At 64.9% G+C, this 890,698-nt stretch carries 859 protein-coding genes, 12 tRNA genes, 4 pseudogenes and 4 riboswitches (2 of these 879 running past the window's edge); of the genes and pseudogenes, 544 read left to right on the forward strand and 331 right to left on the reverse strand.

Annotated elements, in window-relative coordinates:
- The 5 genes from fliL to ACTUWL_RS28525 form a co-directional block, all read left to right on the forward strand.
- On the forward strand, positions 1-371 hold the 3' portion of the coding sequence (gene fliL, locus ACTUWL_RS28505) for a flagellar basal body-associated protein FliL (protein WP_021077955.1). 118 nt of this gene lie to the left of the window's left edge; 371 of the gene's 489 nt are visible here — the last part of the coding sequence; the start codon falls outside the window, past its left edge; it ends in the stop codon at positions 369-371.
- An 18-nt stretch (positions 372-389) separates the two neighbouring features.
- On the forward strand, positions 390-1,592 hold the full coding sequence (gene fliM, locus ACTUWL_RS28510; RefSeq protein WP_021077954.1) for a flagellar motor switch protein FliM: 1,203 nt from the start codon (positions 390-392) through the stop codon (positions 1,590-1,592).
- A complete protein-coding gene (locus tag ACTUWL_RS28515) occupies positions 1,589-2,062 on the forward strand; it encodes a DUF6468 domain-containing protein (RefSeq protein WP_021077953.1) in 474 nt (157 codons plus the stop codon). The genes fliM and ACTUWL_RS28515 overlap by 4 nt, the downstream gene beginning before the upstream one ends.
- Positions 2,059-2,868, forward strand: a complete 810-nt coding sequence (locus ACTUWL_RS28520; RefSeq protein ID WP_021077952.1) for a MotE family protein — start codon at positions 2,059-2,061, stop codon at positions 2,866-2,868. The genes ACTUWL_RS28515 and ACTUWL_RS28520 overlap by 4 nt, the downstream gene beginning before the upstream one ends.
- Positions 2,869-3,138: 270 nt before the next feature.
- Entirely contained in the window at positions 3,139-6,957 is a 3,819-nt protein-coding gene (locus tag ACTUWL_RS28525; RefSeq protein ID WP_021077951.1) for a redox protein, read from the forward strand.
- Between the two features lie 11 nt (positions 6,958-6,968).
- Here ACTUWL_RS28525 and ACTUWL_RS28530 read toward each other — a convergent pair whose 3' ends face one another.
- On the reverse strand, positions 6,969-7,814 hold the full coding sequence (locus ACTUWL_RS28530) for a glyoxalase superfamily protein (protein ID WP_021077950.1): 846 nt from the start codon (positions 7,812-7,814) through the stop codon (positions 6,969-6,971).
- A gap of 270 nt (positions 7,815-8,084) precedes the next feature.
- On the opposite strand from ACTUWL_RS28530, the gene ACTUWL_RS28535 reads away from it, so the two are divergent.
- From ACTUWL_RS28535 to ACTUWL_RS28555, 5 genes are all read left to right on the forward strand, one after another.
- A complete protein-coding gene (locus ACTUWL_RS28535) occupies positions 8,085-8,327 on the forward strand; it encodes a hypothetical protein (protein WP_021077949.1) in 243 nt (80 codons plus the stop codon).
- Between the two features lie 141 nt (positions 8,328-8,468).
- Positions 8,469-9,434 (forward strand): LysR family transcriptional regulator, encoded by a 966-nt coding sequence (locus ACTUWL_RS28540; RefSeq protein WP_021077948.1) that lies wholly within the window; start codon positions 8,469-8,471, stop codon positions 9,432-9,434.
- Positions 9,435-9,521: 87 nt separating this feature from the next.
- Complete coding sequence (locus ACTUWL_RS28545) at positions 9,522-10,232, forward strand: SDR family NAD(P)-dependent oxidoreductase (RefSeq protein WP_021077947.1); 711 nt, start codon at positions 9,522-9,524, stop codon at positions 10,230-10,232.
- Between the two features lie 20 nt (positions 10,233-10,252).
- Complete coding sequence (locus tag ACTUWL_RS28550) at positions 10,253-10,495, forward strand: tautomerase family protein (RefSeq protein WP_021077946.1); 243 nt, start codon at positions 10,253-10,255, stop codon at positions 10,493-10,495.
- Between the two features lie 121 nt (positions 10,496-10,616).
- Positions 10,617-11,858 (forward strand): YbfB/YjiJ family MFS transporter, encoded by a 1,242-nt coding sequence (locus tag ACTUWL_RS28555; RefSeq protein ID WP_021077945.1) that lies wholly within the window; start codon positions 10,617-10,619, stop codon positions 11,856-11,858.
- Here the strand turns inward: ACTUWL_RS28555 and ACTUWL_RS28560 are convergent.
- The 4 genes from ACTUWL_RS28560 to ACTUWL_RS28575 form a co-directional block, all read right to left on the reverse strand.
- Positions 11,855-13,006: an aminotransferase class V-fold PLP-dependent enzyme gene (locus ACTUWL_RS28560; RefSeq protein WP_021077944.1), complete on the reverse strand. Its 1,152-nt coding sequence runs from the start codon at positions 13,004-13,006 to the stop codon at positions 11,855-11,857. The genes ACTUWL_RS28555 and ACTUWL_RS28560 overlap by 4 nt on opposite strands.
- A gap of 53 nt (positions 13,007-13,059) precedes the next feature.
- Positions 13,060-13,947, reverse strand: a complete 888-nt coding sequence (locus tag ACTUWL_RS28565; protein WP_021077943.1) for an ABC transporter subfamily B — start codon at positions 13,945-13,947, stop codon at positions 13,060-13,062.
- Positions 13,948-14,034: 87 nt separating this feature from the next.
- A complete protein-coding gene (gene fliP, locus ACTUWL_RS28570) occupies positions 14,035-14,787 on the reverse strand; it encodes a flagellar type III secretion system pore protein FliP (RefSeq protein WP_021077942.1) in 753 nt (250 codons plus the stop codon).
- Entirely contained in the window at positions 14,784-15,725 is a 942-nt protein-coding gene (locus tag ACTUWL_RS28575) for a flagellar biosynthetic protein FliO (protein WP_035650726.1), read from the reverse strand. Before ACTUWL_RS28575 ends, fliP begins: the two co-directional genes overlap by 4 nt.
- A gap of 360 nt (positions 15,726-16,085) precedes the next feature.
- Between ACTUWL_RS28575 and flgB the strand changes: the two genes are divergently transcribed.
- From flgB to ACTUWL_RS28620, 9 genes are all read left to right on the forward strand, one after another.
- The gene (gene flgB / locus ACTUWL_RS28580) at positions 16,086-16,496 is read left to right on the forward strand and encodes a flagellar basal body rod protein FlgB (RefSeq protein WP_021077940.1); all 411 of its coding nucleotides are present in this window, start codon (positions 16,086-16,088) and stop codon (positions 16,494-16,496) included.
- 27 nt (positions 16,497-16,523) lie between these two features.
- Positions 16,524-16,949 (forward strand): flagellar basal body rod protein FlgC, encoded by a 426-nt coding sequence (gene flgC / locus ACTUWL_RS28585; RefSeq protein WP_021077939.1) that lies wholly within the window; start codon positions 16,524-16,526, stop codon positions 16,947-16,949.
- 26 nt (positions 16,950-16,975) lie between these two features.
- Positions 16,976-17,290, forward strand: a complete 315-nt coding sequence (gene fliE / locus ACTUWL_RS28590; RefSeq protein ID WP_021077938.1) for a flagellar hook-basal body complex protein FliE — start codon at positions 16,976-16,978, stop codon at positions 17,288-17,290.
- Between the two features lie 123 nt (positions 17,291-17,413).
- On the forward strand, positions 17,414-17,677 hold the full coding sequence (gene fliQ, locus ACTUWL_RS28595; protein WP_021077937.1) for a flagellar biosynthesis protein FliQ: 264 nt from the start codon (positions 17,414-17,416) through the stop codon (positions 17,675-17,677).
- Positions 17,678-17,695: 18 nt separating this feature from the next.
- Positions 17,696-18,466: a flagellar biosynthetic protein FliR gene (gene fliR, locus ACTUWL_RS28600; protein WP_021077936.1), complete on the forward strand. Its 771-nt coding sequence runs from the start codon at positions 17,696-17,698 to the stop codon at positions 18,464-18,466.
- A gap of 10 nt (positions 18,467-18,476) precedes the next feature.
- A complete protein-coding gene (gene flhB / locus ACTUWL_RS28605; protein ID WP_021077935.1) occupies positions 18,477-19,550 on the forward strand; it encodes a flagellar biosynthesis protein FlhB in 1,074 nt (357 codons plus the stop codon).
- Positions 19,551-19,691: 141 nt separating this feature from the next.
- A complete protein-coding gene (gene cckA / locus ACTUWL_RS28610) occupies positions 19,692-22,271 on the forward strand; it encodes a cell cycle histidine kinase CckA (protein WP_021077934.1) in 2,580 nt (859 codons plus the stop codon).
- Between the two features lie 244 nt (positions 22,272-22,515).
- On the forward strand, positions 22,516-23,475 hold the full coding sequence (locus ACTUWL_RS28615; protein ID WP_021077933.1) for a TIM44-like domain-containing protein: 960 nt from the start codon (positions 22,516-22,518) through the stop codon (positions 23,473-23,475).
- Positions 23,476-23,625: 150 nt separating this feature from the next.
- A complete protein-coding gene (locus ACTUWL_RS28620) occupies positions 23,626-24,300 on the forward strand; it encodes a 50S ribosomal protein L24 (protein WP_021077932.1) in 675 nt (224 codons plus the stop codon).
- 159 nt (positions 24,301-24,459) lie between these two features.
- Here the strand turns inward: ACTUWL_RS28620 and ACTUWL_RS28625 are convergent, their stop codons facing one another.
- A complete protein-coding gene (locus tag ACTUWL_RS28625; RefSeq protein WP_021077931.1) occupies positions 24,460-24,867 on the reverse strand; it encodes a DUF3606 domain-containing protein in 408 nt (135 codons plus the stop codon).
- A 181-nt stretch (positions 24,868-25,048) separates the two neighbouring features.
- On the reverse strand, positions 25,049-27,130 hold the full coding sequence (locus ACTUWL_RS28630) for a putative bifunctional diguanylate cyclase/phosphodiesterase (RefSeq protein ID WP_021077930.1): 2,082 nt from the start codon (positions 27,128-27,130) through the stop codon (positions 25,049-25,051).
- Between the two features lie 191 nt (positions 27,131-27,321).
- Between ACTUWL_RS28630 and ACTUWL_RS28635 the strand changes: the two genes are divergently transcribed.
- Entirely contained in the window at positions 27,322-28,029 is a 708-nt protein-coding gene (locus ACTUWL_RS28635; protein WP_021077929.1) for a glutathione S-transferase, read from the forward strand.
- 6 nt (positions 28,030-28,035) lie between these two features.
- On the opposite strand, the gene ACTUWL_RS28640 is transcribed toward ACTUWL_RS28635, so the two are convergent.
- The 4 genes from ACTUWL_RS28640 to ACTUWL_RS28655 form a co-directional block, all read right to left on the reverse strand.
- Positions 28,036-28,395 carry a GFA family protein gene (locus ACTUWL_RS28640; protein ID WP_021077928.1) on the reverse strand — a complete coding sequence of 120 codons (360 nt, stop codon included), beginning with the start codon at positions 28,393-28,395 and terminating at the stop codon, positions 28,036-28,038.
- A gap of 13 nt (positions 28,396-28,408) precedes the next feature.
- Positions 28,409-29,083, reverse strand: a complete 675-nt coding sequence (locus tag ACTUWL_RS28645; protein WP_021077927.1) for a methyltransferase family protein — start codon at positions 29,081-29,083, stop codon at positions 28,409-28,411.
- A 193-nt stretch (positions 29,084-29,276) separates the two neighbouring features.
- On the reverse strand, positions 29,277-29,738 hold the full coding sequence (locus ACTUWL_RS28650; protein WP_035650632.1) for a hypothetical protein: 462 nt from the start codon (positions 29,736-29,738) through the stop codon (positions 29,277-29,279).
- A 105-nt stretch (positions 29,739-29,843) separates the two neighbouring features.
- Positions 29,844-30,161, reverse strand: coding sequence for a Kazal-type serine protease inhibitor family protein (locus ACTUWL_RS28655; RefSeq protein ID WP_021077925.1), 318 nt, complete (start codon positions 30,159-30,161; stop codon positions 29,844-29,846).
- 234 nt (positions 30,162-30,395) lie between these two features.
- On the opposite strand from ACTUWL_RS28655, the gene ACTUWL_RS28660 reads away from it, so the two are divergent.
- Both ACTUWL_RS28660 and ACTUWL_RS28665 read left to right on the forward strand, forming a co-directional pair.
- Complete coding sequence (locus ACTUWL_RS28660) at positions 30,396-32,051, forward strand: fumarate hydratase (RefSeq protein WP_021077924.1); 1,656 nt, start codon at positions 30,396-30,398, stop codon at positions 32,049-32,051.
- Entirely contained in the window at positions 32,048-32,722 is a 675-nt protein-coding gene (locus ACTUWL_RS28665; protein ID WP_021077923.1) for a DUF429 domain-containing protein, read from the forward strand. The genes ACTUWL_RS28660 and ACTUWL_RS28665 overlap by 4 nt, the downstream gene beginning before the upstream one ends.
- Positions 32,723-32,732: 10 nt before the next feature.
- Here the strand turns inward: ACTUWL_RS28665 and ACTUWL_RS28670 are convergent, their stop codons facing one another.
- From ACTUWL_RS28670 to ACTUWL_RS28680, 3 genes are all read right to left on the reverse strand, one after another.
- The gene (locus tag ACTUWL_RS28670) at positions 32,733-33,029 is read right to left on the reverse strand and encodes a hypothetical protein (protein ID WP_021077922.1); all 297 of its coding nucleotides are present in this window, start codon (positions 33,027-33,029) and stop codon (positions 32,733-32,735) included.
- Between the two features lie 80 nt (positions 33,030-33,109).
- Positions 33,110-33,664, reverse strand: a complete 555-nt coding sequence (locus ACTUWL_RS28675) for an inner membrane-spanning protein YciB (protein ID WP_021077921.1) — start codon at positions 33,662-33,664, stop codon at positions 33,110-33,112.
- Between the two features lie 57 nt (positions 33,665-33,721).
- A complete protein-coding gene (locus ACTUWL_RS28680; protein ID WP_021077920.1) occupies positions 33,722-34,297 on the reverse strand; it encodes a hypothetical protein in 576 nt (191 codons plus the stop codon).
- 651 nt (positions 34,298-34,948) lie between these two features.
- Here ACTUWL_RS28680 and ACTUWL_RS28685 point away from each other — a divergent pair.
- Positions 34,949-35,356 (forward strand): hypothetical protein, encoded by a 408-nt coding sequence (locus ACTUWL_RS28685; RefSeq protein ID WP_106940365.1) that lies wholly within the window; start codon positions 34,949-34,951, stop codon positions 35,354-35,356.
- Between the two features lie 174 nt (positions 35,357-35,530).
- On the opposite strand, the gene ACTUWL_RS28690 is transcribed toward ACTUWL_RS28685, so the two are convergent.
- Positions 35,531-36,934 (reverse strand): carotenoid oxygenase family protein, encoded by a 1,404-nt coding sequence (locus ACTUWL_RS28690; protein ID WP_021077918.1) that lies wholly within the window; start codon positions 36,932-36,934, stop codon positions 35,531-35,533.
- A 112-nt stretch (positions 36,935-37,046) separates the two neighbouring features.
- Between ACTUWL_RS28690 and ACTUWL_RS28695 the strand changes: the two genes are divergently transcribed.
- Positions 37,047-37,772, forward strand: coding sequence for a TetR/AcrR family transcriptional regulator (locus ACTUWL_RS28695; RefSeq protein WP_035650629.1), 726 nt, complete (start codon positions 37,047-37,049; stop codon positions 37,770-37,772).
- Between the two features lie 18 nt (positions 37,773-37,790).
- Here the strand turns inward: ACTUWL_RS28695 and ACTUWL_RS28700 are convergent.
- Positions 37,791-38,323, reverse strand: a pseudogene (locus tag ACTUWL_RS28700) (hypothetical protein).
- Between the two features lie 164 nt (positions 38,324-38,487).
- On the opposite strand from ACTUWL_RS28700, the gene ACTUWL_RS28705 reads away from it, so the two are divergent.
- Positions 38,488-39,180: an SET domain-containing protein gene (locus ACTUWL_RS28705; RefSeq protein ID WP_021077915.1), complete on the forward strand. Its 693-nt coding sequence runs from the start codon at positions 38,488-38,490 to the stop codon at positions 39,178-39,180.
- Positions 39,181-39,209: 29 nt separating this feature from the next.
- On the opposite strand, the gene ACTUWL_RS28710 is transcribed toward ACTUWL_RS28705, so the two are convergent.
- On the reverse strand, positions 39,210-39,632 hold the full coding sequence (locus ACTUWL_RS28710; RefSeq protein ID WP_021077914.1) for an RrF2 family transcriptional regulator: 423 nt from the start codon (positions 39,630-39,632) through the stop codon (positions 39,210-39,212).
- Positions 39,633-39,715: 83 nt separating this feature from the next.
- On the opposite strand from ACTUWL_RS28710, the gene ACTUWL_RS28715 reads away from it, so the two are divergent.
- Positions 39,716-40,249, forward strand: a complete 534-nt coding sequence (locus ACTUWL_RS28715) for a group III truncated hemoglobin (RefSeq protein ID WP_021077913.1) — start codon at positions 39,716-39,718, stop codon at positions 40,247-40,249.
- A 132-nt stretch (positions 40,250-40,381) separates the two neighbouring features.
- Here ACTUWL_RS28715 and ACTUWL_RS28720 read toward each other — a convergent pair whose 3' ends face one another.
- Together ACTUWL_RS28720 and ACTUWL_RS28725 are read right to left on the reverse strand one after the other, a co-directional pair.
- Positions 40,382-40,780 carry a hypothetical protein gene (locus ACTUWL_RS28720; RefSeq protein ID WP_021077912.1) on the reverse strand — a complete coding sequence of 133 codons (399 nt, stop codon included), beginning with the start codon at positions 40,778-40,780 and terminating at the stop codon, positions 40,382-40,384.
- A gap of 30 nt (positions 40,781-40,810) precedes the next feature.
- Positions 40,811-41,035 carry a hypothetical protein gene (locus tag ACTUWL_RS28725; protein WP_106940366.1) on the reverse strand — a complete coding sequence of 75 codons (225 nt, stop codon included), beginning with the start codon at positions 41,033-41,035 and terminating at the stop codon, positions 40,811-40,813.
- Positions 41,036-41,129: 94 nt separating this feature from the next.
- Between ACTUWL_RS28725 and ACTUWL_RS28730 the strand changes: the two genes are divergently transcribed.
- The 3 genes from ACTUWL_RS28730 (at position 41,130) to ACTUWL_RS28740 (ending at position 43,404) form a co-directional block, all read left to right on the forward strand.
- Positions 41,130-41,954: a helix-turn-helix domain-containing protein gene (locus ACTUWL_RS28730; RefSeq protein ID WP_021077910.1), complete on the forward strand. Its 825-nt coding sequence runs from the start codon at positions 41,130-41,132 to the stop codon at positions 41,952-41,954.
- 62 nt (positions 41,955-42,016) lie between these two features.
- Positions 42,017-42,682: a DsbA family oxidoreductase gene (locus ACTUWL_RS28735; protein ID WP_021077909.1), complete on the forward strand. Its 666-nt coding sequence runs from the start codon at positions 42,017-42,019 to the stop codon at positions 42,680-42,682.
- Between the two features lie 83 nt (positions 42,683-42,765).
- Positions 42,766-43,404, forward strand: coding sequence for an NIPSNAP family protein (locus ACTUWL_RS28740; RefSeq protein WP_021077908.1), 639 nt, complete (start codon positions 42,766-42,768; stop codon positions 43,402-43,404).
- A 206-nt stretch (positions 43,405-43,610) separates the two neighbouring features.
- Here the strand turns inward: ACTUWL_RS28740 and ACTUWL_RS28745 are convergent, their stop codons facing one another.
- Positions 43,611-44,792, reverse strand: coding sequence for a GNAT family N-acetyltransferase (locus ACTUWL_RS28745; RefSeq protein ID WP_035650626.1), 1,182 nt, complete (start codon positions 44,790-44,792; stop codon positions 43,611-43,613).
- A 163-nt stretch (positions 44,793-44,955) separates the two neighbouring features.
- Complete coding sequence (locus tag ACTUWL_RS28750; protein WP_021077905.1) at positions 44,956-45,408, reverse strand: hypothetical protein; 453 nt, start codon at positions 45,406-45,408, stop codon at positions 44,956-44,958.
- A 160-nt stretch (positions 45,409-45,568) separates the two neighbouring features.
- Between ACTUWL_RS28750 and ACTUWL_RS28755 the strand changes: the two genes are divergently transcribed.
- The 4 genes from ACTUWL_RS28755 (at position 45,569) to ACTUWL_RS28770 (ending at position 49,996) form a co-directional block, all read left to right on the forward strand.
- Positions 45,569-45,796 carry a hypothetical protein gene (locus ACTUWL_RS28755; protein WP_035650624.1) on the forward strand — a complete coding sequence of 76 codons (228 nt, stop codon included), beginning with the start codon at positions 45,569-45,571 and terminating at the stop codon, positions 45,794-45,796.
- Positions 45,797-45,939: 143 nt separating this feature from the next.
- Positions 45,940-47,394, forward strand: coding sequence for a caspase family protein (locus ACTUWL_RS28760; protein WP_021077903.1), 1,455 nt, complete (start codon positions 45,940-45,942; stop codon positions 47,392-47,394).
- Between the two features lie 71 nt (positions 47,395-47,465).
- Positions 47,466-49,490 carry a pyrroloquinoline quinone-dependent dehydrogenase gene (locus tag ACTUWL_RS28765; RefSeq protein ID WP_021077902.1) on the forward strand — a complete coding sequence of 675 codons (2,025 nt, stop codon included), beginning with the start codon at positions 47,466-47,468 and terminating at the stop codon, positions 49,488-49,490.
- Positions 49,491-49,702: 212 nt separating this feature from the next.
- Complete coding sequence (locus tag ACTUWL_RS28770) at positions 49,703-49,996, forward strand: HdeA/HdeB family chaperone (protein ID WP_021077901.1); 294 nt, start codon at positions 49,703-49,705, stop codon at positions 49,994-49,996.
- Between the two features lie 303 nt (positions 49,997-50,299).
- Here ACTUWL_RS28770 and ACTUWL_RS28775 read toward each other — a convergent pair whose 3' ends face one another.
- Together ACTUWL_RS28775 and ACTUWL_RS28780 are read right to left on the reverse strand one after the other, a co-directional pair.
- A complete protein-coding gene (locus ACTUWL_RS28775) occupies positions 50,300-50,761 on the reverse strand; it encodes a PaaI family thioesterase (protein ID WP_021077900.1) in 462 nt (153 codons plus the stop codon).
- A gap of 45 nt (positions 50,762-50,806) precedes the next feature.
- Complete coding sequence (locus ACTUWL_RS28780; protein WP_021077899.1) at positions 50,807-52,282, reverse strand: amidase; 1,476 nt, start codon at positions 52,280-52,282, stop codon at positions 50,807-50,809.
- 414 nt (positions 52,283-52,696) lie between these two features.
- Between ACTUWL_RS28780 and ACTUWL_RS28785 the strand changes: the two genes are divergently transcribed.
- The gene (locus tag ACTUWL_RS28785) at positions 52,697-52,972 is read left to right on the forward strand and encodes a hypothetical protein (RefSeq protein ID WP_021077898.1); all 276 of its coding nucleotides are present in this window, start codon (positions 52,697-52,699) and stop codon (positions 52,970-52,972) included.
- 95 nt (positions 52,973-53,067) lie between these two features.
- Positions 53,068-53,298 (forward strand): hypothetical protein, encoded by a 231-nt coding sequence (locus ACTUWL_RS28790; protein WP_021077897.1) that lies wholly within the window; start codon positions 53,068-53,070, stop codon positions 53,296-53,298.
- Between the two features lie 47 nt (positions 53,299-53,345).
- Here the strand turns inward: ACTUWL_RS28790 and ACTUWL_RS28795 are convergent, their stop codons facing one another.
- The 5 genes from ACTUWL_RS28795 to ACTUWL_RS28815 all read right to left on the reverse strand — a co-directional run bounded on the left by ACTUWL_RS28795 (position 53,346) and on the right by ACTUWL_RS28815 (position 56,753).
- Positions 53,346-53,552 carry a hypothetical protein gene (locus ACTUWL_RS28795; protein ID WP_021077896.1) on the reverse strand — a complete coding sequence of 69 codons (207 nt, stop codon included), beginning with the start codon at positions 53,550-53,552 and terminating at the stop codon, positions 53,346-53,348.
- Between the two features lie 1,671 nt (positions 53,553-55,223).
- Positions 55,224-55,427: a hypothetical protein gene (locus tag ACTUWL_RS28800; protein WP_106940370.1), complete on the reverse strand. Its 204-nt coding sequence runs from the start codon at positions 55,425-55,427 to the stop codon at positions 55,224-55,226.
- A gap of 77 nt (positions 55,428-55,504) precedes the next feature.
- Positions 55,505-55,681 (reverse strand): hypothetical protein, encoded by a 177-nt coding sequence (locus ACTUWL_RS28805; protein ID WP_021077895.1) that lies wholly within the window; start codon positions 55,679-55,681, stop codon positions 55,505-55,507.
- A gap of 346 nt (positions 55,682-56,027) precedes the next feature.
- On the reverse strand, positions 56,028-56,276 hold the full coding sequence (locus tag ACTUWL_RS28810; protein WP_021077894.1) for a DUF6894 family protein: 249 nt from the start codon (positions 56,274-56,276) through the stop codon (positions 56,028-56,030).
- A 312-nt stretch (positions 56,277-56,588) separates the two neighbouring features.
- Positions 56,589-56,753 carry a hypothetical protein gene (locus ACTUWL_RS28815; protein WP_021077893.1) on the reverse strand — a complete coding sequence of 55 codons (165 nt, stop codon included), beginning with the start codon at positions 56,751-56,753 and terminating at the stop codon, positions 56,589-56,591.
- Between the two features lie 366 nt (positions 56,754-57,119).
- Here ACTUWL_RS28815 and recA point away from each other — a divergent pair, with 366 nt between their 5' ends.
- Both recA and ACTUWL_RS28825 read left to right on the forward strand, forming a co-directional pair.
- Positions 57,120-58,208 (forward strand): recombinase RecA, encoded by a 1,089-nt coding sequence (gene recA, locus ACTUWL_RS28820; RefSeq protein WP_021077892.1) that lies wholly within the window; start codon positions 57,120-57,122, stop codon positions 58,206-58,208.
- A 90-nt stretch (positions 58,209-58,298) separates the two neighbouring features.
- Positions 58,299-59,264, forward strand: coding sequence for a hypothetical protein (locus tag ACTUWL_RS28825; protein WP_315587272.1), 966 nt, complete (start codon positions 58,299-58,301; stop codon positions 59,262-59,264).
- A 5-nt stretch (positions 59,265-59,269) separates the two neighbouring features.
- On the opposite strand, the gene ACTUWL_RS28830 is transcribed toward ACTUWL_RS28825, so the two are convergent.
- The 4 genes from ACTUWL_RS28830 to gcvT form a co-directional block, all read right to left on the reverse strand.
- Positions 59,270-59,707 (reverse strand): acyl-CoA thioesterase, encoded by a 438-nt coding sequence (locus ACTUWL_RS28830; RefSeq protein WP_021077890.1) that lies wholly within the window; start codon positions 59,705-59,707, stop codon positions 59,270-59,272.
- 224 nt (positions 59,708-59,931) lie between these two features.
- On the reverse strand, positions 59,932-62,805 hold the full coding sequence (gene gcvP / locus ACTUWL_RS28835; RefSeq protein ID WP_021077889.1) for an aminomethyl-transferring glycine dehydrogenase: 2,874 nt from the start codon (positions 62,803-62,805) through the stop codon (positions 59,932-59,934).
- A gap of 11 nt (positions 62,806-62,816) precedes the next feature.
- Entirely contained in the window at positions 62,817-63,182 is a 366-nt protein-coding gene (gcvH, locus tag ACTUWL_RS28840; protein WP_021077888.1) for a glycine cleavage system protein GcvH, read from the reverse strand.
- An 18-nt stretch (positions 63,183-63,200) separates the two neighbouring features.
- Positions 63,201-64,346, reverse strand: coding sequence for a glycine cleavage system aminomethyltransferase GcvT (gcvT, locus tag ACTUWL_RS28845; RefSeq protein WP_021077887.1), 1,146 nt, complete (start codon positions 64,344-64,346; stop codon positions 63,201-63,203).
- Positions 64,347-64,486: 140 nt separating this feature from the next.
- Positions 64,487-64,581: riboswitch (glycine riboswitch) on the reverse strand.
- Between the two features lie 202 nt (positions 64,582-64,783).
- On the opposite strand from gcvT, the gene alaS reads away from it, so the two are divergent.
- Together alaS and ACTUWL_RS28855 are read left to right on the forward strand one after the other, a co-directional pair.
- Positions 64,784-67,456: an alanine--tRNA ligase gene (gene alaS, locus ACTUWL_RS28850; RefSeq protein ID WP_021077886.1), complete on the forward strand. Its 2,673-nt coding sequence runs from the start codon at positions 64,784-64,786 to the stop codon at positions 67,454-67,456.
- Positions 67,457-67,467: 11 nt separating this feature from the next.
- Positions 67,468-68,718, forward strand: coding sequence for a cyclic nucleotide-gated ion channel (locus tag ACTUWL_RS28855; protein WP_035650620.1), 1,251 nt, complete (start codon positions 67,468-67,470; stop codon positions 68,716-68,718).
- Here ACTUWL_RS28855 and ACTUWL_RS28860 read toward each other — a convergent pair whose 3' ends face one another.
- The 3 genes from ACTUWL_RS28860 to ACTUWL_RS28870 form a co-directional block, all read right to left on the reverse strand.
- Positions 68,719-69,225: a DUF3455 domain-containing protein gene (locus tag ACTUWL_RS28860; RefSeq protein WP_035650618.1), complete on the reverse strand. Its 507-nt coding sequence runs from the start codon at positions 69,223-69,225 to the stop codon at positions 68,719-68,721.
- A 31-nt stretch (positions 69,226-69,256) separates the two neighbouring features.
- The gene (locus ACTUWL_RS28865) at positions 69,257-70,471 is read right to left on the reverse strand and encodes an NADP-dependent isocitrate dehydrogenase (protein WP_021077883.1); all 1,215 of its coding nucleotides are present in this window, start codon (positions 70,469-70,471) and stop codon (positions 69,257-69,259) included.
- 125 nt (positions 70,472-70,596) lie between these two features.
- Positions 70,597-72,324 (reverse strand): alpha/beta hydrolase family protein, encoded by a 1,728-nt coding sequence (locus ACTUWL_RS28870; RefSeq protein WP_021077882.1) that lies wholly within the window; start codon positions 72,322-72,324, stop codon positions 70,597-70,599.
- A 306-nt stretch (positions 72,325-72,630) separates the two neighbouring features.
- On the opposite strand from ACTUWL_RS28870, the gene ACTUWL_RS28875 reads away from it, so the two are divergent.
- A complete protein-coding gene (locus ACTUWL_RS28875; protein ID WP_021077881.1) occupies positions 72,631-73,830 on the forward strand; it encodes a TrmJ/YjtD family RNA methyltransferase in 1,200 nt (399 codons plus the stop codon).
- 338 nt (positions 73,831-74,168) lie between these two features.
- Here ACTUWL_RS28875 and ACTUWL_RS28880 read toward each other — a convergent pair whose 3' ends face one another.
- The 3 genes from ACTUWL_RS28880 to ACTUWL_RS28890 form a co-directional block, all read right to left on the reverse strand.
- Positions 74,169-74,861, reverse strand: a complete 693-nt coding sequence (locus ACTUWL_RS28880; protein ID WP_021077880.1) for a glutathione S-transferase C-terminal domain-containing protein — start codon at positions 74,859-74,861, stop codon at positions 74,169-74,171.
- A gap of 83 nt (positions 74,862-74,944) precedes the next feature.
- Entirely contained in the window at positions 74,945-76,171 is a 1,227-nt protein-coding gene (locus tag ACTUWL_RS28885; RefSeq protein WP_021077879.1) for an ABC transporter substrate-binding protein, read from the reverse strand.
- A gap of 236 nt (positions 76,172-76,407) precedes the next feature.
- Positions 76,408-76,869, reverse strand: a complete 462-nt coding sequence (locus ACTUWL_RS28890) for a PACE efflux transporter (RefSeq protein ID WP_021077878.1) — start codon at positions 76,867-76,869, stop codon at positions 76,408-76,410.
- Between the two features lie 87 nt (positions 76,870-76,956).
- Here ACTUWL_RS28890 and ACTUWL_RS28895 point away from each other — a divergent pair, with 87 nt between their 5' ends.
- Both ACTUWL_RS28895 and ACTUWL_RS28900 read left to right on the forward strand, forming a co-directional pair.
- Positions 76,957-77,847, forward strand: coding sequence for a LysR family transcriptional regulator (locus ACTUWL_RS28895; protein ID WP_021077877.1), 891 nt, complete (start codon positions 76,957-76,959; stop codon positions 77,845-77,847).
- Positions 77,848-77,945: 98 nt separating this feature from the next.
- Positions 77,946-78,674, forward strand: coding sequence for an SDR family oxidoreductase (locus tag ACTUWL_RS28900; RefSeq protein ID WP_021077876.1), 729 nt, complete (start codon positions 77,946-77,948; stop codon positions 78,672-78,674).
- Between the two features lie 21 nt (positions 78,675-78,695).
- On the opposite strand, the gene ACTUWL_RS28905 is transcribed toward ACTUWL_RS28900, so the two are convergent.
- Positions 78,696-79,913 (reverse strand): GGDEF domain-containing protein, encoded by a 1,218-nt coding sequence (locus ACTUWL_RS28905; protein WP_021077875.1) that lies wholly within the window; start codon positions 79,911-79,913, stop codon positions 78,696-78,698.
- A 239-nt stretch (positions 79,914-80,152) separates the two neighbouring features.
- Between ACTUWL_RS28905 and ACTUWL_RS28910 the strand changes: the two genes are divergently transcribed.
- Together ACTUWL_RS28910 and ACTUWL_RS28915 are read left to right on the forward strand one after the other, a co-directional pair.
- Positions 80,153-80,971 (forward strand): aminoglycoside N(3)-acetyltransferase, encoded by an 819-nt coding sequence (locus tag ACTUWL_RS28910; RefSeq protein ID WP_021077874.1) that lies wholly within the window; start codon positions 80,153-80,155, stop codon positions 80,969-80,971.
- A gap of 90 nt (positions 80,972-81,061) precedes the next feature.
- A complete protein-coding gene (locus ACTUWL_RS28915; RefSeq protein ID WP_021077873.1) occupies positions 81,062-82,096 on the forward strand; it encodes a DUF21 domain-containing protein in 1,035 nt (344 codons plus the stop codon).
- On the opposite strand, the gene ACTUWL_RS28920 is transcribed toward ACTUWL_RS28915, so the two are convergent.
- Positions 82,093-82,752, reverse strand: a complete 660-nt coding sequence (locus tag ACTUWL_RS28920; protein WP_035650616.1) for a TetR/AcrR family transcriptional regulator — start codon at positions 82,750-82,752, stop codon at positions 82,093-82,095. The two genes, ACTUWL_RS28915 and ACTUWL_RS28920, sit on opposite strands and share 4 nt — an antisense overlap.
- 254 nt (positions 82,753-83,006) lie before the next feature.
- On the opposite strand from ACTUWL_RS28920, the gene ACTUWL_RS28925 reads away from it, so the two are divergent.
- The 7 genes from ACTUWL_RS28925 to cynS all read left to right on the forward strand — a co-directional run bounded on the left by ACTUWL_RS28925 (position 83,007) and on the right by cynS (position 89,609).
- Entirely contained in the window at positions 83,007-83,549 is a 543-nt protein-coding gene (locus tag ACTUWL_RS28925; RefSeq protein ID WP_021077871.1) for an OsmC family protein, read from the forward strand.
- Between the two features lie 36 nt (positions 83,550-83,585).
- Positions 83,586-84,716: an acyl-CoA dehydrogenase family protein gene (locus tag ACTUWL_RS28930; RefSeq protein ID WP_021077870.1), complete on the forward strand. Its 1,131-nt coding sequence runs from the start codon at positions 83,586-83,588 to the stop codon at positions 84,714-84,716.
- Positions 84,717-84,816: 100 nt separating this feature from the next.
- A complete protein-coding gene (locus ACTUWL_RS28935) occupies positions 84,817-85,695 on the forward strand; it encodes a sulfurtransferase (protein WP_021077869.1) in 879 nt (292 codons plus the stop codon).
- 106 nt (positions 85,696-85,801) lie between these two features.
- A complete protein-coding gene (locus ACTUWL_RS28940; RefSeq protein ID WP_035650708.1) occupies positions 85,802-87,187 on the forward strand; it encodes a CmpA/NrtA family ABC transporter substrate-binding protein in 1,386 nt (461 codons plus the stop codon).
- Positions 87,188-87,347: 160 nt separating this feature from the next.
- Positions 87,348-88,187, forward strand: coding sequence for a nitrate ABC transporter permease (ntrB, locus tag ACTUWL_RS28945; RefSeq protein ID WP_021077867.1), 840 nt, complete (start codon positions 87,348-87,350; stop codon positions 88,185-88,187).
- Positions 88,188-88,189: 2 nt separating this feature from the next.
- Complete coding sequence (locus ACTUWL_RS28950) at positions 88,190-89,101, forward strand: ABC transporter ATP-binding protein (RefSeq protein WP_021077866.1); 912 nt, start codon at positions 88,190-88,192, stop codon at positions 89,099-89,101.
- Between the two features lie 19 nt (positions 89,102-89,120).
- On the forward strand, positions 89,121-89,609 hold the full coding sequence (gene cynS / locus ACTUWL_RS28955; RefSeq protein ID WP_021077865.1) for a cyanase: 489 nt from the start codon (positions 89,121-89,123) through the stop codon (positions 89,607-89,609).
- A gap of 53 nt (positions 89,610-89,662) precedes the next feature.
- On the opposite strand, the gene purB (ACTUWL_RS28960) is transcribed toward cynS, so the two are convergent.
- Complete coding sequence (gene purB / locus ACTUWL_RS28960) at positions 89,663-91,093, reverse strand: adenylosuccinate lyase (protein WP_021077864.1); 1,431 nt, start codon at positions 91,091-91,093, stop codon at positions 89,663-89,665.
- A 203-nt stretch (positions 91,094-91,296) separates the two neighbouring features.
- On the reverse strand, positions 91,297-92,127 hold the full coding sequence (locus ACTUWL_RS28965; protein WP_021077863.1) for an isocitrate lyase/PEP mutase family protein: 831 nt from the start codon (positions 92,125-92,127) through the stop codon (positions 91,297-91,299).
- Positions 92,128-92,239: 112 nt separating this feature from the next.
- Here ACTUWL_RS28965 and ACTUWL_RS28970 point away from each other — a divergent pair, with 112 nt between their 5' ends.
- Positions 92,240-93,184, forward strand: a complete 945-nt coding sequence (locus tag ACTUWL_RS28970; RefSeq protein ID WP_021077862.1) for a LysR family transcriptional regulator — start codon at positions 92,240-92,242, stop codon at positions 93,182-93,184.
- Positions 93,185-93,217: 33 nt separating this feature from the next.
- Here ACTUWL_RS28970 and ACTUWL_RS28975 read toward each other — a convergent pair whose 3' ends face one another.
- A complete protein-coding gene (locus ACTUWL_RS28975; protein ID WP_021077861.1) occupies positions 93,218-93,541 on the reverse strand; it encodes a DUF1476 domain-containing protein in 324 nt (107 codons plus the stop codon).
- 347 nt (positions 93,542-93,888) lie between these two features.
- Here ACTUWL_RS28975 and purC point away from each other — a divergent pair, with 347 nt between their 5' ends.
- The 6 genes from purC to ACTUWL_RS29005 all read left to right on the forward strand — a co-directional run bounded on the left by purC (position 93,889) and on the right by ACTUWL_RS29005 (position 98,166).
- The gene (gene purC, locus ACTUWL_RS28980) at positions 93,889-94,656 is read left to right on the forward strand and encodes a phosphoribosylaminoimidazolesuccinocarboxamide synthase (protein ID WP_016843454.1); all 768 of its coding nucleotides are present in this window, start codon (positions 93,889-93,891) and stop codon (positions 94,654-94,656) included.
- A gap of 9 nt (positions 94,657-94,665) precedes the next feature.
- Positions 94,666-94,908, forward strand: coding sequence for a phosphoribosylformylglycinamidine synthase subunit PurS (gene purS / locus ACTUWL_RS28985; protein WP_021077860.1), 243 nt, complete (start codon positions 94,666-94,668; stop codon positions 94,906-94,908).
- A 13-nt stretch (positions 94,909-94,921) separates the two neighbouring features.
- On the forward strand, positions 94,922-95,500 hold the full coding sequence (locus ACTUWL_RS28990; protein WP_021077859.1) for a hypothetical protein: 579 nt from the start codon (positions 94,922-94,924) through the stop codon (positions 95,498-95,500).
- 4 nt (positions 95,501-95,504) lie between these two features.
- Positions 95,505-96,206 carry a phosphoribosylformylglycinamidine synthase subunit PurQ gene (gene purQ / locus ACTUWL_RS28995; RefSeq protein WP_021077858.1) on the forward strand — a complete coding sequence of 234 codons (702 nt, stop codon included), beginning with the start codon at positions 95,505-95,507 and terminating at the stop codon, positions 96,204-96,206.
- 5 nt (positions 96,207-96,211) lie between these two features.
- A complete protein-coding gene (locus ACTUWL_RS29000) occupies positions 96,212-97,177 on the forward strand; it encodes a tripartite tricarboxylate transporter substrate-binding protein (RefSeq protein WP_021077857.1) in 966 nt (321 codons plus the stop codon).
- Positions 97,178-97,428: 251 nt separating this feature from the next.
- Entirely contained in the window at positions 97,429-98,166 is a 738-nt protein-coding gene (locus ACTUWL_RS29005) for a tetratricopeptide repeat protein (protein WP_021077856.1), read from the forward strand.
- On the opposite strand, the gene ACTUWL_RS29010 is transcribed toward ACTUWL_RS29005, so the two are convergent.
- From ACTUWL_RS29010 to ACTUWL_RS29020, 3 genes are all read right to left on the reverse strand, one after another.
- The gene (locus tag ACTUWL_RS29010; RefSeq protein ID WP_021077855.1) at positions 98,155-99,150 is read right to left on the reverse strand and encodes a DMT family transporter; all 996 of its coding nucleotides are present in this window, start codon (positions 99,148-99,150) and stop codon (positions 98,155-98,157) included. The genes ACTUWL_RS29005 and ACTUWL_RS29010 overlap by 12 nt on opposite strands.
- Positions 99,151-99,290: 140 nt before the next feature.
- Positions 99,291-101,522: an alkaline phosphatase family protein gene (locus tag ACTUWL_RS29015; RefSeq protein WP_021077854.1), complete on the reverse strand. Its 2,232-nt coding sequence runs from the start codon at positions 101,520-101,522 to the stop codon at positions 99,291-99,293.
- Positions 101,523-101,797: 275 nt separating this feature from the next.
- The gene (locus ACTUWL_RS29020) at positions 101,798-102,289 is read right to left on the reverse strand and encodes a PaaI family thioesterase (protein WP_021077853.1); all 492 of its coding nucleotides are present in this window, start codon (positions 102,287-102,289) and stop codon (positions 101,798-101,800) included.
- A 174-nt stretch (positions 102,290-102,463) separates the two neighbouring features.
- Between ACTUWL_RS29020 and purL the strand changes: the two genes are divergently transcribed.
- Entirely contained in the window at positions 102,464-104,707 is a 2,244-nt protein-coding gene (gene purL, locus ACTUWL_RS29025; protein ID WP_021077852.1) for a phosphoribosylformylglycinamidine synthase subunit PurL, read from the forward strand.
- Positions 104,708-104,814: 107 nt separating this feature from the next.
- Here purL and ACTUWL_RS29030 read toward each other — a convergent pair whose 3' ends face one another.
- Together ACTUWL_RS29030 and soxR are read right to left on the reverse strand one after the other, a co-directional pair.
- On the reverse strand, positions 104,815-105,075 hold the full coding sequence (locus tag ACTUWL_RS29030) for a GlsB/YeaQ/YmgE family stress response membrane protein (RefSeq protein ID WP_021077851.1): 261 nt from the start codon (positions 105,073-105,075) through the stop codon (positions 104,815-104,817).
- A 108-nt stretch (positions 105,076-105,183) separates the two neighbouring features.
- Positions 105,184-105,660: a redox-sensitive transcriptional activator SoxR gene (gene soxR, locus ACTUWL_RS29035; RefSeq protein ID WP_021077850.1), complete on the reverse strand. Its 477-nt coding sequence runs from the start codon at positions 105,658-105,660 to the stop codon at positions 105,184-105,186.
- Positions 105,661-105,956: 296 nt separating this feature from the next.
- Between soxR and ACTUWL_RS29040 the strand changes: the two genes are divergently transcribed.
- The 3 genes from ACTUWL_RS29040 to ACTUWL_RS29050 all read left to right on the forward strand — a co-directional run bounded on the left by ACTUWL_RS29040 (position 105,957) and on the right by ACTUWL_RS29050 (position 111,551).
- Positions 105,957-107,171, forward strand: a complete 1,215-nt coding sequence (locus ACTUWL_RS29040) for an MFS transporter (RefSeq protein ID WP_021077849.1) — start codon at positions 105,957-105,959, stop codon at positions 107,169-107,171.
- A gap of 208 nt (positions 107,172-107,379) precedes the next feature.
- The gene (locus ACTUWL_RS29045; protein WP_021077848.1) at positions 107,380-108,441 is read left to right on the forward strand and encodes an efflux RND transporter periplasmic adaptor subunit; all 1,062 of its coding nucleotides are present in this window, start codon (positions 107,380-107,382) and stop codon (positions 108,439-108,441) included.
- Positions 108,442-108,470: 29 nt separating this feature from the next.
- Positions 108,471-111,551, forward strand: coding sequence for an efflux RND transporter permease subunit (locus tag ACTUWL_RS29050; RefSeq protein ID WP_021077847.1), 3,081 nt, complete (start codon positions 108,471-108,473; stop codon positions 111,549-111,551).
- A gap of 3 nt (positions 111,552-111,554) precedes the next feature.
- On the opposite strand, the gene ACTUWL_RS29055 is transcribed toward ACTUWL_RS29050, so the two are convergent.
- On the reverse strand, positions 111,555-112,739 hold the full coding sequence (locus ACTUWL_RS29055) for an acyltransferase family protein (RefSeq protein WP_021077846.1): 1,185 nt from the start codon (positions 112,737-112,739) through the stop codon (positions 111,555-111,557).
- 193 nt (positions 112,740-112,932) lie between these two features.
- Here ACTUWL_RS29055 and ACTUWL_RS29060 point away from each other — a divergent pair, with 193 nt between their 5' ends.
- Positions 112,933-113,106 (forward strand): DUF1328 domain-containing protein, encoded by a 174-nt coding sequence (locus ACTUWL_RS29060; RefSeq protein WP_021077845.1) that lies wholly within the window; start codon positions 112,933-112,935, stop codon positions 113,104-113,106.
- A gap of 130 nt (positions 113,107-113,236) precedes the next feature.
- Here ACTUWL_RS29060 and ACTUWL_RS29065 read toward each other — a convergent pair whose 3' ends face one another.
- Positions 113,237-113,596, reverse strand: a complete 360-nt coding sequence (locus tag ACTUWL_RS29065) for a DUF427 domain-containing protein (RefSeq protein ID WP_021077844.1) — start codon at positions 113,594-113,596, stop codon at positions 113,237-113,239.
- A gap of 227 nt (positions 113,597-113,823) precedes the next feature.
- Here ACTUWL_RS29065 and ACTUWL_RS29070 point away from each other — a divergent pair, with 227 nt between their 5' ends.
- Both ACTUWL_RS29070 and ACTUWL_RS29075 read left to right on the forward strand, forming a co-directional pair.
- Positions 113,824-114,060: a BolA family protein gene (locus ACTUWL_RS29070; RefSeq protein WP_021077843.1), complete on the forward strand. Its 237-nt coding sequence runs from the start codon at positions 113,824-113,826 to the stop codon at positions 114,058-114,060.
- A 30-nt stretch (positions 114,061-114,090) separates the two neighbouring features.
- The gene (locus ACTUWL_RS29075; protein ID WP_021077842.1) at positions 114,091-115,275 is read left to right on the forward strand and encodes a low temperature requirement protein A; all 1,185 of its coding nucleotides are present in this window, start codon (positions 114,091-114,093) and stop codon (positions 115,273-115,275) included.
- Between the two features lie 22 nt (positions 115,276-115,297).
- On the opposite strand, the gene egtD is transcribed toward ACTUWL_RS29075, so the two are convergent.
- Together egtD and egtB are read right to left on the reverse strand one after the other, a co-directional pair.
- Entirely contained in the window at positions 115,298-116,266 is a 969-nt protein-coding gene (gene egtD / locus ACTUWL_RS29080; protein ID WP_021077841.1) for an L-histidine N(alpha)-methyltransferase, read from the reverse strand.
- Positions 116,267-116,319: 53 nt separating this feature from the next.
- Positions 116,320-117,573, reverse strand: coding sequence for an ergothioneine biosynthesis protein EgtB (gene egtB, locus ACTUWL_RS29085; RefSeq protein ID WP_021077840.1), 1,254 nt, complete (start codon positions 117,571-117,573; stop codon positions 116,320-116,322).
- A 294-nt stretch (positions 117,574-117,867) separates the two neighbouring features.
- On the opposite strand from egtB, the gene grxD reads away from it, so the two are divergent.
- The 5 genes from grxD to ACTUWL_RS29110 all read left to right on the forward strand — a co-directional run bounded on the left by grxD (position 117,868) and on the right by ACTUWL_RS29110 (position 122,940).
- Positions 117,868-118,200, forward strand: coding sequence for a Grx4 family monothiol glutaredoxin (gene grxD / locus ACTUWL_RS29090; protein WP_016843475.1), 333 nt, complete (start codon positions 117,868-117,870; stop codon positions 118,198-118,200).
- Entirely contained in the window at positions 118,197-118,748 is a 552-nt protein-coding gene (locus tag ACTUWL_RS29095) for an O-acetyl-ADP-ribose deacetylase (RefSeq protein WP_106940030.1), read from the forward strand. The genes grxD and ACTUWL_RS29095 overlap by 4 nt, the downstream gene beginning before the upstream one ends.
- A 49-nt stretch (positions 118,749-118,797) precedes the next feature.
- Positions 118,798-120,081: a serine hydrolase domain-containing protein gene (locus ACTUWL_RS29100; RefSeq protein ID WP_021077838.1), complete on the forward strand. Its 1,284-nt coding sequence runs from the start codon at positions 118,798-118,800 to the stop codon at positions 120,079-120,081.
- Between the two features lie 103 nt (positions 120,082-120,184).
- The gene (locus tag ACTUWL_RS29105; protein WP_035650609.1) at positions 120,185-121,447 is read left to right on the forward strand and encodes a serine hydrolase domain-containing protein; all 1,263 of its coding nucleotides are present in this window, start codon (positions 120,185-120,187) and stop codon (positions 121,445-121,447) included.
- Positions 121,448-121,554: 107 nt separating this feature from the next.
- Entirely contained in the window at positions 121,555-122,940 is a 1,386-nt protein-coding gene (locus ACTUWL_RS29110; protein WP_158267741.1) for a serine hydrolase, read from the forward strand.
- Here ACTUWL_RS29110 and ACTUWL_RS29115 read toward each other — a convergent pair whose 3' ends face one another.
- The 6 genes from ACTUWL_RS29115 to murI all read right to left on the reverse strand — a co-directional run bounded on the left by ACTUWL_RS29115 (position 122,941) and on the right by murI (position 128,201).
- Positions 122,941-124,008 carry a threonine aldolase family protein gene (locus tag ACTUWL_RS29115; protein WP_021077835.1) on the reverse strand — a complete coding sequence of 356 codons (1,068 nt, stop codon included), beginning with the start codon at positions 124,006-124,008 and terminating at the stop codon, positions 122,941-122,943.
- A 92-nt stretch (positions 124,009-124,100) separates the two neighbouring features.
- A complete protein-coding gene (gene rpsD / locus ACTUWL_RS29120) occupies positions 124,101-124,718 on the reverse strand; it encodes a 30S ribosomal protein S4 (RefSeq protein ID WP_021077834.1) in 618 nt (205 codons plus the stop codon).
- A gap of 188 nt (positions 124,719-124,906) precedes the next feature.
- The gene (locus ACTUWL_RS29125) at positions 124,907-125,773 is read right to left on the reverse strand and encodes an acyltransferase (protein ID WP_291735424.1); all 867 of its coding nucleotides are present in this window, start codon (positions 125,771-125,773) and stop codon (positions 124,907-124,909) included.
- 118 nt (positions 125,774-125,891) lie between these two features.
- Entirely contained in the window at positions 125,892-126,302 is a 411-nt protein-coding gene (locus ACTUWL_RS29130) for a cupin domain-containing protein (RefSeq protein ID WP_021077832.1), read from the reverse strand.
- Positions 126,303-126,566: 264 nt separating this feature from the next.
- Positions 126,567-127,343 (reverse strand): HpcH/HpaI aldolase family protein, encoded by a 777-nt coding sequence (locus ACTUWL_RS29135; RefSeq protein ID WP_021077831.1) that lies wholly within the window; start codon positions 127,341-127,343, stop codon positions 126,567-126,569.
- Between the two features lie 60 nt (positions 127,344-127,403).
- Positions 127,404-128,201: a glutamate racemase gene (murI, locus tag ACTUWL_RS29140; RefSeq protein WP_021077830.1), complete on the reverse strand. Its 798-nt coding sequence runs from the start codon at positions 128,199-128,201 to the stop codon at positions 127,404-127,406.
- Positions 128,202-128,372: 171 nt separating this feature from the next.
- Here murI and ACTUWL_RS29145 point away from each other — a divergent pair, with 171 nt between their 5' ends.
- A complete protein-coding gene (locus ACTUWL_RS29145) occupies positions 128,373-128,936 on the forward strand; it encodes a cytochrome b (protein WP_021077829.1) in 564 nt (187 codons plus the stop codon).
- 264 nt (positions 128,937-129,200) lie between these two features.
- Positions 129,201-130,193 carry an agmatine deiminase family protein gene (locus tag ACTUWL_RS29150; RefSeq protein ID WP_021077828.1) on the forward strand — a complete coding sequence of 331 codons (993 nt, stop codon included), beginning with the start codon at positions 129,201-129,203 and terminating at the stop codon, positions 130,191-130,193.
- Positions 130,194-130,260: 67 nt separating this feature from the next.
- On the opposite strand, the gene ACTUWL_RS29155 is transcribed toward ACTUWL_RS29150, so the two are convergent.
- The 4 genes from ACTUWL_RS29155 to ACTUWL_RS29170 all read right to left on the reverse strand — a co-directional run bounded on the left by ACTUWL_RS29155 (position 130,261) and on the right by ACTUWL_RS29170 (position 135,173).
- Positions 130,261-131,433 (reverse strand): M20 aminoacylase family protein, encoded by a 1,173-nt coding sequence (locus tag ACTUWL_RS29155; RefSeq protein WP_021077827.1) that lies wholly within the window; start codon positions 131,431-131,433, stop codon positions 130,261-130,263.
- Between the two features lie 86 nt (positions 131,434-131,519).
- On the reverse strand, positions 131,520-132,827 hold the full coding sequence (purB, locus tag ACTUWL_RS29160) for an adenylosuccinate lyase (protein WP_021077826.1): 1,308 nt from the start codon (positions 132,825-132,827) through the stop codon (positions 131,520-131,522).
- A 308-nt stretch (positions 132,828-133,135) separates the two neighbouring features.
- A complete protein-coding gene (locus ACTUWL_RS29165) occupies positions 133,136-133,801 on the reverse strand; it encodes a response regulator (RefSeq protein WP_021077825.1) in 666 nt (221 codons plus the stop codon).
- Between the two features lies 1 nt (position 133,802).
- Positions 133,803-135,173, reverse strand: a complete 1,371-nt coding sequence (locus tag ACTUWL_RS29170; protein WP_021077824.1) for a histidine kinase — start codon at positions 135,171-135,173, stop codon at positions 133,803-133,805.
- A gap of 264 nt (positions 135,174-135,437) precedes the next feature.
- Here ACTUWL_RS29170 and ACTUWL_RS29175 point away from each other — a divergent pair, with 264 nt between their 5' ends.
- From ACTUWL_RS29175 to ACTUWL_RS29205, 7 genes are all read left to right on the forward strand, one after another.
- Positions 135,438-136,205: a MotA/TolQ/ExbB proton channel family protein gene (locus ACTUWL_RS29175; protein WP_021077823.1), complete on the forward strand. Its 768-nt coding sequence runs from the start codon at positions 135,438-135,440 to the stop codon at positions 136,203-136,205.
- Complete coding sequence (locus tag ACTUWL_RS29180; protein ID WP_021077822.1) at positions 136,202-136,891, forward strand: hypothetical protein; 690 nt, start codon at positions 136,202-136,204, stop codon at positions 136,889-136,891. The genes ACTUWL_RS29175 and ACTUWL_RS29180 overlap by 4 nt, the downstream gene beginning before the upstream one ends.
- A complete protein-coding gene (locus tag ACTUWL_RS29185; protein ID WP_021077821.1) occupies positions 136,884-137,492 on the forward strand; it encodes a hypothetical protein in 609 nt (202 codons plus the stop codon). The genes ACTUWL_RS29180 and ACTUWL_RS29185 overlap by 8 nt, the downstream gene beginning before the upstream one ends.
- A 400-nt stretch (positions 137,493-137,892) precedes the next feature.
- Positions 137,893-138,027: a hypothetical protein gene (locus ACTUWL_RS29190; protein WP_016843141.1), complete on the forward strand. Its 135-nt coding sequence runs from the start codon at positions 137,893-137,895 to the stop codon at positions 138,025-138,027.
- A complete protein-coding gene (locus ACTUWL_RS29195; RefSeq protein ID WP_021077820.1) occupies positions 138,024-138,617 on the forward strand; it encodes a TetR family transcriptional regulator in 594 nt (197 codons plus the stop codon). Before ACTUWL_RS29190 ends, ACTUWL_RS29195 begins: the two co-directional genes overlap by 4 nt.
- A gap of 122 nt (positions 138,618-138,739) precedes the next feature.
- Entirely contained in the window at positions 138,740-139,480 is a 741-nt protein-coding gene (locus ACTUWL_RS29200; protein ID WP_021077819.1) for a metallophosphoesterase family protein, read from the forward strand.
- A 5-nt stretch (positions 139,481-139,485) separates the two neighbouring features.
- Entirely contained in the window at positions 139,486-140,943 is a 1,458-nt protein-coding gene (locus ACTUWL_RS29205; RefSeq protein ID WP_021077818.1) for a serine/threonine protein kinase, read from the forward strand.
- Here ACTUWL_RS29205 and rpe read toward each other — a convergent pair.
- The gene (gene rpe / locus ACTUWL_RS29210; RefSeq protein ID WP_021077817.1) at positions 140,940-141,641 is read right to left on the reverse strand and encodes a ribulose-phosphate 3-epimerase; all 702 of its coding nucleotides are present in this window, start codon (positions 141,639-141,641) and stop codon (positions 140,940-140,942) included. The genes ACTUWL_RS29205 and rpe overlap by 4 nt on opposite strands.
- Before the next feature lie 251 nt (positions 141,642-141,892).
- Here rpe and ACTUWL_RS29215 point away from each other — a divergent pair, with 251 nt between their 5' ends.
- Positions 141,893-142,720, forward strand: a complete 828-nt coding sequence (locus ACTUWL_RS29215) for an EF-hand domain-containing protein (protein ID WP_021077816.1) — start codon at positions 141,893-141,895, stop codon at positions 142,718-142,720.
- 133 nt (positions 142,721-142,853) lie between these two features.
- On the opposite strand, the gene ACTUWL_RS29220 is transcribed toward ACTUWL_RS29215, so the two are convergent.
- The 7 genes from ACTUWL_RS29220 to ACTUWL_RS29250 form a co-directional block, all read right to left on the reverse strand.
- Positions 142,854-143,849, reverse strand: coding sequence for a P1 family peptidase (locus tag ACTUWL_RS29220; protein ID WP_021077815.1), 996 nt, complete (start codon positions 143,847-143,849; stop codon positions 142,854-142,856).
- 117 nt (positions 143,850-143,966) lie between these two features.
- Positions 143,967-145,085 carry a branched-chain amino acid ABC transporter substrate-binding protein gene (locus tag ACTUWL_RS29225; protein WP_021077814.1) on the reverse strand — a complete coding sequence of 373 codons (1,119 nt, stop codon included), beginning with the start codon at positions 145,083-145,085 and terminating at the stop codon, positions 143,967-143,969.
- A gap of 165 nt (positions 145,086-145,250) precedes the next feature.
- Positions 145,251-146,000 (reverse strand): ABC transporter ATP-binding protein, encoded by a 750-nt coding sequence (locus ACTUWL_RS29230; RefSeq protein WP_021077813.1) that lies wholly within the window; start codon positions 145,998-146,000, stop codon positions 145,251-145,253.
- Positions 145,997-146,830, reverse strand: coding sequence for an ABC transporter ATP-binding protein (locus ACTUWL_RS29235; protein WP_021077812.1), 834 nt, complete (start codon positions 146,828-146,830; stop codon positions 145,997-145,999). The genes ACTUWL_RS29230 and ACTUWL_RS29235 overlap by 4 nt, the downstream gene beginning before the upstream one ends.
- The gene (livM, locus tag ACTUWL_RS29240) at positions 146,827-148,152 is read right to left on the reverse strand and encodes a high-affinity branched-chain amino acid ABC transporter permease LivM (protein WP_021077811.1); all 1,326 of its coding nucleotides are present in this window, start codon (positions 148,150-148,152) and stop codon (positions 146,827-146,829) included. The genes ACTUWL_RS29235 and livM overlap by 4 nt, the downstream gene beginning before the upstream one ends.
- A gap of 10 nt (positions 148,153-148,162) precedes the next feature.
- Complete coding sequence (locus ACTUWL_RS29245; RefSeq protein ID WP_018272404.1) at positions 148,163-149,080, reverse strand: ABC transporter permease subunit; 918 nt, start codon at positions 149,078-149,080, stop codon at positions 148,163-148,165.
- A 520-nt stretch (positions 149,081-149,600) separates the two neighbouring features.
- Positions 149,601-150,356 carry a hypothetical protein gene (locus ACTUWL_RS29250; protein WP_021077810.1) on the reverse strand — a complete coding sequence of 252 codons (756 nt, stop codon included), beginning with the start codon at positions 150,354-150,356 and terminating at the stop codon, positions 149,601-149,603.
- A 183-nt stretch (positions 150,357-150,539) separates the two neighbouring features.
- Here ACTUWL_RS29250 and ACTUWL_RS29255 point away from each other — a divergent pair, with 183 nt between their 5' ends.
- Positions 150,540-151,067, forward strand: a complete 528-nt coding sequence (locus ACTUWL_RS29255; protein WP_021077809.1) for a hypothetical protein — start codon at positions 150,540-150,542, stop codon at positions 151,065-151,067.
- Here ACTUWL_RS29255 and ACTUWL_RS29260 read toward each other — a convergent pair.
- From ACTUWL_RS29260 to ACTUWL_RS29270, 3 genes are all read right to left on the reverse strand, one after another.
- Entirely contained in the window at positions 151,047-151,439 is a 393-nt protein-coding gene (locus ACTUWL_RS29260; protein ID WP_021077808.1) for a carboxymuconolactone decarboxylase family protein, read from the reverse strand. The genes ACTUWL_RS29255 and ACTUWL_RS29260 overlap by 21 nt on opposite strands.
- A gap of 116 nt (positions 151,440-151,555) precedes the next feature.
- Positions 151,556-152,338 (reverse strand): 3-oxoadipate enol-lactonase, encoded by a 783-nt coding sequence (gene pcaD / locus ACTUWL_RS29265; RefSeq protein WP_021077807.1) that lies wholly within the window; start codon positions 152,336-152,338, stop codon positions 151,556-151,558.
- Between the two features lie 56 nt (positions 152,339-152,394).
- The gene (locus tag ACTUWL_RS29270) at positions 152,395-153,750 is read right to left on the reverse strand and encodes a 3-carboxy-cis,cis-muconate cycloisomerase (RefSeq protein ID WP_021077806.1); all 1,356 of its coding nucleotides are present in this window, start codon (positions 153,748-153,750) and stop codon (positions 152,395-152,397) included.
- Between the two features lie 211 nt (positions 153,751-153,961).
- Here ACTUWL_RS29270 and ACTUWL_RS29275 point away from each other — a divergent pair, with 211 nt between their 5' ends.
- The 19 genes from ACTUWL_RS29275 (at position 153,962) to ACTUWL_RS29365 (ending at position 171,419) form a co-directional block, all read left to right on the forward strand.
- The gene (locus ACTUWL_RS29275) at positions 153,962-154,408 is read left to right on the forward strand and encodes an SRPBCC family protein (RefSeq protein WP_021077805.1); all 447 of its coding nucleotides are present in this window, start codon (positions 153,962-153,964) and stop codon (positions 154,406-154,408) included.
- A 168-nt stretch (positions 154,409-154,576) separates the two neighbouring features.
- A complete protein-coding gene (locus ACTUWL_RS29280) occupies positions 154,577-155,062 on the forward strand; it encodes a (2Fe-2S)-binding protein (protein ID WP_021077804.1) in 486 nt (161 codons plus the stop codon).
- 68 nt (positions 155,063-155,130) lie between these two features.
- Positions 155,131-155,937 (forward strand): FAD binding domain-containing protein, encoded by an 807-nt coding sequence (locus ACTUWL_RS29285; protein WP_021077803.1) that lies wholly within the window; start codon positions 155,131-155,133, stop codon positions 155,935-155,937.
- Positions 155,938-156,036: 99 nt separating this feature from the next.
- The gene (locus ACTUWL_RS29290; RefSeq protein WP_021077802.1) at positions 156,037-156,942 is read left to right on the forward strand and encodes an AAA family ATPase; all 906 of its coding nucleotides are present in this window, start codon (positions 156,037-156,039) and stop codon (positions 156,940-156,942) included.
- Between the two features lie 117 nt (positions 156,943-157,059).
- Entirely contained in the window at positions 157,060-158,262 is a 1,203-nt protein-coding gene (locus ACTUWL_RS29295; protein WP_021077801.1) for a vWA domain-containing protein, read from the forward strand.
- 28 nt (positions 158,263-158,290) lie between these two features.
- Complete coding sequence (locus tag ACTUWL_RS29300; RefSeq protein WP_021077800.1) at positions 158,291-158,614, forward strand: XdhC family protein; 324 nt, start codon at positions 158,291-158,293, stop codon at positions 158,612-158,614.
- A 2-nt stretch (positions 158,615-158,616) separates the two neighbouring features.
- Entirely contained in the window at positions 158,617-159,318 is a 702-nt protein-coding gene (locus tag ACTUWL_RS29305) for an XdhC family protein (RefSeq protein WP_021077799.1), read from the forward strand.
- Entirely contained in the window at positions 159,315-160,919 is a 1,605-nt protein-coding gene (locus ACTUWL_RS29310) for an NTP transferase domain-containing protein (protein WP_021077798.1), read from the forward strand. The genes ACTUWL_RS29305 and ACTUWL_RS29310 overlap by 4 nt, the downstream gene beginning before the upstream one ends.
- Positions 160,920-161,165: 246 nt before the next feature.
- Positions 161,166-161,573 (forward strand): DUF4189 domain-containing protein, encoded by a 408-nt coding sequence (locus ACTUWL_RS29315; RefSeq protein WP_021077797.1) that lies wholly within the window; start codon positions 161,166-161,168, stop codon positions 161,571-161,573.
- A 135-nt stretch (positions 161,574-161,708) separates the two neighbouring features.
- A complete protein-coding gene (locus ACTUWL_RS29320) occupies positions 161,709-162,119 on the forward strand; it encodes a DUF2000 family protein (protein ID WP_021077796.1) in 411 nt (136 codons plus the stop codon).
- Between the two features lie 238 nt (positions 162,120-162,357).
- The gene (locus ACTUWL_RS29325) at positions 162,358-163,083 is read left to right on the forward strand and encodes a TetR/AcrR family transcriptional regulator (protein WP_021077795.1); all 726 of its coding nucleotides are present in this window, start codon (positions 162,358-162,360) and stop codon (positions 163,081-163,083) included.
- Positions 163,080-163,865, forward strand: coding sequence for an HlyD family secretion protein (locus ACTUWL_RS29330; RefSeq protein ID WP_021077794.1), 786 nt, complete (start codon positions 163,080-163,082; stop codon positions 163,863-163,865). The genes ACTUWL_RS29325 and ACTUWL_RS29330 overlap by 4 nt, the downstream gene beginning before the upstream one ends.
- The gene (locus ACTUWL_RS29335) at positions 163,862-164,809 is read left to right on the forward strand and encodes an ABC transporter ATP-binding protein (protein WP_021077793.1); all 948 of its coding nucleotides are present in this window, start codon (positions 163,862-163,864) and stop codon (positions 164,807-164,809) included. The genes ACTUWL_RS29330 and ACTUWL_RS29335 overlap by 4 nt, the downstream gene beginning before the upstream one ends.
- Before the next feature lie 4 nt (positions 164,810-164,813).
- Complete coding sequence (locus tag ACTUWL_RS29340; protein WP_021077792.1) at positions 164,814-165,977, forward strand: ABC transporter permease; 1,164 nt, start codon at positions 164,814-164,816, stop codon at positions 165,975-165,977.
- A 44-nt stretch (positions 165,978-166,021) separates the two neighbouring features.
- A complete protein-coding gene (locus tag ACTUWL_RS29345) occupies positions 166,022-167,341 on the forward strand; it encodes an adenylate/guanylate cyclase domain-containing protein (protein WP_035650687.1) in 1,320 nt (439 codons plus the stop codon).
- A 74-nt stretch (positions 167,342-167,415) separates the two neighbouring features.
- Positions 167,416-168,144: a GntR family transcriptional regulator gene (locus ACTUWL_RS29350; protein ID WP_035650602.1), complete on the forward strand. Its 729-nt coding sequence runs from the start codon at positions 167,416-167,418 to the stop codon at positions 168,142-168,144.
- A gap of 47 nt (positions 168,145-168,191) precedes the next feature.
- Positions 168,192-169,436, forward strand: a complete 1,245-nt coding sequence (locus ACTUWL_RS29355) for an MFS transporter (protein ID WP_021077789.1) — start codon at positions 168,192-168,194, stop codon at positions 169,434-169,436.
- A gap of 15 nt (positions 169,437-169,451) precedes the next feature.
- Positions 169,452-170,351 (forward strand): amidohydrolase family protein, encoded by a 900-nt coding sequence (locus ACTUWL_RS29360; RefSeq protein ID WP_021077788.1) that lies wholly within the window; start codon positions 169,452-169,454, stop codon positions 170,349-170,351.
- A 153-nt stretch (positions 170,352-170,504) separates the two neighbouring features.
- On the forward strand, positions 170,505-171,419 hold the full coding sequence (locus ACTUWL_RS29365) for a PhzF family phenazine biosynthesis protein (RefSeq protein WP_021077787.1): 915 nt from the start codon (positions 170,505-170,507) through the stop codon (positions 171,417-171,419).
- 199 nt (positions 171,420-171,618) lie between these two features.
- On the opposite strand, the gene ACTUWL_RS29370 is transcribed toward ACTUWL_RS29365, so the two are convergent.
- Complete coding sequence (locus ACTUWL_RS29370; protein ID WP_021077786.1) at positions 171,619-172,092, reverse strand: DUF488 domain-containing protein; 474 nt, start codon at positions 172,090-172,092, stop codon at positions 171,619-171,621.
- Between the two features lie 10 nt (positions 172,093-172,102).
- The gene (locus tag ACTUWL_RS29375) at positions 172,103-172,951 is read right to left on the reverse strand and encodes a DUF72 domain-containing protein (protein ID WP_035650685.1); all 849 of its coding nucleotides are present in this window, start codon (positions 172,949-172,951) and stop codon (positions 172,103-172,105) included.
- Positions 172,952-173,089: 138 nt separating this feature from the next.
- Between ACTUWL_RS29375 and ACTUWL_RS29380 the strand changes: the two genes are divergently transcribed.
- From ACTUWL_RS29380 to ACTUWL_RS29410, 7 genes are all read left to right on the forward strand, one after another.
- The gene (locus ACTUWL_RS29380; protein WP_021077784.1) at positions 173,090-173,461 is read left to right on the forward strand and encodes a hypothetical protein; all 372 of its coding nucleotides are present in this window, start codon (positions 173,090-173,092) and stop codon (positions 173,459-173,461) included.
- Between the two features lie 67 nt (positions 173,462-173,528).
- Complete coding sequence (locus tag ACTUWL_RS29385) at positions 173,529-173,738, forward strand: hypothetical protein (protein WP_021077783.1); 210 nt, start codon at positions 173,529-173,531, stop codon at positions 173,736-173,738.
- A 253-nt stretch (positions 173,739-173,991) separates the two neighbouring features.
- The gene (locus ACTUWL_RS29390) at positions 173,992-175,125 is read left to right on the forward strand and encodes a glycosyltransferase (protein WP_035650598.1); all 1,134 of its coding nucleotides are present in this window, start codon (positions 173,992-173,994) and stop codon (positions 175,123-175,125) included.
- Positions 175,126-175,132: 7 nt separating this feature from the next.
- Positions 175,133-176,635 carry a glycosyltransferase family 39 protein gene (locus ACTUWL_RS29395; protein ID WP_021077781.1) on the forward strand — a complete coding sequence of 501 codons (1,503 nt, stop codon included), beginning with the start codon at positions 175,133-175,135 and terminating at the stop codon, positions 176,633-176,635.
- A gap of 425 nt (positions 176,636-177,060) precedes the next feature.
- Positions 177,061-178,221, forward strand: a complete 1,161-nt coding sequence (locus tag ACTUWL_RS29400; RefSeq protein ID WP_106940032.1) for a tlde1 domain-containing protein — start codon at positions 177,061-177,063, stop codon at positions 178,219-178,221.
- A gap of 232 nt (positions 178,222-178,453) precedes the next feature.
- On the forward strand, positions 178,454-179,950 hold the full coding sequence (locus ACTUWL_RS29405; RefSeq protein WP_021077778.1) for an AMP nucleosidase: 1,497 nt from the start codon (positions 178,454-178,456) through the stop codon (positions 179,948-179,950).
- A gap of 364 nt (positions 179,951-180,314) precedes the next feature.
- Entirely contained in the window at positions 180,315-181,874 is a 1,560-nt protein-coding gene (locus ACTUWL_RS29410; RefSeq protein ID WP_021077777.1) for a reverse transcriptase domain-containing protein, read from the forward strand.
- Positions 181,875-182,447: 573 nt separating this feature from the next.
- On the opposite strand, the gene ACTUWL_RS29415 is transcribed toward ACTUWL_RS29410, so the two are convergent.
- Complete coding sequence (locus tag ACTUWL_RS29415; RefSeq protein ID WP_021077775.1) at positions 182,448-183,077, reverse strand: glutathione binding-like protein; 630 nt, start codon at positions 183,075-183,077, stop codon at positions 182,448-182,450.
- Between the two features lie 10 nt (positions 183,078-183,087).
- Positions 183,088-183,681: a cysteine hydrolase family protein gene (locus ACTUWL_RS29420; RefSeq protein ID WP_021077774.1), complete on the reverse strand. Its 594-nt coding sequence runs from the start codon at positions 183,679-183,681 to the stop codon at positions 183,088-183,090.
- A gap of 125 nt (positions 183,682-183,806) precedes the next feature.
- Here ACTUWL_RS29420 and ACTUWL_RS29425 point away from each other — a divergent pair, with 125 nt between their 5' ends.
- Positions 183,807-184,646, forward strand: coding sequence for a LysR family transcriptional regulator (locus ACTUWL_RS29425; RefSeq protein ID WP_021077773.1), 840 nt, complete (start codon positions 183,807-183,809; stop codon positions 184,644-184,646).
- Positions 184,647-184,697: 51 nt separating this feature from the next.
- Here ACTUWL_RS29425 and ACTUWL_RS29430 read toward each other — a convergent pair whose 3' ends face one another.
- From ACTUWL_RS29430 to groES, 3 genes are all read right to left on the reverse strand, one after another.
- Positions 184,698-184,997, reverse strand: a complete 300-nt coding sequence (locus ACTUWL_RS29430; RefSeq protein WP_021077772.1) for a GIY-YIG nuclease family protein — start codon at positions 184,995-184,997, stop codon at positions 184,698-184,700.
- 127 nt (positions 184,998-185,124) lie between these two features.
- Positions 185,125-186,765 carry a chaperonin GroEL gene (gene groL, locus ACTUWL_RS29435; protein WP_021077771.1) on the reverse strand — a complete coding sequence of 547 codons (1,641 nt, stop codon included), beginning with the start codon at positions 186,763-186,765 and terminating at the stop codon, positions 185,125-185,127.
- Positions 186,766-186,808: 43 nt separating this feature from the next.
- Positions 186,809-187,123, reverse strand: a complete 315-nt coding sequence (gene groES / locus ACTUWL_RS29440) for a co-chaperone GroES (RefSeq protein ID WP_021077770.1) — start codon at positions 187,121-187,123, stop codon at positions 186,809-186,811.
- Positions 187,124-187,505: 382 nt separating this feature from the next.
- On the opposite strand from groES, the gene ACTUWL_RS29445 reads away from it, so the two are divergent.
- Both ACTUWL_RS29445 and ACTUWL_RS29450 read left to right on the forward strand, forming a co-directional pair.
- Complete coding sequence (locus tag ACTUWL_RS29445; protein WP_021077769.1) at positions 187,506-187,796, forward strand: usg protein; 291 nt, start codon at positions 187,506-187,508, stop codon at positions 187,794-187,796.
- Between the two features lie 111 nt (positions 187,797-187,907).
- Positions 187,908-188,462, forward strand: coding sequence for a cupin domain-containing protein (locus ACTUWL_RS29450; RefSeq protein ID WP_021077768.1), 555 nt, complete (start codon positions 187,908-187,910; stop codon positions 188,460-188,462).
- Positions 188,463-188,519: 57 nt separating this feature from the next.
- Here the strand turns inward: ACTUWL_RS29450 and ACTUWL_RS29455 are convergent, their stop codons facing one another.
- Complete coding sequence (locus tag ACTUWL_RS29455; RefSeq protein ID WP_035650595.1) at positions 188,520-189,770, reverse strand: NupC/NupG family nucleoside CNT transporter; 1,251 nt, start codon at positions 189,768-189,770, stop codon at positions 188,520-188,522.
- Between the two features lie 215 nt (positions 189,771-189,985).
- Between ACTUWL_RS29455 and ACTUWL_RS29460 the strand changes: the two genes are divergently transcribed.
- On the forward strand, positions 189,986-191,209 hold the full coding sequence (locus ACTUWL_RS29460; protein WP_021077766.1) for an MFS transporter: 1,224 nt from the start codon (positions 189,986-189,988) through the stop codon (positions 191,207-191,209).
- 306 nt (positions 191,210-191,515) lie between these two features.
- Here the strand turns inward: ACTUWL_RS29460 and ACTUWL_RS29465 are convergent, their stop codons facing one another.
- Both ACTUWL_RS29465 and ACTUWL_RS29470 read right to left on the reverse strand, forming a co-directional pair.
- Complete coding sequence (locus tag ACTUWL_RS29465; RefSeq protein WP_021077765.1) at positions 191,516-192,277, reverse strand: SDR family oxidoreductase; 762 nt, start codon at positions 192,275-192,277, stop codon at positions 191,516-191,518.
- Between the two features lie 14 nt (positions 192,278-192,291).
- Positions 192,292-193,053, reverse strand: a complete 762-nt coding sequence (locus ACTUWL_RS29470) for a proteasome-type protease (protein ID WP_021077764.1) — start codon at positions 193,051-193,053, stop codon at positions 192,292-192,294.
- A 295-nt stretch (positions 193,054-193,348) separates the two neighbouring features.
- Between ACTUWL_RS29470 and ACTUWL_RS29475 the strand changes: the two genes are divergently transcribed.
- Positions 193,349-194,944, forward strand: a complete 1,596-nt coding sequence (locus ACTUWL_RS29475) for an ABC transporter substrate-binding protein (RefSeq protein ID WP_021077763.1) — start codon at positions 193,349-193,351, stop codon at positions 194,942-194,944.
- 15 nt (positions 194,945-194,959) lie between these two features.
- Here ACTUWL_RS29475 and ACTUWL_RS29480 read toward each other — a convergent pair whose 3' ends face one another.
- The 4 genes from ACTUWL_RS29480 to ACTUWL_RS29495 form a co-directional block, all read right to left on the reverse strand.
- Positions 194,960-195,385: a carboxymuconolactone decarboxylase family protein gene (locus tag ACTUWL_RS29480; RefSeq protein WP_021077762.1), complete on the reverse strand. Its 426-nt coding sequence runs from the start codon at positions 195,383-195,385 to the stop codon at positions 194,960-194,962.
- A 182-nt stretch (positions 195,386-195,567) separates the two neighbouring features.
- Positions 195,568-196,410 carry a transglutaminase family protein gene (locus ACTUWL_RS29485; protein WP_021077761.1) on the reverse strand — a complete coding sequence of 281 codons (843 nt, stop codon included), beginning with the start codon at positions 196,408-196,410 and terminating at the stop codon, positions 195,568-195,570.
- Between the two features lie 162 nt (positions 196,411-196,572).
- Positions 196,573-197,520 carry an alpha-E domain-containing protein gene (locus ACTUWL_RS29490; RefSeq protein ID WP_021077760.1) on the reverse strand — a complete coding sequence of 316 codons (948 nt, stop codon included), beginning with the start codon at positions 197,518-197,520 and terminating at the stop codon, positions 196,573-196,575.
- A gap of 8 nt (positions 197,521-197,528) precedes the next feature.
- Positions 197,529-198,947 carry a circularly permuted type 2 ATP-grasp protein gene (locus ACTUWL_RS29495; RefSeq protein ID WP_021077759.1) on the reverse strand — a complete coding sequence of 473 codons (1,419 nt, stop codon included), beginning with the start codon at positions 198,945-198,947 and terminating at the stop codon, positions 197,529-197,531.
- 236 nt (positions 198,948-199,183) lie between these two features.
- Here ACTUWL_RS29495 and ACTUWL_RS29500 point away from each other — a divergent pair, with 236 nt between their 5' ends.
- From ACTUWL_RS29500 to ACTUWL_RS29510, 3 genes are all read left to right on the forward strand, one after another.
- The gene (locus ACTUWL_RS29500) at positions 199,184-199,936 is read left to right on the forward strand and encodes a competence/damage-inducible protein A (RefSeq protein WP_021077758.1); all 753 of its coding nucleotides are present in this window, start codon (positions 199,184-199,186) and stop codon (positions 199,934-199,936) included.
- Positions 199,937-199,942: 6 nt separating this feature from the next.
- A complete protein-coding gene (gpt, locus tag ACTUWL_RS29505) occupies positions 199,943-200,470 on the forward strand; it encodes a xanthine phosphoribosyltransferase (protein ID WP_021077757.1) in 528 nt (175 codons plus the stop codon).
- Between the two features lie 163 nt (positions 200,471-200,633).
- Positions 200,634-201,257: a hypothetical protein gene (locus tag ACTUWL_RS29510; protein ID WP_021077756.1), complete on the forward strand. Its 624-nt coding sequence runs from the start codon at positions 200,634-200,636 to the stop codon at positions 201,255-201,257.
- A 13-nt stretch (positions 201,258-201,270) separates the two neighbouring features.
- On the opposite strand, the gene ACTUWL_RS29515 is transcribed toward ACTUWL_RS29510, so the two are convergent.
- The gene (locus ACTUWL_RS29515; RefSeq protein ID WP_021077755.1) at positions 201,271-202,293 is read right to left on the reverse strand and encodes a methionine synthase; all 1,023 of its coding nucleotides are present in this window, start codon (positions 202,291-202,293) and stop codon (positions 201,271-201,273) included.
- 99 nt (positions 202,294-202,392) lie between these two features.
- Between ACTUWL_RS29515 and ACTUWL_RS29520 the strand changes: the two genes are divergently transcribed.
- From ACTUWL_RS29520 to ACTUWL_RS29530, 3 genes are all read left to right on the forward strand, one after another.
- Entirely contained in the window at positions 202,393-203,097 is a 705-nt protein-coding gene (locus ACTUWL_RS29520) for a glutathione binding-like protein (RefSeq protein ID WP_021077754.1), read from the forward strand.
- A 99-nt stretch (positions 203,098-203,196) separates the two neighbouring features.
- A complete protein-coding gene (locus ACTUWL_RS29525) occupies positions 203,197-203,808 on the forward strand; it encodes a 2-hydroxychromene-2-carboxylate isomerase (RefSeq protein WP_035650677.1) in 612 nt (203 codons plus the stop codon).
- Complete coding sequence (locus tag ACTUWL_RS29530; protein ID WP_021077752.1) at positions 203,808-204,782, forward strand: NADPH:quinone oxidoreductase family protein; 975 nt, start codon at positions 203,808-203,810, stop codon at positions 204,780-204,782. The genes ACTUWL_RS29525 and ACTUWL_RS29530 overlap by 1 nt, the downstream gene beginning before the upstream one ends.
- Positions 204,783-204,871: 89 nt before the next feature.
- On the opposite strand, the gene ACTUWL_RS29535 is transcribed toward ACTUWL_RS29530, so the two are convergent.
- From ACTUWL_RS29535 to ACTUWL_RS29590, 12 genes are all read right to left on the reverse strand, one after another.
- Entirely contained in the window at positions 204,872-205,546 is a 675-nt protein-coding gene (locus ACTUWL_RS29535; protein WP_021077751.1) for an alpha/beta fold hydrolase, read from the reverse strand.
- Positions 205,543-206,433, reverse strand: a complete 891-nt coding sequence (locus tag ACTUWL_RS29540) for a crotonase/enoyl-CoA hydratase family protein (protein ID WP_021077750.1) — start codon at positions 206,431-206,433, stop codon at positions 205,543-205,545. The genes ACTUWL_RS29535 and ACTUWL_RS29540 overlap by 4 nt, the downstream gene beginning before the upstream one ends.
- A 171-nt stretch (positions 206,434-206,604) precedes the next feature.
- A complete protein-coding gene (locus ACTUWL_RS29545; protein ID WP_021077749.1) occupies positions 206,605-208,023 on the reverse strand; it encodes an amidase in 1,419 nt (472 codons plus the stop codon).
- On the reverse strand, positions 208,016-209,188 hold the full coding sequence (locus ACTUWL_RS29550; RefSeq protein WP_021077748.1) for a M20 aminoacylase family protein: 1,173 nt from the start codon (positions 209,186-209,188) through the stop codon (positions 208,016-208,018). The genes ACTUWL_RS29545 and ACTUWL_RS29550 overlap by 8 nt, the downstream gene beginning before the upstream one ends.
- A 5-nt stretch (positions 209,189-209,193) precedes the next feature.
- On the reverse strand, positions 209,194-210,714 hold the full coding sequence (locus ACTUWL_RS29555) for a M81 family metallopeptidase (protein ID WP_021077747.1): 1,521 nt from the start codon (positions 210,712-210,714) through the stop codon (positions 209,194-209,196).
- 216 nt (positions 210,715-210,930) lie between these two features.
- A complete protein-coding gene (locus ACTUWL_RS29560) occupies positions 210,931-212,580 on the reverse strand; it encodes an ABC transporter ATP-binding protein (protein ID WP_021077746.1) in 1,650 nt (549 codons plus the stop codon).
- A 138-nt stretch (positions 212,581-212,718) separates the two neighbouring features.
- Positions 212,719-213,606, reverse strand: a complete 888-nt coding sequence (locus ACTUWL_RS29565; RefSeq protein WP_021077745.1) for an ABC transporter permease — start codon at positions 213,604-213,606, stop codon at positions 212,719-212,721.
- A 3-nt stretch (positions 213,607-213,609) separates the two neighbouring features.
- Complete coding sequence (locus ACTUWL_RS29570) at positions 213,610-214,551, reverse strand: ABC transporter permease (protein ID WP_021077744.1); 942 nt, start codon at positions 214,549-214,551, stop codon at positions 213,610-213,612.
- 263 nt (positions 214,552-214,814) lie between these two features.
- Positions 214,815-216,113, reverse strand: coding sequence for an ArgE/DapE family deacylase (locus ACTUWL_RS29575; RefSeq protein ID WP_021077743.1), 1,299 nt, complete (start codon positions 216,111-216,113; stop codon positions 214,815-214,817).
- Complete coding sequence (locus ACTUWL_RS29580; RefSeq protein ID WP_021077742.1) at positions 216,110-216,295, reverse strand: hypothetical protein; 186 nt, start codon at positions 216,293-216,295, stop codon at positions 216,110-216,112. Before ACTUWL_RS29580 ends, ACTUWL_RS29575 begins: the two co-directional genes overlap by 4 nt.
- A 126-nt stretch (positions 216,296-216,421) precedes the next feature.
- Positions 216,422-217,729: a D-amino acid dehydrogenase gene (locus tag ACTUWL_RS29585; protein WP_021077741.1), complete on the reverse strand. Its 1,308-nt coding sequence runs from the start codon at positions 217,727-217,729 to the stop codon at positions 216,422-216,424.
- Positions 217,730-217,797: 68 nt separating this feature from the next.
- Positions 217,798-217,913, reverse strand: a riboswitch (glycine riboswitch).
- Between the two features lie 3 nt (positions 217,914-217,916).
- Positions 217,917-218,023, reverse strand: a riboswitch (glycine riboswitch).
- A 91-nt stretch (positions 218,024-218,114) separates the two neighbouring features.
- A complete protein-coding gene (locus tag ACTUWL_RS29590) occupies positions 218,115-219,245 on the reverse strand; it encodes a M20/M25/M40 family metallo-hydrolase (protein ID WP_021077740.1) in 1,131 nt (376 codons plus the stop codon).
- A 285-nt stretch (positions 219,246-219,530) separates the two neighbouring features.
- Between ACTUWL_RS29590 and ACTUWL_RS29595 the strand changes: the two genes are divergently transcribed.
- Complete coding sequence (locus tag ACTUWL_RS29595; RefSeq protein ID WP_021077739.1) at positions 219,531-221,150, forward strand: ABC transporter substrate-binding protein; 1,620 nt, start codon at positions 219,531-219,533, stop codon at positions 221,148-221,150.
- A 135-nt stretch (positions 221,151-221,285) separates the two neighbouring features.
- Here ACTUWL_RS29595 and ACTUWL_RS29600 read toward each other — a convergent pair whose 3' ends face one another.
- Positions 221,286-221,603 carry a hypothetical protein gene (locus ACTUWL_RS29600; protein WP_021077738.1) on the reverse strand — a complete coding sequence of 106 codons (318 nt, stop codon included), beginning with the start codon at positions 221,601-221,603 and terminating at the stop codon, positions 221,286-221,288.
- Positions 221,604-221,977: 374 nt separating this feature from the next.
- On the opposite strand from ACTUWL_RS29600, the gene ACTUWL_RS29605 reads away from it, so the two are divergent.
- Entirely contained in the window at positions 221,978-223,909 is a 1,932-nt protein-coding gene (locus ACTUWL_RS29605) for a phospholipase D-like domain-containing protein (RefSeq protein ID WP_021077737.1), read from the forward strand.
- Positions 223,910-223,989: 80 nt separating this feature from the next.
- On the opposite strand, the gene ACTUWL_RS29610 is transcribed toward ACTUWL_RS29605, so the two are convergent.
- Positions 223,990-224,076: transfer RNA gene (locus tag ACTUWL_RS29610), tRNA-Leu, on the reverse strand.
- A 324-nt stretch (positions 224,077-224,400) separates the two neighbouring features.
- Between ACTUWL_RS29610 and ACTUWL_RS29615 the strand changes: the two genes are divergently transcribed.
- A complete protein-coding gene (locus tag ACTUWL_RS29615) occupies positions 224,401-224,835 on the forward strand; it encodes a hypothetical protein (protein WP_021077736.1) in 435 nt (144 codons plus the stop codon).
- A 45-nt stretch (positions 224,836-224,880) separates the two neighbouring features.
- On the opposite strand, the gene ACTUWL_RS29620 is transcribed toward ACTUWL_RS29615, so the two are convergent.
- On the reverse strand, positions 224,881-226,083 hold the full coding sequence (locus ACTUWL_RS29620; protein WP_021077735.1) for an FAD-dependent monooxygenase: 1,203 nt from the start codon (positions 226,081-226,083) through the stop codon (positions 224,881-224,883).
- Positions 226,084-226,090: 7 nt separating this feature from the next.
- Entirely contained in the window at positions 226,091-226,336 is a 246-nt protein-coding gene (locus tag ACTUWL_RS29625; protein WP_021077734.1) for a zinc-finger domain-containing protein, read from the reverse strand.
- A gap of 234 nt (positions 226,337-226,570) precedes the next feature.
- Here ACTUWL_RS29625 and ACTUWL_RS29630 point away from each other — a divergent pair, with 234 nt between their 5' ends.
- From ACTUWL_RS29630 to ACTUWL_RS29645, 4 genes are all read left to right on the forward strand, one after another.
- Positions 226,571-227,704 carry a hypothetical protein gene (locus tag ACTUWL_RS29630; RefSeq protein ID WP_021077733.1) on the forward strand — a complete coding sequence of 378 codons (1,134 nt, stop codon included), beginning with the start codon at positions 226,571-226,573 and terminating at the stop codon, positions 227,702-227,704.
- 64 nt (positions 227,705-227,768) lie between these two features.
- Positions 227,769-228,521 carry an alpha/beta fold hydrolase gene (locus tag ACTUWL_RS29635; protein WP_021077732.1) on the forward strand — a complete coding sequence of 251 codons (753 nt, stop codon included), beginning with the start codon at positions 227,769-227,771 and terminating at the stop codon, positions 228,519-228,521.
- Positions 228,522-228,998: 477 nt separating this feature from the next.
- Positions 228,999-229,826: a serine O-acetyltransferase gene (gene cysE, locus ACTUWL_RS29640; protein WP_021077730.1), complete on the forward strand. Its 828-nt coding sequence runs from the start codon at positions 228,999-229,001 to the stop codon at positions 229,824-229,826.
- Positions 229,827-229,964: 138 nt separating this feature from the next.
- Positions 229,965-230,177, forward strand: a complete 213-nt coding sequence (locus ACTUWL_RS29645) for a DUF3126 family protein (RefSeq protein WP_021077729.1) — start codon at positions 229,965-229,967, stop codon at positions 230,175-230,177.
- Between the two features lie 57 nt (positions 230,178-230,234).
- On the opposite strand, the gene ACTUWL_RS29650 is transcribed toward ACTUWL_RS29645, so the two are convergent.
- On the reverse strand, positions 230,235-230,945 hold the full coding sequence (locus tag ACTUWL_RS29650; protein WP_035650669.1) for a hypothetical protein: 711 nt from the start codon (positions 230,943-230,945) through the stop codon (positions 230,235-230,237).
- Between the two features lie 221 nt (positions 230,946-231,166).
- On the opposite strand from ACTUWL_RS29650, the gene ACTUWL_RS29655 reads away from it, so the two are divergent.
- Positions 231,167-231,496 carry a DUF6949 family protein gene (locus tag ACTUWL_RS29655; RefSeq protein ID WP_021077727.1) on the forward strand — a complete coding sequence of 110 codons (330 nt, stop codon included), beginning with the start codon at positions 231,167-231,169 and terminating at the stop codon, positions 231,494-231,496.
- A gap of 92 nt (positions 231,497-231,588) precedes the next feature.
- Positions 231,589-232,119: a gamma carbonic anhydrase family protein gene (locus tag ACTUWL_RS29660; RefSeq protein ID WP_021077726.1), complete on the forward strand. Its 531-nt coding sequence runs from the start codon at positions 231,589-231,591 to the stop codon at positions 232,117-232,119.
- Between the two features lie 4 nt (positions 232,120-232,123).
- Here ACTUWL_RS29660 and ACTUWL_RS29665 read toward each other — a convergent pair whose 3' ends face one another.
- Positions 232,124-232,360: a hypothetical protein gene (locus tag ACTUWL_RS29665; RefSeq protein WP_021077725.1), complete on the reverse strand. Its 237-nt coding sequence runs from the start codon at positions 232,358-232,360 to the stop codon at positions 232,124-232,126.
- A 346-nt stretch (positions 232,361-232,706) separates the two neighbouring features.
- Between ACTUWL_RS29665 and ACTUWL_RS29670 the strand changes: the two genes are divergently transcribed.
- On the forward strand, positions 232,707-233,195 hold the full coding sequence (locus ACTUWL_RS29670; protein WP_021077724.1) for a hypothetical protein: 489 nt from the start codon (positions 232,707-232,709) through the stop codon (positions 233,193-233,195).
- A 215-nt stretch (positions 233,196-233,410) separates the two neighbouring features.
- On the forward strand, positions 233,411-233,566 hold the full coding sequence (locus ACTUWL_RS29675) for a hypothetical protein (RefSeq protein WP_021077723.1): 156 nt from the start codon (positions 233,411-233,413) through the stop codon (positions 233,564-233,566).
- A 388-nt stretch (positions 233,567-233,954) separates the two neighbouring features.
- Here ACTUWL_RS29675 and ACTUWL_RS29680 read toward each other — a convergent pair whose 3' ends face one another.
- The 4 genes from ACTUWL_RS29680 to ACTUWL_RS29695 form a co-directional block, all read right to left on the reverse strand.
- The gene (locus ACTUWL_RS29680) at positions 233,955-234,446 is read right to left on the reverse strand and encodes a methionyl-tRNA formyltransferase (RefSeq protein ID WP_021077722.1); all 492 of its coding nucleotides are present in this window, start codon (positions 234,444-234,446) and stop codon (positions 233,955-233,957) included.
- A 264-nt stretch (positions 234,447-234,710) separates the two neighbouring features.
- Complete coding sequence (locus ACTUWL_RS29685) at positions 234,711-234,917, reverse strand: hypothetical protein (protein ID WP_158267742.1); 207 nt, start codon at positions 234,915-234,917, stop codon at positions 234,711-234,713.
- A 319-nt stretch (positions 234,918-235,236) separates the two neighbouring features.
- On the reverse strand, positions 235,237-236,085 hold the full coding sequence (locus tag ACTUWL_RS29690; RefSeq protein ID WP_021077720.1) for a hypothetical protein: 849 nt from the start codon (positions 236,083-236,085) through the stop codon (positions 235,237-235,239).
- Positions 236,086-236,095: 10 nt separating this feature from the next.
- Positions 236,096-237,451 carry an MBOAT family O-acyltransferase gene (locus tag ACTUWL_RS29695; protein ID WP_021077719.1) on the reverse strand — a complete coding sequence of 452 codons (1,356 nt, stop codon included), beginning with the start codon at positions 237,449-237,451 and terminating at the stop codon, positions 236,096-236,098.
- Between the two features lie 200 nt (positions 237,452-237,651).
- Here ACTUWL_RS29695 and ACTUWL_RS29700 point away from each other — a divergent pair.
- Positions 237,652-238,013: pseudogene (locus ACTUWL_RS29700) on the forward strand (hypothetical protein); the annotation flags it as partial.
- Between the two features lie 141 nt (positions 238,014-238,154).
- On the opposite strand, the gene ACTUWL_RS29705 reads toward ACTUWL_RS29700, so the two are convergent.
- The 3 genes from ACTUWL_RS29705 to ACTUWL_RS29715 form a co-directional block, all read right to left on the reverse strand.
- A complete protein-coding gene (locus ACTUWL_RS29705; RefSeq protein ID WP_021077718.1) occupies positions 238,155-238,769 on the reverse strand; it encodes a transglutaminase-like cysteine peptidase in 615 nt (204 codons plus the stop codon).
- Between the two features lie 333 nt (positions 238,770-239,102).
- Positions 239,103-239,720, reverse strand: coding sequence for a PilZ domain-containing protein (locus ACTUWL_RS29710; protein ID WP_021077717.1), 618 nt, complete (start codon positions 239,718-239,720; stop codon positions 239,103-239,105).
- A 176-nt stretch (positions 239,721-239,896) separates the two neighbouring features.
- On the reverse strand, positions 239,897-240,403 hold the full coding sequence (locus ACTUWL_RS29715; protein WP_021077716.1) for a hypothetical protein: 507 nt from the start codon (positions 240,401-240,403) through the stop codon (positions 239,897-239,899).
- A gap of 145 nt (positions 240,404-240,548) precedes the next feature.
- On the opposite strand from ACTUWL_RS29715, the pseudogene ACTUWL_RS29720 reads away from it, so the two are divergent.
- The 7 genes and pseudogenes from ACTUWL_RS29720 to rpoH all read left to right on the forward strand — a co-directional run.
- Positions 240,549-240,992 (forward strand): annotated as a pseudogene (locus tag ACTUWL_RS29720) (alcohol dehydrogenase catalytic domain-containing protein); the annotation flags it as partial.
- Between the two features lie 182 nt (positions 240,993-241,174).
- Positions 241,175-243,106, forward strand: coding sequence for a cyclic nucleotide-binding and patatin-like phospholipase domain-containing protein (locus ACTUWL_RS29725; protein ID WP_021077714.1), 1,932 nt, complete (start codon positions 241,175-241,177; stop codon positions 243,104-243,106).
- A 59-nt stretch (positions 243,107-243,165) separates the two neighbouring features.
- Positions 243,166-244,305, forward strand: coding sequence for an amidohydrolase/deacetylase family metallohydrolase (locus ACTUWL_RS29730; RefSeq protein ID WP_021077713.1), 1,140 nt, complete (start codon positions 243,166-243,168; stop codon positions 244,303-244,305).
- A gap of 307 nt (positions 244,306-244,612) precedes the next feature.
- Positions 244,613-245,065 carry a small heat shock protein HspD gene (gene hspD, locus ACTUWL_RS29735; protein ID WP_021077712.1) on the forward strand — a complete coding sequence of 151 codons (453 nt, stop codon included), beginning with the start codon at positions 244,613-244,615 and terminating at the stop codon, positions 245,063-245,065.
- 70 nt (positions 245,066-245,135) lie between these two features.
- A complete protein-coding gene (locus tag ACTUWL_RS29740) occupies positions 245,136-245,456 on the forward strand; it encodes a hypothetical protein (RefSeq protein ID WP_021077711.1) in 321 nt (106 codons plus the stop codon).
- An 18-nt stretch (positions 245,457-245,474) separates the two neighbouring features.
- Positions 245,475-245,981, forward strand: coding sequence for a hypothetical protein (locus ACTUWL_RS29745; protein ID WP_021077710.1), 507 nt, complete (start codon positions 245,475-245,477; stop codon positions 245,979-245,981).
- 75 nt (positions 245,982-246,056) lie between these two features.
- The gene (gene rpoH / locus ACTUWL_RS29750; RefSeq protein WP_021077709.1) at positions 246,057-246,962 is read left to right on the forward strand and encodes an RNA polymerase sigma factor RpoH; all 906 of its coding nucleotides are present in this window, start codon (positions 246,057-246,059) and stop codon (positions 246,960-246,962) included.
- Between the two features lie 880 nt (positions 246,963-247,842).
- Here rpoH and ACTUWL_RS29755 read toward each other — a convergent pair.
- Positions 247,843-249,591 (reverse strand): adenylate/guanylate cyclase domain-containing protein, encoded by a 1,749-nt coding sequence (locus tag ACTUWL_RS29755; protein ID WP_021077707.1) that lies wholly within the window; start codon positions 249,589-249,591, stop codon positions 247,843-247,845.
- A 270-nt stretch (positions 249,592-249,861) separates the two neighbouring features.
- Between ACTUWL_RS29755 and ACTUWL_RS29760 the strand changes: the two genes are divergently transcribed.
- The 3 genes from ACTUWL_RS29760 (at position 249,862) to ACTUWL_RS29770 (ending at position 253,607) form a co-directional block, all read left to right on the forward strand.
- Positions 249,862-250,716, forward strand: a complete 855-nt coding sequence (locus ACTUWL_RS29760) for an SDR family NAD(P)-dependent oxidoreductase (RefSeq protein WP_021077706.1) — start codon at positions 249,862-249,864, stop codon at positions 250,714-250,716.
- A gap of 215 nt (positions 250,717-250,931) precedes the next feature.
- Complete coding sequence (locus ACTUWL_RS29765) at positions 250,932-252,941, forward strand: SPFH domain-containing protein (RefSeq protein ID WP_021077705.1); 2,010 nt, start codon at positions 250,932-250,934, stop codon at positions 252,939-252,941.
- A gap of 405 nt (positions 252,942-253,346) precedes the next feature.
- Positions 253,347-253,607: a hypothetical protein gene (locus ACTUWL_RS29770; protein ID WP_021077704.1), complete on the forward strand. Its 261-nt coding sequence runs from the start codon at positions 253,347-253,349 to the stop codon at positions 253,605-253,607.
- On the opposite strand, the gene ACTUWL_RS29775 is transcribed toward ACTUWL_RS29770, so the two are convergent.
- A complete protein-coding gene (locus tag ACTUWL_RS29775) occupies positions 253,604-255,277 on the reverse strand; it encodes a methyl-accepting chemotaxis protein (protein WP_021077703.1) in 1,674 nt (557 codons plus the stop codon). The two genes, ACTUWL_RS29770 and ACTUWL_RS29775, sit on opposite strands and share 4 nt — an antisense overlap.
- A 46-nt stretch (positions 255,278-255,323) precedes the next feature.
- On the reverse strand, positions 255,324-255,536 hold the full coding sequence (locus tag ACTUWL_RS29780) for a hypothetical protein (RefSeq protein WP_146160325.1): 213 nt from the start codon (positions 255,534-255,536) through the stop codon (positions 255,324-255,326).
- 513 nt (positions 255,537-256,049) lie between these two features.
- On the opposite strand from ACTUWL_RS29780, the gene ACTUWL_RS29785 reads away from it, so the two are divergent.
- Complete coding sequence (locus ACTUWL_RS29785; protein ID WP_106940035.1) at positions 256,050-257,021, forward strand: AraC family transcriptional regulator; 972 nt, start codon at positions 256,050-256,052, stop codon at positions 257,019-257,021.
- Positions 257,022-257,510: 489 nt separating this feature from the next.
- On the opposite strand, the gene ACTUWL_RS29790 is transcribed toward ACTUWL_RS29785, so the two are convergent.
- Complete coding sequence (locus tag ACTUWL_RS29790; protein WP_021077700.1) at positions 257,511-259,121, reverse strand: ABC transporter substrate-binding protein; 1,611 nt, start codon at positions 259,119-259,121, stop codon at positions 257,511-257,513.
- Positions 259,122-259,485: 364 nt separating this feature from the next.
- On the opposite strand from ACTUWL_RS29790, the gene ACTUWL_RS29795 reads away from it, so the two are divergent.
- The 4 genes from ACTUWL_RS29795 to coaA all read left to right on the forward strand — a co-directional run bounded on the left by ACTUWL_RS29795 (position 259,486) and on the right by coaA (position 264,108).
- Complete coding sequence (locus ACTUWL_RS29795) at positions 259,486-260,346, forward strand: FAD binding domain-containing protein (protein ID WP_035650659.1); 861 nt, start codon at positions 259,486-259,488, stop codon at positions 260,344-260,346.
- Between the two features lie 4 nt (positions 260,347-260,350).
- Positions 260,351-260,833 carry a (2Fe-2S)-binding protein gene (locus ACTUWL_RS29800; protein ID WP_021077698.1) on the forward strand — a complete coding sequence of 161 codons (483 nt, stop codon included), beginning with the start codon at positions 260,351-260,353 and terminating at the stop codon, positions 260,831-260,833.
- Positions 260,830-263,088 (forward strand): xanthine dehydrogenase family protein molybdopterin-binding subunit, encoded by a 2,259-nt coding sequence (locus ACTUWL_RS29805; protein ID WP_021077697.1) that lies wholly within the window; start codon positions 260,830-260,832, stop codon positions 263,086-263,088. Before ACTUWL_RS29800 ends, ACTUWL_RS29805 begins: the two co-directional genes overlap by 4 nt.
- Positions 263,089-263,175: 87 nt before the next feature.
- Positions 263,176-264,108, forward strand: a complete 933-nt coding sequence (gene coaA / locus ACTUWL_RS29810) for a type I pantothenate kinase (protein ID WP_021077696.1) — start codon at positions 263,176-263,178, stop codon at positions 264,106-264,108.
- A 56-nt stretch (positions 264,109-264,164) separates the two neighbouring features.
- On the opposite strand, the gene ACTUWL_RS29815 is transcribed toward coaA, so the two are convergent.
- Positions 264,165-265,109 (reverse strand): ornithine cyclodeaminase family protein, encoded by a 945-nt coding sequence (locus ACTUWL_RS29815; RefSeq protein WP_021077695.1) that lies wholly within the window; start codon positions 265,107-265,109, stop codon positions 264,165-264,167.
- A gap of 159 nt (positions 265,110-265,268) precedes the next feature.
- Here ACTUWL_RS29815 and ACTUWL_RS29820 point away from each other — a divergent pair, with 159 nt between their 5' ends.
- Positions 265,269-266,009: a bestrophin-like domain gene (locus ACTUWL_RS29820; protein ID WP_021077694.1), complete on the forward strand. Its 741-nt coding sequence runs from the start codon at positions 265,269-265,271 to the stop codon at positions 266,007-266,009.
- 138 nt (positions 266,010-266,147) lie between these two features.
- Here ACTUWL_RS29820 and ACTUWL_RS29825 read toward each other — a convergent pair whose 3' ends face one another.
- Positions 266,148-266,441, reverse strand: a complete 294-nt coding sequence (locus ACTUWL_RS29825; RefSeq protein ID WP_021077692.1) for a hypothetical protein — start codon at positions 266,439-266,441, stop codon at positions 266,148-266,150.
- A 190-nt stretch (positions 266,442-266,631) separates the two neighbouring features.
- Positions 266,632-267,213, reverse strand: coding sequence for an HdeD family acid-resistance protein (locus ACTUWL_RS29830; protein ID WP_021077691.1), 582 nt, complete (start codon positions 267,211-267,213; stop codon positions 266,632-266,634).
- Between the two features lie 239 nt (positions 267,214-267,452).
- Between ACTUWL_RS29830 and ACTUWL_RS29835 the strand changes: the two genes are divergently transcribed.
- Positions 267,453-267,674, forward strand: coding sequence for a dodecin (locus ACTUWL_RS29835; RefSeq protein WP_021077690.1), 222 nt, complete (start codon positions 267,453-267,455; stop codon positions 267,672-267,674).
- 168 nt (positions 267,675-267,842) lie between these two features.
- Here ACTUWL_RS29835 and ACTUWL_RS29840 read toward each other — a convergent pair whose 3' ends face one another.
- From ACTUWL_RS29840 to ACTUWL_RS29870, 7 genes are all read right to left on the reverse strand, one after another.
- A complete protein-coding gene (locus ACTUWL_RS29840; protein WP_021077689.1) occupies positions 267,843-268,403 on the reverse strand; it encodes a GNAT family N-acetyltransferase in 561 nt (186 codons plus the stop codon).
- An 18-nt stretch (positions 268,404-268,421) separates the two neighbouring features.
- A complete protein-coding gene (locus ACTUWL_RS29845; protein WP_021077688.1) occupies positions 268,422-270,779 on the reverse strand; it encodes an Orn/Lys/Arg family decarboxylase in 2,358 nt (785 codons plus the stop codon).
- A gap of 101 nt (positions 270,780-270,880) precedes the next feature.
- Positions 270,881-271,243 (reverse strand): hypothetical protein, encoded by a 363-nt coding sequence (locus ACTUWL_RS29850; protein ID WP_021077687.1) that lies wholly within the window; start codon positions 271,241-271,243, stop codon positions 270,881-270,883.
- Positions 271,244-271,292: 49 nt separating this feature from the next.
- Positions 271,293-271,904 carry a tetratricopeptide repeat protein gene (locus ACTUWL_RS29855; RefSeq protein ID WP_021077686.1) on the reverse strand — a complete coding sequence of 204 codons (612 nt, stop codon included), beginning with the start codon at positions 271,902-271,904 and terminating at the stop codon, positions 271,293-271,295.
- Positions 271,905-272,147: 243 nt separating this feature from the next.
- On the reverse strand, positions 272,148-272,570 hold the full coding sequence (locus tag ACTUWL_RS29860; RefSeq protein WP_021077685.1) for a cupin domain-containing protein: 423 nt from the start codon (positions 272,568-272,570) through the stop codon (positions 272,148-272,150).
- Positions 272,571-272,634: 64 nt separating this feature from the next.
- Positions 272,635-274,368 carry an adenylate/guanylate cyclase domain-containing protein gene (locus ACTUWL_RS29865; protein WP_021077684.1) on the reverse strand — a complete coding sequence of 578 codons (1,734 nt, stop codon included), beginning with the start codon at positions 274,366-274,368 and terminating at the stop codon, positions 272,635-272,637.
- A gap of 129 nt (positions 274,369-274,497) precedes the next feature.
- Positions 274,498-275,052, reverse strand: a complete 555-nt coding sequence (locus tag ACTUWL_RS29870; RefSeq protein ID WP_021077683.1) for a PAS domain-containing protein — start codon at positions 275,050-275,052, stop codon at positions 274,498-274,500.
- Positions 275,053-275,541: 489 nt separating this feature from the next.
- On the opposite strand from ACTUWL_RS29870, the gene ACTUWL_RS29875 reads away from it, so the two are divergent.
- Both ACTUWL_RS29875 and ACTUWL_RS29880 read left to right on the forward strand, forming a co-directional pair.
- The gene (locus ACTUWL_RS29875; RefSeq protein ID WP_021077682.1) at positions 275,542-276,339 is read left to right on the forward strand and encodes a rhomboid family intramembrane serine protease; all 798 of its coding nucleotides are present in this window, start codon (positions 275,542-275,544) and stop codon (positions 276,337-276,339) included.
- A gap of 191 nt (positions 276,340-276,530) precedes the next feature.
- Positions 276,531-276,959, forward strand: a complete 429-nt coding sequence (locus tag ACTUWL_RS29880; RefSeq protein WP_021077681.1) for a CBS domain-containing protein — start codon at positions 276,531-276,533, stop codon at positions 276,957-276,959.
- Positions 276,960-276,962: 3 nt separating this feature from the next.
- Here the strand turns inward: ACTUWL_RS29880 and ACTUWL_RS29885 are convergent, their stop codons facing one another.
- Positions 276,963-277,994, reverse strand: a complete 1,032-nt coding sequence (locus ACTUWL_RS29885) for a patatin-like phospholipase family protein (RefSeq protein WP_021077680.1) — start codon at positions 277,992-277,994, stop codon at positions 276,963-276,965.
- 270 nt (positions 277,995-278,264) lie between these two features.
- On the opposite strand from ACTUWL_RS29885, the gene ACTUWL_RS29890 reads away from it, so the two are divergent.
- From ACTUWL_RS29890 to ACTUWL_RS29900, 3 genes are all read left to right on the forward strand, one after another.
- Entirely contained in the window at positions 278,265-279,335 is a 1,071-nt protein-coding gene (locus ACTUWL_RS29890) for a hypothetical protein (RefSeq protein WP_035650581.1), read from the forward strand.
- A 243-nt stretch (positions 279,336-279,578) separates the two neighbouring features.
- A complete protein-coding gene (locus ACTUWL_RS29895) occupies positions 279,579-282,056 on the forward strand; it encodes a putative bifunctional diguanylate cyclase/phosphodiesterase (RefSeq protein WP_021077678.1) in 2,478 nt (825 codons plus the stop codon).
- A 444-nt stretch (positions 282,057-282,500) separates the two neighbouring features.
- Positions 282,501-288,494: an autotransporter-associated beta strand repeat-containing protein gene (locus ACTUWL_RS29900; RefSeq protein WP_158267743.1), complete on the forward strand. Its 5,994-nt coding sequence runs from the start codon at positions 282,501-282,503 to the stop codon at positions 288,492-288,494.
- Positions 288,495-288,608: 114 nt separating this feature from the next.
- On the opposite strand, the gene ACTUWL_RS29905 is transcribed toward ACTUWL_RS29900, so the two are convergent.
- Positions 288,609-289,172 carry a nitroreductase family protein gene (locus ACTUWL_RS29905; RefSeq protein ID WP_021081807.1) on the reverse strand — a complete coding sequence of 188 codons (564 nt, stop codon included), beginning with the start codon at positions 289,170-289,172 and terminating at the stop codon, positions 288,609-288,611.
- Between the two features lie 84 nt (positions 289,173-289,256).
- Positions 289,257-291,302 carry a threonine--tRNA ligase gene (gene thrS / locus ACTUWL_RS29910; RefSeq protein ID WP_021081806.1) on the reverse strand — a complete coding sequence of 682 codons (2,046 nt, stop codon included), beginning with the start codon at positions 291,300-291,302 and terminating at the stop codon, positions 289,257-289,259.
- 227 nt (positions 291,303-291,529) lie between these two features.
- On the opposite strand from thrS, the gene ACTUWL_RS29915 reads away from it, so the two are divergent.
- A complete protein-coding gene (locus ACTUWL_RS29915) occupies positions 291,530-292,810 on the forward strand; it encodes a COG3904 family protein (protein WP_021081805.1) in 1,281 nt (426 codons plus the stop codon).
- A 106-nt stretch (positions 292,811-292,916) separates the two neighbouring features.
- Entirely contained in the window at positions 292,917-294,053 is a 1,137-nt protein-coding gene (locus tag ACTUWL_RS29920; protein WP_021081804.1) for an MFS transporter, read from the forward strand.
- 70 nt (positions 294,054-294,123) lie between these two features.
- Here the strand turns inward: ACTUWL_RS29920 and ACTUWL_RS29925 are convergent, their stop codons facing one another.
- The 3 genes from ACTUWL_RS29925 to yidD all read right to left on the reverse strand — a co-directional run bounded on the left by ACTUWL_RS29925 (position 294,124) and on the right by yidD (position 295,238).
- Positions 294,124-294,450 carry a GrlR family regulatory protein gene (locus ACTUWL_RS29925; RefSeq protein WP_021081803.1) on the reverse strand — a complete coding sequence of 109 codons (327 nt, stop codon included), beginning with the start codon at positions 294,448-294,450 and terminating at the stop codon, positions 294,124-294,126.
- A 223-nt stretch (positions 294,451-294,673) separates the two neighbouring features.
- A complete protein-coding gene (locus tag ACTUWL_RS29930) occupies positions 294,674-294,841 on the reverse strand; it encodes a hypothetical protein (RefSeq protein WP_021081802.1) in 168 nt (55 codons plus the stop codon).
- A gap of 112 nt (positions 294,842-294,953) precedes the next feature.
- On the reverse strand, positions 294,954-295,238 hold the full coding sequence (yidD, locus tag ACTUWL_RS29935; RefSeq protein ID WP_021081801.1) for a membrane protein insertion efficiency factor YidD: 285 nt from the start codon (positions 295,236-295,238) through the stop codon (positions 294,954-294,956).
- A 310-nt stretch (positions 295,239-295,548) separates the two neighbouring features.
- Between yidD and ACTUWL_RS29940 the strand changes: the two genes are divergently transcribed.
- Positions 295,549-296,466, forward strand: a complete 918-nt coding sequence (locus tag ACTUWL_RS29940) for a COG3904 family protein (RefSeq protein WP_021081800.1) — start codon at positions 295,549-295,551, stop codon at positions 296,464-296,466.
- Between the two features lie 24 nt (positions 296,467-296,490).
- Here the strand turns inward: ACTUWL_RS29940 and ACTUWL_RS29945 are convergent, their stop codons facing one another.
- On the reverse strand, positions 296,491-296,937 hold the full coding sequence (locus tag ACTUWL_RS29945; RefSeq protein WP_021081799.1) for an iron-sulfur cluster assembly scaffold protein: 447 nt from the start codon (positions 296,935-296,937) through the stop codon (positions 296,491-296,493).
- 239 nt (positions 296,938-297,176) lie between these two features.
- On the opposite strand from ACTUWL_RS29945, the gene folE reads away from it, so the two are divergent.
- The 4 genes from folE (at position 297,177) to ACTUWL_RS29965 (ending at position 300,776) form a co-directional block, all read left to right on the forward strand.
- The gene (gene folE / locus ACTUWL_RS29950; protein ID WP_021081798.1) at positions 297,177-297,857 is read left to right on the forward strand and encodes a GTP cyclohydrolase I FolE; all 681 of its coding nucleotides are present in this window, start codon (positions 297,177-297,179) and stop codon (positions 297,855-297,857) included.
- A gap of 28 nt (positions 297,858-297,885) precedes the next feature.
- Positions 297,886-298,314, forward strand: coding sequence for a phosphoribosyl-AMP cyclohydrolase (gene hisI / locus ACTUWL_RS29955; protein ID WP_021081797.1), 429 nt, complete (start codon positions 297,886-297,888; stop codon positions 298,312-298,314).
- Positions 298,315-298,425: 111 nt separating this feature from the next.
- Entirely contained in the window at positions 298,426-299,430 is a 1,005-nt protein-coding gene (locus ACTUWL_RS29960; protein WP_021081796.1) for a transglycosylase SLT domain-containing protein, read from the forward strand.
- A 164-nt stretch (positions 299,431-299,594) separates the two neighbouring features.
- A complete protein-coding gene (locus ACTUWL_RS29965; RefSeq protein ID WP_021081795.1) occupies positions 299,595-300,776 on the forward strand; it encodes a DUF2336 domain-containing protein in 1,182 nt (393 codons plus the stop codon).
- A 60-nt stretch (positions 300,777-300,836) separates the two neighbouring features.
- On the opposite strand, the gene ACTUWL_RS29970 is transcribed toward ACTUWL_RS29965, so the two are convergent.
- The 3 genes from ACTUWL_RS29970 to ACTUWL_RS29980 all read right to left on the reverse strand — a co-directional run bounded on the left by ACTUWL_RS29970 (position 300,837) and on the right by ACTUWL_RS29980 (position 302,857).
- Complete coding sequence (locus tag ACTUWL_RS29970; RefSeq protein ID WP_021081794.1) at positions 300,837-301,415, reverse strand: Hpt domain-containing protein; 579 nt, start codon at positions 301,413-301,415, stop codon at positions 300,837-300,839.
- 9 nt (positions 301,416-301,424) lie between these two features.
- The gene (locus ACTUWL_RS29975) at positions 301,425-301,970 is read right to left on the reverse strand and encodes a response regulator (RefSeq protein WP_021081793.1); all 546 of its coding nucleotides are present in this window, start codon (positions 301,968-301,970) and stop codon (positions 301,425-301,427) included.
- A 107-nt stretch (positions 301,971-302,077) separates the two neighbouring features.
- On the reverse strand, positions 302,078-302,857 hold the full coding sequence (locus ACTUWL_RS29980; RefSeq protein WP_021081792.1) for an NAD kinase: 780 nt from the start codon (positions 302,855-302,857) through the stop codon (positions 302,078-302,080).
- A 163-nt stretch (positions 302,858-303,020) separates the two neighbouring features.
- Between ACTUWL_RS29980 and ACTUWL_RS29985 the strand changes: the two genes are divergently transcribed.
- Positions 303,021-304,598, forward strand: a complete 1,578-nt coding sequence (locus ACTUWL_RS29985) for a S10 family peptidase (RefSeq protein WP_021081791.1) — start codon at positions 303,021-303,023, stop codon at positions 304,596-304,598.
- 219 nt (positions 304,599-304,817) lie between these two features.
- On the opposite strand, the gene ACTUWL_RS29990 is transcribed toward ACTUWL_RS29985, so the two are convergent.
- Positions 304,818-305,699, reverse strand: a complete 882-nt coding sequence (locus ACTUWL_RS29990) for a LysR substrate-binding domain-containing protein (RefSeq protein ID WP_035653172.1) — start codon at positions 305,697-305,699, stop codon at positions 304,818-304,820.
- Positions 305,700-305,880: 181 nt separating this feature from the next.
- On the opposite strand from ACTUWL_RS29990, the gene ACTUWL_RS29995 reads away from it, so the two are divergent.
- The 10 genes from ACTUWL_RS29995 to ACTUWL_RS30040 all read left to right on the forward strand — a co-directional run bounded on the left by ACTUWL_RS29995 (position 305,881) and on the right by ACTUWL_RS30040 (position 316,768).
- Complete coding sequence (locus ACTUWL_RS29995) at positions 305,881-306,342, forward strand: (2Fe-2S)-binding protein (protein WP_021081789.1); 462 nt, start codon at positions 305,881-305,883, stop codon at positions 306,340-306,342.
- Between the two features lie 3 nt (positions 306,343-306,345).
- Positions 306,346-308,526 (forward strand): xanthine dehydrogenase family protein molybdopterin-binding subunit, encoded by a 2,181-nt coding sequence (locus tag ACTUWL_RS30000; RefSeq protein ID WP_021081788.1) that lies wholly within the window; start codon positions 306,346-306,348, stop codon positions 308,524-308,526.
- Between the two features lie 74 nt (positions 308,527-308,600).
- Positions 308,601-309,023 (forward strand): hypothetical protein, encoded by a 423-nt coding sequence (locus tag ACTUWL_RS30005; RefSeq protein WP_291732362.1) that lies wholly within the window; start codon positions 308,601-308,603, stop codon positions 309,021-309,023.
- A 102-nt stretch (positions 309,024-309,125) separates the two neighbouring features.
- Positions 309,126-309,527 carry a FixH family protein gene (locus ACTUWL_RS30010; RefSeq protein ID WP_021081786.1) on the forward strand — a complete coding sequence of 134 codons (402 nt, stop codon included), beginning with the start codon at positions 309,126-309,128 and terminating at the stop codon, positions 309,525-309,527.
- Positions 309,528-309,538: 11 nt separating this feature from the next.
- Positions 309,539-310,987, forward strand: coding sequence for an efflux RND transporter periplasmic adaptor subunit (locus tag ACTUWL_RS30015; protein WP_021081785.1), 1,449 nt, complete (start codon positions 309,539-309,541; stop codon positions 310,985-310,987).
- Entirely contained in the window at positions 310,984-314,151 is a 3,168-nt protein-coding gene (locus ACTUWL_RS30020; protein WP_021081784.1) for an efflux RND transporter permease subunit, read from the forward strand. Before ACTUWL_RS30015 ends, ACTUWL_RS30020 begins: the two co-directional genes overlap by 4 nt.
- Positions 314,152-314,186: 35 nt before the next feature.
- Positions 314,187-314,648, forward strand: coding sequence for a cupredoxin domain-containing protein (locus ACTUWL_RS30025; RefSeq protein WP_021081783.1), 462 nt, complete (start codon positions 314,187-314,189; stop codon positions 314,646-314,648).
- A 29-nt stretch (positions 314,649-314,677) separates the two neighbouring features.
- Positions 314,678-314,980, forward strand: a complete 303-nt coding sequence (locus tag ACTUWL_RS30030) for a copper-binding protein (protein WP_021081782.1) — start codon at positions 314,678-314,680, stop codon at positions 314,978-314,980.
- A 144-nt stretch (positions 314,981-315,124) separates the two neighbouring features.
- Entirely contained in the window at positions 315,125-315,403 is a 279-nt protein-coding gene (locus ACTUWL_RS30035; RefSeq protein WP_021081781.1) for a hypothetical protein, read from the forward strand.
- A 135-nt stretch (positions 315,404-315,538) separates the two neighbouring features.
- Positions 315,539-316,768 (forward strand): MFS transporter, encoded by a 1,230-nt coding sequence (locus ACTUWL_RS30040; RefSeq protein ID WP_021081780.1) that lies wholly within the window; start codon positions 315,539-315,541, stop codon positions 316,766-316,768.
- Between the two features lie 57 nt (positions 316,769-316,825).
- On the opposite strand, the gene ACTUWL_RS30045 is transcribed toward ACTUWL_RS30040, so the two are convergent.
- A complete protein-coding gene (locus ACTUWL_RS30045) occupies positions 316,826-317,377 on the reverse strand; it encodes a tetratricopeptide repeat protein (protein WP_021081779.1) in 552 nt (183 codons plus the stop codon).
- Between the two features lie 283 nt (positions 317,378-317,660).
- On the opposite strand from ACTUWL_RS30045, the gene ACTUWL_RS30050 reads away from it, so the two are divergent.
- The 4 genes from ACTUWL_RS30050 to ACTUWL_RS30065 all read left to right on the forward strand — a co-directional run bounded on the left by ACTUWL_RS30050 (position 317,661) and on the right by ACTUWL_RS30065 (position 320,185).
- A complete protein-coding gene (locus ACTUWL_RS30050; RefSeq protein ID WP_021081778.1) occupies positions 317,661-317,996 on the forward strand; it encodes a His-rich protein BRANT in 336 nt (111 codons plus the stop codon).
- A gap of 249 nt (positions 317,997-318,245) precedes the next feature.
- Positions 318,246-318,686, forward strand: coding sequence for a hypothetical protein (locus tag ACTUWL_RS30055; protein ID WP_021081777.1), 441 nt, complete (start codon positions 318,246-318,248; stop codon positions 318,684-318,686).
- Positions 318,687-319,044: 358 nt separating this feature from the next.
- Positions 319,045-319,764 (forward strand): outer membrane protein, encoded by a 720-nt coding sequence (locus tag ACTUWL_RS30060; RefSeq protein WP_021081776.1) that lies wholly within the window; start codon positions 319,045-319,047, stop codon positions 319,762-319,764.
- 97 nt (positions 319,765-319,861) lie between these two features.
- Positions 319,862-320,185, forward strand: coding sequence for a DUF6719 family protein (locus ACTUWL_RS30065; RefSeq protein ID WP_291731772.1), 324 nt, complete (start codon positions 319,862-319,864; stop codon positions 320,183-320,185).
- A 63-nt stretch (positions 320,186-320,248) separates the two neighbouring features.
- Here ACTUWL_RS30065 and ACTUWL_RS30070 read toward each other — a convergent pair whose 3' ends face one another.
- Positions 320,249-320,500, reverse strand: a complete 252-nt coding sequence (locus ACTUWL_RS30070) for a hypothetical protein (RefSeq protein WP_021081774.1) — start codon at positions 320,498-320,500, stop codon at positions 320,249-320,251.
- Between the two features lie 492 nt (positions 320,501-320,992).
- On the opposite strand from ACTUWL_RS30070, the gene ACTUWL_RS30075 reads away from it, so the two are divergent.
- Both ACTUWL_RS30075 and ACTUWL_RS30080 read left to right on the forward strand, forming a co-directional pair.
- Entirely contained in the window at positions 320,993-321,361 is a 369-nt protein-coding gene (locus ACTUWL_RS30075) for a hypothetical protein (protein ID WP_021081772.1), read from the forward strand.
- On the forward strand, positions 321,358-322,206 hold the full coding sequence (locus tag ACTUWL_RS30080) for an alpha/beta fold hydrolase (RefSeq protein ID WP_021081771.1): 849 nt from the start codon (positions 321,358-321,360) through the stop codon (positions 322,204-322,206). The genes ACTUWL_RS30075 and ACTUWL_RS30080 overlap by 4 nt, the downstream gene beginning before the upstream one ends.
- 36 nt (positions 322,207-322,242) lie before the next feature.
- Here ACTUWL_RS30080 and ACTUWL_RS30085 read toward each other — a convergent pair whose 3' ends face one another.
- Entirely contained in the window at positions 322,243-322,644 is a 402-nt protein-coding gene (locus ACTUWL_RS30085) for a 30S ribosomal protein S13 (RefSeq protein ID WP_021081770.1), read from the reverse strand.
- 76 nt (positions 322,645-322,720) lie between these two features.
- On the opposite strand from ACTUWL_RS30085, the gene ACTUWL_RS30090 reads away from it, so the two are divergent.
- Positions 322,721-323,878 carry a DUF2652 domain-containing protein gene (locus ACTUWL_RS30090; protein ID WP_021081769.1) on the forward strand — a complete coding sequence of 386 codons (1,158 nt, stop codon included), beginning with the start codon at positions 322,721-322,723 and terminating at the stop codon, positions 323,876-323,878.
- A gap of 36 nt (positions 323,879-323,914) precedes the next feature.
- Here the strand turns inward: ACTUWL_RS30090 and ACTUWL_RS30095 are convergent, their stop codons facing one another.
- The 6 genes from ACTUWL_RS30095 to ACTUWL_RS30120 form a co-directional block, all read right to left on the reverse strand.
- The gene (locus ACTUWL_RS30095; protein ID WP_021081768.1) at positions 323,915-324,430 is read right to left on the reverse strand and encodes a hypothetical protein; all 516 of its coding nucleotides are present in this window, start codon (positions 324,428-324,430) and stop codon (positions 323,915-323,917) included.
- Between the two features lie 313 nt (positions 324,431-324,743).
- Positions 324,744-324,926, reverse strand: coding sequence for a hypothetical protein (locus tag ACTUWL_RS30100; RefSeq protein ID WP_021081767.1), 183 nt, complete (start codon positions 324,924-324,926; stop codon positions 324,744-324,746).
- A gap of 53 nt (positions 324,927-324,979) precedes the next feature.
- Complete coding sequence (locus ACTUWL_RS30105) at positions 324,980-325,162, reverse strand: hypothetical protein (protein WP_021081766.1); 183 nt, start codon at positions 325,160-325,162, stop codon at positions 324,980-324,982.
- A 624-nt stretch (positions 325,163-325,786) separates the two neighbouring features.
- Positions 325,787-325,969 carry a hypothetical protein gene (locus tag ACTUWL_RS30110; protein ID WP_021081765.1) on the reverse strand — a complete coding sequence of 61 codons (183 nt, stop codon included), beginning with the start codon at positions 325,967-325,969 and terminating at the stop codon, positions 325,787-325,789.
- 203 nt (positions 325,970-326,172) lie between these two features.
- Positions 326,173-326,565, reverse strand: coding sequence for a DUF5658 family protein (locus ACTUWL_RS30115; RefSeq protein WP_197362868.1), 393 nt, complete (start codon positions 326,563-326,565; stop codon positions 326,173-326,175).
- Between the two features lie 82 nt (positions 326,566-326,647).
- A tRNA-Thr gene (locus ACTUWL_RS30120) sits at positions 326,648-326,722 on the reverse strand.
- 378 nt (positions 326,723-327,100) lie between these two features.
- Between ACTUWL_RS30120 and ACTUWL_RS30125 the strand changes: the two genes are divergently transcribed.
- The 3 genes from ACTUWL_RS30125 (at position 327,101) to ACTUWL_RS30135 (ending at position 328,953) form a co-directional block, all read left to right on the forward strand.
- A complete protein-coding gene (locus ACTUWL_RS30125) occupies positions 327,101-327,793 on the forward strand; it encodes a HoxN/HupN/NixA family nickel/cobalt transporter (RefSeq protein WP_021081763.1) in 693 nt (230 codons plus the stop codon).
- A 171-nt stretch (positions 327,794-327,964) separates the two neighbouring features.
- On the forward strand, positions 327,965-328,438 hold the full coding sequence (locus ACTUWL_RS30130; protein WP_021081762.1) for a hypothetical protein: 474 nt from the start codon (positions 327,965-327,967) through the stop codon (positions 328,436-328,438).
- A gap of 80 nt (positions 328,439-328,518) precedes the next feature.
- A complete protein-coding gene (locus tag ACTUWL_RS30135) occupies positions 328,519-328,953 on the forward strand; it encodes a hypothetical protein (protein ID WP_021081761.1) in 435 nt (144 codons plus the stop codon).
- 326 nt (positions 328,954-329,279) lie between these two features.
- Here ACTUWL_RS30135 and rlmB read toward each other — a convergent pair whose 3' ends face one another.
- A complete protein-coding gene (gene rlmB, locus ACTUWL_RS30140) occupies positions 329,280-330,107 on the reverse strand; it encodes a 23S rRNA (guanosine(2251)-2'-O)-methyltransferase RlmB (RefSeq protein ID WP_021081760.1) in 828 nt (275 codons plus the stop codon).
- Positions 330,108-330,301: 194 nt separating this feature from the next.
- Between rlmB and ACTUWL_RS30145 the strand changes: the two genes are divergently transcribed.
- From ACTUWL_RS30145 to ACTUWL_RS30175, 7 genes are all read left to right on the forward strand, one after another.
- A tRNA-Tyr gene (locus ACTUWL_RS30145) sits at positions 330,302-330,387 on the forward strand.
- A 317-nt stretch (positions 330,388-330,704) separates the two neighbouring features.
- Entirely contained in the window at positions 330,705-331,730 is a 1,026-nt protein-coding gene (locus tag ACTUWL_RS30150; protein ID WP_021081759.1) for an acyltransferase family protein, read from the forward strand.
- Positions 331,731-331,881: 151 nt separating this feature from the next.
- Positions 331,882-332,580 carry an STN domain-containing protein gene (locus tag ACTUWL_RS30155; RefSeq protein WP_211990437.1) on the forward strand — a complete coding sequence of 233 codons (699 nt, stop codon included), beginning with the start codon at positions 331,882-331,884 and terminating at the stop codon, positions 332,578-332,580.
- Positions 332,581-332,589: 9 nt separating this feature from the next.
- Entirely contained in the window at positions 332,590-333,141 is a 552-nt protein-coding gene (locus ACTUWL_RS30160) for an RNA polymerase sigma factor (RefSeq protein ID WP_021081757.1), read from the forward strand.
- Positions 333,142-333,215: 74 nt separating this feature from the next.
- Entirely contained in the window at positions 333,216-334,163 is a 948-nt protein-coding gene (locus tag ACTUWL_RS30165) for a FecR family protein (protein WP_291731751.1), read from the forward strand.
- A 159-nt stretch (positions 334,164-334,322) separates the two neighbouring features.
- Positions 334,323-347,015, forward strand: a complete 12,693-nt coding sequence (locus ACTUWL_RS30170; protein ID WP_158267744.1) for a filamentous hemagglutinin family protein — start codon at positions 334,323-334,325, stop codon at positions 347,013-347,015.
- A 246-nt stretch (positions 347,016-347,261) separates the two neighbouring features.
- Positions 347,262-347,651, forward strand: coding sequence for a hypothetical protein (locus ACTUWL_RS30175; RefSeq protein WP_021081754.1), 390 nt, complete (start codon positions 347,262-347,264; stop codon positions 347,649-347,651).
- A 75-nt stretch (positions 347,652-347,726) separates the two neighbouring features.
- On the opposite strand, the gene ACTUWL_RS30180 is transcribed toward ACTUWL_RS30175, so the two are convergent.
- Entirely contained in the window at positions 347,727-348,602 is an 876-nt protein-coding gene (locus ACTUWL_RS30180) for a LysR family transcriptional regulator (RefSeq protein ID WP_021081753.1), read from the reverse strand.
- A 103-nt stretch (positions 348,603-348,705) separates the two neighbouring features.
- Between ACTUWL_RS30180 and ACTUWL_RS30185 the strand changes: the two genes are divergently transcribed.
- Positions 348,706-349,317 (forward strand): DUF1989 domain-containing protein, encoded by a 612-nt coding sequence (locus ACTUWL_RS30185; protein WP_021081752.1) that lies wholly within the window; start codon positions 348,706-348,708, stop codon positions 349,315-349,317.
- A gap of 24 nt (positions 349,318-349,341) precedes the next feature.
- Entirely contained in the window at positions 349,342-350,271 is a 930-nt protein-coding gene (locus ACTUWL_RS30190) for a LysR substrate-binding domain-containing protein (protein ID WP_021081751.1), read from the forward strand.
- Here the strand turns inward: ACTUWL_RS30190 and ACTUWL_RS30195 are convergent.
- Positions 350,252-351,136: a polysaccharide deacetylase family protein gene (locus ACTUWL_RS30195; RefSeq protein ID WP_021081750.1), complete on the reverse strand. Its 885-nt coding sequence runs from the start codon at positions 351,134-351,136 to the stop codon at positions 350,252-350,254. The genes ACTUWL_RS30190 and ACTUWL_RS30195 overlap by 20 nt on opposite strands.
- A gap of 36 nt (positions 351,137-351,172) precedes the next feature.
- Positions 351,173-351,844 (reverse strand): FMN-dependent NADH-azoreductase, encoded by a 672-nt coding sequence (locus tag ACTUWL_RS30200; protein ID WP_021081749.1) that lies wholly within the window; start codon positions 351,842-351,844, stop codon positions 351,173-351,175.
- Positions 351,845-352,142: 298 nt separating this feature from the next.
- On the opposite strand from ACTUWL_RS30200, the gene ACTUWL_RS30205 reads away from it, so the two are divergent.
- Positions 352,143-353,603 (forward strand): purine-cytosine permease family protein, encoded by a 1,461-nt coding sequence (locus ACTUWL_RS30205; protein ID WP_021081748.1) that lies wholly within the window; start codon positions 352,143-352,145, stop codon positions 353,601-353,603.
- A 21-nt stretch (positions 353,604-353,624) separates the two neighbouring features.
- Here the strand turns inward: ACTUWL_RS30205 and ACTUWL_RS30210 are convergent, their stop codons facing one another.
- Entirely contained in the window at positions 353,625-354,548 is a 924-nt protein-coding gene (locus ACTUWL_RS30210; protein ID WP_035653163.1) for a LysR family transcriptional regulator, read from the reverse strand.
- A gap of 121 nt (positions 354,549-354,669) precedes the next feature.
- On the opposite strand from ACTUWL_RS30210, the gene ACTUWL_RS30215 reads away from it, so the two are divergent.
- The 3 genes from ACTUWL_RS30215 (at position 354,670) to ACTUWL_RS30225 (ending at position 358,665) form a co-directional block, all read left to right on the forward strand.
- Positions 354,670-356,025, forward strand: a complete 1,356-nt coding sequence (locus ACTUWL_RS30215; RefSeq protein ID WP_021081746.1) for an MFS transporter — start codon at positions 354,670-354,672, stop codon at positions 356,023-356,025.
- A gap of 31 nt (positions 356,026-356,056) precedes the next feature.
- Positions 356,057-357,301 (forward strand): metal-dependent hydrolase family protein, encoded by a 1,245-nt coding sequence (locus tag ACTUWL_RS30220; RefSeq protein ID WP_021081745.1) that lies wholly within the window; start codon positions 356,057-356,059, stop codon positions 357,299-357,301.
- Between the two features lie 170 nt (positions 357,302-357,471).
- Entirely contained in the window at positions 357,472-358,665 is a 1,194-nt protein-coding gene (locus ACTUWL_RS30225; RefSeq protein ID WP_021081744.1) for an adenylate/guanylate cyclase domain-containing protein, read from the forward strand.
- Between the two features lie 8 nt (positions 358,666-358,673).
- Here the strand turns inward: ACTUWL_RS30225 and ACTUWL_RS30230 are convergent, their stop codons facing one another.
- Both ACTUWL_RS30230 and ACTUWL_RS30235 read right to left on the reverse strand, forming a co-directional pair.
- Positions 358,674-359,987: a chloride channel protein gene (locus tag ACTUWL_RS30230; RefSeq protein WP_021081743.1), complete on the reverse strand. Its 1,314-nt coding sequence runs from the start codon at positions 359,985-359,987 to the stop codon at positions 358,674-358,676.
- Between the two features lie 141 nt (positions 359,988-360,128).
- The gene (locus ACTUWL_RS30235) at positions 360,129-360,524 is read right to left on the reverse strand and encodes an NUDIX hydrolase (RefSeq protein ID WP_021081742.1); all 396 of its coding nucleotides are present in this window, start codon (positions 360,522-360,524) and stop codon (positions 360,129-360,131) included.
- 437 nt (positions 360,525-360,961) lie between these two features.
- On the opposite strand from ACTUWL_RS30235, the gene ACTUWL_RS30240 reads away from it, so the two are divergent.
- Together ACTUWL_RS30240 and ACTUWL_RS30245 are read left to right on the forward strand one after the other, a co-directional pair.
- Positions 360,962-361,258, forward strand: coding sequence for a hypothetical protein (locus ACTUWL_RS30240; protein WP_021081741.1), 297 nt, complete (start codon positions 360,962-360,964; stop codon positions 361,256-361,258).
- Positions 361,259-361,413: 155 nt separating this feature from the next.
- A complete protein-coding gene (locus ACTUWL_RS30245; RefSeq protein ID WP_021081740.1) occupies positions 361,414-361,641 on the forward strand; it encodes a hypothetical protein in 228 nt (75 codons plus the stop codon).
- A 42-nt stretch (positions 361,642-361,683) separates the two neighbouring features.
- On the opposite strand, the gene ACTUWL_RS30250 is transcribed toward ACTUWL_RS30245, so the two are convergent.
- Positions 361,684-362,070, reverse strand: a complete 387-nt coding sequence (locus ACTUWL_RS30250; protein ID WP_021081739.1) for a VOC family protein — start codon at positions 362,068-362,070, stop codon at positions 361,684-361,686.
- Between the two features lie 33 nt (positions 362,071-362,103).
- Positions 362,104-362,463 (reverse strand): MerR family transcriptional regulator, encoded by a 360-nt coding sequence (locus ACTUWL_RS30255; RefSeq protein WP_021081738.1) that lies wholly within the window; start codon positions 362,461-362,463, stop codon positions 362,104-362,106.
- Between the two features lie 346 nt (positions 362,464-362,809).
- On the opposite strand from ACTUWL_RS30255, the gene ACTUWL_RS30260 reads away from it, so the two are divergent.
- Together ACTUWL_RS30260 and ACTUWL_RS30265 are read left to right on the forward strand one after the other, a co-directional pair.
- A complete protein-coding gene (locus ACTUWL_RS30260; protein WP_373012202.1) occupies positions 362,810-363,559 on the forward strand; it encodes a lytic murein transglycosylase in 750 nt (249 codons plus the stop codon).
- 87 nt (positions 363,560-363,646) lie between these two features.
- The gene (locus ACTUWL_RS30265; protein WP_021081736.1) at positions 363,647-364,054 is read left to right on the forward strand and encodes a hypothetical protein; all 408 of its coding nucleotides are present in this window, start codon (positions 363,647-363,649) and stop codon (positions 364,052-364,054) included.
- Positions 364,055-364,061: 7 nt separating this feature from the next.
- Here the strand turns inward: ACTUWL_RS30265 and ACTUWL_RS30270 are convergent, their stop codons facing one another.
- Positions 364,062-364,448: a YciI family protein gene (locus ACTUWL_RS30270; protein ID WP_021081735.1), complete on the reverse strand. Its 387-nt coding sequence runs from the start codon at positions 364,446-364,448 to the stop codon at positions 364,062-364,064.
- Positions 364,449-365,007: 559 nt separating this feature from the next.
- Between ACTUWL_RS30270 and ACTUWL_RS30275 the strand changes: the two genes are divergently transcribed.
- Positions 365,008-365,081: transfer RNA gene (locus ACTUWL_RS30275), tRNA-Gly, on the forward strand.
- A gap of 340 nt (positions 365,082-365,421) precedes the next feature.
- A complete protein-coding gene (locus ACTUWL_RS30280; protein WP_021081734.1) occupies positions 365,422-366,639 on the forward strand; it encodes a serine hydrolase domain-containing protein in 1,218 nt (405 codons plus the stop codon).
- Between the two features lie 57 nt (positions 366,640-366,696).
- On the opposite strand, the gene ACTUWL_RS30285 is transcribed toward ACTUWL_RS30280, so the two are convergent.
- Positions 366,697-367,782 (reverse strand): alpha/beta hydrolase family protein, encoded by a 1,086-nt coding sequence (locus ACTUWL_RS30285; protein ID WP_021081733.1) that lies wholly within the window; start codon positions 367,780-367,782, stop codon positions 366,697-366,699.
- 421 nt (positions 367,783-368,203) lie between these two features.
- Here ACTUWL_RS30285 and ACTUWL_RS30290 point away from each other — a divergent pair, with 421 nt between their 5' ends.
- Entirely contained in the window at positions 368,204-368,353 is a 150-nt protein-coding gene (locus ACTUWL_RS30290) for a hypothetical protein (protein ID WP_021081732.1), read from the forward strand.
- A gap of 375 nt (positions 368,354-368,728) precedes the next feature.
- Here the strand turns inward: ACTUWL_RS30290 and pyk are convergent, their stop codons facing one another.
- The 4 genes from pyk to ACTUWL_RS30310 all read right to left on the reverse strand — a co-directional run bounded on the left by pyk (position 368,729) and on the right by ACTUWL_RS30310 (position 372,758).
- Positions 368,729-370,144, reverse strand: coding sequence for a pyruvate kinase (gene pyk / locus ACTUWL_RS30295; protein WP_021081730.1), 1,416 nt, complete (start codon positions 370,142-370,144; stop codon positions 368,729-368,731).
- Between the two features lie 318 nt (positions 370,145-370,462).
- Complete coding sequence (locus ACTUWL_RS30300) at positions 370,463-371,245, reverse strand: fumarylacetoacetate hydrolase family protein (RefSeq protein WP_021081729.1); 783 nt, start codon at positions 371,243-371,245, stop codon at positions 370,463-370,465.
- Between the two features lie 5 nt (positions 371,246-371,250).
- Complete coding sequence (locus ACTUWL_RS30305; protein ID WP_021081728.1) at positions 371,251-372,267, reverse strand: 2-dehydropantoate 2-reductase; 1,017 nt, start codon at positions 372,265-372,267, stop codon at positions 371,251-371,253.
- 77 nt (positions 372,268-372,344) lie between these two features.
- Positions 372,345-372,758 (reverse strand): CBS domain-containing protein, encoded by a 414-nt coding sequence (locus ACTUWL_RS30310; protein ID WP_021081727.1) that lies wholly within the window; start codon positions 372,756-372,758, stop codon positions 372,345-372,347.
- A 230-nt stretch (positions 372,759-372,988) separates the two neighbouring features.
- Between ACTUWL_RS30310 and ACTUWL_RS30315 the strand changes: the two genes are divergently transcribed.
- The 5 genes from ACTUWL_RS30315 to ACTUWL_RS30335 all read left to right on the forward strand — a co-directional run bounded on the left by ACTUWL_RS30315 (position 372,989) and on the right by ACTUWL_RS30335 (position 379,314).
- A complete protein-coding gene (locus ACTUWL_RS30315; RefSeq protein WP_021081726.1) occupies positions 372,989-373,837 on the forward strand; it encodes an IclR family transcriptional regulator in 849 nt (282 codons plus the stop codon).
- 181 nt (positions 373,838-374,018) lie between these two features.
- Positions 374,019-375,806 carry a glyoxylate carboligase gene (gene gcl, locus ACTUWL_RS30320; RefSeq protein WP_035653233.1) on the forward strand — a complete coding sequence of 596 codons (1,788 nt, stop codon included), beginning with the start codon at positions 374,019-374,021 and terminating at the stop codon, positions 375,804-375,806.
- A 39-nt stretch (positions 375,807-375,845) separates the two neighbouring features.
- Positions 375,846-376,631 (forward strand): hydroxypyruvate isomerase, encoded by a 786-nt coding sequence (hyi, locus tag ACTUWL_RS30325; protein ID WP_021081724.1) that lies wholly within the window; start codon positions 375,846-375,848, stop codon positions 376,629-376,631.
- 23 nt (positions 376,632-376,654) lie between these two features.
- The gene (locus tag ACTUWL_RS30330) at positions 376,655-377,542 is read left to right on the forward strand and encodes a 2-hydroxy-3-oxopropionate reductase (protein WP_021081723.1); all 888 of its coding nucleotides are present in this window, start codon (positions 376,655-376,657) and stop codon (positions 377,540-377,542) included.
- Positions 377,543-377,721: 179 nt separating this feature from the next.
- Positions 377,722-379,314 carry a gamma-glutamyltransferase family protein gene (locus tag ACTUWL_RS30335; RefSeq protein WP_021081722.1) on the forward strand — a complete coding sequence of 531 codons (1,593 nt, stop codon included), beginning with the start codon at positions 377,722-377,724 and terminating at the stop codon, positions 379,312-379,314.
- 43 nt (positions 379,315-379,357) lie between these two features.
- Here the strand turns inward: ACTUWL_RS30335 and ACTUWL_RS30340 are convergent, their stop codons facing one another.
- The 3 genes from ACTUWL_RS30340 to ACTUWL_RS30350 all read right to left on the reverse strand — a co-directional run bounded on the left by ACTUWL_RS30340 (position 379,358) and on the right by ACTUWL_RS30350 (position 382,447).
- Complete coding sequence (locus ACTUWL_RS30340; protein WP_021081721.1) at positions 379,358-380,095, reverse strand: TetR/AcrR family transcriptional regulator; 738 nt, start codon at positions 380,093-380,095, stop codon at positions 379,358-379,360.
- A gap of 160 nt (positions 380,096-380,255) precedes the next feature.
- A complete protein-coding gene (locus ACTUWL_RS30345; protein WP_021081720.1) occupies positions 380,256-381,458 on the reverse strand; it encodes an amidohydrolase family protein in 1,203 nt (400 codons plus the stop codon).
- Positions 381,459-381,475: 17 nt separating this feature from the next.
- Positions 381,476-382,447 carry a polysaccharide deacetylase family protein gene (locus tag ACTUWL_RS30350; RefSeq protein WP_021081719.1) on the reverse strand — a complete coding sequence of 324 codons (972 nt, stop codon included), beginning with the start codon at positions 382,445-382,447 and terminating at the stop codon, positions 381,476-381,478.
- 142 nt (positions 382,448-382,589) lie between these two features.
- On the opposite strand from ACTUWL_RS30350, the gene ACTUWL_RS30355 reads away from it, so the two are divergent.
- The 15 genes from ACTUWL_RS30355 (at position 382,590) to ACTUWL_RS30425 (ending at position 401,043) form a co-directional block, all read left to right on the forward strand.
- Positions 382,590-383,792, forward strand: coding sequence for an ABC transporter substrate-binding protein (locus ACTUWL_RS30355; protein WP_021081718.1), 1,203 nt, complete (start codon positions 382,590-382,592; stop codon positions 383,790-383,792).
- Positions 383,793-383,832: 40 nt separating this feature from the next.
- Complete coding sequence (locus ACTUWL_RS30360; RefSeq protein WP_021081717.1) at positions 383,833-384,708, forward strand: branched-chain amino acid ABC transporter permease; 876 nt, start codon at positions 383,833-383,835, stop codon at positions 384,706-384,708.
- Positions 384,705-387,239 (forward strand): branched-chain amino acid ABC transporter ATP-binding protein/permease, encoded by a 2,535-nt coding sequence (locus ACTUWL_RS30365; RefSeq protein ID WP_021081716.1) that lies wholly within the window; start codon positions 384,705-384,707, stop codon positions 387,237-387,239. Before ACTUWL_RS30360 ends, ACTUWL_RS30365 begins: the two co-directional genes overlap by 4 nt.
- 119 nt (positions 387,240-387,358) lie before the next feature.
- A complete protein-coding gene (locus ACTUWL_RS30370; RefSeq protein ID WP_299106933.1) occupies positions 387,359-388,192 on the forward strand; it encodes an oxamate carbamoyltransferase subunit AllH family protein in 834 nt (277 codons plus the stop codon).
- Positions 388,193-388,374: 182 nt separating this feature from the next.
- The gene (locus tag ACTUWL_RS30375; RefSeq protein ID WP_021081714.1) at positions 388,375-388,563 is read left to right on the forward strand and encodes a hypothetical protein; all 189 of its coding nucleotides are present in this window, start codon (positions 388,375-388,377) and stop codon (positions 388,561-388,563) included.
- A 10-nt stretch (positions 388,564-388,573) separates the two neighbouring features.
- Positions 388,574-389,824, forward strand: a complete 1,251-nt coding sequence (locus tag ACTUWL_RS30380) for a YlbE family protein (protein ID WP_021081713.1) — start codon at positions 388,574-388,576, stop codon at positions 389,822-389,824.
- Positions 389,821-391,329 (forward strand): acyl-CoA synthetase FdrA, encoded by a 1,509-nt coding sequence (fdrA, locus tag ACTUWL_RS30385; protein ID WP_021081712.1) that lies wholly within the window; start codon positions 389,821-389,823, stop codon positions 391,327-391,329. Before ACTUWL_RS30380 ends, fdrA (ACTUWL_RS30385) begins: the two co-directional genes overlap by 4 nt.
- A gap of 4 nt (positions 391,330-391,333) precedes the next feature.
- Entirely contained in the window at positions 391,334-392,293 is a 960-nt protein-coding gene (gene arcC / locus ACTUWL_RS30390) for a carbamate kinase (RefSeq protein WP_021081711.1), read from the forward strand.
- Positions 392,294-392,452: 159 nt separating this feature from the next.
- Positions 392,453-394,048 (forward strand): acyl-CoA synthetase FdrA, encoded by a 1,596-nt coding sequence (gene fdrA, locus ACTUWL_RS30395; protein WP_021081710.1) that lies wholly within the window; start codon positions 392,453-392,455, stop codon positions 394,046-394,048.
- A gap of 2 nt (positions 394,049-394,050) precedes the next feature.
- Positions 394,051-395,496, forward strand: coding sequence for a YlbE family protein (locus ACTUWL_RS30400; RefSeq protein ID WP_021081709.1), 1,446 nt, complete (start codon positions 394,051-394,053; stop codon positions 395,494-395,496).
- Between the two features lie 101 nt (positions 395,497-395,597).
- Positions 395,598-396,587, forward strand: a complete 990-nt coding sequence (locus ACTUWL_RS30405; RefSeq protein ID WP_021081708.1) for a BMP family protein — start codon at positions 395,598-395,600, stop codon at positions 396,585-396,587.
- A gap of 2 nt (positions 396,588-396,589) precedes the next feature.
- Positions 396,590-398,146, forward strand: a complete 1,557-nt coding sequence (locus ACTUWL_RS30410; RefSeq protein ID WP_021081707.1) for an ABC transporter ATP-binding protein — start codon at positions 396,590-396,592, stop codon at positions 398,144-398,146.
- A gap of 13 nt (positions 398,147-398,159) precedes the next feature.
- Positions 398,160-399,248, forward strand: coding sequence for an ABC transporter permease (locus tag ACTUWL_RS30415; RefSeq protein ID WP_035653224.1), 1,089 nt, complete (start codon positions 398,160-398,162; stop codon positions 399,246-399,248).
- Positions 399,245-400,168: an ABC transporter permease gene (locus ACTUWL_RS30420; protein WP_021081705.1), complete on the forward strand. Its 924-nt coding sequence runs from the start codon at positions 399,245-399,247 to the stop codon at positions 400,166-400,168. Before ACTUWL_RS30415 ends, ACTUWL_RS30420 begins: the two co-directional genes overlap by 4 nt.
- Positions 400,169-400,212: 44 nt before the next feature.
- On the forward strand, positions 400,213-401,043 hold the full coding sequence (locus ACTUWL_RS30425) for a cysteine hydrolase family protein (RefSeq protein WP_021081704.1): 831 nt from the start codon (positions 400,213-400,215) through the stop codon (positions 401,041-401,043).
- Here the strand turns inward: ACTUWL_RS30425 and plsY (ACTUWL_RS30430) are convergent.
- A complete protein-coding gene (gene plsY, locus ACTUWL_RS30430; RefSeq protein WP_021081703.1) occupies positions 401,003-401,725 on the reverse strand; it encodes a glycerol-3-phosphate 1-O-acyltransferase PlsY in 723 nt (240 codons plus the stop codon). The genes ACTUWL_RS30425 and plsY (ACTUWL_RS30430) overlap by 41 nt on opposite strands.
- Positions 401,726-401,916: 191 nt before the next feature.
- Here plsY (ACTUWL_RS30430) and ACTUWL_RS30435 point away from each other — a divergent pair, with 191 nt between their 5' ends.
- From ACTUWL_RS30435 to ACTUWL_RS30445, 3 genes are all read left to right on the forward strand, one after another.
- Complete coding sequence (locus ACTUWL_RS30435; protein WP_021081702.1) at positions 401,917-402,432, forward strand: GNAT family N-acetyltransferase; 516 nt, start codon at positions 401,917-401,919, stop codon at positions 402,430-402,432.
- An 83-nt stretch (positions 402,433-402,515) separates the two neighbouring features.
- Positions 402,516-402,971 (forward strand): cupin domain-containing protein, encoded by a 456-nt coding sequence (locus ACTUWL_RS30440; RefSeq protein ID WP_021081701.1) that lies wholly within the window; start codon positions 402,516-402,518, stop codon positions 402,969-402,971.
- Between the two features lie 78 nt (positions 402,972-403,049).
- Positions 403,050-403,241, forward strand: coding sequence for a hypothetical protein (locus tag ACTUWL_RS30445; RefSeq protein WP_035653149.1), 192 nt, complete (start codon positions 403,050-403,052; stop codon positions 403,239-403,241).
- A 30-nt stretch (positions 403,242-403,271) separates the two neighbouring features.
- On the opposite strand, the gene ACTUWL_RS30450 is transcribed toward ACTUWL_RS30445, so the two are convergent.
- Complete coding sequence (locus ACTUWL_RS30450; RefSeq protein WP_106940045.1) at positions 403,272-403,559, reverse strand: hypothetical protein; 288 nt, start codon at positions 403,557-403,559, stop codon at positions 403,272-403,274.
- 67 nt (positions 403,560-403,626) lie between these two features.
- Between ACTUWL_RS30450 and ACTUWL_RS30455 the strand changes: the two genes are divergently transcribed.
- The 4 genes from ACTUWL_RS30455 to ACTUWL_RS30470 all read left to right on the forward strand — a co-directional run bounded on the left by ACTUWL_RS30455 (position 403,627) and on the right by ACTUWL_RS30470 (position 407,254).
- Complete coding sequence (locus ACTUWL_RS30455; RefSeq protein WP_021081700.1) at positions 403,627-404,112, forward strand: copper chaperone PCu(A)C; 486 nt, start codon at positions 403,627-403,629, stop codon at positions 404,110-404,112.
- Positions 404,113-404,245: 133 nt separating this feature from the next.
- On the forward strand, positions 404,246-406,018 hold the full coding sequence (locus tag ACTUWL_RS30460; protein WP_021081699.1) for a PQQ-dependent dehydrogenase, methanol/ethanol family: 1,773 nt from the start codon (positions 404,246-404,248) through the stop codon (positions 406,016-406,018).
- Between the two features lie 67 nt (positions 406,019-406,085).
- Positions 406,086-406,628: a c-type cytochrome gene (locus ACTUWL_RS30465; protein ID WP_021081698.1), complete on the forward strand. Its 543-nt coding sequence runs from the start codon at positions 406,086-406,088 to the stop codon at positions 406,626-406,628.
- On the forward strand, positions 406,625-407,254 hold the full coding sequence (locus ACTUWL_RS30470) for a hypothetical protein (protein ID WP_021081697.1): 630 nt from the start codon (positions 406,625-406,627) through the stop codon (positions 407,252-407,254). Before ACTUWL_RS30465 ends, ACTUWL_RS30470 begins: the two co-directional genes overlap by 4 nt.
- 105 nt (positions 407,255-407,359) lie before the next feature.
- On the opposite strand, the gene ACTUWL_RS30475 is transcribed toward ACTUWL_RS30470, so the two are convergent.
- The 3 genes from ACTUWL_RS30475 to ACTUWL_RS30485 form a co-directional block, all read right to left on the reverse strand.
- Positions 407,360-409,063 (reverse strand): bifunctional protein-serine/threonine kinase/phosphatase, encoded by a 1,704-nt coding sequence (locus ACTUWL_RS30475; RefSeq protein WP_021081696.1) that lies wholly within the window; start codon positions 409,061-409,063, stop codon positions 407,360-407,362.
- 239 nt (positions 409,064-409,302) lie between these two features.
- Positions 409,303-410,562: an MFS transporter gene (locus tag ACTUWL_RS30480; protein ID WP_021081695.1), complete on the reverse strand. Its 1,260-nt coding sequence runs from the start codon at positions 410,560-410,562 to the stop codon at positions 409,303-409,305.
- A gap of 50 nt (positions 410,563-410,612) precedes the next feature.
- Positions 410,613-410,858, reverse strand: coding sequence for a hypothetical protein (locus tag ACTUWL_RS30485; protein WP_035653137.1), 246 nt, complete (start codon positions 410,856-410,858; stop codon positions 410,613-410,615).
- Positions 410,859-411,198: 340 nt separating this feature from the next.
- Here ACTUWL_RS30485 and nirB point away from each other — a divergent pair, with 340 nt between their 5' ends.
- The 3 genes from nirB to ACTUWL_RS30500 are packed head-to-tail and all read left to right on the forward strand — an operon-like array spanning position 411,199 to position 416,663.
- Positions 411,199-413,658 (forward strand): nitrite reductase large subunit NirB, encoded by a 2,460-nt coding sequence (gene nirB / locus ACTUWL_RS30490; RefSeq protein WP_021081694.1) that lies wholly within the window; start codon positions 411,199-411,201, stop codon positions 413,656-413,658.
- On the forward strand, positions 413,655-413,984 hold the full coding sequence (nirD, locus tag ACTUWL_RS30495) for a nitrite reductase small subunit NirD (protein WP_021081693.1): 330 nt from the start codon (positions 413,655-413,657) through the stop codon (positions 413,982-413,984). Before nirB ends, nirD begins: the two co-directional genes overlap by 4 nt.
- 6 nt (positions 413,985-413,990) lie before the next feature.
- Positions 413,991-416,663: a nitrate reductase gene (locus tag ACTUWL_RS30500; protein ID WP_021081692.1), complete on the forward strand. Its 2,673-nt coding sequence runs from the start codon at positions 413,991-413,993 to the stop codon at positions 416,661-416,663.
- Between the two features lie 24 nt (positions 416,664-416,687).
- On the opposite strand, the gene ACTUWL_RS30505 is transcribed toward ACTUWL_RS30500, so the two are convergent.
- Positions 416,688-419,822 carry an SIR2 family NAD-dependent protein deacylase gene (locus ACTUWL_RS30505; protein WP_158267746.1) on the reverse strand — a complete coding sequence of 1,045 codons (3,135 nt, stop codon included), beginning with the start codon at positions 419,820-419,822 and terminating at the stop codon, positions 416,688-416,690.
- 147 nt (positions 419,823-419,969) lie between these two features.
- Here ACTUWL_RS30505 and ACTUWL_RS30510 point away from each other — a divergent pair, with 147 nt between their 5' ends.
- The 3 genes from ACTUWL_RS30510 (at position 419,970) to ACTUWL_RS30520 (ending at position 422,214) form a co-directional block, all read left to right on the forward strand.
- Positions 419,970-421,058, forward strand: coding sequence for a SpoIIE family protein phosphatase (locus ACTUWL_RS30510; protein WP_021081690.1), 1,089 nt, complete (start codon positions 419,970-419,972; stop codon positions 421,056-421,058).
- Positions 421,059-421,210: 152 nt separating this feature from the next.
- On the forward strand, positions 421,211-421,804 hold the full coding sequence (locus ACTUWL_RS30515; RefSeq protein WP_021081689.1) for a DUF6272 family protein: 594 nt from the start codon (positions 421,211-421,213) through the stop codon (positions 421,802-421,804).
- Positions 421,801-422,214: a SiaC family regulatory phosphoprotein gene (locus tag ACTUWL_RS30520; RefSeq protein ID WP_021081688.1), complete on the forward strand. Its 414-nt coding sequence runs from the start codon at positions 421,801-421,803 to the stop codon at positions 422,212-422,214. The genes ACTUWL_RS30515 and ACTUWL_RS30520 overlap by 4 nt, the downstream gene beginning before the upstream one ends.
- A gap of 164 nt (positions 422,215-422,378) precedes the next feature.
- Here ACTUWL_RS30520 and ACTUWL_RS30525 read toward each other — a convergent pair whose 3' ends face one another.
- The gene (locus tag ACTUWL_RS30525) at positions 422,379-422,627 is read right to left on the reverse strand and encodes a hypothetical protein (RefSeq protein ID WP_021081687.1); all 249 of its coding nucleotides are present in this window, start codon (positions 422,625-422,627) and stop codon (positions 422,379-422,381) included.
- A 287-nt stretch (positions 422,628-422,914) separates the two neighbouring features.
- Here ACTUWL_RS30525 and ACTUWL_RS30530 point away from each other — a divergent pair, with 287 nt between their 5' ends.
- The 3 genes from ACTUWL_RS30530 to ACTUWL_RS30540 all read left to right on the forward strand — a co-directional run bounded on the left by ACTUWL_RS30530 (position 422,915) and on the right by ACTUWL_RS30540 (position 425,695).
- Positions 422,915-424,141 (forward strand): CaiB/BaiF CoA transferase family protein, encoded by a 1,227-nt coding sequence (locus ACTUWL_RS30530; protein ID WP_021081686.1) that lies wholly within the window; start codon positions 422,915-422,917, stop codon positions 424,139-424,141.
- A gap of 253 nt (positions 424,142-424,394) precedes the next feature.
- Complete coding sequence (locus tag ACTUWL_RS30535; protein ID WP_021081685.1) at positions 424,395-424,790, forward strand: Rid family hydrolase; 396 nt, start codon at positions 424,395-424,397, stop codon at positions 424,788-424,790.
- A gap of 89 nt (positions 424,791-424,879) precedes the next feature.
- Positions 424,880-425,695 (forward strand): HAD family acid phosphatase, encoded by an 816-nt coding sequence (locus tag ACTUWL_RS30540; protein WP_021081684.1) that lies wholly within the window; start codon positions 424,880-424,882, stop codon positions 425,693-425,695.
- Between the two features lie 22 nt (positions 425,696-425,717).
- Here ACTUWL_RS30540 and ACTUWL_RS30545 read toward each other — a convergent pair whose 3' ends face one another.
- Positions 425,718-426,407 (reverse strand): TetR/AcrR family transcriptional regulator, encoded by a 690-nt coding sequence (locus ACTUWL_RS30545; protein WP_021081683.1) that lies wholly within the window; start codon positions 426,405-426,407, stop codon positions 425,718-425,720.
- A 231-nt stretch (positions 426,408-426,638) separates the two neighbouring features.
- On the opposite strand from ACTUWL_RS30545, the gene ACTUWL_RS30550 reads away from it, so the two are divergent.
- The 3 genes from ACTUWL_RS30550 (at position 426,639) to ACTUWL_RS30560 (ending at position 430,109) form a co-directional block, all read left to right on the forward strand.
- On the forward strand, positions 426,639-427,871 hold the full coding sequence (locus ACTUWL_RS30550; protein ID WP_021081682.1) for an acyl-CoA dehydrogenase family protein: 1,233 nt from the start codon (positions 426,639-426,641) through the stop codon (positions 427,869-427,871).
- Positions 427,872-427,981: 110 nt separating this feature from the next.
- Positions 427,982-429,040 carry a phosphotransferase family protein gene (locus tag ACTUWL_RS30555; RefSeq protein ID WP_021081681.1) on the forward strand — a complete coding sequence of 353 codons (1,059 nt, stop codon included), beginning with the start codon at positions 427,982-427,984 and terminating at the stop codon, positions 429,038-429,040.
- Between the two features lie 154 nt (positions 429,041-429,194).
- On the forward strand, positions 429,195-430,109 hold the full coding sequence (locus ACTUWL_RS30560; protein WP_035653132.1) for a DMT family transporter: 915 nt from the start codon (positions 429,195-429,197) through the stop codon (positions 430,107-430,109).
- A 53-nt stretch (positions 430,110-430,162) separates the two neighbouring features.
- Here ACTUWL_RS30560 and argE read toward each other — a convergent pair whose 3' ends face one another.
- Both argE and ACTUWL_RS30570 read right to left on the reverse strand, forming a co-directional pair.
- Positions 430,163-431,332 (reverse strand): acetylornithine deacetylase, encoded by a 1,170-nt coding sequence (gene argE, locus ACTUWL_RS30565; protein ID WP_021081679.1) that lies wholly within the window; start codon positions 431,330-431,332, stop codon positions 430,163-430,165.
- Between the two features lie 414 nt (positions 431,333-431,746).
- On the reverse strand, positions 431,747-432,532 hold the full coding sequence (locus ACTUWL_RS30570; protein WP_035653206.1) for an SDR family NAD(P)-dependent oxidoreductase: 786 nt from the start codon (positions 432,530-432,532) through the stop codon (positions 431,747-431,749).
- A gap of 151 nt (positions 432,533-432,683) precedes the next feature.
- Here ACTUWL_RS30570 and ACTUWL_RS30575 point away from each other — a divergent pair, with 151 nt between their 5' ends.
- Both ACTUWL_RS30575 and ACTUWL_RS30580 read left to right on the forward strand, forming a co-directional pair.
- The gene (locus ACTUWL_RS30575; RefSeq protein WP_021081677.1) at positions 432,684-433,391 is read left to right on the forward strand and encodes a histidine phosphatase family protein; all 708 of its coding nucleotides are present in this window, start codon (positions 432,684-432,686) and stop codon (positions 433,389-433,391) included.
- Between the two features lie 74 nt (positions 433,392-433,465).
- Positions 433,466-434,233, forward strand: coding sequence for an SDR family NAD(P)-dependent oxidoreductase (locus ACTUWL_RS30580; protein ID WP_021081676.1), 768 nt, complete (start codon positions 433,466-433,468; stop codon positions 434,231-434,233).
- 62 nt (positions 434,234-434,295) lie between these two features.
- On the opposite strand, the gene ACTUWL_RS30585 is transcribed toward ACTUWL_RS30580, so the two are convergent.
- A complete protein-coding gene (locus ACTUWL_RS30585) occupies positions 434,296-435,519 on the reverse strand; it encodes a serine hydrolase domain-containing protein (RefSeq protein ID WP_021081675.1) in 1,224 nt (407 codons plus the stop codon).
- A 181-nt stretch (positions 435,520-435,700) separates the two neighbouring features.
- On the opposite strand from ACTUWL_RS30585, the gene ACTUWL_RS30590 reads away from it, so the two are divergent.
- Positions 435,701-435,776, forward strand: a tRNA-Trp gene (locus tag ACTUWL_RS30590).
- A gap of 64 nt (positions 435,777-435,840) precedes the next feature.
- Here the strand turns inward: ACTUWL_RS30590 and ACTUWL_RS30595 are convergent.
- Complete coding sequence (locus ACTUWL_RS30595) at positions 435,841-437,046, reverse strand: ABC transporter substrate-binding protein (RefSeq protein ID WP_021081674.1); 1,206 nt, start codon at positions 437,044-437,046, stop codon at positions 435,841-435,843.
- Between the two features lie 175 nt (positions 437,047-437,221).
- On the opposite strand from ACTUWL_RS30595, the gene ACTUWL_RS30600 reads away from it, so the two are divergent.
- The 13 genes from ACTUWL_RS30600 to ACTUWL_RS30660 all read left to right on the forward strand — a co-directional run bounded on the left by ACTUWL_RS30600 (position 437,222) and on the right by ACTUWL_RS30660 (position 458,067).
- Positions 437,222-437,986, forward strand: coding sequence for a FadR/GntR family transcriptional regulator (locus ACTUWL_RS30600; RefSeq protein WP_021081673.1), 765 nt, complete (start codon positions 437,222-437,224; stop codon positions 437,984-437,986).
- A 54-nt stretch (positions 437,987-438,040) separates the two neighbouring features.
- The gene (locus ACTUWL_RS30605; RefSeq protein ID WP_021081672.1) at positions 438,041-439,654 is read left to right on the forward strand and encodes an acyl-CoA synthetase; all 1,614 of its coding nucleotides are present in this window, start codon (positions 438,041-438,043) and stop codon (positions 439,652-439,654) included.
- Positions 439,655-439,985: 331 nt separating this feature from the next.
- A complete protein-coding gene (secE, locus tag ACTUWL_RS30610) occupies positions 439,986-440,177 on the forward strand; it encodes a preprotein translocase subunit SecE (protein ID WP_016840554.1) in 192 nt (63 codons plus the stop codon).
- A 14-nt stretch (positions 440,178-440,191) separates the two neighbouring features.
- Complete coding sequence (nusG, locus tag ACTUWL_RS30615; protein WP_021081670.1) at positions 440,192-440,725, forward strand: transcription termination/antitermination protein NusG; 534 nt, start codon at positions 440,192-440,194, stop codon at positions 440,723-440,725.
- Positions 440,726-440,853: 128 nt separating this feature from the next.
- Positions 440,854-441,282, forward strand: a complete 429-nt coding sequence (rplK, locus tag ACTUWL_RS30620) for a 50S ribosomal protein L11 (RefSeq protein WP_011088164.1) — start codon at positions 440,854-440,856, stop codon at positions 441,280-441,282.
- Between the two features lie 6 nt (positions 441,283-441,288).
- Complete coding sequence (gene rplA / locus ACTUWL_RS30625; RefSeq protein ID WP_021081669.1) at positions 441,289-441,981, forward strand: 50S ribosomal protein L1; 693 nt, start codon at positions 441,289-441,291, stop codon at positions 441,979-441,981.
- Between the two features lie 178 nt (positions 441,982-442,159).
- Positions 442,160-443,113 carry a 2-hydroxyacid dehydrogenase gene (locus ACTUWL_RS30630; RefSeq protein WP_021081668.1) on the forward strand — a complete coding sequence of 318 codons (954 nt, stop codon included), beginning with the start codon at positions 442,160-442,162 and terminating at the stop codon, positions 443,111-443,113.
- A gap of 580 nt (positions 443,114-443,693) precedes the next feature.
- Complete coding sequence (gene rplJ / locus ACTUWL_RS30635) at positions 443,694-444,212, forward strand: 50S ribosomal protein L10 (RefSeq protein WP_028335452.1); 519 nt, start codon at positions 443,694-443,696, stop codon at positions 444,210-444,212.
- 53 nt (positions 444,213-444,265) lie between these two features.
- Positions 444,266-444,643 (forward strand): 50S ribosomal protein L7/L12, encoded by a 378-nt coding sequence (rplL, locus tag ACTUWL_RS30640; RefSeq protein WP_021081666.1) that lies wholly within the window; start codon positions 444,266-444,268, stop codon positions 444,641-444,643.
- 441 nt (positions 444,644-445,084) lie between these two features.
- The gene (gene rpoB, locus ACTUWL_RS30645; RefSeq protein WP_021081665.1) at positions 445,085-449,203 is read left to right on the forward strand and encodes a DNA-directed RNA polymerase subunit beta; all 4,119 of its coding nucleotides are present in this window, start codon (positions 445,085-445,087) and stop codon (positions 449,201-449,203) included.
- Between the two features lie 128 nt (positions 449,204-449,331).
- Positions 449,332-453,534, forward strand: a complete 4,203-nt coding sequence (rpoC, locus tag ACTUWL_RS30650; protein ID WP_021081664.1) for a DNA-directed RNA polymerase subunit beta' — start codon at positions 449,332-449,334, stop codon at positions 453,532-453,534.
- 179 nt (positions 453,535-453,713) lie between these two features.
- On the forward strand, positions 453,714-455,774 hold the full coding sequence (locus ACTUWL_RS30655) for an FAD-dependent oxidoreductase (RefSeq protein WP_021081663.1): 2,061 nt from the start codon (positions 453,714-453,716) through the stop codon (positions 455,772-455,774).
- Positions 455,775-456,000: 226 nt separating this feature from the next.
- On the forward strand, positions 456,001-458,067 hold the full coding sequence (locus ACTUWL_RS30660) for an ABC transporter ATP-binding protein (protein WP_021081662.1): 2,067 nt from the start codon (positions 456,001-456,003) through the stop codon (positions 458,065-458,067).
- Between the two features lie 134 nt (positions 458,068-458,201).
- Here the strand turns inward: ACTUWL_RS30660 and ACTUWL_RS30665 are convergent, their stop codons facing one another.
- A complete protein-coding gene (locus tag ACTUWL_RS30665) occupies positions 458,202-459,410 on the reverse strand; it encodes an FAD-dependent oxidoreductase (RefSeq protein WP_021081661.1) in 1,209 nt (402 codons plus the stop codon).
- Between the two features lie 701 nt (positions 459,411-460,111).
- Between ACTUWL_RS30665 and rpsL the strand changes: the two genes are divergently transcribed.
- The 31 genes from rpsL to rplQ all read left to right on the forward strand — a co-directional run bounded on the left by rpsL (position 460,112) and on the right by rplQ (position 479,107).
- Complete coding sequence (gene rpsL / locus ACTUWL_RS30670) at positions 460,112-460,483, forward strand: 30S ribosomal protein S12 (protein WP_006611834.1); 372 nt, start codon at positions 460,112-460,114, stop codon at positions 460,481-460,483.
- A gap of 15 nt (positions 460,484-460,498) precedes the next feature.
- Positions 460,499-460,969: a 30S ribosomal protein S7 gene (gene rpsG, locus ACTUWL_RS30675; RefSeq protein WP_021081660.1), complete on the forward strand. Its 471-nt coding sequence runs from the start codon at positions 460,499-460,501 to the stop codon at positions 460,967-460,969.
- Positions 460,970-460,999: 30 nt separating this feature from the next.
- Positions 461,000-463,072 (forward strand): elongation factor G, encoded by a 2,073-nt coding sequence (fusA, locus tag ACTUWL_RS30680; RefSeq protein ID WP_021081659.1) that lies wholly within the window; start codon positions 461,000-461,002, stop codon positions 463,070-463,072.
- Positions 463,073-463,111: 39 nt separating this feature from the next.
- Positions 463,112-464,302, forward strand: coding sequence for an elongation factor Tu (tuf, locus tag ACTUWL_RS30685; protein WP_021081658.1), 1,191 nt, complete (start codon positions 463,112-463,114; stop codon positions 464,300-464,302).
- Positions 464,303-464,385: 83 nt separating this feature from the next.
- On the forward strand, positions 464,386-464,694 hold the full coding sequence (gene rpsJ, locus ACTUWL_RS30690; protein WP_002712302.1) for a 30S ribosomal protein S10: 309 nt from the start codon (positions 464,386-464,388) through the stop codon (positions 464,692-464,694).
- Between the two features lie 54 nt (positions 464,695-464,748).
- Complete coding sequence (gene rplC / locus ACTUWL_RS30695) at positions 464,749-465,468, forward strand: 50S ribosomal protein L3 (protein WP_021081657.1); 720 nt, start codon at positions 464,749-464,751, stop codon at positions 465,466-465,468.
- A 1-nt stretch (position 465,469) separates the two neighbouring features.
- The gene (gene rplD / locus ACTUWL_RS30700) at positions 465,470-466,090 is read left to right on the forward strand and encodes a 50S ribosomal protein L4 (protein WP_021081656.1); all 621 of its coding nucleotides are present in this window, start codon (positions 465,470-465,472) and stop codon (positions 466,088-466,090) included.
- Positions 466,087-466,386, forward strand: coding sequence for a 50S ribosomal protein L23 (locus ACTUWL_RS30705; protein WP_016843746.1), 300 nt, complete (start codon positions 466,087-466,089; stop codon positions 466,384-466,386). Before rplD ends, ACTUWL_RS30705 begins: the two co-directional genes overlap by 4 nt.
- A gap of 12 nt (positions 466,387-466,398) precedes the next feature.
- Positions 466,399-467,232 (forward strand): 50S ribosomal protein L2, encoded by an 834-nt coding sequence (gene rplB / locus ACTUWL_RS30710; protein WP_021081655.1) that lies wholly within the window; start codon positions 466,399-466,401, stop codon positions 467,230-467,232.
- A gap of 12 nt (positions 467,233-467,244) precedes the next feature.
- Positions 467,245-467,523: a 30S ribosomal protein S19 gene (gene rpsS / locus ACTUWL_RS30715; RefSeq protein ID WP_018272137.1), complete on the forward strand. Its 279-nt coding sequence runs from the start codon at positions 467,245-467,247 to the stop codon at positions 467,521-467,523.
- Positions 467,524-467,533: 10 nt separating this feature from the next.
- Positions 467,534-467,920, forward strand: a complete 387-nt coding sequence (gene rplV / locus ACTUWL_RS30720) for a 50S ribosomal protein L22 (protein WP_016843750.1) — start codon at positions 467,534-467,536, stop codon at positions 467,918-467,920.
- Positions 467,921-467,940: 20 nt separating this feature from the next.
- Positions 467,941-468,642, forward strand: a complete 702-nt coding sequence (gene rpsC, locus ACTUWL_RS30725; RefSeq protein WP_018272135.1) for a 30S ribosomal protein S3 — start codon at positions 467,941-467,943, stop codon at positions 468,640-468,642.
- Positions 468,643-468,672: 30 nt separating this feature from the next.
- A complete protein-coding gene (gene rplP, locus ACTUWL_RS30730) occupies positions 468,673-469,086 on the forward strand; it encodes a 50S ribosomal protein L16 (RefSeq protein WP_016843752.1) in 414 nt (137 codons plus the stop codon).
- A gap of 5 nt (positions 469,087-469,091) precedes the next feature.
- Complete coding sequence (rpmC, locus tag ACTUWL_RS30735; RefSeq protein ID WP_021081654.1) at positions 469,092-469,298, forward strand: 50S ribosomal protein L29; 207 nt, start codon at positions 469,092-469,094, stop codon at positions 469,296-469,298.
- A gap of 11 nt (positions 469,299-469,309) precedes the next feature.
- Positions 469,310-469,558, forward strand: coding sequence for a 30S ribosomal protein S17 (gene rpsQ / locus ACTUWL_RS30740; protein WP_016843754.1), 249 nt, complete (start codon positions 469,310-469,312; stop codon positions 469,556-469,558).
- Positions 469,559-469,633: 75 nt separating this feature from the next.
- Positions 469,634-470,002, forward strand: a complete 369-nt coding sequence (rplN, locus tag ACTUWL_RS30745; protein WP_011473865.1) for a 50S ribosomal protein L14 — start codon at positions 469,634-469,636, stop codon at positions 470,000-470,002.
- On the forward strand, positions 470,002-470,316 hold the full coding sequence (rplX, locus tag ACTUWL_RS30750) for a 50S ribosomal protein L24 (protein ID WP_021081653.1): 315 nt from the start codon (positions 470,002-470,004) through the stop codon (positions 470,314-470,316). Before rplN ends, rplX begins: the two co-directional genes overlap by 1 nt.
- Positions 470,309-470,866, forward strand: coding sequence for a 50S ribosomal protein L5 (rplE, locus tag ACTUWL_RS30755; protein WP_021081652.1), 558 nt, complete (start codon positions 470,309-470,311; stop codon positions 470,864-470,866). The genes rplX and rplE overlap by 8 nt, the downstream gene beginning before the upstream one ends.
- 46 nt (positions 470,867-470,912) lie before the next feature.
- A complete protein-coding gene (gene rpsN / locus ACTUWL_RS30760; protein ID WP_016843757.1) occupies positions 470,913-471,218 on the forward strand; it encodes a 30S ribosomal protein S14 in 306 nt (101 codons plus the stop codon).
- Positions 471,219-471,234: 16 nt separating this feature from the next.
- Positions 471,235-471,633, forward strand: coding sequence for a 30S ribosomal protein S8 (gene rpsH / locus ACTUWL_RS30765; protein WP_021081651.1), 399 nt, complete (start codon positions 471,235-471,237; stop codon positions 471,631-471,633).
- 13 nt (positions 471,634-471,646) lie between these two features.
- Positions 471,647-472,180: a 50S ribosomal protein L6 gene (rplF, locus tag ACTUWL_RS30770; protein ID WP_021081650.1), complete on the forward strand. Its 534-nt coding sequence runs from the start codon at positions 471,647-471,649 to the stop codon at positions 472,178-472,180.
- A gap of 11 nt (positions 472,181-472,191) precedes the next feature.
- Complete coding sequence (gene rplR, locus ACTUWL_RS30775; protein ID WP_016843760.1) at positions 472,192-472,551, forward strand: 50S ribosomal protein L18; 360 nt, start codon at positions 472,192-472,194, stop codon at positions 472,549-472,551.
- Between the two features lie 58 nt (positions 472,552-472,609).
- A complete protein-coding gene (gene rpsE / locus ACTUWL_RS30780) occupies positions 472,610-473,185 on the forward strand; it encodes a 30S ribosomal protein S5 (protein WP_021081649.1) in 576 nt (191 codons plus the stop codon).
- Positions 473,186-473,219: 34 nt separating this feature from the next.
- Positions 473,220-473,411, forward strand: a complete 192-nt coding sequence (rpmD, locus tag ACTUWL_RS30785; protein WP_024578582.1) for a 50S ribosomal protein L30 — start codon at positions 473,220-473,222, stop codon at positions 473,409-473,411.
- A 21-nt stretch (positions 473,412-473,432) separates the two neighbouring features.
- The gene (gene rplO / locus ACTUWL_RS30790) at positions 473,433-473,918 is read left to right on the forward strand and encodes a 50S ribosomal protein L15 (protein WP_021081648.1); all 486 of its coding nucleotides are present in this window, start codon (positions 473,433-473,435) and stop codon (positions 473,916-473,918) included.
- A 157-nt stretch (positions 473,919-474,075) separates the two neighbouring features.
- Positions 474,076-475,410, forward strand: coding sequence for a preprotein translocase subunit SecY (gene secY, locus ACTUWL_RS30795; protein WP_021081647.1), 1,335 nt, complete (start codon positions 474,076-474,078; stop codon positions 475,408-475,410).
- 71 nt (positions 475,411-475,481) lie between these two features.
- Positions 475,482-476,360, forward strand: coding sequence for an adenylate kinase (locus ACTUWL_RS30800; protein WP_021081646.1), 879 nt, complete (start codon positions 475,482-475,484; stop codon positions 476,358-476,360).
- Positions 476,361-476,551: 191 nt separating this feature from the next.
- The gene (gene rpsM, locus ACTUWL_RS30805) at positions 476,552-476,920 is read left to right on the forward strand and encodes a 30S ribosomal protein S13 (RefSeq protein WP_016843766.1); all 369 of its coding nucleotides are present in this window, start codon (positions 476,552-476,554) and stop codon (positions 476,918-476,920) included.
- Positions 476,921-477,034: 114 nt separating this feature from the next.
- Entirely contained in the window at positions 477,035-477,424 is a 390-nt protein-coding gene (gene rpsK, locus ACTUWL_RS30810) for a 30S ribosomal protein S11 (RefSeq protein ID WP_006021048.1), read from the forward strand.
- A gap of 129 nt (positions 477,425-477,553) precedes the next feature.
- Complete coding sequence (locus ACTUWL_RS30815; RefSeq protein ID WP_018272129.1) at positions 477,554-478,573, forward strand: DNA-directed RNA polymerase subunit alpha; 1,020 nt, start codon at positions 477,554-477,556, stop codon at positions 478,571-478,573.
- 117 nt (positions 478,574-478,690) lie between these two features.
- Positions 478,691-479,107 (forward strand): 50S ribosomal protein L17, encoded by a 417-nt coding sequence (gene rplQ, locus ACTUWL_RS30820; RefSeq protein WP_021081645.1) that lies wholly within the window; start codon positions 478,691-478,693, stop codon positions 479,105-479,107.
- A 60-nt stretch (positions 479,108-479,167) separates the two neighbouring features.
- Here the strand turns inward: rplQ and ACTUWL_RS30825 are convergent, their stop codons facing one another.
- Positions 479,168-481,162: a methyl-accepting chemotaxis protein gene (locus ACTUWL_RS30825; protein WP_021081644.1), complete on the reverse strand. Its 1,995-nt coding sequence runs from the start codon at positions 481,160-481,162 to the stop codon at positions 479,168-479,170.
- Positions 481,163-481,565: 403 nt separating this feature from the next.
- Here ACTUWL_RS30825 and ACTUWL_RS30830 point away from each other — a divergent pair, with 403 nt between their 5' ends.
- On the forward strand, positions 481,566-482,360 hold the full coding sequence (locus ACTUWL_RS30830) for an SDR family NAD(P)-dependent oxidoreductase (RefSeq protein ID WP_021081643.1): 795 nt from the start codon (positions 481,566-481,568) through the stop codon (positions 482,358-482,360).
- Positions 482,361-482,369: 9 nt separating this feature from the next.
- A complete protein-coding gene (locus ACTUWL_RS30835) occupies positions 482,370-482,666 on the forward strand; it encodes a DUF1330 domain-containing protein (RefSeq protein ID WP_021081642.1) in 297 nt (98 codons plus the stop codon).
- A 4-nt stretch (positions 482,667-482,670) separates the two neighbouring features.
- On the opposite strand, the gene ACTUWL_RS30840 is transcribed toward ACTUWL_RS30835, so the two are convergent.
- The 3 genes from ACTUWL_RS30840 to ACTUWL_RS30850 all read right to left on the reverse strand — a co-directional run bounded on the left by ACTUWL_RS30840 (position 482,671) and on the right by ACTUWL_RS30850 (position 486,193).
- Positions 482,671-483,798, reverse strand: a complete 1,128-nt coding sequence (locus tag ACTUWL_RS30840; protein WP_021081641.1) for a hypothetical protein — start codon at positions 483,796-483,798, stop codon at positions 482,671-482,673.
- A gap of 83 nt (positions 483,799-483,881) precedes the next feature.
- Positions 483,882-484,961: a phosphotransferase gene (locus tag ACTUWL_RS30845; RefSeq protein ID WP_021081640.1), complete on the reverse strand. Its 1,080-nt coding sequence runs from the start codon at positions 484,959-484,961 to the stop codon at positions 483,882-483,884.
- Between the two features lie 218 nt (positions 484,962-485,179).
- Positions 485,180-486,193, reverse strand: coding sequence for a zinc-binding alcohol dehydrogenase family protein (locus tag ACTUWL_RS30850; RefSeq protein ID WP_021081639.1), 1,014 nt, complete (start codon positions 486,191-486,193; stop codon positions 485,180-485,182).
- A gap of 118 nt (positions 486,194-486,311) precedes the next feature.
- Between ACTUWL_RS30850 and ACTUWL_RS30855 the strand changes: the two genes are divergently transcribed.
- Positions 486,312-486,689, forward strand: a complete 378-nt coding sequence (locus ACTUWL_RS30855; RefSeq protein ID WP_021081638.1) for a winged helix-turn-helix transcriptional regulator — start codon at positions 486,312-486,314, stop codon at positions 486,687-486,689.
- A gap of 154 nt (positions 486,690-486,843) precedes the next feature.
- Here the strand turns inward: ACTUWL_RS30855 and ACTUWL_RS30860 are convergent, their stop codons facing one another.
- Positions 486,844-488,442: an OprO/OprP family phosphate-selective porin gene (locus ACTUWL_RS30860; RefSeq protein ID WP_021081637.1), complete on the reverse strand. Its 1,599-nt coding sequence runs from the start codon at positions 488,440-488,442 to the stop codon at positions 486,844-486,846.
- Positions 488,443-488,786: 344 nt separating this feature from the next.
- On the opposite strand from ACTUWL_RS30860, the gene ACTUWL_RS30865 reads away from it, so the two are divergent.
- The 5 genes from ACTUWL_RS30865 to ACTUWL_RS30885 all read left to right on the forward strand — a co-directional run bounded on the left by ACTUWL_RS30865 (position 488,787) and on the right by ACTUWL_RS30885 (position 494,929).
- The gene (locus ACTUWL_RS30865; RefSeq protein WP_106940542.1) at positions 488,787-490,145 is read left to right on the forward strand and encodes a DegQ family serine endoprotease; all 1,359 of its coding nucleotides are present in this window, start codon (positions 488,787-488,789) and stop codon (positions 490,143-490,145) included.
- Positions 490,146-490,155: 10 nt separating this feature from the next.
- Positions 490,156-491,490 carry a replication-associated recombination protein A gene (locus tag ACTUWL_RS30870; protein WP_021081635.1) on the forward strand — a complete coding sequence of 445 codons (1,335 nt, stop codon included), beginning with the start codon at positions 490,156-490,158 and terminating at the stop codon, positions 491,488-491,490.
- 421 nt (positions 491,491-491,911) lie between these two features.
- Positions 491,912-493,177 carry an RluA family pseudouridine synthase gene (locus ACTUWL_RS30875; RefSeq protein WP_035653200.1) on the forward strand — a complete coding sequence of 422 codons (1,266 nt, stop codon included), beginning with the start codon at positions 491,912-491,914 and terminating at the stop codon, positions 493,175-493,177.
- A gap of 120 nt (positions 493,178-493,297) precedes the next feature.
- Entirely contained in the window at positions 493,298-494,512 is a 1,215-nt protein-coding gene (locus tag ACTUWL_RS30880; protein WP_021081633.1) for an amidohydrolase family protein, read from the forward strand.
- A 90-nt stretch (positions 494,513-494,602) separates the two neighbouring features.
- A complete protein-coding gene (locus tag ACTUWL_RS30885) occupies positions 494,603-494,929 on the forward strand; it encodes a hypothetical protein (protein WP_021081632.1) in 327 nt (108 codons plus the stop codon).
- Positions 494,930-494,941: 12 nt separating this feature from the next.
- On the opposite strand, the gene ACTUWL_RS30890 is transcribed toward ACTUWL_RS30885, so the two are convergent.
- The 4 genes from ACTUWL_RS30890 to ACTUWL_RS30905 all read right to left on the reverse strand — a co-directional run bounded on the left by ACTUWL_RS30890 (position 494,942) and on the right by ACTUWL_RS30905 (position 500,323).
- Complete coding sequence (locus tag ACTUWL_RS30890) at positions 494,942-495,400, reverse strand: GNAT family N-acetyltransferase (RefSeq protein ID WP_021081631.1); 459 nt, start codon at positions 495,398-495,400, stop codon at positions 494,942-494,944.
- Positions 495,401-495,541: 141 nt separating this feature from the next.
- Positions 495,542-497,722: an alkaline phosphatase family protein gene (locus ACTUWL_RS30895; protein WP_021081630.1), complete on the reverse strand. Its 2,181-nt coding sequence runs from the start codon at positions 497,720-497,722 to the stop codon at positions 495,542-495,544.
- Positions 497,722-499,461, reverse strand: a complete 1,740-nt coding sequence (locus ACTUWL_RS30900) for a multicopper oxidase family protein (protein ID WP_021081629.1) — start codon at positions 499,459-499,461, stop codon at positions 497,722-497,724. Before ACTUWL_RS30900 ends, ACTUWL_RS30895 begins: the two co-directional genes overlap by 1 nt.
- A gap of 412 nt (positions 499,462-499,873) precedes the next feature.
- Positions 499,874-500,323: a hypothetical protein gene (locus ACTUWL_RS30905; RefSeq protein ID WP_021081628.1), complete on the reverse strand. Its 450-nt coding sequence runs from the start codon at positions 500,321-500,323 to the stop codon at positions 499,874-499,876.
- A 70-nt stretch (positions 500,324-500,393) separates the two neighbouring features.
- Here ACTUWL_RS30905 and ACTUWL_RS30910 point away from each other — a divergent pair, with 70 nt between their 5' ends.
- Entirely contained in the window at positions 500,394-501,179 is a 786-nt protein-coding gene (locus ACTUWL_RS30910; RefSeq protein WP_021081627.1) for an ATP12 family chaperone protein, read from the forward strand.
- Positions 501,180-501,287: 108 nt separating this feature from the next.
- Here ACTUWL_RS30910 and ACTUWL_RS30915 read toward each other — a convergent pair whose 3' ends face one another.
- Positions 501,288-503,513: a spermidine synthase gene (locus tag ACTUWL_RS30915; protein ID WP_021081626.1), complete on the reverse strand. Its 2,226-nt coding sequence runs from the start codon at positions 503,511-503,513 to the stop codon at positions 501,288-501,290.
- A gap of 80 nt (positions 503,514-503,593) precedes the next feature.
- Here ACTUWL_RS30915 and ACTUWL_RS30920 point away from each other — a divergent pair, with 80 nt between their 5' ends.
- The 5 genes from ACTUWL_RS30920 (at position 503,594) to ACTUWL_RS30940 (ending at position 507,313) form a co-directional block, all read left to right on the forward strand.
- Positions 503,594-503,800 (forward strand): hypothetical protein, encoded by a 207-nt coding sequence (locus ACTUWL_RS30920; RefSeq protein ID WP_373012194.1) that lies wholly within the window; start codon positions 503,594-503,596, stop codon positions 503,798-503,800.
- A 39-nt stretch (positions 503,801-503,839) separates the two neighbouring features.
- A complete protein-coding gene (fliK, locus tag ACTUWL_RS30925; RefSeq protein ID WP_021081625.1) occupies positions 503,840-505,417 on the forward strand; it encodes a flagellar hook-length control protein FliK in 1,578 nt (525 codons plus the stop codon).
- Complete coding sequence (locus ACTUWL_RS30930; protein WP_021081624.1) at positions 505,414-505,677, forward strand: EscU/YscU/HrcU family type III secretion system export apparatus switch protein; 264 nt, start codon at positions 505,414-505,416, stop codon at positions 505,675-505,677. The genes fliK and ACTUWL_RS30930 overlap by 4 nt, the downstream gene beginning before the upstream one ends.
- Positions 505,678-505,761: 84 nt before the next feature.
- On the forward strand, positions 505,762-506,574 hold the full coding sequence (gene blaOXA / locus ACTUWL_RS30935; RefSeq protein ID WP_021081623.1) for a class D beta-lactamase: 813 nt from the start codon (positions 505,762-505,764) through the stop codon (positions 506,572-506,574).
- 82 nt (positions 506,575-506,656) lie between these two features.
- Positions 506,657-507,313: a carboxymuconolactone decarboxylase family protein gene (locus tag ACTUWL_RS30940; protein ID WP_021081622.1), complete on the forward strand. Its 657-nt coding sequence runs from the start codon at positions 506,657-506,659 to the stop codon at positions 507,311-507,313.
- Between the two features lie 85 nt (positions 507,314-507,398).
- Here the strand turns inward: ACTUWL_RS30940 and ACTUWL_RS30945 are convergent, their stop codons facing one another.
- Positions 507,399-508,754: an aminotransferase-like domain-containing protein gene (locus ACTUWL_RS30945; protein WP_106940545.1), complete on the reverse strand. Its 1,356-nt coding sequence runs from the start codon at positions 508,752-508,754 to the stop codon at positions 507,399-507,401.
- 154 nt (positions 508,755-508,908) lie between these two features.
- On the opposite strand from ACTUWL_RS30945, the gene ACTUWL_RS30950 reads away from it, so the two are divergent.
- Complete coding sequence (locus ACTUWL_RS30950; protein WP_021081620.1) at positions 508,909-509,820, forward strand: DMT family transporter; 912 nt, start codon at positions 508,909-508,911, stop codon at positions 509,818-509,820.
- Between the two features lie 97 nt (positions 509,821-509,917).
- Here the strand turns inward: ACTUWL_RS30950 and ACTUWL_RS30955 are convergent, their stop codons facing one another.
- Positions 509,918-510,919 (reverse strand): dienelactone hydrolase family protein, encoded by a 1,002-nt coding sequence (locus ACTUWL_RS30955; protein WP_021081619.1) that lies wholly within the window; start codon positions 510,917-510,919, stop codon positions 509,918-509,920.
- Positions 510,920-511,082: 163 nt separating this feature from the next.
- Here ACTUWL_RS30955 and ACTUWL_RS30960 point away from each other — a divergent pair, with 163 nt between their 5' ends.
- Positions 511,083-511,880, forward strand: a complete 798-nt coding sequence (locus tag ACTUWL_RS30960) for a PilZ domain-containing protein (RefSeq protein ID WP_021081618.1) — start codon at positions 511,083-511,085, stop codon at positions 511,878-511,880.
- Here the strand turns inward: ACTUWL_RS30960 and ACTUWL_RS30965 are convergent.
- Positions 511,873-512,274, reverse strand: a complete 402-nt coding sequence (locus ACTUWL_RS30965) for a DUF4260 domain-containing protein (RefSeq protein ID WP_021081617.1) — start codon at positions 512,272-512,274, stop codon at positions 511,873-511,875. The two genes, ACTUWL_RS30960 and ACTUWL_RS30965, sit on opposite strands and share 8 nt — an antisense overlap.
- A gap of 158 nt (positions 512,275-512,432) precedes the next feature.
- Here ACTUWL_RS30965 and ACTUWL_RS30970 point away from each other — a divergent pair, with 158 nt between their 5' ends.
- From ACTUWL_RS30970 to ACTUWL_RS30985, 4 genes and pseudogenes are all read left to right on the forward strand, one after another.
- Entirely contained in the window at positions 512,433-513,965 is a 1,533-nt protein-coding gene (locus ACTUWL_RS30970) for an acyl-CoA carboxylase subunit beta (RefSeq protein ID WP_021081616.1), read from the forward strand.
- Positions 513,966-514,071: 106 nt separating this feature from the next.
- Positions 514,072-514,419 carry a hypothetical protein gene (locus ACTUWL_RS30975; protein ID WP_021081615.1) on the forward strand — a complete coding sequence of 116 codons (348 nt, stop codon included), beginning with the start codon at positions 514,072-514,074 and terminating at the stop codon, positions 514,417-514,419.
- Between the two features lie 17 nt (positions 514,420-514,436).
- Positions 514,437-514,979: a GNAT family N-acetyltransferase gene (locus ACTUWL_RS30980; protein WP_146160405.1), complete on the forward strand. Its 543-nt coding sequence runs from the start codon at positions 514,437-514,439 to the stop codon at positions 514,977-514,979.
- Between the two features lie 237 nt (positions 514,980-515,216).
- Positions 515,217-516,206, forward strand: a pseudogene (locus ACTUWL_RS30985) (IS30 family transposase); the annotation flags it as partial.
- A 40-nt stretch (positions 516,207-516,246) separates the two neighbouring features.
- Here ACTUWL_RS30985 and ACTUWL_RS30990 read toward each other — a convergent pair.
- Positions 516,247-516,597: a cupin domain-containing protein gene (locus ACTUWL_RS30990; RefSeq protein WP_021080635.1), complete on the reverse strand. Its 351-nt coding sequence runs from the start codon at positions 516,595-516,597 to the stop codon at positions 516,247-516,249.
- Between the two features lie 295 nt (positions 516,598-516,892).
- Here ACTUWL_RS30990 and ACTUWL_RS30995 point away from each other — a divergent pair, with 295 nt between their 5' ends.
- Complete coding sequence (locus tag ACTUWL_RS30995) at positions 516,893-517,195, forward strand: twin-arginine translocation signal domain-containing protein (protein ID WP_021080634.1); 303 nt, start codon at positions 516,893-516,895, stop codon at positions 517,193-517,195.
- Positions 517,196-517,286: 91 nt separating this feature from the next.
- Here the strand turns inward: ACTUWL_RS30995 and ACTUWL_RS31000 are convergent, their stop codons facing one another.
- Both ACTUWL_RS31000 and ACTUWL_RS31005 read right to left on the reverse strand, forming a co-directional pair.
- Positions 517,287-517,535 carry a GCG_CRPN prefix-to-repeats domain-containing protein gene (locus ACTUWL_RS31000; RefSeq protein WP_021080633.1) on the reverse strand — a complete coding sequence of 83 codons (249 nt, stop codon included), beginning with the start codon at positions 517,533-517,535 and terminating at the stop codon, positions 517,287-517,289.
- A gap of 310 nt (positions 517,536-517,845) precedes the next feature.
- Entirely contained in the window at positions 517,846-518,541 is a 696-nt protein-coding gene (locus ACTUWL_RS31005; RefSeq protein WP_021080632.1) for an ArsR/SmtB family transcription factor, read from the reverse strand.
- A 101-nt stretch (positions 518,542-518,642) separates the two neighbouring features.
- Between ACTUWL_RS31005 and ACTUWL_RS31010 the strand changes: the two genes are divergently transcribed.
- Genes ACTUWL_RS31010 through ACTUWL_RS31020 form a run of 3 tightly spaced genes read left to right on the forward strand, consistent with a single transcriptional unit; the run spans position 518,643 to position 520,209 of the window.
- Positions 518,643-518,951: an NIPSNAP family protein gene (locus tag ACTUWL_RS31010; RefSeq protein ID WP_021080631.1), complete on the forward strand. Its 309-nt coding sequence runs from the start codon at positions 518,643-518,645 to the stop codon at positions 518,949-518,951.
- Positions 518,952-518,983: 32 nt separating this feature from the next.
- Complete coding sequence (locus tag ACTUWL_RS31015) at positions 518,984-519,334, forward strand: antibiotic biosynthesis monooxygenase family protein (RefSeq protein ID WP_021080630.1); 351 nt, start codon at positions 518,984-518,986, stop codon at positions 519,332-519,334.
- 56 nt (positions 519,335-519,390) lie between these two features.
- On the forward strand, positions 519,391-520,209 hold the full coding sequence (locus tag ACTUWL_RS31020; protein WP_021080629.1) for an isocitrate lyase/PEP mutase family protein: 819 nt from the start codon (positions 519,391-519,393) through the stop codon (positions 520,207-520,209).
- Positions 520,210-520,274: 65 nt separating this feature from the next.
- Here ACTUWL_RS31020 and ACTUWL_RS31025 read toward each other — a convergent pair whose 3' ends face one another.
- A complete protein-coding gene (locus tag ACTUWL_RS31025; RefSeq protein ID WP_021080628.1) occupies positions 520,275-520,706 on the reverse strand; it encodes a hypothetical protein in 432 nt (143 codons plus the stop codon).
- Positions 520,707-520,849: 143 nt separating this feature from the next.
- Here ACTUWL_RS31025 and ACTUWL_RS31030 point away from each other — a divergent pair, with 143 nt between their 5' ends.
- On the forward strand, positions 520,850-521,491 hold the full coding sequence (locus ACTUWL_RS31030) for a trimeric intracellular cation channel family protein (protein WP_021080627.1): 642 nt from the start codon (positions 520,850-520,852) through the stop codon (positions 521,489-521,491).
- Between the two features lie 24 nt (positions 521,492-521,515).
- On the opposite strand, the gene ACTUWL_RS31035 is transcribed toward ACTUWL_RS31030, so the two are convergent.
- The gene (locus ACTUWL_RS31035) at positions 521,516-522,742 is read right to left on the reverse strand and encodes a cytochrome c (RefSeq protein ID WP_021080626.1); all 1,227 of its coding nucleotides are present in this window, start codon (positions 522,740-522,742) and stop codon (positions 521,516-521,518) included.
- Positions 522,743-522,985: 243 nt separating this feature from the next.
- Between ACTUWL_RS31035 and ACTUWL_RS31040 the strand changes: the two genes are divergently transcribed.
- From ACTUWL_RS31040 to ACTUWL_RS31085, 10 genes are all read left to right on the forward strand, one after another.
- A complete protein-coding gene (locus tag ACTUWL_RS31040) occupies positions 522,986-526,480 on the forward strand; it encodes an indolepyruvate ferredoxin oxidoreductase family protein (RefSeq protein WP_021080625.1) in 3,495 nt (1,164 codons plus the stop codon).
- Between the two features lie 263 nt (positions 526,481-526,743).
- The gene (locus ACTUWL_RS31045; protein ID WP_021080624.1) at positions 526,744-527,901 is read left to right on the forward strand and encodes a thiolase domain-containing protein; all 1,158 of its coding nucleotides are present in this window, start codon (positions 526,744-526,746) and stop codon (positions 527,899-527,901) included.
- Complete coding sequence (locus ACTUWL_RS31050; RefSeq protein WP_021080623.1) at positions 527,901-528,290, forward strand: Zn-ribbon domain-containing OB-fold protein; 390 nt, start codon at positions 527,901-527,903, stop codon at positions 528,288-528,290. The genes ACTUWL_RS31045 and ACTUWL_RS31050 overlap by 1 nt, the downstream gene beginning before the upstream one ends.
- A 203-nt stretch (positions 528,291-528,493) precedes the next feature.
- Complete coding sequence (locus tag ACTUWL_RS31055) at positions 528,494-529,354, forward strand: MaoC family dehydratase (RefSeq protein ID WP_021080622.1); 861 nt, start codon at positions 528,494-528,496, stop codon at positions 529,352-529,354.
- 78 nt (positions 529,355-529,432) lie between these two features.
- Positions 529,433-530,311: an SDR family oxidoreductase gene (locus ACTUWL_RS31060; RefSeq protein WP_021080621.1), complete on the forward strand. Its 879-nt coding sequence runs from the start codon at positions 529,433-529,435 to the stop codon at positions 530,309-530,311.
- A gap of 135 nt (positions 530,312-530,446) precedes the next feature.
- The gene (locus tag ACTUWL_RS31065) at positions 530,447-531,403 is read left to right on the forward strand and encodes a dihydrodipicolinate synthase family protein (RefSeq protein ID WP_021080620.1); all 957 of its coding nucleotides are present in this window, start codon (positions 530,447-530,449) and stop codon (positions 531,401-531,403) included.
- A 3-nt stretch (positions 531,404-531,406) separates the two neighbouring features.
- Positions 531,407-532,204: an NUDIX hydrolase gene (locus tag ACTUWL_RS31070; protein ID WP_021080619.1), complete on the forward strand. Its 798-nt coding sequence runs from the start codon at positions 531,407-531,409 to the stop codon at positions 532,202-532,204.
- A 165-nt stretch (positions 532,205-532,369) separates the two neighbouring features.
- Positions 532,370-533,278 (forward strand): DMT family transporter, encoded by a 909-nt coding sequence (locus ACTUWL_RS31075; RefSeq protein ID WP_021080618.1) that lies wholly within the window; start codon positions 532,370-532,372, stop codon positions 533,276-533,278.
- A 165-nt stretch (positions 533,279-533,443) separates the two neighbouring features.
- Entirely contained in the window at positions 533,444-536,125 is a 2,682-nt protein-coding gene (locus tag ACTUWL_RS31080; protein ID WP_021080617.1) for a PAS domain S-box protein, read from the forward strand.
- Between the two features lie 15 nt (positions 536,126-536,140).
- Positions 536,141-536,362 carry a hypothetical protein gene (locus ACTUWL_RS31085; RefSeq protein WP_021080616.1) on the forward strand — a complete coding sequence of 74 codons (222 nt, stop codon included), beginning with the start codon at positions 536,141-536,143 and terminating at the stop codon, positions 536,360-536,362.
- 255 nt (positions 536,363-536,617) lie between these two features.
- Here the strand turns inward: ACTUWL_RS31085 and ACTUWL_RS31090 are convergent, their stop codons facing one another.
- Positions 536,618-537,883, reverse strand: a complete 1,266-nt coding sequence (locus tag ACTUWL_RS31090) for an MFS transporter (protein WP_021080615.1) — start codon at positions 537,881-537,883, stop codon at positions 536,618-536,620.
- Positions 537,884-537,970: 87 nt separating this feature from the next.
- Complete coding sequence (locus ACTUWL_RS31095) at positions 537,971-538,321, reverse strand: GrlR family regulatory protein (protein ID WP_021080614.1); 351 nt, start codon at positions 538,319-538,321, stop codon at positions 537,971-537,973.
- A 341-nt stretch (positions 538,322-538,662) separates the two neighbouring features.
- On the opposite strand from ACTUWL_RS31095, the gene ACTUWL_RS31100 reads away from it, so the two are divergent.
- A complete protein-coding gene (locus ACTUWL_RS31100) occupies positions 538,663-539,019 on the forward strand; it encodes a hypothetical protein (protein ID WP_035652402.1) in 357 nt (118 codons plus the stop codon).
- Positions 539,020-539,034: 15 nt separating this feature from the next.
- Here the strand turns inward: ACTUWL_RS31100 and ACTUWL_RS31105 are convergent, their stop codons facing one another.
- Positions 539,035-539,421 (reverse strand): VOC family protein, encoded by a 387-nt coding sequence (locus ACTUWL_RS31105; RefSeq protein WP_035652437.1) that lies wholly within the window; start codon positions 539,419-539,421, stop codon positions 539,035-539,037.
- 244 nt (positions 539,422-539,665) lie between these two features.
- On the opposite strand from ACTUWL_RS31105, the gene ACTUWL_RS31110 reads away from it, so the two are divergent.
- The gene (locus ACTUWL_RS31110) at positions 539,666-540,292 is read left to right on the forward strand and encodes a hypothetical protein (RefSeq protein ID WP_021080611.1); all 627 of its coding nucleotides are present in this window, start codon (positions 539,666-539,668) and stop codon (positions 540,290-540,292) included.
- 218 nt (positions 540,293-540,510) lie between these two features.
- Positions 540,511-541,044 (forward strand): hypothetical protein, encoded by a 534-nt coding sequence (locus ACTUWL_RS31115; RefSeq protein WP_021080610.1) that lies wholly within the window; start codon positions 540,511-540,513, stop codon positions 541,042-541,044.
- 73 nt (positions 541,045-541,117) lie between these two features.
- Here ACTUWL_RS31115 and ACTUWL_RS31120 read toward each other — a convergent pair whose 3' ends face one another.
- Complete coding sequence (locus ACTUWL_RS31120; RefSeq protein WP_021080609.1) at positions 541,118-541,531, reverse strand: hypothetical protein; 414 nt, start codon at positions 541,529-541,531, stop codon at positions 541,118-541,120.
- A 218-nt stretch (positions 541,532-541,749) separates the two neighbouring features.
- Positions 541,750-541,829, forward strand: a riboswitch (ZMP/ZTP riboswitch).
- A gap of 15 nt (positions 541,830-541,844) precedes the next feature.
- Here ACTUWL_RS31120 and ACTUWL_RS31125 point away from each other — a divergent pair.
- From ACTUWL_RS31125 to ACTUWL_RS31145, 5 genes are all read left to right on the forward strand, one after another.
- Positions 541,845-542,708, forward strand: coding sequence for a bifunctional 5,10-methylenetetrahydrofolate dehydrogenase/5,10-methenyltetrahydrofolate cyclohydrolase (locus ACTUWL_RS31125; RefSeq protein ID WP_021080608.1), 864 nt, complete (start codon positions 541,845-541,847; stop codon positions 542,706-542,708).
- Positions 542,709-542,854: 146 nt separating this feature from the next.
- Entirely contained in the window at positions 542,855-543,307 is a 453-nt protein-coding gene (locus tag ACTUWL_RS31130) for a MaoC/PaaZ C-terminal domain-containing protein (protein WP_021080607.1), read from the forward strand.
- A 178-nt stretch (positions 543,308-543,485) separates the two neighbouring features.
- Positions 543,486-543,779 carry a hypothetical protein gene (locus tag ACTUWL_RS31135; protein ID WP_021080606.1) on the forward strand — a complete coding sequence of 98 codons (294 nt, stop codon included), beginning with the start codon at positions 543,486-543,488 and terminating at the stop codon, positions 543,777-543,779.
- Between the two features lie 140 nt (positions 543,780-543,919).
- The gene (locus tag ACTUWL_RS31140; RefSeq protein WP_021080605.1) at positions 543,920-544,291 is read left to right on the forward strand and encodes a hypothetical protein; all 372 of its coding nucleotides are present in this window, start codon (positions 543,920-543,922) and stop codon (positions 544,289-544,291) included.
- A 155-nt stretch (positions 544,292-544,446) separates the two neighbouring features.
- Positions 544,447-545,223, forward strand: a complete 777-nt coding sequence (locus ACTUWL_RS31145) for a hypothetical protein (RefSeq protein WP_021080604.1) — start codon at positions 544,447-544,449, stop codon at positions 545,221-545,223.
- Between the two features lie 38 nt (positions 545,224-545,261).
- Here ACTUWL_RS31145 and ACTUWL_RS31150 read toward each other — a convergent pair whose 3' ends face one another.
- On the reverse strand, positions 545,262-546,425 hold the full coding sequence (locus ACTUWL_RS31150) for an alkane 1-monooxygenase (RefSeq protein WP_021080603.1): 1,164 nt from the start codon (positions 546,423-546,425) through the stop codon (positions 545,262-545,264).
- 158 nt (positions 546,426-546,583) lie between these two features.
- On the opposite strand from ACTUWL_RS31150, the gene ACTUWL_RS31155 reads away from it, so the two are divergent.
- Positions 546,584-547,594: a helix-turn-helix domain-containing protein gene (locus tag ACTUWL_RS31155; protein WP_021080602.1), complete on the forward strand. Its 1,011-nt coding sequence runs from the start codon at positions 546,584-546,586 to the stop codon at positions 547,592-547,594.
- Here ACTUWL_RS31155 and ACTUWL_RS31160 read toward each other — a convergent pair.
- The 3 genes from ACTUWL_RS31160 to ACTUWL_RS31170 form a co-directional block, all read right to left on the reverse strand.
- Positions 547,591-548,430, reverse strand: coding sequence for a sterol desaturase family protein (locus ACTUWL_RS31160; RefSeq protein WP_291730914.1), 840 nt, complete (start codon positions 548,428-548,430; stop codon positions 547,591-547,593). The genes ACTUWL_RS31155 and ACTUWL_RS31160 overlap by 4 nt on opposite strands.
- A gap of 191 nt (positions 548,431-548,621) precedes the next feature.
- A tRNA-Arg gene (locus ACTUWL_RS31165) sits at positions 548,622-548,698 on the reverse strand.
- A gap of 100 nt (positions 548,699-548,798) precedes the next feature.
- Positions 548,799-549,080 (reverse strand): hypothetical protein, encoded by a 282-nt coding sequence (locus ACTUWL_RS31170; RefSeq protein ID WP_021080600.1) that lies wholly within the window; start codon positions 549,078-549,080, stop codon positions 548,799-548,801.
- A gap of 222 nt (positions 549,081-549,302) precedes the next feature.
- Between ACTUWL_RS31170 and ACTUWL_RS31175 the strand changes: the two genes are divergently transcribed.
- From ACTUWL_RS31175 to ACTUWL_RS31190, 4 genes are all read left to right on the forward strand, one after another.
- A complete protein-coding gene (locus ACTUWL_RS31175; protein ID WP_021080599.1) occupies positions 549,303-549,749 on the forward strand; it encodes a hypothetical protein in 447 nt (148 codons plus the stop codon).
- A 161-nt stretch (positions 549,750-549,910) separates the two neighbouring features.
- A complete protein-coding gene (locus ACTUWL_RS31180; RefSeq protein WP_275547940.1) occupies positions 549,911-550,033 on the forward strand; it encodes a hypothetical protein in 123 nt (40 codons plus the stop codon).
- A 476-nt stretch (positions 550,034-550,509) separates the two neighbouring features.
- Positions 550,510-550,857 (forward strand): hypothetical protein, encoded by a 348-nt coding sequence (locus tag ACTUWL_RS31185; protein WP_035652399.1) that lies wholly within the window; start codon positions 550,510-550,512, stop codon positions 550,855-550,857.
- A 693-nt stretch (positions 550,858-551,550) separates the two neighbouring features.
- Positions 551,551-552,423: a DMT family transporter gene (locus tag ACTUWL_RS31190; protein WP_021080597.1), complete on the forward strand. Its 873-nt coding sequence runs from the start codon at positions 551,551-551,553 to the stop codon at positions 552,421-552,423.
- Here ACTUWL_RS31190 and ACTUWL_RS31195 read toward each other — a convergent pair.
- Together ACTUWL_RS31195 and ACTUWL_RS31200 are read right to left on the reverse strand one after the other, a co-directional pair.
- Positions 552,420-553,901: a cryptochrome/photolyase family protein gene (locus tag ACTUWL_RS31195; RefSeq protein WP_021080596.1), complete on the reverse strand. Its 1,482-nt coding sequence runs from the start codon at positions 553,899-553,901 to the stop codon at positions 552,420-552,422. The two genes, ACTUWL_RS31190 and ACTUWL_RS31195, sit on opposite strands and share 4 nt — an antisense overlap.
- Before the next feature lie 3 nt (positions 553,902-553,904).
- On the reverse strand, positions 553,905-554,564 hold the full coding sequence (locus tag ACTUWL_RS31200; protein WP_021080595.1) for a peroxiredoxin: 660 nt from the start codon (positions 554,562-554,564) through the stop codon (positions 553,905-553,907).
- Positions 554,565-554,952: 388 nt separating this feature from the next.
- On the opposite strand from ACTUWL_RS31200, the gene ACTUWL_RS31205 reads away from it, so the two are divergent.
- Positions 554,953-555,534, forward strand: coding sequence for a hypothetical protein (locus tag ACTUWL_RS31205; protein WP_021080594.1), 582 nt, complete (start codon positions 554,953-554,955; stop codon positions 555,532-555,534).
- A 63-nt stretch (positions 555,535-555,597) separates the two neighbouring features.
- On the opposite strand, the gene ACTUWL_RS31210 is transcribed toward ACTUWL_RS31205, so the two are convergent.
- From ACTUWL_RS31210 to ACTUWL_RS31230, 5 genes are all read right to left on the reverse strand, one after another.
- Complete coding sequence (locus ACTUWL_RS31210; protein WP_021080593.1) at positions 555,598-557,439, reverse strand: alkaline phosphatase family protein; 1,842 nt, start codon at positions 557,437-557,439, stop codon at positions 555,598-555,600.
- Between the two features lie 137 nt (positions 557,440-557,576).
- On the reverse strand, positions 557,577-560,801 hold the full coding sequence (locus tag ACTUWL_RS31215; RefSeq protein WP_021080592.1) for an efflux RND transporter permease subunit: 3,225 nt from the start codon (positions 560,799-560,801) through the stop codon (positions 557,577-557,579).
- Positions 560,794-562,017: an efflux RND transporter periplasmic adaptor subunit gene (locus ACTUWL_RS31220; protein WP_035652424.1), complete on the reverse strand. Its 1,224-nt coding sequence runs from the start codon at positions 562,015-562,017 to the stop codon at positions 560,794-560,796. The genes ACTUWL_RS31215 and ACTUWL_RS31220 overlap by 8 nt, the downstream gene beginning before the upstream one ends.
- Before the next feature lie 113 nt (positions 562,018-562,130).
- Positions 562,131-562,499, reverse strand: coding sequence for a hypothetical protein (locus tag ACTUWL_RS31225; RefSeq protein WP_021080590.1), 369 nt, complete (start codon positions 562,497-562,499; stop codon positions 562,131-562,133).
- A gap of 74 nt (positions 562,500-562,573) precedes the next feature.
- Positions 562,574-562,801 (reverse strand): hypothetical protein, encoded by a 228-nt coding sequence (locus ACTUWL_RS31230; protein ID WP_021080589.1) that lies wholly within the window; start codon positions 562,799-562,801, stop codon positions 562,574-562,576.
- 347 nt (positions 562,802-563,148) lie between these two features.
- Between ACTUWL_RS31230 and ACTUWL_RS31235 the strand changes: the two genes are divergently transcribed.
- The 3 genes from ACTUWL_RS31235 (at position 563,149) to ACTUWL_RS31245 (ending at position 566,947) form a co-directional block, all read left to right on the forward strand.
- A complete protein-coding gene (locus ACTUWL_RS31235; protein WP_021080588.1) occupies positions 563,149-563,685 on the forward strand; it encodes a hypothetical protein in 537 nt (178 codons plus the stop codon).
- 116 nt (positions 563,686-563,801) lie between these two features.
- Entirely contained in the window at positions 563,802-566,513 is a 2,712-nt protein-coding gene (locus tag ACTUWL_RS31240; protein WP_021080587.1) for a bifunctional diguanylate cyclase/phosphodiesterase, read from the forward strand.
- A gap of 185 nt (positions 566,514-566,698) precedes the next feature.
- Positions 566,699-566,947, forward strand: coding sequence for a septal ring lytic transglycosylase RlpA family protein (locus tag ACTUWL_RS31245; RefSeq protein WP_307756341.1), 249 nt, complete (start codon positions 566,699-566,701; stop codon positions 566,945-566,947).
- An 18-nt stretch (positions 566,948-566,965) separates the two neighbouring features.
- Here the strand turns inward: ACTUWL_RS31245 and ACTUWL_RS31250 are convergent, their stop codons facing one another.
- Both ACTUWL_RS31250 and ACTUWL_RS31255 read right to left on the reverse strand, forming a co-directional pair.
- Positions 566,966-569,434: a PAS domain-containing hybrid sensor histidine kinase/response regulator gene (locus ACTUWL_RS31250; RefSeq protein WP_021080585.1), complete on the reverse strand. Its 2,469-nt coding sequence runs from the start codon at positions 569,432-569,434 to the stop codon at positions 566,966-566,968.
- Between the two features lie 80 nt (positions 569,435-569,514).
- Positions 569,515-570,294, reverse strand: a complete 780-nt coding sequence (locus ACTUWL_RS31255) for a thermonuclease family protein (protein WP_021080584.1) — start codon at positions 570,292-570,294, stop codon at positions 569,515-569,517.
- Positions 570,295-570,591: 297 nt separating this feature from the next.
- On the opposite strand from ACTUWL_RS31255, the gene ACTUWL_RS31260 reads away from it, so the two are divergent.
- From ACTUWL_RS31260 to ACTUWL_RS31295, 8 genes are all read left to right on the forward strand, one after another.
- Positions 570,592-570,795, forward strand: coding sequence for a hypothetical protein (locus ACTUWL_RS31260; protein WP_035652419.1), 204 nt, complete (start codon positions 570,592-570,594; stop codon positions 570,793-570,795).
- A 182-nt stretch (positions 570,796-570,977) separates the two neighbouring features.
- Positions 570,978-572,993, forward strand: coding sequence for an acetyl-CoA carboxylase biotin carboxylase subunit (locus tag ACTUWL_RS31265; RefSeq protein ID WP_021080582.1), 2,016 nt, complete (start codon positions 570,978-570,980; stop codon positions 572,991-572,993).
- A gap of 113 nt (positions 572,994-573,106) precedes the next feature.
- Positions 573,107-573,973, forward strand: a complete 867-nt coding sequence (locus ACTUWL_RS31270) for an isocitrate lyase/PEP mutase family protein (protein ID WP_021080581.1) — start codon at positions 573,107-573,109, stop codon at positions 573,971-573,973.
- Positions 573,970-574,269: an acylphosphatase gene (locus ACTUWL_RS31275; RefSeq protein WP_021080580.1), complete on the forward strand. Its 300-nt coding sequence runs from the start codon at positions 573,970-573,972 to the stop codon at positions 574,267-574,269. The genes ACTUWL_RS31270 and ACTUWL_RS31275 overlap by 4 nt, the downstream gene beginning before the upstream one ends.
- Before the next feature lie 99 nt (positions 574,270-574,368).
- Complete coding sequence (locus ACTUWL_RS31280; RefSeq protein WP_021080579.1) at positions 574,369-574,926, forward strand: GbsR/MarR family transcriptional regulator; 558 nt, start codon at positions 574,369-574,371, stop codon at positions 574,924-574,926.
- Positions 574,927-574,952: 26 nt separating this feature from the next.
- Positions 574,953-575,618 carry a DUF4166 domain-containing protein gene (locus tag ACTUWL_RS31285; protein ID WP_021080578.1) on the forward strand — a complete coding sequence of 222 codons (666 nt, stop codon included), beginning with the start codon at positions 574,953-574,955 and terminating at the stop codon, positions 575,616-575,618.
- Positions 575,615-577,051: a TIGR01777 family oxidoreductase gene (locus tag ACTUWL_RS31290; protein WP_021080577.1), complete on the forward strand. Its 1,437-nt coding sequence runs from the start codon at positions 575,615-575,617 to the stop codon at positions 577,049-577,051. Before ACTUWL_RS31285 ends, ACTUWL_RS31290 begins: the two co-directional genes overlap by 4 nt.
- Positions 577,052-577,062: 11 nt before the next feature.
- On the forward strand, positions 577,063-577,536 hold the full coding sequence (locus ACTUWL_RS31295) for a hypothetical protein (protein ID WP_021080576.1): 474 nt from the start codon (positions 577,063-577,065) through the stop codon (positions 577,534-577,536).
- Here ACTUWL_RS31295 and lipB read toward each other — a convergent pair.
- A complete protein-coding gene (gene lipB / locus ACTUWL_RS31300; RefSeq protein WP_021080575.1) occupies positions 577,533-578,261 on the reverse strand; it encodes a lipoyl(octanoyl) transferase LipB in 729 nt (242 codons plus the stop codon). The two genes, ACTUWL_RS31295 and lipB, sit on opposite strands and share 4 nt — an antisense overlap.
- A gap of 60 nt (positions 578,262-578,321) precedes the next feature.
- On the opposite strand from lipB, the gene ACTUWL_RS31305 reads away from it, so the two are divergent.
- Positions 578,322-578,567, forward strand: coding sequence for a FliM/FliN family flagellar motor switch protein (locus tag ACTUWL_RS31305; protein WP_021080574.1), 246 nt, complete (start codon positions 578,322-578,324; stop codon positions 578,565-578,567).
- A 92-nt stretch (positions 578,568-578,659) separates the two neighbouring features.
- Positions 578,660-578,744 (forward strand) — tRNA-Leu (locus ACTUWL_RS31310).
- A 191-nt stretch (positions 578,745-578,935) separates the two neighbouring features.
- Here ACTUWL_RS31310 and ACTUWL_RS31315 read toward each other — a convergent pair.
- The gene (locus ACTUWL_RS31315; protein WP_291735913.1) at positions 578,936-580,498 is read right to left on the reverse strand and encodes a reverse transcriptase family protein; all 1,563 of its coding nucleotides are present in this window, start codon (positions 580,496-580,498) and stop codon (positions 578,936-578,938) included.
- Positions 580,499-580,583: 85 nt separating this feature from the next.
- Between ACTUWL_RS31315 and ACTUWL_RS31320 the strand changes: the two genes are divergently transcribed.
- Positions 580,584-580,958, forward strand: a complete 375-nt coding sequence (locus tag ACTUWL_RS31320) for a hypothetical protein (protein WP_021080572.1) — start codon at positions 580,584-580,586, stop codon at positions 580,956-580,958.
- A gap of 6 nt (positions 580,959-580,964) precedes the next feature.
- On the opposite strand, the gene ACTUWL_RS31325 is transcribed toward ACTUWL_RS31320, so the two are convergent.
- Positions 580,965-582,326 carry a polysaccharide deacetylase family protein gene (locus ACTUWL_RS31325; protein ID WP_021080571.1) on the reverse strand — a complete coding sequence of 454 codons (1,362 nt, stop codon included), beginning with the start codon at positions 582,324-582,326 and terminating at the stop codon, positions 580,965-580,967.
- 96 nt (positions 582,327-582,422) lie between these two features.
- The gene (locus ACTUWL_RS31330; protein ID WP_021080570.1) at positions 582,423-583,238 is read right to left on the reverse strand and encodes a polysaccharide deacetylase family protein; all 816 of its coding nucleotides are present in this window, start codon (positions 583,236-583,238) and stop codon (positions 582,423-582,425) included.
- A gap of 83 nt (positions 583,239-583,321) precedes the next feature.
- On the opposite strand from ACTUWL_RS31330, the gene mgtE reads away from it, so the two are divergent.
- The 12 genes from mgtE (at position 583,322) to ACTUWL_RS31390 (ending at position 594,526) form a co-directional block, all read left to right on the forward strand.
- Positions 583,322-584,743, forward strand: coding sequence for a magnesium transporter (mgtE, locus tag ACTUWL_RS31335; protein WP_021080569.1), 1,422 nt, complete (start codon positions 583,322-583,324; stop codon positions 584,741-584,743).
- A gap of 94 nt (positions 584,744-584,837) precedes the next feature.
- Positions 584,838-585,158 carry a helix-turn-helix domain-containing protein gene (locus ACTUWL_RS31340; RefSeq protein WP_021080568.1) on the forward strand — a complete coding sequence of 107 codons (321 nt, stop codon included), beginning with the start codon at positions 584,838-584,840 and terminating at the stop codon, positions 585,156-585,158.
- Between the two features lie 364 nt (positions 585,159-585,522).
- Positions 585,523-585,732, forward strand: coding sequence for a hypothetical protein (locus ACTUWL_RS31345; RefSeq protein WP_021080567.1), 210 nt, complete (start codon positions 585,523-585,525; stop codon positions 585,730-585,732).
- A 400-nt stretch (positions 585,733-586,132) separates the two neighbouring features.
- Positions 586,133-587,437: an MFS transporter gene (locus ACTUWL_RS31350; RefSeq protein WP_021080566.1), complete on the forward strand. Its 1,305-nt coding sequence runs from the start codon at positions 586,133-586,135 to the stop codon at positions 587,435-587,437.
- 55 nt (positions 587,438-587,492) lie between these two features.
- The gene (locus ACTUWL_RS31355; protein ID WP_021080565.1) at positions 587,493-588,275 is read left to right on the forward strand and encodes a maleate cis-trans isomerase family protein; all 783 of its coding nucleotides are present in this window, start codon (positions 587,493-587,495) and stop codon (positions 588,273-588,275) included.
- Positions 588,272-589,093 (forward strand): GntR family transcriptional regulator, encoded by an 822-nt coding sequence (locus ACTUWL_RS31360; protein ID WP_021080564.1) that lies wholly within the window; start codon positions 588,272-588,274, stop codon positions 589,091-589,093. Before ACTUWL_RS31355 ends, ACTUWL_RS31360 begins: the two co-directional genes overlap by 4 nt.
- On the forward strand, positions 589,090-589,854 hold the full coding sequence (locus ACTUWL_RS31365; protein ID WP_021080563.1) for an aspartate/glutamate racemase family protein: 765 nt from the start codon (positions 589,090-589,092) through the stop codon (positions 589,852-589,854). The genes ACTUWL_RS31360 and ACTUWL_RS31365 overlap by 4 nt, the downstream gene beginning before the upstream one ends.
- Entirely contained in the window at positions 589,854-591,266 is a 1,413-nt protein-coding gene (gene hydA, locus ACTUWL_RS31370) for a dihydropyrimidinase (protein WP_021080562.1), read from the forward strand. Before ACTUWL_RS31365 ends, hydA begins: the two co-directional genes overlap by 1 nt.
- A 29-nt stretch (positions 591,267-591,295) precedes the next feature.
- A complete protein-coding gene (locus tag ACTUWL_RS31375) occupies positions 591,296-592,180 on the forward strand; it encodes an alpha/beta fold hydrolase (RefSeq protein WP_021080561.1) in 885 nt (294 codons plus the stop codon).
- A gap of 141 nt (positions 592,181-592,321) precedes the next feature.
- Complete coding sequence (locus ACTUWL_RS31380) at positions 592,322-592,597, forward strand: hypothetical protein (RefSeq protein WP_021080560.1); 276 nt, start codon at positions 592,322-592,324, stop codon at positions 592,595-592,597.
- Positions 592,598-592,669: 72 nt separating this feature from the next.
- A complete protein-coding gene (locus ACTUWL_RS31385) occupies positions 592,670-593,455 on the forward strand; it encodes an aldo/keto reductase (protein ID WP_021080559.1) in 786 nt (261 codons plus the stop codon).
- A 186-nt stretch (positions 593,456-593,641) separates the two neighbouring features.
- Complete coding sequence (locus tag ACTUWL_RS31390) at positions 593,642-594,526, forward strand: hypothetical protein (protein ID WP_021080558.1); 885 nt, start codon at positions 593,642-593,644, stop codon at positions 594,524-594,526.
- A 13-nt stretch (positions 594,527-594,539) separates the two neighbouring features.
- Here the strand turns inward: ACTUWL_RS31390 and ACTUWL_RS31395 are convergent, their stop codons facing one another.
- On the reverse strand, positions 594,540-595,217 hold the full coding sequence (locus ACTUWL_RS31395; RefSeq protein ID WP_021080557.1) for a DUF599 domain-containing protein: 678 nt from the start codon (positions 595,215-595,217) through the stop codon (positions 594,540-594,542).
- Positions 595,218-595,338: 121 nt separating this feature from the next.
- On the opposite strand from ACTUWL_RS31395, the gene ACTUWL_RS31400 reads away from it, so the two are divergent.
- The 5 genes from ACTUWL_RS31400 to ACTUWL_RS31420 all read left to right on the forward strand — a co-directional run bounded on the left by ACTUWL_RS31400 (position 595,339) and on the right by ACTUWL_RS31420 (position 598,572).
- On the forward strand, positions 595,339-595,992 hold the full coding sequence (locus ACTUWL_RS31400) for a glutathione S-transferase family protein (protein ID WP_021080556.1): 654 nt from the start codon (positions 595,339-595,341) through the stop codon (positions 595,990-595,992).
- Between the two features lie 116 nt (positions 595,993-596,108).
- Entirely contained in the window at positions 596,109-596,477 is a 369-nt protein-coding gene (locus tag ACTUWL_RS31405; RefSeq protein WP_021080555.1) for a YidB family protein, read from the forward strand.
- Between the two features lie 217 nt (positions 596,478-596,694).
- Positions 596,695-596,898 carry a hypothetical protein gene (locus ACTUWL_RS31410; protein ID WP_021080554.1) on the forward strand — a complete coding sequence of 68 codons (204 nt, stop codon included), beginning with the start codon at positions 596,695-596,697 and terminating at the stop codon, positions 596,896-596,898.
- A 153-nt stretch (positions 596,899-597,051) separates the two neighbouring features.
- Positions 597,052-598,002 carry a hypothetical protein gene (locus ACTUWL_RS31415; RefSeq protein WP_106940206.1) on the forward strand — a complete coding sequence of 317 codons (951 nt, stop codon included), beginning with the start codon at positions 597,052-597,054 and terminating at the stop codon, positions 598,000-598,002.
- A 129-nt stretch (positions 598,003-598,131) separates the two neighbouring features.
- Positions 598,132-598,572, forward strand: a complete 441-nt coding sequence (locus ACTUWL_RS31420) for a DUF1489 family protein (RefSeq protein ID WP_021078264.1) — start codon at positions 598,132-598,134, stop codon at positions 598,570-598,572.
- Positions 598,573-598,593: 21 nt separating this feature from the next.
- Here ACTUWL_RS31420 and ACTUWL_RS31425 read toward each other — a convergent pair whose 3' ends face one another.
- Both ACTUWL_RS31425 and panC read right to left on the reverse strand, forming a co-directional pair.
- The gene (locus ACTUWL_RS31425) at positions 598,594-599,340 is read right to left on the reverse strand and encodes a GMP synthase (glutamine-hydrolysing) (RefSeq protein ID WP_021078265.1); all 747 of its coding nucleotides are present in this window, start codon (positions 599,338-599,340) and stop codon (positions 598,594-598,596) included.
- 81 nt (positions 599,341-599,421) lie between these two features.
- The gene (panC, locus tag ACTUWL_RS31430; protein ID WP_021078266.1) at positions 599,422-600,273 is read right to left on the reverse strand and encodes a pantoate--beta-alanine ligase; all 852 of its coding nucleotides are present in this window, start codon (positions 600,271-600,273) and stop codon (positions 599,422-599,424) included.
- 240 nt (positions 600,274-600,513) lie between these two features.
- Here panC and ACTUWL_RS31435 point away from each other — a divergent pair, with 240 nt between their 5' ends.
- Both ACTUWL_RS31435 and ACTUWL_RS31440 read left to right on the forward strand, forming a co-directional pair.
- On the forward strand, positions 600,514-601,437 hold the full coding sequence (locus ACTUWL_RS31435; protein ID WP_021078267.1) for a division plane positioning ATPase MipZ: 924 nt from the start codon (positions 600,514-600,516) through the stop codon (positions 601,435-601,437).
- Between the two features lie 461 nt (positions 601,438-601,898).
- Positions 601,899-603,068, forward strand: coding sequence for a serine hydrolase domain-containing protein (locus ACTUWL_RS31440; RefSeq protein WP_021078268.1), 1,170 nt, complete (start codon positions 601,899-601,901; stop codon positions 603,066-603,068).
- 10 nt (positions 603,069-603,078) lie between these two features.
- Here the strand turns inward: ACTUWL_RS31440 and ACTUWL_RS31445 are convergent, their stop codons facing one another.
- Positions 603,079-604,161: an alcohol dehydrogenase catalytic domain-containing protein gene (locus tag ACTUWL_RS31445; protein WP_021078269.1), complete on the reverse strand. Its 1,083-nt coding sequence runs from the start codon at positions 604,159-604,161 to the stop codon at positions 603,079-603,081.
- A 103-nt stretch (positions 604,162-604,264) separates the two neighbouring features.
- Here ACTUWL_RS31445 and ACTUWL_RS31450 point away from each other — a divergent pair, with 103 nt between their 5' ends.
- From ACTUWL_RS31450 to ACTUWL_RS31465, 4 genes are all read left to right on the forward strand, one after another.
- Entirely contained in the window at positions 604,265-605,041 is a 777-nt protein-coding gene (locus tag ACTUWL_RS31450; RefSeq protein WP_021078270.1) for a helix-turn-helix transcriptional regulator, read from the forward strand.
- Between the two features lie 332 nt (positions 605,042-605,373).
- Entirely contained in the window at positions 605,374-606,312 is a 939-nt protein-coding gene (locus ACTUWL_RS31455) for an alpha/beta hydrolase family protein (protein ID WP_021078271.1), read from the forward strand.
- Between the two features lie 97 nt (positions 606,313-606,409).
- Positions 606,410-607,150: a ribose transport system ATP-binding protein gene (locus ACTUWL_RS31460; RefSeq protein ID WP_021078272.1), complete on the forward strand. Its 741-nt coding sequence runs from the start codon at positions 606,410-606,412 to the stop codon at positions 607,148-607,150.
- A gap of 162 nt (positions 607,151-607,312) precedes the next feature.
- Positions 607,313-608,032 (forward strand): DnaJ domain-containing protein, encoded by a 720-nt coding sequence (locus ACTUWL_RS31465; RefSeq protein ID WP_021078273.1) that lies wholly within the window; start codon positions 607,313-607,315, stop codon positions 608,030-608,032.
- Between the two features lie 243 nt (positions 608,033-608,275).
- On the opposite strand, the gene ACTUWL_RS31470 is transcribed toward ACTUWL_RS31465, so the two are convergent.
- The gene (locus ACTUWL_RS31470; protein WP_021078274.1) at positions 608,276-610,057 is read right to left on the reverse strand and encodes a D-alanyl-D-alanine carboxypeptidase; all 1,782 of its coding nucleotides are present in this window, start codon (positions 610,055-610,057) and stop codon (positions 608,276-608,278) included.
- Between the two features lie 423 nt (positions 610,058-610,480).
- Between ACTUWL_RS31470 and ACTUWL_RS31475 the strand changes: the two genes are divergently transcribed.
- Positions 610,481-610,816: a phasin family protein gene (locus ACTUWL_RS31475; protein WP_021078275.1), complete on the forward strand. Its 336-nt coding sequence runs from the start codon at positions 610,481-610,483 to the stop codon at positions 610,814-610,816.
- Positions 610,817-610,889: 73 nt separating this feature from the next.
- Here the strand turns inward: ACTUWL_RS31475 and ACTUWL_RS31480 are convergent, their stop codons facing one another.
- Complete coding sequence (locus ACTUWL_RS31480; protein WP_021078276.1) at positions 610,890-612,773, reverse strand: TadE/TadG family type IV pilus assembly protein; 1,884 nt, start codon at positions 612,771-612,773, stop codon at positions 610,890-610,892.
- A gap of 170 nt (positions 612,774-612,943) precedes the next feature.
- Positions 612,944-613,288, reverse strand: coding sequence for a hypothetical protein (locus ACTUWL_RS31485; protein ID WP_146160360.1), 345 nt, complete (start codon positions 613,286-613,288; stop codon positions 612,944-612,946).
- On the opposite strand from ACTUWL_RS31485, the gene clpS reads away from it, so the two are divergent.
- Together clpS and clpA are read left to right on the forward strand one after the other, a co-directional pair.
- Positions 613,281-613,613 (forward strand): ATP-dependent Clp protease adapter ClpS, encoded by a 333-nt coding sequence (gene clpS / locus ACTUWL_RS31490; RefSeq protein WP_035650959.1) that lies wholly within the window; start codon positions 613,281-613,283, stop codon positions 613,611-613,613. The two genes, ACTUWL_RS31485 and clpS, sit on opposite strands and share 8 nt — an antisense overlap.
- Before the next feature lie 260 nt (positions 613,614-613,873).
- Complete coding sequence (gene clpA, locus ACTUWL_RS31495; protein ID WP_021078278.1) at positions 613,874-616,282, forward strand: ATP-dependent Clp protease ATP-binding subunit ClpA; 2,409 nt, start codon at positions 613,874-613,876, stop codon at positions 616,280-616,282.
- 97 nt (positions 616,283-616,379) lie between these two features.
- Here the strand turns inward: clpA and ACTUWL_RS31500 are convergent, their stop codons facing one another.
- The 4 genes from ACTUWL_RS31500 to ACTUWL_RS31515 form a co-directional block, all read right to left on the reverse strand.
- On the reverse strand, positions 616,380-616,637 hold the full coding sequence (locus ACTUWL_RS31500) for a hypothetical protein (protein WP_106940205.1): 258 nt from the start codon (positions 616,635-616,637) through the stop codon (positions 616,380-616,382).
- A gap of 108 nt (positions 616,638-616,745) precedes the next feature.
- Positions 616,746-618,167, reverse strand: coding sequence for an MFS transporter (locus ACTUWL_RS31505; RefSeq protein ID WP_021078279.1), 1,422 nt, complete (start codon positions 618,165-618,167; stop codon positions 616,746-616,748).
- A gap of 134 nt (positions 618,168-618,301) precedes the next feature.
- On the reverse strand, positions 618,302-618,655 hold the full coding sequence (locus ACTUWL_RS31510) for a PilZ domain-containing protein (protein WP_021078280.1): 354 nt from the start codon (positions 618,653-618,655) through the stop codon (positions 618,302-618,304).
- Positions 618,656-618,806: 151 nt separating this feature from the next.
- On the reverse strand, positions 618,807-619,763 hold the full coding sequence (locus ACTUWL_RS31515) for an AraC-like ligand-binding domain-containing protein (protein ID WP_021078281.1): 957 nt from the start codon (positions 619,761-619,763) through the stop codon (positions 618,807-618,809).
- Positions 619,764-619,971: 208 nt separating this feature from the next.
- On the opposite strand from ACTUWL_RS31515, the gene ACTUWL_RS31520 reads away from it, so the two are divergent.
- Both ACTUWL_RS31520 and ACTUWL_RS31525 read left to right on the forward strand, forming a co-directional pair.
- Positions 619,972-620,982, forward strand: a complete 1,011-nt coding sequence (locus ACTUWL_RS31520; protein ID WP_021078282.1) for a carbon-nitrogen hydrolase family protein — start codon at positions 619,972-619,974, stop codon at positions 620,980-620,982.
- A 36-nt stretch (positions 620,983-621,018) separates the two neighbouring features.
- Positions 621,019-622,047 (forward strand): phenylacetaldoxime dehydratase family protein, encoded by a 1,029-nt coding sequence (locus ACTUWL_RS31525; RefSeq protein ID WP_021078283.1) that lies wholly within the window; start codon positions 621,019-621,021, stop codon positions 622,045-622,047.
- A 30-nt stretch (positions 622,048-622,077) separates the two neighbouring features.
- Here ACTUWL_RS31525 and ACTUWL_RS31530 read toward each other — a convergent pair whose 3' ends face one another.
- Entirely contained in the window at positions 622,078-622,929 is an 852-nt protein-coding gene (locus ACTUWL_RS31530; RefSeq protein ID WP_021078284.1) for a LysR family transcriptional regulator, read from the reverse strand.
- A gap of 120 nt (positions 622,930-623,049) precedes the next feature.
- Here ACTUWL_RS31530 and ACTUWL_RS31535 point away from each other — a divergent pair, with 120 nt between their 5' ends.
- Positions 623,050-624,048 (forward strand): bile acid:sodium symporter family protein, encoded by a 999-nt coding sequence (locus ACTUWL_RS31535; protein ID WP_373010713.1) that lies wholly within the window; start codon positions 623,050-623,052, stop codon positions 624,046-624,048.
- Between the two features lie 158 nt (positions 624,049-624,206).
- Here the strand turns inward: ACTUWL_RS31535 and ACTUWL_RS31540 are convergent, their stop codons facing one another.
- A complete protein-coding gene (locus ACTUWL_RS31540) occupies positions 624,207-625,136 on the reverse strand; it encodes a glycine/sarcosine/betaine reductase selenoprotein B family protein (protein ID WP_021078286.1) in 930 nt (309 codons plus the stop codon).
- A 91-nt stretch (positions 625,137-625,227) separates the two neighbouring features.
- Here ACTUWL_RS31540 and ACTUWL_RS31545 point away from each other — a divergent pair, with 91 nt between their 5' ends.
- The 5 genes from ACTUWL_RS31545 to tsaA all read left to right on the forward strand — a co-directional run bounded on the left by ACTUWL_RS31545 (position 625,228) and on the right by tsaA (position 629,056).
- The gene (locus ACTUWL_RS31545; RefSeq protein ID WP_021078287.1) at positions 625,228-626,316 is read left to right on the forward strand and encodes a transglycosylase SLT domain-containing protein; all 1,089 of its coding nucleotides are present in this window, start codon (positions 625,228-625,230) and stop codon (positions 626,314-626,316) included.
- A 109-nt stretch (positions 626,317-626,425) separates the two neighbouring features.
- Positions 626,426-627,178, forward strand: a complete 753-nt coding sequence (locus ACTUWL_RS31550) for an AzlC family ABC transporter permease (protein ID WP_021078288.1) — start codon at positions 626,426-626,428, stop codon at positions 627,176-627,178.
- Entirely contained in the window at positions 627,175-627,519 is a 345-nt protein-coding gene (locus ACTUWL_RS31555) for an AzlD domain-containing protein (protein ID WP_021078289.1), read from the forward strand. The genes ACTUWL_RS31550 and ACTUWL_RS31555 overlap by 4 nt, the downstream gene beginning before the upstream one ends.
- 61 nt (positions 627,520-627,580) lie before the next feature.
- Positions 627,581-628,561, forward strand: coding sequence for a Bug family tripartite tricarboxylate transporter substrate binding protein (locus tag ACTUWL_RS31560; RefSeq protein WP_021078290.1), 981 nt, complete (start codon positions 627,581-627,583; stop codon positions 628,559-628,561).
- Between the two features lie 3 nt (positions 628,562-628,564).
- Complete coding sequence (gene tsaA, locus ACTUWL_RS31565) at positions 628,565-629,056, forward strand: tRNA (N6-threonylcarbamoyladenosine(37)-N6)-methyltransferase TrmO (RefSeq protein WP_021078291.1); 492 nt, start codon at positions 628,565-628,567, stop codon at positions 629,054-629,056.
- A gap of 139 nt (positions 629,057-629,195) precedes the next feature.
- Here tsaA and ACTUWL_RS31570 read toward each other — a convergent pair whose 3' ends face one another.
- The 4 genes from ACTUWL_RS31570 to ACTUWL_RS31585 all read right to left on the reverse strand — a co-directional run bounded on the left by ACTUWL_RS31570 (position 629,196) and on the right by ACTUWL_RS31585 (position 632,300).
- Positions 629,196-629,618 (reverse strand): HIT family protein, encoded by a 423-nt coding sequence (locus ACTUWL_RS31570; protein ID WP_021078292.1) that lies wholly within the window; start codon positions 629,616-629,618, stop codon positions 629,196-629,198.
- Positions 629,619-629,670: 52 nt separating this feature from the next.
- Positions 629,671-630,921: a GNAT family N-acetyltransferase gene (locus ACTUWL_RS31575; RefSeq protein ID WP_021078293.1), complete on the reverse strand. Its 1,251-nt coding sequence runs from the start codon at positions 630,919-630,921 to the stop codon at positions 629,671-629,673.
- 155 nt (positions 630,922-631,076) lie between these two features.
- Positions 631,077-631,829, reverse strand: coding sequence for a glycerophosphodiester phosphodiesterase (locus tag ACTUWL_RS31580; protein ID WP_021078294.1), 753 nt, complete (start codon positions 631,827-631,829; stop codon positions 631,077-631,079).
- A gap of 3 nt (positions 631,830-631,832) precedes the next feature.
- Positions 631,833-632,300: a RidA family protein gene (locus tag ACTUWL_RS31585; protein WP_021078295.1), complete on the reverse strand. Its 468-nt coding sequence runs from the start codon at positions 632,298-632,300 to the stop codon at positions 631,833-631,835.
- A 263-nt stretch (positions 632,301-632,563) separates the two neighbouring features.
- On the opposite strand from ACTUWL_RS31585, the gene ACTUWL_RS31590 reads away from it, so the two are divergent.
- Together ACTUWL_RS31590 and ACTUWL_RS31595 are read left to right on the forward strand one after the other, a co-directional pair.
- Positions 632,564-633,427, forward strand: coding sequence for a cell envelope integrity EipB family protein (locus tag ACTUWL_RS31590; protein ID WP_021078296.1), 864 nt, complete (start codon positions 632,564-632,566; stop codon positions 633,425-633,427).
- A gap of 227 nt (positions 633,428-633,654) precedes the next feature.
- The gene (locus ACTUWL_RS31595; protein WP_021078297.1) at positions 633,655-634,056 is read left to right on the forward strand and encodes a RidA family protein; all 402 of its coding nucleotides are present in this window, start codon (positions 633,655-633,657) and stop codon (positions 634,054-634,056) included.
- A gap of 126 nt (positions 634,057-634,182) precedes the next feature.
- Here the strand turns inward: ACTUWL_RS31595 and ACTUWL_RS31600 are convergent, their stop codons facing one another.
- Positions 634,183-635,493, reverse strand: coding sequence for a DNA polymerase IV (locus tag ACTUWL_RS31600; RefSeq protein ID WP_035650922.1), 1,311 nt, complete (start codon positions 635,491-635,493; stop codon positions 634,183-634,185).
- Positions 635,472-635,771: a DUF3572 domain-containing protein gene (locus tag ACTUWL_RS31605; protein ID WP_021078299.1), complete on the reverse strand. Its 300-nt coding sequence runs from the start codon at positions 635,769-635,771 to the stop codon at positions 635,472-635,474. The genes ACTUWL_RS31600 and ACTUWL_RS31605 overlap by 22 nt, the downstream gene beginning before the upstream one ends.
- A gap of 228 nt (positions 635,772-635,999) precedes the next feature.
- Between ACTUWL_RS31605 and ACTUWL_RS31610 the strand changes: the two genes are divergently transcribed.
- Together ACTUWL_RS31610 and ACTUWL_RS31615 are read left to right on the forward strand one after the other, a co-directional pair.
- A complete protein-coding gene (locus ACTUWL_RS31610) occupies positions 636,000-636,365 on the forward strand; it encodes a response regulator (RefSeq protein ID WP_016845968.1) in 366 nt (121 codons plus the stop codon).
- Between the two features lie 15 nt (positions 636,366-636,380).
- Complete coding sequence (locus ACTUWL_RS31615; protein ID WP_021078300.1) at positions 636,381-637,754, forward strand: PleD family two-component system response regulator; 1,374 nt, start codon at positions 636,381-636,383, stop codon at positions 637,752-637,754.
- Positions 637,755-637,917: 163 nt separating this feature from the next.
- On the opposite strand, the gene ACTUWL_RS31620 is transcribed toward ACTUWL_RS31615, so the two are convergent.
- Together ACTUWL_RS31620 and ACTUWL_RS31625 are read right to left on the reverse strand one after the other, a co-directional pair.
- Positions 637,918-639,123 carry a serine hydrolase domain-containing protein gene (locus tag ACTUWL_RS31620; RefSeq protein WP_021078301.1) on the reverse strand — a complete coding sequence of 402 codons (1,206 nt, stop codon included), beginning with the start codon at positions 639,121-639,123 and terminating at the stop codon, positions 637,918-637,920.
- Between the two features lie 133 nt (positions 639,124-639,256).
- Positions 639,257-639,859: a TetR/AcrR family transcriptional regulator gene (locus ACTUWL_RS31625; protein ID WP_021078302.1), complete on the reverse strand. Its 603-nt coding sequence runs from the start codon at positions 639,857-639,859 to the stop codon at positions 639,257-639,259.
- 133 nt (positions 639,860-639,992) lie between these two features.
- Here ACTUWL_RS31625 and ACTUWL_RS31630 point away from each other — a divergent pair, with 133 nt between their 5' ends.
- Positions 639,993-641,225: an MFS transporter gene (locus ACTUWL_RS31630; protein WP_021078303.1), complete on the forward strand. Its 1,233-nt coding sequence runs from the start codon at positions 639,993-639,995 to the stop codon at positions 641,223-641,225.
- A gap of 287 nt (positions 641,226-641,512) precedes the next feature.
- Here the strand turns inward: ACTUWL_RS31630 and ACTUWL_RS31635 are convergent, their stop codons facing one another.
- On the reverse strand, positions 641,513-641,635 hold the full coding sequence (locus ACTUWL_RS31635) for a hypothetical protein (RefSeq protein ID WP_291738472.1): 123 nt from the start codon (positions 641,633-641,635) through the stop codon (positions 641,513-641,515).
- A 92-nt stretch (positions 641,636-641,727) separates the two neighbouring features.
- On the opposite strand from ACTUWL_RS31635, the gene ACTUWL_RS31640 reads away from it, so the two are divergent.
- Together ACTUWL_RS31640 and ACTUWL_RS31645 are read left to right on the forward strand one after the other, a co-directional pair.
- Positions 641,728-643,125, forward strand: a complete 1,398-nt coding sequence (locus ACTUWL_RS31640; protein WP_035650925.1) for an ammonium transporter — start codon at positions 641,728-641,730, stop codon at positions 643,123-643,125.
- A gap of 72 nt (positions 643,126-643,197) precedes the next feature.
- Positions 643,198-643,326 carry a hypothetical protein gene (locus ACTUWL_RS31645; protein WP_021078305.1) on the forward strand — a complete coding sequence of 43 codons (129 nt, stop codon included), beginning with the start codon at positions 643,198-643,200 and terminating at the stop codon, positions 643,324-643,326.
- Here the strand turns inward: ACTUWL_RS31645 and ACTUWL_RS31650 are convergent.
- The 7 genes from ACTUWL_RS31650 to topA all read right to left on the reverse strand — a co-directional run bounded on the left by ACTUWL_RS31650 (position 643,323) and on the right by topA (position 652,176).
- Entirely contained in the window at positions 643,323-643,853 is a 531-nt protein-coding gene (locus ACTUWL_RS31650) for a hypothetical protein (protein WP_021078306.1), read from the reverse strand. The two genes, ACTUWL_RS31645 and ACTUWL_RS31650, sit on opposite strands and share 4 nt — an antisense overlap.
- 109 nt (positions 643,854-643,962) lie before the next feature.
- Positions 643,963-644,130, reverse strand: coding sequence for a 50S ribosomal protein L33 (gene rpmG / locus ACTUWL_RS31655; protein WP_018271988.1), 168 nt, complete (start codon positions 644,128-644,130; stop codon positions 643,963-643,965).
- Positions 644,131-644,258: 128 nt separating this feature from the next.
- Positions 644,259-645,584: an LLM class flavin-dependent oxidoreductase gene (locus tag ACTUWL_RS31660; protein WP_021078307.1), complete on the reverse strand. Its 1,326-nt coding sequence runs from the start codon at positions 645,582-645,584 to the stop codon at positions 644,259-644,261.
- Between the two features lie 217 nt (positions 645,585-645,801).
- Positions 645,802-646,551, reverse strand: a complete 750-nt coding sequence (locus tag ACTUWL_RS31665) for an NUDIX hydrolase (RefSeq protein ID WP_021078308.1) — start codon at positions 646,549-646,551, stop codon at positions 645,802-645,804.
- Between the two features lie 36 nt (positions 646,552-646,587).
- On the reverse strand, positions 646,588-647,025 hold the full coding sequence (locus ACTUWL_RS31670; protein ID WP_021078309.1) for a DUF983 domain-containing protein: 438 nt from the start codon (positions 647,023-647,025) through the stop codon (positions 646,588-646,590).
- A gap of 18 nt (positions 647,026-647,043) precedes the next feature.
- Positions 647,044-649,407 carry a ribonuclease R gene (gene rnr, locus ACTUWL_RS31675; protein ID WP_021078310.1) on the reverse strand — a complete coding sequence of 788 codons (2,364 nt, stop codon included), beginning with the start codon at positions 649,405-649,407 and terminating at the stop codon, positions 647,044-647,046.
- Positions 649,408-652,176 carry a type I DNA topoisomerase gene (topA, locus tag ACTUWL_RS31680; protein ID WP_021078311.1) on the reverse strand — a complete coding sequence of 923 codons (2,769 nt, stop codon included), beginning with the start codon at positions 652,174-652,176 and terminating at the stop codon, positions 649,408-649,410. It lies immediately after the preceding gene.
- Between the two features lie 295 nt (positions 652,177-652,471).
- On the opposite strand from topA, the gene ACTUWL_RS31685 reads away from it, so the two are divergent.
- On the forward strand, positions 652,472-652,645 hold the full coding sequence (locus ACTUWL_RS31685; protein WP_021078312.1) for a hypothetical protein: 174 nt from the start codon (positions 652,472-652,474) through the stop codon (positions 652,643-652,645).
- Positions 652,646-652,882: 237 nt separating this feature from the next.
- Here ACTUWL_RS31685 and ACTUWL_RS31690 read toward each other — a convergent pair whose 3' ends face one another.
- Positions 652,883-653,362, reverse strand: a complete 480-nt coding sequence (locus tag ACTUWL_RS31690) for a winged helix-turn-helix transcriptional regulator (RefSeq protein ID WP_035650929.1) — start codon at positions 653,360-653,362, stop codon at positions 652,883-652,885.
- 106 nt (positions 653,363-653,468) lie between these two features.
- Between ACTUWL_RS31690 and ACTUWL_RS31695 the strand changes: the two genes are divergently transcribed.
- Both ACTUWL_RS31695 and ACTUWL_RS31700 read left to right on the forward strand, forming a co-directional pair.
- Positions 653,469-654,242: an SDR family NAD(P)-dependent oxidoreductase gene (locus ACTUWL_RS31695; protein WP_021078314.1), complete on the forward strand. Its 774-nt coding sequence runs from the start codon at positions 653,469-653,471 to the stop codon at positions 654,240-654,242.
- 158 nt (positions 654,243-654,400) lie between these two features.
- On the forward strand, positions 654,401-654,568 hold the full coding sequence (locus ACTUWL_RS31700) for a hypothetical protein (protein ID WP_021078315.1): 168 nt from the start codon (positions 654,401-654,403) through the stop codon (positions 654,566-654,568).
- A gap of 57 nt (positions 654,569-654,625) precedes the next feature.
- Here the strand turns inward: ACTUWL_RS31700 and ACTUWL_RS31705 are convergent, their stop codons facing one another.
- Positions 654,626-655,234, reverse strand: coding sequence for an FMN-dependent NADH-azoreductase (locus ACTUWL_RS31705; protein ID WP_021078316.1), 609 nt, complete (start codon positions 655,232-655,234; stop codon positions 654,626-654,628).
- Between the two features lie 99 nt (positions 655,235-655,333).
- Between ACTUWL_RS31705 and ACTUWL_RS31710 the strand changes: the two genes are divergently transcribed.
- The gene (locus ACTUWL_RS31710; protein ID WP_021078317.1) at positions 655,334-655,741 is read left to right on the forward strand and encodes a winged helix-turn-helix transcriptional regulator; all 408 of its coding nucleotides are present in this window, start codon (positions 655,334-655,336) and stop codon (positions 655,739-655,741) included.
- Between the two features lie 17 nt (positions 655,742-655,758).
- Here ACTUWL_RS31710 and dprA read toward each other — a convergent pair whose 3' ends face one another.
- The gene (dprA, locus tag ACTUWL_RS31715) at positions 655,759-656,874 is read right to left on the reverse strand and encodes a DNA-processing protein DprA (RefSeq protein WP_021078318.1); all 1,116 of its coding nucleotides are present in this window, start codon (positions 656,872-656,874) and stop codon (positions 655,759-655,761) included.
- Between the two features lie 101 nt (positions 656,875-656,975).
- Here dprA and ACTUWL_RS31720 point away from each other — a divergent pair, with 101 nt between their 5' ends.
- On the forward strand, positions 656,976-658,214 hold the full coding sequence (locus tag ACTUWL_RS31720; RefSeq protein WP_021078319.1) for an amidase: 1,239 nt from the start codon (positions 656,976-656,978) through the stop codon (positions 658,212-658,214).
- Between the two features lie 116 nt (positions 658,215-658,330).
- Here the strand turns inward: ACTUWL_RS31720 and plsY (ACTUWL_RS31725) are convergent, their stop codons facing one another.
- The 3 genes from plsY (ACTUWL_RS31725) to ACTUWL_RS31735 all read right to left on the reverse strand — a co-directional run bounded on the left by plsY (ACTUWL_RS31725) (position 658,331) and on the right by ACTUWL_RS31735 (position 661,413).
- The gene (gene plsY, locus ACTUWL_RS31725; protein WP_021078320.1) at positions 658,331-658,927 is read right to left on the reverse strand and encodes a glycerol-3-phosphate 1-O-acyltransferase PlsY; all 597 of its coding nucleotides are present in this window, start codon (positions 658,925-658,927) and stop codon (positions 658,331-658,333) included.
- A 226-nt stretch (positions 658,928-659,153) separates the two neighbouring features.
- Entirely contained in the window at positions 659,154-660,455 is a 1,302-nt protein-coding gene (locus ACTUWL_RS31730; RefSeq protein WP_021078322.1) for a dihydroorotase, read from the reverse strand.
- Positions 660,456-660,459: 4 nt separating this feature from the next.
- A complete protein-coding gene (locus tag ACTUWL_RS31735) occupies positions 660,460-661,413 on the reverse strand; it encodes an aspartate carbamoyltransferase catalytic subunit (RefSeq protein ID WP_021078323.1) in 954 nt (317 codons plus the stop codon).
- A gap of 184 nt (positions 661,414-661,597) precedes the next feature.
- Here ACTUWL_RS31735 and ACTUWL_RS31740 point away from each other — a divergent pair, with 184 nt between their 5' ends.
- From ACTUWL_RS31740 to ACTUWL_RS31755, 4 genes are all read left to right on the forward strand, one after another.
- A complete protein-coding gene (locus ACTUWL_RS31740) occupies positions 661,598-662,365 on the forward strand; it encodes a M15 family metallopeptidase (protein ID WP_106940216.1) in 768 nt (255 codons plus the stop codon).
- 129 nt (positions 662,366-662,494) lie between these two features.
- The gene (locus tag ACTUWL_RS31745) at positions 662,495-662,908 is read left to right on the forward strand and encodes a hypothetical protein (RefSeq protein ID WP_021078325.1); all 414 of its coding nucleotides are present in this window, start codon (positions 662,495-662,497) and stop codon (positions 662,906-662,908) included.
- 149 nt (positions 662,909-663,057) lie between these two features.
- Positions 663,058-664,701, forward strand: coding sequence for an acyl-CoA dehydrogenase family protein (locus ACTUWL_RS31750; RefSeq protein ID WP_021078326.1), 1,644 nt, complete (start codon positions 663,058-663,060; stop codon positions 664,699-664,701).
- Between the two features lie 10 nt (positions 664,702-664,711).
- Complete coding sequence (locus ACTUWL_RS31755) at positions 664,712-665,482, forward strand: CPBP family intramembrane glutamic endopeptidase (RefSeq protein ID WP_021078327.1); 771 nt, start codon at positions 664,712-664,714, stop codon at positions 665,480-665,482.
- Between the two features lie 81 nt (positions 665,483-665,563).
- Here the strand turns inward: ACTUWL_RS31755 and ACTUWL_RS31760 are convergent, their stop codons facing one another.
- The 3 genes from ACTUWL_RS31760 to ACTUWL_RS31770 all read right to left on the reverse strand — a co-directional run bounded on the left by ACTUWL_RS31760 (position 665,564) and on the right by ACTUWL_RS31770 (position 667,941).
- Entirely contained in the window at positions 665,564-666,490 is a 927-nt protein-coding gene (locus ACTUWL_RS31760; RefSeq protein ID WP_021078328.1) for an AEC family transporter, read from the reverse strand.
- Between the two features lie 2 nt (positions 666,491-666,492).
- Positions 666,493-666,975 carry a Holliday junction resolvase RuvX gene (gene ruvX / locus ACTUWL_RS31765; protein ID WP_021078329.1) on the reverse strand — a complete coding sequence of 161 codons (483 nt, stop codon included), beginning with the start codon at positions 666,973-666,975 and terminating at the stop codon, positions 666,493-666,495.
- A 75-nt stretch (positions 666,976-667,050) separates the two neighbouring features.
- Positions 667,051-667,941, reverse strand: a complete 891-nt coding sequence (locus ACTUWL_RS31770; RefSeq protein WP_021078330.1) for a LysR family transcriptional regulator — start codon at positions 667,939-667,941, stop codon at positions 667,051-667,053.
- Positions 667,942-668,059: 118 nt separating this feature from the next.
- Here ACTUWL_RS31770 and ACTUWL_RS31775 point away from each other — a divergent pair, with 118 nt between their 5' ends.
- Positions 668,060-669,085, forward strand: coding sequence for an NAD(P)H-dependent flavin oxidoreductase (locus tag ACTUWL_RS31775; RefSeq protein ID WP_021078331.1), 1,026 nt, complete (start codon positions 668,060-668,062; stop codon positions 669,083-669,085).
- Positions 669,086-669,248: 163 nt separating this feature from the next.
- On the forward strand, positions 669,249-670,328 hold the full coding sequence (locus ACTUWL_RS31780; protein WP_021078332.1) for an NAD(P)H-dependent flavin oxidoreductase: 1,080 nt from the start codon (positions 669,249-669,251) through the stop codon (positions 670,326-670,328).
- On the opposite strand, the gene ACTUWL_RS31785 is transcribed toward ACTUWL_RS31780, so the two are convergent.
- Complete coding sequence (locus tag ACTUWL_RS31785; protein WP_021078333.1) at positions 670,319-670,495, reverse strand: hypothetical protein; 177 nt, start codon at positions 670,493-670,495, stop codon at positions 670,319-670,321. The two genes, ACTUWL_RS31780 and ACTUWL_RS31785, sit on opposite strands and share 10 nt — an antisense overlap.
- 354 nt (positions 670,496-670,849) lie before the next feature.
- Between ACTUWL_RS31785 and gatC the strand changes: the two genes are divergently transcribed.
- From gatC to ACTUWL_RS31820, 7 genes are all read left to right on the forward strand, one after another.
- Positions 670,850-671,137: an Asp-tRNA(Asn)/Glu-tRNA(Gln) amidotransferase subunit GatC gene (gene gatC, locus ACTUWL_RS31790; protein WP_021078335.1), complete on the forward strand. Its 288-nt coding sequence runs from the start codon at positions 670,850-670,852 to the stop codon at positions 671,135-671,137.
- A gap of 24 nt (positions 671,138-671,161) precedes the next feature.
- Positions 671,162-671,398 (forward strand): hypothetical protein, encoded by a 237-nt coding sequence (locus ACTUWL_RS31795; RefSeq protein ID WP_021078336.1) that lies wholly within the window; start codon positions 671,162-671,164, stop codon positions 671,396-671,398.
- Entirely contained in the window at positions 671,395-672,870 is a 1,476-nt protein-coding gene (gene gatA, locus ACTUWL_RS31800; RefSeq protein WP_021078337.1) for an Asp-tRNA(Asn)/Glu-tRNA(Gln) amidotransferase subunit GatA, read from the forward strand. Before ACTUWL_RS31795 ends, gatA begins: the two co-directional genes overlap by 4 nt.
- 3 nt (positions 672,871-672,873) lie before the next feature.
- On the forward strand, positions 672,874-673,155 hold the full coding sequence (locus ACTUWL_RS31805) for a hypothetical protein (protein WP_021078338.1): 282 nt from the start codon (positions 672,874-672,876) through the stop codon (positions 673,153-673,155).
- Positions 673,156-673,321: 166 nt separating this feature from the next.
- Complete coding sequence (locus tag ACTUWL_RS31810; RefSeq protein WP_106940215.1) at positions 673,322-674,683, forward strand: patatin-like phospholipase family protein; 1,362 nt, start codon at positions 673,322-673,324, stop codon at positions 674,681-674,683.
- A gap of 130 nt (positions 674,684-674,813) precedes the next feature.
- Complete coding sequence (gene gatB, locus ACTUWL_RS31815) at positions 674,814-676,301, forward strand: Asp-tRNA(Asn)/Glu-tRNA(Gln) amidotransferase subunit GatB (RefSeq protein WP_021078340.1); 1,488 nt, start codon at positions 674,814-674,816, stop codon at positions 676,299-676,301.
- 1,479 nt (positions 676,302-677,780) lie between these two features.
- Positions 677,781-678,047, forward strand: coding sequence for a hypothetical protein (locus ACTUWL_RS31820; protein WP_021078341.1), 267 nt, complete (start codon positions 677,781-677,783; stop codon positions 678,045-678,047).
- 104 nt (positions 678,048-678,151) lie between these two features.
- Here ACTUWL_RS31820 and ACTUWL_RS31825 read toward each other — a convergent pair whose 3' ends face one another.
- The 4 genes from ACTUWL_RS31825 to ACTUWL_RS31840 all read right to left on the reverse strand — a co-directional run bounded on the left by ACTUWL_RS31825 (position 678,152) and on the right by ACTUWL_RS31840 (position 681,547).
- Positions 678,152-678,916 (reverse strand): sulfite exporter TauE/SafE family protein, encoded by a 765-nt coding sequence (locus ACTUWL_RS31825; RefSeq protein ID WP_021078342.1) that lies wholly within the window; start codon positions 678,914-678,916, stop codon positions 678,152-678,154.
- A gap of 73 nt (positions 678,917-678,989) precedes the next feature.
- On the reverse strand, positions 678,990-679,712 hold the full coding sequence (locus ACTUWL_RS31830; RefSeq protein WP_035650934.1) for a helix-turn-helix transcriptional regulator: 723 nt from the start codon (positions 679,710-679,712) through the stop codon (positions 678,990-678,992).
- A 69-nt stretch (positions 679,713-679,781) separates the two neighbouring features.
- Positions 679,782-681,029 (reverse strand): MFS transporter, encoded by a 1,248-nt coding sequence (locus tag ACTUWL_RS31835; protein ID WP_021078344.1) that lies wholly within the window; start codon positions 681,027-681,029, stop codon positions 679,782-679,784.
- Between the two features lie 11 nt (positions 681,030-681,040).
- Positions 681,041-681,547 (reverse strand): PaaI family thioesterase, encoded by a 507-nt coding sequence (locus tag ACTUWL_RS31840; RefSeq protein ID WP_021078345.1) that lies wholly within the window; start codon positions 681,545-681,547, stop codon positions 681,041-681,043.
- A gap of 206 nt (positions 681,548-681,753) precedes the next feature.
- On the opposite strand from ACTUWL_RS31840, the gene gcvA reads away from it, so the two are divergent.
- A complete protein-coding gene (gene gcvA, locus ACTUWL_RS31845; RefSeq protein ID WP_021078346.1) occupies positions 681,754-682,656 on the forward strand; it encodes a transcriptional regulator GcvA in 903 nt (300 codons plus the stop codon).
- Positions 682,657-682,673: 17 nt separating this feature from the next.
- Here the strand turns inward: gcvA and ACTUWL_RS31850 are convergent, their stop codons facing one another.
- Positions 682,674-683,444, reverse strand: coding sequence for an AraC family transcriptional regulator (locus ACTUWL_RS31850; protein WP_021078347.1), 771 nt, complete (start codon positions 683,442-683,444; stop codon positions 682,674-682,676).
- Between the two features lie 113 nt (positions 683,445-683,557).
- Between ACTUWL_RS31850 and ACTUWL_RS31855 the strand changes: the two genes are divergently transcribed.
- Entirely contained in the window at positions 683,558-684,484 is a 927-nt protein-coding gene (locus tag ACTUWL_RS31855; RefSeq protein WP_021078348.1) for a DMT family transporter, read from the forward strand.
- Between the two features lie 95 nt (positions 684,485-684,579).
- Here ACTUWL_RS31855 and ACTUWL_RS31860 read toward each other — a convergent pair whose 3' ends face one another.
- The 3 genes from ACTUWL_RS31860 to ACTUWL_RS31870 all read right to left on the reverse strand — a co-directional run bounded on the left by ACTUWL_RS31860 (position 684,580) and on the right by ACTUWL_RS31870 (position 688,636).
- Positions 684,580-685,134: a DUF2061 domain-containing protein gene (locus ACTUWL_RS31860; protein WP_158267766.1), complete on the reverse strand. Its 555-nt coding sequence runs from the start codon at positions 685,132-685,134 to the stop codon at positions 684,580-684,582.
- 678 nt (positions 685,135-685,812) lie between these two features.
- Positions 685,813-685,905 (reverse strand) — tRNA-Ser (locus tag ACTUWL_RS31865).
- 250 nt (positions 685,906-686,155) lie between these two features.
- Positions 686,156-688,636 (reverse strand): transglycosylase SLT domain-containing protein, encoded by a 2,481-nt coding sequence (locus ACTUWL_RS31870; RefSeq protein ID WP_021078350.1) that lies wholly within the window; start codon positions 688,634-688,636, stop codon positions 686,156-686,158.
- 328 nt (positions 688,637-688,964) lie between these two features.
- On the opposite strand from ACTUWL_RS31870, the gene dapA reads away from it, so the two are divergent.
- From dapA to ACTUWL_RS31890, 4 genes are read left to right on the forward strand one after another with little or no spacing between them, the layout of a single operon-like run.
- Positions 688,965-689,855, forward strand: coding sequence for a 4-hydroxy-tetrahydrodipicolinate synthase (gene dapA / locus ACTUWL_RS31875; RefSeq protein ID WP_021078351.1), 891 nt, complete (start codon positions 688,965-688,967; stop codon positions 689,853-689,855).
- A 59-nt stretch (positions 689,856-689,914) separates the two neighbouring features.
- Positions 689,915-690,331 carry a large conductance mechanosensitive channel protein MscL gene (gene mscL / locus ACTUWL_RS31880; protein WP_035650973.1) on the forward strand — a complete coding sequence of 139 codons (417 nt, stop codon included), beginning with the start codon at positions 689,915-689,917 and terminating at the stop codon, positions 690,329-690,331.
- Between the two features lies 1 nt (position 690,332).
- Positions 690,333-690,806 (forward strand): SsrA-binding protein SmpB, encoded by a 474-nt coding sequence (gene smpB / locus ACTUWL_RS31885; RefSeq protein WP_021078353.1) that lies wholly within the window; start codon positions 690,333-690,335, stop codon positions 690,804-690,806.
- Positions 690,807-690,850: 44 nt separating this feature from the next.
- Positions 690,851-691,432, forward strand: coding sequence for a peroxiredoxin (locus ACTUWL_RS31890; RefSeq protein WP_021078354.1), 582 nt, complete (start codon positions 690,851-690,853; stop codon positions 691,430-691,432).
- 221 nt (positions 691,433-691,653) lie between these two features.
- Here the strand turns inward: ACTUWL_RS31890 and ACTUWL_RS31895 are convergent, their stop codons facing one another.
- Genes ACTUWL_RS31895 through ACTUWL_RS31905 form a run of 3 tightly spaced genes read right to left on the reverse strand, consistent with a single transcriptional unit; the run spans position 691,654 to position 694,122 of the window.
- Entirely contained in the window at positions 691,654-692,829 is a 1,176-nt protein-coding gene (locus tag ACTUWL_RS31895; RefSeq protein ID WP_021078355.1) for a lanthionine synthetase C family protein, read from the reverse strand.
- A gap of 17 nt (positions 692,830-692,846) precedes the next feature.
- Positions 692,847-693,509, reverse strand: a complete 663-nt coding sequence (locus ACTUWL_RS31900; protein WP_021078356.1) for a uracil-DNA glycosylase — start codon at positions 693,507-693,509, stop codon at positions 692,847-692,849.
- Positions 693,490-694,122, reverse strand: a complete 633-nt coding sequence (locus tag ACTUWL_RS31905) for a LabA-like NYN domain-containing protein (RefSeq protein ID WP_016844002.1) — start codon at positions 694,120-694,122, stop codon at positions 693,490-693,492. Before ACTUWL_RS31905 ends, ACTUWL_RS31900 begins: the two co-directional genes overlap by 20 nt.
- 360 nt (positions 694,123-694,482) lie before the next feature.
- Between ACTUWL_RS31905 and rpoZ the strand changes: the two genes are divergently transcribed.
- The 8 genes from rpoZ (at position 694,483) to ACTUWL_RS31945 (ending at position 701,836) form a co-directional block, all read left to right on the forward strand.
- Positions 694,483-694,875, forward strand: coding sequence for a DNA-directed RNA polymerase subunit omega (gene rpoZ, locus ACTUWL_RS31910; protein WP_016844003.1), 393 nt, complete (start codon positions 694,483-694,485; stop codon positions 694,873-694,875).
- 216 nt (positions 694,876-695,091) lie between these two features.
- Entirely contained in the window at positions 695,092-697,383 is a 2,292-nt protein-coding gene (locus ACTUWL_RS31915; protein WP_021078357.1) for a RelA/SpoT family protein, read from the forward strand.
- A 93-nt stretch (positions 697,384-697,476) separates the two neighbouring features.
- On the forward strand, positions 697,477-698,250 hold the full coding sequence (locus ACTUWL_RS31920; protein WP_035650976.1) for a pyridoxine 5'-phosphate synthase: 774 nt from the start codon (positions 697,477-697,479) through the stop codon (positions 698,248-698,250).
- Positions 698,247-698,663, forward strand: a complete 417-nt coding sequence (gene acpS / locus ACTUWL_RS31925; RefSeq protein WP_021078359.1) for a holo-ACP synthase — start codon at positions 698,247-698,249, stop codon at positions 698,661-698,663. The genes ACTUWL_RS31920 and acpS overlap by 4 nt, the downstream gene beginning before the upstream one ends.
- Positions 698,664-698,945: 282 nt before the next feature.
- Complete coding sequence (gene lepB / locus ACTUWL_RS31930; protein ID WP_021078360.1) at positions 698,946-699,707, forward strand: signal peptidase I; 762 nt, start codon at positions 698,946-698,948, stop codon at positions 699,705-699,707.
- On the forward strand, positions 699,704-700,525 hold the full coding sequence (gene rnc / locus ACTUWL_RS31935) for a ribonuclease III (protein WP_021078361.1): 822 nt from the start codon (positions 699,704-699,706) through the stop codon (positions 700,523-700,525). Before lepB ends, rnc begins: the two co-directional genes overlap by 4 nt.
- A complete protein-coding gene (gene era / locus ACTUWL_RS31940) occupies positions 700,518-701,441 on the forward strand; it encodes a GTPase Era (RefSeq protein WP_021078362.1) in 924 nt (307 codons plus the stop codon). Before rnc ends, era begins: the two co-directional genes overlap by 8 nt.
- A 14-nt stretch (positions 701,442-701,455) precedes the next feature.
- A complete protein-coding gene (locus ACTUWL_RS31945; protein WP_021078363.1) occupies positions 701,456-701,836 on the forward strand; it encodes a hypothetical protein in 381 nt (126 codons plus the stop codon).
- Between the two features lie 10 nt (positions 701,837-701,846).
- Here ACTUWL_RS31945 and ACTUWL_RS31950 read toward each other — a convergent pair whose 3' ends face one another.
- Complete coding sequence (locus ACTUWL_RS31950) at positions 701,847-702,146, reverse strand: hypothetical protein (protein ID WP_021078364.1); 300 nt, start codon at positions 702,144-702,146, stop codon at positions 701,847-701,849.
- Between the two features lie 62 nt (positions 702,147-702,208).
- Here ACTUWL_RS31950 and recO point away from each other — a divergent pair, with 62 nt between their 5' ends.
- The 4 genes from recO (at position 702,209) to ACTUWL_RS31970 (ending at position 707,339) form a co-directional block, all read left to right on the forward strand.
- Positions 702,209-702,958 (forward strand): DNA repair protein RecO, encoded by a 750-nt coding sequence (gene recO / locus ACTUWL_RS31955; protein WP_021078365.1) that lies wholly within the window; start codon positions 702,209-702,211, stop codon positions 702,956-702,958.
- Positions 702,959-703,030: 72 nt separating this feature from the next.
- Positions 703,031-705,286: a DNA topoisomerase IV subunit A gene (gene parC / locus ACTUWL_RS31960; RefSeq protein ID WP_021078366.1), complete on the forward strand. Its 2,256-nt coding sequence runs from the start codon at positions 703,031-703,033 to the stop codon at positions 705,284-705,286.
- A gap of 122 nt (positions 705,287-705,408) precedes the next feature.
- Entirely contained in the window at positions 705,409-706,386 is a 978-nt protein-coding gene (locus ACTUWL_RS31965) for a cation diffusion facilitator family transporter (protein ID WP_021078367.1), read from the forward strand.
- 173 nt (positions 706,387-706,559) lie between these two features.
- Positions 706,560-707,339, forward strand: coding sequence for an N-acyl homoserine lactonase family protein (locus tag ACTUWL_RS31970; RefSeq protein ID WP_106940213.1), 780 nt, complete (start codon positions 706,560-706,562; stop codon positions 707,337-707,339).
- Here ACTUWL_RS31970 and ACTUWL_RS31975 read toward each other — a convergent pair.
- A complete protein-coding gene (locus tag ACTUWL_RS31975) occupies positions 707,330-708,139 on the reverse strand; it encodes a helix-turn-helix domain-containing protein (protein WP_021078369.1) in 810 nt (269 codons plus the stop codon). The two genes, ACTUWL_RS31970 and ACTUWL_RS31975, sit on opposite strands and share 10 nt — an antisense overlap.
- Before the next feature lie 78 nt (positions 708,140-708,217).
- On the opposite strand from ACTUWL_RS31975, the gene ACTUWL_RS31980 reads away from it, so the two are divergent.
- Entirely contained in the window at positions 708,218-709,096 is an 879-nt protein-coding gene (locus tag ACTUWL_RS31980; RefSeq protein WP_021078370.1) for a DMT family transporter, read from the forward strand.
- On the opposite strand, the gene ACTUWL_RS31985 is transcribed toward ACTUWL_RS31980, so the two are convergent.
- Positions 709,097-709,291: a hypothetical protein gene (locus ACTUWL_RS31985; RefSeq protein ID WP_035650980.1), complete on the reverse strand. Its 195-nt coding sequence runs from the start codon at positions 709,289-709,291 to the stop codon at positions 709,097-709,099.
- Positions 709,292-709,464: 173 nt separating this feature from the next.
- On the opposite strand from ACTUWL_RS31985, the gene ACTUWL_RS31990 reads away from it, so the two are divergent.
- A complete protein-coding gene (locus ACTUWL_RS31990) occupies positions 709,465-710,718 on the forward strand; it encodes an adenylate/guanylate cyclase domain-containing protein (protein ID WP_021078372.1) in 1,254 nt (417 codons plus the stop codon).
- On the opposite strand, the gene ACTUWL_RS31995 is transcribed toward ACTUWL_RS31990, so the two are convergent.
- From ACTUWL_RS31995 to ACTUWL_RS32010, 4 genes are all read right to left on the reverse strand, one after another.
- The gene (locus tag ACTUWL_RS31995; protein WP_021078373.1) at positions 710,719-711,960 is read right to left on the reverse strand and encodes an MFS transporter; all 1,242 of its coding nucleotides are present in this window, start codon (positions 711,958-711,960) and stop codon (positions 710,719-710,721) included. It abuts the gene before it with no gap.
- 349 nt (positions 711,961-712,309) lie between these two features.
- Complete coding sequence (locus ACTUWL_RS32000; RefSeq protein ID WP_021078374.1) at positions 712,310-714,064, reverse strand: flotillin family protein; 1,755 nt, start codon at positions 714,062-714,064, stop codon at positions 712,310-712,312.
- A 3-nt stretch (positions 714,065-714,067) separates the two neighbouring features.
- The gene (locus ACTUWL_RS32005; RefSeq protein WP_021078375.1) at positions 714,068-714,730 is read right to left on the reverse strand and encodes an OB-fold-containig protein; all 663 of its coding nucleotides are present in this window, start codon (positions 714,728-714,730) and stop codon (positions 714,068-714,070) included.
- Positions 714,727-715,857 (reverse strand): PspA/IM30 family protein, encoded by a 1,131-nt coding sequence (locus ACTUWL_RS32010; protein WP_021078376.1) that lies wholly within the window; start codon positions 715,855-715,857, stop codon positions 714,727-714,729. The genes ACTUWL_RS32005 and ACTUWL_RS32010 overlap by 4 nt, the downstream gene beginning before the upstream one ends.
- Positions 715,858-715,978: 121 nt before the next feature.
- Between ACTUWL_RS32010 and ACTUWL_RS32015 the strand changes: the two genes are divergently transcribed.
- A complete protein-coding gene (locus ACTUWL_RS32015; RefSeq protein ID WP_035650946.1) occupies positions 715,979-717,352 on the forward strand; it encodes an Nramp family divalent metal transporter in 1,374 nt (457 codons plus the stop codon).
- 225 nt (positions 717,353-717,577) lie between these two features.
- Here ACTUWL_RS32015 and ACTUWL_RS32020 read toward each other — a convergent pair whose 3' ends face one another.
- On the reverse strand, positions 717,578-718,354 hold the full coding sequence (locus ACTUWL_RS32020; RefSeq protein WP_021078378.1) for an arginyltransferase: 777 nt from the start codon (positions 718,352-718,354) through the stop codon (positions 717,578-717,580).
- A gap of 86 nt (positions 718,355-718,440) precedes the next feature.
- A complete protein-coding gene (locus ACTUWL_RS32025; protein ID WP_021078379.1) occupies positions 718,441-718,983 on the reverse strand; it encodes an RDD family protein in 543 nt (180 codons plus the stop codon).
- A gap of 157 nt (positions 718,984-719,140) precedes the next feature.
- On the opposite strand from ACTUWL_RS32025, the gene ACTUWL_RS32030 reads away from it, so the two are divergent.
- Positions 719,141-719,782, forward strand: coding sequence for a DUF6151 family protein (locus ACTUWL_RS32030; protein WP_021078380.1), 642 nt, complete (start codon positions 719,141-719,143; stop codon positions 719,780-719,782).
- Position 719,783: 1 nt separating this feature from the next.
- Here ACTUWL_RS32030 and hemB read toward each other — a convergent pair whose 3' ends face one another.
- Complete coding sequence (gene hemB, locus ACTUWL_RS32035; protein WP_021078381.1) at positions 719,784-720,848, reverse strand: porphobilinogen synthase; 1,065 nt, start codon at positions 720,846-720,848, stop codon at positions 719,784-719,786.
- Between the two features lie 184 nt (positions 720,849-721,032).
- Here hemB and ACTUWL_RS32040 point away from each other — a divergent pair, with 184 nt between their 5' ends.
- The 4 genes from ACTUWL_RS32040 to ACTUWL_RS32055 all read left to right on the forward strand — a co-directional run bounded on the left by ACTUWL_RS32040 (position 721,033) and on the right by ACTUWL_RS32055 (position 723,344).
- A complete protein-coding gene (locus tag ACTUWL_RS32040; RefSeq protein ID WP_021078382.1) occupies positions 721,033-721,494 on the forward strand; it encodes a DUF6163 family protein in 462 nt (153 codons plus the stop codon).
- Positions 721,495-722,152: 658 nt separating this feature from the next.
- On the forward strand, positions 722,153-722,671 hold the full coding sequence (gene ldtR, locus ACTUWL_RS32045; RefSeq protein ID WP_018271925.1) for a transcriptional regulator LdtR: 519 nt from the start codon (positions 722,153-722,155) through the stop codon (positions 722,669-722,671).
- A 200-nt stretch (positions 722,672-722,871) separates the two neighbouring features.
- Positions 722,872-723,102 carry a hypothetical protein gene (locus tag ACTUWL_RS32050; protein ID WP_021078383.1) on the forward strand — a complete coding sequence of 77 codons (231 nt, stop codon included), beginning with the start codon at positions 722,872-722,874 and terminating at the stop codon, positions 723,100-723,102.
- Positions 723,103-723,122: 20 nt separating this feature from the next.
- Entirely contained in the window at positions 723,123-723,344 is a 222-nt protein-coding gene (locus tag ACTUWL_RS32055) for a hypothetical protein (protein ID WP_021078384.1), read from the forward strand.
- A 56-nt stretch (positions 723,345-723,400) separates the two neighbouring features.
- On the opposite strand, the gene ACTUWL_RS32060 is transcribed toward ACTUWL_RS32055, so the two are convergent.
- Positions 723,401-724,333: a hypothetical protein gene (locus ACTUWL_RS32060; RefSeq protein WP_146160359.1), complete on the reverse strand. Its 933-nt coding sequence runs from the start codon at positions 724,331-724,333 to the stop codon at positions 723,401-723,403.
- A gap of 102 nt (positions 724,334-724,435) precedes the next feature.
- Here ACTUWL_RS32060 and ACTUWL_RS32065 point away from each other — a divergent pair, with 102 nt between their 5' ends.
- The 8 genes from ACTUWL_RS32065 (at position 724,436) to ACTUWL_RS32100 (ending at position 732,500) form a co-directional block, all read left to right on the forward strand.
- Positions 724,436-724,714 carry a metal/formaldehyde-sensitive transcriptional repressor gene (locus ACTUWL_RS32065; RefSeq protein WP_021078386.1) on the forward strand — a complete coding sequence of 93 codons (279 nt, stop codon included), beginning with the start codon at positions 724,436-724,438 and terminating at the stop codon, positions 724,712-724,714.
- A 15-nt stretch (positions 724,715-724,729) separates the two neighbouring features.
- The gene (gene dmeF / locus ACTUWL_RS32070; protein ID WP_021078387.1) at positions 724,730-725,992 is read left to right on the forward strand and encodes a CDF family Co(II)/Ni(II) efflux transporter DmeF; all 1,263 of its coding nucleotides are present in this window, start codon (positions 724,730-724,732) and stop codon (positions 725,990-725,992) included.
- Positions 725,993-726,361: 369 nt separating this feature from the next.
- Positions 726,362-727,330: a Bug family tripartite tricarboxylate transporter substrate binding protein gene (locus ACTUWL_RS32075; protein ID WP_021078388.1), complete on the forward strand. Its 969-nt coding sequence runs from the start codon at positions 726,362-726,364 to the stop codon at positions 727,328-727,330.
- Positions 727,327-727,815, forward strand: a complete 489-nt coding sequence (locus ACTUWL_RS32080; RefSeq protein WP_021078389.1) for a tripartite tricarboxylate transporter TctB family protein — start codon at positions 727,327-727,329, stop codon at positions 727,813-727,815. Before ACTUWL_RS32075 ends, ACTUWL_RS32080 begins: the two co-directional genes overlap by 4 nt.
- Entirely contained in the window at positions 727,815-729,314 is a 1,500-nt protein-coding gene (locus ACTUWL_RS32085; protein WP_035650950.1) for a tripartite tricarboxylate transporter permease, read from the forward strand. Before ACTUWL_RS32080 ends, ACTUWL_RS32085 begins: the two co-directional genes overlap by 1 nt.
- A 121-nt stretch (positions 729,315-729,435) precedes the next feature.
- On the forward strand, positions 729,436-729,717 hold the full coding sequence (locus ACTUWL_RS32090; RefSeq protein ID WP_021078391.1) for a hypothetical protein: 282 nt from the start codon (positions 729,436-729,438) through the stop codon (positions 729,715-729,717).
- A 132-nt stretch (positions 729,718-729,849) separates the two neighbouring features.
- A complete protein-coding gene (locus tag ACTUWL_RS32095) occupies positions 729,850-730,233 on the forward strand; it encodes a DUF2946 domain-containing protein (RefSeq protein ID WP_021078392.1) in 384 nt (127 codons plus the stop codon).
- 53 nt (positions 730,234-730,286) lie between these two features.
- Entirely contained in the window at positions 730,287-732,500 is a 2,214-nt protein-coding gene (locus ACTUWL_RS32100; RefSeq protein ID WP_106940196.1) for a TonB-dependent receptor family protein, read from the forward strand.
- 236 nt (positions 732,501-732,736) lie between these two features.
- Here ACTUWL_RS32100 and ACTUWL_RS32105 read toward each other — a convergent pair whose 3' ends face one another.
- A complete protein-coding gene (locus tag ACTUWL_RS32105; protein WP_021079068.1) occupies positions 732,737-735,016 on the reverse strand; it encodes a TonB-dependent siderophore receptor in 2,280 nt (759 codons plus the stop codon).
- Between the two features lie 626 nt (positions 735,017-735,642).
- On the opposite strand from ACTUWL_RS32105, the gene glyA reads away from it, so the two are divergent.
- The 9 genes from glyA (at position 735,643) to ACTUWL_RS32150 (ending at position 744,185) form a co-directional block, all read left to right on the forward strand.
- On the forward strand, positions 735,643-736,944 hold the full coding sequence (gene glyA / locus ACTUWL_RS32110; protein ID WP_021079069.1) for a serine hydroxymethyltransferase: 1,302 nt from the start codon (positions 735,643-735,645) through the stop codon (positions 736,942-736,944).
- Between the two features lie 75 nt (positions 736,945-737,019).
- A complete protein-coding gene (gene nrdR / locus ACTUWL_RS32115; RefSeq protein ID WP_016844999.1) occupies positions 737,020-737,502 on the forward strand; it encodes a transcriptional regulator NrdR in 483 nt (160 codons plus the stop codon).
- Complete coding sequence (gene ribD / locus ACTUWL_RS32120; RefSeq protein WP_021079070.1) at positions 737,499-738,647, forward strand: bifunctional diaminohydroxyphosphoribosylaminopyrimidine deaminase/5-amino-6-(5-phosphoribosylamino)uracil reductase RibD; 1,149 nt, start codon at positions 737,499-737,501, stop codon at positions 738,645-738,647. Before nrdR ends, ribD begins: the two co-directional genes overlap by 4 nt.
- On the forward strand, positions 738,647-739,255 hold the full coding sequence (locus tag ACTUWL_RS32125; protein ID WP_021079071.1) for a riboflavin synthase: 609 nt from the start codon (positions 738,647-738,649) through the stop codon (positions 739,253-739,255). Before ribD ends, ACTUWL_RS32125 begins: the two co-directional genes overlap by 1 nt.
- Before the next feature lie 213 nt (positions 739,256-739,468).
- Complete coding sequence (gene ribH, locus ACTUWL_RS32130) at positions 739,469-739,960, forward strand: 6,7-dimethyl-8-ribityllumazine synthase (protein WP_021079072.1); 492 nt, start codon at positions 739,469-739,471, stop codon at positions 739,958-739,960.
- 2 nt (positions 739,961-739,962) lie between these two features.
- Entirely contained in the window at positions 739,963-740,457 is a 495-nt protein-coding gene (gene nusB / locus ACTUWL_RS32135) for a transcription antitermination factor NusB (RefSeq protein ID WP_021079073.1), read from the forward strand.
- Between the two features lie 138 nt (positions 740,458-740,595).
- Complete coding sequence (gene thiL / locus ACTUWL_RS32140; protein WP_021079074.1) at positions 740,596-741,597, forward strand: thiamine-phosphate kinase; 1,002 nt, start codon at positions 740,596-740,598, stop codon at positions 741,595-741,597.
- 221 nt (positions 741,598-741,818) lie between these two features.
- The gene (locus ACTUWL_RS32145) at positions 741,819-743,939 is read left to right on the forward strand and encodes a sodium-translocating pyrophosphatase (protein WP_021079075.1); all 2,121 of its coding nucleotides are present in this window, start codon (positions 741,819-741,821) and stop codon (positions 743,937-743,939) included.
- Positions 743,940-744,029: 90 nt separating this feature from the next.
- Complete coding sequence (locus ACTUWL_RS32150) at positions 744,030-744,185, forward strand: hypothetical protein (protein ID WP_021079076.1); 156 nt, start codon at positions 744,030-744,032, stop codon at positions 744,183-744,185.
- Positions 744,186-744,223: 38 nt separating this feature from the next.
- On the opposite strand, the gene ACTUWL_RS32155 is transcribed toward ACTUWL_RS32150, so the two are convergent.
- Complete coding sequence (locus tag ACTUWL_RS32155) at positions 744,224-745,231, reverse strand: Bug family tripartite tricarboxylate transporter substrate binding protein (RefSeq protein WP_021079077.1); 1,008 nt, start codon at positions 745,229-745,231, stop codon at positions 744,224-744,226.
- 94 nt (positions 745,232-745,325) lie between these two features.
- A complete protein-coding gene (locus ACTUWL_RS32160; protein WP_021079078.1) occupies positions 745,326-745,751 on the reverse strand; it encodes an outer membrane protein assembly factor BamE in 426 nt (141 codons plus the stop codon).
- Between the two features lie 191 nt (positions 745,752-745,942).
- Between ACTUWL_RS32160 and ACTUWL_RS32165 the strand changes: the two genes are divergently transcribed.
- From ACTUWL_RS32165 to ACTUWL_RS32195, 7 genes are all read left to right on the forward strand, one after another.
- The gene (locus ACTUWL_RS32165) at positions 745,943-746,494 is read left to right on the forward strand and encodes a ubiquinol-cytochrome C chaperone family protein (protein ID WP_021079079.1); all 552 of its coding nucleotides are present in this window, start codon (positions 745,943-745,945) and stop codon (positions 746,492-746,494) included.
- On the forward strand, positions 746,491-747,078 hold the full coding sequence (locus ACTUWL_RS32170; protein ID WP_021079080.1) for a YceD family protein: 588 nt from the start codon (positions 746,491-746,493) through the stop codon (positions 747,076-747,078). Before ACTUWL_RS32165 ends, ACTUWL_RS32170 begins: the two co-directional genes overlap by 4 nt.
- Before the next feature lie 309 nt (positions 747,079-747,387).
- On the forward strand, positions 747,388-748,449 hold the full coding sequence (plsX, locus tag ACTUWL_RS32175; RefSeq protein ID WP_021079081.1) for a phosphate acyltransferase PlsX: 1,062 nt from the start codon (positions 747,388-747,390) through the stop codon (positions 748,447-748,449).
- Entirely contained in the window at positions 748,446-749,423 is a 978-nt protein-coding gene (locus tag ACTUWL_RS32180; RefSeq protein WP_021079082.1) for a beta-ketoacyl-ACP synthase III, read from the forward strand. Before plsX ends, ACTUWL_RS32180 begins: the two co-directional genes overlap by 4 nt.
- Positions 749,424-749,553: 130 nt before the next feature.
- Positions 749,554-749,889: an integration host factor subunit alpha gene (locus ACTUWL_RS32185; RefSeq protein ID WP_021079083.1), complete on the forward strand. Its 336-nt coding sequence runs from the start codon at positions 749,554-749,556 to the stop codon at positions 749,887-749,889.
- A 29-nt stretch (positions 749,890-749,918) separates the two neighbouring features.
- Positions 749,919-750,512: a MerR family transcriptional regulator gene (locus ACTUWL_RS32190; RefSeq protein WP_021079084.1), complete on the forward strand. Its 594-nt coding sequence runs from the start codon at positions 749,919-749,921 to the stop codon at positions 750,510-750,512.
- A 98-nt stretch (positions 750,513-750,610) separates the two neighbouring features.
- A tRNA-Pro gene (locus tag ACTUWL_RS32195) sits at positions 750,611-750,688 on the forward strand.
- Between the two features lie 61 nt (positions 750,689-750,749).
- Here ACTUWL_RS32195 and ACTUWL_RS32200 read toward each other — a convergent pair.
- Positions 750,750-751,262 (reverse strand): MarR family winged helix-turn-helix transcriptional regulator, encoded by a 513-nt coding sequence (locus tag ACTUWL_RS32200; protein ID WP_035651500.1) that lies wholly within the window; start codon positions 751,260-751,262, stop codon positions 750,750-750,752.
- A gap of 453 nt (positions 751,263-751,715) precedes the next feature.
- On the opposite strand from ACTUWL_RS32200, the gene ACTUWL_RS32205 reads away from it, so the two are divergent.
- The 3 genes from ACTUWL_RS32205 to ACTUWL_RS32215 all read left to right on the forward strand — a co-directional run bounded on the left by ACTUWL_RS32205 (position 751,716) and on the right by ACTUWL_RS32215 (position 755,153).
- On the forward strand, positions 751,716-753,263 hold the full coding sequence (locus ACTUWL_RS32205) for a porin (RefSeq protein WP_021079086.1): 1,548 nt from the start codon (positions 751,716-751,718) through the stop codon (positions 753,261-753,263).
- A gap of 413 nt (positions 753,264-753,676) precedes the next feature.
- The gene (locus ACTUWL_RS32210; RefSeq protein ID WP_106940212.1) at positions 753,677-753,856 is read left to right on the forward strand and encodes a hypothetical protein; all 180 of its coding nucleotides are present in this window, start codon (positions 753,677-753,679) and stop codon (positions 753,854-753,856) included.
- A gap of 334 nt (positions 753,857-754,190) precedes the next feature.
- Entirely contained in the window at positions 754,191-755,153 is a 963-nt protein-coding gene (locus tag ACTUWL_RS32215) for an SDR family oxidoreductase (RefSeq protein WP_021079088.1), read from the forward strand.
- A 79-nt stretch (positions 755,154-755,232) separates the two neighbouring features.
- On the opposite strand, the gene ACTUWL_RS32220 is transcribed toward ACTUWL_RS32215, so the two are convergent.
- The 4 genes from ACTUWL_RS32220 to ACTUWL_RS32235 all read right to left on the reverse strand — a co-directional run bounded on the left by ACTUWL_RS32220 (position 755,233) and on the right by ACTUWL_RS32235 (position 758,971).
- Positions 755,233-755,703: a GcrA family cell cycle regulator gene (locus ACTUWL_RS32220; protein ID WP_021079089.1), complete on the reverse strand. Its 471-nt coding sequence runs from the start codon at positions 755,701-755,703 to the stop codon at positions 755,233-755,235.
- A gap of 49 nt (positions 755,704-755,752) precedes the next feature.
- The gene (locus tag ACTUWL_RS32225; RefSeq protein WP_016844973.1) at positions 755,753-755,953 is read right to left on the reverse strand and encodes a hypothetical protein; all 201 of its coding nucleotides are present in this window, start codon (positions 755,951-755,953) and stop codon (positions 755,753-755,755) included.
- Positions 755,954-756,116: 163 nt separating this feature from the next.
- On the reverse strand, positions 756,117-757,943 hold the full coding sequence (locus ACTUWL_RS32230; protein ID WP_021079090.1) for an AMP-binding protein: 1,827 nt from the start codon (positions 757,941-757,943) through the stop codon (positions 756,117-756,119).
- Between the two features lie 86 nt (positions 757,944-758,029).
- The gene (locus ACTUWL_RS32235) at positions 758,030-758,971 is read right to left on the reverse strand and encodes an acetamidase/formamidase family protein (protein ID WP_021079091.1); all 942 of its coding nucleotides are present in this window, start codon (positions 758,969-758,971) and stop codon (positions 758,030-758,032) included.
- A gap of 66 nt (positions 758,972-759,037) precedes the next feature.
- Between ACTUWL_RS32235 and ACTUWL_RS32240 the strand changes: the two genes are divergently transcribed.
- The 3 genes from ACTUWL_RS32240 to ACTUWL_RS32250 all read left to right on the forward strand — a co-directional run bounded on the left by ACTUWL_RS32240 (position 759,038) and on the right by ACTUWL_RS32250 (position 761,970).
- Positions 759,038-759,832, forward strand: a complete 795-nt coding sequence (locus ACTUWL_RS32240) for a YdcF family protein (protein ID WP_021079092.1) — start codon at positions 759,038-759,040, stop codon at positions 759,830-759,832.
- Positions 759,833-759,919: 87 nt separating this feature from the next.
- Positions 759,920-760,702, forward strand: coding sequence for a DUF169 domain-containing protein (locus ACTUWL_RS32245; protein WP_021079093.1), 783 nt, complete (start codon positions 759,920-759,922; stop codon positions 760,700-760,702).
- A 92-nt stretch (positions 760,703-760,794) separates the two neighbouring features.
- A complete protein-coding gene (locus ACTUWL_RS32250) occupies positions 760,795-761,970 on the forward strand; it encodes a saccharopine dehydrogenase family protein (protein WP_021079094.1) in 1,176 nt (391 codons plus the stop codon).
- A gap of 155 nt (positions 761,971-762,125) precedes the next feature.
- Here ACTUWL_RS32250 and ACTUWL_RS32255 read toward each other — a convergent pair whose 3' ends face one another.
- Positions 762,126-763,325, reverse strand: coding sequence for an FAD-dependent oxidoreductase (locus tag ACTUWL_RS32255; RefSeq protein WP_021079095.1), 1,200 nt, complete (start codon positions 763,323-763,325; stop codon positions 762,126-762,128).
- 123 nt (positions 763,326-763,448) lie between these two features.
- Here ACTUWL_RS32255 and ACTUWL_RS32260 point away from each other — a divergent pair, with 123 nt between their 5' ends.
- Positions 763,449-763,943, forward strand: a complete 495-nt coding sequence (locus ACTUWL_RS32260; RefSeq protein WP_168470996.1) for a MarR family winged helix-turn-helix transcriptional regulator — start codon at positions 763,449-763,451, stop codon at positions 763,941-763,943.
- On the opposite strand, the gene ACTUWL_RS32265 is transcribed toward ACTUWL_RS32260, so the two are convergent.
- The 4 genes from ACTUWL_RS32265 to ACTUWL_RS32280 form a co-directional block, all read right to left on the reverse strand.
- On the reverse strand, positions 763,915-765,183 hold the full coding sequence (locus ACTUWL_RS32265; protein ID WP_021079097.1) for an O-antigen ligase family protein: 1,269 nt from the start codon (positions 765,181-765,183) through the stop codon (positions 763,915-763,917). The two genes, ACTUWL_RS32260 and ACTUWL_RS32265, sit on opposite strands and share 29 nt — an antisense overlap.
- Before the next feature lie 71 nt (positions 765,184-765,254).
- Positions 765,255-766,796: an undecaprenyl-phosphate glucose phosphotransferase gene (locus tag ACTUWL_RS32270; RefSeq protein WP_035651514.1), complete on the reverse strand. Its 1,542-nt coding sequence runs from the start codon at positions 766,794-766,796 to the stop codon at positions 765,255-765,257.
- Between the two features lie 114 nt (positions 766,797-766,910).
- Positions 766,911-768,050, reverse strand: coding sequence for a glycosyltransferase family 4 protein (locus ACTUWL_RS32275; protein ID WP_021079099.1), 1,140 nt, complete (start codon positions 768,048-768,050; stop codon positions 766,911-766,913).
- A 3-nt stretch (positions 768,051-768,053) separates the two neighbouring features.
- Positions 768,054-768,680 carry a polysaccharide biosynthesis/export family protein gene (locus tag ACTUWL_RS32280; protein ID WP_021079100.1) on the reverse strand — a complete coding sequence of 209 codons (627 nt, stop codon included), beginning with the start codon at positions 768,678-768,680 and terminating at the stop codon, positions 768,054-768,056.
- Positions 768,681-768,853: 173 nt separating this feature from the next.
- Here ACTUWL_RS32280 and ACTUWL_RS32285 point away from each other — a divergent pair, with 173 nt between their 5' ends.
- A complete protein-coding gene (locus ACTUWL_RS32285; protein ID WP_021079101.1) occupies positions 768,854-771,172 on the forward strand; it encodes a GumC family protein in 2,319 nt (772 codons plus the stop codon).
- A gap of 9 nt (positions 771,173-771,181) precedes the next feature.
- Here the strand turns inward: ACTUWL_RS32285 and ACTUWL_RS32290 are convergent, their stop codons facing one another.
- Positions 771,182-772,519 carry an MFS transporter gene (locus ACTUWL_RS32290; RefSeq protein WP_106940194.1) on the reverse strand — a complete coding sequence of 446 codons (1,338 nt, stop codon included), beginning with the start codon at positions 772,517-772,519 and terminating at the stop codon, positions 771,182-771,184.
- Between the two features lie 338 nt (positions 772,520-772,857).
- Here ACTUWL_RS32290 and ACTUWL_RS32295 point away from each other — a divergent pair, with 338 nt between their 5' ends.
- A complete protein-coding gene (locus ACTUWL_RS32295; RefSeq protein ID WP_021079103.1) occupies positions 772,858-773,796 on the forward strand; it encodes a LysR family transcriptional regulator in 939 nt (312 codons plus the stop codon).
- A 15-nt stretch (positions 773,797-773,811) separates the two neighbouring features.
- Here the strand turns inward: ACTUWL_RS32295 and ACTUWL_RS32300 are convergent, their stop codons facing one another.
- Positions 773,812-775,005, reverse strand: coding sequence for a GNAT family N-acetyltransferase (locus tag ACTUWL_RS32300; protein ID WP_035651504.1), 1,194 nt, complete (start codon positions 775,003-775,005; stop codon positions 773,812-773,814).
- 181 nt (positions 775,006-775,186) lie between these two features.
- Between ACTUWL_RS32300 and ACTUWL_RS32305 the strand changes: the two genes are divergently transcribed.
- A complete protein-coding gene (locus ACTUWL_RS32305) occupies positions 775,187-776,215 on the forward strand; it encodes a polysaccharide deacetylase family protein (protein ID WP_021079105.1) in 1,029 nt (342 codons plus the stop codon).
- On the opposite strand, the gene ACTUWL_RS32310 is transcribed toward ACTUWL_RS32305, so the two are convergent.
- Positions 776,212-776,421, reverse strand: a complete 210-nt coding sequence (locus ACTUWL_RS32310; RefSeq protein WP_021079106.1) for a DUF2842 domain-containing protein — start codon at positions 776,419-776,421, stop codon at positions 776,212-776,214. The two genes, ACTUWL_RS32305 and ACTUWL_RS32310, sit on opposite strands and share 4 nt — an antisense overlap.
- Positions 776,422-776,524: 103 nt before the next feature.
- Between ACTUWL_RS32310 and ACTUWL_RS32315 the strand changes: the two genes are divergently transcribed.
- Positions 776,525-777,610: a COX15/CtaA family protein gene (locus tag ACTUWL_RS32315; RefSeq protein ID WP_021079107.1), complete on the forward strand. Its 1,086-nt coding sequence runs from the start codon at positions 776,525-776,527 to the stop codon at positions 777,608-777,610.
- A 4-nt stretch (positions 777,611-777,614) separates the two neighbouring features.
- Here ACTUWL_RS32315 and nadC read toward each other — a convergent pair whose 3' ends face one another.
- The 8 genes from nadC to ACTUWL_RS32355 all read right to left on the reverse strand — a co-directional run bounded on the left by nadC (position 777,615) and on the right by ACTUWL_RS32355 (position 785,431).
- Positions 777,615-778,469 (reverse strand): carboxylating nicotinate-nucleotide diphosphorylase, encoded by an 855-nt coding sequence (gene nadC / locus ACTUWL_RS32320; RefSeq protein WP_021079108.1) that lies wholly within the window; start codon positions 778,467-778,469, stop codon positions 777,615-777,617.
- Complete coding sequence (locus tag ACTUWL_RS32325) at positions 778,466-780,016, reverse strand: L-aspartate oxidase (protein ID WP_021079109.1); 1,551 nt, start codon at positions 780,014-780,016, stop codon at positions 778,466-778,468. Before ACTUWL_RS32325 ends, nadC begins: the two co-directional genes overlap by 4 nt.
- Complete coding sequence (nadA, locus tag ACTUWL_RS32330) at positions 780,013-780,999, reverse strand: quinolinate synthase NadA (protein WP_021079110.1); 987 nt, start codon at positions 780,997-780,999, stop codon at positions 780,013-780,015. The genes ACTUWL_RS32325 and nadA overlap by 4 nt, the downstream gene beginning before the upstream one ends.
- A 54-nt stretch (positions 781,000-781,053) precedes the next feature.
- On the reverse strand, positions 781,054-782,010 hold the full coding sequence (locus tag ACTUWL_RS32335; protein WP_021079111.1) for an NUDIX hydrolase: 957 nt from the start codon (positions 782,008-782,010) through the stop codon (positions 781,054-781,056).
- A 14-nt stretch (positions 782,011-782,024) separates the two neighbouring features.
- Positions 782,025-782,429 (reverse strand): hypothetical protein, encoded by a 405-nt coding sequence (locus ACTUWL_RS32340; RefSeq protein ID WP_021079112.1) that lies wholly within the window; start codon positions 782,427-782,429, stop codon positions 782,025-782,027.
- A 157-nt stretch (positions 782,430-782,586) separates the two neighbouring features.
- Positions 782,587-783,867 carry an O-acetylhomoserine aminocarboxypropyltransferase gene (locus ACTUWL_RS32345; protein ID WP_021079113.1) on the reverse strand — a complete coding sequence of 427 codons (1,281 nt, stop codon included), beginning with the start codon at positions 783,865-783,867 and terminating at the stop codon, positions 782,587-782,589.
- A 147-nt stretch (positions 783,868-784,014) separates the two neighbouring features.
- Positions 784,015-784,599 carry a CoA-binding protein gene (locus ACTUWL_RS32350; RefSeq protein WP_021079114.1) on the reverse strand — a complete coding sequence of 195 codons (585 nt, stop codon included), beginning with the start codon at positions 784,597-784,599 and terminating at the stop codon, positions 784,015-784,017.
- 7 nt (positions 784,600-784,606) lie between these two features.
- Entirely contained in the window at positions 784,607-785,431 is an 825-nt protein-coding gene (locus ACTUWL_RS32355; protein ID WP_021079115.1) for an enoyl-CoA hydratase, read from the reverse strand.
- Between the two features lie 70 nt (positions 785,432-785,501).
- Between ACTUWL_RS32355 and ACTUWL_RS32360 the strand changes: the two genes are divergently transcribed.
- The 5 genes from ACTUWL_RS32360 to ACTUWL_RS32380 all read left to right on the forward strand — a co-directional run bounded on the left by ACTUWL_RS32360 (position 785,502) and on the right by ACTUWL_RS32380 (position 788,770).
- Positions 785,502-785,930 carry a PaaI family thioesterase gene (locus ACTUWL_RS32360; RefSeq protein WP_021079116.1) on the forward strand — a complete coding sequence of 143 codons (429 nt, stop codon included), beginning with the start codon at positions 785,502-785,504 and terminating at the stop codon, positions 785,928-785,930.
- Positions 785,931-786,083: 153 nt separating this feature from the next.
- A complete protein-coding gene (gene rplM, locus ACTUWL_RS32365; protein WP_021079117.1) occupies positions 786,084-786,548 on the forward strand; it encodes a 50S ribosomal protein L13 in 465 nt (154 codons plus the stop codon).
- Positions 786,548-787,024 carry a 30S ribosomal protein S9 gene (rpsI, locus tag ACTUWL_RS32370; RefSeq protein ID WP_021079118.1) on the forward strand — a complete coding sequence of 159 codons (477 nt, stop codon included), beginning with the start codon at positions 786,548-786,550 and terminating at the stop codon, positions 787,022-787,024. The genes rplM and rpsI overlap by 1 nt, the downstream gene beginning before the upstream one ends.
- Before the next feature lie 248 nt (positions 787,025-787,272).
- Positions 787,273-788,490: a GGDEF domain-containing protein gene (locus ACTUWL_RS32375; RefSeq protein WP_021079119.1), complete on the forward strand. Its 1,218-nt coding sequence runs from the start codon at positions 787,273-787,275 to the stop codon at positions 788,488-788,490.
- Between the two features lie 43 nt (positions 788,491-788,533).
- Positions 788,534-788,770: a hypothetical protein gene (locus ACTUWL_RS32380; RefSeq protein WP_021079120.1), complete on the forward strand. Its 237-nt coding sequence runs from the start codon at positions 788,534-788,536 to the stop codon at positions 788,768-788,770.
- A 7-nt stretch (positions 788,771-788,777) separates the two neighbouring features.
- On the opposite strand, the gene ACTUWL_RS32385 is transcribed toward ACTUWL_RS32380, so the two are convergent.
- On the reverse strand, positions 788,778-789,920 hold the full coding sequence (locus ACTUWL_RS32385) for an AI-2E family transporter (RefSeq protein WP_021079121.1): 1,143 nt from the start codon (positions 789,918-789,920) through the stop codon (positions 788,778-788,780).
- A gap of 280 nt (positions 789,921-790,200) precedes the next feature.
- Between ACTUWL_RS32385 and ACTUWL_RS32390 the strand changes: the two genes are divergently transcribed.
- Positions 790,201-790,971: a gamma-glutamyl-gamma-aminobutyrate hydrolase family protein gene (locus ACTUWL_RS32390; protein WP_021079122.1), complete on the forward strand. Its 771-nt coding sequence runs from the start codon at positions 790,201-790,203 to the stop codon at positions 790,969-790,971.
- 23 nt (positions 790,972-790,994) lie between these two features.
- Here the strand turns inward: ACTUWL_RS32390 and ACTUWL_RS32395 are convergent, their stop codons facing one another.
- On the reverse strand, positions 790,995-792,035 hold the full coding sequence (locus ACTUWL_RS32395; RefSeq protein WP_307756244.1) for an aldo/keto reductase: 1,041 nt from the start codon (positions 792,033-792,035) through the stop codon (positions 790,995-790,997).
- Positions 792,036-792,222: 187 nt separating this feature from the next.
- On the opposite strand from ACTUWL_RS32395, the gene ACTUWL_RS32400 reads away from it, so the two are divergent.
- The 9 genes from ACTUWL_RS32400 (at position 792,223) to ACTUWL_RS32440 (ending at position 803,121) form a co-directional block, all read left to right on the forward strand.
- Positions 792,223-793,029 (forward strand): ABC transporter permease, encoded by an 807-nt coding sequence (locus tag ACTUWL_RS32400; RefSeq protein ID WP_199196591.1) that lies wholly within the window; start codon positions 792,223-792,225, stop codon positions 793,027-793,029.
- A 51-nt stretch (positions 793,030-793,080) separates the two neighbouring features.
- On the forward strand, positions 793,081-794,079 hold the full coding sequence (locus ACTUWL_RS32405) for an ABC transporter substrate-binding protein (protein WP_021079125.1): 999 nt from the start codon (positions 793,081-793,083) through the stop codon (positions 794,077-794,079).
- A 26-nt stretch (positions 794,080-794,105) separates the two neighbouring features.
- On the forward strand, positions 794,106-794,876 hold the full coding sequence (locus ACTUWL_RS32410) for an ABC transporter ATP-binding protein (RefSeq protein WP_021079126.1): 771 nt from the start codon (positions 794,106-794,108) through the stop codon (positions 794,874-794,876).
- A 15-nt stretch (positions 794,877-794,891) separates the two neighbouring features.
- Positions 794,892-795,983, forward strand: coding sequence for an LLM class flavin-dependent oxidoreductase (locus tag ACTUWL_RS32415; RefSeq protein WP_021079127.1), 1,092 nt, complete (start codon positions 794,892-794,894; stop codon positions 795,981-795,983).
- A 22-nt stretch (positions 795,984-796,005) separates the two neighbouring features.
- A complete protein-coding gene (locus ACTUWL_RS32420; RefSeq protein ID WP_021079128.1) occupies positions 796,006-797,361 on the forward strand; it encodes an NtaA/DmoA family FMN-dependent monooxygenase in 1,356 nt (451 codons plus the stop codon).
- Positions 797,362-797,710: 349 nt separating this feature from the next.
- Positions 797,711-800,014: a PAS domain S-box protein gene (locus ACTUWL_RS32425; protein WP_021079129.1), complete on the forward strand. Its 2,304-nt coding sequence runs from the start codon at positions 797,711-797,713 to the stop codon at positions 800,012-800,014.
- A gap of 100 nt (positions 800,015-800,114) precedes the next feature.
- Positions 800,115-800,765: a glutathione S-transferase family protein gene (locus ACTUWL_RS32430; RefSeq protein WP_021079130.1), complete on the forward strand. Its 651-nt coding sequence runs from the start codon at positions 800,115-800,117 to the stop codon at positions 800,763-800,765.
- Between the two features lie 141 nt (positions 800,766-800,906).
- On the forward strand, positions 800,907-801,950 hold the full coding sequence (locus tag ACTUWL_RS32435; RefSeq protein WP_021079131.1) for a dipeptidase: 1,044 nt from the start codon (positions 800,907-800,909) through the stop codon (positions 801,948-801,950).
- 103 nt (positions 801,951-802,053) lie between these two features.
- A complete protein-coding gene (locus ACTUWL_RS32440; RefSeq protein WP_021079132.1) occupies positions 802,054-803,121 on the forward strand; it encodes an ABC transporter substrate-binding protein in 1,068 nt (355 codons plus the stop codon).
- Between the two features lie 116 nt (positions 803,122-803,237).
- Here the strand turns inward: ACTUWL_RS32440 and ACTUWL_RS32445 are convergent, their stop codons facing one another.
- Positions 803,238-804,215, reverse strand: a complete 978-nt coding sequence (locus ACTUWL_RS32445) for a GlxA family transcriptional regulator (protein WP_021079133.1) — start codon at positions 804,213-804,215, stop codon at positions 803,238-803,240.
- Positions 804,216-804,368: 153 nt separating this feature from the next.
- Between ACTUWL_RS32445 and ACTUWL_RS32450 the strand changes: the two genes are divergently transcribed.
- On the forward strand, positions 804,369-804,632 hold the full coding sequence (locus ACTUWL_RS32450; RefSeq protein ID WP_021079134.1) for a tautomerase family protein: 264 nt from the start codon (positions 804,369-804,371) through the stop codon (positions 804,630-804,632).
- A 177-nt stretch (positions 804,633-804,809) separates the two neighbouring features.
- Here ACTUWL_RS32450 and glnA read toward each other — a convergent pair whose 3' ends face one another.
- Both glnA and ACTUWL_RS32460 read right to left on the reverse strand, forming a co-directional pair.
- Complete coding sequence (gene glnA / locus ACTUWL_RS32455; protein ID WP_021079135.1) at positions 804,810-806,219, reverse strand: type I glutamate--ammonia ligase; 1,410 nt, start codon at positions 806,217-806,219, stop codon at positions 804,810-804,812.
- A 150-nt stretch (positions 806,220-806,369) separates the two neighbouring features.
- Positions 806,370-806,708: a P-II family nitrogen regulator gene (locus ACTUWL_RS32460; protein WP_011441447.1), complete on the reverse strand. Its 339-nt coding sequence runs from the start codon at positions 806,706-806,708 to the stop codon at positions 806,370-806,372.
- Between the two features lie 354 nt (positions 806,709-807,062).
- On the opposite strand from ACTUWL_RS32460, the gene ACTUWL_RS32465 reads away from it, so the two are divergent.
- Entirely contained in the window at positions 807,063-808,562 is a 1,500-nt protein-coding gene (locus ACTUWL_RS32465) for a bifunctional ADP-dependent NAD(P)H-hydrate dehydratase/NAD(P)H-hydrate epimerase (RefSeq protein ID WP_021079136.1), read from the forward strand.
- The gene (locus ACTUWL_RS32470; protein ID WP_035651527.1) at positions 808,540-809,001 is read left to right on the forward strand and encodes a GNAT family N-acetyltransferase; all 462 of its coding nucleotides are present in this window, start codon (positions 808,540-808,542) and stop codon (positions 808,999-809,001) included. The genes ACTUWL_RS32465 and ACTUWL_RS32470 overlap by 23 nt, the downstream gene beginning before the upstream one ends.
- A 57-nt stretch (positions 809,002-809,058) precedes the next feature.
- Here the strand turns inward: ACTUWL_RS32470 and ACTUWL_RS32475 are convergent, their stop codons facing one another.
- Positions 809,059-809,886 (reverse strand): oxidoreductase, encoded by an 828-nt coding sequence (locus tag ACTUWL_RS32475; RefSeq protein ID WP_021079138.1) that lies wholly within the window; start codon positions 809,884-809,886, stop codon positions 809,059-809,061.
- 112 nt (positions 809,887-809,998) lie between these two features.
- On the opposite strand from ACTUWL_RS32475, the gene ACTUWL_RS32480 reads away from it, so the two are divergent.
- A complete protein-coding gene (locus ACTUWL_RS32480; RefSeq protein ID WP_021079139.1) occupies positions 809,999-810,964 on the forward strand; it encodes a LysR family transcriptional regulator in 966 nt (321 codons plus the stop codon).
- Positions 810,965-811,088: 124 nt separating this feature from the next.
- Here ACTUWL_RS32480 and ACTUWL_RS32485 read toward each other — a convergent pair whose 3' ends face one another.
- Entirely contained in the window at positions 811,089-811,430 is a 342-nt protein-coding gene (locus ACTUWL_RS32485; protein ID WP_021079140.1) for a hypothetical protein, read from the reverse strand.
- Positions 811,431-811,605: 175 nt separating this feature from the next.
- On the opposite strand from ACTUWL_RS32485, the gene ACTUWL_RS32490 reads away from it, so the two are divergent.
- The 3 genes from ACTUWL_RS32490 to ACTUWL_RS32500 all read left to right on the forward strand — a co-directional run bounded on the left by ACTUWL_RS32490 (position 811,606) and on the right by ACTUWL_RS32500 (position 813,730).
- A complete protein-coding gene (locus ACTUWL_RS32490; protein WP_021079141.1) occupies positions 811,606-812,184 on the forward strand; it encodes a TetR/AcrR family transcriptional regulator in 579 nt (192 codons plus the stop codon).
- An 84-nt stretch (positions 812,185-812,268) separates the two neighbouring features.
- Positions 812,269-813,381 carry an alkene reductase gene (locus ACTUWL_RS32495; protein WP_021079142.1) on the forward strand — a complete coding sequence of 371 codons (1,113 nt, stop codon included), beginning with the start codon at positions 812,269-812,271 and terminating at the stop codon, positions 813,379-813,381.
- Positions 813,382-813,577: 196 nt separating this feature from the next.
- Entirely contained in the window at positions 813,578-813,730 is a 153-nt protein-coding gene (locus ACTUWL_RS32500) for a glutathione S-transferase (protein WP_021079143.1), read from the forward strand.
- Between the two features lie 111 nt (positions 813,731-813,841).
- Here ACTUWL_RS32500 and ACTUWL_RS32505 read toward each other — a convergent pair whose 3' ends face one another.
- The 3 genes from ACTUWL_RS32505 to ACTUWL_RS32515 are packed head-to-tail and all read right to left on the reverse strand — an operon-like array spanning position 813,842 to position 817,266.
- Positions 813,842-814,771 carry a hypothetical protein gene (locus ACTUWL_RS32505; RefSeq protein WP_021079144.1) on the reverse strand — a complete coding sequence of 310 codons (930 nt, stop codon included), beginning with the start codon at positions 814,769-814,771 and terminating at the stop codon, positions 813,842-813,844.
- 34 nt (positions 814,772-814,805) lie between these two features.
- The gene (locus ACTUWL_RS32510; protein WP_021079145.1) at positions 814,806-815,891 is read right to left on the reverse strand and encodes an enolase C-terminal domain-like protein; all 1,086 of its coding nucleotides are present in this window, start codon (positions 815,889-815,891) and stop codon (positions 814,806-814,808) included.
- A gap of 40 nt (positions 815,892-815,931) precedes the next feature.
- A complete protein-coding gene (locus tag ACTUWL_RS32515) occupies positions 815,932-817,266 on the reverse strand; it encodes a multicopper oxidase family protein (protein WP_021079146.1) in 1,335 nt (444 codons plus the stop codon).
- Positions 817,267-817,401: 135 nt separating this feature from the next.
- Here ACTUWL_RS32515 and ACTUWL_RS32520 point away from each other — a divergent pair.
- The 5 genes from ACTUWL_RS32520 to lon all read left to right on the forward strand — a co-directional run bounded on the left by ACTUWL_RS32520 (position 817,402) and on the right by lon (position 824,360).
- Positions 817,402-817,486, forward strand: a tRNA-Leu gene (locus tag ACTUWL_RS32520).
- 166 nt (positions 817,487-817,652) lie between these two features.
- Positions 817,653-819,011 (forward strand): trigger factor, encoded by a 1,359-nt coding sequence (tig, locus tag ACTUWL_RS32525; protein ID WP_021079147.1) that lies wholly within the window; start codon positions 817,653-817,655, stop codon positions 819,009-819,011.
- A 244-nt stretch (positions 819,012-819,255) separates the two neighbouring features.
- Positions 819,256-819,891: an ATP-dependent Clp protease proteolytic subunit gene (locus ACTUWL_RS32530; RefSeq protein ID WP_021079148.1), complete on the forward strand. Its 636-nt coding sequence runs from the start codon at positions 819,256-819,258 to the stop codon at positions 819,889-819,891.
- 443 nt (positions 819,892-820,334) lie between these two features.
- Entirely contained in the window at positions 820,335-821,609 is a 1,275-nt protein-coding gene (gene clpX, locus ACTUWL_RS32535; RefSeq protein ID WP_018271869.1) for an ATP-dependent Clp protease ATP-binding subunit ClpX, read from the forward strand.
- 321 nt (positions 821,610-821,930) lie between these two features.
- A complete protein-coding gene (lon, locus tag ACTUWL_RS32540; protein ID WP_021079149.1) occupies positions 821,931-824,360 on the forward strand; it encodes an endopeptidase La in 2,430 nt (809 codons plus the stop codon).
- 77 nt (positions 824,361-824,437) lie between these two features.
- Here lon and ACTUWL_RS32545 read toward each other — a convergent pair whose 3' ends face one another.
- Both ACTUWL_RS32545 and ACTUWL_RS32550 read right to left on the reverse strand, forming a co-directional pair.
- Positions 824,438-825,649: an MFS transporter gene (locus ACTUWL_RS32545; RefSeq protein WP_021079150.1), complete on the reverse strand. Its 1,212-nt coding sequence runs from the start codon at positions 825,647-825,649 to the stop codon at positions 824,438-824,440.
- 1 nt (position 825,650) lies between these two features.
- Positions 825,651-826,319 (reverse strand): GntR family transcriptional regulator, encoded by a 669-nt coding sequence (locus tag ACTUWL_RS32550; RefSeq protein WP_021079151.1) that lies wholly within the window; start codon positions 826,317-826,319, stop codon positions 825,651-825,653.
- Between the two features lie 185 nt (positions 826,320-826,504).
- Here ACTUWL_RS32550 and ACTUWL_RS32555 point away from each other — a divergent pair, with 185 nt between their 5' ends.
- Complete coding sequence (locus ACTUWL_RS32555; RefSeq protein ID WP_021079152.1) at positions 826,505-826,909, forward strand: GFA family protein; 405 nt, start codon at positions 826,505-826,507, stop codon at positions 826,907-826,909.
- Positions 826,910-826,978: 69 nt separating this feature from the next.
- Positions 826,979-827,055, forward strand: a tRNA-Val gene (locus ACTUWL_RS32560).
- A 176-nt stretch (positions 827,056-827,231) separates the two neighbouring features.
- Here ACTUWL_RS32560 and ACTUWL_RS32565 read toward each other — a convergent pair.
- Entirely contained in the window at positions 827,232-827,480 is a 249-nt protein-coding gene (locus tag ACTUWL_RS32565; RefSeq protein ID WP_021079153.1) for a hypothetical protein, read from the reverse strand.
- A 208-nt stretch (positions 827,481-827,688) separates the two neighbouring features.
- On the opposite strand from ACTUWL_RS32565, the gene ACTUWL_RS32570 reads away from it, so the two are divergent.
- The 3 genes from ACTUWL_RS32570 (at position 827,689) to ACTUWL_RS32580 (ending at position 829,247) form a co-directional block, all read left to right on the forward strand.
- The gene (locus tag ACTUWL_RS32570; protein WP_021079154.1) at positions 827,689-827,973 is read left to right on the forward strand and encodes a hypothetical protein; all 285 of its coding nucleotides are present in this window, start codon (positions 827,689-827,691) and stop codon (positions 827,971-827,973) included.
- 22 nt (positions 827,974-827,995) lie between these two features.
- Positions 827,996-828,301, forward strand: a complete 306-nt coding sequence (locus ACTUWL_RS32575) for a YciI family protein (protein ID WP_021079155.1) — start codon at positions 827,996-827,998, stop codon at positions 828,299-828,301.
- A 91-nt stretch (positions 828,302-828,392) separates the two neighbouring features.
- Entirely contained in the window at positions 828,393-829,247 is an 855-nt protein-coding gene (locus ACTUWL_RS32580; protein ID WP_021079156.1) for a class I SAM-dependent methyltransferase, read from the forward strand.
- A gap of 351 nt (positions 829,248-829,598) precedes the next feature.
- On the opposite strand, the gene pepT is transcribed toward ACTUWL_RS32580, so the two are convergent.
- Both pepT and ACTUWL_RS32590 read right to left on the reverse strand, forming a co-directional pair.
- Entirely contained in the window at positions 829,599-830,855 is a 1,257-nt protein-coding gene (pepT, locus tag ACTUWL_RS32585) for a peptidase T (protein ID WP_021079158.1), read from the reverse strand.
- 158 nt (positions 830,856-831,013) lie between these two features.
- Entirely contained in the window at positions 831,014-831,313 is a 300-nt protein-coding gene (locus ACTUWL_RS32590; protein ID WP_016847738.1) for an HU family DNA-binding protein, read from the reverse strand.
- A 331-nt stretch (positions 831,314-831,644) separates the two neighbouring features.
- Between ACTUWL_RS32590 and ACTUWL_RS32595 the strand changes: the two genes are divergently transcribed.
- Positions 831,645-831,721 (forward strand) — tRNA-Asp (locus ACTUWL_RS32595).
- Positions 831,722-831,828: 107 nt separating this feature from the next.
- Here ACTUWL_RS32595 and ACTUWL_RS32600 read toward each other — a convergent pair.
- Positions 831,829-832,014 carry a hypothetical protein gene (locus ACTUWL_RS32600; protein WP_021079159.1) on the reverse strand — a complete coding sequence of 62 codons (186 nt, stop codon included), beginning with the start codon at positions 832,012-832,014 and terminating at the stop codon, positions 831,829-831,831.
- A gap of 331 nt (positions 832,015-832,345) precedes the next feature.
- Here ACTUWL_RS32600 and ACTUWL_RS32605 point away from each other — a divergent pair, with 331 nt between their 5' ends.
- Entirely contained in the window at positions 832,346-833,236 is an 891-nt protein-coding gene (locus ACTUWL_RS32605) for a class I SAM-dependent methyltransferase (RefSeq protein ID WP_021079160.1), read from the forward strand.
- Between the two features lie 65 nt (positions 833,237-833,301).
- On the opposite strand, the gene ACTUWL_RS32610 is transcribed toward ACTUWL_RS32605, so the two are convergent.
- From ACTUWL_RS32610 to ACTUWL_RS32625, 4 genes are all read right to left on the reverse strand, one after another.
- Positions 833,302-834,600 (reverse strand): hypothetical protein, encoded by a 1,299-nt coding sequence (locus tag ACTUWL_RS32610; protein ID WP_021079161.1) that lies wholly within the window; start codon positions 834,598-834,600, stop codon positions 833,302-833,304.
- Between the two features lie 142 nt (positions 834,601-834,742).
- Entirely contained in the window at positions 834,743-834,910 is a 168-nt protein-coding gene (locus tag ACTUWL_RS32615) for a hypothetical protein (protein ID WP_291734648.1), read from the reverse strand.
- Between the two features lie 38 nt (positions 834,911-834,948).
- Positions 834,949-835,149, reverse strand: coding sequence for a hypothetical protein (locus tag ACTUWL_RS32620; RefSeq protein WP_021079163.1), 201 nt, complete (start codon positions 835,147-835,149; stop codon positions 834,949-834,951).
- A gap of 347 nt (positions 835,150-835,496) precedes the next feature.
- Positions 835,497-835,700: a hypothetical protein gene (locus tag ACTUWL_RS32625; protein ID WP_021079164.1), complete on the reverse strand. Its 204-nt coding sequence runs from the start codon at positions 835,698-835,700 to the stop codon at positions 835,497-835,499.
- Between the two features lie 244 nt (positions 835,701-835,944).
- Between ACTUWL_RS32625 and ACTUWL_RS32630 the strand changes: the two genes are divergently transcribed.
- The 22 genes from ACTUWL_RS32630 (at position 835,945) to ACTUWL_RS32735 (ending at position 861,116) form a co-directional block, all read left to right on the forward strand.
- Positions 835,945-836,913 (forward strand): TRAP transporter substrate-binding protein, encoded by a 969-nt coding sequence (locus ACTUWL_RS32630; protein ID WP_291734652.1) that lies wholly within the window; start codon positions 835,945-835,947, stop codon positions 836,911-836,913.
- A gap of 382 nt (positions 836,914-837,295) precedes the next feature.
- Positions 837,296-841,630, forward strand: coding sequence for an autotransporter domain-containing protein (locus tag ACTUWL_RS32635; RefSeq protein ID WP_307756312.1), 4,335 nt, complete (start codon positions 837,296-837,298; stop codon positions 841,628-841,630).
- Positions 841,631-841,767: 137 nt separating this feature from the next.
- Complete coding sequence (locus ACTUWL_RS32640; RefSeq protein WP_106940554.1) at positions 841,768-842,583, forward strand: alpha/beta fold hydrolase; 816 nt, start codon at positions 841,768-841,770, stop codon at positions 842,581-842,583.
- A gap of 625 nt (positions 842,584-843,208) precedes the next feature.
- On the forward strand, positions 843,209-843,574 hold the full coding sequence (locus ACTUWL_RS32645) for an NADH-quinone oxidoreductase subunit A (RefSeq protein WP_018271860.1): 366 nt from the start codon (positions 843,209-843,211) through the stop codon (positions 843,572-843,574).
- Positions 843,565-844,155 (forward strand): NuoB/complex I 20 kDa subunit family protein, encoded by a 591-nt coding sequence (locus ACTUWL_RS32650; protein ID WP_021079169.1) that lies wholly within the window; start codon positions 843,565-843,567, stop codon positions 844,153-844,155. Before ACTUWL_RS32645 ends, ACTUWL_RS32650 begins: the two co-directional genes overlap by 10 nt.
- A gap of 10 nt (positions 844,156-844,165) precedes the next feature.
- Complete coding sequence (locus tag ACTUWL_RS32655; protein ID WP_021079170.1) at positions 844,166-844,783, forward strand: NADH-quinone oxidoreductase subunit C; 618 nt, start codon at positions 844,166-844,168, stop codon at positions 844,781-844,783.
- Complete coding sequence (locus ACTUWL_RS32660) at positions 844,780-845,976, forward strand: NADH-quinone oxidoreductase subunit D (protein WP_021079171.1); 1,197 nt, start codon at positions 844,780-844,782, stop codon at positions 845,974-845,976. Before ACTUWL_RS32655 ends, ACTUWL_RS32660 begins: the two co-directional genes overlap by 4 nt.
- A 43-nt stretch (positions 845,977-846,019) precedes the next feature.
- Entirely contained in the window at positions 846,020-846,631 is a 612-nt protein-coding gene (gene nuoE / locus ACTUWL_RS32665; RefSeq protein WP_016847752.1) for an NADH-quinone oxidoreductase subunit NuoE, read from the forward strand.
- Positions 846,631-846,843 (forward strand): hypothetical protein, encoded by a 213-nt coding sequence (locus ACTUWL_RS32670; RefSeq protein WP_021079172.1) that lies wholly within the window; start codon positions 846,631-846,633, stop codon positions 846,841-846,843. Before nuoE ends, ACTUWL_RS32670 begins: the two co-directional genes overlap by 1 nt.
- A gap of 19 nt (positions 846,844-846,862) precedes the next feature.
- Complete coding sequence (gene nuoF / locus ACTUWL_RS32675) at positions 846,863-848,188, forward strand: NADH-quinone oxidoreductase subunit NuoF (protein ID WP_021079173.1); 1,326 nt, start codon at positions 846,863-846,865, stop codon at positions 848,186-848,188.
- 9 nt (positions 848,189-848,197) lie between these two features.
- On the forward strand, positions 848,198-850,273 hold the full coding sequence (gene nuoG, locus ACTUWL_RS32680; RefSeq protein WP_021079174.1) for an NADH-quinone oxidoreductase subunit NuoG: 2,076 nt from the start codon (positions 848,198-848,200) through the stop codon (positions 850,271-850,273).
- A gap of 10 nt (positions 850,274-850,283) precedes the next feature.
- Positions 850,284-851,354 (forward strand): NADH-quinone oxidoreductase subunit NuoH, encoded by a 1,071-nt coding sequence (nuoH, locus tag ACTUWL_RS32685; RefSeq protein WP_021079175.1) that lies wholly within the window; start codon positions 850,284-850,286, stop codon positions 851,352-851,354.
- Between the two features lie 7 nt (positions 851,355-851,361).
- Positions 851,362-851,856 (forward strand): NADH-quinone oxidoreductase subunit NuoI, encoded by a 495-nt coding sequence (nuoI, locus tag ACTUWL_RS32690; protein WP_018271854.1) that lies wholly within the window; start codon positions 851,362-851,364, stop codon positions 851,854-851,856.
- Between the two features lie 9 nt (positions 851,857-851,865).
- Entirely contained in the window at positions 851,866-852,504 is a 639-nt protein-coding gene (locus ACTUWL_RS32695; RefSeq protein ID WP_021079176.1) for an NADH-quinone oxidoreductase subunit J, read from the forward strand.
- A complete protein-coding gene (gene nuoK / locus ACTUWL_RS32700) occupies positions 852,501-852,809 on the forward strand; it encodes an NADH-quinone oxidoreductase subunit NuoK (protein WP_016841823.1) in 309 nt (102 codons plus the stop codon). Before ACTUWL_RS32695 ends, nuoK begins: the two co-directional genes overlap by 4 nt.
- A gap of 8 nt (positions 852,810-852,817) precedes the next feature.
- Complete coding sequence (gene nuoL / locus ACTUWL_RS32705; protein ID WP_021079177.1) at positions 852,818-854,890, forward strand: NADH-quinone oxidoreductase subunit L; 2,073 nt, start codon at positions 852,818-852,820, stop codon at positions 854,888-854,890.
- Entirely contained in the window at positions 854,891-856,405 is a 1,515-nt protein-coding gene (locus ACTUWL_RS32710; RefSeq protein WP_021079178.1) for an NADH-quinone oxidoreductase subunit M, read from the forward strand. It abuts the gene before it with no gap.
- A gap of 10 nt (positions 856,406-856,415) precedes the next feature.
- Positions 856,416-857,852, forward strand: a complete 1,437-nt coding sequence (gene nuoN, locus ACTUWL_RS32715) for an NADH-quinone oxidoreductase subunit NuoN (protein ID WP_021079179.1) — start codon at positions 856,416-856,418, stop codon at positions 857,850-857,852.
- 60 nt (positions 857,853-857,912) lie between these two features.
- The gene (locus ACTUWL_RS32720) at positions 857,913-858,719 is read left to right on the forward strand and encodes a biotin--[acetyl-CoA-carboxylase] ligase (protein ID WP_035651629.1); all 807 of its coding nucleotides are present in this window, start codon (positions 857,913-857,915) and stop codon (positions 858,717-858,719) included.
- Positions 858,719-860,389: a ribonuclease J gene (locus tag ACTUWL_RS32725; RefSeq protein ID WP_021079181.1), complete on the forward strand. Its 1,671-nt coding sequence runs from the start codon at positions 858,719-858,721 to the stop codon at positions 860,387-860,389. The genes ACTUWL_RS32720 and ACTUWL_RS32725 overlap by 1 nt, the downstream gene beginning before the upstream one ends.
- Positions 860,390-860,430: 41 nt before the next feature.
- Entirely contained in the window at positions 860,431-860,835 is a 405-nt protein-coding gene (gene mce / locus ACTUWL_RS32730; protein WP_016841811.1) for a methylmalonyl-CoA epimerase, read from the forward strand.
- 5 nt (positions 860,836-860,840) lie between these two features.
- Complete coding sequence (locus ACTUWL_RS32735) at positions 860,841-861,116, forward strand: DUF1467 family protein (protein WP_021079182.1); 276 nt, start codon at positions 860,841-860,843, stop codon at positions 861,114-861,116.
- 503 nt (positions 861,117-861,619) lie between these two features.
- Here ACTUWL_RS32735 and ACTUWL_RS32740 read toward each other — a convergent pair.
- Positions 861,620-861,859: a PilZ domain-containing protein gene (locus ACTUWL_RS32740; protein WP_035651631.1), complete on the reverse strand. Its 240-nt coding sequence runs from the start codon at positions 861,857-861,859 to the stop codon at positions 861,620-861,622.
- Positions 861,860-862,530: 671 nt separating this feature from the next.
- Here ACTUWL_RS32740 and mtnK point away from each other — a divergent pair.
- Positions 862,531-863,838 carry an S-methyl-5-thioribose kinase gene (gene mtnK, locus ACTUWL_RS32745; RefSeq protein WP_021079184.1) on the forward strand — a complete coding sequence of 436 codons (1,308 nt, stop codon included), beginning with the start codon at positions 862,531-862,533 and terminating at the stop codon, positions 863,836-863,838.
- A gap of 46 nt (positions 863,839-863,884) precedes the next feature.
- Here mtnK and ACTUWL_RS32750 read toward each other — a convergent pair whose 3' ends face one another.
- The 5 genes from ACTUWL_RS32750 to ACTUWL_RS32770 form a co-directional block, all read right to left on the reverse strand.
- Complete coding sequence (locus tag ACTUWL_RS32750; protein WP_291738923.1) at positions 863,885-864,274, reverse strand: hypothetical protein; 390 nt, start codon at positions 864,272-864,274, stop codon at positions 863,885-863,887.
- 264 nt (positions 864,275-864,538) lie between these two features.
- Positions 864,539-865,573, reverse strand: coding sequence for an ABC transporter permease (locus ACTUWL_RS32755; protein ID WP_021079185.1), 1,035 nt, complete (start codon positions 865,571-865,573; stop codon positions 864,539-864,541).
- A 12-nt stretch (positions 865,574-865,585) separates the two neighbouring features.
- On the reverse strand, positions 865,586-867,088 hold the full coding sequence (locus ACTUWL_RS32760; protein WP_021079186.1) for a sugar ABC transporter ATP-binding protein: 1,503 nt from the start codon (positions 867,086-867,088) through the stop codon (positions 865,586-865,588).
- 9 nt (positions 867,089-867,097) lie between these two features.
- Positions 867,098-868,135: a sugar ABC transporter substrate-binding protein gene (locus tag ACTUWL_RS32765; protein WP_021079187.1), complete on the reverse strand. Its 1,038-nt coding sequence runs from the start codon at positions 868,133-868,135 to the stop codon at positions 867,098-867,100.
- A gap of 86 nt (positions 868,136-868,221) precedes the next feature.
- Positions 868,222-868,647: a globin gene (locus ACTUWL_RS32770; protein ID WP_035651557.1), complete on the reverse strand. Its 426-nt coding sequence runs from the start codon at positions 868,645-868,647 to the stop codon at positions 868,222-868,224.
- A 458-nt stretch (positions 868,648-869,105) separates the two neighbouring features.
- Here ACTUWL_RS32770 and ACTUWL_RS32775 point away from each other — a divergent pair, with 458 nt between their 5' ends.
- The 8 genes from ACTUWL_RS32775 (at position 869,106) to ACTUWL_RS32810 (ending at position 878,281) form a co-directional block, all read left to right on the forward strand.
- Positions 869,106-869,477: a DUF2946 domain-containing protein gene (locus ACTUWL_RS32775; RefSeq protein ID WP_021079189.1), complete on the forward strand. Its 372-nt coding sequence runs from the start codon at positions 869,106-869,108 to the stop codon at positions 869,475-869,477.
- Between the two features lie 373 nt (positions 869,478-869,850).
- Positions 869,851-872,046: a TonB-dependent receptor gene (locus ACTUWL_RS32780; RefSeq protein WP_291733817.1), complete on the forward strand. Its 2,196-nt coding sequence runs from the start codon at positions 869,851-869,853 to the stop codon at positions 872,044-872,046.
- 39 nt (positions 872,047-872,085) lie between these two features.
- On the forward strand, positions 872,086-872,604 hold the full coding sequence (locus tag ACTUWL_RS32785; RefSeq protein WP_021079191.1) for a copper chaperone PCu(A)C: 519 nt from the start codon (positions 872,086-872,088) through the stop codon (positions 872,602-872,604).
- Positions 872,605-872,611: 7 nt separating this feature from the next.
- A complete protein-coding gene (locus ACTUWL_RS32790; protein ID WP_021079192.1) occupies positions 872,612-873,142 on the forward strand; it encodes a YcnI family copper-binding membrane protein in 531 nt (176 codons plus the stop codon).
- A 3-nt stretch (positions 873,143-873,145) separates the two neighbouring features.
- A complete protein-coding gene (locus ACTUWL_RS32795) occupies positions 873,146-874,735 on the forward strand; it encodes a copper resistance CopC/CopD family protein (RefSeq protein WP_021079193.1) in 1,590 nt (529 codons plus the stop codon).
- Between the two features lie 166 nt (positions 874,736-874,901).
- Positions 874,902-876,221, forward strand: a complete 1,320-nt coding sequence (proS, locus tag ACTUWL_RS32800) for a proline--tRNA ligase (protein ID WP_021079194.1) — start codon at positions 874,902-874,904, stop codon at positions 876,219-876,221.
- A 71-nt stretch (positions 876,222-876,292) separates the two neighbouring features.
- Positions 876,293-877,573, forward strand: a complete 1,281-nt coding sequence (locus ACTUWL_RS32805) for a lipoprotein-releasing ABC transporter permease subunit (protein WP_021079195.1) — start codon at positions 876,293-876,295, stop codon at positions 877,571-877,573.
- 9 nt (positions 877,574-877,582) lie between these two features.
- Positions 877,583-878,281 (forward strand): ABC transporter ATP-binding protein, encoded by a 699-nt coding sequence (locus ACTUWL_RS32810; protein WP_021079196.1) that lies wholly within the window; start codon positions 877,583-877,585, stop codon positions 878,279-878,281.
- A 114-nt stretch (positions 878,282-878,395) separates the two neighbouring features.
- Here the strand turns inward: ACTUWL_RS32810 and ACTUWL_RS32815 are convergent, their stop codons facing one another.
- Both ACTUWL_RS32815 and ACTUWL_RS32820 read right to left on the reverse strand, forming a co-directional pair.
- On the reverse strand, positions 878,396-878,665 hold the full coding sequence (locus tag ACTUWL_RS32815; RefSeq protein ID WP_021079197.1) for a DUF3551 domain-containing protein: 270 nt from the start codon (positions 878,663-878,665) through the stop codon (positions 878,396-878,398).
- Between the two features lie 118 nt (positions 878,666-878,783).
- Positions 878,784-879,086, reverse strand: a complete 303-nt coding sequence (locus tag ACTUWL_RS32820; protein WP_021079198.1) for a DUF3551 domain-containing protein — start codon at positions 879,084-879,086, stop codon at positions 878,784-878,786.
- A 295-nt stretch (positions 879,087-879,381) separates the two neighbouring features.
- Here ACTUWL_RS32820 and ACTUWL_RS32825 point away from each other — a divergent pair, with 295 nt between their 5' ends.
- Complete coding sequence (locus tag ACTUWL_RS32825) at positions 879,382-880,116, forward strand: outer membrane protein (protein WP_021079199.1); 735 nt, start codon at positions 879,382-879,384, stop codon at positions 880,114-880,116.
- 204 nt (positions 880,117-880,320) lie between these two features.
- On the opposite strand, the gene ACTUWL_RS32830 is transcribed toward ACTUWL_RS32825, so the two are convergent.
- Positions 880,321-880,584: a hypothetical protein gene (locus tag ACTUWL_RS32830; RefSeq protein WP_021079200.1), complete on the reverse strand. Its 264-nt coding sequence runs from the start codon at positions 880,582-880,584 to the stop codon at positions 880,321-880,323.
- A gap of 624 nt (positions 880,585-881,208) precedes the next feature.
- Between ACTUWL_RS32830 and dnaE the strand changes: the two genes are divergently transcribed.
- The 9 genes from dnaE to dxr form a co-directional block, all read left to right on the forward strand.
- Positions 881,209-884,736, forward strand: a complete 3,528-nt coding sequence (gene dnaE / locus ACTUWL_RS32835) for a DNA polymerase III subunit alpha (RefSeq protein ID WP_021079201.1) — start codon at positions 881,209-881,211, stop codon at positions 884,734-884,736.
- 130 nt (positions 884,737-884,866) lie between these two features.
- Positions 884,867-885,379: a hypothetical protein gene (locus ACTUWL_RS32840; protein WP_291738971.1), complete on the forward strand. Its 513-nt coding sequence runs from the start codon at positions 884,867-884,869 to the stop codon at positions 885,377-885,379.
- A gap of 193 nt (positions 885,380-885,572) precedes the next feature.
- Positions 885,573-886,565, forward strand: coding sequence for a 30S ribosomal protein S2 (locus ACTUWL_RS32845; RefSeq protein WP_021079203.1), 993 nt, complete (start codon positions 885,573-885,575; stop codon positions 886,563-886,565).
- 127 nt (positions 886,566-886,692) lie between these two features.
- Complete coding sequence (gene tsf / locus ACTUWL_RS32850) at positions 886,693-887,616, forward strand: translation elongation factor Ts (RefSeq protein ID WP_021079204.1); 924 nt, start codon at positions 886,693-886,695, stop codon at positions 887,614-887,616.
- 70 nt (positions 887,617-887,686) lie between these two features.
- Positions 887,687-888,403, forward strand: a complete 717-nt coding sequence (pyrH, locus tag ACTUWL_RS32855) for a UMP kinase (RefSeq protein WP_021079205.1) — start codon at positions 887,687-887,689, stop codon at positions 888,401-888,403.
- A 72-nt stretch (positions 888,404-888,475) separates the two neighbouring features.
- Positions 888,476-889,039: a ribosome recycling factor gene (gene frr, locus ACTUWL_RS32860; RefSeq protein WP_021079206.1), complete on the forward strand. Its 564-nt coding sequence runs from the start codon at positions 888,476-888,478 to the stop codon at positions 889,037-889,039.
- 20 nt (positions 889,040-889,059) lie between these two features.
- On the forward strand, positions 889,060-889,818 hold the full coding sequence (locus ACTUWL_RS32865) for an isoprenyl transferase (protein ID WP_021079207.1): 759 nt from the start codon (positions 889,060-889,062) through the stop codon (positions 889,816-889,818).
- Positions 889,815-890,687 (forward strand): phosphatidate cytidylyltransferase, encoded by an 873-nt coding sequence (locus tag ACTUWL_RS32870; protein WP_021079208.1) that lies wholly within the window; start codon positions 889,815-889,817, stop codon positions 890,685-890,687. The genes ACTUWL_RS32865 and ACTUWL_RS32870 overlap by 4 nt, the downstream gene beginning before the upstream one ends.
- A 4-nt stretch (positions 890,688-890,691) precedes the next feature.
- Positions 890,692-890,698, forward strand: the 5' end (the start) of a protein-coding gene (dxr, locus tag ACTUWL_RS32875; RefSeq protein ID WP_035651641.1) for a 1-deoxy-D-xylulose-5-phosphate reductoisomerase. Its footprint extends 1,220 nt past the window's final position; only the first 7 of its 1,227 coding nucleotides appear in the window; the start codon lies at positions 890,692-890,694; its stop codon lies beyond the right edge, outside the window.

Genomic DNA, 890,698 nt, shown 5'->3' on the forward strand with positions numbered 1-890,698 from the left:
GATGGTTTGTCTTCATGCGCGGCCACGGCGAGGAGCAGCACGCCGAGGCGCCGCCGCCGAAACCGCCGAGCTTCGTCGACGTGCCGGACATGCTGGTCAATCTGGTCGGCGCGCCCGGCGAGCGTGTGCAATATCTCAAGCTCAAGCTCGTGCTCGAGGTCAAGGAAGAGAAGCAGGTCGAGGCGATCAAGCCGGCGCTGCCGCGCGTCACCGACCTGTTCCAGACCTATATGCGCGAGCTGCGCCCGAGCGACCTCAACGGCTCGGCCGGCCTGTTCCGCCTCAAGGAGGAGCTGACCAAGCGCGTCAACCTCGCGCTGGCGCCCAACCAGGTCAACGCGGTGCTGTTCAAGGAAGTCGTGATCCAGTGACGGGGCGGATGTAAAGCCATGGCCGGCAACGACCAGATGGACCAGGACGCCATTGCGGCCCAATGGGAAGCCTCGCTCGATTCCGAGGATCCCGCGGCGGCCGCGGCGGAAGCTGCCAAGAATGAGCTCACCGAGAACATGGCGCTGCAATGGGCCGCCATGGTCGAGGACGGCAGCCGCGACTTCGGCAGCAAGACCACCAATGGCGAACGCGTGCTGTCGCAGGAGGAGATCGACAATCTCCTCGGCTTCACGGTCGGCGACGTCAGCCTCGACGATCATTCCGGCATTCGCGCCATCATCGATTCGGCGATGGTGTCCTACGAGCGTCTGCCGATGCTCGAAATCGTGTTCGACCGCCTGGTCCGGTTGATGACGACATCGTTGCGCAACTTCACCTCGGACAACGTCGAAGTCTCGCTCGACCGCATCACCTCGGTGCGGTTCGGCGACTACATGAACTCGATCCCGCTGCCGGCGGTGCTCTCGGTGTTCAAGGCGGAGGAGTGGGAGAATTTCGGTCTCGCCACCGTCGATTCCAGCCTGATCTATTCGATGATCGACGTGCTGCTCGGCGGCCGCCGCGGCCAGACCCAGCTGCGCATCGAGGGCCGACCCTACACCACGATCGAGACCAATCTGGTCAAGCGCCTGGTCGAGGTGGTGCTGTCGGACGCCGAGCAGGCGTTCCGGCCGCTGTCGCCGGTGACCTTCTCGATCGACCGGCTCGAGACCAATCCGCGCTTTGCCGCGATCAGCCGCCCGGCCAACGCCGCGATCCTGGTCCGCCTGCGCATCGACATGGAAGATCGCGGCGGCAACGTCGAGTTGCTGCTGCCCTACGCCACCATCGAGCCGATCCGCAACGTGCTGTTGCAGATGTTCATGGGCGAAAAGTTCGGTCGCGATCCGATCTGGGAAGGTCATTTCGCGACCGAGGTGGCGCAGGCCGAGATTGCGGTCGATGCGGTGCTGTACGAAGCGGACATCCCGCTGAAGGAGCTGATGAAGCTCAAGGTCGGCGACACGCTGCCGCTCGACATCCGCTCCGATGCGCTCGTCTCGGTCCGCTGCGGCAACGTCACGCTGACGGAAGGCCGCATGGGCCGTGTCGGCGACCGGGTCGCGATCCGCGTCACCAAGAATTTGCGTAAACCCCAAACCACCTTCGCGATGTTCGAGAAGGCGGACGAGCGGACCAAGATGATGGAGGCACCATGAGTCATGTGCTTGGACTAGCAATTGAGAGTCTGGTGGCCGTGCTGCTGATGCTGACCATCGGCTATTGCTGGCTGCTCAACAAGCGCCTGCAGCGGCTGAAGGCCGACGAGCATTCGCTGAAGGCGACGATTGCCGAATTGATCACCGCGACCGAGATCGCCGAGCGGGCGATCGGCGGGTTGAAGCACGCGGTGCGCGACGTCAACGAGAACCTCGGCAACCAGCTCGACGCGGCGACGCAGATGTCGGCGCTGCTGAAGACCCAGCTCGCCGAGGGTGACGGCGTGGTCCGCCGCCTGTCCAAGATCGCGCTGGCCGCGCGACCGTCAGAGCCCGCGCGTGCGCCGGCGCAGGCGGCTGCGCCTGCAGCGCCAGCGGCGCCGGCGCCCAGGGTTTCCGCCGCGCGCGCGGTTGCTGCGGCGGCCGAAGCGTTCACCGAGCGCAGGAGGGCCGGCGGCCTCGCTGCATGAAGTTGCTTCGTGACATCAGAGTGATGCCCGTGGTGCTGGTCGCGATCTTCGGCCTGATGGTGCTGAAGGTCGCGGGCCTCGTGCTCGATGGCGGTTACGTGTTTGCCGAGGAGGCGCCGGCCCGCCCGGCCGGCCCGTCCTGGGCGCAACAGAACTTCAACTTCCCCGGTGCCGGCAAGGCAGTGGCCGACAGCAAGCTCAAGGCCGATCCCGGCGACATCACGGGGTCGGTCGAGAACAAGGACGCCAAGAAGGACGAGGCGCCGAAGCCGGCCGCACCGGCCGCGGAGCCGTCCAAGCCCGACGGCGTCGTGGTCAACCTGGATGCGCCGCCGCCGGTGTCGGCATCCGAACGTGCGATCCTGGAACGGCTGCAGTCGCGTCGCCAGGAGCTCGAGACGCGTGCTCGCGAGGTCGAGATCCGCGAGAGCCTGCTGAAAGCCGCAGAGAAGCGAATCGAGGCCAAGGTCGAGGAAGCCAAGGCCAACGATGCCAAGGCGAACGCCGACGCCGCAGCCAAGGCGGAAGCTGAGGCCGCGCGCTTCAAGGGCATCGTCACCATGTACGAGAACATGAAGCCGAAGGACGCCGCCAAGGTGTTCGACCGGCTGGAGATGAACGTGCTCTACCAGATCGCCTCGCAGATCCAGCCGCGCAAGATGTCCGACATTCTGGGCCTGATGCAGCCCGAAGCCGCCGAGCGGCTCACGGTCGAACTCGCCCGCCGCGCCGGCGGCGACAAGTCGGCTTCAACCGACGATCTTCCCAAGATCGAAGGCAAGATGCTCGCGCCGAAGACGAATTGACGGAGCGTTGGCCCTTCACGATCGTCATTCCGGGAGCTCGCGGAGCGAGAACCCCGGAATCCATCCATCCGGAGAGCCTGCGGGCCAATGGACTCCGGGCTGGCGCCAGGAGGCGCGACCCGGAATGACGGACCAACAGAACATTACGTAACCTCCGTGCTCGCAATCCGTTGTCGTTAACAGCTCCTTAACGCCGCCCGATCCAAGATCGGGACGCGTGGGCGAGGGCGCTTCGCGCTGGCTTGCTGAGGTCCGAGAAGACGTTTCGAGATGGCGCGAACGGCTGCCGCTGGAACATGGTCGCAAGGCCGCGCCTGGGCGCGGACCGCGCGTCTGTGCCTGCTCGCCGCCGGCCTTGCTCTCTTTGTATGTCCGACCGCGCTGCGTGCCGAAGACCCGCCGCCGGTGCCGGGTGAGGCGACGTTCTCGGCCGCGAACGGCTATGCCCGGCTGGTGCTGAAGCTGAAGGAAGATGTCGAGTCGGAGGTCACGACCGCCGGCTCGATCATCGTGATCCGCTTCAAGCGTCCGGTCGATATCCCCGTCGAGAAACTGTCGGATGCTGTGCCCGACTATGTCGGCGCCGCGCGCCGCGATCCGGACGGCTCGGCGATCCGGCTGTCGCTGGCGCGCCGCGTCACCGTCAACACCATGACCGCCGGCGAGCGCATCTTCGTCGACTTCCTGCCCGACGGCTGGACCGGCCCGCCGCCATCGCTGCCGCAGGACGTGATCCGCGAACTGGCGGAGCGCGCCCGTGCCGCCGAGCGTCTGCTGCGCATCCAGCGCGCCGCCGATGCCGCCAGGAAGAAGCCGCCAATCCGGGTTCGCGCGCTGGTGCAGCCCACCTTCGTGCGCTTCGTGTTCGAGGTTCCCGACGGGGTCAGCGTCTCCTCGGTGCTGAACGAGCAGAAACTGACGCTGTCCTTCAACTCGGTCCTGGCGTTCGACCTTGCCGATGCCAAGGTCGCCGCCCCGCCGAACGTCGCCTCGATCAGTTCGCGGGCCGATACGGACACTTCGGCGGTCGACGTGACCCTGATTGGCGATGTCGACGTGCATTCGTTCCGCGACGAGAAGAGCTACATCGTCGATGTCGCGTTCCAGCAGAACGAGCAGCAGCCGGCGGCGAAGCCCTCGCAGAGTTCGTTGTTGCCCACGCGCGGCAAACTGAAGGGCGCCGCGGCCATCGCGCCGGTGACATCGGAGAGCTTCGCGCAGCAGGCCAGGATCGAGATCCGTCCCGATCAATCCAAAGCGGAGCCTGCCAAATCTGAGTCTGCCAAGTCTGAGTCTGCCAAGCCTGAATCTGCCAAGTCCGAGCCAGCCAAGCCTGAGCAGAAGTCCGGGCCGCCGCAATCCGAGCCTGCGAAACCCGAACCGGCTACGACCGAACAACCGGCCGCCATGCCGGCGAAGACCGAACAGCCGAGATCGGAGCTGCCCGATCCGGAACTGCCGAAGGTCGTGGCTGCACCAGCGGCCGACGTCGAGAACCCGCCCGCACCGCGCGAGGGCAGTGCCGGCGCCGCGGCAGAGCAGAACAAGGCACCAGTCAGCGAAGCACCGAAGCCCGCCGCTGAGCCATCGCCGCCGGCCGAGGCCCGTGGCAAGTCCATCGCCAAGTCCTCAGTCGATGCCCAGCGCGACAGCGATGGGCTGCGGGTGACATTCTCATTCCCCGGCGCGACGCCGGCGGCGCTGTACCGCCGTGCCGACACCGTGTGGATGGTGTTCGACACGCCTGAGGCGATCGATGTCGACCCGATCCGTGCCAAGGGCGGCGCGCTGATATCAGATGTCAGCCGGATTGCGCTGGAGAACGGGCAGGCGGTACGCTTCCGCCTCAACCGGCCGCAGATGCCGTCGCTCGAAAGCGACGACCGTTCGCGCGGCGTGAGCTGGACGCTGACCTTTGCCGACCGCGTGCAGAAGCCACCTTTGCCGTTGTCAGTGGTGCGCAACATCTCAGAGCCGTCGCTCGCCAATGTCAGCGTGCCGCTCGCCAATCCCGGCCAGCTCCACAGACTGGTCGATCCCGACGCGGGCGATACGCTCTGGATCGTGACCGCACCGCCGCCGACCCGCGGCATCATCAAGCGGCAGGACTTCGTCGAGCTCTCCCTGCTGGAATCGATCCACGGCGTCGTGGTCCATCCGAACGCCGACGACGTCAGGGCCGAGGTCGGCGCCGACAAGGTGATGCTGGGCCGTCCGGGTGGCCTGACGCTGTCATCGGCCGATGTCGCCGCCGAGCGCGCCACCGCGGCGGTGAAGCCGCTGTTCGATCCGGACGTGTGGAGCAAGAACCAGTCGGAGAATTTCCTCAAGCAGCTCGACGGCCTGATCACTGCAGCTTCGACCGCCAGTGCCGAGCAGCTGCCGCAGGCGCGGCTCGATCTCGCCGAGTTCTACATGGCGCGCGGCATGTACCAGGAAGCCCATGGTGTCGCCAACCTGATCCTGTCCGAGAGCAAGCGCGGCAGCGAGACGCCGTCCGTGGTGATGGTGCACGCGGTCGCCAGCATCCTGGTCGGGCACCCGGCGCAGGGCCTGAAGGATCTCGCCAATCCGGCGATCGGCAACGGTTACGATTCCCAATTGTGGAAGGGGCTGGCCTTTGCCCGCGAAGGCAGATGGGCCGAGGCGCGCGAAAAATTCAAGAATTCCGAGTTCGCGGTCGCGACCTTGCCGCCAGACCTGCAGCGCATCGTCACCATTGATTCGATGAAGGCCTCGCTCGAGGTCAAGGACTATGCCGGCGCCGCGCGGCGCAAGAGCGATCTCGACGTGGTCGGCGTTCCCGACGCGATCAAGCCTGCGGTTGCGGTGCTGCGCGGCCGGCTCGCCGAAGCGCTCGGCCAGGAGAAGGATGCGCTCGACGCCTACCGCTTCGCCGCCAATTCGGCCGACCGTCAGGCAGCCGCCGAAGGCAGGCTGCTCGAGACGCTGCTCAAGCAGAAGCGCGGCGAGATCGGCCGCGACGATGTGCTGAAGGAGCTCGAGCTGTTGTCGATGCTGTGGCGCGGCGACAATATCGAGCTGAAGACGCTCTATGTGCTGTCGAAGATCTATGCCGAGACCGCGCGTTATTCCGACGCCTTCGCGGTGACGCGCGCCGCGACCCGGTTGCAGCCGAACGCGCCGGAATCGCGCCAGGCGCAGGATGCCGCCTCGGCGCTGTTCGTGCAGCTCTATCTCGGCCCGAAGGGCGACGAGATGGCGCCGATCGACGCGCTCGGCACCTTCTACGAATATCGCGAATTGACGCCGATCGGTCGCCGCGGCGACGAGATGATCCGCCGTCTTGCCGATCGTCTCGTCGGCGTCGACCTGCTCGACCAGGCCGCCGACCTCTTGCAATACCAGGTCGACAAGCGGCTCGAAGGCGCCGCACGCGCCCAGGTCGCCGCGCGGCTTGCGATGGTCTACCTGATGAACCGCAAGCCCGACCGCGCCATTGCCGCGCTGCGTTCGACGCGGATCGCGGATCTCTCCGGCGAACTGCGCCAGCAGCGGCTGCTGCTCGAAGCGCGCGCGCAGAGCGACGTCGGCCGGCACGACCTCGCGCTCGACATCATCTCGAACATCACCGGCCGCGAGGCGGTCCGGCTGCGTTCGGACATCTATTGGGCGTCGCGGCACTGGCGCGAGGCGTCCGAGCAGATCGAACTCTACTACGGCGACCGCTGGCGCGACTTCACGCCGCTCAACGCGAGCGAGAAGGCCGACGTCATCCGCGCCGTGGTCGGCTACGCGCTCGCAGAGGATGCCATCGGACTATCCCGATTCCGCGAAAAATACGCGCCGCTGATGTCCGGCGATGCCGACAGGCTGGCGTTCGATTCGGCCAGCAAGCCGGTCGCGACCTCGAGCGCCGAATTCGCCCAGATCGCGCGGATGGCCGCCAGCGTCGACACGCTCGACGGCTTCATCCGCGAGATGAAGACCCGCTTCCCCGATGCCACCGCCCGCGCGCCGCTGCCCGATCCGGTGTCGACCGGATCGGTGCCCGACATGCCGAAGGCGGCGCCGGTGAGCGTGCTGCCGGCGATCAAGGGCGAGCGCCGCGCCAGCGCCGCCCAGTAGCCGCGCCGGCTTTACGGTCCGGGCGTCACCCACGCGGTCGAAATGATCCCTTTGTCGTCGAGTGCGATGCGCCAATGCGTGGCGCCGTTAGCCTGTCTGACGCTATAGACGTCCTCGCCCTGCTCGCCGACACCGAGAAAGCGGATCGACTGGATGTTGCCGAGGTCCGCGAGCGGCTGAAGCCACTGCATCTGCTTGCGGGTGGCCGCCGCCAGCGCCGGGCTCATCTCGTTGTAGTCGGGATTCCCCGATGCGATCCCATCGATCAGGCGATGAAGCGCCGCCTCGGTTCCGGGACTGGGCGCCTGGTTCTTGACGCGCTCCGCGGTCTGATCGGCGATCTTCGTGGCCGTCGCGGCGTCGATACGCACCATCGGAATATCGCTGCCATTCTGATGCAGAACCAGCGAGGTGGCGCGTCCGTCCGGTCCGACCACGAAGCTGACCTGCGCATCGACAATCCTGGCGAAGAATTCGGTTGCGCTCTCCGCAAAGAACCGCACCGGGCGCTGTCCGGTGAGCTGCATCACCAGATGCTGTCCATCGGGCGTCACCGTGAACACGGCGCGGTCGTTGAGCCGGTAGAAGCCGGCATAATGATCGAGCACGGCTGGGTCGACGGCGATCTCCTGCCGCGCTGCGATTGGTGGTGATTCCACAGCGGGCCCTGCAGCCTGGCCCAACGTGTTTGGCGGCCCGGCGAACTGGATCCGCGTCGCCAGCGTGTTCCAGTCTCGCTGGCCGAACAGCCTGGCGATCAGCTCCAGGCTGTCGCTGTGGGTGAGGGGGATCGATTTGGCGCCGAGCGCATCGCGCAGCGTTTGCGCCATGGCCTTGGCATCACGGAAGTCGCGCATGGAGTGGTCCTCTGCATCGACGAACGGAAAGCGTCAGGGGCTTGCGTTGCTGACCCGTTCGCGCGGGCAAAGGAAGCCTGAAACCGGCTTGATACATTCACCGTCCCCGGGCGGGGTGCAAGCGGCGGGTAGTATCGACCCGGGTCGAATGTTCGCCGCAGACCCGCAATTTGTCAATTGCAACAGCCCGTGATCGCCTGCGTCCTCTCGACATCCTGCTGCCAATTCGGCAACCATGGCTGATATCGCCAGCCGGGAGGACGTCGTCACATGAGCAAGCCGATCAAGACCGAAGCCGAACTCATCGCGATGGCGCGGGCCGAGCTGAAGGTGCATGCCGACTGCCCCGACGGCATCGACATTTCGGTGCTGCGCGACGGCGACAGCTGGGAATTCCGCGCCAGCGCCAATGAGGCCACGGTGGCGAGGCCCGGCTATCCCGAATGCGTCGCGATGCTGGTGCAGATCGGCGACCACCTCAGCAAGCAGTTTGATGTGAAGGGATCGGCATGATCCGGAAAAGTGCGAAGCGGTTTTCCGGTGCGACAAACGTACAGCGTTTGCGCACAGATCATGCTCAAACAATGAGCTAACGCGCGATGACAATTCGACTCAATCTCAACGTGCTTTAGCGGCTGCGGCGAAGGAGGATCGATGGACCGCATCGACGCCATGAAGGTCTTCGTCGCGGCGGTCGACGAGGGCAGCCTTGCCGGCGCGGGCCGGAAACTGCGGCGATCGCCGGCGGCGGTCAGCCGGGCGATCGCGTTTCTCGAGCATCACGTCGGCGCCGAGCTGCTTCATCGCACCACGCGGTCGCTGAAGCTGAGCGATGCCGGCGAGCGTTATGCATCGGCGTGCCGGCGCATCCTCACCGAGCTCGAGGAGGCCGAGATCTCGGCCGGCAGTGAGCGGGCCGCGCCGCGCGGCACACTCACCATCACCGCGCCCATTGTCGTCGGCGAGGATGTGCTACGGCCGGTGCTCGACGCGTTCATGACGGAATATCCGGCGGTGTCGGTGCGGCTCGTGATGCTTGATCGCACTGTCAATCTGATCGACGAGGGCATCGACGTTGCGCTGCGCATCGCCCATCTCGCCGATTCCAGTTTCGTCGCGATCAAGGTCGGCGAGGTGCGCCGCGTGGTCGCGGCATCGCCGGGCTATCTCGCGCAGCATCCGTTGATTGGCGAGCCGGCCGATCTGGCGAAACAGCAGATCATCGCGATGACGCATTTCGGGCTGGACTCCTGGAGCTTTCCGCCGGCCGCCAAGTCGAAGATCGCGCGCGCGGTCCAGTTCACCCCGCGGCTGGTCGTCAATACGGTGCGGGCAGCAGTTGCCTCGGCCAGCGAGGGGCATGGCGTCACCCGGCTGTTCTCGTATCATATCGCCGAGGAAATCCGCGACCGACGGCTGCACATCCTGCTCGCCGGCGACGAGCCTCCACCGTTGCCGGTGCACCTGCTGGCCCCGCAGGGCCGCTTCGACGTGCCGAAGGTGCGCGCCTTCGTCGATTTCGCGACGCCGCGGCTGAGACGCTACTTCGAGCGGCTCTCCCGCGAGGCCAGCCAGGCCGATGCCAGTCGTTCGCGGCGCGGAAGGGTGTCTGCCGAATAGCGGGCATTCGCACGGGATGCGGATGTATCTAGGTTCCCCTCCATCGAAGCGGCGCTGGGTCGCTTCAGCAACGGATGGAGAGAAATCATGGGTGCAGAGCAGAAGGTTGCCATCATCACCGGTGCGTCGCAGGGCCTCGGCGAGGCGATCCTGAAGGGTTATCGCGACCGCAACTGGCGCGTCGTCGCCAACTCCCGCAACATCAAGCCGTCGACGGATCCGGATGTTCTGACTGTAGCGGGCGACATCGGCGATCCCGAGGTTGCCGAGCGCACCGTCAAGCAGGCGCTCGGGCATTTCGGCCGGATCGACACGCTGGTCAACAACGCCGGCATCTTCGTCGCCAAGCCGTTCACCGATCATACCGACCAGGACTATGCGGCGGTGCTGGCGACCAACCTCAACGGCTTCTTCTACATCACCCGCCGCGTCGCCAAGGAAATGGTGAAGCAGGGATCCGGGCACATCGTGCAGATCACGACCAGCCTGGTCGATCACGCCAACAGCAATGTGCCCTCGGTGCTGGCGTCGCTGACCAAGGGTGGTCTCGCCGCCGCGACCAAGTCGCTCGCGATCGAATACGCCGCCAAGGGTATCCGCGTGAATGCTGTTGCGCCCGGCGTGATCAAGACCCCGATGCACGCGCCCGAGACGCACGACTATCTCGCCAAGCTGCATCCGGTCGGCCGAATGGGCGAGATGAAGGACATCGCCGACGCCGTGCTGTTCCTGGAAGGCGCGGGCTTCGTCACCGGCGAGATCCTGCACGTCGATGGCGGCCAGAGCGCCGGCCACTGAAGCACCACCAGGAGCGTGTCATGCCTATCGTCACTATCCAGGTCACGCGTGAAGGGACGACGCCAGGGGCGTCGTCGACCACGCCGGAGCAGAAGGCGGCCCTGATCAAGGGCAGCAGCGAACTGCTCCGCGACGTGCTCGGCAAGCCCATGGAATCGACCTTCGTCGTCATCGAGGAAGTCGACACCGACAATTGGGGCTGGGGCGGACTGCCCGCGCTGGAATATCGGAAGAAACGGGCCGCTGCAGCGGCTTCCCGCTGACGGCTTTGGGCCGATCGAACGACCACCTCTCCCAACCGGGAGAGGTGAGGTGTGATCGCGGCGAGCGATTGCTGCAATCGGAACTAATCATTTTTCACGAACGGTCGGAAGGCCTATTGCCATGTCTATGTCAGCCAATGTCGATCACCACAGGCACCACCGCGTTGAGCCGCATCGCGATGCCGGCAAGCCGTTGTGGGTTTCCGCGGCAGCGGGCTTGTGTGCCTCGCTGGTCGGGCTTGGGCTGGCGCGCTTCGCCTATACGCCGCTGATCCCGGCGCTCATCGCAGCGAAGTGGTTCACGCCGGCGGAAGCGGTCTATCTCGGCGCCGCCAACCTCGCCGGTTATCTCGCCGGCGCGTTGATCGCGCGCGACCTCGGCGCGCGGATCGGCTCGGTGTGGGCGTTGCGCGGCATGATGGTGCTGGCGGCGATCAGCTGCTTTGCCTGCGCAGTGCCGATCTCCTTCGTCTGGTTCTTCGGCTTCCGCTTCCTCGCCGGAATCAGCGGTGGCGTCATCATGGTGCTGGCGGCGACTGCGATCCTGCCGCACACCGCGCCGAGCAAGCGCGGCCTGATTGGCGGCGTGATCTTCGCCGGCGTTGGCCTCGGCATCGCCGCGTCAGGCACGCTGGTGCCGTTGTTGCTGCAACAGGGCGTCAAGCAGGCCTGGTACGGCCTTGGTGCGCTGTCGGCGGTGTTGACCTTGATCAGCTGGAAGGCGTGGCCGGCGGAAGCGCCCGCCGCGCATGTCGCGGCGGAGCCGCCTGTCGCTATGCATGGTGTGCGCTCGCCGCTGGTGCTCGCGCTGTGCGTGGAATACGGCCTCAACGCGCTGGCGCTGGTGCCGCACATGGTGTTCCTGGTCGATTTCGTCGCCCGTGGACTCGGGCAGGGGATCGCCGCGGGATCGTACTACTGGGTGCTGTATGGCATCGGTGCCGTGGTCGGCCCGCTCTTGACCGGACATCTCGCCGATCGCGCCGGTTTCGCTGCGGCGCTGCGCGCGGCGTTCCTGATCGAGGCCGTTGCGGTCGCGCTGCCCGCCGTGACCACATCGCCCGCCGCGCTGATCGTGTCGAGCCTCATCGTCGGCGGCTTCACGCCCGGCATCGTGCCGCTGGTGATCGGCCGCATCCACGAGCTGATCCCGCATTCGGCCGCGAGCCAGCGCTCCGCCTGGGCGCAGGCCACCACGACCTTCGCGCTGTTCCAGGCGGCGGGCGCCTACGGCCTGTCCTATCTGTTCGCGCAGAGCGGCGGCAACTATGCGCTGCTGTTCGTGATCGGCGCGGCCGGCGTGGCCGCAGCGCTCGCGATCGAACTGGTCAGCGTCCTCGTGCTCGGGCGCAAGCCGAGCTAACCGCGCAACGCGTTCGTCAAGCCTTCGACGAGGCGGTCGACATCCGCCTCGTCGTTGTAGACGTGCGGCGATATCCGCATCCGGCCGAGCCGCAGTGCGACATGGATATTCTCGGCGGCGAGCCGCGCGATCAGCTCCTTCGGGATGCCGCCCACCATGCCGAGGCTCAGGATGTGCGGCGCGCGCACGCCGCGCGCCAGCACGTCGAGCCCGAGGTCACGTACACCATCGGCGATCCGCTGTGTCAGCATCGCGAGCCGCTCGCTGACGGCGCCGGCGCCCCATTCGGCCATCATCTCCATGCCGATCGACGCCATCTCCAGCGTGATGAAATGATCGCGCTCGCCCATGTCGTAGCGGCGGGCATTGTCGACATAGCCGAGATCGCCGAAATAGACCGCGTTCTCGGAGTTGACGTTGCGGCGGCCGGCGGAGGTCTGCTCCAGCGGCACGCCGTTCTGGTGACGCTTTGCGATGTAGAGGAAGGCGCGGCCGTAAGGGCCGATCAGCCATTTGTAGGTCGGGAAGATCACCGCATCCGGATCGAGCTTCGTCACGTCCATCGCCACGACGCCGGCGCTCTGCGTCGCGTCGATCGCGAACATCGCACCCTGTCGGCGCAGCGCGGTCTGCACCCTGTCGACGTCGATTATGCCCCCGTCCGACCAGTGCACCGACGAGATCGAGGCGAGGCCCACCGGCGGTGCGGCGGAGCGCTCGATCGTTGCGAGCACCGCCGATGTCCAGTCGCCGTCGGCTGGCTGCGGCACGGTGTCGATGACGAACCCTTGCGCTTCTGCGCGGGCATGCCATTCGAGGACCGGCGAGGAGTGATCATTTTCCAGCACGACGACGCGGGTGCCGCGCGGAATGGTCAACGCTTTCGCGATCGTCGCGACGCCGTAGCTGATCGCTGGGATCAGCGCGACGTCACCCGGATCGGCGTTGATGAGGCGAGCGGCTGCGGTGCGGGCGCGCTCATGCTGGCGGCCGGCGAAACCGGGGTCGATCGTCCAGGGCTGGCCCTTGCGCCCGACGGCCACGCGGCCAGCCTCCAGCGTCTTCAGCGGCAGCGGGCTGTAGGACGCCGAATTCAGGTAGCAGACCTCGCGTGGGATCTCGAACAGATGGCGCTGGGAAGGAAGCATGTCGTCTCGTTGCTGGAATTTGCGTTGATGGCGTGTCGCGGAGATGCGGGCGCTCAACCGTCGTATTGGTCCGGCCCCATCGCCCACGGCGCTTGGTCGTAGCCGTTGGCGAAGGTGCGGTTGGTCTGATCAGGATTGCGGTTGACCAGCGGCCGCAGATACATCGGATGGGTGGCGCTGCGCACCTCGTGCTCGACGGTGAACAGATGCCGGCCATCGGCGGGATCGACGATGTCGCAGAAGCGGTACTGGTACTGATTGTCCTCGCGCGAGACCAGATTGCGCTCGCGCAGCCGCTTGTAGGGGCCCGAGAAGTCCGTGATGTAGATCTGCACGTGATGGCCGTCGAACTCGCCTTGCGGCTGGTCGGTCTCGCGGAATTGCAGATATTGGTCCTTGCCGACCTTTGCCCGTGCCACGACACCGTCGCCATTCACGACGGTGGCGGGAATGCCCATGATTTCGGGATAGAACCGGCTGATCGCTTGAGCCGTGCCGCGCGGCACGTCGAATTCGACATAGGGCATGCCGAGCGCGATGCGCCCGAACCGCTCGGCGTCCGGTTCAAAGCAGCGCAGGCGGTTGCCCCAGGGGCAAATGGCCTCGACGTGATCGTTGTGTTCGCGATAGCCGAACGCGGTGCCTTCCAGCTTGGGCGCGACCGCGGCGAGCCGCGCGAGCAGCGCCTGCCGTCCGGCGATCACGATTGCGGTGTGGCCGCGCAGCACCTGTGGCCGGCCGCTCGGCAGATGAAACTGGCTGCGGCCGGCATTCACCCACATGTTGCTGTCGGAGACCATCAGATAGGGATCGCGGGTCAGCCCGATTCCGGCGACATAGAACAGCGTGGCGAGGCGCTGGTCCGGCACCTGCACGTTGACATGCTCGAGATGGATGGCGTTGCCGAGATCTTCTGCGGCGCGATCGAATGGCTGCTGCACGGCGCGGCTCCCTGGATGCGGTGCCGCGCATGATAATGCAACGGCACGGCCGATCCAGCCGACAGGCCATGAATGTTTCGCAGGGCGCTACCCCCCGTAACTCTGCACCAGGCTGCCGGCGACCAGCGCCCAGCCGTCGACCAGGACGAAGAAGATCAGCTTGAACGGCAGCGACACCACGACCGGCGGCAGCATCATCATGCCCATCGACATCAGCACCGAGGCGACCACGAGGTCGATGATCAGGAACGGCAGGAACAGCAGGAAGCCGATCTCGAAGGCACGCTTCAGCTCTGAGATCATGAAGGCCGGCACCAGGATGCGCAGCGACATCTCGTCGGGCGTCGCCGGCGGCGGCTCGCCGGAGAGGTCCATGAACAACTTCAGATCCTTCTCGCGGACGTTCTTCTGCATGAAGCCGCGCAGCGGCACCGAGGCGCGCTGCAGCGCTTCCTCGACGCCGATCTGGTTGGCGACCAGCGGCTTGATGCCGTCGTCATAGGATTTCTGCAGCACCGGCCCCATCACGAACGCGGTGAGGAACATCGCGAGCGCGATCATCACCGAGTTCGGCGGCGCGGTGGCGGTGCCGAGCGCGGTGCGCAGCAGCGAGAGCACCACCACGATGCGCGTGAACGACGTCATCATGACCAGGATCGACGGCGCGATCGACAGCACCGTGAGCAGCGCGATCAGCTGGATCGCGCGCTCGGTCACGCCGCCATTGCCGCCGCCGAGGTTGATGCTGATATCCTGCGCCATCGCCGGATCGGCAAAGGATCCGGCGGCGATCAGGACAGCGATGAAAAAAACTCTACGCGGGACGGCCCCGAACCTCACGAAGGGTTCTTCGGTCGGCCGAGCAGCGATGCCATCTCGTCCTCTAGGTTCTCGAACCCGCTCTTCTGTCCGCCGGCCGGTGGGGCGGGTGGCTCGCTGCGCGGGGCACGCACCGGCGGCGCCTCGGGTGCAACCGGCGGGGCGACGGTCTCGCCGGCACCGGTCGGGCGCCGCAGGGCTGCCTCGAGCCGCTGCGCCATCTCGGCGAGATTGGCATCGGCGTTCGATGCGGGCGGGGCGGCCACTGGCGCCTGCGTTGCGATCGGCGGCGGAGCCGGGGGAGGCGGTGGCGGCGGGGTCACGGCGCGCTCGGGCGCACGCAGCGGCGGTGGCGCCTTCGGCGGTTCGGCAGCGCGCGGCGCACGGGGGATGGCAGGCTCGGAGCGCGGCGGCAGGCGCGGCGGCATTGGATCAGGCCGCGGCTCGCCCCGCTCGGCTGTGAAGCCCGCGAGCGGATCATTGCGGCGCTCGGCGATCGGCGGCGGGGGCCGCCGCAGCTCGTCGGCAAAGGAGGGGCGCACCGGACGCGGCGGCAGCTCGGGCTCGGGAAGATCGAAATTGTCGGCGCGGACGGCCTCGCTCTCGTTCCAGGCAGCGTCCGGGAGCGGTGCGGCACGTGGCAGCGCAGCCTCGGGGGCGACCGCGGGCCGGCTCGACATCTGGTCGCGGCCGGGCATGGCGCGCACGATGTTCGGCTCGACGACGATGTCGGTGGGGCCGCCGATCATCAGGAGATGCTCGATATTGTCGCGGCGGACCAGGACCAGCCGGCGGCGGCCGTCGACGGCGGCGGCGTCGATCACCGCCAGGCGCGGCATGCGGCCGCGGTTGGCATTGGCGCCGAGGCGGTTTCCAGCGAAGCGGCGGACGAGCCATGCGGTGACGCCGATCAGCGCCAGCACGACAACGAATGCCAAGACGAAAGTAATGACCTGCATATTGGAGTCCCCGGCCATCTTGGCCTTCCTCAGCTTCCGCCATCAACGAGCGCGGATTGATAGTTGCGGTTTTACGCAGCGAATCGCGCCCGAGATTCGCCTTATTTCTTAATTCCCAGCGGCTTGCAGCCGACTGTTCTATTAATAAACCAAGAATCGCTTGTCCCAAAACGACTTCTCAGCGCCCCACGCTGTCTCGGTTTGTGCTGGTTAACGCAGCATTCGTGGCGAAAATGCGCTCGGAGGCGGCTATTGCGGCATTCTCCACGGATCGGTCCGGCATTTTAACCACCCGTTAACCATACACCGGGCAAATTCTGCCTACCTCGGGAGGACCCAGAGGTTAACGGAGCCGCGGCGATGGCCATGAACGATCTCCCGATCCTGTCGGCGTTGCGCACCAAGATGCAGTGGCACCAGGAGCGCCAGCGGGTGCTCGCCGAGAACATTTCCAATTCAGACACGCCGAACTTCCGGCCGCGCGACCTGGTCGAGCCGAAGTTCGACAAGGGTGGCGCGGCGGTCGGCGGTGGGGTGGGGACGCTGCCGATGATGCAGACCAGCGCCACCCACATGGCAGCCTCCGGCGCGCCCGACACGTTCGACAATGATCGCGGCAAGAGCGGGTTCCAGACCCGCCCGGCCGGCAATGCGGTCAATCTCGAGGAGCAGATGCTGAAAGTGTCGGCCAACCAGATGGACTTCGCAGCCGCCACGTCGCTCTACAGCAAAAGCCTGCATTTGCTGAAGACCGCGATCGGCAAGGGCTAGGCCACTTAACGGCGGCAGGAGGATCCCATGGCAGATGGAACGAGTGATTTCGCCCGCTCGATGAGCATTGCGACCTCCGGCCTGCGTGCGCAGGCCGGGCGGATGCGGGTGATCTCGGAAAATATCGCCAACGCCGATTCGACGGCGCAGACTGCAGGCGGCGATCCCTACCGCCGCAAGGTGCCGACGTTCTCCTCCGCGCTCGATCGCTCGCTCGACGCCCAGGTCGTGACGCTCGGCCGGATCCGCCCCGATCAGTCGTCATTCCGCATCAAGCACGAGCCCGGCAATCCGGCGGCGGACGCCTCCGGCAACGTCAAATATCCGAACGTCAATTCGATGGTCGAAATGACCGACATGCGCGACGCCCAGCGCTCCTATGAGGCGAACCTCAACATCATCAGCGCGACGCGGCGGATGATCCAGCGCACGCTCGACATCCTCAAATCCTGACGCAACAAGAACAGGGAACGTAACTCATGGCTACCCCGACAGTCGCCGCCAACGCCTATGCCAGCCTCGCGAGGATGATGGAGCGCGGCGGCGCCGAGAAGGCCGGCACGCAGGCGGTCGCCGGCCCGTCCTTCAGCGCGCTGCTCAAGGACTCGGTCGGCAGCGTGCTGGAAGCGGGCAAGAAGTCCGACGCGCAGACCATGGCGATGGCCTCGGGCAAGGCGAACGTGATGGACGTGGTGACGGCGGTCGCCGACACCGACGTCGCGGTGTCGACGCTGGTCTCGGTCCGCGACCGCGTGATCCAGGCCTACGAAGACATCATGAAGATGCCGATCTGACGTCCGTCAGGACGTCATCCCGGGGCGACGCGCAGCGTCGAGCCCGGGATCTCGAGGTTCCGGGCTCGATGCTTTGCATCGCGCCGGAATGACGGTGCAAACAACTGAAAGCGAGAATCCAAAATGACCGGCCCTGAAACTCTCGACGTGGCGCGCGATGCGATCTGGACGATCGTGATCGTGTCGTCGCCCTTGATGGTGGTCGGCCTCGTGGTCGGCGTCGTGGTGTCGCTGTTCCAGGCGCTGACCCAGATCCAGGAGCAGACGCTGGTCTTCGTACCGAAGATCCTCGCGATCTTCGTCACATTGCTGCTGGCGCTGCCGTTCATGGCGGATTCGCTCAGTAGCCACATGATGCGGATTTCGTCGCGAATCATCGGCGGTTGATGCACTAATGCCGCGGTCATGCGCATCGATGTCTCCCTGCTGCCGGCGCTGGCCGCAATCTTCGTGCTGGTCTTCGCGCGCGTGGGCGCCATGGTGATGCTGCTGCCTGGTTTCGGCGAGAGCAACATCCCGGCGCGGGTCAAGCTGTCGATCGCGCTGCTCTTGACGCTGATCATCCTGCCTTTGCATCGCAACGCCTATCACGTCGACCTGACGTCGATCTCCTCGCTTGGTGTCCTGATGGTGCATGAGCTCATCATCGGTATCGTGCTCGGCGCGACCGCACGGGTGACGCTGTCGGCGCTCAACGTCGCGGGCTCCGTGATCGCCCAGCAGCTCGGGCTCGGTTTCGTCACCGCGGTGGACCCGACCCAGGGCCAGCAGGGCCAGATCATCGGCAACTTCCTCACCATTCTCGGCCTGACGCTGCTGTTTGCCACGGACAGCCACTATCTCGTCATCGCGGCGTTGAGCGAGAGCTACCGGATCTTCTCGCCGGGCGAGATCATGCCGACCGGCGACGTCGCTGCGCTTGCGACCAACGCCTTCTCGGCCGCCTTCAAGATCGGCCTGCAATTGTCGGCGCCGTTCCTGGTGTTCGGGCTCGTCTTCAACATCGGGCTCGGCGTGCTGGCGCGGCTGATGCCGCAGATGCAGGTCTACTTCGTCGGCGTGCCGCTCTCGATCATGGTCGGCTTCCTGATCTTCGCCGTGGTGCTCGCGGCGATGATGAGCACCTATTTCGACTACTTCAACGGCGTCATGCGCCAACTCGCTCCAATGAACTAGGGGAGAAGAGATGGCCGACGATACCGAAGACAAAACAGAAGACCCTACGCAAAAACGTCTCGACGAAGCCCTTGAGAAAGGCGACGTCGTCAAGAGCCAGGAGGTCAACACCTGGTTCATCATCGCCGGCGCCACGCTGGTGCTGTCGACCTTCTCGGGCTCGATCGGCGGCGGCATCTTGATGCCGCTGCGCAATTTGATCGCCAATTCATGGATGATCCGCACCGACGGTGCCGGCCTGCTGCAACTGACCCAGACGCTCGGCTACGCCGTGGTCGCGGCGATCGGCGTGCCGTTCCTGATGCTCGCGCTGGCCGCGGTCGCCGGCAACATGATCCAGCACCAGCTGGTGTGGTCGGGCGAGCAGCTCAAGCCGAAATTCTCCAAGATCTCGCCGGCCGCCGGCTTCAAGCGGCTGTTCGGCAAGCAGGCGGTGGCGAACTTCCTGAAGGGCCTGTTCAAGCTGATCGCGCTCGGCGTCGTCATGGTCATGGTGTTGTGGCCGGATCGGATGCGGATGGAATCGTTCCTGCGGATCGATCCGGCCGAACTGCTGCCCGCCATCACCGGCATGACGGTGCACCTGCTGGCGGCGGTGGTCGCGATCCTCGCCGCAGTTGCGATCGCCGACTACTTCTTCCAGTACCGGACCTGGTACGAGCGTCACAAGATGTCGCTGCAGGAGATGAAGGAGGAGTTCAAGCAGTCGGAAGGCGACCCGCACGTCAAGGGCAGGATCAAGCAGTTGCGGGTGCAGCGCGCCAAGAAGCGCATGATGGCCCAGGTTCCGAAGGCCTCGGTGATCATCACCAACCCGACCCACTATTCGGTCGCGCTGGCCTACGACCGCAGCATGTCGGCCCCGATCTGCGTCGCCAAGGGCGTCGACGTCCTCGCCTTCAAGATCAGGGAGATCGCCAAGGAGCACGACATCCCGATCGTGGAGAACGTGCCTCTGGCCCGGGCGCTCTATGCCACCGTCGACATCGACAAGGAAATCCCGGTCGAGCACTATCACGCGGTTGCCGAAATCATCGGTTACGTGATGCGGCTGAGGCGCGGCCTGTCCGGCCTGCGGCAGTAAGGGGCGGAAAACCGCTTGAAATGCGCGTAACTTGCGAAATTGCCGCCCGGTGGACTTGCGTTTTCGGGTCCGATTCAGGCACTCAGGGGCAAGGTGGCCGGCCGGTCGCCTTCGTGATGCAGACGAGCCATGTCTCTCCAGATGACCGCCGATAGCAACGATCCTCCCGTGACCGAGCCGTTCGTGGCTCACGGGCCAGCCCGGCGGAGCGGCAGCATCCTCTTGGTGGTGCTGATCGCGATCGGCATCGTCGCGGTGGCGGTCTGGCTCATGACCATCGGCCGTACCCAGGCACAGCCCTATATCCTCGGCGTGCTGGCCCTGCTTGCCACCGCCGGACTGTTCAACCTGTTCGCCCTGGCCGCAGGCATCATCCGCTTCTCCGACCGCGCCACCGACGACCCGGTGATGGCGCGGATCGCCGACCAGGCCCAGGAAGGGCTCGTCGTCACCGACGCCCGCGGCCACGTGGTCTATTCCAACGCCGCCTATCTGACGTTGACCGGTGCGGCCGGTCCGCAGGACGTTCGTCCGGTCGAGCGCGTCTTCATCGGCAACCCCGATGTCTCCGAAGCGGTGTTCCGCCTCTTGAAGGCCGCGCGCGAGGGCAAGCGGCAGCAGGAGGAGGTCCGCGTCGCCGGGCATGAGGCCGGGCAGGGTAGTGGACAAGGCCGCTGGCTGCGGCTGCGGGTCCGCCCGCTCGGCGAAGGCAAGCGCGACGCCAAATATGCGGTGTGGTCGATCGCCGACATCACCCGCGACCGCGAGCGCCAGGAGGATGTGTTCCAGGAGCTGCGGCACGCGATCGAATATCTCGATCATGCGCCGTGCGGCTTCTTCTCGGTCAATCCGGCCGGCGAGATCGCCTATGTCAACGCCACGTTGGCGAATTGGCTGGACTACGATCTGGCCGAGATCGGCTCAGGCGGCCTCAAGCTGACCGACATCGTGTCGGGCGACGGCGCGGCATTGCTGACCTCGATCGCGGCCGTGCCGGGCGAGGTCAAGACCGAGGTGTTCGACATCGACCTGCGGATGCGCGGCGGCAAGACCGTGCCGGTGCGGCTCTATCACAAGCTCGCCTTCGGCGCCGACGGCGCGGCGGGCGCCTCGCGCACGCTGGTGATCAGCCGCGCCCGCGACGAGCATTCCGATCCGGAGCGCGCCGCCGAGGTGCGCTTCATGCGCTTCTTCGACCATACGCCGATGGCGATCGCGACCGTCGACCGCGGCGGCAACGTGGTCGGCGCCAATGCGCGCTATGCCAAGCTGGCGCAGGGGCTGAACGGCGACGGCGGCGCGGCCAAGTCGATCTTCCGCGCGGTCAACCCGCGCGACCGTGGCCTGTTGATCGCCGCGATCAACCAGGCTGCCGAAGGGCAGGGCGATATCGCGCCGGTCGAGGTGATGCTCGACGGGCCCAAGGAGCGCTTCGCGCAGTTCTTCGTCACGACCGTGGAGAAGGACGAGCGCGACGCCGAGACCGCGATCGTCTACATGCTCGAGACCACCGAGCGGCGCGCACTGGAAAACCAGATCAACCAGTCGCAGAAGATGGAGATGGTCGGCCAGCTCGCCGGCGGCATCGCGCACGACTTCAACAACGTGCTGTCGGCCATCATGATGGCCAACGACTTCCTGCTGAACGCGCACAAGCCGACCGACCCGTCGTTCCAGGACATCATGCAGATCAAGCAGAACGCCACCCGCGCCGCGACGCTGGTGCGACAGCTGCTGGCGTTCTCGCGCCGCCAGACGCTGCGGCCGCAGGTGCTCGATCTCGGCGATGCTTTGTCCGATCTCACCATGCTGCTGCGCCGGCTGATCGGCGAGAAGGTCAAGCTCGATCTCGTGCATGGCCGAGATCTGTGGCCGGTGAAGGTCGACGTCTCGCAATTCGAGCAGGTGGTGGTCAATCTCGCGGTCAACGCGCGCGATGCGATGCCCGACGGCGGCAAGCTGATCATCCGCACCGCCAACGTGCCGACCGAGGAAACCGTCCAACTCGCCAACAAGGGCATGCCGGCAGCGGACTATGTCAAGATCGAGATCGCGGACACCGGCACCGGCATTCCGCACGAGATCATCGACAAGATCTTCGAGCCGTTCTTCTCGACCAAGGAAGTCGGCAAGGGCACCGGCCTCGGCCTGTCCACGGTGTACGGCATCGTCAAGCAGACCGGCGGCTTCATCTATGTCGATTCCGTGCCGGGCGGCGGCACCACGTTCCGGATCTATCTGCCCCGGCATCGCCAGGAGCAGGAGGTCGCACCGGAGGTGCAAGTCGGCAACGGCGCGGCAAAGGAAGCCGTCGCCGCGGAAGCCGCCAATCCGAAACCCGACCTCACCGGGCAGGGCACCATCCTGCTGGTCGAGGACGAGGACGGCCTGCGCGCGCTGAATGCGCGCGGTCTCCGCTCGCGCGGCTACAGCGTGATCGAGGCGGCCAACGGCGTCGAGGCGCTGGAGGCATTCGAGGAGAAGAACGGCGCCGTCGATCTCGTCGTCTCCGACGTCGTGATGCCGGAGATGGACGGGCCGACGCTGCTGAAGGAGATGCGCAGCCGCAATGCGGAGCTGAAGATCATCTTCGTCTCCGGCTATGCCGAGGATGCGTTCGAGAAGAGCCTGCCGGAAAACCAGCAATTCGCGTTCCTGCCGAAGCCGTTCACGCTGACGCAACTGGTCGCCGCGGTGAAGGAAACCATGACGGCGAACTAGGTGGTTGCCGCCGCAACTGCCTTCGTTTCTCGCAAGTGCGAGGTGAAATTCCGATGCAACTGCGATTGAAACCGGGTCGCATCTCGCGCTAGGACGCGTTGTCGCGGCCACAAGGCCCATAGTGTCACATCGCCGCGACCGAGGGCCGCAGCCGCGGTTCCCGTTTCCCGCTTCACTTTTGTCAAGCCCTGCCCATCTTAGGGGCGCGTTTCCCCATGCCGGGGAATCCTTTGAGGAAACCAACATGAATTTCTCGCAACGCACGCGTGGAATTGTTCGGGCGATCGCCGTCGCGATGGCGCTGGCGCTGCCTGTGATGATGACCGTCTCGGCGGCCGACGCCCGCGTCGGCGGTGGCGGCTCGCGCGGCTCGCGGACATTCTCCGCGCCGCCCTCGACCAGCACCGCGCCGGGCTCGGTTGCGCCGATGAACCGCACCTTCAGCCAGCCTGGTAGCCCGGGGATGAACTCGACGGCGGCCGCGAACTCCGGCGGCTTGCTCGGCCGTGGCGGAATGGGGCGCGGCCTGCTCGGCGGCCTGGCCGCGGGTTTCCTCGGGGCTGGCCTGTTTGGCATGCTGTTCGGCGGCGGCTTGTTCTCGGGTCTCGGCGGCCTGTCGTCGATGCTCGGCCTGCTTCTGCAGATCGGTCTGATCGTGCTCGTGGTCCGGCTCGCGATGTCGTGGTGGCAGCGGCGCAATACGCCGGCCGCCGCTTACGCGGGCGGACCCGACGTCGGCCCCGGTCCGCAGGCGAACGCCCGCTCGGGTTTCGGCTTTGGCCTCGGCGGCGGGTCGAACGCGCCGGTCGAGATCGCGCCTGCCGACTATGAGACGTTCGAGCGGCTGCTCGGCGACATCCAGACCGCGTGGTCGAACGAGGACATTGCGAAGCTGCACACGCTCGCGACTCCGGAAATGGTGTCGTACTTCTCGAAGGACCTCGAGGGGAACAAGCTACGCAACGTCACCAACAAGGTGACCAATGTGAAGCTCTTGCAGGGCGATCTGGCGGAAGCCTGGCGGGAAGGCGACAGCGAATATGCGACGGTCGCGATGCGCTACGCCTTGGTCGACACGATGCTGGAACGCGGCACCGGTCGCCAGGTCAGCGGCGGGCAGCCGGAGGAGGTCACCGAGGTCTGGACCTTCGTGCGCCAGCGCGGCGGCAACTGGGAGCTTTCGGCGATCCAGCAGACCAACTGATCGACGTCCTGATATGACAATCACAAGGCGCCGCGGCATCGTCCGCGGCGCTTTTGCTTTGTACGTTTCATTGAAGTGTCGCGGCACCGGAATATCCGGACCGGGCACGGGTTGATGTCAGCGGACCATAACAATCATCGGGAGGATGGAATGAAGGTTGCTCAAATCGCGGTTCCCGCCTGTCTTGCGTTCGTCGTCATGGCTGCAGCGCCGGCCAGCGCGCAGACCGCCGAGACCGGCTTCTTCGTGACCAGCAACGGCATCGGCAATGGCGGCAATCTCGGCGGACTCGCCGGCGCCGACAATCATTGCCAGACCCTGGCGCAAGCCGCGGGCTTCGGTGCGCCGAAGACGTGGCGCGCCTATCTCTCGACCCAGGCTGCCGATGGAAACCCCGCGGTCAATGCGCGCGACCGCATCGGCAAGGGGCCGTGGAAGAACGTGAAGGGCGTCGTGGTCGCCAAGGACGTCGCCGACCTGCACAGCGCCGACAATAATCTCACGAAGCAGACCGCCTTGTCCGAGAAGGGCGAGGTCATCAACGGTGCCGGCGACACGCCGAACCGTCACGACGTGCTGACGGGATCGCAGGCGGACGGGACTGCGTTTGCGACCGGCGAGGATCGCACCTGCAAGAACTGGACGAGCAGCACGCAAGGTTCCGCCATGGTCGGGCATTTCGACCGCAAGGGCCTGCGCGAGGACGAGCCGTCAAAATCCTGGAACACGTCGCATCCCTCGCGCGGTCCCGACGGCGGCTGCTCGCAGGCCGACCTGAAGAGCACCGGCGGCGACGGCCTGCTGTACTGCTTCGCAGCGAATTGAGGGGACGACGGTAGCGGCCATTCAATCCGTCATTTGGAGGAACGATAGCGACGAAGCAATCCATCCTTCCGCGTGTATGCGGTACGAGGGATTGCTTCGCGTGGCCTGTCATCGGGCGCGCGTTCGCGCGATCCGTTGGCTTGCAATGATGGAACGCGCTCAGCTCGTCTTGCGCTTGGCAGCCTTCTTGACGGTCTTCTTCGCAGCCTTCTTTTTCTTCGCGGCTTTCTTCTTCGTCGCGAAGTAGGCCTCGACCTTCTTCGAGGAATGTCCGACCTCGGCCACGGCGGCCTTGAGCCGGGCAGGGGTCACCTTGAACTTCTTCGACCAGTAGCGGACCTCGTAGGGCTCGTGGATCGCGATCCGCGCGCGGTCAGCGGCCCTGTGGCGCTGCTCCTTGAAATGGGCTTCCACCTTCCTGGCGGAATGTCCGACCTTCTTGACGGCAGCCCTGAGCTTCGCCGGCGTGACCTTGAACTTCTTGGACCAGTACGCAACTTCGTAGGACTCGCTCAACGCGATCAGGGCACGGTCTTGCGTGCCCCGCTTCTTCTTATCGTCGGCCATAAGATGATCCTTCATCGAAGATTCGACGTCGGAACCTTAGCAGTACCGGCGCAGTTCGGACAGCCGGCCCGTGCACGATGGACGATCCCATCGCGGCCCGGCTACGATTGCGGTGAGGGGCCGCGATGCAGTGAAGTTTGTGGAGGTAACTGCATGTCTCATCTCGCGTTCGCGGAATGCCCTATCCGGCCAGCGCCCGGCGCGGTGCAGCGACTGGCGTTGGAGCGTCGTGGCGCAACAGCTCATTGGCCTTTGCGATCGCGGTCGACATCTGTTCGAGCGGCACCGGCTTTGCGAATAAATAGCCTTGCCCCTTTGAGCAGCCGGCGTTTGCGAGGAATTGCCATTGCGTATGTGTCTCGATGCCTTCGGCGAGCACCGGAATGCCGAGGCTGACGCCGAGCGCGAGCACGGTGCGCACAATCGCGGCTGCAGCGGCATCCTCGGGCACACGCCGCACGAACGACTGGTCGAGCTTAATCTTGTCGAATGGAAACGAATGCAGCGTTGCCAGCGATGAATGGCCGGTACCGAAATCGTCCATCGCAACCGAAATGCCCATCGCCTTCAGCTTGCGCAGGACGTGCAGGCCGCGCGTCTGGTCCGACATGATCGTAGACTCGGTAACCTCGACCTCAAGCCGATTCGGCGACAGCCCGGTCTCGATCAGGATAGCGTGGATGGTCTCGGCAAGATTATCGCGGCTGAACTGCACCGGTGAGAGGTTGACCGCGATCGTACCGGGAATTCTGCCTTTGGCCGCGTCCAGGCACGCGCGGCGTAGAGCCCATTCTCCCATGCCGATGATGGCCTCGGTCTCTTCTGCCAGCGGGATGAATTCCACTGGCGAGACCATGCCGCGGTTCGGATGCTTCCAGCGCATTAGCGCCTCAGCGCCGCAGATCGCGCCATCCGCGAGCGATGTCTGGAGCTGATAGAACAGCACAAGTTCTTCGTTTTGCGCTGCGGTCTGCAGATCACGGGCCAGCGCGCGCCTGGCGCGGGCCTGGTCATCCATCTCGCGCTGATAGCGGCAGATCAGGCCACGCTGCTTGCTCTTGCCGCGATGCATCGCAAGCTTGGCGTTTGACAGCACCTGCTCACGCTCCGGCGAGTCGATCGGGAAGATCGAGTAGCCGATCGAGGCGGTGAGTGTGATGATATGGTCGTGCACACGGAACGGCGTGGCGAGCACCGCGGCGATGCGTTCCGCAAACGCCTGCGCATCGGACGGGTGGTTGCCGGACATCTGCAGGCCGAGAAACTCGTCGCCGCTCTGTCGCGCAAGGAATTCTCCGGGACGAAGTATCTCGCGCATGCGGCCTGCGACCTCGATCAGCAAGAGGTCGCCGACGGCGTGGCCGAATACATCGTTGATATCCTTGAAACTGTCGAGATCGATCGAGAACGCGGCGAGCTTGTGTGCCTTCTCGTGCGCTTCGGCCGCATCGAAGCTAAGCCGCTCGTTGAAGGCGATACGGTTCGGCAAACCGGTCATGGTGTCGTTGAAGGAGAGCTGATGGATGCGATCTGCCGATTCAGTGCGCACGCGTAGGTCGATGAGATAGGTCGAAAATCCGCTGCCCATCACCAGCAGAACTGTGCCGACGACGGCAAGTCCGAGGATATGCGCCGGGATCACGTAACCGGGCAAGTCGATCGCGGGATCGAGCACTACGGATGCGGATGCCGTCAACACCCAGTGCATTGTGCAGACCATGAAGGCGAGTACGATGGCAGCGCCATGGCGGCACCAGCGCGTCACCGGCCGATTGGCGCGGTTTACAGCGAGTGCGGACAGGCCGAGCCCCAGCACGAAGGTCACCGCAACGCCATACAGATTCCATTCGACGATTCCCACGACGTACCAGCCTTCGAACGCCACCACATGCATCGCGAGGATGCCGACGCCCATTACGAGGCCACCGGCTTCGGGCGCCAGCGTGAAATGGCGGCTGCCGATTTCGAAGCCGATCAGGCAGGACGTGATGGCGATCAGCAGTACTATGCCGGTCGAGAGCGGAGCAAAACCGCTGTTGAGAGATGGATCGAGCGCAAGGATTGAGATGAAGGTGGATGCCCAAAGCGCCGCGCCAGTGCCCACGGATGCCATGAACAGCCAGCCGATGCGTGTCGCGCCCGAAGTGGCTCGGGCACGGGCGAAATGGCGCATGCCGACCCAAGTCCCCAGCAGACAGACGGAACCGGCGAACATAACCAGCATCTGGTGATAGGCAAAACTATTGCTCGTGACGTCAGGCATGCTGCGATTTTCCTACGGTGAGGCATTCTAGGTTGGAGCGGTTAACCGGACCGTCGCGTCTCGTGAGAATCTGCCAAGGCCGGCGGAACGCTGACCAACAGCGTTGAGAATTCGTAAGTGCTATCACCAGCATGAACGATCCCGGCAATGATTCGTTAAGCTTGTCATGACGAAATCGAGGAGAACCGGTGATGCACTATCAGCTTTACTACTGGCCGATGATCCAGGGCCGCGGCGAATATGTCCGTCTTGCGCTCGAAGATGCCGGCGCCGGCTACACCGACGTTGCCCGCGGCAAGGGCGGCACCGGCGCCATGATGAAGATGATGGACGCGGACAACGGCACGCCGCCGTTCGCGCCACCGTTCCTCAAAACCGGCAGCCTCGTGATCGGGCAGACCGCCAACATCCTGCTCTATCTCGGCGCGCGCCATGGCCTGGCGCCGAAGGCGGAGGCGGGCAAGCTCTGGGTGCACCAGCTGCAGCTGACGATCGCGGACTTCGTGCTGGAGATCCACGACACCCATCATCCGCTCGGCCCGTCGCTGTATTACGAGGACCAGAGGGCGCCGGCCAGGAAGCGCACGGAAGAATTCTGGAAATCGCGGGTGCCGAAATATCTCGGCTATTTCGAGGACCTGGTCGCGGCGAACGGCGGTGCCTTCGTCACCGGACGCCGGCTCACTTACGTCGACCTGTCGCTGTTCCAGATCGTGGAAGGCCTGCGCTACGCCTTTCCGAAGCGGATGGCCGCGTTCGAGAAGAAGGTCCCGCGCCTGATCGCGCTGCGCGACCGCGTCGCCGGGCGGCCCAACATCAAGGCGTATCTGGCGAGCGAGCGGCGGATACCGTTCAACGAGGAGGGGATTTTCCGGCGCTACAAGGCGCTGGATTTGTGACCGCAGTCACCTGTTCCGTCCATCCACCGGCGTCATCCTGATCTTCGACAGGTCGATGCCGTCGATGCAGCTGACGTTCAGTGCCACGATGTCCGAACCATCGGGCTTGTTGCCGCGCGCGAACACGTCGACGCCGCAATCGACGCAGAGCTGGTGGCGGATCGCATGACGGTTGAAGAGATACTCCTTCAGGTTCTCGGCGCCGGCACGGAGCTGGAAGCTCGACGGCGGCATGAACACGAAGTGCAGGCCCTTCTTGGTGCAGATCGAGCAGTTGCAGGCGGTGACCATCGCCATGTCGGTGGTGCATTCGAAGCGCACCTGGCCGCAATGGCAGCCGCCGGTGTAGATCTTGCTCTCTGCCATGACGGTCGGTCCCTCACCACAGTCCGGGCACGAGACGATAGCGCACCCGCGCCGCATAGTCAGCATAGCCTGATAATCCCGCCCTCAGCGTGCGCTCCTCGATCCCGGTGCGGAACGCGAACATCGCGAAGAACACCGGAACGAAGGCAAGGCCCCACCAGGAGCCGAGCGTCAATGGCGCGCCGATGAAGAACAGCATCACGCTGGCATACATCGGATGGCGGACCAGCGCGTAGGGGCCGGTCGAGATCACGTGATGGTGGCGCTCGGTCTGCACCTTGACGACCGGTGCTGCGAACGAATTGGTGCGGAACACCCACAGGATCAGCACGGTCGAGAGCAGATACAGTGCGAGGCCGAGCACGATCAGCGGCACGCCGGCATCGGCGCCGCCGAAGCGGCGATCGAGCCCCATCGCGACGAACCACAGCACGGCAATGACCAGGAACACCAGCATGAAGCGCTTGTCCTCGGCGGGCTGGCCCTCGCGTGCGGTGAGCCGCATGCGCTCGGCCAAGAGGCCGGGATCGACCTTGGCAAGCCACAGCCCGCAGGCCGGGCCGATCAGCGCCGAGGCGATCAGGTAGGCCCACGCGCCGGGCCAGTGCAGCGTGCCTGCGAAGGCAAACAGCAGCGCGGCCATGGCGAGGACGAAGAACGTATTCTGCAGGAGGAGTTTTGCGATCATGGGCGACTCCGTGATTCCGGAGGCGATTATCGTACGGTTTTTCCGGCAAACATCCGGTAGCAGCCATCAACTTTACGAGCGGGGGAGGCGTTCCTGCGTCGGCCGCAACGATATTAAATAAGTAGTTGCTTATGCCGCGAGACGCCGGATGTCGATCCGACGGGGCCGCGCGTCACCCGGGAAGCTTGACGGATCACTCGTTGTTGCCGCGCCGCACCGTGATCGAGGCGTCGGTCTTGTTACGCGTGCATTCGAGGTTGAGGCGGCGATAGCGCATCGTGATGGTGTTGCCGCGCAGGATGCCCATGCGCTTCAGGCAGCGTGAGGTGCCCGTGGTGGCATCGTCCTTCGGCACGGTGAAGATCAGCGCCGTGGCGGAGCCGACCAGGTTGAAAAACTCCGGCTTCATCTTGCGGTCTGTCTTGGCATAGAGCTCGATCGCATAATCCTTGCCGCGGCAGCCGAGCGACAATTCCTTGGCGGCCGGGTGTGTGAGGTATGTGATGTTGGCGGCGCTGAAATTGACCTTCAGCCCGTCGATCTGGCCGGCGAGTTGCTTTGCGATGTCGACGCAGGGATCGGCATGCGCGGGTGTTGCCGCGAAGGCCGGCGCCAGCGCGATCAGCGCGGCGTGCAGGGTGGAGCGGATGCCCAAAGGCAAGCGTCGGCGCAACGGTGCTGTCACGAAATACCCCCGCGGTACGAAAATACGCGAAGCTACATGCAGGCTCCCGCGCAGCGCGTCAATATGGCCCGCCCGTCAGGACGTGCACTTGCCGTCCTGTGCCTTGGAGGCGCCGGCGGCGCGGCGCTCGCAGTCATTGCCGTAGGTCTTGCCGTCGCAGCCGCACACGGGCTTGTAGATCTTGTTGCAGATCGTCGGGCGGAACGCGCAGGTGCCGGACTGGTCGGCACGTCCGCAGCTGCCGGGTTTGAACTGGCAGAATTGGCCGCGACTGCTGCATTGCACGCCGGCAAGGCCGCCGCAGGCCCTGCCGAGCCGTGCTGCATCGGCGCCGCTCGGGAGCGCGACCAGCAAGGCGAGCGCCGCAAACCCAAAGAAAAGCGCTGTCTTCATGAAGGCCTCCTGGTGGCGTCCCGGTGGTTTCCGTGTCCGGTGTCCGCCGAATGCACAGCGTTGTGGCAAGCCGAGATTACCGAGGGATGAAACCTAGCACGTGGATTGCCGCTCCGGCGCATGGCTGGAAGACGGCCGGCTTCCCTTTCCTTTGTCCGAAAAAGGCTTAGAACGGCTCTACATTGCCGGCGGCCCCGCGGCCGGACCGGGCCTTTCGAAACCGACGAGCAGCTCATGAACGCCCCCTCAGCCTTTCCCGACCAGCAGAAGCCCGTTCCGCCCTACAAGCACACCCCGCTGTTCCCGCTCGGTGCCGACACCACGCCCTACAAGAAGGTGACGAGCGAGGGCGTCCGGGTCGAGAAGGTCCTGGGCAAGGACATGCTGGTGGTGTCGCGCGAGGCGCTGCGGGCGCTCTCCGAGGCCGCCTTCGGTGACATCAATCACTATCTGCGGCCGGGCCATCTGAAGCAGCTGCGCTCGATCCTCGAGGACAAGGAAGCCAGCGACAACGACAAGTTCGTCGCCTTCGACTTCCTCAAGAACGCCAACATCGCCGCCGGCGGCGTGCTGCCGATGTGCCAGGACACCGGCACCGCGATCATCATGGGCAAGAAGGGCTGCAACGTCATCACCGACGGCGACGACGAGGCCGCGCTCTCCGAAGGCGCGCGCGATGCCTATCTGCGCCGCAACCTGCGTTACTCGCAGGTAGCTCCCTTGTCGATGTATGAGGAGAAGAACACCGCCAACAACATGCCGGCGCAGTGCGAGATCTACGCCGAGGGCGATGACGCCTACAAGTTCATGTTCATGGCCAAGGGCGGCGGCAGCGCCAACAAGAGCTTCCTGTTCCAGGCGACGCCCTCGGTGCTGACGAAAGATCGTCTGCTGGCGTTCCTGAAGGAGAAGGTGCTGACGCTCGGCACCGCGGCGTGCCCGCCGTACCACCTTGCGATCGTGATCGGCGGCACCTCGGCCGAGCTCTGCATGAAGACGGTGAAGCTCGCATCGGCGCGCTATCTCGATGCGCTGCCGACCCACGGCTCGGCCGACGGCAATGCGTTCCGCGATCTCGAGATGGAGCAGGAAATCCTCAAGATGACGCAGTCGCTCGGTGTCGGCGCGCAGTTCGGCGGCAAGTATTTCTGCCACGACGTGCGCGTGATCCGGATGCCGCGCCACGGCGCCTCGCTGCCGATCGGGCTCGGCGTCTCCTGCTCGGCGGACCGCCAGGTGCTCGGCAAGATCACCAGGGACGGCGTCTATCTCGAGGAGCTCGAGCACAACCCGGCGCAGTATCTGCCGGCAGTCGAGCAATCGCTCGGCGGCGATGTGGTCAAGATCGACCTCAACAAGCCGATGAAGGAGATTCTCGCTACGCTGTCGCAATATCCGATCAAGACCCGGGTCTCGATGACCGGCACCATGATCGTCGCGCGCGACTCCGCCCACGCCAAGCTGCGCGAGCGGCTGGAGAAGGGCGAGCCGCTGCCGGATTATTTCAAGAATCATCCGGTCTATTACGCGGGTCCGGCCAAGACGCCGGACGGCTACGCCTCCGGAGCGTTCGGCCCGACCACGGCGGGCCGCATGGACTCCTTCGTCGACCAGTTCCAGGCCGCAGGCGGCTCGATGGTGATGGTCGCCAAGGGCAACCGCGCCGTCGCGGTGCGCGAGGCCTGCAAGAAGCACGGCGGCTTCTATCTCGGCTCGATCGGCGGCGCGGCGGCGAACCTCGCCGAGCACTGCATCAAGAAGGTCGAAGTGGTCGAGTATCCCGAGCTCGGCATGGAGGCGATCTGGCGCATCGAAGTGGTCGACTTCCCGGCCTTCATCATCATCGATGACAAGGGCAACGATTTCTTCAAGGAATTGAACCTGGGTTGATTGCGGTCGGCCTCGACGGCTTTTCGAAGGGCTGGGTCGCCGTCAGCATCGACGGCGACCGCCGCACACTTTCCTTTCACGGCGATGTCGCGGACGCGCTGTCGCGTCCGTTCGATCGTGCCGGGATCGATATCCCGATCGGCATGACCGATGACGGCGAGCGCGCCTGCGATCGTCTCGCACGCGCGCGCCTGCGCCCGCATACCTCGCGCGTCTTCACCGGTGCGCGGCGCTGGCTGTGGCTGGAATTTCAAGACCCCGACAAGGCGAACAAGGAAGCGCGGCGGCGCGGCCAGACCGCCGTCTCGCGCCAGCTCTGGCACCTCGGGCCGAAGATCATGGAGGTCGATGCGTTCGTGCGTGCGAATGCCGCGCGCGAGATCCGCGAGGTGCATCCTGAGCTGGTGTTTCTGCGGCTGAACGGCGGCACGCCGCTGCCGCGCAAGAAATCGGAGGAGGGCGATGCACTCCGTCGCAAGCTGCTCAAGCGAGCAGGTTTCCGCGAGATCGATCGCTGGCTCACCGTCACGCGGATCGGCAGCGGCGCGAAGCGCGACGATGTGCTGGATGCCTGCGCGGTGGCGTTGGCTGCCCATGAACCAAGCGGCTGCGTTCCGGAGGGACCGCAGCCGCTGGATGGACATGATCTGCCGATGCAGATCTGGTTCTAGAAGATCGCGCTTATGCCCGCGTGCCGGTGAAGGGGAAACTGCCCATCGGGCCGATGCCCATCTCGCCGGAGATGCCGTCGCCAGCGACCTTGCCGGTGAATTCGAGCGTCAGCGGCATCGGATTGGTGATGGAAACCTTCCAGGCGACGTCGTCGCCGTTCACGGTGCCGTCGAAGATCTCGGTGGAATTGCCCTCGGCGCCCTGCGTGCCGGTGAGCGTGCCGCCTGAGCTTGCCAGCGACAGTGTCGCCTTGCGCTCGCCCATCGGCGTCGTCATCGTGAGATTCCAGTTTCCGTCCACCGCCATTGATGTATCCCCTCGGTTATTTGTAGCGTCGCGGGTATAACCCATCTTGCTGCTTGCGCCTAGTTCGCCGCTAGCGGCGATCAGGCGCGGGCCGTGGCGCGCAGCCGGCTGCCGGTCAGGAAGCGGAAGGCGACATACTGGATCGCGAAGGCGGCGATCTTGGCACCGACCAGCACCACCGACACGTAGAACGCCCACAGCTTGATGTCACCGGTCGCTGCGATCGCGATGGTGCCGGCGGCGAGGATAAACATCAGCCCGGCCCAGGCATAGCCGGCGAGGGTGGCGTATTCCGGAATGGTCTCGGTCACGATCGGCGGCAGATAACGCAGCATCCAGCCGCGCTTCAACATGATCGTGCCGATCGCGATATGGCCGATCGCGGGCTTGGCCAGCACGAAGCGCGGATCGTTGGTGAGTAGCGTCGCGCCGCCCAGCACGATCACCAGCCCAAGGCTCGCCCAGGTCATGGTGCCGAGCGCCTGTCCCTTGACGCGCGCATAGACCACTTGCGCGACCGCGCCGGCGATCGCAACGCCGGTGGCGACCAGGACGTTGTCGGTGGCGAGATAGACCACCAGGAACACGATGGTGGAGAGGAAGTCGCTCGCGAGCCTGGCAAATACGCGCTTCATCGTCGTGGTTTCCGTTTCCTCGGGCGAGTGAATGTTCTGGTATCGTTATGGCAGCGTTCAGTGCGACGGCAGCGCGTTGGCCGGCGGCGTGCCGTACTTGGCCGCGCGATACTGCGGATACCAGCGGGTGAAGCCGACTGCGGCGTTGCGCGCGGCGAAGGCAACCAGCAGGCCCGTCCACAGCGGCAGCGCCGGCACATAGAGCACTGCGATGTTGCTGATCAACATCAGCAGCGTCGCGGCGGTCCAGGCGCCGGTGATCAAATAGTTGGCGTAGAGGAAGCCAGGCTGCTTCGCGGTTTTGGCATCGACTTGCTCGAGCGCGTATTGCCGCGTGAAGGGATGGCCGATCAGGATCGAGCCGAGCGACACCAGGAGGATGCCGGCATCGACCGCGATCTTCACCGCGATCATGCTCGGCGTCGCATCGACGAAGGTGAGGTAGCTGCCGACCGCGGTGAACACGACCACCGAACCGATGCCGAGGATCTTGATGCTGCGGCGGCGCGCGATGTCGAACGCGATGACGGCAAGGCAGATCAGTGCGGCACAGAGCAGGCTCACCGTCGCCGAGGTCACCAGCATCAGCGTAGCGAAAGCGCCGTAGGGGGCGAGGATCAGAAAGATCGTCATTGGAAGCCTCGAAGGCCAATCTTTACAATGTAAAGATAACCTAGCGGCGGGAGAGAAAAGCGTCAAGCGAAATCTTTACAGTGTCAAAATCATGAGGCGGCATGGAAAACGTGAATTATTCCAATCGAATAGGGCGTGATGGTTCGCCGGCGTGCTCTTCGCCGTCGTCATGGCCGGGCTTGTCCCGGCCATCCGTGTCACTCGTTCAACAGCTGAAGAACGTTGCTGTCCGGGCTGGGCTCCGTGTTTGGCCGAGAGCGATAAATGGTCGAGCTTGGGCTTGTTGCAGCAAGCTGGCCCCGACCGTGAGTTGCTAGCGCTTTGGAAGGCGTGATTAGCTGCAAGCGAGGAAGGAAGCGACGTCGCTCCAAAACTCGTCCTGCATAGGCAAGAATATTGATGAGTGGTTCGAACATGGCAGCGGCGAATTGCAAGACAAGGCTGACAAGGGCGTGCTGTGCGGCAATATTGATAGCCCTCCTGACGGATCTATGTCCAAAGGTCGCGGCGCAAGAGGGGATCTTCCGCTGGCGAGTCAATCGAACGGAGAAACAGTCCGTCCTCGTTCAAGCTGCGTCTGATGCAACCGATGATTTCGGTCGTGTCGCCCTTTCGTGTGAACCTGGGTCTGGGAACATCGAAGTCTCGGTGATGATGGAGGACGATCAGCGTGCCAAATTCGCGGAACTTCTGAAGAGCGAGCGCTATCCAACCGTTACGCTGTCGAACGGCGGTGAGGACAGCAAGTCGGTGATCGATAAGCTTGTCTTCAGTGACGTGGGCGGCTGGTCATACGCCTTTCAAGTGCAAGATGATGACAAGTGGCTGGTCGATTTCGAAAAGACCGGAACGCTGCGCTTTAGGGTAGGAGACACCATAGACGACAGCGATAGTTTGAACGTCGGTCTCGACGCCATCTCGACCTTTCGAGATCAGTGCAGAAAACGGCCGCAGGCACCACCCCCATCGACTCACTCCGGCGGATCGTTGCCGTGGACCCAGCCGAATCCAAACGCATTCCCGCCGCCTCCATCGATCTCCGGTCGACGCGAGCAGTAATTCTTGATCGGCGGTCTTGAACCGCGCCGCGCCGGGCGCAACGCGCATTCACCTCGGGACTGAGCCGGACGTTGGAGCGGCCGGCTTGTACCGGAGTCGCGCGCCCGGTCTCGGCCAAAACCTGCCCCGGGCGCGACAGTGGAGGACTTAGCTTGTGTTGGAGAGGGAGCGCCGCTACTCCGCCCCGACCCAATTGCCGTGGAATCCATCCGGCACGCGGTGGCCGAGATGGACCAGCGCGGTCGGGCCCGCTTCGACATCCTGTGCGTTGAACACGGCGAGGTCGCTGCGGTTTTCGCGGGCGCGCCAGACCACGGCGAGCAGCCAGCCGTCGCCTTCCGCGGCATCGGCGCTGCGCTCGACGAACACGGGCTCGGAGATCGTATCACCGGCGGGCAGCAAATAATGGCCAAGCCGCTTGCCGCGGCCGTCGACATGCACGATGCCCGACAGCGCGCCGAACATCGGCAGGTCGGGGTTGGCGCAGGCGTACCAGCCGTGATTGCTGGCAAGTCCGGCGCGACGATCGTCGACGCGGGGGAATTCGCCGGTGAGGTCGTCGAGATAGGTTTGCGTGAAGCGGTCGGTATTGCCCGAGAGATCGAAGGTCCAGCGGCAATAGCGCGCGCGGTTCTTCTTCGGGTCGGTCGGCGAGCCGTCCGGATGGTTGAACAGCGGCGCTTCCTCGAACTGCATCACGTCGGCGATGATGCGGTTGCCTTCCTCCCACGCGTTCATGACATGGAAGACGTAGCAGGTCTCGGCACGGAACCAGACGATGTCCTTGGACGAACCGCTACGCTTCATCACGCCGACATAGGCGCCTTTCTCCGGCTCCCAAGCGTAGGGCGCCTGTCCGCGCATCGCGCGCTGCACGCTGCCGGTGATCGGCAAGATCGGAAACAGCACGTGGTTCTCGGTGACGATGAAGTCGTGCACCATGCTGGCATAGGGCGCCTCGAAGCGTTCGAAACGCTTGACCACGCCGGACGCATCGATCGCGCCGTATGACAGCACCGGCGTCAGCGGACCGGCGGCGTTGTAGCCGAAGAACACCAGCTCGCCGGTGACCGGATCGATCTTCGGATGTGCACTGAAGGGGCCGGAAATAGCGCCCTTGTAGTCGCAATAGCCGAGGCGATTCAGCGTGCCGGGTTCGATCTCGGTCGGCAAATGGCTCTCGACGAGCGCGAGCAGCTTGCCGCCATGGAAGATGATGTTGGTGTTCGCGACGCAGCCATCGGTCGTGATGTCGGCAGGAGCGTCCGGCAGCTTGCGGCCGAAGCCGCCGAACAGTGCGCGTCCGGCGTCGTGCTCGGCTTGCCATTTCGTGGTGCGGACCCAGCGGTTGCGATAGCTGGCGCGGCCGTTCTCGAGATGGAAGGCGTGCAGCATGCCGTCGCCGACGAACCAGTGTGCGCCCGGCACATCGAATTGCGGGTTGGGGCCGTTGCGGTACAGCGTGCCGTTCAATTCGCGCGGCAGTTCGCCGGTGATCTTCAGGAATGGCGCATCGGCTTCAAACGGGATCGGCGCCAGATTGGACCGCGCCGCGTTCGAGGTGACCTGATCGAGCATTCGCATCTCCCTGCATTATGATCTTTACATCGTAAAGATATCAGTAGGGAGGGTGCCTTCGATCGTCAAGCAAAATCTTTACAGTGTAAAAATTGCGACATATAACGGCGTCATGGCAAGATTATCCAAGGAAAACAAAGCGGCTCGCACGACGCGGGCCCCGACGCGCCGGGTTGCGCGTGCCGCGGCGGATCGTCCGACATCGCGGCGCAAGGCCAATGACACGCCGTATCATCACGGCGATCTGCGTGAGGCGCTGTTGAAGGCCGCCGAGCGCGTGCTCGAGCGTGACGGGCTGGCGGGTCTGACCTTGCGCGCGGTGGCGCGCGAGGCCGGCGTGTCGCACGCAGCGCCGACGCATCATTTCGGCGATCTCACGGGCCTGCTCAGCGAACTCGCGGCGATCGGTTTTCGGCAATTCGGCCAGGCGATGGCGACCGCGAACGCGTCCGCGGCCACGCCGCCGGAGAAGGGAGTGGCGAGCGCCAAGGCCTACGTCGCCTATGCGCAGGCCCATCCCGGCATGTATGGGCTGATGTTCCGCAGCGAGCGGCTCGATCATGCGCGGCCGTCGCTGCACGAGGCGTCGGAAGCGTCGTTCGCGGGGCTGACCCGCGGCGTCGGCGCCAGCCGGCATGAGGAGATCTCCAAGGAGGTGCTGACGCTGGACCAGGCCGCGGCGATCGCCTCCGCCTGGTCGCTGGTGCACGGCTTCACCATGCTGCTGCTCGACGGCCGTCTCAAGACGATCCTGGATCGCGCGCCCGCAGGCACGTCCGCGGAGACGTTGTTGAGCGCGATGCTGGGTCGATCGGGAAGCAGACAGCCGCGGCCGTGACCGATGCTGTCGCCGCGATCAGCGCCTGGTGAGCGCTGTGGTCCGGCCGCTCTCGCCGACCGCCTTCACCTGATCCGTGCCGCATTGGAAATCGCGGGCGAAACCGTCGGCGGCCTGCCGCGCCAGTTCGTTGGCGTTGGGATTGGCGGCGACATCGACATAAGCGACGTGACAGACATCGCCCGGCGGCAGCCGCGTCACCGCGAGCATCGCCCGCGAGACGGGTCCGCCGTGCTTGTCCTGTTCGCTGTTGTCGGCGATCTGCCAGCGTTGGATGATCGCAAAAGGCTTGCTGCCTGCGGCGCGCCATTCGACCGTTTCGCCGGTCGAGCTGAACGGGCCGAACCAGGCCTGCGCCGCCGGTTCCTTCGCCTCAGCCGCGCGATTTCAGCCCACCGAGACCACTTCGCGCAGATCGCCCTCGTTGATCAGCACCACAAGGCCGGATTTGCGGTCGAGGTGTAGCTGCTGCTGATCGTCTCAGAGGCAGCCTGACCGGGATTTGCGCAGGCGAGCGCCATAATGATTGTTGCAAAAGCCGGGTATTTCACGTGGGAAACCTGCGATCCGGACGTTACTTTGTGTCTGACATATGCAATCTGTGGAAGGTTCAACAGACACGCGGGAAACACCTGACAGGCGCGCGGAATCGTCCTAGAAGGGCGGCTTCGCAACTTTGTCGCGTGCGCCCCGGCGTGCCGTAGCCTCGATCATCATGCCCGCATCATTATCGCACAAGCCCTATCGCGTTGGTCGCTCCCGTACCGGCCTCGGCCTCTTCGCCACCAAGCCGATCAAGAAAGGCACCAAGATCATCCGCTATTTCGGGCCGATCCTCGACTCCAAGAAAAAGGATGAGGACGCGATCGAGAACAAATACCTGTTCGAGCTGACCAACCGCTGGACCATCGACGGCTCGGTCCGCGAGAACGTCGCCCGCTACATCAACCACGCCTGCCGGCCCAACGCGGAATCCGACGTTCGCCCGCGTAAACGCAAGGTGTTCATCCGCGCCATCAAGGACATCGAGCCGGGCGACGAGATCAACTACGATTACGGAACCGACTATTTCAAAGCCTATCTGAAGCCGATCGGCTGCAAGTGCGACGCCTGCGAGAAGAAGCGCAAGAAGCAGCGCGCGGAGGCGAGGGCGGAGCGGCTGCGGCTAAAGGAAAAGGCCGAACGTAAGGCCAGGCGCGAGGCCGAGAAACTTGCTGAAAGCCGCGCCAAGGAGCGGAAGGCCAAGGCGAAGAAGGCCGCCAAGGCAAACGGCAAGACTGCAAACAGCAAGACCCTGAATGGCAAGGCCTTGAACGGCAAACACCTCAACGGCCACAGCCTCACTGCTGCGGCCGGTAGGCGGGCGGTCCCTTCGAAGCGCGGCGCCGCGCGCCCGCTGCAAGCCTGAGTCCCTCGACCGATCCTGTTCGCCGACCGTCATGATGCGCGCGCCGGCCGCGGCAGGTAGGCGCATTCCGCCAGCGTGGTTCCGTCGAGCTCGCGCATGAAGGCTTCGCGCGCCGCAGCGAGCCTTGCCTTCAGCCGGCAACGCGGCAGCAGCACGCAATCCCCGCCATCATCCCTGAAACATTCGACCAGCGCGCTGCCGCCTTCCAGCGCGCGGACCACTTGCCCGAGGGTGATTGTCTCCGCCGGCCGCGCCAGCGAAAACCCGCCGCCCGCGCCGCGCTGGGTCGCGATGAAGCCGGCCTCTGCGAGGTCGCGCACCACCTTGGCGAGGTGATTACGGGAGATGCCGAACTCGGCCGCGATCTCGCTGGTCGCAAACGAGCGATCCGGTTCGCCGGCCAGCCGCATCAGGGCGCGGAGCGCAAAATCCGTGAATGAAGTCAGGCGCATGGAAGCCCTTCGAAATCGGCGCTTGGCGGATCAGCTATAGCAGTCTAAATAGGCATTTAAAATGCATATTTAGGATTTGAGCGATGACCGGAGCAGAGCGCCGCGAGCAGATCACCGCCGAGATCGTCGCGCAGACCGGAATCACCGAGGCGATGATCGCGCAGCTGGTGCACGGATTCTACGCCAAGGTCCGCAGGGACCCGATGATCGGGCCGGTGTTCGAGGCCAGGATCACCGATTGGGAGCCGCACCTCGCCCAGATGTGCGCATTCTGGTCCTCGGTCGCGCTGATGACCGGGCGCTATCACGGCACGCCGATGGTCAAGCACATGAAGCTGCCGATCGACGCCGCGCATTTCGACCGCTGGCTAGAGCTGTTCGAGGCGACCGCACATGAACTGTGCCCGCCCGTTGCAGCAGTTCATTTCATCGAGCGCGCGCGCCGCATCGCCGCGAGCCTCGAGATGGGCGTCGCCGGCGGGCAGGGAGTGATGCTGGGGGTGGGCGAAAGATACAGACGAAGTCTCCCCTCGTCATTCCGGGGCTCGCCAACGGGTCCGCGCGAAGCGCGGCCCGATGACAGGCTCCGCGAGAGCCCGGAATCCATCGGGCCATAATCTCTGCAGCACAATGGATTCCGGGTTCGCGCCAAGGGCGCGCCCCGGAATAACGAGATTAGCAATCCATCCCTTGCTTGCCGAGAGATGGATTGCTTCGTCGCTTCGCTCCTCGCAATGACGATGAGTGGCCTACGCCGTCACCGCACCCTCACTCCTGCGCAATCCGACATATTGCAGCTCGGCGAACACGCCGGTGGCGATCGCCTGGGCGAGGATGACGATGGTCCCGAGCAGATTCGGCGACACCGCGCCCGAGAGCAGCAGCGCGATGCTGGCGAGCGTCCAGGCCGCGTTGCCGGCGACCACGAGGATCACGGGGCCTTTCGGCAGCGAGGTCCGCGCGCCGAGCCAGCCGACCAGCGCGGTGTAGGCGATCAGGAACAGTCCGGTCTCGCGCAGCAGCGCGTCCGGCAGGCCGAGCAGCGAGGCCAGCGTGCTGGTGTCGAGCACCATTGCGACCGCGGATACGCCGCTGAACACGGCATCGGCAAGCAAAGCGCAGCGCAGCAGCGGGGACGAATGGATCATGGCAGCATCTCCTTGGGTTGGAGGGGTTGGTCAGCGCAACAGGGACTGAAGCTGACGCCACAGCCGCGGCGGGCACAGCGCCTTGCCGACCCTCATCTCGGCCGCGTAGACCTGCGCGAACACGAACAGGCCGGTTGCATGCACGAGCGGCTGGGGCATGTTGAGCGAGCGCGCGACCAGCCAGGTGGCCAGATGGACCAGCCACGGCAGCAGGACGGCGAAGGCGCGGATAAGGGACAGCATCAGCATGGTCATCTCCTGTGCCGTGGAAGATGAGCCGGCCGGCGCGCCAATTCGATTACCTCGGGCGTAATGGAACGGGCGAATTCCGCATGGTAGGTTTTGCACCATGAACGCACATGCATCCCTGGCGCGGGCCGAGCCCGCAAAACCCGTCCTGATCGGCGAGCACCTGCGCGAATGGCGGCAGCGCCGCCATCTCAGCCAGCTCGACCTTGCCGTCGATGCCGAGATCTCGGCGCGGCATCTGAGCTTCGTCGAGACCGGCCGCTCGGCGCCGTCGCGCGACATGGTCCTCAAACTGGCGGAGCGCCTCGACGTGCCCCTACGCGAACGCAACGTGCTGCTGGTCGCCGCGGGCTTCGCACCCGCATTCCCGCAACGTTCGCTGGAGGATCCGGCGCTGAAATCGGCGCGGGAGGCAATCAACCTGGTGCTGAAGGCGCATGAGCCCAATCCGGCGCTGGCCTATGACCGGCACTGGAATCTGGTCTCCGCCAATCGCATGGTGGCGCCGCTGCTCGAGGGCGTGCCGCAGCGGCTGCTCGGCCAGCCCTTCAACATCCTCAGGCTCGCCTTCCACCCGGAGGGGTTGGCGCCGCGCACCGTCAATCTGGCGGAATGGGCTGCGCATCTGCTGGAGCGGCTGCACCGGCAATGCGAGGCGACGGCGGATCCGGAGCTGCTCAAGCTCTACCAGGACCTGAAGTCCTATCCGATCCCGGCGCGCTCGGCGCCGATCACCACCGACAACAATGTCGCGCTGCCCTTCAAGCTCAGCCTCAACGGCGAGATCCTGAGCTTCATCTCGACCACCATGGTGTTCGGCACCCCGGTCGACATCACGCTGCAGGAACTGGCGCTGGAGACCTTCTTTCCGGCCGATGAGCTGACCGCCGAGCGGATGCGGCAGATGGCAGCCAGTATGAAATAGCGGCTTGTCTCGGGGCGCTTTCGGCCTACCTTTGGGGTTCCAAATTTGCCGGGAACCCTGCCATGAGCGATCTGAAGCCGCTTCGCCTCGACATCGTCTCCGACGTCGTTTGTCCCTGGTGCTACATCGGCAAGCATCGCATCGAGGATGCGCTCAAGCTGGTGCCCGACGTGCCGGTCGAGGTGCACTGGCGGCCGTTCTTCCTCAACAATTGGGTGCCGCGCGAGGGCATCAGCCGCGACGAATATCTGACCGCCAAGTTCGGCTCGGTCGAAGCCTACAAGGGCATCGCCGGCCGCGTGGTCGCCGCCGCCAACGAGGAGGGGCTGACCTATCATCCCGAACTCGTCAAGCGCCAGCCCAACACGATCGATTGCCACCGTCTGATCCATTGGGCCGAGGCCAAGGGCAAGGCGGCCGAGATGAAGCAGCGGCTGATGGAATTGTACTTCCGCGACGGCGGCGATCTCACCGACAGCAATGTGCTGGTGCAGGCGGCCGCCGATGTCGGGCTCGACGCCGACGACATCCGCAAGCGTCTTGCCTCCGACGAGGACGTTGCCCTGGTCTCGGCGCAGGCCCAGGAGGCGGCCGAGAAGGGCATCTCCGGCGTGCCGACCTTCGTGTTCGCGCAGAAATACGCGGTGTCCGGCGCCCAGCCGGCCGAGCAGCTCGCCCGCGCCATCCGCCAGGTCTCGGCCGAGATCAACGCGCAGGCGGCAGAGTAGTCCGCGGGTCCCCATCGAAAGCCCGGCTCGCGCCGGGCTTTTTCATTTGCCCACTTCCATCCGAAATCATCAGGGAGACAACCATGATCTATGAGCTGCGCACCTACACGGTCCGTCCAGGAACCGTCGGCGAGATGGTGAAGGCCGCGAGCACGATCTCGCGCGACATCCGCGCCGATAATTTCGGCAAGCTGGAAGGCTACTGGATCACCGAGATCGGGCCGCTCAATCAGGTCATGCACATGTGGAGCTACGCCGATCTCAACGAGCGGGCCCGGCTGCGTGCGGAGCTTGCGAAAAATCCGCGCTGGACCGGCGAGTACATTCCGGTGATTCGTCCGCTGCTGATGCGCCAGGACGTCCGGCTGATGAATGCGATCATTCCGCCGGTGGCGCCGGCCACGACCGGCAACATCTACGAATTCCGCAATTATCGCGCCAAGCCGGTCGGCGCGGCCAAGCAATGGCTCGACCTGATCACCGGCGTGATGCCCGAGCGCGAGAAATATTCCAAGGTCGTCGGCCTCTGGGCCACCGATGCCGGGCAGCCCAACGAGGTCTGCCACATCTGGGCCTATCCCGATCTCAATGCCCGCGCCGCGGCGCGCGGCAACGCGCTGAAGGATCCGGCCTGGCAGGAATTCCTGGGCAAGGGCACGCAGCTGCTCGAGGAGATGCACTCGACGATCATGCTGCCGGCGCCGCACTCGCCGTTGCAGTAGCGGACGGTGGCGCAGAAAGCCTCACCCGACGTTTCCATCGGATGAGGCTTTCCAAGGCAAGGGCATGCGCCGCCTGAGAAACAGCGCATCGCGACGCTAAAAGGGCCAGCTGACACCAACCTGACGGCTAAGCCGGTTGTTTCCTGATGTGTCTGCATGGCTACGAAAGGGTAAACCGTCGGTTGAGGCCCTTGCGCCGCCGTGTGCTAGGCCGGCTTCCGCTGACTGCGGATGAAGCGAACGGCATTGCGGGCGGCCTCGTAGGCGACATTGTTCAGCGTCAGCGCGGCATGAATGGCGCCGACCATCGGATCGCGGCGTCGTAGCGGCAGCAGCACGTCGCCGATCGCGAAGCGGCCGCGCCAGATCGGGTCGATCATCGGATGGCCGGACGCCGCGGTGGAATCGGCCGAATTGATCGCCGGATCGGCGCAGAGATGGCGCGTCAGCTCAAGCGTCAGCTGCGTGCCGGGCGAATGCTTCGCAAAGCGCTCGTCGATGCCGATCTTGAAGAAGAACGCACGGTCCTGGTGGCGTACCACGATGCCGCCGGCGACGGCCGTGCCGCCCGCATGCAGCGTGACGATCTCGCAGCGCCCGGTCTCGGCCATTGCCGAGGTCGCGCGGCGGATGAAGGCGGCGTCGCCGGCGTGCTGGCTGAGCGCGGTGCCGCGCTGGCCCTTCCAGCCGCCAGCTTCGAGCGCAAGGAACGTCTCGAGCGCCACTGCGACGGCGCGCGGCGTACGCGCGACATCGAAGCGCACCGCGCCGTGGTCGGACAGGCGATGGCGCTGCCGCCGCAGCTCCTTCAGCTTCTTGGGCCCGAGCGCGTCGCGCAGCAAATCGTCGGCATCACGCGTCGCATCGAGCTGCGCGCGCTGATAGGTGCTCAGCAGGCGCGGCTGCAAACCATCCCTTGCGAGCACCGTGCGGATCGCCGCCATGGCCGGGCCATCGAGCGACATCGTGCGCAGGATCAGCGCATGCGCGCCCGCATCGCGTGCCTGCTGCAGTATCTGGCCGGCGGCCTGCTCGGCGGCGTCGCGATCCAGCAGCGGCGTGCACAGCGTGCCGTAGGGCTCGGCGCCGACCAGCGCAGGCAAGGGGATCCGATAGATTCGCCGAAATGGCACGACCGGCAACAGCCCGATCAATTGCCCGGCATCGCCGGTGGCGCTGAGCAGCGATGCGCCGGTGCGACCGCGGGCGGAGGCATCGACCGCCAATTCCCAGTCCGCCTGGTAGTAGCCGTTGGGCTCGATCGCGCGCTCGGCAAGCGCGCGCCATGCGCCGACCGGCGCCGCAGACAGCGGCGGCAACGCGCGATCGTCCGTGGCATCCTTGCGCGATGCACGGCGGATCATTGCCTGGTCAGCAATATCGGCCACGTCCCTTTTCCCCGATGCGCACGCACGGCAGATCAGCCGGCGTTCGTCAGGGCAACGCTAGAGCAAAGAGATGGAAAATGCCGTTGAGGCCATCGGGCAATTTGAGCGGTAATGTTAACGGGCCATTCAGGATGCGGCTCGTGATGAGCAACCCCGTCCAGGCTCAGGGTTTGGTGCTCTTCTGCGCGTCCGCCGCAACGGTGCTCTCGACCGGCTCGTAACTCTCGGTCAGGCAATTGTCGTCGGCCTCGACCTGCCGGCGATCGAAGATCGCGCCTTCACTGATGAAGACGCGATAGGTCTGCGTCCCCAGCGGCTTGCCGATCACCGAAGTCAGTTCGGCACGCACGCAGGCAGTCCAGCCGGTGCCGCGCGGGTCGTGCAGCGGAGCGGAGACCCGCACATGGGACGGCTGCGAGCCGGCGGTGAACACTGAATCCAGCTTGCCCGCAACCAGCCGCTTGACATCCGGAGGCGTCTCGAGCGGCGCCGGCTCGGTGGCCTTGACCTTCAACATCTCCGGCCACACCGCGTGGCTGTCCGCCAGCCCGCAGCCGCTCAATATCAAGGCGGCGCCGGCCAGCAGCGCCGCCAGGTGTACTTGTCCCTGTCCCATCGACCGGATTTAATGTTCCGCCGCCAACATTGCGCCCCCCTGGTGGGGCTGAATTCGGCTCACGCGACGCTTTGTCGATCAACAAATGTCGAGCGACAAGTTATCTTTGGGGTAGAGGTGTTGCCGGATGTTTCTACGGCTGCGGGGGAGAGAGACTGACATGAAAAGCTTCACGGTTGCTGCCGTCATTCTGGCGCTGATCGCGACACCGACCCTGGCTCAGGGCCGGCGGGGCGGCGGAGGCGACGACAGGAAGACGGAGCAGAAGCCCAAGATCGACGAGAAGGCCTACAAGGCCGCGCTCGATCGGATCCCCGAGCCCAAGGAGAAATACGATCCCTGGGGCGTCACCAAGCCGGCCGCTGATCCGGCCAAGAAGCCGAAATAGTCAGCCGCGATAGCCGGGGCCTATCGGGTTCCTGTGACGTCGCGACATCACAATCGGCGCCGGTGGCTGCACTTTGCCGCACGGCATGAACCTTCGTCTGACGGCGTCAGACCCATCTCCGATATCATGTGTCGGAGGCCGCCATGCTTCGCCGTTCGCTCCTCGGCCTGATCGTTCCGGCTGCGATCCTGTTCGGTGCCGTGCCGGCATCGGCAGAGAGCCGGCTGGCGCTCGTGATCGGGCAGTCCGCCTACAAGTCGGTTCCCGCGCTGCCCAATCCGGCCAACGACGCCAGGGCCGTGTCACAAATGCTGACCGATGCCGGATTTGCGGTGACGGCGGCGTCGGACCTGTCCCAGGACGAGATGCGCGCACGGATCAGCGATTTCGCCGGCCAGGTGGCGGCCAAGGGCGCCGACACCGTGGCGCTGGTGTTCTATGCCGGGCATGGCCTGCAGATCGATGGCGAGAACTATCTGGTGCCGGTCGACGTCGATCCGAAACGTGAGGCCGACATCCCGATCCAGGCGGTCCGTCTCAATGACATCCTGAACACGCTGACCTCGGTGCCGAGCCGGATGCGCATCGTGCTGCTCGATGCCTGCCGCAACAATCCGTTCCCGGAGCTCAGCAAGACCGCAGGGCACGGGCTTGCCATCGTCGACGCCAGGATCGGTGCGCCCGGCACTTTCGTGTCGTTCTCGACGTCACCGGGCGCCGAAGCCGAGGACGGCAGCGGCGCCAACAGCCCATACACGACCGCGTTGCTGGCTTCGGCGAAGGAGCCGGGGATCCCGATCGAGGATACCTTCAAGCGCGTCCGCCTTGCCGTGAACAAGGCGACCGATGGCCGGCAGACGCCGTGGGACTCCTCGTCGCTCACCGACGACTTCCGCTTCATGGCAGGTCCCTCAGCATCACCGGCACCGGCGCCGGCCGCGGCCAAGCGCACCGTCGACGAATGGAAGCGCGACCTGCAGGGCAAGCCGATCGAGGCTGCCAACGAACTGATCGTGGTGGACGGCACCGACGAAGCCTATGAAGCCTTTGCCGCTGTGTTCGCCGGCACGCCGCGCGGCCTGCAGGCGCGCGACTGGCTCGACCGGCATCGCCGCATGGTGGCGTGGAGCGACGCTGTCCTCGCCAACACCGCAGCGGCCTATCGCAGCTTCCTGGTGCTGTATCCCGACAGCGATCTCACGGCCACGGCGCGCAAGATGATCGAACGGCTGCGTTACCGTCCCGACCTGACGCCGGCCACAGCGCTCAGCGTGCCCGCGACCAATGTCGCGCTGGCGGCGCCGACCTGTCCGTGCAACGCCGCGCCGCCCCCGCAGCAGAAGGCCGCCGTCGCGCCCACCAAGAAGCGTGTCGAGAAGCATGCCGAGCCCGATCCGCCGCGGCGTGCCGGCAAGCGGCCGCCGCGCGACGTGGTCGAGGACGATGTCGTGGTGGTGCGCCGTCCGCCGCCGGCGGTGGTCTATGAGCCCGTCGGGCCGCCTGTTGGAATCGGCATTGGCATCGGGATCGGCGGTGGTGGCTATCGCGGCGGTTATCGCGGCAACGACGGCGGCGGGTATCGCAGGGGTGGATACTGACGCGCCGATCGCGTAAAGGCTTTCCCGCATGAGATGCGGCGTCCGATGATCGCATCCTGCGGGAGGACGCAATGCAGTTCCTGTTTCGCCTGTTTGCCGCGCTGGTGCTGTGCGTCCAGCCGGCGCTCGCCTGGGAGTATTGGGGAGGCGATCGCGGCGGACAGCGCTTCTCACCGCTGACGCAGATCACGTCCGACAATGTCGGCGCGCTGGTGCGCGGCTGGGAATTCCGCACCGGCGATCTCGACGCCCGTCCGCCCGAGGTCATGAAGCGCACCAAGTTCGAGGTGACGCCGCTGTTCGTCGAGGACAGCCTGATCTTCTGCACGCCGTTCAACGAAGTGATCGCGCTCGATCCCGGCACCGGTGCGCAGAAATGGCGTTTCGATCCGAAGATCAGCATGGCGCAGCGGCCGGCCAACCGCTTCGTCTGCCGCGGCGTCGCGCACTGGACCGATGATCGTGCAGCCGATGGTGCGGCCTGCAAGTCGCGCATCTTCACCGGCACCAATGACACGCGCCTGATCGCGCTCGATGCCAGGACCGGCAAGCCATGCGCGGATTTCGGCAACGGCGGCGAGATCAAGATCGACGCCGGGATCAAGCTGGAATGGCCGGGCGAATTTCAGATCACGTCGGCGCCGGTGACAGGCCGCGGCGTGGTGGTGGTCGGGTCCGCGATCGGCGACAACCGGCGGGTCGACGCGCCGGTCGGCGCGGTGCGGGCTTTCGATGCACGGACCGGCCAGCCGCGCTGGACTTTCGATCCGCTGGTGCACAGCGGCATCGAGGCCGGTCACAGCAATGTCTGGGCGCCGATGTCGGTGGATGAGGAGCGGGGCCTGGTGTTCCTGCCGACGACATCGCCGAGTCCCGATTTCTGGGGCGGCAAGCGCCCCGGCAATGACGAGCACGCCAATTCCGTGGTCGCGCTGCGGATCGAGACCGGCGAGTTGGCGTGGGCATTCCAGACCGTGCATCACGACGTCTGGGACTACGACCTGCCGGCGCAGCCGACGCTGGCGCGGATCGACACCGGCGACGGCATGCGCGATGTCGTGATCCAGCCGACCAAGCAGGGTTTTGTGTTCGTGCTCGATCGCGACACCGGCAAGCCGGTGTGGCCGGTCGAGGAGCGCGCGGTCCCGCAGAACGGCGCCGAGGGCGAGCAGCTGTCGCCGACCCAGCCGTTTCCGACCCATGTGCCGCCTTTGTTGACGCAGCGCATGACTGCGGATGACATCGGCGGCCTGCTGCCGGGCCTCGGAAGCGCCGCTTGCGAGAAGCTGCTCGCGCAATCCCGCAATGAGGGCCTCTACACGCCGCCGTCGACGCGTGGCACGATCGTCTATCCGATGACCGGCGGCGGCGTGAACTGGGGCAGCGCGGCGTTCGATCCGGTCAACCAGATCCTGCTCGCCAATGTCAGCCACGCGGCGCATATCATCACGTTGATCCCGCGCGAGCAGGCGAAGGGCTTCAACCCGCCGCCCGGCCATGATTTCGGCCAGCAGGAGGGCGCGCCGTTCGCGATGTCGCGGGCGCTTGCAATGACCTCAGTCGGCACGCCCTGCAACAAGCCGCCGTGGGGCGAGACGGTGGCGGTCGATCTCAAGGCCGGAAAGATCCTCTGGCATTCGACGGTCGGCACCAGCGAGGATCTCGCGCCGCTCGGCATTGCGCTCAAGACCGGCACGCCGCTGCTCAATGGCGTTGCGATCACCGCGGGCGGACTGGTGTTCACCGGCGCGATGGACGCCTATTTGCGCGCGTTCGATGTCAAGTCGGGAAAGCAATTGTGGCTCGGTCGGCTTCCTGTGCCAGGCGTCGCCAATCCGATGACCTATCTGTGGAAAGGCGAGCAGTATGTCGTGATCGGCGCCGGCGGGCATTCCGAGGGCGGCACATCGATCGGCGACAGCGTGGTCGCGTTTCGCCTGCCGCGTCAGGGCGAGGGTGCTTCGCTTCTCGCGCGCTTGATCGATCGTCCCGGTGGACGGTTTGCTGCGAAGGCACTCGCGGCCGGCGTGGTGGTGATCGTGCTGGTCGGACTGCTCTGGCGTTGGCGCAGGAGGCGTCGCGTCGCTGCGGCGTAGTGCGGCAGCGCGCGCGTTGCGCCGCTGCATGACAAATCAGCGACATCGTTTCAGCGACATCGGTTCTCAATGCGTGCACCGAAACGACGTGCAGACGAACGCGCACGATGTCATGCTTGCGTTCGCCGCAACGCTTCGCTTACGAGGTCGCGAGCGGACGCGCAGGGCTTCCAGCGCCTGTTCATTTCAGATCATTGCCCATGGAGATTGCGATGAAGATCACTGCCTCGATCATGTTTGCCGCCGCGCTCGCGCTGTCGTCCGCGCCGGCCAGCGCCACCGTCCTCGATCTCTCGACCATGACCTGCAAGCAGTTCGTCGAGGGCGGCGACGACACCATCAAGATGGTGCTGGTGTGGATGGACGGCTGGTACAAGGGCGATTCCGACGAGGCGATCATCGACACCGACGTGTTTACCGAGAACGCCAGGAAGTTCGGCACCTATTGCGGCAAGAATCCGACCATCAGCATCGTCAACGCCGCCGAGGCCGTGCTCGGCAAGTAAGCTTGCTGCGCAGGTCGCTCCGCTCGCACCTCCAGCGACAAAGGCGGAGCCTTTGCGCGGGATGACGGTGATGGGTTTTGCTGCTGTCTGATTCAACTGTCAAACAGCTTACCCAGTGCCATCACCCGCGCATGCGGGAGATCCAGTATTCCAGAGACGGTCGTGCTTGAGCCGATAGGCCGCGGCGTACTGGGTCGCGCGGTCGAGCCGGGCGACGACAACAGTAGATGCGGACAAAGCCTCACATCTCTCAGGATGACGGTGATGGCAGCGTAGTTCATTCACGCGCGTCGCCTCGGCGTCCTATCCCGGCAACATCGCGAACGCGCTCGATACCATCGCCACCGGCTTGTTGTCGGTGGCGGAGGAGAGCGTGACGCGGCCGAAGCTCATGGTGCGGCCGAGCCGGACCACGCGGGCGTCGGCCAGCACGTCGGAGGCGGTCACCGCGCGCATGAAATGCGTGGTCTGGTCGACCGTGGTCATCGGACGATAGCCCTTGTTGGCGGCGAGGTTGGCCAGCACCATCGCGGTGTCGGCGAACGCCATCAGCGCCTGCCCGCAGACGATGCCGCCGGTGCGGCACAGCCGCTCGGAGAACGGCATGCGCAGGATGGCGCCGGGCTGCCAATCGGCCGCGTTGCCGGGCGGCGGCGTGAACTCGAACTGCTCGATCGACAGATTGAGGTCCTGCACCCAGGGCGCAAAGACGTCGCCGAGCATGCGTTTCGCCTCGTCGATCCCGAATTCACCGGCCTGCTGCATGACGTCCCGCTTCCCCTGTTGATTTATTGTTCTCTAATCTATCGCCTAATTGCGCGTGACATGCACGCCCGGCCGCTTGCCGTCATTCCATTTGCCGTCGATCGCCCGTTCGATCTGGGCGGCGAGCTGCAGCAGCAGCCCGTCGTCGGCCTGCTTTGCGATCGCCTGGATGCCGAGCGGCAGGCCGTGCTCGTTGGTCGCGAGCGGCAGCGAGATCGCCGGGATGCCGCAGAGATTGGCCAGCGGCGTGAAGGCGAAGTTGCGCCAGAGATTGCCGAACCAGTCCAGCACCGACGGGTTGTCCGAGATGGTGAGATATTCCGTGGTGCCGACCTTCGGCGTCGGCAGCGCGGTGACCGGCGTCAGGATGATGTCCCAATCCTCGAAGAAGGCGCCGAAGCCGCGAGATGTCGTGTTGAAGACAGCCTGCATACGCGCGCGATCGGCGAAGCTGAAGTGCCTTCCGTGCTCCCAGATCCGGATGTTGACCGGCTCGATCAGGTCCGCCGGCGGCCGCTCCAGGCCGCGCGCGGCGAGCATGTTGCCGATCACGACGGCGAAATTGCTGATGTAGCAGGTGGTCTGCGCCGCGAAGGCTTCCGCATAGTCGAGCGACGGCAATGCGTAATCGACCTGATGGCCGAGGCCTTCGAGGAAGCGTCCGACCCGCTCGAGCTCGGCGGCGATATGCGGCGTCGCGCGATAGTCGCCCCAGGCGTGCGACAGCGCGATCTTGAGCCGGCCGGGGTCGCGCGCGATCATCGCGGTGTACGGCTCCGGCGGCGTCCAGAACGGCATGAACTCGCCGGGTGCAGGTCCCCGGCAGGCATCGACGAAGGCCGCGGTGTCGCGCACCGAGCGTGACTGGCAGCCCTGGATCGAGACCAGGCCGGTGAGATCGGACAGATGCGGCGCGAGCGAGAACACGCCGCGCGACACTTTCAGTCCGATGTTGCCGTTGACGCCGGCGGGAATCCGGATCGAGCCGCCGCCGTCGGTCGCATGCGTGATCGGCACGACGCCGGCCGCGACCATCGCGGCGCTACCCGCCGACGAGCCGCAGGTGGTGTAGTCGGTGTTCCAGGGATTGCGCGTGACATAGACTGCGGGATTCTCGGCGGAGCTGCAGACCCCGAATTCCGGCGTGGTGGTGCGGCCGATCAGATTGAGCCCGGCCTTGCGCAGCTTCGCGGTCAGGAACGTGTCGGCCGTGGCGCGGTTGCCGCGCATCATCAGCGAGCCCATCTCCTGCAGCCGTCCCTTCAAGGTCGGGCCGAGATCCTTCATCAGGAAGGGCAGGCCGGCGAACGGGCCGTGGAGGTCGGCGCCGTCGCGCGCCGGATCGGCGATCACGTCGTCGAACAACTCGACGACGCCCGAGAGCGCGGGATCGACCTTGGCGACGGCGCTGGCTGCCTGGGCCGCCAGCTCCCGCGGCGTCAGCTCGCCGCTCCGGACGCGCCCGGCGAGCGCCGTCCCGTCGTGCCGCGTCCATTCGTCCCAGCTCATCGCCAAAGTCATTCGTCGATTCCTTTTCTGCTTTGTTGCGCAGTGTAGTTTGGGGGACCGCCCGGTCAAACCATCGCGCCGCCGCTGCGTTCCGACGCGCCGGCACCGCGTTCCGATACGCTGGCGCTGTGTTGCAAGCGCCATGCCCGGCTTGAAAATGCCCCAGTTTCGGCGCCCGATTGCCTCTCGTCAGTGGTGGGGGCGTACATGTTCCGCAGGTTGGTCTTGCTGGGTGGCGTGATTGCGATCGGGCTTGCGCTTGGTGGGTGTACGCGATGCGGTCCGATCTGGGACGACTGGATGCAGTCGCCGAAATCCTGCAAGTCAGATCATCTCTAGGACAGGGACAAGCGCGCGGGCCAGACATGCTTGGCGACCGCTTTCCTGCGGTGATATACCGCTGACGAAAATGCAGGGAGCGTTGTTATGAGAGTTTTGTGCGCAGTTGCGGTCGCGGTGCTGCTGTCGGCACCGGCCTATGCGCAAATGCCGAACGTCAATCTGATGCCTGAGGTCAAGACCAAGACCCAGGAAGAGAAGGACCAGGACGCGGTCAACGACCGGGCCTACAAGAACTCGCTGAGCAAGATTCCGGATGCCAAGGGATCGTCCGATCCCTGGGGCGCGGTGCGCAGTGATGCACCGAAGGCGGCGGCCCATCCCGCCAAGCCGAAAACCAAGACCGGAAGCTCCGCGCAGTAGCGCCGGGCCGGGGCCCCGTCCACCTCCCGCAGACTCGGATTCTCCCGGCGCCGCCCCTATATTGGGGCGTCGTCAGTTGGTCCGGAGTAGCGGCAATGGTGTTTCGTCCGCGCGATCTCGCCAGCCGGATGGCCGCGCGGCGCCAGCCGGATGACGGCTATCTGCGCGAGACCTTCAGCCTGCCGCGCGATCAGGCCCGCCTGCGGGCGCGCGCCTTTCTCAAGCGCTATCCGAAGGCCGCCTATATGAGCGCCGTCGAGAGCTGGCGCGAGCTGCCCGGCGGCGACATCGAGTTCACGATGCGGCGGCTGGCCAGCGCGGACTGAAGCGTAAGGCCGGCCCGCGCAGCGGAGCCGGTCGAACCGGCTGCACCTCAATCCTGATCGCCGCGTCCGCGGCTCCGTCCAAGCCCCAGATTGTTCAACTCGCGGTCGATCCGCAGCTGCACGCGGCGGATCGCCAGGAGGTCGAGTTTCGCTTCGGTCTTGCCGGTGAAGACCCGATCGCCGATCTGGAAACGCCATTTCCAGACGCCGGCCGTGAGCTGCGTGACGCTGAATTCGACACCCTTATGAATCATCTGGAACGGTTCCGCGGAGGAATGGCGGTCGTTGATAATTAAACTAAAGGTTGCAGCGATGATTAACACCCGTCAAGCGATGTTGTGAACGGCGGCGCCATCCGGGGCGTCGTTGTGGATCTCGAAGCGGATCCGTTCCGCCGGCGGTACGCCGTGTGTTGCGACGCAAAATCCGTGCGTTGGCTTCGGCGGGCTAATGTTACGAACACTGGTGGAACCCGGGTCTTCCCGTGAAGGCTACGTAGTTTTTTTGGGCGTCAGGAGGGGTACCAAGGTAGTATGCAGATTGTGCCAACGACATTTCCGGTGTCACTGAACCTGCAGCTAACCCATTGATTATGGAAATCACTTTTGGCGAATCCGATCGGTCTATGCGCGGAACTTTGTTCTAGCCCGGAGAACTACGGATGGTGTCGCGACACAGCCCAGACGGTCCGATCATGAGCCGGCGACGCATTCCGCGATCGGGAAGATTTTCATTGCGGCGAACGCCCGACAGCACGACGCCGCCCGCTTGAAATACACGCGGACGGCGCCGGCCCTAGCCCCAGGAAGGTGTGCAAAATCCTGATAGATGGAAGCCTATACAATTTGTGCCGGAGCACATGTCCCAAATTGGCTATCACGGATGATCGACGCGGAACGACCGGGCCGCCGCGCTTCACCGCGTTGGCGTGACCGAGGGCGGGGCATCATGCGGAAGCGCGCCGAAAAATTTGAAGAGGAGCCCGCCAACTGGTGGCGGCCTCTCAGAGAAATCTCCTGATTGTATGAGCGGAGGGATCGTTCGCGCGGGACAGCAATTTCAGCTTTCCTTGCCGACCTCCGGAGCGCGCGGCGCGGCCGGAACGGATCGCGACCCACAGAAAATAATAGCCCTAGAACATTTGCGATGCCGTCTCGGTAGTCCTACTGAGAACATCGGCTAAGCTATGGTTTTTGTTCGCTTAATCCGATCCAGGGCAGTTTCGAATCCAGCTTGGGACACGGGGGCTTGAATGCGGCCGGCGCCCGCATCTCGGTGCTGTCCTAGTCAGGACACTCGGTAGAACAAATGAGGACACTACGTGCTTTTCCGGAATTGCTGCGGGTGCGAAGCGAGCTAGGATTTTCGGGCCGGGACGAATTTCAGTTCGGATGATTTTCAGATTGACCCGGTCGGGCCGTTCGCGTGACGCGGCTCTCTCGTTTCCACTGGGCCCCCTCGCCGGGGCCGTTTCTTTGGGAGGTCCGTCGCTGCGACCTGTGGATAGCTAAGGAGACGAGACTGCCGGGGGATATGAAAGAGGACGCCAACTGAGGCGGTCTATTTCTCTCCCAGCAATTTGCCGGTCGCCTTATTGATGAAGTGTATCTTGGCGCAGGCTAAGCACTCGACGGCCTCGTAGTCCTCATCGTCCGCGTCATCGTCTTCCAGCAAATGTTGGACGTTTTCACTGGTGCTAGGACATCGAAAGATGATCGGCTTTGCCATGGGCACATTGTCGCGGTCGCTGCACCCTATGACTTGATGCCCGTCAACGCCTCGCCGTGCTGATCTCGGGCTGGCCGATCACGCGGGCGCGCAGATCCAGGAACTCGCGCCGCTCAGATGCCGAAGCGGCGCGCCGGCGCTCCGAACGGGAGGACATTCCAGAATGAAAGAGGCCGCCAACTGAGGCGGCCTTACTGTCAGGTCTGCGATTGAAGGCTGGGAGCGCGCAACCATTCGGTCATGCCTGCACCAGCTTCAGCTTGTCGGGCAAGCTTTAGCAGTGCTTCTTTCTCGATACCTGGGGAGAGTGCTGCGGCCTGTTGGCGTAGCTGTCTGGCGCGCTCTAGAAGTCTTTCTTCAAGTGAATTTGTCTGCTTCACACGGCGACGTTTCGGACCCATTTCCCTTTCCCTCGTTCGGTTTCCTGCCCGGAACGGGGAACTTAATTTTCAGACGAATGTAAGGTTCCTAGCGGCGCTTAGCTATTGGAGCCAGAACTGATCGCCCGCTCAACCTCGTCGGCCAGCGCGCGGTGGTGAGCCGCCAGTTTGGCGAACAGCTCTTTCTTGGTCGCGTTGGTCGCGAGCTTGCTGATTAGTTCGCACTCCTCAGCCTCAACCCGAAGCTTCTCCAAGTGCGCCTTCATGTCCTTCATTGACGATCCCCGCAGTCCTGACCGAACCCCATAGTGGGAAGACAGCGCCGGCCGTCAATCTCATGCGCTAGTTGAGATAGGAACTCCGTTCACCCACGGAGAACCCCGGGCGGCAACTGGCACAAACTGCATAGTGAATCTTATGGCCGTATAACATCCGGGGATGGGCAGAACATTCCGTGACCGCCACACGGTAAATCCTACCGAGGACGTCAGCTAGGCCGTGGTTTCTGTTCGCTTAAACCGAACTAGGACACTTTCAAAATCAACTTAGGACGCAGGGCTTAAATACGGACAGCACCCGCATGTCGGTACTGGCCGAAAGAGGCCGCCAACTGAGGCGGCCTTACTGCTTGGTGCGCTTGGTCTCGAATGAGAACTTAGCTTCAAATAGCGGTACGCTGCCGTCACGAACCTCGACCACTAGATATTGCGCGAAGGGGCTGCCGTCAGTAGAGCGCATCTGTTGCCTAAGCAGATCGGCGAGGGCATACGCCGCTTCGTCTTGCGCATCGCTCATCGATGCAAGGTCGGTGCCCTCTTCGTCGGCCGACACTTCATCGAGAACACGTAAATCGAAATAGTAGGCGGACATAGGACCGCTCCGTCTCTAGGCCGGAGCATTAGTCTCTCTCTCAGCCAACGACGCCTTATGGAACCGACGCCGATGGAACAGAGCCGGAGCCGGTGATGCTTGGTAAGCGGTCGCAAGGTCGAAGCGTTCCTAGGGAGCAAATAAAGCTACGCCGCCCGTTTGAAACTCTTACAGGCGGCGCGGCCTTCCAGCCCGAGAGGGTACTAACAAAATCCCGGTTATAGGTCAGTCTTGCCGGTTCAGAGTAAGGTTCACCAATACTTCGGACCTCACAAGGCGGCCGCACCACGTCCTCTTGGTCATCGCACCCGGTCAATCCGGCGCGCCGAGCGTATCAGGATGCAACTCGCGCTTTTTGCCTTGCAGATCGGCCAGCAATCTAGCGATGCCGTCCAATGTCCTTTCATCAGTAACGCGCACCGCAAGTTCGGTGTAATGCGCGATCCTCTTATCTAGCTCAATGCACTGCTCACACATGGATCAACTGCTCCCGCCCGGAGAGGAAGTAACCCATGTTACTTTTTGTTCCTGTGTCTACCTATGGAGAACCACGTAGGGAAAGAGTTTGCCGCCCTATAGAGACTGGTTATGCCCAAGACGGGGCGTAGGTCAGTAGTCCTACTGAGACCAGCCCCAGACATTCCGGCCAAACGATTTAGGACACTGCGAGATTCGAATTAGGACACTCGGGGTCAAATACGGACAGCGCCCGCATGCCGGAAAGAACATATTGCGAACATAGAACAAACGTGGTACGAGGTTCCTATCAACAACGCATTCCAACTGATCTCACCCGCCCGTTTGTCCCGCTAGCGAATCCTCGCCATAAGGAGCACATCCCAAATGTCCGCCACCGCACTGCGTATCGTCGAAGGATCCTCCATGGACAAGTCCAAGGCCCTCTCAGCCGCGCTCTCCCAGATCGAGCGCCAGTTCGGCAAGGGCTCGGTGATGAAGCTCGGCAAGAACGACCGTTCGATGGACGTCGAGACGGTGTCGTCGGGATCGCTCGGGCTCGATATCGCGCTCGGCGTCGGTGGCCTGCCGAAGGGCCGCATCGTCGAGATCTACGGGCCGGAATCGTCGGGCAAGACCACGCTGGCGCTGCACACTGTGGCGGAAGGCCAGAAGAAGGGCGGCATCTGCGCCTTCATCGACGCTGAACACGCGCTCGATCCGGTCTATGCCCGCAAGCTCGGCGTCAACATCGACGAGCTGCTGATCTCGCAGCCGGACACCGGCGAGCAGGCGCTGGAAATCTGCGACACGCTGGTGCGCTCGGGTGCGGTGGATGTGCTGGTGATCGACTCGGTTGCGGCGCTGGTGCCGAAGGCCGAGCTCGAGGGTGAAATGGGCGATGCGCTGCCGGGCCTGCAGGCGCGGCTGATGAGCCAGGCGCTGCGCAAGCTCACCGCCTCGATCAACAAGTCGAATACGATGGTGATCTTCATCAACCAGATCCGCATGAAGATCGGCGTGATGTACGGCTCGCCGGAAACCACCACCGGCGGCAATGCGCTGAAATTCTATGCCTCGGTCCGCCTCGACATCCGCCGCATCGGCGCGATCAAGGAGCGCGACGAGGTGGTCGGCAACACCACCCGCGTCAAGGTGGTGAAGAACAAGCTGGCGCCGCCCTTCAAGCAGGTCGAGTTCGACATCATGTACGGCGAGGGCGTCTCCAAGATGGGTGAGATCCTCGACCTCGGCGTCAAGGCCGGCCTCGTCGAGAAGTCCGGCGCCTGGTTCTCCTATGACAGCCAGCGGCTCGGCCAGGGACGCGAGAATTCCAAGGCCTTCCTGCGCGCCAATCCCGACATCACCACCAAGATCGAAGCCGCGATCCGGCAGAACTCCGGCCTGATCTCCGAGCAGATCCTCGCCGGCACGCCGGAGCGTGACGCCGACGGCGAGGAGCCGACGGAAGAGTAAGGCTCAATCATTTCGCTGCAAGCGGGCGCTGAGGACGTTGAGTTGCCGACGTCTTCGGCGCCCGTTTTGTTTTGGGTTCGGCGAGGTTGGATGATGAAGCGTTTGATTCTGACTGGTTCCGGTATCCGTCTCGCGCGCTCAGGTCTGGCAGAAGCGGTCATTGAATTTCGCTTTCGCTTCGTTGGGGGGCCGTTGCCCCCGGCAGAAGAGTTCGAAGATTATTTTGGCGCGCGTTCAGGCCAGGGCCCGGGTCGTCATTGGTCGGATTGGTGTTCATGGAGATTGTTCTCCGATGAAGCGCGGGCTCGCAGGCACCTTTCGTTCGTCGAATATTGCGAACCGTATGACGTTATCGAGCTCTGGTTCGAACAATATCCGAACGATCAGCTGCAGCTGGCCTTCCTTCTGGCTTTTTTCGGATATCATCCCGAGACAGCGGCCAGATTGAAGTTGCGTCTTGTTGATTTCGATCTGACGATGCCGGCTGAACAGATGCCCGAGCCAGAGGATGTGTTGACGGTCGACGTCGGCCCGGTCGAACTCAATACCGGAAGTGCAATCTGGTCGGCGTATCGCGCAGCCACCCCAATGCCTTTTCTGGATTGCTTGCAGAGTGACCTTAGCTCACTGCCATTTCTGAGGTCGGCGCAGCTTGCCTTGGTTGCAGAATTGCCCTCCCGCACGACGGGGCTTGGCGCAACTGAAATGCGACTTCTTGAGCTGATCGCACGTTACGACGGCTTTTCAGCGCTTGGACTCCTTCATCGTTTCTGGCGCCCCGGAAATGTGTTCGGGGAACTCGAACTTTTCTCATTGCTCGACGGCCTCACGGATGGTCCGTCGCCTGCAGTGACCGATCTCGAACGACCGCAGAGCAAAAGGAGTTGGTACGCGCGCTACGCTGCAAGCTATCCGCGGCTGACCGAGTTCGGCGAAGCGATCATCGCGCACCAGGAAGACTTCAGCAGCCATAACCCGATCGATCGCTGGTGGGGCGGCACGCACCTCACCAACGACAATCTCTGGCGCATTGCTCCGACGCTGACCAAGCCGTAGTCAACTCAACCTGGCGCCAGCGCCTTCTCCCGGCTTGCGACCAGCGCCCGCAGATCCTCCGTGACGGCGACCGATTGGTGGGTTGTCTGGTCGGTCGCGACCCAGATGATCTCGCCGGTGGCGCGCAGGTCGTCGGAGCCCTTGGCGAAGATCGCCAGCGCCAGGTTGATCGAGGAGCGGCCGATCCGCGCGACCCGGACGCAGACCTCGATGTCCTCGTCGAACCGGATCGGCGCCTTGTACTCCACCACCGACTTCACGGTATGGAAGTCGATGCCGGTGCGCGCCACTTCGCCGAGATAGTCGTAGCCGAGCGCGCGGAAATACTCCGTGATCGCGGTGTCGAAATAGGTCAAATAATGGGCGTTGAACACCACGGCCTGCGCGTCGACCTCGGAATAGCGGACGCGAAACGGGAAGTGAAACCAGAATTCCTCGCGCATGTCTCCTCCTGCCGCAGCGTCGGTCGCTCCCGCGCATTCCCTGCGATGGCGCGAATCGCGGACCCGTTGGCTCTACCCGTCTGACCGACTGGATCTAGTGCCTGCGGATGACCAGTCGCCCCAATCCCTACTGTGCATGGGGTTGTTTTTGACGTTTTGAACCGGACCTCGTAGCAACCATCCCCGGTGGACGGTTGCTACGACATCCCGCAACAGAGGCCGCGCTACTCTGCGGCTTCCGCGTAATCTTCGATCGGCGGGCACGAGCACACCAGGTTGCGATCGCCGTAGACATTGTCGACGCGGCCGACCGGGCTCCAGTATTTGTCGGAGCGCGACACGCCAGCCGGGAAGCAGCCCTCGGCGCGGGTATAGGCCCGGTCCCACACATCGTCGGCGATGTCGTGCACGGTGTGCGGGGCGTGGCGCAGCGGCGAGGCCTCGACCTTCCAGCGGCCGCTCTCGATCTCCGCGATCTCGTTGCGGATTGCGATCATGGCGTCGCAGAAGCGGTCGATCTCGAACTTCGATTCCGATTCCGTCGGCTCGATCATCAGCGTGCCCGCCACCGGGAAGCTCATGGTCGGCGCGTGGAAGCCGTAGTCGATCAGCCGCTTGGCGATGTCGTCCACGGTGACGCCGCTGGTCGTCTTCAGCGCCCGCGGATCGACGATGCATTCATGCGCGACGCGACCGCGCTCGTTGCGGTACAGCACCGGGAAATGCGGCTGCAGCTTTGCTGCGATGTAGTTCGCATTGAGGATCGCCACTTCGGTGGCGCGCGTCAGCCCTTCGCCGCCCATCATCAGGATGTAGATGTAGGAGATGGTCAGGATCGACGCCGAGCCGAACGGCGCGGCCGACACCGGGCCGATGGCGTGCGCTGTCGCACCGTCTGTCGAAGGATGGCCCGGCAGATAGGGCGCAAGATGCGCCTTGACGCCGATCGGACCCATGCCGGGGCCGCCGCCGCCATGCGGGATACAGAAGGTCTTGTGCAGATTGAGATGGCTGACATCGGCGCCGTAGTCGCCGGGCCGCGAGAGCCCGACCTGCGCGTTCATGTTGGCGCCATCGAGATAGACCTGCCCGCCATGCGCATGCACGATGTCGCAGATCTCGCTGATATGCTCCTCGAACACGCCGTGGGTCGACGGATAGGTGATCATCACGGCGGCGAGGTTGGCCGAATGCTTCTCGGCCTTGGCGCGGAGATCATTGACGTCGACGTCGCCGCGCGCGTCGCAGGCGACCACCACGACGTCCATGCCGACCATCGCGGCCGAGGCCGGGTTGGTGCCGTGCGCGGAGGAGGGGATCAGGCACACCTTGCGATGCGGCTCGCCGCGCGCGAGATGGTAACCCCGGATCGCAAGGAGTCCGGCATATTCGCCCTGCGCGCCGGAGTTCGGCTGCAGCGACACCGCGTCATAGCCGGTGATGTCGCACAGCCACTGCTCCAGCCGCTTGAAAAGCGCGTGATAGCCCTTGGCCTGATCCGTGGGCGCAAACGGATGCAGATTGCCGAACGCCGGCCAGGTCAGCGGGATCATTTCGGTGGTGGCGTTGAGCTTCATGGTGCAGGAGCCGAGCGGGATCATCGCGCGGTCGAGCGCGAGGTCGCGATCGCTGAGCTTGCGCATGTAGCGCAGCAGTTCGGTCTCCGAACGGTGCGTGTTGAACACCGGATGGGTGAGGAAGGCGCTGCTGCGCCGCAGCTCCTTCGGCAGCGCCTCGCGTGCGCCGGCCTCGATCTCGGCAAAGCTCAGCTTGCCGCCGAACACCCGCCACACCGCCTCGACGGTCTCCGGCGTGGTGGTCTCGTCGAGCGCGATGCCAAGCGTGGTCGCGCCGATCCGCAGGTTGATCCGTTCCGCCTGCGCGCGCGTAACGATCTCGATCTGCTTCGTGCCGGCTTCGACGGTCACGGTATCGAAGAACGCCTCGCTGGTCGGCGTAAAGCCGAGCTTGCGCAGCCCGGCGGCGAGCACGGTGGTGCGGCGATGCACGCCGCGTGCGATATGGGTCAATCCCTCGGGCCCGTGATAGACCGCATACATCGAGGCGATCACGGCGAGCAGCACCTGCGCGGTGCAGATGTTGGAGGTCGCCTTCTCGCGGCGGATATGCTGTTCGCGGGTTTGCAGGGCGAGGCGATAGGCCGGCGCACCACGCGAATCCACCGACAGGCCGACGATGCGGCCGGGCAGCGAGCGCTTCAGCGTGTCGCGCACCGCCATGTAGGCGGCGTGCGGCCCGCCATAGCCCATCGGCACGCCGAACCGCTGTGCCGAGCCGATCGCGATGTCGGCGCCGAGCTCGCCGGGTGAGGTCAGCAGGGTCAGCGACAGCAGGTCCGCGGCAACGATCGCAAGCGCCCCCTTGGCGCGCAGCGATGCGATCGCCGGCCGGAGATCGCGCACCGTGCCGGTCGTGCCCGGATATTGCAGCAACGCGCCGAGCACGTCGGCCTTGTCGAGCTCGGTGAGGGGATCGCCGACCACCAGCGCCCAGCCCAGCGGGGCGGCGCGCGTGCGCATCACGGCGAGCGTCTGCGGATGCACCTCCTTGTCGACGAAGAATACCTTCGCCTTGACCTGCGAGTGGCGCTCGGCGAGCGCCATCGCTTCGGCGGCCGCGGTCGCCTCGTCGAGCAGCGAGGCGTTGGCGACGTCGAGCCCGGTGAGGTCGCAGATCATGGTCTGGAAGTTGAACAGGGCTTCGAGCCGGCCCTGGCTGATCTCCGGCTGATACGGCGTGTACGCCGTGTACCAGGCCGGGTTCTCCAGGATGTTGCGCTGGATCACCGCCGGCAGGATGGTGCCGGAATAGCCTTGGCCGATCAGCGACGTGAATATCTGGTTCTGCGCGGCGAGCTCGCTCATATGCGCGAGCGCCTCGGTCTCGCTCAGCGCGCGGCCGAGATCGAGCGGCGCCTTCTGGCGGATCGACGCGGGCAGCGTCTCATTCATCAGCGCCTGCAGGCTCGCGGCGCCGACCGTCTCCAGCATCGCGTTGACGTCGCGCGGTGAGGGGCCGACGTGGCGGCGGACGAAATCGGTGGCGGCTTCGTTGATCGGCTTGAAGGGCGCGTTCATGGCGTGATCCTTTAGGCGGTGTGCGCGGCGTAGGCGGCCTCGTCCATCAGGCCGCCGAGCTCGCCCTTGTCGGCAATCTTGAGCTTGAAGAACCAGGCTTTGCCGCCGGCATCCGAATTGACCAGCGCGGGCTCGGCGGCGAGCGCCTCGTTGACCTCGATCACCTCGCCGGTGATCGGCGCGTAGACGTCGGAAGCGGCCTTGACGGATTCGACGACGGCGGCGGCCTCGGCCTTCTTCAGGCTGCGTCCGACCTTGGGCAGTTCGACGAACACGACGTCGCCGAGCTGCGACTGCGCGTAGTCGGTGATCCCGATCGTGGCGACGTCGCCCTCGATGCGGAGCCATTCGTGGTCGGACGTGTACAGCGTCGTCATGGAGAGATCCTCTGGCGTTTAGCGTTTGTAGGTATTGGGAACGAAGGGCGTGGACGCGACTTTCAGCGGCAGCCGCTGGCCGCGCAGTTCGGCGAAAACGGTGGTGCCGGCGGCGGAAAGAGCGGTCGGCAGATAACCCATCGCAACCGGTGCATTGAGGCTCGGGCCGAAGCCGCCCGAGGTCACCTTCCCGATCTGCTCGGACGAGGTGGCATCGGCAAACAGCGCGGCGCCCTCGCGCACCGGCGCGCGGCCCTCAGGCTTCAGACCAACGCGGCGGCGGGAAGCGCCTTGTGCGAACTGGCCGAGAATCTTGTCGGCGCCCGGAAAACCGCCGGCGCGAGCGCCGCCGCTGCGGCGGACTTTCTGCACCGACCATTCCAGTGCGCCTTCGACCGGCGTCGTCGTCGTGTCGATGTCATGGCCGTAGAGGCAGAGCCCGGCCTCGAGCCGCAGGCTGTCGCGCGCGCCGAGCCCGATCGGCAGCACGTCGGGATTGTCGAGCAGCGCAGTGACCAGGGCCTCCGCCTTGTGGGCCGGAACGGAAATCTCAAAACCGTCCTCGCCGGTATAGCCGGAGCGTGAGACGAAGCAGTCGATGTCGGCGACGCGGCGCGGGCCGGCGTCCATGAATTTCATCGAACTGACATCTGCACAAAGCTTCGCCAGAGCCGATTCGGCCTTCGGGCCTTGCAGCGCGATCAGCGCGCGGTCAGCCAGCGACAGGATCTCGCAAGCATCGGTGAGATGCGCGCGCAGATGCGCCTCGTCCTCGGCCTTGCAGGCGGCGTTGACCACCAGGAACAAATGATCGCCGAAATTCGCGACCATCAAATCGTCGAGCAGGCCGCCGTCATCGTTGGTGAATTGCGCGTAGCGCTGCCGTCCCGGCGCGATGCCGGCAATGTCCTGCGGCACCAGTTTTTCCAGCGCCAGCGCCGCGTCGCCGACCTTGCCGGATTTGGCCCTCAGCACGAGCTGTCCCATGTGGGACACGTCGAACAGGCCGGCGTCCTTGCGGGTGTGCAGGTGCTCCTTGAGCACGCCGGCCGTGTACTGCACCGGCATGTCGTAGCCGGCGAACGGGACCATCTTGGCGCCGCGCGCCAGATGCAGCGCATGCAGCGGGGTCTGTTTCAGCGGGGAAGTTTCGTGCGCAAGCATCACAGGGCCCTCGCGGTTCCCACGGGGACCTATTTCCCCTTGAGGAACCTGCAGAAAGCCCCATCTGTCGCTGTGCCTGAGAGTATTATCCCGTCGGCGGACGCAATCGGGGACAACCCCAGCGCCTCTTTCCAGATGTCAGACGTCACGCGGTCCTTTTGCCTGAGAGTTTCCGGGGCGGTTGCTCCTTCGGCGCCGGCCCAAAGAAAGGCCGGTCTCTCCCGACGTGACGGGTTAACAGGCCAGTAGAAAACACGCCGCCGCCAAGCCTGTCAACGCAGCTGCAACAACTATCCAATGGGCTTTGTGCTGCCGCGGCAAGCCCATGATCCGGCTGCACAGTTTCTGGACACCGCAGCTGGCAATGTCTAAAAGCGTTCGGCCGGAAATGACGCCTTTTTGCGACTGGCCGGCCCCATTTTTCCGATTGGATGAACATGAGCAGCGTCAACGACATCAGGTCGACATTTCTGAACTTCTTCAAGGAGAACGGCCACGAGATCGTGGCGTCGTCGCCTCTGGTGCCGCGCAACGACCCGACCCTGATGTTCACCAATGCCGGCATGGTGCAGTTCAAGAACGTCTTCACCGGCGTCGAGAAGCGCGGCTATCAGCGCGCCACGACCTCGCAGAAATGCGTCCGCGCCGGCGGCAAGCACAACGACCTCGACAATGTCGGCTACACCGCGCGCCATCTCACCTTCTTCGAGATGCTCGGCAACTTCTCGTTCGGCGACTACTTCAAGGAACGCGCGATCGAGCTCGCCTGGAATCTGATTACCAGGGATTTCGGGCTGAAGAAGGACAAGCTGCTCGTCACCGTCTACCACACCGACGACGAGGCGGCCGGCTACTGGAAGAAGATCGCGGGCTTCTCGGACGATCGCATCATCCGCATCCCGACCTCGGACAATTTCTGGGCGATGGGCGACACCGGCCCGTGCGGTCCGTGCTCCGAGATCTTCATCGATCGCGGCGAGCACATCTGGGGCGGACCTCCCGGCAGCCCGGAAGAGGATGGCGATCGGTTCCTCGAATTCTGGAACCTGGTGTTCATGCAGTACGAGCAGGTGACGAAGGAGGAGCGCGTGGCGCTGCCGCGTCCCTCGATCGACACCGGCATGGGCCTGGAGCGTATGGCCTGCATCCTGCAGGGCGTCGAGAGCGTGTTCGAGACCGATCTGTTCCGCCATCTGATCGATGCGGCTTCCTCGGCGCTCGGTCATGGGCCGAACGCGCAGAACGTCGCGTCGTACCGGGTGATCGCCGACCATCTGCGTTCGTCGGCGTTCCTGATCGCCGACGGCGTGCTGCCCTCGAACGAGGGCCGCGGCTACGTGCTGCGCCGGATCATGCGCCGCGCGATGCGCCATGCGCAGCTGCTCGGCGCGAGCGAGCCGCTGATGCATCGCCTGGTCTGGGCGCTGGTCCGCGAGATGGGCCAGGCCTATCCGGACCTGGTGCGCGCGGAGAAGCTGATCGAGGAGACGCTGCAGCTCGAAGAGACCCGCTTCCGCAAGACGCTGGTGCGGGGCCTGTCGATCCTCGACGAGAAGAGCGCCGGCCTCAAGAAGGGCGACATGTTCGACGGCGACACCGCGTTCACGCTGTACGACACCTACGGCTTCCCGCTGGATTTGACACAGGACGCGTTGAAGTCGCGCGGCATCAGCGTCGACCAGGCATCGTTCACCGATGCAATGAACCGCCAGCGCGAGAAGGCGCGCGCCTCCTGGGCCGGATCGGGCGAGGCGGCAACCGAGACGATCTGGTTTCCGCTGCGCGAGAAGCTCGGCGCAACGGAGTTTTTGGGCTATGAGACCGAGAGCGCGGAAGGCGCGGTGACGGCGCTGGTCAAGGACGGCGCCGAGGTCGATAGCCTCAAGGCCGGCGAGAGCGGCGCGATCGTGCTGAACCAGACGCCGTTCTACGCGGAGTCCGGCGGCCAGGTCGGCGATATCGGCGTGCTCACGGGCGAGGGCGTCAAATTCCGCGTCACCGACATGCAGAAGAAGGCCGGCGATCTGTTCGTGCATGTCGGCACGGTGGAGCAGGGCACGCTGAAGGCCGGCACGGCGCTGCAGCTCGAGGTCGACCACGCCAGGCGTTCGTCGATCCGCGCCAACCATTCCGCGACGCATCTGTTGCACGAGGCGCTGCGCCAGGTGCTCGGCGATCACATTGCGCAGCGTGGCTCGCTGGTCGCGCCCGATCGCCTGCGCTTCGACTTCGTGCATCCGAAGCCGATCACGCCCGAAGAACTCGCCCGGGTCGAGGACATCGCCAACGATGTCGTGCTCGAGAATGACGAGGTGACGACCCGCGTCATGGCTGTCGACGATGCCCGTGAGGCCGGTGCGCGTGCGCTGTTCGGCGAGAAATACGGCGACGAGGTCCGCGTCGTCTCGATGGGCAAGAGCGCCCGCGAGCATGGCCAGAACGCGCTCGGCTGGTCGGTCGAGCTCTGCGGCGGCACCCATGTCCGCCGCACCGGCGACATCGGCCTGATCTCGGTGACCAGCGAGAGCGCGGTCGCCTCCGGCGTCCGCCGCATCGAGGCGCTGACCGGGCGTCATGCGCGCAAGCATGCCAACGACACCATGGCGCTGGCCAAGACCGCGGCGGCCGAGCTGCGCACCACGATCGAGGACGTCCCGGCGCGCATCACAGCGCTGATGGAGGAGCGCAAGAAGCTCGAGCGCGACCTGTCCGATGCCCGGAAGAAGCTCGCGATGGGCGGCGGCGGTGCGTCGAACGGCGCGGCCTCGGCCGTTCGCGAGGTCGGCAATGTCAAGCTGCTGGCGCGCGCGGTCGAGGGCGTCGAGACCAAGGATTTGAAGAGCCTGGTCGATGACGGCAAGAAGCAGATCGGCTCCGGCGTGGTCGCGATCGTCGGCGTCACCGAGGACGGCAAGGCCGGCATCGTGGTCGGCGTCACCGCCGATCTGACCTCGCGGTTCAACGCGGTCGAACTGGTGCGCAAGGGCTCCGAGGTGCTCGGCGGCAAGGGCGGCGGCGGCCGGCCCGATATGGCGCAGGCCGGCGGGCCCGATGGCGCCAAGGCCGACGCCGCGCTGTCGGCGATCGAACAAGCGATGGCCGGCGCCTGACGGAAGGGCTGATCGTGGCGACAGCTCCGCTCAAGCCCACGATCAGCCATCCCGGACTGCGTGACCGTCTTTACGAGCTACTCGAGCGCGATGATTTGCCGCATTCGGGCGGCTCGCGGTTTGCCGGGTTCATCGTCGCGATCATCACCGTCGACGTGCTGGCGGCGATCCTGGCCTCGGTGCCCGAGATCGATGCACAGTTCGGATGGCTGCTGACCGCGGTCGAAGTCGCGGCAGTCATCGCCTTCGCGCTCGAATACGCCGCGCGGCTCTGGAGCGTGGTCGGCCATTCCCTGCGCGACATGACGCCGCTGAAGGCGCGGCTGGAATACGCCTGCTCGGCGCTCGGCGTGATCGACCTGCTCGCGTTCCTGCCGTCGGCCGTCGCCCTGGTCATCAACGACAAGATCGCATTGGTGCTGTTCGGCATGCTGCCGTTCCTGAAGCTGGTGCGCTATTCGCCCGCGATGCGTTCGCTTCTGGCGGCGCTGCATGCCGAGCGGCGCACGCTGTTCGGCTGCGTCGTGATCCTGACCGGCGCCGTGCTGCTGTTCGCCGCGCTGCTCTATGCCATCGAGCACAAGGTGCAGCCGGACAAGTTCGGCACCATGCCGCAGGCGATGTGGTGGGCGATCGTGACGCTCGGCACGGTCGGCTATGGCGATGTCGTTCCGGTGACGCCGCTCGGCCGGATCGTCACCGTGGTTGCGATCGTGGTCGGCTTCGCGATGATCGCGCTGCCGGTCGCGATCATCTCGAGCGCGTTCGCCGAGGAGGTCCGGCGCCGCGACTTCGTGGTGACCTGGGGCATGCTGGCGCGGGTGCCGCTGTTCTCGCATCTTGGCGCTGCCGACATCGCCGACATCATGCGCCTGTTGCGCTCGCAGACCATCGAGGCCGGCGAGGTGCTGGTGCGGCGCGGCGAGGCGGCCTCATCAATGTATTTCATCACGGCGGGCGAGGTCGAGATCGACCTGCCGAGCCAGCGGGTCCGGCTTGCCGACGGCACGTTCTTCGGCGAGATCGCGCTGCTGCGCAGGACCAATCGCTCCGGCACGGTAACGGCGACGCGCAAGACCAAGCTCTTGCTGCTCGATGCGCAGGACTTCCATGCCCTGATCGAGCGCATGCCGGCGCTCGCCGCACATGTCCGGGAGACGGCCGAGGCGCGGCTCGCCGATCCGCTCACGGCCGGCGGCGACCTCGCCGTCGCGGAGATCGCCCAGCCGCCCGGCGAGGCCGACGGCGGCATCCGGGACTAGTCAGTCTCTCCGCAGGAAAACGTAATCCGCCGAATACGCCGCACTCCCAAGCGCGCCGGCCTTGTCGCAGGCGCCGCTGAGCTCGCCGCCCGAGGTGTTGATCCGCTGCACCGTGGCAACACTGGAGAACAGGCCGTTGCCGCGGTGGGAAATCACTTCGAGCTTCAACCAGGCGATGTCGGCAGGGGTCGCGCCGGGCGCGCTGCCGGTGGTGCGGGCGGTCACTGCGCTGCCGTCGACATGCTCCCAGTTCGGGCCGGCATAGTGCCGGCCGACGGTGCGGCCGTCGGCGATCAGGGTGGCGACCGGTTCGCGGAACGACCAGGCGAGCTTGCCGTCGGTGACCGGCTTGCACTCGTAGACCTGCACACCCTCGGCATGGACTGACAGGACCGGAATCTCGCTAGGCGCCGCGACGGCGTCCGGCAGGGGATCGGCAGCTGATGCCGCCGACCCTGTGAGCGCGAATGATGCGAGCACGACGGCTCTGACAAGGGCCTTGGTCATGCTCGCACCCATCATTCCAAGACGGCAGCCTTTAGGTGGCCATCGCCTTCACGAGATTGTCGGACACCTTGTCGAGGAATCCGGTGGTCGAGAGCCAGCGCTGGTCGGCGCCGACCAGCAGCGCGAGGTCCTTGGTCATGTAGCCTTCCTCGACGGTCGACACGCAGACCTTCTCCAGGGTGGTGGCGAACTTCGCCAGCTCCGGATTGTTGTCGAGCTTGGCGCGGTGGGCGAGGCCGCGGGTCCAGGCGAAGATCGACGCGATCGAGTTGGTCGAGGTCTCCTTGCCCTTCTGGTGCTCGCGGTAGTGCCGGGTCACCGTGCCGTGGGCAGCTTCGGCTTCCACCGTCTTGCCGTCCGGGGTGAGCAGCACCGAGGTCATCAGGCCGAGCGAGCCGTAGCCCTGGGCCACGGTATCGGACTGTACGTCGCCGTCATAGTTCTTACAGGCCCAGACATAGCCGCCGGACCATTTCAGCGCCGAGGCCACCATGTCGTCGATCAGGCGGTGCTCGTAGGTCAGGCCCTTGGCCTCGAATTCCTTCTTGAACTCGCGGTCGTAGATGTCCTGGAAGATGTCCTTGAAGCGGCCGTCATAGACCTTGAGGATGGTGTTCTTGGTCGAGAGGTAGACCGGGTAGTTGCGCAGCAGGCCGTAGTTCAGCGAGGCGCGCGCGAAATCGATGATGGAGTCGTCGAGATTGTACATCTCCATCGCGACGCCGGCGCCGGGCGCCTTGAACACTTCGCGCTCGATCACGGTGCCGTCCTCGCCGACGAACTTCAGCGACAGCGTGCCCTTGCCGGGGAACTTGATGTCGGTGGCGCGGTACTGGTCGCCATAGGCGTGGCGGCCGATGATGATCGGCTTGGTCCAGCCCGGAACCAGACGCGGCACGTTCTTGCAGATGATCGGCTCGCGGAAGATCACGCCGCCGAGGATGTTGCGGATGGTGCCGTTCGGCGACTTCCACATCTGCTTCAGGCCGAACTCCTTCACCCGGGCCTCGTCGGGGGTGATGGTGGCGCATTTGACGCCGACGCCGACCTTCTTGATGGCTTCGGCGGCGTCGATGGTCACCTGGTCGTTGGTTTCATCGCGGTATTCCATGCCGAGATCGAAATAGAGCAGTTCGACATCCAGGAACGGGTTGATCAGCTTGTCCTTGATGTACTGCCAGATGATCCGGGTCATCTCGTCGCCGTCGAGCTCGACGACGGGATTGGATACCTTGATTTTTGCCATGACGGAGAGGCCCTCTTGGGAACAGCGCGCTTTTGACGGCGGGTTGGAAAATACGCCTGCGCTATAGCACTGCCCGGGGACGGGCGAAAGCGCACCGGTTATGCACTTTCAGCCCATCATTTCACCTAAAATGGGACCTGAGTGGCGGTCCCGGCCACGATGTACCAGGTCACGAACAGGCCCGCGATCAGGGCGCCCGGCAGGCTGGATCCGGTCCGCCGCCAGGTAAAGGTCGCGATCACGGCCACGATCGCCAAGAGCGGTACGAACTGGATCGCGACGATGGTCGAGAGCGGCACGAAGCCGGGGTCCGGCAGCGGGTTGAACAGCTTCCCCGTCAGCCACATCGTGCCGTATTGCAGCACCAGCAACACGATGAAGCCAAGCGTCAGCGCCAGGATGTTGGTCAGATAAAGCGCCCCGCGCGGCGCGCTCATGGTCGAGAAATTCCGGTGTAGCACGTGCAGCGCCACGACGAAAAACGCCGTGAACGGAATCAGATAGATCAGGAAGATGAGGAATTGCTTCGCGCTCATCAATTTGAGCGCGACGATCCAGAACCTGAAGTCGATCTTGAACGCGAGGTCGGCGAGCCAGAGCGCGGCGTAGCCCACCGCCACGGAGGCCAGCGCGATCACGACGGATTGACCGATCAGGCCGGCCCGGCTGGCGCGCTTGGGGGCGAACCGCATCAGGGCCAGCGTGATCAGCAAATTGATGATGGCCCAGACCAGGATCTGGTTGGTGATGCCCTGCGGCAGGACCGCGCTCGGGGTGACGAAGGTGCCACCGAGCGCGAAGGCCGGGTAATAGGTCAGCGCCGGGACGAAGGCGGACAGGATGAATGCCGTGGTCCAGCGCCGGCCGCTCGCCGCCTGATGCGGCGGCATGGTGCCGTCGGCAACCGCCGGTAGCCGCAGGCGGGAGAACATCTGGGCCTCCAGCAGCCCGTCGAACGTCCCGATGACGAGAGCAACGAAACCGATCAGGGCGATCAGCGTGCCGATCTCCTTGCGGAACCAGATCTGGTCGTCGACCGGGCGCGGCGTGCCGCCTTTCAGCGTCTTGGCGAACCAGTCGAGGCTGTAGCCGATCGCCTCATGCGAGATGTGCTCGGCCGGATGGGTCATCGCGGGGGTGTAGAGCACCCGCGCGGTGCCGTTGGCCGGGTCGCCATAGACCTTGCCCGGCTCGACCGCGCCTTGGGTGCCGAACAGCGCCCAGAGTTTCGGGCTCGTGGTGACGTCGCGGGCGAGCTGGACGCCCCACATCAGGTCGGGGAATTCCTCGTATTGGGCGAACACCAGCGCGGTGTTGCGCGGCCAGCTGGTGGTGCCCTCGGCGGCAAATGGCTTGCCGGTCGACGAGCCCTCCAGCACCATCGACTTGTAGTCGTTGGGCATCGCGGCGGCAGCCGCCAGCACGGTCCAGCCGCCCATCGAGTGGCCCTCGAGGCCGATGTTCTCCTTGTCGACGAAGGGCAGGCTGCGGAGATAGGCGAGGCCGTCAGGTCCACCGAACCCGTTGGCGAAGGAGGGCGGGTCGCTATAGCCGTGGCCGGTCTGGTCGAGCGCCAGCACCACATAGCCGCGGCGGGCGAACTCGATGGCGAAGCCGTCCTGGGTCTCGCGCGAATTGATATAGCCGTGGACGGCGAGGATGCCGGGCGCCGGGATCTGCGCCGTCGCGTTCGGCGGGACGTAGAGCAGGGCGCTCATGGTGTTGCCCTTGGCGCCCTTGAACCTGACATCCTCGATCCGGATGCCGCCTGCGGTCTGCGTGAAGTGGGCGAGCAGGCTCCCCGCCACGATCAAGATCAGGCCCACAATCGCCAGCGTCCATCTGCCCCGCATCGTCGTCTCCCCCAAGGTGCCTCGCCGTTCAACCGGCGTCTCAAGCGTGCCTTTACAGCTTCGCTTTGGTTGTGGTTGATAGCCTATCCGAAGGCGAAGCGCGCGCAAGCGGCGACCCCGGCGTTGTGCGAACGGGATTCCGATTGAGGATTCGCAATCGCGGCTAACCCTGTTATCTGCTTGGAGAAATTGGTCCCGCGCAAAACCGGTGCAAAGCTGGTTTCGGGGACCTGTATGAGACTTTGAATCAGCCGCTTCGGAAGCTGATTCAAAATCTTCAGACGTTGAATCAGAAAGTGAAGTGAGATGTCCGGCACCGACAAGACCAAGGCAGGGCACGACCTTGCCGGTCCCGTCGTCATCCTGGTCGAGCCGCAGCTTGGCGAGAACATCGGCATGGCCGCGCGCGCGATGGGCAATTTCGCGTTGACGCGGATGCGCATCGTCAATCCGCGCGACGGCTGGCCGAACATCGCCGCCCAGCGCGCTGCTGCCGGCGCCGACCACATCATCGATTCCGTCGAACTGTTCGACACCGTCGAGCAGGCGATCGCCGACCTCACGCTGGTGTTCGCGACCACCGCCCGCGCCCACGACCAGGCCAAGCCGGTGGTCGGGCCAGAAGGCGCGGCCAGCGAGATCGTCGGCCATGTCGCGTCCGGCGGCGGCGCCGGCATCCTGTTCGGGCGGGAGCGCTCCGGCCTGACCAACGACGAGGTCGCGCTCGCCAACCGCATCATCACCTTTCCGGTCAATCCGGGCTTCGCCTCGCTCAATCTGGCGCAGGCGGTGCTGCTGATGGGCTATGAATGGTTCAAGCTCTCGACCGCGGGCGCGCTGCCGTTCGCGATGCCGGAACGGTCCGAGCCGGCCTCCCAGCACCAGATGCAGGCGTTCTTCGACAACCTCGTCGCCGAGCTCGACAAGGTCGAGTTCCTGCGGCCGGCCGAGAAGCGCGACACCATGCTGGTCAACCTGCGCAACATCTTCACCCGGATGGACCCGACCAAGCAGGACATGCACACGCTGCACGGCGTGGTGATGGCGATCGCCGAGGGCCGCAAGGGCCCGGCCAAGGGCGGGGTGCTCGACGGCGCCCAGGCGACGAGGCTTCGGGCGCTGCTCGCCGAACAGGGCGGGGGCGGCGCGACCGCGGACAATTCCAGCACGGTGCGTGGCCTCGCCCGGCTGCTCCGCCGCAACCCGACCGACGCCGAACGCATCCTGTGGCAGGCGCTGACGCGGGACCGCCGCTTCGCCGGCCAGTTCAAGCGCCAGACCCCGGTCGGCCGTCACATCCCCGATTTCGTCTCCTTCGTGCACCGGACCGCGATCGAACTGGTCAATCCGAACGAGAGCGAGGCCATCGCCACCGACCGCGCCAAGCGCCGCGCCTGGCTCGAGGCGAGGGACTATCGGGTCGTCGACATGCATGTTGCCGATGTCGAGCGCGATCTCGACGGCGAGCTGGCGCGGCTGGAGGGGAGTCTTCCGCAGGGGCGGTGAGCCTCGGTCGTTGCGCCGATTGCCTGATGGCGTCGCGACCTCGTTCCAACGTCGTCCTGGCGAAAGCCAGGACCCATAACCACCGCATTCCGTGATGTATGGGATTGCGGCCACAGCGTCGCGCAACGATGGAGATTTGGGGTAATGGGTCCTGGCGTTCGCCAGGACGACACTGTGTTTATCGCGCGAGCTTTGGCTCATACACCAACATTCTCGCGACATGATTTGTCCGAGCTTTGCATCTCTTGTTCGCCGTCCTGATGTCGGAGGGCGCAGGGAAAGCCGGGTGCCGATTCCCGTTTCCATCCGCCGGATGCGTGGCGATCGACGTTTCGCGCTCAGAGACTGACTGCCGCGTGGATCGCGCGGCAGTGTTGCGGCAGAGCGTCGTGCGACACCACGAACCTCTTCAACGGCGTGTCGATGTCGTAGAAGTAGATGTTGGCCACGAAGCCATAGATGCCCGCGTCGATGGATGTCGGTTTGTCGCCATGTACATAGCCTTGCCGCGAAATCAGGTTCGCCAGTGCGGCGAGATCGGCGAGCCCGCGGGCCATCGCGGCGTCGGGCTCGAAGCGGCCGATGCCCTGGTAGTGATAGCGTTGCGCGTTGAACTCCCTGGCCTTCATCAAGCCGTCGTCGGTGAGGTCCGGATGCTCCCGCTTGAGCGCATCGCGGAACTTGGGCCAGTAGCGCTCGTCCTTCCAGCGCGAGTAGGACATCACCCAGTAGAGATCGTCGAGCATGCGCGTGACGAGGAGATCGGTGGTGCGTTGCGCCGGCGTCAGCGCCGCATCCAGCGTCACGCCGTATTTTTCGGTGACATAGCGGAGGATGGTCTCGCTGTCGCCGACGGTGTCGTGGCCGTCGACGATGTAGGGCAATTGCTGGCGTGGCGCCTTCGACGCATCGAAAATGTGCTCGTGCCGGAACGGCACGCCGGCGAGCCTCAGAAAGGCGAACACCTTCAGACCGTAGCCATTGTTGTCGGCGACGCCGAACAACGGCGGATACGAATAGAGCGTGAGCATGGCGGCTCGCCTCGTTCAGGATGGACGAGGCTACCTCAGGATCGGTCGATTGGAAACGTCAGGGCGGTGCGTGCTTCAGATGATCACGCCTTCGAAATCCCGCCGTCGATCACCGGTCCCAGCGGCTCGTAGCGTTCGCCGCTGAAGCGCGTCAGTTGCAGTTGCTCGAGCGGATAATAGTCGGTCGGCGAGGTGTTGATCTTGATGCCCGGCAGCAGCATGTCGGATTCGACGTCCCTGAGGTTTGCCGCCTGCTTGATAATGCTCTCGGACGAGATGTCGTCGCCGCACTGCTTGAGCACCTGAACCAGGATCTGGCTGGTGAGATAGCCGGTGACCGCGTAGATGTCGTTCTTGGCCGCCGTTGGATCGTATTTGTCGAGGAAGGCGCGCCATTTCTGGATCGCGGGATCGCTGTCCCAGGCGGCGTCGACGGGATCCTTCAAATAGGCGCTCGAGATGATGCCCTTGGACACGTCGAAGCCCGCGGCCTTCAGCGTCGAGCCGGCGGAGGAAGCGTTGTTGCCGATGTAATGCGCCGGCTGCCAGCCGAGCTCGGCGATCTTCTTGATGCCTTGGGCTGCGAATTTCGGCGTGGTCATGCTCATGAACACGTTGGCGCCGGCGGATTTGCAGCGAACCACCTGGCTGTCGATGGTCGGATCCGCGGTCTCATACGACAGCTCGGCCACGATTGCAGACGTCTTCGCGCCAAGTCCGTCCTTGAAGCCCTTCAGCACGTCACGGCCGAAATCGTCGTTCTGGTAGACGATGCCGATCTTCGGGTCGGTCTGCGTCGACAGTACGTGCTGCGCGAAGGCCCGGCCCTCGATCTGGTAGCAAGGCTGGAAACCCATCGTGTAGGGGAAATTCTTGTAGTCGCCGAACTTGGTCGCGCCCGAGGCGATGAAGAGGTGCGGGACCTTCTTCTGGTTCATGTATTTCATGATCGCCGCATTGGTGGGGGCGCCGAGCGGCGCAAACAGGACGTCGATCTCGTCGCTCTCGACCAGCTTGCGCGCCTGCTCGACGGTCTTGGCCGGGCTGTAGGCGTCGTCATAGGTGATGTATTTGATCATGCGGCCGTTGATGCCGCCTTGCTCGTTGATCATCTTGAAATAGCCGCCGGGCGTACGGCCGATCGACGAATAGACCGCAGCCGGTCCCGAATAGGCGTCGATGTTGCCGATCACGATCTCGGTCTTGCCTTTGGCGATCGCAGGCTTGCCGAGCAGCAGCGTGGCCGACGCGGCGGCGGTGCCCTTGATGAGCTGACGGCGTGATAGCTGGATCGAACGGTTCCTTGGCATTGTAGTCCTCCGCTTCTTCTTGTTGGCCGTTTTGGCATTGTTGGCCGTTTGGCAGCCTCTGACGGGCGTCTCGGCTTCAAGCATTCCATGCTGGTTGATCCGGATCAAACCAGTTTAGGTGCGCGGCGCTGCGGAACTTGTGCGTAGTCGCTACCAGCAGCAATATTGGCGGCGGTGTCAGGATGCGCAGCGGCGCGGCGGATCAAATGATCCACTGCGCCGCGCGTTGAGGTCGATCAGGCCGGCAAGGCCCGGGTCACCGTGCGATCATGCGCGCCGGGCCGGGGCAGCGGAAACACCCGGTCGTAGGCGATGTTGAACACGAACGCGTAGATCAGATAGAACGCCACGATCGAGATATCCATCATCAGCGCGGCCCACAGCGAGACGCCGAGATACCAGGCGACGAACGGGATCAGCAGCACGATCAGGCCGGCCTCGAACAGCATCGCGTGCGCGACGCGGATCGGCATCGTCTTGACGACACGCCCGGTGAGGCGGACCAGCGCGTGGTCGAAGCCGAGATTGAACAGCAAGTTCCAGATCGTCGCCACCGTCGCCGAGACGACGCCGATGACGCCCATATGGGCGACCGGCTGATTGAACAGCCAGGCCGCTGCCGGCGTGAAGATGGCGATACCGATCAGTTCGAACAGGACTGCGTGCCTGATCCGGTCGGAGAAGGAACGCATAGACATTTTGAAAACCCTTTCTTGTCGTTGTGATCGGGTTTCTATCTGATATTGTGGGATTATAAAGTTAGATAATATCTGGAAAAGAGATAGATGTCCCTCTCCATGGACCAGCTCGAATCCTTCGTGGCGGCCGCCGAGCAGGGCTCGTTCTCCGGCGCGGCGCGGCTTTTGAAGAAGGCGCAATCGGCGGTCAGTACGCACGTGGCAAACCTGGAGACCGACCTCGGCATTGCGCTGTTCGACCGGACCGGGCGCAACCCGGTGCTGACCGAAGCAGGGGCGCGACTGCTGCCCGAGGCAAAACTGATCCTCGATCGCCGCGAGCACCTGATCGGCGTTGCCAGCAGCTTCGAGGCGCATGTCGAGAAGCGCCTGGTGGTGGCGATCGACGAGCTCTATCCGGAGAGCGCGGTGGGCGAGCTGTTCGCGGAATTCGCCACGCGCTTTCCGCATGTCGAACTCGAGCTGCTGTTTCCGATCATGGAGGACGTCAGCCGGCTCGTGCTCGACGGCAAGGCCGATGTCGGCGTGATGTGGCGGCAGGAGCAGCTGCCGCCCGAGCTCGGCTTCAAGACCATCGGCTGGGTGCCGTTGCAGCTCGTCTGCGGCAAGACCCATCCGCTGGCGCATGGGCGGGTGGACTGGGAGGAGCTGAAGCGGCATCGCCAGATCATGGTCACGGTGCGCAACGAAGGCACCGAACGGCATCGGCTGCGTGTCGCGGCGGAGGTGTGGTGGGTCGAGAGCCATTGGGTGATCCTGCAGATCCTCAAGCACGGCGTCGGCTGGGCGCTGATCCCGGCCCACATCATGGCGAGTTCGCAGGTCGCCGAAGACCTCGCCATTCCCGAACTGGAATTCGACGAGGGCGCGCATCCGGTCGCGCTCGAAGTGGTCTGGCACAAGCAGCGGCCGGCCGGGCCGGCGGCAAAATGGCTGCGCCGCCGCTTCGCCACGCGGCCACCGATGCTCCGCCTGTGAGCGCTGGACCCGCCCGCCGTCGTGCACCGCATGGCAGCTGACATCGCGACCGCGATGTGTTGCCATGCCTGTCGCACTGACCTGACAGGGTGGAGACGATGGCGAAGCAATTGGAAGGCAAGGTCGCGGCGGTGACCGGGGCGGCATCCGGCATCGGACTTGCGAGCAGCGAAGCGATGCTGGCGGCCGGCGCGCGCGTGGTGATGGTCGACCGCGACGCCACCGCGCTCGCGGCGCTGGCGGAAAGACACGGTGATGCGGTGATTCCGCTGGTCATCGACCTGCTCGATGCCGCGGCCTGCGCGACGCTGCTGCCGCGTGCGCTGGAGAAAGCAGGCCAGCTCGACATCCTGCACGCCAATGCCGGCATCTATGTCGGCGGCGATCTCGTCGATGCCGACAGCACAGCGATCGACCGGATGCTGAACCTCAACGTCAACGTGGTGATGAAGAACGTGCACGACGTGCTGCCGCACATGATCGCGCGGGCAACCGGCGACATCATCGTGACGAGCTCGCTTGCCGCGCATTTCCCGACGCCGTGGGAGCCGGTCTATGCGTCGTCGAAATGGGCGATCAACTGCTTCGTGCAGACGGTGCGGCGCCAGGTGTTCAAGCACGGCATCCGCGTCGGCTCGATCTCGCCCGGGCCGGTGATCAGCGCGCTGCTCGCCGACTGGCCGGCGGAGAAGCTTCAGGAAGCCAAAGCGTCGGGCAGCCTGCTGGAGGCGAGCGAAGTGGCCGAGGTCGTGATCTTCATGTTGACCCGGCCGCGCGGCATGACCATCCGCGACGTCGTGATGCTGCCGACGAACTTCGATCTTTAGGCGGTCCGCCGGACCTCGTTTTCAGGCGGCGCCGCGATTGCGGGCGGGCGCGGGGGCCTGTTTCGTCAGCCGGCGCAGCGCGGCGACATTGGTGGTGACCGAGGCCATGCGGCACTGGGCCTTGCCGGCGGATTTCGCTTCATAGAGTGCGGCATCGGCGACCGCCAGCAACTCTTCGGCCTCGGTGCCGTGCTCGGGCGAGACAGCGACACCGACACTGACGCCGACCTTGGCAAAGACGCCGTCGGCGAGCCGGTAGGGCATCGTCACGGCCTGGATGATGCGCTGGCCGACGGCGAGCGCCTGCTCGGCGGTGACGCCGTTCGCCAGCACCACGAATTCATCGCCGCCAAGTCGCGCGATCACGTCGGTCTCCGGCAGCGCGCGCCGCAGCCGCTCGGCGGCCAGCATCAGCACCTGGTCGCCGGCCGCGTGACCATAGGTGTCGTTGACCGGTTTGAAATTGTCGAGGTCGAAGAACAGCAGCGCGAACGGCCGGCCGTTTCCGGCCGGGGCCTCGAGCTTGGCGTTCAGCGCGGCGACGAAACCGGCGCGATTGCGCAGCCCGGTGAGGGTGTCGTGAAGGGCAAGATGACCGTTCTCGCGCTCGGCGCGCATGGTCGCGACCAGCATCTTGTTGAGGCGGAAGGCCGCGACCGTCATCGCCGTGAGATACAGCGGCACCTGCAGGAAGACGATGAACAGCAGCGGCTCGCCGGCAAGCGCCGCGCCCGGCACGATCGGGCCAAGGCTGAGCAGGATCATGGTGCCGGCAAGACGCGGGGCGCTGAAATTGCGGAAGCAGATGCCGCCGACCATTGCCGCGGCCGACAGCGAGGCCAGCATCGCGACCACCCAGTCGCCGCTGGCAAGGCTGATCAGGATGCCGAAGCCGACGCTGGCGCTCCAGGCGACCGCGAGCACGAGGTGCAGATCGGTCGGCGTCGGCCGTCGCTCGCGCGCCGCGCGATGCGCAGCCACCAGCACCGCCAGTCGCGACAGGCAGATGACGAGCTCGAGGATGACCCAGGTGATGAACCATGCGGTCGGCTCGCGGATCGCAATCACGGCCGAGACTGCGACCGTGTTGACCGCGCCGGCCGCGAATACCGGCAGCGAGCCGTAGAGATCGCCGATCAGCGCTTGGCGGATGTCGTCGGGCACGCCCGGCCCGGCATCGGCAAGCCAGCGCGTCACGCCCCAGCGCGGCTGGCTGTATCGTCCTGTTTCGGACTGCATTGTTCTTGCCCCGTACTTTCACGTGGCAACTGATCCCAGCGGGCCTAACAGGCCTTTAAGGACGCCGCCGATCACGCGGCGTGCTTGACGGGAAGTAAACCGCACGGATGCGCCAAATTGGCGCGCCCTCGCATCGCCGCTGCGCGCCGTCAGTGCCGTGGCCGGTCCGGCAGGATGCGGTATTCTCGATGCGATTTCGTGAGCCGCGGTTTCGCGGGAACGACCGCAGGAACGATCGAATGACCGAGCATACCATCGTCGCCGCGACCGGCGAGCCGCGGACCCAGCACAGCCTGATGCGCGACCTGCGACTGCTCGGCGTCATGCCGGGTGAAACGCTGCTGGTGCATTGTGCGATGAGCGCGCTCGGCTGGGTCGCGGGCGGCGCCGAGGCGGTAGTGCGCGCCTTGCTTGATGCGGTCACCGACGCCGGCACGCTGGTGATGCCCGCGCAGTCGTCGCAGCTCAGCGATCCCGCGAATTGGCGCGCGCCGCCCGTCCCCGAGAGTTGGATCGGGATCATCCGGGAAGGCGTGCCGCCGTTCGATCCGCGCACCACGCCGACCCGCGACATGGGCGCCGTCGCCGAATTGTTCCGGAGCTGGCCGGGGGCGCGGCGCAGCCTGCATCCGACCTGCTCCTTCGCGGCCCTTGGTCCCGAAGCGGAGTGGATCACGGCGTGGCAGTCGCTCGGCGAGCCGTTCGGCGACGATGGACCGCTCGGCGTTCTCTACCGATCGGCGGCGCGCATTCTGCTGCTCGGTGCCGGCTTCGACGCCTGCACGGCCCTGCACCTGTCCGAGCTGAAGGCTTGGCCGTCGCTGCCGAGAATCGCGGAAGGCTCCGCCATGACGGTCGACGGACAGCGGCGCTGGGTTCGCTTCGACGTCGCGGCCGGCTACCCCGACGGCTTTCCGGGGATCGGCCAGGCGCTGGTTCGGCAAGGCGTTGTCCGCACCGGGCGCGTCGGATCGGCGACCTGCCACTTGATGTCGATGACGGCGATCGTCGATGCCGCCGCCGGTCTGATGGCGGAGCAGGGCGCGCCGTTTGGATGATGGCCGGAGGGATCACGGCGCGGTCATTCGGCTGTCACCTCGTTCGACTGTGATGGCGGCGAAACGCCGCAACAGTGAGCCGGGGCATCCATGGCCTATCTTGGGATCATCGCGACCTGGATCGGGATCGCCGCCTGCATCCTGCAGTCGGCATTGTTCGCCGGCCTCAATCTCGCGGTCTTCAGCCTCAGCCTGTTGCGGCTGCAGATCGAGGCGGACAGCGGCAATGCCAACGCGGCGCGCGTGCTCGAGCTTCGCCGGCATTCGAATCAGATCCTCGCCACCATCATCTGGGGCAATGTCACCACCAACGTGCTGCTGACGCTGTTGTCGGACTCGGTGTTGGCCGGCGTGGGCGCGTTCCTGTTCTCGGCCTTCGCCATCACGCTGCTCGGCGAGATATTCCCGCAGGCCTATTTCTCGCGCAACGCGCTGGCGATGACCGCGCGGTTCCTGCCGTTCCTGAACTTCTATCGCATCGTGCTGTTTCCGCTGGCGAAGCCGACGGCCATGGTGCTCGACTGGTGGCTCGGCTCGGAAGGCATCACCTATCTGCGCGAGCAGGATATCCGGCAGATGATCGCCCGCCACGTCGTCGACGGCGGCGACATCAGCAAGGTGGAGGCGATCGGCGCCCAGAACTTCCTCGACCTCGACGACATCTCGGTGTGTGACGAGGGCGAGGCGATCGATCCCGCCAGCATCCTCAGCCTGCCGCTCGCCAATCAGCGCTGCGTGCTGCCGAAATTCGACAGCGTGCCAGATGATCCGTTCCTGCGCCGGATCGATGCGTCGGGGATGAAATGGGTGATCGTGACCGATCTCGCGGGTGAACCGGTGTTCGTGCTCGATGCCCACCACTTCCTGCGCGATGCGCTGTTCAACCAACTCGAAAGCGATCCGACCGCCTATTGGCACCGGCCGATCATCGTGCGTGACGCCAAGGCGCGGCTCGGCGACGTCATCGGGTTGATGAAGGTGGTGCCGGAGACGCCGGGCGACGACGTGATCGAGCACGATCTGATCCTGGTGTGGAGCGGGCAGAAGCGCATCATCACCGGCTCGGACCTGCTCGGGCGGCTGTTGCGCGGCATTGCGACCGTGGAGAAGCGATCGGCCGCCTAGAGGGCGACGAGTTCGGCGGCGCTGCTGGCGCGTTTTGCCTTCTTCGCCCTGGCCGGGGCGAACAGGTTGCCCGCGGCAAGCCCTGCGGTGTCGGCGACACCGGGATCACCCGATACCATCGCGGCGACGATGGCGCCGTCGATCAACAGCGCGAGCTGGTGCGCCAGCACGGCCGGCTCGGTAGCGCCCATCTCGGCGGCGAGCCTTTCGATATGCGCCAGCACCACCTTCTTGTGCTTCAGCGCGATGTTGCGGAACTGCTTGGCGTCCTTGTCGTGCTCGGCGACCGCGTTGATGAAGGGGCAGCCATAGAAGCGCTCCTCGCCGAACCAGGTCTTCAGGGCAGGGAATATCCGCGACAGCTTGGTCTGCGCATCGCCGCCGCCCGCCTCGATCGCGCCGATGAACCAGTCGCGCCACTGCCGGCCTTCACTCTCCAGCACCGCATGCACGAGGTTGGTCTTCGAGCCGAACAATTTGTAGAGCGTGGTCTTCGCGGTTCCGGCCTCGTCGATGATCGCATCGATCCCGGTGGCGTTGATGCCGTTCTTGCAGAACAGATGCGTCGCCGCATTCAGCAGCCGCCCGCGCGCCGATTCATCGTCGCCGGCGCTGAACGCCGCGGCAGGTTTTTTCTTCGCAATCGATTTGGCCATGCGCGGCAGTAAATCGGAGCGCGGCAAAATCATCAAGTCGCATCTTCATGCGCGCATCGATGCGCTGAAAATAATCGCCGGCGCGCGGCATTTGCTTGGCGATTGAGCAGCAGCGCCCTGGTCAATCGGCAGGCAGGCGCGCCTAAGCGTCTGCGGAATTTCGTCTTTTGACCTGGGGCATGATTGGCACGCTTCGTGCAGGAAACAGACCGTTCGGTATCCTGACCATTTCCATCGCCCTAGGGAGAAAACTGATGACCGCTGTCGCTCAAAAAACCGCACTGACCGGCTGTCTCGCGCCGATCGACAGAGGCGGGCTCGAGCAGCTCATTGCCAACGGCAAGGCCAACCCGAAGGTCGTCAAGACCTTGAAGTGCAAGACGGTGGCCGAGGGCAAGTTCCGTCACGCCAATTACATCCGCAACCTCGCGCCCTACATCGTCGACGAGCCGCCGGGCCTGCTCGGCGACGACACCGCGCCCAATCCCTCGGAGGCCTCGCTCGCCGCACTCGGCTCCTGCCTTGCGGTCGGCCTGCACGCCAACGCCGTGCATCGCGGCTGGATCGTCAACAAGCTCGAGCTGCAGCTCGAGGGCGACCTCAACATCACAGCGGTATGGGGCACCGGCGACGTCAGTGAGAAGCCGGTCGGCTTCACCGACGTCCGCGTCAAGGTCGACATGGAGTGCGAAGGCGTCGCACAGGACGAGATCGACGCCCTGGTGGCGCATGTGAAGAAGTGGTCGCCGGTCGCCAACACCTTCACGCGCCCCGTCAATCTCGAGGTCAGCGCCTAGGCGCCTGGCAGGCAATTCAAGGTGCGGAGATCATCCATGAGCTCACTGGCAATATCGCGGGTCGCAACGCGAGATCCCGCACCGACGATCGCGGGCGAGGTCGCGCGCCTCGCCCGTCAGGAACTGGCGCCGCTTGCATCCGCGATCGATGCCGGCTCGGTCTATCCCGGCGAATTCCTGCGGCGGCTCGGCGAAATCGGCGCGTGGAGCAGCCACGTGCCGCTGGAAGGCCCGGCCGACCTGCGCTGGGCCATCCAGTCGATGGCCGCGATCGGCGAGGTCTGCGGCGCCACCGCCTTCATGGCCTGGTGCCAGAACACGCTGGTCTGGTACGTCGCCAATTCCACCAATCTGAAGCTCGCCGCGCGCTTCGGCGACTGCTTCTCCCGCGGGCGGGTGCTGGGCGGCACCGGGCTCTCCAACCCGATGAAGAGCTTCTTCGGCATCGAGCGGCTGAAGCTCAGGGGGCGCAAGGTCGACGGCGGTTACATCGTTCGCGGCGCGCTGCCGTGGGTGTCGAACCTCGGGCCCGGCCATTACTTCGGCACGATCTTCGAGCGCGAGGACGACGGCATCGCAGGCGGCGAGGCTGGTGAGACGGTGATGTTCCTTGCCGACTGCTCCGATCCCGCGATCACGCTGACGCCGTGCAAGCCGTTCCTGGCGATGGACGGCACGGGTACCTATGGCGTCCAGTTCCGCGACGTCTTCGTGCCGGGTGAATTGATCCTCGCCGAGCCGGCTGCACCCTTCGTCAAGAAGGTCCGTGCCGGATTCATCCTGTTGCAAGTCGGCATGGGCCTCGGGCTGATGCGGGACTGCATCAACATCATGGACGAGGTCCATGCGCCGCTCGGTCATATCAACCGCTATCTGCCGCAGCAGCCGCTGCAATTCCGCGAGCTCTATGCCGAGTTCGAGAAGGAGGCGATGACGCTGGCGCAGGATCCCCACAATGGCGATGACAGCTACTGGCGCAGGGTCGTCGCGCTGCGGCTGCGCATCGGCGATGCCAGCGTCGCGGTCGCGCATGCGGCGATGCTCCATTGCGGCGCGCGCGGCTACCTGATGAGCCACCGCGCCCAGCGCAGGCTTCGCGAAGCCTATTTCGTCGCCATCGTCACGCCCGCCACCAAGCAGCTGCGCAAGATGCTGGCGGACGGCTGAAGCATGATCCGGAAAAGCGGGGACCGGTTTTCCGAAGAGATCATGCTCAAACAAGTTCGGGACCACCAAGACTAGCAACCATGCAACAGGAGAGGCTGCCATGACGGACGTTCTGATCACCGCCGGCGAACTTGCCGAGCTCGTCAAGAAAGAACCGTGTGTCATCATCGACACGCGTAATCCGGATGCCTATGCGGCGGGACATCTGCCCGGTGCGGTCAATGTGCATGACATCTTCACTTACCTCGCGACCTCGACGCCGGAGGGCATGCACGCGCTGAAGACCAAGTTCGCCGATGCCTTCGGCGCCGCCGGCCTGTCCGGCAAGGAGACCGCCGTGATCTACGAGCAGTCGATGAATTCCGGCTTCGGCCAGTCCTGCCGCGGCTATTACCTGCTGGCGATGCTGGGCTATCCCAAGATCAAGGTCCTGCATGGCGGGTTCGATGCCTGGAAGGCGGCGGACCTGCCGGTCACCACCGACGTCGCGGTGCCGGCGAAGGCTGCGTTCGCGATCGTGCCGGAGGCCGGCGACATCATGATCGACGCCAAGGCGATGCTGGCTGCGGTCGGCAAGCCGGGCGTCGCGATCCTCGACGTGCGCGACGTCGACGAGTGGATCGGCGAAAGCTCGTCGCCTTACGGGAAGGATTTCTGCCCGCGCAAGGGCCGCATTCCCGGCGCGGTGTGGCTGGAATGGTACCGCATGATGAAGCCGACCGGCGAGGGCCCGCGCTTCAAGTCGAAGGACGAGATCCTTGCCGAATGCGCCACCGTCGGCATCTCGCAGACCACGCCGGTCTATCTCTACTGCTTCAAGGGGGCGCGCGCGTCGAACACCTTCCTGGCGCTGAAGAACGCCGGCGTGAAGGACGTGCGGATGTATTTCGGCTCCTGGAACGAGTGGTCGCGCGATCCGGCGCTGCCGATCGACGAAGGCTTGCCGACCGCAGCCGTCGTGACCGGCAAGGCGGCATAGAACCTGCATGTTTGTCGGCGTCCGGCGGCGCAAAACGCGGCCGGACGCCGATCAATGAACCGGATCGCGGAGCTTTCCTCGTTTCGGTGCGACAATGGGGCGCAGCATGTCCATGTCAGACGATCCCTTCGACGCCGACCGCGCGCTGGTGCGATCGGGCTGCGCCTGCGGGCTGCATCGCTCGGCCGCCGAGCACGATCATGCCGCGCGCCCGCTGCGCTGCGAGCCTGTCGTGAGTGAGGAGAAGCGGTACGAAGGCATCGTTGCCTCCGCGGTGATGCGGGCGGTGTTTCCGCAGGATGTCGCACGCCGCGCCTTCCTGAAGTCGGTCGGGGCTGCGACCGCGCTCGCCGCACTGTCGCAATTCTTCCCGTTGAAGACGGCGACGGAGGCGTTCGCCGAAGCAGGGTCGCCGGAGAAGAAGGACCTCAAGATCGGCTTCATCCCGATCACCTGCGCGACCCCGATCATCATGGCGGCGCCGCTCGGCTTCTATGCCAAGCAGGGGCTCAATGTCGAGGTGGTGAAGACCGCCGGCTGGGCGGTCATTCGCGACAAGACCATCAACAAGGAATACGACGCCGCCCACATGCTGGCGCCGATGCCGATCGCGATCTCGCTTGGCTTAGGGGCCAACGCGATCCCGTTCACGGTGCCCGCGATCGAGAACATCAACGGGCAGGGCATCACGCTGGCGATGAAGCACAGGGATCGGCGCGATCCAAAGGACTGGAAGGGCATGAAGTTCGCCATTCCATTCGACTATTCGATGCACAATTATCTGCTGCGCTATTATCTTGCCGAGCACGGGCTCGATCCGGATACCGACGTGCAACTCCGTTCGGTGCCGCCGCCGGAGATGGTCGCCAATCTACGCGCCGACAACATCGACGGCTTCCTCGCGCCGGACAATATCTGCCAGCGCGCGATCTATGACGGTGTCGGCTTCCTGCACATCCTCTCCAAGGAGATCTGGGATGGCCATCCCTGTTGCAGTTTTGCCGCGAGCCGCGAGTTCATCACCGCGGCGCCGAATTCGTTCGCGGCGCTGACGCGGGCGATCGTCGATGCCACCGGCTATGCGGCGAAGGCCGAGAACCGCAAGCAGATCGCGGAGGCGATCGCGCCGGCCAATTACATCAACGCGCCGGTCACGGTGCTGGAGCAGGTGCTGACCGGCACCTATGCCGACGGCCTTGGCGGCGTGAAGACCGACGCCAAGCGGGTCGATTTCGATCCGTTCCCCTGGCAATCCTTCGCGGTGTGGATGCTGACCCAGATGAAGCGCTGGGGCCAGATCAAGGGCGAGGTCGACTACCGGGCAGTGGCCGAGCAGGTCTACCTTGCCACCGACACGAAGAAGGTGATGGTCGAGATGGGGCTCTCGCCGCCGGCAACCGCCTACAAATCGTTCTCGGTGATGGGCAAGAGCTTCGATCCGGCCAAGCCCGACGATTATCTCGCGAGCTTCAAGATCAGGAAGTCGTCGTGAAGGTAGGCACCGGCTTATCCACGTCGTCCCGGCGAAGGCCGGGACCCATAACCACGACCGTCGGTGTTTGTGCACGGCGTCTCCCCGCGTGCCCCACCGAGGCGGCGCGGCGTATGGGTCCCGGCCTTCGCCGGGACGACGGGTTGAGAGGGCGCGCCGAATGAGGCTGTCCCTCCGCTTCCGCGCCGCGATCGTCTCCGTCGTGCTGCTCGCGACCTTCCTCGCCGCCTGGCACCTGGCGACCCGCGGCACGGGCGCTGTGGCGAACATGAGCCCGGAGTATGCGAAGCTGATGGGGCTGACCGCGACCCAGGGCAAGTCGGCGATGCCCGGACCGCTCGATGTCGGGGCGAAGCTGTGGGAGCATCTGAAGCGGCCGTTCTACGACAACGGACCGAACGACAAGGGCCTCGGCATCCAGCTCGGCTATTCGATCGCGCGCGTCGGGCTCGGCTATCTGATCGCCGTCATGGTCGCGATCCCGCTCGGCTTCCTGATCGGGATGTCGCCCCTGATCAGCAGGGCGCTCGATCCGTTCATCCAGGTGTTGAAGCCGATCTCGCCGCTGGCCTGGATGCCGCTTGCGCTCTACACCATCAAGGATTCCTCGATCTCGGCGATCTTCGTCATCTTCATCTGCTCGGTGTGGCCGATGCTGCTCAACACCGCGTTCGGCGTCGTCGGCGTGCGCAAGGAATGGATCAATGTCGCCCGGACGCTCGAAGTCGGTACCGTCAGGCGCGCCTTCACCGTGATCTTGCCGGCGGCAGCGCCGACGATCCTGACCGGGATGCGGATCTCGATCGGGATCGCCTGGCTCGTCATCGTCGCCGCCGAGATGCTCGTCGGCGGCACCGGCATCGGCTATTTCGTCTGGAACGAGTGGAACAATCTGTCGATCACCAATGTGATCATCGCGATCCTGTTGATCGGTCTGGTCGGCATGCTGCTCGACCAGGTGCTGGCGCGGTTCACGCGCATGGTGACATTTCCGGAGTAGCGATGACCGACAAGTTCATCTCCATCGAGGGCATCGCGCGGCGCTATCCCGGCGCGGGCGGCGGCACCACCACGGTGTTCGAGAATTTCTGGCTGTCGATGGCACGCGGCGAGTTCGGCTGCGTGATCGGCCATTCCGGCTGCGGCAAGACCACGGTGCTCAACATCCTCGCCGGCCTCGACCAGCCGAGCGAGGGCACCGTGATCGTCGACGGGCAGGGCATCGAGGGCACCAGCCTCGACCGCGCCGTGATCTTCCAGAGCCACGCGCTGCTGCCATGGCGCACCGTGCTCGGCAACGTCGGCTACGCCGTCAGTTCGAAATGGCGCAAATGGGACCGCGCCCGGGTCAAGGCCCACGCGCAAAGGTTCATCGATCTGGTCGGGCTCACCGGCTCCGAGCACAAGCATCCGTCGGAGCTGTCCGGCGGCATGAAGCAGCGCGTCGGCATCGCGCGGGCGCTGTCGATCACGCCGAAGATCATGCTGATGGACGAGCCATTCTCGGCGCTCGACGCGCTGACCCGCGGCACGTTGCAGGACGAGGTGCGGCGCATCTGTCTGGAGACCGGGCAGACCACCTTCATGATCACCCATGACGTCGACGAGGCGATCTTCCTCGCCGACAAGATCTTCCTGATGACCAACGGCCCTGGCGCCGTGCTGGCCGAGATCGTCGAGAATCCGCTGCCGAAGGAGCGCGGCCGGATCGATCTGCACCGCCACCCCTATTATTACGCGCTGCGCAACCATATCGTCGATTTCCTGGTCAGCCGCAGCAAGAGCTTTGCGGCCGAGGTGACCGGACACGATCCGCGCCACGTGCCGACGGTGCGGCCCGGCCTGGGCGAACCGGTGATCGTCTCGCCGCCGCGCGTCGTCGAACCCAATCCCGCGCAGAGCATTGCGCGCTGAAGCCTGAGGAGGAAACCAGATGAAACGCGAAGACCTCACCGAAAAGCTGCTCGACATCAAGCGCGAGAAGGGCTGGAGCTGGAAGCATATCTGCGAGAAGATCGGCGGTTATTCCGAAGTCCTGATCGTCGGCGCAATTCTCGGCCAGATGAAATTGACAAAACCGCAGGCTGCCAACGCCGGGGAATTATTCGGGCTGTCGAAGGCTGAGACTGCGATGCTCAACGAGGTGCCGATGCGCGGCACCGGCACGGCGATGCCGCCGACCGATCCCCTGATTTACCGCTTCTACGAGATGGTGATGGTCAACGGTCCGGCATGGAAGGCGCTGATCGAGGAGGAGTTCGGCGACGGCATCATGTCGGCGATCGACTTCGACATGGCGATGGAGCGCGTCGCCAATCCGAAGGGCGACCGCGTCAAGATCACCATGAGCGGCAAGTTCCTGCCGTACAAATATTACGGCGCCAGCGGCAACGTGCCGGAATACGGCTTCAAGGAGGAGTGAGAGCAGGGCGGCGCGACTGCTTCACGCCGCGCGCTCGGAACTTCCCTCCGACCTCACAGAATCGCGCGTGGCGCATAGCTCGCCGCGTCGGGCTTGGCTCTCGCCAGGGCGTCGACCTGCTCGGCGAAGTAATCGACCTGAGCGGCGGCGTCGCCGGAGTTGGCGCGACCCTGGTCCAGCACAAGCTGCAGCTCGGCCTCGCTCAAGCCAAGGCGCTGATCGGCGGCGAGGCGCTGCAGCAGATCGTTTTGCACGATCTTGCCGGTCCGCAGGTCGCCGATGGCGGCGACGGCATGTTCCTTGATCGCCTCGTGGGCGCTTTCGCGGCCGGCGCCCTTCTTGACCGCTTCCATCATGACCGTGGTGGTCAGCAGGAAGGGCAAATAGCGGTTGAGCTCGGTCGCGACCACGGCCTCGAACACGTCCATCTGATCGAGCACGGTGAGCAAGGTTTCGAGGAGCCCATCCATGGCGAGGAAGGCATCGGGCAGCATCACGCGGCGGACGACCGAGCAGGAGACGTCACCTTCGTTCCACTGATCGCCGGCGAGCCCGGCGGCCATGGCGAGATAGCCCTTCAGGATCACATGAAGGCCGTTGATGCGCTCGCAGGAGCGGCTGTTCATCTTGTGCGGCATCGCCGAGGAGCCGACCTGGCCCTTGGCAAAGCCTTCGCTGGCGAGTTCGTGGCCCGCCATCAAGCGAATGGTCTTGGCGAAATTGCCGGGGCCGCTGGCAAGCTCGGTGAGCGCACTGACGGCACGGAAGTCGAGGCTGCGCGGATACACCTGGCCGACGGCATCAAGGGCTTTCGGCAGGCCGAGGTGAACGAGGATGCGCTGTTCGAGTGCGCGCGCCTTGCCGGCATCGCCATTGAACAGGGTGATCTGGTCGAGCCGGGTGCCGACCGCGCCCTTCAGGCCGCGCGCGGGATAGGTTTGAAGCACATTGACCAGGCTCTGATGCGCCAGCAGCGTTTCCTCGCCGAACATGGCGATGCGCTTGCCGAGCGTCGTGACCTGCGCCGCCACGTTGTGGGTGCGTGCGGTAAACGGAACGTCGCGCAATTGCTGCGCGCGCTTTGCAAATCGAACCAGCGCGGCGACGCTCTTGGTCTCGACCAACTGCAACGCGCGATAGACCTGCAATTGCTCCACGTTCTCGGTAAGATCGCGGCTGGTCATGCCCTTGTGCAGGTGCTCGTGACCGGCGAGTTCGCAGAACTCCTCGATGCGCGCCTTCACGTCGTGGCGGGTGATGCGCTCCCGCTGCATGATGGAGGCCAGGTTGATCTGGTCCTTCACGCGCTCGTAGCTCTCGATCACGCCATCCGGAACCGGAATTCCGAGATCGCGCTGGGCCTTCAGCACGGCGATCCAGTAGTCGCGTTCGAGGCGGACCTTGCCTTCGCCGCTCCAGATGGCGCGCATGGCGGGCGAGGCATAACGTTCGGCGAGGACGTTGGAAATGTGATCTTGGGACATGATCCCGCTCTCTTGGCATTACCTGGTGCCGGCTGCAAGCCGAGAGCTGTCATGGATCGTCGAGATTGCAGGCACCACGGCCCGGGCTTGCGGTGTTGGCGGCACCTTAGCAGATAGTGATCCGCACCGCCTCAGGCAACCTGAGGCGGCTTCGGCATGCACGCAGCACTGGCTGACGTCATTGTCGCCAGCACTGCTCGCAATCACGGGGCGGGAACGGATCCGTTGAACGCCGCCCTGACCTCCTTCACCGGCGCCATGTCGCGGACATAGCTGAACGAGCCCTTGTCCTTCATCTCGCGGGCGGAGCGCAAGAAGGCGTTGAGCGCGTGGCGCTCCATCGCGCCGCCGGTGCTGATGCGCTTGACGCCGGCGGCGGCGATCTGATCGACCGTCAGGGTCGGATCGGCAAAGCCCATCACCAGGTTGAATGGCTTGCCGAGCGAGGCCGTCACCGTGCGGATGGTCTTGGCGTCGTACACGCCGGGTGCGTACAACACGTCGGCGCCGACCGCCTCGAAGGCCTGCAGCCGCTTGATGGTGTCGTCGAGATCGTTGCGGCCGTGCAGCAGGTTCTCCGCCCGCGCGGTCAGCATGAACGGGAACGGCAGCGCCCGTGCCGCTTCGACCGCCGCCTGCACCCGCTCGACCGCGAGCGAGAAGTCGTAGATCGGATGCTCGCGATTGCCGGTCGAGTCCTCGATCGAGCCGCCGACCACGCCGGCCTCTGCTGCGCGGGTGATCGCCCTTGCCGCGGTCTTCGGATCATCGGCGCCGCAATTCTCGAGGTCGGCGTTCACGGGCAGGTCGGTGGCCTCCACGATCATCCGGCAATTCTCGATGATAGCGTCGAGGCTGATGGTGGACTGCCCGAGCGTGTTGGCGACCCCGAGGCTGGTGGTCGCGAGCGCCTCGAACCCCATGGCAGCGAGCAGTTTCGCGGTTCCGGCATCCCAGGGGTTGGGAATGATGAAGGCGCCGGGCCGCTGATGCAGCTCGCGAAACCGTGCTGCCTTGTCTGCCTGGGTGCGCATGTGAACTCCTGATGGTTGGGAAAGCGACTGGCAGCAAGCGATAGGGTGGTTTCGATCATCAGACAAATTTGTTATTTCTCTCGATATCATTAGCTTTTTGCATGAGGCGAGAATGGACAGCGACGCGCTCAACACGTTCCTGGTAGTGCATCGCCGCGGCGGGATCTCGAACGCCGCGAAGGCGCTGCATCGCTCGCAGCCGGCGATCTCTAGGCGGATCGCGCTGCTCGAGCAGGAGCTCGGCGTGCCCCTGTTCGAGCGCATCGGAGGCAAGACGCGGCTCAGCGATGCAGGGCGGGTGATGGTGCCCTACGCCGAGCGCGCGGTGGCGGCGGCGCAGGATGCCGAGAACGCGGTGCGCGCGCTGCTGCGCGACAATTCCGGCCCGGTGGCGCTGGCGGTGACCGGCACGCTGGCGGGCGAGCGGCTCTCGAAGGTGCTGAAGCGGTTCGCCCGCCGGCATCCGGATGTCGCGCTGACCTTGCGCACGGCGACCAGCGCCGAGGTCAGCGACCAGATCCGGCGCGGCGAGGCGACGATCGGGCTGCGCTACGACCGCGACCGCTCAGGTGACCTCGAATGCGAGGTGCTGTTCGCCGAGCCGCTCCAGGTGGTCTGCGCGCCGGACCATCCGCTGGCGGGACGGAGGGTCGGCAGGCTCGCCGATCTCCGGGACGAGCGGTGGATCGCCTTTCCCGAGGTGCCGGGCCGGCGCGAGATCACGGCCTCCCATGTGTTCGCGCTGTTCCTGACCCACGGGCTCGGCGAGGTCGCATGGACGCCGGTCGACAGCCTGACGGCGCAGAAGCGGCTGGTCGAGGCGGGGCTCGGGATCGCGCTGCTGTCACACAGCAATGCGGCGGAGGAGCTGCGGACCTCGGCGATCGCGACCATCCGCGTCGGCAATCTCACTGCCAGTCACGAGGTCGTCGCGGTGACACGGCACGGCGGCTTCCTCAGCGCCGCGTCGCGCCGCCTGCTCGACATCATCCGCGCAGACTTCACCAAGGCAAGGGGCACAAACGCGTCGCGCCGGAACAAGGTCCGGCGCGCGTAGCAACTCGAAGGTGAGCGAAGCCGGGGCGTGAACCTAGGTTCCCGCCTTGACCTGGGCCACCGCCACGGCCAGCAGCTCGTCCATCTTGGCGCGGATATCGCGCTCGGTGGCGGGCTGGCCCTTGGCCGTGAGGTCCTTCAGAACCTTGTGCAGGACGTCGTTGTCGCCGGCTTCCTCGAAATCGGCGGCCACCACCTCCTTGGCATAGGCGTTGGCGGCATCGCCCGTGATGCCGAGCTTCTCGGCAGCCCACAGGCCGAGCAGCTTGTTCCGGCGGGCTTCCGCCTTGAACTTCAGCTCCTCGTCGAGGGCGAACTTCTTCTCGAAACCTTCCTCGCGCTTGTTGAACTCGTTCATGGCCGAAGTTCCAATCCCTGCTGAATGCGGGCCGCAGCTCGTTGCGGCAGCCCCGATGCCTGCCTAGATAGTTGGGAGGAATCGGCAAGACAACGAGCCGTTAAGCCGCAGGCAAAACAGGCGGAATCGGCCCTTTTCGATAGGGCGGTATAAGTGCCCGCAAGGGGGCACTATCGATTGTGCTGGATGGGCCAATCGGATAGGTTGCCAACAGGCGTGGTTCTTGTTCTGTTTCCAGTTGGATAGCTCAGGTTCCAGGCCTCCGCGGCAGCTCCGTCGTGGGTCGTAACCCCAAGTCATCCGGAGCACCCAAATTCATGGATTTCAACAAAACACGGTACATCCCAATGAGCCGTCGACGCCGCATTTATGAAGGCAAGGCCAAGGTGCTTTACGAAGGCCCCGAGCCGGGAACCCTGATCCAGCACTTCAAGGACGACGCGACCGCGTTCAATGCCAAGAAACACCAGGTGATCGAGGGCAAGGGCGTCCTCAACAACCGGATTTCGGAGTACCTGTTTCAGCACCTCAACGACATCGGGGTGCCGACCCACTTCATCCGTCGCCTCAACATGCGCGAGCAGCTGATTCGCGAGGTCGAGATCGTGCCGCTCGAGGTGGTGGTACGGAACGTCGCCGCCGGCTCGCTGTCGCAGCGGCTCGGGATCGAGGAGGGCACCCAGCTGCCGCGCTCGATCATCGAGTTCTATTACAAGAACGACCAGCTCAACGACCCGATGGTGTCGGAAGAGCACATCACCGCGTTCGGCTGGGCCACGCCCCAGGAGATCGACGACATCATGGCGCTGGCCATCCGCGTCAACGACTTCCTGACCGGCCTCTTCCTCGGCATCGGTATCCGCCTCGTCGACTTCAAGATGGAGTGCGGGCGGCTGTTCGAGAACGAGATGATGCGGATCATCGTCGCCGACGAGATCTCGCCGGACTCCTGCCGGCTGTGGGACATCAAGTCGAACGAGAAGCTCGACAAGGACCGTTTCCGCCGCGATCTCGGCGGTCTGCTCGAAGCGTACACCGAGGTCGCGAAGCGGCTCGGCATCCTGATCGAAAACGAGCGGCCCGCTGGAAGCGGCCCGGTGCTGGTGAAAAGTTAAGGGGCTATCGTGAAGGCACGTGTCACTGTTACGTTGAAGTCGGGCATCCTCGATCCGCAGGGCAAGGCGATCGAGGGCGCGCTGAAATCGCTCGGCGTCGACGGCATCGCGAGCGTTCGCCAGGGCAAGGTGTTCGACATCGAGCTCGCCGCGACCGACAAGGCCAAGGCGGAGGCGGCATTGAAGGCCGCCGCCGACAAGCTTTTGGCGAACACCGTGATCGAGAACTACCGGGTCGAGGTCCTGAGCTAGCCGGGCGCGCCAGATGACAACAGCCACCCTCGCTGCTGGCGGTGACCGTATCGTCGTCCGATCGTTGTTGGCTGCTCTGCTGACGGTTGCTGGATGCGGCGGTGTCTCGGCGCAATCGGCGCCGCCGCCACCCTCCGCCACGACGCAGGCGCCGCCGTTCACGGTCAGCGGATGGAGCTACGAGCGCCGCGGCTCCGATGCGCACATGTTCCGCTGCACGCAGTCGTCCTGCGGTGCGGGCTCCAAGGTGAGCTACCGGTACTATATCGGCGGAAAGCAGATGACGCTCGACCAGTTCCGTGCGGGGCAGGAGCAGATCATCAAGGCGCTGGAACAGCGGACGCCCGGACAGCGGATTACGCTGCTCGGCGTTGACGGCGACAAGGGCACGGCGACGCCGCGCATGTTCAAGGCACGGCGTCTGACCGTGACGGCCGATGGCGCAAGCGAGTATCAAGTCAGCGGCTTGCTGATCGGCGGACAAGGCTCCGCCAGCCTGATCAGTTCGGCGCGCGACGAGAAAGCCAGCAACGACAATTACGCAAAGTTTGCCGCCGCAGCGAAGCTCGTGCTGGCGCCCAAAACCAGGTGATCCGATGAAATCAGCCGTCCTCGTCTTCCCCGGCATCAACCGCGAGCGCGACATGGCGCGAGCGCTGAAACTGGCCTCCGGCAACGAGACCGCAATGGTCTGGCACGCCGAGACCGCGCTGCCAAAAGGCACCGACCTCGTGGTGGTGCCCGGCGGCTTCTCCTATGGCGATTATCTGCGCTGCGGCGCTATCGCGGCGCGCGCGCCCGTGATGGACGCCGTGCGCGACTTCGCAGCCTCGGGCGGGCTGGTGCTCGGCGTCTGCAACGGTTTCCAGATTCTGTGCGAGTCCGGTCTGCTGCCGGGCGTCTTGATGCGCAATGCCGGGCTGAAATTCGTCTGCCGTGACGTGCACATGAAGGTCGAGCGCTCCGACACCCCGTTCACCCGCGGCTACAATGCCGGCCAGGTGATCCGCGTGCCGGTGGCGCATGGCGAGGGCAATTACGAGGCCGACGAAGAGACGCTGAAGCGGCTCGAGGGCGACGGGCGGGTGCTCTACCGCTACTGCTCGGCCGATGGCGTGGTCGACGAGGCCTCCAACTTCAACGGCGCCGCGCATTCGATCGCCGGCATCGTCAACGAGCGCGGTAACGTGCTCGGCATGATGCCGCATCCGGAAAACCACGTCGAAGAGATCATGGGCTGCACCGATGGCCGCGGCCTGTTCGCCGGGCTGGTCCAGCAGTTCGAGAAGGCGGCATAGCCATCATGCTGGGACGGTACCTTGCCGCGGCCGCAGCCGCGGTTCTGCTGCTTGTGACATCGGCTCACGCCCAGGACTTCCCCAAGCGTCCGATCACGATGATCGTGCCGTTCACGGCCGGCGGCACCTCCGACGTGATCGCCCGCGCGGTCGCCGACCAGATGAGCGCGGCGCTCGGCCAGAGCATCATCATCGAGAATGTCGGCGGCGCGGGCGGCTCGACCGCGCTGACCCGCGCGGCGCGCGCCGAGCCGGACGGCTACACGATCGCGATCGGCAATGCCGGCACCAACGCCGCGACCTACACGATCTATCCAAAACTGTCGTTCACGCCGGACTCCTTCGCGCCGATCGCGGTGGTGGCGAAAACCTTCGGCATCGTCGCTTTGCGCAAGGATTTTCCGGCCAGGGACCTCAAGGACTTCATCGACTACGCCAAGAAGAACCCGGGGAAGGTCAATCTCGGCCATGCCGGCGTCGGCTCGTCGAATTATCTGATCTGCAAGAGCTTCGTGCATGCCGCCGGGATCGACGTGCAGCTGGTCGGCTATCGCGGCGCCGCGCTGGCGCTGACCGATGCGATCGGCAGCCAGATCGACGGCGTCTGCGATGCCGCGGCCTCGGTGTCGCAGGCGATCGACGACAAGCTCGTGAAGGCGGTCGTGGTCGGCTCGACGGTGCGGCTCGCCTCGCTGCCGGAGCTGCCGACCTCGAGCGAGGCCGGGCTGCCCGAGTTCGAGGCGCAGGGCTGGAACGGCCTGTTCGCGCCGAAGGGCACCCCGCCCGAGATCATCGCCAGGCTCAACGCCGCCGCACGCACCGCGGTCGCAAGCGACGCGGTGAAGAAGCGGTTCGCCGATCTGTCGACGGTCGCGCCGGACGCCGACGAGCTCGCGCCCGAGGTGCTGCAGCAACTCGTGGCCCGCGACGTCGCGAAATACCGCGCGCTGCTCGCCGACGACAAGAAGTAGCGCCTCCGAAATGCAGGCGACATCAGAAGAGGAAAAGCGCGCTGAAGAGGAGCGCAAGGCTCGCTGCGAAGCGCAATAGGAACCGTGAACCCGGACTGTTCGGTCTGCGACCAATGCAGGGATAATCGCCTCCGTTTCACAATCTCTTCACGCTAGCGCGGCCGGCATGGCAACCGGGGATTGTCGCAGCGTGCCGGGCACGTTATGACGAGGGCGATTGGGATGGTCTGTCCGGTTCGCGGGGATCCGCAATGCCTGTTGCATTGGTCATATTGCTGCTCGACATCACGCTGATCTACCACGCCTCGCGCACCGGGCGCTTGCAGCCGTGGGCCTTCATCATCCTGATGGTGCCGCTGATCGGCGCGATCGCCTACATCGTCGTCGAGCTGATTCCGGAATGGTGGGGCGGACCGGGCGCCGCGCAGGCGCGCAAGCGCGTCGCCAACCGGCTCGATCCCGAGAAGCGGTATCGCGAACTGTCCGACCGGCTCGCGACATCAGACACGATCGCCAACCGCGCGGCGCTGGCCGCGGAGTGCCAGGCGATCGGGCGCTTCGAGGAGGCGGAGAGCCACTACGACCATGTGTTGGGGTTGCCGCAGGGCGACGATCCGGCTTACGCGCTGGCCAAGGCGCAGGCCCAGTTCGGCCGCAAGCAGCCGGCCGAGGCGCTGGCGACGCTCGACGCCTTGCGCGAGCGCTGGCCGGATTTCGAGTCCGCCGAGGGGCATCTGCTCTATGCCCGTTCGCTCGCCGAACTGGGTCGGCTCGACGAGGCACTGGAGGAGTATCAGGCGGTGTCGCAGTACTTCCCCGGCGCTGAGGCGCGGGTCCGCTATGGCCTGCTGCTGCAGCTGGTCGGCCGCACCGCCGAGGCGCGCATGGTGTTCAACGAGCTATTGATCCAGATGCGGCGCGCGCCGAAATACCTGCGCGATGCGCAGGCCGAATGGCTCTCGATCGCCGAGAAGCAGCTATCGACTTGAGCTGCGACTACCCCTGCGCAGCCACCGCTTAACCGCATCGCCCGGCACCGTCATCGCGGCGACGCCGAACATGACCAGCACGAGTCCCAGTGCCAGGTTCGACGGCACGGATTCCCCGAGCAGGATCACCGACAGCGCGACGCCGATCGGAATCCGCAGATAGCCTTGCGCATTGGTCGTCAGCGTGCCGAGCCGCGTCAGGCACATGTAGAACAGCATCAGGCCGAACGCGCTGGAGAAGATGCCCTTCACGACGGTGGCGACCAGCGCCTGCGGCGTCGGATGCAGCGTCCAGGGATGGTCGATAATCAGGGCGACCGGCAGCAGCACGGTGCCGCCGAACAAGAGCGAGCCGGCGGCGACCACCATCGGATCGTAATCCGACAACCGCAGTCCGAAGATCGTCGCGCAGGCGAACGAGATGGTGGCGAGCAGGATCGCGATCTCCGCGAATATTTCCTTGCCGAAGCCCGAGAGCGCGTCGAGGCCGATGATCGCGACCGTGCCGGCGAGGCCGAGGATCGCGCCGGCCAGCTTGAGCAGCGAGGCCGGCTCGTGCCGCGTGATCGCCCAGGTGATCAGGAAGGCGAAGATCGGCGTCGTCGAGGCCAGCACCACGGTGTTGGACGCCGGCACATAGAGCTGCGCCCAGGTGATCACCAGGAACGGGATCGTCGAGTTGATGGTCTGCTGGAAGGCGAACAGCTTCCACGCCTTGATGTCGGTGGGGATGCGGATGCCGCGGATCCGCAGCACGACGAGCAGGAAGGCTGCCGCCACCAGCGAGCGGGCGGAAATGAAGGTGACCGGCGGGATCGAGCCGAGGCCGATCTTGGTCAGCGGATAGGTCGAGCTCCAGCAGCAGGCCAGCGCCAGCAGCAGCGCATAGTCGCGCCAGCCGCGCGCACCGGGCGCCGATATGGACGGATGGGGCGTGATCGCGGGAGCCGTCACGCCGCCCGTGTTCGCTGTGCTCTTCGGCACCTTGATTGGCTCCCTTCGCGCATTGTCGCGCGATGGGGCGAATGTAGCTTGGCCACAGGGCGAAAGGCTAGAGGCGGTGGTTCAATAGTGAAAAGCGACGGACGCGCGTGGCGTCCGTCGCACGGAATTTAGCTGAGATACTAGCGCAGCACCTCGTTCAGCACCTCGCCATCGACGTGATGCGGTGTGGTGCCGAGGATCCGCATGATGGTTGGCGCCACGTCGATGTTGCGCATGTGCCGTACTACGGTATCCCTGCGGATCTGCGGTCCCGCGGCGATGAATGTCGCGCTCATCACCGGAAGCTCGGGGTCGTGACCGTGGGCGCCGTAGAAGTTCGGCATCGACAGCGCGGTGGTCGCCGAATTGAACGGCGCATCGCCCTGGCGTGCGACGCCCGGATTCTGCACGCCGTCGAAATTGTAGCCGGGCGCCATCAGCGCGAACACGTCGCCATAGTCCTGGCCGACGGTCTTGCTGGTGCACTGTCCGGTGCCGGCGTCGCATTGCAGCGGCCGGGTCTCGACGACGGTGAAGATGCGCTGCTCCTTGAGCGAGTAGTTGAAGCGTGCGTTGGGATCGACCGCGTTCTTCACCGCATCGGTGATCTGCGTCACCAGGGCCCGGTAGGTCGCAAGATCCACGGTGCCGCCGAGCTCGCGGTTCTGCAGGTTGACGTAGATGTCGGCCGCAGGGCCCGAGGTGCGGATGCCGACCTTGCTGGTGTCGATGCCCGCGTTGCGCAGGATGTTGGTGAGGTTGACCGAGGTGTGGAACGGCGCGAAGCCGTGATCCGACACCACGACGACGTTGCTGTCATGGCCCGCCGCTTCGGCGACCTGCTTCACCGCCTTGTCGGCGGTCTGGTAAGCGAAGCGGATGTAGGAGGCGTAGCGCTTGACCTTGGCGGGGTCCTGGTTGGCGCCGATCGAGTTCGGATCCGCCGGGTTGGTGCCCTGGCGCGGATCGGTGAGCAGGAACTGGTGCTCGGAGCCGTCGGGTTGCTCGATATAGACCATCACGAGGTCGGCGTCCGGATGGGTCTTGATGGCACGCTCGCCGATATTGGCCTGGTAGCGCACGAAGGTCTTCACCATGTCCTCGTACATCGTCTCGATCTCGACGTCGGGGAAGTTGGTGAAGCCCGGGCTCAGGCGCTCCGGGATGCGGAAGTCGGCCTGCGCACGCCAGAACCCGATGTTGTTGTTGATGTCGTCGACGTCGGCGAGAACCGGCGTGTTGCGCGGGATGTAGTTGGCACCGTAGCGGGCGAAGCGCACCACCGAGAGGTCCGGCGACAGTGCCGAGACGAAGTAGGCGGCACCGACCTTGGCGCCGCTGCCCTCGAAGAAGAACGGCGCGTTCTCGCCACCGAACCTGGCATAAGCCGGCCCGGTCGACGGTGCATGGAACGGACCTGCGGTGATGCCGCGGTTCTCGTCGAAGAACACCAGCGTGTCGTAGTTCACCTTGCGATCGTTCGTGGTGTCGATCGCGGCGACGCGGATCGAGTATTTGACGTCAAGCGTCGACGCATTGGTGCAGGTCGCGGTTGCAGCCGCGGAACATGAGAACGTCTCGATCGGCGCCGAGGTCACCAGCACCGGGCTGAACGAGAAATGACCTGCCGCCTGCAGCGCTGCGACGATGCCGGGATCGGCGGTGAAGTCGCTGCGCGACAGCGTGAAGCCCTGGGCTCCGATGCCGCCGAATGCGCCGAACGGGACCGTGAAGTCGGTCACGCGGGTCGGCTGCGCCGGTTGCACCACGGTCTTGTTGATGGAGATGTCGGCGCCGTCGCCGCCGGGCCAGGTCGCGGTGACGACCTTCTTGCCCTGCTGGCGCAGCTGCACCCACAGGGGCTCGGCCGTCGGGTGCGCCGACGGCCCGAGCGGGCTCTCGGTGTAGCCGCCGATCGGGGCCGCGAAGCCGCTGATGCTGCTGGAGATCAGCCCGACGATCGGCTGGAACGTGTTCGAGGGGATGTCGTTGTGGACCGCGGTCGAGCCGGTCGCGATCGCGATGTGCGACACCGCGGTGAGCGACGGTGATGCCGTCACGTTCTGCAGCGCCACCGCGCCGCGCCGGCTGAGCCGGGCGAGGCCGCCGTCGCGCGGCAGCACGCCTTCCTCGATGAATTTCTGGATGAAATCGGGTTTTGCACCGTCGAGCGAGATCAGCACCACGCGTGGCTTGCGACCATGATGGCCGCCGTCATGGTCTTGATCCTGGTCCTGATCGTGCCCGCGGGAGTCGCTGCCGCGATCGCCATTGTCGCCGTCCTGTCCGGCGCGCGCCGGAGTTGCGGTCCAGGCCAGCGATGCGACAAGCGTCATTGCCGTCGTGACGGAAACAAACGTCTTCAATGTCATGAGAATGCCCCAAGCTCGCTGCGCGAATGCACAAACCGAAACCGTTCGGCAATCTACGGAAGCTTGGCTGACGGGCATGTGACGCATGCGCGACGACGCAACGACAGCATCTCGTCGCGTCACAACTGCAGTGCGCATTGCTTCACACGAAGAACGCGCGTGAACACAACGCGCTAGAGCCGCGCCTTCGATTCAATCCGCGCCGATGTAACGGCCGGATGACGACGCGTGTTCACGGCGCGTGCGTGTTCTCAAGCGAAGCGAGGTGCGCGTGCTTACGCTGTCGGCTCCGCCGGCGCCTTGCGCTTCACGCGCTTGATGGTGCCGGAGAAGGTGAACAGCGGTCGCTCGGCCGATGTCAGCATGCCACGCACGAAGATCAGCGAGCCGCCGGCGCGGGTGACCTCGCCGCTGCATTCGATCAGATCGCCCTCGCGGGCCGCGTCGAGGAATTCCGACGCGAACGAGACCGTGACGCCGGGACCCTGGAGCACCGAGCCGGCGAGCGCGAACAGGCAGTAATCCGCGAAGGTCATGAAGCAGCCGCCATGGACATTGCCGGAGCCGTTGAGGTGCTTCCTGGCGACCCGGAACGCGCAGGAGATGCGGCCGGTCTCGTCCATCCGGTGGTAAAACGGGCCGGTATGGGTCTCGAAATTGTCCCGCGTCCAGGTTCGCCAGCCGGCGAATTCGCCCTCGGTTTCGACGTGCAGGTCGGGGCGGCGGTTGAATGCGGTGTTGAGTGCGGTCGGGGCGAGCTCGTTCACGAAATCTGGGCCTTCAATTGTCGGGTTCGGGTCCTTAAATCCGATCCATCCCCATTGTGCAAATCCCGGGTACCGACCCCAAGCCGGGTCCAACCGCCGCAAAGCTCTGGACAGGCCGGAAATGGGCCGTAAAAGGCCTTTTCGCCCCCGTTCGATCTACCTATTAAGGGTCCCATGACCGCGCCCAAGAACGACCCCAAGAACGATCCTAAGAACGAGCCCCAGATCACCCCCGAACTCGTCGCCGCCCACGGGCTGAAGCCGGACGAGTACGAGCGCATCCTCAAGCTGATCGGGCGGGTTCCGACCTTCACCGAACTCGGCATCTTCTCGGCGATGTGGAACGAGCATTGCTCGTACAAGTCGTCCCGGATCCATCTGCGTGGGCTGCCGACCAAGGCGCCCTGGGTGATCCAGGGCCCCGGCGAGAATGCCGGCGTGATCGACATCGGCGACGGCCAGGCCGTGGTCTTCAAGATGGAGAGCCACAACCACCCGAGCTACATCGAGCCCTATCAGGGCGCCACCACCGGCGTCGGCGGCATCCTGCGCGACGTCTTCACCATGGGCGCCCGCCCGATCGCCTGCCTGAACGCGCTGAGCTTCGGCGCGCCGGAGCACCCCAAGACCCGGCACCTGGTGTCCGGCGTGGTCGCGGGCGTCGGCGGCTACGGCAATTCGTTCGGCGTGCCGACGGTCGGCGGCCAGGTGCGCTTCCACACCCGCTACGACGGCAACATCCTGGTCAACGCGATGGCGGTGGGCCTCGCCGATGCCGACAAGATCTTCTACGCGGCGGCCTCCGGCGTGAACATGCCGATCGTCTATCTCGGTTCCAAGACCGGCCGCGACGGCATCCATGGCGCCTCGATGGCCTCGGCCGAATTCGACGACGCCTCCGAGGAGAAGCGCCCGACCGTGCAGGTCGGCGACCCCTTCGCCGAGAAGCTGCTTTTGGAAGCCTGCCTCGAGATCATGGAAGCCGATTGCGTGATCGCGATCCAGGACATGGGCGCGGCCGGCCTGACCTGCTCGGCGGTCGAGATGGGCGCCAAGGGCGACCTCGGCGTCGAGCTCGACCTCAGCGCGGTGCCGACCCGCGAGACCGGCATGAGCGCTTACGAGATGATGCTCTCGGAGAGCCAGGAGCGCATGCTGATGGTGCTCAAGCCCGAGAAGGAGCAGGAGGCCGAGGCGATCTTCCGCAAATGGGGGCTCGATTTCGCCATCGTCGGCTACACCACGCCGACCAAGCGCTTCGTCGTCAAGCATGGCGGCGACGTGATGGCCGACCTGCCGATCAAGGAGCTCGGCGACGAGGCGCCGGTCTATGACCGTCCGTATGTCGCCTCGAACGCGCTGCCGGTGATCCGCGGCCAGGACGTCGAGCCGCCGCTCGGCATCACCGCGGCGCTGGAGAAGCTGATCGGCACGCCCGAATTGTGTTCGAAGCGCTGGGTGTGGGAGCAGTACGACCACGTCATCCTCGGCAATACGATGCAGCGTCCCGGCGGCGATGCCGCCGTGGTCCGCGTCGAGGACGGGCCGAAGGGGCTTGCGCTCACCGTCGACGTCACGCCGCGCTATTGCGAGGCCGATCCGTTCGAGGGCGGCAAGCAGGCGGTGGCGGAGGCCTGGCGCAACATCACCGCGGTCGGCGGCCGGCCGCTCGCGATCACCGACAATCTCAATTTCGGCAACCCCGAGCGGCCCGAGATCATGGGCCAGTTCGTCGGCTGCCTGAAGGGCATCTCGGAGGCCTGCCGCGCGCTGGACTTCCCGGTCGTGTCCGGCAACGTCTCGCTCTACAACGAGACCAACGGCCGCGGCATCCTGCCGACGCCCTCGATCGGCGGCGTCGGGCTGCTCGACGACTTCACCAAGTCGGCGACGCTGGCGTTCAAGGCGTCGGGCGAGGCGATTCTGCTGGTCGGCGACACCCAAGGCTGGCTCGGCCAATCGGTCTATCTGCGCGACGTCTGCGGCCGCGAGGAGGGCGCTCCGCCGCCGGTCGATCTCGCCACCGAGAAGCGCAACGGCGACGTGGTGCGCGGCATGATCCGCGCCGGCACCGCGACCGCGGTGCATGACGTCTCCGACGGTGGCCTGTTGATCGCGCTGGCCGAGATGGCGATCGCAAGCGGTATCGGCGCGCAGCTGCTGGCGGCGCCGTCCTCGATCGTGCCGCATGCCTATTGGTACGGCGAGGATCAGGCCCGCTACATCGTCACGGTGCCGGCAGCGGATGCCGGTCTCGTGCTTGCGAAGATGAAGGGTGCAGGCGTGCCCTGCGCACGTATCGGCACCACCGGTGGCGATGCCATCGCAGTGGCTGGCGAGGCGCCGGTTGCGGTGGAGACGCTCGCTCGCGCCTTCGAGCACTGGCTGCCGAATTACATGCGCAACGGCGCGGCCTGATCCGGATGGATCAGGCGCTGTGGCGCGAAGCAGCAATCTTGATAGCGCGATGAACCCATCATCGCGCTATTGTCTTATGTCCGGGCGCGATCCTTTTGGATCAAGCGCTAGGTTGCGCCGCGGATCGCGCGCCACGCAAAGATGATGATGACGGCGCCGATGAAGCCGGCGATCAGATAGCTGATCCATCCTCCGCCGAGCGATACGCCAAGCAGACCCAACAGCCAGTTCGCCAGCGCGGCGCCGACGATGCCGAGGATGATATTCATGAAGATGCCGGTTCCGGTCTTCATGAACATCTCGGCGAGCCAGCCGGCCAATCCGCCGACGATGATTGCCGCGATCCATCCAACTTGAGGGTCGTTCATTCTGGGACTCCCTAGGGTCAAGCAGTCCGGCCAGCATAACCGAGAATCACCCGATGGCATGTGACCAATGGCAGGTTGTGCGCAACTTGTCGGTGGTGGCGTCCGGTCTCAGCCCTGCCGCTTGCGCCGCTGGCGGCGTTCGGCAGCAGTGATCAGGACGCGCGGGCCGGGGCCTTGGGTGCCGAGCCTGTCCTCGCCATTGCGTAGCGGGCAATCAGTCAGCGACAGGCAGCCGCAGCCGATGCAGCTGAACAGCTTGTCCCTGAGATCAGTGAGATCGTCGATCCGCTGCTGCAACGCAGCGGTCCAGTTCCGCATCGCGCGCTCCCACTCGCGCAGCGTCGGAGCGCGCTCCAGTGGTATCGCGGAAAAAGTCTGCCTGATCTCCTCCAGCGGAATTCCGGCGCGCTGGGCGATCCGGATCACCGCGATCCGCCGCAGCACGCCGCGCGGATAACGCCGCTGATTGCCGCCGGTGCGCCGGCTCGCGATCAACCCCTTGGTCTCGTAGAAGTGAAGAGTGGAGACTGCGAGCCCGCTGCGCCTTGCGACTTCGCCGACTGAAAGCTCGGTGGCTGGCACCATCGCGGACGATCCTGTGTTCGGCCTGTTGACCTCAACTATGCTTGAGGTTCTATATCACTCGGCAGCTTGCAGGAGCAAGCATCCGGCTGATACCGCCGGCTCGCCGTTCTGGAATCGAAATGCCGTCCGCGTCATCTCCTTCGCGCGCGCCGCTGCGTGCTCGCGCAGTGCTGCTTCGCATTGCCTGCTTGTTGGTCGCCGTCCCCGCCGCGCCTGCCGGACCGGCCGAACATCCTCGCCGCCGGTCAATGCGAAGGCGACATCGCCACCTTCTTCTCCACCCTGATGAGTAAATCATGACTGTCTCAGAGAATATTCATGCCGCCAGACTAGAGGCTGGCAGCGCTCAAGACCGCCTTCCGGTCGGGCAATTGCTGGCGTTCACCGTGGCGGGCTTCCTCGCCATCATGACCGAGAACATGCCCGCCGGTTTGCTTCCGCAGATCGGCACTGGCCTCGGCGTGTCGGAAGCCATGGCAGGGCAGACGGTTACGCTCTACGCGCTCGGGTCGGTTGTCGCCGCCGTTCCGGTGATTGCGGCGACGCGGAGCTGGAATCGCCGCCCGCTGTTCCTGCTGGCGATTGCGGGGTTGCTGATCTTCAACACGATGACGGCGGTTTCTGCCCAATACGGGCTGACACTCGTGGCCCGCTTTGTCGCCGGCATGTCGGCCGGCGTGGTGTGGGGGCTGGTCGCCGGCTATGCGCGGCGGCTGGCTCCGCAGAACCTGCAAGGCAGGGCGATGGCGATTGTCGGCGTCGGGCAACCCATCGCGCTTTCGCTCGGCGTGCCGCTCGGGTCATGGCTGGGCGGGATGTTCGACTGGCGGGCCGTCTTTTACATCATGTCCGCCATCGCATTGTTGCTGTTGGCGTGGGTCCGGCTCGCCGTCCCTGATTTTCCTGGTCAAGCCCGGCATCAACGTTTGCCCGTCCGCCTTGTCTTTCTCATTCCCGGGGTTCGGCCGGTCCTGTTGGTGCTGTTCGCATGGATACTCGCGCACAACATCCTCTACACCTATGTCGCTCCGTTCCTTGGTGCGACCGGAACGGATCTGCGCCTTGACCTCATCCTGCTCGTCTTCGGCGTGGCGTCGGTCGTCGGCATATGGGGCACCGGACTTCTGGTGGATCGCCAGTTGCGGGCGTTGACGCTGATCAGCTTGGCTGCCTTCGCTGTCGCCGCCATTCTTCTGGCGATACCGCATCACTCTGCCGTGCTGGTGCTGATCGGCGTGGCGGCCTGGGGACTGACTTTCGGGGGCGCACCCACGCTGCTGCAAACGGCACTGGCGGATTCGGCGGGTGACCACGCTGACGTCGCTCAATCCATCCTCGTCACGGTCTTCAATCTCGCGGTGGCCGGGGGAGGACTGATCGGAGGACTCGTCACCGACCAGGCCGGACCTGGTTGGCTGCCGTGGATTTTACTTCCCCTCGTCATGACTGCGCTGGCCACCGTGTGGCAGGCAAAAGCGCATGGCTTCAGGGCTGGGCGGCGAGCAGCATGACGAAGATGTGAGCGGACGCGACGGTCGGAATTCCCGTGATTGGAGGTTCTGCAATCTGCCTGGTCTTGACCTCAACCATGCTTGAGGTTCTATAACATCCGCGAGCTTGCAAGGGGCAAGCACCCGGCGAAGCCGTCGGGTTCGCTGTTCTGGAATCAAAATGCCGTCCGCATCATCTTTTTCTCGCCGGTCGCTGCGCGCCCGCGCAATGCCGTTCGGCATTGCTGTCCTCCTGGTTGGCGCGGCTGCCGCTGCATTGTTGGCATGGCGCGGCGGCGGAGCGGTCGCCAAGCCGTCCGCCGAAGCCCCGCCGACGCCGGTGGCGGCCATGGTGGTGCGGACCGAAACCCTGCCGCGCGGGCTCGAGGCGATCGGCTCGCTGCAGGCGGTGCGGCAGGTGATCCTGTCGCCCGAAGTGGCCGGGCGTGTCACCGCGATCAATTTCGACGCCGGCACCGACGTCGCCGCGGGCGCGCCGCTGGTGCAGCTCTATGACGCGCCGCTGCGCGCCTCGCGCGCCGTTGCGGTCTCCAAGGGACGCTTCGCGCAATTGCAGGAGAAGCGCTCCCAGGGGCTCGCGCCGTCCGGATTCGTGACCCAGGAGACCCTGCAACAGCGGCAGGAAGACCTGAAGCAGGCCGACGCCTCGGTGGAGCAGCTCGATGCGCAGATCGCGCAGACGACGATCCGGGCGCCGTTCGCAGGCCAGATCGGCCTGCGCAAGGTCAATCTCGGTCAATACGTCAACGCAGGCGATGCGCTCGCCACGCTGACCGCGCTCGACCAGCTCTATGCCAATTTCACCGTTCCGCAGCAGCGCCTGTCAAATCTGAAGGTGGGAGGCGCGGTGACGATCCGTACCGATGCTTTCCCCGATCGGGTGTTCGAGGCCAAGATCAATGCCATCGAACCGCAGGTCGCCGAGGACACCCGCAATGTCCTCGTGCAGGCCCTGTTCGATAATCCCGACCGGCTGCTGCGGCCCGGCCTGTTCGTGACGGTCAACGTGGTGCTGCCGCCGCAGCTGGATGCGATCGTGGTGCCGGTCACCGCGATCCAGACCAGCGCATCCGGCGAGAGCGTGCTCGTCGTGCGCGACAACAAGGCGATCGGTGTCGCGGTCAAAACCGGGCAGCGGATCGGCGAGCGCGTCGTGGTGGAGCACGGGCTTGCACCCGGCGACCACATCGTCACATCAGGCCAGCTCCGCGTCGTGCCCGGCGCAGCCGTGCAGATGACCATGGCCGAAACGCAGGAGAAGGGGCGCTAGCTCCGCGAGCGGCGCCCGAAGCAAGCATCATGCATTTCACCGACATCTTCATCCGCCGACCGATCCTGGCGACGGTCGTCAGCCTGCTGATCCTTCTGATCGGCACCGCAGCGATGGTCTCGCTGCCGGTCCGGCAATATCCCAGCATGGAGAGCGCGACGATCCAGGTCGACGTCTCGTTCCCCGGTGCGACCCAGGACGTCATGCAGGGGTTCGTCACCTCTGTCATCGCGCAGTCGATCGCGACCGCCAATGGCATCGAGTACATGACCTCGAACTCGACGCTCGGCACGAGCCAGATCAAGGCCAAGCTGGTGCTCAACGCCAACGCCGACCGTGCCATGACCGAGGTGCTCGCCAAGGTGCAGCAGGTCAAGTACCGCATGCCCGCCGGCGTGTTCGACCCTGTCATCACCAAGATCACCGACGGCGCGTCGGCGGTGCAGTACATCGCCTTCACCAGCGCGACGCTGAGCTCCGCTGAAATCACCGACTTCGCCACCCGCGTGGCGCAGCCGCTGTTGACGTCCGTGCCCGGCGTCGCGTCGGCCGATACGTTGGGCGGCGCGGCGCTGGCGATGCGGGTATGGATCGATCCGTTCAAGCTTGCGGCGCGCGGGCTGACCGCGGGCGATATCGCGGCGGCGCTGCGCGCCAACAACGTGCAGTCGGCGCCGGGCCGGCTGCGCGGCGAGATCACCGTCACCAACATCGCGGCGCAGACCGATCTCAGGAATCTCGACGATTTCCGCAAGATGGTGATCAAGACCGGTGCCGGCAGCGGCGGTTTGGTGCGGCTCGGCGATGTCGCGACACTCGAGATCGGCGGCGAGAACTACGATGCCAATGCGCGCGACAACGGCACGCCGACCGTGTTCATCGGCGTGCAGCCGACCCCCGACGGCAATCCGCTGGAGATCGTCGCGGCCACCAACAAGGTGATCGGGGATCTCAACCGGGCGGCGCCGCCCGGCCTGCAAGTCAGGGACGTCTTCAACATCGTTCACTTCGTCAAGGCCTCGATCTCGGAGGTCCAGCACGCACTGGTCGAGGCGATCGTAATCGTCGTGGTGGTGATCCTGTTGTTCCTCGGATCGTTCCGCTCGGTGCTGATCCCTGTCGTCACGGTGCCGCTGTCGCTGGTCGGCACCGCCGCGATGATGCTGGCGCTCGGCTTTTCCATCAACCTCTTGACCCTGCTTGCGATGGTGCTCGCGATCGGGCTCGTCGTCGACGACGCCATTGTCGTGGTGGAGAACATCCATCGCCACATCGAAGAGGGGCTGAAGCCGGCCGAGGCGGCCTTGATCGGCGCGCGCGAGATCATCGGCCCCGTGGTCGCGATGACGATCACGCTTGCCGCGGTCTACGCCCCGATCGGCCTGATGGGCGGCCTCACCGGCAGCATGTTCCGCGAATTCGCCTTCACGCTGGCGGGCTCGGTGATCGTATCGGGCGTGGTCGCGCTGACCCTGTCGCCGATGATGAGCTCGCAGCTGTTGGGTGAAGCGACCTCGCATGGCCGGTTTGCCCGCTTTGTCGAGTACCGGTTCTCGAAGCTGTCGCGCGGCTACAGCTGGCTCTTGGCAGCGACGCTTAGGATGCGTACCGCGGTGCTGGTGGTTGCCGTCAGCGTGCTGGCCGCGATCGTGGTGCTGTTCCTTGGCAGCCAGCGCGAGCTCGCGCCGCCGGAAGACCAGGGTTACGTGTTCACCGTGCTCAGGGCCCCGCAATATGCCAGCGTGGATTACACGACGCGCTACACCGATCAGATCGAGCAGATGTATCGCTCGTTTCCGGAGTATCAGTCGAGTTGGGTGCTTAACGGCAATGACGGACAGAACCGGGCCTTCGGCGGCATCAACCTGACCGACTGGGACAAGCGCAAGCGTTCCGCCGACGACATCCAGAACCAGCTCTACGGCATGTCCTACGGCGTGCTCGGCGCCAGCGTGACGCCGTTCCAGCCGGCCGCACTGCCGGCGGCGACCGGCGGCCTGCCGTTCCAGATGGTGGTGCGTTCGGCCGGCGATTTCGCCAGCATCTATCAGGAGGTCGAGACTTTGAAGGGAGCGGCCTGGAAGAGCGGGCTGTTCGTCTTCGTCGACAGCGATCTCGCCTTCGACAGCCCGACCGCGCGGATCACGATCGATCACGCCAAGGCGGCCGAGGCGGGCGTCAGCATGCAGACCATCGCCGATACGCTCGCGGTGCTGGTCGGCGAGAACTATGTCAACCGCTTCAATTTCTTCGAGCGCTCCTACGTGGTGATCCCGCAGGTGCGCCAGGCCGACCGGGTCACGCCGGAGAATCTCGGAAACTTCAACGTGCGTTCCAGCTCGGGCCAGATGTTCCCGCTGTCGACGGTGATCAAGATCGACGTCAAGCCGGAGCCGAACCGGCTGCCGCAGTTCAATCAGATGAACGCGGCGACGATCTCGGCGGTGCTCAAGCCCGGTGTGACCATGGGACAGGCGGTGTCCTTCATGCAGGCGCAGAAGCTGTCGCCGGGCATGACGGTCGACTGGCTGTCGGACAGCCGGCAATACGTCCAGGAGGGCAACCGCCTGATCGTCACCTTCGGCATGGCGCTGATCGTGATCTTCCTGGTGCTGGCGGCGCAGTTCGAGAGTTTTCGCGATCCGCTGGTCATCATGGTCACGGTGCCGCTCGCGGTCTGCGGCGCGCTGCTGCCGCTGTATTTCGGTTTCACCACGCTGAACATCTACACCCAGATCGGGCTCGTCACGCTGATTGGGCTGATCTCCAAGCACGGCATCCTGATGGTGAGCTTTGCCAACGAGATCCAGCACCATGAAGGACTCGACCGCGTTGCCGCGATCCAGAAGGCGGCCGTCGTGCGCATGCGGCCGGTACTGATGACGACGGCCGCGATGGTCGCCGGCCTCGCGCCGCTGCTCTATGCCGACGGCGCAGGCGCGGCGAGCCGCTTCGCGATCGGCATCGTCGTGGTGATGGGGATGCTGATCGGCACGCTGTTCACGCTGTTCGTGCTGCCGACCTTCTACATCCTGATCGCCCGCGACCATCGCGCCGCCGCCACGCCACGGCTCGAAAGCGTGGCGGCGAGGGGCGAGATCGCTGCGTGATCTCTACAGCACGTAGTTGGCGCCCGGCAGCTTGCGCAGCACGGCTGTCGCGGCCCAGCTCAGCGCCACCGTGGCGAAGAACGCGATCGCAGCCTTTGCGATCGCCGGCAGATCCATGTCGAACAGCCAGTATTGCAGCCACAGCACGATCGGATAGTGCACCAGGAACATGCCGTAGGCGTCGCTCTGCATGCGGTCGAGCAGCGTCGGCCCCACTGCTTTCGATTGCAGGAAGTAGGCCAGGATCGCGAACAGGATCGAGGCACTGAACAGCACGTAGAAGCTGCCATAGGCCGCAAGATACCAGCCCGGCAGCGGATCGGGGTTACCGATGATCTGGCGCTTGATGTAGATCATCACCCACATCAGCGCGTAGGGGATCAGCGTGACGCCGGTCCAGAACCAGCGCCGCTCGGTCAGTCGCCCATGCGCGCTGAGCACGCCACCCTCGAGGTTTGCCGCCCCGATGCCCGCCCCGATGAAGAAATAGGACGCGTACAGCAGCACGCGGCTCGCCTGCACCGAAAACGGCCCGAGCTCGAACCAGTAGTTCTGGCCGTAATGGACCAACATCGGCAGATAGGCGGCGGCGCTGACGACGACGAGGAACAGCCAGAACTTCGAGGGACGTTCGAATCCCATGATCGACAGACGGTTGATCGGCTCGAGCAGATGCGGCGAGACCCGGTACAGCAGGCTCGCCGTCAGGTCGAAGGTCATCAACACCCAGACGAACCAGATCGGGCCGCTTGGCCATGGCCCGAACATCATGGTTTTTCGCCAGAACTCGGAGAAGGTCAGCTCCGGCGTCGCGCGCAGGGCGATCGCGTAATAGGCGATCGGAATTACGGTGACGGCGCAGACCACAAACGGCAAGCCGAGCCGCAGCAGCCGGTCGCGCAGGAAGATCAGCCACGGCTTGCGGCCGAGCCCGGGCCAGACGAACAGCCCGGACAGAAAGAAGAACATCGCCATGAAGAAGCTGTCGGTGGCGAGCACCACGCAGTCGAAGCCGATCCACGATGTGGGGTCGGTATGCCCGAAATGGGTGTAGGGGATCACCGCATGGTGCAGCAGCACGACCAGCGTCAGGAAGGTGCGCGCGCGGTCCAGCGCGACATTGCGCTTGTGGAGCTTCGGTGCTGCCTGGATGTCGACGGCCGGAGCCGCGTGAGCAATCGATTTCATGGTGCCCCCAGCCTGGTCTGCATCCCGATGTTGCAATCGGGAACCCGATTCAGCAAGGCCCAATCGTCCCGATTCCGTGGTGTCGAGGTCGGTCATCTCAGCGCGTCTGTTTCGTTTTGGAACTGGCGTTTGTAGCGGGCGTTGTCTGGAAGGCTGGCGGGCGCACGGGGCGCGCGCCTTTGAGGAGCAAGTAATGACACTGCTGAAATGGGCGTTGGTCTTCCTTGTCGTATCGATCATCGCGGGCTTGCTCGGCTTCACAGGTATCTCAGCCGCTTCAGCCGATATCGCACGCTTTCTGTTCTATGTGTTCGTCGTGATCTTCCTGGTGCTGCTGATCCTTGGGCTCACGATATTCAGGGTCTAGCGGCAAAGCTGCTTCAACAAATGCCGTCATTCGGGGCGCGAAGCAAACCTCCGACGCGCGATTGCGCTTCGGGGGATCCCGAGAGTCCGGGGCGATGCTTGTGCATCGTCCCGGAATGCCGACGTTGAACCTAGGCGACTTCCTCGATCTTCACCTTGTCGGGATAGAATGCGAGGTGGCCGGCGATCTCGGTCATGGCCGGGAAAGGCTCCTCATAGGTCCAGATCGCATTGTCCAGCGTCTTGCCGTTCGCCTTGATGCTGAAGTAGCTCGCATCCCCCTTGTACGGGCAATGCGTGGTCCGCTCGGTGCGGGCGAGCAGCGCCATGTTGGCGTCCTGCCGGGGGACGTATTGCACGGCCGGATAGCTCGCTTCCTTGAGGGTCAGCGCATGGGTGGTCTCGGCGATCACGACGCCGTCGGCGGTGACGCGGACGCGTTTGGCATTGGGCGTGATCGTGATGGGATGGTCGGGGCCGGGGAGCTTCATGATTCTGCGCCTCTTCTGGTTATTTCGACGTGATGGCTTGTGACCGATTGATGCAGGTTTAAATCGCTGGGAATGGGAATATAGTGTGCCCGGGATGACCTAGAAGACCTCAGGCGCCAGGTTTTGCCTTGGGTGTTGTCGCAGATTTTCTCGGGCTACTCGGGTTTTCTTGGGTTTTCCTGGCCAAATCGGCCCTGATTCGAATGACCTGACGGAGGTGGACTGGGATGCCGATGGACGCCCGTGATATCGAATCGATGATCAAGGCAGCGATCCCGGACGCCGAGGTGACGATCCGCGACCTGGCCGGCGACGGCGACCATTATGCGGCCACTGTCGTTTCCGAGTCATTCCGCGGCAAGTCCCGCGTCCAGCAGCACCAGATCGTCTACCAATCGCTGAAGGGCCAGATGGGCGGCGTCCTGCACGCCCTGGCGCTGCAAACCGGGGTGCCGGAAGGCTAAGGCCCGGCCAGCAGGCGGGGGCCGCAAGCAATGGCAGAAAATCCGCGCGGCGCCATGTTTCGCGTCATCGTGCCGAACCAGCACAGCCGCGTCACCAATGCCGAGCTGTTCTTCGACCTCGTCTTCGTCTTCGCCGTCACGCAGCTGTCGCACACGCTGCTGCATCACTTCACCCCGCTCGGCGCGGTGCAGGTCACGCTGCTGTTCCTCGCGGTGTGGTGGGTGTGGGTCTACACCACCTGGGTCACCAACTGGCTCAATCCCGACCTGACGCCGGTCCGCCTGCTGCTGTTCGTCCTGATGCTGGGCGGGCTGTTGCTGTCGACCTCGATCCCGACCGCATTCGAGGGCCGCGGGCTGTGGTTTGCCGGGACCTATGCCGCGATGCAGGTCGGCCGCACCGCGTTCTGGCTGCTGGCGACGCCGCGGCGCCGCACCGCGGTGCGCCACAATGCGATCCGGATCCTGACCTGGCTGTCTTGCTCGGCCGTGCTGTGGATATCAGGCGGCTTCGCCGAGCATGAGACGCGGATGTGGCTCTGGATCGCGGCGCTGACAATCGAATATATCGCGCCCGCCGCGCGGTTCTGGACCCCGGGGCTCGGCCCGTCCTCGATCGAGGCCTGGTCGGTCGAAGGCGGCCATATGGCCGAGCGCTGCGCCGGCTTCATCATCATTGCGCTCGGCGAGGCCATCGTGGTCGACGGCGCGACCTTCGCCGACCTGATCTGGACGCCGGAGAATGTCACAGCCTTCATCTCGGCTTTGGTCGGCAGCATCGCGATGTGGTGGATCTATTTCCACAAGGGCGCCGAGGCGGGCTCCGAGATGATCTCGAAGGCGGAGGAATCCGGCCGTGTCGCGCGGATCGCCTACACCTATCTGCATATGCCGATCGTCGGCGGCATCATCCTCACCGCGGTTGCCGATGAGCTGGTGTTGAAGCATCCAGGCGGCCATTCCGACCTGAAGACGATCATCAGCTCGGTCGGCGGCCCCATGCTGTTCCTGGTCGGGACCATCCTGTTCAAATACGTGATCCGCGGCTTCCTGCAGCTCTCGCACGGCGTCGGCATCGTCGCGCTGGCGGTCACGGCGTATTTCGCCGGCGGGATGTCGCCGCTGATGCTCTCGATCGTCACCACCGCGATCATGATCGTGGTCGCGGCGTGGGAATCGATCTCGCTGCGGTCCGATCCCTCGGCCGAAGAATAGCCGGCGGGGTCCGCTCCCGAGTCTATTCCGCGATCAGCGCGTGCACCGAGAACATCGTGTTGGCGTCGGTCCAGCTGTTGCGCACCGTCCAGCCCGCGCTGCGCGCCAGTGCGGTGAAACGCTCGATCGAGTATTTGTAGCTGTTCTCGGTGTGAATGCTTTCACCGGGGCGGAACGCGAAGGTGTTGCCGAGGATCCGCACGGTCTGCGCCTTGCGGCTGATCAGGTGCATCTCGATGCGATGGCGGTCACGGTTGTAGATCGAACGGTGGGTGAAGCCCGAGAGATCGAAATTGCCGCCGAGCTCGCGGTTGATCCGCACCAGCACATTGAGGTTGAAGCGCGCGGTGACGCCGGCCGCATCGTTGTAGGCGTCGTACAGCACGCGCTCGTCCTTCTCGAGGTCGACGCCGATGATCATCTGCGCGCCGTGGCCGAGGATCTTGCGCGCGCTGCGCAGGAAGGCCAAGGCCTCGCTCGGTTCGAAATTGCCGAGCGTCGATCCGGGGAAGAAGCCGACCTTCGGCATCGCGGCGACCGCCTCGGGCAGCGCGAACGGCGTGGTGAAATCGGCCGTGACCGGATAGATGCCGAGACCCGGGAAATCCTTCCGCAGGCCGTCGGCCTGGGCTTTCAGGAAATCGCCGGAAATATCGACCGGCACATAGGCTGCGAATTCGCAATGCTCGAGCAGCAGGCGTACCTTGGTGGTCGCACCGGCGCCGAACTCGACCAGCGCTGCGCCGTCCGGAATGTTCGCCGCGATCTCGTCGCCGCGGTCGCTGAGGATGCCGAGTTCGGTGCGTGTCGGATAATATTCCGGCAGCACCGTGATCTGCTCGAACAGCTCCGAGCCGGTGGCGTCGTAGAAATATTTTGGCGACAGCCGTTTCGGGTGACGGGCGAGATCGCCGATCACGTCGCCGGCAAACGCAGCAGTCGCTTCGTCGAACGGATAGGCTTTGGCCAAAGCGGCGGCATGCACATTCATGATACTCTCCTGAACGCGCTTACCGGCGCGCACTTGATGTCGACTGGAATCAATCAGGCGTAGTCGGCGAGGCGTAACCCCGTGAATTGCCAGCGATGGTGCGGATAGAAGAAGTTGCGGTAGGTGACGCGGCTGTGACCCGGTGGCGTCGCCAGCGACGACCCCCGCAGCACGAGCTGATTCACCATGAATTTTCCGTTGTACTCACCGAGTGCGCCCTCGATGGCGCGGTAGCCCGGATAGGGCGAATAGGAGCTGCGGGTCCATTGCCAGACGATGCCATAGGCGTCGCTGAGCAGGCCGGCGCGGGCGGCGACCTCCCATTCTATCTCGGTCGGTAGATGCTTGCCGGCCCAGCGGGCGAAGGCGTCGGCCTCGTAATAGCTGACATGGCAGACCGGGGCCTGCGGATCGATCGGCTGCAGGCCGCCCAGCGTCATGATCTGCCATTCGCCGTCGATCTCACGCCAATGGCCGGGCGCCTGCCAGCCCTCTTTGCTGACAGTGCCGAAGCCGTCCATCAGCCATAGCGTCGCGGTGGAATAGCCGCCGTCCTTGATGAAGGCGAGCCACTCGGCGTTGGTGACGAGATTCTTGGCGAGCTTGACCGGGCCGACCAGGGCTCGATGCGCGGGCTTCTCATTGTCGAAATGGAAGCTGTCGTCGGCATGGCCGACGGTGTGGATGCCTTCGTTGAGCGCCACCCATTCCTGCGGCCCGTGCTGCGACGCCGGGAAGCGCCACGCCGGATCGTAGGCCGGCGGAATCGGGTTCTGCGCGAAGGCATGCAGGATGTCGGTGACCATCAGCTCCTGATGCTGCTGCTCGTGATTGAGGCCGACCTCGACCAGCGGCACCAGCGCCTCGAGCTTTTCAGGCGTCGCGGTCCGGAAGAACTTCACCACCTCGGCGTCGACATGGCGGCGGTAGGCTGTGACTTCGTCGGCGGTCGGTCGGGTCAGATGGCCGCGCTGGTGGCGGGCATGCCGGGGGCCGGCGCTGACGTAATAGGAATTGAACAGATAGGCGTAGTCAGGATGTAACGGCGTGTAGCCCTTGACGTGTTCTCCGAGCAGAAACTGCTCGAAGAACCAGGTGGTATGGGCGCGGTGCCACTTGGCAGGGCTCGCATCCGGCATCGACTGGATCAGCTGGTCTTCCGCCGAAAGCGGGGCGGCCCGGCGCTCGGTCTCGTCGCGGACCGCACGATAGGCGTCCGCCAGCCGCTGCGCGAGCGGGGCGGATTCGGAGGAAGGTGACGGGGCGGCGGCGGAATTGGCGGCCGCGGCAGAGGCTGGTTTCGTCACATGGGTCTCCGATTCCAGGGGAGAACGTTGCTTCGGCAGTCTGGTTCCTGACGGACAGTTCGTCCTAGATAGGGGCTCCGTTACGGGAAAAAAGCCTCCCCCCATGATGATATTGGGGCCGTCAGATAATCCCGGCGCTTTTGGGGGTGCCGTCCGGCCCCAACCGCATGCCGGATTTCCGCCATTTTGCTTTGGATGCACAATGGTTTGAGCTACATATATAGCCAGTCACGGGTTAGAAGGGCGGGCCGGCCCGTCAAGGCCTGAGAGCGCCGCCTACGCAAGGAAGCGAAAATGAGCATCGAGCAATTCATCGACAACGAAGTGAAGTCGAACGACGTCGTGCTGTTCATGAAGGGCACGCCGCAATTCCCGCAGTGCGGGTTTTCCGGTCAGGTCGTTCAGATCCTCGACCACATCGGTGTCGGCTACAAAGGCCTCAACGTTCTCGAATCGGCCGAGCTGCGCAACGGCATCAAGGTCTATTCGAACTGGCCGACGATTCCGCAGCTCTACGTGAAGGGCGAGTTCGTCGGCGGTTGCGACATCATCCGCGAGATGTTCCAGGCCGGTGAATTGCAGCAGCTGTTTGCCGACAAGGGCATCCCGGTCGACGTGGCTGCCTGACCTTGACCGCGCGCCGGATCGGCAATGCGCGGCTCGAAGTCATCGTCACCGACATCACGACCCTGCGCGTTGACGCCATCGTCAACGCGGCCAATTCATCGCTGCTCGGTGGCGGCGGTGTCGACGGCGCGATTCATCGCGCCGCTGGACCCGATCTCGTCGCCGAATGCCGTATGCTTCATGGCTGCACGACCGGCCAGGCAAAGATCACCAAGGGCTATCGGCTGCCCGCCAGGCACGTGATCCATACCGTTGGCCCGGTGTGGAATGGCGGGAAGCTCGACCAGGATGCTCTGCTTGCATCGTGCTATCGGCGTTCGATGCAGCTCTGCGACGAGCACGGGCTTGCGTCGGTGGCCTTCCCTGCGATTTCCACCGGGATCTACCGTTTCCCCGCGGATCGCGCGGCGGCAATCGCCGTTCGAACGGTCGTGGACGCCCTGCCATCCGCCCCCGGTGTCACACAGGTGATCTTCTGCTGCTTCGCGGCTCCAAGCGGCGAGCTGCATCAGGCGGTCCTGGACGCCTTTGGGAGCCCTTGTGCCTGATGATACCGCCGCTACACTTCCCCGTGATATCCGGGGAGGGACAGACCGAATGCATTCATTTCGTTTGACATGCGCGGCCGCAGCCGTGGCGGTCGTGCTAACGGCGCCGGCATTCTCGCACACCGAGGGCACCTATGAGATTCCGGCGGGTGCGCATTTCAACCCCGACAAGCTTGCCAGGATCAGCGAGTTCTTCAAGAACGAGGTCGCGACCGGCAAGATTCCCGGCGCCGTCGTCCTGATCCAGCAGCACGGCAAGCCGGTCTATCACGAGGCCTTCGGCGTGCAGGACGTGGTCAGCAAGGTGCCGATCACCGACCAGACCATCTTCCGGCTGGCGTCGATGTCCAAGTCGATCACCGCCGTAGTGTCGATGCAGCTGCTGGAGGAGGGGAAATACAAGCTCGACGACCCCGTCTCGAAATACATCCCGTCCTTTGCCAATGTGAAGGTCGGCGTCGAGAAGAAGGCCGAGGACGGCACCAAGACGCTCGAGCTGGTGCCGCCCAGGCGGCCGATCACGATCCTCGATCTGATGACGCATACGTCGGGTATCACCTACGGCTTCTACGGCGACAGCCTGGTCCGCAAGGCCTACAAGGAGGCCAACATCTACGGCGGCGATTTCGATCTCGCTGAATTCGCCGAGCGGATCGCCAAGCTGCCGCTGCACAACCAGCCCGGCGCGCTCTGGCAATATGGCCATTCCACCGACATCCTGGCGCGCGTGATGGAGGTGGCCACCGGCGAGAAGCTCTCGACCATCGAGCAGGAAAGGCTGCTCGGCCCGCTCGGGATGAAGGACACCGGCTTCTTCGTCACCGATCCCGAGAAGCAGAAGCTGATGGCCGAGCCGATGCCGAACGACAGCGACTTCAGGGTCGGCCGGATCAACGATCCGACCACGGTCAAGAAATGGGAGTCCGCCTCTGGCGGCATGGTCTCGACCATGGCGGACTATTCGCGCTTCGCGCAGATGCTGCTCAATGGCGGCACCCTCGACGGCAAGACCATCATGAAGCCCGAGACGTTCAAGGAACTGATGACCGACCGTGTCGGGCCCGGCTCCGGCGTCGAGCGAGACTTCTTCTACTTCCCCGGCGACGGCTTCGGCTTCGGACTGGGGATCGCGGTGCGCACCGATCCGGGTACGGCGAAGCCGCCGCCGCCCGGCGATCTCGGCGAGCTGAAATGGGACGGCGCCAGCGGCTGCTACTACATCATCGACCGCAAGCAGGACTTCTTCTTCGTCCTGCTGGAGCAGACGCCGACCGAGCGCCAGCGCATCCAGCGGACGTTGAAGCAGCTCGTCTACGAAGCCATGGAAAACTAGAGCGTTTTCGAGCGAAGTGGATGCCGGTTCGCGTGAAGATAACGCGTCAAAAACAAGGAATGAGAGCATGATCCGATGCAATCCGATCGGATCATGCTCTCTCATGCGTAGATGCCGCGCTGTCGTCGCGGCGCTCGTGCTCGCGTTCGTCGCAACCGATGCGAAGGCCGGCTCCCCGGGGTTGGCCGCGCACAGATTCTCTCCGGAGGGCCTCGCCAAGGTCTCCGACTATGTCAGGAACGAGATCGCGAACGGGAAGATTCCCGGCGCGATCCTGCTGCTGCAACAGCACGGCAAGCCGGTCTACTACGAGAATTTCGGGGTTCGCGACCCCACCACCGAGCTGTCGATGAGCGCGGATACCATCTTCCGCCTCTATTCGATGTCGAAGCCGATCACGACCGTCGTCGCGATGATGCTGGTGGAGGAGGGCAAGCTGGCGCTCAGCGATCCGGTCTCGAAATACATTCCTGCCTTTGCGGATATGAAGGTCGGAGTGAAGACGCACGGAGAAGATGGCAAGCCGGCGCTCACACTGGAGCCGCTCAAGCGCGCGGTGACGATCGAAGACCTGATGCGCCACACTTCCGGGCTGCCCTACGGCTACTATGGCGGTGGGCTGGTGAACAAGGCCTATGCCGATGCCGACCTGTTCAAGAGCGACATCTCCAATGCCGAGTTCGTGGCGAAGCTTACCGCGCTGCCGCTCGCCGAACAGCCCGGGACGAGATGGGACTACGGTCATTCCACCGACGTGCTGGGCCGCGTCATCGAAGTGATCACGGGAAAATCCCTGCTCCAGTTCGAGAGGGAGCGGCTACTCGAGCCGCTCGGCATGGACGAGACCGCGTTCTATGTCGCCGATCCCGCCAAGTGGCCGCTGATCGCCGAGCCGATGCCCAATGATCGCGCGATCAGCCCGACCACACAGGTGCGCGATCCCAGGAAGCCGCTGAAATGGCGATCCGGCGGCGGCGGGATGGTCGGTACCGTCAGCGATTACGCACGCTTTGCGCAGATGTTGTTGAACGGCGGCGTCTATGAAGGCCGGCGCTACCTGAAGGCGGAGACCATCGCACTGATGGCGTCGGACCATATCGGCCCCGAGACCGGCGTCGCCCGCGACAAGAACTATTATCCCGGTCCGAATTCGGGCTTCGGCCTCGGCTTCGCCGTCCGCACTTCGGTGCCGGCGAACACGAACTGGCCGCTGGGCGAATACCGCTGGGACGGCGTCGGCGGTACGTTCTTCTTCATCGATCCCGCCGACGATCTGTTTGGAATTTTCATGGTGCAGACGCCGTCGCAGCGCGGCCGGATCCAGCAGGAACTGAAGACGCTGATCTACCAGGCGATGGGGCGGTAGGAATGGCGCGAGGCGGTGGCCATGACGACGCCGCTTCCTCGCAAACCGGTTCTGCCGGCGGTTCGAACAGTCAAAGCGATGTCGCAGCGCGCATCGAACGGGTCACGATGGGGCTGAGGACCGCCGTCATCGTCGATGGCGATGCGCCGATGAGCCTGTCCGAGCGGATGGGCGAACTCCGCGTCCCGGGTGTCAGCATCGCGGTCATCAGCGGCGGCGTCATCGAATGGGCGCGCGGCTTTGGCCTCACCGCCATCGGTGGCCCGCCCGTGGTGCCGGAAACGCTGTTCCAGGCCGGCTCGATCAGCAAGCCGGTGACGGCCGTCGCGGCGTTGGCATTGGCGCAGGCCGGGAAGCTCGATCTGGATGCCGACGTCAATCTCGCGCTCAAGGGCTGGAAAATTCCTGACCATCCGTTCAGCCGCCAATCCAGGGTCACGCTGCGCGGGCTGCTCAGTCATTCGGCCGGCACGACTGTTCAGGGCTTTGAGGGCTACCCGGCCGGCGAACCGGTGCCGTCCCTTGCCGAGGTCCTCAATGGCGCGCGGCCTGCGAACAGCGCGCCGGTTTTGGTCGAGCACGAGCCGGGCAAGCAGACGCAATATTCCGGCGGCGGCTACGCGATCATCGAGCAGTTGCTGGTCGACGTGACGGGGCGGCCGTTTCCGGCGTTGCTTGACGATGTCGTTCTCAGGCCGTTCGGGATGACGCATTCCAGTTTCGCGCAACCATTGTCCGCGGATCGCTTGCCGATGGCCGCAACGCCCTACCGCTCGGACGGCGCGCCGGTGCCCGGCGGCCCCCGCATCCATCCGGAACTTGCCGCTGCCGGACTATGGACGACGCCGACCGATCTCGCTCATTGCTTGCTCGCCACGCTGGATGGGCTGACGGGCCGCCGCTATTCCGTGCTCTCGCAATCGACGACTGTGGAGATGCTCTCGCCCGTTCTCGGCAGCGCCGAGGGGCTTCCGCCGGGGCTCGGACGATATGGATTGGGCTGGCTGGTTCGCGGCACCGCGCCTCAACGGCAGTTCTGGCACAACGGCGTCAACCACGGCTTCGTCAACACGATGGTGATCTTCGAGAACGGTGATGGCGCGGTCGTGATGACGAATAGCTGGGGTGGACAGATCCTGGTGGGCGAGATCCTGCGCAGCATCGCGGATGAGTACCGCTGGCCTGATCGCCAGGCCAGGATCAAGACAGTCATCGCAGCGGACCCGCAGGCGCTGGATCGCCTGGTCGGGACCTATCAGTTCACGCCGCAGTTTGCGATCCGCGTCGCCAGGGAGGGCAATCGCCTGTTCAGCCACGCGACGGGGGAGGAGCGTCGCGAGCTCTTCCCCGAGAGCGATCGCACCTTCTTCTTCAAGGTGGTTGATGCGGTGCTATCGTTCGATGGTGACGGCGAAGCTGCAGCGACGCAGTTGATCTTCCACCAGGACGGTAGGGATCACCTTGCGCGACGCGTTCCGCAAGCCAAGCCGTAGCTACGCCGCGCGGACGATGTCCCGGACGTGCCCGACCGCTTCCTCGATCATCTCCGCCGTAACGTCGAGATGCGTGCAGGCCCGGATCCGGCCGTCCATCATCGCCAGCATCACGCCGCGCTTGCGCAGCTCGGCGACCATCTTGTCGCCCGATACGCCGGCACCGTCCGGCTTGAAGAAGACGAGGTTGGTCTCGGGCGTCTGCACCGCGATGCCGTTGATCTGCGACAGCCCGCGTGCCAGCGCCCGCGCATTGGCGTGGTCGTCGGCAAGGCGGTCGACATGATGATCGAGCGCGTGGATGCAGGCGGCGGCACAGACGCCGGACTGCCGCATCGAGCCGCCGAGCCGCTGCTTCCAGCGCCAGACGTCGTCGATGAACGCTCTGGTGCCGGCGATGACGCCGCCGATCGGCGCGCCGAGGCCCTTGGAGAAGTCGATCCAGGCCGAATCCCAGCCCGCCGTCATGTCGCGCGGAGAGATGCCGGAGGCGACGGTCGCGTTCAACAGCCGCGCGCCGTCCATGTGGGTCACGAGCCCATGGGCCTTGGCGATGCCAACGACCTCATCCAGCGCGGCCTTCTTCCAGATCGTGCCGCCGCCGATATTGGCGGTCTGCTCGACGCTGACCAGCACCTGCGGCGGCTGGTAACGGGTACGCGGATGCAGCGCGGCCCGGAAGGTGTCCGGCGTGAACTGGCCATCGTCGCCCGCAAGCTGGGTGATCTGGAAGCCGCCGAGCGCGGCATGCGCGCCGCCCTCGCGCGCGATGATATGCGCGGTGGCGTGCGCCAGGATCTCGTCGCCCGGCCGGCAATAGGCCAGCGTCGCAGCGACATTGCACATCGTGCCCGACGGCATGAACACGGCGGCTTCCTTGCCAAGCAGATCGGCGACGCGGGCGCAGAGCTCATTGGTGGTCGGATCGTCGCCGACCTGCTCGTCGCCGACCTCAGCCTTCGCCATCGCCTCGCGCATCGCCGGCGTCGGTCTGGTCTGGGTGTCCGACAGCAGGTTGATGCGCACGGCGGGCGCCTTCGGATCGGGCGGGGCAGGGGTGTAGTGCATGATGTTTCTCTCGGTCGATTTGCCCTGACTTTAGCCAAACAAAAAGGCCCCGGCAAAACCGGGGCCTTTCCGAACTCGCAATGCTGAACTGATCAGCGCGAATAGAACTCGACGATCAGGTGCGGCTCCATCTGCACCGGGAACGGCACGTCCGAGAGGCCGGGGGTGCGCGCGTACTTCGCGGTCATCTTGGAGTGATCGACTTCGATGAAGTCGGGCACGTCGCGCTCGGGGAGCTGGCTTGCTTCCAGCACCGGGGTGAGCTGCTTGGAGGATTCCTTGACCTCGACGACGTCGCCGACCTTCAGCTTGTAGCTGCCGATGTTGACCTTGCGGCCGTTCACCTTGATGTGGCCGTGGTTGATGAACTGGCGCGCGGCGAACATCGTGGAGACGAACTTGGCGCGATACACCACGGTGTCGAGACGGCGCTCGAGCAGGCCGATCAGGTTCTCGCCGGTATCGCCCTTCAGGCGGCTGGCCTCGACATAGATGCCGTGGAACTGACGCTCGGAAATGTTGGCGTAGTAGCCCTTGAGCTTCTGCTTGGCGCGCAGCTGCACACCGAAGTCGGAGAGCTTGCCCTTGCGGCGCTGGCCGTGCTGGCCGGGGCCGTATTCGCGGCGGTTCACGGGGCTCTTCGGGCGGCCCCAGATGTTCTGGCCCATGCGGCGATCGATCTTGTACTTCGCCTCACTGCGCTTTGTCATCGCGTCCTCTTTGTATAGCCGTCGCTGTCTGGCGTCCGGCGTTTTGTCAGTCCAGGGTTTGAGGAGACGCGCCCTCCTGTGTACCTGCCTAAAGGCCTGTACCGACAGGTCCGCCTCGAAAGCTCGGGGAGAACCACGGGTCGCGAAACGCATCGCGGGCCGAAACCGGCCCGCGAGCAAGGGTGGTCTTAAGGAGAAAGTCCGGTCCTGTCAAACGAAACACCGGCTATTTGGGGCCGAATCGGCGCAAAATTTGGCAGTTTTTGCCCTTTAGGGGCGGTTTGCGGCTGCCCTAGCCGGTCGGCCTCGTTGAGCGGCGGGATCGCATCCAGCTCCGCGGCAATTTCGCCGCCAAGCACCTGCTCGAGCCGGGTCAGGGTCTGGGCGATCAGGGCGGCGTCGCAGACCAGATGGTCCCAGCGCAGCACCACATCGATGGTGTCGTCCGGCTTGACCACGCCGTAGCTCAGCAGGAACGGGCCGGGGCTCAACGCGTGCAGCTCGCCCGGGCCGTAGGCGGCGACCGAGGTCACGCCGTAGCTGCCGCAGAAATTGGCGCGCTGCCGGCCGAAGTTCATCCCGATCGCCCATGCCAGGCGGCGCAGCGGAATTGGCAGCCGCGTCACACAGAGGGTTTTGCGGAACGAGGGAATCTCGTGCAGCGGCGCGGTCTTGGCGCGCCGGATCAGCGCGTCGACAGCGGTGAGCGTCATCTGGTCGGCGCCGCGGACGCGCTCGAACAGCACGCAGTCCTCACCCTTCTCGACGCGCGCAACGGCCACCATGCCGACGCTGCACGGCAACTCGTAGAGGCAGGGCCACGGCCATTTGACGTGCAGCGTTCGCAGCGTTGGCTCGGTCCTGGCGACCAGCGCGAATGCCTTGACGAAGATCGCGGCCCAGCCTGGTGCCTGTGCCCCGCGTGCGCGGGCCTCGACCACTGCACGGACGTTCAACGAGCGCGTCAGGGAGACGAACGGCACGCCGGCCGACGCGTGCATCAGATCAGCGACGAGACGGCGCGGCAATGAGATCCGACGAAATTCACCGCGCATTTGTTCGGTTCATTTCCCTGCAATCAGGCAAAAAATCAAAGGCCCGGAGAACTCAGGCTTTGCTCGCCGTACCTGAAGCTGACATGAACCAATTGGCCGGAGGCCAATCGGTTTCTGCTCATGGCGCCGGTTTGGCCAAGGGCTCGCCGGCCTTGACCACGTAGACCCCGAGCACCTTGAGCGGCTTGTCGCCGGAAGTCCTGGCATCGTGCACCGCACCTTCCGGAATCTGGTAGGAATCGCCCGCCTTCAGCTTCAGCGGCGGCTTGCCGTCGATCACAAGCTCCAGCTCGCCTTCGAGCACATAGCCGGTTTCAGCACCCGGATGGCTGTGACGCCCCGACGCACCCCCTGCCGGAACCTCTGCAATCGCTGTGACCGTGTTGTAGCCCGCCGGAAAATCGACCTTCTGCAGCGGCGTTCGCTTGATGCCGCTCTGCTGCGCCAAGGCAGCGCCAGCACCAACAAAACCAGCGCCGGCGCCGGCAAACGCAATCACGGTGAGACCCAGCAGCAAATTCCTGAACATGCAATTTCCTCCCAACCCGCGAAACTCTAGCAGCGTGGAATCGCGGCGAAAAGCAGGCGTTGTGTGATGTACGCTTTCGACAATGGGATTAGTCCGTTCATCCGGTCGTGCTGGCCGTCATGGAATTATCCGCGGCCAAGCTTACAGTGGGCTTACCTGCTGTTCAGGCAATTGCGGCGTGCAGGCGCGGCGGCTCATCGCAGCCGCGCTGGGGCGGTGCTGGGGTTCCGTCATGACAGGGCTGGAACTTGCTCGCCATCGCGCCTACCGCCTGATCCCGGCGAACGCGGCGGCGATGCCGCGCTGGAATAGCGACCAGTCGAAGCCGAGTGCGAGCGCGAGGTAGCCGCGGTCGATCATCGCGTTGGCCTGCTCGGCGGTGCGGGCGACGCCGCCGATCGGCACGCCGCTCCTCATGATGCCTTCCTCGGCACGCTGCATCAGCGCGATCACTTCGGGATCGTCGGGCAGCCCGCGCTTGTTGATCGAGGTGGCGAGATCGCCGGGGCCGATCACCGCGAGGTCGATGCCGGAGGTTGCCATGATCTCGTCGATGCGATTCACGGCATCGACATGCTCGATCGTGATCATGCAGATCATGTCGTCGTCGGCGGTCGCCATGTAATCGTTCATCGAGACGCCCCAGCGGAACGGTGCATGGAACGGACCCCACAGCCGGTCGCCGTTTGGTGGATAGCGCACGCTGCGCACGGCTTTCTCGGCGTCGGCGCGGTTGCAGATCATCGGAAAGTTGATGCCGAGCGCTCCGATGTCCATCGGCGCCTTGGCAAGGTGCGGCTCGTTGGCTGATATCCGCACCATCGGCACGCATGGCGTTCCCGAGGTCGCCACGATCATCGCATGCGCGGTGCCGAGATCGATCGGGCCGTGCTCGAGATCGACGATGATCCAGTCCAGCGACTGCGCCATGATCTGCACGGTCTGGATGCTCGGAATGGTCGCGATCGCGCCGAAGGTCGGGCGCTTGTCGCGCCACGCCTTGCGCAGGCGATTGAGCGGCGTCAGCGGTGCTGAGGTCAATGCAGGGCTCCCTCGGTGAGGCGAGGGCAAACTAGCAGCGCGTTGTGGCGACGGAAAGGATCAGGCCGGGACGCGGCCGCCGAAGAACGGCGTCAGCGCCGCGGTCAGGGCATGCGGGCGGTTCGAGGTGAAGATCATCTCGGCGCCGGCTTCGTCGCTCTCCCCGCCTGCCGGGCCGAGCAGGTCGGCGACCCGGCGGGCGATCGCCGGCGCCGGATCGATCCAGTCGACCGGCCAGGGCGCGAGCCGCGTCAGGCGCTCCAGTAGCAGCGGATAATGCGTGCAGGCCAGCACCACGGTGTCGGTGCGGGCCGGGTCGTCAGCGCCATCGCCGACGAAGCAGGGCGCGAGCTCGGCCGCGATGTCCTCGTCGCGCACGGCCTTCCCGCTGAGGGCCGCTTCCGCCAGAGAGGCGAGTTCGCCGGAGCCGACCAGGGTGACCTCGCAACCCTGCGCGAAATCGGAAATCAGCTTGCGGGTATATTCCCGCTTCACGGTGCCCCTGGTGCCGAGCACCGAGACGCGCCGTGTCTTCGACGAGGCGCAGGCCGGCTTGATCGCCGGCACCGTGCCGACGAAGGGCAAAGGATAGGCGTCGCGCAGATGCGACATCACGAGCGTCGATGCCGTATTGCAGGCGATCACGACGAGGTCGGGGGCATGGGCCTCGATCAGCTCGCCGACCAGCGGCACCACGCGGGCGATGATCTCGTCTTCGCCATGGTGGCCATAGGGGAAGAACGCGTCGTCGGCGACATAGACGAAGTGCGCGTCGGGCCGGGCCCGGACGATCTCGCGCAGCACGGTGAGGCCGCCGAGGCCGGAATCGAACACAAGGATGGTCGGGGGATTGGACACGCGGAAATTCTATCCGAACCAGGGTTACCATTCAGTTGTTTTTGGCTATCTAGCGTCTGCGGCCGACAAAAGGCGGTGAAGGCGGGAATTTCATATGGCCTTGACCGATCCCTGCAAGTATCTCGGCAAACTATTGCTGCGACGTGCGAAATCCTAACGGGGCATTCGACCATGATCCGCAATACGACGGCAAGCTGGGGCTCGCTCGCCCGCGCGTTTCACTGGGTGCTGGGCGTCACCATCATCGGCATGCTGGCCTATGGCTGGTGGATGAACCACATCCCGGCGCGGGCGGACAAGTTCTTCTACCGGTCGATCCATGCCGACATCGGCTATCTGGTGCTGCTGCTCACGGTGCTCAGGCTGGTGTGGCGCGGAGTCAATCCGACGCCGGCGCTGCCGGCCGACATGCCCTCCTGGCAAAGGATCGCCGCCCGGGTCAACCACGGCGCACTCTATGCCGTCACCATCCTGGTGGCGATGCTGGGCTGGGCGCATTCCGGATCCCGTGCGCAGGACTATTCGAGCTTCTTCGGCCTGTTCCACGTTCCCCAGATCACCTCGCCGGACAAGGCGGCGGCGGATGCCTATGAGGGACGCCACATCTTCTTCGCCTATGTGCTGCTCGCACTGATCGTGCTGCATCTCGGCGCAGTCGCCTTCCATCATTTCGTCAAGCGCGACCGCGTCGCCGCTCGCATGATCGGGGCGGGTGAGGCCGACCCCGCTCGCTAAAGCATGATCCGGAAAAGTGCGAAGCGGTTTTCCGAAAAAATCATGCTCAAACAAAGAGCTGAAGCGCGATGACGATTCAACCCAATCTCATCGCGCTTTAGGCGCCTCACCAAGCGACTTGGGCGGCCAGCCCCAGGGCGAGCGGATCACCGTCAGATCGTGGCGTCGGGTTGGCGACGGGGCTAATCTGGCGGTCAAGCCGGGAGGGCCATCGCGGCCGGTACGCTCGTGGACGACCTTGCACGGGACAATGCAAATTGGCGGATGCCGGATGAGGGCGCGCCGCATGCCGCGACCTGGATGGCGTTCGGCGCCAGCGCCGCGATCTGGGGCGGCAAGCTGCTTCCGGCGGCGCGGGAAAATCTCGCCGGCATCGCCAAGGCGATTGCGGCCTACGAGCGCGTCAACATGCTGGTGCGCGAGGAGGACCGCGAGATTGCCGCGCGGCTCTGCGGCCCCTCGGTCAGCCTCGTCATTCGACCGGTCGATGACGTGTGGATGCGTGACACCGGACCGGTGTTCGTGAGGGACCCGTCCGGGCAGCTTGGCGCGATCGGTTTCAACTTCAACGGCTGGGGCAACAAGCAGCGCCACGCGCTCGATGCCGAGGTCGCGGAATACGTCGCCCGTGCCGCGAACGCGACGTTCGTCAAGGCCGGCCTGGTGCTGGAAGGCGGCGGCATCGAAGTCGACGGTGAGGGGACCGCGATCGTCACCGAAAGCTGCGTGCTCAACCCCAATCGCAATTCCGGTGTCTCCAAGGAGAAATGCGAGGCCGAACTGTCGCGCCTGCTCGGGTTGGACAAGATCATCTGGCTGCCAGGGATCGCCGGCAAGGACATCACCGACGGACATACCGACTTCTACGCACGATTTGCCGGTCCAGGCGTCGTCGTGGCCGGCCTCGAGCCGGATCCGTCGTCGTTCGATCACGCGGTGACCAGGCGGCACCTCGATCTGCTGCGCGGCGCGGTCGACGCGAAGGGCCGGCATCTCGACGTCGTGGTGTTGCAGGGCCCGTCGACGGTGCGCCCCAAGCACGGTACGAAGGACTTCGCTGCCGGATACATCAACTTCTACGTCTGCAACGGCGCCGTGATCGCGCCGGAATTCGGCGATGCGGCCGCCGACCGCAATGCGCGCGACATCCTGCGGGAGCTGTTTGCGGACCGGGAAATCATCCAGCTCAACATCGACGGCATCGCCGCCGGCGGCGGCGGCATTCACTGCACCACGCAACAGCAGCCGCGTTCGTGATGTGAATGGCCCGGCCGCGATGGATCGCGGCCGGGCCATTCGTCGTTCATCGGTTGCGCGGGCGGTGCTAGCCCGCCGGCATCTGCTTCTCGACCAGGCGCACCCAATAGGACGCGCCGTGGCCGAGGATGTTGTCGTTGAACTTGTAGGCCGGGTGGTGGCACATCGGGCCGTCGCCCATGCCGAGGAAGACGAAGGCGCCGGGGCGCGCTTCCAGCATGAAGGCGAAATCCTCGGCGCCCATCACCGGCACCAGATTGTCGTTGACGCGGTCGGCGCCGACCACGTCGCGGGCGATCTCGGCGGCGATGCCGGCCTGATGCGCATGGTTCAGCGTGACCGGATACATCCGTCCATAATCCGTCTCGGCCGATCCGCCATAAGCCTTGGCGATGCTGGAGGCGACCTCGCCGATCCGGCGCTCGACCATGTCGCGCACGCCGGGGTCCAGCGTGCGCACGGTGCCGCCCAGCGTGACGGTCTCCGGGATCACGTTGAACGCGCTGCCGGCCTCGAACATCGTGATCGAGATGACGGCCGATTTGAGCGGGTCGAGATTGCGTGACACGATCGATTGCAGCGCATTGATGATCTGGGCGCCGATCAGGACGCTGTCGATCGCCTCGTGCGGCGCGGCGCCGGCGTGGCCGCCCTTGCCGCGGACGACGATCTTCAGGGTGTCGGACGAGGCCAGCATCGGGCCGGGCGTGGTCGCGAAATAGCCCTCGGGCAGGCCGGGCATGTTGTGCAGGCCGTAGACCTCCTGGATGCCCCAGCGGGTCATCAGCCCGTCGTCGACCATCGCCTTGCCGCCGGCGCCGCCTTCTTCGGCAGGCTGGAAGATCACCACCGCGGTGCCGTCGAAATTGCGCGTCTCGGTGAGGTATTTCGCAGCGCCGAGCAGCATCGCGGTGTGGCCGTCATGGCCGCAGGCGTGCATCTTGCCGGGGACCTTCGAGGCGTAGGGCACGTCGGCCGCCTCCACGATCGGCAGCGCGTCCATGTCGGCGCGCAGCCCGATGGTCTTGCCCGAGCCGTTCTTGCGGCCGCGGATCACGCCGACCACGCCGGTGCGCCCGATCCCCGTCACCACCTCGTCGCAGCCGAACTCGCGCAGTTTGTCGGCGACGATGCCGGCGGTGCGGTGCACCTCATAGAGCAATTCAGGGTTCTCATGGAAGTCATGGCGCCAGGCGGCCATTTCATCCGAGAGGGCGGCAACGCGATTGACGATGGGCATGGGGAGGGTCCGTTTCTTGTGGGCTTTGTAAGACGGGTCAGCGTAGCGCAACCCGCTGCGATGTCACGCGGGAATGGCGGCCTCGCTCAGGCCTCGCCGAACACCCGCTTGAAAATTGTGTCGACGTGCTTGAGGTGATAGCCAAGGTCGAACTTCTCCTCGATCTCGGCATCGGTCATGTATTTCGTCACGTCGGGGTCGTTCTTCAGCAGCGTCTGGAAGTCGCCTTCGCCACGCCACACCGGCATCGCGTTGCGCTGCACGAATTTGTAGGCGTCCTCGCGGCTGGCGCCCTTCTGGGTCAGCGCGATCAGCACGCGCTGCGAGTGCACCAGGCCGCCGAGCCGGTCGAGGTTCTTCTGCATGTTCTGCGGATAGACCAGCAGCTTCTCGATCAGGCCGGCGAGCCGGACCAGCGCGAAGTCGAGCGTGACGGTGGCATCGGGGCCCATCATGCGCTCGGCCGAGGAGTGCGAGATGTCGCGCTCATGCCACAGCGGGACGTTCTCCAGTGCCGGCGTCACATAGGCGCGCACCATGCGCGACAGGCCGGAGAGATTTTCCGACAGCACCGGATTGCGCTTGTGCGGCATTGCCGACGAGCCCTTCTGGCCCTCGGAGAAGAACTCCTCGGCTTCCAGCACCTCGGTGCGCTGCAGATGGCGCACCTCCACCGCGAGCCGTTCGACCGACGCGGCGATCACGCCGAGCGTGGCAAAATACATCGCGTGGCGGTCGCGCGGGATCACTTGGGTCGAGACTGGCTCCGGCCGCAGCCCCATCGCTTTCGCAACGTGCTCTTCGACCCGCGGATCGATCTGCGCAAAGGTGCCGACCGCGCCCGAAATCGCGCAGGTCGAAATCTCGTCGCGCGCGGCGACCAGCCGGGCGCGGGCGCGGGCGAACTCGGCATGGGCATAGGCGAGCTTGAGGCCGAAGGTGACCGGCTCGGCATGGATGCCGTGCGAGCGGCCGATGGTCGGCGTCATCTTGTGCTCGAAGGCGCGGGTCTTCAGCGCCGCCAGCACCCGGTCGAGATCGGCGATCAGCAGGTCGGCGGCGCGCTTGAGCTGGACATTGAGGCAGGTGTCGAGCACGTCGGAGGAGGTCATGCCCTGGTGCACGAAGCGCGCCTCGGGGCCGACGATCTCCGCGAGGTGGGTCAGGAAGGCGATGACGTCGTGCTTGGTCTCGCGCTCGATCTCGTCGATTCGCGCCACATCGAAGGTGGCGTCCTTGCCCTTGGCCCAGATCGTCTTGGCGGCTTCCTTGGGGATCACGCCGAGCTCGGCCAGCGCGTCGGCGGCATGCGCCTCGATCTCGAACCAGATCTTGAAACGCGTTTGCGGCTCCCAGATGGAGGCCATTTCCGGGCGGGCATAGCGGGGGATCATCGAGAACTCCGAATCGGACGGGGCGGGGCGCGCAAAACGCGCTCCGGCCGATCCGATTTTACGCTGCGCTTTAGCAAATCGGGTCGGCCGAAGCCACCTTTTCGGGGCATTTGGCGGGGAAAACCGGCCGAAACCGGCGGTTGGTAGCCCGGATTGGCGCAGCGATATCCGAGGCCTTGTTTCGCCTCGCCCCGCTTGCGGCGAGAGGCCGGAACGCATCGCCGGATGCGCTCGGGGTGAGAGGGGCCTCCGCGAAATTCGGCTGTCAACGTCTTCGCGGAGATAGCAAGAACGGGGAGAGGGAGCAGTTAGAGGTTCGCCAGGCCGCATTCGACGGCGAGGCGGACCAGCTGGGCGTCGGTCCGCATCCCGGTCTTGGCCTTGATCAGATAATGGTAGTTCTGCACGGTTTTGGTGCTGAGGTTGAGGTTGGCGGCGATCTGCTCCTTGGTGCTGCCGGCCGCGAACTGCCGCAGGATCTCGATCTCCCGCTCGCCGAGCTGGTCGAGCGCCGATCTGGTCGGCACCAGGCTCTCCAGCGCGAGCACCCGCGCGACGTCGTCGCTCATCGCGTGCTCGCCGCGCGCCACCGAGCGGATCGCCGCGATCAGCTCGGCCGGCTCGCTGCCCTTGGTGACGAAGCCGGAGGCGCCGGCGCCGAATGCCGCCTTCACCTGGGCGGCCTCGCTGTGCATGCTGAAGACCAGGATGCGGGCGTCGGCATCGCGCGCGCGGATGTTGCGGATTGCCTCCAGGCCGCTCGCGCCGGGCATCGAGATGTCCATCACCACCACATCGGGGCCGTGCGACTTGAACGCACGGTAGGCGTTGGCGGCGTTGTCGGCCTCGGCGACCACGCGGAAATCGTCCTGATGCTCGAGCACGCGCCGGTAGCCCTGGCGGACCACGGGATGATCGTCCACCAGCAGGATCGAGATGCCCCGGAGGGTTGCGGTGGTTTTCGCGGTCGTCATCTCAGGCGGCGAGCGGGATCGTGGCGGCGACGGAGAGGCCGCGGCTGGCGCGCGCGATCGACAGCGAACCGCCGAGTGCTGCGACGCGCTCGCTGACGCCGGTGAGGCCGAAGCCCGCCGACTGCGCCACCTTGGCGGCATCGCCGCCGCCGTCATCCTCGACCCGCACCAGCAGCGCGTTTTCAGTTCCGCTGCGCCGTTCGATCCGCAGCACGATCTCGCGCGCCGAGCTGTGGCGCAGCGCGTTGGTCAGGCATTCCTGCGCGACGCGATAGGCAGTGACCGCGACCGTGCCGCTGATGTCGGCGAGGTCGCCCTGCAGATCGAGCTGGATCTGCGGCTGCGTCGCGCGCGACCGCCAGCTGTCGACGAGGGCGACCAGGCTTGCCTCCAGCCCGAGCTCCTCGGCCGGCGGATGGCGCAACCGGTTCAACGTGTCACGCAGGCAGGCGATGATGCGGCGCGTGGCCTGCGAGATCATCCGCGCGTCCTGCGCGATTTCAGTGCCGGCGGCGTATTCGTCGCCGGCGCTCGCCTCGATCGTGGTGGCGAAGGCCAGGATCGCGGTGAGATTCTGGCCGAACTCGTCATGCAGCTCACGGGCCAGCGCGCGACGCTCGTCGCTGCGGATTTCGAGCAGCCGCCGGGTCAGCAGCGTGCGCTCCTCCTCGGCCTGCGCCAGGCGATCGCCGAGATCGCCGACGGCGCGTCCGATCATCGCGAGCTCCATCGATCGGATGCGCGGCAGCGGCGTACGATACTCGCCGTCGGCCATGCGCCGCAGCGCCGACACGATCGAGTGGGCGGGCGCCAGCGTATGCGCGATCGCGAGCGACGCGAGCAGCGCGATGGCGAGCGCCATCAGCAGCGCGACATGGATGTTGTCCAGGATGTGCCGCCAGGCGAGCGCGGTCGCGGCCTCCGGATCGGCGATGGCGCGGACGGCTCCCGCGGTCGTGGCGCGGGCGCTGATCGGCCGCTCGACGGTGGCGTGATCGCCGAGCACCGCCTGCACCGTGGCCGCGAACCAGCGCGGCGGCGCCTGGCCGATCCCCTTGCTCTGGCCGCAGAGCGGCCTCTCGAAGGCGCCGGCCGGTTCGAACTGCACGCAGATCCCGGGTGCGATCAGGCCCATGGTTTCGATGGTGCGCCAGTCCGGCGCCGGCAGCAGCTGTTCCCGCATCCGGTTGCTGCGCAGCAGCAATTCGCGCCAGTACAGCGCCTCCAGTGCCTGCGAAACTCGCTCGGCGGACGCCGACGTGGCGCGATCGACGCTGCGATAGGCATCGATCGTGGCCCAGACGGTGGCGGCGCCAAGGCACAGCGCGACGATGACGAGCAGGCGGGCGACCAGTTGAAGCACGAGGCGCATATGATCACTCCACGGCCGGAGCATGATCCCTCGCGATAAACGCGGCACGCGCTTGCGCGGAGATCGCGCTCAAAAGAGCGGCGCGAAGCCTAACAGCAACCCCATTCCCGGCAAGGACAAGCATGCGCAGCGATGCAGGTCGGGAAATTTGCCCGACCAAACCTGGGCAGATGTCTTTGGACGACGCCCGCCGGCTCTGCTCTAACCGAAGGCGAGGCCCTCCCGGAGCCTCATGGAACAACCGCCACAGGGAGCGAGCGCAGCATGAATGCCAAGGTCGGCGCCGCGGCCGCTTCGGCCGGCACGGATGCGGCGGAGCGCAGCGTGCTGCTGCTCTGGATGATCTTCACCGGTCTTTCGGTGTTCGCCGCCTTCCTGCTGTGGCGCTACGGGCTGATCCGCCTGATGGTCAGTTCCGACCGCACCTACATTTCCAGCGTCATCGCGGTGCTCTACGTCGTCACCTGCGTCCATTGCTTCTGGCGGACGCGGGCGATCGCGCGGGAAGGCGAGGTGGCGCGGTCCTGCCGCACGATCCTCGCCGCGCCTGACGGCGCCAAGGTTCTTGTACCGGATGCGCGCGGCTTGCCCGGTGGCCTCGTCACCGATCACATCAAGAGCCTGGTTCAGAAGGCCGACGCGCAAGCCAAAGGCCGCATCGACCAGACCCTGCTGCTGCGGACGCTGGCGGATCGCTTGCGCGGGTCGAACGGCTTCGGCGCCTTCGTCTCCGACACGCTGATGAAGCTCGGCCTGCTCGGCACCATCATCGGCTTCATCATCATGCTGGCGCCGATCGCCTCGCTCGATGCCGCCGACAAGGTCGCGATGAAATCCTCGATGGGGCTGATGAGCGACGGCATGGCGGTTGCGATGTACACGACGCTGGCCGGGTTGATCGGGTCGATCCTGGTCCGGATCCAGTACTACATGCTGGATTCCGCGACCCAGCGGGTGTTCTCCGATGCCGTCGTGCTGACCGAGACGCACGTCACGCCCGCTCTCGAACGTCGCCTTGGTACGCCGCCATGATGGACGAGTTCGGGCTCTATCCGCGCGAGGAGCCGTTTGATCCGCTCGGTGTCATGCTGTTCAAGGCGCTGCAGGTGATCGCCTTCCTGTTCTTCCTCGCGCTGCTCGCGGTGTCGCCGGACTCCAAGGACGGCAAGATCGAATCCAAGGCGGAGTTCATCATCACGATGGACTGGCCGGACAACCATCCCGACGATCTCGACCTGTTCGTGCAGGACCCGGCCGGCAACATCGCCTGGTACCGGCATCGCGAGGCCGGCTTCCTGACGCTCGATCGCGACGATCGCGGCGGCGCCAACGACTTCATCGTGGTCAACGGCAAGAAGATCGCTTCGCCAATCCGCGAGGAGATCGTCACCCTGCGCGGCGTCGTCGCCGGCGAATACACCGTCAACGTCTCGCATTTCCAGGCCACGACAGGCGAGCCGGTGCAGGCCAATGTCAAGGTGCAGAAGCTCAATCCGACGGCGCAGGTGATCTTCGACGACAAGCTGACCGTCGACCACACCGGCGACGAGAAGACCGCGGTGCGATTTCGTCTCGATGCCGAGGGCAAGGTGATCAACGTCGACCGGCGGCCGAAATCGCTGCTCGAGACTTTCCGCAGCAGCTGGCGCAACGGTGCCGATCTCGATCCGAACACGGGGGTCCCGAGATCCGGCGTGAGGGTGCTCCGTCGTGATTAGCCTGCAATCAGTCATCCTCACGCTTGCGGTCGCCTACGCGGTGGTCGGCGCGCTGCTCTTGATCGTGCTGGTCTATGCGCGGCTGCACTGGTCGCTGAAGGCCGTCGTCATCGTCGTGACCAGCGCCTTCTACTTCGTCAGCTTCGGCGGCATGCGCGGCCTGCTCGGCTGGGCCTCCGCGGAGAAGCTGCCGGCGAACTTCAAGCTGCTCTCGACGCGGATCGTGGAGCCGCACTCGCTGGAGGGCGATCCAGGCTCGATCTATCTGTGGGTCGAGGAGCTCGACGAGGACAACCGCCCGAGCGCGGTGCCGCGCGCCTTCCGCATTCCCTACAGCGACGCCCTGGCCGAGCAGACCCACACCGCCGACAACGAGATCAAGGCCGGGCATCCGCAGGGCGGGCGGGCGGCGGATTTCGGCGGCGGTGACGGGACCATCATGGACTTCGTCAGGGAGTACATCACGCCGAAGACGATTGTGGAGACCACGGGCGGCGATTCCACGACAGGGACGTTCGTGGCCCCGCCGGCGGGCGCGCAGGGATCGGTTTTCACCCCGCTGCCGCCGCCCCGGATGCCACCCAAGGACGAGCAGCGATAGGGCGACGCGGGCCGGCCGGGCGATGGCACAAAAGTAGGGATCGCCAATAATCAGTCAGCGGAGCGGACAGTAGTCATCCGGAATTCCTCAATTGCCTGAACCGTGTAGACTTTGGGCTAACCGGGGCTAGATTTTATCCCGAAGCCATTTTCCCGGCAAAGGGGCCGCTGCGTGAAGCGGCCCCTTTCGATTCTGCCGCCAGATCCCGACCGGCATTTTCCAGCAAGGCCGCGCTCCGTGCATGGCTGTCATCTCACACCGTCTCGCTGACAGATATTGAAATCTGTCAGCGAGACGGTGTATACACAATCCAGCCCAAGGGAGGAGGGCGCCCAGTGGCTGTTCCGGCGTTTGGCCGGGGAAGCCGTACTTAATTTGACCACCTCGAAGGACTACCTCCATGACGATAGAAATCTTTCAATTGACCGCCCAGATTCAACAGTGGCTCAACCTTCGCGTCGCCCGCCATTTGGCTGCCCAGGCCGCCAAGTTCACCCGCGGGCAGGACAGCGATAACCAGACGGTAAACGCATGAACGAGGCGGTGGTTTTGACACCCGAGCGGATTCTCGAGGCAACTGAGGATGTCTTGAGACGCTACGGGTTGACCAAGGCCACCGTTGTCGACGTGGCCCGTGCGCTGGATGTCAGCCACGGCAGCGTCTACCGCCATTTCCCCAGCAAGGCCTCGCTGCGCGACGCGGTCGCCAAACGCTGGCTGGACCGCGCCAACGAGCCGCTCTGCAAGCTCGCAGCCGGCGACGGCCCGGCGCCGGAACGGCTGGAGAAATGGCTGCGCACCGCCTTCTCGATCAAGCAGAAGAAGGTCTGCGACGATCCGGAGATGTTCGCGACCTACCTTGCGCTGGCGCAGGGCGCGCGCGAGGTGGTGGAAGCCTACAAGGACAAGCAGGTCGACCTGATCGCGAAAATCCTGTCCGACGGCGTCGCGCAGGGTGTGTTCGAGATGGACGACGTCAAGACGACGGCGCGCGCCGTGTTCGACGCGACCGTCCGCTACCATCACCCGGCGCATGCCGAGGAATGGGCCAAGCCGGAATGCCCGTCACGGATCGATGCCCTGATCGCCCTGCTGCTGCGCGGCGTGCGGGTGTGCAAGCACTAGCCTGCTTTCTTCCAACATCCTCTGACGACCTGATGCCTCCGGCCGATTGCGAGGCCGGGGCCGCGTGTGCTTGATATCCGTCAAGATCAGTCGTGCTTTTCTCGATCATTCTGCGGACCACGATGCGGCTTGCACTGCTTGCGGATATCCATGCCAACCGGCAGGCCTTCGCCGCCTGCCTGGATGCCGCGCGTGCGCGCGGCGCGGAGCGGCTGATCTGCCTCGGCGATATCGTCGGTTACGGCGCCGATCCCGAATGGGCCGTCGACACGGCGATGGACCTCGTCGCCAACGGCGGGATTGCGGTGCGCGGTAATCATGACAATGCGATCGGCGAGCCCAGCGACAGCATGAATGCCGATGCGCAGGCCGCCATCGACTGGACTCGCAATCGGCTCAGCGCCGAGCAGAAGGCCTTCCTCGCCGGCCTGCCGATCCTACGCGCGGAGGACAACCGGCTCTACGTGCATTCCGAGGCCTCCGACCCCGCGAAATGGCGCTATGTCCGCGACACGTCGGATGCCGCGCGCAGCATGATGGCAACCGAATTGCAGATCACCTTCTGCGGCCACATCCATCGTCCCGGCCTCTACTCGATGTCCTCGACGGCGAAGATGACGAGCTTCGTTCCGACCTCGGGCGTGCCCGTACAGCTTCTGACCGGGCGGCGCTGGCTTGCGGTGCTCGGCTCGGTCGGCCAGCCGCGCGACGGCGATCCGGCGGCGTCGTTTGCGATGTTCGACACGGCAAGCCGCGAGATCACCTATCATCGCGTGCCCTACGACGTCGCGACCGCCGCGGCACGCATCAAGGCGAATGGCCTGCCGCTCTGGCTCGCCGACCGCTTGTCGATCGGCAGGTGACCGACATGGCGGCGCTGACGATGCAGCCCGGCGCCGAGATAGATGGCTTCACCATCGGCGAGCGCGTGCACCGTGGCGGCATGGCGACGCTGTGGACGGTCACCCATCCGGGCATCAACGTGCCGCTGCTGATGAAGGTACCGCTCACCTCGGAAGGCGAGGATCCGGCCGCGATCGTCAGCTTCGAGATGGAGCAGATGATCCTGCCGCGGCTGTCGGGGCCGCACGTGCCGGCCTGCTTCGGGACCGGCGATTTCGAACGCCAGGCCTATGTGGTGATGGAGCGCATCCCCGGCCAAACGCTCTACAAGCGGCTCGACGCGCTGCCGTTGCCGTACGACGAGGTGCGGGTGATCGGCGGCAAGGTCGCCGCCGCGCTCGCCAGCCTGCACCGGCAGAACGTCATCCATCACGACATCAAGCCGAGCAGCATCATGTTCCGCGAGCGCGGCGAGGCGGTGCTGATTGATTTCGGCCTCTCGCATCACCAGCATCTGCCCGATCTGCTGCAGGAGGAGTTTCGGCTGCCTTACGGCACCGCGCCCTACATGGCGCCGGAGCGCCTGCTCGGCGTCCGCGACGATCCGCGCAGCGACCTGTTTTCGCTCGGCGTGCTGCTCTATTTCTTCACCACCGGCGTCCGCCCGTTCGGCGAGACCGAGAGCCTGCGCGGCATGCGCCGGCGGCTGTGGCGCGATCCCACTCCGCCGCGCGAGCTCAAGCCCGACTATCCGCCCTGGCTGCAGGAGATCGTGCTGCGCTGTCTGGAGATCGACCCGGCCGCGCGCTACCCGACTGCGGCGCAGCTCGCGTTCGATCTCGGCCATCCAGAGCAGGTCAAGCTGACGGCTCGGGCGCAGCGGCTCAAACGCGACCCGCTGAGTACGGTCTGGCGCCGCCGTTTCAATCTCGGCGCGGCGCCGCCGCAGCCGAAGTCCAACGTCGCGGTGCAGCTCGCATCGAGCCCGATCGTTGCCGTTGCGCTCGATCTCGGCGAGGGTACCGAGGCGCTGAACGAGACCATCCGCGTCACCGCCGAGCAGGTGTTGTCGACCTCGCCGTCGGCGCGGCTCGCCTGCGTGAATGTGTTAAAGCTCAATCGCCTCGCGATCGACCGCAGCCACGACGAGCAGGGCCAGAACAAGCATGTCGACCGCCTGGTGGCGCTCCAGCATTGGGCACGCCCGTTCCGGCTCGAGGAGGGGCGGCTGACCGTGCATGTCCTGGAGGCGATCGATCCGGCCGCCGCCATCCTGGAATTCGCCGCGGTCAATCTGGTCGACCACATCATCGTCGGCGCGCGGCAGTCCTCGATGCGGCGCGCGCTGCTCGGCAGCGTGTCTGCCCAGGTCGCCGGGGAAGCGCCGTGCACCGTGACCGTGGTGCGGCCGTCGCGGTTGGCCGCGATGGATACGGGCGACGCCGCGGCGGATGCCGCGCCGACGCCCCCCGCTTTGTTCTAAATCGCTTCGCCGCGCGCCTCGGCCGCGGCGTGGCGGATCGCGGCGATGTTGGTCTTGTAGGCCTCGAGCGTGCCGCCCTTGAACACCGCGGAGCCCGCGACGAAGGCATTGGCGCCGGCGGCGGCGAGCTGGCCCGCGACGTCGGGCGCCACGCCGCCATCGACCTCGATGTCGATCGGGCGGCCCGCGACCATCGCCCTGACGTCAGAGATCTTGCCGATCGCCGAGCGGATGAAGGCCTGGCCGCCGAAGCCGGGATTGACCGACATGACAAGCACGAGGTCGATCAGGTCGAGCACATATTCGATCGCGCTCGCCGGCGTCGCCGGATTGATCGAGACACCGGCCTTCTTGCCGAGCGCGCGGATCGCCTGCAGCGAGCGATGCAGATGCGGGCCCGCCTCGGCATGCACGGTGATGTGGTCGCAGCCCGCCTTGGCGAAGGCCTCGAGATAGGGGTCGCAGGGCGAGATCATCAGATGCGCGTCGAACACCTTCTTGGTGTGCGGCCGCATCGCCTTGATGACATCAGGGCCGTAGGAAATGTTCGGCACAAAGTGTCCGTCCATCACGTCGAGATGGATCCAGTCGGCGCCGGCCTGGTCGACGGCGCGGACCTCCTCGCCGAGCTTTGAGAAATCCGACGCCAGGATCGACGGAGCGATGATGAGGGGACGCGGGGTGAATGGCTGAGTCATAGCGCAGTTCCGGAAGACTTCAGGGGGCGACGGGTGATCCCGCCTAACACGCGCAGGCGTGGCGGGCAATGCGAGCGGACGGCGGCTGGAAGCCGGAAATTCCTGCCGCCAACGGCAGTTCTTGCCGGGTGCGCGGAACCCGCGTCGATGTGCCAAGGCCTGGTTTTATTGGGTTTTTGCCATGGCATGCCCCTTGCTCCGCCAATGACAAGCGTTTGAGCCGCCAGGCGCGGCCTTGTTGGAGTATTGCCATGTTATTTGCCATTGGCGCTGCGTCATCCGCCGTCGATCTTTTGAGCTCGCTGATGTCGTCGAAGTCGACGACCCAGACCGGGAGCTCCACCCAGGGAAATCAGACCACCGGGCTGTTCGACCTCTCGACCGCGACATCGACGTCGAGCAGCACCAGCGGCGGATCGGGCGCCGGCACCCCGCAGATTTCGCCGCAGACCATGAGTGCGCTGCTCGACGCGCAGAGCCAGGCGACCGCTTCGACCGGCACGGCTTCAACCAGCACAACGCCGACCAGCCGGTCGGATGCGCTGAAGGACCTGTTCTCGCTGATCGACGCCGACGGCAACGGCCAGATCACCAAGACCGAATTCGAGAACGCGCTCGGCGCCGGCGGTACCAACATCGCGCAGGCCGACGATGTGTTCTCCAAGCTCGACAAGAACGGCGACGGCAGCGTCAGCCTCGACGAGATGTCGCAGGCCTTGCAGGGCCACAAGGGCGGCGGCCATCATCACCATCACATGGAAAGCGGCTCGACCGATGGATCCGGCTCGAGCGGCGGCTCGGGTGGCTCGAGCTCCGATCCGCTGATGCAGGCGCTGGACGGCGCAACCTCGACCTCGGTGACCAACAGCGACGGCTCGACCACCACGACGACGACCTATGCCGACGGCTCCAAGGTGTCGATGACGACGCCGGCCACGGCGTCGGCCAACAGCAGCGCGAATTCGTCTTCCGCCGGCAACAAGGCCACCTCGTCCTACAATTTCATCGAGCAGCTGATCCAGCGCCAGTCGCAGGCGATCTCGGCCCAGGCCTCATCGTCGCTGTCGGTCAGCGCGTAGCTCGTCATTGCGAGGAGCTCGGCGACAAACTTGCAAAGCAATTTTGCGCTGGAGCGACGATGCAATCCATCTGTCCGCATGTGCGGATAAATGGATTGCTTCGCTTCGCTGGCAATGACGGGAGAGTGACGATCTAACCGAACCGGTCCCGCCAGCTCGGCAGCGCGCCGGGGAAGGGCAGGGGGGTCGCTGAATGGACGCCGCGAGCGATCGCGCGTGCCACCGTGTTGGCGGCGATCGCACCGAGCTTGGTCAGCCCGAACAGCGGATCGACCGGCTTGGCACCGGTCGCGGCGGCAAACACCACATCGCCATCGAGCGGGGCGTGCACTGGGTAGATCGCGCGCGCCATGCCGGTCTGTGCGATCATCGCCAGCCGCCGCGCCTGCGGTTTCGTCAATTGCGCATCGGTCACGACCACGACCAGCGTCGTGTTCTCGGCGGCGGTAGCGTCCGTGCCGCCCTTCAGCCGCGGCTTGAGCATGTCCTGTGTGAACGAGGGTGGCAGGCCGCGTCCGCCGAACTCGCTGTTCACCTCGAACGGCGCCGCCCAGAACCAGGGGCCGTTGCCGACCGCGACGCTGCCGACCGCGTTGACCACGGCGAGCGCTGCGACCTTGACGCCGTCGTCGGTCACATCAGACGCCGAGCCGAGGCCGCCCTTGAGGTTGGCTGTTGTCGCGCCCATGCCGGCGCCGACGCTGCCGAGCTCGAAGTCGTCGGAGGCGGCATTCGCCGCCGCATAGCCGAGATCGCGATAGGGCGGAAAGCGTCCCCACGCCTTGTTGCCGCCGTTGAGCAGGTCGAAGCAGATCGCGCCGGGCACGATCGGGATCACCGCGTCGCGGATGCGAAAGCCGCGGCCGCGCTCGGCAAGCCAGGCCTGCACGCCGCCGGCGGCATCGAGCCCAAGCGCGGAGCCGCCGGACAGCGTGATGGCGTCGATCGCTTCGACGACATTATGCGGCGACAGCAGCGCGTCCTCGCGGGTGCCCGGACCGCCGCCGCGGACATCGATCGAGGCGACCGCCGGCCGTTCGAACAGGATCGCGGTGACGCCCGAGGCGATCACCGCGTCGTCGGCGTGGCCGACGGCAACGCCGGCAATATCGGTGAGAAGGTTTTTCACGATTGGGCCCGTCCGCCTGCTGTCCGATCGATCCGGTATAGCAGCCGCGGTACCAAAGAAAAACGCCCCGGCGGACCGGGGCGTTTCGTATCTCTGATCGGATCAGGCGCGGGGGGCTCAGGAGCCCTTCGGGTTGATCTCGGTGTAGTTGCCCTTGGCGTCCCACTTGTAGACGACGTAGTCGATCGCCTTGATGTCGCCTTTGGCGTCGAAGCCCATCTTGCCGAGCACGGTGTCCCAATCGCCGGCCTTGATGGTCTCCATCACCTTCTTGGCGTCGGTGGTGCCGGCCTTGGCGACGGCCTGCGTCCACACCTGCATCGCGGCGTAGGTGTAGAGCGTGTAGCCTTCGGGGTCGATGTTCTTGGCTTTGAACTTCTCGACGATCGCCTTCGCGGTCGGCTTGTTGCGCGGATCGGGGCCGAAGGTGAACAGCGTGCCTTCGGCGGCCGGGCCGGTGATCGAGGCGAACTCCTTATCGTTCATGGCGTCGCCCGCCATCAGAATGGTCTGCAGGCCCTGGTCGCGCATCTGGCGCAGGATCAAGCCGGCTTCCTGATGGTAGCCGCCGACATAGACCAGATCGATGTTGTCGCGCTTCAGGCGCGAGACGATCGAGTTGAAGTCCTTGTCGCCCTTGTTGTAGGACTCGAACATCTTCTCCTGGAAGCCGGCCTTGTTCAGCGCCTTCTTGGTCTCGTCGGCGAGGCCTTTGCCGTAGGTGGTCTTGTCGTTCAGGATCGCGACGTTCTTGCCCTTGAAGTTCTTCACGATGTAGTCGGCGGCGACCAGGCCCTGCTGGTCGTCACGACCGCAGACGCGCGCCACGTTCCAGAGCTTGCGCTCGGTGAACAGCGGGTTGGTCGAGGCCGGGGTGATCTGCAGGACGTTGGCGTCGGCATAGGCCTCGGAGGCCGGGATCGACGACGACGAGCAGAAATGGCCGGCCACGAACGGAATCTTCGACGAGCCGATCTTCTCCGCGATCGAGCGCGCCTGCTTCGGATCGCAGGCATCGTCGTCGGCTTCCAGCGCGAGCTTCTTGCCGAGCACGCCGCCGGCGGCGTTGATGTCGGCGACTGCCTGCTCGGCGCCGTTCTTCATCTGCCGGCCGAAAGCGGATTCGGAGCCCGTCATCGGACCCGCGACTGCGATGGTGATGTCTTGCGCGAATGCGCTCGCCGACAATGCGAACGAAGCGCCCAATGCCAGGCCGATCAGCTTCAGTGATTTCATGAGACGTCCCTCGTGGTCGTTGCCTCTTGCGGAAGGGCCCGGCACGCCGGGCCCTCAAACCGCGGGCATTCTCGGCTGGTTTCGCGGCGAAGTCACCGGCAATTTTCAGGCAAATCGACGCTGCATCAGCTGCATCCTGCTGCAGGAGCGGCACGAAACGTGCAACTACCCGTGGCGGCCGCCTTCCAGATAGGCGGCGCGGATTTCCGGGCGCTGCAGCAATTCGCTGCCGGTTCCGGTGAGCGTGATCAGGCCGTTGACCATGACATAGCCGCGATGGGCGAGCTTCAGCGCATGGTTGGCGTTCTGCTCGACGATCAAGACGGTGAGGCCGTCCTGCCGGTTCAGCGTTCGGATGGCGTCGAAGATCTGGCGCGCGATCAGCGGTGCGAGGCCGAGCGAGGGCTCGTCAAGCATCAGCAGGCGGGGCCGGCTCATCAGGGCGCGGCCGATCGCGAGCATCTGCTGCTCGCCGCCCGACAGCGTGCCGCCGCGTTGTGCGATGCGTTCCTTCAGGCGCGGGAACAGCGCGAACACCCGCTCCAGCCCGGCCTCGCGTTCGGCCTCGCTGCTTTCGGTGGCGTCGGCGCCCATCTGCAGGTTCTCCGCGACGCTCATGCGCGGAAAGATTCGCCGGCCCTCGGGCGATTGCGCGATGCGCAGCCGCGCGATCTCGTGGGTCGGCACGCCGGTGATGTCATTGCCGTCATATTCGATGCTGCCGGCACGGGCGCGCGGCCGGCCGAAGATCGTCATCATCAGCGTCGACTTTCCGGCGCCGTTGGCGCCGATCAGGGCCACGATCTCGCCTCGGTTGATCTCGATGTCGACGCCCTTCAGCGCCTCGATCTTGCCATACGCCGCACGCACGCCGCGCACCGCGAGCAGGGGTGTGGTAGCAGCTAGCGCGCTCACGTGCCGCTCTCCATCACGGCGATCGCCTCTTCCTCGTCGGCCCCGAGATAGGCGGCGATCACCTTGGGGTCGTCGCGGACGGTCTGCGGCGGCCCTTCGGCGATCTTGACGCCGTAGTCCATCACCACGACGTGGTCGGAGATCTCCATCACGACCGACATGTCATGCTCGATCAGGAGGATCGAAGTGCCCTGTTCGTTGCGGATCGACAGCAGCAGCTCGTTGAGCCCGCCGCTCTCGCGCGCGTTGAGGCCAGCCGCCGGTTCGTCGAGACAGAGCAGCGCCGGCTCCGTGCACATCGCGCGCGCGATCTCGAGCCGCCGCTGGTCGCCGTAGGGCAGGTTGCCCGCGGCATCGTCGGCGCGGTCGAGCAGGCCGACGCGCTTGAGCCAGGTCCGCGCCAGCTCGATGGCGCGCTGCTCGGCCTCGCGCCAGGACGGCAGGCCGAGCAGCCCGAGCACGGTCAGGCCCGAGGCGCGCATCAGCGCGTTGTGCTGGGCGACCATCAGATTCTCCAGCGCGGTCATGCCGGGAAACAGCCGGATGTTCTGGAAGGTTCGCGCCACCTTGGCCTGCTTGGAGATGCGGAAATCGTTCAGCCGCTCGAGCTGGATGGTGCGGCCGTCGTCATGGGCGAGGCGGATCGCGCCGCCGCTCGGCCGGTAGAAACCGGTGATGCAATTGAACACGGTGGTCTTGCCGGCGCCGTTCGGCCCGATCAGCGCGGTTATCTTGCGCCGCTCGGCGGCGAAGGAGAGCTCGTTGACCGCGACGATGCCGCCGAAGCGCATCATCAGGCGGTCGACGGTGAGGATGGGGTCGCCGCTCATCCGTGGCCCTCCTTGACGAGGTCGGAGGAGATCGCCTGGTTGCGCTCCAGGAACACGGTCGGCGCGCGATGGCCGATCAGCCCGCGCGGCCGCCAGATCATCAAGAGCACCATCGCCATGCCGAACACCAGCATGCGGTACTGATCGAGCCCGCGGAACAGTTCGAAGCCGCCGATCATGGTCAGTGCGGCGAGCGCAACGCCGAGCTGCGAGCCCATGCCGCCGAGCACGACGATCGCCAGCACCAGCGCCGATTCCTGGAAGGTGAAGGATTCCGGGCTGATGAAGCCCTGGCGCGTTGCGAAGAACGCGCCGGCGAAGCCGCCGAACATCGCACCGGTCGCGAACGCCGTCAGCTTGGTGGTCGTGGTGTTGATGCCGAGCGCGCGGCAGGCGACCTCGTCCTCGCGCAGCGCTTCCCAGGCGCGGCCGATCGGCAGCCGCCGCAGCCGGATCGTCACCCAGTTGGTGAGCAGCGCCATCCCCAGGATCAGATAGAACAGGAAGACGAGGCGGTGGGTCGGCGAGAACTCGATGCCGAGCTTGGCGGCGAGCCCGTCATCGCCGGGCGTCAGCGGAATGCCGAACATGGTCGGACGCGGAATCCCGGAGACGCCGTTGGGGCCGCCGGTCAGACTCTGCCAGTTGATGATGACGAGGCGGATGATCTCGCCGAATGCGAGCGTCACGATCGCGAGATAGTCGCCGCGCAGCCGCAGCACCGGGAAGCCGAGCAGCACGCCCCAGAACGCCGCCAGGATGCCGGCGAGCGGCAGGCAGACCCAGAACGACAATCCGAAATTGGTCGCAAGCAGCGCGTAGGAATAGGCGCCGACCGCATAGAAGGCGACATAGCCGAGGTCGAGCAGGCCGGCGAGCCCGACCACGACGTTCAACCCCCATCCCAGCATCACATAGGTCAGGACCAGGATCGACAGGTCGAGAATGTAGCGCTGGTTGTAGAAGATGACGGGCACGAGGAAGGTGAACACCAGCAGCGCCGGCGCCAGCCAGCGGCCGGCGAACGACATCGCCGATTGCACCGGTTTCGGCACGAGGCGGTCCTTGTCGACCGGCCCCCACCATTGCCGCAGCAGCTCGATGATGATGCTGCCGCCGAACACGGTGCCGACCAGTGCGGCGAGGTCGCCGAACCGGGTCCAGTAGATCAGGCCGCCCTGCGGTCCGGCCTCGGTGCGCACGCCGATCATCAGCGAGAACAGCACCAGCGCGACGAGGGCGCTGATCAGCGCTTTCTTGAGAATGAAGGCGCTGCCCGAGGGCTGCGCGGCGTGCGAGGGGCGGGCTGAGGTCGCGCTCACGAAGTGCCTGTCAGACTTTTTCGACTTCGGGACGGCCGAGCAGGCCGGTCGGCATGAAGATCAGCACCACGATCAGGATCGAGAACGCGGCGACGTCCTTGTACTCCACCGAGAAATAGGCCGACCAGAACGTCTCGATCAGGCCGATCGCGAGCCCGCCGAGCATTGCGCCCGGCAGCGAGCCGATGCCGCCGAGCACGGCGGCCGTGAACGCCTTGATGCCGGCGACGAAGCCCATGAAGAAATCGACCAGGCCGTAATACAGCAGGTACATCATGCCGGCGACGGCGGCGAGCGCGGCCCCGATCACGAAGGTCATCGAGATGGTGCGGTCGACGTCGACGCCGAGCAGCGCGGCCATGGTCTGGTCCTGCTCGCAGGCGCGCATGTCGCGCCCGAGCCGGGTGCGCGACACCAGCCAGGTGAACAGCGCGAGCACCACGATGGTGGCGAGCACGACCATGATCTGGATGTTGGACAGCTGCACGGCGAAGCCCTGCGAGCCTTCATGCAGCGTGTAGCCGCCGGTGATGATCGGCGGCACCGGCTTGACGCGCGCGCCCTGCGACACCTGCGAGAAGTTGGTCAGCACGAACGACATGCCGATCGCCGACAGCATCGGCGCCAGGCGGAACGAATGCCGCAGCGGCCGGTAGGCGATACGCTCGATGGTCCAGCCGTAGAGCGCGGTGATCGCCATCGAGACCAGGAGCACGATGAGCAGGATGAGCGGGATCGCGGTGAGGCCGAGCGACACCAGCACCAGGAACGAGATCAGCGCGATGAAGCCGCCGATCATGAAGATGTCGCCATGGGCGAAGTTGATCATGCCGACGATGCCGTAGACCATCGTGTAGCCGATGGCGATCAGGCCATAGATCGAACCGAGCACGAGGCCGTTGATCAGTTGCTGGGCGAAATAATCCATGCGCTGCCGTCAGGGCCTGTTCGGTTGAGAACCGAACGGGCTCTCGGTTTGATTTGGACGCGTTGTCTTCACGCGAACCGGTCTCCACTTCGCTCGAAAACGCCACGTCGCGGGTGACGCGGCGAGGGCCCCCGGCAGCCTGGTCCGTCGCGTCGCGGTATTTTCTAACAGCGGAACCCCGGCGGCGGCAACAGCATGGCAGCAGCAGAGAGGGCTTTGTACATAACTACTTTGGCGGGTGCGGTTCCGATGTCACAGGGGGCGACACCTCGTTGCCTTGCAATGATCGCGCCGGAACCCGCGTTCCCAGCGCAACTGCGGTCCCGATGCGCGCGTTGTCCCCAGCTTGATGAAACAACGAGCATCCGGAGCCCAGGTCAGAAGCGCGGGTGCCTCAGGAACCGTCCCGGCGTGAGAAGCCCGAAGCCCTCATCGGGGCAACTGAGCAGCTGCAACAAAAAGGGTCTCGCCGCGTCGCGAGGTCCCTGTCGTCAGCTCATTTGTTTGTGTCCGCTGTGGTTCATGCCAATTGATCGGCGAAGCGGCCGCGGAAGGCGTATGATCCGAAATGCGTCAATTCGCTGCGCAGGTCGAGCCAGATCTCGCCGCCGAGGTCGAGCCAGCGCCGGCAGAACGCGTAGTCTTCCGACAGATACTCGCCGGTCGTCTTGTCGATCATGCATTCGAACAGCGACACGCGGTCGAGGTCGGCGCGCACCAGGTCGCCGGTGTTCAAGTCATTGGTCTTGTGGTTGGCTCGATATTTCAGCTCCGGATGGGCATCACACATCCTGACGAGGACCGACCGCTTCAGCAGCAGGAACCCGGTCCCGGCGTAGCGGACCTTTGCGAAACCGTCGCGAGCCTGGATCTGCTCGCCCTCCCACGTCACGACATAGTCCAGCGACGATGATGCGAGGTTCTGCCGCTTGGCGTCGGCCGCCCGCTGCACCTTTGCCCAATCGATGTGCTTGAGCGGATAGGCCGCCGCCGAAACGTCGGCGCCCCTGTCCAGCAGCCGGAACACGGACTCGGGCTCGAACCCGATATCGGCATCGATGAACAGCAGATGGCTGGCGCCGGACATCAGGAATTGGTGGGCCAGTTCGTTCCGGGCGCGCACGATCAGCGATTCGTTTCCGATCAGGTTGAACTGGATGTCGATGCCCCGGGCCGTGGCCGCAGCCTGCAGCTTCAGCGCTGATAACACATAGGCCATCTTCAGGTCGCCGCCGAAGCAGGGCGTTGCGACGAAAACGCGGGTTCTTTCGGTCATTTTACCCCCTTTTGTCTCGGCTGGCGCAGGATCCCGGCCGGCCCCGATCGCATCGGTCCCGGCACAATCGCACCGCGCTTAACCTTAACAAAGGGTTTAAATTGCTGCCGGCAATCGATCGGCGTTACCTCGCAGGCTGAACCGTCGCCGGTCGATAAGGCGCGGCAAGCACGGGAAGCGGCAATGTCGAGTAACTGGCGGATCAGCTCCTTCAATGGCGCGCTGCTTGCGGTCTATTTCATTCCGGTCTGGACCATCATCGCCTTCAGCATCATGGTGTCGCCGATCCACGGCCTCTATGAGCGGCCGAGCGTGTCGATCGCACTGTATGCGAGCGACTATCTGCACCTCGGCAAGATGGCGACGGTGCGGCTGGCATGGCTGCTGGCGCTGGCGCGGATCACCGTGGTGGCGTTCTTCGCGGTCTTCCTGGCGATGGCCGCGTTCTCGCCGCTGCGTAGAAACAGCAGCGGCGCCGACGAGGCGCTTGCGGTGGCGCTCTGCCTCGGCAGCGTGCTGAGCTTCGCCAGCATGATGATGGCCTCCAGGGTCGGCGAGATCGAAGCGCTGCGGATGCACGCGTCGGAGCTTCTGATGCTGCTCGGCACCGCGATCGTGATGCTGTTCGAGCAGCCGGCGAAGCCCGTCACCAAGGCGCCTGTCGCCGAGGCCGGAGCCCCGGCGAGCGAGCTATCCCTTCAGCAGCCCTAGTTCGGCAATGATCGCACCGGCTTCCTTGACGGCGTGATTGGCCGCGGGCACGCCGCAATAGATAGCCTGTTGCAGCAGGATCTCCTTGATGTCCTCGGGCGTGAAGCCGCCCTCAGTGAGCGCGGCGCGCACGTGCAGGCGGAACTCATCCCATTGGCCGAGCGCGACCATGGTGCCGATGACGAGCACGCGGCGCGTGCGGTGATCGAAATGCGGCCGCGTCCAGATCTCACCCCACGCATAGCGCGTGATCAGATCCTGGAAGTCGGTGTTGAACGCGTTGCGGTTCTTGATCGACTTGTCGACCCATTCATTGCCGAGCACCTTGCGGCGCTGAGTCATGCCGTCGTCGCGGCGCTGGTTGTCGTCCATTGAATTCTCCTCCTCGTCATCGCGAGGAGCGAAGCGACGAAGCAATCCATGTTACGGCAGGCGGTGACATGGATTGCTTCGCTTCGCTTGCAATGACGTCCATTGCTGCTCGGGGGCTAGCGTTGCGTCAGGAAGCCGACCACGGCTTCGGTGAAGGCGTGCGACTGCTCGACATTGGAGATGTGCGCGGCATCCAGCAGCGTCATGCTGGCGCCGGGAATGCCGCTGCGGATCATCTCACCCGCCGACACCGGCGTCGCCATGTCCTGCTTGCCTGCGATCACCAGTGTCGGGCTCTTGATCCCAGGCAGCAGCGCGCGCTGGTCGAGCGTCGACAACGCTTCGCAGCAGGCGAGATAGCCTTCGACCGGAGAGGCCAGCAGCATCGCCTTCATGCGCGCCGTGGTCTCAGGCTCGCGCTCGCGGAATTCGGCGGTCAGCCAGCCCGCGATCACGGTGTCGGCGACCGCGGCGATGCCGCCTTGCTTCACCGCCTTGATGCGATTCAGCCAGTTGGTCGGATCGGGATAGTAGCAGGCGGTGTTGGCGAGGATGATCTTGCCGAATCTTTCGGGAGCGTTGGCGCCAAGCCATTGTCCGACCATGCCGCCCATCGACAGGCCGCACCAATGCACCTTCTCGATGTTGAGGTCATCGAGGATCGCGAGCACGTCGCGGCCGAACCGTTCCATCGAGTAGGGGCCGGCCGGGACGCCGGATTTGCCGTGACCACGGCGGTCGTAGCGGATGACGCGGAACATCTGCGTCAGCGCCCGCATCTGCGGCTCCCACATCTGCAAGGTGCAGCCGAGCGAATTCGACAGCATCAAGGTCGGCCCGCCGTCGCGGCCATCCACCTGGACGTTGAGCAGGCATCCGTCGGCGTTGATCATCGGCATCGTCTTGTCCCTCTCGTCATGCGCTTGCCGGGCCAAGCCCGGCAATGACATCTTCGCTATTTCTCATCCAGTGAAGCCAGCAACCGGTCGATCAGCACCTGTGAGGCGCCCTGATAGGCCATCGGCTCGAACAGTCCTGCGATCCGCTTGGTGTCGAGATGCGCGGTGACCTTGGCATCCGCCGACAGCACATCGCGCAGATGCTTCTTATCGGCGACCGCCTTCTTGCTGGCGGCCTCGATCAAGTGATGGGCGTCGCTCTTGCCGATCTTGTCGGCCAGCGCAAAGGTGACGGCTTCCGCCATGATCAGCCCTTGCGTCGCATCGAGATTGACGCGCATCCGCGCCGCATCGACCTCGAGCCCCTCGGCGAGATCGACGATCGCGGCAAGCGCACCTGAAGTCACCAGCATCAGGCTCGGCAGGGTCGGCCATTCCGCGTGCCACGGGCCGGCGCTGCGCTCATGGTCCTGCACCTGTGCGGCGAAGATCGTCGCGGCGAGATTCGGCGCCATCGTCGCGGCGCCGAGCGCGCTCGCGGCGGCGACCGGATTGCGCTTGTGCGGCATGGTGGAGGAGCCGCCGCGGCCGGCGCCGGCCGGCTCGAAGGCTTCGCCGACATCGGTCTGCATCATCAGCGAAACGTCCCGCGCGATCTTGCCGCAGCTGCCGGCGAGGATGGCGAACACGGACGCGGCCTCCGCGATGCGGTCGCGATGGGTGTGCCAGGGCGCATCGGGCAGGGGCAGGTCGAGGTCTTTCGCCAGTGCTGCGGCCACCGCTAGTCCCTTGTCCCCGAGCGCGGCGAGGGTGCCGGCGGCCCCGCCGAATTGCAGGGCCAGCGTCTCGCGGCGCAGCCGCAGCAAGCGCTGGCGCGAGCGATGCAGCGCCGCGGCATATTCGGCGAGCTTGAGGCCGAACGGCATCGGCAGCGCGTGTTGCAACCAGGTGCGCGCCACCACTGCGGTGTCGCGGTGGGCACGCGCAAGCCCGGCAAATCCGGCAATCGCGCGATCGAGATCGGCGAGCAGCGCATCGATGCCGGCGCGCAACGACAGCATGGTCGCAGTGTCGACGACGTCCTGGCTGGTTGCGCCCCAATGCACGTAGCGGGCCGCCTCGGCATCCGCTTTGGCGACGTTGGTGGTCAGGGCCTTCACAAGGGGAATCGCCAGATTGCCCGATCGCGTCGCCGCATCGGCCAACGCCGCGAGGTCGAATGATTCGGCTTTGCAGGCCGCGGCAATCGGTCCAGCGCTGGCTGCGGGAATCACGCCGCAGGCCACCTCGGCGCGGGCCAGCGCGGCCTCGAAATCCAGCATGTTCTGCAGGGTGGCGGCGTCGTCGCACACCGCGCGCATCGCCGCGCTCGACAGCATCGGCGCAAGCAGGGGGGAGAGGGCTGTGCTCATGGCGCGCGACCTAACCACTCCTGCGCGTCGCTGCCAATGCCCCTGCGCTGCCGTCACATCCGGCAAGCGGACCGCGCGATTTCGTGAACGATGCGCTCGGCTTGCTGCGGTTGCGAATATGCATCGCTCATCCTCCCAAGGTGGCCTTTCCTTTGCGCCCGGGCTGCTTTACTTGGGGGAAAAGGTTTCTTGCGATCGAGGAGGTCCCCCCATGGCCATGACAATGACCGGCGAAGTCCAGCTTGCAGCGCCGCGACAGGCTGTGTGGGACAAGCTCAACGATCCCGAGGTGTTGAAGGCCTGCATTCCCGGCTGCGAAGAGCTGGAGAAGACCGATGAGGGCGGCTTCCGCGCCACCGCCAAGATGAAGGTCGGCCCGGTCTCCGCCCGCTTCAAGGGCAAGGTCATGCTCAGCGACCTTGATCCGCCGAACGGCTACAAGATCTCGGGCGAAGGCGAGGGCGGGGTCGCCGGCTTCGCCAAGGGCGGCGCCACCGTCGGCCTTGCCGACAAGGACGGCGGCACGCTTCTGAGCTACAACGTGGAGGCGCAGATCGGCGGCAAGCTCGCCCAGCTCGGCCAGCGCCTGATCAACGGCGCCGCCAAGAAGCTGGCCGACGAATTCTTTGCAAATTTTGCAAAGGCGGTGCAGGGTTAGCCCTGCCTTCCGGCTGGACTATCTGGGTCCGGCCAAGGCTTCCCGCTATGTCCTGGATGGGTGGCTCCAAAGGTTGCCCATCGCGGGGCGCGCCCATATTATGCCGTCTGGAATGATTTTAAACCGCCTGCTTCGCCGATATGCGGCGGGGCAGATAAGAGAGTGCTGATGGCCAAGATTTCAATGATCGTGAACGGCAATCCCGTTAACGCGAATGTCGACCCCCGTACCCTTCTGGTCCAGTTCCTGCGCGAAAACCTGCGGCTGACAGGCACCCATGTCGGCTGCGACACCTCGCAGTGCGGCGCCTGCGTCGTGCACCTGGACGGCAAGGCGGTGAAGTCCTGCACGACGCTTGCGGTGATGGCCGACGGTCATGAGGTCAAGACCATCGAGGGGTTGGCCGCCGATGGCGCGCCGCTGCATCCGATGCAGGAGGCCTTCCGCGAGCATCATGGCCTGCAGTGCGGCTTTTGCACGCCGGGCATGATCATGACCGCCGTCGACCTGGTCCATCGCAAGGGCCACGACCTCTCCGACGAGGTGATCCGTGAGGAGCTGGAAGGCAATCTGTGCCGCTGCACCGGCTACCAGAACATCGTCGCCTCGATCGCCGCCGGCGCCAAGGCGATGGCCAAGTCGGATTTGGCCTGACAAGCCGGATCCCGCTTAATCAGCAATTCGTCGCGACTGCGATCAGGACATTCCCAGGAATTTCGCCAATGTACGAATTCAAATATCATCGCCCCGGCACCGTGCGGCAGGCCGCCAACCTCCTGGTGAAGAACGAGGACGCGAAGCTGATCGCCGGCGGTCACACGCTGGTGCCTGTCATGAAGCAGCGGCTCGCAAGCCCGCCGCATCTGGTCGACCTCTCCCATATCGAAGGTCTCGACACGATCGAGATGAAGGGCCGCTCGCTGGTGATCGGCGCCACCGCCAAGCACGCCGAAGTGGCGAACTCCGCGATCGTTGGCGAAGCGATCCCGGCGCTCGCCGAACTCGCAGGCATGATCGGCGATCCCGCGGTGCGCCATCGCGGCACCATCGGCGGCTCGCTCGCCAACAACGATCCGACCGCCGACTACCCGGCCGCGGTGCTGGCGCTGGGCGCGACCATCGTCACCAACAAGCGTCGCCTGAAAGCCGAGGAGTATTTCCAGGGCTTGTTCTCGACCGCGCTGGAGGCCGACGAGATCATCACCAAGGTGATGTTCCCGCTGCCGAAGAAGGCGGCCTACATCAAGTTCCGCAACCAGGCCTCGCGCTACGCGTTGGTCGGTGTGTTCGTGGCCAAGCGTCCGTCCGACGTCCGCGTCGCGGTCACGGGTGCGGGCTCCGACGGCGTGTTCCGCGCCACCGCGTTCGAGGAGGCCTTGAAGAAGCGCTTCTCGCACAAGGTGCTCGACGGCATCGCGGTTCCCGCCGAAGGGCTGAACAGCGACCTGCACGGCAGTGCGGAATACCGCGCCCACCTGATCGGCGTTTTGACGCGCCGGGCGGTGGAAGCCGCCAATGCCAAGGGCTAAATCCAAGGACTAGATCCAAGGGACTAGATCGGAACTGGATCCCAGGGACTAGATTTCACGCGTGACCTCGCTGACCCCCGTTCGAAGACTGGCTGTTCCATGAGTGCATCGGCGTTACCCACTTCCGTCGATGCGCTCGAGGAGCTCTTGACCTCGCGCGGCTATCTGGCCGAGCGGTCGCTAGCGACCGTCACCTATCTCGCGCTGCGCATGGGCCGGCCGCTGTTCCTCGAAGGTGAGGCCGGCGTCGGCAAGACCGAGATCGCCAAGGTGCTGTCGGCGGCGCTCGGGCGCAAGCTGATCCGCCTGCAATGCTATGAGGGCCTCGACGTCGCTTCCGCCGTCTATGAGTGGAGCAGCGCGGCGCAGATGATCGCGATCCGCCTCGCTGAAGCCTCCGGCGATACCGATCGCGACCAGCTCGCGAGCGACATCTTCGCCGAGCGCTTCCTGATCAAGCGGCCGCTGTTGCAGGCGCTCGAGCCGGATGTCGCGGGGCCGCCGGTGCTCTTGATCGACGAGCTCGACCGCGCCGACGAGGCGTTCGAGGCCTATCTCTTGGAAATCCTCAGCGACTTCCAGGTCACCATTCCCGAGCTCGGCACCGTGAAGGCGCCGGCGCCGCCGATCGTGATCATCACCTCGAATCGCACCCGCGAGATCCACGACGCGCTGAAGCGGCGCTGCCTCTATCACTGGGTGGATTATCCCACAGCCGAGCGAGAGCTCGCGATCGTCAAATCGCGGGTGCCGAACATCTCCGCCAAGCTGTCGCAGCAGGTCGTCCGCTTCGTGCAGGCGCTGCGCAACCAGGACTTCTACAAGTCGCCGGGCGTTGCCGAGACCATCGACTGGGCCACCGCACTGTCCGAGCTCGACGCCCGCTCGCTGACGCCGCAGGTGGTCGGCGACACGCTGGGCGCGCTGCTGAAATACCAGGACGACATCGCGCGCATGCAGGGCGATGCGTTGCAGAAGACATTGAAGGAAGCGACGAGCGACTAGCCGTCATTCCGGGGCGCGCACAGCGCGAGCCGGAATCCATCGGGCCGCCTTGACGCTGAACAATGGATTCCGGGCTCTCGCTTCGCGATCCCCGGAATGACGGGAGTGGATAGCTCGATGCCGATCAACCACCTCAATCCCCCGACCGGCCACATGGCCGACAATGTGATCGGCTTTGCCCGCGCGCTGCGGGCGGCGGGGTTGCCGGTCGGGCCGGGCTCGGTGATCGATGCGCTCAATGCGTTGCAGTTGATCGAGGTCGGCAACCGCTCCGATTTCTACGCCACGCTGGAGGCGATCTTCGTCAAGCGCCATGAGCACGCGCTGATCTTCCACCAGGCCTTCATGCTGTTCTTCCGAGCCGCTGAGGAGTGGAAGAGCATGCTGGATTCGGTGCCGCTGCCCGACCACGCCAGGAAGAAGCCGCCGCCGGCCTCGCGCCGGGTCCAGGAGGCGATGGCGCAGCCGGCGAAAACCGAGGAGCGGCCGCAGGCCCAGGAGCAGGAGCTGAAGCTATCGGTCTCCGACAAGGAGGTGCTGCAGAAGAAGGATTTCGCGCAGATGACCGCGGCCGAGATCGCCGAGGTGACGCGCGAGATCGCCAAGATGCGGTTGCCGCAGGCCGAGCTCGTCACCCGCCGTTACCAGCCGAACGCGCGCGGCCTGCGGCTCGACATGCGCCGGACCGTGCGCAATTCGCTGCGCACCGGCGGTGAGATCATCGATATCAGGAAGCTCGGTCGGATCGAGAAGCCGGCGCCGATCGTGGCGCTGCTCGATATCTCCGGCTCGATGAGCGAGTACACCCGGCTGTTCCTGCACTTCCTGCATGCCATCACCGACGCCCGCAAGCGGGTCTCGGTGTTCCTGTTCGGCACCCGCCTGACCAATGTGACGCGCGCGTTACGGGCGCGTGACCCCGACGAGGCGCTGGCGAGCTGCTCGTCCTCGGTCGAGGACTGGGCCGGCGGGACCCGGATCGCGACCTCGCTGCACACCTTCAACCAGCTCTGGGCCCGCCGGGTGCTAGGGCAGGGCGCCATCGTCCTCCTTATATCCGATGGACTAGAACGGGAGGCGGATGCCAAACTGGCCTTCGAAATGGACCGTTTGCACCGCTCCTGCCGCCGCCTGATCTGGCTCAACCCGCTGCTGCGCTATTCCGGCTTCGAGGCCAAGGCGCAGGGCATCAAAATGATGCTGCCCCACGTTGACGAATTTCGCCCGGTGCATAACTTGACGTCCATCAAGGGCTTGATCGGGGCGCTGTCATCCCCGCCGCCGGCGCACCACCGCAGTTTGATCCGTTCCGTAGCCTAGAAGCCTGACCCGATAGCAGGAGGCCACCATGCTCAACCGCGACGAAGACATCCTTCAGGCCGCCGAGACCTGGCAGAAGCAGGGCCATGGCGTGGCGCTCGCTACCGTGGTCGAGACCTGGGGCTCGGCGCCGCGCCCGGCCGGCTCCAGCCTCGTCATCAATGACGACGGCACGTTTCTGGGCTCGGTCTCCGGCGGCTGCGTCGAGGGCGCCGTCGTCACCGAGGCGCTCGACGTGATCGCGAGCGGCCAGCCCAAGATGCTCGAATTCGGCGTCGCCGACGAGACCGCCTGGAATGTCGGCTTGTCCTGCGGCGGCACCATCCGCGTCTTCGTCGAGAAGGTCGGTTAGCCGTGAAACTCGAGATATTGAAAGAGCTCAATGCCGAGCGTGCTGCGCGCCGTCCGGTCATCATCGTCACCGACACCGCCAATGGCGATCAACGCCTGGTCAAAGCCGCGGACATCGCCGGCGATCCGTTGCGCGCCGAACTGTCGAAGCAGCTGCGGATAGGCAAGAGCGGCAATGTCGAGGTTGCGGGCAAGAAGCTGTTCCTCAACGTCTACGCGCCGACCGCAAAGCTCGTGATCATCGGCGCGGTCCATATCAGCCAGGCCCTGGCGCCGCTGGCGCGGTCGCTCGACTATGACGTCACGGTGGTCGATCCGCGCACGGCGTTTGCAAGCCCCGAGCGTTTCCCCGACGTGCCGCTGGTCGCCGAATGGCCCGACGTCGCGCTGCCGCCGCTCAACGTCGATCACTACACAGCGTTCGTCGCGGTGACGCACGATCCGAAGATCGACGATCCGGCGCTGCTGCACGCCTTCGACCGCGAGTGCTTCTATATCGGCGCGCTCGGCTCGCGCAAAACCCACGCCAAGCGCGCCGAGCGCTTGCGCGCGCAGGGCGCCAAGGACAGCGACATCGCGCGCATCCACGCGCCGATCGGGCTCGACATCGGCGCGGTGTCGCCGTCGGAGATCGCGGTATCGATCATGGCCGAGATCACCGCGCAGCTGCGTCTGCCTCCCAAGGAAAAAGAAGAAGCGGCATGAAGTTCGGTCCCGCCAGTCTGGCCGACGCGATTGGCGGCGTCACCGTGCATACGCTCCGCCAGGGCGCGCTGGTGCTCAAGAAGGGCACCACCATCGGCCCGGATGAAGTCGAGGCGCTGACCAGGGCCGGCGTCAAGGACGTCGTCGTGGTGCGTCTGGAGGACGGCGACGTCTCGGAAGACGTCGCGGCCGCCAGCATCGCACAGGCGGTGGCGGGCGAGGGCGTCAATGTCGAGCGCGCCTTCACCGGCCGCGCCAATCTGTTCGCGGCGCGCCCCGGGGTGCTGGTGGTCGACCGCGCCGCGGTCGATCGGATCAACGGCGTCGACGAGGCGATCACCTTCGCGACGCTCGCGGCCTACAAGCCGGTGGTCGAAGGCGAGATGATCGCAACCGTCAAGCTGATCCCGTTCGGTGTCGAGGGGCGCTTGCGCGATGCCGCCGTCGCGGTGGCGGGCCGCGACACGCTGCGGATCGCGCCCTATGTGATCAAGAAGGTCGGCGTGGTCTCGACCTTGCTGCCGGGCCTCGCACCGAAGGTGATCGACAAGACGCTGCGCGTCACCGCCGAGCGTCTCGCGCCGGCCGGCGCCACCATCATCGCCGAACGCCGCGTGCCGCATGACGAGACCGTGCTCGCCGCCTCGATCAAGGAATTGCTCGGGCTCGGCGCCGAGCTCGTCATCGTGTTCGGCGCATCCGCAATCGCCGACCGCCGTGACGTGATCCCGGCCGCGATCACCGAGATCGGCGGCGCCGTCGAGCATTTCGGCATGCCGGTCGATCCCGGCAATCTGCTCTTGATCGGCAGCGCCGGCGGCGTGCCGGTGCTGGGCGCGCCGGGCTGCGCGCGCTCGCCGGTCGAGAACGGCTTCGACTGGGTGCTGATGCGGCTGCTCGCCGGCATCAAGGTGACGCGGTCGGATCTCACCGGCATGGGTGTCGGCGGTCTTCTGATGGAGATCGTGACGCGGCCGCAGCCGCGCACCGTGCCGGACACCGAAGGCAACCGCAACGTCGCGGCGATCGTGCTCGCCGCCGGCCGCTCGACCCGGATGGGCGGCCCCAACAAGCTGCTCGCCGAGCTCGACGGCAAGAAGCTCGCGCGCATCGTCGCCGAGCAGGCGCTGGCCTCGAAGGCCTCGGAGGTGATCGTCGTCACCGGGCATCAGGCCGACCTGGTCGAGCAGGCGCTCGATGGACTCAAGGTCAAGTTCGTGCGCAATCCGGATTTCGCTGGCGGTATTGCGAGCTCCGTGAAGGCGGGTATCTCCGCGGTGTCAGACCGCGCCGACGGCGCGATCGTCTGCCTCGGCGACATGCCGCTGATCGATGCCACGCTGATCGATCGCTTGATCGAGACCTTCGCGCCCGACCGCGGCCATCTGATCGCGGTCCCCGTCAGCGAGGGCCGCCGCGGCAATCCGGTGCTGTGGTCGCGCCGCTTCTTCAAGGAGCTGATGACGCTCGACGGCGACATCGGCGCCCGCCACCTGATCGCCAAGCACGCCGAAGTGGTCGCGGAGGTCCCGGTCGAAGGCAACAGCGCCTTCCTCGACATCGACACGCCGCAGGCGCTGGAAGCGGCAAGGCGAGGCTGAACTATCAGCCGTCGTCCCGGCGAAGGCCGGGACCCATTGCCACCGAAAGCGATTGTTGCACGACGTTGTAGCCGCAGCCTCTTTCAATAACTCAACCCTGTGGTTATGGGTCCCGGCCCCCGTGCGCAATTGCGCACTAGGCCGGGACGACGCGTGGATAGAGCTTCGTCGCGCCCTCAACCCGTCATTCACCATCTGGCAACGACCCCCGCGTACAGTCCGCGCCGGACTTTGGGGGATTTCCGCTTGATCATTTCGACCGCCGCCGCGCAGCGCCGCGCGCTGACGATACTTGTCCTGACATTGCTGCTGGGTGCCGCGCGTTTCTCCGTGGAGACCTTCGTGCCCAAAGCGCACGCGGCCGGTGCGTTCGCGGTCGGCAAGTGCGGCGCCTATGGCCAGGCCTACGACTATTCGGCCGAAGGCGCGGCGCGCGCCGCGGCGCTCAAGCAGTGCAAGGGCGATTGCACCACCGTCACCATGAAGCGCGCCTGCGCCGCGCTCTCGATCGATATGAAGAATCCCTGCGGCGCCCATGGTTATGCGGTGGCGCCCAGGATCTCGAGCTCGCTCAATGCCGCGACCAAGAAGTGCTACGAGTTTGGCGGCAAGGAATGCGTGATCCGCGCCTGGGCCTGCGACGCCAAGGGCTAGCGCGGGCTACAAGAATGGCGGCGACGGTCGGCCGCGTAAGCCTTGCAGGAAACGAACGCCGGCGCCTGACGGGCAGGCGAGGGATGCGCCGTCAGGGCTGGTGTTGGCCGTCGGCCTGCGGATAGGTTTACCGCTATGCAGTTCGACACCAAGATCGCGGTCGTGATCCGCACCGACCTGGAAGTCTGGCAGAAGCTCAACGTGGCGTCGTTTCTCGCCGGTGGCATCGCCGCTTCCTTTCCCGAATGTATCGGCGAGAATTATGAGGACGGCTCGGGGACGAGGTATCTCTCCCTGATCGGCCAGCCGATCCTGATCTACGGCGCCGACCGTGCGCAGCTGTCACGCGCCCTGGAGCGCGCGCTGGCGCGCGACGTGAAGCCTGCGCTCTACACCGAGGACATGTTCAAGACCACGCACGACGCCGCCAACCGCGAGGTCGTGAAGGCGGTGGCGCGCACCGAGCTCAATCTGGTCGGCCTCGCCATCCGCGCCGAGCGCAAGGTGGCCGACAAGATCCTCGATGGGCTGAAGTTTCATACATAGCGCGACACCGCTTCCCGCCGTCATTCCGGGGCGACGCGCAGCGTCGAGCCCCGGAATCCATTCATCCAGGAGTTCTGCGGCTCAATGGATTCCGGGCTCTCGCTTCGCGAGCCCCGGAATGACGAAGAACGTGCGGTGATTTGATCGCGCTCAAGCCGGCGAACAGCAACCTTTCGTAAGGGAACGCGCTATCCTTCAGCGAATTGACAATGACTGACCAGTCAGTCATAATGTGGTCATGGCAAAGCGCACCGAAAGAACGACCCGCACCAAGCCCGCCAAACGCCCGGCCACGATCCGGGCTGCCGCGGCGAGGATCCCGAAAGTGGCTTCGGCGAAGCTGCCCGAGGCGAGGCCGCCGGCGAACCGCGCCGAGAAATCGGCGGAGCGGCGCGCTGCGATCGTCGAGGCGGCGATGGATGAGTTCATCGCGCGCGGTTACGCCGCGACGCGGCTCGACGATGTCGCCAAGCGGGCCGGCGTCGCCAAGGGCACGCTCTATCTCTACTTCAAGGACAAGGAGACGATGTTCGAGGAGCTGATCCGCACCGCGCTGGTGCCGCTGATCAGCCGCATGACGGCACTGCCCACCATCACCGGTCCGGTGCGCGACGCGGTGGAGGGGTTTGCCGAGACCTTCATCCGCGAGGTCGTGTCGACCAGGCGCGGCGACATCATCCGTCTGATCGTCTCGGAAGGGCCGCGCTTTCCGGCGATCGCCGATTTCTATTTCCGCGAGGTGGTGTCGAAGGGCCTGACCGGCATGAAGGCGCTGGTCCAGCTCGCGATCACGCGCGGCGAGATCAAGCAGCGCGAGCTCGGCGAGTTTCCCCAGCTGGTCGTTGCGCCCGCGATCGTCGCGGTGATCTGGCAGAGCCTGTTCGCCCGGCACGCGCCGCTCGACGGGCTCGCGATGTTCAAGGTTCATCTCGACTTGATCTTCGGCGAACGGAGGAAGACATGACCGCGCCGCGCATGATGAAGCTGATCACGGTCGCCGCCCTGGCGGTGGCGCTCGCCGGATGCAAGGAGACGCGCGATCCAGGCTTCCAGGGCTGGGTCGAGGCCGACATGATCTTCGTCAGCCCCGACGAATCCGGCCGCGTCATCAAGCTCAACGTGCGCGAAGGCGACGAGGTCAAGCCGGGCGAGCTGCTTTATTCGGTCGACGACGATCTGCAGCGCGCCGATCTCAACCAGAACAACGCCACGCTCGCCAACGCGCAGCAGAGCTACGACCGCGCCGCCTCGCTGCGCGGCACCGGCGCCGGCACCCAGGCCAACCTCGATTCCGCGGTCTCGGCGCTGCGCGTCGCCGAGGCGCGCGTCGTCACCTCACAGACCCGGCTCGACCGCCGCAAGGGTTTTGCGCCGATCGCGGGCTCGATCCAGCAGATCTATTTCCGCGAGGGCGAGATGGTGCAGGCGCAACGCCCGGTGCTGTCGATCATGCCGCCCGGCAACATGAAGCTGCGCTTCTTCGTGCCGGAAACCGAGTTGCCGAAGCTTGCGCTCGGCGACCAGGTGCGGGTGACCTGCGATAATTGCGCCGCCGATCTCACCGCGAAGATCTACTTCATCGCCACCACGGCGGAATACACGCCGCCGGTGATCTACAGCCTCGATGAGCGCAACAAGCTGGTCTATTTGATCCAGGCGCGGCCGAGCCGGCCCGATGTGCTGAGAGTTGGCCAGCCGATCAGCGTCTATCTCAATCCCAAGACCCCCGTGGCGGACCGCAGATGAACGGCGGCCAAACCAGTGCGCCCGGTATTGCCATAGATGTGAAGGGCCTGACCAAATCGTTCGGCGGTCGCGAAGTGGTCCATGACCTGTCGATGCAGGTCAAGCGCGGCTCGATCTACGGCTTCCTCGGTCCGAACGGCAGCGGCAAGACCACGACCATCCGCATCCTGTGCGGCCTCTTGACGCCCGACAGCGGCGAGGGCACCTGCCTCGGCTACGACATCCGGCGCGATGCCGACAAGATCAAGCGCAAGGTCGGCTACATGACGCAGCGCTTCAGCCTCTACCAGGATCTGTCGGTGCGCGAGAATCTGGAGTTCGTCGCGCGGCTCTATGGCATGCCGGACCCGCGCGGCGCCGCGGCCGACATGATCGCGCGGATCGGGCTGAAGGGCCGCGAGGAGCAGCTCGCCGGCGAATTGTCCGGCGGCTGGAAGCAACGGCTGGCGCTCGGCGCCTGCACGCTGCCCAATCCGCAATTGCTGCTGCTGGATGAGCCGACCGCCGGCGTCGATCCCAAGGCGCGGCGCGATTTCTGGAACGAGATCCATGCGCTCGCCGCCGAAGGCCTCACCGTGCTGGTCTCGACACATTACATGGACGAGGCCGAGCGCTGTCACGAGATCGCCTACATCGCCTACGGCCATCTGCTTGCCCACGGCACGGTGGACGAGGTGATCGCGGCCTCCGCGCTGTCGACCTGGACGGTGACGGGCGAGGATTTCAACGGGCTGATGGCCGAGCTGACCGGTAAGCCCGGCGTCGACATGGTGGCGCCGTTCGGCACCAGCCTGCATGTCTCCGGCCGGGACAAGGCGGCGCTCGAGGCTGCGATCGCACCCTACCGCCACAGTTCGAAGTGGCGTTGGCAGCCGAGCGAGCCGTCGCTCGAGGACGTCTTCATCGACCTGATGGGGCGCTCCAAGGACAACTTCCAGGGATAGTGTCATGAGTGCAACGGATACGATCCGGATTGGCGAAGAGAGGGAGCCGGCGTTCGGCTTCTGGCGCCGCAGCTACGCGATGCTGGTCAAGGAATTCATCCAGCTTCGCCGCGATCGCGTGTCCTTCGCCATGATCATCATCATTCCGGTGATGCAGCTGCTGTTGTTCGGTTACGCCATCAACACCACGCCGCGGCATCTGCCGACCGCGGTGCTGCTTCAGGAAGATACCGACCTCGGACGCTCGATCCTGAAGGCGATGGAGAACACCGCCTATTTCCGCTTCACGCGCGAGGTGCACACCGTCGAGCAGCTCGACGAGCTGCTGCAGTCGGGCAAGGTGCTGTTCGGCGTCGAGATCCCGCGCGGCTTCGAGCGCGCGGTGCGGCGCGGCGACAAGCCGGCGCTCCTGGTCGCGGCCGATGCCACCGACCCGGTCGCGGCGGGCTCGGCGCTCGGCGCGCTCGGGCCGTTGGTGCAGGGCGCGCTGGCACACGACCTGCACATCGGTGATCCGCCCGAAATGCCGTTCGAGATCCGCGCCCATGCCCGCTACAATCCGGCGGCGGAATCGCGCCTCAACATCGTGCCCGGCCTGGTCGGGACCATTCTCACCATGACCATGCTGATCTTCACCGCGCTGTCGGTGACACGCGAGATCGAGCGCGGCACCATGGAAAGCCTGCTGTCGATGCCGATCAAGCCGGTCGAGGTGATGTTCGGCAAGATCATCCCCTACGTGATGGTTGGCTTCATCCAGGCCGGGCTGATCATCGGCATCGGCGTGCTGCTGTTCGGCGTACCGGTGCTCGGCAGCCTCACATTGCTGGGGCTGCTCACCACGCTGTTCATCACCACCAATCTGTCGATCGGCTATACGTTTTCGACCATCGTGCAGAACCAGCTGCAAGCGATGCAGCTCTCGATGATGTTCTTCCTGCCTAGCATCCTGCTGTCCGGCTTCATGTTTCCGTTCGCCGGCATGCCGGTGTGGGCGCAATATATCGGCGAGGTCCTGCCGCTGACCCATTTCATTCGCATCGTCCGTGCCATCATGCTGAAAGGCGCGGCGATGCCGAACCTGCAATACGACACCATCGCGCTGGCTGCCCTGATGCTGTTCGCCATGACCGTCGCCGTGACGCGCTTCCGCCGCACGCTTGATTGAGGCTAATATAAGCAAGGAGTCATTCTGGCATGGTGACCGGAGCGATGACGATGGCTGGCTGGTGGAGCGGCGAAAAGACAACGCAGGACACGACGGTCTCTGCCGACTTCCACCACGCCCTGATGCAGGAGGTGATGGCCACCGAGCTGCTTCGCATCAAGGTGCTGATCGGCATTGCCCTGGCATTCTCGGCGCTCACATCCGTGATCTACTTCACGGCTCCGGACGCGCTGGTCCGGGTGTGGCACGGCAATTTCAAGCCGTCCTATCTCTACTCCGTCATTACGCCGTTCATCCTGTTCGAATTGTGGGTGCATGGCGCGATCAGCTGGTACAGGAGGCAGGGGCGCGACCTGCCGATCATCAGGCGCTATGTCGGCGCTCTGATCGAGACGTCGATGCCAACCGTCGCGCTCGCCCTGCATATCGACAGCATGGGGCCGGTTGCGGCACTCGGCTGGGTCGCGCCGATGGTCTATTTCATTTTCATCATCGCCTCGACCCTGCGGCTGGACTTCTGGCTGTCGACCTTCACCGGCTTCGTGGCGGCCTCGGAGCTGTTCTGGATGGCGATGTATTATCGCCCAGAGGGAACGCTCGACCCCGAGCCGGATTTTTTCTACCACTGCGCGCGCAGCGCCGTGGTCCTGATTGCCGGCGTGCTTGCGGGGACTGTCGGCCTGCAGATGCGGCGGCAGTTCGCGGCCAGCATCGCGGCTGCCACAGCGCGCGATCGCATCACCAATCTGTTCGGCCAGCACGTCTCGCCGCAGGTGGTCGAGCGTCTGATGACGGAGGGCGCCTCGACCGCGAGCGACATCCGCCGTGTGGCAGTGATGTTCGTCGATTTTCGCAGCTTCACGGCCGGGGCGCGCTCGCGGTCGCCGCAGGAGGTGGTGGATCGGCTCGATGGCGCCTTTGCCGTATTGGTCGAGATTCTCGATCGCCATGGCGGCATCGTGAACAAGTTTCTCGGCGACGGCTTCCTCGCGCTGTTCGGCGCGCCGTTCGAAACCGGCGATGCCGCGCATCAGGCGGTCGCCGCCGCGCGCGAGATGCTGGCCGCCAATGAGCGCACCAACGCGGGCTCGAGCTGGCCGCTGCGCATCGGCATCGGCATCCATATCGGCGAGGTCGTCGCCGGCAATATCGGCTCGCCGCGGCGCAAGGAATACACCGTCATCGGCGACACCGTGAACTTTGCCGCGCGGCTCGAGGCGCTCAACAAGGAGCTCGGCTCGCAATTCCTGATTTCTTCCGCGGTGCGCGAAGCGCTCGGCGATGAGTGCAGGGACGCGGTCTCGCGCGGCGAGATCCCGGTGCGGGGCTACGAGCATCCGGTGCCGGTCTGGCAATTGGGGTAGGGCACCGCATCTGATCGCATAAAGGTAGATTGGTAGTGATTGACGCGATGTCCTTTACTCATATAGATGACTATATGAGTTCAGCCCTCGACGATCGACTGCCGCGCTACCAGCGTCTCCGCGACGATCTCGCGGCGCGCATCAACCGCAATGAATGGCGTCCCGGGGACCTGATCCCTTCCGAGGCCGAGCTCGGTGCGTATTACGGCGTCGCGATCGGCACCGTGCGCAAGGCGATCGATCAGCTGGTCAGCGATGGCGTGCTGGAGCGTCAGCAGGGCCGCGGCACCTTCGTGCGCCGCGCGCGGTTCAACTCCTCGCTGTTCCGCTTCTTCCGCTTCCAGTCCGAAAGCGGCGAGCGCCGCGTGCCGCAGAGCCGCATCCTGCGCCGCAAGGCGATGCCGGCGACCACGGCGGTGGCCTCGGCGTTGCGTATCTCGGTCGGCGAGCCCGTGATCAGCCTGTCGCGGCTGCGGCTGATCGACGACGTGCCGCTGCTCGCGGAAGAGATCTGGCTGCAGCGATCGCGCTTCGAGGCGATCGTCGCGCTCGACACGGCTGAATTCGGCGACTTGCTCTATCCGCTCTACGAGGATCGCTGCGGCCAGGTCGTGGTCTCGGCCGATGAAGTCCTCACCGTCGAGATCGCGACCGAGATGCAATCGCGCCTGCTGCGACTGGAGGCCAACGCGCCGCTGATCGTGATCGAGCGCCTGGCCTTCGACCTGGAGCGGCGGCCGATCGAGTGGCGCCGCTCGCGCGGCCCGGCGGATCGTTTCCGCTACCACGCCGAGATCAGATGACCGCGACGATCAATTAAAAACAACACAAGACATCTCAGGGAGGAATGATGGCAAACTGGTATAGCGAATGTTCGCCGCTCGAGCGGCGCACCTTCTGGGCAAGCTTTGGCGGCTGGGGCCTCGACGCACTCGACGTCCAGATGTTCAGCCTCGCCATTCCGGCGCTGATCACCGCATTCGCCATCAGCAAGGCCGACGCGGGCCTGCTCGGCTCGGTGACGCTGTTCTTCGGCGCATTCGGCGGCTGGCTCGGCGGCGCACTCGGCGATCGCTTCGGGCGGGTGAAGGCGCTGCAGATCACGGTCGCGACCTTTGCGCTCGCGACCTTCGCCTCGGCCTTCGCGATGAACTACAGCCAACTCGTGGTGCTGAAGGCCATTCAGGGCGTCGGCTTCGGCGCCGAGTGGGCCTGCGGCGCGGTGCTGATGGCGGAGATCATCCGCGCCGAGCATCGCGGCAAGGCGCTCGGCGCCGTGCAGAGCGCGTGGGCGGTCGGCTGGGGCGCGGCGGTGCTGCTCTCGGCCCTGGTGTTTACCTATGCGCCGGCCGACATCGCCTGGCGCATCCTGTTTGCGGTCGGCCTGATCCCGGCGCTCTTGATCCTGTATATCCGCCGCGGATTGAAGGAGCCGCCGCGTGCCGCATCGCGCACAGCCGAGCCGCCGTTCTTCGCGACGCTCGCCGGAATCTTCCACCGCGACGTGCTGCGCTCGACCCTGATCGGCGGCCTGTTCGGCATCGGCGCCCATGGCGGCTATGCGGCGCTGACGACATTCCTGCCGACTTACTTGCGCGAAGTGCGGCATCTATCGGTGCTCGGCTCCAGCGCCTATCTCGCCGTGATCATCGTCGCCTTCTTCTGCGGCTGCGTGGTCTCCGGGATCATCAGCGACCGAATCGGCCGGCGCGCCAATGTGACGCTGTTCGCCGCCGCCTGCGTCGTGACGGTGCTGGTCTACATCTTCGCGCCCCTGTCCAATTCGCAGATGCTGGTGCTCGGCTTTCCCTTGGGCTTCTTCTCGGCGGGCATTCCGGCCAGCATGGCGGCGCTGTTCAGCGAGCTTTATCCGGCAGGCGTGCGCGGCACCGGTGTCGGCTTCTGCTACAATTTCGGCCGCATCGTCTCGGCGGCGTTTCCGTTCCTGGTCGGCTATCTCAGCGATCACATCGGCCTTGGTGCCGCGATCGGGATCGACGCGGCTTTCGCCTATTCGCTGGTGCTGGTCGCCGTGCTGATGCTGCCGGAAACCCGCGGCAAGGTTTTCGAGCAGGCCACCGCTGCGCGCGCGTGATGATGGGGAATGATCATGACATCGTACGAACATGGCTTGACGCGGCGCCGGTTTGCCGCGGGGATGATTGCCGCGCTGTCGGCCGGCGGATTGGCGAGCAAGGTGAGGGCTGAGGTGCCGAAACTGGCGATCGATACCCACGCCCACGTCTTTCATCGCGGGCTGAAGCTCGCGCCGGGCCGCCGGTACGCGCCCGACTACGACGCGCCGCTCGCGCTCTATCTGCAGCAGCTCGACCAGAACGGCATCACCAATGGCGTGCTGGTGCAGCCGAGCTTTCTCGGCACCGACAATTCCTATCTTGTGGAGTGCCTGAAGGCGACCAACGGCCGGCTGCGCGGCATCGCCGTGGTCGATCCCACGGTTCCGGCGGAAGCGCTTCGTGAGCTCGATCGTGCCGGTGTCGCCGGCATCCGTCTCAATCTGGTCGGCCAGACGCTGCCCGATCTGACATCGGGCGAGTGGACGGCGCTGCTCGGAGAGATCCGGACGCTCGACTGGCAGGTCGAGATCCAGCGCAATGCCAGCGATCTCGCAACGTTGGCGCCGAAGCTGCTCGACCAGGGCGTGAAGGTCGTGTTCGATCACTTCGCCTTGCCCGATCCGAAGCTCGGCATCGACGATCCCGGCTTCCAGTCGGTGCTCAAGCTCGGCACAACGCGCAATGTCTGGGTCAAGATATCGGCGCCTTATCGCAACGGCGCGGCCGGCGAGGCGTTCGCGAAGCAGGCCTATCCGCTGCTGCGCAACGCCTACGGCGTCGATCGGCTGCTGTGGGGCAGCGACTGGCCGCACACGCAATTCGAGTCAACACAGAATTACGCGAAGAACCGCAAATTCCTCGACGAGCTCGTCACCGATGCCGATGAACGCGCGCGCGTGCTCGCATCGCCGCGGGAATTGTTTCGGTTCTAGGCATGATCCGGAAAAGTGCGAAGCGGTTTTCCGAAGAGGATCATGCTCAAACAAGGCGCGCGCGATTGTACCGAGTGCTCTGACGGGCGTCGTTGCGGCTATGCTACGATGACGCCATCGGTCGCAGATGACCGGAGCACAAGGACACGCAAGATGCAGCGGCGCTATATCACTGTCGACGTTTTCACCGACCGCGCCTTCGGCGGCAATCCGCTCGCCGTGGTGCTCGACGCCGAGGGGCTGTCGACCGCACAGATGCAGGCGATCGCAACCGAGTTCAACTATTCCGAGACGACCTTCGTGCTGCCGCCGCAGGACAAGGCCAACGACGCCAACGTTCGCATCTTCACGCCGGTCAGGGAGCTGCCGTTCGCCGGGCATCCCAACGTCGGTACGGCCTTCGTGCTGGCGCAGCTTGCCAAGGAGCCGAAGCCGCGTCTGGTGTTCGAGGAGAAGGCGGGGCTGGTGCCGGTCGACATCACGCGAGACGGCGGCAGGGTGGTTGCCACCGAGCTGACCGCGCCGCAGCCGCTGTCGCGGCTGGCGCAATTCTCCGCCTGGGAGGTCGCGAGCCTCATCTCGCTCACGGCAGACGACGTCAGGACGGATCGTCAGGCACCGCAGGTGGTTGGTGTCGGAACTCCATTCCTGGTCTTCGAGGTCGCATCGCGCGATGCGGTGCGGCGGGCAAAGCCGGATGCGGCGGCGTTCGGCCGCTTCTTCCCGCGCGACGGTGCGTTCTCCACGTATTTCTACACCCGCGACGTCCCGGCCGCGGAGGCGCCCTGCGATCTGCAGGCGCGGATGTTCTTCTCGGGATCAAGCGGCCTGATCGAGGATCCGGCCACAGGCAGTGCCACGGTTGCAGCGGCCGCGTTGCTGGCTGCGCTCGATCCGCTGCGTGACGGGGTCCTGAAGCTGACGGTCGGCCAGGGCTTCGATATGGGCCGGCCGAGTCTGCTGCTGACCCGCGTGCGCAAGCAGGACGGTGCTAACATATCGGCGCATGTCGGCGGCGCCTGTGTGCAGATGATGCAGGGGACGTTGCGCCTGGAGGGAGAAGGCTAGAGCGGGAAGAGATTCGCTCGAGCTGGACCGGCAGCGGAGGTTCACCTCTCCCTTGGGAGAAGTCGGCGCGCAGCGCCGGGTGAGGGGGGACGGTCCCTCATTGAAGCTGCGGCCCCTCACCCGCTTTGCCTCGCAAATCGACCTCTCCCCAATGGGGAGAGGTGAAGCAAGCACGCGGCGAACGCGAATCGATCTGAGTTTATTTTGCGTAGACCACCTGCGGCGCTGCGAGGTTCTCGATCTTGACGCCGTCGCGCTCCTCGATGATCTCGGCGATCCAGCGGCGGTGGCAGTGTTCGTGGTCGCGCTCGTAGCAGAGGATGCAGACCGGGCCGGACTTCTTCACCAGCGCCGACAACTCGTCGAGCTCCTCTTTGGCCTGCACTGTCTTGAGATGCGCCGAGTAGATCTTGTGCAGCAGCGCATATTGCCCGCTGCGCGCCGCCTCCCGGCCGCTCTTCGGCGTGCCGAGGCCGCGCAGATGGACGTAGCCGATGCCGCGCTCGTCGAGGCCTGCGGCGAGCTGGGTCTTGGAGAAGCCCGGCCGGCGTGAGGAGGCGACCGCGCGGACGTCGACCAGCAGCCTGACGCCGGCCTGCTCGAGCTCGTCGAGCACCGCCTTTGACGGCGTCTGCTCGTAGCCGATGGTGAACAGCCGTTTCGCCTTTGCCATCGATTGTCCCTTACTTTACCCGTTCGATCAGCTCCATCGCGCCGGCGGGCGCGCGGATCTTGCCCTCGTGGATCACATAGGCGAACACGTCGCGCGGCGCCTTCTTCGGCGCTGATTTGTCGACCTTCGGCAGGTCGTCCGGTTCGCCGCCGGCAGCCCAGTCCTGAAACCGCTTGGCCCAGGCGTCGAGCTGCTTCGGCGGATAGCAGGTCTTCAACTCGTCATTGCCCTTCTGCAGCCGAGCATAGACGAAGTCGCTGGCGACGTCGGCAATCGCCGGATATTTGCCGTGCTCGGCGAACACCACCGGCACCTCGTGCTCGCGAATGAGGGCGATGAACTCGGGCACGCAAAAGCTGTCGTGACGCACCTCGACGACATGGCGCAGCGCGCGACCGTCGAGCTTGCGCGGCAGCAATTCGAGGAACTTGCCGAAATCGGCGCCGTCGAATTTCTTGGTCGGTGCGAACTGCCACAGCACCGGGCCGAGCCGGTCCTTCAGCTCGAGCACGCCCGAATCGTAGAACCGCTTCACCGAATCGCCGGCCTCGGCGAGCACGCGGCGGTTGGTGGCGAAGCGCGGCCCCTTCAGCGAGAAGATGAAGCCGTCGGGCACTTCGCTGGCCCATTTGCGAAAGCTCTCCGGCTTCTGCGATCCGTAATAGGTGCCGTTGATCTCGATCGAGGTCAGCTTGGAGGCGGCGTAGGACAGCTCCTTCGCTTGCGTCAGCTTCTCGGGATAGAACACCCCGCGCCACGGTTCGAAGGTCCAGCCGCCGATGCCGATATAGATGTTGCCTGCGTCCGTCTTGGTCGTCTTCGTGTCTGTCTTGGTCGCCTTGGTGGGAGCTTTGGCCACGACTGCACTCATCGTGAGGAGGGAAGGGAATAGAGAGTAGTCAAAATAATCGTGATTGGCCAGTTTGCCAGATTGGCGTGGCAGTGCTTATCGTGACCGCAAGCGTTGGCTAGGATGCCGAAAAACGGGAGAACAACAATGCGCATGCTGGTTGCGGCCGCCCTCTTGATCACGTCTTCCGCGGCCATATCGTCTACTGCAATGGCAGACGAGGTCGACGATGCGCACAAGCTCGCGATCACCGGCCGCGACGCCTACTGGAATTGTCTCGCCCGCGAATATCCCCGCGACAGCAACAAGGCGATGTCCGACCAGGAGTTCACTGCGCTGATCGCCAATGTCTGTCCTTCGGAGCGGCAGAACTTCCGGGTGTCGCTGATCGACTTCCTGTCGCTGCAATTTCCGAAGCAGGATGCCGACGCCAACCTGTCCACCGCGAACCGCGCGATCGAGCTGGCGCAGAAGGACATCGTGATCGCCTTCGTCAGGCGCAGGGCAGCGGCGAAATAGGTTCCCGAATCCTGTTGCGGCCGGCCGATTTTTGATATCAATCCGCGCAGGCTAAGGGGATGACGGGATGAACTCACGATCGACGGCAGGCTTCTTGGGCGCAGTGGTCGCAGCCATCGCGCTGGCGGCGGCGTTCATCTACGGGCCGTCGCCGAGCCAGCTCCGTAACCCGACCAAGCCCGCCGCGATGCAGCCGCAGGCGGCTCCCGCCGCGGAGGCTGCGCAGGCGGCCCCGGCGCCGCGCGGCCCGGTGATCCGGGAAGTCCCGAACAACTAGCCTTTGTGCAGACTGCCCCTTGCGAACCGCATGGGGGCTTCCTATCTGGATCATAACGGCGACGTTGCAGCTTAAGGGCTCCGGCGCTGGGACGACCACGGCAATGTCGGCTGCGCCGGATGTACGCGCGCCCCTTTGTTCGTGGTCGTTGGCATTTTCGGGGGTATTCTGCCCCGTTTTCCCGCTTTCCGAGACCGCGTTTGGGCCGGCCCGCCTTGGCAGCGGGGGAGGCTGCCGCTATACGCTGGCGCTCATGAACGACGCCATCAAGCTCAGCCCCGAAACCTCGTCGCAAGCGGCCAGTCTGCCGCAGCTTTCGGTGGTGGTCCCGACCTTCAACGAACGCGACAATGTCACGGTGTTGTACCGCCGGCTGGACGCGATCCTGAAGGACGTGTCCTGGGAAGTCATCTTCGTCGACGACAATTCGCCTGACGGAACCTGGGACGTGGTGCGCGCGCTGGCGCGGAAGGATTCGCGCGTGCGCTGCATCCGCCGAATCGGCCGGCGTGGCCTGTCGGGTGCCTGCATTGAGGGCATCCTGGCATCGAGCGCGCCTTACGCCGCCGTCATGGACGCGGACCTGCAGCATGACGAGACCCAGCTCCCGAAGATGCTGGGACTGCTGCAGAGCGGCGAGGCCGAGCTCGTGGTCGGCAGCCGCTACATCGAGGGCTACAAGGCCGACGGCTTCAACAAGCAGCGCGCCGGCGCCAGCGCCTTCGCCACCGAGATCGCGCGCCGCGCGCTGAAGGTCGAGGTCGCCGATCCCATGAGCGGCTTCTTCATGATCCGCCGGGACCGCTTCGAGCAGCTCGCGCCGCAGCTCTCGACCCAGGGCTTCAAGATCCTGCTCGACGTCGTCGCGACGGCGGAGGGCAAGCTGCGCACCGTCGAGATTCCCTACACTTTCGGCGCCCGCCAGCATGGCGAGAGCAAGCTCGACTCGATGGTTGCGCTCGACTTCCTCGGCCTCGTGCTGGCGAAACTGACCAACGACCTGATCTCGCTGCGCTTCATCCTGTTCGCCGCGGTCGGCGGGCTCGGCCTGCTGGTGCATCTCACGGTGCTGTTCATCGCGCTGGAACTGTTCAAGGCGCCATTCCCGGAGGCCCAGGCCGCCGGTGCGATCGTGGCGATGACCAGCAACTTCATCCTCAACAATTTCCTGACCTACCGCGACCAGCGGCTGAAGGGTATTGGCATCCTGCGCGGCCTGCTGCTGTTCTATCTGGTCTGCAGCGTCGGCCTGCTCGCCAATGTCGGCGTCGCGTTCTCGGTCTACGACCAGGAGCCGATCTGGTGGCTTGCGGGCGCGGCCGGCGCGCTGATGGGCGTGGTGTGGAACTACGCGATGTCCGGGCTGTTCGTCTGGCGCAAGCGATGACGGCGGCATGAACGCGAACGAGGCGCGGCCGGCCCGGAACACCGCGCTCGCGGTGTGCGCGCTGGTGGTGTTGCGGCTGGCCGCCGCGGCATGGACGCCGCTGACCTTCGACGAAGCCTATTACTGGATGTGGTCGAAGTTGCTCGCCGGCGGCTATTACGACCATCCGCCGATGGTTGCGGTGGTGATCCGGCTCGGCACCATGATCGCCGGCGATACGCCGTTCGGCGTGCGCCTGGTGTCGATCCTGCTCGCATTGCCGATGAGCTGGGCGATCTACCGCGCGGCCGCGATCCTGTTCGGTGGCCAGCGCATCGCTGCGAGCGCGACGATCCTGCTCAACGTCACGCTGATGGCCGCCGTCGGCACGCTGATCGTGACGCCGGATGCGCCGCTGCTGGTTGCGTCCAGCTTCCTGCTGTACGCGCTTGCGAAGGTGCTGGAGAGCGGCCGCGGCGCCTGGTGGCTTGCGGTCGGCGCCAGCGCCGGCATGGCGCTGCTGTCGAAATACACCGCGCTGTTTTTCGGTCCCGCGATCCTGATCTGGCTTGCCGTCGTGCCGAAGCTGCGGCGCTGGTATCTCTCGCTTTGGCTCTATCTTGGCGGCCTGGTCGCGGCCGGCCTGTTCGCGCCGGTCATCCTCTGGAATGCCGATCATCAATGGGTGTCGTTCATCAAGCAGATGGGCCGCGCCCGGATCGAGGATTTCCGGCCGAACTACATCGCCGAGCTGATCCCGACGCAGTTTGCGTTCGCGACGCCGCTGGTGTTCATCCTCGGCGTGATGGGCCTCTATGCATTGTACCGGCGCCGCGCCGGCGCGATGCCGGCACGCGTGCTGGTCAACACCATGTTCTGGACCATCGTCGTCTACTTCACCTGGCACGCGCTGCATGCGCGGGTCGAAGCCAACTGGTTCGCGCCGGTCTATCCGGCCTTCGCGGTAGCGGCCGCGGTCGCCGCGATCCAGGTGCAGTGGGCGCCGCGCGAGCAGCGCACGATCGATTTCTGCCGTCGCTGGGCTGCGCCCACCGGCGTGGTGCTGTTCGCGCTGCTGATCGTGCAGGCCAACACCGGCATGCTCTCGGGTTACCGTCGCGACGCCACCGTGCGCAGCGTCGGCGTCGGCTGGCGGGAGCTCGCGGATGAAATCGAGGCGGCGCGGGTGCGGGCGGGCGCGACCTGCGTGCTGGCGCCGGACTACGGCACCACCGGCTGGCTGGCCTTCTATCTCCCCAAGGGCACCTGCGTCGCCCAGCAGGGCCAGCGCATTCGCTGGATCAACATGGGCGAGCCGAGCCCGGCGCAGCTGTCCGGCAAGCTGCTCTATGTGCACGAGGTCGAGCAGGAGATGCCGGCCTCGGTGCGCGACAATTTCGCTCATGTCGAAACGGTGGCCGAGGTCAAGCGCTTACGCGGGCCCTTGGTGATCGAGACCTATGCGCTCGATCTGCTTGATGGCGCCAAGGGCGAGGTCTTTGACCGCTCGCCGCCGCCGGAACTGCAGTGAGAGATGGTTTTTGTCCGATCCCCGCGTCTTCACGGGGTGATCGGCAAGGAAATTCTCTCTTGAATTTATTCCGCTGAGCTGCGCTGGAGCAGGGTGCCGAAATGTCCCATCATGGGACAGAAAAGCCGCTTTAGCGGTCCAATGTCATCTTAAAAAAGCCCTACGCCACAGGCACTTCCCGCGCTGCAGGGGATCACATCCGGTTAAGTCGCATTTAACTAAAAGGCGCCTTAATGGCCGTCTGTGCCCCCGCGCGACGTTGAGCCGAACTCCGTTCGACCACGCGTCGAGTGAGGGACAAAGGTGGACCTGTTTTGAGCGCCGGGTGTATGGGTACGAGTGCGAGTGCGTATGTTCTTGAGGCGCCAAGCCGCAAGAAATCCTCCAAAAAAATCCTCCCTCAGCATTTCCTCGGCAGCGCCGCGGTGGCGGGGCTGGTGCTTGGCTGCGCCTGGACGGTCTACGCCAACATCTTTGCCGCGAACGTCTATCCGTCGGTTGGCAATGCGTCGTTCGATGCGCCTGTCGTGAAGCGGCCGGTCGCCGCTGCCGCGCGGCCGGCACCGGCGTTTAACGAGGTGTTCGCGTCCCTGACGCCGGCACCGGCGGCGCCCGCAAAGACTGAGGTTGCCAAGACTGAGGTTGCAAAGACCGAGGTCGCGACGTCGGAAGCCCTGGCCCCGTCACTCATGTTTAACGATCGGTTTGCGGCCGCCACGCCGGAGGGCGTCGCATCCAGCGTGGTGGCTGACGCCGCTCCGCAGATCGACCCGATCAAGCAGGCCGCTGCACCCAAGGTCGTTGCGACGGCGAGGGCGGTGGCGACCGCGGAGCTCGCCGAGACATCGAAGCCGCTGCCAGCCCCGAAATCGGTCGAGACCGCCAAGAAGCAAGCCGCCGCCAATCTGCAGGTGGCGCTCAACGATCCCACCGTCAACGTTCAGCCCAAGGGCGTTGAGGCGAAGCCGGCCGAAGCCAAGCAGGCCGCGAAATCCGGCGGCGTCCGCGACATGGCCGCGCGCGCCAAGGCCGCGGTGATGTCGATCGCATCGAGCGAGCGGCAGACCATGGTCGAGAAGCTGTGGGGCAAACGCGAGTCGAGCGGCGGGCTGCTGTCGTTTGCCTCCGCCGATGCCAACGTCACCGGCAGCATTCCCTCGACGCTGGACCAGAACCCGATGCTCGGCGGCTCGCCGCCCTATGACCGCCAGACCGCGGTGTACGACATCTCGGCGAAGACCGTGTATCTGCCCGACGGCACGCGCCTCGAGGCGCATTCGGGTCTCGGCTCGCGGCTCGACGATCCCCGATCCTCGCATCTGAAGATGGTCGGCGTGACGCCGCCGCACATTTACGAACTCAAGCCGCGCGAGGCGCTGTTCCACGGCGTGCCGGCACTGCGGCTCAATCCGATCGGCGGCGAGGGCAAGATCTTCAACCGCGACGGCCTGCTCGCGCACACCTTCATGCTCGGTCCGAACGGCGACTCCAACGGTTGCGTCTCGTTCAAGGACTACTACGCGTTCCTCGACGCCTACCGCAACAAGGGCATCCGCCGCCTCGCGGTGCTCGCGCGGATCCAGTAGGCGCATTCTGCGCCAGGGGGCTTGCCCCTTGGCTTGTCCGCTCGCGGCCAACTATCCTCGGCAGCGTATCAGCGCGTCGAGCGTGGAATTCCAAGCGACCGGATCGATCGGCGTGGTCAGGCCAAAGCGCGCCTCGATCGCCTCCGATAGCATGCATCAAATTCCGCGTCGCTGGAACTGGCCTGTCGATTGTTGCTATACTGCGGCGACCAGATCACCGGTCGAAAACGCAATGCATCCTGCTCCGCTCATCGAAACCCCGCCGCCGATCACGACCCAAGCGTTCGGCGATGGGGCAGCCGCGGTTGCCCGTCTCGAAGAGATCTACGAGCGCAACACCGGCTTCCTGCGCAATCGCTTCGAGGCCTATGTCAACGGCGTGCCCTTCACGACGCGGGTCCGCGCGCATTATCCCTTCGTCCGCATCACGACCTCGTCGCATGCGAGGCTCGATTCGCGGCTTGCCTACGGCTTCGTCGCGGGGCCCGGCATCCATGAGACCAGCATCACGCGGCCGGACATCTTCCGGACCTACCTCACCGAGCAGATCGGGCTGCTGATCAAGAACCATGGCGTGGCGGTCGAGATCGGCGAGTCCGGCGAGCCGATCCCGATTCATTTCGCCTACCGGCGCGACATCAATATCGAGGCGGCGCTGACCGTTGCCGACAGCTCGGCGTTCACGCGATCGCTGCGCGACATCTTCGATACGCCTGATCTCGCGGCGATGGACGATGCGATCGCCGACGGCACGTTCGAGCTGACGCCGGGGACGCCCGAGCCGCTGGCCCTGTTCCGCGCCGCGCGGGTCGATTACTCGCTGCGCCGGCTCTACCACTACACCGGCACCGACCCCGAGCATTTCCAGAATTTCGTGATCTTCACCAACTACCAGTTCTATGTCGACGCCTTCGCGCAATCGAGCCTGCAACGGCTCGCGGCGGGCGAGGAAGGGATCGAAGCCTTCGTCGCGCCCGGCAATGTGATCACGCGCAACGCGCTGGCCGGCGGCGGCACTACGGGGGCGGCATCGGAGCGCACCCCGCAGATGCCGGCGTTTCATCTCGTCGAGTCCGGCTATCGCGGCATCACCCTGATCAATATCGGGATCGGTCCGTCGAACGCGCGCAACATCACCGATCACGTTGCGGTGCTGCGGCCGCATGCCTGGCTGATGATCGGGCATTGCGCGGGCCTCCGCAACACGCAGCGGCTCGGCGACTACGTGCTGGCTCATGGCTATGTCCGCGAGGATCACGTGCTCGATCACGAGCTGCCGCTCTGGGTGCCGATCCCCGCATTGGCGGAAATGCAGGTCGCGCTCGAGGAGGCGGTCGGCGAGGTGACCGGGCTCACCGGTTTCGAGCTCAAGCGGCTGATGCGGACGGGCACGGTCGCCAGCGTCGACAACCGCAACTGGGAGATCAGCGGACCGCAGGTGATCCGGCGGATGTCACAGTCGCGCTCCATCGCGCTCGACATGGAATCGGCGACGATCGCCGCCAACGGCTATCGCTTCCGGGTGCCCTACGGTACGCTGCTGTGCGTCTCCGACAAGCCGCTGCATGGCGAGATCAAGCTCGCGGGCATGGCCAGCGAGTTCTATCGCCAGCGCGTCGGCCAGCATCTCCAGATCGGCCTCAAGGCGCTGGAGCGGCTCAAGCAGCAGGAATCCGAGCGGCTGCATTCGCGCAAGCTGCGCAGCTTCGCCGAGGTCGCGTTTCAGTAGAGCGGCAGGGTGCAGGTGACCTGATGGCATAGTTGCGCGTAGAAGACGAGGCGGCTCTACAACGTGCCGTAACTTCGCAGACGGCCTGAAGCCGACAAATCCAATGGTTGAGCCGGTCCGGAATAACGGGTGAGTTGGATGGGGCCTTGGCAGCTTGGGATTGACTATTCCATCAGACTCTCGTTAAAAGCGAATTGGCGCGATCGTGGCATTTGTTCTGGTCGTTGATACTGCGACCTTGCTAAAAACGTTACTGCAGAAGCAGCGCGGCGCGGCGTGCGGCCCAATGGCTCACGTGGCGCATGCGTTTGGTAAGTGAGAAGTCTCGCGATCGCGTCCATCATCTCCCTCTTTCAGCAGCGCCATGGACCTTTCTAAGGCTTACGACCTCACATCATTAGCGATCCTTCTTGATTGTTCCGCGAAGCAGCTTGGATACTACGTTTATAAGCGCGACCTCGCTACGCAATACAAGCAGTTTCAAATCAAAAAGAGGAGCGGAGGCGCTAGAATTATCAAGGCGCCTGCCACGAATCTCAAGATAATCCAGCGAAGCATTGTGCGTGAACTCGAGAGGCTTGTTCGCTTCAAGCCATGCGTTACCGGCTTTGTGAAGGGGCGCGACATAAAGCGGAATGCTGTGCTCCATGTAGGTCAGCGTCATGTACTGAACGTCGATCTTCAAGACTTTTTCAATACTATCAACTACGGTCGCGTCTATGGCTTGTTGACCAAGAAGCCCTACGGGATAGCACCAAAAGTCGCGGCGGCGATCGCTAAGGCTTGCACGCTCGATAATGCTCTTCCCCAGGGTGCCCCAACTTCACCGATCCTCTCGAACCTCATTTGCGCAAAAATGGACGCAGAGCTGAGTCGATATGCTCTTGCTAACAAGTGCATTTACACCCGCTACGCTGATGATTTGACGTTTTCGACTAATCGACAATTCATGCCGATGGCCGCGCTGAACCTCAACTCGGACGGGACACCGATCACTGAACTGGCAAGACCTCTTCGCGAAATAATCGAAGCTAATGGCTTCGTCATCAATGAGCGCAAAGTTCGGTTGTCGACTCGAGGTCGTCGTCAGGTCGTTACGGGCCTTGTCGTAAATGAGCGCGTCAACGTACGGCGCAGCGCGATCCGGGAAGCTCGAGCGTTGCTTCACGCTTGGAGGAAATTTGGCCTTGTAAAAGCGAGCAGCGTCTTCAACGAAAAATTCGGGGGAGCGGGACGAGACTTCGAGGCGGTAGTTCGTGGTAAGATTGGCTTTATTGGACAGATCCGAGGTCGACCCGACGAGTCATTCAAGAAGCTTGCGCTGGAGTTCAATAAGCTGACTGCCAACGGAAAGATTCGAACTGCGCTTAGCAGGTCCGAGATTGCTGCACAGGCCATATGGGTTATCGAGCATGACGGCGATTCTCAGGGAACCGCTTTCTTCCTGGACGGCGTAGGTATCGTTACATGTGCCCACTGCCTCGGTGAGAATCCTTTCATTTACCATCCTTCCGATCATACTAAGCGCTTCAAATTAAAGGTTAGGGCGGAGGATAAGCATCGGGACCTTGCTATTCTTTATGTTCCAGTCGAATTGGAGAATGTTGTCCCGCTCTCGGCATACAAGGGCGTCGCTCTGGCGAACGGTGCCGATGTCAGCCTGTGGGGATACCCAAACCATTTTGCTGCTACTCCCATACGTATGGAACGTGGCAAGCTCATTCGCTCGTTTGTGAAGAGCGCAGTTTCCTATTTGGAGATATCGCCCAAGATTATCGGCGGAAACAGTGGTGGTCCGGTCTTGAATGACGGCTATCAAGTAATTGGCATTGCCGCGGTTGGCTTTGGTGGTTCAACTAAGTTCACTGGTGTCGAATTCATGGCAGTTAACGGAATTGAGCTTTCGGCGCTGCTGAGTAAGTAAGAGCGGAACTATGGAAAGCAAAACAACTGCGCAAGATCATATTCAAGGCGTCGGCGCCATCGTAACAAACCTTCAAGCGCTGGAGACGGTCGTGAGATTATTTCTCGCGGCTGTGCACAACCAGCGGCTCAAGTTACCCGGTTTAGGCGACTAAACAGCAACGGAGACGTATCTTACGAACTTCCGTTCGATAGGCTCTCTCATTGACGAATACAACGGGCTCCTCAGCGAGGCCGAGGGAAAGTTTAGAGTTGACAGGAGTGTAGTCGATGTTCGCGACGCTTTTGCTCATGGCAGGCTGTTGAGTGTGGGAGAAATATATCCAGCGACGCTTTATAAGTTTGTCATCTCGAACGGCGGCGACGTTCCAATTCAGTCGCAACATGTGCTAACAAGGCATGGTTGGATGATGTGAGGCTCAAAGTGCACGGCGAGCAAATGAAGGTGGTTAATTGTCACAGGACTCGTGGATATGCCGGGTTCTGAGCGTTCAATAAGGCGCCTCGGGCTATCTCTGGCGTCATCGCTTTAAGCGGCATAGTTGGTCTGCCAAAGTCTTAGCAGACGCGACGCTCACGCCGCGACCGTCTTCCACAACTGCATCTCGATGCCGACCGCGGCCTTGACCTGCGGCCGTGCCTGGATGCGCGAGAGATAGTCTGCCAGTGACGGCCATTGCGCGACGTCGACGCCGGCGGCGCGGAGCAGCAGCAGGGCCCAGGCGAGGTGCGCGTCAGCAACCGTGAAGCGGTTCCCAACCAGGAATTCGCGGTGCGCCAGATGCGCTGCTGGCACCGACAAGGTCGGCCCGATCCGGGCGCGCGGTTTGGCAAGCGATGCGTCGTCCTTGTACCAGAAGGTCGGAAACAGGAATCCCTTGTGGATCTCCGTGCCGGTGAAACTCAGCCATTCCTGCAGGCGGTAGCGATCCGGATCGCCCGGCGGAGGCGCCAGGCCGAGTTCGGGCTTGCGGTCGGCGATGTATTGCAGCACCGCCGCGCTCTCGGTCAGCCGTTCGCCGTTCTCGAGCACCAGCACCGGCACTGCGCCCTTCGGTGCGACGGCGCGGAAGTCGCCATCGTCCTCGAGCACCTTCTTGGTCCAGAGCTGCACCATGCGATAGCGCGCCTCGATGCCGGCCTCCATCAATGCGATGCGGCTGGCGAGGGAGCAGGCCATCGGCGAGAAATAGAGCTCGAGCATGATGGTGGTCTCAGGCGAGCGCGTTGCCGCGGGCGATGATCGCGAAGCGGTCGGACAATTCGGCGAGCGCGACGTCGTGAATCAGCCTCGCCGCAATCGTGCCGCCCTTGCCGTCGGGCAGGTCGCGGGTGGCGCAGCTCTCGGCGTCGATCGTGGTGCGGAAGCCGAGATCGAGCGCGGCGCGCGCGGTCGAGCTCACGCACATATGGGTCATGAAGCCGGCGAGCACCAACTCCTTGCGGCCGGTCGCGGCCAGCTGCACATTGAGCTCGGTGCCGGCGAAGGCGTTCGGCAATTGCTTCTCGATCACGATCTCGCCGGGCCGCGGCTCGAGCTGCGCCACGATCGCGCCGCGCTCCGCGTCGCGATCGAACAGGCTGCCCGGCGCTCCCTTGTGCGCGATGTGGATGATCTTGGCGCCGCTTTCCCGTGCGCGACCGAGCAATGCGGTGGCGCGCGCAATCGCCGGGCTGGCGTCGGGCAGGGCCAAGGGACCTGCGAGATATTCGTTCTGGATGTCGATCAACACCAGGCAGGCATCGCCGAGGCGCGGCGGGGTGAGGTCGATACCGGCGAGCTGCATCAAGGTCTTGGCTGACGACATGGTCCAGGTCTCCATGAAATGGGTCGCGTGAAATATAGCCGTGGACCGGCCTGCCGTTATGCAGGGAGTTTGCAGCCGGTGGCTGCGTTATTGCAGGTGGTCAAGGCCGGATGTAGCCTGCCGAAATGAACTGGGACGACCTTCGGATCATCGCGGCGGTCAGGGACGAGGGCACCTATGCCGGCGCCAGCGCGCGGCTGCGCATCGACGAGACCACGGTCGGCCGCCGCCTGGCGCGGATCGAGCGCGCGCTTGGGCTCCGCCTGTTCGAGGCGGCCGACGGCGTCCGCAAGCCGACCCGGCAGTGCGACGTCGTGCTCGCACATATCCAGGCGATGGCCGTGCATGCCGAGGAGATCGGCCGGGTCGGCGACAGCCTGCCGGGCCCGGTCGGCCGGCTGCGCGTCGCCTCCACCAACGCGATCGCGGAGGAAGTGCTGGCGCCGCGCACCGGCGCATTGCTGCGCGCCAATCCGGGCCTCACGCTGCAATTCCTGACTTCGAGCGACAACGTCAAATTCTCGCGCTGGGAGGCCGATCTCGCCATCCGCCTGCGCAAGCCCGACAAGGGCGATTTCGCGATCTCGAAGCTTGGCGAAGTCAGGCTGTATTTCTTCGAGCCGGCCGCGACGTCGGCGGCAGACGCGGTGACTTGCGCCTATCCGGACGAACTCGGCGCAATTCCCGAGATGCAGTTCCTGCGCGCCAAGCGGCTTCGCGCGCGCTGCGTCACCGACAATGTCCGCATCATCCACAAGATCATCCAGTCGCATCAGGCGGTCGGCGTGCTGCCGGAGCATAGTTGCGCGGACCTTTTGACCGATCGCCGTCTGCGCGCCACGCTGCTACCGAAGCGGCGCGACGTCTGGCTGCTGGTGCAGAGCCATCTCAAGCGCGATGCGGCAACGCGCGTCACCATCGACTGGCTGCGCGGTTGCTTTCAGGATGTCGCGCGCAGCGGGTGAGGTGGAAACACTGTCATTCCGGGGCGCGCGTAGCGCGAGCCCGGAATCCATTCATCCAAGATGTCCGGCGGCAATTTCCGGATACAGATCGATCCACTGTGGGTTCTTCTCTTCGATCAACCTGATCTTCCAGTCGCGCCGCGACTTCTTCAATTCCTTCTCACGCGCGATCGCCGTCAGTACATCATCGTAGATCTCGAACCAGACAAGTTTGTCGACGGCGTATCGCTTGGTGAAGCCCTTGACCGTCTTGCTCTTGTGCTCGTGGACGCGGCGCACGACATCGTTGGTCACGCCGAGATAGAGCGTGCCATATTTGTCGCTTGCGAGCAGGTAGACGTAGTAGGCCATGAGCAAGCGGACCAATGGATTCCGGGCTCACGCTTCGCGTGCCCCGGAATGACGGAGACCCCAAAACAAAAACCCCGGCATCGCTGCCGGGGTTTTGCATTTCGTGGATTGCCTTGAGTGGCTGGACTTAGAAGTCCATGCCGCCCATGCCGCCGCCCGGAGGCATCGCGGGGCCGCCGGCGTTCTTCTTCGGCAGCTCGGCAACCATCGCTTCCGTGGTGATCAGCAGCGCGGCAACCGAGGCAGCGTTCTGGATCGCGGTGCGGACGACCTTGGTCGGGTCGATGATGCCCTTCTTGACGAGGTCGGCATAGTCGCCGGTCTGGGAGTCGAAGCCGTGATTGTAGGCCTTGTTCTCCAGGATCTTGCCGACGATCACCGAACCGTCTTCACCGGCGTTGATCGCGATCTGGCGAGCCGGAGCCGACAGCGCCTTGCGCACGATCTCGACGCCGGTCTTCTGGTCGTCGTTCTTGGTGCGCAGGCCCTTGAGCTGCTCGGAGGCACGGAGCAGGGCGACGCCGCCGCCCGGGACGATGCCTTCCTCGACAGCCGCGCGGGTCGCATGCATCGCGTCATCAACGCGATCCTTGCGCTCCTTCACCTCGACTTCGGTCGCGCCGCCGACGCGGATCACCGCGACGCCGCCTGCGAGCTTGGCGAGACGCTCCTGCAGCTTCTCACGGTCGTAGTCCGAGGTGGTTTCCTCGATCTGCGCCTTGATCTGGGCGACGCGGGCGTCGATGTCGGCCTTCTTGCCGGCGCCGTTGACGATCGTGGTGTTCTCCTTGTCGATCATCACCTTCTTGGCGCGACCGAGCATCTGCAGCGTGACGTTCTCGAGCTTGATGCCGAGGTCTTCCGAGATGGCCTGACCGCCGGTCAGGATCGCGATGTCCTGCAGCATGGCCTTGCGGCGATCGCCGAAGCCCGGAGCCTTGACGGCCGCGACCTTCAAGCCGCCACGCAGGCGGTTGACGACGAGGGTGGCGAGCGCTTCGCCTTCGACGTCTTCAGCGACGATGACCAGCGGCTTGCCGGTCTGCACCACGGCCTCGAGCAGCGGCAGCAGCTCGTTCAGCGAGGAGAGCTTCTTCTCGTTGATCAGGATGTAGGCGTCGTCCATCTCAACGCGCATCTTGTCGGCGTTGGTGACGAAGTAGGGCGAGATGTAGCCGCGGTCGAACTGCATGCCCTCGACGACGTCGAGCTCGGTCTCGAGCGACTTGGCTTCCTCGACCGTGATCACGCCCTCGTTGCCGACCTTCTTCATGGCGTCTGCGAGAAACTTGCCGATCTCGGCATCGCCGTTGGCCGAAATGGTGCCGACCTGGGCGATCTCCTCGTTCGAGGTGACCTTCTTCGAGTTCTTCTGCAAGTCCGCAACGACGGCTTCGACCGCGAGGTCGATACCGCGCTTCAGGTCCATCGGGTTCATGCCGGCGGCGACCGACTTGGCGCCTTCCTTCACGATCGCCTGGGCGAGCACGGTCGCCGTGGTGGTGCCGTCGCCGGCCGCGTCAGCGGACTTGGAGGCGACTTCGCGCACCATCTGGGCGCCCATGTTCTCGAACTTGTCCTCGAGCTCGATCTCCTTGGCGACGGTGACGCCGTCCTTGGTGATGCGGGGAGCGCCGAACGACTTCTCGAGCACGACGTTGCGGCCCTTCGGGCCGAGCGTGACCTTCACCGCGTTGGCGAGGATGTCGACGCCGCGCAGCATCTTGTCGCGCGCCTCGACGGAGAATTTGACTTCTTTAGCTGCCATCTGAGTTTTTCCTTGAGAGGTTTACCAGGGAGGGAGGGGGCGCTTAGGCCGCCTTCTTCTTGGAAGCGGGGACGTCGAGCACGCCCATGATGTCGCTTTCCTTCATGATCAGCAGGTCTTCGCCGTCGATCTTGACCTCGGTGCCCGACCACTTGCCGAACAGGACGCGATCGCCGACCTTGACGTCGATGGGGATCAGCTTGCCAGCTTCATCGCGGCCACCCGGGCCAACGGCGATGACTTCACCCTGCGAGGGCTTTTCCTTGGCACTGTCCGGAATGATGATGCCGCCAGCAGTCTTCTCTTCGGCGTCGATGCGCTTGACCACGACGCGGTCGTGAAGCGGACGGAATTTCATGCAGTCCTCCTAAATATTTGCGGATGCTGTAGAATTTTGGAGTGTTAGCAGTCCAGCCCAGCGAGTGCCAGACCGGCTGCGCAGGAGATAGGCCAAGCCGTGGCGGCGGGCAAGAGCCTCTAGCAGAAATTTTGGCACTCGCAGATGGTCGCTGCCAGGATCATTTCGGCATCCTTAATGGCGGCGCGAATCTCGTCGTTGCTATTAGCAGTTGCGGTAAGTTGCTGCTAACGCAAGAAATTTCAACAACCTATTAAACATTTGGGCTTGAGATGGGTTAGTCGCGTGCGTCACATTTCTCTCATGTGAGCGCATCCATTGCCGGTGGTCCGGCGGGGAAGGTCGGCCACCATGTGAATGCGCTCCGTCACAGGAGGTTGGCATGGTCTCGCGAGTTGGTGGGGTTGTTTCCGACGATTTCCGGAAGCAGTTGTTGGGGTATGGGCTGACGACGGCGCAAATCCTTTATCGGATGCCGGATCATCCCTCGTTGCTGCAGACCTATGTCTGGCAGAACTACGACCTGTTTCCGAAATTTCCGGCGCTGCAGGATTTCCTCTCTTTCTGGCAGCAGAAGCTCGAGGGCCCGCTGTTCGCGGTGACGGTGGCGCATTCCAAGCTGGTCAAGCCGGCCGAGCTGCGCGCGGTGGACGGCGTGTTCCGGCTGAATTGATCCGCTGAGGGGGCAAGGCAAGGGGGAAGGCGCGGTGCGCGCCTTTGCCCACCGCGCGCGGCGCGACTTGTGTTAGCTTCCCGTCCGCCAGAACAAGACGGGAGGCGAACAATGGCCAAGAAGACGGCATCGAGATCCGCAGCCAAGACCGCGGTGAAGAAGAAATGGTCGGGGCTTGGCGGCGGCGCCAAGAAGACGTCCGCGCGCAAGACGATCAAGTCCAAGGGCCGCGTCTCGGCGGCCAAGAAGAGCACACCGAAGGCAGCGACGAAGGCACGGCCCAAACAGCGCATCGCCATCAGCCATCACCGCGAAGAGGACTTCAAGGCCGATGGGCTGCGCGCCTACGCCAAGTACCGCGACCTCGGCATATCAGCCGCCTCGCATGGCCTCGCCCAGGCGCATGTGATCCGGCTGCAGGGCCCGTGCAATCCGGATGAGGTGTCGAAGCTGCACTTCCACGACGTCGACTTCCAGATGGTCTATGTGCTCAAGGGCTGGGTGAAGACCTACATGGAAGGCGAGGGTGAGACGCTGATGAAGCAAGGCAGCGCCTGGACCCAGCCGCCGCGCATCCGGCACATGATCCTGGACTATTCCGACGACGTCGAACTGCTGGAGGTGATCCTGCCGGCGGAGTTCAAGACGGTGGAGCTGAAGGCGTAGTCTCGATGTCATTCCGGGCTCGATGCTTCGCATCGCCCCGGAATGACGACTACGTCGTCACGTCATCGCCCCCACGATCGCCCCCATCAAGCACGTCGTCAGCGTCCCCGAGACGATCGACTTCAGCCCGAGCGCGTTGATCTCGTCGCGCCGGGTCGGCGCCATGATGCCGAGGCCGCCGATCATGATGCCGAGGCTCGCAAAGTTGGCAAAACCGCACATCGCGTAGAGCATGATCAGGCGCGAGCGCGGATCGAGCGCGTCGGGGCCGAGCTTCGACAAATCGACATAGGCAATCAGCTCGTTCAGCACGGTCTTGGTGCCCATCAGGCTGCCCGCCGTGATCGCCTGCGGCCAGGGCAGGCCCATCAGCCAGCACACCGGCGCCATGACGTAGCCGAGCAGGCGTTGCAGTGAGATCTTCGCGCCGCCGATTTCCGGCAGCAGGCCGACGATCTTGTTGGCGAGATACACCAGTGCGACCAGCACCAGCAGCATCGCGATGATGTTCATCAGGAGCTCGAGCCCGGCGGCCGTGCCCTTGACGATGGCATCCATCGTCGATGACACCTGGATATCGGGATCGTCGAGCGATCCGCCGGTGCGCGTGTCCGAGGTTTCCGGCACCATGATCAGGCTGACCAGAATGGCGGCCGGCGCGCCGAGCACCGAGGCGATGACGAAATGCGCGGCCGCATCGGGGATCAGCGGCGCCAGCAGCGTCGCGTACAGCACCAGCACGGTGCCGGCGATCCCGGCCATGCCGCCGGTCATCACCAGAAACAATTCGCTGCGGCTGAGCTGCGCCAGATAGGGGCGGATGAACAGCGGCGCTTCCACCATGCCGAGGAAGATGTTGGCTGCGGTCGAGAGCCCGACCGCGCCGCCGACGCCGAGCGTGCGCTCCAGCAGCCAGGCCATGCCGCGCACGATCGGCGGCAGCACGCGCCAATAGAACAGCAGCGTCGTCAGCACGCTCATGACCAGCACGATCGGTAGCGCCTGGAAGGCGAGGATGAAATCCGAGCCGGGTGCCTTCGGATCGAACGGCGCCGGGCCGCCGCCGACATAGCCGAACACGAAGGCGGTGCCGGCGCGCGTCGCGGCGGCGATGGTGCCGACGGCATCGTTGATCACGCCGAAGGCCTGCGTCACCAGCGGCACCTTGATCAACACCAGCGCGGTCACGACTGTCACCGCGAGCCCGATCGCCGCCTGCCGCAGCGACACCATCCTGCGGTTCTCGCTCAACACCCAGGCGATCACGAGCAACGCCACCACGCCGAACGCCGATTGCAACTGCAGCATCACGCCCCCAAGAACCCGCATGCGATTATGGGCAGGGGCCTCGCGCAGCGCAATGCTGTTGCGCATTAGAGCGTTTTCCAGCGAAGTGGATTACCGGTTCGCGTGAAGAAAACGCGTCAAATCAGGAGTCCAGAGCCCCGTTCCGACTTTTCGGAACGGGGCTCTGACCATCCTCTCCATTGACAAGTTGCAGGCGCTCGGCCACGCAATCATCCATGTCCTCCGCCACGCCGGCCGGCGCCCGCGATCTGCTCGGCCACCGACCATTCCTGTTCTTCCTGTTGTCGCGCAGCCTGTCGCGCTTCTCCAGCCAGATCGGCGCGGTGGCGATCGGCTGGCAGATCTATGATCTCACCGGCAGCGCATTCGACCTCGGCATGGTCGGACTGGTGCAGTTCCTGCCGACCGCATTGCTGGTGTTCGTCGCCGGTCATGCCGCCGATCGTTTCGAGCGCAAGCGCGTGGTGCAGGCCTGCCAGTTCGCGGAAGCGCTGACCGCATTGTTTCTCGCCGGAAGCACCTTTGCCGGCACCATCTCCGAAATCCAGATCTTCGTTGCGACTTTCGTGCTGGGAATCGCCGGTGCGTTCGAGAGCCCGGCGACCGCCGCGGTGTTGCCGCTGATCGCGCCGCAGGGTTCGCTACAGCGGGCGACCGCGATATCGAGCGGCGCGGCGCAGGTCGCGACCATCACCGGCCCTGCGCTCGGCGGCTTCGCCTATGCGCTGATGCCGAGCGCGCCTTACGGCATCATGATGGTGTTCTGGCTGTTCGGCGCGTTGCTGACCGGCGGTATCGGCCGGCTGCAGCAGGCGCCGGTGAAGAACGGCGGATCGTCGGACGATCTGTTTGCCGGCGTCACCTTCGTGCGCAGCAATCCGGCGATCCTCGGCACCATCTCGCTCGACCTGTTCGCGGTGCTGTTCGGCGGCGTCACCGCGCTGTTGCCGATCTATGCACGCGACATCCTGCAAACCGGTCCGCTGGGCCTCGGTGTATTGCGCGCCGCGCCCGCGGTGGGCGCGCTGCTGATGACCATGGTGCTGGCGCGGCACACCATCAACCGTCGCGTCGGATTAAGGATGTTCCAGTCCGTGATCGTGTTCGGCGTCGCGACGGTGGTGTTCGGGCTGTCGCACTGGATGTGGCTGTCGGCGCTGGCGCTCGCGGTGCTCGGCGCGGCCGACACGATCAGCGTCGTGATCCGCTTCTCGCTGGTGCAGCTCGCCACCCCCGACGAGATGCGCGGCCGCGTCGGCGCGGTCAATTTCCTGTTCATCAACGCCTCGAACCAGCTCGGCCAGTTCGAGAGCGGCGTCACCGCGGCGCTGCTCGGCGCCGTGCCGTCAGCCGTGCTAGGCGGCGTCGCCACGGTCGCAGTCGCGCTGCTCTGGATGAAGCTGTTCCCGACGCTGCGGGATGTGGAGAAGCTGGAGTAGGGGCCTTACCTCGCCCCGCCTGCGGGGAGAGGTCGACGCGAAGCGGCGGGTGAGGGGCACTCTCCGCGAATTCGTCTTTCACCGTCCGCTTGGAGGCTTCCCTGGATCCCGATCGGGGAAGACTATTTCGGAATAATGGAAAACTACCGCTGATTTGCCCGACGTGTCAAGGCGCCCGGTCGGACGCCGGCAGCCGCCGGCTCCTTTGCATGGGGTTGTTTTCGATATTTTGACAGCGCGCCCCTGCGAGGCCATAGCCGGGACCTGCCCGGCCATGGCCTGCCGCACGCGGGGAGCAGGGGACGATCAGCCCCGCCCCACGAACGGCATCTTGGTCGCCATGACCGTCATGAACAGCACGTTGGCGTCGAGCGGCAGGCCGGCCATGTAGGCGACGGCATCGCCGACAGCCTTGGCGTCCATGCGCGGCTCGTGCTTGGTGGTGCCGTCCGGCTGCAGCACGCCGGGGCCGTTGACCATGCGGTCGGTCATCGGGGTCGCGGCATTGCCGATGTCGACCTGGCCGACCGCGATGTCGTACATCCGGCCGTCGAGGTTGGAGGCCTTGGTCAGGCCGGTGATGGCGTGCTTGGTCGAGGTGTAGGCCGCCGAGAACGGCCGCGGCGCATGCGCCGAGATCGAGCCGTTATTGATGATGCGGCCGCCGCGCGGCGTCTGGTCCTTCATGATGCGGAAGGCGTGCTGGGTGCACAGGAATGGCGCGGTGAGGTTGGTGTTGACGACGGCCTGCCACTGCTCGAGCGGCAGGTCCTCGAAATTGACCGGGGGCGCGCCCATGCCGGCGTTGTTGAACAGCACGTCGAGCCGGCCGTAGGTCGCCTTCACCTTATCGAACAGCGCGGCGATCGCGGCCGGGTTGGCCATGTCGGCCGAGACGCACAGGCTCTTGCCGGCGGGGCCGAGCTTGGCGGTCTCTTCCAGCATCTCGATGCGGCGGCCGGCGAGCACCACGGTGTAGCCCTTGTCCATCAAAGCGAGCGATGCCGCGCGTCCGACGCCGGTGCCGGCGCCGGTGACGAGTGCGATCTTGCTGGTTGCTTCGGTCATCTCCGAGTTTCCTCTTACTTGGTTTTTGCTTCGGTTTCGTTCTTGTAGGGCGGGCGTGGAATGTTCTGGTGCGCCGCGCGGAGCGCCGCCGACCAGCGCGAGCGCAGATCGTGGAAATAGGGCTCGCCGGCCTCGATACGGTGGTTGAGGTCGGCCTCGCAGACGTCGGTGCGCACCACCAGCACGTCGATCGGCAGGCCGACGCCGAGGTTGGAGCGCATCGTCGAATCCATCGAGATCAGGCCGGTCTTGAGCGCCTCATAGAGCTCGACATCGTAATGCATGGCGCGGTCGAGCACCGGCTTGCCGTATTTGTGCTCGCCGATTTGCAAATAGGGCGTGTCGGTGGTGCATTCGATGAAGTTGCCCGCGGTGTAGACCATGAACAGGCGCATCCGCGAGCCCTTGATCTGGCCACCGAACAGGAACGAGACGTCGAACGAGATATCCTCCGAACGCAGCGCCTCGCCCTCGGTGGCATGCACTGAGCGGATGGCGCGGCCGATCCGCTGCGCCGCCTGGAACATGGTCGGCGCATTCATCAGCGTCTCGAGCTCGCCGGTGTGCGGGTCTTCCATACCCTCGGTCAGGGTCGACAGCACCGACTGGCTGATCGCCAGATTGCCGGCGCTGGCGATCGCCATGATGCGCTCGCCGGGCTTTTCGAAGATGTGCAGCTTGCGGAACGTCGAGACGTTGTCGAGGCCGGCATTGGTGCGGGTATCGGCGATCATGACGAGGCCGTCGCGCACCAGAATTCCGCAGCAATAGGTCATTTCCAGTCCCCAAACGGTCCGAGTTTATCGGCGCCAAACGTGTAGCCAATTTCGAGGTCGCATCCAACCCCAATTCCCCGTGACGGACATTGCTGCGGCCGGTCAAAGTGGCGGGTCCGGATCGCGGAGACGGCCCGCAGGGGCCTGTTCCTGTGACCACGGTTCGGAGTTTGGAGCGCTATCGCTCTGCGCTGTGCGCAGCCGGCAATGATCCGGATTCGCTGTCATTGCGAGGCACCTGACCTTGTGGTCGACTGCCCGCAACCGACAACAACAAGAATTCCGGGAGGCGAGAATGTCGTTCAAATTGGCCGCGTGCATCATGGCGTTGGGCGTCGCGGCAATCGCCGCAAGCCCTGCGTCGGCGCAGAAGAAGGGCGGCACGCTGCGGCTCTATCACAACGACAACCCACCCTCGACTTCGCTGCTCGAGGAATCCACCATCGCCTCGGTGCTGCCGTTCGCGGCCGTGTTCAACAACCTCGTGGTGTTCGATCCGGCCAAGGTGCACGAATCGATCGACACCGTGATCCCCGATCTCGCCGAGAGCTGGTCGTGGGACCAGACCAACACCAAGCTCACCTTCAAGCTGCGTCAGGGCGTGAAATGGCATGACGGCCAACCGTTCACGGCCAAGGATGTGCAATGCACCTGGCGGATGCTGACCGGCAAGAGCGAAACTCAGGACTTCAAGCGCAATCCGCGCAAGGTCTGGTACTCGAAGCTCAGGGATGTCAGCGTCAACGGCGAGGATGAGGCGACCTTCGAGCTGACCGAACCGCAGCCCGGCCTGTTGGCGCTGCTCGCCAGCGCCTTCTCGGTGGTCTATCCCTGCCACGTGCCGCAGCAGGTGATGCGTACCAAGCCTGTCGGCACCGGACCGTTCAGGTTCGTCGAGTTCCGGCGCGGAGACTCCATCCGTTTGGTGCGTAACCCCGACTACTTCAAGAAGGACAGGCCGTATCTCGACGAGATCACGGTGCGCTCGATCGACAGCCGCGCCACCCGCATGCTGGCGTTTGCGACCGGCGATTACGACATCACCTTTCCGTCCGACGTCAGCATTCCCCTGATGAAGGACGTCAAGGCGCGGGCGCCGAACGCGATCTGCGAGATGACCTCGACCAATCTGCAGATCAATCTTCTGGTCAACCGGGTCAATCCGCCGTTCGACGATCCGGAGATCCGCAAGGCGATGTCGCTGGCGCTCGATCGCAAGGCCTTCAACTCCATCCTGTTCGAGGGCAGCGGGCGGCTCGGCGGCGCGATGCAGGCCAAGCCCGAAGGCGAGTGGGGCATGCCGCAGGAGATATTGTCGACGCTGATGGGCTATGGCCCCGATACCGAGAAGAATCTTGCCGACGCGCAGGTGATCATGCAGAAGCTCGGCTACAGCGACGCCAAGCCGCTGTCGATCAAGATCCAGACCCGCAATTTGCCGACCTATCGGGACCCGGCCGTGATCCTCGCCGACCAGCTCAAGAAGATCTACATCGTCGCCGAGCTCGATATCCTGGATACGCCGCGCTGGTACTCGCGGCTACAGCGCAAGGACTACACCATCGGCCTCAACGTCACCGGCGTCAGCGTCGACGATCCCGACGGTAACCTGGTCGAGAACTATTCCTGCAACTCGGAGCGCAACTACACCCAGTACTGCAACGCCGAGGTCGACAAGCTGCTCGCCGCGCAGTCGCGTGAGGTCGACAAGGACAAGCGGCGCAAGATCGTGTTCGACATCGAGCACCTCTTGGTCGACGATGCCGCGCGGCCGGTCATCCTGCACTCATCGGCCGGCAATTGCTGGCAGCCTTACGTGAAGAACTTTCATCCGCACGACAACAGCCAGTACAACAATCTGCGCTTCGAGGATGTCTGGCTGGACAAGTGACGCAGTGCTGGGCCGTTACGTCTCCTGGCTTCGTCCTGCCGGTGCATCGACGAGGAACGCTTCATCCACCGGCACGCCGAGCGCGGTGACCAGTCGGTTGGTCTCGGCGGCCATGCCGACGATCGCCAGCATTTCCTGGTACTCGGCGTCGGTCATGCCCTTGGCGCGGGCAGCCGCGGTGTGCGAATGGATGCAGTAGCTGCAGCCGTGAGCCACCGAGACCGCGACATAGAGCATCTCCTTGACCTTCGGGTCGAGCGCGCCGGGGGCCATCACTTCCTTGATGCTCTCCCAGGTCCGCCGCAAGGTCTTCGGATCATGCGCGAGCGCGCGCCAGAAATTGTTGACGAAGTCCGACTTCCGCGCCGCACGGATGTCGTCGAACACGGCGCGTGCCTCGGGCGAGAGTTCGTCGTCGGAGAGCAGTTTGACGGTTGCCATGGTGTGTCCCGATGGTTCGGATGAAGCGGCAGCAATGATAGCATGCTCGTATCTTACGATCGTCATTCCGGGGCGCGCCTCTTGGCGCGAGCCCGGAATCCATTTCTCCGCATAGTTGGTGGCATCATGGATTCCGGGCTCTCGCTGCGTGAGCCCCGAAATGACGGAGAAAGTGTGGGACCTTACGACTGCGTCTGGCTCTGCCACTGCCCGGGGCGGCCGGCCTGGTCGACCTTGACCGCGACCGTCAGCGTTTCGTTGCCGCCGCCATAACGGGTGCCGCGGACCGGCGCGGCGCCGAGATAGTCGAGACCGATGGCGACACGGGCATGGGCGTCGGTGGTGCAGATGCCGTTGGCGGCGTCGAAGCCGATCCAGCCGAGGTCGGGCACGAAGGCCTCGGCCCAGGCGTGGCCGGCCTGCTGGTTCACCATGCCGTCGGAGCGCAGGAAGTGGCCGGACACGAACCGCGCCGGAACGCCGCCGGCACGCGCGCAGGCGATCAGGATGTGCGCGTAGTCCTGACAGACGCCGCGCTTCAGCGCGAACGCCTCCGACGCCGACGTGGTGCTGTTGGTCGGGTCCTCGTCGAAGGTCATGTGCTCGTAGACCTGCACCATGAGCGCGTGCAGGAAGCCGAGCACGTCGCTGCCGGCTTCCGCGCGCATTTCGCGCACGAAGGCCGTCATCGCCGGGTTGAGGTCGGTCAGTGGCGTCGGGCGCAGGAACAGGCTCGGCGGAAACCGCTCGTCGGTGCCCTTGAGCACGCCGCCGGTGTCATGGGTCTCGACCAGGCCCTCGCAATGGATGGTGAGGTCGCTGATCGACCCATGTGTCAGCACATGGGTGACGTTGCCGAAAGCGTCTTCGTGGGTGTCGAGCCGTGAATCGGTCGAGACGTCGATCTGCCAATCCGCGACATACTGGCCGTCATGGCTGCCCGGCGTCATCCGCAGAATCTGGATCACGCCCGAGGCCGCCGGCTCGTAGCGATAGGTGGTGGTATGGGCTATCCGCAGGCGCATGGCTCAACCGGAGTTCAGTCGGTTTTGAGGGCAGGGGCGTGATGCCCGGTGCTTTCCCGGGCACTCCCGTCTTTCTTCCTAATCGGCCGCGAAAGCAAGACGTCGATGGCCGGGATCAGGTCCGCCATGACGACAATTTGAGCAGTTTTCCGGCCGTATCGGTCAGATCAGATACTGCTTGGTGATGATCTCACCCAGCCGTGAGTTGTCCGCGATGAACTCCTGGATGAATTCGTGCACGCCGTGCTGGAAGATATCATCCATGTTGCTGTGCTCGAGCCGGTTCCGGATGCCGCGGGCGTGGCGCTGGGAGGCGCCCTGGCGGCCATAGGCGACGCCGATCTGGTCCAGATTGCGCACCAGATTGCTGTAGCAGCTCGCAAGCGACCGCGGCAGCGTGTCGTTGAGGATCAGGAGGTCGGCGATCAGCCAGGGTTTGAGGGTTTCCCGGTAGACCCAGTGATAGGCTGTCGTTGCCGACACCGAGCGCAGGATCGAGGTCCACTGGTAGTAATCCAGCGGGCCGCCGACGTGTTCTTCCTCCGGCAGCAGCACGTGATATTTGACGTCGAGAATCCGTGCGGTGTTGTCGGCGCGCTCGAGGTGGACGCCGAGCCGCGAGAACCAGTAGGCGTCGTTGCGCAGCATGGTGCGGTAGGCCGAGCCATCGAAGCGCAATGAGGTCTCCTGCACGAAGCGCAGGAATTTTGCCAGCTCCTCGCGGCTGCCGGTGCCGCCCTTGCTCCAGACCGCCTGCAGCTCGATCCAGGAGGAGTTGATGGTGTCCCACATCTCCGAGGTCAGCGCGGTTCGTACCGAGCGCGAGTTGAGCCGCGCCGCCTCGATGCAGTTCTTGATCGAGGAGGGGTTCTCCGAGGAGAACGACAGATACTCGACGACGTTCTGCTGGTTGGCTTCCTGGTAGTGATCGTAGAAGCTCGCGCCGACGCCTGCCGTGAGCAGCGCGGAGTCCCACTCATTGGTCTTGCCGACATAGGCCGCAGGCAGCGCGGTGACGCGGAGCGTGGCGTCGATCGTGCGCGCGAGGTACTCGGCGCGTTCGACGTAACGGGCCAGCCAGAACAGGTTTTCAGCGGTGCGCGACAGCATGCGTTCAACTACTCGCTCAGTATCCAGGTGTCCTTGGTGCCGCCGCCCTGGCTCGAATTGACCACCAGCGAGCCTTCCTTCAGCGCGACGCGGGTCAGCCCGCCGGGCACGATGGTGGTGTGGCTGGAGCCGGTCAGCACGAAGGGACGAAGGTCGACATGGCGCGGCGCGAGGCCCTTGTCGGTGCAGGTCGGGCAGGTCGACAGCGCCAATGTGGGCTGGGCGATAAAGCCCTCCGGCTCGCGCTTCAGCTTGTCGCGGAACGCCTCGATGGTCGCCTTGGTGGCGGCCGGGCCGATCAGCATGCCGTAGCCGCCCGAGCCGTGCACCTCCTTGACGACGAGGTCGGCGAGGTTGTCGAGCACGTAGGACAGATCCTGCGGTTCGCGGCAGCGCCAGGTCTGCACGTTCTTCAGGATCGGCTCCTCGCTGAGATAGAACTTCACGATGTCAGGCATGTAGGAATAGATCGCCTTGTCGTCGGCGATGCCGGTGCCGACTGCGTTGGCGAGCGTGATGTTGCCGGCGGCATAGGCCGACATCAGTCCGGGCACGCCGAGCGCGGAATCCGGCCGGAAGGTGAGGGGATCGAGGAAATCGTCGTCGACGCGGCGATAGATCACGTCGACCCGCTTCAGCCCCTCGGTGGTGCGCATGAACACCTCGTCGTTCTTGACGATGAGGTCGCGCCCCTCGACCAGCTCGATGCCGAGCTTGTCGGCCAGGAACGAGTGCTCGTAATAGGCCGAGTTGTAGACGCCGGGCGTCATCAGTGCGACCGTCGGTTCAGCCGAGGCGCTGTGCGGGGCGACCGAGCGCAGCGCCGACAGCAGCTCGTCTGGATAGCGCTCAACGGGAGCGACGCGGTGGCGCGCGAACAGGTCCGGAAACAGCCGCATCATGATCTCGCGGTTTTCCAGCATGTAAGAGACGCCGGACGGCGTGCGCGCATTGTCCTCCAGCACGATGAAATTGTCGGGATCGGTGCGGATGATGTCGATGCCGGCGATGTGGACGTAGATGTCGTGCGGCACGTCCTGGCCGTTCATCTCCGGCCGGAACACCGGGTTCTGGAAGATCAGGTCCTCGGGGATGATGTTGGCGCGCAGGATGTCGCGGCCGTGATAGATGTCCTTCAGGAACATGTTGAGCGCGAGCACGCGCTGTTTCAGGCCCTTCTCCAGCAGCGTCCACTCGTTCGCCGATATGATGCGGGGAATGACGTCGAACGGGATCAGCCGTTCCTGGGCCTCGGAATCGCCGTAGACCGCGAAGGTGATGCCGATCCGGCGGAACAAGAGCTCCGCTTCCTGGCGCCGATATTCGAGCGCGTCCGGCGGCGTCTCGTTGAGCCAGCGGGAGAGCTCCTGGTAGGCCGGGCGGAGATCCTCGCCGAGGCCGTTCATCTCATCGAACGCGACTGCCATATATCCCGACTGCCCTCCCAAGCCATGTGACACAGTGCATGACTTGATGGGATGGTAGCAAGGGGCGGGCCAGCGCGATATGCATTGGCGTGTGGCATTTGCTAGGGATAGCCAGGAGGCCTGCCCGAAAAACCGGCTGAGGTCTGCTTAATTCGGCGGCAAAACCCCGTGACATCAAGGCATTGGATCGGCAATGTCAGGGGATCAAGTTAGGGCAAGTGTTAGGGAATGAGACCATGAGCGAGATCGTCACGGCGGGGATATTGGTGATCGGCGACGAGATCCTGTCCGGCCGGACCAAGGACAAGAACATCGGCTTCATCGCCGAATACCTGACCAATATCGGCATCGACCTGAAGGAGGTCCGCGTCGTCGCCGACGACGAGGCCGACATCATCTCCGCCCTTGATGCGCTGCGGCACAGGTACACCTACGTGTTCACGACCGGCGGCATCGGGCCGACCCATGACGACATCACCGCCGACAGCGTGGCGAAGGCGTTCGGGGTCGATATCCACCATCACCCTGAGGTGGTGGCGCGGTTCAGGGAGCGCTGGAGCGAACAGGACCTCAACGAGGCGCGGCTGCGGATGGCCCGGGTGCCCGACGGCGCCGAGCTGATTCAGAGCGCGACCATCCTGGCGCCGGGCTTCAAGCTCGGCAATGTCATCGTGATGGCCGGCATCCCCACCATCATGCAGGCGATGATGGACATCGTGGCGCCGACCCTGAAATCCGGCGTGCGGATGCTGTCGGATTCGGTCCGCGCCGACGCGCGGGAAGGCGACATCGGCGGCCCGCTGCGGGCGATCGCGGAAGCCAATCCCGACACCATCATCGGCAGCTATCCGTTCCAGGACGAGAACCAGAAGCCGAACACCAATCTGGTGGTGCGCTCGCGCGATCCGGACAAGCTTGCGGCCGCGATGGCCGCAGTAAAAGAGATGTTGAAGCAGGTACAGGCCGCGCAGAAGAAGCCGGCGGGTTGAGACGATATGGTCGAGAAAATTTCTGAACCGAATGCGCAGGATCGGGCCGGCAGGCCGTTCCCGGTCTCGTGGGATCAATTCCACCGGGATTGCCGGGCGTTGACCTGGCGGCTCAATGAAGTCGGACCGTTCCATGCGGTGATCGCGATCACCCGCGGCGGGCTGGTGCCGGCGGCGATCGTGGCGCGCGAGCTCGGCTTGCGGATCATCGATACGGTCTGCATCGCGAGCTACGACCATGACAAGCAAGGCGACCTGCAAGTGCTCAAGGGCATTTCGGAGCAGACCGCCAAGCTCGGCGGCGGCACCGGCAAGGGACTGTTGATCGTCGACGACCTTGTCGACACCGGCAAGACCGGCAGGATGGTGCGCGAGATGCTGCCCGACGCGCATTTCGCCACGGTCTACGCCAAGCCGAAGGGGCGGCCGTTGGTCGACACCTACATCACCGAGGTGTCGCAGGACACCTGGATTTTCTTCCCCTGGGACACCGCGCTGTCGTTCCAGCCGCCGATCAAGGATGGGGCGGCCTAGCGAGTCACCTCGCCCCGCGCGCGGGGAGAGGTCGGATTGCATGCAGCGCAGCGGAATGCAATCCGGGTGAGGGGGACCCACCACGAGTCCAATTCTCACCGACCTTGCGGAACGCCCCCCTCATCCCGACCTTCTCCCCGCAAGCGGGGAGAAGGAGAAGAAAATGCCCCTGCAAAACCGCGTCACACCGACAGGCGAGATCGTCGCGTCAGAGCATCGCGGCACCTTCACCGGCAATCGCGGCATCATCCACGACCCCGCGACACGGACGCTTCTGAACAAGCGGTGGTCGTCGCCGGCGTGGCTCACTTGCGTCTGCGAGTTCAGGGGACGGCGGCGCGAGGTGATGCGCCGGCAGAGCTGGACCGAGCTGTTCTTCCTTGACGAAGCCACCTCGTTCGCGGCCGGGCACCGGCCCTGCTTTTACTGCCGCCGTGACGACGCCGACCGGTTTCGCGCCGCCTGGGAGCAGGGCAACGGGGCGAGTGATCTCAGCGCCAAGGCGATGGATGCGGTGCTGCATTCCGAGCGGCTGGATCGCCGGAAGAAGCGGCTGCATCCGTTGCCGGTGCCGGTGAACGAACTGCCTGATGGCACGATGGTGCAAGCGAACGGGGAGAGCTATCTCGTCTCCAAGGGAAAAGTGCTGCGGTGGTCCTTTGCCGGTTACGAGCGCGCCGAGGGGGCTGCGCCCGCGATGCTGCTGACGCCGCCGTCGACCGTCCGTGCATTTCAGGCCGGCTATCGGCCGGCGTTGCATCCGAGCGCGGCGGTCGCGCTCGGCTGAACCGCCGGCATCCCTACGCGAGCCGTTGCCGTGCCAGTTTGGCGCCGGCACCGAGCGCGATCAGCTTGGCTTCGGCGATGTCCCGCCGCATCGGCGCCATGCCGCAATTGGTGGTCGCGATGATGTTGCCTTTCGGCACATGCTTGGCGACCGCCTCGATCACCTTGACGACATCCTCAGGGGTTTCAATCTCGTCGCTGGCGACGTCGATCACGCCGGCCTGCACGATCTTGCCGGGGAGCGCCGCGAGCAGCTCGATCGGCACCTTCGAGTTGCGGCACTCGATCGCGACCTGCTGGATCGTGCTCTTGTCGATGACCGGGAAGGTCTCCTCATACTGCCGCCATTCGCCGCCGAGGGTTTCTTTCCAATCGGTGTTGGCCTTGATGCCGTAGCCGTAGCAGATGTGCACGGCGGTGGCGCAGGTGAGGCCCTCGGCGGCGTGCTCCAGCGCCTTGATGCCCCAGTCGCGCACCTGGTCCATGTAGACATTGAAGGCCGGCTCGTCGAACTGGATCATGTCGACGCCGTCGGCCTGCAACGCCTTGGCTTCCTGGTTCAACAGCTCCGCGAAGGCGAACGCCATCTTGACGCGGTCGCCGTAATATTGGTCGGCGATGGTGTCGATGATCGTCATCGGGCCGGGCAACGTGAATTTCAGCCGGTTTCGGGTGTGGGCGCGCGCCGCTCGCGCCTCGTTCTCATGGACGCGGCCCTTGAGCTGCAGCGGCGCGACCACCTGCGGCACCATGGCTTTGTAGCGATCCTTGCGGATGCCCATCTCGACCTTGTGGGCGAAGTCGATACCCTCGATCCGCTCCAGGAAACCATGCACGAAGTGCTGACGCGCCTGCTCGCCCTCGGTGACGATGTCGACGCCGGCATCCTCCTGCAGCTTGACCGCGAGCACCGTGGCGTCGCGCTTGGCGCGGGCGAGCTCGGCGCCATCAGACTTCCAGGGGGCCCACAGCATGTTCGGCTCCGCGAGCCATTCCGGCTTCGGCAGCGAGCCTGCGATCGTGGTTGGAAACAGCATGGGTGCCTCCCGATGGGTTCTGATTGAGCGCCTGTTTGCCATGTCCTAGAGTGGAGGTACAGAACAACAAAAGTCCTTGTGATGGGGAAGTGGACGCCGATGATCGACCTGCACTACGCGCCGACGCCGAACGGCTGGAAGATTTCGATCATGCTGGAGGAACTGGGGCTCCCGTACACGGTGATCCCGGTGAACATCCGCGCCGGCGAGCAGTTTCGGGCGGAATTCCTGGCGATCAGCCCGAACAACCGGATCCCCGCGATCGTCGACCATGAGCCATCCGACGGCGGCGGTCCGTTCTCGGTGTTCGAGACCGGCGCGATCCTGATCTATCTCGCCGACAAGACCGGCCGCTTCCTGCCGAGGGAGCTGCGTGCGCGGTCGAACGTCATCCAATGGGTGATGTGGCAGATGGGCGGCCTCGGGCCGATGCTCGGTCAGCACGGCCATTTTGCGCTCTATGCGGCCGAGAAAATTCCCTATGCGATCGAGCGCTACCGCGACGAAACAGCGCGGCTCTATGGCGTGCTCGACCGGCAGCTCGGCAAGACCGGCGCCTATGTCGCCGGCGACGATTATTCGATTGCCGACATAGCCTGCTTTCCCTGGACCATGACCCACAAGGCGCAGGGCTTCACCCTCGACGACTACCCGAACATCAAGCGCTGGTACGCGACGGTGCGCGCCCGGCCGCAGGTGCAGGCGGGACTTGCGATCGGCAAATTCGTCAAGGAGCCGTTCGACGAGGAATCGCGCAAGAACATGTTCGGCCAGCGTGCAAAGGAGCTGGTCGAGAAAAAATAACGTCCGTTATTCCGCGGCGCGACACGGTCGCGATGCCCGCGCCTTGCGGCGCATCGCGGAATGACGACAATGGATGCGGAAAAGACAAAGGGAAACGCCATGATCGAATTCTTCTTCGACTGTTCCAGTCCGTGGACCTATCTCGCGTGGCACAACATCCAGCCGCTGGCGAAGGAGTTCGACGCTGACATCACCTGGCGGCCGATCCTGGTCGGCGGCATCTTCAACACCGTCAATCCCTCGGTCTATGCGCAGCGTGAAACGCCGGTGCCGCTGAAGGCGCGCTACATGAAGAAGGATCTCGCCGACTGGGCGCGTTCGGCCGGTCTTGCGATCAAGATGCCGCCGACGGTGTTTCCGGTGAACAGCGTCAAGGCGATGCGCGGCTGCATCTGGCTCGGCAACGAGAAGATGGTACCCTTTGCCCGCGCCGTATTCGAGGCCTATTGGGGCGACGACAAGGACATTTCGCAGGATGCGGTGCTGACCGAGATCTGCGGCAAGGTCGGGATCGATCCCGCAAAGTTTTTTGCCGGCATCGGCGATCAAGCCATCAAGGACCAGCTCAAGGCCAACACCGAAGAGGCCGTGGCGCGCGGCGCATTCGGCTCACCCACGATCTATCTCGACAAAACCGACATTTATTTCGGCAATGACCGCCTGCCGCTGATCCGCGAGGCCCTGGCGCGTCTCAAGGCGCGAGCCGCCTGATGCCGAAAGCCGTTGTCTGCCGCGAGCTCGGCCCGCCCGAGCGCCTGCAATTGGAGAGCTTTGCGTCGGTGCCGCTGAAGCCGGGCGAGGCGCGCGTGGCGATCCGTGCCGCCGGGATCAATTTCCCCGACATCCTGATGGCTGCCGGCGAGTATCAGCTCAAGCCGCCGCTGCCGTTCACGCCGGGCTCGGAAGCAGCCGGCGATGTCGTCGAGGTCAATGAAGCTGCCGGTGTCGCAGTCGGCGACAAGGTGATCGTCAAGATGCGCTTCGGCGCCTATTGCGACGAGACGGTTGCTGTGCCGGCGCAGCTCGTGCCGGTGCCGTCGACCTTCGACTATGCCGAGGGCGCGACTTTCCTGGCCGCGCACGGTACGGCCTATCACGCGCTGATCGACCGCGGGCAGATCAGGCCGGGCGAGGTGCTGCTGGTGCACGGCGCCGGCGGCGGTGTCGGGCTGGCCGCGGTCGAGATCGGCAAGCTGCTCGGCGCCACGGTGATCGCGGCGGCCTCATCCGAGGAGAAGCTTGCGATCGCCAGGGAACGCGGCGCGGATCATCTCGTGCTCTACGCGCGTGAGCCGTTCCGCGATGCGGTCAAGCGCCTCACCGACGGCCGCGGCGCCGACGTGGTGTTCGATCCTGTCGGCGGAGAGGTGTTCGAAAACTCGATGCGCTGCATCAACTGGGGCGCGCGGATTCTCGTCGTCGGCTTCACCGGCGGCATCGGGCTGGCCCGCACCAATCTGTTGATGATCAAGGGCGCGAGCGTGCTCGGCGTTCGCGCCGGCGAGGCGGTGCGCAAGGACCCCGCGCTCGGCGAGGTCAGGTTCAAGGCGCTGAGCGAATGGGCGGAGGCCGGCCGGGTGCGGCCGAACATCTCACACCGGCTGCCGCTGGAGGACTACGCGAAGGCGATGCGGCTGTTGATCGAGCGCAAGGCGATCGGGCGGGTGGCGCTGATGATGCAATAATTCGGCATTGCGAACGAAGCGAAGCAATCCATGCTGCCGGATATGCGGAGCGATGGATTGCTTCGTCGCTTTGCTCCTCGCAATGACCGCTATGGTGTGTTGAATCGTCCCTCCCGCAAGAACGCGATCGTCTGCGCGATCGCCTCCCTGTTGCGTACCAGCCAGGGATGCGAGGTGCGGATCACGATGTGATCCGCCATGCCGTCGAGCCTGGTGTTGGCGACCGACACCCGTCCGTCATGCGGACGGGGCAGGGCCATCGAGGTGATCGGATAGACCGAGCGGTTGCCGGCGATGATGCCGGCCTCATAATCGATTGCGGGCAACAGCGCGCTGGTCGCAGCATCGCGGCGGGTAACGAGCTGCTGGCCGGCCGAGCCGAAGAACGCACGATACGCGGCGAGGTTCTTCAGGCGGTCGGCGATCTCGCTACCGCCGTTCGGCGTGCCCAGCATCACGACGCGACCGAGTTGCGCGGGGCGGTGTCGTGCGAGGTACGCGCGGGCCAGCAGGCCGCCCATCGAATGACAGACGAAATGCACCGAGCCGTCGAGCCCTTCGGCGAAACGATCGATCGCCGGATGAATATCCTCGGCCAGCGCATCGAGCGCCTTGCGCCGGCTGTCATAGTCGAGGTTGAGGGTGGCAAAGCCGGCATCGCCGAGCGCCAGCTCCATCCTGCGAAACGAGCGCGCCGTCCTGCTGATGCCGTGCAGCAGGACGACGCCGTCGGAAGTGGACGTCGTGGGACGCCGTTCGCTCACTTATAGTCGCGCTCTTGCCACCATGGGAAATAGTCGGGCATGTCGGACGAGACCTTGTTCTTGAACTGCGCGGGACGCTTCTCCAGGAACGACACCACGCCTTCCTTGACGTCCTCGGAGCGGCCGCGGGCATAGATGCCGCGGCTGTCGACCTTGTGCGCCTCCATCGGATCGTCGGCGCCCAGCATGCGCCACATCATCTGGCGGATCAGCGCCACCGACACCGGCGCGGTCTTGGCCGCGAACTCCTTGGCGAGCGCACGCGCGGTCGGCAACAGGTCCTCCGGCGGCACCACCTTGCTGACCAGCCGGCCGGCGAGCGCTTCCTGCGCCGGGAAGACGCGGCCCGAATAGCACCATTCCAGCGCCTGCGAGATGCCGACGATGCGCGGCAGGAACCAGCTCGAGGCGGCTTCCGGCACGATGCCGCGCTGGGAGAACACGAAGCCGAAGCGCGCGGCCTCGGAGGCGATGCGGATATCCATCGCGAGCTGCATGGTGACGCCGATGCCGACCGCGGGACCATTCACCGCGGCGATCACCGGCTTCAGACATTTGAAGATGCGCAGCGTCACCTGGCCGCCGCCGTCGCGCACCTGCGGATCGCTGTAGTCGACGCTGCCGTCGGCATTGCGCTTGACCGGACCGCGCCGCGCATCGCGGTCGAATGTGTTCGCGCCGGAGGAGAGGTCGGCGCCGGCGCAGAAGCCGCGGCCTTCGCCGGTCACGATGATCGCCCTGACGTCGTCGTCCTTGTCGGCCTTGTCAAACGCGTCGATCAGCTCCTGCTGCATCGTGGCGTTGAAGGCGTTGAGCTTGTCGGGCCGGTTCAGCGTGATGGTCAGGATCTGCTCGGCGACCTCGTACTTGATCGTCTCATACGCCATGGGGATGATTTCCTTCCTTCGTTCGTTTCTGATTGATCTCTAGCACGTCATTCCGGGGCGCGCGAAGCGCGAGCCCGGAATCCATTGCTCCACAAATCACAGCCGGACCTGCGGGGAAATGGATTCCGGGCCCAGCCCTTCGGGCCATCCTGGAATGACAAGTGGAGGTATCTACTTCTTCGGCGGCGTCGGCCACGGCTTCTGCGGGCCACGCAGGCCTTCGAACGCCTTGCCCATGCCGAGCACCCCGATATCGTCGAAGCGGCGGCCGATGATCTGGACGCCGATCGGAAAGCCCTTCTTGTCATAGCCGCCGTTGATCGACAACGCAGGATTCTCCGACATATTCCACGGCACGGTAAAGCAGATGTGCTCGAACGGCTTTGCCGGATCGTTGAGCGGTGATGCGAATTCCGCCGGGAAGTTCACCACCGGCGACACCGGCGAGATCACGTAGTCGACCTCGCAGAACAATTTTGCGGCGGCTGCGCGGATCGCCATCGTCTGGTTGAATCCGCGCACCACGTCGACGCCAGAGAGTTTTGCGCCGGCCTCGGCCCAGTTGAGGATATAGGGCAGCGTCTTGCCGCGATCGGCCTCAGACAATTTCGACAGCTCGTCCCAGGTCCGCGCGCGCCAGAAATTGTCGAGCCCTTCGAGCATCTCGGGCGTCAGGATGCCGTCGATCTCGGTGATGACGGCGCCGGCGGATTCGAACGCCTTCGCCGCCTTGACGGCGATTTCGCGAACGTCCTTCTCGACCTTCTGGCCGGAGCCGGCATCGAGCATCAGCCCGATACGCAGCTTGCGCGGCGATTTCTCCAGCGCCTTCCAGTTCACCTCAAGCGCCGGCAGGCTCATGCCGTCGCGGCGATCCGGGCGCGACAGCACGCTCATCATCAGCGCGGCGTCGTCGACGGTGCGGGTCATCGGCCCCGCGACGCGGCCGACATAGGGCGGGTCGATCGGCACGCGGCCGAGGCTCGGCTTCAGCGCGACGAGGCCGCACCAGGAGGCCGGCAGCCGCACCGAGCCGCCGATATCGGTGCCGAGATGCAGCGGGCCGTAACCGGCAGCACCGGCGGCGCCCGCGCCGGAGCTCGAGCCGCCGGGGTTTTTGCTGACATCCCAGGGATTGCGGGTGAGGGGATGGAACGACGACAGTCCCGACGACAGCATGCCGTAGTCCGGCATCGTGGTCTTGGAGAAGATCACGCAGCCGGCTTCGCGCAGCCGCGCGGCAGGCGGCGCATCCTTCTCCGCCGGCGCGAGCTTGACACTGGCGCTGCCGAGCGGCACCGGCTGGCCCTTGGTCGCGACATTGTCCTTAATGGTGACGGGCACGCCGTCGAGCGTGCCGGCCGGCTCGGCCTGCTGCCAGCGCTCGGTCGCGGCCTTGGCGACCTTCCGCGCCCCGTCGGGGTCGTACAGATACAGCGCCTTGATGTGCGGCTCCCAGGTCGCGACCTGGGAGATGATTTCCTCGAGCACCTCGGACGGCGAGAACTGCTTGGCACGATAGCCGGCGAGCAGGTCGACGGCCGAGAGATCGTGCAGCGACGTGATGGCGTCCGCTTTCGGCCTATGCATGCGCACCTGCCGGCATACGTTTCTCGATGATGCGGGCGAACATGCTGGCGCCGATCGGCAGGATCTTGTCGTCGAGAACGTAACCGGGATTGTGCACGGGCACTGAACCGTCATGGCCGACCCAGAAATACGCGCCGGGAACGGCCTGCATCATGTCGGCGAAATCCTCGCTGCCCATCTTGGGCGTCGAGCGCGTGATCACCTTGGCCGGATCAACCACGGTGCGCGCGACTTCCTCGACAACGCGGGACTGCTCTTCCTGATTGACCAGCACGCTGAAACCGTCGCGGACCTCGACCGAGATTTCGGCGCCATATGCGGCGGCAAAGCCGGCGCAGATCTCGCGCATGCGCGTGCGGATCAGCGCGCGGATCTCCTCGGAGAAGCAGCGCACCGTGCCGCACATCCAGGCATCGCCTGGAATAACGTTGTAGGCCGAACCGGAATGGATCTGGGTGATCGACAGCACCGCTGCCTGCAGCGGATCGACGTTGCGGCTGACGATGGACTGCAGCGCCTGTCCGAGCGTCATTGCGATCACGACCGCGTCCTTGGAGCGTTCCGGCATCGCGCCATGTGCGCCATAGCCCTGGATCCTGATGTCGAAGAAGTCGGCCGCGGCCATCGCCGGGCCCGGCAGGATCGCGATCTCGCCATGGTTGAGGTCGGGGGCGTTGTGCAGGCCGTAGACCTCGTCGCAGGGGAATTGCTTGAACAGGCCGTCCTTGATCATGGCGCGGGCGCCGCCGAGGCCTTCCTCGGCCGGCTGGAAGATGAAGTGCACGGTGCCGTCGAAATTGCGGGTCTCGGCGAGATAGCGCGCCGAGCCGAGCAGCATCGTGGTGTGGCCGTCATGGCCGCAGCCGTGGAACCGGCCGGGAATGGTCGAACGCCATTTCAGATTGGTGTTCTCCTCCATCGGCAGCGCGTCCATGTCGGCGCGCAGGCCGATCTTCCTGGTGCCGCTGCCCTTGCCCTTGAGCACGCCGACCACGCCGGTGCCGCCGAGGCCGCGATGCACCTCGATGCCCCAGCTCGTCAGCTTCTCGGCCACGATGCCCGATGTCCGCACCTCCTCGAAGCCGATTTCGGGATGCGCATGCAGATCCCGTCTGATGGCGGTGAGTTCGTCGGCAAAACTGTCGATGCGCTCGATGGTCGGCATGGTCTCTATCCGTCTGTGCGTGATGGGGAGGAGGGGGTGAAAGTCGGGCCGTTGGGCTTGATACGAATGCCCGGCCGCAAATGTTTCCACGGCAGCGTGGCGGGATCGGCGGGCATCGGCCCGGGCGCGGCGCAGATCAGCAGTTTCTCGGCAATCGGCTCGAAATCGGCGCGGAAATGCACCGAGCTCTTGTTGACCAGGATCTTCTGCGCGGTCGGCTCGATGCCGACATAGCGGTACATCGCCTGGTCCGCGAGCTGCGCCTTGTAGGAGCCGACGACGACGCGGACGTCGCCGATCCGCAGGCAGGCCGAGGGTCCCATATCCATATCGCGGCCGCCGTAAAATGGTCCCGGCGCGACGAACCGGCCGTCCGAGAGCTGCTCGACGACGAACGTTTCCCTGTAGGGCGCATCACCGGGAATGCCGGACTTGCCGCCGAGATCGAGCGTGACGGTCGCACCGACGCCGGCCGCGTGCGCAGCGCGCGCGGATTGCGGGTCGCAGATCACGCCGGTGGCCGCGCTTGCTCCGTTGCGTACCAGCGCACGCAGCATGCCCGTGGTGTCGGAATTGCCGCCGGCACCGGGATTGTCCTGGGTGTCGGCGATCACGATCGGCTTCGACGCCGTCGCCGCGAGCTTCATCGCAAGCAGCACGCCCTCGTCGGGCGTATGGATCGGGCCGTCGAAATCGTTCTCGTGGCGTTCGACCAGCGCGGCGATGCTGTCGGCGGCAGCGTCGGCGTCGGCCTGGGTCCGGCCATAGGCGAATACGCTCGGGCCGCAGTCCCTGATATCGGCGGCCGGGAAGCCGAACGCAAACGACAGCGTCGGAACCGCGTCGCTCTCCAGCGCCGCAAGTTTCTGATAGATGCCCTTGGCCGGCTGGTCGTTGGTGCATTGCCAACTGATCGCGATCAGGAACGGCAGCTGCCGGAACGCTTTTGCGAGACGTTGTCTGGATTTGAGCAGCAAGGCCAGATGCCTCGCGCAGGCGCGGCCGGTGTCGGCCATGTCGACATGCGGATAGGTGCGGTAGGCGATCAGCGCGTCGGCATGTTCGATCATCTCGGGTGAGACGTTCGCATGCAGATCGAGGCTCGCTACCAGCGGAATGTCCTTGCCGATCGCCTTGCGCACGCGGGCGAGGATTTCGCCTTCGCCGTCGTCATAATGCTCGGTCACCATGGCGCCGTGCAGGTCGAGATAGACGCCATCGATCGGCCCGGCCGCGGCGATGCCGTCGACCATGTCCTTGACGATCCGCTCGAAGGCGTCCTTCGTCACATGTGCCGACGGGGTCGCCCCGGTCGCGATCGTCGGCACCAGCTCCCAACCATTGGCTTCCGCCGCCTCGACAAAACCGGCAAGGCCGGCATTGATCTTGCGCATGACCTTGAGCACCTCGGCGCCGCGCGTCATCGACGGCCAGCCGCCGCCATGCACGAAGTCGTCGTAAGTTGCCTTCGTCGGTGCGAAGGTGTTGGTCTCGTGCAGGAAGCCGCCAACGGCAATACGGGTCATCAAGTAGGTCTCGACACGTTTCTTCGCTTGTGATGCGATTTGGAAGCAATCGCATCATCTCGCCTTTTCAATATCAGCATGATCTTCGAAGGCCGGTTCGCCTCTCCGGATCGCGCTCTGGCGGGCGACGTTAAGCGTGTCGTCGCGCCAAGCGCAAGCCGGGGAGCACCACCGGATTTGCATGCCCTGTGGGCGTAAAGGCTTGAGGCTAAAGACCTAGGCCGTCGCCACAATGCCTTCCGAAACGGGGCGGAAGTTGGCGAAGTCCCAGCCGCGCCCGGGCGCCGCCTCGAGCAGTGCGCGGGTATAGGCCTGCTGCGGATTGGTCAGCACCTCCGCCGCCGGTCCCTGTTCCACGACCCGTCCACGCTGCATCACGGCGACGTCGTCGCAGATCTGGGCGGCGACGCGCAAATCATGCGTGATGAACAGCAGCGCGATGCCGAGCCGCCGCTGGATTTCGTCAAGCAGCTGCAGAACCTGCGCCTGCACCGAGACGTCGAGCGCGGATACCGCCTCGTCCGCCACCAGCACGTCGGGATCGAGCGCCAGCGCGCGCGCGATCGCGATGCGCTGACGCTGGCCGCCGGAGAACTGGTGCGGATAGCGCGAGATCGCGTCGGGCGGCAAATGCACCAGCTCGAGCAACTCGCGGGCCCGCGCCAGCGCGTCCTTGCGCGGCATGCCGTAATTGATCGGGCCCTCCGCGATGCTCTCGCCGACCGTGACGCGCGGATTGAGCGAGCGGTAGGGGTCCTGGAAGATGATCTGGATCTTCTGGCGATGCGGCTGCAACAGCCGGCGCGACAAATCGGAGATCTCGCGGCCGGCGAGGCGCACCCCGCCCGAGGTCGGATCGATCAGCCGGACGATGCAGCGCGCCACCGTCGATTTGCCGGAGCCGCTTTCGCCGACGATGCCGAGCGTGCGGCCCTTGCGCAAGGTGAGCGTGACGTTGCTGGCGGCGGCGACCTCGCGGGCTTTGCCGTACAGCGACCGCTCCCGGTAGACCTTGCTGAGCTCGTTGGCTTCCAGCACCACCGGCTCTTTCGTCTCCGGGCGCGGCGCGCGCGGCACGAGGCTGGGGACCGAGGACAGCAGGTTGCGGGTGTACTCCATCTTCGGATTGCGCAGCACATCCTGCAGCGGGCCGGTTTCGACCAGCCGGCCGTGCCGCATCACCGCGACGCGGTCGGCGATCTCGGCCACCACGCCCATGTCGTGGGTGATGAAGAGGACGGCGGTGCCGTGATCGCGTTGCAGATCACGGATCAGGGCGAGGATCTGCTTCTGGGTGGTGACGTCGAGCGCCGTGGTCGGCTCGTCCGCGATCAGGAGCTTCGGCTCCAGCACCAGAGCCATCGCGATCATGATGCGCTGGCGCTGTCCGCCGGAGAGGCGGTGCGGGTAGGAAGAGAAGATGCGCTGCACGTCCGGCAGCCGCACATGCTCCATCATCGCCAGGATCTTCTGGCGCCGCGCGCGGGAGTCGAGATCGGTATGGGCGCGCAGCACCTCGTCGATCTGGCGGCCGACCGGGACCACCGGATTGAGCGCGGTCATCGGCTCCTGGAAGATCATCGCCATTCGCGTGGCGCGCAGCTGGCGCAGCCGGCGGTCAGTGGCAGTGAGCAGCTCCTCGCCGACCAGCTTGACGCTGCCGCCCGACGGCACCAGCGTGCCCTTCTGCAACAGGCCCATCGTGGTTAGCGAGGTCACCGACTTGCCCGAGCCGCTTTCGCCGACCAGGCACAGCGTCTCGCCCTCATGCACCTGGAGGGAGAGGTCGTCGATGATGCGATGCGCGTCCGCCTTGCGGCCGAGGCCGACGACGAGGTTGTTGATGTCGAGGACGACGTTGGTCATGTCAGGCTCTCTTGGCGCGGCTGCGAAGGAATTTACCCACTGTCATTCCGGGATGGTGCGCCAGGACCAGACCCGGAATCTCGAGATCCCGGGTTCGCTGCGCGCCCCGGGATGACGGCTTCGATTGCATCGAAGCCGTCACTTGCCCTCACGCTGCTTCATGCGGGGATCGAGCGCATCGCGCGCGGCGTCGCCGATCAGGTTGATGCTGAGAATGGCGATCGAGAGCAGAAGTCCCGGCCAGAAGATCAGCGACGGCTTGACCTGGAAGAACGCGCGGCCCTCGGCCATGATGTTGCCCCAGGTCGGCGTCTCCGGCGAGATGCCGGCGCCGAGGAACGACAGGATCGCCTCGGTCAGGATCGCGGACGCGCAGACATAAGTGCCTTGCACGATCAGCGGCGCGATCGTGTTCGGCATCAAATGCCGCCACATGATCTTCGGCAGGCTCGAGCCGAGCGAGATCGCGGCCTCGACATAGGGCTCCTCGCGCGCGGTCAGCACCACCGAGCGCACCAGGCGTGCTACGCGCGGGATCTCGGGGATGGTGATCGCGACCATCACGGTCCAGATGCTGGCGCCAGACAGCGAGACCACGGCGATTGCGAGCAGAATGGCCGGGATCGCCATCAAGCCGTCCATCACGCGCATCATCACCGCATCGACCCAGCGGAAGAAGCCGGCGACGAGGCCGATCAGGAGCCCGATGGCGATCGAGCAGACGGCGGCGCCGAGCCCGATTACCAGCGAGATCCGCGCGCCGTAGATGATGCGCGACAACAGGTCGCGTCCATAGGCGTCGGTGCCGAGCAAATATTGCGCGCTCGACGGCTTCAGCCGCAGCGACGGCGTCAGCAAGAGTGGATCACGAGGCGCAAGGAGCGGCGCGAAGATCGCCATCAGGATGATGAGGACGAGACAGATCGTTGCGACCGCGATGATCGGCGTCGAGGTCAGGAAGCCGAACTTGACGCGGAACGGCCGGGTGACGGGGAGAGAGGCTTCGGGAAGGGTTTCGATCGCCATTGCTCAGTACCGGATACGAGGATCGAGCAGGGTGTACGCCACGTCGATCAACAGATTGACGCCGACATAGATGCCCGACGTCAGAAGGATCATGGCCTGGATCACCGGATAGTCGCGCGCCAGCACCGCATCGACGGTGAGGCGGCCGATGCCGGGCAGGTTGAACACGCTTTCGGTGACGACGACGCCGGAGATCAGCAGTGCGAAGCCGGAGCCGATCACGGTGATCACCGGCACCGCGGCGTTGCGCAGTGCGTGGCGCAGCAGCACGCCGGTCTCGCCGATGCCCTTGGCGCGCGCGGTGCGGACGTAATCTTCACCCAGCACATCGAGCATCGAGGCCCGGGTCATGCGCGCGATCAGTGCCACATAGATGAAGGAGAGGGTGCAGGTCGGCAGGATGATGCGCTCGAAGAACGGACCGAAGCCGGCCGAGATGCTCTTGAAGCCCTGCACCGGCACCCAGCGCAGATCGATCGCGAACACCTGGATCAGCACATAGCCGATCACGAACACCGGCACCGAGAAGCCGAGCACCGACAGCCCCATCACGCAGCGGTCGATCCAGGTGCCGTGCTTCCACGCCGCGATGACGCCGAGCGGCACCGCGACCAGGATCGAGAGGACGATGGTGGCGAGCGCGACCGAGATCGACGGCTCGAGGCGCGGGCCGATCATCTCGAGGATCGGCTTGTTCGAGATCAGGGAGACGCCGAGGTCGCCGTGCAGGAGCTTCGCGACCCAGGTGTAGAACTGGATGTAGATCGGCTCGTTCAGACCAAGCGAGGTACGGATGCGCTCGAGCTGTTCCGGCGTCGCATTGTCGCCGGCGAGGATTGCGGCGGGGTCGCCCGGCGTCAGCCGCAGCAACAGGAACACGAACAGGGCCACCACGCCCATCACGGGAATGGCAGCGAGGATGCGGCGAAGCAGATATCCGATCATCGCTGCTATCTCCTGCCGTCAGATGGTGTGAAGCGAAGGCTGGGCCGCATCATACTCATGGTGTCCCCGTGATGTGTCTCATGCGCTTCTGCGTCTTGTGTCAAAGCCAGCGCGAACGTGATGAATTTGCAGGCAAATACTGTGCCAATGGCGACGTTATATCAAGGCGAGGGTCGTGCCGTTGGCGGCCTTCCCTGGTCTGATGCTGCTATTTCGAATTGCACTTGTCGTCGTGTGCCACCGAGCTGAAGCGACACGTTCATTCACGCTCTCATCACGCCGCACCAGTTGGCGGCGAACAGTGCGATGCTCTGCGTTGTCTTGCGAAGGCTGTCGAGCTCGACACGTTCGTTGAACGCATGTGGGCCGACACCGTAAGGACCATAGCAAAGTGCAGGGATGCCGTAATCGACACAATAGTAGCGGGTGTCGTTGACGGCCGTCGACAGGCGCTCCTGCATCGGAGCCTGGAAGACGCAATGATGGGCAGCCGACAGGGCTGCTTCCGCTTCGCTGCCGGGCTCGCAGACCGCTGCGTCGGCCTGAAAGCCGCTCCACACCAGTTCAGCCGGATTGCCGGACAGGAACTCGTCGGCCTTGTGCGCGTCGGCCAGGCACTCCTCGATGCCCTGCATCGCCTGCTGCGGCGTTTCGCCCGGCAGCAGGCCGAGACGGCAATCCAGTTCGCACCAGGCCGCGGTCGAACTGGCCCAATCGCCGCCCTTGATGATCCCGACGTTGAACTTGATCGGGTTCTTGACGCTGCGGAACCAGCTGTTGTCGAGCGCCCGGGCATTGAGCGCCTTGGTGTAATCCTGAAACGCGCGCACCAGATGCATCGCCGACAGGATGGCGCTTGTCCCGGTTTCCGAATAGGCGACATGCACCGGCGTGCCGCGGACGCGCAGGCGGAACCAGACGGCGCCGACCTGGGCACGCGTCAGCGTGTGTCCGGTTGGTTCGGGAATGAGGCAGGCGTCGGCGCGATAGCCGCGGATCAACGTCGACAATGCGCCGTTGCCGGTGCTCTCTTCCTCGGTCACGGTCTGCAGATGGATGCGTCCGCCCGGAACATAGCCGGCGTCGCGGATCGCATCGAGCGCGAAGATCATTGCCGAGACGCCGGCCTTCATGTCTTGCGCGCCACGCCCGAACATCCAGCCGTCCTGCACGGCGCCCGAGAACGGCGGCTGGTCCCAAAGGTCAGCAGGCCCTTCAGGCACCACGTCGATATGACCTTGCAGGATCAGGCTGCGCCCGCTGCCCTTGCTGTTGAGCGTCGCAACGACCTGCTGCGATCCGGCAAGATCGATGCCGTCCATCGGTGCTGCTTTCGGATGGCTCATCAGGTTGACGTCCGCAAGGCTGAATGCATCGACGTCGTAGCGGCGCTTGGCGAATTGCTCGGCCAGCCAATGTTGCTGTGGCGCCTCCTGTCCACGCAGGCTGCGGAATTGCACCATGCGCGACAGGAACGCGATCTGATCGTCGAAGTTTCGATCGACGGCCGCGCACAACTCGGCGGCAATCTGATCCGCCTTGGTCAACGTCCCGGTTGTCATGTCGCGCCTTTCGTGGAGCCTTGAGCAATGAGCGTTTCGGAAAGATGGCGCGCGCAACCGATGCGCGTGCCGATGGCGAGATTGCGTATCGGTCCGCCGAAGCGATTGCCAACGACACGCGTGCCGGCCGGAATGCCGCTCCGGGCCGCAATGCCATGCGTGCCCGTGACCCCAATGCGCATTGTCCCCTCCCGCGCTGAAGCGCTTTTCCCCATTACGACGCTAATCGTTGTCACGCGGCGATTCCCAGCGAATCCCGACTTGGACACACGCAAATACGCACATATTCTTCCTCTCCGGTCGGATGATTAGGGGAAAGCTGCGCGGGCAGGCTCGATCGCATCGGCCTGCGATGGCACCATTGAAGGCGTGTCGAGGTCGCGCCAGTCATCGATCGCACCCGCGATCATCTGTGCCGTCGCGGCCGAGAGTGTCCAGCCGAGATGACCGTGGCCGGTGTTGTAGAACACGCCAGGAATCCGTCCCGAGCGCACCACCGGCATCATGTTCGGCATCATCGGGCGCAGGCCCGCCCACGGCACGACCTTCGATGTATCGATCCCCGGAAAATGATGCCGCACCCAATCCACCAGCGGCTGGATGCGGTCGGCGCGGATATCGCGGTTGAAGCCGTTGAACTCGGCGGTGCCGGCGACGCGGAAGCGGTCGGCGCCGAGCCGGCTGGTGACGATTTTTGCCGCTTCATCGAGCAGGCTGACGGTCGGCGCAGCGTCGCGGCTTTGCGGCGCATCGAGCTGCACCGTGATCGAGTAGCCCTTCACCGGATAGACGTTGACGCGGTCGTTGAGCAGGCTTGCGAAGTGGCGGCTTGCCACGCCGGCGCAGATGACGATGCCGTCGGCCTGCAGCTCGTGCCGTTGCGCGACCTCGGCGTCATGCGAAGCGACGTCGTTCCAGCCGATGCGGAAACCGTCATCGCCGCGCGCGATGGTGTCGACATCGGCTTCATGGACAAAGCTCGCGCCGCGACGGATGCAGGCCTCGGCGAGACCGCGCGTGAACTTGTGGATATCGCCGGTCGCATCCGACGGCGTAAAGAAGCCGCCATAGCAGCTCGTCTGCAGCGCGGGTTCGAGGGTGCGGATTTCGTCCGCCGTCACCGGACGTCGGTCGAGGCCGCCTTGTTGCAGCAGCGTGTTGACGCGCAGGCCCGCGTCGAAGCCGGCCTTGTCGTGATAGACGTGCAGGATGCCGCGGCGCTCGAGATCGAAGGCGATGTTCTCGCGCTGCGCGATTGAGAACAGATACTTGCGCGCTTCGATTGCGAGCCGTGTGGTCTCGATGGTGTTGGCGCGATAACGGGTGATGCTGCCGACGAATTCGCCGATCCAGGAATATTTGTGCCAGCTCGGCTTCGGATTCATCAACAGCGGAGCGTCGCTTCGCAGCATCCAGCGCAGCCCCTTGAGAATGGTCGCGGCGCTGTTCCAGACTTCGGCATTGCTGGCGGAAAGCTGTCCGCCGTTGGCGAACGAGGTCTCCATCGCGGCGTAGCGATGCCTGTCGAGGACAGTCACCCGGTAGCCGCGCTCGAGCAGGGCATAGGCCGTCGTCACGCCGGTGATGCCGGCGCCGATGATCGCAATGTGTGGCATGGTGGTCTTCAGGCTCCCGTGGATTAGAGTCGCCGAACCGCCGGTGCAACCGGCTGTTTCAGCGCCCCATCTGTCACGGTACCTGAGAGCTTGATCCGCATCGGACCTGTGCCCGATCGCGAACTATCCCCTTCGGTGGACGTCACGGCCCTTGATGTGCGGTCGTGTCCGTCTCTCTCCAGATCGTCCTGACGATACAGTCCTTTTGCCTGAGAGTTTCCGGGGCGGTTGCTCCGTCGGCGCCGAAGCTGACAACACGAATGTTGTCGCTTCGATCTCTCCCGCATCGTCGAGTTGGACGGCCGGACCGTAGGCGAAGCCTCAAAAATGGACAAGGCTAAATTTCGATCTGGCAGTGCCAACGTGTTGTGCAGTGCAATCGACGTCAGTCGAGCGTCGCCAGCAGTGCCGCCATCAGGCGGCCGCGCTCGGCAAGGCTGTCGACCTCAATGTGTTCGTTGAGCGTATGCGCATCGGCGCCGCGAACGCCGAGGCCGTCGAGCGTCGGGATGCCCATTGCGCCGGTGAAGTTGCCGTCCGATCCGCCGCCGGCGCTGCCATGCGGCAGGTCGAGGCCCATCGCCGCTGCGAGGCCTTTTGCCTTTTCATACAGCGCCATGGTGCCGGCATCCGGCTCCCATACCGGGCGGGTGACGCCGCGCGTCACCTTGAAAGTGACGTCGTTGGCCGTGCCTGACAGCGCCAGCATGCGCTCGACGCCGCGGTCGAGATCGGCCTGGCGCTTGGCCATGCTGAGCGCTTCGCCGGTGCAGGTGGTCGCGACGCAATTGACCCATTGGCCGCCATGCACGACGCCGACCGAGAAGGTACAGTCCTCGGTGGTCATGCCGTCGATAGCGATGATCTGCCGGGCCATTTCCCGGATCGCGGAACGGCCGGAGGACAGCGTCGCGCCGGCATGGCTCGGCTTGCCGGTGGCTTCGAGGTTGAAGCGCGCGATCGCGTAGCGGCCGGTGACGACACCGTTGTTCGGCCGGCCGGGCTCCGGCACCAGCACATATTTGTTGCGTGCGGCCTCGGCCTCGATGATGTCGCGCGTCGAGGGCGTGCCGACCTCTTCATCGGGCGTGAACAGCACCGTGATCGGCAGCGGCGTCGTGAAGGACGCGCGAGCCAATTGCCGGATCGCTTCGATCGACAGATAGTTGCCGCCCTTCATGTCGAAGATGCCGGGCCCGAAGCACTTGTTGCCTTCGCGCCGCCATTGCAGCTTCTCGATGGTGCCGACCGGGTGCACGGTGTCGAGATGGCCGGCAATCAGGATGCCGGGCTGGCCTTGCTTCGGATGGGGGAAACGGGCGCGGACGCAGCCGGCAAAGCCCTGGCGTCCCGCGATGCGTTCGATCGTCGCGCCCATGATCGCCATCTCGCGCGCGGCGAGACCGAGCATGCGTTCGACCGCAGCCGCATCCCATGTCGGGCTTTCGCATTCCACCCAGCTGCGCAGGCCCTGCAGCATCGCTTCGGAATCAAACGGAAGATTGGCTGGGTTCATGTCGTTTCTCTCTAGTTGTTTGATTGCATGACTACGCATATCCGTACCTGCGCGCATGCTTATCGCACGAAAGGCTCAGGCGACGATTTTGTAAAGTCAAAATGCACCAGGCTTCTCGTTCATTCGTTCGTATACGTTTGATCTCGCCCGAAACCGATTGACGCGCATTGCGCTTGATGCAAGTCTCGATTTCACAAGCCATACAGCATGTTAGTTCGCCAAATAACGAACCGCATGCATAACGAATAAGCCGGCTTTGACCAGTTACACGTCAGGAGAGATTTCATGTTCCCTATCTCGCGTTGGAAGCGCCGCACGCTAGCGGCTGCGTTGACGGCGGTCGCGCTGTCGTTCGCGCCGCAGGAATTGTCGTTTACGCAACACGCCGTGGCCGCGGACAAGACCATCACCGCGGTAATGCATTCGGATCTGCGCGTCATCGATCCGATCCTGACCACGGCCTACATCACGCGCGACCATGGCTACATGGTCTACGACACGCTGGTGGCGACCGACTCCAACTTCAAGATCGAGCCGCAGATGGCGGACTGGAAGGTCTCCGACGACAAGCTGACCTACACGTTCACGCTGCGCGACGGCCTGAAGTGGCATGACGGCACGCCGGTGACCGCCGAAGACTGCGTCGCGTCGCTGAAGCGCTGGGCCAAGGTCGACGGCATGGGCCAGAAGCTGATGGACTTCACGGCGAGCCTTGAGGCCACCGATGCCAAGACGATCACGCTGAAGCTGAAGGAGCCCTACGGCCTGGTGCTGGATTCGATCGGCAAGCCGTCGTCGCGCGTCGCCTTCATGATGCCGAAGCGGCTCGCCGAAACGCCGCCGGACAAGCCGATCCCGGAACAGATCGGTTCGGGCCCCTTCAAATTCGTCCAGGCGGAATTCCAGCCGGGCGTCAAGGCGGTCTACGTCAAGAACAAGGACTACGTGCCGCGCAAGGAGCCGGCGAGCTGGACCGCGGGCGGCAAGGTCGTCAAGGTCGACCGCGTCGAGTGGGTCACGATGGCCGACGCGCAGACGGCGATGAACGCGCTGCAGTCCGGCGATATCGATTTCGTGGAGAACCCGTCGTTCGACACGTTGTCGATCCTCGAGGCCGACAAGGACATCAAGGTCGAGACGCTGAACAAGTTCGGCTTCCAGACGCTTGGCCGCATGAACTTCCTCTATCCGCCCTTCGACAACATCAAGGTTCGCCAGGCGGCGCTGCTGGCGATCAACCAGAAACAGGTGCTCGACGCGCTGGTCGGCAATCCCAAGTATTACAAGACCTGTGTCGCGTTCTTCATCTGCGACACGCCATTCGCGTCGGAGATCGGTGGCGAGACGCTGGCGAAGGGAGGCGACATGGCGGCGGCCAAGAAGGCACTCGCCGAGTCGGGTTACGACGGCACGCCGGTCGTCATCATGGCGCCCGGCGACGTCACCACGCTGAAGGCGCAGCCGGTCGTCGTTGCCCAGCAGCTGCGCGACGCCGGCTTCAAGGTCGATCTGCAGGCGACCGACTGGCAGACCGTGGTGACTCGCCGCGCCAGCCAGAAGGCGCCGAAGGACGGTGGCTGGAACATGTTCTTCACCAACTGGGTGAGCGCCGACGTCTCCAACCCGATCGCCAACCTCTCGATCGGCGGCCAGGGCAAGAATGGCGGCTGGTTCGGCTGGGCCGATGATCCGAAAATCGAACAGCTGAAGGATGCCTTCGTCCGCGCGCCGTCGCTCGACGAGCAGAAGAAGATCGCATCCGATATCCAGAAGGAAGCCTACGAGCAGGTCATCTACATCCCGCTGGGCCAGTATCAGGGACCGAGCGCATGGCGGAAGTCGCTGACCGGTGTGCTCGACGGCCCGGCGACGCCGATCTTCTGGAACATCGACAAGTCCGAGTAAGCGCGCCTTGATTCAGAATGGAATGGCCGGGGCTCGTCCCCGGCCATTTTCGTTTGCGTCGCCGCGTGCGGCGAGGCATGCGCCCGCCTGCAGCACGACGACAATGAAGCAGTGATCGGACCGAACCGATGGCCGCTAGGGCATGTGGCCCGATCTCGCGCTGCTCGTGCTCGACAGGCTCGTGAGCTGCGTCTGTCCGGCGTTGCCGCCGCTCATCCAGACCGCCGCGCCAGCGGCCAGCGCCAGCAGCACGCACGACACGATCGCGCCGCGGATCCATCGTTGGTAGATCGCGCGTTCGTCGGGCGGTGCTTCGCGGAATCTCTGCGCATTGAGCCCGTTGCTGCAATGAGCGGCGTCGTCGCCGTGCTCGAGCAGGGAAGCGCCATGGTCCGGCGCGGTGTTGTCAATCTGATTGCGACCGGCAATCCGATTGCGATCAGCAATCGTCATCGCCCAGCTCCAAAGACATTTGATCTCGGAATGCGAGAGCCGCGAAATGCGCGGCAGGAATTTTCCAACGCCTCGACAATACCACAGTCGGCGAGCACGGCGTGTGAACCTCGCCACAGCCGGTGGACACGATGAGGTGATGCGGGCCGGCCGCGCGCCCTGGCATGCCAATGGGCGCTCGCAAAGGGTTTGACGGCGGTCGCGCCGCGCCGATTTTGCCTGGCAAGTTGTCGTCTATTTCACAATCTACCTTGGGTTATCGAGGTATTGTTCTACGGGCTGGTGTCGGCGCCGCCCGGGATGCATCACCAGCCGTGCACGGCGGCGTCCATTGTTTCGCACCGATGGATTCACCCAGCTTCGGGGAAATTATCATGACAATCAATGTCAAGGCCTATGCGAACGCCGACGATATCCTGATCGCCTGGCAGCCGGGCACCTGGTCCAACGACTGGGTCGGTTTCCAGCTCGAGCGGCGCAACAACATCACGCAGCAGACGACCGTGCTGTCCAACCGCATTCCGCCGAAGCCCGGCGAGAAGCCGGTGGCGGACGCCGGCATCTCCTCGACTCAATCGCCGTTCCGGCGCTGCATCTGGACCGATCACAGCGTCGTCGACACCGACAACGTCTCCTACCGCGTCACCGCGATGAACAATGGTGCGAACGGCACCTTCACGCCCGATCCCGCCTCGGTGTCGGCATGGACGGCGCCGACGGTCGCTTCCGGCGATGCGGGCGGCGGCCTGTCGGCCTATTTCAACCGGGGCACGTTGATGTCCCAGATCGTCAGCCGCTTCGTGAAGGGCAATACGACCGACGACGCGCTGCGCAATTTCGTCAAGGGCCTGTCCGATCCGGCCAACCAGGCGCGGCGCTATTTGTCCGGCGACGCCCTGCACGAGATCCTGGGCTTTCTGCATGATGCCGACCTGCGCGGCAGCCAGGTGCATGCCGCCATCTACGAGATGAATGACGAGGAACTGGTCGGCGCGCTGAAGCCGTTCGGCAGCCGCGGCAACGTCCTGCTCGGCAATGGCAGTGCGACCAAACCGAACATCGCGGGCGAGCTCAGTAGCGCCGGCCTGACGGTCAAGCATCGCGACCTGTCGAATGCGGGCAGGTCGTCGCCCAGCGTTCACAACAAGTTCGTGGTCGAAAGCGACGCGCATGGCAACGCCATCCGTGTGCTGACCGGAAGCACGAACTGGACCACCACCGGGCTGTGCACGCAGCTCAACAATGTGCTGATCATCGAGAATGCGGTGATCGCCAAGCGCTACCTCGATCAGTGGGGCAAGCTGGTCGCCGCGGGCAACGCCATGCCGGCGGCGCTGAAGGCGTCGAATTCCTCTCCGACCAACGACAGCAACATCTCGGTCTACTTCGCCGCGACCAACGGCGAGGCGGAGTTCAAGCCGGTGCTGGACCTGATCAAGAACGCCAAGGACGGCGCGCTCTTCCTGATGTTCATGCCGGGCCAGTCGCCGCTGCTGAGCGCACTGCTCGACCGCGCGCAGCAGAACGACATGTACGTCCGCGGCGTGGTGTCGACGATGATGCCCAGCAAGAACGGCAACATCGTCTCGGTCGGCGGCCAGGTCGTGAAATCGGGCGCGCCGGCGCAATCCTTCCATGACGACGTGCAGTTGCCGCATGGCGTCAACGCCACGAACGAACCGTCGTGGGCCGATGTCGAGTTCAGCGTGTCGCAGATCCGCAATGCGGGGATGATCGCGATCGTGCATTCCAAGACCATCGTGATCGATCCGTTCTCCGACGATTGCGCGGTCATCACCGGATCGCACAATTTCTCGGTCGCCGCCTCGGAGAAGAATGACGAGAATCTCGTGATCATCCGCGGCAACAAGAAGCTTGCCCAGGCCTATGCGCTGCACATCAACGGCGTCTACGACCACTATTCCTGGCGCGGCTATCTCGGCAGCGGCGGCAATGCGGATCAGATCTATTCGCTCGATGGCTGGAAGCCGGGCGGCGGCAAGGAGCAGGAGCTCGACTTCTGGATGGAGGAGCCGGTGCCGCCGCGCCCGGCACGCGTCGGGGGTGCTGGCAGTGGCGGCGCGGCGCAACAGCCCAACACCGCTGGTCGGGCCGCGAAGAAGAGGGCCGTCAAGAAGACCCCCAAGAAGGCAGCCAAGAAGCCGACCAAGAGGGCTGCCGCCAAGGCGTCAACCAAGAAGTCAGTCAAGAAATCGCCGAAGAAGGCCAAGGCCAAGAAGCCGGTGAAGGCGAAGGCCAAGACAACAAAGAAGGCCAAGGCCAAAAAAGCGAAGGCCAAGAAATAGAAGAAATCGAAGGCCAGCAAATTGAAGCGGTAGCGCAGGGTAGGGTGCGCAGACTCGCAGGCGCCCAAGCGCTGGAGATGTGGTGCGGGCGGTGGGACTCGAACCCACATGACGTTGCCGTCGAGGGATTTTAAGTCCCTTGCGTCTACCAGTTCCGCCACGTCCGCATTGCCAGATCGTGATGCGTTTCCACGGAAACGCGTCACGATCTCATCTCTTTGTTTGAGCATGATCTTGTCGGAAAACCGGTTTCCACTTTTCCGGATCATGCTCCAGGGCGTGCCGATATCTAGCGCGTTTGGTGGCGGAGTGGAATTGCCATTATCCGCTGCTAACAGATGCGCTTTCAAGGGCTTAAGCTGCGGCCCGCAATTCCATTTGCGTTGGCGGCCGGGCATTGGGATAAGCAGCGCGCCGCCGCGATTGAGCCTCAATCCGGACACCGGCGGCTGCTTTAGGCAATCTCAACACTGTCCGAATAAGAAAGCCGAATGCCCGTTCGTTTCCCATGCCGCCCGAATCTGTTGCGCGCGGCAGCCATCGTTGTGCTGCTCGCCTCGGCCGCGGGCGTTTCCGGCTGTGCGCAGATCGGCGACAGCGTGCCGTCGGCATTCGCCGATCCCGCCAAATACGACCTTTATGATTGCAAGCAGCTCGACACCGAGCGCAAGAACCTCGCGTCCCGCGCGACGGATCAGGAAAAGCTGATGGCCAAGGCGGAAACCGGCGTCGGCGGTACCGTGGTCTCCGAGGTGGTGTATCGCAACGAGCTAATTTCGATCCACTCACAGCAGAGGCTGGCGGATCAGGCATGGCGGGCCAACAAGTGCCATGAAAGCCCGCCGGACACCCCTGCGGCGGCCGCACCCGCAACGCCCGCGCCGGCGGCGAGGGGGCCGCGCGCCCCGCGGGGCGTGGTTCACTGAACAAGCGCTTTCGGCCGAGGTGATCGGGCGCGAGCCGCAGATGCTTCAGGCGCGCCAGTCGTAGATCCAATCCTGCCGCGCCAGCATGCGCTGCGGGCCGATGGCGCGAATCGCGAGATCGCGTGCGATCGCCAGCGGTCCGCTCAGATGATAGATGCGGCCCTGCTGCCGCGCCAAACGCTGCACCTTCAGCACACGCTCGCGGCGCATTCGCGCATAGAGTTTCAATGCGGCGGGAATCCCGGCGGTGTTTTCGCCGGTGCAGTCGGCCAGGGCCTTGGCGAGCACGGCGGCATCCTCGATCGCCATGCCGGCGCCTTGCGCGGCAAACGGCAACATGGCGTGCGCAGCGTCGCCCATCAGCGTCACCGCGCCTTCGCTCCAGTGGCCGACGTCGGGCAGCGTGAACAGCGCCCATTTGCGCCAGCCGTCGACCGCGCCGATCAGCATCCGCGCGGTGCCGGGCCAGCGAGCCGAGGCGAACGCGCCCTTGATCTCGTTGCTGTCGCCCGGCGCGCTCCAGCCCGGCCTGTTCCAGGTGCCCGACACGATCGCGACCACGTTGATCTGGCGTCCGGCCGAGATCGGGTAGGCCACGAGATGCGCGTCCGGTCCCATCCAGAGCTGCACGCGCGGCGCGGTGTATTCACGCGGCAGGGCAGTTGCGTCCAGCGTGCCGCGCCAGGCGATCAGGCCGGAGAATTGCGGCTGTACATCCGGAAACAAATGTCCGCGGACGGACGACCAGATGCCGTCGGCGCCGATCAGCGCAACCGCCAATTCCTGCTGCCGTGCATTGCCGCGGCGCTGCACGACGGTCAGGCCCTTGGCGTGCTTTGTCACGTCCTCGAACTGACAGCCGAGCCGCAGGTCGATATCGGGGTGATCGTTGACGGCGGCCTGCAGCGCGGCCTGCAGATCGGCGCGATGGATCACCCAGTAGGGAGCGCCGGCGCGGAATTCGGCGGCCTGGCCGAGCGGCATCCGGGCGATTTCGCCGCCGGCCCGCGCGCTCAGGATGTTGACGGATTCAGGCGTGACCGCGCGCCGCGCAAGCGGCTCTTTGAGCCCGAGCTCGACCAGGATGCGGCTGGCGTTGGGAGAGAGCTGGATGCCGGCGCCGGCTTCCTCGAGCCGTTCGGCCTTTTCCAGCACCACGACGCGAAAGCCTTGTGCCGCAAGGGTCAGCGACGCCGTCAGTCCCCCGATCCCGGCGCCGGCAACGATGACGGTTCGCGTCAGCGCCACGGGGCGGTCAGGCGACCTTGTCTTTCAGCACGCATTCCGGCGGCCGCGCTTCGCCGGCGGCGAGGTCGGGCGCGAAGCGATAGAGCGTCGAGCAATACGGGCAGATGATCTCGTTGTCGTTGCCGAGGTCGAGGAACACGTGCGGATGGTCGAACGGCGGGTTGGCGCCCACGCACATGAACTCCTGCGATCCGATCTCGATCACCGAGACACCGGCATCGTTATGGAAGTGCGGGACGACGTGGTCGGACATATTCTCACCTTGGTGGCAACGATGGGCAGACGCAATCAACAGCATGCGGCATCGCGAAATGCCGCGCACCATACTGGCGGGAACAGTTGATTCCTAGAGCCCCGATGGCTCATTTGCTCATGCAAATTCGACACAATCTTGTCGTCCCAGAGAAGCCCTTCTTTGGTCGGAGCCGTTGTGTCGCAAAAACGGCACACTATTTCCAAGGCGAATAAAACTAGAGGTTTTAGCGGAATGAACGGGGTGCGCCTCGGCGTTGCGGTGGCTGGCCTGGCGGTAAGTGCTGCCGTCGGCGCTGCTATTTGGCCGCATGCCCGTGACGCGGGCGCGCTGCTGTCGGCGCGGGACGATCCCGCTGATCTCGCCGACCTCAGGGTCAATTCCGTGCTGCGCAACAACCCGGGGTTGATATCGGACCATATCGAGGCGGCACTCGCTACCGGAGACGCCGATCTTGCGGCCAGCTTCGTCGCGCTCGCGGGCGAGAAGAACATCGCGCTCAGCGCGGAGCTCACAAAGCGAGTCGACGATGCGCGCGCCGAGCAGTCGTCGACTACGCATTTCGCCAAGGGCTTCGCCACCGGCCTCGTGACCGGCAATGCCGACGATGTGGCGAGCCTGTCCGGCACGGTCGCGGGCGACCTGTTCGTGTTCGGCGATGTCAGGGACGTCGTGCGTGAGGGCAAGCACCTGGTGATGGGCGAGGACACCGACCAGCTGGTGCTCGGCCTTGCGGCCGCCGGGCTTGCCGTGACCGCGGCGACCTACGTGTCGGTCGGTGGCGCCGGGCCGCTGCGCGCCGGGCTGACGCTGGTCAAGGACACGCGCAAGGCGGGACGGCTGAGCGAGGGCATGATCGAATGGGCCGGACGCTCGACCCGCGAAGTGGTCGATCAGGCGGCGCTGCGCGAGGCGGTCGCCTCCGGCTCGGTGCTTCGGCCGGCGGAAACCGCAACGGCCATTCGCGCGGCATTCCGCGCCGAGAAGGCCGGCGGGCTGGTGCGCGTCGCCAAGGACGTCGGGCGCATCGGCGAGGCGGCCGGCGTTCGCGCCGCGCGGGACACGCTGAAGGTCGCGGAGAACCCGCAGGAGATCGCGCGTGCGGCCCGCATCGCCGAGGTGAAGGGCGGCCAGACCCGCGCCATCATGAAGCTGCTCGGGCGCGGCGCGCTGCTGCTGGTGGCCGGCACGTTCAACCTCACCATGTGGCTGTTCGGCGCGCTGCTTGCGCTGTTCGGTTTCCTGTCGTCGATCAAGGCCACCACCGAGCGAACCACGGCGTGGTGGCTCCGACGAAGCAAGGCCCTGCGCCTGAAGCGGCAGATGGCCGCCCAGGCCGCGCTGGCGAGTATGCCAGTCCAGGGCTAAGCTTGCGGTCGCCGGTCGATCGCAAATCCCAAATCGCAAATCGCAAGAAGAAACGGAATCGATGATGCCGAGCTTCCATCACGGCGATGTTGAAATTGCCTATCTCGACGAGGGCGCGGGCGAACCGATCGTGCTGGTGCACGGCTTTGCCTCGAGCAAGAACGTCAACTGGATCTATCCGACCTGGGTGTCGGAGCTCGTCAAGGCCGGCCGTCGCGTCATCGCGCTCGACGATCGCGGCCACGGTGAATCCGCCAAGCTCTACGATGCCGCGCAGTACGAGATCGCGATCATGGCAAGCGACGTGATCGCGCTGATGGATCATCTCGGCATCGCGCGCGCCGACATCATGGGCTATTCGCTGGGCTCGCGGATGACCGCGATCCTGGCGCACCAGCATTCCGATCGGGTGCGCTCGGCGATCCTGGGCGGCATCGGCATCGGGCTGATCGAGGGCGGCGGGCCCGGCGAGACCGTCGCGCTGGCGCTGGAGGCGCCGTCGCTCGACGATGTCACCGATCCGGTCGGCCGCACCTTCCGTGCCTTCGCCGACCAGACCCGCTCCGACCGCCGCGCGCTCGCCGCCTGCCTGCGCGGCTCGCGCCGATTGATGACGCACGAGGAAGCCGCCGGCATCGGCGTGCCGGTCCTGATCGCAGTCGGCAGCAAGGACGAGATCGCGGGCTCGGCGTCAGCGCTCGGCCGGATCATTCCGGGCGCGCAGGTGCTCGACATTCCGAACCGCGACCACATGCGGGCGGTCGGGGACAAGGTCTACAAGACCGGCGTCATCGACTTCCTGGCGCAGCGCAAATAGCTCGTCGGTATTGTTCTCGGCATCGTCTTCGGTATCGTCTTTTGCGAAGGCGCGCGCCGCTGCGATCAGCACCACGAAGGTCGCGACCCACACCATGCGCGCAGCGCGCCAGGTAGCCGCCGGTATCCCATTGGAGCAGCGGATAGCCGTTCCAGAAGGCAGGCGCGAGCAGGAGGAGGGGAATGGCGATGGTGGCGATCCAGACCGACCGGGCATCGGTCAGGCGGGCGCGTAACGTCTGGCTGTTGATGATGCTTCCCCCGTCAGAGGGGCCGACCATGCCCAAAACCACACTTGGGCCGAAATCCGCCAATAGTTGCAGAAGCACGGCTTGATTTCGGCGAAATCCCGACCAATTCCTCTAGACGTCGGCCCCAGGGTCGTTCGGCTGGGGTTTACCGTACCGAGCCTTCCCGGGACGCGCTGGGTCTACCGTGCTATAACGCACTCCAGAACAACCGAATTGCGAGACCAGCTATGGCAGTTCATCAGGTCAATCCGCAGGGGAGCAAGCTCGCGGCGCTCGATCCGATCTGGGATCGGATCCGCGGCGAGGCGGAAGACATCCTGCGGCGCGAGCCCGAGCTCGCAAGCTTCATCTATGCGACCGTGCTGCATCATGAGCGCCTGGAAGACTCGGTGGTCCATCGCATTGCCGAGCGGCTCGACCACGCCGCGCTGTCGGGCGACCTGATCCGCCAGACCTATGGCGAGGCGCTGCGCGACGAGCCCGATATCGGCAATGCGTTTCGCGCTGATCTCGTCGCCGTCTATGACCGCGATCCCGCGACCTCGCGCTTCATCGATCCCTTGCTCTACTTCAAGGGCTTTCATGCGCTGCAGACCCATCGTCTCGCGCACTGGCTGTACCAGAAGGGCCGCAAGGATTTTGCCTTCTATCTGCAGAGCCGCTCCTCGGCGGTGTTCCAGACCGACATCAATCCGGCGGCCAGGATCGGCCGCGGCATCTTCCTCGATCATGCCACCGGTTTCGTCTGCGGCGAGACCGCCGTCATCGACGACGACGTCTCGATCCTGCATGGCGTCACGCTCGGCGGCACCGGCAAGGAGAACGAGGACCGCCATCCGAAGATCCGCCACGGCGTGTTGATCGGCGCCGGCGCCAAGATCCTCGGCAATATCGAGATCGGCCATTGCGCGCGCATCGCGGCGGGCTCCGTCGTGGTCAAGCCCGTGCCGCACAACGTCACCGTCGCGGGCGTGCCGGCGAAAATCGTCGGCGAAGCCGGCTGTGCCGAACCTTCGCGCACCATGGACCAGATGCTCAACGCGATCGGTCTTTGATTTCATTCGCTTTCTGATCGGCAGCGCGTTTTTGCGTGTGCGCAACATCACGTCGCCAAAGCCTGAAAAGGCGCTGGCGATCTTTGCCATCTCGTCCTAAAACCTCCCCGAAAATCATCGACCCGATTGGAGACGGCCGTGGACGTTCAGGAAGTCAGGAAGCTCGACGCGTATCTGAAGCGCGTGTTCAGCAATCCCAAGATCCGCGTGGTGCCGCGGCCCAAGAAGGACGACTCCGCTGAGGTCTATATCGGCGAGGAGTTCATCGGCGTGCTGTTCGTCGACGACGAGGACGATGATCGCTCGTTCCAGTTCCAGATGGCCATCCTGGAAGAAGATCTGGCCGAGTAAGGCTGAACAGCCTCTGCTTGTTGAATCGTCACTGCGATGCTCGCAGTGACGAACAAGTTATCCCTTCGCGCTGTGCATCTGCGCGGAGAGGCGGTTCATCGCGGTGGCGATGTCGCGCCACTGCGCAAGCCAGCTGCGCGGAAAGCGGAAGGTCAGGTCGGCGCCCTCGATGCGCTGCTCGCTCAGGCACATGCCGGGTGTCGAGGTATCGCGCGTGCAGCGCGCCACGAGCTGCGGCTCGGCCGCGGTGTACAGGTCCTCGCCGCCATAGGGCGTGCCGTCGCGGAACGCGCGCGCCGTCAGGCCGTCATCGGTATTTGCACGATCGTCGAGATAGCGCGGGTAGATCGTGCGCAGGCGCATGTCGGGCGCCAGTGAATCGTGGTGGGCCGCGATCGACACGAAGATCCGGTCGATCGGCTGCACCTTGTCCTCGACCGTTTCGGCGCTGTAGTGCTTGGGCGCTGAGGGCGCCTCCAGCGAGGGATAGAGGAAGCTCAGATCGACGCGCTCCTGCGGCCCGGAGTGGCGCTGGATCTTCATGCGCACCGCCATCGTCGGCACGTTGAACAGCGTGCCGCCGACGCTGACCGGCAGCCGCGACGGATCGCTCACCGGGATGGTCGTATAGGTCGGCCACAACAGATAGGCGACGAGCGCAATCGCGCCGGCCGCGATGACCGCCGAGGCGATGATCGGGACGAGATGCGCGCGTGGATTGCGGCGGGTGTCGCGGGCGAGATGCTGGGCGGTCGACAGAAGCGTCATGAACGAGGCAAAGGCCGGGTCGGGGGTGGTCGAATCACCTGCCGAATATGCCATGAGGCGAGGAATTTCCGTACGATTCCAACGGAATCCCTGAGCGAACGGCCATGCGCAAACGCCAAGCCGGGCGGACCGGATTAACCTTTCCTTAAGGATGATGTGGCGGCCGGCAGCCAATTCTGCGAAGCAGGGGTGAGTAGCCTGTTGCGTAGCGGAAGTTCCCGATGTCGCCCGATACCCTTAATTCCCTGTTCTCGCTCTTCATCGGCTTTGCGTTCGCGGGCGCACTGGCCAGCGGCTATCAGGCGATGGCAGAGCGCCCGGCCGGTTTCGGCCTGCTGCAGGAGGGCGTGGCGCCGAAGACCTTCGCCGCTGTCCCGTTCCTGGTGTTCGCCGCACCCTTCATCATCATGCGCAACACGCTGCGCGGCGCGCGCATCGAGCGCCGCCGCTTCGAGTTCGTGATGATGGCAACCGTCATCTCCGGCTTCTGGAGCCTGATGTCGGGCACTTTCTTCATGATGACGCTACGCGCTACGGGCGTGCTCGGCTGAGCCGATCGTGATCCGCGCCGGATCGTCACGGCGCTTGCTTGAAACCATGTCCGCCGCTGTGCCAAGGTCTCTTCCGATCCAAGGAGACCTCAATGGCGATCTACGAACTCGACGGGCAGGGGCCCGATCTTCCCGCCGACGGCAGCTACTTCATCGCCGATAATGCCGTCGTGATCGGCAAGGTGCGCCTCAAGCCGGGAGCGAGCGTCTGGTTCGGCGCCGTGCTGCGCGGCGACAATGAGTGGATCGAGATCGGCGAGGGCTCCAACGTCCAGGACAATTCGACCCTGCATGTCGATCCCGGCTTCCCCCTGACCATCGGCAACAACGTCACGATCGGCCACAACGCGATCGTGCACGGCTGCACGCTGGAAGACGGCGTGCTGATCGGGATGGGATCGATCGTGATGAATGGCGCGCGCATCAGGCGCGGCAGTGTGGTCGGCGCCGGCTCCGTGATCACCGAGGGCAAGGAGTTTCCGGAAAATTCCCTGATCATCGGAGCGCCCGCGCGCGTGGTGCGCACGCTCGACGCCGCGCAGGCGGAAGCGTTGTCGCGGCCGGCGAAGTCCTATGCGATCAGGGGACCGCAGTACAAGGCGGGACTGAAGAAGATCGGCTGAACCCTCAGCGCTTCCGGCCCTGCTTGCGCGCAGCCTTCGGTGCTGCGGGGCCGGGCTTTGCTGCCTCCTGAAGTCTTGCGCTCTTGCGCAGCGCGTCCTTCAGGTCGATCGGAATACCGTGCTTCCTGAGCAGGTCGGCGAACGCCTCGTCCGCGAGCTCCTGCAGGGTCGCCATCCGGTCGCGCCCAAGCTGCTTCAGCTTGCCGAACGTGTCGTCGTCAAATTCGATCAGCTTGCGCAAATTGCATTGCTCCCAAACCTTATTGCTCCAACGCCTGTGGGAACCGGCGTTTTGCGGACCCGTTGATGTCCGCAAGGGAGAGTTGCCATGCGCAAATTATCCGTCACCGTCGCGTCAGCGACAATCGCGATTCTGCTCGCGCCCGGAGCGATCGTCGCCCAAGGCACGGGGAGCAGCAGCCGCGGTTGTTAACTTTTGAAGGCCGTGCCTTGATGAACGCGGGTCGCGCAGAAGTGAGCGCGACACAGGCGCGCGTTGGAAGCTGCGGTCCTAGATTGGGTTAGCATGCGCGGGACGCGGCGGAGGAGGCTTGAAAGGAAAAGCCTGGAAAGAGGAGTGACGGGTGATGTTGCGTAAAACGATGATCGCCTTGCTGGCGACGGTATCGGTCGGCCTGTTCACGGTCGACACCGCGTCGGCGCGCGGCGGATTTGGCGGCGGCGGCTTCCACGGTGGTGGTGGCTTCCACGGCGGTGGCGGCTTCCACGGCGGCGCCTTCCACGCCATGGGCGGCGGTGGCGGTTGGCACGGCGGCGGCTGGCACGGTGGTGGCTGGCACGGTGGTGGCTGGCACGGTGGTGGCTGGCATGGCGGTGGCTGGCACGGCGGCTACTATCGGCGCGGCTGGGGCTATCCGTTCGCTGCAGCAGCGATCGGCTTCGGGCTCGGCTACGGCGCCTACGATTACTATGACGGCTATTACGGCAATCCGTACTATGCCGGCTACGGCTACGACGATGGTTATGGCTACGGTGACGGCGGCTGTTACGTCGTGCGCCGTCGCATGCTGACACCGTATGGCTGGCAGATCCGGCCCGTGCAGGTTTGCAACTGAGCCATCCGCCGACGCATGGACGATCCATTGGATCGCCATGCTGATGAGTCTTGGAATACAGGTCTTGGAATACAGGCGCGGCCTCGGTGTCTTGATGCCGGGGCCGTCGCGCATTGGTATGCAGCTTGCTTTGCGTGACAGCGGTTAGCGCGTGAGCGCATCACGAAAACATATGGTCCGGCTGCGGTTGGAGCCGGTCTCAGAGGACATCCGAGATGCTGACCATTCCCGATCTGACATTGCTGTTCATGGTGATTGTTTCGAGCCTTGCGGTTGCGCTGGTCTACATGCTCCACGAACTCGAGCCGAAGCTGGCGCGGCTGCGGCTGAGGGGCAATCGCGTGTCGCACGATCCCACGAAGCAGCCGTAGCGATGTCGCGCCTGCAGGGCCGTCGGCCGCTTGCTTGCGGTCGCTGGCGCGGCGCGCTCGGTGTCGGGTGCGGGGTGCAGTCCGGAGACCGGGATTCAGCGGGCCAAAAAACAAGGCCGTCGACGCAGTATACCGTCAACGACCTTGCCAGCCCCGGATATTGAAATCGGCTCACGCCATCCGGTCATTTAAGGATGACTCGGATTCGAAGTCGGATATGTGAAGCAGTTCACAAAGTCAGGATTAATTCACTGTAACAGGCACTCCTGCGAGGCCGCTGCCGGACGGTCCGAGTTCGCAAGGTTCCACGTTAGTGACTGATCTTGCATGGGATTTGGTGCATTTTGTGGCTGATCCCGCCGCTCGGCGCTGGCCGCCCCGGGGGCCGTCAGCCGCGCGACCTGTGGCGCTTCCGGTTGGCGCTACGGGCTGCCTTCGAGCGCTTGCGCGGCTCGGGTTCGGCTGCTGGCTCATTGGCCTGCGCGCTCGCCAGCGACTGGCGCAGGCCCTCGACCTGCTCGGTCAGCGCGGTGACCTGGTCGGACAGCTTCTTGGTGTCGGCCTGCTGCGCGGTGAACTGCTTGCGCATGGTTTGCAGCTGGTCCTGCACCTCCTGCAACTGGTCGATGGATTCCTGCTGGGTCAGCTCCATCCCCTTGGTCTTCTCCACCAGGGCCTCGGAGACCTGCGCAGTTCGCGCCTGCAGCAGGCGGGCGGCGGCCATCCGGTCGGTCTCGGGCACGGTGCCGCCGAAGCTGCGCCACAGCGCGATCGAGCCGATCCCGAACAGCACGAGCACCAGCGCCACAGCGCCGATCGCGATCGGCTGCACGCCGATCAGGCTGCTGGCTTGTGCATTCCGGGGGGCAAGTTCGACCATGCGACCAGAACCGGACATCAATTGAAAGGTTGGAAATAGCACAACCTCGGCTCGGGCAAAACCCGTGGCCTCAAGCCGATGGCTCGGGGTCCATAAAATTCGCCGCAAATTCCGAGGCTTCTGCCCCAAGACGGGACTGACGTCTCAGTCCGCCGGGGCGATCAGGCCGACTGATGCGGAAGTCAGAGTCTTCGCGTCTCTCGAAAAAGGTTGCGGCCAAGCTTTGGGGGAAAAAGGGCTGCGCGTTGATCGCACTCGCGAATTTCACGCGCGACGTCGCTTCCCCCGGGTTTTCCCCATCATCGGCAGATCCTCGACCTGCTTCCATTCATCACGCAGCACCACGTGCGAATAGCGGCTCGCGCTGTGCTCGTCGCGCCAGTTCTTCGTCGCAACCAGGCCCTGCACATCGGCGCCGCCGTAGTAGCGGAGCCACGTCGCCCATGTGTGGCGGAAGACGTGGAAGGTCACGAATGCTAGCCTGAACTTCGGCTTCTTCCATCCGGTCGGCCGGCGCTTCGGACATTCGGGTCCGCAGGCTGCCATTGTCGCGTGGTGCAAGGCCAGCGATCAGGTCGAGCGCGCCGGCTGGAAGGCAATCGCGACCGTTATTGTCACCGGCCTGTGCGGCCATCTGGCTCGGTATCCAGACCAAATTCGGCAAGTACCGTTCGCGCGCCGGCGAGTGATGCCGTCGGCTGATGAGATGTCCCGGCCGGCTGTTCCTCGGCGGAGTGGCTGGGAGGTGGCCCGCGCGGTGGGGATTTCCCGCCGCGCGGGCTTTTCCGCGCTATGGGCTGATTTGCTCTGCCGCGGCCGTCTCTATTGCTCTTGCCACGAAGATCGCTGAGCGTTCATCCAGGTGAGCGCCATCCGTCCATCTGAGCTCCGACCGGTCGACCTGAAGCGCAAGCCACGAAGCGCTGTCGGGAAAGGTCTTCCGCGCCATCGCGGCGCTGCTGATGACAGCGGCGCTCCGCTCGACCTCGGCGGGATAAGGCATTTCGAAGAACAGCACCTTGGTGCCTCGCGATCGCAGGCTCCGGACAAGTTGCTCGATCCTCGAGAGAGTTCGCTCGATCGTTTCTGGTGGCGGAGCTGGCTGCGCCTGAAGCTGGAATGGCGGACCGACGATCTCAGCAGCCGGCTGCGCCACACGCCAGTCGGCGCCGCGCCTGACCTGGTCTTTCGACTTCGTGGGGTGTAACAGGACCTCATAACCAGCCGCAGCCGATCTGATCGGCTGGAACGCCGCCGGCGTCGCGGTCGTCAATCTTGCTTTGAGCCGTTCGATCAGGCGGGCGTCAACCGGCCGGGTCAGGATGTTGGCTTCGACAAGCACCAGCTGCGGGAGCGGCTCGTTGGCTGCAATGATCTGAAGGCCGGTTTCCGGCGACCCGCCGGCCAGAGCTAAATTCTCGATGTTGGGCGAGGTGAAGTAATCCTCGGACAGCCTGACCGACAGCGAACTGCCGACGATCACCATGCGGTGCGACGGCTGGTCGACGTATCTGACGGCAACATGATAGTTGCGATCATCCGTCGTGACCGGCAACAGCGGGTCGTCCGATCCGCCCAGGGCCTTCAAGGCCAGAATGCCGATGATGGCGGTAACGAAAAACTTCAGCAGCCACGACATCGATCCGGCCTCAGAACTGGAAATAGATGAACGCGGAATCCGGTCCGGCTTCGGCGAAGGTCAGGGCGACAAGCGCGCCGTAGAAAACCGGCTCGAGCCGTCGCGCCCACGAGCCCTTTGGCCGGCCGGGGACGATGAAGTGTTGCAGGATCACCGGCAGCGCATAGGCCAGCGCCAAGCTCCGATAGATCTTCGGTGGGTTCGGTACCTCGTCGCTGCTGAATAGTCCCACAAAATAGGCTGCGGCGTGCGCGAAGTCCGGCAGCTTGAACAGGATCCACAACAGCGACACGGCGAAGAACACGACGAAAGCCCTGGCGGCGTTCAGCAGGGGGGACTTGGCGCCATCCAGCCGGTCTACGAACCGCCGCTCGATTGCGAGCAGGAGGCCGTGCATGAAGCCCCACACCAGATAGCTGACGGCCGCACCGTGCCAGAGGCCTCCGAGAGCCATCGTCGCCATCAGGTTGAAGTAGGTGCGGGCCTTGCCGTGCTTGTTGCCGCCGAGCGGGATGTAGAGGTAGTTCCGTAGCCAGCTCGACAGCGAGATATGCCAGCGGCGCCAGAAGTCGGCGATCGAGGTCGCGATGTATGGCCGGTTGAAATTCTCCGGCAGGCGGTACCCGAATAGCAATGCAAGGCCCAGCGCAATCGCCGAATAGCCGGAAAAGTCGGCGTAGATCTGGAAGCTGTAGAGGAACAACAGCAGCCATTTATCAGTGGCCTTCACCGTCTCAAAGAGCGGATAGGCCATGTAGGACGTCATCTCATTCAGATTATTGGCGACGTACAGCTTGAAAAAGTAGCCCAGCACCAGCCACTGTACCGCCTCAACGAACGGCACTTCGGCAATCGACTTGGGCTTGATCTGCGGGAAGAAGTTCTTGGCCTGCGTGATCGGCCCGGAGACCAGCTGCGGAAAGAAGATCACATAGAGGAACACTTCCCACAGGCTCCTTTCGCGTTTTTGCTTCGGCAGGTCGACCAGCAGGCTGATATTGTGGAAAACGAAAAACGAGATCCCGATCGGGAGCGGCAGGTTGAGCAGGAAATCCCCGATGGCCTGGCCGGTCTGGACCGGCGGCGCAAAGAACAGGAATTTGTATTTGAAAAACGCCAGCAGGCCGAGATTGAAGATAATGCCGAGCGCGGTATAGGCGGGCCGCCGGAACGACAGAGCCAAGAAAGCCCAAGTGCCGACCACGGCGACTAACAGCAGCGGTAACAGTTCCGGCTGGCCGTATCCGTAAAAGAAGACGCTCGCAGCGATCAGAATATGGACCTGCGCGCGCCGCAGGGGCGGCAAGTAAAAGACTGCAAAAACGGCGCTGACGAAAATTCCAAACTGCCAGGATGTGAAGGTCATCGCGCTCCGGTTGCGGCCGTCCGAACCGCGAGTGGATCGATCTAGTTCTTAGAAGAGACGCTTTTAGGTCTGTATAGGGACCATGCCAACTGGAAGTTGAAGCCCTTCAACAGGCGCCGGGAACCACCAAAGGATGAGACTATGTCGCGCTTTGCGATCGGCATCGCTGCGCTCGTCGCCATTGTTCACCTGGCGCGCCGGCGTCCGCGCGGGATTCTGACGGCCGCTACGCCAACTCGCCGCTGAGGGGATGTTTCGAGGGCCTCGCCAGCACGGGCGGCGGGCGGTGCTGCAGCGACGCCGACGGCACCGCGCTGTCTGACGTCGACTGGGACACCCCCGACGGGCGCTACCGGGCGCGGCTCGAGGGGCAATGGATCGATGTGCCGGGTGATACCGTCATTACCGAGCCGAGCCGCTACGGGCGGACGTGGTGTGGCCGTTCTATTTGAACGGCCGGCCGGTGTTGCCCGGATTTTTCCCGGTCCTGTCGGAAGTTTACGGCCTGTTCCTGGGTTTTGCGTCTCCAATCGTTTCGGAGTGGATCGCTAAACACCTATGATCCATAAGGATTTTCGGTGTTTTCGCATGCAGCAAAAGGTTGCGGCCAGGCTTTGGGGGAAGCCTGGCCGCGCGCGAACCGGTCTGGGACGGGGAGGGGTGGGGATGTGACCGGGTCGCGAACTCGATTCCTTGTTGCCGCTCAGCGCGAGCTGGCCGTTGAAACTGCGGGGCGGTTGTCACCGAGCGAGACCCACACATTGGGATCGCTCTGCGATTGCCGCTTGACGAAGCGGTAGCCGGTCTCCGTCCAGGCGACGATGCTCTCGTTCTGATTGTCGAGAACGAACTCGCCCTTGTCGGTCTTCACCGTCAGCACCGCGTGGCCTTCGCCCTTCTTGTCGCGGACCACCGTGATCAGCAGCGCCTCGCGGGGCCAGCCGGCATCCATCAGCATCTTGCGCTTCAGGAGCACGTAGTCCTCGCAGTCGCCGTAGCCGTCGGTCGGCAACGACCATTTCTCGATCACGCCCCAATGATCCATGTCGGTCATCGGCTTGATGGATTCGTTGACCCACTTGTTGACCCGCACGAGGTCACGCCAGGCGGTCTGCGACATCACGATGTCGCGTGGTTGCGTCGCGCCGCCGCGGCATTCGGCCGGATTGTCGGCGCAGAATTCGACCCAGCCGATCGGCGAACGCGCGACGTCACCCAGGCTGGCATAGACCACGTCGCCGGCCTTGGCCGACACGCACGTCGCAAACAGGATGGCGGCAACCGCCAAACCTTTCCCCTGTCCCCTGAACCCAAACATTGTGGCCCCCGTTCTTCTTGTTGGGACCACGTTTCGCACAAAGTTTTTTCGCCGCCGCTAAGTGCGCAAAGTAGATTTGACGCGAATACTGGTAAAAGCTGCGGCGAATTCGATCTGTACTTGAATCGAATTCGCGTAAAATTTGAAACAACTGCAATTGATTCAAATTTTATGCATTAACGCGGCAAGTGTTGCGCCAGCGCGGTTTGTTGCGCCAAACCGCGCGGCCGTTAACCGCCGATTGCACCGTGCCAAACGCGGCGAAGGCGGCCACCGGTGCACCGGAGGCCGCCTTCGCAGGCTGAAAACGGGGGTCTGAAGCGGCTTTTCGCTTTACCTCGCGGTAACGCTCTCTTCGAGGGTTTCCGCGGACTGCTCGTGGACGAACTCGAGCGCGAAGCCTTCCTCGAGATTTCGCACCACGCGGGCCTGCACCCGGCCGAGCATCACCAGCGACTTCAGCGGCGGGCGGTTCTCGGCGGCAATGGCTGCACCGGACAAGGAAAGGTCGATGATACGGCAGGTCATCCGCGTACCGTCTTCCTGGGTGAGCAGGGCGATCGGGTTGCGCGGCACGATACGGTCGTGGCGGCGATCCTCGGGCAGGTTGAGGATGTCGCGGTTGGCAAGCCAGGTGAGCTGGGCGGCGAGCTTGTCGCGCTTGCGCGCGGTGGCGCCGATCGTCATGGCAAAGCCGTTGTCGATGATGCGGGTGATGCGGCCCTCGACGCGGCCGATATGGTCGAGATAGGCGATCACGCGATCGCCGACATTGCCGATACCGGGCGCCAGCAGCGCGAGGCCGCCCGGCGACATGTTGATAATCTGGCAGGGAAACTCGCGCCGGTCGGGCAGCATGTAGCGGCCGAGCAGGTGCACCTTGACGCGCTGGAAGCGGCGCCGCTCCTCGGCTACGGGGACGACGTTAGTTTTCTTCTGTGCAAACGACATCACGACAAACCCGGCCACCGTCCATTCGGAGCCCCGATGACCCTAAAGCTGATAGGGTTAACGGGGCGTTACGGTTGTGGGAGGGAACCCGGACGCGGCGCTAGAGCGATCAGCGAAGTTCACATGCGCCGTACCCGAACAAGGCGAGGCCGAAGCTTGCGGTCTACTCGCACATCCTATTTGGTCTCGGCGTCGATCGCCGGCTCGACCGTCACCGCCTTGAGCACTTTTTGCTTCGCCGCGCGGATCTCGAGCTGCAAGGGCGGCTGATAGGACCCGCTCGGCGGCTCGAACATGAAGCCATGGTGCCCGTCGCCCTTGTTGAGCTTGAGCAGGTCCTTGCGGAACTGATCGGCGACGATCTCGGCGACGAGCTCGCCGTTGAAATAGATATCGATCGTCACCCGCTTGTCGGGGTGCTGGTCGTACAAGGCCCAGCCGGCGATCCTGTTCTCGTTGAACACGTCGACATGGCCGGTGATCTCGCCTGAGAGCTTCTCGATGCCGGCTTTGATCACTTCGAGATCACTCCGGTAGATCGATCGCGTCACGTCGAAGTTGAAATTCGCAGTGTCGACGCATTGGTCGAGCAGGCTCTGCCGGTGCTCCTTCATGCGTTGCAGCGTGTCGAGCTCGCCCAGCTTGACGTACATGCCGACGATGCCTTCGATACCAGGATTCATGCTGTCGTTCCCCGCTGAAGCGCCTCGTCCGCCAAAGCCTGTCAGGAAAGTCTTCATGACAGGCCTTCATGACATCCCGATCGTCCTGACCTAAGGCCGGTGCGGCCGAACCCGGCCCAACGACACGGACAGGGAGGGCGAACCGATGGAGCAGATCCGCGTCTGCACGCATGACAGACCTGGAGCCAAGCCCGTAATCCGGACCGTGCCATGGCCGGAAGTCGGCAAAAAGGCGGCCTTGATCAAGGTCGGCGCCTGCGGCGTTTGCGGAACCGACCTGCACATCCTGAAAGGGCATTGGCCGAAGCCGCTGCCCTGGCCGTTCACGCTCGGCCATGAGCTCGGCGGCGTGATCGTCGAATGCTGCCCGGAGTTCACCGAGGACTTCATGAGCAAGCCGCTCAAGGTGGGATCGAAGGTGATGATCCCGCCCTTGATGCCGTGCAGCCGCTGCTATTACTGCATCCACTATCCGCAGAGCGCCAACAAATGCCTGACGCCGGTCTATTGCGGCCGCGATCCCGGCTTCGACAAGGCGCCGCACATGTGGGGCGGCTGGGCTGAATATGTCTATGTCTATGTCGATCTCGATGGCGGTGGCGGACGCGATGGCGATGAAGACGGTGAAGTCGACCATCGTGCCATGGCCCGAATTGGTCGGGTGAGGTCGCTATTCCTGTTGCAGTGCCCCCAAGGGAATAGCGGCCGGGTGCTGCCGATCATGCTGTGATATCGCTCGCAGGGGCGGCGCCCCGGCGCTAACATCTAATCATGCAATCGAACCGTGTGCCGCCGCGTGCAACATTTGCGTGGGGAAACCTGTCCGAGGACTTCGCGCTGTTCAGGACACTCAGCGCCGAGCAGCGGCTGATCGCCTTTGGCGCGATGACCCGGCGCGACCTGGTTCGCGGCGAGCTGCTGGTCGAGCAGGGCGGTGCTTCGGATGCATTATTCCTGGTGCTGCACGGCGCGCTCGCGGTGCACCGGACCGATCATCCCGAGCCGATTGCGGAGCTGCGCGCCGGCGAACTGGTCGGCGAGATCGGCTTCTTCGCCAACATCCCGCGCACCGCCAATGTGATCGCGATCCGCGACAGCAGCGTGCTGGTGCTGACGCGGGCGGCCTATGCGCGGCTGGTCGAGGAGACGCCCGGGATCGTCGAGGCGCTGCTGGCCGCGCTTGCACAGCGCTTTGCGATCCAGACCGCGCGGCTGTTGCCGGTCCGGGCCTCACCGAAGGCACGCACCGTCGCGCTGATTTCGGGCGGACGCGAACCGGTCCCTGCCGCCTTCGAGCAAAGGTTGCGCGAGGGCCTTGCCGCCGCCGGCGCCGAGATCGTCGACCTCGCGCGCGTCCAGGCGATGTTTCCCGGCCGTGCGCTGGATGCCTCCGAAGTCGCCGACTGGCTCAACCGGATCGAGTATGACGTGCCGCTGGTGGCCTATTTCGGTGGCGCCGAAGCGTCGGAATGGGCGCGAAAGACCATCCGCCAGGCCGATCTCGTCGTGTTCGCCTGCCGCGGCCAGGCGCCGGCGCCTGATCTCACCCAGCTCGAAAGCTTTGCTTGCGGGGTGCATCCGGCGCCGGCGCGGCGCCTCGTGCGCGTTCATGATATCAGGCAAAACGAGGTCAGCGGCACCGCGGCCTGGCTCGCGCGGCTGCCGTGCTTCATGCACCACCATGTCGCGCTCGAGGACCAGATCGATATCGACAGCCTGGTTCGCTTCCTGTGCGGCCGCGCCGTCGGGTTCGTCGCCGGCGGCGGCGGCAGCCTCGGCACCGCGCATGTCGGCGTCTACAAGGCGTTTCGCGAGCGCGGCGCGATGTTCGACATCTTCGTCGGCACCAGCGTCGGTTCGGCGATGGCGGCAGGCTTTGCCAAGAACTACGACGCCGAGCATCTCGAGCGCGGCACGCATGAGATCTTCGTCTCCAGCCGCAGCTTCCGCCGCCCGACCTGGCCGCGCTACGCGCTGCTCGACCATAAGGCCTTCGATGCGGCGCTGGCCGATCAGTACGGCCACAATTGCCGGATCGAGGATTGCTGGCGGCCGTTCGCGGCAGTCGCCACCAATCTGTCGACGCACAGCCTCGAACTGATCCGGACCGGCCTGCTGTGGCAGGCGGTGCGCGCATCCAGCGCCATTCCCGGCCTGCTGCCACCGTTCTACACCCACGACGGCTCGATGCTGGTCGACGGATGCCTCGTCGACAACGTTCCGCTGGCGCAGATGCACCAGATGAAGAGCGGCCCCAATCTGGTGGTCCATTTCGGCGAGCCGGCGACCGAGATGTTCGATGTCGACTACGCGGCGCTGCCGGGCAGGTTCGAGTTGCTCGCGTCGCTGCTGATGCCGTTCCGGCGCAAGGCGCTTCCGGCTGCGCCGAGCGCCGTCAACGTGCTGTGGCGAAGCCTCGTCGCGCATCAGCGCTACGATACGCTGCCGACCACGCCGCTCGACATGGTGATGCGCCCGCCGACGCCCGATGGCATCGATGTCACCGATTTCGACCGCCATCAGGAGATATTCCAGTCGTCATACCGTTGGGCACGCGAGACCATTGCCGTCTCCGAGGCTGCGCACAACCCGGCCATTGCGGCGATCTTCGCATCCGCCAAGGATGTTGATAAGGATGCGGACCGTAGCGCGGATCATGCAACAGTGACCGCGCCGGTTTCCCAACAGGCCCGTGTCGGTTGAGCCGCTTGCAGGCACCGCCGAAGTCGACCATCGTCCCGGACTGAAATCAGGAGATGACGATGGCTTTCGATTTGATTCTGCGCGGCGGGCGGGTGGTCGACCCGTCGCAAAAGCTCGATGCGGTGACGGACGTCGCCTTTGCCGGCGGCAAGGTCGCGGCGATCGGGCAGGGACTGGCCGCCGACGGTGCGACCGACGTGCGCGACGTCTCCGGGCAGATCGTCTCGCCGGGGATCATCGACCTGCACACTCACGTGTACTGGGGCGGCACCTCGCTCGGCATCGACGCGGAGGAATTCTGCCGGACCTCGGGCGTCACAACCTCGGTCGATACCGGCAGCGCCGGCCCGGGCAACTTTGCGGGTTTCCGCAAGCATGTGATCGAGCCGAGCCAGGTTCGCATCCTGGCCTATCTGCATGTCTCGCATGCCGGCATCTTCGGCTTCTCCGACCGGGTGATGGTCGGCGAAAGCGAGGAGTTGCGCCTGATGAATCCGGTCGATGCCGCGCGCGTCGCGGACGAGAATCGCGACCTCATCGTCGGCATCAAGGTCCGGGTCGGTCTGTTCGCCTCGGGCACCTCGGGGCTGGTGCCGCTCGAGATCGCGCTCGAAGTGGCGGAGCAGGTCGGCATGCCCCTGATGGCGCATATCGACCATCCGCCGCCGAGCTATGAGGAGGTGCTGGCGCGGCTGCGCCCGGGCGATGTGCTGACCCATGCCTTCCGCCCGTTCCCCAATACGCCGGCAACCGCGCAGGGCACCGTGAAGAAGGTGGTGCTGGAAGCGCGCGAGCGCGGCGTGCTGTTCGACATCGGCCATGGCAAGGGCTCGTTCGCCTTCAAGACCGCGCGCGCGATGCTCGCCAACGGCTTTTATCCGGACACCATCTCGTCCGACATCCATCAGCTCTGCATCGACGGCCCGGCCTTCGACCAGGTGACGACGATGTCGAAATTCCTCTGCATGGGGATGTCGCTGCCGGACGTGATCGCGGCCTCCACCGTCAATGCCGCGATGGCGTTGCGGCGGCCGGAGCTCGGCAGCCTCAAGCCGGGCAGCGTCGGCGACGCCACGCTGCTCTCGATCCGGCAAGGGCAATTCGACTATGTCGACGTCGTCGGCGAGCACCTGACCGGTGATCGCAGGATCGCATCCGAAGGCGTCGTGATCGGCGGACGCTGGTGGCATCCGAGGTAGGGGGCACGCTCAAGGAATCCGCATCGGCTTCTCCCCGAAAGGCCGGCACCGAAGGCGGATTGAAGTGGTGTCGGCTAAGGGCCGCGATAGCCGGCATTTGTTACCCTGGCCCGCGTGCTTTCGGTTTCGGCCGACCAAAGCCATAAAAATTTTTGGTCCCCCTCTTGAAACCAAAAACGACTTTGCTAGTTTTTTTGTCGCCACCGAACGGTGGTGTCCGGAAGCCTCGTGGGTCCGGACCGTTGAGACGGGCACCGGTCGTGTCCGGTGCCGCTCGTAACCATCTTGCTCTTTGGAGGATTTGGCTATGCGCACTTATGACTTCTCGCCCCTTTGGCGTTCGACCGTTGGCTTCGACCGCCTTTTTGACCTCGCGGAAATGGCCCAGCGGGCCGGCGAGGACAATTATCCGCCCTACAATATCGAGAGGCTCTCCGAGGACCGCTACCAGATTTCGCTGGCGGTTGCAGGTTTTGCGCCCCACGAGATCTCGATCACGGCCGAGCAGAACGTGGTCACCATTGAGGGCAGCAAGTCGGACAAGGCCGAGCGCGATTTTCTCTATCGCGGCATCTCGACCCGCAACTTCAAGCGCCAGTTCAATCTGGCCGACTATGTTCAGGTCAAGAGCGCCGCGTTCGACAATGGCTTGCTCAAGATCGAGCTGGTCCGGGAAATCCCTGAGGCCATGAAGCCGCGCCGTATCGCAATCGGCGTGCCGAGTGACAACGTCCAGAAGCTGGAAGCCAAGGCGGCCTGAGCCGTCTCCGACCGGCGCCGCGCGAGACTTCGCGCGGCTGCCACTCGTCGTCAATGCAAAGGAGGATATCATGCGGCCGACGACCGCTGACGACAACGTGTTTGACTTCAACGCGCTCCTGCATCCCGGCACCGCTTTCGACCATCCCCGGGATGTCGTGTGCCACACCGGCCTGACGACGGCCGAGAAGCGGGCGATTCTGGCATCCTGGGCGTCTGACGCATCCGCGATCGCATCATGCCCGTCGCTTCGCTCGCCCGCCGGATTGAAGAAGCCCGTATCGATCGATGAAATTCTCGAGGCCCTGTGCGAACTCGACGGGGGACCCCGAAATCCTCCGGGTGGAAAGCCTTGCCGGTTGCGCTCGACCGAACGTGCCCTGGCTGCCTGAGATGAAAGGGGGCGAGTGATGATCGAGGGACACCTTGAACGCCTGCGTACCCATCGCACCAATATTCGGCGCTACCGCAGGCTGCTCGCGACGCGTCTGTCGGACCTGGAGCGAGCGTATATCGCGCGCCGGATGAGGGAGGAGCAGCGCTCCGTCGAGGCACTTTTGCACGAGACGTTTCCCGATCGCCTCTCGCTGCAGATGGATCGCCGACGAACGACGGACTTGGAGATGGCCGGGCTATTGCATCCAGCCGAGGCGTTCGCCCATCCAATGGACGTTGTCGATGATTGCGACCTGACATCGTACGAGAAACGGGCCATTCTATCGTCTTGGGCCGTGGATGCCTGCGCCGTGAAAGACGATCGGGACTCGAACCAGACGATCGATGGAGCTGGGAGCTTCGACGACATCGTGGATGCCCTGCGTCTTCTGGAGTCCGGTTCGGATCGAAAGACCGATGGCTCCAACCGAAAGGGCCGACGTTCTGGCCGTCATGAGGCAGACGGTAATCCTGCTTTGTAGACGATGCATCCTGTTGCTCTGCCGCTACGAGAGCGCGGCAGATGTGAGAAGATTTTTGAGCACTGCGAGGGAGAAATGTCTCGAGCTGTTTCTCAGAGATTGCCGTCGCTCGGCACCGATCTGACGACCTATCTGACGGAAATTCGAAAATTTCCGATCCTCTCTCAGGACGAAGAGGCCACCCTCGGTCGGCGATGGCGAGACCGCGGCGATCGTGAAGCGGCTTATCGCTTGGTGACGAGCCACCTGCGTCTCGTTGCGAAAATCGCCATGAGATATCGAGGGTATGGGCTACCCATTGCCGATGTCATTTCCGAGGGCAATGTCGGCCTGATGCAGGCCGTGCGACGATTCGATCCGGAGCGGGGTGTCCGCCTGTCCACCTATGCCATGTGGTGGATCAAGGCGACGATCCAGGATTTTGTTCTTCGCTCCTGGTCGCTGGTGAAGATCACGGCGGACGCTGCCCAGAAGAAGTTATTCTTCAAACTGAGGCAATCGAAGAGTGCGATCTCCGCCTTGGAGGAGGGGGATCTGAGGCCAGAACAGGTCAAGACGATCGCCGCGCACCTCAGGGTATCCGAACGTGACGTCGTGAACATGGACCGACGCTTGCGTGGCGACTTGTCCCTGAATTTGCGCCACAACCATGCCGGTGACGTCGGCGATGCCCTCGAACGGCTGGTTGATCCGTCGCCTCCCCATGACGTGACGTTGGCCGAGGACCAGGAGCTGGCTCAACGGCGCCAGGCTTTGTCTGCAGCCATTCAAAAGCTGAGCCCCCGTGAAAGGCATATCTTCACCGCACGCTATTTGAGCGAAGATCCCCCGAAGCTCGAGGCGCTGGCCTCGGAGTACGGAATATCGCGCGAGCGCGTCCGCCAGATCGAGCAACGGTCATTTGAAAAGGTACAGTCCGCGATGCTGGCAGGAGGCCATCACCGGACTCTTGCATCGCAAGAAGCCTCCCGCAAAAAATAACGTGCCAATTCCAACATCCGCCCCGAGTGGCAGCTGTTACTTGCAGCCCCGGCAAATCGTAAGCTTGCCCTTTAGCTCGTCATCGTTCCCGGGATTGGCCGTCTGTTGCCTCGAGACATGATCTGCTGCTTGATTGAGCTTGGGCTGCCTTGCCTCGTGCGACCTGACGGGTCGTGTCGTCCGGCTTGGGGGGGCATCGTCGATGCCGACGCTAAAGCCATCGTAATCGGGGGCCGCCCCGGCAGACGGCGACGGCCTGTTGATCGCTTGTGCGGGCGAAGCGCGGTCGGACTGCGACGGTGTGTGTTCGACAGCCGCAGATCGTGAAGCGGCGCGTGGTGGCACATCTTGGGCGGCTCGGGGCGGCACCGAACCCTTGGCGGTCGCCGTCGGCGGCCGAGCGTTGGTTGCGTCCGGAGATGCGGCCTCTTCATTCGACGCCGGCGGCGCAAGCGAAAGCGGAGGGAAAGGCGACGTCTGACATCTCGCACTGTCGTGTGACCAGATTGCCGCCGCAAACAGACCAAGGGCAAACAGCGTTGCGCTTTTCATTTTTTCCGTCCTGCAAATTACTAAAAAATGATCGCGTGACCTTCCACGGCTACGCGTTGGCGAAAATGCCGGATCTGACATGACGACCAAAATTGACGGAAGTGGGGAGCCACAGGCAGATCAACAATGGGTCCGGGATTTGACGAACCGGCGGATCGTCCGCCATGGGTCAAAACCGGAAGAACTCAGGCTGAGTATATCAAGTCGGCTTCACCCCAAAGAGCCGACATCCAGCGGACATGCCGGGTCGGCCGCTTGGGGCCAAGAGCGGAAGTGGCGCCTACCGTCACAACGATGCCGGGACACGCAAAACGTAGGCGGCGCGTGACTATTCTGGCAATCCGGCGCGTCGTAGACCTTCCGCATATCTAGCAAGATCGTCGGGACGGCGCAGCGGTACGTGATCGGCCACACTAGATACTCTAAATGCAGGATCTATTTCCAGCACTCGCTTTGCCGCTTTCTGGGCTTGCTCCAGTTGACCGGAATTTCCGGCGCTAGTCGCGATAATTCTAATGGCGGGCAAGAAGTTCGGATCCTCCCGCGAGGCTTTTTCAGCCCAAAAAACCGACTCGTCATATCGGCCGGCAACGAAATGGGCGAGCGCCATAGCCGTCTGCATCGAGTAGAGACTGGGATCGAGCGGGCTCAGTCGCATAGCGTGAGCCAAATGTTCAATCGCCGTTTCCGGCTCTCCGCGAAATGCCTTGAGCAGGCCACCGTATTGCCATGCAGAGGAAAGATGCGGATTGAGCGCAAGCGCCCGTTCGATAAGGTCAGCGCCTTCCTCCGGTTCGAACGCAACCCGCGCGAGAGCGTAACCGGCCCGTGACAGAACTGCCGCGTCTTCTCTTCCCAGCTCCGCCGCGCGTCGGGCCACTTTGGCGGTCTCGGCTGATTCCTTTGCAACATCTGTCATCCAGCCGTTTGCTTTGCGTAGGGTGAAGCACCGCGCCACCATCGCATGCGCTAGTGCAAAATTGGGATCGATCTCGATGGCTTTGTAGAAGTGCCGAAGAGCTTCCTCGTTCTCGTCCTTGGTTGCGCCTTCGACAACCGCAAGCCCGCGAAGATAGTAATCATAGGCATCCAGCTTTTCGGTCGGCTTTCGCTTAGAGCGTTCAATCTCGGCCTGGTCGAGCTTCGGTGCAATCGCGGCAACCACGCTCGTGGTGATCCGGTCCTGAAGTCCGAACACATCTTCAAGTGATCCATCGAACTTGTCTGCCCACAGATGCGAGCTGCTCGCGGCATCGACCAACTGCCCGGTTATTCTGACCCTTGCTCCCGCCTTGCGGATGCTGCCTTCGAGCACATAACGAACGCCCAGCTCCTGGCCGACCTTCTTGATGTCGACCGCCTTACCCTTGAAAGTGAAGCTCGAATTGCGCGCGATGACGAACAGCGACTTGAAGCGCGACAGTGCAGTGATGATGTCCTCGACGATTCCGTCCGCGAAATACTCCTGCTCAGGATCGCCGGACATGTTTTGAAATGGCAACACGGCGATGGACGGCTTGTCGGGAATCGCGAGCGCTTGCGATTGGCCTGAATGCAAGCCCGGTTGCGGTCTCGCCACGTGTTGATCAGCAAGCTGAAGCCGCCACGCCCGCATCGGCTCCACAATGTTCTTCAGGTTTTGAGGCCCAAGATCATCACTGACGATTTCGACCTTGCCCCGTATTTGCCGATAGGCGTCATCGGAGATACAAACTCCGCCCGGCTCAGCAATACTCTCCAGCCGCGCGGCGATATTGACGCCGTCGCCGAAAATATCGTTGTCGTCAAAAATGATGTCACCGACGTGGATGCCGATCCGGAAATCGATGCGGTGCTCTGGGAAATTCACATTCTGACTGGACATGCCGCGCTGAATCTCAACCGAGCAGCGAGCGGCATCCACCGCGCTGGCGAACTCCACCAGCAACCCGTCACCGGTGGTCTTGACGATGCGGCCGCGATGAGCGGCGATGGTGGGGTCGACCACGGCATTTCTGACAACCTTTAGCCGGGCCAGTGTGCCCTCCTCATCGGCACCCATGAGGCGGCTATAGCCAGCGACATCCGCCGCAAGCACTGCCGCTAACCGCCGTTCAACGCGCCCGCCTGTCAAAAGGCCTCCGAAATCGGAAAATGACCCGCTGCATCAAAGCATGGCAGGCTGTTGTCCGGCTAGGGCCAATGTCCGGTCAGGGTCAAAAGCTGACGTCAGCTCCGGCCGGTCGGATGTCGGCTTTGGGGCCAAGAGCGGACGTCCCGCATACTTCCCAATCACATGAAAGTGCGGTCATATGGCGCCCGCTGATGCTTGGCATGTTGCGGACAAGATGTCCGCTTGCATGGGGGAATGCACGTGAAGGACCTCGCTGGAAAGACGGCGTTCGTGACCGGTGCAGCGTCGGGCATTGGATTGGGGATCGCGACCGCTCTCGCCCAGGCCGGCGCGAAGGTCATGCTTTGCGATATTGAGGAAGCAGCCCTGTCCACGGCGCTCGAGCAACTGAGGCGCACCAACGCCGATGTCGACGGCGTGAAAGCGGACGTTTCACTGAAAGCCGAACTCCACGCCGCCGCCGAAGCCACGACGGCTCGCTACGGCAAGGTGCATATCCTCGTCAACAACGCGGGCGTCGGCGGCGGTGGGCCTTATGGCACCTGGACCGACGCGTCGTGGAATTGGACCCTGGGCGTCAACCTGATGGCGACCATCTGGGGGATCGAGATTTTCGGGCCGTTGATCGAGCAGCACGGCGAGGGTGGACACATCGTCAACACGGCCTCGCTCGCCGGCATCATTTCAGGGGGAAGCACGGCCTACAACGTGTCGAAGTATGGCGTCGTCGCGTTGTCCGAGGGGCTGCGGCCCGAACTCGCGCCGCGCGGGATCGGCGTATCGGTGCTGTGTCCCGGGTTTATCCGCACTCACATCATGGACTCCACGCGCAATCTCCCCAAGCGCTTCGAGGGGGCGACCCGTCCTTTGCCGACGTCGGGCCCGCTTGCCGAGCGGATCAATCTGGTCCGCCAACGCATCTCCGATGGTATCGATCCGATGTACGTCGGTGAACTCGTCCGCGAAGGCATCGAAAGCGATTGGCCCTATATCTTCACCGACCTCGAATTCGAACCGGTGGTCGACGCGCGCTTCGCCGCGATCAAGCAAGGCTTCGACCATATCCGCGGGCGTGACCCGAAACGTTAAGCGTAAGGTGTCCGCGCTGCGAATGATGTGCAATTGCAGCGCGCGTCGATGTCGCGCGAGTCGTCAGGCGGTTCATCCTGTCATCAAAAAAAGATCGGCTGCGCGAATAATGTTCACGCCTTGCACCGCCATGGCCGCTCCACATGTCCGCATCGCAATTCTTGGGTCAGGTTTGGGTCCCCAAACCGCCCAGTTGCGAATTGTGGAGACGGACTATGGACTTCCTCGGTTTTCTTAATGGCTCAGGTTTAACCCAACCGGCCATTTGGACCGCAGTCGCGATCGCGTTTGTGATCCTGCTGCGGATATCGAACGTATTTCGCTACATTCCCAACAATCAGGTCGGCATCGTCGAGAAGCTGTGGGCGATCAAGGGCTCGATCGGCGGCGGCTTCATCGCGCTGAACGGCGAGGCCGGTTATGAGCCGGAGGTGCTGCGCGGCGGCCTGCACGTGATGTTTCCCTTCATGTACCGGATCCACCGCTCGGACCTCGTGACCGTCGGCCAGGGCAAGATCGCCTATGTGTTCGCGCGCGACGGCGCGCCGCTGGAGCCGTCGCAGGTGCTCGGTGCCAACGACACCGAGGACAAGTCGGACTTCCAGGACGCACGCCGCTTCCTGCTCGGCGGCGGCCAGAAGGGCCCGCAGCGCAAGATCCTGCGCGAGGGTACCTATGCGATCAACACCACGCAGTTCGCCGTCATCACCGACGAGCGCGTCTACGGTCACGCCCTGAGCGAGCGTGAGCGCGGCGTGCTCGAGAGCATGCAGCTCACCATCACCGAGCGCTGGGGCTTTGCTCCGGTCGTGCTGGCGGCCGATCACGATCTGGTCGGCATCGTCACCGTGCATGACGGCCCGTCGCTGCCTCCGGGCGAGATCATCGCGCCCGAGGTCGGCATCGCGCTGCGGGATGCTGCGACCTTCCACAACAATTTCCAGGAGCCGGAGAAATTCCTGAGCGCCGGCGGCTATCGCGGCCGTCAGCTCCAGGTCATCGTCGAGGGCACCTGGTACATCAACCGCCTGTTCGCGACCGTCGAGGCGGTGCCGAAGACGGTGATCCCGGTCGGTAATGTCGGCGTCGTCATCTTCTACACTGGTCCGCGCACCGACGACGTCTCGGGCGAGCAATATCGCCATGGCGAACTGGTGCTGAACGGCAGCCGCGGCGTCTGGAAGGAGCCGCTGTTGCCGGGCAAATACGCCTTCAACACCTACGCCGGCAAGATCGAGGTGATCCCGACCGTCAACTTCATCCTGAAATGGATGCGCGGCGAGGTCGGCGCGATGAAGCTCGACGAGAACCTGTCGGAGATCTCGCTGATCACGAAGGATGCGTTCGAGCCGACGCTGCCGCTCTCGGTGGTGATGCATATCGACTACAAGAAGGCGCCGATGATCATCCAGCGCTTCGGCGACGTGAAGAAGCTGGTCGAGCAGACGCTCGACCCGATGGTCTCTGCGTTCTTCAAGAACATCGCGCAGAAGATGACCTTGATCGAGCTGTTGCAGAACCGCGCCGCGATCCAGGAGGAGGCGGCGCACGACATGAAGGCGAGGTTCGAGAGCTATTCGCTCGACCTTCAGGAGGTGTTGATCGGCACGCCGCGCGCAGCTCCCGGCGACCACACCATCGAGAACATCCTGATCCAGCTGCGTTCGCGCCAGATCGCGCGCGAGCAGATCGAGACCTATCAGGAGCAGGAGAAGGCCGCGGTGCAGGAACGCGCGTTGAACGAAGCCAAGGCGACGGCGGCGGCGCAGTCGGCGCTGACGCAATCGCTGATCCAGGTCAAGGTCAACGAGAACGAGGGTGCGGCGGCGCTGGCCCGCGCGCAAAAGGATGCCGAGACGCGCAAGGTGACCGCGGCCGCGGTCGGCGAGCAGTCGCGGCTCGAAGGCCAGGGCGAGGCCGACCGCGTGCTGGCGGTCGGCACCGCCAACGCGCAGGCGACCAAGCTCGCGGTCGATGCCTATGGCGGGCCGGAATACCGGCTTGCCGAGCAGAATTTTGCAAAATTCGCCGAGGCGCTGACGCGGATCAACCAGCCCCTGGTGCCGCAATTCCTGATGTCGGGCGGGCAGGGGCAGGAAGGCAGCAGCGCCGGCCTGATCCCGACCGCGATGCTGAGCTCGATGTTCGGCCAGATGATGCCCGGCGCATTGGAGAAGCTGAAGGACGAAGCGCCGAAGGCCGCACGCCGGACCAACGGGCAGTAAGGCGAGGCACCTCTCCCAAGGGAGAGGTCGACGCGAAGCGCCGGTGGGGTTACGGTCCCTCGCTGGAGCTGCGACCCCTCACCAAATTTGCTGCGCAAATCCACCTCTCCACTACGGGGAGAGGTGGACCGGTTCTGCGGTTGCTTGATCTCAAAATGCGGCATCCGAGCCTCGGCACGAGGTGCTCGCCGTATTCCCGGATAGCGAACTTAGCAGCATCCACCCGTTCGGGCAGCGCGAGATACTGCTCGATGGACACCTCCTGAAAGCTAACATCTAGTCCGGTTGGTGCCAATGTTGTTCGGTTCGTGCCAAGTTCGACAGAAGCCGTTGTCACGACAGTCGCGCCAAGATAGGTAGGTCGCGCAATTCGCCCAGAGTGATTGACAGGTGGGAGCATGCGTAATGGATATGCTTGCTTATTGCCAAGCAATGGCCAGCTTTTGCCGCCAGCGCGCAGTATTTGAAAATGAAGACGCCTCGTTTTGGATCAACGAAGCAGAAGGTTGGGACGAGATTAGCTTCGAGATGCAGACTCGGCCGATCCAGTTCCGACTCGACGAATGTGGGAAGCCAGAGCCGGAGGACCATTGCGTGGAAGCAGAATTGGCTATTTCCAGCGGCAACGGCCCGGCATCTTCGTTCGACGTGCAGCAGCCTGTCTAGCCACGCGCAATCGCTGCTGCCTCGGCGGCGGCGCGCTGCATGCTGCTAGACATCTCGTTGGTCACCGTAGATTGCTCCTCGACAGCAGCCGCCGTCGAGGTAACGTACTCGCTGACGCTGTTGATTGCTTGCTTGATCGAATTCAGCGCGTTCACCACATCCGCCGAAATGCCATTGAGGCTGCCGATCTCTTGAGCGATCTTGTCGGTCGCTTGCTTGGCTTGATTGGCGAGACTCTTGACCTCGGACGCCACCACCGCAAAGCCACGGCCAGCCTCACCTGCACGGGCAGACTCGATAGTCGCATTCAGTGCAAGGAGATTGATCTGGCCAGTAATGTTGTTGATCATCTCGACGATGCCGCTCATCGCCTGCGCGGCGTTGGAAAGACGCTGTGCTTGTGCATCTGCCGTGGCGACCTGCTCGACGGCCCCCAAAGCGGTCTCCCGCGATTTGGTCATCGCTTCGGAGATTTCCCGCACTGAAGCATTGAGCTCTTCTGATCCTGCTGCAACCGACTCCATCATGTTACGGACGCGTTCGTTTCCTATGCGCGTCAGGACCTGGCTCGTAACATCGCTGGCGTATTTAACGACCTTGAACGGCTTGCCGTTGAGATCAAAGATTGGATTGTAAGAAGCTTGAATCCAAACTTCTTTGCCTCCCTTGCCGATGCGCTTGTACTCTCCGGCTTGGAACTGGCCCCGATTGAGCGACGTCCAGAATTCGCGATACTCGGCGCTGGTGCGCTCCACGTGCTCCACAAACATGCTGTGGTGTTGCCCCTTGATCTCGCCAAGGGAGTAACCGAGGGCCTGCAGGAAATTGTCGTTGGCTTCAACGATGGTTCCGTCCAATTTAAACTCGATGACGGCCTGAGACTTCCTGATCGCGTCGATCTGGCCGGACAGGTCGGCATTCCGCAGTTTTTGGTTCGTGACATCGGTCGCGAACTTGACAACCTTAAAGGGCTTGCCCTTTTCATCAAGAACCGGATTGTAGGACGCAAGGATCCATACCTCCTTGCCTCCCTTTCCGATCCGCTTGTATTCGGCGGCCTGGTATTCACCACGATTGAGCGAGGCCCAGAATTCGCGGTAGGCTGCGCTATCCCGCTCCTCAATCGGCATGAACATGCTGTGGTGTTTGCCCCGAATTTCGCCCAGAGAATAGCTCAAGGCATTTAGGAAGTTTTCGTTAGCGGTCACGATGGTGCCGTCGAGATTGAATTCGATCACCGCCTGCGCTCGGCCGGCAGCCGAGGCTTGGGCCGCATAATTCAGGTTTTGCAGGCGTACCGTCGCGTCGGCCCATTCAACGACGAAGCCGACCCGGCGTCCGTCAGCCTGCAACAGCGGCGATGCCAACAGGTCGAACGTCCTCTGACCTACTTTGATGGTCGCGCGATGCTTGGCGCTGAGACCCTCCAGCATGCGTCGCTGATGGCTCGGGTTCTTGTGAAAGATATCGATATTGCTTCCGATCAGCGTGTCGACGCTGAACTGCGGCAGCTCCTTCTTAAGATCAGATTCCGCTTCGCGCAGAAGCTCAACGACGGCGTCGTTCATGTAGACGATGTTGAGGTTCTGGTCCGCCACCATGATGCTGGCGCCGATTGTTTTGGCCGCGAGGAGAGCAAGGCGGTCAGCGCCTAGGTTACGGCTAAACATGGTTTGTCTCCGATTCCGTGAGTTTCGTCATTGATGGGAAGGCGCTTCACGTTTTCGATGTCGCGCTGCGGGCGACCTCAAGCCATTCTGCAACGAGTGCGGCGTTGGCCAGAATCAGTTCGCGGGCGGCAGTGTCGCCGAGATCACGAGCGAGCAGCCGGGCCTGCGTATTTACGAGATCGAGAAGGAGTATTGCCTTGCGAACATCTTCCTTCGTTTCCATTGGCGCATCGCGGACAACGGACAGCGCAACCGACATGCTCCCGAGAGCATCCGTCATCTGCGGCCGGGGCCTGCGTCCGGGCTGCAGCGATTGGCGAATTCGGGGGAATTGAACCACTTGAGCCAAGGCCTATTTCTCACCTCAGTTATGGCGTTGCGCCGATCGCGCTCAATTTGAGCGAGACCGATCAACTCAACACCGTCAAAAGTCGGTCATCGTGCCACTCGCGGCCGTCGACACGGATTGTCGCGCAGTGTGGGCGCGCAGGTTTTCCAACGTACGGCGCTGGTGACGAATGCATTCCAAACGTTAGATGCATTCGGTTAAACCGGGATTTGTACATTTCCTGCCAATCCGACTGCGCCCATCGCGTTCAGCAAGCGCAGTTCGCGGGTGAGTCTGTCGCATGTCAGCGGATCAGCCGGAATTGGCAGTTTCCGGCCAGCACGTGGCACAGGATGGCCAGCGATCCATCTTCCGCTGTGCAATTTGAGATTGCTGGAAAAACTCGTCCGACGACGTAATATTCGGGGCGGAGCAGGATTCGACTTGCGCGGCCTCGCATATCTCGAGCGTTACCCCGTGGTGCACTCGCGCGACAGCGAGTTTGCACGCGACAAGCTTTATTCTGCTTACGGCGCAACCGGTTTCGAAGCACGGAACGACGGCTTTGGTATCCGCGCTAATTTTGCACAGCTGACGTCGATCGGGTTGGCGTTCTGCTCTTATAACAGCGCTGTTTCCCTGTCCTTTCCGGAGGCGGATTTTGTCCGGCAGTTTTTTTCAATTCAGGGGGACGCGAAATTCAGCACTGCGAACAGGAGCGAGCCGATCGGAGCTTGGAGTCCATTTGTATCGGCTGAGTCCAGGCTTCGGCTCGATTTTGAAGCTGGCTACCGGCAGTTGGTGGTCAGGGTAGATGCGAAAGCTCTCGAACGCTCGTTGAAGAGCCTGCTAGGAGATGCCAGCGACCGGAAATTGACATTCTCCGGCGACGCCCCTGATTCGAGGCAGATGTCGTTCGTTCGCCAGGGTGTTTTTCAGCTGGCCCAGGATCTGGAAACATTTGGTCCAGAATGTTCGCCCATGCTTCTGGCCGAGTTGGAGCGAAGCCTGATCTTAAGGTTCTTGCTGGCGCACCGGCACAACTTCACGGATCGGCTGCAGGGCACGCCTCCTCGCGCGAATCGCTCGGTGGTCAATATCGTCGAAACATTCATTGAGACGAATTGGGACAAGCCTATCGACGCCGTGAAACTTGCCAGCGTTGCCAACGTCAGTGCACGGACAATGTTTAGAGAATTTGCGCTTGCAGGTCATGGCTCGCCGGCGCAATTCGCCAAGCGCATACGACTCCAGCGCGCCGCGGAATGTTTGAGGCAGCCGGATGAACTGACGACTGTAACCGGCGTGGCGTTAAGGTGCGGATTCCAGAACCTTGGCCGCTTTTCCTTCGAATACGCTCGGCTCATTGGAGAACTGCCCTCCGAAACCTTGAGACAGGCTAGGGGACGATTGTGATACCGTCCGCCGCGGAGAATCCGGGCTTTTCCTTACGGAGAACCCCGTAGGGAACGAGTTTGCCACCCCATAAAAATCGTCATGAGCACTGCGGTCAGTATAACAGCCTAAACGGTGTCGCTAAGTGATTTAGGACACTGCGAGATTCAAACCAGGACACACGGGGTCAAGTGCGGACAGACCCATGATCGGGTGAGAACAAGCAGGGAACTGTGAACTACGCTTCGTCCGCGTTGGTCACAAACCGCCCGTGGCGGTCCACCTGACATCAGCTCACCCGAAAGCTAGACTTCGAGAGTCCACGGGCATTCATCTCGCGAGTCCTTCGCCTGCAAGAGCAGCGCGGATGCGATTGCCGGCGCGGCCGAGATTTACACGATTTCGGAATATTAGAAATTTATCCCTGAGTTGCCCGACATGTCAAGCGGCCTTGTCGAGCCGCCGGCTCCTTTGCATGGGGTTGTTTTCGCGTTTTTTGGTCGCGCGCGATTACTCGGTCTTGTCGACGTTCCAGAACACCGGCGGCGCCGGGCCTTCGAGCACGCCGGTCAGCGATTTGCGCCAGGCGCTCGGCAAGCGGAACTGGCCGAGCGGGAGGTAGATCACCTGCTCGTAGGCTTCCTTCTGGATCTCGACCGCGAACTTCTTCTGCTCCTCGGGCGAGGTTGCGCGCGCATAGGCATCGCGCATCTGCTCGAGTTTGGCGTCTTCGGGCCAGCCGAACCAGGCTTTCTTGCCGGTCGCGGCGATCTGGTTGTTGACGATCGGGTTCATCACTTCGGTGGCGCCGGTGAAGGTGAAGAACAGGTTCCAGCCGCCTTCCTTGGGCGGCTTCTGGCTGGCGCGGCGGCTCACCACGGTCTGCCAGTCCGTCACCTGCGCGTCGACGGTGAAGCCGGCCGCGCGCAACAGTTGCGCCGCGACCGTCGGCGGCCCCTTCAGCGTCTGCACGTCGCCGGGGATCATGATCACGACCGGCGTGCCGTCATAGCCCGAGCCGGCGAGCGCCTTCTTGGCCTCGGCCATGCCGTTGCCCTTGATCAGCGTCTCCGCGCCGACGTCGCTGGCGAGCGGCGTGTCACAGGCGAAATAGGAGCCGCAGATCTCGTAAAACTTCGCGTTGCCGACGGTGGCGTCGAGCACGTCCTTCTGGTTCATCGCCAGGAAGGCGGCGCGGCGGATCTTGGGATTGTCGAACGGCGGATGCAGGAAGTTCATCCGGCCCTCGATCTGGAAGCCGAACTTGTTCAGCACGGCCACGGTCAGATCGGAATTGGCCTCGAGCACCGGCAGCAGGTCGATCGAGGGCTGTTCCAGGAAATCGATGTCGCCGGATTGCAGCGCGTTGATCGCGGTCTGCGCGTCGGGCATCGTGATCCATTCGATGCGATCGACCTTGGCGACCTTGCCGCCCGCCAGCCAATCCGGCTTTTCCTTGCGCGGCACGTAGTCGGCGTTGCGCTCATAGACCGCCTTGACGCCCGGCTGGAATTCGCCGGCCACGAACTTGAACGGCCCGCAGCCGACCTGCTCGGGGATCTGCTTGCCGGGCGGTGTCTCGGCGAGCCGCTTCGGCATCATGAACGCGACATAGGAGGAGGGCTTTGCCAGCGACTCCAGCACCAGGCCATAGGGCTCCTTGAGCTTGAGCACGATGGCCTTCGGGCCGTTCGCCTCGAGCGAAGCGGTGAATTCGGCGAGCTTCTGCGCCATGCCGTCGACGGCGGTCCAGCGCTTCAGCGAGGCGATGCAGTCCTCGGCCGTGACGGGCGCGCCGTCATGCCATTTCAGGCCGTCGCGCAGCGTGAAGGTGTAGGTCAGTCTGTCGTCGGAGATCGTCCAGTCTGCCATCTGCGGCCGGACCTTGAAGCTGGAATCGATGCCGAGCAGCGTGTCGTAGACCATGTAGCCGTGGTCGCGGGTGATGTAGGCGGAGGTGAAGCCGGGATCGATGATGCGCAGGTCCGAATGCATCACCGCAGTGATGGTCTTGCCCCTGGCCGCGGCGACGGCGCGCGATGACAGGATGGCCGGGGTCGCCATCGCAGGCGGCAGGCTGGCCGCGAGCTTGAGGAGTGTTCTGCGCGAAACATCCGCCATCCACCATCTCCCGATCTGTCGTTGCGCGGGCATCCCTGCCGCAGCGACCGGCATGCTTCACGAATTCGTGGTTGAAAGCAAGCAAGGGCCGCGCCGCCGATTACCGCACTTCGGCGCGCCTTCGCATGGATTGGTGACGCGCGAATGTTCGACGACTGCAACCGTCGACGGGCCCTTCGGCACCGCGCAAGGGCACATCCTGCATGGGAGCCTGTGCTTCCTGCCGCACCTCGACGGCTGTTCGGACGCCGATCAGGCGTGTAGGCTTGCGGTCTGCCGGCCAGCAATAAGGCCATATCCCCCAACGGGAACAAGCAGCGCTGACAAGCAGCCGAGGGAGACCAGAAGAACCGTCATGACCGATATCCGATACGTAGCACCGCGCACGCTTGATGAAGCGATTGGCGCATTTGCTGCCGCCGGGAGTGCCGCCCGCATTATGGCTGGGGGTACCGACTTATTGGTGCAAATGCGCTCCGGCCTGGTGCGGCCGGGATTGATCGTCGACATCAAGAAGATCGGCGAGATGACCGAAATCACCGAGACCGCCGATGGCGGTTTCCGCGTCGGCGCCGCCGTCTCCGGCATGGCGCTCGCCGAGCATCCGCGTTTCGGCAAGGTGTGGCCGGGCGTGCTCGAGGCCGTCAACCTGATCGGCTCCAAGCAGGTGCAGGGCCGGGCCTCCGCCGGCGGCAATCTCTGCAACGGCTCGCCGGCCGGCGACAGCGTACCGGCGATGATCGCGGCGGGTGCCATCGTCACCGTGCAGGGCCCGAACGGCCGCCGCGAGATCAAGGTCGAGGACGTGCCGGCCGGACCGGGCCGCACCAACCTCAAGCCCGGCGAGATTCTCGTCAGTTTTGCGCTGCCGCCACGGCCCAAGGGCTCGGGTGATGCGTACCTGCGGATGATTCCGCGCACCGAGATGGACATCGCGGTGGTCGGCATCGGCGTCAGCCTGACGTTAAAGGACGGCGCCTGCACCGCGGCCCGTGTCGGCCTCGGCGCGGTGGCGCCGACGGCGCTCTTGGTCGCACCCGCAGCGCAAGCGCTTGTTGGCTCGAAGCTCGACGATGCGGCGCTCGAAGCTGCTGCTGCCGCGTGCCGCGCCGCCTGCCGTCCGATCGACGACAAGCGCGGCACCATCGCTTACCGGATCAAAACCGCCGGCGTGCTGCTCAAGCGCACCGCCGCGATCGCCGCCCAGCGCGCGGGAGGACATTAGCACCATGGCGAAACTGCACGTCACCACCTCGGTCAACGGTGAGCCGGTCGAATTCCTGTGCGAGCCCTATGAGACCATGCTCGACGCACTGCGCGGGCAATTGGGGCTCACCGGCTCCAAGGAAGGCTGCTCGTCCGGCGATTGCGGCGCCTGCTCGATCACGCTCGATGGCCGCCTCGTCTGCTCCTGCCTGATGCTCGCGGCCGAAGCCGAAGGCCACGAGATCGGGACCATCGAGGGCATGGCCAAGGGCGACAGGCTGCACCCGTTGCAGCAGAAGTTCCTGGAGCACGCAGCGCTCCAGTGCGGCATCTGCACCTCGGGCATGCTGGTCGCCTCCGAGGCGCTGCTCGCCAGGAATTCCAATCCGACCGAAGAGGAAGTCCGCTTCTGGCTCGCCGGCAATCTCTGCCGGTGCACCGGTTACGACAAGATCGTCCGCGCGGTGATGGAGACCGCGGCTGAAATGCGGGAGACTGCGCGATGAACGTCGTCAACAACAAATGGATCGGCCAGCGCACCATCCGGCCGGATGGCGTCGACAAGGTCACCGGCCGCGCGGCGTTTGCCGCCGACACCACGATGCCCGGTATGATCTGGGGCAAGGTGCTGCGCAGCCCGCATCCGCATGCCCGCATCAAGGCGATCAACACCGCCAAGGCCGAGGCGCTGCCCGGCGTGAAAGCGGTGGTCACCTCGCGCGACATCGTCGACTTCACGATCGAGAAGGGCGCCGTGATGCTCGGCATCCAGGACATGCGCTGGATGTGCCGCAACGTGATGGCGCGCGACAAGGCGCTGTTCCCCGGCCACCCCGTCGCCGCTGTCGCCGCGACCACGGAGGCGATCGCGGCGGAAGCCTGCAAGCTGATCGAGGTCGACTACGAGGTTTTGCCCTGGGCGATCGAGATCGACGACGCGCTCAAGCCTGACGCGCCGATCCTGCACGAGTTCAACAAATTCGACGGCAAGCCCTCGAACATCATGGGCCGCATCGAATCCAGGAAGGGCGACATCGCGACAGGATTCAAGGACGCCGAGATCGTGATCGAGCGCTCCTTCACCACGCGCCCGGTGCACCAGGGCTATATCGAGCCGCATGCCTGCCTGATCTCGGTCGCGGCCGACGGCAAGACCACGATCTGGTCGTCGAGCCAGGGCCAGTTCATGGTGCGGGCGATGACCTCGATGCTGACGGGAATCCCGCAGAGCGACATCCGCGCCATCCCCGCCGAGATCGGCGGCGGCTTCGGCGGCAAGACCATCGTCTATCTCGAGCCGCTAGCGACCTTGCTCGCCAAGAAGTCCGGACGCCCGGTCAAGATGGTGATGACCCGCGAGGAGGTGATGCGCGCCACCGGGCCGACCTCGGGCTCGAAGAGCACGGTGAGGATCGGTGCGAAGAAGGACGGCACCATCGTCGCCGCGCATGGCAGCTTCTATCTGCAGGCCGGCGCCTTTCCTGGCTCGCCGATCCGCGGCGCGGTCGGCTGCAGCTTCGCGCCCTACGACATTCCGCATGTGCTGTCGGAAGGCTTCGACGTCTGCTCCAACCGCTCCAAGGTCGCGGCCTATCGCGCGCCCGGCGCGCCGATCGGCGCCTATGCGGTCGAATGCGTGCTCGACGAGCTCGCCGAGGCGCTCAAGATGGATCCGCTGGCGCTGCGGCTGAAGAACGCAGCGAAGGAGGGCACCAAGGCCGCGCACGGCCCGGTGTTCCCGCGCATCGGCTATATCGAGACGCTGGAGGCTGCGAAGAACCATCCGCATTATGCCGCGCCGCTCGGCAAATTGCAGGGCAGGGGCGTCGCTAGCGGCTTCTGGTTCAATGCCGGCGGTGAATCCTCAGCGCAGGTGAACATCACCGAGGACGGCAACGTCGTCGTCACGACGGGGCATCCCGATATCGGCGGCTCGCGCGCCGGCATCGCCAACATCTGCGCCGAGCTGCTCGGCATCGACTACAAGCGCGTCTCCGTCATCATCGGCGATACCCAGACCGTCGGTTTCTCCAACCTGACCGGTGGTAGCCGCGTGCTGTTCGCCTCCTCGATGGTGGTGACGCAGGCCGCCGACAAGGTGATCGCGACCTTGCGCGAGCGGGCTGCGAAGATCTGGGAGATCGATCCTGAAGCGGTGAAGTGGGAGAACGGCGCCGCGCATCCGGTCAGTCCGAATGCCGGCCAGTTCGAGCCGCTGACGCTCGCGGACCTCGCCGAGAAGGCGCCGTCGCAGGGCGGACCGATCGGCGCCAGCGTGCAGCTCAACACCCAAGGCGCCGAAGGCGGCTTCGGCACCCATATCTGCGACGTCGAGGTCGATGTCGATCTCGGCATCGTCAGGGTGATCCGCTACACCGCCGTGCAGGATGTCGGCCGCGCCGTGCATCCGAGCTATGTCGAGGGCCAGCTGCAGGGCGGCGTCGCGCAGGGCATCGGCTGGGCGCTGAACGAGGAGTACATCTACAACAAGGACGGCAAGGTCGATAATCCGGGCTTCCTCGATTATCGCATGCCGGTTTGCTCCGACCTGCCGATGCTCGACTGCGCGCTGGTCGAGGTGCCGAACCCGAAGCATCCGCAGGGCGTCAAGGGCGTCGGCGAGGTGCCGCTGGTCCCCGTCATGGCCGCAGTCGCCAACGCCGTCCACAATGCGCTCGGCAAGCGCTTCTACAGCCTGCCGATGTCGCCGCCGAAGGTCTCGGCAGCGCTCGATGCGCCGACGCAGCAGGCCGCGGAGTAGGGAGCGTCGGGCGGGTTAGGGTTCGCTAACCCGCTCCACGGTTCTGTGCCATTGACGCGGCAGTCTTTGCCTCGGCAAGATCGCGGGATGACCAACCCCGACGAACTCTCGGCTTACATGATCTTCAGCCGCAGCGACTGGGCCGCATTGCGGGCCAGCACATCGCTGACGCTCTCGGAGGCCGATCTTGCGGCGTTGCGCGGCTTGAATGGGCCGATCACGACGGCCGAAGTCTCCGACGTCTACTTGCCGCTCACGCGGCTGCTGAACCTGCATTTCTCGGCGGCGCGCAATCTGATGCAGGTGAAGGCGGAATTTCTCGGCCGGCCGGCGCGGCGTTCGCCCTACATCATCGCACTGGCCGGGAGTGTCGGCGTCGGCAAGAGCACCTTTGCCCGCGTGCTGTGCGCGCTGCTGGCCGGCTGGGCCGATCATCCGCGCGTCGAGCTGGTGACGACCGACGGCTTCCTGCATGCCAACGCCGTCCTGGAAGAGCGCGGCCTGATGCGGCGCAAGGGCTTTCCCGACAGCTACGACCTGCCGCGGATGCTGCGCTTCCTCGCGGCGGCCAAGGCGGGCGAGGGCGAGCTGGAATTGCCGGTGTACTCGCATCTGATCGGCGATATCGTGCCGTCGGAGCGGCAGCTGATCCGGCTGCCGGACATCCTGGTGTTCGAGGGCCTCAACGTGCTGCTGGCGCGCGGCAATGCGCCGGTGGTGGTGTCGGATTTCTTCGACTTCTCGATCTATCTCGATGCCGACGAGGCCGACATCCAGTCCTGGTATGTCGAGCGCTTCCTCAAGCTGCAGCCAACCGCGTTCCGAAACCCGGCGTCCTATTTTCACCATTACCGGGACCTGCCGCCGAGCGACGCGCGCGAGGTGGCGGAGCGGCTGTGGCGCGAGCATCATCGCGCCAATCTCAGGGAGAACATCCTGCCGACGCGGACCCGCGCCGACGTCGTGCTGCGCAAGCGCTCCGATCACTCGATCGGCGAGGTCTGGCTGCGGGAGACGTAGCCGCGTCACGGCGTCGGGCGAGTTACGCTTCGCTAGCCTGCCCTCGGTCCTTGTCGTTACCGCAACTCCTTCCCCAGCTGCGCAAGCACCGTCTCGCAGGTCATCAGATCGAGATGCCCGCCGCCGGCGTTCTTGAAGAAGGTGATGTCGCTATCCGACAAGCGGCCCTTCACCTTGCCGCCGGCGAGGTCGTAATGGTCGCCGAGCACGTCGCTCTCCTTGATCGCGCCGCTGGCGATCGGCTGCAGGATGTCGCCGACGCCGTCGAAGGCGGATTCGCGGCGGTCGACGAAGATGCGCGAGCGCTGCGCCGCCTCGTCGTCGGATTCGCGGGTGTCGGGGGTGAAGCCGCCGACCAGGTCGAGATGGGTGCCGGGCTTCAAATTGGCACCCTTGACCAGCGGCGCGCGCGAGCGGGTGCAGGTGGTGATGATGTCGGCCTCGCGGGTCGCGGCGTCGAGGTCGGTGACGGCCTCGGCGGCAATCCCTTCGCCTTCGAGCTGCGCGGCGAGTTCCTCGGCACGCGCGATGGTCCGATTCCAGATCCGGACCCGCTTTAGCGACGGCCGCACCGTGCGGTGGCCGCGCACCAGCCAGTGCGCCATCTCGCCGGCGCCGACCACCAGCAGCGTCTCGACGTCGGGCCGCGCCAGGTGCTTGGCGCCGAGCGCAGAGTCCGCCGCGGTCTTCCAATGGGTGATCTCGGCGGCGTCCATCACCGCGAGCGGCCGGCCGTCATTGCCGTCGAACAGCACGCAGACCGCCTGCACCGCCGGCAGCTTGCCGTGGGCAAGGTTGCCCGGGAAGCTGGTGTACAGCTTGGTCATCATGAAGCGACCGGCATCGACCGCGCTGCGGGTCACCAGCTGCTGGCCCTTGTCGTCGCCGAGATAGCTGTCATGCACCGCAATCTTCGGCCGCCGGTGCGCGGCCTCGATCGCCTCGATCAGGACCGGAAAGCTCAGGACGCGGTTGACCTCGCTGTCGTCGACAATATGCACGTCAGTCTCCTCCACAGCGCGCTTGCGCTCTCCGGGGCGCGTCGGACGCCCTCAATCTGGCCCGCACTGGATAGCGCGTGGGGAAGGGCAGTCAACATGCACCGCCGCGTGGCACTTGCTATCCTGTGCACCTGATTCTCTCGCAGGTCTCCGCAAGCCGTGGTTGCAGTCGTCGTCGCCATCCTGATCTTCGTACTGTTGACCGGTGCGGCGCTCGCGACCATGGCGATCCATGCCCAGCTCGCGGACCATCACCGCAGCGACGAGACCAATACCTCGGTACGCCTGGTTGCGACCCTGTTCGTCACCATGCCGTCGCTGCTGCTCGGCCTGATGATGAACAATGCCGCCAACACCTATGTGGCGGTCGACCGCAATCTGCATGTCTTCGCCACCGATCTCATCCTGCTCGACCGCAGCATGCGGCCGCTCGGCCCCAGCGCCGACGAGCCGCGCAAGCGGCTGCTCGCCTATGTCGAGCAGGCGCTCAAGGATGCGCCGATCTCGCGCGCGAACGAGGTGTCCGAACATCTGCTCGACCAGGTCGGCAACAGTCTCCGCGAGCTCAAGTTCAACGACGAGCAGAAGATCGCGCTGTGGAACGAGGCCCGGTCGGTCTACCGGCAGGCAGTGCAGCAGCGCTGGACCTTTGTCGAGCAGTCCGACGGTTCGTTTCCGTCGCCGCTGATCTGCATCCTGGTCGGCTGGTTGACGCTGATGTTCGCGACGCTGGGCTTTCGTGCGCCGCGCAACGCGGTCGTGATCTCGATCACCGTCGCCGCGGCGGCGCTGATCGCGGCCGCGATCTATCTGATCCTCGAAATGAGCACGCCGTTCTCCGGCCCGATCCAGCTCTCCGACCGCCCGCTGGTGCGCGCAGCCGAGGAGATCAGGCGATAGCAGCCGTTACTGGCACCTCGCGCAGCCCTGAGGTTGGCCTTGTTGGGCGGGTTGCGCCATCGCTCACCCGCCCGACGTTCCAACGCCAACCCGCTAGCGGCCGCCGCCACCACCGCCGCCGCCACCACCACCACCACCTCAGCCCCCGTTCATCAGGGCCTGATTGTAACGGGGATCGGATTGTTTCATGTAGTCCGGCGAGATGTCGCGGTTGCGCGCGCGACCCGGATCGGCCGTTGACACAGGCTGCCCGCATCCTGCGAAGATCAGGAAACTGCAGGGCGGATCGAATCGCGGCTGAAATGCATGGGCTGCCGTGGTCGTCAGCGCCGTCGTGGCGACGGTAGTGGCCAGCACGGCGGCTGCCGCCGACGCGGTGGTGCTCGCAACGGTGAGTAATGTCACTGATGAAAACCTTGATCGCATCGACATAGGAAATTCCATCCTTCGGTTCGGCGAAACCGGAATGGCCCGCTCGCAAAATTGGACGGGACCTGATGGAAGTGGGTTCGAGCGGGAAGCTGCGATTCTGCGATCTGGACACGACAACGTTAAGGCGCGCGCCTTCACGTAAGGCTCGCGCCTCAAGCGATGCCGGCAGGTTCGCGGGCGCCTTGCGCGCTCAGGCGCGCTGCTTCAGCGCCATGCCCATGCTGATCCAGCTGACACCGGCGCAGATCAAGTCGACGCTGAGGAAGATGCCGAGCACGTAGAGGCTCGACACCGGCCAGCGCGCCAGGATCATGGCGCCGAGCACGAGCGTGATCAGCCCGGAGATCGCGACCATGCCCCACGGCGCGGCCGAGTTCATGCCGAACGCCAGGAAGATGCGGACAATGCCGGACACCACGAGAGCTACGCCGAGGAACAGCGTCAGCGTCGCCGCGGCGAGTAGTGGGTTCTCGAAGGTAATGAAGCCCGCGACGACGTAGAGCGCGCCGAGGAGCAGCCAGAACAGGAACTTGCCCCAGGTCTTGAACTGGAACGCGTTGATGATCTCAGCAACGCCTGCGACGATCATCATGGCGCCGACGAACAGCACGCTGACGACGGTGGCGAAGAACACGCTGCCGAAGGCGAGCACGCCGGCGATCAGGTAGATCACGCCGAGGGCGACGATCCAGCCCCACTTCGCGCGAAGGTTGGCAAGCCCGGATCCGAGGCTGTGAGGAGGTGTGGCGGGTGAGCTGGACGCAGTCGACATCGTATCGCTCCCGAATGCTTGATCAAACCATGCTACCATAGGTCAAGGCGCGGACAAGGGCAGTTGCAAAGTTGGCGCCAAATGCAGTTGGCACTAAATGCGCCGCGACACGTTGATTCAAATCAACCGGCGTGTTGCCGCGCAGCATTGGTTCGGCGACAGCCGGTTTGCATCAGACGACAAACTGTCCAGATCGGACTACAGATTGTCCGGATCGCGCATCTACAGAGGAGGTCGACATGCCCACGACGCACGACAAGGACCACGTCTACAAGATCCTCGAACTGGTCGGATCATCGGACAAAAGCATCGAGGCGGCGATCGAGAATGCGGTCAGCCGCGCGTCGAAGACGATCCGGGAAATGAAGTGGTTCGAGGTGGTGCAGACTCGGGGCCACATCGAGGGCGGCAAGGTTGCGCATTATCAGGTGACGCTGCGGGTCGGCTTCACGCTGGAGTAGGGGCGCGCGTACGGCCGAGCTGTTGAAGCGAGTGGTGTTTCTCCCCGCCGTCATTCCGGGGCGTGCGAAGCACGAACCCGGAATCCGTCGGGCCGCACAATTGCGGCGAAATGGATTCCGGGCTCTCGCTCTGCGAACCCCGGAATGACGGGAAGCGGAAGGCCCCCATCACCGCCGCGACAGCGGCGCGGGGGGCGGCGGGGCGGTCGAGCCGGCGGCGAGCGAGCGTTGTACCATCACGGTGTCGGACCAGCGGCCGTAACGATAGGCGACGCCCGGCAGGTGACCGACACGGGCAAAGCCGAAGCGGTCGTGCAGCGCGAGCGATGCGGCGTTGTCGCTGTCGATGTAGCCGATCATCTGGCGGAAGCCGGCCGCGGCGCAGGTGTCGACCAGCTCCTGCAGCAGCCGGCCGCCGACGCCCTTGCCGATGAAGCGGTGGTGGATGTAGATCGAATGCTTCACCGTGTAGCGGTAGGCCGGGCGCTTGCGGAACTGGACCACATAGGCGTAGCCGACCACCTCGCCGTCGCACACCGCGACCAGATGCGGCAGGCGGGTGTTGCGCAAATTCTTGCGGCGGTCGCGTAGATCGTCGGGCTCTGGCGTGCCGTTGTCGTCGACGCTCTCCTCGATGCCGTGGCGGATGTGGTGGCGGTAGATCGACAGCATCGCATCGACGTCGCTGTCGCGCGAGGCACGGACGGTGATCTTGTGATCATTCTCCATTGTGCTGCGTCCGCCGGCCTATTCGGACACGACATAGGTGTAGAAGCGGACCCGGCCGGCGTCGTCGATCTCCTTGTAGATGCCTTGCACCTCGACCTCGAAGCCCGGGAACGCGTTGAAGCTCGCCTCGAACATCTTGAGATAATCGATCATCGGCTTGCTTCGTTCCGACAGCCGCTCGCCGGGCACGATGGTGGCGATGCCGGGCGGGTAGACCACGAACGGCGTCGCGGCGACGCGGCCGAAGATCTGGTCGATCGGCAGATAATCGACGTCGTTGCGGATCAAATATTGCGCCGCCTGGCGCGGCGACATCGCGATCTCGGGCAGGTGCTCGGGCAGGAATTGCCTGGCCTGCAGCGTGCTGACGCCGCCGTCGCGGAAGAAGCGGTGCATGTCGCCGCAGAGATCGCGCAGCCGCACGCCGGTGTAGCGTTGCGGGCGGCGGCGGAAGAATTCCGGGATGACGTCCTCGATCAGCGCGTTGTCGTCGTGCAGCTTCTTGAAGGCGACGAGCCCGGAGACCAGCGTGCCGGCCTTGCTGGCCTCGACGCCGGGCGTCAGCAGGAAGAGCAGGGAGTTGAGGTCGTTCTTCTCGGCGACGATCTGGTTCTCGCGCAGATACTGCGCCACGACCGGCGCGGGGATGCCGTGATCGGCATAGGCGCCGGTGGCATGGTCGAAGCCCGGCGTCAGCAAGGTGAGCTTGTTCGGGTCGGTCATGGCAAAGCCGGCCGTCAGCTCGGGGAAGCCGTGCCAGGTCTCGCCGGGATTGAGCTGCCAGTAGGATGGCGTGGTCGCGAGCTGGTCGGTCGAGATGGTCTCCCAGGCGACATTGTGCACGCCGTTCTCGCGGGCGGCATCAGGGATCATCACGCGGTCGGGCACGAACGGCTCGAAGAACCAGCGCCGCTCGGGGCGCGTCTCCTTTTCCTCGAACTCGCGCTTCACCGCGCGGATCTTCTTGCGCAGCTCGATGCCGAGCCGGATCGTGTCGTCCCACAACACTTCGCCGGAGCGGCCCTTCATCATCTGCGCGCCGACATCGAGCGAGGCGAAGATCGGATAGAACGGCGAGGTCGAGGCGTGCTGCATGAAGCTTTCGTTGAAGCGGCGGTGCTCGACCCGGCGCTTCTGGCCCTTGATGTGGCGGTCGCGGATATGGATCTGTGAGGCCTGCGAGAAGCTCGCGAGCTGCTTGTGGGTCGATTGGGTGGCAATGATGCCGGGCGCCTCGGGGCCGAGATTGGCGAGCCCCATCGCGAACCGCCCGGCATAGATCGGGTGGAATTTCATGAAGCCGGCCCAGGCCTCGTCGAACAGGATGTAGTCGCAGAGGTGGCCGATCCGCTTCAGGATCATCTCGGCGGAGTGGATGGTGCCGTCATAGGTGCACTGCTCGACCACGGCGACGCGGAACGGGCGCTCCTTCTTCCAGGCGTTCTCGTCCTTGACCAGCGGATGCTTGCGGATGTGGTCGCGCAGCGTGCCCTCGTCGAGCAGATCCCAGCGCATCGGACCGATCAGGCCCCAGGCGTTGCGTACCGTCGGCACATAGACCGGGATGCCGCCGCCGAGCAGCAGCGCGCCGTGATGCGCTGCCTTGTGGTTGTTGCGGTCGAACAGCACGAGGTCGCCGTCGGTGACCAGCGAGCCGAGTGCGACCTTGTTGGAGGTCGAGGTGCCGTTGAGCACGAAATAGGTCTTTTCGGCGCCGAAGATCCGCGCCGCTTCCTTCTGCGCCTTCAGCGCCGGCCCCTCATGGGTGAGGAGGTCGCCGAGGTCGAGCACGGAATTGTCGAGGTCGTCGCGGAACACGGCTTCGCCGAGATGCTCGACGAACACCCGCCCGATCGGGCTGCGGCTGTAGAACACGCCGCCATTGTGGCCCGGGCAGGTCCAGAGCTGGTTGCCTTCCTCGGCATAGTCGACCAGCGCGCCGAAGAACGGCGTCTTCAGGTTCTCGGCATATTGCTTCAGCCTGGAGATCAGGTTCTTGGCGATGAAGGACGGGGTCTCCTCCGACAGGAACACATAGCCGTCGATGAAGTCCAGCACCTCGACCGGTAGGTCCTCGAAGCGCTTGCGGCGGATCAGGAGCAGGATCGGGAAGTCGAGGCCGCGGCGGCGCATCAGATTGATCAGGGCCGCGGTCTTGCCCTCGAGGCCCTTCTTGCCCCAGTCGACCACCATGCAGCCGATCGCGGCATCGGTCTGCACCGCGATCTCGGCGTCTTCCAGCTTGCGGGCGCGCACCACCTCGAAGCCGGAGCGCTCGATCTCAGTGACGATCTGGTTGAAGCGGATGCCTTCGAGGTCGTCGGACTCGAAAACCGGCGCGGCGAACAGAAAGTTGAAGCGTTTGAAATAGTCCATGCGTGTCCCCGAACTGTACCGCTGAACCTGTCTGCACAATTCATGACAAAGAGATGACAATGGGGATAGCAGACTATCAAATGCGATTGGAGCGGCATTTTTCAGCGCACGGCTTGGCCCCGCGGATATTCGAGCTGCACGGCGACCAAATCCGCTGTGCCCGAGCCATCGCGCGCCTCGATCCCGGCAAGCGTCTGGTCGAGCGCATGCGCGGGCGTGGTGCCGACTGCCGGTAGCAGGCGGCCCGCGGGCCAGCTGGTCGCCACGGTTTGCGGATAGATGCGCAGGCCGCTGCGGCTCGTCACCGCGCCGCCGGTGGCGGAGAACGTCGCGGCGTGCGAGCGACAGGTTCGCGACCAGCCGTCCACGACCAGCGCCAGCGAGATCTCGTCGACACCGGGGGAGAGCGCGACGCCGAGCTGCTCCGCGTCGCGCCGGTCTGAATGGGGACCAGCGGCATCCACGACTGACCTATCCGCGTATATCGCTCTCGCGCAGGAAGGCGCGGCTTGTTCAGTAGACGAGACTTGTCCCTGGCGGTTTCTCGAGCGCCGCGGCCAGCGAGCGATATTCGTCGCACGTTGTGCCGCAGATTTCGGCAATCCGGCTCAGATGATATTGGGCGGCATCGCGGTTGCCCTGCTCGATCTGCCACAGGCCGTAGTAGTTCCACGTCAGCACGTGGTTCGGATCGGCCCTCAGCGCACGCTCGTACCAGACCTGCGACTGCTTGTAGTCGCCGAGCTTGCGATAGGAGTAGCCGATCAGGTTGGCGACGTTCGGATGATCATCGTTGCCGAGCGCGTGCAACTGCGCGATCGCGGCGGCATAGTCGTTCTGCTCGTAGATCGTTGCATAGGCAGCGCGATAGCCGTCACGGAATGCCGGATCGTCGAAGCTGGATTGCTTGGCCGGTTTCTTCACCCTGTGCGTGGTCCGTCTGCCCTTCTCCTGGGGATACGACGGCGCAGGAGTGCTGTAGCTCGAGCCGTAGAGTTCACCGCCGCCTGCTCCTCCGCCGCCACCACCGCCGCCGGCAGCGCGGGCAGTCTGCTGTGGCAACATGATGATCGGCGCTGTCAGAAATGCCGCAAGCATTGCGAGCTTCGCCGGTGACTTGATCATGCGCACCTCCCGATTCGACGTGAACAGTCATTGATCTGAAGCACTAACTCCCGATCGCAGCAGGCATTCCTCGCGTTCTGAAAAATATCTGTCGATGCGGCAATCGCACTGTCGCTTCCGGACGTTGCATTTGCGTGCGGGCTGGTCCGCGATCCGACGACGGAACCGAAACTAACTTCGGTGTTAGAATCTGACGTGCAGGGACAAGGACAATTGATGATGCAAACGGACCTCGCCGAGAGTTCAAGGCGCCACGGGCACCAGTCCGTAACGCAGCATGGTTTCCTTCATCTTCGCGGGATCGGGCGCGCCGCCGGTCAGCAGCGCTGCCATCTCCCTGAAGTATTGCGGACCGAGCGCGCCGGGGCTCAGCATGCAGAGACAAGTCGCGGGACCGTTCGAGCGGTTGGTGAAGCGGTGCACGATGCCGCGCTTGATGAACACCATCTCGCCGGTGCCGAGCTCGATGTCCTCGCCGTCGAGCCGCCAGGTCGAGACGCCCGACAGCCCGTAGATCGTCTCGTCCCAGCTCTCATGATAATGCGGGATCGGCATCCGCGCGTTCGGCTGCAACGTCATCTCGAACAGGTCGATGCTGCCGCCGGTCGTCTCCTTGCTGTGCAGGAACTTCAATTGTAGGGCGCCAAGATTGATCAGTTCAGGCATGATGGTCTCGTGCATGGTGATGTGCAGGATATGCGACGGCGCGATCTGACGCCGGCGAGCCGCTCTACTTGGACTCCAGGTGCCACGCACCGTCCCAATCGGCAGCCGGCGGATCGCGCCGGAAGCGTTCAACCCGCGCCTTCAGTGTGATCGACGGTCCGTCGCCCGGTACGGCAGCCAGCGCGGCATCGAACGCGCGCGCCGCGTCGTCCCAGCGGCGCTCGCGATAGGCGGCGAGACCGTCGGCGTAGCGCTGCCGCAGGTCGGTCTGCGCCGGCGTCAACTCATCCTTCTTGCCGATGATCTCGAACACGGCGACCGGCTGGGTCTGGCCGACGGCGACGAGGCGGTCGATCTCGCGCAGCTCGATGGTCGAGGCGCAGGCCGCGGCGGTGGCCTCCGAGATCAGGCTGCGGCTGCCGTAGAACTTGTTGGCGCCTTCCAGCCGCGAGGCGAGGTTCACGGTATCGCCGAGCACCGTGTAGCTCATCATGAATTCGGAGCCGATGCTGCCGACCAGCGCTTCGCCGGTGGCGATGCCGATCCGGATGTCGCAGTCGGCCGGGATCGCGCGCACGCCGAGCAGCTCGGGCAGATCCTTGCGGAGCTGGTTGACCTGGCCGATCATGTCGATGGCGGCAAGCGCAGCCAGATGGGTCTGCTCGGCCTCCTCGACGAAGGGCGCCCCCCAATAGGCCATGATGGCGTCGCCGATATACTTGTCGATGATGCCGCGATGGGTGTGGACCGGCGCCGACATCGTCGACAAATAGAGGTTCATGATCTTGACCAGGCCGCGCGGCGTCACGCCTTCGCTCAGGCTGGTGAAGCCCTTCATGTCGCAGAACATCACCGTCATGATGCGGCGCTGTCCTTCGGTTGCGGCGATTGCCGGCTGCTCGAGCAGGCCCTCGGCGATCCGCGGATTGATGTAGCGGCCGAATGTCTCGCGGATACGCTGGTTGTGACGCAGCGTCTCGATCATGCGGTTGAAGGCGGCCGACAGCTGGCCGATCTCGTCCTGGGTCGTGATGGCGATGCTGCCGTCGAGGCGGCCGGCCTCGACCTCGCGGGTGCCCTCCAGGAGGCGCATCACCGGGCGCGTGATGCCGCTGCCGACCAGCATCGCGAATACGAAGCCGAGGATCGCGGCGATGGCGGTGACGACGCCGGAGATGATGATCGCCCGCTGCTGCGCGCCGGTCACCTTCGCCGCGGCCGAGCCGACCTGCGCCAGCATGTCGGCACGGATGCCTTCGATCCTGGTGTTGAATTCGTCGCGCAGGGCGTCGGCGCGGAGCGTGGTCTGTCGCGCGGCCGCGAAATCCTTGCTGTCGAGCTGGCCGAGCAGCGTCTTGTTCTCGGCGTTCAGGCGCATCAAGAGGTCGTTGACGGCGTTGTCGATGCGGTCGTCGAGCCGTCCGAGCGCGGCATTGTCTGAGGGCGTCGAGGGATCGGCGATGATCGAGGCGATCAGCACGCGCGCGGCGTCGGCCTCGCGCTTGATCAGCGGCTCGACTTCGTCGAAAGTCTTGCGCGCCGCATCGTAGCCTGCGTCTTCGCCCGGCGGCTGCATCTTCGCCATCATCATCCGGCGCATCGCCAGCGACCGCTCCAGTGCGCGGATGTTGACGCGGGCGAGATGGCCGTAGGCGGGGATGTAGCGATTGGTGAGTTCATCGAGGAGGTGGCCGACCTGGCTCGCCATCACCATGGAGAGCAGCGAGGTGATCACCGCGAGGATGATGAGTCCCGTGGCGATGCCGACGATCTTCTGCCTGATCGAATTTCGAAACATGCCGAGCCCCGCCGCGGCTGCAATAAGCGGGTCAATCCCGCCATGGCGGCGAACCAGCTAATAGAGTTCCACGGCCTGCGGTGCAAGCGACCGGTGCCTTCCATCGCGTCGCCAAACCGGAGTCGGGGGCTAGCGCAGCCCTTCGTAGACCATCAGGCCGCGCGCGATCGCGAGCTTGCGCAAGGTCCGCGGCACGAATCGCTCCTGGGGATGCAGGTAACGCCACGAGGTCAGGACCAGGTCGTGGAGCCTGGTGACGTCGTCCTCGAACGGGGCGAGCAGGCCGGTGAGGCTCGCCGGCATGTGGACGCGGGCGGTGAAGGGCAGCAGCAGCAATTCAAGGTGCGCCTTGGATCCGGTCTCGGCGGTGGCGCTGATGCCGGCGATGGCCGGCAGGGTCTCTTCGACCACGCAGGTGATGATCTCTTCGATCTCGCCGCGGCTTTCGTCGGTGAACAGGGCGGAAAAGCTGCGGTTCTTCAGGTCGCAGCCGAGCAGGGCGGAGATGCGGGTGCCGGCGACGCGGAACGGGAAGCGGGTTTCGCCGTCATAGGACAGCACGAAGATGTCGGACAGCAGCTCGCGCACCGCGGACGGCTCGAACTCGCTCCGGTCGGGTGCACGCGCGGTGCCGCGCTTCGCATTCCAATAGGCGAAGAATTCGCGGCTGGAGCTGTGTTTCATCTAAAGAACCTTGCCCGGCACCTGTCTCGGCGGGACACATCTGTCCCGGTTTTGCTCAGAAGCCTTCCCTTGTCTGTTGTGCAGGGAAGGCTGTGCAGCGTCCATGCCGCGGCCGTGGTTTGGGCGTCTTATAGGCAGCTTTGTGTTGTTAACGTAAATTTAACTATGTCCTTGGCGTCGGCGGGCGGCCCGCATAGGGTCCGTGCGTTCCCGTTCGCCGGCTGCCCCAAGCGCCGGCGTGGTTGGTACACAGGTGGCGTCAAACAGTTTGGTCGCCGTGCGGGGAGGGGTGGGGATGTTCTCCCGATCCTCTCGGGGCACGCGAAGGCCAACCGATCAGGGAGGGTGTTCTCAGCGCCCTCCCTTTTCTTTTTTCTCGATTCCGGTGCCGAGCGACACCCGGTGTCCGATTTCGGGATTGTGCACTTGCACAGGGGTGTGAAAGCCGCCTATCTCTGATCCACAGCCGCTTTCGAGGTCGCCGACCCCTTGGACTCCTATCCCGAATCCCCGCTCGCGCCGCCGCCGGAGGCGCCGCGCGAGCCGATCCTGACCTTGCCGCGGGCGCTCACCGCCTACATCCTCCTGATCGCGGTGATCCATCTGCGGGTATTGCTGCCGCCGGAGCTGGAGAACTGGACCGTCGACGTCTTCGGCTTCATCCCGAAGCGCTACGATTCGACGCTGCTCGACATCACCTTCCCGGGCGGGGACGGCGCCAAGGTCTGGACCTTCGTCACCTATTCGCTGCTGCACGCCAACCTCACCCATATCGGCTTCAACGTGTTGTGGCTGTTGCCATTCGGCAGCGCGCTGGCGCGGCGCTTCGGCGCGGTGCGCTTCTTCGTCTTCATGGCGGTGACGGCGGCCGCAGGCGCGCTCGCGCATCTGTTGACCCACGAGCACGCGATCGCGCCGATGATCGGCGCATCGGCGTCGGTGTCGGGGACGATGGCGGCGGCAATCCGTTTCGCCTTCGTGAAGGGCAGCTTCCTGTCGTTCAGTCGGGGCGATGCCGAGGCAGCCGCCAAAGTGCCGGCGCTGTCGCTGTGGCGGGCGCTGCGCAACGGACGGGTGCTCGCCTTCCTGGCGATCTGGTTTGGCGTCAATATCCTGTTCGGCGCCACCTCGTTGTCGCTCGGCGGCGAGGAGGCGAGCGTCGCCTGGCAGGCGCATATCGGCGGCTTCCTCGCCGGGCTGCTGCTGTTCTCGCTGTTCGATCCGATACCGCGTGCGCGAGACGATGCTGCAGATGCGTCGTCCATGGACCAGTCAGGCCGCGCCTGATCGCCGCTTGCGGCTCGGTTCGAATTCCTCCATCATCTTTGCGACACAGAAACAAAGCGGGCCGGCAAAATCGAGCCCAGCTACCGACCGCGCCCCGGAACCGAAATCGGCGCGGAACTGTTGATTGAAGACTCTGGCGAACAGGCGCGATCCCGCTCAAGCGGGGCGCGGACGGATTCAGGGAGGCGACAATGACGGTACGTTCCATTCTCGATGCAAAGGGCCATCAGGTCATGAGCGTCGCGCCCGGCGCGAAGCTTTCGGCTGCGGTGAAGCTGCTCGGCGAGCGCAAGATCGGCGCCGTGCTGGTGATGGAGCAGGGCCGGATGGAGGGCATCCTGTCGGAGCGCGACATCGTGCGCGTGCTCTCGGAGCGCGGCGCGGGCGCGCTGGACGAGCCGGTGAGCGCGGTCATGACCAGGAAGGTCGTGAGCTGCCGGCAGTCCGATACGGTCAGCGCGCTGATGGAAATGATGACCACCGGAAAATTCCGCCATCTGCCTGTCGTCGAGGACGGCAAGGTGGTCGGGCTGATCTCGATCGGCGACATCGTCAAGAGCCGCGTGCAGGAATATGAGCGCGAGCAGGAGGCGCTGCGCGACTACATCAAGACCGCCTGAGCGCTATTTCCCGGTGGTGCCCGCGCCGGTCGACGGCGGCACCAGGATTTCGATCGCTTCCTCGATCGCGCCGATGGCGCGTTCGGCTGCGCGGATGCCGTGCGCGATCAGCTCGTCGGCACGGTGGAAGTCGAACCAGCCGATCTGGCCGACCCGCGGCGAGATCAGCATGTCAGGCGGATCGCCGGCGAGGCGCGCACGGGTGATGCGGTCCTGCATGATATTGAAGGCGTCGACCATGACGCTGGAGATGCCGGGGCGGCTGGCGCTGCCGAAAAACTCCCGTTTCACGGTACGTTCGGCGGAGAAGAAGCGGCCAAACCGCCGCTTCGGAGGTTCCGGCTCGATGTCCGCCTCGGCGGTCACCGCGACCGTCACCTCGGGCGCGGCCGATGGCCCGTGATTATAGATCGTGGTCGAGTGCGCGAACACGTCGCTGGAGAGGTTCGCCGCGATGACGATTTCGGCGCCGAGCGCGCGGGCGGCCGAAACCGGCACCGGGTTGACCAGCGCGCCGTCAACCAGCCAGCGGTCGCCGATCAGCACCGGCGCGAAGATGCCGGGCAGGGCGTAGGAGGCGCGCATGGCGTCGACCACGCGGCCCTGGGTCAGCCAGATCTCGTGCCCGGTGCGGACCTCGGTCGCGACGCTGGCGAATTTGACCGTGAGGTCCTCGATAATGACCTGGCCGAGCGCGGCTTCGATCTCGGCGGCCAGCTTGGTGCCGCCGATCAGGCCCGAGCCGTTGAGGCGGATGTCGAGGTAGCCGAGCACGCTGCGCGGCTGCAGGCTGCGGGCCCACTGTTCCAGCGTGTCGATATGGCCGGCCGCATAGGCGCCGCCGACCACGGAGCCGATCGAGGTGCCGACCACGACGTTGGGGACGATGCCGTGGGCAAGCAGGGTCTTGATGATCCCGATATGGGCGAAACCGCGCGCGGCGCCGCCGCCGAGCGCAAGCCCGATCACCGGCCGGCGAACCGTTCCCAGTCCGACCTTGTCGGGCCCGTCGGAGCTCTTGTGGCCGCGGCCCATCCAGCTATCCAACACGACAAATCTCCTGCCAGCACGAGACTAGGCTGCGCGGCATGGCTGCGCCAGCGTCGTCCGTGTTCATGGTTATTCCCGAGAGGCATGATTCATGCCCGGTCCGACCGCGGTAGGCAGGGATTGTGACTGGACCGCGACGATACGGCTAACATCGGGGTGAACGGCCGGTTCCAATTGGGGTGACACCCCGCCAGGACTGTGACGAAGCTTCGACGAAGGCTTGAATTTGCCGCGTTTTCGTTGAAAAGCATTGACATGACTACGAGGGGCAACGGCATCGGCGGATGCGGGCGGGGCATGCGGCTCCTTCCGCTATTTGCGCTTGCGGCATTTTTGCTCGCCCTAACCCCCACGTCCGGCTCTGCGCAGTTCTTCAGCGACCGGCCGCCGCCGATCCCGCCAGCCTCGGTGCCGGACGTGCCGTCCGGCCCGGCGCTCAATCTGGCGCCGCCGTCCGGGTCCGGATCGGGGCCCGTGCTGCCCGGCCCGCTGAACCAGCCGACCATCGTCCAGCCGTCGATTGCGACCGTGCCCCCGGTGACGCCGCCGCCCGGCTCGCCGACCGCGGGGCAGGCGGTGCTGTCGCTGACGGCGCGGTACGGCAAGGATCTGCCGGTGATCAATGGCGGGCTGGTGTGGCGGGTGTTCGCCGACAAGCCGGATGACAACGGCACCTACAAGCTGATCCGCGAGGAACGCGGCGCGACGCCCAACGTGGTGCTGCCGCCAGGCAACTACGTCGTCCATGTCGCGCTCGGCCTCGTCAGTGCGGTGCGCGCCGTCAGCCTGAAATCGGAGACCGACCGCGAGTCGTTCGTGCTGCCGGCCGGCGGGCTGCGGATCGAAGGCCGGGTCGGCTCGAGCAAGATCCCGGCCAACCAGATTTCGTTCGCGATCTACAAGGGCAGTCAGTTCGACGGCTCGGACCGCGGACCCCTGGTGCCGAACGTATCGGCCGGCGACGTCGCGCTGCTGCCGGAGGGCACCTACTACATCGTCTCCAACTATGGCGACGCCAACTCGGTGGTGCGCTCCGACATTCGCGTCGCGGCGGGCAAGCTGACCGACGTCACCGTCACCCATCGCGCAGCCGTCATCACGCTCAAGCTGGTCAGCGAGAAGGGCGGCGAGGCGCTCGCCAACACCGCGTGGTCGGTGATCACGCCGGGCGGCGACGTGATCAAGGAATCGATCGGCGCGTTCCCGCGCGTCGTGCTCTCCGAAGGCGAGTATCGTGCGATCGCCAAGAACGAGGGCAAGGTGTTCGAGCGCCCGTTCAACGTCGTCAACGGCGTCGACGGCGAAGTCGAGGTCGTGGCGCGCTGACTCCTGACCGAATTGCATTTCACGCAACTGTCATAGTCTCTAACACGAACTAACCATCGCGCGAATTTGTGCTGTCATAATCGCTGGCGGCGACGCACCGCATCGCCATTTTTACATGACGTTAAGCTGCGGCATGACTTGGATGCCACGGGGATTTTTGCTTGGGCATGATCCTTTCGGAAAGCCGCTTCGCACTTTTCCGGGTCATGCCTAGCGTTCGCGTCAACGGGGCGTGCCGTGGTGATGGCCAACAAGAAATCAGCAAAGATATCGGCCAAGTTCAATTCCGAGATGTTCGCCGACGTTCCGGTTCTGCAGCGCAAGTGGCAGGCAGCGGTTCGTCCCGGTGAACGGCTGCCGCATTACGAAGACGTGATGCTCGGCAGCCTTGGCCGGCTTGCGGACCATATCGTGCTGTTGCGCGACGTCGACGGCGTGCTGTGCGCGTCGCACACCGGCCGTTACGTCCAGACCTGGCTGAATGACGAGCGTTGGGACATTCCGCTCAGCGCGCTGCCGCCGGACTGCGCGACGGCGTTGACCGAAGCTGCCGCCAACGCGCGCGAGAACTGCCGGCCCTATCTGGCGTCGGCGCATTGCGTGCGCGACGGCCTGGTGCGGACCTTCGATGTGCTGGCGCTGCCGACGCGGTCGCGCTGGGGCGGCATCCTGGTCGGTGTCTATGTCAACGAGCGCAACGACCAGTACAATCTGCTGGATACGATTTTCTCGGCCACCGACGAGGGCGTGCTGTCGCTCGCCGCGATCCGCGATGCGCGGGGCGAGGCGGCCGATTTCCAGATCGTGCATCTCAACCAGGGCGCAGCCAGGCTCCTGATGCAGCCGGCAACCGAATTGCTGTGGCGTCGGCTCAGCGCCGGCGGCAATCCGCTCGCGGCGCCGCCGGTGATGAATCGCCTGCGCGGCTTCGTCGGCAGCGGTCCTGGCGGCCAGTTCGAGATCGACAGCGGCGATCGCTGCCTGCGGCTCGGCGTCACGGCGTTCGGCGACATGCTGTCGCTGACCGTCTCCGATGTCACCGCGTTGAAGCAGCGCGAGGTGTCGTTCCGCCTGCTGTTCGAGAACAACCCGATGCCGATGTGGGTGTTCGACGCCGGCACGATGGAATTCCTCAGCGTCAACGACGCCGCCGTTCAGCACTACGGGTACAGCCGCGAGCGATTTCTCGGCATGACGCTGCGCGAGATCTGGCCGGAGGACGAGCGGGGCGTGCACAGCGCCGCCTTGCGCGAGATCGGCGACGTCTATCAATCGAGCCGCGACTGGCGCCACATCAGGGCCGACGGCACCGAGATCCATGTACTGACGTTCGGACGCAAGGTGGCGTTCGAGGGCCGCGACGGCTACCTGGTCGCGGTGGTCGACATCACCGAACGCCGTGCCGCCGAAGCACGGATCGCGCACATGGCGCACCATGACGGTCTCACCAACCTGCCGAACCGGGACTTCTACCAGGAGCGTCTGCGCGAGGCGCTGGAGCGCGGCCGAAGCGGCAACAAGCGGGTCGCGGTGATGTGCATCGATCTCGACCTGTTCAAGAACGTCAACGATTCCTTCGGGCATCCGATGGGCGACCGGCTGCTCAAGCTGGTGGCGGAACGGCTGCGCGAGGTCGTCCGCGACGACAATGTCGCGGCCCGCCTCGGCGGCGACGAGTTCGCGATCGTGCTTGCCGCCGACGTCTCGCCGAACGAGGCGAGCGCTTTCGCCGAACGGCTGATCGATGCTCTGAGCGCGCCTTACCAAATCGACGGGCTCGAAGTCGTGGTCGGCGCCAGCGTCGGGATCGCATTGTCGCCGGGCGATGGCACGACGTCGGAGGAATTGATGCGCAATGCCGACATGGCGCTGTATCGCGCCAAGTCCGAGGGCGGCGGCGTGCATCGCTTCTTCGAGCCGGAGATGGATCTGCAGGCGCAGAAGCGCCGCGACATGGAGCGCGATTTGCGCGCGGCCTTCAGCAACGGCGAATTCGAGCTGCACTATCAGCCGCTGGTCGACATCGCGGCCAATCGTATTTCGGGCTTCGAGTCGCTGCTGCGCTGGCGGCACCCGCAGAAGGGCATGATTTCGCCCGCGGAATTCATCCCGGTCGCCGAAGACATCGGCCTGATCGTCGCGCTCGGCGAATGGGTGCTGCGTGAAGCCTGCGCCGAGGCGATGAAATGGCCGGCCGACGTGAAGGTCGCGGTCAATCTGTCGCCGGTGCAGTTCCGCAGCCGCAATCTGGTCCAGGCCGTGATCTCCGCACTGGCGCATTCCGGCTTGCCGGCGCGGCGGCTCGAGCTCGAGATCACCGAATCGGTGTTCCTCGCGGAGACCGAAGCCAATCTTGCGATCCTGCATCAGCTGCGCGAGCTCGGCGTCAGCATCTCGATGGACGATTTCGGCACCGGCTATTCCAGCCTGAGCTATCTGCGCAGCTTCCCGTTCGACAAGATCAAGATCGACCGCTCGTTCGTGAAGGACCTGGCGCGGCGCGCCGATTGCCTCGCGATCGTGCGCGCGATCTCCGGCCTCGGCCGCAGCCTCAAGATCACCACGACCGCGGAAGGGGTCGAGACGACAGACCAGCTCGACTGGCTGCGCGCCGAAGGCTGCAACGAGGTGCAGGGTTTCCTGTTCAGCGCGGCCAAACCGGGAAGTGAGATCGCGGGGTTGCTGAGCAAGTTTGCGGAACGCGCGTCGAAGGCCGCGTAGCCCATCTTGCTCGGAGGTCACCCGGGCATCATCAAACCAGCGCGTCGCCGATCGCGCAGATCAGAGCGACATACCGGCTGACAGCGGTCGGGCGGAGATATTGCCGCGCGCTGCCATCCGCTCTCATTTCCACTCGCGGTGTAGCTGAGCGCGCCGGCATTCCTGAGTCAGGCCCGGATCACAGCGTGGCCGTTTGGTTACATTCAGACAAAAAGTAGCTCTGTGCGCTGGGTGAGAAGACGCAGTGCGCGGGCTGAGAAGACGCGCGCTCGAAAGCCTGCGACATGAAAGACGGAGTCTGCGTCCGGCGCCATCATATCGCTTGAAATCAATTTGCAGCAGGCAGTTCGCAGGGGCCGCCGACGATCGGCCTCGATTGAGGGTGGCGCCCGTGGGGCGGACGAACCAATGCATGGAAATCAATTTGCGCGGGCGGCCGGCACAGTGAGAAGCAAGTTTTGGTTCGCGACGGCGCTGGTCGTCGCTGTCTGTCTCGGGACGGTGACCGCGGCGCAAGCGCAGTTCGTCGTCACCACCACCGCCGATAGCGGTCCGGGCTCGCTGCGCGATGCCATCAATCAGGCCAACGTCGCAGGTGGAACGATCACGTTCAACCTGCCGGCAAACTCGACGATTGCAACCAGCGCCGCCAATGGCGCGCTGCCGCCCATCAATAACAACGTCACGATCGATGGCTCGGGATCGAGCGGCCTCGTCATCAGCGGCGGCAACGCCAATCGCGTGTTCTTCGTGCTCTCAGGCACGGTCGCGATTTCGAACCTCACGATTGCCAACGGCAGTGCCCAGGGCGGCGCCGGCGGCGGATCCAGAAGCGCCCCCGGCGGCGGCGGTCTGGGCGCCGGTGGTGCGATCTTTGTCAACGCCGGCTCGACGACCGTCAGCAACGTGACGTTCAGCAACAACACCGCCACGGGCGGCGTCGCTGGCGGTTCTGTGGTGCATAAGGGTACGTCCGGCGGCGGCGGCGGTGGTGGTCTGGGTGGCAGTGGCGGGGGCGGCGGTCAGGATGCCGGTGGCGGTGGCGGTGGTTACAGCGGCGGCGGCGGTGGCGGCGGCGGATCCAATGACGGATCGACATTCCTGACCGGCGGTGCTGGCGGCAGCGGGACCGGTGGTGGCGGTGGTAAGGGAAGTGACGGGACCAGCGGCGGGGGCGCCGGACAAAATGGCAGCAACGGCGGAGCAGGCGGTGCAGGAAGCACGGGTGCTGGAGGATTCTCGACCGGCGGCGGCGGCGGTGGCGGCGGCATCAACGGCGGCAACGGCGGCAACGGCAGCACCTCGAATGTCAACGGCGGCGGGGGCGGCGGGGGCGGCGGATTGACCGGCGGTACCGGTGGTGTCGGCGGTTCGCAGCCGGGCAGTCCGAACGGAACGAACGGCACGTTAGGCGGCGGTGGTGGAGGCGCGGCTGCTGATAGCTCCACGGCCGGCAAAGGCGGTGATTTCGGCGGTGGCGGCGGTAGTGTCAACTTCGGCGGCGCGGGATCCGGCGGCTATGGTGGTGGCGGCGGCGGCAGCGGTTACTTGAGCTCGTCGGCCGGAAATGGCGGCTTTGGCGGCGGCGGCGGGGCCGGCAGCAACTTTAGCACTGCCGGATCCGGCGGCATCGGCGGTGGAAATGGCGGGACTGGTGGCGCCGGCGGTGGCGCAGCGTTCGGCGGCGCTGTGTTCGTCCGTGCCGGCGCCTCGCTGACCGTGGGTGACGGCACGTTCGGGAGCAGCGTCGTCACCGGAGGCGCGGGCACCAACGCGGGCGCGGCGGCCGGCTCGGATCTGTTTTTGACCAGCGGCACGACGACCACGTTCAATCCGACCGGCACGCTTACGCTCAACGGCACGATCGCCGACGACAGCACCGCGAGCCTTCCGACGGGCCAGGGTTATACCGGCGGTGCCGGCACCGGCGCGGCGGTCGCCATCTCGGGCGGCACGGTCATCATGACCGGCGCGAATACTTATAGTGGCGGCACCACGATCAACAGCGGCACCTTGCAGCTCGGCAACGGCGGCACGACGGGTTCGATCATCGGCGACGTCGCCAACAATGGTAAGCTTGCATTCGATCGGTCCAACACCATCGCGTTCAGCGGCACGATCAGCGGCAACGGCAAGGTGGCGCAGATCGGCAGCGGCACGCTCAGCCTCTCGGCTGCCAATACCTATTCGGGCGGCACGACGCTGTCGGCTGGCATCACCCAGGTCAATGCATCCTCGACCGGCGCTCCGGGCGCCGTCACCTCCGGTCCGCTCGGCACCGGCGTCGTGACGTTCGATGGGGGTACGCTGCAGGCCGGTGGCGCCTACACCATCGCCAATACCGCGGCGATCAACATCACCGGCGGCACGATCGATGCCAACGGATTTGCCTTCACCTACTCGGGCGTCATCGGCAACGGCAACGGCACCACCGGTGGCCTGACGATCGCCAATACCGGCGGCAACGCCGGCGGATCCGTGACGCTGGCCAATACGGAGACCTACACCGGCCGGACAACCATCAACAGGGCGGCGACGTTGAACCTTGGCGTCGGCAACGCGATCGCGGCATCGAGCGGTGTTGTCGTCAACGGGACGCTCAACCTCGGCGGTTCCGACCAGCGGATCGCAGCGCTGAGCGGGACCGGTACGGTGACGAACGTCACCAACTCGAATGTCCTGACCGTCGCGGGCGGTACTGCCTCGACCTTCTCGGGCGCGATTACCGACGGCAGCGGCAAGACCGCGCTCTCGCTCGTCAACGCGAACACTGCGCTGACGCTGAGTGGCGCCAACACCTACTCCGGGGGCACGACAGTTGGCGACGGCGTGAGTGCCAGCTCGCTGATCGGCGGTGCGGCGAACGCGTTCAGCGCCAATTCATCGGTGACGGTGAGGTCCGCCAGCAATCTCGATCTCGGCGGCTTCAACCAGCAGATCGCGGGGCTGTCCGGCAGCGGCACCGTCACCAACAACGGCGCGGCTGCGGTATTGACGGTCAACAATCAGGGCGGCAGCGCGACGACGTTCGATGGCACCATCAAGGACGGCACCGGCGCGACGGGACTGGCGCTCAGCGGCAGCCAGACCAAGCTGACGCTGACCGGCACCAACACATACTCCGGCGGGACCACGATCAACGCGGGCACGCTGGCGCTGTCGGGAACAGGCTCGATCGCAGCATCGAGCGCGGTCAATCTCGCGACCGGAGCGACCTTCGACATCTCGCAGACTTCTGCCGGCGCGTCGATCACAACGCTCGCCAATACGGGTACGGGGCAGACGGGGACGGTGTCGCTTGGCGCCCGGACGCTGACCATCACGGCGGGTTCGACATCATTTGCGGGCGTGATCCAGGACGGCGGTATCCAGAATGATGCCGGCGGTGCGCTGAAGATCACCGGAGGGTCGCTGACGCTGACGGGCGCGAACACCTATACCGGCGGTACGCAACTGAACGCCGGTACGCTCACGGCCGGGAACAATTCCGCATTGGGTACCGGCACCCTGGCGATGGCGGCGGGTACGACGCTCGGATTTGCCAACACCGGCAATTACGCGATCGCCAATGCGATCACGGTCTCCGGCGATGCAACATTCCTCGCGTCGGCCGGGACGGCGCAGACGCTTTCCGGAATTATCTCCGATGCGACGGGCGGTGCTCCAGCCGGAGCGGTTGTTGTCAATGGTGGCGGCACGCTGGTGCTGTCCGGCGCCAACACTTATTCCGGCGGCACCACGCTGTCGCAGGGGACGCTGGTGGTGCGGGGCGCGTCCGTATTCACCAACGTCAACATTCCCTCGAGCCAGACGGCCTCGGCGATCGGTCTGGGGACGCTGACATTCAACGGCGGCACGCTTGCGGCCGGGCCCTTGCTCGATCGCTCCTTTGCCAACGCCGTCGAGATCACCGGCAGGGGTGGCACGATCGACGATGCCGGCGGCCTCATTCGCTTGTTCGGTACGATCTCGGATGAGGCCTCGTCGCGAGGCGGCACGCTGACATTGATGAGCAGCAATCCGCGTGCTTTCGCGGAAGGCATTTTGCTGGGCGGCGTCAGCACGTATTCCGGCACGACGAACATCGCGTCGGGCACCGTCATCGCGCAATCATCGACGGGCCTCTCGCGCAACTCGGCCTTCCTGATCAATGCAGGCGCGACGCTCGATCTGTCGGGCTACAGCAACTCGGTCGCCTCGCTTGCGGATGGAAGCAACGGGGGTGGTATCGTCAGGAATGCCGCGGCGAGCGGCACGGCGACGCTGACGATCACGGGTGTGAACGGCGGGTCGACCACGTTCTCCGGCGCGATCCAGAACGGTGGGGGAGGCGAAGGCGGCGCGGCCGGCTCCAAGCTGGCATTGGTCAAGAACGGCAACAGCACGCAGATCCTGACCGGCACCAACAGCTATCTCGGCGCGACGACGGTGAACGGCGGCACGCTGGAGATCGGCAATGGCGGCGCGATCACGCGCAGCGCCTCGCTCACCAACGCTGCGAACTTCGTCGTCGATAGCGGCGGCGCAGCGACATTCGGCTCAGTCACCAACACGGCGACCGGCAAGATCATCGTCGCGGCAGGCGGCACGCTGCATGACGACCTCACCAACGCAGGCACGGTGATCAACAATGGCACCTATGTTGCCAACGTCGCCGGCAACAGCGGCACGATCGCCAACAACGGGATCTGGACCGGGACCATCACGACCGCGGGCACCCTCATCAATGGGACGGGTGCGACCGTATCAGGCCTGGTGACCAACAGCGGCACGGCGAGCAATGCCGGCACGCTCAACGGAGGCCTGACGAACACTGCTGGCACCTTCAACAACACCGGCACGATCAACGGCACCACGACGATCTCGGGCGGTGCATTGTTCGGCACCGGTGCAGTCGCAAACCTCAGCGTCGGCACTGCCGCCATCTTCGCAGCGGGCAACGGCACCGCGGGATCGTCGATGACGGTCAACGGCAGTCTCGCATTCTCGTCGGGGGCGTTCTATCAGGTGGCGATCAATCCGACGACCGCATCCTTCGTGAACGCGACGGGATCGGCCACCCTGGGCGGCGGCTCGGTGCAGGCGTTCTTCTCGTCAGGCACCTATGTCAACAAGCAATACACCATCGTCTCGGCCGCAGGCGGCGTCAGCGGCACGTTCAACACGCTGGCCAACACCAACCTGCCGTCCGGCTTCACCTCGACGCTGAGCTACGATCCGACGCACGCCTATCTCAACCTCGCGCTTGTCTTCACGCCGCCAGGCGGCGGGCTCAACATCAACCAGCGCAATGTCAGCAACGCCATCGTCAATTCCTTCAACAGCACCGGCACGGTACCGGTCGCGTTCGGCGCGCTGACGCCGACCGGCCTGACGCAGGTCTCAGGCGAACTCGCGACGTCGACACAGCAGACCACGTTCAAGGCCATGGACCTGTTCATGGGGCTCTTGACCGACCCCGTCATGAACCGGACCGGTGGCGGAGGCTCGCCGGACGCGTCGGGTTACGCGGACGACGGTAATGGCAGCGCCTATGCCGCGACAAGTCAGAGCAATGCGTTCGCGATGTTCGCCAAGGCGCCGCCGGCGGCGTTCCAGCAACGCTGGAGCGTGTGGGCGGCCGGCTTCGGCGGTTCGCAATCGACCAGCGGCAATGCGGTGGTCGGATCGAACGCCACGACCAGCAGCGTCTACGGCACCGCCGTCGGCGCGGATTATCTGTTCTCGCCGAATACGGTCGCCGGCTTTGCCATCGCAGGCGGCGGTACGAGCTTCGGCGTGAGCGGCCTCGGCAGTGGACGCTCCGATCTGTTCCAGGCCGGTGCCTACGTTCGCCACACCGAAGGCAATGCCTACATCACGGCGGCGCTGGCCTACGGCTGGCAGGACATCACGACCGATCGCACGGTGCCCGTCGTGGGGCTCGATCATCTCCGGGCCGAGTTCAACGCCAATGCCTATTCCGGCCGCGTCGAAGGCGGCTATCGCTTCGCCATGCCGTGGATGGGCATCACGCCCTATGCGGCCGGCCAGTTCACGACTCTCAACTTGCCGAGCTATGCCGAGCAGACGATCTCCGGGCTGCCGACCTTTGCGCTCGGCTATGCCGGCAAGAGCGTCACCGACCCGCGCAGCGAACTCGGCTTCCGCACCGACAATTCGTTCGCGGTGCAGGATGGCCTGCTCACACTGCGCACGCGGTTCGCCTGGGCGCATGATTACGCTCCGAACCGCACGATGGCAGCGACGTTCCAGACGCTGCCGGCCTCGTCCTTTGTCGTCAACGGCGCCGCGCAGGCGACGGACTCGGCGCTGACGACAGCCTCGGTCGAGATGAAGTGGCGCAACGGCTGGTCGGCGGCAGCGACCTTCGAGGGCGAGTTCTCGAATGTGACCAACAGCTACGCCGGCAAGGGCGTCGTGCGCTACGCCTGGTGATGTCTGCTAGCGGCCTATTGCGTCGTTAAGGCTGCGTTGCAGATTTGGTCACTGCCGGTGCATGCGGGCTCCAGCAGGCGGCCCGCCGACGAGTTCACGGGGGCACGACCGCTGCTAGAACCGCGTCACGATATCGGTCAGCGCCGGGCGCGGGCGATCCTCGCTCGGCTTGGTCGGCGTGCCGATATGAATGAGGCCGGCGAGCTTCTCGTCCGGCTTCAGGCCGAGGCCGTCGAGCACGTCGCGGTCGAAGGCGAACCAGCCGGTCAGCCAGCAGGCGCCGTAGCCGAGCGCGGTCGCCGCGGTGACGATGTTCATGGCGCTCGCGCCGGCCGACAGCTCCTGCTCCCACGGCGGCACCTTCGGGTGCGGCTTGGTGAAGGAGACCACGCCGATCACCAGCGGTGCGTCGGTCAGGCGCTTCTTCTCGACCTCGATATCGGCGGCCGGCGCGCCGGGATTCTTGCGGGCGAAGACCTTGGCGATCACGTCGCCGGCGCGGGCGCGGGCGTCACCCTCGAACACGATGAAGCGCCAGGGCGCCAGCTTGCCGTGGTCGGGCACGCGCGCGCCGATGGTCAAAATGGTCTCGAGCTCGGCCGCGGACGGGCCCGGGCCCGTCATCTCGCGCGGTTTCATCGAGCGGCGTGTCTTCAGGAGTTCAATAGCATCGGGCACGGAAATGTCCTTCAGGAGGAGTCGTGCCCCCAAGATGGGGGCACGACGAAGCCGGCGAAAGCCAGTTTAGACCGATTGTGAAGATCAGGCGACGGATCGCGCCTGCTTCACGTCCGGCGGCGTCGCCTCATCGACCAGCGCGGCGATCGCCTCGTCGGTCGGCATCACGGTTTGCCGCTCGCTGCCGAGGCGGCGGACCGAGACCGAATGGGTCTCGGCCTCCTTCTTGCCGACGACGAGCAGGGCCGGGATCTTGGCCAGCGAGTGCTCGCGGACCTTGTAGTTGATCTTCTCGTTGCGCAGATCAATCTCGACCCGGAGGCCGGCGCGGCGCGCCGCGGCCGCCACCACCTTGGCATATTCGTCGCCTTCGGAGGTGATGGTCGTGACCACGAGTTGCGTCGGCGCCAGCCAGAGCGGGAAGTTGCCGGCGTAGTGCTCGATCAGGATGCCGATGAAGCGCTCCATCGAGCCGCAGATCGCACGGTGCACCATGACAGGCGCTTTCTTCGAGCCGTCGTGATCGATGTAGAACGCACCGAACCGCTCCGGCAGGTTGAAGTCGACCTGGGTGGTGCCGCACTGCCAGTCGCGGCCGATGGCGTCGCGCAGAACGTATTCGAACTTCGGCCCGTAGAACGCGCCTTCGCCGGGATTGATCTCGGTTCGGATCCGGTTGCTGCCCTTGGCCTTGATCTCCGACAGCACGGTCGCCATCACCCGCTCGGCGTGGTCCCACATCTCGTCGGTGCCGACCCGCTTCTCCGGTCGCGTCGAGAGCTTGACCGTGAGCTCGCCGTCAAAGCCGAAATCGGCGTAGGTCGACAGGATCAGGTCGTTGATCTTGAGGCACTCTTCGGCGAGCTGCTGTTCGGTGCAGAACACGTGGGCGTCGTCCTGGGTGAAGCCGCGCACCCGCATCAGGCCGTGCATCGCGCCCGACGGCTCGTAGCGATGCACGACGCCGAACTCGGCGAGGCGCAGCGGCAGGTCGCGATAGCTCTTCAGCCCGTGCTTGAAGATCTGCACGTGGCCCGGGCAGTTCATCGGCTTCAGCGCAAACCAGCGCTTGTCCTCGGCCTCGTCGCCGGCGGACTGCGCCGCGAACATGTTCTCGCGGTACCAGTCCCAATGGCCCGAGGTCTCCCACAGCACCTTGTCGAGGATCTGCGGCGCGTTGACCTCGTTGTAGTCGCCGAGCAGCCGCCGCCGCATATAGGCGATCAGCTGCTGGAAGATCGTCCAGCCCTTGGGGTGCCAGAACACCACGCCGGGGCCTTCCTCCTGGAAGTGGAACAGGTCGAGCTCGCGGCCGAGCTTGCGATGGTCGCGCTTCTCGGCTTCCTCGATCTGCTTGAGGTAGGCGTCGAGGTCTTCCTGCTTGGCGAATGCCGTGCCGTAGATGCGGGTCAGCATCGGATTGTTGGAATCACCGCGCCAATAGGCGCCGGCCACCTTCATCAGCTTGAAGGCGTTGCCGACCTTGCCGGTCGAGGTCATGTGTGGGCCGCGGCAGAGATCGAACCAGTCGCCCTGGAAATAGATCTTGATCGGCTCGTTGCCGGGGATCGCGTCGACCAGCTCGACCTTGAAGGCCTCGCCCTTGTCGCGAAACACCTGTTTTGTCTTTTCGCGATCCCAAACCTCTTTCGTAAAAGGCTTGTCGCGCGCAATGATCTCGCGCATCCGCTTCTCGATCGCGGCAAAATCTTCCGGCGTGAACGGCTCGTTGCGGAAGAAGTCGTAATAGAAGCCATTCTCGATCACCGGGCCGATCGTGACCTGGGTGCCGGGCCACAGCGACTGCACCGCCTCGGCCAGCACGTGCGCGGCATCGTGCCGGATCAGTTCCAGCGCGCGCGGGTCTTCGCGGCCGATCAGTTCGATTTTGGCGTCGGCTTCGATCGGATCATTGAGGTCGGCAAGCGTGCCGTCGAGTGCCATCGCGACGGTGCGCTTGGCGAGCGAGGGCGAAATGCCCTTGGCGATGTCGAGGCCGGTGGTCCCTCTCGGGAAATCGCGCCTCGCTCCATCAGGGAAGGTGAGGGCGATCTTGTTCACGGGTTCTGCGGGTTTGAGGTTGGAGAGGCTGTACTGGAATCCGGACTCGGATTTGGGCGTGTCTGCCATCGATGTCTCCTGTAGCTCACTCCTGCGAACGAGCGCAGGTAAGCGGAAAGCAGCGGTATAGCAGGGGATTTGACGCCTGCAATCGGGCAATATCAAGAAAATGGACCTCTCGCGCACCGAATCGCGGGAGCTCGCCTGCACCTCGTGGCCCTGATCGTTGCGACGCTGCCGATCATCGTCTAACGTCGGATGCCCATTTCCCCGACATCGCGAGCTCCGCAAGGTTCATGTTTTCCCGTCTCCTGTTGTTCGTGGCGTTGCTTCTGATCCCGGGCGTGTTGCGGGCGGAAGACGCGCCGGTCGAGAAGGCCGGATTTGCGAAAAAGCTGACCATCTACCTTGCCAAGGGGCCGGCCAATGCCTGCGGTGCGGGTTGCGATCGCTGGATCGCGATCGAAGGCGAGATCGATCGGGAAGCCGCTCAGCGGATTCGCACCTTCCTTTACGCAACCAAGGACCCGCAGCTTCCGATCTACCTTCATTCGCCGGGTGGAAATGTCGAGCAGTCCTACGCGATCGCGCGGTTTCTGCGTGCGCGCAAGGCAATCGCCCGGGTCGGCCGCACCACCGTGCCGGCCTGTTCCGCGGGTACGCAGGTCGACGCCGCCTGCCTGAAGATCAAGGCCACGAAGGGAGAGGTCGCCGCTGAACTCACCACGCGCAACGCGATGTGCGTCTCGGCCTGTGCCTATCTGTTCCTGGGCGCGACCGACCGTGAGGTGGCGCCCGACTCGGTGCTCGGCGTGCATAATTCCAGGCTGATGTTCGTGGTCCACGGGCATCCGCCGCCGCAAGCTGTCGCGGACTTCAAGCGGCGCGAGATGGTGAGTGCCGATCGCGACCGCAACCTGTTCCTCGCGGCGATGGGGATCAGCCGTGAGCTCAGTGACCTGATCCGGACCGTGAAGTTCGAGAACCTGCACGTGCTGACGCGGCCGGAACTGTATCGATTTGGAATCGATACGCGGCCGTTGCCGGACACGCTGTGGGCGGTCGAGAAGGAAGCCCGGCCCTATGTCCGCAAGATCGCGCAGCAGAAAAACGGCGACGGCAGCGCCTTCCGCATGATGGAGTGGCGCCTGTTCTGCGAGAACAAGGATCGCGGGCGGTTGATGTTCGTGCGCGAGTTCGAGGAGGGCCGCGCCGGCAAGAGCACGGTGGTGATGATGGCCGGCGTCACCAAGGCGGTCGCGTTCGGCAGGCTGCCGGCGCGGTTCGGCAAATACGAGGTCTGGAGCGATCCGGTGAGCGCGGACATCGTCAAGGCGATGACGGCAGTGCCGCATCTGCAGATCGGCGAAAGCGCGCTGTCGTCCGACGGCAAGCCGGATCCCGCGAGGCCCGGCGTCGCGACGTTCGACATCGACACGACCGGGCTGGAGCAGGGATGGACGCAGCTTTTGGCGTCGTGCCCGACCGCGACATCAGCTCCGAAGTCTGCCAGCCCGTGGCCGGCCGCAGTGTCGCCTGGCGTCAACGCGGCGCCGGCGGCATCGCCGTCGCCATGAGCGCAAGGGGCGCAAATCGATCGCGTGCCATGCATTTAGATGCAGTTGCATTGAGTTCGGGGTCTGCTATCAACGCGGCGTGAAACGCTTCGCCCCCACCGCATTGATGCTCGGCAACATCGTCACCGGCTGCTCGGTGCTGGCGCCGGCCGGCATGCTGGCGGAGCTGTCGAGTGGGCTCGGCGTCACCATCCACACCGCGGGTCTCTTGATCACGTTCGGCGCGATCGTACTGTGCGTGGGCTCGCCGGTGACGGCGTGGCTGACCAGCCGGTTCGAGCGGCGCGCCTTGCTGACCGCGACGCTTCTGGTGCTGACGCTGACCAATGCGGCATCCGCCTTCGCGCCGGACTACGACAGCCTCCTGATCATCCGCCTCGTGATGCTCGCGGTCGGTGTGCTCTACACGCCGCAGGCGGCCGGCACCGCGGCGCTGATCGTACCGGTGGAAAAGCGCGGCAGCGCGATCGCCTACATCTTCCTCGGCTGGTCGCTCGCCGCCGCGATCGGGCTGCCGCTGATCACCTTCATCGCAAGCCGCTACGGTTTTCGTGTGACCTATGGCGCGATCGCGCTGACCGGGCTCGTCAGCTCGCTGCTGCTGTGGTGGCGGCTGCCTGGCGGATTACATGGCGCGCCGGTCGATCTGCGGACCTGGGCCGATCTCGGCCGTAATCCGACCGTCGTCCTGCTGCTGTCGGTCACGACGTTGCAGATGTCCGGCCAGTTCGTCGTGTTCACCTTCATGGGACCGCTGCTCGCCAAGTTGACCGGCGCGAATGCGGACGCGGTCGGTATCGTATTTGCGCTCTACGGCATCTTCGGGTTCGTCGGCATTGCGATCGCAACGCGCATCGTGGATTCCTGGGGCGCCTGGAAGACGTCGGTGCTGTTCACCGTGCTGCTGCTCACCGGCGTGGCCGGCTGGGCGCTGAGCGCCGGTGCCTATGCATTGATGGCAGCTTCGGTGGCGGTGTGGGGGCTCGGCTTCGCGTCGACCAATTCGATGCAGCAAGTGCGACTGGTCGGGGCGGCGCCCGCGCTGGCGTCGGCGTCGGTCTCGCTCAATACCTCGGTGCTGTATGTCGGCCAGGCCATCGGCTCTGCGATCGGCGGATTGCTGTTCGCGCGCGAATGGCTCTACTGCGCGGGCTATGTGGCCACGGCCTTGGTCGCGGCCGCCCTCGCGGTCGTGATCATCACGCGACCGCGACCGGCCGCGCGCGCAGCCGCGGCCGAGTGAGTTTCTCGTCTTGACGCCGCTCTCCGCGTGAACCCGCGCCCAAGTCGCACCAACGTCGCTCGAACCTGTCCTAGTCGGCGATCCGCGTCAGGAACGCCTTGAAGTTGACGCCCGGCAGCTGCAGCGCCTCGCCCTCGAAGTCGACCATGTCGCCGTTTGCTGTGCCTTTCAGCGTCAACGTGATCATGTCGGTCCCGAACAGTGGCCGGAAGGCTGGATCGGGATTGTGCCGTTGGGTCGAGACCTTGACGTGAATGCCGTCGCCGCGGTCGCTGTAGTTGCCGACGAAGGCGAAGGCCGAGTTGCCGCCGCGAAGCTTGCCGTTGGTCGCGTAGAGCACCCCGGTGCCGGTGCCGTGAACGGTGTGAAATTCGAGCTTGTACAAGCCTTCCTGCAATGCCCATCTCCAAAAATGTTCGTCCCAATGGCGGCAGCCTATGGTGCGAGCGGGGTGCAAACAATGCCGCGCATCGCAAAATCGCGCGGCCGTCAACACCACAATGCCTGCGGGATGAGGGCAGGCGCGCAGCTTCATCCTCGCCAACAATGCGACGATCATCCAGCGCCGCCGTCCGACGACGTCTGGGGCTGGCACTAGCCGGTGATGGGCGCGCGCTGCGTCACCACTTCACGCTCTGGCTCGGCACGATGAATGCCGTTGTGCTCGGCTTGGTCGCATTGTGAGTGAAGTAGCCGTAGGCGGCAATGATCACGACGAGCAAGGCAAGCACGGCCAGCAAATCGATCTGCCGGGGATCGTGACCGTCGTGGCTGATTTTCCAGCGCATTGTTATTTCCTCCCCAAGGAACCGCAAGGGGCACGGAAACAATGCGCCAAGTATCGCCCCAGTTCCGCCGGGCAGCAATGCGAGCCGCGCCTGGGAGCGCTGCAGCAATTGATCAGCTGTCGTTGACGCCGCGCCAGCGGCCGTAGCGCCAGGGTACGTACCAGTGCGCGCCCGGCGGCTTGACCGGCGGCACGTTATCGATTCCCGAGGTGCCCCAGGGCTGGCAGCGCAGCAGCCGCGCCAGCGTCATCCAGCCGCCGGCCCAGAGCCCGAAGCGCTCGATCGCCTCGTCGCCATAAACCGAGCAGGTCGGCAGATGGCGGCAGTTGTAACCGACCAGCGGCGACAGCGTGTGCCGGTAGACCCAGATCAAGGCGCGGCCGACATTGCGCGGCATGCGGCGCGCGATGCTGGCACATTCCGTGCATCGCTGGAGGTGTGACGTCGGATGATCTGTCGGCTGCATCACGCAACTATGTACGTAGTCTTGCGGGGGTTCCAAGCCAAGGAACCGTGCTGTCGCAGATATTTACGCCACAGTTCGAAATTAACGCACAGGTCGATTGGCACCGCAGCAAGGGTCCTATGGACGGTCCAGGTCAGCAGGGCTACCGTTCCGATAACGCGCCGATGACAGAATCGTGGCGCTTTGCCATGGGGCCGTTGCCACCGCTCGTATCACCAGGGGCTTGGGGGAAGGAACCAAATTGAGGCTCGTCAGGTCGCTCTCGTTGCGCAGTTGGGCGCTCACCGGCGCCGTCGCCTTTTGCTTCGCGGTTTCCGGAACGGTGACGACGGCGGGAGGTTCCGCGCAGGCCAGTTCGACCCTCGAAGAGCGCAAGCTGCCGATGAAGTTCAGCTGGATCGCCTGCCAGCCGAATTGCCGCGGCTGGGTGTCGGCGGTCGGCATCATCACGGCCGATAGCCCCAAGGAGTTCGACGAGTTCGCGCGCAGCCGCCAGCTCAACGGCGCCACCATCGTGCTCGACTCCAGCGGCGGCTCGGTCAACGACGCGATCGCGCTCGGCCGTCGTTTCCGCGGTCTCGGCGCGTTGACCACGGTCGGCACCAGCGTCGTCAATCAGGCCGCGCAGGGTGACCGCGCCAGCGTGTTGCCGGATGCCTATTGCGAGTCGATGTGCGTGTTCCTGCTGCTGTCGGGCAAGACGCGCTATGTGCCGCCGGCCGCCCATGTCCGCGTGCATCAGATCTGGATGGGCGATCGCGCCGACGATGCCAAAGCCGCCAGCTACACCGCGCAGGACCTGATGATCGTCGAGCGCGATATCGGCCGTCTCGCCAAGTACACGTTCGACATGGGCGGCGCGGGTGAGCTGCTGTCGCTCGCACTCAGCGTGCCGCCGTGGGAAGACCTGCACGAATTGTCGGCGGCTGAATTGCGGCTGACCAATCTGGTCACAACGGATGCCGTCGCCGACGTGTTGCCGCGGCAGGACAATTCAATTCCCGTCGCCGACGCAAAGCTGAAGAACGGCGATCGCTTCGTCAGCAGCGCGATGGAAGGTGAGGCGCAGCCGCAGGCCGCGAAGGCAACCAAGACCGCCGAGGTCGTGGTGCCGATTGCCGGCACCTCAGCGCCCCCGCCGGTCCAGCCGGCGCAGTAACAGGATTTGGGCCGGCAGCAAGCTCTACGCTGGCTGCTTTGCCTTGGCCTCGATCTGGCCGATCGCATCGACCACTGCATCGAAGGTCAGCAGCGTCGAGGCATGGCGGGCCTTGTAGTCCCGCACCGGCTCGAGCAGCGCGATGTCGGCCCATTTGCCGCCCTGCGGGGGCCGGCCATTTTCCTTTAGCATCTTGCGGACGGTCTCGCGCAATTCGCGCAGCTCTTCCGCGGTCGACCCCACCACATGGCTCGCCATGATCGAGGAGGAGGCCTGGCCGAGTGCGCATGCCTTCACGTCATGGGCGAAGTCGGTCACGACAGGGCCGTCCATCTTGAGGTCGACCTTGACGGTCGAGCCGCACAATTTGGAGTGCGCGGTGGCGCTGGCGTCCGGCTCGGACAGCCGTCCGAGACGCGGAATATTGCCGGCCAACTCGATGATCCGCTTGTTGTAAATGTCGTTCAGCATGGGGACAGATGCCTGGTTCCGGCCGTGCCGGGCGCTCTTGGCGGTTGGGTTTCACCGTCCTATATATGGACGGCAGTGCCGGAAACATAGCCCGGCCATGCGGCCAACGCGGCCCACATTCGTCGCGCTGGTGCTACAAAGATGGGACTCAGGCGTCCGGCGGTTCGATGATCCGCCCCGTCTGCCCGGTGACACATCCGGCCCCACGGCAGATGCCGGGCCGGTCGAACGGAGAAGACATGGACGCCTTGATCAAATCGCTTCGCCCCAACAAGCCGGCCGACGCCAAGCCCGGCGAGCTCGACCCCTCGGAATTCATGGCGGCGGCTGTTCGTGCCGACCAGCCGCGCCCGTCGCGGGCGGAGGCCGAGGAGGCCGTGAAGACGTTGCTCGCCTATATCGGCGAGAACACCGGCCGTGAGGGCCTGCTCGACACGCCGCGCCGCGTCGTCGAAGCCTATGACGAGCTCTATCAGGGCTATCATCAGTGCCCGGCCGAAGTGCTGAACCGCACCTTCGGCGAGACCGCCGGTTACGACGATTTCGTCCTCGTCCGCGACATCGAATTCACCTCGCAGTGCGAGCATCACATGATGCCGTTCTACGGCAAGGCGCATATCGCCTATACGCCGGTGGAGCGCGTCGTGGGCCTGTCCAAGCTGGCGCGGCTGACCGACATCTTCGCCCGCCGCCTGCAGACCCAGGAGCATCTCACCGCCCAGGTCGCGGCTGCGATCGACGAGGTCCTGAAGCCGCGCGGCGTTGCCGTGCTGATCGAGGCGGAGCACACCTGCATGTCGGTTCGCGGCGTCGCCAAGCATGGCGCGTCGACCTTCACCAGCCGCTTCACCGGCATGTTCCGCGACAATCCGGCGGAGCAGCAGCGTTTCCTGTCCCTGGTGCGAGGACCGAACCGGTAACCTCGCATTCTCTCGAGCGAGGTTTGCCGTGTCCGCATCGACCCACGATCACGACCGCGAAGAGGGGCTCGACTTCCGGCCCAAATTCGACGCGACCGGTCTTGTGACCTGCGTCGCGACCGATGTCGCGACCGGCGACGTGCTGATGGTCGCGCACATGAACGACGAAGCGCTGCGCAAGACGATCGCGACCGGCGAGGGCTGGTACTTCAGCCGCTCGCGCAATGCGCTGTGGCGCAAAGGCGAGAGCTCGGGCCAGACCCAGCGCGTGGTCGAGATCCGGATGGATTGCGATCAAGACGCCGTGTGGCTCAAGGTCGAGCAGATCGGCGCCGCCTGCCATACCGGACGGCGCTCCTGCTTCTATCGCGCGGTGAAGGGCGAGGGCGGAGCCGTCAGCCTGTCCTTCGTCGATGCCGAGCGCCTGTTCGATCCGGCGCAGGTCTACCGTAAATAGCGGCCTCCGCGTTGCCGCCGTGCCGGCGCCTTAACGTGCCGTTAACCATAATTACGGCAGGTTGACGGCACATGGGTGCCGATTGCCGGCACCCCGCAAGGCACCCGATCAATGGCGGTCGACCTCTTCAATGCGACGGCTTCGGCAGGTGTCGATGCTTCGCGCCTGAAGGTCGCCGGCTCGATCAAGCAGGCGGCGGCCACCACCGGTACGAGCTTCGAATATCTGCTCACCACCGCGAAGATGGAATCCAACTTCAATCCGCGGGCCGGCGCCACGACCTCGTCGGCGCATGGACTCTATCAATTCATCGACCAGACCTGGCTCGGCACCGTCAAGGAGGCGGGAAGCCAGCTCGGCTACGGTCAATATGCCAATGCCATCACCAAGAACTCCGACGGCAGCTATTCGGTCAGCGACCCCTCGGCACGCAACGCGGTCATGAATTTGCGCGACGACCCCGATGCGGCGTCGTCGATGGCGGCGGCTCTGACGCAATCCAACAGCTTCAAGCTCACCGGCACGCTCGGCCGTCGTCCGACCGACGCCGAGCTCTATATGGCGCATTTCATGGGCGTCGGCGGTGCCGGCAAGCTGATCTTGAGCGCCGAGGATAGTCCGAGCGCCAATGCGGCCGCGATGTTTCCGAAGGCGGCAGCGGCGAACCAGTCGATCTTCTACGACAAGTCGGGCAGCGCGCGCAGCGTCAGCCAGGTCTATTCGGTGCTGACCACGCGCTACGCCGCGGCGGCGAATTCGAAGGACACGCGCACCGCCTTTGCTGCGGCGGGCGGCGACACCATGAGCCCCTACGCGATGGCAAGCGCCGCGCCGACGCAAGCGGTGTCGATGGACACTGCGTCGTATCTCTCGACGTTCCCGAACGCCAGTGCGGCCTCGTCAGCCGGTGCGACCTCGACCGTGGCATCGGCGCAGCCGGCGCCGGCCTTCCGCTCGCTCTACCAGGGCGGGGACCGTCCGCAACCGATCTCGCCGGCCGTACAGGAGTTGTGGGGCAACTCCTCTGCGTTGACCACGTCGGCGACGCCGAAGGTCCGCGCGCCCGGGCGGCTTGATCTGTTCAGCGATCCGAACGGCACCTACAGCAACAGCTAGCATTGCCGGTTTCGCAGGCGCGAAGCCGCGCGCCTTGGCCGTCTTAACGAAACGTCAATAATCCCAAACGTTTATGGTGAACCCTTTGTTAAGCGTCATGGTTTATTTTTCCTTGTAGTGGCGTCGTATGTCGATGCCGTCTCGTTGCGTAAGCCGGCAGGACCATGATCGTTCGGCAGTTCATTAGTTGGATTAGAACCGCTCCGGCAGGCGAGCGGGCAGAGGCGACGCGGGCGTTGGCCCGGGCCTGGCTCATTTCGGATCTCACCGAGGACGATCGCATCGTAGCCGAGGGCGCGCTGCTGATGCTGCTCGACGATCCGTCGCCGCTGGTGCGGCAGGCGATGGCCGAGGTGTTCGCATATAGCGCGGAGGCGCCTGCTGCGATCGTGCAGGCGTTGGCGGCCGACCAGCCGGCGATCGCGCTGCCGGTGCTGGAGCATTCACCGCTCCTGATCGATGCCGATCTCGTCGACATCGTCGCGACCGGCTGCGACGAGATGCAGTGCGCGATCGCGCGCCGCGTCAATCTTCCGGCCTCCATCGCTGCCGCGATCGCCGAGGTCGGCTCGGCAGCGGCTGCGCTCGAGCTGATCGAGAATCCCTATGCCGGCCTTGCGCCGTTCTCCTGGGACCGCATCGTCGAGCGCCACGGCCATCTTGCGGCGATCAGGGAATCGATGCTGGCGCTGGAGGACCTGCCGTCGGCGACGCGGCTGGCGCTGGTCGCAAAGCTTTCCGATACGCTGGCGCAGTTCGTCGTGGCACGAAACTGGCTCGGCGCCGACCGCGCCGACCGGATCGCCGGCGAGGCGAAAGAACGTTCAACGGTGAACATCGCCGCGCGGGCCTTTGGCGACGACATGCAGAACCTGATCACGCATCTGCGCGCCACCGGCCAGCTCACTGCCGGGCTGATCCTGCGCGCGCTGCTGTCGGGCAATCTCGACCTGTTCGGGGCGGCGCTCGCCGAATTGTCCGGGCTGCCCTATGGCCGCGTCTCCGCGCTGCTGAACGACCGCGGCGGCAACGGCCTGCAGGCGCTGCTGCGGCGTGCGGGCCTGCCGGAATCGACCTACGCGGCGTTCCGCGTCGCGCTCGAGGCCAGCCACGAGGTCGGCTATGTCGACAGCGGCGACGGCGCGGCGCGGCTGCATCGCCGCATGGTCGAGCGGGTGCTGACCCATTGCGAGACCGACCATTCGGCGGCCGAGCCGCTCTTGATCCTGCTGCGTCGCTTTGCGACCGAATCGGCCCGCGAGGATGCCCGCATGTTCTGCGAGGAACTCGCCGCCGAAGACGCGCTCGCGGTGCTGCCCAGCGACGACGATCTCATCGCGGCCTGAAGGCCGCGCTTCCTGCAATTGACGATGATTGAAGCCGGGGCCGCAAGCCGCGGCGCGCCGCTATTCGCCCGGCACGATGCTCGGCGCGAGGATGGCCTCGAGATGCTCGGGGCGGTCGCGATTGGCGTGGGTCAGGAACTCATCGGCGATGCCGCGGAGCTGCTTGCTGAGCACGCCGGCGACGACCGCGGTGTCGAGCTTGGTGCGGTTGCGCACGATCGCCTGCACGGCGTTGATGTGATGGGCAATCAGCTGGTCAGGCACCGCGGCGAGATCGGGCGCGTGCTCGATGATGCGGCACAGGCTCTCTGCTGCTGCGGCTGCCGACGGATAGCCGAAGGTTGCGGCGTCGCCCTTGATGTCGTGCGCGGCGCGGAACAGCTCTTCGCGGGTCTTGTCGTTGAAGCCCTCGCGCAGCACGGTGGCATGCGCGGCGGAGAGGCGGTCGGCCTCGATCGTCATCCACTCCTTGAACTCGCCCGACAGTCCGGCGAGCGCCTTCTCGGCACGGCCGACGGGATCGTCGAGATCGCTCTCGGGGACGCGCAGCAGCATCTTGCGCAGCGGATTCGGCTGCGTGATGACGTGGTGCGTGCCGAAGCTCTTGACCTCGATCGTCCCGGGTTTGTCTTTCGCCATGGCGATATCCTAGATGGTCGAGCGCGCCTTATCGAGCAGCGACGGCTGTTGCAGCACCTCGACCTCGCCGCTGCCGCGGCGCTCGGGGCCGATATAGGTGTTGGTGGTGTTGCGGCGGCGGTCGGGCCCGAAATAGGTCTTGGTCTTGATGAACGGGCGCGGGTTGGCGACCACGTTCATGATGCGCTGGTAGAGCCCCTTGGCCGAGATCGGCTTGGCCAGGAATTCGGTGACCCCGGCATCGCGCGCCACCGTGACGCGGCGCTTCTCGGAATGCCCGGTCAGCATGATGATCGGCGCGTAGGGATTTCCCTTGGATTCCGGCTGCCGGATCATCTGCGCGAGCTCGAGCCCGTCGAAGATCGGCATCGACCAGTCGGTGATGACGATGTCGGGCACATAGTGCGTGTACATCTCGAGCGCGGTGGCGCCGTCCTCGGCCTCATACACCTCGCGCGCGCCGAACGAATGCAGCAGTGTCCGCAGGATGCGGCGCATGTGCGGATTGTCGTCGCAAATCAGAAATCGCAGCTTGTTGAAATCGATGCGATACATGGTCCGGTCCCGAACGGGCATACCGGGCCAAATGCGGTATTACCCGACGTTAACCATATCCCGCCCGGGGTTAATGATTGGTTGCCGGGCAGCGGCAGGCGCGGCCGTCAGTAGCCGAACTGCTCGCGCAGGATGCGCTCCTCCAGCGAATGGCCGGGGTCGAACAGCATCCGCATCGCGATGGTCTTGTCGGAGAGCACCTCGACGCGGCGGACGTCGCGGACCTCGTCATGGTCGGCGACCGCGGCGACCGGGCGCTTCTCGCCCTCGATCACCTCGATCACCACGAAGGCGGAATTCGGCAGCAGCGCGCCGCGCCAGCGCCGTGGCCGGAACGCGCTGATCGGGGTCAGCGCCAGCAGCGCCGCGTTGATCGGCAGGATCGGGCCCTGGGCGGAAAGGTTGTAGGCGGTCGATCCGGCCGGCGTCGCCACCAGGATGCCGTCGGCCATCAGCTCCGCCATCCGCTCGTGCTCGTCGATCAGGATGCGCAGCTTGGCGACCTGGTAGGTCTGCCGGAACAGCGCCACCTCGTTGATGGCGTGATGCAGATGCACGGCGCCGTGGATGTCGGTCGCGCGCATCAGGAGCGGATTGATCAGCGACTCCCGCGCGGCGGAAAGCCGGGTGCGCAGATCATGCGTAGAATATTCGTTCATCAGGAAGCCGACGGTGCCGCGGTGCATGCCGTAGATCGGCTTGTTGCTGCGCATGTTGGCGTGCAGCGTTTGCAGCATCAGGCCGTCGCCGCCGAGCGCAACCACGACGTCGGCATCGGCAGGGAGATGGTTGCCGTACATCGCGGTCAGCTGCTCAAGCGCGGTCTGTGCTTCCGCACTCGCGCTGGCGACAAAGGCGATCTTGTCATACCGCTTGGGGCTAGCCATCGCTCACGAACTCTTTTGGCCCGGATTACGCCGCGCTCGTCTATACATCCCGGGCGACCTTGTCGAGATGGCCCGGAAACCGGACCGCATGTCTTGCGGGCGTCGCCAAGCTACCGCAGTTTGATGGCGGAATGCGTAAACGTCGGCCCAGGGAGTGAACGGCATGGCTAACAGTTTTGCGACACGGCTCGCGGCAGCGCTGCTGGTGGCCTGCCTTGCAACCGCGGCGCGGGCCGACGACGAGACCCCTCAGCCATCGCCGTCGCCGAGCGCGCAGGCGCCAAGCGGCCAGAAGGGGCGGGCAGGGCGTGGCGAAGGGGCCAGTCCAGGCGCCAACGCCGCCGGCAGTGGATCGACGCCCGAGCAACATCGGCTGCCGCCGGACTCCACCACAAAGCAATCGGTCGCGCTGCCCGGCCGCACGCTGAACTTCAGCGCGACCGCGGGCTCGATCCGCGTGTTCGACGACAAGGGCGAGGCGCTCGCCGACGTCGCCTACACCTCCTACCAGCTCGACGGCGCCGAGAAGGCGAGCCGTCCGGTGACCTTCCTGTTCAACGGCGGCCCGGGCTCTGCGTCGGCCTGGCTGCAATTCGGCAATGTCGGGCCGTGGCGGCTGCCGTTCGATGGTGACGGCGCAGTGTCCTCGGCCTCGCCGGAGTTGCAGCCAAATGCCGACACCTGGCTCGACTTCACCGATCTCGTCTTCATCGATCCGGTCGGCACCGGCTACAGCCGCTTCGTCACGACATCGGAGGAGGCGCGCAAACGTTTCTTCACGGTCGACGGCGACGCCAGTTCGATCGCGCTGGTGATCCGCCGCTGGCTCGAGAAATACGACCGGCTGACCTCGCCGAAATTTGTCACCGGCGAAAGCTATGGCGGCATCCGCGGGCCGAAGGTGGTGCGCAATCTGCAGATGCAGCAGGGCGTCGGCCCGCGCGGCCTGATCCTGATCTCGCCGGTGCTCGATTTCCGCGACTATACCGGCTCAAGCCTCCTGCAATATGTCGCAAGCCTGCCGACCATGGCGGCGGTGGCGCGGCAGGCCAAGGGGCCGGTGACCCGCGAGAATCTCGCCGACGTCGAGGCCTACGCGCGCGGCGACTTCCTGCTCGACCTCGTCAAGGGCCAGGCCGACACCGAAGCCACCACGCGGCTCGCCGACAAGGTGGCCGGCCTGACCGGCATCGATCAAGCGGTGAGCCGCAGGCTCGCCGGCCGCTTCGACATCGGCGAATTCCGCCGTGAGTTCGACCGCAAGAACGGCAAGGTGACCGGCCGCTACGACGCCTCGGTCGAGGGCTTCGATCCCTATCCGGACTCCAGCTACTTCCGCTTCAACGATCCCTCCGGCGATCCCCTGATGGCGCCGCTGACCAGCGCTGCCGTCGATCTCACCACGCGCAGACTGAACTGGCGGCCGGACGGCTCCTATCAATTGCTCAGCGAGAACGTGAACAAGGCCTGGGAGTTCGGTCACGGCATCAATCCAACGGAGTCGGTGACGCAGCTGCGCCAGATGCTGGCGCTCGATCCCAAGCTGAAACTCCTGATCGGCCACGGCCTGTTCGACCTCGCGACGCCGTACTTCGCCTCCAAGATCATCCTCGACCAGCTGCCGGCCTTTGCGGGTCCGAGCCGCACCAAGCTCGTGGTCTATCCGGGTGGACACATGTTCTACTCCCGCGACAGCTCGCGCCAAGCGTTCCGCAAGGAGGTCGAGGCGCTGGTGAAGTGAGGGGTGTCCGGCGAGCTGAATTTTGTCACCGCGGCATCACTGCGTCGTCCCGGCGAAGGCCGGGACCCACACGCCGCGGCGGATGTTGTGGGTGTGACTCGTCGTTCGAGTAGTGCTCAACAATAAGCTTTTCGTGGTTGATGGGTCCCGGCCTTCGCCGGGACGACGGCGGATTTGTTGCAGCATCAAGAGCCATGCATTCGCGTTCTCGCGATATGATTAGCCATAGGTCTCCACGATGAAGTCGATCAGGGCGCGCAGCTTCGGGGTCATCTTGCGGTTCCTCGGCCACAGGATCTGACGCGCGCGGGCTTGCGTCGTGTAGTTCGGCAGCAGGACCTGGAGCCGGCCCGCGGCGATGTCCTCGGCGAGCAGTTCGTCGCGCATCAGCACGATGCCGGCGCCGGCGAGGGCCGCATAGCGGATGCCGAACGCGCTGTTGATGAAGAGGCGGCTTGTGACATCGACTTGCACTTCGCCTTCCGGTCCGAGGAAGCTCCATCGTTGCGCGTCCGACCAGCCGGGATAGCGTAGGCATTCATGAGCGGCGAGGTCCCTTGGGTGGGTCGGCGTGCCGCGTTCGGCGAGATAGCTCGGCGCAGCGCAAACCACGCCGGTGTAGGGCGACAGCGAGCGCGACATCATCGTGGAGTCGGTCAGCGTGCCGACCCGGATCGCGGCATCCAGCCCTTCTTCGAGCAGGTCGACCATCTTGTCACTGAGGATGAGGTCGACCGACACTTCCGGGTACTTGTTCATGAAACGAACCAGCGCCGGAGCGAGGCTGTAGGAACCGAAGGCAACCGATGTCGCCACGCGCAGCCTGCCGCGCGGCGCGCTCAAGGCTTCCTCGACCAGCGCATCGCCAGCCTCGGCCTCGACCAAAAGGTGCTTGCAGTGATCGAGATAGTTGCGGCCGAGTTCGGTGAGGCCCTGTCGCCGCGTCGAGCGGTTGATCAATTGCGAGCCGAGCCGGTCCTCCAGAAAGCGGATATGCTTGCCGATCATGGTCGGCGATATCCGCAGCTCCTTGGCTGCCGCGGTGAAGGAGCCGAGATCGGCGACGCGGGCGAACACGGACATGCTGGTCAGTCGATCCATGATTATAAACCAATGGTTACTTCACTGCGGATCAAAGCGCCGCTTTTGATGCTTTGGATTTCTATTTATTACCATGAGTGGGCAATCGGCGCGAGGAAGCACACGATTGCTTTGGAATGTGGCCGGCCACGCCCGGAGGGCGCGGCCGGCAGGGGTCTCGAACCAGGACAGGAGTGTCAGGATGCCCTTCCAGATCACGATCAATGGGACCAGTCATTCGGTCGACGCCGACGGCGATACGCCGTTGTTGTGGGTGCTGCGCGACGTGCTCGGCATGACCGGCACCAAGTTCGGCTGCGGCATGGCGCTGTGCGGCGCCTGCACGGTGCATCTTGACGACGCCGCGGTGCGCTCCTGCATCACGACGATCGACAGCATCGGCGATTCCAAGATCACGACCATCGAGGCGGTCGGCGGGACTGCGGCGGGCAAGAAGATCCAGGACGCCTGGCTCGCGCATGAGGTGCCGCAATGCGGCTACTGCCAGTCCGGGCAGATCATGTCGGCGGCAGCCTTGCTCGCGAGCAAGCCGAAGCCGACCGACGCCGATATCGATGATGCGATGTCGGGCAACATCTGCCGCTGCGGGACCTACGTCCGCATCCGCGACGCCATCAAGCAAGCCGCGCAGTCGGGAGGTTGAGCCATGACGCTGATGGACAATCTGTCTGAACGCGCCGCCGATCTGTCGCGACGCAACTTCCTCCGCGCCAGCGCAATCGCAGGCGGCGGCCTGCTGCTCAGCGTGAACCTGCCGTTCGCCGGCCGCGAGAGCGAGGCCGCGGCGGCGGCCGGCGACTTCGCGCCGAATGCCTTCGTCCGGATTGGTGGCGACGGCAAGGTCGTGCTGACCATGCCCTACGTCGAAATGGGGCAGGGCACCTACACCTCGATTCCGATGCTGATCGCCGAGGAGCTCGAGATCGGCCTGAATCAGGTGCAGCTCGAGCATGCGCCGCCGAGCGACAAGCTCTATGCCAACCCGCTGCTCGGCGTGCAGGCGACCGGAAATTCGAATGCGATGCGCGGTGCATGGCAGCCGATGCGAAAAGCCGGCGCCACAGCGAAGGCGATGCTGGTCGCAGCTGCGGCGAAGCGCTGGAACGTCGAGCCCGCCACATGCCGCGCCGAGAACGGCGAGGTGCATCACGCGGCCTCCGGACGCAAGCTGGGCTACGGTGAGCTCGCGGCCGATGCGGCGCAGATGCCGGTGCCGGAGAATGTGACGCTGAAGAGCCCGGCCGAGTTCAAGCTGATCGGCACGGCGGCCAAGCGGCTCGATACGCCGTCGAAGGTCAACGGCACGGCGGTCTACGGCATCGACGCGCGGCCGCCCGGGGTGAAGGTCGCGACGCTGGCGCAGTCGCCGGTGTTCGGCGGCCGGGTGAAGCGCGTGGACGATGCGGCGGCAAAGGCCGTCAACGGCGTGCGCCAGATCGTCACACTTGATGACGCGGTCGCCGTGGTGGCCGATCACATGGGCGCGGCGAAGAAAGGTCTCGCGGCGCTCACGATCGAGTGGGACGAGGGGCCGCACGCCAAGCTTGCCACCGCAGATATCGCGCGCGAGCTCGAAGCCGCCACCACCAAGCCGGGCGCGGTCGCGCAGAATATCGGCGACGCCGACAACGCGCTGGCGGGTGCGGCGACGAAAGTGGAGGCGACCTATCAGCTGCCGTTCCTCGCCCATGCCACGATGGAGCCGATGAACTGCACCGTGCATGTGCGCCCCGATGGTTGCGAGATCTGGGTCGGCAACCAGGCGCTTTCGCGTGTGCAGGCGGTGACCGCGAAGCTGCTGAACCTGCCGCCGGAGAAGGTGGTGGTGCACAATCATTTACTCGGCGGCGGCTTTGGCCGCAGGCTCGAGGTCGATGGCGTGATCCGCGCCGTGCAGATCGCCAGGCAGGTCGATGCGCCGCTCAAGTTGGTGTGGACCCGCGAGGAGGACATTCAGCACGACATGTACCGGCCGTATTGGTGCGACCGGATCTCGGTCGGGCTCGATGCATCCGGCAAGCCGATCGCCTGGAACAATCGCTTCGCCGGCTCTTCTGTGATCGCGCGCTGGGCGCCGCCGGCGTTCCGCAACGGTCTTGATCCCGACACGACGGAAGGCGCGATCGATCTCGTCTACGACATCCCGAACTTCCACGTCGAATATGTCCGGGTCGAACCACCCGGTATCCCGACCGCGTTCTGGCGCAGCGTCGGTCCCTCGCACAACGTGTTCGTCACCGAAAGCATGATCGACGAGATGGCGGCGGCCGCGAAGCAGGACCCGGTCGAGTATCGCAAGGCATTGCTTGGCAAGTCGCCGCGCGCCAAGGCGGCGCTGGAACTCGCTGCGGCCAAGGCCGGCTGGGGCGGCAAGCTGCCTGCGGGGCGCGGACGCGGCGTCTCCCTGCAGTTCGTGTTCGGCAGCTACCTTGCACTGATTGCCGAGGTCGAGGTTGCAAAGGATGGCTCAGTCCGCGTCCACCGCGTGGTCTGCGCCATGGACTGCGGCACCGTGGTCAATCCCGACACGGTGCAGGCGCAGCTGCAGAGCGGCATCAATTTCGGCGTCACCGCCGCGCTCTATGGCGAGATCACGCTGAAGGACGGTCGCGTCGAGCAGACCAATTTCGACAGCTACCAGATGCTGCGGATCGATCAGGCTCCGGCGATCGAGGTCCATATCGTGCCGAGCACCGAGCCGCCCGGCGGCATGGGCGAGACCGGGACATCGGGCATCGTGCCCGCGATCAGCAACGCGATCTTCGCGGCGACCGGTAAGCGGTTGCGGAAGATGCCCGTCGATCCGGCGGTGTTAAAGCAGGCGTGAGGTGCCACTGGCGCGATCGTGAAGTCGCACGGATTTGCAGGTTCCACTGATCCGTGCGACAAGCGGGCATGCAAATGAGGCGGCTCGTCAATTTCTGGATTCTGCTGCTCGTCGCGGCCGGGCTGTTGCTCGCGCCCGTGGCGTCGGCGTTTGCCCGGACGATGCCGCTTACGTCGGCCACCGCCATGCAGGCGATGTCCGGTCACGATGATATGCCGGATCATGTCATGTCCGGCATGGTGTCCGACGAAGCCATGTCCATGCAGGATATGGCCGACAACATGCCCTGCTGTCCGGACCAGACCAAGAGCAAGGGCTGCGACGATTGTCCGTTCCTTGCGCTCTGCATGCTCAGCGTCTCGCTGTCGGCGCCTGCCGGGGCGATGTCGCTGATCGCGCGCGAGCCGTCACGGAATGGCTTCGCCCCGCGCGACGACCGTCTGCTTGACGGGCTCGGCGCCAAGCCTCCGGATCATCCGCCTCGAACCAACGTCTGACAGGCGCTTGACGCGCCTGATCGCTGACGCGTGCGCCTGACGGCGCGCGTGCCTTCGCATGCCGCTCATGCGGTCCATCAGACGTATCGAGGATTATTACCAATGAAGTCTCTCCACCTCGCGCGCGCCGCTGCGGCCGCGCTGATCGGCGTTGCCCTGGCCCACGCGCCCGCCCATGCCGAGATCAAGAACTACGAATTCCAACTCGTTCAGCCGACCGTCAAGGCCGGCGCGGATCGCGTCGTTTCGGTGCGGTTACTCGACAAGAGCACCGGAAAGGCCGTCTCCGACGCAGTCATCTTCTCGACCCGGCTCGATATGGCGCCCGACGGCATGCAGGAGATGGCCACCAAGGTGACGCCGATGCAGTCGACTGAACCCGGCACCTACCGGTTCAAGGCGACCTTCGGCATGGCCGGCCGCTGGCAATTGTCGCTCGGCGCTAAAGTGCAGGGCGAGACCGGCTCGGTCGAGAGCAAGCTCGTCGTCACGGCCGAGCAATGAGCTCTCGAGCGATGCGGCCCTTGATATGGGCCGGCGCTGCCGCTGCGATCGCCGCAGTGGCCGGCGCCGCATGGACCGCCCGCGGCCTGCCGCCGCGGCCGGCGACCGCCGCCATCGTCTCCGCCGTGCAGGCGGCGGAGAGCGCTGCGCCGATCTATTACCGCGATCCCGACGGCAAGCCGCTCTACTCGGCGACGCCGAAGCAGACGCCCGACGGGCGCGACTATCTGCCGGTGTTCCCGGAGGCCGATGCGCAATCCGGTGAGCCCGAACAGCCGGCGAATGCGAAGTCCGCGGCCGCGAAGAGCGAGCGCAAGGTCAAATATTATCGCAACCCGATGGGGCTTGCGGACACCTCGCCGGTGCCGAAGAAGGACTCGATGGGGATGGACTACATCCCGGTCTATGACGGCGAGGACAGCGATGACGGTTCGATCACGCTGTCGCCTGGCAAGATCCAGCGCACCGGCGTCAAGTCGGAGGCCGCGCTGATGCGCCGCATCCGCACGCTGGTCCGCGCCCCCGGCACGATCCAGCTCGACGAACGGCGCGTCTCCGTGATCGCGATGCGCGCCGAGGGCTATGTGCAGAAGGTCGCCGACGTCACGACCGGCAGCCGGGTGACCAGGGGGCAGCCGCTGATGGAGGTCTATAGCCCGGCGATCTCGTCGGCTGCGGCCGAATACGTCGCGACCATCACGTCGAAGGCGACCGCAGGCATCGAGCCCTACGGGCGAGGCTCCAAGCAGCGATTGACCAATCTCGACGTCCCCGAGGCCGTCATTGCCGACATGGAGAAGAGCCGGACGGTGCCGATCGCAATTCCGTGGTCGTCGCCGCGCGACGGCATCGTGCTGCAACGCGCCGCGATCGAGGGCATGCGCGCGCAGCCGGGTGACGTGCTGTTCCGGATCGCCGACGTCTCCGTCGTGTGGGCGCTGGTCGACGTCGCCGAGCGCGATCTCGGCAATATCGGGGTCGGGCAGGATGTCACGGTGCGGGCTCGCAGCTATCCCGGCCGCGCGTTCGCGGGGAAGATCAGCATGATCTATCCGCAGGTCAACAAGGAGACACGCACCGCGCGGGTGCGGATCGAGCTGGAGAATGCCGATCTCGCGCTGCTTCCGGATATGTATGTCGACGCCGAGATCGACACCGGCAGCGCGGCGCCGGTGCTGACGGTCGCCGATAATTCCATCCTCGACACCGGCAGCCGGCAGACCGTGCTGCTTGACCGCGGCAACGGGCGGTTCGAGCCGCGTGAGGTGAAGCTCGGGCGACGCGGCGACGGCTATGTCGAGATCCGAGATGGGATCGCTGAGGGCGATGCGGTCGTCACCTCAGCCACTTTCCTGATTGACGCAGAAAGCAATCTGAAGGCGGCGATCAAGGGGTTTGCCGAGGCCGGCGCGAAGCAGGCGGCGGGCGGAAGCGAGATGATGGATGGAGGCAAGCCATGATCGCCCGCGTGATCACCTGGTCGGCGCGCAACCTGCTGCTGGTGCTGTTCGGCACCGGCTTCGCGGCGGCCGCAGGGCTCTATGCGCTGCTGCACCTGCCGCTCGATGCCATCCCCGATCTCTCGGACACCCAGGTCATCGTCTACACCGAATATCCGGGGCAAGCGCCGCAGGTGATCGAGGACCAGGTCACCTATCCGCTGACCACGGCGATGCTGACGGTGCCCAAATCCAAGGTCGTGCGCGGCTTCTCGTTCTTCGGCGTGTCCTTTGTCTATGTCATCTTCGAGGACGGCACCGACATCTACTGGGCGCGCTCGCGCGTGCTCGAATTTCTCAACAGCGCGTCACAGCGGCTGCCGGCCGGCGTCTCGCCGACGATCGGGCCCGATGCGACAGGGGTCGGCTGGGTCTACCAGTACGCCGTGATGTCGAAGCAGCTGAACCTCGCCGATACGCGCACGATCCAGGATTGGAACCTGAAATTCGCGCTGGCCAAGGCCGAAGGCGTCGCCGAGGTGGCAAGCGTCGGCGGCTTCGTCAAGCAATACAATGTGATCCTCGATCCGCAGCGGATGCGCGACCGTGGCATCACCATGCAGCGGATGCGCGATGCGATCCGCGCCAGCAATGCCGATGTCGGCGGCCGCACCGTCGAGCTCTCCGAATTCGAATACGTCATCCGCGGCAAAGGCTATCTCAGGGACATCAACGACCTCGGCAATGTCGTGCTGAAGACCGACAACGGCACGCCGGTGTTGCTGCGCGACGTCGCCCGCGTCGAGCTCGGGCCCGATGAGCGGCGCGGCATCGCCGAGCTGAACGGCGAGGGCGAGGTGGCGAGCGGCATCGTGCTGCAACGCTTCGGCATGAATGCGCTCGACGTGATCGAGAACGTCAAGAAGCGATTCAGGGAGATCGCGACCAGCCTGCCGAAATCGGTCGAGATCGTGCCGGTCTATGACCGCTCCAACCTGATCTATGCGGCGATCGACACGCTGAAGCGCACGCTGCTCGAGGAGAGCGTTGTGGTCGCGCTGGTCTGCATCGTGTTCCTGCTGCATGTCCGCAGCGCGCTGGTGGCGATCCTGATGCTGCCGGTCGGTGTGCTGATGGCGTTCGGCGCGATGAAGTTTTTCGGGATCGGCTCCAACATCATGAGCCTCGGCGGCATCGCGATCGCGATCGGCGCCATGATCGACGCGGCGATCGTGATGATCGAGAACGCGCACAAGCATCTGGAACGCGCCAAGCCTGGCCAGTCGCGGGTGTCGATCCTGATCGAGGCGGCGGCCGAAGTCGGGCCGGCGCTGTTCTTCAGCCTGCTCATCATCACCGTGTCGTTCATGCCGATCTTCACGCTGGAGTCGCAGGAGGGCCGGCTGTTCTCGCCGCTCGCCTTCACCAAGACATTTGCGATGGCGGCGGCCGCGCTGCTGTCGGTGACGCTGGTGCCGGCGCTGATGGTGATCTTCGTGCGCGGCAAAATCATTCCCGAGCACAAGAATCCGATCAACCGCTTCCTGATCTGGATCTACCGTCCGGTCATCCACGGCGTGTTGCAGGCCAAGACGCTGGTGATCCTGCTGGCGCTCGGCGCGCTCGCTGTGACCGTCTGGCCGGCGCGGCAGCTCGGCACCGAGTTCATGCCCGACCTCAACGAGGGCACGCTGCTCTATATGCCGACCACGCTGCCGGGCATCTCGGTGACCAAGGCATCCGAACTGATGCAGACCCAGAACCGCATCATCAAGAGCTTTCCGGAGGTCGCCTCGGTCTATGGCAAGGCCGGCCGCGCCGCCACGGCAACCGATCCGGCGCCGTCCGAGATGTTCGAGACCGTCGTCAACCTCAGGCCGAAGCAGGAATGGCGTAAGGGCCTCACCCTCGACGGCCTGATCGCCGAGATGGACAAGGCGCTGCAATTCCCCGGCGTCTCCAACGCCTGGACGATGCCGATCAAGGCGCGCATCGACATGCTCTCGACCGGCATCCGCACGCCTGTCGGCGTCAAGGTGATCGGCCCGGATCTTGCTGTGATCGACAAGCTCGCGCGGCAGGTCGAGCAGGTGCTCAAGGCCGTGCCCGGGACCTCGTCGGCTTATGCCGAGCGTAACCTCGGCGGCTACTATCTCGAGATCACGCCGAACCGCGAGGCGCTGGCGCGCTATGGCATCGCAGTGCAGGACGTGCAGGACACGATCGCGACCGCGCTCGGCGGCCAGAGCGTCACCACCACGGTGGAGGGGCGGCAGCGCTTCACCGTCAACATGCGCTACCCGCGCGACCTGCGCGACAATCCCGGCGCAATCGCAAACGACATCCTGGTACCGATGCCGGCCGGCGGCGCGGTGCCGCTCGGTGAGGTCGCCAACGTCACGCCGGCGCGCGGGCCGAGCTCGATCCGGACCGAGAACGGCCAGCTCGCGACCTACATCTATGTCGACATCCGCGACCGCGACCTCGGCGGCTATGTCGCCGACGCACAGCGCGCGGTGCAGGCGAGCGTGCTGTTTCCGCCGGGCACTTATCTGGTCTGGAGCGGGCAGTACGAGTATCTCGAACGCGCTGCAGCCCGGCTGAAGATCGTGGTGCCGGTGACGCTCGCAATCATCTTCCTGCTGCTCTACCTCAACTTCCGCTCGGTGGCGGAGACCCTGATCGTGATGCTGTCGCTGCCGTTCGCGCTGGTCGGGGGGCTCTGGCTGATGTGGGCGCTCGGCTTCAATCTGTCGGTTGCGGTCGCGGTCGGCTTCATCGCGCTGGCCGGCGTCGCCGCCGAGACCGGCGTCGTGATGCTGATCTACCTCAACCACGCACTGGAGGCGGCGAGGGCGCGCTGCGCCGCCGAGGGGCGGCGCATCGGTCGCGACGACCTGCACAGGGCGATCATCGAGGGCGCGGTCGAGCGCGTCCGCCCGAAGATGATGACGGTGGTCGCGATCATGGCCGGGCTACTGCCGATCCTGTGGAGCACCGGCACCGGCTCCGAGATCATGCAGCGCATCGCGGTGCCGATGATCGGCGGCATGATCTCCTCGACCTTGCTGACGCTGATCGTGATCCCCGCGATCTTCGCCATCGTGAAGGGGATCGAGATCCGCGTGAAGGTACCGGAGCGAGAGGTCGGTGCAGCCGTCGCCCGCCAACAACCGCAGCTATGACCTGGACAAGCCACTTTTTTGAAATGGAGAATGCAATGAATCGCCTCACCATAACCTGCATTGCGCTCGTTGCGTTGTCGGTCGCGGCAGCGCCGGCGCGCGCACACGAAAATCACGGTCACCAATCCTATTCGGCCGGCGAGCCCGGCGATCCCACCAAGCCGTCGCGCACCGTCGAGGTCGAGATGAAGGAGATGGAGTTCACGCCGTTCCGCATCGAGGTCAAGCGCGGCGAACAGATCCGCTTCGTGATCAGGAATGTCGGCACCGAGGATCACGAATTCCTGCTCGCGACCACCGAGGAGAATCTCAGGCATGCCGAAGTGATGAAGAAGCATCCGCACATGGAGCATGACGATCCGAACGGCGTCCGTCTCGCGCCGAAGAAGAGTGCCGAGATCGTCTGGAAGTTCACCAAGGCCGGGACGTTCGAATATTCCTGCCTGATCCCCGATCACCGCGACTACGGAATGACCGGCCGCATCATCGTGAAATGAAGCCACCAACGAGCAACAGGACGATAGCGATGAACAGGATGATCCACCTTGCGGGCGCTGGTCTGCTCATGCTGGCTCTGAGCCTGGGCGCGGCGTTCGCGCAGGCCGCTGATATCGATGGCGAGGTCAAGAAGATCGACGAGGGCGCGGGCAAGATCACGCTCAAGCATGGGCCGGCCAAGAGCCTCGGCATGGAGGCGCCGATGACGATGGTCTACCGGGTCAAGGATCCCGCGCTGCTCAAGCAGGTGAAGGTCGGCGACAAGGTCAAGTTCGAAGCCCGGGAGGGCGACGGCGGCTACACCGTCACCGCGATCCAGAAGGCGAAGTGAGGCGACGGCCGCAACGTCGGATGGTCAGACGCGTGGCCAGGCAGGCGGCATTGGCCACGCATTTACCTAAAATGATGGGGTCGCGGGAACGTCCGTGGCAGCGATGCGTTGCCGTGCATCATTTGATGCGCAGCAGGCCCCCTCATGACAGTCAACGCGGCGATACTGATGGCAGCTCTGATGCTGTCGGGGACCGTGTTGGCGCAAAGCTCCGGGCCTTCGGCGGGCTCAGTGGGGGTGGGCCAGGCGGTCGACCCGAGCACCACTGGCCAGGCGCTGAACAATGGCAGGAAGACCGGCGACAGCGGCCCAGCGATCGAGCGAGCCGCGCGCCCGGCAAAGCCGGGGGAAACCGCCGATGCCAACACGGTCGGCGCGAGCCGTCCGCAGAAGCCCGAGCGGCGGCTCGAACACTACCCGTAACTATCTGCAAATATCCGGATTCCTGGATTTATTCTTGGGGGTTTCGCCGGACCAGGCCGGCTCGGCACAGCTCTGTCTTGATCCCGTCATGCCAGGTCGGTTAGCCCAGCGTTCTGATTGGAATGCGGTGGACTCATGGCCGGGACGAGCCGGGCACAGTTTCTAGGTATCGACCGGCAGATCGGCGGCGTGCTGCTCGTTCTTGCCGTCGCGCAGGTTTTCGGCTGGGGCACCCTTGGCCTGCCGGCGATTGCCGGCCACCGGATTGCGGCCGACCTCCATGTCTCGCTGCCGATGGTGTTCGGCGGCACCTCGACGCTCTACGTGACCATGGGCCTGTGCGGGCCGCTGCTGGCGGGACCGTTCCGGCGCGTCGGGGCGCGGCGGGTGATGATGACCGGCAGCGCGGTTGCCGGGCTCGGTTTCGTCGCTCTCGCCTGCGCGCATGGGGCCGCGGGCTACTTCATTGCCTGGACGATCCTCGGGATGGCCGGAAGCGCGGCGTTGAGCACGGCCGCCTACATCATGCTGAACGAGGTGGCCGGGCGGAACGCGAAGGGCGCGATCGGCGCGCTGATGCTGGTCACCGGGCTGTCCAGCAGCATCTTCTGGCCGACCACCGCGTTCCTCGCCGAGGCGCTGGGCTGGCGCGGCACCTGCCTGGTCTACGCCGCGGCGATGCTGCTGGTCTGCCTGCCGCTCTACACGTTCGGGCTGCCACGCCGGGCAGCCCATGAGGCCGAGACGGTATCGACACCGGATCGCGCGACGGCAACGCCGCCGGTGGGCAGGGGCACGTTCGTTCTGGTGGTCGCCGCGATCGCGCTCAACGCCTTTGTCAGCTTCGGCTTCAGCGCGGTGCTGGTCGAGCTCTTGAAGGCGCAGGGGCTATCGGCCGCCGAGGCGGTCGCGTTCGGCTCGACGCTCGGCATCGTGCAGGTGTCGGCGCGCGCGATCGACTTCCTCGGCGGCGGCCGCTGGGACGGCATCACGACGGGCCTGTTCGCCGGCACGCTGCTGCCGGTCGCGATGCTGATCCTGATCGTCGGCCACGGCAGTTACGCGGCGATCGCAGCCTTCATCCTGATTTACGGCCTCGGCAGCGGCGCGCTTGCGGTGGCGCGCGCGACCATCCCGCTGGTGTTCTACGACAAGAGCGAATTTGCCAAGGCGTCGTCGCATATCGCGCTGCCGCTGAACCTGATCTCGGCGGCCTCGCCGCCGGCGCTGGCTTATCTGCTGACCCGGTTCGGCAGCAACGCCGTGCTGGAGCTCGCGTTCGCCTGTTCGGTCGGCGCGCTGGTCATGCTCGCCGTTCTCGGTCGCCGCCGGCGCGAGGTCGGGATCGCTGCGACGTCGTCATGAAAAAGCCGGCGTAGTCGTTTGACCACGCCGGCTTGATCAAGACGATCGTTGGATCGCTCAGTAAACCAGGCCGGTGCCCGGGGGCTTCTCGAGTGCTGCAGCGAGCGAGCGGTATTCGTCGCTGTTGGTGCCGGCGAGCTGGGCGATGCGGTTCAAATGGTACTGCGCCTGGTCGCGGTTGCCCTGTTCGACCTGCCAGAGGCCGTAATACTGCCAGGTGCGCACATGGGCCGGGTCGGCCTTGAGCGCGCGCTCGTACCAGATCTGCGAGACCTTGTAGTCGCCGAGCTTGCGATAGGAGTAGCCGATCAGATTGGCGACGTCGGCACGATCGTCCTGGCCGAGCGCCTTCAGCTGCTCGATCGCGGCGGTATAGTCGTGCTTGTCGTAGATCGTGGCATAGGCGGCATGGTAGCCGGCCAGGAACTTCTGATCGTCGATCGCGGAGCTCTTGTCCTTCTTGGCCGCCTTCTTGCCCTTGCTGCTGCCGCTGTCGGACGCCGGCGGCGAGGGATTTTCGCTGCCGGCGGCGTAGGCCGAGATGACCGGCCCGGCGGCGAGCGTCATCGAGAGCACTGCGAGGCCTAGAAACTTCGTCGTCTTGCTCATTCCTGGTTGCTCCTGATCGTTCCTGATCGTGCTCGGTAATCCTACACCCAAGCCTGCTGACTTGAACACCCGAGGGTGCAGAACATTCCCGGCCGATCCCACGATTGCGTGAGGACTGCGACCCGCAGGAGCGGGCAACATGACCAAGATGTCATTCACATGAATGAATTCCGTCCATGCCCTTCAGAACGGGTTCAGTGCGCGGCCCCTAAGGTCGCATGCATTGATCGGTGAGGCCGACCATCCGGCCGGAGACCTCTCGATCCCGAAGAGGAGGACCACCATGTTGAAGACGATTTCCGCCGCGCTGCTCGCCGTGTCCGTCATCGCAGCGCCCGCGCTCGCCGCCGAAACCGGCAAGACCGCAACCCCCGCGCCCGCGACCACCACCGCCCCGGCGACGACTGCCCCGGCGACCAAGGCCGCCCCTGTCATCAAGAGCGAGCAGCTGCCGTCGAAGGTGCGCAATGCCAACGCCAAGCTGCACCACAAGCACTATCGCCATCACCGCCACCACAAGCACATGGGCATGCTGAAGGTGAAGTCGCCGAAGCACGCGACCAAGCACGTTCACGCCAAGGTCGCGAGCAAGCACGTCGTGCCGGCCAAGCGTGGCTGATCGAGCGAGGCTGAACTGATCTCGAGTCTGATCCCTGGGGCGTAGTTCGCTCCACATTGCCCCGCTACGCCCTCAGCGACAAAGGCAAAGCCTTTGCGCAGGGATGCAGAACCGGCCCGTCCGTCCATTGCTTCCCCAATGGCGGCGGGCCGGAGTGCGTTTGGCTTCAGTTGAGACCCGCCGTCGCGGGCCGGAATAACCGAGTTGCGAATTCCCCGCCTGGCGGTTTATGAGACCGGCCGGGGACCCATGAAACAGCTGACCTTGCGGACATCATCAAAACTGGCGGCAATCCTGCTGCTCTCGATTCCGCTCGCCGGTTGCCTCACCAGCGATGACGGCGGCGGTTCGACCACGTTCACCGACGATCGTGGTGTCGCCAACCAGCCGTTTCCCGACCGTTATCGCGAGCAGATCGTCGCTTTCATGCGTATCTACCTGAACAATCCGGTCGGGGTCCGCGAGGCGGCCATTGCCGACCCGGCGCAGCGCACCATCGGCGGCCGGCTTCGCTACATGGTGTGCGTGCGCTACAGCGCCAGGGAGACCGACGGCAATTATCGCCCGACCCGGGAGCGGGGGATCATGTTCGTCGACGGCCGGCTCGACCGCATTCTCGACAATCCCGCCGAGCCCTGCGCCGGCGCATCCTACGCGGCATTTCCGGAACTGGAAAAAATGGCGCGCTAGGCGTGATCCGGAAGAAAGCGTGAAGCGGTTTGCCCGCGCGACAAGCACGGAGCGTTTGCGCGAAGATCATGCCCGCGCCATAGGCCGCGGCGGCCTGTCGCAGCCCTGACCAGTTCGTGAGCGAATTCCGATCACTTTTCGGGGAGTGCTGAACTTCACCTTAGCCGTTTGCGACTTACATACAGCCGAAATACGGCTGCTTAACCTGTGAAAAACCTTCTGCGCCAAGGAACAAGCGGGCGTTGTTGCGACCCCGCTACAGCTCGGAAACATCACGGGTCTGGCATTGCCCCAAGGCAACCTAATTGACGTCACGTTGTTTGGTTTAACAGCGCAGCGTTCGTAACGGGGATCAGAGATGAAGACGTTTTTGCTCGGCACAGTCGCGCTGGTCGCCCTCGCGGGCCCGGTGTTTGCGGCTGACATGCCGGCTCGCACCTATACCAAGGCCCCGCCGCCCTATACCGCACCGGCGCTCGTCTACAATTGGACCGGTTTCTATATCGGCGGCCATGTCGGCGGCGCGTTCACCGACGGCACCAACCTGATGGGCAGCGATGCGCGCTTCATGGGCGGCGTGCAGGGCGGCTTCGACTATCAGTTCGCGCCCAACTGGGTGATGGGCGTCGAGGCGCAGTACTCCTGGCTGCCCAGTTCCTCGAACAACAATGGCGTGCTGCTCCCCGGCGGGACGCTGGTGACCGGGAATACCGACCAGCTCGGTTCGGTGACCGGCCGCCTTGGCTACACCTGGGGTCCGGCGTTGCTCTACGCCAAGGGCGGTTACGCCTGGCGCGACAACAATAACATCACGGCGACGGTCGGCGGCGTGCCGGCGGCCTTCACCACCGACGGCGGCCACAAGGACGGCTATACCGTCGGCGCGGGCCTCGAATACATGTTCGCCCCGAACTGGTCGGCGAAGGCCGAATACCAGTACTACAATTTCGGCAAGACCAACTTCACCAGCGGCCCGGCCGACCTAGTCGGCACAAGCTTCCGGAACGACGAGCATACCGTCAAGGTCGGGGTCAACTACCGCTTCGGCTGGGGCGGTCCGGTGGGCTCCCGCTACTGATTGCGTCTTCTTCCATCAACATCAAAGGCCGCCTCCGTGGCGGCCTTTTTTGGCCTGACGTTTGCTTGTTCAGCCGGTATTCACGCCTGATCGTGCAATGCAAAAAATAATTCCTGCATTGCACGGAACTTTCATCGTGATCCGTTATTATGCGAACGCCGGGGCTGGTGGACAAACAAAAATGCGTAGCTTTGCGTTAGGGCTGATCCTCTCTGCGGTCGCTGTGCCGTGCGTTGCCCAGACTGTGCTTAAATCCGAACCCTTGTCGCTTGCGCCATATGAGGTCGTGCTGGTCCAGGACGTGTCCTGCACGGCGGGCAAAGTCCTCAAGGTGACGGGCGCAATCCGCGGTCTGCATCGGCGGAAGATCTGCGTTTCGCTCGCCGCCGAACAGGCTTCATTGGCGACGGCGACGCCGTAGGAGCAACGCGACGATCGCACCGGTACCCGGTCCGCTCCTGCGCGCCGGGCGATCTGCCGTCGCCTAGTTCAACCGCGGCTCCTGCCGCGCTTCGCGATCGGCATCGGCCTTGTTCTTGACCGGGTCCTCGTTCGGATCGAGCTGGCAGGGTCGGATCTCGTAGTCATTGTCCAGCACCGGGCGCGGCGAAGACGTCTCCTCCTCGGAGACAGCATCCACCACCAGCCCCGATTTCCGGGCCAGCTTCCAGACGTCAGCCTCGGTCGGATACGCCTTGCTCAGCTTGGTGTCCTGATAGAATAGCGCGTACGGCATTTTGTCGTTCCCCAATCGGCGACAACGCCAATGACGGTTCTGGGTTTCGGGGGAGATCACCCGTTCCAATCACGGAACCGTGAGCCGGGTCCACAGCAAGCATCTGAAATTGTGAGTCATTTCGGTCCTTTTGCCGGAGGGCCTGAGTCCTTAATGAGCGGTAAATCCCGGAAAAAAGAATCCCCGGGACTCTCCGGGTAGAATCGCCGGATGCTTCGGCCCATGAGAGCGATCCACCAGCCCCCCTACGAACGCGTGCAGCTCGCGCTTGCGGTTGTGCTGCTCGCGGCCTGCGCCGCCAACGTGGCGCTGGTCTGGTCCTGGCTCTAGTTTCTCTCCGCGCGGACCGATTGCTGGCGTGCCCAGCGAAAACGCCGTAGCCCCGCAACGCTCGTAGCGATTGACGGTTCGGCCGTTCCTTCCATCATTGCCGGCAGAACAAGTGCCTGCTGCGCTCTTCCGCGGACGGGCCGCGGCCAGGGTGGAGCTGACATGATCGAGATGCTGAAGGAACGGGTTAATCGCGACGCCGGCCTGGTGCGGCGCGGCCGCTATCTCACCACGACATTCCTGCTGGAGATCGGCAAGACCGACTGGTTGATCGCGATCCATGAGGGCCGGGTCATGGCGGTGACCAAGGGGCCGTTCGTGATGCCGTCGTGGTCGTTTGCGCTGCGCACCTCGGACGAGGAGTGGGACAGGTTCTGCGAACTCAGACCACCGCCGGGCTCAAACGACCTGATGGCGCTGATCAAGCGCCGGGCGCTCAAGGCCGAGGGCGAGCTGCAGATCTTCATGGCGAACCTGCGCTACTTCAAGGAAGCGCTCGGCAAGCTGCGCCGTGAGGGAGTGCCGGCATGAGCGCCAATTTCGAACCGATCGTCGGTCGTTATATGCATCTCGAGCTGTCCGGCCGGGCGCACCGCGTCTATGTCGAGGAGGCGGGCGAGGGCACGCCGCTGCTCTGCCTGCACACCGCCGGCGCCGACGGGCGGCAGTATCGCGGCCTGATGAACGATGCCCGTGTGACGCGCAACCATCGCGTCATCGCCTTCGACATGCCCTGGCACGGCAAGTCGTCGCCGCCGCAAGGCTGGCACGACGAGGAGTACCAGCTCACCTCGGCACAATACACGGCGATGATCCTGGCCGTGATCGACGCACTCGACCTCGACAAGCCGATCGTGATCGGCTGCTCGATCGGCGGCCGGATCGCGCTGCATCTTGCGCTCGAGCATCCCGAACGCTTCCGCGCCATCATCGGCCTGCAGGCCGGCGCGCATGTCGATCCCTATTACGACCTGAATTTCCTGCACCGGCCCGACGTGCACGGCGGCGAGGTTGCTGCCGCCATCGTTTCCGGCCTCGTCGGCCCCGACGCGCCCGACAAGGAGAAATGGGAGACGCTGTGGCATTACATGCAAGGCGGCCCGGGCGTGTTCAAGGGCGACCTCTATTTCTACAAGATCGACGGCGACATCCGCGCCCGCGTCGCCGAGATCGACACCGAACGCTGCCCGCTGTTCCTGCTGTCAGGTGAGTACGATTATTCCTGCACGCCGGAGGAAACGCTGGCGGTGGCGAGCAGCATTGCCGGCTGTGAGGCCACCATCATGAACGGCCTCGGCCATTTCCCGATGAGCGAGAATCCGGGTGAGTTCCTGAAGCATCTGCTGCCGGTGCTGGAAAGGGTCGGCGGGCGCTAGGGCTGCGCGCCACGCCCAAGTCAGGCATGGCCCGTCTCAAGGTTTCGGCTGCATGCCCTGCAAGAACCGAAGCGGGTTGAGCGGGCCGATCGGGATCAGCTCGAAGCTCATCATATGGGCTTTGCCCAAAGGCAGCTTTTCGAGCATCTCGTGCGCGACGGCCGGATCGGTGACGTTGATGATGAAGGCCACGCCCGGCTTTCCCTGGAGCGAGTACCACTGCTCGATCTTGCCGGCGAGGTAGAGATCGACGGTTTCGCGAACTTCCTCGGGGAGAACAGCACGCACTTGCGATTGTTCAAAGCCGGGATTGATGGTGCCGATGGCGAGAATTTTGGTCGTCGGCGTGGTTTTCATGGCGGCGTCTTGCGCGCTTGCGCAATTGATGCCGGCAAGCCAGCCCACAAGAGCCAATGCGGCGGCAGCAACGAATCTCATGTTATCTCCCTTCGGTGTGGTATGACAAACTGCGTATCCACGTGGACGGCGTGAACCGGTTGCGCGGGAGGTCTCGATGCTTCCGAAAGCTGAAGCGGCATATTTCGCGATTGCCGACATCTCCGGCTACACCAACTTCCTGGCGGCGGTCGAACTCGACCACGCGCAGGATATCATCGCCGATTTCATGGATGTTGTGGTGAAGGGGCTGCGCCCGCCATTTCGCCTCGCCAAGTTCGAGGGCGACGCCGCATTCGTCTACTCGACCGCGACGATCGACGGCTCGCTGCTGCAGGACGCGATCGAGGGGGCCTATTTCAAATTCCGCCGGCGCCTGCGCGACATCCGCCAGGCCTCGACATGCGAGTGCCGGGCCTGCGTCGCGATGGGCGATCTCGATTTCAAATTCGTGATCCATCACGGCGAGATGGTGAAGCAGAAGATGGGCGGCAGGGAAGAACTCGCCGGGCGCGATGTCATCCTGGTCCACCGGCTGCTCAAGAACAGCGTTGGCGAAAAGCTTGGCGGCCGTGCCTACGCGCTCTACAGCGACGCGGCGATCCGCGCCATGGGCGTCGATCCGGTGGCGCAGGGGCTCATCCCGCATCACGAGACCATCGACATCATCGGCGATGTGACGCTATGGGTCCGCGATCTCGAAGCGGCGTGGCAACAGGACGACGCGCAGCTTCGGATGGAGGTGACGCGCGAAGACGCCTACGCCATCCTCGAGTTCGACATCGCCGCGCCGCGGCAGACGGTGTGGGAGTTCATCACCGTGCCCGGGCAATGGCGGAAATGGTGGGACGCCGACGACATCGTCGAGGAGTCGGGCAAGGGGCGACGCGGTGTCGGCACCAAAAATCATTGCGCGCACGGCAACCATACCAATGTCGAGGAGACGCTCGACTGGCGTCCGGTCGATTACTTCACGGTCGGCATCACGCTGCCGGTGCCCGGCGCGCCGCGCATCATCATGACCCGGGCAGTTCTGGACGGTCCGGACGGAACGTCCCGTTTCGAACTGCGGATCGCCAAGCCGAAGCCGAAGGACAAGGCATTCCTCGATGGCGCCGCGGCCAAATTCGCCGAACGCATGACCCAGGCTATGGCTGGCCTGCGGTCTATGGTCGAAGGCGGGCAGCCCGGCCTCGACGCCATGGCAGAGCCGGCGCCGGCGCCCTCGAGCGGGCGCTTCCTGACCGAGCCGGTGAAAACCGGCGCGCGGGGCTGAAGTCCAGTCGTCGGTTCGGAGATTAAAGCGCGCCGGTTACTTGCCGGAGCGCGGCAGCTCGCTGTTGTCGCGGATCGCGGCGCGGACCTTGGCCATGGTCGTGGTGCAGTACTCCTCACGCTCTCTGAGGAAGCGCTGTTGCTGTGCGCGGAAGTTGGCAACCCGTTCCCGGACCTCGGACCCAAAGTCACCACGGATGTCGAGCTTCGGGAAGTGCGGCGGCTGCGCCGGTGGCGGCGGGACTTCGACGACCGTCACCGCTAGGGGCGACGGAGCGGGGGGCAGGCCCTCAAGCACGGTAGGCACTGGAAGCGGGGGCGGCATGACCACCCTCGGGGCCTCCGTTTGGGCCTCGGCCGCAGGCTTGAGCTCCGGTGTAACCTTGGTCTCCAAGGCGGCCCTTGTCTCCAAGGCCGGTTCGGTCGCGGCTGGCGTTGCGGCGGTCCGCTGGGCAGGCGCCGCCACCTCGGCGTCGGGCAGCTTGCCCTTCACCGACTGTACGAAGGCCATTGTCTGCGCGATCAGGAGATCGCGTTCTTTCATCCATTTCATGGCGCACCTTGAGCGCGCGGATTCCAGCAAAGCAACCGCGCGGAATCAAGCACCGGTCATCATGATGGTTGACGAAGACGCCTGTTTCACGGGTGCGGTGACATAATTGTGACAATCGCCGGGCGTGGGCACCGTCAGCACAGGCGGGCATTGGCGTTCGAGACGAACGGGGTACCGGCGATCCGGACCGGCGGCTGACAATGTAGCGGCGCTTGATTCGGGACCGGCCGAGGTGCGGCGGGCGCGGCGGCAATGCCGCTGATCTTGTACGGGGGACGATATTCGCGACGGGGCGGGAGCGGAGTGGGCAGCCTTAGTGGGCGGTCACCGCCTCGACGGGGGCCGATTCGGCGCCGCGGGCCTCGATCAGGTCGGCGTAGCGGCCATACTCCTCGGCCATTTCGAGCAGCTTTTCGCGCACCGCGGCGTCGGTAACCTGGCGGGCGAGCCGTCGCGCTTGATCGGACTGGAAGCGGTAATGTGCTGTGTCGGACATGGTGGGCTCCTCACACATGTGTAAGGGCCACCGGGCAAAGGTTCATCAAGGCGTCATTGAAGGGTCGGCGGGCGATCAGTCAGCGCGGTCGCGTGCCCCGCCTTGTCCTCGCGGACCTCGACCTCGAACCAGCCCATCTCCTTCAGTTCGCGTGCCTTCTTCTCGGCCGCGTCTTCGCTGTCGCGCTTCAGCACGATTTGGCTGGTGCCGTCCCGGGCAAGGATCAAATAGGTCATTGGCTGAGTCCCATCCGCATTCTGCATACCCCGTTTCGGGCCGCAAGGACAGAAGCAAGGCGAGGGGTGGGTGATCCTACGGGGATGATCCCACGATTCCTGCCAAGAGCAGGCGTGGTCGGTTGCGGTTTACCAACCGGTCCCGGATCGCAGCGCGGTTCGGACGACATGCAGATGCGCAGCCTGCGGCGCGCGCCGGGCAGCGCAATCGATGATGCGAAGCTGAAGACCGGAGTCATACGGTTCTCTCCGTGCTTGTGGGGAATCGAGCCAAGCGCTTTGATTGAATCGCACGCACGTGTTCGGATTGCTCCTGGGGACGAACACCCGGCGTGAGCCGCAAAAAAATCTGGATGGAGGACTCGATGCCCAGGCACTTCGGTTTGAAAGTGACATCCGCAGCAGGACGGTCTGCGTTCACGGGATCATCAAGAGACTTGCAGGCGCGGACCGCGTCGGCAGCTGGATCGAAGAACCTTGCTGCGGCCAGCGCACCGGCGTCAAAGCTTTCGTCTCCGTCCGCGGAACTGCCGTATTCACCTGCGAGCTGGCGGGGCTGCTGCGGTCGGCGATCCATCTCGGTAGACTGACGAGCCAAGCGAGGAGCCGTTGGCTGCCCGGTCCTTACGGCTGGGACGGGCTGTGCTTCTTCTCGCGCCTCAGGTCCATGCGATCGATGCGCTCATCGATCAGTCGATTCAGCCTCTCGTCCTGCAGTGTATCCTTCCTGAACAGCCCGCCATGCAGGCGATAGGCGAGGAGAAGCAGGACGACGGCAACGCCGACGAGATAGTAGGACCAGTCCATCGTCAGAACCGCGTCTGATAACCTCTATTGCCGCAACCAAGCGGTAGGGCCGGTGCGGGCACCTTGTCCAACGCTATCCTCAGTCCCGTCTGCCGGACATGGTTCGAAATATCAATCGGATGCAACAGCCGCAACACGGAGAGGTCTGACCAACGATGCGAGGCGGCGTTGCCGGCGGCTGGCCGGCACGAGCGCAGGTCAGCTCAATTGGAGCCCGCGAGAATGATCAGATTGTTGTACACGGGCGTCGCAATGAAGGCGACCACATAGGCCATCTGGCGTTCGCTTTTGCCGCGCCAAAGCATCCACATCACGAGATAGGTCAGACCCAGCTTGGCAATCAGCCACCATTCGCCCAGCCACTCCTGGGTGAACCGCATGAACGGGTTCAGTTCGCCCATTCCGCGCTGCAATATCTCGTTGGTGGTGATGAGATCCGAGTAGCCCATCAGCAGGGCAGAGACGAGCAGCATTGCCTTCAGCAGAGATGTCCTCGCCCGCAGCTGCTTTTCCGTCATCCGGTGAGTGCCCGAATTCGCGTGTGGCTTCCCTGTTGCACAAGTTTGCGGACTATTTTCGGTGAGTGCAAGTTCCACGACCCGGTTGTCCAACGCCAAGTCTTGGCAGACCGCGCGGCAAACCGGCGTTCGGCGGGTGCGATGAGCCAGCGTGGAGAGCTGGTGCCGGCTGAGGGGATTGAACCCCCGACCTTCAGTTTACAAAACTGCTGCTCTACCGCTGAGCTAAGCCGGCAACATCGGAATGATTTGCGCGCTCGCATAGCAGACTTGGCGCGCCAGGGCCAGAACCCGACGGCCCGACCAGGGCCAGAGCCCGGAAGGCCCTGATCGACCGCTTCGCCTCCGGCCGGGCAGCAAAAAGGCGGCCCGAAGGCCGCCCTTTGCGTATCGTCGTCTCGGCCGGAGCTACTGGCTGGCAGGGGGGCTGTCGGCCGTCGCTGCCGCGGAACCAGGTACCGGGGGTGCAGACAAAGCCGTTCTGCCGCCTTGCCCCGCGTTCAAACCACTGTGAAGTTCCGGTAGCCGGCGCATGATGCGTTCCGGACCATGCGGGCTTTAACGAGAATTGCGTGTACAGCAGTGTTCGATCTGGCGTCGGCGCGGGGAATTGATGTTCGGAATCTTGAGTCTTGGCTTTCTGCTCGGCATGCAGCATGCGCTGGAGCCGGATCACATCGCAGCCGTATCAAGCATCGCGGCGCGCCGGACCCATGTCGGTGACATCGTCAAGCATGGCCTGACCTGGGGCCTCGGTCATACGCTGACGCTGTTCATTTTTGCCGGCGTCGCGATCCTGCTCGGACGGGCGATTCCCGAAACGGTGTCGCAGCCGATCGAGACCGCGGTCGGCGTCATGCTGGTCGGGCTCGGTGCGCATGTGTGGTGGCGGCTGTGGCGCGACCGCGTGCATTTCCACAGCCATTCGCATGGCGACACCACGCATTTCCACGCCCATAGCCACGCGGGCGAGACCGGGCCGCACGCCCGCGCCGCGCACAGCCACGGGCACGGCTTCCGCTGGCGCACGCTGCTGGTCGGCCTGATGCACGGCATGGCCGGGTCGGCGGCGCTGCTGGTATTGACGGTGTCGCAGGCGCCGAGCCCGGTGATCGGGCTAGGCTATGTCGCGCTGTTCGGGGTCGGCTCGATGATCGGCATGGGCGTGCTGTCCAGCGTGATCGCGGTGCCGCTCGCAGCCTCCGCGCGCTGGCTGACCTGGGCCAATCGCGGCCTGCAGATGGCGGTCGGCGCGGTCACGATTGCGATCGGCATCCACTCGATCGTCGAGAACGCCTTCACCTGACACGGGCTCGCCCAGGACCGCCGTTAACGATTTCTGATCCCGCTCGGCCGCATTGACCGGTTGCCGATGCTTACGCGTTAGGCTTACCGCCAGTTTGGCCCGCGTCCTTAACCCTTCCGCCGAGCTGTTGGACTAGGCTGCTCCTGGAACAATTCGGGACGCTGGGTGATCATGCGCGCAACTCTTGCGCTGGCGATATTGGCTGCGATGACCTCGACGGCGCTGGCCGGCGGCGGCTTCGACATCGTCGTGCCCAACCGTCCCGGCGTGCCCATCATCATCAATGGCGTCGACGCCTCCTACGCGGTGGTCGAAAGCGCGATGGGGCTCGCGCGCAACGAGTCGATGGTGCCGACCATCTATGGCGGCCGCCCGATCGATCCGGTGCCGAATGTCGGCCACTATTATCCGAGCCTCGGCCACATGCCGGGTTACGGCCGCCTCGAGATCGAGCCGCCGGCCAACCGCCAACTGCCCAAGCCCGCCGAGAGCTATCATGAATCATGGTCGGCGCGATCGGCGCCGCTGCCGGCGCAATCCTCCGTGCCGGTCGATCCGCCGGCGGTGATCTACGCACCGCAATTCAACGGGCCGCAGCCGCTGCCGGGGCCGGTCCCGCGGCCACCGCGCCCCCGGGGCCCCTAAATCAAGAGCCCCGTGAACCGGGGTCCTTACATAGCCACCAAGAGCTACGCGACGAACAGAGAGACCTACAGGAGAGAGTAATGCGTCAAATGATCAAAGGACTGATTGCGGCGGTGGCCGTCATGGTGACCGCACCCGCAATGGCATGCGGCTTCAACCCTTGCGGCTATTCCGCGCCTGTCGTGAATTACGGCTGCGGCGGTTGCGGTGGCTACGGCTACGGTTATGGCGGTTACGGCGCGGTCGAACGCCTGCCCGACCCGGAGGCGGCCTATCCCGACACGGCGCAGCAGTACTACTACGTCAACCAGGGACCGACCTACACCGGCCCGGGCAACTGGGCGCCGCGTCCGTACTACCGCGAAGGCTATGGCCGTCCGTACTACGGATATCGCCACTATGGCTATCGCCATCACTATCGGCCGTACCGTCCGCACTACGGCTACCGCTATGGCTACGCGCATCGCGCGCCGGCCTATCACTATGGCCACCGCGTGCTGCGCCGCTACTACTGATCCGGCGATCTGTCGAAGACATCAGCGCCCGTTCGCATGACGCGAGCGGGCGCTGTTCGTTTGATCATTGAAGTCGGGTCGCTTCGGTAGCCGGCGCCGCATCAGCTGCAGATGCGCGCGGCCAAAATATCGAAAACAACCCCATGCAAAGGGGCCGGCGGCGATCGGCCTTCGACGGGGCGACTGTCGACGGGGCGACTTGACACGTCGGGCAAATCAGGGGTGGATTTCGAATATTCAGAAATTCGTGCGAGCGCCGTCTCACAAGCGCCCCGGACCGCAGGCTCCGCAGCCCATCAAGTGCCGCGGCCGATCCGGATATCAAGCTAACCCATCAGCCCAAGCCGGCTGGCGCCGATATAGAGCGCGAGCGCGGCGGCGTTCGACACGTTCAGGCTCTTGATCGCGCCGGGCATGTCGAGGCGGGCGACCACGCGGCAGGTCTCGCGCGTCAATTGCCGCAGGCCCTTGCCTTCGGCGCCGAGCACCAGCGCGAGCGGCTGTTGCAATTGAACCTTGCCGAGATCCTCGGTGCCCTCGCTGTCGAGCCCGACGGTCTGGAAGCCGTGCTCGTTCAGCTCGTTCAGCGCGCGCGCCAGGTTCTGCACCGTGACGACAGGCACCAGCTCGAGCGCGCCGGAGGCCGACTTCGCCAGCACGCCGGTTGCCTCCGGGCTGTGGCGGGCGGTGGTGACGATCGCCTTCACGGCGAATGCCGCCGCCGAGCGCAGGATGGCGCCGACATTGTGCGGGTCGGTGATCTGGTCGAGCACCAGCACGATGCCTTCCTGCGCCAGCGTGTCGATATCGGGCGAGGGCAGGGGATCGGCCTCCGCCAAGAGGCCCTGATGCACGGCATCGGGGGTGAGGCGGCGGTCGATATCGCCGGGCCGGACGATCTCCGGGGTGACGCGGGTCGCGATGTTCTCCTCGGCGAGGCGCTTGGCGGCGTTCTCGGTGAGGTAAAGCTTGCGGATCTGCCGGTCCGGGTTTGCGAGCGCGGCCGCCACCGTGTGCCAGCCATACAGAATCACCGGCCCGTCGGAACCGGATTCGCGGTCCCGCCGGCCTTGCGGGCGGCCGAATTTCGGCCCTTTTTGGAAGGGTTTACCGCCCTTGCCTCGGAAATTAGGTCTGCGGTCGCGGTCGCTCATGTGAGGCTTGTGTCACGGGTGTCGCAGAATGGCAATTTAACCGGCAAATTGCGCGCCCGCTTGGTTGACTTTGGGGACCGCCTTCCCCCATAAACGCGCCCGACCGCGCACCCGCTTCGGGTCGGCCGGTTATCAGCGTCATTTCGATGACCCGGTCCGCCGCCACTCGCGCGGCCGGTTCGACGCTGTTGGACGGGGGAGTGTCCCGAGTGGCAAAGGGAGCTGACTGTAAATCAGCCGCCTCATGGCTTCGCAGGTTCGAGTCCTGCCTCCCCCACCAGCCCGACATTGCAGCACCGCTGCGGTTGCGGTTTTTGATCCAGCTATCCAGCTCACGACCGATCTTGATTCGCCGCATCGGGTGTCTTCCTCGCGACCCGCACCGAGGCCGACGTCGAAGCGTGGCGCTGCCGGCAGGGATGAACCGAGGAGACCGGCTGCCGCTGCGGTTTAAGTGGGCAATCCAACCGCTCCAATTGTGTCTGCGCTCCCGGGAGTGGTAGCACTCGCCCTTGCGCGGGAAAAATCCCGCGAGGCGGGGGCGCGGGAATGCGGCAGGAGCTGCGGGCGTTGACCGGTCTGCGAGGGGCAGCCGCCATGGCCGTTGCTCTCGCGCATTTCAAGAATGCCTTTCCTGCCAATGCCGGCGCCGCATTCATGTGGCACAACGCCGTCGACCTGTTCTTCTGCCTCAGCGGATTCACGCTGTCCTATGTCTACAGCCGCGACACGTTCCGCTTCTCGGACTATCTGACGGCGCGCATTGCCCGCGTCTATCCGCTCTATCTGGTCTGCCTGATCTCTGCCGGCGCGCTCTATGTGTGGCCGCGCCTGATCGATCCAGTCACCTATCCCGCCAGCCGCGCTGCCTTGGACTTCGCGCTGCAGCTCGTCATGCTGAATGGATGGCCCGTGATCGGCACCGGCATGCACTGGGACGCGCCGGCCTGGTCGCTCTCGGCCGAGTGGTTTTGCTACGTTGCGCTGTTCCCGCTGCTGCTGTTCCGGAACGCGCCGCCCACGGCTGCCGCCAGGTTTCTCGGCATCGTGCTTTGCTCCGCCGTCGGCTATTGGCTGTTCGCTCGCTACTTTTTTGAAGGCAGCATCGGCAGCGTCCCGGAAAGCCAGGTGAGCTACTGGGTCCCGTTGGGGCGGGCAACCTGCGGATTCGTGTCGGGCTGGCTCGCCTTCGCAAGCTTCCAGCGCCGCGACGGGCTTCATGCCGCGTGCACGCGATTTTCCGGCGCGATCTGGTGCGGCGTCGCGCTCATTGTGCTGCTGGCCTATCGCGGGCCGACCAACCCGCAGATGCTGGTGTTCGTGTGGCCGTTCGTGGTGCTCGCTGGAACCGGCGAGGATTCGCTCAGTTCGCGGCTGCTTGGGTCGAAGCCGATGCACTTCCTCGGCGTCATCTCCTACTCGATCTATATGACGCATTTCATCATCCTGACCACGTTCATGACGACGTTCGGCCCGCTCGACACCTGGTCCCCGGCGATTTTCGGCCTGCTGGCCGGAACGACCGTCGCGGTGTCGATCGGCGCGCATGTCGTGCTCGAGGTGCCGGCGCGCGATGCGATCCGCGGCCTGCGGCGCTTGCGACGGGTTCAGGCGGGTACTTGAAAGGCCAATCAGCCGGCGCAAGGCGACAGAGGTCGCAGGCCTCGATCGGTCATCGCATGCGCGGATAGGTCTGCATGTCCGGGGCATTGCACATCCAAGGTGTGTCAATGAACTGTAACGAACGCTGACTAGAGTGACTGACACGTGACGATTGTATGAAGCTGGGATTCCGCCCATGTTCGCGGCTCTTCATCTGCCGCGACCCGCAGGCGTGGTGTTGTGGCGGACCGTGTTTGTCGGACTGAGCTTGTTTTTTCTTGCCGATAGCGCCGATGCTGCGCAGGACGAGCAGGTTCGTTTCGAGATTGCAGCCCAGCCGTTGGCCAGCGCGCTCGACGCCTACAGCGCCGCCACGGGGCTTGAGGTGTTTTACGACGGCGCACTCGTGGCCGGGCAGCGCTCTCGCGCCATTCACGGCGTGCTGGAACCAAAAGCGGCGTTGCGCGAACTTCTCGCAGGAAGCGGACTGACTGCGCGCAGCACCGGCATGCGCAGCTTCACGCTTGTCTCGTCGGCGTCGATCCGGGTCGCCGGCGCGACCGATCAATCATATTTCGCGACGCTCCAGAAGGAGGTCTCTCGTGCCCTGTGCGCCCACGCCGAGACCCGGCCGCGCGACGTCGATGTGCTGCTCAAGGTCTGGATTGCGGCGTCCGGCCTGATCGAGCGCGCCCAGCTGTTCGATATCTCGACGGGCACGCAGCGGAGCGTCGATGTTGTCGGCACGCTGCAAAGGTTGTCGCTCGGAGCGCCGCCGGCGGATATGCCGCAGCCGGTCACGATCGCGATTCTCGCGCAGGCGCCAGGCGAGCCGGTCGGGTGTGGCCGTGCCGCGAGCGGGCCGAGGTAACGGCCGCGCATGAACCACTCCAATCGCGATCTGCTGCGGCAACTCTTCGTTCTCGGTTACGATGACCTGCGCGCCAGGCTGACACGGCGGCTGGGCTCGGCCGAGCTTGCCAACGACGTGCTGCACGACACCTGGTTGCGGCTCGATCGTGCGGCTCCGCCGGGCGAGCTGCGCAGCCCGAGAAGCTATCTGATCCAGATGGCTTTCCATGCCGCGCTGTCGCACTGGAGGGGCGAGAAGCGCCTGGTGACCTTGTCGGACGCCAAGGCCGCGATCGGCCTCGTCGACGAAGCTCCCGATCCGGAACGTGCCGCGAACGCGAGGTCCGAAGTGGAGGCGCTGAGGCGGGCGCTGGCGGAATTGACGCCGCGCCGGCGCCAGATCTTGCTGTTGTCGCGGCTGGACGGCATCGTGCTGCGCGACATCGCCGCTCGTCTCGGGATCTCGCAGCGGCTGGTTGAGCTCGAGTTGAAACATGCGCTGGCGCATTGCGCGCTCCGGCTTGGGCGGGATGTCGTTCAAAGATTCGGTCCGAGGACGCGAAAAGACTCTGAGGATTGAGAGGCCATGGATCGACTGCGGGCCAGTCGCGGGGAAGCAACGGTACGATGAGGAGCACGGACCATCCGGCGGCATTGCTCGACGCGCTCGACCGCGAGGCACAGGACTGGTTGCTTCGCTTCGCCGCGGGCAAGGCCAATGGGGCCGATATCGAGGCGTTCAAGCAGTGGGCGGCCGTCGATCCGGTGCGTGCAGATGCATTTGCCCGGGCGTGCCGGGTCTGGGACACGATCGGACCCGCAGCGGCCGGGTCAGCGGCTTGGCGCGACCACGCGCGTATCGCACCAAGGCCGCATATGGCGCGGCGCGCCTTCATCGGCGGGGCGCTGGCCGCCTCGACGGCGGCGGCAGCCTATCTCGCCGTCCGTCCTCCGCTCGGCTTGTGGCCCTCGGTCTCGGAGCTTGCTGCCGATTACCGGACGGCAATCGGCGAGCAGCGCAACATCGCGCTCCCCGGCGGCTCGTCGATCGAAATGAACACGCGAACCAGTATCGCGTTGCGGACTGCGCAAGCTGGAACCGAGCGTATCGAACTCCTGTCCGGCGAGGCCGCGGTCACGGCTCTCGGCTCGCATCGCGTCGAAGTGCTCGCCGGGGATGCGCGCGCGGTGGCGGAGGGAGCGACCTTCAATATCCATCTTGTTGGAGGTGCGGTCTCCACCACCTGCATTGCCGGTGAAGTGGAGGTCGCATCGGCGGCGCGCGCGGTTCGGCTGCGCCCGCAACAGCAGATCATCTATGCCGCGGGAGACCTCGGGGCGGTGACCTCGATCGATCCGGCCGCGGTGACGGCGTGGCAGGCGGGGGTGCTGGTGTTCCACGGCACGCCGTTGTCGGAGGCGGTCGAGGAGATCAACCGCTATCGCCCGGGACGGATCATCGTGACCAATGCGGCGCTGGGACGCAGGCTGTTCAATGCCCGCTTTCTGATCGCCAATGTCGATGGTGTCGTTGGGCAGATTCAACAGGTTTTCGGTGCGACGATCACCAATCTGCCTGGCGGAATCGTCCTGCTGGGATGATCGGGCGTGGCCTTGCGCGCCCAGGCGTTGCCGCATCCGGCGACAAAGGGACGAGTTATTTTTTCGGTTGTGACCGGTCTCGGGACTCTCAGGGAAGACCGCAACGCCAACGAGATGGCCGCGGCCGCTGTCCCGCCTGTGCTCGATGAGAGAAGTCCGATGTCCGCCAAGCCGCATGCTCCACAGACCAGCCGCACCGGGATGGTCGGCAAAGCTTCCGTGACGCAAGGCGGGGTGCAGCAGCTGTCGACGCGTCGTCTGCTTCTGGCCGGCGCAAGCGCGTTCGCGCTGATGTTGACCGGGCAGCAGGGCGCACTTGCACGGCCGTTCGGGATCAACGCGGGAACGATGTCGGCGCCGACGATCGCCAGCGATGCGGCAACCGCTGCGGCCCAGCAGGCCACCGAGGCTGCAAGGCAGAGCCAGGGCGCGCTGACGCGAGCCTCGCAGGCGATCCAGGCATTGCAGGCTGCGCAGGCCGCCGCGCGGGGCGCCGCCGCTGTACGGCAGGGCTCGACCACGCTGCCGCAGCTTGCGGTGCCGAACGGCCTTGCGCCGGGCGGGCTCCAGGTCGCGCCCGGCGCGGTGCCGGGCTCCAATCTGTGGAAGGGCGCCGATCTGCCGTTGCAGGCGGCAGGCGGCGGCCAGACCACCGTCACCGTCAATCAGACCGCGCCGCAGGCGATCCTGAACTGGCAGAGCTTCAACGTCGGCAGCCAGACCACGGTCAATTTCAACCAGCAGGCCGCCAGCTGGACCGCGCTCAACCGCGTCGTCGGCAACACCGGCCCGAGCCAGATCCTCGGACGCATCAACGCGCCGGGGCAGGTGCTGGTCATCAACCAGAACGGCATCATCTTCGGCGGCGCGAGCCAGATCAATGTCGGCTCGCTGATCGCATCCACGGCCGGTATCACCGACCAGCAATTTCTCGCAAGCGGAATCTATTCGCCGCAGAGCGGTCCGAACTATCTGCCGAGCTTCAGCGGAGCCAGCGGCAGGATCGTGGTCGAGGCCGGTGCGTTGATCACCACCAGCGCGCCGGCTTCGGTGAAGTCGGGCGGCGGCTTCGTTGCGTTGCTTGGCAGCGCCGTCGACAATGCCGGATCGATCGCGACCCCGAAGGGGCAGGCGCTGCTGGCGGCGGGCGACGACTTCATCCTGCGGTTCGGGCTCGGCACCACCGCCAACCAGGTCTCGACCACCCGCGGCAGCGAAGTGGTGCCAATCATCCGCGCCGGAAGCGGCAGCGGCGGGGTCGGCAATAGCGGGCTGATCTTCGCCCAGCAGGGCGACATCACGCTCGCCGGACATGCGATCACCCAAAACGGCGTGCTGGTCTCGACCACCTCGGTCAATCAGCGCGGCACGATCCATTTGTTGAACTCGGCCGCAGATGCCGGCGGCACGGTCACGCTCGCGGCCGGCAGCCTCACCACGGTGCTGCCCGAGCTCGATTCCGCGGAGACCGCGCTGAACTCGCAGCGCGATGCGCTGATCGCCGACTCCGCCACGCAAAATGCCATCCGCGCCACGCAGAACCTTGGCCAGTTCGACAACCTGTCCCGGCTTGCCGATCGCGAGGACCGGTCCCGCGTCGAGATCGTGAGCGGTGGCCTCGTCAACTTCCAGAACGGCTCGCTGACGCTGGCGTCGGGCGGTCAGGTGGCGGTCTCGGCGGGCAAGCGGGTGTTCGCCGCGACCGGCGCCGTTATCGACGTGTCGGGTGCCCGGGACGTGATGCTGCCGATGTCGGCCAACGCCATCAAGGTCAACGTCCAGGGCAATGAGCTGCGCGACTCGCCGCAGAACCGCGACGGCTCGGTGCTGATCAACAAGAACGTCTGGATCGACGCCCGCGATCTCACGCTGGTTCCCGCCGGCACCGGCGGCTACGCGTCGGATCGCTATTACACCGCGGGCGGTCTGCTCGAGGTCGGCGGCTATCTCAACAACACCAGCCACAAGATCGGCGAGTGGGCCGCGGTCGGCGGCGACATCACCTTGTCGGCGCCGGAGGTGGTCGCGCAGCGCGGATCCATCTTCAACCTGTCCGGCGGATCGGTCCAGTTCCAGGGCGGATACCTGCCGCAAACCTATCTGCTCGGCCGCGACGGCCGTGTCTACAACGTCAACGACGCGCCCTCCGACCTCGGCTATGCGACGGTTGCGAACGGCTTCGTGGTCAATCACGCGCACTGGAATGTCGTCGAGGTCTATCTCAGCCCGTTCGGCAGATCGGCCATGCGCTGGGAGAACGGTTACACCGTTGGCCGGGATGCCGGCCGGCTGATCTTGTCGACGCCGACCTCGGTGTTCGAGGGAGCGATCCTTGCCGACGTGATCAATGGACGACGGCAAATCGCCGCGCGTCCCGCCGGTGTCACCGACGGCTACAAGCTGACGCAGAACACCGCGCCGCTGGCCGGTGCGCTGCAGCTCGGCCTCTACGATGCGCGCGGGCTGGTCAATGCGTCCACGACGGACGTCAGGTTCGGCAGCGTGGCGTCGATCTCGGCGGGGCTCGATCCGGCTGCGGCGATTCCACTCGACCGGGTCAATACCGGCTGGTTCGACGCCGGAACGATCAACGGCTTCGGACTGGGCGGGCTCGGCGTGGCCGCGAAGCGGTCGATCTCGACCGAGGCGCCGCTGAGTTTCGCGCGCGGCGCGCAGGTCGAGCTCATCGCGCCGATTGTCGATATCAAGGCCGACATCACCGCCCGCTCGGGCAGCATCAGCGTCACCAACATTCTCAGGCCGGATCTGGCCGCGCTCTCGCCGATTGTGCTGACGACGGCGGACGGGCTTGCGCAACTGACCGTGCGCGCCGATGCAACCATCGATGCGCGCGGGCTGTGGACCAACGCGCTCGGCTCGCCGGACGATCTCTCCGGGCTTGCCTTCATCAACGGCGGCAGCGTCAGCTTCAACTCGACGCAGGGCGTCACGCTGGCGAGCGGCAGCAGCATCGACGTGTCGTCGGGGGCGGCGGTCCTGCAGAACGGCAAGACACGAGGCGGCAAGGGTGGCGATGTGACCCTGATCGCCGACGATCGTTCGGTCGGCGGTCCCTCGGTCGGCGGTCGCCTGGTGCTTGACGGGCAGATCGACGGCTTCGGCGTGAACGGCGGCGGCAAGCTCGTGATCGGCAGCGGTCCGGCGATCGTGATCGGCGGCAAGGCGCTGGCGACCGATGGCGTGCTGGGAGCCGGCGAGAAGGCGCAAGTCAATCTGCGGCTCGCAGAGGAGCTGTTCATTCCGGCTGGCGCGGCCGTGCCGTTCAACTATGATGAGTCGATCACCTATCTTGCGCCCGGCGACACCGCGCCGGCATCCGTCGCCGTGAATGCGACACAGAGCAAGCCGCTCTTGATCGGACCGAGCGGATGGACCGTTCCCAGCGGCCTCAACTTCTCGGATCTCGCCGGTCACACCTATTGGCCCGGCACGCAGATCCCACCCGGCACCTGGGTCATGACCGATCCGTCGTCAAAGCTCCCCCTCGGTTTCAAGGTCGACGCCGGCGTCTTTCCGAACGGTATCGCACTGGTCGGCACGCGGGTGACCTTCAACGCAGGGGATGCTGCGCCGGTGCCGCTGCATTTCACCGTCGGCACCATGATCCCGACCGGCACGGTCGCATCGCGCAGCTATGCCGTCGCGCCGCTGACCGAAATCGACACGGCGCTGTTCCGTACCGGGTTTGCGAGCTACGACGTGAACGGCCATCTCGGCCTGATGGTGGCGAGCCACGCTACTCTCGACGCGGTGATGCCGGTCTATCGTTTCACCGAAACCGCGTCGAACGTGGCAAGCGGTAGCGATCCGTCGTCGGCGCTGACGCTTTGGCTGCCGCCGCTCTATTCGGAGGATCCGGTTGGGGCGCGCATGATCCGCCGCGGCGGCGCCGACCTGACGTTGCAATCGAACCTTGATCAGTCCAGGGGATCGCTGACGATCGGCACGCAGGCGCGCGTGACGGTCGATCCGGGACATGCGATCACGCTGCGCAGCCCGGGTCAGATCAATGTCGATGGCCGCCTGACGGCTGCCGGTGGCCGGATCGATGTCCTTCAGAACGGCAATCCCGGTGATCCCTTCATCGGGCCGCGGTCGATCTGGCTCGACGGCAATGCGGTGCTCGACGTCGCGGGCCAAAGCGCCGTGGCGATCGATCGCGCCGGTCGCCGCTATGGCTTTGCGGACGCCGGCGGCAGGATCACGCTGGGTGACGACAGCGAGGCTCCGGGCGCGATCGCACCGGCCGGCCTAGGCTTTGTCATCGTGCGGCCCGGCGCGCGTCTCGACGCATCCGGCGCCAGTGCGGTCATCGACGTGGTGGATGCTGCGAACTCCGTGCATCCGCTCACGCTGGCGGGCGCGGGCGGCAGCATCGCCATCAGCGCGCTGAGCGGCTTCTATCTCGATGGCACCATGACGGCACGGGCCGGCGGCGAGGGTGCTGCCGGTGGCACGCTGTCGCTGGCGCTGGTGACGCCGAGCTACGGTAACTCGCCCGATCGGCCGGCTCCGAACGAGGTGCGCAAGTTCCGCATTCTGGAGGTCGCGGCGCAGGCCGGCGCGAGCGGCCTTGCGCCGGATCTGGCGTGGGGGGCGCGTGATCCGGCTCTGCAGTTCGGGCACGGGCGCGTCGGCGCCGACCAGGTCGCGGCTGGCGGCTTCGCCAACCTTCGCCTCTACTCGGAGACCATTGCATTCGACGGCGACGTTCAGCTCAAATTGCCGCAGAGCCTCAGGATATTCGGCAACCTCGTCGCCAAGGGAGGCAACGAACGGATCGACCTTGCGGCGCCTTATGTCTCGTTCGGGAGCGTCTCGTTCTCGTCGAGCGAAGGCGCGCTCGAGCCGCGTCCGGGCAGCGTGACCGGTGCCAGGCAACCCGGTTTCGGCACCTCGCTGGGCACCCAACCAGCCAAGACGGGCACCGCGCAGCTGACCGTCAACGCCGATCTCGTCGATCTCGCCGGCTCTTTCGAACCGCTCAACACCGCAATCATGCAGGCGGACAATTCGACGTCGGCGCTGACCAGCATCGCCGGCATCGATCAGGTCCGTGTGGTCAGCCGAGGCGACATCCGTGTCACCGGCGACACCTATGGCTCCCGCACGCTCGAGCTCGACGCGGCGCAGATCTATCCGGTCAGCAACGCCAAGGTGATCGTCGAGGCCAGTGAGCTTGTGCGGTTCGGCCGCACCACGTCCTATGCGCCGGCGCCGCCGTTCTCGGTGTTTGGCCGGCTTGCCGTCTACGGCAAGACGATCGAGCAGGGCGGGATCGTGCGCGCGCCGTTTGGCACGCTCATTCTCGGCAGCCCGGCCGTAGGAAGGAAGCTGACGGGCGCGCAGCAAATCGATCTGCTGCCGGGCAGCATCACGTCGGTGAGTGCCGCGGGCCTTGCGATGCCCTATGGCGGCACCGTCGACGGCATCGTGTACAATTACAACGGGGCCGCGGTGACGCAAGCCATCAATGGCGTCAGCGTGTACGGCGAGACGGTCGGCGGCATCAGCCTGTCCGGTCCCGCAGTGACGGTGGCCAGCGGTGCGCTGCTCGATCTCTCCGGCGGTGGCCAGCTGCTCGGCGCCGGCTTCATCAGCGGCCGCGGCGGCTCGGTCGATGTGCTGCTCAATCCGCTGGCCGCCGCCAATCCGGGCAACAGCTACAGCAACCTGAAGAACCAGGTGTTCGCGATCGTCCCGAGCGCGAATCCGGATTATGCGCCGATCGTGCCGGCAAGCCAGGGTGCGGCGCCGTCGATCGGGCAGCGCATCACGGTCGGTGGCGGCGTGCCCGGCCTTGCGGCGGGAACCTACACGCTGATGCCGGCCTCGTATGCGCTGCTGCCCGGCGCGTTCCGCGTCGAACTCGGTGCGCAGACCCAGACCGGAGGCCGTACGGTCGCACTGCCGAACGGCTCCTACGTGACGACTGCCTATGGCAGCGTCGCCAACACCTCGATCCAGGCCAGCCAGCCCAATCTGGCGGTGATCACACCCGGCACGACGGTGCGCAGCTATTCGCAGTACAATGAGCAGGACTACACGAGCTTCATGCTCGCGACCGCCGCGCGTACCGGACAGCCGCGCCCGAGTCTGCCTGCCGATGCTGCCGTCTTGCAGCTCATTCTTTCGGCGCCGCCGGCAGGCAGCCCGTCGTTCTCATTTGCCGGGCAGGCTTTGTTGACGCCGGGCAGCGGCGGCTATGGCGGCACGGTCAGCATCGATACGCCGTACAATGGGCGTCTCGAAATTCTTGGACCCAACGCGACGCCGACAGCCGGCTTCGCCTCGGTGCGTGCGGCGGACCTCGATGCGATCGGCGCCGCCAGGATTTCGATCGGCGGCGGCCAACAGCTCTATCTCGACCTTGGCTACGTGGGGACCACCGGTTTCGCCACCACGGTTGCGGTGCGTGGCGGCGCCGTGCTGCGGGCGCCGGAGGTGTTCATCACGGCCGGCGCCGGCGGCATCCGGATCGAGGACGGCGCGCGGATCGACACGACAGGGACTGGCCCTGCGACGGTGATGCCGTCGAGCGACGGCTTCGCCTACAGCATTGGCGGATCCGGGAACATGATGATCGTCTCGAACGGCTGGATCGACCTGCCGGCGTATCCGCCCGGTAGTGGCGCCGGCGGCATCACGATCGGCGCCGCCACCATCGCGACCGAAGGCATGCTTGCCTTTGGTGTCCAGAAGGGAGCGCTGTCGATCGCCGATGGCATGCGTTACGGCGCGCGCTATCTTTCGCTGATCACGCCGAATGTGAATATCGGCGACGCGACGGCGATCGCCGCGGCGCGGAGCGCCGGTGTGCTGCCCGACGGTCTGGTGCTGAACCAGGACGTGTTCGGCCGCCTGCTGGCCGGCAACGCCGTGATCGGTGCTCCCAAGCTGGAGAGCCTGATCCTGACGGCGCAGTCGTCGATCAATTTCTACGGCTCGCTGAATCTCTCGACCATTGATCCGGTGACTGGCCAGTCCAGCCTGCGTTCGCTCGTGCTCAACACACCGGCGATCTACGGCCTCGGGACGGCCGGCGACCGCGCCACGCTCACCACCGGGCAACTGGTCTGGAACGGCATCAGCGATTGCGTCCTGCGCACCGGCAGAAACGAACCGCGCAGCCTGCCGCCCGGCGCGGTGATCACGCGCGGCGCCGGCACCGGCCACGGCACACTCAATATCGTCGCCGATGAAGTGGTGTTCGGTTATCCCAGCGAGGCGAGGCCGGACACCCAGGTGACGCTCGACCGCCTGGCGCTCGGCTTCTCCACGGTCAACGTGACGGCGCGCGGCCGGATCACCGCGAACAACCGCAATACATTGTCTGTGTATGAGAGTCAGGGCGCGTACCAGACCGGCGTGGGATACAGCTACAGCGGTGGCAACCTCAATCTGATCACTCCGGTGCTGACCGGCGACTCCGGCTCGATCAACCGCATCACCGCCGGCGGTGCGCTCAACCTGACCGGCACCGGCGGGCCGGCCGCAGCAGGCCCGGCGGCGTTCGGCGCCGAGATCGGCCTGACCGGCAGCTCAGTGGCGATCTCCAGCGCCGTCGTGCTGCCGAGCGGCAAGCTGACCGTCTCCGCGAACGGCGACATCGCGCTGAGCGATGCGGCGCGCATCGACATGGCAGGGCGAACCGTCAGCCTGCTCGACGCGGTGCGCTACAGCTGGGGCGGCGACGTCGCGTTGGAAAGCGCGCATGGCAACATCACCCAGGCGGCCGGATCGGTCATCGACGTCTCGGCGGTGAACAATCGCGCCGGATCATTGTCGGCGACGGCGCTCGATGCCGCAGCCGGGCACGTGGTGCTGGGCGGCTCGCTCCGCGGCAGCGCCTCGGGGCACTACGACGCCGGTGGCACGATGGTGCCGTTCCTTGCCGGCAGCATCGACGTGCGCGCGCAGACGATCGACGATTTCGCCGGGCTGAACCAGCGGCTCACGCTCGCCGGCGTGACCGGGGCGCGCAACTTCCAGCTCAAGCAGGGCGACCTCGCCATCGGTGACGAACTGGTGGCCAGCAGCATCAGCGTGTCGGTGGATGGCGGCCGCCTGACCGTCAATGGCCGCATCGATGCCAGCGGCGAGCGCGTCGGCACCATCCGGCTCGCTGCACGCGACGGACTGACGTTGGGCAGCGGCTCGGTGCTCGATGCCCACGGCACGGTGCTTCGCGTCGACAGCTATGGCCAGCCGATCGATGCGCCGAACCGGGCGGTGGTGGAACTGACCACGACGCAGGGCCGGCTCGCTCTCTCTCCCGGCGCGCGGATCGACGTGCGCTCGGCGGACAATGTCGCGCGCGGCACGATCGAGTTGAGCGCGCCGCGGCTCGGCGGCGCGGGCGGCAGCGGCGACGGCGCCAACGACGTGGCGATCGATGCGGCAGGGCCGGTGACCATCGCGGGTGCACGCAGCATCGCGGTGAATGGCTTCCGTACTTACAAGCCCGCCGGCGGCATCATCAACCAGGGCCTGATGGACACCGTGCATGCCTCCAGTGCGGCGTTCGTCGCGGCGGCGTTGCAGAACGGCGACTTGCAGGGCCGTCTCGGCGGGCTGCGCGCCTATGCCGATGCCTTTCACCTGCGGCCGGGCGTCGAGATCACGAGCGCGACACCGAACGGCGACCTGACGATCTCAGGTGACATCGACCTGTCCCGCTACCGTTATGACAGCCTCAACCCCAATTCCGCGAAGACGGCCGTCTACGGCTCCGGCGAGCCGGGCCGCCTGGTGATCCGCGCCGGCGGCAATCTGAATGTGTTCGGCAATGTCAGCGACGGCTTCGGCGCGCCGCCGGTTGCGGGCACCGACGGCACCAATACGCCGGAGGTCGCCCGGCTCCTGATCAAGGGTGCGCAGCCATATGGCAGCGATGTCGTGATTCCGAAGGCCGGCGTGGTGCTGGCGAGCGGAACGCTTTTCCCGCGGTTCAGCGTGCTGAACTACGACCTGCCGGTCCAGGGATTCTCATTGCCGGCAAACACCGTGCTTCCCGCCGACGCGCCGCTACGTGGCGTGTTGACGCTGCCCGCAGGCACGGTGCTGCGCGCAGATGTGCGCAATGCGTCCGGCGCGGTGATCTATCCACGCGGCACGTTGCTGCAGCAGAGCACCCGGCTGCCCGTCGGCACGATCATCGGCGCCGGCAACCGGTTCGCGTCCAGCATCAGCGTCGGCCCGATGCTTTGGCCGAAGGACGTACCGCTGCCCATCGCAATGACGCTGAACGGCGCGCTTACGCTGCAGATCGGCGCCGTCATTCCAGCGGCGACGGTCGTCAAGCTGCCGAATGACGCACCGTTCGTGAAACTGCGCGACGACCCGACCCCGAGCGGGATCTGGGCCGCGGCGCCGCTGCTGCCGCAGGGATCACAATCATGGTCGCTGCGCCTCGTGGCCGGCGCGGACGTCACCGCTGCCGACAGCCGTGCACTGCGGCCGCGCAGCGCCAAGGCGGGGAGCCTGGTGCTTGCAGACACCTCGGTCATGGCTGTCGTCTCGATTCAGCCCGCCGGCTGGGTCTGGGCAAACATGGGCGATGGCACCAATCCGTTCGGAACGCCGGGGAAAACGGCCGACGATCCGTACATTTGTGAAAATCTCCCGGATTACTGCGCCTGGAGCGCCGGGGGTGCATCCGCCGTGACGCAGTTCCCGCTGCCGAGCGTGGTGCGGACAGGCACCGGTGATCTTGAACTGCTAAGCAGCTCCGATCTCAAGATGCGAACATCGTTCGGCATCTACACGGCCGGCGCGCAGTCGCCGGCGCTCCTGGCGGCGGACGGCTCCAATCCATATGATCTGCCGCGGGGCCGACCGATCGGCAGCTCCGTGCTCGGAAACACCGGTGCCTCGTATGAGGGACAGGTCAACGGTCAAGCCGGCAGCGTCTATCACGCCTGGTATCCCGAAGGCGGCGGCAATCTGCTGGTGGCGGCGCAGGGCAACCTGACCGGCACGTCCGGCAATCCTGGCGGCATTCAGGACGGCAACCCGGGCAACTGGCTCTGGCGCCAAGGCGGCAACATCACCGGCCAGCAAACCGCGTGGTGGATCAATTTCGGCACCGTTGCACTTCCACAGCCGCGCGATCCCGATGCGACACCTTTGGCGCTGGTCGGTTTCACCGGCTTCGGCACGCTCGGCGGCGGTAACGTCACCGTCCTGGCAGGCGGCGATGCCGGTGTCCTGGCGACGCAAACCGCCACCAACCAGGCGACGAGCTCGACTGCGTTGAACATCACGGTTGGCTCGACCGGGCGCATCACGCCGGACGGACAGCTGATCCTGACCGGCGGCGGCGACATGCAGGTCAAGATCGGCGGCCGGCTCAACCCGCTGCAACCGACGCTGATGACCACGAGGGTCACGAGCGAAACCAGCGGCGTGCTGACCAACCTGCGTGGTCTGATCGACGTGCAGGCCGGAACCATCGGCGGGATCAACCTGACCTATGGCGCGAAGCTCGCCGCCGACCCGCGTTGGCCAGAGCCGTCGACCGCCAACAAGGGACTCGGCTTCGGCGGACTGCTGATCATCCCCGGCGATGCCGTGGTCGATTTGTCGGCGCGCGGCGATTTGGTCCTGGCCGGCGCCGCAGATGCGGGCCGGGTGCTGCAGCAGAACACCACGAGCTATTCGGTCGGCGGCGTTCCGCACGTCGGCGGCGGCACCACCTGGTTCTCGCTGTGGCGCAACGAGACGGCGATCAACCTGGTCTCGGCCGGTGGCAACCTCGTTCCCACCACCCAGAACAATCTGTCGGTCAACAACACCATCGATGGCCCCACCGACGGCACATATCTCTACCCGCCGACGCTGACGGCGCTCGCAGCCAGAGGCAGCATCTACTATGGCGCTTACGACACGCAGCCGACCAACATCCCGCCGCCGCTCACGCTGGCGCCGTCGCCGATTGGGCAGCTCGAACTGCTGGCCGGCCGCTCGATCTATGCCAACGGCTATGCGATCGACATCTCGGGCGCCGATCTGAGTGGGCTGACGACGCCGTTCCATCCCGCCTTTGTCGGCTGGCAGCGCAATGACACCACGACGACCAACGTCAATGGTACCGGAACGATCTTCCCGCAGTTTGGTTCGCTGTCTCCCCGTGGTGTCGAGCTGTTCGCGTTCGGTCCGAACACCGCGAGCAATCTGCATGCCGCCGATCCGAACCCAGCGCTGATCTATGCCGCGGTCGGCGATATCGTCGGCTTCAAGAGCGGCGAGGTCTTCAGCGGCAGGGGCGCAACGCCGCAGCCGGCGGGAACCTGGTACGTCGCGGCAAAGCCGATGCAACTGATGGCGGGGCGCGACATTGTCAGCCTCGGCACCCCGATCGGCGCGCCGGACTTGCCATACAACGGGATGCTGACCAGCAACCTGATCTTCCACACCGGTGATAACGATGTCTCGGTGATCTCGGCCGGCCGCGACATCATCTACGCCAACCAGCAGATCGCAGGTCCGGGCACGCTGATGATGACGGCGGGGCGCAACATCTACCAGGCCGACCAGGGCGCCGTGACGAGCCTCGGCGCGGTGGTGCCGGGCGATCATCGGCCGGGTGCCTCGGTGCTGATGATGGCCGGCGCGGACGCGGCAAATTACGGTGGGCTGCTGCTCTATCTCGATCCCGCCAATCTGGCGAAGGCAGGCGTGCCGCTCGCCGATCAGCCCGGCAAGGTCGTGAAGACCTACGAGAAGGATCTGGTTGACTGGCTCTCGGAGCACTACGGTTTCAAGGGATCGGATGCGGAAGCGCGCGCGCGGTTCGCATCGTTGCCGCCGGAGCAGCAGGCGGTCTTCCTGCGGCAGGTCTACTACAATGAGCTGCGCGACAGCGGCCGCGAATACAACGACGCCAACGGTCCGCGAGCGAAATCCTACCTGCGCGGCAGGCAGGTGATCGCGGCACTGTTCCCGGATCGTGATCCCTCAGGCGCCCCCATCGCGTATCAGGGCGACATCACGATGTTCGGCGGGGCGGGCGTTCGAACCCTCGAGGGCGGCAATATCCAGTTACTCGCGCCCGGCGGCCGAATCCTGCTCGGCGTCGAGGGTGTCGTGCCGCCGGCCTCGGCGGGCCTGATCACCCAGGGCAAGGGCGATATCGAGACCTACTCGAAGGGCAGCCTGCTGCTCGGCCTGTCGCGCATCATGACCACCTTTGGCGGCGACATCCTCGCCTGGTCGGCGGAGGGCGACATCAACGCCGGCCGCGGCTCCAAGACGACGCAGGTCTATACGCCGCCGAAGCGCGTCTATGACAATTACGGACAGGTGACGTTGTCGCCCAGCGTTCCCACGACCGGCGCCGGCATCGCGACGCTCAATCCGATCCCGGAAGTGCGGCCCGGCAACGTCGACCTGATTGCGCCGCTCGGCACCATCGATGCCGGTGAAGCCGGCATTCGCGTCTCCGGTAACGTCAACCTTGCGGCGCTGCAGGTCGTCAATGCCGCGAACATCCAGGTGCAGGGCACCTCGAGTGGAGTTCCGACGGTGCAGGGGCCGCCGGTCGGCGCGCTGACGGCCGCATCGAATACGGCAGCCGCCTCGCAGCAAGCCGCCGCGCCGCCGCCATCGAACAACAACCAGCCTTCGGTGATCATCGTCGAGGTGCTCGGTTATGGCGGTGGAGAAGGCTCTTCGGCGCCGGGCCCGGAGCGGGATCAGAAGCGGGACCAGCGCGATCAGCAGAGCCAAAATCCTGACAGCGCCTATCAGGTGCTGGGGGCCGGGGAGATCACGATCGAGGAGGCGAAGCAGCTGATTGCAGATCGTCGCCGTCAGATGCAACAGCAATAGAGGCGGCTGATCGAGCCGATGTGCGGCCGGCAGTGTTGCTCCCCGGAGTCGGCCGCACACCCGTCGCGCCAACTTGCGGCTCAACCAAGCGAGGCCGCGTGATAACACGACATCACGCGATCGTCAGTCTGCATGGGGCTGCAGCGTCTGGTCTAACTGCTCGGGACTTGTAACAATCCTTGGTTGAGGCATCTGCGTTCTTCACGATGTGGGAGGCAGTCGCACGATTTCATGGGGAGCCCGGCAATGCGCCTTGTCACAGCGATTGCATATTCGGCCCTGTTATGGCTGGCCATCACGTCGGCGCAGGCTCAAGTCATATTCAATACTGTTCCGCCTTCGCCTCCTCGCGGCTTCATGGAAATCACGGTTGCGCTTGCGAGCGTTGCCGTGCCTCCTTCATCAGTGCAGGGTAGCGACCGCGAGATCGCCCTGAATGCCATAAGGCAAGATCTCTACGAGGAAGCGAAGGCGCAGTGCCCGATCTTGTCGAAGGTGTATGAAGCGACCTGTCGGGTGACTTCCGTCAACATATTCAGATCCCAGGCCGTGACGAAAGACGGCCCTCCCAGCTTTTCGATCACCGGAACGGCCAAATACGAACTGAAGACCAGCGATAGCGACACCAAGCAATGACCTGCCTCGGCCGGCAGTCGGAGCGTGAACGGCAGCCTTTGTTGCTGGACTTGCCTTGCCGGTGCCATCCGATCCTCATGCCTTCAACGTGCGCCGGAGCAGTCCGGCGAAGTCCTGCGCAACCTGGGACAGCGCTTCATGCGTGGGGGAGAGGATCGCGATCTGGTACTGGATCCTCGGCTTGAAAGGACGAACGACAAGGCCCTCGGTGAACGGCTTGCTCACCACCGGATCGACAATCCCGACGCCTTGGCCCTCAGTGACGAGCTGGCACGCGGTCGAAAAGAATTCCGTCTCCGCGACGACGTTCCAGCGTGCGCCATGTTCGGAGAAGGCTGACGCCAGCTGCTGGTAGATCGGGTCGCCGCGGAACAGCGTCACGAACGGGACGCCGTCGAGGTCATCAGGTGTGATCTGCTTCAGCTTCGCAAGTGGATGCGCGCGCGGCAGCATGCACATGCAGTCATATGAGAACACCTCCATGTGCGAGGTCGGATAATCGAGCGGCAGTTCGGCAACCGCGAGATCGAATTGCTGCGTCGACATCAACTCGCGGACGGTCGCCGAATTCCGCGAGATGATCTTGATCTGCAGCTCGGGCTTGTTCTTGGCGAATTGCGACAGCAGCCGCGGCAGCAGATTGATGGAAATGCTCGGATAGGCGGCGATCGCGAGATGACCGCGCCGGCCGGACCTGATCTCGGCCGCGACGCGAGAGGCGTTCTCGGTGGCTTCGAGCGCGCGTGCCGCCTCGACATAGAACAGCTTGGCTTCCGGGGTCGGTTGCAGGCGGCCGCCGCGCCGTACGAACAGGTTAAGGCCCGTCTCGTGCTCGAGGCCGGCGATCATCGTGCTGATCCCGGGCTGTGACATGCCGAGCAGTTCGGCCGCTCTCGTCATGGTGCCGTGGAGCATCAGGGCGCGGAAGCATTCAAGCTGTCGGAGTCGCATGCCACAACTATACGATTTTGTTATAATGGATACAATTAATATTATTAGAATTACATGTCCGACGGTGCTGCAATGGCGCGACAGAGCCTTGAGGAGACATCACGTGCCCGCAGCAACCACCGACCTCACCCGTCCCCGCCTGATCCCAGCCCGCAACGGCGTGGCGGCCCGTCTGAAAGCGGGAGAAACCGTCACCGTGGTCAACACCCATGGCAAGCAGGTGGTCGACACCTGGGCCTTCAATGCCGGCGACACCAGCGAGTTCATGTCGATGGAGCACAGCCGCGCGTCGATGCTGCGGCTCATTCCCCGCGTCGGCGATACGTTGACGACCAACCGGCGCCGCCCGATCCTCACATTCGTCGCCGACACCAGCCCAGGTATCCATGACACGCTGATCGCGGCCTGCGACATTCACCGCTATCGTCAGCTCGGCGCTACCGGCCATCATGACAATTGCACGCACAATCTGGCGCACGCGCTCGAGACTGTCGGGCTGTCGGCTGCGGTGACGCCGGCTCCGCTGAACCTGTTCATGAACGTGCCCGTCACGGACAATGGAGAATTGGACTTCAAGTCGCCGGTCAGCGAGGCCGGGCAGTATGTGTCGCTGCGTGCCGAGATGGACCTGGTCATCGTGTTCTCCGCCTGTCCGCAGGACATGGTGCCGGTGAACGACATGCGGCCGACCGACGCGCATTTTCTCATCGCCTGACACGGGACACGCGGAGAACCGATCATGCGCAAACTGCCGCCGCTCAATGCCGTCCGCGCGTTTGAGGCCGCCGCGCGCCACGAAAGCTTCACCGCCGCAGCCAATGAGCTCTGCGTCACGGTGACGGCGATCAGCCATCAGGTCCGGCAACTCGAAGCGATCCTCGGACACAAGCTGTTCGAACGCTCCGGCCGCGCGGTCGTGCTGACCGCGGATGGACACGCAGTGTTTCCGTTGCTGCGCGACGGCTTCGACCGGATGGCGAGCGCGTTTGCCGCGATCCGGCCGCCGGCCGACGGCGATGCGATCACGATATCGACCACGCGCGCCTTCGCCGAGCGCTGGCTGATGCCGCGGCTCGCGCGCTTCAATGCGGCATTTCCTCAACTCGTCGTCCACATCGATGCGACCGAAGAGCTGCGGGCGCCGGGCGCCGAGGGCGTCGATCTGGCCATTCGTTACGGTCGCGTCGATCGCGCCGGCGAGCCGTCGGTGCTGTTCAGCGATCGCTACATTGCGGTTGCGGCAAGCGCGATCTGTCCGCCTGGTGCTCGTCCGGCCATTGACGACCTCCGTTCGCGCTCGCTGCTGGCGTTCCGCTGGAAGAATGCCGCGCTGGATTCGCCGGCGTGGTCGGCGTGGCTTGCGGGGGCCGATCACGATCCCGGCCGCGACTTCCGCATCTCCTGGTACAGCGAGGAGCCGCTGGCGTTGCATGCCGCCGAGCGCGGGCTCGGACCGCTGTTGTGCAGCGACGCGCTGGTCGACGAGCAATTGCGCGAGGGCACGCTGCGCCGGCTCGACGGCCCCGCGCTTGCGGGCTTCGCCTATCGCCTCGTGAATGCGCCGACTGCTGCCCGGCGCAAATCAGTGACGGCATTCATCGACTGGCTGCGTGCAGAGGCTGCCGCATTTCGTGCACCCCACGAACTGGTTATGACACGGGCTGCGTGAAGTAGGGCAGGGTCTCGACGCGGACCTGGTAGGTGCCCGCCTTGACCAAGCCGTCGAGATGCGCGGCGATGTCCTCAAGCGATGCGAACCAGACCTTGCGCTCGGCGACGATCCGCTCGAGCCAGCGCTCCACCACGCGCCAGCGGGCAAGCCGGCCGGTCAGGAACGGGTGCCATATCCCCATCCAGAATCCACCAGCCTCATAGGCGGCCTCGAACTCCTCAAACGAGGCCGCAAGGCCTTCACTTGGCGATTTGACCGGCATCATGTAGCCGATCTCCGCGTAATGGGCGAAAGGCGGCCAATCGTCCGATCCCCAGTGCGGCGGCATCTCGTAGAGCGATCCGCGTGCGGTGCGCATCTGATACGGGATGTCGTCGGCCATCAGCGACGAATCGTAGACAAAGCCATGCTCGATCAGGAGATCGATCGTGGTCTGGTTGGCGTTGTAGACCGGCGCGCGGTAGCCGCGCGGCTTGCGTCCGGTCATCGCGACATGAATGGCGAGCGCGCGTTCGAAGGCTTCGCGCTGCTGCGCCGAGGAAATCTCCGTCGGATCCTCATGGATGTAGCCGTGATGGCCGATCTCGTGGCCCGCCTTAAGGATCGCCTCCACCGCATCCGGATAGCGCTGCATGGTCCAGGCCGGCATGAAGAACGACTGTTTCAGGCCGAGGCGGCGATAGGTCTCAAGGATGCGCGGCACGCCGACGGTCGGCCCGTAGCGTCCCATCGTGATCGGATAAAGCCGGTCGAACGAATCCTTCGGCCGGGCGATGTGAATCAGACTGTCGGCGTCGACGTCGAACGTGATCGTGCAGGCACAGCGCGCGCCGTTCGGCCAGGGGATGGGATTCTTTATCATCGGTTCATCCTCGCACAGCCGGCGGACAACGGCGCATCATTCCGCCGCGACATTAACAGTCCCGTCGATTCCAAGACACTGCCGGACCAGCACCGGGATTGCGGCAAGGGCATCGGCGAGTGACCGGCGGTAGCGTTCGTCGTTGAACTCCTGGTAATCGACCGCGATCAGATGGCTCTCCTGCACCCCGAGATAATGCGCGCAGGTGAAGATATGGGTTTCCAGATGGTTCATGGTCTCCCGCACCCCGCCAGGGCCAAAACCGAACTCGCCGCGCGAGCTCAGCACCACAAGCGTCTTGCCGCGCATGATCGGCTCGAGCGGAAAGTCGCCGCGTGCGAGATCGAAGCTGAAGGTCTTGTCGATCCGGATCACCTTGTCGAACCATGATTTCAGCGCCGCCGGCATGCCGTAATTGTGCATCGGCGCCCCGATCACGATCACGTTGGCGCGGTCGAGCTCGTCGATCAATTCGTCGGAGAGACGAAGCTCGTCGCGCTGCTCGGCGGTGCGGTCGGCGGGCGCGGTGAAGGCCGCGGCCACCCACGTCTCGGTGATGAGGGGCGGCGGATTGCGGCCGACGTCGCGCGAGATGATCGTGGCACCGGGCTCGTGCGTGAGCCAATGCTCGACAAACGATTTGGAGAGCTTTCGGCTGACCGAACGGTCGCCGCGTGGGCTGGCATCGATATGCAGAAGTGTCGTCATCCCTGACCTCGGCTGATTGGCGCTTTGCGTCGGCGCTACAATGACCGAGCGCCCGGGGCGGCGTGATTGATGAATCCGGCAGGCGAGTTGAGAAAATCTCAACAGTGATGCGGCGCGCCAGTGTGGCGCGGTGTGCTGGCCTTGTCGCAGCCCGATTTGTCCATATCCGGTATGCAAGCTTCACTCTCGACATGCTCTCAACCCGGCTTGAGGAATTCTCATTATCGCCTCATCGCCGCCTGCTGCTCAGATGCCCCATCCCGGCCCAGACCAATGCGCCGGACAAACGGGGGGAAACATGTTGCTCAAGCAGACACAGCTTCCGGCGCAGGATGAGGCGGGCTTCGATGCTCACGGAATTGAGCCGGTGCCGGTGGCGCACCGCACGTCGTCACCATCAGATCAATTCTGGATCTGGACCGGCGCGAACATCGCGCCGATCAACTGGGTGCTGGGCGCGCTCGGCATCCAGCTCGGCCTGAGCCTGCTGCAAACGCTTGCCGTCATCGTTGTCGGCAATCTGTTCGGCGCAGCGCTGTTTGCCGCCTTCTGCCTGATGGGACACCGCACCGGCGTGCCGCAGATGGTGCTCGGCCGGCTGGCGTTCGGCCGGCGCGGCGCCTATCTGCCGGCGCTCGCACAGGTGCTGATGCCGATGGGATGGGTCGCGATCAACACCTGGATCGTGCTCGACCTCTGCATGGCCGCGCTCGAGCGGATGGGAATCGGCGGCGGCGTCGAGCTCAAATACGCGATCGCGGTGCTGGTGATGCTGTTTCAGGTCGGCATCGCGGCCTGGGGCTTCAATGCCATCAAGGTATTCGAGCGCTACACCATGCCGGTCATTCTGTTGATCATGGCCGTCATGACCGCATTGGCTTTCCTGCGCGTCGACATCAAGTGGCAGTCCGCCGCCGTCACCGGCATGCCGGCGTTCGCCGCGGCGACGCAGCTGATGACCGCGATCGGCATCGGCTGGGGCATTTCGTGGCTCACCTATGCGTCCGACTATACGCGCTTCACCAGGCCCTCGCTCGGTGCTGCCAAGGTGTTCCGGGCGACATTCCTCGGCATGTTCGCCCCGACGGTCTGGCTCGCTTTCCTGGGCGCTGCGATTGCGTCTGCCGGTGCCGGCTCCGACCCGTCGAAGCTGATCATCGCAGCATTCGGCACGATAGCGTTGCCGGTGCTGCTGGTGCTGCTCCATGGCCCGATCGCAACCAACATCGTCGTGATCTATTCAGCGGCGCTGTCGTCGCTCGCACTCGATCTGCGGCGGCCGCGCTGGGTAATTTCAGTGGCCTCCGGCCTGATCGCCTCCGCGATCCTTTACGGCTTCCTGCAGTCGGGCGACTTCGCCCATGCCTTCGACAATTTCATGGTCGCCTTGATCGTCTGGATCAGCCCATGGGCGGGGGTCACGCTCGCCGACTTCTACTTCGTGCGACGCGGTCGGATCGATCTCCCATCGCTGTACGAGGAGCCGGGCAGGGGTCGTGATTTCAACTGGGCCGGGCTGATCGCCTTTGCCGCCGGGTTCGCAGCGGCGTGGGCGTTCCAGATGGGCACGATCAAGGCGATGCAAGGTCCGCTGGCGCTCGCCACCGGTGGGGTCGATCTGTCCTGGCTCACGGGGATCGGTGTGGCAGCGCTGAGTTATCTGGCGCTGCATCGGCTCTTTGGACGTTCGCTGGCGCGAAGCGACGCGTTGCCGGCCGCGGGCGAGGCATCGATCGAGCCCGCGCCGACATCGACCTGATGGGGCACATCTTGTGCCAGTTCACTCCATCCGCGCGAACAGCCCCACCAGCGTGTCGCGCAGCCAGCGCTGCGCGGGGACGGTGTCGTTGCGCTGGTGCCAGAACAGGCTGACGATGCGCGGCGGCGCCGGCAACGGCACCGGCACGGCGTGGAGGTGGGGCGCCTGGCGCGACTGCGCGCTGAGATCGCGCGGCAATACCGCGATCAGATCGGACTGCCGCACGATCTCGTAGGCGGCGTTGTAGTGATTGACGATGGCAACGAGGTTGCGCGACAGCCCGCGCGAGGCGAGAAACTGGTCGTAGGTCGGTGCCGTGCGGCCTGCCAGGCTCACGTCGACATGCTTGGCGTTGAGGAAGCTGCGTACATTCAGCCGCTTCCGGTTCGCGAGCGGGTGATCCCGCCGCATGAAGCAGGCATAGTCGACCGTCCACAGCGAACGCGAGCGGATCAGCCCCGGATGCTGCGCCTCGTTGACATAAACGCTCAGCACGCAATCGACCCGGTTGTCCTCGAGCTGGTCGGCGATGCCGATGATGGTGTTCGGCGCGGTGCGCAGGCGCGCGCTCGGTGCCATCTCGGCAAAGTGGTTCAACAGAGCCGGCATCACCAGCGACGCCACGTAGTCCGACATCGACAGGCTGAACTCGATCTGCGCACTGCGCGAATCGAACACCTTTTCGTCGAGCGCGCCACGGATGCTTTCCAGCGCGCCACTGATCGGGTCCCACAACGCCACGGCCCGCTGGGTCGGGCGGATTCCCGTGCCGGATCGGACGAACAAGGGATCGCCGAGCGCGTCGCGGATCCTCGCGAGCGCGTTGCTGACCGCGGGCTGGGTCATCGTCAGCGCGCTCGCGGCGCGCGTGACGCTGCCCTCGGTCATCAGGGCCTCGAAGACTTTCAGCAGGTTGAGGTCGAGCGTGCGGAACGACACGGGCAATATTCACGATGGTGATGTACCAGATAATAAATATAAATTATTCCCATAATGTTGATTTGTCTATCATTCCCCGGCTGACTCTGCGGCGCGTGCCGACCGCGGGGCGGAGGGGGGCGTCTTCATGTCAATGATCTCGGCGCGCATCGAGCGCCTGCCGTTCGCGCGATTCCACGTACACCTGCTGCTGATGGGCGGCCTGGGCTATCTGTTCGACGCGATGGATGCCGCGGTGCTGGCGTTCATCCTGCCCGTGCTGCGCACCGCCTGGGGGCTGACCAATGTCGAGACCGGGGTGCTCGGCAGCAGCACCTTCGTCGGTTATCTGTTCGGCGCGCTGCTGGCGGGGACGCTTGGCGACCTGATCGGCCGCCGCGCGGTGATGATGTCGGCGCTGGCGCTCTACAGCGCGGCCTCGCTGCTGAGCGCGGCGGTGGACAGCTGGCCGTCGTTCTTCGCCGCCCGCGTCGTCGCCGGCATGGGCACCGGCGCGGAGAGCGCGATCATCGCGCCATACCTCGCGGAATTCGTGGCGCGGCGCTACCGCGGCGCCTTCACCGGCGCGCTCGCCGGCTTCTTCTCGTTCGGCTTCGTCGCCGCGGCGCTGCTCGGCTATTTCATCGTGCCGGCCTACGAGAACGGCTGGCGTATCGTGCTCGTCATCACCGCGGTGCCGGTCGTGATGCTGCTGTGGTGGCGGAGGTCGCTGCCGGAATCGCCGCGCTGGCTGGAGAGCCGCGGCAGGGCGAACGAGGCCGAGGCGGTGCTCGACAGGATCGAGGCTGTCTTCGCGCGCGAGGGCCGGGTGCTGCCGGCTCCGGTCCCCGAGCCGGCGCTACCTGCCGTATCGTCGGGAACGCTGCTGAGTAATTTCGCCGCGCTGCTGGCCGGCCGCCAGGCCCGCATCACCACCATGACCTGGATCATGTGGCTGTCGATCACCTTCAGCTATTATTCCTTCTTCGTCTGGATTCCCGGCCTGCTGGTGCAGAACGGCATGAGCATCACCAAGAGCTTCGGCTATTCGCTGGCGATGTATTGCGCGCAGGTGCCGGGTTATTTCACCGCCGCCTTCTTCAATGAACGGATCGGACGGCAGGCGACGATTGCGACCTACATGCTGCTCGGCGGCGTCGCCGCGCTCGGGCTCGCCTTCGCCAAGAGTGACGCGGAGATCATGACGGCCGGCCTGCTGCTCTCGTTCTTCATGAACGGAACCTATGCGGGCGTTTATGCCTACACGGCCGAGGTGTTCCCGACATCGATCCGCACGACAGGTGCAGGCCTCGCGTCCGCGATCGGCCGCATCGGCGCGATCGCAGCGCCGATCCTGGTCGGCTACCTCTATCCGAATTTCGGCTTTGCCGGCGTATTTGGCGTCACCACGTCGGTCCTCTTGATCGGCGCGCTCACCGTCGTGCTGATGGGCGTGCCGACGCGCGGCCGATCGCTGGAAGAAATTGCAAGCAAGACCGCGTGACCACGGCGGCGTCCTGACAGGAGATCCAATCATGTCCACCATCCTCTTCAAGAATGCCGCGCTGCTCGATCCGCTGCGATCCGATCTGCTCGAAGGACACCATGTGCTGGTCGAGGATCGCCTGATCAAGGAGGTCTCCGATCGGCCGATCGAGGCCTCAGTCGATCGGGTCATCGATCTCAAGGGCAAGACCCTGATGCCCGGCCTGATCGACCTGCATGTGCACGCGGTCGCGGTTGAGCTCGATCTGTCGCAGCAGGCGCGCATGGCGAACGTGCTGGTGACCTTGCGCTCGACCATGCTGTTGCGCGGCATGCTGAAGCGCGGCTTCACCACCGTGCGCGATGCCGGCGGTGCAGGCTATGCGCTGAAGCAGGCGATCGACACCGGCCTGACCGATGGTCCGCGGCTGTTCGTCTCCGGCCGGGCGCTGAGCCAGACCGGCGGCCATGGCGACGGGCGGGCCCGCTCCGACTATCTTGCCGATCCGACCTGCTCCTGCTGCGTGCGCGTCGGTGCCATCGCGCGCGTCGTCGACGGCGTCGATGCGGTGCGCAAGGCGGTTCGCGAAGAGCTGCAGATGGGCGCCGACCAGATCAAGATCATGGCGTCCGGCGGCGTCGCGTCGCCGACCGATCCGATCGGCGCTTACGGCTATTCCGAGGACGAGATCCGCGCCATCGTCGCCGAGGCGAAAGCACGGCACACTTACGTGCTGGCCCACGCCTACACCGCGGAGGCGATCGAGCGCGCGGTGCGCTGCGGCGTGCGCACCATCGAGCACGGCAATCTGATCGATCTGCCGACCGCGCGGCTGATGGCCGAGAAGGGCGCCTATGTGGTGCCGACCCTGGTCACCTATGAGGCGCTGGCCAATGAGGGGGCGAAATACGGCCTGCCGGCGGCGAGCGTCGCCAAGGTCGCCGACGTGCGCGACGCCGGCTTGCGCTCGCTCGCGATCTACCGCGAGGCCGGCGTCAAGATGGGCTACGGCTCCGATCTGCTCGGACCGTCGCAGCGCTTGCAGAGCGACGAGTTCCGGATCCGCGCCGAATTGTTGGGCCCGCAGGCGGTGATCGCCAGCGCAACTATTGTCGGCGCCGAGGTGCTCGGCATGGAAGGCAGGCTCGGCCGCATCGCACCGGAGGCCTTCGCCGACCTGCTGGTGGTCGAGGGCAATCCGCTGCGCGACGTGTCGTGCCTGCTCGGCCAGGGCGAGCATATTCCGATGGTGATGAAGGCCGGCAAGGCCGAGGTGGATCGGCTGGGCGGGTAGGCACACTCGCCGGCCCAGCGTTCCTGTCATCCTCGCGTCACGCGGCGGCCGGCAGCGCCTCGCGGCCACCCGGCACCATACGATCACGATAGCGCTGGCAGCGTTGACGTGGCCGGGCGGAAGCACGACATATCGGCTGCCCGACTCAACTCCCCGCCCCGGAGCCAGCCATGAACGCGCCGCCCAACATCGATTCCGTTACGCCGCAGTCCGACGGCGATGTGGTGAGCTGGCTGACCAACGAGACGCGCGACCAGCGTTTCATCGACAACATCTTTGCCGAGCTGTGCATCCGGCTGCAGGGCGCGGGCATCCCGATCAAGCGGGCGACGATGAATCTACTGATCCAGCATCCGCAATGGCTCGGCGCCCGGATCATGTGGGCGGACGGGAAGCAAGAGGCGGAGATCTCGCGGGTCGACTACGAGGTCAGGGAGCGCTCGGAATATATCGGCAGCTCCGTCTACGAAATCCAGGAGGGCGCCGCTGAAGTGCGCGAGCGGCTCGAAGGAGCGCCCGGCCGCAAGCACGCGCTCTATGACGACATGCGCGCGCAAGGCCTGACCGACTATGTGGCATGGCCGCTGCTGCATACGCTCGGCAAGCGGCATGTCGTGACGTTCGCAACCGACCGCGCGGGGGGCTTCGATGACGCCCACGTCGCCAGCCTGAAGAAGGTACTGCCGGTGCTGGCGCTGGTCAGCGAGATCCGGATGAAGAACCGCCTGGCGCGGACGCTGCTCGAGACCTATGTCGGCACCCATGCCGGCGAGATGATCCTGGCCGGTGCGACGCGGCGCGGCAGCGGGACCACGGTGCGCGCCGCGATCATGATCTGCGACTTGCGGGATTTCACCCGGATCTCGGACTCCTGGCCGCGCGACGACGTCATCGATCTCTTGAACGACTATTTCGACGCGATGTCGGAGCCGATCGCGCGGCATGGCGGAGAAATCCTGAAATTCATCGGCGACGGACTGCTCGCCATTTTCCCGCTCAGCGACCCCAAGGCTTGTGCCAACCTGCTGCATGCGGTGGCCGAGGCGCGGCAGGCGATGGCCGCGCTGAGCGAAAAGAACAGCATGATGGGTCGTGCGCCGATGAATTACGGCATCGGCGTCCATGTCGGTGACGTCATGTACGGCAATATCGGATCGCGCACCCGGCTCGACTTCACCGTCATTGGTCCCGCCGTCAACATGGCCTCGCGGCTGGAAGCCTTGACAAAGCAGCTGGGAAAAAAGGTGCTGCTGTCGCGCGCATTCGCCGACCTCGTGGAGCGCGATTTCGCACTCGAACATGTCGGCGAACATGCGGTGCGCGGATTCAGCGAGCCGATCGAGTTGTTTGCCTATAACGGCTGATGGAGTCTTCAGGCCGGCGTCGTCTTCTGCGCCGGCGCAGCCCGGTCGATGAACCCCTTGGCGAGGGCGTGATAGACGCCTTCCTTGCAGATCAGGCGCGAGCTCGCGTGTGCGATCAGGGCTGCGGCCATCAGCGGCACCACCATCGCGTGATTGTCGGTCATCTCGGTGACGATCACGAAGGCGGTAATCGGCGCCTGCACCACGCCTGCGAAGTACGACACCATGCCGAGCAGCATGATGGCCGGCAGCGGCGCGCCATGAAACAGCGGCGCGATGTTGGAGCCGAGCCCGGCGCCGACCGCGAGCGAGGGCGCGAAGATGCCGCCCGGTATGCCGCTGATCGAGGCGAACGTCGTCGCGAGGAACTTCCAGACGCTGAAGCTCGCGGGCAATTGTGAGCCGGTTTCGAGCGCGGATTTGACCTGCTGATATCCCGTGCCGTAGATCGCGCCGTCGGACGCAATCCCGCAGATCGCCGCCGCCAGTCCGCAGATCGCGGCAAAGCCGACCGGGTAGCGCTTGATCGCGCGTCCAACGGGATTGGCAAATCCGCGGGCCATGGCGATCAGGATGCGGCTGAACAGGCCGCCCGCCAGGCCTCCGGCCACGCCGCAGAGCGGGACCGCGAGCCAGTCGGCGCCGTTGCGCAAGCCGGTCGCGCTGGTGCCGAAATAGGTGTAGTTGCCCATCAGCGCGAGCGAGGTCAGGCCGGCGGCGATCACCGCGCCGATGATCAGGCTGGAGGTTCGCGTCTCGAAGGCGCGGCTCATCTCCTCGATGCCGAACACGATTCCCGCGAGCGGGGTGTTGAAGGCCGCCGCGACGCCCGCGGCCGCACCGGCCAGGATCAGGCCGGGCTGACGGCGCGGCGAGAAGCGGCCGAGCGCAAACATGATCGACGCGCCGATCTGCACCGTCGGTCCCTCGCGCCCGACCGATGCGCCGCACAGCAGGCCTAACAGCGTCAGCAGGACCTTGCCGGCCGCAATGCGCAGCGAAACCAGGCTTTCGCGCGCGGTCTGGTCGGTGAGATGGCGCGCGGCGATGGCCTGCGGGATGCCGCTGCCCTGCGCGTTCTGAAAGAAGCGATTGGTCAGGAACACCGACAGCGCGAAGCCGACAGGCGTCAACAGCAGCGAGGCATAACGGAAATGCGACACCAGCGCGGCAAAGGCGATCTGTGCCCAATCCGCGAGCTGCGCGAGCGCGACGGCCGCCGCACCGACTGCAATGCCGCCCAGCAGGAAGATGGCGCGGCGTCGCCAACGCGCGGAGACGATTCTGAACAGCCGCCGCTGGCGGTTGGAAGGAAAGCTCATTCGACCGGCATTTTGGCTAATATCGTGGTCCGATACGAAACGGATCACGTCATCCTTAGCATGCGTCGAGGGTGCGCGAAGCTCAAGAAATCAGCAGGATACGCCGGGCAATCGCGCAGAGCCGAAGTCTACACCCGCCGTCTATCGGCGCCGCTGCTGCTTTCTCGGAAACAGCCGGTCGCGGATGTAGCGGGAGGTCGCGGTCAGGCGAATCCCGCGGGGCTTCTGCCAGGCAGCGCGGTCGATCTCCTTCTTGTCGCCGATCGACAGCCGTCCCTTGGCGTTCTTGGCGATGAAGATCGCATCGCTCATCCTGCGGCCGGAACGCTTGTTCTTGGCCGTCACTTCCTTCCAGAGGCTGAGCCGGCCGAGCTTGAGCTTCGGCAGCTCTTCCTTGATTTCGCGCTTGAGGCAATCCTTGCCGGTTTCGCGCGCGCGTCTGCGCCCGCCGGGGAACATCCACAACCCGTCAGATCGGCGTCGAACCAGGAGAACTTTGCCGCGCTTCGCGGCCACCAGTTTGGAGGACTTGGTCATGTACTGCGCAATGATCGAAACAGAATCTGTCTCATTTAAACTTGTCTATTTGGGTAGACAAGTTCTATTGACCTGTTGTTCCACAGCAGTGTGTCGGCTGTTTGTCTCAGATGGACAGCCGGAGCACGCGGACTCTGACGATGCGCTGATGCGATTCGGAGGAGGCGGCAAGAAGGCCGAATGGCTGCGACGGACTGTCGCGACGTCGTTGTCACTCTGCTTCACGTTCGCTGTGATTGCGCTGGCGGGCTTGCCCGTGACTCCACACCCTCACATCGCCTTCGTGAAATTGTGATCCAGCGGTTCCTGCGGCAGGAACTCGTCCGATCGCGTGGGGATGAAAAAGTCCATGATGGACGGCTCCGCCGCGTCGACGTCCCTTGACTTCTTGTTCTTGTTTTGTTCTAGTTGTCTTCCACCGTGAATAGGAGGCCGCCATGGACAACCGTATCAGCGAAATTCGCAGGCAGATCAGGGCGCTGCGCGTCAGCATGCTCGAGGCCGAGGCGATCATGCGAGAGCAGATCAACCGGGACGAGGACTGCGCCTTCGTTGCCGGGGACCTCCTGAAGATGCGCCTGGTGATGAGCCGCCTGGTCGAAGAGCGGGCCATGCTCGGAGACCGCGATCCGATCATCGTGCACGCGGGCGTCGCTCCACGCCGCCGTGCCGCGACCCCGGTCTTTCTTCGCGCGGCGAAGCGGGAGCTTGTCGCCGGCGAAGCGCGTGCCTGATGACGCACCCAGGATGCGGCGGCTGCGCGCCGAGTTGCGCGAGCTCGATGCATCCTTGAACCGGCTCAGGCAGGCCGGACGCGATAGTGCATCGGCGCAGCTTCTGCTGTCGCGCAAGCGCGCCGAGCTGGAGGACGTGATCTGCCGGAGGAAAGATGAGAGAGCCGCTTCGGTATTTCCACGACAGCGATGATCACGCGCCCTGGATCAAGGCGCTGGCCGAGGTCCGGCACATGGCAACGCGGGAAGGCTGGTGCTTTCACCACGTGCAGGCGATCATCGTGGCAATCGACCAGTATGCGGAGGCCGCGCTCGGCAACCGCGAGTTCTTCCTCAACCGCCCGCAGACCGTTGGCCCGTTGCGGCGCGGCGAGGTGCCTTAGCGGACGCCTGCTGTCGGTCACGCCGCTTTGTGGATGCCATGCTCAAGGCAGCCGGTCGGCCGGATGCTTGTTGCGATGCTCGACATACTCGGCGCGGGTCTGGTCCGGATGCTGCACCAGCATGTTGCGGCCGGTCGGGACCGGTTTGGGGCCGTCCAATATCGTGGCGCCGACGCTGGGCAGATGCGCGGCGAACGCGTCGATGTCATCGACCATAAACGTCAGATGCGTCGCCGTGAACGGCTTCAGGCTCTGTTCGGTGCCAGCAACGAACAGGATCGAGGCGACCTGTGCGAGCCTCAGGTCGTGTTCCGGATAGTCGAAGCGAAGCCGCGCCGTCTGGCCGATCAGTTTTTCGTGGAAGGCGACCGCTTGATCGAGGTCCTCCAGTGGCAAATAGCGCCTCACCAGGATGTTGAGTATCTTCATTGCCAAGTCCTCATCGGGGTCCTCATCATGCCCTCATGCGTTGCGGTGGTCGCGATCCGATCCGGTCAGCCGTCGCGACAAGGCAAGGCGCCGCTTGCGGAGCGCCGCGATCGCGCGGTCGATCTGGTCGAGCTTGTCCTGCATCACGGCGGCGCAGCTGACACGCGCTGCACGCCGACCGTCTTCGAGCGCGCTCAGGAGATTGCGAAGCTCGCGGGTCGAGAAACCCGAGGCGATCAGGTCCCGCACCCACGCAGCTCGTTCGATCTCCGGCGCGGAATAGCTTCGATAGCCGTTCGACGTCCGGCGCGGCACGATCAGGCCGGCCGCTTCATAGTGCCGAAGCGTCCGCGCGCTGACGCCGAGATGACGGGCCGCCTCCTGAATCTTCATCGCGATCTCCTGTCGAGGGCCGGCCTAGCACCTTGTCGTTAATGTCAATGTCAAGCGCCGGGTTGCGCAAGTCTGCACCGGACGCGGACGCCGAACTCCGCCGCTCCGCCGGAGCCGTGGAGGGCCAAATGTCCCGGCCGGCTGGCGTAGCCCGGGATGGCCAATCCGCGCCCGGCGACCTATCGTGTCGCTTGCGGCCGAATCTGAGGCGGATCGTTCATCGCCGGGTCATGTAAATCCGGCCATCGTCAGCGCCGCGCCCGCGGGGGCGGCGGCATATTTTCGGAGGAGGTTTCGGATGATCAGGGGCTGGCAGCTTGCGGCGTCGGCGCTCGCCATCGTCGCGATGGTTGCAACGCTGGGCGCAGAGGCCAACGCGGCGCAGTGCGGCAACGGGCCCGGCGGGTTCGAAGCCTGGAAGGAGCAGTTTGCCGGTGAGGCGAGGGCCAAGGGCGTCGGCGCCACCGCGATCGACGCGTTGATGCAGGCGCATTATGCCAGCGCGACGATTGCCGCCGATCGCGGCCAGCGCAGCTTCGGCCTGTCGCTCGAGCAGTTCATGGCCAAGCGGGGATCGGCGACCATCGTGGCGCGCGGCCGATCGCTGAAGCAGTCGCAGGCGGCGATGTTCGCCTCGATCCAGCAGCGCTACGGCGTGCCGCCGGGACCGCTGATCGCGATCTGGGGCATGGAAAGCGGTTTCGGCAGCCAGCGCGGCAACCAGAACATGCTGTCGTCGATCGCGACGCTTGCCTACGACTGCCGCCGGCCGGAGTTCTTCACCGAGCAGCTCTATGCCGCGCTGAAGCTGATCGACCGCGGCAGTTTGTCCGGGAGCACGCGTGGTTCGATGCACGGAGAAATCGGCCAGACCCAGTTCATGCCGAAGAATGTCCTCGCCTACGGCACCGGCAATCTCGACGTCGCCGCCAATGCGCTGGCCTCGACGGCGAACTTCCTGCGCGCCAATGGCTGGCGCGCCGGCGCCGGCTATCAGCCCGGGGAACCCAACTTCGCGGCGATCGAGGCATGGAACGCGGCGGGGGTCTATCAGAAGGCGATCGCCATTATGGGACGGCAGATCGACGGCCAATGAGCGCAGGCCCGGGTTCCTTCACTTCCTGTTAACGCAACGGTGCCCAGATCGTTTGCTGTGAAAACGGAGCGAGTGGAGACAGGCTCCATGCTCAAGAACGGCACTTATGCGGCGTGGTTTCGAACGTCGCTCGCCGACGGCACCGGCATCGTGCACATGGCCGATGGCAGGCTGTGGGGCAGCGATGCCATCATGCTCTACAGCGGCACCTATGAGGTCGACGGCGAGCGCTTCTCCGCCGTCCTCACCGCCAGGCGGCACTCCGAAGGTCATCAGACCGTGTTCGGCACCGACGACCTCGTGGTGCGGCTCGAGGGAGTCGCGAGCGGCCCGATCGCGACCGCCACGGGCAGGGCCGATGCGGTGCCCGACCTTGCCTTCGAGGTGACGCTGATGCCGAGCCAAGAGGTGGCGCCCGAGCCGCCGCCGGATTTGCCGCTGCCGAAGTTCGATCCGAGCCGGCTGCCGAAATTGCCGAAACGCTCGAGTCGCTGAGCAACTTCTACACGTCGCTCGGGCCCGCGGTCTCCGGAAAAGGGGCGCCGGGGATGTAGAGCTTCAGCGGGCGGATCTCGTAGACGGCCGACGGGTTGACGCTGCGCAGGTCGCGCGCCGCGGCGATCGCCTCCGCCTCATCGGCGCAATTGATCACGTAGAAGCCGAGCAACTGCTCCTTGGTCTCCGCGAACGGGCCGTCGATCACGACGCCATGGCCGGGCCCGCGCAGGGTGCTGGCCTTGCGGGTCTCGCCGAGCCGTGCAGCCGGGCCGAGCCGGCCCTTCAGCCGTTGATGGACCTCGCGCAGGCCCGCCATCACGGCTGCGTCCTCATCGGCATTCCACGACTTGACCTCGGCCTCGACGTGATAGGCCAGGATGGCATAAAGCATGTAGCGAACTCCTCATTTCCGATGCGGCAGGCGCTGGCGCGCGATGATTGTTCGAGCATGATATTCCCGGAAAACCGCTTCGCGCTTTTCCGGGTCATGTTCTAGGACGGCTCGCGGCCACCCAGTCCGACATCTCATCTGTAGCGGATCAGGCCACTTTTGTGCTGCTACGACGTAGCCCGCAGGTCGTGTGGCGGCGCCGATTCGCGACGCCCGAACAGCAGAAAGGCGCGGCGGAATCACTTCCGCCGCGCCCCCGATGTTGATGTCTCGCTGGTCCAGGGCTGAGAGCGCCCCGATGCCAGGCTGATTGCTCAGCGCCTAGCGGGCGATCCCAGCGAGGTGACAGCGCTTGAGACAAGACACTAGATCACCTCCTTTCTTTGTTGATGGGACCAGCAATATAGGTGGCGAATCCGCCGCTGTTAAGGCCGCCGTCCGTCCGATCCGGGCCAGGAACCGGGCGCAATGCGCCGGCATGTTGCCGTGGACCGGCGTATAATCACGCCCGTCGAGGCAGTTGAGGCGGCCGTCGGGTCGTGTTAGGGGATCGTTCGATGCGGGTGTAGCTCAATGGTAGAGCAGCAGCCTTCCAAGCTGAATACGAGGGTTCGATTCCCTTCACCCGCTCCAAAAACGATTTCAATGGCTTAGCCAGAAATTTTAAACTTCCATTCTGATTCCATTCCGACAATTTTGAAACATCACGGCTGAAGGCTGACGCAGATTTGTGGGCGTTTTCAATCTCTACTCAAAGTGGTTCTTATTTATGATGATCGTCTCCAATAAGGGTAGCTAGTGGCCGTCTGACGACGATGGCCGGTACGCTCGAACAGAGATGATCGCGACTCTCGGATGAGATGCGAGCTTCGGGCGAGGTGCGACCCATGCTTCGGCGCCGGTTTACGCCCACGGCGTAGCGGCGACGTTGATGTGGCGATACATTGCTGCGGGGTATGCCGAAGGAGGCACCATGTTGGGAGGCAAATGGGCGGCGGCGATGGTCGCGGCAGGCCTGATGATCCTCGCGGCTTCGGGCGCACAAGCGGATTCAACCCACATCGCCAAAATCCAGGCGGCCTTGGACGCATGGCTGGCCGACCGCAGCTCAGCTGAGAAGGTGACGGGAGTTGCCGCCTACGTCAGCTTCGGGGACACCGGCCCGGCTATCGAGGCGTTCGCCGGAAAGATCGGCAGCGGTCCGCAGGATGCTCCGGTCCGGCAGGGCACGCTGTTCCAGATGGGCAGCACGTCGAAGTCCTTCACGGCGGCCTTGATCCTGAAGCTCGAGGCTGCGGGCAAGCTGTCCATCGACGACGCGCTTGGCAAATGGCTTCCGCAATATCCGGCGTGGAAGGATGTGACGATCCAGCGTCTCCTCAACATGACGAGCGGCATCCCGAACTACTCCGAGACCGAAGCCATGTCCCGCATATGGATCAACGATCCCACGCGCGAGCTGAGTGCCGAAAACCTGATAGACCTCGTCTATCCTGCCGGAAGCGGCGACCTGCCTAAGAGCAAAGGCTACCATTATTCGAACACCAACTACATCCTCGCCGGCATGATCGCGGCAAAGGCAGCCGGCCAGTCTTATCGTGATCTCGTGCACCACATGATTATCGAAGCGTTCGGGTTGCACAGCACGTTCTACGAAAACGGGACATATCCGGACCCGGTGACCGATCGCCTGGCGCACGGCTATTTCGACAACCCTGCCTGCGCCGATTATCAACCCAAATGCACCCAGTCCTGGAATCACGCGCTGATGGGTGGTGACGTTCGCGGGATGAGCACCTCATGGGCTCAGGCGGCAGGTGGCGCGATCGCCGACGCGCGCGATGTGGACCGCTGGATGCGCGCCGTGCTCAAAGGACGCGTGGTGCCGCCGAAGCAGCAGGCGGAATGGATGGCACTCGTGTCGATCAGGACGGGTGAGCCGATCGCAGACGTAACGGCAGACGATCCGCGCGGATTCTCGCTCGGTCTCGGCAAGGCAGTTCTCGGATCGTTTGGCGCACACTGGTTTTATCAGGGCGAGACGCTCGGCTACCGAACGCTCTATGTGTGGTTCGAAAAGGAAGAACTGATGATTACGCTCCAGACGAACTCGCAGCCGGCGGCCGAAGCGGACAAGCTCCACGACCTCGTGGGTGTCATCTATGACATCGTGCGGGGTGACGCGAAATAGGCGTCGGCGAACAGGCTTCTTCCGGCTATCAGGCCGCAAGAGCGGCGATCGGGCACGTCATTTCGGGCTCTCTCTCCGCACGCGGAGGTTCGAATCGAAGAACTGCAACGCGGCGTTGCCGATGTATTCGTGCAGCTTGACCCGGTCCACGCCGGGAGTATCGTTGCAGGTTTCGGGAAAGTTATCGCGTCCCACCTGGTCGCACTCATTGCCGAAGATCTCATGGCTGACCGGACCGGGCAGCACGTCCAAGTGAGCATGCGGGATGTATTTCGCCGCAAAGGCTGCGTTTTCATCAGATGGTGTTGTCGTGTCGCCGGCTCCGACGATGAGATAGGTCGGGATCGCCATTTGCCGTAGCCCGGCCTCGTCCATGCCGAACCCCCGGATATCGCCCGGCGCCATCGCGAAGGCCGCCCGGACCCGATCGTCGCGCAGGTCGCGGGCGGGTTCGGCATCAAGCTTCATCTGCTCGCGGATATAGGCCGGCACCGCCTCATTGTCCTTCCAGCTGCGCTGAAACTTCAGGAAAAGTTCCGGATTGACCTTGGCGCCCCCGATCCAGAGCGAAGTGAATCCTCCCTGTGAATGTCCCGCCACGCCGATCTGGCTTGGCTCGATATGCGGTCCCCAAACCTTGTCCTGAAGAAGATGGGAGATATCCAGACTGAGATCGCGCGGGCGCTGCCAGATCCTGCTGCGCACGTAGAGCGCGCTGGAGTCGAAGGTGTTGGCCCGGAAGTGATACAGCATCGCCACGAGATAGCCGTGAGAGGCGAGGTATTCGCCGAACCAGGCATAACCCGAACCGTTGCCGCCCGCCCCGTGCGAGAACATGACAAGTGGACGCTTCACGCCATCGGACACGACGGGCGCGTCCTTGTAAAGGTTCAGATTGGTGGCCAGGAAAATCTTGAAAGGAACGGCGGTTGTAGCCGGGACCGCCGGATAGATCAGCATCAAGTTCAGAGGCCGGCCGCCCTCGGACGGATCGACATATTCGAGCTGCGTCACCCCAACGGGATACGGAGCGGTCCGCAGCACGTCCTGAGCCAGCGCAGAACCGGAATAGATCCCGAAACCAACGGTGACGCCAGCGAGCAAACGAGTGAGACCATTTTGGCCCGAGTGGACAGCCCGCATGTCTTGCTCCTTTGAATGTCTTGTCCTTCGATTGACGGTACATGGTTAGACCAATCGGGCGAAGGGCTAAACCCGTCGCCATTCCGACAAAGCGAAACTCTGGAGCGATCTCAATCGCCCAAGAAGCTGAGAAATGTCAGAATGGCTCTTGATAACATTGCAGAATGCGGCGACTTCCAAGCTGAATACGAGGGTTCGATTCCCTTCACCCGCTCCAGTGTTTTCAATCGCTTGCGGCACGGTGCCGGCTCCATTTGGGCGAAGGCGCTGCTGCTCCCTCGGATAAAATCTGGGCTTTGGTTCGCGCCGCGCGGCGCTTTTTGGTGCCGGTCTGGGCGCGCTGTCACGGCGCGCGACATCCGTATTGAACTTGGCCCAGGATAGCGGCGACCAAACTGTCGGTAGACTGGAGGACCACGCCATGCCCGACTGGATTCTTGCGCCGATCTGTATGGTCGCACTCGGCGGCTTCATCTGGTTCGCGTTTCGACAGGGGTTCAGCATTAAGCCCGACGAGAACAACCGCGACCATCCGACTTTGCCCCTTGGCCCGGACGGGTCTTGGCGCTAACGGCGGTACCGGGCGAGAGGCGCTGACGGCGCCGAGAATAGGTTCAATGACGTCCTTTGCGGTCGGCGATCCCTACACCCTTTGGAGTATCCCGATCGTCACGTGAACTTTCGGCCCCGATGTGTAGACCTAGTCGCTACCGGGATTTTGCATTTCCTTCCTGGGGCTAGAGCCGACGCCGTCCGCATGCATTTTAAGCGGGCGGTGTTTGCTGATGTGAACCACCGCCCCGTCGCAGCATCCCGCTCCCGCGCGCGGAGGCTGCCCATGAAGCGAATACCCACGAGCGAAGCGATCATCACCGTCGCCCTGCTGGTGATGTTCGCGCTCGTGATTTGGTTTGGCGCCATGCCCTGAGTTTCGGGCGCCGCTCGATCAGGGGAGCGAAACGACCCGCAGATTGTTGGTGCTTCCCGCTTGTCCAAAGGGAATGCCGGCGACGACGACCAGCAGGTCGCGGCTTGATGCAAACTGCTCTGCACGCGCGAGGGCCGTCGCGCGCTCGACCATCTCCTCATAGCTCCCGACATCGTCGGAAAGGACGCTGTGAGCCCCCCACAGCAGGCACAGGCGGCGGGACACTTCGCGGCTTGGAGTGATGGCGAGGATCGGCAGGCTCGGCCGCTTGCGTGCGACGCGCGCGGCGGTGGTGCCGCTCGACGTGTAGGCCACGATGGCCGCGGCGTGAACCACGGAGGCGAGGTCCGCAGCGGCCGTCGCGACGGCATGCGGCGGCGTCTGCTCCTCGCCGGGCTGGGTCGCCTCGACGATCGAGCGATACATCTTGTGTTGTTCGGTGCTGCGGATGATGCGATCCATCATCTCGACGGCCTCGCGCGGATAGCGGCCCGTCGCGGATTCCGCCGACAGCATCACTGCGTCTGCGCCGTCGTAGATCGCGGTCGCAACGTCGGAGACCTCCGCGCGCGTCGGAGTCGGCGCGGCGACCATCGAGTCCAGCATTTGCGTGGCGACGATCACGGGCTTCACCGCGAGACGGCACGCCCGTACCAGCTCTTTCTGACGCCCCGGCACGTCCTCATCCGGAATTTCGACGCCGAGGTCTCCGCGCGCAACCATGATGGCGTCGCACAGCTGGATGATGTCGTCGATCCGCTCGAGCGCCGCCGGCTTCTCGATCTTGGCCATCAGGCCGGCGCGGTCGCCGACGAGGCTTCTCGCCTCGATGATGTCGGAGGGCTTTTGCACGAACGACAAGGCGACCCAGTCGACGCCCAGCTTCAGGCCGAACTCCAGATCGAGGCGGTCCTTGGTGGTGAGCGGCGAAAGATCGAGCACCGTCCCCGGCAGATTGACGCCCTTGTGGTTCGAGATCGTGCCACCGACAATCACCTTGGCTTCGATGAAATCGTCACCGAGACCAATGACGCGAACGCGCACCCGGCCATCGTCGATCAGAAGGTCGTGGCCGGGAGCCACCGCCGCAAAGATTTCCCGATGCGGCAGCGGAATCGCCGATCGGTCGCCATCCGACCCGGACAGCACGAACCGGATGGTCTCTCCGGCCGCCGCGCTGATCTTGCCGTCGCGCAAGGTGCCGACGCGGATCTTCGGGCCCTGAAGATCCATCAGAATGCCGATCGGACGGCCGACGTCCTGTTCCAGTCTCCGGATCGCGGCGTGGACGGTCGCGTGGTCGCTCTGGGTTCCGTGACTGAAATTCAGGCGGAATGTATCGACGCCCGCCAGCAGCAGTGCCTTGAGCATCTCGGGAGAACTGCTCGCGGGGCCGACGGTTGCGACGATCTTGGCCCGTCGATGACGACGCATGGGTCACCTCATTGCTGGCTTGCCGGCTGCAATCAATCGTGAGGCGCCGGCCGATAGGTCTCGTATTATGGCGTCTTCTTGAGACTATCGTAAGACGCCGATGCCTCCGGTATTCCGCCGAGGACCAGCTTTGCGCGAGCGCCGGCGCCGATGCCCGCGACAATGGCCGCGGCATAAAGCATGACGACAGACGCGGCGAATGCGTTCAGCACCCAGGCCCGCCTGGCGACGTTGCCGGTTTCGTGCTGGAGATCATGTGCGCTCCCAAAGCAGCTGTTGGTCGTTTGGTCCGGCGTCAGGCCGTCGTCCTGCCGCCGCCTACTGACGAAATTCGTTGGTCAGTTCGCCGATCCCGTCGATCGCGACGGTGACCGTATTGACCGGCTCCTTCATCACGCCGACGCCGATCGAAGTCCCGCAGCAGATGAGGTCGCCCGGCAACAGCGTCATGTCGTGCGAGATCTTGCTGACCAGCGCCTGCGCGCTGAAGATCATGTCCGCGATCGGGTAGTTCTGGCGCTCGACGCCGTTGAGGATGGTGCGAACCACGAGGCGCGCGGGATCGAGGCCCGAGGCGATGACGGGACCGAAGGGGCCGTATCCGTCGAAGCTCTTGGCCCGCGCCCATTGCGGGAACGTCGGATCGCGATTGAGGATATCCGCGGCGGTGACGTCGTTGGTGCAGGTGTAACCGAAGATGAAGGCGTCGGCCTGTTCGGGGGCGACTGCCGTGCAGCGCTTGCCGATGACGATGCCGAGCTCGCCTTCGTAGGTGGTCTTGCCGTCGTAGCCGACCGGGCGCGTGATCACGGCGCCGGGCTCGGTCACGCTTGTCACCGCTTTCAGCAGGTACAGCGGTTCGGGCGGCTCAGGTGATTTCAGCTTCGCCGCAAGAGCGTGAAAATTGTTCCAGAGCGCGATGACCTTGCTTGGTTGAGCCGGCGCCAGCAGTTCGACCTCGTCGAGCGTCAACGTCTGTCCGGTCGGTCGGGTGTCGCCGAACATCTCCCCTGCGTGCACGGCGATGCCGGACGAAGTGAGTTGTCCGTAGCCGATTTCGGCATCGTGGCGAAAGCGGACCCAGCGCGTCACATTGGCCATCACGATCACGCCACCGCAAGCGATTGTGCTTCGGCGCCGGCCGCCCCGTCATAGAGGCCGGCCAGCCTGGTGCGCTGCGCCACCAGCGCCAGCACCGCGTCGAGGGCGGGCGTCGCAATGTCGGTCATCCGGCCCATCTCCTGCACCACGGTGATCAGCGGATCGATCTCGACGGGACGTCCACGCTCGAGATCCTGCAGCATCGAGGTCTTGTGTGCGCCGACCTTGCGTGCGCCCTCGATGCGGCGTTCGACATCGACCCGGAACTTGACGCCGAGGCTTTCCGCGATCGCCTGCGCTTCCAGCATGATCGCCCGGGACAGCGCGCGGGTGCCGGGATTGCTGCAGATCACGTCGAGGGTCGCGTGGGTGAGGGCGCTGATCGGGTTGAAGCAGACATTGCCCCACAGCTTGAGCCAGATCTCGTCGCGGATGCGGTCGAGCACCGGCGCCTTCATGCCCGCCGAGGTGAACAGATCGGACAGCCGCTGGACGTCGGGCGTGATCTCGCCGGAAGGCTCGCCGAGCGGAAAGTTGTTGCCGTAGACGTGGCGGATCACGCCGGGCGCCTCGATTTCGGTGGCCGGGTACACCACGCAACCGATGGCGCGGGCAGCGCCAAGTTCGCTCCACTGCCGTCCGCCGGGATCGATGCTCTCGAGCGTCGATCCTTCGTGCCGGCCGCCATGCCTGTAAAAATACCAGTAGGGAATGCCGTTGACGGCGGTGACGATGCGAGTCCGCTCACCCAGCAGGGGCCGCATCGGTTCGATGACGCCGGTGATCGAATGCGCCTTGAGGCAGATGATGACGAAATCCTGCTCGCCGAGTTCGGCGGGGTTATCGGTGCAACGAGGATGCACCACGCGCTCCTCGTCGCCGATCAGCAGCTTCAAGCCGTTCTGTCGCATCGCGGCGAGGTGCGCGCCGCGTGCGACCAAGCTGACATCGGCGCCAGCGCGCATCAATTCGACACCGAGATAGCCGCCGATGGCACCGGCGCCGTAGATGCAGATCTTCATGAAATCCTCGCGAGCAGAATGGGGACACGGCTCGAGCCGCAACGGCTCGAAACGGGTGGCAATGCCTTAGATGTCGGTCAGGCCGCGCAGTCGGCCTCCTCGAACGCGAGGCTGATGTCCCGCATGCTCACGACGCCGACGAGCCGGCCGTTGTCGATGACCGGGATATGGCGGACGTCGTGACGGCCCATCATATGCTCGACCTCGGTGAGGCTGTGTTGCGACGTGCAGGACACCAACGGCCGCGGCGAAATGAACTGCGCGACTTTTGCGGCAAGGCCACCAGTGCCGCGCTCGGCGATCACGGCGACCACGTCGCGCTCGCTGAACATTCCGACGACGGCGGCGTCGACGCTGCGCGAGACGTTCCTGACCACGAGTGCGCCGACATTGCTGGCGTACATCAGGTTGGCCGCGATGCTCACGGTTTCGCTTGAGCCGATCGTCACCGCGGGCGCACGGTTGGTGCGAAGGATGTCCCCAACGAACATGATATGGTCCTCCCGGTTGGGTTGTTAAGGAACAATCTTGGTATACATTATTCCAGAAGTCAAATAGAAGAATTGAAGCCTACTTCGATAAGAACGGCAAAAATGCTGACCTACTTGCCAGTATTGTCGCCTTGACTCCGACGTCGTTTGGCATGCCATATGCCAACTCTGACGCTCGTTTCCGGCGAGCGATTTCGTTCTGAACCACAACCGGTTGGGGGCAGGTCGTCATGAAAAGAGAGCCGATCCGCCGCAAGCCGTCCGATCCCGATGTTCGTGCACAGCCGGATCCGGACGCGCGAGACGGCGGCGTGCAATCCGTCGATCGCGCGCTGCAAATCATGGAAGCGCTTGCCGAGGACGACGAAGGCTATCGGCTGACCGATCTTGCGATCCGCATCGGCTTGCCGCCGTCGACGGCGCATCGGCTGCTGACCACGCTGGAGAACCGCAGGTTCGTGCAGTTCGACCGCGAGGAGTCGAAATGGCATATCGGTGCGCAGAGCTTCGTGGTCGGCTCGACCTTCATGCGCCGGCGCAATTTTTCCGCGCGGGCCTTGCCCTATCTGCGCAAGCTGCGCGACCAGACCAGGGAGACCGCCAATCTTGCGGTGGTCGATGATGAATCCATCATCGTCGTATCCCGTATCGAAAGCCGGGAGATCATGCGCTCGCTGACCAAGGTCGGCGGACGCGTCGCCTTGATCGCCTCGGGAGTAGGGAAGGCGGTGCTGGCCGCCTATTCCGATGCCGATGTCACTGCGATCATCCGCCGTCGCGGCATGCCGCGCCTGACCGAAAAATCGATCATTCGACCGGGTGAGCTGTTCAGGGAATTGGAGATCGTGCGGCGCCAGGGCTATGCGGTGGACGATGAAGAGGCCCGGCTCGGCCTGCGCTGCGTGGCCGCGGTCGTCTTCAACGATTGCAGCGAGCCGTTCGCTGCGGTCTCGGTGTCGGGCATGGCGGATCGGATGACGGACGACCGCCTGCCGGAGATCGGAGCCACCGTGCACAAGATCGCAGCCGAGCTCACGGCGGAGCTGCGCGGCAGCAGCCCTGCGCAGCCGCAGGCGTGAAGCCCGCCGGCTTTCCCGTCGTTGCCGGTTTCCATTGCGTCGCCGGTGCTAATCGCTTGGAGACAGGCAAGAAATCGCGAGCGCTGCCACAGCGCGGAAAATCCCGTCGATTGCGTTGAGATCGATGGTCGTGGCGCTGATGATCCTGCTCAGGCCAACTCAAGCGAAGCGGGATCATCAGATGAAGATGCGAGCGGTGGATGCGGCAGTCCGCATACTGGAACGCGAGGGGATCACTTGCGCTTTTGGCGTTCCCGGCGCCGCGATCAACCCGCTTTACTCCGCATTGAAGCGCAACGGCTCGATCCGGCATGTTCTGGCGCGGCACGTCGAAGGTGCCTCGCATATGGCGGAGGGCTATACCAGGGCGAACGCGGGCAACATCGGCGTTTGCATCGGCACGTCGGGCCCCGCCGGAACCGACATGATCACCGGCCTCTATTCGGCGATCGCGGATTCGATTCCGATCCTCTGCATCACCGGCCAGGCGCCGCGAGCGCGGCTCTACAAGGAAGATTTCCAGGCCGTCGACATCGAGGCGATCGCAAAGCCGGTGACGAAATGGGCCGTCACGGTGCGCGAGCCGGCGCTGGTGCCGCGGGTGTTCAGCCAGGCCTTCCATGTCATGCGCTCGGGGCGGCCGGGACCGGTGCTGATCGATCTGCCGCTCGATGTTCAATTGGCCGAGATCGAGTTCGACGATGAGACCTATTCGCCGCTGCCGGTCTACAAGCCGACGGCGACGCGCAAGCAGGTCGAGAAGGCGCTCGAGATGCTCAACGCCGCGGAGCGGCCGCTGATCGTCGCCGGCGGCGGCGTGATCAACGCTGATGCATCCGAGCTCCTGGTTTCCTTCGCCGAAGCTGTCAACGTGCCGGTGGTCCCGACGCTGATGGCGTGGGGCGCGATTCCCGATGATCACGCGCTGATGGCCGGCATGGTCGGCCTGCAGACCAGCCATCGCTACGCCAACGCCACGATGCTCGAATCCGATTTCGTGCTCGGCATCGGAAACCGCTGGGCCAACCGGCATACCGGTTCGATCGAGACCTATACGAAGGGTCGCAAATTCGTCCATGTCGACATCGAGCCGACGCAGATCGGGCGGGTCTTCAATCCGGACCTCGGTATCGTGTCGGACGCCAAGGCCGCGCTGGAACTGTTCGTTAGCGTCGCCCGCGAGTGGCGGAAGTCCGGCAGACTGCGCGACCGGCAGGCTTGGCCCGCAGCCTGTCGCGACCGCAAGCGTTCGATGCTGCGCAAGAGCCATTTCGACAACATCCCGATCAAGCCGCAGCGCGTCTACGAGGAAATGAACAAGGCGTTCGGCCGCGACACCTGCTACGTGACTGTGATCGGATTGTCGCAGATCGCGGGCGCCCAGTTCCTCAACGTCTATCGTCCGCGCAACTGGATCAACGCCGGGCAGGCCGGTCCGCTCGGCTGGACGCTGCCGGCCGCGCTCGGCGTGCGCGCCGCCGATCCCGACCGCGACATCGTCGCGCTGTCGGGCGACTACGATTTCCAGTTCCTGATCGAGGAGCTCGCGGTCGGGGCGCAGTTCAATCTGCCCTACATCCACGTGGTCGTGAACAATTCGTATCTCGGGCTGATCCGGCAGGCGCAGCGCGGCTTCGACATGGACTATCACGTCCAGCTCTCGTTCGAGAACATCAACGCGCCCGAGATCGGCGCCTACGGCGTCGACCATGTGGCCGTCGCGGAAGGGCTGGGCTGCAAGGCGATCCGCGTGACCGATCCGAACGACGCGCAGGCCGCATTCGCGACAGCGCGCGAGCTGATGGTGAAGCACCGCGTGCCCGTGGTGGTCGAGTTCATCCTCGAGCGGGTCACCAACATCGCGATGGGAACGGAGATCGACAACATCGTCGAATTCGAGGAGGTGCTCGATCTTCCGCTCGATGACGTGCCGAGCGCACAACGAACCGGCACGCTGTTGCCGGCCTGACGACATCATCCAGCGCTGCCCCAAGCGGAGATCCGACCCGTGCCTCAATTTGCCGCCAATCTCACCATGCTGTTCAACGAGCTGCCGTTCCTCGACCGGTTCGCAGCCGCCAAGGCCGCCGGCTTCAATGCTGTCGAGTATCTGTTTCCCTACGAGTTCGAGAAAGGCGCGTTGCGCGAGGAATTGGCGCGCTCTGGGCTGACCCAGGTGCTGCACAATCTGCCGGCCGGCAATTGGGCTGCCGGCGAGCGGGGCATTGCGATCCTGCGCGACCGGGTCGATGAATTCCGCGACGGCGTGGTGCGCGCGATCGACTACGCGAAGGCACTGGACTGCCGGCAGCTGAACTGCCTGGTCGGCATCGCTCCCACTGGCGCGGACGCGGCGGAGCTGCGCGAAGTCCTGGTGCCCAATCTGCGCTTCGCTGCCGGCGCGCTCGCGCAGCATGGCATCAAGCTTCTCATCGAACCGATCAACACGCTCGATATTCCCGGCTTCTTCCTGAGCGGGACGGAACAGGCGGTGCAGCTCATTGCCGACGTGGGCTCACCCAATTTGTTCATCCAGTACGACATCTATCACATGCAGATCATGGAAGGTGATCTGTCACGAACGCTGCAGAAGCATCTCGGCCGGATCGCGCATGTCCAGCTCGCCGACAATCCGGGCCGTTTCGAACCGGGCACCGGCGAGATCAACTATCCCTATCTGTTCAAGCATCTCGACAGCATCGGATATCGGGGCTGGATCGGATGCGAATACAAGCCGCGGTCGACCACGCTCGAGAGCCTTGCCTGGCACGCCGCACACACTCTCGTGACTTAATCCGGCGGACAGGAGCGACGACAATGAAGGACATAGGATTCATCGGGCTCGGCACCATGGGACGTCCGATGGCGAGCCACCTCCTGGCAGCGGGCTATCGCCTGTTCCTGCACGACGTCACGCCGCTCGCGCCGGAGCTGATTGCTGCCGGCGGCATCGCCTGCGAGTCCGGCAAGCAAGTCGCGCAGGAGGCGGACGCCGTCATTATCATGGTGCCGGATACGCCGCATGTCGAAGCCGTGCTGTTCGGCGAGGGCGGCGTCGCGGAGGGCGTCTCCAAGGGCATGATCGTGGTCGATATGAGCTCGATCTCGCCGCTGGCGACCAAGGAGTTCGCCCGCAAGATCGATGCGCTCGGCGCCGACTATCTCGACGCACCGGTCTCCGGTGGCGAGGTCGGTGCCAAGGGGGCAAGCCTGACCATCATGGTCGGCGGGCGCGAGCGGGCGTTCAATGCGATGAAGCCGGTGTTCGAGACGATGGGCAAGAACGTCACCCATGTCGGCGGCAATGGCGACGGCCAGACCACCAAGGTTGCGAACCAGATCATCGTGGCTTTGACCATCGAGGCGGTGAGCGAGGCCCTGCTGTTCGCCTCCAAGGCGGGCGCCGATCCCGCGCTGGTGCGCAAGGCGCTGATGGGCGGCTTCGCCTCGTCCCGGATCCTCGAGGTGCATGGCGACCGCATGATCAAGCGCAACTTCGATCCAGGCTTCCGCATCGAGCTGCATCAGAAGGATCTCAACCTTGCGCTCGAAGGCGCGCGGGCACTCGGGTTGTCGCTGCCAGGTACGGCAGCTGCCCAGCAGCTGTTCAACACCTGTACCGCGCTCGGCGGCAAAGCCTGGGACCATTCGGCGATCTTGAAGGCGCTGGAAGTCATGGCGGGCCACGAGGTCGCGGCTGCCTGAGCCTCACCCGGGGCAATGGATGAACTTCAACGGCCAGCCTCCGGCGATGCCATGCTGGTCCGGCGGGTGAGGGGGCGTCGCGCCAGGCGACGAACCCCTGCATCCGAGGGAAGGATCTTTAGCTCCTTGACACGGTAAGTAAAAATATTATTACATACCGGCCTTGGAGAAACGGGCTGATGTTGCAGACAAAGCGAAGCTATGGCGGCATGGTGACCGCGCCGCACCACCTCGCGGCGCAGGCTGGACTCGCGGTGTTGTCGGAAGGCGGCAATGCCATCGAGGCGATGATCGCCTCGGCGGCGACGATTGCCGTGGTCTATCCCCACATGAACGGACTCGGCGGCGACAGCTTCTGGCTCGTCGGTCGCGCCGGCTCTCCGCCGGTCGGGATCCAGGCTTGCGGACGCTCCGCGATGGCCGCCGATCGCGACTGGTATCGCGCGCGCGGTTGCAGCAGCATTCCCGGCCGCGGCCCGCTCGCTGCGCTCACCGTCGCCGGCACCGTCGACGGCTGGCAGAAGGCCTATGAACTCAGCCGCGATCGTCATGACGGCCGGTTGCCGCTGGCGCGGCTGCTCGAGCCCGCGATCCGCCATGCTGAGGACGGCGTCGCCGTCACCAGCACGCTGCATGAAAACATCGGCAAGAAGCGGCACGAGCTCGAAAACGTGCCCGGCTATGCCGAGGTCTATCTGCCGCAAGGCGCGCCGCTTGCGGTCGGTGCGCGGCTGCGCCAGCCTCGCGTCGCCGAGACGTTGCGGCGGCTGGCCAAAGCGGGCCTCTTTGATTTCTATCACGGCGAACTGGCGCGCTCGATGGCGGCCGACCTCGAACGGGCGGGCAGCCCGCTGCGGCTGGCCGATCTGGAACGGCATCAGGCGTCGCTGGTGACGCCGCTCTCGGTCGAGGTGTCCGGACACAAGATCTACAACATGCCGCCGCCGACGCAGGGGCTGGCCTCGTTGCTGATCCTGGCGCTCTATGCCCGGCGCATCGCTGATGAGGCCGACGGCGTCGATCATCTGCACCGGCTCGTCGAATGCACCAAGGCCGCGTTCCGGATTCGCAACGGCCATGTCACCGATCCCGACTACATGAAGCGCGCGGCCGCTGAATTCCTGTCCGAGCAGTCGCTGGCCGCGCTGCATCAAACAGTATCGAATAGCCGCGCTGCGCCGTGGCCCGATCCGTCCAAGCAGGGCGACACGGTGTGGCTTGCTGCGACCGATCGCAATGGGCTCAGCGTCAGCTTCATTCAAAGCGTGTACTGGGAGTTCGGTTCGGGCGTCATCCTGCCCGAGACCGGCGTCACCTGGCAAAACCGCGGGACGAGCTTTGGGCTCGGCGAGAGCGATACCAACAGGCTCGACCCGGGGCGCTTGCCATTCCACACGATCCAGCCGGCGATGGCCGAACTCGGCGATGGGCGGTTGATCTCGTATGGCACGATGGGCGGAGAGGGGCAGCCGCAGACCCAGGCCGCGATCTTCAGCCGCTACGCCATGCACGGCCAGGAGCTGCAATCAGCGATCACCGCGCCGCGGTGGCTGCTCGGTCGCACCTGGGGCGAGGAAAACAACAATCTGAAGATCGAATCCCGCTTCGACCCGGCGATCATCGAGCGGCTACGCGCGCTCGGCCACGACATTCAGGTGACCGGCCCGTTCGAGGAGTTCATGGGACACGCCGGCGCGATCGTCTGGCATCCGGATGGCCTGATGGAAGGGGCCAGCGATCCGCGCAGCGACGGTGTCGTTGCGACCCGCTGAGCCGCATTCCCGGCGCACGATGCCGTATCGTGCGCCGCGCCCGCTAGCGCGACGGCTTGCGGGGTTGCGCGGTCACCTTCGATCCCGCAGACCTTGACTTGCGTTCCCCAACGGGCGCCGTCAGCCAGGTCAGGATCATGTCCTGCGCATGCTCGCGCCGCAGCGCAAGCCAGTCCGGATCGCCGAGGTCCCGGTCGAACATCGCCGACAGCGTGTAGCGGTTGGACACGTGGAAATAGCTCATCGCCGTGATCGAGACGTAGAGCTGGATCGGATCGACGTCGCTGCGAAACAGGCCCGCCGCCACACCGCGCCGCAGGATGCTTTCGATGCTTGCGACCAGGGGCAGAGTGAGATCGGCGATCTTGCGCGACTTGCGCATGTTGCGCCCGCGTTGAAGGTTCTCGGTGTTGATCAGGGCGATGTAGTTCTGGTGCTGCCCGAAGAACGTGAAGGTGAAATCGATCAGCTCGCTCATCGCGGCGATCGGCTCGAGATCATCCAGCTTGAGCTGCTGTTCGGCGGCGCGGATCTCGGTGTAGACGTCCTCGAGGACCGCGATGTAGAGCCCGTTCTTGTCGCCGAAATAGGCGTACAGCAGGCGCATGTTGGCCTTGGCGCGCTGCGCAATGGCCTCCACGCGTGCACCCCCGAGGCCATTGTGGCAGAACTCGAAGGTCGCCGCGCGCAGGATCGCCTCCTTGGTGAGCGCGGAGTCGCGCGGACGTTTTCCGCGGGTCGTGCTGCGGGTGGGGCTGGTCTGTGCTGTCGTCTCTGTCACGGCGTCAACCTTGCCTGGGCTCGGGTAGTCACGCAAGGCACGGCCGCATCAGGCCACAAAGGGCAGCGGTCCGGTTCCCGGCGCAAGCAGCCCGGATTGAGATCGGCATTGCGGCTGTTCGTCAAGGGCGATTCCTCCCTGTTCACTGCTTCCGGGCGCCTTAGATCACCACCACGCCGCCACGGGCGATGAGCCGGCCGGCCTTGTAGACGTCGCGCGGCTTCGGACGCGCGACCACCGCTTCCTGGACGTGCCGTGCATCCAGCACGACGAAATCCGCCGCCGCGCCGACCGTGAGGCCGTAATCCCGGAGGCAGAGCGCACGCGCCGCGTTGGCCGTCACCATGTCGAAGGCCGCGACCAATTGATCGTCGGTGTTGAACCCGGAGCGATAGCCGACCATCATTGCGCGTTCGAGCAGGTCGCCGTCGCCGTAGGGCCACCAGGAATCGCGGATGTTGTCGTTGCCGGAGAACACATTGACGCCGGCATCGCGAAGCAGCAGCACGGGCGGAAATGCGTGCGAGCCCGGCGCATTGGTGAAGATGGCGACGCCGGATTCGGCGAGCTGTTGCGCGGTCCGTTGAGCGACGTCAGCGGCCACTTCGCCGAGCGCGTAGGCATGACTGATCGCGACCTTGCCGCCAAGCCCCGACGCTTTGGTCCGTCGCGCGATTTCCTCAATCTCCGCGATGCCCTGCAGACCGCCGTCATGCAGGTGAATATCGATGCCGACGCCATGCCGCTCCGCGATGCCAAAGACGACGTCGAGATGGCCGGCGGCGTCTCCATCGTGGCCTGCGGGATCAAGTCCGCCGATCAGGTCGGCGCCGGCGCGAACTGCGTCTTCGAGCAATGCGGCTGTTCCGGGCGAGGTCAGGATGCCGCTCTGGGGAAACGCGACGATCTGGATTGAAACCTTCTCGCGATGCGCCTCCCGTGCCGCTGCGATCGCTTCGAAATGCTGCAGGCCGACCGCGGCGTCGACATCGACGTGGCTGCGCATGTGCGTCGTGCCTTGCGAGACGCAAAGATCGATCAGGGCTGCTGCCCGAACGGAAATCGGCTTGGCGCCGGCGAGCGCTTCCTTCTCGAATTTGACGCGCTCGCGCACGCTGAAGCCCGCGGTGCAGGGCCGATGCGGCTTCCAGTCGTCGCCGATGAAGCATTTGTCGAGGTGGATATGACCTTCGACCATGCCGGGAAGCACCAGGCGCCGGCCAAGATCATGGGTGTCGCCGACTGCGCCGTAACTTTGCCGGGACGGCGAGATCGCAACGATCTTGCCGCCGCTGACGGCGATTTCGACCAGCTGGCCATCAGTCAGCCGCGCGTTCTGGAACAGTGTGTCGATGGCGGTCAATTGAGGTCTCCAGTTTCTTATGTCGGCACGATGCCGTCGGGCAGGGCGCGAGAGAATGCCGCGATCTCGCCCGCGGTGGTGATCCAGATGTCGTTGCGCCTTGCGACGATCGCCTGCAGGGCGCGCCGCAGCGGCCGCAGCCGGTGTGGCTGGCCGACCAGGTAGGGGTGCAGCGCGATGCCCATCACCAGTGACTGCTTGGTGGACTGCGCCAGCATCTCCTCGAAACTGTCCGCGATCATGGTCGCGAACTGCTCGCCGCTGTCCTTGCGCCCGACAATCGAGGGGATGTCGTTCAGTTCCTGCGGATATGGGACGGACAGGATGCGTCCGCCACCCCGTGTCGAGAACCACACCGGCTGATCGTCCATGCACCAGTCGAGCAGGTAGTGGTAGCCGGCTTCGGCGAGCAGGTCCGGGGTCACGGCGGATTGCGAGATCCACGGACCGAGCCAGCCGAGCGGCCGCCGTCCCTCGGCGCGCGCGATGACATCCGTCGCCTCCTCGATCAGTCGCTGCTCATCGGCCGGGGAGAGCACACCCTGGCGTTCGGAATTGGTCCGGCCATGGCCGACCACCTCGTCGCCGCGCGCGCGAAAGGCGTCCATCACTTCCGGGCAATAGTGATAGATGCTGCTGTTTGCGAGTACGGAGAGCGGCAGTTTCAGTTCGTCGAACAGATCGATGAGCCGCCACACGCCGACCCGGTTGCCATAGTCGCGCCAGGCGTAGTTGAGGACGTCCGGGTGCGGGCCGCCCGGGCAGAGCTCGGCGCCGAGCCCGTCGCCGAACGCGAAGTGCTCGAGGTTGAGCGCGATGTAGACCGCCAGCCGCTTGCCGTTCGGCCAGACGAAATCGGGACGGCGCGTGATCGCGCTGTAGCGGTAGCGGTCATGAGAGACGAGACCGCGCGCCGGATCAGGTGGTTGCGCAGATGTTGCATCGCCGAGCACGGCTCGTTCCGGTTCCGCTCCAATCTCCCGCTGCATCGCAATCTCCATTCGGCGCGCGATCGGCCGCTTGACATTCGCCAATTTGTGAAGAAAGTTTTTACTTCCGTCAAGGCCGCGGAAACGGCGGCCGCGGACCAGGGGCGGCAAGGGAGCCGTCGGAGCGGGAGGAATTGCAGAAATGAACCACGCTTGTACCCCCATTACCGGGTTGTGCCGCCGCGTTGTCTTGCAGGGCGCGCTCGCCATTCTCGTCGGTTCGCTGCCGTTTGCCCAGCGCGCGCAGGCGGCCGACCCGATCAAGATCGGCCTGGTCACGGCGCTGTCGGGGCAGTCGGCCCGCGCCGGCGAAGCATTGACCCGCGGCGCCACGATTGCGATCGAGGAGATCAACGCGAAGGGCGGCGTGCTCGGCCGGCCGCTGGAGCTGGTGCGCCGTGACGACGAAAGCAATCCCGCAAAGGGGCTGACCGCGGCGCGCGAATTGATCCAGCGCGAGAAGGTCGCGGTCTTGCTCGGCGGTCTCGATACGCCGGTCCAGCTTGCGATCGTGCCGTTTGTCAACAACGTCAAGATGCCGTTCGTGGTGCCATGGGCCGCCGGAACCAACATCACGCAGAACGGCGCGGCGTCCAACTACGTGTTCCGCGTCTCGGCGATGGACGACGAGGTCGACAAGGCGATCGTCGCGTTCGCCGGCAAGACCTTCGCGGCCAAGAAGCCGGGCCTCATCCTCGTCAACAATCCCTGGGGCGAATCGAACGAGCACGGCCTGCGCGCCGCGCTGAAGGCCGCCGGGATCGAACCGGCCGGCGTCGAGAAGTTCGAGGCGAACGATGTCGACGTCGTCGCGCAATTGTCCCGGCTCAAGCAGGCGGGCGCCGATTCCCTGTTCCTGGTCGGCAATGTCGGTCCATCCTCGCAGGTCGTGAAGTCGCTCGATCGGATGGGCTGGTCGCCGCCGATCGTGTCGCATTGGGGACCGGCCGGCGGCCGCTTCACCGAGCTTGCCGGGCCGAGCGCCGAGAGCGTCGTGTTCGTCCAGACCTACAGCTTCTTCGGCAACCTCTCGCCGGTCGGCAAGCGCGTGCTCGCCGAGCTGCAGGCGAAGTATCCCGACATCAAGGGGCCCGCGGACGTGACCCCGGCGGTCGGCTTCGCCAATGCCTATGACAGCGTGCTGGTGATCGCAGGTGCGATCCAGAAGGCCGGCAGCACCGATCCGACCGCGATTCGTGACGGCTTCTACGGGATCGACCGGCTGGAAGGCCTGATCAAGACCTATGAAAAGCCGTTCGCCCAGGACAAGCACGATGCGCTGACGGCGCAGGACTACATCTGGGCCCACTTCGAAGACAACCACATCCTGCCATTCAAGAACTGACGGCAGCGGTCGTCCAGCAAGCAGATCGGGGTGATCATCGATGTCGTTTCTTTCGGCGATAATAACCGGAATGGCGCTGGGGAGCATGTACGGTCTGCTCGCGCTGGGCTTTCACGTCACTTACGCCGTGTCCGGCACGGTCAACTTTTCGCAGGGCAGCTCGATGACCCTGGGGGCCGTTGCCGGATACTTCTTCCTCGTCGTGTGGGGCTGGCCGGCCGCGATCGGCATCCCCGCGGTGCTGCTGGTCTGCGCCGTCTACGGCGTTCTGATCGAGCGCTACGCGGTTCGTCCGTTCGTGCAGCGCGGGTCGGACAACTGGTTGATGGCGACGGTTGCGGTCGGCATCATCGTCGACAACGTGATGCTGTTCGTGTTCGGCAAGGAGCCGCGCAGCTTCCCGTCGGTGCTCGCGGCCAAGCCGATCCAGATCGTGGAAGGGGCAGGGGTCTACCCGCTGCAGCTCCTGATTCCCGTGGTCGGCCTGCTGCTCGCCCTGGCCCTGCATCTGATCAGCCGCCGCACCCGGCATGGCGTCGCGATGCTTGCGGTGGTGCAAAATCCCAATGCCGCACGGCTGATGGGCATCAATGTCAGCGGCGCCATCGCCGCGAGCTACGCGGTGTCGGCGATGCTGGCAGGCGTCGCCGCGCTGCTGATTGCGCCGCTGCTCAACGTCTCCTCGGAGATGGGCACGCTGTTCGGCATCAAGGCGTTCGCCGCCGCGATCATCGGCGGTCTCGCCAGCGCCTGGGGCGTCATGCTGGCCGGACTGTGCCTTGGCCTGATCGAGGTGTTCGCGACCAACTATCTCGGGTCGGTCTACACCCAGATCATCACGTTCGCGTCCGTCATCGTCATCCTCGTCATCATGCCGCACGGGCTGCTCGGCCGAGCTGGAGTTAAGAAGGTATGATCTCTCGCGCTTCCCTTCTGGTCGCGGTCGCGGCATTCGCGATTGCTATCTTCTATGCCGCGGTCGCGGACAGCTACGCCGTGTTCCTGATCGCGACGATTTCGCTGACCGCGATCGCCTGCATCGGGCTCAACGTCCTGCTCGGCCTCGCAGGCCAGATATCGCTCGGCCATATCGGCTTCATGGCGATCGGTGCCTACACCACAGTGCTGCTGATGGAGAAGGCCGGCTGGCCCTACCTCGCCGCGACGGCGGGCGCCATCGTGCTGGTCAGCATCGTCGGCGGCCTGCTTGCGCTGCCGGCGCTGCGCGTGCGTGGGCCGTATCTGGCGATGGTGACGATTGCTTTTGGTTTCATTGTCGAACATGTCACGATCGAGTGGCGCGATCTCACCGGCGGCGGCAACGGCCTGATGCTGAGCGCGCCGCCGAGCGTGTTCGGCTATGCGCTGTCGGAGCGTTCGCTGGCTATCGCGGGCATCGTGCTGGTGTTTGCCGGCCTGTTCCTGTTCGAGCGGTTGAAGCGCAGCGGCTGGGGCTATGCCATGCGCGCCGCCCGCGACACCGAGGTGGCGACGCGCTCGCTCGGCATCGACCTGGTGCAGGTCCGCGCGGTGGCCTTCGTGATCTCGGCCGCAGCGATGGCGCTGGCCGGCGCGCTGTTCGCGCCGCTGCAGGGCTATATCAGCCCGAGCTCGTTTCCGTTCCTGCAATCGGTGCTGCTGCTGTTCGGCGTGATGGTCGGCGGCGCCGGCTCCGCGCTCGGCCCGGTGATCGGCGCCGCGTTGGTGGTGCTGCTGCCGGAAGCGCTGTCGGATCTCGCCGAGTATCGCCTGCTGGCCTTCGGCGTGTTGCTGTTCGTCGTGCTGCGCGCCGCCCCCTCCGGCATCGTCGGCCTCGTGGAGCAGCTCGCGGCAAAATTCCGGCCGGCGCGCAAGCCCGTCGCGGAGCCCGCGATCGCGGCGGCGCATGTCGATGCGGCGATCCTCGAAACGCACAACGCGGCGGGGCTCGACGTGACGGATCTCTCGATCTCGTTCGGCGGCGTGCGTGCCGTGCAGGGTGTGTCGTTTAGGGCGGCGCCCGGCGCCGTCACCAGCATCATCGGTCCCAACGGCGCCGGCAAGACCAGCGCGCTCAACCTGCTCTGCGGCTTCTACCGGCCGCAGGCGGGAACGGTGATGCTCGGCGATCGCGATGTCACGGGCATGACGTCGCATCTGCTGGCGCGGGTCGGCGTGGCGCGCACGTTCCAGACCACGCAATTGTTCGGCTCACTCACGATCCTGGAGAACATCCTGCTCGCCGAGCGGGTCGGCCGTCTTGGCGGTCTTGTCTCTGCGCTGCGCAACGCGGAGACCGAGGGATTCGCCAGGCTCCTGCTGCGCTTTGCCGGTGTCGACGGCGACGTCGACCGGCTTGCGGATTCGCTGTCGCATGGCGAGAAGCGGCTGGTCGAGATCGCACGTGCGCTGGCGCTGCGGCCCCGCATCCTGCTGCTCGACGAGCCCGCGGCGGGTCTCTCGAAGGGCGACAAGCAGCGCCTGACCGCACTGTTGCGGCGGATCGCCGATCTCGGGATCGCCGTCATCATCGTCGAGCACGACATGCCGATGATCATGTCGCTCAGCGATCTCATCGTCGTGCTCGACGGCGGCAAGCGCATCGCGATCGGCGATGCAACGGCGATCCGCAACGATCCGGCGGTCCGCAAGGCCTATCTGGGCGATGCCTCGCCGGGTGAGCAGAGCCGCGCGCCGCGGCCGGCGCGGCAGGGCACCGCACTCGAGGTCAAGGCACTCGATTCGTTCTATGGCCTGTCGCGCGCCCTGAACGGGATCGATCTGGTGGTCGCGCCCGGCGAGGCGGTTGCCGTGCTCGGCGCCAACGGCGCCGGCAAGACCACCCTGATGCGGTCGATCGCCGGTCTCGAACCGCCGCGATCCATCGGTGAAGTCCGGCTCGCCGAGACGCGCATCGACACGATGCCCGCGCATGTGCGTGCCCGCTCGGGCGTTGTGCTGGTGCCGGAAGGACGGCAGGTGTTTCCGGAACTGACGGTGAAGCAGAACCTCGAGCTCGGCGCCTATGCGCGCAAGGGCCTCGACCTCGATGCTGAGATCGAGGCGATGTTCGTGCGCTTCCCGCGGTTGAAGGAGCGCATCGACCAGCGCGCCGGCCTGTTGTCCGGCGGCGAGCAGCAGATGCTCGCGGTGGCGCGCGGACTGCTGACCGGGCCGAAGATCTTCATGCTGGACGAGCCGTCGCTCGGCCTCGCCCCGCTCGTCGTCGACGAATTGTTTGCGTCCTTTGAGCGGCTGCGCAGCGAGGGCATGACCATCATGGTGGTCGATCAGATGGCGGGCCACGCGCTCGCGTTGGCCGACCGGGCCTATCTCTTGGAGACCGGCTCGATCCTGAAGAGTGGCCCCGCCGACATCATTGCCGAGGATCCGCTGCTCGAGGCGGCCTATCTGGGCGGCGAGGCCCAGGCCGGCGCAGCGCAGCGCTTCGCGGCGCAGGCACGCTGAGGAGGCGAGGGCGGATGTTGGTCGGAGGCCGCGAAGCTGACGGAAGGCAGGCCGGTCGCATGGGAGCACGAGACGAGCGGCGTCCCGGGCCCGCACCGTCCGTCTGCGATCGTGTGGAGGTGGGGCTGCTTGCCGACCGGGCGCTTCGCGATCGCGCCGCTGGGCAGGTCGTCGCCGCGTTCGAACGTTCGTTCTACGCCGTCATCGACGGGATCTGGATCTGCGTCGGACAGGCCGGCATCGGATCGGGTCCATTGCATGTCCTCGGTGATTTCCGATGGCCGCGACTTGTGGTCGGCGATCCCGTGCGGGTCGCCGACTCCATGCTGTGGATCGCAGGCGTGCCGCTGGCGAATCTTGCTTCGCGGTCCGTCTGGGCGCCGCGCGCCGCACCCCATTGGTCGATCGGCAGCCTGCAACGCGGGCTTGATGCGGTCGATGCGGTGTGGGGCGGTAAACTGATTGCGGAAGGTCTCGCCGTGGTCGGCTCCGGACGTGTTCCAGGCGATGCGTCTCTCCTCGTTCGCGCTGCGATGCCCGGTCTTGCTGCGCTGGAGCAAATCCTGTCCGGCGCGCCCGATGCGGATCGCGAGTCGGGGCTTGGCAGCTTGATCGGTCTCGGGCCGGGGCTGACACCGTCCGGCGATGATCTGATCGGCGGCGCGCTGATCGCGCTGGCTGCGCTGGGGCGCACCGAATGTCGCGACGCATTGTGGGACCGATGCCGCGCGCTGCTTGACGGCACCAATGACATCAGCCGAATCCATTTGCGTGCGGCGGCGCTGGGGTACGGCGCAGCAGCGCTGCACGACGCCATTCATGCAACGATGAGCGGCGAGCGCGCCGGATTTCGTCGCGCGCTCACGGCGCTCTCGGCGATCGGGCATACATCCGGCCAGGATGCATTCGCGGGCAGTCTGATCGTGCTGCGCCACGAACTACGCGGACGCTGACGCCGTCACCGATTAGAATTTCGAGTTCTCCCAGACTGCTCCGAACGAAGTTCGGAGCATTTTTTTAGCGGAATTTCCTTCGCATCGAAGATTTCGCATTTCCCGAGAATCCGGTCTTGACTAAGTAAGTGTTTTCTTATTAGTTCGACGTAACGAAAACGAACTTTGTTAGGGCGGAGACGATGACGGATCAGGATAGGCCGCAGTATCAGCAATTGTTGGCGCGCAAGGTCGAGGTCGTGAATGTCGGGCTCGAGGGGTTCGTGAAGGACCTTCGCGACTGCGACATCAGCGTCGTTCACGTCGACTGGAAACCTTCGGCCGGCGGCGATCCGCAGATGGCGGCCCTGCTCGCGAAGCTCGGTGTGTGAGGGCGCACCGATGAAGCTGATCGAGGACGCAAACCAGCAGGCGCTCACCCGGATTCTCGAAGGGGAGCCTCGGCTGATCGACATCGTTCCCGCCCGTCAACTGATCCCGGGCCTGCGCGAACGGATGATCCTCCACGCCGGACCACCGATTTCCTGGGACCGGATGTGCGGCCCGATGCGCGGTGCGGTCGCCGGCGCCATCGTGTTCGAGGGCTGGGCAAAGGATCTGCTGGCGGCGACCAAGCTCGCCGCCAGCGGCGAGATCGAATTTCACCCGAACCACCATTTCGGGGCGGTCGGCCCGATGACCGGCATGACGACGATGTCGATGCCGTTGTTCGTGGTCGAGAACGCGCGCTTCGCGAACCGCGCCTATTGCGCGATCAACGAGGGGCTCGGCAAGGTGATGCGTTTCGGCGGCAACGACGCGAGCGTGCTGAAGCGGCTCGCCTGGCTGCGCGACGTGTTCGGGCCGACGCTGGGCAAGGCGATCCGTGCCGCCGGCGGCATCGACCTCAAATCGATCGTCGCGCGCGGCTTGTCGATGGGCGACGAATTGCATCAGCGCAATCTCGCCTGCTCGAGCGTCTTCCTGCGCGAGATCGCGCCCTGGATGGCGCGCACCTCGACGGACAACGCCGTGCTCGCCGAATGCCTCGCGTTCATCGGGCAGAACGATCAGTTCTTCCTCAACATCGCAATGGCGATGGGCAAGGCGATCACCGATCCCGCCAACGGCATTCGCGGTTCGACCATCGTCACCACCATGTGCCGCAACGGCACCGATTTCGGCATCCGCGTCTCTGGGCTCGGCGAGCAGTGGTTCACCGCGCCGGTCGAAATGCCGGAAGGCCTGTACTTCGCCGGCTATTCCGAGAAGGACGCCAATCCGGACATGGGCGATTCCGCGATCGTCGAGACGATCGGTCTCGGTGGATTTGCGATGGCGGCGGCGCCGGCCGTCGCCGGATTCGTCGGTGCCGGTGCGCCATCCGAGGCCGGCAACTTCACCCGCTCGATGGGCGAGATCACGGTCGCGCAGAATCCGGAATGGACCATCGCCGCGATGGACTTCGCGGGCGTGCCGACCGGCATCGATATCCGCCTGGTCGTCGATTCCGGCGTGGTGCCCGTCATCAACACCGGCATCGCGCATCGCGAGCCCGGCATCGGCCAGGTCGGTGCCGGCGTGGTCAAGGCGCCGCTAGCGTGCTTCCAGCAGGCGATCGTCGCGATCGCCAAGGATTTGGGTGTGTCATGAACGTCGTTGTCCTGAACGAGGTACGCAAGGGATTCTATCTCGACTCGGTCGCGCTGATGCGGCTGTCGCGTGAGGTGGCCGGCTCGCCCGGCGTGATCGAGGCTGCGTTGATGATGGGAACGCCGTCGAACGCTGCGATCATGCGCAATGCGGGGCTGCTGGAGGAGGGTATTGCGGTCAAGGGCAATGACCTCGTGATCGCGGTCAAGGCCGAGTCCGAGCCCGCCGCCCGCGAAGCGCTCGACACTGCGATCAGGTCGCTCGACAAGCCGAAGACCCAGGGCGAGGCGCAGGCCGCATGGCGGCCGCACTCGATCGCGGCCGCTGTCAAGGCGAGGCCGGAGATCAATCTTGCGCTGATTTCCGTTCCCGGCGAATTCGCCGCCGCCGAGGCGCGCAAGGCGCTCAATCGCGGCCTGCATGTCCTGATGTTCAGCGACAACGTATCCCTCGGGGACGAATTGTCGCTCAAGCAGCAGGCGCGGGCGGCCGGCCTCCTGATGATGGGACCTGATTGCGGAACGGCTGTGATCGGCGGCGCGCCGCTGGCGTTTGCCAACAAGATCAGGCGCGGCAGGATCGGCATCATCGGCGCGTCGGGGACCGGAACGCAGGAGGTCTCGTGCCTGATCTCGGAAGCCGGCGCGGGAATCTCCCACGCCATCGGGGTCGGCGGGCGCGATCTGAAGAAGGATATCGGCGGCATCACCACGCTGATGGCGATCGATGCATTCGATGCCGATCCGGAAACCGACCACGTGGTGCTGATCTCGAAGCCGCCGCATCCCGATGTCGCGAAGGCCGTCCTCGAGCGGATCGGCAGAAGCCGGAAGTCGTACACGGTGTGCTTCATCGGTGCGTCTGAGGTCCAGCTCCCGCCGAACGCCCGGTTCTCGCCGACGCTGAAGGGCGCCGCGGAGCTGGCACTGGGACGCCGGCAGATCGGGGCGGGCTTCGATGCGAACGCTGTTGCGTCACGGCTTCCGCGGAACGGTCGAGGCGGCATCGAAGGTTTGTTCGCCGGCGGTACGTTGTGTGCCGAAGCCCAGGTGATCCTCGCGGCCGCAGGCCGGAAGGTGGCGTCGAACGCCGCCATCCCCGGCGTGCTGAAGCTCGGCGTCGAACCGAACGATGGACGGGACCGGCTGATCGACCTTGGCGACGACGAATATACCCGTGGCCGGCCGCATCCGATGATCGACCCGTCGGTGCGCGACGATGCGTTGCGCGCCGCGCTCAAGAACCACGATCTTTCGGTGATCCTGCTCGATCTCGTGCTCGGCTATGGCGCGCACGCCGATCCCGCCGAGCATCTGACCAAGATCGTTGCCGATCGTGGGCAGGATGCACCTGTCCTGGTCGCGTCCGTCGTCGGCACGGAACAGGATCCGCAAGGGCGCTCCGCGCAGGTCAGGAAACTCGAGCAGGCAGGATTCGTCGTTGCGCCGTCGAACGCGCAGGCGTGCGAGCTTGCTGTCGCCATCGTGCAGAATGCGGGGAGATAGGGAAATGCGTACACTCAATGACGTACCGCGTCGCCTGGTGGTCGCGATCGGCGGCAATGCGGTTCACCCCGAGGATATCAGGGGTACGTCGCAGGAGCAGAAGTCGGTCGCGCAGATCACCGCGGAAGCGCTGCTGCCGTTGGCGCAGCTCGATAACGAGCTGGTCATCACCCACGGCAACGGCCCGGTGGTCGGCAAGATCATGATGCGCCAGATGCTGACGATGAGCCGGATTCCGCCGATGGACATGGACATCTGCGTCGCGCACAGCCAAGGCGGCATCGGCTATCTCCTGATGCAGGCGATCGAGAATGCGCTGCGCGAGCAGGGCAACCAGCGACACGTGGCAAGCCTGCTGACCCAGGTCGAGGTGGACAAGGACGATCCCGCGTTCAGGAATCCGACCAAGTTCGTCGGGCCGTTCTTTTCCGAGGACGAGGCGAAGAAGATCAGCGACGAGCTCAACTGGGCGATGCGTGAGGATTCGGGGCGCGGCTGGCGTCATGTCGTACCGTCGCCGAAGCCCAAGCATGTCTGCGACATCTCGCTGGTCGACGCATTGGTCAAGCGGGGAACAATTGTCATTGCCGGCGGCGGCGGCGGCGTTCCCGTGGTCCGCGACGCCAAGGGCGTGCGCACCGGCGTGCCGGCCGTGATCGACAAGGACCTGACATCGGCCCACATCGCGAATGTGTTGGGCATCGAGGAGCTGCTGATCCTGACAGCGGTCCCGCGCGTCGCGGTGAATTTCGGCAAGCCGAACAAGAGGGACCTGGATCAGGTTAGCCTCGAAGAGCTCAAGGCTTACCATCGTGAGGGACACTTTCCTCCTGGAAGCATGGGACCCAAGGTCGATGCCGCCATCCGGTTTCTCGAAGGCGGAGGCAAACGGGCGATCATCAGTCACCTCGATTGCGCGATGGCGGCGCTGCGGGGCGAGACCGGGACGCATGTCGTTCAATAACCAACGGGACTGGCGCTTCGGCGGGACATCCGCCCGCGCCAAAGCAATTGAGACGCCGGATCGGCGCCTCAACTGATTAGGCAATCGAGCTGGCCGCCGGCTGAGGCTCTAGCACAAGACCAACAAGCAGCCTGCGGGATTCAAGGGAACGACAGGGCCATGGCCATCCAATCCAGCATTAAGGCGAACCTGTACAAGGATTCCGTGTCGTTGATGCGGATCTCGCAGGTCACGGTGGCGCGGACCGGCGTGCAGCGGGTCACGCTCTTGATGGGAACGCGCAGCAACAAGGAATTCCTGCAGCAGGCCGGGCTGATGAGTCCGGCGCTCGAGGACGCCAAGCCCGGCGATATCATGATCGTCGTGGTGGACGATGCGCCCGAAAAGCGCGCGGCCGCGGAGCAGGAGATTCACTCCCTGATCGTCGGCGAAGAGCCGAAGGGCGGCCCGGCCGAAGCGGCCGCGGAAGCACCGCCGCGCTCGATCTCCCGCGGCGTCGTGATCGCCGATCGCGCCGACCTCGCATTGATCTCGGTGCCGGGTCCCTATGCGGCGGCGGAAGCGCTGAAGGCGCTGAGGCAGGGTCTGAACGTGCTGCTGTTCAGCGACAACGTGCCGATCGAACAGGAGCAGGCCATCAAGCGCGTCGCGGCACAGAAGGGCCTGCTGGTGATGGGGCCGGATTGCGGCACGGCCATCATCAATGGCGTGCCGCTTGGATTTGCCAATGTCGTTCGGCGCGGCGCGATCGGGCTCGTCGGCGCATCGGGCACCGGTCTGCAGGAAGTGATGTGCCAGATCCATCGTCAGGATCAGGGCATATCGCAGGCCATCGGCACCGGCAGCCACGATGTTTCCAGCGAGGTCGGCGGCATCACCATGTTGCAGGGCCTTGAGTTGCTGGCCACCGATGCGCAGACCAAGGTCGTCGCCATCGTCTCCAAGCCTCCTGCGCCCGATGTGCAGAAGCGGGTGATCGAGCGCGCCGGCGCGATCGGCAAGCCGGTCGTGATCTGCTTCCTCGGCGGCGATCCGGCGGCATCGGCCGGCAATGTTCATCGCGCGTCGTCGCTCGAGGAGACGGCGCGGCAGGCCGTCGCGCTTGCGGGAGCGCGCCAACCCGGGGGTGACGAACAGTCGATCGAAGCATTGGCAACGCGGGTTTGTGCGTCGCTGGCGCCTTCGCAGCGCAATCTGCGCGGGCTCTATTCCGGCGGAACGTTCTGCTCGGAGGCCCAGACCATTTGGCGCGCCGCGGGCCTTCGGGTCCGGTCGAACGCGCCGCTTGCGGAGGCGGACCGTCTGGCCGATGTGGAAGCGAGCCAAGGACACACCGCGATCGATCTCGGCAGTGACGAATTCACGGTGGGACGGCCGCATCCGATGATCGACTATGGCGTGCGGATCGAACGGCTGTTGAAGGAAGCAGGTGATCCGACCGTTGCCTGCGTCGTGCTGGATGTCGTGCTCGGCTACGGCAGCCACCCCAATCCGGCAAAGGTCCTGGCTCCGGCGATCCGCCGCGCGAAGACCGCAGCGCGCGGGCAAGGGCGGGAGCTTCCCGTGATCTGTTTCGTCTGCGGCACGGACGCCGATCCGCAGCCCCTCGAGACGCAGAAAGCCATGTTGGCGGACGCCGGCGCGGAGATTTTCGGCAGCAGCACGGGCGCCGCCCATGCCGCGCAAGCCATCGCGAGCCGCATGGCAGCGGACGACAACGTCTCAGCGCGCCGCGTGATGCAAGGTGGAGAATGATGATGAACGCAGCCCCTTCCGCGCTCCAGCATAAGACTTCCGTCATCAGCCTCGGCGCCTCCGACCTCGATCGCGGCGTCGAAAGCAGCGGTGCACCACTGGTGCGTCTGCAGTGGCAGCCGATCGGCGATGGAAGTCCCGAGGTGGCCTGGAGCCTTGCGCAACTCGTTGGCGATACCGCAGATGCGGATTGCTTGGGATCGCGGATCGATCGCGCCAATGCCGAAGTGCTCGAGCGGATCCTGACCGCGCAGCCGGTTTGGGTCGATATCGCGGCACATGCATCGGAGGTCTGGCCGGACATGGGCCGGACGCTGCTCCATGCTGGTCCGCCGATCGCCTGGAACGACATGTGCGGCCCGATGAAGGGCGCGGTGGTCGGCGCAATCCTCTATGAGAACTGGGCGACCAGCCCGCGAGAGGCCGAGCGACTCGCGGCGTCGGGCGGCATCAGCTTCGCGCCGTGCCATGAATTTGGCGCGGTCGGGCCGATGACCGGGATCATCTCGCCCTCGATGCCACTCTTCGTGGTGCAGAACAAGACCACAGGCAATCGCGCCTATGCGCCGATGATGGAATCCGGCGGCGCCAAGACGCTGCGTTTCGGCGCATTCGCCCCCGAGGTGATCGAGGGCCTCAAGCTGATCGAGACGGTGCTGGCGCCATGTCTGAAGGCTGCGGTCACCGGCATCGACGGAGGCTTGCCGCTGAAGCCGCTGATGTCGCAGTCGCTGCACATGGGCGACGATGTCCACAATCGCAACACGGCTGCAACCCTGCTGCTGTATCGCGCCGTCACGGAAGCGCTGCTCAAGTCCTCGATCTCGCGCGACCTCGTTCACGAGACGCTGCGGACGATCGGGGCGGACGACATGTTCTTCCTGAGCCTGTCGATGGCGGCGTGCAAGGCGACCATGGACGCCGCGCACGGCGTTCCGTTCAGCAGCACCGTCACCGCGATGGCGCGCAACGGCGTCAATGTTGGGATCAGGGTCAGCGGCCTGGACGGGCAGTGGTTCGTCGGTCCGGCCGATATTCCCGTCGGCTTGTTCCTGCCGGGCTTCAGCGTGGCCGATGCCAATCCCGATATCGGCGACAGCGCGATCACCGAGACCGCGGGGCTCGGTGCGTTCGCGATGGCGGCAGCTCCCGCGATGGTCCAGTTCGTCGGCGGTACGCCGCAGGATGCCCTGCGCTATTCGCGCGAGATGGCGCACGTCACCATCGGCCGCAATCCCGGCTTCACCTTGCCGATGCTCGACTTCATCGGAGCGCCGGTCGGCATCGATGTCCGCAAGGTCGTGGACGAGAGCATGCGGCCGGTCATCAACACCGCTACGGCGCACAAGGAGCCGGGCATGGGGATCATCGGCGCCGGAGTCGTGCAGGCCCCCATGAAGTGTTTCGTTGATGCCGTCAGCGCGTTGGCGGCAATCCGCGCGGGGTGAGATTGCTTCGATACTGAAACTGACGGCGCTGACGCGCCGCCGATACAAGAATGCCGCAACAAAGAGTGCGGCAACACCGGGAAACGAACAGGAGGAAACACATGAGCGCTACCCGTCGTGCATTTCTGCAAACCGGCATGCTCTCGGCAGCCTTTATCGGTTCATCAGTCCGGCTCGGCTTCGCCGACGATGCGGCAAAGCCGCTTCGCATCGGTATTCTGATTCCGGGGTCGCGGGCCGACCATGGCTGGATGGAGTCGGCCTACAACGGCATGAAGGCGGCTGAGCAGCGCTACGGCAGCAAGGTCGTGATTACGTCGATCGAGAACGTCAAGTTCGCCGACATGGAGCAGGCGCTGGTGACGCTCGCCTCGAAGAACGACATGGTGATCGGCGCTGCGGGGCAGACCCAGGCATCGGTCCTCAAGGTCGCCAAGCGCTTCCCGAAGGTGAAGTTCTCCATCGTCGGCCCGACCGGACAGCCGACCGACAACGTCGCGCAATACGACGTGCTGCAGGCCCAGATCGGATTCATTGCCGGCGCCGTCGCGGCGCTGATGTCGAAGAACGGCGCGGTGAGCTATGTCGGCGGGCTTGAAATTCCGGCCATCGTCAACACCGGAACGGAGTTCGCGAACGGCGCCAAGCACGTCAAGCCGGATACCAAATGTTTCGTGACCTACACCGGTGACTTCGACGACGTCGCCAAGGCCAAGGAGGCGACGCTTGCCGCGATCGCGCAGGGCGCCGACGTGCACTACAACATCCTCAATCTCGGCGTGCGCGGCATGGAGCAGGCGGCGCGCGAGAAGGGCACCAAGATGATCGGGAGCTACACCAATTACTGCTCCGACAACAACCCGCTCTACATCGCCTATACAGTCAGCGGCATCGGGTTCATGGTCGAATACGCCATCGACCAGGCCGTCGCCGGAACATGGCACCCGGAGTACAAGCAGTTCGGCCTCGCCATGGGACCGCGCTCGGCCGACATCGAGATTTGCGCGGGGGCGACGCCCGAGATCCAGGCCAGGATCAAGGAACTGAAGGACGACCTGCTGTCGAGCAAGATCAAGGTCAAGGTGGGTTGACCGTGGCTGTTCTCGAACTGTCTGGCTTGACCAAGCGCTTCGGGGCTTTCACCGCGCTCGACGACATTTCGCTGCAGATCGAGCGCGGCGAGGTGCACTGCCTGCTTGGCGAGAACGGCGCCGGCAAATCGACATTGTGCAATCTGGTGTTCGGGGTGCACCGGCCGGATGCCGGCACGATGACGCTGGGCGGAGAGCCGTTCCATCCCCGCGGCCCGGCGGAAGCGCTGCAGCGCGGCGTCGTGATGGTGCACCAGCATTTCAGCCTGGTGCCCAACATGAGCGTGGCCGAGAACCTGATGCTCGGCCGCGCCAGCGCGGTGCTGAAGCCGCAGGAGATCATCGTGCGGATGGAGCAGCTCGCCGCGGAGTACGGGCTCGAGATTGATCCCGAGGCGCGGATCGATGAGCTTTCGGTCGGCGAGCGGCAGCGGGTCGAGATCATCAAGTGCCTGCTCGGCGATCCGCAACTGCTCGTGCTCGACGAGCCGACTGCCGTTCTGCAGCCGGATGAAATCGACGCGCTGCTGGCGATCTGCCGCCAGGTCGCGCTGCGCGGCAAGTCCGTGATCCTGGTGACGCACAAGCTCGGCGAGATCAGTCGCGTGGCCGATCGCACGACGGTGCTGCGGCAGGGCCGGATCATCGAAACGGTCGCGATGGAGGGCGCCGACATCCGCTCGCTGGTGCGCTCGATGGTCGGCCGCGATGTCCAGTCGGCAGGGTCGGTGCTCGCCGCAGCGGTCGATATCGAGGGCAACACGCCGGAAAAACCCAATGCGGATTCGGTTGGCCCGGCATCGCCGGGCGAGGCGGTGCTGCAGATCTCGGACCTCGTCTATCGCGACCCGCATGGCGTGCCGCGGCTCGACGGTTTGAGCCTTAGGGTTGGCACCGGCGAGATCGTCGGGATCGCGGGCGTCGAGGGCAATGGCCAGACCGAGCTCGGACTGATCCTGGCCGGGCTCGCCGTGCCGAGCGAAGGTGCAATCGTGGTCGGCGGCACACGGGTCACCGGCTGCACGCCGCAGGAGATCACGGATGCGGGTGTCGGGATCGTGCCCGAGGATCGCCATGCGGTGGCCTGCATCAAGGAATTGTCGGTCGCCGAAAACCTTTATCTCGGCGCGATCGGAAAATTCAGCCGCTTCGGCCTGCTCGACAAGTCGGCGCGGCGCAAGGCGGCGGAGGCGATGATGCGCGACTTCGACGTGCGGGCGAGCAGCCCGGATGTTTCGATGGCGTCTCTCTCGGGCGGTAACCAGCAGAAAGCGGTGCTTGCACGCGAGCTGTCGCTCGATCCGCTGGTGTTCCTGCTCGCGGCGCAGCCGACGCGAGGCCTCGACGTCGGGGCGATCGAGGCCGTCTACAACCGCATCCGTGCCGCCCGCGATGACGGCCTTGGGGTGCTTCTGATCTCCAGCGAGCTCGAGGAGCTGATGGCGGTGTCGGATCGGATTGCGGTGATCTACCGCGGAAAGTTGGTTGGCGAGCTCGCGGCCGGGTCGTTCAGCCGTGAGGCGATCGGGGCGATGATGTCGGGGCACGCGCATGTCTAGGTTGGCCATGGTCATGAAAAATCCGAAGCTGGCGCGGGTCGCGCAGGGCACAAGACTCGAGCTCGTGCCGCTGCAGGTGCTGGTTCCGGTGGTCTCGACCGTGATCGCGCTCGGGATCGGCCTGCTCATCATCGCAGCCACCGGTGCGTCGGTCGTCGAGGCGATCGAAGCGTTCTGGGACGGTATGGCGGGAAGCGATTTCAACATCGGAGCCTCGATCAATCGCGCCATCAGCCTCGCGCTGGTCGGTCTCGGCTTCATCTTTGCCAGCCGTGCCAACCTGACCAATGTGGGCGGCGAGGGGCAGATCGCGATGGGCGGCATGTTCGCAACCGCAGCCGCCCTGCATGGCGCCGGCGGCCTGCCGCTGGGACTGGCGTTCATCGTGCCGCTCGCGGTCGGAACCCTCGCCGGAGCCGTTTGGGGCGGCCTTGCTGGTGTTCTCAAGGCGGCACGCGGCACCAACGAGGTGATCAGCACATTGCTGCTGAGCTTCATCGCACTGCCGCTGGTGTACTGGTCCGTCGAGTCCTTCCACCTGCTGCGCAAGCCGATCAGCGATGTGTCGTCGCTGCCGGAATCGGCGGAGATCCCTGACTCGACCAAGCTTCCGCTGCTGTTCCCGGACAATGGATCGCCGCTGCATATCGGACTGCTGATTGCGGCGGTGGCGGTAGTGGTCGTGTGGCTGGTGCTCAGGCACAGCTCGCTCGGCTTGCGACTGCGCGCGGTCGGCTTGAACGCGATGGCTTCCCGCCGCGCGGGGATGCGGACCAGTTTCTATGTGATCCTGGCCATGACGGTGTCCGGCGGCCTCGGCGGTCTCGGCGGCGCGATCATGATCCTCGGCCAGCAATTCTATCTGACGAGCGATTTCTCGTCGGGTTACGGATTCGACGGCCTGGTGGTCGGCCTGTTGTCGCGTGGCTCGGCCGTCGGCGTCGTGATCGGCGCGCTGCTGTTCGGATTCCTGCGATCGGGATCCATCAACATGGAGATCTCGGCGCACGTCCCGTCCGCCGTCGTGCTGATCTGCCAGGGCCTGATCGTCATCGTCATTGCGGGCTCTGCGATCCTCACCAACCGGAAGGTGACCCGATGATTGACGAACAGATGGCCGTGTTCATCGGCTCCGGACTTCGCCTCGCGGTCCCAATCATTTTCGCCGCAACCGGCGAGATGCTGAGCGAGCGCGCCGGCGTGCTCAATCTCAGCCTCGACGGCATGATGCTGATGTCGGCCTTCACGGCGGCGCTGGCATCGTGGGCGACCGGTTCGCCGCTGCTCGGCGTCGCGGCCGGCGTATTGGTCGCGACCGCGGTGGCCGCGGTGCAGGCCGTGCTGAGCGTGACGTTGCGCGCCAATCAACTGGTGGTCGGAATCGGGTTCAACATCCTGGCGCTGGGCACGACGACGTTTCTCTACCGCGAGATCTTCGGGCCGCTGTCGCGCGATCCGATCCCCGGCTTCGCGCAGCTCAATCTGCCGTGGCTCGCACATATCCCGGTGATCGGGCCGGCATTGGCGAACCAGACCGGCCTTGCCTATGTCAGCATCCTGATGGTCGTCGTGACCTGGTTGATCCTGAAGTACACGTCGTTCGGGCTGGCGGTGCGGGCGGTCGGCGAGGATCCGCGCGCCGCCGACAAGGCCGGCATCGGCGTGGCGAGGACGCGCTATCTCGGCGTGCTCTATGCCGGCATCCTGGCGGGCCTCGGCGGCGCCTTCATGTCGGTCGCGGACAGCAATACGTTCACCGAGAACATGACCAAGGGCGCAGGCTATCTCGCGATCACGGCGGTGATCTTCGGCGGCTGGAATCCCTGGTACACGCTGGCGGCGTGCCTGCTGTTCGGCTTTGCGACCGCGCTGCAATTTCTGGTACCGGCGCTGCAGCTCGACGTGCCGGTCGCGCTGCTGTTGTTGCTGCCGTATCTGCTGGCGCTGGTCGCCATCGCGGGCTTTGTCGGCAAGAGCAGGCAGCCCTCGGCCTTGACCATTCCGTTCGAACGCGGCGGCTGATCGCAACCGATTTCAAGAAAGCAAAAGCAGGTGAGGAAAATCCGATGACGAGTTCCAATTTAGCGAAGGCAGCGGCGTCCGCTGCGTCCAGCGCCGCCAATCCTCTTGGGTCTGCTCCCGGCTACAAATGGCTGGTCGACGACAACAACGTCAACATGGCGATGGCGCTGCCGCCGCCCAGGGTGGTGACGATCGACGCGCAGCCTCAGACGGTGACTATCGACCTGAACCGCACCGTCCTCATCGTCGTCGACATGCAGAACGACTTCTGCGCGAAGGGCGGATGGGTCGACCATCTCGGCCTCGATCACACCCCGGATCGGGCGCCGATCGAGCCGCTGCAAAAGCTGCTCCCGGTGTTGAGGAATGCCGGCGTGCACGTCATCTGGCTGAACTGGGGCAATCGGCCCGATCTCAAGAACATGGCGCCCAACCAGCTCCATCTGTACAAGCCGAAGGGCACAGGCATCGGTCTGGGCGAGCCGTTGCCGGGCAGCGGCGCGCGCGTGTTGCAGAAGGACAGCTGGGCCGCGGCCGTCGTTGATGAGCTGAAACAGGAGCCCGAGGACATTCACGTCGACAAGTACCGGATCAGCGGCTTCTGGGACACGCCGCTGGACAGCATCCTGCGCAATCTCGGCACCAAGACCATCCTGTTTGCCGGCGTCAACACCGATCAATGCGTGCTGCATTCGCTGACCGACGCAAACTTCCTGGGCTATGGCTGCGTCCTGGTCGAGGACTGCTGCGCGACGACCTCACCTGGCTTCTGTGTCGAAGCAACCCTGTTCAACGTCAAGAAATGCTTCGGCTTCGTGACGCATTCGTCTGACGTCATCGATGCGGTTCAGGAGCACGTCCAGCAGCACCGGTGACATCCGGGCAAGCCGTGGCTTCCTGTCCGCCTGATCCAAGGCGCGGCTCCGTCCCTGCCAGCAGCCGCTGAATGTTGGCGCGATGGCGCGCGATCACGTAGAGGCCACCCGCGATGACCAACAGCCGATAAGGCAACGGCTGCTCCATGGCGCAGACGAGGGCAATCGCAGCGAGCGCCGCCGACATCGAACTCAGCGACACAATCCGGGACATTGCCAGCACAACGCCAAAGACGAGGGCTGCGCCCAGGCCGACCGGCCAGGACATTGCCAGCAACACGCCGAGCCCCGTTGCTGCGGATTTGCCGCCGGTAAAATTCAACCAGATCGAGCGGCCGTGCCCCAACAACGCGGCAAGTCCCGCCAGGCAGACCGCCCAAGGCAGCAAGGTTTGCAGGTCAACGGCCGTCGGTGGCGTGACCGATGGCAATGTGTAGAGCCAGGGATAAAACCAGCGGGCAAATGCGATCGCCGCCGCGCCTTTCAGCACATCCACCAGGAGGACCGCCAACGCGGGCCACGTCCCGAGGGTTCGCAGGACGTTGGTTGCGCCGGTGGATCTGGAGCCGTGCTGGCGGATGTCGATGCCCTTGAGCAGTTTCCCCGCCAGATAGCCCGCGGGCGTCGAGCCGAACAGATACGCAGCCAGAAGGCCTACTGCACTCGCTATCCAAAAAACCATAGACCTCTCCTCGATGCGCAGTGTCGGGCAAGCGTCATGCTGAGTCTACCTCTGTACGGCGGCCGAAACCCGGGATACGAGGGATGGCTTCCCTTTCCCACTCCAATTCGCTTTGGAATGGGCTGGCCGCGCGACAGATGCCGACGTGCCGATCGATCGGCCATGCTGCCGCGAGGAAGACAGGACACGAAATGACGACGCAGCTCATCGAGATTCGACGCCTCTTGCCGGCGGACGCGTCGCTCTATCGCGACATCCGACTGGAAGCGCTGCGCTTGAGCCCCGAGGCGTTCGGCAGTGCGTATGAGACGGAGAGCATCCATCCCGTCGGCTGGTTCGCGGAGCGGCTGGACCGCGGGGCGGTGATCCTCGGGGCGTTTCGAGGCGGCGAACTCGCCGGCATTGTCGGCTTCATTGCGGCGGAAGGGCCGAAGCGGCAGCACAAGGGTATGCTGGTCGGGATGTATGTGCGGCGGCAGGCGCGGCGCGCCGGCGTCGGCCGGCTGCTGGTCGATGCCTTGCTCAGGCTCGCCGCGAAATCGGTCGAATTGGTGCAACTCGTCGTAGTGAAGGGCAACGAGCCGGCGCTTCGGCTCTATCAGAGCATGGGGTTTGTCGAGTACGGGCTGGAGAAGCATGCCCTGAAGATCGACGGCCGCTACTATGACGACATCCTGATGGCAAAGGATTTGGTCGGGCGGAGCTGACGGCTTCAAGCCGTGCGACACATTTCCGACTGGCGATCGCGATAGGAATGGGCAGCCGCTCATCACATCGCCAGGACGTCGCCATGCCGAAGATCGATCTGACAAAGGTGCCGGAACGCAAGGGGACCGGCTATCCGGCCGAGTTCGCCGCGCCATGCGCCGAGCGGGTGCGGCAGCGCCTTGGTGACGCCGCCGGGCTCGGCGATTTCGGCGTCAATCTGATGCGCTTGCCGCCGGGCAATTGGTCGAGCCAGCGCCACTGGCATTCCGACGAAGACGAATTCGTCTACGTGCTCGCAGGCGAGGTGGTGCTGATCGAGGACGGCGGCGAGACGGTGCTGCGCGCCGGCGATTGCGCGGCATTCCCGAAGAATTCCGGCAACGGGCATCACATGGTCAACAGGTCGCAGATGACCGCCACCTATCTCGAGGTCGGCTCGCGCTCGCGCGCCGACGTCATCACCTGCTCCGACATCGACATGATGAGCCCGAGCTCCGATGGCCGCTTCCTGCATAAGGACGGCCGGCCTTACGAGTAGGATTCCGAACCGCCGCGTCGGCGCGAAATCGGGCGTTGCGGATTGACCGGCGAAGGATCAATCTTGCCGAGAGGGAGCTTGGTCGCGGCCATGGCGGAATGGTATTTCATCTGGATTGATGGGCCGCGCGGACCCGAGCCGCAGAAGTGGTCGTCGGACGCGCTGTGGGGACAACTGGCCCGCCAGGACATTATTGTCCGCTTTCCCCTGAGCGATCGCGAAGCCGGTTTGTCGCTCGATCAGCTTGCGCGGCTACATCCAGTGCCGTAGTGAACTGCGCCGCTGAAGAGCACGGCGGTCTCACACCACCAGCCGTCCTTCGCGATCCGCGGCCGTGATCTGCGCTTCCGCGCCGATTCGAAGCAAATATGTCTCGCGACCTGCATCGATCCGGAATAGCCGCGCCGCCGTGGCAACACCCGAGACGGATGTGACGGCGTCGATCGTTGCCGTGCCGATCACCTCACGCAGTGCGGCATGTGCTGCATCGCGCTCGGCAGGCGGAAGTGGGTCGAGAGCACTCTTGCGCAAAAAGTTAGCATGACCGTTATGCGTGCCGAAGTCGCATTGATGCATGGTTCCCGGCATTCAATCGCTGGATGCGCACGACGAAGCATGAAACAATGCCGCAAAAATCATGTCGGGAGAAAACTTGATGTCGTTCGTGCGGGAGTTGCATCGCGCCGTTGCGTGCAGAAGCATTAAGCGCAACGCATGGATCGCGTTACCATTATTCTGCCTGATCGGCACGTTCGGAGTGATGCGTAGCGCCGTCGCGAACGAATCCCTGGCGATCCTGGATGCTCGCGTACCGGCGGTCGACACAGCGGGCGGGGACCTTCCCTTGACGATGACGATCAAGAACGAGGCCGAGAGCGCCGATGCGCTGCTACGTGTCCGCTGCCCCGTCGCGAATTTTTCCGAGCGGCACACCGTCGATCGCGGCGAGGGCGCGCCCGCCATGCGCTCGATATCCAATATACCAGTTCCAGCCAAGGGAACGCTCGAACTGAAGCGCGACGGCTATCATGTGATGCTGCTGCAGTTGCGCCAGGCGCTCGCTCCCGGCGAGACGTTCAAATGCGCGGTCGTTTTTCAGAAAGCTGGAACCATCGAGACGGAGGTAACGGTCCAGAAGTGACCAGAAGCAAGTGACCAGGAATGCGGCGGGCGGCACAGCCGATCGCCGGGACTCAAGGCTTCTCGCGCGACTTGTCCGTATGTGACGGGCGGTTCGATCAATGAAGAATGCTAGATCCGGAGGAAATGAATCTATGACAAGGATGAATTGGGTAAAGTCTCACATGCTCGCGGCGGCAGTAGCATCCGCTGCGACCTTTGCGGGCTCGTTTGCGCTCGCCGAGGATGTCAGCCAGGACCGTCTGCTCAATGCTGACAAGGAAGCAGGCAACTGGCTGCATCATCACAAGAACTACTCGGCGACGCGCTTCTCGTCGCTGGCCGACATCAACAAGGACACCATCAAGAATCTGAAGGTCGCCTGGACCATGCATCTCGGCGGCGTCGAGGGCGGTGGCATCTGGGCGCATGGCGGCCTGGAGGGAACTCCGATCGTCGAGAACGGATTCATATACGTCACCGACGGCTGGGGCTCGGTCTACAAGATCGATGCGCATGGCGGCAAAGGCGTGCTGGTCTGGAAGATGGATCCCAAGACCGACCATGACTGGGCCGGCGCGGTCGCCTGCTGCGGCGTCGACAATCGCGGTGTCGCGTTGTGGAACAACCTCGTCATCTCGCATACGCTCGACGGTCGCCTGGTCGCGACCAACAAGGAGACCGGGCAGGTCGCCTGGCAGCGTCAGGTCGCCGATCCCGACAAGGGCGAGGTGATCACCGGCGCACCGCTGATCGTCAAGGATAGGGCGATATCAGGCGTCGCCGGTGCGGAATACGGCATTCGCGGCTGGATCGCTGCGACCGACCTGAACAGCCAGAAGGAAGTCTGGCGCACCCACACCATCCCGGGCAAGGATGAGCCGGGTGCGGAGACCTGGAAGGATGACAAGAACGCCAAGGCGAGCGGCGGTGGTTCGACCTGGGTCACCGGAAGCTACGACCCCTCGACCAACACCATCGTCTGGGGCGTCGGCAATCCCGGACCGGACTGGGACAATGAATACCGGCCCGGTGACAACCTCTACACCGACTCCTCGCTCGGTCTCGATGCCGACACCGGCAAGATCAAGTGGCACCACCAGCACACGCCGAACGATCCCTACGACTATGACAGCGTGGCGGAAAACGTGCTGGTCGACGTCCCCGGTCCGAACAACACGACGCTGAAGCTCGCGCTCGAGGCCGACCGCAACGGCTTTGCCTATGCGGTCGATCGCAACAGCGGCAAGTTCGTCTGGGGTCTGCCCTTCGTCAAGAAGGTGACCTGGACCAAGGGGCTCGATCCGGAGTCCGGCAAGCCGGTGGAGTATGATCCGAAGCAGGGCGTGCAGAAGTACAACGCGTCGGTCACGCCGAGCCGCAGCAACAAGGAAACGGATATCTGCCCCGGCAACATGGGCGGCAAGAACTGGCCGCCGACTGCGTACAATCCGAACCTGAAGCTCTGGTACATCCCCGTGATCGAGAGCTGCAACCATATCAAGGTCGAGGAGTCGCAGCAGGACAAGCTGAAAGCGCGTGAGTTCTGGACGGGCGGCGGACCGAGCCAGAACGTCAAGATCACCGGCAGCGTGACCGCGATCGACGTCACCACCGGCAAGGTGGCAGGGAAGGCGGAGACGCAATTCCCGAATCTCGGCGGCATCCTGGCAACGCCTGACCTGGTGTTCTCAGGACAGCCCTCGGGCGAGATGATCGCCTATGACGCGAAGTCGTTGCAGAAGCTGTGGGAGTTCAACACCGGCGGCGGTCTCAACGCGCCGCCGATGACGTTCTCGGTCGACGGCAAGCAGTATGTCGCGGTCCTGGTGGGCCTCGGCGGTGCCTGGGACAAGTGGTTCATCGATGCCACGCCCGAGCTGAAGCGGATGCAGCCGGGCTCGATGCTCTACGTGTTCGCGCTCTGACATCGCACGTGCGGGAGGCCTCAGTGAGGGGCCTCCCGCGTCGATCTCGCCAACAGAAACGGAACAAATGAAACAAACATGGCTGATTGGCGCGTGGCTCGGCTGCGCGCTGGTGACGGGATTTGCAGGCATGGCGCATGCACAGTCGGCAAGCGATCCGACCGATGCAGGCAAGGCGGTGTTCAAGCGCGGCAATTGCATGGGCTGCCACAAATGGCACGGCAATGGCGGCGGCGGCTATGGCGGCGACGCGCTGTCGCTGCGCAAGACCGAGCTGACGAAGGAACAGATCATCGAGACCGTAACGTGCGGGCGGCCGGGCACCGGCATGCCGTTCTTCGTGCGCGGCTCCTATGACACCACGAAATGCTACGAGATGACCCGGCAGGATGTCGCCGACCGCATGCCGCCGGAGGCGAACGTGTTCCTGCGGCCGAACGAGATCGAGGCCGTGGCGGATTATGTGCTCGCCCATGTCAAGGGCAAGGGTGAGCCGAACTATGACGAGTGTCTCGCCTTCTTCGGCGAGGGCTCGCGCGTCTGCAACATTTACAAGGAGGCCGGCCACGCCGCCGCGCCGTCCGATCAGAACGAGAAGGCCAAGCCATGAGCAAGCAGAGAACGACGATCCGCGCACTGGTCTTCGCCGCGTCAGTCGGAGCGGCCGTGCCGGCGATGGCGACCGCGGGAGACCTGCGCGACATCAATGTCGGCATGGCGATATCAAGCGTGCCCGACGCAGGCTACATCAACCTGACCTGTGCCGGCGAGAAGACCGCCCACAGATTGGCGGAATGGGCGCAGTGGTCGAACTGCCCGGAAGGGCCGGACCAGTTGCGCGGCATTCGCTTTGAGTATGATCGCGAGACCGCGCGCGAAGGCACCATGGTCGGCGGCCATCCGGCGATCCTGACCGTGATGATCGACAAGGACGCCAGGATTGCCGCGCTGACCATCGAGACCGATCCGAAGGCGCGGCTCTATCTGCGCAAGAAGGCGTTCCTGCTCGGCCTGCAGGCGAAGTCGCGCTACGGCGAGGATGGCTGGACCTGCTCGGAGGCAAAGCCGGGCGCCGACAAGCAGGAGGTCGGCGGCGTCTTTGTCGACGAGAAGTGCACAAAGACGACCGATGGCCGGACCGTCGAGATCGAGCGGCATCTCTATCGTGAGCCGAACAAGGAGCTCAAGGACATGACCGACGAGAGCAGGATCACGATCCGGCGCGCCGGGTCTTGAGCGGCTAGAGCATGATCCGGAAAAATCTGAAGCGGTTTTCCGAAAAGTTCATGCTCAAACAAGGAGCCAAAGCGCGATGATTATTCAACCCAATCGCATCGCGCTTTAATGCCGCGCCAGCAGCACCACGACGATCAGCGCCAGGATCGCGCACAGCACTCTCCAGAACGTCAGGGGATCGCGGTCGTGCAGCGACTTGCGGGTGGCGACGGCAGGGCCAGCCCATGTCGCGCCGTTCTCCAGTTCGTGCGCGAACTCGATGGCGTCGCCGAAGCGCTGCGCGGGCTCGACGCTGAGCGCCTTGCCGATCACCGCATCGAGCCAGGCCGGCAGGTCCGGCCGATAGCGTGAGAGCGGCGCCGGCTTGCCGAAGCGCGGCCGCGAGAACGGCTCGATCTCGCCGAACGGATAGTTCGCGGTGAACATCCGGTAGACCGTGACGCCGAGCGCGAACAGGTCGGAGGCCTCGTCGCCGGCCTTGCCGCCGAACAGTTCTGGCGCCATGTAGCTCGCGGTGCCCGGAACGTCTTCGGCGGGAAAGTCCTCCAGCAGGGGGACGCGCGCGACGCCGAGGTCGACGAGGCGCAATCCGCCGTCTTTCAGCAGGATCACATTGTCGGGCTTGATGTCGCGATGGATGATGCCGGCGCGGTGCAGCGCGGTGACCGCGCGCACCAGCTTGGTCGCGATCGCGATGCCCTCGGTGAGCGACAGCCGCGGCGCGCGCTTGAGCCGTTGCTCCAGCGTTTCGCCCTCGTAAAGCGGCATTGCCGAATAGAGCCGGGTCTGCCGCTCGGCCGGCACCTCGATGATCTCGCCGATCCACAGGCTGCGCACGCGCGCGGCGACCCAGGCCTCGCGCACGAAGGCGAGGCGATAGGACCCTTCGCTCGCGACCCGCGGATGCGGGAATTTCAGCACCACGTCGCGGCCGGCGCGCTTGTCGGTCGCCTTGAACAGACGGCTGTAGCGCCCGTCGGACAGCACGTCAGAGAGCGCAAAATCGTCGACGGTGTCGCCGCTGTCGGGCAGATCGAGAATCGGCAGCGTCGCAATCGCGTGCGTAAGATCGTCGCGATCCGCCGGCGGCAGGTCGACGATGTCGAGCACCAGCGCGGTCGTATTGTCGCTGCTGCCGGCCGCGAGCCCGGCCTCGACGATTCTGCGTGCCGACTCGTCGGGCGGCGTGCGTTCTTCCAACAATTGCCGGAGGCGGGGATCGCCCAGCGCGCCGTGAACGCCGTCGCTGCAGATCAGGAGACGGTCATGCTGCCGCAGCCCCACCGAGGTGTAGTCGAAGCGGGCGAACTCCTCGAAGCCGATGGCGCGGCTCAGCATATGCGCAAGGTCGCCGCGGCCGGCGATATGGTCCTGCGTCAGGCGCTCCAGCCGTCCCTCGCTGAGGCGGTAGGCGCGGGTGTCACCGATATGGATCACATGGCATTGCCGCCGCGACAGGATGATGGAGGAGAACGCGCAAGCCATGCCGCTGCGCGCGGCGTCGACGCGGCCCTGGCCGTAGATCCAGCTGTTGGCGGATTCGAGCGCCCGCGCGGCGCGGCGGCGGACGCCGAGCGTCTCGGGCAGCGAATAATAGGCGTCGATGAAGCTGCGGACCGCGACCTCCGCTGCCTCACGTCCGCCCTTGTGGCCGCCGACGCCGTCGGCGACCGCCGCGACGATATCGCGGTGAAGCGTGCTCGGCTGGCCCAGGCAGGCCGCGACATAGTCCTCATTGGCGGCGCGCTTGCCGGTCTCGCTGGCGAAGCCGACGCGAACGCCCAAGTCCGGTTGTGCGCCATTCGCCACGTCTATCTCGGCCGGCCGTTAGCGAGTTGAGGTAGTCTGGCCGCGGAGATCACCTCTCCCCATCGGGGAGAGGTCGGCGCAAAGCGCCGGGTGAGGGGGTTCAGGTCCCACGAGAGAGCGCAACCCCTCACCCGGATCACATCTGTCGGTGCGATCCGACCTCTCCCACAAGGGGAGAGGTGGACTGCCGACGCTGCTGCACCTCGGCCCAACTTCATGTCCAGTTCCCACACCGGCCGTCAGACGCGCGCTCCCGACACGGCGCCCCAGGTGGTGCGCCAGCGGACCTTGACCATGGCAAGTCCGATGAAGCCAAGCAACGCCAGCGCGCCGAAGAACAGGAAGCCCGCGCCGAAGCCGCCGGTCATGCCCTTGGCGTAACCGAGTGTCTGGGCGAGGAAGAAGCCGCCGACGCCGCCGGCGCAACCGACCAGCCCGGTCATCAGGCCGATCTCGTGACGGAAGCGCAGCGGGATCAGCTGGAATACGGCGCCATTGCCCATGCCGAGCGCCAACACGCCGATCGAGAACAACAGCACCGAGATCCAGGCGATGCGCGGCAGCTCGGTCAGCGCCCAGCCGCCCGGCGTCGCCGCCCCTGGGCCTTCGGGCATGAAGGCGATCACGACATAGGCGGCAACGACGACGCCGAACAGGATCGACAGCGAACGGATGCCGCCGATCCGGTCGGCGATCATGCCGCCGACAGGGCGAAATCCGGAGCCGAAGGCGACGATCAGCGCGACCAGCATGCCGGCTGCGACACCCGAGACGTGATACTGCACCGTAAAATAGAGCGGCAACGCGTTGGCGAGGCCGACGAAGCCGCCGAAAGTGATGAAGTAGAAGAACATGAACCAGCGGGTATCGGAGTCCTTCAACAGCGTGCCATAGGCTTTCAGCGAAATCGGCTTGCGGTCCCCCGGCGCGTCCTTGGCGGCGAATGTGTAATAGGCCAGCACCATCAGCATCGGAATCAGCAGGCATCCGAAAACGGCCTGCCAGCCCCAATGTTCTGCAATGGACGGGGCAAGCAGCGTGTCGAGCACGACGCCCATGTTGCCGGCGCCGGCGATGCCCATCACCACGCCCTGATATTGCGGGGGATACCAGCGGCTCGCCTGGGGCAGGGCGACGGCGAACGAGGCGCCGCCGACGCCGAGCGCAAGCCCGAACAATTCGATTGCGAGCTTGCTGGTCAACCCGAAATGCCAGACCGAAGCGGTCGCTGAAATCACCACGAGCTGGGCAATGATGCCGGTGCGCTTGGCGCCGATGACGTCGGCGAGAATGCCCATCGGCACGCGCAGCAATGCGCCGGCCAGCACGGGTATGGCGACGAGGGTGAACTTCTCGTTCACGGCGAGATTCATGTCGCGCGCGATGTAGACGATCAATGGTCCGAGCGCGACCCACGCCATGAAACTGATGTCGAAGTACAGGAACGCGGCGAGCAGTGTCGGCCAGTGACCGGCTTTCTTGAACTCGGCAAGTTTCATCGCAATCGTCTCGCGGTGATGCGGCGGAGGGCCGCAGACGCGCGGCGATCTCAGACGCAGATAAATCGAATGTGGGTGAAAGCGTGAGCGCGCTCGTCGTTGAGCCGCACTCCGGCAACAGAAGAGGTCAGCAATTTGCGTGCCATCGAGTCGATCGCGTCGCTTTGCCGTGCAGTCGCAAGGCGTTGCCGCGTGTTCTCGATCCGCGTTCGGCGATCGGAATTGGCTGGCCCGCAGCAGGCGCCGCCGCGCAAACGCGCATGCTGATGCTTTCTTGTGCGATGCGCCATCGGCATGCGACGGCGGATCGATTAACTGACCCGCGATCGCCATCATTGACGTCGATGCTGTGATGCACAAGAGATCATCGGCGTGGCTAAAAAATCGGCCGGCGATCTCGCCGGCGCGCCATCAGGCCGATTCGATGTTGCTGAAAACCAATTGATTTTGCAGCAAAATCGGCCCGCGTCGAATTGGCACGCGTTTTGAATATCAGTTCGTAACGGAACATCGATCGTCATTGAGGACGGTCTGCGCCCGCGGCTGGGCTTCCTAACAACTCCAAACCTCTATCGGTGTCGATCGACGACGCGCGCCGCGTCGCTGAGCACAGCCGTCGGATTTGAAAGGCAGACCATGCTCGACAAGGTGATCAAGCAGAAGCTCGTGGTGATCGGCAACGGGATGGCCGGCATCCGCACCGTGGAGGCGCTGCTCGAACGCGCGCCCGATCTCTACGACATCACAGTGTTCGGCTCCGAGCCCTACGGCAATTACAACCGCATCCTGCTGTCGCCGGTGCTCGCCGGCGAGAAGACCGTCGACGACATCATGCTCAACACCGTCGACTGGTACGAGGACAACAACATCACGCTGCGCAAGGGCGAGACGGTCAGCATGATCGACCGTCGCACCTGCGAGGTCGTCACCGATGCCGGCGATCGCGTTCCCTACGACCGTCTGTTGATTGCGACGGGCTCGAACCCGATCGTGCTGCCGCTGCCGGGTAAGGAGCTGCCGGGCGTGATCGGCTTCCGCGACATCTATGATGTCGATCGCATGATCAAGGCCTCGACCGACTATCGCAACGCAGTCGTGATCGGCGGCGGCCTGCTCGGCCTCGAAGCCGCCAACGGGCTGATGAAGCGCGGCATGAACGTCACGGTCGTGCATCTGCTCGACACCCTGATGGAGCGCCAGCTCGATCCGGTGGCCGGCGGTCTCCTGCGCAAGTCACTGGAAGAGCGCGGCATGGTGTTCAAGATGCCGGCGCAGACCCAGGCGATCCTCGGCGAGGACCGCGTCACCGGCGTGCGCTTCGGCGACGGCACCGAGCTGCCGGCCGATCTCGTCGTGATGGCGGTCGGCATCCGCCCGAATTTCGAGCTCGCCAAGAAGGCCGGGCTCTATTGCGAGCGCGGCATCGTCGTCTCCGACACCATGCAGACCTATGACGGTCGCATCTATGCGGTCGGCGAATGCGTGCAGCACCGCCGCCAGGTCTATGGCCTGGTGGCGCCGCTGTTCGAGCAGGCCAAGGTCTGCGCCAATCACCTCGCGATGAAGGGCTTTGCCACCTATGACGGCTCGGTCACCTCGACCAAGCTGAAGGTCACCGGCATCGACCTGTTCTCGGCCGGCGACTTCGCGCCGGGACCGGACAAGGAGGAGATCGTGCTGCAGGACGCCAACCGCGGCGTCTACAAGCGCATCATCCTGAAGGACAAGAAGATCGTCGGCGCCGTGCTCTATGGCGACACCATCGACGGCCCGTGGTACTTCCAGCATCTGCGTGACGGCACCGACGTCTCGCACATGCGCGAGCGCCTGGTGTTCGGCGCCGCCAATCTCGGCGATGGCGGCGTCAGCGGCCAGAACTCGGTGGCCGCGATGAGCGATGAGACCGAGATCTGCGGCTGCAACGGCGTCTGCAAGGGCGCGATCGTCAAGGCGATCTCGGACAAGAAGCTGTTCACGCTCGACGACGTCCGGGCGCATACCAAGGCGTCGTCGTCCTGCGGCTCCTGCACCGGGCTCGTCGAGCAGGTGCTGGCCTTCACGCTCGGCGGCGACTATTCGGCGGCGCCGAAGGTCAAGCCGCTGTGCAAGTGCACCGATCACAGCCACGACGACGTCCGCCGCGTCATCGTCGAGCAGCAGCTCAAGACGATTCCGGCCGTGATGCGCTTCATGGAGTGGAAGACGCTGAACGGCTGCCATTCCTGCCGTCCGGCGCTGAATTACTATCTGCTAGCGACCTGGCCGGGCGAATATCGCGACGACCAGCAGTCGCGCTTCATCAACGAGCGCGTCCACGCCAATATCCAGAAGGACGGCACCTATTCGGTGGTGCCGCGGATGTGGGGCGGCGTCACCACGCCGGGCGAGCTGCGCGCCATCGCCGACGTCGCCGAGAAGTTCAACATCCCGACGGTGAAGGTCACCGGCGGCCAGCGCATCGACCTGCTCGGCGTCAAGAAGGAGGACCTGCCGGCGGTGTGGGCCGATCTCAACGACGCCGGCATGGTGTCGGGCCACGCCTACGCCAAGGGCCTGCGCACGGTGAAGACCTGCGTCGGCTCCGAATGGTGCCGCTTCGGCACTCAGGATTCCACCGGCCTCGGCGTCAAGCTCGAGAAGTTCATGTGGGGCTCCTGGACGCCGGCCAAGGTCAAGCTCGGCGTCTCCGGCTGCCCGCGCAACTGCGCGGAAGCGACCTGCAAGGACGTCGGCGTGGTCTGTGTCGATTCCGGCTACGAGATCCATTTCGCCGGCGCCGCGGGCTTGCACATCAAGGGCACAGAGTTCCTGACCAAGGTCGAGACCGAGGACGAGACGATCGAGGTGATCGTCGCGCTGACGCAGCTCTACCGTGAGGAGGGTTGGTATCTCGAACGCATGTACAAATGGTGCGACCGCGTCGGTCTCGAGCAGATCCGGAAACGGGTGGTCGACGACGTCAAGAACCGCAAGGCGCTGTTCGCCCGCTTTGCCCATTCGCAGCAGTTCGCCCAGACCGATCCTTGGGCCGAGCGCGCCAGCCGCGGCGTCGACCGCAACGAGTTCGCGCCTCTCGCCGAATTGGAGCTCGCATGACCAGCTGGATCGAGATCGGTGCGCTCGACGATATTCCGCGGCTCGGCTCGCGCGTCGTGCGCACGCCCCGTGGCAACATCGCGGTGTTCCGCACCGAGAGCGACGAGGTGTTCGCGCTCGACGACCGCTGCCCGCACAAGGGCGGGCCGCTGTCGCAGGGCATCGTGCACAACAAGCGCGTGACCTGTCCGCTGCATAATTTCGTCATCGAGCTTTCGAGCGGGGAGGCCGTCGCACCCGACGAGGGCTGCACGCATACCCATCCGGCCAAAGTCGAGAACGGCGTGGTCTGGCTGTCAGTGCGGCAGGCGATTGCGGTGAGCTGAGCAAGCATGTCCATCAAGACCACGTGTCCCTATTGCGGCGTCGGTTGTGGCGTCATCGCGTCGAGGGACGCGGCGGGCGTCGTCCGGGTCGAGGGCGACAAGCAGCATCCGGCCAATTTCGGCCGGCTGTGCAGCAAGGGCTCGGCGCTCGCCGAGACCATCGATCTCGACGGCCGTTTGCTCGAGCCTGTTGTCGACGGTGCGCCGGCCACGTGGGACGACGCGCTCGATCGCGTCGCCGGCGGCTTTGACCGCATCATCAGGGAGCACGGGCCCGACGCGGTCGCCTTCTATGTCTCCGGCCAGCTCCTGACCGAGGACTATTACGTCATCAACAAGCTCGCCAAGGGCTTCGTCGGCACCGCCAATATCGATACCAATTCGCGGCTCTGCATGGCTTCGAGCGTCGCCGGGCACAAGCGCGCCTTCGGCAGCGACACCGTGCCGGGCTGCTACGAAGACCTCGAGCAGGCGGATCTGCTGGTGCTGGTCGGCTCCAACGCCGCCTGGTGCCATCCGATCCTGCACCAACGCATGCTGGCGGCGAAGGAGAAGAACCCGGCGTGCAAGATCGTGGTGATCGATCCGCGCCGTACCGCGACCTGCGAGGGCGCCGATCTGCATCTGCCGCTGCGTTCCGGCAGCGATAGCGTGCTGTTCAACGGGCTGTTCGCATTCCTCGCCGGCAGCAATGCGGTCGACCGCGGCTTCGTCGGCAATTGCACCACCGGCGTGGTCGATGCGCTCAAGCAGGTGGCCGGCCAGACCGTGGCGCAAACGGCTGCGACCTGTGGTCTTACTGAAGGCGCCGTCGGGCTGTTCTTCGACTGGTTTACCCGGACCGAACGCGTCGTCACGCTGTATTCGCAAGGCATCAACCAGTCATCGAGCGGCGTCGACAAGGTCAACGCCATCATCAACTGCCATCTCTTGACCGGACGCATCGGACGTCCCGGCATGGGGCCGTTCTCGCTGACCGGCCAGCCCAATGCGATGGGCGGCCGCGAGGTTGGCGGGCTCGCCAACCAGCTGGCTGCGCATATGGAGATCGAGAATCCGGCGCATCGCGAACTGGTGCAGCGGTTCTGGCGCGCGCCCGTGATCGCGGAGAAGGCCGGGCTGAAGGCCGTCGACATGTTCGACGCGATCGCCGACGGCCGCATCAAGGCGGTGTGGATCATCTCGACCAATCCGGTGGTGAGCCTGCCCGATGCCGATCGCGCACGGGCCGCGCTCGACGCCTGCGAGCTCGTCGTGGTGACGGATTGCATGCGCGACACCGACACCACGCGGCATGCCGACGTGCTGTTGCCGGCACTGGCGTGGGGCGAGAAGGACGGCACCGTCACCAATTCCGAGCGCCGGATCTCGCGGCAGCGGCCGTTCCTGTCGGCGCCCGGCGAGGCGCGCGCGGACTGGCGCATCATCTGCGACGTCGCCATCCGCATGGGATATGCCGGCTTCGACTACGCCTCGGCGGCGGAAGTGTTTCGCGAACATGCCGAGCTATCGGGCTTCGAGAATGACGGCCGGCGCGATTTCGATATCTCGGCGCTGGCGGCGCTCGACGACGGCGCCTATGACGCGTTGGCGCCGGTGCAGTGGCCGGTGACATCGGAGCATCCGGCCGGTACGCCGCGGATGTTCGAGAGCCAGGCATTCTTCACGCCCGACCGCAAGGCGCGCTTCGTGCCGGTCGTACCGCGCGCGGCGCGCAACGCCACCAGCCGGGATTTTCCGCTGGTGCTGAACACGGGCCGCGTCCGCGATCAGTGGCACACCATGACCCGGACCGGGAAAACCGGACGGCTGCTATCGCATATCTTCGAGCCCTATGCCGAGTTTCATCCCGAGGACGCGCGGCAGGCAGGCTTGCAGAACGACGGGTTGGTGCGGCTGACCTCTGGCTGGGGCGAGATGATCGCGCGGGTCGTGGTCAGCGCCGACCAGCGCCGCGGCTGTGTGTTCGTGCCGATGCACTGGAACGAGCAGTTCGCCGGCGAGGGGCGCGTCAACGCACTGGTCAATCCGGCGGTCGATCCGCTGTCCGGCCAGCCGGAATCCAAACACACGCCGGTCAAGGCCGATCCCTACGCACCGAAATGGCACGCGTTCATCCTGAGCCGCGACGCGATCAAGCGTCCGGCGTCAGGCTATTGGGTTTACGGCAAGGCCGGCGATGGCACCCGGCTGGAGCTTGCGCTCGATACCCGCCCGGAGAGCTGGCGCGACTGGGCGAGGGCGCAGCTCGGCCTCGACGGCGTCGAGATCGAATGGATCGCCTATCGCGATCCGGCGGCCGGCCGCTTCCGCTACGCGGCGGTGCGCGACGGCCGGCTCGAAGGCTGCGTGTTCATCGCGCCGGATCACACGCTGCCGTCGCGGGCCTGGCTGACCGGGCTGTTCGCCGAAACGCAATTGTCGGCCAATGCGCGGATGTCGCTGCTGGCGGGGCGGCCGTTCGGCGCCGGCGAGGATGTCGGGCCGATCGTCTGCTCCTGCTTCAGCATCGGGCGACACCAGATCACCGCCGAGATCAGGAAGGGCGCCGCCAGCGTCGAGGCGATCGGCCGCTGCCTGAAGGCCGGCACCAATTGCGGCGGCTGCAAGCCCGAGATCGGCAAGCTGATCGGTGCCGTTGCACGGCCGACTGGGCCGCAGCCGTTGCTGGTGTCGTGAGCATATCGGCGCGATCGAGGCAGGCTAGGCCGGCTGCGGCGTTGCGGTGCTGCCGTCGGCCCGCGCTGGCATCAGTTCGCGGATCAACGCAAGCCGTCGTTCTACGATCAGCGAGCGGGACGGGCCGCTGACTTCCATCATCGCCTGCCATCTGCGGCTGTGATCGAGCAACACCGAGCGCAGCGTCTCGTTGCCGGCCATCTCCATCCGCACCGCGGCAACCATCTTCTGTCCGAGCGGCGTCAGTTCGCTATCCAGTGGCGATCGTACGCCGGGACGGATGCCGGACTTGCGAGGCCAGGCCGCGGCTAGCAGGCGGATGGGATCCGGCCATCCGTTGGTCACGGCATCATTGGATTCTGTTGGGATCGGCAAGTCGAGCAACTTGGTGAGGATTTCGTAGCCCGGTCGGCCGAACGGAAACAGGGAAAGCGCCGCCTCGTACACTGAGAGGCTGGTCGACCAGCCGGCATGGGTGGTCGCCACGACCGGCGAGTAAGCGATCTTGCAGGCAAGTTCGAAGCCGCGGCTGGCCAGGTCCACGGCCCGCTCTCCAGTTTCGCGCGTGATGAACCCTGCAACGAGGTGCTGAAGCAGGCGAAACTTGCGATCGAGATATACGGACTCGATGAAATCGCTGGACAGTTGCGGCGAGGGTGCAGCCAGGTTCTCAAGCAACCGGCACAGCATGCCGAAATCTTCGTCGGCGTGGCTCTTGTCGAACACAATCTCGGTCGTGAACCAGTCGCTGCTGCCCGCTGTCCCAGTCCTTCCTGCCGACTGGCCGGGGAAGGGAAGGTCATCCGGCGTCGCCGCGCGCAGAAGCAGGTTGATCGCCAGGTTGCGGCTGGTCGCCGCGAGCAGGCGGCAAGCCATCAAGCCGAGCTGATGGCCTCGGCTCACCTGGAGAATGGTGACGCCGACCGTCTCCGTCAGGATGATGAAAGTGTTCGCGGGGTCGGCAAGCACGTGCTGGAAAGAGCCGGTGCTGGCGGGCTGAGCGGTGTTCGGCACCATTCGCATCAGGCGTGTTTGCTCCGTCGCAGCCTCCAGGTCGCGGGCCAGGCGTGCCATCTCCCTGCGCGGATCGCAGCGATTGGTTTCCAGCTCGTCGAGCCGTTCGTGCAATTCATCGTGGACATCGTCGAGGCCGAGATTGTTGGACTGCGGCGCCAGCGCGGCCTTGAGCTCGCGCAGATTGCGTTCGATAAGGTCGGCGTAGGCAAAGAAGGCCCAGGCTTCCCGCGACGCTTCCGCAACGCCGCTGCGCCGCTCGTTGCCGAGCGAGCGCAACCGGGTGACCGTTTTCGATATCTCGCGATAGGCCTCGCGGACCTTACCGATCTCCCGCAGGATGGCTGCATGCCGCAGATTGCTCGAGGCGTCATATTGCTGGTCGGGCCAGAGGCGAAGCAGCAGCTGGATTTCCCGAAGATTGATCGTCTCCAGTGCGCAGACCAGCGCGCCACGCACGGCGAGTTCGCGGGCGGAGTTGTTGTCTCCGAGGTAGAGTACGCAACGTAGCTTCAGCGCAGTCCAGTCGTCACCGCGCAGGCGTGCCTCGCGCTCGACGACCTCAATGATCGGCAGCAATGAGGAAACCAGGTCGCGTACGCGCCCGTCCTGATCACCCTGCAACAGCTTGGCTTTCGCTTCATCGATAGCCTCGATCAGCGCGGCCTCGCTCCGCCTCTCCGGGTCACGAAGCAGCAGGCGATCGACTTCGATCGGTTTCAGCACCCCCTCGTCGATGATACCGAGCAGCTGTTCCATGGGCTGCTGGCTGGGTGCGCTGTCGACGGGATCAATTTCGCTGAAGACGATTGCAAATCGGCGCAATAGCGCGCCGGCCAGAATGTCCTGCAGGGTCATCAACAGCTTGTCGCCAGGGCGCGCCATCGCTACACGCAGCGCATTGGCGACGATGAGAGCTGCTTCCTCGGGCTTGGCGAGCGCGCTGCCGGAAGCACTGGAACCGCCCTGGGGATCATCGGCTGTGCTGGGCTCGACAAGCGCAGCAAGGCCGCCCGCTAGCGGATTCCTGTCGTAGGCGTTGACGATGGCCTCGTCGAGATGCTCGATCAGATCGGCCCGATTCTGCGCCGGTGCAACGAGCCAACCCGGATAGGCGCGCTGGCGTTGCCACCAGTCATGCGGATCCGGCGTACGTGTGACGGCCTCGCGATCGCGCCAGACCCGATGGTCGGAGGGCCAATCGAGATTGACGTTTAGATTGCGCAGCCGCTTCTGGATCTGCTCGAGAAACGTCTCGATCTTCCGTTGCTCGTCGAGATTGGGCCATTTCTCGGACAGGTCGATATGCGTGATCAACCGGCCGGCCATCAGGTTGACGTCGACCGGCTCGGTCGGTCGCAGCGAAACCATGTAGATGGGCTGCAGATTGCTGCCCAAATGGTCCCGCACCCAGCCATGCCATGCTCGGAAATTCGGATCGGCGCCGGAAAACCCGAAGAGTACGATGACGTTCTCCATCAGGCTCTGCTGCACCAGTGACACGAATGGTGCGTATTCCTTCGGGTAGGTCCTGAAGCTTTCCTCGGTGAAGATGAGATCGGTCCCGGAACGCGCGCAGCCATGCAGCTTGACGATCCGCGGGGCGATCGCCGAGGCGATCTGCTTGACGGTGATCACCGTGTCATAGGAGCGGTCGTAAGCATCGACGGCGCGCTCGAGCAGGGAATCCCAGTTGGTGGTGAGAATATCGGCCCATGGCAGGCGTACCAGCAATTGATGTGCGTGGCCGGGAGCGTAGTCGCGGTCAGGTACCGCTGACTCCAGCGCCGCACGCAGGCGAGCTGACCCTTTCTTGGCCTCGAACTTGTCGCCAAGCGCCATCATCCCCGACGCTCCGGAGGCGTCTGCGAATAGATGCTCGCGCCGCCTGCAAATGTCGCGATGGTTGCCGCTGCCCGTCGGGCACTTCCCGCCGCCCGCGCATTCTGGGCAAGGCGGCAGCAACTCGTCGATCAGGGGGCGCACGATGTCGCGCCAGAGCGGGAAATTGCGCGCGCCTTCGGTCCGCTTCTCCGCGTTGCGGCTGAATCCTGCACCGATCATCGCGGTGGCTCGACCGCCACCCCGACCGCCCCGTTGCGCCAGCGCTCTGGCGATCGAGTCGATGTAACTGTCGACGTCCATCATACACGCCCGGGGTGCAATTCTCTTGACACAAGTCTACCGGGGGGCTGAATATCACGCAACCTTTCGTTGAAGTCATTTGCTTGTACGAGATTATCGCGCACACATCCGGCAGAAATTCATCCGGCACGACATGCAGGCCTGAGCATGAAGAACAGCGCGAAACCGAAGCGCGGTCGAGGTACCGCGAAATCGTCCAAGGTGAAGATGCTGGGGCGGGCGATCACCGCTCTCGAGAACGATCTGCGTCATCTCGCCGAGCTCAATCGTGTGATCTTTCCGGTCATCGTCGGTAGTGCCGGGCTTCCGGGCGATGTGCTCGTTGCCAGGTTCGACAGCGCCGCTCCCAAATCGTCGGAGCTGTTGCACTTGCCCGCGCAGGGCGACTTCTACTTCGCGCGTCGGATCGACAACAGCATCTATCTGGTCGTCGGCGATGCGACGGGCCATCACGCCCATGCCGGCGGCCTGAAACTGTACATGGCCACCATGCTGACTCGCCTCTTCGAGAAGTGCGAGCGCGAGAAGACACTGCTGTCGCCGACCAAGATACTGAAGCAAGTGGACGCGTGGTTTTCGATCGCGACGCAATCGCCGACTGAGGACCTTGGGGGCGCGCAGCTGGTTTTGATCCGTATCGACATGGCCGCGCCGAGTAGTATCAGGTTTGCCAGCGCGGGGTTGCCGGTCTACGCGCTGGGCCCGGACCTGGACGAATACGGAGCATTCAACGAGTTCAACCGCGTCCAGTTCCGCCAGGCTGGCGAGCAGGCCAAGAGCAAGCGCCAGGTCGGCGAGATCGCCGCGAGAAAGGCATGTTTTCTTGTTGTCGCCACCGATGGCTTTCACGGCTTGAAGCGACGCGTTCGCGCCGCGAGGCGCGGGCGAGGCAAGTCGGGGGGGGATGAATCGTTTGGCCTTCGCGGAGTCAAGCGGGCGTTGCGCCGCGGCTACAAGGCGGCGGCTGCCGGATCGGCCGCCGTGTGTCCTGCGGAACGCATCGCCGACGCGTTGACTGAATCGGCAAAGCGGTTCCGCGAAGGCGGCCCCCCGAAGGACTACGATGACGACCATCGGCTGGTCGTGGTTGTCGATCTCGGCGCGGTCTGGCGAATGGCGGAGACCGAAGCCGAGGCGGCCGCGCTGGTACCCGTCCCGGATGCCCTCCGGATCGGCGCCGGCAGGGCATCACAGGCTGCGGAGAACGTTGGGGCTTTAACGAAATGCATACCGTGAATCACCTAAGCTGTAGTAAAGTCAGCCAAGCTGCCCCCGGCCTGACCGGCGCGCAGCCAGTGGTGCCCTTTGGCCGGCCTGGGAGCCGGCGGTGCATCGCAAGGCCCGCGAAGTTCGTCGATTTCATCGCTGGAAAATCCGCGGAAGGCCCGATGACGATCTATCACAGGCGAATACAGGAGATGGTGCGGACCTACGGCATCGCCTCCGATCTCGATCCGGACGAGGACGTGCTGATCGCTGCAGTCCGGGCGGATTTGATCGACGGCGAGCGCCTCGAGATGGTGCTCGACATGCTGGAGCAGGCATTGCGCGCCACGCATGTCGAGGATCGCACCGTCTACGCGGTGAAGAACATCGTGATGGAGCTCGCAGGCAATACCCTGCTTCACGGCACCGGCGCGCGCACCGAGCAGGAATTGCTGGTCGTGAACCGGCGCGGCGAGAATGTGCAGATCTGGCTGTTCGGCTACGGCCTGAACAGCGAGGTCGACCGGCTGTTCGGTATCATTCGTGAGATCAGATCATACGCCACGCCGCCCGACCACCGCGAACCGCTGCTCGAGCGACGCAATATCGAGCTGATGAGGCGTGCGTCGTCCGAGCCCAGCAAGCTGCGCGGCGCAGGCGTGGGCATGCTCACCATTGCCGCCCTATCGAGCAAGCCGCTCTGGTTCAAATTGAACGCGGCGAGGGAGCATTCCTCGTTCGCGTTGCGCTCGACGGTGCAGGCTGCGTCGGCATGAAGCAAGACAGGAAGATCCAGATTCCGGGCGTTGATTTGACGTTTGCCGACGGCAGGACGGGCCGGATCTGGGGGACGTCCGGCCTGCACGACCTGAAGGGCGAGTCGTTCAGGCGCGCCGCCGAATATCTTGCCAAGCGCGCGCGGCAGGATGAGGCGTTCGACTGGAAGATCATCGTCGAGCTCGATCAGGTGATCACCTCGGCCGTCACACCTCTGTTCAACCTGATGAAGGACCTCAACGACATCGCCGCCGAGAAGAGCGACCGCCGGTCGATCGAGATCGAGTGGCACGTCAGGCCGGGCGATGACAGCATGCGGGGTCTCGGGACCGGCCTCCAGAAGGAGTTACCGGAGACATCGAGCTTCTCGTTCAAGGTCGTTGACGTCAAGAAGCCTCAGAGGCGCTAGCGTACGGTCGAGCGACACGAAAATTGCGGCGCTCTCGCCGACCGTCTTCGGTAATACCTCCTGCCGCATCTCTCAGCTGGGCATCATCGTGCTGCTGTCCGCTGCACCGCCTTTGCGGGCGGTGCGGGGCAGAGGCCGTCGCGTCCACTGATGGCGGCCAAAGCCTAACAGCCGCGGCAGATACTCTTCAGCTTGCTGTTCAGCAGGCGGTCAGCTTCGTCTGAGGCCGCCTTGGTATAGGCATCGTCGCTGTGGCGCTTGTCGGCGGCAAACCCGCCGCCGCGCATGGCGCCGCCGGCATGCATGCCGTGACCGTGTCCGCCGCCATGGCCATGGCCGCCGCGCGCATCCGCTGGCGGCCTTGCGGCCGCAAGCAGCGTCAGCACCACCCCGACCGTCGTGATCGTCCGCATGGTCTTCTCCTCATCGGAGGCAAAATACCGCAGGCGCTACGGCAAATCGGTGTCGGGCCTATTCACAATTTCGCGTGGCGGCAATCGGCGCGGTTCTCGCCGCCGGTTCCCCCACGGTTCGGCCAGCGCGACGCACGTAGGCCGTCCGGGGATGGCTTCATGCCGACAATGCAGTGCTCGCGGCATCAAAATGGTGTATCGGCAAGCTCTGGCGCGCCAGGGTCACCGTTAGGACGCGGTCCGGCGCCGGACAATCAAGATTTAGCAAGATATCGGAGGAATGCTTCATGTCGGCTCTGCCACTCTCGGGCATCAAGATTCTCGACCTGACGCGGGTGCTCGCGGGCCCGCTGTCGGCCCAGATGCTGGCGGATCTCGGCGCCGAGGTTATCAAGATCGAGCGGCCCGGCGGTGGCGACGATGCCCGCGCCTTTGGCCCGCCCTACCTCGCCGACCCCGAAGGCAAGCAGAACAACAACAATTCGTTCTACCTCTGCGCCAACCGCAACAAGAAGTCGGTCACCGTCAATATCGCCAAGCCCGAAGGGCAGGCGATCATCCGCGAGCTCGCCAAATCGGCCGACGTGATGATGGAGAACTACAAGGTCGGCGACCTCAAGCGCTACGGCCTCGACTACGAGACCATCAAGCAGCTCAACCCCGGCATCATCTATTGCTCGGTGACCGGCTTCGGCCAGACCGGACCCTACGCGCCGCGCGCCGGCTACGACGCGATCCTGCAGGCGATGGGCGGATTGATGAGCGTCACCGGCCATATCGACGGCGAGCCAGGCGAGGGCCCGATGAAGGTCGGCCCCTCGATCGTCGACTACATGACCGGAATGAACACCTCGATCGGGATCCTCGCGGCGCTCTACCACCGCGACGCCAATAACGGGGAAGGGCAGCATATCGACGTCTGCCTGTTCGATACCGTGATCGCCTCGCTGTCGCATTGGCTGCAGATCTACCTCGTCAACGGCAAGACCCCGCCGCGCCGCGGGACCTGGGGCAATGGCGGCATGCCGGCCGGCGTGTTCCGCTGCACCGACGGCGAATTGATGCTGGTGGTCGGCAATGACGGCCAGTTCCAGCGCACCTGCGCCGTGCTCGGCGAACCCGAGCTCGCCAATGACAAGCGCTTCGTCAAGAACAACGACCGCGTCGTGCACGGCAAGGAGATCATGGCGATCTTCGCCGGCCTGTTCCTGAAGCACCCCGTCGCGTACTGGCTCGAAAAGCTCGAGGAGGCCGGCGTGCCGTCAGGCCCGATCAACAATTTCGAGCAGGTGTTCAGCGACCCGCACGTGCAGTCGCGCGGCATGCGGGTGAAGGTCGATCACCCCTTCGAGCCGAACCTGTCGCTGATCCGCAACGCGCTGACCTTCTCGGGCACCCCGATCACCGACTACCGCGCCCCGCCGCTGCTCGGCGCCGACACCAAGGACGTGCTGGCGACCATCGGCTATGACGACGCCAAGGTCGAAGGGCTGAAGGCGCAGGGGATTCTGTAGGGGCTCGAAGCCACGCGAAGAGCCTTCCCGCTGCTCTCTTTTCCGTCACGCTGAGGAGCGCGAAGCGCGTCTCGAAGGGTCGACGGCCAACGGCCGGGCCGTCGACCCTTCGAGACTGCCGCTTTGCGGCCTCTCAGGATGACGGTCTGAGCCGGGTTCCGCATTTACTGCAACACTTCGACCTGTATCGAAGCATCATTGACGCCCGCCTGCTAGATTGGCGCCATCGATCCCCCTATCGAAGGTGCCAATCATGAAACGGGAAGTGATCCGCGTCGAACCGATCTCAAGCTGGCTGGAGCGCTGGAAGGCGCCGGCGTCGGCGGTAACCCGCGCCGGCAACATGATCTTCGTCTCCGGCCTGCCGCCGTTCGATCCCGCGACCGGCGAGATCGCCGCCGGGGCCTCGATCGAGCGGCAGAGCGAGCTCGTCATGGAGCAGCTCCGGGAGTGCCTGGAGGCCGCCGGCGCCTCGTTCGACAATGTGATGAAGTGCAATATCTTCTGCACCTCGGCGAAGCACTTCGCCACCTTCAACGCAATTTACCGCAAATATTTCGCGGATGATCTGCCGGCGCGGATCTTCGTCTGCATTCCGGAATGGACCGGGCCGTTCGATATCGAGATCGACTGCATCGCGATGGTGTGAGGCGGGCGAGGGCGGCCGCGCCCCGCGTCTGTCGTAAATCCGTACAACTTGTGATCGTATTCTCCCGGTTTTCACCGGGAGATGATCCGATGCTGCAAATTGCTCTGCGTTGTCTCTATGCTCTCATTGCGATGATTGCTCTTGCCGGCAACCCGGCTTCAGCCCAGACCGGCGCGCCGGTCGATCCAAGGCTCGGCTGCGACAAGGCCGGCACCGCGCCGCCGCTCGACCTGCGTGAGCCCGACAATATCGATCTCTTCAAGCGGCGGCTCTTGGCCTATCGTTGCACCGCCTATGAGAACGATATCGCCGAGGTGCTCGGCAAGGCGCGGAAATGGGTGGCGGCGCGGGCCGGCGAGGTCCAGCGTCCGGCCATCGTGTTGGATATCGACGAGACCTCGCTGCTCAACTGGCCGCGCATCTACCAGGACGACTACGCCTACATCCCGAGCGTCCCCGGCGGTCACTGCGATTTTGTCCAGGTCGGCGATCCCTGCGGCGACCTCGACTGGCAGCAGAGCGCGCGGGCCGCCGCGATCGGCCCGACACTTGCGCTCTACAAGCTCGCCCGCTGCATCGAGCAGGCTGCCTCATGCACCAAGGTCGATGTGTTCTTCGTCACCGGGCGGCGCGAGCAGGCGCACAACGACGAGATGGCGAGCGTCTGGACGCTGCGCAATCTTCAACTCGCGGGCTTCGACGGCATCGCGCGCGATCATCTCTACATGCGTGATCCGGCTTCGACCGGCTCGGTCAGCATCCACAAGACCGCGGCGCGCACCGAGATCGAGGACAAGCTGGGATTTGTCATCATTGCCAATGTCGGCGACCAGAACAGCGATCTGGTCGGCGGACATGCCGAGATGACCTTCAAGGTGCCCAATCCGTTCTACTTCATTGATTGAGACCGCGCCGTTGCGCCGCCGCTCACAGATCCTGCCGCGTGAGCCGGCCGTGCACCAGGACCGGCCGCGCGGCCGGCTTGCTCGGCGTGTCGCCCATGGTCAGTGCCATCACCGAGACCGTGACCACGCGATCGATGATGGCACGGACGTCGTCGAGGTCGCATTTGCCTTCCGACAGCCGCAGCAGGCGTTCCTTCTCGCGGATGGTGTGGTGCGCCATCGCCAGCGCGAAGTGCAGGCCCCAATACAGCTCGGTGTCGTCGCGGCCGGGCATCGCGCGGCGCATCGCGGCGGCAAACTTGCGCAGATGATCGACCTCGCGGTTCTTGATGCGGCGGATCGGCGGCACGGATTCGATCGAGGCGCGGATCATGAAGCGCGCCGCGGTCGAGCCCTCGCGATCGGGCCCGAGGCAGCCGCGCAGAGTGGGGCCGACGAGGGCGCGCATGATGTCCTCGATCGCGGCGCGGCCGCCGCCGGCTTCCTCGGCGGCCTTCAGTTCGTTGAGGCGTTCGCGGTTGGTCTGGATGCTGCGGGTGACGAACAGCTCCGCGATCAATTCGTCCTTGGAGCCGAAATGATAGTTCACCGCCGCGAGGTTGACGTTCGCCTCCGCGACGATGTCGCGCAGCGTGACGTCGCCGAAGCCGCGGTCGGCATAGAGCCGCTCGGCGGCGGCGAGAATGGCGGATCGGGTCTGGTCGCTGGCCATGGCTGAGAGCCTTTCCGTTATTCCGCGGTGTGCCGGGGAATGACGAAGACGACGGGGAGTTGATTTTCAAACATTTGTATGAAACTATCGTTTGAACAGCCGGCAATGTCAATCCGCAACAACGCGGGCGGCATTCTGGCACACCACCGCGCCGGTCCCGCGAACGCCCTTGCGGCGTCCGGGCGCCGGGTGGACAGTGCGGCCCAAAGTCTAGGAAACGAGGAGCGTCCCATGGATTTCACGATGTCGGCCAGGCAGAAGGAGTGGCTTGAGCGCGTTCAGGCCTTCATGAAAGCGCATGTCCGCCCGGCGGTGCCGATCTACGAGAAGCAGGACGCGGAAGGTCCGCGCTGGAAGGTGATCCCGATCCTCGAGGATCTGAAGAAGAAGGCGAAGGCCGAAGGCCTCTGGAACATGTTCATGCCGCCGTCCTCGCATGAGGACGACGAGTTCCACGGCGCGGGACTGACCAACCTGGAATACGCGCTGCTGTCGGAGGAGATGGGCCACATCTCCTGGGCGTCGGAAGTGTTCAACTGTTCCGCGCCCGATACCGGCAACATGGAAGTGTTTATCCGCTACGGCACCAAGGAGCAGAAGCGCAAATGGCTGCGCCCGCTGATGGACGGCGAGATCCGCTCCGCCTTCCTGATGACCGAGCCCGCGGTGGCTTCGTCTGACGCCACCAACATCGAAACCCGCATCGAGAAGGATGGCGATCACTACGTCATCAACGGCCGCAAATGGTGGTCGTCCGGTGTCGGCGATCCGCGCTGCAAGGTCGCGATCCTGATGGGCAAGACCGATTTCAACGCCGCCAAGCACCAGCAGCAGTCGCAGATCCTGGTGCCGCTCGACACCCCCGGCATCAAGGTCGAGAAGATGCTGCCGGTGTTCGGCTTCGACGATGCGCCGCACGGCCATGCCCAGGTGCTGCTCGAGAACGTCCGCGTGCCGAAGGAGAACATCCTGCTCGGCGAGGGCCGCGGCTTCGAGATCGCGCAGGGCCGTCTCGGCCCGGGCCGTATCCATCACTGCATGCGCACCATCGGCCAGGCCGAGGAAGCGCTGGAGAAGATGGTGAAGCGGCTCGCCTCGCGCACCGCGTTCGGCAAGAAGATCATCGAGCATTCGGTCTGGGAGCAGCGCATCGGCGAGGCCCGCACCGACATCGAGATGAATCGCCTGCTGTGCCTCAAGGCCGCCGACATGATGGACAAGGTCGGCAACAAGACCGCGCAGGCCGAGATCGCGATGATCAAGGTCGCAGCGCCCAATATGGCGCTGAAGATCATCGACCAAGCGATCCAGGCGTTTGGCGGCGGCGGTGTCTCCGACGACGCCGGGCTCGCGAAGGCCTATGCCCACATCCGAACGCTCCGTCTCGCCGACGGTCCGGACGAGGTGCACAACCGCGCCATTGCAAGGCTTGAAGTTCGGAAGTATGCAAACACGTCGCATTGAGCATGATGCGGAACGCATGGCGTTCCCGCGTACATCGTGCTCAGAATGAAAAAGACAATTGGGAGCGTCCGACGGCGCTCCCAACAAAACCGAGTTGAGGGAGCGTCATCGTGGCGGACGGCGTCAGGAAAGACGAAGAATTTTCCGGAACACGGGAAGTCGAGGAGCGCCATCGCGTCAACGAGGCGAGCCTCGATGCCTGGATGAAGCAACACGTCGAGGGCTATCAGGGCCCGCTCAAGGTCCTGCAGTTCAAGGGCGGCCAGTCCAACCCGACGTACAAGCTCGAAACCCCCGGCCGCAACTACGTGATGCGCCGCCGTCCGTTTGGTAAGCTGTTGCCGTCGGCCCATGCGGTCGATCGAGAGTTCCGCGTGATTGCGGCGCTCGGCAAGCAGAATTTCCCGGTCGCGAAAGCCTATGCGCTGTGCACCGACGATGCGGTGATCGGCTCGGCCTTCTACATCATGTCGATGGAGGAGGGGCGGGTGTTCTGGGATCCGACCTTGCCGAGCCAGGAGCCGGACGCGCGGCGGAAAATCTTCACCAGCAAGATCGAGACGCTGGCGAAGCTGCACATCCTCGATCCGGAAAAGATCGGCCTCGGCGATTTCGGCAAGCCCGGCAACTATTTTGCGCGGCAGGTCGATCGCTGGACCAAGCAGTACCGCGCGTCCGAGACGCAGCACATTCCCGAGTTCGAGAAGCTCGCTGAGTGGCTGCCGAAGACGGTGCCGGAGCAGAAGCGCGTCTCGGTCGTGCATGGCGACTATCGCCTCGACAACATGATCTTCCACGCCACCGAGCCGCGGGTGCAGGCGGTGCTGGACTGGGAATTGTCGACGCTCGGCGATCCCATGGCCGACTTCACCTATCTGTTGATGCAGTGGACCATGCCGGGCCTCGCCAATGCTGACCTCAAGGCATTGAACATCCCGAGCCAGGATGAGGCCGCGCAGATCTATTGCAACGTCACCGGCATGGCCGTGCCGGATCTCAACTGGTATTTCTCGTACAATCTGTTCCGCCTCGCCGGCATCACGCAGGGCATCGCGGGCCGCGTCCGCGACGGCACGGCCGCCAACGCCAAGGCCCTCGAGTCAGCCGCGCGCACCGTGCCGTTGTCGAAGGCGTCATGGGAATACGCGCAGAAGGCCGGCGCAACCTGATCTGAGAACGCGGCGCGATCCCACAGGGCTCGCGCCGCAACTGCGAGATGCGGCATGTTTCCGTATTGTAGCCATCTGTGATTTGAGTTCGCAGCGCCGCTTTGGCAAGTCCATCCGGTCAACGCCCGCCTGGTCCTGATCGGACAATTTCATCTTGCCCCTTTCCTCGAATCTTCGCGGCAGCCTGTTCATGGCTGCTGCCATGGCCACCTTCACGGCCAACGACACCATCACCAAGGCGGTGTCGGCGGAGCTCAACATCGGGGAGATCTTGCTGGTCCGCGGCGTGGTCGCGATGGTGCTGGTCGCGGCACTAGCCTGGTACCGCGACGCCCTGCGCAGTTTCGGCGCGCTGTTGATCTGGCCGGTCGGCTTGCGCGTGATCGGCGAGATCGGCGGCACGCTGACCTATCTGTCGGCGATCTCGCAAATCCCGCTCGCCAACGCCTCGGCGATCTTCCAGGCGCTGCCGCTGGTCATCACGCTGGGCGCTGCGCTGGTGTTCGGCGAGCCGGTCGGCTGGCGGCGCTGGCTGGCGATCGCGGCCGGCTTCATCGGCGTGCTGGTCATCGTCCGGCCCGGCGCGGAAGGCTTCAACCAGGCCGCGCTGCTGGCGCTGGCGTCGGTCGGCTTCTGCACGGTGCGCGATCTCGCCACCCGGCGCATCCCGAAGGACCTGCCGACCGTGTTCATCACGCTGCTGACGACCGTGACGGTGACGACCGCGGGCGCCGCCGTGCTGGTGCCGCTCGGCGGCTGGCGGCCGCCGTCCGGCCAGGCGCTCGGCCTGCTTACATTTGCCGCGGTGCTGATCCTGATCGGCTATCAGTGCATCATCGTGTCGCTGCGCACCGGCGACATCTCGGCGGTGGCGCCGTTCCGCTACACCGCGCTGCTATGGGCGATGCTGACAGGCTATCTCACCTTCGGCCACAAGCCCGACGGCGCGATGCTCGCGGGTGCCACGATCATCGTCGCCTCCGGCCTCTACGCCTTCTACCGCGAGCGCAAGCGCGACAAGCTTCGCCCGGCCGCGACAGGTCCGGGCCTGCCGCCGGATGGGCTGTGAATAGCTTGTAGGGCGGATTACACTTCGGCTAATCCGCCCTACAATTGGCAGCCTCACTTCGCGCAATGCGCGATCAGCCGCGCGACGAAATCCCCGCACGCCTCGAGCTGCGACATTTCGACGAATTCGTCCGGCGTATGCGCCTGCGCGATCCCGCCGGGGCCGACCACCACCGACGGCACGTCCGCCATGCTGGTGAACAGGCTGGCCTCGGTGCCGAACGCGACCTTGGCGTGGTCGTTGCGACCGGCGAATTGCTTGGCGAGCGTGACGATCGGGGCGTCGGCGGCGGTATCGAGCGCGGGATAGTCGAGGATTTCCTCGAAATCGATGCCGCAGTCCGGGTACCGCGCGCGCATCTTCGGCTCGACCTCGGCCTTGGCCCAGGCGACGATCGCGTCCGTCACCTCTCTGGACTCGGTGATCCCGATGCCGCGGCATTCGAATTCCACCACGCATTGGTCGGGAACGATGTTCAGCGCGGCGCCGCCGCGGACGATGCTGGTGAGCAGGGTCGAGTGCGGGACGTCGTAGAGGCTGTCTCGCTCGGCATCCACCACGAGCAAGGCCGCGCGGCGGCGAATCTCGGTGATCAGGTCGGCCGCATACTCGATCGCGTTGACGCCGTCGGGCGCGATCGAGGAGTGGCGGGCGAGCCCGCGGAACGTGGCGCGCACGCCGTGCTTGCCCTTGTGGCCGATGATCACCTGCATCCGGGTCGGCTCGCCGACGAAGCAGCCGAGCGGCTTCACGCTCTTGCGCGCGACCTCGCGCAGCATCGGACGGACACCGACGCAGCCGACCTCCTCGTCATAGGAGATCGCAAGATGGATCGGCGTCTTCAGGTTGACCTCGACCATCTCCGGCACCATAGCGAGACAGACCGCGACAAAGCCCTTCATGTCGGTGGTGCCGCGGCCGTACAGCTTTCCGTCGCGCTCGACCAATTCAAACGGGTTGTGGGTCCAGTCCTGTCCCGCGACCGGCACGACGTCGGTGTGCCCCGACAGAACCAGGCCTGCCTTGTCTTGCGGGCCGATCGTGACCCACAGCGAGGATTTCTGCCCGGTGTCATCCACGATTCGCTGGCCGCTGACGCCGAGCGAAGCGAGATAGCGCTCGATGTAATCGATCAGTGGCAAATTGCTGCGGTCGCTGACGGTGTCGAACGCGACGAGGTCGGCCAACAGCTTGCGGATACGGTCGGGTCGTTGATTTTGCATGGCCTGTTCGTTTGCGAGGGGGGTGAGGGGGCGATCCTGCCAGGGAACTATAACAGTTCGTTTGCGCGCCGAGGCCAGGCAATATTCGGACCGTTACATCCTCAGCTGTCATCGCCCGGCTTGCCGCCTCCGTTGAAGCTTCGGCGCGCCGGGGTGGATCACCCGCTTTCGCGAGGTGATGGCACCGCGCGATGCGAGACGATGAATCGAGAACCCATCCTCATCGTCGTCCCTGCGAAAGCAGGGACCCAACCACCGATGGTCATTGTTGAACGACGCTGGAACGACGTGTCCTTTCCACCACACCTGCCGCGGCTTATGGGTCCCGGCCTTCGCCGGGACGACAGTGGTGGATGTGGCGGCGTCATCGCGCCAACGCAAACCTCGCCGTTCCGCGAAAGGCGAGCAGCGTTGCTAAATCGGCTTGCCCGTATACGGCATCGACGCCGTCAGGCCGCCGTCGACAGGGATGGCCTGGCCGTTGACATAGGACGCTTCGTCGCTCGCCAAAAACAGTCCCATCGCGGCGAGCTCGTGCGGCTGGCCGGGGCGCTTCAACGGATTGAGCTGGCCGATCTTGTCCTGGGTGCCGCGCTCCTTGGCGCGGTCGAACACCGGCTTGGTCATGCCGGTCTCGATCAGGCCCGGGCACACCGCGTTGACGCGCACGCCGGTGCCGGAGAGCGAGTAGGCGGTGGTCTGCACCAGGCTGATGACGCCGGCCTTGCTTGCGCCGTAAGGATGTCCGCTGGCGCCGGCCTTCAGGCCCGCAACCGATGCGGTAAGGATGATCGAGCCGAAGCCCTGCTTGGTCATGTGCGGGATCGAATGCTTGATCGCGAGGAACGGGCCGATCAGATTGACGCGCAGCACCTCCTGCCAATGTTCCGGAGTCTGGTCGGCGAGCGGAACGAGGCCGCCGCTGACGCCGGCATTGGCCCAGATCGCATCGAGCTTGCCGTACTTCGAAACCGCCTTCTCGATGAACGCCTTCACGTCGCTCTCCGATCCTGCGTCCGCAGTGACGGCTTCGACCGTGCCGCCGGCATCGCGCACCAGCTTGGCGGTCTCGTTGACGCCGTCGGTGCGATCGACTGCGATCAGCTTGGCGCCTTCCTTGGTGAACAGCAGCGAGGCCGCGCGGCCGATGCCGCTGCCCGCGCCGGTGATGATGACGGATTTGCCTTCGAGGCGGCCCAAGTTCTTGGTCACGTTTTTCTCCCTGTTCACATGATCCGTGGCACGCCTGCCGCGCGACGGAATTCAAACAAAATTTCAAACGTCAGAAGCACTTGAGACGATGTGCGGCGTGACGTACAGCGTGACGGGACACTATTGAAGGGCTCATCCGATGTCCAATCCAGACAGGCCTGTCGTGACGGTGACGCGCTGGTGGTGGGTCCGCCACGCGCCGGTACGCAGCGACGGCGGCAACATCTACGGGCAGGAGGACATCGACTGCGACACCGGCGATGTCGAAGTGTTCGAGGCGGTCGCCAAGATGCTGCCGCGCGATGCTGTCTGGTATTCGAGCAATCTCAAGCGCACGCACAAGACCGCGGAGGCGATCTGGGCCGCCGGCTATCCGAAGCCGGCCAGCATGACGCAGGAGCGCGACTTCGCCGAGCAGCATCTCGGCCGATGGCAGGGCATGAACCGCGCCGCGCTGCTCGCGAGCCAGCCGCCCGGCAGGAGCTGGTTTGCCGACGTCAATGAGCCCGCGCCGGGCGGCGAGAGTTTCATGGATCTCTACACGCGGGTCTGCCGCACGATCGTGCGGATCACGGCTGCGGAAGCGGGCAGGAACATCATCGCGGTCGGCCATGGCGGCGTGATCCGCGCCGCGGTCGGCCTTGCACTCGGCGGCCAGCCGGATCGCGGATTGTCCTTCGACGTCGATAACGTCTCGGTGACGCGGCTCGATCACATCGCAGGCGTCGGCCTGTCGACCTGGCGGCTGCCGATGGTGAACCAGCAGCCGTGGATTGCCGATCCCCGACACGCCGCGATGCATCAGCCGGCCGGACCGGAAGTCAGGCCGGCGAGCAAGCTTGCGTGATGGCGCTATCGCAACACACAACCACTGCCTAAGCTCAACGCAGAATTCAAACGCCTTACATCAGGGAGAGAACCATGACCTTGTTCGACATGAAGGGAAAAGTCGCCGTCATCACCGGCTCGACGCGCGGCATCGGACGCGCGATCGCCGAGCGGATGGCCGAGCACGGCGCCAAGGTCGTGATCTCCTCGCGCAAGGCCGATGTCTGCGAAGAGGTGGCCAAGGAGATCAACACCAGCTACGGCAAGGGCACCGCGGTCGCGATCGCAGCCAACATCTCCTCGAAGGAAAACCTGCAGAACCTCGTGGACGAGAGCAACCGTGCCTTCGGCAAGATCGATGTGCTGGTCTGCAACGCGGCATCCAATCCCTACTATGGCCCGCTCGCCGGCATCTCCGACGATCAGTTCCGCAAGATCCTCGACAACAACATCGTCGCCAACAACTGGCTGATCTCGATGGTGGTGCCGCAGATGATTGAGCGCAAGGATGGCTCCATCATCATCGTGTCCTCGATCGGTGGCCTGAAGGGCTCGACCATCCTCGGAGCCTACGCGATCTCGAAGGCCGCCGACATGCAGCTCGCGCGCAACCTCGCCTGCGAGTACGGCAAGCACAATATCCGCGTGAACTGCATCGCGCCGGGCCTGATCAAGACCGACTTCGCCAAGGCGCTGTGGGACAATCCGGACAATCTGAAGGCCTCGACCGCGCGCTCGCCACTGCTGCGCATCGGCGTGCCGGACGAGATCGCGGGCGCCGCCGTGTTCATGGGTTCACGCGCCGGTGACTTCATGACCGGCCAGACCGTGGTGATCGACGGCGGCGCGACGATCAGCTGACGCGAAGCGTCATCCCGGGGCGCGCGTTAGCGCGAACCCGGGATCTCGAGCAGCAAATGGCCTCACTCCACAGCCGCATACACTCCGTTGCGCACCAGCGAGCGGGTGTATTCGCGCTGGCCCGGGCCCTGCATCATGAACACCGCGATCAGGTCTTCGTGCGGATCGATCCAGAAGAACGTGCCGGCCATGCCGCTCCAGAAGTACTGGCCGACCGAGCCGGAGAACGGCGCGATGCCCTGCTGCATACGCACGGCGAAGCCGAGGCCGAAACTGTGGCCCGGCGACACCAGCGTGCCTTGGATCTTGACGCCGGCACCAAGGTGATCGGAGGCCATGAATTCGAGCGTCTTGCGGCCGATGATCCTGGTGCCGTCGAGCGATCCGCCATTGAGCAGCATCTGCGCGAAGCGGGCATAGTCCATCGTGGTCGACACTAGGCCGCCGCCGCCGGATTCCATCGCCGGCTTCTCCAGCATGTTGAACAGCTGCACCTTCTCGTTGCTCCAGGGATCGTTGGCAAACGCCTCGGCCAGCCGGCCGGCATTGGCTTCCGGGGTATGGAAGGCGGTCTCGTTCATCTGCAGCGGTGAGAGGATGCGCTCAGTGAGGAACGCGCCGAGCGTCTTGCCGCTGACGACTTCGATGATGCGGCCGAGGATGTCGGTGGAGCGGCTGTAGTTCCACTCGGCGCCGGGCTGGCAGACCAGCGGCATGGCGGCGAGCATGGTGGCGTGCTCGGCATTGGTGATCTTGCGGCTGCGCAGCCGCGACTGCTTGTAGAGCTCCTGCACCGGGCCGTTGCCGGTGTGGTCATACGTCAAGCCGGAGGTGTGGCGCAGCAGGTCCTGGATCGTCATCTGCCGCTGCACGGGGACCAGCTCGAGCTTGCCGTTATGCTCGACGCCGACCTTGGTCTCGGCGAATTCGGGGATGAATTTCGCGACGGGGTCGTTGAGCAGGAAGTGGCCGTCCTCCAGCAGCTGCATGATACCGACCGAGACGATCGGCTTGGTCATCGAGAAGATGCGGAAGATCGTGTCATGCGTCATCGGCGCCGCGGCGGTCGGGCTCTGCCGGCCGATCGCGTCGAACCAGCCGATCTGGCCGCGCCGCGCCACCAGCACCGTGAAGCCGGGCGCGGTTCCCTTGTCGACCTCGCGCTTGAAGGTGTCGGACAATGCCTGCAGCCGCGCGCCCGACAGTCCGATCGATTCGGGTTTGGCGAGCGGGAGGGACGGGGTGGTCTGGGTGGCGGAGTGCTTGGTGGCGGTTTGAGCGTTCATGGTCTCTCCCTGGTTCTTGATTCTTGCGGCGGAGCGCCGGCAATGAGGTGATCTTGGAGTGATGGCTGAAGTCTGGCGCAGAAGTTTTGCAATGAACAGAAGGTTCGCCGCTTCGCCCTTGCAAACCGGCCATGCCCTGTGCTTGAAACGGCGCGAACCGGCGGCGACGCCGGTTCCCTGCAGGAGTGTAGCTCAATTGGTAGAGCACCGGTCTCCAAAACCGGGGGTCGCAGGTTCGAGCCCTGCCACTCCTGCCAGCTTTTAGCCAACAATTTGAATGCCTTGGCCGAGGTCCTGGACCCCGGCCATGATCATTTTCAGTTACTTGATCAGCGGGCAGCCACCGTCCTTGAGCGGCCGGAATGCCTGGTCGCCGGGTACCTCGGCGAGCACCTTGTAGTAATCCCACGGCGCCTTCGATTCCTCGGGTTTCTTGACCTCGAACAGGAACATCGAATGCACCATGCGGCCGTCCTCGCGCACCACGCCATTGTCGGTGAAGGCGTCGCGCACTGGAGTGGCGCGCATCTTCGCCAGCACGGGCTTGGTCTCCTTGGTGCCGGCGGCCTTGACCGCGTTGAGGTAGTGCAGTGTGGCGCTGTAGGTCGCGGCCTGGTTCATGGTCGGCATCCGCTTCATGCGCTCGAAGAAGCGCTTGCCGAAGGCGCGGGTGCGGTCGTTGAGGTCCCAGTAATAGGCCTCGGTGATGATCAGGCCCTGCGCGAGCTTCAGCCCGAGGCTGTGGATGTCGGAGATGAACATCACGATGCCGGCGAGATTCTGCCCGCCCGCGACGATGCCGAATTCGGCGGCCTGCTTGATCGCGTTGATGGTGTCGCCGCCGCCATTGGCGAGGCCGACGATCTTGGCCTTGGACGACTGCGCCTGCAGCAGGAATGAGGAGAAGTCCGGCGTATTGAGCGGATGCCGCGCGCTGCCGAGCACCTTGCCGCCGGCCGCGCGGACCACGTCGCCGGTGTCGCGCTCGATGGAATGGCCGAACACATAGTCGGCGGTGATGAAGAACCAGGTGTCGCCGCCGTTCTTCACGATCGCGCTGCCGACGGTGTGGGCGTTGGCGTAGGTGTCGTAGGTCCAGTGCAGCGTGTAGGGCGAGCAGGATTTTCCGGTGATGTCGGAGCTCGCCGCGTCCGTCACGATCATGATCTTCTCAAACTGCTTCGACATCTCCATGCCGGCGAGCGCGGTCGCCGAGGTCGGCATGTCGATGATCATGTCGACATTCTCGGCCTCGTACCATTTGCGGGTGATGGTGGCGGCGACGTTGGCCTTGTTGAGGGCGTCGGCGGTGACGAGCTCGATCGGCTTGCCGAATATCGAGCCGCCGAACTCCTCGATCGCCATCTTGGTGGCCTCGACATTCCCGGCGCCGCCGATGTCGGAATAGACCGACTGGAAATCGGTCAGCACGCCGATCTTGAGCGGCGTCTGTTGTGCGAGCGCGGGCCCCGCCAGCACTGCGGCGAGCAGGCCGGCGGCGGATAGACTCGTGGCGATGGATTTCATGGTGATGCGTCCTCCCAGGATGTTCTTATCGGTTTGTCCGACAAAGCTAGATTTGCCCGGTTCCAGTGTCAATTCTGGCCATCCGGGTGCGACAATCCGGCTTAGAACGGCCCATTTGACGCTCTTGGCGCCTTCTCCTATCCTTTGTCCGACAAACGACAATCGGGAGCCCAAGGTGCCCGCCACACCACTGTTCCGACGCATCGACGTCGCGCCGGCCTACCAGAAGGTCGCCGACGCGATCGAGCGCGAGATCATCAACGGCCGGATCAAACCCGGCGAGCCGATCGGCACCGAGCAGCAGCTGGTCGCGCAGTTCGGCGTCAACCGCTCGACGGTGCGCGAAGGCATTCGCGTGCTCGAGGAGGGCGGGCTGATCCGCCGCGATTCCAGTCGCCGCCTGCAGGCCTGCCTGCCGCGCTACAACAAGCTCGCCACGCGACTGTCGCGTGCGTTGATCCTGCACGAGGTCACGTTCCGCGAACTGTTCGAGGCGTCGATGACGCTGGAGGTCGCGAGCGTCGAAGGCGCGGTCGAGCGCGCGACCGAGGAGAACATCGCCGAGCTCGCCGGCAATCTCGAGCGCAGCTCTGATGTCGTCGGCAATCCCGCCGAGCTCGCCGAGCTGGATGCGGAATTCCACGTGCTGATGGCCAAGGCCTCGCAGAACCGCGTGCTGCAACTCGCCCGCGAGCCGGCCGCGCAGCTGTTCTTTCCGACCACCGAGATGATCGTCGGCGGCGTGCCCGAGGGCGGCGCGCGGCTCGTCGAGGCGCATCGCCACATCCTCGATGCGATCAGGCGGCGCGATAAGGAGGCCGGCGTGCTGTGGACCCGGCGGCATTTGCAGGACTGGCGGCGCGGCTTCGAGAAGATCGCCTCGCTCGATCGCTCGGTCGAGCACACCTACATGGAACACGCCTACGCCGCACGCCAATAGCGACGGCGCGGCGACAACGAGACAACGACAAAAAACACGTTCGGGAGGGACTTCATGAGCGACACCATCGCAGCGACCATCCAGCGCGCCCGCGAGCACAGCATTGGCGATCTGCTGCGCCGGTCCGCGAAGCGCTATCCCGGCAAGACCGCGCTGATCTGCGGCGAGGTGAGCTGGACCTTTGCGGAGATGGACGCGATCTGCAATCGGCTCGGACGCGGCTTGCTCGGCCTCGGCATCGCGAAGGGCGACCGCGTTGCGGTGCTGTCGCGCAACTCGCACGGCTTCGCCGCGCTACGCTTCGCCGTGGCGCGGATCGGCGCGATCCTGGTGCCGATCAACTTCATGCTCAATCCCGACGAGATCAATTTCATCCTGGCCAATTCCGGCGCCAAGCTGCTCGCGGTCGGCCCCGATTTCGTGGACACGGCGCACGCCGCCGCCGCCAAGGGCTCGGCCGTCGAGACCCTGATCTGGCTGCCCGGTGAAGATCCCGCGACCGCGCCAGACGGAATCACGACGTTCGACAACCTGCTGAACAGCGACGCGTCGGCGCCGGACGTAGCGGTGGACAGCCGTGACCCCGCGCAGATCATCTACACCAGCGGCACGGAGTCGCAGCCGAAAGGCGCGATCCTCACCCATGAAGCCGTGATGTGGCAATATGTCAGCTGCATCATCGACGGCAGCATGGCGACCGACGACACCGTGCTGCACGCGCTGCCGCTCTATCATTGCGCACAGCTCGACGTTTTCCTGGGGCCCGCGATCTATCTCGGCGCCACCAGTCTGATCACCGGCAAGCCGGTGCCCGACAATGTCCTGGCGCTGATCGCGAAGCACAAGATCAATTCGTTCTTCGCGCCGCCGACGATCTGGATCGCGATGCTGCGTTCGCCGTCGTTCGACCGCACCGATCTCTCGACCCTGCGCAAGGGCTATTACGGCGCCTCGATCATGCCGGTCGAGGTGCTGCTCGAATTGCAGCGCCGGCTGCCCGACGTGAAGTTCTGGAATTTCTACGGCCAAACCGAGATCGCGCCGCTCGCGACGGTGCTCGCACCGCAGGACCAGCTGCCGAGGGCCGGCTCGGCCGGCAAGCCCGCGATCAATGTCGAGACGCGGGTGGTCAAGGCTGACATGACCGATGTCGGGGTGGGGGAGGTCGGCGAGATCGTGCACCGCTCGCCGCATCTGTTGTCCGGTTACTACAACGATCCGGTCAAGACCGCGGCGGCGTTTGCCGGCGGCTGGTTTCATTCCGGCGATCTCGCGACCGTCGATGCCAGTGGCTACATCACCGTGGTCGATCGGGTGAAGGACATGATCAAGAGCGGCGGCGAGAACGTCGCAAGCCGCGAGGTCGAGGAGATGATCTACCGGCTGCCCGAGGTGTCGGAGGTTGCGGTGGTCGGGCTGCCCGACCCGCGCTGGATCGAGGCCGTGACCGCGATCGTCGTGGTCAAGGCCGGCCAGGACCTCGATGCCGACGCCGTCATCAAGCACTGCGCGGCGTCGATGGCCCATTTCAAGGTGCCGAAGCGGGTCATCTTCGTGGATGCCCTGCCGAAGAACCCGAGCGGCAAGCTGCTGAAGCGCGAGTTGCGGCAGCGCTATGTCGGCGGCGCCACGCTGGATCAGGCTGTTCAGAAGAGCTTTGCCGGGTAATCGACCCGGCCGCCGCCGCCGACGGCGGGGAGGCGAACCGCCGGTCGCCCCGCTAAGTGCTTGAATTGAGGGGCTCAGTCCCGGTTTCCCCGAGCTGCGGCCGGGGCGGGCCGCGACGGTGCCGACCTTGACGTTTGGCTCCTCTCGCAGTAGATACCCCGGCACTCGCAGTCGGCCCGCTTTGATGGCGGATATCCGGCGCGGCCTAATTCCCCGAACATTCGAGCTCGTTTATCGGCTCAACCTTCCAAACGAGGGCTGGGTCCGCAAGGTCGGCTGTTCGGATTCCTTGAAACGTTGCAATCGTCCGGAGACGGACGCGGATCTCACGATGGCTTTCAGCCCGTTCAAATTCCTGCAGGAAGTGCGCTCGGAGACCGCCAAGGTCACCTGGCCGACGCGCCGCGAGACGACCATCACCACCATCATGGTGTTCGTGATGGTGGCGCTGGCCTCGATCTTCTTCTTCGCCGCGGACCAAATCATCCGCTATCTGATTACCCTGATACTGGGCATCCACTGATGAGCACCCAATTGATGGACAAGCGCTGGTACATCGTCCACGCCTATTCGAACTTCGAGAAGAAGGTTCAGGAATCGATCCGCGAGCAGGCCAAGCAGCGCGGGCTCGAAGAGCTGTTCGAGCAGATCCTGGTGCCGACCGAGAAGGTCACCGAGGTGCGCCGCGGCCGCAAGATCGACGCCGAACGCAAGTTCTTCCCGGGCTATGTGCTGGTGAAGATGAAGCTGACCGACGAGGCGTTCCATCTGATCAAGAACACGCCGAAGGTCACCGGCTTCCTCGGCGCGGAAAACAAGCCGATGCCGATCTCGGAAGCCGAGGCGATGCGGATCCTGCACCAGGTGCAGGAGGGCGTGGAGCGTCCGAAGGCGTCGGTGTCGTTCGAAATCGGCGAGAATGTGCGCGTGGCCGACGGCCCGTTCGCCTCGTTCTCCGGCGTGGTGGAAGAAATCGACGAGGCGCGTTCGCGCGTGAAGGTCGCGGTGTCGATCTTCGGCCGCGCAACGCCCGTGGAACTGGAATTCGGTCAGGTCGAAAAGGTGGTCTGACCGGACGGCGCGGGGTATATGGCTCGCGTCAATTGAGGCCGTGGGAGGGAGGAGGCGGTCGCCAGCCCCTCCAACCGAACCACGGAACCTGAAACCGCCGGCCCCGTCCGGCACAACAGGAGTGATAGATGGCAAAGAAAGTGACCGGATACCTGAAGCTTCAGGTCCCGGCCGGTGCGGCGAATCCTTCGCCCCCGATCGGCCCCGCGCTTGGTCAGCGCGGCCTGAACATCATGGAGTTCTGCAAGGCGTTCAACGCGCAGACCCAGAAGGAAGAGAAGAACACCCCGATCCCGGTGATCATCACGATCTATGCGGACCGGTCCTTCACCTTCGAGATGAAGACCCCTCCGATGTCCTACTTCCTCAAGCAGGCCGCCAAGATCCAGTCCGGATCGAAGGCGCCGGGCCGCGACAAGGCCGGCAAGGTGACCAAGGCGCAGGTGCGCGAGATCGCCGAGAAGAAGATGAAGGACTTGAATTGCGATACCATTGAATCGGCCATGAAGATGGTCGAGGGCTCTGCCCGTTCGATGGGTCTGGAAGTTGCGGGGTAACGGGCCATGACAATCGGAAAGCGTCTGAAGAAGGCCCGTGAGGGTGTTGATCGCGAGAAGCTCTACCCGCTCGCGGACGCCATCAAGATGGTCAAGGAGCGCGCCAAGTCGAAGTTCGACGAGACGATCGAGATCGCGATCAATCTCGGCGTCGACCCGCGCCACGCCGACCAGATGGTCCGCGGCGTCGTCAACCTGCCGAACGGCACCGGCCGCACGCTGCGCGTCGGCGTGTTCGCGCGCGGCGCCAAGGCTGAGGAAGCCAAGGCTGCCGGCGCCGACGTCGTCGGCGCCGAAGACCTGGTCGAGAAGGTGCAGGGCGGTGCGATCGACTTTGATCGTTGTATCGCGACCCCCGACATGATGCCGCTGGTCGGCCGCCTCGGTAAGGTGCTCGGTCCGCGCGGCATGATGCCGAACCCGAAGATCGGCACCGTGACCATGGACGTCACCAACGCCGTGAAGGGCGCCAAGGGTGGCTCGGTCGAGTTCCGCGTCGAGAAGGCCGGCATCGTGCAGGCCGGCATCGGCAAGGCCTCGTTCTCCGAGGACAAGCTGGTCGAGAACGTCAAGGCGCTCGCCGACGCGGTCTCCAAGGCGAAGCCGGCGGGCTCCAAGGGCACCTACATCCAGCGCGTGGCGGTTTCCTCCACCATGGGCCCGGGCGTGAAGGTCGAGCCGGGCACCATCCTCGGCTGATATCTTTGGCCGTGACGAGATAAAGAGGGGCGGGATCGGGCAACCGGTTCCGCCCTTTGTTTTTCCCGGAGCGTTTTCGAGCGGAGCAAACGCGTCAGAACGAGAATCGAGAGCCGCGTTCCGCTTCAATTGGAATGGAAAAGGCTCCAGGTGAAGCCTCTCGCAGGAAACAAGAACAATGCCCGATAAGGTCCTGGTCTATTCACGCTTTCCCAAGGCCCAGCTGATCCGCTTCGGCGAGCGCTATGAGCTGCTCAACGCGGCAGGCAAGCGGCTGGACGAAGCGTTCCCGGTGGCCGAGCTCGCCGACGTCAGCGCCATGATCACCGCGGGCGGCACGCCGCTCCGGGGCGATGCCATGGACATGCTGCCGAAGCTCGGCGCGATCGTCTGCTACGGCACCGGCTATGACGGCGTCGATCTCGCCGCCGCCGCCAGGCGCGGCATCGCTGTCGGCCACAGCCCCGGCGCCAATGCGGCCTCGGTCGCCGACATCGCGCTGACCTTGATGCTGGCATCGGTGCGGCGTCTGCCGGTCGCCGACAATTATGTCCGCAGCGGCGACTGGGCCGGTGCAAAACCGTCGCCGATGATGCGACCGCAGGCCGGCATGCGCGGCCGCAAGGTCGGCGTCTACGGCATGGGCGAGATCGGCCGCAAGATCGCGAGCCGCGTTGCGGCCTTCGAGACCGAGGTCGGCTATTTCAGCCGTACCAAATATGACCTGCCGTATCAGTACCTGCCGAGCCTCGAGGCGCTGGCCGACTGGTGCAGCGTGCTTGTCATCGCGGTCCGCGCCGGCGCCGACAATGTCAATGTGATCGACGCCGACATCCTGCGTCGGCTCGGCGGCGACGGGCACGTCGTCAACATCTCGCGCGGCTCGGTCATCGACGAGAAGGCGCTGGTTGCGGCTCTGACTGACGGAACCATCGCCGGCGCCGGCCTCGACGTGTTTGCCCAGGAGCCGCATGCGCCGGACGCGCTGACCGCGCTGCCGAACGTGGTGCTGTCACCGCATCTCGGCGGCCACACTCTGGAATCGCACGTCGCGATGCAGGACTGCGTGCTCGCCAATCTCGACGCGTTCTTTGCCGGTACGCCGCTGCCCTATAAGGTGAGTGGCACCTGAGCAGCTACCGGCTCCGTGACCGGAGCCGGCTCCCCGTCCGTCATATGAAACTGGTCCAATATTTGCTCTTGGCAAGCCAGGCAGGACCGGCTACATAGCGCCTTCCGGGCGTGCTGGCACTTGCTGGCATGTCTGTGCTCGCATTCCGAAAACCTGAGTTGATAGGAGATCATTCCTTTCCGCATGCCCGCAAGGATGCTCGAAAGGAAGGGGACCCGTCGCCTCGGATCGGAGTGAGAGCAGGGGGCTTCAGCGTGCTGAAGTGCCTCGATCCTGTCCAAGACTGCAGGCGCCCGCGAGAACTTCATGTTTTCAACGGCTTAATCGCATGGCCTGCATAGACGGGTGAAGACCGGATTTTGCGCTTCACGTCGCGGCATGTTCGCGGCTGGAAGGCTGGTTTGGTTCGAACCTCGACAGCCCATGGCCGTAAGGCTCTGGGAGGGCAGGCTTCTAGATGTCGTCTTGCCCGGCATGTCCGAGGGTCTTGGACCCTCCGGATCAGGTTTAGGGCGGGACGATGGGTGCAACCCGGCGGTCCTGCCTTCGCGGAAAGGCCGCCAACCGGAAAGAGCTTGCTGTGGAACGAGCGGCAAAAAAAGAGTCGGTCGAACAACTTAACGAGGTCTTCAAGACCACGTCGGTTGCGATCGTTGCTCACTATTCCGGCCTCACCGTGGCCCAGATGCAGAAGCTGCGCATGCAGATGAAGCAGGCGGGCGCATCGGTGAAGGTCTCGAAGAACCGTCTCGCCAAAATTGCTCTTGAAGGCACTGACGTCGCTGCCATCGGCTCCCTGCTGAAGGGGCCGACCGTGATCGCTACTTCGAACGATCCGGTTGCGGCGCCAAAGGTTGCCATCGAATTCGCCAAGGCGAACGAGAAGTTCGTCATCCTCGGCGGCTCGATGGGTAAAACCGTCCTGAATGTCGACAGCGTGAAGGCGCTCGCCTCACTGCCGTCGCTCGACGAACTGCGCGGCAAGATCGTTGGCCTCCTCGTGGCGCCGGCGACCAAGCTTGCTCAGCTCTCCAACGCGCCTGCGGCCAAGCTCGCGCGCGTCATTCAGGCTCATGCCTCAAAGGGCGAAGCGGCCTGACCCCTTCGCTAATCTCAAACCTGGTTCGAACCAAACGTTTAAGGAACTGAACAATGGCTGATCTGCAGAAAATCGTCGACGACCTCTCGAGCCTCACCGTGCTCGAAGCGGCTGAACTCGCCAAGCTCCTCGAAGAAAAGTGGGGCGTGTCCGCCGCTGCCGCCGTTGCGGTGGCTGGTCCGGCTGCTGGTGGTGCTGCCGCTGCTCCGGCTGAAGAGAAGACCGAATTCACCGTCGTGCTGGCTGCTGCCGGCGACAAGAAGATCGAAGTCATCAAGGAAGTCCGCGCCATCACCGGCCTGGGCCTGAAGGAAGCCAAGGACCTCGTCGAAGGCGCTCCGAAGCCCGTCAAGGAAGGCGTCAACAAGGAAGAAGCAGACAAGATCAAGGCCCAGCTCGAGAAGGCTGGCGCCAAGGTCGAGCTCAAGTAATGCGCGATCCGGGAGCGCCGCAGGGCGCTCCCGGGCCATGCAAACGGCGTGCGACAGGTTGTCGCGTGGCGTGTTGGACACAAAAAAGTGTGGGGATCCGTGGACTTAACCCTCGAATCTCCTTTATTGCCATCCCATATCGGGTTGGCAGCGGAAAAACACGGTAGGCGACGGGGGCGGCAGGGTCCCTGGCGGAAGCCGTTGGGAGACAGTCAGATTTCGGGCTTTTTCAGTCCGTAAAGCGGAGTGTTTGGACGGGCGGGTGCAGTGATGCGCCCCGCGCGTTGTTTTGCGTTTTGAAGGTGGTTGGGGCCGGGACCGGGATTTAATTCCTGACTTTGCGCTTCGTTCCTTCGAGACGATTCGAAATTCAACCCGGGGCCGATGGCAGTCGTTCCCGGAAGGTTCGCCCCACAAAGGCGACGAAAATGAGAGGCCACGATGGCGCAGCAGACATTCACCGGTCGCAAACGCGTACGCAAGTTTTTCGGTCACATCAAGGAAGTCGCCGAGATGCCGAACCTCATCGAGGTTCAGAAGGCGTCCTATGACCAGTTCCTGATGGTTGACGAGCCCGCCGGCGGTCGCCTCGACGAGGGCCTGCAGGCGGTGTTCCGCTCGGTGTTCCCGATCTCGGATTTCTCCGGCACCTCGATGCTCGAGTTCGTCCGCTATGAGTTCGAGCAGCCGAAATATGACGTCGACGAGTGCCGCCAGCGCGGCATGACCTTCGCTGCGCCGCTCAAGGTGACGCTGCGCCTCATCGTGTTCGATATCGACGAGGAAACCGGCGCCAAGTCGGTGAAGGACATCAAGGAGCAGGACGTCTACATGGGCGACATCCCGCTCATGACGATGAACGGCACCTTCGTCGTCAACGGCACCGAGCGCGTCATCGTCTCGCAGATGCACCGTTCGCCCGGCGTGTTCTTCGACCACGACAAGGGCAAGACCCATTCGTCCGGCAAGCTGCTGTTTGCCGCGCGCGTGATTCCGTATCGCGGTTCCTGGCTCGACATCGAGTTCGACGCCAAGGACATCGTGTTCGCGCGCATCGACCGCCGCCGCAAGCTGCCGGTGACCTCGCTGATGTACGCGCTCGGTCTCGACGGCGAGCAGATCCTGTCGACCTTCTACAAGAAGATCACCTACAAGCGGACCAAGGAAGGCTGGCGCGTGCCGTTCGACGCCAACCGTTTCCGCGGCTATTCGACCGTCAACGACCTGATCGACGCCGACACCGGCAAGGTGGTGCTCGAGGCCGGCAAGAAGCTGACCGTGCGCCAGGCGCGCCAGCTGCAGGAGAAGGGCCTCAAGGCCCTGCGCATGTCGGACGAGGAGCTGGTCGGCAACTATCTCGCCGAGGATCTCGTCAACCCGAAGACCGGTGAAATCTACGCCGAAGCCGGCGAGGAGATCACCGAGAAGTCGATGAAGGTGCTGAACGAGCAGGGCTACAAGGACCTGCCGCTGCTCGACATCGACCACGTCAATGTCGGCGCCTACATCCGCAACACGCTGTCGGCCGACAAGAATATGACGCGTGAGGACGCGCTGTTCGACATCTACCGCGTGATGCGTCCGGGCGAGCCGCCGACGCTGGATTCGGCGCAGGCGATGTTCCAGTCGCTGTTCTTCGATGCAGAACGCTACGACCTGTCCGCGGTCGGCCGCGTCAAGATGAACATGCGCCTCGAGCTCGATGCGCCCGACACCCATCGCACGCTGCGCAAGGAAGACATCCTGGCGGTCATCAAGACGCTGGTCGACCTGCGCGACGGCAAGGGCGAGATCGACGACATCGACCACCTCGGCAACCGCCGGGTGCGCTCGGTCGGCGAGCTCATGGAGAACCAGTACCGGATCGGCCTGCTCCGCATGGAGCGCGCCATCAAGGAGCGCATGTCGAGCGTCGATATCGACACCGTGATGCCGCAGGATCTGATCAACGCCAAGCCCGCGGCTGCCGCGGTGCGCGAGTTCTTCGGTTCCTCGCAGCTGTCGCAGTTCATGGACCAGACCAACCCGCTGTCGGAGATCACCCACAAGCGGCGCCTGTCGGCGCTCGGCCCGGGTGGTCTGACCCGCGAGCGTGCCGGCTTCGAAGTCCGCGACGTGCATCCGACGCATTACGGCCGGATCTGCCCGATCGAGACGCCGGAAGGTCCGAACATCGGCCTGATCAACTCGCTGGCGACGTTCGCGCGCGTCAACAAATACGGCTTCGTCGAGACGCCCTATCGCAAGATCAAGGACGGCCGGGTCACCGATGAGGTGGTCTATCTGTCGGCGATGGAAGAGGGCCGCTACCGCGTCGCGCAGGCCAACGTGCCGCTCGATGCCAAGGGCCGCTTCACCGACGATCTGGTGGTCTGCCGTCATGCCGGCGAAGTGCTGCCGGTGACGCCGGACAAGGTCGACTACATGGACGTGTCGCCGAAGCAGCTGGTTTCGGTCGCCGCGGCGCTGATCCCGTTCCTCGAGAACGACGACGCCAACCGCGCGCTGATGGGCTCGAACATGCAGCGCCAGGCGGTGCCGCTGGTTCGTGCCGAGGCGCCGTTCGTCGGCACCGGCATGGAAGGCGTGGTCGCCCGTGACTCCGGTGCTGCGATCGCAGCCCGCCGTTCGGGCGTGATCGACCAGATCGACGCCACCCGCGTCGTGATCCGCGCCACCGAGGATCTCGATCCGACCAAGTCGGGCGTCGATATCTACCGGCTGATGAAGTACCAGCGCTCGAACCAGTCGACCTGCATCAACCAGCGTCCGCTGGTGAAGGTCGGCGACATCGTCAAGAAGGGCGACATCATCGCTGACGGTCCGTCGACCGATCTCGGCGAGCTCGCGCTCGGCCGCAACGTGCTGGTCGCGTTCATGCCGTGGAACGGCTACAACTTCGAAGACTCGATCCTGCTCTCCGAGCGGATCGTGAAGGACGACGTGTTTACCTCAATTCATATTGAAGAATTCGAGGTGATGGCTCGCGACACCAAGCTCGGCCCTGAGGAAATCACCCGCGACATTCCGAACGTCTCGGAAGAAGCGCTGAAGAACCTCGACGAAGCCGGCATCGTCTACATCGGTGCGGAAGTCCGCGCCGGCGACATCCTGGTCGGCAAGATCACGCCGAAGGGCGAGAGCCCGATGACGCCGGAAGAGAAGCTGCTCCGCGCCATCTTCGGCGAGAAGGCCTCCGACGTCCGCGATACCTCGCTGCGCGTGCCTCCGGGCGTGCAGGGCACCATCGTGGAAGTCCGCGTGTTCAACCGCCACGGCGTCGACAAGGACGAGCGTGCGCTGGCGATCGAGCGCGAGGAGATCGAGCGTCTGGCCAAGGACCGCGACGACGAGCAGGCGATCCTGGACCGCAACGTCTATAACCGCCTCGCCGAGCTCCTGGAGAACCGCCAGGGCATTGCCGGCCCCAAGGGCTTCAAGAAGGATACCAAGATCACCCGCGCGGTGCTCGACGAGTATCCGAAGTCGCAGTGGTGGCTGTTCGCCTCGCCGAACGACAAGCTGATGGCCGAGATCGAGGCCATGCGGAAGCAGTACGACGAGTCGAAGAAGGGCCTCGAACAGCGCTTCCTCGACAAGGTCGAGAAGCTGCAGCGCGGCGACGAGCTGCCGCCCGGCGTGATGAAGATGGTCAAGGTCTTCGTCGCGGTGAAGCGCAAGATCCAGCCCGGCGACAAGATGGCCGGCCGTCACGGCAACAAGGGCGTGGTGTCGAAGATCGTGCCGATCGAGGACATGCCGTTCCTCGAGGACGGTACGCATGCCGACATCGTGCTCAACCCGCTCGGCGTGCCCTCGCGCATGAACGTCGGCCAGATCCTCGAGACGCATCTCGGTTGGGCCTGCGCCGGCCTCGGCAAGCGCATCGGCCAGACCATCGACGCCTATTATCAGAGGCAGGATCTCAAGCCGCTGCGCGAGACCCTGAAGAAGATCTACGGCGAGGATGAAACCATCAAGTCGCTGAACGACAACGAGCTGCTCGAGCTTGGCCGCAACCTCAGCCACGGCGTGCCGATCGCAACGCCGGTGTTCGACGGCGCCAAGGAAGCGGACATCGAGGAGATGCTGAAGCTCGCGGGCTTCGACGCCTCCGGCCAGTCGACCGTCTATGACGGCCGAACCGGCGATGCGTTCGATCGCAAGGTGACGATGGGCTACATCTACATGCTCAAGCTGCACCATCTCGTGGACGACAAGATCCACGCGCGTTCGATCGGTCCGTACTCGCTCGTCACCCAGCAGCCGCTGGGCGGCAAGGCGCAGTTCGGCGGCCAGCGCTTCGGCGAAATGGAGGTCTGGGCGCTGGAAGCCTACGGCGCCGCCTACACGCTGCAGGAGATGCTGACCGTGAAGTCGGACGACGTCGCCGGCCGTACCAAGGTGTACGAGGCGATCGTGCGCGGCGACGACACCTTCGAGGCCGGTATTCCGGAATCGTTCAACGTGCTGGTCAAGGAAATGCGCTCGCTCGGCCTCAACGTCGATCTGCACAATTCCAAGGTGGGACCGGCGCCGACGTCGGAAGCGGCCGAGTAACGCTGTGATTTATGCCCGGCGCGAACCGCGCCGGGCCTTCGCACCCTTCTCGGACGTTGAGCGGGGCGCGCGCTGACAAAAACTTTCGAATTTGCTGCCGGTGACGATCGGCACGCGAGGAGAAGACCATGAATCAAGAGATTATGAATCTTTTCAATCCGACGACGCCGGCTCAGGTCTTCGACCAGATTCGGATTTCGATCGCGTCTCCGGAGAAGATTCTGTCCTGGTCGTACGGCGAGATCAAGAAGCCCGAGACCATCAACTACCGTACCTTCAAGCCGGAGCGTGACGGCCTGTTCTGCGCGCGCATCTTCGGGCCGATCAAGGACTACGAGTGCTTGTGCGGCAAGTACAAGCGGATGAAGTACAAGGGCATCATCTGCGAGAAGTGCTCGGTCGAGGTGACGCTGTCGCGCGTCCGGCGCGAGCGCATGGGCCATATCGAGCTGGCGGCACCGGTCGCCCACATCTGGTTCCTGAAGTCGCTGCCGTCGCGCATCGGCCTCCTGCTCGACATGACGCTGAAGGATCTCGAGCGGATCCTGTACTTCGAATACTACGTCGTGCTCGAGCCGGGTCTGACCGCGCTGAAGGACCGTCAGCTGCTGTCGGAAGACGAGTATCTGAAGGCGCAGGACGAGTACGGCCAGGACAGCTTCACCGCCATGATCGGCGCCGAGGCGATCCGCGAGCTGCTGAAGGGGCTCGAGCTCGAGAAGCTCGAGGCGACGCTGCGCGCCGACATGGCGGAGACCGACTCCGACATCAAGCACAAGAAGCTCGCCAAGCGTCTGAAGATCGTCGAGGCCTTCCGCGTCTCCGGCAACAAGCCGGAATGGATGATCATGACGGTGGTGCCGGTGATTCCGCCGGACCTGCGTCCGCTGGTGCCGCTCGACGGCGGCCGGTTCGCGACCTCGGACCTCAACGACCTCTACCGCCGCGTTATCAACCGCAACAACCGTCTGAAGCGGCTGATGGAGCTGCGCGCGCCCGACATCATCATCCGCAACGAAAAGCGCATGCTGCAGGAGGCCGTCGACGCGCTGTTCGACAACGGCCGCCGCGGCCGCGTCATCACGGGTGCCAACAAGCGCCCGCTGAAGTCGCTCGCCGACATGCTGAAGGGTAAGCAGGGCCGGTTCCGCCAGAACCTGCTCGGCAAGCGCGTCGACTATTCGGGCCGTTCGGTGATCGTGGTCGGTCCCGAGCTGCGCCTGCATCAGTGCGGCCTGCCGAAGAAGATGGCGCTCGAACTGTTCAAGCCGTTCATCTACTCGCGGCTCGACGCCAAGGGCCTGTCCACCACGGTGAAGCAGGCCAAGAAGCTGGTCGAGAAGGAGCGTCCGGAGGTCTGGGATATCCTCGACGAGGTGATCCGCGAGCATCCGGTGCTGCTGAACCGCGCGCCGACGCTGCATCGCCTCGGCATCCAGGCGTTCGAGCCGGTGCTGATCGAGGGCAAGGCGATCCAGCTGCACCCGTTGGTCTGCGCCGCCTTCAACGCCGACTTCGACGGCGACCAGATGGCCGTGCACGTTCCGCTGTCGCTCGAAGCGCAGCTGGAAGCGCGCGTGCTGATGATGTCGACCAACAACATCCTGCATCCGGCGAACGGCCAGCCGATCATCGTACCGTCGCAGGACATCGTGCTCGGCCTCTACTACGTCTCGATCATGCGCGAAGGCCTGCCCGGCGAGGGCAAGATCTTCGGCGACATGGCCGAGCTCGAGCACGCGCTGCATTCGAAGGTCATCCACCTCCACACCAAGATCAAGTACCGGTGGGAAGGCATCGACGAGGAAGGCAAGCAATCCAAGCGCTGGATCGAGACCACCGCCGGCCGTGTCATGCTCGGCAATCTGCTGCCGAAGAGCACCAAGATCTCGTACGACATCATCAACAAGCTGATGACCAAGCGCGAGATTTCCGGCGTGATCGACCAGGTCTACCGGCACTGCGGTCAGAAGGAGACCGTGATCTTCTGCGACCGCATCATGGCACTCGGCTTCTACAACGCCTTCAAGGCGGGCATCTCGTTCGGCAAGGACGACATGGTCGTGCCGGCGTCGAAGTGGAAGATCGTGGACCAGACCCGTACGCTGGCGAAGGATTTCGAGCAGCAGTACAATGACGGCCTAATCACCCATGGCGAGAAGTACAACAAGGTCGTCGACGCCTGGTCGAAGGCCGGTGAAGAAGTCGCCAAGGCGATGATGAAGGAGATCTCGTCGACCAAGAAGACGGCGGCGGGCGCGGATGCCGACATCAACTCGATCTACATGATGGCGCACTCCGGTGCGCGTGGTTCGCCGGCCCAGATGCGCCAGCTCGCCGGCATGCGCGGCCTGATGGCCAAGCCGTCGGGCGAGATCATCGAGACGCCGATCATTTCCAACTTCAAGGAAGGTCTGTCGGTGCTCGAGTACTTCAACTCGACGCACGGCGCCCGCAAGGGTCTGGCGGACACCGCGTTGAAGACGGCGAACTCGGGCTACCTGACGCGTCGCCTGGTCGACGTCGCGCAGGACTGCATCATCACGCAGACCGATTGCGGCACCAAGCTCGGCATCAAGATGCGCGCCATCGTCGACGCCGGCACCGTGGTCGCCTCGCTCGGCTCGCGCATCCTGGGCCGTACGGCCTGCGACGACGTGCGTGATCCCGCCACCAACGAGGTCGTCATCAAGCGCGACACCTTGATGGAGGAGAGCCACGTCGACCTGATCCAGCAGGCCGGCATCCAGGAGGTGAAGATCCGCTCGGCACTGACCTGCGAGTTGGTCAACGGCATCTGCGCCAAGTGCTACGGCCGCGATCTGGCCCGCGGCACCCCGGTCAACCACGGTGAGGCCGTCGGCGTCATCGCGGCGCAGTCGATCGGTGAGCCCGGCACGCAGCTGACGATGCGCACGTTCCACATCGGCGGCGCCGCGCAGCTCAACGAGCAGTCGTTCGTCGAATCGAACTTCGACGGCAAGATCGTGATCCGGAACAAGGCCATCGCCCGCAACAGTGAAGGCAATCTGGTCGCGATGGTGCGCAACATGGTCGTTGCGATTGTCGATGCCGACGGCACCGAGCGCGCAACCCACCGTATTCAGTACGGTTCGAAGATGCACGTCGACGACGGCGACATGGTCAAGCGCGGCCAGCGCATCGCGGAGTGGGATCCCTATACCCGCCCGGTGCTCACCGAAGTCGAGGGCACGATCGGGTTCGAGGATCTGGTCGAAGGCCAGTCGATCTCGGAAACGCTCGACGAATCGACCGGTATTGCCAAGCGCGTGGTCATCGACTGGCGCACGACGCGCGGCGGCTCGGACCTGCGTCCGGCCATCGTGGTCAAGGGCAAGGACGGCAAGGTGCTGAAGCTCGCGCGTGGCGGCGATGCCCGCTACATGCTGTCGGTCGACGGCATTCTGTCGGTCGACATCGGCGCCAAGGTGATGCCCGGCGACATCCTGGCGCGTATCTCGACCGAGAGCGCCAAGACGCGTGACATCACCGGCGGTCTGCCGCGGGTGGCGGAACTGTTCGAGGCTCGCAAGCCGAAGGATGCGGCGATCATCGCGGAGACCGCGGGAACGATCCGCTTCGGCCGCGACTACAAGAACAAGCGCCGCATCTCGATCGAGCCGATGGACAAGACCGAGGAGCCGCGCGAGTACCTGATCCCGAAGGGCAAGCACATCCATCTTCAGGACGGCGACATCGTCGAAAAGGGCGATTTCATCGTCGAAGGCAATCCGGCGCCGCACGACATCCTGGCGATCAAGGGCATCGAGGAACTCGCTGCCTATCTGGTCAACGAAATCCAGGAGGTCTACCGGTTGCAGGGCGTGCTCATCAACGACAAGCACATCGAGGTGATTGTCCGTCAGATGCTGCAGAAGGTCGAGGTCACCGACCAGGGCGACACCGACATGATCTCGGGCGAGCAGGTCGACAAGATCGAGTTCGACGCGCTCAACGTCAAGGCCAAGGAGGAGGGCAAGAAGCCCGCCACGGGTACGCCGGTTCTGCTCGGCATCACCAAGGCGAGCTTGCAGACCCGCTCGTTCTTCTCGGCGGCGTCGTTCCAGGAGACCACGCGCGTGCTCACCGAGGCTGCCGTCAATGGCAAGATCGACCCGCTCGAGGGCCTCAAGGAGAACGTCATTGTCGGCCGCCTGATCCCGGCCGGCACCGGCGCCTCGATGGCGCGGATCCGCGAAGTCGCGGTCAAGCGCGACAAGCTGATCCTCGACGAGCGCGAGAAGCAGCAGGCGGCGATCGTGCCGACGGCTCCGGAAGCGGAGCCGCTGGCGCTGCCGCCGGCGGAATAGGCCTCCGCAAGACTACGGTAACAACGAGAAGGCCGGCGTTCTGCCGGCCTTTTTGCTGCTTTCTTCTCCTGCTGCGGTGCAGGGACGCAGTTTGTTCATCTTCCCTTCAGGCAAAAAAGTGCCTTTGTTAGGGTGACTTAGACCGGCTGTTTGACAGTGCCGGAGACGACGGAATTCATATGCTCGACTTGGCTATCGTAGGCGGCGGCCCCGGGGGGCTGATGAGCGCCTGGTATTTGAAGCGCAAACTCGGCGACCTCTGCCGCGTCACCATCTTCGAGGCGTCGAACCGCCTCGGCGGCAAGATCGTCACGCGCAAATTCGACAGCGCGCCCGCGATGTACGAGGCCGGCGTTGCCGAGATCTACGACTACTCGATGACCGGACCCGACCCGCTGCGCGAGCTGATCCAGCATTTCGGCCTGCAGACGATCCCGATGGATGCCGAGCAGGTGCAACTCGACGGCGAGTTGCTCGCCGATGTTCCCGGCATGCGCCGCAAATACGGCGCCAAGACCGCAGCCGCGATCGAGGCGTTCCGCAAGCGTTGCGCCGAGCTGGTGTCGCCGATCGAGTATTACGAGGGCGTCGGCGCCCACGACAACGAACACCCCTGGGCCTACAAGACCGCCGAGCAGATCCTCGACGAGGAGGTCGAGGACGCGACCGCCAAGCGGTTCTTCAAGGTGATGGCGCGCTCCGACCTTGCGACCGAGAGCCACAACACCAACGGCCTCAACGCGCTGAAGAACTACGTGATGGATGTCGACGGCTATATCGGCCTGTATTCGATCCAGAACGGCAACGAGCAGCTGATCGATTGCCTGCGCTCGGAAGTCAGTGCCGACATCCAGCTCAACCATCGCGTCCTCAAGGTCGGCAAGACCGCCGAAGGCCGCTACCAGCTCAACATGATGAACGGCAAGGGGCCCGAGACGCGCGATTTCGACCTCGTGCTGGTCTGCCTGCCGCACTCCTGGCTTGCGACCATGCGCTGGGACGGCGAGCAGCTGCGCAAGTCGATGGTCAAGCACGTCGCCTATTTCGATCGTCCTGCGCACTATCTGCGCGTCTCGATCCTGTTCGACGAGCCGTTCTGGGGTGAGAAGATCCCGGGTGCCTGGTTCATGTCGGAGGCGTTCGGCGGCTGCTGCGTCTACAATGAGGGCGCGCGCCACGATGTCGGCAAGCACGGCGTGTTGAACTGGCTGATCGCCGGCTCCGACGCGCTCGCCTACGCCAATCTCAGCGACGAGGAGCTGATCGACGCCGCGCTGAAGTCGCTGCCGGCCTCGCTCGGCGATGCCCGCGCGCATTTCCTCGAAGGCAAGATCCACCGCTGGCTGTCCTCGGTCAACGCGCTGCCGGGCGGCCTGCCGGTGCGTGACGTCATGACCAACCACCGCCCCGAGCCGAAGGAGCATCCCGGCATCGTGGTGGTGGGCGACTATCTGTTCGATTCGACCCTGAACGGGCTGCTCGATTCCTCCGACGCCGCGACCGACATCGTCGTCACCGAGATGATGCGGCTGCGCCGTGCCCGCGCGCAGGACGAAGGCGCGCTGTCGGACAAGATCGATCGTGGCTATTTCGACAATTACCGCGGCGTCGGCCCCTACGGCGAAGTCTGGCGCACCTTCACCGACCCGGCCTATCTGACCGACCTGATCAAGACGGTCTGGGGCAGGGCGAAGGGCTACAAGCTGCTGATCGCCGGCTCCGCCAGCGGCGAGCTGGTCGGGGCGCTGCGCGAGCGCGGCATCGACGCCTGGGGCATCGAGAACAACCGCTACATCCACGGCAAGACGCCGAAGGCACTCAAGAAGTACAACAAGCTCGGCTCGATCGCCGACATGCCGTTCAAGGACGAAGAGTTCGACTTCGTGTTCGAGACCTCGCTGTGCCATCTCGGCGAGAAGCAGGTCGTGCGCGGGGTGCGCGAGCTCAATCGGGTGGTCAAGACCGGCGTCGTGTTCGCGTCGGTGACCTCGGACATGGCGCCGGCGGTGATCGATCGCTACGACCTGCTGCGCGGCGTGAAGAAGCTCGGCACCTGGTGGGAGTGGTCGGAACTGTTCTTCGGCAACGGCTTCGACCTGTCCATGCACCGCCGCGACTGCACCGATGCGCTGTGGACGCTGACGCTCGCCGCCAACAAGGGGCCGGGGCAGTGGTACGCCGACTCCGACAGCCTGCGTTATTCCTTCTTCGACAAGGTCGACGCCGACCTCGACGACTAGCGGCGGCAACAGTCGACTTCTGACGCAAGGCGATCGGCCTTGCGCCGACCAGCCGTCAAGCGGCGGCCGTGCCGTGATCCCGAATCCACTCGGCGGCGTGACCGCGCGTCGTGCGGTTCCAAACGCTTTGCCGAATTCATCTTGATCGCATAGGATTGCAGCTGCAGCGTCGTCAGCTGCGGTTTCGATTTGCGGTCATGCCGGCCGTGGAGCATCGGTTGGTTTCATGGCGCCAAGACCTCCTGCATCAAGACCTCCTGGATCAGACGATCCGACGAGATCGGCGCCCGACGATCCCGAGCTGAAGAAGAAGCCCGCGCCCGTTGCCGGTTCCGCCGCGACGCCAGCCTCCGCGAAACCCGCTGCGCCGCCGGCTGACGAAGAAGACGACGACGAGGACGACGAGTTCGAGCTCGATGACGACGATGATGACGAGGATCTCGTCGTCTTCACCGCCAAGGAAGCCGCCGGCGCGCTGTCGACGATTTTCGGCTTCGTCAAGCCGATCCTGGCGAACTACCGGAAGCCGCTGGCCTTCGTCACCTTCGGGGTGGTGGTCGAGACGTTGTTCAACGTCATCATGCCGCTCAGCCTGAAATTCCTGATCGACGACGCGCTCGGCGAGGAGGATTTCCAGGCGCTCTACAAGATCCTCGGTGTGCTCGCGGTGGCCGGCATCGTCACCTCGATCATCGCGGTCTGGTACGAGCGCTGGGATGCGCGGCTTGCCGCCGGCGTTATCGCCGACGTCCGGACCCGAATCTTCGAGCACGTCCAGAACCTGCCGTCAGCCTATTTCGCCCGCACCAAGCGCGGCGAGATCTTGTCGCGCTTCTCGATCGATCTGTCGGCCTTCGAGGGCTCGGTCAAGACCTTCGCCAACAGCGCGGCGTTGCCGTTCTTCGAGTTGATCGCCGGCATCATCCTGATGCTGTTCCTGAACTGGCAACTGGCCGCGGTCGCCCTGCTGGTGTTTCCGATCACGCTGATCGGGCCGCGCATCCTGACGCCGAAGGCGGTGCAGGCCAATTACGAGCAGAAGCAGAACGAAGCCGCGCTGCTCGGAACCGTGCAGGAGAATGTCGCTGCCCAGGCGGTGGTGAAGGCGTTCAATCTGCAGCGCCGGGCGCTGGGCTGGTTCACGCTGCGCAACCGCGACGTCCGCGCCAAGGCCGCGTCGGCCATGTTCCTGTCGACCATGGTGGAGCGCACCGTCACCATCGCGGTGCTGCTGCTCCACCTCGTGGTGCTGGCGATCGGCGCCTATCTCGCCACCAAGGGGCAGATCACGGTCGGCACCTTCGTGACCTTCGAGAGCGCATTCTGGGAGGTGTCCTACAACATCGCCCATTTGATGCATTTCATTCCGGTGTCGATCTCGTCTGCGGCGGCGGTGCGGCACATCCAGGAACTGCTCGATGAGCCGACCCGCGGCGCCGACCGTCCCGGCGCGCCGGATCTGCCGCGCATCACCAACGACATCTCGTTCGAGCGCGTGACCTTCCAGTATGACGGGGCGCAGACGCCGGTGCTGGACAATCTTAGCCTCAAGCTCAATGCCGGCAAGAGCATCGCGATCGTCGGTCCGAGCGGCTCCGGCAAGAGCACGCTGATCAACCTGATCCTGCGGCTCTACGTGCCGGACGAGGGCCGCGTCGCCATCGACGGCGTCGATATCCGCCGGGTGACGCGCGAGTCGCTGCGGGCCAGCATGGCGGTCGTGTTCCAGGAGAACATGCTGTTCAACATGTCGATCCGCGAGAACATCCGGCTCGGCAAGGAAGGGGCCACCGACGCGGAGGTCGAGGACGCCGCGAAGAAGGCCGAGATCCATCGCTACATCATGAGCCTGCCGCAGCGCTACGACACGCCGGTCGGCGAGCGCGGCGACACGCTGTCGGGCGGCCAGCGCCAGCGCATCGCGATCGCGCGCGCGATCATCCGCAATCCGTCCGTGCTGCTGCTCGACGAGGCGACCTCGGCGCTAGACCAGACCACGGAGGCCGCGATCAACCGCACGCTGCTCAAGGTCGCCGAGGGCCGCACCATGATCTGGTCGACGCACCGCCTGACCTCGGTGGTCGAGATGGACGAGATCATCGTGATCTCGGGTGGCCGGGCGATCGAGCGCGGCTCGCACGAGGAACTGCTGGCCAAGAATGGCGTCTACCGCAAGCTGTGGGACGACCAGGGACATGTGCATCATGACGCGGACGACGAAGACGACGACACGGACGATGATGATGAAGACGATGAGGACGATGAGGATGAGGGCGAAGACGAGGAGGCGTGACGCCGGCACCTCGTCGCCGATGACGTCCGGCCGCTAAAGCGCGATGAGATTAGATTGAATCATCATCGCGCTTTAGCTTGTTGTCTGAGCATGATCTTTTCGGAAAACCGCTTCGCACTTTTCCGGATCATGCTTTAGGCCCGGTCCGCCGCCTGTGGACGTTGCCGGAACTGATTGCCCGTCCGTGTCGCCGCGACCGCCTGCGGGCGTTGCAGCCGGCGCAGCGAGCCCCGGCCGAGATAGCTGAGGAAGCGCGCCCAGCGCTGGGCCTGCCAGTAGGGTCCGCTCCCGATCGACACCTCGCGGAAGTTGAAGGCCTTGGCGTTCGACCAGGCGTCGCATTCCGTCTTGACCGGATCGTCGTAGAACGCGGTGATCTTCTCCTCGCCCATGCCGTCGGTCGCAAGCCAGGCCGGGATGTGGACGTTGCAGAGCTGGGACACGTCGGTGAACACCTTGTCGGTCCCGGTCCCGCTGACGGGGCAGGTGCTGGCGAAGGCATCACCGACCAGCACGACGCCGGCCTGCCGATAGCCGGTGCTGACATAGATGTCGGCGGGCCGGATCTTGATGTCGCCGGCGACGCTGAATTCGCCGGTGAGCCGGCGCAGCCGCGGCAGCGCGGCGTTCAGCGTCTCGACCGGGTTGCGCCGCATCGCGCGCAGCCACGGATCGTCGGCCTGGCGGTAGGTGAACAGGTTGGCGCGCATCCGGTTTCCGATCGGAAACAGCGTGATGTAGGGGATACGGTCGCTCGGCCGCTCCGAGAAATAGGTCATGGCCGCGAACGGGAAGGCGGGACGGCCGACGGGGACGAAATCGAAGCCCAGCGAGATCGAGTGGCAGAAGCTGGTGACCAGCCGCTCGATGCCGAGCATCCGGCGCAGCCCGACATTCAGCCCGTTGGCGAGCACCACGAGGCGCGCCGAGATCTCTTCGCCGCCCGAGAGGACGAGCCGCTGCCGCTCGGAGCTGGTCGCGATATTGACGACCTTGTCGCAGATGAATTCCGCCGGCCGCGCGATCTCGTCCCGAACCGCGGTGATCAGCGCGTCATACATGATGCCGTATTGCCGGCTCGGCTGCCGGTCGAGCAGATGGCCGAATCGCGCGATCCAGTTCTCGCCGTCCAGCGTCGCCGAGCGGAGCACGGATTCGGCAAGGCCGGTTCTGGCGAATCGCTCGAGCTGGAGGTCGCCGCCGATCTTCTCGACGCGGAAATCGAACGGATAAACCTGATGGGGGTCGATCAAGACGGTCGGAACCCCGGCACGGCCGAGCATGGCGGCTGCGGTCGAGCCCGCAAGACCTCCGCCGATGATCGCGATGTCGGTGTATCGCATGAGAGATTCCGTGGCCGTAGATCGCGATTTTTGCGCTGCTAATGGCAAATAAAGGCTTAGTTTCGAAATTCGCCTTCAGGCCTAAGTTGTGGAGAATTGTTTCTATTCATATTTTACCCGGATATAATATGGCCGCGACGATGTGCGGGAGATTCGGATTGGAGCGAGGGAAGGCGTGAACGTTGTCACAATTCATCGCCCGAAGAGCATCGGCGAAATGCAAAATCCGCAAGTGCCAGAGGCGTTTCTTCGCTTATCGTTTTGCTTGACTTCATCATCTCTCGATTATACAAGGCGCCCACTTAACGACAGGCGGTGAGCTACGCCAGCGTCGGAACGGAACACCCGAAGGCCCTTTTTCAGGCGCCGGACGGGCACCAACCTCGACGAATGCCGCTCAAACGCTGTCGATGATAGCTAGGCAATGCCAGGACGATTTTGGTTCTCTTGAGCTCGTCCTCTTGAGAGTGAATTCGGATGCATGACCTCGGTGGCGGGCCGGACAGCGAACGCTGAACGGCTCGGAATCGCGGTCCTCTGTGGCGTCGAAGCGCTTTCCGCTCAGCGATGAGTGGTTGGCGCGATTTCGCTTTGCGCGGGTATTTGATTCGCGTCGAGCGGGCCGTGCGGGGCGGCTAGTCCCGAGAAGAAATTTGCGGAGCCATTCAAGGTTCTCGCGTGAACTAAAGGGTGAAGGCTGCATGCCGACGATCAACCAGCTGATCGCAAATCCGCGTGAAGTGCAGAAGTCGCGTAAGAAGGTGCCGGCGCTGCAGCAGTCGCCGCAGAAGCGCGGCGTGTGCACGCGCGTCTACACCACGACCCCGAAGAAGCCGAACTCGGCGCTTCGTAAGGTCGCCAAGGTGCGCCTGACCAACGGCTTCGAGGTGATCGGCTACATCCCGGGTGAGGGCCATAACCTGCAGGAGCACTCGGTGGTCATGATCCGCGGCGGTCGCGTCAAGGACTTGCCCGGCGTGCGCTACCACATCCTCCGCGGCGTGCTGGATACCCAGGGCGTCAAGAACCGTAAGCAGCGTCGTTCGAAGTACGGCGCGAAGCGTCCGAAGTAAGCAGGAAACGATCAGATGTCGCGTCGCCATTCTGCCGAGAAGCGTGAAGTTCTTCCGGATCCCAAGTTCGGGAACATCATCATTACGAAGTTCATGAACTCGGTGATGTACGCCGGGAAGAAGTCGGTCGCCGAAAACATCGTTTACGGTGCGCTCGGCATGATCGAGGCCAAGACCAAGCAGCCCCCGCTCGGCGTGTTCGAGCAGGCGCTCGAGAACGTGATGCCGACCATCGAGGTTCGCTCCCGCCGCGTCGGCGGCGCGACCTACCAGGTGCCGGTGGAAGTCCGCTCGGTGCGCCGTCAGGCGCTGGGCATCCGCTGGCTGATCTCGGCCGCTCGTGAGCGCAACGAGAAGACCATGACGGAGCGTCTGTCGGCGGAGCTGCTCGACGCCTCGAACAACCGCGGCAACGCGGTCAAGAAGCGTGAAGACGTACACCGGATGGCGGAAGCCAACCGCGCCTTCTCGCACTATCGCTGGTAAGGCGATCAACGGAATCTAAGGAACAGTCTCATGCCCCGCCAACATGCCATCGAGGACTACCGCAACTTCGGTATCATGGCGCATATCGACGCCGGCAAGACCACGACCACCGAACGCATCCTGTATTACACCGGCAAGAGCCACAAGATCGGCGAAGTGCACGAGGGTGCCGCGACGATGGACTGGATGGAGCAGGAGCAGGAGCGTGGCATCACGATCACCTCGGCTGCGACCACCGCGTTCTGGAACGGCAAGCGCCTGAACATCATCGACACCCCCGGCCACGTCGACTTCACCATCGAAGTCGAGCGTTCGCTGCGCGTGCTCGACGGCGCCGTTTGCGTGCTCGACTCCAACCAGGGCGTCGAGCCGCAGACCGAGACCGTCTGGCGCCAGGGCGACAAGTACAAGGTTCCGCGCATCGTCTTCGCCAACAAGATGGACAAGACCGGTGCCGACTTCTTCAAGTGTCTGGCCGACATCGTCGACCGCCTCGGCGCCAAGCCGATCGCGATCCAGCTTCCGATCGGCGCCGAGAACAACTTCAAGGGCCTCGTCGACCTCGTGAAGATGAAGGGCGTCATCTGGAACGATGAATCGCTCGGCGCCAAGTTCGACTATGTCGACATCCCGGAAGATCTGGTCGAGCAGGCCAAGGAATATCGCGAGAAGATGGTGGAAGCCGCCGTCGAGCTCGACGACGACGCTCTCGCTGCGTTCCTCGACGGCAAGGAGCCGGACGAGGCGACCCTGAAGCGCCTGATCCGCAAGGCGGTGCTGACCGGCGCCTTCTATCCGGTGCTGTGCGGCTCGGCGTTCAAGAACAAGGGCGTGCAGCCGCTGCTCGACGCCGTCGTCGACTACCTCCCGTCGCCGATCGACGTGCCCGCGATCAAGGGCACCGATGAGGACGGCAACGAGGTCGTGCGCAAGGCGGACGACAAGGAGCCGCTGGCTCTGCTCGCGTTCAAGATCATGGACGACCCTTTCGTCGGCACCATCACCTTCTGCCGCATCTATTCCGGCGTGCTGCAGTCGGGCACCGGTGTCGTCAACTCGACCCGCGAGAAGAAAGAGCGTATCGGCCGCATGCTGCTGATGCATGCGAACAACCGCGAAGACATCAAGGAAGCCTATGCCGGCGACATCGTCGCGCTGGCTGGCCTGAAGGAAGCGCGCACCGGCGACACGCTGTGCGATCCCAACAAGCCGGTCATCCTCGAGAAGATGGAATTCCCGGAGCCGGTGATCGAGATCGCGATCGAGCCGAAGTCGAAGGCAGACCAGGAAAAGCTGGGCGTGGCGCTGGCCAAGCTCGCCGCGGAGGATCCGTCCTTCCGCGTGTCGACCGACCACGAGTCCGGCCAGACCATCCTCAAGGGCATGGGCGAACTGCATCTCGACATCAAGGTCGACATCCTCAAGCGCACCTACAAGGTCGACGCCAACATCGGCGCGCCGCAGGTGGCGTTCCGTGAGCGTGTCACCAAGCGGGTCGAGCACAGCTACACCCACAAGAAGCAGACCGGCGGTACCGGCCAGTTCGCGGCCGTGACGATCATCGTCGAGCCGAACGAAGCCGGGAAGGGCTACGAGTTCGAATCGAAGATCGTCGGCGGCGCGGTGCCGAAGGAGTACATCCCAGGCGTCGAAAAGGGCCTCGAGAGCGTGCTGTCCTCCGGCGTGGTCGCGGGCTTCCCGATCGTCGACGTCAAGGTGCAGCTGATCGACGGCAAGTATCACGACGTCGACTCGTCGGCGCTGGCCTTCGAAATCGCCACGCGCGCCTGCTTCCGCGAGGCGCTGCAGATGGGCAAGTCCGTTCTGCTCGAGCCGATCATGAAGGTCGAGGTGGTGACCCCGGAAGACTACACCGGTTCGGTCATCGGCGACCTGAATTCCCGGCGCGGCCAGATCCAGGGCCAAGACATGCGCGGCAACGCCAACGTCATCAACGCGATGGTGCCGCTCATGAACATGTTCGGTTACGTGAACAACCTGCGCTCGATGAGCCAGGGTCGCGCGACCTTCACCATGCAGTTCGATCACTACGCCGAAGCTCCGGCGAACGTGTCGGCTGAAGTCCAGAAGAAGTTTGCCTGATTGTCGTTGACGGCAGTCAACGATTGAACGGAGAGTCAAATGGCCAAAGCTAAATTCGAACGTAACAAGCCCCACTGCAACATCGGCACCATCGGTCACGTCGACCATGGCAAGACCTCGCTGACCGCAGCGATCACCAAGGTGCTCGCAGAAACCGGCGGCGCGACGTTCACCGCCTACGACCAGATCGACAAGGCGCCGGAAGAGAAGGCGCGCGGCATCACGATCTCGACCGCTCACGTCGAGTACGAGACGCAGAACCGCCACTACGCTCACGTCGACTGCCCCGGCCACGCCGACTACGTGAAGAACATGATCACCGGCGCCGCCCAGATGGACGGCGCGATCCTGGTCGTGTCGGCTGCCGACGGCCCGATGCCGCAGACCCGCGAGCACATCCTGCTCGCCCGCCAGGTCGGCGTTCCCGCGCTCGTCGTGTTCCTCAACAAGTGCGACATGGTCGACGATCCGGAGCTGCTCGAGCTCGTCGAGATGGAAGTTCGCGAACTGCTCTCGAAGTACGAATTCCCGGGCGATGACATTCCGATCATCAAGGGCTCGGCGCTCGCCGCCCTCGAAGACAAGGACAAGAAGCTCGGCCACGACGCCATCCTCGAGCTGATGCGCAATGTCGACGAGTACATCCCGCAGCCGGAGCGTCCGATCGACCAGCCGTTCCTGATGCCGGTCGAAGACGTGTTCTCGATCTCGGGCCGCGGCACCGTCGTCACCGGCCGTGTCGAGCGCGGCGTGATCAAGGTCGGCGAGGAAATCGAAATCGTCGGTATCCGCGACACCCAGAAGACCATCGTCACCGGCGTCGAAATGTTCCGCAAGCTGCTCGATCAGGGCCAGGCCGGCGACAACATCGGTGCGCTGCTCCGCGGCACCAAGCGCGAGGAAGTCGAGCGTGGCCAGGTGCTGTGCAAGCCCGGTTCGGTCAAGCCGCACACCAAGTTCAAGGCTGAGGCCTACATCCTCACCAAGGAAGAGGGCGGTCGTCACACCCCGTTCTTCACCAACTACCGTCCGCAGTTCTACTTCCGCACCACCGACGTGACCGGTGTCGTGCACCTGCCGGAAGGCACCGAGATGGTGATGCCGGGCGACAACATCGCGATGGAAGTGCACCTGATCGTGCCGATCGCGATGGAAGAGAAGCTGCGCTTCGCGATCCGCGAAGGCGGCCGCACCGTCGGCGCCGGCGTCGTCGCCGCGATCATCGAGTAAGTATGCGATAGGGAATGGCGAGTAGCGGGTGGGTCACCATTCGCTATTCGCTACTCGCCACTCACTAAAGAAAGAATACGGCAATGAACGGCCAAAATATTCGCATCCGTCTCAAGGCGTTCGACCATCGAATCCTCGATACGTCGACCCGCGAGATCGTGAACACGGCGAAGCGCACCGGTGCGCAGGTTCGCGGACCGATTCCGCTGCCGACCCGCATCGAGAAGTTCACCGTCAACCGTTCGCCGCACGTTGACAAGAAGAGCCGCGAGCAATTCGAGATGCGCACTCACAAGCGCCTCCTCGACATTGTCGACCCGACCCCGCAGACCGTCGATGCGCTGATGAAGCTCGACCTGGCCGCCGGTGTCGACGTCGAGATCAAGCTCTAAGGTTTTGGATTTTTACGTCCGCCGCTTGCGGACAGAAAGACAGGAAGCACGCCGATGCGCTCCGGAGTGATCGCACAGAAGGTCGGGATGACGCGGGTCTTTACGGAGACCGGCGAACATATCCCTGTGACCGTGCTGAAGTTGGGCAACTGCCAGGTGCTGGGCCACCGCACGACCGAGAAGAACGGCTATGTCGCGCTTCAGCTCGGCTCGGGCGCCCGCAAGACCGTGTACATGCCCAAGGCCGAACGCGGCCAGTTCGCGGTCGCCAAGGTCGAGCCGAAGCGCAAGGTCGCCGAGTTCCGCGTGTCCGAGGATGCGCTGATCCCGGTCGGCGCGGAAATCCAGGCGGACCATTTCGTGGTCGGCCAGTTCGTCGACGTGACCGGCACCTCGATCGGTAAGGGTTTCGCCGGCGGCATGAAGCGCTGGAATTTCGGCGGTCTGCGCGCCACCCACGGTGTGTCGATCTCGCACCGTTCGATCGGTTCGACCGGCGGTCGTCAGGATCCCGGCAAGACGTTCAAGAACAAGAAGATGCCCGGTCATATGGGTGTCGACCGCATCACCACGCTCAATCTGCGCGTGGTGCAGACCGACGTTGAGCGCGGCCTGATCCTCGTCGAAGGCGCCGTTCCCGGCTCCAAGGGCGGCTGGATCTCGGTGCGCGACGCGGTCAAGAAGCCGCTGCCGAAGGAAGCCCCGAAGCCCGGCAAGTTCAAGGTTGCCGGCGGTGAGGCTCTCGAGGCTTCGGCCGAGAAGGAGGGTGTGTGAGATGGAACTGAAAGTCACCACCCTTGAAGGCAAGGAAGCTGGCTCGGTCCAGCTCTCGGACGAGATCTTCGGTCTCGAGCCGCGCAAGGACATCATCCAGCGCTGCGTGCAGTGGCAGCTGAACAAGCGTCAGGCCGGCACCCACAAGGCCCAGGGCCGCGCCGATGTCTGGCGCACCGGCAAGAAGATGTACAAGCAGAAGGGCACCGGCGGCGCCCGTCACGGCTCGGCCCGCGTGCCGCAGTTCCGCGGCGGTGGCCGTGCGTTCGGTCCGGTGGTTCGCTCCCATGCGACCGACCTGCCGAAGAAGGTGCGTGCGCTCGCGCTGAAGCATGCGCTGTCGGCCAAGGCCAAGGACGGCGGGCTGATCGTGATCGACAATGCGCAGCTCGAGGCCGCCAAGACCAAGGCGCTGCTCGGTCACTTCTCGGGCCTTGGCCTGACCAATGCGCTGATCATCGACGGCGCCGAGCTGAACAACGGTTTCGCGACTGCGGCCCGCAACATCCCGAACATCGACGTGCTGCCGATCCAGGGCATCAACGTCTACGACATTCTCCGCCGCCACAAGCTGGTGCTGACCAAGGCTGCGGTTGATGCGCTGGAGGCGCGCTTCAAATGAAGAACATCGATCCGCGCCACTACGACGTCATCATCTCGCCGGTCGTGACGGAAAAGGCGACGCTCGCCTCCGAGCACAACAAGGTGCTGTTCAAGGTCGCCGGCAAGGCGACCAAGCCGCAGATCAAGGAAGCGGTCGAGAAGCTGTTCGACGTCAAGGTGAAGAGCGTCAACACGCTCGTCCGCAAGGGCAAGACCAAGGTGTTCCGCGGCAATCTCGGCTCGCAGTCGGACACCAAGCGCGCGATCGTGACCCTGGAAGAGGGCCACCGCATCGACGTGACTACCGGACTATAAGGCGCAACGACGATGGCATTGAAAACCTACAATCCCACGACGCCGGGCCAGCGCCAGCTGGTCATGGTCGATCGTTCGGCGCTCTACAAGGGCAAGCCGGTGAAGACCCTGACCGAGGGCAAGCTCGGCAATGGCGGTCGCAACAACACCGGCCGCATCACCGTGCGTTTCCGCGGCGGCGGCCACAAGAAGGCCTACCGCACCGTCGACTTCCGCCGCGACAAGGTGGACATGCCGGCGGTCGTGGAGCGGCTCGAGTACGATCCGAACCGCACCGCGTTCATCGCGCTGATCAAGTACCAGGACGGCGAGCTCGCCTATATCCTGGCGCCGCAGCGTCTGGCGGCGGGCGACACCGTCGTCGCCGGCAACTACGTCGACGTGAAGCCGGGCAACGTCATGCCGCTCGGCAACATGCCGGTCGGCACGATCGTGCACAACATCGAGCTGAAGATCGGCAAGGGCGGCCAGCTGGCGCGCTCCGCCGGCACCTACGCCCAGATCGTCGGCCGCGACCAGGACTACGTGATCGTCCGTCTGAACTCGGGCGAGCAGCGTCTGGTGCACGGCCGTTGCCGAGGCACGATCGGCGCCGTCTCCAACCCGGATCACATGAACATCTCGATCGGCAAGGCCGGTCGTACCCGCTGGCTCGGCTGGCGTCCGCACAACCGCGGCGTCGTCATGAACCCGATCGACCATCCGCACGGCGGTGGTGAAGGTCGTACCTCCGGCGGTCGCCACCCGGTTACTCCGTGGGGCAAGCCGACCAAGGGCAAGAAGACCCGCACCAACAAGTCGACCAACAAATTCATTCTCCTCAGCCGCCACAAGCGGAAGAAGTAAGGAACGCCGGACATGGTTCGTTCAGTCTGGAAAGGCCCGTTCGTCGAGGGTTCTCTGCTCAAGAAGGCAGATGCCGCCCGCGCGTCCGGCCGTCACGACGTCATCAAGATCTGGAGCCGCCGCTCCACCATCCTGCCGCAGTTCGTCGGCCTGACCTTCGGCGTCTACAACGGCCAGAAGCATGTGCCGGTGGCGATCAACGAGGAAATGGTGGGCCACAAGTTCGGCGAGTTCTCGCCGACCCGGACCTTCCACGGCCATTCGGGCGACAAGAAAGCCAAGAAGGCTTGAGGATTAGACCATGAGCAAACCAAAGCGCGAACGTAGCCTCGCGGACAATGAGGCCAAGGCCGTCGCCCGCATGCTGCGCGTCAGCCCGCAGAAGCTCAACCTGGTGGCGCAGCTGATCCGCGGCCGCAAGGCGTCCGCTGCGCTCGCCGACCTGCAGTTCTCGCGCAAGCGGATCGCGGTCGACGTCAAGAAGTGCCTGGAATCGGCGATCGCCAACGCCGAGAACAACCATGACCTCGAAGTCGACGATCTCGTCGTTGCCGAGGCGCATGTCGGCAACGGCATCGTGATGAAGCGTTTTGCTCCGCGCGGCCGTGGCCGTTCGGGCCGTGTGTTCAAACCGTTCTCGCACCTGACCATCGTGGTTCGTCAGGTCGAGGCCGAGGCAAGCGCCTAAGAAGGGCGCAGGAGAAGACGATGGGTCAAAAGATCAATCCAATCGGGCTGCGTCTCGGCATCAACCGGACCTGGGACTCCCGTTGGTTCGCCGGCAAGCAGGAATACGGCAAGCTCCTGCACGAGGACGTCAAGATCCGCGAGATCCTGCACAAGGAGCTCAAGCAGGCGGCTGTCGCCCGCATCGTGATCGAGCGTCCGCACAAGAAGTGCCGCGTGACGATCCACTCGGCCCGTCCGGGTGTCGTGATCGGCAAGAAGGGCGCCGACATCGACAAGCTGCGCAAGAAGGTCGCCGACATCACCTCGTCGGACGTCGTGATCAACATCGTCGAAATCCGCAAGCCGGAGCTCGACGCGACCCTGGTCGCTGAATCGATCGCCCAGCAGCTCGAGCGCCGCGTCGCGTTCCGCCGCGCCATGAAGCGCGCCGTGCAGTCGGCGATGCGTCTCGGCGCCGAGGGCATCCGCATCAACTGCTCGGGCCGTCTCGGCGGCGCCGAAATCGCGCGCATGGAGTGGTATCGCGAAGGTCGCGTGCCGCTGCACACGCTGCGCGCCGACGTCGACTACGGCGTCGCCACCGCGTTCACGACCTTCGGCACCTGCGGCGTCAAGGTCTGGATCTTCAAGGGCGAGATCCTCGAGCACGATCCGATGGCCCAGGACAAGAAGATGGCGGAAGGCGACAACACGCCGCGTTCGCGCCGCGACGCCGCTTGAGGCAAAGCAGGAATTTGAGGGCTTAAAGCCATGATGCAACCTAAGAAAACGAAGTTCCGGAAGGCGCATAAGGGCCGTATCCACGGCGTTGCGACCTCTGGCGCGACGTTGGCGTTCGGCCAGTTCGGCCTGAAGGCGATGGAGCCTGAGCGCGTCACCGCCCGTCAGATCGAAGCCGCCCGCCGCGCGCTGACCCGTCACATGAAGCGCGCCGGCCGCGTCTGGATCCGCGTGTTCCCGGACGTGCCGGTGTCGAAGAAGCCCGCCGAAGTCCGCATGGGCTCCGGCAAGGGTGCCCCGGAATTGTGGGTGGTCCGGATCAAGCCAGGCCGCGTGATGTTCGAAATCGACGGCGTGCCGGTGCAGACCGCCAAGGAGGCGCTGTCGCTTGCCGCCGCCAAGCTGCCGATCAAGACGCGCTTCGTTGCGCGCATTGCGGAGTAATCGCCATGGCCGAGATGAAAGTTGAAGACATTCGCGCGATGAGCGACGACCAGCGGGAAGACGCGGTCCTGAACCTGAAGAAGGAACGCTTCAACCTGCGTTTCCAGCGCGCCACCGGGCAGCTGGAGAACACCTCGCGGATGCGGGAAGCCCGCCGCGACATCGCTCGTATCAAGACCATCGCCGCGCAGCTGCGCGCGAAGAAGAAGTAAGGGGCAAGCCTATGCCGAAACGTACTCTGCAGGGCGTGGTCGTCAGCGACAAGCAAGCCAAGACCATCGTGGTGCGCGTCGATCGACGCTTCACCCACCCGATCTACAAGAAGACGATCCGCCGTTCCAAGAACTACCACGCGCACGACGAGAACAACCAGTTCAAGCCGGGCGACATGGTCTGGATCGAGGAATCGAAGCCGATCTCGAAGCTGAAGCGCTGGACCGTGGTCCGGGGCGAACACAAGAAAACGGCCTGATTACCTCGGCCTGGCCGAAGTACTTCAGGGAAATTTTGAGCGCGCTAAAGCGCAGAAAGAGGACGAGGTGCATCAATGATTCAGATGCAGACCAACCTCGACGTGGCCGATAATTCTGGCGCACGCCGTGTCATGTGCATCAAGGTTCTTGGAGGTTCCAAGCGCCGCTATGCCACCGTGGGCGACGTTATCGTTGTGTCGATCAAGGAAGCCATTCCGCGTGGCAAGGTGAAGAAGGGCGACGTGATGAAGGCCGTCGTGGTCCGGGTCCGCAAGGACATCCGCCGCGCCGACGGTTCGGTCATCCGCTTCGATCGCAACGCCGCCGTGCTGATCAACAATCAGTCCGAGCCGGTCGGCACCCGTATCTTCGGGCCGGTGCCGCGCGAGCTGCGCGCCAAGAACCACATGAAGATCATTTCGCTCGCGCCGGAGGTGCTGTGATGGCTGCCAAGATCCGCAAGGGCGACAAGGTGATCGTGCTCACCGGCCGCGACAAGGGTCGCACCGGCGAGGTGTTCGAGGTGCGTCCGGACGAGAACAAGGCTCTCGTTCGCGGCATCAACATGGTGAAGCGTCACCAGAAGCAGACCCAGGCCCAGGAAGGCGGCATCATCTCCAAGGAGATGCCGATCGACCTGTCCAACGTCGCGTATGTCGGCAAGGACGGAAAGCCGACCCGCATCGGGTTCAAGATTCAGGCCGATGGCAAGAAGGTTCGTGTTGCCAAGAGCTCGGGAGCAGAGATCGATGGCTGATACAGCTTACACGCCGCGTCTGCGCGCGGAGTACGACAAGAAGATCCGCGGCATGATGACCGAGAAGTTCGGTTATGCCAACGTGATGCAGGTGCCGCGCCTCGACAAGGTCGTGCTCAACATGGGCGTGGGCGATTCCGTCAACGACCGCAAGAAGGCCGAGACCGCCGCTGCCGAGCTGAGCCAGATCGCCGGCCAGAAGGCGATCGTGACCTATTCGCGGATCGCGATCGCGACCTTCAAGCTGCGTGAGAACCAGCCGATCGGCTGCAAGGTCACGCTGCGCAAGGCCCATATGTACGAGTTCATCGACCGCCTGGTGAACGTGGCGCTGCCTCGCGTCCGCGACTTCCGCGGCCTGAACCCGAAGAGCTTCGACGGCCGCGGCAACTATTCGCTCGGCATCAAGGAGCACATCATTTTCCCCGAGATCGACTTCGACAAGGTCTCGGAAGCGCGTGGCATGGACATCACGGTCTGCACCACCGCCAAGACCGACGACGAGGCGCGTGCCTTGTTGACCGCTTTCAATTTCCCGTTCCGGCAGTGAGTAGCTGAGCCAAAGCCACTCAAACGCGGATACCCAGGAGCCAAGCATGGCAAAGAAGAGTTCAGTCGAGAAGAACAACCGGCGCAAGCGGATGGCGAAGAACGCCGGCCCGCGCCGCGAGAAGCTGAAGGCGATCATCGCCGACAAGACCAAGCCGATGGAAGAGCGTTTCGCGGCGACGCTGAAGCTCGCCGAGATGCCGCGCAACTCGTCGCCGACGCGCATCCGCAACCGTTGCGAGCTGACCGGGCGTCCGCGCTCGAACTATCGCAAGAACAAGCTCTCGCGCATCGCGCTGCGTGAACTCGGCTCCAAGGGCCTGGTTCCCGGCCTCGTGAAGTCGAGCTGGTAAGGGGAGGGTCGGAACAATGTCTACGCACGATCCGATCAGCGATCTCATCACCCGCATCCGCAACGCGCAGATGCGTTCGAAGTCCAAGGTCTCGAGCCCCGGCTCGAAGATGCGCGCCAACGTGCTCGAGGTGCTGAAGTCCGAGGGTTACATCCGCGGTTACGCCAGCGTCGAGCATGCCTCGGGCCGCAGCGAGCTTGAGATCGAGCTGAAGTATTTCGACGGCGAGCCCGTCATCCGCGAGATCGAGCGGGTGTCGAAGCCGGGCCGCCGCGTTTACGCCTCGGTGAAGAACCTGCCGCGCGTGAACAACGGTCTCGGCATTTCGGTGTTGTCGACGCCGAAGGGAATCATGGCTGACCACGAGGCGCGCGACGCCAATGTGGGCGGCGAAGTTCTCTTCACGGTGTTCTGAGGAAGGATTTAGCATGTCACGTATCGGCAAGCGGCCGGTGACGATCCCGTCGGGTGTGACGGCGACTGTCGAGGGCCAGACGGTGAAGGTGAAGGGGCCGAAGGGCGCGCTTCAGTTCGTCGTGCATGACGACGTCGAGGTGAAGTTCGAGAACGGCCAGGTCAAGGTCGCTCCGCGCGTCAAGACCAACCGCGCGCAGGCGATGTACGGCACCGCGCGCGCGCAGGTCGCCAACCTCGTCGAGGGCGTCACCAAGGGCTTCGAGAAGAAGCTCGAGATCACCGGCGTTGGTTACCGCGCCGCGATGCAGGGCAAGAACCTGCAGCTCGCGCTCGGCTACAGCCACGACGTGGTCTACGCGATCCCGGAAGGCATCACCATTGCGGTGCCGAAGCCGACCGAGATCACGATCACCGGCAACGATCCGCAGCGCGTCGGCCAGGTCGCCGCGGAGATCCGCGCCTACCGTCCGCCGGAGCCCTACAAGGGCAAGGGCGTGAAGTACGCCAACGAATTCATCTTCCGCAAGGAAGGCAAGAAGAAGTAACGGAGCCGGTCATGTCACTCAAGGTTACGAATGCCCGGCGCAAGCAGCGCGTGCGCCTTGCGCTTCGCCGCTCGGCAGGCGGCCGTCCGCGGCTGTCGGTGTTCCGCTCGTCCAAGCACATCTACGCCCAGGTCATCGACGACCAGAAGGGCGAGACGCTCGCCTCCGCCTCGTCGCTGGAGAAGACCATGCGCGACGCCGGCAAGACCGGCGCCGACATCGATGCTGCGAAGGCCGTCGGCAAGCTGCTGGCGGAACGCGCGGCGCAGAAGGGTGTCAAGGAAGTCGTGTTCGATCGCGGCGCCTACATCTATCACGGGCGCGTCAAGGCGCTCGCGGATGCGGCGCGTGAAGGCGGATTGAGCTTCTAAACGAATCGAACGATTACAAGGAAAGAGGCTTCGGGCCTCCTAGAGATTGGAAAACACCATGGCAGGTGAACGCGAACGCGGCGGACGCGAACGGAGCAGGGAGCGCGAGGAGCGCGACAGCGAGTTCGTCGACAAGCTCGTCCACATCAATCGCGTGGCGAAGGTCGTCAAGGGCGGCAAGCGCTTCGGCTTTGCGGCGCTGGTCGTGATCGGCGATCAGAAGGGCCGGGTCGGGTTCGGCCACGGCAAGGCGCGCGAAGTGCCCGAGGCGATCCGCAAGGCGACCGAGTCGGCGAAGCGCAACCTGACCCGCGTCGCGCTGCGCGAAGGCCGCACGCTGCATCACGACGTCGCCGGTCGTCACGGCGCCGGCCGCGTCTATCTGCGTACCGCTCCGGCGGGTACCGGCATCATCGCCGGCGGCCCGATGCGCGCGGTGTTCGAGACGCTCGGCATCCAGGACGTGGTGGCGAAGTCGATCGGCTCGTCGAATCCCTACAACATGGTTCGCGCGACCTTCGACGCGCTGAAGCATCAGGATTCGCCGCGCTCGGTGGCCGCCCGCCGCAACATCAAGGTCTCCACCCTGCAGTCGCGCCGCGTCGGCGGCGATGCCGAAGTGGTGGCGGAATAACCCGCGCGACCAGCGCTTTCTGGAGTTCAAGACGATGGCCAAGGCCAGCAAGACGATCAAGGTCGAGCAGACCGGCAGCGCAATCCGCCGCCATCACTCGCAGCGTTCGACGCTGATCGGCCTCAAGCTCAACAAGATCGGCCGGGTTGCCGAGCTGCAGGACACCCCTGAAGTTCGCGGCATGATCAGCAAGGTTCAGCATCTCGTCCGCGTCGTCGGCGAGTAAGCAGAGATAAGGAGAAGGGCGATGAAGCTCAGCGATATCGCCGACAACGCCGGCTCGCGCAAGAAGCGCATGCGTGTCGGCCGTGGCATCGGTTCCGGCAAGGGCAAGACCTCGGGTCGCGGCGGCAAGGGCCAGACCGCGCGTTCGGGTGTCCGCATCAAGGGTTTCGAAGGCGGCCAGATGCCGATGCATCGCCGTCTGCCGAAGCGCGGCTTCAACAACATCTTCCGGCTCGACTTCGCCGAGATCAATCTCGACCGTCTGCAGGAAGCGATCGACAACAAGCTGGTCAACGCCAGCGAGACCGTGACCGTCGAGACGCTGGTCAAGGCCGGCGTGCTGCGCCGCGCCAAGGACGGCCTGCGGCTGCTCGGCCGCGGCGAGATCAAGACCAAGCTGACCATCGAAGCGCACGGCGCTTCCAAGTCGGCCATTGCCGCGGTGGAGAAGGCCGGCGGCTCGGTCAAGATCTTTGCCCCCGCCAAGGAAGAAGGCGAGGCGGCGTAACATCTGCGTCATTGCCCGCGCGCGGCGCGGGCAATCCGCAGATCGAATGATGGACTTATCGAGGCCGAGCACCAGATAATGTCCGGTGTCTGCCGATCGCCCCGATAGAACGAGTTCTTGGGGCGTCGGCGAAGCGGGCTCCGGGAGAAAGCCGAACATGGTCTCAGCAGCCGAACAACTTGCCGCCAACCTCAATTTCGGACAGCTGGCGAAAGCCGACGAGCTGAAGAAGCGCATCTGGTTCACCCTGGGTGCGCTGCTTGTTTATCGGCTGGGCACCTACATCCCGCTGCCGGGCATCGATCCCAACATCTGGGAGCAGGTGTTCCGCAGCCAGTCCGGCGGCATCCTCGGCATGTTCAACATGTTCGCCGGCGGCGGCATCCACCGCATGGCGATCTTCGCGCTGAACATCATGCCGTACATCTCGGCATCGATCATCGTCCAGCTGCTGACCACCGTGTCGCCGCAGCTCGAGGCGCTGAAGAAGGAAGGCGAGGCGGGCCGCAAGACGCTAAACCAGTACACCCGCTATTTGACGGTGATCCTGGCGCTGTTCCAGTCCTACGGCATCGCGATCGGCCTCGAAGGCGCCGGTAATGTCGTCAGCGACCCCGGCATGTTCTTCCGGATCTCGACCGCGATCACGCTGACCGGCGGCACCATGTTCCTGATGTGGCTCGGCGAGCAGATCACCTCGCGCGGCATCGGCAACGGTATCTCGCTGATCATCCTGTCCGGCATCGTCGCCGAGCTGCCGTCGGCGCTCGCCAACATGCTGGAACTCGGCCGCCAGGGCGCGATGTCGACCGGCCTGATCCTGATCGTCATCGTGATGGCGGTCGCCGTGATCGCCTTCATCGTGTTCATGGAGCGCGCCCAGCGCCGGCTGCTGATCCAGTATCCGAAGCGCCAGGTCGGCAACAAGATGTTCGAGGGCCAGTCCTCGCATCTGCCGCTCAAGCTCAACACCTCCGGCGTGATTCCGCCGATCTTCGCCTCGTCGCTGCTGCTGCTGCCGACCACGGTCGCGAACTTCAACGCCGGCAAAGGGCCGGAGTGGTTCCAGTGGCTCACCACCCAGCTCAGCCACGGCCGTCCGCTGTTCCTGCTGATGTATCTCGCGCTGATCGTGTTCTTCGCCTTCTTCTACACGGCGATCGTGTTCAATCCGACCGAGACCGCGGACAATCTGAAGAAGCATGGCGGCTTCATCCCGGGCATCCGGCCCGGTGAGCGCACCGCGGAATATATCGACTACGTGCTGTCGCGCATCACGGTGCTCGGCGCGATCTATCTGGCGATCGTCTGCCTGATTCCTGAAATTCTGATTTCCTACGCCTCGGTCCCATTCTACTTTGGTGGCACCTCTCTTTTGATCGTCGTCAGTGTAACGATGGATACGGTGTCGCAAGTTCAGGGTTATCTGCTCGCCCATCAGTATGAGGGGCTGATCAGGAAGTCGAAGCTCAGGGGAGGCCGCCGCCGCTGATCGCGGCGCGGCGCCAAACTCAAAACACAGGTGTGCGGAATTCGCCCACCTAGCCGGGGGGCGAAGCAGATATGAGATTGATCCTTTTGGGACCGCCGGGCTCGGGCAAGGGAACCCAGGCGCAGCGGCTGGTGCACCGGCATGGCATCGTCCAGCTCTCGACCGGCGAGATGCTGCGTGCCGCGGTTGCCGCGGGCACCCCGGTCGGCCTGCAGGCCAAGGAGGTCATGGCCAATGGCGGCCTGGTTCCCGACGAGGTCGTGGTGGGAATCATCGCCGACCGAATCGAGGAGCCCGATGCCAAGAAGGGTTTCATCCTCGACGGCTTCCCGCGCACCGTGCCGCAGGCGGAGGCGCTCGACGAGCTGCTCCGCAAGAAGCACCTCAAGCTCGATGCCGTCATCGAATTGCGCGTCAATGAGAGCGCGCTGCTGGCCCGCGTCGAGAAGCGCGCCGAGGAAACCCGCGCGCGCGGTGAGGAAGTCCGCCTCGACGACACGCCGGAAGTGCTGACCAAGCGCCTGGCGCAGTACCGTTCGATGACGGAGCCGCTGATTCACTATTACTCGGAGCGGCGGAAGCTTTTGACCGTCGATGGCATGATGACCATCGAGCACGTCACCCGCGAGATCAACCGGATCCTGACCGCGCTCGGCGCGCTGGAACCGAAGGAGCACGAGGAGCCCAAGCGGGCTGCCAAGAGCGCCTCGAAGGCCTCCAAGACGGCCAAGAAGACCGCGAAGAGGGCGACCAAGAAAGCCGCCAAATCGGCCAAGAAGGCCGCCAGACCGGCCCGGAAGGCCACCAAGGCGGCCGCCAAGGCCACGGGGACGAAGAAAGCCGCCAAGAAGGCTGCAAAGAAGGCCGCCAGCGCCGCGAATGCCCGGAAGGGGGCAAAAGCCCCCAAAAAGGCAGCAAAAAAGCTCACGAAAAAGCGAGCTAAACGCTAGGAGCGGTTGACGAAACCGACATGAATCCTTTAATAAGCCCCGCATCCAAGTTGGATAGTTTTATGACGATGCCGGGCCCCGAAGGACATGAGGGGAAGGGCGTCGTGTTCGCGTTTGTGGACACAAGCCCGCAGAGAGCAAGAACTTGAGAAGCCCGTATCCGTGATGGAGCGGCGACAGGAGAGAAGTCCGTGGCCCGTATTGCCGGCGTGAACATTCCGACCAACAAGCGCGTGCTGATCGCGCTTCAGTACATCCATGGCATCGGCCAGAAGAACGCTGCCGATATCATGGAGAAGGTGAAGATCCCCGTGGACCGTCGCGTCAACCAGTTGACCGACCAGGAGGTCCTCCAGATCCGCGAAGTCATCGACCGCGACTATCTGGTCGAGGGCGACCTCCGTCGCGAGGTCGGCATCAACATCAAGCGGCTGATGGACCTCGGCTGCTATCGCGGCCTGCGTCATCGCCGCGGTCTGCCGGTGCGCGGCCAGCGCACCCATACCAACGCGCGCACGCGCAAGGGGCCGGCCAAGGCGATCGCCGGCAAGAAGAAGTAAGTTTTGCGAATTGCAGGTGGGGAGTAGCGAATCGAAATTCGCTACTCGCCATTTGCGTTTTGAGGTGTAGCCGCTGGCACTACGGCGGCGTTGAGATCACAGGAAAGGTTTGAAATGGGCAAGGAAGCCACCCGCGTACGCCGCCGCGAACGCAAGAACATCGCCTCCGGCATCGCGCACGTGAATTCGTCGTTCAACAACACGACCATTACCATCACCGACGCGCAGGGCAACACCATCGCCTGGTCGTCGGCCGGCACGATGGGCTTCAAGGGCTCGCGCAAGTCGACCCCCTATGCCGCGCAGGTCGCGGCGGAAGACGTCTCCAAGAAGGCGCAGGAACACGGCATGCGCACGCTGGAGGTTGAAGTGGCCGGCCCGGGTTCGGGCCGTGAGTCGGCGCTTCGTGCGCTGCAGGCCGCGGGCTTCACCGTCACCTCGATCCGCGACGTGACCACGATCCCGCACAATGGCTGCCGTCCGCGCAAGCGTCGGCGCGTTTGATCTGTAAGTCGCGGGCGGCGTCCAGCCGCTCCGCGATGGTTTTTGGAATTGACCGCGCGGACTGATCCGCGATCTCCAACGCCAGGTTTGGCCGATCGATTGGCCCGATGACCGGCAAAGGGTGAAAAAGTGACGATCCAGAAAAATTGGCAAGAACTCATTCGACCGAACAAGCTGCAGGTGACGCCGGGCTCGGACGCGAGCCGGTTCGCCACCGTGGTCGCCGAGCCGCTCGAGCGCGGCTTCGGCCAGACGCTCGGCAACGCGCTGCGCCGCATCCTGCTGTCCTCGCTGCAGGGCGCGGCGGTGCAGTCGGTGCACATCGACGGCGTGCTGCACGAATTCTCCTCGATCGCCGGTGTCCGTGAAGACGTCACCGACATCGTGCTCAACATAAAGGACATCTCGATCAAGATGCAGGGCGAAGGCCCGAAGCGCATGGTCGTGAAGAAGCAGGGCCCGGGCGCCGTCACTGCCGGCGACATCCAGACTGTCGGCGACGTCACCGTGCTCAACCCCGATTTGCAGCTCTGCACGCTGGACGACGGCGCCGAGATCCGCATGGAGTTCACGGTCACGACCGGCAAGGGCTACGTCGCCGCCGAGCGCAACCGTCCCGAGGACGCGCCGATCGGCCTGATCCCGGTCGACAGCCTGTTCTCGCCGGTCCGCAAGGTCTCCTACAAGGTCGAGAACACCCGTGAGGGCCAGATCCTCGACTACGACAAGCTGACCATGACGATCGAGACCAACGGCGCGATCACGCCGGAGGACGCGGTGGCCTATGCCGCGCGCATCCTGCAGGATCAGCTCAACGTGTTCGTCAACTTCGAAGAGCCGCGCAAGGAAGTCACGCAGGAGATCATCCCCGATCTCGCGTTCAACCCGGCGTTCCTCAAGAAGGTCGACGAGCTCGAGCTGTCGGTGCGTTCGGCGAACTGCCTGAAGAACGACAACATCGTCTACATCGGCGACCTCGTGCAGAAGTCGGAAGCGGAAATGCTCCGCACCCCGAACTTCGGCCGCAAGTCGCTGAACGAGATCAAGGAAGTGCTGGCCCAGATGGGTCTGCACCTCGGCATGGAAGTGCCGGGCTGGCCGCCGGAGAACATCGACGAGCTCGCCAAGCGCTTCGAGGATCACTACTGATCCGATTCAATCATCATGGCCGGGCTGTCCCGTCCATGATTCTACCGGGCGAACGCAGGATGCCCACCTGCACTTGTCGCTGAACCACCGCGACAGAATTGAAGAAGGAAGAAGTCAATGCGTCACGGCAAGGTTCATCGGAAGCTCAACCGCACCGCCGAGCACCGGCGTGCGATGTTCGCCAACATGGCGGCCGCGCTGATCAAGCACGAGCAGATCGTCACCACGCTGCCGAAGGCCAAGGAGCTGCGGCCGATCGTCGAGAAGCTCGTCACCCTCGGCAAGAAGGGTGGGCTGGCCCTGCGCCGCCAGGCGATCTCGGAGCTGCGCGACCAGGATCAGGTCAAGAAGCTGTTCGACACGCTGGCGACCCGCTACAAGGACCGCCAAGGCGGCTACACCCGCATCATCAAGGCCGGCTTCCGCTACGGCGACAACGCCGCGATGGCCGTGATCGAGTTCGTCGATCGCGACGTCGACGCCAAGGGCCAGGACTCCGGTCCCGCCCAGGACAAGGAAGCCGAGGCGGCGTAAGCCAATCTCGAGCCCAGGTTTTGAAAACGGCGCCTTCGGGCGCCGTTTTTGTTTGTTGCGCTAGCCCGCGCGGATGGTGGCGATGAAATTGTCGAGTTCCTGCTTCAGGCGGCCGTTGCCGTCCGACAGCAGCCGCGACGAGCTCAGCACCTGGGACGAGGCGCTGCCGGTCCTGGAGGCGCCGCTGGCGACCTGTCCGATGCTGACCGCGACCTGCGAGGTTCGTTCCGAAGCGACCTGAACGTTTTCCGCGATGCTCCGCGTCGCGCTGCCTTGCGCATCGATGGCGTCGGCCACATCGGAGGCGATCTGCGCGATCCGCTGGATGATGCCGGCGATATCGCTGATCGCACCGGCGGACTCCCGTGTCGCAGCCTGGATATCGGCGATCTGTGCGCGGATGTCTTCGGTCGCCTCCGCGGTCTGCCTGGCGAGCGTCTTGACCTCCTGCGCGACCACGGCAAAGCCGGAACCCGCGGTGCCTGCGCGCGCCGCCTCGATCGTCGCGTTGAGTGCGAGCAAATTGGTCTGCCGCGCGATCGCAGCGATCAGCTGCACCACGTTGCCGATGCGGTCGGCAGCGGATGCGAGCTGCGCCATCCGCGCGTCGGTCTGTTGCGCCTGCGCGACGGCGTCGCTGGCGATGTCGGCCGATTCGCTGACCTGGCGTCCGATCTCGGAAGCCGATGCGATCATCTGTTCGGTCGCCGCCGCGACCCGCCTGACATTGTCGGAGGCCTCCTCGGAGGCCGCCGCGACGTTGGCGGACAGGTCCTGGGTGTGATGGGCGGTGTCGCTCAGATCGCGGGCCGATGCCGCGAGCTCTTCAGATGCCGCCGAGACGGTTGCGATGACATTGCCGGCGCTCGCCTCGAACGCTTCCGCGAGCCGCGCCAGCTCGGCCTTGTGCCGATCGGCCGCGCGGCGGTCTTCCTCGCGCCGCGCGTCGAGCTCGGCGCGCGCCTTGTCCTGCGCCCGGGTCTTGAAGCTTTCCACGGCGCGCGCCATGCCGCCGATCTCGTCGCTGCGCTCGAGGCCGGGCAGCACGACGTCGAAATCTCCTTCGGCGAGCCGGCGCATCGCCGCACTCATCCGGCTGATCAGGCCCGCGACCCGCCGGCCGAACAAGATCGCAAACAGCGTCAGCACGAACGCAACGATGCCGATCAGCCAGCTGAAGGCCTGCCGGAACGCGTCGGCCCTGCGCTGCGCGAGTTCGGCACGGACGTTGGCGGCGTCCGCGACCTTGACCAGCGCCGGCCGGGTGCGGTCGAAAATCTGGCTGAGGTCGTCGAGCTGGTCGTCGAGCGTCTGGCGCGAAACCAGGAAGCCGGCGAAAGCAAGCTTGTAGGCGTGGGCGAGACCGAGCAGTTCAGTCTTCACGTTCGTGGCGAGGGTGGATGCCGCCAGCGCGGTCTCGAACTCGTCCTCGCGCTCGTTGAGCTGGTCGCCGAACCGCTCTTCGCCACTCAATGCGAAATCCTTTTCAAGCCGGCGCATTGTCAGCAGCAGGACGGTGAGGCGCGGCTGATCGACCTGTGCAACCCTGGCTTCGAATTGCTGGACCGCGCTGCGCAGCTTGCCCTGCAGGCCGTCTGTCGGGGTCATGCCGAGGATGCGCTGGGCGCCGACGATGTTCTGGAAGCGCGTTGCGTAGAGATTGATGCCGCTCCGCAGCGAGGCGACTTGCCGGATCGGATCACCGTCCGGCGCAGCCATCGCGAAAGCTTCGAGCTTGTCGAGCAGGGCGATCTCGTCGGCAACGCGAGCGGAAAGCTTCTTCGCTAAACCCTCATCGCGCGATTTCAGGAAGCGGGCCGCGATCTGCTGCGTCTCAAGGAAGCCGTCCGAGAGCTCGGAGAGCTGCGCCCTGAAGCGCATGCTGTCGTCCGACTCGCGCTGCACATTGGCGGCGTAGTCGAGGCCCGCAAGGCAGGTGACGCTGATGATGGCGACGCCGCCGATCCCGAGCATCGCGATCTGGTTCTTGAGGCTCGGGCGAAATCGCTTCAGGATATCAGCGGCGAACGGCTTCATCCTGGACACAACGAACATCTGATGCATTCCTGTCAGTCGCAGGGCTCCGGACGTCGTCGTTGAAGAAAAGTCGGGTCCGGTTGCCAACACAACAGCTCGCGCTGTTTGCGGCGACGCTTAGCGGCGGCGAATTGACAATGTGTGAAAGCGTTCAGCGCGCACGCGATGTTTCATGTGAAGATTGGATGAAGGCCGCAGTGACGATGCATCAACCAACATTGCGCGCGGCGATTTGACTCGCGGCGAAACTGCGCACCGTGCCTCGCGCGTCATCCGCACGACATGGTTGTCATCGGCATCGGGCGGTGCTGAGATGCCGGTCCGCACGGCCGCGAACTTTTGCATGCGGCTGCCCAAACCCTGGTTGCATCCGCGTACCCGCATTGAGATATGTCAGGTACGACTGACAGGAGACCTCCCAATGAAAATCGACCTTTCCGGAAAGACTGCGCTGGTGACCGGCTCGACCGCGGGCATCGGCAACGCCATCGCCAAGGGGCTGGCCGCGACCGGCGCCGAGGTCGTGGTCAACGGCCGCGGTCAGGCCAAGGTCGATGCAGCGATTGCTGCGATCGCCAAGGCGGTGCCGGGCGCCAAGGTGCGCGGCATCGCCGCCGACGTCTCGACCGCGGCCGGCTGCAAGGCGCTGCTCGCGGCGCTGCCGGACGTCGACATCCTCGTCAACAATGCCGGCATCTTCGAGCCGAAGGGCTTCTTCGACATTCCCGATGAGGATTGGAGCCGCTTCTTCGAGGTCAATGTGATGTCGGGCGTGCGGCTGTCGCGCGGCTACATGCAGGGCATGCTGAAGCGCAACTGGGGCCGCATCGTCTTCATCTCCTCGGAATCCGGCCTCAACATCCCGACCGAGATGATCCATTACGGCACCACCAAGACCGCGCAGCTTGCGATCGCGCGGGGGCTCGCCGAGCTCACCAAGGGCACCGCAGTGACCGTCAACTCCGTGCTGCCGGGACCGACCATGTCCGAGGGCGTCGAGACCTTCGTCAAGGATCTCGCCAAGCAGAACGGCCAGTCGGTCGAGGAGGCGGCCTCCAATTTCGTCAAGCAGCACCGGCCGACCTCGCTGCTGCAGCGCTTTGCCAGCACCGAGGAGATCGCCAATCTCGTGGTCTATGTCTGCTCGAAGCAGGCCTCCGCCACCAACGGCGCCGCGCTGCGCGCCGAGGGTGGTATCGTCCAAACGATCGCGTGAGGCGCGGCCATGTCAGCCTACGTGATCTCCGAGGTCGACGTGAAGGATGCGGCAGGCTTCGAGGCCTATCGTACCTTGGCCGCCAGGACCATCGCGCTATATGGCGGACGTTATCTCGTGCGTGGCGGTGCGGCCGATGTGGCTGAAGGGGGGCCGTCGCCGAAGACCATCATCGTCGTCGAGTTCCCCTCGATGGCGCGGCTGCGCGAATGGTACGCGTCGCCGGAATATGCCGAGGCGCTCAAGCATCGGCGGACCGCGCTGGACCGCCGGCTGATCTTCGTCGAGGGCGTGCCGCCAGTCTAACGGGCTATCCCTTGGCGCCGTCGAGAAACTCGCTGAACCCTGCCGGGCGGTAGGGGCCGAAGCATATCTGCTCCAGCACGCCGATCCCTGTCCGGTCGCCCTGACGGGCGCGCACCACCTGTTGCACGTGCACGTTCTCCCGCGCCAGCGGGTCGAGCGTCGCGGGATCGAACGATTCGCCGCCGATTTCGAGCTCGCCCTTCCACATGCCCTGGCCCCATTGCGGATGGCCGTAGCCGAGGCCCTTCATCTGGAATTTCAGGATCGGGTCGAGCGCGATGGTCGTGGTATGGCCGTCGATGTCGACGAGGTCGATTTCGGCCGACTGCGCCAGCCGGGTGTTCGGCACATATTTGACGCGGTGCCGGGCAGTCGCCATGCGGCGGTCGAGGCCATCGACGACGCCGGGGATCTCGGCCTCGCTGCGGTAGAGCGGCGCGGTGATGCCCTCGCGGACCAGCGCCTCGCCTTGAGTGCCGTCGAAGAAGATCGCGTGCGAGATGTGGTCGTCCCAGACCAGCGGTGCCCACAGGAAGAACACGCTCGGCAGCGGCATCGGCGCGCCGCCGACGTCGCGCTCGCCGACATTGCGCACGCCCCAGGAGCGATCCTTGGTGCCGTAGCAGGTGCGATCGTCGACCTTGATCTCTCCATCGGGGTGACGCACCACGCCGTGCCAGCGGCCGAACTGGTCGAACCGGGTCGAGTCCATCGCGCGGCGGTCGCCCGACCACAGCGTCTGCCGCGCTTCCTGGATCGCGGCCGTGCGCGCGGAGAAGGTCAGGTCACAGGCAAGGCCCGTCGCATTGTCGTCGAGCACGACCCGGGTCCGCAGCATCGGCTCGATCACCTCGAGCCGGAACGGGCCGACCTGCATCTCGGTGCGCTCGAGCGGCGCCCGCCGCGACCCGTAGAAGCAGTGCTGCCGTCCGCCGCGCTCCACCACGCTGAACGCGCAATCGAGGATCCTGCGGTGCGGGTAGATCGCAATCCCGATGCCGAAATAATACGCGCCGTCGGCGGTGTAGCCGTTGAACCAGGTCCGGTCATAGACATTGCGGTCGCTGGTGACGGGAACCGCGATCGGCTCCGGGGTCTGGTGGATCGGGAAGTCGTCAAGCTTGTTGAGCACACGGGCCCCTTTCGATAGTCCTTTGACTTCTTCTTGACGCGTTTTCTTCGCGCGAACCGGTACCCACTTCGCTCGAAAACGCTTCAGTCCTGCCAGTATGCAAAGCTGTCGTGATCCAGGGCTTGCGCGCAGGCGCCGCGGGTCATTTTTAGGAACAGCGCGTCGCCGCGCTCGGAGCGCTGCACGCTGAGCGCGGAGACCACGCCCATCATGATCCCGTGCAGCGTGTAGCGCCGGTAATCCCGCCAGCACTGGTCCCAGCCATAGTCCTGCACGCCGCGGCGGATCAGCTCCGAATGATAGAACCGCACCAGATCGGCTTCATGCAATCGCCGCTCGGACGGCTCGATGCCGGCCGACAGGAAATAGGCGACGTCGACGATGCCTGGCCCCACCGTGAATGTCTGCCAGTCCAGCGTCGCCATCGGTCGGGTATTGCCACGGACGTCAAAGAGGATGTTGTCCAACCTGAAGTCCGCATGCTGCAGGGTTCGCGGCGTCGATTGCTCCGACTGGTAGCGCGGGATCGCGTCCGGAAGCCGGTCGATCAGATCGAGGAACTCCGGCTCGATCACGCCAAGATATCGCTCCTTGTAGTGACCGATAATGCCCGGCAGCACCGCGCGAAGGTCTCTGCGCCGGCTCGCGGCAACCGTGAAGCAATGCGCTGCGGCGAGCGTCGGGTCGTTCCATCGCGGCGCATGCAGTGCGGCGGCCTCACGCATCGCCGTCAGGCAATCCTCGATCGCGCATCCGGCGAGCTGGTCGCCCGGGCGCGCCGGCGCCAGATCTTCCAGGATCAGCGTGAAGTCGTCGGTCGCCGGATCAATCTCGGCGAGAATTGGCCGCGGGGTGTGAATGGCGACGGTCGCCGCCAGCTCGCGATAGAATGCGACCTCGCGGATGTAAAGCGTGTGCGCGGAACCGGAGCGGCGGCTGTCGGGATCTGCCGCCGGAAATTTTCCGACGACGCTCGCGGGTGCGTTCGGCTCATTGCCGGCATAGGTCAGGTGAAATCGATAGCTGTCGCCGACGAGGCCGTTGCCGACCGGCTTGCATGCGAGATCGATGACCCTGGCCTGGTCGATCAAGCCGGCTCCGCGCAGCGCCTGCGTCATCCACTCCGGATCGATCCGCGACGGATCGGCCGTGAGCAAACTCATCGGCGTCCTCCCATCCCCTTGTATCCTCTTGGGGCGTCACCACCGTTCCGGCCGCGTCTTGCGCGGCCGGATTGAGGACGGGGTGATCGTTACGCAAATCATACAGGCGATCGTGGCTTTGGCAAAAGCCACGCGCCGGCCAGTGGGGATAACGCGAGGTGCGCAGGGCGGGTAGGGTCGGTTACACTGATGCCGACCCACCGTACGAACGGGAGGGCCTACCAGCCTTCCAGCACGATCTTGCCGCGTGATTTGCCGCTTTCGAGCAGCGCGTGGGCGCGCTTGAGATTCGCTGCGTTGATGGTGCCGAAAGTCTGGTCGAGCGTGGTGCGCAGCACGCCCTTGTCGATCAAATCTGCGACGTCGTTGAGCAGATGATGCTGCGCGATCATGTCAGGCGTCTGGAACGACGAGCGCGTGAACATCGATTCCCAGTGCACCGACACCGCCTTGCCCTTGAAGGCGGCAACGTTGAACTCGGCGGGATCGTCGATCAGGCCGAACTTGCCCTGAGGCGCGATGAAGTCGGCGATCGACTTGTAGTGCTGGTCGGTGAAGGTGAGGCTCGCGACAAGGCCGACCGGCGGCAGCTTCAATTTCTCGATCTGCTCCTTCATCGGCTGCGAGTGGTCGATCACCGCATGGGCGCCGAGATCGAGGCACCACTTCTGCGACTCCGGCCGGGTCGCGGTCGCAACCACGGTCAGGCCCGTGAGCCGGCGCGCCAACTGGATCAGGATCGAGCCGACGCCGCCGGCACCACCGGTGATCAGGAGCGTGCGCGGATCGAGGCTCTTGCCCGGCACCGCGCCGAGCCGGTCGAACAGCAGCTCCCATGCGGTAATCGAGGTCAGGGGCAGGGCGGCGGCCTGCGCGAAAGACAGCGACGCCGGCTTGTTGCCGACGATGCGTTCGTCGACCAGATGGAATTCCGAGTTGGTGCCCTGGCGCAGGATCGAGCCCGCGTAGAACACCTCGTCGCCGGGCTTGAACAGCGACACGTCGGGCCCGACGGCCTCGACCACGCCGGCCGCATCGAAGCCGAGGATCTTGGTGCCGCCATCGGTCGGCGCCGCGCGCTTGCGCACCTTGTAGTCGACGGGGTTGGCCGAGATGGCCTTCACCGCGACGCGGATGTCGCGTCCTTTCGGCTCAGGCTTGGCGATCTCGAAATCGACGAGCGAATCCGCCGCCTCGATCGGCAGCGACTTTTGGTATCCGACGGCCTTCATGCCTGGTCTCCGTGGTGGGCGATTGCCTGCCATCTTACCTGTCGCGCTGGCGTCCTTTTGGCAAGTACTGTAAAAACAGGGAACTAGTCCCTGTTTGTATACTATTGGGAAATTACCGATGAAACGGAAGAATTTTGCCCGCCGGCCGGGCTGCGCGGTCGAGGCCGCGCTCGATCTGATAGACGGCAAATGGAAGGGCGTGATCCTGTATCATTTGCAGGCCGGCACCCAGCGCTTCGGCGAGCTGCGGCGGCGGATGCCCGGCATCACCCAGCGCATGCTGACCAAGCAGCTGCGCGCGCTCGAGGACGACGGCCTCGTGATCCGCAAGGTCTATGCCGAGGTGCCGCCGCGGGTCGAATACACGCTGTCCGAACTCGGCGAGAGCCTGCGTCCGGTGATCGATATTCTGAAAGCCTGGGGCGAGGGCCATCAGGAGCGGCTGTCCTGCGCACCGGCGCCGGAGGTCGTCGTGAAGAAGAAGCGCGCGGCCTGATGGGTGTTCGCGCTTCACCTCTCCCGGAGGGAGAGGTCGGATCGCATCGCATGATGCGATCCGGGTGAGGGATCACGCTGCACCGAAGAAGCGGCACCCCTCACCCGAATTGCTTCGCAATTCGACCTCTCCCCATAGGGAGAGGTAAGTTACGTCAGAACGCCACCTGCGTGCGCAGCGCGACCGCGTCGAACTTCGAGCCGGTATCCGCGGCGGAGGTCGCCGAGGCCTGCTTGGCGACGTCGCCGTGCAGATAGTTCAGCATGAAGCGGACGTTGTTGTTGACGTACCAGTTCAGCGCGGCGGTGTAGACGGTCTGCCGCCCACCGGCGATGCCGACCGCCTGGCCGACCTGGTCGTTGAGGTTCATCGTGCTGACGCGGCCGGCGATTTCCCAGGCGCCGATGCCGCCGCCGGCGAGCGAGAACGGATCGTGAGGCTTGATACCGCCATAGGAGGCGGTTGAAGTGTTGTAGGCGTGGTTCTCGCCGGTCAGCACGTAGCCGACCTGCGCGTAGCCGCCATCGAATTTCAGGCTCGGCGCGCCGAACGGCGGCAGCCCGGTATTCGCGGAGCGGTCGACATTGAACCAGTAATACTCGCCCTGTGCGATGAACGGACCATAGGTCGCCGCCGCCTCGACGCCGTAGACCTGCGCGCCCGAGACGTTGGCGATCGCACCGGTTGAGATCAGCGTCGTCGGATCGATGCGCAGCTCAGGCCGGTCGCTCAGCGTCAGCGTCTGCGCCTGCGTCAGCTGGTTGCGCGGCGGCTGCACCAGCCATTCCGCATCGGCGCCGATATGCACCGAGTAGTCCTTGCCGCTGATCGGATTGCCGGCGACGCGAACAACGCCGCCATACTGCTCGGACGTTCCGGCCGGCGCGGCTGATGACGCGGAGTGGATCGCGCCCGTGGTCGGTCCGGTGACGTAGCCGCCGATCCAGAGCTGGTCGTTCCACCAGCGGGTGCCGGCGGCCGAACGGAAGTCTCCGGCCGCGACGTTCTGGGCGATGATGCCGGCCGAGGCGCGCTCCATGAACAGGATATCATTGGAGCTCGTGGACTCATCCATCGTCCACAGCAGGTCCATGATGCCGCCTTCGATCGCCATCTTGCCGCCGAACGGCCTGAAGCCGGTGTAGCTCAGATAGGCATTCTCGACGCCGGAGGTGCCGCCGCCGGGCAGCGATCCCGGTGCCGCGCCACCGAAGCCGTCGGACGAGCCGCCGAAGTCGTAGATCAGCGCGTAATTCCAGTCGCCGAAGAACTTGCCGACGATGCCGATGCGGGCGCGGCGCAGGTTCTCGCCGCTGTCGAGCTTCTGCGGCGAGGTGGCTGCGGTGTTCGGACGATAGTCGTAGCCGCCGACGTCCCAGTGCACGCGGCTCGTGATCGCGACGCAATTCTGTTCGTCGGCGGTACAGATCGTCGGCCGGTTGTTCGGCATCGTCACCACGACGCCGGACGGTGCGACCGGGCCCTTCACCGGGATCGCGGCATTGGCGCTTGCGACGCGCGCGGCCTTGGCATCCGCCGCCTTGGCGTTGGCATTTGCGCTGGCCGCGGTCGCCGTATTGGCGTTGGTCTGCTTCTGCAGCTTGTCGAGCTTCTGCTCCAGCATCTTCAGCTGCTGCTTGAGCAGCGCGATCTCGGCATCACCGCCGCCGCCTGCCGATTGCGAATAGGCCGGCGAGGCGGCGAGCGCCCCCGCAAGCCCGATGGCGATTGCACCAACTTTTGTCGCACCCATTGTGTACCCCTGTTGTGTTTGACTTCCCCACTCACTCACTGAAACGTCCTAGGAGTTGATCGTGACCGACGCACGACAGCGCTTCCAGGCTTCGCAGTTCCGCTTGTTGTCCGCAGGCAACAAGCGGAGCGGCGCAGTGAGATGACAGCCATCATAGAAGCTTGGCGGGGCGCTTCAACTTGGCTGCCGCCGGTTTTGCACCGGTCGGCAGGGGGGCAGTTATCCGGCGCCGCGCCCTTCAATTGCCCGGCGAACACGCCTATATTCCGGCGTTTCCACGAGAGGTGAGAATGCTCCGACCTGTCCGCTTGGCTGCCCTATCCGCTCTGTGCACGTTGGTTTTCATGGGGAATCTCTCCCCGCTGGCGGCCCAGGACCGTCGCGTGCCGTCCTCCCAGGCCGAGCTCCAGCTGTCCTATGCGCCGATCGTGCAGCGGGTGCAGCCGGCGGTGGTCAATGTCTACGCCGCCAAAACCGTGCAGAACCGCAATCCGTTCCTGGACGACCCGATCTTCCGCCGCTTCTTCGGCGTGCCGGGGCAGCAGCCGGAGCAGATGCAGCGCTCGCTCGGCTCCGGCGTGATGGTCGACGGCTCCGGCCTCGTGGTGACAAACAATCACGTGATCGAGGGCGCCGACCAGGTGAAGGTCTCGCTCTCCGACAAGCGTGAGTTCGAGGCCGAGATCGTGCTGAAGGACAGCCGCACCGACCTCGCGGTGCTGCGCCTGAAGGGCACCAACAAGGAAAAATTCACGACGCTCGACTTCGCGAATTCCGATCAGCTGCAGGTCGGCGACGTGGTGCTCGCGATCGGCAACCCGTTCGGCGTCGGCCAAACCGTGACGCACGGCATCATCTCGGCCTTGGCGCGTACTCAAGTCGGGATCACGGATTATCAATTCTTCATTCAGACCGACGCTGCGATCAATCCCGGCAATTCGGGCGGCGCGCTGGTCGACATGACCGGACGGCTCGCCGGCATCAACACCGCGATCTTCTCGCGCTCCGGCGGTTCGCAAGGCATCGGCTTTGCGATCCCGGCCAACATGGTGCGCGTCGTGGTGGCTTCCGCGAAGAGCGGCGGCAAGGCGGTGAAGCGGCCATGGCTCGGCGCGCGGCTGCAGGCGGTCACGCCCGAGATCGCCGAGACGCTGGGACTGAAGCTACCGACCGGCGCGCTGGTCGCCAATGTCGCGCCGAACAGCCCCGCGGCGAAGGCCGGGCTCAAACTGTCCGACCTGATCGTCGGGATCGACGGGCAGTCCATCGACGACCCCAACGCGTTCGACTATCGCTTCGCGACCCGTCCGCTCGGCGGCAACGCCGAGATCGAGGTGCAGCGCGCCGGCAAGCCGGTGAAGCTGACCGTGCCGCTGGAGACCGCGCCCGACACCAACCGTGACGAGATCGTGCTGACCGCGCGCTCGCCGTTCCAGGGCGCGCGGGTCGCCAACATCTCGCCGGCGCTGGCCGACGAGCTGCATCTCGATGCCGGCGCCGAGGGCGTGGTGGTGACCGAGCTCGCCGATGACGGCACCGCCGCCAATGTCGGCTTCCAGAAGGGCGACATCATCCTCGCGGTCAACAACGAGAAGATCGTCCGGACCAGCGACCTCGACAAGGCATCCAAGGCGGGCTCGCGGATCTGGCGCATCACGCTGGTGCGCGGCGGCCAGCAGATCAACGTGACGCTCGGCGGATGAGCCCCAAGGAATGAGCGCAAAGCAACCGCGCGAGGCTGGCAACCTGTTCGCCGCGGCGGGGATGGAGCAGGACGCGCCACACCCGCTGCCGGACCGGTTGCGGCCGCGCACGCTGGCCGACGTCGTCGGCCAGGATCACATCCTCGGCCCCGACGGCGCGCTGACCCGCATGCTGGAGACGCGCACCTTGGGCTCGCTGGTGTTCTGGGGCCCGCCCGGCACCGGCAAGACCACCGTGGCGCGGCTTTTGGCCGACGCAACCGAGCTGCATTTCGAGCAGATCTCCGCGGTGTTCTCCGGTGTCGCCGATCTCAAGAAGGCGTTCGATGCCGCCCGTGCCCGCCGCGAGATGGGCAAGGGCACGCTGCTGTTCGTCGACGAGGTGCACAGGTTCAACCGCGCGCAGCAGGATTCCTTCCTGCCCGTGATGGAGGACGGCACGGTGGTGCTGGTCGGCGCCACCACGGAAAACCCGTCCTTCGAGCTCAATGCGGCGTTGCTGTCGCGCGCCCGCGTGCTGGTGTTTCACTCGCTCGATACCGCTGCGATCGAACGGCTGTTTGCCAATGCCGAGAAGATCGAAGGCAAGAGCCTGCCGCTCGATGCCGAGGCGCGCGCCGTGCTGGTGCGGATGGCCGACGGCGACGGCCGCGCCTCGCTGACATTGGCCGAAGAGGTCTGGCGCGCCGCGCGCAAGGGCGAGGTGTTCAATGCCGAGCAGTTGCAGGCCATCCTGCAGCGCCGCGCGCCGATCTACGACAAGTCGGCCGACGGCCATTACAATTTGATCTCGGCGCTGCACAAGTCGGTGCGCGGTTCCGATCCGGATGCGGCGCTGTACTATCTGGCGCGGATGTTCGATGCCGGCGAGGATCCGCTGTTCCTGGCGCGGCGTGTGGTGCGGATGGCGGTCGAGGACATCGGGCTGGCCGATCCGCAGGCGCTGGCGGTCTGCAACGCCGCCAAGGATGCCTATGATTTCCTGGGCTCGCCGGAGGGTGAGCTCGCGATCGCGCAGGCCGTGGTCTATCTCGCCACCGCGCCGAAATCGAACGCGGTGTACACTGCGTTCGGCGCTGCGATGCAGACCGCCAAGCAGGGCGGCTCGCTGCTGCCGCCGAAGCACATTTTGAATTCGCCGACCAAGCTGATGAAGTCGGAAGGCTACGGCACCGGTTATCAGTATGACCACGATCAGCCCGACGCGTTCTCCGGCCAGGACTATTTCCCGGAAGCGCTGGGCCGCCAGACTTTCTACGATCCGCCCGACCGCGGCTTCGAGCGCGAGATCCGCAAGCGGCTCGACTATTGGGCGCGGCTACGCAAGGAGCGGGGCGGGCCGTAGCGCTCGTCATTGCGAGCGAAGCGAAGCAATCCATCTAGCCGAATATGCGGAGCTATGGATTGCTTCGTCGCTATCGCTCCTCGCAATGACGGCGGTACTTTCGCGATTTCGGAATAATAGAAGAATATCCCTGAGTTGCCCGACGTGTCAAGTTGTTTGGTCGAACGCCCGCCGCTGGCTGCTTTGCATGGGGTTGTTTTCGATATTTTTCCAACGCCCGCTGCGACGGACCCGTGAGCATCAGGGGCCGCCGCCAAAGCCGATGTCGTCCGTCGCATTCCAGGGCTCCTTCCGAGGCTCTGCCCGATGGCCGGAAGCGGCCGAACATGGCCGATGCGGCAGCGGATTTACACCGATTTCGCCGTGACGATTCGCGGCATTTGCGCTAGGCACAATGCAGGTCTGGAGCCGAAAAACCACCATGAGCCGCCGTATCAAGAGAACCATATCGCCGCGCGACCGTACCAAAGCGGGTGCGAAGGGGTCCGCGAAGGGGCGTGACAGGGATCGCGATCAGGATCGTGGTAAGGCCGCGGCCGGGCCTCGCGGCCGCAAGCCCGACGAGCGCAAGTCCGGTGATCGCCCGTTCTCGCAGCGTACCGCCGCCAAGCCGCCGCGCTTTGCCGAGCCACGCCGCGACCGCGAGGAGCGGGTCGAGCCTCGCGCCGAGAAGCAGGCGGCCGAGCAGCCATTGCCGACCAAGGTGCAGACCGTCGTCGTCACGGCAGACGAGAACGGTATGCGGGTCGACCGCTTCCTCGAGGCGCGGTTTCCCGGCCTGTCGTTCTCCCATATCCAGCGCATCGTCCGGAAGGGCGAGCTTCGGGTCAACGGCAAGCGCGCCGATTCCAAGGACCGGCTGGAGGAGGGCCAGAGCGTGCGGATTCCGCCGCTGCGGCTCGACACGCCGAAGACGTCAGGCGCGCTCTCGGAGGCCGAGGCGAAGACGCTGCAGGCGCTGAAGGACATGACGCTGTACGAGGACGACGACGTGCTGGTGCTGAACAAGCCGGCCGGCCTCGCCGTGCAGGGCGGCTCCGGTATGACGCGCCATGTCGACCAGATGCTGGAGGTGATGCGCGACCCCAAGGGGCAGAAGCCGCGCCTCGTGCATCGTATCGACCGCGAGACCTCCGGCTGCCTGCTGATCGCCAAGACGCGTTTCGCTGCATCGTTCCTCACCGGCGCGTTCCGCCATCGCTCCGCGCGCAAGATCTACTGGGCGCTGGTCGCCGGCGTGCCGAAGCCGAAGCAGGGCCGGATCTCGACCTACCTCGCCAAGGAGGAGAGCGAGGAGGACAGCATCATGCGGATCGCCGAGCATGGCGACGAGGGCGCCAGCCACGCGGTGACCTATTACGCCGTGGTCGAGGCCTCCGCGACCAAGCTCGCCTGGGTCTCGCTCAAGCCGGTCACCGGCCGTACCCATCAATTGCGCGCCCACATGGCGCATATCGATCACGCGATCGTGGGTGACCCGAAATACTTCAACAAGGAGAACTGGCAGCTGCCGGGCGGCCTGCAGAACCGGCTGCATCTGCTGGCCCGCCGCATCGTGATTCCGCATCCGCGCGGCGGCGTGATCGATGTCAGCGCGCCGCTGCCGCCGCACATGCTGCAATCCTGGAATCTGCTCGGGCTCGAGGCCGACCGGTTCGACCCGATCGAGAACGCGCCCGAGGAGTGACGGGCCGGCCGCCCTGCAATATCCGTCGCGACAGCAAGAACGATCAAACCGTGCCGCGCACGGCCTCTATGTTGCCGCGCGCCGGTCGTTGCCGGTATGCAATCATCAGAGAGGCTGACCATGACCCGGACCTGGCTACGCGTCGCGCTCTTCCTCATCGGCTCGGCTGTCGCCGCTGGAGCGGCGCAAGCCGAGACCGTGGTGCTCCGCGGCGGTACGCTCTACGCATCCGCCGATGCGGCGGCGCTGCCCGATGCGGTGATCGTGATCTCGGACGGCGTCATCAGCGCGGTCGGCAAGTCCGGCGAGGTCAAGGTGCCGTCGGATGCGCGGGTCATCGATTGCAGCGGCAAGACCGTGGTTGCCGGGTTCTGGAACAGCCATGTGCATTTCACCGAGCACGTCTGGCACCTCGCCGGCGAAGCGCCGGCCGCGCCGCTGACGCAGCACATGCAGGAGATGCTGACGCGCTGGGGATTTACCACCGTCTGGGACCTCGGCTCCGATCCGCGAAACATCCTCCCATTGCGCAAGCGCATCGCCGCCGGAGAGGTCGCCGGTCCGAACATCTTCCTCGCCGGCAGCATCTTTCCGAAGGACGGCCATCCGGCCTATCTGCCCGCCGATATGCAGCTGCCCGAGGCATCGACCCCTGACGAGGCCACGCAACTGGCGCGCAGCTACATGGACCTCAATCTGGATGGCGTGAAACTGTTCACCGGTGTCTTCAAGGGCAACAAGCCGGTCGTGAACATGGACCCGGCGATCGCCAAGGCTGCGGTCGACGTGGCGCATGCACAAGGCAAACCGGCGTTTGCCCATCCGCAGAACAAGACCGGTGTCGAGACGGTGATCGCGGCCGGCGTCGATATCATGGCGCACACCGACCCGAGCGAAGGCGGCTATACGCCGGAGCAGCTGGCGCGGTTCAAGGCACAGAACACCGCGCTGATCCCGACGCTGTCGCTGTTCACCACGGTCGTGCTCGATCCCAACGTCACCAAACAGCTGGTCGCGGCGACCGTCAACCAGCTCAAGCAGTTCTCGGAGAACGGCGGTCCCGTGCTGTTCGGCACCGATGTCGGGTTCACGAAGTTGTACGACACCACGCAGGAATTTCAGCTGATGCATCGCGCGCTGTCGGAACGCCAGGTGCTGGCCTCGCTGACCACCAACCCGGCGCGGTTCTTCAAGGCCGCGAGGAAAGGCAAGGTCGAGCAGGGTTTCGACGCCGATCTCGTGGTGCTCGACGGCGATCCGCTCAGCGACGTCGCCAATCTCGCGAAAGTGAGCACCACCATCCGCGCCGGTCACGTGATCTATCAGAAGCCGTGAAGGCCGGCCGGGGAACTCGCTTATCAAGGGCGGCGTTGATGCAGCTGGCAATCACTTGAACCAGCGCCGCGCCGTCACGAGATATAGGCCATGAAGCGATCCTTGATTATTGCCTGCACCTTGCTCTGGGTCATCGGCGCGCCGAGCGCCTTTGCACAAAAGCAAATAATCCTCGGGCCCGGTGGCTCGATCTACAATCCGACCCTGCCGCCGCCGCCACCGCCACCTCCGCCGCCCAAGATCGAGGTGCCGCCGATCCCCAAGATGGACGCGGTCACGCAGCCGAACCTGCGTGCTCCCGCGCGCAGCTCGTTCGGCGACCGTGTCAGCCGCTGCCTCGACGAGGCCGCAGCCTCAGGCTTGAACCAGAGCGACCGCGCTGCCTATTCGCGATCCTGCGCCAATACGCGTGACTGACGCCGGCAGGTGTCAGAGCTTCAGCTTGTAGCCGATGTGGCTGGCGACGAAGCCCAGCCGTTCATAGAAGCGGTGCGCGTCGGGGCGCGCCTTGTCGGTGGTCAGCTGCACGAGGTCGCAGCCTCTCGTCCGGCACTGCCCGATCGTCCATTCGAACATCTGCTGTCCGACGCCTGAACTCCGGTGCATCTCGGCAATTCGGACCGCTTCGATCTGTCCGCGCCAGGCGCCCATGCGTGCCAGTCCGGGGATGAAGCTGAGCTGCAAGCAGCCGATCACCTCGCCGTGCAGGATCGCAACCACCTGCAACTGGTTGGGATCGGCGAGGATGGCTTGGAGCGCATCGACATATCGCGGGTTCGGTGGCGAGCTCGAATCCTCCCGCTGCTGCCCCAGCGTGTCGTTGGCGAGGAGCGCGATGATCGCCGGAAGGTCGGCGGGCTGAGCCTCGCGGAATGCGATTGACGTCATTGAACGGGGTGTCCATTGCAAACGTGGTCGGTGTCGCCGGACACGTTACAGGCTCCGGCGGGAGATGGACATCCGGCCTGACGCAAACGAAATCCGCCGGCCTTTCGGGCCGGCGGATCGTTGTGTCGCAAGGTGCGGCCGTCAGTGGTTCCAGTTGTCACCCCGATCGTCGCCGTCACCACCATGGTGATGGCCGCCGTCGTCGAAATCGAAGAAGTCGAACAGGTCGCTGAGCGCCGGGCTGTTGACCGGAACATAGGGATTGCCGGGCGCCGCAACCGGGTTCGGGAAGTTGTCGCGGCTGCGATGGGTGATCGGCTCCAGGCGCCAGTTCCGCTCGATGAATTTGATGATCGAGACATGATCGGCATATTCATGCGAGATGTGGCCGTGCCGCGCGTATGGCGACACGACGATCAGCGGGATGCGCGTGCCGTCGCCGAAATAGTCGAGCGGCTGCACGTAGCCGGAGTCGAAGTAGCCGCCACCTTCGTCGAACGTGATGAAGATCGCGGTGTCCCTGGCGTAGTCCGAGGCCTGCACCTGATCGACGACCTTCTTGGCGAAGCCTTCGAACAGGTTGAGCTTGGACGATGACGGGTGACCGTCGGTGAAGCCGCTCGGCTTGACGAAAGAGACCGCCGGCAGCGAGTGCTTGGAGAGGTCGGAGTACAGATCAACCGAGTCCTTGATATGGGCGGCGACCTGCTCCGGGTGCGACATGATCGAGGTGTCGTACTGGAACGGATTGCAGATGTTGCAATACTCATCCGCGGTCGGACCGGCCACGCCCCAATTGAGCTGGTAGGGATCGTTGACGTAGTTGTTCCACTGGTCGCCGTAGTACTTCCAGGAGATGTTCCGGTCGTTCAGGCTGTCGCCGATGCTCTTGCGGGTCGACGGCGGGATCGTGAACGGCGTGTTGGACGGATTGGTGTCGGTGTAGGCGTTCTTGCCGTTGCCGAAATAACCCGGATTGTAGTTGTTCAAGAGATAATAGTGGCCCGGTTCGCAATTCGCGTTGATCCGGATGCCCTTCAGATAGTCCAGGATCGGCTTGACACCGGGCTGGCTTGCATCCGAGCAGTCGCTGTAGGAGCCGCCGCCGGACACCGGGCTCGTTTGGAAGGGCGGCGGGAAGCCGCCGTTTCCGCCGGCGCCGTAGCCGTCCTCGGTGTACCAATTGTTGGTGCCGGCAGCCGGATTCGGATTCTCGATCTCATGCACGATGCCGGCATCGGGCGTGCCGCCGAAAACCTGAATGCCGTTCGGCGGCACCGCGGCGTTGCCGTAAGTGTCGCTGAAGTAGATCATGTCGGCATGACCGAGCATGATGTGGTTGGCACCGGTGCCGCCGTTGACGGATTGGTGGAAGTTGTCGCTCATCGCATATTTCTGCGCCAGCGAGGTGAAGTACGGCACGTCACCCTTCTGCACGTTGTAGAAGCCGAGCGCCGTCGAACCCTCGCCCGTGGTCGTCGCCGTCGGCGAGTATTCCGTGGAGAAGTTGGAGGGCTGCGTCGCGCCGTCGGCGCCGGCGCCGACCGTCACTTCGACCCAGGCGAACAGATTGCCGCCGCATCCCGACGGGTTGTCGCGGCTGGCTGCCGAGTGGTTGCAGTTCAACTGCTGCCACATCTGGTAGAAGCGATGCACCGGGCTCGCCGAATAGGAGTCGTAGGGCATCGCATCGCCGTTGGTGAGCTGGAACGGGCCGGCCGGCAACGCATTGACGTTGCTGATGCGCTGATCGGGCGTGTGCGACGTCTGACCGGTACCGCCGGTCAAAAGGTACTGGTAGTACTCCGCGGGCAGGCCGGATTCCGACTGCTGCGCCAGCACCAGCGACGCCTCACAGGTGGTGATCGGCGAGCTGCCGCACTTGTTCGGGATGTAGGAGACCTTGGGGCCGCCGACCTGCGGGGACGGCAGCTGATCCTTGGGGAAATTCTGCTTCGGCGGGCTCAGCAGGAACGCATCGCTCGGGCCGTTATCTAAAGCTGCCTGCTGATGCGCCTTTTCGAAGTTCGGCCCGGGGATCGCATTCTTGCTGGCGTCGAGCTTGACGATGCCCTGCGAGAGCAAGTTGAACACGCTTTGGTCGCGGCGCTCGGGCACGTAGGTCGCGAACACGTGGTCGAAGCTGCGGTTCTCGCCGATGATGACGATCACGTGCTTGATCGGCGTCCGGGTCTCATGTCCATGGTGGTGATGGTCCCAGTCCTGTGCAAGGACAGGTCCGGCGGTGAACTGGCCCAGCGCCAGTGCGCTGAGGGTGAGGCGGCAACTCTGCAGCCAACGTGACTTCCGCTTGTCGCGCATTACAGTTCTCCTTTTTGGTGGTTGGTCGGCTTGGTGGAACTTGCAGTGTCGCGTGGCACGACCTTGATCCGTCCCATCATGCCGCCGTCCTCATGCTCGAGGACGTGACAGTGGTAGACGAAGGTGCCGACGATGTTGGGGTCGCGAAAATCCATGCGCAGGCGAACGCTCGGATATTTCAGCATGCGGCCGTTGTAGTAGGGCACGTTGACGGTATCGCGCAGGAACGGCTCGTTGACCGCGACGCCGGACCAGTCGAGCAGCTGGAAGTGAAGCTGATGGATGTGGAAATCATGCAGCTCCATCGAGCGGTTCTCGATGATCCAGTCCTCGACGTCGCCCTGTCTCACGGTGATGTCGGGAACGTCGGATTGCGGATCGAACGGTTTCGGCGTCTCGCCCTCGAGGGTCATGAAGAACTTGGTCGGGCTGTTCGGATCGTTCGGGTTCTCCGGCTGCTCGGAGAAGAACAGTTTTCTGACGTGCACCGGTGCGACGTTGCCGACCCACGGCCGCTCCGGCCTCGGCAACGGCTCGGCGTGCGCGGGCAGGGTGGACTGCGGTTCGTCCGCATTGGCTGAGGCCGTGACGGTCATCAGCGCGCGGTTGGGGTCGTTTTCGCCGGCGGGCCCGGTGTCGACCGCCCGGGTCACCAGCAAGGCGGACGACCCGGCCGGCGGTCCCTCGACGATGAATTCCGCCCGCGAGCCCGGCGGCAGGCCGATGTGGTTGACCCATTGCACCGATGGCGACGGGCTGCCCTGGAATTGCAGCGGCACCCCATCGAGCCCGACGATGCCGATCTGCTGCGGCGCGCGGCCGATCAGCAGCGCGAGGTTGAGATAGGTGATCGCGGACGCGTTCAGCACGCGCCACAGCTGCCGCTCGCCTGGCTTCATCGTCAGCCTGGCCGGCGGATAGTTCGGATACGGCACCGGCACGAAGTTGATCGACAGATCCTTCGACGGCTTGCCGAAGCCGGTGCCGGAGTTGGCGACGTCGCCGTCGCTGTCGAGCTGGCTCTTGGTCATCACCGGCTCGAATTTCGACGGCGGCGCGTCGGGATTGACGAGATCCTGGTCGCGGATCACGAGCACGCGCTCGGGCAGCCCGGCGAGCTGTGGATCGGCGCGCTCGATGCCTTCGATGATGATGGCGCCGGAGGCGCCGCCGAGCACCTGTGTCTTGCTGAAGCCGTGCAGATGCGGGTGATACCAATAGAGGCCGGGCGCCGCGTCGTCGGGAATGCGCAGGCGATAGTCGAACGGCGCGTCGTCGGGCTGGATCGAGGTTTTCAGCACGTCGTCCTGATGGCAGACCGGCGGCACGGTCAGGCCGTGGAAGTGCAGGTTGGTCGAGATCGGCGTCATCGCGCCGCTCTCGCAGACGTCGGCCTGCTTCCTCGTCGTGCAGATCGGCGCGCCGGCGAGCGGGCGATCGATCGCGGGCGTTGTCGTATCGAGGTCGACGAGGTCGTTCTTGAAATGGATGACCAGTTGATCGCCCGGCTTCAGCCGCAGGGTCGGCGACGGCTTGCCGTTCGGCGTCAGATAGCAATAGCGGCTGGTTCCGTCGGGCAGCTTCTGATCGTGGATGGTGAGGTCGGTTTCGAGCACGCCGTCGCGGCTGCGCAGTTCGCCGGGTTCCTCGATCGCGCTTCCGGGCTCGGGCCGCGCGCAAACGTCCTGTTGCGTGCGCGGCGCATCCTGCACGCCTGCTGCGGCGAGCCAAGCCGTCATGCCGCTCGCAGCAAGCCCGAGGCAAGCCGCGGCGATGACACAACAAACGGTTGAAAGTCGTCGTGCCACGCCGCCCCGCCAATACGCCGCCACACGCGCGCAAGCGCACGACCGACGTCTTGCATGACGTCGGTCTACGTCTTGCGACCGCAATGGTCGACAAAGTTTCCGTTTGGTGGTGCGAGGCTAGCCGCACGTTGTTGCGGTAATCTGGCAGCTATTTAACGCGCAGATGACAGAAACTTGCGGCACTTCGACGCAGAAAGTGCGCGCGGCGTTCAAACCTGTTGAGCGATCAATCGGATGGCCATTGCGCGATTGAATTGCGGAGATACCAAGACGCGCAGGTAATCGGCAGATATTTTTTCGGTGTCGCCGATCCTGTCATCTGCCGTTGTGCCGACATCTGGGATTAGCGCCTGAACTGCGCCAGAAACATCCGCAATGAATCGTGCGGACTCTCGACATCCGCAATGACCCAGCCCTCCGGTCCGTTGACGACGATGAAGTTGAGCGTGACGGCGCGGCCCTCATTGTCGAAGGTCACAGTCACATCGGTCTTGTCGAACTGCCGCCGCGGCGTTGCGATCGAGACCGGGCCGATCCGCCAGGTCGGGCCCTGCACCAGAAAATCGTACGGCGCGTCGTGCAGGGCGGTCCAGGCGCCGCGCAGGCCGGCATCGAAGAACTGCCGGGCGGTCTGCTCGTCTCGCGGCAGGCCATTGGAAAACGCGGCGCTACCCCTGCCGTAATGAGCGTAGACGTTGCGGATCAGCGATTCCGGCGTGCGGAACCCGGCGTCGGCGGCGCCGAAAACCGCCGTAACGAGCGAGAAACCCGCGAGGAATGTGCCGCGTCCCATCAGCTTTATTTGCCGTTGCCGCTGGCATATCTTGCAGGGAAATCCCTTGAAACGAAAGCCGGCCGGCGCAATGCGCGAACTCTTCGACGATGTCCCTGACCAATCTCCGCTCGATCCGCAGGAGGCGGTGCGGCGCCACATCCGCACGCCCCAGCGCAAGCGGTTCTACACCAGCGCCGGCGTCACCGCTGCCGAGGGCGGATTTTCGATCACGCTTGACGGCAAGCAGGTCCGCTCGCCGTCCGGCAAGCCGATCGTGGTGCCGACCCGCACGATCGCCGATGCGATCGCGGCCGAGTGGGATGCACAGGGCGAGACCATCGATCCCGTGACCATGCCGTTGACGCGGCTGGCCAACAGCGTGATCGAGGGAGTGATCGATCGGGTCGGCGAGGTCGCGGACGATGCGGCAAAATTCCTCGGCAGCGATCTGCTGTTCTATCGGGCCGGCCATCCCGAGACGCTGGTGGCGCGCGAGGCCGAGCATTGGGACCCGATCCTGTTCTGGGCTGCCGACGCGCTCGGCGCCCATTTCGTGATGGCCGAAGGGGTCATGCATGTCGGCCAGCCCGAGCCTGCGATCAGGGCGGCGCGCGCCGCGTTTCCGACCGATCCATGGTCGGTGGCGGCGCTCCATGTGGTGACGACGCTGACCGGCTCGGCGTTGCTGGCGCTGGCGCTGGCGCACGGGGTGCGCGACGAGGACCAGGTCTGGGCCGCCGCCCATGTCGACGAGGACTGGAATATCGAGAAGTGGGGCGTCGACGAGGAGGTCGCGGCGCGCCGCGCCGCCCGCCAGGTCGATTTCAAGGCCGCCGCCGGGATCCTGAGGGAGTTCAGGCCGGCTGCCGGTTAACGAGGGGGTAACACGCATACCGTCCAAGCATGTGACGCGTGTATCGATGCGAGCCGGGATACGAGGATTTCTTGTCGTTTCAAGACCCAAGTTCGTTCTTGGATGCGACTAATATCTGATCACCCGCAGAAGGTCGGCGCGCTGATCCGTCCAAAGATGCCGGGATTCCGGCTTTGGAAGCGGCGCCCAGCCGTCCCGGCTCGTGAAAGCGTCCAGATCGATTTCCTGTCTGACGACAATGACGACCAGCGCGGGCGAACGTCGCCAGACCGGGGTTCCTGGCGTCGGATCGTCAAAGAGAATGCGTGCCGGCAGGACTGCATCCGCCGTCAAGGCTGCGACAACCGGAGTGAGATCCAGCCTCCGGCTGCTGATGTGGAGCAGGAGGTGCCCGCCCGGTGCCAGTTTCCGCAGGTAAATGGCCAAGGCCTCGCGCGTGATCAGATGCATCGGAACGCTGTCTGAACTGAACGCGTCGACAATGAGCGCGTCATAAGTCCCATCCGGTGCGTTCTCGATCGTCATTCGCGCGTCGCCGAGGACGACATGGGCGCGCGGAGCGCAATTTTGCAGGAACTGGAAATGCTCTCTCGCCAGGTGCTCGACCGCGGCATCGATCTCGTAGAACGTCCAATCCTGTCCGTCGCCGGCGTAACAGGCGAGGGCGCCGGTGCCTAATCCGATAACCGCGACTTGCCGCAGTTTGACCGGCGATAAAACGGCGAAGAAGCGTCCGAATGGGCCTTCCTTGCTGTAATAGGTCAGCGGTTGGGTGGCCTCGTTCGGCCGCAAGCTTTTGGCTCCGTGCAGCGTAGTGCCGTTCATGAGGAGGAGGGCCGGCGCCTCCGCATCATCGATCAACTCGACCTTGTGTACGCCGAAAAAGCTTCGTTCGGCGGCGACCTGCTTTCCTGATTTCTGAGGCATCAATTGAAACAGCAGGAGGAGCGCGACGGCGATGCCGAACCGCCAGCGTCGTTGCGAGAATTTGACCAGCACCAGCGCCGGCAGCAGGTACAGCATGTAAAGCAGCGCCATCGATAGCGGGCCGGGAACCGCACCTTCGATCAGGATTGCTCGACCGGCCAGCAGGGCGGCAGCGAGCAGCAGCGGCAGCACGATATCCATCATCAGGTTGGAACGGTCGTCCGCTGGCATGCGGGGCCTCGCCAGGCATGCCGCGATCAAGGCGAGTGGATATTCCCACACGCTGGTGAAGACCACAGGAGCAATCAGCGCGTTGAAGATTCCACCGACAACGCCGCTCAACGAGACGAAGAAATAGAACTCGGTAAGCCGCGCTGTCGGCGGCCGCCGTTTCGCCAGTTCGCCATGGCAGACCATGCCGATGACAAAAAAGCACCCGAGGTGCAGGGCGAGTGCGATTGTAAGGGGAAGCAGGTTGCCGATGCCGCCGCTGGTCACCACGACCACGATCAGCGTCACCGGCATTGCGCGCGACATCATCGCATGAGGGAGGGGAGGACGGCGGGCGAAGGCGAGAATGAATGTCAAAAGATACAGGGTTAGCGGCAGCACCCACAGCAGCGGCGCAGACGCAATGTCCGTCGCGATATGTTGGGTGACGCCGAGCAGCAGCGATGACGGGATGAAGGCGAGCGCCATCCATATCAAGCGATCTCGCGGGCCAATCGTCGCGGTTGCTTCGGTGATCGGGTCCGGCGCGTCCGCCCGCTTGCGGGACAACATGATCGTGCCACACGCGGCGATGCCGAGAGCCAGCGCGGCGAAGCCGGCTGACCACAGTGTCGCCTGCAGGTCGAGCGGCAGCTCCGGCTCGACGACGAGCGGATAGGCAAGCAGCGCCAGAAGACTGCCAGTGTTGCTCACGGCGTACAGGAAGTATGGATCGCGTGCCCGCTTGTGGTCGGCGCCGGAAAACCAATGCTGCAGAAGAGGGGCCGTCGCCGAGATAGCGAACAGCGGGACGCCGCACGCCAAGGTGAGGCGCAGCAAGAGCCAAAGGATCGGGGACTGTTCCGCTGACGGTCCATCCGAACCGAGTGACAGCGGGAGCATCAGGGCCGACATCGGCATCAGGATGCAGATGTGAACGACAACCTGGGCAACTCGCGACGATAGTCTCGTCAGCAGATGCGCGTAGCCGTAGCCGAGGAGCAGTACAGTCTGGAAGAAGACCAGGCAGGTGCTCCAGACCGCCGCTGCGCCGCCGAGCTTTGGCAACACCATCTTGGCGATCATCGGCTCGACGAAAAACATCAGGCCGGCGCTGAGAAACAGGCTGACGGCGAACGTTGGAATAGCCATCGACGATCGGGCGAGCCACGAATCTGTGGCGGTCAAATTGATCATAAAAATCAGTCCTGAAATGGCGTAACGCTACCATTGCATTTCCGGGGCGGGCAACGGGTTCGGTACCAGCTAGTTAACGGATGATCCGAGCGCTGCTCGCGCTGACGCATGACGTCCGTCACAATGACCAGGTCCGGGCTGCGGCCCATGTCGACGAGGACTGGAATATCGGGAAATGGGGCGTCGACGAGGAGGCCGTGCCGCCCGGCAGGTCGATTTCAAGGCCGTCGCCGCCGTCCTCGGGGAGTTCAGGTCGGGTTAACGAGACCTTTACGGCGCCGGGCTAGCCTGCGGCACGTTCCCGCCGCCTGGCAGAGTCCTCCGACATGGCACTTGCCGTCAATCCCGTGCTGCCGGTGATCGCCTCGAAGGAGGCGGACAGCGTTGCGCCGGACCTCACGCTCGAGGCCGGCAGCGTCGTCAATGCCCAGGTCCTGAAGGTGCTGTCCGCCGACCTGGTGCGGATCGCGATCGCGAGCCTGACGATCGATGTCCAGACCGAGGTGCCGCTGCAGCAGGGCCAGAACCTGCAGCTTGCGGTGTCGCAGAGCAGTGGCGGCATCCGCTTGCAACTGGTTGGATCGGGCGCGGACACCGGCGATGCGGTGCAACTGTCGCCGGGCGCGGCCAACGCCACCGCCGCGCCGCAACCCGCCGCCACGGCGCCGAAGGCTGCGCTGACGCCGCTGGAGCGCATCACCATCACTGCTGCGGCCCAGCATGCGGCGGCGGTGCAGGGCAGCCAGGCGCCGCTGTTTGCCAACCTCACCGCGGTGGCCTCCGCGAATCTGCCGCCAAGGCTGCAGGCTGCGATCGCGCAGGTGCTGGCGCAGCAGACCGGCCTCGACGAGAATTTGAGCGGCGATGCCGTCAAGGCCGGCTTCCAGAAGTCCGGCCTGTTGCTGGAGGCAACGCTGGCGACGGGTGTCGCGCCGGCGAGCGGCAGCGCGCCCGACCTGAAGGCCGCGCTGATCGTGCTGCGCCAGGCGCTGACCGCGCTCGGTGCCGGCGAGGCTGCGCGGCCCGCGTCCACGCCGCTGCAGCAACCGGCGTTGCCCAGCGCCGGAGCGGCACCGAGCCTCGTGCCATCAGGCACGCCCAGCCTCGACGTCCAGGAGATCCTGCTGCCGCAGGCGCGGGTGCCGGTTACCGAGGATCTCACGCGTGGCGCCACGCGGCTCGCCGGCGCGCTCGCGGATGCGCTCGATGCCGGGCCGTCAGCGGGCGGCGCGCTCAATCTCATTCAGGAAGCGCTGCATGAGCTCGGCAACCCCGCACGGCAGGGCGCCGCACCGCGGGAGATGCTGCCCGGCGATGTGCCCGCGCGCGGCAGCCCGCCGCCGCCGTTCCCCGGGGCGCTGCCGTCGGCCCAGGCCGTCGCCGAGGCTACGATCGCGCCGGGTGCGCCGCTTGCAACCACGGCACACCGCCTGCTGGAAAACACCGACGCGGCGCTGGCGCGGCAGACGCTGCTGCAGGTCGCCTCGCTGCCGGGCCACAACGATGCTGCACGCGCGCAGCTCGACGCCATGGTGCCGCGCTGGAATTTCGAGATCCCGTTCCTGACCCAGCAGGGCACGGCGATGGCGCAGTTCGAGATTTCGCGGGACGGCGGCGGCAACGAAGTCGAGGCCGCCAAGCGGGTGTGGCGGGCGCGCTTCACGCTCGACGTCGAGCCGGCCGGCCCGGTGCACGCGCTGGTCTCGCTGAGCGGCGAGCGGACCTCGGTGCGGATGTGGGCCGAGCGGTCTTCGACCGCCGCGCAGCTGCGCGCCGGGGCCGCCGAGCTGAGCCAGGCGCTGACCAGGGCCGAGCTCACGCCCGGTGACATCGAGATCCGCGACGGCAGTCCGCCGCAACCTGCGCCCGCGCGCGCCGGCCATTTCCTGGACCGCGCATCATGAGCGAGACGCAGAACCAGCTCGCGGTCGCGCTGCACTACGACCATGCCGGCGCGCCACGCGTCGTGGCAAAAGGCAAGGGCGCGATCGGCGCCAAGATCATCGAGGTCGCCAAGGCCAACGACATCCCGATCGAGGAGAACGAGGTCTTGGCCGGTGCGCTCTCCAATGTCGAGCTCGGCGACGAGATCCCGGCCGAGCTCTACAAGGCCGTCGCGGAGGTGCTGGTGTTCGTGCTGCGGATGTCGGGCCGGGCGCGCTGAGCGTTTTCAACCGAAGACTCTGTTGCCATCCTTTCACCACGATGGCATCCATCGTCGTCAACCCGAAACGGTTCAGGTCCTGTCGTGATCCATCGCCGCCATGCGCTCGGTCTGTTTGCTGCCGCCGCCATCCTGCCGTCGCGCAGTTTTGCAAATGTGTCCTACCAACGCAGCGAGTTTCGCGAGGATCTGCAAAAGCGGTTCTTCGATCTCGGTACCGAGGGCACCTTCGTCGGCTACAAGATCGACGACTATCTGATCATCGCCAGCGACAAGGTTCGCTCGGGCGAGGGCCGGCTGCCGGCCTCGACCTTCAAGATCCCGAATGCGCTGATCGCGCTCGACACCGGCGTGGTGCAAGATCCGGACAAGGACGTCTTCAAGTGGGACGGCGTCACCCGCAGCATCGAGGCCTGGAACAAGGATCACACGCTGCGCTCGGCGATCGCGGTCTCGGCTTTTCCGGTATTCCAGGAGATCGCCCGCCGGATCGGCGAGGAGCGGATGAAGAAATATCTCGACGCGATCGACTACGGCAATCGCGACATCGGCGGCGGCATCGACCAGTTCTGGGTGACGGGCAATCTGCGCATCGATCCGGTGCAGCAGATCGATTTCCTCGACCGGCTGCGCCGCGGCGTGCTGCCGGTCGGCAAGCGCAGCCAGCAGCTGGTGTGCGATATTCTCCCGGTGACGAAAGTCGGCGACGCCGTCATCCGCGCCAAGACCGGCCTCACCGACAAGGAGCACGGCTCGCTCGGCTGGCTGGTCGGCTGGTCCGAGAAGGGCAATGAGATCACCGTGTTCGCGATGAACATGGACTGCAAGACCCAGGCGCAGATCGACGCGCGGATGAGCGTCACGCAGCAATGCCTCACCGATATCGTCGCGCTGTGACGAGCTGACCTGCGTGCGCCGCGGCTGGTGAGCGCCGCGAAGCTCGACTAGCATCCTCCGACAAACCAAAGCGGAGGAAATCATGCATTCGGCAACTGTCTGGCTTTCGTCGCTCACGCTGGCCGCAGCCGGCGGCTGGCTCGCCGCCACGGTGCTCTCCGCACCCGCCACCAGCAAGGAGCCGCGCTTCCCGCAGCTCACCATGGATCAGCTCAACGACCAGCAGCGGCCGCTCGGCGAGCGGATCATGAAAGTGTCGAGCGTCGGCATCGGCGGGCCCTACAATCCGATCATCCGCAGCCCGGTGCTCGGCCAGCGCCTCTACGATCTGTTCTATTATCTGCGTTGGCAGACCTCGGTGCCGACCAGGCTCAACGAGTTCGCGATCCTGATCATCGGCCGGCAGTGGCGCTCGCAGGTCGAATGGTTCGCGCACGCGTCGCTCGCCGCCAAGGCCGGGCTGTCTGCCGACGTGATCGCCGAGTTGAAGGCCGGCAACCGGCCGTCGAAAATGACCGACGACGAGGCCGTCGTGTACGACTTCGTCACCGAGCTCACCACGACCAAGAAGGTCTCCGACGCGACCTATGCGCGGGCCAAGACAATCTTCAACGATCAGCAGATCGTCGATCTTACTGCACTCGCCGGCAATTACGTGATGGTCGCGATGATTCTGGCGATGGCCGAGGAGACCGTGCCGCCGGGCAAGGAGGAGCCGTTCAAGGTCGGCGAGAAGTAGGGCGCTGCCCCACTTCACCTCGCCCCGTAAGAACGGGGCGAGGGAGTAGAGCGCCGTTGTGGACGCCATTGATCCGTCTCGCGCCTCAGCGCCCGAGCGCCCGCTGCAATGCCGGCATCAGCTTCGGGTCGCGGCATTGCGCGACGTTGAAGCGCATGAAGCCGCTGGCCGATTGCGTGGTGCTGAAGACGTTGCCCGGCGCCAGCACGATGTTGTCGGCGAGCGCGGCGCGCGCCACGTCCGCGGAATCGCAGCCGTCGGGCAGGCGGCACCAGAGCTGGAAGCCGCCGCGCGGCATCAGCCAGGGTTCGATGCCGATGCGCTGCAGCTTCTCGCCGACGTCGCGGCGGGCGCGCGCGAGCCGCCGGCGCAGCTCCTCGACATGCTTGCGGTAAAAGCCGGTCGCGAGCACGCTGGCGATGATTTCGGTCGCAACCGCGCAGGGGCCGCCGAACCCGGTCGCGACCTGCAGGTCGACCAGCTGCTCGATCCAGTCGGCGCGCGCCGCGATGAAGCCGCAGCGCAGCGACGCCGACAGCGTCTTGGAGAAGCTGCCGATCCGGATCACGCGGTTCAGCCCGTCGAGCGCCGCGAGCCGCGCCGACGGCTCCGGCTCGAAATCGGCGAAGATGTCGTCCTCGACGATGGTGAGATCGCAGGCGGTGGCGGCATTCAGCACGCGGTGCGCGGTCTGCGGCGACATCGTCGCACCTGTCGGGTTGTGCAGCCCGGATACGGTGATGTAGAGCCGCGGCCGCTCGGCTTCGAGCACGGCCTCGAAGCTTGCGACATCGGGCCCCGACGGGGTGTAGGGCACGCTGACGAGCTTGACCTGATGGGCTCGCAGCAGCGCCCGGAAATTGAAGTAGCAGGGATCGTCGACCAGCACCGTGTCGCCGGGCCGCAGCAGGAAGCGACAGATCAGGTCGATCGCCTGGGTGCCGGACATCGTCAGCAGCACCTGGTCGGGCGACGCGTCGAGACCCTCGTCGGCGAACCGCGCCATCAGCGTGCGGCGCAGGGCGAGTGAGCCGCGCGTTGCGCCGTAATCGGCGAGCACGGCGTCCTCGGCCCGCGCCAGGCCGCGGAACGCGCGCCGCAGCGCCTCGGTCGGCATCCAGTCGGCGGGCAGCCAGCCGCAGCCCGGCTTCAGCGCGCCGCTCGCGGCGTCGAGCGATTGCCGCGACACCCAGAACGGATCGACGGCGCGGTCGCGCTGCGGCTGGTCCTGGGCCAGCGAAAGCCGCGGCAGCGCCGCCGACGAGACATAGAAGCCGGAGCCCGGTCGCGCCCGGATCAGGCCCTCGGCGGCGAGCCGGTCATAGGCCTCGACCACGGTCGAGGGCGAGACGCCCATGGTCGCGGCAAAGCTGCGGATCGAGGGCAGGCGGTCGTCGGCGGCGAGCGCGCGGCTCGCGATCCTGGCGCGAATCGCGTTCATCACCTCGGTGGTTCGGGTCGCCTTCGGCGCATTGGACGGCTGTCGCAAGTGTATGCCTACCTTCACCCATACAGTTTGGCGATATTGTACTGATCCGTAGCTGCCTTGGCCAGCCCGCCGCCGCTATCCTCGCTCGCGAAAGACTAGGTGCGCGATGCGCGATTCGAAGACATTGTCGGGGAAGTCCTGGACCGGCGAGGCGGCCGGCGGCGCGTCGCTGGAGGGCTGGGGCAGCGGCCTGCTCGGCGTGATCATTTTCAGCGGCTCGTTGCCGGCGACGCGCGTTGCGGTGGCCGGGTTCTCGCCATTGTTCCTGACCGCTGCGCGGGCTGCGATCGCGGCGCTGCTCGGCGCCGTGCTGCTCGCGGTGCTGCGCCAGCCCTGGCCGGAACGGCGCGACCTGGTGTCGCTGACCATTGTCGCGCTCGGTGTCGTGATCGGCTTTCCGTTGCTGACCGCGCTGGCGCTCCAGCACATCACCTCGGCGCATTCGATCGTGTTCATCGGCTTGCTGCCGCTGTCGACCGCGGTGTTCGGCGTGCTGCGCGGCGGCGAGCGGCCGAAGCCGCTGTTCTGGCTGTTCTCCTGCATCGGCGGTGCGACGGTGGCCGGGTTTGCGTTGTCGAACGACGGATCGGCCTCGCTGACCGGCGACCTCCTGATGGTCGCGGCCATCGTCATCTGCGGTCTCGGCTACGCCGAGGGTGCGGCGCTGTCGCGCAGGCTGGGCGGCTGGCAGGTGATCTCCTGGGCGCTGGTGCTCTCGGTGCCGGCGACGCTGCTGATGACCATCATGACGTTGCCGCCGAGCTGGCAGGGTATCGGCGCGCCGGCCTGGCTCGGGCTCGGCTATGTCTCGATCTTCAGCATGCTGGTCGGCTTCGTGTTCTGGTACCGCGGGCTTGCGCTCGGCGGCATCGCCAGCGTCGGCCAGTTGCAGCTGTTGCAGCCGTTCTTCGGGCTCGCGCTCGCCGGGCTTTTGCTGCATGAGCCGGTCGCCTGGTCGATGATCGCGGCGACCATGCTGGTCGTGGTCTGCGTGGTGTTCGCGCGACGCTTCGCTTGAGAGCATGATCCGGAAAAGTGCGAAGCGGTTTTCCGAGTAAGATCATGCTAAGACAAGAACCAAGCGCGATGACGATTCAACCAAATCTCATCGCGCTTTAGCCCAGCTTGAATAGCGCCTGCAGGAAGTCGCTGACCGCCTTGCGGGCCTCGAGCGCGGTGGCCGGATTGCCGCCGACATGCGGACCGAGCTCGACGCAGACATCCTTGTAGCTGAACGGCGCCTGCGTCGATGCGTTCATCAGCACGCCGCCTTCGGCTTCCTTGATCGTGCAGCGGCGCACGGTCTGCGATCCCGTCGCCTCCACCACCGTGTTGTTGCCGATCAGGCCGGCGTCGAAGCCGTGCGCGGAGTCGGGATATTCGGTCAGCACCACGTCACGCTTGGCCTCTTGCAGGCGCGTGACATAGGCCTTGCAGCTTGCGACCGGGTTGTAGTCATCGGGCGTGCCGTGGAAGATCCGGATCGGCCGCGCCGCGACCTCGGTGTCGGCGAGATAGCTCGTCGAGCAATCCGGATAGAACGGGATATAGGCCGCGAACTGCACGCCGGACTTGTTCCAGAACTTGTTGAAGCGATCGAGGCTCGCATAGAGCGTGGCCTGGCCGCCGCGCGAGAATCCCATCAGCACAATGCGCTCGGGATCGACCCGCGGGTGCTTCGCGAGGATCTCCAGCGAATGATAGATGTCGACGATGAAATTGAGCCGGCCGAGCAGGGCCTGGTTCGGCCCGGTCGCGGTCAGGCCGCGGCCGGAGAAGCCGTCGATCACGAAAGTCGAGATGCCCATCGCGTTGAAGTGGCGGACCCAACCGTCCATGCCGGCGCCGACCCCGCTCGAGCCGTGCATCAGCACCACGACCGGCAGCCGGCCGGTTCCCTGCGCGATCTTGAATTCGCCGCCGACGGTGACCGGTTTGCCGTTGCTGTCGCCGGTCAGGAACTGGTGGTCGGAGATCGTCAGCGAGGGGATGGCGTAGATCTCGGTGCGCGCCGCGATATCCTTCGGGATCTGCTGCGCGCTGGTCTCGATGCAGGCGAACAGCAGCGCGCTGAGAAGCACCGCGCCAAATGCGGCCAGGCGACCGTAGCTGAGCATCATTTCCTCCTGTGACCTGGCCGAAGTGTAAAGCGCGCGCTAACCATGCCAAGTGCTAATTCATCCCGTCCGCCGCGCGGTCCCGCATTGTTGCGGATCAGGTTTCAGTGATCCTTAAGCCGAGCTGCCCACCTTGCGCGCTGACGCGACATCAGAGGGGCAGATGAGGTTCATTGCGCCTGACGCGATCCGGTCGGCAAGCCAGCGTGCACTGCTGGCGCAGTGGGATCAACTGGCCGCCGGCCGGCCATTTCCCGCCCTCGCCGAGCTGAAGCCGGATCCTGCGGTCCATGATCCCCGGCAGCTCGTCGCATGGGCGGTCGAAGGCGAGGGCCGGCTGCGCAAGTTTCGCGCGATGTATCAGGGCGAGAATGTCGCCGAGGCGTTCAATTCGGCCTGGGCCGGGAGGACCATGGAGCAGGTGGTCCCGATGTCGCTCCGGCGCATCACGCTGACGCCGGCGAAGGATTGCGCCGCGAGCGGCTGCGCGGTCTACATGGTGTTCTCCACCATCGATGCCAACGACCAGCAGGTCGATTGCGAGCGGCTGCTGCTGCCGTTCGGCAGCGGCGGCGCGAAGGTCGAGCATCTGCTCGCATCGCTGCAATTAACGGCGGTTGCAAGCAGGCCTCGCATTGTCAAGCATTTCGACATGCAGGCGGACGTGCGGCTGCAGGGCAGGATCCGTTCCGGTTTCTCGACCGGCGCGACCAGCGAGGCCGCCGGCGACCAGCGCCGGGCGTCCCGTCGCAACGTCGCACGCGCGGCGCGGCTGAGCTTTGCCCGGCGCAGCATGACCTGCATCGTCCGCAACCTCTCCACGACGGGCGCCGCTATTGAGGTGAGCAATCCCGCCGAAGTCCCGGACAGCTTCCGTCTCGTGCTGGAGATGGAAGCGATGGAGCGGCGCTGTCGCGTGGTGTGGCGCAGGAAAGGCCGGATCGGGGTCGAGTTCAGCTGAGCTTTCCGATCCGCCCGAGATGGGTGAAGCCAAAACCGGCCGGATATTTCAGCCCATAGCCGAGCGCCCGATCGATCCCGATATGGGCGAGCCAGATCATCGCGATCGAGAGCACCAAGGGTCCTTCACCGGCAAAGCCCAGTGTCATCAGCGCCACCGGCGCCAGATAGGTGTGGGCGGCGTTGTAGGCGATGGCGCCGATCCGCGGGCCGATCAGGTAGGCGGCAAAGCTTAAGTCCGGCACCAGGAACAGCAGGGCATAGACCAGCCAGGAACCCTCCCACTTGTAGTAGAGCACGGTCATCCCGACGAACAGCACCAGCCCCTCCAGCCGGAGCAGGGTGCGCACCCCGCCGGTCGCGGCGCCAGTCGCTTCAGTCGTCATGTCGGTCATTGCCGTCTCCCCAGATGTCGGAAAATCCTACCGTTTTGGCGCCCGAACCCGTTCACAAGCGCCTTTCCGGTTCCGAAATGGCCGTGCTAAAGCCATTCCGAACGAAGCGTCCCGGCCTCGGCCGGGGCGCGGACTGTAGCTAACACGGGCGGAAACAAATGAAAGATATCCTCGACACCCTCGAAGAGCGGCGCGCCGGCGCGAAATTGGGCGGCGGCGAAAAGCGCATCGAGGCGCAGCACGCCCGCGGGAAATTGACCGCCCGCGAGCGGATCGAGCTTTTGCTGGACAAAGGCTCGTTCGAGGAATTCGACATGTTCGTCGAGCACCGCTCGATCGAGTTCGGGATGGAAAAGACCAAGGTTCCCGGCGACGGCGTCGTCACCGGCTGGGGCACGGTCAACGGCCGCAAGACCTTTGTCTTCGCCAAGGACTTTACTGTGTTCGGCGGCTCGCTGTCCGAGACCCACGCGCTGAAGATCACGAAGCTGCAGGACATGGCGATGAAGGCGAGGGCGCCGATCATCGGCCTCTATGACGCCGGCGGCGCGCGCATCCAGGAGGGCGTAGCTGCCTTGGCGGGCTATTCCTACGTGTTCCGCCGCAACGTGCAGGCCTCGGGCGTGATCCCGCAGATCTCCGTCATCATGGGCCCCTGCGCCGGTGGCGATGTCTATTCGCCCGCGATGACCGACTTCATCTTCATGGTGAAGAACACCAGCTACATGTTCGTTACCGGCCCCGACGTGGTGAAGACCGTCACCAACGAGGTGGTCACGGCGGAGGAGCTCGGCGGTGCCTCGGTGCATGCGACGCGCTCCTCGATCGCCGACGGCGCCTTCGAGAACGACGTCGATGCGCTGTTGCAGATGCGCCGGCTGATCGACTTCCTGCCGTCGAACAACACCGACGGCGTGCCGGAATGGCCGAGCTTCGACGACATCGGCCGGGTCGACATGTCGCTCGATACGCTGATCCCCGACAATCCGAACAAGCCCTACGACATGAAGGAGCTGATCCTCAAGGTCGTCGACGAGGGCGACTTCTTCGAGATCTCGGAAACCTTCGCCCGGAACATCGTCACCGGCTTCGGCCGCATTGCTGGCCGTACCGTCGGCTTCGTCGCCAACCAGCCGATGGTGCTGGCGGGTGTGCTCGACAGCGATGCCTCGCGCAAGGCCGCGCGCTTCGTGCGGTTCTGCGATGCCTTCAACATCCCGATCGTCACCTTCGTCGACGTGCCGGGCTTCCTGCCGGGTACCGCGCAGGAATATGGCGGCCTGATCAAGCACGGCGCCAAACTGCTGTTCGCCTATTCGCAGTGCACGGTTCCGCTCGTCACCATCATCACCCGCAAGGCCTATGGCGGCGCCTTCGACGTCATGGCCTCGAAGGAGATCGGCGCCGACATGAACTATGCCTGGCCGACCGCCCAGATCGCCGTGATGGGCGCCAAGGGCGCGGTGGAGATCATCTTCCGCTCCGACATCGGCGACCCCGACAAGATCGCGGCGCGAACCAAGGAATACGAGGACCGCTTCCTGTCCCCCTTCATCGCCGCCGAGCGCGGCTACATCGACGACGTCATCATGCCGCATTCGACGAGGCGGCGGATCGCGCGCGCGCTTGCGATGTTGAAGGACAAGAAGGTCGAGATCCCGGCGAAGAAGCACGACAATCTGCCGTTGTGAGGGAAGCGTAGGGTGGGTTAGCGCAAGCGAGACCCACCAACTTCGTTCCGCGCGATCCGCGGTGGGTTGCGTGCTTCCACCTGACCCGCCTACAGGTTCGAATTCGATGGCCGACGACGCGCCGACCGACCAGATTTCCGAGATCGAGGCGCAGATCGAGGATCTGGCCGAGAGCGCCGAACGGTCCCGGCGGATCATTCTTGGGTCGAAGGTGGCAATCGCGGGCGGGTTCGCATTGCTGCTTGCCGCACTGCTTGGCTTGTTCGGTTCGGGTGAGACCGCGGCGCTCGGGTCGATTGCGCTGGTGCTCGGCGGCATCGTGTCGCTCGGATCGAACGTCAGCACCTTGCGGCAGACCGAGGCCGCCATCAGCACCGCCGAGGCGCGCCGGGCGCGGCTGATCGGCAATATCGACCTGCGGCTGGTTCACGATGCGCCGCTGAAGCTGATGTGACCGGAACAGGCGAGGGCATGCGCATGATCAAAACGCCGCGCCTTCGACTTCACAGATGGGACGACCGCCATCGCGAGGCGTTCGCGGCGATGCATGCCGATCCCGAGGTCATGGCCGACTATGGCGGACCGATCGGTCGTGCGGATAGCGACGAGAAATTCGAGCGATACGTTGCCGCGCAGCGTGACCACGGCATCTCGCGATGGGCGGTCGAGACCATCGATGGTGCATTCCTCGGCTATGCTGGCGTGATGCCGCGATCGTCGCGGGAGCACCCGCTTGGCGCGCATGTCGAGATCGGCTGGCGTTTTGCGCGCAACGCCTGGGGGCATGGCTATGCGACCGAGAGCGCCAGGGCGGCGTTATTGCATGCCATCGATGACGTCGGCCTGCGCGGGATCGTGTCCTACACCAGCGCAGACAACGCGCGCTCGCAGGCCGTCATGGCGCGGCTCGATCTCGTCCGCGATCCCGCGCGTGATTTCACGACACTGTCGGCGCGCGGCGCGCCTTGGCGCGGGCTGGTCTGGGTCGTGCCGACGGGATGGCCGCGCGGCTGATCGCGCGATCTACGTCGCGAGGATGCGGTCGCCCATTCTCATCGCTGCTTGCGATGTGAAGCGGAATCGACCGCCGCGTCGTCCCGGGCAAGCGAAGCGCGACCCGAGACCCATAACCACGAGTGCAAGTTGGCTTGCAACGCTGTGGCCACAGCTTGCGTCGACAACTCGACCCTGCGGTTATGGGTCCCCTGAGTTCACAAACGAAGTGCAACACTTCCAACTGGAGGTGTTGCCATGGGGCGGACTTACAAGCAGCTCTCCCTGGAGGAGCGATGCGAGATTGCCAGGCTTTCGGCCGGTGGCAGCTCGATCCGGCAAATCGCGGCAGCTTTGGATCGCCCGCCATCAACGATCTCTCGGGAGCTGAACCGTAATTCTGGCGTTCAGGTCGGCTACAAGCCCAGCTATGCCCAGCAACAGATGCGAGCGCGGCGCTGGACGGGCTCTCGCCTCGAACGGGAGGCCGGCCTGCGCCGTGCGGTGTTGGAACGTCTTGGCCGGGGCTGGTCGCCCGAGCAGGTCGCCGGCCGGCTGGCTCGCGAGCACGGCCGCAAGGTGATCTCCTATGAGAGCATCTACCGCTTCATTTATGCCCAGCTCACCCGCACCTCGGACTTCAGCTGGCGGCGCTACCTGCCGCGCGGCAAGAGCAAGCGCGGTCGCCGCGGCAAGCGGGGCGGCAGTCCCGCAAGCTTCATCGAAGGCCGTGTTTCGCTGGATCTGCGCCCCGTCGAGGTCGCCGATCGCAAGACCCCGGGCCATTGGGAGGCCGACCTCATGATGTTCTCCAAATACGGTCAGCAGATCCTGGCCGTGCATGAGCGCACCTCCCGCCTGTTGCTCGGCGTCCCCCTCGCAAGCAAGCTCGCCTCCGGCGTCGCTCACCATCTCGTACGCCTGTTCGAGGTCCTGCCACAGCCGATCCGCCAGACCGTCACCTTCGACAACGGCACCGAGTTCGCATCTCACCTTGCCTTGCAAAGCCTCTTGATCAAGACGTACTTCTGCGATCCCCACGCCCCCTGGCAAAAAGGGGGCATCGAGAACGCCATCGGCCGCATGCGCCGCTTCATCCCGCGCAACACCGACCTCGAAAAGCTGCCAACCCGCCGCCTGCGCAAGTCCATCGCCGCCTACAACAACACCCCGCGCAAATGCCTTGACTTCAGGACCCCGGCAGAGGTCTTTGCTGCTCAAGTGTTGCACTTCGAGTGTGAATCCACCTCCCGGCTTTCGCCGGGACGACGGCGGAGTGTCGCGCGACTTAATTCGAAGCCAGCGGCACGTAGTCGTACTCCCCGACGCCTTGCAGGATCAGGAAGGTCAGCGAATTCGTGCCGGCATTGGTGACGAGGTGCGGCCGGGTGGGGCGGACGGCGTAGACTTCGCCGACCTTCAAATTCACTTCCTCCTTCGGCTCCTGCAGGAACAGCCGCATCTGGCCCTCCAGCACATAGAACGTGTCGGAGATGTTGCTGTGGGTGTGCCACGGCACTTTCTGGGTCGGCGAGAGCTGCAGTTCCATGATGCGGAAGCCGGGGCGGGCGGCATGCAGGGCGCGGCGTTCGACTTCGTAGAGGTGACTGGCATCCTTGAGCGGTTGTCCTGACTTCACGGCGGCCTCCCGGCGATGTTGTTGGGGCGCGATGCTAGCCCCGTTGTTTCGCCTCAGACATCATCGGAATTGGCATGGTGCCCAAGAGCAGTGTGCGTAGCGCGGGTTGCGCGGATGCTGACCCGCCCTTGCTCCGTGTGACGCCGTGATGGTTGTGTGACATCACACGCCGCGAATGTGAGCCGTTGCACCGAGTTCCGCGAAACGTGAACACGCGGTTCAGCGAGTGTTCAGGTCGGGGCGAAAAAACTTGCCGGGCGCGGTTGATCCAACTCAGCAACAAAGGGAAATGCTCATGGAACGCAGGGATTTTCTGAAGATCGCCTTCGGTGTCGCCGCCGGCGCCGCCACGTTCGCAGTGACCGCCCAGGCGGCGCCGCTCGCGCCGCTTCTCCTGAACCAGGATGCACGCGCGCCGGCGGGCAGCGATGCGCATCCGGCCGTCACCACGGGTGACGAGGTCGACGGCCTGAAGCCGGAGCAGGTGCGCTGGCATCACGGCCACCGGCACTGGCATCACCGACGCTGGCACCACCACCGTCATTGGGGCTGGCGCCGCCGCCATTGGCGCCGTCATCATCACTGGCGCCGCTGGTGATCGAACCGTCTGCCATCAGCGCCTGCCGCGCTCATCACAAAAGAAAAACCCCGCGCAAGGCGGGGTTTTGTTTGCGCGAGGCGTGCCGCGATCAGATCGGGCGGCAGCGGCCGTAACGCCAGGCGAAGCCGTAGGGGCAGGCGCGGACGCGCGGCACCACCACGACGGGACGCTCGACCACGACCGGGCCGGGCGCGACCACGACGGGGCCGCGATTCCTGACACAGCCGCCATAGGGGCCGCGATGCCAGCCGGGGCCACAGCCACCAGCAGCATCAGCGGCGCTGATGCCGGCGAATGCGGTCGTCACCAAAACTGCTGCTGCAAAAAGATACTTCATGTCGTCTCCTTTTATCTGGGCCGCACTGCGGCACCGCAACAAACTTTAGACTACCGATTCGCCCGGCCGGATCATTGCAGAAGCCATGCCCGATGTCCCCGACCATAATGTTGCGGACTGAATGCGATATGAATGTTGTGGCTCACGGCTGCGTCAGTGCGCCGCAAGCGAGCTCAGCATCAATTCGAAACATTTCGAAAAGCGCGAGAGCAGCGCGCGTCGCGATGCGGATGCAAATGTATCGGAGCGCCACACAAGCGTGACCGACCGGCGCGCATGAAATCGCCGATGCGGATCTGGAAGCGCGATGTTACTCGCCCGCGCCGAACAGGGCTACGAAACGCTTCTCGCCGTTGCGCGAGAAATTGACCACGCGGCTGCCCGGTGTCGCGTCGCGCGCGGCCCATTTCAGTTCGGTGAAGCGGTCCATCATCGCAGCGCCGAGCGTGCCGGCGAGATGGTGCCGCCGCTCGCTCCAGTCGAGGCAGGCCTTGCACACCGGACGGCGCGGATGGGTCAGCGCGTCGGCGTCGATCTGCAGCTCCTCGGCCATGAAGCGCTTGCCTTCGCCGGTCAGCTCGATCGCCTGCTTGCTCTGGCGAACCAGCTTCTGCCGCTTCATGCTGTCGAGCATCTGCACGCCGAGATCGCCGGCGAGATGGTCGTAGCAGATGCGGGCGCGGCGCAGCGCCGGATCCTTCGGCCCGGTGCGCACGCGCATATGGCCGGCGCGGGCGGCGATGCCCTGCAGGCCTTCCAGCACATCGGCGACGTCGGGGTCGCTCAGACGATAATAGCGGTGGCGGCCCTGCTTCTCGGGTTCGATCAGCCCGCCGGCCTCGAGCTTGGCGAGATGCGAGCTCGCGGTTTGCGGCGTGATGCCGGCCTCCTGCGCCAGCTCGCTCGCGGTCAGCGCGCGGCCGGTCATCAGCGCGGTCAGCATGTTGCAGCGTGCGGGATCGCCGACCAAAGCGGCGATCCGGGAGATGTCGGGTCCTGCTTTCATAGTTCGATGATAGCCGAAGCATCGAGGTTGGGCAAGGCGGTAGTCTTCACCGTGCCGTCATTGCGCGGGCCGCGGTGACGGAAAAATTCAGGAGGCCATCAATGACCATCACCGTCTTCATCCGCTACCAGCTCGATCCGTTCAAGCGCGCGATGTTCGAGGAGTATGCGCGGAACTGGCTCTCGATCATCCCGCGCTGCGGCGGCGATCTGCTCGGCTACTGGATGCCGCACGAGGGCACCAACAACATCGCCTCGGCGCTGATCTCGTTCGAGAGCCTTGCCGCCTACGAGGCCTATCGCGCGCGGCTGCGGCAGGACAGCGAGGGCATGGCCAACTTCAACTTCGCGGAACAAAACCGCTTCATCCTCGCGGAGGAGCGGACATTTTTGCGCAAGGTCGAGCTATAGTCGCCGCACAACAACAATGAGCGGAGGCGCCCATGATCGCCGTGATCTTCGAAGTCTGGCCGAAGCCGGAGCAGCGGCAACTCTATTTCGACCTTACCGCCGAACTGAAGCCGATCCTGCAGGAGATCGACGGCTTCATCTCGGTCGAGCGCTTCGAGAGCATCACCGAGAAGGGCAAGTTCGTGTCGCTGTCATTCTTCCGCGACGAGGCCGCGGTAGCAGCCTGGCGCAACACCGTCGAGCACCGCCGCACCCAGGCCAAGGGCCGCGCGCGGATTTTCGACAATTATCGCCTGCGCGTTGCGAATGTGACGCGGGACTACGGACTGAACGAGCGCGAGCAGGCGCCGAAAGATAGTCGCGCGGTACATGAGCCGCACTAGCGCCTCCGAGCGCGCGCGCCTATGTGTGCGCGGCCAATGACTTCAGGGAGCGACCAATGCCACTGACAACTGCTGACAAACGCGCAGCCTTCAAGAAGCTGCACGAGAGCGGATGCTTCATCATCCCGAACCCGTTTGATGCCGGCAGCGCCCGCGCGCTGCAACATCTCGGCTTCAAGGCGTTGGCCTCGACCAGCGCGGGCTTCGCCTGGACCATCGCCAAGGCCGACAACCGCGTCACCGTCGATGACGTCTGCGATCACCTGACCGCGATCTGTGCGGCGGTCGATATTCCCGTCAACGCGGATTTCGAGGGCGGCTTCGCCGTCGAGCCGGAGCAGGTTGCGATCAATGTCGCGCGCGGCGTCAAGACCGGCGTCGCCGGGCTCTCGATCGAGGACTCCACCGGCGATGCGGCCAACGTGCTCTTCGAGCACAAGCTCGCGGTCGAACGCATCAGGGCTGCGCGCAAGGCAATCGACGCCGACAACAGCGGCGCGCTGCTGACCGGCCGTTGCGAGGCGTTCCTGTGGGGCAAGAAGGACCTCAATCTGGTGATCGAGCGGCTGCAGGCCTATTCGGAAGCCGGGGCGGATGTCCTGTACGCGCCCGGCATCTCAACCAGAGAGGAGATTTCCGCGGTCGTGAAGGCGGTGGCGCCGAAGCCGGTCAACCTCCTGATCGGCGGCGCGTCCGAGCTGACGCTGCAAGCGGTCGGCGATCTCGGCGTGCGGCGGATCAGCGTCGGCGGCGCGTTGGCGCGGATGGCCTGGAGCGGCGTCATGAAGGCGGCGAAGGAAATGGCGGAGAAGGGCACCTTCACGGAGTTCGCCAACGGCTATCCCGGCGGCGAGCTCAACAAGATGTTCAAGTAGATCTAGCGTACAAAAAAGCAGCGGGCCGTTTGGGCCCGCTGCTCGCGCCTGGTCAATGTCGTCGGTTATTGCTTCGAAGTCCCGGCCGGCGGGGCGGCGGGCTTGTTCATGTCAGACTTGTTCATGTCCGGCGGCGGGCTGGCCGGCTGCGCCGGCGCCGCGCCCGTGGTCACGCCCGGCTGGCTGTTCGGCTTCGGCGTCACGTCGCGCATGCCCGGGGGCGCCCCGGCCGGATTGGCGGGCTGTTGCTGCGCGGTCTGCGTTGACGGCGTCGTGCCCGCCTCGTGGACTGACGTATTGTTCAACCCGTAGAACAGCGCGCCGAGCACTACGGCCACCGCAACTGCGAACATCGCGACCTTGGTGCCGCTGGCCGGTCCCTCCTGCAGTTCCGGATCGGGCTGCAACTCGTTGTCCAGGCTGTTGAAGCGCGCCTGACGGCGGATTTCGTCATCGGTCAGGTTGGCGTGATACGGATCGTCAGGGTTGTAGGCCATTGCAAAGTTCCTCCGTTAGCACCCCAAAGCTAAACGCAGGGGACAATGGCTGGTGCGTCGGGATGTTCCGCGCCAATGTTGCAACCTGTTCATGCAGGAACCGCTGATTCCTGGTTCCGAACCTGTTCCATGAGGCCTTTTCAATGTGGACCATGCCGCCCACCGATTCGGTGCTGCACGTGCTCTCGTTCATCGCGGTTGCGGCGCAATCGATGACGGCGGCGCTGGCGGCCGGCCGACGCAGCATGGATTGGGCGGGCGTCTGCATGCTGGGCGCGATCACGGCGCTCGGCGGCGGCACCATCCGCGACGTGCTGCTCGGGCATTATCCGCTGCTCTGGGTCGCGAACCCGATCTACCTTGCGGTCGCGGCGGCCGGCGCCTTCGCCACCATCCTGCTGGCGCGACTGGTGGTCAGGCTAAATCTCGCCTTCCTGGTGCTCGATGCGATCGGGCTCGTGGTGTTCACCATGGCCGGCTGCGACGTAGCCTGGCAGGTCGACGCCTCGCTGCCGATCGTGATCGTCTCCGGCATGATCACCGGCTGCGCCGGCGGCGTGTTGCGCGACATCCTCTGCAACGAGGTGCCGCTGCTGTTCCGCAGCGAGCTCTACGCCAGCGTCTCGGTGGTGACGGGGCTGTTCTATGCCACCGCGTTCGGGCTGAACCTCAATCCTCCGGTCTGGACCCTGCTGACCTTCGTGCTCGGCCTGAGCTTCCGGATGCTCGCGATCCGCTACAAATGGGAGATGCCGAAATTCGTGTTCTCTGGCGAGGAGCGGTGAGGCGCTACCTTGCCGCCCGTGCCTTCACTTCGCTGCGCGCGCTTTGGCGACCTCGTCGACCGTCACGGCCGGCGCCGCATTGCCCCAGGAATTGCGGATATAGGTCGCGACATCGGCGACCTCCTGGTCGGTCAGTTTCGGGTAGGCCGGCATCGAACCGGCGTTGGGCGCGCGCGGCGTGGTCAGGGTCTGCGCGCCATCGAGGATGATGCGCAGCGTGCTCGCCGGATTGGCCGATTGCAGATTGGCATTGCCGGGCAGCGGCGGATAGATCCGTGGGCTACCGGAGCCGTCGAGTTCATGGCAGGCGACGCAGGCGCCGCGATAGATCCGCTCGCCGTTGCTCATTTGCGCCGGCGCGGGTGTGCTAACCTGCGGCTCCGGCGCGCCGGCGGGCAGGCTCTTCAGATAGACCGCAATGGCGCGCACGTCGGCGTCGCTCATCTTCGAGGTCGAATTGACCACCACCTCCGACATCAGGGGGCCGGCATGGCTGTGCCGGTTGCGGCCGCTCTGCAGGTATTCGACGATGTCAGCGGCGCTCCATGATTTCAGCCCGCTGCGTTCGGCGCCGTCGAGCCTCGGCGCGAACATGCCCTGCACCATGCTGCCCGCGTAGGCGTGATCGCGCTTGTCGGCACCGAAGGCATTCTTCGGCGTGTGGCAGGCGCCGCAATGGCCGAGCGCCTCGACCAGATAGCGGCCGCGATTCCAGTCCGCGCCCTTGCTCTGGTCCGGCTGGATGATACCAGGCGTGAAGAACAGCGCGTTCCAGGCGCGCATCAGCACGCGATAGTTCAGCGGCCAGCGCAGCTGCGGCGGCGGCGGTCTGTTGCTGACCGGCGGAAGCGTCGCGAGATAGGCACGGATCGCCAGGATGTCGTCGCGGATCAATTTCGTGAAAGAGGGGTAAGGGAAGGCCGGATAATAGTGCGCCCCGCTTGGCGAGATCCCCATCCGCAGCGCGCGGAGGAAATCGTCCTCGCTCCAGCCGCCGATCCCGGTATCGTGGTCGGGTGTGAGGTTTGGCGAAAACACCGCACCGAACGGCGTGTCGATCCGCTTGCCGCCGGCGAACGGCTTTGCCGGATCGGCGGTGTGGCAGCTTGCGCAGTCGCTGGCGATCGTGAGCGCCTTGCCGCGGGCAATGATGTCATCGGTTGGCGCAGCGGCGCATTCGCGGGCCGCGAACGCACTGCACAACAGCGCTGTGACCAGAATCGCACCGGCCGTTCGATGTCGTCGCCGCATCCATTCACCTTCCGCATCTTCCGGTCCACAAGACGCGTTACGCCATTTCGCCGCGGGCCTGTCCTGCGACAGAAACCGAAACGGCGCTGCGATATTCCCGGCACGATATTGCGATTTTCGGGCGACGGGGTTGGTCGCCCAGAATTGTGCTGCGCGGGCCGGAAAATCCGACATAGACTGGTTCTAACAAGCTCGGATGACTAGCTAAAAAGCAGCCGTCGCGACCAGCGCAAAGAGGGCTAAATGGGAATCAACCAAGGGCCTATCAGCCTCGACCAGAAATACACCCAAGGCACCGGCCACGTCTTCATGACCGGCATTCAGGCGCTGGTCCGCCTGCCGATGGCGCAGATCAGGCGCGACCGCGCCGCAGGCCTCAACACGGCGGGCTTCATCTCCGGCTATCGCGGTTCCCCCCTCGGCGGCTATGACCAGCAGTTGTTCGCCGCCCGCAAGCATCTCGAGCAGTACAACATCAAATTCCAGCCCGGCGTGAACGAGGACTTGGCTGCTACCGCGATCTGGGGTTCGCAGCAGCTCGGGCTGTCGGCCGGTGCCAAATATGATGGCGCGGTCGGCATCTGGTACGGCAAGGGCCCCGGCGTCGACCGCTGCGGCGATGTATTCCGCCACGGCAACGCGGCAGGCTCCGCCAAGCATGGCGGCGTGCTCTGTCTCGCCGGCGACGATCACGGCGCAAAATCCTCCACCGTCCCGCATCAGTCCGACCACGCCTTCATCTCAGCGCTGATGCCCTACCTCTACCCCTCCAGCATCCATGAAATGATCGAGATGGGCCTCCTGGGGATCGCGATGTCGCGCTACTCGGGCTGCTGGGTCGGCATGAAGGTGATCACCGAGACGGTCGAGACCACGGCCGAGATCGACCTCACCGACGAGATGACGCCGTTCATCATCCCGACCGATTTCGAGCTGCCGCCGGGTGGGCTCAACATCCGCTGGCCCGACGACCGTTTCGAGCAGGACCGCCGGTTGCAGGACTACAAGGGCTTTGCCGCGATCGCCTTTGCCCGCGCCAACAAGGTCAACCGCATCACGATGGATTCGCCGAACGCGCGCTACGGCATCATGGCCTCCGGCAAGAGCTATGAGGACATCCGCCAGGCGTTGCGCGAGCTCGGCATCACGCCCGAGATCGCGGCCAAGATCGGCCTCCGCCTTTACAAGATCGGCATGCCCTGGCCGCTGGAGCCGGAAGGCGTGCGCAACTTCGCCGTCGGCCTCGAGGAGATCTTCATCGTCGAGGAGCGCCGCGAGATCGTCGAGAACCAGGTCAAGCAGGAGCTGTTTAACTGGCGCGACGACGTGCGCCCGCGCATCGTCGGCAAAATGGACGATCACGACAAACGCTTCCTGACCTTCGCCGCCGAGCTCAGCGTCGCCTCGCTGGCGAGCTCGCTCACCGAACGGCTGCTTCGACTTAATCTCAATCCTGAAATCGCCGAGATGCTCCGCGCCAAGGCGGACTGGTTCAACGGCCGCCAGTCGAGCCATATGCAGGCGACGGCACCGGTCAGCCGCACGCCATATTTCTGCTCGGGCTGCCCGCACAACACCTCGACCAAGGTGCCGGAAGGCAGCCGCGCGCTCGGCGGCATCGGCTGCCACTTCATGGCGCTGTGGATGAACCGCTCGACCGAGACCTTCACCCATATGGGCGGCGAGGGCGTGCCGTGGGTCGGCATCGCGCCCTTCACCAACGAGAACCACATCTTCGCCAATCTCGGCGACGGCACCTATTTCCATTCCGGCATTCTCGCGATCCGCCAGTCGATCGCCTCCAAGGCCAACATCACCTACAAGATCCTCTACAACGATGCCGTCGCGATGACCGGCGGGCAGCGCCACGATGGCGATTTGTCGCCGCAGCAGATCACCTTCCAGCTCCACGCCGAAGGCATCCGCGAAATCTATCTGGTCTCGGAAAATCCCGACGCCTATCCGGCCGATACGATCGCGCCCGGCGTCAAGCTGTTCCATCGCGACGAGCTCGAGAATGTCCAGAAGATGTGCCGCGACACCAAGGGCACCTCGGCGATCGTGTTCGTGCAGACCTGCGCCGCCGAAAAGCGCCGCCGCCGCAAGCGCGGCCTGATGGAGGACCCGGCGCGCCGCGTGCTGATCAATCCTGCCGTCTGCGAAGGCTGCGGCGACTGCTCGGTACAGTCGAACTGCATCTCGGTCGAGCCGCTGGAGACCGAACTGGGGCGCAAGCGCACCATCAACCAGTCGACCTGCAACAAGGACTATTCCTGTGTGAAGGGTTTCTGCCCGTCCTTCGTCACGGTCGACGGCGGCACCCTCAAGCGCCGCGCGCCCACTGAACTCGGCGATATCGGCGCCTTGCCGGAGCCGGCCTCGAAGCCCGCGCTCGACCGGCCCTACAACATTGCGGTCGGCGGTGTCGGCGGCACCGGCGTGCTGACGATCGGCGCGCTGCTCGGCATGGCCGCGCATATCGAGGGCAAGGCCTCGATGATCCTCGACATGTCCGGCCTCGCGCAGAAGGGCGGCGCGGTGCTGAGCCATGTCCGGCTCTCCGAGCACACCGCCGACGTGACCTGCTCGCGCATCGTGACCGGCACCGCCGATCTGGTGCTCGCGGCCGACGAGGTCGTCGCGGTGTCGAAGGACACCATCACGCTGTGCGAGGCGAGCCGTACCGTCGGCATCATCAACAGCCACATCATCCCGACCGCGGACTTCATCCTCAACCGTGACTTCAACTTCCAGACCCGCAAGGTCACCGGCGTGCTGGAGACCGAGTTGCGCAAGGACTCCGCGTTCTTCGACTTCACCAAGCCGGCCGAAGCGCTGCTCGGCGACTCCATCGCCACCAACATCATGATGATGGGCTTTGCCTATCAGCGCGGCTTGCTGCCGCTGTCTGCGGAATCGATCCAGCAGGCGATCGAGGTCAACGGCGTCTCGATCAAGATGAACACGCAGGCGTTCCAGCTCGGGCGGCTCGCTGCCGCCGATCCGGCGCGGCTCGCTGCGATGATGAAGGGGCAGGATGACGACGCAGCACCCGTCAAGTCGCTGGATGCGATGTCGCTCGACGAGATCATCACCCATCGCATGAGCCTTCTGACTGACTATCAGAACGGACGGTTGGCCAAGCGCTATCGCAAGCTGGTCGACCAGGTGCGCGATGCCGCCGTCAAGGGCGGCTACGGCGAGGCGCTGCCGCGCGCGGTTGCGATCAACTACGCCAAGCTGCTCGCCTACAAGGACGAGTACGAGGTGGCGCGGCTGTTCACCGATGGCCGCTTCGAGAAGCAGCTGCGCGATCAGTTCGAGGGCGAGTTCAAGTTCAACTTCAATCTCGCGCCGCCGATCCTCGGCGGCGGGCTCGACGCCCAGGGCCGACCGAAGAAGCGCGCCTTCGGGTCGTGGATGATGTCGGCCTTCAAGGTGATGGCCCGCTTCCGCTTCTTGCGCGGAACGCCGCTCGACATCTTCGGCTACAGCGCCGACCGCAAGCTCGAACGTGATCTGATCGGGGGATACGAGAAGGATGTCGCCACCGTGCTGAACCTGCTGTCGCCGCTCAATCACGACATCGCGGTCGAGTTGCTGTCGCTGCCGGAGCGCATCCGCGGCTACGGTCCGGTGAAGGACAAGGCGGTCAAGGAGGCAAAGGTTCGCTACGCGCAACTCGCCGCCGACCTCGCCAACCCGCCGCCCGCGCCGCGGCAGATGGCGGCGGAGTAGTGTTGCCGCATATCGGATGTCGTCCCGGCGAAGGCCGGGACCCATAAACACTGAAGTTTGTTGTTGCCTACTGCTGGGGCCATAGCGCGTTCTAACCACTACATCCCTGTGGGTCCCGGCTTTCGCCGGGACGACGACTGTTCTTGGGGCGCGCATATCGCGCGTCAATTGCAGTCTCGCCTGACGGAATATTTCCGCGCTTGCCAAGGTCGCGTCGTCGGTTCAGAAAAACGCTGGAGCGAAAAACGCCAGCGGAGAGCGATTTGACCATCAAGGGCAAGGCCTACATTGCCGGGATCTACGAGCATCCCACCCGGCATGCACCCGATAAATCAACAGCACAGCTTCACGCCGAGGTCGCCAAGGGCGCGATCGAGGATGCCGGGCTCACCAAGGACGACATCGACGGCTATTTCTGCGCCGGCGATGCGCCGGGCGGACTTTGGCCGATGGTCGACTATCTCGGCCTCAACACCAGGAAGCTGCGCCACGTCGATTCCACCGAGACCGGTGGCTGTTCCTATCTGATCCATCTCGGCCACGCCGCCGAGGCGATCGCCGCGGGCAAGTGCTCGGTCGCGCTGGTCACGCTGGCGGGCAAGCCGCGCACCGGTCCGATGCCGCCGCGCGCCTCCGGCGCCGAGGCCGATTTCGAATTGGCTTACGGGGCTACCACGCACAATGCCTATGGCATGTGTGCCATGCGCCATATGCACGACTACGGCACCACCTCCGAGCAGCTCGCCTGGATCAAGGTCGCGGCCTCGCATCACGCGCAATACAATCCGCATGCGATGCTGAAGGAGGTCGTCACCGTCGAAGACGTGTTGAACTCGCCGATGATCTCGGATCCGCTGCACCGGATGGATTGCTGCGTGGTCACCGACGGTGGCGGCGCGATGATCGTCACCACACCGGAGATCGCCAAGAGCCTGAAGAAGCCGCTGGTGCGGCTGATCGGTCATGGCGAGGCGGCGAAGGGGCCGCGCGGCGGCAAGGATCTCGACCTGACCTATTCGGCCGGCGTGTGGTCCGGTCCGCGCGCCTTCGAAGAGGCGGGCGTGACGCCGAAGGACATTAAATACGCTTCGATCTACGACAGCTTCACCATCACGGTGCTGATGCAGCTCGAAGACCTCGGCTTCTGCAAGAAGGGCGAGGGCGGCAAGTTCGTCGCCGACGGCAACCTGATCTCGGGTGTCGGCAAGCTGCCGTTCAACACCGACGGCGGCGGGCTGTGCAGCAACCATCCCGTCAACCGCGGCGGCATGACCAAGATCCTCGAGGCCGTCCGCCAGCTGCGCGGCGAGGCGCATCCGAAGGTGCAGGTGAAGAACTGCGACCTCGCGATCGCCCATGGCACCGGCGGCCTGCTCGGCGTTCGCCACGCCGCCTCAACCTGTATCCTGGAGCGTGCGTGATGTCTGAAGCCAAGAAGTACAATGCCCCGGTGACCAATCCGGAGACCGCGCCGTTCTGGGAAGCGGCGAAGGCGGGCAAGTTCATGATCAAGCGCTGCACCACCTGCGGCGAAGCGCATTACTTCCCGCGCGCGATCTGCCCGTTCTGCTTCTCCGACAAGACGGTGTGGGAAGAGTCGAGCGGCGAGGCCACGGTCTACACCTACAGCCTGATGCGGAAGTCGCCGACCGGTCCCTATGCGATCGCCTATGTGACGCTGAAGGAAGGCCCGTCGCTGCAGACCAACATCGTCGATTGCGATCTGGAGACGGTGAAGATCGGCCAGAAGGTCAAGGTGGTCTGGAAGCCGACCGACGGCGCTCCGCTGCCGTTCTTCACGCCGGCCTAGAAAGTACCTTCCCCCCTTGCGGGGGAAGCTGGCAGCGCAGCTGCCGGAAGAGGGGTGTCTCTCCACGGATCGAATCTCTCTGTGGAGGCGACCCCTCTCCCAAGAGAGTTTGTTGCGCCAACGGTGTAGCCCTCTCCCGCACGGGGAGAGGGCGCATCAACCCGCAGCGCAGTTGAAAAAATGGATTCGGGGAGAAAACAACAATGCCAATCGTGTACGAACAGCTGATGGCCCTGAAGAATCTCGGCCAGAAATACAGCTACGGCGACCGCGACGTGATGCTCTATGCCTATGGCATCGGCCTCGGCGCCGATCCGATGGACGAGAAGGAGCTCGCCTTCGTCAATGAGGGCGTGCTGACGCCGCGTCCGCTCAAGGTGGTGCCGACATTCGCGTCGGTCGCAGCATGGGGCGCCGGTCCCGGTGAGATGAACCTCAACCGCGTGATGGTGGTCGACGGTGAGCGCGACATCACCTTCCACAAGCCGTTCGCGACCGCGGCCCACATCACGGCCGACTCGACCGTGCTCGACGTGTTCGACAAGGGCAAGGACAAGGGCGCGGTGATCCGCCACCAGACCGTGCTTAGGGATGAGAAGGGCGACAAACTCGCAACGCTGGTCGCCTCGCGCTTCGCCCGCGGCGATGGCGGCTTCGGCGGACCATCGGACGGCCAGCCCGAGCCGCACAAGGTGCCGGAGCGTGCGCCGGACAAGGTGGTCGACATCACCACGCGGCCCGACCAGGCGCTGATCTACCGGCTCTGCGGCGACCGCAATCCGCTGCACTCCGATCCGGAATTCGCCAAGAAGGCCGGCTTCCCGCGGCCGATCCTGCACGGCATGTGCACCTACGGCATCACCTGCCGCGGCGTGCTGCAGACCTATGCGGACTATGATCCGTCGGCCTTCAAGCAGCACGCGGCCCGGTTCTCCTCGCCGGTGTTTCCCGGTGAGACCGTGACCATGGAGCTGTGGAAGGACGGCAACGTGGTGTCGTTCGAGGCCAAGGTGAAATCGCGCGGCGTCACCGTGATCAAGAGCGGCAAGACGGTGCTGGCGTAGCCGCGACGGCCGGCGTCTCCCTCGCCCCGCTCTTCGCGGGGAGAGGTGAAGAAGAAAGAACACAACGGAGAAACAACCATGGGATTACTCGACGGCAAGGTGGCGCTGATCACAGGTGCGGGCGGCGGACTGGGTGAGGCCTACGCAAAACTGTTCGCGCGCGAGGGCGCGGCCGTCGTGGTCAACGATCTCGGCGGCCCGCGTGACGGCTCGGGCTCCGACAAGTCGATGGCCGACAAGGTGGTCGACGCGATCAAGGCCGAGGGCGGCCGCGCCGTCGCCAACGGTGCCGACATCTCGACGATGGCCGGCGGCCAGTCGGTGTTCGACGATGCCATCAAGCATTTCGGCCGCGCAGACATCCTGGTCAACAACGCCGGCATCCTGCTCGACGAGACCTTCCACAAGGCCAAGGAAGCCAACTGGGACAGGGTGATGAAGGTGCATCTGAAGGGCACCTTCTGCTGCACCCAGCCGGTATTCAAATGGATGCGCGACAATGGCGGCGGCGTCATCGTCAACACCTCCTCGACCTCGGGCCTGATCGGCAATTTCGGCCAGACCAATTACGGCGCGGCCAAGGGCGGCATCTGGGGCCTCTCAAACGTGCTGGCGATCGAGGGCCGCAAGTACAACATCCGGATCTGGACGCTGGCGCCGGGCGCGCTGACCCGCATGACCGCGGACCTGCCCCGCTACAAGGAGAACCCTGGCGCGGCGCTCGGTCCGGACGGCATCGCGCCGGCCGTGCTCTACATGGTCAGCGATCTGTCGGGCGACCAAACCGGCAAGGTGCTCGGCGTCTCCGGCCCGCGCGGCGTCCGCGAGATGCGGATGATGGAAATGGAGGGCTGGAAGCCGCCCTTTACCGGCTGGAAGGCCGAAGATATCGCCACCCACGCCAAGGAGATCTTCTTCTCCGAGGAGCAGATCAAGATGGGCGCGCGACGGTTCTGACCCTCGTCATTCCGGGGCACGCGAAGCGTGAGCCCGGAATCCATAACCACGATCGTGAGTATGGATTCCGGGCCTGCGCCAAGTGGCGCATCCCGGAATGACCCTGTATAGAGGGGGGAAACAGACGAGGCACCCATGACCAAGCTCACCGCCCAGGCCGCAGGAACCTTTGCGATCGCGCCGACCCCGTTCCACGACGACGGCCGCATCGACGAGGCATCGATCGACCGGCTGACCGATTTCTACACCGAGGTCGGCTGCGACGGCGTCACGGTGCTGGGCATTCTGGGCGAGGCGCCGAAGCTCGATGCCGCCGAGGCGGAGCAGGTCGCGCTGCGCTTCGTCAAGCGCGCCAAGAAGCTGCAGGTGATCGTCGGCGTCTCGGCGCCGGGCTTCGCCACGATGCGCTCGCTGGCCAGGAAGTCGATGGATGCGGGCGCCGCTGGCGTCATGATCGCGCCGCCGCCGCATCTGCGCACCGACGACCAGATCATTGGCTATTTCAAGCAGGCGCAGGAAGCGGTCGGCGACGACATTCCCTGGGTGCTGCAGGACTATCCGCTGACCTTGACCGTCCAATTCACGCCCGCCGTGATCCGCAAGATCGTGATGGACTCGCCATCCTGCGTGATGCTCAAGCACGAGGACTGGCCGGGCCTGGAGAAGATCTCGACGCTGCGCAACTTCCAGAAGGACGGCTCGCTGCGGCCGCTGTCGATCCTGGTCGGCAATGGCGGCCTGTTCCTCGATTTCGAGATGGAGCGCGGCGCCGACGGCGCGATGACGGGCTACGCTTTCCCCGAACTGTTGATCGACGTCGTCAATCTGTCGAAGGCGGGCAAGCGTGACGCGGCGCACGACCTGTTCGACGCGCATCTGCCGCTGATCCGCTACGAGCAGCAGCCGGGCGTCGGTCTCACCGTGCGCAAATACGTGCTGCAGAAGCGCGGCATCATCTCGTCCAGCGCCCAGCGCAAGCCGGGTGCGGTGATCACGCCGCAGGCGAGGGCCGAGGTCGACTATCTGCTCTCCCGCGTGGCACGCGTCGACCGCCGCGCCAATCTGCAACCGCAATCCAGTGCTGCAGGCTAAGTGATGATCGAGATCGTTGCCCCGCGCCTTGCCTCGACCGTGTTGCTGCTCCGTGACGGCAGCAGCAGCGACATAGAAGTCTTCATGATGGTCCGCCATCACCAGATCGAGTTCAACTCGGGCGCACTGGTGTTCCCCGGCGGCAGCGTCGACAAGAACGACAAGGAGATCGCCGCCAACCCCGCGCTCTATTCGGGCGGGGACGGGCTCGACGGCGACGCGCTGGGTTTCCGGATCGCTGCGATCCGCGAGACGTTTGAAGAGAGCGGCATCCTGCTGGCGCGGCCGCGGGGGTCGAAGGATCTGGTCGATGCCAGGCGTGCGAACGAGATCGCGACCGCGCATCGTACGGCGCTGAACGAAGGCAAGATCAGCTTCCTCAAGGTGCTCACCGACAACGGCATGGTGCTCGCGCTCGATGAACTCGTGCCCTACGCGCATTGGATCACGCCGGAGGGCATGCCGAAGCGTTTCGACACCTGGTTCTTCCTGGCCGCGGCGCCGCCCGAACAGCTCGGTGCGCATGACGGCAAGGAATCGACCGATTCGATCTGGGTATCGACGCGCGAGGCGCTCGAGGGTGGCGAGAGCGGCCGCTTCAAGCTGCCGTTCCCGACCACCCGCAATCTGATCCGGCTCGGCAAGCAGCCGAATGTCGACGCTGCGCTTGATGACGCCAAGAAAATGTCGATCGTGACCGTGACCCCCGTCATGACCAAGACCGCCACCGGCCGCCAGCTCCGCATCCCCAAGGAAGCGGGCTACGACGGCGAGGTGTTCGACGTCGGCGCGATGGGGTAGGCGCCCGCTCGAGAGATCGCGGACGGCCAGACCCATTCGATGTCGTCTCGGCGAAAGCCGGGACGACAATCGAGAAACGCGTCTCCACATTTCGGCCTGTATCGAAGTATCAATACCTCCGGCGCTGTAGATTCCGTCTCACCACCAAGACGGAATCCTCAGGCGATGACCACCACTCCACGCCAGCCCAACATGGCCTTCGAGCTCGCCTTGCTGCTGGCGCTCGCCACGCTCTGGGGCGGCTCCTACACCTTCATCAAGCTCGGCGTGGCCACCATCCCGCCGATCACACTGATCGCGGCGCGCACCGCGATCGCAGGCCTGCTGCTCGTCGTCATCATGCGGATGCGCGGCGTAACCATGTCGACGGACGGTCCGACCTGGCGCCGCTTCATCTTCCAGGCCTGCCTCAACAGCGTGATCCCGTGGACGCTGATTGCCTGGGGCGAACGCTTCGTCGATGCCGGGCTCGCCACCATTCTCAATTCGGCTTCGCCCATCTTCACCTTCCTGTTCACCGTCGCGATCACCCGCCATGAGGCCGCGAGCCCGCGCAAGCTGTTCGGGGTGATATCAGGGATGGCCGGCATCTGCCTGATCGTCGGCGTCGATGCCTTCCGCGATCTCGGGCAGGGCATCGTGGCCGAGGTCGCGATCGTCGCCGCCACCATCTGCTACGCCTGCGCGGCGATCTTCAGCCGCGGCTTCAAGGGGCTCGATCCGATGGCGCCGGCGGCGGGCTCGCTGATCGCGGGTGCTGCGATCCTTCTCCCGCTCAGCCTCGCCGTCGAACGGCCCTGGACGCTGGCGCCGTCGACCAGTTCGCTGCTCGCCCTGCTGGCGCTTGCGGTGTTCTCGACGGCGATCGCCTTCGTGATCTACTTCCGCCTGATCCAGACCCTCGGCTCGGTCGGCACCACCGCGCAGGCCTATCTGCGAGTGCCGATCGGGGTTGCGCTCAGCGTTGCATTTTTGGGGGAGCGGCTCGGCCCGACGGCGTGGATCGGGCTCGCCTGCGTGGTGATCGGCGTCGCCGCGATGACCATTCCACCGCGAAGGACCGGCACGGCCTGAGGCCGTCGCCGCACCTGACGCGACGGTGGGGCCGGAATCGGCCGCGGGTGGTTAACAGGGTGACACCGGTCACACCGCCGGCCGGCCCGGGCCCCCTCAGCATGTTTCCCCAAAGCCCGTAACTTCCCGTATATTGGGGCGCATTGGATCCCCGGCCTTGATGACATGACCGCTGAATCGCCGCCGAATTCGCAAGCGCCGCGTGCGTTCTCCCTCTCGATTGGCCAGCTCACGTTCGGCAGCTTCCTGCTGGTCCTGGCTGTGATCATCATCACGTCCACGGCCAGCGTGATCGCGATTCGGCACATCGATACGACCTTTGCCGAGCTGCAACGGCTGCAAAGCGTCGGCGACATCGCCGAGGACATCGACCGGCGCACCAACGAGCTGCGGCTGGCGGCGCGGGATTTCGTCACCGAGCCCGGCACCCAGTCGGCCCAGGTCGCGCAGGCGGCCCAGTCGCTGAGCGAGATTCTGAAGAAAACCCGGATCGAACTGGCGCCCGAGCAGCAGGACATGATCGACGGCGTCACCCAGCGGCTGGCGACCTATCGCAGCGGGATCGAGCGAATCTCGGCCCTGCTCAGCCGCCGCGCCGAGATCGTCGCCGGACTGCCGCCGCTGCGCGACGCGTTCGACAAGGCGGTCGTCGAGAGCAACGACGCCACGCTTGCGAACACGCTGTCGCAGATTCAGAGCCGCATCGCCACCGCATTGCTGGCGCACAACACGTCGGCCGCCGAGCAGGCTGCGCAAAGCATGCGGGCGATGACCATCGCCGATCCCGCCCTGCGCAGTGCCGTCGACAACTATGCCGAGGCGATCAGCGCGATCTCGGTGCGCGAGGGCCAGATCGCCGACATCGACCGCGAAGTGCTCGGCGCCGAAGGCGTGTTGATTCAGAAGGTCACCGAGCTGTTGCGGGAGCTCAGCTCGCGCCGCGGCCATGTGCTGTCGCGCGATTTTGCGCGGACATTGGCTGAAGCGAAATGGCAGAGCATCGTGCTCGGCACCGCGGGCGTGCTGATCGGCCTGTTCGCGTCGGTGCTGGTGGTGCGCCGCACCGTCCGCCCGCTGGCCCGGATCGCCGGCTCGATCCGCAAGGTCGCGGGCGGCGAGAAGAGCGCGTTCATTCCCGGCGCCGACCTCGACAACGAGATCGGCGACATCGCGCGCGCCGCCGAGGTGTTCCGCCAGACCCTGGTCGACGCCGACAGCGCGCGCGAGGCCGCTCTGCGCGCGCTCGCCGAGCAGCGGCTCGCCGAGGAGAGCTATCACAAGCTGTTCGAGGCATCCGTCGACGGGATCTACGTCACGACGCCGGGCGGCACGCTGCTCAACGCCAACCCGGCGCTGGCGCGGATGATGGGTTATGCCACGCCGCAGGACCTGATCAACGGCATCGGCGACATCGCCTCCACGGTCTATGTCGATCCGGCGGCGCGGGAGCAGTACCAGAAATTGATGGCGCGCGACGGCACGGTGCGTGACTACGAATATCAGGTGCGCTCGCGTGACGGCACGGTGCTTTGGCTGTCCGATTCCGCGACCGTCGTGCGCAACGACGAGGGCGAGGTGGTCCGCTACGAGGGCACGGTGCGTGACATCACCGACCAGAAGCGCGCCGAAGATGCCATCGCCGAGGGCCGCCGGCTGCTGCAGATGGTGATCGACACGGTGCCCGCCGTCATCAACGTCAAGGAGCGCAATCTTCGCTACGTGCTGATGAACCGCTACATGGCGGGGATATTCGGCATCGAGCCGCAGGATGCGATCGGCCAGACCACCGCCGAGCTGATGCAGCGCTACGGCGCCGCCAAGACCGACGAGAACGACAAGCGCGTGTTGTCGGCGCGGCGCGAGCTCGGCTTCTATGAGGAAGAGTACAAGGACGCCGCAGGCAACATGCGGCAATGGCTGGTCAACAAGCTGCCGATCCTCGATGCGCAGGGCGAGATCGAGAACATCGTCACGGTGGCGCTCGACATCGGCGAGCGCAAGCGGTCCGAGCAGGAGATGCGCAAGGCGAGGGATTCCGCCGAGGCGGCGCTGCGCAACCTGCGGGAAACCCAGAACTCGCTGATCGAGGCCGAGAAACTCGCCGCGCTCGGCCGCCTGGTGGCCGGGGTCGCACATGAGGTCAACAATCCCGTCGGCATCAGCCTGACGGTGGCATCCGCACTGGAGCGCAAGACCGCGAACTTCGAGGCCCAGGTCGAGCGCGGCGACCTGCGCCGCTCCAGCCTCAACGATTTCCTGAACACGGCGCGGGATGCGTCGTCGCAGCTCGTCGCCAATCTGAACCGCGCCGCGGAGCTGATCCAGTCGTTCAAGCAGGTCGCCGCCGACCGCAACTATTCCGACCAGCGCACCTTCGATCTCGGCGATCTCACCGAGCAGGTGGTGATGAGCCTGCGGCCCGGCCTGCGCAAGCACAATCTGACGCTCAACGTCGATTGCGAGCCCAACCTGATCATGAATTCCTATCCCGGACCGTATGGCCAGGTGCTGACCAATCTGTTCCTCAATGCGGTCGCGCACGCGTTCCCGGACGGCAAGCCCGGCGAGGTCGAGATCCAGGTTCGTGCCGCAGGCGGCGACAATGTCGAGGTGATCTTCGCAGACAATGGCTGCGGCATGAGCCTCGACGTCCGCCGCCGCGCGTTCGATCCGTTCTTCACGACGCGGCGCGACCAGGGTGGCACCGGGCTCGGGCTGCACATCGTCTACAGCATCGTCACCACCCGGCTCGGCGGCCGGCTCTCGCTCGAATCCGCGCCGGGCAACGGCACGCGCATCCAGATGATCCTGCCGCGCGTCGCCCCGCTGGAGCAGGCCGCGGAGTAGGCAGGCGCCGTCGCCATGTTATCTTCCTCAATTCCCGGCCAGAAAACGCGTGGCGGATTGGCCGGCGCCGCGATCCGTGCCGTTCGAGCGGAGCAGGGAGTCGCGCCTGGGATCACCAGCGCCACCCGCAGCGACGACGGCCGCGATGCCACCAGCAGGACCAGCGTCGCCGGCGATGCCAATGGCGGCGGCGCGGTGGTCGCGGTGGCGGCCGTGGCCGCGGTCGCCGGCTGGTAGCAACCCTATGAACGGGCGGCCCGGCATCGTCTGCCCCGGCGGCGAGGTCCTTTTCCAGCGCCAGCGGCAGCGCCTTCGCGCTCTCCGCCAACAGGCTTGTACCGAGGCCTGCGGCAACGACACCGCCGAGCATGCTCCGCAGTGCCGTCCGGCGATCGATGTCATGCATGGCTTGCTCCTTCCGTTGTTGCCGGGACGTCGTTGTCTTGCTCCAGCAGGTGATGCGCATGGATTTGCCGGCCAGGCCGGCGTGGATCAGCTGGTTCGTTCGCGGTGGCCTGCCGCGTTGTCATCCGGAATCTCTCCCGGCCGGTAGTTCGGCAGCTGCCCTGCCGGAATGACCGCGAGGAGGGCGAGCCCGGCCATGATCAACAGCCCGATCTTCAGCGCCCGCAGCCGAGCTTCGGTGTTGACCCGGACCGCTTCCTCGACCTGCTGTGGCGTGCCGCTCGTGGCTTCGAGCACGCTGCGCAGCCGGTCATTGCTGACGAAAGTGATGTTGTCGAGGTCGACCTGGCTTTGCAGCTCCTTCGTCAGCACCGGGCTGGCCGTGATCTTGCCGAGGGCGATGGTGCTCAGCAGACCAACGAGAAGTGCGCCGGCGACCGCCGTACCTACCGCGGCCGCGAGGTTTTGCGTGGTTCCGCGCAAGGACCCGACGTCCCCCGCAAGCACCTTGGGCGAGGCCGTCACCAGGACGTTGAACAGCAGCGTCACCAGGGAGCCCTGGCCGATGCCGAACAGGACGAGACCAAAAAGAACGGGAATCTCGCTCCAGTCGTTGCGCACGACGAAGGCGAGCCACAGCAGCGCGATGGTGCAGAGCGCAAAGCCGAAACGTCCGATCTGACGCGGTGTCAATCTGTCGTAGAGATTGACGATCAGCATCGCCGAGAAGAAGACCGTGAGGTTGAACGGCATCATCGCGATCGCTGTGGCGATCGGCGAGCGTCCCTGCACGATCTGGATGTAGAGCGGCACCGTGAAGTTCAGTGCAGCCTCCAGCGCGACCACCGTGAACAGCGCATAGACCGCGCAGCGCTCCTCAGGCGAGTCGATCACCTCCAGTGCCAGCAGCGGAGTTTTTCCCGCGGCCTGCTGCCGGTGCGTCCAGCTTAGAAATGCCTGTCCGAGCACGATGCCGATCACGATCATGATCGGCGCCGGCGAAACGCCCAAGAGATCGAACGGCGCGTTGGGACGGGCGAGCGCCAGCCCCCAGCCGATGAGATTGTTGAATCCGAAGCTGATCAGAATGATCGCGCCGGCGGCGAGGGCGACGCCAACCAGATCAATCTCGATGTCGGGGCGGCCGCGGTCCGGCTTCAAGCGAAAGCTCAGCAGGAAGACGATCGCCGACACCGCGATCAGGATTCCGAACGCAGGCCGCCAGCCGATATAGGTTCCAAACACTCCGCCGATCACGAATGCGAGCACGCCGGCAGCCGCACGCGCCGAGCCGAGCGCGCTGAGGGTCGTGGCCTGCTGGCGCCCGGCATCATTGCGAGCGAAGCGAAGCAATCCATTGTCTTTCCCATGCCGAGCGATGGATTGCTTCGTCGCTTCGCTCCTCGCAATGACGGGAACCGTGCTGCGACTGCCGAACCGCTAATTGATATCCGCGAGCTTGTGCAGCGTTGCGCCGAAGATCAGGCTCGCCTTGCCGACCAGCGCGGTTCCACTCATGGTGCCGCGGGTGTCAGTGAAGGTGCCGGAGACGCCGATGCCGACCGGCGCGGGTCCGCCGAACAACGGATTATCGGTGTCGCGCGGCGTGGTGTGGCGTTGCACGAGGATCTCGCCCTTGAACGCGTCACCTTTCACCGTGTAGCTGCCGGTGTAATAGAGATAGCCGTCGCCGCCGAGAATCTGCCCGTCGCGGAAGAGAATCACCCCGCTGCCCTTGCCGACGCGTCCGTCCAGCAGGGTGACGTGGATTGAGTACAGCCCGTTCTTCATAACGTTCCATTGGACCGGCTGCCGCGCCCGCAGCAATCCGGATTGGTTTTTTATGCCAAAGCGAGCAACCTCGTGCAATGCGGCAGGTTGATTCCGGGGGGGGGGGGTCCGGAGAAGCCGTGAACCCTCGGTTCCTGCCAGGCGGTGTGACGGCGCGATGACAGCGGACCGTGCGCGCGAATCGAACTGGCCCGCGAAATGCATGGCTCTGGTTGCACTGGCCGGTGAGTGCTGGAGCAACATACATGACAGACAGGTTGGAAGCTGGCGGCCGCTTGGCAGGCCGGAACGACGAGCCCAGAATCTTGCCCGGAACCTTGGTTGACCGTCGTCGCGGCCGCATGAGAGTGTTTCTGTCGCTTGGTCTGGTCGCGCTTACGTCGGTCGCCGCTGCGCAGCTTGCACAGGCGCGTGATCCTGACGGCCGCTACGCCAATTCGCCGCTGAAGGAATGGTTCGACGGTCTGCGTAGCGGCAAGGGGCCGTGCTGCTCGGATGCCGACGGCAGTGCGGTCAGCGATGTCGATTGGGAATCGAAGAACGGACACTATCGCGTGCGCCTCGACGGGACGTGGATTGACGTGCCCGACGAGGCCGTGGTCACCGAGCCCAACCGGGCCGGCCGCGCGATGGTGTGGCCGATCAAGAGCTACATGGGCGTGACGATCCGCTGTTTCATGCCGGGTAGCATGACGTAGCGAGGCAATCGTCGCTCACACGTACTTCTTGTCGCGCTCGAGCAGTTCGATCGAGATGCCCTGCGGGCCGCGGATGAAGCAGATCCGTACGCCGGGGCGGATCGTGGTCGGCTCCTTGGTGAACTCGACGCCCTTGGCCTTGATCTCGGCCGCGACCGCGTCGATGTCCTTCACCGACAGCCCGAAATGATCGAGCCCCTGATAGGGCGTCACCGGCGGGGCATTGACGCCGTCGCCTTGCGTCACCTCCGCAATGAAAACCCTGGCGCCGCCGAGTTGGACGTCGATGCGGCCGGGGCCGCGGACGATCTCGCCGCCGAGAATGTCGCGCAGCCAGGTCGCTGTGGCTTCGGGATCGGGACTGCGCAGATGGACGTGGTCCCACGTGACGACGACGGGCATTGCGATCTCCTTGTTGTTCTCGCGCCGCTCGGGTGCGCGGCACTCGCTCCCGTGCAGCGCAAATCTAGCGAGCGGCCAGCCCTGATGCCACTCCGTGCAGTACGTCGCAAGATTGTCGTACCGGTATGAAACCATTCCGTCCGGCGGCGATTGTTCTCGCGTGGCCGCTCGACCTGCGGCCGTCCTGGATGCCGCCTGCGGCGATGGGGCGGCTTGATCGAGCGTCGAGGGTGAGGGCACGACGATGCGGATCGGTTTGGCGTCGTTTCGACATGTTGCGGCCGGACGTCTCGCTGACGGCCGCTTCTACGCCAGCATGCTGCTGTCGCTGATCGCCATCGCCGGAATTGTCGCCTGGTTCATGCTCCCCGAGCCGAGCGACGGCGGAGATCAAGACATCTGGCCGGTGCCTTCAGCCACCATCCGCACCGCACAGGATGTGCCGACCGGGGCGCAGCCCGCCCAGGCCGCAAGAGAGGGGCTGGCCGTACCGGCCGATGAGCCGGCCACGGTCGGCATGGCCGCTGCCCCGCAGCCGGCCGAGGAGTTGAGGCAGCCCGGCCCGGGCGCCGAACGATCGCCGCTGAACAGGGTGCGGATCGCCTCGCAATCGTGGCGCCGCGGCGGGCTGGGTTCGAAGATGCTGGTCACGCTGACACTGCGCAACGCCAACGATTTCGCGGTCAAGGATATCGAGATCGCCTGCGCCTTCATCCGCCGCGACGGCAGCCCTATGACCGAGCGCAAGCGGCTCATCCCGGACACCATCGCCATGAAGAGCCGGAAGACCTACTCGCAGATGTTAATCGGGTTCGTAAATGTTAACGCAAACAAGGCGAAATGCTCCGTCGTGACCGCCAGCCGCGCCTAAACCCTGCATCCCGAAAAAGTGACCGGGAATTGACTTGCCGGGTGAACCGTAACGGCCAGGCAGGAACTAACTAGTAAGCCGACCGTTAGTGAACGGCCCGGAAGCGCGGGATGGCGACTGTCCGGGTAATCATGCGCAGACGATGAATTCGCCCGCGCGATGACTGATGTCGTCGCGCCGAGATGAACCGCGCCCGTGGCGCGGGGGGAGCTACCAAGATGCCTGTGGCGCGTTATTTCCTGTTCGTTGGTGGAGTGCTGCTCGCGCTGCTCTTCGTCGTCAACGCCATTGTGCCGCAGGAGGCCGTAGTTCCCGGCCAAAGCCAGACCATCTCATCGCCGGGCGTCGACAAGACCATGGTCCGGATCAGGTCGACCCAAAAGCTGCCTGAGCGGGTGGTCTACGATACCAACCTGCCGACCATCGTTCCGGCGCAGGTCAACGCGGTCGCCGCGACGAGCCCGGCGGCTGCCGGCGACGCCTCGGCACAGGCCCGCGTCCGCGACACCTTCGCCCAGTTCATTCCGCCGGAGAAGGCTGACGCGCGCAAGGGCGCAGTCGTAGCCGACGCTAAGCCAGCCGAGCAGCCGGCGCAGGCCCAGCCGCAGGCGGCGAAGAAGCACAAGGTTGCGCGTTACCATGCCCATCCCCAGCAGCCGATGCGGCTGGCGCAGCCCGGCACGTATCAGCCTTACCGCGTTGCACAGCAGCAGCCGCGCATGGGCTTCTTTGGCGGTTTCGGCACCTGGTAGGGCCGCAGCCGGCAACCGATATGCCGTCGCAAATGCTTGCGGCGGCTTTTTCATGTCCGCATGATCAGGCGGGTTAGCGCGGCAGGCGCGGAATCTTGTCGGCGAAGCCGTTGTAGCAGGTCAGCCGCTCGTCCTCTTCCTTTACGAACCGGCATTCGTTGACGCCCTTGGCGGGGGCGGCCTTCGGCTTGGGCTGCGGCTTGAAGATCTCATCGTAGCACATCAACCGCTCCTTGGTGGCGTCGTCGATGTCCTGGCAGGCCTGAAGCTTCTGCGCGGCCGATTGCGGCTTACCGGGCGTGGCAGCCTTCTCGCCCTTCTTGCCGGCTGACTTCTTGCCGACCTGGACCAGCGGCTTGTCGCCCACCATCGGCTGCGCGCCCGCCGGCTTGTCGGCGGCAGCGGGTGGCGTGGTGGCTGGAGTGGTGCCTTGGGCAAGCGCGGCTGCCGGGCAGAGGAGCGCCAGCGCGAAGATGATATGTCTCATGTTGAAAATGTCCGAAATGGCGTGATGACCGGAAGGGATGGCGCCGGGGATCGGAAAAGCCCGGCAAGCGCCGAGGCTTATCGCAAGTTTTGCCCGAATCCTACCCCCAGGGACGCCCCGCCCGCCGCCGATCCACTGGCAAGAACAGGGGCAATTCGTCGCCGGTCCGGCCGCAACCGAGCGTGATTTGCCTTTGCCGGGCCGGACGGCTATGACGGCGCCATCTGCGCGACTGGCGCTTGGATGGACCACCATCGGGGAGCGCAGAGACTGAACGCCGCGCGCCTGGGCACCGCTTCGAAACGGAGGTGCCATGACGGCGAACATTCTTGATGGGCATGCGCATGCCCAAATTGTCATCGACAAGGTTGCGAGTGAACTGGACCGACTGCCCCGCGCGCCGGGGCTTGCGGTCGTGCTGGTTGGCTGTGACGCGGCGAGCCAGATCTACGTGCAGAGCAAGGTCAGGATGGCCGAGCGGCTTGGCCTGCGCGGCGAGGTCGAGCGCCTGCCGGACGACGCCAGCGAGGCCGATCTGCTTGCCCGGATCGTGGCGCTCAACGGGCGCGACGACATCGACGGCATCCTGATCCAGCTGCCGCTGCCGGCGCATATCGACGCCCTGCGGGTGATGGCCGCGGTCGATCCCGCAAAGGATGTCGACGGCCTGCACGCCCTGAACGCGGGCCGGCTTTTTCACGGCGACGATGCGCTGGTGCCGTGCACGCCGCTCGGCTGTCTCAGGCTGATCAAATCGATCCGCCCCGATCTCACCGGCGCGCATGCCGTGGTGATCGGCAGCTCCAACATCGTCGGCAAGCCGATGGCCGCGCTGTTGCTGCAGGAGCAGGCGACCGTGACGCAGACCCACGTCCACACCCGTGGCATCAGCAGCATCTGCCGGCAGGCCGATATCCTGGTCAGCGCGGTGGGCAAGGCCGGGCTCGTGCGCGGCGACTGGATCAAGCCGCAGGCCATCGTGATCGACGTCGGGACCACGCGCGTCGAGAAGCCGGACGGCGGTTATGCGGTGTGCGGCGATGTCTCGTTCGACGAGGCGTTGCAGGTCGCCGGTGCGATCACGCCGGTGCCGCGCGGTGTCGGCCCGATGACGATCGCCTGCCTGATGGAGAACACCGTGAAGGCCGCCAAGGCGAGGGCGGCGCGGCTGCAATAGCGCGGGATGCGCGCTCAAAGGCGCGCGGCCGGTCCTGCTCGCGTCTCGGATTCGCGCAGGGCGGTCGCGCGCGAAGTTCATGACCCCGGAGGTAATGGAAAGCCCGCAGCGTTCGGCTATCGTCGCGCGGCAGATGGAGGCGCGCGATGCTGTATGCGGAAGATCTCACCGAGGGCCAGACATTCAAGCTTGGCACCTACGCGATCGGGGAAGCGGAGATTCTGGCGTTCGCAGCAAAATATGATCCGGTGCCGATCCATACCGATCGCGCCGCGGCGGCGGCGGGTCCGTTCGGTGGTCTGATCGCAAGCGGCTTCAACACCATGGCGATCTATCAGCGCCTCGTCGTGGAGGCGATCTGGAGCAAGGTGGCGGGTATCGTCGGGCGGAGTTTTGAAATTCGTCTTCCGAGCCCGGTCCGCCCGGGAGACACGCTGACCGGCCAATCCGAAATCCAGAAGATCACCCTCAGGCCGGAGCGGCGCGACGCCGTGGTGATCTTCAAGACCGAGCTCGTCAACGAGGAGCAGCGCCCTGTGCTCGTCCTCGTGCTCGATGCGCTGATCCACATGCGGCCGGCGGAGCGCACGCGGACATAGTCTCCGCTACTTCGTACAGCGGCAAGTGTGGAACCGCGCGGACGGGTCAATGCGTTGCGCGTGCGGAACGTTTCGTGGCCTGATCGGTTCGAGACCTTGAAGCCTCCGGCGAGGGGCGCGGGCGGGGAGGAACCAGCCGAGGAAACAGCCAGGGCCGGAACCAACAAAGGAGCAGCGGATGAAGCTGAATGCCACGCAAGTCAAACAGACCATGACGCAATTGAACGCCCAGGTGCTTCCGGACGATCATTCTGCCGTGGCGCAACTGAACAGCGTATTCGGCGAGCATACATTCTTCGTCGACACCAGCGGACTCAAGGTCCTCGAACCGGCGCAGAGCTCCGGCATGCCGGGGCAGACCGGCGAGGTGGTGAGCCTCGCCGACTGGAGCGACCCGGAGCTGACCTCGCTGCGGCCGCACGAGCCCGAACCGACCGGCGTGCTCGTCACGCTCGAACCCAGCAAGCACTAAGTGAGACAAACGTCGACGATCGGCCCTCTTGATGGCGACAGTCTCGACGTCACCTCAAGAGGTGCCGAAAGTCACATGGCAAATCAGCGCTGCCTGCGTATGCATCGGTTCGAGGTGGGTATTCAGGCGGTGAGGGGCAGATGGGGATCGTGCGGCGCTGGAGCCCTGACGAGGACGAAAGGCTCAGAGAACTCGCCAGGGCCGGCAAGAATGCACTCGAGATCAGCAACGAACTGACCCGCAGCGCGTCGGCCGTGCGGCGGCGCGCCGAGGTGTTGTCCGTACTCATCATGGCCAAGGCGTTTCGCGCCCGCCCGTCGCACGTTGCGACCCATCTCGAGCGGGTCGCGATCGATGCGATCCGCAACCGCCGTTCGTTTCCCGCAGGCGTCGGCCCGAGCACCATTGCCGGAATGATCGAGAAGGGCTGGATCGTCCCGGAACTGGGCCGCCGATACCGCGTCACCGACGCCGGCGTGGAGGCGGTGCGGGCCAAGATCCCGAGTGGGTGAAGGCAACCCGGCAACGGGACGTGCCAGCGGGACGGATTATTTGAGGCCGATTGCGAGATTTTGCGCCCGAGACGGATGTCCTATCCGTTCAATCATCGGAGGCGCGACGACTTGGGTCTCCGCGTCTCACTCCAGCCGTCCGTGTGATTGCGCCGATGCTCACCGCCCAGTTTGCTCCAGCCGACCGGTACCAGCGTTTCGCCGATCTTGCGCCGTTTGTTCGCGAGGCGATCGGCATCATCGCAGCACTGACCCCGGCTCAACGCCTGGACGTGGAATTCCTCGAACGGCAGTTCATCCCTGCGCTGGGCCTCAATGACGAGCTGCTGCGTGAGCAGCCGCCGGAGCTTGCGCCGTATTTCGGCAGGGGTCTGCACCTCTGGCAGTATCCGAACCAGCTCGCGCCGTATCTGGCCTGGCTTGCGCGCAACGCGACCGGCATTTCCTCCTACATGGAAATCGGCTGCCGCTGGGGCGGCATGTTCATTCTGGTGACGGAGTGGCTGAGGGCCAGCGGTGCCGACCTCAAGACAGTGATCGCGCTCGATCCGATCGCGCCGACGCCGTTCATCTCGACCTATTTCGATCTGCTGCAGCAGCAGGGCGGCATCGAGCCGGTCTACATGCAGGACTATTCAACCTCGCCGCTGGTCGCGGCGCATGTCGAGCAGCTGAAGCCCGATTTCGTCTTCATCGACGGGGATCACAGCCTGCGCGGCGCGATGCTGGATCATCTGCTGGTGCGCTCACACGCCAGGATCATCGCGCATCACGACATCCATTCCCAGGCTTGCCCGGATACGACGCTGCTGTGGACGGCGCTGAAGCAGTTCGAAGCGCCCATCTTCGACACGTTCGAGTTCACCAGCCAGTATCCGTCCGTCAACGGCGCCTTCCTCGGCATCGGCGCGATGAAGCGGCGGTCCGCGTAAGGACCGCCACCACCTGCCCGGAAGCCGGGCGATGTCAGCTACGACGTTGCGATGCCGGGCTCGGTGTGCGGCCGCTCGCCCAGATTGAGCTTGCTCCTGTCGCCGCCGGCCCAGGCCAAGGTCTTCGGATCCATCACGCGGAACCAGAGCGGCGGGATCGCAGCCAGTCCGAACATGCCGGTGTAGCCGTTCGGCAACCGCGGAATGTCGTCGAAATCGCGCAATGACTGGTAGGGGCGCATCGGGTTGGCGTGGTGGTCCGAGTGACGTTGCAGATGCAACGTCATCAGGTTCGAGACGATGTGGTTGGTGTTCCAGGAGTGGCGCGGCTCGACCGCCTGGTAGCGGCCGTTCGGCAGCTTTTCGCGCAACAGGCCGTAGTGCTCGACATAATTGGCCTGGGTCAGCGCGTACCAGCCGAGGAAATGGTGCGCGACGATGAACGGCGCGACCTTCCAGCCGAACACCGCAATCAGAATGGCTGCCACGACGAGCGTCAGCGCGAAGCCCTGCAGGATTTCGTTGTTGACCGACCAGACCGGCTCGCCGCGACGGGTCAGCCGCTCGGCCTCATTGCGCCAGCCGCGCTTGAAGGCACCCGGCAACTCGCGCGTTGCGAACGCATAGATCGATTCGCCGAAGCGCGCGCTGGCGGGATCCTCGGGAGTTGCGACCCAGGTGTGATGGCCGCGATTGTGCTCGATGCGGAAATGCGCGTAACCCACCGCGCAATTGGCGAGCATGCCGAACAAGATGTTGAGCCTGTCCGACTTGTGGCCGAGTTCATGTCCGACCAGCAGCGTGCCGCCGTCGATGGTGCCGACGCCGAGTAGCAGCGCCACGTAGGACCACCACGGCAGTTCCTGGGTGCCGAAGAAAGCAATCAGCGCGATGTAGTTCACCCAGGGAAACACCACGCTGAAGCGCGCGAGCCGCAGATAATACGGATCGGCCTCCATTGCGGCGACGACTTCCGCCGGCGGATTGTGGGTGTCCTCGCCAAAGACGACATCGAGCAGCGGGATCAGGATGAAGATGAAGACGAAGGGGATCAGCGTGACCAGCGGATTGTGCGTCTGCAGGAACCACCAGTAGGAGAACAGCGGGATCAGCGGCGGGATGAACGAGAGCATCCACAAATAGCGCTTGCCGTCCTTGTAGGTGATGGTTTCGCCGGCGGCATTGGTGCCCGTGAAGATCATCGCATTCCCTCCAGCAGCTCTTTCGAGGCGGCGTTCGCCATTGTTGCAGCAAGGATGCCGCGAGGCGGCCCTGCGCCGCCAGTTCCCAATAGGCCAAATTTGTGGCATTTTGCGCCAAACGATTTGGCCGGACGCTCGCCAGGGAGGGCGCCGACGCAATGCAGGGATCGGAGGCGGATGCCCTTCGCACGCCGGTGGCCGCGAGCTACGCGCGGGCGCTGGTGCGGGCGTTCGGCAGGACGCGGAGCGAGCGCGACGAGCTGCTGAAGGGGACCGGAATCCAGCAGGGCGCGCTCGACCAGCCCGGCGCACACATGCCGGTGTCGTCGCTGGTGCTCCTCGCCGCCAACATCACCCGGGCGCATGGCGAGCTGTGGCCGTTGTCGGCCGCGGCGGTCTGGTCGACATCGCTGCAAGGGGCGCTCGATGTCGCGACCAGGACGGCGCCGACCGTCGCGGATGCGCTCAACATCGGCGCGCGCTTCGGATCGACCCGCGCGCCCTTCATCCGCAACCGGTTGCGCCGTACCGCGCGCTCGATCCAGATTGAGATCGCTCCAGCGGTGCCTATGGACGGCGCGCTGTGGCGCGCCGTGGCGCTGGCGGTGAGCCTCAACGTGCACGCCGTCTATGTGCAGCTGCTCGAGGATGCGATCGACCAGGCGACGCTGCACTTTCCGTGGCCGCCACCCGCGGGCGCAGAGCGGCTCATGCAGCATTATTCCTGCGCCGTGAAGTTCGACGCGGCCGCTTTCGCCTTCGACGTGCCGAATGCGCTGTGCGTGCGGCCGTCGCCGTTTGCCGATCCGGAATTGCACGCCAAGGCGATCGAAGCGCTCGAAGCGGTCGAGAAGCCACGCTCGGACGCTGCGGCGCTGGTGCGGATGGTCGAGAGCCTGATCGCGGCGCGGCTGCCGCATCGTCTGGCTGAGGAGGATGCCGCGCGCCTCGTCGGCACCTCGCGGCGGACGCTGGTGCGGCGGCTGGCGGAGGCGGGCTGCGCCTTCCGCCCGCTGCTCGACAGGGTGCTGCGCGAGCGGGCGCGGACGATGCTCGCGGAAGGCACGCAGTCGCGCGACGAGATGGCGACCGCGCTCGGCTACACGGATGCAACGAGCTTCAGCCGCGCCTGTCGCCGCTGGTTCGGCGCGAAGGGCGTGCGCGGCTAGCCTGTCGGCGCGCTGTGGCGTGGCTGTGCGGGCTCGCCGCCGTTCGACATTTGGGGCTGGATGGCCGACGGATCGCTGCGCTGATGCTTTGCGGTCCAGGCGATGAACGGGTAGGCGAGCAGCGCCAGATAGTTCGACGGCATCGGATGATCGATGCCGAATGTCTTCGGTTTCTTCTCCTTTGGAAGGTAGGCGCTCCCGAACAGCACATCGTAGAACGAGAACAATCCGGCAAAGTTCCTGTCCCTGGCTTCGGCTTCGCTGCTGTGGTGCCAGTGGTGGAATTCCGGCGACACCAGGATGCGGCGCAGCGGCCCAGAGCCCAGGCGGACATGGGCGTGAACCAGCCAAGTCTGCCAGTAGTACACGAGGAGATAAGTCGCGATCGCTTCCGTGGAGAAGCCGAGCGCGTAAAGTGGAAACAGCGCGCCGGCCTTCATGAAGATCACGTCGAGCGGGTGCTGGTGAATCGCCGCGAGCCAATCCAGCACCTCGACCGCGTGATGAACCGAATGGATCTGCCACATGGCGGGCACGACGTGCAGGATGCGGTGCGTCCAGTAGATGCCGAGGTCCGCGATCAGGATCACGATGGGCACTTGCACCAGATAGGGAAGGTCGTCGATCGCCTGCGTCACCGCCGCAGGCAGGATCGACCGATTGACCAGAGCGGCCCCCGTCATGATGACGATGACACCGATCAACACCAGCCACCCGTTGATGAACAGGAAGGCCATATCGGTCAGCAGGCCGCGCCTGAAGATCTTCTGGGGCCTCGCAGCGAACAGTCGCTCGAATGGCACGAAGATCAAAACCGTCAGCAAAAGCTGGTTCAATCCCGATAAATCGCGCATCTAAAATAGCCGCCTGAAATGGCGGTAGCCTACCACCCCGGCTCCCGACAGCGTCAATAGGAAGGAAAGCCCAAACCGCGCGAGCGTTAAGCAGGAGCGCTTATCGGTATGGTTCCAGCTCGCAGGTCGCGGCGGGAAACCAGACAAGTCCAATAATTTGGATGGTGCGCCAGTGGCGCGCTCGGAGAGATTCGAACTCCCGACCCTCGGAATCGAAATCCGATGCTCTATCCAGCTGAGCTACGAGCGCCGCGGGGGTCGCTTATCAGACTTGGAAGGGGAGGGCCAGCGCCCTTGCGCGGCACGGCGGGTGCTGTCCGCGCGCTGCGCCGGCCGTTGACCGCAAGCCTTCAGAAGCAGGGATGCCGGCGGCGGTCCTGGCCGACATAGGCGGCCGAGCTCTGGTAGCACTTGTTGGTCGACGGGCCGTCGTAATAGCCGAAGCTGCCGGCCGCCGGACCGGGGCCGTAATTGTGCAGGTAGCTGACGTGGTAGGGCAGGCCCCACTGTGCATGCCGGTGATGCCGGTGGTGCGCCGTGGCCGTGAGGTCGGCCGCAGCGGCCGGCGTGAAGGCCGGAATGGCCAAGGAAACGGTCAGGGCGAGGGCGGCGAAAAGCTTGGTCGTGGTCATTGGCGGCCTCCGGGCATTCACGCTGGAATCGGCTTCCCCAGCCGATCCTAGGTCCTCTAACGCTTCATTTAACCCGGAATCCGGCCGAAAGCTGCGGGAAATCAGCCACAGCGCGCCAAATTTTGCCTTTTTGCGGATGCTTAACGGATTGCCAACACAGTCCGGCCAGAGTCTTGCGGTCAGGTCCGCCCGGGCCGCCTTTCCCTCGGTTTAGAACATTTCATGCGCATCACGCCCCTTGTCGCCCTGCTGCTCTCGGTTCTGGCGGTCACGCCGGCGCGGGCCGTGCTGCACATCACGCGCGACCATGGCGGCTATGTCGAGGAGTACAAGGCCAAGTACAAGCAGATCCGCGACCGCCGCGAGCGTGTCGTGATCGACGGCATCTGCAACTCGGCCTGCACGCTGGTGTTCGGCATCGTGCCGCTGAACAAGATCTGCGTGACGCCGAAGGCCAGCATCGGCTTCCACCAGGCCTACTACGACAAGGCCTTCACCTTCGGCATCAAGGTCACCAGCCTCGAGGGCACCTCGGACCTGATGTCCTATTACCCGGATACGGTGAAGGACTGGATCCGCCGCAATGGCGGGCTCACCACCGAGATGAAGAAGATCAAGAACGGGGTCGATCTCTGGAAGATCGTCGATCCCTGCCCGGAAGAGTGGTAGGGCGCGCCGGTCCGGCGATCCCTTGCCGCCGGATTTTGGAACCTGGGCGCGCGCCGTTCGTTTCACTCATGATGCGTTCATCTGCATCGTGCGATTGTCTCCATCAGCGAGCCTGACCGCCGGAGCGGCTCCGCCTCGGCTCGCGCGCACAGGAGGCTGTGATGGCAACCAGGTCCAATCTTTCGAAGGCTGAACTCGCCCGCGGCGTTGCCGGTGCCGCGTCGGCGCTGGTGCTGAGCGCGCTCGCCTTGTTCGCCGCCGCACATCACCTGAGTGGCGGGTAGGGCTGTCGGCGCGACCGCCGGTCCAATCTGCCAGTCAATTTCATCGAGCCGATTTCAGGCCGGTCTCACGAGGCCAGCTATCAAAGCAGGAAGGTGCCGATCAGGAGGCCGGCCGCAAATGCCCAGAGCCCGAGGGTGCATGCCGAGATGACCCGGACGAGATTCCGTAAATCCGCGTCCTGCCAGCTGCTATGGGATCGATAGGTCAATTGCAGGCACCCCCTGCGGTGGCCGGCTTGCTCAGAGTCCGGCAAGCCTGTTCCCGATCGGTGCCCAAATGAAGGCAACCGGGGGGGTGCCGTTCACGCATTCGCGAGGCGCCGCTTTAGGCGCGCGGCCGCGCCGATCCCGCTGCCGTCACCGCGAACCGGCGGATGCCCGTCGGTTGTATGCGATAAAGGCGCGCGCTACAGAGACGCCTCGCAAGCAAGAGCTCGGGACGAACGTCGTTGAGGATTTCCGCCAACACCCGCATTGTGATCGGATCGACGCTGTTTGCGCTGGCGTCCAGTGCATTCCTTTATCTGCTTCCTCCAAGTCCGATCGATAGAAACCTGGTCCGCGGTACCTTCTATTTCCTGGAGGGGCACGCCTACCAAATTCCCGTCAAATATCTCGACGGCGAACTCGGCGCGGCTCGGCTGTACGAGGATGACAGGCTGCTCGGCCCGGCAAACAGCGACCGGCAGGAGATCGCCGCCAAGGGCGGCGGCCGGTTTCAGCTGTTCCGGGACACCAAAAGCTTTTTCGGACCAGTCCTGCTGCTCTCGACAAGCGACAATACCGACCCGAATACCAACGGCAGGAAGTATCACCTCAGATGACGATCGGCGCCGTGTGCCGATCACATGAAGCCCGGGTTGCGCGTCAGATACTGGGCCCAGTCTCCGAAGTCTCGCGACGACGTCAGCAGCATCGGACATGTGATCCGCATTCCCAGCGCCAATGCGGTATCGAGCGCCGGCTTGCTCGCACCCGGCAGGAATGCCGATATCCGTGGCGCGCCGCTCTCGGCGCATGCCGGGGTCGACGCGTTCGTCAGCCAACGATGTCGCGCACTGAAAGCGAACGGCAGCGCCGTGCCGGCGAGAACTCTCGACCTCGCCCGCGCGAGAGCCGAACGATATCGCGATCCCGCTGATCTATCACCGACACCTCTCGCCAGGGCATGGACTTGGCCTCCCATACTGCCAAATCCGTGCACTATGATGTGTCGGCTATGTCCCCGAACACCCGTCGGTCATGTCCCCGGGCTGAACACTCGACCGGGCGATCCAGGCACGCCGCGCCCTATCGGCTGAAGCACAAGCGTCTCTGGAATACTGGATCACCCGCGAAAGCCTGTCGAGGGTAATGACACCGACTGTTCGTTTGACGTCTTGAATCGAGAGCCATTCCCGGTGTCGCCCCTGTAGACACGAACGCAGGAACGGCAATGTGCCTGGGGCACCAGCGTAGCAGCCCCGCAAAACTTCGTGATTGCCGGCTGGCTTGTCTTCGGGCAATGACGGTCTGCAATGAACAAGAGCTTCGAGGAAACTGCCGCTCGCCTGGCGCCGGCGATCTTTGTCGTGCTGTGGAGCACGGGATTCATCGGCACCAAATACGTCATCAACAATGCCGAGCCGCTGACCTATCTGGCGATCCGGATGGCGTTCGTGGTGGTGGTGATGGCGGTCATCGCGGCGGTGGCGCGGCCGAAATGGCCGGACCGCACCGGCGTCTTCCACAGCGCGGTGGCCGGCATCCTGGTGCACGGCTTCTATCTCGGCGGCACCGCGATCGCGATCGCGCATTCGATTCCGGCCGGGCTCTCGGCGTTGATCCCGGGCTTGCAACCGATCCTGACCTCGACCATCGCCAATCGCTGGCTGGGGGAGCGCGTCACGCCGCTGCAATGGGGCGGCCTGCTGCTCGGGCTCGCCGGCGTCGTCCTGATCCTGCACAACCGCCCGATGACCGGCGATGCCGGATGGGGTTGGCTTGCCTCCGGCGTCTCGCTGATCAGCATTACGCTGGGCACGCTGTATCAGCGCCGCTACTGCAACCGGATCGATTGGCGCGCCGGCAATCTGGTGCAGTACGTCGCGGTGACAATCTTCTTCGGCATTGGCGCGTGGTTGTTCGAGACCAATGTCGTGCATTGGACCAGCGAGTTCGTGCTGGCGCTGGCCTGGCTGGTGTTCGCGTTGTCGATCGGCTCGATCGGGCTGTTGTACTGGCTGATCCGTCACCATGCCGCGACGTCGGTCGCAAGCCTGTTCTATCTGGTGCCGGCGACGACCGCGCTGATGGCCTATGTGCTGTTCGGCGAACGGCTGGATTATGTCGCGATTGCCGGCATGGCCGCCTGCGCCGCGGCGGTGCTGCTGGTCAACCGCCGAAGTTAGCCCTTGCCGCGGATTTTCGCGTAGGCCGCCAGCGCACGTTCGCGACCTTGCTTGTGGTCGACGATCGGCCGCGGATAGGTCTTGCCGAGCTCGACGTCGGCACTGGCGAGTTCGATCGGCGTCGCGGTCCAAGGCTGATGGATCAGGTCGTCGGGCAATTGCGCGAGCTCCGGCACCCAGCGCCTGACATAGCCGCCGTCGGGATCGAATTTCTCGCCCTGGAGGATCGGATTGAACACGCGGAAATAGGGCGCGGCATCGGCGCCGGAGCCCGCGACCCATTGCCAGTTCGCCGGATTGGAGCCGGCATCGGCATCGACCAGCGTGTCCCAGAACCATTGCTCACCGGCGCGCCAGTCGATCAGGAGATGCTTCACCAGGAACGAGGCGACCACCATCCGCACCCGGTTGTGCATCACGCCGCTGTGCCAGAGCTCGCGCATGCCGGCATCGACGATCGGATAGCCGGTCAGGCCGCGCTGCCAGGCCTTCAATGCGCGTGCGTCACGCTTCCAGGGAAAGTCGTCGAATTGCTCCTGCAGATTCCGCTTCGCCAGGTCGGGGACGTCGAACAGCAGATGGCGGCAGAATTCGCGCCAACCGAGCTCGCTCAGGAACTTGTCGATGTCGCCGGCGAGGCGCGGGTGCTCGGCGGCAACGAACCGGGCGGCATGCCAGAGCTGGCGCGGGCTGATCTCGCCGAAGCGCAGATGCGGCGACAGGCGCGAGGTCCCGTCGTGGTCCGGCCGGTCGCGGTCATTGGCGTAGCCCTCGATGCCGTCGTCGAGAAACGCCTTCAGCCGAGCCTGAGCGCCGGCTTCGCCCGGCGTCCAGCTCTCGCGCAGCCCGCCAGCCCAGTCCGGCTGCGTCGGCTCGAGCTTCCACTCGTCAAGCGCTTCGCTCGCGATGCCGCTGACCGATGTGAGCTTCTTCGGCGCCGGCAGCGGCTTTGGCGGATCGCCGAGACCCTGCACGCGACGCCAGAACGGCGTGAACACGCGCAGGCCCCGATTGTCCTTGTTGCGGATCGCTTGGGGGTCGACGAGCAGGTCGCCAGGGAAAATTTTCGAGACGACGCCGTCACTTGCGAGCGCGGATTCAACATCGCCGGCAATCGCCTGATGCGGCGCCTGCGCGATGTCGTTCCAGAACACGGCGCCCGCATTGGTTTCGCGCGCCAGTGTGGCGATCACGGAAGCGGCGGGTCCGGTGCGCAGCACCAGCGTTCCGCCGATCGCCTCAAAGCTCTTGCCGAGCGCGCGCAGCGAATGCGCCAACCACCAGCGCGTCGCGCCCCCGAGGGGGCGCGCGGCCGGCGGTTTGAGGGCGCGGCTCTGTTCGTCGCGGACATAGAGACCAATCACGGGCGCGCCGCGGCTGGCCGCTTCCTGCAGGGCAGGGTGATCCGACAGCCGCAGATCGTCGCGGAACCAGACGATGACAGGCTGCACTCGGGTCACCAGGAGGTTGCGTGCCAACAGTTACTTCGGCTGCGGCACGATGCGGATGTAGGGCTTCGGTTCCTTCCAGCCCTGCGGGTAGATCGTCTTGGCCTCGTCATTGTTGACCGAGCCGGCAATGATCACGTCTTCGCCTTGCTTCCAGTCGGCCGGGGTGGCGACGCGATGCTTGGCGGTGAGTTGCAGCGAGTCGATGACGCGCAGGATCTCCTGGAAGTTGCGACCCGTGGTCATCGGATAGACCAGCACCAGCTTGATCTTCTTGTCGGGGCCGATGATGAAGACGTTGCGGACCGTCTGGTTATCCGCTGGCGTGCGGGTGAGGGGATCGCCCGAGGTCGAGGCCGGCAGCATGTCGTAGAGCTTCGACACGTTGTAGTCGGTGTCGCCGATCATCGGATAGTTCGGGGCCGCACCCTGGGTTTCCTTGATGTCCTCGGACCATTTGGCGTGGCGGTCGACCGGGTCGACCGACAGGCCCAACAGCTTGACGCCGCGCTGATCGAACTCGGGCTTCAGGCGGGCGAGCGTGCCGAGCTCGGTGGTGCAGACCGGCGTGAAGTCCTTGGGATGGGAGAACAAAAGCGCCCAGCTGCTACCAATCCAGTCGTGGAACTTGATCTTGCCTTCGGTGGTCTCGGCTTCGAAATCGGGGGCGGTGGCGCCAATCTGAAGTGCCATGATCTTACCTCATCTAATTGTAGTTACAGGTGAATTTGATTTAGAGGTCCCGCCATCACTATAGGAGGCGGCAAGGCTTAAGTGAACGGGTTCTGAAAAAAGGTGAGAAATTTCTCCTTGGGGGTGGAATTCCAAGCAACTTGTTTTGATCCAACCCCCTGCGGCGAAACATCAACTGCTGCACAAAAGCTTGGAAATGCCTAGATAAAGCCGCTTATCGCGGTCATCACGCCGGCCCGGGCTGCTATAGGAACCGAACCCTGACGGCATTTGAAGCGACCAAATAGCAACCATCTAAAAATCTCGGAACCCAAGTTCCGAATCATTAACCACTCGTTTACGCCCGCATGGAAAAGCTGGCCTGAGATAGGAATTGAAAGCTCCCACAATGTCTACCCCAAGTACCAAGACCGCTGAGGCTCTCAGCGGTGTGTTGTCTCCATCCTGCCGCAAGACCGCCGCCCATGCGCTGACCATCGTGCGCGACGGCGTCATCACCGGCGAAGGCCCGACCACCAAGGGCCGTATCCATTTCTCCCGTTCGCTCGATGCCGACGACGCTGCCTGGTGCGCGCGCATCCTGACGGCGGCCGCGGTCGAGCATCAGCCGGTCAGCCGGGCCGAGATCGAGGCGCTGTTCGCGATCAACGAGGCGGCTGCCGAGCGCAGCGATGACGGCCGGTTCGACGACCTGCTCGCCAAGGCGATCGCCCATCATGCCGCCTCCGAGTCCGGCCTGCCGGTGCCGCCGCGCACGGTGGCGCTGTCGCCTGACACCGAGATCGATCGCTGGGCACCGACGCAAGGAACGAAGATCGACACCAAGGTTCTGGAGTGGATCGCCGGCCAGATGCGCGGCAAGCGCCGCTCCGGCCGTGCGCTCGCGGCGATGGTGGCGACGCTGGTCGGCGCCGCGGCGCTGCCGCTCGCGACCCAGCTGCCCAACGTGTTCGACATCGGGATGATGTGATGATTGCCCGGGATGATGCGCGCATCACCCCGGACCAACGGCTTCAGGCGACGGCGGCGGGGATCACTTCCCCGCCGTTTTCTGTTTGCCGGCGGTCTCCTCGAGACCGAGCGTGCGTCCCGGGAACCCGGCGACGTCGAAATAGCGGGTCGAGAGCACGCGCTGGAATTTCAGCACGGTGCGCAGCCCGTTGGCCGACGGCTTCTTCGACATGATGGTGCCCTCGGCCGCCTTCGGCACGATGCCGTTCGGCAGCGCCTCCGACATCACCCGGCCGATCAGCCCGCCATTGTTCGGCGCGCGCAGGCCGAGCAGTTGGGCCGCGGTCATGCCGACGTCGGCGTTGCTGACGGGAAGCGGATCGACGTAGCCGGCCTTGAAGTCGGGGCCGATCGCCGCGGTGAAATTGTAGGTATCGCCGCGGCTGAAGCTGCCATGCATGCCCTGGCCCTGGCGCAGCACGGTGTCGGCGATCTGCACCGAGCAGTTGGTCGGGATCGGGCAGCCGCTCGACCAGGAGCGGAAGTTGACCACGATCGACGGGTTCGGTGTCATCGCCTTGCCCTTCAGATTGAGGTTCGACATCGGCAGCGTGCCGGGGAAGTTGCCGAGCTTGTCGTCCACGAAAAGCCCGCTGACATAGTCCTGCTCGAGCAGCGCCTTGATGACGCGGTCGGCCAGCTTCTTGTCGCGGTTCGGCAGATAGATCAGGTCGGAGCCGCCATTGGTTGCGATCACGACATCGGGCTTGGCCGGATCCTGGCCGAGCACGCCGTTGCCGGCCTTCGGATGGGCATTGTCGGCGACCTTGGCGTTCTTGTCGTTCGGGTCGAACAGCGGCAGGTTCAGCGCCTTGGCAAGATCAATCGCCAGAAAGCCCATCGGCAGGAAGTCCTTCGGCGTGTCGTCAAAGACGACCTTGGCCGAGGGGCTGGTCTTGCTCTCCTTCGAGATCGTCGAGAAGCCGTGGTCGGAGGACACCATGATGTTGGTGTTGGCGGAAAGCCCGAGTTCGTCGAGCGCCTTGCGCAGCTGGGCGAGGTTGTTGTCGGCATTCTTGATCCCGGCCATCGAGGTCGGGCCGTTGATGCCGGGCGTGATGGTGTTGAGACTGTCGCCGGTGTTGTGCTGGCTGCCGTCCGGATCGCGCGACCAGAACACCAGCACGAACGGCTTGTTGCGCGCCTTGAACATCGGAAGCACGACCTTGGTCGCGACATCCGCCATGTAGGCCTGCTGCGCAACGTTCGCGACCGTGGTGCCGGGCGTCTTGGCATCGCCCGCCTTGGCATTGTCGCCGCGGCTCGGGGTCGCGAGCGGCAGTCCGGCCTTGGTCAACGCATCCTTCATCTCGTCGGACAGAGGCACGCCGGTCTTGCCGCCGGTGGAATCGTCGATCACGATCGTGTTCTTGCCGCGATCGGTGTGGTCGAACAGCAGGGTCGGGCCGACCTTGCCGATGGCGGCGGTGCTGAAGCCCTGGCCGCGCGCTATCTTCAGCAGCGTCTCCTCGTTGAGGTAGTCGCCATTGAAGTGATCGTCGACATCTGCGAGCACCGCGTCGTTCTCGATGAACGGCACCACGGTGTCGCCGGCTGGCACCGAGGTGTAGCCGGTGTAGATCGTGTTGGAGAAGGTGCCGGTGTCGCCGAGATAGTGACCCGTCGAGAGCGCCGAGCTGTTCGCCATCGTGAAGGTCGGGAACAGCGAATGCGAGTTCTTGAAGTGGACGCCCTTGTCGCGGATGTCGGCCATCGCAGGCGTTGTGTCCGGCGTCACGATGCCGCCGCGCAGGCCGTCGGGGACGAACAGGATGAGGTTGCGGGGCTTGGCGTTCTGCGCCGCAGCGGCGCCGGCTGAAAGCGCGATCATGCTCGCGGACAATAGTGTGATGGCTCGGCGCATTCGTTCTTCCCCCTGATGATGCCCGCGACAGATCGCCGCCGTCTTCGTTTAGTTTTGCCATATGACAGAATTGTTACGTTGGATTCTCCCAGTCAAAACATCGAGGTCTCTGCTGCGGACTGCCGGTCAACACGCCGTCATTCCGCAGGCTGAATCGCGGTTCTCTCATTGCGCGCAGCGCTGCCGGCATGCCCGTACCGTGCATAGAGCGCGGGCAGCACGGCGAGCGTCAGCAGGGTCGCGCTGATCAGGCCGCCGATCACGACGGTGGCGAGCGGCTTCTGCACCTCGGCGCCGGTGCCGGTGGCGAAGGCCATCGGCACGAAACCGAGCGAGGCCACCAGCGCGGTCATCACCACGGGGCGGAAGCGGGTGAGGGCGCCTTGCTCGATCGCCTCCCGCAGCGGCACGCCTTGCTCGCGCAACTGCCTGACGAAGCTCAGCATCACCAGCCCGTTCAGCACCGCAACGCCGGACAGCGCGATGAAGCCGACCGCCGCCGAGATCGAGAACGGCATGCCGCGCAGCCACAGCGCCGCGATGCCGCCGGTCAGCGCCAGCGGCACCGCGCTGAACACCAGCAGCGCATCGCGCGCCGAGCCCATCGCCGCCAGCAGCAGCAGGAAGATCATCGCAAAGCAGGCCGGCACCACGACGGCCAAGCGTTGGCGCGCCGCAGCGAGGTTCTCGGACTGGCCGCCCCAGGTCATCCAGTAACCGGGCGGCAGCTTGACCGATTGCGCGACTCTCGTCTGTGCTTCCTCGACCACCGAGCCGAGATCGCGGCCGCGGACATTGGCCGTCACCACGATGCGGCGCTTGCCGTTCTCGCGGCTGATCTGGTTCGGCCCTTCGGTGAAGGAGAATTGCGCGACGCGGTTGAGCGGCAGGCTCTGTACCGGCGAGCTCGGCGTCGCCTTCGGCAGAGCGACCGGCAGATTGCTCAAGGCTTCGAGATCGGAGCGCACGCTCTCCGGCAATCGCACCACGATATCGAAGCTGCGATCACCCTCGTAGACGACACCGGCATCCTGGCCGCCGACCGCGGCGCCGATCACGTCATGGACCTCGGAGACACTGAGGCCACGCCGGGCGATCGCCGCCTTGTCGACCTTGATCTCGAGCACCGGGAGGCCGCTCGCCTGTTCGACCTTGACGTCGGTCGCGCCACGGACGCCGCGCAGCGCTGCAGCGATCTGGTTGGCGGCCTTCTGCATCGGTTCGAACTCGTCGCCGAACACCTTGACCGCGATGTCGCCGCGAACGCCGGCGAGCAGTTCGTTGAAGCGCATCTGGATCGGCTGGGTGAACTCATAGACGTTGCCGGGCAGCCGGCCGACCGCCTTCGAGATGTCCTCGATCAACTGCTCCTTGGTCAGCGATGGATCCGGCCATTGCTCACGCGGCTTCAGAATGATGAAGGTGTCGGACGCGTTCGGCGGCATCGGGTCGCTCGCCACCTCCGCGGTGCCGGTCTTGGAGAAGACGAACGCCACTTGCGGGAAGCGGCTGACGGCCTTCTCGACCGAGAGCTGCATCGCCTGCGACTGCGACAGCGCCGTGCTCGGAATTCTGAGCGCGTGCATGGCGATGTTCTTCTCGTCGAGCGAGGGGATGAACTCCTGGCCGAGGCGGAAGAACCCGAACAGGGCGGCGGCGAACAGCACGACCGCCGTCGCGATGACCGGCACCGGCGTCGCAACCGCGCGCCGCAGCAGCGGGCTGTACCAGCGCTTCAGGGCGGCCACCAGCCAGTTCTCCTTCTCCTGCACGCGGCCGGTAATGGTGATCGCGATCAACGCCGGCACCAGCGTCAGCGACAGCACGAAGGCCGCGGCGAGCGCGAGGATCACGGTCAGTGCCATCGGCTCGAACATCTTGCCTTCGACGCCGGTGAAGGTGAGGAGCGGCACATAGACCAGCAGGATGATCGCCTGGCCGTAGAGGCTCGGCTGCACCATTTCCACGGCGGAAACCCGCACCGTCGCCAGCCGTTCGTCGCGCGTCAACACGCGCCCGAGCGCATGCTGCCTCTCGGCGAGGTGGCGCAGGCTGTTTTCGGTGATGATGACGGCGCCGTCGACGATCAGGCCGAAATCAAGCGCGCCGAGGCTCATCAGATTGGCGCTGATGCGCCCCTGCCACATGCCGATGGCGGTCATCAGCATGGCAATCGGGATCACCAGCGCGGTGATCAGAGCCGCCCGGAAATTGCCGAGCAGCACGAACAGCACCGCGATCACGAGCAGGGCGCCTTCGCTGAGGTTGCGCGCCACGGTGCCGATGGTCGCATCGACGAGCTGAGTGCGATCCAGCACCGTCTCGACCTTGACGCCGGCCGGCAGGGACGGCGTGATCGCGCGCAGCTTGGCATCGACCGCGGCCGAAACGGTGCGGCTGTTGGCGCCGATCAGCATCAGCGCGGTGCCGACCACGACCTCGCGGCCGTTTTCGCTGGCGCTGCCGGTCCGCGTCTCCCCGCCGATCGAGAGCGTCGCGAGGTCGCGGATCCGGACCGGCACACCGCCACGCGTGGTGACGACGACGGCACCCAACTCCTCGATGTTCTCCAGGCGTCCGCCGGAGCGGACCACGAAGCCTTCGCCGTTGCGCTCGATGTAGCGCGCACCACGGCTGACATTATTGGTTTCGATCGCCTTGGCGACGTCGGCGAAGGTCAGGCCGAGCGCGATCAGCTTCGCCGCATCGGGCTGGACCTGATACTGCTTGAGATAGCCACCGATCGAATCGACGCCGGCGACGCCCGGCACCATCTTGATCTGCGGCTTGATGATCCAGTCCTGCACCGTGCGCAGATAGGCATCCTTCTCGACTTCGGTCTGCAGCACCTGGCCGTCCGCCGTGAGGAAGCGGCCGTCGCTTTGCAGGCCCGGTGCGCCGTCGCTCTGAACCTTCTCGCCGGAGTAATGGACGGTCCACATGTAGATTTCGCCGAGGCCGGTCGAGGTCGGCCCGATCCGCGGCTCGATACCCTGCGGCAGGCGCGCGCGCACTTCGGTCAGGCGCTCGCCGACCTGCTGGCGGGCGAAATAGATGTCGGTGGCTTCGCTGAACACCGCCGTGATCTGCGAGAAGCCGTTGCGGGAGAGCGAGCGCGTGCTCTCCAGCCCCGGTGCGCCCGCCAGTGCAGTTTCGATCGGGAAGGTGATCTGCTTCTCGATTTCCGCCGGCGACAGCGCCGGGGCCACGGTGTTGATCTGCACCTGCTTGTTGGTGATGTCGGGCACCGCGTCGATCGGCAGCCTGGTCAGCGCGAGGCCGCCGAGGAACATCAGGATCGCCGCCAGGGTGACGACGACCCAGCGCCGCTGGATCGCAAGACCGATGATGCGCTCAATCATGGTCGTGCTCCGCCTCGTCCTTCTCGACCTCGGCCTTCAGCGTGAAGGTGTTCTGCACGGCGACGGTCTCGCCGGCAGCGAGGCCTGAGATGATTTCGATATCATCGTCGTCCTCGCGGCCGGTTCGTACTGACCGCGCTTCGAAGCCGTCGGCGTCACGCACGAACACGGTCGGCGTCCCCTTGATGGTTTGAATGGCCTTCTTCGTGACCATCACGGTTGACGGCGCGCCTGACAGCGGCACCTCCGCGGTGACGAAGGTGCCCGGCTTCCAGCGGTGATCCTTGTTGGGCATGGTCGCGATCACGCGGGCGTTGCGGGTCTCTCGATCGAGCAGGGGGCTGACGAAGATCACGCCGGCGTTGGCTTCAGCCTCGTTGCCGATGGCGCGGATCCTCACCGAAACGCCTTCGCGGACGGCACTGATGTCCTCCGGCGACACCGCCAGATCAACCCAGATGTCGTCGAGATTGACGATGACGTAGAGCTCGCTTTCCTGGCCCTCGCGCCCGATCAGTCCACCGACGTCGACGCGGCGTTCGGACACCCGGCCGCTGATCGGCGCGCGCAGGAATTGGGTTCGCAAGCTTTCCGGCGGCTGGTTGGGCAGGTCGGCGATCTCGCTTTCCGACAGGCCCAGCGCAAACAGTTTCTGTCGCGCGCCGTCGAGCTTGATTTGCGCGTCGTTCGCGGTCAGCCGCGTGCGCAGGAATTCGTTTTCCGACACGATGCGGGTCTCGACCAACGTCTTCTGCCGCGCGTAGAGCGTCTGCTGCAGATCGTTGGTGAGCCTCGCTGCAAGATATTCGCTCTTGGCGTCGGCGACCTCGCGGCTTTCGATCGCTGCGACGATCTCCCCTTTCTCGACGACGTCGCCGAGGCGTTTGCGCAGTTCCGTGACCGTTGCGAGCACGCGCACCGAGACGCGGCCGATATGGTCGGCGTCGGGGATCAGCGAGCCCGGTGCGAGGAAATGTCGTTTCAGCATCCCGCCGCCGGCCTGCGCGAGCGTGATGCCGGCCTCGCGAATCTGATCTTCGCTCAGCTCGACACGTCCGGTGGCCTCATGCTTGGCCTCGGCTTTCGATGGAGCTTCGGACGCGGTCTCCTGCGTCGTGACCGGGAACTTGACCGGCCAGCCGGTACCTCCGGCCGCCATCAGGACCAGTGCGATGCCGGCGGCCACGCCGGCGAAAAATAGAACAACCCGTTTCATATGCGCCTCTTCGCAGCGCATGCCGGTGGCCCTGCGCTGTCGCGACATCGATCTGTGCGGAAGCGTGCGCGCGGCCGGATGGCAGCGACGCACGGCCGGTCAAGCCGACCGGATTAGGCGCGGGGTGGTTTGAATGGAGAGAGACGCTCGGCCGACGCTGGCAGCGCAATGCTGGCGTCGCCATAGCTGTGCGGCGCATAGGCGATCGGGAACGCCGTCTCTTGCGGAACGACGGAGACGACGTGCGTCAGGCAATGATCGCCGTGGAGCGAAGCTGGATGCGCGGGAGCCTTGCCGCCGGTGTCGTTGATCGACTGCGCGATCGAGATCGCCGGAGCTGCATCGTCGTCGCCGTCGGAGGTCCAGCCGTGGAAGAACGACAGCACCAGCGCGAGTGAGATCAGACCCGCAAGGAGGCTGCGCCAGCGGCGCGGTCCCGATGCGTGGGTGGACGACTGAATCTTGGTGCGCGAAGCGGCCATGGGCCCTAATTAGCGCCCCGACCGTGCGCATTCAAGTTCAAGTCCGCGACAGATTGGCAGCGGATACTATAACGTTACACGCGGTCCGCGGTTCGGCGCATCAGCCAGCGGCGCGACGCGACGACGGCCCAGATCGCTTCGACCAGGCCGAATGGCCAGGCGCCCTGCAGGAAGCCGTAGGCCGACCCCAGTGCGCACGAGACCGCGAAGGCCAGGATGAACCATGGGCTGCGATCTTCAGCCGCGTAGCAGACCAGCATCATCGTCACGGCGAACAATCCGAACAGCGTCAGCGCATCCATTTCGAGGTACAACTCCTGCCGTCACGATGTTGATATCTGAGCACGCTCGCGATGGAATATCCATCCAGGCGTCGCCGCCCGAAGGGTTTGTCCATCAAGCGCATGGGTGTTCGTTGCAGATCGCAAGTTCGGTGCGATCGCGAACTCCAATGCGAGGGTCGTAGCCCGGACGAAGCGAGGCGAAATCCGGAGAGCGCCAGCCGTTGTGACAGCTCCCCGGATTCTGCTTCGCTTTCGTCGGGCCAGCCACCGCACCGACGCAACCGGCTACCGCTGTAAGCAAAGGCTTAATGCCTGCGACATATTATCCCGCGAAGACTCCCCTCCGTGCTAACAGCCCCTTAACCATGCGGCTTTTGCCAATCAAGGATCCTGAGCGGTCCTGGCGCCAGATCAAGGCACAATGGAAGAAGGACGCTGAAGGCGTCGGAGAGGACTTTGCCACTTTCGGCGGCATCAGCGCCTTTGAAGCGCTGACCGCCAGGGAGGGCGACAGTCAGGGGCTGTATCACCTGACCGACGGAGAACGGGTTCATTCGGTCTGCCAGGTCCGGCGCCTCCTGATGAGCCGATACTCGGCGCCGGCGCTCAGCGCGCGTTACGTCAATGTGTCTCCGATTTACGATCTCGGCCTCACCGATATCAGCAACTATGGGCAGATGCTTGTGACGCTGTTCTCCGGCGTCGTCTGGCTGTCGCGCGACGCGCTGTCGGCCAACCACATCCGGTTTCTCCTGAAGAGTCCGGGCGACTCGCAATTCTTCGCTGCGCTCAAGGCCGTGACGCCGTCCTCACCATTTTCGAAATTCACCGTCGAAGGCGCGTTGATCGAGTGCAGCCTGAAGGAGACGACGGGGTCCTCGCCTGGAGTGGTCGCCTCCTGACGATCTTGGCGCAAATCGCGTTCGCTTCCGCATTCACCTTAACTGTCCGATAACCGATTTTCCTAACGACCCCTTGGGTTGTGTTCCCGTAGAAGGGCACGCGCAGGGGCAGGAAAATGTCGGTTGTCTCAACGAACAGCATGATGCCGGAACACCGGCGGCTGTCGATCAAGGGTGTGCTGCGTGCCGCCAGGATCGGCGCCATTCAGTGGCTCGTCCTGAGTGCCGCGCTGCTGGTGCTTGCGATTACGCTTGGCACCGGCTATCTCGCGCTGCAGTTTCGCGAGCGTGCCCTGGAGATGTCCGAACGCGAGCTCAACAACACCGCGCTGCTGCTGTCGCGGCATTTCGACCAGCAGCTCAGCGATCTCCAGCATATCCACGACGACGTCGTGAACTATCTGCGGTCCGAACAGGTCGAGACCGCCGACCAGTTCGAGAAGAACATGTCGCAGCTCAGTGCGCATGAGATGCTGCGCAGGCGATTGGCGGCGCTGCCGCATGTCGGCGGGCTTAATCTGTTCAATGCCAACGGATGGCTGATCAACTCGTCCGAGATGTGGCCGGTGCCCGACATCAGCATCGCGGACCGGCGTTATTTCCAGGAGTTCACCTCGGGACGGCCGACGTCGCCTGTGATCGTCGAGCCGGCGATGAGCAAGGTGACCGGCAACTGGACCACGATCTTTGCGCGCAAGATTACCGGGCGCAATGGCGAGATCATCGGTTTTGCGAGCCGCGGCGTCGAGCCCAGCCATTTCGAGGATTTCGTGGCCTCGCTGGCGTTGAACGGCGACACGGTCATCTCGATGATCCATCGCGACGGCACGATCATCGCGCGCTATCCGCAGGATGCCGACGTGGTCGGCCGCAACATCACGGACCAGTCGTTGTTCCGCAAGGTCATCGGTCTCGGCGGCAACACGTCGGGGCGGTTCGTCGGCGGCGACGGCGAGGAGAACGTCGGCGCGGTGAGATCGCTGCAGCACTTTCCGATCATGATCCTTGCCACCACCAGAACCTCCAGCGCGCTGGAGGACTGGCGCGCCCAGACCAAGCTGCAGTTCTGCGCCGCGGTGCTCGCGGTGCTGATCGTCGTCATGACGATCTTCCTGATCGTCCGCCAGCTGCAGCGGCAGCACGATGCCGCGCAGCGCCGGCTGTCCGAGAAAAGCCAGCACCTCGACACCGCGATCAACACCATGACACAGGGGCTCCTGCTGTTCGATGCCTCGGCGCGGCTCGTGATCTGCAACCAGCGATACATCGACATGTTCGGCCTGTCCCCCGATATCGTGAGGCCCGGCTGCCATCTGCGCGACCTGATCCTGCATCGCCAGGCGATCGGTTCATTCGTCGGCGATGTCGATGAATACTGCGCCCGCTTCACCAATCCGAGGGGTGACGACATCCGGGACTCCGTGATCATAACCCCAGACGGCCGCAGCATCCGCCTGATCTACAAGCGCGCGCCCGACGGCGGCTGGGCCACCACGCTTGAGGATGTCACCGACGGGCGGCGGGCGCAGGCGCAGATCGAATATCTCGCGCATTACGATGCCCTGACCAATCTGCCGAACCGGACGCTGTTCCAGCGCCATGCCGAGGAATTGTTGCGCAAGGCGACGGTCCGCGAGTTCGCGATCCATTACATCGACATCGACGAATTCAAGCGGATCAACGATACGCTCGGCCATCTGATCGGTGATGAATTCCTGAGGCGCGTCGCCGAGAAGCTGCGTCAATCGGTCGGATTGAACGACTTCATCGCGCGGCTCGGCGGCGACGAGTTTGCGATCGTCCAGCGCGACATCACCTCGGATGACGATGTCAGTGATCTGGTGGCGCGCATCTATCAGTCGCTGCGCACGCCGTTCGACTGCCTCGGTCATTGGCTGTCGAGCGATGCCAGCATCGGGATCGCGATCGCGCCGCGCCACGGTTCCGACCTGTTCGGCCTGCTCAAATGCGCCGACCTTGCCATGTACGCGGCCAAGGCCGCCGGCCGCAGGACCTATCGCTTCTTCGATCCGGCGATGGAGAAGCAGGCCAATCTGCGCCGCGCGCTGGAGGCCGATCTGCGCACCGCGCTGGCCGAGGGCGGCTTCGAATTGCACTACCAGCCGCTGGTCGACCTGCGCAGCGACGAGGTGACCGGCTGCGAGGCGTTGCTGCGCTGGCGCCATCCGGTGCGCGGCATGATCCCGCCGGCGGAGTTCATTCCGGTCGCCGAGGAAACCGGGCTGATCGAGGAGATCGGGCAGTGGGTGTTGCGCACCGCCTGTATCGAGGCGTCGGCCTGGCCGGCGCATGTGCGCCTTGCGGTCAACGTCTCGCCGATTCAGTTCAAGTCGGAAACGCTGGCGCTGAAGGTCGCGAGCGCGCTGGCCGAGAGCGGCCTCGATCCGCGCAGGCTCGAGCTCGAGATCACCGAGGCGGTGCTGATCGCAGATGACGATGCGGCGCTGGTCACGCTCGGCCAGCTCCGTGCGCTCGGCGTCCACATCGCGCTCGACGATTTCGGCACCGGCTACTCGTCGCTGCAATATCTGCAGCGCTTTCCGTTCGACAAGATCAAGATCGACCGCAGCTTCGTCAAGGAAGTCACCCGCAACTCGGGCTCGGCCTCGATCATCCGTGCGGTGGTGTCGATCGCCGCCGACCGCAACATGATCACGACCGCCGAGGGCGTCGAGACCGACCAGCAGCGCGACACCGTGCAGATGCTCGGCTGCACGCAGATGCAGGGCTATCTGTTCAGCCGGCCGGTCCCGGCGCAGGATGTCCGGACCCTGCTCGCGGCCGAAGGGGTCGAGGACGCAGCCTGAGCGCTGCCACCGTCGTTCAGGGCGGGTGGGCAGCTTCCGCAGAAATGGTTCCCAAAAATCGCTCCGCCGGCACGCCGGACGCGGAACCGAAACCGTGGGACCGCGTTCCCCTGCGGGGCTCGACCGGCAGGCGATCAATGAAAACCGCAATAACGTCCGCGGCCATGCTACTGTTTACCTCGTGCATGGCGAACGCAGAGAGTGGCCTTGCGTCCTACTATCATGGCATCGGCAGGAGCGGCGAGATGACCTGCGCGCATCGCAAGCGGCCATTCGGCAGCATGGTCACCGTGTCCTACCGCGGGAAATCGATCCGCTGCCGCGTCAACGACCGCGGCCCGTTCGTTCGCGGACGGATCATCGACGTCTCGACCACGGCGGCCCGTGCGCTCGGCATCCTGCAGCTCGGCGTCGCCCATGTGGTGATCGAATAGCGCGCGGTCGGCTGCGGATCAGGGCTTGGTGGCGATCGCGCGCTGTTCGGCGATCGCCTTGCGGAGCGTGCGCGACAACGCCTCGACCGAATAGGGTTTCTGGATCAGCTCGAAGCCGCTATGCGCGTTTTCGGCGAGCACGTTGCTGTAGCCGCTGGTCAGCACCACCGGCAGGCCGGGAAAGCGATCGCGGATGATGCCGGCCAGTTCGACGCCGTTCATGCCGGGCATGATCACGTCGGAGAACACGAGGTCGGCGGCGAACTCGTTTTCGGACAGGATCGACAGCGCCGTGTTGGCATTCGCCGCGCGCTTGACCGAATAGCCGAGATCCTCGAGTAGCTCGGTAGAGAACTGGCCGACATCGTCGTTGTCCTCCACCACGAGGACACGATAGCCGCGGCCGATCGAGGTCTGCTCGGTGCCGGCGCTGGCTGCGACCTTGACGTCCACCGGGCGCATCGCCTGCGGCAGATAGATCGTGAAGGTCGCGCCCTGGCCGGGCGCAGAGGTGACCTCGATGTCGCCATCGGATTGCTTGACGAAGCCGAACGCCTGGCTCAATCCGAGACCGGTTCCCTTGCCGACCTCCTTGGTCGTGAAGAACGGTTCGAAGATCGCGTCGAGATTTTCCGGAGAGATGCCGGTGCCGGTATCCTGGATCGAGACCGTGACGAAATCGCCGCTGCGCGAGGCCTGCGCGCGCAGGGCAGGGATGTGCTTGACCTTCCTGACGCCGATCGTCAGCTGGCCCTCGCCGTTCATGGCATCGCGGCCGTTGACCGCAAGATTGATCATCGCGGTCTCGAACTGGCCGATATCGGCGATCGCAAAGCAGTCGGGATCCTCGATCCTGACCTCGATGTGGATCCGTGCCCCGACCAGTGGGCGGATCAGCTGCACCACGCTGTCGACCTGGGTGCCGACGTTGAACACTTCGGGGTTGAGCGGTTGCCGGCGCGCAAATGCCAGCAGCTGCGCGGTCAGCTTGGAGGCACGCTCGACGGTCTCGGCGATCGCGTCGATGTAGCGGCGGCGCCGTTCATCGGGCAGCTCGCGGCGGCGCAGGAAATCGGTCGCGGAGCGGATGATGGTGAGTAGATTGTTGAAGTCGTGCGCGACGCCCCCGGTGAGCTGCCCGACCGCTTCCATTTTCTGCGATTGCCGCAGCGCTTCCTCGCCGCGGCGCCGTTCGGTGATGTCGACGGCCTCCGGCACCGCGCCGACGATCGCGCCGTGCTGGTCGCGCAGCGGCCGCATCTCGAAGTCGAAATGGCGGTCGCCGATCGGCAGCCGCAGCGGCAATTCGGACTTGACGTCCTCGCCGCGCATTGCGGTGGCGAACGCATTCTTGATCGTTTCCGGCGCGCCTTCGGTCGAGCTGAACCAGGGCGTTTCCCAGAACAGCCTGCCTACGACATCAGCGGCGTCAGCGCGAATGCCGGCCAGCGCGGTCCGGTTGGCGTAGAGCAACTCGCCGTCCTGATTGAGCAGCCCCTGATGTTGATGGCTGGTTTCCAGGATCGCGCGCATCTGGGCCTCGCTGGACTCGAGCTGCGCGGTCCGTTCGGTGATGCGTCGCTCCAGCGACTCGTTGAGCTTGCGCAGCTCGATCTCGGCCTGCTTGGCGGCGGTGATGTCGTGGGCGACGCCGATGAAGCCGATATGCTTGCCGTTCGGGTCCCAGCGCGGCTGCGACTCCGAGCGCAGCCAGCGCCAGTCGCCCGCAGCGTTTCGATAACGGGCCTCCAGCACGAATGGTTTCAGCGAGAGCTCGCCGGTGATCTGCTCCTGCAGGATCTTCGGTAGATCATCCGGATGCAGCGCCTTGCGCCAGTCGAACACGATCGCTTCCTCGAACGGCAGTCCGAGGAAGTCGAGATAGGCCTGATTGGCGAAGGAGCGGGTGCGGTCGAGCTTGGTCACCCAGATCGGGACCGGCGCGCTGTCGGCGATCAGGCGGAAGCGTTCCTCGCTTTCCCGCAAGGTTTCCTGCGCCAGCATCTGATCGGTGACGTCGAGATCGGCGCCGACCAGCCGCAGCGCGCGGCCGCTGCGATCGCGGTCGATCTTGGCGACGACACGAATCCAGCGGCTCTCGCCGTCGCTCGGGCGGATGATGCGGTACTCGGCGGTGTAATCCTCGCCGCCGGCCTTCAGCACGCCGAACAGGTGCTCGATGGTTCGCTCGCGATCGTCGGGGTGGATGCGCGCGACCCAGTTCTCATAGGTCTCGTTGACTTCCTCAGGGGGTAGTCCATGCACCAGGAGATATTCGGGGGAGCGGCGGTTGCGCACGCCGTCGCGGAAATCGATCTCAAGCCCGCCGACCCGCGCAATGCGCTGGATCCGCGCCAGCTCGGCCTCGCGCTCCTGCAGCTCGCGATGCGCGCGATCGCGTTCGCGCGCGATTTCCTCGAGGTGCTGCCGCAGCCGTTCTGCTGCCGCAGCTTCGGGAAGCACATCAGAGCGATCGGGTGGGGTCATGCGCGCCGGCAACCTCTTGGCGCAGTCTCACACAGGACGAGGCGGCTTTGCCAGCTTGTTTTGTCGCATTCAGTTGCTGGTCACTTGCCCTTGGGCGGACGGCAATTATAGGCCCTGCGGAACCCGGCGGCCTGCGCATCCTCTTCGGAGCAGAACCAGCGATCCGGATTGCTGAGGCCCGGGTAACTGCGGCACGCCTGCAAATGATAGATGCCGACATTGCCGGTGACGCGGGCGCGCACGGCGTACTTGCCCTTGATGTTGCAGCTTGCCGGCATCGGCAGGTCTGCGGGGAAGAGCGCGTCGCGGATCTGTGTGTCGCGGTTGGCCGGACAGGCATTGCCGAGCAGGGCACCGTCCTTCCTGGCGGCACGAAAATCGCGCGGCGCCACGAAGCAGCCCTTCCACAGCCCCGCGCGATTGTCCCTGGCGGTGGCTTCATCCGGCTTGAATCGGCCAGTGGCCGACGTCTCGACGTTGAGGGCGTATCCCTTCTGCACCAGCACCTGGCTGAGGTTGGTCGGGTCGCCCTCGATCTTGCAGACGCCGAGGCGGCGCTTCTTGTAGGTCGGGTCGACGCCGATATCGTCGCAGTGAACAGGCTTGCCGCCGATCAGCTTGGAGAGCTGGTCGCGCGCTTCCATTCCACAGGTCCAGACATCGGCGTGCTCGTCGATACAGAGCTGGTCAACCGCCGGCGCATCGATGCCGTCGAGTCGATAGGTCGTGTTGCCGAGCTGAACGGTGCCGGCGTCCTTGATGATCGCGGTGACCGCGGGGCCAGCGGTCGCCGGCAGGACGGGGCTCGCGAACAGGCATGTCAGGAGAAGTGTCGTGACGACCGGATTTCGAAACCGCATTTTCTCACTTCAGATCTTTGGCGGGCAACCGGACTTCTAGCACAGCCCGGTACGATCCAACCAAGGACTGTTCGCGAACCGGTGCGTGCGCGCAGTCACATCCCGACCGGCGTTCCGCGACGTAGAACGGACGGGCATCGCCGTTGCAGGGATGCAGGCATGGCCGAGTTTCATCATGGAACGTCATTGCCGACATCCCCTGCAATGTCTCGCGTGCTGGCGTGCGCAAAGATCCGATTGACTCGATAAGAACAAAATAGGAACATGATGTGCCACCTGAATCCCGGATACCTCACGATGTCTGCACGGCCCGAATCTGACGACGATGACGGGCTGGAAGCGGCTGTCGATCAGGCCATTTCCGCCTGCGGCGGGAATCTGCGCGCGACCATCCGGGCGCTGATCGTGGCCAATGAGTTTCTGGAAAATGAGGTCAGCGAGCTGATGAAAGCCGTTGCGAAGGCGTATTCCCGCGGCCGCTTCAAGACCTATTCGGGCTGAAGTCCCCCTCAGGCTACCGCAAAAGCCCACCCAAGGCCTGGCCAGGCACCGGGCCGGATTTGCATTAGACCGTTGCCTCCGGGGCAATTTGCTGTACCACGGAGTGGTTACGCCCAATCGCCCGTGCCAGATTGCGCGGGGAGGAATCCTGCCAAGTCCTAAAAAGCCCAAGCAAGAAGAGCATGTTCAAACGAATCCTGATCGCCAACCGCGGCGAGATCGCCTGCCGGGTCATCAAGACTGCGCGCCGTATGGGGATTGAGACGGTCGCCGTCTACTCCGAGGCCGACCGCGACGCGCTGCATGTCGAGATGGCCGATGATGCCGTGCTGATCGGCCCGCCCGCCGCGGCCGAGAGCTATCTATTGATCGACAAGATCGTCGAAGCCTGCCGCAAGACCGGCGCGCAGGCGGTGCATCCCGGCTACGGCTTCCTTTCCGAGCGCGAGGCGTTTCCGCGCGCGCTGGAAGCCGCCGGCGTCGTCTTCATCGGCCCGAACCCCGGCGCGATCGCCGCGATGGGCGACAAGATCGAATCCAAGAAGGCCGCCGCAAAGGCGAAAGTCTCGACCGTGCCGGGTCATCTCGGCGTCATCGAGGACGACAAGCACGCGGTCCAGATCGCCGACGAGATCGGCTATCCCGTAATGATCAAGGCCTCCGCCGGCGGCGGTGGCAAGGGTATGCGCATCGCGCATTCCAAGGCCGAGGTCGCCGAGGGCTTCAACCTCGCCAAGGCCGAGGCGAAGTCGTCGTTCGGCGACGACCGCGTCTTCATCGAGAAGTTCATCGTCGATCCCCGGCACATCGAGATCCAGGTGCTCGGCGACAAGCATGGCAACGTGATTTACCTCGGCGAGCGCGAATGCTCGATCCAGCGCCGTAACCAGAAGGTCATCGAGGAGGCGCCGTCGCCGCTGCTCGACGAGACCACCCGCCGCAAGATGGGCGAGCAGGCGGTCGCTTTGGCCAATGCCGTGAACTACGATTCGGCGGGCACCGTGGAGTTCGTCGCCGGCCAGGACAAGAGCTTCTACTTCCTGGAGATGAACACCCGCCTGCAGGTCGAGCATCCCGTCACCGAACTGATCACCGGCGTCGACCTTGTCGAGCAGATGATCCGCGTCGCGGCCGGCGAGAAGCTCGCGATCGCGCAGAAGGACGTCACGCTGACCGGCTGGGCGGTGGAGTCCCGCGTCTATGCCGAGGATCCGTTCCGCAACTTCCTGCCGTCGATCGGCCGCCTGGTCAAATACCGTCCGCCGGCCGAAGCCAGCCATGACGGCATCACTGTTCGTAACGACACCGGCGTCCAGGAAGGCGGCGAGATCTCGATCTACTACGATCCGATGATCGCCAAGCTCGTCACCCACGCCCCGTCGCGCGCCGCCGCGATCGAGGCGCAGGCGACCGCGCTCGACGCCTTCTATGTCGACGGCATCAGGCACAACATTCCGTTCCTCTCGGCATTGATGAACCATCCGCGCTGGCGCGAGGGCCGGCTCTCGACCGGATTCATCGCCGAGGAATTCCCCAAGGGATTCTCGGCGCGCGCGCCCGAGGGCGAGATCGCGCGGCGGCTCGCAGCAGTGGGTGCCGCGATCGACCATGTGCTGGGCGAACGCAAGCGGCAGATTTCCGGCCAGATGGGCGGCCGCGTCGTGCAGCGCGAGCGCCGCCGCGCGGTGTGGCTCGATCGGGCCGAGATCGCGCTCGACGTCGCGCGCGAGGATGACGCCATCGCGGTGCGCTTCGTCGGCGCCGACGGGCTGCCTGGCAATCCGCACAATCTGGTGTCGAGCTGGGCGCCGGGCGAGCCGGTCTGGCAGGGCACCATCGACGGCAATTTGGTCGCCGTGCAGGTGCGCGCGATCAACAACGGCTTCCGCCTTGCGCATCAGGGTTTTGAAGTGCCGGTCTACGTCTTCACCGAGACCGAGGCGACCTCGGCGCGGCTGATGCCGGTGGTCTCGGCCGCCGACACCGGCAAGAAGCTGCTGTGCCCGATGCCGGGGCTCGTGGTGTCGATCGCGGTGACCGAAGGCCAGGAGGTCAAGGCTGGCGAGACGCTTGCGGTGGTCGAAGCCATGAAGATGCAGAACGTGCTGCGCGCCGAACGCGACGGCACGGTGAAGAAGATCCACGCCGCCGCCGGCGCCACGCTCGCGGTCGATGCGTTGATCCTGGAGTTCGCATAAACTCGTCATTTGCGAGCGCAGCGAAGCAATCCATCCGACCGCGTATGCGTATGATGAGAGATGGATTGCTTCGTCGCTTCGCTTCTCGCAATGACGTGGAGGGAGACACCACCATGGCCTTCCGCAGACGCCGCGAAGCACTGCGATCGATCCTCACCGGATCAGGCTGCATTCGGCCGGGCTCGGTCTATGACGCGACCTCGATCCGGATCGCAGAGGACCTCGGCTTCGAGCTCGGCATGTTCGGCGGCTCGGTGGCCTCGCTCGCCGTGCTCGGCGATCCCGACATCGCGCTGATCACACTGACCGAGTTCGCCGAGCAGATCCGGCGGATGTCGCGCGCATCGACGCTGCCGGTGCTGGTCGATGCCGACCACGGCTACGGCAACGCGCTCAATGTCCGCCGCACGGTCCAGGAGGTGGAAGCCGCCGGTGCCGCCGGCCTCACGATCGAGGACACGCTGCTGCCGCAGCCGTTCGGCGAGACGAAGACGCAACTGATCTCGCGCGAGGAGGGCGTCGGCAAGATGAAAGCCGCGCTCGACGGCCGCAGCGACCCGTCGCTCGTCATCCTCGGCCGGACCGGCGCCGTCTCGATCACCAACCTCGACGACGCGATCGCGCGCGCGAAGGCCTATGAGGCGGTCGGCGTCGATGGCTTGTTCTTCACCGGCATCAAATCGCGCGGTGAGCTGGAGGCACTGTCGGCCGCGACGACGCTGCCGATCGTGCTCGGCGGCGCACCGGAGGAGATGACCGCGCCGGACTATCTGGCAAGCCAGCGCGTCAGGATCGCGTTGCAGGGCCACGCGCCGTTCGCGGCCGCGACCCAGGCCGTCTACGAGACGCTGAAGGCGCTGCGCGAAGGCACCTCGCCAAGGAATCTCAAGGGCATTGCGTCCTCCGAACTGACCAGCCGCGCGATGCGCGAGGCGGAGACCAAGGCGCGCAGCGGCGAATTCCTCGGCCTGAAGAAGTGAGCGATGTGATCCGCCACGTTACGATCACCGGACGCGTGCAGGGCGTCGGCTATCGCGCCTGGGTTCACGAACATGCGAACGCGCGCGGCCTCGAAGGCTGGGTTCGCAACCGCCGCGACGGCAGCGTCGAGGCGATGTTCGTCGGTCCCGAGGGCGTCGTCGCCGACATGATCAAGGCGTGCGGCCGCGGCCCGATCTCGGCGCGCGTCGACCGTGTGCAGGAAGACGTCGGCACGGCCGATCTGCTCAATCTGCGCGGGGCAGGCGAGCGCTTCGCCTTCCTGCCGACGGTCTGACCGTCCGCAAAGTCATCCGTCTCACCATCGACGACGTTCGCGGCCGAACGGTTTCCGGCGGCCCTTGACTTTCGGTCCGAATAATCTGATATTTCTGTTATGACAGAAACAACCGCCAAGAAAAAACTCCCCGCCGTCGTCGAACGCTTCATCCTGCATTGGGGCGACATGGGCGACGAATGGGGTGTCAACCGCTCGGTCAGCCAGATCCACGGGCTGCTCTACCTCGCCGAAGCGCCGATGACGGCTGAGGACATTGCCGACACGCTCGGCATGGCGCGCTCCAACGTCTCCAACTCGATCAAGGAGCTGTTGTCCTGGGGCTTGATCCGGCGGGTGCCGATCCTCGGCGACCGTCGCGACCACTTCGAGGCCGAGACCGACATCTGGGAGGTGGCGGCCAAGATCGCGGCCGGGCGCAAGGAGCGCGAGATCGATCCTGCGCTCGCGGCACTGCGCGCCTGCGTCTCCGACGCGGCCGACGACCCCGCCATCAGCCCGCTCGCCAGCAAGCGGCTGAAGGAGATGCTGACCTTCACCGAGCTGGTCGACCGCTGGTACTCGCAGATGCTGAACGTGCCGCGGCCGCGCCTGGTCGCGCTGATCAAGCTCGGCGAGAAGATTGTGAGTTTCCTGCCGACAGGCAGGGCCAAATAGGGGCCGCGGCGTAACGGGAGTATGCGATGGCGTCAGCAAGGATATCCACCTTAAAGACAGCGCCGGCTTCCGATACCAAACTGCTCGACGACCATCGCTTCCGCGCGTTGCTGTCGGACGAGGATTGGGGCCGCCTGCCGGTCGCGATCTGGCGGCGCTTCTCGAAGCGCTTCGAGGACGGCAACACCGTCGTCTATGTCGGCGAGGTCGAGGAAGCCGCGAGCAGCCGCGCCGGCTGGTGGCTGGCGCAGGCCGCGCGGCTGATCGGCGGGCCGCTTCCGACCGGCAACGAGACCCGGGTGCCGATGATCGTCACGGTCACCGAGGACGCCGCAAGCGGCGGCCAGATCTGGACCCGGATCTGTGCGCGCCGCGACGGCTTCCCGCAGGTGATTCATTCTGCCAAGCGCTTTGCCGGCCCGACCGGGCTCGAGGAATATGTCGGGTTCGGCGTCAGCATGGCGCTCAGGATCGCGGTCGAGCACGAGGCGCTGGTGTTTCACAGCGTCGGCTATTCGTTGCAACTCGGTCCGTTCCGCCTGCCGCTGCCCGACTGGCTCACCCCCGGCGATCTCACCGTGACACATTCCGATCTCGGTTGCGGCGACTTCCGCTTCACGCTGGAGATCATCCACCCGCGTTTCGGCCGGCTGATCCGTCAGTCCGCCGTGTTCAGGGAGGCTTCGTCATGACGCCGCTGCTGTGGACCCTGGTCGCCATCCAGATCGCGATGGGCGCCTTCGACACCTTCTATCACCATGAATTCACCGAGCGGCTCGCCTGGCGTCCATCGCAGCGCCATGAGCTGCAGCTGCACAGCGTCCGCAACATGCTCTATGCGCTGCTGTTCCTCGTGCTCGGCTGGCTCGAGGTGCACGGCATTCTTGCGATTGCCATCCTGGCCGTGCTCGCGGTCGAGGTCGTCATCACGCTGATGGATTTCGTCGAGGAGGATCTGAGCCGCAAGCTGCCGCCGAGCGAGCGGATCAATCACACGCTGCTGGCGATCAACTACGGCGCGATCCTCGTGCTGCTGGTGCCGGTGCTGATCGGCTGGACCACGCAGCCGACCGGGATCGCTCCCGCTTATGCCGGGCTCCTGAGCATTTTTGCGACCACCGCGGCCTTCGGTGCGGCGCTGTTCGGCGCGCGCGACTTTGCCGCGTCCCGACGCCTGGGACGGATGGCAACCGTGCCGGCTGCGACGCTCGTCGAGAAACTGCCGCCCCGTCAGACCGTACTGATCACCGGCGCGACCGGCTTCATCGGCAGCCGCCTGGTCGCAAGCCTCGCCGCATCGGGCCATCAGGTGATCGCGCTGATCCGCAATCCGGCCAAGGCCGAGACGCTGTCGCCGCCGGTGACGCTGATCACCAGCCTCGACCAGTTGCCTGCGTGTTCAGTGATCGACGCCGTCGTCAATCTCGCCGGTGAGCCGATCGGCAACGGCCTGTGGACCGAGGCCAAGCGCCGCAGGATCATAGCCTCGCGCGTCGATATGACCGCTGATGTCGTCAAGCTGATCGCGCGCCTCGAGCGCAAGCCGCAGGTCTTGGTGAGTGGATCGGCGATCGGCTGGTACGGGCTCTGGCAGGACCAGGTGCTCACCGAGTCGGCGAAGTCCCATGCCTGCTTCAGTCACGAACTGTGCGAGGCCTGGGAGAACGCGGCCAGACCCGCCGCCGACCACGGCGTGCGCGTGGCGTATTTGCGGATCGGACTCGTGGTAGGCACCGACGGCGGCTTCATCACGCGGATGCTGACGCCGTTCGAGTTCGGTCTCGGCGGGCCGCTCGGCTCCGGCAGGCAGTGGATGTCGTGGATCGAGCGCGACGACCTCGTGCGGCTGATCGCGCATGTGATCGCGAAGCCCGAGCTCTCAGGGCCGATCAACGCGACCGCCCCGATCCCGGTCACCAACACGAAATTCACCGAAGAGCTCGGACGTCGCCTGCACCGGCCCACGATCTTCCGCGTGCCGGCCGCGCTGCTGCGTGCCGTCGGCGGCGACTTCGCCGACGAGTTGCTGCTCGGCGGTCAGCGCGTGCTGCCGAACAAGGCGCTGAGCAACGGCTTTGTGTTCCGGCACGAAACGTTGCGCAGCGCGTTCGAGGCGATCTTGTAGGGGAGGGCAGAGTGACATCTGGTACGTGTTCTCGCGCGCTGACGGGATGGCTGGCCGGATGCGCCGCCGCAACGGCGGTTATGTGTGGCTTAGGGCTGGTGGTCCTGGCGATCGCGTCCGGTCGCGATCTGGTGAGATTTCTCGAGGGCGGTCTTGCACTTCTTGTCTTCGCGCTGATCGACTTCGTCGTCATAGGCGCGTTGACGGCCATTCCGTCCGTTTTGGTTATCTGGCTTAGTGAGCGGCTTGCGATCCGCTCGGTCCTGTTCTTCGGCTTCGTTGGCGCTGGCATCGGCGTAATCAGCGTCAGCCTTCTCGTGGGCGCCAGCGGCTCGTGGAATCCGGTGATCGGCTTGCTGTTTGGCGTTGCTGGATTTGCTGCAGGGGTGGCCTATTGGCGCATTGCCGGCCGTCACGCGGGCAGCGGCGAGCCGGCAAGACCCGTTGCTGATCACGCCGTCGCGACGCGCAGGAAGCCCGGTTAGATCGCGGTTTCCCGCAGCCGCGCCGCGGTGTCGCCGAACACTTCGGAAAAGGCCTGCCGGAGCGCGATGTCGACGTCGGCCATCGTGACCGGCAGCCCGAGATCGACCAGCGAGGTCACGCCGTAGCGCGGATCGACCACGCCGCAGGGCACGATCGCCTGGAAGTGCGAAAGGTCGGGCTCGACATTGATCGCGATGCCGTGGAACGAGACCCAGCGGCGCAGCCGCACGCCGATCGCGGCGATCTTGTCCTCATGGCCAGGCCCCTTGTCCGGGCGTTTCACCCAGACCCCGACGCGGTCCTCGCGGCGCTCGCCGCGGACGTTGAAGGCCGCAAGCGTCCGGATAATCCATTCTTCCAGCGAAGCGACATAGGCGCGCACGTCCGGCCGGCGCCCCTTGAGGTCGAGCATCACATAGGCCACGCGCTGGCCCGGGCCGTGATAGGTGACCTGGCCTCCGCGGCCGCTCTGGAAGGTCGGAAAGCGCGCGTCGAGCAGGTCGTCGGCCTTGCCGCTGGTGCCGGAGGTATAGAGCGGCGGATGCTCCAGCAGCCACACCAGTTCTGGCGCCTCGCCCGTGGCGATCGCTGCGACCCGTGCATCCATCGCGGCGAGAGAATCGGGGTAGGGGACCGGACTATTTGAGATCCGCCATTCGACCGCGTCGCCGCCCGAGGGGCGTGCAAACGTCGTCAGATCGAGGCTTTGGCGGTCGTTAACCATTAGCTAACCCTAACATGGTCAGGTGAACCCACAATCTAGTTCCCGTTCGGCGGTTCAGAAGTGCCCACCCTCGATAAAGTCAGCGTCGATCTCATGGTGGTCCTCGGTACCACCACTATGCCGATTCACCAGGTCATGCGGCTCTCCCGCGGTGCCATCATCGAACTGGATGCCACCGAGGCCGACGAGGTCAAGATCCTCGCCAACAACCTGCCGGTGGCCAGCGGCGTGGTTCTGGTCGACCGCAACCGGATTGCGGTCGAGGTCAAGCAAATGCTGCCGAAATCTCCCGGGGTTCGCAGTTAATTCAAGCATCAAGCCGCTTGTCCCTGCATCCGTGATTTGTTACATGGCCCCCTCGATGCGGCGGCGCCTTAGGGTTCCATCCGACATCCTTAGCGCTCGTGGCGGAATTGGTAGACGCGCTGCCTTGAGGTGGCAGTGGGTAACACCGTGGGGGTTCGAGTCCCTCCGAGCGCACCACCCCTAGAATTGCGATTGAAATCGTTGCTGTTTTAGCTGCCATGCGCTTTGCATGGGGCGCGGTGGCGCTATCGAATGTTGCGATTTTGCTCCGCTCCCAGCTCGCACGGCAGCCTGCCATCCCGACGCCGCCTGCGTTGAATTGCCCGCAGCGATTCTCCCGATCGAGCCTGACCGGGCCGGGCGTTGGCTCAGCGCCTCCACCATCGGCTGAAGTACAGAAACAGCATCGCGCCGGCGATCGCGGGGCCGCCGGGGAGCGGTAGGAATGCGAGAGCCACCAGGATCACCAATGCGGTGACGAACCACGGCTGCCTTTTCTTGCTTGGTGCCGTCGCCGGTCCAGTTGCAGGAGCCGCCTGCGGACCGGCCGCACGCGTCGCATCCGCTGGCGGTGACGGGACATTGGGCACGCGCGACGGGATGGGCGCTGTGACGCGCGCATGCGCAGCCCGCTTCTTTTCGTCCTGCCGCGCCAGCGCGACCAGCAGGTCACGCGGCACGGCCACCGCCTCGTTGACGGTGAGGCCGGTGACCTCCTGGCGCGACGAGCGGCGCATCACGCGGGTCTTGTCCGGATGGACATTGAACCCTTCGGCCGCGACGATGCCGTGCACGGCCTTGATCAGGGTGCCGATCTTCTTCACCGCTTCGCCCGAGCCGGAGAAGGTCAGATCGTCGGCGCAGCGGCTGTAGACGAAGCCGAGGACGCGTGAGAGCCTGACAAGGCGTTTGTCGAGCTTGCGGCAGATCAGGTTGGTGATCGCCGGGCTGGTCGGCGCGCCCTGCGGCAGCAGCCGCGGACCGTCCGCGATGAAATGTCGCTCGCCGTCGAGCGCGACTTGGTCGACCATCGGCTCGGTGCACAGCAGCGCAAGCGGGATCGCGACTGCCTCCGCGTAGCCCAGCGCCTCGAACAGGCCCTTGACGCGGGCGTAAGTCAGGGTCGGGAAGAAATCCTTGAGATCGAGATTGATCACCACGTCACGGCCGACATGGTTGCGCGCATTGGTCAGGATCGAGCGCTGCGGCGCAAATCCATGCGCGGCATCATGCAGCGGCACCCGCGCGAGAATGTTCTCGAGCACCCAATACTGCGCGCGCTTGAGGCGCGGCATCGGTGCCGAGATCAACCGCTCGCCGCCGCTCTTCTTCGGGATCGTGAAGCGCTGATAGTGGTTGACCGACGCCACCTTCCTGTTGAAAGCGAGGAAGCGCAACTCGCCAAGTGGCACGCCCATCGCATCAGCCAGCGCCTTGGCATCGGCGAGCGGGGGCAGGCCGTCGCGCAGGAGCGTCGCCGTGGTGCGGGCATGAAGGCCGCGCGAGACGTCCTCGCCGAGATAGAGCACGTCGCGCTTGCGCCGATCGTACCAGGCAAAGGCCCGGCTTTGTCGCGCCTCGGCGTTGCGACGCTTTGTCTCCTGCCGCCGCGCCATCGCCTCGGCCTTGCGGCGCTTGTGCATCTCCTTCAGCGCGCGCTGGGGATCGCCGAGCATGGCGTTCTGGCGCTGCAACTCGGTGAGCTCGCGCATCGCATCGGCACGGGCGCGGATGACGTCCGCGGCGGGCGCCGGCGCGTCTTCGCCGTCGGGCCAGAAGCCGAGCCGGATCATCTCCTCGAGGATGACCTCGTCCTTCGACGACTGGCGGACGTCAATGGGCTCCTGGTGCAGGCAGACTTCGCGCGTGTGACGTCGAGGTGTCGATCGATGCGGTTCTGTAACACCAGCAGGGTAGAGTAACTGTTGCACGGCCTTGCTGGTATGTCGCTGCCGACCGGAGGCCGTCGCGTCTCCCGATCGCGCCGCCGCGAGCCTGCCCCACCCGGAGTTCCCGATGATCTTTGCCAGCTACGTCTACCGTGCCGTCTCCAACTTCGTGTTCCTGGGGCTGGTCTATTTCACGCTGAACCTGCTGGAGAAATACGAGCAGCGCGCGACCGTCGCGATCCTGGTTCTGGTCTATGCGGTGATGCATGCCCTTTCCGGCCTGCGCTCATTCTATTTCTTCCAGCGCATCGAGCGCCTCGAAGGCGAGACGCGGCGGCTCGCGGCTGCGGCCGGCGAGGGACCGAATGCTGCGGCCTCGCGCAAGCAGATCGTCGCCGATGTCACCGAGCTCAGGCACGCCGGCGAGATCAAATCCTATATCGACATCTTCTTCCTGGCGCTGGTGATCCTGCTCTGCGTCGCCAAGATCGTGGCCAGCTAGGCCGCTTCAATCAGGCACGCGCTTGCTGGCTGCCGAGGCTTCGGCGCGCGGGACACGCTTGGCGACGTGGACTGACGCATTGCTCGCCGTCGGCGGCGCGACCTGCAGCGGCGCACCACGGCCTCTGCCATCGGCCGCCGCGGGGACCTGATGCGCTGCCTGCTTCGGATGCTTGACCTGGCGTGCGGAGATTGCCTGCGCGCGCGGTGCGCCAGCGGCTGGAGCAGCGAGGCGGCGACTGGCCGTCGAGCGGGTCGCAAGCAGGGTCAGGTCCAGCGCCTCGGGAACGCGAAACACGCCGGCCGCTGGGACGGGCAATGTCGAGGCCGCCGCGAGTTGCGCGAGCTGCGGCTGCGGCCACAGGGTGCGGACCGCCACGCCGATGCGGGCGCGCTGCGCATGGTCGAGGATGTCGGCGTCGCGCCAGTCCAGATCGGCAAACACCGGTGCCGGCAGCGTCCGCGTCGCGGTGAAGACGAAGTTCGGAATTCTCGGCCAGCGCGTCGTCGCCACCGTCTCGGTCGGCGGGTGCATGAACCATTGCTGCGGCTCGGTCGGTGTCGCCGGACGGTCGGCCGTCGCGGGGACGACGTGAACGATGCGGTAGCCGCGTTCCTTCAGAGTGGCGAGGATGCGCGGCAGCGCCGCGACGGTGCGCGGCTGGATGTCGTGCAGCAGCAGGATGCCCTTGCGCTTGGCCTCGATGCGCTGGATCGCGAGGTCGTAGACCCGCTGCGGCGAGACGTGGCGCCAGTCGTCGGCCGGGAAGTCGGCGCTCCAGACCTGGATGCCCTGCGACGCCAGATAGGCTTCCGGAACCTCGGCGCGCATCAGGCCGGGAATCCGGAAGAACGGCGCGAGCTTGCTCTTGTCGCCGTTGAGCGCGGCGAGCGTCGAGGCGATGCCGTCGTCGACTTCCTGCCGCACCTTCTCGAGCGGCATCTTGTTCATCGTCAACGGATGGTTCTGGCTGTGCGTGCCGACGGTATGCCCGGCCGCGATCAGCTTGCGCACGCCGTCCGGATTGAACCGGGCCTGGGAGCCGATGGTGAAGAAGGTCGCCTTGACGCACTGGCTGGCGAGGATGGCCAGCACCTGGTTGCTGTATTTCGGCAGCGGCCCATCGTCAAAGGTCAGCACCACCTCGTGGTCGGCGAGCGGCAGCGTCTCCGGATATTGCATGGTGCCGATCCGCGGATGCTCCATGGGATCGACGACGAGAGTCCGCGAGGTGCCGAGTGCGTTGGGATTACCCGCGCAGTCCGCGGCAAGGGCGGGCTGCGGCGTCATGAAGCAGCAGCCCAGCAGTGCCGCGCCGATCACGGTCCGCGACCGCTTCCGGATCATCACCAGGACGTTTGCAATCATCGAATCTCGGCCGCATTCCAAACGCACTGACGAATCCTTAAGGGCGGCCCCATGAATGCGGCCTTAACGGTCTGTAATCCAGCTTGGGTGCCGGGTTCAATGTGTCCGGTCAGACACGGTCTTCATCGCTGCCGGCACGATGTGGACGATGTGATAATTATGCTCCTGCAGGTACCTTAGAAAGGCCGGCAGCATCACGGCCGTCCGCATTTGCGGGTCATGCAGCAGGATAATTCCCTTGCGATGGCCTTCGAGCCGCCCGGTGAGCAGCTTGAGTTCCTCCTCGGGCGTCATCTTGTTCCAATCGCTGGCCCAGAAATCGGCGCCGAACACCGCGATACCGCGCTTTTCCATCTGGGACAGCAGGTCCGGTGTCGATTCGAAATACGGGAACCGGAAGAACGGGGTGCTCGGGATCGTGCTCGAGGTCCCGTGCAGGGCCTTTCCGACCGCTTCGATCCCTCGGTTGATGTTCGCCTCGGCCTGATCCAGCGGAATCTTGTTGAGATGCGGATGGTCCCAGGTGTGGTAGCCGATGGTGTGGCCGAGGCGGGCGATCTTGCGCACCATGTCGGGGTGATCGGCCGCGTTGCGGCCGACCATGAAGAAGGTGGCCTGCACGCATTCGGCGGCCAGTGCCGTCAGCACCTTGTCTGTGACTCCCGGCGTCGGTCCGTCGTCGAAGGTCAGCACGACCTCGCCATCCCTGAGCGGCAGGGTCTGCGGAAAGCTTTTCAGCCCCACGCGCGGATAGGTCGCAGGATCGACCTCGAGCACACGCGAGGTGCCGAGCGCATCCTTGCGCAGGCATTCGGCGGCGTGCGCCGGGCCGAACAGCGCACAAGGCGCGAGTGCGACCAATGTCGCGACAACGTTCAGGAGCGGTCGTGGTGCGCTCGACATATTTCTCATTGCACTGGCCCCCGCCGATTAGGTAATCCGGTCCGCATCAATCAAGCAGTTTTTCTCCTCCTGTCAAACCGGCGAAACACGGCATGGCCGAGAATATCGACATTGCCGAACCCGCCGCGGCCGACCCGCTCGCCCGGATGCCGATGCGGGACGAGGAGGGCCAGCTCCGCCCGGAATTCGTCGAGGAGATCACCCGGGCGATCCATGCCGCCGACCGGCCGCTGCTGTGCGAGGTGGTGGCGGAACTGCATGAGGCCGATCTCGGCGACCTGATCGCTGCACTCGAGCCGGACGACCGCGTCACCCTGGTCGAGATCACGGGCACGGATTTCGACTTCTCGGCGCTCAACGAGGTCGACGAGACGGTCCGCGAGGAGATCCTCGAGGAACTCGAGCCGGAGACCGTGGCCGAAGGTGTCCGCGAGCTCGAATCCGACGACGCCGTCGAGCTGCTGGAAAGCCTCGACGAAGCGGATCAGGAAGAGATCCTGGAGAAGCTGCCGGCGGCCGAGCGCGAGGACATCGAGCGCAGCCTGCTGTATCCGGAGAATTCCGCCGGCCGGCGGATGCAGACGGAATTCATCGCGGTGCCGCCGGATCGGACGGTCGGGCAGGCGATCGACTACATGCGCGACACACCGGATCTGCCTGATCGATTCTACGAGATCTATGTGGTCGACGCCGACAAACACCTGCTGGGCGCGGTGCCGCTCGACGTGCTGCTGCGTACGCGTCGTCCGGTTCCGATCGCGGACGTGATCGATGAGGACCGTCGCCGGGTGTCCGCGTTGGAGGACCAGGAAGAGGTCGCGCGGATGTTCGGCAAGTACAATCTGGTTGCCGCTCCGGTGGTCGACACCGTCGACCGGCTGGTCGGCGTGATCACGATCGACGACGTCGTCGACGTGATCGAGGAGGAGGCCGATCAGGACCTCAAGGCGCTCGGCGGCGTCACCCATCCCGAAGAGCTGTCCGACACGGTCTGGACCATCGCCCGCGGCCGCTTCAACTGGCTCCTGGTCAATCTCGCCACCGCATTCCTGGCTTCGTCGGTGCTCGGCCTGTTCGAGGGCCAGCTTGAGAAGATGGTGGCGCTCGCGGTGCTGGCGCCGATCGTGGCTAGCCAGGGCGGCAACGCCGCGACCCAGACCATGACGGTCGCGGTGCGCGCGCTCGCCACCCGCGAGCTCGGCTCCTACAACGCGATGCGCGTGGTGCTGCGCGAGACCATGGTCGGGCTCGTCAATGGCATCGCCTTTGCCGTCATCACCGGCATCGCCGCAGTGGCCTGGTTCAAGATTCCGGGGCTTGGCCTCGTGATCGGCCTTGCCATCATCTGCAACCTGGTCGCCGGCGCGCTCGGCGGCATCCTGATCCCGATGGTGCTGGAACGGGTACGCGCCGACCCTGCGGTTGCCTCCGGCACCTTCGTCACGACGGTCACCGACGTGGTCGGCTTCTTCTCGTTCCTCGGCATCGCGACGCTGTGGTTCGGGTTGAAATAAGCCGGCGCCTGGGGGCGTGCTTATCGTTAATCGCGCCTTAACGGGGTTGGCGGATGATGCTCCTATCTCCAAGGGGGCCATCACGGGGGCCATCATGCAGCGGTTGCGGCTCAAGGCGGACGGACGGATCGTCGAATTGCGCGACGGGCAGGAAATCCCGCTTGCGACCGCACATCCGGCCGAGGCGGCGATGCTGCCCGCAGCCGCGCAACCGGCGGTGCGCGATCTGCGCCGCCGCGCCCGGCTCACCCAGCTCGAATTCGCCGCCAAGCTCGGCGTGCCAGTGGAGACCATCCGCAATTGGGAGCAGGGCAAGCGCGCCCCGCGGGGACCCGCCCGCGCGCTGCTCGCCGTGATCGCGCACTCGCCGGAAACCGTGTTCGCCGCGCTGTCGAGCGCGCCGACGGCCGCTTGAGCGGGTAGACGTTCTTCGCCGCCACCGGCAGCCGACAGATCGCGCTTACGCGCCGCATCCACCGCCGTCGTCCTGGCGAAAGCCAGGAGCCCATAACCACCGCGTTTGGTCGGAACGGGACAGCGGTCCCCAGCGACGCGCAACAACTGAAATTTGGGGTAATGGGTCCTGGCTTTCGCCAGGACGACGATGAGATGGTTCTCGCTTCAAGATGTCAAACACACGGCGTCATCGCTCGCGCATGTTCTGATCCGCTGCGGCGTGAACGCTTCCGGCGCAGCATCATGGGGCTTGCCAGCAACGCGGTTTGACCGTTCTAATCGAAGCATTGCAGCAAGATATTTTTTTAACCCGTGGATTTCCTATGAATGCCATCGAGCAGATCATTGCCGGCTATGTGTCGCTCAGGAATCGTCAAGCGCTGGAAGAACTCAGGGAGCATCGCCAACGACTGTTGGAAGGTGTTCAAGCTCACAGTGTCCCGGGTTTCAGGCCGACGGTCGTGAATGACACGCTCCGCGAGGAGATCGAACTCATCGAGGCCGCATTGGCCCGCTTTGACGAGCACCCATAGCCTGCGATGGCGCGCTCTCACTTGCTGCGGCCGCTCTCCTTCATCCGCCGAACCGTATCGATGAACGCCTTGATGATCGGGGAGCGGCCGCGACCGCCGTGGCGGCCACGCCGTGCCCGGGTCTTGATGGTGCGCTCGGAGCCAATTCCCCGAAATCGCCGGCCGATTGGCTGATCTGACGCCCAATCCGTCATCAGACGCTGACCAATTGTGATGTATTTTCTGTAAAAAATTTAATATAATCAGTATATTGATAAAGATTGCATGCAGAATACAAAATGTGCTTGTCGCCTCGACCTCCTTGAAGCAGACTTCCCGCGGGGCAGGAGAGGCCGATGACCTTCGATGACGAGGGGCACGCCAGGGGCAAAAAACAAATCTGCCGGCAGAGGAGCGAGCAATGAGCGATCAGGTGTCCACCATCGCAATGGCAGATACGGCGAAGCCGAGTGGCGTGCGCTGGAAGATCTTCCTGCTGATGCTGTTCCTGATCTCGATCAACTATATCGATCGCGCCTCGCTGTCGGTCGCGATGCCGGTCATCGCCAAGGAGTTCGACATCGACCCGGCGATGCAGGGGCTGATCCTGAGCTCGTTCTTCTGGACCTACGCGCTGATGCAGGTGCCGGGCGGCATGCTCGCCGACCGCTTCAAGCCGCGCATCGTGATCGCCCTTGCGACATTGTTCTGGGGCTTCTTCCAGGCGCTGGCGGCGCTGTCCACCAGCTGGATGCTGCTGCTCATGACCCGGCTCGGGCTCGGCGCGTCGGAAGCGCCGATCTATCCGGCGGGCGGCAAGCTCAACGCGATCTGGATGACGCAGACCGAACGCGGCCGCGGCGCGACCTTGCTCGACGGCGGCGCTCCGCTTGGCGCTGCGCTCGGCTCGATCGTGATCGCCTGGCTGATGGCGGCGTTCAGCTCCTGGCGTGTCGCCTTCGTCGTCGCCGGCATCGGCACCATGCTGTGCGGGCTGTGGGCCTGGTACTACATCCGCAACGTGCCGCGCGAGCATCCCTCGGTCAATGAAGCCGAGGCGCGCTATCTCGAGGAAGCCCATGCGATCGAGGACGCCGCGACGCCGCCGCCGTCCGGCGCGAGCTGGATGGCCTATTTCCGCTTCCGCTCGGTGTGGTGCATGTGCCTCGGCTGGATGTTCTTCAACACCACCTTCTACGGGCTGTTGACCTGGATGCCGACCTATCTGTTCAAGGTGCACGGCTTCGACATCAAGGCGCTCGGCGGTGCCTCGTTCATCATCTTCTTCGCGGGTTTCGTCGGCGAACTGGTCGGCGGCTGGATCGGCGATACCTGGCGGGAACGGGGCGGGGCGCCCAACACCGTGTTCCGCACCCTGTTCGGCATCGCGGCGATCATGGCGACGGTGTCGATCTTCCTCGTCGCCTACGTCACCAATGCGGTTGCGGTGGTGGTGCTGCTGTCGACGACGCTGTTCTTCCTGCGCTGGTGCGGCATGTACTGGGCGATCCCCTCGGCGCTCGCGGGCCGCGGCAAGTCCGGCTTCCTCGGCGGCTGCATGAATCTCGGCGGCAACATCGCCGGCATCACGACGCCGCTGATCGTCGGCTTCATCGTGCAGGCCACTGGTTCGTACTTCCTGGCCCTGATGTATTTCGCCGCCGCGGGCATTGCGCTGTTGATCTGCTCGACCCTGATCGATTACAGCCGCAAGCTCCCGGTCTAGAATCGAAGCGCGGCCGAGCCCGTGAGGGGTTCGGCCGGTTGATGAGGCCTCGCGAATGACACGTCCCGTCCGGCTCGGCATGCTGACGCCGTCGTCGAATACCGCACTCGAGCCGATCACCTGCGCGATGCTGGCCGGGATCGACGGCGTCTCGGCGCATTTCTCGCGCTTCAAGGTGACGGAGATCGCGCTGTCGGAGCAGGCGCTGCGCCAGTTCGACGCCAGCGAGATTTTGCGCGCAGCAGAATTGCTGGCGCATGCCAAGGTCGACGTGATCGCCTGGAACGGCACCTCGGCAAGCTGGCTCGGCTTCGATCGCGACGAAAGCCTGTGCGAGCAGATCACCGCGGCAACAGGGATCAAGGCCTGCACCACGGTGCTGGCCTATCGCGACCTGCTGCGGCGGATCGGTGCCGGACGCATAGGGCTGGTGACGCCGTATCGCCGGGATGTGCAGGACAAGATCATCGCCAACTGGAACTCGGAAGGGCTCAATTGCTTTGCCGAGCGCCATTTGTCGCTGCAGGACAATTTCTCCTTTGCCGAGGTCAGCGAAGCCGAGGTGGCGGCGCTGATCGAAGAGGTGGTGCGCGACGGCTGCGACGCGGCAGTGGTGCTCTGCACCAACATGCGCGGCGCCGGCGCCGCCGAACGGCTGGAGCGCGGGTTCGGCGTGCCGGTGCTGGATTCGATCGCGGTGACGCTGTGGGCGTGCCTCACGGCGACCGGCTGCGATCCGTCACGCGTGCACGGCTGGGGCAGCCTGTTCACCAATCCCGATCTGCGCGCAGTGACTGCTATCCCCGAACATAATGACGACGACGAAGGCGAGCGGTGACTGAAGCCAAGACTAGAGCCAAGACTAAAGCCAAGACCAAGCCGACCAGACGCAGCAAGGAACCGAAGCGTGCGATGACGACGCTGCAACGGCGGCGGCTGCGCGTGCCGCGGGTCGGACTGCACGAGCAGGCGGCGGCGCGGCTGCGTGCCATGATCGTGCGCGGCGAGCTGGCGCCGGGACAATCGCTGGGCGAGGCTGATTTGTCCGACGCGCTCGGCATTTCGCGCACCCCGTTGCGCGAAGCGCTGAAGCAGTTGGCGAACGAGGGCCTGGTCGAGCTCCGGCTCAACCACAGCGCCGTGATCACGCCGTTCCGCCGCGCCGAGCTGACCGAATTGTTCGAGGCCGTCAGCGGCATCGAGCGCTGCGCCGCCGAGCTCGCGGCGCTGCGGATGGAGGAGACCGATTTCGAACGGCTCGAAGCGCTGCAGGACAAGATCGAGTGGCATCACGGCCGCGGCGAGCTGCGCGACTATTTTCAAATCAACCAGCAGATCCATTCGGCGATCGTCGGCTTCGCCCGCAACGCGGTGCTGAAGGCGACCCACGAGGCGCTGCTGGCGCGGGCCGAGCGCGCGCGGTTCTTCGCGCTCTCGGTGCTCGGGCGCTGGGATGAATCGGTGCGCGAGCACCAGGAAATCCTGGCCGCACTCAAGGCGCGCGATGCGGCCCGCGCCGGGCAGATCCTGGCCCACCATGTGCGCCGCACCGGCGAGATCGTCGCCGAGACGCTGGATGGCAGAGCAGATGACGCCGCAGTCGCGCACCTTTCCGCCACGCCGCGCAGCCGCAAGACGAAGAAAGTTGCGCCATGAAGATCCTGCTGCTCAATCCCAACACGACGGCGGATGTGACCGATCTGCTGCATGCCGCCGGCAGCGGGGTGGCGTCGGACGGCACTGAGCTGGTGCCGATGACCGCCGCGCGCGGCGTGCCCTATATCGCGACCCGCGCCGAGGCGCAGATCGGCGGCGCGATCGCGCTGGAAATGCTGGCCGAGGCCGGTCCCGGCTTCGATGCCGCCGTGATCGCCGCGTTCGGCGATCCCGGCCTGTTCGGCGCGCGCGAGTTGTTCGCGTTTCCGGTCGTCGGATTGGCCGAGGCCGCAATGCTGACCGCCTGCATGCTCGGCCGGCGGTTTGCGATCGTGACCTTCGCCGGCGCACTGGCGCCCTGGTACGAGGAATGCGTCGCCATGCACGGGCTCGCCGGACGCTGTGCCGGCATCCGCGCGCTCGACGGCAGCTTCCGCTCGATCTCGGAAGTGCAGGCCGAGAAGGAAGAGCTGCTGGTCGCGCTCGCCAACCAGGCGGTCGAACAGGACGGCGCCGATGTCGTCATCCTGTCCGGCGCGCCGCTTGCCGGGCTCGCGGCGAAAGTGCGCGACCGTATTCCGGTGCCCGTCGTTGATCCCGTCGCGGCCGCCGTGCGTCAGGCGGAGACGCTCGCCATGCTCAAACCGCGCAAGGCGGTCGCCGGCACCTTCCGCCGGCCCGACCCGAAGCCGACGCGCGGGCTGGCCGCGCCGCTTGCCGCCATCATCGAACATCGCTCACCGAAAGAGGGGACAAGCTGATGTCCTTCGACATCATCATCCGCGGCGGCACGGTCGTCACCGCCGCCGACACCTTTGCCTGCGACGTCGGCATCCGCGACGGCAAGATCGCCGCGCTCGGGCATGATCTCGGCGATGCGACTGCCATCATCGACGCGACCGACCGGCTGGTGCTGCCCGGCGGCATCGACAGCCACGTCCATTTCGCCCAGCCGTCCGGCGACGGCATCGTGATGGCCGATGGCTTTGCCTCCGGCACCCGCTCGGCGGCGTTCGGCGGCAACACCACGGTGCTGCCGTTCTGCCTGCAGGAGAAGGGCCAGACACTGCGCGAGGCGCTGAAGCATTATCATTCGCTGGCGGACGGCGAATGCCATGTCGACGTCGCCTTCCATCTCATCGTCACGGATCCGACCGAGCACGTGCTGGGTCAGGAGCTGCCGGCGCTGGTCGAGGACGGCTACACCTCGCTCAAGGTCTTCATGACCTATGAGGGGCTCGCACTGTCGGATCGCGAGCTGCTCGAGACCATGGCGGTGGCGCGCGAGACCGGCGCGATGCTGATGGTCCATGCCGAAAACTTCGACGCGATCCGCTTCCTGACTGACCGGCTGGAGCGCGCCGGCAACACCGCGCCGCGCTTCCACGCCACGTCGCGACCGATCCCGGTCGAGCGCGAAGCCACCCACCGTGCCATCTCGCTGTCCGAGCTCGTCGATGTGCCGATCATGATCGTGCATGTTTCGAACCGTGAGGCGATGGACGAGATCCGGCGCGCGCAGCAGCGCGGGCTCCGGGTGATGGGCGAGACCTGTCCACAATACCTGATGCTGACCGAGAAGGACCTCGACCAGCTCAACATGGAAGGCGCCAAATATGTCTGCTCGCCGCCGCCGCGCGATATCGCCAGCCAGCAGGCGTGCTGGGAAGGCCTGCAGCAGAAGGTGTTCTCGGTGTTCTCGTCGGACCATTGCCCGTTCCGCTACGACGATCCGCAAGGCAAGCTCGCACCGAAGGGCCGCACCAGTTTCCGCTGGGTGCCGAACGGAATCCCCGGCGTCGCGACGCGGCTGCCGATCCTGTTCTCCGAAGGCGTGGTGAAGGGCCGCATCGATCTCAACAGCTTCGTCGCCTTCAGCGCCACCAACCACGCCAAGATCTACGGCCTGTATCCGCGCAAGGGGACGATCGCGGTCGGCTCGGATGCCGACATCGCGCTGTGGGATCCCAAGCGCAAGGTGACGATCCGCCATGAGCTGATCCATGACGGCGCGGACTACACACCCTATGAAGGCCTCGAAGTGACCGGCTGGCCGGTGCTGACCATGGTGCGCGGCAAGGTGGTCGTCGAGGACGGCACCCTTGTCGGCGGCAAGGAGCATGGCACCTACCTGCCGCGTTCGAAACCACCGGGAGCCGCGACCATCCCATAACCCGCGAACCAAGAAGGCAGGAGACCACCATGCCCTATGCGACGACCGACGATGGCGTACGGCTCTATTTCGAGGAGACCGGATCCGGTCATCCGGTGATCCTGGTCCATGAATTCGCCGGTGATCTGCGCAGCTACGAGCCGCAGCTGCGGCATTTCGGCAAGCGCTTCCGCACCATCGCCTACAATGCGCGCGGCTTTCCGCCGTCGGATGTACCCGAGCAGGTCTCGTCCTATTCGCAGGCGCGCGCCGCCGACGATATCCTCGCGGTGCTCGATCACATCGGTGCGCCCAAGGCGCATATCGTCGGCCTGTCGATGGGCGGCTTCGCGACCCTGCATTTTGGCATCCGCCATCCGTCGCGCGCGCTGTCGTTGTGCATCGGGGGCTGCGGCTACGGCGCCGAGCTCGACAAGCGCGAAACGTTTCGCGCTGAGGCCGATGTGATCGCGGGCGTGATCCGCAAGGAGGGTATGCCGGCCTTCGCCGAGCGCTACGCCTACGGGCCGACGCGCGTGCAGTACGAGAACAAGGATCCGCGCGGACACGCCGAGTTCAAGGCGATGCTGGCCGGGCACTCGGCGGTGGGATCGGCCAATACGCAGCAGGGCGTGCAGAAGGAGCGGCCCTCGCTCTACACGCTGGTCGAGGAGATGAAGCGCATCAATGTGCCGACCTTGATTATCACCGGTGACGAGGACTGGCCGTGCCTGCTGCCGGGCATCCTGATGAAGCAGAGCATCCCGTCGGCCGCGCTTGCGGTGATGCCGAATTGCGGCCATGCCATCAACATCGAGGAGCCCGACGAATACAACCGGATCGTCGGGGAATTCCTGGCGCAGGTCGAAAGCGGCCGCTGGCCGCAGCGCGATCCGCGCGCGGTGAGTGCTTCGATCACGGGGATGAAGGACTAGACTGCATCCTCGACTGCCGCCACGCGGCGACCATCGAGTTGGTCGCGCAGAAGCTGCGCCAGGCGAGCTGCGCGCCACGCTTTGCCGAGCAGACGCAATATTGCGGGATGTTTCTGACGCCGACCTTGCGCAACACGCCGGGTGTTCTTCCATAACGGTGTCTTCACCAGTCTCGGGCAGGTGCTCGATTTCTATAGTTTCCGCGATACCAAACCGGAGAAGGTGTATCCGCGCGCAGCCGACGGCACGGTGCTGAAATACAACGATCTGCCGGAAAAATATCGCGGCAATGTTGACGTCAGCGATCCGCCGTTCGAGCGCCATCTGGGCGACAAGCCTGCGATGACTGCGCAGGATGAAGCCGACATCATCGCCTTCCTGAGGACATTGACGGACGGCTACCGGCAGGAGCCGTAGGCCGCCGCGACCGTCTGACGCGGAACTCATCGGTCAGTTGGCAGCTCCTCGTCATGCGCGCATAATGGGCGCATGAATGTCGTCGAAGGCAACGGCGCAAAAATCCCCGCGATCGGGCTCGGCACATGGGAGCTGCGCGGGCGGACCTGCGCTCGCATCGTCGAGCAGGCGCTGCGCCTCGGTTACCGGCACATCGACACCGCGCAGATCTATGACAACGAGCGTGAGGTCGGCGAGGGGCTGCGTGCCTCCGGCATCAAGCGCAATGATGTCTTCGTGACCACCAAGGTCTGGACCACGCACTTCCTGGCGAAGGATCTCGAGCGCTCCGCCAAGGAGAGCCTGGCGCGGCTGCGCTTGACCGAGGTCGACCTGTTGCTGTTGCACTGGCCCAATCCGCACGTGCCGCTTGCCGAGACGCTCGGTGCGCTGGCGCGGGTCAGGCAGGCGGGGCTGGCGCGGCACATCGGGCTCTCGAACTTCAGCACGGCGCAGATCGAGGAGGCGGTCGCGGCGTGCCCCGAACCGCTCGCCTGTGATCAGGTCGAGTACCATCCCTATCTCGGGCAGGCCGACGTGATCGCGGCCTGTGCACGCCATGGCATGGCGTTCGTCGCCTACAGCCCGATCGCGAAAGGGCGCGTCAAGGGCGACCGCGCGCTGGCGCGGATCGGCGACCGCTATCGCAAGACCGCGGCCCAAATCTGCCTGCGCTGGCTGGTGCAACAGAATGTCTCGGCGATCCCGCGCACCTCAAAGCTCGAGCGGCTCCAGGAAAATATCGACATCTTCGATTTCGAACTTTCGGATGAGGACATGCGCGAGATTTCGACGATGGGGAGCGCGGCCGCGCGGTGACGGCCCGAGCGCCGACCGGATTCTAGCCTGCGCATTGCTTCGCGGAAAATGGCTGGGCCGCGGTCCGGATCGTGCTATTGCCCGCTGGCTGACCGCGGACTCGGCCGCGAAATGGGGGATTGAGGCAGGCGGGTTCCAGCCGGTATTGTAGCCGGCGGGGAGACGACACTGATGTGATCGAGCGGGATGAAGTTTCGGCCAAACGCGGATATGGTGGCGTCGGTGTTCGTGCACCTGATGCTGCTCGCGCTGATTTTCCTCTATTCGGAGGTCCATCAGTTCGATCCCGTCGCCGCTGACACGGTGCCGGTCGAGATCGTGACGCCGCAGGAGGTCGCCAAGGCGGAGATCAAGCCCGAGCCCGATCCGGTACCGAGCCCGTCGCCGACGCCCGAACTGCAATTGCCCTCGTTCGACAAGCCGGTGGATGCGGCCAAGCCCGAACCATCGGCGCAAGCGCCGCAGAAGCAGCAGTCCGCGGCGCAGAAGCAGCTGACGCCACCGGCGCCCAAGCCCAGCCCGGCGCCGCCACCTGCCGCGGCCGAGCAGCCATCCGCGCCGCCTGCACCCCAGACGCCGCCGATGCCCCAGCAACAGGCGGCGGCATCACCGCCTGCCTATGCGCAGCCCGAGCCGGACCTGTCGGTCAAATACAACGTCATGCTTGGCCTGCCGCCTGACATCTCGGTGAAGCCGCCTGCGGGGGCGCCGTCCGCTCCCGGTCCCGGCAAGGACAGTTTCGACGCCGCGGCCACCGAGCAGGCCGACGTCGGGTCCAGCGTGGTCGCCGAATTCCGTCGCCATCTGAAGACCTGCATGAAGCTTCCGGCGACGCTGAGCACCGGCGATGATGTCAGGATCAAGCTTCGGGTGTTCATGAAGCCCGACGGCAAGCTCGCCGCGTCGCCCTTGCTGATCGAGGCCACCGCATCGGAAAAGGGGCCGCTGCTGCTCAAGAGCGCGACCGATGCGCTGCAAACCTGCCAGCCCTACGCGATGCTGCCGCGGGAGCGCTACGGCGAATGGAAGGTGCTCGACCTCGACTTCACGCCGCGCGATTTTTCGTCGTAAGTCGAAGCAGGCTTCAGCTTCCCATCGCCTGCCAGGCATTCGAGGCGAACTGCCGGCGCCAGATCACGATCACGACCGCGGCGGTCGTGGCGAACAGCACCCAGGGGCTGACGAACCAGCCGAGATAGCCGAGCGCAAAGAAGAACGCGCGCTGACCGCGGTTGAAGTGCCGGCCCGCGGTCTCGAACAGCCGCGTGGTGCGGATCACATGGGCCTCCGCCTCGGGCGTATCGCGCTGGCCGGCCGGCGGCATCGCGCCGAACAGGATCGCGACATAGTTGAACAGGCGATAGGCCCAGGCGAATTTGAAGAAGGTGTAGATGAAGATCAGGATCAACCCGATGCATTTGACCTCCCAGAGAGCGGGCGAGGGCGTCAGGTTGACCGGCAGTGCACCGAGCACCGCGAGCGCGTCGTTGGTCGCGCGCAGCAGCGCCAGCGCGCCGCCGATCGCGATCAGGCTGGTCGAGGCAAAGAACGCGGTGCCGTTCTGCAAGGATGCCATGATCTGCATGTCGACCATCCGCGCGTCGCGGTGGAGCAGGTTCCGCACCCAGATCTCGCGATAGACATGCATCCGCGCCGACAGGCTGTCGCGCCCGTAGGCGGTGTGCTCGAGCGTGATGGCATAGACCAGCCATTCCAGCGCGAAGAAGCCGACCGCTAGGATGTCGACCCAATAGCCGGTCATGGTGCCTTCCTTCGTGAATGCGCGGCCGCCGATCTGCGCCCCGTTGCATCCCGCGTCATGTACAGGTTGAACGCGTGCAATGCACTATGGCAAACTGCGCCGGCAACAGGATTCCCCGGACATGCTCAAGCTCGTCATCGGCAACAAGAACTATTCGTCATGGTCGATGCGGCCCTGGCTGGCGCTGCGCGCCAATAACATCCCGTTCGAGGAAATCTTCGTTCCGCTTTACACCGATCAGGCCGACAAGGACCGCATCCTCGGCTTCAGCAAGGCCGGCAAGGTGCCGACGCTGATCGACGGTGACGTCACAGTGTGGGATTCGCTGGCGATCATCGAATATCTGGCCGAGAAGTTTCCCGAGGCGAAGCTGTGGCCGGCGGATCGCGCCGCGCGCGCGCATGCCCGCGCAATCTCGGCCGAGATGCATTCCGGCTTCGTGCCGCTGCGCAGCGAATGCGGCATGAACCTGCACCGGCCGATCAAGGCCGTCGCGCTGTCGAACGATGCGCGGGCCAACGTGGCGCGGATCGAGGAGATCTGGGCCGATTGCCACGCGCGCTACGGCAGGCAAGGCCCGTTCCTGTTCGGGGCATTCTCGGCGGCGGATGCGATGTACGCCCCCGTGGTGCATCGCTTCCGCACCTACGCGATCCCAGTGAAGGCTGAGGCGCAGCATTATGTCGATGCCATGATGGCGCTGCCGGCGTTCCAGGAATGGACCCGCGATGGCCTTGCCGAGACGCTGCGGATCGACCGATTCGAGGACGCCTGACTGGTCCCTCGCTGCCGAATTGTGACAGCAGCCACAAAGATCGCGGCTTGACGCCGCGGGGCCGAAGGCGTCGAATCCGAAACACCGGTTTTGCAAGTCGTGAAAGGACTTAGACCATGGGCATTCTCGATTCCCTGGAGAATTCGCCGGAGCTGAAGGGCATGCTTGGCCAGCTCGGGGCGGCCGTGATTCCCGTCGTGCTCGGCGAGGTGATGGGCAATGGCGGGCAGGGCGGCTTGTCGGCGATCGTCGCCAAGCTCGAACAGGCCGGGCTCGGCGACCAGGTCAAATCCTGGATCGGCACCGGCCAGAACCTGCCGATCACGGCCGACCAGCTGCAGCAGGTGCTGGGCAGCGACACGGTCAAGCAGCTCGCCGCCAGGTTCAACATTCCGGTCGACCAGCTGTCCAAGGTGCTGGCCCAGCAGCTTCCGGGGGCGGTGGACAGCGCGAGCCCCGACGGCAAGTTGCCGCATACCGCCTGAGCCACTGAAACCGGGTTCCGGCCGAGGCCGGCGGGCAATTTCCGGCTGGCATGTAAATTGCTGCCTATCGCCCTGAAAAACCTGCAAAAAGCGTACCTTCACCGTGCCCCAATCTTGCTGGATTTGGGGCAGGGCGATGTGCTAGCTTGCCGCAGGGTTCTCAAAATGCCGGCCAGAGCTATCGGGACTGTCAGCCCGGCCAGCAATCTCTAAGAAAATGGAGAGGGCGTTGAAGCATAAGTACTCGATTGGCGAGACCGTCTATTTCACGGCCAGCAATGTGGCGCGCCCCGCTGCGAGCGGCACCTATCAGGTGATCCGCCTGCTGCCGACCGAAGGTGACGACTGCCAGTATCGCATCAAGAGCTCGACCGAAGCTTTCGAACGGGTGGCCAAGGAGAGCCAGCTCGCGCTGTCCTGAACGAGTTGTGCGCAAGCCGGTGGCTGGAGCGGGTTCCCCGTCGCCGCCGTCAAAAGGCCCTGTTCGCAGACCCATTGTGCTGAAGGTTGGACGTCGGGGTGGCGGCGTTCGCCGCCGCCGATTGTGCTTACGCTGCGTTGAGGGACATCGCGCATGAACTGGGCTTCCTCGCTGGATCAGATCTGGCGCTCACCGACTTTCCCGATGTGGCTGACGCTGGCTGCCGCGGGCTTCTTTGGGATCGTTGTGCTGATCACGCTGCTGCGCGCGGAAAAATCCGTCGCCAACGGCGCGCTGACCGTCATCACGCTGCTGTCGATCGCGGTCGCGGTCGCCGCAACGATCCGCGGCTTCGGACCGGGCGGGCAGGCAGCGGCGCCGAGCGAGACACGAACCGCGCAATTCACCGGCCAGACCGTGCCGGCGCTGGCCTGCGTCGACGACCTCGCCGGAGATGCCGTTCTCAATGCCTGCGAGAAAGTGCTGTTCGGTTCGTCCGATACGGCCGCGGCGGCGGTCAGCTATGCGGCGGCGCAGATATCGCGCCTGACTGCGCTCGGCGACCTCGCCACCGCGGAGCGCAATACGACCACCGAATTGCAGGCACTGCGCCGCGCCATCGAGCACGACCGGTACGGCCTGGTGGCCTATGCGCTGATGGCGCGCGACCACTGCACGCCGACGGCGTGCCCCGCATTCCGCTCGCTCGGCGACAACCACCAGATCGTCGCCAACATGAACGATCGGACCTATGAGAACCTGGTCACGCGCTACGCCGCGTCCTGGAACGCGCCAGCCGGCGCCACGCCATCGGCAGCCGGATTGGTCGCCGCGCTGCCGCCGTCGATGCCCACCGGCCGGCCGACCAATGCGGAGTTTCCGAGCTCGGCGAACACGCCGCCGGTCAGCATCATGACATCAGAACCGGCGAAGCCGGCTGCTGCGGCCCCGCCGCCGGCCGCACGCGCTGCCGCCGCGCCGCCCGCTGCGCCGAAGCGGCCGCCGGCCGCGAAGCGTCCGGTCCAGATCGCGCCGGCTGCTCCGGCGCCAGCGGCGCCGCCTCCCGCCGCGGCGAGTGCGCCGGCAGCCGCGAGCCAGGACTAGGCACGGGCCTGAGCGCGATGACGGTGGCCTGAGCCACTGTCATTGCATACTCCCTGCGATAATCCCGATATCCACTGCCGCCTTGATCGCTCCCTTTCCAAAGCGCGCGCCGGCCGCTACATCCGCCGTATGCCGCTGCATCTCATCAAGCTCGCCGTCGGTTGCGACTCGGTCAAGGAACTCAAGGGTTGGGTTGCCGAACGGATGGCGACCGCCAAGAAAAAAGGCCTGCCGCTCCGCCACGTCCACATCACGCGGATGACGCCGAAGCGCGAGGAGGAGCTCCTCGCCGGCGGCTCGCTGTATTGGGTGATCCGCGGCGAGATCGCCGCGCGCGAGAAGATCATCGCGATCGAGCCGTTCCGCGACAAGGACGGCATCGGACGCTGCCGGCTGGTGATGCAGCCCAAGGTGATCGCGGTCTCGCCGCGGCCGATGCGGCCGTTCCAGGGCTGGCGCTACCTGACTGCGGACTCTGCGCCGTCAGATCTCACCAAATCGAGCGCGGCCAGCGTGGCCTCGATGCCGGAGCCGATGCGCCGCGAGCTGCGCGACCTCGGATTGCTGTGAGCTAACGGCAGTTGCCGCGGATCACTGCGTGACGAGATGCAGCCGGCCCCATTCCGACGCCGGGATCTCGACATAGCGGCCACCCCCGGCATTGCTGACGGCGACGTCGAGCAGTTCGTGATCGATCCCCATCTCGCCGAGATAGCGCCGGAACTGGTCGGTGAAGATCGAGGTCAGGCTTTCGCGATGCTCGGCCGAGACGTTGGGCGCGAGCCGGTTGTGGATCGCCATGCCGCTCAGCACCACGTGGCTGCCCGCCGGCAGGCTGCGATGCACGCCGCCGGCCAGCACCAGCACGCAGGCGAGATCACAAGCCGTGCCCGACGGCTTCTCCTTCGCGTCCAGCGGGCCGCCGGGCCGCTTGAGCGCAAAGCATTCCTCCTCGGGCTTTCCGTTGCAGGCTTCGACGGCGGTCGCCGCAACCATGGTATCGATCCCGCGATCGCGCAGGATGCGGCCGAGGCTGGAGGCGACGTTGAGGTTGGATTCGCCCTTGATGTTGATCACGACCGGCAGCTTGCGCCCGGCTTGCCGGTCGAGGATCGCCAGCAGGCGCTTGTAGGTGTCCCATTGCACGGCGCCTTCGGCGGCGATCCAGTCCGAGCAGCCCGGTCCGCAGGCGTCCGGTGCGCCATGCGCGACGTAGAAGATCATCGCGCCGGGCGCCGAATTGACGCCGCCGACCGGTGGCCGGGTCTGCGCCTGCGCCATGCCGGCGGCCAATAGCGCGATGCCGAGAGCGATGCCTTGCCTGAAATACCTGATCATTCCGACCGCCTGTGAAAGGCGCGATCATCCCTGCGTCGCGGCCGCCGCGCAAGCGAACGGCATCACACTTTTCGCGATGCCTTACACCGCGATGTTGTCGATCAGCCGCGTGTTGCCGAGCTTGGCCGCCACCAGCATCCGCATCGGGCCGTCCTTGAGCGAGCCGATCGGCGCCAGGGTGGCGGCGTGGCGAACCTCGAGATAATCGAGCACGAAGCCGGCCTTGGTGATCTCGGCGGCGCCGGCGGCCATGGCGGTTGCAGTGTCCTCGCCGGCGCGCAGGCGGCCTGCCGCTTGCTTCATCACGCGGTTGAGCGCGGGGGCCGCGCGCCGTTCTTCCGGCGAGAGGTACACGTTGCGCGAGGACATCGCGAGGCCGTCGCGCTCGCGCACCGTCTTCGATCCGATCACCTTGACCCCGAGGTCGAGATCCGCGGCCATCTGGGTCACGACCCGGAGCTGCTGAAAGTCCTTCTCGCCGAAGATCGCAACGTCGGGCCGGACCTGGGTGAACAGCTTGCCGACCACGGTGGCGACGCCACCGAAGAAATGCGGCCGGAAGCGATCCTCGAGCCCGGCGGTCGCCGGTCCCTCCGGAACGATCCTGGTGGCGAAGCCGTCCGGGTACATCGCCTTCACCTCGGGGTGCCAGATCAGGTCGACGCCCTCGGCGGCGAGCTTGGCGACGTCTTCCTTCCAGGTGCGCGGATACGAACCGAAGTCCTCGGTGGGAGCGAACTGCGTCGGATTGACGAAGATCGAGACCACGACCCGCTTGGCGCGGCGCTTGGCGAGCCGCACCAGCGACACATGGCCGTCATGGAGCGCACCCATGGTCGGGACCAGCGCGACAGTCGCCTTCTTGGCGCGCAGGGCGTCGACGGCGCGACGAAGGGCAGGGACGGTACGGACGACGGTGGGATTTCTCGGCATCTGGTCTCGACTCGTGGGGCAATCGGGGTGGGATGTTTGGCGTTCGGCAGGCCGCGGAGTTTACCAAGTCCGAGCCGCTATCGGCAAACCGCCGCACATGCATTACCCGATCTCGAACGCGCATGGATCGCTCGTTCGATTCATCATTAAGGACGCCTGCAATTGATTTCCGCTCGCAGTGATGCATTTCACTTGACCGCAGCCGCGCTCGATTTGAAGATCATTGCCGGGGTTTGAATCATGTTGGTGCAGGCTAGTCAGGGTCAATCCGGCTCCGCACACGTCGTTGTGCTGGGCAACGAGAAGGGTGGTTCGGGCAAGTCGACCACCGCCCTGCATATCGCCGTCGCGCTCCTGAAGGCCGGGCAGCGCGTCGCCAGCATCGATCTCGACTGCCGCCAGCAAAGCTTCACCCGCTACATCGGCAATCGCCAGGCCTGGGCGCGGCGCTCCGGGCTCGATCTCGAACTCCCCGCGCACCACTGCATCAAGTACGGCGAGACGATGCAGATCGAGGAGAACGAGAACGCCGAGTTCCAGCAGTTCATGGAAGCGGTGAGCGCGGTGGAACGTGCCTATGATTTCATCGTCATCGACACCCCGGGCTCGGACAGCTACCTGATGCGGCTCGCGCATTCGATGGCCGACACGCTGGTGACGCCGATCAACGACAGCTTCCTCGATTTCGACGTGCTCGGCACCGTCGATCCGGCGACCTATGCGGTGATCGGCGAGAGCCATTACGCCGAGATGGTGCGCGACACCAGACGCAAGCGCCGCCAGCTCGACGGCGCCTCGACCGACTGGATCGTGGTGCGCAACCGGCTGTCGATGCTTGGCTCGCGCAACAAGCAGCTGGTCGCCGACGGCCTGAAGCAGCTGTCGCTGCGGCTCGGGTTCCGGGCGGTCGACGGCTTTGCCGAGCGGGTGGTCTATCGCGAGTTTTTCCCGCGCGGGCTGACGGCGCTCGACGACATCGACGAGGCGACGCTCGGCACCCGCCCAAACCTCGGCCACGTCACCGCCCGCGAGGAGGTGATGGGCCTGCTGCGCCAGCTCAAGCTGCCGCTCGACGAGCGCGGCCGCCGCCGCGCCGCCAACCGGGCCGAATGGTTCAGCCAGGTCGACAAGCCGCTGGAAGTCGACGACATCATCGGCAGCTAGCGATCGTCAATTCATGGGGGCCGCTCCCAGGCTCGCTGGCGCCTGGTCAAAATACCGAAAACAACCCCATGCAAAGGAGCCGGTGGTGGCCGGCGTTCGACCGGGCTGCTTGACACGTCGGGCAACTCACCGGTATTTTTCCAATATTCCGAAATTGTGCACTTGAGCTCGCCCCAAGGCCAGTTCCTCCCGCCTGGAGCGGATGCTGGTTTCCAGTCGATCGGCCCGTTCAACCGGGCTTTCAAGGCCGCGACCGATCTGACATCGACTGAATACAGGCGGCTTGCGCTGGCGAAGGAGGCGTCTGGGACGGGCAGACCGGGTGACAGCTCAGGAATCGGCCAGCCGGACTTAGGAATCGGCCAGCCGAATTCTGCAGCCGCCAAGCGCGCACTGAAATTTTCGTGCAGGTTCTCCGCACGATCGGTTTGGGCGGTCGCAAACTGCGAAGCGAGGATCGAATGGAACGGCGCCAGTTCATATCACTGCTCGGCGGAGCTGCGTTGGCACCGCTCGCCAGGCTGCCGGCATACGCCGACCCGTCCGACGGCTGCGGCGTTCCAATCGGGCGAAACGACGGCTGGTCCACCGCCTCCTTAGCTGAGGACAAGCTCATCGACCGCCGCGCGCTGTGCACCATGGCTGAGCGGCTCGCCGCCTCCAGCGATAGCAACATTCATTCCGTGCTGGTTGTCCGCGGCGGCAGGCTGGAGTTCGAGCGCTACTTCAGGGGACGCGACGAGGTACCGAGCCGCTTTTACGGTCCCCGCGTCGAAGACGTCAGCTTCGATGCCGATACGCTGCACAACATCAAATCGGCTTCAAAGAGTGTCGCGTCACTCGTCATCGGGATCGCGATCGATCGCGGGCTGATACGCAGCATCAACGAGCCGATCTTCAGCTTCTTCCCCGAATTGTCCGACCTGCGGTCCCCTGAGAAAGACCGCATCCAGCTCGTCCACGCCCTGACCATGTCGATGGGATTGGCGTGGGTGGAGGCGACCCCTGCGACCGGAGACGACAATGATGAGGCGCGCATGCACAGGGCGTCAGACCCGTGCCGTTACGTGCTCGGTCTTGCGTCCGCGGGCGAGCCGGGGCAGCAGTTTCTGTACAACACCGGCGCGCTGACGCTGCTGTCGGCCATCGTCCGCAAGGCCGCCGGACGTCCGCTCGATGAATTTGCGCGCACCGAATTGTTCGAGCCTTTGGGGATTACGGCGTTCGAATGGAGCCGGGTCAAAGGCGATAGCGATGCCGGTGGCGGGTTGCGGCTGCGACCGCGCGACATGGCAAAGATCGGCCAGCTTGTCCTTTCGGGCGGCCGCTGGAACGGTCGCCAGATCGTCCCAAAGGCATGGATCGAGAGCTCCACGGCACCGAAGCTCAAGGCCTCCGACTATCAGTCGTATGGCTTTCTGTGGTGGCTTGGCCGCGCCCGCTTCAATGGCCGCGCGATCCAGTGGATCGGCGCGCTGGGGCGTGGCGGTCAGTCGATCCGCATCGTCCCGGAGCTCGACCTCGTCGTCGTGGTGACCGCGGGATACTACCAGGACTACAGCCCGCAAGCCTTTCGCGCGCAGTTCGCCGTCTTCACGGACGTCCTGCAAGCGATTCCGCCTCCGGTTTGAATCGGAGACGCTAATTCGGCCTCAGCACCGTCATCTTGAACGGCCCGCTATTGGTGGCGGCATGCGCGACCGCGTCGTTGGCGTGGTCGAGATCGAAGGTGGTGACCTCGAACTGATCGAGCCGCAACAGCCCGGCGCGGGCGAGGTTGACGAGGCCCAGGGTCGCCGCCGGAGGATACATCCAGACGCCGTGGATGCTGATGCATTCGCGCATGATCCAGGGATAGGGCAGGTCGAGCCCCGGTCCGCCCAACATGCCGACGCCGCCCATCAGGACGACCCGGCCGTAGGAACGCACCGTCATGATCGCGGCGCGGACGGTCGGCGTCGTCACCGACGGCGGCATCAGGTCGAGCACGCAGTCGATCGGGCCGGGCGCGGCGCGCCGCATGCGTTCGCGATCGTCGTCCTCGTTGCCACCGAGCTTCACGGTGCGCACGCGCGGTCCGAACCTGTGGACCAGATCGGCGAGCACTTTCTCGTTGCGGCCGGGAGCGACCACGCAGGCCGCGCCCATCGCGAGCGCGACGGCAACGGCGGCACTGCCGAAATTGCCGGTGGCGCCGTTCACCAGCACGGTCTCGCCCGGCTGCAGGCGTGCAGCCAGGAATCCGCCATAGGGCACGAGGCAGGTGCCGAGCGCGCACCATGACGGCGCATCGGCCGGATCGATCGCGCCGATCCGCTTGGCGTTCTCGGTCGGCACCAGCGTCTGCTCGGCAAACGTGCCGTGACGGAAGTGTCGCTGCAGGCGCAGTCCGCCTTCGCCGCGCGCGCTCCAGCCCTGCAAGGTGATGTCCGGCGAGATGCTGTCGTCACGCGCGCGGAAGGTCGGATCGCAGTACACCCAATCGCCGGCGGCGAGGTGGGTTGCGTCGGGCCCGATCGCGCGAACCCGTCCGATGGCGCCGAGACCCGGAACGGCCGGCAACGCGAGCAGGTAGCGGCGCTCACCGCTGAACACCTCGTTGGTGTAGGACAGCACGCGTGTCGCGATCACGTCGACGAGGACTTCGCCCGTTCCCATCACCGGTGCGGGGATCTCCTGGATCGCGAGCGGAGAGCCGAACGACTTTAGAACTGCTGCTTTCATCTGATCTCATCCCTTGCTGAGATCGGCATCATCACGCGCTCCGTTGCGGCCAGGAAGACCTGGTATTATCCTAGGATCATAAGTCCTACTCAGGAGCCCGGTAATGGCCACTGCGCGGCAAACCGAACTTGGCGATTTCCTGCGATCGCGGCGCCAGAAGCTGACGCCCAAGCTCAACGGTGCCCAGGCCGGGCGGCGGCGCCGAACGCCCGGTCTGCGCCGCGAGGAGGTGGCCGAGCTCGCCGGCATCGGGGTCGACTGGTACATCCGCCTCGAGCAGGGCCGCTCCGTCAGCCCGTCCGCCACCACGATCGACGCGCTGGCGCGGGCGCTGCGCCTCAGCAAGGCCGAGCACGCCCATCTGCGGGCGCTTGCAAAGGACGGCGACCGCCGGCCATTTGCGGCCGAGACCGTGCCGTCTGCGATCCGGCGGGTCGTCGAAAGCCTCAACCAGCCGGCCTATGTCACGGGACGGCGATGGGACGTGCTGACCTGGAACGCTGCGGCGGAAGAGGTCTTCGCGTTCGGCCGCATGCCTGGGGACGAGCGCAATACGCTGCTCTTCGTGTTGACCAACCCCAAGAGCCGGCAGCTGTTCGGCGCAGGCTGGCCCGAGGAGGCGCGGCGCATCGTGACCCAGTTCCGCCGGACCCACGATCTCTGGGCCGGCGACCCGGCCTTCGTCGATCTGCAGGCGCGGCTTCGCGCAGGCTGTCCGGAGTTCGACGGCTGGTGGGGCACCCACGACGTCAGCGTCAGCGTCGCCGGACGAAAGGTGCTCAATCACCCCAAGCGCGGCCGGCTGACCTTCGAATACGCGACCTTCCAGGCTAACGACGATCCGGGCCTGAAGCTGATCATCTACACCGAAATCGGCTGAAATCCGTGGTTTTCCGGTGATTTTTGTCACAGAGCGGCCAAAAAGCCGGAACAAAGGTGCCGGAATCCGGTTTCTCCTGAGCGTCGACCCAAGGTACGAGCATGGCTCGAACGCAACCTTGGGAACTCGCGTCAGAGGGTTAGAGGAGAGTGCGAGCCGGCGGGTTCGTGGTGTGCATCTGCACAAAGTATAGGTGCGACGCACAACGTTATGCCACGGAAGCCACAATATTTGGACTTCCTGTCACGGCGCTGTGACATATATTCTCAAAAGGAGGCCGAAGAGCCTCCGGCCAAAATCGCCCTGTAAAAGGCGGGCACCTCGAGGACGTCATGAAGCGTGGAATTCTCGTTCTGCTTTCGCTCTCCGTGGTGATCACGGGTGCGTATTTCACCGCGAGCAAGTGGGCGATCCGTCATGAAACTCTCATGTTCAAGGATCCGACTCGCGATGAGCGGCCGGTCGCGGTCGACGTCGCCGTGCGCTTCGACAAGGAGATGCAGGCCGACGCCGGCATGATCAAGCTTCCGGTTGCGATCCTCAATCATGGCAATACCGTCAAATTCACCGAATATTCCTTCCTCGCGAACGTGTTCGCCGCGCGCGGCTATCTGACCGTCAGCATTCAGAACGACCTGCCGTCGGACGGGCCGATGGTGACCAAGGTCGGCGAGCTCTATGTCGGGCGCCTGCCGCAGTATCAGCGCGGCATCACCAACATCAAATTCGCGATCGAGGAGATGAAGAAGCGTCAGCCGAACGCGGACTACAGCAAGCTGACGATGGTCGGCCATTCCAATGGCGGCGACATCGCGATGTATTTCGCCAAGCAGTATCCGGACGAGATCAAGAAGGTCGTGACGCTGGACAATCTGCGCGTGCCGTTCATGACCGACGGCAAGTTCAAGATCCTGTCGTTCCGTTCGCATGATCAGCACTTCAAGCCCGATCCCGGCGTCGTGCCCGACGAGGAGCAGTGCGAGAAGGCCGGCATCACCGTCGTGAACACCGACTTCCAGCACAACGACATGCGCGACACCGGACCCGAGAAGGCCAAGGACTCGATCCAGGCCATGCTCGATAAATTCCTGGCCGACACCGACAGTGCCGTCGCGCCGGTCGACACGCGCAATGCACCGCCGAAGATTTTGGAGCCAGGCCCGGTCTCGCTCTACGTGCCGGTTGAGAAGCCGCCCCAGACCTTCGGCGAGAAGCTCAAGAAGTCGCTCTCGCTGACCGAGACCAAGAAGGTTCCGTCGGCCACCAACTGACCGAGCCGCCCGGAATCGCATCCGGGCAGGCTGCTCGTCGCGTTGACCAATCCGATACCGCGGCCCACATAGTGTTTGCTGTACGAGGCAAGCGCTGATGGCTGGCAAGACGATCAAACCGACATCCGGAAGTGACGTACGCCCGGTCGATGCGCCTGACGTACCGACGTCGAGCGCGAACGACATCGCCGCGTTCGTGGCGAAGGCGCGCGCGATGTCGCCACATCGCGCCGGCGCGCGCGGCAGACTGGTGTTTGCGCTCGACGCCACGATGAGCCGGCAGCCGACATGGGACATGGCGTGCACGCTGCAAGCCGACATGTTCCGCGAGGCCGCCGCGCTCGGCAGCCTCGACATCCGCCTCGTCTATTATCGCGGCTTCAACGAGTGCCGGGCCACGGGCTGGATCTCCGACAGCGCGCAGCTCGCGCGGCTGATGAGCAAGATCGACTGCCAGGGCGGCAATACCCAGATCGGCAAGGTGCTGTCGGAGACGCGCCGCGAGGCGGTCGCCTCGGGCGTGCGCGCGCTGGTGTTCGTGGGCGATGCGATGGAGGAGAACGCCGATGCGCTTTGCGCGAAGGCCGGCGAACTCGGCCTGCTCAAGGTGCCGGTGTTCATGTTCCAGGAAGGCAGCGATGCAGCCGCCGAACAGACGTTCCGCGAGATCGCGCGGCTGACCGGCGGGGCATGGTGCAGGTTCGATCCTGGCGCGGCTGCACAGCTCCGCGAATTGCTGCGTGCCGCCGCGGCCTATGCCGCCGGCGGTCGCGAGGCGCTGTTGCAGCTGGCGAAGACGACGAACGGCGCAGCCAGGCTGATCGGCCAGATGAAATAGAGCGCCTTGGTCAGGCTCCGCCGGCCGTCACGGCTTTCGCGATCGCAGCGAGCAGCGCCGACATTGCTCATGCATGTCGGGCGGCGCCACGCGGGCAGCTTCACGCTCCGGTGAGACGAAGCTTCGCATGCTTTTTGCCGCCGGGCCGCCTATATTCCGCGCATGCCAACCCTGATCGCCGGCGTCGTCGCCGTTGTCGTCCTTTATTCCGCGCTGCAGATGTTTCGTGCGGCCAATCCCGCCGTGCTCGCGCGCGCGATCAAGATCGGCGGCGGGGTGCTCGCGCTGGCGGTGGCGGCCTTTACCGGCGTGCGCGGCGAACTGGCGGTGGCGATCCCGCTCGGCATCTTCGGTGCCGGACTGCTCGGCTGGTCGCCGTTCGGCAACACCGGCTTTCCCAATTTCGGCGGCATGTTCGGCGGTTCGCGCAGCCCCGGACAAAGCTCGCGGGTGCGCTCGCAGTATCTCGACATGAGCCTCGATCACGGCAGCGGCGTGCTCACGGGCCAGATCGTGGCCGGGCCGCAGGCCGGCCGCATGCTCGACGAGTTCGACCTGTCGCAGCTGCTGGCGATGGTGCCGAGCTTTGACGCCGAGAGCGTCGCGTTACTTGAAAGCTATCTGGACCGCCGCTTTCCCGCCTGGCGTCAGGACGCGCAGGGCGACCGGGCAGGGGGGCAGGGCCGCGCGGCGCCGAGCGGCAAAATGACGAACGAGGAGGCCTATCAGATCCTTGGCCTGCAGCCGGGAGCGTCGCGTGACGACATCAGCCGGGCTCACCGCACCCTGATGAAGAAACTGCATCCCGACCAGGGGGGCTCGACGTATCTCGCTGCCCGTGTGAACGAGGCCAAGGATACTCTGCTTCGCACGCATCTCTAACTCCGGCTACGCCACTGACGCCACAGCCGAGAGCTGCCTTCCGCTTCTGATTGATGCCCCGTCTGGCCCGCCGCTGTCCGGCGTGGCCGATCGTTGTTTCGGGAAAACTTAACCGTAAAATCTTGACGAGAAGTTTTCATTGCGGCCTCGCGCGACAAGACCCGTCATTTGTCGCGGCGGCCCGCAAAGCAAAAGGGCCGGCGCTTGCGGCGCCGGCCCTTTGAAATCGCCCGATCGTGTCGATCAGTTGCGAACGGTGATGCAGGAGATCTCGGCGCGCTTCAGCGTCTTGCAGGCCGCCTCGGCCTGATCGCGCTCGAGCCCGGCAAAGCGGGCGCGGTAGAGCTTGCGATTGTCCTTGGCGACGACCTCGGTGAACGGGTCCGCCTTGCTGAGCAGGCCGCGGGCCGAGCTGCGTGCGAGGTCGATGCGCTTGTTGGCCTCGCCCTCGGACTCCAGCGCGCCGACCTGGATGATCCAGCCGGAATGCGCGGCGCCCGGCTTGACCGCGCTGGTCTGCGGCGCGGCCTGGAGGCTGCGGGTCGGTTCGATCGAGGCCACGGCCTGCGCGGCCGGGGCGGTGGCGGGGGCATGCACGGACGACGCCGGCAGCACGCCGAGGATGCCGTTGCCGGTGCCGAAATTGGCCGGCTGCGGCGGCATCTCGGGCCTCGAGGTCTCGACGGCCCGCGCCATCATCGCATTGGAGGTCTCGGGGATCTCGCCACGCGAGGGGATCGTGCTGGTGATCGGCGGCGCGGACTGCGCCGGGCCGGCGGCGGCGAGCTTGATCTGGCCGGCCTTGACCTGGACGGTCTTCACCTTGACCGGCTTCATCGGTTCAGCCGAACCCGGGATCGCCGCGAGCTGCTGGGTCTGGATCACGCCGGAGGTCAGCGGCGCCGGTTCGGGCTTGGCCTGCGGCTCCGGCTTTGCGGGGGCCGGCGGCAGCGCGGCGGCGGCTGCGGCGATCAGCGAGGGCTTGCTGGCCGGGCGCGGCGCCGGCAACGGGGCGGGCTCCGAGGCGGCGATCGGCGCGCTGTCGGCTTCGCGCGCATCGTCGGCATCGGCGACCTGGACATTGGCGTCGGCCGGATTGCGCTCGGTGATCGCGGCAGCAGTCCGGGTGGTAGCACCCTTGCCGATGTTCTCCGCCAGCAGGTTGCGCATGATGGCGTCGCGGGAGCCGCCGCTGCGGCCGCCGAGCACGACGCCGACCAGGAAGCGATTGCCGCGGTGGATCGAGGTCACGAGGTTGAAGCCGGAGGCGCGGGTGTAACCGGTCTTGATGCCGTCGACACCTTCGACGCTGCCGAGCAGGCGATTGTGACCGGTGATGGTGTGGCCGCGGAAATTGAAGGCCGTCGTCGAGAAGTAGCGATAATAGCGCGGGAAGCGATCCTGGATGGCGCGGCCCAGCGTCGACTGATCGCGCGCCGTCGTGATCTGCTCGTCATTGGGCAGGCCGGAGGCATTGCGATAGGTGGTCCGGCTCATGCCGAGCGCGCGCGCCTTGCGGGTCATCATCCGCGCGAAATCCTCTTCGCTGCCGCCGATCGCCTCGGCGATCACGACCGCGGCGTCATTGGCGGACCGGGTGACCAGGCCCTTGATGGCGTCTTCGACCTTGATGGTCTGGCCGGGGCGCAGGCCGAGCTTGGTCGGATCCTGTTCGGAAGCGTGCTCGGAAACCGGCATCTCGGTGTCGAGTTTCATCTTTCCGGAATCGAGGCGCTCGAACAGCAGATAGAGCGTCATGATCTTGGTGAGCGAGGCGGGGTGCCGCAGGCCGTCGGGACTGTTGGATGACAGCACCGAACCGGTATTGCCGTCGACGATGATCGACGCGAATTGCGGGCTGTAGCTCTCGCGCGCCGACTCGCTGTGGTGATGACGCGCGGTGTGGCGCCGGTGGCGGCGCGCCTCGGCGCTATCACTCGTGATCAGGATCGCCGTCGTGACGGTTACGAGCCCAAGAACGCCAACTCGCAGCGCCCGCGAGGAGGCAAAGGTTGTTCGAAGCATCTACTTCCCCGTCCCAAGTTCTGTTCTAGATCACCGGCTCGTGGGGCGAAATTGTGCCCGGCGGCCATCGATCCTTGCCTGCGCAACAGACCACGTCGGGCCGAACCATCGGCCCTCGCGGCGGCTCAGGTCGCTCTTCTAGCTAAGGTGTTGTTCACAAACAGATTTCAAGGCTGCTTGTCGGAAGGCGAACAAAGTCCGGGAATCAGGTTAGGCGGACCGAGTTTCCAAAAGATTAAGCAACCGTTGCGTGGTCCCCTGGGTTTTAGCGCAAATGCCCAGGATTCGGGCTGTATGATTGTGCGTTGCACAATATTTGTTGACTTTATTGTGCGATGCGGTATTCTAATCAAGTCAGGGGGCCGGGAGCTTCCCGGCAATGGGAATTTGCGCCTTCAAGTCTGGGAAAAGGAATTCCAATCCATGGTCAAGATCGAAGACATTCAGAACTACGGCAAAGAGCATTTCGAGTCGGTCACTGCGTCGGCCAACAACCTGCAGAGCGGCGTCCAGGCGATCGCCACCGCCTATGGCGACTACGCCAAGAAGTCGTTCGAGGACACCAAGTCGTTCGTCGAGAAGCTGTCGGGCGTGAAGTCGCTGGACAAGGCGCTCGAGGCCCAGACCGAGTACCTGCGCTCGTCCTACGAGACCTTCGTTGCGGAATCGCAGAAGATCGCCGGCCTGTACAGCGATTGCGCCAAGCAAACCTTCAAGCCGTATGAAGGCCTGGTCTCCAAGTTCGCGCCCGCTCAGTAAGCGCTGCCGATCACGTCAAACGAAGAGCCCGGCCGTTTCGGCCGGGCTTTTTTGTTGAGCGGGAGGCGGGGGGCTATTTCGCCAGCCGCAGCTTGCTGAGCGCCGTGCCGATCGTGTTGAACGTCGTAACGATCTGGCTGGAGCTGGTCAGCATGTAGAACTTGTCGGGGGTGCTGGCGCAGTTCTTCAGGACCGTCGAGGTCGGATCGGGGGGCGAGCTGGTGTTCACCTGGATCGTGTAGATGGTGAACATCGGGGCGCCCTTGGAATCCTTTGCCGCCTGCAGGTTCTGGCACTGCAGGGTCTGCCTCGCGTCGATCGGATTGCCCGACGCCTGCGAGCTGCCGTCGCCGTAGTCGGGCCAGCGGTCCTCGGTGTTCAAGCCGTCGGACAGCAGGATGATGACCCGGTTGTAGGTGGAGTTGGAGTCCTCGGCCGGCGTGTTGAGCGGACCGCCCACCAGCAGCGACTGCCATGCCCAGGCGAGCCCGACCGACTGGTCGGTGCCGCCGGTCGGCTGCATGGCGTTGACCGCGTTCTTCAATGAGGTCCAGTCGTAGCTCAGCGGAATGATCGGCTCGAGCTGCGGGGAGGCGTTGTTGCTGCAATAAGCCGAGCCGTTCTCATAGTACTCGTTGGCCGGAAACAGCGTGGTGACGTCGGACGTCGTGGGCAGCACGCCGGTCGCATCATTGGGCTGGGTGCGGTCGGTGACGCAGCCGGTCCATGTGTTGATCGGGTTGGTCGAGGGCTGCTGCCAGTTGTTCACCACGGTCGGTGTCTGATTGGTCGCGGTCCATTGGTTGTTGGTCCATCCGACGACGGCGGTGACACGGGGCTGGTTCTTGTTGTCGACGAGGTCGTTGGGGCCCGGCTGCGTCCAATCGTGGGTATACAGCTTGCCCGTGCACGACCGCGAACTTCCGCTGCCGGTACAGCCGCAGCCGGAGACGGCGGAGCCGGACGAATTGGTCGGGCAGGCGCAGGACGACGACCCCGAGCAGAACACGCCGGTGCCGACCTGCGTGCTCACCCAGCAGCCATTGTACACGGTGTGGGAATTATAATCGACGCTCGGGCAGATATAGCCGGAATAGGTCCCGCTCGACGGAATGTAGGTCGTGTTGGACGAACTGGTCGGGCTCGTGGTGCAGGTGAAGCCGCCATTGTTGTTGGTCCAGGGGCATCGCGCACCCGGTCCGACCGCATGCCAGTTCATCGGGAGCTTTGCCTGCGTGCTGCCGTTGTTGGGCTGCGTGGTCGGCGGATTGAGCCAGTCGGTCCAGTCGATATAGTTCTTGCCATAGTTGCTGGAGCCGACGTTGACGACCTTGGCGAACGGAATGACGGAGATATAGACGTCGCCGTTGTTCTTGCTCAGCGCGCTGAGCTGGTCGATCAGGCCGCCTGATCCGGCCACCGCGTTGCGCAGCGCGACAATCTTGCCGTTGTCCTGCATCGATCCCGTGTTGTCGAGGGCGAGGGCGACGCGCATCTTGACGTTGCCCCAGGTCGTGGTGCTCGAGGTTCCGAAATTCATGGTCGAGGGATAGCCCGCGGCCTGCAGGAAGGTGGTCTTGACGTGGCCGGACCCGCTCAGGAGGATGGTTGCCGCCGCGTTCGAGGTCGGGGTCGTGTAGGTGGCCGAGACCGCAATGCCCTGGCCGTCCTTGTTGGTGTAGAGGCCGTTGAAATAGGCCTGCGCCTTGCTCGGGATCTGCGCGGCCGTGATGTTGCCCATGGTCAGGTCCTTGGACAGCATCAGCGCGGTGGAATCGAGCGCCGCCTGCATCGAGGACCGGGCGTTGTTGGCGCGGGTATAGTCGATCGCTACGCCTACGAAGGCGAGGATCGGCAGTATTGCGAGGGTGAACATCACCGCGACGTTGCCGTTGGTTGAGGTTGCATACCGGCGGGCAGCTGCGCGGATGTGGTTGAATATGGCTGAGCCAGGCATGACGCTCTCGTCAAAATGGATTGCGCGGCCATCTCTACGAGCGTGGTTAAACAGATGGTGAATCGGGTAGGTGAAACCCGTCGGGCAGCCCGGCGGATGGTCAAAAGCCGGGCAAAAGCCCCCACCATCGTCAATGGCGCCTAAATTGGATGCCCCGATCCTTTGTCAAATCAGGCAGAAATGATTAACCTTCCGGGGTTGGCGCGCCGGGAATCGGACCGGTGGGCTGCGGCGGGTCTGCGCTTGCGGCAGGCCGTCGTGAGCCCCATATTCGGGAGGTCGATCCGGCCGCCGGATCGGACCGGGAGCGGCAATCTGGAAGGCATTGCTGGGGGTTCCGCGATCAGTCTCGCGGCAATCGCGTCCACCTTCCAGCGCCATCCGGTGTCCAGCCGGCCTCCCTTTGGGAATTCGAACGCCTGAGCCATGTTGCGATCCACGTTGACAATCCCGATCTCCGAGCCGGTTTCGTCCATGCCGGCGGTGCCCGCCGCGCCGGTGCCGAAAATGACCAATGACGACAACCGCAACGGCGCGGGCAGCGGCCCGTCGACGTCGGTCATCACCAAGGTCAAGCCGAAGACTAAGCGTCCGAACCTGTATCGCGTCCTGATCCTGAACGACGACTACACGCCGATGGAGTTCGTCGTTCACGTGCTGGAACGATTCTTCAACAAGGACGCCGAGGCGGCGACCACGATCATGCTGCACGTTCACCATCACGGGATCGGCGAGTGCGGCGTGTTTACCTATGAGATCGCCGAGACCAAGGTGACGCAGGTCATGGACTTCGCGCGCAAGCACCAGCATCCACTGCAATGTGTGATGGAAAAGAAGTAGTTCGCCGGAACGATTGACCCGCCGCGGGACGCGGAACGGGTCTTGCACCGCATTTTCTGACGGACGCGAACGGCGTTCCCGTATGATCACGGGACGCGGTCGGGCGGCGTCCCGCTGCCCGAAATTTAGAGGGAAACCATCATCGCGGGGCCGGTCTTTCGCCACGATCCGTCGTAACTATATCAATGGCGATCACGAAGGTTGTTATTGCCTGACCCGGTAATGGCGATCATGATGGCCAGGGGCCATAGAGGACGCGAATGCCAACTTTTTCTCAAAGCCTTGAACAATCGCTGCATCGTGCATTGGCGATCGCGAACGAGCGTCACCATCAGTACGCGACGCTCGAACATCTGCTGCTGTCGCTGATCGACGACTCGGACGCGGCGGCGGTGATGCGAGCCTGCAGCGTCGATCTCGACAAGTTGAGGACGAGCCTCGTCAACTACCTCGAGACCGAATTCGAAAACCTGGTGACGGACGGCGCCGATGATGCGAAGCCGACCGCCGGGTTCCAGCGCGTGATCCAGCGCGCGGTAATTCACGTCCAGTCGTCCGGTCGCGAGGAAGTGACTGGCGCCAACGTGCTGATCGCGATCTTCGCCGAGCGCGAGAGCCATGCCGCGTATTTCCTGCAGGAGCAGGACATGACGCGCTACGACGCAGTGAATTACATCAGCCACGGGATCGCCAAGCGGCCCGGCGTCTCCGAGGCGCGGCCGGTGCGCGGCGTCGACGAGGAAACCGAGACCAAGGGCAACGAGGACTCGAAGAAGAAGGGCGAGGCGCTCGAGACCTATTGCGTCAACCTCAACAAGAAGGCGCGCGACGGCAAGATCGATCCGGTGATCGGCCGCAATGCCGAGATCAACCGTGCGATCCAGGTGCTGTGCCGCCGCCAGAAAAACAACCCGCTGTTCGTCGGTGAAGCCGGCGTCGGTAAGACCGCGATCGCCGAAGGCCTCGCCAAGCGCATCGTCGACAGCGACGTGCCTGAGGTGCTGGCGGCCGCGACCGTGTTCTCGCTCGACATGGGCACGCTGCTCGCGGGCACCCGCTACCGTGGCGATTTCGAGGAGCGGTTGAAGCAGGTCCTGAAGGAGCTGGAGGCGCATCCCAACGCCATCCTGTTCATCGACGAGATTCACACCGTGATCGGCGCCGGCGCCACCTCGGGCGGCGCCATGGATGCATCCAATCTGCTCAAGCCCGCGCTGGCTTCGGGCACGATCCGCTGCATGGGCTCGACCACCTACAAGGAATATCGTCAGCACTTCGAGAAGGACCGCGCGCTGGTGCGGCGCTTCCAGAAGATTGACGTCAACGAGCCGACGGTGGAAGATGCGATTGCGATCCTCAAGGGCCTCAAGCCCTATTTCGAGGATTACCATCGGCTGAAATACACCAATGAGGCGATCGAGGCGGCGGTGCAGCTCTCCTCGCGCTACATCCACGACCGCAAGCTGCCCGACAAGGCGATCGACGTGATCGACGAGTCCGGCGCGGCGCAGATGCTGGTCGCCGAGAGCAAGCGCAAGAAGACGATCGGCATCAAGGAGATCGAGACCACGATCGCGACCATGGCGCGGATCCCGCCGAAGAGCGTGTCGAAGGACGATGCCGAGGTGCTGAAGCATCTCGAGCAGACCCTGAAGCGCACGGTGTTCGGCCAGGACAAGGCGATCGAGTCGCTGTCGGCGTCGATCAAGCTGGCGCGGGCCGGCCTGCGCGAGCCGGAGAAGCCGATCGGCTGCTATCTGTTCTCGGGTCCGACCGGCGTCGGCAAGACCGAGGTGGCGAAGCAATTGGCGGCGACGCTCGGCGTCGAGCTGCTGCGCTTCGACATGTCCGAATACATGGAGCGGCACACCGTGTCGCGCCTGATCGGCGCACCTCCCGGCTATGTCGGCTTCGACCAGGGCGGCCTGCTCACCGATGGCGTCGACCAGCATCCGCATTGCGTGGTGCTGCTCGACGAGATCGAGAAGGCGCATCCGGATCTGTACAACGTGTTGCTGCAGATCATGGACCACGGCCGGCTCACCGACCACAACGGCAAGCAGGTCAACTTCCGCAACGTGATCCTGATCATGACCACGAATGCGGGCGCGGCCGATCTCGCGCGGCAGGCCTTCGGCTTCACCCGCTCGAAGCGGGAAGGCGACGACCACGAGGCGATCAGCCGCCAGTTCGCGCCGGAGTTCCGCAACCGGCTGGATGCGATCGTCTCCTTCGCGCACCTCAATGCCGACGTGATCGGCATGGTGGTCGAGAAGTTCGTGCTGCAGCTCGAGGCGCAGCTTGCCGACCGCGACGTCACGATCGAGCTGTCCGAGCTCGCCAAGGCCTGGCTGATCGAGCACGGCTATGACGAGCAGATGGGCGCACGTCCGATGGCGCGCATCATCCAGGAGCACATCAAGAAGCCGCTCGCAGATGAAGTGCTGTTCGGCCAGCTCAAGGGTGGCGGGCACGTCCGCGTCGTGCTGGTCAAGGACGAGGCGACCGCCAAGGACAAGATCGGCTTCGAATATGTCGAAGGCCCGGTCACGCCGAAGCCCGAGAACCTGCCGCCGCGCAAGCGCAAGCCGCCGAAGGGTGGCCCGAACAACGGCGGCGGAGGCGGCACCAAGGGGCCGGTCTCCAAGGGTCCGATGGTCAAGGCCTGAGGCGCGAGCAAGTGATCAACGAAAGGCCGGCTCAACAGCCGGCCTTTTTGTTTCGTTCGGCAAATACGACGTGAGACGTACAGGAAGAAGTCTTCGGCTAACGTCGAATTTCCGCCAAACATTCACCCGTCGCCACCCTGATAAACCGGCCTATCGGATCGTTATCAATGTCAGCTTCGATTTCGACGGCTTCCGCGGGATCGAGACTCTCAAGTTTTTCAGCAAGACTCTCGACTGATGCCCGCAAGGCGGGCGTCCACTTCGTCAGCCCCTCATCATTCATTCTCAGGCGTATGGAATAAATGCGCAGAAGTTCGCCAGCCGTCGTTTCGGGCCGTCCGCGATTGGCTTGCATTTGAGCTGTGTCCAGCGAGCGTCGTTCGATGAGGTAGGGTATCTCTTTTTGCTTGCGGCGTGAAACGAACGATCAGAACACCAGTCCGATCGCATCGCATGCACCACGTCACTCGCCCTTCAAACGCTGCCCCTCTTGAACGCGCACCCGCTCGGCGCCGCGGCTGCCTGCGGAGGATAGCCGCAGCATGCTCAGCATGGCGCCGACCAGCGCGAAGCCGACGCCGACCATCAGCGAGAGCCTTGTGCCGTCAGCCGGGAAGCGCGCCAGTAGCAGGGCCACAAGGGCGGCGCCGATGGTCTGTCCGAGCAGGCGGGCGGTGCCCAGCATGCCGCTGGCGCCGCCGGAGCGCTCGCGCGGGGCGGCGGCGATCATGGTGCGGTTGTTCGGGGTCTGGAACAGGCCGAAGCCGACGCCGGCGAGCGCCATGCGCCAGATCACGTCGATCGGCGTCGCGTTGGCCGGCATCAACGCTAGCGTGCCCAGTCCTGTCGCGAACACCAAAAGGCCGATGCCGCCGAGCAGGCCGGCCGGATAACGCTCGACCAGCCAGCCGGCAATGGGCGCGGCAAATGCGACGGCGATCGGCCACGGCGTGATCAAGAGGCCGATCTGCACCGCCGAATATCCGAAATGGTTCTCCAGGTAGAACGGCATCGCGACGAAGGCCAGCATCTGGCCGCAGAACGAGGCGATCGAGGTGCCGATCGACAGCGCGAAGATCGGAATCCTCAGCAGATCGACGGGCAGCAGCGGCGAGGGCAGATTCAGCTGCCGCCGGTACAGCAGATGCGAGGCGACCACGGCGATGGCGAATTCCAGTGCGCACAGGTACAGCGCCTCGCCATGGCCGGCGCTGTCGATCGCGCTGATGCCGAAGCCGAACGCGATCGCGCTCATGCCGGCGCTCAGCCAGTCGAACGCGTGGACCGCGGGCCGGGTATGCGGCAGGAAGCGCCAGCCCAGCGCCAGCGTCACGATGCCGAGCGGCACGTTGATCGCGAACAGATAGGGCCAGGTGCCGACCGCAAGGATGAACGAGGCGATGGTCGGGCCGACCGCGGCCGAGATCGCGACCACCAGCGCATTGACGCCGATGCCGCGGCCGAGCAGCGAATGCGGATAGATGAAGCGGACGAGGGCGGTGTTGACGCTGAGGATTCCGGCGGCGCCAAATCCTTGCAGGATGCGGGCGATCGTCAGCAGCGGCAGCGTATGTGCCAGCGCGCAGAACAGCGAGGCCAGCGTGAACAGGAGCAGCCCGGCGAGGTAGACCCGGCGATAGCCGATGATCTCGCCGAGCGAGGCGAGCGGCAGCAGCGAGATGGTGATCGCCAGCTGATAGCCGTTGACGATCCAGATCGAGAACGCCGGGCTGGCGTTGAGGTCCCGGGCAATGGTCGGCAGCGCGACGTTGGCGATCGAGCCGTCGACGACGGCCATCACGAGGCCGAGCGCGATCGTGAGAGTGGCCCAATTGCGCTGCGGCTGCGGCAGCCCATCGGGATGCTCGATGATCGCGGACGACATGTCGTGAGGTTGCCTTCGGTTCCAGCTTGGCGGGCTTACCGGATGCTGGATTAGCCTGGCCTTTGCAACCCCCGAAATGTCCGCCCCGGGGTGCTCCGAAACGGGGCCGCGGAACACCAAAAAAGGGCTCAGCCTTAGCTTTGGCCGAGCAGTTCCTTGATGCGCCGCTGCAGCTGCCGCTTCTTGATCTCGCTGCGGCGGACCCGTTCGTCGAGATCGCTGACATAGGTGTCCGACGTCATGATCCGGAACGCGAGGCCCACCTTGTTGGCCTGACGCCAGATCAGGCGCGCCAGGAACGAGCGGCCCTTGCGCGCGACACTGAGATTCATCTCTTCGGGCAGGTGTGCGGCGTCGCCAAATTCGACGCAGGCGCCGCCTTCGCTGATGTTGCGGACGACGCAATCCATCGTCGAGCCGCGTTCATTGATCTCCGCAACCGCACCGTAAAACACCTTTTCACGCGGGCTCTGGCGCCGGTCCTGCATGGGAAATCCTCCTAAATTAACGGCAGAACTTTACCGCTGTCGACCAGCGAAAAGAAGGGTACGAACGGAACCCGTTGCAGTTAGTGTAAATTGTTTGCATCTGTGAAGGCCCGGATTCCCGGCTATTTTGCGCCGCAAACGAGCCGAGAAGCTAGTTCGGCAGCCGGCTGTGCCGCCACTCGCGCGGCGACAGGCCGTAATGCTCGCGGAACACGCGGCCGAAATGCGAAAGGTCGTTAAAGCCCCAGGCGAACGCGATCTCGCTGATGTGGCGATGCGCATGTGTCGGCGAGGCGAGGTCGCGCTTGCAGCGTTCCAGCCGCTCTGCCAGCACGAAGCGCTGGAACGAGGTGTCTTCGTCGGCCAGCAGGCTGTTGACGTAGCGCGGCGAGATGCCGAGCGCTGCGGCGGTTTCACTGATGCCGAGCTCGGGGTTCGGCAGATGCGCAAGCACATGCGCCTTCAGCCGGTAGAGCAGGGCGGAGCGGTGCGTCGAGGCCGGCAGCGCGGTGCCGCCGATGCGCTCGCTGATCGCCATCGCGAGCAGGTCGGCGGCCTGATCGGCGAGACGGATCGCATTGTCCGGCTCGAGCCGGTCGGCGATATCAGCGAGCCCCGAGATGAACTGCCAGGCGAGCCGCTGCACCGGGCGATCGGACGTGAACGTCGTTGCCGTCAGGCCCTGGCTGCCGGCGAAGCGCCGGTGCAGCATCGCGCGCGGCACCTGGAAGATGGTCTGCGTGAAGTCGTCATTGAAGCGCAGCTCATAGGGCCGGGTGGTGTCGTAGAACGCGAACTCGCCGGGCTGGATCACGGTCTCGCGGCCGTCCTGCACCACGCCGCCCGAGCCGCTGCGGCCGAGCGCGAACAGCACGAAATCCTCGCTGGCGCGCGCGATCCGCGACGGCGTCCGCAGCACGCGCTGCCGGCTCGACGACACGACCGAGCACTTCGCCGGACCAAGCTGCGCGCTGGTGATGGCGCCGTGGAAGGCGGAGCCGAGGTCGGACTTGCAGTCGAGCTGCACGAACACGTCGCAGACAATGTCCTGCCAGAGCGCGAGGCGCCGATGCGTGGGCGCGCCTTCCGTGGTGAACAGGGCCGGCATGATTTCCTCCCTTCACGAGTGCAAACGCTGGCCACGCAAACAAAGCAAGCTTCGTACCGGCGACCGCTGGGGGCATCTCCTCCGCAGTCGAATTTTCCTTCCGTCCTGGTCGAACGGCGCTCCCGGTCCCGGGGCAGCATGATGTCAGAAGCGGCTGCGGCCGATCAAGCACGAACCGGCCGCCAGCGTCGGCCCCGAGGAGGACATCATGGGCATCGAACATCCGAAATATCGCGTTGCGGTGGTGCAGGCGGCGCCGGCCTGGCTCGATCTCGACGCCTCGATTGCCAAAAGCATTGCGTTGATCGAGGAAGCCGCCGCCAAGGGGGCAAAGCTGATCGCGTTCCCCGAGGCTTTCATCCCCGGCTATCCCTGGTACATCTGGCTCGACTCGCCGGCCTGGGCGATCGGGCGCGGTTTCGTGCAGCGCTATTTCGATAATTCCCTGTCCTACGACAGCCCGCAGGCGGAGCAGCTGCGGCTCGCTGTGAAGCAGGCCGGCATGACCGCGGTGTTCGGGCTGTCCGAGCGCGACGGCGGCAGCCTCTATCTCGCGCAATGGCTGATCGGGCCTGACGGAGAGACGATCGCCAAGCGGCGGAAGCTGCGGCCGACCCACGCCGAGCGCACCGTCTATGGCGAGGGCGACGGCAGCGACCTTGCGGTGCATGACCGCCCCGGCATCGGCCGGCTCGGCGCGCTGTGCTGCTGGGAGCATCTGCAGCCGCTGTCGAAATACGCGATGTATGCCCAGAACGAGCAGGTGCATGTCGCGGCCTGGCCGAGCTTCTCGCTGTACGATCCGTTCGCGCCGGCGCTCGGCTGGGAGGTCAACAACGCGGCCTCGCGCGTCTATGCGGTCGAGGGCTCGTGCTTCGTGCTGGCGCCCTGCGCCACTGTCTCGCAGGCCATGATCGACGAAATGTGCGACCGCGACGACAAGCACGCGCTGCTGCATGTCGGCGGCGGACATGCCGCGATCTATGGGCCCGACGGCAGTTCGATCGCCGAGAAGCTGCCGCCCGATCAGGAAGGGCTGCTGCTCGCCGACATCGATCTCGGCGCGATCGGGATCGCCAAGAACGCCGCCGATCCGGCCGGGCACTATTCGCGGCCCGACGTCACGCGCCTGCTGCTGAACAGGAAGCCCTCGAAGCGCGTCGAGCATTTCGCGCTGCCGCTCGACAGTTTTGAGGAGATCGACGCGGCTGCGAGCTGAACGCATCAGGGCAACATCCAACCCGAGGTGACTGCCATGGAATCCGCGATTCCTCCTCATTTGCAGACCGCGCGCTCCCGTCATCGCCGTGTGCCCGACGACTACGCGCCGCCATATCCGTCCTTCGTCGCGCGCCACAAGCCCGCGGTCGCAAACGTGATCATGGCCTATTTCGGCGTGCAGTTTCGCGGCGAGCCGACGGCCGCCGCGACCGGGGCGCTGGCGCAGATCGCAGCACGCTTTGCCGGCGAGAACGGGCCGACGCATTGGGACCGCGCCCAATATGTCGACCAGGCCGGCTTCACCAATGTCGTCTCGGTCGCCTATTGGGACGATGCCGGTCGTTTCGATGCCTGGTTCGAGGGCGCCCGCGAAGCCTGGACCGGCGGCGCTGCCGCTGACGGCATCGGCCGCTTCATCGAGGTGCTGCGGCCGCATGTTGCGCACTACGAGACGCTGTTCTCCTCGCTCGACCGGCCTGAGGGCGTCGCGGTGCTCGCCGACGGCATGAGCGGTGAGGTGCAGGAGCACGCCTATTGGGGCGGCATGCGCGACCGCATCCCGCTGTCGCAGACCGACCCGATGACGCCCAGCGGCGAGCCGCGCGTCATCCGCGACGGCGCACGAATCCGCGTGGTCGCGCATGACAATCTCTGCCTGATCCGCTCCGGCCAGGACTGGAGCGACACCGAGGCCTCCGAGCGCAAGATGTATCTCGACGATGTCGAGCCGGTGCTGCGCGAGGGCATGGATTTCTTGCGCGACCAGGGCGTGCCGATCGGCTGCTACGCCAACCGCTACATGCGTGTCGTCGATGCGGATGGACGAGTGACGGAGAAGTCCTATGGCCAGAGCTGGTGGAAGAGCCTCGCCGCGCTGGAACGCTGGGCGGAATCGCATCCGACCCATGTCCGGATCTTCGGCGCGGCGATGAAGTATCTGTCGACGCTCGGGCCGAGCGCCAAGCTCAGGCTGTATCACGAGGTCACGGTCGCCGCCGCCGACGAGCAATTCTTCGAATATCTCGGCTGCCACGATCGCACGGGCATGCTCGGTGCGGTGTAGGTGACCGCAGCACAGCCCGCCTGACGCAAACTACGGCCGCAGCCGGCCGCCCTGCGCGGTGATGGCCTGCGCCAGTTCGATCGCCGGGCCGCGCTTGGTCCGGCGCTGGGTGCGGACCACGAATTCGACGCTGCCGAGCGGCGGCAGGCTCGACTCCGGCATCGCCTCCAATCCGTCCGGGATGAAGCCTTGGGCCTGCGGCGTGATGCCGAGGCCGGCGAGCGCTGCGGCGCGCAGGCCGCTCAAGCTGCCGCTGGAGCAGACGATGCGCCAGGGCCGTCCGGACCGTTCCATCGCCTCCAGCACCACGCTGCGGCTGACGCTCGGCGGCGCGTAGAGGATCAGCGGCAGCGGCTGTTCCGGATCGAGCCGCATCCCGGGCGCGCCGGTCCACACCAGGCGGTCCTGCCACACCAATTGTCCGAGCGCGTCGCCGGGCCGGCGCTTGCCCAGCACGAGGTCGAGCTCGCCGGCATCGAACTGCTGGTACAGCACGGCGCTCAAGCCCACCGTCAGCTCGAGATCGACTTGCGGATGACGGCGGACGAAATCGCGCAACAGATCCGGCAGGCGTGAGCTGGCAAAATCCTCCGCGGCGCCGAACCGGACTTTTCCGCGCACCTGCGAGCCTGCGAAGTAATCGCGGGCCCGTGCGTTGGCCTCGAGGATCGGGCGCGCGAAGCCCGTCATCGCCTCGCCGTCGGCGGTGAGCACCACCGAGTGGGTGTCGCGCACGAACAGGCGGCGGCCGGCGGCGGCCTCGAGCTTGCGGATGTGCTGGCTCACCGTCGACTGCTTCAGGCCGAGGCGGCGGCCGGCCTCGGTGAAGTTCTGCGTCTGTACGACGGTGAGGAAGGTCTCGAGCTGGGTCGGGTCGAGCATGGCGGCGATCTCGTCATTACATAACGTAATGATAATAACATCGGTAAGCGCGGTTCACAATCGGTGCCGGCAGAGCCACCTTGCGAGCAAGGAAAGGAACCCGCCATGACCATCAGCCGCCTGCGATCATTCGCGCCCGTCGATCCCTACATCGCCGCCATCGTCGGCATGGTCGGCCTTGCCACGCTGCTGCCGCTGCACGGGCAGGGCACCGTGATCGGCGGCTATGCCGCCGATGTTGCGATCGCGCTGTTGTTCTTTCTGCACGGCGCCCGCCTGTCGACCACCGAGGCACTGGTCGGCGCCCGGCACTGGAAGCTGCATCTCGTGATCTTCCTCTCGACCTTTGCCCTGTTCCCGCTGCTCGGGCTCGCGGCGCATGCGCTGGCGCCGCATCTTTTGACGCCGGCGCTGTGGGCGGGCGTGATCCTGATCTGCATCCTGCCGTCGACCGTGCAGTCCTCGGTCGCCTTCACCTCGATCGCGCATGGCAACGTGTCGGCAGCGCTGTGCTCGGCGACCGCTTCCAATCTGCTCGGCATCGTCGCGACGCCGCTGCTGGCGGGCGTGCTGCTCTCCAGCCATGGCGGGTTCTCCGGCAATGCCGCGCTCGACATCGTCGTGCAATTGCTGCTGCCGTTCGCGGCGGGACAATTGTCGCGGCCGCTGATCGGCGGCTTCGTTGCCAGGCATCACGCGGTGCTGGGACTGGTCGACCGCGGCTCGATCCTCCTGATCGTCTACACCGCGTTCAGCGACGGCGTCAGCCACGGCATCTGGCACCAGGTCGACGCGACGCAGATGGCGACCGTGCTCGGCCTCGACGCGGTGCTGCTCGCGGTCGTGCTGCTGATCACCAATTTCGGCAGCCGGCTGCTCGGCTTCTCGCGTGCCGACCGCATCGCCATCATGTTCTGCGGCTCGAAGAAGAGCCTCGCGAGCGGGTTGCCGATGGCGAGCGTGCTGCTCGCCGGCCAATCGGTCGGGCTGATCGTGCTGCCGCTGATGCTGTTTCACCAGATCCAGCTGATGACCTGCGCGGCGCTCGCGCGGCGTTATGCGGGGGCTCAAGAATCCGCCTCACACGGCGCAGTCCCCGTGCTCGTAAGGGCGCGCTGAGCGCCGCCTTTCCAAGGTGTCGTCCCCCGGCTTGACCGGGGGACCCAGTACGCCGCGGGTTCTCCGTGACTGACCGGTGTCTCTGGAATACTGGATCGCCCGGTCAAGCCGGGCGATGACACCTTTGGTTTGGCGAGCGATGGACGCAACGCCCGGTGCTACGCAACACGCAGGCCCTTGGCGATTTCCTTCTGCGCGTCGAACTCACGGCGCAGGCGCGCCAGCTCCTCGGCGCTCAGCGCGTCGGCGTTGCTGTAGTCGCGTTTCCAGGACGCATCCTCGCTCCAGCGTAGCGGCGACTGCACGGTTGTCTGCGGGCCGGGCGCAGTCTCCAGCACGCGCAGCGCGAGCTCCAGCGTGACGGCCTGCGAGGCCTCGTCATGCGGCTTGCCGGCCGAATTGCCGAGCGGGAAATCCGAGAACAGGAAGCGCGGCACCGCGGCGTGCTCGACGATGTCCTTGGCGCAGCCCATCACGACGGTCGGGATGCCGTTGGCTTCGAGATGCCGTGCCACGAGGCTGACGGTCTGGTGGCAGACCGGGCAGTTCGGCACCAGCACCGCGGCGTCGACCTTGTCGTCGCGGCAGCGCTTGAGGATCTCGGGCGCATCGGTCTCGATGGTGACGCGGTGGCTGCGGTTGGTCGGTGCGCCGAAGAAGCGCGGCGCGACTTCGCCGATCGTGCCTTCCGCGGCGAGGCGCTTGAGCTGCGCCAGCGGGAACCAGGTGCCGCTGTCGGTCGCCGTGGTGTGGGTGCGGTCATAGGCGATGTGCGAAATTCGCAAATCGTGTGGCTGCGAGGTGTCGCCGTCATAGACCGAATAGAATTTTGCGCCGCCGTTGTATTTCGCGCCCGGACCCTGGTCGCCGCGGGCAGGATCGAACGGCGCCGCGGTCGTGATGATGGCGACGCGGGACTGGTTCAGCGGCTTCGTCAGCGGTTGGAACGGCGCGGACGTGTAATGCGCCCAGCGGTAGGGGGTGGTGTAGCCGATCGCCGCGTAATAATCGCGGGTCCGCTTCATGTAGCCGATCGGGGCGTCGTCGTCGGGGGCGAAGCCGAGTTGATCGTCCGTAGCTGCGGCCATTTTGCGCTCCCTTTTGCGCGCCATCATTTCAGTCCATAGCTAGACCACGAGCCTGCGGTGTCAAGCCGCGCTGCGCGGGAACAGATTTGCGATGCGAACAGGTCGTTGCGCCGCATTGGTTCTGCTTTTGACGCTGGTGCCGCCGGTCGGTGCCGGCGCGGAGGACGCGCCTGCCGCAGCCCCGCCGGCGCCGCCAGGCGCTGAGCAACCCGCAGCGCCGCCCGCGGACAAGCCGGCTGCGCCCAGCGAAAAACCCGCGGAGGTGCCGGCCCAGCAGGCCGCACCATCGGCCGAGAAGCCTGCGCCCCCAGCGGAGACGCCTGCCGAGAAGCCCGCCGCGGCCACAGCCGACAAGCCCGCAGACGACGCGCGCGAGAGCGACACCCGCGAGGCGATGTGCCTGATGATCGAGTCGGCGGCGCGGGCCAACGACCTGCCGCTCGAATTCTTCGCGCGCGTGATCTGGCAGGAAAGCCGCTTCCAGGCCGACGCGATCGGTCCGGTCACCCGCAGCGGCCAGCGCGCGCAGGGCATCGCGCAGTTCATGCCGGGCACTGCTAACGAACGCGGGCTGCTCGATCCGTTCAATCCCGTCCAGGCGCTGCCGAAGTCCGCGGAATTCCTCAGTGAGCTGCGCAACCAGTTCGGTAATCTCGGCCTCGCGGCCGCCGCCTACAATGCCGGCCCGCGCCGCGTGCAGGATTGGCTCGCCGGCTCCGGCTCCATGCCGCAGGAGACGCGCAACTACGTCTCGGCGATCACCGGCTCCAGCGTCGACGACTGGGCCGCTGCTGCCCGCAACAGCGGCAAGATGCCGGAGCGTAGGCCGACCACGAGCTGCCGCGAGCTGATGGCGCTGTTGAAGCGCGCGCCCAATCCGTTCGTGGCCGGGCTCGAGCAGCACATTACGCTGTCGGCAGCCAAGGTCTGGGGCGTGCAGCTCGCCGCCGGCTTCAGCCGCGACAAGGCGCTCGCGATGTATGCCCGCGCGATGAAGCGGCTGTCGAATGTGATCGGAGATCAGGATCCAAGCCTGCTCGGCTCGCGGCTGCGCACACGCGGCAGCGCGACATTCTATCAGGTGCGTATCGGCGCCGACACACGCCCCGAGGCCGACGGCCTGTGCAGCCGCATCCGCAAGGCGGGCGGGGCATGCTTCGTGCTGAAGAACCGGGCGTGATTGCGCAGCTCCATTCGGGCTACTGCATACCTGCGCTGTGCAGCCACTTGCTTGACCCGTTGAGCACCGCGCCCTAAGCCGCCGCCATTGCATAACCATCCGGTCCCCCGTGGCGCTTCCTCCGCTCGATTCTCCGCAATGGCAGACCTCGTTCCGCGCTTTCCTGTGGGGTGCGCGGTCGGTCGGCGCGACCGTGCTGACGCTGGTGCTGTTTGCGACCTATCTCGGCATCGGCGCGCTGGCGCATGATTCCGGCTTCTCGCTGGGCTGGACCCTGGCGAGCACGGCGTTCGTCTGGGCGGGGCCCGCGCAGATCATCGTGATCACGACGCTCGGCTCCGGCGCCACGGTGCTGCAATCGGCGATCGCGGTCACCGTCAGCGCGATCCGGCTGTTTCCGATGGTGGTGTCGGTGCTGCCGTTGATGCGCACCGAAGACACCAAACGCCGGCATCTGATCCTGGTGGCGCATCTCACTGCCGTGACGCTGTGGGTCGAATGCTACCGCTTCCTGCCGCAGGTGCCGCGCAACCGCCGGATCGCCTTCATCCATGGGCTCGGCCTGGGGCTGGTCTCGGTCTGCCTGATCGCCAACACGATCGGCTACACACTCGCCGCCAACCTGACGCCGCTGCTCGCCGCCGGCATGCTGATGCTGACGCCGCTCGCCTTCCTGTTCTCCACCGCGCGCAACTGCCGCGAGCTCGCCGACGTCATCGCGCTGGTGCTCGGTCTCTTGCTGTTTCCGCTGGCCGCAATGCTGAACAGCGGCGTCGACATCCTGGTCAGCGGCGTCGTCGCGGGAACCGTCGCCTATGGGGTGCACCGGGCGCGGGCGGGCACCGTGAGGGCGCGGGCATGAGCACGTTCATCGGCGACTGGCACGCGCTCGCGATCCTGTTCGTGGCGGGCGTCATTCCCAACCAGATCTGGCGCATGCTCGGCCTGTGGTTCGGCGGCGGCATCGACGAAAACTCCGAGCTGCTGGTATGGGTGAGGGCGGTCGCCACCGCGATCCTCGCCGGTATCATCGCGCAGATCGTGGTGCAGCCGCCGGGCGCGCTGGCCAGCGTGCCGGATTGGCTCCGCTACGGTGCCGTCGCCGCGGGATTCGTGGCGTTCACGCTGGCGCGAAAATCGATCTTCGCCGGCGTCATCGTCGGCGAAGTCGTGATGATCGCGGGCAAATACTGGCTCGGCTGATTGCGGCGACCGCATTATCCGCTACTCTCGTTCCCCAAGAACGAGACAGCGGGGAAACGGCATGCAGCGGCGCGCATCATCGCCATTCATTGTTGCTCTGACGGCGTTGCTGGTGGCGGCGCTGCCGGCGCGCGCCGCAGATTATCCGGCGCGTCCGATCAAGCTCGTGGTGCCCTATGCCGCGGGCGGCCCGACCGACGTGCTCGGCCGCATCATCGGCGAATATCTCGGGCGCGATCTCAAGCAGGTCGTCGTGGTCGAGAACAAGGCGGGCGCGCAGGGCGCGATCGGTGCCGAGGCCGTGGCGCGCTCCGATCCCGACGGCTACACGCTGTTCGTGACGGCGGCTTCGATCTTCGTGCTCAATCCGCTGCTCTACAAGAAGTTGCCTTACGATCCGGCGAAGGATTTCCGCCTGCTGTCCGTGATCACGGATGCGCCGATGATCATGGAAGTGAATCCGTCGGTGCCCGCGAAGACGATCGCTGAGTTCGTCGCCTACGCCAGGAAGAATCCCGGCAAGCTCAATTTCGGATCGGCCGGCACAGGCGGCACGGTTCATCTCGCCGGCGAGATGTTCAAGCAGATGGCCGGCGTCGAGATGACCCATGTGCCGTACAAGGGCGCCGGACCCGCGCTGCAGGATTTGCTGTCAGGTAACATCCAGCTGATGTTCGACACGCTCGGCACCGCGCTGCCGCCGGTCAAGTCCGGCATGCTGCGCGCGCTCGGCGTCAGCTCGACCGAGCGCATCGCCGATTTGCCCGATCTGCCGACGATCGCCGAGAGCGGCTATCCGGATTATGCGGTCAGCGTCTGGTATGGTATTGCAGCGCCGTCGAAAGTGCCTGACGAGATCGCCGGCAAGATCAAGGCGAGCCTCGACCGGGCCTTGAACGACGAGGTGTTCCGCGCTTCGCTGGTCAAGATCGGTTTCCCGCCGCTGCGGGCGAAGAGCCAGGCCGAGATCGACAAGTTCGTGGATACCGATCGCGCACGGTGGGCAGGCGTGGTCAAGGCGCTCAACATATCGCTGGACTGACACATGGTACGTGAAATGGAATTGCGCCAGGGCGAAATCGCCGTCGACATGCCGGCGCCGCGCGATGCCGGGCTCGTCTTCATCGGCCGCATCCGCACGCCCTGGACCTCGCGGCTGGCGACGCCGCGGCAGGGGCGGCATGATGGCCCGGTGTGCCGGCTCGAGATCTTCGAGCCCTGGGTCGCCGCCATCAAGGGCGTCGATTTCTACAGCAATCTCGAAGTGCTGTACTGGCTGCACCAGTCGCGCCGCGACATCGTGCTGCAAAGCCCGAAGAACAACGGCAACACCCGCGGCACCTTCTCGCTGCGCTCGCCGGTGCGGCCCAATCCGATCGGCACTTCGATCGTCAAGCTGGTCGGCGTCGAGGGCAACGTCATCCTGGTCCGTGGTCTCGACTGCCTCGACGAGACGCCGCTGATCGACGTCAAGCCCGACCGCTGCGAGTTCACGCCGCTCGCTCCGCCACAGGCGGGCGATTTCGAGACGGAGTGAGCCGTCATTCCGGGGCATCGCGCAGCGATGAGCCCGGAATCCATTGGGCCGCAGGAGCGGTCGGTGGTTAGTTAAATATTCGCGGAGGAATGGATTCCGGGCTCGCGCCAAGCGGCGCGCCCCGGAATGACGCTGGTGGCTACTTCAACGCCGCGATCAGCTTCGCCGCGTTCGCCTCCAGCACCTTGCCGTCTTCCTTGAGGCTGGCGGGCGGCAGCAGCGCGACGCCGTCCTTGCGCGGCATCACATGCATGTGGAGGTGGAACACGACCTGGCCGCCGGCGGGCTCGTTGAATTGCTGCACGGTGATGCCGTCGGCCTCGAACGCCTTCATCCCGGCGGCGGCGATCTTGTGGGCGGCGCGCGCGACATGGGCGTAATCATCAGGCGTGATGTCGAGGATGTTGCGGGCAGGGGCTTTCGGGATGACGAGCGTATGCCCGGGTGAGCGCGGCATGATGTCGAGGAAGGCGAGCACGTGCTCGTTCTCATAGACCTTGTAGCAGGGAAACTCGCCGCGCAGGATTTTTGCGAAGGGGTTGTTGTTGTCGTAGGCGGGCATGGCGGCGGCTCCTCAATTCTATAGCGCTAATGTCTAGGTCGCGGCCGAAACGTCAAGCGTCGTCGTCGACCGTCTTGCGGAATGGGCCCGCCTCGGTGAGCTCGCGGCCGACCTCGGCGACATAATCGCGCTCGCGCTTGAGATAGTCGGCGATCGCGCGGCGCAACCCGGGATCGGCGATGAAATGCGCCGAGTGGGTGGTCTGCGGCAGGTAGCCGCGCGCGAGCTTGTGCTCGCCCTGTGCGCCGGCCTCCACCACCTTGAGCCCGCGCTGAACCGCGAAATCGATGGCCTGGTAGTAGCAGACCTCGAAATGCAGGAACGGGTGGTGCTCGATCGCCCCCCAGTTGCGGCCGAACAGCGTGTCCGAGCCGATGAAGTTGATGGCGCCCGCGATCCAGCGGCCGTTGCGCTTGGCCATGACCAGCAGCACGTCGCGGGCCATGCTCTCGCCGATCAGCGAGAAGAATTCGCGGGTCAGATACGGCCGGCCCCATTTGCGCGAGCCGGTCTCCATGTAGAACTCGAAGAAAGCGTCCCAGGCGTCCTCGGTGATATCGGAGCCGGTCAGCCAGTGGATGGTAATGCCGGCAGCAAGCGCCTCGCGGCGCTCGCGCTTGATGCCCTTGCGGTGGCGCGAGTTCAGCGAGCCGAGGAAATCGTCGAAGGTCTTGTAGCCTTGATTGTGCCAGTGGAACTGCTGGTCGGTCCTTTGCAGGAAGCCGTGCGCGCCGAGGAATTTTGCTTCGTCTTCGCGGGCGAAGGTCACGTGCACCGAGGAGGCCTCGGTGGCGTTGCAGAGCGCCCGCAGGCCCCGCGCCAGCGCGGAGCCGATCATCTCGCGGTCGACGCCATCGCGGATCAACAGCCGCGGCCCGGTCGCCGGCGTGAAGGGCACGGAGACCTGCAGCTTCGGATAGTAGCTGCCGCCGGCGCGGTGATAGGCCTCGGCCCAGCCGCGATCGAACACGTATTCGCCCTGCGAGTGCGATTTCAGATAGCAGGGCACGACGCCGACGATCCGGCCATCGAGTTTCGCCACCAGATGCCGCGGGCCCCAGCCGGTCCGCGGGCAGGCCGAATTGGAGGCTTCCGCAGCAGCGAAAAAGGCATGGGAAACGAACGGGTTATAGATCGAACTTGCAGCCGCCTGGCAATCGCCTGCGGTGGCGGACGAGGCCAGCGTGTCGAGGTTATGGATGCTGTCGGCGTCCGGCCTCGGATTGGCACAGGCGTCCCACTCGGCGGCTGGAATGCCGCCGATATCAGCCACAGCCTCTAGGGTGATTTCAGACGACGTCATCGAGAATGAAGACCGGTGCCTCTTTTGAGCATGATCTTTCCGGAACAGCTGGCTCCACTTCCGGATCATGCCCCGCATTCCGCCATCGCCGATGACGACCAACTCCCGACAACATCGTGCGTCGCAGCGACGAGTTCAAGGCTACCGGCGACATGTCAGGTTCCCGGTACAAACCCCTCGAAAATCATCTGGTCGGCGTAGCGCGCCGCGCGCGCGCGCTGTTCCGCGGTCCGGACGGTCCACGCCAGCAATGGGCAGCCGAACACGTTGCGGGCGATCCAAGGCGCCGGCGCCGGCAGCTGGTTGACCCAGAAGGCAACGAAGTGCGGCTCGGTTCTGAAGCCGTGGCGCAGATACAGCATGCCGTCGCGCTGCGCCGGGGTCAGCTTGGTCCAGGAACTGTCGTCATAGGTGCGCTGGGCGGTGATGCCGCGCGGCAGGTTCGGCATGGTCTCGCGTAGCGCCAGCACCTGGTCCGGATCAAAGGACATGCCGACAACAGGGCCGGAATAGGACGACAGCACCTCGGCCATCCGAGCTACCAGCCTGCGGTCGCCGTCGAAATGGCTCTTCACCTCGACCACCAGCGGAACGCGGCCGGCGACCAGCGCGCAGAGATCGCCGAGCGTCATCATGTGCTCGGTGGTGCCCTTGAACCTGACCGCTTTCAGCTCGGCCGCGGTCTTGGTGACCAACAGGCCAGAACCTTCGGTGAGGCGGCCGAGCGCATCGTCGTGGTGCACCATGGCCTCGCCGTCGGCGGTGAGCTGGATATCGCACTCGATCGCGAAATTGCCTGATACCGCGGCGTTGGCCGCGGCCGGCATGTTCTCGATGATGCCGCGTGCGGCATCGTGCAGGCCGCGATGGGCGACCGGCCGTTTGGTCAGCCAATCAGGTGCGCGCATCGCTCAGGCGACTTCGAACACGCCTTCGACCTCGACCGCGGCGTCCGCGGGCAGCGAGGCGACGCCGACGGTGGTGCGGGCATGGCGGCCCTTGTCGCCGAAGGCGGCGACCATCAGGTCGGAGGCGCCGTTCAGGACTTTCGGTCCGTCGAAGAAATCAGGCGCGGAGTTGATGAAGCCGCCCAATCGCACCACGCGCACCACCTTGTCGAGATCGCCCAGCGCAGCCTTGACCTGGGCCAGCAGGTTGATCGCGCAGCCCTGCGCCGCAGCGACGCCTTGCTCGAGCGTGACGCCGGCCCCAAGCTTGCCCTTGGCGATCAGCTTGCCTTCGGCGTTGAAGCAGACCTGACCGGAAACGAACAGCAGGTTTCCGCTGCGGACGAAGGGGACATAGTTTGCGACCGGGGAGGTCGGCTCGGGAAGCGTGATGCCCTGTGACGCCAGTTTCTGTTCGACGGTACCCGCCATCTTTTTGTCCCCCAATTGGATTGCACGAAGCCTGAAACGCGGTCAGGGCCGAGTTTGTTTCGATTGTTTCGCGCATCGTGCCGCCGGTTGCAAGCGACGGTCGCCTGAGGGCGTGGCGGTCGGGACGTGCGCAATCGCACGGAAACTGCCGAAAATGACGGCAATTTCGTCGCCGACATTGCGATTTTGTCAGACTTGCCCCAGTTGCGGCGCAATACCACCGTCACTATTGTGGCGAATCCCTGCCTCCCCGAGGACAAACCATGACCTTGCCGTTCCGGAATCCGTCGCGTGCCCTGGTGCTCACGATCGCCGTTACCGCAGGATCCGCTCTGGTTCATGGGGCTGCCGCCGCGGCAAGCGGGCCGTTTCTCGCGCACCAGGCGCTGTACGATCTGAGCCTGGTGAAATCACGCGGCTCCAATTCGGTCAGCGACGCGCGCGGGCGCATTCTCTACAATTTCTCCGGCAGCTCCTGCGAAGGCTACACCTCCGAATTTCGTCAGGTGTCCGAGCTCGACAGCGGCGAGGGCAAGGTGACGCTATCAGACCTGCGCTCCACGTCCTGGGAGGATGCGGCAGGCAAGAGCTATCGGTTCAAGATCGACACGCGGATGAACGACAGTGAATCCTCGCCGGTCGACGGCATCGCCGAGCGGGTCGGCGATCATATCACCGTGAAGCTGACCCAGCCGGTGAAGAAGACATTCAATCTCGACGGCAAGATCGTATTCCCGACCGAACAGATCCAGCGCATCATCGCCGCCGCCCGCGACGGCAAATCGGTGCTCGAACAGACCGTCTATGACGGCTCGGACAACGGCGAGAAGGTCTACAACACGCTGACCGTGATCGGCCGCCCCATTGCGGGCGACCGCGCGCCGTCATCGCCCGATCCGTCGACCGCCAGCGATGCGATGAAGACCATGACGCGCTGGCCGGTGACGGTGAGCTATTATGACAGCGACGCACGCGCCAAGGACGGCGAGCAGACGCCGGTCTACGCGATGTCGTTCGAGCTCTACGAAAACGGCGTCTCGCGCGCGCTGGTGCTGGATTACAACGATTTCGTGATCTCCGGCGCGCTCGACAAGTTCGACGTCAGGGATTCCAAGCCCTGCAAGTAAGGGGCCGGCTGTAGCCACACATTCAGTGTCGTCCCGGCGAAAGCCGGGACCCATAACCACCGAAGGTGCGTTTTGCGACGCTGGGGCCACGGCTTCCCTCAACAACTGCTTCCTGTGGTTATGGGTCCCGGCTTTCGCCGGGACGACAGCGGAGCAAGAGACCACTCTGGCCGGAACCATCAGACCCGAGTACGCTTCCCGAAACACGCGTGTCAGGGAGGCACATCATGAGCAAGCGCGACCATCTTCGCCCCAGCGGCCTGCATCACAATCCGGCTTACTCCCACGTCGTCGTCGCCTCGGGCGCGCGCACCATCTACATCTCGGGACAGGTGTCCACGGATGAGGAGGGCCGGCTGGTCGGCGCCGGCGATCTCGCCGCGCAGACGACGCAGGTGATGCAAAATCTCGGCACTGCGCTGAAGGCCGCCGGGGCGAGCTATTCCAACATCGTCAAGATCACGACCTACGTGGTCGGCTACAAGCCGGAACTGCGTCCGATCATCGGCAAGGCGCGCTCGGCGTTCTTCGAGGGCATGGAGCCGCCGGCCTCGACGCTGGTCGGCGTAACCGCGCTCGCGGCTCCGGAATGGCTGATCGAGATCGAGGCGATTGCGGTGGCGGATTGAGGGCCGTGGCTCCCCGTCATTGCGGGCGCAGCGAAGCATTCCATACCTCCACGCCTGCGGAGCGATGGATTGCTTCGTCGCTGCGCTCCTCGCAATGACGGAGTTCGGGTCGCGGTCGAGCCCGAACTATTCCGGCTTTGCCGGCCCATCATAGGCAATGCCCCTGATCACGGCGGCGTTGCCGAACTTCTTGCGCAGATTATCCATCGCGCGTTCGGCGTGTGCCGAGCGACGGTCGAGCATGTCGGAATCGTTGGCCTGCGCGCCCGGGCGCAACGCGCTAACGCCGGCGCCCATCAGGCGGAAGGCGGTGCCGTCGATCTCCCTGGCCAGCATCTCGCGCGTCACCGCAAAGATCTTTGCGGCCAATTGGGTCGGGGTCTGGATCGATTGCGAGCGGGTGCGCTGGCGGAAGTCCGCGGTCTTCAGCTTCAGCGTGATGGTGCAGCCTGAGAGGTCGCTGCTCTTCAGCCGCGCCGAGGTCTTCTCTGACAGCTTCCAGAGCAGTTTTTCCAGGGTTGCGAAATCGCGGATGTCGGTCTCGAAGGTGGTCTCGCTCGAGATGGTCTTGGCGCCGCGATCGGGCACCACGCTGCGGTCGTCGATGCCGCGCGCCAGCCGCCAAAGCCTGCGGCCTTCGCCGGCGAACTGCTTCATCAGCTCGTTCTCGTCGGCGCGTTGCAAATCGGCGATGACGCGGAAACCGCGCTGCACGAGCTTCTCCTGGGTCGCGGGACCGACGCCGTAGATGAAGCCGACCGGTTTACTGGCCAGCATCTCGCGCGCCTCGTCCTGGTCGAGCGCGGCAAAACCCCTCGGCTTGTCGAGATCGGAGGCGATCTTGGCGAGGAACTTGTTGCAGGACAGCCCGACCGACACCGTGATGCCGATCTCGCGCTCGACCTCGCGGGCGAATTTGGCGAGCACCTTGGCCGGGATCATGCCGTGGACGCGCTGCGTGCCGGAGAGATCGAGGAACGCTTCGTCGATCGACAGCGGCTCGACCAGCGGCGTCAGCGCCTGCATTGCCTGGCGCACCTCGCGGCCGACCCGGACATATTTCGCCATGTCGGGGGGAATCACGGTGGCGTCGGGGCAGAGTTCCAGCGCCTTGAACATCGGCATCGCCGAGCGGACACCGTAGGTGCGGGCGATGTAGCAGGCGGCCGACACCACGCCGCGCTTGCCGCCGCCGATGATGACGGGGCGGTCGGCGATCTCAGGATTGTCGCGCTTCTCAACGGTGGCGTAGAACGCGTCGCAATCGATATGCGCGAGCGCGAGCGCGGGCAGGGTGCGATGGCGCACCAGCCGCGGCGAGCCGCAATGGCTGCATCGCCTGACCTTGATATCTAGATCGCCGAGGCAATCCCGGCAGAAACCGAGGGGGCCGCCGGGCGCTGCCGCCGCCGTCGTCACGGCACGTCGCGCTCCCATCTCGGGTCACCCAGCGCCTGGTGGGCGGCGGCGATGTTGGTCGGGTGCAGTTCGGAGGCTGCGGCGAACGCCTGCACGGTGGCATCGTCGCGCATCACGAAATCGAGCACGCTCGCAAGAAATTGAGGATTGGACGCCGCGTTCCGCAGCGTCTCCGGACCGATTCCGGACTCAGCCAGGAACAGGCCCAGCCGCTCGGGATCGCCGGCAATGAAGCCCAGCGCCTGAATCGCAACGATTTCAGCGACTTCCCGCAGGTTGTGAACAGGCTTTTTCAACGCGCCGGTTTGCCTTTCCGTTAACTTATGGTCTCTATTGAGAGGCCCATCATGCCCGAGTCTTCCGCGCATGTTCAAGCAACGGAAACCACGCTGCGGAAGTTGGATGTCGGGTTAACGGGTTAGAGCGATTCTGGCGCTAGTTTGAATTCACATTTTCGACGCGTCCCGAGCGCGGTGCGTGAGGTGCCGCAGCCGGGCCCGTCTCCTGGGTTTGGGAGGGACGGGATGGCCAAAACCGTCCTGATCGTGGAGGACAATGAGCTCAACATGAAGCTCTTTCGCGATCTGTTGGAAGCGCATGGCTACCAGACTTCGGGCACCAGCAATGGCTTCGAAGCGCTCGATCTCGTGCGCAAGCTGCGCCCCGATCTCATTTTGATGGATATTCAACTGCCTCAGGTTTCCGGCCTCGAGGTCACGCGCTGGATCAAGGACGATCCCGATCTGCGCACGATTCCGGTGGTCGCAGTCACCGCCTTCGCCATGAAGGGCGACGAAGAACGCATCCGCGAGGGCGGCTGCGAAGCCTATTTGTCCAAGCCGATCTCGGTCGGCAAATTCATTGAGACTGTCCGACGCTTTATCGGATAGGGGAGTTGGGTTGCGATGTCCGCGCGTATCCTCGTCGTCGATGACGTTCCGGCGAACGTCAAGCTGTTGGAAGCTCGCCTGTCGGCCGAATATTTCGATGTGCTGACCGCATCCAACGGGACCGAGGCGCTGGAAATCTGTTCGCGCGCCGAATGCGACATCATCCTGCTCGACGTCATGATGCCGGATATGGACGGCTTCGAGGTCTGCCGCCGCTTGAAGTCGAATCCAGCGACCCATTTCATTCCCGTCGTCATCGTCACCGCGCTCGACAGTCCGGCTGACCGCGTCCGCGGCCTCGAATCCGGCGCCGATGACTTCCTGACCAAGCCGGTGTCCGACGTCGTGCTGATTGCGCGCGTGCGCTCGCTGACGCGGCTGAAGATGATGACCGACGAACTGCGCATGCGCGCCATCACCTCGCTCGAGATCGGCATGCAGGCGCCCGAGCGCAGCGCGATCGCGGATCGTGGCACCGGCGGCCGCATCCTCCTGGTCGACGACCGGCCGTCGTCTTACGAGAAGCTGGCGCCGATCCTTTCCGCCGAGCATACCGTCGACGTCGAGGTCAATCCGTCTGAAGCGCTGTTCCATGCGGCCGAGGGCAATTACGACCTGCTGATCGTGTCGCTCAGCCTCGACAATTACGACGGCCTGCGGCTGTGCAGCCAGGCCCGTTCGCTGGAGCGGACGCGGCAGGTGCCGATCCTGGCAGTGTCCGATGCCGACAACAACACGCGGCTGATGCGCGGGCTCGAGATCGGCGTCAACGACTACCTGCTGCGCCCGGTCGACAAGAATGAATTGCTGGCACGGGCGCGCACCCAGATCCGCCGCCGCCGCTACACCGATCATCTGCGCGACAACGTGCAGAACTCGATCGAGATGGCGATCACCGATGCGCTGACCGGCCTCAACAACCGGCGCTACATGGAGAGCCACCTCGCGACGCTGGCGGAGCAGGCTTCGGTCCGCGGCAAGCCGCTGGCGCTGATGATCCTCGACATCGATTACTTCAAGGCGATCAACGACACCTACGGCCACGACGCCGGCGACGACGTGCTGCGCGAATTTGCCGTTCGCATCCGCAAGTCGATCCGCGGCATCGATCTGGCCTGCCGCTATGGCGGCGAGGAGTTCGTGATCGTGATGCCGGAGACCGATCTGCATGTCGCCGGCATGGTCGCCGAGCGGCTGCGCCGCTCGATCGCGGGCGAGCCCTTTGCCGTCGAGAAGGGCGGCAAGCGGATCACGGTCACGATCTCGATCGGGCTCACCACGCTGGAGCGCAAGGGCGAGCAGGTTGCCGACGTGCTGAAGCGCGCCGACACCGCGCTCTATCGCGCCAAGCACGACGGCCGCAACCGCGTGGTTTCCGCGGCGGCCTAACGGCCGCGCTTCACACCATCCACAACACTCGTCGTCATACCCCGCGAATGCGGGATATCCAGTACGCCGCGGCCTCTCGATTCAAGCTGAACCGTCTCTGGAATACTGGGTCACCCGCTTTCGCTTTTGCGGGTGCCGACAGGATTGTCGTAAACGCAGCCTGCTAACGGCCGCGCTTCACCGCGTCATAGGCCATCCGCTTGAACTCGAACGAGAACGGATGGACGAACGCCATCTGGCGCTGTGCCATCATGACGCCGGCGATGCCCTTCTTGGGCGAAATCCACCATTGCGTGCCGGCGACGCCGCCCCAGTAGAATTCGCCGGCGGCGTCGGGATGATCGATTGGTGAGGGATTGAGGATCAGGCCGCCGGCAAGCCCATGCGCCTTGCCGGGTTGCTCGCCCATCATCGCGAAGCGGATCCATTGGCCGTCCGGCAACTGGTTGGACATCATCGCAGCGATCGTGTCCGGCTTCAGCAGGGTCGGTCCGCCTGGCAGCAGGCTGCGGATCAGCGCGACCATGTCGGGCAGTGTCGACACCAGGCCGCCGCCGCCATTGAGCCGTGCGACCGGGCGCAGATAGGCGCCGGGGAAGGGCGCATTGTCGGTGCGGGTGAGGCCCGGCTTCATCGGCTCCATCAGATCGGCGCCTGCGTAGTACGCGACCAGGCGTCCCTGATCCTGCTCGGGGACCACGAAGCCGGTATCGACCATGCCGAGCGGATCGAGGATGCGCGCCTTGATGAATTTGTCGAAGCTCTGGCCGCTGACCACCTCGACGAGGCGCGCCACCACGTCGATCGCGAGCGAGTATTCCCACGACGTGCCAGGCTGATAGATCAGCGGCAGGCCGGCCAGCACATCGACCATCTCGGCCAGGGTCGTGTTGGGGTTGTGCACGCCGCGCTCGTTGAGCGCCTTGAAGATGACGGTGCCGGGATCGAAGAAGCCGTAGCTCAAGCCGGCGCTGTGGCTCAGCAATTGGCGGATGGTGATCGAGCTCCGCGCCGGCTCGGTGTCGTCGATCGACGTCGCGCCCGGCCGCAGCACCTTGCGGTTACCGAGGTGCGGGATGTAGGTCTCGATCGGATCGTCGAGCCGGATGCGGCCGTCTTCGACCAGCAGCAGCGCCGCGCAGGAGGTGATCAGCTTGGTGTTGGAGAACACCCGGAAGATGTGGTCGGTGCGCAACGGGGTCTGCGCTTCCTTGTCGGCCCAGCCGACGCAGGACACGTCGACCAGCTCGCGCCCCACCATCACGGCGGACGAGATGCCGGACAGCAGATTGTTGTCGATGTAGCGCTGCATGGCGGCGCGCGCCGGCGCGAAATCGTAGCCGGTGGCCGTCACCTTCAGATCTTCCATGGTCGTTCCCCAGTTGTGCCGCAGCTTGTCTCGCGGTCGCTGTCAATCTCGCCGGACGGAATATCCAGATTGGGAATGCCGTCGCATGCCGTCACCGCTAACAACCAAACCGGACTTGTCTACGCAACCGGATTTATCCGGTGCGCTTGTTGTCCGTAGCTGCGGAGGCGCCAAGCTTGACGCCGGCGTTGGCCAGCAGCACGCGGGCGGCTTCCCTGGCCGCGCGAGCCATCGCCGGATCGTCGCGCACCAGGTCCTGCGCGATCGAGCCGTCGACCAGCAGCGTGAGCTGGGTCGCAAGCCCCTCCGCATCGGCGACGCCGAGCTGCTGCAGCAGATCGCGAAACCAGACCCGGCGGCTTTCCTTGAAGGCAACGGCAATGTCGCGGACGGTGTGGTCCTCGTCATCAGGTCCGAGCTCGGCCACCGCGTTCACGAACGGGCAGCCGCGAAAATCCTTTGCCGCGAAGCGCCGCTCCAATGAATCGAAGGTTGCAAGAATCTGCTCGGCCGGCGGCTTGTCGGACGGGCGGGGCTGCACGAAGCGGCGTTGCAGATAGGCCTCGATCAGCGCGTCCTTCGACGGGAAGTGGTTGTAAAGCGTGCGCTTGCTGATGCCGATCTCGGCCGCGATGGTGTCGACGCCGATGGCGCGAATGCCCTGCAGGTAGAACAGCTTGTCGGCGGTCTCGAGGATCCGCTCTTTCATGGTCTGTTTGGGAGGCGGGGAAGCCATGCGCCGGCCGTGATCCTCTTCGCTTGACAGTTCGCCCCTTGTATAGCCTAAGTACACAGGTCTGTGTAACCAAAACATGCGTGAATCGCAGGCTGTGGCGCGCGTGCCGCGCCGTTATGGGAGAACAAAAACAATGCCCCTGCTGCAGGTCCTGCGTCCCACGCTTCCCATTCTGATCGGCGCCTCCATCATGCTCACGCTGAGCATGGGCCTGCGGCAGAGCCTCGGCATCTTCATGCAGCCGCTGACGCACGACATCGGAATTACGGTGTCGCATTTCACGCTGGCGCTGGCGGTGCAGAACCTCGCCTGGGGCTTCTTGCAGCCGCTCGCCGGTGCGATGACCGTGCGTTACGGCTTCCGCCCGATCATGGTGGTCGGTGCGCTGGCCTATATCGCAGGCCTTGTGCTGATGACGACCGCGCATGGCCTCGTCAGCATCATGATCGGCGCCGGCGTGCTGATCGGCATTTCGCTCGCCTGTACCGCGAATGCCATTGCGATGTCGGTCGCGGCGCGCGCGGTGCCGGAGATGGTGCGCTCCACCGTGCTCGGTATCGTCTCTGCCGCGGGCTCGCTCGGCGCGCTGCTGTCGGCGCCGATCGGCCAGATGCTCAATGAAGGTTTCGGCTGGCGCGTCGGGCTCGCCGGCTTCGTCATCCTGTCGGTCGGGATGATCCCTGCGGCGTTGTATGCCGGCCGCGTCGACAACATCCCGCTGCCGAAGCCCGCGGGTGACGACATCGGCAATGCGACGGCGGCGACCGCGGCAAAGACCGCGTTCGGCAACGCGTCGTTCGTGGTGATGACCTGCGCCTACATGGTCTGCGGCATGCAGCTCGTCTTCCTCACCACGCATCTGCCGTCATATCTCGCCATCTGCGGGCTCGATCCGATGCTGAGCGCGCAGACGCTCGGCATGATCGGCGGCTTCAACGTGCTGGGCTCGCTGTTCTTCGGCTGGGCCGGCCAGCGCTGGAACAAGCTGGCGCTGCTCGGCGCGATCTACATCCTGCGCTCGCTGGCGCTCGCCTGGTACTTCATGCTGCCGGCAACGCCGGGCTCGACGCTGCTGTTCGGCGCCATCATGGGCTTCCTCTGGATGGGTGTCGGGCCGCTGGTCGCGGGCGCGGTGGCGGAGATGTTCGGCTTGCGCTGGCAGGCGATGATCCAGGGCCTTGCCTTCATGAGCCACCAGGTCGGCAGCTTCCTCGGTGCCTACGGAGGAGGGGTGATCTACGACTCGCTCGGCTCCTACACCATGGCCTGGCGCATCGGCGTCGCGCTCGGACTTGCCGGCGGCATCATCCAGCTTGCCTTCGCGCTGATCCGGCCGGCGCAGCCGCCGCTGCTCAAGGCCATTTGAGCTCCCAATCCCGGCAAACCGGCGATTGCCCCATACGAGGGCGGTCGCCGACGGCTGCCTGTTTTTCCATCGATCGCTTGCTGCGAGAACGTGCAGTGGTGCGCGATGCCGTTCTGCGCGCGGATTGAATTTACTGCGTCTTCAATCTGTTGCTCGGCATGCGCCGGTGGCACGAATCTTGATTGAATATGGCTAGAAATCGTGCCGGAAGCCGTTGCAGGGTTTCCGGCCTGGGGATCCCATGGGAAGGGCTGGCCGCAATGAGGCTAGTCGCCGTCATTCTCCAGCTATCCGCGCACCACGGCCTTTGCCGCGCCGCCGAGCAGGAGGCGCTTGTGCCTTGCGCCGGGCCTGAATGCCGCTGCGCCTTCGCCGCATCCCGCCAGCCGCACCACGGCGCTTCGAGACATCCCGATAACCGAATGCGCGCTGTCTTCGGCGTTCGCGCTCCGAACGCGCCACGCCCATTCCGAACACCAGCATTTCTTGTGATGGGAGGACGATGATGGAGTCTGCGACATACACGCGCCCGAAGCTCGTGAGAATCGTGATTGCCCTGCTGGGAGTGGCGTTTCTTTGCCTGCTGTTCAGTGACATTGCGCTGGCTGAGGATGCGGTGGCGCCGCCTGCCTGCGGCGGCAAGATTCTCGAGAAGTGCACGCCCAATTCGGGCGACACCGCCTGGATGCTGACGTCCGTCGCGTTGGTCCTGATGATGACGGTGCCGGGGCTCGGCCTGTTCTATGGCGGCATGGTGCGCAAGAAGAATGTCGGCGACACCGTGATGACCAGCTTCGCCGTCACCTGCCTGGTCACGATCCTGTTTGCCGTCCTCACCTACAGCCTCGCGTTCCGTGCCGGAACGCCGTTCATCGGTGGCCTGGATCGCATGTTCCTCAAGGACATCCTGAGCGACATCGGCAAGGGCGGCATCGGCAATCCCAATCCGCTCGCCGCGACCATTCCTGAGTCCGTCTACATCTGCTTCCAGATGACGTTCGCCATCATCACGCCGGCGCTGATCGCCGGCGCGTTTGCCGAGCGGATGAAGTTCTCGGCGATGCTCTGGTTCATCGGGCTGTGGGCGATCTTCGTCTATGCGCCGATCGCGCACTGGGTCTGGGGGCCCGACGGCATCTTCTCCGCGGGCAACGACGCCGCCTATGTCAAGGTTCTCGATTTCGCCGGCGGCACCGTGGTGCACATCAATGCCGGCGTCGCCGGCTTGATGTGCGCGATCATGCTCGGCAAGCGTGTCGAGACCGGGCCGGCGCACAACATGGTGCTGACCTTCATCGGCGCCTCGCTGCTGTGGGTCGGCTGGTTCGGCTTCAATGCCGGCTCCGCCGTCACGGCCGGCATGCAGGCCGGCATGGCCATGCTGGTGACCCAGATCGCCACCGCGGTGGCGGGCTTCACCTGGATGCTGGTGGAATGGGCATTGAAGGGCAAGCCGACCGTCGTCGGCATCTGCTCGGGCGCCGTCGCGGGCCTCGTCGCGATCACGCCGGCCTCCGGGTTCGTCGGGCCGGTCGGCGCCTTCGCCATCGGCATCGCCGCCGGCGTCTGCTGCTACTGGGGATGCACCGGCTTGAAGCGCATGTTCAGCTACGATGACGCGCTGGACTGTTTCGGCGTCCATGCCCTCGGCGGCATCGTCGGGGCGCTGCTGACCGGCGTGTTCGCGGTCGAGCAGTATGGTGGAACGGCTGGCGTTCTTGAGGGAAATCCTGGGCAGTTCGTCAATCAATGCATCGGCGTCGCGACGGTTTTCGTGTATGATGCCGTCGTGAGCCTGATCATCCTGTTCGTGATCAATCTCTTCGTCGGGCTTCGCGTGAGCCGGGATATCGAGCGCGAAGGGTTGGATCTGGCACTGCACGGCGAGGTCGTGCAGTAGACTTGGCGGCGTTCCGCGCCGGCCGGCAATCTCTGCCGGCTGGCACGGATCAAAGCTGTTCGAGGTGATCCGATGAACTGGTTCTATTGGAACACAGCGTGGTCGCTGTTCTTCAGCCTGGTCTGGTTCATGACCATCACGCACAATCCGGATGCTGAGATCGCGGATGCGCATCTGCCGGATGAAGCGTTCAAGGGCTAGCTCCGGTAGTAGCGCCACATCCTCAGGAACGTCCGGTGGATCTCGTCGGGCGTCCGGTCGAACGGCTCCAGATTGACGCGCACCACGCCGCGATGGTCCATGCGCCACGGCAGGCGCATCAGCAGCCGATAGGCCGGCCGCTTGCGCCAATCGGCCACCAGTGCGCTGCCGAGCGGCCCATTGAGTGCGATCTGCAATTCGTGGACGGTCATCGCGCGCTCTGCGATCTCGACGAGATCGATCTGCGTGATCGCGCGCCAGCGGATCAGCCCGAAGGCCTGGATGAAGATGCCATACTGGTTGGCGCCGATGGTCGGACGACCGGCCTCCAGCAGCGGGATGTTGTAATAGGTAAAGCCCGCTGCGGCCGCCGCCAGCACCAGCCAGTAAAGCGCGCCCGTGATCCACGTCGCGGTCATAAAGACCGCGGCGAGGGCGGCCGTGACATAGACCGGGAAGTAGATGTCCTCGCGGCCGTAGGCGACCGAGTAGCCGCCGACGTTGCCTTCGTCCAAGCCTGCGATCATGTGAGCCCTGCGCCCGGGACCTGCCCGAAAGACATGAGGGACGACGTGAGGCCACAAAGCAAAAACGGGGCCGCGAGGGCCCCGTTTGAAACGTTGGAAGCAGCCTATCTTACTTGATCTTGGCTTCCTTGAACTCGACGTGCTTGCGCGCGACCGGATCGTACTTCTTCTTGACCAGCTTGTCGGTCATGGTGCGCGAATTCTTCTTGGCGACGTAATAGAAGCCGGTATCGGCCGTCGACACGAGCTTGACCTTGATGGTGACCGCTTTGGCCATGTGCAAATCCTCGAAAAGGAAGGGGTATCGGGAGCCGGCCAAATCGGCCCGCGTTTGGCCCGGAAACTAGCCACAAACCGCTCAAAGTCAAGGATTTCCGGGCCTAAACCACCCCGATTCCGGCCCGATTACCCCGCGAAGAACTGATTTTCGGGCCGCGGCAGGCCCAAATTCTCGCGCAGGGTCCGCCCTTCGTACTCGGTCCGGAAGATTCCGCGCTTCTGCAGTTCCGGCACCACCCGGTCGACGAACTCGAACAGGCCCTGCGGCAGATAGGGGAACATGATGTTGAAACCGTCGCTGCCGCGGCCCACCAGCCATTCCTCCATCTGGTCGGCGATGGTCTGCGGCGTGCCGACGAAGGCGAGCCCGCCATAGCCGCCGACGCGCTGGGCGAGCTGGCGCACGGTGAGCTTGTCGCGCGCGGCGACCTCGACCAGGCGCTGCCTGCCGCTCTTGCTGGCGTTGGTCTCGGGGATCGGCGGCAACTGCCCGTCGGGATCGAAGCCGGATGCGTCGGTGCCGAGGATCACCGAGAGCGAGGCGATCGCGCTGTCGTAGTGGACGCGGCTGTCGAGCAGCGCGCGCTTCTCCTTGGCTTCCTCGACGCTGTCGCCGACCACCACGAAGGCGCCGGGCAGGATCTTCAGGTGCTCGGGATCGCGGCCGATCTTCTCCATGCGGCCCTTGATATCGGCATAGAGCTTCTGTCCGTCGGCGAGGCTGCCGCCGCCGGTGAACACGGCTTCCGCGGTCTCGGCCGCGAGCTGCCTGCCGTCATCGGAGGCGCCGGCCTGCACGATCACCGGCCAGCCCTGCACGGGACGGGCGATGTTGAGCGGGCCGCGCACCGAGAGATATTTGCCCTTGTGGTTGAGCACATGCATCTTGTCGGGATCGACGAACAGCCCGGACTCGACGTCGCGCACGAAGGCGTCATCGGCGAAGGAATCCCAGAGACCGGTGACGACGTCGTAGAACTCGCGGGCGCGCTTGTAGCGCTCGGCGTGCTCCATGTGATCGTCGAGGCCGAAATTCAGCGCCGCGTCCGGATTGGACGTGGTGACGATGTTCCAGCCGGCGCGGCCGCCGGAGATGTGGTCGAGCGAGGCGAACCGCCGGGCGACGTGATAGGGCTCGTCGAAGGTGGTCGAGCCGGTCGCGATCAGGCCGATATTCTCGGTCACGGCGGAGAGGGCCGACAGCAGCGTAAACGGCTCGAACGAGGTCACGGTGTGGCTGCGCTTCAGCGCGTTGATCGGCATGTTCAGCACGGCCAGATGGTCGGCCATGAAGAAGGCGTCGAACTTGCCGGCCTCGAGCTTGCGGATCAGCGTCTTGATGTGGTCGAAGTTGAAATTGGCGTCGGGCCACGCCCCGGGGTAGCGCCAGGCGCCGGTGTGGATGCTGATCGGCCGCATGAATGCGCCGAGCTTGAGTTGACGCTTCGCCATTGCCCCGTTCCGTTCTTGATGTCGTTAGCGGAACAGATAGGGAGGCGTTTCGCGGCGCGCCATTGGGTAGATTATTTTGTTTTTGGGGGCCATCTCAACATCGTCATTCCGGGGCGGAGCGAAGCGACGAGCCCGGAATCCATTCTTCAACAAACGATGCGGCCCGATGGATTCCGGGCTCGCGCCAAGAGGCGCGCCCCGGAATGACGCGAGGGGATCACGCTCCCAGCACATCCTTCTGCATCTTGCCGCCATAGAAATGGAAGAACGGCACCGGCGCGTCGTGACGGAGCGGGCCGGTGGCGAGACGGCGGTCGAGTTCGGCGAGCACATTCTTGGTCATGGCATGCGCATCGGCCAGCGGCTCGGAGCCGATCTCGACCCAGACGAGCTCGACCAGTTCGGCATCGGCATGGACCACGCCCTCGACACGATGCGCGATGGTCGACGCATCGGCGGTGAAGAAGCGGGTGTCGAAGCGGCGGACACGGCCGGGCGGGGTGATCGCGCGCGCGATCAGGAACAGGCCGGACGGATCGGGCAACAGTCCTGCATCGGCGAATGGCGCCCAGGGGCCGTCGAGCTTTGTCTTCTTCTCGACCTTGCGGCCGAGGCAGAGTCCGGTCTCTTCGCAGGCTTCGCGGATCGCCGCATTGGCAAGCGCACGCGCGCGGCCGGGCGTGATCTTCGGGCTGCCCTTCAAGAGATTGGCTTCGAGCTCCGGCGTGATCGGGGCGGCGACCGGCACGCGGTTGTCGGCCTTGTCGACGCGGCCGCCGGGGAAAACGAACTTGCCGGGCATGAACACCACCTTGTCGTGGCGCTTGCCGACGAGCACCTTCGGCTTGGCACTGGAGCGATCGATCAGGATCAGCGTCGCGGCATCCTTCGGCCGGAAATACGCGTGATGATCGGCTTCCTTTTCGCCCTGGTGGACGACGGCGGCGGGTGCGGCAGCTTCAGTCATTTCATCCCTTTCATTTCTTCTTATCGCCCGGTTTAGCTAGACCGGCGGGATGTCGCTAGGGGGATTCTCGTCAAAGCCATGCATGCGCAGGGCCCATTGCAATCCGATCACGGCTCCCTTCACCGGTTGCAACAGTGCCAGAGATGCGAACAGCGTGAACGGCAGATAGATCGCAAGTTGCAGCCACACCGGCGGCGAATAGTTGGTCTCGATCCACAGTGCGGTCGGTACCACGATATGGCCGACAATGACGATGACGAGATAGGCGGGCAGGTCGTCGGCACGATGCGGCGAGAAATCCAGATCGCAGACCGGGCAGTGGCCGTCGCATTTGAGAAACTTGCGGAACAGTTTGCCATTTCCGCAGCGTGGACAATGGCCGCGGAACCCGCGCTTCATCGCGCGCCACACGTCGCGCTTCTCGGGCTCGGCCGCGTCGCGAGTCCAGACCACCGTCGGCGGTGTCACGTCCATGACTTCACGTCCATGAGTTCACGTCCATGACTTGCCTCGCTTCGATTTGCCCGACTTCGGCTTCGCTGGCATGCGGTCCTTCTTGCTGCGCGTCTTCCGTTCCTTGTGCGCCTTCTTGCCGGATCCTTTACCAGGTCCCTTGCCAAATCCCGCGGCGCGGCGCTCGGCTCTCTTGCCGTCGCGTTTTCTATCGCGCGGAATAGCCTGGCCCTCGGATAATAGCTCAAAGCGCAGCGCGCCCGCCACCGGCGCTGCCTCGACCAGCCGCACGTCGACGACGTCGCCGAGCCGATACATGGTGCCGCTGCGCGTGCCGATCAGCGCATGGCGGGTTTCGTCGTAGTTGAAATACTCGCTGCCGATGGTGCGGATCGGGATCAGGCCGTCGGCGCCGGTGTCGTCGAGCTTCACGAACAGGCCGGCGCGCGTCACGCCGGAAATGCGGCCCTGGAACGAGGCGCCGACCTTGTCGGCAAGGAAATGCGCGATCAGCCGGTCGGTGGTCTCACGCTCCGCCTTCATCGCGCGGCGTTCGGTGACCGAAATCTGCGCGGCGATCTCGGCCAGCGTCTCCACGCTCTCGTCGGCCGGCAGGGCGCCTTCGCCGAGGCCGAGCGCGCGAGTCAGCGCGCGATGCACGATCAGATCGGCGTAGCGGCGAATCGGTGAGGTGAAATGCGCGTAGCGGCGCAGGTTCAAGCCGAAATGGCCGTAGTTCTCGGCGGAGTACTCGGCCTGCGCCTGCGAGCGCAGCACCACCTCGTTGACCAGCGGTTCGTAATCTTCGCCCGAGACCTGCGCCAGCACGCGGTTGAATTGCGCGGGGCGCAGCGCACCCTGCTTGGTGAAGGGCAGGTCGAGCGTCTTCAAAAATTCCTGGAGGTTGTGCACCTTCTCCTGGCTCGGCTCGTCATGCACGCGATAGATCAGCGGCAGCGCCTTCTTCTCAAGCATCTCGGCCGCGGCGGCGTTGGCGAGGATCATGAACTCCTCGATCAGCCGGTGCGCGTCGAGCCGCTGCGGCACGATCACGCGATCGACGGTGCCGTCCGGCTTCAGCAGGATCTTGCGTTCGGGCAGATCGAGATCGAGCGGATCGCGCTCGTTGCGCGCGAGCTTGACCAACTCATAGGCCGCCCACAGCGGCTTGAGGATCGGCTCGAGCAGGGGACCTGTCGTGTCGTCGGGCCTGCCGTCGATCGCGGCCTGCGCCTGGGCATAGGCAAGCTTTGCGGCCGAGCGCATCAGCACGCGATGGAACGTATGCGAGCGCTTGCGGCCGTCGGCGCCGATCACCATCCGCACCGCGAGCGCGCCGCGCGGCTCGCCCGGCACCAGCGAGCAGAGGTTGTTGGAGATCCGCTCCGGCAGCATCGGCACCACGCGATCGGGGAAATACACCGAATTGCCGCGCTGGAGCGCATCGCGGTCGAGCGCCGAGCCGGGCCGCACATAGTAGGCGACATCGGCGATCGCGACATGGACGATGAAGCCGCCCTTGTTGTTGGGATCGGTGTCGACCTCGGCATGCACGGCGTCGTCGTGATCCTTGGCATCGGGCGGATCGATGGTGACGAGCGGCACGTCGCGCCAGTCCTCGCGGCCTTGCAAGGTCGCGGGTTTTGCCTCTTCGGCCTCTCGGAGCGCAGAAGGCGAAAATACCTGCGGGATGTCGTGGGTGTTGATCGCGATCAGGCTGATCGCCTTCTCACTGGCAATGGAGCCGAGCCGTTCCTTGACACGGGCGGAGGCGAGGCCAAAGCTGCGGGTGCGGATCAGGTCGACGCTGATCAGGTCGCCATTCTCAGCGCCGCCGGTATCCGGCTTGGCGATGTTGAGCTCGCGGCCGGCCTGCTTCTTGTCGACCGGGATCAGCCGTCCGCCGCCATCCGGATTGCGGCGGAAGATGCCGAGGATGCGGGTACGGCCGTGATCGATCACCTTGATGACGCGGCCGCGATAGGGCGTGCCGTCTTGCTCGTCGGTCACCTCAACCCGCAGCAGCGCGCGGTCGCCGACACCGGCGGTGGTGCCGGGCTTCGGTCGCCGCGGCGTCTCGATGCGGATTTTCGGCGCGGTGCCGTTTTCCTCGGAGTCCCACTCGGCGGGGGTGGCGATCAATTCGCCGTCGCTGTCACGGCCGGTGATGTCGGCGAGAACGGTCGGCGGCAGCGCCGCCGGCTCGTGGATCTTGCGGCCGCGTTTTGCAACTGTGCCGTCGTCGGCGAGCTCGCGGAGGATCCGCTTCAGCTCGATGCGGTCGGCGTTCTTCAGGCCGAACTCGCGCGCGATCTCGCGGGTGCCGACCTTGCCTGGATTGGCGCGGATGAAGGCGACGATGGCGTCCCGGCCCGGAAAGCCATGGTCGGGTTTTCGTTTCACTTATCCTCGTGCCTTGCCGGCGCTTTTCTTCGCGGGCGCTTTCGCAGGTGCCGATGACTTTGCAGGCGACGTCTTGGCACCGGAAGCGACCGGCGCGCGCGCCTTGCTGGTCGCATCCGCTTTCGGTTTTGCCGCGGCCTTCTTCGACGCAGCCTTCTTGGCGGGCTTGGCCTCGGCGTCGCCGTCGGTCTCTTCAGACTTGGCTGCTTTGGCCTTGCTGGGCTTGGCAGGCTTCGCCGCCTTCTTGGCCTTCTTGCCGCCGCCCTTGGCCGCGCGCTCGTCGATCAGAGCGATCGCTTCCGCGAGAGTGACCTCGTCGGGCGTGCGATCGCTCGGGATCGTCGCGTTGACGCCGCCGGCCGCGACATAGGCGCCGTAGCGTCCGTTCTTCAGTGCAACCGCGCCGAGCGTCGGATGATCGCCGAGCGGCTTGCCGGGATCGGCGCCGAAGCGGCGGCCGCTCGGTCCCTTGGCGATCTTCTCCGCGATCAGCGTCACCGCGCGGTTCAAGCCGATATCGAACACCTCGTCGCCGGCCTCAAGGCTGGCATAGGTCTTCTCGTGCTTCACGAACGGCCCGAACCGGCCGAGGCCGGCGGTGATCGGCTGCCCGGTCTCCGGATGCTTGCCGATCTCGCGCGGCAGCGACAGCAGCTTCAGCGCCAGTTCGAGATCCACGTCGGCGGGCGAGGTGCCCTTGGGAATCCCCGCGCGCTTCGGCTTCTCGCCTTCGGCATAATCCTTCTGCTCGCCGAGCTGGATGTAGGGGCCGAAGCGGCCGGCCTTCACCGTGACGTCGAACCCGGTGTCGGGATCGGTGCCGAGCACGCGATCGGCGCTCTCGGCGTTGTCGGCCGCCAACGGACGGGTGTAGCGGCATTCCGGATAGTTCGAGCAGCCGACGAAGGCGCCGAACTTGCCGGCCTTCAGGTTGAGCCGGCCGGTGCCGCAGGTCGGGCATTGCCGGACGTCGCCGCCATCCGCGCGCGGCGGATAGATGTGCGGGCCGAGCATCTCGTCGAGCGCATCGAGCACCTCGGCAACCCTGAGGTCCTTGATGTCGTTGACCGCGCCGATGAAGCCGCGCCAGAAGTCCTGCAGCACCTGCTGCCAGGCGATCTCATTGTTGGAGATGCGGTCGAGCTGCTCCTCGAGATCGGCAGTGAAGTCGTACTCGACATAGCGCGAGAAGAAGTTCTCCAGGAACGCGACCACGACGCGGCCCTTGTCCTCGCCGTGCAGCCGCTTCTTCTCCAGCTTGACGTAGCCGCGGTCCTTCAGCACCTGCAGGATCGAGGCGTAGGTCGAGGGACGGCCGATGCCGAGCTCTTCCATCCGCTTCACCAATGATGCTTCCGAGAAGCGCGGCGGCGGCTCGGTGAAATGCTGGGTGACGGCGAGGCTCTGGCGCTTCACGGCTTCGCCCTGGCTCATCGCGGGCAGGCGGCGCGAGTCCTCGTCTTCCTCGTCGTCGCGGCTCTCCTGGTAGAGCGCGAGGAAGCCGTCGAACTTGATGACCTGCCCGGAGGCGCGCAGCTCCAGCACGCGGGAGCCTGCCTTGGCCTCGATGTCGACAGTGGTGCGTTCGAGCTCGGCGGACTCCATCTGGCTCGCGATGGTGCGCTTCCAGATCAGCTCATAGAGCCGTGCCTGATCGGCATCGAGCCGGCGGCCGATGGTGGCCGGGCGGCGCGACAGATCGGTCGGACGGATCGCTTCGTGCGCTTCCTGCGCGTTCTTGGCCTTGGCCTGATACTGGCGCGGCGCATCCGGCACATAGGCGTTGCCGTAATCCTCGCCGATCACCTTGCGTGCCTGGGTGATCGCCTCGGGCGCGATCTGCACGCCGTCGGTTCGCATATATGTGATGAGACCGGTGGTCTCGCCGCCGATGTCGATGCCCTCATACAGCCGCTGCGCGATGCGCATGGTGTGCGCCGGCGCGAAGCCGAGCTTGCGGCTCGCTTCCTGCTGCAATGTCGAGGTGGTGAAGGGCGCCTGCGGGTTGCGCCGCGCCGGCTTGGCCTCGACGGTCGCGACCTTGAACAGCGCGGCTTCGATCGCCTTCTTGAAGTCCTCGGCTTCCGCCCCGGAGCCGATGTCGAGCCGCGCGATCTTCTTGCCGTCGGCGCCGACCAGGCGCGCCTCGAAGGCTTCGCCGCGCGGCGTCAGCAGGGTGGCGACCAGCGACCAGTACTCCCGCGGCACGAACTTTTCGATCTCGAGCTCGCGGTCGCAGACCAGCCGCAGCGCGACCGACTGCACGCGGCCCGCCGAGCGGGCGCCGGGCAGCTTGCGCCACAGCACCGGGGAGAGCGTGAAGCCGACCAGATAGTCCAGCGCGCGGCGCGCCATGTAGGCGTCGACCAGCGCGCCGTCGATCTGGCGCGGCGCCTTCATGGCCTCGGAGACGGCCTGCTTGGTGATGGCGTTGAACACCACGCGCTCGACCTTCTGGTCCTTCAGCGCGCGCTTTTCCTTCATCACCTCCAGCACGTGCCAGGAGATCGCTTCGCCCTCCCGATCAGGGTCGGTTGCGAGGATCAGGCGGTCGGCACCCTTCAGCGCCTTGGCGATGTCGTTGAGCCGGCTCGCGGCCTTGGCATCGACCTCCCAGATCATCTGGAAATTGGCGTCCGGATCGACGGAACCGTTCTTGGCCGGGAGGTCGCGAACATGGCCGAACGACGCCAGGACCTCGTAGGAGGACCCCAGATATTTGTTGATCGTCTTGGCCTTGGCCGGCGACTCCACAATGACGATATTCATGTCATTCCAATAGCTTACGGGAAAACTTGAAGGCGGGTTCCGCTAGACTCGCGGCCCGCATTGTCGGGGCGAACATGGGTGCTGGGGCGGTCGGTGTCAAATCGCCAGATATTGAAGGGGGTGTCCAAGCTGTGGAGTTCCTATCTCAAAGGTTGAAAAATGCGCCCTAGAGTTGCGGCCGGAAACGGCGTATCTCTTTATATATGGGGTGGGAATCGGATTAGGCCTTTTGAGCAGCACAGGGGGCGGCCGGAAGCGCAAGCCGCCCGGCCGGCGACGACCGGCGAGCGACGACATGGCTGGGGAGGGCGGCCCGGATGACGCCCTGGTCCTGATCGCAGCCGCCGCGACCGAACTCGCCAAACTCGCCCAGCGCCACCAATTCGAAGTCCTGGACCATCTGCTCGCGATGACCCGCCTGGAAGCCGACGAGCAGTTGCGGGCGCGCAGCCGGCGGAAGCTGTCCTAATGCTGCGGATCGACGGGGCCGACCTTCCGCAGCTCTCTCTATGTTCGTCGTCCTGGCGAAAGCCAGGACCCATAACCACCGCATTCGGTGATGGGCGTGATTGCGGCCCTGCCACCCCGTCATTCCGGGGCTCGCGAAGCGAGAGCCCGGAATCCATTCGTCTACGGAACGCGCGGCCGGATGGATTCCGGGCTCGACGCTGCGCGTCGCCCCGGAATGACGAAGGAGAGGATCCGCTTACACAGTCGCTGCCCGCCGCGCGCGTTTCGCCGCAGGCCTTGGCTTCAGCGTCGTGTCCGCCGCGCTGAGCACGCGACCGTCCTGCGACAACAGCGCAAGCTTCTTCACCGGCTTGCCCTTGTCGCGATCGACCATGATGGTCGCGATCTCGTCCGGATGCTCGTCGAACTCCTCGGTCCATTGCCGGAGCGCGACCAGGATCGGGAAGATGCCGTGGCCCTTCGGCGTCAGCACATATTCCTGATAGGCGCTGCCGTCGGAGGCGGGGACCGTCTTCAGGATGTCGCGCTCGACCAGCGTGCGCAGCCGCGTGGCGAGGATGTTCTTGGCCAGCCCGAGGCTCGCCTGGAATTCGCCGAAGCGGCGCCGGCCGAGGCTGGCGTCGCGGATGATCAAGAGCGACCACCAGTCGCCGAACACGTCGAGCGCGCGCGCCACCGGGCAAGAGTCGCCTGCCAGACTGGTTCTCTTCACCACGCGTCTCCAAAAATTAAAGCCATCACGGCCTTGTGTAGTTGCAATATTAAACCTCGTCCTCTAGCTAGGCAATGAAGTTTAATAATGCAACCAACTGGAGGCGGACATGAGACTGGCGAACAAGACGGCATTGATCACCGGCGGCAACAGCGGCATCGGGCTTGCGACAGCGAAGCTGTTCATCGCCGAAGGCGCCAAGGTCGTCATCACCGGACGCAACAAGGAAACGCTTGCGGCGGCGGCCAAGGAGCTTGGGCCGAACGCGCTCGCCGTCGTGGCCGATGCCACCGACGTCGCGGCGCTGGAAGCCGCGGTGAAGCAGGGCGCCGAGAAGTTCGGCAAGTATGATGTGCTGTTCGCCAATGCCGGCATTCCCGGCCAGACGCCGGTCGGCGGCACCACACTCGCCGCATTCGAAAATGTGATCCGCACCAATCTCACCGGCGTGTTCTTCACCGTGCAGGCGGTCGCGCCCTATCTCAATGACGGCGCGTCGATCATCCTCAACGGCTCGGTGATTTCGGTGCTCGGCAACCCCGGCTATTCGGCCTATGCCGCGAGCAAGGCCGGCGTGCGCGCGATGGCGCGCGTGATGGCGTCAGAACTGTCGCCGCGCAACATCCGCGTCAACGTGGTGGCGCCGGGCGCCGTGCGCACGCCGATCTGGGGTGCGGCAATCGCAACGCCCGAAGCCGAGAAGGTGTTCGAGCAGCGGATCGGCAAGACCACGCCGCTCGGCCGCATCGGCGAACCCGATCACATCTCGAAGACCGTGCTGTTCCTGGCATCCGACGACGCGGCACATGTGCAGGGGCAGGAACTCTTCATCGATGGCGGCGCAACGGCATCGCCCGCCGGCGCGCCGATCTATCGCGGCTAGATTTGTTTCTCATTGTACGGAGCGGCCGGTGTGAAACGGACCACACCGGCCGCTGTCGTGCGCGGCTATCATCGCGCGCATTGAACCTTTGACGTGTTCCCGGGACTCTTGAAGAGGTCGGGGATTATTTTCACCACGGAATCATTTGGAGTGCCGTCATGCCGAAAGCAGTTCGTATTGCGACCCCGATCAAGGTTTCGTCTGCGTCCGACAATTCAGACTCGTCAGACTCGGCACAGTTCGTGACGGTCGCGCTGTTTTCCGGCATCGGCCTGCTGATTTCGCTCGTCGCCGTCATCTGCGGCATCCAAGGCGTCTGGTTCTGAGTTCCATCAAATGAATGGCCTGCCGCCGCCAGGGGCGACGGCAGGTGCTTGACCACATCAGGCCGCGTTCAAGCTGCCGGCAGCTTGCAGCGCGCCCGCGACCGCCTTCTCGCGATGCTCGGGGCCGACCTGGATGCCGTCGGCGGGGATGAACTCCACATTCCTGACGCCGATGAAACCGAACACTCCACGCAGATAGGTCTCGAGGTGCTCGAGCGCGGCCATCGGCGTGTCGGCGCCGTAATAGCCGCCGCGCGAGATCGCGATGATGACGCGCTTGTTGCCGGCCAGCCCCTCGACGCCGGTCGGGCCGTATTTGAAGGTCTTGCCTGCGACGAGGATGCGGTCGATCCAGGCCTTGAGCTGCGAGGGGATCGTGAAGTTGTACATCGGCGCACCGATCACCACGATGTCGGCGGCGAGGAACTCGTCGAGCACCGCCTGGCCGGTCGCGATGTCGTCGCGCACCGACGGATCAGGCGCCGCGCCCTGGCTGGCCGCAAGGTGCAGGCCGGAGAGGTGGGCGAGCGGGGTCTGGCTGAGGTCGCGGTAGCTCACGACGAGGCCGGGATTGGCCTGGCGCAGCCGCTCGACGGCGGCGGCGGAGACCTGGCGGCTGACGGAATGAGGGCCGAGGACGGAGGAATCGATGTGCAGAAGTTTCATGGCAGGGGTCACCTTTGGTATAGGTTTGTAACTGGCGCTATATGAGTGACCGTCTTAAATCTCCGCAAGAACGCACATTTTTGAAACCCGAGCACACCAATGGAACCCGAGCACATCGATGTAACCGTCGCGACCGGTCTTCCGCGTCAACCAGACACGCATCAGGACTGCCGCGGCGTGGCCTCGGTGTTGTCGCGGGTCGGCGACAAATGGAGCGTGCTGGTCATCATGCTGCTGCGCGACGGACCGCGCCGCTTCAATGAGCTGAAGCGCATGATCAACGGCATCTCGCAGCGGATGCTGACGCTGACCCTGCGCGGGCTGGAGCGCGACGGCCTGGTGACGCGCACGGTGTTTCCGACCATCCCGCCGCGGGTCGATTACGAGCTGACCGATCTCGGGCGCGGGCTCGCGGTGCCAGTGATGGCGCTCGGCGAATGGGCGTTCGCGCATCTGCCGGAGATCGAGGGCGCGCGGAACGATTTTGATGCGCGCAATGCGGAGTGATCAGGTCGCAACCGCGACTAAATCATCGACACCAGCCCGCCGCCGTGACGCTCCAGTTTGCCTGCCAATTCAAGCTCCAGCAGCACGGCGCGGACGATGGCGGGCGAGACGTCGGCCATCCGGATCAGATCGTCGAGGCTGATCGGGCTCGGCCCGAGCAGGTTGATGATGCGGGCGCGATCACCGCCATCAGTGGCAAAATCGAGTGGCTCGTCGTTTTCGCGCGCGCCGAGCATGACGGGCCGCTCCATGATCGGCGCGACCGCGTTGATGACGTCGGCAGCTTCGGTCACCAGCGTGGCACCTTGCTTGATCAGGTCGTTGGCGCCGGCAGCGCGCGGATCGATCGGCGAGCCCGGCACCGCGAACACTTCGCGGCCCTGTTCGGCCGCCATCCGCGCCGTGATCAACGAACCCGAACGGTGCGCGGCCTCCACCACCACGACGCCGAGCGAGGCGCCCGAGATCAGCCGGTTGCGGCGGGGAAAGTCGCGCGCTCGCGGCACGTGGCCGAGCGGCATCTCCGAGATCGCCGCGCCGTGTTCGAGCAGGGCCGCCAGCAGATCCGCGTGCTCCGGCGGATAGATGCGGTCGTGGCCGCCGGCGAGCACCGCGACTGTGCCGCTGGCAACGGTGGTGCGATGCGCTGCCTGGTCGATGCCGCGGGCCAGGCCCGAGATCACGACAAAGCCGGCGTCGCCGAGATCGCGCGCCAGGGTGCCTGCAAATTTCAGCCCGGCGCCGGACGCATTGCGGGAGCCGACGATCGCGATCATCGGCCGCATCATTGTGGCGCGCGTGCCGCGCACGCCGAGCAACGGCGGCGCATCGTCGATGGTGGCAAGCCGCGCCGGATAATGCTCCTCTTCCGGTGCGACGAGGTCGATGCCGAACCGGCGGCAGGCCGCGAGCTCGGCTGTGGCGTCGGCCTCGCTGCAGATCCGCTGCGGTCCCGATCCGCCGCCGCGGCGTGCGAGGTCCGGCAAGCGCTCCAGCGCGTGCGCGGCGTCGCCAAAATGGCGGAGCAGCGATGCAAAGGTACGCGGGCCGACATTGTCGGAGCGGATCAGCCGCAGGCGGTTGAGCCGTTCGATGTCGGTGAGTTTTGTCGGGCTGGGCGAGCGGTCATGCATGGGAGGCCCAGCTTCGCCCAACCAGAGATTGTGATCAACTGCGACATTGGCGCCACCGCGCGTGACGCGCTAAAAGCAGCCGCCAACATCAGGAAGCTCCCATGATCTCACTTGCCGACTTTCAAGCGCGTATCGAGCAGGGCGCGCTGTTGCCGGATGCCGCCATCGGCCAATCGCTGGAGGCGATCCGCGCACAGGACAATGCGATCGGGGCCTTCGTCCGCCATGATCCAAGGGCGCGTGCGCAAACGGCCGGGCCTTTGCGTGGCATCGCGGTCGGCATCAAGGACATCATCGATACCGCTGACTTCCCGACCGAGATGGGCGCTGCGATCTATCGCGGCCATCAGCCGCGGGCCGATGCGCCTGTGGTGATGGCGCTGAAGCAGGCTGGCGCGACCATCATCGGCAAGACCACGACGACCGCGTTCGCGGCGAATGATCCGACCGCGACGGTCAATCCGCGCAACCACGCGCACACCCCGGGTGGATCGTCCTCGGGCTCGGCGGCTGCGGTCGCTGCCGGCATGGTCTCGCTGGCATTGGGGACACAGACCGGAGGCTCGGTGATCCGGCCGGCCTCGTTCTGCGGCGTCGCCGCGATCAAGCCGAGCTACCGGCTGCTGCCGACCGTCGGCGTGAAGTGTTTTTCATGGACGCTCGATACGGTCGGGTTGTTCGGCGCCGGCGTGCGCGATGTCGCGCTGGGGCTGGCCGCGATGACGAAACGGACTGATCTTGTCGTGCCATCGGCTGTGCCGGCGCCGCGGATCGGCATGGTGACGCAAGCCTTCGCCGGCGCGCCCGAACCGTCCGGCGCGGAGGCGTTGCAGCGGGCCGCACGCGCCGCGGAGCAGGCCGGCGCGACGGTGCGTGAGATTGCCGTGGCCGACGTCATCGCGGAGGCATGGCGGATCCATCCTGACGTGCAGGAGTTCGAGGCGCATCAGTCGCTCGCCTGGGAGTATGGGCAGAACTACGAGGCGATGCCGCCGCTGCTGCGTGGCCGGCTCGACGAGAGCAAAGGCGGCACGCCCGCCGAGTACGACGCGGCGATGGACGTCACGCTGCGGGCGCGGCAGGCGCTGGCCGGCATTTTCGACGAGGTCGACGTGCTGCTGACGCTGTCGGCGCCGGGTGCCGCGCCGAAGGGACTGACGTCGACCGGCGATCCCCGTTACAACCGGCTCTGGACCTTGATGGGCGTACCCTGCGTCAACGTGCCGACGCTGGTTGCCGAAGCGGGATTGCCGGTGGGAGTGACGGTGATCGCGCCGTTCGGCGGCGATGCGAAGGCGCTGGCGGCCGCGAGTTTTGTTGAGGATGCGTTGGGAAAATAACGACTGTCATTCCGGGGCGCGACGAAGTCGCGAGCCCGGAATCCATTTCACAGCGACATCTGCGGCTCGATGGATTCCGGGCTCTCGCTACGCGAGCCCCGGAATGACGGAGAGATCTATTTCTTCTCGCCGATCTTGCCTTCGGTGCCGGCCTGCAGGCGCTTGATGTTCTCGCGGTGCATGTAGAACAGCAGCAGCGTCAGCACGGCGAACAGCGAGGCGAGCGCGCTGTGGCCGAACCACCACAGGAACAGCGGCGTCACGAACGCGGCGATCAGCGCCGACAGCGACGAGTAGCGCGTGGTGTAGGCGGTGCCGAGCCAGATCACGGCAAAGATCAGCGCCGCCGGCCAGAACAGGCCGAGCAGCACGCCGAGATAGGTCGCGACACCCTTGCCGCCGTGGAATTTCAGCCAGACCGGGAAGAGGTGGCCGAGGAATGCCCCCAGCGCCGCCAGCATTGCCGCATTCGGGCCACCGATCGTCCCCGCGATGATGACGGCGACCGTGCCCTTCAGCATGTCGCCGATCAGCGTCGCCGCGGCGAGGCCCTTGCGGCCGGTGCGCAGCACGTTGGTGGCGCCGATATTGCCCGAGCCGATGGTGCGCAGATCCTGCGTGCCGGCGAGCCTCGTCAGGATCATGCCGAACGGGATCGAGCCCAAGAGATAGCCTATCAGCAAGGCGGCCGGCAGGAACGCGTCAGCAGACATCGCGGTGGCTCCCTGGACAGCCGGGACGGTCCAATTCGGACGAATCCATCAATGAAATATTAACCATCAATCCGCACCATGGCCGTGGAAATGAGGGAGCTTATCATGGCTTCTGTTCGCAGGCGGCTGGAGCAGGTTTTCTTTGTCGTTTACGTCGCGGCCATCGTCGTTGGAACGACGATGGAGGCGATGTCGCAACTCGCGGCGCGCTAGGTTCCACTCTGACTTAGACGTGCTCGTACACGGTGCGTCCACCGACGATGGTCCGCGTCACGCGGCCCGAGAAGCGGGCGTCGTCGAACGGCGTATTCTTGCACAGTGATTTGAGATCGTCGCGATCGAGCACCCAGGGTGTGTCGGCATCGATCACGATCACGTCGGCCGGGGCGCCGGCGCGCAGGGTGCCGCCCGGCAGGCCGAGCAGTTCGGCCGGCCGCGTCGACATCGCCCGGATCAGCGTCTTGAAGTCCATCTCGCCATTGTGGATCAGCCGCAGCGCCGCCGGCAGCATGGTCTGCAGGCCGACTGCGCCGCTGGCCGCTTCCGCGAACGGCAACCGCTTGACCTCGACGTCCTGCGGATTGTGATCGCTCATCACGACATCAATCAGCCCGGAGGCCAGCGCCGCGACCAGCGCCCTGCGGTCCTCCTCGGTGCGCAGCGGCGGCGCCAGCTTGAGGAAGGTGCGGTAGGGGCCGATGTCGTTTTCGTTCAAGGTCACATGGTTGATCGAGACCGAGGCCGAAACGTTGTGGCCGGCGTCGCGGGCACGCTTGAGGATCTCCAGCGACTCGGTCGAGGTCAGCGAGGCCGCGTGATAGCGCCCGCCGGTCAGCCCCGCGAGCCGCATGTCGCGCTCGAGCATGATCGATTCGGCGGCGGTCGGAATCCCGGCGAGGCCGAGCCGGGTGGCGAACTCGCCTTCGTTCATGACGCCTTCGCCGACCAGATGCGGATCCTCGGTGTGATGCACGATCAGCGCATCGAAATCGCGGGCATAGGTCAGCGCGCGCCGCATCACCTGGGCGTTGGTGACGCTGCGGTCGCCATCGGTGAAGGCGACGGCGCCGGCGGCCTTGAGCAGGCCGATCTCGGTCATCTCCTGGCCCTGCATGCCCTTGGTCAGCGCCGCCATCGGATGGATGTTGACGATCGCGGTGTCGCGGGCGCGGCGCAGCACGAAGTCGACGGTCGCCGAATTGTCGATCACTGGCGAGGTGTCGGGCTGGCAGATGATGGTGGTGATGCCGCCGGCGGCGGCGGCCTGGCTGGCGGATGCAAAGGTCTCGCGATGGCTGGCGCCGGGTTCGCCGACGAAGGCGCGCATGTCGATCAGGCCGGGGGCCACGATCTTGCCGGCGCAATTGACGATGTCGGTGCCTTCGGGGACGCCGGCGGCACCGATGCCACGCTTGGCGTCACGGATCACGCCGTCTGCGATCAGGACATCGCCCGGACCGTCGAAGTCGCGGGAGGGATCGATGACGCGGGCGTTGGCGAGCAGGATGGGGCGGCGGTCAGTCAGCATGGCGTCACGCGTTCGGCAGGTTGCGGGCGAGCGCTTCGAGCACTGCCATGCGCACCGCCACACCCATTTCGACTTGTTCACGGATCAGCGATTGCGCGCCGTCGGCAACGAAGGTGTCGATCTCGACACCGCGGTTCATCGGCCCCGGATGCATCACCAGCGCGTCCGGCTTGGCGTAGCCGAGCTTCTTCTGGTCGAGGCCGAAATAGTGGAAATACTCGCCCGACGACGGCACGAAGGAGCCGTTCATGCGCTCGCGCTGCAGCCGCAGCATCATGACGATGTCGGCGCCGTTCAGCCCCTCGCGCATGTCACGCGCGACCTCGACGCCCATCCGCTCGATGCCGGGCGGCAGCAAGGTGGAGGGAGCCACCACGCGGACGCGGGCGCCCATCGTGTTGAGCAGGAAGATGTTGGAGCGCGCCACTCGGGAATGCAGCACGTCGCCGCAGATCGCGATCACGAGCCCCTCGAGCCGGCCCTTGTTGCGGCGGATGGTGAGCGCGTCGAGTAGCGCCTGGGTCGGGTGCTCGTGGCTGCCGTCGCCGGCATTGATCACGGAACCGTCAACCTTGCGCGCCAGCAGCTCGACCGCGCCGGAGGCGTGGTGGCGCACCACCAGGATGTCGGGGTGCATCGCGTTCAGCGTCACCGCGGTGTCCATCAGGGTCTCGCCCTTGCGGGTCGACATTGATGACACCGACATGTTCATGACGTCGGCGCCCAAGCGTTTTCCGGCGATCTCGAACGAGGACTGGGTCCGGGTCGAGGCCTCGAAGAACAGATTGACCTGGGTGCGGCCGCGCAGACTGGCGCGTTTCTTGTCGACCTGGCGGTTGAGCTCGACATACTCCTCGGAGAGGTCGAGCAGGCCCGTGATGTCGTCAGCGGAAAGGCCCTCGATGCCCAGCAGATGCCGGTGACCGAGGACAAAAGTCGATTTCAATGATGGGGTCATTAAAGCCAGAGCTATAGGCGCGGATGGCCGGTGGGGCAAGCGCGAAGAGGGGCCTCAGGAGTTTTCCCCGAGTAAGATGCGGCAGGGCTTCCCGGCGGCCACGGCACGGCTTCCGCCCGGCATCCGCGCCTTGCTTTTGCAGGCGTTTCCGGAACAAGAACTGGAGCCCGGGATCAACCCGGCGATGACGCCGGAGCGCGCGCTCGTGAAAATTGTCGTGATCGTCATCGCTGTTGCGGGGCTGGTCTGGCCGGCCCTTGCCCAGGGGCTGCCGGGCGACTTCGTGTTCCTCCGCGATGTCGATCCGACCATCATCCAGGACATCCGTTACGCCGGTGCGAACAACTTCACGGGGCGGCCGATCGCGGGGTACGACGCGGCGGAATGCGTGGTGAAGCGGGAGGTGGGGGTGCGCCTCAAGGCCGTGCAGCAGGAGCTGGCGCGGCAACGACTGTCGCTGAAGATGTTCGATTGCTACCGGCCGGCCCGTGCGGTCGCCGACATGGTGGCGTGGTCGCGGAACGGCAAGGAGACCGCTGCCGAACGCCGCTACAACCCGGCGTTCTCGAAGGCGGATTTGTTCCGCCTCGGCTATATCGCCACTCATTCCGGTCATTCGACCGGCGCCGCCGTCGATCTCACGCTGGTCGATCTTGGCGCCGACAATTCGCGCAAATTCGATCCGGCCAAGGATTATGCCGATTGCACCGCGCCCGCCGCCGCCCGCGCCCCGGAGGGCAGTGTCGACATGGGCACCGGCTATGATTGTTCCGACGTCAAGGCCCACACCGCTGCGAGCTCGGTCACGCCGGCGCAGCGGCGCTGGCGGAGCACGCTGGTCGCGGCGATGGCCCGGCAGGGGTTTGCCAACTATTCAAAGGAATGGTGGCACTTCTCGCTGCCGGGGGCGGGCGGCGCCGCCTACGATTTCCCGATCGTGCGGGCGCGATAGCACCGGATTTTCCTCAAATCCGAAGCATGTGCGCAACCCAATGCTTGCCCTCGCAACGGCGGCGGCGCGCGCATTCAACACTCCTTAATTGCCGCGCCTATCATGGGCGGACGAACGGGAGCACGGAACATGCGTCTGGCAGGCCTTGCGATCATCTTGGTCGGTGCGATCGGCGTCGTGGCCTATGACCAGTACGACAAGACCACGAACTACACGCGCGTCGACGCGCGCATCAGCGGCGTCAGCGACCAATGCTATCTGGAAAGGGTCGAGCGCGGAATCCTCACCAAGACCAGGTGGACCTCCGACATGGTCCGTTGCGAAGCTGCCGAAGCGCTGCGGAAAGACAATCCGAAGTGGCAGGGCTACGATGTGAGACACAAGATCGAGGTCCGCGTCGCCTATGTGTCGCCGGTCGACGGGGCCACGCATCAGTCGGTGCTGCGGATGTCGTCCTTCCCCTGCGGCCAAGCGCTGCACGCCGGCGATCTGCTTCCGGTACTGGCGTCCAGGACCAAGGTGGACAGGACGCGTTTGACCTGACCGTCTGGCGTGTACTTTTTGCTGCCCCGCGCCGGGTCGCAGGCCTATGATCCCCGCGATTCCATCGCGCTGCCGCCGGCGCATGATCCTGGCCCGTGCAGGCCGGCGTTCCCGGCATTGCGCGCAGAAAGATCAATCCCGAGGAGACCATGACGCAGGCTCCGTTTGCCACGCACGACGTCCTCAACCAGTCGCCGCCGTTTGAGGATATCGACTTCTTCGCGGCCGACGCGCCGCTCGTGGCCGCGGTGGCCGCCAATGGCGGGGCGCCGGCGTCAGCTGAACTCTCCGATTTCGGCAAGCATTGGGGCTCCGCCGTGATGGCGGAGCGCGGCCGCGTCGCCAATGAAAACACGCCGAAGCTGCGCAGCTTCGATGCCAGGGGCAATCGTCGCGACGAGGTCGAGTTTCATCCGGCCTATCACGAGTTGATGGCGCACTCCGCTCATGCCGGGGTGCACAACTCGACCTGGACCGCGGACGGCAAACCCGCCGGCGGCGCGGCCGAGGTGGTGCGCGCGGCGAAATTCTACATCGCTTCCCAGGTCGAGACCGGTCACCTCTGCCCGATCACGATGACGCGCGCCTCGGTCGCGGCGCTGGCCTCGCAACCGGACATCCTCGCGAAAACGATGCCAGTGATCGGCACGCGCGCCTACGACCCGAGCTTTGCGCCATGGTGGGCCAAGCGCGGCATGACGCTCGGCATGGGCATGACCGAAAAGCAGGGCGGCACCGATGTGCGCGCCAACATGACGCGTGCCGAGCCCGATGGCGACGCCTGGCGCATCACCGGGCACAAATGGTTCATGTCGGCGCCGATGTGCGACGCGTTCCTGGTGCTGGCGCAGGCGAAGGATGGCCTGAGCTGCTTCTTCATGCCGCGGTTTGCGCCTGACGGCACCGTGAATGCGATCCATTTCCAGCGCCTCAAGGACAAGCTCGGCAACCGCTCCAATGCCTCGTCCGAGGTCGAATTCCACGGCGCGCATGCCGAGTTGATCGGCGAGGAGGGCAAGGGCATCCGCACCATCATCCAGATGGTGCAGCTGACGCGGCAGGATTGCGCGATCGCGTCCGCCGGCCTGATGCGATCGGGGCTGGCGCATGCGCTCAACCATGCGCGGCATCGCAGCGTGTTCCAGAAGCATCTCGCCGACCAGCCGCTGATGCAGGCGGTGCTGTCAGACATGGCGCTGCATGTCGAGGCGTCCGTCGCGCTGGTGATGCGGCTGTGCCGCGCCTTCGATCGCGCGGGAGCCGATGCAGGCGAGGCGGCCTATATGCGGCTGCTGACGCCGGCGATCAAATACTGGACCTGCAAGAGCGCGCCCGGCTTCCTCTATGAGGCGATGGAGTGCCTCGGCGGCAATGGCTATGTCGAGGAGGGCATTCTGGCGCGGCACTACCGGGAGTCGCCGGTCAACGCGATCTGGGAAGGCTCAGGGAATGTGATGTGCCTCGACGTGTTGCGCGCGCTCGGCCGCGAGGCCGATGCCGCGCTCGTCGTGCTGCGTGCGCTGGCCGACGAGACCGAGGGCCTGCCGGGTGCCGCCGAGGCGGTCGCATCGATCGGGCAATCGTTCCGCCGCCCCGACAGCGAGCGCATCGCGCGGCTTGCGGTCGAGAAGCTGGCGCTGCTGGCGGCGGCCGCGGCGCTCAACCAGGTCTCGCAGAAGAGTGCCGAACTATTCGCGGCGACACGTCTTGCCGAACGCCACGCCGGCATGTACGGCGCGGTGGATCTGTCCGACGCCGATCAGCGCGCGCTGCTGGCGCGGGCGCTGCCATGAAGGTTTGCTGATGGACGCACTCAATCCCGATACTCCGCCGGCTTCCGTCGAACCGCCACCAGGTCCCCCGCGGGTCTGGAAATTCTGGGGCACCGCGCTGTGGGGCCTTGTGATCTTCGCCGCGATGTTCCTTGGCCAGGTCGCGGTCATCATCTGGCGCATCATCGCGCAGGGCGGGGAACTGTCGGCGGCCGGCATCACCCACGTGGTCGCCGACGGCCTGACCATCTCGCTCTCGGTGCTTGCCGGCCTGCCGATGGTGCTGCTGATGCTGTGGTTCGCCATCCGCCGCAGGCGGATCCCGTTCGCCGATTATCTCGGGCTGCGCGGGACGTCGTGGAAGAACGTGATCATCGGCATCGTCGCGCTCGTCGTGCTGGTCGGCGCCTGGGACCTGGTGTCCCGCGCCGCAGGGCGCGAGGTGACGCCGGGCTTCATGGGCGACGTGCTGAAATCGGCACAGGAGCACAGCGCGCTGTGGCTATTGGTGATCGCCTTCGCCGTGGCCGCCCCGCTCTGGGAGGAGCTGTTTGCGCGCGGCTGGCTCTATCGCGGCTGGTCGGAGAGCTCGCTCGGTCCTTACGGCGCGATCCTGCTCTCGTCGCTGGTCTGGACCGCGATGCATCTGCAATATGACTGGTTCTTCCTGTGCGAGGTGCTGTCGATCGGACTCCTGTTCGGCTATCTGCGGTTCCGCACCGGCTCGACCTGGCTCACCATCCTGCTGCACGGACTGAACAATCTGGCGGCGACGATCCAGACCTGGTGGCTGGCGGGGTGAGCAAGGCCATCCGATGATTTGGAATCGCGCACACACTGTGAACGACTATTAAGACGGGCCTCGACTTGGGATCGCAGAGGTCTAAGGCCCTGCCGCGGCGATCACGATCGGCATCGTGATCGCGGCCAGGATCGTCTGCAGCGTGATGATCTGGGCGAGCAGGGGAGCGTCGCCGCCCATCTGGCGCGCCAGCACATAGGCTGAGGGCGAGGTCGGCACCGCGGCGCAGGCGGCGACGATGGCGAGATTGGCACCGGCGACGCCGAACCACACCGCGAGCGCGACCGTGAGCACCGGCATCAGCACCAGCTTCAGCACCAGCGCGATGCTGGCGGCGAGGCTGGGACGGAAGATGCCTTCCGGATGCAGCCCGGCGCCGGTCACCAGCAGGCCGATCGCCAGCGACGAGCCGCCGAGCGCGTCGGCGACGTCATGCCAGATCTGCGGCAGCGGGATATGCGTGACGTTGATGACGAGACCGATCACACAGGCCCAGATCAGCGGGTTCTTCAGCACCGTCATCACGATGGCGCTCACGGACCGCTTCTCCGAGGAGGCATATCTCGCCAGCACGGCGACGCTGAAGACATTGACCAGCGGGATGATGGCGACCATCGCGACCGAGGCGAGCGCGAGACCTGTGCTGTCATAGAGATTGCGTGACACCGACAGCGCGACATAGGTCTGCCAGCGCGTCGCGCCCTGGAAGATCGAGGTGAAGGCGGGGCCATCCACCCCGGCGCGGGCGAGCGGGCCGCGCAGCGCGAGGCAGAGCAGGCACATCAAGAGCGCCGCGAGCAGCAACGCGCCGCCGACGCCGGCGACCGGAACCTTGGTCAGGTCGGCCTTGACCAGCGTCTGTACCAACAGGACGGGGAACAGCACGTAATAAGTGAGCTGCTCCAGCCCATGCCATTGCGTGTCGAGCCGCATCAGCGTGCGCTTCAGGACGAAGCCGAGCACGATCAGCAGGAACACCGGCAGCAGCGCCGCGATCACCACGGCCACGGTCAGCGGTCCCCGCGCAGCTTTGCGAGCCGGTCGAGCGCGCCCTGCAGGATGAAGATCGCGGCGTGCTCGTCGATCACCTCGGCGCGGCGGGCGCGGCTGACATCCATCCCGATCAGCTCGCGCTCGACCGCCGCGGTCGAGAGCCGCTCGTCCCACAGCCCGATCGCCAGCGCGGTGAGGTTTGAGAGGTTGCGGGCAAAGGCCCGGGTCGATTGCGCGCGCGGGCCTTCGCTGCCGTCCATGTTGATCGGCAGGCCCAGCACGAAACCGACCGCGTTGCGCTCGGCTGCGATCGCGAGCAGCCGCGCCGCGTCGACCTTGAACTGCTTGCGCTGGATGGTCTGGACACCGGTCGCGAGCCGCCGGTCCGGATCGGAGACGGCAACGCCGATCGTCTTGGTGCCGAGGTCGAGGCCGACCAGCGCGCCGCGGTCGGGCCAGTGCGGCGCAGCTTCGATCAGGGGAAGGATGGGGGCAGGCATGGACCAGCGCTTAGCACGCAGCCGCGCGCCGAGGCAAAGCCCGGCGTCGGGCGGGCCTCCATGCGAAAACGCCGATCAGGCAGCGATCACCCGATCGTCGCCACCGAGGCACGCGACGAGGCCCTGCAACGGACTGTACTGGTGTGCGGTGCGGCGCTGGATGAACAGCGTCTCGACCTGCGCATGCTTCGGATTGAGCTTGTGGATATTGATGTCGCGCTGGACGTGGTCACGCTCGACGACCGCGCGCGGCAACAGCGTCACGCCCATGTCGGCGGCGACGCAGCCGACCATGCCGTCGAGCGTGCCGAGTTCGAAGCGCGCGGCCGACGGCCAGCCGAACTCGGTGAACACCTGTTCGAGGCGCTGCCGATAGGTGCAGCCGGTGCGGAACACCAGCGCGGTGGGGCCCGATTCCGGTGTGCCGGCGCGCAAGGCGGCGAGCGACTTCCAGCGCTGCGCGGTGACGAGCACCAGTTCCTCGGTGAAGGCCGATGTCGCGGACAGCTCGGCATGCTCGATCGGACCGGCGACGAAGGCGCCATCGAGCGAGCCGTCGAGTACGGCGGCGACGAGATCGGCGCTCGGCGCGGTGCGCAAGGTCAGGCGCACCGCCGGATAGCGGCGGTGAAACTCGGCAAGCAACGTCGGCAGCCGCACCGCAGCGGTGGTCTCCATCGAGCCGATCGACAGCGGCCCCTTCGGCTCGCCGTCGTCGCGCGCGGCGAGCACGGCTTCGCGCGACAGCGCCGCCATGCGCTGCGCATACGGCAGCAGGCGGCGGCCGGCGCCGGTCAGCGACATGCCGCGGCTGTGCCGCTCGAACAGCGCGGTGCCGATCTCGGCCTCCAGCGCCTTGATGCGCTGGGTGACGTTGGACTGCACGGTATTCAGCTCTTCGGCGGCCCGGGTGATGCCGCCGAGCCGGGCGACCGTGGAAAAGGTGAGCAGGTCGGTCAATTCCATCTGGGACCACCGTTTCAATTTAGAGATGGCAGCGTTCTCTAGTATTCATTTTCGCAGAATGTTAGGCCCGCTTAGGCTTGGAGTCCAGAACAGCAAGTCCAGAACAGGGAGCAAGCGCATGCCGATCGGCACCGAATTGACGGCGCGTCTGGGCACCGAACATCCGATCCTGGCGGCGCCGATGGCGATGATCACGGGCAGCCGGCTGGTGAAGGCGGTGAGCGAGGCTGGCGGCTTCGGCATTCTGGGCGGCGGCTATGGTGAGAAGGCCTGGCTCGAGGCGGAGACCGCGGCGCTCAGGGGATTTCGCCGTCCGTTCGGCATCGGCTTCATCACCTGGAGTCTCGCCAAGCAACCCGAACTGATGGACATCGCGCTGGAGGCGCGGCCGCGCGCGGTGATGCTGTCGTTCGGCGATCCCGCGCCGTTCGCGCCTGATATCAAAGCCGCCGGCGCGCTTCTGATCTGCCAGGTGCAGAATGAGGAGATGGCGCAAGCGGCGCTCGATTGCGGCGCCGACATCCTGATTGCGCAGGGAACGGAGGCGGGTGGTCACGGCGCGTCGCGCACCACGCTCGACATCGTGCCTGCGATCATCGATTTCGCGGCAGGACGTGTGCCTGTGGTCGCAGCCGGCGGCATCGCTGATGGCCGCGGTGTCGCCGCGATGATGATGCTCGGCGCGTCCGGCGTGCTGATGGGCACGCGCTTCTATGCCAGCGTCGAGGCCGACGCGCCCGAGCGGGCGAAGCAGTTGATCCGTGCGGCCAAGAGCGGCGAGACGGTGCGCGGCGTCGTGATGGACTGGTCGCGCAAGCTGATCTGGCCGGCGCCGTTCACGGCGCGCTCGCTTGCCAACGATCACCTGCGGCGCTGGTCCGGCCACGAGATCGAGCTGATGCAGCGGGTGGACGAGATCGCTGTGGAATATGCCGCGGCGCGGAGCGCGGGCAATTTCGACATTGCCGCAGTGTTTGCCGGCGAGTCCGTCGGCCTGATCCATGATATCGTTCCCGCGGCCGAGATCGTCGGCCGCATCGTCGCCGAAGCCGAGCAGTCGCTGCAGGGCCGGCGCAACTTTTCACCTTCTCCCCTTGTGGGAGAAGGTGGTCATAGGCGGCCTCCGGCCGCCGTATATGAGTAGAGAACGCCGATGCGTGGCATCGGCTATGTGCAATCCGCACCGGATGAGGGGTCTGTATCTGCGGAGAGGAACCCCTCACCCGACTTCGATGCTTCCGCATCGAAGTCACCCTCTCCCACAAGGGGAGAGGGTAATTCCGAGCAAGCCAGGAAAGAGACACACCATGTGGCCGGACCGTCGATTGATCGATCGCTTCAAGACCGAATTCCCGATCGTGCTGGCGCCGATGGCCGGCGTGATGGATGCCGACCTGGTGATCGCGGTGGCGCAGGGCGGCGGGCTCGGCTCGCTGCCATGCGCGATGTTGTCGGCCGAGAAGGCGCGAGAGCAGGTCAACATCATCCGCCAGCGCGTGTCTGCGCCGATCAACCTCAATTTCTTCTGCCACAAGGCGGTCGATGCCGATCCGGCGCGCGAGGCACAATGGCGGCAGCGGCTCGCGCCTTACTACCGCGAGCACGGCCTCGATCCCAACGCACCGATCAACGCGGCGAACCGCGCGCCGTTCGATGCGGCGTTCTGCGCCGTGGTCGAGGAGCTGAAGCCCGAGGTCGTCAGCTTCCATTTCGGCCTGCCTGAGCCAAAACTGTTGCAACGGGTGAAGGGGACGGGCGCCATCGTGATGTCGTCGGCGACGACCGTGAAGGAGGCGATCTGGCTCGAGGAGAACGGCGCCGACGTGGTCATCGCGCAGGGCGCCGACGCCGGCGGCCATCGCGCCATGTTCCTGACCGATGATATCGCCGAGCAGCCGGGCACTTTCTCGCTGCTGCCGCAGGTGGTGGATGCGGTGAAGGTGCCGGTCGTCGCGGCGGGCGGCATCGCCGACGGGCGCGGCATCGCGGCGGCCTTCGCGCTCGGTGCCTCGGCCGTGCAGGTCGGCACGGCCTATCTGCGTTGCCCGGAATCCAAGGTGAGCGCGCAGGGCCGTGTCGCGCTGGCGCAGGCCAGCGATGAATCGACCGTCATCACCAATGTGATGACCGGCCGTCCGGCGCGCGGCGTCGCCAACCGTGTGATGCGCGAGGTCGGCCCGATCTCGCCTGACGCGCCGGCGTTCCCGCACGCGGCCACCGCCCTCGGGCCGTTGAAGGCAGCTGCCGAAAAGCAGGGCAAGGTCGATTTCACCAATCTGTGGGCCGGGCAGGCGGTGCGGATGGGCAAGGAGATGCCGGCCGCCGAGCTGACCCGCGCACTCGCCGGCGCGGCGCTGGCGCGGATGGGGGCGCTGTCTCAGGCCTGACGCGCGGGCTCGTCCCGGATAATTTCAAGGTGCTCGGTCGCGAGCCTGCGGTAATGCGCGGCCATTTCCTTGTAATGCTGCCGCGAGATCGGGTCCGCGGCGCTTTCGGCGCGGCGCTCGAACATCTCGGCCTTTTCCTGCAAGGCCCTTGCCTGGGACATGGCCATCGCTCGCCTCGCTCAGACCAGGCAGGCCACGTAAACGATTGCGATCCCCAGCACTGTGCCGATCGACCACAGAGCAGGGTCCCAGCCGTCGGACCGGGGGCGGCTTTCGAGCATTGACATGACGCGCTCCGAACTTTTCTGTTTGAACGGAGTAGGCGCCGGCAATGTTTCCGGACGACTTCGTGGCGGGCGGGAAGTGGTTTCGTCGTGGGTTTCGCAGCCGCAATGTCTCGCACCGGGGGCCGGCGGAGCGTCCAAGCCCCGGGGGGCCGGATTGGCGCGGTTGCGGCGCAAAACCGGCCTCTGCTATACGGCAGGCTGACCTTTCAGCCTGACCACCCGAGGCCCTATATAATGTCCGTAGATGCCACGACCGTCCGCCGCATCGCGCATCTGGCGCGGATCGCGGTCAGCGACGCCGAGGTTCCCCATCTCCAGGGCGAACTGAACGCGATGCTGGCCTTTGTCGAGCAGCTGTCGGAGGTGAATATCGAGGGCGTCGAGCCGATGACCTCGGTGACGCCGATGGAGATGAAGAAGCGCGCCGACGTGGTCAATGACGGCGAGATTGCCGATATCATCGTCCGCAATGCGCCCGACACCGCGAACGACTTCTTCCTGGTGCCGAAGGTGGTCGAGTAGTTTCTCTGTTCTGGGACGATGGCGATGTGTCTGCTCTGCGACGATGAGAAGGCCTACAAGGCCTACATGGACTTCCTCGATGCGATGGAGCGCAAGGGGAAGGTCGCCGATCCCAACGCGGCGATGGACGCCGTCCTCGACCATCTCGAGGCGCTTGACGCTGCCCGCGCCAAGGAAAATGCCAACAACCGGGCGCGCCAGGACGACCCCGCCAACGACAAGACCCTGTCTCCGTTCTTCTGCAGCCCGATCAATAAATGACCGATTTGACATCGCTGACGATCGCCGAGGCCCGCGAGGGCCTGGCGAGCAAGTCTTTCACCGCCGCTGAGCTGACCGATGCGCATCTCGCCGCCATCGAGGCCGCGCGGGTGCTCAATGCCTATGTGCTCGAAACACCTGACCGTGCCCGCGAGATGGCGAAGGCCGCCGACGAGAAGATCGCCAAGGGCGAGGGCGGACCGCTGGCCGGCATTCCGCTCGGCATCAAGGACCTGTTCGCGACCCGCGATATCAGGACCACGGCGTGCTCGAAGATCCTCGGCAATTTCATCCCGCCCTACGAGTCGACAGTGACCTCGCAGCTGTGGCGCGACGGTGCGGTGCTGCTCGGCAAGCTCAACAATGACGAGTTCGCGATGGGCTCGTCGAACGAGACGTCGCATTTCGGCCCGGTCACCAATCCGTGGCGACGCGAGGGCAGCAACACCACGCTGGTGCCGGGCGGTTCGTCCGGCGGTTCGGCCTCCGCGGTGGCGGCGCTGCTCTGCATGGGCGCGACGGCGACCGACACCGGCGGCTCGATCCGCCAGCCTGCGGCGTTCACCGCGACCGTCGGCATCAAGCCGACCTACGGCCGCTGCTCGCGCTGGGGCATCGTGGCGTTCGCGTCCTCGCTCGACCAGGCCGGCCCGATCGCGCGCACGACGCGCGACGCCGCGATCCTGATGCGCTCGATGGCCGGGCACGATCCGAAGGACACCACGTCGGTCGACATCGCCGTGCCGGACTACGAGGCCGCGATCGGCAAGTCCGTGAAGGGCATGAAGATCGGTATTCCCAAAGAGTATCGCCTCGACGGCATGCCGGCCGAGATCGAAAAGCTCTGGAGCGAGGGCGCGCAATGGCTGAAGGCCGCAGGCGCCGAGCTCGTCGAGGTGTCGCTGCCGCACACCAAATACGCGCTGCCGGCCTACTACATCGTGGCGCCGGCGGAAGCCTCGTCGAACCTCGCGCGCTATGACGGCGTGCGCTACGGACTGCGCGATCCCGGCAAGAACATCATCGAGATGTACGAGAACACCCGCGCCGACGGCTTTGGCGACGAGGTCCGCCGCCGCGTGCTGATCGGCACCTACGTGCTCTCGGCCGGCTATTACGATGCCTATTATCTGCGCGCGCAGAAGGTGCGGACGCTGATCAAGAAGGATTTCGAGGACTGCTTCGCCAAGGGCGTGAACGCGATCCTGACGCCGGCGACGCCGTCGGCGGCGTTCGGCATCGGCGAGAAGGGCGGCGCCGATCCCGTTGAGATGTATCTCAACGACATCTTCACGGTGACCGTGAACATGGCGGGCCTGCCGGGCATCGCCGTGCCCGCGGGCAAGGACAGCCAGGGTCTGCCGCTCGGCCTGCAACTGATTGGCCGTCCGTTCGACGAGGAGACGTTGTTCTCGCTCGGCGAGGTGATCGAGCAGGCGGCCGGCCGCTTCACGGCGCCCAAATGGTGGTGAGCAATGGCGGATTTTCGCGCCACTCTCGCTGACGCTGCGCCTGACGCGGCGTTGCCGCCGCCGCTCGCCGCATTGTGGTGGGCAAAGAAGGGCGATTGGGACCAGGCGCACCGCATCGTGATGAATGAGAGCGACGCCAACTCGGCCTGGGTGCATGCCCATCTGCATCGCGTCGAGGGCGATCTCGGCAATGCCGGCTACTGGTATCGCCGGGCCGGCCAGCCGGTCGCAAAGGACGCGCTCGAGGCCGAGTGGGAGCGGATTGTTTCCGCGCTTCTGGCCTGACGTACTGGTGCCGGACGTTGGTGTCTTGGCACCGCGAGCATTAACCGTGTTTCGGCCGCCATGCCGCCGCCCAGATTGGCCGTGATAGGCTGGTGGAACGGGGCGGGGGCCAGTGGCAAAGAGAGTATTCGTGCGTGGGTCGGGCATAGGGGGATGGCTGTCAGCACTGCTGGTGGCCGTGGTGGCAGCGGGCCTTGCCGGCTGCGCTTCCGTCTATAATCTGCCCGGCAATGTGCCGCTCGGTGCCGCGCTCGCCGACAACAGCAGCGCCCGCGAAATTCCACCTTACGAAGATGACCTGCTGCTGGCGCTGTCGTTCTCCGGCGGCGGCACGCGCGCCGCGGCGTTCTCGTTCGGCGTGCTGGAAGAACTCGACCGGGTGCGCTCCAGCGCCGCCGGCACCAAGACGCTGCTCGACCGCGTCGACTTCGTCTCGGGCGTCTCCGGCGGATCGGTCACCGCCGCCTATTTCGGATTGAAGCGGCGCGCGGCGCTCGCCGATTTCCGCGAACGCTTCCTGCTGCGCAATGCCGAGGAGGGACTGAAGACCAGGATCTCGCTCGGCAATATCGGGCGCGCGCTGGGCGGCGGCGTCAACGACAGCCAGTTCACCGACTGGCTCGACCAGAACCTGTTCGACGGTGCGCGGTTCGAGGCATTGCCCGACGATCGCCGGCCGCGGGTGTGGATCAACGCGTCCGACATCTACAACCGCACGCCGTTCGTGTTCGGCAAGACCTCGTTCGACGCGCTGTGCAGCGACATCCGCTCTTATCGTGTCGCAGAGGCCGTGGCGGCATCTGCCGCGGTGCCGCTGGCATTCGCCCCGATCGTGCTGCAAACCTATCCCGGCGGCTGCGCCGCCCCGCTGCCGCCCTGGTACGATCGGGTGCGCAACGATCCGAACGCGCAACCGTTGCTGCGGTCCTATGCCGAGGCCCAGGCGCGCTACCGCGACGGCTCGATGCGCTACGTCAAGCTGCTCGATGGCGGGCTGGTCGACAATTACGGGCTGTCGGCGCTCAGCATCGGTCTGCTCGCCGCGCAGCGTCCTTACGAGCCGCTCGACGAGCGACAGGCGGCCAAGCTGAAGCGCATCCTGTTCCTGGTGGTCGATGCCGGCCGCGGCGTCTCCGGCGATTTCGTGCAGACGCTCGAAGGACCGAACGGTGTCGAGCTGGTGTCCGCGGCCGCCGACACCGCGATCGATGCCAGCGTGCGCTCGAGCTACGCCGCCTTCACGTCGCTCGCCAGCGACTGGTCGGGCAAGCTGAAGCGCTGGCGCTGCGGCCTGTCGGCGGCGGATCGGAGCCGGCTCGGCGTCGGCGCCGGCTGGAAGTGCGGCGACGTCACGATCTATGTCGAGCGGCTCGGCTTCGACCGGCTGGGACCGGAACGCGCCGGTATCCTGAACGCCATCGCGACGCGGCTGTCGCTGCCGCCGGAGCAGGTCGACCAGCTGATCGTGGGCGGCGCGGACGCGCTGCGCGCCAGCAAGGCCTACCAGCAGTTCCGGCGCGGGCTCTGATCCGCACTCATGCGCTGGCGCGGGGTCTCAAGGGACCGCAAAGGGGACAGTAAGCCCGCTTGACTGGCGCGGTCGGTTGCGCGAAGCCCAATCCATCCCAGATATGACTTTTATCCGGAAACCGAGATCCATGACCGCAGCTGCCGCCCCGCATAAACTGATCAAGAGCGCCACCGGCGATTGGGAGGTCGTGATCGGCATGGAGGTCCATGCCCAGGTCACCTCGAACTCAAAGCTGTTCTCCGGCGCATCGACCGCGTTCGGCGGCGAGCCGAACTCCCATGTCTCGCTGGTCGATGCCGCGATGCCGGGCATGCTGCCTGTGATCAACGAGGAGTGCGTCCGCCAGGCGGTGCTCACCGGTCTCGGGCTGAATGCGAAGATCAATTTGCGCTCGGTGTTCGACCGCAAGAACTATTTCTATCCGGACTCGCCGCAGGGCTACCAGATCAGCCAGTACAAGTCGCCGATCGTGGGTGAGGGCGAGGTATCGCTCGAGCTCGACGGCGGCCGCAGCGTCACCATCGGGATCGAGCGGCTGCACCTGGAACAGGACGCCGGCAAGCTGCTGCACGATCAGTCGCCGACGATGTCCTATGTCGACCTCAACCGGTGCGGTGTCGCGCTGATGGAGATCGTCTCCAAGCCCGACATCCGCGACGCCGAGCAGGCCAAGGCCTACGTCACCAAGCTGCGCTCGATCCTGCGCTACCTCGGCACCTGCGACGGCGACATGGAGAAGGGCAGCCTGCGCGCCGACGTCAACGTCTCGGTGCGCCGTTACGGCGAGACCGCGTTCGGCACCCGCTGCGAAATCAAGAACATGAACTCGATCAACTTCATCGGCCAGGCGATTGAGTACGAGGCACGGCGCCAGATCGAGATCATCGAGGATGGCGGCTCGATCGACCAGGAAACCCGGCTGTTCGACCCGAACAAGGGCGAGACGCGCTCGATGCGTTCCAAGGAAGAGGCGCACGACTATCGCTACTTCCCGGATCCCGATCTGTTGCCGCTCGAGTTCACCCAGGCCTTCGTCGACGACCTCAAGGCGCAGCTGCCGGAACTGCCGGACCAGAAGCGGTCCCGTTTTGTTACGGGCTTCGGCCTGTCGCCCTATGACGCAAGCGTGCTGGTCGCCGAGCGCGAGAGCGCGGAGTTCTACGAGACGGTGCTTGCAGGCCTTGCCGACAAGGCGCGCGACGGCAAGCTCGCCGCCAACTGGGTGATCAACGAGCTGTTCGGCCGTCTGAACAAGGAGAGCGTTGCGATCGCGGCCTCGCCGGTGTCGGCGCAGCAGCTCGCAGCGATCGTCGATCTGATCGGCGAGGGAACGATTTCCGGCAAGATCGCCAAGGGCTTGTTCGAGATCGTCTGGCAGGAGGGCGGCGATCCGCGCGCACTCGTCGAGACGCGCGGCATGAAGCAGGTCACCGACCTCGGCGCGATCGAGAAGGTGGTCGACGACATCATCGCGGCCAATCCCGACAAGGTCGAGCAGGCAAAGGCGAAGCCGCAACTGGTCGGCTGGTTCGTCGGTCAGGTGATGAAGTCGTCGGGCGGCAAGGCGAACCCGCAGGCGGTCAACGACCTCTTGAAGTCGAAGCTCGGCATCTGAACCAACAGGACAATGATGTTGTCCTTGGCGCATGATCCGACCGGATCATGCTCCCGTGCGATCACCTTCGGCTTCGTCGCGCGCGCGTGAACGCGGCGTGATCCCAGCTCACAGCCTCCCGCGACGGCGCACTGACGCCCTCGACGCCGAATCGGCGAAGCTGCGATTCGTTCGCGAAACCGGCTCGGATGACCGCAAACGAGGCAAAAGCCGTCTTTCCCACGAAAATTTTTTCATTGCCAAAAATTACGACTCGGCGTCCGCGACGCGCCGCTTTTCGTCGCCGCTCGCGACTCAGCGCAACGACGCTCGCGCGTCGATCGCTTCAATGCGAATTCAATGAAAGCCTACAATACAAGGCATTTCCTGCAACGTTGACAAATGCCGATGTCGACAGCTGTTGCACTTCTTGCATCGTCGCGCGAATGCATCGCCGATTTGAACTGCGCCGCGCGCTGCGTGCGCTGCCATCGCTGCGTCAACACTTCCTTAAGCGGGACACTGTTTTTTTCGGTCTGTTGGTGTATTCGGGAAGTAGTGCATATCGATTCCCGAGTGCACGCAGCGAACTAGAGAGCCATCTCACATACTGGAGGGCAACATGGCTAAGAAGGCAAAGAAGGCGAAGAAGGTTAAGAAGGCGAAGAGCGCGGTGAAGAAGACTGCGAAGAAGACCCGCAAGGTCGCCAAGAAGAAGTAAGCCTCTCGCCTTGAGAGGATTGCCGGCGGCTTGACGCCGGCACGTCGCGAGAGCCAGCGGACGGACTGCTGAGAGGCACATCCCACCCCCAAGGCTCTGGCTGACGAAAGAGGGTGTCGGCGAGACATCAGGTCAAACGGCTGGATCGAATTTCGGAGAGGGCGACCTTCCCAAAACCGGTCCGGCAGAAGAAACAGAGATTTCTTCGTTCGGTGCGGGACCCGCTTGGTTCCGCAATTTCACCGGCGACAATGCCGACTGAAATCTGGTCCTGACGTGTTCGCCGACCCCCTCGTTCCGGCGGCTTGCGCAGTCCGCGCCCCGGCAACCATCTTCCCATTTCCAGTTCTGGTCCGACGTCAGGCTTCACGGCCTCGCGTGGCATGCGCGCGCGTACCCGGCTGCACGCCGTTCGGCGGATCGCTCGCGGTCACACCACCCCTTCGGTCAATCTCGAGACTGACTGCCCGCCGGGTCGGCGGGCATGCGCGGGCCATTGTCCGCCATGGTTATCGTTGTCCGAAACACCACGGTAAACCGGCGTTCACGAATACGCAGAAATGCCTGCGGCACAGGCACTTCTGCGATTCAGCGCAGCGCCTCCGGCGGCGCCGGTTTACATCCCGTTCATCGCGATACTTAAACCGCTCTTCAAATTTGATGGGCCATGATCATCCCCACAAGCCGGCAAACGGCGAGCGAATAACGGGACGTTTGAACAGTGGACGGGGGCCGCGCTCGGGGGAGGGCGGCCAACAACAAAAAGGGGAATGACGATAATGTTTCAGGGGGTCATCGATCAGGAAAGCGCGGTCCCGGTTGCTGCGACTGCAATCCAGGACGTGCTGTTCGAGCGCGGCATGTATTGGGCGAGCGGCCGTTCCGGCGTGGTCAACCTCGTCGCGGCGCACAAATGGTTCAACCTGGCGGCGCTCAAGGGACGTACCGACGCGATCGCGCACCGCCGCGAAGTCGCCGAGCAGATGTCCGATGTCGAGATCGCGGCTGCCCAGCGCGAAGCCCGCGCCTGGATGACGACGCATTAGGTTTCGTTTGGCGCGTTTTCTCCGCGCGAACCGGTAACCGCTTCGCGCGAAAACGCCCAAGCCTAGCAGCTCTCGAGCCGGGAGCCTCGGCTCCCTCGCTCCACCTAGAACCAGTATCGCGCGGCGTAGAGCACGGTCATCGCCGCTCCCGCCACAATGACGAACTGGCGGACGATGGTCGCGGGAAGCACCCGGATCAGGTGACCTCCCGCATAGCCGCCGGCCATGGCGCCGAGCAGCATGACCCACGTCTCCGGCCAGCGCACCGCTCCCTGCACGATGAAGATCGCTGTGGCGGCGAGCGACACGCAGGTCGCAAGCAGGTTCTTCAACGCCTTGATCGCCCTGATATCGTTGGGCTCCGTGACCGACAGCGCCGCGGTCAGGATGACGCCGAGCCCGGCGCCGAAGAACCCGCCATAGACACATGCCAGTCCCAGCACGGCAGCGCTCGCCCGGGTCGAGGGCAGGGTCGCGGTCTTCTGCTGCCCGATGGTCCAGCTCTGGATATGCGGCGCGAAGGCAAACAACAGCGTCGCGAAGCCGATCAGGGCCGGCACCGGCAGCACGAATAGCCGCTCGGGAAGCAGCAGCAGGACGCCGGCGCCGATCGCGCCGCCGAGCGTCGAGACGAGGACGAGGCTGATCGTGCGCCGTGTCGGCGGCGGCAGCTTGCCGCGATCGGCGAGCGCGGCGATCAGATGCCCCGGCGAGATCGCCACCGCGTTCGATGCGTTGGCGATGATCGCCGGCAAGCCCGCCGCGAGCATCGCCGGAAACGTGATCAGCGTCGCGCCGCCCGCCAAGGCGTTGATGATGCCTCCCGCGATACCGGCGGCGAACAGCAGAAGGCCTGTCTGGATATCCATGCGTCACCCAATTCGAGGGTGAGCAGGCTAGCGGGCGGGGCCGCGGTCCGTCTGGAACGTCTGTGACGCCGCTTCAGTCACGCCAATAGACGCCCGGTGTGGTGCCAAAGGTGCGGCGGAACAGACGGGTGAGGTGGCTCTGGTCGGAGAAGCCCGCATCGACCGCAACCATCGCGATCGGATCGCCGGCGCGCAGCAGCTGTCGCGCAAAATTGAGCCGGGCGAGCAGGCGGAACGCATGCGGCGCGACGCCGAGCTCGCGCCTCACCATGCGGCTGAACCCTTCGCGGCTTCGCCCGAAGCCTGCGGCGATCTCGCAGATCGGCTCGAGGCTCTCCTTCAGAGCGGCGCCGAGCCTTGTCCGGCCGGCGAGCCCGGCCGATGGAGACGGCTCGCGCGCGCCGATGTCGCCCGCGATATCGAGGATGTACTCGGGCGATATCTCCTCGACGCGTCGAAAGCGCCCCTCAACGCGGATGATCCGGACCGACGAGGCGGCGCGGCTGGCCGGAAAATAAGCATTGAGGCAAACCGTCTCCTCGTCCGGTGTCGGTAGCGGCGCATGCAACATTCCGGCGGGAATGAGCGCGGCATGGCCGGCGGGCACAGTTACGGTGGTGCCGTCGATGCGAAAGGCGCGCAACCCCGACAGCACCAGCACGATCTGGCTCTCGTCATGAAAGTGCGGCTTGAGGCCGAGCGAACCGGCGCCGTGCCACGATGCCAGCTCGACGATGCCGTCACGGTCGGCTCGCCGATAGGTCCAGGCATTGGTCATGGCGAAGCGTGGGGTCACAGAGGTCTCGAACCGAGGAGGCGGTGATCCCCGAGCCTAGCACTGATGTCACCGGCCGTCATAGCGACGTCAATGCTGCGTGACCGAGCCAATCGGCGAGGCGGTTCGCATCGTCGCGGCAGCGATGAGGGCGGCGACGAGGTTGGCGGCTGCGCTGATCGCCACCGGAATGAAGTAACTGTGGCTGATATCGAAGGCGAAGCCGGCGGCGCTCGGACCCAGCAGCGTCCCGAACGCGACGCTGGTGTAGAGGATGCCGATGATGCCGCCGACATTGCGGCCGCCGAAATGGTCGGTGACCACGGCGGGCAGGATCGCGACCCAGCCGCCATAGAACACGCCGAACAGCAGCGCGAACACTGTGAGCGACCAGAAAGTGCCTGCGATCGCCCAGATCGCGAGCGCGGCGGCCATGCCGAGATACATCGCAATCAGGAACGCATCGCGCCCCATCCTGTCGGCGATGCCGCCGAGGAAGAACCGGCCGGCGGTGCTGCCGACACCGATCATTCCGAGCAGCAGCACGGCAAGCGCCGGCGCCACCTGATGATCGATCGCGAACGGCACCAGGTGCACGAAGGGCACGAACACGCCGAACGCGCTGATCAGGCAGGCCGCGTAGAGCCCGGCGAAGCGGGCGGTTCGGACCGCACCGAGGATCGAAACGCCTTGGCGGAGTGCCGTGCTTGAAGCCGCCTCAAGCGGATCACCGTCCGGTCCGGTGCCGTAGCGGCGCGGATCATCCGCGATCAGCAGCGATGCGCCGATCCCGGCGACGGCGGCGACGACGCCCAGCACGACGTAGGCATCGCGCCAGCCGAAGCTCGCGATCAGCCAGGTCGCGAGCGGCGGCATCACCAGCGTCCCGACCCCGATCCCGCTGACCGCGAGGCCCGATGCAAAACCGCGCCGCCGAACGAACCAGCGCTGCACGGCGCCCAAGGTCGGGACATAGGCGCAACCGACGCCGGCGCCGATGCCGATGCTGTAGGCGGCGTAGACCTGAAGGATGGTCTGCGCCTGTCCGGCGAGCACCATGCCGAGGCCGACGAGGGTCATTCCGAGGACCGCGAGCCTGCGTGCGCCCCAGCGATCGGCAAGCGCACCGGAGACGATGCCGAGACCAAAATACAGGAAGCCCGCGAAGGAGAACACCAGCGACACCGCGCCGCGTGAGGCGCCGAACTCCCGTTGCAAGGACTCGACAAAGGACGAGAACGTGTAGGCGCTGCCGAAGCCGATGAAGGTCACGACGAAAGCCGCCGCGACGACAATCCAGCCGTAGAACGGCTTTGCTCGCTGATAACCGGCGTGCATGACGGCGTCCCTCACGATCGTTCTCCCTGCGGCGCGCGACCGCCAGCCTTGGCCGGCGGGTAAAGCAGCATCTGCGTGCAACGAAACAGCGCGATGGTCTTGCCGGTCGACTCGCTGCGGATTTCGGCATCCCACACCTGGGTGGTGCGGCCGGCGTGAACGAGGCGCGCGTCGCAGCTCACGCCGCCTTCGCGCGCTGCGCCGATGAAGTTCGTCTTCAACTCTCCGGTGGCGAAGCCGATCGCGCCCTCCGGTAAGGAGGCGAGGCAGCCGAACCCGCATGCAGTGTCCGCCAACGCGACGATGCTTGCGCCATGCAGCAGCCCGTGCGGCGAGAAGTGCTTCGCTGAGATCTCGAAGCGACCGCTGATGTGGCCGCGTCCGGCATTGAGCCATCGGAAGTCGAGCAGGCCGGGCAGGCTGCCGGATTGCGATTCGTTGATGCGATCGACGAGTTGGTTGGGATGGCCGTCTGCAGCGACCTCGTGCAGAGCGAGTGTGTTTGGGACGTCAATCATGTCCTGGTTCCATCAGTCCTGGCTTCATCAAAGGAACCGAAAGCAGCTGGCGAACGCCGGAACGAAAGATTAGATGATCTAATCTTATTGGTTCGACTTTCTCTGCGTTGACGCGGCTTTCAGCGTTAAGATAGCTGATAGAGCGCCTGGGACGTCGGATTGGCAAACCAGATTTGCTACGCAATTGAGATTAGAAGATCTAAATCATGGAAAACCGGCTTCCGCCCCTGAACGCGCTCAAAGCATTCGAATCCGCCGCCCGCCATCTCTCGGTGAAGCTCGCGGCCGAGGAGCTGTACGTGACGCCGGGCGCGGTCAGCCAGATGCTCAAGACGCTGGAGGCGCATCTCGGCGTCAAGCTGTTCGAGCGGGTGCCGCGCGGCATCTATCTCACCGACGCCGGACGCGACTATCTGCCGTCGATCCGCAATGCGTTTCGCCAGATCGCGGAGGCATCGCGCCGCGTCGCTGCATCCGTTGATGTCGGCACGCTGACGGTGAGCGTCACGCCGTTCTTTGCGTCGGCCTGGTTGGTGCCGCGCATGACGTCGTTTCAGAACACCCATCCCGAGATCGATCTGCAGATCGTCACCAGCAACACGCTGATCGATTTCTCGCGCAGCGGCATCGACGTCGCGGTGCGCCACGGCCTCGGCCGCTATCCGGGGCTGCGCAGCGACCGCGTCGTGACAGTCGAGATGGTGGTGGTGGCCGCGCCGTCGCTGGTTGCGCGTCTCGGCCGGCCGGCATCTCCCGGCGACCTCGCGACCTGGCCGCAGGTGCATGACGCCGATCGCAAGGGCTGGAGCCTGTGGTTTCAGGCCAACGGCATCGCGGAGGTGCGCGCGCCGCGCGGACCGTCGTTCGATGACAGCAGTCTGCTGCTGAAGGCCGTGCTGACCGGGCAGGGCGCTGGGCTGCTGCCGGCGGCGATGGTCGCAAGCGAGATCGAGAGCGGAGAACTGGTCCAGCTGCTGGAGACCGCACATCTGGAAGAGTTCGCGTATTATCTCCTCTGCCCCGACAACAGGCAGTCGCTTCCGAAGATCACGGCATTCAGGGAATGGATCCTGGGGCCGGCGGCGCAGTCGGTGCCTGCGGAGCGCTAGTTCTTCGCCTCGACGACTTACCGATAGAAAGCGTTCGGCGGCACGCCAAAATGCCGGCGGAACATCGCGGTGAAGGCGCTCTGGCTGGCATAGCCGGCATCGAGCGCGACATCGACCACCCGCGCGCCGCGCGCGAGGCGTTCGAGCGCGAACAGCAGACGCGCCTGCTGACGCCATTCGCCGAACGTCATGCCGGTTTCCCTGGCGAACAGACGATGGATCGTCTTCGACGTCAACCTCAAGCGGTTTGCCCACTGCTCGGCGGTGGAGGCATCGTCCGGGCGGCTCACCAGCGTCGCGCAGATCCGCGCGAGCCTTTGGTCGCGCGGCATCGGCAGATGCAACGGCAGCACATCGACCTCGCGCAACTGGTCGAGCAGCACGTGCATCAGGCGCTCGTCCGAGGTCGCAGGCGCGTAGTCCAGCGGCACGCGCATCGCGGCGACGAACAATTCGCGCAGCAGCGGCGAGACCGTGAACACGCAGCTGGTCTGCGGTAGATCGGGAGCCGCGCCGGCATCGACGAACACGGTGCGGATCTTGACCGCGCCGCACATGCGGACCTCGTGCTCGAGTCCTGCGACCAGCCACACCGCACGATTGGGCGGCACCACCCAGGTGCCCTCGGCACAGCGCACGATCATCACGCCCTCGATCGCGTAGAGCAGCTGGCCGCGCGGATGCGCGTGCAGGCCGGTCGACGCGCCGCTCGGATAGTCGATCTCCATCGCCGCCATCGGCCGCGCCGTGGCGTGATAGTCGAGGTGCCGCGTGATCAGCTCGTCCAACACTTCCTCATTTCATGTCCCAATCTCGCTAGGTGACGTCACTCTAGCGTGAGACGGACGTTGGCGCGACAAGTAGTTGCTGGTGGGTCTTTCACCAACGCGCTGCCAAGGTCATGTTCAAGCAGAAAGCCGCACTTCTCTATCCCTTCGTTGCCATCGTCCTGTGGGCGGGCAACGTCATCGTCTCCCGTCTCTCGGCGCACACGATCGGTCCGCAGGCGATCACCTTCTATCGTCTGCTGGTCGCGGTCCTGCTGATGTCTCCGTTCGTGGCGCACGGAGCCTGGCGCAATCGTCTCGCGATCTGGCCGCATCTCGGGCCACTCGCGATCCTCGGCTTCCTGGCGATGTGCCTGTTCCAGAGCCTGTCGTACCTCGCGGCCGAGACCACGACCGCGACCAACATGGCGGTGTTCACAGCCTTGACGCCGCTCCTGACCGTTGGCCTCAGTGCCGCGCTGCTCGGCGAGCAGCCGACGCTCGGCATGATCTGCGGCGCGCCGCTGTCGTTTGCCGGCCTCGTCTATCTCGTCAGCGGCGGCGACTTGTCTTCGCTGTTGCAGAACGGCGTGCATGCGGGCGACGCGTTGATGCTGCTCGCCGCGATCGTCTACGCGTTGTACGGCGTGCTGCTGAAGCGCTGGAATCTGCCGATCACCGGGTGGCAGTCGACCTACATGCAGGCGCTGTGTGCGCTGGCGGTGATGTTTCCCGCATTTCTCGCAACGCCGGCGCCGCTGCGGCAGGTCAACGCCGCAACGCTGCCGCTGATCATCTATGCCGGCGCGCTGGCCTCGGTGGTGCTGCCGTTCCTGTGGATCCGCGGTGTCGCGCAGCTCGGCCCGAACCGCTGCGCGATCTTCATGAACCTGTTGCCGGTGCTGACCGCCGCGGCCGCGATCGTGATGCTGGGCGAGCCGGTGAAGCCATTCCATGTCATCGGCGGCGGCCTCGCGCTACTCGGCGTCGCTTGCGCACAGGCCTTTCCGCGGCCGCTGCGCGCGGCGCGGCAAGGGCTGGGGCCTCTCGGGCACTCGTGAGGGACGGAATGGTGTCGTTGAAGGTCACCATTCCCGCGATCAGCGATCAAGGTCGGGTGCTCGATCAAGGTCGGGTGCTTCTCGACCCGTCTTGATCATGCCGGCGCCGGCAGCAGTCTCGTCTCGCTCGGCGGCAACAGGTCAATCGCGCGCTCGGCTCGCGAGGTGAAATAGTCCCAGGCCTTCTCGTGCCCGAAATAAACGAACGGACCAAGTATGAAGCCGCTGGCCGACAGGATCGTCGCTTCCGTGATGTTCCGTACCACCACATAGTTGGTGGTGAAGTCGACCACGGTTGCGATCGTGCGGTAGGTGATGGTCTTGGCGAGGGCGCGGCTGATCGTGACGCTGCCGTCGGCTGATTGAGCGTCCTCTGCCGGCGGTGCAAGCGCGCGCAGGGCGACCGGGGTATCAGACGATCTGAAGTAGTTCCAGGCGGCTTCGTGGGCCAGATAGAACAGAGGGCCGGCGACCAGGTTGAAGGATGACAGACCGGCCGCGGTGGCGAGTTCACCGATCACCAGATAGTTCGTGGTGAAGTCGAGGCTGGTGACGATGACGCGGAATGTGATGGTCTTGGCGACGGTGCGCCCAAGCGCGAGCTTCGGCAGCAGCGTCAACGGCAGCTTGACCGGGAGCTGGTTCAGCAAGGACGCGGAGCGCGCAGAATTTTGACGCGCGGTCGCAACCGATTTTCGATTGCGGCGACGCAAGCCGGGCAGAATGTTGGGAGCGAGCATGGCTGCGCCGCCAATCAGGAGGCCAGGAACCAGCGCGACCTCGATCAGGGCCGCGCCCACAATGACTGCAACCCCTATCGTCACGTATTGCTTCATCGCCTGACCCTCGGTGGCCCAGATTGGCGACGAGGATAGCCGTGTTGCGTATAAGAAAAATGTCACATTCCGGCGTCGCGGCCCGGCGGTCTCGCCGTTTTGATCGCATGCGAGAGGCCACGGCAGAATAGAGCGCTGGGTTCAGTGATCACCTGTTCGATGAAGCGGAGTGATCCCGATGCGTGCTGGCTTGCGTTCTTCCTTGGCCTTGACGTTGCCCCTTGTGATTCTGTGGACTGCGGTTGCCGATGCCGCGACGGCACATCACCGCCGCGTACGACCGCACCTCATCATCCGCCCAAGTGAACAGGTGGCTCCTCCGACCTGGTACAGGTATCCGGGCTTCGGGCCGATCCCGCCGGGCGAGAACAGAAATCTCGATCCGTCGACGCGCGGCGGCGGCTGAGGTCGATCAGGGGCGCGCCGAATGCTGTCCGGCGGCGTCTTCGATTCGATCGGGTGGTTGGCCAGGGGAGGCCAAGGTCTTGAGCGTGGCGGAGAGGGAGGGATTCGAACCCTCGATACAGCTTGAGACCGTATGACGCTTTAGCAAAGCGTTGCCTTCAGCCACTCGGCCACCTCTCCGGTGGCGCCGATATGCCCGACTGGACGCTGAGCCGCAAGCGGCAGATTCAGATTGCGACAAGGTGATTTGGTGGCAGCTCCACGGCTGGCCGCCTCGGGATGGCCGTCGAGCCTTTATATAGGGCGCCGATTGGGGAGCTCGGGTCAGCGATAGCGCAGAAAAACCAAGCTAAAACAATGGCTTGAATGGATGTTGGGTGGCGATGGCAAGTCGCCTGTCGCGGGCCTGTTGAAAACCGGTCGCGCCGGCTCACTCCGCGCTGGTGCCGCGGTGCAGGTCGGCCTCGATCTGCAATCTGGTGCCGCCGCCGAAGCGGGCGCGGTAGACCTGCAGGTTCTCCATGATCCGCTGGACGTAGTTCCGCGTCTCCGAGAACGGAATCAGCTCGACCCAGTCGACCGCGTCGACCTTGGGGTCGCGCGGATCGCCGTAGCGCTCGATCCACTTCTTCACGCTGCCCCGGCCGGCATTGTAGGCGGCGAAGGTCAGGATGTAGGAGCCGCGATAGTCCTCGAGCAGGCCGCCGAGCTCGGCCGCGCCGAGCATCGCATTGTAGACCGGATCGGTCTTCATCCGGTTGAGGTCGAAGCCGATGCCGGCGCGCTTGCAGACATAGCGTCCGGCGTCCGGCGTCACCTGCATCAGGCCATAGGCCTGCGCCGGCGACACCACGGCGGGATTGAACGCGCTCTCCTGGCGCGCAATCGCGTAGACGACGCTCTGTTCGACCTCGGGCCCGACCTGGCGGAACGACGGGATGCCGTTCACCGGATAGGCGTAGTGGTCGAACGGCAGTCCGCGGTTGAGTGCCGACTTGCCCATCAGCAGCATGCCGCGGGCGTCGCCATTGCGCGCGGTCAGCTCGCCGAGGCCGGCCAGCGCTTCCGGATCGCCATTGTCGCCCATGTCGCTAAAGATCGGAATCGCGAGCTCGCGCGCGTCGATTTCGTAGAGCAGCCCGACTGCGCGCACGATCTCCAGCCGATCGGCACCGCGGCCGCGCGGCGCGCTGTTCAGCTCGATCTGCGGCAAGCCGAGTTTTGCGCGCGCGAGCTGACCGTAATAGCTGGTCGACTGCTCGGCCGCGCGTGCATAGGCGGCGCGCGCCTCCTGGCCGCGGCCGGCGGCTTCCGCGGCGCGGCCCTGCCAATAGCCGGCACGCGCCAGCGCAGTCGGGTTGGCGCTGCCGACGCCGATCCGCGCGAAGTGCTGGGCGGCGAGGGAGGGATCGTCGAGAAAGCGCAGCGCGATCCAGCCTGCGGTGAATTCCTGCTCGGTCTTGTAGATGTCGCGGGCGGGCAGTGCCGCGTCGCGCGCGATCAGATAGGCGGTGCGAAACTCGTTGACGTCGATCATCTTGCGCGCCAGCAGGCGGCGCTCGACCCACCATTCGTCGACGTTGTAGAGACGCGAGGCCTCCTTCGGTGCGCTCAGCATCAGCCGGGCGGCCTCCGTGAATTTCTCTTCGCGGCGGAGCAGCTGGATCTTGGCGAACAGATAGCCGGTGTCGCCGGACAGGTCACTCGGGACCGCTTCCAGCAGCGCACGCAGGTTCGAGCCCTTGCGGTTGGCCGCGATGCGCGCCTTGGCAAGTGCCAGATAGCCGGAGCCGAGACGCTTGGCCGCGCGGATGCCGGCGGCCTCGTTGTCGGTGCCGTAGAGCATGGTGTCCATGCGCGCCTTGTGGTCGCCGGCGGTCAGGAACGAGCCGAACAGATCGAGCGCGGTGGTTTCGGTGTCCTCGCTCATCGGGTCGTTGCGCCAGGCTTCGCGCACCAAACGTTCGGCATTGCCGCGGTCACCGCGGCCGATCATCACCTTGGCGAGTGCGAGCCGGCCCTTGGCCGAGACCGGCGATTCATTCTGGAACCAGGCCCAGACTGTGGAGTCGTCGCGATGGTCGTCCCATAGCGATGCTTCGATGCGGCGGCGCAGGAAGGTCTGTGACGGCCAGCTCGGATTGGCGTCAAGGAAGGCGCGGTAGCGCTCGACCGAAGCGCCATTGTCCTCGCTGCGCAGGATCAGCCATTCTGCAAGCTTGCGCGCCACCGGATCGGAGATCGAGGCTTCAGCCTCGGTGGCATCAGAAGGCCTGCGCTTGCGCAGCAACTCGACGACGCTGGCAAGCGCGTCCTTGTCCGACTGCGACGTCGATGATGTTGCAGCCACCGCGGCAGGCAGCACCGGCTTGCGCACGATCGGCGCGGCATGCTGGCGGGTTGCCGGAACCAGCGCGGGGGCGGCGGCGCGGGCAGGCGCCGGCTTGTTCGTCGGCAGACTTCCTGTTGCGGCCGGGGAGGCGGGCTTGGATGCCGTGGTCTTGGACTCGGTCGTCTTGGACGCAGTGGCCTTCGACGTCGTGCCCTTGGCTTCGGTGGTCTTCGCGGCCGTTGCCTTGGGAGCGTCGGTCTTGGCAGAAGCGGCCTTGGCGCCGTCGGTCTTGACCGCACTCGACCTGGAGGAGGTCGTCTTTGCCGCGTCGGTATGCTTGGCTTCGCTCTTCTTGCTTTCGCTCTTCTTGGCTTCGCCGTTCTTGGCTGCTGCCGGCTTTGAGCCAGCCACCTTGGAACCCGTGCTCCTTGCAGCCGTATCCTGAGCAGCCGGCTTTGCGGCCGGAACATCCTCGGCGGCCTGAACATCGGGCGTGATGGCGGCAAGGCCGACCACCAGCGCCAGGCTCGTCGCCAGCGCCGTCGACCGCAATGTGCCTGCGCGAACGGAACGGATCACAGAAGTCCTCTGCGGCCCCGAATCAACCGGTCGTTTGGGCCATGGGTTCTTATTTGATTGAAAACGTAGACAAAATACTAAGAAGCCTGCCGGTGCGGCTGTTTGCGCCAGCACAACGGCAAAATCGCGGCTGGACGCGGTATTGCGCGCCGCAGATTACCGTTGGGAATAGGTACGGTACGGCCCTTTCGCCTGTCGGCCAGACCCGATATGAATTGCCCTTCATGGCGTTTCGCATCAACCGGGTGCCGGTTGCACGGACGTGAAGCACGACAACAACAAGGGTCCGTCGACCTAGCCTTTAGCCTGAAGCGTTTGGAGGAAGTCCATGGCAGCCAAGACAAAATTCCGGGGATCATTCACTGCCTTGGTGACGCCCTTCAAAAACGGCTCGGTCGATGAGGCGGCGTTCCGCGGCCTCGTGAACTGGCAGATCGCCGAGGGTACGCACGGCCTGGTGCCGGTCGGCACCACGGGTGAGAGCCCGACGCTGAGCCATGACGAGCACAAGCGCGTGGTCGAGTGGTGCATCGAGGAGGCCAAGGGCCGGGTGCCCGTGATCGCCGGTGCCGGCTCGAATTCGACCAAGGAGGCGATCGAGCTCGCCGAGCACGCCGAGAAGGCCGGCGCCAACGCCGTGCTGGTGGTGACGCCGTACTACAACAAGCCAACCCAGGAAGGCATGTACCAGCACTTCAAGGCGATCAACGATGCGATCGGGATTCCGATCATCATCTACAACATCCCGCCGCGCTCGGTGATCGACATGTCGGTCGACACCATGAAGCGGCTGTTCGAGCTGAAGAACATCGCCGGCGTCAAGGACGCGACCGCCAGCATGGTGCGTGTGTCGCAGCAGCGCGCGGCGATGGGCGAGGACTTCAACCAGCTGTCCGGCGAGGACGCCACCATCATCGGCTACATGGCGCATGGCGGCCATGGCTGCATCTCGGTCACCTCGAACGTCGCGCCGCGGCTGTGCTCCGAGTTCCAGACCGCCTGGCAGAAGGGCGATGTCACCACCGCGTTGAAGATCCATGACAAGCTGATGCCGCTGCACACCAACCTGTTCATCGAGAGCAATCCCGCGCCGGTGAAGTATGCGATGTCGCTGCTCGGCAAGCTGGACGAGAAGCTGCGCCTGCCGATGGTGCCGGTCTCTGAATCGACCCGCCAGGCCGTCCGCAGCGCCATGGTGCATGCCGGCCTGATCAACTGAACCGGGACCGTGCCGCCGTGAATGATGCCGTACGCAATGTCGAACAGAAGGGGATGGGGATGCTGAAGGAATTCCGCGAATTCGCCATGAAGGGCAATGTCGTCGACCTCGCCGTCGGCGTCATCATCGGTGCAGCCTTCGGCGCGATCGTCACCTCGCTGGTGGGCGACATCATCATGCCGATCATCGGCGCGATCACCGGTGGTCTCGACTTCTCCAACTACTTCACCGGGCTTTCCAAGGCGGTCACCGCAACCAACCTGGCCGACGCCAAGAAGCAGGGCGCGGTGCTGGCCTGGGGCAACTTCCTGACGCTGACGCTGAACTTCCTGATCATCGCCTTCGTCCTGTTCCTGGTCATTCGCGCCATGAACCAGTTCAAGCGCAAGGATGAGGCCAAGCCCGCCGAACCGCCGAAGCCGTCCGACGAGGTCGTGCTGCTGACGGAAATCCGCGACCTCCTCAAGAAGAGCTAAAGTGGCCGACAAGAACGAACGCCCGATCAAGGTTGTCGCCGAAAACCGAAAGGCCCGCTTCAACTACGCCATCGAGGACACGATCGAGGCCGGCATCTCGCTGACCGGCACCGAGGTGAAGTCGATCCGCAGCGGCAAGAGCACGATCGCGGAATCCTATGCGGATTCCAAGAACGGCGAGCTGTGGCTGATCAACGCCAACATCCCGGAATATCTCCAGGCCAACCGCTTCAACCACGAGCCGAAGCGGCCGCGAAAGCTGCTGCTGCATCGCAAGCAGATCAACAAGCTGCTCGGGGCGGTCGACCGCGAGGGCATGACGCTCATTCCGCTAAAACTGTACTTCAATGAGCGCGGCCGTGCCAAACTGCTGCTCGCGATCGCCAAGGGCAAGAAGCTGCACGACAAGCGCGAGAGCGAGAAGAAGCGCGACTGGTCCCGCGAAAAGGGCCGCTTGTTGCGGGCGCGGGGGTAGCGTTCAAGTCGTCATTTCGGATGACGACGGATGGAGATGGGCCGATGAGCCAAGGCAGCCTCACCGACGTTGACTGGAGCAAGATCCCGGCGCCGAAGGACGATGGCGGCGCGGCGCACCTCTCGGGCATGACGATCCCGCCCGTGACCTTGCGGGCCACCAACGACACGTCGGTGACGCTGTCGGCGCTCGAGGGTCGCACCGTGGTGTTCGCCTATCCGCGAACCGGCGAGCCCGGCAAGATCGGGCTGGTCGACGATTGGGACATGATCCCGGGTGCGCGCGGCTGTACGCCGCAGACCTGCGCCTTCCGCGACCTGTTCGCCGAGCTGAAGGCCGCCGGTGCCGCGCAGGTGTTCGGGCTGTCGACGCAAAGCAATGACTATCAGATCGAGATGGCGTCGCGCCTGCATTTGCCGTTCCCGGTGCTGTCGGACGAGGCGCTCGAACTCACCCACGCGCTGAGGTTGCCGACGATGTCGGTGGCGGGCCTGACCCTGATCAAGCGGCTGGCGCTTGTGATCGACGACGCCCGCATCACGCACGTGTTCTATCCGGTGTTCCCACCCGACCGGAACGCCGGCGACGTGCTGGAATGGCTGAAGGACAATCCGCGGAAGAACTAGCTGGAGCAGTCGTCGCAGGGAGCGCTGCTAAAATATCGAAAACAACCCCATGCAAAGCAGCCGGCAGCGGCCGGCGTTCGACCAAGCAACTTGACACGTCGGGCAACTCAGGGGTACTTTTCTAGTATTCCGAAATTTCGCTGATGTCCTCAGCCCCGCAGGCCGTCGCTTATGGCATTTGCGGGGTTCTGCAACTGGCGTCAGGACAATCCGATCGTTCGTTAGAACACGTCGATCGTCGGGAAGCGGGGGTCGCCGGTTAGGCAATCCCAGAGATAGACCGCCAGACCGACGTCGCCGGTCCATAACGAATAGCGGCCGCGTCCGAGCTCCGACCTTGCTTCGCGGCATTGGGCGATGGCCGTCATCGCGAACGATCGTGCCCGTTCAAGCCAATGGGCGTCGCCGATCCGGCGGAACAGCTTCAGGAAGGCGTAGCCGTTGCCGCCTGTGCCGTGACAGAGGTTGGAGCCCTTGCTGAGCGGGCCGGCGTTCCAGGTAAAGTCGCCGCCCTGCCGGAGCAACTCGTCCAGCTCACGCGATTGCAAGGGCGCGTCGGCAAACGTCGTGACCATGCCTGGTGCGCCGTGGCAGTGCTGGCACAGACGCGCGGTGCCGCCGGCGACGGCCGGCCAGTTGATGCCTGCGGCGGTTCGCCACGCGTTCCGTGTCAGGGTCTGCGGCATGATCGTGGTCAGCGACGCGCGCTGCTCTTCTTCCAGCCAGCTCCAGCCGCGCAGCAACGGGATCATGTTCCCGGCATAGCCGTGCACGGGACCAAGCCAACGGTGATGATGACCGTACAGATCCTGTCGCCACAGCGGTCCCAGCTCGGTGTCTTCCAGCTCGGACAAGAGCCGAGCCGCCTGCATCTTGAACAGGGCGCGCCAACGCTCTTCACCGGTCATCTCGTGCATGTGGATGCAAGCCAGCATTGAGCCGGGCATGCCCCACATCAGTTCGCGGATTGGGAGCGAACTGTTTGCTTCGGCGCGGTCATAGATTTGAGAGGCGACTGCAGCGTCGGGTTGCAGCCGCATCACGAGGAGGAGACTGCCAAGATCGCCGAACAGGAGTGATCCGTGTGCCGAGTAATCCCGTTCTGCGAACTCGGCCCTGTTGTTCTCGATCAGCCGCGGCAGGATCGGACTGAAATCGAATGAGGCCTTCGTCGCCCCAACCCACTTGAGATAGTTGAGCGCCCAGATCATCCCTGTGGCACCGAAGTAGAAGCTCGCGGTGCCGTCCGGCAAGCCGTCATCACTTGGGTGTGCCGGCCAGAAGTCCACGGGGTCAAAGCCGGCGAGCGCGTCGGCAACGATCTCCCCGATTGCCGTCGTCACCTCGTCCGCGTCCCAGTCGATAGGACGCAACGGCACGTATGGATTGTCCGGCATGGTGCTCCCACGCTTCGTCAGGTCTCCAGATCCCTGCGCACTGTCGCGAACACCTTGCGGAACATGTCGGTCGTCAGCACGCCTGTGTTCGTGTTGTAGCGCGAGCAGTGGTAGCTGTCGTAGAGCTTGTACTTGCCGACGCTATGCACGGCGCCGTGCACAAACGGCGCCGCGGCCAGGCGAACGCCCAATGCCTTCAGGGTCGATTCGTGGGCGATGCGTCCGAGCAGCACGATGGCCCACACCTTCGGCATCGCAGCGATGGTGGCGCTGAGGAACTGCCGGCAGGTGTTGATCTCGGCCGGCAGCGGCTTGTTCTGCGGCGGCACACAGCGCACCGCGTTGCTGATCCGGCTGTCGACCAGCGTCAGGCCATCGTCCGGCCGCGCCTGATAGACGCCGCTGGCGAAGCCATATTCGAGCAGGGTCGCATAGAGCAGGTCCCCGGCGTAGTCGCCGGTGAAGGGACGGCCGGTCCGGTTGGCGCCCTGCATACCGGGCGCAAGGCCGACGATCAGCAACCGCGCGTTCGGATCGCCGAACGACTCCACCGGGGAGTTGAACCAGTCCGGGTTGCGCGCGCGGGCTTCTGCGCGGAAGTTGGCCAGCCTTGGACAGAGCTGGCAGTTGCTGTCGGGACGCTGCGGTGCGGCGACGAGATTACTCGTCGAAATCGTCATCGGCTCCCCGTGGGGCCATCGTGGTCGCGCGCTGCAGGAATTGCGGGGAGTGGTGACGCGGTTCGCGCGGCGCCGGCCGTTCGGACGGATCGCGGCCAAGCTTGGATTGCAGCTCGACCAGGTCGGTGAAGACGTCGGCCTGGCGGCGCAGCTCGTCGGCGATCATCGGCGGCTGGCTGGCAATCGTGGAGATCACGGTGACGCGAACGCCACGACGCTGCACGGCCTCGACCAGCGAGCGGAAATCGCCGTCGCCGGAAAACAGAATCATCTGATCGATGTGCTCGGCAAGTTCCATGGCATCGACGGCGAGCTCGATGTCCATATTGCCCTTCACCTTGCGGCGGCCGCTGGCGTCGATGAATTCCTTGGTCGCCTTGGTGACGACGGTGTAGCCGTTGTAGTCGAGCCAGTCGATCAACGGACGGATCGACGAATACTCCTGATCCTCGATGATCGCCGTGTAGTAGAATGCTCGCAGCAGTGTTCCTCGGCTCTGGAATTCCTTGAGGAGGCGTTTGTAGTCGATGTCGAAGCCGAGGGTCTTTGCGGTTGCATAAAGATTGGCTCCGTCGATGAAGAGCGCGATCTTGTTGGAAACAGGTGACGACATCAAAGTGTTCTCGCGTAGTTGTTAGTGTTCTTAGCGCAACGACGACCGACCGCGCGCAATTTCCAGCGTTGCTGCCTAAAGTTCAGTGAATCTTTCCCTACGACAATCACCACCGCAATTATGGTGAGGCGAGGGCAAAAAGCCTAGACTTTTGACATTGCAATGAAGAGATTTACTTGTCTGGGACGGCAACCTAGCCATGTCGTCAGACGCTCCGGCCCTTCTGGCCCCGGCGGACCGGGTTATCAGAGCCTGTTGGGAAGGCAAATCACAAATTTTACCTTGCGAAACCGGGACTAGCCCTATAACTAACCCTCATAACCTACATGTTCGGTCCCTTTTACCACGGAGCGCCTCGAGATGGCTCGCGTCACCGTCGAAGATTGCATTGATAAGGTCGACAATCGCTTCGACCTCGTCCTGTTGGCTGCGCATCGCGCCCGGATGATCTCGTCGGGGTCGCAACTCACGGTTGATCGCGACAACGACAAGAACCCGGTCGTTTCGTTGCGCGAGATCGCCGATTCGACGATCTCGCCGGAAGACCTCAAGGAGGAACTGGTACACTCCCTGCAGAAGTTCGTCGAGGTGGACGAGCCCGAGCCGGACACTGTGCCGCTGATCGGTTCCGCTGGTGCCAGCGTTGACGCCGACGACACCGAGGTCGCGGTCGAGCGCATGACCGAGGAAGAGCTGCTGAAGGGCCTCGAAGGCCTCGCTCCCCCGGAAGAGCAGCCCGAGGAAGACGAGTAAGCCCGTCGTTCAGCTGCCTCGTTTGGAACGGATTTGAAAAAGGCCCGGACATTGCTCCGGGCCTTTGCTTTTGTTGACAATTTCGCTGTTACGGTGCGTCCTATGCGGGCGCGGGAAATTGAATGGTCCCAGGGCCCGCGCGGGGTGCAGCTTCGTTCGAAAGCGCACTAGATTGAGGAAGGGACGCTTCGGTCCCGCGCGAGAGGCAGCGAGTTCATGGCGTATCGACGCCGCAGTTCCATCCAGATGCAGGCTGCAACCGAAACGGTTGCGGTGGCGCCGGCGTCGTCCGCGGCGGAGCGGCCGGCCAGGCCGCGGACGCGCATGATGCGACAATATGACCTTGTCGAGCGCGTCCGTTCCTACAACCCCGACACCAACGAAGACCTGCTCAACCGCGCCTATGTCTACGCCATGAAGGCGCACGGCACCCAGACGCGTGCCTCCGGCGATCCCTATTTCTCGCATCCGCTCGAGGTCGCCGCGATCCTCACCAACCTCAAGCTCGACGACGCCACGATCGTGGCGGCGCTGCTGCACGACACGATCGAGGACACCGAGGCGACGCGGGCCGAGATCGACCATGTGTTCGGCCACGAGATCGGCGCGCTGGTCGAAGGCCTCACCAAGCTGAAGCGGCTGGAACTCGTGTCGCGCGAGGCCAAGCAGGCCGAGAATTTGCGCAAGCTGCTGCTGGCGATCGCCGACGACGTCCGCGTGCTCTTGATCAAGCTCGCAGATCGCCTGCACAACATGCGGACCATGGAGTTCATGCCGCCGGCCTCGCGGCGCCGCATCGCCGATGAGACGCTGGACATCTATGCGCCGCTGGCCGGCCGCATGGGTATGCAGGAGATGCGCGAAGAGCTCGAGGACCTGTCGTTCTTCGTGCTCGATCCCGAGGCCTATGCCGTGGTCCAGCAGCGGCTCGATTCCCTGGCCGAGCGCAACCGCAATCTGATCGGCGAGATCGAAACCCAGCTCTCCAAGAACCTGCAGAAGAACGGCATCACCGCGCGGGTGTTCGGTCGCCGCAAGCAGCCGTTTTCGATCTGGACCAAGATGGAGCGCAAGTCGGTCGGCTTCGAGCAGCTGTCCGACATCTACGGCTTCCGCGTCATCCTCGACGACGTCGGCGCCTGCTACCGCGCGCTCGGCATCGTGCACACCACCTGGCCGGTGGTGCCGGGCCGCTTCAAGGACTACATCTCGACCCCGAAGCAGAACGACTACCGCTCGATCCACACCACGGTGATCGGTCCGGGCAAGCAACGCGTCGAATTGCAGATCCGCACCGAGGAGATGAACCAGATCGCCGAGTTCGGCATCGCCGCGCATGCCTTCTACAAGGAAGGGGCCGGCTCGCCGCATGAGCGGCTCAAGCACGAATCCAACGCCTTCGCCTGGCTGCGCCACACCATCGGCATCCTCTCGGAGAGCTCCAATCCGGAAGAATTCCTCGAGCACACCAAGCTCGAGCTGTTCCATGACCAGGTGTTCTGCTTCACCCCGAAGGGCAAGCTGATCGCACTGCCGCGCAACGCCAACGTGATCGACTTCGCCTATGCGGTGCACACCGCCGTCGGCAACAGCGCGGTCGGCTGCAAGATCAACGGCAAGTTCGCGCCGTTGTCGTCCGAGCTGCAGAACGGCGACGAGGTCGAGGTGCTGACCTCGAAGGCGCAGTCGGCGCCGCCATCGGCGTGGGAGGCGCTCGCCCGCACCGGCAAGGCGCGCGCCGCGATCCGGCGTGCCACCCGCGATGCCGTGCGCGACCAGTATGCCGGCCTCGGCCGCCGAATCGTCGACCGCCTGTTTGCCCGCGCCAAGATCGAATATGCCGACGACAAATTGAAGGGCGCGTTGCCGCGGCTCGCGCGCACCTCGATCGAGGAGGTGATGGCCTCGGTTGGACGCGGCGAGATCAAGGCTTCCGATGTCGCGCGCGCGATGTATCCCGACTACAAGGAAGAGCGGCTGGTGCGCTACGGCGCCAAGAAGGGGCTTGCCGCCAAGCTGAAGACACAGACCCCGCCGCATCCGGCGCGCGCCGCCTCGGTGATTCCGGTGCGCGGCATCAACTCCGACCTGCCGGTGAAGTTCGCGCCGAACGGCGGCGCGGTGCCGGGCGACCGCATCGTCGGCATCGTCACGCCGGGCGAGGGGATCACGATCTATCCGATCCAGTCGCCGGCGCTGAAGGATTTCGAGGAGGAGCCGGAGCGCTGGCTCGACGTGCGCTGGGACATCGACGAGACCATGCCGCAGCGCTTCCCGGCGCGGATCCTGGTGCACAATGTCAACGAACCCGGCAGCCTCGCCCAGATCGCGACCGTGATCGCCGAGCATGACGGCAATATCGACAACATCCACATGTCGCGTCAATCGCCCGACTTCACGGAGCTGACCATCGATCTTGAGGTCTATGACCTCAAGCATCTCAGCGCTATCATCGCGCAGTTGCGCGCCAAGGCCGTCGTTGCACGGGTCGAGCGCGTCAATGGGTAAGGATCGATGCGCGCGGCGTCGGCGGGCGGAAGCGACCCCGTCCTGCAAACGGCGACGCCCGTGCCCGACAGGCTCGGACTACAGGTCAGAGACATGTTAAAGGCTGCTCCGCTCCGTCTCGGTATCAACGTCGATCACGTCGCGACCCTGCGCAATGCGCGGGGCGGGGCGCGGCCCGACCCGGTGCGGCTGGCGCTTGCTGCGATCGCGGCCGGCGCCGATGGCATCACCGCGCATCTGCGCGAGGATCGCCGCCATATCCGTGACGAAGACATGGCGCGGCTCAAGGCCGAGATATCGAGGCCGCTGAATTTCGAGATGGCGGCGACCGACGACATGCTGCGGATCTCGCTCGCCACCAAGCCTCACGCGGTCTGCCTGGTACCGGAACGGCGCCAGGAGCTCACCACCGAAGGCGGCCTCGACGTGGTCGGCCAGCACAATGCGCTGGCCCCGTTCATCGCGCGGCTCAATGATGCCGGCATCCGGGTCTCGCTGTTCATTGCGGCCGATCCCAGGCAGATCGAGATGGCCGCGAAGCTGAAGGCACCCGTGATCGAGATCCACACCGGCGGCTGGTGCGACGCCGTCGTCGATGGCCACAAGGACAAGGCGGACGCCGAATGGAAGCGCATCGTCGACGGCGCAAGGCTCGCGCAGGCGGCCGGGCTCGAGGTCCATGCCGGCCACGGGCTCGACTATGAGACCGCGGAGACGATCTCGGCGCTGCCGGAAATCCGCGAGCTCAACATCGGCTATTTCATGATGGGCGAGGCGCTGTTCGTCGGCATCGCCGGGACGGTGCGCGAGATGCGCGCGGCGATGGACCGCGGCCGCGCCAAGGCGCAGGGTGTGGCCGGCGCATGATCATCGGCATCGGCTCCGACCTGATCGACATCACCCGGGTCGCCAAGGTGATCGAGCGCCATGGCGAGCGCTTCCTCGATCGCATCTTCACCGACGCCGAACGGGCCAAGGCGATGCGCCGCGCCAACAACGAGAAGATGGTGGTCGCAACCTACGCCAAGCGCTTCGCCGCCAAGGAAGCGTGCTCCAAGGCGCTCGGCACCGGTATCCGGCGCGGGGTGTGGTGGAAGGACATGGGGGTGGTGAACCTGCCCGGCGGGCGGCCGTCGATGCGGCTGACCGGCGGGGCGCTGGCCAGGCTCCAGGAACTGACGCCCGAGGGCATGCAGGCGCAGATCGACCTGTCGATTACGGACGATTGGCCGCTGGCGCAGGCCTTCGTCATAATTTCGGCGGTTGCCCCCGCCAGATGAGCGCGCGGCGCCGGAATCTGCCGGAAAACTTCAGCAAACTAAAAAATCATTGACATTTCAATGAATTGCGAAGTTTTGAGGCGACGATTGATTGCGCCTCCGCAAACAACCGTCTAAAACGCCGCAGGCTAAATCGAGCGAGACGCGGATTCCGGGTTTAGGCCGGAGTTTGCCCTCAAGATCAGAATCAAGGCCATTTTCCTCACGCGAGGGCCTGACGCTTCGCGCGAAGAGAACGTTCTGCCACCGCGTGGACATCGGCCCACGGGAATTGGGAAAGCAATGAGCGTGACCACCGGGACCAAAACTGAAAGCGGCTTCGGCGAGACCATCCGCGTCGTCATCCATGCCCTTCTGATCGCGCTCGTCATCCGCACCTTCCTGTTCCAGCCGTTCAACATCCCTTCGGGGTCGATGAAGGCGACGCTTCTGGTGGGCGACTATCTGTTCGTCTCGAAATATTCCTACGGCTACAGCCACTATTCGATCCCGTTCTCGCCGAACATCTTCTCGGGCCGTATCTTCGGCTCGGAGCCGAACCGCGGCGACATCGTGGTGTTTCGGCTGCCGCGGGATGACTCCACCGACTACATCAAACGTGTCGTCGGCCTGCCGGGCGACCGCATCGAGGTCAAGAACGGGCTGCTCTACATCAACGATGAGCCGATCAAGCGCGAGCGGCTGAGCGATTTCGTCGGCGAGGACCCCTGCGGCTCGGCGGATGCCACTGCCCGGGTCAAGCGCTGGAAGGAAACGCTGCCGAACGGCGTCAGCTATGAGACGCTGGATTGCACCGACAACAGCTATATGGACAACACCATCGTCTACACCGTTCCGCCCGGACATTTCTTCATGATGGGCGACAACCGCGACAACTCGACCGACAGCCGCTTCCTGTCGCAGGTCGGCTACGTGCCGTTCGAGAACATCATCGGGCGCGCCCAGATGATCTTCTTCTCGATCGCCGAGGGTGAGCAGGCCTGGATGGTCTGGCGCTGGCCGTTCGCGGTGCGGTGGAATCGCCTATTCTCCATCGTGCGATGAACGACGATACCGCAGCCATCAACGATCAAGCGCCGACCGGCGAGCCGAGCCAGACGTCTGCCGCCGAGAGCACGGCCGCGCCGAAGAAGCGACGCAGCAAGGCGGCCAAGGCTGCCGAAGCGAAGGCCGCGATCGCAGGCACCGAAGCGCGGATCGGCTATACGTTCGCCGACGCTGCGCTGCTGACCACCGCGTTCACCCACGTCTCCGCGCTTAAGCCGGCCACTCGCAACCGCGCCGACAGCTACCAGCGGCTGGAATTCCTCGGCGATCACGTGCTCGGGCTGATCGTCTCGGACATGTTGTTCCGGGCGTTTCCGAAGGCCGATGAGGGCGAACTGTCGAAGCGGCTCGCCGACCTCGTGCGCAAGGAGAGCTGCGCCGACGTCGCCAAGTCGCTCGGGCTGCTCGACGACATCAAGCTCGGTATGGTGAAGGCGGTCGAGGGCGCGCGGCTGCGCAAATCCGTGCTCGGCGACATCTGCGAGGCGGTGATCGGCGCGATCTTCCTCGACGGCGGCTACGAGGCCGCGCGCCAGTTCGTCGAGCGCAACTGGACCGAGCGGATGCACAAGCTGCGCCGGCCGTTGCGCGATCCCAAGACCGTGTTGCAGGAATGGGCGCAAGGCAAGGGATTGCCGACGCCGGTCTATCGCGAGGTCGAACGCACCGGCCCGCACCATGATCCACAATTCCGCGTTGCGGTTGATCTGCCGGGCCTCGCCTCCGCCGAGGGCCTCGGCGGCAACAAGCGCGCGGCAGAGAAGGCAGCAGCATCCGCGATGATCGAGCGTGAAGGCGTCGGTACCAATGACTGACGAGACCAAAGGGCAGGGAGACGCGACGCGCTGTGGCTTCGTCGCGCTGATCGGTGCACCCAATGTCGGCAAGTCGACGCTGGTCAACGCGCTGGTGGGCTCCAAGGTCACCATCGTGTCGCGCAAGGTGCAGACCACGCGCGCGCTGATCCGCGGCATCGTGATCGAGGGCAACGCGCAGATCATCCTGGTCGATACGCCCGGCATCTTCGCGCCGCGGCGCCGGCTCGACCGCGCCATGGTCTCGACCGCCTGGAGCGGCGCCCACGACGCCGATCTGGTCTGCGTGCTGCTCGATGCCAAGTCGGGCATCGACGAAGAGGCCAACGCGATCCTGGCCAAGCTCGAGACCGTCGCGCACCCGAAGATCCTGGTGCTGAACAAGGTCGACCTGGTTCAGCGCGAGAAGCTCCTGGCGCTGGCGCAGGCCGCCAATGAGCGGATGCGCTTCGAGCACACCTTCATGATCTCGGCGCTGTCGGGCGACGGCGTCGACGATCTGCGCCAGGCGCTGGCCAAGCTGGTGCCTGCGGGACCGTTCCTCTATCCCGAAGACCAGATGTCGGATGCGCCGATGCGGCATCTGGCGGCCGAGATCACACGCGAGAAGATCTACAGCCATCTGCATCAGGAATTGCCGTACCAGTCGACGGTCGAGACCGACAGCTGGACCGACCGCAAGGACAAGTCGATCCGGATCGAGCAGACGATCTTTGTCGAGCGCGAGAGCCAGCGCAAGATCGTGCTCGGCAAGGGCGGCGCCACCATCAAGTCGATCGGCGCGCAGGCTCGCGCCGAGATCGCCGAGATCATGGGCGTGCCGGTGCATCTGTTCCTGTTCGTCAAGGTGCGCGAGAACTGGGGCGACGATCCCGACCGTTACAAGGAAATGGGGCTGGATTTCCCCGAGGAATAAGACCGGCGTTGGCGATGAACGTGCCCCGAAACGTGCTGTGGTTTGAGGTGCTGCTGTATGCGACGCTGCTCCTTGACGCGCTGTCGGCGGCGTTCAGCGATCGCACTCCGAAGGAAGAGTTGACATCGCAGACGGTGACCTCACTGCCTTTGCTCGATGCCGGCTTTCTGCTGTTGTTCACCTTTTTTGTCTTCCTTGCGGCGCGATACCGCAAGAACTGGCCGCGCTGGGTTTTGCTGGTCGCGCTGGTGTTGTCGGCGGTCGGCCTGTTGCAGGACATCGTCACGAACGGCGTCGAAATCGACAACGGGATCCAGGTCGTCTCCCACGCCTTGGCGGCGCTCGGACTGTATTATTCCTTCACCGGTGACGCACAGGGCTGGTTCAACGCGTAGGGGGCAGACCTCACGATCGGTACGCGTGGAAGATGACGATCCCGCTCACGACGATAACCCAGAAGACGAAGCCGACGATGACGCCGAGCGAAGCTGACAAGATCATCCGGCCCTGAGGCGAGCGACTGATTCCGGGAGTACCTGTCCAGCCGATCCTGCCGTCGGGGCGTTCGATGGTTACCTTGCCAAGCGTTGCGGCAAACACCACTGCAAACGCGGTGAAGAAGCAGAGCACAGGAAGCATTTCCCAGACCGCCCAGAATACAAGTTCGAGCACGCCGGCGATCAAGTCGCCGATGAGGCTAGCCATTACGATCGTCCCGCATAGGTCGACAACTTCAGTATCGGACCGGTTGGCGGTATAGTTAGCACATGGAATGGACCGACGAAGGCATCGTGCTGGGGGTGCGGCGGCATGGCGAATCCTCCGCCATCGTCGAGCTCCTGACCCGCGAGCACGGCCGCCATCTCGGCCTGGTGCGCGGCGGTGCCGGCTCGCGGATGCGCCCGCTGCTGCAGCCCGGCAACAGCGTCACCGCGGTGTGGCGGGCCCGGCTCGATGAGCATCTCGGGATGTACGCGCTGGAGGGCACAAGGCTGCGGGCGGCGACGCTGCTCGCATCGTCGCACGCCGTCTATGGCGTCACGCATCTGGCGGCGCTGGCCCGGCTGCTGCCGGAGCGCGATCCGCATGAAGACATCTACGAGATGCTGCAAGGGACGCTCGACGATTTCGACGACGCCGGAATTGCCGCCGTGCACCTGATCCGGTTTGAATTGGCGATGCTGACCGAGCTCGGCTTCGGGCTCGATCTGGAGAACTGCGCGGCCACCGGGGAGACCACCGACCTGATCTATGTGTCGCCGAAATCCGGCGGCGCGGTGTCCCGGGCCGCCGGCGAGCCGTGGCGCGACCGGCTGTTGCCGTTGCCGGCATTCCTGCGCGAAGGCGAGGGCGGCGCCAACAGCTGGTCGGAGCAGGACCTGCGCGACGGCTTTACGATCACCGGCCTGTTCCTGCTCCGCCACGTGCTGGAGCCGCGCGGGCAGGGCCATTCCGACGCCCGCGACGGATTCATCAACGCCGTGACCCGGCGGCGGGGCCGGACGGCCATTCCGTAGGGCCGATTCGCAACCTAAATTCGCGGTGATTCGCGGCTTGCCCGATTCACCGCCAGGGTTTAACGCCTCCCCATGGGAAAACGACAGATACCGCCGGAAAAGCCGGCCGAAATTCACGAGGTGCCGCTGCGTGATGCGCTCGAGGAGCGCTATCTCGCCTATGCGCTCTCGACCATCATGCATCGCGCGCTGCCGGATGCCCGCGACGGGTTGAAGCCGGTGCACCGGCGCATCCTCTACGGCATGGACCTGCTCGGGCTCGACCCGCGCGCCGCGTTCAAGAAATCGGCCAAGATCGTCGGCGACGTGATGGGCTCGTTCCATCCGCACGGCGACCAGGCGATCTATGACGCCATGGTGCGTCTGGCGCAGGATTTCTCCTCGCGCTATCCGCTGGTCGACGGCCAGGGCAATTTCGGCAATATCGACGGCGATAATCCGGCCGCCTACCGCTACACCGAAGCGCGCATGACCGAAGTCGCGCGGCTATTGCTCGACGGCATCGACGAGGACGGTGTCGAGTTCCGCCTCAATTACGACGGCCAGTCGAAAGAGCCGGTGGTGCTGCCGGGCGGCTTCCCGAACCTGCTCGCCAACGGCGCGCAGGGCATCGCGGTCGGCATGGCGACCTCGATCCCGCCGCACAACGCCGCCGAACTGTGCGACGCCGCGCTGCACCTGATCGAGAAGCCCGACGCCAAGTCGAAGGCGCTGCTGAAATGGGTCAAGGGCCCGGACTTCCCGACCGGCGGCATCGTCGTCGATTCCAAGGAAGCGATCGTCGAGGCCTACACCACCGGGCGCGGCTCGTTCCGCACCCGCTCGCGCTGGACCCAGGAGGAGGGCGCGCGCGGCACCTGGGTGGTGGTCGTCACCGAGATCCCGTGGCTGGTGCAGAAGTCGCGGATCGTCGAGAAGATCGCCGAGCTGATCAACGAGAAGAAGCTGCCGCTGGTCGCCGACGTGCGCGACGAATCGGCCGAGGACGTTCGGCTCGTGATCGAGCCGAAGTCGCGCACCGTCGATCCGGCGCTGATGATGGAGTCGCTGTTCCGGCTGACCGAGCTGGAAAGCAAGATCTCGCTGAACCTCAACGTGCTGATCAAGGGCCGCATCCCGAAGGTGGTCGGCCTTGCCGAGTGCCTGCGCGAATGGCTCGACCATCTGCGCGACGTGCTGATCCGCCGCTCCAACTTTCGCAAGACGCAGATCGAGCACCGGCTGGAAGTGCTGGGCGGCCACCTCGTCGCCTATCTGAACCTCGACAAGGTGATCAAGATCATCCGTACCGAGGACGAGCCGAAGCCGGTCCTGATCAAGACCTTCAAGCTCACCGAAATCCAGGCCGACGCCATCCTCAACATGCGGCTGCGCAATTTGCGCCGCCTGGAAGAGATGGAGATCCGCACCGAGGACAAGGATCTGCGCAAGGAGCTGAAGGGCGTCGAGGGGCTACTCGCCTCCGAGACCGAGCAGTGGGCCAAGGTCGGCGATCAGGTCCGCAAGGTCCGCGACATCTTCGGGCCGAAGACGCCGCTCGGCAAGCGCCGCACCACCTTCGACGATGCGCCCGAGCACGATCTCGCCGCGATCGAGGAAGCGCTGGTCGAGCGCGAGCCGTGCACCGTCGTGATCTCCGAGAAGGGCTGGGTGCGGACGCTGAAGGGGCATGTCGAGGATCTCTCGGGGCTTGCCTTCAAGACCGACGACAAGCTCGAGCACTCGTTCTTTGCCGAGACCACCTCGAAGCTGCTGCTGTTCGCCACCAACGGCAAGTTCTACTCGCTCGACGTCGCAAAACTGCCGGGCGGCCGCGGTCATGGCGAGCCGATCCGCATGTTCATCGACCTCGAGCAGGACGCCGCGATCATCTCGCTGTTCGTCAACAAGGGCGAGCGCAAGTTCCTGATCGCGAGCAGCGAGGGCCAGGGCTTCGTCGTCAAGGAAGAGGACTGCGTCGGCAACACCCGCAAGGGCAAGCAGGTGCTCAATGTCGAGATGCCGAACGAGGCCCGCGCGATCACGACCGTGCTCGGCGATACCGTCGCCGTGATCGGCACCAACCACAAGATGGTGCTGTTCGGTCTCGACCAGGTGCCGGAGATGGCGCGCGGCCGCGGCGTGCGGCTGCAGAAATATACCAGCTCGGAGCTGTCCGACGTTGCGGTGTTCGACGCCAAGACCGGCCTGACCTGGAAGGACTCCGCCGGCCGCGAGCACAGCATGAGCATGAAGGAACTGGCCGACTGGCGCGGCAACCGCGCCGACGCCGGCCGGCTCGCCCACGGCCTGCCCAAGTCGAACAAGTTCAACCGCGGTGTGGAGTAGTGGAATTGTAGCCCGGATGGCGCGCAGCGAAATCCGGGCTACGCTTACGACCAGCGCGGTGTGATAGTATCCACATTTCGCCGCGCTATAACCGTCGCCAACGATCACGGGCGACGGTTGCCATGGCGCATCATCACGACCACGACCATGACCACAGCGGTCATTCTCACAACCAGTCCCATGCTGGCCACTCCCACGCGGGACATTCCCATGCCGGGCACAGCCATGCGCCCGCCAGTTTCGGCACGGCCTTTGCGATCGGCGCCTCGCTCAACACCGCCTTCGTCGTTGCCGAGCTGATCTTCGGCTATTCCGCCAACTCGCTGGCGCTGGTCTCCGACGCGGTTCACAATCTCTCCGACGTCATCGCGCTGCTGTTGGCCTGGGGCGGGGCGTGGCTCGCCGGCCGGCGCCCGACCGATACCCACACCTATGGCTATCGCCGCGCCTCGATCCTGGCGGCGCTGTTCAATGCCGGGCTGCTGCTGATCGCGGTCGGCGGCATCGCGGTCGAGGCAATCAACCGCTTCCGCGAGCCGGCGGAGGTCGCGAGCTGGACCGTGGTCTGGGTCGCGGCGCTCGGCATCCTGATCAATGGCGGCACTGCGCTCATGTTCATGCGCGGCCGCGACAGCGACCTCAACGTCCGCGGCGCCTATCTGCACATGGCGGCCGATGCCGGCGTTTCGTTCGGCGTCGTGATCGCCGCGCTCCTGATCATGGCGACCGGCTGGCAATGGCTCGATCCGGCGATCAGCCTCGCCATCGCGGTGGTCGTGCTGCTGAGCGGCTGGGAGCTTGCCCGCGACAGCGTCAACCTCGCGCTCGACGCGGTGCCGAAGGGGATCGACCTCAAGCGGGTGAGGGACTATCTCGCCGCGCTCGAGGGCGTCACCGAGGTGCACGACCTGCACATCTGGGCGATGAGCACCAGCGAGACCGCGTTGACCGCGCATCTGGTGCGGCCCGGAGGACACGACGATGTCTTCCTGCATCGCGTCTGCGCCGAGCTTTCGCAGCGGTTCAGCATCCACCACGCAACGCTGCAGGTCGAGATCAGCAGCGAGACCTGCCGGCTGGCGCCCGCGGAAATGGTCTAGGCGGCGGCGCGCGCTCGCATTCAATTGATCGATTGCCTCATGCCGACCTCTTCCGCGGTTGCGGACGAGACGGCACATTGCGGCTGCGCGCGCTTAAGTAACCGGCTCGATCAACGGAGGCCAACGTGAAGAAGGCAATCGGTCTTGCATTTTCGCTGTGGGTCGCGGGCGCGATGCCGTATGCGGACGCCCAGCCGGCGAAATCAGGCGTCGAACGGCTCTACATCCTCAACTGCGGCGAGGGCGTTGCCGGCGACATTTCACGCTGGTCGCCCGGCGTCAATGAAGGCAAGTCGATGGACTTCGTCGACAATTGCTATCTGATCAAGCACGCGCAGGGCTGGTTCCTGTGGGACACCGGCATTCCCGACGCGGTAGCCGCGATGCCGAACGGCCTTGCACCGGCCGATCCCAAAGCCGTCGCGTGGCACCGGCCGAAGACGCTCGCCGCGCAGCTCGACCAGCTCGGCGTGAAGCCGTCGGACATCAAGGCGATCGCCGTCTCGCATACCCATCCCGATCACATCGGCAATGTCGAGCTGTTCCCGGCCGCGATGCTGTACGTGCAGAAGGCGGAGTATGACTGGCCGGGCGTCAACGACGCGCCGCGCTTCAAGCCCGAGCATCCGGTCACCAAGCTCGAGGGTGATCGCGACGTGTTCGGCGACGGCAGCGTCACCATTTTGGCGACGCCGGGCCACACGCCCGGCCACCAGTCGCTGCTGGTGAAGCTGCCGAAAAGCGGCGCGGTCGTGCTGACCGGCGACGCCGTCCACTTCAAGGACAATTGGGACAACCGGCGCGTGCCGAGCCTGAACGCCAGCAAGGAGCAGACGCTGGCCTCGATGCAGAAGATCGCCGACACGCTGACCAAGGAGAAGGCGCAGCTCTGGATCAACCACGACAAGGCGCAGCGCGACGGGCTGAAGCTGTCGCCGGAGTTCTACGACTGAGCTGCTTTGGCGGCACTCGACCAGTCTCGAAAAATCTGCGCGGTCGCTTCGTCCATCGGAAAGAAGCTCTCGATCCGCAGTTCCTGCAACGTGACGTCCTGCGGCGTCCCCAGCGTTGCGATTGTCGTGAACAGCTGCAGGCGCGCGTCGCCCTTGCGGAACAACATCGGCAGCACCGGCCCGGATGTTGGCGGCGGCGCGGTCAACGCGGCCTCGACGCCGTCATAGGCCAGCAGGCGCTTCAGCAGGTCCGCCGTCGCTGACGTGCCGTCGGCGGCCGCATCGGCCTCGACGCTGCGGACGAAGTAGCCGGCGACCTCGGTCCAGTTGGTGAGCCAGGGCCGCAGCACGCCGGGAGCGATCAGCGCGTCGGCGAGGTTGACCGGTGTGCCTGATACCAGCGGCCCGACCAGGAATTCCACCAGCCGTACCGCGCCGGCGTTGGCAAGCAGCAGATTCCAGTGCCGGTCGACCACGACCGCAGGGAATGGCTCCTGCTGTGCCAGAATGAAATCCAGCGCGTGGCGGATCTGGGCGAGCTCGGGCGCGGCAAGGTCGGTTTGCCGCCAGACCGGCGCGAAGCCGGCCGCGACCAACAGCGCATTCTGCTGGCGCAGCGGCACGTCGAGCGCCGCGGCAAGCCGGATCACCATGTCGCGGCTCGGCGCGGCCCGGCCGAGCTCCAGGAAGCTCAGATGGCGCTGCGAAATGTCCGCGCGACCGGCGAGCTCGAGCTGGGAGTGGCCCTTGCGCTGCCGCCACCAGCGCAGGCTGGCTGCAAAATCGCGCTGCTGCGACATGAGTACCTGTGAAGTAGTTGCCGGAACGATTTCGCTTTGCAAGATGCCACAAGCGAGTGCGAAACGCATGAGGGCGGAATGGGGGAGTGGATCGGCGTAGCGATGGCTCTGGTCTCGAGCTGCCTCGGCGGCACGGCAGCGGCGATCACGCGGTATCTGGCCGGTAACGCCGACCCGATCACGCTTGCGATCCTACGCTGGGCAATCGGCTTCCTCTGCGTGCTTCCCGCTGCGGTGTTGCTCGGGGCGAAATGGCCGCGGCGCGGGGATTGGCCGGCGGTCGCGGCGCTCGGCATCGCCTTCTTCGGCGTGTTCTTCGTGCTCTACAACATCGCGATGTCCTACACGACGGCGGCACGTGCCAGCCTGGCGCTGGCGACGTTGCCGCTCTCCACCATGGTGGTCGGCGCCGTGCTCGGCATCGAGCCGCTGACGATGCGCAAATCGGCCGGGGTCTCGATTGCGGTGCTCGGCGTCGCCGCGGCGCTCGCATCCGGGCTGTCGGCGGCGCCACCGGGCGCATGGCGCGGCGAGCTGATCATGGCCGCCGCCGTGCTCTGCATGGCGTTTTACAACGTGCTGTCGCGACCGTTGATCCGCCGCTCCAGCGCGCTCGGCTTCCTTGCCGTCGGCATGGGCGCGGGTGCGGCTGCGCTGGTGGCGGTTGGGGCGTTCAGCGGCAGCCTGGCGACGCTCCGCGCGTTCGGCGCATCGCAATGGATCGCCGGGCTCTATCTTGGAATTGCCGGTGGTGCGCTGGCCTTCATCCTGTGGGTGCTGGCGCTCGAGCGGGCCTCACCGACCCGCGTCGCCAACACCATGACGGTCAACCCGATCGCGGCCGGGCTTTTGGCCAAGCAACTGGTCGGCGAGCCGATCACGGTCAGTCTGGTCGCCGGCCTGATCGCGGTCTGCGCCGGAATCTGGATCGCGACGTCGGAGGCCAAGCCGGCCTGATCAGCTGTGCGGGGCGGACGGCGTGGTCACCGGCGGAGCGGGGGGAACGTGTTTCGGTTTCAGCGTGCCGGCATAGAACGACAGGGCGTAGACCAGGATGATGCCGCCGAGATAGACCCCATAGGATTGCGGCGGGGTGATCGCCCATAGCAGGAGGCGTCGGATCGGATTTTGCGGGCCGGCATCGTTGTCCATGCGCTCCTTGTGCGCGAAGGCCAAGGCAAAGTGAAGCGGAATCGCCGACTCGGGCTGCGCTGTTCCCTGCGAAATGGTGAGGCGGGCTGCCTTGCAATGCCGCGTTGGCATCCGCATCTGTCGCGCGACGACCAGCCCTTCCTCCCGCACCAATTGCCCGGCATAATCCATTGATGGAACTGACGCCCCGTTTGCGCCTCATGAATTGGCTGGTCCGCCAGGGTCTGACGGGCTTGCCGGAGAACGACCTGCTGCGCGGCTTCTGCGAGCGCTGTCGGGCCGCCGGCATGCCGCTGTCGCGGGCCATCGTCTTCATCGACACCCTGCATCCGATCTTCGAGGGGCGCGGCTTCCGCTGGAACGACGGCGAGAGCAACGAGGCCGACATCTTCGAATATGGCTCGACCAGTACCGGCGAAGCCGGCCAGAAGTGGCGGCAGTCGGCGTTCCACCACATGCTCGAAAACGGCCATGACGAGATGGTGATCGACCTCGCCGCGCCACACGATTTCTCGATGATCGGCGACCTCGCCGAGAAGGGCCACAAGCATTTCGCGGCGTTCGTGCACCGCTTCGGCGAGGCCGGCACGATCGGCGAGATGGACTGCTTCTATTCCTACTACACGACCCGGCATTCGGACGGTTTCGGTGAGAACCACATGGCCGCGCTGCGCGACCTGGTGCCGGTGCTCGGGCTCGCGATCAAATCGGCGGCGCAGGTCGAGATCGCCCGCACGCTCGGTCGGGTCTATCTCGGCCGCGAGACGGCGGAGCAGGTGCTGCGCGGACGCATGCAGCGCGGCATCACCGAGAAGATCAAGGCCGTGCTGTGGTACTCCGACGTGCGCGGCTCGACCGCGATCAGCGAGCGCATCGGCCCTGACGAGATCATTCCGTTCCTCAACGATTACGCGCAGGCCTCGATCGACGCGGTCCACGACGCGGGTGGCGAGGTGCTGAAGCTGATCGGCGACGGCGTCTTGGCGATGTTCACCAGCGAGAACATGGCAAGCGCCAGGCGCGCGGCACTGCGTGCCGAGCACAGATTCCGCCATAACATCCGCGTGCTGAACGATCGCCGCGAAAACGAGAACCGGCCGACCACCACGGCCTATGTCGGCCTCCATGTCGGCGAAGTCTTCTACGGCAACATCGGCAGCGAGGACCGGCTCGACTTCACCGTGGTCGGGCCCGCCGTCAACGAGGTCAGCCGGATCGCCTCGATGTGTGCCTCGGTTGACCGCGAATTGCTGACCTCGACCGATTTCCGCACCGGGCTGGATGCCGCCGGCCGCAACTACCTGGTTTCCACCGGCCGCTTCGTGTTGCGCGGCATCAGCCACGCGCAGGATCTCTATACGCTGGATCCGGCGGTTGCCGCCGACGAGGTCGTCGGCGGCAAGTATGAGCGGTATCTGGCGAGCTGATCAGCAGCGCGCAGGCTCGCCGACCATGTCCGGCTGCCGCGTCAGCGACACCGCGGGCGACAGCAGGATCACCAGCGCCTGGGCGGCGAAGATCGCGGCTGCGAGGTAGAGGCAGGCTTCGGCACCGTACAGGCCGCCGACGATGGCGCCCAGCGCGGAGCCGAGCGGGCGGGCGCCGTAGCTCATGATGTTGATCGCCGAGACGCGGCCGAGCAGCGAGGGCGGCGTTACCGACTGCCGCAGCGTGGTGGTCGAGATCACCCACAGGATCGGGCCGACGCCGAGCAGGAAAAAGCCGAGGCCGGCGAGCAGCGGCGTGGCAATCCAGGTCGTCAACGCCATCACGAGCGAGGCGACCAGGCCGGTGACGGGGCCGAGCCCGATCACGGTGCCGAACGCCAGCCGCTTCATCACACGGGTGGCGAACAGCGCGCCGACCACCATGCCGACCCCATACATCGCAAGTGTCGTGCCGACGCCGGTGGCGCTGAGCCCGAGGTGGCGCACCGCATAGGGCACGAACACGGCGAGCAGCAGGAACGAGGCGGTGTTGAAGATGAACTGGGTGATGAAGACGGGCCGCAGCAAGGCATGGTGCATCACGAAAATAGCGCCTTCCTTGATGTCCTGCAACGGGTGGCGCCGCGGTGCGGGCGCACGCGCCGGCTCGTAGAGGCCGGCCAGCAGCACGACCGCGATCGCCGACAGCGCCGCGGCGAAGCCGAATGCGGGCGCGGCGCCGACCCAGCCGACCAGCACGCCGCCGAGTGCTGGACCGCTGGCGAACGCGACGGTGCGCGCCAGCTCGATGCGAGCGTTGGCGGCTGGGAGTTGCTGCGATGTCACCAGTGACGGGACCAGCGCAGGAGCAGCGACACTGTAGGCAACCGTGCCGCAGACCGCGATGAAGCCGAGCAAAGCGAGCAACGGCAAGGTCATCGCGCCGAGCCAGAGCAACAGCAGGATCGCGGCAAGGGCCACTGCGCGCAGCGCCTCGGAGCCCGCCATGACCCAGCGCCGCGACACGCGATCGGCGAGTAGGCCGGCGGGAATTGCAAACAGGATGAAGGGCAGCGTAAGCGCGGTCTGCAGCAGGCCGGTCTGGCCTTCGCCGACGCCGAGCACCAGCACGGCGACGATGGGCGCAGCTGCAAGCGCGATCTGCTCGGCCGATTGCGCGGCAAGGTTGGACCAGGCGAGGCGATTGAAGGTGGCCGGCAGGCGAGGCGTATCGGCGGACATGGCAGAATCCTTGGCAAAATTCGATCTGGCCATAGTGTGTGGTTGGAAGACGTCCGATCCCACCCGTTTCCCGATAACGCAAAAACAAAGGCCCGCCGAGGATTCGGTGAGCCTTTCCAGAGGAAGTCAGGTTGGGTTCAGTCGCCGCATCGAAGCTGCATTCCCTCTCCCGCTTGCGGGGGAGGGTCAGGGTGGGGCTCTCACAGCGAGTCGTGTCGTGGAGGGAGCCCCCACCCGGATCGCATCTAGCGATGCGATCCGACCTCCCCCGCAAGCGGGAGAGGTCGAGCGTGTCTGCCGTCAGATCGGCTCAGTCTGAACCGCATCGATTTCATGCGCCTAAAGCCCGTTACTGCGGCGTGGGTCCCGGTGCGAGCTGGCCGGTGATGGTGCCGACCAGCGTGGCCGGCCGGGCATCGTCACTGACCGCGGGAGCCGCGGCGGCCTCGGCCTTGCGCTGCGCCAGCGCGCTGGTCAGGCTGGTCAGCGCATCGGACCCTGCCGGGAAGCCGGCCTCCGAAAGGATCTTGTCGATCATCGGCTTGAATGCCGAGACCGACAGCAATTGCGCGGCGAGCCCGTCGCCGAGCCCGAGACCGCCATTGCCGTTGCCATGGCCGTTGGCACCGCCGCGGCCGAGCATGCTGCCGGTGTCGAAGATCCGGATGTCGGAGATCTTCTCGATCGGCTTCACCGCCTCGGCGAGCGCGCTCGGGATCACGTTGATGCGGGCGAGGTTGAGGTCGTAGTCGATCATCTCGGCGCTCAGCTTGTTGCGCGCCTCCGCCTTCAATGTCGCAACTTCTGCCTCGGCCTGACCGAGTGCCTTGACGCCAGCGGCGCGGGTGGTGGCTGCGTTGGCGTCGGCTTTCGCCAGCACGTTGGTGGCCTCGGCCTTGTTGGCCGCAGCCTGCTTCTCGGCTTCCGCCATCACCGTGATCGGCATTGCATTGGTCTCGGCAACCTTGCGCGCGGCGATCACGTTGATGATCTTGTCGCGTTCGGCGACCTCGGTGGCGCGGGCGGTGGTCACCTTTTCTTCGGCCGCGATCGCGAGTGCGCGCGCTGTCTCCGCGATGGTCTGGGCTTCCGACTGCTCCTTGCTCTTGGTCGCAACCGCGATTGCGGCTTCCTGCGCCACGATCTGCAGCTCGCGGTCGGTCTCAGTGGTGCGGCGCTTGACCGCGAGATCGGCCTCGATCTTGCGGGTGTCGCGGGCCTGGTTGGCCTCGGTCTGCTTGTTGGCGACCGCGAGCTCCTGCTGGATGCGGTATTCGGCCTCGTTCTGCAACGCGGTCTGCTCGACCTGCGCGGTCTGCGCGCGCATCGCCGCGGTCTTGTTGGCGATGTCGCGCTGCTGGGCGAGCTCGGCCTCGCGCTTGGTGCTTTCGATCGTCAGCGTGGTCTGCCGCGCCACCAGGTCCTGCTGGGCGATATTGACCTCGGTGGTGCGGACGATCTGGTTGCGCTCCTGTTCACGCTCCTTGGTGATCTTGGTCAGCGTGGTCAGACCGTGAGCGTCGAAGAAATTGCTCGGGTTGAAGTGCTTGATGTCGCTCTGGTCGAGCCGGGTCAGCGACACCGATTCAAGCTCGAGGCCGTTGTTCTGGATGTCGGCGCCGACCGCGTCCTGCACCGCCTTGACGAAGGTCGCGCGCTGCTCCTGCAACTCTTCCAGGTTCATGGTCGCGGCGACCGAGCGCAGGCCGTCGACGAACTTGGCCTCGACCAGCTCGCGCAGCTCGGCAGCGTCGTTGGTGCGGTTGCCGAGCGTCTGCGCAGCGAGGGCGATCGAGGAGCTATCGGGCTTGACGCGCAGGTAGAACTCGGCGCCGATGTCGACGCGCATGCGGTCCTTGGTGATCAGCGAGTCCGGGCCGCCGCGCGCGACCTCGAGCCGCAAGGTCTTCAGGTTTACCGCAGCGGTGGAGTGGAAGATCGGCAGCACCAGCGAGCCGCCGTCGAGCACCACCTTCTGGCCGCCGAGGCCGGTGCGGACATAGGCCTCGTCGCGCGTCGAGCGCTTGTAAAGCTTTGCGAACAGCAGACCGATAACGAGAATGGCAAGGACGCCAATAGCGACGGGTATAGCAAGTTCCCACATGTGTTATGCCCTGTTGGAAGAGTGTTGTTGTTCGACCAGGTCGGCTGGAGCTGATATCGCGATGAAGCTTTTGGCGTCGCGGTCGACCAGCAGCACGCTGGCGCCGACCGGCAATGCCTCGGACTCGGCGCTGGCACGCGCCGACACGGTGTGCCAGTTGCCGAAGACATCCTTGAGACGAACCCGGCCCGGCAGGCCCTGATCGAGCGGGCCGACCGACACGGTGGCGACCTTGCCGACAAAGTCGCTGTCGCTGACCGCATAGCTCTCGTCGCGCGGAATGATGCGGGCGAGGCCGCGGCTGGTGTTTCTGATCACGGGAATGCTGCCTGCGGCGGCAACCACGGCGGCAATGGAAACCGGGATGGCGGTGCCTGCGGCATGCGCCAGTCCCTGGAGCAGAAAGCCTCCGATCGAGAATATGCCAAGTACCAGGATGATCAGGATCAGGAGGGGAAGCCGCCCGGCGTTGATCCAGAGAAACAGGCCACTGAGAGCATTGTGGCTCTCGGCCTCGACCGCGAACTCCTTGCCGATGAGTTCGCTGATCGAAAGTCCGACCATGGTGGTGAGCAACTCGATACCGCCAAGTGCCACCATGATCGCAGCCGCGACCGCGAAGGGCCGTACGTCGGGGGCGAGCAGGATGTCGCCAACTGCACTCATTTTTCTGACTTGATCCTTTCAAGCCGCGCCGCGATTTCCTTTTCGCGGTGCAGGCGATCGAGTTCGTCAAGCTCCTTGTCGCCGAGCACGCTGGAAGCGGGAACACCGGTCACCCGGGCGATCGCCGCCATGGCGCGTTCAGCACTCAATGTATTGGTCGTCGATGGGCCCCGGCTGGTTTCGTCCCTGGCCTCGCGGACCAGACTTTGTTCGAGATCGGTTAATCGCGCCTCCGCCTCGCGGCGCGCGCCGAGCATGGCCTGCAGTGCCTTGGTCTGCTCATCGATTTCGAGCTCGATGAAATCCATCGCGCGTTCCAGCGCGATCACCTGCGACTCCAGATCAATTTGCCGTGCGACGCCGGCGCGCGCGAGGTCCTCGCGATTTTCCGCAAGTGCGAGACGGATCTTCTCCTTCAGACCAGCGGTTTCGGTATCCAGTTCCTCGCGACGCCTCTTCAGGCGGAATTCTTCGGCACGCGACTTGCCGAGCGCATAGCGCGCTTCGTCGGCGCCGGCGTCGATCTCGCGGATCGCCTGCTTGACCAGCGCGACCTTGTTGTTGTTCTCGACATTGTCGATGGTCTGGCTCGCGATGGCGGCAAGAAGCCGGCCCATACGTGCAAGGATGCCTTCGTGAAGCATGGTCTTCTCCTCCGGTTGTGCTGATTTCGATTTGACGGCGATGTGGATTTCGTAGCCGCGACCATCCGAGATCAAATGCGCCGGGAAGGGGCTTTCCCAGCCAGAGACATATCCCGGCACGTCGAACGGCACCAACACGCGTCCGCTGACAGTGCTAATGGTCAGTGAAGTTGGACCCTTGATCGCAAACAACTTGTCGTCGAGCGGTATCCGGCGGACGGCGGCGCCCGCGATGTAGTTGGCGCGGTCGCGCAGGCCGAGCGTGACGAGGCGCGCGGGCAGGCCCGTTTCCTTGCGGATCCGCTCATAGGCCTGGGCGTGCAGCGAGACGAGGTTGGCGCCGACGGGCGCGACCTCGGCGAGAACAGCCATCATCCGGTCATAGGCCGCAAAGGTCGCTTCGATCGCTTCGATGCCCGACGGGTCGGGTGCGAGGGCGTAGCGCAGCGTTGCGGTTGGCGTCTCGACGGGAAGTTTGATCATGCGTCCAACGTAAAGCACTTCCTCAGTGCTTTACAAGGTTGGCGGCCGGTATCATTTCCGTGAGCCCAGATGCAGTTGCAAATGAGTTGCAATAACGGGAGAGATCGGCCATCCTTGAGCGATGGACGCTCGGACTCCTGATATGTCTCCCGTTTCTGTTTCCAACGCCGCGCCCGGCGGTTGGCGCGATGATGCCGGCCATGCGCGCAGCCTGCCTGAGGTGAACGCGACCGTTCAGGTGCCGAGTGCAGGCGTCTGGTGGCGCCGGCTGCTCGCCTTCGCCGGCCCGGGCTATCTGGTCTCGGTCGGCTACATGGATCCCGGCAACTGGGCCACCGATCTCGCGGGCGGCTCGAAGTTCGGCTACACGCTGCTGTCGGTCATCCTGCTCTCCAACCTGATGGCGATCCTGCTGCAGGCGCTTGCCGCGCGGCTCGGCATCGCGACCGATCGCGATCTGGCGCAGGCCTGCCGTGCGACCTATTCGCGGCCGGTGAATTTGCTGCTGTGGCTCGCCTGCGAGGCCGCGATCATTGCCTGCGACCTTGCCGAGGTGATCGGCACCGCGATCGCGCTCAAGCTCTTGTTCGGCATTCCCCTGATCGGCGGCGCACTGCTGGCGGCGCTCGACGCGTTCCTTTTGCTGCTGCTGATGAACCGCGGCTTCCGCTTCCTCGAAGCCTTCGTGATCGCGCTGTTGATCGTGATCGCGGTCTGCTTCGCGGTGCAGATCGCCGCCGCCGCGCCGCCGATCGCCGGCGTGCTCGGCGGCTTCATGCCGTCGCGCGAGATCGTCACCAATCCGGAGATGCTCTACATCGCGATCGGCATCATCGGCGCCACCGTGATGCCGCATAACCTCTATCTGCACTCATCGATCGTGCAGACCCGCGCCTATCCGCGCACCGAGGAGGGGCGGCGCGACGCGATCAAATGGGCGACCACGGATTCCACCATCGCGCTGATGCTGGCGCTGTTCGTCAACGCCGCGATCCTGGTGCTGGCGGCCGCGACCTTCCACAAGAGCGGCCATTCCGACGTCGCCGAGATCGACCAGGCGTTCGAACTGCTGTCGCCGCTGCTCGGGCTCGGCATCGCCTCGACGCTGTTTGCCGTGGCGCTGCTCGCCTCCGGCCTCAACTCGACGGTGACGGCAACGCTGGCCGGCCAGATCGTGATGCAGGGCTTTCTCGACCTCAAGCTGCCCGACTGGCTGCAGCGGCTGGTGACCCGCGGCATCGCGATCATCCCGGTGATCGTGGTCGCCGCGCTCTATGGCGAGAGCGGCACCGCGCAGCTCCTGGTGTTCAGCCAGGTGGTGCTGTCGATGCAGCTGCCCTTCGCGGTGATCCCGCTGGTGCGCTTCGTGTCCGACAAGCGCAAGATGGGCGCGCTCGCGATCTCGATGCCGGTCGCGGTGGCGGCGTGGATCGTCGCCGGCCTGATCGTGATCCTGAACCTGAAGCTGTTGTTCGATACGATCTTCGGTACCTAGCGCGAGCGCTCTATAGCGGAATGAGCTTTAGTTGAATCGACTTGGCGCGGTCTTGTTTCACCTCTCCCCGCCGGGGAGAGGTCGGATTGCGCAGCAATCCGGGTGAGGGCCCTTGCTCCCTCGGTAGACCTTAACCCCTCACTCGATTTGCTGCGCAAATCGACCTCTCCCAAGGGAGAGGTGAAGTTTCGACGCCGTAGCAGCTTAGCCCAATCTCACCAGGCGCTAGTCCTGCGGCTCAGCCAGCCCTTCGCCTGACGCGTCGACGCGCAGCCAGCCTGACGGGGCGAGCCGCTGCTGCGGCAGGAAGCGACCCTTGTAGTCCATCTTCTTGGAGCCTTCGATCCAGTAGCCGAGATAGACGTAAGGCAGACCCTGCCGGCGGGCGCGGGCGATGTGATCGAGGATCATGAAGGTGCCCAGCGAGCGGGCCTCGAGCCCCGGCTCGAAGAAGGAATAGACCATCGACAGCCCGTCGCTGAGCACGTCGGTCAGCGCCACCGCCATCAGCTCGTCGCCGCGGCCGGTGATCGCGCTGTCGGCATTGCGCTTGCGGTACTCGATGATCCGGGTCTCGACATGGCTGTCCTCGACCATCATCGCGTAGTCCAGCACGGTCATGTCGGCCATGCCGCCGTTACGGTGGCGGCGGTCGAGATAGGCGCGGAAGACCGAATATTGCTCCGAGGTCGGCACCGCCGTGCGCTGCTCGCCGATGATGTCGGCGTTGCGGGCGAGAACCTTGCGGAAATTGCGGGAGGGGCGGAATTCGTTGGCGACCACCCGGACCGAGACGCAGGCCCGGCATTGGTCGCACGCCGGACGGTAGGCGATCGACTGGCTGCGCCGGAAGCCGCCATGGGTCAGCAAGTCGTTGAGATCGCCCGCTTTGTCGCCGACCAGGTGCGTGAAAACCTTCCGCTCGTGCCGGCCCGGTAGATAGGGGCAGGGTGAGGGCGCCGTCAGATAGAACTGCGGGGTATCACGCGAGTGCTGGGTCACGTCTGATCGTCGGGCTCCACAAACAATACAGGCAGCCGAGTTAGCATCGCCCCCCGGAGGCTAACGGTCAATTGGTTTAGGCGGGCCTAATAGGAGGCCCGCGCGGCCGGAGAGACCTGGGTCCGGACCGAGCTGTTGATAATGACGGTTCCGAGGATGATGTCGTGCAGCAGCCGGCGGCGGCCGTTCAGGAGCCCGACCAGCAGCACCAGAGGCGACAGGAACGAGATCGTCACCCAGAACAGCACCGCGTGGGTGGCGCCGAGCACGAAATAGCCGCGGGCGCCGTACCAGGTGCGCAGTTCCAGATCCATCATGCGCATGCCGATGGTGGCCGAATGCTGGCCGCCGATCGAGGCGCCGTAATAGACGATGGCCCAGACGATCGAAGCCGGCGATACCAGCCAGAACAGCGCCCAGCCGAGGCCGAGCGTGACCAGGCCGAACACCGCAATGAAGATCACGGCGAGGATCACCGGCACCGACAGCACGAAGAGGTCGATCAGGAACGCGAAGACGCGGCGCGTCAGCACGCCGCGGAACAGTTCCGGCTCTATCGATGGATCGAACGCATGCGGGGGAACGCCGCCGTCGTTGCGCCACGCACCACCGTCACTGCCGTAAGACATGACCAACCTCCGATGAAACACCCGCGCAGGACATGGGAACAGGACGGGCGCCTGCCAAGTCTGGGCGAACATTAACTAGCCGAAATATTCCGGCGATTCGGCGGCCATAGGCGGTCGCGGAACGTGTATGTTGCGTACGGCAAGCCGAGAGGAACCCATGAGCACACGGATCGGGCTGCGCTGCAGGTGCGGAGAGGTTTTCGGTGTCGTCTCGAACCCGTCGCCCCAATCGGCCAATCGCGTGACCTGTTACTGCGACGACTGCCAGGCGTTCATGCACCAGCTAGGCCGCGCCGATCTGCTCGACGCACATGGCGGCACCGACATCGTCCAGATCGCGCCGTCGTCGCTGAGTTTCGTGCAGGGCCAGGACAAGATTGCGGGCGTGCGGCTGACGCCGAAGGGCCTGTTCCGCTGGCACACGACGTGCTGCAACACGCCGGTCGGCAATACGCTAAGGCCATCGGTCCCGTTCGTCGGAATTGTCGCGCAGGCGTTCGACGGCGGCGCGCTGCGCGCCGATGAAGCGTTCGGCAAGCCGATCGGCGCGATCCAAGGGAAATACGCGGTCGGCGAGGCGCCAAAGGGCTCGACCGGATTGAACCTGGGGCTGATCGCGCGCGCCATTGGCAGGGTGCTGGGCTGGCGCCTGCGCGGAAAGGCGTGGCCGCATCCGTTCTTCAGGCGCGAGACCGGTGAGCCGATCTATCCGCTAACCGTGCTGTCGCAGCAGCAGCGCGACGCCCTGCGTCCGCTGTGCGGCCCGCATCCGACAGCACCGGCCGCGGGCCAGACCTAGTCTAGGATTCCGCCTTGATCTTCTCGGCGGCCTTCGGCGCGAAATAGGTCAGGATGCCGTCGGCGCCGGCGCGCTTGAAGCCGACCAGACTTTCCATCATGGCGCGCTCGCCGTCGATCCAGCCATTGGCGGCGGCGCCCGCGATCATCGCGTATTCGCCGGACACCTGGTACACGAAGGTCGGCATCGCGAAATGGTCCTTCACGCGGCGGACGATGTCGAGATAGGGCATGCCGGGTTTGACCATCACCATGTCGGCGCCCTCGGCGATGTCGAGTTCGACCTCGCGCAGCGCCTCGTCGGAATTGGCGCTGTCCATCTGGTAGGTGCGCTTGTCGCCGGTCAGCGTCTTGGCCGAGCCGATCGCGTCGCGGAACGGGCCGTAGAACGCGGAGGCGTATTTCGCGGCATACGACATGATCTGCACGTCGCCGAAGCCGTTGTCGTCGAGCGCCTCGCGGATCGCGCCGATGCGGCCGTCCATCATGTCCGACGGCGCGATCACGTCGCAGCCGGCCTCGGCCTGGGTCAGCGCCTGCTTGACCAGCACCGCGACCGTCTCGTCGTTGAGGATCTTGCCATCCTCGATCAGTCCGTCATGGCCATGGCTGGTGAAGGGATCGAGCGCGACGTCGCAGAGCACGCCGATGTCGGGAAACTCTTTCTTGATCGCGCGCACCGCCTGGCAGACCAGATTGTCGGGATTGAGCGCCTCCGAGCCTTGCTCGTCGCGCAACGCCGGCTCGGTGAAGGGAAACAGTGCGATGCAGGGGATGTTGAGTTTTGCGGCGCGCTCGGCGTCGCGCACGATCTGGTCGACGGTGAGCCGGTCGACGCCGGGCATCGAGGCCACCGGCGTGCGGGTGTTATGGCCATCGACCACGAACATCGGCCAGATCAGGTCGTCGGTGGTCAGCACGTTCTCGCGCACCAGCCGGCGCGCCCATTCCGACTTGCGATTGCGGCGCATGCGGATCGCAAGGTCCAGCGAGGGCGAGGCGAGGGCATCGGTCTGGCGCCGCGGCGTGTCGCGCAATTCGATCGGGCGCCCGAATTTGATCGCCATGTTGTCTTCTCCCCGGGGACGGCTGGTCTGGACCTGATATAAGTCTACTCCTAGCATCTCGCAGGGGCGCCGTCATTGCGCCCCAAGCGACCTTGATTTGCCGCAACGGCAATTGATTTTGCGTCCCCGGCGGGCCAAGACTGCGCCATGAACCCCATTTTGCAGCTGCCATGCGGCGATTCGGATGTCTGACACCTCGACACGCGATCAGGCCCGGGACAACGCCATCTCGGTGAGCGCGATCTCGTCGGACCGGATCGAGCCGGACGACAATGCGTGGACGCGGCGTCTCGTCATCTTCCTGCGCATCATGGCCGTCGTTTCGGTCGCCAAGGGCCTCTATCACTGGGCCCAGGTGACCGGCTTCGTCGGCGGCGAGGAGGAGGCCTTCGAGAACCAGTCGATGGCCTGGCAGACCGCCACGATCTATTTTGCCGTCATCGAGCTCGTCGCCGCTGTCGGCCTCTGGCTCGCGACGCCGTGGGGCGCCGTGGTCTGGCTGACCACCGTGGTGTCGATGGCGGTCATCGAGCTGATGTTTCCTGCCATCTATGGCGGCAGCCTCACCGTGGTCGGGCTCGAGGCCGTGATGCTTGCGGCCTATCTCGCGCTGGCCTGGATGTCGGCGCGCGAACGCCCGCCATAGCCCACGCACCACGCCGGCCTGATGCTGTTGCCCGGCTGCGACAGGGCGACAGATTGCAGTCGGCGGCCGCCGATTCAAGACAGTCGTGCCCGCAACGAGAAGACAGCTTCGCCGGTTCTGCAGGTGGACGCGACAGAGATCGCATCCCTATCGAGGCGCCCCGTCCCGGGAGCACTCCACGGGACCTGCCGTCGGGATCCATTGCTCCGGATCTTGGTGCGTGTGCCGACCGGCTTTGCGCGGGCCGACGGCGGAACCGGTCTCACCCGCAGCCGATGCTGGCGGCTTGCGCGTATCGCGCGCGTCCCGCCGCGATGCGCTCCGATAAAATTTTCAAAGAATTTTCCGGTAACCGATCGGTCACCGTAAAGGGTTCCCTCACACTCGTTACGCCGTCGTTTCGAATTCAGACGATGCTGTTTCCGAATGTGACAGGAGGCGCAGACGAAGCGTGAACAGCAGCCTCGCACCGTCAATGAAAAGTTGCGAAAAGCCCTTGATCCATGGGCTTAATCCACGATTCACTGTCTTAAATTCATGATCTCTTTATTCTCTTATTTAAGCGGATATTCAAACGGCCCCCTTACGTTGGACCTATCAGGCGGGACACAAGTTTCGTCGAATAAAGTCGATAAAAACGACAAACAGGGGAAGTGTCATGATGAAAGCCGTTGCGACAACGGCGGCGGATGCCGCTGATCGCGCTACCGGTCAAGCTCCGGTGCAGCCGCTCTATCTCGAAGCCCTGACTTTGGTGGAGCGGCTGCATCGCCGGCTCCTCGACGTCATCAAGGACGAATTCGATCGTCGCGGCCGCGCCGACATCAACTCGGTGCAGGCACTGCTCCTGTACAATATCGGTGACAAGGAACTGACCGCCGGCGAGTTGCGCACCCGAGGCTACTATCTCGGCTCCAACGTCTCCTACAATCTGAAGAAGCTCGTCGAGCTAGGCTTCCTCGATCATCAGCGCTCGCGCGTCGATCGCCGCTCGGTGCGTATCCGTCTGACCCCGCAGGGCCAGGAAGTCCGCAAGATCGTCGATGCGCTCTATCAGAAGCACGTCAAGACGGTGGAGCAGGTCGGTGGCATCTCGAACGAGGAGTTCGCGAGCCTCAACAAGTCACTGCATCGCCTCGAGCGCTTCTGGACCGACCAGATCCTGTATCGCCTCTGAGCTTTCCTCTTTTCGCCTGATGGCCAAGCCGGCCGCTTGAGAAGACCGGCAGCCTCCCTCCAGTTCAGTTCTTGCTCTCAACGCATCGGTCATGCCCGGCCGATGCGTTTTTCATGCTGCATGTGCGAAAATATATCGGCCCAGTGAGGAACCAACGTGTTCCCCGTGCTTTATCCCGTCTCCCAACAGAGAGACAGGACATGCTGGTCGAGCGCGGGATTGAGGCGCTGAATGTCGAGGTGGTCGGTGACGCCTACGCGATCGCCTCGAACTATCTGCGCAAATCCGGCGCCATTCCTGACACTTTCGCCACCAATGAGCGCCTGCTCGGCATCATCGTGAAGCTGTTCCAGCGCGGTGAGCAGAACCGGCTCCGCCTCGCCAACAAGGCGATCGCGAAGTTCGAGGCCGAGACGCTGGTGGTCGCCTGAGCGTCAACCCGGAGACTTCAATGGAAGCCGCTATCGATCGCATCATGCAGACATACGATCTGCTGCTCAATCGCACGTCCGCCGCAAGCGACGAAGCGCGGGCGAAGGTGACGGAGTACGTGCAGACGCTGTTCGAGGCGGGCGAGCGCGATACCCATCGGTTGACGGTGTGCGGGCTGACCTATCTGCGCCAGCTCGACGGCAGCACCGACCATGTCAAGGCCGGCTATACCGGGCTGTAGGTGGCACGGGCGCGCCTCCGGTCATGATCGGACGGCGCCCCAGCCGCGGACTGCTGTCACCATGCGGTTTGGTTGTTCGCGGGGTGATCCTTCAACAGCGGCTTGCCGAACAGCGACGGCACGAGGTCGTCCAGGAAAAGCAGTAGTTGTGCCCGGAAGCCCGGGCCGGTCCCGCCGAGGCGATTGAGCGGGATGATCGCTTCCGCCGAGGCCTGCCATGTGACTGCCACATAGGCGATGCCGGGATTTGCAGTTGCTGCCGTCTGTTGGCCGCGAGGGCTATCGAACCTGAACTCGACAAGCGGCACCCATTGGTTCAGCGGCTCCTCCCTGGGCGGTCCGCCGTTGAAGCGGCTCGTCAGGTAGAGGGTGCTGTACTGGATCGAGAAACCCCAATGCAGCGTTTCGACGGCCGGCGAGGGCACGGTGTTGAAGCCACCAGTCACGAGATTGGGTGCGAGTGCCATGCCGCCGGTGCCGATCGGGACTTCATCGACGACGGCGGCGGTGACGGCGAATGGCCGTAGCCACGCAAGCGAGTCGGGCAGGTCGCCGAACCCCTTGCCGAAGAAGATGCCCGGCTGGATCGTGTCGGGAGCATCGGCACCGATCGCGACCGAGCCGGAGTGACCGATGCCCCACGCGAGTCCGATCGAGATCAGCGCCTCGTGACGGTTGTCGCGATAGGCCTCGTATTTGAGACCGATGCTGGTCTTGTCGAAACCCGAGGTGCGGCCGGTCGGCCAGGTCTGATGGACCCAGGCGCTGTCGATCGTGAAGGCGAGCGTCGGCGTGAGCAGGCGGGCAAAGGACGCGTTGATCCGGTTCTCGACGGCGTCGCTGCCCTGTGCCGGATAACCGAGATAGTTGAAGTTCGGCAGGATCAGCTCGTCAGCGACGGCGGGGTCGTCGAAGGTCATGGTGCCGGCGAAATAGCGGTTGCCGGCGATGCCGTGCGCCTGCGCGGACTGCGTCCAAAGCATCGGCAAGAGCAGCAGCGCTCGACTCCGAAGCGGTATCGACTTCACGAACATGCGCCCGCCCGCATTTGCAGCTTGATCAATATAGGGTACCCCCCTATACTAGATGTCATGTCGCACACCATCAAGCACAAATCCAAGCTCATCGGCCGCATCCGGCGCATCAAGGGGCAGATCGAGGCGGTCGAGCGCGCGCTGGAATCCGAGATCGGTTGCGCCGACGTGCTGATGCTCGTCGCATCGGTGCGAGGTGCCGTGAATGGACTGACGGCCGAGCTTCTCGAAGATCACATTCGCCATCACGTCGTCGATCCGGCGCATGAAAAAGACGCGGAGCGAGCCAGAGGCGCCGCCGACCTGATCGACATCGTACGGACATACCTGAAGTAGCGAACGAGGATTACTATGAGCGATGCCAGTGGCGCGGCCTTTCCGGGTCTTCACAGCCATGTTTTCCTTTCTGGTGACCACCAGAAAAGCGAACGCAAAACCTGGGCGGTGATCTGGCTCTGCAGCGCGATGATGATCGCCGAAATTGTCGGCGGTTGGTTGTTTGGATCGATTGCGCTGGTTGCTGACGGACTTCACATGAGCACCCATGCGGGTGCCCTGTTGCTCGCGGCGCTTGCTTATACCTATGCCCGGAAATATGCCGATGATCCGCGGTTCAGCTTTGGGACCGGCAAGCTCGGAGATCTAGCCGGGTTCACCAGCGCTATTATCCTGGCGATGATCGCGCTGTTGATCGGCTATGAAGCGGTCAGCCGCCTCTTTGCCCCGGTTCCGATCCATTTCGCCGAAGCGATACCTGTTGCGGTCCTCGGCCTTGCCGTCAACGTCGCCAGCGCGTGGCTGCTCAGTGGCGGAGACCATCATCATGACCACGGACATGGACACGGACACCACGCCCATCATGATGAAGAGGAGAGCCATCGGCTTGCAACCGGTGAGGGTGATGTGGTCCTCGAGGTGTTCGAGGACGGTGTGCCGCCGCGCTTCCGGCTTCGTGCAGAAGGTGCCACTGTGCTTCGCGCCGCGACTGTTTCGATCGAGACCGTGCGTCCGGACGGCGCCCGGCAAATCTTTGCGCTCAGGGATTGCGGCGACTACCTCGAATCCATTGATGAGATTCCCGAGCCGCACGCTTTCAGCGCCAACGTCAGGCTTGGCGAGCAGACCTACCCCGTACAATTCGAGGAGCATGAGCACGCGCATGGATCGACGGCGCGAGATCACAACATGCGTGCCGCTGTCATCCATGTTCTGGCGGATGCCGCGGTATCGGTGCTGGTCATCGCCGGCCTTCTGCTTGCGCGCGCCTTCGGCTGGCTCTGGATGGACCCGTTGGCGGGACTTATCGGCGCGTTCGTGATTGCCAGCTGGTCGTTCGGCCTCATTCGCGACACCGGTGCTATCCTGCTCGACATGAATCCCGATCGTCGCATGGCTGACAACCTCAAGCGTTCGATCGAGAATGATGGCGATCGGCTCACGGACCTTCACCTCTGGCGACTGGGGCCCGGTCATCTCGGGGCCATCCTCTCCGTGGTGACTGCGACGGAGCGGAGTGAGCAATACTACCGGGCCAAGGTGGCGCGGTTCCGGTCGCTCTCGCACCTGACCATTGAAGTCAGACGCATCGATCCGTCGGCAACAGGCGTTGCTTGATTTCGCTTCGAGCAAAACACGGCACCTTCAGGCTGCGCCGGCAGTCCGCGTGAGCGCATGAAGCGTGGCATGGCGCGGACAAGGTCTCGGACTGCCCGGTCCGCGCAGACATCTCTCACCATTGGTAAAGCTGAACCGCTGGCAATCGAGCGGAGGTGCGCTTGCCACCAAGGTGCGACAATTTGCGCGCGCGCTCGCGCGTCGTCCGTCTTGCCGAAATCTGTGGCGAATGGTCGCTAAGGGCGACCAGACCTCGCACCGTCGAGCGATTCCTTTAGGAGGTTCGCTTCCCGGTTGACGCTTGCGCCACGTGACCGGATGCGGCCAATGATCAATCGGCTGCCTCTCCAAAATCCAGGAGGAAGCCCCATGATCTCGTCCCGCATGCGCCTGTTCGGCGCGGTCGTCGCGCTGCTTGTCGGGGTAGGTGGTGCGGCCTCCGCGCAGCAGCTCGAGCTCAAGCTGATGGCGCCGGCTGCGCCCGGCGGCGGCTGGGATCAGACCGCGCGTTCGATGCAGCAGGCGCTGGTCGCGGCCGGTGTCGCGCGCAGCGTCCAGGTCACCAACGTTCCCGGCGCTGGCGGCAGCGTCGGCATCGCGCAATTCGTCAACGGCGCCAAGGGCGACGGCAGCCAGATGATGGTCAACGGCTTCGTCATGGTGGGCGCGCTCGCCATGAACAAGTCGCCGGTGACGCTGGACCAGGTGACGCCGATCGCACGCCTCACCGAGGAGATTCAGGTCATCGTGGTGCCGGCCAATTCGCCGCTGAAGACGGCGCAGGATCTCGCCGCGGCGGTCAAGGCCGACATCGCCAAGGTGACCTTTGCGGGCGGCTCGGCCGGCGGCGTCGATCATGTGATGGCGGCGCTGTTCGCGGGCACGGTCGGCGCCGATGCCAAGAAGATCAACTACATTCCGTTCTCCGGCGGCGGTGAGTCGCTTGCCGCGATTCTCGGCGGTAAGGTCACGGCCGGCATTTCCGGTCTCAGCGAATACGAGGGCCAGATCAAGGCCGGCAAGCTGCGCGCGCTCGGCCTGACCTCGGCGCAGCGCCTGCCCGGCGTCGACATCCCGACCTTCAAGGAGCAGGGCATCGATCTCGTGCTCGCGAACTGGCGCTCGGTGGTCGCACCTCCCGGCATCTCGCCGGAGCAGCGCAAGGTGCTGAGCGACGCCGTCGAGAAGATGGTGAAGTCCGACGCCTGGAAGGAGATCCTGAAGCAGAAGGGCTGGGATGACGCCTATCTTGGCGGCGATGCCTTCGCCGATTTCCTGAAGACGGAGATCGCGCGTGTCACCGAGGTGCTGAAGTCGGTCGGCCTCGTCAAGTCATGACATCGGACAGCGCTCCCGAGCAAGCCAGCCGGCGCATCGACCGCGCCGGCGTCGTGATTGCGGCCGCGCTGGCTGTGCTCGCAGCCGTGCTGGTGTGGGATGCAAGCAAGCTGCCGTCCACCACGATGTACGGCATGGGGCCGGAGGCGATGCCGGTCGTCATCGCGATCGGTCTCGTCATCCTGGCGGTCGGCAATCTGATCGATGCGCTGCGCGGCACATTGCCGGCGCGGGAGAGCATGGATCCGAAGCCGGTGTGGCTGATCATCTGCGGCCTTGCGCTGCTGATCGCCATCATCGGCTGCGGTGGCGGCTTCATCCTCGCCACCTCGGCGCTGTTCGTCACCACATCGGCCGCGTTCGGCCGCCGCGCTGTCGCGGCCGACACGGTGATCGCGCTCGTGATCACGACACTGATTTATCTGGCATTCGACAAGCTGTTGACGCTGAGCCTTCCCGCCGGCCCGCTGGAGCGACTGCTGTGATGGACACGTTCGCCGCGCTGGCGCATGGCATGGCGGTCGCCATGCAGCCGATGAATCTGCTCTACGCCCTGATCGGCGTGTTCCTGGGCACCGCGGTCGGCGTGTTGCCGGGCATCGGACCGGCGCTGACGGTCGCGCTGCTGCTGCCGGTGACCTACAAGCTCGATCCCGGCGGCTCGCTGATCATGTTCGCCGGCATCTACTACGGCGGCATGTATGGCGGATCGACCACCGCGATCCTGATCAACACCCCGGGCGAGAGCGCCTCGATGGCGACCGCGCTCGAGGGCAACAAGATGGCCAAGGCCGGCCGCGGTGGCCCGGCGCTGGCGACCTCGGCGATCGGCTCGTTCGTGGCCGGCACCATTGCCACCATCGGCCTCGCGTTCCTCGCGCCATGGCTGGTCGACTTCGCCGTCAGGTTCGGGCCCGAGGATTATTTCGCGCTGATGTGCGTCGCCTTCGTCACGGTGTCGGCGACCTTCGGCGACTCGCCGGTCCGCGGGCTGACCAGCCTGTTCATTGGACTGACGCTCGGCCTTGTCGGCATCGACAAGCTCACCGGGCAGGCGCGGCTTGCCTTCGGCATCCCTGAACTGCTCGACGGCGTCGAGGTGACGACGCTTGCGGTCGGCCTGTTCGCGGTGGGGGAGGCGCTCTATGTCGCCTCGCGCCGCCATCATGCCGAGGAGAAGCTCGAGGCGGTGCGCGGCTCGTTGTGGATGACGCGCGAGGATTGGCGGCGGTCGTGGATGCCGTGGTTGCGCGGCACGCTGTTCGGCTTTCCGATCGGCGCGCTGCCGGCCGGCGGCGCCGAGATCCCGACCTTCCTGTCCTATTCCACCGAGCGGCGGCTGACCAAACATCCGGAGGAGTTCGGCAAGGGCGCGATCGAGGGTGTCGCGGGGCCGGAGGCCGCCAACAATGCGTCGGCCGCCGGCACGCTGGTGCCGCTGCTGACGCTCGGGCTGCCGACCTCGGCCACCGCGGCGATGATGCTGGCGGGCTTCCAGCAATACGGCCTCAACCCGGGGCCGCTGCTGTTCGCCGAGCGGCCGGACCTGGTGTGGGGCCTGATCGCGAGCCTGTTCATCGCCAACGGCATGCTGCTGGTGCTCAACCTGCCGCTGGTGGGCTTGTGGGTACGGCTGCTCGCGATCCCGCAGCCCTGGCTCTATGCCGGCATCCTGGTGTTCGCGACCATGGGCACGATCGCGGCCAAGCCGTCGGTCGTCGAATTGTCGATGCTGGCGGCGTTCGGCGTGATGGGCTTTCTGATGCGGCGGTTCGATTTCCCGATCGCGCCGGTCGTGATCGGATTGATCCTCGGACCGATCGCCGAGAGCCAGCTGCGCCGCGCGCTCGCGATCAGCCTCGGCGATCCGATGGTGCTGCTGCAAAGCCCGATGTCGGCAACGCTGCTCGGCATTGCGGTGATCGCGTTGCTCGCGCCGTTCGTTCTCAAGGGACTCGGGCGGTTCAAGGCCAACGAGGATTAGGCCACGGCTCGACGCTGCCAAACATTCGCGTGATCCGGAAATATCCGGACCGCAGTCCCGGTCTTCCGTTCAGCAACGTAGATGCCTCGCCCGCGCGAGGCTCGATCAAGGCGGCTGAACAATGAGGACCACATACCTTCTGGCGGCGGTCCTGCTGATGCCAACGCTCGCGATCCAGGCCATTGCCCACGAACGAACCGGCAAGGGCAGCGATCGCGCGCATGTCGGCAGCGGGCTGACAATCGGCGGCGGATTGCAAGGTGACGGGATCGTCGGTCGTCAGATCGCGGCGCCGCCATGGAGTGCGGCCTGCATGAATGACGTAGGCCCACAACGATGCGACGAGCCGATGTGGGTCTATGGCAGCCCGGACTATGTCGCACAGTTCAGGAGTGCATTCTGACGTCGGTCCCGCGGCCGATGGGACAATCGGTCATATGGCCCGCCTGCAACACCCCCGCACGATCGGTTGAATCCGCCGTCGCCGCGTTTTGACTCGCCGATGCGCTGTGATACGCGTGAGGCGGGGTATGACATGAGGCGGTTCGTTCTCAGGCAGCGTGTGGGCAGGGCGGCGGCATTTGTCGCGGCCTATGCGCTTGTCCTCAACGTCATCCTCTCGAGTCTGCTCGTCGCCGGCATATCGCCTGCAGCCGCCGCAGCCGGCCAGATCCTCTGCATCAACAGCGCCGATCCCGGCGTGGCCCATGATGACGCCGGCAAGAGCGGGCGCGGCGGCGCGATCCACTGTCCGCTGTGCATCGGTCATCACGTCACCGGCGCGCTACCGCCGCCGGCGTTCGCGTTTGGAGCGCGGCTGCCGATCGCGCTCACGACGGTCCGTGCATTCGAGGTGCGGTTCGTCGCACGTTTCCGATCCTATGATCATCAATCCCGCGGGCCTCCGACACTGACCTGACCGCCGGCGCTTCGGCGCCCCTTCGTTCGTCAGATCAAATCCGGAGTCCTGTCATGTCATCCGCATCCGCGCGGCTGCGCGCCTGTGCGCTCGCCGGCGCTGCCGCAGCATTCATTTCGCCTGCCAACGCTCAATCCACATCGCAATCGACGCTGCCGTCCGTCACGGTGGACGCGCCCCGGCCACGGCGCGACGCATCGGTGCGTCCGCAGCGGCGCGCCGCGCGTAGCGCGCCGGCGCGGGCCGCGCGCGGTCCTGCCGCCCCGGCGCAAGCGGCCGCGGGGGAGGGCGGCGGCACCCGTGCCGCACTCGCCGTGCTGTCGGCGCAGCAGGCGCTCAAGGAGATCAACAACACGCCCGGCGGCGTCGCGCTGGTGCCGGCCGAGGCCTATCGCAACTCCACCGTGGCCAACACGATCAAGGACATCCTCGATTATGTCCCTGGCGTGTTCGCGCAGCCGAAATGGGGCGACGATACGCGGCTGTCGATCCGCGGCTCCGGCCTGTCGCGCAATTTCCATCTGCGCGGCATCCAGCTCTACATGGACGGCATTCCGATCAACACTTCGGACGGCTACGGCGATTTCCAGGAGGTCGACCCGACCGCCTATAAATATGTCGAGGTCTACAAGGGCGGCAACGCGCTGCAGTTCGGCGCCAATTCACTCGGCGGCGCGATCAATTTCGTCACGCCGACCGGGCGCGATCCGAATCCGAACGGCGCATCGTTCGACTTCGGCGCCTTCAACACCAGGCGGCTGCAGGTCAATGCCGGCGGCGCGAACGGGCCGTGGGATGGCTTCGCCACCGCGTCCACGCAGGCCTCCGACGGCTTCCGCGATCACAGTTTCGGCTCGAGCAACAAGCTCAGCGCCAATGTCGGCTACCAGATCTCGCCCGACGTCGAGACGAGGTTTTACCTGAACGCCAACGAGGTGCGCCAGCGCATCCCGGGCAGCGTCGACCGGACGACGGCGCTGACGTCACCGACCACGGCGGCCGCCGTCAATGTCGCCAATGATTGGCAGCGCAACATCGACACGGTGCGGATCGCCAACAAGACGACTATCCGCCTCGACGACACCCAGCTCGAATTCGGAGCCTTCGGCGTCGACCGGCATTTGATGCATCCGATCTTCCAGTGGCTCGACTATCGCTACAAGGACTATGGCGGCTTCGCGAAGCTGACCGACGATCGCGTCATCGGCGGCTTCCACAACCGGTTGATCGCCGGCGTCAACATCCTCAACGGCACCATCGATGCCCAGCAATTCGTCAATGTCGGCGGCTTCAAGGGCGCGCAGACGTCGTCATTGCGGCAGACGCCGGAGAACTATTCGGCATTCGCGGAGAATTCGTTCTACTTCCTGCCCAACGTCGCCTTCGTCGCCGGTACGCAATACCTGTTCGCGGTGCGCGACCAGCACGTCAACTTCTCGACCAATGGCGACCTCAACGGCCGCAGCAGTTTCAGCCTGTGGAGCCCCAAGACCGGCCTGCTCTGGCAGGTCGATCCGAGCTGGCAGGTGTTCGGCAACGTCTCGCGCAGCGCGGAGGTACCGAGCTTCGGCGAGAGCGTCAGCCCGAATTTCCTCAATCCGTCCCTGCCGAACATCCCGTTCTTTTCGATCAAGCCGCAGACCGCGACGACCTATGAGGTCGGCACCCGCATGAAGCGGCCGGACTACGCCTGGGAGGTCACGCTCTATCGCTCCGAGATCGACAACGAGCTGCTGTGTCTCTACAGCGCGTTCGGCAATTGCAACGTCACCAACGCCAACAAGACGGTGCACCAGGGGATCGAGGCCGGCGCGGGCGCGGCGATTTTCCGCGACATCTTCGTGAGCGGAGCGGCGCCGGACAAGATCTGGCTCAACATCGCCTATACGCTGAACGATTTCCGCTTCGACAATGATCCGGTGTTCGGCAACAACCAGCTGCCGGGCGCGCCGCGCCAATTCGTGCGGGCCGAGCTGCTCTACAAGCATCCGACCGGGCTTTATGCCGGACCCAATCTGGAATGGGTGCCGCAGGCCTATTTCGTCGACAGCGCCAACACGCTGATGACGTCGGCTTACGCGATCTGGGGCTTCAAGGCGGGATTCGACAATGGCGGTCCGGTGTCGGGCTATGTCGAGGCACGCAATATCGCCAACAAGGCCTATATCGCGAGCGCCAGCATCATCGACCGTGCCAATGCGGCGTCACCGCTGTTCGAGCCGGGAACGGGCAGGGCGTTCTATGCCGGGCTGCGCTATCGATGGTGAGAGGACGCCGATCGGCATCCGTCGGAGACCTTGCATGTAAAAGGCCCGCTCCGGGGCTCGCATTTCGGAGCGGGCCAGTCTGGGCGCGGCAAAGCGTTGCCGCGGCGCGAACCTAGCGCGGCATGCTGACACCACCCTGACGGCGGTCAAAAAGCCGCGGTGAAACCAGAGAGGCGACTGAACGCCGCCTCCCTGGCTCGATGATGGTTTTGTGAACGGAACGCCTTGCGGCGTGCTCACCATTTGTAGGCGAGGCTCGCCGTAATGCGCCGGCGATCACCGTAGTAGCAGGAGCCGATCGTGGCGCAGCTTGCGACGTAGATCTTGTCGGTGACGTTCACGACATTGAGCGCGGCGCGCCAATTGTTGTCCCATTCATAGTGCAGAGCGAGGTCGCCGAGCACGACCCCCGGAACGCGCGCGGTGTTCGCGGTATCGGCGAACGATGAGCCGACATAGCGCACGCCGCCGCCGAAGCCGAAGCCGGTGAGCGGGCCCTCGCGGAAGGTGTAGTCGGTCCAGACCGAGGCGAGCTCCCGCGGCGCGTTGGTGGGCACGGTGCCGATCAGCGCGGGATTGAGATCCTTGCTGACGAACAGCTCGTAATTGGTGTAGCTCGCCACCAGCTTGAAATCGCGCGTGATGTTGGCGACCGCCTCGAGCTCGACACCGCGCGAGGTGACCTCGCCGTTCTGGGTCTGGAACAGCGTATTGTTCGGGTCCGTCGTCAGGGCGTTCTTGCGCTTGAGATCGAAATAAGCGACGCCAAACCGCGCATTGAGTCCGACCGGCTCGTACTTCACGCCGATTTCGGTCTGCTCGGAGGTTTCCGGCAGCAGCAATTGGCCGGCGGCCGTGGTGCCGATCACCGGATTGTAGCCGGTCATGTAGGAGACGTAGGGCGCGACGCCGCTGTCGAAATTGTAGATCGCGCCGACGCGTCCGGAGAACTTGCTGTCGTCGCGGGCCTGATCGGCGCCGATCCGGTTGTTGTTGGTGAGATCGACAAAGTCCTGGCGACCCGACAGCACGACGGTGAGGCGGTCGAGCTTGACCTGATCCTGCAGATAGAGCCCGGCCATGCCCTGGGTGAGATAGGCGTTCTGATACAGCGCGCCGGTGAATGGCGTGTTGTTGCCGTAGACCGGATTGAGCGCGTTGAGGTTGGTGCCCATGCCGAAGCCCTGGCGATCGTCGATGCCGTAATATTTCAGGTCGACGCCGACCAGCGCGGTGTGCTGCAGCGCGCCGGTCGCGAAGCGATATTCGAGCTGATTGTCGAGGTTGAGCTGGGTGGCGATGCCGCGGGTGTAGAAATTGCCGCGCATGATGTCGGCCGCAGCAGGCGTCGTCGCATAGCCGAGCCCGTAGAGGCCGGCATAGTAGACATCGACATGAGCCATGCGCGCGTTCTGGCGGAAGTCGATGTTGTCGGTCACGCTCTTCTGGAACTGGTAGCCGACCATCTGCTGGTCGCGGCGGAACTGGTCGACACCGGGATCGCCGGAGAACAGGCTGGTCGGAATTTTGCCGAACGGCGCGTTGGTGACGGTGCCGACATAGGGCAGGAAGTTCTCGGCCCTCGTATTGCTGTGCGAGGCCATGCCGAACACGGTGAGGCTGGTGTCGGCGTCGGGCCGCCAGGTCACCGACGGGGCGAAGAAGAAATTGTTGTCGTAGACGTAGTCGGTCTGGGTGCCGCCGCCCTGGGCTTGGCCGACCAGGCGATACTGCACCTGCCCGCCGCCGGGCTGTGCCGTCGCGCCGCCGATGTCGAACTGGGTATAGGCGTTGCCGAAATTATTGACGCCGGTCTCGATGTAGCGAATGGGCTCGGCTGACGGCAGCTTGCTCACCGCGTTGACGAGCCCGCCCGGCGCCGAGCCGCCATACAGGATACCGGAGGGACCGCGCAGCACCTCGACGCGCTCGAGGTTGAAGGGTTGCAGCTTCCAGCTGGCATAGGAGGTGTAGAACATCTGCAGGCCGTCAAGGAACAGCGACTCGTTCTGCGCGGGGAAGCCGCGGATCATGAACCAGTCGTTGCGGAAATCGGCGCCATAGGTGCCGCCGATCACGCCCGGCGTGTAGCGCAGCACCTCATCGAACTTGCCGACGATCTTCTGGTCGCGGATCTGTTCGGCGCTGATCACTGTCACCGATTGCGGGGTCTGGACGATCGGCGTGCTGGTCTTGGTGCCGGTTGAACTCTGTCGTGCCAGATAGCCGGTGACCGGACCGTTGGCGCGCTCGTGTCCGGCCCCTCCGCCGGCAGCTGGCTGCGCGGCTTGTGGCTGTGCTCCCACTGGCGCGGTCGTGGCGCGGCGCGCGGCGCTCCGCGCGCGGGTGGTCCGCTGCGAAGGCTGCTGCGATCGCGCCGCTTGCCGGTGCGGGGGCGCATCGACCGTCACGGACGGCAATTGCGTCTGCGCAAAGACCTCGTCCGCACTGGCAACCGAAAGCATCACCAAAGCCGAAGCAGCAAACCGCTGCGGCCGAATCCATCCGTCCGTCATTCAACGCCCCCGAAGAGAATTTTCTCCGGCGTCGTTATCACGGTGATTTTCGCAAACAGCCCGCGCGCGCTTAGAAGCTATCGAAGCCGTGCGTAAAGCGCGCGGGTGTGACTGAGCGACAACGGAGTACGACGGGCAATTGCACGCGTCGCGTGAGACGTTTGAATCGATCAAGTGTCGAACGATTCAAGAATCGAACGATTCAAAATTCGTGGCGCGTGTCGTCGTCTCGTGACTCGATACATCGCGATTGAACGCGCGACGATCGAGAGCGTCGCAAGTTGCGCGATTCTGTTCTCGCGAAGTGCGGGGCAACGAATGCCTCCAGCCTCGCCCATGTGTGATCGGGAAGGGGCCGGTCACGGTCCATTCGACGGTCGCGGCTTGCCGCGCCAGCCGGCTGGAACCGGGACCGGCGGCGACCGGGATCGGGACGACCGGGCCGGGCGCCGGGAGGAGTCGCAATCCCCGCCATCCCCACCATATCTGGCATAATTGACCGCCGGGGACCGCAAGCGCTTGGCCATTTTGGGGTGATGTGATAACCCTCTGAGACCAGCTTCGACCGCCACTCGTGACCGTCCGCACCCAAAGTAAAGGCTTGCGGCGTTGGAGATATTTCGCCGATGACCTCATCCTCCAAGACCGCTTCCGCGCCCGATTCCTTCTTCACGGCGACCCTTGCCGAGGCCGATCCCGAGATCGCCGCCGCGATCAAGGGCGAGCTCGGCCGGCAGCGCCATGAGATCGAGCTGATCGCCTCCGAGAACATCGTCAGCCGCGCCGTGCTGGAGGCGCAGGGCTCGGTGATGACCAACAAATACGCGGAAGGTTATCCGGGCGCGCGGTACTATGGCGGTTGCGAGTGGGTCGACGTCGCGGAGAACCTCGCGATCGAGCGCGCCAAGAAGCTGTTCGGCGCCGGCTTTGCCAACGTGCAGCCGAACTCCGGCAGCCAGATGAACCAGGCGGTGTTTCTGGCGCTGCTGCAGCCGGGCGACACCTTCATGGGTCTCGACCTCGCCGCCGGCGGCCATCTCACCCACGGCTCGCCGGTCAATATGTCCGGCAAATGGTTCAAGGCCGCGCACTACACTGTGCGCCGCGAGGACCAGATCATCGACATGGACGAAGTCCAGAAGCAGGCCGAGCAGGTCAAGCCGAAGCTGATCGTCGCCGGCGGCTCGGCCTATTCGCGTGCCTGGGACTTCAAGCGCTTCCGCGAGATCGCCGACTCGGTCGGCGCGTATCTCCTGGTCGACATGGCGCATTTCGCAGGCCTCGTCGCCGGCGGCGTGCATGCCTCGCCGGTGCCGCACGCCCACGTCACCACCACCACGACGCACAAGTCGCTGCGTGGTCCGCGCGGCGGCCTGATCCTCACCAATGACGAGACGCTCGCCAAGAAGCTGAACTCGGCGATCTTCCCGGGTCTGCAGGGCGGCCCGCTGATGCACGTGATCGCGGCCAAGGCGGTGGCGTTCGCCGAGGCGCTGCGGCCCGACTTCAAGGTCTACGCCAAGAACGTGGTCGAGAACGCCAAGGCGCTGGCCGAGACGCTGCGCAGCCACGGCCTCGACATCGTCTCCGGCGGCACCGACAACCATCTGATGCTGGTCGACCTCCGGCCGAAGGGGTTGAAGGGCAACATCTCCGAGAAGGCGCTGGTGCGCGCCGCCATCACTTGCAACAAGAACGGCATCCCGTTCGATCCCGAAAAGCCGTTCGTGACCTCGGGCCTGCGTCTCGGTACGCCGGCCGCGACCACCCGCGGCTTCGGCGTTGCCGAGTTCAAGCAGGTCGGCGGCATGATCGCCGAAGTGCTGAACGCGCTGGCGCAATCGCCGGACGGCAAGGCGCCGCTGGTCGAGGCCGCGATCAAGGAGCGCGTCAAGGCGCTGACCGATCGCTTCCCGATCTACCAGTAAGTAAAGGAGCGCATGATCCGGAAAAGTGGATACCGGTTTTCCGAATAGATCATGCGCAAATAAAGGTCCCGTCGGATGCGCTGCCCGAGCTGCAATTCTCTCGATACGCAGGTCAAGGACTCGCGTCCGACCGAGGACTCCGCTGTGATCCGCAGGCGGCGCGTGTGCATGGCCTGCAACTTCCGCTTCACGACTTTCGAGCGGGTGCAGCTGCGCGAGCTCACGGTGATCAAGCGCAACGGCCGCCGCGTGCCGTTCGACCGCGACAAGCTGGTGCGCTCGCTGCAGATCTCGCTGCGCAAGCGCCCGGTGGAGTCCGAGCGGGTGGAGAAGATGGTGTCCACCATCGTCCGCGAGCTCGAAAGCGGCGGCGAGGCCGAGGTCTCTTCGGAGGCGATCGGCGAGATCGTGATGGAGCATCTGCGCCAGCTCGACGACGTTGCCTATGTGCGCTTCGCCTCGGTCTATCGCAATTTCCGCGAGGCCAAGGACTTCGAGGCGGTGCTCGACGAGCTGACCGGCGAAGAGGATCCGCGGCTCGCAACGTTGCGAAAATGATCTTTCGCATTCTCGAAGACCAGTTCGCGCAGAAATCCAAGGAGGCCAAAGCCGCCGATCTGCGCTTCATGCAGCTTGCGCTGGCGCTCGGCCGCCGCGGGCTCGGGCGCACCTGGCCCAATCCGGCGGTCGGCGCCGTGATCGTCAAGGATGGCGTCATCGTCGGTCGCGGCTGGACCCAGCCGGGTGGCCGGCCGCATGCCGAGGTCGAGGCGCTGCGGCGCGCCGGCGACGCTGCCCGTGGCGCCACGCTCTATGTCACGCTAGAACCCTGCTCGCATTTCGGCCGTTCGCCGCCCTGTGCGGATGCCGTGGTCGCAGCCGGGCTTGCCCGCGTGGTGTCGGCGATCGAGGACCCCAATCCGGACGTCGGTGGCAAGGGACATGCGAAGCTGCGCGCAGCCGGCATCGCGGTCGATGTCGGGCTGTGCGCGGCGGAGGCCGCGCGCGACCACGCCGGACACTTCCGCCGCATCACCGACAAGCGCCCGCATGTGATCCTCAAGCTCGCGGTGTCCGCCGACGACAAGATCGCGGCGCTCGGTCACAGGCCGGTTGCAATCACGGGCGAGGCCGTGCGGACCCGCGTGCATCTGTTGCGCGCGCAGTGTGACGCGATCCTGGTCGGCATCGGCACGGTGCAGGCCGACGATCCGCTCTTGACCTGCAGGTTGCCGGGCATGGCGGCGCGCTCGCCGATCCGCGTGGTGCTGGATCGCGCGCTACGGATCTCGGGCGACAGCCGAATGGTGCATTCCGCGCGCGAGACGCCGCTCTGGGTGATGACATCAGACCTGGCGGAGGCGCCTGCCGCGGTGAAGCTCGGCGCCGCGGGTGCGCAGGTTATCCGCGTTGCCACCGGTGCGCCGGCGGGGCTCGATCTGCCTGCCGTCCTGCATGCGCTGGCGGAGAGGGGGATCACGCGGCTCCTGGTCGAGGGCGGGTCTCGCGTGGCAAATTCTTTCGTGGCAGCGGGCCTTGTCGATGAAATCTGGCTGTTGCGCGGACCCGATGCGATCGGCGCCGACGGCGTTCCCGCGCTGGACGCAATGCCGCTCGCCGCAATCACGCAGTCGCCCGCTTTCCGGCTTCGTGCTAGCGAAACCCTCGGCAAAGACAGTCTCAATATCTACGAGCGTGCGTAATGTTTACCGGAATTGTCACCGACATCGGTGAGATCGTTAGCCTGAAGCCCGTGGCGCAGGGGCAGCTGCATCGGTTGCGGATCGCCTGCGACTACGACCAGACCACGATCGCCGACGGCGCCTCGATCGCCTGCAACGGCGTCTGCCTCACGGTGGTCGCCTCCGGCACGTCAGACGGCAAGACCTGGTTCGACGTCGATGCCGCGGCCGAGACGCTCGGCATGACCACCGCCAGGCATTGGGGGCAGGGCGGCAAGCTCAACCTCGAGCGTGCGCTCAAGATCGGGGACGAACTCGGCGGTCACATCGTGGCCGGGCATGCCGACGGCATTGCCACCATCGTCAAGCGCGACGACCTGCCCGACATGGCGCGCTTCGAGCTTCGCACCACCCGCGAGCTCGCGCGCTTCATCGCGGCGAAGGGCTCGGTCACGCTGGACGGCGTGTCGCTGACCGTGAACACGGTCGACGACGTCACTTTTTCGGTGCTGATCATCCCGCATACGCTGTCCGTCACGACGCTTAGCGGCTGGAAGGCCGGTAGCGAGGTCAATATCGAGGTCGACCTGATGGCCCGCTACGCCGCGCGGCTGTCGGAGATGAAATAGCCTCGATCCGACATTGCGGCCGAGACGGACGTCATTATGTGCCAATTCGGCTCCGGCGACTGCCGGCTGGATGGCCTATGCATTGCGGGCGAAGCCGACCTGAAAAATCGCCCCGATCGCGGTGCCATCCAGGCCAGTATTGCCCTTGGCTTTACCGCCTGCTGCGCCTAAAACGCTGCACAAATCCTCCCCAAGTTCCGATTGGTTATTGCAATGGCTGACGCGCGGCGCGCACCCCTGAAGGACCAGACCGACATCACAGGCGCACGCGTGCTGATCGTCGAGGCCCGGTTTTACGACGACATCCAGGATGCGCTGCTGGAAGGCGCGCTGGCCGAGCTGAAGGCGGCCGGCGCCGGCCACGACGTCATCACGGTGCCGGGCGCGCTGGAAATTCCGGCGGCGATCGCGATCGCGATCGATGCCGCTGAAGCGAACGGCAAGCCCTATGACGCGGCGATCGCGCTCGGCTGCGTGGTGCGCGGCGACACCATTCATTTCGAGATCGTCTCGATGGAGTCCTCGCGCGGATTGATGGATCTGGCCGTCAGCCGGAAATTCCCGCTCGGCAACGGCATCATCACCGTCAACACCGAGGCCCAGGCCTGGGCGCGGGCGCGCGCCAGCGAGTTGAACAAGGGCGGCGACGCGGCTCGCGCCGCGATCGCGATGCTGCGGATCAAACGCCGTCTGGCAAAGGCCTGACCATGGCTGACAGCAACAAACCCGGCAAAGCCCCTGAAAGAAAGGCCAACCGGCGCGGCGCGGCGCGGCTCGCCGCCGTGCAGGCGCTCTACCAGATGGACATCGGCGGCGCCGGGATCAACGACATCTTCGCCGAGTTCGAGAGCCACTGGCTCGGCAACGAGGTCGAGGGCGACAAATACCTGCCGGCGGAAGCTGCGTTCTTTCGCGACGTCGTCTCCGGCGTGGTGCGTGACCAGGCTAAGCTCGATCCGCTGATCGACGAGGCGCTCTCGAAGGGTTGGCCGCTGAAGCGGATCGACGCGATCCTGCGCGCGGTGCTGCGGGCAGGATCCTACGAGCTCGAGCATCGCAAGGACGTGCCGGGCCGCGTGGTGGTTTCCGAATATGTCGACGTCGCGCATGCCTTTGTCGAGAAGGACGAGACCGGCATGGTCAACGCCGTGCTCGACCAGATCGCGCGCCAGTTCCGCGGCGACGAGTTTGTGCGGGGCTGAACCACGTATTCCGCCGTCATCACCCGCGAATGCGGGCGATCCAGTACGCCGCGGCGGTCATTGGCAACAACTGCTGCCGCGGCGTACCGGATCGCCCGGTCAAGCCGGGCGATGACAGCTGAGGGTAAGGCGCACGACATGGCAGAGCGTCACGACGGCCCCTCCGGCGAAGACTCCCTGATTGCGCGCTATTTCAAGCCGCTGGCGACCGATCCGGGTGCGTTCGGCCTCGACGACGACGCCGCCGCGCTGAGGGCGGCCGGCGAGGACATCGTGGTCACCACGGATGCCATCGTCGAGGGCGTGCATTTCCTCCCCGATGATCCGCCCGACACGCTGGCGCGCAAGGCGCTGCGGGTGAACCTGTCCGACATCGCGGCCAAGGGGGCTGTGCCCGCCGGCTTCGTGCTGACGCTGGCCGTGCGCAAGGTCGATGAGGCCTGGCTGAAGCCGTTCGCGCGGGCGCTTGGCGAGGACGCTGCCGATTTTGGCTGTCCGCTGCTTGGCGGCGATACGGTTTCCACGCCGGGGCCGCTGATGATCTCGATCACCGCGTTCGGCCGGCTGCCGCAGGGCACGATGGTGCATCGCGCGGGCGCGCAGGCGGGCGACCGCGTGTTCGTCACCGGCACGATCGGCGACGCCGCGCTGGGTCTCGATGTGCTTCAGGGAGGTCCGGTCGCGGCGGCGTTGGCCGACGATGCCGCCGGGCGGGATTTTCTTGCCGCCCGCTACCGGGTTCCGCAGCCGCGCAACGCGCTTGCTCGTGCCGTCCGTGCCCACGCCAGCGCCGCGATGGACGTGTCCGACGGTCTCGCCGGCGATCTGGCCAAGCTTTGCGCAGCCAGCGGTGTGACGGCCGTGATCAACGTGCCGAGCGTCCCGTTGTCATCTGCGGCCGCGGGGCTGCTCGCACGCAAGGCAATCGGGATCGAGACCCTGATCGCCGGCGGCGACGACTACGAACTTTTGTGCGCGGTCCCGAGCGATCGCGCAGATGCTTTCCTGCGAGAGGCGCGCCAGGCCAAGGTCACGGTGACCGCCATCGGCGGCCTGATTGCCGGTTCGTCACCACCGAGCTTCCTCGACGGGCAGGGCAGGGAACTGAAGTTGCAGCGGCTGTCCTACAGCCATTTCTAGAATTCTCGGCCGGACGGCGCCGATTTTCCTTCCAAATAGCTGCCCATATCGGCCTTTTCGGCCACAGGTAGCGTTGCACAGCGGTAACGATTTTGGCAAGGTCGTGCCCGATTTGAGGCAATCCGTTTTGGGGAGGGTTGTCCTCGCAAAATAAGCGCCTGCCGCGCCCTAGCGGCACAAATAGGCGCGGGGGTTACATCAAGGATCTGAGGCAACATTCAATGACAGCTTTATGGTTGATTGTGCTCTGCGGGGCGCTTTCCATCGTCTACGCGATCTGGGCGACCCAGTCGGTCCTGAACGCGGATGCGGGCAATGCCCGCATGCAGGAAATCGCGGGCGCGGTGCGCGAGGGCGCACAAGCCTATCTGCGGCGGCAGTACACCACGATCGGCTTGGTCGGTATCGTGATCTTCGTGCTGCTGGCCTACTTCCTCGGCCTGCTGGTGGCCCTCGGATTTGCGATCGGTGCAATCCTGTCGGGCGCGGCCGGCTTCATCGGCATGAACGTTTCGGTGCGTGCCAACGTCCGCACCGCGCAGGCGGCGACCACCTCGCTCGCCGGCGGCCTCGAACTCGCCTTCAAGGCGGGCGCGATCACCGGCCTGCTGGTCGCTGGTCTCGCGCTGCTCGGCGTCACGATCTACTTCATGGTGCTGGTCAAGTTCCTTGGGCTCGAAGCCGGCAGCCGCACCGTGGTCGACGCCATGGTGGCGCTCGGCTTCGGCGCCTCGCTGATCTCGATCTTTGCCCGTCTCGGCGGCGGCATCTTCACCAAGGGTGCTGATGTCGGCGGCGACCTCGTCGGCAAGGTCGAGGCCGGCATCCCCGAAGACGATCCGCGCAACCCGGCCACCATCGCCGACAACGTCGGCGATAATGTCGGCGACTGCGCCGGCATGGCGGCGGACCTGTTCGAGACCTATGCGGTGACCGCGGTCGCCACCATGGTGCTCGCGGCGATCTTCTTCGCCAAGACGCCGATCCTGGTGAACATGATGACGCTGCCGCTCGCGATCGGCGGCATCTGCATCATCACCTCGATCATCGGCACCTTCTTCGTCAAGCTCGGCGCCAGCCAGTCGATCATGGGAGCCCTCTACAAGGGCCTGATCGCCACCGGCGTCCTGTCGCTGATCGGCGTTGCCGCCGTCATCAACTGGCTGATCGGCTTCGGCAAGCTCGACGGCGTCGACTACACCGGCCTTTCGCTGTTCTGGTGCGGCGTGGTCGGTCTTGCGGTCACCGGCCTGATCATCTGGATCACCGAATACTACACCGGCACTGACTACCGCCCGGTGAAGTCGATCGCGGCGGCCTCGGTCACCGGTCACGGCACCAACGTGATCCAGGGCCTCGCCGTCTCGATGGAGGCGACCGCGCTGCCCGCGATCGTCATCATCGCCGGCATCCTGGTCACCTACAGCCTGGCCGGCCTGTTCGGTATCGCGATCGCGACCGCCACCATGCTGGCGCTGGCCGGCATGATCGTCGCGCTCGACGCCTTCGGCCCGGTCACCGACAATGCCGGCGGCATCGCCGAAATGGCGGGTCTGCCGAAGGAGGTGCGCAAGTCGACCGACGCGCTCGACGCGGTCGGCAACACCACCAAGGCGGTGACCAAGGGCTACGCGATCGGCTCCGCCGGTCTCGGTGCGCTGGTGCTGTTTGCGGCCTATAACCAGGATCTCAAATTCTTTATCAGCGACTCCAACGCCCATGCCTACTTCAAGGGCGTCAATCCGGACTTCTCCCTGAACAATCCGTACGTCGTGGTCGGCCTGCTGTTCGGCGGCCTGCTGCCGTATCTGTTCGGTGCGATGGGCATGACCGCGGTCGGCCGCGCCGCCGGCGCGATCGTCGAGGAGGTGCGGCGTCAGTTCCGCGAGAAGCCCGGCATCATGCAGGGCACCGACAAGCCGGACTACGGCAAGGCGGTCGACCTGCTGACCCGGGCCGCGATCAAGGAGATGATCATCCCCTCGCTGTTGCCGGTGCTGTCGCCGATCGTGGTCTACTTCCTGATCTATTTCATCGCGGGTGGTGGCGCGGACGGCAAGTCGGCGGCGTTCTCCGCGGTCGGCGCCATGCTGCTCGGCGTCATCGTCACCGGTCTCTTCGTGGCGATCTCGATGACCTCGGGCGGCGGCGCCTGGGACAACGCCAAGAAGTACATCGAGGACGGCCACTACGGCGGCAAGGGCAGTGATGCCCACAAGTCCGCGGTGACCGGCGACACCGTCGGCGATCCCTACAAGGACACGGCGGGCCCGGCGGTGAACCCGATGATCAAGATCACCAACATCGTGGCGCTGCTGCTGCTGGCGATCCTCGCGCACTGAGCGGCGACACGAACGAATCCAAAGCCCCGCGGCGAAAGCCGCGGGGTTTTTGTTGGAATAGCCAGACGCGAACAACACGGAGAACAATCGATGTCGCTCTCATCCGCCCGCAACTATGCGCTTCGCGCCTCCAAATCGCAGGATCAGACAGAGGCCATCGAGCTACTCTCGAAGGCGATCATGGAACTGGCGATGTCGATTGAAGCCACCGACGCCAAGGTGAAGAAGATCAACAAGTCCTCGTAGCGTCGGCCGCACCGCGAGCCCAAATGACGGCTGCGCCGTCACTTGACCTCCATCTGCAAGCCTTCCTTCTCGATGATGGCGGCGAATTTCCTGGTCTCGGCATCGACGAAGTCGGAGAATTGCTGCGGCGTGCCGTAGTCGGCGCGGGCGCCCATGCCGGCGATGTTCTTCCTGACGTCGTCGCGCGCCAGCATCGCCTTGATCTGGCGGTTCAGCTCGTCGACGACGGGCGCGGGTGCCGTCTTCGGCAGGAATACGCCGAACCAGGACGCGACGTCGAATTTGGCGAGCTCCGGCGCGCCCTCGCGCATGACGGGCAGGTTGGGCGCGGAGTCGCTGCGGTCGGCCGTCGTCACGCAGAGCCCGTTCAGCTTGCCGTCCAGCACCTGCGGCAGCGACGGATAGAGATTGTCGAACAGGATCTGGATGTCGCCGGCGAGCCCGGCCTGCAATGCCGGGCCGGCACCGCGGAACGGCACATGCGTCATCTTCAGCCCGGTCAGTTGCAGGAACCAGGCGCCGGTGAGGTGGGGGCTCTGGCCGGTGCCGGACGAGCCGTAAGTCAGCTTGTCCGGGTGCTTCTTCAGATAGGCGATCAATTCGGGGATCGACTTGAGGCCGGTCGATGGATGCGCCGAGACGATGTTCGGGATCCGGATCATGTTGGAGACCGCCTGCAACTGGTCGGCCTTGTAGGTCAGGTTGCGGAAGATGCCGTAGGCGATCGCGTTCGGACCGGGATTGCCGATCAGGATGGTATGGCCGTCGCCCTTGCTGCGCGCAACCTCCGCCGTGCCGATGGTGCCGCCGGCGCCCGAGCGATTCTCCACGACCACCGACTGGCCCCAGAGCGGCTGCAAATGCGCCGCGAGTAGCCGGCCCATCACGTCGGTCGATCCGCCGGCGGCGGCCGGCACGATGATCCGGACCGTCTCGGTCGGCCGCCAGTCGCCGGCCCCCAGGCTCGCGCGCGGCAGGATCGATGCGGCCGTCAATGCGGCCGTGCCCGACAATACCGTACGACGGGAAAATCTCTTGGCTCTCACGCGCTTACCCCCTGCTCAGGCTCTTGTTTGCGAGCAAGCCTAGGGGAGCGCTTGCCCGTTGGGCAAGCGACAAACTGGCGCAGTTCCTTACGCGCTAGTTAAAGCTCAGCAGCTTGAACAGCGGTGTGAGGTAGGACATTTCCTGGCCCGACGTCGGCGTGGTCCGGCTGACGAAGTCGAAGATCTTGCCGTCCTTCAGGCCGTAATTGGCGAGCCGGCGCACTTGCCGGTTCTTGTCGAAATAGACCGCGATGACGCGCTGGTCGACCACCCGCTGATTCATGAATGCGACCGGGCGCGAGGTCCGTTGCGAGATGTAATAGAACACCTCGCCGTCCAGCGTTGCGACCGTCGACGGCGTGCCGAGCACGATCAGCACCTGATCCTGGCTGGCGCCGATCGGAATCTGCTCGAGCGCTCCGTCGGGCAGGATGTAGCCCTTCTGGAATTGCTCACCGGCACAGCCGCCGAGCGCGGCGCCGCAGACGAGGCCAACGACCGCGAGGGCGCGGAAGCGCATGAAGAACCCGCGCGCGGAAGCCGTGCGAGACTGTCGTGAAAGAGTGTGGTTCATCGGCGGAACTGATCCGTCCCCTTGCATCGGCCGGAGCATTGACGTACCGGGCAGCTCAATGGATTGCAATCATGCCGAGCTCCAACGGGCGAACCCTCAACAGGTGTCCTTTGGGGGGCCGGCAGCCGGAACCCGTCATGCTTTGGCCGTTCAATCACTTGAGAAGACCCCGGGTGCCCGCGCGGAGCACCATTGAGACCATCTATGGCATGATCGTGACGCAGGCGCGAGAACCGTTATTTTACCGTGACTTGGGCGTTCCGGACACGGTTAATGGCCGTTTTGACCTGCTTCTGATGCACCTGTGGATGGTGTTGCGCCGACTGAAATCCGTCGATGGCGGTGCGGAGCTGTCACAGGCCCTGTTCGATCACTTCTGCATCGACATGGACGACAATCTCAGGGAAATGGGCGTCGGCGACCTCACGGTGCCGAAGCGGATGCAGGCGTTCGGCGAAGCGTTCTACGGTCGCACCGCGGCCTATGATCTGGCGCTGACCGACCGCGACGAGGCCCTGGCCGAGTCGTTCTGCAAGAACATCCTCAACGGTCAGAATATCGAGAAAGCCCATGAACTGGCCGCCTATGCCCGGGAGGCGATGGCCGGATTGGCGCGCGCGGACCGTGCGGCGCTGATCCAGGGAGCGTGGCGCTTCCCCGCGCCGCAGGCGGCCGGGAGCGCGGCATGAGCGGCGGCACCACAGGGCGGCCCGAGCGCGATCGCGATCCCTGGCGCGTCCTCGTCAACGTTGCGCAGATCCCCGACACCGGCCTGCATCGTGAGATCGCCGCCGACGAGGCGGCGCGAAAGGCGATGGCCGACGTCGCGGAGTTGCGGGAGGTCATCTCGGCGCAGGCGGAGTTTGACCTGCAGCCCAAGCGCGACGGCAGCTATCACGTCACCGGCCGGGTTCAGGCCCGCATCGGGCAGACCTGCGTGGTGACGCTCGAGCCGATCGAGAACGAGATCGATGAGCCGATCGATGTGGTGTTCGCGCCGCCCGAGCAGATCCCGGAGATGGCCGACCTGGTCGACGACGCCGAGGAGAGCGGCGAGGAGACGCCGGACCCGCCGGAGCCGATCGTCGGGGGCTTCATCGACATCGGCCGGCTCGCCACCGACGCGCTGTTCCTCGGCATCGACCCATATCCGCGCAAGGTGGATGCGGTTTTTGAACAGGAGGTTGAAGCGCCTGATCCGGAAAATCATCCGTTCGCCGCGCTGAGGGCGCTGAAGGAGAAGCCTGACGGCAAGAAGCCCAAGGGCAGCTAAAGGCGGCCGACGTCACATTTGCGGGGATGGCTTGCTGCAGAGCTGCGCGAACGGTGTCCGTGGCCACTTCAAATAACTGTCACAATACATTGAAATACAATGTATTTCTGATATAGCTTGATGCGTCGTGTGACGGTTCGGCCACTGCCTCGTTCGTGGTCAAGAGGTTGTGTCGGACCGCGGACACGCTATTGTCGCGGCCCGGCCGGGACGCGAGTTGGCGTTTCGGCAGGCGCCGTTGACGGCGGTGACTTCAAGCTCGCGGTCTTCGTCTGAAGGGCTGTGGGAGAGCAGGCTTCCGGGACGTTCATGCCTCATAAGGTTCGAATAGCGCTTGACGCCATGGGGGGCGATGTCGGCGCTTCCGTGGTCATTCCCGGCGCCGCGATCTCATTGAGCCGTCACCCCGACTGCGAATTCCTGCTGGTCGGCGACCAGGCCCAGATCGAGCCGGAGCTTGCCAGACATCCCGCGCTGAAGGCGGTATCCAAGGTGATCCACACCGACGTCGCCGTGAAGGGGGACGAGAAGCCGAGCCAGGCGCTGCGGCGGACCCGCAGGGCGTCCTCGATGTGGCTTGCGATCGACGCCGTCAAGCACGGCGAGGCCGATGTCGCGATCTCGGCCGGCAATACCGGTGCGCTGATGGCGATGGGTAATATCAACCTGCGGACGCTGCCCGGCGTCGACCGCCCGGCGCTCGCCGCGGTGTGGCCGACCTTGCGCGGCGATTCCGTCGTGCTCGACCTCGGCGCCACGATCGGCGGCGATGCCCACCATCTGACGACGCTGGCGGTGATGGGCAGCGCCATGGCGAGCGTGCTGTTCAACCTGGAGCGGCCGACTGTCGGCCTGCTCAATATCGGGTCCGAGGAGATCAAGGGCCACGAGGAAATCCGCGAGGCCGCCGGCATGCTGCGGGCGATGAACGCGTCCCAATTCAACTATATCGGATTTGTCGAGGGCGACGGCATCGGCAAGGGCGCCGCCGACGTGATCGTGTCGGAGGGCTTCTGCGGCAATATCGCGCTCAAGACCGCCGAGGGAACCGCGCGCCAGATGTTCGCCCTGCTGCGCGAGGCCATGTCGTCGAGCTGGCTGGCGCGGATTGGCTATCTGCTCGCCCGCGGCGCGTTCCAGAAGCTGCGCGACAAGCTCGACCCCAACAAGTCGAACGGCAGCATACTGCTCGGCCTGAAGGGCGTGGTGGTCAAGAGCCATGGCGGCGTCAACGCAGAAGGCTTTGCCTACGCGGTCGATGTTGGCTATGAGATGGCCCACTACGATCTCCTCACCAAGATCAATCAGATGCTCAATCGCGACGGCAGCGCCCTGGTGCAGGCGCAGACCGCGCAGGAGGCTGTCTCGTGACTGCGATACGTTCGGTAGTGCTCGGCTGCGGCTCATATTTGCCGGAGCGGGTTTTGACCAATGCCGAACTGGCTCAGCGAATCGACACGTCCGATGACTGGATCGTGCAGCGCACCGGCATCAGCGAGCGGCACATCGCGGCCGATGACGAGTTTACCTCGCATCTTGCGATCAAGGCGGCGCAGGCCGCGCTCGCCGATGCCAAGGTCGACGCCCAGTCGATCGACCTGATCGTGCTGGCGACCTCGACGCCCGACAACACGTTCCCGGCGACCGCGGTCGCGGTCCAGCATGCGCTCGGCATCAACCATGGCGTCGCGTTCGATCTGCAGGCGGTGTGCTCCGGCTTCGTCTTTGCGCTGACCACCGCCGACAATTTCCTGCGCGCCGGCCATCACAAGCGGGCGCTGGTGATCGGTGCCGAAACCTTCTCGCGCATCCTCGACTGGAGCGACCGCGGCACCTGCGTGCTGTTCGGCGATGGCGCCGGCGCGGTCGTGCTGGAAGCGCAGCCGCATTCAGGAACGACCGACGATCCCGGCGTACTGACGACGCATCTGCGCTCGGATGGCCGCCACAAGTCGAAGCTGTTCGTCGATGGCGGTCCCGGCTCGACCAAGACGGTCGGTTATCTCCGGATGGAGGGCCGCGAGGTGTTCAAGCACGCCGTCGGCATGATCACCGACGTGATCGTCGATGCGTTCAACGCCACCGGCTTCACCGCCGATGACATCGCCTGGTTCATTCCGCACCAGGCCAACAAGCGAATCATCGACGCATCCGCCCACAAGCTGCATATTGCGCCGCAGAAGGTGGTCTTGACAGTCGACAAGCACGGCAACACCTCGGCCGCCTCGATCCCGCTGGCGCTGTCGGTCGCCGTGAAGGACGGACGCGTCAAGAAGGGCGATCTTGTGCTGTTCGAGGCGATGGGCGGCGGCTTCACCTGGGGCTCGGCGCTCGTGCGCTGGTGAGTGCTTCGCTTAAAAGTACGGATATTTCGTAAGGTTCTTTTCCAGCGTGCATGCTGGTCGCTGTTGACCATCGCGCGCTAAGCTTTTAATTTCAGTCAGGAAATTGTTCGCCGAGAGTGCGGGGCAGGCGATGACGACGGGAACCGGAAAAACAGTGACGCGCGTCGATTTGTGCGAAGCGGTCTACCAAAAGGTAGGTCTGTCGCGCACGGAATCGTCGGCGTTTGTCGAGTTGGTGCTGAAGGAGATCACCGATTGCCTTGAGAAGGGCGAGACGGTGAAGTTGTCCTCGTTCGGCTCCTTCATGGTGCGCAAGAAGGGCCAGCGTATCGGCCGCAATCCAAAGACCGGCACCGAGGTGCCGATCTCGCCGCGGCGTGTGATGGTGTTCAAGCCGTCGGCGATCCTGAAGCAGCGGATCAATGGCCATGCCGTCACCAATGGCGACGGCAGCAAGGCCGATTAACTGGCGTTGAAGCCAAGAGGAGCGGGCATTTGGACAAGGCGCCGGATGCGTTCCGTACCATCAGCGAGGTCGCTGACGAACTCGATATCCCGCAGCATGTGCTGAGGTTCTGGGAAACGCGCTTCGCGCAGATCAAGCCGATGAAGCGCAGCGGCGGACGCCGTTACTATCGCCCCGACGACGTCGACCTGCTCAAGGGCATCCGCCGGCTGCTGTACGGCGAAGGCTATACCATCCGCGGCGTGCAGCGGATCCTGAAAGAACATGGCATCAAGTCGGTGCAGGGCATCGCCGACCAGGCCGCCGCGGTCTCCTTCGGCGCGGTCGAGGAGGCGGTCGGCAACAGCATGGCCGAGCCCGACGACGTCGAGAGCAGCGACGGCCTCGATTTCGACGGCGAGGAGGGCGACGGCGACGAGAAGGGCATCGACTACCGATTCGTCGATCCCGACGAGGATCCGATCCTGTCGACCTACAAGGCGCATGCCCAGCCGGGCAAGGCGTCCGCGCCGCCGCCGGTGCGGCCTTCCGTTCCGTCAGCGGATCGGGAGCGGCTCGAACGCGTGCTGCAGGAGCTGGTTGCCTGCCGGCAGATGATCGATACTGCGATGAAGGACGGCTGATCCAAGGAAACCCGGGCGGGAACCGGTGCCCGGATTGCTGCCTTCGAGGCCCTGCTTTGCCTTGCGCGAACGCAGGATCGCAGCTAATGGAACGGCATCGGAGCGTGGCGCAGCCCGGTTAGCGCACTAGTCTGGGAGACTAGGGGTCGGAGGTTCAAATCCTCTCGCTCCGACCATTTTTCAAAGCATTCGAGTTCTCAAACCGGCGTTGCCTTCGGCCCAGCGTGGCCCGCCGCCTCAGGTCTCGAAATCCATCGCTGCGATCAGGCACGCCTTTTCCAGGCGATTGGTGAGCGTCGCAAGCTTGGCCGTGAACTCGGCCAATTCGGGCTCGCTGAATTCCTCGAACACGGTTTTCTTGAACGCCTTGTGCTGCTCGGCGAGGCCCGCCAGATGCTTGCGGGTCTTGTCGGTCAGCGACAGGCGGACCACGCGCGCATCGGCCGGGGAGGGCGCGCGACGCAGCAACTCCTTCTGCTCGAGCAACTTTGACTGCGTGGTCACGAACGACGGATCGACGTGCAGCAGCTTCGACACCACGTTGATCGGTACGCCGACATCCTTGTCGAGATCCGAGATCGCCATCAGGATCATCCATTGCGGACCGCTGACGCCAAGCGCCTTGCCCCAGAGTTGGCGGACCCGTTCAAGATGCGAATTGATGGATGAAATTTCGAGCGTGAAGCGCTTGATGATGTCGAGATGCTCGATGGCGCGCTGACGCGTCGAATCCTTCCTGGTCACTGACACAGCTTCCCCTTCCCTAGGTGCCGACTCAGCTTTGTGCTGATTTATTTCTTTGTTCCCGCGTCGGCGCGGTATTTTTTCTCGTAAGTCGCTCAGGAACGCAAGTGAACGTAAAGCAATTATGATGCGTATGTGACGGTTCGGTTTTTTGGGTGCGACAATTTTGCCCACACATACAAGGGGCTTACGGCGAGCGTTGCCGACGAGACACAGTGTGGCCGCATTCGCATTCCTGACTTTATAAACTATTTTGATTGGCGAACTCGCGCATGCATATTGAACCCGGCGGTAGGGGAATCTCGATCGTCCCGTTGCGGTGATCGTTCAAGTCCGCCGCACTCCCAGAGATTGATCTGCGGGTGCGGGGTTTGGGGAAAACGGTCTTGGACAATGCGGGAGGATCACGGGGCGCTCGCGACCCGGACTCTACGCATATGAGCAACTTGGAGGTTTGATATGACATTGGCGAAGAGCCTTATTCTGGGCTCGGCCGCCGCGCTGGTCGCGGTCGGCGGGGCACAGGCGGCCGATCTTCCCGTTAAGGCCAAAGCGGTCGAGTACGTGAAGGTCTGCTCTCTTTATGGTCCGGGCTTCTACTACATCCCCGGCACCGACACCTGCATCAAGCTGGGCGGCTTCGTCCGCGCTGACCTCGTGGTCAACGGCAACGGCGTGTACGGTCCGAATACCAACGGCGCCAGCGGAGCCAACAACCGTTTCACCAACGGCTACACCTGGCGTTCGCGTGAAGACCTGAACATCGATACGCGCACCGCGACCGAGTACGGCGTGGTCCGCACCTATTTCGATGCGGTGTTCACCTGGACCTCGGACAGCTACGCGGCCAACGGCGCCGGCGGCACCGTCTACTCGGGCCTCGGTTCCGGCGCGGCGACGGTCAGCGCTCCGAACAACGCCAACTCCGGTGCGGTTGCGGCTGGTACGGTCGGCGTCTACTACGCCTTCATCCAGTTCGCCGGCTTCACCATTGGTAAGTCCGTCTCGCAGTTCGCTGCGCCCTGGACTGCCTATCCGGGCAACAACTACGACGCCCTCGTCGGTGGCATCAACACCACCAACGGCGTCAACCAGTTCACCTACACCGCGCAGTTCGGCAACGGCGTCTCGCTCGCTCTGTCGGCGCAGGATCAGGTTGCCTACACGCAGGCTGGCGTGAACAACCTCGGTGCTGGTGGTGCGTACGGCGCGAGCGACTATGCCGGCACGATCACGCCGGACTTCATCGCTGCGCTCAAGGTCGACCAGGCCTGGGGTATCTTCCAGGCGTCGATCGCAGCCCATGACAACCACGCAGCCTACTACGGCGCCACCGAAGTCACCGGCCATCCCGACGACAAGTGGGGCTGGGCTGGTGCACTGGCCCTGTCGATCAAGAACATCCCGACCGGACCTGGTGACACCATCAACATCCAGGGCGTCTACACCGACGGCGCGACCCGTTACAACATCCAGGATCTGGCCGGCGGCATCAGCTCGGCCGTCATCTATGGCGGCTCAAACCTGCCGGGCGCTTACGGCAGCGTTGGCTTCGGCACGGCACCCGACACGGTGTTCGGCCCCGGCGGTCAGCAGCAGTCGATCAAGACCTGGGGCTTCCGCGGTGCGTACACCCACAACTGGGATCCCTACTGGAACACCAGCTTGTACGGTGCATACGCTGCGGTCATGTACAACGACACGGCTAAGTCGCTCATCTGCGGCGTTGGTGGCGTCGGTGGCACGTTCCGCGCTGCCTTCGCTGGCGGCGCTGGTGTGACCAGCTGCAACCCCGACTACAACATCGGTCAGCTCGGCCTGATCACTCGTTGGACTCCGGTCAAGAACCTGACCTTCTCGGCCGACGTGACCTACGTCCATCTCGATCAGAAGTATGCCGGCACGATCACCACGTCGGCTGGTGCGATCGGCAAGCCGGTCGCGACCTACGAGCTGAAGAATCAGGACACTGTCCAGATGCTCTTCCGCGCTCAGCGTAACTGGTAATACCGGTTGATCTGATCAGGATCTGACAGAACCCCGGCAGGCAACTGCCGGGGTTTTTCTTTGAGTGAAAGCTCTCGCGATGGACGAGAGCGTTCTCAAGCAAGTGGATACCGGTCCGCGTGAAGAAAGCGCGTCAAAAGGGCTTTGGCTGCGTCATTTCTGTCCACGCGAACAACGAAGACGAGCCATGCGATTCATTCGCCGCAAACTTATTTACTTAGCTGATCTACTAAACTATATACGGAGTAGCCAACACATTGAATGATGGCTCTTAGCGTCATGCTAAGCCTCCCAAACCTCCGGCAATGCCCTGCCGGAGGTTTTTGATTCGGTGCGGTCAAGATTTGACGGAATCGATCCGCAGTGCATTCTCGTCGTTCATGGGACGCTTTAAGAACAGCCGCCTGGCGCGCATGAGCAGCGGCCACTATTGCCTGATACGGGATCTCGGGCTGGTGAAGGGCGGCAAGGGATTGCGGCACCATGAGGTGGTCATCGACTTCTCGTGGCGCGGCCTGCTCAAGCTGGCCGTGAGCGCCGGCACCGCTGTGCTGCGGCGGCGCGCGCCGGTGCGGATCGAAACAGCCGAATAGCGCGGGAGGATCTCGAGTTGAGCCGATCAACCGCAACGCCGCGCGTTTCGCAATAGTCCAACAGCGATCGTCATCAGCGTTGTCACGACCGATCGGGCCACGACATGCACGATCATTGTATCCGCTTGTCGATGTCAGATTGTTCGCAACGCGGAATGATTTCATGACGCGCCCCTCTGCTTCAATCTGATCCGCACGGCTCAACTGCGCGTGAGGGGCGCGCGCCGTTGCTGGACGATAATTCGGTGATGTACAGTGTTTCCGTCAGATGGTTGGGACTGCGATCCGCGCTCCAGCCGAAACCAAGAAAAAGCAGGGAAGGAACGGATCCCACATGAAGGATTTTGCCGGAAAGATTGCCGTCATCACCGGTGGCGGCACGGGCATGGGACGCGAGCTCGCACGGCAACTCGTCGCAGAGGGATGCAATGTCGCGATGTGCGACGTCTCGATGGAGGCGATGGCGGAGACCAAGCGGCTCTGCGAGGTCGAGAAGCTGCCGCAGGGGCTGCGTATCACCACCCACGTCGCCGACGTCTCGATCGAGGATCACTACAAGCGCTTCCGCGACGAGCTGGTCGAGCAGCAGGCGACCGACAAGATCCATCTGCTGTTCAACAACGCCGGAATCGGTGGCGGCGGCAGCCTGTTCACCAACACGCGCGAACAGTGGGAGCGCACCTTCAACATCTGCTGGGGCGGCGTCTATCTCGGTGTCCGCACCTTCCTGCCATTGCTGGTGAAGGCCGACGAGGCACACATCGTCAACACCTCGAGCGTCAACGGCTTCTGGGCCTCGGTCGGGCTCGGCGTCTCCCACACCGCCTACAGCGCCGCGAAATTCGCCGTGAAGGGATTCACGGAGGCGATGATCAACGATCTCCGCCTCAACGCGCCGCATGTCAAATGCTCGGTCGTGATGCCCGGTCACATCGGCACCTCGATCGTGTCGAACTCGCGCAAGGTACAGAACGGCTCAGATCAGCTCAATCCCGACGAGCTCAAGCAGGCGCGTCAGCGTCTGCAAGGGCAGGGCATCGACGTCGCCAAGATGTCGGATGCCGATATCCAGCAACTCGCGCTCGACCGTGCCCGCATCTTCCACGACGAGGCGCCGACCACGGCGGCCGCCGCCGCCAAGATCATCCTCGACGGCGTCAAGGCCGATCGCTGGCGTATCCTGGTCGGCGACGATGCGCATATGCTCGACGAGCGCGTGCGCAAGACGCCGGAGCAGGCATACACGCCGGAGTTTTATCAGGACCTCGTAGCGGCGACCGGCTGGAAGGTCGGCTGATTGGACTGAGGCCCGTCACCCCCGCGAAAAGGCAAAGCCTTTGCGCGGGGATCACGGGGGCAGCGCTTGCTTGTTGCCATCAACTACCGCGCATCGCGCGTTGGCGCGATCCGGACTGATAGGCGAGGCGGTAATGCCCTGGGCAATAGGGCATCCCGCCGAGCGGAGTGTTGCCGCAGAAGCAGAAATCATCGGCGCCCGGGCTGCTGATCGGCCAGCGGCAGCGCTGCTCGCTCAATTCGAACAGCGAACAGTTGTTGACGCTGACAACAGGCGCATCGTAGGGCTCCGTCTCGTAGACCGCCTGAAGCAGCTGGAGTTGCTGCTTCGCGGTCGCCCGTTGCGCGGCGTGGACGGCGGATTTCTTTCGCCGTGCCCGGCGTTCCTCCGGCGTCGTGCGCGTCAGGTTCAGCCGCGACAGCTTGCCGATGACAGCATTGCGGCTAACGCCGATATTGACGGCGATGTCGCGGCAGGAGAGGCCGGCTTCAAAGTAGATCTTGAGTTGGTCGACGCGCTCTGGCGTCCAGGTCTCTTGGTTGACAATCATCTGACGGTTCCACGTTCTGTGTTGAACCGCCGCGCGGACGCGTGCGCCGTCAGGGCGTGCGTCCGTTGTCGCGGATTGCAAGCAACCCGTCCTTGATGGCGAGCCGAATGCCTTCCTCGATCAATGTCCGTGCAACGCCCGGGACGCTCGTGCCGTGGGTGCCCTGTCTCACCAGCTTCTCGAGATAACCAATGGTCGAGAGTGCCAGTGTGACCGGGACGCGGTCGGTTTCGGCCTTTTCCGTAGCCATGAGAAAACGCTTAACCCTGAACGCCTGTACTGAAAAGTATCTATTTAGAGTCTATTTAGAAATGAGGCAGTTCGTCAAGCGCCGGTCGCAAAATGCGAACAGCCGCGCCGGAGGCGGATTCCGGCACGGCGTCACGATCAGATTACTTAGCTATATGAATGAGTTAGGTGCGTAGCTCGACCTTGACCGGGAACGTCTTCAGAAGCCGCTCGGCGGTTTCGGCCTTGTCCGCAGGCGCGCTCACGCTGAGGTACAGCCCGCGGGACGGGTCGGTGATGGCCTCGACGCTGACCTCGTCGGACAATCCTTCCCGCGCCAGCAGCTCGCGCGCGGCCTCGCCGGCGGCGATCTCGCGCAGCTTGGGCTTGAAGATCTTGCCGACCGGCGTGACCGGCATCTCCGCAATCACCGACACCACGCGCGGACGGGCGGGCGGCTCCAGGATGTTGTCCTGCACGAACGCGGCGAGCGCCTGCGGATCGATCTGCGCGCCGGGCTGGGCCGAGACGAACAGCATCGGCACTTCGCCGGCATAGCTGTCGGGACGGCCGACGGCCGCGGCCAGCGCCACGCCCGGAAACGCCAGCGCGGCGTCCTCGATCGCACGCGGATCGATGTTGTGGCCGCCGCGGATGATGACGTCCTTGGCGCGGCCCATGATGTAGACGAAGCCGTCGGCATCGATCCGGCAGATGTCGCCGGTGCGCAGCCAGCCGTCACGGAATGCTTCTTCGGTCTGCTTCTCGTCGACGTAACCGGCGAACACCTGCGGGCCCCGGGTCAAGAGCTCGCCGACCGGCGAGGGCCACGGCCCGGTGTGAAGCTTGCCGCCCTCGAGGATCGCAAGCTCGACCAACGGATTGCGGGTGCCGACGCTCTCGGCGCGCGGCCTCACGCCGTGCACGTCGTGAGTGATGGCGCCGGCGAGCTCGGTCATGCCGTAGAGCTGCTGGATGCAGTCGCCGCCCCAGGTCGCGAGATAGCGCCGCTCGATCTCCGGCGGGCAGATCGAGGCGCCGGTGGCGGTGACGCGCAGGCTCGAAATGTCGCTGTCGGCGACCGGGATGTCGGCGAGCGCGCCGAGCGTGGTCGGCACGTTGCCGGCGATGTTGACGCGGTATGTCTCGATGATTTTCCAGAAATGGGTGATCAGCGCCGGATCGCGCGCCCCGGCGGGACCCGGGATGAACATCGTCGTGCCGGCGGCAAGGCAATTGGCGGTCGTGCAGAACAAGCCGCCGACATGGAACAGCGGCAATGTGATCATCGCACGCTCGCCGCGGTGGAAATCGAGCGCCATGCGCGAGGAGACGGTGGAGGCGACCATCGCGCGATTGGTCAGCCGCGCCACCTTGGGATGGCCTGTCGTGCCGCCGGTCGGCAGCATCACTGCGACGCGGTCGGCCTCGCTCATGTCCCTCGACTTGCCGTAGTCGTCGCGCCAGGCCGGATCCGGCCGCAGCACCTCGCCGTCGAACGCGATACTGCCGTCGAGCGGCACAACCACGATGCGCCGGAGCGACGGCACCTCGCGCTGCAGGCCCTCGACCCTTTCATACAGGCCGCCCGGCATTCCCGGTGGCGGCGCCAGCAACAATTTTGCGTTGATCGCATTGAGCTGGGCCGTGATCGCTTCCCGCGTGAACAGCAGGTTGAGCGGTTCGGCGACGCCGCAGGCGGCTGCGCCGAAGATCGCGACCACGGTCGCAGGACATGCCGGCAGCAGGATCGCGACCGCATCGTTCTTGCCGATACCCTCCGCGCGGAAGTAGTTTTCGGCCGCCTTGACGTAGCCCATCAGCTGATCGTTCGAGATCACGACCGGGTTGGGATCGAGCGGCGAGCGCAGATAGATCGCGGCTTCGGCGTCCGGCGCGCCCTGCGGGCCGCGGGCGATGAGATCGAGGATCCGCGGGCAGGCGGCGAGCGTCTCCCGCATCTCCTTGTCGCGCGCAGCTTCGTCGGCCGGCGAAAGCCTGTCCTTCAGCATATCCGTCCCCGTCCATTCTTGTTCGTTGGGAGGGGGATTGTATCGAGCCGCACGCGCGGAACACAAGTGCGGCTATCGACCGCGTGTCAGCCGTGGACGACCGATTTGGCGATCATGCAGTGAATGCCCTTGGAGCCGTTGACCGTCTGGGTCACCCGCAGGTCGGCGGCCAGGCTGCACAGCGTGTAGGCGTCTTCGCGCGACAGATTTCGCTTCTCGCCGAGCAGCACGATCATGTCGCGCAGCGCCCGCACCACGCACTGGTCGAGATCGGGATCCATCGCCATGGTCATGTAATGGTCCGATGTCTCGGCGCGCGGATAGGCGAGCTTGAGGTCCTTGCGCAGGGTGAGGCGGAAGCGGCCGGTGAGAGCGGTTTCGATCGCGGTGACGCAGACCTCGCCGTCGCCCTGCACGCCATGGCCGTCGCCGCAGGAGAACAGCGCGCCCGGCACGAACACGGGCAGATAGAGCTTGGCGCCGGCCCCTAGCTCCTTGTTGTCGAGATTGCCGCCCATCGCGCGCGGGATGAGCGAGGAGATGCGGCCCCAGGCCGGCGGCGGCGAGACACCCATCACACCGAAGAACGGCTTCAGCGGCAGGTCGAGCCCCCAGGGCATGCGGCCGACCATCCGCGCACGATCGAGCGGGATGTTGAGGACGCGGGTCTCGTGGAAGTCGTCCGGCAGCGTGCCGGACAGCGGCTTGATCAGATTGTAGCCCCAATCCTGCCGAAGCTGGACGTCGAGGATATCGACCTCGAGCACGTCGCCGGGCTCGGCGCCGGCCACCGCGATCGGACCGGTCAGGATGTGCCCGGGCACCATCCGCTCGCTCTTCGCATGGATGTCGTCGAGCTCGGGTGGGACGTGGAATTTGCTGCGGTCGGGCACCACGTCGGCACCACCGCTGACGGTCTCGATCGTGACCTCGTCGCCGCTCGCGACGTTAAGGACCGGCTTCAGTTTGGCTTCAAAGAAGCCCCAATGACAGGTTTCGGGTGTGGATTTCAGGTGATGATGGGTCATGTAACGGCTTTTGATTGGTTTCCCAGCAGCGTATGACGCTGTAGCAGAACTTCGCAGAGGCTTCCCTTGTTTTTTGTGCTGTCCAAGACGCTCGGCATCATGCTGCTGCCGATCAATTTCCTGATCGGTATCGGCGTGATCGGCGCCGCACTGTTGCCGACGCGGTTTGTTCGCCTCGGCCGCAGGTTGACGGTCGCCTCACTGCTGCTGCTCGCGATCTGCGGCTTCTCGCCGCTCGGCAATGTCCTGATCGCGACGCTGGAGCAGCGCTTCCCGCCATGGGACGCTTCGCGCGGCGCGCCCGACGGCATCATTGTGCTGGGTGGTTCGATCGATGCCGATCTGTCGGTGGCGCATGGCACGCCTGTCGTGCGCAGTGCGGCCGATCGCATCATCGCAGCTGCCGCGCTCGCGCGCAGATATCCGAACGCGCGCCTCATGTTCACCGGCGGCAGCGCGAACCTGATCTCGAATGATGCGCGTGAGGCCGACTATGCCGCCGAGATGTTCGAGAGCCTCGGGATTCCCATATCGCGACTGACCATCGAGCGCCGCTCGCGCAACACGGTGGAGAATGCTGTGTTCTCGAAGGAGCTGGTCGATCCCAAGCCGGGCGAGCGCTGGCTGCTCGTCACCTCGGCCTATCACATGCCGCGCTCGGTCGGGCTGTTCCGCAAGGCGGGATTCGATGTCGAGGCCTATCCGGTCGATTGGCGCGTCGGCAACGTCTTTGGTTTCGCGACGCTTGCGATCGAGGGCCTGTCGCGCACCGATCTCGGCGCGCGGGAGTGGATCGGGCTGGTGGCCTATCATCTGGCCGGCAAGACCGACGATCTGCTGCCGGGACCGGCCGTGCGGTAGCGCAAGGCGGCTGTCGCTTCGCCTGTGCATTCCGGCTAACATCCACACAACAGGCGGCGCCAAGCCGCCGATCACGGGAGCTTACGCATGCAACAGCAGACACCGCCGGAACAGTTCGATCTCGCCGCGATCGTCGCCGATCTGAACAATCTGCTGCGGCTGAAGACCACGGTCATCGGCATCAAGATGTTCGCGCGGGTCGAGGAGATGGAGGCGATCCCGAAGATCCGCCGCCCGTCGGCGGTGCACACCACGGACCAGATCGTCAGCATGGCCTCGCGGCTCGGCTGGACCGTCGGCATCACCGGCGACGATCTGGTCGGCGCGCAATGTCGCGCGGTGATCGGGCTCGCGCCGCAGGATGAGAAGTGGCTCGCCGGCGAGAACTATGTCGGGGTCTGGCACGGCACCGCCGAGGACGCGCGCAAGCGCCAGGAGGCGCTCGACGTCGTGCCTTACGGGCAGTATCAGGCGATGGTGGTGAGCCCGCTGACCAGCGGCCGGCTCAATCCGCCCGACATCTGCCTGGTCTACGCGACGCCGGGCCAGATGATCATCCTGATCAACGGGCTTCAATATACGGGATACAAGAAGTTCGAGTGGGGCGTGGTCGGTGAGACCGCTTGTGCTGACTCATGGGGGCGGGCGTTGAAGACCGGCGAGCCGAGCCTGTCGCTGCCGTGCTTCGCCGAGCGTCGCTATGGCGGTGTGCCCGATGAGGAGATGCTGATGGCGCTGCCGCCGGCCCATCTGGTGAAGGCGATCGCCGGCATGAAGCAGCTCGCCAAGAACGGCCTGCGCTATCCGATCGCGCCCTATGGCATCCAGGCCGACGTCCGCGCCGGCATGGGGGTGTCCTACAAGAAATAGCCGCAAGAAATAGCGGCAGGAAATACTGGATTGCGTCGCCGCGTCCGCGATGACAAAAGGGCGCCCAATTCGCTGCGCAGGGAGCCTGACCCATGTCCTCGTCGAAACTCGACATCGTCGTCTACGGTGCGACCGGCTTCACCGGCCAGCTCGTTGCCGAGTATCTCGCCGCGCATTATCGCGACGGCAGCCTGAAATGGGCGATGGCCGGGCGCAGCAAGGACAAGCTCGCCTCGGTGCGTGACGCGATCGGCGCGCCCGCCGACACGCCGCTGATCGTTGCCGACGCCGGCGATGCCGCATCGCTGAAGGCGATGCTGGCGCAGACCAAGTCTGTCATTTCGACGGTCGGGCCGTATCAGCTTTACGGCAACGAGCTGATCGCGGCCTGCGTCGAAAGCGGCACCGACTATTTCGACCTCTGCGGCGAGCCCGTCTGGATGCGGCAGATGATCGACAAGCACGAGGCCGCGGCAAAGGCCAGCGGCGCGCGCATCGTGTTCTCCTGCGGCTTCGACTCGGTGCCGTTCGAGCTCGGAACGTTCTTCGTCCAGGAGGAAGCCAAGCGCGTGTTCGGCGCGCCGGCCGCGCGTGTCAAGGGCCGCGTGCGCGACATGCGCGGCACGCTGTCCGGCGGCACCGCCGCGAGCGCCAAGGCGACTTTCGATGCGGTCGCGAAGGATCTGAGCTTGGTCGCGATCCTCAACAATCCGTTCGCGCTGACGCCGGGCTTCGAGGGCCCGAAGCAGCCGCGCGGCAGCAAGCCGGCCTATGAGGACGACCTGCACTCGTGGACCGCGCCGTTCATGATGGCGCTGATCAACACGCGCAACGTCCATCGCTCCAACATGCTGATGGGCTTTCCGTACGGACGCGACTTCGTTTACGACGAGATGGTCCTGACCGGCCCGGGCGAGAAGGGCGAGGCCAATGCAAAGAAGGTGATGGCGCTGAATTCCGAGAAGACCGGCCCCAGCGCGCCGAAGCCGGGCGAGGGGCCGTCAAAGGAAGAGCGCGAGAACGGCCGCTACGATCTGCTTTATCTCGCGGTCGCGTCCGACGGCCGCATGGTCCGCGCCGGCATCAAGGGCGATCGCGATCCCGGCTACGGCTCGACCTCGAAGATGATCTCGGAATGCGCGATCTGCCTGTTGCGCGACACGCCCGATGTCGCGCCCGGCTTCTGGACGCCGGGAGCGGCGATGCAGGGCAAGCTGATCAAGCGCCTGGTCGATCACGCCGGGCTGACGTTTGAGGTCGAGAAGTAAGTCGCGCAACTTCCAACGTTGTCATCGCGCGGCACTCGACCGGGCGATCCAGTACGCCGCGGCTTCTCGGCTCAAGCATTGACGTCTCTGGAATACTGGATGCCCCGCTTTCGCCGGGCATGACAGTGGTGCTACGGGGCATGACAGCCGCCGCGCTACGCCGCCGCCCGCGGATTGTACGCGTACATGAAGTCCATGCCCTTGGACGACACCGGCAGCAGCAGCTTCAGCATGTGATCGCGCAGCCAGGCGCCGGTCGGGCTAAACTCGCGCTTGCTGTTGCCGTTGCGGCGCGCGATCGCCACGATCTTCTCCGCGCGCGGGCGCCGCTCGTGCTCGAAGGCCTGGAACGTCAGGCCGAGATCCTGGCCGTCGCGCATCAGCATGCCGAGCCGCAGCGCGTCTTCCAGCGCGAGCGAGGCGCCCTGACCGGCATGCGGACTGGTGGCGTGCGCGGCGTCGCCGATCAACAGTGTGCGCTTGCGTGACCAGGTCGGCAGCGTCGCGACGTCGAGCGTGTCGGTGACCACGATGTTCTCGGCGGCCTCGATGATCTCGGGGATCGGCGCGTGCCAGCCGGCGTGGAATTCGCGCAGGTGCTGCCTGATGGCGTGCTGGCTGTGCGACCGGTAGGCCGCCGCGGTCATGCCGTGCGATGGCTGCGTGCTCCACCACATCACGCCGGCTTGCGGATCGGGGCTGCACATCCCGTAGCCGAAGAAGCCGCTCTGTCCGAACGTCGTCTCGACGCGCTGGCCGATCGGCAGGTGTTCGATCACGGCGCGCGGCACGAAGCCGCCGAAGCCGATCAGCCCGGTGTCGAACGGCGTCGGTCCGTCAGGGATCACGTGACGCCGCACCGCCGAATGCACGCCGTCGGCACCGATTACGAAATCGCCCTCGGCGGTGGTGCCGTCGGCGAAATAGGCGATCACGGGCTGGTCGCCGCGGTCTTCGATTTTCACCAGCCGTTTCTCGAAGAATACCGAGACGTTGGAAGCCCAGGCCTTGTCGATCAGCGTCTCGTTCAGGGTCGCGCGGCACATGTTCACCGCAGGCTGGCCGAAGCGCTGCTGCATGTTCTGGTTGAGGGAGCCGAGCTTCTTGCCGCCCTGCGAATAGAAGTCGAAGGATTCCGCGATCGAGCCGTTGCGGATCAGCTCGTCGGCGAGGCCGAGCTCCGCCAGCACGTGCATGCCGTTGGGTGCGATCTGCAGGCCGCCGCCGATGCCGGTGGAGTAGGGCCAGGCTTCATAGAGCTCGGCCTCGATACCGGCGCGGGTCAGGAACATCGCGGTGACCGGACCTGCGATGCCGGCGCCGATGATCAGAGCTTTACGGGGACGTCTCGTCATGCCTTGCTCCATGCATCCGTGTGGGGTAGGAAAGATCAGTTGCTAATTATCTTAGTTGATAAGATATCAAGCCAGTAAGATATGGGAGTCGCATTGTCAAGTGCAACGTTGCGCAAAGCGCTGATGCAGGAACTCGAGGAGGCGTTGCGCCGGTCATCCGCGCAGGGCGTGATGTACGGCCAAGCCGTTGCAAACATGGCCGGAATTTCCAATTCCGACATGGAATGCATGGACATCCTCCAGCTCGAAGGGCGGGTGACCGCGGGGCGCCTCGCCGAAGTCACCGGGCTGACGACCGGCGCGATCACCGGCGTGGTCGATCGCCTGGAAAAGGCGGGTTACGTGCGCCGCGAGCGCGACGAGAGCGACCGCCGCAAGGTCTTCATCTCGGTGGTGGAGGAAAAGGCGGTGGAGATCGGCAAGTTCTACGTGCCGATGCAGCAGGAGATGCACAAGCTGTGGAGCAGCTACACCGACGACGAGTTGCGGCTGCTGCTGCGCTTCGCCAATGACGGCTACAAGGGTGTGCTGCAAGCGACCGAAGCATTGAAAGCGGTGATCGACACGCCGCCGGAGCAGCGCGCCGAACTCAAGCTACCGCCGAAGTCTCGTCGCTGACCTCGATCGATGCCGCGCGGGCGCGCTCGGTTGCCGCGTACATGCCCCACATCGTGCCCAGCATCATCCAGAAATGCCGCCAATGGTCAGTATCGATGATGAAGCTCTCGCCGGCGATGCCGAGGAACGCCGAGAAGATCGCCAGATAGTCGCGCTGCCACGGCACCCGCGAATAGATGTAGCGGAAGCCGATGATCGCGCTGACGAACACCAGCGCCGGATAGCAGATGCCCGAGATCCAGCCGCCCGACATGAAGGCGTTGAGGAACGAGTTGTGGGTGTCCTCGGGGAAGTAGGTGTGGAATTGCAGCGGCCCGATGCCGAACGGCAGTTCGAGCGCCATCTGGGCGCCGAGGATGTGGCGGCCGAACCGGCCGAAGCGGCCTTCGTCGTAGCTCTGGTCGAAGCTTGCGCGCTGCTTGAACATGTCGGCGACCGTGCCGATCGACAGCAGCACCGCAATCAGCGCAACCGCCAGGATCGCGGCGATCAAGGTCATCACGATGATGCGCGAGCGCTGCGCCTGCGAGCGGCTGGTGAACACCATCAGCGCCAGCATGAAGGCCGCGGTGACAATCAGGCCACCCCAGGCGGCGCGGGAGAACGACAGCAGGATCGCGAGCGAGATGATGCCGAAGGCGATGGCGTTGCGGAACGCCTTGCCGAAGCGGTCGGAAACTACACTTTGCAGCGTGAACAGCGCCGGCAGGATCAGGAACGCGCCGAGCACGTTGGGATCCTTGAAGGTGCCGCGGGCACGATCATACAGCGTCAAGAGGTCATAGCCGCCGGGCACCAGATGGAAGTAGCCGGCGATGCCCGCCAGCGAGGCGATCATCGCGCCGACGATCAGGCCGCGGCGCAGCATGTCGAGGCGCGCCTCGGTGTCCTCCGACATCACCATTGCGAAGAAGATGACGGTGACGGCCATGTACCAGGAGGTGAGGACCCAGTTCACCACCTCCGGCTTGTCGAGGAACGGCACCGCGCCGATGCTGTAGCCGACATTGAGCACGATCAGCGCGAACAGCAGTGGCATGAACACGAGCTGCATGCGCAGGCCCGTGGCAAAGAACAGCACGCAGGCGGTCAGCGTGACCAGTTCATACGGGCTCGGCTCGATGAACACGATGGCGATCGACGCGCCGGCGAGCCACACCAGCGCCCGCTGCAGCGCCAGCACGCCTGACGGCGCCGATGTCAACGATTGGGACGTCCCGGCTATCGCCGCATAGGCCATCGGATACTCACGCAACGCAACAGACACAAAGTGACGCGCTTTGGTGAGGGCGTCAGTGACGGCAATCGAACTCAGTACGCGTTCTCGTGCTTTGTAATCAGCGAGAACGGGGTCTTGAGCAGGATGTAGAGGTCGAACAGCACCGACCAGTTCTCGATGTAATAGAGGTCGTATTCGACACGCTTCTGGATCTTCTCGTCGGTGTCGACCTCGCCGCGCCAGCCGTTGATCTGAGCCCAGCCGGTGATGCCGGGCTTGACACGGTGGCGAGCGAAGTAGCCGTCGACCGCCTCGTCGAACAGGCGGTTCTCCAGCTTGCTCTGCACCGCGTGCGGCCGCGGGCCGACCAGCGAAAGATTGCCCTTCAGCACGACGTTGAACAGCTGCGGCAGTTCGTCGAGCGAGGTCTTGCGGATGAAACGGCCGACGCGGGTGACGCGCGGGTCGTTCTTGGTTACGACCTTGGAGGCGGTCGGATCGGCCTGGTGGTGGTAGAGCGAGCGGAACTTGTAGACGTCGATCCGCTCATTGTTGAAGCCGAAGCGCTTCTGGCGGAACAGCACCGGGCCGGGGCTGTCGAGCTTCACCGCGAGCGCCACCAGTCCCAGCACCGGGAGCGCCGCAAGCAAAGCCAGGCTGCCGACCACGCGGTCGAACAGCCATTTCAGCACCAGGTCCCAGTCGGTGATCGGCGCCTCGAACACGTCGAGCGTCGGCACCTTGCCGACATAGGAGTAGGAGCGGGGGCGGAAACGCAGCTTGTTGGTATGGGCCGACAGGCGGATGTCGACCGGCAGCACCCAGAGCTTCTTCAGCATCTCCAGGATGCGGGTCTCGGCCGAGATCGGCAGCGCGAACAGCACGAGGTCGACGCGGGTGCGGCGGGCGAACTCGACGATGTCGTCGACCTTGCCGAGCTTCGGCGCGCCGGCGCAGGTCTCCATCGCGCGGGCGTCATTGCGGTCGTCGAACACGCCGAGCACATGGATGTCGGTGTCGTCGTCGGCATTCAGCGCCTCGATCAGCTTCTCGCCGTTCTGATCGGCGCCGACGATGATGGTGCGGCGGTCGAGCCGGCCGTCATGCGCCCAGGCGCGGACCATCGAGCGCAGTGCCAGCCGCTCGGCGATCAGGAGAGCAAGGCCGACGCAGAAGAACGATGACAGCCAGACCCGCGAGACTTCGCCGCCGAGCTTGACGAGGAAGGAGATCCCGATGAACAGCAGGAACACGAAGGCCCATGACGAGATCATCCGCGTCATCTGGCGGAGCTGGCTGCGGAAGATCTGCACCTGGTAGATGTCGGCGGCCTGGAAGCAGACCACGGCCGCCGCCGACATGCCGAGGATCGAGCCGATGTATCCCCAATGGATCGCGCCGGCGAACGGGCGCACATAGGCGAGATAAAGCCCGATGCCGACCAGGCTTAGCAGCACGAAATCGGCGAGGCGAACCACGCCGGCGATCACGACAGGCGAGTAGGCGCCGCCAACCTTCTGATTGGTGACGGCGAGCGCGGCCGGCGACAGGCGGCGGCGGCGTTCGACCTGCGGCTGGGCAGCCGTCGCAGACGCAGCGGCATCCAGCATCGAGCGAGCGTTAAACGGTTCCACGGCTCCACGTCCATTCCTGCGCTTGCAGATGGTCATCCGCGCGCAGCAGCGAAATTCCCCGGACGTGACTTAAGGTGACAAATCGGAAGAAACGGTTACGGGCGCAAGAAATGGTTAACGTTTGGCAAATGCGTCGCGATAGCCGGCCAGCACGCCTTCGACCATGGCGCTCTGCGAGAAATGCTCGGAGATTCGTTCGCGCAGTTTTTGCGCCCGCGCCGCGGTCGCCGTCGGGTTGTCGAGCGCGGCCTTGATGGCGTCGGCCATCGCGGCGACATTGCTCGGCGCGAACAAGGCGTCGGTGTGGGTATCGAAGATTTCCGGAATGCCGCCGACATTGGCGGCGATCATCGGAATTCCCGCAGCGCCCGCCTCGATCACCACATAGGGCATCGAATCGCCGCGCGACGGAACGACCAGCAGGCTGCCTTTCGAGAAGCCGTAGCGCGCCTTGACGTGGCCGATGAAGCGAACGGCCTCGCCGAGCGAGAGCCGCTTCACCTGCTCCTTGAGCCGTTCGAACTCCTCGCCGTCGCCGCCGAGCGTCAGCGTCACCGGCTTGCCGCCGGCCCGCAGCCTGGCGACCGCCTCGATCAGCAGGTCGGCGCCCTTGATGCGCCGGAATTCGCCGACATAGGCCACATCGCTGGCATCGTCGGCCTTGGCAACCGGTTCGAATTCCTCCGACGTGACGCCGTTGAAGACGCAACGCACAAGGCCTGAGGGCTTGCCGACGGTGCGCTGATAGGTGTCGCGGGCAAACGCGCTCTCGAACAGGAACAGGTCGGTGCTGTTCATCAGCGTGCGCTCGAGCTGGCTGTAGAAGCGGCCCTTCCAGGTGTCGAGCGGGTAGTGCAGCGAGCCGCCATGCGGCGTGTAGACCCGGATCACCTTGTTCGACCGCCGTCGCAGCCGGACATAGGCACCGGCCTTGGCGCCATGGCCGTGCACCACGTCGGGTTTCAGCTTGCGGATCAGGCCGGCGATATGTGCCCAGACCATCAAATCGGCAAAGCGCGGCTCGCGGCGTATCGCGACCCGGTGGACGCCGAGCTTGAGGCGCGGCTCGATCTCGGCAAGCACTGCGTCGGCACGCGTGCCACCGGTCAGGCTGTCGGCGACGATGCCGACGTGATGGCCGCGTTCGATCTGGCCATTGGCAACGTCGAGGATGTGACGGATGATGCCGCCGACCGGGGCACGGACGACGTGCAGGATGCGCAGCGGCTGGTCCCGATTTTGATCCTGCGCCATCGATCAGAACCAGCGTTCGCCGACGAACACGGTGTCCCCGGGGCCGATCGGCGTGCCGAGGGGAGCTGTGAAGCGGCCGGCGCCCGATGCATCGGTGTGGGTGAGGGTGACCTCGTCGCGCCGTGCGCGCGGCGAGAAGCCGCCGGCGATCGCCACCGCGCTCTCGACCGTCATGTTGGGCACATAGGGATATTGGCCGGGGGCCTGGACTTCACCGAGGATGAAGAACGGCCGGTAGGATTCGATCTCGACCGCCACCGAAGGGTCGCGGATGAAGCCGTTGCGCAGCCGCGCGGTGATCTCGGCGGCAAGCCCGGCAGGCGTGCGGCCGCGTGCCGGCACCGAGCCGATCAGCGGCATCGTGACCGCGCCGGCGGCGTCGATCGCGTACGAATTGGTCAGGCCTTCCTGGCCATAGACCACGACGCGGAGCTTGTCGCCGGGGCCTAGATTATAGGCCTCGCGCGTCGGCGCAGGCTCGGCATAAGCCGCCGGCCCGGCGAAGGAGGGCTGCCCGTAAGCCATCGAATCGAGGGCCGGGTCGCCGGCAAGCGGCGAGGTCCGTCCCATGCAGCCCGACAGCGCGAGCGCAGCAACCAGACAAACGAGGGGGGCGCGCAGATCGCGCATGTGAGGAATCCCGCGACAAAATATAGGCTCGATTAACGGCACTCATGGTTAATAAAACATGACGGTGCGGTGGTGGTCGCATCCGTCAACCGCGCCGATTAACCCAGCAGCAACCTTAATGGACTGTAATCGCCGGCATTGAGGTGGAATCGCGGCGTCCGCGGGAGTTCGTTATGCGTTTTGCATTCTGGCGTACAGGCAAGGAAGAGGCCGTCGTGCAGCGGGCGCTGCCGAAGTCGGCGCCCGTCGCCGGCGAGGCCGTTGCGAAGCCGGCTGTGCCGATGTCGGCCCCGGACGAGCCGGCGCGTACAGCGCCGGCAACCGATCTCGACCTCCATGTGCTCGGACGCGCGCTGGCGCGCAAGCGAAGCTGGATCGTCGTGCCGACGGTGCTGGTGTTCGCGTTGTCGCTCGCTGCCGTCAACGTCGTGACGCCGCGCTATAAGTCGGAAGCGCGAATCCTGATCGACAATCGCGAGAATGCCTTCCTGCGCCCGAACGGCGAGCGCGACCTCGAACGCACCTCGCTCGATGCCGAGGCGGTGACGAGCCAGGTGCAACTCGTGATGTCGCGCGATCTCGCGCGCGACATAATCAAAAAGAACAAGCTGGCCGAGCGTCCGGAGTTCGATCCGGTGCTGCGCGGCTTCTCCCCGCTGAAGTCGCTGCTGGCGCTGTTCGGCATCGGCCGCGATCCGTTCAGCCTGACGCCGGAAGAGCGGGTGCTCGACGCCTTCTATGAGCGCTACCAGGCCTATGCGGTCGACAAGTCGCGCGTCATCGTGGTCGAGTTCCAGTCGGAAGATCCTGATCTCGCCGCCCGCGTCGCGAACTCGATCGCGGACGGTTATCTCGTGCTGCAGCAGGCGGCACGGCAGGACCAGGCCAAGTCCGCCAGCACGTGGCTGCTCGGCGAGATCGACAAGCTGCGCACCAAGGTCGCCGACGCGGATTCGCGTGTCGAGGAATTCCGCTCCAAGTCGAGCCTGTTCGTCGGCACCAACAACATCCCGCTGTCCAACCAGCAGATGGGTGAGCTGAACACGCAGCTCAACAATGCCCGCGCCCTGAAGGCCGATGCCGAGACCAAGGCGCGGTTGATCCGCGAGATGATTCAGAGCGGCAAGCCGATCGAGGCTTCGGAGGTGCTCAATTCCGAGCTGATCCGCAGGCTCGCCGAACAGCGTGGCACGTTGCGTGCCCAGCTCGCCGAGCAGTCGTCGACGCTGCTAGACAACCATCCGCGCATCAAGGAATTGAAGGCGCAGATCGCCGACCTCGACCGGCAATTGCGCGAGGAAGCGGGCAAGATTTCGCGCTCGCTCGATAACGACGCCCGCGTCGCCGACGGCCGCGTCCAGGCGCTGCAGGCGAGCCTGGACCAGTCGAAGAAACAGGCGTCGTCGAGCAACAGCCAGGACGTGCAGCTCCGCGGGCTGGAGCGTGAAGCCAAGGCGCAGCGCGATCTGCTGGAAGCCTATCTTGCGAAATATCGCGAGGCGACCGCACGCGAGAACATCGAGGCGGCGCCGACCGACGGCCGCATCATCTCGCGCGCCACGGTCTCCAACACGCCGGCCTATCCGAAGAAGCTGCCGATCGTTCTGATCGCGACGCTGGCAACGCTGTTGCTGTCGTCCGGGATCATCATCACCGGTGAATTGCTGCGCATCTCCGCGCCCGGTGCGGTGGGCCGTGCCTTCGCGCCGGCCGCCGCCGTGATCCGGCGCCGCGAACCGGTCATGGAGACTGTCGCCGTGGACGAGCCGGCGCCGAGGCTGCCGCCTGAACCCGCGCTCGCATCGCCGGTCGCGCCCAGCCTTTCGCCGGAGCCGGCGGCGCCATACGAGCCCGTCATCAGCGAGCCGCAGCCTGCACCCGCCCGGACCGTCGATGAGATCGATGCGCTGGCCGAGCGGCTCGTCGCGTCCGGTCCCGCCGCCCACAAGGTCACGGTGCTCGGCCCGGCCACCGGCGAGAGCGTCACGCTGACCGCGCTGACGCTGGCCCGTCTGATGGCGCGCCAGGCCAAGGTCGTGGTGGTCGATCTCGTCGCATCCGCGCCGGTGTTGGCGGCGGCCACCGTCGATCCCGCCGCGCCCGGCCTTGCCGAATTGATGCAGGGTGAGGCGACGTTCGCGCAGATCATCACCAAGGATCGGCAGTCGCGGGTTCAGATCGTCAGCGCCGGCCGTCCGGGCTTCGATCGCGCGCACCTGCAATCGCCGCGGCTCGCGCTTGCGATCGACGCGCTGCTCCGGGTCTACGACCACGTGCTGCTCGACGCCGGCTCGGCCGTCGACCTGCCGGCCGAGCTGCTGACCGCGAAGGCGCAGGCCGTCGTCGTGCCCGACCCCGCAATGGCCCAGGATGCCCGCCATCAGATGGTCGATCAGCTCAGGGCCGTCGGCTTCTCCGAAGTGACGATGTTGAGCAAGCCCTGCGCGCCCTCGGAAACGGTCGCGAGGGGCCCGCGGGTGGTGGCGGCCTGACCGCCACCCTCAATGCGCCAGCATCGGCTCGCGCGCGGCGCGCTCCAGGACCGGATCGATCCGAAGCCGGATCGTGACCAGCGCGCCGATCAAGCCGACGACCGCGAGCAGCAGCAGGCCTGCGGTGAAGCCGCCGGTCAGGTCCTTCAGATAGCCCATGGCGAACGGGCCGGCGAAGCCTGAGAGATTGCCGAGCGAATTGATCGCGGCGATGCCTGCCGCGGCCGAGGCGCCGTTCAGGATGCTGGCCGGCATCGGCCAGAACATCGGCGGCACCGCCGACACGCCGATCTGCGCGAGGCAGAGCAGGCCCACGATCAGCACCGGACTGGAGACCAGCCCGGCGAGGCCAATGCCGACGGCCGCGAGCACCAGCGCGCCGGCAACGTGATAGCGCCGCTCGCCGGTCTTGTCGGAATGGCGGCCGAGCAGCACCATGCCGACCGCGCCGAACACGAAGGGCAGGGCTGCGATCAGGCCGGTCTGCGTGTCGGTGACGCCGAAAGCCTTGATGATGGTAGGCAGGAAGAACGCGACGCCGTAGCTGGCGGCGTTCAGGCAGAAATAGACGAGGGCGCAGGCGAGGACGCGCGAATCGGTGAGCGACTGCATCACCGAGATGTGCTCCACGGCTTCCTTCTTCTGCCGCTCGGTCTCGAGGGTGTTCTGCACCCACTTGATCTCGTCGGGCTGCAACCAGTTCGCCTGACGCGGGAAGTCGGGCAGCATGGCGAGCACGGCGAATCCGACCAGGACCGACGGCAGCGCTTCGCAGATGAACAGCCACTGCCACCCGGTCAGGCCGGCGCCCGACAAATTGAGCAGCAGGCCTGAGATCGGTGCCCCGATGATGCTGGAGATCGGGATCGCAAGCATGAACAGGCTGATGACGCGGGCCCGATAGATCGTCGGGAACCAGAGCGTCAGATAGAAGATGATGCCGGGGAAGAAACCGGCTTCGCAGGCGCCGAGCAGCAGGCGCAGGAAGTAGAAGATCCACTCGCTGGAGAGGCCGGTCGCCGCTGACATCTGCGGGATGAACGCGAATGCCGCCGAGACGATGCCCCAGCTGATCATGATGCGGGCGATCCAGCGCCGCGCGCCGAACCGTTCCAGCAGGATGTTGGAGGGGACTTCGAAGAAGAAGTAGCCGACGAAGAACAGTCCCGCGCCGAGCCCGTAGGCGGCTTCGCTGAGGCCGAGCGCCGTGTTCATGTGCAGCTTGGCGAAGCCGACATTGACGCGATCGAGATACGCCACGAAGTAACACAGGATGAGGAACGGAATCAGCCGTCGCATCATCTTTCCGATCGCGCGCTTCTCGACATCGTCGCTCATCGTTCCCATCCCTTCTGGCTATTTGTATTGGCGCAAGGTCACCGCGCTGTCCGGGGTGAACCATTGTACACCCGCAGCGGTCCGTCGCTTTGTCCTTGCAAGCCTGCTTGCAAGCCTTGCATTCATTCTTGTGTAATCGACGGCCGCGTGACTAATGGCATTTGGGAATGGAGCCACGGCGAAACTGTCATGATGCACTGCGGTATGGTCGCGGGAACTCGAGTGTTTCCAGCGAAGTGGACGCCGGGTCGCGTGGAGTAAGGCGCGTCTAGACAAGAGGCTGGAGTCCCGTTCGTTCCGATTAAATCGGATCGGACGGCTCTGGCCGGGCAGGATGGTAGCGGGCCGTGATCAATAATCTGAAGTTGCGCCAGTTGCGCCTGCTGGTCGCGCTCGACAGCGAGCGCAAGCTGCAGCTCGCGGCCGAGCGCCTGAACATTACCCAGTCGGCGGCATCGAAGATGCTGGCCGAGATCGAGGCCGTGGCGCGGGTTCCGTTGTTCGAGCGAACGGCGCGCGGCGTTGAGCCGACCGCCTATGGTTCGATCTTGATCCGTGGTGGCCGGAGCGTCCTCGCGGACCTTGACCGGGTCACCAATGAGTTCGCCGGTTACCGGTCCGGCGAGCTTGGCACGGTATCGGTCGGGACGGTCGCCAAGCCCAGCATCGACCTTGTTGTCGACGTCATGCAGTACCTTGGCGAGAAACTGCACCGGGTGAGCATTTCGCTCGACGTCAGCACCAGTCCGCCGCTCGTTGCGCGTCTTCTGGCGCTTGAGCTCGACTTCGTCGTGGCGCGAATTCCGGCCGGCGTCGATCCCGGACAATTCGACTATCACGCGATCGGCGCCGAGCAGGCCGGCTTGCTGGTTCGCGCCGAGCATCCGCTCGCCGGTCTCGACAGCGTCAATCTCGAGGATACGGTCGACCTGCAATGGATCATCCAGCCGCGGGAATCCTTCATGCGCCAGGGGCTGGAGCGGCTGTTCTACAGCCGGGGCATTGCGCCGCCCCAGCGCATCATCAACACCGAGTCGTTCTTCGCGTCGATTGGGATCGCGGCGGGCATCGATGCGATCGTGCCGGTGCCGCTCCTGATCTTCGATCTGCTCGATCCGCAGCGCTTCAAGATGCTTCGTATCCGCGACCAGCTGATGCTCGAGAGCTACGGGTTGATCAAGCTGCGCAAGCGGGCGTTGTCGCCGGCCGCGATGCTGGTGTTCGATGCGATGATGCGGCTTGGCGTCGCGAACGGCCGCGCGGCGCCGGATGGCTCGTCGCCGTAGCGCCGCCGGTCGTGCTCAGCGGAACATGCTGCGCAGGTTCTGCGCGATTTCGAACAGCGCCGGATTTTGTTTCACTGCGCGCTTGGCGCGGCTGATGGCCGAAAGCGCGGTGGCCGCCGGCTTGCCGCGCAGGCTGAGCGGAATGAAGCTGTCGACGATCGCTTCGTCGTCCTTGCAGAACAGCCGCTTGTACTCGTCCGAGCCGATGCCGAGGTCGAAGGCGCGATAGTTCAGGCCGGCATGGCGATCGATGATGTCGCGCATCAGGATCAGGCCGGGGCTGAACTTGGAATTGGCCGACATCGTGTAGGTGTTGAACATCATCGAGAAGCGATGACCGTCGGACACGCCGGCAAAGATCGCGATCACTTCCTCGTCGCACTCCAGCGCGTGGATGTCGATCGCATAGCCCTTGCCGTCGGCGCGCGGCGCGAGGCAGGCGGTGCGGATGAACTGCTCGATGCCCGGCTCGGCGAACACGTTGGGCAGCTTCTGCTCCGCCATGCGCTCCGGCTTGACGCGGAAGAACCAGTCGAGCAGTCGGCAGACGTCGGCGCCGTTATCTGCGACATGATAGCGGTAGCCCGGCAGCGCCTGCAGCTTGCGTTCCTTGCCCTTGAGGCGTCGGCGGAACGAGTTGCTGATCAGCGAAGCGGGTGCCGCGCCGGGCTCGATGACCAGCAGTGGGCAGTCGTTCACCGATGTCTGATGCGGCAGCAACACCATCGGATTGGGCTGGTCCTGCCAGCGCAGCGGCTGCTGACACAGCATCAGCGCGTCGGCACGGGATCGCTCGGCGATTGAGCCGATCAAGGCCGAGATGTCGGCTTCGGTCGCGTTGGCGGCGAAGTCGCGGTCGTACAGCGCCATGTTGAAGGTGGCATGTTTGCCGCCCATGAAGCTTGCGCAATTGGCGCCCAGGCGCTGTTCGACGGCGAGCGGCAACAGCAGCAGCGGACGGCGCTCGCTGTCATGGGCCACCACGATGAAGGGCCGCAGGCCTTCGCGCTCGCCGACCTGGCGTTGCCAGGAGGCAAGGAAGTCGAAGCGCTGATAGGGTGTGTAGCTGTGTTGCGGTGTTTCGAGACTGCGCCAGGTCGCCTCGGCTGCAGTGAGGTCGTGAAAGATGTCGACGCCGGCGATGCGGATTGCGTTCGGCCATGTTCGCGTGCCCGCCGTCTGGCCTTCCATTGCCGCCGCCATGGTCATCTCGGAACCCAAATTTTTTAAGGTATTAATTTACAGTTCTCGGCTGAGGCCGACCTTCGCAGGGAAATGTCAACAAAGAGTAATAACAATCGCCCGACGGTGGACGTGTGGGAACCGCCGGGCGAGGCAAGGACGGTAGGGGATCTTGGCGCCGGACCGGGGGATTTTGCGGCGAGCCCGGATGGAGCTCGCATATTTCAGCGGCGCCTTCCGGCTGCGGGAGCGCGAGACCGGGGGCGCCGGGGTGATCCTGCGTTTCGCGCGCGTCCGTCCCGCCCGTCGGGCCCGGTTCCAGCCGCTGAGACCTCACGAGGTCTCGCCAGCATTCCTCGATCGCACGATCCGCGCGCTGAAGCGCTGGAAATACGACATCGTCGGGATCGACGAAGCCTGCCGCCGCGCGGTGACCATGCCGGAGCGCCGCCGCTTCGCCTGCCTGACCTTCGACGGTGCCAGCAAGGACATCGTCACCCATGCCTATCCCGTGCTCGCCAGGCATTCCGTCCCCTTCACGCTCTATCTACCGACCGCGTTTCCGGACGGCGTCGGCGCGGCGTGGTGGCTGGTGCTCGAGGACATTATCGCGCGCGAGAGCCGCATCAGCCTTGTGATCGACGGCCGGGAACGGCATTTCGTGGTCTCGACGCTGTCGGACAAATACGAGCTGTTCGATTTCCTGTCCGGCTGGCTGCGCAAGCTGTCGCCGCCTGATCTGTCCTATGCGGTGAACGATCTCGCGCGGCGCTATTCGGCCGACGCTGCGCAACTGTCACGCAGCGCCTCACTCGACTGGCAGGATCTGGCGAAGCTTGCCGCGGATCCGAACGTGACGTTCGGCAGTGCCACGGTGAACTATTCCGCTCTGTCGAGCCTCAGGGACGCCGACGCAGAGCGCGAGATGGCGATGGGAAAGGCCGTGGCCGAAAGTGCGCTCCGGCGGCCGGTCAGGCATTTCGCGTATCCCTTCGGGGATCGCGAAGCATTCGCCCGTGCACATGTCGTGATGGCCGAGGAAGCGGGCTTTGCCAGCGCGGTGTCGACCATTTCCGGCGTGGTCGAGGCGCAGGGCCGCACCAACCTCTACGCACTGCCGCGCATCGCGTGGGACGGCCGCGTCCGCTCGCTGCGGATCATGCGGGTGCTGCTCTCGGGCGTGATGTTCGCGCCGGTGCGGCCGACGCGGAGCGCGCGGGAGCAGGGCGTGCTCTAAGCGCGATCGGGGCGCGACATCCAGGACACGATCGGCATCGCCGGCAGCACCCAGCCGAGCCCCGCGACGACGTAGAAGACGGCCTGCAGCAGCCCGGAGTTGGCGAGCCACGGCGTCTGGGCGACCGTCATGCCGAGCAGCGACCACACCACGACCAGGATGAGCAGGAAGATGGTTCCGAGCAGTTTGCGGGTGCGTATGGCCATGGCTTGTACGTGTAACTCGTGATCCTGAACGTCTTCGGCGGTGCTTGCGCCGCGGGCGCGCCGGACTATAAGGGGCCCGAAAATCCAATCAAGTCAGGGCGAAATGGCCGGTATTTCCGCAAAGACATCGCAGCTCCGCGCCGTCAGGGTATGGCTGATCGCGGTCGCCGGCCTGATCGCGCTGATGGTCCTGGTCGGCGGTGCCACGCGGCTGACCGAGTCCGGCCTGTCGATCGTCGAATGGAAGCCGGTGACCGGCGCGCTGCCGCCGCTGACCGAGGCGCAGTGGACCCAGGCCTTCGCGGGCTATCAGAAGATTCCGCAATATCGCGAGCTCAACGCCGGGATGACGCTCGCCGAGTTCAAGACGATTTTCTGGTGGGAGTGGAGCCACCGGTTGCTCGGCCGGGTGATCGGCGCCGCCTATCTGCTGCCGTTCCTGTATTTCCTGTGGCGCGGCGCGGTGAGCGGTGAGCTCGGCCGCCGGCTGTGGGTGATCTTCGGCCTCGGCGCGCTACAGGGCGGCGTCGGCTGGTGGATGGTGGCGTCCGGCCTCTCGGAGCGCGTCGAGGTGTCGCAGTATCGGCTGGCGACGCATCTGGTGCTGGCGCTGCTGATCTTCGCGGCGATCGTCTGGACGCTGCGACGGCTGACGGACCGCCCCATAGTGATCGCGCCGCTCAGGCTGAAGATCACGAGCGCGGCGCTGCTCCTGCTCACCTTCCTGCAACTCTATTTCGGCGCGCTGGTCGCTGGCCTGCGCGCGGGCCGGGTTTACAACACCTGGCCCGAGATCGACGGCGGCTTGATCCCGTCGGCCGACCGGCTGTGGTTCGAGACGCCATGGTGGCGCAATTTGTTCGACAACACGCTGACGGTGCAGTTCGAGCATCGCATGACCGCCTATCTCTTGTTCGCGCTGGCGATCGCACACGCGATCGATGCCGTGCGGTCGCGCGCCGGCGGCGGCGTGATCGCGGGCGCCTGGTGGCTGGTTGCGGCGATCACGCTGCAGGCGACGCTCGGCATCCTGACGCTGCTGCATCAGGTTCCGATCGATCTGGCGCTGACGCACCAGGCGGTCGCGATCGTCGTACTGACGCTCGCGGTGTTGCAGGCCGAGCGGTTTGCCGCGCGCCGAACGGAACAAGGCCAGCCGAATCTCGTTCCGGCTGGCCAGTCCCTTTGATCGATCACGACAGGTAGTCGAGCCCGATATCGAGCGCGGCCGAACTGTGGGTGATCCAGCCGACCGAGATCAGGTCGACGCCGGTGGCGGCAATCGCCGCGGCAGTCGCAGCCGTGATGCGGCCGGAGGCTTCGGTGATCGCCTTGCCGCGTGCCATCTGAACCGCCTGGCCGAGCTGCTCGGTCGTCATGTTGTCGAGCAGAACGGCGTCGACGCCGAGCGCCAGCGCTTCCTCGAGCTGCGACAGCGTGTCGACCTCAACCTCGATCTTGACCATATGGCCGGCATTGGCCTTGGCGCGTTCGATCGCGGTGCGGATGCCGCCTGCGAGCGCGATATGGTTGTCCTTGATCAGCATCGCATCGTCGAGCCCGAAACGGTGATTGCCGCCGCCGCCGGCGCGCACCGCATATTTCTCCAGCGCCCGCAGTCCCGGCGTGGTCTTGCGGGTGTCGACGATTTGTGCGCGCGTGCCCGCGACCGCTTTCACCAGCGTGGCGGTTGCGGTCGCGACGCCGCTGAGATGGCAGAGGAAGTTGAGCGCGGTGCGCTCCGCGGTGAGCAGGCCGCGGGCCGGGCCGTCGATGATCGCGATCACCTGGTCGGGCTCGACCGCGCTGCCGTCGGGTCGCTCGGCGCGCAGCTCGATCGCTGGTGACACCATCTGGAACGCTGACCGCGCGACGTCGAGTCCGGCGATCACACCGGGCTGCCGCGCCCGCATCACCAGCCGCGCCTGCTGGCCGGCCGGCACGATCGCATCCGCGGTGATATCGCCGGCGCGGCCGAGATCCTCGCGCAAGGCGGTCTGCACGATCGGCTCGTACAGCAGCGGCAACAGGGGATTGAGGGTGGTCATGAGCGGGCACTCCTGGCTGAAGGCTTGGATTCGACGATGTCGCGCGCGGCGGCGAGCGCCTCGGCACGGGTGAGGGACGATGGAGCCGCCGACAAGGCGGTGTGCGGGAAATCGCTGCGGAAATGACCGCCACGGCTTTCCTCGCGCCTGATTGCCGCGACGGCGATCATCAAGCCGACCAGCGCAGCGTCGGATGCAGCATTGGGACCGCGCGCGAGCGGATAGAGACTGCGGATCGCACGCGCGATCCCGTCGCGGTCACGCAAGACGCCAAGCCCCTGCGTGAGGATCGGGCGCACCGCGGAGGGATCGGCTGCCGGCGGCATGGGATCGTCGCGCAGCATGGCGCGCGGACCAGCGCTCATGCCTTCGACGCCTTCGGCGACCCAGCTTGCGCAGACGATCGCTTCCATCAGCGAGTTGCTGGCAAGCCGGTTGGCGCCGTGCAGGCCGGTGCGCGCGGCCTCGCCGCAGGCCCACAGGCCCTGCACGGTGCTGCGGCCAAAACCGTCGACCGCGATGCCGCCCATGTGATAGTGGACCGCCGGCCGGATCGGGATCGGATCATGGGCGGGATCGATGCCTGCCATTTTGCAGAACGCGCTGATCACCGGATAGCGCTGCACAAAATCCGCGCCCGGATTCTTGCGCGCATCGAGGAAGGTGCGATGCCCGGCGGCACGATGGCGCCACACCGCACGCGCGACGATGTCGCGTGGCGCAAGTTCGGCGCCAGGCTGATCGGCCATGAAGCGTTGCCCGGTCTCGTCGATCAGCACAGCGCCGTCGCCGCGGATCGCCTCGGTCAATAGCGGCATCGGCCGCGACGGCCCGTCGAAGGCGGTCGGATGGAACTGGACGAACTCGATGTCCGACAGTGCTGCGCCGGCATGCGCTGCGAGCGCGAGCCCCTGGCCGAAACATCCGCCGGGGTTGGTGCTGTCGGCGAACAGCCCGCCAATGCCGCCGGTCGCGATCACGACGCGGTTGGTCGTGATCGCAAGCCGGCCGCGGTCGCTCGCCGCGAGCACGCCCCTGACCGCATTGTCCTCGACCAGCAGCCGGCGCGCCTCGACGCCTTCCAGCAACGTGATCGACGGTGTCCGACGGACCGCGGCGATCAGCGCGCGCATGATCTCGCGGCCGGTGCCGTCGCCGGTGGCGTGTACGATGCGGTTGCGGCCGTGCGCGGCCTCGAGCCCGAGCCGCCAGCTGCCGTCGGCGCGACGGTCGAAGGCGACGCCGAGTTCGGCCAGTTGTTCGACGGCGGCAGGCGCAGCATGAACGATCCGGCTCGCCGCCGCTGCGTCGCAAAGGCCTGCGCCGGCCGCGATCGTATCGGCGAGATGCAGGGCAGGCGTGTCATCCGCGCCGACTGGCGCGGCGAGGCCGCCCTGCGCCCACATGCTGGAGGCTTCCGCGCCGAGCGGAGATTTGGAGATCAGCACGACCGGCTCGGGCGCGAGCTGCAGTGCGGTCATCAGTCCTGCGGCGCCGCCGCCGATGATGACCGGGCGGCCGTTCAGATTGGAGAGATCGGTACTCATATGGCCAGCATCCTTTCGACGCTCTTGCGCGCGCGATCGGCGATTTCGGGGTCGATCGTGACTTCATGCTGGTTGGTCTCCAGCGCGTGGCGGATGTTCTTCAGCGTGATCCGCTTCATGTGCGGGCAGAGATTGCAGGGGCGGACGAAGTCGACGCCGGGATTGCGCGCCGCGATGTTGTCGCTCATCGAGCATTCGGTCAGCAGCACGACGCGCGGCGGGCGCTTGGTCTCGACGAATGTCTGCATCGCCGCCGTCGAGCCTGAGAAATCCGCTTCGGCGACGACGTCGGGCGGGCATTCCGGGTGCGCGAGGACCGTGACATCCGGATAACTCTCGCGCAGCTGGCGCACGTCGTCTGCGGTGAACAGCTCGTGCACCTCGCAATGGCCCTTCCAGGCGATGATCTTCTTGCTGCTCTGCTTGGCGATGTTCTGCGCCAGATATTCATCCGGCAGCATGATGACGCGCTCGGCGTCGAGCGATTCCACGACCTTGAGCGCATTGCCCGAGGTGCAGCAGATGTCGGACTCGGCCTTCACCGCCGTTGAGGTGTTGACATAGGCGACGACCGGCGCGTCCGGATAGCGCGCGCGCATCAGCCGCACGTCCTCGGCCGTGATGGAGTCTGCCAGCGAGCAGCCGGCTTTGAGGTCAGGGATCAGCACGGTCTTGGCTGGGTTGAGCAGCTTCGCCGTCTCGGCCATGAAGTGCACGCCCGCGAGCACGATGACATCGACGTCGACCTTGGTCGCCTCGCGCGCGAGCAGGAGGCTGTCGCCGACGATATCGGCGACGCCATGGAAGATTTCCGGCGTCTGGTAATTGTGAGCCAGCACCACGGCGTTGCGGCGGCGCTTCAGCTCCAGGATCGCGTCGACGTCCTCGGCGAATGTAGCCCATTCGAACGGCGGGATGACGCGTTTGACGCGCTCATAGAGCGGCGCGGTCCGGGTGAGAAGATCGGTATCGAGCAGGGCCATTTATACTCTCCATGAGCATAAGATGGCTTATACTTATCCTGAGCATAAGGCGTGTCAAGTGCGCGAAAGCGGAAGCTTGGTGCCGGCGACGGCCCTCTCGGCCAATACGCCGTGGCGGAAGCGGAACAGCTTGGCCGGCCGGCCGACGGTATCGGCGGCCATTGCACCAGTCTCTTCAACGAGTTCCTGCTGCTCGATGAGACGGCGGAAGTTCTGCTTGTGGACCAGCCGGCCTGCAAGCGCCTCAACACTGCGTTGCAATTGCAGCAGGGTGAACTCGGCCGGCATCAGTTCGAATACCACCGGACGGTATTTGATCTTGGCGCGCAACCGCGCGATCCCGGTCGCCAGGATGCGGCGATGATCCGCCGTCATCGGCTTGCCCGGCACGACCGACGCCTCGCGGCCGCGCGCGCGGTTCGCTTCCGGAATCAGCGATGCCTCCCAGAGCAGTTCGTAGCGCTGCAGCACCAGTTCTTCATTCCAGTCACGCTCGTCGAGACCGAAGGTGATGGCGCAGCGCTGCCAGCGCTCGCGCTGCAACGTCGGTGAGGGGGCTTCCTTCGCCCACGCCTTCAGCTTCGGCGCGATCGTCTTGGCGATGAAGGCCGGTGCACCGTCGCGATGATCTTCCCAGGGAAAGTAGTCGTACCAGCCGGACCAGTGCGCCTCAAAACCTTCGCCGACCCGGTCCTCGCGGGTCAGGCCGAGATAGCTGATCGAAACGCTATGCGGCCCCTTGGCGTCGCCGGACCGGCCGCGGTCGGCAAAGGTGTAGAGCTGCTCGACATAGCCGAGCGGGTGGCCGGTCTGCGCCTCGACCCAGGCCCGCAGCGCGGTCTGCAGCGAGCGATGCGTGAACTCGAACGGGCCGCTCGGCAGCGCGGCGCCGCCGGCGATGGTCATGATCTTCGGCGTGCCGTCGGTGACGGCGACCAGCACCGCGACGAGGTCGGCGGTGACCGCATTTCCCGAAGCCGGTGCGCTGGATTTTTGCGGCGATCTGGCCACGCGTTCGTCCCGCGCTAGCAGTAGCCGTAGACGCCGCAGGCGTAGGGCAGGCGGTCCCAGTAGTCGACATAGGCACCGCCATAGTACGGGCCGAGATAGCTGTAGGAGCCGGCGTTACCGTAATAGCCGGGCAGCGACGACGACCCGGGCAGCAGCGGTTCTCCCCGCACGAACGGGATATACGGCGCTGAGTTGAGCGGGATCACCTTGGGCTCGACGACCACGAGCTGGCGGCCGCGCCGTACATAGGTCGGACCTGTAATGGTGGTGCGGTAGGCGTAGTGCGGGCGCGGCAGGCCCGCGGGCAGCTGGCGCGCAGCCTTCACGGCGGCGCTCTTCGGGGGGACGGGGCCGTCGGCAGCATCAGCAGGCGACATCGCAGACAGTGCGATCGCGAGCGGCAATATCCAGCGCAGCATCAATGGTCTCCCGAATCATCCGGAGCCTACCACTGCCACTTTAAGCCGGATTGAACGTTAACGGGTGGCCTGCTGGCATTAAGCGTTAACGGACAAGGCGGTCGCGTTGGAGAGCGTCCGGAGCGATGCAGGGCACCGCTCCGGAACCGCTCCGGGCTCAGGCGCGCAGCGCCTGGTCGAGGTCTGCGATCAGGTCTTCCTTGTCCTCGATGCCGATCGAGAGCCGCACCACCTCGGGTGCCGCGCCCGACTTCACCTTGGCGGCGTCGTCGAGCTGGCTGTGGGTGGTCGAGGCCGGGTGGATCACCAGCGAGCGGGTGTCGCCGACATTGGCAAGATGCGAGAACAGCTTCAGGTTCGACACCAGGTTGACGCCCGCGTCGTAACCGCCCTTGAGGCTGAAGGTGAACACCGCGCCGGCGCCCTTCGGCGCATATTTGCGTTGCAGCGCGTTGTACCGATCACCGGGCAGGCCGGCATAGTTGACCGCGGACACAGCCGGGTGGGTGGAGAGGAATTCCGCCACCGCCTTGGCGTTGTCGCAGTGCTTCTGCATCCGTAGCGGCAGCGTCTCGATGCCGGTCAGGATCATGAAGGCGTTGAACGGCGACAGCGCGGGGCCGAGATCGCGCAGGCCGAGCACGCGGCAGGCGATCGCGAAGGCGAAATTGCCGAAGGTCTCCTGGATCCGGATGCCGTGATATTCCGGGCGCGGCTCGCTGAGCATCGGATATTTGTTGTCCTTCGACCAGTCGAAGGTGCCGGCGTCGACGATGATGCCGCCGAGCGAGTTGCCGTGGCCGCCGAGGAATTTTGTCAACGAGTGCACGACGATGTCGGCGCCATGGTCGATCGGCTTGATCAGGTAGGGCGAGGCCAGCGTGTTGTCGACGATCAGCGGCACGCCGGCCTTGCGCGCAACGGCGGCGATCGCCTCGATATCGGTGATGCTGCCGGCAGGATTGGCGATCGACTCGATGAAGATCGCCTTGGTGTGCGGCGTCACCGCACGCTCGAAGCTTTCGACCTCATCAGGATCGGCCCAGGCCACATTCCAGCCGAACGCCTTGAAGGCGTGGGTGAACTGATTGATCGAGCCGCCATAGAGCTTGCGCGCGGCGATGATCTCGTCGCCGGGCCTCAACAGCTGTTGCAGCACGACGAGCTGCGCGGCGTGGCCGGAGGCGACGGCGAGTGCCGCGGTGCCGCCTTCGAGGGCGGCGACGCGTTCCTCGAGCACAGCGTTGGTCGGGTTGCCGATCCGGGTATAGATGTTGCCGAAGGCCTGCAGGCCGAATAGCGAGGCCGCATGGTCGGCATCGTTGAAGACGAATGACGTGGTCTGGTAGATCGGCGTCGCCCGTGCGCCGGTGGTGGGATCAGGCTGTGCGCCGGCGTGCACGGCGAGGGTGGAAAATCCCGGAAGGCGATCGGTCATTCTTGGTGTCCTGTTGTGGCCTGTCGAAACGCGCGGCATGCTGATGGCGGCGGCGCCCGCCGTCAAGCGAGTTGGGTGCGCCGCCATTTCTTGTAATGGGCATCCTACGCCATACCGGACGAGCGGAACGATTATTCCGCCGGGGTGTCAGGTGGTCTCGGTCTTGCTTTTCGCCGCGCGGTCGGATGCCGCAGTCTGGCCGCCGCCGAAACTGGTGCGGTTGAGCGACAGCCGCATGCCCTGGGTCGGGATCGGCGCGCGCTTGGAACTCAGGGTGCGCGAATTGACGCCCATCCAGGAGATCTCCGACGAAAGACGGCCATACTCGATCTTCGGGCAGCGGTTCATCACCACTTTGAGGCCGGCGGCCTCGGCCTTCTCGGCGGCGGCATCGTCACGTGCGCCGAGCTGCATCCAGATCACCTTCGGCTGCGGCGACAGTTTCAGCGCCTCATCGACCACGGGCATGATGTGGCTGGAATTGCGGAAGATGTCGATCATGTCGACCGGCCGATCGATGTCCGCGAGCGAAGCGACGAACGGCTTGCCCATCAGCGCCTTGCCGACATGGCCGGGGTTGACCGGGATCATGTCGTAGCCGCGCTGCGCCAGATATTTGAAGGCGAAGTAGCTCGGCCGCACATTGACCGGCGAGGCGCCGACCATCGCGATCGATTTGACGTTGTTGAGGATGCTGCGGATGTAATTATCGTCGTAGGCGTCGTGGTTCATTTTGGTCTTACTTGTCCTGCCACTTCGGATCGCGCTTCTCGATGAAGGCGCCGATGCCTTCCTCGGCGTCGCGCGCCATCATGTTCTCGGTCATCACTTCAGCCGCGAAGCGATAGGCCTCAGTGAGGCTCATCTCTGCCTGGCGATAGAACGCCTCCTTGCCGAGCTTGACGGTGTAGGCCGATTTCAGCGCGACCTGCTGTGCCAGCGCGATCGCAACGTCGCGTTCGGTGCCTGCGGGCACCACCCGGTTGACGAGGCCGATGCTCTGCGCCGTTGCCGCCGAGATGGGTTCACCGGTCAGCAGCATTTCCATCGCCTGCTTGCGCGGCACGTTGCGCGACAGCGCCACCATTGGCGTCGAGCAGAACAGCCCGATGTCGACACCCGGCGTCGCAAACGCGGCCGCCTCGGAGGCGACCGCGAGATCACAGCTTGCGACGAGCTGGCAGCCGGCCGCGGTGGCGATGCCCTGAACAGCCGCGACCACCGGCTTCGGCAGGTGCACGATCGCCTGCATCATCGCGCTGCAGGCGTTCATGATCTCAGCAAAATAGGCGCGGCCACGATCGGCATCGCTGCGCCGCGCGGTGAGCTCCTTCATGTCGTGCCCGGCGGAATAAGCCGAACCATTCGCGGCGATCACGACGGCGCGGACGTTCCTGTCGTCGCGGATGTCGTTCAACGCAGCATGGAGGCCGGCGATCATGCCCTCCGAAAGGCTGTTGCGCGCCGCGGGGCGATTGAGCGTCAGTAGCGCGATACTGCCGACGGTTTCGCGCAGCAGAATCGGGGATTGCGGCGCTTCTGCGCCGGCGGTTTGGGCGGACATGGCGAAATTCCACTATCGTGTCTGTGACAATTTAATGTAACAGGCTGGCTGAAGCGAGGGCAGGGTCCGCATGGCAATTGCGAAAATGAGCGTAGCTGATCTGGAGGAGTTCCTGCGCAAGGAATTTCCGCAGGCGTTCACCCACGATGATATCAGGATCGAGAGCGCTGACGGCGAGACGGCTCTGCTGCGTCAGCGCTTCAGCGAGCGCATGCTGCGGCCGGGCGGCACGGTGTCGGGACCGACCCTGATGGGGCTGGCGGATTTCGCGATGTATGTGGTGCTGCTGTCGGCGATCGGGCCAATCGGCCTCGCCGTCACCACCAACCTCAACATCAACTTCCTGCGCAAGGGCCAGCCGGGACAGGACGTGCTTGCGGTCGCCAAGCTGCTCAAGCTCGGAAAGCGGCTGGCGGTCGGTGAGGTGAACTTGCTGTCCGGTACCTCGCCCGATCCGATCGCCCATGTTACGGCGACCTATTCCATTCCAAGTCAATAGTGTTTTTCACGGTATTATTGCACCATATTTTTAAGCTATTGTTTTTGCTAATGTAATTATGGCGCGTGGACATTGACGTGTGTCCGCGGCTTCTCTAGAAAGCCGCCCAGTTCGGCGCATACGGCGCCGATTTCTTTTTCACGGATTTCACACATGAGCACGTTCTCGGCCAAGCCCGCCGAAGTGACGAAGAAGTGGGTCGTGATCGACGCCAAGGGTCTGGTCGTCGGTCGTCTCGCCACGCTCGTCGCCATGCGCCTGCGCGGCAAACACCTGCCCACCTACACCCCGCATGTCGATTGCGGCGACAACGTCATCATCGTCAACGCCGCGCATGTGGTGCTGACCGGCCGCAAGCGCGACCAGAAGACCTACTACAAGCACACCGGCTTCATCGGCGGCATCAAGGAGCGCACCGCGAAGCAGATCCTCGAGGGTCGCTTCCCCGAGCGCGTCGTCGAGAAGGCGATCGAGCGCATGATCCCGCGCGGTCCGCTCGGCCGCATGCAGATGGGCAATCTGCGCGTCTATCCGGGTGCCGAGCATCCGCATGAAGCGCAGAGCCCCGAGAAGGTCGATATCGCTTCCCTGAACCGCAAGAACACGAGGGCCGCATAATGTCCGATACGTTGCAGTCCCTCGATCAGCTCTCGCAGGTCAAGCCGGCGGCGCCCGACGCGCCGAAATACGTCAAGAAGGTCGACAAGTTCAATCGCGCCTACGCCACCGGCAAGCGCAAGGACGCGGTCGCCCGGGTCTGGATCAAGCCGGGCGCCGGCAAGATCTCGGTCAACACCCGTGACATCGAAATCTACTTCGCCCGCCCGGTGCTTCGCATGATGATCCAGCAGCCGCTGGTCGCGGCCGCCCGCAACGGCCAGTACGACGTGATCTGCACCGTCGCCGGCGGCGGTCTGTCCGGTCAGGCCGGTGCTGTCAGGCACGGCATCTCGAAGGCGCTGACCAACTTCGAGCCCGAGCTGCGCGGTGTCCTCAAGAAGGGCGGCTTCCTGACCCGCGACAGCCGCGCGGTCGAGCGCAAGAAGTACGGCAAGGCGAAGGCCCGCAAGTCCTTCCAGTTCTCGAAGCGCTAATTCGAGTTCTAAAATTCGCGGCAATTGCCGCGTGCATCGAGTTGCAGAGGGCGCCGCGAGGCGCCCTTTTTGCTGCGTCCAACGACGCCGTGTTTCGACGCGAATTAGCGCAGTTTTTCAAGAAAACTTGCGTGTGCGTGCAAACGAAATTGGAACTCGGGCCTTCTAGCGTGCTGGCTCGCACTGGCGCTGCATCACCGCATTATCTGCGCCTGCGGACGTTGCATCACACCGGGCTGGGGTGACCTATGTCGTTCGATCCATCGACGCTCTATTTGTTCGCCACCATGGTCGCGGGCATGCTCGGCGCCATGCTCTGGTTGTTCGGCAGGCAGGAGAACATTCCCGCGTTGAAATGGTGGGGCACCGCCTATCTGCTCGGCGCAGCCTCCGTCGCGCTGTGGACGGTCGGCGGCTCGACGCTCGATCGGTTCGTCCTGCTGGGCCTCAATGCAATCGGCTTCGCCGCATGCGGCATGGTCTGGAATGCCGCGCGTATCTTCCACGGCCGCAAGGCCAATCTGCCGGGCCTCGTGCTCGGTCCGATCGCGTGGATCGGCGCTGTGACGACGATCGAGGATCCCGCGATGCGGCTGACGATCGGCGCCGGGATCGTTGCGGTCTATGCTGCGCTGACCGCTTCCGAGCTGTGGAGCGAGCGCCGCCGCGCCATGCAGCGGCGCTGGATTGCGATCGTCATCCCGGTCGCCCATGGCTGCGTCCTGATGCTGCCCATCCTGGTCGGCGACCTGCTGCGGCTGAACGGTCAGAATTTCGTCTCCAGCTTCTGGGTCAGCCTGTTCTCGATCGAACTCGTGCTGTACGCGATCGGCACGGTGTTCGTGATCTTCATGATGGTGTCGGACCGTGCGGTGGCCGTGCACAAGACCGCCGCGTCGATCGATCCGTTGAGCGGCATGCTCAATCGCCGCGGCTTCTCCGAGGCCTGCGCGCGCGTGATCGAGCGCGAGGCCACTGCCGGCCGGCCGGTCACGGTGATGATCTTCGACCTCGATCATTTCAAGTCGATCAATGATCGCTTCGGTCATCCCGCGGGCGACGAGATCCTGAAACTGTTCTCCGCCGTCGTGATCAACAATCTCAGGATCAGCGATCTGTCGGGACGAATCGGCGGCGAGGAATTCGCGGCGCTGCTGCCGTGCTCGCTGGAGGAGGGCGTGCTGGTCGCCGAGCGCGTCCGGGAGGCGTTCGAGAACAGCAATATCACCTGTGAGGAAGGCGCGGTCGACACCACGGTCAGCATTGGCGTGGCCGGCGGACCGGCCGGGACCGAGCTCGAGGTGCTGCTGGCCTCGGCCGACACGGCGCTGTACCAGGCCAAGCGCGGCGGCCGCAACCGCGTCGAAGCGGCCGAGGAATTACCGCTTTCGCTGGAGAACTGGCGGCGCAAGACCGCGGGCCTGCCGGCATCGGCACGGCAAAAACCGGTGACCGCTCGCGCGTGAGCGCGGTAACGACTGGTTAACCATTCACTCCCATGCTTTCAGCATGGAGTCGATCCGCACCCGCAATCTGCAGTCAGCCCTGATGTCGCTCGAAGCCGACGCGGCTTCGGCGGGCAGCGGCTTCGCCTGCCTGTTCTCGGACTCGGATGAATACGAAACCGCGCTGATCGCTGAACGGCGGGCGCAGGGCCGATATCAGCGACCGCGGAGCCGCTGGCCGGTCGCCATGCTGCTCGGCGTGATGCTGATGGTCGTCGGAGCAGTCCTGCTGCTCTCCTGAGGCGAGCTCATACGGCCTTTGCAGGTACCGGATCGTCCGCCTTGAAGTGATCGATCATCACCTTGGCGATCGCCATCAGCGGCAGCGCGAGCGCGAGCCCCCAGATGCCGAACACGACGCCGAGCAGGATCTGGAACGCGAACAGCGTTGCGGGCGGGATGTCGAGCGCCTGGCGCTGGATGATCGGGGTCAGGACGTAGCTCTCCAGCGCGTGCACGCCGAGGAACAGGATGAAGGCCGATAGCGCCGCGATCCACCCGGTCGCAAGGCTTGCCAGCACCACGATCAGTCCGCCGAGGATCGCGCCGACCGTCGGGATGAAGGCGAGCAGGCCGGCCTGGATTCCGAGGATGAACGAGCTCGGGATGCCGATGATGGCGAGCCCGATCCAGGTGACGAGGAACACCGCGGTCATGGTGATGATCTGCGCGATCAGCCAGCGTTCCAGCGTCTCACCGATTCGGTCGACGATGACGGTCGCCTGACCGCGGTATTTAGCCGGCGCGAGGAACAGCAGTCCGGCGCGGTAGATGCTCGGCTGCGCCGCGAAGGCGAGCCCGAGGAACAGCACGATGAAGAAATTGCCGACGGCGCTCACCGTGCCGAGCAGCACCTTCAACGTCTGGCTGATGATGGCGCCACCGCTGGAGGCGAGCGCGCCGGCGCCGGGGATGCCATGCGACTGCGACGCTGCCGGCGTCGTTGTCGTTGTCGCCACGGCGGTGCCTTCCGGCTTCGCCTCGCCGGCGGCGCTGGCGAAATCCAGGTAGCTGGTATCGACGCCGCGCTGTTCGAGGAATTCCTTGACGCTGCCGAGCTGCGATTTGATGGTGTTGCTCAGCACCGTGGCCTGCTGCGCGATGGTGGTGCCGCCGAGGAACACGATGCCGGACAGCAGTCCGGCCATCGCCAGGCAGACGATCGCAAGCCGGAGCGCATGCGGCAGCCCGGTCAGGCGGCCGAGCAGGGTGGTCATGGCATTGAGGCCGACCCCGAGCAGCATGCCCGCGAACAGCAGGAACAGCGTCGCGGCGAACTGCCAGGCGAACAGCAGCAGGGCGGCGAACAGCACGATGCCGATGCCGCCGATGGCGATCGCCCACGCCAGGTCGTTGCGGGCCTGCAGGCGATTGTCAGCCGAGTCAGTCACGGGTGATTCCCCCTTCGCGGACGGTGTCTGGTGCAGTCTTTGGCGAAAATCTCGCCGGGATCAAGCTGGGCGGGACCGTGCTGGTTTGCCGCTGCCGTTCCGTGCCAACGGGGACGAGCTGCAGGCGTTCCGCCGGATTTCGGCCCACCGGGGTGCCAGCCTGTGCAGGCCTGCAAGCCCCCCTGTGCAGGAATAGACGGTTGATCCCCGGGGAACTCGAAGGCATGATCGTCTTCGTAATGTCGCAAACTTAGAAGAATCATTGCGCGAGACTTCAATAATGAGACGGCCCGTGGTCGGCGTGATCGGAAACGCCCATCGCATCGAAAATCGTTTCACGGTCCAGATGGTCGGAGAGCGCAACCTTCGCGCGGTTGCCGAGGTGTCGGGCGCCGTGCCGCTGATGTTCGCGGGCAGCCCCGAAATCACCGAGGTCGGCGCCTTGCTCGACGTGGTCGACGGCGTGGTGCTGACCGGGGCGCGCGCCAACGTTCATCCGACCCGCTTCAACACCGAACCCTGCGCCGCGCATGAGCCCTACGACATCCACCGCGATGACGTGGCGCTGGCGCTGTCGGAGGCCTGCGTCGCGCGCGGCGTGCCGATCTTCGGCATCTGCCGCGGCCTGCAGGAGATGAATGTCGCGTTCGGCGGTTCGCTGCATCCGGAGATCCGCGAGATTCCCGGCCGCATGAACCACCGGATGCCGCGGCTGGAGAACGGCGAGATCCATCCCGATCCGACCGTCGTGTTCGCCGACCGTCACGACGTCGCGCTGACGCCCGGCGGGGCATTTGCCAAGATCCTTGGCCGCGAGACCATCCGGGTCAATTCGCTGCACGGACAGGGCATCCTCGAGCCCGGCAAACGCGTCGTGATCGAGGGCATTGCCGAGGACGGTACCATCGAGGCGATCCGCATTGCGGACGCGCCCGGCTTTGCGCTCGGCGTACAGTGGCACGCCGAATACGATCCGCAGCGCAACCCGATCAACCGCGCCTTGTTCGAGGCCTTCGGCGATGCGCTGCGCGAGCGGCGGCGGGCGGCGTAGGGCGGCATTGCCGCCGTCACCTCCTATCGCGCGCCGGCTGACTTGCGAAACAGGCGCTTGAGGTCCGCCGCCGCGGTCTGCCCGGACTGCAATTGCTCATTGCGATCGTGCTGGACCTGTTGCGGACGATAGGCTTCTTCGAGGGTATCAAGCTCCTGGTCGGTGAACCGGATGTCGAGCGCAGTAATGGCGTCGTCGATATGATGGAGCTTGGTCGCACCAAGGATGGGAGCCGTCACGGCTGGATTGTGCAGCAACCAGGCAAGCGCGACCTGGGCTGGCTTGCACCCGCGCGCCTGTGCCACGGCAAATACGCGATCAATCACCGCGTCGTCTTCCGGACGCGAGAAGTCCTTCACGACGCGTGACCGCTCGGTGTTGTCGCGGCGGCTGCCGGCGAGCAGGCCCCGCGCCAGCGGGCTGTAGGGAATGACTCCGACGCCCTGATCGAGACAGAGAGGAATCATCTCCCGCTCCTCCTCGCGATAGAGAAGATTATACTTGTTCTGCATGGTGACGAATTTCGTCAGACCGTTGGCTTGGGCAAGTGCCTGCAACTTGGCGAACTGGAACGCGTGCATGCTCGACGCGCCGATGTGTAGCGCCTTGCCGGCACGCACCACCGCATCGAGCCCCTCGAGGATCTCCTCGTAAGGCGTCAGCGGATCGAGACGATGGATCTGATAGAGGTCGACATAGTCGGTGCCGAGGCGGCGCAGGCTGTCGTCGATCGCATGTCGAATGTGCTTGCGCGACAGGCCTCCCTGATTGGCGCCGGCTCCCATTGGAAAGAACACCTTGGTGGCGAGCACGACCTGTTCCCGGCCTGCGGCGAAACGCTTTACGGCACGCCCGAGGATCTCTTCGCTCAGACCGGATGAATACGAGTCGGCGGTATCGAAGAAGGTAAAGCCGGACTCGAAGGCGCGACGATAGTGATCTTGTGCCTGCTCCTCGTTCAGCGCCCACGGCATCCAGTCCTTCGATCCATAGCTTGAACACCCGAAGGCAATTCGCGACACCTGGATTCCCGTGTTCGCGAGCGTTCCGTATTTCATCTGCATATCCTTCACTGTCGCACGGCGCTTTACGAGACGGGTCATCGCTCACGGCCGCAAACTATGGAATAACTTGTCTGCCGAAATGGTCTAGCTTGCCCGCACTGCAAGGGGACGGTCGCAAGCGTGATCACCGCCCGTAGCGTAATAGGGCATGGCCATGTCAGTCGAGTCGATCGAAACCGTTGTTGATATGCAACCGGCAGACAAGGTCAGCCGCACACCGCTGCGCTCGCTCGCTGCAAAGCTCCCGTGGATCGTGATCGTTCAGATCCTGGTGGTCGCCGCGATCTTGCTGGCTGTACAGCTCGCGGTCGATAGCGGTGCAGTGAAACGAATCTATCTGGCGTCCCCGACGCAGATTCTTGCTGCTTTCCCTCAGCTCGTCACCAGGGAGAATCTGCTGTTTCACCTCTCCGTGACACTCGCCGAAGCGGGAGTTGGCGTGGCGCTCAGCGCAATCCTCGGCATTGCGACCGGCATCGCCATGGGGCTATTCCCGAAGGTACATCGGTTTCTCAACCCGTTCCTGATCTGGTTCATGGCGATCCCGAAGGTCACCATCATTCCGCTTCTCACCCTGTATCTGGGCCTCGGCTTCGAGCACAAGGTGTTCATCATCTTCCTGTTTTGCTACTTCCTGTTCGTCTTCAACACGATTGCCGGCATCAAGCAGGTCCAGGACAATCATATCAAGGTCGCGCGCGCGCTCGGGGCGAGCCAGCGTCAGATCATCTGGAAAGTGGTGCTGCCGTCCGCCACACCGTCGATCATGGCTGCGGTCCGCATCGAGGCGGCGACCTGCCTGCTCGCGACTCTTTTTGCCGAGATCGTCGCCTCCAAGGCCGGCGTCGGTAATCTGCTCAACAAGTTGTCGGGCATCTACGACACCGCCGGTGTCTTTGCTCTCGTGATTCTCGTGACGTCGATCGCATTGCTGATCATCTATCTGGTGGATCTGCTCGAGCGGCGTGTCTTGCTCAAGTGGAAATACGTCTGACCGGTCCCGGTTCCGCGTCTTCCCGTCACTACTCGTTCGAAGGGATCGATCATGCTCTCCACAAGCCTTCCAGCTCGTCTGTTCGTCTTGGCCGCGCTCACGCTCGGCCTCACCGCGGCGGCCGGCGCGCAGGAGAAGAAAACCCTCAAGCTGCAGGACACCACGAGTTACACGCAGCAGCCGATCGTATTCGGCGTGGAGAAGGGGTTCTTCGCCGAGGAAGGCTTGAACGTCGAGTTCGTCGGAACGCAGGATCCGGTCACCGCCACCTCGCGCGGCGACGTGACCTTCGCCTTCGGACCGACCAGCGTCTATCTGCGGGCTGCCGCCTTGGGGGCGCCGATCAAGATCGTCGCCGCCGCCTTCCGCTCGAAGGGACCGTATTTCCTGATCGCGCGGAAAGGCATCAAGTCGTTCGCGGATCTGAAGGGTAAGACGGTCGGCGTCGGACCCGACACCAGCGGCAACCTCGCGTCGGTTGCCCGGTATCTGCTGCGGGCCGAAGGCATCGATCCCAACCGCGACGTGACGCTGTTTGCCGCCGGCGCGACCGAAAAGGCCTACGGCGCGCTCGAAACCGGCCAGGTCGACGCCACCATCATCCATCAGCCCTTCGCGGCGCTCGGGGAGATCGAGGGAGTCTCGACCACGCTTGCACGGGCCTGGGATTATCTCCCGACCTATCACACCGGCGTCCTGATCGCGGGCGACGCGGTGATCGCCGGGGATCCCGATCTGCTGCGGCGGGGCCTGCGGGCCTACTTCAAGTCCTATACCTACGCCAAGGCGCATTACGACGAGTACCTGCCCTGGCTGCAGGCCCGCCTGAAGATCAATCCGGAGGCGGTGAAGCGCGCGATCTACCAGGAGGACGACGTCTGGGACGCCAATCCGGCGATCGATCCGAAGGCGATCCACGACACGCAGCAGCTGGAGATCGATGTCGGTAACCAGAAGGAGTTCTACGCCGCCGCCAAATACATCGATGAGCGCTTCATCCCGCAGGAGTACGTGAAGCCGTTCGTCTATCCCGGGCGCAAGACGCAGTGAGCGAGAGCAAGCGGGAGCGCGAGGGGATGCCTGCCTTCACCATCAGGTCTCTCGACAAGGTCTATCCCGGCACGCCGCCGGTGCGTGCGCTCAGCAACATCAGCTTCTCGGTCGAGGAGGGCGAGTTCATCGTGCTGCTCGGTGCAAGCGGCTGCGGCAAGAGCACGCTGCTGGAAATCCTCGCCGGGCTGCAGCAGCCGAGCAGCGGCTCGGTGCTATTTCGCAGCAAGCCGATCGACGGTCCCGGTGGAGAGCTCGGCGTCGTGTTCCAGGATGCCTCGCTCTATCCGTGGCGAACGGTTGCGGCCAATGTCGGCCTCGGGCTCGAATTGCGCGGGGTGGACAAGCCACAAGCCCGCCGCCTGGTCGATGAGCATCTCACGCTGGTCGGGCTCGACGGCTTCGGCGGCAAATTCCCGCACCAGATCTCCGGCGGCATGAAGCAACGCGCCGGCATCGCGCGTGCGCTCGTCAATGATCCCGACGTCCTCCTGATGGATGAGCCGTTCGGCGCGGTCGACTACGTCACCCGCAACAGGTTGCAGGAAGACCTGATCCGGATCTGGCAGCAGCGCCGCAAGACCATCGTGTTCGTGACGCACGACGTCGGCGAGGCGGTGTTTCTTGCCGACCGTATCGTGCTGCTTTCGCCGCGGCCCGGGCGGATTGCTGAAATCGTCACCCTCGATCTGCCGCGCCCGCGTCGGCGGGGCGACATCGAGCTTCTGCAACGCGAAGCCCGCATCTATGACGCACTCCGCGCGCTCGAGCCGGCCGCGACGGCAACCGTGGCCTGACAGACGGAGACCAGAATGGCCAAACCGCTCCACCTCGGCTTTCTCTATGCGCCGCAATCCGGGCACCAGACGCACGCCGAAAGCTTCGATCCCCTGAACCCCCTCGACCTGACTGCCTTCGCGCGGGACCTCGAGGGGGCCGGCTACGCGTTTCTCCTGATCGACGACAGCGTCGGTCGTGCGGAGGATGTGCGCAGCGAAGCGTTCACCACGGCGTCCTTCCTCGCGACCAGGACGCGTCGCATCGGCCTGATCGCTGCGGCCAACACGAGCTATGTCGAGCCGTATAACGTGTCGCGGCTCGCTGCTTCGCTCGATCATGTCACGCGAGGGCGTGCCGGCTGGCTGGCCTCGACCGGCGCGGCCGATCCCGCCGGCGCAAACTACGGGCAGGCCGCCTTCGCGCCTGATGTCCATTATGTGCGTGCCGATGAAATCCTCGAGATTGCGCGCCGGCTCTGGGACAGCTGGGAGGATGATGCATTCATTCGCGACAAACAGAGCGGAGTGTTCGTCGATGGCGCCAAGATCCATCCGATCGATCACGTCGGTGCATCCTTCAAGGTCAAGGGCCCGCTGAACGTTGCACGGCCGCCCCAGGGCCAGGTCATCGTTGCTCATCGCGTGGTGGACAAGCGGTCGGCCGACTTCGCGGGGCGGCACGCCGACATCGCCATCCTGGGGACGGCGACGACAGGGAGCGCCGTGGCCCTGCGCGACCACGTGCTTGCTTCTGCGCGGGGCGCCGGTCGTGATACGCAGGATCTGCGGCTGTTTGCCGAGATCGTGCCCGTCAGTGCGTCGGACCACGCGGCAGGGACGCCGCAACCGTACGCTGCCAATCATGTGGCAGGTTCGCCGGCGGAGATCGCCGACCAGATCGAGGCACTGGCACATGCCGTGACGCTGGATGGTCTGGTGGTCGTGCCGCGGATTCTCCGCAGCGGCCTGGATGACTTTTCCCGGGATGTCGTCCCGGAGCTGGTGCGGCGGCAACGGCTACGATCCACTGAGGGATCGGTCATCCTGCGCGAAAGACTCGGTCTGGCAAGGCCGCGCAATGTGTTCGAACAGCCCTCAAAGCAGCCGGCCGACACGGCCGCCTGAACCATCCCGCGAGCGTTTCACCATGTCCAAGCGAGAACTTCATTTCGGCCTGATGTTTTGGGCCGGGGGCACACATCCCAGCGGCTGGCGTTATCCTTCCTCCCACGCAGGCGCCGCCTTCGACATCGAATTCCTTCAGCGGGTCACCCAGCTCGTGGAAGCGGCCAAGTTCGACTTTCTGTTCCTTGGCGACCGGCTGGCGAGCGATCCGAGCCTGCAAAGCACCAATCCCTCCCAGATGTCACGCCTCGAACCGTTCGTGTCCGGGGCGAGCCTGGCCGCCGCGACCAGCCATATCGGTATCGTCGTCACCGCCAATCCGACCTATTACGATCCCTATAATCTTGCGCGCATGCTGGCGTCGCTGGATCACCTGAGCCAGGGCCGGGCGTCGTGGAATCTGGTGACCGGCGCGGATGAAATCGCCGCCGGCAATTTCTCGCGCCAGTCCCATTGGGACACCGAGCGGCGCTACGATTGGGCGGATGAATTCGTCGCTGTGGTGCGGGGACTTTGGGACAGCGATGCGACCACGCCGCTGCACCACAAGGGACGCTATTTCGACGTCGCCGGACCGCTCAACGTCAGGCGCCCGCCCCAGGGCCATCCGGTGATCCTGCATGCCGGTACGTCGGATCGTTCGCGTGAGCTCGGCGCGCGCGATGCCGATGTCATCTTCGCCGGCCAGGCGACGATCGAGAGCGCGAAGGCCTACTATGCCGATGTCAAATCCAGGGCCAGGAAGTATGGCAGGAGCGACGCCGATATCGCGATCCTGCCCGGGCTCACGCCCGTCGTCGCCGAGACGACGCAGCAGGCGGTTGCGATATTCGACCATCTCAATTCCTTCATTGCGCTGGAGCCCGAGGGCGATGGCGGCGAGGCAAGCCGCTACGGTTCGCTGGGCAGGATGGGGAAGCGCCGCAACCTCACGGCGGTATCGGCGGCGATCGGCGTCGACGTCTCCAGCCAGGACCGGGATTCACCGGTCGACCCCTTGGTGCTGGCAGAGGCCAACGAGGGCGGCCAACGGCTGTTTGCCGATGTCATGCGTCTCACTCGCCGCGACGTGAAAGGCCCCAATCGCCTGACCTATCGCGATCTCATCATCGGACACATCAGCACGGGCGCCGTCGTCGTCGGCGATCCCAACGAGGTGGCCGATCACATCGAGCTTTGGTTTGACGAGAGGGCGGCCGACGGTTTCAATATTTTCCCGCCTTATGTGCCGGAATCTGTCGAGGCCTTCACCAGCCTCGTCGTCCCCGAATTGCAGCGGCGCGGCCTCTATCGCACCGAATATTCCGGTTCGACCTTTCGCGACCATCTGGGCCTGGCAAAGCCCGCGCCGATCCGTTCCAACAGCTCCAACCTTTGAGGTCGGATAGCCGCCCTCCGCACGCCCAAGCCGGGCCAAGGCCTCCCGGAGTGCGGTGAGCGATCTTGCGGAGCGCCGGCGGTCAGCGGCACCCGCGCAAGGATGCCCCGAACCGGGGGCCCGACGGCTCGGATTCCCGCGACCCAGCGCCGGCTCCGCCGGCAGTGGCGTGCACTCAACCCTGTTCTCCGTACTTATACGGATACGAAAGTGGCGGATTGCGGCGCCGGACTCGGCTAAGCAACTGGGTGCAAGCCACCCGATATTGCCCCGGCGCCGACAATACCTTTCCTGCTCCTGTTTTCCTTTTCCATTTTCCGGTGCAACTGCTCACGATGAGTTGGTCGGGATGAATTTGTCGGGCCGTCTGGCGGTCGGGATGATGTTTCCCGTCGTCACACTCCTGCTCACGCTGGGCTTCATCCATGGCGTCACCTGGCCGGGCATGGCGCTCGCCGGCGGCGCGGTTGCGGTGGTGTTGATGACTGCTGAGCTGATTGCGAGATCGCTGGCCACGACGCCCGCCCAGTTGGTGCGGGCGGCGGACGCGCTGTCGCGCGGCGAGCCGGTCTCGATACGTCCGAGTGGCAATGACGAGGCCGCCCAGCTCGCCGCGACGCTGGCCGAGCTGTCGGCGCAATTGGGCAGCAGGCAGCACCTGCTGGAGAAGACCGTCGAGAGCATCCGCGATCCCGTGGTGGTCGCCGACGAGCACGCGATGATCGTGATCGTCAATGCGGCGGCGCGGCGGCTGTACGGTGTCGAGCCCGGTTTTGACACGCTGACCGGCGTTCGCAATTTTCAGAACTATTATGCCGATGGTACGACCGAGATGCCGATCGCGGACACACCAATGGCGCGTGCGCTGCGCGGCGAGGACATCGACGATTGCGAACTGATCGTCAAACCCCTGCGGCCCGAACCGGCCGTCTATCTCGTCGTCAACGCCAGGCCGTTGCGTGACGATGGCGGCAACCTGCGCGGGGCGGTCATCGTGCTGCACGATGTCACCGCGCAGCGTCAGGCGCACCAGGCGCTGGTGGAAAGCGAGCAGATGGCGCAGGCCATCGTCAGGACCGCGCTCGATGCCTTCGTGCAGACCGACCAGGACGGCATCATCCTGGACTGGAGCCCGCAGGCCGAGGCACTCACCGGCTGGACGCGCTCCGAGGCGGTCGGCTGTCGCGTCGTCGAACTGGTATTTCCGGAGGAGCTTCGCGTCGCGCATCGACAGCGCATCACCCGCTTCCTGCAGGAGGCCGCGGGCGGCGGCATGGGGATGCGCTATGAGACCGCGTCCGTGCACCGCGACGGCCACCGCTTCCATGTCGAGGTGTCGCTCAATGCGCTGCGCCGCGGCGATGGCTGGATCATCAATTCCTTTGTCAGGGACGTCACCCAGCGCCGCATCGCCGAAGAGCAGTTGATTCAGGCGCAGAAGACGGAATCGCTTGGGCGGCTGACCGGCGGCATCGCGCATGACTTCAACAACATGCTGACGGTGATCACCGGCACGGTCGAGATCCTGGCCGATGGGGTCAAGGACAACCCGCAGCTTGCCGCGATCGCCAAGCTGATCAGCGATGCCGCCGATCGCGGCGCGCAGCTCACCTCGAGCCTGCTGGCGTTCGCGCGCAAGCAGCCGCTGCAGCCCGCCGAGACCGACGTCAACGACCTGATCGGCGAAGTGGTCCGCCTGTTGTCGCAGACGCTGGGATCGCAGACCGAGATCAGGACGGAGCTCAACCGCAACGCCTGGCTCGCCTTCGTCGATCGCAGCCAGCTCGGCGCCGCGCTGGTCAATCTCGCCATCAACGCGCGCGATGCGATGCCCGAGGGCGGCACGCTGTCGTTTGCGACCCGCAACATCCAGCTCGGGATTCCCGACGCCGTGGCGCACGGCGTCGAGCGCGCCGGCGACCACCTCGTGATCGAGGTCGCCGACACCGGCACCGGGATTTCGCCGTCGCATCTGGAGAAGATCTTCGATCCGTTCTTCTCCACAAAGGAGGTCGGGCAGGGCACCGGGCTCGGGCTCAGCATGGTGTTCGGCTTCGTCAAGCAGAGCGGCGGCGGGATCGAGGTCAGGAGCGAGCAGGGCCGCGGAACCATCTTCAGGATCTACCTGCCCAAGGCGGACGGCATCGCGCAGCGCGCGGCCGAGGAGGATGATCTGCCGGTCAGGGGCGGCGACGAGACCATCCTTTGCGTGGAGGACGACCCCACGATCCGCGACTACGTCACGGGCCAGCTCGAAAGCCTCGGATACAGGGTGCTGGCGGCGGCGAACGCGGATGCCGCGCTCGAGATCGTCAACCGCGGCACCGTGTTCGATCTCCTGTTCACCGACATCGTGATGCCCGGCAGCATGAACGGCCGGCAACTGGCGGAAACGCTGATGGCCGGTCGCCCGGCGTTGCGGGTGTTGTTCACCTCGGGCTACAGCGATGGGGTCCTGCCGGCGCAACAGGGGCGCGGGGGCCACGGCATTCCGCTGCTGACCAAGCCCTATCGGCGCAGCGAACTGGCGCGGGTGCTGCGACGCTGCCTTGATCTTCAGGTCGACTTCCAGGGCGACCCGGTTCCGCAGCCCTACTCCGTGCAGCCCGATCTCGAACGCTTCCTGCGCGAGAATCCGCCGGAAAAGAGCTAGGATGGGAACGCGCTGACAAGCGCGAGCGGGCGCGCGTACGTCGCGCACCGGGATCCACAACCAGCTGCGCAACCAACGCGTTCGCCGGGAGAAGCCTGCAGTGACCATCACGATTACCGCCTTTGAGCGGTCGCCCGACGGCGGCAAGGGACTGGCGCGGGATACGCGGGTTCGCTGGGCGCTTGAGGAGGTCGGGCAACCCTACGCGGTTCGCCTGGTTTCGTTTGCGGCGATGAAAGAGCCGGCACATATGGCGCTTCACCCGTTCGGCCAGATACCGACCTATCAAGAGGACGATCTCGTCCTGTTCGAGACAGGGGCGATCGTGTTCCACCTTGCCGAGCGCCATGCCGGCCTGCTGCCCGGTGACGCCAATGCCCGGTCGCGCGCAATTGCCTGGATGTTCGCCGCGCTCAACACGGTGGAGCCGCCGATCCTCGAGTTCGCGACTGCAAGGCTGTTCGAGCGCGACCGGCCGTGGCATGCGGAACGCCTGCCGCTGGTCGAGGATCGTGTCCGCCAGCGGCTCGACCAGTTGTCGGATCGTCTGGGCGATGCCGACTGGCTCGACGGCGCGTTCAGCGCCGGCGACCTGATGATGGTGTCGGTGCTGCTCCGGCTCAAACCTTCGGGCATGCTCGACGGGCATCCGAAGCTTGCGGCGTACGTCGCCCGCGGCGAATCGCGGCCCGCCTACAAGCGGGCCTTTGCAGCTCAGTTGGCGGTCAATCATCCGCAAGTCGCGGGCTGACCGAGGCAGTCCGTAGGATGGGTAGAGCGCAGCGAAACCCATCATCTCTCATGCGGTCCGCCGTTTGACGGGTATCGGTTCGCTCCACCATCCTACTTGGCGCAAGTTCGACGCGAGGTATGCACAGTGCAGGACCACACCATGATCGCGATCTTCGATGGCCACAATGACGCGGCTCAACAGCTCGCCGAGTACCGGGAAGGCGGCCGGGACTTTCTGGTGCGCTCGGAGGAAGGGCATCTCGATCTGCCGCGTGCCCGGGAAGGCGGCATGGTCGGCGGCTTGTTTGCGATGTACGCCAAGGCGGAGCATCCGCGACAGGGCGATTTCACGCGAACCGCCGACGGGTACGAGGTGCGCCTTGCCGAGCCGCTCGATGCGGCCTATGCGCGCCGCACCATCGATGCCCAGCTGAGCGGGCTGGATGCCATGATGGCCCGCGCCGACGGAAAGATCCGACGCGTGACAACCGTGGATGAGATCGAGGCGGCACGGCGGGACGCGGTGTTTTCGATCGTGCTGCACCTCGAAGGCGCCGAAGCGATCGACGCCGATCTCGACGGGCTGGCACGGCTCTATTCCCGCGGCCTGCGGTCGCTCGGCCCGGTCTGGAGCCGACCCAACATCTTCGGCCATGGCGTGCCGTTCGCCTATCCGCGCTCTCCGGATACCGGTCCCGGCCTGACCGACGCCGGCAAGGCGCTGGTGAAGGCCTGCAACGAACTCGGAATCATGCTCGATGCAGCCCACCTCAACGAGCGCGGTTTCTGGGATCTCGTGGCACTCAGCACGGCTCCGATCGTGGTCACCCACGCCTGCGCGCATGCGGTCTGCCCCGCGACCCGCAACCTGACCGACCGGCAGCTCGATGCCGTCAAAGCATCGGGCGGCGTCGTGGGCTTCAATTTCAGTGTGTCCGAGGTGCGCCCGGACGGGCACAGCGATCCCGACGCCCCGATCGAGACGGTCGCCGACCATCTCGGCTATCTGGTCGAGCGGATGGGCGACGACCACGTCGCGCTGGGGTCCGACTTCGACGGTGCGGTGATGCCGCGTCCGCTCAGGGATGCAAGCCATCTCCAGAACCTGATCCAGGCATTGCGCGGGCGCGGTTTCGACGACGCCACGCTGCGCAAGATCGGCTTTGACAACTGGATGCGGGTGCTGCGCCGAAGCTGGCGGTGATCGGTCCGTAGGACGGGTATCGCTTCGCTCCACCCATCCTACGCGCTATGCTCCCTTGACAATCGAGCGGCCGGCCAACGGCCCGCTTTCAGGGAGTAGATGGATGCAGGACCGCAAATGGTCGCGACGCGACTGGCTCAAGCTGACGACGGCCACCGCCGCCGGGATGGTGTTCGCCGAACCGCTGCGGGCGGGGCCGCCGCCGGCTGAGGCCGTGACGCCGGAGCTGATCGCGGCGGCCAAGAAGGAAGGCAAAATCTCGTACTACAGCGCGCTCGAACTGAACACGGCGGAGCGCCTGGCGCGCGACTTCGAGCAGAAATATCCGGGGATCAGCGTCCGCGTCGAGCGCTCAGGCGCCGAACGCATCTTCCAGCGCATCGCCCAGGAGCAGGGCAGCGGCATCCACGCCGTCGATGTCGCCAACTCCACCGATCCCGCGCACTACCTCGACTGGAAGAAGAACGACTGGCTCGCGGCCTACGTGCCGGAATCCGTCGCAAAGCATTTTCCCGCCGACCAGATCGATCCCGACGGCACGTCGGCGACCTCCTGCGCCTGGTTCGAGGTGATCGGCTACAACACCGAGCAGGTAAAGCGCGAGGACGCGCCGAAGAGCTATGCCGACCTGCTCGATCCGAAATGGCGTGGCAAGATCGTCAAGGGGCACCCGGGCTACTCCGGCGCGATCCTGACCGCAACCTTCGTGCTGGCGCGCGATCTCGGCTGGCCGTACCTGGAGAAGCTGTCGCAGCAGCGGGTGATGCAGGTGCAGTCGGCCGCCGATCCGCCGAAGAAGATCCTGCTCGGCGAGCGCGCCGTCATGGCCGACGGCAACGACTACAACCTCGTGCTGGCCAAGGACCAGGGCAAGCCGGTCGAGGTGGTCTATCCGACCGAGGGCGCGCCGCTGATCATCGTGCCGAGCGGCATCTTCAAGAGCGCGCCGAACCCGAACGCGGCGCGGCTGTTCCAGAGCTATTTCTTCAGCGCCGAAACCCAGCAGATGCTGGCTGACGAATTCGCGCACCGCTCGTTCCACGCCGGGGTGAAGGAGAAGGCCGGCCACGTGCCGCTCGACAAGCTGAAGGTGCTCAGGGCCGATCCCGCCCAGGTGCAGGAGCAGAGCGAGGAGATCAAGGCGCGCTACGCGAAACTGTTTCGGGTGTAGGCGCGTCGCGGTCGGTAGGATGGGTAGAGCGGAGCGAAACCCATCATTTGCGCGTGGTTCGACATGATGGGTTTCACTCCGCTCTAACCATCCTACGCGCTCCTCATCCGACGCGGCTACGCCGCGCGAATTGATCGCTGCGCGCGGTAGGCTTGCGGCGACAGCAGCGTCAGCTTTCGGAAGGCTTTGCGGAAGCTGCTCTCGTCCTCATAGCCGGTGGCGCGGGCGATCGCCTTGATCGGTTGCGCCGTGGTCTCCAGCAGCGTGCGGGCGTGCTCGACGCGGCGTCGCGTGATGAAGGCTTGCGGCGGCTCGTGGGTCAATTCGCGGAAACGGCGGTTCAACGTGCGTTCGCTCAGGCCCAGCGCCTGCGCGAGGCCCCGCACCGTGATCGGCGCCTTGCCGGTGCGGCGAACCAGCATGTCCGCTTTCATCAGCAGCGGGTCCTGCGCGAGCATGTAGCCGAGCGGCATGAAGATCGCCTGGGTGCGTTGCGCGGTGTCGATCACGGCGTAGTCGGCGCAGACTTTCGCGACCTCGGCGCCTTCGACCAGCTCGATCAACCGCAGCAGCAGGTCGACCCATGACATCGGGCCGGCGGCACAGACCAGGCGATCGGCCTGGGTGATGACGGCGTCGCTGGCGAGGTCGATCCTGGGATGGCGGCGGCGGAGCTCGCTCTGCAGCCACCAGGTGATGGTGGCGCGGCGGCCGTCGAGCAGCCCGGCATTGGCGAGCAGCAGCACGCCGCTGCAGAAAGCGCCGATCAGCCGGCCGCTGGCATGCTGCTGGCGCAGCCAGGCGCCGGCACGGTCATATTGCGGTTGCAGGCGCTCGGCAGTGAGGTGATCGACCAGGCTGCCCGGCACGATGATTGCGTCGAATGCGGCCCGCTTGCTGATGGCACCGTCGACCGCAACGAGCTTTCCGCCGCCGGCGCGCACCGCCTTGCCGTCGAGCGAGAGCGTCTGCCAGCTGAAGCACGCCTTGCCGCCGCGCAGCGCCATCACATGGTTGCCGAGCGTGAGGATGTCGGCGATGCCGGCGACCGCCGATTGCATGCAGGCTTCCAGCGCGAGTATCGCAAGCTTCATGGGGACCTCCTGATGTTGCCGGCATCCTACCTGATCGGCGCGATCAGGCCATGGCGGATATTGCCCGATCTCTGTCTGATCGGCCACTGCCTCTTTGGGTCATGCAGGTCCACCTTCGCTGCGTTGTCACCACCTCAGCAATGGAGAGAGACCATGCCTTACGTCACCATTTCCACCGTCCGCGGCATCTTCGACGTCGCGCAGAAGAAGGCGCTGCTCGAGCGCGTCACCGATCTCATGGTCGAGGTCGAGGGCCAGGGCGACCCGGACTTCCGCCGCAACGTCTGGGTCAAGATCGAGGAGGGCGAGCCGGCGAGCTGGTCGCTCGGCGGCATGATGCCGACGCCGGACCTGATCGCGGGCAAGTTCGGCGCGCTCGATGCCGGGGGGCGGCGGGTCGCGAAGGCGAAGGTGTAAGCGAAGAAGAGGCGTTTTCGCCACATCGTCATTGCGAGCGAAGCGAAGCAATCCATCTCTCCGTATGCGCGGACGTATGGATTGCTTCGTCGCTTCGCTCCTCGCAATGACAGATGCCCCAAAAACAAAAGGCGCTTCCATCGGAAGCGCCTTTCGCGTGTGTTCAGTGCTGCTAGCTTACAGCGAGTAGTACATCTCGAACTCGACCGGGTGCGGGGTCATTTCGAAACGGGCGACCTCGGTCATCTTCAGTTCGATATAGGCGTCGATGAAGTCGTCGTCGAACACGCCGCCGTTCTTGAGGAATGCGCGATCCTTGTCGAGGCTCTCGAGCGCTTCGCGCAAGCTGCCGCAGACGGTCGGGATCTGCTTCAGTTCTTCCTTCGGCAGATCGTAGAGGTCCTTGTCCATCGCCGGGCCCGGATCGATCTTGTTCTTGATGCCGTCGAGGCCGGCCATCAGCATCGCGGCGAAGCCGAGATAGGGATTGGCCATCGGATCGGGGAAACGCACCTCGACGCGCTTGGCCTTCGGGTTCGCGGTGTAGGGGATGCGGCAGGATGCCGAACGGTTGCGCGCGGAGTAGGCGAGCAGCACCGGAGCTTCATAGCCCGGGACCAGACGCTTGTAGGAGTTGGTCGACGGGTTGGTGAAGGCGTTGATCGCCTTGGCGTGCTTGATGATGCCGCCGATGTAGTGCAGGCAGGTCTCCGACAGGTCGGCGTACTTGTTGCCGGCGAAGGTCGGCTTGCCGTCCTTCCAGATCGACTGGTGGACGTGCATGCCCGAGCCGTTATCGCCATAGACCGGCTTCGGCATGAAGGTGGCGGTCTTGCCGTAGATGTGCGCGACCTGGTGGATGCAGTACTTGTAGACCTGCATCTGGTCGGCCATCAGCGTCAGCGTGTCGAACTTCATGCCGAGCTCGTGCTGGGCGGAGGCGACCTCGTGGTGATGCTTCTCGACCTTGACGCCCATCTTGGCCATCGCGCCGAGCATCTCGGAGCGCATGTCCTGCACCGAGTCCTGCGGCGGCACCGGGAAGTAGCCGGCCTTGGTGCGGATGCGGTGACCGAGGTTGCCGCCCTCATATTCGGTCGAGGAGTTGATCGGCAGCTCGGAGGAGTCGAGGCGGAAGCCGGTGTTGTAGGGGTCGGCCGAATAGCGCACGTCGTCGAACACGAAGAACTCGGCCTCGGGGCCGACGAATACGGTGTCGCCCACGCCCATCGACTTCACCATCGCCTCGGCCTTCTTGGCGATGCCGCGGGGATCGCGGTTGTAGGGCTCGCCGGTGGTCGGCTCGAGCACGTCGCAGGTGATGACCATGGTGGTCTCGGCGAAGAACGGGTCGATCGTCGCGGTGACCGGGTCGGGCATCAGGCACATGTCGGATTCATTGATCGCCTTCCAGCCGGCGATCGACGATCCGTCGAACATCGTGCCCTCGGCGAAGATGTCGTCATCGATCATGCTGACGTCGAAGGTCACGTGCTGCCACTTGCCGCGCGGATCGGTGAAGCGCAGGTCGACGTATTTGACGTCGTTGTCCTTGATCGATTTCAGGACGTCTTTGGCGGTCTTCATGAATACCCCTTATGGATGTGCGGGTGTGTTTCCGGCGGTGGGCGACGTTATTCCCGCTTTTGGCGGGTTCGTGTGACTACTCAAACGAAATCAGGCTGCCGAAGCAGCCTTTTTTCTCTTTTGCGTCAGAAATTCCGGATAGCACCGCCCTTAAATAGCGTCCAGCCCGGATTCGCCGGTCCGGATGCGGATGGCCTCCTCGATGTTGGAGACGAAGATCTTTCCGTCGCCGATCCGTCCGGTCTGGGCGGCGCGCCGGATCGCGTCGATCGCCTTCTCGACCAGATCGTCGCCGATCACGATCTCGATCTTTACCTTGGGCAGGAAGTCGACGATGTATTCCGCACCGCGATACAGTTCGGCATGGCCCTTCTGGCGGCCAAATCCCTTGGCCTCGGTTACGGTGATGCCTTGCAGTCCGACTTCCTGGAGCGCTTCTTTCACCTCGTCGAGCTTGAAGGGCTTGATGATGGCTTCAATCTTCTTCACTGAGCGCCTCCCGGGCATTGCAGATTGCAGGGTCAAGTTCGATGCGCGTGGGGCGCAGTCTGGTTGGTCTTAAGCCTTCCGGCGGCTAGCCGGAAGCACGCGCAATGGTCGCATCGGGCGGCCTTGTGCGCGGCTTCCTCAAAAGCAGGGTCTATGCCAAGTTGTTAAGGTCCCCGATTTCGGAATGTTATCAGCCTTTTAACAGGCAATCGGCTGATATCGAACCAAGTGGGCTATGATAGCTAAGCCTAACAAATAGGCAAATAGATCAATCCATATGCAGACGGCCAGTAGAAACCCCGCGAACGTTACAGGAATTGCCTCTCGAAAAGGCGAAGCGATTGAGGATTCGGCATGGACGTTCTGACCACCACCGAGATGGAGCGTGCCGATCGGCTGACCATCGCAGCCGGCACGCCGGGCTTCGCGTTGATGATGAGCGCCGGCCAGGCCGTCGCTGAAGCCGCGATGGACCTGGTCGAGGAGGGGCCGATCGTCGTGGTCGCCGGCCGCGGCAACAATGGCGGCGATGGCTTTGTCGCCGCCGCCGAGCTCGCCGCGCGCGGCCGCGAGGTCTCGGTGATCCTGCTTTGCGAGCGCGACAGCCTGCAGGGCGATGCGGCGCTGGCGGCGAAGGGCTGGAAATATCCGGTGCTGCCGTTCAACCCGCAGGCGCTCGGCAAGCCGGCGCTGATCATCGACGCGCTGTTCGGCGCCGGGCTCAATCGCCCGGTGAAGGGCGACCCGCTGGAGATGATCGATGCGATCAACGCCAGCGGTACGCCGGTGCTGGCGGTCGATCTGCCGAGCGGCATCAACGGCACATCGGGCGCTGTCATGGGGGCCGCCGTGCAGGCGACCGAAACCGTCACCTTCTTCCGCAAGAAGCCCGCGCATCTGCTGCTGCCGGGCCGAATGTATTGCGGTCGGGTGCGCGTAGCCGATATCGGCATCGACGCGCAGGTGCTCGACGAGATCAAGCCGCTGATCGCGGAGAACCTGCCGCAGGCCTGGCGCTGGTCGTTTCCGGTGCCGCGGATCGACGGCCACAAATATGCGAGGGGGCATGCCGTCGTGGTCTCCGGCGATCTCGCCTCGACCGGTGCGGCGCGGCTTGCCGCGCGCGCCGCACTGCGCGCTGGAGCCGGCCTCGTGACGCTGGCCTCGCCGCGCGATGCGCTTGCCGTCAACGCGGCGGCGTTGACCGCGGTGATGGTGCGCGCGGTCGATAACCCGATCCAGTTCGCCGAGTTGCTCGACGACAAGCGCCTCAATGCCTGCGTGATCGGCCCCGGCGCCGGCGTCAGCGCGCGCACCCGCGACTTCGTTCACACCGCGCTCTCGGCGCGGCGGCATCTGGTGCTCGACGCCGACGCCCTGACCAGCTTTGCCGGTTCGCCGGACCGGCTGTTCGAGGCGATCAAGGCGGCCGAAGGGCTCGGCGTGGTGCTGACCCCGCATGAGGGCGAGTTTCCGCGGCTGTTCAGCGATATCTCCAACAAGCATCCCGGCCGCTCCAAGCTCGAGCGGGTGCGCGCGGCGGCCGAGCGCTCCGGCGCGGTGGTGCTGCTGAAGGGCGCCGACACGGTGATCGCATCTCCGGATGGGCGCGCCACCATCGCCGCCAACGCGCCGCCCTGGCTTGCCACCGCCGGCGCCGGCGACGTGCTCGCCGGCATCATTGCGGGCTTCCTGGCGCAGGGCGTCGCCGCTTTCGAGGCGGCCAGCATCGGCGTGTGGCTGCACGGCGAAGGCGCCGGCGAGGCGGGGCCCGGCCTGATCGCGGAGGATTTGACCGAGGTGCTGCCTGCGGTGTTCCGCCGTCTCTATGATGAGTTCGGGATTGAGTATTAGGCGGCTCGCGCTTGCGGACATGGACGCCGCCGCGCGCGTGCATCGTGCGTCGTTCGATCACGCACTGCCCTGGCTCGTCGGCCTGCACACGCCCGACGAAGACCGCTGGTTCTATCGAGAGCAGATGTTTGCGGCCTGCACATTGTGGGGCGCGTTCGATGGCGAGACGATGTCTGGCGTGATCGCGTTCCGCGACGATTGGATCGAGCAGCTCTACGTGCTGCCGGATGCACAGGGCCGCGGCATCGGCGGCGCGCTGCTTGCGATCGCGCAGCAAGCCGTCGACCGGCTGCAACTCTGGACCTTCCAGCGCAACGCACGGGCGCGAAGCTTCTACGAGGCGCGCAGCTTTGTCGTCGTCGAGCGGACCGATGGCAGCCGCAACGAGGAGAAGGAACCGGACGTGCGCTATCTCTGGACGCGAGTAGCCGCGAGCTAGTTTCAAGAGGGGCCGGTCCGCCTTGCTATGACGGACCGCCGCGGCGACTGGTGCTGCTCAGGCAATGTCGGTGGAGAGCGAGACGCTCTTCCACGCAGCGAATTCGGCCTGCAGCAGCTTCATCTTGTCCTCGACCAGCCGCACCGCATCGCTGCCGAGCAGCAGGTGCGCCGGCGGATCGGCCGACAGTGCGAGTTTTAGCATGGCCTGCGCGGCCTTCTGGGGATCGCCAACCTGCCGGCCGCTCATTTCCAGGCGGCGTTTGCGGATCGGGTCAATGAGAGCGTCATAGTCTGCGATCGATCGTTCCGCCCGTACCATCGATCGCCCAGCCCAGTCGGTGCGGAAGCTGCCGGGCTCGACCGCCGTGACCTTGATGCCGAGGTCATTGACCTCCTTGCCGAGGGTTTCGGAGATCCCTTCCAGCGCGAACTTGCTGCCGTGATAGTAGCCGAGACCGGGCATCGTGATGAACCCGCCCATCGACGTGACGTTGAGGATATGCCCGGCGCGGCGTTTGCGCATGAAGGGCAGCACCGCCTGGATCATCGCCACCGCGCCGAAGACGTTGACCTCGAACTGGCGTCGCAGATCGTCGATCGATGATTCCTCCAGGATGCCCTCGTGACCATAGCCGGCATTGTTCACCAGAACGCCGATCGCGCCGATCGTGCGCTCGACGTCGGCGACGGCGGGCGCGATGGCCCCGAAGTCGGTCACATCAAGGATTACCGCGTGCACGCCTTCGCCGAGCGCCTCGAACTTCTGCTTGTCGTTCTCGTTGCGCACGGTGCCGACGACGGTATGGCCATCGCTCAATGCTGCCTCGGCCAACGCGCGGCCGAAGCCGGACGAAACGCCCGTGATGAGGAATGTCTTTGGCATAGGGAATGTCCTTTGTTCAGGTTGCCGATCCAGATTGCGGGCTCGATATAGTCGACTTGATTAGTGCAATAATCAGCATAAAGTGGCATGACCTGATGCAGGTAATCGTACAATGCAGCATGCTGGCCTTTTCGAGCTGAACGCGGTCGTCGCGATCTCGACGCATCGCAGCTTTCGCGCCGCCGCGACCGAGCTCGGCATTTCGCCCTCGGCGCTCAGTCATGCGATCGCCGCGCTGGAGAAGAAGCTGGGCGTGCGTCTCATCAACCGGACGACACGCAGCGTCGCGCTGTCGGAGGCGGGCGAGCGCTTCCTCGCCAGGGTCAGTCCCGCGCTGCGCGAGATTGCCGGCGCCATGGAGGACGTGAACGAGTTCCGCGACACTCCCGCAGGAACGCTGCGCATCAACCTGAAGGAGCGCGCCGCGCACCAGATCCTCCGTCCCGTCGTCGCAAAGTTTCTGCGGCACTATCCCGACATGAACGTCGAATTGACGCTGGAGGGCCGGCCCATCGATATCGTCGCGGAGGGCTTTGATGCCGGCATCCGGCTGGCTGAAGCCGTGCCGCAAGACATGGTCGCGATTCCCTGCGGCCCGGACACGCGCTTCATCGTCGTTGGCGCGCCCGGCTATTTCGCGCGCGCGTTGGTGCCGCGGTCTCCGCTTGATCTGCTCACCCATGAATGCATTCGCAGGCGGATGCCCAGCGGCAAGATCTATCACTGGGAATTCGAGAAGCGCGGCGGCGAGCAGATGGCGGTGGATGTCCCGGGCAGGCTGACCCTCGACAATGACGCCTTGATGGTCGAATCCGCGGTCGAAGGCCTGGGACTGGCGTTCATCAGTGATTTCTGGGTCACGGGACATCTCGCCGCCGGAACGTTACGATCCGTGCTGGACGACTGGACGCCGCCATTCCCCGGCTTGCGCCTCTATTATCCGCGGCATCGGCACATGACGGCCGGGCTCCGAGCTTTCGTCGACATGATACGGGCGGAGACGAAGTTGGCCGCCAAGGGGGGCGGGGTTCACGCAGACCCGGCCAAGCGACCGCACGATCGTCGCAAACGGGTTTGAACTGCCCGACGCCCGTACTAGAGCGCGTCAGGGCGAGCCGTACGTGACGATCTATCGCGCGATTGTTGCTGAGGACGTCGGCGCTGCGCTCAGCTGCGCGCGTTTGGCGACAACGCAGGCCGATTCATTCCGCGGCTGAAATCAGCGGGGACTGGTTCACGCGCGTCTCGCCCTTCAGATTGTCGACGGTGACGTACGTGTCGTACCAGGTCAGCCGCGGCCGGGCTCCGAAGCGTTCGGTGAGCTCGGCGATCTTGGCCTCGGTAAACCATGCCTCGGCTGCCTCCCGGCTCTCCCACAAATAGACGCCGCCGGTGCCGGCTTCTCCGTTGAGATAGTCTTTGCGGATCAGCCCCTTTGTTGCGAGGTTTCGATAAATGGGGGCGGTGCCCATGCCGCCCTTGATGGCCTGTTCTTCAGTTCGCTTCGGAAGGTCGAATTGAACGACGACGATACACTGTGCCATCCCGGTTCTCCGATCTGAGTCTACGCGGTGTCAGGTTCGCTCGGCGGCACGCCGATCTGGTCGAACAATACAGTATGCAGCCCGCGCTTGTCCCGATCTACGCAGAGTGCGCCCGGTGGAGTAGCGCTTGACATTTAAGACGACCGGTCATATTGGTCGTTCAGGAGATCAGAGCATGGCGAGGCCGAGCGTCCGGGAACAATTGATCGAGGCGGGGTTGCAGACCCTGCACCGCCATGGCTTCAACGGCACCGGAGTTCAGGACATCACGGTTGCCGCCGGGGTGCCGAAGGGATCGTTCTACAATCACTTCGAGAGCAAGGAAGCTTTGGCGCTGGAGGCGCTGGAGCGGTATTGGCAGAACGGCGCCGCTCGGCGCGTACAGCTAAGCGACACAAGTGTCGACCCTGTGGAGCGGCTTCGTCGCTTCTTTCGTGGCTTGTCGGACCTCGCCATCCGTCAGAATTTCCAAACGGGATGCATGATCGGGAACTTCAGTGCAGAGCTCTCTGTGCAGAGCAACGAGGTCCGCGATCGTCTCGCCGAGATCTACGCCGCCTGGAGCCGCGCGATCGAATCCTGCGTGCGCGAGGCCGAGAAAGCCGGCCGCGTCCAGCCGCGTCTGCCCGCCGCCACCATTGCGACATTCCTGGTCAATGCCTGGGAGGGCGCTGTGCTCAGGTCCAAGGTCGAACAGGACAAGTCGCCGTTCGATCAGTTCGAGCGCTTGGTATTCGCAAGCATCTTCGCCTGAGCCGTCGAGAGCCAAAGGTACCAAAGAGCCACCGGCATCAACTTGTTTTGCGACTAAGATGACCGGTCATATTGGAGAGAGAAAATGAAGCTTTCAACTTCGTTCCAGCTTGGAGCCTTTCGGCTCGCGCACCGTGTTGTGATGCCGCCGTTGACCAGGATGCGATCAGCCAACGGCGTGCCGTCGCCGCTCGCCGCGACCTATTACGGTCAGCGCGCGACCGAAGGCGGGCTGATCATCGCCGAAGCGACCCAGATTTCCCAGCAAGGGCAGGGCTATCCGCGGACGCCGGGAATCTACACGGAGGACCAGATCGCGGGTTGGCGCACCGTCGTCGACGCAGTCAAGGAGCGAGGCGGAGTGATCTTCCTGCAGCTGTGGCACGTGGGAAGGATTTCGCACTCCTCGTTTCAAAAGGACGGAGCCGTTCCTGTCGCGCCGTCTGCGATCCGGCCGGCAGGCAATGCTTTCAAGAGCGATTTTCAGCGCGCGCCTTATGAGACGCCCCGCGCGCTCGAGTTGAGCGAAATCGTGCAGATTGTCGCCGACTACCGCAAGGCCGCGGAGAACGCCAAGCGGGCCGGGTTCGACGGCATCGAGATTCATGCCGCCAACGGTTATCTGCTTCAGCAATTTCTGGAGGACAAGACCAATCACCGCACCGACCGCTATGGCGGCTCGATCGAGAACCGCGCCCGTCTGCTGTTTGAAGTCCTCGATGCAGTCTCGGACGTGTGGCCGGCCGATCGCATCGGCGTTCGGCTGTCGCCGTTCAGCAGCGTCGGCGATGTCGCGGACAGTGACCCGATGTCTCTGTACACGCACGTCATCAAGCAACTGGCCGCACGTCAGATCGGCTTCCTGCATTTGATCGAGGCTCGGGTGCGCGCCGGTCTGGTGGATCAGACCGACGACGCAGCACCGCAATCCGTCGCTACGCTGTTGCGCCCGTTGTTTCCCGGGCCGTTCATTGTGTCGGGAGGCTTCACCGCCGAGACCGCCGAGGAGGCGCTCGCCGCGGGCACGGCAGACCTCGTCGCGTTCGGGCGTGCCTTCATCGCCAATCCCGATCTGCCGAGGCGTCTCGCGCTCGGCGCGCCGCTCAACGCGCCGGATCGATCGACATTCTACGGCGGCGCCGAGCGCGGCTACACCGACTATCCGAGCCTCGATGAGGTCGGCGCATTCAGCGCCTGAGCCGGGAAAGGCACGAGAGCGATGGACGCGGTGACACGGACCAGTTTCGCCCAAATGATAGCGGCGTTGGAGCATCAGGGATGAACAGGGCAAGAGCTGGGTCTCGTTCGACGATTACGCCGTCTCGCTGGTCGACGAACGCGAAAAGTTCGCGCATGAGCGCGCGCTTCGGCGTCGGCGGCGAGGGAGAGCGACGATGAAGCTCTACGGGTTCGGGCCGGCGGCGAGCGCCCAGCGCGTTCGGGTCTTCTTGGCCGAAAAGGGGCTCGATGTCCCGACCGAACAATTGAACGTGCGCGACGACGATCAGTTCGCCGCAGCGTTCACGGCGATGAACCCGTTCCACTGAAGCGGAGAGAAAACGGCCGAAACAGCCCAACGCAACTCTGACCGGCCGATACTCTTGCAGTGCGAGAAACGTCGCGCGATCACACGCGGCCTGCCGGCTGGAACTGCTTGATCAATTGCGCACGAAATAGAGCGGCGTCCGCAGCGTCAGCTGATAGGACGGCTTCGGCACCCATATGATTTGAGCCGTGACTCCGAACAGGCGATTGTCGTTGTCGTCCATCCGATCGAGATCGAGCCGGAGAATCGGCTGGGTGAACGACCGAACCGGCGTGAAGGACAGGAACTGTGCGCCGCCGAAATATTGCACGCCGGCGCGGCCGGTGAATTTCCAGTTGCTCGGCCACTGATAGTAGCCGCCGACATAGCCGATGATGTTTGGATGGATTCGGGCGAGCGCGGTCGCCACCTCGACGCGGGTATCCTGGATACCCGCCAGCATGCCCCGCGTGGCGTCCGCGTCGAAGGCGTAGTCGAACTCGAGAACGTTGTTGAAGGTCGTCGTCCCGGTCGGCCCGTTCGGGATCGCCTGGGTGATTGTCGATTGCCAGGTGATGGTCGGGATCGAGCCGCCTTTCTGGCTGTAGAGATCTGCCTGAAACCCGACGTTCCAGCTGGTGACATCGAACGCCGACCAGCCCTGCGCGGGTCCGTAGGTGGTCGTGCCGGAGACGCCGGCATAGAGCGAGACGGTATCGCTGACATCCACCGTCAACGGGAGATCGACAGCGAGGGATTGCCGGGATGGCAGGGATACGCTGGTCGGAAGCGTGCCGCCATTGGCAAGCGCAAGCGACTGGAGCGCGCTAAACAGCGCCGGACTGCCGAAGCCGACCGGCAACGCGCCGGCCGGCACGGTTGCGTAACTTGTTCGCAGATCGAGATAGATGTTAGGCGTCGCGTCTGCCGGAGCGCCGCTGTCGTCGTTGCGATCCTTGCCGAACGCGGCTCCGCTGAAGCACAAGCCGATCAGACAGGCCGCGACAAGCCTCGGAAGGAAGAGGCGCAATGCGACGGTTGAGCGGCGAGGGAAAACTGGCACGGCCTCCGGGCTCCTCCTCGTTTACAGTCAGGCGCTAGCTCACCAGGTACTTCGCCACCGCCGGCTCGTTCCATTCGATGCCAAGCCCGGGACCGCGCGCGGTCACGGCGCCGTCGACGATCTCGGCGGACCTTGCCAGGATCGCGCCGGCGAAGTCGAGGAATTCGAGCCAGTGCGCGGTCGGCGTCACTGCGAGCAGGTGCGCGCTGACTTCGGCGAACAGGTGGCTCGACATCGGGATCGACGCCGCGTCGGCTTGCCCTGCGACCTGCATCCAGCCGGTGACGCCGCCGACCTTCATCACGTCGGGCATGATGAAGTCGGAAGCGCCGGCCGCGATCGCCTCGGCGAAGCCGCGCGGGAACCACCAATTCTCGCCGGCCTGGATCGGCGTCGGCGAGGTCTCGCGGACTTTTGCGTGGCCGGCCAGGCTCTCCTGCGGCACCGGCTCCTCGATCCAGTGCAGGTCGTAGGGCGCCAGGCGTGCGATGCGGCGGGTCGCTTCGGCCGGATCGAGCGACTGGTTGAAATCGATCATCAGAGCGATGTCGGGGCCGAGCAGGGCGCGCACGCCTTTCACGACGCGTTCGTCATTGGCGGCATCACCGTCGCCACCCTTGATCTTGATGCCGCGAAAGCCCTGGTCGAGCGAGCGGCGCAGCGCGCGCTCATCAGTGACGGGATCGACCGCGCCGTAGCTGTCATAGGTCTTGATCGGCTTCGCCGAGCCGCCGAGCAGTTCGACCAGCGGCCGGCCGGCAAGCTGGGCGAGCACGTCCCAATAGGCCATGTCGAGACCGGACACCGCCATGCCGACCAGGCCCTGCCAGCCCAGCAGCCGAAACTTGGCATCCATCGCCTTCATCAGATCGAACGGCGCGACCGGCTTGCCGATCACCTCGCGGCCGATCTCCTCGATCAGATAACAAAGCGGGTGAAGTGTGAGCTTGCTGTAGGCGAAGATGTAGGTGCGGCCGGTAACGCCTTGATCGGTCTCGACATCGATCAGGACCAGCGGGCCGGAATCGATCACGCCGAAGGCAGTCCTCACAGGACGCTTGAGGGGCACCACGACACCTCGCGCCTTTACTCCGCGGATCGCTGCAACTGTCTGGCTCATGGATGTCCCCTGCGCGTTTCCCGGAAGTTTCCTTCCCTTGTTATTGGACACTGTACCATCGGATGAGCCGCGGCGCGGCCCAATCGGCCGCAACCTGTTCGATCAAATAGCGGCCGGGATATTCGGCGAGGAAGGCGATGCGCTGGGTCTCGCCTGGTTCGACCGCGAGCGTGTCGAGCCAGAACGGCTTCCAGCCGTCGTCGAGTCGGTCGAGCAGGCGGAAGTGATGGCCGTGCAGATGAAAGACGCTCGCGATCGCGCTGCGGTTGGTCAGCGCCAGCACGACCGTCCGGCCGGCCTTGGCTTGAAAAGCCGGGGCCGCCGACGGCTTGAAATCCGCCGGGCGGAACCACTCGGTTGGCGCGCCGAGCGCCAATTCGAATCGGGCGGCACTCCTGAGGTCGAGCTGGGCGGGCATGTCGTTGCCCGGCAGCGGCGGAGCGGGAGGGAACGGCGCCGCCCGGATCGGGGCTTCGTTCGAGACGATGAGCTTGCCGACCGGGCGGCCCTGCTTGCCGTCGTGCAACAGGATCGGGAAACTGGTTCCGGCCGGACCGGCCGTATCGACGAAGACGTCGGTTCGGCTTCCCGGAGCCAGTATCAGCGCACCGTTGCGCGCCGAGAATGGTTCGGCTGGCTGGCCGTCGATCGCCATCACCCTGACGTCGAGGGTCTCCAGCTTGACCGCCAGCACGCTGCGTGGGCTGCCATTGATAAAGCGGAGTCTGAGCCGGGCGTTGGCCGGTGCCGAGACTTCGTGCGAAGTCTTGCCGTTAATCGTATGAATTAACGTCGAATCTTTCGGCTCGGATCCGGGCGACACCGCGGTTCCGTCGGGTTGCAGGCGCCACTCCTCGATCAGCAAGACCTCGTCACGATCCACCGCGACGGGCGAGGTGCCGGTCACGATCAACGGGCGCGGGCGAGCCGGCATGGTTGTGCCATCGCCGAGCAGCGGCTCGCACAGGAAGGTACCGGCATGCCGGAGCGGGAGCTGGAAGCTATCCTTGGCCCCGGTGGCAAGCGGTGTCCGGGAGGCCAGTGGCTCCGCGGCCGGGACTCCGTCAAGCCCGCGGCAATCGAGCGCGGCGGCGACCGGCAGCTCGTTGCCAAACGTCACATCGAGCACCTCGCCGCGCCTGAAGCGGAGGTCGTGGCTGCCCAGCGACCAGACGGGGGTGTCCGGCCCGTTAGGGCGAAGCGCGATTCGATCGATCCTAGCCTGCAGCGCGACCGCTGTCCGGCCTTGCCCCGAGACCGTGGCCGGCCAAGCGGGGCAAAGCGCCGCGGCGCCGAGGGCGGCCATCAGGTCGCGCCGGCTGAGCCAAAATTCAGGACTTGCTGTGGGCCTTGCCATCCGGCCGATGCGGACCATTTTCAAGCGTACCTGTCCAGTCGCGATCGGTCGCAGGGCGGGCTCTCCCGCGGCCATTTTTTTGCTGCGAACCGGTGGGCGCATGTTATAAGCCCGGCCGCCCGCGGCATCGCGGCCGGACTGGATGCTTTTCGCGCGGGCGTGGCGGAACTGGTAGACGCGCTGGATTTAGGTTCCAGTGACGAAAGTTGTGGGGGTTCGAGTCCCTCCGCCCGCACCAAGCGCTTACAGCGTTTGCATGACGAATTCTTGGAGAACCTTGGACCTCTCGGGGGACGAGGGTTCGCCGAACCCACAGACGTCAGGCCGCAAGGCTCAAGCGTCGAACAGATTGAACACTGCCACGGCCGCTCGGGCCGCGGCAAAAGCGGAAGAAGATTGATACCATGCAGGTCACCGAGACCCTCAACGAGGGACTGAAGCACGAATTCAAGATCAGCGTTCCGGCATCCGATCTCGATGCCAAGGCGGGCGCCAAGCTGGTCGACCTCAAGGACAAGGTCCGTCTCAACGGCTTCCGTCCCGGCAAGGTGCCGGTCGCGCATCTGAAGAAGATCTACGGCCGCTCGGTCATGGCCGAGACCATCGACCAGACCATCAGCGACACCAACCGGCAGTTGTTCGAAGATCGCGGCTTCCGGCTTGCCGGCGAGCCGAAGATCACGATGCCGACCGAGAAGGACCAGGTCGACGAGCTGCTCTCGGGCAAGACCGACCTGACCTACACGGTTGCGATCGAGGTCGTGCCGCCGATCCAGCTCGCCGATTTCAAGTCGTTCTCGGTCGAGAAGCCGGTGGTCGATGTCTCAGACGCCGACGTCGACGACGCCATCAAGCGGATCGCCGAGGGCAGCCGCCCGTACAGCGCCAAGACCGAAGGTGCAGCGGAGAAGGACGACCGTGTCACCATCAGCTTCAAGGGCACCATCAACGGTGAGGCCTTCGAGGGCGGCACCGGCGAGGGCATCCAGGTCGTGATCGGTGCCGGCCAGTTCATTCCGGGCTTCGAGGAGCAGCTGATCGGCATCGGCACGGGCGAGACCCGCACGCTGAAGGTCTCGTTCCCGAAGAACTACCTCAACGACAAGCTCGCCGGCCAGCCGGCCGAGTTCGAGACTACAGCGACGCTGATCGAGGTGCCCGGTGAGGCCACGATCGACGACGAGTTCGCCAAGACGCTCGGCCTCGAGTCGCTCGACAAGCTGAAGGAAGCCGCGCGCGAGCGCCTGACCGCCGAATTCGCCGGCGCGACCCGGCAGAAGGTCAAGCGCGCGCTGCTCGACCGGCTCGACGAGAGCCACAAATTCGAGGCGCCGCCGTCGCTTGTCGCCGAAGAGTTCAACCTGATGTGGAACTCGATCAAGGCCGAGATGGACTCGACCGGCAAGACCTTCGCCGACGAGAACACCACCGAGGATGCGGCCAAGGAAGAGTACCAGAAGATCGCCGACCGCCGCGTCCGCCTCGGCCTCGTGCTGTCGGAGATCGGCGAGAAGAACAAGATCACCGTGACCGACGATGAGGTCTCGCGCGCCGTGATTGAGCGCGCGCGCCAGATGCCCGGCCGCGAGAAGGAAGTCTGGGATTACTACCGCAGCAACGCCCAGGCGCTGGCCCAGCTCCGCGCCCCGATCTATGAGGACAAGGTCGTCGACTTCGTGCTGGAGCTCGCCAACGTGACCGAGAAGAAGGTCACCAAGGATGAGCTGTTCAAGGATGAAGACGGCGAGAAAACTGCCGCCTGATTCCGGCACCTCGCGTTAATGATGAACCGCGAAAGCGCGCCCGGCGAGGATCCCCTCGCTAGGCGTGCCGCCGCGAATCGGCTTGAACGTCTGCGACCTGCCCAGTTGGCTAGTGTCGGCCTTGTCGGCCGGAAATTGGCCCATATCTGGTTTAAGCCTTGAGCCGGCCAGCCTCGAGCCAGTAGTCTTGAGCGAGCTAGTTCTGGGCAGAGTTATGCACCACCCCTAACCCCTGGGTTCTTTCATGCGCGATCCCGTTGAAACCTACATGAATCTCGTGCCGATGGTCGTCGAGCAGACCAATCGCGGCGAACGCGCCTACGACATTTTCTCGCGCCTTTTGAAAGAGCGCATCATCTTCGTCACCGGTCCGGTGGAAGACGGCATGTCGACCTTGATCGTCGCGCAGCTGCTGTTCCTCGAGGCCGAGAATCCGAAGAAGGAAATCTCGATGTACATCAACTCGCCGGGTGGCGTGGTGACGTCGGGCCTTGCGATCTACGACACGATGCAGTTCATCCGCCCGCCGGTCTCGACGCTGTGCACCGGGCAGGCCGCCTCGATGGGCTCGCTGCTGCTGGCGGCCGGCGAGAAGGACATGCGCTTCACGCTGCCGAACTCCCGCATCATGGTGCACCAGCCCTCCGGCGGCTTCCAGGGCCAGGCCACCGACATCATGCTGCACGCACAGGAGATCCTGAATCTCAAGAAGCGCCTCAACGAGATCTACGTGAAGCACACCGGCCAGACCTACAAGGCGATCGAGGACGCGCTCGAGCGCGACAAGTTCCTCACCGCCGAAGACGCCAAGGCGTTCGGCCTCGTCGACAAGGTGATCGACAAGCGTCCGGAAGATCCGTCGGCCGCCAAGGCCGCCTGATCTGGCCGGCCTCCCGGGGGCGCCGATGTGATCTCCACATTGGCGCCTCACATAGCCGGCAAAAGCAGGACGAGCGGAGTACCCCGCAAGTGCCTACGCTCGGGCGGCAAGTTCCGCTTTCGTGCTCATTAGGCGGCGTGGTAATCCCGCAACGTTCCGTGGATTTCGATGCGTATTCCACGTGCGATCGTGGAAAATCACGGTATTGTCACGGTCTTGAGCAGGCCATCCGATTAGCGAATTCTTGATAGTCGGGTGCCAGCATGGTTGGCTGTAGTGCATCGGCTATGATCGCGGAGATTCGAATAAACCGTGATTGCAACGGTCAGTATTGCGTAGGGTCTTTTTTGGTACGGAATTTGCTCTATCTACCCAAGACCCCGGTTTTGTGCCGGATTGGGTCGATCTGGCAAACAAGATCGAACGGCGGACGGAGATAATGAATGAGTAAGGTCGGCACGAGCGACGCCAAGAACACGCTATACTGCTCGTTCTGCGGCAAGAGCCAGCATGAAGTTCGCAAGCTGATTGCCGGACCGACTGTCTTCATTTGCGACGAGTGTGTCGAACTCTGCATGGACATCATCCGTGAGGAGAACAAATCCTCGCTGGTGAAGTCGCGCGACGGCATCCCGACGCCGAAGGAAATCTGCAAGGTCCTGGACGACTACGTGATCGGCCAGAGCCATGCCAAGAAGGTGCTGTCGGTTGCCGTCCACAACCACTACAAGCGGCTTAACCATCAGACCAAGCACAACGACGTCGAACTGGCGAAGTCGAACATTCTGCTGATCGGTCCGACCGGTTCGGGCAAGACGCTGCTCGCGCAGACGCTGGCCCGCATCCTCGACGTGCCGTTCACCATGGCCGATGCGACGACGCTGACCGAAGCCGGCTATGTCGGCGAGGACGTCGAGAACATCATCCTGAAGCTGCTGCAGGCCGCCGACTACAATGTCGAGCGCGCGCAGCGCGGCATCGTCTACATCGACGAAATCGACAAGATCAGCCGCAAGTCGGACAATCCCTCGATCACCCGCGACGTATCAGGCGAGGGCGTCCAGCAGGCGCTGCTGAAGATCATGGAAGGCACGGTGGCCTCGGTCCCGCCGCAGGGCGGCCGCAAGCATCCGCAGCAGGAGTTCCTGCAGGTGGATACCACCAACATCCTGTTCATCTGCGGCGGTGCGTTCTCGGGCCTCGAGAAGATCATCTCCGCGCGCGGCCGTTCGACCTCGATCGGCTTCGCGGCGCAGGTGCTCGCGCCGGAGGATCGCCGTACCGGCGAGATTTTCCGTCACGTCGAGCCGGAAGACCTGCTGAAGTATGGCCTGATCCCGGAATTCGTCGGCCGTCTGCCTGTCGTGGCGACGCTGGAAGACCTCGACGAGACCTCGCTGAAGAAGATCCTGACCGATCCGAAGAACGCTCTGGTGAAGCAGTACCAGCGGCTGTTCGAGATGGAGAACATCGAGCTGACCTTCGCCGACGAGGCGCTTGGCGCGGTCGCCCGCAAGGCGATCGAGCGCAAGACCGGTGCGCGCGGCCTGCGGTCGATCCTGGAGAGCATCCTGCTCGAGACCATGTTCGACCTCCCGGGCCTGGAAGGTGTCGAGGAAGTCGTGATCTCGCGCGAAGTCGTCGAGGGCACGGCGCGTCCGCTCTACATCTACGCGGACCGTTCCGATCGCGCCGTCGAGAGCAGCGCGAGCGCCTGAAGGCGCGCATTCGACCTGTCACAAATGCACGGCTGCCGGGCGATCCGGCGGCCGTCGCTGCGCAGCAGCAGCGATGATTTTGGCATTGCAGTAAATGCCTGTTTAGCCTGAATTTCCGGGCACTTCTCAGACTTGACACCCCCCGGCCTGATAGCCACCTAATGCTATCGGTGAAGGATCTCATGCGCTGAGATTCGTCGCTTTACGATGCGGAATAGGCGGCTGCTGACGGCAATCTCGTTCCGGATCACCAAGGCACCTTGTGGCGGTTGCGCAAGCAGGCGGACTGCGAGCAAGGGGGCAAAACAAAAGGATAAGGCCATGACGACCTCAAAACCCCGGCCAACGATCGTCCACGGCGAAAGCCATTCCTATCCGGTGCTGCCGCTCCGCGACATCGTCGTCTTCCCACACATGATCGTGCCTCTCTTCGTCGGTCGCGAGAAATCGATCCGCGCGCTCGAAGAGGTGATGAAGAACGACGCGTTGATCATGCTCGCGACGCAGAAGAACGCGTCCGATGATGATCCGGCGCCCGATTCAATTTACGAGACCGGTACGCTCGCCAGCGTCCTGCAGCTGCTGAAGCTGCCCGACGGCACCGTCAAGGTGCTGGTCGAGGGCCTCGAGCGCGCGCGCGTCGAAAAGTATTCCGACCGCAGCGAATATTACGAGGCGACCGCGGTCGCGCTCGCCGACACGGATGCCAACTCGGTCGAAGCCGAGGCGCTGGCGCGATCGGTCGTGTCCGACTTCGAAAGCTATGTGAAGCTGAACAAGAAGATCTCCGCCGAAGTCGTCGGCGTGGTCCAGGCGATCACCGATTTCGCCAAGCTCGGCGATACCGTTGCCTCGCATCTCGCGGTCAAGATTGCCGATCGACAGGCGATACTGGAGACGTTGTCCGTCACGCAGCGCCTGGAGAAGGTGCTGGGCCTGATGGAGAGCGAGATCTCGGTTCTGCAGGTCGAGAAGCGCATCCGCTCGCGCGTCAAGCGCCAGATGGAGAAGACCCAGCGCGAATATTACCTGAACGAGCAGATGAAGGCGATCCAGAAGGAGCTCGGCGACGACGAAGGTCGCGACGAGCTGGCCGATCTGGAGGAGAAGATCTCCAAGACCAAGCTCTCCAAGGAAGCACGCGAGAAGGCCCAGCACGAGCTGAAGAAGCTGCGCCAGATGTCGCCGATGTCCGCGGAAGCGACCGTGGTGCGCAACTATCTGGATTGGCTGCTGTCGATCCCGTGGGGCAAGAAGTCCAAGGTCAAGAAGGACCTCGAGGCCGCGCAGGCGGTGCTGGACTCCGACCACTACGGGCTCGAGAAGGTCAAGGACCGCATCGTCGAGTATCTCGCGGTGCAGTCGCGCGCCAACAAGCTGACCGGACCGATCCTGTGCCTTGTCGGACCTCCCGGCGTCGGCAAGACCTCGCTCGGCAAGTCGATCGCGAAGGCGACCGGCCGCGAATTCGTGCGCGTGTCGCTCGGCGGCGTGCGTGACGAAGCGGAGATTCGCGGTCATCGCCGCACCTATATCGGCTCGATGCCCGGCAAGATCATCCAGTCGATGCGGAAGGCGAAGACCTCGAATCCGCTGTTCCTGCTGGACGAGATCGACAAGATGGGCGCCGATTTCCGCGGCGATCCGTCGTCGGCGCTGCTTGAGGTCCTGGACCCCGAGCAGAACTCGACCTTCAACGACCACTATTTGGAGGTCGATTACGACCTGTCCAACGTGATGTTCATCACGACGGCGAATACGCTGAATATTCCCGGCCCGCTGATGGACCGCATGGAGATCATCCGGATCGCCGGTTACACGGAGAACGAGAAGGTCGAGATCGCGCGCAAGCATCTGATCCCGAGCGCGCTCTCCAAGCACGGTCTGGACTCCAAGGAATGGTCGATCGACGACGCGGCCTTGCTGCTGATGATCCGCCGCTACACCCGCGAAGCGGGCGTGCGTAACCTGGAGCGTGAGCTCTCCACACTCGCCCGCAAGGCGGTGAAGGAGCTGATGATCTCCAAGAAGAAGTCGGTGAAGGTCACCGAGGCGAATATCGAAGAGTTCCTCGGCGTTCCGAAGTATCGCTTCGGCGAGATCGACGACGAGGATCAGGTCGGTATCGTCACCGGTCTGGCCTGGACCGATGTCGGCGGCGAGCTGTTGACCATCGAAGGCGTCATGATGCCCGGCAAGGGCAAGATGACGGTCACGGGCAATCTGCGCGACGTGATGAAGGAATCGATCTCGGCGGCGGCGTCCTACGTCCGCTCGCGCGCGATCACCTACGGCATCGAGCCGCCGATGTTCGACCGGCGCGACATCCACGTTCACGTGCCGGAGGGCGCAACCCCGAAGGACGGTCCGTCCGCCGGTGTCGCGATGGCCACCGCGATCATCTCGGTCATGACCGGCATCCCGGTCCGCCACGATGTCGCGATGACCGGCGAGATCACGCTGCGCGGTCGCGTGCTGCCGATCGGCGGTCTGAAGGAGAAGCTCCTGGCTGCCGCGCGCGGCGGCATCAAGACGGTGCTGATCCCGGAGGACAACGCCAAGGATCTCACGGAGATTTCCGATGCGATCAAGGGCGGCATGGAGATCATCCCGGTCTCGCGGCTGGATGAGGTGATCGCCAAGGCGCTGGTCCGCGTGCCGGCACCGATCGTCTGGGAAGAGGAGGCCAGCAAGGTCGACGTCAAGCCCGATGCTTCGGATGAAGCCTCCGGCGGCCTGACGGCGCACTGAAGCAAGCCACGATTGAAATAGAAAACGGCGCCTTCGGGCGCCGTTTTGTTTGGTCATCACGAGGAGGCGGCAGGCGACTACTCTTTCTTCTCGACGACGAGATTGCCGAGCGCTCCGAGCGCCATCAGCACGCTGGTGCCGAGGAACACGGCGCGCATGCCGATATGGCCGCCGATGAATCCGCCGGCCAGAGGGCCGATCACCTGGCCGGCATATTGCGCCGAGATCGAATAGCCGAGCATGCTGCCGGTGACGGCATCAGGCACGTTGTGCCGGATCACGCTGGCGATGCAGGGCAAGAGGCCGCCGAGCGCGAGCCCCATCAAGAAGCGCAGCAGGATCAGCTGCCAGCCGCTGACCACGAAGGCCTGCGGGATCAGCAGCAGCGCCGAGACGGCCAGACAGATGGTGATGATGCGCCAATGGCCGACGCGATCGGCGAGCTTGCCGAGGTGCGATGACGACAACAGGCTGCCGAACGCCGCTGCCGACATCACGAGTCCCGCGACGAACGTCACCTGCGGTGCCTCGACCAGTTGCGCCACATAGACCGTGATGATCGGCTCGATCGACATGTTGGCGATCATCAGCAGCAGGCCCGTTCCCCACATCGCAATGATGGGGCGCTTGTCCGGAACCAGCGACCAGCCGCCACGCGCCTTGCTGCCTTTCGCTTTCTTCGGGCGCGCCTCCTCGCGGATCAGAAAAGTGGTGCCGAGGAAGGTGATGAAGATGACGCTGCCGATCAGGAAGAAGGTCGCGCGGATGCCGATCAGGTTGGGCAGGACGCCGCCGATCAAGGGCCCGACCAAGCTCCCGGCCATGATGCCGGCCGACAGCACGCCGATCGCCCAGCCAGAGCGAGCTTTCGGCGTCTGCGCCGCGACCAGCACGGTCGAGCCCGAGGCGTAGCCGCCGAGCAGGCCGGCCAATAGCCGCAGGCCGACCAGCTCGTACACGTTGTGCGCCATGCCGATCAGCGACATCGCGATCGCCATGCCGAGGCTGGCGCGGATCAGCATCAGCTTGCGGCCGTAGCGGTCCGCCAGCCGTCCCCACAGCGGCGCCGTCAACGCCGCGCTGAGGAAGGTGGCACCATAGGCGACGCCGGACCATTGCACGATCGCGGCGTGATCGCTCACGCCGAGCTGCTCGACATAGAGCGGCAGGAACGGCAGCAGCAGCGTCATTCCCACGATGGTCGTGAACGAGCCGAACACGCAGACAATCAGGTTGCGTCTCCAGGGCCCCGCATCGAGGGCCGCTTCGCGATCGACTTCCATGTTCATGTCAGCGCAAACCGATCACAGCGAAGCCGCGCGCCCGCAGGCCGCGGCGATCCTCGTTGAGCGAACGCAGCAGGCGGTCGCGGGTCGCGGTGATGTGGGCGGCGGCCTCTCGCGCGGCAGAATCCGGATCGTCGGCCTTGATGAAGCCGAGGATGCGCCGGTGCTCGCGCCAGGCCTGCTCGCGCGACGGTTCGGTCCACACTTCGAGCCAGCGTGCCCGCGACAGCCGCGTCATGGCGCCGGCGATCGCCTTCACGATGAAGGGATTGCCGGAGAGTCGCGCGATCTCGACATGGAAATCGGTGCCGACACGGTGCCATTCCTCGCGCGGCGCGCCGGACTGGCAGGCATCCAGCATCTCTTCGACGCCGGCGATATCGGCCGCGCTTGCCCGCGCACAGGCGAGGCGGACGGCCGTCGTCTCCAGTGGGATCCGGAACTCGGCCAGCGCCTCCAGCTCGCCGAGGTCGATCGGCGCGACGATCCAGTTGCGGCCGTCACGGCGGACCAGCTCCTCGCCTTCGAGCCGCACCAGCGCGGCACGGATCGGCGTGCGCGATCCCTGGAACCGGCTCTCCAGCCAGCGTTCGGTCAGCCGCTCGCCGGGGCCGAGGTCGAAGGACAGGATCATCTCCCGGAGCTGGTCGTGAATCTGGAGCATCTGCGACATGGCGCCGTCCCTCGGTTACCGTGGTTAGGTATCCCAGATTGGTATCCCAAACAATCCAGATTTGGGATACCGGCATTGTCCCGGTTGGGCACTGCATCGCGTCGCGGCGTCTTGCAGGCTGCAATTGGGCAAACGACCTGTTGGGCGACCGCCTTGTTGCACGACGCCGAATTGGGAGAACGTGGATGCGGATCGACGGGCAATGCCATTGCGGGGCCGTGACCTATCAAGCCGAGATCGATCCCGAACGGGTGTCGATCTGCCACTGCACGGATTGCCAGGCGCTGACCGGCTCGCCTTATCGCGTCACGGTGATCTGTGCTGCCGAGCAGGTCCGGCTGACCCATGGCGCGCCGAAAGTGTACGGCAAACGCGGCGATAACGGCCGGGTCCGCTTCCAGCATTTTTGCGGCGATTGCGGTTCCCCCTTGTTCACGAGCGGCGAGCACGGCGGACCCGACGACTGGGGCATCCGTTGGGGCAGCATTCGCCAGCGCGGCGAATTGACCCCGCGACGCCAGGTCTGGTGCCGCTCCGCCGCCCCCTGGGTCAATGATCTCAGCGGATTGCCGACGCGGCCCAAGGAGTGAAGCTGACGGATTGGGGTTTTGCGACCTTGCGCCTCGGGGGTAGGCGAGGCTAAAGAGGCGCGCAGGTAAGGGCGGCTAGCTCAGCTGGTTAGAGCATCTCGTTTACACCGAGAGGGTCGGGAGTTCGAATCTCTCGCCGCCTACCAGCCTTCGCACCTCACGGGCTACGGCTGGGCAAGCCAGCCTTTGTGGATGCAATTGCCGCTTGCGCAGTGGCGCAGGGCGAAGGCGGACTCGATCGGCAACTCTCAGACGAAGCCTGTTCAGGCTTTTCCGATGGGGTAGGGAATTCGCCGGCGCTCCAGACAGAACGGATCCGGTCCTATGGTTGAAGCATCCTGATTGTCGAGATCGGCCACTTCCCGATGTGCCCTGCGATCGAGACGCGCAACCCGTGCGACTCGTCCAGAAACACGCCTTCGACAGTTCCCGCAGTCCCGTCGGTGAGAACTGCAGCCCTTCCGACCAGTTCGGCCTCCGCTTGCACATGCTCGCGCAGGATGATGGTGGCGCGGCGTTTCACGAACTGCAAAGCGGCCTCTGGTTGAAGAGCCTTACGTAGCAAGGCCATTGCGCAGCCCTCTGTGAGCGCGTTGAGAGTGCGCGATCCCGACCGTGGGGCAGTAGATGGGGTGGCCGGGACCGCGCTTGCTCCGCGCTGGCTGGTCAAATGTCATTCGTTGGCCGATGGCGCGAAAGGTGCCGAAAGTCACGTGCGCGGGTTTGATGCCGGCCTTGCTGCGATGCTATTCTCTTCGCCTAACCTGGGAACTTGATGCATGCGCAAAATCGCCGCGATCCTACTCCTCACCATGATTGGCGGACCTGCACTGGCGCAATCGGACCATGTTCCGCGCTATCGCGAAGAGGTCGAGAAGTCGCCGGCCGATGCAGCCAATGAGGCGCGGCAGCAGCGCGCCTATCAGCGCGCGCTGAGCGGTGTGCCGGACCGGAAGCCGACCGACCCCTGGGGTATTGCGCGCCCCAATGACGGCCAGGACGCTGCCAAGGCGAATGCCACCAAGACAAAGCCAGCCAAACCCACGAACGCAGCCGCCAAATAGCCAGCGAGCGCGGACCAGGTCGATGAAATACTACGTCTGCAGATTGACCGGACCGCGTCCGACTTTTCCGCAAGACATGACGCCGCAGGAAGCCGCCATCATGCAGGCGCACGTCGCCTATTGCGGCGAATTGCTGCAGGCCGGCAAGGCGCTGATCTTCGGGCCGGTCGCAGATCCCGGAGGCGTCTGGGGATTGGGCGTGCTGCAACTCTCCGATGATGCCGATCCGCAGGAGATCGTCGCCAACGATCCCGTCACCAAGGCCAACGCCGGATTCACCTATCAGGTCACGCCCATGTTGCGCGCCGCGACGCGTGAGACCTGCTAAGGCATGATCCGGAAAAGTGCGAAGCGGTTTTCCGACAAAGATCATGCCCGAACACGAGACACGAGACGCTTTCTCAACAAGGTTGGATCGCATGAACGCAGGCCATCCGCAGAACGCCGATCAGATTGCATATTGGAACGGGCCGGGTGGTCAGCGCTGGGCCTCGCGACAGGCCGCGCAGGACATCGTGCTGCAGCCGGTGCTCGACCTGCTGATCGATCGCGCCGCGCCGAAGGCCGGCGAACGCGTCGTCGATGTCGGTTGCGGCAGCGGCGCTTCGAGTTTTGCGCTGGCGGCAAAGGTCGTGCCCGCGGGCCACGTGCTCGGCGTCGATGTCTCCGGGCCGATGCTGACGCGGGCGCGGCAGAGTGCGCCGCAGGGATTGCCGGTCGAATTCGCGCTTGCCGACGCGACCGTCTATCCGTTCGCCCGCGAGAGTTTTGATCTGCTGGCCTCGCGCTTCGGCGTGATGTTCTTTGCCGATCCGGTGGCGTCGTTCACCAATTTGCGCAGAGCGATGCGGAAGAGTGGCCGGCTCGCCTTCGCCTGCTGGCAGGAGCCGCGCGAAAACCCGTTCTTCATGGCGCCGCTGCAGGCGGTCTACAAGCACGTGCCGAAGCTGCCGCAGCTCGGCCCCGAGGATCCCGGCCCGTTTTCGTTTGCTTCCGAAGCCCGGGTGAAGCGCATCCTGGGCGAAGCCGGTTTCTCCGGCATCGCTATGGAGCCGGTCAAGGTCGAGCTCGATGTCGCAACCGGCCGCGGCATCGATGCGGCGATCCAGGGCGCGCTCAAGATCGGTCCGGCCAGCCGTGCGCTGGAGGGGCATCCGGAAGAGGTGCGCGCCGCCGCGATCGCATCGATGCGCGAAGCGTTGGCGCCGTTCGCGAAGGGTGATTCCGTGCCGCTGCCGGGCGCGATCTGGATCGTGACTGCGCGGGCTTCCTAAAGCGTTGGCCAGCTACTTGAGTTGAGCGCGGCACGCAGGGCTGAGGTGGCGCTTGTTCCGCTCCATGCACGCCGTGATATGCCTGACGTTCGGAATGAATTCGCGGCAGAGCCTCATAGCGTCCGCCCGGCAGGCCCTGCGTTGTTCAGCCGTGCCCGAATTCGCATGCGCGCTTTCAGCGAGGGCCGAAAAGGCGAGTGCTGCGAGCAGCGTGATCGCGGCGGCCTTGGGTCGACCGATGTTCCGGTTGGTCTCGCAGGCACTTTGCATGACCGTCGTATCCTCTGCTGTCGGCCTCGCCGAAGTGCTTTGATCGTGCGGTTGATGCGCTGAGCCGGGTGGTCGCAGGATCTACGCCCGCTGTTCCCAGATCATCGCCAGATGCACGATGGTCTGCACGGCCTTCTCCATGTCCTGGCGGCTGACCCATTCGAGCCGCGAATGGAACGCGTGCTCGCCGGCGAAGATATTCGGGCAGGGCAATCCCATGAAGGACAGCCGCGAACCGTCGGTGCCGCCACGGATCGAGGTCCTGACCGGCGTCAGTCCCGCGCGCTCGATCGCCTCGATCGCGTAGGCGACGATCTGCGGGTGACGGTCGATCACCTCCTTCATGTTTCGGTACTGCTGTTTGACTTCCATGCGATAGGTCGAGCGCGGATATCCCTTCATGACATCCTTCACGATCGTCTCGAGCAGCGCTCCCTTCTGCTTCAAGCCGGCCTCGGTGAAGTCGCGCACGATGAAGTCGATCCGCGCGTTCTCGAGCGCGCCAGAGATTGCAACCGGATGCAGAAAGCCTTCCTTGCCCTCCGTGGTCTCGGGCGAGCAGGTGTCCTTGGGCAGGCGATCGACGATCGCAGCCGCGATCTTGATCGCGTGCTCCATCTTGCCCTTCGCAAAACCCGGATGGGTCGCGACGCCTTCGATGATGACGCTGGCGCCGTCGGCGGAGAAGGTCTCGTCCTCGATATGACCGGCGGTCTCGCCGTCCATGGTGTAGCCGAAATCGGCGGCGAGCTTCTTGATGTCGACCTTGTCGACGCCGCGGCCGATTTCCTCGTCGGGCGTGAACAGGATCTTGATGGTGCCGTGCTTCACCTGCGGGTTGGAGACGAGGAAATGCGCGGCGTCCATGATCTCGGCGAGGCCGGCCTTGTTGTCGGCACCGAGCAGGGTGGTACCGTCGGTCGTGATGATGTCATTGCCGATCTGATCGGCGAGCGCTTCGTGCTCGGCGGCGCGGATCACCTGGGTGGAGTCAGCGGGCAACACGATGTCGCCGCCGCGATAGTTCTTCACGACCTGCGGCTTGACGTTCTTGCCGGTGCAGTCGGGTGAGGTGTCCATGTGGGAGCAGAAGCAGATCACCGGCACCGTCTTGTCAGTGTTGGCCGGGATCGTCGCATAGACGTAGCCGTGCGGATCGAGATGCGCGTCGGCGATGCCCATCGCCTGCAATTCGGTGACCAGCAGGCGGCCAAGATTTTTCTGCTTCTCGGTCGAAGGGCAGGTCGGCGAATCCGGATCGGACTGGGTATCGATCACGACATAGCGCAGGAAACGCTCGGTGACGGTGTGCTTGAAGTCGAGGGCCGGTGCCAGCATGAAGACCACGCAAAGGTACGGGACAGGGATAAGGCGCTCAGGCGAAATTGGTTCGCGCAAGCAAAGCGCATCAGGCGGCGGCTCGACAACAGAAAAGCGCCATTCCGGGGCCGCGTCGCGAGCCGGAATGGCGCCTGATATCGACCAGGCCAGAAGCTCTAGACGGCTTCCTTGAGCTCCTTGGCGGCGCGGAAGGCGACCTTCTTGCTGGCCTTGATGTGGATCTGCTCGCCGGTCGCGGGGTTGCGGCCCATGCGGGCGGCGCGCTTGCGGACCTGGAGGATGCCGAGGCCGACGATGCGGATCCGCTCGCCCTTCTTGAGGTGCTTGGTGATCCGGGTGACCATGTCGGTCAGGATCGCCTCGGCCTGCTTCTTGGACAGCTCCTGCTCTTCGGCGATGGCCGCCGCCAGATGCTTCAGCGTGATCGTCGCCGGGGTCGCTGCTTTCTTCGCCATGTCTGGCCCTCCTCGTTGCTGAATGGCTGGATTGCTGCTTTTCACGCGAATGGCGCGCCGTTCGCGTCGGGAAAGTTTGCCCGGTAAAGTCCTGAAACCGCCGGTTCTGGGAACGGGCAGCGCCGGGCCGGCCACAGGAAACCCAGACCTATCAGGCCTTATTTGATTCGGGGCTTTGCTGACACCACCGTTTCGCCTGAAAACAGGCTACAACTCGCAGCCGTGGCGCGAAAGCGCCTGCGCTGTGCAGGGATCCGCAACGTGCTTGACTATCGGGATGCGGGCCTTTATGCCCTCGGTCCTGCGCGGATCAATCCGGTGACCGGCATCCGCGGGAGTAGCTCAGTTGGTTAGAGCGCCGCCCTGTCACGGCGGAGGCCGCGGGTTCGAGTCCCGTCTCTCGCGCCAGTCTTATCAAGCACTTAGCACCAAGTTCGAGGTTTGAGCGTGTCAGACGAGGCGCCGTCATGACGGGTCCTTGGACGGCGCTTGTCCGGACCTGCCGACGCTCCCCGTCAGGCAATCTCAACCGCCGGTTCATTCCCAGCGATCGCCTGATCATCATTCACGCACGCAATCCGGCATTCCGCCACGCCAGACACGATCAGCCACGTCTGCGGCTTCGCACCTTCTCCGATGACGACCGTTGCGTCCTGATCCGGGAGCGCTTGCAGTACGTGGACGAGCTTGCGGACTGTCATCGATATGCTTCCTGGAGGCAGCCTGGTCGGGGCGTGCGCTCACGCGAGCATCAGATTTGATAACGCGGCGGTGACGATCGCCGCTCAGGCCAGCGAGAAAGCGCAAATCATGCAGGCCTCGGTTTATTTGCGCAGCGGAGCGCGCCAGCCTGACGTCGACCTGACTTCGTCCGCGCGTGCTCGCGGTTCCTCGCGTGTTCCGGAATGCACGCGCTTGATGTGTCCCAAAGTTGCCGGAGATAGCAGAGACAGTCTCGGAAACATGTACATGCGCAAACGACACTGCAGCGCGCAAGGGCCGACAAAGCGAACCTGACAGGGAGGCTTGCGGATGGATTGGAGCCTGTGGCTGAACGAGTATTACAAAGACGAACTGGCAAGGACGGAAGCCGCGTGCGTAAGGGGAGAGCCCGCGTACGACGCATTCAAATGGATCGATGATCCCTATCTTTGGAATGTGTTGCTCTGGAAAGAGTATGATGGCTTCGACGCCATCAAGGCCGCTATTCCTGATCCGCCTGATGCCGGGACGCAGAAAAACTGGAGCGGTCGTTCCGGCATGGAACTAGGGGCCGCGGTGATCGAAACCTATCGCCTCATGCACGACAAGCTCAGGCTGCATCTGGACAAGCCATTCGAAGAGCGTTCGGTGCTGGACTATGGTTGCGGCTGGGGCAGTGTGCTCAGATATTTCATGAAGGACGTGCCGCTGCGCAATTTGCACGGCTGCGATCCCCACAAGGGCATCGTCCAGGTCGCGCAGCGCTCCAACCCTCGCGCCGATATCGTGCTGTCGGACAGCCTGCCGAAACGTCTTCCGTTCAACCAGAAGTTCGATGTCGCTTACGCCCTGTCGATCTGGACGCATCTCTCCCCGGTCGCAAGCGACGTATGCCTCGCCGCAGTCCACGCTGCGCTGGAGGATCGCGGCCTTTTCCTTCTGACGGTGCGGCCGCCGGCTTATGCATTCTATGAGCCGATCTCCAAATTACCCGGCTGGGATCAGCAGAAAATCTCCGAGACCCTGCGGCGAGACGGCTTCTACTTCTATCCCCAAAGCTATCCGGTCGACGGCGAGATGACATATGGCGAGACGATCATCACCAAGCAGTACATCGAAGAGCACTGGACTGATCGGTTCGACATTGTCGACGTCGGCATGAACGGGATCTCGCCCTATCAGAGCATTATCGTTCTCCGAAAGAAGGCAAGGCCACATTGATCGGGCCGCCCGCGCGCAGGCGCTGTCTCTTGCGCGCCCGCCACGCAGCGGCCGGGCGCGCAAGATCAGGACGCCGCAAGGCCGACGACGCCGACCTGCTCGGCGGCATGCGCGGGTCTGCTGGATAGTTCCGCGCGCTGCTCCGGCGTCAGCCACCACAACAGGAACAGCACCGCGATCCCGTTGGACACGAGACCGGTCGTCAGCGGCACGTTCATGATCGTCTGAACGGCGATGCCGGACGACACGGCGATGAAGCGCGGCGACAAATGCCGCGAGACCGCCGACCCCACCGACAGGATCAGGCCGCACACCAGCGCCGAAACCGGAGCGAGCACGAGACCGACCGACGCGATACCCTCGGTGGCGAGGAAGGACGCGTTGAAATTGCCGTCGTGATAGATGGCTCCGAGCGCCGGGCCGAGTTCGCCGTAGGGGCAGGTGGTCACCGGCCGAAGGACCGATATCTGGCAGAACCGCGTCAATTCGCGGTGCGCAAAAAAGTCGGCGTATTGATCAAGCGCCAGTGACGGGATCGCGAGGAAGCGCAGATTGATGGCGCTGAACACGACGTAGTCCTTGTCGGCGGTGAGAACGGCGAACGATGTCAGTCCGACGATGGTAGGGAGCAGGACTGCGAGCACGGTGGCCAGCCGCGGGTTGAACCGGCCGTAGAGCCAGAACAGAAACGGCAGCCAGATCGGCAGCAGCAGGACCGTCTTGTTGTTGACGACGGGATAGAAACAAAGCGCAAACAGCAAAACACCGGCAGCCAGCAGCGATTGCCTGCGCGATGCGAAATGCACGAACAGATAGGGCAGCACCGCTCCGATCATGATCCCGGTGAGATAGTTCAGCAGCGCCGGCCGCGCGATGGCGTTACGGGCCGTGCCGTAAGGACTGCCGAGCTTGACCCCGTACGAGATGTCGGCGAGCAGCACGGCGAAAGACGACACCAGCAGAAGCAGCGCGACGCCTTTGACGGTCGTTTCCGACAGGCTGGGCCGCCAAACCGGCATGTTCTGGAACATCAGCGGGGTGATCGCGGCGGCCAGCGCCGCGATCATGGCCCAGCGGGCGATCGCGTGCGGGTAGTCGAACGCGCTGAAGTGGCTGAGCCAGACGAAGCCGAACACGGCTGACAGCAGCGAGAAGCTCACCACATAACCGAAGCTGAACCGTCCCGCGGCGAATGCCGGGATGAACACCGCCATGACGGCGGTGCCGATGATCGCCTCGGTGGTGATGCCGGATTGCCAGACATGCATCCCCGGGAACGCGTGCCCGCAGGCGATCAGCGAGGCGGTGCTGACGGCGAAGAACTCGAGGATCGTGCCCCCGACAACCAGGTCATCGCGCGTCATTGCATCGGCCCGTCCGAATCGAGAGCTGTGCGGCAGCTAGCCAGCCGACCCCGATCGAATCAAGTCAAGCAACGTTGAGCGACGTTCCGGTCGGTCACCGCGGCGCCGCATTGAACGCGCAATCGGCAACAGGCTGCCCCGATCAGGCAAAGAATGCGGCAACCGCGTTCAGGTCGGTTTGTCCCGGCGCCTCGCCGCGCAAATTCGCGTCGATGATGCGGCGGCAGGCGTCAACCGTGCTTGTATCGCCCAATTCGTTGGCGGCCTCGAGGATCGACCAGACCGTATCCAAGGGGATGTCGTTCTGCATGGTCGCGTTCGGGTCTGACAGCATCGGCGGTGCCGGGGTTAGAATTCGAACAGATCGCGGCCGCGCCGCGCCAGGGTGTGCAGATCCGCCACCGTACCGCGCACAGCGTTGCAGCGGCGGCATTCGATGATGGTGTCGCCGGACGCGTTCGCCGGATCGGCGATCTTGATCGCCAGGCTGCCGCAATCGGTGCAGATGATCTTGAAGCCGGTCGAAATTACTCGCTGCTGCAAATTCATGTTGGGCCCGCGCCTCTGTTGACGCCCACCTTAAGGAACATTTTTTAAGACGGGGGTCGCGGAGCGGATCGCAATCGAATGACCGCGTTAGGACGCGGTTAAGATTCCGCGGCGGCCGCGCGATCCGGCAGATGCAGCGTCGGCTTGCCGAGCGAGGCGACGGCGGCGCGCAGGGCTTCGCCTGTATTTGCACCTTGCACACGTCGATATCGCGTGCCTGCTTCTGCAATCGCGGTACCCGAAGCAGGCGGCAAAGGCCGCACCGTCGTGATCGGAACTCGAGATGATCATGCCCAACAAAAAAGCCGCCCAAGGGCGGCCGCTTTGTCTGCCGAAACTTGAAAATTCTAGCGGACCGTCGAGGTGCCCGAGGAGGTGATCGCGACCGGCTTGCCGGCCTTGATGACCTGGTTGGTCTGGGCGGTCTGGGTGAAATCCGCGTTGTTCCGCGCCGAAATGCCGAACGCCGCAACTCCGATGGCCGCAACGAGGGCAACCACCACGATCTTGAGGTGGGTCGCGCGATCAGCTGAATGGATCGAGTGGTTCATGGTCGCCTCCGGGCGTCTATGCGCCGTCCATGGCAGGTACTGGTAAGCCCGATCTGTTTCCGGATCGTTTCGTGAGTTCCTTGAAATGGTTTCATGCCACGGGCGGATTGGTTTCACGGTGCCTTGCGTCACACAGGCGGAGGATCGAAACTGACCCCAGGCGCGGGATGCGCTCGGGAGAAAAACAATAATGAAAACAACGAAAATAAGCCGTCGCCGGGTGCTGGGCGCCGGCTCTGTGGCAATGGCTGCGACGATGTTTGGTAAGCCGGTCCTTGCCGCGGCCGAGTTCGACTTCAAGCTTGGCGTCAACACTCCGGAAACCCACCCGCTAACAATCCGTCTGGCCGAGGCTGCCAAGGCGGCCGGCGCGCAGTCGGGCGGCCGGCTCAACATTACGGTGTTTGCCAACAGCCAACTTGGCGGTGACCCGGAGATGCTGTCGCAGGTCCGCGCCGGCGGTATCGAACTGTTGGCCGCACCCAGCATGACGCTGTCGACGCTGGTGCCACTGTCCGGTCTGCCCAGCATCGGTTTCGCCTTCCAATCCTACGACCAGGTCTGGGCGGCGATGGACGGCGGTGTCGGCGACCTCGTCCGGGATGCGATCGTCAAGACCGGCGTCGTGCCGCTGAAGAAGGTCTGGGACAACGGCTTCCGCCAGATCACCTCGTCGTCGAGCCGGCAGCTCAACAGCGTCGACGATCTCAAGGGCTTCAAGATTCGCGTGCCGGTGACGGCACTTCTGACCTCGCTGTTCTCGGGGCTCGGTGCGCTGCCGTCGAGCATCTCCTACAGCGAGCTCTATTCGGCGCTGCAGACCCACATCGTCGAAGGGCAGGAGAATCCACTGGCGCAGGTCTCGACCGGAAAGCTCTACGAGGTACAGAAATACTGCGCGCTGTCGAACCATTGCTGGAGCGGCTACTGGATCCTCGGCAACCGCCGCGCGATAGCGAGCCTGCCGCCCGATCTGCTCGAGCTCGTCAACACCGCGTTCGACGCGGCGGCGGTGAAGGAGCGCACTGATCTGGTCGAGATGGACCGTTCGCTGCAGGCCGAGCTGACCGGGAAGGGCATGATCTTCAACAAGCCAGATCCGGTGCAGTTCAGAGCCGCGCTGGTGAAGGCCGGCTTCTACACGCAATGGCAGAAGACCTATGGCGCGGATGCCTGGGCGGCGCTGGAGAAGTATACGGGCAAGCTGACGTAAGGGCGCGCAGGTTGCCAGCAGCAATGCGCCAGTCGATCGCGCTGGCAACGCGAGGCACGATCGGCAGGCTTGCGCAGGTATCCTGACAACGTCTCACACGACCTGTCGCGCTGGCGCGGGGAAGTGTGGGGGACATCATGTTGTGATGCAAAAAGCACACCGTCGCGCTTTCGGTTCCATTTTCGCTTTTTGTCGTGCGGCAGGATGTCTCAGGGGATACAACCTCACGCTGAGATTTTTAGTGGCCGTGCTACGCGCGACCCGAGTTTGGAATGCCATGCACGTGCACGTTGTGGAACGCTTCCGATTCTCATGTTTGCAACGGGTTGCCGTAATCCTCGCTCTGCTCGTCGCGTTCGGGACTGGCGCACACGCCCAAACGGTGCTGAACGCCGGCGATGGTGCGAGCCTCGTCACTGCGCTGACGACGATCGATAACAATCCGGGCGCCAGCTACACGCTCAACATCACGCAGAACATCACGCTGACGAGCGGGACAACGCTGCCCATCATCAATTCGAGGGGCACTGTCACGATCAACGGCGGCAACTTCACGCTCGATGGCGGCGGCGTGCAGCGCGGGCTCTTCGTTTACTCGGGTACCGTCGCGGTCAACAATCTGACGATCCAGAACGCCGTGGCCAAGGGCGGTAATGGCGGCAGCGGGTTCGATGGCGGTGGTGGCGGCGGCATGGGAGCCGGTGGCGCGCTGTTCGTAGCCAGCGGCGCCAGCGTCACGGTGAGCAATGTTTCGCTCGCCAGCAATCAGGCCAATGGCGGCAGCGGCGGCAGTTACGGCTCGACCGGGTCGGGCGGCGGAGGTGGCGGCGGGCTCGGCGGAAATGGCGGAAGTGGCGGTAATGTCGGTGCTGGCGGCGGCGGCGGAATTGGCCTGGGCGCCAATGGCGGGGCCGGCGGGGCGAGCACCACGGGTGGCAATGGCGCGGCCGGCATCGCCGTTGGCGCCGCTGGCGGCGGCGCCGGCGGCGGCGACGGCGCCACGGCAGGTACGGGTGGCGCCAGCGGAGGCGGCGGCGGCGGCGGGGCCGTCGGGATTGGCATCAGTTCTGCTGGCGGCGGCGGTGGAATCGGTGGCGGCGCTGCTACCTCCGTCGCGGGTCCGGGCGGCGGCGGTGCTGGCGGCTTCGGTGGTGGCGGCGGCGGCAGCATCGACAGTTCGGGCGGCGATGGCGGGTTCGGCGGCGGCGGCGGGAGTGTGCGCTGCTATTTCAGTGCGGGGAAGGGCGGCTTCGGTGGTGGCGGCGGCGGCTCGAGCGGCAATGACGGCGGCAGTTGCGGAAATACCGGCGGCTTCGGCGCCGGCAATGGCGGCAACGATTCTCAGGGTGGCGCAGGCGGCGGCCTCGGCGCGGGCGGCGCGGTGTTTGTCCAGGGGGGCGGAACTCTCACTGTTGCCGGTGCCTTCACCGTCAACGGCAGCAGCGTCAGCGGCGGGACTGGCGGCGTCGGCGCAGGCAATGGCTCTGCCTTCGGCGCCGGTATGTTCCTGCAAGGTAACGGGACGCTGACCTTCAATCCTGCGGCCGGGCAGAACCAGATCGTCTCTGATGTCATCGCCGACCAGACTGGTAGCGGCGGCACCGGTGCCAATGCCGGCAGCTGGGGTCTCGCCAAGACAGGCACCGGGACGCTGACGTTGACGGCCGCAAATACTTACTCGGGCGGCACGACAGTCAACGGCGGCCTGATCAATTTCAACGCCGCGAGCAATTTCGGCTCGGGCAGCATCACGCTCAACGGCGGCGGCCTGCAATGGGCCAGTGGCAATACGGCCGATATCTCGGGCAAGCTGAATGCGATCGGCTCCGGCGGTACGACGCTCGACTATAACGGCAATGCCGTGACGCTCGCGACGGCATTGACCGGCACGGGCGGCGTGACGGTCGCGAACTCCGGCAGCGGCGGTGCGCTGACGTTGACGACGACTGAAAGTTATTTCGGCGCGACGACCATCAATTCCGGCGCAACGCTGGCGCTGTCGGGCGTCGGCAGCATCTCGAATTCGAGCGTCGTGACGGTCAACGGCACATTCGATATTTCGGCATCTTCGGCCTTCCTCAACAGGATCACGACGCTCGCGGGCGCTGGATCGGTAGTGCTCGGCAGCAAAGTCTTGGCGGTTACCGGTGGTTCAACGGAGTTTTCCGGCGCAATCAACGGTGCGGGCGCAGGCGGCCTCGAAATCGCCGGCGGAACGCAGACCCTGTCCGGTGTCAACGGCTACGTCGGCTTCACCCAGATCGATGCCGGCGCGACGCTGGCGCTCAAAGGAAACGGCTCGATCGCCAATTCATCGGGCATCGCATTCGCTTCAGGCGCGGGTGTCGGCACATTCGATATCTCGCAGACCAACAGCGGTGCCAGCGTTGCCGGCCTGAATGATACCGTCGGCGGCAGCGTCGTGTCCCTCGGCGCCAAGACGCTGACCATCACCGGCAATAGGGGCCCCTACGACGGCGTCATCCAGGATGGCGGTATCGGTGGCGGCACCGGCGGCAACGTGACGATCGCCTCTGGCGGCCTGGCGACCTTCGGTGGCGTCAACACCTATACCGGGCTGACCACGATCAGCGGCGGTGGCCAACTTGACCTGACCAGTGGCGGCAGCATCGCGTCTTCGAAGGCCGTGATCAACGACGGTACCTTCGACATATCGCGCGCGGGTGGCGGCGTCTCGATCAATAGTCTTTCCGGGACCAGTATCTTCGGCGCCGTGAACCTCGGTGCCAATACGCTGACCTTCACCAATGCCAACGGAACCTTTGCGGGCACCATCCGGGACGGCGGCGCGGGCGGCGGTGTGACGATCACCGGCGGCAAGGAAGTCCTGACCGGCATCAACACCTACACCGGCTCGACCACCATCAATGGCGGTACGCTGGAAGTGGACGGCTCGATCGCCAACTCGTTGAAAGTGACGGTCAATTCCGGCGGCACCTTGAGCGGCACCGGCACCGTGGGTTCCGGACTCGTCGTCTTCGGTGGGGGTGTTGTCAGCACCGTCACATTGACAGATGTCAACAACCTTGGAGGGGTAATCATCAGCGGCGGCTCGAATTTAGTCGTGGTGCGCCCGACCTTCGGTGCCCCGGCTCCGAGCAGCTTCGTCATTGCGGCACCCACGACCATCATGAGCGGCGGCACGCTCGCGCCCGGCAGTGCTGCAGACCCGACCGGCACACTGACCATCGGCGGCAGTCTCGCCTTCCAATCCGGCGCCATCTATCAGGTGCACGTGACGCCGACCGCTGCGTCATCAACCAGCCTCAATGCGAACGCAACGCTTGGCGGCGCGACCGTCAATGCAGTGTTCGCCAGCGGCAGCTACATTTCCAAGCAGTATACGATCCTGAACGCTGCTGGAGGCATATCCGGCACGTTTGCATCCAACGTCGCCAACACAAACCTGCCGGCGAATTTCACCGACACGCTGAGCTACGACGCGACCCACGCCTATCTCAATCTGGCCCTGGATTTCGCGCCGCCTCCCACCGCGCCAAATTTCGGCAACGGCCTGTCCATCAACCAGCAGAACGTCGCCAACACGCTGGTCAACTACTTCAACACGACCGGCGGCATTCAGACGGTGTTCGGCACGCTCGCGCCGGCGGGCCTGACGCAGGCCTCTGGCGAACTGGCGACCGGCTCGCAGCAGACGACGTTCGATGCCATGAACCTGTTCATGGGGCTGCTCACCGATCCCTACGCGAATCGCGTCGGTGACGCCGGTTCGGTGCCGGGAGCGTCGGGCTATGCGGAGGAGGGCAACGCCGGCGCCTATGCCGCAAGCCGAGCAACTGGTGCGTTCGCGATGTTCACCAAGGCGCTGCCGGCGCCGTCATTCGTACCGCGCTGGAATGTCTGGGCCGCGGGCTTCGGCGGTTCGCAATCGACCAGCGGCAACGCCATCGTCGGGTCGAACAACACGACCAGCAGCGTGTATGGCACCGCGGTCGGCGCCGACTACCTGGTCACGCCGAACACCATTGCGGGCTTCGCGATCGCCGGCGGCGGCACGAACTTCTCCGTCGTCAACAGCGGCAGCGGCCGGTCCGATCTGTTCCAGGCCGGCGTCTATCTTCGCCACACCGAAGGCCCGGCCTATGTCTCGGCCGCGCTCGCCTATGGCTGGCAGGACATCACCACGAACCGCACGGTCAGCGCCGCCGGCATCGATCAGCTTCGCGCCGAGTTCAACGCCAACGCCTGGTCGGGGCGGCTCGAGGGCGGCTATCGTTTCGTCGCGCCGTGGATCGGCGGCGTCGGCATCACGCCTTATGCCGCGGGCCAATTCACGAGCTTCGAGCTGCCGGCCTATGCCGAGCGGGTGATCTCGGGCTTGCCAAACTTCGTGCTCAGCTATGCCGGCCGGAGCGTGACCGACCCGCGCAGCGAGCTCGGCCTCCGTACCGACAAATCCTTCGCGGTGCAGGACGGGATCCTGACGCTGCGCACCCGGTTTGCCTGGGCGCATGACTACAATCCGAACCGCTTGGCCGCCGCGACCTTCCAGGCGCTGCCCGGCACCAGTTTCGTCGTCAACGGCGCAGCGCAAGCCAGCGACTCCGCGCTGACCACGGCCTCGGTCGAGATGAACTGGCGAAACGGCTGGTCGGCGGCGGCGACGTTCGAGGGCGAGTTCTCCAACGTCACCTCGAGCTACGCCGGCAAGGGCGTGGTGCGGTATCAATGGTGAGAGCGTTTCCGCTTCAGACAGCCTGACGTCACGCGCGTGATTACCTGAAGCGTAATCGCGCGAGCGAACTCCCTCTGCGATGGTCGGTGCATCGGCGGCGATGGCGCCGATCGATCCGCACAGGGAGATAGATGATGGTGAGCCAACCGCTTTATGCGACCGCCAAGGACGGCACGGAACTGTTCGTGCAGGATTGGGGCTCGGGGCGGCCGGTCTTGTTCCTCGCCGCCTGGACGTTCAATTCGAGCATCTGGGGCAGCCAGATCGTGGCGCTGAACGCGAAGGGGTATCGCTGCGTCGCGCCGGATCGGCGCGGCCATGGCCGCTCCGATATGCCGGCGACCGGATACGACCTCGACACGCTGACCGATGACGTTGCTGCTGTGATCGAGCAGCGCGATCTGCGCGACGTCACGATCGTCGCGCATTCGATGGGATCGATCGAGGCGGTGAACTATCTGGCGCGTCACGGCGCAGGGCGCGTGGCGCGGCTGGTGCTGGTGGCACCGACCACGCCGTATCTGGTCCAGTCCGACGATAATCCAGATGCGGTGCCGCGAGCGATGATCGATGCCCAGAATGCCGCAATCGCGCAGGACTTCCCGAAATGGATGGGCGAGAACGAGGCGCCGTTCTTCACGCCCGACACACCCGAGGCAACGCGGGCCTGGATCAGGGGGATGATGCTGGGCGTGCCGTTGCCGGTGGCGCTGGCCTGCCGCAAGACGATCTCCTTTGCCGATCTGCGCGCTGCGGCGAAGGGTATCGATCGCCCGACGCTGGTCGTGCATGGCGACCAGGACGCCAGCGCGCCGCTCGCGCTGACCGGCGCGAAGACGGCAAGCCTGATTGGGGGAAGCAAGTTCGTGGTCTACGAAGGCGCGCCGCACGCGCTGCCGCTGACGCACAGCGCGCGCCTGCTGGCCGACCTGCTGGCCTTCATCGACGCCTAGACTGGCCCGCCCGCGATACCGGCGTCGGTCAAGCCCGCGGACTTTTCTGGGGATATCGGCTGGATCGCCGCCGAAGCTGACCGGTGACGAGCGGCGTGGGAATTCGCCCCCGGCGCGCCGCGAGTGACCGGGGTGAAGTCCAGGCGGCGACGGTCCGATTGCACAGGCCGCGCCCGGCCGACGATTTCCTGTGTTCGGCTGCTCTGGCGTTCCGCAACGCTGGCGACCAGCGCCGGGCACGCCTGCTCCCCGGCCCATATGGTTCTCCGCAGATAGCCATCCTCGCCGGCAGCCGGGCACCCTTACGCGCTGGAACAAGTGCGACCCGGGGGATACTAACCTGCTGCTCGGACAGGTTGACGCCTCGACGGCGACAGCTGCCGGGATGTTCGCCACACCGAGCCGGAGTTCGGCTGATATGGCGAGCGCACAGGGGACCTGATCGCCGCCGCCGCGTCGCCGGAAGTGGCATCCGCCCGATGCGGCCAATAGCCCGCGGCGAGAACGGTAAAACCGTCAAAATTGCTTGTCTTGCGCCCCCTGTTGCGCTGCGCTAAAGCCTCAAGAACAATTCCAATCAACGAATCTGCGGCACGTCCGAAACCGCAGCAAGAAGGCCTCGCCGATGACCGGCATCCTGCAGAATTATCTCCCACTTGTGGTCTTTATCGGGGTTGCGAGCCTGATCGGTCTTGCGCTCCTGATCGCGCCGTTCCTGGTCGCGTTCCAATCGCCGGACCCGGAAAAGCTGTCCGCCTATGAATGCGGATTCAATGCTTTTGACGACGCCCGCATGAAGTTCGACGTCCGCTTCTATCTGGTGGCGATCCTCTTCATCATCTTCGATCTCGAAGTGGCGTTCCTGTTCCCGTGGGCCGTGGCGTTCGGAAAACTCGGCGCGACCGGCTTCTGGTCGATGATGGTTTTCCTGGCCGTGCTGACGGTCGGGTTTGCTTATGAATGGAAGAAAGGCGCGCTCGAATGGGATTGAGCCCCACCGCCGCAAACCCGCAGCCGGCGATAGCGCAGGCTCCGAAGGGTATTCTCGATCCGTCGACCGGCAAGCCGGTTGGCGCCAATGATCCGTTTTTCCTCGAGGTCAACCACGAGCTGTCCGACAAGGGCTTCTTCGTCGCCGCGGCCGATGACCTGATCACCTGGGCGCGCACCGGCTCGCTGATGTGGATGACCTTCGGTCTCGCCTGCTGCGCGGTCGAGATGATGCAGGTCTCGATGCCGCGCTATGACGTCGAGCGCTTCGGCTTCGCGCCGCGTGCCTCGCCGCGGCAGTCCGACGTGATGATCGTTGCCGGCACGCTGACCAACAAGATGGCGCCCGCGCTGCGCAAGGTCTACGACCAGATGCCGGAGCCGCGCTACGTCATCTCGATGGGCTCCTGCGCCAATGGCGGCGGCTACTACCACTATTCCTACTCGGTGGTGCGTGGCTGCGACCGGATCGTCCCGATCGACATCTACGTGCCGGGCTGTCCGCCCACGGCGGAAGCGCTGCTCTACGGCGTGCTGCTGCTGCAGAAGAAGATCCGCCGTATCGGCACCATCGAACGTTAGGGTTTCAGGCATGGACGACGGCAAGCTCGACGCCCTTGGGCAGACGATCGTGAGCGCGCTTCCGGGCGCCGCCACGGCGCACTCGGTCGCGTTCAATCAACTCACTATCGACGTCGAGATTGGCAGAATCGTGGACGTCGTGACGTTCTTGCGTGACGATCCCAATTGCCGCTTCGTCAACTTCACCGATGCGACCGCGGTCGATCATCCGAGCCGCGAGAAGCGCTTCGATGTCGTCTATCATCTGCTGTCGCCGACATTGAACGCGCGCATCCGACTGCGCGGGCAGGCCGACGAGACTACGCAGGTGCCGTCGATCATCGGCGTCTTCCCGGGCGCCGACTGGTTCGAGCGCGAGACCTACGACCTCTACGGCGTGATCTTCACCGGTCATCCGGACATGCGCCGCCTGCTGACGGATTACGGCTTCGACGGCCATCCGCTGCGCAAGGATTTCCCGCTCACCGGCTTCGTCGAGGTTCGCTACGACGACCAGGAGAAGCGGGTGCTGTACGAGCCGGTCCGGCTCAACCAGGAATTCCGCAAGTTCGATTTCCTTTCGCCCTGGGAAGGCGCGGACTATCCGCTTCCCGGTGACGAGAAGGCCAAGGCGGAGCCGAAGCCATGAACGAGCAACCGCAAAATCTGCGTAACTTCACCATCAACTTTGGTCCGCAGCATCCGGCGGCGCACGGCGTGCTTCGCCTCGTGCTGGAGCTCGACGGCGAAGTCGTCGAACGCGTCGATCCGCATATCGGCCTGCTTCACCGCGGCACCGAGAAGCTGATCGAGCACAAGACCTACCTGCAGGCGATTCCTTATTTCGACCGGCTCGACTACGTCGCGCCGATGAATCAGGAGCATGCGTTCTGCCTCGCCGCGGAAAAGCTGCTCGGCATCACGGTGCCGCGCCGCGGCCAGTTGATCCGCGTGCTGTATTGCGAGATCGGCCGCATCCTGTCGCATCTGCTCAACGTCACCACGCAGGCGATGGACGTCGGCGCGCTGACCCCGCCGCTGTGGGGCTTCGAAGAGCGCGAGAAGCTGATGGTGTTCTACGAGCGCGCCTCGGGCTCGCGCATGCACGCGGCCTTCTTCCGCGTCGGCGGCGTGCACCAGGACCTGCCGCCCAAGTTGATCGACGACATCGAGGCGTGGTGCGATCCGTTCCTCAAGGTGGTCGACGACCTCGATCGGCTGCTGACCGGCAACCGCATCTTCAAGCAGCGCAACGTCGACATCGGCATCGTGCCGTTGAAGGAGGCCTGGGAGTGGGGCTTCTCCGGCGTGATGGTGCGCGGCTCGGGCGCGGCCTGGGACCTGCGCAAGTCGCAGCCCTATGAGTGCTACGCCGAGATGGATTTCGACATTCCGATCGGCAAGAACGGCGACTGCTACGACCGCTACCTGATCCGCATGGAAGAGATGCGCCAGTCGGTGCGCATCATGAAGCAGTGCGTACAGAAGCTCAGAGCAGCCGACGGGCAGGGCCCGGTCGTGGTCGAGGACAACAAGATCGCGCCGCCGCGCCGTGGCGAGATGAAGCGCTCGATGGAAGCGCTGATCCATCACTTCAAGCTCTATACCGAGGGCGTGCACGTGCCGGCCGGCGAGGTCTACGCCGCGGTCGAGGCGCCGAAGGGCGAGTTCGGCGTCTATCTCGTCGCCGACGGCACCAACAAGCCCTACAAGTGCAAGATCCGCGCGCCGGGCTTCGCCCATCTGCAGGCGATGGATCACATCTGTAAGGGCCATCTCCTCGCCGACGTTTCCGCCATCCTTGGCTCGCTGGACATCGTGTTCGGCGAGGTCGACCGGTGATGATGTCCGCATCCGCACCGCGCGCTAATTGAGAGTCTGAACGATGTCCGTCCGCCGCCTTGCCCCGAAGGAATTGCAGCCCGCGAGCTTCACGTTCACGGACGAGAATCTGGCCTGGGCCAAGAAGCAGATCGAGAAGTATCCGCCGGGCCGGCAGGCTTCGGCGGCGATCGCGATCCTGTGGCGGGTGCAGGAGCAGCATGACGGCTGGGTGTCGGAAGCGGCGATCCGCGCCGTCGCCGACCTGCTCGAGATGCCGCATATCCGGATGCTGGAGATCGCGACCTTCTACACCATGTTCCAGCTCTCGCCGGTCGGCAAGAAGGCGCACGTCCAGGTGTGTGGCACCACGCCGTGCCGGCTGCGCGGCGCCGCCGACCTGATCGAGGTCTGCCAGCATCGCATCCACCACGATCCCTTCCAGCTGTCGAAGGACGGCAACTTCTCCTGGGAAGAGGTCGAGTGCCTCGGGGCCTGCGTGAACGCGCCGATGGTGCTGATCTGGAAGGATACCTATGAGGACCTGACCAAGGAGAGCTTCGGCAAGGTGCTCGACGGCTTTGCCGCCGGCAATCCACCGAAGCCGGGCCCGCAGATCGACCGTCAGTTCTCGGCGCCCGCGGGCGGGCCGACGACGCTGAAGGAAACCACCTGATGGGGGGCTCTCAGGTGCAGGCACAGGGGATGGGGAGGGCGGTTTCGATGATGGCCTGGCGCAGGATCGCGCTGCATACCGCCGTCGCTGCCGGCTTCATGTTCCTGCTGCAACGTTACGGCCTCAGTGCCACACTGGAATCCAGCCTGTTGTGGGCCATCGTGTTCGGCGGCTGCGCCGCCGGGCTCGCTTACTCCCAAGCCAATCGGTGATGTTCGGAAAGTTTTGAGCATGCTCGACGACAAGGACCGCATCTTCAAGAACCTCTACGGCCTCCATGATTGGGGTCTCGAGGGCGCGCGCCGCCGAGGCGCCTGGGATGGCACCAAGGGGATCATCGACAAGGGCCGCGACTGGATCATCAACGAGATGAAGGCCTCGGGCCTGCGTGGCCGCGGCGGTGCGGGCTTCCCGACCGGCATGAAGTGGTCCTTCATGCCGAAGGAATCCAAGGACGGCCGTCCGAGCTATCTCGTCGTCAATGCGGACGAGTCCGAGCCCGGCACCTGCAAGGACCGCGAGATCATGCGGCACGATCCGCATCTCCTGGTCGAGGGCTGCCTGCTCGCGAGCTTCGCGATGGGCGCGCATGCCTGCTACGTCTACATCCGCGGCGAGTTCATCCGTGAACGCGAGCGCCTGCAGGCGGCGATCGACCAGGCCTATGAGGCCAAGCTGGTCGGCAAGGACAACATCAACGGCTGGCCGTTCGACATCTACGTCGCCCACGGCGCCGGCGCTTATATCTGCGGCGAGGAGACCGCGCTGCTCGAGAGCCTCGAGGGCAAGAAGGGCCAGCCGCGGCTGAAGCCGCCGTTCCCGGCCAATGTCGGTCTCTACGGCTGCCCGACCACCGTCAACAACGTCGAGTCGATCGCGGTCGCGCCCGATATCCTGCGCCGCGGCGCCGCCTGGTTCGCCGGCATCGGCCGGCCGAACAATGTCGGCACCAAGCTGTTCTGCATTTCCGGTCACGTCGAGCGGCCCTGCAACGTCGAAGAGGCGATGGGGATTCCGTTCCGCGAGCTGATCGAGAAGCATTGCGGCGGGATCCGCGGCGGCTGGGATAATCTGAAGGCCGTGATCCCCGGCGGCTCGTCGGTGCGCATGGTGCCGGCCGAGCAGATCATCGACACGCCGATGGATTTCGACAGCTTGAGCAAGCTGCGTTCGGGCCTCGGCACCGCGGCCGTGATCGTGATGGACAAGTCGACCGACCTGATCCGGGCGATCGCGCGCATCTCCTATTTCTACAAGCACGAGAGCTGCGGCCAGTGCACGCCGTGCCGCGAAGGCACCGGCTGGATGTGGCGCGTCTTGACCCGCATGGCCGACGGCCGCGCCCACAAGCGCGAGATCGACATGTTGCTCGAGGTCACCAAGCAGGTCGAAGGCCACACGATCTGCGCGCTCGGCGACGCTGCGGCGTGGCCGATCCAGGGTTTGATTGCGCATTTCCGTCACGAGATCGAAGAGCGCATCGACCAGTATTCGCACAAGGCCGATCTCGACGATCAGGGCGTTCGTGATCCCGTCCACATGGTCGCGGCGGAGTAGAGAAGAGACATGAGCAAGATCATCGTCGATGGCAAAGAGATCGATGTGCCGCCGGAGTACACGCTGTTGCAGGCGTGCGAGGCGGCGGGCGCCGAGATTCCGCGCTTCTGCTATCACGAGCGGCTGTCGATCGCCGGCAACTGCCGGATGTGCCTGGTCGAGGTGAAAGGCGGCCCGAAGCCGGTCGCGAGCTGCGCCTGGGCCGTGCGCGACTGCCGTCCAGGCCCGAAGGGCGAGCCGCCGGAGATATCGACTCGCTCGCCGATGGTGAAGAAGGCGCGCGAAGGCGTGATGGAGTTCCTGCTGATCAACCATCCGCTGGACTGCCCGATCTGCGACCAGGGCGGCGAGTGCGATCTGCAGGACCAGGCGATGGGCTACGGCGTCGACACCAGCCGCTTCGCCGAGAACAAGCGCGCCGTCGAGGACAAGTATCTCGGCGCGCTGGTCAAGACCTCGATGAACCGCTGTATCCAGTGCACGCGCTGCGTTCGCTTCTCTGCCGAAGTCTGCGGCGCCCCGGAAATGGGTGCGACCGGGCGCGGCGAGGACATGGAGATCACCACCTATCTGGAGCATGCGCTGAGCTCGGAGCTGCAGGGTAACCTGGTCGACATCTGCCCGGTCGGTGCGCTGACCTCGAAGCCCTATGCATTCGCAGCGCGGCCCTGGGAGCTCGGCAAGACGCAGTCGGTCGACGTCATGGACGGCGTCGGCTCGGCGATCCGGGTCGATACCCGCGGCCGCGAGGTGATGCGCATCCTGCCCCGCATCAACGAGGCCGTGAACGAGGAGTGGATCTCCGACAAGACCCGCCACGTCGTCGACGGTCTGCGCACGCAGCGCCTCGATCGGCCCTATGTGCGTGAGAACGGCCAGCTCAGGCCTGCGAGCTGGCAGGAAGCCTTTGCCGCCATCGCCGCCAAGGCCGGCCGCACGGACGGCAAGCGGATCGGCGCGATCGCCGGCGATCTCGCCGCGGTCGATGAAATGTATGCACTGAAGGAGCTGCTGGCGAAGTTCGGCTCGGTCAATCTGGCCGTGCAGGGCGGCGACGCGTTCGACGCCAAGGCCGGCCGCGGCTCCTATATCTTCAACCCGACCATTGCCGGCATCGACCAGGCCGACGCGATCCTGATCATCGGCTCGCATCCGCGCAAGGAAGCCGCGGTGCTGAACGCGCGGATCCGCAAGCGCTGGCGCACCGGTGGGCTCAAGGTCGGCCTGATCGGCGCGAAGTCCGATTTCACCTACGACCACGATTATCTCGGCGCGGGCACCGACACGCTCGCCGATCTCGCGGCCGGCAAGCATTCGTTTGCCGACGTGCTCAAGAACGCACAGCATCCGATCATCCTGGTCGGCGCCGGCGCCTACACCAGGCATGACGGCGCCGCGGTGCTGGCCCAGGCCGCCAAGCTCGCCGTCGACGTCGGCGCGCTGAAGGACGGCTGGAACGGCTTCGCCGTGTTGCAGGACACCGCCTCGCGTACCGGCGCGCTCGATATCGGCTTCTCGCCTTCGGCGGGCGGGCTGACTACTGTGCAGATGACGACTTTCGGCACGCTCGACGTGTTGTTCCTGCTCGGCGCCGACGAGATCAAGGTGCCGGACGGCACCTTCGTCGTCTATATCGGCACCCATGGCGACCAGGGCGCGCACCGCGCCGACGTCATCCTGCCGGGCGCGGCCTATACCGAGAAGTCCGGCATCTACGTCAACACCGAGGGCCGGGCGCAGATCGCCAACCGCGCCGCGTTCCCGCCGGGTGAGGCCCGCGAGGACTGGGCGATCATCCGCGCGCTGTCCGACGTGCTCGGCAAGAAGCTGCCGTTCGACTCGCTGCAGGCGCTGCGCCAGGCGATGTTCAAGACCTCGCCGCATCTGATGCGGCTCGACCAGATCGAGGCCGGCAAGGCCGACGACGTCAAGGCGCTGGCCGATAAGGGCGGCAGCGTCGACAAGGCGGCGTTCAAGCCGACTGTCGAGGACTTCTATCTGACCAACCCGATTGCGCGGGCCTCTGCCGTGATGGCGGAATGCTCGCGGCTGGCGTCGGGCCGAATGCTGACGGCAGCGGAGTGAGCGTGACCTGATGGCTGAATTCTTCGCAAGCGCGTTCTGGACCGGCTTCCTCTGGCCGCTGATCATCATGGTCGCGGAGAGCCTGTTGCTGCTCGTCGTGCTGCTGATCGCGATCGCCTACATCCTGCTCGCCGACCGCAAGATCTGGGCGGCGGTGCAGATCCGCCGCGGCCCCAACGTGGTCGGCCCTTTCGGACTGCTGCAATCCTTCGCCGACCTGCTGAAATTCGTGCTGAAGGAGCCGGTGATCCCGTCCGGCTCCAACAAGGGCGTGTTCCTGCTGGCGCCGCTGGTGTCGTGCATCCTGGCGCTGGCCGCCTGGGCCGTGATCCCGTTCGATCTCGGCTGGGTGATCTCCGACATCAATGTCGGCATTCTCTACATCTTCGCGATCTCGTCGCTGTCGATCTACGGCATCATCATGGCCGGCTGGTCGTCGAACTCGAAGTATCCGTTCCTGGCCGCGCTGCGCTCGGCGGCGCAGATGGTGTCCTACGAGGTCTCGATCGGCTTCGTCATCATCACCGTGCTGCTCTGCGTCGGTTCGCTGAATCTCTCGGCGGTGGTCGAAGCGCAGAATACCCGCGGTCTTGCGCACCTGATCGGCCTGCCGCAGCTCACCATCCTGAACTGGTATGTGTGGCCGCTGTTCCCGATGTTCGTGGTGTTCTACGTCTCGGCGCTGGCGGAAACCAACCGTCCGCCGTTCGACCTGGTCGAAGCCGAATCCGAGTTGGTCGCCGGCTTCATGACCGAATACGGCTCGACGCCGTATCTGCTGTTCATGCTCGGCGAGTACGTCGCGATCACCACGATGTGCGCGCTGGCGTCGATCCTGTTCCTGGGCGGCTGGCTGCCGCCGGTCAATCTGCCGCCGTTCACCTGGATTCCGGGCATCGTCTGGTTCGCTCTCAAGGTGTTCTTCATGTTCTTCATGTTCGCGATGGCGAAGGCGATCGTGCCGCGCTACCGCTACGATCAACTGATGCGGCTCGGCTGGAAGGTCTTCCTGCCGCTGTCGCTGGCGATGGTGGTGATCGTGGCCGGCGTGCTGCAGTTCGCCGGCATCGCGCCGAAGTGAGGCCGTCATGAGTGTCAATGTCAACGCAACTGCCCGCTCGCTTTTGCTCTCGGAATTCGTCTCGGCGTTCTTCCTGGCGATGCGCTATTTCTTTCAGCCGAAGCCGACGCTGAACTATCCGTTCGAGAAGGGGCCGATCTCGCCGCGCTTCCGCGGCGAGCACGCGCTGCGCCGCTATCCGAACGGCGAAGAGCGCTGCATCGCCTGCAAGCTGTGCGAGGCGATCTGCCCGGCGCAGGCGATCACGATCGAGGCCGGCCCGCGCCGCAACGACGGCACCCGCCGCACGGTGCGTTACGACATCGACATGGTGAAGTGCATCTATTGCGGCCTGTGCCAGGAGGCCTGCCCGGTCGACGCCATCGTCGAGGGACCGAATTTCGAATTCGCGACCGAGACCCGCGAGGAACTGTACTATGACAAGGCCAAGCTGCTCGCCAATGGCGACCGCTGGGAGCGCGAGATTGCGAAGTCGATCGCGCTCGACGCGCCGTACCGGTGAGGTGAGGGCATGATCCTTCCGGCGCTGTTCTTCTATCTGTTTGCCGCGGTCTGCGTGGCCTCGGCGGTCATGGTGATTGTCTCGCGCAATCCCGTGCACTCCGTGCTGTTCCTGATCCTGGCCTTCGTCAACGCGGCCGGGCTGTTCATCCTGATGGGCGCCGAGTTCCTCGGGATGATGCTGATCGTCGTCTATGTCGGCGCGGTGGCGGTGCTGTTCCTGTTCGTGATCATGATGCTCGACGTCGATTTCGTCGAGCTGCGCGAGGGCTTCATCCAGTATCTGCCTATTGGCATCGTGATCGGCGGCATCTTCCTGTTCGAGCTGCTGCTGGTGGTCGGCGCCTGGGTGATCAACCCGCAGGTGACGAAGACGATCACCGCCGCGATTCCGACCAATGTGAGCAACACCGAGGCGCTCGGTCTCGTGCTCTACACGAAGTACATCCATTACTTCCAGCTCGCCGGCATGGTGCTGCTGGTCGCGATGATCGGCGCCATCGTGCTGACGCTGCGCCACAAGGCCAACGTCAAGCGGCAGAACATCAACGTGCAGAACGCGCGCACGCCGGAGATGGCGATGGCGATGCGCAAGGTGGCGTCGGGGCAGGGCCTGCAGGATGCCGATGCGGCGGAGTGGGTGAAATGACGATCGGGCTGGGGCACTATCTCGCGGTCGCCGCGATCCTGTTCACGCTCGGGATCCTCGGCATCTTCCTCAACCGCAAGAACATCATCGTGATCCTGATGTCGATCGAGCTGATCCTGCTCTCAGTCAACATCAACCTGGTGGCGTTCTCGACCTTCCTCGGCGACATCGTCGGCCAGGTGTTCGCGCTGCTGGTGCTGACCGTGGCGGCGGCCGAGGCCGCGATCGGCCTCGCCGTGCTGGTGGTGTATTTCCGCAACCGCGGTTCGATCGCGGTTGAAGACGTCAATCTGATGAAGGGCTAGTCCGGCAAATGATCCAGGCAATCGTCTTCCTGCCTCTGCTGGGCGCGATCCTCGCAGGCATCATCGCCCTGACCGGCGCGCATGCGCGCTGCCCGAGCGGCGACACCATCGACCATCACGACGATGCGCATGGCGACGCCCATGCTGCCGATGCTCATGCCTCGGCGGCCCATGACGATCACGGCCATGACGACCACCACGTCTCCGAGCCGCCGGCGGCGGGCTCCCGGCTGGCCGAACTGATCACCACCGGCCTGTTGTTCGTCTCGGCCGCGCTGTCCTGGTTCACGCTGGTCGATGTCGGCTTCATGCACCATGACGCACGCGTCGTGCTGCTGCCCTGGATCACTTCGGGTGACCTGCAGGTGGCCTGGACGCTGCGGGTCGACACGCTGACCGCCGTGATGCTGGTCGTGGTCAACACGGTGTCGGCACTCGTCCACCTCTATTCCATCGGCTACATGGACGAGGATCCGAACCGGCCGCGCTTCTTCGGCTATCTCTCGCTGTTCACCTTCGCGATGCTGATGCTGGTGACCTCGGACAACCTCGTGCAGCTGTTCTTCGGCTGGGAGGGCGTCGGTCTCGCGAGCTACCTGCTGATCGGTTTCTGGTATCAGAAGCCGTCGGCGAATGCGGCGGCGATCAAGGCCTTCGTGGTCAACCGCGTCGGCGACTTCGGCTTCGCGCTCGGCATCTTCGCGATCTTCGCGCTGGTCGGCTCGACCGATTTCGAGACCATCTTCCACGCAGCTCCCGGCCTCACCGGCAAGACCATCAACTTCTTTGGCCATCAGGTCGATGCGCTGACCCTGACTTGCCTGTTCCTGTTCATGGGCGCGATGGGTAAGTCAGCCCAGTTCCTGCTGCACACCTGGTTGCCGGACGCCATGGAAGGCCCGACTCCGGTGTCGGCGCTGATCCACGCCGCGACCATGGTCACCGCCGGCGTCTTCATGGTGGCGCGGCTGTCGCCGCTGTTCGAACTGTCGCCGACCGCGCAGGCGGTGGTGATGTTCTTCGGCGCGACCACGGCGTTCTTCGCCGCCACGATCGGCCTCGTGCAGAACGACATCAAGCGCATCGTCGCGTATTCGACCTGTTCGCAGCTCGGCTACATGTTCGTGGCGATGGGAGCAGGGGCCTATTCGGTTGGCATGTTCCATTTGTTCACGCACGCCTTCTTCAAGGCGCTGCTGTTCTTAGGGTCAGGCTCGGTGATCTACGCGATGCACCACGAGCAGGACATCCGCAACATGGGCGGCCTGTGGCGCAAGATCCCGTACACTTTCGCGGTGATGTGCATAGGTACCCTGGCGCTGACCGGCTTTCCGCTGTTCGCTGGCTACTTCTCCAAGGACGCGATCATCGAAGCGGCGTATGCCGCGCACAACCCGTTCGCGACCTACGCCTATCTGCTGACGATCGTGGCTGCCGGCCTGACCTCGTTCTACTCCTGGCGCCTGATCTTCAAGACCTTCTTCGGCGAGCCTCACGACCAGAAGCATTACGAGGCCGCGCATGAGAGCCCGCTCTGGATGCTGGTGCCGATCGGCGTGCTCGCCGCCGGCTCGATCCTGGCCGGCCTGCCGTTCAAGGAAGTGTTCGCCAGTCCGCACGGCGTCGAGGAGTTTTTCCGCGAATCCCTGAAGATGAACCCGCACATCCTCGAGGACATGGAGCATATGCCGAGCTGGCTCGCGCCGCTGCCCACCGTCATGATGGCGCTCGGCCTGTTCGTCTCGTATCTGTTCTACATCCGCAGGCCGTATCTGCCGGTCGAACTCGCGAACCAGCAGCCGATGCTGTACCAGTTCCTGCTCAACAAATGGTACTTCGACGAGCTGTACGACTGGATCTTCGTGCGTCCGGCGAAGTGGCTCGGCTACACGCTGTGGAAGAAGGGCGACGGCTACATCATCGACGGCTTCGGTCCCGATGGTGTCTCGGCCCGCGTGCTCGATGTCACCCGCAATGTCGTGAAGTTGCAGACCGGCTACCTCTATCACTACGCGTTCGCGATGCTGATCGGGGCGGCCGGATTGATCACCTGGTTCATGTTCGGCTTGGGAGGCCAGTAAATGACAACCTGGCCTATCCTTTCCGTTACGACCTTCCTGCCGGCGGTCGGTGCGATCCTGGTCTATTTGCTGGCGCGGGGCGGCGACGAGACCGCCAACCGCACGGCGCGCTGGATCGCGCTGTGGACCACGCTGATCACCTTCGCGGTGTCGCTGATCCTGGTGGCGCGGTTCGACCCGGCCTCGACCGACTTCCAGTTCGTCGAGAAGGCGTCCTGGCTTGCGACCGGCATCACCTACCACATGGGGGTCGACGGCATCTCGCTGCCGCTGATCATCCTGACCACCGCGATCATGCCGCTCTGCATCATCGCGAGCTGGAAGTCGGTGACGCAGCGCGTCGGCGAATACATGATGGCGTTCCTGATCCTGGAAACGCTGATGGTCGGCACCTTCTCGGCGCTCGATCTCGTGCTGTTCTATCTGTTCTTCGAGGGCGGCCTGATTCCGATGTTCCTGATCATCGGCGTCTGGGGCGGCCCGCGCCGGGTCTACGCGTCGTTCAAGTTCTTCCTCTATACGTTCCTCGGCTCGGTCCTGATGCTGCTCGCCATCATGGCGCTGTACTGGAACGCCGGCACCACCGACATCCCGACCCTGATGCACACCGCGGTGCCGCGATCGTTGCAGACCTGGGCGTGGCTCGCCTTCTTCGCCTCGTTCGCGGTGAAGATGCCGATGTGGCCGGTGCACACCTGGCTGCCTGACGCGCACGTGGAGGCGCCGACGGCGGGCTCGGTGATCCTGGCCGCGATCCTCCTGAAGATGGGTGGCTACGGCTTCCTGCGCTTCTCGCTGCCGATGTTCCCGCTGGCCAGCCACGACTTCGCGCCGTTCGTGTTCACGCTGTCCGTCATCGCCATCATCTACACCTCGCTGGTTGCGATGATGCAGGAGGACATGAAGAAGCTGATCGCGTACTCCTCGGTCGCGCATATGGGCTTCGTCACCATGGGCATCTTCGCCGTGACCACCCAGGGCGTCGCCGGCGGAATGTTCCAGATGGTCTCGCACGGCATCGTCTCCGGCGCGCTGTTCCTCTGCGTCGGCGTGGTCTATGACCGCATGCACACCCGTGAGATCGCGGCCTATGGCGGCCTCGTCAACCGGATGCCGCTGTACGCGATGACCTTCATGGTCTTCACCATGGCCAATGTCGGTCTGCCCGGCACCAGCGGCTTCGTCGGCGAGTTCATGACGCTGCTCGGCACCTTCAAGATCTCGCTGCCGACGGCGTTCTTCGCCACCACGGGCGTGATCCTTTCGGCCTGCTACGCGCTCTGGCTCTACCGCAAGGTGGTGTTCGGCGCGCTGGTCAAGCCGTCCTTGATGTCGATTAAAGATCTCACCTTCCGCGAATGCGTGACACTGTTCCCGCTGATCGCGCTGACCATCCTATTCGGCGTCTATCCGAAGCCGGTGCTCGATATGTCGGCCGCCTCGGTCCAGCAGCTCGTCAACAATTACCAAACCGCCGTGACTGCCGTAAAGGCAGCCGCGCTGACCGTCCAGTAAGGCCCTCGTCATGAGCTTTTCCAGTGCAGGTTATCAGTTGCAGCCGGTGCTGCCGGAGCTGGTGCTCGCGGTCGGCGCCATGGTGCTGTTGATGATCGGAGCCTATCGCGGGCAGGGGACGACGCGCCTCGTCACCACGCTCGCGGTGCTGCTGCTGGTCGTGACCGGCGCATTGGAGCTCTGGCTGCCTGCCGGCAAGCTCGTGACCTTCGGCGGCAGCTTCATCGTCGACGACTTCGCCCGCTTCCTGAAGGTCCTCGCTTTGATCGCATCGGCGGCGACGCTAATCCTGTCGACCGAGTACCTGTCCCAGCCGTCGAGCCGTACCTTCGAGTTCTCGATCCTGGTGCTGCTCTCGACGCTCGGCATGATGGTACTGATCTCGGCCGGCGACCTGATCGCGCTCTACCTCGGCCTCGAGCTGATGAGCCTTGCGCTCTATGTCGTTGCCGCCAGCCAGCGCGACAATGCCAAGTCGAGCGAGGCCGGCCTGAAGTATTTCGTGCTCGGCGCGCTGTCGTCGGGCATGCTGCTGTACGGTGCTTCGCTGATCTACGGTTTCACCGGCACGGTCTCGTTCGCCGGCATCGCGGCCGCCGCCACCACCGGCAGCATCGGCATCGTGTTCGGCCTGGTGTTCCTGCTCGCCGGGCTCTGCTTCAAGGTCTCGGCGGTGCCGTTCCACATGTGGACGCCCGACGTCTATGAGGGAGCGCCGACGCCGGTGACGGCATTCTTCGCGTCCGCTCCGAAGGTCGCCGCGCTCGCGGTGTTCACCCGTGCGACGCTGACCGCATTCCCGGGCATCGTCAGCCAGTGGCAGCAGATCCTGGTGTTCGTGGCGATCGCCTCGATGGCGCTGGGCTCGTTCGCCGCGATCGGCCAGACCAACATCAAGCGCCTGATGGCCTATTCGTCGATCGGCCATATGGGCTTTGCGCTGGTCGGGCTTGCCTCCGGCACCGTCGAGGGCGCGCAGGGCGTGCTCATCTACATCGCGATCTATGTCGCGATGACGCTCGGCTCCTTCTCGATCATCCTGGCGATGAAGCGCAACGGCCAGCCGCTGGAGCAGATCAGCGATTTCGCCGGGCTTTCGCGCACCAACCCGCTGATCGCGTTTATCTTCGCGATGCTGCTGTTCTCGCTGGCCGGCGTCCCGCCGCTCGCCGGCTTCTTCGGCAAGTGGTATGTGTTCGTCGCTGCGATCAAGGCCAACCTGTTCACGCTGGCGGTGATCGGCGTGCTGACCAGCGTGGTGGGTGCGTTCTACTATCTGTCGATCGTCAAGGTGATGTATTTCGACCAGCCGCTCGGCAAGCTCGACCCGGTTCGCGTCGAGCTGCGCACCGTGCTGGCGGTCGCCGGCATCTTCAACATCTTCTTCTTCGCCTATCCGGGCCCGCTCGTCAGCGTGGCGACGGCGGCGGCGAAATCGCTATTTTAACGCGCATGGTTCCGGAACAGGATGCTGGCTTTCGGAACGGATCATGCGCATAAGTCCGACATGACGTTCACGCTCGGACCTCGGGCCATCGCGGCGGGCCATAAGCTTGCCACCTTCGACCAGATCGGCTCCACCAATGCCGAAGCGATGCTGCGCGCCCGCGACGGCGAGCAAGGGCCGATGTGGTTCGTGACGCCGGAGCAGACCGCGGGCCGCGGCCGCCGCCAGCGGGTCTGGGTCGCGCCGCCCGGCAATCTCGCCAGCAGCATCCTCGAGGTGACCGACGTTCAGCCGGCGGTTGCCGCCACCCTCGGCTTTGCCGCCGGCCTGTCGCTCGACGCCGCGCTCCGGAAGGTCGGTATCGAGGCGGCGCTTCGGCTCGGGCCTGATAGCCCCAAATTCACCCTGAAATGGCCGAACGACGTGCTGGCCAACGGCAACAAGCTGTCGGGCATCCTGCTCGAGGCCGAAGCCATCGGCAGCCGGCTGGCGGTCGTGGTCGGCATCGGCACCAACGTCGTCGCGGCGCCCGAGGGCACGCCGACGCCGGCGGTGTCGCTCGCGGCGCTCGGCATCCAGATCGGCGCGGAGGAGCTGTTCGCCGCGCTGTCGGACGCCTGGGTCGAGTTTCGCGGCATCTGGGACGACGGCCGCGGCTTTCCCGAGATCCGCAGGCTGTGGCTGGAGCGTGCCGCCGGGCTCGGCGAGAAGGTCGCGGTCCAGACCGGCTCGGCGACCCTCGAAGGCATCTTTGATACGATCGACGATACCGGCTGCCTGATCGTCCGCACCGCTGATGGACAGCGCATGCCCGTGACGGCCGGCGAGGTCTATTTCGGCACCGCAGCCTCGGTGAGGGCGAACTGATGGCGCGACCCGACGAACTCACCTTTGCACCGCTCGGCGGCGTCGGCGAGATCGGCATGAATTTGTCGATCTACGGCCTCGGCAACCGCCAGCAGCGCTCCTTCCTCGCGGTCGATCTCGGCGTCTCCTTCGGCGACGAGGAGCATCTGCCGGGCATCGATCTGATCATGCCGGACGTCCGCTTCCTGGAGAAGGAGCGCAACAACCTGATGGGCCTCGTGCTGACGCACGCCCATGAGGATCATTTCGGCGCGATCATCGACCTCTGGCCGAAGCTTGGCTGCAAGATCTACGCGACGCAGTTCTCTGCGGCGCTGTTCGAGGCCAAATGCGCCGCCGAGCGCAATCCGCCGAAGATCCCGATCACCGTGATCCCGTCGGGCGGCCGGGTCGATATCGGCCCGTTCAACGTCGAATTCATTCCGGTCGCGCATTCGATTCCGGAATCGCACGCGCTGGCGATCAAGACCGACGTCGGCACCGTGCTGCACACCGGCGACTGGAAGATCGATCCGACCCCGGTGATCGGCCAGCCGACCGACGAGCGGCGGCTGCGGGAGCTCGGCGACGAAGGCGTGCTGGCGCTGGTCGGCGATTCCACCAATGCCGTGCGCGACGGGCGCTCGCCCTCGGAGACCGAGGTCGCCGCTACCATCAAGAAGCTGGTCAAGGCCGCCAAGGGCCGGGTCGCGGTCACGACCTTCGCCTCCAATGTCGCCCGGGTGAGGGCGGTAGTCGACGCCGCGAACGCGGCCGACCGCGAGGTGGTCGTAGTCGGCCGCGCCATGGAGCGTGTGGTGCAGGTCGCGCGCGAATGCGGCTATCTCGACGGCTCGCACAAGTTCCGCAGCACCGACTATTACGGCCATTTCCCGGCCGACAAGGTGCTGGCGCTGTGCACCGGCAGCCAGGGCGAGCCCCGCGCCGCGCTGGCCCGGATCGCCAACAACGATCATCCGCAGGTGACCCTGAACAAGGGCGACACCGTGATCTTCTCCTCCCGCACCATTCCCGGTAACGAGAAGGCGGTCGGCAGCATCATCAACGGGCTGGTGACGCAGGGTGTCGAGATCATCACCGATCGCGAGCACCTGGTGCACGTCTCCGGCCATCCGCGCCGCGACGAGCTGCGCGACATGATCTCCTGGGTACGGCCGCAGCTCCTGATTCCGGTGCATGGTGAGGCGCTGCATCTCGCCGAGCACGCCAAGCTGGCGCGCGCCGCCGGCGTCCCCAAGGTGCTGACCTGCCGCAACGGCGACCTCGTCAAGCTGGGGCCGGGCGAGCCCGGCATCGTCGGCGAAGTGCCGGCCGGCCGGCTCTATAAGGATGGAACCATCCTGGAGGATTCCAAGTCGCGCGCCGTGGTCGAGCGGCGGCGGATGGGCTTTGCCGGCTGCGCCTTCGTCGCGATCGCGATGACCCAGCAGGGCGAAATGGCCGACGATCCCGAGGTTGATCTCGTCGGCATGCCGGAGAACAATGCCGCCGGCGAGCTGCTCGACGACATCGTGTTCGACGTGGTGGTCGCGACGATCGAGGGCCTGCCGAAGCCGCGGCGGCGTGATCCCGATGCGCTGGGGGAATCGGTGCGCCGCGCGGTCCGTTCCGCGCTGAGCGAGCAGTGGGGCAAGAAGCCGATCTGCATCGTGCACGTTTTGACGGTTTGACAAGCGGCTTCGAACCGCGCGCTTCGACAAGGGAGAAAGAGATGCTGGGACGGCTCAATCACGTCGCGATCGCGGTGAAGGACGCCAAGCAGGCCGCGAAGATCTACGGCACGGCTTTCAACGCCGAGATTTCCGATGCCGTGCCGCTGCCGGAACATGGCGTCATCACCGTGTTCGTGACGCTTCCGAACACCAAGATCGAGTTCATCGAGCCGCTCGGCGAGGCCTCGCCGATCGCCAAGTTCGTGGAGCGCAACGCCGACGGCGGCATCCACCATGTCTGCTACGATGTGCCCGACATCATCGCGGCGCGCGACCGCATGATCGCCGAGGGCGCACGGGTGCTCGGCGACGGCCAACCCAAGATCGGCGCGCACGGCAAGCCGGTGCTGTTCTTCCACCCGAAGGACTTTTCCGGCGCTCTGGTCGAGATCGAACAGGCCTAAGGGCGATGGCGTATCAGATCACCACCGGGCTTGCGGTCTACTTCGTCCTTTGGTGGCTCGTGCTGTTCCTGACGCTGCCGTTCGGCATACGCAGCCAGCACGAGGATGGGGGCGGCGCGCCCGGCACCGATCCCGGCGCGCCGGTTCTGGCGCGGATGGGCCGCAAGCTGTTGTGGACCACGCTGATCTCCGCGGTGATCTTCGCGATCGCGATGTGGGCCTATTATGCCGGTTATCTTTCGGTCGAGCGGCTGTCGAAGCTGATGGGGATGCCGTTCTAGGTTTGGTCCGGCCGGAACCACTCCGGTGAAGGGCCGGAGATCGCCTCGCTTCGACGGCGCCGGTCGCGGTCGTGTTCGACATCACGCGGATTTCGGCCCTGCCGGGGCCAACCGAGCCGGCCGTGCTCGCGAAGCGCTCCAGTTCGGGCCAGCGCTTGAGCACCCCAGCGATGCTGGAAACGCGCTTCGTCCCCGCTATCGCCTGTACGGCCGCGATCTCGGCGCTAGGCGGGGGATCGGACAACCTGAAGCGTACCGTCGGCTCGCCCAGACCGGCGGCAAGGAAGCCGGCGTGCACGCGCTCGATCATGTCGACAAGCGGGTCCTTGCGACTGGCGGCAAAGACCGAGAACACGGCGACGAACATCGATGAACCCTGCAAGCCGACTAGTAGCGTACGTGAGCAAAGTGACCTGCGGGAACACTGTCCCGGGGTATCGCTTCGCTCGCGCTTGCTACGAGCGAGGGCGCGGCTCGAAGGAATTGCGTGACGGGCCAGAGGATTACGTGAACCTGACCCCGATGCGGCGCTCCCGGCGCCAGGCGACCCGGCATGGACGGTTGGTGTGATCGCTGGGGATCACCAGGTTGAAGGTCTCTGGGATGCCGACCGGACTGGTGACTTCGAGCGCGGCTCCTGTCTCCGAGATGTTGCGGATCACACAGTCGATGGCACCACCATTGAATTCAATTGAGCCGGGCTTGAGCACGCGATGCCGGAGCGCCCCGCGGTTGTTTTGCATGACCTGAACCACGTCCGGCGTGGCCGCCACGGCTTGTCCGGCCGTCTGCTTCCGCAGTCCTTCCGCGTGGCGCGTCGCGACCGCGATCTGCTCGTCGGTCAGGGTCGGCCTGAGCCGGCCCCACGCCAGCTTGAAGCGGACCTGACCGTCCTTGAAATCGATCGCAGGACCTCTGTCGCCGCTGGCTGGTGGCCGGCCATAGACGTTGCAGCCCCACCACCATTGCCGGCTGTCCTGCTGCCGCATGATCCTGCCCACCGGGAGGCCGCGCCAGATCACCTCATAGTCGTCGTCCTGCTGGACACCATCGACCATGGTGTGACGCAGCGAAATGGTCTCGGTGTCGTCGGTCATTGTGCGACTTGCTTGCGGTCGATGCCTGTGCTGCGGATCGACAAGTTTCGACGTCCGCAGGTTACATCCAGCGTGACGGGACGCAAATCCCGTCACGCACGGACATTCCGCCGCGGGATACGACTGGATACATTGACATGAAGTTTCAGAAATGAGGGGGACCGGTTGGATTGAAATGGAACATCGCAGGCTATGCGCTGGCCGCCGGCCGCGTTTGCTGCAACTATGATCCTTCCGGGTGGAAGGCCGACACCGGCGCGATCCCGGAACGGGAGCGAGGATCAACCTTGCCCCGAGGCAATCGAAGGAGGGGCCACATGAACCTGCAGGCGCAACCCGGCAGCTCCGGGGCCGGTCAGTATCGAATCTTGCGCGAGGCCGATCTGCGGGACTATCTCGCTGGGCTGCCGGCCATTGTCGCGAAACTCGGCGGCGCGCCGGCCGGCTGGTCGGTCAGCGAGGTCGGTGACGGCAATCTCAACCTCGTCTTCATCGTCAAGGGCGGCAGCGGCGGCATCGCCGTCAAGCAAGCGCTGCCCTATGTCCGACTGGTTGGCGAGAGCTGGCCGCTGCCGCTGTCGCGGGCGCACTACGAACATCTGGCACTGGTGCATCAGGCACGGTTGGCGCCGGGCCTCGTGCCGGCGGTGCTGCATCACGACGCGCCGCTTGCGCTCACCGCGATGGAGCTGCTCGAGCCGCACATCATCATGCGTAAGGGGCTGATCGGAGCCACGCGCTATCCGCGCTTTGTCGAGGATATCTCGACCTTCCTGGCACAGACGCTGTTCTTCTCGTCCGATCTCGCATTGTCGGCGGCGGAGAAGAAAGAGGGGATCGCTGCATTTGCCGGCAACCATGCGCTCTGCAAGATTACCGAGGACCTGATCTTCACAGACCCCTATCGCATCGCCGAGCAGAACCGCTGGACCTCGCCCTATCTCGACGCGACCGCGGCCGCCTTCCGCGAGGACCTCGACCTCCATGTCGCGATCTCCCGGCTCAAGCTGAAGTTCATGGTGAGCCCGGAGGCGCTGCTGCACGGCGACCTGCATACCGGCTCGATCATGGTCACCGAAAGCGAGACGAAGGTGATCGATCCCGAGTTCGCATTCTATGGCCCGATGGGCTTCGATATCGGTGCCGTCATCGGAAACCTGCTGATGGCCTATCTGGCCTCCGCCGGCCACGAGCGCTCGGTGGGCGAGCGCGCATCGTTCGAGGCGTGGTTGCTGGAAACCATCGAGGGTGTCTGGACCGGGTTTTCGCGAAAGTTCCTCGAGCTGTGGCGCAACGAGGCGAGGGGCGACGGTTATCCGGCGTCGCTATTCGACAGCGAGGCAGGCGCTGCGCGGCTGGAGGCGGAACGGCAGGCCTACATGGCGCGGCTGTTCCAGGACACGGTCGGTTTTGCCGCGGCCAAGACCATACGCCGTATCCTCGGCCTCGCGCACAACATCGATTTCGAATGGATCGCGGACGAGAAGCAGCGCGCGATCTGCGAGGCGCGCAGCCTCAAGCTCGCGCGCAACATGATGTTGGAGGCGCCGTCCTACACGACGATCGGCGCGGTCACCTATGCCGCCCGCGAACTGCGCCACTGGCAGCCCGATTTTGCCAGATGAACGGGACGTACCGATCGTCGTGTAAGATAAGCCGCAACGGCATCGACTAGCTTTCGGCCGGACGCACGAAGCAGAGAATGCCGGCCTCAGGCGTGAAACAGACCACGGCGCGGTTCGTTGGGTTGTCGGTTCTGTCGATGATCCTGTTCGGCGGGACCCGCAGCCAGAATGGAGACGACAGCTTCCAGCGACGATCGATCAATACCTCGTAGCCATCCCGGTCCTGCCGGAACTCGACCGTTCGGCAATCCGCAATCGAGCAGCACGACGCGCCGGTGCCCGGTTGCTTCAGGCTTTCAAACCATGGGGCAAGCGCGGGATTAGGGTTGTCGGGCGGCGCTGCACCCGCGGCCTGGCTCAGGGCAAGTCCAACTGCAACGGCGATTGTCCTGCCGAACCTCCCGCTGATCTCGCGATGTGCCGCTGATGCTGACAAAGGCGTAACCCTCCGCTGCGCGCCAGAGACTAGCGCCAGTTCGGCCCGGCCTGTTCGGAAATTTTCGACGAACGAGCACGCCACATATTCGGCCGTCGTCCCGGCGAAGGCCGGGACCCATAACCACAGGCAGTCATTATTGAGCGACGCCGGAGCGACGAGTCCCCTTCACAACATCCGCCGCGGAGTATGGGTCCCGGCCTTCGCCGGGACGACGCCGTGACTAGGGCCGCGTGCGAACAATTCGTCAAGAAATCAACATACCTAATCCGCCGCTTGCTCCCGCAGCCGCTGCGCGTAGACGTTGATGATCAGCGCAGCGAGCAGGATCAGGCCGCGGATCAGGATTTTCAGGAAGCTGTCGATGTTGACGTGGTCGAGGCCGTTGTTGAGCACGCCGAGCACGAACAGGCCGACGATGGTGTTGCCGATGCCGCCGCGGCCGCCGAACAGGCTGGTGCCGCCGACCACCACGGCCGCAATCGAGTCCAGCAGATAGGTGTCGAATTCGTTCTGCTGCGCGCTGCCGAAATGCGCGACGCCGAGCATGCCGCCGATTCCCGAGCAGACCGCCGAGATCACCATCACGGCGCCGAGGATGAGCTTGACGTTGAGGCCGGCAAATTCGGCGGCCTCGCGGTTGCCGCCTACCATGTAGACGTAGCGGCCGAACCGCGTGTAGGTCAGCACCAGATGGCCGCCGAGCAGCATCACCGCAGCGACGATCACGATCCAGGGGATGCCGCCGATCGAGCCCGAGCCGAGCGTCGTGATCAGGTCCGGCACCTTGTAGGCGATCTGGCCGCGCACCAGAAGCGCCGAGACGCCGGCCGCGATCTGCATCATGGCGAGCGTCATGATGAAGGAGGGGATGCCGATCACGGTCAGCCCGAGCGCGTTGACAAGGCCGAGCAGCGCGCACAGCGCCAGCGCCAGCAGGATCGCGACGATGCCCGGCATCGGAACGTTGGCGATGTTGACGTAGGATTCCTGCAGCGTGAAGTACGCCACCGCGATGCCGGTGACGTTGGCGATGCTGGCGATCGACAGGTCGATCTCGGCGCACAGGATCACGAAGGTGAGGCCGACCGCGATGATGCCGGTGACCGACACCTGCGTCAGGATATTGCCGACATTGTCGATGGTCGCAAACGACGGGCTCGCGATCGCGAAGAAGGCGCTGAGGAAGATCAAGGTCAGGAACGGCGCGATGTTGCGCATCTGCGAGCGCAGGAACGGCGCCAGTCCGCGCGGCCGCTGGTGATCCGCTCGTGCCGTCGCGCCCTCAGTGCTCGTCATCATTCCACTCCATCATGCTGCCTCGAGCAGCCGATCCTTACTGACGGCTTCGCCGGCGAATTCGCGCACCACCGCGCCGCGCTTCAGCACCAGAATGCGGTCCGCGAGCGACAGCACCGTCTCCGGCTCGCTCGACAGCACGATGATCGCCAGTCCCTTGGCACGGAGATCGCGCACGATGTTGATCACGTCGTTCTTGGCGCCGACATCCATGCCGCGGGTCGGCTCGCACAGCACCAGCAGGCGCGGCGGGTAGGTGAGCCACTTCGCCAGCGCCACCTTTTGCTGGTTGCCGCCGGAGAGCATGCCGAGATCGAGGCCGACCACCGGCGGCCTGATCTGCAATTGCTCGACCTGGCGCTGGGCGATGGCGCGCTCGCGCACTGGCTTGAGCAGCAGCGCCGAGATCCGCTCGAGGATGCTGATCGAGATGTTCTTGTAGACCGGCTCCTGGTGGAACAGCATGGCGCGCCGGCTCTCCGGCACCAATGCCACGCCGGCCCGCCGGGCGGCCGCGGTGCTGCGGAAGGTTTTCGCGGCGCCGTCGACCGCAAGCGTACCGCCGTCCGGCTTGAGCTTGCCGAACAGGATGCGCGACAGCTCCAATTGTCCGCAGCCCATGAAGCCGTAGATGCCGAGCACCTCGCCGGCGCGGGCCTCGAACGAGACGTCCTGCAGGGTGCGGCCGAGCGAAAGCTGGTCCACCCTGAGGACGGCCGCTCCGGCGCTCGCTTGCGGGAGCATGAGGTCATCGGTGTAGCTGTGCTCCAGCGCCTCGCCGCCGCGGCCGATCATGGCCTCGATCAGCGCGCCCTTGGTGGTGTCGGCGGATGCGGTCTCGGCGATCTTGCGCCCGTTGCGGAACACGGTCACGACGTCCGAGACCCGCAGGATGTCCTCGATGAAATGCGAGATGAAGACGATGCTGGTGCCTTCGTCGCGGAGCTTGTGCAGCGTCGCGAACAGACGCTCGACCTCGGGCGGGGAAAGGGCGGAGGTCGGCTCGTCGAGGATGATGATGCGGGCGCCGGAGAACAGCACGCGGGCGATCTCGATCAATTGCTGCAGGCCGATCGGCAGGTCGCCGAGCCGCGTCATCGGATCGACATCGATGCCAAACCGGGACAGCTGCTCGCCGGCCTCGCGCGCCATCCGCCGCCACTGCACTAGGCCGAGGCGGTTGGTCGGCTGGTTGCCGAGGAAGACGTTCTCGGCGACGGTGAGATCAGGTGCGACGCTGAGCTCCTGGTGCACCATGCCGATGCCGGCGGCATGCGCGTCGCGGGTGGAGCGGAAACGGGTCTCCTTGCCGTCCAGCATGAAGCGGCCGGAGAATTCCGGATGCACGCCGGCGATGATCTTCATCAGCGTGCTTTTTCCGGCGCCGTTCTCGCCGACGAGACCGTGGATCTCGCCGGCGTGCAGCGCGAAGTCGACCCCACGAAGGGCTTCGACGCCGCCGAAGGCCTTCGTGATCTGGTTCAACTCGAGGATCGCCGAGCGTCCCTGCGACATGCGGCCCGCTCAGATCAGGAAGTGATCCTCCATCCATTGCATGCCGGCGGCATTGGCCTTGGTCACGACGGGACCGTCGGTCACGACGTTCTTCGGAATGCCCTGGCCGCTCTTCTCGCCGCCGACCACGGCAGCAACGCCGGCCACGATCGCGCCGCCATGGATGCGGCAGGACGGGTTGCGGACGGTGGCGAACATCCGGCCTTCGCTGACCGCCTGGATCGCCGGCGGCATGGCATCGACGCCGCCGATCAGGATGTTGGTGCGGTTGCGCGCCTTCATGATGTTGTAGGCCGCGAGCGCCATGTCGTCGTTATGGAAGAATGCCGCGTCGATCTGCGGATACTTCGTCAGATAGGTTTCCCAGAGCCGGGCGGTCTTGGAGACGTCCCAGTCGGCGGGCTGGGTATCCAGCACCTCGATGTTCGGGAACTGCTTCACGACCGAGTTGAAGCCCTTGGCACGGCCCTGCGCGCCGGTGTGGCCGAGCGCGCCCTGGGTCATGATGACCTTGCCCTTGCCGCCGATCGCGTTGCACAGCGCCTGCGTCACCGAGGCGCCCATGAACTCGTTGTCGGGGGCGAGGAACGAATGGACGTTGATCTGATCGAGCGGCGCAATCAGCGTGTCCATGTCGATCACCGGGGTGCCGGCATCGATCATCTTCTGCACCGGCTGGGTCAGCGTGCCGATGCCGAACGCCTGGATCGCGACGAAGTCCCATTTCTGCGAGGCCATGTTGTCGATGGCGGCGCGTTGCTTGACGGCGTCGAGCTGGCCGTCGAACCAGGTGACCTCGACATTGAACAGCTTGCCCCAGAACTCGGCGGCCTGCTTGCCCTGTGCGCACCACGTCGCCTGCAGGCCGGCATTGGAGAATGCAGCCTTCAGCGGCTTTTCCGAGCGTCCTGTTTCAGCTGCGAGCGCGGACGTCGTCACGCCCATTCCGCCGAACAGGCCGGCCGCAGCTCCACCTGCCGCCGCCATTTGCAGAAGGTCGCGCCGCGTCGTCGACGCCTTGTCCATCCCCTTGTCGGTGCCTGGCATTGATTGCTCCCTCATGTTTTTTGACCGTCAGCGTCAGTTGCACGCGCCGCGGATAAAGGGAGTGTGTCACAATCGGAACGGTGACGCTACGCCCTCGCGTCGACGGGATGTTGCTGCTGCTGCACGATCGCCGCGATGTCGCGGAGCAACTTGTGCCACGCAGCATCGATGTCCCCCGACCATTGCTCGCCAAGAATGTCGCGAAGGCAGTCCGCGATCACCGCGAAGAACGCGACGAACAGTTCGCGCGGCGTGCCGTAAGCGTCATGTGAGAACACCTCGGATTCGATCAGGCGAAAACGCCCGCTGCGTTCGCCCGCGAAATCGAGGATGGCTTCGATCGTCAGCTGCAGCATCGAGCCTTTCACCGGCTCGCTGCCTTCGGTGCGAAACATCGCCTGTGCTTCGGGATGGTCGCGAAACAAGCGCCGATAGACCAACGGCGTCAGATCATCGCAAGCCGCTGCTGCGAGTTCAAAGCTGCGTTCGATTGGATTGGATGATGAGGTCATAGCGGTTTGCGATCATCACACAAAAAAAGAGCAGGGCGCCAAGCCCTGCTCCAAAAATTGTGTCGACCCTATTTGCCCCAAAAATTCGATTTGATCTTGATTGATGGGGTGACGCTGCTTGTGCGCGTCGGGCTCCTCCCGAGACTTGGACCACCAGGACACACCTCGCGGCTGACCTGCGCGGGAATTGGTAGACCATCTTTCCAGCCTTGTCATCATTTTCGGCAACGATTGTTCAAATTTCGAGCAATTTGCGAAATGATTGGGATGGTGCCACTGCCGGTTGTGACATTGGTGTGAAAACACGTGGTAGGGTAAGGAGATACGACCGCTTGTGAGGCAGCCGCGACACCAACGTCACGTTCGGCAAATTCCGCGAGCTGGAAGAAGCCGGGCGTGTCCACGATCTCGACTTTCGACGCCCGTGGTGGTTAGTTCCGTCTCGGATGGGTTTTGCGATGCGCCGGCCGCTTAAGAAATTTTTGCCCATAGTTCTGGTTGCCCTGCTGGTGCAGATTTTTGCGCCGATCGGGGCCTGCTGGGCGGCGAGCCTTGCAGCCTCCGATCCGCTCGCGGCCGCCACCATCTGCCACGGCAATGCCGGCTCCGGCGTCGGGCAGTCTGACCAGACCGGTCATGATGCCCACGACGGCTGTTGCTTCGCATGCAGTGTCCTGCAGACCGGTGCCCCCGTTGATAACCCCGAGGTCGCTGCCCGGCCGGTCGAGCGCGCGCCGAGCCGGATCGCCTGGCTTGATTTCGCCTCAGACCTTGATCGTTCGCCCGCCGGCTTCTCGGCACAAGCCCGCGCTCCGCCGCTGTTTTCCTGACGACGTTCTCGCTGCCGGTCGCGCGTCCCGCACCGGCGAGTGCCCTTGAGCAAGCCGGCCAGAGAGCCGGTGTCAGGATTCATCCATGTTTCGGTTTCGCGCCCTCGGTGGCGTCAGCGTCGCGGCCATTCAGGCCACGTTGTTGGCGTCTGCTGATATGGCTCATGCACAAAATGGCGAACCGGGGGTCTTGCCACCCGTCAGCGTCGAGGCGCCGCGCCCAGCGAAGCCGGCTGCGCGCAAGCCCGTAAACCGCTCCGCCGTCGCCCTTCGGCATCGGACCGCGCCAGCGGCTGCGGCCGCGCCGAACCGACCGGTCGTGGTCAGCGCCGCCGGGGCGGGCGCCCATGCCTCGCTCGGGACGCCGCCAGCCGTGGCCCGGTTCCAGCTGCCGCAGAAGTCCTTCAGCATCACCTCCGGGCAGGTCGACGAGACCGTCAACCTCAAGGACCCCGAGGACGCGGTCAAATACATGCCGAGCCTGTTCGTGCGGAAACGCAACGACGGCGACAACATGGCGGTGCTGGCGACCAGGAGCTGGGGCGTCAATTCGAGCGCGCGCTCGCTGATCTATTACGACGACCTGCTGGTGTCGGCGCTGATCGGCAACAACAACACCAGCGCCTCGCCGAAGTGGAACCTGATCTCGCCGGAGGCGATCGGCCGGATCGACTATCTGAACGGCCCGTTCGCGGCGGCCTATCCCGGCAACTCGATCGGGGGCGTGTTGCTGATCTCGTCGAAAATGCCCGACAGGCCGTTTGCGGTGGCCAAGGAGACGGTCTCGGTGATGCCGTGGAGCCAGTACGGCACCAAGGACACCTATGTCACCAGCCAAACCAGCGCGGCCGCGGGCAATCGCGATGGCAAGCTGTCGTGGCTGGTGAGCGCCAACTATCTCGACAGCTTTCAGCAGCCGCTGACCTACACGACGAGCGCGACGATCCCGGCGGGGACTGCCGGCGCGTTTCCGGCGCGCAACAAGCAGGGCGTGCCGGCCAATGTCATCGGCACCGGCGTCCTGGCGCATTCGCAGCAGACATCGGCCAACCTGCGCCTCGCCTACGATGTGTCTCCGCTGGTGCAGGCGACCTATTCACTCGGCATCTGGAACAACCATCAGGTTTCCGATCCCCAGACCTATCTGCGATCCCTCGCGACGGGCGCGCCGACCTTCGCCAACAATTCGGGCTTCGCCACCGGCAAGTACGTCTGGGACCAGACCCATCTGAGCAACGCGGTCGCGCTGAAGAGCGACACCAAGGGCGTCTACGACTTCGACCTGTCGGCCTCGAGCTACAACTACCTGCAGGACACCCAGCTCAATCCGTTCACCGTCGCGGCAACCGGCGTCGGCTTCTCGCCGAACGGCAAGATCACGAGGATGGACGGCACCAACTGGCAGAATGCTGATGCCAAGGGGATCTGGCGGCCGTTCGGCTATGACGGGCCGCACGAGATCAGCTTCGGCGTTCACGGCGATCGCTACCGGCTGGAAAATCCGGTCTACGCCTCGTCGATCTGGAACGCGACATCGTCGACCGGCACCGGCGCGCTCTACTCGACGGGCGTCGGCGAAACCCGGACCGGTGCGCTGTGGTTGCAGGATGCCTGGAAGATCAACCCGAGCCTGAAGCTGACGCTGGGCGGGCGGCTGGAGAGCTGGCAGGCGCTCGACGGCTTCAACCTCAACACCACGACGAATGCCGCGGGCGGGATCACGTCGACCGCGGCGGTCAACCAGCCCGGGCTGAACTCGACCAACTTCTCTCCAAAGGCGTCGCTGTCGTTCGACCCGAACAAGGATTGGAACATCACGGCGAATTTCGGCGAGGCCTATCGCTATCCGACGGTGACCGAGCTTTATCAAAACGTCACGATCGGCGGCGTCGCGACCTTCGCCAATCCGTTCCTCAAGCCGGAGCAGGACTTCACCGGCGAGTTGAACATCGAGCGCAAGTGGACCGACGGGCGGGTCCGCCTGACGCTGTTCTCCGAGCGAACCAACAACGCGATCATCTCGCAGACCAATCTGGTGACCAATCCGGTCTCAGGGGCGCAGACGCCGACCACCGTCGTCAGCAATGTCGACGCAATCCGGATGCAGGGCGTCGAACTGTCGGCCGAAAAGGACAATTTGTTCGTGACCGGCCTGCAACTGTTCGGCAGCGTCACCTATGTCGATTCCAAGATCCTCGCAGACGCAAGCTGGGCGGGCGTCAATCCGCTGACCAACTTGCCGACCACCGTGGTCGGCAAGCGCGTTCCCTATGTGCCGGATTGGCGCGCCAAGATCGGCATGACCTACCGGCCGAACGAGAGCTGGGCCTACACCGTCGCAGCGCGCTACAGCGGCAAGCAATATTCGACACTCGACAACACCGACATCGTCTCCCACGTCTATGGCGCGTTCGACAATTTCTTCGTCGTCGACATGAAGATCCATTACAACGCGACCGCGAACTTCGCGTTCGATTTCGGCATCGATAACATCTTCAACGAGCAGTACTTCCTGTTCCATCCCTTCCCCGGCAGGACGTTCGTCCTGGCCGGCAAATACACCTTCTGAGCTGGCGGGCTGTCGGCAACAACACAAAGGAGATTCGACGTGAGAAAAACACTGGCTGGGCTTGCTGCAATCTTCGCGCTTGCCCTGATCGCGCCTGCCGCGGCCGAGGACGTCAAGGCCGGCGATCTCGTGATCACGCAGGCCTGGACGCGCGCCACGCCGAACGGCGCCAAGATCGGCGGCGGCTATCTGACGATCGAGAACAAGGGGACGACGCCTGATCGTCTGGTTTCGGGCACAGCCGATGTCGCCGGCAAGGTCGAGGTCCACGAGATGTCGATGGACAATGGCGTGATGAAGATGCGTGCGCTCGACAAGGGTCTGGCGATCGAGCCGGGCAAGACGGTGAAACTCGCACCCGGCGGCTATCACCTGATGATGTTCGACCTGAAGAACCCGCTGAAGCAGGGCGACAAGGTGCCGGTCACGCTCGAATTCGAGAAGGCCGGCAAGGTCTCGGTCTCGCTTGACGTGCAGCCCGTCGGTGCGCAGGCGCCAGGCGGCGATCACTCCGGCCATGGCGACCATTCCGGTCACATGGACATGAAGAAGATGTGAGGGCGCCATGCGGTCACACACAATCCTCATTGCGATGGTGGCGCTGCTCGCAGCGGCGCCGGCCGTTGCGCACGTCACGCTGGAAGGAAAGCAGGCGCCCGTCGGCTCTTACTACAAGGCGGTGTTCGCCGTACCACACGGTTGCGCGGGATCGGCGACGACCAAGATCCGGGTACAGATTCCGGAAGGCGTGATCGGGGTGAAGCCGATGCCGAAGCCCGGCTGGACCCTCGATACGGTCACCGGCAAATACGCCGCCGAATACGACTATCACGGCGCAAAACTCTCCGAGGGCGTCAAGGAAGTGGCCTGGAGCGGTGGTAAGCTTGCCGACAAGAATTACGACGAGTTCGTGATGCAGACGTTTCTCACCGATACGCTGAAGCCGAACACGGTGCTCTATTTCCCCGTCGTGCAGGAATGCGAGCAGGGCGTCAGCCGCTGGATCGACATCCCGGCCGAGGGGCAGGGTGGCGGCGGGCACGAGCATGGCAGCAAGACACCGGCGCCCGGCGTCAAGCTGCTGCCGAAGCCGTAAACCGTGCGGCTGCTCGCAGGTCATGTTGTCGGAAGTCTCGCCGCGCTACTCTCGGCGCTGTTTCTGACGCTGTGTCTTGCGACCCCAGCCCATGCGCATGCCGTCCTGATCGCAGCCGAGCCGGCCGACGGCAGTGTGGTCGCGGAAGCACCGAAGACGGTGGTGCTCCGCTTCAACGAAGCGGTGGCGCCGACGGCGGTCAGCCTGCTCGACGCCGCGGGCAAGCCGCGCGACGTCGCGATCCACGCTGTCGATGAATCGGTGATGGTGACATTGCCCGCGGGCCTGCCGCAGGGCACGCAGGTGGTCAGCTATCGCGTGGTGTCGCAGGACGGCCATCCGGTCGCGGGCTCGCTGTTGTTCTCGATCGGCGTCGTCACCGGCTCGGCGGCGCCGTCCGGCGACGGCCTGCTCCATGCGCTGATCTGGCTGGCGCGGCTCGCGCTCTATCTCGGGCTGTTTGCCGGCGTCGGCGGCGTGTTCTTCGCCGCCTGGATCGGGCAGGGCCCGGCGGGCGAGCGGCTGATCATGTGGTCGCTCAAGATCGGCCTGGTCGGTGCGGTCGCCTCGCTTGGCCTGCAGGGTGTCGACCTGCTGAACCTGCCGATCACCGGCCTCCTGACATGGGCGGCGTGGGCCAGTGCCGCCGGCACCAGCCTGTTTCCGGCTCTGCTGCTCGCCATCGCCGCGATGCTGATCGCAGCGATTGCCTGGCGCAGCCCATCGTTCCGCGCGGCGTTCGTCCGCACCGCGGTCGCGATGATCTGCGTCGGCCTGTCGTTCGCGGTCAGTGGCCACGCCGCCACTGCCTCCCCGCAATGGCTGACGCGCACCGCGCTGTTCATCCACGGCATTGGCCTGGCCTTCTGGATGGGCGCACTCGCGCCGCTGGCAGTGCTCGCCTGGCAGCGCAAGGACTCGCTGTTGCGGGTGCTCAGGCGCTTTTCAACGGTCGCAGTGCCGGTCGTCGCCTTGATCGCCTTGTCGGGCCTGGCGCTCGCGATCGTCCAGCTCGAAAGTTTTGCGGCGCTGATCGACACCGGATACGGCAACATCCTGCTGGCGAAACTTGTGCTGGTGGCGCTGCTGCTGACGTTCGCGGCGCTGAACCGGCTGGTGTTCACGCCCGCGATCGAGCGTGAATTCCACCGCACGCGGCCGCTGCAGCGCTCGATCGCGCTCGAATTCGTGTTGATGATCGCCATCCTCGGCCTCGTCGCATTATGGCGCTTCACGCCGCCGCCGCGCGTGCTGGCGATGTCGGACGACGTTCCGCTCGCGGTCCACATCCATACCGAGGCCGCGATGTTCCAGGTGCTGATCGCGCCGGGCAAGGTCGGCCAGAACGATTTCGTGCTGCAGTTGATGAACGGTGATGCCAGCCCATTTGCGGCCAAGGAAGCGACGCTGACGCTGAGTTTGCCGGATCGCGGCATCGAGCCGTTGGAACGCAGCGCCGCACTGGGTCCAGACGGCTATTGGCACGTGAAGAAGGTGCCGTTGTCGGTCCCGGGCCGCTGGCACATGCAGATCGATGCCCTGGTGACCGATTTCAAGAAAGTGACGCTGGAAGACGATTTCGAGGTCAGGTAAACGCTCGATCGGTGCGCCGGATACCTCGGCGGTGCGCAATTCGCTGCAATGGCCGAAATTCGCCTGATTTGAAGGGTTTTTGACCTGAAGCGGCCTTGTGTTTTCACAGCCGATCCGGTTTCACTGCAGCTCTCTTCCGATGCATCACTGATTCCCGAGTAACGCCATGCGATTGTCGCGGTTTTTCCTGCCCATCCTGAAAGAAAACCCGAAAGAGGCGGAGATCGTCTCGCACCGGCTGATGCTGCGCGCGGGCATGATGCGGCAGGAGGCCGCCGGCATCTATGCCTGGCTGCCGCTCGGCTTCCGGGTGCTGAAGAAGATCGAGCAGATCGTTCGCGAGGAGCAGGACCGCGCCGGCGCGCTCGAGCTCCTGATGCCGACGCTGCAGCTTGCCGATCTGTGGCGTGAGAGCGGCCGTTACGATGCCTATGGCCCGGAGATGCTGCGCATCCTCGATCGCCACAAGCGCGAGCTCCTGTACGGACCGACCAACGAGGAGATGATCACGGAGATCTTCCGCTCCTACGTCAAGTCCTACAAGAACCTGCCGCTCAACCTCTACCACATCCAGTGGAAGTTCCGCGACGAGCAGCGCCCGCGTTTCGGCGTGATGCGCGGCCGCGAATTCCTGATGAAGGATGCCTATTCGTTCGACCTCGACGAGGCCGGCGCGCGGCGCTCCTACAACAAGATGTTCGTGGCTTACTTGCGCACCTTTGCGCGGATGGGCCTCAAGGCGATCCCGATGCGGGCCGAGACCGGCCCGATCGGCGGCGACCTCAGCCACGAGTTCATCGTGCTCGCTGACACCGGCGAGTCCGGCGTCTTCATCAACCGCGATGTGCTGGACCTGCCGGTGCCGGGCGAGGACGTCGATTATGACGGCGATCTCACGCCCATCATCAAGCAGTGGACCTCGGTCTATGCTGCGACCGAGGACGTCCACGAGGCCGCGCGCTTCGAACAGGAAGTGCCCGAGGCAAAGCGGCTGAACACGCGCGGCATCGAGGTCGGCCAGATCTTCTATTTCGGCACCAAATATTCCGACACCATGAAGGCGATGGTGGCCGGTCCCGATGGCGTCGATGTGCCGATCCATGGCGGCTCCTATGGCGTCGGCGTGTCGCGTCTGGTCGGCGCGATTATCGAAGCCTGTCACGACGATGCCGGCATCAAATGGCCCGAGGCCGTCGCGCCGTTCCGCGCCGCGATCCTCAATCTCAAGCAGGGCGATGCTGCGGTCGACGGCGCCTGCGAGCAGCTCTATCGCGAGCTCGCGGCGAAGGGCGTCGACGTGCTCTACGACGACACCGATCAGCGCGCCGGCGCCAAGTTCGCCGCGGCCGATCTGATCGGCATCCCCTGGCAGATTCTGGTCGGCCCGAAGGGGCTTGCGGAGGGCAAAGTCGAGGTGAAGCGCCGCAGCGATGGCTCACGCGAGAACATGAGCCCCGCCGACGTGGTCGCGAAGCTCGCGGGTTAAAGTTTATTCACGCTGCGTGATCGGCGGGGTAATCCGGCCACATTTGGCCCGAATCATGGGATTATCGAGAGATGGATGAGACCATGAGCGAACCAGTCCGTACCCCGCCTTTTGCGCCATTCGAATGGCTGCTGTCCGGACGCTATCTGCGCGCGCGCCGCAAGGAAGGGTTCATTTCGGTCATCGCCGGCTTTTCGTTCCTCGGCATCATGCTCGGCGTTGCCACGCTGATCGTGGTGATGGCCGTCATGAATGGCTTCCGCAAGGAATTGCTCGACAAGATCCTCGGTCTCAACGGGCACCTGCTGGTGCAGCCGCTGGAATCGCCGCTGACCGACTGGAAGGATGTCGCCGACCGGATCAGCCAGGTCCAGGGCATTCGCCTCGCCGCGCCGGTCGTGGATGGGCAGGGGCTCGGATCGTCGCCGTTCAACGCCGCCGGTGTCTTTATCCGCGGCATCCGTGCCGACGATCTCAACAACCTCACCTCGATCGCCAAGAACATCAAGCAGGGCACGCTCGAGGGTTTTGACGAGGGGCAGGGAGTTGCGATCGGCCGCCGGCTCGCCGACCAGCTCTCGCTGCATGCCGGCGACATGATCACGCTGGTCTCGCCGAAGGGCGCGGTGACGCCGATGGGCACCACGCCGCGCATCAAGCCGTACAAGATCACCGCGGTGTTCGAGATCGGCATGTCGGAATACGACTCGACCTTCGTGTTCATGCCGCTCGCCGAGGCGCAGGCCTATTTCAACCGCAACAACGACGTGTCTTCGATCGAGGTGTTCACCACCAATCCGGACAAGATCGACACCTACCGCAAGCTGGTGACGGAGGCGGCCGGGCGGCCGGTCTTCCTGGTCGACTGGCGGCAGCGCAACTCGACGTTCTTCAACGCGCTGCAAGTCGAGCGCAACGTGATGTTCCTGATCCTGACCATGATCGTGCTGGTCGCGGCGCTCAACATCGTCTCCGGATTGATCATGCTGGTGAAGGACAAGGGCCAGGACATCGCGATCCTGCGCACCATGGGCGCCTCGCAAGGCTCGATCATGCGGATCTTCCTGATCACCGGCGCCTCGATCGGCGTAGTCGGAACGCTGACCGGCTTTGCGGTCGGCATGCTGATCTGCCTGAACATCGAATCGATCAGGCAGTTCCTGTCATGGCTCACCAACACCGAGCTGTTCTCGCCCGAACTGTACTTCCTCTCCAAGCTTCCGGCTGAGGTCGATTTCGGTGAGACGCTCGCCGTCGTGATCATGGCGCTGACGCTATCTTTCCTTGCGACGCTCTACCCGTCGTGGCGCGCCGCGCGCCTCGACCCGGTCGAAGCGCTCCGGTACGAATAAGGAGCCCACATGGCGGAGGGGGCGGAAGACGTACCGGTCGTCTATCTTCATGATATCAAGCGGGAATACAGGCAGGGCGAGGCGACGCTGACGGTCCTGAACGGCGCCAAGCTCGCGCTGTGGCCCGGTCAATCGGTGGCGCTGGTGGCGCCGTCGGGATCCGGCAAGTCGACGCTGCTGCATATCGCGGGCCTGCTGGAGAGTCCCGATGACGGCGAGGTCTATGTCTCGGGCACGCCGACCTCGCAGATGTCCGACGTCGACCGCACGCAGATTCGCCGCTCCGACATCGGCTTCGTCTATCAATCGCATCGGCTGCTGCCGGAGTTCTCGGCGCTCGAGAACGTCATGCTGCCGCAGATGATTCGTGGCCTCAAGCGCTCCGAAACCGTGAAGCGGGCGACCGAGATCCTCGCTTATCTCGGGCTTGGCGACCGCATCACGCATCGACCGGCCGAGCTCTCGGGCGGCGAACAGCAGCGCGTGGCGATCGCGCGCGCGGTTGCCAACGCGCCGCGGGTGCTATTTGCGGACGAGCCGACCGGAAATTTGGATCCGGCAACGGCCGATCACGTTTTCAACGCTCTGATGCAACTCGTGAAGGCGACCCGGGTCGCGATGTTGATCGCAACTCACAACATGGAGCTCGCCGCGCGGATGGATCGCCGGGTCTCGTTGTCGAATGGGCAGGTCGTCGAGCTCGAGTGAGCCGCGGCTCTCACGCGCGAAGTGGCTGACGGTTCGCGTGAAGGACGTACACCAAGATCAGGAGCTGCAAGGCTTTTTCGTTCCGCTTCAATTGGGGCGGCAACGCGCTCATCCTCAATGGACGGAACGGCGCGCTCTGCCAGGCGCTCGCGAGCGGCCGTTGTTCGGCGGCCCGACATAGTAGGGGTTGTCAACGCACGACGCCGGCAGGCCCGCCGCCGAGGCCTGGCACTGCGCCAGTGACGTGTAGCCGCACTCGATCTGCGGACCGCCCCGTTGGTAGTTGGTTTTGCAGACCGGCGAGGTCGCATCGTATCGCTGGGCGTTCGCCGGTGCGCCCGCGACGGTACCCAGAACCAAGAGTGCCAGAATCAGGCAGCGCATCGGAATCTCCCGCCGGCCGGCTGCCGGCGACGCTCATGTGAGTATCCGCGCTGACCGGCGCCATAGGCGCGTGCGCGCGAGTGCGTCGAATCGCGGTCCCGCGCGGACGCCAGTCCGATCAGCGGTCAGTGAAGAACAGGTCGAAGAAATTGCCCTCGCGACGATCGCGCGGGGGGATGTGCAGATAGGAGCGCGGGTCGTTGTCGCCGGCATAATAGGGATTGGCGATGCAGTTCTGCCCGATGCCCGAGGCCGTGGCCAGGCACGCTTCATAGGACGGGTAGGAGCAGTTGCTCAGGCCGGGATAGCGGTCGCCCTGGATACAGAATGGGTAGCGCACGCCGACGGCATGCGCGGGCGCCGTACCGAACGAGGTGAACGCGACCACCGTCGCCGCCGCAGCAAGAATCATCGTCCGCATGTGCATTCCTTGTCGCTGCGAAGATTCGATGTTGGCGACGATCCAAATCGGACAAGCTGGTTCCGGTCAACACGATCTTGCGTCTCGCAGTACAAGCAATTTTGAATTGTGAAAATTATGCGGCAGCTATGTGGCAAAAGTTCCAAGAAGTGCATGTAATACAGTATTAACTTCAAATTTGAGCGAAGTCGTTTGGCCCTGCCTGTTGCAGCGAAGTTACAGCAATTCCGCCGGGGGCTGCTATGAGGGTGTCTCGCGGCCTTGGGGGCCTGTAGACAAAGTTGGAACGGGAAAAATGAAGAAGATTTTGCTTGTCACCGCCAGCATGATTGCGCTCAGCGCGACGGCTGCTTCCGCGGCTGACCTCGCGGCTCGCCCTTACACCAAGGCTCCGCCGCCGATCGTCTCCGCTGTTTATGATTGGACCGGCTTCTACATCGGTATCAACGGTGGTTGGGGCCAGAGCCACGACAACCGTTCGGTCGATGGCATCGGCAGCGCCGGCAGCTACGACGCCAACGGCGGCACCGTCGGTGGCCAGGTCGGCTACCGCTGGCAGGCCGGCGGCTGGGTGTTCGGTCTGGAAGCTCAAGGCAACTGGGCTGACTTCAAGGGCAGCACCGGCAACCTGCTCGTCCCGGGCGGCACCGTTCGCTCGAAGACGGACGCGTTCGGCCTGTTCACCGGTCAGATCGGCTACGCCTGGAACAACGTCCTGCTGTACGCCAAGGGCGGTGCTGCGGTCACCGATCGCAACTACCAGTTCCTGGCACCGGGCGGCGCGCTGGCGTCCTCGACCGGCTACGACACCCGTTGGAGCCCGACGGTGGGCGTTGGCCTCGAATTCGCCTTCTCGCAGGGCTGGTCGCTCGGCGTCGAATACAACCACATCTTCGAAGACACCCACGGCGCGACCTTCGTCACCCCGGCTGGTGTCGGCGTGGCTGGCTTCCACACCGGTGGCGACACCGACATGGTCCTCGGCCGTCTGAACTACAAGTTCGGTGGCCCGATCATTGCCAAGTACTGATTGATCGCTTGATCCAAGCGACATCGAAAACCCCGGGCTTCGGCCCGGGGTTTTTTGTTGGCTTGCTGCCTGCTCCTCCATGATTGCAGGGAAGGCGGGGATCCGGCCGAAGCCGAGAGCGAGAGCCCTCACTGCTCAGGCGGAACTGTCCCGTGCCCGCCAAGGCAGGCCGGGAATTGTTGCCGATGAAGGGCCGGGCGCCTGTTAGTCGAAATCGGCGAAGTCGAGCCCGGCGTTGGCCTTGGATGCGTCATTGATGCAGTCCGAATACGCGCGCCAGCGTTCCACAAACCCATAGCCTTGGGCCTGCTGCGCCGCCTTCGCCTTGCATTCGGCCTTGATGTGCTTGACGACGGCCTGCTGTCGCTTGGACGTCTTTTCCGCGCTGGCGGGCGTCATGGTCAGAACGACCGCCGCGATCGCAAGTGCGTTGACTGCAAGTCGTGCTGTAGCGGTGGTACGAGGCATTGCGATGCTCCCGCGAGACGATTGATCGAGATTTCACGCTGAAGCCGGAGCACTCAGCGCCTCGATCCTAGGCCTCGCCCGGGCGCGTTCCTTTGCTCACACGGAGTACCGGAATTGTACGGGGTTCAATGTCATGAGCCGCTGAGTCGCCTGCCGCCGATGAGCGGCCTCGTCAGGCCTGCCAAGCCTGCCAACCTCGCGAGATTAACTATCAGGATCACTTTCCAGACCGAACCGGCGCCCTCGCTTGACTCCGAGAACAAAAAAGGAACAATGTTCTGCATACGTTCCAGTTCAGGGAGAGCGGCCATGTTGAAGATTTTCGTGCAGGAAGCTGCAGCGCTGGCATCGATCACGCTGTTCGTCGGTATGATCGCGGTTTGGGCTCAGCTGATCACCCAGTTCTGAAGAATATCCCCTTGGAGACAGGGGCATGGCTGGCCCCTCGTGGCTCCGTTGCAATGCCCCTTGGGGATAAGCGGGACGACCTGCCGCCACGCCGCGTTCGGCGTGGACTTGGCAGGGTCCAGGCTCCACGATGGGGGCGCGAGTCGGGTCTGATGCTGTCGAGTTCCGGCTTTGGCACTCGCGCCACCCTGGCCCAAAGAGATCCCGTAAGCAGCCATGCCGAATGCCGGATTCGTTCATCTTCACGTCCATTCCGCCTATTCGCTGCTGAAGGGCTCGATCAAGATCGCCAAGCTCGGCGAGCTTGCAAAGGCCGACCGCCAGCCGGCGCTGGCGCTGACCGACACCGACAACATGTTCGGGGCGCTGGAATTCTCCGACAAGATGGCCGGCTACGGCATCCAGCCGATCGTCGGCTGTGAGGTTGCGGTGGATTTCGGCGACGTCGACCCCAATACGCGAAGCATCCTGGCGACGACCGGACCCACGCGAATCGTGCTGCTGGCGGCACGCGAGCGCGGATACCAGAACCTGATGCGGCTGAACTCGCGGGCGTTCCTGGAGACGCCGGTGAACCAGACACCGCACATCAAGCTCGACTGGCTCACCGACGCCGCCGACGACCTGATCGCGCTGACCGGCGGGCCCGACGGGCCGATCGCGCTGGCGCTGCGCGCCGAGCAGGCGACGCTGGCGGCCACCCGCTGCGAACGTCTGGCCAGCCTGTTCGGCGACCGCCTCTATATCGAATTGCAGCGCCACGGCGTCGACAAGGAGCGCCGCACCGAGGGCGGCCTGATTGATCTTGCCTATGCGAAGGGCCTGCCGCTGGTCGCGACCAACGAGCCGTATTTCGCGAGCACTGACGACTACGAATCGCACGACGCGTTGCTGTGCATCGCCGGCGGCCATCTGATCGCCGAGACCAACCGCGAGCAATTGACCCCGGATCACCGCTTCAAGACCCGCGCTGAAATGGCGGTGCTGTTCGCCGATATTCCGGAAGCGCTGGCCTCGACGGTGGAGATCGCCGAGCGCTGCTCGTTCCGGCCCAAGACCCGCAAGCCGATCCTGCCGTTCTTCACCGTCGGAGCCGCACAGAGTTCCGACGCCGCCGCCGACGAAGCCGCCGAGCTGAAGCGACAGGCCGAGGAAGGGCTCGCCAACCGCCTGCGGGTGCACGGTCTCTCGCCGGGCATGACGGAGGAGGATTACAGCAAGCGGCTTGCCTTCGAGCTCGACGTCATCACCCGCATGAAATACGCGGGCTACTTTCTGATCGTGTCGGACTTCATCAAATGGGCGAAGGCGCAGGGCATTCCGGTCGGACCGGGCCGCGGCTCGGGTGCGGGCTCGCTGGTCGCCTGGGTGCTGACCATCACCGACCTCGACCCGATGCGCTTTGCGTTGCTGTTCGAGCGCTTCCTCAATCCGGAACGCGTCTCGATGCCGGACTTCGACATCGACTTCTGCCAGGACCGCCGCGGCGAGGTGATCCAGTACGTGCAGGAGCGCTACGGCCGCGACCAGGTGGCGCAGATCATCACCTTCGGAACGCTGCAGGCGCGCGGCGTGCTGCGCGACGTCGGGCGCGTGCTGCAGATGCCGTACGGGCAGGTCGACAAGCTGACCAAGCTGGTGCCGCAGAATCCCGCCGCTCCCGTGACGCTGGCGCAGGCGATTGAAGGCGAACCGAAGCTGCAGGCGTTCCGCGACGAGGATCCGGTGGTGGCGCGCGCCTTCGACATCGCGCAGCGCCTCGAGGGCCTGACGCGGCACGCCTCGACCCACGCCGCCGGCATCGTGATCGGCGACCGGCCGCTCAGCGAGCTGGTGCCGATGTACCGCGATCCGAAATCGGACATGCCGGTCACCCAATTCAACATGAAATGGGTCGAGCCTGCGGGCCTCGTGAAGTTCGACTTCCTCGGCCTGAAGACGCTGACGGTGCTCGACGTCGCGGTGAAGCTGCTCAAGCAGCGCGACGTCCATGTCGATCTCGCCACGCTGCCGATCGACGATGCGGCGAGTTACCAGATGCTCGCGCGGGGCGATGTGGTCGGCGTGTTCCAGGTGGAAAGCCAGGGCATGCGGCGGGCGCTGATCGACATGCGGCCGGACCGCTTCGAGGACATCATCGCGCTGGTGGCGCTGTATCGCCCGGGCCCGATGGCGAACATCCCGACCTATTGCGCGCGCAAGCACGGCGACGAGGAGCCGGAATATCTGCATCCGATCCTGGAGCCGATCCTGAAGGAGACCTTCGGCGTCATCATCTATCAGGAACAGGTGATGCAGATCGCGCAGCAGATGGCGGGCTATTCGCTCGGCCAGGCCGACCTGCTGCGCCGCGCGATGGGCAAGAAGATCCGCGCCGAGATGGACAAGCAGCGCGACATCTTCGTCGCCGGCGCAATGAAGAACGGCGTCGGCAAGGGCCAGGCGGAGACGATCTTCGAGCTGCTCGCCAAGTTCGCCGACTACGGCTTCAACAAGAGCCATGCGGCGGCCTATGCGCTGGTGTCGTACCACACCGCCTACATGAAGGCGCATTTCCCGGTCGAGTTCCTCGCGGCGTCGATGACGCTCGAACTCAACAACACCGACAAGCTCTCCGAATTCCGTTCCGAGGCGCAGCGGCTCGGCATCAAGGTCGAGGCGCCCAACATCAACCGGTCCGGCGCCACCTTCGAGGTCAGCGAAAATACGATCTACTACGCACTCGCGGCGCTGAAGGGCGTCGGCATCCAGGCGGTCGAGCAGATCATCGAGGAGCGCAACAAGAAGGGCGCCTTCACCTCGCTCGCCGATTTCGCCGCGCGGGTCAGCCCGCGTGCGGTCAACAAGCGGATCATCGAGAGTCTCGCGGCCGCCGGCGCCTTCGACACGCTGGAGCGCAATCGCGCGCGGGTGTTCGCAGGCGCCGATGCGATCCTCGCCGCCTGCCAGCGCAGCCACGAGGCGGCGACCTCGGGCCAGAACGACATGTTCGGCAGCGCGCCGGACGCGCCCAGCATCATCCTGCCGCAGGTCGAGCCCTGGCTGCCGGCGGACCGGCTGCGGCGTGAATATGATGCGATCGGGTTCTTCCTGTCGGGCCATCCGCTCGACGACTACGCCACTGCACTGAAGCGGCTTCGCGTACAGTCCTGGGCGGAATTCTCACGCGCGGTAAAAACCGGCGCCACCGCGGGCAAGGTCGCGGCAACCGTGGTGTCGCGCATGGAGCGGCGCACCAAGACCGGCAACAAGATGGGCATCATGGGCCTGTCGGATCCGACCGGCCATTTCGAGGCGGTGCTATTCTCCGAGGGCCTCGCGCAGTACCGTGACGTGCTGGAGCCGGGCGCGGCCGTGCTGCTGCAACTCGGCGCCGAGCTGCAGGGCGAGGACGTGCGGGCGAGGGTGCTGCACGCCGAGCCGCTGGACCACGCCGCGGCCAAGACGCAAAAGGGCCTGCGCATCTTCGTGCGCGACACCAAGCCATTGGAGTCGATCGCGCGCCGGCTCAACATGCCGGAGGCCGTGGCCGCGCCCGGCGGCACTGCAAAGCCGGCGGCGGTCAAGCCTGCGCCGGCAGCCGCGCCGCCGGCAGGCGCCGCCGACGGCGACGTCTCGCTTGTGATGATGCTGGATCTCGAAACCGAGGTCGAGATGAAACTGCCCGGTCGCTACAAGGTCTCGCCGCAGATCGCCGGCGCGATCAAGGCCGTCGCCGGCGTCGTCGACGTGCAGACGCTATAGGCGCGCACGCGCTCCTGCCTCCTGAGGCAGTTGATCCACCGTTGCCAAGCCTTTAGCCGTTGCAACTTAACGGTGTATCGGCTTAGTGTCGTGCGGGGCTGGTTTTGGGGGTCGAATGTTCTGGCGGGGAATGGTGGCGTTGGCCGCGGCTGCGCTGTTGTGCGGCTGTGAAACGACGCAGAGGAATGGGCTCGACTATGCAGCGATGACGCAGAAGGTGGGTCCGCCAAAGGCGGGACACGGGCGCATCGTAATGCTCCGGGAAAAGGATTTCGGCAACATTGTCGACAGGGCGTTTGAGTTCCAGCTCGACGGTACGCCGGTCCAGGGCCTCAGGACCGGAACCTACGTCTATGTCGATCGTCCGGCGGGCCAACACCAGTTTACGGCGAGCGAAGCCGGCTTTCCCGGTGTGACCCAGCGGGACGTCACGATCCAGTCAGGTCAGACCCATTTCTATGTGGTTCGAATGAGTGAGCGAAAGAGCGCCATCCTGGCATCGTCAGCGAATACCGGACTGCTGGGTCTTGCACTGAGCACAGCCATCACCTCGGGCTACAAGAATCCCGGCCCGCTCGATTTCCTGCCCTTGGAGGATTCCGCGGCCCGGACCACGATCGCGGAGCTGCGGTTGGCCGAATAGGGGCCATTTCGGCTCGATTTGGGTCCATCCGACCGGTGTAACCGGCCGTATTTCCTTGCTTCTGGCGCAAATCAGGCTATATAGCGCGCCATCTCACACGGAAACATGGCTCAAAAGGCCGTCCGGTGGCAGCCGGGCCATAAGGCTCGTCTGCTCACACGTTTCCGGAGGAACCAACCGGAGAATTATCACTATGTCGCTACCCGATTTTTCTATGCGTCAGTTGCTTGAAGCTGGCGTTCACTTTGGCCACCAGGCCCACCGCTGGAATCCGAAGATGCAGGATTACATCTTCGGCGCCCGCAACAACATCCACATCATCGACCTCGCGCAGACCGTGCCGATGCTGCATCGTGCCCTGCAGGCGGTCAGCGATACCGTCGCCAAGGGCGGCCGCATCCTGTTCGTCGGCACCAAGCGCTCGGCTCAGGACGGCGTCGCCGACGCTGCCAAGCGTTCGGCCCAGTACTTCGTCAATTCGCGCTGGCTCGGCGGCACGCTGACCAACTGGAAGACGATCTCGGCCTCGATCAAGCGCCTGCGCCATCTCGACGACGTGCTGTCGTCCGGCGAAGCCAACTCCTACACCAAGAAGGAGCGGCTGACGCTGCAGCGCGAGCGCGACAAGCTCGACCGTTCGCTCGGCGGGATCAAGGACATGGGCGGTCTTCCCGACATGATCTTCGTGATCGACACCAACAAGGAAGACATCGCGATCCAGGAAGCCCAGCGGCTCAACATCCCGGTCGCCGCGATCGTCGACACCAATTCGGACCCGAAGGGCATCACCTATGTGGTGCCGGGTAATGACGACGCCGGCCGCGCGATCTCGCTGTATTGCGACCTCGTGGCGCGCGCTGCCATCGACGGCATCTCGCGCGCACAGGGCGATTCCGGAATCGACATCGGCGCTTCGGCCGCTCCGATCCAGGAAGACCTTCCGGCCGCTGCGCCGTCCGGCTTCCAGGGGCTGGCCGGTCCGCGTGGCACCGCCGACAATCTCAAGAAGCTCACCGGCGTGTCCGGTGCGATCGAGAAGAAGCTCAACGACCTCGGCATCTTCCACTACTGGCAGCTCGCCGAGCTCGATCACGACACCGCGCACAAGATCGGCGAAGAAGTCGGTCTGCCGAGCCGTGCCGACGCCTGGGTTGCCCAGGCCAAGACGCTCGCCGAAGCGGAATAACAGTTACGCGGCGTGGCCGGGTCTGACCCGGCCGCCGCTTCTATTCCACGAACAACGATTTTCCTGTCGCTGACAGCGGCGCCATCGGGCGCCGCGGTTTCTGTACAGGCAAGAAGGACATGGAACGATGGCAACGATCTCTGCAGCAATGGTCAAGGAACTCCGCGAGTCGACCGGCGCGGGCATGATGGATTGCAAGGCGGCGTTGACCGAGACCGACGGCGACATGACGGCGGCGCAGGACTGGCTGCGCAAGAAGGGCCTGTCCAAGGCTGCCAAGAAGGCCGGTCGCGTCGCGGCCGAAGGCCTGATCGGCGCGCTGACCGCCGGCACCAAGGGCGTGCTGGTCGAGGTCAATTCGGAGACCGACTTCGTCGCGCGCAACGAGCAGTTCCAGGGCCTGGTCAAGATGATTGCTCAGGTCGCGCTGAAGCACGGCTCCGACGTCGAGGCCATCAAGGCCGCCAAGGTTGGCGACTTCACCGTGGAGCGGGCGATCTCGGACGCGATCGCGACCATCGGCGAGAACATGTCGCTGCGCCGCGCCGCTTCGCTCGAGGTGAGCCAGGGCGTGGTGTCGAGCTACGTCCACAACGCCGTGATCGAGGGCGCCGGCAAGATCGGCGTCATCGTGGCGCTGGAGTCCCCCGGCAAGACCGACGAGCTCGCCGTGCTCGGCCGCCAGCTCGCCATGCATGTCGCGGCGGCGAAGCCGCTGGCGCTCGACCCTGCCGGGCTCGATCCGGAGACCGTCAAGCGCGAGAAGGACGTGCTGGCCGACAAGTACCGCCAGCAGGGCAAGCCGGAGAACGTCATCGAGAAGATCGTCGATTCCGGCCTGAAGACCTATTACAAGGAGGTTTGCCTCCTCGATCAGGCCTTCATCCACGACAGCGGCAAGTCGGTTGCCCAGGCGGTGAAGGAAGCTGAGGGTAAGGTCGGCGGGCCGATCAAAATCGCCGGCTTTGTGAACTATGCTCTCGGCGAGGGAATCGAGAAGCAGGAAAGCGACTTCGCCGCTGAAGTCGCAGCCGCCAGCGGCAAGAAGTAACCGCTGACACCCGGCGTCCGGCGCGTTGCGCCGGAGGCCTGCCTGCGCGGGACAAGAAAGCGATCGCATCATGGCCGAGCCGATCTATCGTCGCGTGGTGATCAAGCTGTCCGGCGAATATCTGGCCGGCTCCCACGGCTTCGGTATCGATCAACCGACGGTCGATCGCGTCGCGGACGACCTGATCGCGGCGCGCAAGCTCGGCATCGAGGTCGCCGTCGTGATCGGCGGTGGCAATATCGTGCGCGGCGTCGAGGTGTCCTCGCGCGGCGTATCGCGGCCGACCGGCGACACCATGGGCATGCTTGCGACCATGATGAACTGCCTCGCACTCGAGGCGGCAATCGAGCGCAAGGGGACGCCGGCGCGGACCTTGTCGGCATTCGTGATGCCGGAGATTTCCGAGCTGTTCACCCGTAGTGCGACGCACAAATATCTCGCCGAGGGACGCATCGTCCTGCTCGGCGGTGGAACCGGCAACCCGTTCTTCACCACCGATACCACCGCCGTGCTGCGCGCGGCCGAGATCGGGGCGCAGGCGGTGCTGAAGGCCACCAATGTCGACGGCGTCTATAACGCCGATCCGAAGAAGGACCCCAAAGCCAAGCGCTTCGACCGCCTGACCCATTCGCAGGCGATCGAGGGCGGCTACAAGGTCATGGACGCGACCGCTTTCGCGCTTGCCCGCGAGACGTCGCTGCCTATCATCGTGTTCTCGATCGCGGAGCCCGGTTCGATCGGTGCGATTCTGCGCGGGTCCGGACACGGCACGGTCGTCGCCGGCTGATTGCCGCGCCTCCGGGTCCAGATTTTGGACCCGAGGACGTCGACAGCCGGTTTCTAATGAAGGGAGAACGTCATGGCCGCAGCTGGTTTTGACATCAACGACGTCAAGCGCCGCATGCAGGGCGCCACACAATCGCTCAAGCACGAGCTCGGCGGCCTGCGTACCGGCCGTGCCGCGGCCTCCATGCTGGAGCCGGTCCAGGTCGAGGCTTACGGCTCGCATATGCCGCTCAACCAGGTTGCGACCATCAGCGTGCCCGAGCCGCGCCTGCTCTCGGTGCAGGTCTGGGACAAGACGATGGTGAAGGCGGTCGAAAAGGCGATCGTGGATTCCAATCTCGGCCTGTCGCCCGCGACCGAAGGCCAGGTGCTGCGCTTGCGGATTCCGGAGCTCAACGAGGAGCGCCGCAAGGAACTCGTCAAGGTCGCGCACAAATACGCCGAAGCGGCCAAGGTCGCCGTGCGCCATGTGCGTCGCGACGGCCTCGACGTGATCAAGAAGCTCGAGAAGAATCACGAGATCTCCGAGGACGATCAGGAGCGCCTGTCCAACGAGGTGCAGAAGGCGACCGACGGCATGATCGTCGAAATCGACCAACTGCTTGCGGCCAAGGAAAAGGAAATCCTGACGGTCTGATACGCATCCGGGAACAGCCGATGTCGAACGCCGCCGCCCCAGCAACTGACGGACCGGATCGCTCCGGCAGTCCGTTGCATGTGGCGATCATCATGGACGGCAACGGGCGCTGGGCCGCGTCGCGCGGCCTGCCGCGCGTCGAGGGCCATCGCCGCGGCGTCGAGGCGTTGCGCCGTGTGGTGCGTGCGGCCAACGAGCTCGGCATCGTCTATCTCACGATCTTTTCGTTCAGCTCTGAAAACTGGTCGCGGCCGGCGAGTGAGATCGGCGATCTGTTCGGTCTGCTGCGGCGCTTCATCCGCAACGATTTGGCGACGCTGCATCGTGACGGCGTGCGGGTACGCGTGATCGGCGAGCGCGACGGGCTCGATCCCGACATCTGCGCGCTGCTCAACGAGGCCGAGGAGCTGACGCGCAATAACGACAAGCTCAACCTCGTGGTCGCCTTCAATTACGGTTCGCGGGCAGAGATCGCCGCAGCGGCACGGCGCCTTGCGCGCGAGGTCGCCGAAGGCAAGCGCGACGCCAACTCGATCGATGCCGACACGCTCGGGCATTATCTCGATGCACCCGACATTCCGGATCCTGACCTGATCATCCGCACCAGTGGCGAACAGCGTCTGTCGAACTTCCTGATGTGGCAGGCCGCCTATAGCGAGCTGGTGTTCGTGCCGATACACTGGCCCGATTTCGACAAGGCGGCGCTCGAAGGCGCGATTGCGGAATACGGCAAACGCGAGCGCCGGTTCGGCGGCCTCGCCGCGAAAACCGGCTCGTGACCGAAGGCGAAGCCGCGCCTGCGGCAGCAAGCGAGCAGCCGTCCACGGCAGCGAACGAGCAGGCCTCGCGCAACCTCGTGATGCGCGTGGTTGCGGCGCTGGTGCTGGCGCCGGTTGCGATCGCGCTGGCCTATCTGGGAGGGGTCGCCTGGTCACTGCTGGTGACGCTGGCGGCCATCGGATTGTTCGCGGAATGGCTTCTGGTCACCGGGTTCGGACGCGAGCTCCGCGTCGTGATGCCGGGCGCCGTCGCGCTGCTGCTTATCGGACTTTGCCTGATGGCCGGTCGCATCGATGCGGCCCTGGACATGCTCGTGGTCGGTGCGGTCGCCGTCGCGTTGACCTCGGGCGCACGGCGCGGCTGGGCCATTGCGGGTTTGCTTTATGCAGCAGCGGCCGAGATCGCATCGGTCGTGCTGCGGCTCGATCCGGTGAAAGGTTTCGCCGCGCTGATGTTCGTGTTGCTGGTCGTGTGGGTCACGGATATCGGCGGCTATTTCGCGGGCCGCGGCATCGGCGGGCCGAAGCTCTGGGTGCGGGTCAGCCCGAAGAAGACGTGGGCGGGCGCGGCCGGCGGCTTCGTTGCGAGCCTGCTGGTTGCGGCCTGCTTTGCCGCCTTCGAGATCGGCACGGCTGGGTCGCTACTGGCGCTCGGAGCCGTGCTATCGGTGGTGTCGCAATTCGGCGATCTCTTCGAATCCGCGGTGAAGCGCCGGTTCGGGGTGAAGGATTCGAGCCATATCATTCCCGGCCATGGCGGGCTGCTGGACCGCCTGGACGGATTTGTTGCGGCCGTCATTGTGGCGGCGATTTTCGGCTTTCTCCGTGGTGGCGCCGATGGCGTCGGACGCGGTCTTATGGTTTGGTGATGAGATGAGCG

This window comes from Bradyrhizobium sp. WCU1 (assembly GCF_053474805.1).

What these genes read in the sequence shown, in the direction of transcription:
- ACTUWL_RS29355 (WP_021077789.1), top strand. Translation starts at nt 168,192, where the DNA reads ATGGCAAACTGGTATAGCGAATGTTCGCCGCTCGAGCGGCGCACCTTC.
- ACTUWL_RS32755 (WP_021079185.1), bottom strand. Translation starts at nt 865,573, where the DNA reads ATGACGAGCACTGAGGGCGCGACGGCACGAGCGGATCACCAGCGGCCG.
- hydA (WP_021080562.1), top strand. Translation starts at nt 589,854, where the DNA reads ATGTCCTTCGACATCATCATCCGCGGCGGCACGGTCGTCACCGCCGCC.
- ACTUWL_RS31065 (WP_021080620.1), top strand. Translation starts at nt 530,447, where the DNA reads ATGACCAAGCTCACCGCCCAGGCCGCAGGAACCTTTGCGATCGCGCCG.
- ACTUWL_RS32610 (WP_021079161.1), bottom strand. Translation starts at nt 834,600, where the DNA reads ATGACGCGCGATGACCTGGTTGTCGGGGGCACGATCCTCGAGTTCTTC.
- ACTUWL_RS29500 (WP_021077758.1), top strand. Translation starts at nt 199,184, where the DNA reads ATGAGCGAGATCGTCACGGCGGGGATATTGGTGATCGGCGACGAGATC.
- ACTUWL_RS31140 (WP_021080605.1), top strand. Translation starts at nt 543,920, where the DNA reads ATGGGGATCGTGCGGCGCTGGAGCCCTGACGAGGACGAAAGGCTCAGA.
- ACTUWL_RS29415 (WP_021077775.1), bottom strand. Translation starts at nt 183,077, where the DNA reads ATGCTCGAGCTCTATTTCTCGCCGATGGCCTGCTCCCTCGCCAGCCGC.
- ACTUWL_RS32150 (WP_021079076.1), top strand. Translation starts at nt 744,030, where the DNA reads ATGTCGCTCTCATCCGCCCGCAACTATGCGCTTCGCGCCTCCAAATCG.
- dnaE (WP_021079201.1), top strand. Translation starts at nt 881,209, where the DNA reads ATGCCGAATGCCGGATTCGTTCATCTTCACGTCCATTCCGCCTATTCG.
- ACTUWL_RS29110 (WP_158267741.1), top strand. Translation starts at nt 121,555, where the DNA reads ATGGGGCTGAGGACCGCCGTCATCGTCGATGGCGATGCGCCGATGAGC.
- pyrH (WP_021079205.1), top strand. Translation starts at nt 887,687, where the DNA reads ATGGCCGAGCCGATCTATCGTCGCGTGGTGATCAAGCTGTCCGGCGAA.
- ACTUWL_RS31190 (WP_021080597.1), top strand. Translation starts at nt 551,551, where the DNA reads ATGAACAAGAGCTTCGAGGAAACTGCCGCTCGCCTGGCGCCGGCGATC.
- ACTUWL_RS29615 (WP_021077736.1), top strand. Translation starts at nt 224,401, where the DNA reads ATGCCCGTTCGTTTCCCATGCCGCCCGAATCTGTTGCGCGCGGCAGCC.
- lepB (WP_021078360.1), top strand. Translation starts at nt 698,946, where the DNA reads ATGAGCGTGACCACCGGGACCAAAACTGAAAGCGGCTTCGGCGAGACC.
- ACTUWL_RS28900 (WP_021077876.1), top strand. Translation starts at nt 77,946, where the DNA reads ATGGCGAAGCAATTGGAAGGCAAGGTCGCGGCGGTGACCGGGGCGGCA.
- ACTUWL_RS29330 (WP_021077794.1), top strand. Translation starts at nt 163,080, where the DNA reads ATGACCGCGCCGCGCATGATGAAGCTGATCACGGTCGCCGCCCTGGCG.
- ACTUWL_RS32570 (WP_021079154.1), top strand. Translation starts at nt 827,689, where the DNA reads ATGCGCAAAATCGCCGCGATCCTACTCCTCACCATGATTGGCGGACCT.
- ACTUWL_RS30075 (WP_021081772.1), top strand. Translation starts at nt 320,993, where the DNA reads ATGATCGAGATGCTGAAGGAACGGGTTAATCGCGACGCCGGCCTGGTG.
- ACTUWL_RS31780 (WP_021078332.1), top strand. Translation starts at nt 669,249, where the DNA reads ATGTGGCCGGACCGTCGATTGATCGATCGCTTCAAGACCGAATTCCCG.
- ACTUWL_RS28885 (WP_021077879.1), bottom strand. Translation starts at nt 76,171, where the DNA reads ATGCCAAGGAACCGTTCGATCCAGCTATCACGCCGTCAGCTCATCAAG.
- ACTUWL_RS28935 (WP_021077869.1), top strand. Translation starts at nt 84,817, where the DNA reads ATGACGGACGTTCTGATCACCGCCGGCGAACTTGCCGAGCTCGTCAAG.
- ACTUWL_RS32080 (WP_021078389.1), top strand. Translation starts at nt 727,327, where the DNA reads ATGACATCGGACAGCGCTCCCGAGCAAGCCAGCCGGCGCATCGACCGC.
- ACTUWL_RS30575 (WP_021081677.1), top strand. Translation starts at nt 432,684, where the DNA reads ATGTCCAATCCAGACAGGCCTGTCGTGACGGTGACGCGCTGGTGGTGG.
- ACTUWL_RS30470 (WP_021081697.1), top strand. Translation starts at nt 406,625, where the DNA reads ATGAGCAAGCAGAGAACGACGATCCGCGCACTGGTCTTCGCCGCGTCA.
- ACTUWL_RS32260 (WP_168470996.1), top strand. Translation starts at nt 763,449, where the DNA reads ATGCAGGAACTCGAGGAGGCGTTGCGCCGGTCATCCGCGCAGGGCGTG.
- cynS (WP_021077865.1), top strand. Translation starts at nt 89,121, where the DNA reads ATGAAACGCGAAGACCTCACCGAAAAGCTGCTCGACATCAAGCGCGAG.
- ACTUWL_RS32405 (WP_021079125.1), top strand. Translation starts at nt 793,081, where the DNA reads ATGCTCTCCACAAGCCTTCCAGCTCGTCTGTTCGTCTTGGCCGCGCTC.
- ACTUWL_RS30000 (WP_021081788.1), top strand. Translation starts at nt 306,346, where the DNA reads ATGACGCTGATGGACAATCTGTCTGAACGCGCCGCCGATCTGTCGCGA.
- rpoZ (WP_016844003.1), top strand. Translation starts at nt 694,483, where the DNA reads ATGGCTCGCGTCACCGTCGAAGATTGCATTGATAAGGTCGACAATCGC.
- ACTUWL_RS31635 (WP_291738472.1), bottom strand. Translation starts at nt 641,635, where the DNA reads ATGTCTCGAAGCGCCGTGGTGCGGCTGGCGGGATGCGGCGAAGGCGCA.
- ACTUWL_RS32030 (WP_021078380.1), top strand. Translation starts at nt 719,141, where the DNA reads ATGAGCACACGGATCGGGCTGCGCTGCAGGTGCGGAGAGGTTTTCGGT.
- ACTUWL_RS31660 (WP_021078307.1), bottom strand. Translation starts at nt 645,584, where the DNA reads ATGGCGAAGCGTCAACTCAAGCTCGGCGCATTCATGCGGCCGATCAGC.
- ACTUWL_RS30065 (WP_291731772.1), top strand. Translation starts at nt 319,862, where the DNA reads ATGCAAAAAATAATTCCTGCATTGCACGGAACTTTCATCGTGATCCGT.
- ACTUWL_RS31710 (WP_021078317.1), top strand. Translation starts at nt 655,334, where the DNA reads ATGGAACCCGAGCACATCGATGTAACCGTCGCGACCGGTCTTCCGCGT.
- ACTUWL_RS31650 (WP_021078306.1), bottom strand. Translation starts at nt 643,853, where the DNA reads ATGATCGCAGGCTTGGACGAAGGCAACGTCGGCGGCTACTCGGTCGCC.
- ACTUWL_RS31590 (WP_021078296.1), top strand. Translation starts at nt 632,564, where the DNA reads ATGACCTTGCCGTTCCGGAATCCGTCGCGTGCCCTGGTGCTCACGATC.
- ACTUWL_RS30995 (WP_021080634.1), top strand. Translation starts at nt 516,893, where the DNA reads ATGGAACGCAGGGATTTTCTGAAGATCGCCTTCGGTGTCGCCGCCGGC.
- ACTUWL_RS29945 (WP_021081799.1), bottom strand. Translation starts at nt 296,937, where the DNA reads ATGCTGAACGACATTTACAACAAGCGGATCATCGAGTTGGCCGGCAAT.
- ACTUWL_RS31785 (WP_021078333.1), bottom strand. Translation starts at nt 670,495, where the DNA reads ATGGCCATGTCCCAGGCAAGGGCCTTGCAGGAAAAGGCCGAGATGTTC.
- ACTUWL_RS28975 (WP_021077861.1), bottom strand. Translation starts at nt 93,541, where the DNA reads ATGAACGAGTTCAACAAGCGCGAGGAAGGTTTCGAGAAGAAGTTCGCC.
- ACTUWL_RS30655 (WP_021081663.1), top strand. Translation starts at nt 453,714, where the DNA reads ATGCTCGACTTGGCTATCGTAGGCGGCGGCCCCGGGGGGCTGATGAGC.
- ACTUWL_RS29655 (WP_021077727.1), top strand. Translation starts at nt 231,167, where the DNA reads ATGTCGCCCGATACCCTTAATTCCCTGTTCTCGCTCTTCATCGGCTTT.
- rlmB (WP_021081760.1), bottom strand. Translation starts at nt 330,107, where the DNA reads ATGAGCGACCGCGACCGCAGACCTAATTTCCGAGGCAAGGGCGGTAAA.
- ACTUWL_RS31530 (WP_021078284.1), bottom strand. Translation starts at nt 622,929, where the DNA reads ATGCTCGACCCGACCCAGCTCGAGACCTTCCTCACCGTCGTACAGACG.
- ACTUWL_RS30900 (WP_021081629.1), bottom strand. Translation starts at nt 499,461, where the DNA reads ATGACGGCTTGGCTCGCCGCAGCAGGCGTGCAGGATGCGCCGCGCACG.
- ACTUWL_RS28905 (WP_021077875.1), bottom strand. Translation starts at nt 79,913, where the DNA reads ATGCAGTCCGAAACAGGACGATACAGCCAGCCGCGCTGGGGCGTGACG.
- ACTUWL_RS30035 (WP_021081781.1), top strand. Translation starts at nt 315,125, where the DNA reads ATGACAGTCAACGCGGCGATACTGATGGCAGCTCTGATGCTGTCGGGG.
- flhB (WP_021077935.1), top strand. Translation starts at nt 18,477, where the DNA reads ATGGCCGACGATACCGAAGACAAAACAGAAGACCCTACGCAAAAACGT.
- ACTUWL_RS30885 (WP_021081632.1), top strand. Translation starts at nt 494,603, where the DNA reads ATGAAGCGATCCTTGATTATTGCCTGCACCTTGCTCTGGGTCATCGGC.
- ACTUWL_RS32660 (WP_021079171.1), top strand. Translation starts at nt 844,780, where the DNA reads ATGAACGAGCAACCGCAAAATCTGCGTAACTTCACCATCAACTTTGGT.
- rplX (WP_021081653.1), top strand. Translation starts at nt 470,002, where the DNA reads ATGGCTGCCAAGATCCGCAAGGGCGACAAGGTGATCGTGCTCACCGGC.
- ACTUWL_RS32515 (WP_021079146.1), bottom strand. Translation starts at nt 817,266, where the DNA reads ATGGTCCGCATCGGCCGGATGGCAAGGCCCACAGCAAGTCCTGAATTT.
- ACTUWL_RS30875 (WP_035653200.1), top strand. Translation starts at nt 491,912, where the DNA reads ATGAGCCGCCGTATCAAGAGAACCATATCGCCGCGCGACCGTACCAAA.
- ACTUWL_RS31035 (WP_021080626.1), bottom strand. Translation starts at nt 522,742, where the DNA reads ATGCGGCGACGACATCGAACGGCCGGTGCGATTCTGGTCACAGCGCTG.
- ACTUWL_RS29825 (WP_021077692.1), bottom strand. Translation starts at nt 266,441, where the DNA reads ATGTCGATGCGATCAAGGTTTTCATCAGTGACATTACTCACCGTTGCG.
- ACTUWL_RS31945 (WP_021078363.1), top strand. Translation starts at nt 701,456, where the DNA reads ATGAACGTGCCCCGAAACGTGCTGTGGTTTGAGGTGCTGCTGTATGCG.
- ACTUWL_RS30585 (WP_021081675.1), bottom strand. Translation starts at nt 435,519, where the DNA reads ATGAACGCTCAAACCGCCACCAAGCACTCCGCCACCCAGACCACCCCG.
- ACTUWL_RS28675 (WP_021077921.1), bottom strand. Translation starts at nt 33,664, where the DNA reads ATGAAGCGCGTATTTGCCAGGCTCGCGAGCGACTTCCTCTCCACCATC.
- ACTUWL_RS30190 (WP_021081751.1), top strand. Translation starts at nt 349,342, where the DNA reads ATGCGCAAACTGCCGCCGCTCAATGCCGTCCGCGCGTTTGAGGCCGCC.
- mce (WP_016841811.1), top strand. Translation starts at nt 860,431, where the DNA reads ATGCTGGGACGGCTCAATCACGTCGCGATCGCGGTGAAGGACGCCAAG.
- rpsD (WP_021077834.1), bottom strand. Translation starts at nt 124,718, where the DNA reads ATGACAAAGCGCAGTGAGGCGAAGTACAAGATCGATCGCCGCATGGGC.
- ACTUWL_RS30315 (WP_021081726.1), top strand. Translation starts at nt 372,989, where the DNA reads ATGAAAAGAGAGCCGATCCGCCGCAAGCCGTCCGATCCCGATGTTCGT.
- ACTUWL_RS32050 (WP_021078383.1), top strand. Translation starts at nt 722,872, where the DNA reads ATGCTGGTCGAGCGCGGGATTGAGGCGCTGAATGTCGAGGTGGTCGGT.
- ACTUWL_RS29155 (WP_021077827.1), bottom strand. Translation starts at nt 131,433, where the DNA reads ATGCCCATCGTCAATCGCGTTGCCGCCCTCTCGGATGAAATGGCCGCC.
- ACTUWL_RS31120 (WP_021080609.1), bottom strand. Translation starts at nt 541,531, where the DNA reads ATGAGACATATCATCTTCGCGCTGGCGCTCCTCTGCCCGGCAGCCGCG.
- ACTUWL_RS29150 (WP_021077828.1), top strand. Translation starts at nt 129,201, where the DNA reads ATGCCGGATGAGGGCGCGCCGCATGCCGCGACCTGGATGGCGTTCGGC.
- ntrB (WP_021077867.1), top strand. Translation starts at nt 87,348, where the DNA reads ATGAGGCTGTCCCTCCGCTTCCGCGCCGCGATCGTCTCCGTCGTGCTG.
- thiL (WP_021079074.1), top strand. Translation starts at nt 740,596, where the DNA reads ATGGCAGAGCGTCACGACGGCCCCTCCGGCGAAGACTCCCTGATTGCG.
- ACTUWL_RS30860 (WP_021081637.1), bottom strand. Translation starts at nt 488,442, where the DNA reads ATGGGTGCGACAAAAGTTGGTGCAATCGCCATCGGGCTTGCGGGGGCG.
- grxD (WP_016843475.1), top strand. Translation starts at nt 117,868, where the DNA reads ATGAGCATCGAGCAATTCATCGACAACGAAGTGAAGTCGAACGACGTC.
- ACTUWL_RS30360 (WP_021081717.1), top strand. Translation starts at nt 383,833, where the DNA reads ATGTCGTTTCTTTCGGCGATAATAACCGGAATGGCGCTGGGGAGCATG.
- ACTUWL_RS29775 (WP_021077703.1), bottom strand. Translation starts at nt 255,277, where the DNA reads ATGTTTAGCCGTAACCTAGGCGCTGACCGCCTTGCTCTCCTCGCGGCC.
- ACTUWL_RS30845 (WP_021081640.1), bottom strand. Translation starts at nt 484,961, where the DNA reads ATGAGTTTGCTCACGGCCGATCCGTCGCGGATCGATCCGGAGTGGATG.
- ACTUWL_RS31950 (WP_021078364.1), bottom strand. Translation starts at nt 702,146, where the DNA reads ATGGCTAGCCTCATCGGCGACTTGATCGCCGGCGTGCTCGAACTTGTA.
- ACTUWL_RS32010 (WP_021078376.1), bottom strand. Translation starts at nt 715,857, where the DNA reads ATGATCAAACTTCCCGTCGAGACGCCAACCGCAACGCTGCGCTACGCC.
- ACTUWL_RS28815 (WP_021077893.1), bottom strand. Translation starts at nt 56,753, where the DNA reads ATGTGTGAGCAGTGCATTGAGCTAGATAAGAGGATCGCGCATTACACC.
- ACTUWL_RS28825 (WP_315587272.1), top strand. Translation starts at nt 58,299, where the DNA reads ATGATGAAGCGTTTGATTCTGACTGGTTCCGGTATCCGTCTCGCGCGC.
- ACTUWL_RS32770 (WP_035651557.1), bottom strand. Translation starts at nt 868,647, where the DNA reads ATGACCTCATCATCCAATCCAATCGAACGCAGCTTTGAACTCGCAGCA.
- ACTUWL_RS31245 (WP_307756341.1), top strand. Translation starts at nt 566,699, where the DNA reads ATGGCGAACGCAGAGAGTGGCCTTGCGTCCTACTATCATGGCATCGGC.
- flgC (WP_021077939.1), top strand. Translation starts at nt 16,524, where the DNA reads ATGGCAGATGGAACGAGTGATTTCGCCCGCTCGATGAGCATTGCGACC.
- rpoC (WP_021081664.1), top strand. Translation starts at nt 449,332, where the DNA reads ATGAATCAAGAGATTATGAATCTTTTCAATCCGACGACGCCGGCTCAG.
- ACTUWL_RS31685 (WP_021078312.1), top strand. Translation starts at nt 652,472, where the DNA reads ATGGCTGGGGAGGGCGGCCCGGATGACGCCCTGGTCCTGATCGCAGCC.
- ACTUWL_RS31320 (WP_021080572.1), top strand. Translation starts at nt 580,584, where the DNA reads ATGATCTTTGCCAGCTACGTCTACCGTGCCGTCTCCAACTTCGTGTTC.
- ACTUWL_RS29580 (WP_021077742.1), bottom strand. Translation starts at nt 216,295, where the DNA reads ATGCGCATTGGGGTCACGGGCACGCATGGCATTGCGGCCCGGAGCGGC.
- ACTUWL_RS32495 (WP_021079142.1), top strand. Translation starts at nt 812,269, where the DNA reads ATGAAGCTTTCAACTTCGTTCCAGCTTGGAGCCTTTCGGCTCGCGCAC.
- ACTUWL_RS28875 (WP_021077881.1), top strand. Translation starts at nt 72,631, where the DNA reads ATGTCCGGCACCGACAAGACCAAGGCAGGGCACGACCTTGCCGGTCCC.
- rpsI (WP_021079118.1), top strand. Translation starts at nt 786,548, where the DNA reads ATGTCCGATACGTTGCAGTCCCTCGATCAGCTCTCGCAGGTCAAGCCG.
- ACTUWL_RS29575 (WP_021077743.1), bottom strand. Translation starts at nt 216,113, where the DNA reads ATGACAACCGGGACGTTGACCAAGGCGGATCAGATTGCCGCCGAGTTG.
- ACTUWL_RS32760 (WP_021079186.1), bottom strand. Translation starts at nt 867,088, where the DNA reads ATGTCGCAGGGACGCTCGGCGATCCTCGAGTTGAACCAGATCACGAAG.
- ACTUWL_RS28550 (WP_021077946.1), top strand. Translation starts at nt 10,253, where the DNA reads ATGCCTATCGTCACTATCCAGGTCACGCGTGAAGGGACGACGCCAGGG.
- ACTUWL_RS32420 (WP_021079128.1), top strand. Translation starts at nt 796,006, where the DNA reads ATGTCCAAGCGAGAACTTCATTTCGGCCTGATGTTTTGGGCCGGGGGC.
- ACTUWL_RS32645 (WP_018271860.1), top strand. Translation starts at nt 843,209, where the DNA reads ATGACCGGCATCCTGCAGAATTATCTCCCACTTGTGGTCTTTATCGGG.
- ACTUWL_RS32285 (WP_021079101.1), top strand. Translation starts at nt 768,854, where the DNA reads ATGCGTTTTGCATTCTGGCGTACAGGCAAGGAAGAGGCCGTCGTGCAG.
- ACTUWL_RS32215 (WP_021079088.1), top strand. Translation starts at nt 754,191, where the DNA reads ATGAAGGATTTTGCCGGAAAGATTGCCGTCATCACCGGTGGCGGCACG.
- ACTUWL_RS30460 (WP_021081699.1), top strand. Translation starts at nt 404,246, where the DNA reads ATGACAAGGATGAATTGGGTAAAGTCTCACATGCTCGCGGCGGCAGTA.
- rnc (WP_021078361.1), top strand. Translation starts at nt 699,704, where the DNA reads ATGAACGACGATACCGCAGCCATCAACGATCAAGCGCCGACCGGCGAG.
- nirD (WP_021081693.1), top strand. Translation starts at nt 413,655, where the DNA reads ATGACCAGCTGGATCGAGATCGGTGCGCTCGACGATATTCCGCGGCTC.
- ACTUWL_RS31465 (WP_021078273.1), top strand. Translation starts at nt 607,313, where the DNA reads ATGCCAACCCTGATCGCCGGCGTCGTCGCCGTTGTCGTCCTTTATTCC.
- ACTUWL_RS29600 (WP_021077738.1), bottom strand. Translation starts at nt 221,603, where the DNA reads ATGACGATTGCTGATCGCAATCGGATTGCCGGTCGCAATCAGATTGAC.
- arcC (WP_021081711.1), top strand. Translation starts at nt 391,334, where the DNA reads ATGCGTACACTCAATGACGTACCGCGTCGCCTGGTGGTCGCGATCGGC.
- ACTUWL_RS31410 (WP_021080554.1), top strand. Translation starts at nt 596,695, where the DNA reads ATGGAGAGGGCGTTGAAGCATAAGTACTCGATTGGCGAGACCGTCTAT.
- ACTUWL_RS29255 (WP_021077809.1), top strand. Translation starts at nt 150,540, where the DNA reads ATGTCGAGTAACTGGCGGATCAGCTCCTTCAATGGCGCGCTGCTTGCG.
- ACTUWL_RS29985 (WP_021081791.1), top strand. Translation starts at nt 303,021, where the DNA reads ATGGCTAACAGTTTTGCGACACGGCTCGCGGCAGCGCTGCTGGTGGCC.
- ACTUWL_RS30255 (WP_021081738.1), bottom strand. Translation starts at nt 362,463, where the DNA reads ATGAAGATTCAGGAGGCGGCCCGTCATCTCGGCGTCAGCGCGCGGACG.
- ACTUWL_RS28895 (WP_021077877.1), top strand. Translation starts at nt 76,957, where the DNA reads ATGTCCCTCTCCATGGACCAGCTCGAATCCTTCGTGGCGGCCGCCGAG.
- ACTUWL_RS31395 (WP_021080557.1), bottom strand. Translation starts at nt 595,217, where the DNA reads ATGACCGGCTATTGGGTCGACATCCTAGCGGTCGGCTTCTTCGCGCTG.
- gatA (WP_021078337.1), top strand. Translation starts at nt 671,395, where the DNA reads ATGACCGATTTGACATCGCTGACGATCGCCGAGGCCCGCGAGGGCCTG.
- ldtR (WP_018271925.1), top strand. Translation starts at nt 722,153, where the DNA reads ATGATGAAAGCCGTTGCGACAACGGCGGCGGATGCCGCTGATCGCGCT.
- ACTUWL_RS31060 (WP_021080621.1), top strand. Translation starts at nt 529,433, where the DNA reads ATGGGATTACTCGACGGCAAGGTGGCGCTGATCACAGGTGCGGGCGGC.
- ACTUWL_RS31545 (WP_021078287.1), top strand. Translation starts at nt 625,228, where the DNA reads ATGCGAACAGGTCGTTGCGCCGCATTGGTTCTGCTTTTGACGCTGGTG.
- ACTUWL_RS32025 (WP_021078379.1), bottom strand. Translation starts at nt 718,983, where the DNA reads ATGTCTTACGGCAGTGACGGTGGTGCGTGGCGCAACGACGGCGGCGTT.
- ACTUWL_RS28860 (WP_035650618.1), bottom strand. Translation starts at nt 69,225, where the DNA reads ATGACCAAGGCCCTTGTCAGAGCCGTCGTGCTCGCATCATTCGCGCTC.
- ACTUWL_RS32575 (WP_021079155.1), top strand. Translation starts at nt 827,996, where the DNA reads ATGAAATACTACGTCTGCAGATTGACCGGACCGCGTCCGACTTTTCCG.
- ACTUWL_RS31525 (WP_021078283.1), top strand. Translation starts at nt 621,019, where the DNA reads ATGGAATCCGCGATTCCTCCTCATTTGCAGACCGCGCGCTCCCGTCAT.
- ACTUWL_RS32345 (WP_021079113.1), bottom strand. Translation starts at nt 783,867, where the DNA reads ATGACCGATCGCCTTCCGGGATTTTCCACCCTCGCCGTGCACGCCGGC.
- ACTUWL_RS29835 (WP_021077690.1), top strand. Translation starts at nt 267,453, where the DNA reads ATGCCCACGACGCACGACAAGGACCACGTCTACAAGATCCTCGAACTG.
- ACTUWL_RS31290 (WP_021080577.1), top strand. Translation starts at nt 575,615, where the DNA reads ATGACGCCGCTGCTGTGGACCCTGGTCGCCATCCAGATCGCGATGGGC.
- ACTUWL_RS31825 (WP_021078342.1), bottom strand. Translation starts at nt 678,916, where the DNA reads ATGGATATCCAGACAGGCCTTCTGCTGTTCGCCGCCGGTATCGCGGGA.
- ACTUWL_RS32425 (WP_021079129.1), top strand. Translation starts at nt 797,711, where the DNA reads ATGAATTTGTCGGGCCGTCTGGCGGTCGGGATGATGTTTCCCGTCGTC.
- ACTUWL_RS32810 (WP_021079196.1), top strand. Translation starts at nt 877,583, where the DNA reads ATGGCGGAGGGGGCGGAAGACGTACCGGTCGTCTATCTTCATGATATC.
- ACTUWL_RS30510 (WP_021081690.1), top strand. Translation starts at nt 419,970, where the DNA reads ATGAAGAACAGCGCGAAACCGAAGCGCGGTCGAGGTACCGCGAAATCG.
- ACTUWL_RS29715 (WP_021077716.1), bottom strand. Translation starts at nt 240,403, where the DNA reads ATGAATCCTGGTATCGAAGGCATCGTCGGCATGTACGTCAAGCTGGGC.
- ACTUWL_RS30080 (WP_021081771.1), top strand. Translation starts at nt 321,358, where the DNA reads ATGAGCGCCAATTTCGAACCGATCGTCGGTCGTTATATGCATCTCGAG.
- ACTUWL_RS32450 (WP_021079134.1), top strand. Translation starts at nt 804,369, where the DNA reads ATGCCTTACGTCACCATTTCCACCGTCCGCGGCATCTTCGACGTCGCG.
- ruvX (WP_021078329.1), bottom strand. Translation starts at nt 666,975, where the DNA reads ATGCCTGCCCCCATCCTTCCCCTGATCGAAGCTGCGCCGCACTGGCCC.
- nirB (WP_021081694.1), top strand. Translation starts at nt 411,199, where the DNA reads ATGCTCGACAAGGTGATCAAGCAGAAGCTCGTGGTGATCGGCAACGGG.
- ACTUWL_RS31270 (WP_021080581.1), top strand. Translation starts at nt 573,107, where the DNA reads ATGGCCTTCCGCAGACGCCGCGAAGCACTGCGATCGATCCTCACCGGA.
- ACTUWL_RS32470 (WP_035651527.1), top strand. Translation starts at nt 808,540, where the DNA reads ATGAGTTCGGGATTGAGTATTAGGCGGCTCGCGCTTGCGGACATGGAC.
- ACTUWL_RS29490 (WP_021077760.1), bottom strand. Translation starts at nt 197,520, where the DNA reads ATGCTGTCGCGCACCGCTGAAAACCTGTTCTGGCTGGCCCGTTACGTC.
- ACTUWL_RS32825 (WP_021079199.1), top strand. Translation starts at nt 879,382, where the DNA reads ATGAAGAAGATTTTGCTTGTCACCGCCAGCATGATTGCGCTCAGCGCG.
- ACTUWL_RS31740 (WP_106940216.1), top strand. Translation starts at nt 661,598, where the DNA reads ATGACGCCGGAGCGCGCGCTCGTGAAAATTGTCGTGATCGTCATCGCT.
- groL (WP_021077771.1), bottom strand. Translation starts at nt 186,765, where the DNA reads ATGGCAGCTAAAGAAGTCAAATTCTCCGTCGAGGCGCGCGACAAGATG.
- ACTUWL_RS32695 (WP_021079176.1), top strand. Translation starts at nt 851,866, where the DNA reads ATGATCCTTCCGGCGCTGTTCTTCTATCTGTTTGCCGCGGTCTGCGTG.
- ACTUWL_RS31975 (WP_021078369.1), bottom strand. Translation starts at nt 708,139, where the DNA reads ATGTCGCAGCAGCGCGATTTTGCAGCCAGCCTGCGCTGGTGGCGGCAG.
- ACTUWL_RS29960 (WP_021081796.1), top strand. Translation starts at nt 298,426, where the DNA reads ATGGCGGTCGACCTCTTCAATGCGACGGCTTCGGCAGGTGTCGATGCT.
- ACTUWL_RS31585 (WP_021078295.1), bottom strand. Translation starts at nt 632,300, where the DNA reads ATGGCGGGTACCGTCGAACAGAAACTGGCGTCACAGGGCATCACGCTT.
- ACTUWL_RS28805 (WP_021077895.1), bottom strand. Translation starts at nt 55,681, where the DNA reads ATGAAGGACATGAAGGCGCACTTGGAGAAGCTTCGGGTTGAGGCTGAG.
- ACTUWL_RS31015 (WP_021080630.1), top strand. Translation starts at nt 518,984, where the DNA reads ATGATCGCCGTGATCTTCGAAGTCTGGCCGAAGCCGGAGCAGCGGCAA.
- ACTUWL_RS31640 (WP_035650925.1), top strand. Translation starts at nt 641,728, where the DNA reads ATGATGGAGTCTGCGACATACACGCGCCCGAAGCTCGTGAGAATCGTG.
- ACTUWL_RS29205 (WP_021077818.1), top strand. Translation starts at nt 139,486, where the DNA reads ATGGCGGCGCTGACGATGCAGCCCGGCGCCGAGATAGATGGCTTCACC.
- ACTUWL_RS31820 (WP_021078341.1), top strand. Translation starts at nt 677,781, where the DNA reads ATGTTTCAGGGGGTCATCGATCAGGAAAGCGCGGTCCCGGTTGCTGCG.
- ACTUWL_RS30910 (WP_021081627.1), top strand. Translation starts at nt 500,394, where the DNA reads ATGCGCGAACTCTTCGACGATGTCCCTGACCAATCTCCGCTCGATCCG.
- ACTUWL_RS28670 (WP_021077922.1), bottom strand. Translation starts at nt 33,029, where the DNA reads ATGGCGGTGGACGGAAACTGGAATCTCACGATGACGACGCCGATGGGC.
- ACTUWL_RS30350 (WP_021081719.1), bottom strand. Translation starts at nt 382,447, where the DNA reads ATGCAGCGGGAGATTGGAGCGGAACCGGAACGAGCCGTGCTCGGCGAT.
- ACTUWL_RS32490 (WP_021079141.1), top strand. Translation starts at nt 811,606, where the DNA reads ATGGCGAGGCCGAGCGTCCGGGAACAATTGATCGAGGCGGGGTTGCAG.
- ACTUWL_RS29070 (WP_021077843.1), top strand. Translation starts at nt 113,824, where the DNA reads ATGCCGATGGACGCCCGTGATATCGAATCGATGATCAAGGCAGCGATC.
- ACTUWL_RS31595 (WP_021078297.1), top strand. Translation starts at nt 633,655, where the DNA reads ATGAGCAAGCGCGACCATCTTCGCCCCAGCGGCCTGCATCACAATCCG.
- ACTUWL_RS32765 (WP_021079187.1), bottom strand. Translation starts at nt 868,135, where the DNA reads ATGCCAGGCACCGACAAGGGGATGGACAAGGCGTCGACGACGCGGCGC.
- tsf (WP_021079204.1), top strand. Translation starts at nt 886,693, where the DNA reads ATGGCAACGATCTCTGCAGCAATGGTCAAGGAACTCCGCGAGTCGACC.
- ACTUWL_RS29635 (WP_021077732.1), top strand. Translation starts at nt 227,769, where the DNA reads ATGCCGAGCTTCCATCACGGCGATGTTGAAATTGCCTATCTCGACGAG.
- ACTUWL_RS29540 (WP_021077750.1), bottom strand. Translation starts at nt 206,433, where the DNA reads ATGGCGTATGAGACGATCAAGTACGAGGTCGCCGAGCAGATCCTGACC.
- ACTUWL_RS31450 (WP_021078270.1), top strand. Translation starts at nt 604,265, where the DNA reads ATGGCCACTGCGCGGCAAACCGAACTTGGCGATTTCCTGCGATCGCGG.
- ACTUWL_RS31130 (WP_021080607.1), top strand. Translation starts at nt 542,855, where the DNA reads ATGCTGTATGCGGAAGATCTCACCGAGGGCCAGACATTCAAGCTTGGC.
- ACTUWL_RS31385 (WP_021080559.1), top strand. Translation starts at nt 592,670, where the DNA reads ATGAATGTCGTCGAAGGCAACGGCGCAAAAATCCCCGCGATCGGGCTC.
- ACTUWL_RS32145 (WP_021079075.1), top strand. Translation starts at nt 741,819, where the DNA reads ATGACAGCTTTATGGTTGATTGTGCTCTGCGGGGCGCTTTCCATCGTC.
- gcvH (WP_021077888.1), bottom strand. Translation starts at nt 63,182, where the DNA reads ATGACGACGCTGTACACGTCCGACCACGAATGGCTCCGCATCGAGGGC.
- ACTUWL_RS30535 (WP_021081685.1), top strand. Translation starts at nt 424,395, where the DNA reads ATGAAACGGGAAGTGATCCGCGTCGAACCGATCTCAAGCTGGCTGGAG.
- fdrA (WP_021081710.1), top strand. Translation starts at nt 392,453, where the DNA reads ATGGCCATCCAATCCAGCATTAAGGCGAACCTGTACAAGGATTCCGTG.
- rplB (WP_021081655.1), top strand. Translation starts at nt 466,399, where the DNA reads ATGGCATTGAAAACCTACAATCCCACGACGCCGGGCCAGCGCCAGCTG.
- ACTUWL_RS28530 (WP_021077950.1), bottom strand. Translation starts at nt 7,814, where the DNA reads ATGCGCGACTTCCGTGATGCCAAGGCCATGGCGCAAACGCTGCGCGAT.
- ACTUWL_RS30970 (WP_021081616.1), top strand. Translation starts at nt 512,433, where the DNA reads ATGAAAGATATCCTCGACACCCTCGAAGAGCGGCGCGCCGGCGCGAAA.
- ACTUWL_RS29455 (WP_035650595.1), bottom strand. Translation starts at nt 189,770, where the DNA reads ATGCTGCAGTTGCAATCGGCGTTCGGCGTGGTGGCGTTGCTCGTGATC.
- hemB (WP_021078381.1), bottom strand. Translation starts at nt 720,848, where the DNA reads ATGGCGATCAAATTCGGGCGCCCGATCGAATTGCGCGACACGCCGCGG.
- dmeF (WP_021078387.1), top strand. Translation starts at nt 724,730, where the DNA reads ATGAGCGATGCCAGTGGCGCGGCCTTTCCGGGTCTTCACAGCCATGTT.
- ACTUWL_RS29045 (WP_021077848.1), top strand. Translation starts at nt 107,380, where the DNA reads ATGCCGTTCGGCATTGCTGTCCTCCTGGTTGGCGCGGCTGCCGCTGCA.
- ACTUWL_RS30540 (WP_021081684.1), top strand. Translation starts at nt 424,880, where the DNA reads ATGCTGCAAATTGCTCTGCGTTGTCTCTATGCTCTCATTGCGATGATT.
- ACTUWL_RS31415 (WP_106940206.1), top strand. Translation starts at nt 597,052, where the DNA reads ATGAACTGGGCTTCCTCGCTGGATCAGATCTGGCGCTCACCGACTTTC.
- gpt (WP_021077757.1), top strand. Translation starts at nt 199,943, where the DNA reads ATGGTCGAGAAAATTTCTGAACCGAATGCGCAGGATCGGGCCGGCAGG.
- ACTUWL_RS29845 (WP_021077688.1), bottom strand. Translation starts at nt 270,779, where the DNA reads ATGGACTATTTCAAACGCTTCAACTTTCTGTTCGCCGCGCCGGTTTTC.
- ACTUWL_RS31615 (WP_021078300.1), top strand. Translation starts at nt 636,381, where the DNA reads ATGTCCGCGCGTATCCTCGTCGTCGATGACGTTCCGGCGAACGTCAAG.
- ACTUWL_RS30380 (WP_021081713.1), top strand. Translation starts at nt 388,574, where the DNA reads ATGAAGCTGATCGAGGACGCAAACCAGCAGGCGCTCACCCGGATTCTC.
- ACTUWL_RS32440 (WP_021079132.1), top strand. Translation starts at nt 802,054, where the DNA reads ATGCAGGACCGCAAATGGTCGCGACGCGACTGGCTCAAGCTGACGACG.
- ACTUWL_RS28555 (WP_021077945.1), top strand. Translation starts at nt 10,617, where the DNA reads ATGTCTATGTCAGCCAATGTCGATCACCACAGGCACCACCGCGTTGAG.
- ACTUWL_RS29195 (WP_021077820.1), top strand. Translation starts at nt 138,024, where the DNA reads ATGAACGAGGCGGTGGTTTTGACACCCGAGCGGATTCTCGAGGCAACT.
- ACTUWL_RS32085 (WP_035650950.1), top strand. Translation starts at nt 727,815, where the DNA reads ATGGACACGTTCGCCGCGCTGGCGCATGGCATGGCGGTCGCCATGCAG.
- ACTUWL_RS31575 (WP_021078293.1), bottom strand. Translation starts at nt 630,921, where the DNA reads ATGACGTCGTCTGAAATCACCCTAGAGGCTGTGGCTGATATCGGCGGC.
- ACTUWL_RS29495 (WP_021077759.1), bottom strand. Translation starts at nt 198,947, where the DNA reads ATGGCAGTCGCGTTCGATGAGATGAACGGCCTCGGCGAGGATCTCCGC.
- ACTUWL_RS29170 (WP_021077824.1), bottom strand. Translation starts at nt 135,173, where the DNA reads ATGCGCCTCGTGCTTCAACTGGTCGCCCGCCTGCTCGTCATCGTCGCG.
- ACTUWL_RS29280 (WP_021077804.1), top strand. Translation starts at nt 154,577, where the DNA reads ATGGCCAAGATTTCAATGATCGTGAACGGCAATCCCGTTAACGCGAAT.
- ACTUWL_RS32160 (WP_021079078.1), bottom strand. Translation starts at nt 745,751, where the DNA reads ATGCGCTTCCGCGCCCTCGCGGTCGTTGGCCTCGTCTGCGGCGCCGCG.
- ACTUWL_RS29215 (WP_021077816.1), top strand. Translation starts at nt 141,893, where the DNA reads ATGTTATTTGCCATTGGCGCTGCGTCATCCGCCGTCGATCTTTTGAGC.
- ACTUWL_RS32790 (WP_021079192.1), top strand. Translation starts at nt 872,612, where the DNA reads ATGCGGTCACACACAATCCTCATTGCGATGGTGGCGCTGCTCGCAGCG.
- ACTUWL_RS29390 (WP_035650598.1), top strand. Translation starts at nt 173,992, where the DNA reads ATGAACGACGCCATCAAGCTCAGCCCCGAAACCTCGTCGCAAGCGGCC.
- ACTUWL_RS32625 (WP_021079164.1), bottom strand. Translation starts at nt 835,700, where the DNA reads ATGAACCACTCGATCCATTCAGCTGATCGCGCGACCCACCTCAAGATC.
- purQ (WP_021077858.1), top strand. Translation starts at nt 95,505, where the DNA reads ATGAAATCAGCCGTCCTCGTCTTCCCCGGCATCAACCGCGAGCGCGAC.
- ACTUWL_RS29270 (WP_021077806.1), bottom strand. Translation starts at nt 153,750, where the DNA reads ATGAGCACAGCCCTCTCCCCCCTGCTTGCGCCGATGCTGTCGAGCGCG.
- ACTUWL_RS30465 (WP_021081698.1), top strand. Translation starts at nt 406,086, where the DNA reads ATGAAACAAACATGGCTGATTGGCGCGTGGCTCGGCTGCGCGCTGGTG.
- ACTUWL_RS31350 (WP_021080566.1), top strand. Translation starts at nt 586,133, where the DNA reads ATGAGCGATCAGGTGTCCACCATCGCAATGGCAGATACGGCGAAGCCG.
- ACTUWL_RS32090 (WP_021078391.1), top strand. Translation starts at nt 729,436, where the DNA reads ATGAGGACCACATACCTTCTGGCGGCGGTCCTGCTGATGCCAACGCTC.
- ACTUWL_RS29630 (WP_021077733.1), top strand. Translation starts at nt 226,571, where the DNA reads ATGAACGGGGTGCGCCTCGGCGTTGCGGTGGCTGGCCTGGCGGTAAGT.
- ACTUWL_RS30505 (WP_158267746.1), bottom strand. Translation starts at nt 419,822, where the DNA reads ATGGACGTCGACAGTTACATCGACTCGATCGCCAGAGCGCTGGCGCAA.
- ACTUWL_RS31010 (WP_021080631.1), top strand. Translation starts at nt 518,643, where the DNA reads ATGACCATCACCGTCTTCATCCGCTACCAGCTCGATCCGTTCAAGCGC.
- ACTUWL_RS30945 (WP_106940545.1), bottom strand. Translation starts at nt 508,754, where the DNA reads ATGAACGCGATTCGCGCCAGGATCGCGAGCCGCGCGCTCGCCGCCGAC.
- ACTUWL_RS28710 (WP_021077914.1), bottom strand. Translation starts at nt 39,632, where the DNA reads ATGCGCCTGACTTCATTCACGGATTTTGCGCTCCGCGCCCTGATGCGG.
- plsY (WP_021078320.1), bottom strand. Translation starts at nt 658,927, where the DNA reads ATGTCTGCTGACGCGTTCCTGCCGGCCGCCTTGCTGATAGGCTATCTC.
- ACTUWL_RS31085 (WP_021080616.1), top strand. Translation starts at nt 536,141, where the DNA reads ATGTTATCTTCCTCAATTCCCGGCCAGAAAACGCGTGGCGGATTGGCC.
- gatB (WP_021078340.1), top strand. Translation starts at nt 674,814, where the DNA reads ATGACCGCAGCTGCCGCCCCGCATAAACTGATCAAGAGCGCCACCGGC.
- ACTUWL_RS28740 (WP_021077908.1), top strand. Translation starts at nt 42,766, where the DNA reads ATGATCTATGAGCTGCGCACCTACACGGTCCGTCCAGGAACCGTCGGC.
- mscL (WP_035650973.1), top strand. Translation starts at nt 689,915, where the DNA reads ATGCTGAAGGAATTCCGCGAATTCGCCATGAAGGGCAATGTCGTCGAC.
- ACTUWL_RS30905 (WP_021081628.1), bottom strand. Translation starts at nt 500,323, where the DNA reads ATGGGACGCGGCACATTCCTCGCGGGTTTCTCGCTCGTTACGGCGGTT.
- ACTUWL_RS32500 (WP_021079143.1), top strand. Translation starts at nt 813,578, where the DNA reads ATGAAGCTCTACGGGTTCGGGCCGGCGGCGAGCGCCCAGCGCGTTCGG.
- ACTUWL_RS32530 (WP_021079148.1), top strand. Translation starts at nt 819,256, where the DNA reads ATGCGCGATCCCGTTGAAACCTACATGAATCTCGTGCCGATGGTCGTC.
- rpmG (WP_018271988.1), bottom strand. Translation starts at nt 644,130, where the DNA reads ATGGCCAAAGCGGTCACCATCAAGGTCAAGCTCGTGTCGACGGCCGAT.
- rplD (WP_021081656.1), top strand. Translation starts at nt 465,470, where the DNA reads ATGGAACTGAAAGTCACCACCCTTGAAGGCAAGGAAGCTGGCTCGGTC.
- folE (WP_021081798.1), top strand. Translation starts at nt 297,177, where the DNA reads ATGGACGCCTTGATCAAATCGCTTCGCCCCAACAAGCCGGCCGACGCC.
- fusA (WP_021081659.1), top strand. Translation starts at nt 461,000, where the DNA reads ATGCCCCGCCAACATGCCATCGAGGACTACCGCAACTTCGGTATCATG.
- rpmC (WP_021081654.1), top strand. Translation starts at nt 469,092, where the DNA reads ATGGCCGAGATGAAAGTTGAAGACATTCGCGCGATGAGCGACGACCAG.
- ACTUWL_RS30830 (WP_021081643.1), top strand. Translation starts at nt 481,566, where the DNA reads ATGAAAATCGACCTTTCCGGAAAGACTGCGCTGGTGACCGGCTCGACC.
- ACTUWL_RS31735 (WP_021078323.1), bottom strand. Translation starts at nt 661,413, where the DNA reads ATGACCCCATCATTGAAATCGACTTTTGTCCTCGGTCACCGGCATCTG.
- ACTUWL_RS30280 (WP_021081734.1), top strand. Translation starts at nt 365,422, where the DNA reads ATGTTGGGAGGCAAATGGGCGGCGGCGATGGTCGCGGCAGGCCTGATG.
- ACTUWL_RS30375 (WP_021081714.1), top strand. Translation starts at nt 388,375, where the DNA reads ATGACGGATCAGGATAGGCCGCAGTATCAGCAATTGTTGGCGCGCAAG.
- ACTUWL_RS31470 (WP_021078274.1), bottom strand. Translation starts at nt 610,057, where the DNA reads ATGCTTCGAACAACCTTTGCCTCCTCGCGGGCGCTGCGAGTTGGCGTT.
- ACTUWL_RS30890 (WP_021081631.1), bottom strand. Translation starts at nt 495,400, where the DNA reads ATGACGTCAATCGCATTCCGCGAGGCTCAGCCCGCCGACCTTCCGGCG.
- glyA (WP_021079069.1), top strand. Translation starts at nt 735,643, where the DNA reads ATGACCTCATCCTCCAAGACCGCTTCCGCGCCCGATTCCTTCTTCACG.
- nusB (WP_021079073.1), top strand. Translation starts at nt 739,963, where the DNA reads ATGGCTGACAGCAACAAACCCGGCAAAGCCCCTGAAAGAAAGGCCAAC.
- ACTUWL_RS28660 (WP_021077924.1), top strand. Translation starts at nt 30,396, where the DNA reads ATGAACGCCCCCTCAGCCTTTCCCGACCAGCAGAAGCCCGTTCCGCCC.
- ACTUWL_RS28990 (WP_021077859.1), top strand. Translation starts at nt 94,922, where the DNA reads ATGACAACAGCCACCCTCGCTGCTGGCGGTGACCGTATCGTCGTCCGA.
- ACTUWL_RS32230 (WP_021079090.1), bottom strand. Translation starts at nt 757,943, where the DNA reads ATGCTGAAGGACAGGCTTTCGCCGGCCGACGAAGCTGCGCGCGACAAG.
- ACTUWL_RS29180 (WP_021077822.1), top strand. Translation starts at nt 136,202, where the DNA reads ATGATGGACGAGTTCGGGCTCTATCCGCGCGAGGAGCCGTTTGATCCG.
- ACTUWL_RS31755 (WP_021078327.1), top strand. Translation starts at nt 664,712, where the DNA reads ATGGACGCACTCAATCCCGATACTCCGCCGGCTTCCGTCGAACCGCCA.
- ACTUWL_RS30160 (WP_021081757.1), top strand. Translation starts at nt 332,590, where the DNA reads ATGAACCACTCCAATCGCGATCTGCTGCGGCAACTCTTCGTTCTCGGT.
- ACTUWL_RS31180 (WP_275547940.1), top strand. Translation starts at nt 549,911, where the DNA reads ATGGCAACCAGGTCCAATCTTTCGAAGGCTGAACTCGCCCGCGGCGTT.
- ACTUWL_RS29345 (WP_035650687.1), top strand. Translation starts at nt 166,022, where the DNA reads ATGACGATGGCTGGCTGGTGGAGCGGCGAAAAGACAACGCAGGACACG.
- ACTUWL_RS28720 (WP_021077912.1), bottom strand. Translation starts at nt 40,780, where the DNA reads ATGATCCATTCGTCCCCGCTGCTGCGCTGCGCTTTGCTTGCCGATGCC.
- ACTUWL_RS32100 (WP_106940196.1), top strand. Translation starts at nt 730,287, where the DNA reads ATGTCATCCGCATCCGCGCGGCTGCGCGCCTGTGCGCTCGCCGGCGCT.
- ACTUWL_RS30405 (WP_021081708.1), top strand. Translation starts at nt 395,598, where the DNA reads ATGAGCGCTACCCGTCGTGCATTTCTGCAAACCGGCATGCTCTCGGCA.
- pcaD (WP_021077807.1), bottom strand. Translation starts at nt 152,338, where the DNA reads ATGCCGATGATCAACGCCGACGGATGCCTGCTCAACGTCCAGGTGGAT.
- nuoH (WP_021079175.1), top strand. Translation starts at nt 850,284, where the DNA reads ATGGCTGAATTCTTCGCAAGCGCGTTCTGGACCGGCTTCCTCTGGCCG.
- ACTUWL_RS30825 (WP_021081644.1), bottom strand. Translation starts at nt 481,162, where the DNA reads ATGTTCGTTGTGTCCAGGATGAAGCCGTTCGCCGCTGATATCCTGAAG.
- ACTUWL_RS30305 (WP_021081728.1), bottom strand. Translation starts at nt 372,267, where the DNA reads ATGAAGATCTGCATCTACGGCGCCGGTGCCATCGGCGGCTATCTCGGT.
- rplC (WP_021081657.1), top strand. Translation starts at nt 464,749, where the DNA reads ATGCGCTCCGGAGTGATCGCACAGAAGGTCGGGATGACGCGGGTCTTT.
- ACTUWL_RS31135 (WP_021080606.1), top strand. Translation starts at nt 543,486, where the DNA reads ATGAAGCTGAATGCCACGCAAGTCAAACAGACCATGACGCAATTGAAC.
- nuoF (WP_021079173.1), top strand. Translation starts at nt 846,863, where the DNA reads ATGCTCGACGACAAGGACCGCATCTTCAAGAACCTCTACGGCCTCCAT.
- ACTUWL_RS32735 (WP_021079182.1), top strand. Translation starts at nt 860,841, where the DNA reads ATGGCGTATCAGATCACCACCGGGCTTGCGGTCTACTTCGTCCTTTGG.
- fliK (WP_021081625.1), top strand. Translation starts at nt 503,840, where the DNA reads ATGGCACTTGCCGTCAATCCCGTGCTGCCGGTGATCGCCTCGAAGGAG.
- ACTUWL_RS29250 (WP_021077810.1), bottom strand. Translation starts at nt 150,356, where the DNA reads ATGACCGAAAGAACCCGCGTTTTCGTCGCAACGCCCTGCTTCGGCGGC.
- ACTUWL_RS29100 (WP_021077838.1), top strand. Translation starts at nt 118,798, where the DNA reads ATGCATTCATTTCGTTTGACATGCGCGGCCGCAGCCGTGGCGGTCGTG.
- ACTUWL_RS32620 (WP_021079163.1), bottom strand. Translation starts at nt 835,149, where the DNA reads ATGAATTTGCAGCAGCGAGTAATTTCGACCGGCTTCAAGATCATCTGC.
- ACTUWL_RS32000 (WP_021078374.1), bottom strand. Translation starts at nt 714,064, where the DNA reads ATGTGGGAACTTGCTATACCCGTCGCTATTGGCGTCCTTGCCATTCTC.
- ACTUWL_RS30950 (WP_021081620.1), top strand. Translation starts at nt 508,909, where the DNA reads ATGCGCGATTCGAAGACATTGTCGGGGAAGTCCTGGACCGGCGAGGCG.
- ACTUWL_RS32805 (WP_021079195.1), top strand. Translation starts at nt 876,293, where the DNA reads ATGGATGAGACCATGAGCGAACCAGTCCGTACCCCGCCTTTTGCGCCA.
- ACTUWL_RS29560 (WP_021077746.1), bottom strand. Translation starts at nt 212,580, where the DNA reads ATGACCAACGTCGTCCTCGACATCAACAACCTCGTCGTCGGCCTCGGC.
- rplO (WP_021081648.1), top strand. Translation starts at nt 473,433, where the DNA reads ATGAAGCTCAGCGATATCGCCGACAACGCCGGCTCGCGCAAGAAGCGC.
- ACTUWL_RS30060 (WP_021081776.1), top strand. Translation starts at nt 319,045, where the DNA reads ATGAAGACGTTTTTGCTCGGCACAGTCGCGCTGGTCGCCCTCGCGGGC.
- ACTUWL_RS29710 (WP_021077717.1), bottom strand. Translation starts at nt 239,720, where the DNA reads ATGTCGTTTGCACAGAAGAAAACTAACGTCGTCCCCGTAGCCGAGGAG.
- ACTUWL_RS29565 (WP_021077745.1), bottom strand. Translation starts at nt 213,606, where the DNA reads ATGGCGATCGAAACCCTTCCCGAAGCCTCTCTCCCCGTCACCCGGCCG.
- ACTUWL_RS31080 (WP_021080617.1), top strand. Translation starts at nt 533,444, where the DNA reads ATGACCGCTGAATCGCCGCCGAATTCGCAAGCGCCGCGTGCGTTCTCC.
- ACTUWL_RS31030 (WP_021080627.1), top strand. Translation starts at nt 520,850, where the DNA reads ATGTGGACCATGCCGCCCACCGATTCGGTGCTGCACGTGCTCTCGTTC.
- ACTUWL_RS28545 (WP_021077947.1), top strand. Translation starts at nt 9,522, where the DNA reads ATGGGTGCAGAGCAGAAGGTTGCCATCATCACCGGTGCGTCGCAGGGC.
- ACTUWL_RS30220 (WP_021081745.1), top strand. Translation starts at nt 356,057, where the DNA reads ATGTCCACCATCCTCTTCAAGAATGCCGCGCTGCTCGATCCGCTGCGA.
- ACTUWL_RS30955 (WP_021081619.1), bottom strand. Translation starts at nt 510,919, where the DNA reads ATGCTCAGCTACGGTCGCCTGGCCGCATTTGGCGCGGTGCTTCTCAGC.
- ACTUWL_RS32165 (WP_021079079.1), top strand. Translation starts at nt 745,943, where the DNA reads ATGCTTTGGCCGTTCAATCACTTGAGAAGACCCCGGGTGCCCGCGCGG.
- ACTUWL_RS31105 (WP_035652437.1), bottom strand. Translation starts at nt 539,421, where the DNA reads ATGCCCGTCGTCGTCACGTGGGACCACGTCCATCTGCGCAGTCCCGAT.
- ACTUWL_RS31040 (WP_021080625.1), top strand. Translation starts at nt 522,986, where the DNA reads ATGGGAATCAACCAAGGGCCTATCAGCCTCGACCAGAAATACACCCAA.
- ACTUWL_RS32465 (WP_021079136.1), top strand. Translation starts at nt 807,063, where the DNA reads ATGGACGTTCTGACCACCACCGAGATGGAGCGTGCCGATCGGCTGACC.
- ACTUWL_RS32815 (WP_021079197.1), bottom strand. Translation starts at nt 878,665, where the DNA reads ATGCGCTGCCTGATTCTGGCACTCTTGGTTCTGGGTACCGTCGCGGGC.
- ACTUWL_RS29545 (WP_021077749.1), bottom strand. Translation starts at nt 208,023, where the DNA reads ATGCATAGGCCGAAAGCGGACGCCATCACGTCGCTGCACGATCTCTCG.
- ACTUWL_RS30230 (WP_021081743.1), bottom strand. Translation starts at nt 359,987, where the DNA reads ATGAGCTTTCCTTCCAACCGCCAGCGGCGGCTGTTCAGAATCGTCTCC.
- ACTUWL_RS31720 (WP_021078319.1), top strand. Translation starts at nt 656,976, where the DNA reads ATGATCTCACTTGCCGACTTTCAAGCGCGTATCGAGCAGGGCGCGCTG.
- ACTUWL_RS30520 (WP_021081688.1), top strand. Translation starts at nt 421,801, where the DNA reads ATGAAGCAAGACAGGAAGATCCAGATTCCGGGCGTTGATTTGACGTTT.
- ACTUWL_RS32840 (WP_291738971.1), top strand. Translation starts at nt 884,867, where the DNA reads ATGGTGGCGTTGGCCGCGGCTGCGCTGTTGTGCGGCTGTGAAACGACG.
- ACTUWL_RS28750 (WP_021077905.1), bottom strand. Translation starts at nt 45,408, where the DNA reads ATGGGACAGGGACAAGTACACCTGGCGGCGCTGCTGGCCGGCGCCGCC.
- ACTUWL_RS30365 (WP_021081716.1), top strand. Translation starts at nt 384,705, where the DNA reads ATGATCTCTCGCGCTTCCCTTCTGGTCGCGGTCGCGGCATTCGCGATT.
- rplA (WP_021081669.1), top strand. Translation starts at nt 441,289, where the DNA reads ATGACAATCGGAAAGCGTCTGAAGAAGGCCCGTGAGGGTGTTGATCGC.
- ACTUWL_RS31050 (WP_021080623.1), top strand. Translation starts at nt 527,901, where the DNA reads ATGTCTGAAGCCAAGAAGTACAATGCCCCGGTGACCAATCCGGAGACC.
- ACTUWL_RS32740 (WP_035651631.1), bottom strand. Translation starts at nt 861,859, where the DNA reads ATGCAAAACAACCGCGGGGCGCTCCGGCATCGCGTGCTCAAGCCCGGC.
- ACTUWL_RS30855 (WP_021081638.1), top strand. Translation starts at nt 486,312, where the DNA reads ATGAAACGGAAGAATTTTGCCCGCCGGCCGGGCTGCGCGGTCGAGGCC.
- ACTUWL_RS29605 (WP_021077737.1), top strand. Translation starts at nt 221,978, where the DNA reads ATGACAATCAATGTCAAGGCCTATGCGAACGCCGACGATATCCTGATC.
- ACTUWL_RS31220 (WP_035652424.1), bottom strand. Translation starts at nt 562,017, where the DNA reads ATGAAACGGGTTGTTCTATTTTTCGCCGGCGTGGCCGCCGGCATCGCA.
- ACTUWL_RS30980 (WP_146160405.1), top strand. Translation starts at nt 514,437, where the DNA reads ATGCGCATGATCAAAACGCCGCGCCTTCGACTTCACAGATGGGACGAC.
- rplV (WP_016843750.1), top strand. Translation starts at nt 467,534, where the DNA reads ATGAGCAAACCAAAGCGCGAACGTAGCCTCGCGGACAATGAGGCCAAG.
- ACTUWL_RS29890 (WP_035650581.1), top strand. Translation starts at nt 278,265, where the DNA reads ATGACTACGAGGGGCAACGGCATCGGCGGATGCGGGCGGGGCATGCGG.
- ACTUWL_RS29530 (WP_021077752.1), top strand. Translation starts at nt 203,808, where the DNA reads ATGCCGAAAGCCGTTGTCTGCCGCGAGCTCGGCCCGCCCGAGCGCCTG.
- ACTUWL_RS31795 (WP_021078336.1), top strand. Translation starts at nt 671,162, where the DNA reads ATGTGTCTGCTCTGCGACGATGAGAAGGCCTACAAGGCCTACATGGAC.
- egtD (WP_021077841.1), bottom strand. Translation starts at nt 116,266, where the DNA reads ATGAATGTGCATGCCGCCGCTTTGGCCAAAGCCTATCCGTTCGACGAA.
- ACTUWL_RS28765 (WP_021077902.1), top strand. Translation starts at nt 47,466, where the DNA reads ATGCAGTTCCTGTTTCGCCTGTTTGCCGCGCTGGTGCTGTGCGTCCAG.
- purC (WP_016843454.1), top strand. Translation starts at nt 93,889, where the DNA reads ATGAGCCGTCGACGCCGCATTTATGAAGGCAAGGCCAAGGTGCTTTAC.
- ACTUWL_RS31835 (WP_021078344.1), bottom strand. Translation starts at nt 681,029, where the DNA reads ATGCACGCCGGTTATCAGCGAGCAAAGCCGTTCTACGGCTGGATTGTC.
- ACTUWL_RS29995 (WP_021081789.1), top strand. Translation starts at nt 305,881, where the DNA reads ATGCCCTTCCAGATCACGATCAATGGGACCAGTCATTCGGTCGACGCC.
- lon (WP_021079149.1), top strand. Translation starts at nt 821,931, where the DNA reads ATGACGACCTCAAAACCCCGGCCAACGATCGTCCACGGCGAAAGCCAT.
- ACTUWL_RS30485 (WP_035653137.1), bottom strand. Translation starts at nt 410,858, where the DNA reads ATGCCGATGGCGCATCGCACAAGAAAGCATCAGCATGCGCGTTTGCGC.
- ACTUWL_RS29475 (WP_021077763.1), top strand. Translation starts at nt 193,349, where the DNA reads ATGTCGTTCAAATTGGCCGCGTGCATCATGGCGTTGGGCGTCGCGGCA.
- ACTUWL_RS32400 (WP_199196591.1), top strand. Translation starts at nt 792,223, where the DNA reads ATGCAACCGGCAGACAAGGTCAGCCGCACACCGCTGCGCTCGCTCGCT.
- ACTUWL_RS28940 (WP_035650708.1), top strand. Translation starts at nt 85,802, where the DNA reads ATGTCCATGTCAGACGATCCCTTCGACGCCGACCGCGCGCTGGTGCGA.
- ACTUWL_RS32040 (WP_021078382.1), top strand. Translation starts at nt 721,033, where the DNA reads ATGTCTGACACCTCGACACGCGATCAGGCCCGGGACAACGCCATCTCG.
- ACTUWL_RS31020 (WP_021080629.1), top strand. Translation starts at nt 519,391, where the DNA reads ATGCCACTGACAACTGCTGACAAACGCGCAGCCTTCAAGAAGCTGCAC.
- ACTUWL_RS32480 (WP_021079139.1), top strand. Translation starts at nt 809,999, where the DNA reads ATGCAGCATGCTGGCCTTTTCGAGCTGAACGCGGTCGTCGCGATCTCG.
- ACTUWL_RS30250 (WP_021081739.1), bottom strand. Translation starts at nt 362,070, where the DNA reads ATGAAGATACTCAACATCCTGGTGAGGCGCTATTTGCCACTGGAGGAC.
- nuoK (WP_016841823.1), top strand. Translation starts at nt 852,501, where the DNA reads ATGACGATCGGGCTGGGGCACTATCTCGCGGTCGCCGCGATCCTGTTC.
- ACTUWL_RS29445 (WP_021077769.1), top strand. Translation starts at nt 187,506, where the DNA reads ATGGTCTCGCGAGTTGGTGGGGTTGTTTCCGACGATTTCCGGAAGCAG.
- ACTUWL_RS30300 (WP_021081729.1), bottom strand. Translation starts at nt 371,245, where the DNA reads ATGGCCAATGTGACGCGCTGGGTCCGCTTTCGCCACGATGCCGAAATC.
- dprA (WP_021078318.1), bottom strand. Translation starts at nt 656,874, where the DNA reads ATGCATGACCGCTCGCCCAGCCCGACAAAACTCACCGACATCGAACGG.
- ACTUWL_RS30705 (WP_016843746.1), top strand. Translation starts at nt 466,087, where the DNA reads ATGAAGAACATCGATCCGCGCCACTACGACGTCATCATCTCGCCGGTC.
- ACTUWL_RS31150 (WP_021080603.1), bottom strand. Translation starts at nt 546,425, where the DNA reads ATGATCTTCACGGGCACCAATGCCGCCGGCGAAACCATCACCTACAAG.
- ACTUWL_RS30070 (WP_021081774.1), bottom strand. Translation starts at nt 320,500, where the DNA reads ATGCCGTACGCGCTATTCTATCAGGACACCAAGCTGAGCAAGGCGTAT.
- ACTUWL_RS29660 (WP_021077726.1), top strand. Translation starts at nt 231,589, where the DNA reads ATGGCGATCTACGAACTCGACGGGCAGGGGCCCGATCTTCCCGCCGAC.
- fliE (WP_021077938.1), top strand. Translation starts at nt 16,976, where the DNA reads ATGGCTACCCCGACAGTCGCCGCCAACGCCTATGCCAGCCTCGCGAGG.
- ACTUWL_RS29395 (WP_021077781.1), top strand. Translation starts at nt 175,133, where the DNA reads ATGAACGCGAACGAGGCGCGGCCGGCCCGGAACACCGCGCTCGCGGTG.
- ACTUWL_RS29765 (WP_021077705.1), top strand. Translation starts at nt 250,932, where the DNA reads ATGGACTTCCTCGGTTTTCTTAATGGCTCAGGTTTAACCCAACCGGCC.
- rpoB (WP_021081665.1), top strand. Translation starts at nt 445,085, where the DNA reads ATGGCGCAGCAGACATTCACCGGTCGCAAACGCGTACGCAAGTTTTTC.
- ACTUWL_RS29405 (WP_021077778.1), top strand. Translation starts at nt 178,454, where the DNA reads ATGCATCCTGCTCCGCTCATCGAAACCCCGCCGCCGATCACGACCCAA.
- ACTUWL_RS31455 (WP_021078271.1), top strand. Translation starts at nt 605,374, where the DNA reads ATGAAGCGTGGAATTCTCGTTCTGCTTTCGCTCTCCGTGGTGATCACG.
- ACTUWL_RS31225 (WP_021080590.1), bottom strand. Translation starts at nt 562,499, where the DNA reads ATGGCCGCTTCGCGCACCAAGATTCAGTCGTCCACCCACGCATCGGGA.
- ACTUWL_RS31400 (WP_021080556.1), top strand. Translation starts at nt 595,339, where the DNA reads ATGCTCAAGCTCGTCATCGGCAACAAGAACTATTCGTCATGGTCGATG.
- ACTUWL_RS30450 (WP_106940045.1), bottom strand. Translation starts at nt 403,559, where the DNA reads ATGCCGGGAACCATGCATCAATGCGACTTCGGCACGCATAACGGTCAT.
- ACTUWL_RS30665 (WP_021081661.1), bottom strand. Translation starts at nt 459,410, where the DNA reads ATGCGATACACCGACATCGCGATCATCGGCGGAGGTCTTGCGGGCTCG.
- ACTUWL_RS28520 (WP_021077952.1), top strand. Translation starts at nt 2,059, where the DNA reads ATGAAGTTGCTTCGTGACATCAGAGTGATGCCCGTGGTGCTGGTCGCG.
- rplL (WP_021081666.1), top strand. Translation starts at nt 444,266, where the DNA reads ATGGCTGATCTGCAGAAAATCGTCGACGACCTCTCGAGCCTCACCGTG.
- ACTUWL_RS29275 (WP_021077805.1), top strand. Translation starts at nt 153,962, where the DNA reads ATGGCCATGACAATGACCGGCGAAGTCCAGCTTGCAGCGCCGCGACAG.
- ACTUWL_RS29245 (WP_018272404.1), bottom strand. Translation starts at nt 149,080, where the DNA reads ATGGATTATTTCGCCCAGCAACTGATCAACGGCCTCGTGCTCGGTTCG.
- ACTUWL_RS29285 (WP_021077803.1), top strand. Translation starts at nt 155,131, where the DNA reads ATGTACGAATTCAAATATCATCGCCCCGGCACCGTGCGGCAGGCCGCC.
- ACTUWL_RS30245 (WP_021081740.1), top strand. Translation starts at nt 361,414, where the DNA reads ATGAGAGAGCCGCTTCGGTATTTCCACGACAGCGATGATCACGCGCCC.
- ACTUWL_RS31445 (WP_021078269.1), bottom strand. Translation starts at nt 604,161, where the DNA reads ATGAAAGCAGCAGTTCTAAAGTCGTTCGGCTCTCCGCTCGCGATCCAG.
- ACTUWL_RS31980 (WP_021078370.1), top strand. Translation starts at nt 708,218, where the DNA reads ATGGGGGAGTGGATCGGCGTAGCGATGGCTCTGGTCTCGAGCTGCCTC.
- ACTUWL_RS29865 (WP_021077684.1), bottom strand. Translation starts at nt 274,368, where the DNA reads ATGTTTCGAAATTCGATCAGGCAGAAGATCGTCGGCATCGCCACGGGA.
- clpA (WP_021078278.1), top strand. Translation starts at nt 613,874, where the DNA reads ATGCCAACTTTTTCTCAAAGCCTTGAACAATCGCTGCATCGTGCATTG.
- ACTUWL_RS29260 (WP_021077808.1), bottom strand. Translation starts at nt 151,439, where the DNA reads ATGGACGACAACCAGCGCCGCGACGACGGCATGACTCAGCGCCGCAAG.
- ACTUWL_RS31205 (WP_021080594.1), top strand. Translation starts at nt 554,953, where the DNA reads ATGTCTACCCCAAGTACCAAGACCGCTGAGGCTCTCAGCGGTGTGTTG.
- ACTUWL_RS32275 (WP_021079099.1), bottom strand. Translation starts at nt 768,050, where the DNA reads ATGGCGCAGGATCAAAATCGGGACCAGCCGCTGCGCATCCTGCACGTC.
- rpe (WP_021077817.1), bottom strand. Translation starts at nt 141,641, where the DNA reads ATGACTCAGCCATTCACCCCGCGTCCCCTCATCATCGCTCCGTCGATC.
- rplP (WP_016843752.1), top strand. Translation starts at nt 468,673, where the DNA reads ATGATGCAACCTAAGAAAACGAAGTTCCGGAAGGCGCATAAGGGCCGT.
- ACTUWL_RS30550 (WP_021081682.1), top strand. Translation starts at nt 426,639, where the DNA reads ATGGATTTCACGATGTCGGCCAGGCAGAAGGAGTGGCTTGAGCGCGTT.
- ACTUWL_RS30090 (WP_021081769.1), top strand. Translation starts at nt 322,721, where the DNA reads ATGCTTCCGAAAGCTGAAGCGGCATATTTCGCGATTGCCGACATCTCC.
- ACTUWL_RS32670 (WP_021079172.1), top strand. Translation starts at nt 846,631, where the DNA reads ATGGGGGGCTCTCAGGTGCAGGCACAGGGGATGGGGAGGGCGGTTTCG.
- panC (WP_021078266.1), bottom strand. Translation starts at nt 600,273, where the DNA reads ATGCCGAGAAATCCCACCGTCGTCCGTACCGTCCCTGCCCTTCGTCGC.
- rpsQ (WP_016843754.1), top strand. Translation starts at nt 469,310, where the DNA reads ATGCCGAAACGTACTCTGCAGGGCGTGGTCGTCAGCGACAAGCAAGCC.
- ACTUWL_RS30105 (WP_021081766.1), bottom strand. Translation starts at nt 325,162, where the DNA reads ATGACCTATTTGATCCTTGCCCGGGACGGCACCAGCCAAATCGTGCTG.
- ACTUWL_RS31775 (WP_021078331.1), top strand. Translation starts at nt 668,060, where the DNA reads ATGCCGATCGGCACCGAATTGACGGCGCGTCTGGGCACCGAACATCCG.
- ACTUWL_RS28615 (WP_021077933.1), top strand. Translation starts at nt 22,516, where the DNA reads ATGAATTTCTCGCAACGCACGCGTGGAATTGTTCGGGCGATCGCCGTC.
- ACTUWL_RS31250 (WP_021080585.1), bottom strand. Translation starts at nt 569,434, where the DNA reads ATGACCCCACCCGATCGCTCTGATGTGCTTCCCGAAGCTGCGGCAGCA.
- ACTUWL_RS31970 (WP_106940213.1), top strand. Translation starts at nt 706,560, where the DNA reads ATGCCGTATGCGGACGCCCAGCCGGCGAAATCAGGCGTCGAACGGCTC.
- secY (WP_021081647.1), top strand. Translation starts at nt 474,076, where the DNA reads ATGGTCTCAGCAGCCGAACAACTTGCCGCCAACCTCAATTTCGGACAG.
- ACTUWL_RS28725 (WP_106940366.1), bottom strand. Translation starts at nt 41,035, where the DNA reads ATGACCATGCTGATGCTGTCCCTTATCCGCGCCTTCGCCGTCCTGCTG.
- ACTUWL_RS32325 (WP_021079109.1), bottom strand. Translation starts at nt 780,016, where the DNA reads ATGAGTACCGATCTCTCCAATCTGAACGGCCGCCCGGTCATCATCGGC.
- ACTUWL_RS29225 (WP_021077814.1), bottom strand. Translation starts at nt 145,085, where the DNA reads ATGAAATCACTGAAGCTGATCGGCCTGGCATTGGGCGCTTCGTTCGCA.
- ACTUWL_RS30240 (WP_021081741.1), top strand. Translation starts at nt 360,962, where the DNA reads ATGGACAACCGTATCAGCGAAATTCGCAGGCAGATCAGGGCGCTGCGC.
- fliM (WP_021077954.1), top strand. Translation starts at nt 390, where the DNA reads ATGGCCGGCAACGACCAGATGGACCAGGACGCCATTGCGGCCCAATGG.
- ACTUWL_RS28560 (WP_021077944.1), bottom strand. Translation starts at nt 13,006, where the DNA reads ATGCTTCCTTCCCAGCGCCATCTGTTCGAGATCCCACGCGAGGTCTGC.
- ACTUWL_RS31705 (WP_021078316.1), bottom strand. Translation starts at nt 655,234, where the DNA reads ATGAAACTTCTGCACATCGATTCCTCCGTCCTCGGCCCTCATTCCGTC.
- ACTUWL_RS29840 (WP_021077689.1), bottom strand. Translation starts at nt 268,403, where the DNA reads ATGGAGAATGATCACAAGATCACCGTCCGTGCCTCGCGCGACAGCGAC.
- secE (WP_016840554.1), top strand. Translation starts at nt 439,986, where the DNA reads ATGGCTTTCAGCCCGTTCAAATTCCTGCAGGAAGTGCGCTCGGAGACC.
- ACTUWL_RS32300 (WP_035651504.1), bottom strand. Translation starts at nt 775,005, where the DNA reads ATGACCATGGCGGCGGCAATGGAAGGCCAGACGGCGGGCACGCGAACA.
- recO (WP_021078365.1), top strand. Translation starts at nt 702,209, where the DNA reads ATGGAATGGACCGACGAAGGCATCGTGCTGGGGGTGCGGCGGCATGGC.
- ACTUWL_RS29425 (WP_021077773.1), top strand. Translation starts at nt 183,807, where the DNA reads ATGAACTGGGACGACCTTCGGATCATCGCGGCGGTCAGGGACGAGGGC.
- ACTUWL_RS29005 (WP_021077856.1), top strand. Translation starts at nt 97,429, where the DNA reads ATGCCTGTTGCATTGGTCATATTGCTGCTCGACATCACGCTGATCTAC.
- ACTUWL_RS32305 (WP_021079105.1), top strand. Translation starts at nt 775,187, where the DNA reads ATGGAGCTCGCATATTTCAGCGGCGCCTTCCGGCTGCGGGAGCGCGAG.
- coaA (WP_021077696.1), top strand. Translation starts at nt 263,176, where the DNA reads ATGACCAACCCCGACGAACTCTCGGCTTACATGATCTTCAGCCGCAGC.
- ACTUWL_RS32435 (WP_021079131.1), top strand. Translation starts at nt 800,907, where the DNA reads ATGATCGCGATCTTCGATGGCCACAATGACGCGGCTCAACAGCTCGCC.
- ACTUWL_RS29410 (WP_021077777.1), top strand. Translation starts at nt 180,315, where the DNA reads ATGGACCTTTCTAAGGCTTACGACCTCACATCATTAGCGATCCTTCTT.
- ACTUWL_RS31995 (WP_021078373.1), bottom strand. Translation starts at nt 711,960, where the DNA reads ATGTCCGCCGATACGCCTCGCCTGCCGGCCACCTTCAATCGCCTCGCC.
- ACTUWL_RS31075 (WP_021080618.1), top strand. Translation starts at nt 532,370, where the DNA reads ATGACCACCACTCCACGCCAGCCCAACATGGCCTTCGAGCTCGCCTTG.
- ACTUWL_RS30055 (WP_021081777.1), top strand. Translation starts at nt 318,246, where the DNA reads ATGAAACAGCTGACCTTGCGGACATCATCAAAACTGGCGGCAATCCTG.
- ACTUWL_RS32390 (WP_021079122.1), top strand. Translation starts at nt 790,201, where the DNA reads ATGAGACGGCCCGTGGTCGGCGTGATCGGAAACGCCCATCGCATCGAA.
- ACTUWL_RS30180 (WP_021081753.1), bottom strand. Translation starts at nt 348,602, where the DNA reads ATGCGACTCCGACAGCTTGAATGCTTCCGCGCCCTGATGCTCCACGGC.
- ACTUWL_RS28970 (WP_021077862.1), top strand. Translation starts at nt 92,240, where the DNA reads ATGGACAGCGACGCGCTCAACACGTTCCTGGTAGTGCATCGCCGCGGC.
- tuf (WP_021081658.1), top strand. Translation starts at nt 463,112, where the DNA reads ATGGCCAAAGCTAAATTCGAACGTAACAAGCCCCACTGCAACATCGGC.
- ACTUWL_RS32650 (WP_021079169.1), top strand. Translation starts at nt 843,565, where the DNA reads ATGGGATTGAGCCCCACCGCCGCAAACCCGCAGCCGGCGATAGCGCAG.
- rplK (WP_011088164.1), top strand. Translation starts at nt 440,854, where the DNA reads ATGGCAAAGAAAGTGACCGGATACCTGAAGCTTCAGGTCCCGGCCGGT.
- ACTUWL_RS29350 (WP_035650602.1), top strand. Translation starts at nt 167,416, where the DNA reads ATGAGTTCAGCCCTCGACGATCGACTGCCGCGCTACCAGCGTCTCCGC.
- ACTUWL_RS28890 (WP_021077878.1), bottom strand. Translation starts at nt 76,869, where the DNA reads ATGTCTATGCGTTCCTTCTCCGACCGGATCAGGCACGCAGTCCTGTTC.
- ACTUWL_RS31600 (WP_035650922.1), bottom strand. Translation starts at nt 635,493, where the DNA reads ATGGGAGCGCGACGTGCCGTGACGACGGCGGCGGCAGCGCCCGGCGGC.
- ACTUWL_RS32710 (WP_021079178.1), top strand. Translation starts at nt 854,891, where the DNA reads ATGACAACCTGGCCTATCCTTTCCGTTACGACCTTCCTGCCGGCGGTC.
- ACTUWL_RS30310 (WP_021081727.1), bottom strand. Translation starts at nt 372,758, where the DNA reads ATGTTCGTTGGGGACATCCTTCGCACCAACCGTGCGCCCGCGGTGACG.
- ACTUWL_RS30355 (WP_021081718.1), top strand. Translation starts at nt 382,590, where the DNA reads ATGAACCACGCTTGTACCCCCATTACCGGGTTGTGCCGCCGCGTTGTC.
- ACTUWL_RS29050 (WP_021077847.1), top strand. Translation starts at nt 108,471, where the DNA reads ATGCATTTCACCGACATCTTCATCCGCCGACCGATCCTGGCGACGGTC.
- ACTUWL_RS32605 (WP_021079160.1), top strand. Translation starts at nt 832,346, where the DNA reads ATGGATTGGAGCCTGTGGCTGAACGAGTATTACAAAGACGAACTGGCA.
- ACTUWL_RS32245 (WP_021079093.1), top strand. Translation starts at nt 759,920, where the DNA reads ATGCAACAGCAGACACCGCCGGAACAGTTCGATCTCGCCGCGATCGTC.
- ACTUWL_RS28625 (WP_021077931.1), bottom strand. Translation starts at nt 24,867, where the DNA reads ATGGCCGACGATAAGAAGAAGCGGGGCACGCAAGACCGTGCCCTGATC.
- ACTUWL_RS31210 (WP_021080593.1), bottom strand. Translation starts at nt 557,439, where the DNA reads ATGCGCCGAGCCATCACACTATTGTCCGCGAGCATGATCGCGCTTTCA.
- ACTUWL_RS29470 (WP_021077764.1), bottom strand. Translation starts at nt 193,053, where the DNA reads ATGACCTATTGCTGCGGAATTCTGGTGCGCGACGGCCTCGTCATGATC.
- ACTUWL_RS31480 (WP_021078276.1), bottom strand. Translation starts at nt 612,773, where the DNA reads ATGCCTGGCTCAGCCATATTCAACCACATCCGCGCAGCTGCCCGCCGG.
- ACTUWL_RS29200 (WP_021077819.1), top strand. Translation starts at nt 138,740, where the DNA reads ATGCGGCTTGCACTGCTTGCGGATATCCATGCCAACCGGCAGGCCTTC.
- ACTUWL_RS29595 (WP_021077739.1), top strand. Translation starts at nt 219,531, where the DNA reads ATGTTCCCTATCTCGCGTTGGAAGCGCCGCACGCTAGCGGCTGCGTTG.
- ACTUWL_RS29385 (WP_021077783.1), top strand. Translation starts at nt 173,529, where the DNA reads ATGAACTCACGATCGACGGCAGGCTTCTTGGGCGCAGTGGTCGCAGCC.
- ACTUWL_RS30235 (WP_021081742.1), bottom strand. Translation starts at nt 360,524, where the DNA reads ATGACCAAGTCCTCCAAACTGGTGGCCGCGAAGCGCGGCAAAGTTCTC.
- ACTUWL_RS29000 (WP_021077857.1), top strand. Translation starts at nt 96,212, where the DNA reads ATGCTGGGACGGTACCTTGCCGCGGCCGCAGCCGCGGTTCTGCTGCTT.
- ACTUWL_RS30835 (WP_021081642.1), top strand. Translation starts at nt 482,370, where the DNA reads ATGTCAGCCTACGTGATCTCCGAGGTCGACGTGAAGGATGCGGCAGGC.
- ACTUWL_RS29915 (WP_021081805.1), top strand. Translation starts at nt 291,530, where the DNA reads ATGTTTTCCCGTCTCCTGTTGTTCGTGGCGTTGCTTCTGATCCCGGGC.
- ACTUWL_RS31670 (WP_021078309.1), bottom strand. Translation starts at nt 647,025, where the DNA reads ATGGACGTGACACCGCCGACGGTGGTCTGGACTCGCGACGCGGCCGAG.
- ACTUWL_RS29320 (WP_021077796.1), top strand. Translation starts at nt 161,709, where the DNA reads ATGCAGTTCGACACCAAGATCGCGGTCGTGATCCGCACCGACCTGGAA.
- ACTUWL_RS28915 (WP_021077873.1), top strand. Translation starts at nt 81,062, where the DNA reads ATGGCCTATCTTGGGATCATCGCGACCTGGATCGGGATCGCCGCCTGC.
- ACTUWL_RS30870 (WP_021081635.1), top strand. Translation starts at nt 490,156, where the DNA reads ATGAGCGCAAAGCAACCGCGCGAGGCTGGCAACCTGTTCGCCGCGGCG.
- ACTUWL_RS31025 (WP_021080628.1), bottom strand. Translation starts at nt 520,706, where the DNA reads ATGGCCTACAACCCTGACGATCCGTATCACGCCAACCTGACCGATGAC.
- ACTUWL_RS32170 (WP_021079080.1), top strand. Translation starts at nt 746,491, where the DNA reads ATGAGCGGCGGCACCACAGGGCGGCCCGAGCGCGATCGCGATCCCTGG.
- ACTUWL_RS32075 (WP_021078388.1), top strand. Translation starts at nt 726,362, where the DNA reads ATGATCTCGTCCCGCATGCGCCTGTTCGGCGCGGTCGTCGCGCTGCTT.
- ACTUWL_RS30420 (WP_021081705.1), top strand. Translation starts at nt 399,245, where the DNA reads ATGATTGACGAACAGATGGCCGTGTTCATCGGCTCCGGACTTCGCCTC.
- ACTUWL_RS31500 (WP_106940205.1), bottom strand. Translation starts at nt 616,637, where the DNA reads ATGCAAGCCAATCGCGGACGGCCCGAAACGACGGCTGGCGAACTTCTG.
- ACTUWL_RS30660 (WP_021081662.1), top strand. Translation starts at nt 456,001, where the DNA reads ATGGCGCCAAGACCTCCTGCATCAAGACCTCCTGGATCAGACGATCCG.
- ACTUWL_RS32225 (WP_016844973.1), bottom strand. Translation starts at nt 755,953, where the DNA reads ATGGCTACGGAAAAGGCCGAAACCGACCGCGTCCCGGTCACACTGGCA.
- nadA (WP_021079110.1), bottom strand. Translation starts at nt 780,999, where the DNA reads ATGGCCCTGCTCGATACCGATCTTCTCACCCGGACCGCGCCGCTCTAT.
- ACTUWL_RS28795 (WP_021077896.1), bottom strand. Translation starts at nt 53,552, where the DNA reads ATGATTCATAAGGGTGTCGAATTCAGCGTCACGCAGCTCACGGCCGGC.
- ACTUWL_RS31390 (WP_021080558.1), top strand. Translation starts at nt 593,642, where the DNA reads ATGAAGTTTCGGCCAAACGCGGATATGGTGGCGTCGGTGTTCGTGCAC.
- ACTUWL_RS30260 (WP_373012202.1), top strand. Translation starts at nt 362,810, where the DNA reads ATGGTTGCAACGCTGGGCGCAGAGGCCAACGCGGCGCAGTGCGGCAAC.
- ACTUWL_RS29510 (WP_021077756.1), top strand. Translation starts at nt 200,634, where the DNA reads ATGCCCCTGCAAAACCGCGTCACACCGACAGGCGAGATCGTCGCGTCA.
- ACTUWL_RS31700 (WP_021078315.1), top strand. Translation starts at nt 654,401, where the DNA reads ATGCCGAAAGCAGTTCGTATTGCGACCCCGATCAAGGTTTCGTCTGCG.
- rpsG (WP_021081660.1), top strand. Translation starts at nt 460,499, where the DNA reads ATGTCGCGTCGCCATTCTGCCGAGAAGCGTGAAGTTCTTCCGGATCCC.
- plsX (WP_021079081.1), top strand. Translation starts at nt 747,388, where the DNA reads ATGCCTCATAAGGTTCGAATAGCGCTTGACGCCATGGGGGGCGATGTC.
- ACTUWL_RS32410 (WP_021079126.1), top strand. Translation starts at nt 794,106, where the DNA reads ATGCCTGCCTTCACCATCAGGTCTCTCGACAAGGTCTATCCCGGCACG.
- ACTUWL_RS29725 (WP_021077714.1), top strand. Translation starts at nt 241,175, where the DNA reads ATGCAATCGAACCGTGTGCCGCCGCGTGCAACATTTGCGTGGGGAAAC.
- ACTUWL_RS31555 (WP_021078289.1), top strand. Translation starts at nt 627,175, where the DNA reads ATGAGCACGTTCATCGGCGACTGGCACGCGCTCGCGATCCTGTTCGTG.
- ACTUWL_RS32005 (WP_021078375.1), bottom strand. Translation starts at nt 714,730, where the DNA reads ATGAGTGCAGTTGGCGACATCCTGCTCGCCCCCGACGTACGGCCCTTC.
- ACTUWL_RS31340 (WP_021080568.1), top strand. Translation starts at nt 584,838, where the DNA reads ATGCAGCGGTTGCGGCTCAAGGCGGACGGACGGATCGTCGAATTGCGC.
- ACTUWL_RS30170 (WP_158267744.1), top strand. Translation starts at nt 334,323, where the DNA reads ATGTCCGCCAAGCCGCATGCTCCACAGACCAGCCGCACCGGGATGGTC.
- ACTUWL_RS31345 (WP_021080567.1), top strand. Translation starts at nt 585,523, where the DNA reads ATGAATGCCATCGAGCAGATCATTGCCGGCTATGTGTCGCTCAGGAAT.
- ACTUWL_RS32125 (WP_021079071.1), top strand. Translation starts at nt 738,647, where the DNA reads ATGTTTACCGGAATTGTCACCGACATCGGTGAGATCGTTAGCCTGAAG.
- ACTUWL_RS31110 (WP_021080611.1), top strand. Translation starts at nt 539,666, where the DNA reads ATGCGGATCGGTTTGGCGTCGTTTCGACATGTTGCGGCCGGACGTCTC.
- ACTUWL_RS28735 (WP_021077909.1), top strand. Translation starts at nt 42,017, where the DNA reads ATGAGCGATCTGAAGCCGCTTCGCCTCGACATCGTCTCCGACGTCGTT.
- ACTUWL_RS30125 (WP_021081763.1), top strand. Translation starts at nt 327,101, where the DNA reads ATGTTCGGAATCTTGAGTCTTGGCTTTCTGCTCGGCATGCAGCATGCG.
- ACTUWL_RS31515 (WP_021078281.1), bottom strand. Translation starts at nt 619,763, where the DNA reads ATGCCGGCCCTGTTCACCACGGAAGGCGCGCCCACGCATCGGCGCCTC.
- lipB (WP_021080575.1), bottom strand. Translation starts at nt 578,261, where the DNA reads ATGGTTAACGACCGCCAAAGCCTCGATCTGACGACGTTTGCACGCCCC.
- ACTUWL_RS32375 (WP_021079119.1), top strand. Translation starts at nt 787,273, where the DNA reads ATGTCGTTCGATCCATCGACGCTCTATTTGTTCGCCACCATGGTCGCG.
- ACTUWL_RS32350 (WP_021079114.1), bottom strand. Translation starts at nt 784,599, where the DNA reads ATGAACCACGACGCCTACGACGATAATTACATCCGCAGCATCCTCAAC.
- ACTUWL_RS30020 (WP_021081784.1), top strand. Translation starts at nt 310,984, where the DNA reads ATGATCGCCCGCGTGATCACCTGGTCGGCGCGCAACCTGCTGCTGGTG.
- ACTUWL_RS31965 (WP_021078367.1), top strand. Translation starts at nt 705,409, where the DNA reads ATGGCGCATCATCACGACCACGACCATGACCACAGCGGTCATTCTCAC.
- ACTUWL_RS32310 (WP_021079106.1), bottom strand. Translation starts at nt 776,421, where the DNA reads ATGGCCATACGCACCCGCAAACTGCTCGGAACCATCTTCCTGCTCATC.
- rpsJ (WP_002712302.1), top strand. Translation starts at nt 464,386, where the DNA reads ATGAACGGCCAAAATATTCGCATCCGTCTCAAGGCGTTCGACCATCGA.
- ACTUWL_RS32205 (WP_021079086.1), top strand. Translation starts at nt 751,716, where the DNA reads ATGACATTGGCGAAGAGCCTTATTCTGGGCTCGGCCGCCGCGCTGGTC.
- ACTUWL_RS31895 (WP_021078355.1), bottom strand. Translation starts at nt 692,829, where the DNA reads ATGCCGGACAATCCATACGTGCCGTTGCGTCCTATCGACTGGGACGCG.
- ACTUWL_RS32380 (WP_021079120.1), top strand. Translation starts at nt 788,534, where the DNA reads ATGGAGTCGATCCGCACCCGCAATCTGCAGTCAGCCCTGATGTCGCTC.
- ACTUWL_RS28870 (WP_021077882.1), bottom strand. Translation starts at nt 72,324, where the DNA reads ATGCGGGGCAGATGGACGCTGGCGATTGTGGGCCTGATCTTGATCGTG.
- ACTUWL_RS30130 (WP_021081762.1), top strand. Translation starts at nt 327,965, where the DNA reads ATGCGCGCAACTCTTGCGCTGGCGATATTGGCTGCGATGACCTCGACG.
- ACTUWL_RS28770 (WP_021077901.1), top strand. Translation starts at nt 49,703, where the DNA reads ATGAAGATCACTGCCTCGATCATGTTTGCCGCCGCGCTCGCGCTGTCG.
- ACTUWL_RS30440 (WP_021081701.1), top strand. Translation starts at nt 402,516, where the DNA reads ATGCCGAAGATCGATCTGACAAAGGTGCCGGAACGCAAGGGGACCGGC.
- ACTUWL_RS31900 (WP_021078356.1), bottom strand. Translation starts at nt 693,509, where the DNA reads ATGACGATTTCGACGAGTAATCTCGTCGCCGCACCGCAGCGTCCCGAC.
- ACTUWL_RS32865 (WP_021079207.1), top strand. Translation starts at nt 889,060, where the DNA reads ATGTCGAACGCCGCCGCCCCAGCAACTGACGGACCGGATCGCTCCGGC.
- ACTUWL_RS31855 (WP_021078348.1), top strand. Translation starts at nt 683,558, where the DNA reads ATGTTCAAGCAGAAAGCCGCACTTCTCTATCCCTTCGTTGCCATCGTC.
- ACTUWL_RS30920 (WP_373012194.1), top strand. Translation starts at nt 503,594, where the DNA reads ATGATCCGAGCGCTGCTCGCGCTGACGCATGACGTCCGTCACAATGAC.
- ACTUWL_RS28880 (WP_021077880.1), bottom strand. Translation starts at nt 74,861, where the DNA reads ATGCTCACGCTCTATTCGTATCCGCCGTTGTTCGGCGTCGCCGACAAC.
- ACTUWL_RS32210 (WP_106940212.1), top strand. Translation starts at nt 753,677, where the DNA reads ATGAGCAGCGGCCACTATTGCCTGATACGGGATCTCGGGCTGGTGAAG.
- ACTUWL_RS32615 (WP_291734648.1), bottom strand. Translation starts at nt 834,910, where the DNA reads ATGCAGAACGACATCCCCTTGGATACGGTCTGGTCGATCCTCGAGGCC.
- ACTUWL_RS29965 (WP_021081795.1), top strand. Translation starts at nt 299,595, where the DNA reads ATGATCGTTCGGCAGTTCATTAGTTGGATTAGAACCGCTCCGGCAGGC.
- ACTUWL_RS29650 (WP_035650669.1), bottom strand. Translation starts at nt 230,945, where the DNA reads ATGACGCTTCTGTCGACCGCCCAGCATCTCGCCCGCGACACCCGCCGC.
- ACTUWL_RS31280 (WP_021080579.1), top strand. Translation starts at nt 574,369, where the DNA reads ATGACAGAAACAACCGCCAAGAAAAAACTCCCCGCCGTCGTCGAACGC.
- dapA (WP_021078351.1), top strand. Translation starts at nt 688,965, where the DNA reads ATGGCAGCCAAGACAAAATTCCGGGGATCATTCACTGCCTTGGTGACG.
- ACTUWL_RS30515 (WP_021081689.1), top strand. Translation starts at nt 421,211, where the DNA reads ATGACGATCTATCACAGGCGAATACAGGAGATGGTGCGGACCTACGGC.
- ACTUWL_RS30290 (WP_021081732.1), top strand. Translation starts at nt 368,204, where the DNA reads ATGCCCGACTGGATTCTTGCGCCGATCTGTATGGTCGCACTCGGCGGC.
- ACTUWL_RS31215 (WP_021080592.1), bottom strand. Translation starts at nt 560,801, where the DNA reads ATGATTGAGCGCATCATCGGTCTTGCGATCCAGCGGCGCTGGGTCGTC.
- ACTUWL_RS29675 (WP_021077723.1), top strand. Translation starts at nt 233,411, where the DNA reads ATGCTGACCATTCCCGATCTGACATTGCTGTTCATGGTGATTGTTTCG.
- ACTUWL_RS28930 (WP_021077870.1), top strand. Translation starts at nt 83,586, where the DNA reads ATGAGCTCACTGGCAATATCGCGGGTCGCAACGCGAGATCCCGCACCG.
- ACTUWL_RS30225 (WP_021081744.1), top strand. Translation starts at nt 357,472, where the DNA reads ATGAACGCGCCGCCCAACATCGATTCCGTTACGCCGCAGTCCGACGGC.
- ACTUWL_RS31005 (WP_021080632.1), bottom strand. Translation starts at nt 518,541, where the DNA reads ATGAAAGCAGGACCCGACATCTCCCGGATCGCCGCTTTGGTCGGCGAT.
- ACTUWL_RS31115 (WP_021080610.1), top strand. Translation starts at nt 540,511, where the DNA reads ATGCCTGTGGCGCGTTATTTCCTGTTCGTTGGTGGAGTGCTGCTCGCG.
- rplM (WP_021079117.1), top strand. Translation starts at nt 786,084, where the DNA reads ATGAGCACGTTCTCGGCCAAGCCCGCCGAAGTGACGAAGAAGTGGGTC.
- thrS (WP_021081806.1), bottom strand. Translation starts at nt 291,302, where the DNA reads ATGGCAGACACGCCCAAATCCGAGTCCGGATTCCAGTACAGCCTCTCC.
- ACTUWL_RS31625 (WP_021078302.1), bottom strand. Translation starts at nt 639,859, where the DNA reads ATGGCTTCCCCGCCTCCCAAACAGACCATGAAAGAGCGGATCCTCGAG.
- ACTUWL_RS29975 (WP_021081793.1), bottom strand. Translation starts at nt 301,970, where the DNA reads ATGTATCGCATCGATTTCAACAAGCTGCGATTTCTGATTTGCGACGAC.
- ACTUWL_RS29990 (WP_035653172.1), bottom strand. Translation starts at nt 305,699, where the DNA reads ATGGATCGACTGACCAGCATGTCCGTGTTCGCCCGCGTCGCCGATCTC.
- ACTUWL_RS30135 (WP_021081761.1), top strand. Translation starts at nt 328,519, where the DNA reads ATGCGTCAAATGATCAAAGGACTGATTGCGGCGGTGGCCGTCATGGTG.
- nuoN (WP_021079179.1), top strand. Translation starts at nt 856,416, where the DNA reads ATGAGCTTTTCCAGTGCAGGTTATCAGTTGCAGCCGGTGCTGCCGGAG.
- rpsS (WP_018272137.1), top strand. Translation starts at nt 467,245, where the DNA reads ATGGTTCGTTCAGTCTGGAAAGGCCCGTTCGTCGAGGGTTCTCTGCTC.
- ACTUWL_RS31475 (WP_021078275.1), top strand. Translation starts at nt 610,481, where the DNA reads ATGGTCAAGATCGAAGACATTCAGAACTACGGCAAAGAGCATTTCGAG.
- ACTUWL_RS30015 (WP_021081785.1), top strand. Translation starts at nt 309,539, where the DNA reads ATGCGGCCCTTGATATGGGCCGGCGCTGCCGCTGCGATCGCCGCAGTG.
- ACTUWL_RS28810 (WP_021077894.1), bottom strand. Translation starts at nt 56,276, where the DNA reads ATGTCCGCCTACTATTTCGATTTACGTGTTCTCGATGAAGTGTCGGCC.
- pyk (WP_021081730.1), bottom strand. Translation starts at nt 370,144, where the DNA reads ATGCGTCGTCATCGACGGGCCAAGATCGTCGCAACCGTCGGCCCCGCG.
- ribD (WP_021079070.1), top strand. Translation starts at nt 737,499, where the DNA reads ATGATCTTTCGCATTCTCGAAGACCAGTTCGCGCAGAAATCCAAGGAG.
- ACTUWL_RS29515 (WP_021077755.1), bottom strand. Translation starts at nt 202,293, where the DNA reads ATGCTGTTTCCAACCACGATCGCAGGCTCGCTGCCGAAGCCGGAATGG.
- rplR (WP_016843760.1), top strand. Translation starts at nt 472,192, where the DNA reads ATGTCACTCAAGGTTACGAATGCCCGGCGCAAGCAGCGCGTGCGCCTT.
- flgB (WP_021077940.1), top strand. Translation starts at nt 16,086, where the DNA reads ATGGCCATGAACGATCTCCCGATCCTGTCGGCGTTGCGCACCAAGATG.
- ACTUWL_RS29860 (WP_021077685.1), bottom strand. Translation starts at nt 272,570, where the DNA reads ATGCCTGAACTGATCAATCTTGGCGCCCTACAATTGAAGTTCCTGCAC.
- ACTUWL_RS31440 (WP_021078268.1), top strand. Translation starts at nt 601,899, where the DNA reads ATGGAACGGCGCCAGTTCATATCACTGCTCGGCGGAGCTGCGTTGGCA.
- ACTUWL_RS31520 (WP_021078282.1), top strand. Translation starts at nt 619,972, where the DNA reads ATGGGCATCGAACATCCGAAATATCGCGTTGCGGTGGTGCAGGCGGCG.
- ACTUWL_RS32830 (WP_021079200.1), bottom strand. Translation starts at nt 880,584, where the DNA reads ATGCCTCGTACCACCGCTACAGCACGACTTGCAGTCAACGCACTTGCG.
- ACTUWL_RS28645 (WP_021077927.1), bottom strand. Translation starts at nt 29,083, where the DNA reads ATGATCGCAAAACTCCTCCTGCAGAATACGTTCTTCGTCCTCGCCATG.
- ACTUWL_RS29520 (WP_021077754.1), top strand. Translation starts at nt 202,393, where the DNA reads ATGATCGACCTGCACTACGCGCCGACGCCGAACGGCTGGAAGATTTCG.
- ACTUWL_RS29460 (WP_021077766.1), top strand. Translation starts at nt 189,986, where the DNA reads ATGTCCTCCGCCACGCCGGCCGGCGCCCGCGATCTGCTCGGCCACCGA.
- ACTUWL_RS30915 (WP_021081626.1), bottom strand. Translation starts at nt 503,513, where the DNA reads ATGATCAATTTGACCGCCACAGATTCGTGGCTCGCCCGATCGTCGATG.
- ACTUWL_RS28680 (WP_021077920.1), bottom strand. Translation starts at nt 34,297, where the DNA reads ATGACGATCTTTCTGATCCTCGCCCCCTACGGCGCTTTCGCTACGCTG.
- ACTUWL_RS29970 (WP_021081794.1), bottom strand. Translation starts at nt 301,415, where the DNA reads ATGGCGAAAGACAAACCCGGGACGATCGAGGTCAAGAGCTTCGGCACG.
- ACTUWL_RS30545 (WP_021081683.1), bottom strand. Translation starts at nt 426,407, where the DNA reads ATGGCCAGCGACCAGACCCGATCCGCCATTCTCGCCGCCGCCGAGCGG.
- ACTUWL_RS28790 (WP_021077897.1), top strand. Translation starts at nt 53,068, where the DNA reads ATGGTGTTTCGTCCGCGCGATCTCGCCAGCCGGATGGCCGCGCGGCGC.
- ACTUWL_RS31745 (WP_021078325.1), top strand. Translation starts at nt 662,495, where the DNA reads ATGCGTCTGGCAGGCCTTGCGATCATCTTGGTCGGTGCGATCGGCGTC.
- ACTUWL_RS29885 (WP_021077680.1), bottom strand. Translation starts at nt 277,994, where the DNA reads ATGGGCCGCGGCCACAAGAGCTCCGACGGGCCCGACAAGGTCGGACTG.
- ACTUWL_RS28760 (WP_021077903.1), top strand. Translation starts at nt 45,940, where the DNA reads ATGCTTCGCCGTTCGCTCCTCGGCCTGATCGTTCCGGCTGCGATCCTG.
- parC (WP_021078366.1), top strand. Translation starts at nt 703,031, where the DNA reads ATGGGAAAACGACAGATACCGCCGGAAAAGCCGGCCGAAATTCACGAG.
- ACTUWL_RS30605 (WP_021081672.1), top strand. Translation starts at nt 438,041, where the DNA reads ATGAGCGACACCATCGCAGCGACCATCCAGCGCGCCCGCGAGCACAGC.
- nuoG (WP_021079174.1), top strand. Translation starts at nt 848,198, where the DNA reads ATGAGCAAGATCATCGTCGATGGCAAAGAGATCGATGTGCCGCCGGAG.
- groES (WP_021077770.1), bottom strand. Translation starts at nt 187,123, where the DNA reads ATGAAATTCCGTCCGCTTCACGACCGCGTCGTGGTCAAGCGCATCGAC.
- ACTUWL_RS29855 (WP_021077686.1), bottom strand. Translation starts at nt 271,904, where the DNA reads ATGATCAAGTCACCGGCGAAGCTCGCAATGCTTGCGGCATTTCTGACA.
- rplF (WP_021081650.1), top strand. Translation starts at nt 471,647, where the DNA reads ATGTCACGTATCGGCAAGCGGCCGGTGACGATCCCGTCGGGTGTGACG.
- nuoE (WP_016847752.1), top strand. Translation starts at nt 846,020, where the DNA reads ATGTCCGTCCGCCGCCTTGCCCCGAAGGAATTGCAGCCCGCGAGCTTC.
- ACTUWL_RS30005 (WP_291732362.1), top strand. Translation starts at nt 308,601, where the DNA reads ATGAGGCGGCTCGTCAATTTCTGGATTCTGCTGCTCGTCGCGGCCGGG.
- era (WP_021078362.1), top strand. Translation starts at nt 700,518, where the DNA reads ATGACTGACGAGACCAAAGGGCAGGGAGACGCGACGCGCTGTGGCTTC.
- ACTUWL_RS29030 (WP_021077851.1), bottom strand. Translation starts at nt 105,075, where the DNA reads ATGAACGACCCTCAAGTTGGATGGATCGCGGCAATCATCGTCGGCGGA.
- ACTUWL_RS31570 (WP_021078292.1), bottom strand. Translation starts at nt 629,618, where the DNA reads ATGCCCGCCTACGACAACAACAACCCCTTCGCAAAAATCCTGCGCGGC.
- ACTUWL_RS29165 (WP_021077825.1), bottom strand. Translation starts at nt 133,801, where the DNA reads ATGACGACCGCGAAAACCACCGCAACCCTCCGGGGCATCTCGATCCTG.
- frr (WP_021079206.1), top strand. Translation starts at nt 888,476, where the DNA reads ATGGCCGCAGCTGGTTTTGACATCAACGACGTCAAGCGCCGCATGCAG.
- ACTUWL_RS29290 (WP_021077802.1), top strand. Translation starts at nt 156,037, where the DNA reads ATGAGTGCATCGGCGTTACCCACTTCCGTCGATGCGCTCGAGGAGCTC.
- ACTUWL_RS28910 (WP_021077874.1), top strand. Translation starts at nt 80,153, where the DNA reads ATGACCGAGCATACCATCGTCGCCGCGACCGGCGAGCCGCGGACCCAG.
- ACTUWL_RS31055 (WP_021080622.1), top strand. Translation starts at nt 528,494, where the DNA reads ATGCCAATCGTGTACGAACAGCTGATGGCCCTGAAGAATCTCGGCCAG.
- ACTUWL_RS29430 (WP_021077772.1), bottom strand. Translation starts at nt 184,997, where the DNA reads ATGGCCTACTACGTCTACCTGCTCGCAAGCGACAAATATGGCACGCTC.
- ACTUWL_RS28755 (WP_035650624.1), top strand. Translation starts at nt 45,569, where the DNA reads ATGAAAAGCTTCACGGTTGCTGCCGTCATTCTGGCGCTGATCGCGACA.
- tsaA (WP_021078291.1), top strand. Translation starts at nt 628,565, where the DNA reads ATGGTACGTGAAATGGAATTGCGCCAGGGCGAAATCGCCGTCGACATG.
- alaS (WP_021077886.1), top strand. Translation starts at nt 64,784, where the DNA reads ATGAGCAGCGTCAACGACATCAGGTCGACATTTCTGAACTTCTTCAAG.
- soxR (WP_021077850.1), bottom strand. Translation starts at nt 105,660, where the DNA reads ATGGTGCCAGCCACCGAGCTTTCAGTCGGCGAAGTCGCAAGGCGCAGC.
- clpX (WP_018271869.1), top strand. Translation starts at nt 820,335, where the DNA reads ATGAGTAAGGTCGGCACGAGCGACGCCAAGAACACGCTATACTGCTCG.
- ACTUWL_RS32250 (WP_021079094.1), top strand. Translation starts at nt 760,795, where the DNA reads ATGTCCTCGTCGAAACTCGACATCGTCGTCTACGGTGCGACCGGCTTC.
- ACTUWL_RS29625 (WP_021077734.1), bottom strand. Translation starts at nt 226,336, where the DNA reads ATGTCCGACCACGTCGTCCCGCACTTCCATAACGATGCCGGTGTCTCG.
- ACTUWL_RS28730 (WP_021077910.1), top strand. Translation starts at nt 41,130, where the DNA reads ATGAACGCACATGCATCCCTGGCGCGGGCCGAGCCCGCAAAACCCGTC.
- ACTUWL_RS32415 (WP_021079127.1), top strand. Translation starts at nt 794,892, where the DNA reads ATGGCCAAACCGCTCCACCTCGGCTTTCTCTATGCGCCGCAATCCGGG.
- ACTUWL_RS28695 (WP_035650629.1), top strand. Translation starts at nt 37,047, where the DNA reads ATGGCAAGATTATCCAAGGAAAACAAAGCGGCTCGCACGACGCGGGCC.
- ACTUWL_RS32280 (WP_021079100.1), bottom strand. Translation starts at nt 768,680, where the DNA reads ATGCGCGATCTGCGCGCCCCCCTCGTTTGTCTGGTTGCTGCGCTCGCG.
- rpsH (WP_021081651.1), top strand. Translation starts at nt 471,235, where the DNA reads ATGTCTACGCACGATCCGATCAGCGATCTCATCACCCGCATCCGCAAC.
- rpsC (WP_018272135.1), top strand. Translation starts at nt 467,941, where the DNA reads ATGGGTCAAAAGATCAATCCAATCGGGCTGCGTCTCGGCATCAACCGG.
- ACTUWL_RS28575 (WP_035650726.1), bottom strand. Translation starts at nt 15,725, where the DNA reads ATGCAGGTCATTACTTTCGTCTTGGCATTCGTTGTCGTGCTGGCGCTG.
- ACTUWL_RS30435 (WP_021081702.1), top strand. Translation starts at nt 401,917, where the DNA reads ATGACGACGCAGCTCATCGAGATTCGACGCCTCTTGCCGGCGGACGCG.
- ACTUWL_RS29365 (WP_021077787.1), top strand. Translation starts at nt 170,505, where the DNA reads ATGCAGCGGCGCTATATCACTGTCGACGTTTTCACCGACCGCGCCTTC.
- mgtE (WP_021080569.1), top strand. Translation starts at nt 583,322, where the DNA reads ATGGCCGAGAATATCGACATTGCCGAACCCGCCGCGGCCGACCCGCTC.
- ACTUWL_RS28540 (WP_021077948.1), top strand. Translation starts at nt 8,469, where the DNA reads ATGGACCGCATCGACGCCATGAAGGTCTTCGTCGCGGCGGTCGACGAG.
- ACTUWL_RS32235 (WP_021079091.1), bottom strand. Translation starts at nt 758,971, where the DNA reads ATGACCCATCATCACCTGAAATCCACACCCGAAACCTGTCATTGGGGC.
- ACTUWL_RS30195 (WP_021081750.1), bottom strand. Translation starts at nt 351,136, where the DNA reads ATGATAAAGAATCCCATCCCCTGGCCGAACGGCGCGCGCTGTGCCTGC.
- ACTUWL_RS29760 (WP_021077706.1), top strand. Translation starts at nt 249,862, where the DNA reads ATGCACGTGAAGGACCTCGCTGGAAAGACGGCGTTCGTGACCGGTGCA.
- ACTUWL_RS28925 (WP_021077871.1), top strand. Translation starts at nt 83,007, where the DNA reads ATGACCGCTGTCGCTCAAAAAACCGCACTGACCGGCTGTCTCGCGCCG.
- ACTUWL_RS31510 (WP_021078280.1), bottom strand. Translation starts at nt 618,655, where the DNA reads ATGCAGGACCGGCGCCAGAGCCCGCGTGAAAAGGTGTTTTACGGTGCG.
- ACTUWL_RS29480 (WP_021077762.1), bottom strand. Translation starts at nt 195,385, where the DNA reads ATGGCAACCGTCAAACTGCTCTCCGACGACGAACTCTCGCCCGAGGCA.
- ACTUWL_RS32820 (WP_021079198.1), bottom strand. Translation starts at nt 879,086, where the DNA reads ATGCGGACGATGATTCTTGCTGCGGCGGCGACGGTGGTCGCGTTCACC.
- ACTUWL_RS29745 (WP_021077710.1), top strand. Translation starts at nt 245,475, where the DNA reads ATGATCGAGGGACACCTTGAACGCCTGCGTACCCATCGCACCAATATT.
- ACTUWL_RS31505 (WP_021078279.1), bottom strand. Translation starts at nt 618,167, where the DNA reads ATGTCGTCCGCGATCATCGAGCATCCCGATGGGCTGCCGCAGCCGCAG.
- ACTUWL_RS28780 (WP_021077899.1), bottom strand. Translation starts at nt 52,282, where the DNA reads ATGACTTTGGCGATGAGCTGGGACGAATGGACGCGGCACGACGGGACG.
- ACTUWL_RS28950 (WP_021077866.1), top strand. Translation starts at nt 88,190, where the DNA reads ATGACCGACAAGTTCATCTCCATCGAGGGCATCGCGCGGCGCTATCCC.
- ACTUWL_RS32315 (WP_021079107.1), top strand. Translation starts at nt 776,525, where the DNA reads ATGGCCGGTATTTCCGCAAAGACATCGCAGCTCCGCGCCGTCAGGGTA.
- ACTUWL_RS30630 (WP_021081668.1), top strand. Translation starts at nt 442,160, where the DNA reads ATGCCCGATAAGGTCCTGGTCTATTCACGCTTTCCCAAGGCCCAGCTG.
- ACTUWL_RS30480 (WP_021081695.1), bottom strand. Translation starts at nt 410,562, where the DNA reads ATGAAACTTGCCGAGTTCAAGAAAGCCGGTCACTGGCCGACACTGCTC.
- ACTUWL_RS29295 (WP_021077801.1), top strand. Translation starts at nt 157,060, where the DNA reads ATGCCGATCAACCACCTCAATCCCCCGACCGGCCACATGGCCGACAAT.
- ACTUWL_RS32845 (WP_021079203.1), top strand. Translation starts at nt 885,573, where the DNA reads ATGTCGCTACCCGATTTTTCTATGCGTCAGTTGCTTGAAGCTGGCGTT.
- ACTUWL_RS32720 (WP_035651629.1), top strand. Translation starts at nt 857,913, where the DNA reads ATGACGTTCACGCTCGGACCTCGGGCCATCGCGGCGGGCCATAAGCTT.
- rpsE (WP_021081649.1), top strand. Translation starts at nt 472,610, where the DNA reads ATGGCAGGTGAACGCGAACGCGGCGGACGCGAACGGAGCAGGGAGCGC.
- ACTUWL_RS29980 (WP_021081792.1), bottom strand. Translation starts at nt 302,857, where the DNA reads ATGGCTAGCCCCAAGCGGTATGACAAGATCGCCTTTGTCGCCAGCGCG.
- ACTUWL_RS32340 (WP_021079112.1), bottom strand. Translation starts at nt 782,429, where the DNA reads ATGCTGCGCTGGATATTGCCGCTCGCGATCGCACTGTCTGCGATGTCG.
- ACTUWL_RS30215 (WP_021081746.1), top strand. Translation starts at nt 354,670, where the DNA reads ATGTCAATGATCTCGGCGCGCATCGAGCGCCTGCCGTTCGCGCGATTC.
- ACTUWL_RS32015 (WP_035650946.1), top strand. Translation starts at nt 715,979, where the DNA reads ATGGACGCTCGGACTCCTGATATGTCTCCCGTTTCTGTTTCCAACGCC.
- ACTUWL_RS31330 (WP_021080570.1), bottom strand. Translation starts at nt 583,238, where the DNA reads ATGAGAAATATGTCGAGCGCACCACGACCGCTCCTGAACGTTGTCGCG.
- ACTUWL_RS31770 (WP_021078330.1), bottom strand. Translation starts at nt 667,941, where the DNA reads ATGGAATTGACCGACCTGCTCACCTTTTCCACGGTCGCCCGGCTCGGC.
- ACTUWL_RS31695 (WP_021078314.1), top strand. Translation starts at nt 653,469, where the DNA reads ATGAGACTGGCGAACAAGACGGCATTGATCACCGGCGGCAACAGCGGC.
- ACTUWL_RS29465 (WP_021077765.1), bottom strand. Translation starts at nt 192,277, where the DNA reads ATGACCGAAGCAACCAGCAAGATCGCACTCGTCACCGGCGCCGGCACC.
- ACTUWL_RS30110 (WP_021081765.1), bottom strand. Translation starts at nt 325,969, where the DNA reads ATGGACTGGTCCTACTATCTCGTCGGCGTTGCCGTCGTCCTGCTTCTC.
- ACTUWL_RS31580 (WP_021078294.1), bottom strand. Translation starts at nt 631,829, where the DNA reads ATGCGCGCACCTGATTGGCTGACCAAACGGCCGGTCGCCCATCGCGGC.
- ACTUWL_RS32475 (WP_021079138.1), bottom strand. Translation starts at nt 809,886, where the DNA reads ATGCCAAAGACATTCCTCATCACGGGCGTTTCGTCCGGCTTCGGCCGC.
- nuoL (WP_021079177.1), top strand. Translation starts at nt 852,818, where the DNA reads ATGATCCAGGCAATCGTCTTCCTGCCTCTGCTGGGCGCGATCCTCGCA.
- ACTUWL_RS29125 (WP_291735424.1), bottom strand. Translation starts at nt 125,773, where the DNA reads ATGCGCGGTGAATTTCGTCGGATCTCATTGCCGCGCCGTCTCGTCGCT.
- ACTUWL_RS31425 (WP_021078265.1), bottom strand. Translation starts at nt 599,340, where the DNA reads ATGATCAGGTATTTCAGGCAAGGCATCGCTCTCGGCATCGCGCTATTG.
- ACTUWL_RS29075 (WP_021077842.1), top strand. Translation starts at nt 114,091, where the DNA reads ATGGCAGAAAATCCGCGCGGCGCCATGTTTCGCGTCATCGTGCCGAAC.
- rpsN (WP_016843757.1), top strand. Translation starts at nt 470,913, where the DNA reads ATGGCAAAGAAGAGTTCAGTCGAGAAGAACAACCGGCGCAAGCGGATG.
- purL (WP_021077852.1), top strand. Translation starts at nt 102,464, where the DNA reads ATGACCGCGCCCAAGAACGACCCCAAGAACGATCCTAAGAACGAGCCC.
- ACTUWL_RS32725 (WP_021079181.1), top strand. Translation starts at nt 858,719, where the DNA reads ATGGCGCGACCCGACGAACTCACCTTTGCACCGCTCGGCGGCGTCGGC.
- ACTUWL_RS31920 (WP_035650976.1), top strand. Translation starts at nt 697,477, where the DNA reads ATGTTAAAGGCTGCTCCGCTCCGTCTCGGTATCAACGTCGATCACGTC.
- ACTUWL_RS30175 (WP_021081754.1), top strand. Translation starts at nt 347,262, where the DNA reads ATGCGCCTTGTCACAGCGATTGCATATTCGGCCCTGTTATGGCTGGCC.
- rplN (WP_011473865.1), top strand. Translation starts at nt 469,634, where the DNA reads ATGATTCAGATGCAGACCAACCTCGACGTGGCCGATAATTCTGGCGCA.
- ACTUWL_RS30095 (WP_021081768.1), bottom strand. Translation starts at nt 324,430, where the DNA reads ATGAAATGGATGAAAGAACGCGATCTCCTGATCGCGCAGACAATGGCC.
- ACTUWL_RS29485 (WP_021077761.1), bottom strand. Translation starts at nt 196,410, where the DNA reads ATGCGCCTGCGGATAGCCCATACCACCACCTATCGCTACGAGCCGGCG.
- ACTUWL_RS28515 (WP_021077953.1), top strand. Translation starts at nt 1,589, where the DNA reads ATGAGTCATGTGCTTGGACTAGCAATTGAGAGTCTGGTGGCCGTGCTG.
- ACTUWL_RS29800 (WP_021077698.1), top strand. Translation starts at nt 260,351, where the DNA reads ATGGCGAAACTGCACGTCACCACCTCGGTCAACGGTGAGCCGGTCGAA.
- rplQ (WP_021081645.1), top strand. Translation starts at nt 478,691, where the DNA reads ATGCGTCACGGCAAGGTTCATCGGAAGCTCAACCGCACCGCCGAGCAC.
- ACTUWL_RS30880 (WP_021081633.1), top strand. Translation starts at nt 493,298, where the DNA reads ATGACCCGGACCTGGCTACGCGTCGCGCTCTTCCTCATCGGCTCGGCT.
- plsY (WP_021081703.1), bottom strand. Translation starts at nt 401,725, where the DNA reads ATGGTTTTTTGGATAGCGAGTGCAGTAGGCCTTCTGGCTGCGTATCTG.
- ACTUWL_RS28705 (WP_021077915.1), top strand. Translation starts at nt 38,488, where the DNA reads ATGCCCGCATCATTATCGCACAAGCCCTATCGCGTTGGTCGCTCCCGT.
- rpsL (WP_006611834.1), top strand. Translation starts at nt 460,112, where the DNA reads ATGCCGACGATCAACCAGCTGATCGCAAATCCGCGTGAAGTGCAGAAG.
- ACTUWL_RS28715 (WP_021077913.1), top strand. Translation starts at nt 39,716, where the DNA reads ATGACCGGAGCAGAGCGCCGCGAGCAGATCACCGCCGAGATCGTCGCG.
- cysE (WP_021077730.1), top strand. Translation starts at nt 228,999, where the DNA reads ATGGCAGTTCATCAGGTCAATCCGCAGGGGAGCAAGCTCGCGGCGCTC.
- ACTUWL_RS30975 (WP_021081615.1), top strand. Translation starts at nt 514,072, where the DNA reads ATGGCCGACGACGCGCCGACCGACCAGATTTCCGAGATCGAGGCGCAG.
- gcvT (WP_021077887.1), bottom strand. Translation starts at nt 64,346, where the DNA reads ATGCTTGCGCACGAAACTTCCCCGCTGAAACAGACCCCGCTGCATGCG.
- ACTUWL_RS31840 (WP_021078345.1), bottom strand. Translation starts at nt 681,547, where the DNA reads ATGATTGACGTCCCAAACACACTCGCTCTGCACGAGGTCGCTGCAGAC.
- ACTUWL_RS32265 (WP_021079097.1), bottom strand. Translation starts at nt 765,183, where the DNA reads ATGGCCTATGCGGCGATAGCCGGGACGTCCCAATCGTTGACATCGGCG.
- ACTUWL_RS32255 (WP_021079095.1), bottom strand. Translation starts at nt 763,325, where the DNA reads ATGACGAGACGTCCCCGTAAAGCTCTGATCATCGGCGCCGGCATCGCA.
- nrdR (WP_016844999.1), top strand. Translation starts at nt 737,020, where the DNA reads ATGCGCTGCCCGAGCTGCAATTCTCTCGATACGCAGGTCAAGGACTCG.
- ribH (WP_021079072.1), top strand. Translation starts at nt 739,469, where the DNA reads ATGGCTGACGCGCGGCGCGCACCCCTGAAGGACCAGACCGACATCACA.
- ACTUWL_RS30100 (WP_021081767.1), bottom strand. Translation starts at nt 324,926, where the DNA reads ATGTCCGACACAGCACATTACCGCTTCCAGTCCGATCAAGCGCGACGG.
- ACTUWL_RS30940 (WP_021081622.1), top strand. Translation starts at nt 506,657, where the DNA reads ATGCATTCGGCAACTGTCTGGCTTTCGTCGCTCACGCTGGCCGCAGCC.
- ACTUWL_RS29235 (WP_021077812.1), bottom strand. Translation starts at nt 146,830, where the DNA reads ATGAGCGGCGACCCCATCCTCACCGTCGACCGCCTGATGATGCGCTTC.
- nusG (WP_021081670.1), top strand. Translation starts at nt 440,192, where the DNA reads ATGGACAAGCGCTGGTACATCGTCCACGCCTATTCGAACTTCGAGAAG.
- ACTUWL_RS29555 (WP_021077747.1), bottom strand. Translation starts at nt 210,714, where the DNA reads ATGACCCGTATTGCCGTTGGCGGCTTCCTGCACGAGACCAACACCTTC.
- ACTUWL_RS29550 (WP_021077748.1), bottom strand. Translation starts at nt 209,188, where the DNA reads ATGCCGACCATCGAGCGCATCGACAGTTTTGCCGACGAACTCACCGCC.
- ACTUWL_RS32510 (WP_021079145.1), bottom strand. Translation starts at nt 815,891, where the DNA reads ATGAGCCAGACAGTTGCAGCGATCCGCGGAGTAAAGGCGCGAGGTGTC.
- ACTUWL_RS31070 (WP_021080619.1), top strand. Translation starts at nt 531,407, where the DNA reads ATGATCGAGATCGTTGCCCCGCGCCTTGCCTCGACCGTGTTGCTGCTC.
- ACTUWL_RS30800 (WP_021081646.1), top strand. Translation starts at nt 475,482, where the DNA reads ATGAGATTGATCCTTTTGGGACCGCCGGGCTCGGGCAAGGGAACCCAG.
- ACTUWL_RS30930 (WP_021081624.1), top strand. Translation starts at nt 505,414, where the DNA reads ATGAGCGAGACGCAGAACCAGCTCGCGGTCGCGCTGCACTACGACCAT.
- ACTUWL_RS32360 (WP_021079116.1), top strand. Translation starts at nt 785,502, where the DNA reads ATGGCAATTGCGAAAATGAGCGTAGCTGATCTGGAGGAGTTCCTGCGC.
- ACTUWL_RS30050 (WP_021081778.1), top strand. Translation starts at nt 317,661, where the DNA reads ATGTTGAAGACGATTTCCGCCGCGCTGCTCGCCGTGTCCGTCATCGCA.
- ACTUWL_RS30025 (WP_021081783.1), top strand. Translation starts at nt 314,187, where the DNA reads ATGAATCGCCTCACCATAACCTGCATTGCGCTCGTTGCGTTGTCGGTC.
- nuoI (WP_018271854.1), top strand. Translation starts at nt 851,362, where the DNA reads ATGAGTGTCAATGTCAACGCAACTGCCCGCTCGCTTTTGCTCTCGGAA.
- ACTUWL_RS31915 (WP_021078357.1), top strand. Translation starts at nt 695,092, where the DNA reads ATGGCGTATCGACGCCGCAGTTCCATCCAGATGCAGGCTGCAACCGAA.
- ACTUWL_RS32565 (WP_021079153.1), bottom strand. Translation starts at nt 827,480, where the DNA reads ATGGCCTTGCTACGTAAGGCTCTTCAACCAGAGGCCGCTTTGCAGTTC.
- rplE (WP_021081652.1), top strand. Translation starts at nt 470,309, where the DNA reads ATGGCTGATACAGCTTACACGCCGCGTCTGCGCGCGGAGTACGACAAG.
- clpS (WP_035650959.1), top strand. Translation starts at nt 613,281, where the DNA reads ATGACCAATGACGACAACCGCAACGGCGCGGGCAGCGGCCCGTCGACG.
- rpsK (WP_006021048.1), top strand. Translation starts at nt 477,035, where the DNA reads ATGGGCAAGGAAGCCACCCGCGTACGCCGCCGCGAACGCAAGAACATC.
- tig (WP_021079147.1), top strand. Translation starts at nt 817,653, where the DNA reads ATGCAGGTCACCGAGACCCTCAACGAGGGACTGAAGCACGAATTCAAG.
- ACTUWL_RS32630 (WP_291734652.1), top strand. Translation starts at nt 835,945, where the DNA reads ATGGCTGCGACGATGTTTGGTAAGCCGGTCCTTGCCGCGGCCGAGTTC.
- ACTUWL_RS29335 (WP_021077793.1), top strand. Translation starts at nt 163,862, where the DNA reads ATGAACGGCGGCCAAACCAGTGCGCCCGGTATTGCCATAGATGTGAAG.
- ACTUWL_RS31630 (WP_021078303.1), top strand. Translation starts at nt 639,993, where the DNA reads ATGCCCCTGCTGCAGGTCCTGCGTCCCACGCTTCCCATTCTGATCGGC.
- ACTUWL_RS30085 (WP_021081770.1), bottom strand. Translation starts at nt 322,644, where the DNA reads ATGAGATTCGTTGCTGCCGCCGCATTGGCTCTTGTGGGCTGGCTTGCC.
- ACTUWL_RS31175 (WP_021080599.1), top strand. Translation starts at nt 549,303, where the DNA reads ATGCGCATCACGCCCCTTGTCGCCCTGCTGCTCTCGGTTCTGGCGGTC.
- ACTUWL_RS29420 (WP_021077774.1), bottom strand. Translation starts at nt 183,681, where the DNA reads ATGTCGTCAGCCAAGACCTTGATGCAGCTCGCCGGTATCGACCTCACC.
- ACTUWL_RS31730 (WP_021078322.1), bottom strand. Translation starts at nt 660,455, where the DNA reads ATGCTGACTGACCGCCGCCCCATCCTGCTCGCCAACGCCCGCGTCATC.
- ACTUWL_RS28685 (WP_106940365.1), top strand. Translation starts at nt 34,949, where the DNA reads ATGATGGAGGACGATCAGCGTGCCAAATTCGCGGAACTTCTGAAGAGC.
- ACTUWL_RS29880 (WP_021077681.1), top strand. Translation starts at nt 276,531, where the DNA reads ATGACGGTACGTTCCATTCTCGATGCAAAGGGCCATCAGGTCATGAGC.
- ACTUWL_RS32065 (WP_021078386.1), top strand. Translation starts at nt 724,436, where the DNA reads ATGTCGCACACCATCAAGCACAAATCCAAGCTCATCGGCCGCATCCGG.
- ACTUWL_RS32095 (WP_021078392.1), top strand. Translation starts at nt 729,850, where the DNA reads ATGAGGCGGTTCGTTCTCAGGCAGCGTGTGGGCAGGGCGGCGGCATTT.
- ACTUWL_RS29370 (WP_021077786.1), bottom strand. Translation starts at nt 172,092, where the DNA reads ATGGCAAAGGCGAAACGGCTGTTCACCATCGGCTACGAGCAGACGCCG.
- ACTUWL_RS28785 (WP_021077898.1), top strand. Translation starts at nt 52,697, where the DNA reads ATGAGAGTTTTGTGCGCAGTTGCGGTCGCGGTGCTGCTGTCGGCACCG.
- ACTUWL_RS31285 (WP_021080578.1), top strand. Translation starts at nt 574,953, where the DNA reads ATGGCGTCAGCAAGGATATCCACCTTAAAGACAGCGCCGGCTTCCGAT.
- ACTUWL_RS30335 (WP_021081722.1), top strand. Translation starts at nt 377,722, where the DNA reads ATGTTGCAGACAAAGCGAAGCTATGGCGGCATGGTGACCGCGCCGCAC.
- ACTUWL_RS31645 (WP_021078305.1), top strand. Translation starts at nt 643,198, where the DNA reads ATGAACTGGTTCTATTGGAACACAGCGTGGTCGCTGTTCTTCAGCCTG.
- ACTUWL_RS29325 (WP_021077795.1), top strand. Translation starts at nt 162,358, where the DNA reads ATGGCAAAGCGCACCGAAAGAACGACCCGCACCAAGCCCGCCAAACGC.
- ACTUWL_RS29300 (WP_021077800.1), top strand. Translation starts at nt 158,291, where the DNA reads ATGCTCAACCGCGACGAAGACATCCTTCAGGCCGCCGAGACCTGGCAG.
- ACTUWL_RS31375 (WP_021080561.1), top strand. Translation starts at nt 591,296, where the DNA reads ATGCCCTATGCGACGACCGACGATGGCGTACGGCTCTATTTCGAGGAG.
- ACTUWL_RS29115 (WP_021077835.1), bottom strand. Translation starts at nt 124,008, where the DNA reads ATGCACTACACCCCTGCCCCGCCCGATCCGAAGGCGCCCGCCGTGCGC.
- ACTUWL_RS28535 (WP_021077949.1), top strand. Translation starts at nt 8,085, where the DNA reads ATGAGCAAGCCGATCAAGACCGAAGCCGAACTCATCGCGATGGCGCGG.
- fdrA (WP_021081712.1), top strand. Translation starts at nt 389,821, where the DNA reads ATGAACGTCGTTGTCCTGAACGAGGTACGCAAGGGATTCTATCTCGAC.
- hspD (WP_021077712.1), top strand. Translation starts at nt 244,613, where the DNA reads ATGCGCACTTATGACTTCTCGCCCCTTTGGCGTTCGACCGTTGGCTTC.
- ACTUWL_RS30045 (WP_021081779.1), bottom strand. Translation starts at nt 317,377, where the DNA reads ATGAGCAAGACGACGAAGTTTCTAGGCCTCGCAGTGCTCTCGATGACG.
- ACTUWL_RS32590 (WP_016847738.1), bottom strand. Translation starts at nt 831,313, where the DNA reads ATGGCGAAGAAAGCAGCGACCCCGGCGACGATCACGCTGAAGCATCTG.
- ACTUWL_RS31620 (WP_021078301.1), bottom strand. Translation starts at nt 639,123, where the DNA reads ATGGAAGATCTGAAGGTGACGGCCACCGGCTACGATTTCGCGCCGGCG.
- ACTUWL_RS29930 (WP_021081802.1), bottom strand. Translation starts at nt 294,841, where the DNA reads ATGCGCTGGAAAATCAGCCACGACGGTCACGATCCCCGGCAGATCGAT.
- ACTUWL_RS29060 (WP_021077845.1), top strand. Translation starts at nt 112,933, where the DNA reads ATGACACTGCTGAAATGGGCGTTGGTCTTCCTTGTCGTATCGATCATC.
- ACTUWL_RS29705 (WP_021077718.1), bottom strand. Translation starts at nt 238,769, where the DNA reads ATGTTTGGGTTCAGGGGACAGGGGAAAGGTTTGGCGGTTGCCGCCATC.
- ACTUWL_RS30425 (WP_021081704.1), top strand. Translation starts at nt 400,213, where the DNA reads ATGACGAGTTCCAATTTAGCGAAGGCAGCGGCGTCCGCTGCGTCCAGC.
- ACTUWL_RS30530 (WP_021081686.1), top strand. Translation starts at nt 422,915, where the DNA reads ATGTCGGCTCTGCCACTCTCGGGCATCAAGATTCTCGACCTGACGCGG.
- ACTUWL_RS29065 (WP_021077844.1), bottom strand. Translation starts at nt 113,596, where the DNA reads ATGAAGCTCCCCGGCCCCGACCATCCCATCACGATCACGCCCAATGCC.
- ACTUWL_RS31000 (WP_021080633.1), bottom strand. Translation starts at nt 517,535, where the DNA reads ATGAAGTATCTTTTTGCAGCAGCAGTTTTGGTGACGACCGCATTCGCC.
- ACTUWL_RS32600 (WP_021079159.1), bottom strand. Translation starts at nt 832,014, where the DNA reads ATGACAGTCCGCAAGCTCGTCCACGTACTGCAAGCGCTCCCGGATCAG.
- ACTUWL_RS31405 (WP_021080555.1), top strand. Translation starts at nt 596,109, where the DNA reads ATGGGCATTCTCGATTCCCTGGAGAATTCGCCGGAGCTGAAGGGCATG.
- ACTUWL_RS30030 (WP_021081782.1), top strand. Translation starts at nt 314,678, where the DNA reads ATGAACAGGATGATCCACCTTGCGGGCGCTGGTCTGCTCATGCTGGCT.
- ACTUWL_RS29770 (WP_021077704.1), top strand. Translation starts at nt 253,347, where the DNA reads ATGGATATGCTTGCTTATTGCCAAGCAATGGCCAGCTTTTGCCGCCAG.
- ACTUWL_RS32185 (WP_021079083.1), top strand. Translation starts at nt 749,554, where the DNA reads ATGACGACGGGAACCGGAAAAACAGTGACGCGCGTCGATTTGTGCGAA.
- ACTUWL_RS31240 (WP_021080587.1), top strand. Translation starts at nt 563,802, where the DNA reads ATGTCGGTTGTCTCAACGAACAGCATGATGCCGGAACACCGGCGGCTG.
- glnA (WP_021079135.1), bottom strand. Translation starts at nt 806,219, where the DNA reads ATGAAGACCGCCAAAGACGTCCTGAAATCGATCAAGGACAACGACGTC.
- ACTUWL_RS28775 (WP_021077900.1), bottom strand. Translation starts at nt 50,761, where the DNA reads ATGCAGCAGGCCGGTGAATTCGGGATCGACGAGGCGAAACGCATGCTC.
- ACTUWL_RS31420 (WP_021078264.1), top strand. Translation starts at nt 598,132, where the DNA reads ATGCCGCTGCATCTCATCAAGCTCGCCGTCGGTTGCGACTCGGTCAAG.
- ACTUWL_RS32580 (WP_021079156.1), top strand. Translation starts at nt 828,393, where the DNA reads ATGAACGCAGGCCATCCGCAGAACGCCGATCAGATTGCATATTGGAAC.
- ACTUWL_RS28800 (WP_106940370.1), bottom strand. Translation starts at nt 55,427, where the DNA reads ATGGGTCCGAAACGTCGCCGTGTGAAGCAGACAAATTCACTTGAAGAA.
- ACTUWL_RS31265 (WP_021080582.1), top strand. Translation starts at nt 570,978, where the DNA reads ATGTTCAAACGAATCCTGATCGCCAACCGCGGCGAGATCGCCTGCCGG.
- ACTUWL_RS29805 (WP_021077697.1), top strand. Translation starts at nt 260,830, where the DNA reads ATGAACGTCGTCAACAACAAATGGATCGGCCAGCGCACCATCCGGCCG.
- ACTUWL_RS32290 (WP_106940194.1), bottom strand. Translation starts at nt 772,519, where the DNA reads ATGGGAACGATGAGCGACGATGTCGAGAAGCGCGCGATCGGAAAGATG.
- ACTUWL_RS30580 (WP_021081676.1), top strand. Translation starts at nt 433,466, where the DNA reads ATGACCTTGTTCGACATGAAGGGAAAAGTCGCCGTCATCACCGGCTCG.
- ACTUWL_RS31145 (WP_021080604.1), top strand. Translation starts at nt 544,447, where the DNA reads ATGCTCACCGCCCAGTTTGCTCCAGCCGACCGGTACCAGCGTTTCGCC.
- ACTUWL_RS30415 (WP_035653224.1), top strand. Translation starts at nt 398,160, where the DNA reads ATGAAAAATCCGAAGCTGGCGCGGGTCGCGCAGGGCACAAGACTCGAG.
- ACTUWL_RS29670 (WP_021077724.1), top strand. Translation starts at nt 232,707, where the DNA reads ATGTTGCGTAAAACGATGATCGCCTTGCTGGCGACGGTATCGGTCGGC.
- ACTUWL_RS32445 (WP_021079133.1), bottom strand. Translation starts at nt 804,215, where the DNA reads ATGAAGCTTGCGATACTCGCGCTGGAAGCCTGCATGCAATCGGCGGTC.
- ACTUWL_RS31325 (WP_021080571.1), bottom strand. Translation starts at nt 582,326, where the DNA reads ATGATTGCAAACGTCCTGGTGATGATCCGGAAGCGGTCGCGGACCGTG.
- ACTUWL_RS32355 (WP_021079115.1), bottom strand. Translation starts at nt 785,431, where the DNA reads ATGTCCGCCCAAACCGCCGGCGCAGAAGCGCCGCAATCCCCGATTCTG.
- ACTUWL_RS32550 (WP_021079151.1), bottom strand. Translation starts at nt 826,319, where the DNA reads ATGTCGCAGATGCTCCAGATTCACGACCAGCTCCGGGAGATGATCCTG.
- ACTUWL_RS30400 (WP_021081709.1), top strand. Translation starts at nt 394,051, where the DNA reads ATGAACGCAGCCCCTTCCGCGCTCCAGCATAAGACTTCCGTCATCAGC.
- ACTUWL_RS31610 (WP_016845968.1), top strand. Translation starts at nt 636,000, where the DNA reads ATGGCCAAAACCGTCCTGATCGTGGAGGACAATGAGCTCAACATGAAG.
- ACTUWL_RS29130 (WP_021077832.1), bottom strand. Translation starts at nt 126,302, where the DNA reads ATGTTCAGGAATTTGCTGCTGGGTCTCACCGTGATTGCGTTTGCCGGC.
- ACTUWL_RS28830 (WP_021077890.1), bottom strand. Translation starts at nt 59,707, where the DNA reads ATGCGCGAGGAATTCTGGTTTCACTTCCCGTTTCGCGTCCGCTATTCC.
- ACTUWL_RS29690 (WP_021077720.1), bottom strand. Translation starts at nt 236,085, where the DNA reads ATGTCGTGGCTGCTGAAGTTTTTCGTTACCGCCATCATCGGCATTCTG.
- rpoH (WP_021077709.1), top strand. Translation starts at nt 246,057, where the DNA reads ATGTCTCGAGCTGTTTCTCAGAGATTGCCGTCGCTCGGCACCGATCTG.
- ACTUWL_RS29105 (WP_035650609.1), top strand. Translation starts at nt 120,185, where the DNA reads ATGCGTAGATGCCGCGCTGTCGTCGCGGCGCTCGTGCTCGCGTTCGTC.
- gcvA (WP_021078346.1), top strand. Translation starts at nt 681,754, where the DNA reads ATGGAAAACCGGCTTCCGCCCCTGAACGCGCTCAAAGCATTCGAATCC.
- ACTUWL_RS32105 (WP_021079068.1), bottom strand. Translation starts at nt 735,016, where the DNA reads ATGACGGACGGATGGATTCGGCCGCAGCGGTTTGCTGCTTCGGCTTTG.
- ACTUWL_RS32220 (WP_021079089.1), bottom strand. Translation starts at nt 755,703, where the DNA reads ATGATTGTCAACCAAGAGACCTGGACGCCAGAGCGCGTCGACCAACTC.
- ACTUWL_RS30270 (WP_021081735.1), bottom strand. Translation starts at nt 364,448, where the DNA reads ATGCTTTATGCCATCCTGGCCTATCACGTCGAGGCCGAGGTCAAGTCG.
- ACTUWL_RS31665 (WP_021078308.1), bottom strand. Translation starts at nt 646,551, where the DNA reads ATGACTGAAGCTGCCGCACCCGCCGCCGTCGTCCACCAGGGCGAAAAG.
- ACTUWL_RS31560 (WP_021078290.1), top strand. Translation starts at nt 627,581, where the DNA reads ATGCAGCGGCGCGCATCATCGCCATTCATTGTTGCTCTGACGGCGTTG.
- ACTUWL_RS31365 (WP_021080563.1), top strand. Translation starts at nt 589,090, where the DNA reads ATGAAGATCCTGCTGCTCAATCCCAACACGACGGCGGATGTGACCGAT.
- ACTUWL_RS30285 (WP_021081733.1), bottom strand. Translation starts at nt 367,782, where the DNA reads ATGCGGGCTGTCCACTCGGGCCAAAATGGTCTCACTCGTTTGCTCGCT.
- recA (WP_021077892.1), top strand. Translation starts at nt 57,120, where the DNA reads ATGTCCGCCACCGCACTGCGTATCGTCGAAGGATCCTCCATGGACAAG.
- ACTUWL_RS32055 (WP_021078384.1), top strand. Translation starts at nt 723,123, where the DNA reads ATGGAAGCCGCTATCGATCGCATCATGCAGACATACGATCTGCTGCTC.
- gcvP (WP_021077889.1), bottom strand. Translation starts at nt 62,805, where the DNA reads ATGAACGCGCCCTTCAAGCCGATCAACGAAGCCGCCACCGATTTCGTC.
- ACTUWL_RS30895 (WP_021081630.1), bottom strand. Translation starts at nt 497,722, where the DNA reads ATGCGCGACAAGCGGAAGTCACGTTGGCTGCAGAGTTGCCGCCTCACC.
- ACTUWL_RS28920 (WP_035650616.1), bottom strand. Translation starts at nt 82,752, where the DNA reads ATGGCCAAATCGATTGCGAAGAAAAAACCTGCCGCGGCGTTCAGCGCC.
- ACTUWL_RS31200 (WP_021080595.1), bottom strand. Translation starts at nt 554,564, where the DNA reads ATGGCACTTCAGATTGGCGCCACCGCCCCCGATTTCGAAGCCGAGACC.
- argE (WP_021081679.1), bottom strand. Translation starts at nt 431,332, where the DNA reads ATGCAAAATCAACGACCCGACCGTATCCGCAAGCTGTTGGCCGACCTC.
- ACTUWL_RS31990 (WP_021078372.1), top strand. Translation starts at nt 709,465, where the DNA reads ATGGAACTGACGCCCCGTTTGCGCCTCATGAATTGGCTGGTCCGCCAG.
- ACTUWL_RS31540 (WP_021078286.1), bottom strand. Translation starts at nt 625,136, where the DNA reads ATGGCCGCAGCTACGGACGATCAACTCGGCTTCGCCCCCGACGACGAC.
- ACTUWL_RS30265 (WP_021081736.1), top strand. Translation starts at nt 363,647, where the DNA reads ATGCTCAAGAACGGCACTTATGCGGCGTGGTTTCGAACGTCGCTCGCC.
- ACTUWL_RS31125 (WP_021080608.1), top strand. Translation starts at nt 541,845, where the DNA reads ATGACGGCGAACATTCTTGATGGGCATGCGCATGCCCAAATTGTCATC.
- ACTUWL_RS29680 (WP_021077722.1), bottom strand. Translation starts at nt 234,446, where the DNA reads ATGGTCGAACTTGCCCCCCGGAATGCACAAGCCAGCAGCCTGATCGGC.
- purB (WP_021077826.1), bottom strand. Translation starts at nt 132,827, where the DNA reads ATGATCCCCCGCTATGCCCGCCCGGAAATGGCCTCCATCTGGGAGCCG.
- ACTUWL_RS28620 (WP_021077932.1), top strand. Translation starts at nt 23,626, where the DNA reads ATGAAGGTTGCTCAAATCGCGGTTCCCGCCTGTCTTGCGTTCGTCGTC.
- ACTUWL_RS29015 (WP_021077854.1), bottom strand. Translation starts at nt 101,522, where the DNA reads ATGACATTGAAGACGTTTGTTTCCGTCACGACGGCAATGACGCTTGTC.
- ACTUWL_RS31255 (WP_021080584.1), bottom strand. Translation starts at nt 570,294, where the DNA reads ATGCGGTTTCGAAATCCGGTCGTCACGACACTTCTCCTGACATGCCTG.
- ACTUWL_RS30850 (WP_021081639.1), bottom strand. Translation starts at nt 486,193, where the DNA reads ATGAAGGCCGTCGGATACCAAAAGTCGCTGCCGATCGAGGCGGCGGAT.
- ACTUWL_RS30455 (WP_021081700.1), top strand. Translation starts at nt 403,627, where the DNA reads ATGTCGTTCGTGCGGGAGTTGCATCGCGCCGTTGCGTGCAGAAGCATT.
- nadC (WP_021079108.1), bottom strand. Translation starts at nt 778,469, where the DNA reads ATGACCACCCTCAATCCCCTGTTGCCGCTGCTGTACGAGCCGATCGTG.
- ACTUWL_RS28635 (WP_021077929.1), top strand. Translation starts at nt 27,322, where the DNA reads ATGCACTATCAGCTTTACTACTGGCCGATGATCCAGGGCCGCGGCGAA.
- ACTUWL_RS31890 (WP_021078354.1), top strand. Translation starts at nt 690,851, where the DNA reads ATGAGCCAAGGCAGCCTCACCGACGTTGACTGGAGCAAGATCCCGGCG.
- ACTUWL_RS30205 (WP_021081748.1), top strand. Translation starts at nt 352,143, where the DNA reads ATGTTGCTCAAGCAGACACAGCTTCCGGCGCAGGATGAGGCGGGCTTC.
- ACTUWL_RS32555 (WP_021079152.1), top strand. Translation starts at nt 826,505, where the DNA reads ATGCGGATCGACGGGCAATGCCATTGCGGGGCCGTGACCTATCAAGCC.
- ACTUWL_RS29585 (WP_021077741.1), bottom strand. Translation starts at nt 217,729, where the DNA reads ATGCCACACATTGCGATCATCGGCGCCGGCATCACCGGCGTGACGACG.
- ACTUWL_RS29175 (WP_021077823.1), top strand. Translation starts at nt 135,438, where the DNA reads ATGAATGCCAAGGTCGGCGCCGCGGCCGCTTCGGCCGGCACGGATGCG.
- ACTUWL_RS29780 (WP_146160325.1), bottom strand. Translation starts at nt 255,536, where the DNA reads ATGTCGGTTGCGCTGTCCGTTGTCCGCGATGCGCCAATGGAAACGAAG.
- ACTUWL_RS29340 (WP_021077792.1), top strand. Translation starts at nt 164,814, where the DNA reads ATGAGTGCAACGGATACGATCCGGATTGGCGAAGAGAGGGAGCCGGCG.
- ACTUWL_RS28965 (WP_021077863.1), bottom strand. Translation starts at nt 92,127, where the DNA reads ATGCGCACCCAGGCAGACAAGGCAGCACGGTTTCGCGAGCTGCATCAG.
- ACTUWL_RS29920 (WP_021081804.1), top strand. Translation starts at nt 292,917, where the DNA reads ATGCTCGGCAACATCGTCACCGGCTGCTCGGTGCTGGCGCCGGCCGGC.
- ACTUWL_RS30200 (WP_021081749.1), bottom strand. Translation starts at nt 351,844, where the DNA reads ATGACGACACTTCTGCATATCGATGCCAGCCCACGCGGCGACCGTTCG.
- ACTUWL_RS28655 (WP_021077925.1), bottom strand. Translation starts at nt 30,161, where the DNA reads ATGAAGACAGCGCTTTTCTTTGGGTTTGCGGCGCTCGCCTTGCTGGTC.
- ACTUWL_RS28690 (WP_021077918.1), bottom strand. Translation starts at nt 36,934, where the DNA reads ATGCTCGATCAGGTCACCTCGAACGCGGCGCGGTCCAATCTGGCGCCG.
- ACTUWL_RS29895 (WP_021077678.1), top strand. Translation starts at nt 279,579, where the DNA reads ATGGCCAACAAGAAATCAGCAAAGATATCGGCCAAGTTCAATTCCGAG.
- ACTUWL_RS29450 (WP_021077768.1), top strand. Translation starts at nt 187,908, where the DNA reads ATGGCCAAGAAGACGGCATCGAGATCCGCAGCCAAGACCGCGGTGAAG.
- ACTUWL_RS29525 (WP_035650677.1), top strand. Translation starts at nt 203,197, where the DNA reads ATGATCGAATTCTTCTTCGACTGTTCCAGTCCGTGGACCTATCTCGCG.
- ACTUWL_RS31230 (WP_021080589.1), bottom strand. Translation starts at nt 562,801, where the DNA reads ATGGATGCGCTGACGCTGTTCGGATTGTTCGCCGTGACGATGATGCTG.
- ACTUWL_RS32395 (WP_307756244.1), bottom strand. Translation starts at nt 792,035, where the DNA reads ATGCAGATGAAATACGGAACGCTCGCGAACACGGGAATCCAGGTGTCG.
- purB (WP_021077864.1), bottom strand. Translation starts at nt 91,093, where the DNA reads ATGTCCCAAGATCACATTTCCAACGTCCTCGCCGAACGTTATGCCTCG.
- ACTUWL_RS32655 (WP_021079170.1), top strand. Translation starts at nt 844,166, where the DNA reads ATGGACGACGGCAAGCTCGACGCCCTTGGGCAGACGATCGTGAGCGCG.
- rpmD (WP_024578582.1), top strand. Translation starts at nt 473,220, where the DNA reads ATGGCCAAGGCCAGCAAGACGATCAAGGTCGAGCAGACCGGCAGCGCA.
- gatC (WP_021078335.1), top strand. Translation starts at nt 670,850, where the DNA reads ATGTCCGTAGATGCCACGACCGTCCGCCGCATCGCGCATCTGGCGCGG.
- fliR (WP_021077936.1), top strand. Translation starts at nt 17,696, where the DNA reads ATGCGCATCGATGTCTCCCTGCTGCCGGCGCTGGCCGCAATCTTCGTG.
- acpS (WP_021078359.1), top strand. Translation starts at nt 698,247, where the DNA reads ATGATCATCGGCATCGGCTCCGACCTGATCGACATCACCCGGGTCGCC.
- ACTUWL_RS29310 (WP_021077798.1), top strand. Translation starts at nt 159,315, where the DNA reads ATGAAGTTCGGTCCCGCCAGTCTGGCCGACGCGATTGGCGGCGTCACC.
- ACTUWL_RS29695 (WP_021077719.1), bottom strand. Translation starts at nt 237,451, where the DNA reads ATGACCTTCACATCCTGGCAGTTTGGAATTTTCGTCAGCGCCGTTTTT.
- ACTUWL_RS30960 (WP_021081618.1), top strand. Translation starts at nt 511,083, where the DNA reads ATGAGGTTCATTGCGCCTGACGCGATCCGGTCGGCAAGCCAGCGTGCA.
- ACTUWL_RS28865 (WP_021077883.1), bottom strand. Translation starts at nt 70,471, where the DNA reads ATGGCAAAAATCAAGGTATCCAATCCCGTCGTCGAGCTCGACGGCGAC.
- ACTUWL_RS29360 (WP_021077788.1), top strand. Translation starts at nt 169,452, where the DNA reads ATGACATCGTACGAACATGGCTTGACGCGGCGCCGGTTTGCCGCGGGG.
- ACTUWL_RS31260 (WP_035652419.1), top strand. Translation starts at nt 570,592, where the DNA reads ATGTCTGCACGGCCCGAATCTGACGACGATGACGGGCTGGAAGCGGCT.
- ACTUWL_RS30865 (WP_106940542.1), top strand. Translation starts at nt 488,787, where the DNA reads ATGGGGAATCTCTCCCCGCTGGCGGCCCAGGACCGTCGCGTGCCGTCC.
- ACTUWL_RS28630 (WP_021077930.1), bottom strand. Translation starts at nt 27,130, where the DNA reads ATGCCTGACGTCACGAGCAATAGTTTTGCCTATCACCAGATGCTGGTT.
- ACTUWL_RS31750 (WP_021078326.1), top strand. Translation starts at nt 663,058, where the DNA reads ATGACGCAGGCTCCGTTTGCCACGCACGACGTCCTCAACCAGTCGCCG.
- ACTUWL_RS29830 (WP_021077691.1), bottom strand. Translation starts at nt 267,213, where the DNA reads ATGTCGACTGCGTCCAGCTCACCCGCCACACCTCCTCACAGCCTCGGA.
- ACTUWL_RS29870 (WP_021077683.1), bottom strand. Translation starts at nt 275,052, where the DNA reads ATGAAACACAGCTCCAGCCGCGAATTCTTCGCCTATTGGAATGCGAAG.
- ACTUWL_RS29790 (WP_021077700.1), bottom strand. Translation starts at nt 259,121, where the DNA reads ATGGCGGATGTTTCGCGCAGAACACTCCTCAAGCTCGCGGCCAGCCTG.
- pepT (WP_021079158.1), bottom strand. Translation starts at nt 830,855, where the DNA reads ATGCTGGCACCGGCCCTCGACTTCAAGCACACCGTCACCGAGCGTTTC.
- ACTUWL_RS31805 (WP_021078338.1), top strand. Translation starts at nt 672,874, where the DNA reads ATGGCGGATTTTCGCGCCACTCTCGCTGACGCTGCGCCTGACGCGGCG.
- ACTUWL_RS29040 (WP_021077849.1), top strand. Translation starts at nt 105,957, where the DNA reads ATGACTGTCTCAGAGAATATTCATGCCGCCAGACTAGAGGCTGGCAGC.
- ACTUWL_RS28640 (WP_021077928.1), bottom strand. Translation starts at nt 28,395, where the DNA reads ATGGCAGAGAGCAAGATCTACACCGGCGGCTGCCATTGCGGCCAGGTG.
- ACTUWL_RS29590 (WP_021077740.1), bottom strand. Translation starts at nt 219,245, where the DNA reads ATGAACCCAGCCAATCTTCCGTTTGATTCCGAAGCGATGCTGCAGGGC.
- ACTUWL_RS32775 (WP_021079189.1), top strand. Translation starts at nt 869,106, where the DNA reads ATGCGCCGGCCGCTTAAGAAATTTTTGCCCATAGTTCTGGTTGCCCTG.
- ACTUWL_RS31460 (WP_021078272.1), top strand. Translation starts at nt 606,410, where the DNA reads ATGGCTGGCAAGACGATCAAACCGACATCCGGAAGTGACGTACGCCCG.
- mtnK (WP_021079184.1), top strand. Translation starts at nt 862,531, where the DNA reads ATGAACCTGCAGGCGCAACCCGGCAGCTCCGGGGCCGGTCAGTATCGA.
- ACTUWL_RS31435 (WP_021078267.1), top strand. Translation starts at nt 600,514, where the DNA reads ATGTTGGTGCAGGCTAGTCAGGGTCAATCCGGCTCCGCACACGTCGTT.
- ACTUWL_RS30500 (WP_021081692.1), top strand. Translation starts at nt 413,991, where the DNA reads ATGTCCATCAAGACCACGTGTCCCTATTGCGGCGTCGGTTGTGGCGTC.
- ACTUWL_RS30330 (WP_021081723.1), top strand. Translation starts at nt 376,655, where the DNA reads ATGAAGGACATAGGATTCATCGGGCTCGGCACCATGGGACGTCCGATG.
- ACTUWL_RS30965 (WP_021081617.1), bottom strand. Translation starts at nt 512,274, where the DNA reads ATGACCGACATGACGACTGAAGCGACTGGCGCCGCGACCGGCGGGGTG.
- ACTUWL_RS31095 (WP_021080614.1), bottom strand. Translation starts at nt 538,321, where the DNA reads ATGAAGAACGGGCTGTACTCAATCCACGTCACCCTGCTGGACGGACGC.
- ACTUWL_RS29190 (WP_016843141.1), top strand. Translation starts at nt 137,893, where the DNA reads ATGACGATAGAAATCTTTCAATTGACCGCCCAGATTCAACAGTGGCTC.
- ACTUWL_RS30010 (WP_021081786.1), top strand. Translation starts at nt 309,126, where the DNA reads ATGAAGTCTCTCCACCTCGCGCGCGCCGCTGCGGCCGCGCTGATCGGC.
- ACTUWL_RS32545 (WP_021079150.1), bottom strand. Translation starts at nt 825,649, where the DNA reads ATGAACATGGAAGTCGATCGCGAAGCGGCCCTCGATGCGGGGCCCTGG.
- yidD (WP_021081801.1), bottom strand. Translation starts at nt 295,238, where the DNA reads ATGCCGCGCAATGTCGGCCGCGCCTTGATCTGGGTCTACCGGCACACG.
- gcl (WP_035653233.1), top strand. Translation starts at nt 374,019, where the DNA reads ATGAAGATGCGAGCGGTGGATGCGGCAGTCCGCATACTGGAACGCGAG.
- ACTUWL_RS31235 (WP_021080588.1), top strand. Translation starts at nt 563,149, where the DNA reads ATGCGGCTTTTGCCAATCAAGGATCCTGAGCGGTCCTGGCGCCAGATC.
- ACTUWL_RS30150 (WP_021081759.1), top strand. Translation starts at nt 330,705, where the DNA reads ATGGCCGTTGCTCTCGCGCATTTCAAGAATGCCTTTCCTGCCAATGCC.
- ACTUWL_RS30040 (WP_021081780.1), top strand. Translation starts at nt 315,539, where the DNA reads ATGGCCGGGACGAGCCGGGCACAGTTTCTAGGTATCGACCGGCAGATC.
- ACTUWL_RS29730 (WP_021077713.1), top strand. Translation starts at nt 243,166, where the DNA reads ATGGCTTTCGATTTGATTCTGCGCGGCGGGCGGGTGGTCGACCCGTCG.
- ACTUWL_RS31905 (WP_016844002.1), bottom strand. Translation starts at nt 694,122, where the DNA reads ATGTCGTCACCTGTTTCCAACAAGATCGCGCTCTTCATCGACGGAGCC.
- topA (WP_021078311.1), bottom strand. Translation starts at nt 652,176, where the DNA reads ATGAATATCGTCATTGTGGAGTCGCCGGCCAAGGCCAAGACGATCAAC.
- ACTUWL_RS31100 (WP_035652402.1), top strand. Translation starts at nt 538,663, where the DNA reads ATGAGAGTGTTTCTGTCGCTTGGTCTGGTCGCGCTTACGTCGGTCGCC.
- ACTUWL_RS31985 (WP_035650980.1), bottom strand. Translation starts at nt 709,291, where the DNA reads ATGGACAACGATGCCGGCCCGCAAAATCCGATCCGACGCCTCCTGCTA.
- ACTUWL_RS29055 (WP_021077846.1), bottom strand. Translation starts at nt 112,739, where the DNA reads ATGAAATCGATTGCTCACGCGGCTCCGGCCGTCGACATCCAGGCAGCA.
- ACTUWL_RS30595 (WP_021081674.1), bottom strand. Translation starts at nt 437,046, where the DNA reads ATGAAATCCATCGCCACGAGTCTATCCGCCGCCGGCCTGCTCGCCGCA.
- ACTUWL_RS28525 (WP_021077951.1), top strand. Translation starts at nt 3,139, where the DNA reads ATGGCGCGAACGGCTGCCGCTGGAACATGGTCGCAAGGCCGCGCCTGG.
- proS (WP_021079194.1), top strand. Translation starts at nt 874,902, where the DNA reads ATGCGATTGTCGCGGTTTTTCCTGCCCATCCTGAAAGAAAACCCGAAA.
- ACTUWL_RS31355 (WP_021080565.1), top strand. Translation starts at nt 587,493, where the DNA reads ATGACACGTCCCGTCCGGCTCGGCATGCTGACGCCGTCGTCGAATACC.
- ACTUWL_RS30525 (WP_021081687.1), bottom strand. Translation starts at nt 422,627, where the DNA reads ATGCGGACGATCACGACGGTCGGGGTGGTGCTGACGCTGCTTGCGGCC.
- ACTUWL_RS31155 (WP_021080602.1), top strand. Translation starts at nt 546,584, where the DNA reads ATGCAGGGATCGGAGGCGGATGCCCTTCGCACGCCGGTGGCCGCGAGC.
- ACTUWL_RS29740 (WP_021077711.1), top strand. Translation starts at nt 245,136, where the DNA reads ATGCGGCCGACGACCGCTGACGACAACGTGTTTGACTTCAACGCGCTC.
- ACTUWL_RS31170 (WP_021080600.1), bottom strand. Translation starts at nt 549,080, where the DNA reads ATGACCACGACCAAGCTTTTCGCCGCCCTCGCCCTGACCGTTTCCTTG.
- ACTUWL_RS29380 (WP_021077784.1), top strand. Translation starts at nt 173,090, where the DNA reads ATGCGCATGCTGGTTGCGGCCGCCCTCTTGATCACGTCTTCCGCGGCC.
- ACTUWL_RS29145 (WP_021077829.1), top strand. Translation starts at nt 128,373, where the DNA reads ATGATCCGCAATACGACGGCAAGCTGGGGCTCGCTCGCCCGCGCGTTT.
- cckA (WP_021077934.1), top strand. Translation starts at nt 19,692, where the DNA reads ATGACCGCCGATAGCAACGATCCTCCCGTGACCGAGCCGTTCGTGGCT.
- ACTUWL_RS32485 (WP_021079140.1), bottom strand. Translation starts at nt 811,430, where the DNA reads ATGGCACAGTGTATCGTCGTCGTTCAATTCGACCTTCCGAAGCGAACT.
- ACTUWL_RS29570 (WP_021077744.1), bottom strand. Translation starts at nt 214,551, where the DNA reads ATGATCGGATATCTGCTTCGCCGCATCCTCGCTGCCATTCCCGTGATG.
- fliQ (WP_021077937.1), top strand. Translation starts at nt 17,414, where the DNA reads ATGACCGGCCCTGAAACTCTCGACGTGGCGCGCGATGCGATCTGGACG.